731 protein-coding genes, 12 tRNA genes and 11 pseudogenes (2 of these 754 running past the window's edge) are annotated in these 777160 nt (G+C 58.9%); 346 read left to right on the top strand and 408 right to left on the bottom strand.

Going from position 1 to position 777160, the window contains the following annotated elements; translation table 11 throughout:
- Window positions 1–742 carry the 3' portion of a threonine/homoserine exporter RhtA gene (rhtA, locus tag LRO94_RS10110; protein ID WP_032886027.1) on the top strand. It extends 146 nt beyond the left edge of the window, so only the last 742 of its 888 coding nucleotides appear in the window; its start codon lies beyond the left edge, outside the window; its stop codon occupies window positions 740–742.
- Window positions 743–906: 164 nt separating this feature from the next.
- The gene (locus LRO94_RS10105; RefSeq protein ID WP_032886026.1) at window positions 907–1188 is read left to right on the top strand and encodes a hypothetical protein; all 282 of its coding nucleotides are present in this window, start codon (window positions 907–909) and stop codon (window positions 1186–1188) included.
- Between the two features lie 111 nt (window positions 1189–1299).
- On the opposite strand, the gene LRO94_RS10100 is transcribed toward LRO94_RS10105, so the two are convergent.
- The 3 genes from LRO94_RS10100 to LRO94_RS10090 all read right to left on the bottom strand — a co-directional run bounded on the left by LRO94_RS10100 (window position 1300) and on the right by LRO94_RS10090 (window position 4810).
- Window positions 1300–3108 (bottom strand): aminopeptidase P family protein, encoded by a 1809-nt coding sequence (locus LRO94_RS10100; protein WP_179179287.1) that lies wholly within the window; start codon window positions 3106–3108, stop codon window positions 1300–1302.
- A 39-nt stretch (window positions 3109–3147) separates the two neighbouring features.
- Complete coding sequence (locus LRO94_RS10095; RefSeq protein WP_179179288.1) at window positions 3148–4308, bottom strand: cysteine desulfurase family protein; 1161 nt, start codon at window positions 4306–4308, stop codon at window positions 3148–3150.
- Between the two features lie 232 nt (window positions 4309–4540).
- A complete protein-coding gene (locus LRO94_RS10090; RefSeq protein ID WP_081797672.1) occupies window positions 4541–4810 on the bottom strand; it encodes a hypothetical protein in 270 nt (89 codons plus the stop codon).
- 399 nt (window positions 4811–5209) lie between these two features.
- On the opposite strand from LRO94_RS10090, the gene msuE reads away from it, so the two are divergent.
- From msuE to LRO94_RS10070, 4 genes are read left to right on the top strand one after another with little or no spacing between them, the layout of a single operon-like run.
- Window positions 5210–5773, top strand: coding sequence for an FMN reductase (msuE, locus tag LRO94_RS10085; RefSeq protein WP_095184335.1), 564 nt, complete (start codon window positions 5210–5212; stop codon window positions 5771–5773).
- 9 nt (window positions 5774–5782) lie between these two features.
- Complete coding sequence (gene ssuD / locus LRO94_RS10080; RefSeq protein WP_032886023.1) at window positions 5783–6922, top strand: FMNH2-dependent alkanesulfonate monooxygenase; 1140 nt, start codon at window positions 5783–5785, stop codon at window positions 6920–6922.
- Window positions 6923–6977: 55 nt separating this feature from the next.
- A complete protein-coding gene (locus LRO94_RS10075; protein ID WP_179179289.1) occupies window positions 6978–8165 on the top strand; it encodes an acyl-CoA dehydrogenase family protein in 1188 nt (395 codons plus the stop codon).
- Window positions 8166–8178: 13 nt separating this feature from the next.
- Window positions 8179–9282: a sigma-54 interaction domain-containing protein gene (locus LRO94_RS10070; RefSeq protein ID WP_032886021.1), complete on the top strand. Its 1104-nt coding sequence runs from the start codon at window positions 8179–8181 to the stop codon at window positions 9280–9282.
- Here the strand turns inward: LRO94_RS10070 and LRO94_RS10065 are convergent.
- Entirely contained in the window at window positions 9271–9636 is a 366-nt protein-coding gene (locus tag LRO94_RS10065) for an antibiotic biosynthesis monooxygenase (RefSeq protein ID WP_179179290.1), read from the bottom strand. The two genes, LRO94_RS10070 and LRO94_RS10065, sit on opposite strands and share 12 nt — an antisense overlap.
- 99 nt (window positions 9637–9735) lie before the next feature.
- Here LRO94_RS10065 and soxR point away from each other — a divergent pair, with 99 nt between their 5' ends.
- The 9 genes from soxR to LRO94_RS10020 all read left to right on the top strand — a co-directional run bounded on the left by soxR (window position 9736) and on the right by LRO94_RS10020 (window position 16707).
- Window positions 9736–10176: a redox-sensitive transcriptional activator SoxR gene (soxR, locus tag LRO94_RS10060; protein WP_032886019.1), complete on the top strand. Its 441-nt coding sequence runs from the start codon at window positions 9736–9738 to the stop codon at window positions 10174–10176.
- A gap of 425 nt (window positions 10177–10601) precedes the next feature.
- Complete coding sequence (locus tag LRO94_RS10055; protein WP_099603147.1) at window positions 10602–11801, top strand: PepSY-associated TM helix domain-containing protein; 1200 nt, start codon at window positions 10602–10604, stop codon at window positions 11799–11801.
- Window positions 11801–12337: a hypothetical protein gene (locus LRO94_RS10050; protein WP_032886017.1), complete on the top strand. Its 537-nt coding sequence runs from the start codon at window positions 11801–11803 to the stop codon at window positions 12335–12337. Before LRO94_RS10055 ends, LRO94_RS10050 begins: the two co-directional genes overlap by 1 nt.
- Window positions 12334–12657: a hypothetical protein gene (locus LRO94_RS10045; RefSeq protein WP_032886016.1), complete on the top strand. Its 324-nt coding sequence runs from the start codon at window positions 12334–12336 to the stop codon at window positions 12655–12657. Before LRO94_RS10050 ends, LRO94_RS10045 begins: the two co-directional genes overlap by 4 nt.
- On the top strand, window positions 12654–13214 hold the full coding sequence (locus LRO94_RS10040; protein ID WP_032886014.1) for a DUF6162 family protein: 561 nt from the start codon (window positions 12654–12656) through the stop codon (window positions 13212–13214). The genes LRO94_RS10045 and LRO94_RS10040 overlap by 4 nt, the downstream gene beginning before the upstream one ends.
- A 19-nt stretch (window positions 13215–13233) precedes the next feature.
- Window positions 13234–14154, top strand: a complete 921-nt coding sequence (locus LRO94_RS10035; RefSeq protein WP_122755843.1) for a metal ABC transporter substrate-binding protein — start codon at window positions 13234–13236, stop codon at window positions 14152–14154.
- The gene (locus LRO94_RS10030; RefSeq protein ID WP_032886012.1) at window positions 14151–14897 is read left to right on the top strand and encodes a metal ABC transporter ATP-binding protein; all 747 of its coding nucleotides are present in this window, start codon (window positions 14151–14153) and stop codon (window positions 14895–14897) included. The genes LRO94_RS10035 and LRO94_RS10030 overlap by 4 nt, the downstream gene beginning before the upstream one ends.
- Window positions 14894–15793 (top strand): metal ABC transporter permease, encoded by a 900-nt coding sequence (locus tag LRO94_RS10025; RefSeq protein WP_032886010.1) that lies wholly within the window; start codon window positions 14894–14896, stop codon window positions 15791–15793. The genes LRO94_RS10030 and LRO94_RS10025 overlap by 4 nt, the downstream gene beginning before the upstream one ends.
- Window positions 15793–16707, top strand: a complete 915-nt coding sequence (locus LRO94_RS10020; RefSeq protein ID WP_122752747.1) for a metal ABC transporter solute-binding protein, Zn/Mn family — start codon at window positions 15793–15795, stop codon at window positions 16705–16707. Before LRO94_RS10025 ends, LRO94_RS10020 begins: the two co-directional genes overlap by 1 nt.
- Window positions 16708–16807: 100 nt before the next feature.
- Here the strand turns inward: LRO94_RS10020 and LRO94_RS10015 are convergent, their stop codons facing one another.
- Window positions 16808–17521: a UTRA domain-containing protein gene (locus LRO94_RS10015; RefSeq protein WP_032886008.1), complete on the bottom strand. Its 714-nt coding sequence runs from the start codon at window positions 17519–17521 to the stop codon at window positions 16808–16810.
- 352 nt (window positions 17522–17873) lie between these two features.
- Here LRO94_RS10015 and LRO94_RS10010 point away from each other — a divergent pair, with 352 nt between their 5' ends.
- From LRO94_RS10010 to LRO94_RS09985, 6 genes are all read left to right on the top strand, one after another.
- Window positions 17874–18950 carry an ABC transporter substrate-binding protein gene (locus LRO94_RS10010; protein ID WP_032886007.1) on the top strand — a complete coding sequence of 359 codons (1077 nt, stop codon included), beginning with the start codon at window positions 17874–17876 and terminating at the stop codon, window positions 18948–18950.
- Between the two features lie 190 nt (window positions 18951–19140).
- Window positions 19141–19947, top strand: a complete 807-nt coding sequence (locus LRO94_RS10005) for an alkaline phosphatase family protein (protein ID WP_122755840.1) — start codon at window positions 19141–19143, stop codon at window positions 19945–19947.
- Between the two features lie 5 nt (window positions 19948–19952).
- Window positions 19953–20789: an ABC transporter permease gene (locus LRO94_RS10000; protein ID WP_164444784.1), complete on the top strand. Its 837-nt coding sequence runs from the start codon at window positions 19953–19955 to the stop codon at window positions 20787–20789.
- Window positions 20776–21576 carry an ABC transporter permease gene (locus tag LRO94_RS09995; protein WP_032886004.1) on the top strand — a complete coding sequence of 267 codons (801 nt, stop codon included), beginning with the start codon at window positions 20776–20778 and terminating at the stop codon, window positions 21574–21576. The genes LRO94_RS10000 and LRO94_RS09995 overlap by 14 nt, the downstream gene beginning before the upstream one ends.
- Window positions 21573–22562, top strand: coding sequence for an ABC transporter ATP-binding protein (locus LRO94_RS09990; RefSeq protein ID WP_032886002.1), 990 nt, complete (start codon window positions 21573–21575; stop codon window positions 22560–22562). The genes LRO94_RS09995 and LRO94_RS09990 overlap by 4 nt, the downstream gene beginning before the upstream one ends.
- A gap of 29 nt (window positions 22563–22591) precedes the next feature.
- Entirely contained in the window at window positions 22592–23245 is a 654-nt protein-coding gene (locus LRO94_RS09985) for an HAD family hydrolase (protein ID WP_032886000.1), read from the top strand.
- A 146-nt stretch (window positions 23246–23391) separates the two neighbouring features.
- Here the strand turns inward: LRO94_RS09985 and LRO94_RS09980 are convergent, their stop codons facing one another.
- Window positions 23392–24354 (bottom strand): zinc-binding dehydrogenase, encoded by a 963-nt coding sequence (locus LRO94_RS09980; protein WP_179179291.1) that lies wholly within the window; start codon window positions 24352–24354, stop codon window positions 23392–23394.
- Window positions 24355–24491: 137 nt separating this feature from the next.
- Here LRO94_RS09980 and LRO94_RS09975 point away from each other — a divergent pair, with 137 nt between their 5' ends.
- Window positions 24492–26573: a carboxy terminal-processing peptidase gene (locus tag LRO94_RS09975; RefSeq protein WP_177326425.1), complete on the top strand. Its 2082-nt coding sequence runs from the start codon at window positions 24492–24494 to the stop codon at window positions 26571–26573.
- Between the two features lie 118 nt (window positions 26574–26691).
- Window positions 26692–28461, top strand: a complete 1770-nt coding sequence (locus tag LRO94_RS09970; RefSeq protein WP_285891644.1) for a bifunctional diguanylate cyclase/phosphodiesterase — start codon at window positions 26692–26694, stop codon at window positions 28459–28461.
- On the opposite strand, the gene LRO94_RS09965 is transcribed toward LRO94_RS09970, so the two are convergent.
- From LRO94_RS09965 to LRO94_RS09950, 4 genes are all read right to left on the bottom strand, one after another.
- Complete coding sequence (locus LRO94_RS09965) at window positions 28458–28829, bottom strand: hypothetical protein (protein WP_005786715.1); 372 nt, start codon at window positions 28827–28829, stop codon at window positions 28458–28460. The two genes, LRO94_RS09970 and LRO94_RS09965, sit on opposite strands and share 4 nt — an antisense overlap.
- Window positions 28826–29164: a helix-turn-helix domain-containing protein gene (locus LRO94_RS09960; RefSeq protein WP_032885997.1), complete on the bottom strand. Its 339-nt coding sequence runs from the start codon at window positions 29162–29164 to the stop codon at window positions 28826–28828. The genes LRO94_RS09965 and LRO94_RS09960 overlap by 4 nt, the downstream gene beginning before the upstream one ends.
- Window positions 29165–29256: 92 nt before the next feature.
- On the bottom strand, window positions 29257–29715 hold the full coding sequence (locus LRO94_RS09955; protein ID WP_010211619.1) for a YkvA family protein: 459 nt from the start codon (window positions 29713–29715) through the stop codon (window positions 29257–29259).
- 311 nt (window positions 29716–30026) lie between these two features.
- Window positions 30027–30758 (bottom strand): FKBP-type peptidyl-prolyl cis-trans isomerase, encoded by a 732-nt coding sequence (locus LRO94_RS09950; RefSeq protein ID WP_032885995.1) that lies wholly within the window; start codon window positions 30756–30758, stop codon window positions 30027–30029.
- Window positions 30759–31005: 247 nt separating this feature from the next.
- Here LRO94_RS09950 and LRO94_RS09945 point away from each other — a divergent pair, with 247 nt between their 5' ends.
- Together LRO94_RS09945 and LRO94_RS09940 are read left to right on the top strand one after the other, a co-directional pair.
- On the top strand, window positions 31006–32814 hold the full coding sequence (locus tag LRO94_RS09945) for a di-heme-cytochrome C peroxidase (RefSeq protein WP_179179293.1): 1809 nt from the start codon (window positions 31006–31008) through the stop codon (window positions 32812–32814).
- A complete protein-coding gene (locus LRO94_RS09940; protein WP_032885993.1) occupies window positions 32811–33977 on the top strand; it encodes a catalase family protein in 1167 nt (388 codons plus the stop codon). Before LRO94_RS09945 ends, LRO94_RS09940 begins: the two co-directional genes overlap by 4 nt.
- 266 nt (window positions 33978–34243) lie before the next feature.
- Here LRO94_RS09940 and LRO94_RS09935 read toward each other — a convergent pair whose 3' ends face one another.
- From LRO94_RS09935 to LRO94_RS09925, 3 genes are all read right to left on the bottom strand, one after another.
- A complete protein-coding gene (locus LRO94_RS09935; protein ID WP_032885992.1) occupies window positions 34244–35611 on the bottom strand; it encodes a glutamine synthetase family protein in 1368 nt (455 codons plus the stop codon).
- A gap of 69 nt (window positions 35612–35680) precedes the next feature.
- Entirely contained in the window at window positions 35681–37081 is a 1401-nt protein-coding gene (locus LRO94_RS09930; protein WP_179179294.1) for an aspartate aminotransferase family protein, read from the bottom strand.
- Window positions 37082–37250: 169 nt separating this feature from the next.
- Entirely contained in the window at window positions 37251–38042 is a 792-nt protein-coding gene (locus tag LRO94_RS09925) for an SDR family NAD(P)-dependent oxidoreductase (RefSeq protein WP_179179295.1), read from the bottom strand.
- A gap of 97 nt (window positions 38043–38139) precedes the next feature.
- On the opposite strand from LRO94_RS09925, the gene LRO94_RS09920 reads away from it, so the two are divergent.
- The gene (locus tag LRO94_RS09920) at window positions 38140–39045 is read left to right on the top strand and encodes a LysR family transcriptional regulator (protein WP_032885989.1); all 906 of its coding nucleotides are present in this window, start codon (window positions 38140–38142) and stop codon (window positions 39043–39045) included.
- A 22-nt stretch (window positions 39046–39067) separates the two neighbouring features.
- Here LRO94_RS09920 and LRO94_RS09915 read toward each other — a convergent pair whose 3' ends face one another.
- Window positions 39068–39958: a LysR family transcriptional regulator gene (locus tag LRO94_RS09915; RefSeq protein WP_032885988.1), complete on the bottom strand. Its 891-nt coding sequence runs from the start codon at window positions 39956–39958 to the stop codon at window positions 39068–39070.
- Between the two features lie 165 nt (window positions 39959–40123).
- Here LRO94_RS09915 and LRO94_RS09910 point away from each other — a divergent pair, with 165 nt between their 5' ends.
- The 6 genes and pseudogenes from LRO94_RS09910 to LRO94_RS09885 all read left to right on the top strand — a co-directional run.
- Window positions 40124–41206 carry a 4-oxalomesaconate tautomerase gene (locus LRO94_RS09910; RefSeq protein WP_095184288.1) on the top strand — a complete coding sequence of 361 codons (1083 nt, stop codon included), beginning with the start codon at window positions 40124–40126 and terminating at the stop codon, window positions 41204–41206.
- Between the two features lie 43 nt (window positions 41207–41249).
- Window positions 41250–42563 carry a dicarboxylate/amino acid:cation symporter gene (locus LRO94_RS09905; protein WP_032885986.1) on the top strand — a complete coding sequence of 438 codons (1314 nt, stop codon included), beginning with the start codon at window positions 41250–41252 and terminating at the stop codon, window positions 42561–42563.
- A 135-nt stretch (window positions 42564–42698) separates the two neighbouring features.
- Entirely contained in the window at window positions 42699–44003 is a 1305-nt protein-coding gene (locus LRO94_RS09900) for a CitMHS family transporter (protein ID WP_032885984.1), read from the top strand.
- Window positions 44004–44094: 91 nt separating this feature from the next.
- Entirely contained in the window at window positions 44095–45348 is a 1254-nt protein-coding gene (locus LRO94_RS09895; protein ID WP_032885983.1) for an OprD family porin, read from the top strand.
- A 59-nt stretch (window positions 45349–45407) separates the two neighbouring features.
- Window positions 45408–47078: a methyl-accepting chemotaxis protein gene (locus tag LRO94_RS09890; RefSeq protein WP_179179296.1), complete on the top strand. Its 1671-nt coding sequence runs from the start codon at window positions 45408–45410 to the stop codon at window positions 47076–47078.
- Window positions 47079–47147: 69 nt separating this feature from the next.
- A pseudogene (locus LRO94_RS09885) lies at window positions 47148–47300 on the top strand (AAA family ATPase); the annotation flags it as partial.
- 240 nt (window positions 47301–47540) lie between these two features.
- Here LRO94_RS09885 and LRO94_RS09880 read toward each other — a convergent pair.
- The 4 genes from LRO94_RS09880 to LRO94_RS09865 form a co-directional block, all read right to left on the bottom strand.
- Window positions 47541–47617: transfer RNA gene (locus tag LRO94_RS09880), tRNA-Asp, on the bottom strand.
- A gap of 19 nt (window positions 47618–47636) precedes the next feature.
- Window positions 47637–47712 (bottom strand) — tRNA-Val (locus tag LRO94_RS09875).
- Between the two features lie 176 nt (window positions 47713–47888).
- Window positions 47889–47965, bottom strand: a tRNA-Asp gene (locus LRO94_RS09870).
- Window positions 47966–47984: 19 nt separating this feature from the next.
- Window positions 47985–48060 (bottom strand) — tRNA-Val (locus LRO94_RS09865).
- 159 nt (window positions 48061–48219) lie between these two features.
- Between LRO94_RS09865 and rdgC the strand changes: the two genes are divergently transcribed.
- The 3 genes from rdgC to sugE all read left to right on the top strand — a co-directional run bounded on the left by rdgC (window position 48220) and on the right by sugE (window position 50679).
- On the top strand, window positions 48220–49140 hold the full coding sequence (gene rdgC, locus LRO94_RS09860; RefSeq protein WP_010567523.1) for a recombination-associated protein RdgC: 921 nt from the start codon (window positions 48220–48222) through the stop codon (window positions 49138–49140).
- A gap of 153 nt (window positions 49141–49293) precedes the next feature.
- The gene (locus tag LRO94_RS09855; RefSeq protein ID WP_032885981.1) at window positions 49294–50259 is read left to right on the top strand and encodes a bile acid:sodium symporter family protein; all 966 of its coding nucleotides are present in this window, start codon (window positions 49294–49296) and stop codon (window positions 50257–50259) included.
- Between the two features lie 105 nt (window positions 50260–50364).
- Window positions 50365–50679: a quaternary ammonium compound efflux SMR transporter SugE gene (sugE, locus tag LRO94_RS09850; protein WP_095184284.1), complete on the top strand. Its 315-nt coding sequence runs from the start codon at window positions 50365–50367 to the stop codon at window positions 50677–50679.
- Window positions 50680–50796: 117 nt separating this feature from the next.
- On the opposite strand, the gene LRO94_RS09845 is transcribed toward sugE, so the two are convergent.
- From LRO94_RS09845 to LRO94_RS09835, 3 genes are all read right to left on the bottom strand, one after another.
- The gene (locus LRO94_RS09845) at window positions 50797–52671 is read right to left on the bottom strand and encodes an MFS transporter (protein WP_032889250.1); all 1875 of its coding nucleotides are present in this window, start codon (window positions 52669–52671) and stop codon (window positions 50797–50799) included.
- Between the two features lie 68 nt (window positions 52672–52739).
- Complete coding sequence (locus tag LRO94_RS09840; RefSeq protein ID WP_179179297.1) at window positions 52740–53888, bottom strand: TDT family transporter; 1149 nt, start codon at window positions 53886–53888, stop codon at window positions 52740–52742.
- Window positions 53889–53976: 88 nt separating this feature from the next.
- Window positions 53977–55176, bottom strand: a complete 1200-nt coding sequence (locus tag LRO94_RS09835; RefSeq protein ID WP_032889247.1) for an MFS transporter — start codon at window positions 55174–55176, stop codon at window positions 53977–53979.
- A gap of 91 nt (window positions 55177–55267) precedes the next feature.
- Here LRO94_RS09835 and LRO94_RS09830 point away from each other — a divergent pair, with 91 nt between their 5' ends.
- Complete coding sequence (locus LRO94_RS09830; RefSeq protein ID WP_179179298.1) at window positions 55268–55807, top strand: TetR/AcrR family transcriptional regulator; 540 nt, start codon at window positions 55268–55270, stop codon at window positions 55805–55807.
- A 125-nt stretch (window positions 55808–55932) separates the two neighbouring features.
- Here LRO94_RS09830 and LRO94_RS09825 read toward each other — a convergent pair whose 3' ends face one another.
- From LRO94_RS09825 to LRO94_RS09810, 4 genes are all read right to left on the bottom strand, one after another.
- Window positions 55933–56712 carry an ABC transporter permease gene (locus LRO94_RS09825; protein ID WP_032889243.1) on the bottom strand — a complete coding sequence of 260 codons (780 nt, stop codon included), beginning with the start codon at window positions 56710–56712 and terminating at the stop codon, window positions 55933–55935.
- Window positions 56709–57641, bottom strand: coding sequence for an ABC transporter ATP-binding protein (locus tag LRO94_RS09820; protein ID WP_095184279.1), 933 nt, complete (start codon window positions 57639–57641; stop codon window positions 56709–56711). The genes LRO94_RS09825 and LRO94_RS09820 overlap by 4 nt, the downstream gene beginning before the upstream one ends.
- Window positions 57642–57775: 134 nt before the next feature.
- Entirely contained in the window at window positions 57776–58393 is a 618-nt protein-coding gene (locus LRO94_RS09815) for a glutathione S-transferase family protein (RefSeq protein ID WP_032889239.1), read from the bottom strand.
- A 54-nt stretch (window positions 58394–58447) separates the two neighbouring features.
- Window positions 58448–59107, bottom strand: a complete 660-nt coding sequence (locus LRO94_RS09810; protein WP_179179299.1) for a transglutaminase-like domain-containing protein — start codon at window positions 59105–59107, stop codon at window positions 58448–58450.
- 191 nt (window positions 59108–59298) lie between these two features.
- Here LRO94_RS09810 and LRO94_RS09805 point away from each other — a divergent pair, with 191 nt between their 5' ends.
- Both LRO94_RS09805 and LRO94_RS09800 read left to right on the top strand, forming a co-directional pair.
- Entirely contained in the window at window positions 59299–61746 is a 2448-nt protein-coding gene (locus tag LRO94_RS09805; RefSeq protein ID WP_179179300.1) for an acyl-CoA dehydrogenase, read from the top strand.
- A gap of 75 nt (window positions 61747–61821) precedes the next feature.
- On the top strand, window positions 61822–62229 hold the full coding sequence (locus LRO94_RS09800; protein ID WP_010567536.1) for a PA2817 family protein: 408 nt from the start codon (window positions 61822–61824) through the stop codon (window positions 62227–62229).
- On the opposite strand, the gene LRO94_RS09795 is transcribed toward LRO94_RS09800, so the two are convergent.
- The gene (locus LRO94_RS09795) at window positions 62230–63177 is read right to left on the bottom strand and encodes a LysR family transcriptional regulator (RefSeq protein ID WP_032889233.1); all 948 of its coding nucleotides are present in this window, start codon (window positions 63175–63177) and stop codon (window positions 62230–62232) included.
- Window positions 63178–63266: 89 nt separating this feature from the next.
- Between LRO94_RS09795 and LRO94_RS09790 the strand changes: the two genes are divergently transcribed.
- Together LRO94_RS09790 and LRO94_RS09785 are read left to right on the top strand one after the other, a co-directional pair.
- Window positions 63267–63893 (top strand): serine-tRNA(Ala) deacylase AlaX, encoded by a 627-nt coding sequence (locus LRO94_RS09790; protein ID WP_032889231.1) that lies wholly within the window; start codon window positions 63267–63269, stop codon window positions 63891–63893.
- A gap of 215 nt (window positions 63894–64108) precedes the next feature.
- Window positions 64109–65848 carry a dipeptidase gene (locus tag LRO94_RS09785; RefSeq protein WP_032889228.1) on the top strand — a complete coding sequence of 580 codons (1740 nt, stop codon included), beginning with the start codon at window positions 64109–64111 and terminating at the stop codon, window positions 65846–65848.
- An 80-nt stretch (window positions 65849–65928) separates the two neighbouring features.
- Here the strand turns inward: LRO94_RS09785 and gltS are convergent, their stop codons facing one another.
- The 7 genes from gltS to LRO94_RS09750 all read right to left on the bottom strand — a co-directional run bounded on the left by gltS (window position 65929) and on the right by LRO94_RS09750 (window position 68062).
- Window positions 65929–67140, bottom strand: a complete 1212-nt coding sequence (gene gltS, locus LRO94_RS09780) for a sodium/glutamate symporter (protein WP_032889227.1) — start codon at window positions 67138–67140, stop codon at window positions 65929–65931.
- A gap of 249 nt (window positions 67141–67389) precedes the next feature.
- Window positions 67390–67465 (bottom strand) — tRNA-Gly (locus tag LRO94_RS09775).
- 3 nt (window positions 67466–67468) lie between these two features.
- A tRNA-Glu gene (locus tag LRO94_RS09770) sits at window positions 67469–67544 on the bottom strand.
- A gap of 103 nt (window positions 67545–67647) precedes the next feature.
- Window positions 67648–67723 (bottom strand) — tRNA-Gly (locus LRO94_RS09765).
- 3 nt (window positions 67724–67726) lie between these two features.
- Window positions 67727–67802 (bottom strand) — tRNA-Glu (locus LRO94_RS09760).
- Between the two features lie 105 nt (window positions 67803–67907).
- Window positions 67908–67983: transfer RNA gene (locus LRO94_RS09755), tRNA-Gly, on the bottom strand.
- Between the two features lie 3 nt (window positions 67984–67986).
- Window positions 67987–68062: transfer RNA gene (locus LRO94_RS09750), tRNA-Glu, on the bottom strand.
- Between the two features lie 358 nt (window positions 68063–68420).
- On the opposite strand from LRO94_RS09750, the gene LRO94_RS09745 reads away from it, so the two are divergent.
- A complete protein-coding gene (locus tag LRO94_RS09745) occupies window positions 68421–69191 on the top strand; it encodes a hypothetical protein (protein ID WP_179179301.1) in 771 nt (256 codons plus the stop codon).
- Between the two features lie 99 nt (window positions 69192–69290).
- A complete protein-coding gene (locus LRO94_RS09740) occupies window positions 69291–70103 on the top strand; it encodes an alpha/beta fold hydrolase (protein WP_032889223.1) in 813 nt (270 codons plus the stop codon).
- Between the two features lie 36 nt (window positions 70104–70139).
- Here the strand turns inward: LRO94_RS09740 and LRO94_RS28040 are convergent, their stop codons facing one another.
- From LRO94_RS28040 to LRO94_RS09725, 4 genes and pseudogenes are all read right to left on the bottom strand, one after another.
- Window positions 70140–70982: a methyl-accepting chemotaxis protein gene (locus LRO94_RS28040; protein WP_371260739.1), complete on the bottom strand. Its 843-nt coding sequence runs from the start codon at window positions 70980–70982 to the stop codon at window positions 70140–70142.
- 15 nt (window positions 70983–70997) lie between these two features.
- Window positions 70998–71198 (bottom strand): annotated as a pseudogene (locus LRO94_RS28035) (HAMP domain-containing protein); the annotation flags it as partial.
- Window positions 71199–72222: 1024 nt separating this feature from the next.
- Window positions 72223–73635, bottom strand: coding sequence for an aminotransferase-like domain-containing protein (locus LRO94_RS09730; protein ID WP_122755825.1), 1413 nt, complete (start codon window positions 73633–73635; stop codon window positions 72223–72225).
- 202 nt (window positions 73636–73837) lie between these two features.
- Entirely contained in the window at window positions 73838–74599 is a 762-nt protein-coding gene (locus tag LRO94_RS09725; protein ID WP_122680085.1) for an SDR family oxidoreductase, read from the bottom strand.
- Window positions 74600–74827: 228 nt separating this feature from the next.
- Between LRO94_RS09725 and LRO94_RS09720 the strand changes: the two genes are divergently transcribed.
- Window positions 74828–75835 carry an NADP-dependent oxidoreductase gene (locus tag LRO94_RS09720; protein ID WP_032889216.1) on the top strand — a complete coding sequence of 336 codons (1008 nt, stop codon included), beginning with the start codon at window positions 74828–74830 and terminating at the stop codon, window positions 75833–75835.
- A 59-nt stretch (window positions 75836–75894) separates the two neighbouring features.
- Here the strand turns inward: LRO94_RS09720 and pyrF are convergent, their stop codons facing one another.
- Window positions 75895–76593, bottom strand: a complete 699-nt coding sequence (gene pyrF / locus LRO94_RS09715; protein ID WP_017734306.1) for an orotidine-5'-phosphate decarboxylase — start codon at window positions 76591–76593, stop codon at window positions 75895–75897.
- A gap of 259 nt (window positions 76594–76852) precedes the next feature.
- Here pyrF and LRO94_RS09710 point away from each other — a divergent pair, with 259 nt between their 5' ends.
- Together LRO94_RS09710 and LRO94_RS09705 are read left to right on the top strand one after the other, a co-directional pair.
- Window positions 76853–77617 carry a response regulator gene (locus LRO94_RS09710; protein ID WP_095184333.1) on the top strand — a complete coding sequence of 255 codons (765 nt, stop codon included), beginning with the start codon at window positions 76853–76855 and terminating at the stop codon, window positions 77615–77617.
- Entirely contained in the window at window positions 77617–78654 is a 1038-nt protein-coding gene (locus LRO94_RS09705; RefSeq protein WP_179179303.1) for a sensor histidine kinase, read from the top strand. The genes LRO94_RS09710 and LRO94_RS09705 overlap by 1 nt, the downstream gene beginning before the upstream one ends.
- Here the strand turns inward: LRO94_RS09705 and LRO94_RS09700 are convergent.
- The 9 genes from LRO94_RS09700 to LRO94_RS09660 form a co-directional block, all read right to left on the bottom strand.
- Window positions 78651–79712 (bottom strand): AI-2E family transporter, encoded by a 1062-nt coding sequence (locus LRO94_RS09700; RefSeq protein ID WP_032889210.1) that lies wholly within the window; start codon window positions 79710–79712, stop codon window positions 78651–78653. The genes LRO94_RS09705 and LRO94_RS09700 overlap by 4 nt on opposite strands.
- A gap of 71 nt (window positions 79713–79783) precedes the next feature.
- Complete coding sequence (locus LRO94_RS09695) at window positions 79784–80602, bottom strand: DUF4892 domain-containing protein (RefSeq protein WP_095184268.1); 819 nt, start codon at window positions 80600–80602, stop codon at window positions 79784–79786.
- A 102-nt stretch (window positions 80603–80704) separates the two neighbouring features.
- On the bottom strand, window positions 80705–81559 hold the full coding sequence (locus LRO94_RS09690; protein WP_179179304.1) for an alpha/beta hydrolase: 855 nt from the start codon (window positions 81557–81559) through the stop codon (window positions 80705–80707).
- Window positions 81556–82359, bottom strand: coding sequence for an alpha/beta fold hydrolase (locus LRO94_RS09685; RefSeq protein ID WP_122680086.1), 804 nt, complete (start codon window positions 82357–82359; stop codon window positions 81556–81558). Before LRO94_RS09685 ends, LRO94_RS09690 begins: the two co-directional genes overlap by 4 nt.
- 98 nt (window positions 82360–82457) lie before the next feature.
- Entirely contained in the window at window positions 82458–82901 is a 444-nt protein-coding gene (locus LRO94_RS09680) for a hotdog fold thioesterase (RefSeq protein ID WP_032889200.1), read from the bottom strand.
- Window positions 82902–82931: 30 nt separating this feature from the next.
- Entirely contained in the window at window positions 82932–84581 is a 1650-nt protein-coding gene (locus LRO94_RS09675; protein ID WP_179179305.1) for an AMP-binding protein, read from the bottom strand.
- Between the two features lie 85 nt (window positions 84582–84666).
- Window positions 84667–85116: a phosphohistidine phosphatase SixA gene (sixA, locus tag LRO94_RS09670; protein ID WP_179179306.1), complete on the bottom strand. Its 450-nt coding sequence runs from the start codon at window positions 85114–85116 to the stop codon at window positions 84667–84669.
- Window positions 85113–85460: a DUF4389 domain-containing protein gene (locus LRO94_RS09665; protein ID WP_179179307.1), complete on the bottom strand. Its 348-nt coding sequence runs from the start codon at window positions 85458–85460 to the stop codon at window positions 85113–85115. Before LRO94_RS09665 ends, sixA begins: the two co-directional genes overlap by 4 nt.
- Window positions 85461–85470: 10 nt before the next feature.
- A complete protein-coding gene (locus LRO94_RS09660) occupies window positions 85471–86496 on the bottom strand; it encodes an NAD(P)H-dependent glycerol-3-phosphate dehydrogenase (RefSeq protein WP_179179308.1) in 1026 nt (341 codons plus the stop codon).
- 195 nt (window positions 86497–86691) lie between these two features.
- On the opposite strand from LRO94_RS09660, the gene LRO94_RS09655 reads away from it, so the two are divergent.
- The 5 genes from LRO94_RS09655 (at window position 86692) to fabB (ending at window position 93638) form a co-directional block, all read left to right on the top strand.
- Complete coding sequence (locus LRO94_RS09655; RefSeq protein WP_179179309.1) at window positions 86692–88812, top strand: TonB-dependent receptor plug domain-containing protein; 2121 nt, start codon at window positions 86692–86694, stop codon at window positions 88810–88812.
- A gap of 1 nt (window position 88813) precedes the next feature.
- The gene (locus LRO94_RS09650; RefSeq protein WP_122680090.1) at window positions 88814–89743 is read left to right on the top strand and encodes an ABC transporter substrate-binding protein; all 930 of its coding nucleotides are present in this window, start codon (window positions 88814–88816) and stop codon (window positions 89741–89743) included.
- A complete protein-coding gene (locus tag LRO94_RS09645) occupies window positions 89740–91641 on the top strand; it encodes an ATP-binding protein (RefSeq protein ID WP_095184262.1) in 1902 nt (633 codons plus the stop codon). Before LRO94_RS09650 ends, LRO94_RS09645 begins: the two co-directional genes overlap by 4 nt.
- A 249-nt stretch (window positions 91642–91890) precedes the next feature.
- Window positions 91891–92406, top strand: a complete 516-nt coding sequence (gene fabA, locus LRO94_RS09640; protein WP_010211704.1) for a 3-hydroxyacyl-[acyl-carrier-protein] dehydratase FabA — start codon at window positions 91891–91893, stop codon at window positions 92404–92406.
- 11 nt (window positions 92407–92417) lie between these two features.
- A complete protein-coding gene (fabB, locus tag LRO94_RS09635) occupies window positions 92418–93638 on the top strand; it encodes a beta-ketoacyl-ACP synthase I (protein ID WP_012723103.1) in 1221 nt (406 codons plus the stop codon).
- A 119-nt stretch (window positions 93639–93757) separates the two neighbouring features.
- On the opposite strand, the gene LRO94_RS09630 is transcribed toward fabB, so the two are convergent.
- Both LRO94_RS09630 and LRO94_RS09625 read right to left on the bottom strand, forming a co-directional pair.
- On the bottom strand, window positions 93758–95383 hold the full coding sequence (locus LRO94_RS09630; RefSeq protein ID WP_099601489.1) for a methyl-accepting chemotaxis protein: 1626 nt from the start codon (window positions 95381–95383) through the stop codon (window positions 93758–93760).
- 96 nt (window positions 95384–95479) lie between these two features.
- Window positions 95480–96502, bottom strand: coding sequence for an amidohydrolase family protein (locus LRO94_RS09625; protein WP_179179310.1), 1023 nt, complete (start codon window positions 96500–96502; stop codon window positions 95480–95482).
- 139 nt (window positions 96503–96641) lie between these two features.
- Between LRO94_RS09625 and LRO94_RS09620 the strand changes: the two genes are divergently transcribed.
- Together LRO94_RS09620 and LRO94_RS09615 are read left to right on the top strand one after the other, a co-directional pair.
- Window positions 96642–97058, top strand: a complete 417-nt coding sequence (locus tag LRO94_RS09620; RefSeq protein WP_032889177.1) for an OsmC family protein — start codon at window positions 96642–96644, stop codon at window positions 97056–97058.
- 64 nt (window positions 97059–97122) lie between these two features.
- Complete coding sequence (locus LRO94_RS09615) at window positions 97123–97989, top strand: pirin family protein (RefSeq protein ID WP_179179311.1); 867 nt, start codon at window positions 97123–97125, stop codon at window positions 97987–97989.
- Window positions 97990–98102: 113 nt separating this feature from the next.
- Here LRO94_RS09615 and LRO94_RS09610 read toward each other — a convergent pair whose 3' ends face one another.
- The 4 genes from LRO94_RS09610 to LRO94_RS09595 all read right to left on the bottom strand — a co-directional run bounded on the left by LRO94_RS09610 (window position 98103) and on the right by LRO94_RS09595 (window position 101817).
- Window positions 98103–98831, bottom strand: a complete 729-nt coding sequence (locus LRO94_RS09610) for a dienelactone hydrolase family protein (protein ID WP_179179312.1) — start codon at window positions 98829–98831, stop codon at window positions 98103–98105.
- 66 nt (window positions 98832–98897) lie between these two features.
- Entirely contained in the window at window positions 98898–100802 is a 1905-nt protein-coding gene (gene htpG / locus LRO94_RS09605) for a molecular chaperone HtpG (RefSeq protein ID WP_032889307.1), read from the bottom strand.
- An 89-nt stretch (window positions 100803–100891) separates the two neighbouring features.
- Window positions 100892–101344, bottom strand: a complete 453-nt coding sequence (locus LRO94_RS09600; protein WP_032889171.1) for a PaaI family thioesterase — start codon at window positions 101342–101344, stop codon at window positions 100892–100894.
- A complete protein-coding gene (locus LRO94_RS09595) occupies window positions 101341–101817 on the bottom strand; it encodes a PaaI family thioesterase (RefSeq protein ID WP_099601485.1) in 477 nt (158 codons plus the stop codon). The genes LRO94_RS09600 and LRO94_RS09595 overlap by 4 nt, the downstream gene beginning before the upstream one ends.
- A gap of 158 nt (window positions 101818–101975) precedes the next feature.
- Between LRO94_RS09595 and LRO94_RS09590 the strand changes: the two genes are divergently transcribed.
- Window positions 101976–102227 carry a hypothetical protein gene (locus LRO94_RS09590; RefSeq protein WP_010211724.1) on the top strand — a complete coding sequence of 84 codons (252 nt, stop codon included), beginning with the start codon at window positions 101976–101978 and terminating at the stop codon, window positions 102225–102227.
- A 106-nt stretch (window positions 102228–102333) separates the two neighbouring features.
- On the opposite strand, the gene LRO94_RS09585 is transcribed toward LRO94_RS09590, so the two are convergent.
- The 11 genes from LRO94_RS09585 to sdhC form a co-directional block, all read right to left on the bottom strand.
- Window positions 102334–103071, bottom strand: coding sequence for a DUF599 domain-containing protein (locus LRO94_RS09585; protein WP_032889167.1), 738 nt, complete (start codon window positions 103069–103071; stop codon window positions 102334–102336).
- A gap of 232 nt (window positions 103072–103303) precedes the next feature.
- A complete protein-coding gene (brnQ, locus tag LRO94_RS09580; protein WP_032889165.1) occupies window positions 103304–104617 on the bottom strand; it encodes a branched-chain amino acid transport system II carrier protein in 1314 nt (437 codons plus the stop codon).
- Between the two features lie 358 nt (window positions 104618–104975).
- Window positions 104976–105857, bottom strand: coding sequence for a succinate--CoA ligase subunit alpha (gene sucD, locus LRO94_RS09575; protein ID WP_003210566.1), 882 nt, complete (start codon window positions 105855–105857; stop codon window positions 104976–104978).
- Entirely contained in the window at window positions 105857–107023 is a 1167-nt protein-coding gene (gene sucC, locus LRO94_RS09570) for an ADP-forming succinate--CoA ligase subunit beta (protein WP_003210567.1), read from the bottom strand. The genes sucD and sucC overlap by 1 nt, the downstream gene beginning before the upstream one ends.
- Window positions 107024–107228: 205 nt before the next feature.
- Window positions 107229–108665 carry a dihydrolipoyl dehydrogenase gene (gene lpdA, locus LRO94_RS09565; protein ID WP_032889163.1) on the bottom strand — a complete coding sequence of 479 codons (1437 nt, stop codon included), beginning with the start codon at window positions 108663–108665 and terminating at the stop codon, window positions 107229–107231.
- Between the two features lie 98 nt (window positions 108666–108763).
- Entirely contained in the window at window positions 108764–109987 is a 1224-nt protein-coding gene (odhB, locus tag LRO94_RS09560) for a 2-oxoglutarate dehydrogenase complex dihydrolipoyllysine-residue succinyltransferase (protein ID WP_179179313.1), read from the bottom strand.
- 44 nt (window positions 109988–110031) lie between these two features.
- A complete protein-coding gene (locus LRO94_RS09555) occupies window positions 110032–112863 on the bottom strand; it encodes a 2-oxoglutarate dehydrogenase E1 component (protein ID WP_032889159.1) in 2832 nt (943 codons plus the stop codon).
- Window positions 112864–113124: 261 nt separating this feature from the next.
- Window positions 113125–113829: a succinate dehydrogenase iron-sulfur subunit gene (locus LRO94_RS09550; protein ID WP_003172807.1), complete on the bottom strand. Its 705-nt coding sequence runs from the start codon at window positions 113827–113829 to the stop codon at window positions 113125–113127.
- 11 nt (window positions 113830–113840) lie between these two features.
- Window positions 113841–115613, bottom strand: a complete 1773-nt coding sequence (sdhA, locus tag LRO94_RS09545; protein WP_032889157.1) for a succinate dehydrogenase flavoprotein subunit — start codon at window positions 115611–115613, stop codon at window positions 113841–113843.
- Between the two features lie 3 nt (window positions 115614–115616).
- Window positions 115617–115985, bottom strand: coding sequence for a succinate dehydrogenase, hydrophobic membrane anchor protein (gene sdhD, locus LRO94_RS09540; RefSeq protein ID WP_032889156.1), 369 nt, complete (start codon window positions 115983–115985; stop codon window positions 115617–115619).
- Window positions 115979–116353, bottom strand: a complete 375-nt coding sequence (gene sdhC / locus LRO94_RS09535) for a succinate dehydrogenase, cytochrome b556 subunit (protein ID WP_016979564.1) — start codon at window positions 116351–116353, stop codon at window positions 115979–115981. Before sdhC ends, sdhD begins: the two co-directional genes overlap by 7 nt.
- Before the next feature lie 364 nt (window positions 116354–116717).
- Here sdhC and gltA point away from each other — a divergent pair, with 364 nt between their 5' ends.
- On the top strand, window positions 116718–118007 hold the full coding sequence (gene gltA / locus LRO94_RS09530) for a citrate synthase (protein ID WP_032889154.1): 1290 nt from the start codon (window positions 116718–116720) through the stop codon (window positions 118005–118007).
- A 242-nt stretch (window positions 118008–118249) separates the two neighbouring features.
- Here the strand turns inward: gltA and LRO94_RS09525 are convergent, their stop codons facing one another.
- The 3 genes from LRO94_RS09525 to LRO94_RS09515 all read right to left on the bottom strand — a co-directional run bounded on the left by LRO94_RS09525 (window position 118250) and on the right by LRO94_RS09515 (window position 121332).
- Complete coding sequence (locus LRO94_RS09525) at window positions 118250–119908, bottom strand: cation acetate symporter (protein ID WP_032889152.1); 1659 nt, start codon at window positions 119906–119908, stop codon at window positions 118250–118252.
- Entirely contained in the window at window positions 119905–120216 is a 312-nt protein-coding gene (locus LRO94_RS09520) for a DUF485 domain-containing protein (protein ID WP_027607054.1), read from the bottom strand. Before LRO94_RS09520 ends, LRO94_RS09525 begins: the two co-directional genes overlap by 4 nt.
- A gap of 264 nt (window positions 120217–120480) precedes the next feature.
- Window positions 120481–121332, bottom strand: coding sequence for a glycine betaine ABC transporter substrate-binding protein (locus LRO94_RS09515; RefSeq protein WP_032889150.1), 852 nt, complete (start codon window positions 121330–121332; stop codon window positions 120481–120483).
- A 332-nt stretch (window positions 121333–121664) separates the two neighbouring features.
- Here LRO94_RS09515 and LRO94_RS09510 point away from each other — a divergent pair, with 332 nt between their 5' ends.
- The gene (locus LRO94_RS09510) at window positions 121665–123218 is read left to right on the top strand and encodes a glycoside hydrolase family 17 protein (protein WP_095184253.1); all 1554 of its coding nucleotides are present in this window, start codon (window positions 121665–121667) and stop codon (window positions 123216–123218) included.
- Window positions 123219–123298: 80 nt separating this feature from the next.
- Here the strand turns inward: LRO94_RS09510 and LRO94_RS09505 are convergent, their stop codons facing one another.
- Complete coding sequence (locus LRO94_RS09505) at window positions 123299–123667, bottom strand: hypothetical protein (protein ID WP_095184252.1); 369 nt, start codon at window positions 123665–123667, stop codon at window positions 123299–123301.
- 236 nt (window positions 123668–123903) lie between these two features.
- Between LRO94_RS09505 and LRO94_RS09500 the strand changes: the two genes are divergently transcribed.
- The 3 genes from LRO94_RS09500 to LRO94_RS09490 all read left to right on the top strand — a co-directional run bounded on the left by LRO94_RS09500 (window position 123904) and on the right by LRO94_RS09490 (window position 126728).
- Entirely contained in the window at window positions 123904–125202 is a 1299-nt protein-coding gene (locus LRO94_RS09500) for a serine/threonine protein kinase (RefSeq protein WP_032889143.1), read from the top strand.
- On the top strand, window positions 125195–125983 hold the full coding sequence (locus tag LRO94_RS09495; protein ID WP_032889141.1) for an MlaA family lipoprotein: 789 nt from the start codon (window positions 125195–125197) through the stop codon (window positions 125981–125983). Before LRO94_RS09500 ends, LRO94_RS09495 begins: the two co-directional genes overlap by 8 nt.
- Window positions 125984–126212: 229 nt before the next feature.
- Window positions 126213–126728: a hypothetical protein gene (locus LRO94_RS09490; RefSeq protein WP_050442854.1), complete on the top strand. Its 516-nt coding sequence runs from the start codon at window positions 126213–126215 to the stop codon at window positions 126726–126728.
- A 64-nt stretch (window positions 126729–126792) separates the two neighbouring features.
- Here the strand turns inward: LRO94_RS09490 and LRO94_RS09485 are convergent, their stop codons facing one another.
- The gene (locus LRO94_RS09485) at window positions 126793–127713 is read right to left on the bottom strand and encodes a DUF808 domain-containing protein (RefSeq protein WP_032889139.1); all 921 of its coding nucleotides are present in this window, start codon (window positions 127711–127713) and stop codon (window positions 126793–126795) included.
- Between the two features lie 133 nt (window positions 127714–127846).
- On the opposite strand from LRO94_RS09485, the gene LRO94_RS09480 reads away from it, so the two are divergent.
- Window positions 127847–128452 carry a TetR/AcrR family transcriptional regulator gene (locus LRO94_RS09480; protein ID WP_122680100.1) on the top strand — a complete coding sequence of 202 codons (606 nt, stop codon included), beginning with the start codon at window positions 127847–127849 and terminating at the stop codon, window positions 128450–128452.
- A 118-nt stretch (window positions 128453–128570) separates the two neighbouring features.
- Here LRO94_RS09480 and LRO94_RS09475 read toward each other — a convergent pair whose 3' ends face one another.
- Window positions 128571–129011 carry a GlcG/HbpS family heme-binding protein gene (locus LRO94_RS09475; protein ID WP_032889135.1) on the bottom strand — a complete coding sequence of 147 codons (441 nt, stop codon included), beginning with the start codon at window positions 129009–129011 and terminating at the stop codon, window positions 128571–128573.
- Window positions 129012–129266: 255 nt separating this feature from the next.
- On the opposite strand from LRO94_RS09475, the gene gcl reads away from it, so the two are divergent.
- From gcl to LRO94_RS09430, 9 genes are all read left to right on the top strand, one after another.
- Window positions 129267–131042 carry a glyoxylate carboligase gene (gene gcl / locus LRO94_RS09470; protein WP_032889133.1) on the top strand — a complete coding sequence of 592 codons (1776 nt, stop codon included), beginning with the start codon at window positions 129267–129269 and terminating at the stop codon, window positions 131040–131042.
- Between the two features lie 10 nt (window positions 131043–131052).
- Window positions 131053–131835: a hydroxypyruvate isomerase gene (gene hyi / locus LRO94_RS09465; RefSeq protein WP_032889131.1), complete on the top strand. Its 783-nt coding sequence runs from the start codon at window positions 131053–131055 to the stop codon at window positions 131833–131835.
- Window positions 131836–131961: 126 nt separating this feature from the next.
- Window positions 131962–132852, top strand: coding sequence for a 2-hydroxy-3-oxopropionate reductase (locus LRO94_RS09460; protein WP_032889129.1), 891 nt, complete (start codon window positions 131962–131964; stop codon window positions 132850–132852).
- A 176-nt stretch (window positions 132853–133028) separates the two neighbouring features.
- Window positions 133029–134309 (top strand): glycerate kinase type-2 family protein, encoded by a 1281-nt coding sequence (locus LRO94_RS09455; RefSeq protein ID WP_032889128.1) that lies wholly within the window; start codon window positions 133029–133031, stop codon window positions 134307–134309.
- A complete protein-coding gene (gene pyk / locus LRO94_RS09450; RefSeq protein ID WP_095184248.1) occupies window positions 134299–135714 on the top strand; it encodes a pyruvate kinase in 1416 nt (471 codons plus the stop codon). The genes LRO94_RS09455 and pyk overlap by 11 nt, the downstream gene beginning before the upstream one ends.
- A gap of 137 nt (window positions 135715–135851) precedes the next feature.
- Window positions 135852–136727 (top strand): urea transporter, encoded by an 876-nt coding sequence (locus LRO94_RS09445; RefSeq protein ID WP_032889124.1) that lies wholly within the window; start codon window positions 135852–135854, stop codon window positions 136725–136727.
- 31 nt (window positions 136728–136758) lie between these two features.
- On the top strand, window positions 136759–137583 hold the full coding sequence (locus LRO94_RS09440; RefSeq protein WP_032889122.1) for an ion transporter: 825 nt from the start codon (window positions 136759–136761) through the stop codon (window positions 137581–137583).
- Window positions 137584–137679: 96 nt separating this feature from the next.
- On the top strand, window positions 137680–138684 hold the full coding sequence (locus LRO94_RS09435) for a sulfate ABC transporter substrate-binding protein (protein ID WP_032889121.1): 1005 nt from the start codon (window positions 137680–137682) through the stop codon (window positions 138682–138684).
- A gap of 274 nt (window positions 138685–138958) precedes the next feature.
- Complete coding sequence (locus LRO94_RS09430; RefSeq protein WP_081797774.1) at window positions 138959–140155, top strand: MFS transporter; 1197 nt, start codon at window positions 138959–138961, stop codon at window positions 140153–140155.
- Here LRO94_RS09430 and LRO94_RS09425 read toward each other — a convergent pair.
- Window positions 140152–140601, bottom strand: a pseudogene (locus tag LRO94_RS09425) (type II toxin-antitoxin system HicB family antitoxin). The gene LRO94_RS09430 and the pseudogene LRO94_RS09425 sit on opposite strands and share 4 nt — an antisense overlap.
- Window positions 140602–140708: 107 nt before the next feature.
- Window positions 140709–141833: a cytochrome P450 gene (locus LRO94_RS09415; protein ID WP_179179314.1), complete on the bottom strand. Its 1125-nt coding sequence runs from the start codon at window positions 141831–141833 to the stop codon at window positions 140709–140711.
- 74 nt (window positions 141834–141907) lie between these two features.
- Between LRO94_RS09415 and LRO94_RS09410 the strand changes: the two genes are divergently transcribed.
- Window positions 141908–142603 carry an ArsR/SmtB family transcription factor gene (locus LRO94_RS09410; RefSeq protein WP_179179315.1) on the top strand — a complete coding sequence of 232 codons (696 nt, stop codon included), beginning with the start codon at window positions 141908–141910 and terminating at the stop codon, window positions 142601–142603.
- A 35-nt stretch (window positions 142604–142638) separates the two neighbouring features.
- Here LRO94_RS09410 and phnN read toward each other — a convergent pair whose 3' ends face one another.
- Together phnN and LRO94_RS09400 are read right to left on the bottom strand one after the other, a co-directional pair.
- Complete coding sequence (phnN, locus tag LRO94_RS09405) at window positions 142639–143211, bottom strand: phosphonate metabolism protein/1,5-bisphosphokinase (PRPP-forming) PhnN (RefSeq protein ID WP_179179316.1); 573 nt, start codon at window positions 143209–143211, stop codon at window positions 142639–142641.
- Window positions 143211–143442, bottom strand: a pseudogene (locus LRO94_RS09400) (alpha-D-ribose 1-methylphosphonate 5-triphosphate diphosphatase); the annotation flags it as partial. The gene phnN and the pseudogene LRO94_RS09400, both read right to left, overlap by 1 nt.
- Window positions 143443–143537: 95 nt before the next feature.
- Between LRO94_RS09400 and LRO94_RS09395 the strand changes: the two are divergent.
- Window positions 143538–144521 carry a hypothetical protein gene (locus LRO94_RS09395; protein WP_177326449.1) on the top strand — a complete coding sequence of 328 codons (984 nt, stop codon included), beginning with the start codon at window positions 143538–143540 and terminating at the stop codon, window positions 144519–144521.
- A 209-nt stretch (window positions 144522–144730) separates the two neighbouring features.
- Here the strand turns inward: LRO94_RS09395 and LRO94_RS09390 are convergent, their stop codons facing one another.
- The 10 genes from LRO94_RS09390 to ccmA form a co-directional block, all read right to left on the bottom strand.
- Window positions 144731–145129, bottom strand: coding sequence for a hypothetical protein (locus LRO94_RS09390; protein ID WP_095184242.1), 399 nt, complete (start codon window positions 145127–145129; stop codon window positions 144731–144733).
- A 16-nt stretch (window positions 145130–145145) separates the two neighbouring features.
- A complete protein-coding gene (gene ccmI, locus LRO94_RS09385; protein WP_032889107.1) occupies window positions 145146–146330 on the bottom strand; it encodes a c-type cytochrome biogenesis protein CcmI in 1185 nt (394 codons plus the stop codon).
- On the bottom strand, window positions 146323–146796 hold the full coding sequence (locus LRO94_RS09380) for a cytochrome c-type biogenesis protein (RefSeq protein WP_032889105.1): 474 nt from the start codon (window positions 146794–146796) through the stop codon (window positions 146323–146325). Before LRO94_RS09380 ends, ccmI begins: the two co-directional genes overlap by 8 nt.
- Window positions 146793–147347 carry a DsbE family thiol:disulfide interchange protein gene (locus tag LRO94_RS09375; RefSeq protein ID WP_122755805.1) on the bottom strand — a complete coding sequence of 185 codons (555 nt, stop codon included), beginning with the start codon at window positions 147345–147347 and terminating at the stop codon, window positions 146793–146795. Before LRO94_RS09375 ends, LRO94_RS09380 begins: the two co-directional genes overlap by 4 nt.
- A complete protein-coding gene (locus LRO94_RS09370; RefSeq protein ID WP_122755804.1) occupies window positions 147347–149338 on the bottom strand; it encodes a heme lyase CcmF/NrfE family subunit in 1992 nt (663 codons plus the stop codon). Before LRO94_RS09370 ends, LRO94_RS09375 begins: the two co-directional genes overlap by 1 nt.
- A 3-nt stretch (window positions 149339–149341) precedes the next feature.
- Window positions 149342–149797, bottom strand: coding sequence for a cytochrome c maturation protein CcmE (gene ccmE / locus LRO94_RS09365; protein ID WP_032889100.1), 456 nt, complete (start codon window positions 149795–149797; stop codon window positions 149342–149344).
- Window positions 149794–149970 carry a heme exporter protein CcmD gene (gene ccmD, locus LRO94_RS09360; RefSeq protein ID WP_003172771.1) on the bottom strand — a complete coding sequence of 59 codons (177 nt, stop codon included), beginning with the start codon at window positions 149968–149970 and terminating at the stop codon, window positions 149794–149796. The genes ccmE and ccmD overlap by 4 nt, the downstream gene beginning before the upstream one ends.
- Window positions 149967–150722, bottom strand: coding sequence for a heme ABC transporter permease (locus tag LRO94_RS09355; protein ID WP_032889098.1), 756 nt, complete (start codon window positions 150720–150722; stop codon window positions 149967–149969). Before LRO94_RS09355 ends, ccmD begins: the two co-directional genes overlap by 4 nt.
- A gap of 91 nt (window positions 150723–150813) precedes the next feature.
- Window positions 150814–151482, bottom strand: a complete 669-nt coding sequence (ccmB, locus tag LRO94_RS09350) for a heme exporter protein CcmB (protein ID WP_179179317.1) — start codon at window positions 151480–151482, stop codon at window positions 150814–150816.
- The gene (ccmA, locus tag LRO94_RS09345; protein WP_179179318.1) at window positions 151479–152114 is read right to left on the bottom strand and encodes a cytochrome c biogenesis heme-transporting ATPase CcmA; all 636 of its coding nucleotides are present in this window, start codon (window positions 152112–152114) and stop codon (window positions 151479–151481) included. The genes ccmB and ccmA overlap by 4 nt, the downstream gene beginning before the upstream one ends.
- 200 nt (window positions 152115–152314) lie before the next feature.
- On the opposite strand from ccmA, the gene fliK reads away from it, so the two are divergent.
- Complete coding sequence (gene fliK / locus LRO94_RS09340; RefSeq protein WP_122680111.1) at window positions 152315–153892, top strand: flagellar hook-length control protein FliK; 1578 nt, start codon at window positions 152315–152317, stop codon at window positions 153890–153892.
- Window positions 153889–154218 (top strand): EscU/YscU/HrcU family type III secretion system export apparatus switch protein, encoded by a 330-nt coding sequence (locus tag LRO94_RS09335; protein ID WP_095184239.1) that lies wholly within the window; start codon window positions 153889–153891, stop codon window positions 154216–154218. The genes fliK and LRO94_RS09335 overlap by 4 nt, the downstream gene beginning before the upstream one ends.
- Before the next feature lie 129 nt (window positions 154219–154347).
- On the opposite strand, the gene LRO94_RS09330 is transcribed toward LRO94_RS09335, so the two are convergent.
- Both LRO94_RS09330 and moaB read right to left on the bottom strand, forming a co-directional pair.
- Window positions 154348–155574, bottom strand: coding sequence for a molybdopterin molybdotransferase MoeA (locus tag LRO94_RS09330; protein ID WP_095184238.1), 1227 nt, complete (start codon window positions 155572–155574; stop codon window positions 154348–154350).
- Window positions 155558–156097 (bottom strand): molybdenum cofactor biosynthesis protein B, encoded by a 540-nt coding sequence (gene moaB / locus LRO94_RS09325; protein WP_179179319.1) that lies wholly within the window; start codon window positions 156095–156097, stop codon window positions 155558–155560. Before moaB ends, LRO94_RS09330 begins: the two co-directional genes overlap by 17 nt.
- 76 nt (window positions 156098–156173) lie before the next feature.
- Between moaB and mobA the strand changes: the two genes are divergently transcribed.
- On the top strand, window positions 156174–156776 hold the full coding sequence (gene mobA / locus LRO94_RS09320; RefSeq protein ID WP_122755802.1) for a molybdenum cofactor guanylyltransferase MobA: 603 nt from the start codon (window positions 156174–156176) through the stop codon (window positions 156774–156776).
- 80 nt (window positions 156777–156856) lie between these two features.
- Window positions 156857–157078, top strand: a complete 222-nt coding sequence (locus LRO94_RS09315; RefSeq protein WP_032889086.1) for a YgdI/YgdR family lipoprotein — start codon at window positions 156857–156859, stop codon at window positions 157076–157078.
- 54 nt (window positions 157079–157132) lie between these two features.
- On the opposite strand, the gene LRO94_RS09310 is transcribed toward LRO94_RS09315, so the two are convergent.
- The 3 genes from LRO94_RS09310 to LRO94_RS09300 form a co-directional block, all read right to left on the bottom strand.
- A complete protein-coding gene (locus LRO94_RS09310; protein ID WP_099601507.1) occupies window positions 157133–158023 on the bottom strand; it encodes a pseudouridine synthase in 891 nt (296 codons plus the stop codon).
- Window positions 158024–158096: 73 nt separating this feature from the next.
- Window positions 158097–158432 (bottom strand): hypothetical protein, encoded by a 336-nt coding sequence (locus tag LRO94_RS09305; protein WP_032889084.1) that lies wholly within the window; start codon window positions 158430–158432, stop codon window positions 158097–158099.
- A 74-nt stretch (window positions 158433–158506) separates the two neighbouring features.
- Window positions 158507–158743, bottom strand: coding sequence for a glutaredoxin family protein (locus tag LRO94_RS09300; protein WP_032889083.1), 237 nt, complete (start codon window positions 158741–158743; stop codon window positions 158507–158509).
- A 147-nt stretch (window positions 158744–158890) separates the two neighbouring features.
- Here LRO94_RS09300 and LRO94_RS09295 point away from each other — a divergent pair, with 147 nt between their 5' ends.
- Window positions 158891–160612 (top strand): cation:proton antiporter, encoded by a 1722-nt coding sequence (locus LRO94_RS09295; protein WP_179179320.1) that lies wholly within the window; start codon window positions 158891–158893, stop codon window positions 160610–160612.
- Here the strand turns inward: LRO94_RS09295 and LRO94_RS09290 are convergent.
- Window positions 160603–161811: an ammonium transporter gene (locus LRO94_RS09290; protein ID WP_032889301.1), complete on the bottom strand. Its 1209-nt coding sequence runs from the start codon at window positions 161809–161811 to the stop codon at window positions 160603–160605. The two genes, LRO94_RS09295 and LRO94_RS09290, sit on opposite strands and share 10 nt — an antisense overlap.
- A gap of 346 nt (window positions 161812–162157) precedes the next feature.
- On the opposite strand from LRO94_RS09290, the gene LRO94_RS09285 reads away from it, so the two are divergent.
- The 8 genes from LRO94_RS09285 (at window position 162158) to LRO94_RS09250 (ending at window position 170954) form a co-directional block, all read left to right on the top strand.
- Entirely contained in the window at window positions 162158–162472 is a 315-nt protein-coding gene (locus LRO94_RS09285) for a DUF883 family protein (RefSeq protein ID WP_032889079.1), read from the top strand.
- Between the two features lie 4 nt (window positions 162473–162476).
- Window positions 162477–162866: a phage holin family protein gene (locus tag LRO94_RS09280; RefSeq protein ID WP_032889077.1), complete on the top strand. Its 390-nt coding sequence runs from the start codon at window positions 162477–162479 to the stop codon at window positions 162864–162866.
- Window positions 162863–163204 (top strand): hypothetical protein, encoded by a 342-nt coding sequence (locus LRO94_RS09275; protein ID WP_032889075.1) that lies wholly within the window; start codon window positions 162863–162865, stop codon window positions 163202–163204. The genes LRO94_RS09280 and LRO94_RS09275 overlap by 4 nt, the downstream gene beginning before the upstream one ends.
- 95 nt (window positions 163205–163299) lie before the next feature.
- A complete protein-coding gene (locus tag LRO94_RS09270) occupies window positions 163300–164463 on the top strand; it encodes an EAL domain-containing protein (protein ID WP_122765333.1) in 1164 nt (387 codons plus the stop codon).
- Window positions 164464–164534: 71 nt separating this feature from the next.
- Entirely contained in the window at window positions 164535–165866 is a 1332-nt protein-coding gene (locus LRO94_RS09265; RefSeq protein WP_032889071.1) for a deoxyguanosinetriphosphate triphosphohydrolase, read from the top strand.
- 171 nt (window positions 165867–166037) lie between these two features.
- Window positions 166038–166433 (top strand): response regulator, encoded by a 396-nt coding sequence (locus LRO94_RS09260; RefSeq protein WP_081797772.1) that lies wholly within the window; start codon window positions 166038–166040, stop codon window positions 166431–166433.
- Window positions 166434–166689: 256 nt separating this feature from the next.
- Entirely contained in the window at window positions 166690–167310 is a 621-nt protein-coding gene (locus tag LRO94_RS09255) for a response regulator transcription factor (RefSeq protein ID WP_032889068.1), read from the top strand.
- Window positions 167311–167318: 8 nt separating this feature from the next.
- Entirely contained in the window at window positions 167319–170954 is a 3636-nt protein-coding gene (locus LRO94_RS09250) for a transporter substrate-binding domain-containing protein (protein WP_081797770.1), read from the top strand.
- Between the two features lie 25 nt (window positions 170955–170979).
- On the opposite strand, the gene LRO94_RS09245 is transcribed toward LRO94_RS09250, so the two are convergent.
- Together LRO94_RS09245 and LRO94_RS09240 are read right to left on the bottom strand one after the other, a co-directional pair.
- Complete coding sequence (locus LRO94_RS09245; RefSeq protein ID WP_179179321.1) at window positions 170980–171462, bottom strand: GAF domain-containing protein; 483 nt, start codon at window positions 171460–171462, stop codon at window positions 170980–170982.
- Complete coding sequence (locus LRO94_RS09240; protein WP_032889064.1) at window positions 171459–172349, bottom strand: ATP-binding protein; 891 nt, start codon at window positions 172347–172349, stop codon at window positions 171459–171461. The genes LRO94_RS09245 and LRO94_RS09240 overlap by 4 nt, the downstream gene beginning before the upstream one ends.
- Before the next feature lie 163 nt (window positions 172350–172512).
- On the opposite strand from LRO94_RS09240, the gene LRO94_RS09235 reads away from it, so the two are divergent.
- Complete coding sequence (locus LRO94_RS09235; RefSeq protein ID WP_032889297.1) at window positions 172513–174822, top strand: hybrid sensor histidine kinase/response regulator; 2310 nt, start codon at window positions 172513–172515, stop codon at window positions 174820–174822.
- Here LRO94_RS09235 and LRO94_RS09230 read toward each other — a convergent pair.
- The 3 genes from LRO94_RS09230 to msrB form a co-directional block, all read right to left on the bottom strand.
- Window positions 174776–175267, bottom strand: coding sequence for a MarR family winged helix-turn-helix transcriptional regulator (locus LRO94_RS09230; protein WP_179179322.1), 492 nt, complete (start codon window positions 175265–175267; stop codon window positions 174776–174778). The genes LRO94_RS09235 and LRO94_RS09230 overlap by 47 nt on opposite strands.
- The gene (locus LRO94_RS09225; protein ID WP_032889060.1) at window positions 175264–175749 is read right to left on the bottom strand and encodes a glutathione peroxidase; all 486 of its coding nucleotides are present in this window, start codon (window positions 175747–175749) and stop codon (window positions 175264–175266) included. Before LRO94_RS09225 ends, LRO94_RS09230 begins: the two co-directional genes overlap by 4 nt.
- Before the next feature lie 133 nt (window positions 175750–175882).
- A complete protein-coding gene (msrB, locus tag LRO94_RS09220) occupies window positions 175883–176275 on the bottom strand; it encodes a peptide-methionine (R)-S-oxide reductase MsrB (protein WP_032889057.1) in 393 nt (130 codons plus the stop codon).
- 202 nt (window positions 176276–176477) lie between these two features.
- On the opposite strand from msrB, the gene LRO94_RS09215 reads away from it, so the two are divergent.
- Together LRO94_RS09215 and htpX are read left to right on the top strand one after the other, a co-directional pair.
- Window positions 176478–177689, top strand: coding sequence for a pyridoxal phosphate-dependent aminotransferase (locus LRO94_RS09215; RefSeq protein WP_032889055.1), 1212 nt, complete (start codon window positions 176478–176480; stop codon window positions 177687–177689).
- A gap of 303 nt (window positions 177690–177992) precedes the next feature.
- On the top strand, window positions 177993–178880 hold the full coding sequence (htpX, locus tag LRO94_RS09210; protein WP_032889053.1) for a protease HtpX: 888 nt from the start codon (window positions 177993–177995) through the stop codon (window positions 178878–178880).
- A 57-nt stretch (window positions 178881–178937) separates the two neighbouring features.
- On the opposite strand, the gene LRO94_RS09205 is transcribed toward htpX, so the two are convergent.
- Complete coding sequence (locus LRO94_RS09205) at window positions 178938–179594, bottom strand: thiopurine S-methyltransferase (RefSeq protein WP_179179323.1); 657 nt, start codon at window positions 179592–179594, stop codon at window positions 178938–178940.
- Between the two features lie 105 nt (window positions 179595–179699).
- On the opposite strand from LRO94_RS09205, the gene LRO94_RS09200 reads away from it, so the two are divergent.
- A complete protein-coding gene (locus LRO94_RS09200) occupies window positions 179700–180467 on the top strand; it encodes a DODA-type extradiol aromatic ring-opening family dioxygenase (RefSeq protein ID WP_032889047.1) in 768 nt (255 codons plus the stop codon).
- Window positions 180468–180552: 85 nt separating this feature from the next.
- On the opposite strand, the gene LRO94_RS09195 is transcribed toward LRO94_RS09200, so the two are convergent.
- Window positions 180553–182226, bottom strand: coding sequence for a DEAD/DEAH box helicase (locus tag LRO94_RS09195; RefSeq protein ID WP_027606997.1), 1674 nt, complete (start codon window positions 182224–182226; stop codon window positions 180553–180555).
- Between the two features lie 422 nt (window positions 182227–182648).
- On the opposite strand from LRO94_RS09195, the gene LRO94_RS09190 reads away from it, so the two are divergent.
- Window positions 182649–183440, top strand: coding sequence for a crotonase/enoyl-CoA hydratase family protein (locus LRO94_RS09190; protein ID WP_179179324.1), 792 nt, complete (start codon window positions 182649–182651; stop codon window positions 183438–183440).
- Window positions 183441–183555: 115 nt separating this feature from the next.
- On the opposite strand, the gene LRO94_RS09185 is transcribed toward LRO94_RS09190, so the two are convergent.
- The gene (locus tag LRO94_RS09185) at window positions 183556–184311 is read right to left on the bottom strand and encodes a spermidine synthase (protein ID WP_032889040.1); all 756 of its coding nucleotides are present in this window, start codon (window positions 184309–184311) and stop codon (window positions 183556–183558) included.
- A 124-nt stretch (window positions 184312–184435) separates the two neighbouring features.
- Here LRO94_RS09185 and LRO94_RS09180 point away from each other — a divergent pair, with 124 nt between their 5' ends.
- Entirely contained in the window at window positions 184436–185782 is a 1347-nt protein-coding gene (locus LRO94_RS09180) for a class II 3-deoxy-7-phosphoheptulonate synthase (protein ID WP_032889037.1), read from the top strand.
- 94 nt (window positions 185783–185876) lie between these two features.
- On the opposite strand, the gene LRO94_RS09175 is transcribed toward LRO94_RS09180, so the two are convergent.
- Together LRO94_RS09175 and LRO94_RS09170 are read right to left on the bottom strand one after the other, a co-directional pair.
- Window positions 185877–187109 (bottom strand): winged helix-turn-helix domain-containing protein, encoded by a 1233-nt coding sequence (locus tag LRO94_RS09175; protein ID WP_179179325.1) that lies wholly within the window; start codon window positions 187107–187109, stop codon window positions 185877–185879.
- A 45-nt stretch (window positions 187110–187154) separates the two neighbouring features.
- A complete protein-coding gene (locus LRO94_RS09170; RefSeq protein ID WP_233896991.1) occupies window positions 187155–187361 on the bottom strand; it encodes a DUF1127 domain-containing protein in 207 nt (68 codons plus the stop codon).
- Between the two features lie 96 nt (window positions 187362–187457).
- On the opposite strand from LRO94_RS09170, the gene LRO94_RS09165 reads away from it, so the two are divergent.
- On the top strand, window positions 187458–188312 hold the full coding sequence (locus LRO94_RS09165) for a LysR family transcriptional regulator (protein ID WP_032889029.1): 855 nt from the start codon (window positions 187458–187460) through the stop codon (window positions 188310–188312).
- Here LRO94_RS09165 and LRO94_RS09160 read toward each other — a convergent pair.
- Window positions 188302–189051: a sulfite exporter TauE/SafE family protein gene (locus LRO94_RS09160; protein WP_179179326.1), complete on the bottom strand. Its 750-nt coding sequence runs from the start codon at window positions 189049–189051 to the stop codon at window positions 188302–188304. The two genes, LRO94_RS09165 and LRO94_RS09160, sit on opposite strands and share 11 nt — an antisense overlap.
- A 108-nt stretch (window positions 189052–189159) precedes the next feature.
- Between LRO94_RS09160 and LRO94_RS09155 the strand changes: the two genes are divergently transcribed.
- From LRO94_RS09155 to LRO94_RS09145, 3 genes are all read left to right on the top strand, one after another.
- Entirely contained in the window at window positions 189160–190110 is a 951-nt protein-coding gene (locus LRO94_RS09155; RefSeq protein WP_179179327.1) for a LysR family transcriptional regulator, read from the top strand.
- A 78-nt stretch (window positions 190111–190188) separates the two neighbouring features.
- Window positions 190189–190641 (top strand): MarR family winged helix-turn-helix transcriptional regulator, encoded by a 453-nt coding sequence (locus LRO94_RS09150; RefSeq protein WP_032889020.1) that lies wholly within the window; start codon window positions 190189–190191, stop codon window positions 190639–190641.
- 144 nt (window positions 190642–190785) lie between these two features.
- Window positions 190786–191205: an organic hydroperoxide resistance protein gene (locus LRO94_RS09145; RefSeq protein WP_010176159.1), complete on the top strand. Its 420-nt coding sequence runs from the start codon at window positions 190786–190788 to the stop codon at window positions 191203–191205.
- A 62-nt stretch (window positions 191206–191267) separates the two neighbouring features.
- Here the strand turns inward: LRO94_RS09145 and LRO94_RS09140 are convergent, their stop codons facing one another.
- Both LRO94_RS09140 and earP read right to left on the bottom strand, forming a co-directional pair.
- On the bottom strand, window positions 191268–191840 hold the full coding sequence (locus LRO94_RS09140; RefSeq protein ID WP_032889016.1) for an elongation factor P: 573 nt from the start codon (window positions 191838–191840) through the stop codon (window positions 191268–191270).
- 49 nt (window positions 191841–191889) lie between these two features.
- On the bottom strand, window positions 191890–193023 hold the full coding sequence (gene earP, locus LRO94_RS09135) for an elongation factor P maturation arginine rhamnosyltransferase EarP (protein ID WP_179179328.1): 1134 nt from the start codon (window positions 193021–193023) through the stop codon (window positions 191890–191892).
- A gap of 132 nt (window positions 193024–193155) precedes the next feature.
- On the opposite strand from earP, the gene LRO94_RS09130 reads away from it, so the two are divergent.
- Window positions 193156–193524 carry a hypothetical protein gene (locus tag LRO94_RS09130; protein WP_032889011.1) on the top strand — a complete coding sequence of 123 codons (369 nt, stop codon included), beginning with the start codon at window positions 193156–193158 and terminating at the stop codon, window positions 193522–193524.
- Window positions 193525–193536: 12 nt separating this feature from the next.
- On the top strand, window positions 193537–194019 hold the full coding sequence (locus LRO94_RS09125; RefSeq protein WP_122764963.1) for a GreA/GreB family elongation factor: 483 nt from the start codon (window positions 193537–193539) through the stop codon (window positions 194017–194019).
- A 5-nt stretch (window positions 194020–194024) separates the two neighbouring features.
- Here LRO94_RS09125 and cysB read toward each other — a convergent pair whose 3' ends face one another.
- The 5 genes from cysB to LRO94_RS09100 all read right to left on the bottom strand — a co-directional run bounded on the left by cysB (window position 194025) and on the right by LRO94_RS09100 (window position 197927).
- Window positions 194025–194999, bottom strand: a complete 975-nt coding sequence (gene cysB / locus LRO94_RS09120) for an HTH-type transcriptional regulator CysB (RefSeq protein WP_003189876.1) — start codon at window positions 194997–194999, stop codon at window positions 194025–194027.
- A 104-nt stretch (window positions 195000–195103) separates the two neighbouring features.
- Window positions 195104–195604 (bottom strand): universal stress protein, encoded by a 501-nt coding sequence (locus LRO94_RS09115; RefSeq protein ID WP_032889006.1) that lies wholly within the window; start codon window positions 195602–195604, stop codon window positions 195104–195106.
- Between the two features lie 53 nt (window positions 195605–195657).
- On the bottom strand, window positions 195658–196575 hold the full coding sequence (locus LRO94_RS09110; protein ID WP_032889004.1) for a 5'-nucleotidase: 918 nt from the start codon (window positions 196573–196575) through the stop codon (window positions 195658–195660).
- 15 nt (window positions 196576–196590) lie between these two features.
- Window positions 196591–197544 (bottom strand): putative 2-dehydropantoate 2-reductase, encoded by a 954-nt coding sequence (locus tag LRO94_RS09105; protein ID WP_032889002.1) that lies wholly within the window; start codon window positions 197542–197544, stop codon window positions 196591–196593.
- Window positions 197541–197927, bottom strand: coding sequence for a YbbN family protein (locus tag LRO94_RS09100; RefSeq protein WP_179179329.1), 387 nt, complete (start codon window positions 197925–197927; stop codon window positions 197541–197543). The genes LRO94_RS09105 and LRO94_RS09100 overlap by 4 nt, the downstream gene beginning before the upstream one ends.
- Between LRO94_RS09100 and LRO94_RS09095 the strand changes: the two genes are divergently transcribed.
- Both LRO94_RS09095 and LRO94_RS09090 read left to right on the top strand, forming a co-directional pair.
- On the top strand, window positions 197926–198360 hold the full coding sequence (locus tag LRO94_RS09095) for a pilus assembly protein PilZ (protein ID WP_032888998.1): 435 nt from the start codon (window positions 197926–197928) through the stop codon (window positions 198358–198360). The two genes, LRO94_RS09100 and LRO94_RS09095, sit on opposite strands and share 2 nt — an antisense overlap.
- Before the next feature lie 131 nt (window positions 198361–198491).
- Window positions 198492–199568, top strand: coding sequence for a 3-deoxy-7-phosphoheptulonate synthase (locus tag LRO94_RS09090; RefSeq protein ID WP_032888996.1), 1077 nt, complete (start codon window positions 198492–198494; stop codon window positions 199566–199568).
- Between the two features lie 64 nt (window positions 199569–199632).
- On the opposite strand, the gene LRO94_RS09085 is transcribed toward LRO94_RS09090, so the two are convergent.
- The gene (locus LRO94_RS09085) at window positions 199633–199914 is read right to left on the bottom strand and encodes a GNAT family N-acetyltransferase (RefSeq protein ID WP_179179330.1); all 282 of its coding nucleotides are present in this window, start codon (window positions 199912–199914) and stop codon (window positions 199633–199635) included.
- 612 nt (window positions 199915–200526) lie between these two features.
- Here LRO94_RS09085 and oprI point away from each other — a divergent pair.
- The gene (gene oprI, locus LRO94_RS09080; RefSeq protein ID WP_003172710.1) at window positions 200527–200778 is read left to right on the top strand and encodes an outer membrane lipoprotei OprI; all 252 of its coding nucleotides are present in this window, start codon (window positions 200527–200529) and stop codon (window positions 200776–200778) included.
- A 135-nt stretch (window positions 200779–200913) separates the two neighbouring features.
- Here oprI and LRO94_RS09075 read toward each other — a convergent pair whose 3' ends face one another.
- The 3 genes from LRO94_RS09075 to LRO94_RS09065 form a co-directional block, all read right to left on the bottom strand.
- Window positions 200914–201882, bottom strand: coding sequence for a L,D-transpeptidase family protein (locus LRO94_RS09075; RefSeq protein ID WP_179179331.1), 969 nt, complete (start codon window positions 201880–201882; stop codon window positions 200914–200916).
- Between the two features lie 86 nt (window positions 201883–201968).
- On the bottom strand, window positions 201969–202262 hold the full coding sequence (locus LRO94_RS09070) for a hypothetical protein (protein WP_010211879.1): 294 nt from the start codon (window positions 202260–202262) through the stop codon (window positions 201969–201971).
- Between the two features lie 58 nt (window positions 202263–202320).
- Window positions 202321–202926, bottom strand: coding sequence for an arylesterase (locus tag LRO94_RS09065; RefSeq protein ID WP_032888992.1), 606 nt, complete (start codon window positions 202924–202926; stop codon window positions 202321–202323).
- A gap of 10 nt (window positions 202927–202936) precedes the next feature.
- Between LRO94_RS09065 and LRO94_RS09060 the strand changes: the two genes are divergently transcribed.
- The gene (locus LRO94_RS09060; protein ID WP_032888990.1) at window positions 202937–203620 is read left to right on the top strand and encodes an ABC transporter ATP-binding protein; all 684 of its coding nucleotides are present in this window, start codon (window positions 202937–202939) and stop codon (window positions 203618–203620) included.
- Window positions 203620–206130, top strand: a complete 2511-nt coding sequence (locus LRO94_RS09055; RefSeq protein WP_032888988.1) for an ABC transporter permease — start codon at window positions 203620–203622, stop codon at window positions 206128–206130. The genes LRO94_RS09060 and LRO94_RS09055 overlap by 1 nt, the downstream gene beginning before the upstream one ends.
- A 45-nt stretch (window positions 206131–206175) precedes the next feature.
- Here LRO94_RS09055 and greB read toward each other — a convergent pair whose 3' ends face one another.
- On the bottom strand, window positions 206176–206649 hold the full coding sequence (gene greB / locus LRO94_RS09050; RefSeq protein WP_048729176.1) for a transcription elongation factor GreB: 474 nt from the start codon (window positions 206647–206649) through the stop codon (window positions 206176–206178).
- Between the two features lie 113 nt (window positions 206650–206762).
- Complete coding sequence (locus LRO94_RS09045; RefSeq protein WP_179179332.1) at window positions 206763–207746, bottom strand: hypothetical protein; 984 nt, start codon at window positions 207744–207746, stop codon at window positions 206763–206765.
- A 209-nt stretch (window positions 207747–207955) separates the two neighbouring features.
- Between LRO94_RS09045 and LRO94_RS09040 the strand changes: the two genes are divergently transcribed.
- From LRO94_RS09040 to LRO94_RS09030, 3 genes are read left to right on the top strand one after another with little or no spacing between them, the layout of a single operon-like run.
- Window positions 207956–208882: an ATP-binding cassette domain-containing protein gene (locus LRO94_RS09040; protein WP_179179333.1), complete on the top strand. Its 927-nt coding sequence runs from the start codon at window positions 207956–207958 to the stop codon at window positions 208880–208882.
- Window positions 208879–209604 (top strand): ABC-2 transporter permease, encoded by a 726-nt coding sequence (locus tag LRO94_RS09035; protein WP_179179334.1) that lies wholly within the window; start codon window positions 208879–208881, stop codon window positions 209602–209604. The genes LRO94_RS09040 and LRO94_RS09035 overlap by 4 nt, the downstream gene beginning before the upstream one ends.
- Before the next feature lie 15 nt (window positions 209605–209619).
- Entirely contained in the window at window positions 209620–211365 is a 1746-nt protein-coding gene (locus LRO94_RS09030) for a Gldg family protein (RefSeq protein WP_179179335.1), read from the top strand.
- Between the two features lie 4 nt (window positions 211366–211369).
- Here LRO94_RS09030 and LRO94_RS09025 read toward each other — a convergent pair whose 3' ends face one another.
- From LRO94_RS09025 to LRO94_RS09015, 3 genes are all read right to left on the bottom strand, one after another.
- Entirely contained in the window at window positions 211370–211678 is a 309-nt protein-coding gene (locus LRO94_RS09025) for a hypothetical protein (RefSeq protein WP_032888977.1), read from the bottom strand.
- Between the two features lie 259 nt (window positions 211679–211937).
- Window positions 211938–212372 carry a DoxX family protein gene (locus LRO94_RS09020; RefSeq protein WP_179179336.1) on the bottom strand — a complete coding sequence of 145 codons (435 nt, stop codon included), beginning with the start codon at window positions 212370–212372 and terminating at the stop codon, window positions 211938–211940.
- Window positions 212373–212475: 103 nt separating this feature from the next.
- Window positions 212476–213897 (bottom strand): MltF family protein, encoded by a 1422-nt coding sequence (locus tag LRO94_RS09015; RefSeq protein ID WP_032888973.1) that lies wholly within the window; start codon window positions 213895–213897, stop codon window positions 212476–212478.
- 236 nt (window positions 213898–214133) lie between these two features.
- Here LRO94_RS09015 and LRO94_RS09010 point away from each other — a divergent pair, with 236 nt between their 5' ends.
- From LRO94_RS09010 to LRO94_RS09000, 3 genes and pseudogenes are all read left to right on the top strand, one after another.
- The gene (locus tag LRO94_RS09010) at window positions 214134–214940 is read left to right on the top strand and encodes a TatD family hydrolase (protein ID WP_032888971.1); all 807 of its coding nucleotides are present in this window, start codon (window positions 214134–214136) and stop codon (window positions 214938–214940) included.
- 96 nt (window positions 214941–215036) lie between these two features.
- The gene (locus LRO94_RS09005; protein WP_099601452.1) at window positions 215037–216518 is read left to right on the top strand and encodes a methyl-accepting chemotaxis protein; all 1482 of its coding nucleotides are present in this window, start codon (window positions 215037–215039) and stop codon (window positions 216516–216518) included.
- A gap of 99 nt (window positions 216519–216617) precedes the next feature.
- Window positions 216618–216979, top strand: a pseudogene (locus LRO94_RS09000) (terminase).
- Window positions 216980–216982: 3 nt separating this feature from the next.
- On the opposite strand, the gene LRO94_RS08995 reads toward LRO94_RS09000, so the two are convergent.
- The 3 genes from LRO94_RS08995 to LRO94_RS08985 form a co-directional block, all read right to left on the bottom strand.
- The gene (locus LRO94_RS08995; RefSeq protein WP_179179337.1) at window positions 216983–217780 is read right to left on the bottom strand and encodes an acyl-CoA thioesterase; all 798 of its coding nucleotides are present in this window, start codon (window positions 217778–217780) and stop codon (window positions 216983–216985) included.
- Window positions 217781–217870: 90 nt separating this feature from the next.
- On the bottom strand, window positions 217871–218632 hold the full coding sequence (locus LRO94_RS08990) for a CHAD domain-containing protein (protein ID WP_095184210.1): 762 nt from the start codon (window positions 218630–218632) through the stop codon (window positions 217871–217873).
- Window positions 218633–218677: 45 nt separating this feature from the next.
- Complete coding sequence (locus LRO94_RS08985; protein ID WP_032888964.1) at window positions 218678–218956, bottom strand: hypothetical protein; 279 nt, start codon at window positions 218954–218956, stop codon at window positions 218678–218680.
- 218 nt (window positions 218957–219174) lie between these two features.
- On the opposite strand from LRO94_RS08985, the gene LRO94_RS08980 reads away from it, so the two are divergent.
- Window positions 219175–220212 (top strand): patatin-like phospholipase family protein, encoded by a 1038-nt coding sequence (locus LRO94_RS08980; RefSeq protein ID WP_032888962.1) that lies wholly within the window; start codon window positions 219175–219177, stop codon window positions 220210–220212.
- A 22-nt stretch (window positions 220213–220234) separates the two neighbouring features.
- Here the strand turns inward: LRO94_RS08980 and LRO94_RS08975 are convergent, their stop codons facing one another.
- From LRO94_RS08975 to kdpF, 6 genes are all read right to left on the bottom strand, one after another.
- The gene (locus LRO94_RS08975; protein ID WP_032888961.1) at window positions 220235–220924 is read right to left on the bottom strand and encodes a response regulator; all 690 of its coding nucleotides are present in this window, start codon (window positions 220922–220924) and stop codon (window positions 220235–220237) included.
- A gap of 37 nt (window positions 220925–220961) precedes the next feature.
- Window positions 220962–223613 carry a sensor histidine kinase gene (locus tag LRO94_RS08970; protein WP_122755783.1) on the bottom strand — a complete coding sequence of 884 codons (2652 nt, stop codon included), beginning with the start codon at window positions 223611–223613 and terminating at the stop codon, window positions 220962–220964.
- Window positions 223614–223670: 57 nt separating this feature from the next.
- Window positions 223671–224216 carry a potassium-transporting ATPase subunit KdpC gene (gene kdpC / locus LRO94_RS08965; protein WP_095184208.1) on the bottom strand — a complete coding sequence of 182 codons (546 nt, stop codon included), beginning with the start codon at window positions 224214–224216 and terminating at the stop codon, window positions 223671–223673.
- A gap of 97 nt (window positions 224217–224313) precedes the next feature.
- Complete coding sequence (gene kdpB / locus LRO94_RS08960; protein WP_177326448.1) at window positions 224314–226371, bottom strand: potassium-transporting ATPase subunit KdpB; 2058 nt, start codon at window positions 226369–226371, stop codon at window positions 224314–224316.
- 14 nt (window positions 226372–226385) lie between these two features.
- On the bottom strand, window positions 226386–228080 hold the full coding sequence (gene kdpA, locus LRO94_RS08955) for a potassium-transporting ATPase subunit KdpA (RefSeq protein ID WP_032888953.1): 1695 nt from the start codon (window positions 228078–228080) through the stop codon (window positions 226386–226388).
- A 9-nt stretch (window positions 228081–228089) separates the two neighbouring features.
- Entirely contained in the window at window positions 228090–228179 is a 90-nt protein-coding gene (gene kdpF / locus LRO94_RS08950) for a K(+)-transporting ATPase subunit F (protein ID WP_003218754.1), read from the bottom strand.
- A gap of 409 nt (window positions 228180–228588) precedes the next feature.
- On the opposite strand from kdpF, the gene eat reads away from it, so the two are divergent.
- Both eat and LRO94_RS08940 read left to right on the top strand, forming a co-directional pair.
- Window positions 228589–229953 carry an ethanolamine permease gene (eat, locus tag LRO94_RS08945; RefSeq protein ID WP_095184207.1) on the top strand — a complete coding sequence of 455 codons (1365 nt, stop codon included), beginning with the start codon at window positions 228589–228591 and terminating at the stop codon, window positions 229951–229953.
- Between the two features lie 111 nt (window positions 229954–230064).
- Window positions 230065–230232: a DUF2897 family protein gene (locus LRO94_RS08940; protein ID WP_081797766.1), complete on the top strand. Its 168-nt coding sequence runs from the start codon at window positions 230065–230067 to the stop codon at window positions 230230–230232.
- Window positions 230233–230238: 6 nt separating this feature from the next.
- Here LRO94_RS08940 and LRO94_RS08935 read toward each other — a convergent pair whose 3' ends face one another.
- The 29 genes from LRO94_RS08935 to mtnA form a co-directional block, all read right to left on the bottom strand.
- Entirely contained in the window at window positions 230239–231087 is an 849-nt protein-coding gene (locus LRO94_RS08935) for an urea carboxylase-associated family protein (protein ID WP_032888949.1), read from the bottom strand.
- Between the two features lie 15 nt (window positions 231088–231102).
- Window positions 231103–231747 (bottom strand): GntR family transcriptional regulator, encoded by a 645-nt coding sequence (locus tag LRO94_RS08930; RefSeq protein WP_032888947.1) that lies wholly within the window; start codon window positions 231745–231747, stop codon window positions 231103–231105.
- Between the two features lie 602 nt (window positions 231748–232349).
- Complete coding sequence (locus tag LRO94_RS08920; RefSeq protein WP_032888945.1) at window positions 232350–232682, bottom strand: ComEA family DNA-binding protein; 333 nt, start codon at window positions 232680–232682, stop codon at window positions 232350–232352.
- 111 nt (window positions 232683–232793) lie between these two features.
- Window positions 232794–234788, bottom strand: coding sequence for a polysaccharide biosynthesis protein (locus LRO94_RS08915; RefSeq protein ID WP_032888943.1), 1995 nt, complete (start codon window positions 234786–234788; stop codon window positions 232794–232796).
- A gap of 92 nt (window positions 234789–234880) precedes the next feature.
- Window positions 234881–235906 (bottom strand): MraY family glycosyltransferase, encoded by a 1026-nt coding sequence (locus LRO94_RS08910; protein WP_032888941.1) that lies wholly within the window; start codon window positions 235904–235906, stop codon window positions 234881–234883.
- Window positions 235903–236868 carry a UDP-glucose 4-epimerase family protein gene (locus LRO94_RS08905; RefSeq protein WP_179179338.1) on the bottom strand — a complete coding sequence of 322 codons (966 nt, stop codon included), beginning with the start codon at window positions 236866–236868 and terminating at the stop codon, window positions 235903–235905. Before LRO94_RS08905 ends, LRO94_RS08910 begins: the two co-directional genes overlap by 4 nt.
- Window positions 236868–237635: a glycosyltransferase family 2 protein gene (locus LRO94_RS08900; protein ID WP_179179339.1), complete on the bottom strand. Its 768-nt coding sequence runs from the start codon at window positions 237633–237635 to the stop codon at window positions 236868–236870. The genes LRO94_RS08905 and LRO94_RS08900 overlap by 1 nt, the downstream gene beginning before the upstream one ends.
- A 4-nt stretch (window positions 237636–237639) precedes the next feature.
- A complete protein-coding gene (locus LRO94_RS08895; protein WP_032888937.1) occupies window positions 237640–239055 on the bottom strand; it encodes a mannose-1-phosphate guanylyltransferase/mannose-6-phosphate isomerase in 1416 nt (471 codons plus the stop codon).
- Between the two features lie 158 nt (window positions 239056–239213).
- Window positions 239214–240191, bottom strand: a complete 978-nt coding sequence (gene fcl, locus LRO94_RS08890; protein WP_032888936.1) for a GDP-L-fucose synthase — start codon at window positions 240189–240191, stop codon at window positions 239214–239216.
- 1 nt (window position 240192) lies between these two features.
- Window positions 240193–241317, bottom strand: coding sequence for a GDP-mannose 4,6-dehydratase (gene gmd, locus LRO94_RS08885; RefSeq protein ID WP_032888934.1), 1125 nt, complete (start codon window positions 241315–241317; stop codon window positions 240193–240195).
- A 30-nt stretch (window positions 241318–241347) separates the two neighbouring features.
- Entirely contained in the window at window positions 241348–242307 is a 960-nt protein-coding gene (locus LRO94_RS08880; protein WP_095184200.1) for a GDP-mannose 4,6-dehydratase, read from the bottom strand.
- A 4-nt stretch (window positions 242308–242311) separates the two neighbouring features.
- Window positions 242312–243415, bottom strand: a complete 1104-nt coding sequence (locus LRO94_RS08875; RefSeq protein ID WP_233896988.1) for a glycosyltransferase family 4 protein — start codon at window positions 243413–243415, stop codon at window positions 242312–242314.
- A 114-nt stretch (window positions 243416–243529) separates the two neighbouring features.
- Complete coding sequence (locus LRO94_RS08870; RefSeq protein WP_179179340.1) at window positions 243530–245029, bottom strand: oligosaccharide flippase family protein; 1500 nt, start codon at window positions 245027–245029, stop codon at window positions 243530–243532.
- Between the two features lie 143 nt (window positions 245030–245172).
- Window positions 245173–245484 (bottom strand): hypothetical protein, encoded by a 312-nt coding sequence (locus LRO94_RS08865; RefSeq protein ID WP_032888926.1) that lies wholly within the window; start codon window positions 245482–245484, stop codon window positions 245173–245175.
- Entirely contained in the window at window positions 245457–246428 is a 972-nt protein-coding gene (locus LRO94_RS08860) for an NAD-dependent epimerase/dehydratase family protein (protein ID WP_081797764.1), read from the bottom strand. The genes LRO94_RS08865 and LRO94_RS08860 overlap by 28 nt, the downstream gene beginning before the upstream one ends.
- A complete protein-coding gene (locus LRO94_RS08855; RefSeq protein ID WP_081797762.1) occupies window positions 246421–247476 on the bottom strand; it encodes a glycosyltransferase family 4 protein in 1056 nt (351 codons plus the stop codon). The genes LRO94_RS08860 and LRO94_RS08855 overlap by 8 nt, the downstream gene beginning before the upstream one ends.
- Window positions 247473–248282: a glycosyltransferase family 2 protein gene (locus tag LRO94_RS08850; protein WP_050442853.1), complete on the bottom strand. Its 810-nt coding sequence runs from the start codon at window positions 248280–248282 to the stop codon at window positions 247473–247475. Before LRO94_RS08850 ends, LRO94_RS08855 begins: the two co-directional genes overlap by 4 nt.
- A 15-nt stretch (window positions 248283–248297) precedes the next feature.
- Window positions 248298–249353 carry a hypothetical protein gene (locus LRO94_RS08845; protein WP_179179341.1) on the bottom strand — a complete coding sequence of 352 codons (1056 nt, stop codon included), beginning with the start codon at window positions 249351–249353 and terminating at the stop codon, window positions 248298–248300.
- A gap of 772 nt (window positions 249354–250125) precedes the next feature.
- Complete coding sequence (locus LRO94_RS08840; RefSeq protein ID WP_032888920.1) at window positions 250126–250371, bottom strand: lipopolysaccharide assembly protein LapA domain-containing protein; 246 nt, start codon at window positions 250369–250371, stop codon at window positions 250126–250128.
- Between the two features lie 32 nt (window positions 250372–250403).
- Complete coding sequence (ihfB, locus tag LRO94_RS08835; RefSeq protein ID WP_032888918.1) at window positions 250404–250700, bottom strand: integration host factor subunit beta; 297 nt, start codon at window positions 250698–250700, stop codon at window positions 250404–250406.
- A gap of 132 nt (window positions 250701–250832) precedes the next feature.
- A complete protein-coding gene (locus tag LRO94_RS08830) occupies window positions 250833–251117 on the bottom strand; it encodes a hypothetical protein (RefSeq protein WP_032888916.1) in 285 nt (94 codons plus the stop codon).
- Window positions 251118–251263: 146 nt separating this feature from the next.
- Complete coding sequence (gene rpsA, locus LRO94_RS08825; protein WP_027604177.1) at window positions 251264–252949, bottom strand: 30S ribosomal protein S1; 1686 nt, start codon at window positions 252947–252949, stop codon at window positions 251264–251266.
- Between the two features lie 120 nt (window positions 252950–253069).
- On the bottom strand, window positions 253070–253759 hold the full coding sequence (gene cmk / locus LRO94_RS08820) for a (d)CMP kinase (RefSeq protein WP_003172653.1): 690 nt from the start codon (window positions 253757–253759) through the stop codon (window positions 253070–253072).
- Complete coding sequence (locus LRO94_RS08815) at window positions 253756–255966, bottom strand: bifunctional prephenate dehydrogenase/3-phosphoshikimate 1-carboxyvinyltransferase (protein WP_233897063.1); 2211 nt, start codon at window positions 255964–255966, stop codon at window positions 253756–253758. Before LRO94_RS08815 ends, cmk begins: the two co-directional genes overlap by 4 nt.
- 28 nt (window positions 255967–255994) lie before the next feature.
- On the bottom strand, window positions 255995–257107 hold the full coding sequence (gene hisC, locus LRO94_RS08810) for a histidinol-phosphate transaminase (protein WP_122752674.1): 1113 nt from the start codon (window positions 257105–257107) through the stop codon (window positions 255995–255997).
- Between the two features lie 9 nt (window positions 257108–257116).
- Entirely contained in the window at window positions 257117–258211 is a 1095-nt protein-coding gene (gene pheA / locus LRO94_RS08805; protein WP_003172650.1) for a prephenate dehydratase, read from the bottom strand.
- On the bottom strand, window positions 258211–259296 hold the full coding sequence (gene serC / locus LRO94_RS08800) for a 3-phosphoserine/phosphohydroxythreonine transaminase (RefSeq protein WP_095184191.1): 1086 nt from the start codon (window positions 259294–259296) through the stop codon (window positions 258211–258213). Before serC ends, pheA begins: the two co-directional genes overlap by 1 nt.
- A gap of 110 nt (window positions 259297–259406) precedes the next feature.
- Window positions 259407–262067 carry a DNA gyrase subunit A gene (gene gyrA, locus LRO94_RS08795; protein WP_095184190.1) on the bottom strand — a complete coding sequence of 887 codons (2661 nt, stop codon included), beginning with the start codon at window positions 262065–262067 and terminating at the stop codon, window positions 259407–259409.
- Between the two features lie 423 nt (window positions 262068–262490).
- On the bottom strand, window positions 262491–263561 hold the full coding sequence (mtnA, locus tag LRO94_RS08790; protein ID WP_179179343.1) for an S-methyl-5-thioribose-1-phosphate isomerase: 1071 nt from the start codon (window positions 263559–263561) through the stop codon (window positions 262491–262493).
- A gap of 109 nt (window positions 263562–263670) precedes the next feature.
- Here mtnA and LRO94_RS08785 point away from each other — a divergent pair, with 109 nt between their 5' ends.
- The 4 genes from LRO94_RS08785 to LRO94_RS08770 all read left to right on the top strand — a co-directional run bounded on the left by LRO94_RS08785 (window position 263671) and on the right by LRO94_RS08770 (window position 267384).
- On the top strand, window positions 263671–265002 hold the full coding sequence (locus tag LRO94_RS08785; protein WP_179179344.1) for a TRZ/ATZ family hydrolase: 1332 nt from the start codon (window positions 263671–263673) through the stop codon (window positions 265000–265002).
- A gap of 64 nt (window positions 265003–265066) precedes the next feature.
- Window positions 265067–265765 (top strand): bifunctional 2-polyprenyl-6-hydroxyphenol methylase/3-demethylubiquinol 3-O-methyltransferase UbiG, encoded by a 699-nt coding sequence (gene ubiG / locus LRO94_RS08780; RefSeq protein ID WP_017734479.1) that lies wholly within the window; start codon window positions 265067–265069, stop codon window positions 265763–265765.
- 4 nt (window positions 265766–265769) lie between these two features.
- Window positions 265770–266441, top strand: a complete 672-nt coding sequence (gene mupP / locus LRO94_RS08775; protein ID WP_032888903.1) for an N-acetylmuramic acid 6-phosphate phosphatase MupP — start codon at window positions 265770–265772, stop codon at window positions 266439–266441.
- A 202-nt stretch (window positions 266442–266643) separates the two neighbouring features.
- Complete coding sequence (locus LRO94_RS08770) at window positions 266644–267384, top strand: YciK family oxidoreductase (RefSeq protein ID WP_032888901.1); 741 nt, start codon at window positions 266644–266646, stop codon at window positions 267382–267384.
- Window positions 267385–267577: 193 nt separating this feature from the next.
- Here the strand turns inward: LRO94_RS08770 and LRO94_RS08765 are convergent, their stop codons facing one another.
- From LRO94_RS08765 to LRO94_RS08740, 6 genes are read right to left on the bottom strand one after another with little or no spacing between them, the layout of a single operon-like run.
- Window positions 267578–269092, bottom strand: coding sequence for an ABC transporter substrate-binding protein (locus tag LRO94_RS08765; RefSeq protein ID WP_032888899.1), 1515 nt, complete (start codon window positions 269090–269092; stop codon window positions 267578–267580).
- Window positions 269093–269127: 35 nt separating this feature from the next.
- Window positions 269128–270099, bottom strand: a complete 972-nt coding sequence (locus LRO94_RS08760) for an ABC transporter ATP-binding protein (RefSeq protein ID WP_122752669.1) — start codon at window positions 270097–270099, stop codon at window positions 269128–269130.
- Window positions 270096–271052: an ABC transporter ATP-binding protein gene (locus LRO94_RS08755; RefSeq protein WP_179179345.1), complete on the bottom strand. Its 957-nt coding sequence runs from the start codon at window positions 271050–271052 to the stop codon at window positions 270096–270098. The genes LRO94_RS08760 and LRO94_RS08755 overlap by 4 nt, the downstream gene beginning before the upstream one ends.
- Window positions 271049–271906: an ABC transporter permease gene (locus tag LRO94_RS08750; RefSeq protein WP_032888893.1), complete on the bottom strand. Its 858-nt coding sequence runs from the start codon at window positions 271904–271906 to the stop codon at window positions 271049–271051. Before LRO94_RS08750 ends, LRO94_RS08755 begins: the two co-directional genes overlap by 4 nt.
- Window positions 271903–272850 carry an ABC transporter permease gene (locus tag LRO94_RS08745; protein ID WP_032888892.1) on the bottom strand — a complete coding sequence of 316 codons (948 nt, stop codon included), beginning with the start codon at window positions 272848–272850 and terminating at the stop codon, window positions 271903–271905. Before LRO94_RS08745 ends, LRO94_RS08750 begins: the two co-directional genes overlap by 4 nt.
- A 3-nt stretch (window positions 272851–272853) precedes the next feature.
- Window positions 272854–273741 (bottom strand): proline iminopeptidase-family hydrolase, encoded by an 888-nt coding sequence (locus LRO94_RS08740; protein WP_095184185.1) that lies wholly within the window; start codon window positions 273739–273741, stop codon window positions 272854–272856.
- A gap of 183 nt (window positions 273742–273924) precedes the next feature.
- Here LRO94_RS08740 and LRO94_RS08735 point away from each other — a divergent pair, with 183 nt between their 5' ends.
- Both LRO94_RS08735 and LRO94_RS08730 read left to right on the top strand, forming a co-directional pair.
- A complete protein-coding gene (locus LRO94_RS08735; RefSeq protein ID WP_032888888.1) occupies window positions 273925–274689 on the top strand; it encodes a LuxR family transcriptional regulator in 765 nt (254 codons plus the stop codon).
- Window positions 274690–274781: 92 nt separating this feature from the next.
- A complete protein-coding gene (locus LRO94_RS08730) occupies window positions 274782–275714 on the top strand; it encodes a proline iminopeptidase-family hydrolase (protein ID WP_032888886.1) in 933 nt (310 codons plus the stop codon).
- A gap of 100 nt (window positions 275715–275814) precedes the next feature.
- On the opposite strand, the gene LRO94_RS08725 is transcribed toward LRO94_RS08730, so the two are convergent.
- Complete coding sequence (locus tag LRO94_RS08725; protein WP_122752665.1) at window positions 275815–277317, bottom strand: nucleobase:cation symporter-2 family protein; 1503 nt, start codon at window positions 277315–277317, stop codon at window positions 275815–275817.
- A 157-nt stretch (window positions 277318–277474) separates the two neighbouring features.
- Here LRO94_RS08725 and LRO94_RS08720 point away from each other — a divergent pair, with 157 nt between their 5' ends.
- On the top strand, window positions 277475–278308 hold the full coding sequence (locus LRO94_RS08720) for a hypothetical protein (protein ID WP_032888882.1): 834 nt from the start codon (window positions 277475–277477) through the stop codon (window positions 278306–278308).
- Between the two features lie 67 nt (window positions 278309–278375).
- On the opposite strand, the gene punC is transcribed toward LRO94_RS08720, so the two are convergent.
- Window positions 278376–279554 (bottom strand): purine nucleoside transporter PunC, encoded by a 1179-nt coding sequence (punC, locus tag LRO94_RS08715; protein ID WP_179179346.1) that lies wholly within the window; start codon window positions 279552–279554, stop codon window positions 278376–278378.
- Between the two features lie 122 nt (window positions 279555–279676).
- On the opposite strand from punC, the gene punR reads away from it, so the two are divergent.
- Window positions 279677–280600, top strand: coding sequence for a DNA-binding transcriptional activator PunR (gene punR, locus LRO94_RS08710; protein ID WP_095184183.1), 924 nt, complete (start codon window positions 279677–279679; stop codon window positions 280598–280600).
- Here the strand turns inward: punR and LRO94_RS08705 are convergent.
- The gene (locus LRO94_RS08705) at window positions 280572–281750 is read right to left on the bottom strand and encodes an acetylornithine transaminase (RefSeq protein ID WP_179179347.1); all 1179 of its coding nucleotides are present in this window, start codon (window positions 281748–281750) and stop codon (window positions 280572–280574) included. The genes punR and LRO94_RS08705 overlap by 29 nt on opposite strands.
- Before the next feature lie 96 nt (window positions 281751–281846).
- On the opposite strand from LRO94_RS08705, the gene LRO94_RS08700 reads away from it, so the two are divergent.
- Window positions 281847–282752: a LysR family transcriptional regulator gene (locus LRO94_RS08700; protein ID WP_032888875.1), complete on the top strand. Its 906-nt coding sequence runs from the start codon at window positions 281847–281849 to the stop codon at window positions 282750–282752.
- Here the strand turns inward: LRO94_RS08700 and LRO94_RS08695 are convergent.
- A complete protein-coding gene (locus LRO94_RS08695) occupies window positions 282749–283372 on the bottom strand; it encodes an HAD family hydrolase (protein WP_179179348.1) in 624 nt (207 codons plus the stop codon). The two genes, LRO94_RS08700 and LRO94_RS08695, sit on opposite strands and share 4 nt — an antisense overlap.
- A gap of 304 nt (window positions 283373–283676) precedes the next feature.
- Here LRO94_RS08695 and LRO94_RS08690 point away from each other — a divergent pair, with 304 nt between their 5' ends.
- Entirely contained in the window at window positions 283677–284846 is a 1170-nt protein-coding gene (locus tag LRO94_RS08690; RefSeq protein WP_122755762.1) for an anthrax toxin-like adenylyl cyclase domain-containing protein, read from the top strand.
- 63 nt (window positions 284847–284909) lie between these two features.
- Here the strand turns inward: LRO94_RS08690 and fabV are convergent, their stop codons facing one another.
- Window positions 284910–286106, bottom strand: a complete 1197-nt coding sequence (gene fabV, locus LRO94_RS08685) for an enoyl-ACP reductase FabV (protein WP_032889283.1) — start codon at window positions 286104–286106, stop codon at window positions 284910–284912.
- A 192-nt stretch (window positions 286107–286298) separates the two neighbouring features.
- Between fabV and LRO94_RS08680 the strand changes: the two are divergent.
- From LRO94_RS08680 to LRO94_RS08670, 3 genes and pseudogenes are all read left to right on the top strand, one after another.
- Window positions 286299–286397: pseudogene (locus LRO94_RS08680) on the top strand (aspartyl/asparaginyl beta-hydroxylase domain-containing protein); the annotation flags it as partial.
- A 148-nt stretch (window positions 286398–286545) separates the two neighbouring features.
- The gene (gene ppnN / locus LRO94_RS08675; protein ID WP_032888871.1) at window positions 286546–287919 is read left to right on the top strand and encodes a nucleotide 5'-monophosphate nucleosidase PpnN; all 1374 of its coding nucleotides are present in this window, start codon (window positions 286546–286548) and stop codon (window positions 287917–287919) included.
- 194 nt (window positions 287920–288113) lie between these two features.
- Window positions 288114–288485, top strand: coding sequence for a hypothetical protein (locus LRO94_RS08670; protein WP_032888869.1), 372 nt, complete (start codon window positions 288114–288116; stop codon window positions 288483–288485).
- 8 nt (window positions 288486–288493) lie between these two features.
- Here LRO94_RS08670 and LRO94_RS08665 read toward each other — a convergent pair whose 3' ends face one another.
- Both LRO94_RS08665 and mqo read right to left on the bottom strand, forming a co-directional pair.
- Entirely contained in the window at window positions 288494–288823 is a 330-nt protein-coding gene (locus tag LRO94_RS08665; RefSeq protein WP_032889281.1) for a YXWGXW repeat-containing protein, read from the bottom strand.
- A gap of 212 nt (window positions 288824–289035) precedes the next feature.
- The gene (gene mqo / locus LRO94_RS08660; protein ID WP_032888867.1) at window positions 289036–290682 is read right to left on the bottom strand and encodes a malate dehydrogenase (quinone); all 1647 of its coding nucleotides are present in this window, start codon (window positions 290680–290682) and stop codon (window positions 289036–289038) included.
- A gap of 437 nt (window positions 290683–291119) precedes the next feature.
- Here mqo and LRO94_RS08655 point away from each other — a divergent pair, with 437 nt between their 5' ends.
- The 6 genes from LRO94_RS08655 (at window position 291120) to LRO94_RS08630 (ending at window position 296947) form a co-directional block, all read left to right on the top strand.
- Window positions 291120–291692, top strand: a complete 573-nt coding sequence (locus LRO94_RS08655) for a fimbrial protein (RefSeq protein ID WP_032888865.1) — start codon at window positions 291120–291122, stop codon at window positions 291690–291692.
- A gap of 66 nt (window positions 291693–291758) precedes the next feature.
- Complete coding sequence (locus tag LRO94_RS08650) at window positions 291759–292457, top strand: fimbrial biogenesis chaperone (RefSeq protein ID WP_032888863.1); 699 nt, start codon at window positions 291759–291761, stop codon at window positions 292455–292457.
- A 41-nt stretch (window positions 292458–292498) separates the two neighbouring features.
- Window positions 292499–295075: a fimbria/pilus outer membrane usher protein gene (locus LRO94_RS08645; protein WP_179179349.1), complete on the top strand. Its 2577-nt coding sequence runs from the start codon at window positions 292499–292501 to the stop codon at window positions 295073–295075.
- Window positions 295076–295078: 3 nt separating this feature from the next.
- Window positions 295079–295987 carry a fimbrial protein gene (locus LRO94_RS08640; protein WP_233896986.1) on the top strand — a complete coding sequence of 303 codons (909 nt, stop codon included), beginning with the start codon at window positions 295079–295081 and terminating at the stop codon, window positions 295985–295987.
- Between the two features lie 7 nt (window positions 295988–295994).
- Window positions 295995–296462 carry a fimbrial protein gene (locus tag LRO94_RS08635; protein WP_095184177.1) on the top strand — a complete coding sequence of 156 codons (468 nt, stop codon included), beginning with the start codon at window positions 295995–295997 and terminating at the stop codon, window positions 296460–296462.
- On the top strand, window positions 296459–296947 hold the full coding sequence (locus LRO94_RS08630; RefSeq protein ID WP_122764937.1) for a fimbrial protein: 489 nt from the start codon (window positions 296459–296461) through the stop codon (window positions 296945–296947). Before LRO94_RS08635 ends, LRO94_RS08630 begins: the two co-directional genes overlap by 4 nt.
- Before the next feature lie 5 nt (window positions 296948–296952).
- On the opposite strand, the gene LRO94_RS08625 is transcribed toward LRO94_RS08630, so the two are convergent.
- From LRO94_RS08625 to LRO94_RS08610, 4 genes are all read right to left on the bottom strand, one after another.
- Window positions 296953–297600 (bottom strand): response regulator, encoded by a 648-nt coding sequence (locus LRO94_RS08625; RefSeq protein WP_179179350.1) that lies wholly within the window; start codon window positions 297598–297600, stop codon window positions 296953–296955.
- 28 nt (window positions 297601–297628) lie between these two features.
- Window positions 297629–300526: a hybrid sensor histidine kinase/response regulator gene (locus tag LRO94_RS08620; RefSeq protein ID WP_032888853.1), complete on the bottom strand. Its 2898-nt coding sequence runs from the start codon at window positions 300524–300526 to the stop codon at window positions 297629–297631.
- 125 nt (window positions 300527–300651) lie between these two features.
- Window positions 300652–301851 (bottom strand): EAL domain-containing response regulator, encoded by a 1200-nt coding sequence (locus LRO94_RS08615; RefSeq protein WP_032888851.1) that lies wholly within the window; start codon window positions 301849–301851, stop codon window positions 300652–300654.
- Window positions 301848–304661 carry an ATP-binding protein gene (locus tag LRO94_RS08610; RefSeq protein WP_099601419.1) on the bottom strand — a complete coding sequence of 938 codons (2814 nt, stop codon included), beginning with the start codon at window positions 304659–304661 and terminating at the stop codon, window positions 301848–301850. The genes LRO94_RS08615 and LRO94_RS08610 overlap by 4 nt, the downstream gene beginning before the upstream one ends.
- A gap of 163 nt (window positions 304662–304824) precedes the next feature.
- Here LRO94_RS08610 and LRO94_RS08605 point away from each other — a divergent pair, with 163 nt between their 5' ends.
- The 8 genes from LRO94_RS08605 to LRO94_RS08570 all read left to right on the top strand — a co-directional run bounded on the left by LRO94_RS08605 (window position 304825) and on the right by LRO94_RS08570 (window position 312043).
- Window positions 304825–306012 carry an MFS transporter gene (locus LRO94_RS08605; protein WP_179179351.1) on the top strand — a complete coding sequence of 396 codons (1188 nt, stop codon included), beginning with the start codon at window positions 304825–304827 and terminating at the stop codon, window positions 306010–306012.
- A 160-nt stretch (window positions 306013–306172) separates the two neighbouring features.
- A complete protein-coding gene (locus LRO94_RS08600; protein WP_179179352.1) occupies window positions 306173–307012 on the top strand; it encodes a lipopolysaccharide kinase InaA family protein in 840 nt (279 codons plus the stop codon).
- A gap of 530 nt (window positions 307013–307542) precedes the next feature.
- On the top strand, window positions 307543–308271 hold the full coding sequence (locus LRO94_RS08595; protein ID WP_179179353.1) for a metallophosphoesterase: 729 nt from the start codon (window positions 307543–307545) through the stop codon (window positions 308269–308271).
- An 880-nt stretch (window positions 308272–309151) separates the two neighbouring features.
- A complete protein-coding gene (locus tag LRO94_RS08590) occupies window positions 309152–309466 on the top strand; it encodes a plasmid mobilization protein (RefSeq protein ID WP_179179354.1) in 315 nt (104 codons plus the stop codon).
- 2 nt (window positions 309467–309468) lie between these two features.
- Window positions 309469–310665 (top strand): relaxase/mobilization nuclease domain-containing protein, encoded by a 1197-nt coding sequence (locus tag LRO94_RS08585; protein WP_179179355.1) that lies wholly within the window; start codon window positions 309469–309471, stop codon window positions 310663–310665.
- Between the two features lie 49 nt (window positions 310666–310714).
- Window positions 310715–311515 carry a toll/interleukin-1 receptor domain-containing protein gene (locus LRO94_RS08580; RefSeq protein WP_179179356.1) on the top strand — a complete coding sequence of 267 codons (801 nt, stop codon included), beginning with the start codon at window positions 310715–310717 and terminating at the stop codon, window positions 311513–311515.
- A 73-nt stretch (window positions 311516–311588) separates the two neighbouring features.
- A complete protein-coding gene (locus LRO94_RS08575; RefSeq protein WP_179179357.1) occupies window positions 311589–311744 on the top strand; it encodes a hypothetical protein in 156 nt (51 codons plus the stop codon).
- Window positions 311741–312043 (top strand): hypothetical protein, encoded by a 303-nt coding sequence (locus tag LRO94_RS08570; RefSeq protein WP_179179358.1) that lies wholly within the window; start codon window positions 311741–311743, stop codon window positions 312041–312043. The genes LRO94_RS08575 and LRO94_RS08570 overlap by 4 nt, the downstream gene beginning before the upstream one ends.
- Window positions 312044–312598: 555 nt before the next feature.
- On the opposite strand, the gene LRO94_RS08565 is transcribed toward LRO94_RS08570, so the two are convergent.
- On the bottom strand, window positions 312599–312802 hold the full coding sequence (locus tag LRO94_RS08565; RefSeq protein ID WP_179179359.1) for a hypothetical protein: 204 nt from the start codon (window positions 312800–312802) through the stop codon (window positions 312599–312601).
- A 241-nt stretch (window positions 312803–313043) separates the two neighbouring features.
- Entirely contained in the window at window positions 313044–313304 is a 261-nt protein-coding gene (locus tag LRO94_RS08560; protein ID WP_233896985.1) for a phage pre-tape measure protein, read from the bottom strand.
- 211 nt (window positions 313305–313515) lie between these two features.
- Here LRO94_RS08560 and LRO94_RS08555 point away from each other — a divergent pair, with 211 nt between their 5' ends.
- Window positions 313516–313749: a hypothetical protein gene (locus LRO94_RS08555; RefSeq protein WP_179179360.1), complete on the top strand. Its 234-nt coding sequence runs from the start codon at window positions 313516–313518 to the stop codon at window positions 313747–313749.
- Window positions 313742–314065 (top strand): hypothetical protein, encoded by a 324-nt coding sequence (locus LRO94_RS08550; protein ID WP_179179361.1) that lies wholly within the window; start codon window positions 313742–313744, stop codon window positions 314063–314065. Before LRO94_RS08555 ends, LRO94_RS08550 begins: the two co-directional genes overlap by 8 nt.
- Window positions 314066–314082: 17 nt before the next feature.
- Here LRO94_RS08550 and LRO94_RS08545 read toward each other — a convergent pair whose 3' ends face one another.
- From LRO94_RS08545 to LRO94_RS08510, 10 genes are all read right to left on the bottom strand, one after another.
- Complete coding sequence (locus tag LRO94_RS08545; RefSeq protein WP_179179362.1) at window positions 314083–315135, bottom strand: hypothetical protein; 1053 nt, start codon at window positions 315133–315135, stop codon at window positions 314083–314085.
- Window positions 315136–315260: 125 nt separating this feature from the next.
- Window positions 315261–315641, bottom strand: a complete 381-nt coding sequence (locus tag LRO94_RS08540) for a hypothetical protein (protein WP_179179363.1) — start codon at window positions 315639–315641, stop codon at window positions 315261–315263.
- A gap of 54 nt (window positions 315642–315695) precedes the next feature.
- Window positions 315696–316013, bottom strand: coding sequence for a hypothetical protein (locus LRO94_RS08535; protein ID WP_179179364.1), 318 nt, complete (start codon window positions 316011–316013; stop codon window positions 315696–315698).
- A gap of 39 nt (window positions 316014–316052) precedes the next feature.
- A complete protein-coding gene (locus tag LRO94_RS08530; RefSeq protein ID WP_179179365.1) occupies window positions 316053–316493 on the bottom strand; it encodes a hypothetical protein in 441 nt (146 codons plus the stop codon).
- 11 nt (window positions 316494–316504) lie between these two features.
- Complete coding sequence (locus tag LRO94_RS28030; protein WP_179179366.1) at window positions 316505–316867, bottom strand: phage virion morphogenesis protein; 363 nt, start codon at window positions 316865–316867, stop codon at window positions 316505–316507.
- Complete coding sequence (locus LRO94_RS08525) at window positions 316864–317382, bottom strand: hypothetical protein (RefSeq protein ID WP_179179367.1); 519 nt, start codon at window positions 317380–317382, stop codon at window positions 316864–316866. Before LRO94_RS08525 ends, LRO94_RS28030 begins: the two co-directional genes overlap by 4 nt.
- The gene (locus LRO94_RS08520; RefSeq protein WP_179179368.1) at window positions 317379–317654 is read right to left on the bottom strand and encodes a hypothetical protein; all 276 of its coding nucleotides are present in this window, start codon (window positions 317652–317654) and stop codon (window positions 317379–317381) included. The genes LRO94_RS08525 and LRO94_RS08520 overlap by 4 nt, the downstream gene beginning before the upstream one ends.
- Before the next feature lie 69 nt (window positions 317655–317723).
- Entirely contained in the window at window positions 317724–318452 is a 729-nt protein-coding gene (locus LRO94_RS08515) for an HNH endonuclease (protein ID WP_179179369.1), read from the bottom strand.
- 33 nt (window positions 318453–318485) lie between these two features.
- Window positions 318486–318629 (bottom strand): phage tail assembly chaperone, encoded by a 144-nt coding sequence (locus tag LRO94_RS28025; protein WP_179179370.1) that lies wholly within the window; start codon window positions 318627–318629, stop codon window positions 318486–318488.
- A gap of 19 nt (window positions 318630–318648) precedes the next feature.
- The gene (locus LRO94_RS08510; protein WP_179179371.1) at window positions 318649–319359 is read right to left on the bottom strand and encodes a hypothetical protein; all 711 of its coding nucleotides are present in this window, start codon (window positions 319357–319359) and stop codon (window positions 318649–318651) included.
- Between the two features lie 10 nt (window positions 319360–319369).
- On the opposite strand from LRO94_RS08510, the gene LRO94_RS08505 reads away from it, so the two are divergent.
- A complete protein-coding gene (locus LRO94_RS08505; protein ID WP_179179372.1) occupies window positions 319370–320080 on the top strand; it encodes a DUF4113 domain-containing protein in 711 nt (236 codons plus the stop codon).
- A 19-nt stretch (window positions 320081–320099) separates the two neighbouring features.
- Here LRO94_RS08505 and LRO94_RS08500 read toward each other — a convergent pair whose 3' ends face one another.
- The 6 genes from LRO94_RS08500 to LRO94_RS08475 form a co-directional block, all read right to left on the bottom strand.
- The gene (locus tag LRO94_RS08500; RefSeq protein ID WP_179179373.1) at window positions 320100–320813 is read right to left on the bottom strand and encodes a hypothetical protein; all 714 of its coding nucleotides are present in this window, start codon (window positions 320811–320813) and stop codon (window positions 320100–320102) included.
- Window positions 320734–321147 carry a hypothetical protein gene (locus LRO94_RS08495; RefSeq protein WP_179179374.1) on the bottom strand — a complete coding sequence of 138 codons (414 nt, stop codon included), beginning with the start codon at window positions 321145–321147 and terminating at the stop codon, window positions 320734–320736. Before LRO94_RS08495 ends, LRO94_RS08500 begins: the two co-directional genes overlap by 80 nt.
- Window positions 321144–321959, bottom strand: coding sequence for a hypothetical protein (locus LRO94_RS08490; protein WP_179179375.1), 816 nt, complete (start codon window positions 321957–321959; stop codon window positions 321144–321146). The genes LRO94_RS08495 and LRO94_RS08490 overlap by 4 nt, the downstream gene beginning before the upstream one ends.
- Before the next feature lie 101 nt (window positions 321960–322060).
- A complete protein-coding gene (locus tag LRO94_RS08485; protein ID WP_179179376.1) occupies window positions 322061–322336 on the bottom strand; it encodes a hypothetical protein in 276 nt (91 codons plus the stop codon).
- Between the two features lie 68 nt (window positions 322337–322404).
- A complete protein-coding gene (locus LRO94_RS08480) occupies window positions 322405–323103 on the bottom strand; it encodes an FRG domain-containing protein (protein ID WP_179179377.1) in 699 nt (232 codons plus the stop codon).
- A 2-nt stretch (window positions 323104–323105) separates the two neighbouring features.
- Window positions 323106–323486, bottom strand: a complete 381-nt coding sequence (locus tag LRO94_RS08475) for a histone-like nucleoid-structuring protein, MvaT/MvaU family (RefSeq protein WP_179179378.1) — start codon at window positions 323484–323486, stop codon at window positions 323106–323108.
- 180 nt (window positions 323487–323666) lie between these two features.
- Here LRO94_RS08475 and LRO94_RS08470 point away from each other — a divergent pair, with 180 nt between their 5' ends.
- Window positions 323667–324062: a hypothetical protein gene (locus tag LRO94_RS08470; protein ID WP_179179379.1), complete on the top strand. Its 396-nt coding sequence runs from the start codon at window positions 323667–323669 to the stop codon at window positions 324060–324062.
- Between the two features lie 224 nt (window positions 324063–324286).
- On the opposite strand, the gene LRO94_RS08465 is transcribed toward LRO94_RS08470, so the two are convergent.
- The 3 genes from LRO94_RS08465 to LRO94_RS08455 all read right to left on the bottom strand — a co-directional run bounded on the left by LRO94_RS08465 (window position 324287) and on the right by LRO94_RS08455 (window position 328440).
- Entirely contained in the window at window positions 324287–325036 is a 750-nt protein-coding gene (locus tag LRO94_RS08465; RefSeq protein WP_179179380.1) for a hypothetical protein, read from the bottom strand.
- Between the two features lie 106 nt (window positions 325037–325142).
- Window positions 325143–326090: an STM4504/CBY_0614 family protein gene (locus tag LRO94_RS08460; RefSeq protein WP_179179381.1), complete on the bottom strand. Its 948-nt coding sequence runs from the start codon at window positions 326088–326090 to the stop codon at window positions 325143–325145.
- A 151-nt stretch (window positions 326091–326241) separates the two neighbouring features.
- A complete protein-coding gene (locus LRO94_RS08455) occupies window positions 326242–328440 on the bottom strand; it encodes a DEAD/DEAH box helicase family protein (RefSeq protein ID WP_179179382.1) in 2199 nt (732 codons plus the stop codon).
- Between the two features lie 481 nt (window positions 328441–328921).
- Between LRO94_RS08455 and LRO94_RS08450 the strand changes: the two genes are divergently transcribed.
- From LRO94_RS08450 to LRO94_RS08440, 3 genes are read left to right on the top strand one after another with little or no spacing between them, the layout of a single operon-like run.
- A complete protein-coding gene (locus LRO94_RS08450; protein WP_233896982.1) occupies window positions 328922–330217 on the top strand; it encodes a hypothetical protein in 1296 nt (431 codons plus the stop codon).
- Between the two features lie 60 nt (window positions 330218–330277).
- Entirely contained in the window at window positions 330278–331003 is a 726-nt protein-coding gene (locus LRO94_RS08445; protein ID WP_179179383.1) for a hypothetical protein, read from the top strand.
- A gap of 55 nt (window positions 331004–331058) precedes the next feature.
- Window positions 331059–331664: a hypothetical protein gene (locus LRO94_RS08440; RefSeq protein ID WP_179179384.1), complete on the top strand. Its 606-nt coding sequence runs from the start codon at window positions 331059–331061 to the stop codon at window positions 331662–331664.
- Window positions 331665–332656: 992 nt separating this feature from the next.
- On the opposite strand, the gene LRO94_RS28020 is transcribed toward LRO94_RS08440, so the two are convergent.
- Window positions 332657–332809 carry a transposase gene (locus LRO94_RS28020; RefSeq protein ID WP_407692696.1) on the bottom strand — a complete coding sequence of 51 codons (153 nt, stop codon included), beginning with the start codon at window positions 332807–332809 and terminating at the stop codon, window positions 332657–332659.
- Window positions 332810–333011: 202 nt separating this feature from the next.
- Window positions 333012–335165, bottom strand: a complete 2154-nt coding sequence (locus LRO94_RS08435; RefSeq protein WP_233896979.1) for an AAA family ATPase — start codon at window positions 335163–335165, stop codon at window positions 333012–333014.
- A gap of 77 nt (window positions 335166–335242) precedes the next feature.
- On the opposite strand from LRO94_RS08435, the gene LRO94_RS08430 reads away from it, so the two are divergent.
- The 6 genes from LRO94_RS08430 (at window position 335243) to LRO94_RS08410 (ending at window position 342512) form a co-directional block, all read left to right on the top strand.
- Window positions 335243–336937 carry a hypothetical protein gene (locus tag LRO94_RS08430; RefSeq protein WP_179179385.1) on the top strand — a complete coding sequence of 565 codons (1695 nt, stop codon included), beginning with the start codon at window positions 335243–335245 and terminating at the stop codon, window positions 336935–336937.
- 625 nt (window positions 336938–337562) lie between these two features.
- A complete protein-coding gene (locus tag LRO94_RS08425) occupies window positions 337563–338717 on the top strand; it encodes an SIR2 family protein (RefSeq protein ID WP_233896977.1) in 1155 nt (384 codons plus the stop codon).
- Window positions 338718–338719: 2 nt separating this feature from the next.
- Window positions 338720–340426 (top strand): ATP-binding protein, encoded by a 1707-nt coding sequence (locus LRO94_RS08420; RefSeq protein WP_179179386.1) that lies wholly within the window; start codon window positions 338720–338722, stop codon window positions 340424–340426.
- Window positions 340427–340682: 256 nt separating this feature from the next.
- Window positions 340683–340871, top strand: coding sequence for a helix-turn-helix domain-containing protein (locus tag LRO94_RS28015; RefSeq protein ID WP_407692695.1), 189 nt, complete (start codon window positions 340683–340685; stop codon window positions 340869–340871).
- 69 nt (window positions 340872–340940) lie between these two features.
- The gene (abiEi, locus tag LRO94_RS08415) at window positions 340941–341471 is read left to right on the top strand and encodes a type IV toxin-antitoxin system AbiEi family antitoxin (RefSeq protein ID WP_179179387.1); all 531 of its coding nucleotides are present in this window, start codon (window positions 340941–340943) and stop codon (window positions 341469–341471) included.
- Window positions 341472–341528: 57 nt separating this feature from the next.
- Window positions 341529–342512: a hypothetical protein gene (locus LRO94_RS08410; protein WP_179179388.1), complete on the top strand. Its 984-nt coding sequence runs from the start codon at window positions 341529–341531 to the stop codon at window positions 342510–342512.
- A 13-nt stretch (window positions 342513–342525) separates the two neighbouring features.
- Here the strand turns inward: LRO94_RS08410 and LRO94_RS08405 are convergent, their stop codons facing one another.
- Both LRO94_RS08405 and LRO94_RS08400 read right to left on the bottom strand, forming a co-directional pair.
- Window positions 342526–343095, bottom strand: a complete 570-nt coding sequence (locus tag LRO94_RS08405; RefSeq protein WP_179179389.1) for an HNH endonuclease signature motif containing protein — start codon at window positions 343093–343095, stop codon at window positions 342526–342528.
- A gap of 698 nt (window positions 343096–343793) precedes the next feature.
- The gene (locus LRO94_RS08400) at window positions 343794–345047 is read right to left on the bottom strand and encodes a tyrosine-type recombinase/integrase (protein ID WP_179179390.1); all 1254 of its coding nucleotides are present in this window, start codon (window positions 345045–345047) and stop codon (window positions 343794–343796) included.
- A 148-nt stretch (window positions 345048–345195) separates the two neighbouring features.
- Between LRO94_RS08400 and dusA the strand changes: the two genes are divergently transcribed.
- Together dusA and tal are read left to right on the top strand one after the other, a co-directional pair.
- The gene (gene dusA, locus LRO94_RS08395) at window positions 345196–346176 is read left to right on the top strand and encodes a tRNA dihydrouridine(20/20a) synthase DusA (protein WP_179179391.1); all 981 of its coding nucleotides are present in this window, start codon (window positions 345196–345198) and stop codon (window positions 346174–346176) included.
- Window positions 346177–346406: 230 nt separating this feature from the next.
- Entirely contained in the window at window positions 346407–347333 is a 927-nt protein-coding gene (tal, locus tag LRO94_RS08390; protein ID WP_032888840.1) for a transaldolase, read from the top strand.
- Window positions 347334–347516: 183 nt separating this feature from the next.
- Here the strand turns inward: tal and rssC are convergent, their stop codons facing one another.
- Both rssC and rssB read right to left on the bottom strand, forming a co-directional pair.
- The gene (gene rssC / locus LRO94_RS08385; RefSeq protein WP_032888838.1) at window positions 347517–347999 is read right to left on the bottom strand and encodes an anti-sigma factor antagonist RssC; all 483 of its coding nucleotides are present in this window, start codon (window positions 347997–347999) and stop codon (window positions 347517–347519) included.
- A complete protein-coding gene (gene rssB, locus LRO94_RS08380; protein ID WP_032888836.1) occupies window positions 347999–349180 on the bottom strand; it encodes a two-component system response regulator RssB in 1182 nt (393 codons plus the stop codon). Before rssB ends, rssC begins: the two co-directional genes overlap by 1 nt.
- Window positions 349181–349458: 278 nt before the next feature.
- Here rssB and LRO94_RS08375 point away from each other — a divergent pair, with 278 nt between their 5' ends.
- A complete protein-coding gene (locus tag LRO94_RS08375; protein WP_095184124.1) occupies window positions 349459–349755 on the top strand; it encodes a PilZ domain-containing protein in 297 nt (98 codons plus the stop codon).
- A 62-nt stretch (window positions 349756–349817) separates the two neighbouring features.
- On the opposite strand, the gene LRO94_RS08370 is transcribed toward LRO94_RS08375, so the two are convergent.
- Window positions 349818–350507: an MlaA family lipoprotein gene (locus LRO94_RS08370; RefSeq protein ID WP_032888832.1), complete on the bottom strand. Its 690-nt coding sequence runs from the start codon at window positions 350505–350507 to the stop codon at window positions 349818–349820.
- Window positions 350508–350702: 195 nt separating this feature from the next.
- On the opposite strand from LRO94_RS08370, the gene LRO94_RS08365 reads away from it, so the two are divergent.
- Both LRO94_RS08365 and LRO94_RS08360 read left to right on the top strand, forming a co-directional pair.
- Window positions 350703–351311, top strand: coding sequence for a hypothetical protein (locus LRO94_RS08365; protein WP_032888830.1), 609 nt, complete (start codon window positions 350703–350705; stop codon window positions 351309–351311).
- A gap of 110 nt (window positions 351312–351421) precedes the next feature.
- Window positions 351422–351688 carry a DUF4404 family protein gene (locus LRO94_RS08360; RefSeq protein ID WP_032888829.1) on the top strand — a complete coding sequence of 89 codons (267 nt, stop codon included), beginning with the start codon at window positions 351422–351424 and terminating at the stop codon, window positions 351686–351688.
- Window positions 351689–351812: 124 nt separating this feature from the next.
- Here LRO94_RS08360 and queF read toward each other — a convergent pair whose 3' ends face one another.
- Window positions 351813–352643, bottom strand: a complete 831-nt coding sequence (queF, locus tag LRO94_RS08355) for an NADPH-dependent 7-cyano-7-deazaguanine reductase QueF (protein ID WP_032888827.1) — start codon at window positions 352641–352643, stop codon at window positions 351813–351815.
- A 66-nt stretch (window positions 352644–352709) separates the two neighbouring features.
- Window positions 352710–353222, bottom strand: a complete 513-nt coding sequence (gene copI, locus LRO94_RS08350) for a copper-resistant cuproprotein CopI (RefSeq protein WP_032888825.1) — start codon at window positions 353220–353222, stop codon at window positions 352710–352712.
- Window positions 353223–353379: 157 nt separating this feature from the next.
- Here copI and LRO94_RS08345 point away from each other — a divergent pair, with 157 nt between their 5' ends.
- A complete protein-coding gene (locus LRO94_RS08345; RefSeq protein ID WP_179179392.1) occupies window positions 353380–354060 on the top strand; it encodes a heavy metal response regulator transcription factor in 681 nt (226 codons plus the stop codon).
- Window positions 354057–355412 (top strand): heavy metal sensor histidine kinase, encoded by a 1356-nt coding sequence (locus LRO94_RS08340; RefSeq protein ID WP_179180088.1) that lies wholly within the window; start codon window positions 354057–354059, stop codon window positions 355410–355412. Before LRO94_RS08345 ends, LRO94_RS08340 begins: the two co-directional genes overlap by 4 nt.
- A 104-nt stretch (window positions 355413–355516) precedes the next feature.
- Here LRO94_RS08340 and LRO94_RS08335 read toward each other — a convergent pair whose 3' ends face one another.
- Genes LRO94_RS08335 through LRO94_RS08325 form a run of 3 tightly spaced genes read right to left on the bottom strand, consistent with a single transcriptional unit; the run spans window position 355517 to window position 358761 of the window.
- Window positions 355517–356761: a lipoprotein-releasing ABC transporter permease subunit gene (locus LRO94_RS08335; RefSeq protein WP_032888822.1), complete on the bottom strand. Its 1245-nt coding sequence runs from the start codon at window positions 356759–356761 to the stop codon at window positions 355517–355519.
- A gap of 58 nt (window positions 356762–356819) precedes the next feature.
- Window positions 356820–357503 (bottom strand): lipoprotein-releasing ABC transporter ATP-binding protein LolD, encoded by a 684-nt coding sequence (gene lolD, locus LRO94_RS08330; protein ID WP_024074097.1) that lies wholly within the window; start codon window positions 357501–357503, stop codon window positions 356820–356822.
- 7 nt (window positions 357504–357510) lie between these two features.
- Complete coding sequence (locus tag LRO94_RS08325) at window positions 357511–358761, bottom strand: lipoprotein-releasing ABC transporter permease subunit (protein ID WP_032888819.1); 1251 nt, start codon at window positions 358759–358761, stop codon at window positions 357511–357513.
- 94 nt (window positions 358762–358855) lie between these two features.
- Here LRO94_RS08325 and LRO94_RS08320 point away from each other — a divergent pair, with 94 nt between their 5' ends.
- Complete coding sequence (locus LRO94_RS08320; RefSeq protein ID WP_032888817.1) at window positions 358856–359434, top strand: PilZ domain-containing protein; 579 nt, start codon at window positions 358856–358858, stop codon at window positions 359432–359434.
- 44 nt (window positions 359435–359478) lie between these two features.
- Window positions 359479–360201, top strand: coding sequence for a glycerophosphodiester phosphodiesterase (locus tag LRO94_RS08315; protein ID WP_032888815.1), 723 nt, complete (start codon window positions 359479–359481; stop codon window positions 360199–360201).
- 42 nt (window positions 360202–360243) lie between these two features.
- Here LRO94_RS08315 and sthA read toward each other — a convergent pair whose 3' ends face one another.
- Window positions 360244–361638 (bottom strand): Si-specific NAD(P)(+) transhydrogenase, encoded by a 1395-nt coding sequence (sthA, locus tag LRO94_RS08310; RefSeq protein WP_032888814.1) that lies wholly within the window; start codon window positions 361636–361638, stop codon window positions 360244–360246.
- Between the two features lie 261 nt (window positions 361639–361899).
- Between sthA and LRO94_RS08305 the strand changes: the two genes are divergently transcribed.
- Complete coding sequence (locus tag LRO94_RS08305) at window positions 361900–362433, top strand: chalcone isomerase family protein (protein ID WP_179179393.1); 534 nt, start codon at window positions 361900–361902, stop codon at window positions 362431–362433.
- A gap of 194 nt (window positions 362434–362627) precedes the next feature.
- Here the strand turns inward: LRO94_RS08305 and LRO94_RS08300 are convergent, their stop codons facing one another.
- Window positions 362628–364091, bottom strand: coding sequence for a glyceraldehyde-3-phosphate dehydrogenase (locus LRO94_RS08300; protein WP_032888810.1), 1464 nt, complete (start codon window positions 364089–364091; stop codon window positions 362628–362630).
- A gap of 340 nt (window positions 364092–364431) precedes the next feature.
- Here LRO94_RS08300 and mfd point away from each other — a divergent pair, with 340 nt between their 5' ends.
- The 3 genes from mfd to LRO94_RS08285 are packed head-to-tail and all read left to right on the top strand — an operon-like array spanning window position 364432 to window position 371156.
- Window positions 364432–367881, top strand: coding sequence for a transcription-repair coupling factor (gene mfd, locus LRO94_RS08295; protein WP_032888809.1), 3450 nt, complete (start codon window positions 364432–364434; stop codon window positions 367879–367881).
- A gap of 11 nt (window positions 367882–367892) precedes the next feature.
- A complete protein-coding gene (locus LRO94_RS08290) occupies window positions 367893–368459 on the top strand; it encodes a CsiV family protein (protein ID WP_032888806.1) in 567 nt (188 codons plus the stop codon).
- Between the two features lie 9 nt (window positions 368460–368468).
- Window positions 368469–371156, top strand: coding sequence for a DEAD/DEAH box helicase (locus LRO94_RS08285; protein ID WP_032888805.1), 2688 nt, complete (start codon window positions 368469–368471; stop codon window positions 371154–371156).
- A gap of 87 nt (window positions 371157–371243) precedes the next feature.
- On the opposite strand, the gene nagZ is transcribed toward LRO94_RS08285, so the two are convergent.
- Window positions 371244–372254 carry a beta-N-acetylhexosaminidase gene (nagZ, locus tag LRO94_RS08280; protein ID WP_032888802.1) on the bottom strand — a complete coding sequence of 337 codons (1011 nt, stop codon included), beginning with the start codon at window positions 372252–372254 and terminating at the stop codon, window positions 371244–371246.
- A 144-nt stretch (window positions 372255–372398) separates the two neighbouring features.
- Window positions 372399–373106, bottom strand: a complete 708-nt coding sequence (locus LRO94_RS08275) for a TetR/AcrR family transcriptional regulator (protein WP_032888800.1) — start codon at window positions 373104–373106, stop codon at window positions 372399–372401.
- A 263-nt stretch (window positions 373107–373369) separates the two neighbouring features.
- Between LRO94_RS08275 and lexA the strand changes: the two genes are divergently transcribed.
- A complete protein-coding gene (gene lexA, locus LRO94_RS08270; RefSeq protein WP_003172575.1) occupies window positions 373370–373978 on the top strand; it encodes a transcriptional repressor LexA in 609 nt (202 codons plus the stop codon).
- A 10-nt stretch (window positions 373979–373988) separates the two neighbouring features.
- A complete protein-coding gene (sulA, locus tag LRO94_RS08265) occupies window positions 373989–374462 on the top strand; it encodes an SOS-induced cell division inhibitor SulA (RefSeq protein ID WP_099601405.1) in 474 nt (157 codons plus the stop codon).
- A 258-nt stretch (window positions 374463–374720) separates the two neighbouring features.
- On the opposite strand, the gene LRO94_RS08260 is transcribed toward sulA, so the two are convergent.
- The 7 genes from LRO94_RS08260 to LRO94_RS08230 all read right to left on the bottom strand — a co-directional run bounded on the left by LRO94_RS08260 (window position 374721) and on the right by LRO94_RS08230 (window position 383075).
- Window positions 374721–374954 carry a hypothetical protein gene (locus tag LRO94_RS08260; RefSeq protein ID WP_032889274.1) on the bottom strand — a complete coding sequence of 78 codons (234 nt, stop codon included), beginning with the start codon at window positions 374952–374954 and terminating at the stop codon, window positions 374721–374723.
- A gap of 118 nt (window positions 374955–375072) precedes the next feature.
- A complete protein-coding gene (locus tag LRO94_RS08255) occupies window positions 375073–375594 on the bottom strand; it encodes a DUF6586 family protein (RefSeq protein ID WP_095184113.1) in 522 nt (173 codons plus the stop codon).
- 127 nt (window positions 375595–375721) lie between these two features.
- Complete coding sequence (gene topA, locus LRO94_RS08250; protein WP_095184112.1) at window positions 375722–378343, bottom strand: type I DNA topoisomerase; 2622 nt, start codon at window positions 378341–378343, stop codon at window positions 375722–375724.
- 114 nt (window positions 378344–378457) lie between these two features.
- Window positions 378458–378694 carry a DUF1653 domain-containing protein gene (locus tag LRO94_RS08245; protein WP_010212074.1) on the bottom strand — a complete coding sequence of 79 codons (237 nt, stop codon included), beginning with the start codon at window positions 378692–378694 and terminating at the stop codon, window positions 378458–378460.
- A 97-nt stretch (window positions 378695–378791) separates the two neighbouring features.
- Window positions 378792–379967, bottom strand: coding sequence for an acetyl-CoA C-acyltransferase FadA (gene fadA / locus LRO94_RS08240; protein ID WP_024074080.1), 1176 nt, complete (start codon window positions 379965–379967; stop codon window positions 378792–378794).
- A gap of 29 nt (window positions 379968–379996) precedes the next feature.
- Window positions 379997–382144, bottom strand: a complete 2148-nt coding sequence (gene fadB, locus LRO94_RS08235) for a fatty acid oxidation complex subunit alpha FadB (RefSeq protein WP_032888792.1) — start codon at window positions 382142–382144, stop codon at window positions 379997–379999.
- Between the two features lie 493 nt (window positions 382145–382637).
- The gene (locus tag LRO94_RS08230; RefSeq protein ID WP_032888790.1) at window positions 382638–383075 is read right to left on the bottom strand and encodes a hypothetical protein; all 438 of its coding nucleotides are present in this window, start codon (window positions 383073–383075) and stop codon (window positions 382638–382640) included.
- Between the two features lie 105 nt (window positions 383076–383180).
- Between LRO94_RS08230 and LRO94_RS08225 the strand changes: the two genes are divergently transcribed.
- Window positions 383181–383621, top strand: a complete 441-nt coding sequence (locus tag LRO94_RS08225; RefSeq protein WP_032888788.1) for a universal stress protein — start codon at window positions 383181–383183, stop codon at window positions 383619–383621.
- Between the two features lie 138 nt (window positions 383622–383759).
- On the opposite strand, the gene LRO94_RS08220 is transcribed toward LRO94_RS08225, so the two are convergent.
- A complete protein-coding gene (locus tag LRO94_RS08220; protein WP_032888786.1) occupies window positions 383760–385679 on the bottom strand; it encodes an ATP-binding cassette domain-containing protein in 1920 nt (639 codons plus the stop codon).
- A gap of 213 nt (window positions 385680–385892) precedes the next feature.
- On the opposite strand from LRO94_RS08220, the gene LRO94_RS08215 reads away from it, so the two are divergent.
- Together LRO94_RS08215 and LRO94_RS08210 are read left to right on the top strand one after the other, a co-directional pair.
- Entirely contained in the window at window positions 385893–387821 is a 1929-nt protein-coding gene (locus LRO94_RS08215; protein WP_032888785.1) for a transglycosylase SLT domain-containing protein, read from the top strand.
- A gap of 209 nt (window positions 387822–388030) precedes the next feature.
- Window positions 388031–391933, top strand: a complete 3903-nt coding sequence (locus tag LRO94_RS08210) for a hypothetical protein (RefSeq protein WP_179179394.1) — start codon at window positions 388031–388033, stop codon at window positions 391931–391933.
- Between the two features lie 22 nt (window positions 391934–391955).
- Here LRO94_RS08210 and LRO94_RS08205 read toward each other — a convergent pair whose 3' ends face one another.
- A complete protein-coding gene (locus LRO94_RS08205; protein WP_099601402.1) occupies window positions 391956–393722 on the bottom strand; it encodes an ABC transporter transmembrane domain-containing protein in 1767 nt (588 codons plus the stop codon).
- 243 nt (window positions 393723–393965) lie between these two features.
- Between LRO94_RS08205 and LRO94_RS08200 the strand changes: the two genes are divergently transcribed.
- Complete coding sequence (locus tag LRO94_RS08200) at window positions 393966–394139, top strand: PA1571 family protein (RefSeq protein WP_164440445.1); 174 nt, start codon at window positions 393966–393968, stop codon at window positions 394137–394139.
- 53 nt (window positions 394140–394192) lie between these two features.
- Here the strand turns inward: LRO94_RS08200 and pdxB are convergent, their stop codons facing one another.
- The gene (gene pdxB, locus LRO94_RS08195) at window positions 394193–395335 is read right to left on the bottom strand and encodes a 4-phosphoerythronate dehydrogenase PdxB (RefSeq protein ID WP_179179395.1); all 1143 of its coding nucleotides are present in this window, start codon (window positions 395333–395335) and stop codon (window positions 394193–394195) included.
- Between the two features lie 256 nt (window positions 395336–395591).
- Between pdxB and LRO94_RS08190 the strand changes: the two genes are divergently transcribed.
- A complete protein-coding gene (locus tag LRO94_RS08190; protein ID WP_032888778.1) occupies window positions 395592–396986 on the top strand; it encodes an MATE family efflux transporter in 1395 nt (464 codons plus the stop codon).
- Here LRO94_RS08190 and tusA read toward each other — a convergent pair.
- A complete protein-coding gene (gene tusA / locus LRO94_RS08185; protein WP_032888777.1) occupies window positions 396983–397234 on the bottom strand; it encodes a sulfurtransferase TusA in 252 nt (83 codons plus the stop codon). The genes LRO94_RS08190 and tusA overlap by 4 nt on opposite strands.
- A gap of 13 nt (window positions 397235–397247) precedes the next feature.
- Window positions 397248–398324 (bottom strand): 23S rRNA (cytidine(2498)-2'-O)-methyltransferase RlmM, encoded by a 1077-nt coding sequence (rlmM, locus tag LRO94_RS08180; RefSeq protein ID WP_032888775.1) that lies wholly within the window; start codon window positions 398322–398324, stop codon window positions 397248–397250.
- A 190-nt stretch (window positions 398325–398514) separates the two neighbouring features.
- Here rlmM and acnA point away from each other — a divergent pair, with 190 nt between their 5' ends.
- Window positions 398515–401256 (top strand): aconitate hydratase AcnA, encoded by a 2742-nt coding sequence (gene acnA, locus LRO94_RS08175; RefSeq protein ID WP_122755745.1) that lies wholly within the window; start codon window positions 398515–398517, stop codon window positions 401254–401256.
- A 157-nt stretch (window positions 401257–401413) separates the two neighbouring features.
- Here the strand turns inward: acnA and LRO94_RS08170 are convergent, their stop codons facing one another.
- Together LRO94_RS08170 and cysK are read right to left on the bottom strand one after the other, a co-directional pair.
- A complete protein-coding gene (locus LRO94_RS08170) occupies window positions 401414–402352 on the bottom strand; it encodes an aspartyl/asparaginyl beta-hydroxylase domain-containing protein (protein WP_032888770.1) in 939 nt (312 codons plus the stop codon).
- 145 nt (window positions 402353–402497) lie between these two features.
- Entirely contained in the window at window positions 402498–403472 is a 975-nt protein-coding gene (gene cysK / locus LRO94_RS08165) for a cysteine synthase A (protein ID WP_179179396.1), read from the bottom strand.
- Window positions 403473–403596: 124 nt separating this feature from the next.
- Here cysK and LRO94_RS08160 point away from each other — a divergent pair, with 124 nt between their 5' ends.
- The 3 genes from LRO94_RS08160 to LRO94_RS08150 all read left to right on the top strand — a co-directional run bounded on the left by LRO94_RS08160 (window position 403597) and on the right by LRO94_RS08150 (window position 406880).
- Entirely contained in the window at window positions 403597–404673 is a 1077-nt protein-coding gene (locus LRO94_RS08160) for a DUF748 domain-containing protein (protein ID WP_122755744.1), read from the top strand.
- A 183-nt stretch (window positions 404674–404856) separates the two neighbouring features.
- Window positions 404857–405702: an AAA family ATPase gene (locus LRO94_RS08155; RefSeq protein WP_003210690.1), complete on the top strand. Its 846-nt coding sequence runs from the start codon at window positions 404857–404859 to the stop codon at window positions 405700–405702.
- Window positions 405702–406880: a vWA domain-containing protein gene (locus LRO94_RS08150; protein WP_095184104.1), complete on the top strand. Its 1179-nt coding sequence runs from the start codon at window positions 405702–405704 to the stop codon at window positions 406878–406880. Before LRO94_RS08155 ends, LRO94_RS08150 begins: the two co-directional genes overlap by 1 nt.
- 149 nt (window positions 406881–407029) lie before the next feature.
- Here LRO94_RS08150 and LRO94_RS08145 read toward each other — a convergent pair whose 3' ends face one another.
- Genes LRO94_RS08145 through LRO94_RS08135 form a run of 3 tightly spaced genes read right to left on the bottom strand, consistent with a single transcriptional unit; the run spans window position 407030 to window position 409376 of the window.
- The gene (locus tag LRO94_RS08145; RefSeq protein ID WP_179179397.1) at window positions 407030–407938 is read right to left on the bottom strand and encodes a 5-oxoprolinase subunit C family protein; all 909 of its coding nucleotides are present in this window, start codon (window positions 407936–407938) and stop codon (window positions 407030–407032) included.
- The gene (pxpB, locus tag LRO94_RS08140) at window positions 407935–408639 is read right to left on the bottom strand and encodes a 5-oxoprolinase subunit PxpB (protein ID WP_095184102.1); all 705 of its coding nucleotides are present in this window, start codon (window positions 408637–408639) and stop codon (window positions 407935–407937) included. The genes LRO94_RS08145 and pxpB overlap by 4 nt, the downstream gene beginning before the upstream one ends.
- On the bottom strand, window positions 408636–409376 hold the full coding sequence (locus LRO94_RS08135) for a 5-oxoprolinase subunit PxpA (protein WP_122680191.1): 741 nt from the start codon (window positions 409374–409376) through the stop codon (window positions 408636–408638). Before LRO94_RS08135 ends, pxpB begins: the two co-directional genes overlap by 4 nt.
- A 177-nt stretch (window positions 409377–409553) precedes the next feature.
- On the opposite strand from LRO94_RS08135, the gene LRO94_RS08130 reads away from it, so the two are divergent.
- Window positions 409554–410468 carry a LysR family transcriptional regulator gene (locus tag LRO94_RS08130; RefSeq protein WP_032888752.1) on the top strand — a complete coding sequence of 305 codons (915 nt, stop codon included), beginning with the start codon at window positions 409554–409556 and terminating at the stop codon, window positions 410466–410468.
- A gap of 123 nt (window positions 410469–410591) precedes the next feature.
- Here LRO94_RS08130 and LRO94_RS08125 read toward each other — a convergent pair whose 3' ends face one another.
- From LRO94_RS08125 to LRO94_RS08115, 3 genes are read right to left on the bottom strand one after another with little or no spacing between them, the layout of a single operon-like run.
- Window positions 410592–411134, bottom strand: a complete 543-nt coding sequence (locus LRO94_RS08125; protein WP_032888750.1) for a DUF2937 family protein — start codon at window positions 411132–411134, stop codon at window positions 410592–410594.
- 11 nt (window positions 411135–411145) lie between these two features.
- Complete coding sequence (locus tag LRO94_RS08120; RefSeq protein ID WP_024074057.1) at window positions 411146–411922, bottom strand: class II glutamine amidotransferase; 777 nt, start codon at window positions 411920–411922, stop codon at window positions 411146–411148.
- A gap of 21 nt (window positions 411923–411943) precedes the next feature.
- Window positions 411944–412477, bottom strand: coding sequence for an MFS transporter (locus LRO94_RS08115; RefSeq protein ID WP_095184099.1), 534 nt, complete (start codon window positions 412475–412477; stop codon window positions 411944–411946).
- Between the two features lie 24 nt (window positions 412478–412501).
- On the opposite strand from LRO94_RS08115, the gene LRO94_RS08110 reads away from it, so the two are divergent.
- Together LRO94_RS08110 and LRO94_RS08105 are read left to right on the top strand one after the other, a co-directional pair.
- Window positions 412502–414544, top strand: a complete 2043-nt coding sequence (locus LRO94_RS08110; RefSeq protein ID WP_179179398.1) for a S9 family peptidase — start codon at window positions 412502–412504, stop codon at window positions 414542–414544.
- A gap of 67 nt (window positions 414545–414611) precedes the next feature.
- Window positions 414612–415085, top strand: a complete 474-nt coding sequence (locus tag LRO94_RS08105) for a cyclic nucleotide-binding domain-containing protein (RefSeq protein WP_032888741.1) — start codon at window positions 414612–414614, stop codon at window positions 415083–415085.
- Here the strand turns inward: LRO94_RS08105 and LRO94_RS08100 are convergent.
- Window positions 415082–415360, bottom strand: a complete 279-nt coding sequence (locus LRO94_RS08100; protein WP_032888738.1) for a hypothetical protein — start codon at window positions 415358–415360, stop codon at window positions 415082–415084. The two genes, LRO94_RS08105 and LRO94_RS08100, sit on opposite strands and share 4 nt — an antisense overlap.
- Window positions 415361–415438: 78 nt before the next feature.
- Here LRO94_RS08100 and LRO94_RS08095 point away from each other — a divergent pair, with 78 nt between their 5' ends.
- Complete coding sequence (locus LRO94_RS08095) at window positions 415439–416125, top strand: spermidine synthase (protein ID WP_032888736.1); 687 nt, start codon at window positions 415439–415441, stop codon at window positions 416123–416125.
- Window positions 416126–416256: 131 nt separating this feature from the next.
- Here the strand turns inward: LRO94_RS08095 and LRO94_RS08090 are convergent, their stop codons facing one another.
- Window positions 416257–417177 (bottom strand): ParB/Srx family N-terminal domain-containing protein, encoded by a 921-nt coding sequence (locus LRO94_RS08090; RefSeq protein ID WP_179179399.1) that lies wholly within the window; start codon window positions 417175–417177, stop codon window positions 416257–416259.
- Window positions 417178–417278: 101 nt separating this feature from the next.
- On the opposite strand from LRO94_RS08090, the gene LRO94_RS08085 reads away from it, so the two are divergent.
- The 3 genes from LRO94_RS08085 to LRO94_RS08075 all read left to right on the top strand — a co-directional run bounded on the left by LRO94_RS08085 (window position 417279) and on the right by LRO94_RS08075 (window position 418707).
- Window positions 417279–417653 carry a YajD family HNH nuclease gene (locus LRO94_RS08085; RefSeq protein WP_003210675.1) on the top strand — a complete coding sequence of 125 codons (375 nt, stop codon included), beginning with the start codon at window positions 417279–417281 and terminating at the stop codon, window positions 417651–417653.
- Window positions 417654–417821: 168 nt separating this feature from the next.
- Window positions 417822–418289, top strand: a complete 468-nt coding sequence (locus LRO94_RS08080) for an RNA methyltransferase (protein ID WP_003189607.1) — start codon at window positions 417822–417824, stop codon at window positions 418287–418289.
- A 67-nt stretch (window positions 418290–418356) separates the two neighbouring features.
- Window positions 418357–418707 (top strand): YgaP family membrane protein, encoded by a 351-nt coding sequence (locus tag LRO94_RS08075; protein ID WP_122680196.1) that lies wholly within the window; start codon window positions 418357–418359, stop codon window positions 418705–418707.
- Window positions 418708–418852: 145 nt separating this feature from the next.
- Here LRO94_RS08075 and LRO94_RS08070 read toward each other — a convergent pair whose 3' ends face one another.
- Complete coding sequence (locus LRO94_RS08070; RefSeq protein ID WP_095184095.1) at window positions 418853–420073, bottom strand: M61 metallopeptidase family protein; 1221 nt, start codon at window positions 420071–420073, stop codon at window positions 418853–418855.
- Window positions 420074–420086: 13 nt separating this feature from the next.
- Window positions 420087–420536, bottom strand: coding sequence for a YcgN family cysteine cluster protein (locus LRO94_RS08065; protein WP_003172524.1), 450 nt, complete (start codon window positions 420534–420536; stop codon window positions 420087–420089).
- 153 nt (window positions 420537–420689) lie between these two features.
- Here LRO94_RS08065 and LRO94_RS08060 point away from each other — a divergent pair, with 153 nt between their 5' ends.
- Window positions 420690–421274 (top strand): nitroreductase family protein, encoded by a 585-nt coding sequence (locus tag LRO94_RS08060; protein ID WP_032888724.1) that lies wholly within the window; start codon window positions 420690–420692, stop codon window positions 421272–421274.
- 46 nt (window positions 421275–421320) lie between these two features.
- On the opposite strand, the gene LRO94_RS08055 is transcribed toward LRO94_RS08060, so the two are convergent.
- The 6 genes from LRO94_RS08055 to LRO94_RS08030 form a co-directional block, all read right to left on the bottom strand.
- Window positions 421321–423855 (bottom strand): OspG family effector kinase, encoded by a 2535-nt coding sequence (locus tag LRO94_RS08055; protein ID WP_179179400.1) that lies wholly within the window; start codon window positions 423853–423855, stop codon window positions 421321–421323.
- Window positions 423856–423997: 142 nt separating this feature from the next.
- Window positions 423998–424930 (bottom strand): D-2-hydroxyacid dehydrogenase, encoded by a 933-nt coding sequence (locus tag LRO94_RS08050; protein WP_179179401.1) that lies wholly within the window; start codon window positions 424928–424930, stop codon window positions 423998–424000.
- A gap of 107 nt (window positions 424931–425037) precedes the next feature.
- Window positions 425038–425331 (bottom strand): YcgL domain-containing protein, encoded by a 294-nt coding sequence (locus LRO94_RS08045; RefSeq protein WP_032888718.1) that lies wholly within the window; start codon window positions 425329–425331, stop codon window positions 425038–425040.
- Entirely contained in the window at window positions 425328–426461 is a 1134-nt protein-coding gene (gene rnd, locus LRO94_RS08040; RefSeq protein WP_099601387.1) for a ribonuclease D, read from the bottom strand. Before rnd ends, LRO94_RS08045 begins: the two co-directional genes overlap by 4 nt.
- A 122-nt stretch (window positions 426462–426583) precedes the next feature.
- Window positions 426584–427183, bottom strand: coding sequence for a class I SAM-dependent methyltransferase (locus tag LRO94_RS08035; RefSeq protein ID WP_032888714.1), 600 nt, complete (start codon window positions 427181–427183; stop codon window positions 426584–426586).
- Between the two features lie 101 nt (window positions 427184–427284).
- Complete coding sequence (locus LRO94_RS08030; RefSeq protein ID WP_095184092.1) at window positions 427285–428655, bottom strand: glutamine synthetase family protein; 1371 nt, start codon at window positions 428653–428655, stop codon at window positions 427285–427287.
- A gap of 367 nt (window positions 428656–429022) precedes the next feature.
- Between LRO94_RS08030 and LRO94_RS08025 the strand changes: the two genes are divergently transcribed.
- Window positions 429023–429796 carry a transporter substrate-binding domain-containing protein gene (locus LRO94_RS08025; RefSeq protein ID WP_032888708.1) on the top strand — a complete coding sequence of 258 codons (774 nt, stop codon included), beginning with the start codon at window positions 429023–429025 and terminating at the stop codon, window positions 429794–429796.
- Window positions 429797–429845: 49 nt separating this feature from the next.
- Window positions 429846–430685, top strand: a complete 840-nt coding sequence (locus LRO94_RS08020; RefSeq protein WP_179179402.1) for a cache domain-containing protein — start codon at window positions 429846–429848, stop codon at window positions 430683–430685.
- Window positions 430686–430763: 78 nt separating this feature from the next.
- Here LRO94_RS08020 and LRO94_RS08015 read toward each other — a convergent pair whose 3' ends face one another.
- Together LRO94_RS08015 and pobA are read right to left on the bottom strand one after the other, a co-directional pair.
- Window positions 430764–432281, bottom strand: coding sequence for an MDR family MFS transporter (locus tag LRO94_RS08015; RefSeq protein ID WP_122752636.1), 1518 nt, complete (start codon window positions 432279–432281; stop codon window positions 430764–430766).
- A 66-nt stretch (window positions 432282–432347) separates the two neighbouring features.
- Window positions 432348–433532 (bottom strand): 4-hydroxybenzoate 3-monooxygenase, encoded by a 1185-nt coding sequence (gene pobA / locus LRO94_RS08010; RefSeq protein ID WP_179180089.1) that lies wholly within the window; start codon window positions 433530–433532, stop codon window positions 432348–432350.
- A gap of 189 nt (window positions 433533–433721) precedes the next feature.
- Here pobA and LRO94_RS08005 point away from each other — a divergent pair, with 189 nt between their 5' ends.
- Window positions 433722–434600, top strand: coding sequence for a helix-turn-helix domain-containing protein (locus tag LRO94_RS08005; RefSeq protein WP_032888697.1), 879 nt, complete (start codon window positions 433722–433724; stop codon window positions 434598–434600).
- Here the strand turns inward: LRO94_RS08005 and LRO94_RS08000 are convergent.
- On the bottom strand, window positions 434593–434769 hold the full coding sequence (locus LRO94_RS08000; RefSeq protein ID WP_163033154.1) for a hypothetical protein: 177 nt from the start codon (window positions 434767–434769) through the stop codon (window positions 434593–434595). The genes LRO94_RS08005 and LRO94_RS08000 overlap by 8 nt on opposite strands.
- Window positions 434770–434869: 100 nt before the next feature.
- Window positions 434870–435775 (bottom strand): LysR family transcriptional regulator, encoded by a 906-nt coding sequence (locus tag LRO94_RS07995; protein WP_179179403.1) that lies wholly within the window; start codon window positions 435773–435775, stop codon window positions 434870–434872.
- A gap of 107 nt (window positions 435776–435882) precedes the next feature.
- Between LRO94_RS07995 and LRO94_RS07990 the strand changes: the two genes are divergently transcribed.
- A complete protein-coding gene (locus LRO94_RS07990) occupies window positions 435883–436749 on the top strand; it encodes an MBL fold metallo-hydrolase (RefSeq protein ID WP_032888692.1) in 867 nt (288 codons plus the stop codon).
- Window positions 436750–436783: 34 nt separating this feature from the next.
- Complete coding sequence (locus tag LRO94_RS07985; protein WP_122755734.1) at window positions 436784–437398, top strand: NAD(P)-dependent oxidoreductase; 615 nt, start codon at window positions 436784–436786, stop codon at window positions 437396–437398.
- Window positions 437399–437438: 40 nt separating this feature from the next.
- Here the strand turns inward: LRO94_RS07985 and LRO94_RS07980 are convergent, their stop codons facing one another.
- A complete protein-coding gene (locus LRO94_RS07980; RefSeq protein ID WP_179179404.1) occupies window positions 437439–438317 on the bottom strand; it encodes a LysR substrate-binding domain-containing protein in 879 nt (292 codons plus the stop codon).
- 110 nt (window positions 438318–438427) lie between these two features.
- Between LRO94_RS07980 and LRO94_RS07975 the strand changes: the two genes are divergently transcribed.
- From LRO94_RS07975 to LRO94_RS07960, 4 genes are all read left to right on the top strand, one after another.
- On the top strand, window positions 438428–440053 hold the full coding sequence (locus tag LRO94_RS07975; protein WP_032888684.1) for a 5-guanidino-2-oxopentanoate decarboxylase: 1626 nt from the start codon (window positions 438428–438430) through the stop codon (window positions 440051–440053).
- Complete coding sequence (locus LRO94_RS07970) at window positions 440050–441492, top strand: aldehyde dehydrogenase family protein (protein ID WP_233896975.1); 1443 nt, start codon at window positions 440050–440052, stop codon at window positions 441490–441492. Before LRO94_RS07975 ends, LRO94_RS07970 begins: the two co-directional genes overlap by 4 nt.
- Before the next feature lie 237 nt (window positions 441493–441729).
- Window positions 441730–442917, top strand: coding sequence for a CynX/NimT family MFS transporter (locus LRO94_RS07965; protein ID WP_179179405.1), 1188 nt, complete (start codon window positions 441730–441732; stop codon window positions 442915–442917).
- A 137-nt stretch (window positions 442918–443054) separates the two neighbouring features.
- The gene (locus LRO94_RS07960) at window positions 443055–443990 is read left to right on the top strand and encodes a LysR family transcriptional regulator (protein WP_099601376.1); all 936 of its coding nucleotides are present in this window, start codon (window positions 443055–443057) and stop codon (window positions 443988–443990) included.
- A 3-nt stretch (window positions 443991–443993) separates the two neighbouring features.
- Here the strand turns inward: LRO94_RS07960 and LRO94_RS07955 are convergent, their stop codons facing one another.
- The 3 genes from LRO94_RS07955 to LRO94_RS07945 form a co-directional block, all read right to left on the bottom strand.
- Window positions 443994–444356, bottom strand: coding sequence for a 5-carboxymethyl-2-hydroxymuconate Delta-isomerase (locus LRO94_RS07955; protein ID WP_032888675.1), 363 nt, complete (start codon window positions 444354–444356; stop codon window positions 443994–443996).
- Between the two features lie 46 nt (window positions 444357–444402).
- Window positions 444403–445326: a LysR substrate-binding domain-containing protein gene (locus tag LRO94_RS07950; protein ID WP_032888674.1), complete on the bottom strand. Its 924-nt coding sequence runs from the start codon at window positions 445324–445326 to the stop codon at window positions 444403–444405.
- 106 nt (window positions 445327–445432) lie between these two features.
- Window positions 445433–445579, bottom strand: a complete 147-nt coding sequence (locus LRO94_RS07945; protein ID WP_177434248.1) for a hypothetical protein — start codon at window positions 445577–445579, stop codon at window positions 445433–445435.
- A 197-nt stretch (window positions 445580–445776) separates the two neighbouring features.
- Between LRO94_RS07945 and tcuC the strand changes: the two genes are divergently transcribed.
- Together tcuC and LRO94_RS07935 are read left to right on the top strand one after the other, a co-directional pair.
- Window positions 445777–447081, top strand: a complete 1305-nt coding sequence (gene tcuC, locus LRO94_RS07940; protein WP_179179406.1) for an MFS transporter — start codon at window positions 445777–445779, stop codon at window positions 447079–447081.
- Window positions 447081–447839: a substrate-binding domain-containing protein gene (locus LRO94_RS07935; RefSeq protein ID WP_122680432.1), complete on the top strand. Its 759-nt coding sequence runs from the start codon at window positions 447081–447083 to the stop codon at window positions 447837–447839. Before tcuC ends, LRO94_RS07935 begins: the two co-directional genes overlap by 1 nt.
- Here LRO94_RS07935 and LRO94_RS07930 read toward each other — a convergent pair.
- Window positions 447831–448733 carry a LysR family transcriptional regulator gene (locus tag LRO94_RS07930; RefSeq protein ID WP_099601501.1) on the bottom strand — a complete coding sequence of 301 codons (903 nt, stop codon included), beginning with the start codon at window positions 448731–448733 and terminating at the stop codon, window positions 447831–447833. The genes LRO94_RS07935 and LRO94_RS07930 overlap by 9 nt on opposite strands.
- Before the next feature lie 211 nt (window positions 448734–448944).
- On the opposite strand from LRO94_RS07930, the gene LRO94_RS07925 reads away from it, so the two are divergent.
- Both LRO94_RS07925 and LRO94_RS07920 read left to right on the top strand, forming a co-directional pair.
- A complete protein-coding gene (locus LRO94_RS07925) occupies window positions 448945–449787 on the top strand; it encodes a DUF6216 family protein (RefSeq protein WP_032888670.1) in 843 nt (280 codons plus the stop codon).
- 68 nt (window positions 449788–449855) lie between these two features.
- Window positions 449856–450746 (top strand): hypothetical protein, encoded by an 891-nt coding sequence (locus LRO94_RS07920; RefSeq protein ID WP_233896972.1) that lies wholly within the window; start codon window positions 449856–449858, stop codon window positions 450744–450746.
- 240 nt (window positions 450747–450986) lie between these two features.
- Here the strand turns inward: LRO94_RS07920 and LRO94_RS07915 are convergent.
- From LRO94_RS07915 to dapA, 5 genes are all read right to left on the bottom strand, one after another.
- Window positions 450987–451076: transfer RNA gene (locus LRO94_RS07915), tRNA-Ser, on the bottom strand.
- Between the two features lie 83 nt (window positions 451077–451159).
- Window positions 451160–451873: a phosphoribosylaminoimidazolesuccinocarboxamide synthase gene (gene purC / locus LRO94_RS07910; protein WP_003172493.1), complete on the bottom strand. Its 714-nt coding sequence runs from the start codon at window positions 451871–451873 to the stop codon at window positions 451160–451162.
- Between the two features lie 27 nt (window positions 451874–451900).
- Entirely contained in the window at window positions 451901–452659 is a 759-nt protein-coding gene (locus tag LRO94_RS07905; protein WP_179179407.1) for an MBL fold metallo-hydrolase, read from the bottom strand.
- Window positions 452660–452663: 4 nt separating this feature from the next.
- Window positions 452664–453779, bottom strand: a complete 1116-nt coding sequence (gene bamC, locus LRO94_RS07900; RefSeq protein WP_122680213.1) for an outer membrane protein assembly factor BamC — start codon at window positions 453777–453779, stop codon at window positions 452664–452666.
- A 17-nt stretch (window positions 453780–453796) separates the two neighbouring features.
- Window positions 453797–454675: a 4-hydroxy-tetrahydrodipicolinate synthase gene (gene dapA, locus LRO94_RS07895; protein ID WP_032888561.1), complete on the bottom strand. Its 879-nt coding sequence runs from the start codon at window positions 454673–454675 to the stop codon at window positions 453797–453799.
- Window positions 454676–454947: 272 nt separating this feature from the next.
- Here dapA and LRO94_RS07890 point away from each other — a divergent pair, with 272 nt between their 5' ends.
- Together LRO94_RS07890 and LRO94_RS07885 are read left to right on the top strand one after the other, a co-directional pair.
- Window positions 454948–455508 (top strand): glycine cleavage system protein R, encoded by a 561-nt coding sequence (locus LRO94_RS07890; protein WP_003172487.1) that lies wholly within the window; start codon window positions 454948–454950, stop codon window positions 455506–455508.
- A gap of 10 nt (window positions 455509–455518) precedes the next feature.
- Complete coding sequence (locus LRO94_RS07885; RefSeq protein ID WP_032888558.1) at window positions 455519–455992, top strand: peroxiredoxin; 474 nt, start codon at window positions 455519–455521, stop codon at window positions 455990–455992.
- A 36-nt stretch (window positions 455993–456028) separates the two neighbouring features.
- Here the strand turns inward: LRO94_RS07885 and LRO94_RS07880 are convergent, their stop codons facing one another.
- Both LRO94_RS07880 and LRO94_RS07875 read right to left on the bottom strand, forming a co-directional pair.
- Window positions 456029–457099 carry an AI-2E family transporter gene (locus LRO94_RS07880; protein WP_032888556.1) on the bottom strand — a complete coding sequence of 357 codons (1071 nt, stop codon included), beginning with the start codon at window positions 457097–457099 and terminating at the stop codon, window positions 456029–456031.
- A 30-nt stretch (window positions 457100–457129) separates the two neighbouring features.
- On the bottom strand, window positions 457130–457369 hold the full coding sequence (locus LRO94_RS07875; protein WP_032888554.1) for a sulfurtransferase TusA family protein: 240 nt from the start codon (window positions 457367–457369) through the stop codon (window positions 457130–457132).
- Between the two features lie 95 nt (window positions 457370–457464).
- On the opposite strand from LRO94_RS07875, the gene LRO94_RS07870 reads away from it, so the two are divergent.
- Window positions 457465–458898, top strand: a complete 1434-nt coding sequence (locus tag LRO94_RS07870) for a M48 family metalloprotease (RefSeq protein ID WP_095184077.1) — start codon at window positions 457465–457467, stop codon at window positions 458896–458898.
- A gap of 67 nt (window positions 458899–458965) precedes the next feature.
- On the opposite strand, the gene LRO94_RS07865 is transcribed toward LRO94_RS07870, so the two are convergent.
- The 4 genes from LRO94_RS07865 to rpoE all read right to left on the bottom strand — a co-directional run bounded on the left by LRO94_RS07865 (window position 458966) and on the right by rpoE (window position 462814).
- Entirely contained in the window at window positions 458966–460405 is a 1440-nt protein-coding gene (locus LRO94_RS07865) for a DegQ family serine endoprotease (RefSeq protein WP_032888548.1), read from the bottom strand.
- 234 nt (window positions 460406–460639) lie between these two features.
- The gene (locus tag LRO94_RS07860; protein ID WP_179179408.1) at window positions 460640–461602 is read right to left on the bottom strand and encodes a MucB/RseB C-terminal domain-containing protein; all 963 of its coding nucleotides are present in this window, start codon (window positions 461600–461602) and stop codon (window positions 460640–460642) included.
- 16 nt (window positions 461603–461618) lie between these two features.
- Window positions 461619–462200: a sigma-E factor negative regulatory protein gene (locus LRO94_RS07855; protein ID WP_032888545.1), complete on the bottom strand. Its 582-nt coding sequence runs from the start codon at window positions 462198–462200 to the stop codon at window positions 461619–461621.
- A 32-nt stretch (window positions 462201–462232) separates the two neighbouring features.
- Entirely contained in the window at window positions 462233–462814 is a 582-nt protein-coding gene (gene rpoE, locus LRO94_RS07850) for an RNA polymerase sigma factor RpoE (protein ID WP_003172477.1), read from the bottom strand.
- 462 nt (window positions 462815–463276) lie between these two features.
- Here rpoE and nadB point away from each other — a divergent pair, with 462 nt between their 5' ends.
- Entirely contained in the window at window positions 463277–464893 is a 1617-nt protein-coding gene (nadB, locus tag LRO94_RS07845; RefSeq protein WP_032888543.1) for an L-aspartate oxidase, read from the top strand.
- Here the strand turns inward: nadB and LRO94_RS07840 are convergent.
- Together LRO94_RS07840 and LRO94_RS07835 are read right to left on the bottom strand one after the other, a co-directional pair.
- Window positions 464862–465308 carry a protein YgfX gene (locus LRO94_RS07840; protein WP_179179409.1) on the bottom strand — a complete coding sequence of 149 codons (447 nt, stop codon included), beginning with the start codon at window positions 465306–465308 and terminating at the stop codon, window positions 464862–464864. The two genes, nadB and LRO94_RS07840, sit on opposite strands and share 32 nt — an antisense overlap.
- Entirely contained in the window at window positions 465292–465546 is a 255-nt protein-coding gene (locus tag LRO94_RS07835; protein WP_032888540.1) for an FAD assembly factor SdhE, read from the bottom strand. The genes LRO94_RS07840 and LRO94_RS07835 overlap by 17 nt, the downstream gene beginning before the upstream one ends.
- A gap of 140 nt (window positions 465547–465686) precedes the next feature.
- Between LRO94_RS07835 and ygfZ the strand changes: the two genes are divergently transcribed.
- Both ygfZ and LRO94_RS07825 read left to right on the top strand, forming a co-directional pair.
- Window positions 465687–466628, top strand: a complete 942-nt coding sequence (gene ygfZ, locus LRO94_RS07830; RefSeq protein ID WP_122755726.1) for a CAF17-like 4Fe-4S cluster assembly/insertion protein YgfZ — start codon at window positions 465687–465689, stop codon at window positions 466626–466628.
- 36 nt (window positions 466629–466664) lie between these two features.
- Entirely contained in the window at window positions 466665–467486 is an 822-nt protein-coding gene (locus LRO94_RS07825; RefSeq protein WP_032888536.1) for an HDOD domain-containing protein, read from the top strand.
- Here LRO94_RS07825 and LRO94_RS07820 read toward each other — a convergent pair whose 3' ends face one another.
- Window positions 467487–468872 (bottom strand): sensor histidine kinase, encoded by a 1386-nt coding sequence (locus LRO94_RS07820; protein WP_032888534.1) that lies wholly within the window; start codon window positions 468870–468872, stop codon window positions 467487–467489.
- Window positions 468865–469536 carry a response regulator gene (locus tag LRO94_RS07815; RefSeq protein ID WP_017736361.1) on the bottom strand — a complete coding sequence of 224 codons (672 nt, stop codon included), beginning with the start codon at window positions 469534–469536 and terminating at the stop codon, window positions 468865–468867. The genes LRO94_RS07820 and LRO94_RS07815 overlap by 8 nt, the downstream gene beginning before the upstream one ends.
- A gap of 235 nt (window positions 469537–469771) precedes the next feature.
- On the opposite strand from LRO94_RS07815, the gene LRO94_RS07810 reads away from it, so the two are divergent.
- The 7 genes from LRO94_RS07810 to LRO94_RS07780 all read left to right on the top strand — a co-directional run bounded on the left by LRO94_RS07810 (window position 469772) and on the right by LRO94_RS07780 (window position 477388).
- Complete coding sequence (locus LRO94_RS07810) at window positions 469772–471064, top strand: OprD family porin (RefSeq protein ID WP_032888532.1); 1293 nt, start codon at window positions 469772–469774, stop codon at window positions 471062–471064.
- Between the two features lie 41 nt (window positions 471065–471105).
- The gene (locus tag LRO94_RS07805) at window positions 471106–472095 is read left to right on the top strand and encodes a Bug family tripartite tricarboxylate transporter substrate binding protein (protein WP_163033161.1); all 990 of its coding nucleotides are present in this window, start codon (window positions 471106–471108) and stop codon (window positions 472093–472095) included.
- A 63-nt stretch (window positions 472096–472158) separates the two neighbouring features.
- Window positions 472159–472617 (top strand): tripartite tricarboxylate transporter TctB family protein, encoded by a 459-nt coding sequence (locus LRO94_RS07800; RefSeq protein WP_032888529.1) that lies wholly within the window; start codon window positions 472159–472161, stop codon window positions 472615–472617.
- A 1-nt stretch (window position 472618) separates the two neighbouring features.
- Window positions 472619–474133 (top strand): tripartite tricarboxylate transporter permease, encoded by a 1515-nt coding sequence (locus tag LRO94_RS07795; RefSeq protein WP_032888527.1) that lies wholly within the window; start codon window positions 472619–472621, stop codon window positions 474131–474133.
- Window positions 474126–475160, top strand: a complete 1035-nt coding sequence (locus LRO94_RS07790; protein ID WP_032889255.1) for an AbrB family transcriptional regulator — start codon at window positions 474126–474128, stop codon at window positions 475158–475160. Before LRO94_RS07795 ends, LRO94_RS07790 begins: the two co-directional genes overlap by 8 nt.
- 69 nt (window positions 475161–475229) lie before the next feature.
- Window positions 475230–476540: an AAA family ATPase gene (locus tag LRO94_RS07785; protein ID WP_179179410.1), complete on the top strand. Its 1311-nt coding sequence runs from the start codon at window positions 475230–475232 to the stop codon at window positions 476538–476540.
- Complete coding sequence (locus LRO94_RS07780) at window positions 476537–477388, top strand: HNH endonuclease family protein (RefSeq protein WP_179179411.1); 852 nt, start codon at window positions 476537–476539, stop codon at window positions 477386–477388. The genes LRO94_RS07785 and LRO94_RS07780 overlap by 4 nt, the downstream gene beginning before the upstream one ends.
- A gap of 11 nt (window positions 477389–477399) precedes the next feature.
- Here LRO94_RS07780 and ung read toward each other — a convergent pair whose 3' ends face one another.
- Complete coding sequence (ung, locus tag LRO94_RS07775; protein WP_095184066.1) at window positions 477400–478092, bottom strand: uracil-DNA glycosylase; 693 nt, start codon at window positions 478090–478092, stop codon at window positions 477400–477402.
- 136 nt (window positions 478093–478228) lie between these two features.
- Here ung and LRO94_RS07770 point away from each other — a divergent pair, with 136 nt between their 5' ends.
- Entirely contained in the window at window positions 478229–479341 is a 1113-nt protein-coding gene (locus tag LRO94_RS07770; RefSeq protein ID WP_095184065.1) for an enoyl-CoA hydratase/isomerase family protein, read from the top strand.
- Between the two features lie 54 nt (window positions 479342–479395).
- Here LRO94_RS07770 and LRO94_RS07765 read toward each other — a convergent pair whose 3' ends face one another.
- On the bottom strand, window positions 479396–479770 hold the full coding sequence (locus LRO94_RS07765; RefSeq protein ID WP_095184064.1) for a hypothetical protein: 375 nt from the start codon (window positions 479768–479770) through the stop codon (window positions 479396–479398).
- A 307-nt stretch (window positions 479771–480077) separates the two neighbouring features.
- Here LRO94_RS07765 and LRO94_RS07760 point away from each other — a divergent pair, with 307 nt between their 5' ends.
- The 7 genes from LRO94_RS07760 (at window position 480078) to LRO94_RS07730 (ending at window position 485084) form a co-directional block, all read left to right on the top strand.
- On the top strand, window positions 480078–481700 hold the full coding sequence (locus LRO94_RS07760) for a methyl-accepting chemotaxis protein (protein ID WP_095184063.1): 1623 nt from the start codon (window positions 480078–480080) through the stop codon (window positions 481698–481700).
- Between the two features lie 67 nt (window positions 481701–481767).
- Window positions 481768–481980, top strand: coding sequence for a cysteine-rich CWC family protein (locus tag LRO94_RS07755; RefSeq protein WP_179179412.1), 213 nt, complete (start codon window positions 481768–481770; stop codon window positions 481978–481980).
- The gene (locus tag LRO94_RS07750; protein ID WP_122755720.1) at window positions 481970–482662 is read left to right on the top strand and encodes a pseudouridine synthase; all 693 of its coding nucleotides are present in this window, start codon (window positions 481970–481972) and stop codon (window positions 482660–482662) included. Before LRO94_RS07755 ends, LRO94_RS07750 begins: the two co-directional genes overlap by 11 nt.
- Window positions 482663–482968: 306 nt before the next feature.
- Window positions 482969–483853, top strand: a complete 885-nt coding sequence (locus LRO94_RS07745) for an alpha/beta fold hydrolase (RefSeq protein ID WP_095184060.1) — start codon at window positions 482969–482971, stop codon at window positions 483851–483853.
- Between the two features lie 122 nt (window positions 483854–483975).
- Window positions 483976–484049, top strand: a tRNA-Gly gene (locus tag LRO94_RS07740).
- Between the two features lie 183 nt (window positions 484050–484232).
- Complete coding sequence (locus LRO94_RS07735; RefSeq protein WP_032888513.1) at window positions 484233–484757, top strand: DUF3833 domain-containing protein; 525 nt, start codon at window positions 484233–484235, stop codon at window positions 484755–484757.
- Window positions 484758–484778: 21 nt separating this feature from the next.
- Window positions 484779–485084, top strand: coding sequence for a DUF6482 family protein (locus tag LRO94_RS07730; protein WP_179179413.1), 306 nt, complete (start codon window positions 484779–484781; stop codon window positions 485082–485084).
- A gap of 84 nt (window positions 485085–485168) precedes the next feature.
- Here LRO94_RS07730 and LRO94_RS07725 read toward each other — a convergent pair whose 3' ends face one another.
- On the bottom strand, window positions 485169–486332 hold the full coding sequence (locus tag LRO94_RS07725; protein WP_179179414.1) for an MFS transporter: 1164 nt from the start codon (window positions 486330–486332) through the stop codon (window positions 485169–485171).
- Between the two features lie 95 nt (window positions 486333–486427).
- On the opposite strand from LRO94_RS07725, the gene LRO94_RS07720 reads away from it, so the two are divergent.
- The 4 genes from LRO94_RS07720 (at window position 486428) to LRO94_RS07705 (ending at window position 488916) form a co-directional block, all read left to right on the top strand.
- On the top strand, window positions 486428–487321 hold the full coding sequence (locus LRO94_RS07720; protein WP_179179415.1) for a LysR family transcriptional regulator: 894 nt from the start codon (window positions 486428–486430) through the stop codon (window positions 487319–487321).
- Window positions 487322–487446: 125 nt separating this feature from the next.
- The gene (locus LRO94_RS07715; RefSeq protein WP_032888505.1) at window positions 487447–487779 is read left to right on the top strand and encodes a hypothetical protein; all 333 of its coding nucleotides are present in this window, start codon (window positions 487447–487449) and stop codon (window positions 487777–487779) included.
- Between the two features lie 99 nt (window positions 487780–487878).
- The gene (locus LRO94_RS07710; RefSeq protein WP_179179416.1) at window positions 487879–488379 is read left to right on the top strand and encodes a methylated-DNA--[protein]-cysteine S-methyltransferase; all 501 of its coding nucleotides are present in this window, start codon (window positions 487879–487881) and stop codon (window positions 488377–488379) included.
- Between the two features lie 111 nt (window positions 488380–488490).
- Window positions 488491–488916: a low affinity iron permease family protein gene (locus LRO94_RS07705; protein ID WP_032888502.1), complete on the top strand. Its 426-nt coding sequence runs from the start codon at window positions 488491–488493 to the stop codon at window positions 488914–488916.
- 54 nt (window positions 488917–488970) lie between these two features.
- On the opposite strand, the gene LRO94_RS07700 is transcribed toward LRO94_RS07705, so the two are convergent.
- From LRO94_RS07700 to LRO94_RS07685, 4 genes are all read right to left on the bottom strand, one after another.
- Window positions 488971–489498 (bottom strand): DUF4142 domain-containing protein, encoded by a 528-nt coding sequence (locus tag LRO94_RS07700; RefSeq protein ID WP_005785958.1) that lies wholly within the window; start codon window positions 489496–489498, stop codon window positions 488971–488973.
- Between the two features lie 118 nt (window positions 489499–489616).
- Window positions 489617–490258 carry a LysE family translocator gene (locus LRO94_RS07695; RefSeq protein ID WP_179179417.1) on the bottom strand — a complete coding sequence of 214 codons (642 nt, stop codon included), beginning with the start codon at window positions 490256–490258 and terminating at the stop codon, window positions 489617–489619.
- A 54-nt stretch (window positions 490259–490312) separates the two neighbouring features.
- Window positions 490313–490723 carry a fosfomycin resistance glutathione transferase gene (gene fos / locus LRO94_RS07690; protein ID WP_122680227.1) on the bottom strand — a complete coding sequence of 137 codons (411 nt, stop codon included), beginning with the start codon at window positions 490721–490723 and terminating at the stop codon, window positions 490313–490315.
- Window positions 490724–490735: 12 nt separating this feature from the next.
- A complete protein-coding gene (locus LRO94_RS07685; protein ID WP_407692692.1) occupies window positions 490736–491653 on the bottom strand; it encodes a LysR family transcriptional regulator in 918 nt (305 codons plus the stop codon).
- A gap of 77 nt (window positions 491654–491730) precedes the next feature.
- On the opposite strand from LRO94_RS07685, the gene LRO94_RS07680 reads away from it, so the two are divergent.
- The gene (locus LRO94_RS07680; RefSeq protein WP_095184055.1) at window positions 491731–492219 is read left to right on the top strand and encodes a DMT family transporter; all 489 of its coding nucleotides are present in this window, start codon (window positions 491731–491733) and stop codon (window positions 492217–492219) included.
- A 73-nt stretch (window positions 492220–492292) separates the two neighbouring features.
- On the opposite strand, the gene LRO94_RS07675 is transcribed toward LRO94_RS07680, so the two are convergent.
- Window positions 492293–492967, bottom strand: coding sequence for an NAD(P)H-binding protein (locus LRO94_RS07675; RefSeq protein WP_179179419.1), 675 nt, complete (start codon window positions 492965–492967; stop codon window positions 492293–492295).
- A 91-nt stretch (window positions 492968–493058) separates the two neighbouring features.
- Window positions 493059–494207, bottom strand: a complete 1149-nt coding sequence (gene yiaY / locus LRO94_RS07670) for an L-threonine dehydrogenase (RefSeq protein ID WP_095184053.1) — start codon at window positions 494205–494207, stop codon at window positions 493059–493061.
- A gap of 124 nt (window positions 494208–494331) precedes the next feature.
- Here yiaY and LRO94_RS07665 point away from each other — a divergent pair, with 124 nt between their 5' ends.
- A complete protein-coding gene (locus LRO94_RS07665) occupies window positions 494332–495348 on the top strand; it encodes a DUF4917 family protein (RefSeq protein ID WP_179179420.1) in 1017 nt (338 codons plus the stop codon).
- Window positions 495349–495808: 460 nt separating this feature from the next.
- Window positions 495809–496708, top strand: a complete 900-nt coding sequence (locus LRO94_RS07660; RefSeq protein ID WP_032888485.1) for a DMT family transporter — start codon at window positions 495809–495811, stop codon at window positions 496706–496708.
- A 41-nt stretch (window positions 496709–496749) separates the two neighbouring features.
- Here LRO94_RS07660 and LRO94_RS07655 read toward each other — a convergent pair whose 3' ends face one another.
- The 4 genes from LRO94_RS07655 to LRO94_RS07640 all read right to left on the bottom strand — a co-directional run bounded on the left by LRO94_RS07655 (window position 496750) and on the right by LRO94_RS07640 (window position 500169).
- Window positions 496750–497967, bottom strand: coding sequence for a class I SAM-dependent methyltransferase (locus tag LRO94_RS07655; protein ID WP_179179421.1), 1218 nt, complete (start codon window positions 497965–497967; stop codon window positions 496750–496752).
- Window positions 497968–498175: 208 nt separating this feature from the next.
- Window positions 498176–498793 carry a TPM domain-containing protein gene (locus LRO94_RS07650; protein WP_032888481.1) on the bottom strand — a complete coding sequence of 206 codons (618 nt, stop codon included), beginning with the start codon at window positions 498791–498793 and terminating at the stop codon, window positions 498176–498178.
- 31 nt (window positions 498794–498824) lie between these two features.
- On the bottom strand, window positions 498825–499553 hold the full coding sequence (locus tag LRO94_RS07645) for a TPM domain-containing protein (RefSeq protein ID WP_122752608.1): 729 nt from the start codon (window positions 499551–499553) through the stop codon (window positions 498825–498827).
- Between the two features lie 4 nt (window positions 499554–499557).
- Window positions 499558–500169 (bottom strand): LemA family protein, encoded by a 612-nt coding sequence (locus tag LRO94_RS07640; protein WP_095184049.1) that lies wholly within the window; start codon window positions 500167–500169, stop codon window positions 499558–499560.
- Between the two features lie 244 nt (window positions 500170–500413).
- On the opposite strand from LRO94_RS07640, the gene bglX reads away from it, so the two are divergent.
- Window positions 500414–502705, top strand: coding sequence for a beta-glucosidase BglX (gene bglX / locus LRO94_RS07635; protein WP_179179422.1), 2292 nt, complete (start codon window positions 500414–500416; stop codon window positions 502703–502705).
- 127 nt (window positions 502706–502832) lie between these two features.
- On the opposite strand, the gene LRO94_RS07630 is transcribed toward bglX, so the two are convergent.
- From LRO94_RS07630 to LRO94_RS07615, 4 genes are all read right to left on the bottom strand, one after another.
- Complete coding sequence (locus LRO94_RS07630) at window positions 502833–503990, bottom strand: phospholipase D-like domain-containing protein (RefSeq protein WP_122764898.1); 1158 nt, start codon at window positions 503988–503990, stop codon at window positions 502833–502835.
- 1 nt (window position 503991) lies between these two features.
- Window positions 503992–504582, bottom strand: a complete 591-nt coding sequence (locus LRO94_RS07625; RefSeq protein WP_032888323.1) for a YceI family protein — start codon at window positions 504580–504582, stop codon at window positions 503992–503994.
- Window positions 504583–504665: 83 nt separating this feature from the next.
- Window positions 504666–504980: an amidase gene (locus tag LRO94_RS07620; protein WP_095184047.1), complete on the bottom strand. Its 315-nt coding sequence runs from the start codon at window positions 504978–504980 to the stop codon at window positions 504666–504668.
- Window positions 504977–506050: a serine hydrolase domain-containing protein gene (locus LRO94_RS07615; protein WP_179179423.1), complete on the bottom strand. Its 1074-nt coding sequence runs from the start codon at window positions 506048–506050 to the stop codon at window positions 504977–504979. The genes LRO94_RS07620 and LRO94_RS07615 overlap by 4 nt, the downstream gene beginning before the upstream one ends.
- A gap of 184 nt (window positions 506051–506234) precedes the next feature.
- Between LRO94_RS07615 and olsB the strand changes: the two genes are divergently transcribed.
- Together olsB and LRO94_RS07605 are read left to right on the top strand one after the other, a co-directional pair.
- Window positions 506235–506990 (top strand): L-ornithine N(alpha)-acyltransferase, encoded by a 756-nt coding sequence (gene olsB, locus LRO94_RS07610; RefSeq protein WP_032888332.1) that lies wholly within the window; start codon window positions 506235–506237, stop codon window positions 506988–506990.
- On the top strand, window positions 506990–507781 hold the full coding sequence (locus LRO94_RS07605; RefSeq protein ID WP_179179424.1) for a lysophospholipid acyltransferase family protein: 792 nt from the start codon (window positions 506990–506992) through the stop codon (window positions 507779–507781). Before olsB ends, LRO94_RS07605 begins: the two co-directional genes overlap by 1 nt.
- A 114-nt stretch (window positions 507782–507895) precedes the next feature.
- Here LRO94_RS07605 and LRO94_RS07600 read toward each other — a convergent pair whose 3' ends face one another.
- Window positions 507896–508480, bottom strand: coding sequence for an acyl carrier protein phosphodiesterase (locus tag LRO94_RS07600; RefSeq protein WP_032888337.1), 585 nt, complete (start codon window positions 508478–508480; stop codon window positions 507896–507898).
- Window positions 508481–508634: 154 nt separating this feature from the next.
- Here LRO94_RS07600 and LRO94_RS07595 point away from each other — a divergent pair, with 154 nt between their 5' ends.
- From LRO94_RS07595 to LRO94_RS07585, 3 genes are read left to right on the top strand one after another with little or no spacing between them, the layout of a single operon-like run.
- On the top strand, window positions 508635–508961 hold the full coding sequence (locus LRO94_RS07595) for an ArsR/SmtB family transcription factor (RefSeq protein WP_012722694.1): 327 nt from the start codon (window positions 508635–508637) through the stop codon (window positions 508959–508961).
- Between the two features lie 13 nt (window positions 508962–508974).
- Window positions 508975–510141 carry an MFS transporter gene (locus tag LRO94_RS07590; protein WP_179179425.1) on the top strand — a complete coding sequence of 389 codons (1167 nt, stop codon included), beginning with the start codon at window positions 508975–508977 and terminating at the stop codon, window positions 510139–510141.
- Between the two features lie 28 nt (window positions 510142–510169).
- Entirely contained in the window at window positions 510170–511225 is a 1056-nt protein-coding gene (locus LRO94_RS07585; RefSeq protein ID WP_032888343.1) for an alkene reductase, read from the top strand.
- A 306-nt stretch (window positions 511226–511531) separates the two neighbouring features.
- On the opposite strand, the gene LRO94_RS07580 is transcribed toward LRO94_RS07585, so the two are convergent.
- Window positions 511532–512164 (bottom strand): TetR family transcriptional regulator, encoded by a 633-nt coding sequence (locus tag LRO94_RS07580; protein ID WP_032888346.1) that lies wholly within the window; start codon window positions 512162–512164, stop codon window positions 511532–511534.
- Window positions 512165–512450: 286 nt separating this feature from the next.
- Here LRO94_RS07580 and LRO94_RS07575 point away from each other — a divergent pair, with 286 nt between their 5' ends.
- The 3 genes from LRO94_RS07575 to adeC are packed head-to-tail and all read left to right on the top strand — an operon-like array spanning window position 512451 to window position 518218.
- A complete protein-coding gene (locus LRO94_RS07575; protein ID WP_032888349.1) occupies window positions 512451–513599 on the top strand; it encodes an efflux RND transporter periplasmic adaptor subunit in 1149 nt (382 codons plus the stop codon).
- 3 nt (window positions 513600–513602) lie between these two features.
- Window positions 513603–516764, top strand: a complete 3162-nt coding sequence (locus LRO94_RS07570) for an efflux RND transporter permease subunit (protein ID WP_032888352.1) — start codon at window positions 513603–513605, stop codon at window positions 516762–516764.
- On the top strand, window positions 516761–518218 hold the full coding sequence (gene adeC, locus LRO94_RS07565) for an AdeC/AdeK/OprM family multidrug efflux complex outer membrane factor (protein ID WP_095184043.1): 1458 nt from the start codon (window positions 516761–516763) through the stop codon (window positions 518216–518218). The genes LRO94_RS07570 and adeC overlap by 4 nt, the downstream gene beginning before the upstream one ends.
- A gap of 81 nt (window positions 518219–518299) precedes the next feature.
- On the opposite strand, the gene LRO94_RS07560 is transcribed toward adeC, so the two are convergent.
- Entirely contained in the window at window positions 518300–519247 is a 948-nt protein-coding gene (locus LRO94_RS07560) for a hypothetical protein (protein ID WP_032888358.1), read from the bottom strand.
- Between the two features lie 209 nt (window positions 519248–519456).
- Here LRO94_RS07560 and LRO94_RS07555 point away from each other — a divergent pair, with 209 nt between their 5' ends.
- From LRO94_RS07555 to LRO94_RS07540, 4 genes are all read left to right on the top strand, one after another.
- Window positions 519457–521154 carry a molecular chaperone HscC gene (locus LRO94_RS07555; protein WP_122752602.1) on the top strand — a complete coding sequence of 566 codons (1698 nt, stop codon included), beginning with the start codon at window positions 519457–519459 and terminating at the stop codon, window positions 521152–521154.
- 10 nt (window positions 521155–521164) lie between these two features.
- Window positions 521165–522772, top strand: a complete 1608-nt coding sequence (locus LRO94_RS07550) for a J domain-containing protein (RefSeq protein WP_179179426.1) — start codon at window positions 521165–521167, stop codon at window positions 522770–522772.
- 153 nt (window positions 522773–522925) lie between these two features.
- Window positions 522926–524176 (top strand): OprD family porin, encoded by a 1251-nt coding sequence (locus LRO94_RS07545; RefSeq protein WP_179179427.1) that lies wholly within the window; start codon window positions 522926–522928, stop codon window positions 524174–524176.
- Between the two features lie 84 nt (window positions 524177–524260).
- Entirely contained in the window at window positions 524261–525160 is a 900-nt protein-coding gene (locus LRO94_RS07540) for a polysaccharide deacetylase family protein (protein ID WP_179179428.1), read from the top strand.
- A 132-nt stretch (window positions 525161–525292) separates the two neighbouring features.
- Here LRO94_RS07540 and pcaC read toward each other — a convergent pair whose 3' ends face one another.
- From pcaC to pcaR, 11 genes are all read right to left on the bottom strand, one after another.
- Entirely contained in the window at window positions 525293–525691 is a 399-nt protein-coding gene (pcaC, locus tag LRO94_RS07535; RefSeq protein WP_032891541.1) for a 4-carboxymuconolactone decarboxylase, read from the bottom strand.
- Window positions 525692–525701: 10 nt separating this feature from the next.
- A complete protein-coding gene (gene pcaD / locus LRO94_RS07530) occupies window positions 525702–526493 on the bottom strand; it encodes a 3-oxoadipate enol-lactonase (protein ID WP_122764891.1) in 792 nt (263 codons plus the stop codon).
- Window positions 526494–526503: 10 nt separating this feature from the next.
- Entirely contained in the window at window positions 526504–527868 is a 1365-nt protein-coding gene (locus LRO94_RS07525) for a 3-carboxy-cis,cis-muconate cycloisomerase (RefSeq protein WP_122680237.1), read from the bottom strand.
- Between the two features lie 10 nt (window positions 527869–527878).
- The gene (locus LRO94_RS07520) at window positions 527879–529174 is read right to left on the bottom strand and encodes an MFS family transporter (protein ID WP_032891544.1); all 1296 of its coding nucleotides are present in this window, start codon (window positions 529172–529174) and stop codon (window positions 527879–527881) included.
- Window positions 529175–529363: 189 nt separating this feature from the next.
- Complete coding sequence (gene pcaG, locus LRO94_RS07515; RefSeq protein WP_095184039.1) at window positions 529364–529930, bottom strand: protocatechuate 3,4-dioxygenase subunit alpha; 567 nt, start codon at window positions 529928–529930, stop codon at window positions 529364–529366.
- Between the two features lies 1 nt (window position 529931).
- Complete coding sequence (pcaH, locus tag LRO94_RS07510; RefSeq protein WP_019817832.1) at window positions 529932–530636, bottom strand: protocatechuate 3,4-dioxygenase subunit beta; 705 nt, start codon at window positions 530634–530636, stop codon at window positions 529932–529934.
- 17 nt (window positions 530637–530653) lie between these two features.
- Window positions 530654–531856 carry a 3-oxoadipyl-CoA thiolase gene (gene pcaF, locus LRO94_RS07505; protein WP_177326468.1) on the bottom strand — a complete coding sequence of 401 codons (1203 nt, stop codon included), beginning with the start codon at window positions 531854–531856 and terminating at the stop codon, window positions 530654–530656.
- Complete coding sequence (locus LRO94_RS07500) at window positions 531853–532632, bottom strand: CoA-transferase subunit beta (RefSeq protein WP_032891547.1); 780 nt, start codon at window positions 532630–532632, stop codon at window positions 531853–531855. Before LRO94_RS07500 ends, pcaF begins: the two co-directional genes overlap by 4 nt.
- Window positions 532632–533489 carry a CoA transferase subunit A gene (locus tag LRO94_RS07495; protein ID WP_032891550.1) on the bottom strand — a complete coding sequence of 286 codons (858 nt, stop codon included), beginning with the start codon at window positions 533487–533489 and terminating at the stop codon, window positions 532632–532634. The genes LRO94_RS07500 and LRO94_RS07495 overlap by 1 nt, the downstream gene beginning before the upstream one ends.
- Before the next feature lie 191 nt (window positions 533490–533680).
- On the bottom strand, window positions 533681–535021 hold the full coding sequence (locus tag LRO94_RS07490; RefSeq protein ID WP_032891552.1) for an MFS transporter: 1341 nt from the start codon (window positions 535019–535021) through the stop codon (window positions 533681–533683).
- Window positions 535022–535166: 145 nt separating this feature from the next.
- Window positions 535167–536009: a pca regulon transcriptional regulator PcaR gene (gene pcaR, locus LRO94_RS07485; protein WP_032891554.1), complete on the bottom strand. Its 843-nt coding sequence runs from the start codon at window positions 536007–536009 to the stop codon at window positions 535167–535169.
- Between the two features lie 569 nt (window positions 536010–536578).
- Here pcaR and LRO94_RS07480 point away from each other — a divergent pair.
- Complete coding sequence (locus LRO94_RS07480) at window positions 536579–536779, top strand: hypothetical protein (RefSeq protein ID WP_003172389.1); 201 nt, start codon at window positions 536579–536581, stop codon at window positions 536777–536779.
- Between the two features lie 312 nt (window positions 536780–537091).
- The gene (locus LRO94_RS07475) at window positions 537092–538567 is read left to right on the top strand and encodes an inorganic phosphate transporter (protein ID WP_099601300.1); all 1476 of its coding nucleotides are present in this window, start codon (window positions 537092–537094) and stop codon (window positions 538565–538567) included.
- Between the two features lie 178 nt (window positions 538568–538745).
- Here the strand turns inward: LRO94_RS07475 and ccoM are convergent, their stop codons facing one another.
- Window positions 538746–538862: a cytochrome c oxidase subunit CcoM gene (ccoM, locus tag LRO94_RS27925; RefSeq protein WP_017530457.1), complete on the bottom strand. Its 117-nt coding sequence runs from the start codon at window positions 538860–538862 to the stop codon at window positions 538746–538748.
- Window positions 538863–539005: 143 nt separating this feature from the next.
- A complete protein-coding gene (locus LRO94_RS07470) occupies window positions 539006–539167 on the bottom strand; it encodes a hypothetical protein (protein WP_095184037.1) in 162 nt (53 codons plus the stop codon).
- Window positions 539168–539300: 133 nt separating this feature from the next.
- Between LRO94_RS07470 and LRO94_RS07465 the strand changes: the two genes are divergently transcribed.
- From LRO94_RS07465 to LRO94_RS07455, 3 genes are all read left to right on the top strand, one after another.
- The gene (locus tag LRO94_RS07465) at window positions 539301–540173 is read left to right on the top strand and encodes a LysR substrate-binding domain-containing protein (protein WP_179179429.1); all 873 of its coding nucleotides are present in this window, start codon (window positions 539301–539303) and stop codon (window positions 540171–540173) included.
- 91 nt (window positions 540174–540264) lie between these two features.
- Complete coding sequence (locus tag LRO94_RS07460; protein ID WP_099601298.1) at window positions 540265–540735, top strand: RidA family protein; 471 nt, start codon at window positions 540265–540267, stop codon at window positions 540733–540735.
- A complete protein-coding gene (locus LRO94_RS07455; protein ID WP_179179430.1) occupies window positions 540732–541913 on the top strand; it encodes an aminotransferase class V-fold PLP-dependent enzyme in 1182 nt (393 codons plus the stop codon). The genes LRO94_RS07460 and LRO94_RS07455 overlap by 4 nt, the downstream gene beginning before the upstream one ends.
- On the opposite strand, the gene LRO94_RS07450 is transcribed toward LRO94_RS07455, so the two are convergent.
- Window positions 541910–542251 carry a hypothetical protein gene (locus tag LRO94_RS07450; protein WP_032891563.1) on the bottom strand — a complete coding sequence of 114 codons (342 nt, stop codon included), beginning with the start codon at window positions 542249–542251 and terminating at the stop codon, window positions 541910–541912. The genes LRO94_RS07455 and LRO94_RS07450 overlap by 4 nt on opposite strands.
- A gap of 218 nt (window positions 542252–542469) precedes the next feature.
- On the opposite strand from LRO94_RS07450, the gene rapA reads away from it, so the two are divergent.
- Window positions 542470–545316: an RNA polymerase-associated protein RapA gene (gene rapA / locus LRO94_RS07445; protein ID WP_032891564.1), complete on the top strand. Its 2847-nt coding sequence runs from the start codon at window positions 542470–542472 to the stop codon at window positions 545314–545316.
- A 183-nt stretch (window positions 545317–545499) separates the two neighbouring features.
- Here rapA and LRO94_RS07440 read toward each other — a convergent pair whose 3' ends face one another.
- Window positions 545500–546846, bottom strand: a complete 1347-nt coding sequence (locus tag LRO94_RS07440) for a spinster family MFS transporter (RefSeq protein ID WP_032891565.1) — start codon at window positions 546844–546846, stop codon at window positions 545500–545502.
- Window positions 546847–547098: 252 nt separating this feature from the next.
- On the opposite strand from LRO94_RS07440, the gene LRO94_RS07435 reads away from it, so the two are divergent.
- The 3 genes from LRO94_RS07435 to LRO94_RS07425 all read left to right on the top strand — a co-directional run bounded on the left by LRO94_RS07435 (window position 547099) and on the right by LRO94_RS07425 (window position 552246).
- On the top strand, window positions 547099–547464 hold the full coding sequence (locus LRO94_RS07435; protein ID WP_032891567.1) for a YkgJ family cysteine cluster protein: 366 nt from the start codon (window positions 547099–547101) through the stop codon (window positions 547462–547464).
- Between the two features lie 138 nt (window positions 547465–547602).
- Window positions 547603–549867 carry a putative bifunctional diguanylate cyclase/phosphodiesterase gene (locus LRO94_RS07430; protein ID WP_179179431.1) on the top strand — a complete coding sequence of 755 codons (2265 nt, stop codon included), beginning with the start codon at window positions 547603–547605 and terminating at the stop codon, window positions 549865–549867.
- Window positions 549868–550068: 201 nt separating this feature from the next.
- Entirely contained in the window at window positions 550069–552246 is a 2178-nt protein-coding gene (locus LRO94_RS07425) for a hypothetical protein (RefSeq protein WP_179179432.1), read from the top strand.
- 36 nt (window positions 552247–552282) lie between these two features.
- Here the strand turns inward: LRO94_RS07425 and LRO94_RS07420 are convergent, their stop codons facing one another.
- Both LRO94_RS07420 and LRO94_RS07415 read right to left on the bottom strand, forming a co-directional pair.
- Complete coding sequence (locus LRO94_RS07420; RefSeq protein WP_122764887.1) at window positions 552283–553374, bottom strand: hypothetical protein; 1092 nt, start codon at window positions 553372–553374, stop codon at window positions 552283–552285.
- A gap of 256 nt (window positions 553375–553630) precedes the next feature.
- Window positions 553631–553936, bottom strand: a complete 306-nt coding sequence (locus LRO94_RS07415) for a DUF2288 domain-containing protein (RefSeq protein ID WP_099601291.1) — start codon at window positions 553934–553936, stop codon at window positions 553631–553633.
- Window positions 553937–554276: 340 nt separating this feature from the next.
- Here LRO94_RS07415 and LRO94_RS07410 point away from each other — a divergent pair, with 340 nt between their 5' ends.
- The 9 genes from LRO94_RS07410 (at window position 554277) to LRO94_RS07370 (ending at window position 561966) form a co-directional block, all read left to right on the top strand.
- Entirely contained in the window at window positions 554277–555404 is a 1128-nt protein-coding gene (locus LRO94_RS07410) for a branched-chain amino acid ABC transporter substrate-binding protein (protein WP_032891577.1), read from the top strand.
- Between the two features lie 229 nt (window positions 555405–555633).
- Entirely contained in the window at window positions 555634–556557 is a 924-nt protein-coding gene (gene livH / locus LRO94_RS07405; protein WP_003172375.1) for a high-affinity branched-chain amino acid ABC transporter permease LivH, read from the top strand.
- The gene (locus LRO94_RS07400) at window positions 556554–557807 is read left to right on the top strand and encodes a high-affinity branched-chain amino acid ABC transporter permease LivM (RefSeq protein ID WP_095184031.1); all 1254 of its coding nucleotides are present in this window, start codon (window positions 556554–556556) and stop codon (window positions 557805–557807) included. Before livH ends, LRO94_RS07400 begins: the two co-directional genes overlap by 4 nt.
- Window positions 557804–558571: a high-affinity branched-chain amino acid ABC transporter ATP-binding protein LivG gene (gene livG, locus LRO94_RS07395; RefSeq protein WP_012722652.1), complete on the top strand. Its 768-nt coding sequence runs from the start codon at window positions 557804–557806 to the stop codon at window positions 558569–558571. The genes LRO94_RS07400 and livG overlap by 4 nt, the downstream gene beginning before the upstream one ends.
- A 1-nt stretch (window position 558572) precedes the next feature.
- Entirely contained in the window at window positions 558573–559274 is a 702-nt protein-coding gene (locus LRO94_RS07390) for an ABC transporter ATP-binding protein (protein WP_010212366.1), read from the top strand.
- A gap of 238 nt (window positions 559275–559512) precedes the next feature.
- Window positions 559513–559809, top strand: coding sequence for a BufA1 family periplasmic bufferin-type metallophore (bufA1, locus tag LRO94_RS07385; protein WP_032891579.1), 297 nt, complete (start codon window positions 559513–559515; stop codon window positions 559807–559809).
- 26 nt (window positions 559810–559835) lie between these two features.
- Window positions 559836–560711 carry an MNIO family bufferin maturase gene (gene bufB, locus LRO94_RS07380; protein ID WP_371260763.1) on the top strand — a complete coding sequence of 292 codons (876 nt, stop codon included), beginning with the start codon at window positions 559836–559838 and terminating at the stop codon, window positions 560709–560711.
- Complete coding sequence (locus LRO94_RS07375; protein WP_122752595.1) at window positions 560708–561484, top strand: HvfC/BufC N-terminal domain-containing protein; 777 nt, start codon at window positions 560708–560710, stop codon at window positions 561482–561484. The genes bufB and LRO94_RS07375 overlap by 4 nt, the downstream gene beginning before the upstream one ends.
- Entirely contained in the window at window positions 561481–561966 is a 486-nt protein-coding gene (locus tag LRO94_RS07370; RefSeq protein ID WP_032891582.1) for a DoxX family protein, read from the top strand. The genes LRO94_RS07375 and LRO94_RS07370 overlap by 4 nt, the downstream gene beginning before the upstream one ends.
- Here the strand turns inward: LRO94_RS07370 and LRO94_RS07365 are convergent.
- On the bottom strand, window positions 561963–562871 hold the full coding sequence (locus tag LRO94_RS07365; protein ID WP_122752594.1) for a LysR family transcriptional regulator: 909 nt from the start codon (window positions 562869–562871) through the stop codon (window positions 561963–561965). The two genes, LRO94_RS07370 and LRO94_RS07365, sit on opposite strands and share 4 nt — an antisense overlap.
- A gap of 103 nt (window positions 562872–562974) precedes the next feature.
- Between LRO94_RS07365 and LRO94_RS07360 the strand changes: the two genes are divergently transcribed.
- The 3 genes from LRO94_RS07360 (at window position 562975) to LRO94_RS07350 (ending at window position 566062) form a co-directional block, all read left to right on the top strand.
- A complete protein-coding gene (locus tag LRO94_RS07360; protein WP_032891585.1) occupies window positions 562975–563574 on the top strand; it encodes a short chain dehydrogenase in 600 nt (199 codons plus the stop codon).
- Between the two features lie 97 nt (window positions 563575–563671).
- On the top strand, window positions 563672–564343 hold the full coding sequence (locus LRO94_RS07355) for a COG3650 family protein (protein WP_032891587.1): 672 nt from the start codon (window positions 563672–563674) through the stop codon (window positions 564341–564343).
- 105 nt (window positions 564344–564448) lie between these two features.
- Entirely contained in the window at window positions 564449–566062 is a 1614-nt protein-coding gene (locus LRO94_RS07350) for an NAD(P)/FAD-dependent oxidoreductase (RefSeq protein WP_099601288.1), read from the top strand.
- 122 nt (window positions 566063–566184) lie between these two features.
- Here the strand turns inward: LRO94_RS07350 and LRO94_RS07345 are convergent, their stop codons facing one another.
- On the bottom strand, window positions 566185–567279 hold the full coding sequence (locus tag LRO94_RS07345) for a PLP-dependent cysteine synthase family protein (RefSeq protein ID WP_099601287.1): 1095 nt from the start codon (window positions 567277–567279) through the stop codon (window positions 566185–566187).
- A 216-nt stretch (window positions 567280–567495) separates the two neighbouring features.
- Between LRO94_RS07345 and nhaA the strand changes: the two genes are divergently transcribed.
- Window positions 567496–568671 (top strand): Na+/H+ antiporter NhaA, encoded by a 1176-nt coding sequence (gene nhaA, locus LRO94_RS07340; RefSeq protein WP_095184026.1) that lies wholly within the window; start codon window positions 567496–567498, stop codon window positions 568669–568671.
- Between the two features lie 77 nt (window positions 568672–568748).
- On the opposite strand, the gene LRO94_RS07335 is transcribed toward nhaA, so the two are convergent.
- The 6 genes from LRO94_RS07335 to dinG all read right to left on the bottom strand — a co-directional run bounded on the left by LRO94_RS07335 (window position 568749) and on the right by dinG (window position 577197).
- On the bottom strand, window positions 568749–569213 hold the full coding sequence (locus LRO94_RS07335; RefSeq protein ID WP_003189251.1) for an outer membrane lipoprotein: 465 nt from the start codon (window positions 569211–569213) through the stop codon (window positions 568749–568751).
- 264 nt (window positions 569214–569477) lie between these two features.
- Complete coding sequence (gene pdxH, locus LRO94_RS07330) at window positions 569478–570125, bottom strand: pyridoxamine 5'-phosphate oxidase (RefSeq protein WP_122752593.1); 648 nt, start codon at window positions 570123–570125, stop codon at window positions 569478–569480.
- Window positions 570126–570152: 27 nt separating this feature from the next.
- Window positions 570153–571295, bottom strand: a complete 1143-nt coding sequence (locus LRO94_RS07325; protein WP_099601286.1) for an OmpA family protein — start codon at window positions 571293–571295, stop codon at window positions 570153–570155.
- A 143-nt stretch (window positions 571296–571438) separates the two neighbouring features.
- A complete protein-coding gene (locus LRO94_RS07320; protein ID WP_179180091.1) occupies window positions 571439–572584 on the bottom strand; it encodes a serine hydrolase domain-containing protein in 1146 nt (381 codons plus the stop codon).
- 82 nt (window positions 572585–572666) lie between these two features.
- Entirely contained in the window at window positions 572667–574964 is a 2298-nt protein-coding gene (locus LRO94_RS07315; RefSeq protein WP_179179433.1) for a beta-galactosidase, read from the bottom strand.
- An 88-nt stretch (window positions 574965–575052) separates the two neighbouring features.
- Window positions 575053–577197: an ATP-dependent DNA helicase DinG gene (gene dinG, locus LRO94_RS07310; protein ID WP_032891598.1), complete on the bottom strand. Its 2145-nt coding sequence runs from the start codon at window positions 577195–577197 to the stop codon at window positions 575053–575055.
- A gap of 99 nt (window positions 577198–577296) precedes the next feature.
- Here dinG and LRO94_RS07305 point away from each other — a divergent pair, with 99 nt between their 5' ends.
- Complete coding sequence (locus LRO94_RS07305) at window positions 577297–577761, top strand: CopD family protein (RefSeq protein WP_032891599.1); 465 nt, start codon at window positions 577297–577299, stop codon at window positions 577759–577761.
- A gap of 76 nt (window positions 577762–577837) precedes the next feature.
- On the opposite strand, the gene LRO94_RS07300 is transcribed toward LRO94_RS07305, so the two are convergent.
- Window positions 577838–578596: a hypothetical protein gene (locus tag LRO94_RS07300; RefSeq protein ID WP_032891600.1), complete on the bottom strand. Its 759-nt coding sequence runs from the start codon at window positions 578594–578596 to the stop codon at window positions 577838–577840.
- A gap of 244 nt (window positions 578597–578840) precedes the next feature.
- On the opposite strand from LRO94_RS07300, the gene LRO94_RS07295 reads away from it, so the two are divergent.
- The 14 genes from LRO94_RS07295 to pdeM all read left to right on the top strand — a co-directional run bounded on the left by LRO94_RS07295 (window position 578841) and on the right by pdeM (window position 593574).
- Window positions 578841–579338 carry a DUF6231 family protein gene (locus tag LRO94_RS07295; protein ID WP_032891602.1) on the top strand — a complete coding sequence of 166 codons (498 nt, stop codon included), beginning with the start codon at window positions 578841–578843 and terminating at the stop codon, window positions 579336–579338.
- Between the two features lie 4 nt (window positions 579339–579342).
- A complete protein-coding gene (locus tag LRO94_RS07290) occupies window positions 579343–579813 on the top strand; it encodes a YchJ family protein (protein WP_179179434.1) in 471 nt (156 codons plus the stop codon).
- 19 nt (window positions 579814–579832) lie between these two features.
- The gene (locus LRO94_RS07285; RefSeq protein ID WP_179179435.1) at window positions 579833–580315 is read left to right on the top strand and encodes an LEA type 2 family protein; all 483 of its coding nucleotides are present in this window, start codon (window positions 579833–579835) and stop codon (window positions 580313–580315) included.
- Entirely contained in the window at window positions 580312–580524 is a 213-nt protein-coding gene (locus tag LRO94_RS07280) for an SEC-C metal-binding domain-containing protein (RefSeq protein WP_099601284.1), read from the top strand. The genes LRO94_RS07285 and LRO94_RS07280 overlap by 4 nt, the downstream gene beginning before the upstream one ends.
- A gap of 180 nt (window positions 580525–580704) precedes the next feature.
- Window positions 580705–583146, top strand: coding sequence for a penicillin acylase family protein (locus tag LRO94_RS07275; protein WP_179179436.1), 2442 nt, complete (start codon window positions 580705–580707; stop codon window positions 583144–583146).
- Window positions 583147–583347: 201 nt separating this feature from the next.
- A complete protein-coding gene (locus LRO94_RS07270) occupies window positions 583348–584352 on the top strand; it encodes a ligase-associated DNA damage response exonuclease (protein ID WP_179179437.1) in 1005 nt (334 codons plus the stop codon).
- A complete protein-coding gene (locus tag LRO94_RS07265) occupies window positions 584349–585983 on the top strand; it encodes an ATP-dependent DNA ligase (protein WP_179179438.1) in 1635 nt (544 codons plus the stop codon). The genes LRO94_RS07270 and LRO94_RS07265 overlap by 4 nt, the downstream gene beginning before the upstream one ends.
- A gap of 229 nt (window positions 585984–586212) precedes the next feature.
- Complete coding sequence (locus LRO94_RS07260) at window positions 586213–586992, top strand: transporter substrate-binding domain-containing protein (RefSeq protein ID WP_032891615.1); 780 nt, start codon at window positions 586213–586215, stop codon at window positions 586990–586992.
- 57 nt (window positions 586993–587049) lie between these two features.
- Window positions 587050–587778 (top strand): ABC transporter permease, encoded by a 729-nt coding sequence (locus tag LRO94_RS07255; protein ID WP_032891617.1) that lies wholly within the window; start codon window positions 587050–587052, stop codon window positions 587776–587778.
- Entirely contained in the window at window positions 587775–588485 is a 711-nt protein-coding gene (locus LRO94_RS07250) for an ABC transporter permease (RefSeq protein WP_032891620.1), read from the top strand. Before LRO94_RS07255 ends, LRO94_RS07250 begins: the two co-directional genes overlap by 4 nt.
- 9 nt (window positions 588486–588494) lie before the next feature.
- Window positions 588495–589613 (top strand): succinylglutamate desuccinylase/aspartoacylase family protein, encoded by a 1119-nt coding sequence (locus LRO94_RS07245; RefSeq protein ID WP_032891623.1) that lies wholly within the window; start codon window positions 588495–588497, stop codon window positions 589611–589613.
- A gap of 13 nt (window positions 589614–589626) precedes the next feature.
- Window positions 589627–590391 (top strand): ABC transporter ATP-binding protein, encoded by a 765-nt coding sequence (locus LRO94_RS07240; RefSeq protein WP_032891624.1) that lies wholly within the window; start codon window positions 589627–589629, stop codon window positions 590389–590391.
- A 58-nt stretch (window positions 590392–590449) separates the two neighbouring features.
- Entirely contained in the window at window positions 590450–592924 is a 2475-nt protein-coding gene (locus LRO94_RS07235; RefSeq protein WP_095184017.1) for a ligase-associated DNA damage response DEXH box helicase, read from the top strand.
- Entirely contained in the window at window positions 592921–593574 is a 654-nt protein-coding gene (gene pdeM / locus LRO94_RS07230) for a ligase-associated DNA damage response endonuclease PdeM (RefSeq protein ID WP_179179439.1), read from the top strand. Before LRO94_RS07235 ends, pdeM begins: the two co-directional genes overlap by 4 nt.
- 23 nt (window positions 593575–593597) lie before the next feature.
- Here the strand turns inward: pdeM and LRO94_RS07225 are convergent, their stop codons facing one another.
- Together LRO94_RS07225 and dcd are read right to left on the bottom strand one after the other, a co-directional pair.
- Window positions 593598–593795 carry a hypothetical protein gene (locus LRO94_RS07225; RefSeq protein ID WP_010212420.1) on the bottom strand — a complete coding sequence of 66 codons (198 nt, stop codon included), beginning with the start codon at window positions 593793–593795 and terminating at the stop codon, window positions 593598–593600.
- A gap of 107 nt (window positions 593796–593902) precedes the next feature.
- Window positions 593903–594469, bottom strand: a complete 567-nt coding sequence (gene dcd, locus LRO94_RS07220) for a dCTP deaminase (RefSeq protein ID WP_003172320.1) — start codon at window positions 594467–594469, stop codon at window positions 593903–593905.
- 388 nt (window positions 594470–594857) lie between these two features.
- On the opposite strand from dcd, the gene LRO94_RS07215 reads away from it, so the two are divergent.
- Window positions 594858–595067 (top strand): cold-shock protein, encoded by a 210-nt coding sequence (locus LRO94_RS07215; protein ID WP_002554837.1) that lies wholly within the window; start codon window positions 594858–594860, stop codon window positions 595065–595067.
- Between the two features lie 211 nt (window positions 595068–595278).
- Here the strand turns inward: LRO94_RS07215 and rpoS are convergent, their stop codons facing one another.
- The 8 genes from rpoS to LRO94_RS07175 all read right to left on the bottom strand — a co-directional run bounded on the left by rpoS (window position 595279) and on the right by LRO94_RS07175 (window position 602396).
- The gene (gene rpoS / locus LRO94_RS07210) at window positions 595279–596283 is read right to left on the bottom strand and encodes an RNA polymerase sigma factor RpoS (protein ID WP_032891629.1); all 1005 of its coding nucleotides are present in this window, start codon (window positions 596281–596283) and stop codon (window positions 595279–595281) included.
- A gap of 105 nt (window positions 596284–596388) precedes the next feature.
- Entirely contained in the window at window positions 596389–597225 is an 837-nt protein-coding gene (locus tag LRO94_RS07205; protein WP_032891630.1) for a peptidoglycan DD-metalloendopeptidase family protein, read from the bottom strand.
- Window positions 597226–597432: 207 nt separating this feature from the next.
- The gene (locus LRO94_RS07200) at window positions 597433–598068 is read right to left on the bottom strand and encodes a protein-L-isoaspartate(D-aspartate) O-methyltransferase (RefSeq protein ID WP_169899534.1); all 636 of its coding nucleotides are present in this window, start codon (window positions 598066–598068) and stop codon (window positions 597433–597435) included.
- 41 nt (window positions 598069–598109) lie between these two features.
- Window positions 598110–598859 (bottom strand): 5'/3'-nucleotidase SurE, encoded by a 750-nt coding sequence (gene surE, locus LRO94_RS07195; protein ID WP_032891631.1) that lies wholly within the window; start codon window positions 598857–598859, stop codon window positions 598110–598112.
- Complete coding sequence (gene truD / locus LRO94_RS07190) at window positions 598847–599905, bottom strand: tRNA pseudouridine(13) synthase TruD (protein WP_179179440.1); 1059 nt, start codon at window positions 599903–599905, stop codon at window positions 598847–598849. The genes surE and truD overlap by 13 nt, the downstream gene beginning before the upstream one ends.
- Window positions 599902–600375 carry a 2-C-methyl-D-erythritol 2,4-cyclodiphosphate synthase gene (gene ispF / locus LRO94_RS07185; protein ID WP_179179441.1) on the bottom strand — a complete coding sequence of 158 codons (474 nt, stop codon included), beginning with the start codon at window positions 600373–600375 and terminating at the stop codon, window positions 599902–599904. The genes truD and ispF overlap by 4 nt, the downstream gene beginning before the upstream one ends.
- A gap of 54 nt (window positions 600376–600429) precedes the next feature.
- Window positions 600430–601275 (bottom strand): S-formylglutathione hydrolase, encoded by an 846-nt coding sequence (gene fghA, locus LRO94_RS07180; protein WP_179179442.1) that lies wholly within the window; start codon window positions 601273–601275, stop codon window positions 600430–600432.
- 8 nt (window positions 601276–601283) lie between these two features.
- Window positions 601284–602396 (bottom strand): S-(hydroxymethyl)glutathione dehydrogenase/class III alcohol dehydrogenase, encoded by a 1113-nt coding sequence (locus tag LRO94_RS07175; RefSeq protein WP_032891635.1) that lies wholly within the window; start codon window positions 602394–602396, stop codon window positions 601284–601286.
- Between the two features lie 110 nt (window positions 602397–602506).
- On the opposite strand from LRO94_RS07175, the gene LRO94_RS07170 reads away from it, so the two are divergent.
- Both LRO94_RS07170 and LRO94_RS07165 read left to right on the top strand, forming a co-directional pair.
- On the top strand, window positions 602507–603457 hold the full coding sequence (locus LRO94_RS07170; protein WP_179180092.1) for a LysR substrate-binding domain-containing protein: 951 nt from the start codon (window positions 602507–602509) through the stop codon (window positions 603455–603457).
- A gap of 113 nt (window positions 603458–603570) precedes the next feature.
- Window positions 603571–604026 carry a hypothetical protein gene (locus LRO94_RS07165; RefSeq protein ID WP_179179443.1) on the top strand — a complete coding sequence of 152 codons (456 nt, stop codon included), beginning with the start codon at window positions 603571–603573 and terminating at the stop codon, window positions 604024–604026.
- Window positions 604027–604164: 138 nt separating this feature from the next.
- Here LRO94_RS07165 and ispD read toward each other — a convergent pair whose 3' ends face one another.
- The 23 genes from ispD to rpsB form a co-directional block, all read right to left on the bottom strand.
- Window positions 604165–604872 (bottom strand): 2-C-methyl-D-erythritol 4-phosphate cytidylyltransferase, encoded by a 708-nt coding sequence (gene ispD, locus LRO94_RS07160; protein WP_179179444.1) that lies wholly within the window; start codon window positions 604870–604872, stop codon window positions 604165–604167.
- Window positions 604869–605147 carry a cell division protein FtsB gene (gene ftsB / locus LRO94_RS07155; RefSeq protein WP_003231201.1) on the bottom strand — a complete coding sequence of 93 codons (279 nt, stop codon included), beginning with the start codon at window positions 605145–605147 and terminating at the stop codon, window positions 604869–604871. Before ftsB ends, ispD begins: the two co-directional genes overlap by 4 nt.
- Window positions 605148–605318: 171 nt before the next feature.
- On the bottom strand, window positions 605319–606608 hold the full coding sequence (gene eno, locus LRO94_RS07150; protein WP_032891640.1) for a phosphopyruvate hydratase: 1290 nt from the start codon (window positions 606606–606608) through the stop codon (window positions 605319–605321).
- Window positions 606609–606765: 157 nt separating this feature from the next.
- Window positions 606766–607611, bottom strand: a complete 846-nt coding sequence (gene kdsA, locus LRO94_RS07145; protein WP_179179445.1) for a 3-deoxy-8-phosphooctulonate synthase — start codon at window positions 607609–607611, stop codon at window positions 606766–606768.
- Window positions 607612–607616: 5 nt separating this feature from the next.
- Window positions 607617–609248 (bottom strand): CTP synthase, encoded by a 1632-nt coding sequence (locus LRO94_RS07140; RefSeq protein ID WP_032891641.1) that lies wholly within the window; start codon window positions 609246–609248, stop codon window positions 607617–607619.
- A 273-nt stretch (window positions 609249–609521) separates the two neighbouring features.
- Window positions 609522–610832, bottom strand: a complete 1311-nt coding sequence (gene tilS / locus LRO94_RS07135) for a tRNA lysidine(34) synthetase TilS (RefSeq protein WP_179179446.1) — start codon at window positions 610830–610832, stop codon at window positions 609522–609524.
- A gap of 162 nt (window positions 610833–610994) precedes the next feature.
- The gene (locus tag LRO94_RS07130) at window positions 610995–611942 is read right to left on the bottom strand and encodes an acetyl-CoA carboxylase carboxyltransferase subunit alpha (RefSeq protein WP_003172288.1); all 948 of its coding nucleotides are present in this window, start codon (window positions 611940–611942) and stop codon (window positions 610995–610997) included.
- 128 nt (window positions 611943–612070) lie between these two features.
- On the bottom strand, window positions 612071–615592 hold the full coding sequence (dnaE, locus tag LRO94_RS07125) for a DNA polymerase III subunit alpha (RefSeq protein WP_032891643.1): 3522 nt from the start codon (window positions 615590–615592) through the stop codon (window positions 612071–612073).
- Between the two features lie 75 nt (window positions 615593–615667).
- On the bottom strand, window positions 615668–616300 hold the full coding sequence (rnhB, locus tag LRO94_RS07120; protein ID WP_032891644.1) for a ribonuclease HII: 633 nt from the start codon (window positions 616298–616300) through the stop codon (window positions 615668–615670).
- Complete coding sequence (gene lpxB / locus LRO94_RS07115; protein ID WP_032891645.1) at window positions 616297–617436, bottom strand: lipid-A-disaccharide synthase; 1140 nt, start codon at window positions 617434–617436, stop codon at window positions 616297–616299. The genes rnhB and lpxB overlap by 4 nt, the downstream gene beginning before the upstream one ends.
- Before the next feature lie 2 nt (window positions 617437–617438).
- Window positions 617439–618215: an acyl-ACP--UDP-N-acetylglucosamine O-acyltransferase gene (gene lpxA, locus LRO94_RS07110; protein ID WP_032891646.1), complete on the bottom strand. Its 777-nt coding sequence runs from the start codon at window positions 618213–618215 to the stop codon at window positions 617439–617441.
- Window positions 618212–618652: a 3-hydroxyacyl-ACP dehydratase FabZ gene (gene fabZ, locus LRO94_RS07105; RefSeq protein WP_003172281.1), complete on the bottom strand. Its 441-nt coding sequence runs from the start codon at window positions 618650–618652 to the stop codon at window positions 618212–618214. Before fabZ ends, lpxA begins: the two co-directional genes overlap by 4 nt.
- A 110-nt stretch (window positions 618653–618762) precedes the next feature.
- Window positions 618763–619818, bottom strand: coding sequence for a UDP-3-O-(3-hydroxymyristoyl)glucosamine N-acyltransferase (gene lpxD, locus LRO94_RS07100; RefSeq protein WP_122680263.1), 1056 nt, complete (start codon window positions 619816–619818; stop codon window positions 618763–618765).
- Window positions 619819–619821: 3 nt separating this feature from the next.
- Window positions 619822–620325, bottom strand: coding sequence for an OmpH family outer membrane protein (locus LRO94_RS07095; protein ID WP_003172279.1), 504 nt, complete (start codon window positions 620323–620325; stop codon window positions 619822–619824).
- A gap of 45 nt (window positions 620326–620370) precedes the next feature.
- Window positions 620371–622758, bottom strand: a complete 2388-nt coding sequence (gene bamA, locus LRO94_RS07090) for an outer membrane protein assembly factor BamA (protein WP_095184009.1) — start codon at window positions 622756–622758, stop codon at window positions 620371–620373.
- A 74-nt stretch (window positions 622759–622832) separates the two neighbouring features.
- Window positions 622833–624185 (bottom strand): sigma E protease regulator RseP, encoded by a 1353-nt coding sequence (rseP, locus tag LRO94_RS07085; protein WP_032891649.1) that lies wholly within the window; start codon window positions 624183–624185, stop codon window positions 622833–622835.
- A 53-nt stretch (window positions 624186–624238) separates the two neighbouring features.
- Entirely contained in the window at window positions 624239–625429 is a 1191-nt protein-coding gene (ispC, locus tag LRO94_RS07080) for a 1-deoxy-D-xylulose-5-phosphate reductoisomerase (RefSeq protein ID WP_032891650.1), read from the bottom strand.
- Window positions 625426–626235, bottom strand: a complete 810-nt coding sequence (locus LRO94_RS07075) for a phosphatidate cytidylyltransferase (protein ID WP_032891652.1) — start codon at window positions 626233–626235, stop codon at window positions 625426–625428. The genes ispC and LRO94_RS07075 overlap by 4 nt, the downstream gene beginning before the upstream one ends.
- Window positions 626236–626991 (bottom strand): polyprenyl diphosphate synthase, encoded by a 756-nt coding sequence (uppS, locus tag LRO94_RS07070; RefSeq protein WP_032891653.1) that lies wholly within the window; start codon window positions 626989–626991, stop codon window positions 626236–626238.
- A gap of 16 nt (window positions 626992–627007) precedes the next feature.
- A complete protein-coding gene (gene frr / locus LRO94_RS07065) occupies window positions 627008–627565 on the bottom strand; it encodes a ribosome recycling factor (protein ID WP_016974404.1) in 558 nt (185 codons plus the stop codon).
- Entirely contained in the window at window positions 627562–628305 is a 744-nt protein-coding gene (gene pyrH, locus LRO94_RS07060; protein ID WP_003189161.1) for a UMP kinase, read from the bottom strand. Before pyrH ends, frr begins: the two co-directional genes overlap by 4 nt.
- Window positions 628306–628516: 211 nt before the next feature.
- Entirely contained in the window at window positions 628517–629380 is an 864-nt protein-coding gene (gene tsf, locus LRO94_RS07055; protein WP_032891654.1) for a translation elongation factor Ts, read from the bottom strand.
- A gap of 192 nt (window positions 629381–629572) precedes the next feature.
- Entirely contained in the window at window positions 629573–630310 is a 738-nt protein-coding gene (gene rpsB, locus LRO94_RS07050) for a 30S ribosomal protein S2 (protein ID WP_003189158.1), read from the bottom strand.
- 387 nt (window positions 630311–630697) lie between these two features.
- Between rpsB and map the strand changes: the two genes are divergently transcribed.
- The 3 genes from map (at window position 630698) to dapC (ending at window position 635600) form a co-directional block, all read left to right on the top strand.
- Window positions 630698–631480 (top strand): type I methionyl aminopeptidase, encoded by a 783-nt coding sequence (gene map / locus LRO94_RS07045; RefSeq protein WP_032891656.1) that lies wholly within the window; start codon window positions 630698–630700, stop codon window positions 631478–631480.
- A gap of 64 nt (window positions 631481–631544) precedes the next feature.
- On the top strand, window positions 631545–634247 hold the full coding sequence (locus LRO94_RS07040; protein ID WP_032891658.1) for a [protein-PII] uridylyltransferase: 2703 nt from the start codon (window positions 631545–631547) through the stop codon (window positions 634245–634247).
- Between the two features lie 153 nt (window positions 634248–634400).
- A complete protein-coding gene (gene dapC, locus LRO94_RS07035; RefSeq protein ID WP_099601271.1) occupies window positions 634401–635600 on the top strand; it encodes a succinyldiaminopimelate transaminase in 1200 nt (399 codons plus the stop codon).
- 9 nt (window positions 635601–635609) lie between these two features.
- On the opposite strand, the gene LRO94_RS07030 is transcribed toward dapC, so the two are convergent.
- A complete protein-coding gene (locus LRO94_RS07030) occupies window positions 635610–637253 on the bottom strand; it encodes a Na+/H+ antiporter (RefSeq protein WP_095184004.1) in 1644 nt (547 codons plus the stop codon).
- Between the two features lie 225 nt (window positions 637254–637478).
- On the opposite strand from LRO94_RS07030, the gene LRO94_RS07025 reads away from it, so the two are divergent.
- The 4 genes from LRO94_RS07025 to LRO94_RS07010 all read left to right on the top strand — a co-directional run bounded on the left by LRO94_RS07025 (window position 637479) and on the right by LRO94_RS07010 (window position 640588).
- Complete coding sequence (locus LRO94_RS07025; RefSeq protein WP_032891665.1) at window positions 637479–637841, top strand: ArsC family reductase; 363 nt, start codon at window positions 637479–637481, stop codon at window positions 637839–637841.
- A 32-nt stretch (window positions 637842–637873) separates the two neighbouring features.
- Complete coding sequence (dapD, locus tag LRO94_RS07020; RefSeq protein WP_032891666.1) at window positions 637874–638908, top strand: 2,3,4,5-tetrahydropyridine-2,6-dicarboxylate N-succinyltransferase; 1035 nt, start codon at window positions 637874–637876, stop codon at window positions 638906–638908.
- 64 nt (window positions 638909–638972) lie between these two features.
- Window positions 638973–640178, top strand: coding sequence for an aminotransferase class V-fold PLP-dependent enzyme (locus LRO94_RS07015; RefSeq protein ID WP_179179447.1), 1206 nt, complete (start codon window positions 638973–638975; stop codon window positions 640176–640178).
- Window positions 640175–640588, top strand: a complete 414-nt coding sequence (locus tag LRO94_RS07010; protein WP_179179448.1) for a SufE family protein — start codon at window positions 640175–640177, stop codon at window positions 640586–640588. Before LRO94_RS07015 ends, LRO94_RS07010 begins: the two co-directional genes overlap by 4 nt.
- Before the next feature lie 108 nt (window positions 640589–640696).
- On the opposite strand, the gene tcdA is transcribed toward LRO94_RS07010, so the two are convergent.
- Window positions 640697–641506 (bottom strand): tRNA cyclic N6-threonylcarbamoyladenosine(37) synthase TcdA, encoded by an 810-nt coding sequence (tcdA, locus tag LRO94_RS07005; RefSeq protein ID WP_065877359.1) that lies wholly within the window; start codon window positions 641504–641506, stop codon window positions 640697–640699.
- Window positions 641507–641723: 217 nt separating this feature from the next.
- Between tcdA and LRO94_RS07000 the strand changes: the two genes are divergently transcribed.
- The 4 genes from LRO94_RS07000 to LRO94_RS06985 all read left to right on the top strand — a co-directional run bounded on the left by LRO94_RS07000 (window position 641724) and on the right by LRO94_RS06985 (window position 646818).
- A complete protein-coding gene (locus LRO94_RS07000) occupies window positions 641724–644315 on the top strand; it encodes a glycosyltransferase (RefSeq protein WP_032891673.1) in 2592 nt (863 codons plus the stop codon).
- A 111-nt stretch (window positions 644316–644426) separates the two neighbouring features.
- Window positions 644427–645578, top strand: a complete 1152-nt coding sequence (dapE, locus tag LRO94_RS06995) for a succinyl-diaminopimelate desuccinylase (protein ID WP_179179449.1) — start codon at window positions 644427–644429, stop codon at window positions 645576–645578.
- Window positions 645578–646387 (top strand): putative RNA methyltransferase, encoded by an 810-nt coding sequence (locus LRO94_RS06990; RefSeq protein ID WP_179179450.1) that lies wholly within the window; start codon window positions 645578–645580, stop codon window positions 646385–646387. Before dapE ends, LRO94_RS06990 begins: the two co-directional genes overlap by 1 nt.
- A 53-nt stretch (window positions 646388–646440) precedes the next feature.
- Window positions 646441–646818, top strand: coding sequence for a hypothetical protein (locus LRO94_RS06985; RefSeq protein WP_032891679.1), 378 nt, complete (start codon window positions 646441–646443; stop codon window positions 646816–646818).
- Between the two features lie 145 nt (window positions 646819–646963).
- Here the strand turns inward: LRO94_RS06985 and LRO94_RS06980 are convergent, their stop codons facing one another.
- A complete protein-coding gene (locus tag LRO94_RS06980; protein WP_032891681.1) occupies window positions 646964–647173 on the bottom strand; it encodes a cold-shock protein in 210 nt (69 codons plus the stop codon).
- Between the two features lie 184 nt (window positions 647174–647357).
- Here LRO94_RS06980 and plsB point away from each other — a divergent pair, with 184 nt between their 5' ends.
- The 3 genes from plsB to LRO94_RS06965 are packed head-to-tail and all read left to right on the top strand — an operon-like array spanning window position 647358 to window position 651032.
- Entirely contained in the window at window positions 647358–649862 is a 2505-nt protein-coding gene (plsB, locus tag LRO94_RS06975; RefSeq protein WP_179179451.1) for a glycerol-3-phosphate 1-O-acyltransferase PlsB, read from the top strand.
- A gap of 51 nt (window positions 649863–649913) precedes the next feature.
- Window positions 649914–650315: a YbaY family lipoprotein gene (locus tag LRO94_RS06970; protein WP_032891684.1), complete on the top strand. Its 402-nt coding sequence runs from the start codon at window positions 649914–649916 to the stop codon at window positions 650313–650315.
- A 27-nt stretch (window positions 650316–650342) separates the two neighbouring features.
- The gene (locus LRO94_RS06965) at window positions 650343–651032 is read left to right on the top strand and encodes a DUF4197 domain-containing protein (RefSeq protein WP_179179452.1); all 690 of its coding nucleotides are present in this window, start codon (window positions 650343–650345) and stop codon (window positions 651030–651032) included.
- Window positions 651033–651069: 37 nt separating this feature from the next.
- On the opposite strand, the gene LRO94_RS06960 is transcribed toward LRO94_RS06965, so the two are convergent.
- The 3 genes from LRO94_RS06960 to LRO94_RS06950 are packed head-to-tail and all read right to left on the bottom strand — an operon-like array spanning window position 651070 to window position 655838.
- On the bottom strand, window positions 651070–651663 hold the full coding sequence (locus LRO94_RS06960; protein ID WP_099601265.1) for a LysE family translocator: 594 nt from the start codon (window positions 651661–651663) through the stop codon (window positions 651070–651072).
- Between the two features lie 2 nt (window positions 651664–651665).
- The gene (locus LRO94_RS06955; protein WP_179179453.1) at window positions 651666–654731 is read right to left on the bottom strand and encodes an efflux RND transporter permease subunit; all 3066 of its coding nucleotides are present in this window, start codon (window positions 654729–654731) and stop codon (window positions 651666–651668) included.
- Window positions 654732–654737: 6 nt separating this feature from the next.
- Complete coding sequence (locus LRO94_RS06950; protein WP_095183996.1) at window positions 654738–655838, bottom strand: efflux RND transporter periplasmic adaptor subunit; 1101 nt, start codon at window positions 655836–655838, stop codon at window positions 654738–654740.
- A 93-nt stretch (window positions 655839–655931) separates the two neighbouring features.
- On the opposite strand from LRO94_RS06950, the gene LRO94_RS06945 reads away from it, so the two are divergent.
- Window positions 655932–656567 (top strand): TetR/AcrR family transcriptional regulator, encoded by a 636-nt coding sequence (locus LRO94_RS06945; RefSeq protein WP_032891696.1) that lies wholly within the window; start codon window positions 655932–655934, stop codon window positions 656565–656567.
- A 3-nt stretch (window positions 656568–656570) separates the two neighbouring features.
- On the opposite strand, the gene LRO94_RS06940 is transcribed toward LRO94_RS06945, so the two are convergent.
- Window positions 656571–657353 carry a class I SAM-dependent methyltransferase gene (locus LRO94_RS06940; protein ID WP_095183995.1) on the bottom strand — a complete coding sequence of 261 codons (783 nt, stop codon included), beginning with the start codon at window positions 657351–657353 and terminating at the stop codon, window positions 656571–656573.
- A 96-nt stretch (window positions 657354–657449) separates the two neighbouring features.
- On the opposite strand from LRO94_RS06940, the gene LRO94_RS06935 reads away from it, so the two are divergent.
- Window positions 657450–658070 (top strand): energy transducer TonB, encoded by a 621-nt coding sequence (locus LRO94_RS06935; protein ID WP_122680270.1) that lies wholly within the window; start codon window positions 657450–657452, stop codon window positions 658068–658070.
- Window positions 658071–658073: 3 nt separating this feature from the next.
- Here LRO94_RS06935 and LRO94_RS06930 read toward each other — a convergent pair whose 3' ends face one another.
- From LRO94_RS06930 to ppc, 7 genes are all read right to left on the bottom strand, one after another.
- Entirely contained in the window at window positions 658074–658772 is a 699-nt protein-coding gene (locus LRO94_RS06930; protein ID WP_032891703.1) for an extensin-like domain-containing protein, read from the bottom strand.
- Between the two features lie 3 nt (window positions 658773–658775).
- Complete coding sequence (locus tag LRO94_RS06925; RefSeq protein WP_032891704.1) at window positions 658776–659603, bottom strand: isocitrate lyase/PEP mutase family protein; 828 nt, start codon at window positions 659601–659603, stop codon at window positions 658776–658778.
- 27 nt (window positions 659604–659630) lie between these two features.
- Complete coding sequence (locus LRO94_RS06920) at window positions 659631–660491, bottom strand: DUF72 domain-containing protein (protein ID WP_179179454.1); 861 nt, start codon at window positions 660489–660491, stop codon at window positions 659631–659633.
- Window positions 660491–660781, bottom strand: a complete 291-nt coding sequence (locus tag LRO94_RS06915) for a hypothetical protein (protein ID WP_095183991.1) — start codon at window positions 660779–660781, stop codon at window positions 660491–660493. The genes LRO94_RS06920 and LRO94_RS06915 overlap by 1 nt, the downstream gene beginning before the upstream one ends.
- 160 nt (window positions 660782–660941) lie before the next feature.
- Window positions 660942–661628 (bottom strand): tRNA (adenosine(37)-N6)-threonylcarbamoyltransferase complex dimerization subunit type 1 TsaB, encoded by a 687-nt coding sequence (gene tsaB / locus LRO94_RS06910; RefSeq protein WP_032891708.1) that lies wholly within the window; start codon window positions 661626–661628, stop codon window positions 660942–660944.
- Between the two features lie 90 nt (window positions 661629–661718).
- On the bottom strand, window positions 661719–662366 hold the full coding sequence (adk, locus tag LRO94_RS06905; RefSeq protein WP_003172225.1) for an adenylate kinase: 648 nt from the start codon (window positions 662364–662366) through the stop codon (window positions 661719–661721).
- 296 nt (window positions 662367–662662) lie between these two features.
- Window positions 662663–665290, bottom strand: coding sequence for a phosphoenolpyruvate carboxylase (gene ppc / locus LRO94_RS06900; RefSeq protein WP_032891709.1), 2628 nt, complete (start codon window positions 665288–665290; stop codon window positions 662663–662665).
- A 183-nt stretch (window positions 665291–665473) separates the two neighbouring features.
- Here ppc and LRO94_RS06895 point away from each other — a divergent pair, with 183 nt between their 5' ends.
- The 3 genes from LRO94_RS06895 (at window position 665474) to LRO94_RS06885 (ending at window position 667358) form a co-directional block, all read left to right on the top strand.
- Entirely contained in the window at window positions 665474–665818 is a 345-nt protein-coding gene (locus LRO94_RS06895) for a hypothetical protein (RefSeq protein ID WP_032891710.1), read from the top strand.
- A 273-nt stretch (window positions 665819–666091) separates the two neighbouring features.
- Window positions 666092–666517, top strand: coding sequence for a DUF4398 domain-containing protein (locus LRO94_RS06890; RefSeq protein WP_032891711.1), 426 nt, complete (start codon window positions 666092–666094; stop codon window positions 666515–666517).
- Between the two features lie 55 nt (window positions 666518–666572).
- Entirely contained in the window at window positions 666573–667358 is a 786-nt protein-coding gene (locus tag LRO94_RS06885; protein WP_032891712.1) for an OmpA family protein, read from the top strand.
- A gap of 29 nt (window positions 667359–667387) precedes the next feature.
- Here the strand turns inward: LRO94_RS06885 and LRO94_RS06880 are convergent, their stop codons facing one another.
- The 17 genes and pseudogenes from LRO94_RS06880 to LRO94_RS06800 all read right to left on the bottom strand — a co-directional run bounded on the left by LRO94_RS06880 (window position 667388) and on the right by LRO94_RS06800 (window position 684401).
- A complete protein-coding gene (locus LRO94_RS06880) occupies window positions 667388–667594 on the bottom strand; it encodes a hypothetical protein (protein WP_032891713.1) in 207 nt (68 codons plus the stop codon).
- A 142-nt stretch (window positions 667595–667736) separates the two neighbouring features.
- Window positions 667737–668063, bottom strand: a complete 327-nt coding sequence (locus LRO94_RS06875; RefSeq protein ID WP_003172217.1) for a hypothetical protein — start codon at window positions 668061–668063, stop codon at window positions 667737–667739.
- A 14-nt stretch (window positions 668064–668077) separates the two neighbouring features.
- On the bottom strand, window positions 668078–668965 hold the full coding sequence (locus LRO94_RS06870) for an alpha/beta hydrolase (protein ID WP_032891714.1): 888 nt from the start codon (window positions 668963–668965) through the stop codon (window positions 668078–668080).
- A 95-nt stretch (window positions 668966–669060) separates the two neighbouring features.
- On the bottom strand, window positions 669061–670338 hold the full coding sequence (locus LRO94_RS06865) for a flavohemoglobin expression-modulating QEGLA motif protein (RefSeq protein WP_032891715.1): 1278 nt from the start codon (window positions 670336–670338) through the stop codon (window positions 669061–669063).
- A 22-nt stretch (window positions 670339–670360) separates the two neighbouring features.
- Window positions 670361–670909: a hypothetical protein gene (locus LRO94_RS06860; RefSeq protein WP_032891716.1), complete on the bottom strand. Its 549-nt coding sequence runs from the start codon at window positions 670907–670909 to the stop codon at window positions 670361–670363.
- A gap of 16 nt (window positions 670910–670925) precedes the next feature.
- Window positions 670926–671642 (bottom strand): TetR/AcrR family transcriptional regulator, encoded by a 717-nt coding sequence (locus tag LRO94_RS06855; protein WP_032891717.1) that lies wholly within the window; start codon window positions 671640–671642, stop codon window positions 670926–670928.
- Window positions 671643–671748: 106 nt separating this feature from the next.
- Window positions 671749–673251 carry a lysine--tRNA ligase gene (gene lysS, locus LRO94_RS06850; protein ID WP_032891718.1) on the bottom strand — a complete coding sequence of 501 codons (1503 nt, stop codon included), beginning with the start codon at window positions 673249–673251 and terminating at the stop codon, window positions 671749–671751.
- A 79-nt stretch (window positions 673252–673330) separates the two neighbouring features.
- Window positions 673331–674426 (bottom strand): peptide chain release factor 2 gene (prfB, locus tag LRO94_RS06845; protein ID WP_099601257.1). Its coding sequence is split into 2 segments (ribosomal slippage): window positions 673331–674353 and window positions 674355–674426, totalling 1095 coding nucleotides; the frame shifts between segments, so codons are not numbered across the junction.
- A gap of 206 nt (window positions 674427–674632) precedes the next feature.
- Window positions 674633–675634 (bottom strand): diguanylate cyclase, encoded by a 1002-nt coding sequence (locus LRO94_RS06840; RefSeq protein ID WP_032891719.1) that lies wholly within the window; start codon window positions 675632–675634, stop codon window positions 674633–674635.
- 51 nt (window positions 675635–675685) lie between these two features.
- Window positions 675686–676378: pseudogene (locus LRO94_RS06835) on the bottom strand (chemotaxis protein CheB); the annotation flags it as partial.
- Window positions 676377–677180, bottom strand: a pseudogene (gene cheB / locus LRO94_RS06830) (chemotaxis-specific protein-glutamate methyltransferase CheB); the annotation flags it as partial. The pseudogenes cheB and LRO94_RS06835, both read right to left, overlap by 2 nt.
- Window positions 677177–679459, bottom strand: coding sequence for a hybrid sensor histidine kinase/response regulator (locus tag LRO94_RS06825; RefSeq protein WP_122680275.1), 2283 nt, complete (start codon window positions 679457–679459; stop codon window positions 677177–677179). The pseudogene cheB and the gene LRO94_RS06825, both read right to left, overlap by 4 nt.
- Complete coding sequence (locus tag LRO94_RS06820) at window positions 679456–680157, bottom strand: chemotaxis protein CheW (protein WP_179179455.1); 702 nt, start codon at window positions 680155–680157, stop codon at window positions 679456–679458. Before LRO94_RS06820 ends, LRO94_RS06825 begins: the two co-directional genes overlap by 4 nt.
- Window positions 680154–681410 (bottom strand): CheR family methyltransferase, encoded by a 1257-nt coding sequence (locus LRO94_RS06815; RefSeq protein ID WP_032891723.1) that lies wholly within the window; start codon window positions 681408–681410, stop codon window positions 680154–680156. Before LRO94_RS06815 ends, LRO94_RS06820 begins: the two co-directional genes overlap by 4 nt.
- On the bottom strand, window positions 681407–681919 hold the full coding sequence (locus LRO94_RS06810; RefSeq protein ID WP_032891724.1) for a chemotaxis protein CheW: 513 nt from the start codon (window positions 681917–681919) through the stop codon (window positions 681407–681409). Before LRO94_RS06810 ends, LRO94_RS06815 begins: the two co-directional genes overlap by 4 nt.
- The gene (locus LRO94_RS06805) at window positions 681919–683541 is read right to left on the bottom strand and encodes a methyl-accepting chemotaxis protein (RefSeq protein ID WP_122752563.1); all 1623 of its coding nucleotides are present in this window, start codon (window positions 683539–683541) and stop codon (window positions 681919–681921) included. Before LRO94_RS06805 ends, LRO94_RS06810 begins: the two co-directional genes overlap by 1 nt.
- A gap of 149 nt (window positions 683542–683690) precedes the next feature.
- Window positions 683691–684401 carry a tellurite resistance TerB family protein gene (locus LRO94_RS06800; protein ID WP_179179456.1) on the bottom strand — a complete coding sequence of 237 codons (711 nt, stop codon included), beginning with the start codon at window positions 684399–684401 and terminating at the stop codon, window positions 683691–683693.
- Window positions 684402–684569: 168 nt separating this feature from the next.
- Here LRO94_RS06800 and LRO94_RS06795 point away from each other — a divergent pair, with 168 nt between their 5' ends.
- From LRO94_RS06795 to LRO94_RS06755, 10 genes and pseudogenes are all read left to right on the top strand, one after another.
- A complete protein-coding gene (locus tag LRO94_RS06795) occupies window positions 684570–685481 on the top strand; it encodes a LysR family transcriptional regulator (protein WP_032891728.1) in 912 nt (303 codons plus the stop codon).
- 132 nt (window positions 685482–685613) lie between these two features.
- A complete protein-coding gene (locus tag LRO94_RS06790) occupies window positions 685614–687071 on the top strand; it encodes a gamma-aminobutyraldehyde dehydrogenase (protein WP_177434247.1) in 1458 nt (485 codons plus the stop codon).
- Between the two features lie 73 nt (window positions 687072–687144).
- A complete protein-coding gene (ydcS, locus tag LRO94_RS06785) occupies window positions 687145–688296 on the top strand; it encodes a putative ABC transporter substrate-binding protein YdcS (RefSeq protein WP_179179457.1) in 1152 nt (383 codons plus the stop codon).
- Between the two features lie 199 nt (window positions 688297–688495).
- Complete coding sequence (locus tag LRO94_RS06780) at window positions 688496–689530, top strand: ABC transporter ATP-binding protein (protein WP_179179458.1); 1035 nt, start codon at window positions 688496–688498, stop codon at window positions 689528–689530.
- Between the two features lies 1 nt (window position 689531).
- A complete protein-coding gene (locus LRO94_RS06775) occupies window positions 689532–690461 on the top strand; it encodes an ABC transporter permease (RefSeq protein ID WP_032891733.1) in 930 nt (309 codons plus the stop codon).
- Entirely contained in the window at window positions 690451–691260 is an 810-nt protein-coding gene (locus LRO94_RS06770; protein ID WP_032891735.1) for an ABC transporter permease, read from the top strand. Before LRO94_RS06775 ends, LRO94_RS06770 begins: the two co-directional genes overlap by 11 nt.
- 169 nt (window positions 691261–691429) lie before the next feature.
- Window positions 691430–692854, top strand: a complete 1425-nt coding sequence (locus LRO94_RS06765) for a gamma-aminobutyraldehyde dehydrogenase (RefSeq protein WP_179179459.1) — start codon at window positions 691430–691432, stop codon at window positions 692852–692854.
- Window positions 692855–692922: 68 nt separating this feature from the next.
- Window positions 692923–694785 (top strand): NAD(P)-binding protein, encoded by a 1863-nt coding sequence (locus LRO94_RS06760; RefSeq protein ID WP_179179460.1) that lies wholly within the window; start codon window positions 692923–692925, stop codon window positions 694783–694785.
- Between the two features lie 201 nt (window positions 694786–694986).
- Window positions 694987–695115 (top strand): annotated as a pseudogene (locus tag LRO94_RS28010) (hypothetical protein); the annotation flags it as partial.
- Between the two features lie 373 nt (window positions 695116–695488).
- On the top strand, window positions 695489–697114 hold the full coding sequence (locus LRO94_RS06755; RefSeq protein WP_032891741.1) for a glucan biosynthesis protein D: 1626 nt from the start codon (window positions 695489–695491) through the stop codon (window positions 697112–697114).
- A gap of 51 nt (window positions 697115–697165) precedes the next feature.
- On the opposite strand, the gene LRO94_RS06750 is transcribed toward LRO94_RS06755, so the two are convergent.
- The 3 genes from LRO94_RS06750 to LRO94_RS06740 form a co-directional block, all read right to left on the bottom strand.
- Window positions 697166–697351 (bottom strand): hypothetical protein, encoded by a 186-nt coding sequence (locus LRO94_RS06750; RefSeq protein ID WP_032891743.1) that lies wholly within the window; start codon window positions 697349–697351, stop codon window positions 697166–697168.
- A gap of 271 nt (window positions 697352–697622) precedes the next feature.
- Entirely contained in the window at window positions 697623–698729 is a 1107-nt protein-coding gene (locus LRO94_RS06745; RefSeq protein WP_032891746.1) for an NADH:flavin oxidoreductase/NADH oxidase, read from the bottom strand.
- Window positions 698730–698854: 125 nt separating this feature from the next.
- On the bottom strand, window positions 698855–700756 hold the full coding sequence (locus LRO94_RS06740; protein ID WP_032891749.1) for a potassium transporter Kup: 1902 nt from the start codon (window positions 700754–700756) through the stop codon (window positions 698855–698857).
- Between the two features lie 356 nt (window positions 700757–701112).
- On the opposite strand from LRO94_RS06740, the gene LRO94_RS06735 reads away from it, so the two are divergent.
- From LRO94_RS06735 to tsaA, 6 genes are all read left to right on the top strand, one after another.
- The gene (locus LRO94_RS06735) at window positions 701113–701490 is read left to right on the top strand and encodes a c-type cytochrome (protein ID WP_095183977.1); all 378 of its coding nucleotides are present in this window, start codon (window positions 701113–701115) and stop codon (window positions 701488–701490) included.
- A gap of 195 nt (window positions 701491–701685) precedes the next feature.
- A complete protein-coding gene (rimO, locus tag LRO94_RS06730; RefSeq protein ID WP_046384502.1) occupies window positions 701686–703026 on the top strand; it encodes a 30S ribosomal protein S12 methylthiotransferase RimO in 1341 nt (446 codons plus the stop codon).
- A gap of 103 nt (window positions 703027–703129) precedes the next feature.
- Window positions 703130–703603 (top strand): GNAT family N-acetyltransferase, encoded by a 474-nt coding sequence (locus LRO94_RS06725; protein WP_032891753.1) that lies wholly within the window; start codon window positions 703130–703132, stop codon window positions 703601–703603.
- A gap of 71 nt (window positions 703604–703674) precedes the next feature.
- Window positions 703675–704385, top strand: a complete 711-nt coding sequence (locus tag LRO94_RS06720) for an rRNA pseudouridine synthase (protein WP_032891755.1) — start codon at window positions 703675–703677, stop codon at window positions 704383–704385.
- A gap of 67 nt (window positions 704386–704452) precedes the next feature.
- Entirely contained in the window at window positions 704453–704914 is a 462-nt protein-coding gene (locus LRO94_RS06715) for a YehS family protein (protein ID WP_032891756.1), read from the top strand.
- A gap of 3 nt (window positions 704915–704917) precedes the next feature.
- Window positions 704918–705613 carry a tRNA (N6-threonylcarbamoyladenosine(37)-N6)-methyltransferase TrmO gene (gene tsaA / locus LRO94_RS06710; protein ID WP_099601244.1) on the top strand — a complete coding sequence of 232 codons (696 nt, stop codon included), beginning with the start codon at window positions 704918–704920 and terminating at the stop codon, window positions 705611–705613.
- 150 nt (window positions 705614–705763) lie between these two features.
- On the opposite strand, the gene fpr is transcribed toward tsaA, so the two are convergent.
- Window positions 705764–706543 (bottom strand): ferredoxin-NADP reductase, encoded by a 780-nt coding sequence (gene fpr / locus LRO94_RS06705; protein ID WP_003189055.1) that lies wholly within the window; start codon window positions 706541–706543, stop codon window positions 705764–705766.
- Window positions 706544–706666: 123 nt separating this feature from the next.
- Here fpr and LRO94_RS06700 point away from each other — a divergent pair, with 123 nt between their 5' ends.
- Window positions 706667–707593, top strand: coding sequence for a LysR family transcriptional regulator (locus LRO94_RS06700; protein WP_179179461.1), 927 nt, complete (start codon window positions 706667–706669; stop codon window positions 707591–707593).
- A gap of 3 nt (window positions 707594–707596) precedes the next feature.
- Here the strand turns inward: LRO94_RS06700 and LRO94_RS06695 are convergent, their stop codons facing one another.
- From LRO94_RS06695 to LRO94_RS06685, 3 genes are all read right to left on the bottom strand, one after another.
- Window positions 707597–707959, bottom strand: a complete 363-nt coding sequence (locus tag LRO94_RS06695; protein WP_032891758.1) for a diacylglycerol kinase — start codon at window positions 707957–707959, stop codon at window positions 707597–707599.
- A gap of 75 nt (window positions 707960–708034) precedes the next feature.
- The gene (gene erdR, locus LRO94_RS06690) at window positions 708035–708685 is read right to left on the bottom strand and encodes a response regulator transcription factor ErdR (RefSeq protein WP_032891760.1); all 651 of its coding nucleotides are present in this window, start codon (window positions 708683–708685) and stop codon (window positions 708035–708037) included.
- 252 nt (window positions 708686–708937) lie between these two features.
- Window positions 708938–709657 (bottom strand): tRNA-uridine aminocarboxypropyltransferase, encoded by a 720-nt coding sequence (locus LRO94_RS06685; RefSeq protein WP_032891762.1) that lies wholly within the window; start codon window positions 709655–709657, stop codon window positions 708938–708940.
- Between the two features lie 179 nt (window positions 709658–709836).
- On the opposite strand from LRO94_RS06685, the gene LRO94_RS06680 reads away from it, so the two are divergent.
- A complete protein-coding gene (locus LRO94_RS06680) occupies window positions 709837–710274 on the top strand; it encodes a PA3611 family quorum-sensing-regulated virulence factor (RefSeq protein WP_095183975.1) in 438 nt (145 codons plus the stop codon).
- A gap of 291 nt (window positions 710275–710565) precedes the next feature.
- Complete coding sequence (locus tag LRO94_RS06675) at window positions 710566–711678, top strand: LOG family protein (RefSeq protein WP_032891765.1); 1113 nt, start codon at window positions 710566–710568, stop codon at window positions 711676–711678.
- 210 nt (window positions 711679–711888) lie between these two features.
- Here LRO94_RS06675 and recX read toward each other — a convergent pair whose 3' ends face one another.
- From recX to LRO94_RS06645, 6 genes are all read right to left on the bottom strand, one after another.
- The gene (recX, locus tag LRO94_RS06670) at window positions 711889–712356 is read right to left on the bottom strand and encodes a recombination regulator RecX (protein WP_099601243.1); all 468 of its coding nucleotides are present in this window, start codon (window positions 712354–712356) and stop codon (window positions 711889–711891) included.
- 8 nt (window positions 712357–712364) lie between these two features.
- Window positions 712365–713423, bottom strand: a complete 1059-nt coding sequence (gene recA, locus LRO94_RS06665; RefSeq protein WP_032891767.1) for a recombinase RecA — start codon at window positions 713421–713423, stop codon at window positions 712365–712367.
- Window positions 713424–713507: 84 nt separating this feature from the next.
- Entirely contained in the window at window positions 713508–714008 is a 501-nt protein-coding gene (locus LRO94_RS06660; RefSeq protein ID WP_032891768.1) for a CinA family protein, read from the bottom strand.
- Between the two features lie 188 nt (window positions 714009–714196).
- Window positions 714197–714643: a hypothetical protein gene (locus LRO94_RS06655; RefSeq protein ID WP_233896970.1), complete on the bottom strand. Its 447-nt coding sequence runs from the start codon at window positions 714641–714643 to the stop codon at window positions 714197–714199.
- Between the two features lie 21 nt (window positions 714644–714664).
- Window positions 714665–715009 (bottom strand): phage holin family protein, encoded by a 345-nt coding sequence (locus LRO94_RS06650; RefSeq protein WP_032891769.1) that lies wholly within the window; start codon window positions 715007–715009, stop codon window positions 714665–714667.
- A gap of 594 nt (window positions 715010–715603) precedes the next feature.
- On the bottom strand, window positions 715604–716338 hold the full coding sequence (locus tag LRO94_RS06645) for a LexA family transcriptional regulator (RefSeq protein WP_081797916.1): 735 nt from the start codon (window positions 716336–716338) through the stop codon (window positions 715604–715606).
- Between the two features lie 240 nt (window positions 716339–716578).
- Here LRO94_RS06645 and LRO94_RS06640 point away from each other — a divergent pair, with 240 nt between their 5' ends.
- From LRO94_RS06640 to fdxA, 4 genes are all read left to right on the top strand, one after another.
- Complete coding sequence (locus LRO94_RS06640) at window positions 716579–717493, top strand: FkbM family methyltransferase (RefSeq protein WP_179179462.1); 915 nt, start codon at window positions 716579–716581, stop codon at window positions 717491–717493.
- Window positions 717494–717959: 466 nt separating this feature from the next.
- A complete protein-coding gene (locus tag LRO94_RS06630; protein WP_179179463.1) occupies window positions 717960–718286 on the top strand; it encodes a DUF2388 domain-containing protein in 327 nt (108 codons plus the stop codon).
- 206 nt (window positions 718287–718492) lie between these two features.
- A complete protein-coding gene (mutS, locus tag LRO94_RS06625) occupies window positions 718493–721084 on the top strand; it encodes a DNA mismatch repair protein MutS (RefSeq protein ID WP_179179464.1) in 2592 nt (863 codons plus the stop codon).
- A gap of 142 nt (window positions 721085–721226) precedes the next feature.
- Window positions 721227–721550, top strand: a complete 324-nt coding sequence (gene fdxA / locus LRO94_RS06620; RefSeq protein ID WP_032891777.1) for a ferredoxin FdxA — start codon at window positions 721227–721229, stop codon at window positions 721548–721550.
- A gap of 497 nt (window positions 721551–722047) precedes the next feature.
- Here fdxA and apbC read toward each other — a convergent pair whose 3' ends face one another.
- Entirely contained in the window at window positions 722048–723142 is a 1095-nt protein-coding gene (gene apbC, locus LRO94_RS06615) for an iron-sulfur cluster carrier protein ApbC (RefSeq protein ID WP_099601221.1), read from the bottom strand.
- A gap of 172 nt (window positions 723143–723314) precedes the next feature.
- Between apbC and metG the strand changes: the two genes are divergently transcribed.
- The 5 genes and pseudogenes from metG (at window position 723315) to LRO94_RS06590 (ending at window position 727686) form a co-directional block, all read left to right on the top strand.
- Window positions 723315–725366, top strand: a complete 2052-nt coding sequence (gene metG / locus LRO94_RS06610; protein ID WP_122680286.1) for a methionine--tRNA ligase — start codon at window positions 723315–723317, stop codon at window positions 725364–725366.
- 117 nt (window positions 725367–725483) lie between these two features.
- Entirely contained in the window at window positions 725484–725654 is a 171-nt protein-coding gene (locus tag LRO94_RS06605; RefSeq protein ID WP_177434246.1) for a hypothetical protein, read from the top strand.
- 17 nt (window positions 725655–725671) lie between these two features.
- Window positions 725672–726037 (top strand): annotated as a pseudogene (locus LRO94_RS28005) (RnfABCDGE type electron transport complex subunit B); the annotation flags it as partial.
- Between the two features lie 720 nt (window positions 726038–726757).
- Complete coding sequence (gene nth / locus LRO94_RS06595) at window positions 726758–727396, top strand: endonuclease III (protein WP_032891781.1); 639 nt, start codon at window positions 726758–726760, stop codon at window positions 727394–727396.
- A 107-nt stretch (window positions 727397–727503) separates the two neighbouring features.
- Window positions 727504–727686 (top strand): PA3496 family putative envelope integrity protein, encoded by a 183-nt coding sequence (locus LRO94_RS06590; protein ID WP_032891782.1) that lies wholly within the window; start codon window positions 727504–727506, stop codon window positions 727684–727686.
- 83 nt (window positions 727687–727769) lie between these two features.
- On the opposite strand, the gene LRO94_RS06585 is transcribed toward LRO94_RS06590, so the two are convergent.
- From LRO94_RS06585 to LRO94_RS06575, 3 genes are all read right to left on the bottom strand, one after another.
- Entirely contained in the window at window positions 727770–728402 is a 633-nt protein-coding gene (locus tag LRO94_RS06585; protein ID WP_032891784.1) for a response regulator transcription factor, read from the bottom strand.
- A gap of 624 nt (window positions 728403–729026) precedes the next feature.
- On the bottom strand, window positions 729027–730244 hold the full coding sequence (locus LRO94_RS06580; RefSeq protein WP_012722490.1) for an argininosuccinate synthase: 1218 nt from the start codon (window positions 730242–730244) through the stop codon (window positions 729027–729029).
- Window positions 730245–730373: 129 nt separating this feature from the next.
- Complete coding sequence (locus tag LRO94_RS06575) at window positions 730374–731282, bottom strand: flagellar protein MotY (RefSeq protein WP_032891785.1); 909 nt, start codon at window positions 731280–731282, stop codon at window positions 730374–730376.
- A gap of 156 nt (window positions 731283–731438) precedes the next feature.
- Between LRO94_RS06575 and pyrC the strand changes: the two genes are divergently transcribed.
- Both pyrC and rnt read left to right on the top strand, forming a co-directional pair.
- Window positions 731439–732485, top strand: a complete 1047-nt coding sequence (gene pyrC / locus LRO94_RS06570; protein WP_032891786.1) for a dihydroorotase — start codon at window positions 731439–731441, stop codon at window positions 732483–732485.
- Complete coding sequence (gene rnt, locus LRO94_RS06565) at window positions 732482–733153, top strand: ribonuclease T (protein ID WP_032891788.1); 672 nt, start codon at window positions 732482–732484, stop codon at window positions 733151–733153. The genes pyrC and rnt overlap by 4 nt, the downstream gene beginning before the upstream one ends.
- Before the next feature lie 66 nt (window positions 733154–733219).
- On the opposite strand, the gene LRO94_RS06560 is transcribed toward rnt, so the two are convergent.
- Window positions 733220–733822: a peroxiredoxin gene (locus tag LRO94_RS06560; RefSeq protein ID WP_003172097.1), complete on the bottom strand. Its 603-nt coding sequence runs from the start codon at window positions 733820–733822 to the stop codon at window positions 733220–733222.
- A gap of 243 nt (window positions 733823–734065) precedes the next feature.
- Here LRO94_RS06560 and LRO94_RS06555 point away from each other — a divergent pair, with 243 nt between their 5' ends.
- Window positions 734066–734284, top strand: a complete 219-nt coding sequence (locus LRO94_RS06555) for a bacterioferritin-associated ferredoxin (protein ID WP_010564137.1) — start codon at window positions 734066–734068, stop codon at window positions 734282–734284.
- 201 nt (window positions 734285–734485) lie between these two features.
- Window positions 734486–734956 carry a bacterioferritin gene (bfr, locus tag LRO94_RS06550; protein ID WP_017526353.1) on the top strand — a complete coding sequence of 157 codons (471 nt, stop codon included), beginning with the start codon at window positions 734486–734488 and terminating at the stop codon, window positions 734954–734956.
- A gap of 79 nt (window positions 734957–735035) precedes the next feature.
- Here the strand turns inward: bfr and grxD are convergent, their stop codons facing one another.
- Both grxD and LRO94_RS06540 read right to left on the bottom strand, forming a co-directional pair.
- Window positions 735036–735374, bottom strand: a complete 339-nt coding sequence (grxD, locus tag LRO94_RS06545; protein ID WP_032891789.1) for a Grx4 family monothiol glutaredoxin — start codon at window positions 735372–735374, stop codon at window positions 735036–735038.
- Between the two features lie 77 nt (window positions 735375–735451).
- Window positions 735452–737560, bottom strand: coding sequence for a molybdopterin oxidoreductase family protein (locus LRO94_RS06540; RefSeq protein ID WP_179179466.1), 2109 nt, complete (start codon window positions 737558–737560; stop codon window positions 735452–735454).
- A gap of 433 nt (window positions 737561–737993) precedes the next feature.
- Here LRO94_RS06540 and argF point away from each other — a divergent pair, with 433 nt between their 5' ends.
- A complete protein-coding gene (gene argF / locus LRO94_RS06535; protein WP_032891794.1) occupies window positions 737994–738914 on the top strand; it encodes an ornithine carbamoyltransferase in 921 nt (306 codons plus the stop codon).
- Window positions 738911–740020, top strand: a complete 1110-nt coding sequence (locus LRO94_RS06530) for an ABC transporter ATP-binding protein (protein WP_099601217.1) — start codon at window positions 738911–738913, stop codon at window positions 740018–740020. The genes argF and LRO94_RS06530 overlap by 4 nt, the downstream gene beginning before the upstream one ends.
- Window positions 740021–740155: 135 nt before the next feature.
- Here LRO94_RS06530 and ybaK read toward each other — a convergent pair whose 3' ends face one another.
- A complete protein-coding gene (ybaK, locus tag LRO94_RS06525) occupies window positions 740156–740626 on the bottom strand; it encodes a Cys-tRNA(Pro) deacylase (RefSeq protein ID WP_032891799.1) in 471 nt (156 codons plus the stop codon).
- A 327-nt stretch (window positions 740627–740953) separates the two neighbouring features.
- On the opposite strand from ybaK, the gene LRO94_RS06520 reads away from it, so the two are divergent.
- The 11 genes from LRO94_RS06520 (at window position 740954) to LRO94_RS06470 (ending at window position 753378) form a co-directional block, all read left to right on the top strand.
- Window positions 740954–741808 carry an MIP/aquaporin family protein gene (locus LRO94_RS06520; RefSeq protein ID WP_032891800.1) on the top strand — a complete coding sequence of 285 codons (855 nt, stop codon included), beginning with the start codon at window positions 740954–740956 and terminating at the stop codon, window positions 741806–741808.
- An 81-nt stretch (window positions 741809–741889) separates the two neighbouring features.
- On the top strand, window positions 741890–743395 hold the full coding sequence (gene glpK, locus LRO94_RS06515) for a glycerol kinase GlpK (RefSeq protein WP_032891801.1): 1506 nt from the start codon (window positions 741890–741892) through the stop codon (window positions 743393–743395).
- An 83-nt stretch (window positions 743396–743478) separates the two neighbouring features.
- On the top strand, window positions 743479–744234 hold the full coding sequence (locus tag LRO94_RS06510) for a DeoR/GlpR family transcriptional regulator (RefSeq protein ID WP_032891803.1): 756 nt from the start codon (window positions 743479–743481) through the stop codon (window positions 744232–744234).
- A gap of 278 nt (window positions 744235–744512) precedes the next feature.
- On the top strand, window positions 744513–746051 hold the full coding sequence (glpD, locus tag LRO94_RS06505) for a glycerol-3-phosphate dehydrogenase (RefSeq protein ID WP_095183948.1): 1539 nt from the start codon (window positions 744513–744515) through the stop codon (window positions 746049–746051).
- Between the two features lie 314 nt (window positions 746052–746365).
- Complete coding sequence (locus LRO94_RS06500) at window positions 746366–747292, top strand: glutamate/aspartate ABC transporter substrate-binding protein (protein ID WP_032891807.1); 927 nt, start codon at window positions 746366–746368, stop codon at window positions 747290–747292.
- A gap of 193 nt (window positions 747293–747485) precedes the next feature.
- The gene (locus tag LRO94_RS06495) at window positions 747486–748232 is read left to right on the top strand and encodes an amino acid ABC transporter permease (protein ID WP_032891809.1); all 747 of its coding nucleotides are present in this window, start codon (window positions 747486–747488) and stop codon (window positions 748230–748232) included.
- Complete coding sequence (locus LRO94_RS06490; protein ID WP_032891811.1) at window positions 748232–748903, top strand: amino acid ABC transporter permease; 672 nt, start codon at window positions 748232–748234, stop codon at window positions 748901–748903. Before LRO94_RS06495 ends, LRO94_RS06490 begins: the two co-directional genes overlap by 1 nt.
- Window positions 748900–749634: an amino acid ABC transporter ATP-binding protein gene (locus tag LRO94_RS06485; RefSeq protein ID WP_032891813.1), complete on the top strand. Its 735-nt coding sequence runs from the start codon at window positions 748900–748902 to the stop codon at window positions 749632–749634. The genes LRO94_RS06490 and LRO94_RS06485 overlap by 4 nt, the downstream gene beginning before the upstream one ends.
- Window positions 749635–749804: 170 nt before the next feature.
- Entirely contained in the window at window positions 749805–751706 is a 1902-nt protein-coding gene (gene aauS / locus LRO94_RS06480; RefSeq protein WP_179179467.1) for a two-component sensor histidine kinase AauS, read from the top strand.
- A complete protein-coding gene (aauR, locus tag LRO94_RS06475; protein WP_032891818.1) occupies window positions 751703–753040 on the top strand; it encodes a two-component response regulator AauR in 1338 nt (445 codons plus the stop codon). The genes aauS and aauR overlap by 4 nt, the downstream gene beginning before the upstream one ends.
- A complete protein-coding gene (locus LRO94_RS06470; RefSeq protein ID WP_095183946.1) occupies window positions 753040–753378 on the top strand; it encodes a GlpM family protein in 339 nt (112 codons plus the stop codon). Before aauR ends, LRO94_RS06470 begins: the two co-directional genes overlap by 1 nt.
- Before the next feature lie 124 nt (window positions 753379–753502).
- Here the strand turns inward: LRO94_RS06470 and LRO94_RS06465 are convergent, their stop codons facing one another.
- The 6 genes and pseudogenes from LRO94_RS06465 to LRO94_RS06440 form a co-directional block, all read right to left on the bottom strand.
- Window positions 753503–754900 carry a sigma-54-dependent transcriptional regulator gene (locus tag LRO94_RS06465; RefSeq protein WP_179179468.1) on the bottom strand — a complete coding sequence of 466 codons (1398 nt, stop codon included), beginning with the start codon at window positions 754898–754900 and terminating at the stop codon, window positions 753503–753505.
- Complete coding sequence (locus LRO94_RS06460; RefSeq protein WP_095183944.1) at window positions 754890–756659, bottom strand: sensor histidine kinase; 1770 nt, start codon at window positions 756657–756659, stop codon at window positions 754890–754892. The genes LRO94_RS06465 and LRO94_RS06460 overlap by 11 nt, the downstream gene beginning before the upstream one ends.
- Window positions 756656–757783, bottom strand: coding sequence for a GNAT family N-acetyltransferase (locus tag LRO94_RS06455; RefSeq protein WP_179179469.1), 1128 nt, complete (start codon window positions 757781–757783; stop codon window positions 756656–756658). The genes LRO94_RS06460 and LRO94_RS06455 overlap by 4 nt, the downstream gene beginning before the upstream one ends.
- Window positions 757784–758691: 908 nt before the next feature.
- Window positions 758692–759522 (bottom strand): annotated as a pseudogene (locus tag LRO94_RS06450) (alpha/beta hydrolase); the annotation flags it as partial.
- Window positions 759519–760913, bottom strand: a complete 1395-nt coding sequence (locus LRO94_RS06445; RefSeq protein WP_032891824.1) for an aspartate aminotransferase family protein — start codon at window positions 760911–760913, stop codon at window positions 759519–759521. The gene LRO94_RS06445 and the pseudogene LRO94_RS06450, both read right to left, overlap by 4 nt.
- Window positions 760906–761604 (bottom strand): MtnX-like HAD-IB family phosphatase, encoded by a 699-nt coding sequence (locus LRO94_RS06440; RefSeq protein ID WP_179179470.1) that lies wholly within the window; start codon window positions 761602–761604, stop codon window positions 760906–760908. Before LRO94_RS06440 ends, LRO94_RS06445 begins: the two co-directional genes overlap by 8 nt.
- 226 nt (window positions 761605–761830) lie before the next feature.
- Between LRO94_RS06440 and LRO94_RS06435 the strand changes: the two genes are divergently transcribed.
- On the top strand, window positions 761831–762586 hold the full coding sequence (locus LRO94_RS06435) for a MipA/OmpV family protein (protein ID WP_032891826.1): 756 nt from the start codon (window positions 761831–761833) through the stop codon (window positions 762584–762586).
- 52 nt (window positions 762587–762638) lie between these two features.
- On the opposite strand, the gene LRO94_RS06430 is transcribed toward LRO94_RS06435, so the two are convergent.
- The 5 genes from LRO94_RS06430 to LRO94_RS06410 all read right to left on the bottom strand — a co-directional run bounded on the left by LRO94_RS06430 (window position 762639) and on the right by LRO94_RS06410 (window position 766232).
- Window positions 762639–763031 carry a DMT family transporter gene (locus LRO94_RS06430; RefSeq protein ID WP_032891827.1) on the bottom strand — a complete coding sequence of 131 codons (393 nt, stop codon included), beginning with the start codon at window positions 763029–763031 and terminating at the stop codon, window positions 762639–762641.
- Window positions 763028–763408, bottom strand: a complete 381-nt coding sequence (locus LRO94_RS06425) for a DMT family transporter (protein WP_032891828.1) — start codon at window positions 763406–763408, stop codon at window positions 763028–763030. Before LRO94_RS06425 ends, LRO94_RS06430 begins: the two co-directional genes overlap by 4 nt.
- Window positions 763405–764325: an arginase family protein gene (locus LRO94_RS06420; protein WP_095183941.1), complete on the bottom strand. Its 921-nt coding sequence runs from the start codon at window positions 764323–764325 to the stop codon at window positions 763405–763407. Before LRO94_RS06420 ends, LRO94_RS06425 begins: the two co-directional genes overlap by 4 nt.
- A 179-nt stretch (window positions 764326–764504) precedes the next feature.
- Window positions 764505–765158 carry a DsbA family oxidoreductase gene (locus tag LRO94_RS06415; protein ID WP_032891830.1) on the bottom strand — a complete coding sequence of 218 codons (654 nt, stop codon included), beginning with the start codon at window positions 765156–765158 and terminating at the stop codon, window positions 764505–764507.
- A gap of 54 nt (window positions 765159–765212) precedes the next feature.
- On the bottom strand, window positions 765213–766232 hold the full coding sequence (locus LRO94_RS06410; protein ID WP_032891831.1) for an alpha/beta fold hydrolase: 1020 nt from the start codon (window positions 766230–766232) through the stop codon (window positions 765213–765215).
- A 182-nt stretch (window positions 766233–766414) separates the two neighbouring features.
- Here LRO94_RS06410 and metR point away from each other — a divergent pair, with 182 nt between their 5' ends.
- Window positions 766415–767332, top strand: a complete 918-nt coding sequence (metR, locus tag LRO94_RS06405; protein WP_032891832.1) for a transcriptional regulator MetR — start codon at window positions 766415–766417, stop codon at window positions 767330–767332.
- A gap of 114 nt (window positions 767333–767446) precedes the next feature.
- Here the strand turns inward: metR and LRO94_RS06400 are convergent, their stop codons facing one another.
- The 3 genes from LRO94_RS06400 to LRO94_RS06390 are packed head-to-tail and all read right to left on the bottom strand — an operon-like array spanning window position 767447 to window position 769739.
- On the bottom strand, window positions 767447–767953 hold the full coding sequence (locus LRO94_RS06400) for a GNAT family N-acetyltransferase (protein WP_032891836.1): 507 nt from the start codon (window positions 767951–767953) through the stop codon (window positions 767447–767449).
- Between the two features lie 24 nt (window positions 767954–767977).
- On the bottom strand, window positions 767978–768391 hold the full coding sequence (locus tag LRO94_RS06395) for an NUDIX hydrolase (RefSeq protein WP_095183939.1): 414 nt from the start codon (window positions 768389–768391) through the stop codon (window positions 767978–767980).
- Between the two features lie 31 nt (window positions 768392–768422).
- A complete protein-coding gene (locus tag LRO94_RS06390) occupies window positions 768423–769739 on the bottom strand; it encodes an HD domain-containing phosphohydrolase (RefSeq protein ID WP_032891839.1) in 1317 nt (438 codons plus the stop codon).
- 380 nt (window positions 769740–770119) lie between these two features.
- On the opposite strand from LRO94_RS06390, the gene LRO94_RS06385 reads away from it, so the two are divergent.
- The 5 genes from LRO94_RS06385 to LRO94_RS06365 form a co-directional block, all read left to right on the top strand.
- Complete coding sequence (locus LRO94_RS06385) at window positions 770120–771043, top strand: cytochrome-c peroxidase (protein ID WP_371260767.1); 924 nt, start codon at window positions 770120–770122, stop codon at window positions 771041–771043.
- A gap of 10 nt (window positions 771044–771053) precedes the next feature.
- Window positions 771054–772868: a DAHL domain-containing protein gene (locus LRO94_RS06380; RefSeq protein WP_179179471.1), complete on the top strand. Its 1815-nt coding sequence runs from the start codon at window positions 771054–771056 to the stop codon at window positions 772866–772868.
- Window positions 772865–774259: an ATP-binding protein gene (locus tag LRO94_RS06375; protein WP_095183937.1), complete on the top strand. Its 1395-nt coding sequence runs from the start codon at window positions 772865–772867 to the stop codon at window positions 774257–774259. The genes LRO94_RS06380 and LRO94_RS06375 overlap by 4 nt, the downstream gene beginning before the upstream one ends.
- 232 nt (window positions 774260–774491) lie before the next feature.
- Entirely contained in the window at window positions 774492–776123 is a 1632-nt protein-coding gene (locus LRO94_RS06370) for a glucan biosynthesis protein (RefSeq protein WP_179179472.1), read from the top strand.
- Window positions 776120–777160, top strand: partial view of a glycoside hydrolase family 3 N-terminal domain-containing protein gene (locus LRO94_RS06365; protein WP_179179473.1) — the beginning only. Its footprint extends 1224 nt past the window's final position; the window shows 1041 of its 2265 coding nt (coding positions 1–1041); the start codon lies at window positions 776120–776122; the stop codon falls past the right edge of the window. Before LRO94_RS06370 ends, LRO94_RS06365 begins: the two co-directional genes overlap by 4 nt.

The following is a 777160-nucleotide window of genomic DNA, read 5'->3' as shown; positions in this document are numbered from 1 at the left end:
AATTTTCGCCAGTGTGATTATGCTGCTCATATTGCGACCATGGCGCGCCAAGCTGACCGCCAAGTCCCTGCGCACCGTGGTCATCTACGGAATGGCCCTGGGCGGCATGAATTTCCTCTTCTATATGTCACTGCGCAGCGTGCCCCTGGGCATCGCCGTAGCCCTAGAATTCACGGGACCTCTTGCAGTGGCCATCTACGCGTCGCGCCGGGCGGTGGACTTCCTGTGGATTGCCCTCGCAATCGTCGGCCTGCTTCTATTGATCCCCATGGGAGAAGCGAGCAATGGTATCGACTTAGTTGGCGCAGCCTATGCATTAGGAGCGGGAGTCTGCTGGGCACTCTACATTCTGTTCGGACAGAAAGCAGGTAACGACAACGGCGTCCAGACCGCCGCTCTTGGGGTGATGATCGCAGCACTGTTTGTCGCGCCCATTGGCATCGTCCACGCTGGCAGTGCCTTGTTGACGCCTGCGCTGATTCCAATAGCCATCGGCGTCGCCATTCTGTCCACTGCCCTACCCTACACCCTGGAGATGGTAGCGCTGACGCGCCTCCCTGCACGAACCTTTGGCACCCTCATGAGCATCGAACCCGTATTCGGCGCGCTCTCAGGCCTGCTCTTCCTGCAAGAGTACTTATCACTGGCACAATGGCTGGCCATTACCTGCATTATCCTGGCCTCGGTAGGCGCGACGCTGACGATGCGCAATGACTCGAAACCACTGGTTCCAGCGGATTGAATCATCTTTGAATGTACCTCTGGCATTTGCCGCTCATTTAGGCCATGTTTAAGCGCTAAACGAATGTCATTCATGGAGTTTTTCGACAAGGACAGCGCGAACACTACACTCGAGAGCGAGTAGAGCCGGCTTCAAGTATTGGGAAGTGGCTATTAAGGATGGGAATGAAGCGAATTTTGATAGTGTTAATGGTCGTAGCCATTGCTGGCTGTGCCGCGACTACCAAGACAGAAGTAAAACGGGGAAAAAGAGGACTGCATATCAACTGTTCCGGCCTGTCCTCCTCTTGGGACCAGTGCTACACCAGTGCAACCAACTCTTGCGGTACCAAGGGATATCGGGTCATCGCCAAGTCCGGTGACAATTCCGAGGAACCCGGGGACTATCCCTTTGGCATCAATCCTGCCGGGTACACCAGCCGCAGCATGATCGTCATCTGTAAGTAATCTCCCCCCGAGCAGTCACCGTCGACTGCTCATCGTGCCTAATCAGCTCTCGATTAACACTCATCCTTGAACGCCGCTCGCGAGCAGATCGCAGGCGGCGTTTGCTTCAGATCAGATAGCTGCCGTACGCAGTTGCAACCACTCTAGCCCCGCGCCGCTCAGCAACGAGCTCAAGCGCTCACGCACCTGCGCGTGATACGCGTTGAGCCACTCGCGCTCATCCGTGGTGAGCAGCGACGGCTCCAGACAACGCGTGTCGATCGGGCAAAGCGTCAGGGTTTCAAACGACAGAAACTCACCAAACTCGGTCTTGCCCGCTTCGCGGTTCAGCACCAGGTTCTCGATACGCACACCCCAACGCCCCGGCCGGTACGTACCCGGTTCAATGGAAGTGATCATCCCCGGCTGCATCGCCGTTTGCGGAGCGGCGGCGGCCTGATAAGCAATCACTTGTGGACCTTCATGCACATTGAGGAAATAACCTACGCCGTGCCCAGTACCGTGGCCGTAGTCCACACCTTCAGCCCATATCGGCGCACGGGCAATGGAATCCAGCAACGGCGATAGAATCCCCCTCGGGAAATGCGCACGGGACAGCGCAATAACGCCCTTCAGCACCCGGGTGCAGTCTCGTTTCTGCTCCTCACTCGGCGTACCGATAGGCACCATGCGTGTGATATCCGTTGTGCCGCCCAAGTACTGGCCACCCGAGTCGATCAGCAGCAAGCCATCACCTTCGATCACCGCATGCTCTTCCTCGGTGGCGTGGTAATGCGGCATTGCGCCATTGGCGTTAAAGGCGGCAATAGTGTTGAAACTCAGCGACACATAGTCGGGGCGACGGGTACGGGCTGCGGTCAGGTGTTCATCAATGGTCAACTCCGTGATGCGCTCACGGCCCAGCGCACTGTCCAGCCAGGCGAAGAATTCGCACAGAGCGGCGCCATCCTGCTCCATGGCCCGGCGGATGTGCTCGGCGTCTGCCAGACTCTTGCGTGATTTGGCCAATGTGGTCGGATTCAGTCCTTCGATCAACTTGACGCCAGCATCCAGGTTTTCCAGCAAGCCGGCGGTTACGCGGGCAGGGTCGACGTGCAAACCTGCACCCGACGGCACTGCACGCAAGGCATCCGCGACCTCGCTGTAATCGCGCAACGCCACGCCATCCTGTCCAAGCACAGCACGCAGATCCGCGTCGACTTTACTCAGCGCCACGAACAACGTGGCCTGCTGCTGACTGATCAGCGCAAACGATACAAACACCGGGTTAAATGAAACGTCGCCGCCACGCAGGTTGAACAACCAGGCGATGTCGTCCAGGGTCGCGATAAAGTGCCAGTCGGCGCCCTTCTCTTTCAAACTGGCGCGCAGTGCAGCGAGCTTCTCGCCACGACTAACGGTCGCTTGCGGTGGCAGATGCGCATAAATCGGCTGGTTCGGCAGGCTTGGACGGTCTGTCCAAACCGTATCGAGCACGTCGATATCGGTACGCAAGCGCGCGCCGCGTTCTGCCAGCTTGGCGCTCAAGCTGCGCGCCGAAGCGACCGCCATCACTGCACCGTCCACCGCCACCACACCGCCTTCCGGAGTTTGCTCGGCCAGCCACTCCAGTGGTCCAGGTTGGCCCGGCTGCAGTTTTACTAGCTCGATGCCGCTGCCCTTGAGCTCCTTGGTCGCTTGTTCCCAGTAACGGCTGTCGGCCCACACGCCGGCGAAATCTGCGGTGACAATCAGCGTCCCCACCGAGCCATGGAAACCCGATAACCATTGGCGGCCCTGCCAGTAACCCGGCAAGTATTCGGACAAATGCGGGTCAGCCGACGGCACCAACAGAGCGTGGATGCCCTCGCGGCTCATCAGTTCGCGGGTGCGCGCCAGGCGCTGGGGAACCGTTCCATGGGTCAAAGGCTGCGTGCTCATTGTGTCTCCTGCTAACCACTAATAATTGTTATGTGAAAATCAGACGGACCAGAAGGCCGGCGCGCTGGCCAGTGCGGCCTTAATCAATAGTACCGCTTGGTCAATATCCTGCTCGGTAGTGAACCGCCCCAGACTCAAGCGAATGGTGCGGCCGGCCGAGCGGGCGTCATGGCCAAGGGCAAGCAACACGTGGGACGGTGCATTGCTCGCAGAATTGCAGGCCGACGTCGCGGAAAAAGCGATACCGGCGCTCAATGCCGCGGCATTGAACTCACCTTCGCCGAACGTAAGGCTCAGGGTGTGGGGAATACGTTGCGTGGCACTGCCATTGAGGCGTACACCGGCGATCGATGCCAACTGATCCAGCAGGCGTTGCCGCAACGCGACGATCACCGCTTTCTCTTCGGTGAACGACTGCGCTGCCAGCGCAAATGCCGTGCCCATCCCTGCAATCTGGTGGGTCGCCAACGTGCCGGAGCGCAAGCCGCCCTCGTGTCCGCCGCCATGAATCTGGGCCAACAGCTTCTGTTGCGCCCGAGGCCCGACGTACAGCGCGCCGATACCCTTGGGGCCGTACAACTTGTGCGCAGAAAACGACATCAAATCCACCGGCCATTGCGCCAGATCGATCGCCACCTTGCCTGCTCCCTGAGCCGCGTCCACATGCAGCAGCGCGCCGTGTTCACGCACCCGCGCGCCGATGCCGGGGATGTCATTCAAGGTGCCAAGTTCGTTATTCACCAGCATCAGCGAAACCAGGAAGGTGTCTTCGCGCAACGCCTCACTGACCGCGTCGACGCTGATCAAACCGTCGGCGTCGGGTACCAGATAGGTCACGGCTACGCCGGCTTCCTGCAACTGTCGCGCGGTGTCCAGCGTGGCCTTGTGCTCGATCTGGCTGGTGATGATATGCCCACCGGCCACACCCCGCGCCTGGAACACGCCTTTGATGGCGAGGTTGTTGGATTCAGTGGCGCCGGAGGTCCAGACGATCTGCTCAGGCTGTGCGCCCACCAACTCGGCCACCTGGCGACGCGCCTGTTCAACCGTTTGCCGGGCCGCCTGGCCGTAAGCGTGGGAACTGGACGCGGGGTTACCGAAATTGGCGTTGAAGCCCAGGCACTCGACCATCACCTGGATGACCCGCTCGTCCACCGGGGTGGTGGCGGCGTAGTCGAAATACAAAGGACGTTTATTCATGACAGTTAAGACTCGCAAAGCAGGTTCCCGAGAGCGGCGTCTCAGGAGCATCGGCCGGAACAGAGGTCGTCATGTCTACCGGATCGAATGCCATTAAAGAAGGACAACTTTAAGTAAATGTGCGTAGGAACGCTCCTGAAATTCAGCTTAACAGGCTGAAGTCGCGCCATGGAAAACAAAAAGCCCGAGGTCCTTAAAGGGCGCCTCGGGCTTTTTGCTGCGCAGAACGCGATCAACTGGGACGACCATGAAGTACGACGTCGCGCTCGGCATTCATTTCACCTTGGCGATCAAAGCCGAAGGACTTCTGTGGCTGACCGGTCAGTGCCGCACGCTGCTGTTGATATTCATCGAACGACAAGCCTCGACGACTCAGCGCTTCAAGAGCCAATTGCTTGGTCTCTTCGGCCGAGTAGGGACGTAATTCTGGCGATGGATGGCTCGCACAGCCGGCGAGTACGGCGCTGACAATCAATAAGCAAACGGAGAGGAATCGGTTCATGGCGGCGGCTCTGCAAAGGAGGTTTCGAGTCAATGAACACAGGCTACTCCCGACGTCATTCGGTGAAAAATCACCGTCCGTGATAGTCGCTATCAACCGCCGAAGCCCCCTCCGATAGCCCCCTCATATATTTCTTTATGATCTATAAATATGGAAATACGTTCATTTACGGAATAACAGTAACCCTCTATAACTAGCTCCAATTCTGCCAGGCACTGTTCGCCAAGCAACTGTTGCCCAGGCAACAGCCATTCAACAAATCACCAGGCAGGCAACAGCAACATTTTTCAGCAGTGAGCCACAGCCCAAGCCAATCAAGGCCTGCAGCCGTTGGTACAGCTCTTGCTCAACACCTTGCACCTCACTTGCTATGAACCACTGTTGAAAAAGGAACTGTTCATGACCCGTCCACTGAATGTCGTTGCCCTCTCCGGCGGAACCTGGCGCCCGTCGCGCACCCTAGTGTTGACCCAAGCTGTGCTGGCCGAATTGGCCACCCTGCTGCCAATCCAGACCACACTGATCGAACTGGGCGACATTGCCCGGCCACTGGGCGGTGCACTGTCGCGCGATGAATTGCCCGCCGAAGTCGAAGCCCAACTGTTGGCCATCGAACAGGCCGACCTGCTCATCGTCGCCGCGCCGGTCTATCGCGGTTCCTACCCTGGCCTGCTCAAGCACCTGTTCGATCTGGTCGGTCTCAACTCCCTGGTCAACACCCCGGTGCTGCTCGCCGCCACCGGTGGTAGCGAACGCCACGCGCTGGTCCTCGATCATCAACTGCGCCCGCTGTTCGCCTTCTTCCAGGCCCTGACCCTGCCGATCGGTGTGTACGCCACCGAAGCCGACTTCACCGACTACCAAATAACCAGTGAGCCCCTGAAGGGCCGGATACGCCTTGCGGCAGAACGTGCTGCACCCTTGTTTGCAGCGCACTCCCCTTCTCTGCTGAAAATCGCTTAAGGATTGGTCATGGATGTTTTCTGGTTTCTGCCGACACATGGCGACGGTCATTACCTGGGCACCACCCAAGGTGCCCGGCCCGTCACGCTCAATTATCTGAAGCAAGTCGCCCAGGCGGCTGACAACCTGGGTTACTACGGTGTGTTGATTCCTACCGGCCGCTCGTGTGAAGACTCCTGGGTCATCGCCTCGGCGCTGGTACCGCTGACAGAACGCCTGCGTTACCTGGTGGCCATTCGTCCCGGCATCATTTCGCCGACCGTCTCGGCACGCATGGCCGCCACCCTGGATCGCCTGTCCAACGGCCGCCTGCTGATCAACGTAGTGACCGGTGGCGACCCCGACGAAAACCGTGGCGACGGCAGCTTCCTCGACCACGCTGAACGTTACGAAGTCTCCGACGAATTCCTACGGATATGGCGCCGCGTATTGCAGGGTGAATCGGTGGATTTCGAAGGCAAACACCTGCGCGTGCAAAACGCCAAAGCGCTTTACCCACCGGTGCAGAAGCCTTACCCACCGCTGTACTTCGGTGGATCCTCCGACGCCGCCCACGACCTCGCCGCCGAACAGGTGGATGTGTACCTGACGTGGGGCGAGCCGCCCGCCGCCGTCGCGGAAAAACTCGCGGATGTGCGTGAGCGCGCCGCGCGCCACGGGCGTACGGTGAAGTTTGGCATTCGTCTGCATGTGATCGTGCGCGAAACCGAAGAAGACGCCTGGAAAGCCGCCGACAAACTGATCGAGCACATCAGCGACGACACCATCGCCGCCGCGCAAAAATCCTTCTCACGCTTTGACTCCGAAGGTCAGCGCCGCATGGCCGCCCTCCACGACGGGCGCCGCGACAACCTGGAAATCGCGCCCAACCTGTGGGCCGGTGTCGGCCTGGTGCGCGGCGGCGCCGGTACCGCGTTGGTGGGCAACCCGCAACAAGTGGCCGAACGCATTAAGGAATACGCCGACCTGGGCATCGAGAGCTTCATCTTCTCCGGCTATCCGCATTTGGAAGAGGCCTATCGCTTCGCCGAACTGGTGTTCCCGCTGCTGCCGGAACCCTACGCCAGCCTCGCTGGACGCGGTATCACCAACCTCACCGGCCCGTTCGGCGAAATGATTGCCAACGATGTACTGCCGGCCAAGGCCTGATCGGCGCAGCGGCGGCACCGGCCCGGGCCGCTGCTGCCAATAAAGAGGAAAACCCGTGACAGCCAACCTCCACAGCGTCCTGCCATCTCCCCTGCAGACCGCCAAACTGCTGGCCGCCGAATTCGCCCTCAGCGCCGTCGAACGCGACGAGCGCGGCGGCACACCCAAAACCGAGCGTGACGCCCTGCGCCACAGCGGCCTGCTGGCCCTGAGCATTCCCACCCAATACGGCGGCCTCGGCGCCCGCTGGAGCGACACCTTGGGCATCGTGCGCGAATTCGCCAAGGTCGACAGCTCCATCGCCCACGTCTTCGGCTTTCATCACCTGATGCTGGCCACCGTGCGCCTGTTTTCACGCCCGGACCAATGGCAACCCTGGTTCGAACAAACCGCGCGCAAGAACTGGTTCTGGGGCAACGCCCTCAATCCATTGGACACGCGCACCGTGGTCAAGGACTTCGGCGGCTGGCGCGAATTCTCCGGCAAAAAGAGCTTCTGCTCCGGCGCCAGCGACTCGGAAATGCTGATCGCCTCGGCGGTGGATGAAAATGCCGGCGGCAAACTGCTGATTGCCGCCATCCCCAGTGGGCGCAGCGGCATCACTCTGCACAATGACTGGAACAATATCGGCCAACGCCAGACCGACAGCGGCAGCGCCAGCTTCGAACGGGTGCGCGTCGAAGAGTCGGAATTGCTGCTCGACCCAGGCCCGCTGAGCACACCGTTCGCCTGCCTGCGCCCGCTGATCGCACAGTTGACCTTTACCCATATGTTTCTCGGCATTGCCGAAGGCGCATTCGAAGAAGCACGCACCTACACCCTCACCGAAACCCGTGCCTGGCACAAATCCTCGGCCGAGGACGTACGCCAGGATCCTTACGTGCTCCACCACTACGGCGAGTTCTGGGTGGCCCTCCAAGGCGTGCGCCTGCTGGTGGAACGAGCCGCCGAGCTACTGGACCAAGCCTGGGCCAAAGGGCCAAACCTCAGCGAACACGAGCGCGGCCAACTGGCAATTGCCATCGCCACCGCCAAGGTCGCCGCCACCCGCCAAGGCCTGGATCTGTGCAGCCGTCTGTTTGAAGTCACCGGCGCGCGTTCAACCCATGCCTCGCTGCGCCTGGATCGCCACTGGCGCAACCTGCGCACGCAAACGCTGCATGACCCGGTGGACTACAAGCTCCATGAACTGGGGGACTGGGCGTTGAACCAATCCCTGCCGATTCCTACGTTCTACTCATAAAAAAGAGGTGCCCATGCAGCTTCTAACCCTACCGCCCTCGCCCGCCCTTGCGACCTCGATTCGCGCCACGGCCCAGGTCTTCGAAGACCCGAAATCCCAGGCGCTGCTCGACCATATCCAGCAAGTGGCGCCCAGCGAAGCCAGCGTGCTGATCATCGGCGAAACCGGGACCGGTAAAGAGCTGGTGGCGCGCCACATTCATAACCTCAGCGCGCGGCGCAACCGCCCGTTCGTGGCAGTGAACTGCGGCGCCTTCTCTGAATCCCTGGTGGAGGCCGAACTCTTCGGCCATGAAAAAGGCGCCTTTACCGGCGCCCTCAGCGCCAAGGCTGGCTGGTTCGAAGAAGCCGATGGTGGCACGTTGTTCCTTGATGAGATCGGCGATTTACCGATGGCCATCCAAGTCAAATTGCTGCGTGTCCTACAGGAACGCGAAGTCGTACGCTTAGGTTCGCGCAAGAGCATTCCGATTGATGTGCGCGTACTGGCTGCAACCAACGTGCAGTTGGAAAAAGCCATCAACGCCGGGCATTTCCGCGAAGACCTCTACTACCGACTCGACGTGGTGAGCCTGGAACTGAGCCCGCTGCGCGAGCGCCCCGGCGATATCCTGCCGTTGACCCGGCACTTTATCGAGGCTTACAGCCGACGCCTGGGCTACGGCCCGATCACGATCAGTCGCGAAGCCGAACAAAAACTCAAGAGCTACAGCTGGCCGGGCAATATCCGCGAACTGGAAAACGTCATCCACCACACCCTGCTGATCTGCCGTAACGGCGTGATCGAACGGGATGATTTGCGCCTGTCGAACATGCGCATCGAGCGCCAGGACGACAGCCAGCACGGCACCGACAACAGCGCCGAAGCCTTGTTGGAGCGCGCCTTCCAAAAGCTCTTTGAAGAACAGGCTGGCGCCCTGCATGAAAAGGTCGAAGACGCCCTGCTTCGGGCCGCTTACCGTTTCAGCCATTACAATCAGGTGCACACCGCCAACCTGCTGGGCCTGAGCCGTAACGTCACGCGCACACGCCTGATCAAGATTGGCGAATTGGCGGTGAATAAGCGTCGGCCGGGGGAGAACGTGCAAGGTGAACGGATGCTGCATTTATCCATATAGACGGCAGTGCAATGCATTGTCTTGGCTGCGCTCAAAACTGCGCAGCACCTGGAACGAACCAAAGGTCACCGCCGTGGCCTGATGGGCGCGAATCAGTGTCCAGAAGTCTTCCTCACCCTGCTCAAAACGCTTGAACGCTGCCTCACCGTGCGCTCGGGACGTCCATTGCAGGTAATTAAGCACCCGCCGGCCGTCATCGCTGACCTGCACGCTCGCACTGAGAAATCCGTCATGGCCCTGGGCCAAACGCTCGCTTTGGGTGGACAAGGCCGCCACCAGGGCAACTTGCTGCTGAGGCTCGATATGGAACTCGATCAGCTGAGTGAAGCCGAGATTCTTCTCTGATACCTGCATGAATACTCCCCTTCCGCTGTAGGCAGAATCTTGCGATTCGATACCACGCAGGGTAAAACCTCCAGTTAAGTCAAGGTCAAGCGCTTAATCGGAGTTTTCATGATTACCAAGGAACTCACCGTCGGCCAACTGGCCGCCCGTAGCGGCGTGGCCGTCACGGCCCTGCACTTCTACGAAACCAAGGGGCTGATTCAGAGCAATCGCAACGCGGGCAATCAGCGGCGCTATCCGCGGGATGTATTACGCCGCGTGGTGGTGATTAAGATCGCCCAGCGCTTGGGGATTCCCCTGGCGACGATTGGCGAGGCATTACAGACGCTGCCAAATGGCCGCACCCCCACAGCCAAAGACTGGGAACGTCTGTCGGCACTGTGGCGCGAAGACCTGGACGAGCGCATCAACAAAATGATGCTGCTGCGCGACAAGCTCAACGGCTGCATCGGCTGCGGATGCTTGTCGTTGGAAGCATGCCCGCTGCGCAATCAGGATGACCTGCTGGGTGAGCGCGGGCCTGGTGCGCAATTGCTCGAGCCCAGTTGAGCTTTCTCGTCGTAACCGCCGGAGCCCTTGATTGGCGTGGCCTATCGTGAAAGGCCGGACCTGCGCATCGACAATGCCACCGAGGGCATCGAGCGCTACAAGAAAGCCTTCGGCGCCACCCACGCGTGTTTGTCGTAAAGGGTTCTGGCAGTCATTTTGGGCGGGCCGTTCAACGGCCAAGCCCATCCTACGCAGCGCGCCGGCCCTATCAACGCCTGCTCGGTGATAGCTCGGAACATGTTTCGTGTTCGATAAACGGGTAAAAAACCACCGAATGTGAATCTGAAACATTTTCTTTCATATCCGGGTTAGGGATTTCTCATTCTCATCCGTCTTATTTAGATACAGCCTGTCGCGTCAGCAAAAGCTACGACTGGCCTTTTCCGGGCCTCCCTCGCCCCCCTCCGATCAAGACCCTCATTTACATGTCGAAGAAGTCACGCTCCAAACTCTGGTTTCTCGTACATAGCTGGCTGGCGTTGCCCATCTGGTTCTTTGTACTGATCGTCTGCGTCACCGGCACCCTGGCGGTGGTCAGCCAGGAAATCGTCTGGCTGGCCAACCCGGATATCCGCGCGAGCAAACCGTCGGATGACGCCGAACTGTTGAGCTACGACCAAGTGATCAGCGCCATCAAGCGTGCCGAGCCCGAGGTGATTGTCCAATCGCTCAGCCGCCCAGATGAGTCGCACTTCGCCCTGAGTGTCGACCTCAGCTACCCCGACGGGCGCTCGCTTGAGGTCTACGTCAACCCTTACACCGGCGCGATCCAGGGCATCAGCCCGTCGTTCAATTTCCGTCAGTTCACCCGTGCGCTGCACGGCTGGTGGCTGGTGCCGTTCACCAATGGCTACAGCTGGGGCTGGTACCTGGTGTCGTTGCTTGGTCTGCCGCTGCTGGCCTCGCTGGTTACCGGGCTGGTGGTCTACAAGCGCTTCTGGAAAGGTTTTTTCAAACCAACCCTGCGGTTTCGCCACGGTGCGCGAATCTTCTGGGGTGACTTCCACCGCCTGAGCGGTATTTGGTCTATCTGGTTTATCGCAGTCATTTCCATCACCGGCACCTGGTTCCTGATCCAGGCGATCCTGGGGGACAACCAGATTTCAATTTCCAGCGAGCCCATCGTCCCGGTGATCGCCCGTGAAAAAGTACCGTCCTCGGCAGCAGGTGTGCCGGCACCGATGATTCCCCTGGATGAAGCCATTACGATTGCGACCCAGCGCATCCCTGGCCTGGAAGCGAGCTTCGTGCGCATGCCCTTCAACGCCTACAGCCACCTACAAATCGGCGGCCGCGGCTGGTACCCACTGATGTACCAAACCGCCCAACTCAACCCCTATAGCGGCGAAATCGCTGTCTCGCACCTCCTGTCCGACCGCACCGCACTTGAGTTCGTCACCGAATCCATGCGCCCGCTGCACACCGGCGATTTTGGCGGACTGTGGATCAAGCTGATCTGGGCGTTCTTCGGCCTGGTGCTGAGCATGATGGTCTTGAGCGGCTTGCTGATATGGACCAAGCGCACCGCCTTGGCCACCCTCAATGCCCTCAAGCGCGAGGCCAAGACCCAGCGCAAGCCTGTTTCCACCCCGGCCTTGCAGGCTGAAACTTCGGAGAGCCACTGATGAGCAAGGTCGCAGCGACACCGCCGACTCCCCTGCGGGCTTTCTGGCTGAAATGGCGATTCCATATCAATGTTCTGCTACTGCTGGTGCCCCTGGGCTTCATGCCCAAGTATTTTGCCGATGCCGCACTGTTTCGCGGTGACGCGGGTATCGGTGAGCGGGTGGCCGGAGAAATACAGGTTGGCCCCTGGAGCCTGACCCTCGCCGAGTTCCGCAATGAGGGCCCAAGCCCGGACCCGGCCGGCCCGATGAAGTTCTTCAACGCCGCCCTGTGCGACACCTGTGCCGACCAGGTCAAGGCTACTTACCTGCGCATCGGCAAGCCACGCAGCCTGCGCGCGGCCGGGGTGATCTTCTTTGGCACACCGTACCGCATGGGCGCCGCCCTGCCCGTCCCTGAACGCACACCTGCCGACGCCGAACTGTGGGTCACCATGGAAGGCTGGGACGGCACGATGCACCAGGGTTCCATCCCGCTGAGCCAGGCCTCGCCTGCCACCATTGCCTGGCTGAACAAGCAAGGAGTCAAACCATGATGATCAAGCACCTGTCCCGCGCCGCGCTGTTGCTGTGCGCGGGTTTAAGTACCGTGGCCCTCGCCCACAACCCTATGTGCGAATGCAAGGAAATCCCCGGCGAGCAGATCCAGTGCAAGGGCGGCTTCTCCGACGGCAGCGGGGCGCCCGGCGTGACCCTGGATGTGATCGGCTACGACGAAACCATCCTGGTGCCCGGCAAGCTCGGCCAGGATTCGACCCTGACCTTCAAGAAGCCATCCGCCGAGTTCTACGTGCTGTTTGACGCCGGCCCTGGCCACGTCGTTGAAATCGACCAAGCGGATATCCAGTCCCAATGAGTACGACACACGTTGTACGTCCCGCGGGCGCTGGCCACGAAACCCTCTACGTCTTGCTGCTGTGCCTGATCATCCTCGCGGTCGCCGGCACGGTGGTGGCGCTGCACGGCGAATCCCAGGAAGTGGCCGCCGTGCCCAGCCACCAGTTGGACGCCCGCCGCGACCTGAGCGCCGCCGAGCAAGGCATCTACGCCGACTTGCGGGTGACCCTGGATGAAATCCACTTGCTGCAGCAAGAGCAAAGCGCCCTGCCGACGCCTGGGCAATTGGCCGAAGAAGGCTTCGCGCCGTTCGCCCAGGATGCGAGTTCAGTCAGCCGTGGCGATCACCGCTGGCAGTTACTGGCGCCTGCGGCCTACTTCGGGTTGAGCCAGGCGCCGACCACCAGCGGTTCACTGCTGATGCGCGTACAAGGCACCGAGCCGGATATCTGGCTCAACCGCCGCAAAGACCTGGCCGCCCCCTCCGACCTCACTGACCAGGCGCTGATCGCGGCCGGCTGGCAGCAAGTGGTCGCGCAATTCGATGCCGGCGTTACCCGCCAGCACCGTCACTGAACGAGAAGACCGATTGCCCATGTCTATTTCATCTCCCCTGTTGCGCCTGTTGCTGGTCAGCCTGCTCAGCCTGATACTCGCCCCGCTGGCCAACGCCGAAGCGGCTAAACGCCTGCGTATCGGCATCACCCTGCACCCTTATTACAGCTACGTGGCCAATATCGTCGGCGACAAGGCCGACGTGGTGCCGCTGATTCCAGCCGGTTTCAACCCACACGCCTACGAGCCGCGCGCCGAAGACATCAAGCGCATCGGCACCCTGGACGTGATCGTGCTCAATGGCGTCGGTCACGACGACTTCGCCGACCGTATGATCGCCACCAGCGAGCGCCCGGACATCCCGGTGATCGAAGCCAACGCCAACGTGCCGTTGCTGGCCGCCACCGGCAATGCCGCGCGCGGTGCGGGCAAGGTGGTCAACCCGCACACCTTCCTGTCGATCAGTGCATCGATTGCCCAGGTCAACAACATCGCCCGTGAGCTGGGCAAGCTCGACCCGGACAACGCCAAGACCTACACCCAGAACGCGCGTGCCTATGGCAAACGCCTGCGCCAGATGCGCGCCGACGCCCTCGCCAAGTTGACCAGCGCGCCTAACCCGGACCTGCGCGTCGCCACTGTGCATGCGGCCTACGACTACCTGCTGCGTGAATTCGGCCTGGAAGTCACCGCCGTGGTAGAGCCGGCCCACGGCATTGAGCCCAGCCCCAGCCAGTTGAAAAAGACCATCGACGAACTGCGCGCCCTGGACGTGAAGGTGATCTTCTCGGAGATGGATTTCCCCTCCACCTACGTCGACACCATCCAGCGTGAATCCGGGGTCAAGCTGTACCCGCTGTCGCATATTTCCTATGGCGAATACAGCGCTGAAAAGTACGAAGTGGAAATGACCGGCAACCTCAACACGGTGGTCCGGGCGATTCAGGAGTCGGGCGCATGACGGCGGCACAATCCCTGAAGGTCGCCAGCGTCGGCCCGACACTCGACTTCGACACGGTGTCCCTGACCCTGGGCCGCACCGTGATCCTCGACGGCGTGAGTTTCCAGGTGCAGCCGGGCAGCATCCACGCGCTGGTCGGCCCCAACGGCGGCGGCAAGAGCTCGCTGATCAAGACCCTGCTGGGACAAACGCCGCATCAGGGTCGCTTGAGCCTGCAGTGGCCGACCACGCCGGGCACAATCGGCTATGTGCCCCAGGCGCTGGAATTCGACCGGGGTTTGCCGATGACCGTGGACGATTTCATGGCCGCCATGTGCCAGCGGCGCCCGGCGTTTCTGGGCTTGTCCAAGCATTACGCCGCGGCGATTGGCGAGGCTCTGGAACGGGTCGGCATGCAGGACAAACGCAAGCGGCGCATGGGGGCACTGTCCGGAGGTGAACGCCAACGCGTGCTGCTGGCCCAGGGCTTGATCCCTGCGCCGCAATTGCTGGTGCTGGATGAACCGATGTCGGCCCTCGATGAAGCGGGCATCCAGGTGTTCGAACGCCTGCTCAGTGACTGGCGCCTCGCCGGCATGACCGTGCTGTGGATCGAGCACGACCTCGAAGCCGTAGGCCGTCTGGCCGACCGAGTTACCGGCCTTAACCGCCGCGTGCTGTTCGACGCCACACCACAGGAGGCGCTCACCCCGGATCGCCTGCTGACCCTGTTCTCCACCCACCCTCGGAGCCCGGCGCAATGAGTTATGAAGCGTTTCGCCTGATGGTCCAGGGCTGGGCCTCTGCCGGTTACCTGCCGGAGGCACTGGCCTATGGTTTTGTAGTCAATGCCCTGCTCGCCGGTTTGCTGATCGGCCCAGTGCTCGGCGGCTTGGGCACGCTGGTAGTGGTAAAGCGCTTCGCGTTTTTCTCCGAAGCCGTCGGCCATGCTGCGCTGACCGGCGTCGCCGTGGGCATTTTGCTCGGCGAACCCTACACCGGCCCCTACGGCAGTCTGTTCGGTTACTGCCTGCTGTTTGGCATCCTGCTCAATTACCTGCGTAACCGCACCGGCCTGGCGCCGGACACTTTGATCGGCGTGTTCCTGTCGGTGTCCCTGGCGCTGGGCGCGAGCCTGCTGCTGATCCTGGCGGGCAAGATCAACGTGCACATCCTGGAGAACGTGCTGTTTGGTTCGGTGTTGACGGTCAACGGTAACGATCTGCTGGTGCTGGCGATTGTCGGCTCGCTGGTGATGGCTCTGGCGCTGCCGCTGTACAACCGCATCATGCTCGCCAGTTTTAACCCGCAACTGGCGGCAGTGCGCGGAGTGGCGGTGAAGACCCTCGATTATCTGTTCGTAATTCTGGTGACGCTGATCACCGTCGCGGCAGTCAAGGTCATCGGCGCGATTCTGGTCGGCGCCCTGCTGGTGATTCCAGCGGCGGCGGCGCGCCTGTTGAGCCAGTCGCTCAAAGGCTTCTTCTGGGTCTCGGTGGTGATCGCCACTGTCAGTACCCTGTGCGGGATCCTGCTGCCGATCATCTTCGACCTGCCGATTCCTTCCGGTGCCGCGATCATCCTGATGGCCGGTATCGCTTTCGCTTTTGCCGCCATCGCGCGCGGCACCGTGCCCAGCCTCAAAGGGAACTTTGGATAATGCGCTCTGTTCTTCAGCCTCTCGCCTTGGCCATCGCCTGTTTAATCACTCCGCCGCTGATCGCCGCCGAGGCAGTCAAACCGACTGCCCACTCCGCCAAACCGGTCAAGGTGCTGGCGTCGCTGCCAATCACTTATGGCCTGGCCGAGGTGCTGCTCAAAGGCACCGACGTGCAGCTTGAGCGCGCAGCCCCGGCCAACCTGCCGGGCTCGCGCCAGGTGTCGTACTTCACCGGCCGTGGCGCCTCCGCACTGAGCGCGCTGGCCCAGGACGCCGACGCCGCCATCGGCCTGCGCTCGCTGTGGGCAGATGATCCGCTGTACCCCGTGGCACGGCGCAGCAACATCCGCATTGTCGAAGTCGATGCCGCACGCCCCGTGGACGGCGGGTTGCCGGGGATCGCCGTGCAACCGGGCGTCGCTGACGGTTTGAACAGCCAACCATGGCAATCGAGCAATAACCTGGGGCGCATGGCCGATGTCTTGTCCACCGACCTGAGCCGCCTGGCACCGGGCGCCAAGGTGAAAATCGACGCCAATCTGGCTGCACTCAAGCAACGCCTGCTCAAGCTCACCGCCGACAGCGAAGCCCGGCTGGCCAAGGCGGACAACCTGAGTGTGGTCAGTTTGAGCGATCACTTTGGGTATTTGGTCAGCAGCCTGAACCTGGAACTGATCAGCACCGATGCGCGTCCGGATGCCGAGTGGACACCTGAGGCGTTGCACACACTCAGTACTGAATTGAAGGACAACGATGTGGCCGTGGTGCTGCACCATCGCCAGCCGAGTGAAGCGGTGAAAGCCGCCATCACGGCAGGCGGCTCGACATTGCTGGTGCTGAATGTCGACGGTGCAGACCCGGTGACGGAGTTGGAAACCAATGTGGATCAGGTGATCAAGACGCTCAGTCACTGATATGGGGGTGACCAGCATCCTGTTTTAGGGCTGCTTTGCAGCCCAGCGCAGGGCAAGCCTGCTCACTACAGAAGCAAGCTCAGCGCCGGGAGAGCGGTGGTTAAACCACATCCACTCCTACATGAATCGCATCATGCCGCCAGAACTCCAGGTCGCAGTCGATCAAGCGCTGGTGCTGGTCATAGTTAACCCGAGCAATCCGCAAACCCGGGCTGCCCACCGACACGCGCAATGCGGCGGCGGCTTCCACCGGCAGTGACGTCGGCACAATCTCGAAGCGCACCCGTCCGTAGTGCAAGTCGTATTTGCGCACGTACAACTCGGTCATCGACTGATTCAGGTCGCACTCAAGAATCCCCGGGAAATATTGCGGGTTCAGGTAGTGCTCCACATACAACACCAGTCGCCCATCGATCCGCCGGCTTCGGCAGATCTGGATCACGCTGGACAATGCCGGCAGTTGCAGCCATGCACACACCGCCGCCGATGCAGGTTGCAGGCGCGCCGAAATCACTTCGGTGGACGCCACACGGCCCTGGTCGTTGACCATCGCGTGAAAGTGGCTGCGCTGCATCAGGTTGTAGGCCAATCGTGGCGGCGACACGAACCAACCCCGGCGTTCCTCGCGATAAATCTGCCCTTGGGCCTCAAGTTGTAACAAGGCTTCCCGCACGGTAATTCGGGTGGTACCGAACAACTCGCTGAGCTTGCGCTCGGCGGGCAGTTTGCTTGCAGGCGGCAAAAGTCCATGGTCGATCTGCTCTTGCAGCGCCAGGCCGATGGATGTCACCGCCTTGATTGCCTCATCACGCATCAACGTTACCTATCTGGACTAGACCAGCACCGTTCAGGTGCATAAAAGCTCCGCAATCGGGCCCTTGCGACTGCGTGCAAGCGTAGGCATTGCAGATGACCGACAGATGACAGCCCGCCTCAAGTGCATGCCGCACCTCTTGCAATACACCGGCCAAGTCCAGAGCCTACGGGCACTTGGTCATGGTCTACGCTCAGCCTGTGCCGAGCGACATCGGCGCGTTAAAAACGACAACGACATGAAACTGTCATCCATCGAGCCTAAATTGGCTCAGGTATTGCTCTGACCTAGACCAACACCACCGCAAACGTTCATAAAAACGCAGCGTTGAAAACGCCCAAAGGAGCTTCGGATGAAACAGCTTTTCCTGGCATCACTGTTAGGCTCGACCATTGCCATGTGCACCGCCGCCATGGCCGCTGATACCGATCTAAAAACCTTGGAAGCCGCCGCGAAAGCGGAAGGCGCCGTCAACAGCGTCGGCATGCCCGATGACTGGGCCAACTGGAAAGGCACCTGGGAAGACCTGGCCAAGACCTACGGCCTCAAGCACATCGACACCGACATGAGCTCGGCCCAGGAGATTGCCAAGTTCAAGGCCGAGAAAGACAACGCCAGCGCCGACATCGGCGACGTCGGCGCAGCGTTCGGTCCGATTGCGGTGAAGCAGGAAGTCACCCAGCCGTACAAACCGTCCACCTGGGCTTCGGTGCCGGACTGGGCGAAAGACAAAGACGGTCACTGGGCCCTCGCCTACACCGGCACCATCGCGTTTATCGTCAACAAGAAGCTGTTGCACGGTTCCGAAGTCCCCACCAGTTGGGCCGACCTGCAAACCGGCAAATACAAAGTCTCGGTGGGTGACGTGAGCACCGCGGCCCAGGCGTCCAACGCCGTGCTGGCGGCGGCCATCGCCAACAAAGGCGATGAAAAGAACATCGCGCCAGGCCTGCAGTTCTTCACCAAGATCGCCCAGCAAGGCCGGCTCGGCCTGTCCAACCCGACCATCGCCACCATGGAAAAAGGTGAAGTCGAAGTAGGCATCGTCTGGGACTTCAACGGCCTAAGCTACAAAGCCAAGATGGCCAACCCGGATGACTACGTGGTGCTGATCCCCTCGGACGGCTCGGTGAAATCCGGCTACACCACCATCATCAATAAATACGCCAAGCACCCGAACGCCGCCAAGCTGACCCGCGAGTACATCTTCAGCGATGCCGGCCAACTCAACCTGGCCAAGGGCAATGCGCGTCCGATCCGTGCGGAAACCGACCTGAAACTGCCGGCTGAAATCGCCAAGAACCTGATCCCGGGCGAGCAGTACACCAAGGCCAACCCGCAACCGATCAAGGATGCCGATGCCTGGGAAGCGACTTCCAAGAAGCTGCCGCAGCTGTGGAATGAGCAGGTCATCGTAGAGATGAAGTAAGGGTTTTATCCCACATTGGAGCTCCAGTGGAGATCCAATGTGGGAGGGGGCTTGCCCCCGATGACGGTGGATCAGCTAACAAATCTGTTGCATGACACACCGCTATCGGGGGCAAGCCCCCTCCCACATTTCTGACCCCGTTCCTCCAGAGGAATTGAGCCAAGTCAATCGTTGCGGAGCGCTCTCCCCCATGAAGCACACTGTCATCCTTGTCGTGCTCGACGGCCTGAACTTCGAGGTTGCCCGACACGCCATGGGGCACTTGCAGGCCTATGTCGGCGCAGGACGCGCAGCCCTCTACAAGCTGGAATGTGAACTGCCCTCGCTGTCCCGCCCGCTCTATGAATGCATCCTCACCGGCGTGCCACCGATCCAGAGCGGTATCGTGCACAACCAGGTCGCGCGCCTGTCCAACCAGCGCAGCATTTTCCATTACGCCACCGACGCAGGTCTTAGCACTGCGGCTGCGGCTTACCATTGGGTCAGCGAGTTGTATAACCGCTCGCCCTTTCTCGCCGCTCGTGATCGCCATACCGACGACACGACGCTGGCGATCCAGCACGGACATTTCTACTGGAATGACCATTACCCCGATTCCCACCTGTTCGCCGACGCCGAAAGCCTGCGACTCAAGCACGCGCCGGACTTTCTGCTGGTGCACCCGATGAACATCGACGACGCCGGCCACAAGCACGGCCTCGACAGCGCGCAATACCGCAACAGCGCACGCTCGGCCGACATCATCCTGGCTGACTACCTGCAAGGCTGGCTCGACGCCGGCTGCCAAGTGCTGGTGACCGCCGACCACGGCATGAACAACGACCGCTCGCACAACGGCCTGCTGCCGGAAGAACGTGAAGTGCCGCTGTTCGTCCTCGGCGATGCCTTCAGCCTGGATGCCAACGCCACGCCGAAACAGACCGACCTGTGCGGCACCGTCTGCGAACTGCTGGGCGTGCCCCACGACAAACCTGTATGCCGGGAGCTATTGAAGTGAATGCCATGACTCGCGGCAAATGGCTGGCATTGCTGTGCCTGGTGCCTTTCACGCTGTTCTTTATCGTGTTCGAGATCGCCCCGCTGGTGTGGGTGCTGATCAACAGCCTGCAAACCGAAGAGGCCGGCTGGGGCCTGGAAAACTTCACCCGGATCTTCAGCTCGAAGTTCTACCGGCAAGCGATCCAGTTCAGCCTGGAGATCAGTTTTTACTCCAGCATTTTCGGCATCATCATCGCCACTCTCGGCAGTTATTCGCTACGCCGCGTCGATGGGCCGCTGCGCAACTTCGTTACCGCCTTCGCCAACATGACGAGCAACTTCGCCGGCGTCCCCCTGGCGTTCGCGTTCATCATTTTGCTGGGGTTCAACGGCAGCATCACTCTCATGCTCAAGCAGGCCGGGATCATTCAGGACTTCAACCTGTATTCCAAGACCGGGCTGATCATCCTCTACACCTACTTCCAGATCCCCCTCGGCGTGTTGCTGTTGTACCCGGCCTTCGATGCGCTGCGTGAAGACTGGCGCGAGTCCGCGTCGTTGCTCGGCGCGAATGGCTGGCAGTTCTGGCGGCACATCGGTTTGCCGGTGCTGACGCCTGCGCTGCTGGGCACCTTCGTGATCCTGCTCGCCAATGCCTTGGGCGCCTACGCCACGGTCTACGCCTTGACCACCGGCAACTTCAACGTGCTGCCAATCCGTATCGCGGGCCTGGTCTCCGGCGATGTGTCCCTCGATCCGAACATGGCCAGCGCCTTGGCCGTTGTGCTGGTGGCGCTGATGACCGTGATCACCGTGGTCCATCAACTGCTGCTCAAGAGGAGCTACCATGTCTCGCGCTGAAGCCGGCCCGGCCTCCCTCTACCACCGCGTGGTGGTGTACCTGCTCTTTGCAATCCTGGTATTGCCGTTGGTGGGCACGTTCGTTTACTCGATTGCCAGTAGTTGGTCGGCAACCATCCTGCCGGCGGGCTTCACCGTGAAGTGGTACGTGCAGCTCTGGAGCGACCCGCGCTTTCTGATGGCCTTCGGGCAGTCGCTGCTAGTGTGCGTGGGCGCGTTGATCCTGTCGGTGGTGCTCATTCTGCCGCTGCTGTTCGTGGTGCATTACCACTTTCCCAAGCTCGACGCGCTGATGAACATCCTGATCCTGCTGCCCTTCGCGGTGCCGCCAGTGGTGTCATCGGTGGGCCTGCTGCAACTCTATGGTTCCGGGCCGTTGGCAATGGTGGGCACGCCATGGATCTTGATCGGCTGTTACTTCACCGTGGCGCTGCCGTTCATGTACCGGGCGATCACCAACAACCTGCAAGCCATCAACTTGCGCGACCTGATGGACGCCTCCCAACTGCTGGGCGCCAGCACTTGGCAAGCGGCGATCTTCGTCGTGCTGCCCAACCTGCGCAAAGGCTTGATGGTGGCGCTGCTGCTGTCGTTCTCGTTCCTGTTCGGCGAGTTCGTGTTCGCCAACATCCTGGTGGGCACCCGCTACGAGACCCTGCAGGTGTACCTCAACAACATGCGCAACAGCAGCGGACACTTCACCAGTGCCGTGGTCATTTCCTATTTCTTCTTTGTGCTGGTGCTGACCTGGGCCGCCAATATCTTGAACAAGGACAAAAGCCAATGAGCTTCGTCAGCGTCCAACACTTGCAAAAGGGCTACTCCGGTACGCCCGTGTTTAGCGATATCAACTGCGAAATTGCCAAAGGCGAGTTCGTCACCCTGCTCGGCCCGTCCGGGTGCGGCAAGTCCACGCTGCTGCGCTGCATTGCCGGTCTGACCTCGGTGGACAGTGGGAAAATTCTGCTCGATGGCCAGGACATCGTTCCGCTGAGCCCGCAGAAAAGAAACATCGGCATGGTCTTCCAGAGCTACGCGCTGTTCCCCAACATGACCGTGGAACAGAACGTCGCCTTCGGTCTGCGCATGCAAAAGGTCAACGCCGACGACAGCCACAAGCGCGTGCAGGAAGTACTGCAACTGGTAGAGCTCAAAGACCTGGCCGGGCGCTACCCGCACCAGATGTCTGGCGGCCAGTGCCAGCGCGTGGCCCTCGCCCGCTCCCTGGTGACACGCCCACGCCTGCTGCTGCTGGATGAGCCGCTGTCGGCGCTGGATGCACGCATTCGCAAGCACCTGCGTGAGCAGATTCGCCAGATCCAGCGCGAACTGGGGCTGACCACGATTTTCGTGACCCATGATCAGGAAGAAGCCCTGACCATGTCCGACCGCATCTTCCTGATGAACCAGGGCAAGATCGTGCAAAGCGGCGATGCCGAGACCCTCTACACGGCGCCAGTCGACGTGTTCGCCGCCGGTTTTATCGGCAACTACAACCTGCTCGACGCCGACAAGGCCAGCCAATTGCTGCAACGCCCGATCAGTGGGCGCATCGCGATTCGCCCCGAAGCCATCGAATTGAGCCGCAGCGGCGAACTGGATGCACTGGTGCGCAGCCACAGCCTGCTGGGCAACGTGATCCGCTACCGCATCGAAGCGCGCGGCGTGGAACTGGTCGTCGATGTGCTCAACCGCTCGGCGGACGATCTTCACCCGGATGGTCAACGCCTGGCACTTTCCATCGACCCCAGTGCGCTGTGTGAAGTAGCCTGATGCAACGATTTACAAAGAGAGCGTGACGGATGGCATTGGTAATTTTTGATCTGGACGACACCCTGATCCACGGCGACTGCGCCACCCTGTGGAGCGAGCAGATGGGCCGCCTGGGATGGGTCGACCCCGAGTCGTTCATGCGCAGGAACAACGAACTGATGGACGCCTACAGCCGCGGCGAACTGGCCATGGAGGACTTCATGGACTTCAGCCTGGAGCCAATGATCGGCCGCACCCCGGAAGAGATCGATCATCTGGTCGAGCCGTGGGTGGAGGACGTGATTGAACCGCTGATCTACAGCGAGGCCACCAAGACCATCGCCAGGCATCGTGCGAATGGCGACCGGATTTTGGTGATTTCGGCATCGGGAACGCATTTGGTGAAACCGATTGCGGCGCGAATCGGTATTGATGAGGTGTTGGGTATTGATCTGGACGTGAGCCATGGCGTGTACAGCGGCCGTACCGTGGGTGTACTCACCTACCGCGAAGGCAAGATCACGCGATTGCTGGATTGGCTGGAGCAGGAACGTGAGACATTGGATGGCGCGTACTTCTATTCGGATTCGCGCAATGATCTGCCGTTGCTACTGAAGGTGGATCACCCGCAGGTGGTGAACCCGGATCCGGTGCTGCGCGAGCATGCAGAGAAGGCTGGTTGGCCAATCCACCATTGGATCTGACACCCGCTATCTTGAATTGAAATCCAATCAGGCGAATGTGGAGGGGGCTTGCTCCCGATGCCGGTGGGTCAGATGAAATATTCTTCACTGACACACGGTTATCGGGAGCAAGCCCCCTCCCCATTTGGTCGCATTTCAATTCAAGGTCAGGTCACGCTTTCGTCGATCACCAACACCAACTTCCCTGAAATCTGGTTAGTCGCAAGCTCAGCAAACGCCGCCTCGGCATCCTTGATTGGGAAGGTCTTGGCCAACTGCGGGCTCAAGCGCCCTTCGGCAAACAACGGCCAGACATGCTGGCTCAAGTTACTGAACAGGTCTGCCTTGAACTGATCGTCACGGCTGCGCAGGGTCGAGCCCAACAACTGGATACGCTTGCCCAGCACTTGGGCCAGGTCCAACTGCGCTTCGCGACCGCCCATCAAACCGATCAACACCCAACGGCCGTCCAGCGCCAGCAGCTTCAGATCCAGCGCCGCATAGCTGCCGCCGACCGGGTCAAGGATCACATCAAACGGCCCGAAATCCCGCAGCCCTTCGATCCCATCGGTACGTACCACGCCGCCCTGGGCGCCCAGGTCTTCACAGTAGGCCAAGCGTTGCGCCGAGCCGACGCTGACCCAGCACGGGCTGCCAAACGCCTTGCACAGTTGGATCGCCGCCGAGCCCACGCCACTGGCACCGGCATGCAGCAGCACTTTCTCACCGGGTTTGAGGCCCGCCAGTTGGAACAGATTGAGCCATGCGGTGCTGTACACCTCAGGCAAGGCCGCCGCTTCAATCAACGACAGACCTTCCGGCACCGGCAGCACATGGCGAGCATCTACCACCACCTCTTCAGCCATGCCACCACCGGCGAGCAGCGCACAGACTCGATCCCCCACTTGCCACGAGGAACCAGGCCCCACTTCGCTGATCACCCCGGAACATTCCAGGCCCAGCACAGAGCTGGCGCCAGGGGGTGGCGGATAGAGCCCGGCACGCTGTAATAAATCGGCGCGATTAAGACCCGCAGCCGCCACGCGAATGCGAACTTGGCCTACGTCACATGTAGGACTTGGTTCGTCCAACCACTCCACATGACCTTCAACGCCTTGCAATGCTTTCACAGTGCCTCCATAGTGAGTCTGGACTGAGCCCGTAGCAGTAGCGCGGGCTTTTTGCATTATGCGACCGGCCCCTATGGAACCGGCAACTTCAAAGACGGCCTAATATGCGTTATCAATTGCCCCCGCGTCGAATCAGCATGAAGCATCTGTTCCCCAGCACCGCCCTCGCTCTTTTCATTGGTCTCGGCTTCGCGTCGATGTCGACCAATACGTTCGCAGCCAACAGCTGGGACAACCTTCAACCGGATCGCGATGAGGTGATTGCCAGCCTTAACGTGGTCGAGTTGCTTAAGCGCCATCACTACAGCAAGCCGCCGCTAGACGACGCTCGCTCGGTGATCATCTACGACAGCTACCTCAAGCTGCTGGATCCGTCGCGCAGCTACTTCCTGGCCAGCGATATCGCTGAATTCGACAAGTGGAAGAGCCAGTTCGACGATTTCCTCAAGAGCGGCGACCTGCAGCCCGGCTTCACCATCTACAAGCGCTACCTGGACCGCGTCAAAGCGCGTCTGGATTTCGCCTTGGCTGAGCTGAACAAAGGCGTCGACAAGCTCGACTTCACCCAGAAGGAAACCCTTCTGGTGGATCGCAAGGACGCCCCTTGGCTGACCAGCACCGCCGCCCTCGATGACCTGTGGCGCAAACGCGTCAAGGACGAAGTGCTGCGCCTGAAGATCGCCGGCAAAGAGCCCAAGGCCATTCAGGAGCTGTTGACCAAGCGCTACAAGAATCAGTTGGCGCGTCTGGACCAGACCCGTGCAGAAGATATCTTCCAGGCCTACATCAACACCTTCGCGATGTCCTACGACCCGCACACCAATTATCTGTCGCCAGATAACGCGGAAAATTTCGATATCAATATGAGTCTGTCGTTGGAAGGCATTGGTGCCGTCCTGCAAAGCGACAATGACCAAGTGAAGATCGTGCGTCTGGTGCCGGCCGGTCCGGCAGACAAGACCAAGCAGGTCGCTCCGGCGGACAAGATCATCGGTGTGGCCCAGGCCGACAAAGAGATGGTCGATGTGGTCGGCTGGCGCCTGGACGAAGTGGTCAAGCTGATCCGTGGGCCGAAAGGCAGCGTGGTGCGCCTGGAAGTGATTCCGCACACCAATGCGCCAAACGACCAGACCAGCAAGATCGTGTCCATCACCCGTGAAGCGGTGAAGCTCGAAGACCAGGCGGTGCAGAAGAAAGTCCTCAACCTCAAGCAGGATGGCAAGGACTACAAACTGGGCGTGATTGAAATCCCGGCCTTCTACCTGGACTTCAAGGCCTTCCGCGCTGGCGACCCGGACTACAAGTCCACCACTCGCGACGTGAAGAAAATCCTGACTGAACTGCAGAAGGAAAAAGTCGACGGCGTGGTCATCGACCTGCGCAACAACGGCGGCGGCTCCCTGCAGGAAGCCACCGAGCTGACCAGCCTGTTTATCGACAAAGGTCCGACCGTGTTGGTGCGCAACGCTGACGGCCGTGTGGACGTGCTTGAAGACGAGAACCCGGGCGCCTTCTACAAAGGCCCGATGGCGCTGCTGGTCAACCGCCTCTCCGCCTCGGCCTCGGAAATTTTCGCCGGCGCCATGCAGGACTATCACCGCGCGTTGATCATCGGCGGCCAGACCTTCGGCAAAGGCACCGTGCAGACGATCCAGCCGCTGAACCATGGCGAGCTCAAGCTGACGTTGGCCAAGTTCTACCGGGTTTCCGGGCAGAGCACCCAGCATCAGGGCGTGCTGCCGGACATCGATTTCCCGTCGATCATCGACACCAAGGAAATCGGCGAAAGCGCTCTGCCGGAAGCCATGCCGTGGGACACCATCCGGCCAGCGATCAAGCCTGCTACGGATCCATTCAAGCCGTTCCTGGCACAGTTGAAAGCTGACCACGATACCCGCTCCGCCATGGATGCAGAGTTCGTGTTTATTCGCGACAAGCTGGCCCTGGCCAAGAAGTTGATGGAAGAAAAAACCGTCAGCCTCAATGAAGTGGACCGTCGCGCGCAGCACAGCGATATCGAAAACAAGCAGCTTGTGCTGGAGAACGTCCGCCGCAAGGCCAAGGGCGAAGAACCACTCAAGGAGCTGAAGAAAGAAGACGAAGACGCGCTGCCGACCGAAGCGGATAAAACCAAGCCGGAAGACGATGCGTACCTGGCCGAGACAGGCCGGATCCTGCTGGACTACCTGAAAATCACCAAGCAGGTAGCCAAGCAGTAAATGATGGCGATTTAATGTGATCGCTCCCCAGAGTGTCATCATATAGACATCATTCTGTCGTGAAATGAAGGACCGCAGGCTTATCGCCTGCGGTCCTTTTTTTTCGATCGAGATCACCATGACCATGACCGAACAGCTGAATGCATTGGGCTCTATCCTGGCTCAACGCAGTTTGCACAGCCTGTTCCAACCGATCATCTGCCTGTCCGAACGGCGCATCCTCGGCTACGAAGCCCTTAGTCGTGGCCCGTCCAACAGCCCTCTGCACTCCCCCGTTGCGCTTTTCTCGGTGGCCAGGCAAACCGGGCGCCTCAGCGAATTGGAAATGGCATGCCGCGAAAGTGCGTGCCGACGCTTCAGCGATCAAAAGCTTCCAGGCAAGCTGTTCCTGAATATCTCGCCGGAATCCTTGATGGAAACGGCGCACCAACCGGGACGCACCCTGCAGCTGCTGCGCGAATTGGGCATTCCGCCGAACCAAGTGGTGATCGAACTCACCGAGCAAACCCCCACCGACGATTTCGACCTGTTGCAAACCGCCCTGCACCATTACCGCAACATGGGCTTTTCAATTGCCTTGGATGATCTGGGTGCCGGCTATTCCAGCCTGCGCTTATGGTCGGAGTTGCGTCCGGACTACGTGAAAATCGACCGGCACTTCATCGACGGCATTCATCAGGATGCGCTCAAGCGCGAGTTTGTCGGTTCGATCCTGCAAATCGCCAGGGCCTCCCGTGCCCAGGTCATCGCCGAAGGTATTGAATTGCCGGAAGAGCTGGCGGTGTTGACTGAGATGGGCGTCGATCTGGTGCAGGGCTACCTGCTCTGCCGTCCACAGGAACAACCGCCACAAGAAGCACGGCTGATGTTGCCCAAACCGGACCAGACCACGGTGACGCTCAACGACGAAGGCAGCGACCTCAGCGCCCTGCTCAATGAGCAACCGGCAGTGGATCAAGGCACCGCCACGGCCAAGGTGCTGGAAGCATTCCGCCGCCAGGCCAACCTCAACTCCCTGGCGGTGCTGGATGAGCGTGGGCACCCCGTTGGCATCGTCCATCGGCACTCGCTGTCCGACGCGCTGCTCAAGCCGTTTGCCACTGACCTGTTCGCTCGCAAACCCATCAGCCGCTTGATGAGCACTGACTTTCTGGCGGTGGAGCTGAGCCAGTCACTGCAGCAGGTCAGCCGCTTGCTGACCAGCCGCGCAAGGCAACGTATCGAGGAAGACTTCATTATCACGCTCAATGGCGATTACCTGGGCCTGGGTCGAGTGATCGATGTGCTTAAGCTGATCACCGAGTTGAAAATCCAACAGGCCCGCTACGCCAACCCGCTGACGCTGCTGCCAGGCAATGTACCGATCCAGCAGTGCCTGACACGGCTGTTGCAGCAACAGCGCGAGTCAGTGATCTGCTACGTGGATATCGACAGCTTCAAACCGTTCAATGACATCTACGGCTACGGGCGTGGGGATGAGGTGTTGCTGTGCCTGGCGCAGTGCTTGAACGACCGGGTCGACCCCAGCCGCGACTTCGTCGGGCATATCGGCGGCGATGATTTTTTGCTGGTGCTGGGGCCTCAGGAATGGCGAAAGCGGCTCAACCAGTTGCTGGATGACTTCCATACCCAATGCCGGCGTTTCTACCGCGCCGAGCATCTCGACGCTGGTTGCTTTGTGGCACTGAACCGTCAGGGCGTGCGCCAGGAATTTGCGCTGCTGTCGTTGTCGATTGGAGTGGTGCATTTGTATCCACAGGCCTGTGGACAACTCGATGCCAGCCAGTTGGCGGAATTGGCGTCGCAGGCCAAGCACCATGCCAAGGATGTGGCTGGTTACAGCATCCATGTGATCGACAGCATGGACATGTTGCCCCAGACGCTTTAGGCCTCGGCCGACTCCGGATACTCGTATTCGAACACCCGCACCACTTCGGAGGCATGCCAGGACGCCGCGGCCACGCCATCGGAGGGTCCGCTGAAGCGCCCGAGGCGCTCCACGCATTCAAAGAAGCCGGTACGCGGCAGGCGGCTGGCGCCCTGGCTGATCACCAGGGAGCTGCGCAACGGTTGCTCAGCCTTGGCGTCCAGTGCCGCTAGGTGCTCCAGAGCAGCGGCCAGGGTTTGCATCGCCGGCGTCGGAAACTGCAGGCGCTCCAGCAGCGCGCGGTAAGTCAACAGATGGCGCTGGCGGCGCGCCTGGTCCAGTTCGTTAAGTAACCCATCCCAATGCTGACGGCTGATACGTAGGCTCAAGATTCATCCCTCCAACCTGCAACGCCTAATTCCCAGGCCAGGCTGCGTCGTATCGCGGCATCCGGCTGACGTTCACCACTTTCGATCAATCCGAGATACGACGGGCTGATGCCCACGGTGCGAGCCAGCACTTCAATCGCCAGGCCCTTGGTTTCACGCAAACCGCGCAGGTCTGCGAGCGGGCGCAAGTCCTGGTCAGGTGCGGGTTGGACAGTACGAGAAGGAGGCGGTGAAGGCTGTTGCTGACCGGCAGCTTTTAGCAGCGCCTGGTACTGATCCCATGGCAACACCGCGTACTCGGGTTCGCCATTGCGTGAAATTATCTGAATATCCATGACTGCCCCGTAGGATAACTGCACTTACTGAGTAAGCTCTTTCCTTAGGAGTGTAATCCTAACAGCCACAAAGGTCGCAGGGGATAGCTGCCTCATCCGTTTTTTTGCGGGTTTTCCTTAGCCAGCAAGGCCGGTGTCGCAGGCAAACGCTCAACCACCGCGAGCTTTTCCGGGCGCTGCGCATCACGCCAGGCGCGAAAAGCGCTCAGTTCGCCCTCTAGGGTCTTCATGACCCACGCAAGTACGGCGATGTCATCGAGCATGCCGAACATCGGGATAAAGTCCGGAATCGCATCAATCGGGCTGAGGAAGTACATCAGCCCCGCTACCACCGAGATAAGCGCCTTGGGGCTGATCGCCCGATACTCTCCCCGCCAGTACGCGAGGCACAGGGCCTGGAGCAGTTTGAAATCATCCTTGAGCTTGCCCAGGCGATTGCCCTGGCTTGACCCCTTGGCGGCCACCGCGAACAGCAGGGTCGGCAGACGCCCACGGCCCAGCAAGCGTGCAGCCATGGGTAGGAAACGGGTGAAATTGAAGGGTGGTTTCATCTGTCACTCCAGTTCCATCAAACAGAAAGGTTATCCACACAAATTGTGGATAACCTTGTGAACAGAGCCTGTTTTACTGGCTGAAAGCCACGGTTTAAAAGGCTTTCAGTCAGATCGGGCGTTTTTTGCGCACATCAAAAAAACCCAAGATTTCATTGACTTGGCGGTTGTGTGCGGCTAGTGCTGCCTTAGCCTTATATCAGACTGCCACTGGCCAGGGATGTTCGTTTGGATTTGCCCAAACCGCAATGTAAGTGCTTCAGAAACAACAACGCCCCGTCGAGACGGGGCGTTGTGTGTTCAGGCGCCTATTACTTCTTGGCGGCTGGTGCGTCAGGAGCTTCAGCCTTGGCTGGGTCCTTGATGGCCAGCAGTTCCAGGTCGAATACCAGCACGGAGTTGGCTGGAATCGCCGGGCTTGGGCTCTGGGCGCCGTAGGCCAGGTCGGACGGGATGTACAACTCGACCTTCTCGCCGACGTGCATCAGTTGCAGGCCTTCGACCCAACCTGGGATCACGCCGCTGACCGGCAGGTCAATCGGGCTGCCGCGATCCACGGAGCTGTCAAAGGTGGTGCCGTTGGTGAGTTTACCGGTGTAGTGAACAGTCACCACGTCAGTCGGCTTAGGCTGTGCGCCGTCAGCTTTCTTGATGATCTTGTACTGCAGACCGGAAGCGGTGGTGACGACGCCGTCTTTCTTGGCGTTGTCTTCGAGGAATTTCTTGCCGGCGGTTGCCGACTCTTCGCTCATTTTGGTCATGCGTTCTTCAGCACGTTTTTGCAGTGCGGCGAACGCTTCAACCAGTTCGTCGTCTTTGAGCTTCTGCTCTTTCTTGCCAACGGCATCTTCGATGCCCTGGGCTACTGCTTTGGAATCCAGGTCATCCATGCCTTCTTGAGCAAGGCTTTTGCCCATGTTCAGGCCGATGCCGTAGGAAGCTTTTTGCGCCGGGGTTTTCAGCTCTACGCTGGTCTGCGAATCACAACCCGCAAGTACCAGGCTAACCAGGGCCACCGCCGCCGCCAACCGATGCTGTTTCATGCTATTTCCTTGTTCATGCGCCAATAGGGCATTCGAATAAAGTCGCGAGCTTATCAGGCGGCCACGACCAATGGCTACCGGCATGTGAGCAGGAAACTTCCGATAAGTTCACGTGTTTAAAAGCATTTTCATTCATGATGGGCGTCCGCGACGGATCGCGGGACCGCCTCTCATAAGGCTCATGGCCACTTGCCGCACTTATGGCGTAGTGGCATAACAACGCTACAACTCGACAAGGATAGTTATCTTGCGCATTTTTTCCCGTGTTTTACTCCTGATATTCGCCATTCTGGTCCTATCACTGGCCGTGGTGCTCTATTACACCGTTAACCCCAAGCTACCGAACTACGTGCCCGTGGAGCAGGTGCACTATCAGGATCAATGGAGCGCCGCCGACCGCCAGACCTATTACTTCACGCCCCAAGGCACCCAGGTAAAAGGCCTGCACTACGACTGGTTCACCGCCCTGGAGCTGCCGTTCTCCGAGGGACGTTTTGCCACGCCAGAGTACCTGGCGCGCTTCGGTTTCCTTGTGGATCCCAAGCAAGTGCCCACCGCGCAAAACCCCGGCAACCTGCCGGTAGGTTTTGCCCGACATAAAAACGCGGGCAGCAACGTTGAGTACTTGGACATCACCTGCGCCGCCTGCCACACCGGCGAGCTGCATTTCAAAGGTCAGGCCTTGCGGATTGACGGCGGTTCGGCCCAGCATGTGCTGCCTTCAAGCGTGCCGACACTACGCGGCGGCAGCTTTGGCCAGGCCTTGGTCGCCAGCCTCGCAGCGACTTATTACAACCCATGGAAATTCGAACGCTTCGCCCGTCAGGTGCTGGGTGATCGTTACGACGCCGAACACAGCCAACTGCGCCAGGACTTCAAGCAGTCGCTGGACAAGTTCCTAAAAGTCGCCTGGAACGATACACACCGCGGCCTCTACCCCATCGAAGAAGGGCCGGGCCGTACCGACGCGTTTGGCCGCATTGCGAATGCCAGCTTCGGCGATGCCATCTCCCCGGAAAATTATCGCGTCGCCAACGCACCTGTGGACTACCCACAGCTGTGGGATATCTGGACCTTCGACTGGGTGCAATGGAACGGCTCGGCCCAGCAACCGATGGCACGGAATATCGGCGAAGCCCTCGGTGTGGGGGCGACCCTGACGTTTTTCGATGGCGCTGGCCAACCGCTTCAAGGCGATGCGCGTTACCCGTCCAGCGTACGAGTGCGCGACCTCCACCTGATCGAAGAAACCTTGCAACGCCTCAAACCGCCCACCTGGCCCGAAGAATTGTTCGGGCCTATCGACAAGCCCCTAGCCGCTCAGGGCCGCGCGCTGTTCGCCGAGAACTGCGCCGGCTGCCACGTGCCCACCGTCAGCCAGGAAGGTGGCCGCCCTGTGCAGACACTGAAAATGCTGCCGGTGGACTACATCGGTACCGACCCCGGCACCGCCACCAACATCGCAGACCAGCGCTATGACCTCAGCGCCCTGCAATGGGACCCTGCGGAGCTGTCCAAGCTGAATGTCCAATTGCACCCGACGCCAACCGAACCCCTGGACCTGAAAAAAATGTCCGTGGCCAAGGGCCTGGCGTATGTCACCGCCTTCGTCGAAGACCACGCTTACCGCGCCGCCGGTGTCACACCGGCCGAACGCCCGCGCCTGGATGGTTTTGGCCTTCCGATTGGCGTGCGCGAGCTGCGTGCCTACAAGGCCCGTCCACTGGCGGGCGTGTGGGCCACCCCGCCATTCCTGCATAACGGTTCGGTGCCGACGATCTACCAATTGCTCTCGCCCCAGGACGAGCGCAGCACCACGTTCTATAAAGGCACCTTCGACTACGACCCTCGCCATCTCGGCTTCGAGACTGCGGCGTTCAAGAATGCTTTTCTGTTCGATACCAAAATTACCGGCAACCACAACAGCGGCCACGAATTCCGTGCAGGCGCTCGTGGCAAAGGCGTCATCGGCCGCGGCCTGCAGCCGCAGGAACGCTGGGCGCTGCTGGAATACCTCAAAGTGCTGGGCGGCCCGCTGGAGCAACAATTGCCATGATGATTCGATCTCGATACGACCAACCGTCCCTGCTCGCCCGCCTGTGGCTGCGCATTGGTAGGTTTCTCGGCAAGACCCTGTTGTGGCTGGTCGGACTGGGCTTGCTCGGCTGGCTGGCCGCTACCGCCTGGTATGCCTGGCAGCACAGCGGGCCGGTGTCGCCGGATGAACACGTCCCGGCAGGTGAAGCCGCGATGACTCAGGGCATCATCCAGACGGCAGTGCGCATCGTTGACCAGCACCGCGAAGGCACGCGCTACCTGCGCGATGCCCATGCCAAGGCCCACGGCTGCGTGAAGGCCGAAGTCAGCGTACTGGCGGATCTCGACCCGGCATTACGCCAGGGTGTATTCGCCGAACCGGGCAAGACCTGGCAGGCCATGATGCGGTTGTCCAACGGCAACGCCTACCCGCAGTTCGACAGCATTCGCGATGCCCGAGGCATGGCGCTCAAGCTGTTGGACGTGCCGGGCAAACAACTGCTGGCCGACCAGCAGACCCGCACGGAACAGGACTTCGTGATGTTTAGCCATCCGAACTTCTTTGTCAGCGATGTGGCGGAATACGCGCAGAACATCGGCGCCCAGGCCGATGGCAAAAAAGTCTTGGCGTTCTTCCCCAAGGCTGACCCACGCACTTGGCAGGTGCGTCATCTATTTATCGCCCTGGCAACCCTGGCACCGGCCCCGGCAAGCCCGACGCAAACTACGTATTTCTCGGTATCGCCCTACAAGTTCGGCGCGGCGAATGCCAAGTTCCGCGTGGCGCCAGACCCGCAGAGCTGCCCGGAATACGTCCTGCCCAAACAGAACCAGGACCTGCCGAACTTCCTACGCAGCGCCCTGAGCCAGCAGTTGTCCACGGACCGCGTCCCGGCGTGTTTCGTGTTGCAGATCCAGCGGCAGAACCCGCAGAAATTCATGCCGATCGAAGACACCAGCATCGAGTGGAAAGAAAGCGATGCGCCCTACGAGAGCGTGGCCAAGGTGCGAATCCCGGCTCAGGACTTCGATACACCCGAACAGAACCTGGCGTGTGACAACCAGTCATTCAACCCGTGGTTCGGCGTGGAAGAACACCGCCCTATCGGTGGTATCAACCGCTTGCGCAAGGCGGTGTACGAGGCCGTCAGCGATTACCGCCACAGCCGCAACGCACCGTAAAGAGTGCGTAATAATGGGCCCGGCGTCGTAAGGATTGCGTCGGGTCTATTGAGGCGCTTTCGCCGTAACTCTACCGTGGACGCCTACTCCATCACGTAGGACGCCCATCGTGGAAAACTCAACCCTAGGCATGATCGTGCTGACCATAATCGCCGTGTTCGGCACGGCCTCTTTTTGCTTCGAGCATTTGGCCACGCGCCAGCCACGCAAGAAAAAGGTCAGGTAGCCTCAGCGGTCCGTTTCAAGGCGTCCTGACGGGTCGATATTCATGCGTGAGTGAGGTACCAGCGCCAGTCCTGCTCTCCGACTTCAGCATTGAATTGACGGAACTCGCGCCACTTGATCGCCAGGAACACCTTCAGGAATTCAGCGCCCAGCGCCTCACGTGCCCAGGTTGAGCGTTGCAGTGCCTGCAACGCTGTCAGCCAGTCGGTGGGTAGAAAATCGGTCGCCTGTTCATAGCCATTCCCCACAATCGCCGCGCCGGGATCGCTTTGATGAGTGATGCCGTGGTGAATACCCGCCAGTAACGCGGCAGCGGCGAGATAGGGGTTGGCATCGGCACCGCAAATGCGGTGTTCGATGTGCCGACTGATGGCAGGGCCGCCGGGCACGCGGAACGACACCGTACGGTTGTTGACGCCCCAACTTTTAGCCAGCGGCGCGTAACTACCGGTCTGGAAGCGTCGATAGGAATTGGCATGGGGGCAAAATATCGCCAGCGAGTCAAACAAGGTCTCCATCATCCCGCCGATGGAGTGCCGCAACAGTGGCGTACCCTGTGGGTCTTCGCTCGCATACAGGTTATTCCCGTGCTCGTCGGCCAGGCTGACGTGCAGGTGCATACCGCTGCCGGCCTGATCGCTGAATGGCTTGGCCATGAAGCACGCTTGCAGACCATGTTTGTTGGCCACCCCCTTGACCAGGCGTTTGTAACGTACGCCTTCATCAATGGCCTGGAGTGCGTCGAAACGATGCTCCAGCGTCAACTCGACCTGGCCTGGCGCATACTCGGATATCGCCGTACGTACCGGCAACCCCTGCAGCGCGCACGCCGCGTAGAGGTCATCAAGAAACGGTTGAAGCTGCTCCAGCTCGTACACGCCATAGACCTGTGGAGCAACAGGGCGTACGCCATTGGTCTGCAACGCCGGCTGCGGCCGACCGTTGACGTCGCGTTGTCGGTCCAGCAGGTAGAACTCCAACTCGACGGCCATGACCGGATGGAATCCGTCGGCTTTCAGCCGCTCAATGGTGTTCACCAGCACGTGGCGCGGGTCCGCCGGTGCGGCGGGAATACCTTGGGTCGGGTGCATGCTCACCTGCACTTGACCGGTGGGGTTGGTGCGCCAGGGTTGCAAGGTCAGGCTTCCCGCCAAGGGGTACGTCCAACAATCGGCGTCAGCAACATCCCAGACCAAGCCTGTGTCTTCTACGTCTTCACCCTGCACGGTCAAGGCGAGAATGGAACTTGGCAATGGCCGACCATTTTCGTAGATCGCCAGCAGTTCGTCGCGATGCAACAATTTGCCCCGTGGAACGCCATTCGCGTCGATAAGGAACAACTCGATGCTCAGCACTTCAGGGTGGGCGGCCAGATAATCTACGGCCTCTTTTTTATCCGCAAATTGCATGTCAAACCTCTTAGCGCTTATTCAAGCGACTGGCAGTATTTAATAACAATGGCGTTTTCAGACGTGCAGTTATGAAGCGATAACCCGCGCGCCAGGTAGGGCAAGCAGGGTGGTCAGCGCGTTATCCAACTCAGCGATCAGCCTGTCGATATCCGCATCACTTGTTTGCGGACAGCACAGGGTCATGTTGTGAAAAGGCGTGATCAGGATTCCGCGGTTGATGAGATAAAGATGCAGCGCCATTTGAAGGCTGTCATGAAAAGCCGCCTCGGCTTGCGCGCCTGTTCTTGGCGAGGTAGCACAGAATTGAAACTCACAACGCGCGCCCAACTCTGTGACAGACCAGTTCAGTTGGTGCCGCTTGAACAACTCTCGAAATCCCTGGGCCAGCCCTGAGGCCAGGGGCAACATGTGCTCGTATGCAGACTCTGTCATGACCTCTTCAAGACTGACGCGCATGCAACGCATCGCCAGGGCATTGGCGGACAGCGTCGTTCCCATGCCACTGTGGCCATGCCCGCCGCTCTCCTCGCTGATGGTCTTCTGGACGTCGCGCATAGCCGAGGCGACTGGCTCGCTAACGCCAAACACCGCGCAAGGCACGCCACCTGCAATGGGTTTACCCACCACGAAAAAGTCGGGTTTCAAATCCCACTGGCGAGTGCATCCACCGAGGCCGGTGGAAATAGTGTGGGTCTCATCAATGACCAACAGGCTGCCATATTTAAGGGTCAGCTCTCGGCACTTTTGCATGAACCCCGGATCCGGCAGGACCATGCCAATGTTCGTCATCGCCGGCTCGCACATCAGCGCGCACACATCGCCCTGGGCTAACGCCGCCTCCAGTGCGGCGACATCGTTGAAGGGGATGGATCGACTGTATTGGCTCAAGTCGTAGGCTTGGCCGACAAGACCTGAACGGTGCACTGTTTTGCCGTCGCGGTAGCGCACCATCACGTCATCCACGGTGCCGTGGTAGCAGCCATCGAACACCAGCAAGACGTTGCGCTGGGTGATCGCGCGCGCCCAGCGCAGCACATACCGGTTGGCGTCAGTCGCATTGGCGGTCACTTGCCAGTAAGGCAGCTCGAATCGCCGAGCCAGCAACTCGCCGCAGACCACCGCGTCTTCGCCCGGCAGCATCGTGGTCAAGCCATTATTCGCCTGCTCGGTTATGGCGCGGACAATAGGATCAGGTGAATGGCCAAACATCGTGCCGGTGTCGCCAAGGCAAAAGTCTATGTATTCATGCCCGTCAACGTCGGTGAAGCGCGCCCCTTTTGCACGCTGTACGAAGAGCGGCGAAGGCATCGACCAGTCGCTCATCCAGTGCATGGGCACACCGTTGAACAGATTCGCCTTGGCGCGCTCGGCCAGCGCCAGTGAAGTTGGGTTGTTTTCTATAAACCGGGCACGCTCGGAGGCGGTAAAAGCAGCAATCGCTGATTCACTAATTCCACTTTTCGACATGATCAATACCCTATGTTAATTATCAACTTAATTAAAAGTCCGTTGCTGAATGACAGCCGGATACGGCTCAAAGAACTCAACGGTTCTTTGATACATCGCGCTTTTATAAATCTCGGTTATAGCCCCCCGCCCAATATCGTGGATTGAGCGCGCTGGAGCGTATTCAAACTTAATAATCGCCGTGAGGGGCTTTGTTCTCGACCAGACAGTTACCGCCATCCACCACGAGGACTTCCCCTGTGATGTAACTGGCGTCAGGCGATGCCAGAAATGCAACCGCCGCCGCCACTTCGCGGGGGCTGCCTGCGCGCCCAATCGGGGTGAAGCGCCCCGCCTCGGCTTCAACGGGCGTGGTTGAGCCCGTGGTGATCCAGCCGGGGGCCACGCTGTTGACGGTAATCCCCTGCTTGGCGACTTCAAGCGCAAGCCCCATGTTCATGCCCACCATCGCTGCCTTGGCGGCGCTATAAGCGGCTTCCCCCGGATTGCTCCCTCGGGTGCCCGTGGTGGAACTGATATTGACAATGCGCCCGTAACTTCTCGCCCTCATACCGGGCAAAACGGCCCGTGTCAGAAGAAAAGCGGTCGTTACGTTTCTGGCCAGTGAAAGATTCCACTCATGCAGTTCCATCGTTGCCAATTCCGAGAAAACTTCAGGGCTTCCTTGCATCGCCATACCTGCATTGTTCACCAGAATATCGACCCGCCCCCAGACTGAAGCGGCCCATAGGCCGAATTCACGCACCTGACGTTCATCGGTGAGGTCAGTTGCCCGGCCTTCAACTTCAAACCCTTCTGCGAGTAACTCTTTAACTCGATCCTCGATGCGGTTGCTGCTAGCGGTGATGATCAATCTCGCGCCCGCTGCACCCAGCCTGCGTGCGATCGCCATACCAATACCCGCTTCACTTCCGGCACCACTGATAAGTGCCACTTGCCCCCTCAAATCAGTATTTAACATGGTGTTCCCCACGTACTTAACTTGTAATAGAAGTGGAAATTAGGCTAATAAATCTGATAAATAAAGACGATCATCATCAGAAAATCTGACAACCACCATGGCGTTTACCAGTGAGTCACTGAAAGTTTTCCTTGCGGTTGTCGACAGCGGCTCCTTTTCTGCCGCCGCACGCAAATTGGGCCGGGTACCCTCGGCCATCAACATGGCGGTGTCGCAGCTTGAAGCAGAGCTGGATTTATTGCTTTTTGACCGATCAACCCGCAAAGCCATTCCTACGGCCGCCGCCAAAGCACTCGAGCCCCAGGCACGACAGGTCGCCAGCCAGTTAAACCTGCTGGACGCCCATGCTCTCCAGCTTCATCAAGGGTTGGAGGAGCGCCTGGTCCTTGCGATGGCGCCGGAGTTGCAAACAGGCGTATGGAATCGTCCGCTGTCCATTATCGCCAGCGAGTTCCCCACGCTTGAAATCGAGATTCGCTCCGCGTCCCATCCGGAGGCGATGCGCATGCTCCATGAGGGACGTGTGCAATTGGCACTTGGATTTGAACGACCAGGACTCGACGAGAGGGAGACGTTTCTTGAGGCGGGAAGCCAGTTGCTGGTGGCCGTTGCCTCTCCTGATCATCCTGCCGCCGCCGGTAAGAAAAGCCCCTTAAGTGAAGAGCAACTGGTCAACGTTCGGCAGATCATCGTGGCCACTGGAGGACCTACCGACTCTGATCCACGTGTTGTGCTGTCACGGCGCATTTGGCACAGCGACAATTACCTGGCAACGCTGGACCTGGTGCAGCAAGGATTGGGCTGGGCTTATCTTCCACAGCCGCTGGTACAACCCTTAATCACTTCGGGTGCATTGACGGAGGTGGTGTTTGACTACATGCCAAGTCAGATGCGGTTATGGGTCGATATCATCTGGGTAAAGAACCGCCCCCTGGGGCTGGCAGCGAGTCGCTACCTGAGCCTGATGCGCAAGATTGCCGAGGGCGAGCCGCGTCGTGTTTGAGAAAAAATACTCGCCGTATGGCTCATTGCGGCCACTGCTCAAGCAGTATCGAGACGAACTTTTCCGCTGCCGGCGAGAGCGATGCCCCGCGGCGGTAGACCAGGCCCAATGAGCGGTTTACCACTGGCTCGATCAACGGGACGCTGACCAACGTGGGATGATCTTCCGCCGGCATGGCCAGGCTCGGCATCGCCGAAACCCCCAGTCCAGCCTCCACCAGCCCCAGCGAAGTAGAGAGGTGCTGGACTTCGTAGAACCATTGCGGCCGCCAACTCAAGCCAGACAGCGCGTGATCGAGCAGCATCCGGTTACCGCTCAGGCGCCCTACCCCGATAAGACGGTAATCGCTCAATTCAGACCAGGTGACCGAACTGCGTCCGGCCAATTCATGATCACGCCGGCACGCCAATACAAAAGGTTCGCTGACCAATGGGACGAACTCAATGTCCGGATGCTGCCCACTCATCATATTGATACCGAAGTCGGCTTCCCCGCGCAGTACTGCTTCAAGCCCCTCATTGGCACTCAAATCCAGCAGACGGATGCGTATTTTTGGATAGCGCTCGTTATACAGGCGGATCACTGAGGGCAAAAAATAGAATGCGGCAGTAGGGATGCACGCCAGGGTGACACGGCCAATCTGGCGTTCGGCCAATTCACGGATATTGAGAATCGACTCATCGAAGTCGTCCAGCAACCGACGTGCCTTTGGAAGAAAGTCACGGCCGACGCTCGTGAGACTGACCTTGCGCGTGGTGCGATCAAGCAATGCGGTGCCCAACCCCTCTTCCAGCTTTTTTATCCGCCGACTGAGTGCGGGTTGAGACAGATGCAAGGCATCAGCTGCTTCGTGAAAGCTCCCAAGTTCGGCGATTTTCACGAATGATCGGATATCGTTTAGCTCATATTCCATGTCTTATCTCGTCAGCAGAAGGCGTCAAAAAGAAATTCAGCGTAAATTTATCATTCGCAAAACGCAATAATCGCTTCAATTTTTGCATTTGAAACATTTTTTAAAGCTTGAGACTCTTGCTCCAAGAACATCAATTACACCGATTGATCAACAAGAGTCAGTGTCATGCAAAGAATTCCCTGTGTGCTGATGCGTGGTGGTACCTCAAAAGGTCCGGTTTTTCTCGACTGGGACTTGCCCGCAGCCGTTGAGGCCCGTGACGAACTGCTACTCAACCTGATGGGCTCCGGCCATGAACTGGAGATCGACGGAATTGGCGGTGGCAATCCGCAAACCAGCAAGGTTGCGATTGTCAGCCCTTCGCTGCACCCGGATGCGGACGTTGATTACTTGTTCGTTCAAGTGATGGTTTCACAACGCCGGGTCGACAGCGCACCCAACTGCGGCAACATGCTGTGCGCGGTTGGCCCGTTCGCCATCGAACAGGGTCTGGTCAAAGCTACCCAAGAGCGCACTCGTGTGCGTATTCGCAACGTAAACACTGGGACGTTCATCCATTCCGAGGTGTACACACCGAATGGCAAAGTCAGTTATGAGGGTGATACCGCCATTGATGGCGTGCCCGGTACCGCGGCGCCGGTGCAATTGACCTTCCTGGATGCAGCCGGCAGCAAGACTGGCAAACTCTTTCCCACCGGCAACACGCAAGACGTCATCGACGGCATTGCGGTGACCTGTATCGACATGGCGATGCCCATGGTGCTCGTCGAGGCCAGCCAACTGGGCAAGCGTGGCGATGAGACCCCAGCGGAACTGGACGCTGATAAAGAATTCCTGCGACGCCTTGAGACACTACGGCTTCAGGCCGGCTTGGCCATGGGCTTAGGCGATGTCAGCAACAAGGTAATCCCCAAGCCGGTCCTGGTGTCGCCTGCGAAAGCCGGCGGTACGATTCAGGTTCGCTATTTCATGCCACACAGCTGCCACCGCGCGCTGGCCATTACGGGCTCGATTGGTTTAGCGACCGCGTGCGTGATAGAGGGCAGCATCGTCGCGCAGATGCTCGGCGGGATCAGTACGCCGCGCCTTGAAGCGGTGCGTATCGAACACCCGAGCGGCGGAATTGATGTCGTATTGTCCTACACCGGCGTCAACGGTGAGACAATTCAAGCGTCCGTCGTACGCACCGCGCGCAGGCTTTTTTCCGGTTACGTCTACGCCACTGACTCTCAGCGCCTCGCCGGATAATTCCGGCGGTCGTTGGCATTTTTGCATCCGCACAATTCTAAAAATGGGTGATGCCATGAAAGTTGTTAAATCGCTCTACTTCCAGATTCTCTGCGCCGTGGTGCTCGGCATCGTGGTCGGGCATTTCTGGGCCCAGCAGGCCATTGCACTCAAACCGCTGGGTGACGCGTTCATCAAACTCATCAAGATGATGATTGCCCCCGTGGTGTTCTGCACCATCGTCACCGGTATCGCCGGGATGAGCGACAAACGCTCGCTCGGACGCCTGCTCGGCAAAACCATGCTGCTGTTCTTCGTCCTGACGGTGATCAGCCTATTGATTGGCCTGGTCGCGGTGTACGTGTTCCAGCCGGGCGCCGGCATGAACATTGATCCCACCCAGTTGAGCACTAAAGGATTGGCCCAATACACGGAGTCGGCCGCAAAGCTTGGGGTTGTGGAGTTTTTCATGCACATCATTCCCGAGACTTTTATCGGCGCCTTCAGTAAAGGTGAGGTGTTGCCGGTGCTGTTTATTGCGGTGTTGTCCGGCTTTGCCTTGTCGTCGCTGGGCGAGCGTGGCAAACCGGTACTCGACGTGCTCGAATCCGCCTCGCAAATGGTCTTCAAGATCTTTTCTTACCTGATGCGTTTTGCACCGGTCGGCGCTTTTGGGGCCTTGGCGTTCACTGTCGGCCAGTACGGCATCACCTCGCTGGGTTCGCTGGCGAAGTTGATCATGACCTTGTACATCGCCTGCGGCTTTTTCGTCTTCGTGGTACTGGGCAGCATTTGCCGCGCCAACGGCTTCAGTCTGTGGAAACTGCTGCGCTACTTTCGGGAAGAGTTCCTGGTGGTACTCGGCACCTCTTCCACGGAACCTGTGATGCCGCGCATGCTGGAGAAACTCGAAGCACTGGGTTGCAAAAAAGGCGTCGTGGGCCTGGTACTGCCCACCGGCTACTCGTTCAACCTGGACGGCACGGCCATCTACCTCTCGTTGGCGGCGATTTTCATTGCCCAGGCCTGCAACATCGACCTGAGCCTGACGCAAATCATCACCATGCTGGCGATCATGCTGTTGTCCTCCAAAGGTGCCGCCGGCGTTACTGGCAGCGGGTTCGTGGCGCTTGCCTCGACCCTGACGGTCATTCACGACATCCCATTGGCCGGCCTGGCATTGCTGATCGGCGTTGACCGCTTCATGTCTGAAGCGCGCGCCCTGACCAGCCTGGCCAGTAACGCTGTAGCAACGGTAGTGATTTCGATGTCTGAAAATGCCTGCCACCGCGAAACGCTGAACCGGATGCTCGACGCAAAATCTTCCGAGGCACCAGGAAACGCCTGGAAAGATTTGAAGGTCGCCAAACGCGCCTAGAGAAAACCGGATAACACCTCCCCCCTGACTTGACTGACCCCCCTCCCCGCCAGGCGCCGTTGTGCCGCCCGGCGGGTCAGGGCTCGTGCGCCTCGGCGTCAGCCATTTTTACGATAACAACAAGAGAATCGTTCTATGCTCGCTTTCCTTGGCTTGGCCATGGTGGTCGTATTCACCTTCCTCATCATGACGAAACGCTTGTCGCCGATCGTCGCACTCACTGTGGTGCCTATTGTCTTCGCGGTCATAGGTGGCTTTGGCGGCACCACCGGCAAGATGATGCTAGACGGCCTGAAAATGGTCGCACCGTCTGCCGCACTGCTGTTGTTTGCCATCCTGTTCTTCGGCCTGATGATCGACGCAGGCTTGTTCGACCCGCTGATCCGCAAAATCCTGAAGCGGGTCAATGGCGACCCGATGAAGATCGCGGTAGGCACTGCCTTACTGTCGTTGCTGGTGGCTCTCGATGGCGACGGCACAACGACCTACATGATCACCTGCGCAGCGATGCTGCCGCTGTATAAACGTATCGGCATGAACCCGATGATCCTCGCGACCATCTCCATGCTGTCGCTGAGCATCATGAGTGGCATGACGCCCTGGGGCGGCCCCGCGACACGGGCTATTGCCGCGCTGGGCCTGGATGCTGGTGAATACTTCGTGCCGTTGCTGCCGACTATGATCGGCGGCGCCCTGTGGGTGATCTTCACGGCCTTCATACTGGGTCGCGCAGAGCGCAAGCGTATCGGCAACGTGCAACTGCAAAGCGGCGGCGGCGATTGCTACATCAACGCGATTCTTGAGGACACACCCCACAAACGTCCGAAGCTTGCCTATGTCAATCTGGTGCTGGTGATAGCGGTGATGGCGGCCCTGGTGATGGGGCTGATGCATTCCGCGATCCTGTTCCTGATCGGCTTCGTGCTCGCGCTGATGATCAACTACCCGCAATTGGACATTCAGAAAGAACGCATCCTGGCGCACTCGGGCAATGCAATGACTGTGGTGTTGCTGGTATTTGCCGCCGGGATCTTTGCCGGGATCTTCTCCGGCACAAAGATGGTGGATGCCCTGGCACAGACCCTCGTCGACTGGATCCCGCCGTCCTGGGGTCACCTGTTTCCATTGGTGGTTGCGATCACCAGCATGCCGCTGACCTTTGTACTGTCCAATGACGCTTACTATTTTGGTGTGGTGCCGATCCTGGCCAATGCCGCCGCCGCTTATGGCATCGACCCGGTGGAAATCGCGCGCGCCTCGATCCTGGGGCAGCCCGTTCACCTCATGAGTCCGCTGGTGGCCTCGACCCTGTTGCTGGTGGGCATGGTCGATCGCGATATTGGCGACTTCCAGAAAGCCACCGTCAAATGGGCTGTGCTGACCTCTCTGGTCGTCACCGCGCTGGCCTTGTTGACCGGGGCCATCAGCCTCTTCACCTGATTCACCCACAACCTCTGCTGCCTTCCATCGCGCCTCACTCACGAGGCGCGTGTCGCCCTGTACCCCAAATAACAACAACGAGTCATTTGCCATGAACCATGTGTATACCCGTCGGGCTTTGTTTTGCGCGTTAGGCCTGGTACCCGTCGCAGGGGCCAACGCCGAAGGTTTTATTGATGACAGCAAACTCAAGCTGCAACTGCGCAACGTGTATTTCAACGAGAACTTTCGCGACGAGCACGGCTTGAGCGCACGGGCTGCGCGCACCGCAAAAAGCGAACGCACCGAGTGGGCCCAGGGATTTCTGCTGGACTATCAGTCTGGATTTACCGCCGGCACCCTCGGCTTCGGCGTGGATGCCCTGGGGCTGTATGGCGTAAAGCTTGATTCAGGGCGCGGTCGCAGTGGTACCGGGCTTATGCCGGTGCATGATGACGGGCGAGCGGCCGACGAGTTTGCCAGCGCCGGCGCTACCGCAAAAGTCAGGTTCGCTAAAACCACCGTCAAGTACGGCACCTTGCTGCCCAAGACGCCGGTGCTGATTTACAACGATGCACGCTTGTTGCCCCAGACCTACCAGGGCACCCAGGTCAGCAGCACCGACATCGAGAACCTGACCGTCACCGGAGGGCATCTGGACCGTTTCAAATTACGGGACTCCACCAACAGCGTGCCGATCGTGCCTGATGGCTACAGCGGGGAAAAATCGGGAGATTTCAACTACGCCGGGGCCGAGTACAAATGGGGTAAGAATGTTCGCCTGAGCTATTTCTACGGGGAGCTGGAGAACTTTTACCGACAGAACTTCGCCGGCATCCAACACGACCTTCCGCTTGCCGGTGGCGTGCTGACCAGCGACCTGCGCTACTTCAACAGCGTTGATAGCGGCTCTGCCTACGCAGGCAAAATCGACAATGACATGCTCAGCGGCCAGTTGTCCTACGTGATCGCAGGGCATACCGTCGGAGGCGGCTACCAAACCCTTCGCGGTGATGCCGGTTTACCCTACATCAGCGGCGCAACCGTCTACTCATTCAGTAATGCGGGCATCGGCAAATTCATTGAGGAGGATGAGAAGACCTGGATGCTCAACTACGGCTACAACTTCGCCGCCGTCGGCGTGCCCGGCTTGACCTTTTCAACGCGCTACCTGAGCGGCAATGACGGCAAGTCCACGACCACGGTCAAGGAATGGGAGCGTGATACCGAGCTGGCTTACGTTGTGCAAGCCGGCACGTTCAAGGGGCTGGGCGTGCGCATGCGCAACTATGTCTACCGCTCTGAGTTCTCCCGCGGCCGCGACAGCAATCGCCTCTACCTCACCTATGACATCGCCCTTTGGTAAGTCGACGAACGCGGCCCTTGTGGCCGCGTTCATACAGATTCAGGTGAGGAACCCCAAGCATGCTGTTTAAAAACAAAGTACTGATGCTGGTGCTGGCCCCGGTGGTGCTGTTGTCCACGGTGCTGGCGCTGACAACAAGCACCACTCTGCTGTCGAGCGCCGAGCAAGAAGTCACGGTGACTCGGGAACGCCTGCTTGATGAAAGCCGGGAGCGCTTGAAAGACTACGCCAACCTTGCCCGAACCTCAGTAGCGGAACTGTATGCGCAGGCAGAGACGGGGGACAAAGCAACGCGTGCGCTGGCGATCGCCCGACTGTCCCAAATGAAGTATGGGGACGACGGCTATTTCATCGGTTACGACAGTCAGGTCGTACGCCTGTTTCGGGGCGACAGCCGCGAAGGCGTCGGCACTAACATGAGCGACCGCAAAGACAAGAATGGAATTTACCTGAACCGGGAAATGGTGGCCGCAGCGAAGAACGACACCCACTTCGTCAATTATTCAGGCGCCCTGATCAATACGGATAAAGTCGTTCCCAAGCTTGCTTACAGCTTTTACCTGCCTGCTTGGGACATGGTCGTGGTCACCGCGATTAACCTGGACAGTATCGAAAGCCAGGTTGCCAAAGTACGAGGGGAAATCCATCAGCGCGTGCGCAGCCTTGTCTATGGGATAACCGTCATCGCCTTGGTTGCGCTCGGAATCACCGGCGTGCTCGCCTTGTTATTGGTTAAAAGCAGCCTGCGCCCCCTGTCACGGATTCGTGAGCACCTTGATGAGATCGCAGCGGGCGAAGGCGATCTGACGCGGCGCTTACCCATCAGCCGCGACGAGTTCGGCCAGGTGGCCGTGTCGTTCAATGCCTTCGCGGATAAGATTCATGGGCTGGTCAGCCAGATCGTCGGTATGGCCCGAGAGCTGAATGCATCGGTCACCCAAGTGGCCGAACAGAGCAAATGCATCGATCAGGTCATGGAACAGCAACGCCAGGAAACCGATCAGGTCGCCGCAGCAATTAATCAAATGTCATCCGCGGCGCAAGAGGTAGCCATCAGTGCTCAGAGCGCGTCAGATGCAGCAGGCGAAACCGATTTGCAGGCCCAGCACGCCAGGCAGGTCGTCAATGAAAGCATCGCCCGACTGGGCACCCTGACCGAGGACTTGTCCGCGGGAGGCGTCTCGTTGAAAAGCCTGCAAGGCGATGTAGAAGGCATTGTCACGGTGCTTGATGTCATCCGCTCGATCGCAGAGCAAACCAACCTTCTGGCACTTAATGCCGCGATCGAAGCGGCACGAGCCGGGGACGCGGGGCGCGGATTTGCAGTGGTTGCCGATGAAGTACGCGCGCTGGCAAGCCGGACGCAACTTAGTACCCAGGAAATTCAAGCGATGATCGAGCGCCTTAACCTGGCCACAACCAAGGTCGTCACTGCGATGAGCCATTCAGGCGCAGCAGGTCATGGTGCCAGCCTGCACGCGGAACAAGCCGGGCAATCGCTGGGCAAAGCGGTCGAGTTGATCGTCACTATCAATACGATGAACGCGCACATCGCCAGCGCCGCGCAAGAGCAGACGTCGGTCGCCGAAGAAATCAATCGGAGCGTCCATCAGATAGCCCACGCGATTGAAAACGTCGCAGACCAGACGCAAAGCGGCGTACACACAGTCGATGAACTGTACGCCATCGGTCATCGCCTTGAAGGCTTGTTGAGGCAATTCAAGATTTAACCGGGACGTCGGTTTGTTCAGGTCGCAAGGTTGCAAGCGCTGGGCTCATTGCCCGATATCGCCACTTACCCAGTGGATCGGCTGACACACAGCTGTCCTATCGTCGAAATGGACAACGAGTCCTACCGCCTGCAACACAGCACCTTGGCCGCCCAGAGAAAGATCAAATCGTGTGAACGAAAGCGCAAGGACGAAGAGAGTATCGAGGACGATGAGCCGTTTGAACTGCACCGTAGACAGCGTTCAGCAGGCCTGCATGCGGTGGGGCCAGATGAGTTTTCAGCGAAGACACTGCTGCTAAGGTCATCCACAATTATTGGGACAACAATCAGCAATCGGCCGTGGATCAATTTTCAAGTGGCTGGAGGTGGAATCCAGTAGATTCCAGAAACGAAAAAAGCGGCACAAGGCCGCTATTTCCGTGGCTTCCAGGCGCTCAGTGGGCCTTGGCGGAAGCAAATATGGCGCAGCGGACGGGACTCGAACCCGCGACCCCCGGCGTGACAGGCCGGTATTCTAACCGACTGAACTACCGCTGCGCGTAACACATGAAGCGAATGGTGGGTGATGACGGGATCGAACCGCCGACCCTCTGCTTGTAAGGCAGATGCTCTCCCAGCTGAGCTAATCACCCTTCGTTTCGGTGTGGGCGCATCATACACCAAAAAATCGTAATGTCTTGATTTAAATGCAATTTATTTAAAAAAAGTTTCCAGCACGACTTTTCGCCATATTTCGGACAAAAAAAACCCGCTCAATGAGCGGGCTTTTTGTGGTGACCTGGCGTTCAGCATTCCAGGTTACCGAATATGGCGCAGCGGACGGGACTCGAACCCGCGACCCCCGGCGTGACAGGCCGGTATTCTAACCGACTGAACTACCGCTGCGCGTAACACATGAAGCGAATGGTGGGTGATGACGGGATCGAACCGCCGACCCTCTGCTTGTAAGGCAGATGCTCTCCCAGCTGAGCTAATCACCCTTCGTCTCGGTGTGGCGCGCATTCTACGGAGCGACCCTAGGTCTGGCAAGCACTTTCTTAAATCTTTTTTTTGAGGCCTTCCAATGGCTTAGGCAGGGTTGGCCTGGGGCGCTATCAAGAGAATAATGCCCCCCTTTGTATAAAGGAGAGACTCACCCCATGTGGTTCAAGAACCTGCTTATCTATCGCCTGACCCAAGATCTGCCTGTTGATGCCGAGGCGTTGGAAGCGGCCATGGCCACCAAACTGGCGCGCCCTTGTGCAAGCCAGGAGTTGACCACTTACGGTTTCGTCGCGCCTTTCGGTAAAGGTGAAGACGCTCCCCTGGTCCACGTCAGCGGTGACTTCCTGCTGATTGCCGCGCGCAAGGAAGAACGCATCCTGCCGGGCAGCGTAGTGCGTGACGCACTTAAAGAGAAAGTCGAAGAGATCGAGGCCGAGCAGATGCGTAAGGTCTATAAGAAGGAACGCGATCAGATCAAGGATGAAATCATCCAGGCCTTCCTGCCACGCGCATTTATCCGTCGCTCGTCGACCTTCGCCGCTATCGCGCCGAAACAAGGCCTGATCCTGGTCAACTCGGCCAGCCCGAAACGCGCCGAAGACCTGCTTTCCACCCTGCGTGAAGTGATCGGCACCCTGCCAGTACGCCCACTCACCGTAAAAACCGCGCCAACCGCGATCATGACCGACTGGGTCACCACCCAGAAACCGGCCGATGACTTCTTCGTCCTCGACGAATGCGAGCTGCGTGACACCCACGAAGACGGCGGCATCGTGCGCTGCAAGCGTCAGGACCTGACTGGCGAAGAAATCCAGTTGCACCTGACCACCGGCAAAGTGGTGACCCAACTGTCCCTGGCCTGGCAGGACAAGCTGTCCTTCATGCTCGACGACAAGATGACCGTCAAGCGCCTGAAGTTCGAAGATCTGCTGCAAGATCAGGCGGAACAGGACGGCGGCGACGAGGCACTGGGTCAACTGGATGCAAGCTTTACCCTGATGATGCTGACCTTCGGTGAATTCCTGCCGGCGTTGATCGAAGCACTCGGCGGCGAAGAAACGCCACAGGGCATCTAAGCCGTTTGAAGATCAAAATGTGGGAGGGGGCTTGCCCCCGATTACGGTGTTTCAGCTACGCACATGTCGGCTGACATACCGCCATCGGGGGCAAGCCCCCTCCCACATTTGATCGCATTTGCACTTCAAGAATCTAACAACAAGGACACCCCCATGCGCGCACTCGCCGCCTTGAGCCGCTTCGTCGGCAATACCTTCGCCTACTGGGTGCTGATTTTCGCCGTGCTCGCCTTCCTCGAACCGAGCTGGTTCATCGGGCTGAAAAGCGCCATCGTCCCGCTGCTGGGTCTGGTGATGTTCGGCATGGGGCTGACCCTAAAACTCGAAGACTTCGCCGAAGTCGCACGCCACCCGTGGCGCGTGGCACTCGGCGTGGTTGCGCACTTTGTGATCATGCCGGGTGTGGCCTGGCTGCTGTGCCAGGCATTCCACCTGCCGCCGGAAATTGCCGTCGGCGTGATCCTGGTCGGTTGCTGCCCAAGCGGCACATCGTCCAACGTGATGACGTGGTTGGCCCGGGGCGACCTGGCGCTGTCCGTGGCCATCGCTGCTGTCACCACCCTCCTCGCCCCGCTGCTCACGCCAGCTTTGATCTGGCTGCTGGCCTCGGCCTGGCTGCCGGTATCGTTCATGGAGCTGTTCTGGTCGATCCTGCAAGTGGTGCTACTGCCGATCGTGCTTGGCGTGATCGCACAGCGCGTACTTGGCGAGCGGGTTCGCCACGCGGTGGACGTATTGCCACTGGTGTCGGTGGTGAGCATCGTGATCATCGTCGCGGCGGTGGTTGCCGCCAGCCAGGCGAAGATTGCCGAATCTGGCCTGCTGATCATGGCCGTGGTGATGCTGCACAACAGCTTCGGCTACTTGCTGGGCTACTTCACTGGGCGACTGTTCAAGCTGCCGTTGGCACAACGCAAGTCGCTGGCACTGGAAGTCGGCATGCAGAACTCTGGGCTGGGCGCCGCGTTGGCCAGTGCGCATTTCTCGCCCCTGGCGGCAGTGCCGAGTGCACTGTTCAGCGTCTGGCACAATATTTCCGGGGCGTTGCTGTCGACGTACTTCCGTCGCATGAGCGAGAAGGAAGACCGTCGCATCCTGGAGAACACCCCGCAAACTTGATCGCCCGATCCGTTTTCGGCACTCTACGGGCTTCGCGGGGACGACCTCGCGACGCCAACGAGCGTTGAATCCGGGGACGACCCCGCCTGAAGAAGCGAGGTCATCATGTCCTGGATCATTCTGTTTTTTGCCGGGTTGTTTGAAGTCGGCTGGGCCGTCGGCCTGAAGTACACCGACGGTTTCAGCAAGCCACTGCCCACCGCCCTGACCATCACCGCCATGGCTATCAGCCTCGGCCTGCTGGGGCTGGCCATGAAGGAACTGCCACTGGGTACCGCCTACGCCATCTGGACCGGGGTGGGTGCGGTGGGCACCGTGATCGCCGGTATTATCCTGTTTGGGGAATCCATGGCGTTATTTCGGTTGGCCAGTGTGGCGCTGATCATTTGCGGGCTTATTGGCCTCAAGATCAGCACTTAGGCCGCTACCGCCATCAAGGGCTAGCCCCCTCCCCCATTTGACCGAGCTGTTGTGACGAGCGCGGTCTAATGGAGGAAGGGGCTTGCCCCCGATGAGGCCAATACATCCAGTACAGAACTACCTGACACTCCCCCGCAAAACACCAACCACCGCCTGCAACTGCTCAGGCGTCGCCGCCTCTGCATCGACAGGCTCGCCAGCTACCAACACTACCCGCGACCAGATCCGATGGAAAATCCCCTTGTTCGGATCGCGGCTGAAGAAACTTCCCCACAACCCCTGCAACGCCATCGGAATCACCGGTACCGGCGTCTCCTCCAAAATCCGCGTAACCCCACCACGAAACTCATTCATCTCGCCATCGGCGGTCAATTTGCCTTCCGGGAAGATACACACCAACTCGCCTTCCTTCAGGTACTGGGCAATTCGCGTGAAGGCCTTTTCGTAGATCTGAATATCTTCATTGCGTCCGGCAATCGGAATCGCACCAGCGGTGCGGAAGATGAAGTTGAGCACCGGCAAGCGGTAGATCTTGTAATACATGACAAAACGGATCGGACGACGCACCGAGCCGGCAATCAACAGCGCATCGACAAAGGACACGTGGTTGCACACCAGCAAGGCCGCGCCCTCATCAGGAATGGCCTCCAGGTTGCGGTGTTCCACGCGGTACATGGAATGGCTGAGCAGCCAGATCATGAAGCGCATGGTGAACTCAGGGACGATCTTGAAGATGTAGGTGTTGACCGCGATGTTGAGCAGCGACACCACCAGGAACAACTCAGGGATCGACAGCTTGACCACGCTCAGCAACAGGATCGAAACAATCGCCGACACCACCATGAACAGAGCATTGAGGATGTTGTTGGCAGCGATCACGCGCGCGCGCTCGTTTTCGGCGGTTCGTGACTGGATCAGCGCATACAGCGGCACGATATAGAAGCCGCCAAACACGCCGAGGCCAAGGATATCGATCAACACCCACCAGGCCTGGCCATAACTGAGCACCGCCAGCCAGTCATTGGCCTGCACGTTCTGCGGAAACCCGCCAGAGTGCCACCACAGCAACAGGCCGAACACCGTCAAGCCGAATGAACCGAACGGCACCAGGCCGATTTCGACCTTACGACCGGAGAGTTTTTCGCAAAGCATTGAGCCGAGGGCGATGCCCACCGAGAACACCGTGAGGATCAGGGTCACCACGGTTTCATCGCCGTACAACCATTCCTTGGCGTAGGCCGGGATCTGGGTCAGGTAGATCGCGCCGACAAACCAAAACCAGGAGTTGCCGACAATGGAGCGTGACACCGCCGGCGTCTGCCCCAGCCCCATGCGCAGAGTTGCCCAGGACTGGGTGAAAATATTCCAGTCCAGGCGCAGTTGCGGCGTAGACGCCGCTGCTCGTGGAATGCTGCGGCTGGCCAGGTAACCCAGCACCGCCACGCCGACAATCGCCACCGCCACGATCGGCGCGTAATGGGTGGACGACATCATGATCCCGGCACCAATGGTGCCGGCCAGGATCGCCAAAAACGTGCCCATTTCCACCAGGCCATTACCGCCCACCAGCTCATCTTCGTGCAGAGCCTGGGGCATGATCGAGTACTTCACGGGGCCGAAAAGCGCCGAGTGAGTGCCCATGGCAAACAGCGCCAGCAACATCAATTCCAGGTGGTTAGTCAGGAAGCCCGTGGCGCCCACGGCCATGATCACGATCTCGCCGATTTTGATCACGCGGATCAGTGCGTCCTTGTTGAATTTCTCGCCAAACTGCCCGGCCAGCGCCGAGAACAGGAAGAACGGCAGGATAAACAACAAGGCGCACAGGTTGACCCAGATCGAGCGGTCACCGTCGATGGTGAGTTTGTAGAGGATCGCCAGGATCAGCGATTGCTTGAAAATGTTGTCGTTGAAAGCGCCCAGCAACTGGGTGATGAAGAACGGCAGAAAACGCCGTGTGCGCAGCAAGGTGAATTGCGAAGGATGGCTCATCGTCGTCCGTGTTCCTGCGTGGCCTGAAGGCTTATAGGTTGTCAGGCCAAGACTTTACCTAATCCCGCTTACTTATTCGCTAGGCCTGCAATGCATGGCGAAACAAAAAGCTCACCTTTATAAGCGCCTTGCACGGTGCGCTTGGCCACGATCAACCACATTAGCGTCAATGCCATCACCAACACGCAACCAAATACACTGAAGAACCCCAGTTGCAACAGACTCGCCAGCTTTAACGTGGCCAGGGCGTACACGCCCAGCGGGAAGGTAAAGCCCCACCAGCCCAGATTGAAGGGAATGCCAGCGCGCAGGTAACGCAGGGTTATCAGTACAGCGATGAGCATCCACCACAAGCCGAAGCCCCACAGGGTGATACCAGCAACCAGGCTGAGACCATTGGCCATTTCACCCACGCCAGGCAAGCCATTGGCGGCAAAGATCGCTGGCGCATCGCCGCCCAGTAGCAACATGCCAAGGGCACCAGTGCCAATGGGGCCGAGCGCCAGCCAGCTCGACGCAGCCATGTTGGCGTGAGGCAGTTTATGCAGGGCCATGCGCAACATCAGGATGGTCAAAATGCTGAACGCCACCGGCAGGGAAAACGCCCACAACACGTAGCTGGTCACCAGCATTACCAGTTGCGAGTGAGCGTCCGCCAGGTGCGGTGCGAGCAGGCCACCGCTGGCTGCAGCGACTTCGGCGGCGACCACCGGCAACAGCCACACGGCGGTCATCTGGTCGATGCTGTGTTCTTGGCGGGTGAACATCATGAAGGGGATGAGCACACCGCAGGCCAGTGCCATCGCCACATCCAGCCACCACAGGGATTCGGCCAGCGGGATCACATCGCCACCCCAACGCGGCAGGCCAAACAGCAGCAAGCCATTGAGAATGGTCGCCAGGCCCATGGGAATGGTGCCAAAGAACATCGAGACAGTGGAGTGCCCGAAGATCCGCCGCGCCTCGTGGAAAAACATCAACCAACGCGCGGCATACAAGCCACTGAACAGGATGAACAGGCCGATGGTGAACCACCACAGCCCTTCGGCAATGGCATGCAGACCGGGCATATTTACCGGCAACTGCGCCAGCGCCAGCGCCAGTACGCCGGTGCCCATGGTCGCGGCGAACCAGTTGGGGGTGAATTGGCGAATCACTTCCCGAGGACGGGCCAGGTGACTGAAGGGCTTGTAGCTGATGGCATTCGAGCAGGTCATGATGAAAATCCTCTTCCTCGCATGAGGTTGAGACCATCATAGAACCTGATCGAATATCTATATAACGGGTAATATCTCTAACTGTTATCTACTTGGCAGATATGCAGGCCGCCTTGGACTTTGCCGAATCCTGCAGCAGCAAAGCGACCAACGCCCCGAGGGCCAGCAGAATGAGGACTGCGCCGTAACCGTCGGTGGTGGCGATCAGGCCAAAGCTGCGAATCAGGTTGCCCGCCAGCAACGAAGGCAAACAAAACGCCAAATAACTCAGCACATAGAATGCCGACATCAAGCCTGCGCGTTCATGGGGCAAGGCCAGCGGCACCACACTGCGCAATGCGCCGAGAAAGCCGGCGCCGAAGCCGCTGCCGGCGATCAACGTGGCGATAAAAAACAGCGGCAGGCTGGCGCTGTGCACTGCCGTGAGGATCAGCGCCACCCCCACAGCCAACAGCGCAGCGCCCAGGCGCAGTACCTTACTGGCCGGTCGATTGCGCAGGGTGAAGATCACCAGCGCCCCGCTCAACGTCAGCACCGCCACCAAGCCACCACCGATAAGGTTCGACGTAGAGCCTGTCGCCGCCCGCACCAGCGACGGCGCCAGGGACAAGTAAAAGCCCCCCATTGCCCACACCGCCACGTCCACCGGCAGCGAAAGCCACAACGCTCGACGCGCCTGGGGCGGCACATGCAGCGTTGGGCGCAGCGATGCCACTGCACCGGGAATGCGATCAACGGTTTCCGGCAGGCGCCATACATAAAGCGCCTGCACCAGCATCAGCGCCAGCAGCGTCCAGTAGATCAACTGCGTCGGCAGCGGCGCGAACTCCACCAGCAAACTGCTGCCCATCGCCCCGCACGCCATACCCAGCAGAGGCGCAACACTGTTGACCAGCGGGCCCTGTTGACGGTCGGTGTCGAGCAATGCCGCGCCCAGCACCGCCGTGGCCATCCCGGTGGCAAACCCTTGCACGGTACGCGCGGCAATCAGCCAGGCCACGCTGCCCTCATTGATGAACAGCAGCATCGCCAGCATATTCAGGACCAACGCAGCAAAAATCACTGGCTTGCGTCCCAGGTGGTCCGACAGCGAGCCCACGGTCAACAGCGCCGCCAAGAGGCTCAAGGCGTAAACGCCAAAGATCAACGTGAGCATGCCTGCCGAAAAATGCAGCCCCTCCTGATACAGGTGATACAACGGTGTCGGCGCGCTGGAAGCCGCTAGAAACGTCAGCAACGTGATCGCCAGGAACACCAGGCTCGAACGATGAGAAATACGGCTGGACATAGGCACGCTCAACTAAAGCTAATATTTTGCTTTTGCGGAGTGTGCTACTGACCAACGCTTAAAGCAAATTCTTTGTGTTAAGGTCATAAACATGGCGATTAAAGAAGGCCTCCGCCCGGGGGGTCGTAGTGCCCGGGTACAAGAATCCGTTCATTCGGCCGTGCGTGAGCTGCTGAAAACCCAGGAGCGCTCCAGTGTCACCGTGCCGATGATTGCCACCCGCGCAGGCGTCACGCCCTCGACCATCTACCGGCGCTGGGGCGACCTTTCCATGCTTCTGGCCGATGTGGCGCTGGCGCGCATGCGGCCTGATAGCGAGCCGGCCAACACCGGGACCCTGCGCGGTGATCTGCAAGCCTGGGCCGAGCAATATCTGGATGAGATGAGTTCGGAACCGGGGCGAAACATGATGCGCGACGTGCAATGCAGCCTGACACCCGGGTATTGCGTGAGCATCTTGAGTGGGCAGCTTCAGGCGATTGTTGATCGTTATCCGGATAACAACCCGCCCAGCGTCGACCGCCTGATCAACTTGCTGGCGGCGCCGACGGTGTTTCGTATTCTGTTCTCAACCGAGCCACTGAAAGTTGAAGAACTGCACGCGCTGATCGAACTGGCACTGAAGGCCTGACACAAAACTAAATGTGAGAGGGGGCTTGCTCCCGATTGCGATGTGTCAGCTACAGATAAGCTGACTGACATAGCGCAATCGGGAGCAAGCCCCCTCTCACATTTTTTACGCGTTCGGGTCAGTACTCAGGTACGCATCCCACGCCCGCTCACCAGCAACTTCGCGCAACCGATATACAACACCACCGTCGCCACGATCATGAAAGTGATCGCCACACTGATCTTGATATCCGACACACCCAGGATGCCGTAACGGAACGCGTTGACCATATGCAGCACCGGGTTGGCCAGCGACACCGTCTGCCAGAACGGCGGCAGCAAAGTGATGGAGTAAAACACCCCGCCCAGGTAAGTCAGCGGCGTCAGCACAAAGGTCGGGATGATCGAAATATCATCGAAGTTGCGTGCGAATACGGCGTTGATGAAACCCAGCAGCGAGAAAATCGTCGCCGTCAGCACGACCACCAGAATGGTGACCCCGAGGTGATGCACTTGCAGGTGGGTGAAGAACAGCGACAGCAGCGTCACGATCACCCCGACCATCAAGCCACGCAACACACCGCCAGCGGTGTAGCCAAGCAGGATAGTGTGCGGCGACACCGGCGAGACCATCAGTTCTTCGATGGAGCGCTGGAATTTGCTGCCGAAAAAGCTTGAGACCACGTTGCCGTAGGAGTTGGTGATCACCGACATCATGATCAGGCCCGGCACGATGTACTCCATGTAAGTGAAGCCGCCCATATCACCGATCTGCCGGCCGATCAGGTTACCGAAGATCACGAAGTACAGAACCATGGTGATCGCCGGCGGCAGCAAGGTCTGCGGCCAGATTCGGGTAAAGCGCTTCACTTCGCGGTAAACGATGGTTTGCAGTGCGACGAGGTTGGGTTGCAGTTCGGAACTCATACCGCCACCTTCGTCAGATTTTTCTCCACCAGGGACACGAACAACTCCTCAAGGCGATTGGTTTTGTTACGCAGGCTCAGCACTTCGATGTTCTGGGTCGCCAGCTGCGTAAACAGCGCGGTGATGCCCATGGCTTTATCCACTTGGACTTCCAGGGTGTGGCTGTCCACCAGGCGGCTTGGGTAGCCAAGCAATTGCGGCGGCGCCGACAGATTGTTCTTCAGGTCGAGCAGGAAAGTCTCCACATGCAACTGGCCCAGCAGGTTACGCATGCTGGTGTTCTCGACGATGGTGCCGTGGTCGATGATGCCGATGTTGCGGCACAACTGTTCAGCCTCTTCCAGGTAATGGGTGGTGAGGATGATGGTGATGCCCTTCTCGTTCAGCTCGGTGAGGAAGGTCCACATCGAGCGACGCAGCTCAATGTCCACGCCGGCGGTGGGTTCATCGAGGATCAGCAGCCGCGGCTCATGCACCAGGGCGCGAGCAATCATCAGGCGACGTTTCATGCCGCCGGACAATGAACGGGACGGCACGTCGCGCTTGTCCCAAAGGCCCAACTGGGTCAGGTACTGCTCGGCGCGTTCCTTGGCAACTTTCGCCGGGATGCCGTAGTAACCGGCTTGGGTCACGACGATGTCGAAGGTTTTTTCAAACTGGTTGAAGTTAAATTCCTGGGGCACCACGCCGATGGAACGCTTGAGCGCCGCCGGGGATTTGTCCAGGTCATGGCCGAAGATATTCACCGTGCCGCTGGTTTTGTTGACCAGGGTGGAGAGGATGCCGATGGTGGTGGATTTGCCGGCACCGTTGGGGCCGAGCAAGGCGAAAAAATCACCTTCGGCAACGTCCAGATCGATACCACTCAGGGCCTGGAAACCGTTGCCGTAGGTTTTGGTTAGCTGCCGGATGGACAGAGCGGAACTCATATCGGAATACGCACCAAAGAAGGGAATAGAAAGAGTAGATGAGCGCGCAGCGCACGTAGTTCAACGGCGGCGCATGACCAGCATGGTGCTTGGCTGCGCCGCACAAGTACAGTCACCTGTATTAATAGTCAGTATTAAGTCAACGCGGTCATGACCGCTTTGCGATAGGCCGGACGCTGTTGCAGACGCTGGTACCAGGCTTCCAGATGGGGCATTGCGGGGCGTTCGATGGGCATCTCGAACCAGGCATACGCAAAGCATCCCAGGGGGATATCGCCTATGCCGAACGCGTTGCCGGACAAGTAAGGCTGCTCGGCGAGGGCTTGATCGACTGTTTTGAGCGCATCGATACACGCCTGGCGCCCGGCGTTGATACTGTCCCAGTTCTGTTTTTCCGCCGGAGTACGCAGGACACCCCAGAAGACCGCTTTGAAGGGCTCAGCCAGGGTGGAGGTTGTCCAGTCCATCCACTTCTCTGCGCTTGCTCGGGCTTGCGGGTCGCTCGGGTAAAATTCCGACGCATGCTTCGCGCATAAATAACGCACGATGGTGTTGGATTCCCACAACACAAAGTCACCGTCCTGAATCATCGGCACCCGCCCATTGGGGTTCAGTGCCCGATATTGCGGGGTGTCGACCACACCAAAAGCCCCGCCCGCATCAATTGCTTCATAGTCCAGGCCGAGCTCCTCGGCGCACCATAGTGCTTTCCTGACGTTTGATGAATTTTTACGACCCCAGATCTTCAGCATGACCGCGCCTTATTGTTGATGAACATGGCTATGGACGCAGCAGCATACGCCGGTTCACCCGCGGCTTAAATCGCTCTGCATATCACCCAACAGGTTTGGCATGTCTTCGACAAAAAGGTGCGGGTAGCATTTCTGAATATGGGTGAAGAACAACTGCTCGGGTACATCAGCAAATTGCCCATGGTCCACCACGTACTCCATCGAGCGTTGGCCCTGACGATTGAACGCGTGAAACACACTGTCGTTGAGCCCATCAAATTCCAGCGGCGGCACATCAAACACCGCGCACAATTGCTGATTGAACGCCGGCGTGGCTTTGACCCAGCCACCGTTCAGGTGCAGCTCGGTGTAACCGTGCATGGCGAACACATCACTCTTGAGCAACGCGAGCAGACGCGGCGTCGACAGGTGATTGCGCACATCCGCCAGGCCTATGCGCGCCGGGATACCACAGTGGCGCGCGCAGGCAGCGAGCAACGTGGCCTTGGGCACGCAGTAGCTCTCACGGGTAGCCAGGGCGTAGCTGGCATTCAAGGTGTCTGGGTCGCGGCTGAACGTGTAGGGGTTGTAGCGCACCGCCTCACGCACGGCGTAATAGAGACTGACTGCCTGGTCAGTTAAATCCGCGCGGGTTCCGCGATGTTTTTCCGCGAACTCCACCACCGCAGGGTGGTCACTATCGATGAAGCGGCTGGGACTCAGGTACGTTTCCATGAGTGTTATCTCCGAAGGAAGCCTGGAGTTTAGCGACAGGTCTGCCATAGAGATAACGACGATTCGGCCAAATGTCGGCGCCTGTAGATCGGTGCTTTGCGTACAACTCGTTACACCCTGACTGCCGCGCTTTCTCGGATGCCGACTAAGCTCCTTGGTGGTTTCGCCCCTGGTTTCACGGAGGATTGAATATGCTGTTGTTGTGGATACTGGTTCTGGTGGTCGGCATTGCCTACCTGGCACACCGCCGCACCGCGCCCCTGCCCGCCTTGGGCGTGGTCGCCGTCTACCTGCTGGCGATGGGCGCTTGGAGCCATGCACCGGGCTGGCTGCTGCTGATCTTCTGGGTGCTGATCGCCGCCGTCGCAGCGCCGTTGCTGCTGCCCGACCTGCGTCGCCAATACTTCACCAAGCCGCTGTTCAGTTGGTTCCAGAAAGTCCTGCCGCCCATGTCCGAAACCGAGCGCGATGCCATCGACGCGGGCACCGTGTGGTGGGACGGCGAGCTGTTCAGCGGTCGCCCCGATTGGGACAAGTTGCTTGCCTACCCCAAGGTCCAACTGACCGAAGAGGAACAGGCCTTTATCGACGGCCCAACCGAAGAACTCTGTGCCATGGTCAGCGACTGGGAAATCGGTCAGGCCATGGACCTGCCTCCAGCCGCCTGGGAGCACATCAAGACCCACGGTTTCTTCGCCCTGATCATTCCCAAGGAATATGGCGGCAAAGGCTTCTCCGCCTACGCCCACTCCCAGGTCGCAATGAAGCTTGCCACCCGCAGCGGCGACCTCGCCTCAACCGTGATGGTGCCCAACTCCCTCGGCCCGGCCGAGCTGCTGCTGCACTACGGTACCGACGAACAACGCAACCACTACCTGCCGCGCCTGGCTCGTGGCGATGACATTCCATGCTTTGCCCTCACCGGCCCACTGGCAGGGTCCGATGCGGGCGCCATGCCCGACACGGGCGTGATCTGCAAAGGTGAATGGGAAGGCAAGGAAACCCTCGGTCTTCGCCTGAACTGGGAAAAACGCTACATCACCCTTGGACCCGTCGCGACCTTGCTCGGGCTGGCCTTCAAGGCCCATGACCCGGACCACTTGCTGGGCGAAGAGGAAGACTTGGGCATCAGCCTGGCGTTGATTCCCACCGACACTCCTGGCGTGGAAATCGGCCGTCGTCACCTGCCCCTGGGCGCCGCGTTTATGAACGGCCCCAACTCTGGCAAAGATGTGTTTATCCCCCTGGAATTCCTCATCGGCGGCCAGGAAATGCTCGGCAAGGGCTGGATGATGCTGATGAACTGTCTGTCGGTGGGCCGTTCGATTTCCCTGCCAGCAGTCGGCACCGGCGCTGCCAAGTTCACCAGTCTGGTGACCGGCCAATACGCCCAGGTGCGCGAGCAGTTCAACGTACCGCTGTCGGCCTTCGAAGGTATCCAGGAAGCCCTGGCTCGCATCGGCGGCAACGCCTGGCTGATGGACAGCGCGCGCATGCTCACCGCCAATGCCGTCGACCTTGGGGAAAAGCCTTCGGTGCTGTCGGCGATTCTCAAGTACCACCTGACCGAACGGGGCCGCGAGTGCATCAGCCATGCCATGGATGTGCACGGCGGCAAGGGCATCATCATGGGCCCGAACAATTACCTGGGCCGTAGCTGGCAAGGCGCGCCGATCTTCATCACCGTGGAAGGCGCGAACATCCTCTCGCGCAACCTGATGATCTTTGGCCAGGGCGCCATCCGCTGCCATCCGTTCGTACTCAAGGAAATGGCCCTGGCCGGCCGCGAAGATCACGACCAGGCGTTAAAGGAATTCGACGGCCTGCTGATGCGGCATATCGGTTTTGCCGTGAGCAACGCCGCCAGCACCCTGGTACTGAACCTCGGTATTGGCCGCTTTGAGAAAGCGCCGGGCAACCGCTTGAGTCAGGGTTATTTCCGTGCGCTGAACCGCCAAGCTGCGGCGTTCGCCCTGCTAGCGGACTTGAGCATGATGCTGCTGGGTGGCGAATTGAAACGCCGCGAACGCCTGTCGGCACGCCTGGGGGATGTACTGAGCCATATGTACCTGGCCTCGGCGGCGCTCAAGCGTTATCACGACCTGGATTCACCGGACCACCTGGAACCGCTGTTCGCCTGGGCCATGGAAGAAAGCCTCGGCGAGTCGGAACGCGCGCTGGATGAGTTGCTGAGCAACTTCCCAAACAAGGTGCTCGGATGCCTCTTGCGGGTGATCGTATTCCCGTTCGGCCGTCGCCACACGGGGCCGTCCGATGCACTGGATGCCGAAGTGGCCGCAGTGATAGGCCGCGCCAAAGGCGATCCAACCCTGGAAGAATTGCTGGCCGGCTGCTATCGCCCGCAATCGGCGGACGATCCGGTAGGCGCCCTGCAACATGCCTACGACCTGCTGGGTGCCAGCCATCCGCTGCAGAAAAAACTCCACACTGCGCTCAAAAGCGGCCAGGTCAAACCGAGCGCCGGCGAGCATGCCATCGACGCAGCACTGCACGCCGGGGTGCTGCAACCGGCCGAAGCACAGACCCTGCGTGACGCCGAGGCAGCACGACGCAAGGTGATCGACGTGGATGATTTCAGCAAGGAAGAGTTGACCCAGGCTGAGGGTAAAGTCCGCTGAGTCGAGCGGTCATATAAATACGGGCGCGAGAGCTATATACTCTCGCGCCCGTTTTTGCTTTAGAGGACTTATCTCGTGTCCAACGTCGTTGCCGATCATCTCGTCTTGCTCGACCACCTGCGCAGCATCCTGGTTGCCGTCGGCGAAGCCGAACAGGTGCCCGAGGAAAGCCACACCCTATTCCTGGAGCGCTTCGACGAATTGCGCGCGCTGCTGCCCATCGACCCGATCGAAAGCCAGTACCTGGGGCAGGACTTGATGAGCCAGGTCATCCTGCGCTACCCGCAAATTGCCCACCTCGTACCACGCGATCTGCTGTGGTTCTTCGGCGGCGACTGCCTGCACTTCATGCCCGACGAAGAACTGGACCTTTACCAAGCCTTGGAAGAACGTCGCTTTGAGGCCGAACAGAACGACGAACCGTTCGACTGGAACCAGGAAAAACAGTTGCTGGCCATGCCCCAGGATCAGAGCAAGCACTGATCAGCCAACCACACCAGAGGGCCGACGCAACGTCGGCTCCTTCGCCATACACTCCACCAAATAATCAATGAACACCCGCAGCTTAGGCGGCAGGTAGCGCGTGGGCGAATGCAGCAGCCACGCCTCGCCATGGTAGGACGCAATAAAATCCCACCCCGGCAGCACCTGCACCAACCGCCCCTCCTCCAATGCATGACGCGCTGTAAAGTACGGCAAGCTGCCAATCCCCACATGCTGCAGCACCGCATCCAGCCGCACGCCGGTGTGGTTAGCGGCATAACGCCCACGCACGCTGACGGTCACCGCCCTACCACCCTGGCGAAACTTCCAGCGCGAGTCGCCCGGGGTTTCGCCAAGGTAGATACAGCTGTGCTCCAACAAGTCGTGGGGATGCTCCGGTGTACCGTGCTCGGCCAAATACTGCGGCGTAGCGCAAAGCAAATGTTCAATCGGCAATAGCTGGCGCCCCACCAGGCCCGGCGGCGGGCTGTCGGTGATGCGAATGCTCAGATCAACATTGTCATCGATCATGTCCACCTGCCGGTCTTCCAGTATCAATTGCACATCCACCTTGGGATATCGCCGCAGGAACTCGGGCATATGCGGATGCACCACAAACCGCCCGACCGCCTTGGGCACACTGACACGCACCAGGCCCTCAGCCTCATGGGTGAATTGACCGCTGATTTCCATCACCGAGCGCGCAGCGCTGACCATCTCCTGGCAGCGCTTGAATACCTCTTCACCCCCGTCGCTCAGGCGCAGTTTTCGCGTGGTACGTTGCAGTAACCGGGTAGCCAGGGCTTTTTCCAGGCGCGAAATACTGCGACTCACCGCTGACGGCGAGACACTCAGTTGCCGTGCCGCTTCGGAGAAGCTGCCGGTCTCTACCACCTTGACGAAAATCGCCATTTCACCCAGCAGCGGTAACGGAAGATTGATGCTCATGACGCACAGGTCCATTGATAATTGAGCGGATTATCACCTAATCCGGCAGCATTTATACTGCCCGCAGAACCCTGATGCGGATGTAGAAAATGACCGAGCGCCTGTTTTTCACCCATGACCACCTCACCGCAGAGCTTGAAGTGCTGGGTTGCACGCCCTTTGAGGACCAGTTTGCGGTCATTTTGCAGTCGACGATTTTTCATCCCCAAGGCGGCGGCCAGCCGTCCGACACCGGTTGGCTGGGTGAAGCCCGGGTACTGCGCGTCACTCAGGAGGTTGATCGCGTGGTGCACTATCTCAACCAACCTGTGCCACTGGGCGCCATCAATGCGCGGGTCGATGAACCACGCCGCGCCCTGCACACGCGCCTGCATTCCGCCGGGCATTTGATCGGCAACGCCGGCGAAACCCTGGGCTGGATGCCAATCAAGGCCCACCACTGGCCGGGCGAAGGCAAGATCACCTTTATCCGTGGCGAAACCGCGCAAGCCATCGACGCCGAAACCCTCCAGCAGCAGATCAACCAATGGATCGCCGCAGACTACCCACGCCATATGACCCTGGACGAAGGCATCCGCGAAGTAGGTTTCGGTGAGTTGCCCACGTACGCTTGCGGTGGCACCCATGTGCAAACACTGGGCGAGCTGGGTGAGGTGACGATCCTTGCCTTGTCGGAAAAAAAGGGCGCGCTGTCGGTACGTTACAGCCTTGACTGAACCGCAATCGCTCTCGCCGAGCACAATGAGCTGCGCGGCCTCTAAAACGCAGGTCACGACGTTGCGAAATAAGCATTCAAGGGGGCTATCGAGTTTTTAGATAAGCCTTCTTACGGCCTCCCCGGCACACCTTTGCAGTGTTAGTGTGTGGAAATGTTTCTGACACATTGATCAGAAATCTCCTACTTTCCCTTTGCAAAGGAATGCCTTTAGCCATGCACTTCCCTCTCAAACATTTGGCGGCTGCGACCCTGTTCGCGGCGAGCCTTTCGGTGATGAGCACTCCCGCCTTTGCCAATATCACCCCGCAGCAAAGCACGGCAATTCTGAAGAGCTTCAACGAAACTTCGGTCACCGACTTTCGTGGTTTCCTCAGCACACTAGCCAAGGGAGACCTGGGCAAAACGGCGGATGTAGGCCCTGCAATCAGCGTCTTCCTCGACAACCAGACCCTGACCGCCGACCAGCAGAACGAGATCCATCGCTTGCTGGGTATTTACACCCGAGTTAAATACGGAAAAGCCGCCCTAGAAACTCTGCGCGAACTGGTGGAAATCCCAACCTTCAACGTAGACGGTGTTCCGCAATACAAGAATCCGGAATTCACCCGGATTGCCGACAAGCTACAGGCCCTGGCCAAGACCTTTGACCTGAACTTCCGTAACGTCGACAACCGCGTGTACGAAATTTCCCTGGCAGGCAGCGGCGACGAAGTGGTGGGCATCCACGCCCACGCCGACGTGGTGCCGGTAACCCCGGAAAACTGGGTACTGAAAGACGGCACCAAGCTTGATCCGTTCAAGGTCACGCTGATCGGCGACCGCATGTATGGCCGTGGTACCGAGGATGATAAAAACGGCATCGTGGTGGCTATGTATGCCATGAAAGTGATCAAGGAAGAAAAGCTGCCGCTGGCGCGCAATTTCAAACTGCTGGTGGATACCACCGAGGAGACCTCCGGAGACGCGATCCCTTACTACTTCGAACGCAACCCGACACCGCAATACAACCTTGCGCTGGATGGCGGCTATCCGGTGGTGATTGCCGAAAAAGGTTATGGCACCGTCATGGCCACCTTCCCCCGCCGCAAAGGGGAAGGCAAAGGCGCAGAAATCATCGCAATGACCGGCGGCATGGCCACCAACCAGATTCCATCGGCGTCGGTGGCCACGTTTATCAGCGACAACCCTAAGGAATTAGCAGCCAGCCTCCAAAAGGCCGGCACGGAATACGTCAAGCGCAACGGTGGCGATTTTGAGGTGAGCGCCAAGGTCAACGGCAAGGACGTCAAGCTGACTGTCACCGGCGTGTCGGCGCACTCCTCCGAGCCGGAGTCCGGCATCAACCCGGTCGCGCGCATGCTGGAGCTGATTCACAGCGTCGACGGCAAGATCGCTCTCAAGCACAACCACATCACCGACGCTGCGCGGTATGCGTCCGACAATTGGGGCCTGGATTACTTGGGTGGCAAATTGGGCGTGGGTTTTGCGGATGATTTCATGGGCCCGCTGACCACCTCACCGACCTTTGTCGGGCTGGATGAAAAGGCTTTCAAGCTGGCAGTCAACCTCCGGGTGCCGAAGGGTAAATCCCCGGAGCAGCTCAAGGCCGAGATCGCCGAAAAGTTGAGCGCCTGGGACAAGAAAACCAAGGTCAACGTGGACTTCACCTACTCGGTGGCCGAGCCGATGTTCCGCAACCCGGAAGGTGAATGGGTGAAGGCCTTACTCGCGGTAGCCAGCGAAAACCTGGGCATGGAACACAAGTTCGGCACCTCGGCTGGAGCGACCTCCGTGCACGAGTTGCCCAACGGTGTGCAATTTGGCCTGGCGCGACCGGAAGTGAAGTACACCGGGCATACCGACAATGAGTTCAAGACGGTCGACCAGTTCTTGCTGGATCTGCAGATCGTCACCGAAATGATGGGGCGTATCGGACAGCTGCCCAAGCTCTGATAGCGGCTGAAGCGCTCCCCAACAACAAACGCCGATCATTGCTGATCGGCGTTTTTGTGTGCGGCGCAGGGGTTAACGCGTCAACCCGAAGCGCCCAGGAACGGCAGCGCCAGATACAACTTGATCACCACCGCATTGGTGATATCGATAAAGAATGCGCCCACCATCGGCACCACCAGAAACGCAATCTGTGACGGCCCGAAGCGTTGCGTCACCGCCTGCATGTTGGCAATCGCCGTCGGCGTGGCACCGAGCCCGAACCCGCAGTGCCCTGCGGCCAGCACTGCCGCATCGTAATTGCTGCCCATGACCCGGAACGTGATGAAAATCGCAAACAGCGCCATCAGCAACGCCTGCGCGGCCAGCAGGATGACAATCGGCAAGGCGAGTGCTGCCAGGTCCCACAGCTTGAGCGACATCAAGGCAATAGCCAAGAACAACGACAGACTGACATTGCCCAGCACCGATACCTCGCGCTCGAACACCTGATGCCAGCCCAGCGCCGACAAGCCGTTACGCAGCACGACGCCTACAAACAGCACACAGACGAAAGTGGGCAACTCCAGTGCTGTGCCTTGAAGGAAGCCGTTGAGGTAGGTGCCGACCTGGAGGCTGATCGCAAGCAACGCGAGGGTTTCGATGAATGAGAACGGGGTAATCAAACGCTCCCTGTTCGGTTGCTCGAAGCCGTTGGGCAGGCGTGGCTGCACCTGCTCGATACCAGGCACCTGGACCCGCTTGATCAGCAAGCGGGCAACCGGACCTCCAATCAAGCCCCCGAGTACCAAGCCGAAGGTTGCGGAGGCGATCGCCAATTCTGACGCGGAGGCCACGCCATACTTCTCGCTGAACACAGTCCCCCAGGCGGCACCCGTACCGTGTCCGCCTGACAGCGTCACCGAGCCGGCGAGCAAGCCCATCAACGGGTCGAGTCCCAAGGCCTTGGCCAATGCGATGCCCATGGCGTTTTGCACCACCAGCAGTGTGGTCACGACCAACAGAAAGATCGCCAGGATTCGACCGCCTTTCTTCAAACTGGCGAAATCCGCGTTCAGTCCAATAGTGGCGAAAAATGCCAGCATCAACGGGGTTTGCAACGAAGGGTCGAAGCGCACCTCAATATCGGCTAGCCCCCGCAACGCCAAAAGCACTAAAGCGACCACAAGGCCGCCGGCTACCGGCGCGGGAATATTGTAGGCGCGTAAAAAGCCTATGCGGGCAACCAGCCAGCGGCCAAGCAAAAGCACAAGGGACGCGGCGACCAGGGTTGAATAGAAGTCCAGCTGTAACATCCGGGCAGCTCTCTGAGGTGAACAAGGAAAATAGGCACGCCAGAGTAGAGACAGCGGGACCAATTCGCATCAACCTCACGGAAAGTACAGACTATTCCTACAAGACCCACCACATCAGCGGCGCAGCAGATGGCTTTACCAGGAAAAGCACATCTGGAACCGGCAAGAATGAAAAAAGAGACCGAAGCCCCTTTACGTAAATCGCAGGCAAAAAAAAGCCACTCGCTTGAGTGGCTTTTTTCTTGAATATGGAGCGGGAAACGAGACTCGAACTCGCGACCCCGACCTTGGCAAGGTCGTGCTCTACCAACTGAGCTATTCCCGCAAATGGCGTCCCCTAGGGGACTCGAACCCCTGTTACCGCCGTGAAAGGGCGGTGTCCTAGGCCACTAGACGAAGGGGACACGCTACTGAAACACATGGTGTGTATTTCAGTGCCCAGAGGCCTCATCCGAAGACTTGGTCCTGGTTTCACTCAGCGCCGCCCGAAAGCAACACCGCTTAAAATGGAGCGGGAAACGAGACTCGAACTCGCGACCCCGACCTTGGCAAGGTCGTGCTCTACCAACTGAGCTATTCCCGCAAATGGCGTCCCCTAGGGGACTCGAACCCCTGTTACCGCCGTGAAAGGGCGGTGTCCTAGGCCACTAGACGAAGGGGACACGCTACTGAAACACATGGTGTGTATTTCAGTGCCCAGAGGCCTCATCCGAAGATTGGGTCCTGGTTTCACTCAGTGCCGCCCGAAAGCCACACTGTTTGTAAATTGGAGCGGGAAACGAGACTCGAACTCGCGACCCCGACCTTGGCAAGGTCGTGCTCTACCAACTGAGCTATTCCCGCATATGGCGTCCCCTAGGGGACTCGAACCCCTGTTACCGCCGTGAAAGGGCGGTGTCCTAGGCCACTAGACGAAGGGGACACACGTACAACATTCACTACTCAACGCGTTTCGCTGTGTGCTTTACGCTTTAAGTGGCGCGCATTCTATGGATGGATTGGGGGATCGTCAACCCCCAAGGATAAATTTATTAAAATCAATGACTTCGCCCGCGTTTACCAGCCGTTGCGAGCATTCTGCCCGTCCGCACCTTGACGCCTATATTCTGGCACCCGACAAGACGTTATAGTTCGCCCTGGCAAATAATGGCAATGTGCATCTACGCAGGGAGCGCTTGTCTATATAGAAGAAACTACCCGGGCAGCTGGTCGATCAGCCCTATCCGATAGCCGGCCCAGTCACTACACTCCATTGCAAACCCTATAAAGAGGTCACACCGGTGACACCACTCATGATCACCCTGCTGGTAATAGCCGGGATCGTAATACTGATCGCCATTGGCTATATGAACCACGTGGTGGAAAACAACAAGCTGGAAAAGCAGCGCGTCCAGATCGAGCTTAACGATCGCCTGCGCCGTTGCGGTGAGATCACCGAAACATTCCCAGGCCAACTGATGACCCCGGCGCTCAAACTGTTGTTGACCCGCCTGGAGCTCAACGTGAACCAGCGCCTGTTGAACCTCAACAAGACCAGTGCTCCTATTAAAGCGCGCATCACTGAGCTGAACACACTGGTGGCCCAGGGCGAATCGATCCCGGTCAACAACCCCCCGGCACCGATCCAGACCGAAGCCAAGGCCAAGGACGTGCGCTTCCTGCTGGAAGCCCTGCACGGCCAGGTCACGCGCGCAGCCCAGGACGGTTTCCTACCCTCCAACGAAGCCAAGCATTGGATCAAAGAAATCCGCCATATCCTGGTGCTGCTGCACATCGAGTTCTTCAACAACCTCGGCCAGCACGCGCTGCAGCAGGGCCAACCGGGCCAGGCACGCCTGGCCTTCGAGCGTGGTGTGCAGTACCTGCGCAAACAGCCGGAGCCGGTATTCTACAGCGCCCAGCTGCAATTGCTGGAAGGCCAACTGGCCCGCGCCAACTCCACCGTGCTGGCTAACAGCAAACAGGCCGCAGAAGAGGTCAACGAACTGACCCAAGGCATGAAAGAAGTCGACGCCGACGCCGAGTGGAAGAAGAAAGTCATCTACGATTGATCCTCGCAAAATAATAGGTGCCATCATCCTGGCACCTATCCTCCGCCCCCCGACTAGCGTAAAAAAGTGCGCCTCACTCCGTGAAGTCAGAGGCCTGCTATGCCTATCGCCGTCATTGATGGACAACCCCTGCACTACCTCGACCAAGGCACCGGCCCGGCCGTGCTGCTGGGCTCCAGCTACCTGTGGAACCGCGACATGTGGGCACCGCAGATCGACGCCCTGTCGCAACAGTACCGTGTGATCGTGCCCGAGCTATGGGGCCACGGTGAATCGGGCCAACTGCCCACGCAAACGCGCTCCCTAGACGACCTCGCACGCCAGACCTTGGCCCTGCTGGATCACTTGGCTATCACGCAGATCAACCTGGTGGGCCTCTCGGTCGGCGGAATGTGGGGCGCGCGCCTGGCGTTGCAGGCCCCCGAACGCATCAACAGCCTAATACTGATGGACACCTACCTCGGCGCCGAGCCTGAGGCCACGCGCCAGTATTACTTCTCGCTGTTCAAGATGATTGAAGACGCCGGCGCCATTCCAGAGCCGTTGCTGGATGTGATCGCACCGATCTTCTTCCGCCCGGACATCGACCGCGAATCAGCGCTGTACCAGGACTTTCGCACGTCACTGCGGGCCTTTTCCCGAGAACGCCTGCTGCAGAGCGTCGTGCCCTTGGGCCAGTTGATCTTCAGCCGCGACGACGTGCTGGAGCAACTACCGCGCCTGGACGCCGATACCACTTTGGTGATGTGCGGCGAGCAGGACAAACCTCGTCCACCCGTCGAATCCAAGGAAATGGCCGAACTGATTGGCTGCGCACTGACGTTGATTCCAGACGCAGGGCATATCTCCAGCCGGGAGAACCCGGACTTCGTCAACGAAGCGCTGCTGACCTTTCTCGCAAACCACGCTTGATCGCCCTCCCCTTTGATCGCAGCCTCGGTGCTGCGATCAAAGGCGGAAATGCCCCACCATCCCCTTGAGCTCCGCCCCCAACTGCGCCAGCTGGATACTCGACGCCGCATTGCCCTGCATGCTCAACGCCGATTGATCGGCACTCGCACGAATACTGGTGACGCTACGGTTGATCTCTTCAGCCACCGAGCTTTGTTCCTCAGCGGCAGCGGCGATCTGCTGGTTCATCTGCTGGATCAACGACACCGCCACTGCGATGCTGCCCAGGGCGCTCTCGGTTTCCAGCGCATCGCTGACCGCCAGCTTGACCAGCTCACCGCTTTGCTGGATCTGCTGCACCGATGATTGCGCCGCGCTGCGCAAGGTGCTGACCAACCGCTCGATTTCTTCGGTCGATTGCTGGGTACGCTTGGCCAGCGCCCGCACTTCATCGGCCACTACCGCAAAGCCACGGCCCTGCTCACCCGCACGGGCAGCCTCGATGGCCGCGTTCAGGGCCAGCAAGTTGGTCTGCTCCGCCACGCTTTTGATCACGCCCAACACAGTGCCAATGTTCTGGATTTCGGCACTGAGGCTCTCGATGCTCGCACTGGCATTGTTACTGGAAGTGGCCAGCAACTCGATGCGCTGCAAACTCTGGCGCACCACTTGCTGACCGCTGTCGACCTTGTCATCCGCGGTCTGCGCGGCTTGCGCGGCCTCTTCAGCGTTGCGCGCCACATCGTGCACCGTGGCGGTCATCTGGTTCATAGCAGTGGCCACCTGCTCGGTTTCCTCCTTCTGGCTGCTGACCTCGACATTGGTTTGCTCGGTCACGCTGGAGAGCGACTGCGCCGAGCTAGCCAATTGCTCGATACCGGCCTGCAGGCCGCTGACCATCTGGCTCAGGCCGTTGCCCATCTGTTGCATCGCCTGCATCAACTGGCCGATTTCATCACGACGACTGACCTCCATACGCCCGCTCAAATCCCCGGCGGCAATCTGCTGCGCCACCGCGATCACACTGCGCAGCGGCGCGACGATCAAACGGGTAATCACCCACGCTGCAATCAGCCCCACCAGCAAAGCCAGGGCCGACGAGCCGATGATCAACATCGCGTTTTTTTTCAGTTGTGCCTGCATCGACAGGTCTTCGGCGTCATAGGCCTGGTTGACCCGGCTGACCACCAGAGCCGCCCGGTCATGCAGTTGTTTGTAGACCACTTTTTCCTGGGCCAACAGGCCGGTGTATTCACCCAGCTTCTCGCTGAACGCGGCAATGTGCCCTGAGACTTCATTGAGCACCGTCTGATAACCGGAGTCCTTGACCGACGTTTTCAGTTGCTCGACTTGAGCAAGAGCCTGGTCAGCCTGCTCGATCTTGCCTTGCTCGGCATCCTCAGCATCCACTTTGCGGCTCTGGTCCAAGCGTACGTGGGCTTCGTTCATGGCCTGCAACATCAAGCGCGACACCTGACTGACCTGTCCAGCCTGCTCGATAAACTCGACGCCCTCCTTGCCCTGGCTTTCCTTGAGGCCATAAGCCCCGTCGTCCGCCAGGCCGGCCTGCAACACATCCAGGTTGTTCGCCACGCTGGACACCGACCAAGTGGCCATTTCCAGCGCCAGATCCTTGGTCTGGGTCAGCTCGACAAACTCATCGAACGCCTGGCGGTAGGCGACCAGGGCCTGCTCGACGTCAGTCATCACCGGCACATTCGCCGCAGACTGTGCCTTGAGGGCGGCGGCCTGGGCCGCCAAGGCGTCAACGCTTTCATGCAGGGCGTCGGCAGCCTTGGGGTCGGCGTGCAGCGCGTAGTCCTGCTCGATCAGGCGTACCTTGAGCAAGCCGCTGTTGAGCGAAGACATGGCCTTGAGCCCCTCGAAACGCTGGCCAACGGTCTGCAGGGACCACACGCCGATAGCTGCTACCAACGCCGTCAGCAGCAGCACCAGCATGAAGCCCAAACCCAGTTTTTTCGCCATACCGAGGTTGGCGAAACGTCGTTGCACGCCTGAAATCATTGCACTTGAATCCTCTTGCAATGGCAGATGCCATCAAGCCCGATTGACATCCAGCGAGATTCGCAACCACAAGGCACTGAGCACAAGACGTTGGCGCCACAATAATGGCAAAAAGCTACACGCTCGTCGTTTTCAGAATGGTTGAGGTCGATCTGGTAGGCCCCATGGCACGGAACAATGCCAAAGCCCGTGGATCAGTTGCATAGGCCACATTGATGCGCAGCCAATCACAGGGCTCCGCCGTTGGGCTGAACAACGCCCCGGGAGACAACAACACTCCCAGACGTCGGGCACACCTCTGCAACAGCGAAGGTTGCGCCTCCCCCGGCCGCGCCCACAGGAACATGCCTCCGGCAGGCACCGCGAACACCTCCCACTCCTCGTCTTCCAGCACTTGCAGGGTGGCTCTCATCTCAGTGCCCAGTCGCTTGCGCAGGCGCTGTACCCATTTACGATAGGTGCCATTGGCCAATAGCGTAGCAACCACTGCCTCGGCAAACCGCGAGGTGCCGAATCCGGTCAAGGTCTTGAGGCTGGCCAGTTGCGTGATGATCGCCGAACTGGCAGTGAGATACCCCACGCGCAACGCACTGCTCAGGGTCTTGGAGAAACTCGCGACATAGATCACCCGGTCATCATGGGGCAATGCCGCGAGCCGTATGCAACTGGCATGTTGCAGGTCGCCGTAGACGTCTTCTTCAATGATCAGGAAGTTTTCGCGGTGCGCCAGTTCCAGCAAACGCTCGGCCACCTCGCGGCACAGACTCGTCCCGGTGGGGTTGTGATAAAGGCTGTGGATGAACAGGCATTTTGGCCGATGGTCTTGTAGTAACGCTTCCAGGGCCAGGAGGTCGGGGCCGCCTCGGGTACGCGGCACCTCCAGCAGTTGCACACCCTGGAACGCCAATTGTTGATAGAGGTTGCCGTACCCCGGGGTTTCGACCACCACGCAATCGCCGGCCTTGAGCAGCGTGCGTATCAGCAGGTCCTGGGCATGGCCAGCGCCCGCGGTAGTGAGGATGCAGTCCACGCTGGAGGGGATATGAATCTGAGTCAGGCGCTTGGCCAGTTGTTCGCGCAACGCGGGTAAACCTAAGGGCGTGCTGTAGTTGAACAGTGCTGCAGTGTCGGTGCGGGTAACTTCACGGATTGCGTAACTGATGTCATCGCTTTCGCGCCAGGCGTCTGGCAACCAGCCGCAGCCCAGTTTCAACTCGCCCAGCGGATTATCGGCAAAGGCCCCCCATTCGCGCTCCGCCCCCTCATACCAGTTGCCTTCGTGGGAGACGGCTGGCTGGGCCACTACAAATCCCGAGCCTTGCCGGGGGGCCAGCACTCCCTGGGCGACCATCCGTTCGAATGCTTCGATCACGCTGGATTGGCTGAGCAGATTATCCCGAGCCAGTTGGCGGATGGAGGGCAAGCGTGTGCCGGGGCTTACCTCGTCCTTGCGAATCCATTGCGCCACTGCACTGACAATTTGCTGCACCACCGGTACAAGGGCTTGTCGATCAATCCTTAAATCCATGAGCCACTCACTTCAACTGTCTGTTATCAACCCGAAGAGTTAAGCACAGAAGCCGTTGACTGCCGGGCACACAAATTTATTAAAGTATTGATTTAATTGAATTATTTACCTACTGACACATATTCGGTCGCGGCGTTTTGCCAGCTCTGGAAAAGCCCCACATCCCCCCAAGACGTTTTCGAATAGAGGGCGACGCGAGGTCCTAGATCGCCGTCGCGCCACCGTCCACCGCCAAGGCGTGCCCGGTGGTGAATGCGGCGCCATCGCTGCATAGGTAAAGCACGGCGCTGGCGATTTCTTCTACTTTGCCGATACGCCCAACCGGGTGCATGGCGGCGGCGAATTCAGCCTTGCGGGGGTCGGCCTCATAGGCACGGCGGAACATGTCGGTGTCGATCACCGCCGGGCAAACGGCGTTAACGCGAATTTTCTTCTTGGCGTACTCAATGGCCGCCGATTTGGTCAGGCCGATCACTGCATGCTTGGAGGCCGCGTAGATGCTCATCTTCGGCGCCGCCCCCAGGCCCGCGACCGACGCGGTATTGACAATGGCCCCGCCACCTTGGGCCAGCAACAGTGGCAATTGGTACTTCATGCACAGCCACACGCCTTTGACATTGACGCCCATGATGGCGTCGAACTCATCCAGGCTGCCGTCCGCCAGCTTGCCCTTCTCAATCTCGATGCCGGCGTTATTAAAGGCGTAGTCCAAGCGGCCATAAGCGCCGATGGTCTGCGCCATCAATTGCTGCACATCCGCCTCCTGTGTGACGTTGCAGCGCACAAACAACGCCTCGCCACCGGACTGATGGATCAGCGCGACAGTGCCCTCGCCGCCCTCCACATCCAGGTCGGCAACCACGACCTTCAAACCTTCGGCGGCGAACGCCAGCGCGGTGGCGCGGCCAATACCGGCGGCGGCGCCGGTCACCAGGGCGACTTGGCCGGAAAACGTCATGCTCATGGGGGAATGTCCTATGGGAGAAATAGCCGTGGGCCGAGTCTAGCCAACACTGACACTGGCGCGTCAGCACTATCAAACGCCCGGTTAGGGCTGCATGAGTACCAGTGATAAGGACACCCTGCGCACTATCAACGCAGCCTATCGACCAGCATTCGCGCCTTCAGCCGACCTTGCCCCCAACCCGCTCAAGGTCTATCACTCATGCTCCACTTCTTAAGAGTCCCTGCCATGACTGCCCAGACCAACCGCCAATTCCTGCTCGCCAAACGCCCGGTCGGCGCGGCGACGCGGGAAACCTTCACGTACCAGGAAGTACCGGTGGGCACACCCCAGGACGGGCAAGTGCTGGTACGCAATGAATACTTGTCCCTCGACCCGGCCATGCGTGGCTGGATGAATGAAGGCAAGTCCTACATTCCGCCCGTCGGTATCGGCGAGGTGATGCGCGCGCTCGGCGTGGGCAAGGTGATTGCCTCGAACAACCCGAAATTCGCGGTCGGCGACTACGTGAATGGTGCCTTGGGCGTGCAGGATTATTTCCTCGGCGAGCCGCGCGGCTTCTACACCGTCGACCCAAAGCTCGCCCCTCTGCCCCGCTACCTTTCTGCACTGGGCATGACCGGCATGACTGCCTACTTCGCGCTCCTGGACACCGGCGCACCCAAGGAAGGTGAAACCGTGGTCATTTCCGGTGCAGCCGGCGCCGTGGGCAGTATTGCCGGGCAGATCGCCAAGCTGAAAGGTTGCCGCGTGGTCGGCATCGCCGGTGGTGCTGACAAGTGCAAGTTTCTGGTAGACGAATTGGGCTTTGATGCAGCCATCGACTACAAGAACGAAGACGTACCCGCCGCCCTCAAGCGCGAATGCCCGAAGGGCGTGGATGTGTATTTCGATAACGTCGGCGGCGAGATTCTTGACGCAGTACTTAGCCGCCTGGCGCTGAAGGCGCGGGTGGTGATTTGCGGCGCCATCAGCCAGTACAACAATAAGGAAGCCGTGAAAGGCCCGGCCAACTACCTGTCACTGCTGGTCAATCGCGCGCGGATGGAAGGCTTTGTGGTGATGGATCACGCGGCGAATTTTGCCGCCGCCGGGCAGGAAATGGCCGGCTGGATGGCGCAGGGCAAGCTCAAGAGCAAAGAGGATATTGTCGAGGGCCTGGAGACGTTCCCGGAGACGTTGATGAAGTTATTCAACGGCGAGAACTTTGGGAAATTGGTGCTTAAGGTCAGCTGACACACTGCATAGCAAATGTGAGAAGGGGCTCGCTGCAGCAAGCCCCTTCCCCGTTCGGATCAGGCGATCTCGGCAACGACCGCCGCCAACGCCTTGGCCGGATCCGCCGCTTGGCTGATCGGGCGACCGATCACCAGGTAGTCAGAACCTGCATCGAGTGCCTGACGCGGGGTCAGGATACGGCGCTGGTCATCCTGGGCGCTGCCCGCCGGGCGGATCCCCGGGGTCACCAATTGCAACGACGGATGGGCGGTCTTCAAGGCCTGGGCCTCCAGCGCCGAGCACACCAAGCCATCAAGGCCGGCTTTCTGGGCCAGGGCTGCCAGGCGCAGTACCTGCTCCTGAGGCTCGATGTCCAGGCCGATACCGGCCAGGTCTTCGCGCTCCATGCTGGTCAGCACGGTCACACCGATCAGCAGGGGTTTAGGGCCGCTGCGCTGTTCCAGCACTTCGCGGCAGGCGGTCATCATGCGCAGGCCGCCGGAGCAGTGCACGTTGACCATCCACACGCCCATTTCGGCGGCGGCCTTGACCGCCATGGCGGTGGTATTCGGGATATCGTGGAATTTCAGATCGAGGAACACTTCGAAGCCTTTGTCACGCAGGGTGCCGACGATTTCTGCGGCACAGCTGGTGAACAGTTCCTTGCCAACCTTGACCCTGCAAAGCTTGGGGTCCAACTGGTCAGCCAGCTTCAGTGCGGCGTCACGGGTGGGGTAATCCAGGGCGACGATGATAGGAGTCTGGCAGACGGACATTGGAATGGGCTCTCAGGCAAGTCGAAATCGGCGCGGATTGTAGCGCAAGCAGCGGCGTTGCGGGATCCGATGATCGGTAAATACTGACCAACCGGCATTTGACGGGCCTTTCGGGCAAATATTTCAAAGCTGATACATTCACGACATGCCCCCAACACGCCCCACCGCTAGCCTCGCCCGCACGACCCAACGACCAGCACTTCCAGCCATGGGGCTGGGCGCCTATGCTGACCGCAACAACCAGGCAGATGATCGCACTATGCAGACCCCTTTTGTCCCAGTGAACGACGAACAAAAAGGCGCGGTGACCGCCGATGACAAGCGCTGGAATACCCGCGCGCTGATCGTCGACGACGATGTGCCGATTCGCGAACTGCTGATCGACTACCTGGCACGCTTCAATATCCTCGCCACCGGCGTCACCGACGGCGCCGCGATGCGCCTGGCCATGCAAGCCGAAACCTTTGACGTGGTGGTGCTCGACCTGATGCTGCCAGGCGAGGACGGCCTTTCGCTGTGCCGCTGGCTGCGCTCGGAGTCGGATATACCGATCCTGATGCTTACCGCCCGCTGCGAACCCACCGACCGCATCATCGGTCTGGAACTGGGCGCCGACGACTACATGTCCAAGCCTTTCGAACCGCGCGAACTGGTGGCACGTATCCAGACTATCCTGCGCCGAGTGCGTGATGACCGCACCGAACAGCGCGCCAATATCCGTTTCGACAACTGGCGCCTCAATAGCGTGTTGCGCCAACTGGTGGCGGACGATGGCCTCGTGGTGCCGCTGTCCAATGCCGAGTTTCGTCTGTTGTGGGTGTTTATCGAGCGCCCGCGGCGGGTGTTGAGCCGTGAGCAATTGCTGGATGCCGCTCGTGGGCGATCCATCGAAGCGTTTGATCGCAGCATCGACTTGCTGGTGTCGCGCCTGCGTCAGAAACTGGGGGATGACCCCAAGGCACCACAGTTGATCAAAACTGTGCGGGGCGAAGGCTACCTGTTTGACGCGCGGGATATCGGTTGATGCGTGCCGCCTTCAATACGCTGTTTGGTCGGCTGTTCGGCGTGTTGCTGGTGGCGATTGTGCTGGCCCATGTGCTGGCGATCTGTTGGTTTCGTTATTACGGTCCTCCCCCGCCACCGCCTCAGGAAGCCTTTGCCGAACAGCCTGATGGCACTATGACGCAACGGCATAAGGAACATCGCCGCCCGTGGTTTGGCGGCCCGCTGGTCCCGCTGACGTTCCAGTTCATCTGCCTGATCATTGCCGCCTGGTACGGCGCCAAGCTGCTGAGCCGGCCGATCCAGCGTCTGAGCGAAGCGGCCGAGCGCCTGAGCCTGGACCTCGACAGCCCGCCGCTGGATGAGTCCGGTCCGCAGGAAGCGCGCAAAGCAGCATCGACCTTCAACCTGATGCAACGGCGTATCCGCGAACAGGTCAGCCAACGCGCACGTATGCTCGGCGCCGTCTCACATGACCTTCGCACTCCGCTGTCACGCCTCAAGCTACGCCTGGAACAGATCGACGACACGAAGTTGCAGGGCCAGATGCGCCAGGATCTGGACGACATGATCAACATGCTCGACGCCACCCTGAGCTACCTGCATGAACAACGCACCAGCGAAACACGGCATTGGCTGGATGTGCAGGCGTTGGTGGAATCACTGAGTGAAAACGCCCAGGACCAGGGCTCCGATGTGCAATTCGCCGGCACTTGCGTTCCGTTGCAGGTGCAACCGATGGCCCTGCGCTCCTGCTTGAACAACCTGATCGACAATGCCTTGCGCTATGCCGGCACGGTGCGTGTTGAACTTGAAGACAGCCGCGAAGCCCTGATCATCCGCGTGATCGACCACGGCCCTGGGATTGCCGCCGATATGCGCGAGGCGGTGTTTGAGCCCTTCTTCCGCCTGGAAGGTTCACGCAACCGCAATTCCGGTGGCGTAGGCCTGGGCATGACGATTTCCAAGGATGCCGCTGAGCGCCTCGGCGGCCGCCTGAGCCTGGAGGAGACCCCAGGCGGCGGTTTAACTGCAGTGATGTGGTTGCCCAGGGCTTAAAGAGGCTTGTCTTCGCGTCGCCCTTGAGCTTGTGTCGCGCTCCAATCCATCAACAGGCTGTAAGCCACTGCCAACAAGGTTGGGCCAATAAACAGGCCGATAAAACCAAATGCGATCAAGCCGCCGAACACCCCGAGCAACACGATCACCAACGGCAGATTGCCGCCACGGCTGATCAGGTACGGCTTGAGCACGTTGTCCACGCCGCTGATGATGAACGTACCCCACACGCCCAGGAACACCGCGTAGGTGTAATCGCCCTTCCAAGCCAGCCACGCCGTGGCCGGGATCCACACCAGCGGCGGGCCCATGGGGATCAGGCTGAGCAGGAAGGTCACGATCCCCAGCACCAGGGCGCCCGGCACGCCGGCAATCCAGAAACCGATCAGCGCCAGCAATGCCTGGGCAGCAGCGGTGCCGATCACGCCGTTGACGACACGTTGAACAGTACCTGCAACCAGTTCGATGTAATAACCGGCGCGATCACCGATCAAGCGCTCCAACAGGCGATGCACGAACATCGCCAACCGTGGCCCATCGCGATAGAAAAAGAACACGAACACCAGGCTCAGTGTCAGCTCAAGGATACCGCCGCCGATCTGTGCACTGCGCGCCAGAAGCCAGTTCCCCACTTGGCCCAGGTACGGCTTGATGCTGACCATCAGCGCCGCACCCTGCTCGTCAATGCTGTTCCACATCCCGACCAATCGCTCACCCACAAAGGGAATTGAGCCCAGCCAGTTCGGTGCCTCGGGCAGCCCGTCTACCTGGATATCCTTGATCAACGCCACCGCATCGCGCACATGGTCCGCCAGGTTGAATCCCAGCCACACCAGCGGCACCGCCACCAACAGCATCCAGCCGAGCGTCAGGATGCCGGCAGCCAGGGATTCACGGCCACCCAACCAGCGCGTCAGCAGCACCATCAGTGGCCAACTGGCGAACGCCAGAACGGCGCCCCAGAACAGCGCCGACCAGAACGGCGCCATCACCCAGAAACTGGCACCAAAGAGCACCAGCAGCAGGATTTGCACCAGCAGGCGATCGTTATTGAGCATGGGGTATCTCGGAAAAAGGCTGTAGGAAGAAAGCTTAGGCGAACGGCGCGGGTCCGTTCGCCTTATATGGGTCAGCGTATCAGATGCAGGTGCAGACCTTTGGTTTCACCGGTTCCGGTTTCAAGGCGCGCAGCGCGCACGCCTTTTTCGACCAAAGCCTGGCGCCAGACTTCGGCGTGGGTGCCGGTCAAGCTGACGCGCAGGGTGGTATCGAGGTTCAAGCCACGGGAGATGAGGGTCAACCAGGTGTCGTCAGGCTCGGCGCCCAGCGCTGGGAAATCCAGTTCGCCGGTGCTTTTCAATTCGCGCAAGAGGGTCGCGGAGGTGGGCAGCAGGTCACCCAGCGGTGCGCTGGCGTCCAGTTGTTCCACATGCAGATAGGCACGGCGGTTGCCTCGGGTGATGCCGTACAACGCCACCAAGGAATTGTCCTGCGGTGCGGCCAGACGCAACAGCAGGTATTCCTGCTGGCCATCGGCGCCGACCAGCTTGGCGTTGCCGAACACCTCATTGGCCCACAGGCTGCTCTCGCCGCAGTCGCGGGCCTTACACCAGAACAACAGCTGTGCACCCTTTGCCTGCAATGCTTCGCGGGTCGCGGTGAACGCGGCGCTGGAGCTGTGTTCAGCGGGCAGTTCATAGGTGATGGCGGTGGTTTGGCCCCGGGCGGTGGCCTGGCCTTCATAGCGCAGTTGGCCACTGATCTTGCGGATCGCACCCATGGGGTAGATGCGTTCTTTTTCTTCGGCGGGACGGTAATCGACAATTTGTGTGTCGACCTGTCGGGCCACGGTGGGCAGGTCCTGGCTGCCCGGCAGGTCGGCGGCGAATACCATTGGGCTGAGCAGGCTCAGCCCCAGGATACGGATACATCCGTTACGCACGCTCATAAGCTCAAAAAGCCCTGGCCATTGGAGGTCGTAGCGGTGTTGAAAACATTCATGGTTGACTCCCTTTCAATCCGCCCAGCCTCGGCAGTTGACCGCCCCAAGTCAAGGCGCGGAGAAGAACCGATTGAAACAGTCTGCAACAAGGACTGCGCCGGGCTCATCATTCAGGTGCAAATGATGGCCGCCTGGCAGCGTGGTTACCGCAAAGGGCAGCTGGGAAAGCAAGTCAGGATGTTTCGCCAACATACCGTCGGCGGCAACCACCAACTGCGTAGGGCAACCCACTCGCCGCACGAACGCCATTGCCTGCTCATCGGTCAGACGCATCGGCGAAGCCAGGGTGAGGCGACTGTCCGTACGCCAGGTGTAACCACCCGGCACCGGCATCAAACCGCGCTGGGCCAGTAGCTCTGCGGCTTCACGGCTGATGGCGACCAAGCCTTTCATGCGCGCTTCGACCGCTAGATCCAGAGTGCTGTAGACAGGTTTGCGCTTGCCCTGCAGGTTCAATTGCGCCTGCAATGCCATGCCCAAACGTTCCGCAGCGTTCTCACCACTGGCGGTGGGTGGGATCACGCCGTCGATCAAACCCAAGTGCGTTACCCGCTCCGGCAACGCGCCGGCCAGTACCAGGGAAACGATGGCTCCCAGGGAGTGGCCAAGTAATGCAAAACGTTTCCAACCCAGTTGCTCGGCGACTTGCAGTACATCGTGGACGTAATCCCACAAGGCATATCCGGCACCCGTAGGACGATGCGCGGAATGCCCATGGCCCGCCATGTCCAGGGCCACGATACGCAACCCTGAAAGCTTGGGCGCCAGACGCGCAAAACTGTTGGCATTGTCCAGCCAGCCATGTAGGGCAATCACTGGCAACCCATCCTCGGGGCCAAATAGATGGGCCGCCAATTCGATATGGGGCAGGCTCAGGCGCACTTCTTCGACCGGCGTGCTCATGCGCAACTGCGCTCACGGGCTTCCCAGCGAGTGAACAGGGTTTTGATCAAGGTCGCGGTGTCCTGAGGGCGTTCGAGTGGGAACATATGGCCACCGGGCATGGTGAGCATTTCACCCATGGGCAGACGGTCGACCCCGCTGGCGTGGTGACGCATCACTACCCGGCTCTGGCGGCCACGCACCACTGCCAGCGGCACCTTCAGTTGGCGCACCTGGCCGGGGCTGGTGTGGGGTACGCCACGGTAGATGCTGATTTCGGTGGCTGGGTCGAAGCGCAGGCGCAGGCGATCACCCGCCTGGTAAAGCCCGTGTTGCAAGTACGCGTCGAAACATTCCGGGTCGAAGCCACGGAACAGGGTCTTGCCAGCGAAGTAACTACGCGCGGCGTCGATGTCGCTGAACTCTTCACGACGGCCCAGCGTGCGGCCGGCCGGGGTCAGGCGATCGATAAAGCCGAAACGCTTGGCGGCGCGGATCACCCAGCGGTCCGCGCGGGTCAGCACTGGCGAATCGAGCATCACCACGCCGCGATAGAACTGTGGGCAACGCATGGCGGCGTGCAAATGCAACACACCGCCCAGAGAGTGGCCCACACCCCATACCGGCTCCGGCTGCTGCTCCAGATGGTGGATCAACTCGTCCACCAGATTCTGCCAGTTATCGTCCACCGGGAACCTGGGGTCGTGACCGTGCTGCGGCAGGTGAGCCACTGCGTACTCCGGCGCCAAGGCGGCAAACAGCTTGCCGTAGGTGGCCGAAGGGAAGCCATTGGCGTGAGTAAAAAACACATGCTGCGACATACCGGACCCATCTACAAAAACAGAAAATTGATTGTCACCATGCCAGGGCAGCACAGCAATGACTGTAACTGCCAGGAATGATGACACTCACGCCACGCCTATCGTGCCGGCGGGTTCTCGCCCAGCGGAACCACGGCCATGGTCAGACGTGAAACGCAGCTGGCCTTGCCATCTTCCGTGGTCAGGCGGATATCCCACACCTGGGTGGTGCGCCCGATATGGATCGCCCTGGCCACCGCAGTCACTCGCCCACTGCGCACGCCACGCAGGTGATTGGCGTTGACCTCCAGGCCCACGCAATAGAACTTGCTGGCGTCGACGCACAGGTAAGCCGCCATAGAGCCAACGCTTTCGGCCAGCACCACCGAAGCGCCGCCGTGCAGCAGGCCGTAAGGTTGATGGGTGCGGTGATCAACCACCATGCTGGCGGTCAGGGATTCGTCGTCGAAGCTTTCAAAGCGAATATCCAGCAGTTCACCGATGGTGTTTTTCTGGATGGCGTTGAGTTGTTCGATATTCGGTTGGGTACGCCACAGGCTCATGCGGTTGTCCTTGTTGGTTTTATGATGACCCTAATCCTGCCACACAACCGCCTCGGAACGCTCGCTCCAGTCCTGAAACTGTGGACCGTAAGTCGATTCGATCACGTTGCGCTTGATCTTCAAGGTCGGGGTCAGAAAGCCGTTCTCCACCGCCCAGTTGTCCTTGACCACCACCAAACGGCGCAAACGCTCATGTTTATCCAGCGTCTGGTTGACCTGCTCCAGCCAGCGTTCGAGGCTGGCGCCAAGCGCTTGCCGGTCCTGGTCCTGCGCTGACAGCACACACAAACCGATTGGCGCGCCAAGGCCATCGCCCACCACGCAGACTTGTTCGATGCGCGCGTGCTCCGCCAGACGGTTCTCAATCGGCGCCGGAGCCACGTATTTGCCCTTGCTGGTCTTGAAGATCTCCTTGAGGCGTCCGGTCAAGCGCAGGCGACCCTCAGCGTCCTGCTCACCTTTATCGCCCGTGCGCAGGAAGCCGTCCCCAGTAAGGGTTTCAGCGGTTTTTCCAGGATCCTTGAAATAGCCGAGCATGGTCGCGCCGCTGCGCACCTGCACCTCACCCGACGCATCGATGCGCACTTCCACACCGGGGCACGGCAGGCCGATCCAGCCGATTGTCTGCTGGCCGGGACGACACACATGGGAATAGCCGCAGCTCTCGGTCATGCCATACACCTCCAGCACATCCAGGCCCAGGCGTTGATACCATCGCAGCAAGGCCTCGGGAACCGGCGCGGCACCGGACAACGCAATTCGCAGTGCATCCAACCCGAGGCCGGCGAGCACCTTGTGACCTACGCGCTTGCCGATGAACGGCAGCCGCAGCAGGGTGTCCAGGCGTTTTTCCGGGATCTTGCTGTAAACACCCAGCTGGAATTTGGTCCAGATACGCGGCACACCAAACAGCGCTGTAGGCCTCGCCCTGCGCAAATCCGTCAGAAAGGTATCCAGGCTCTCGGCGAAAAATACCGTTTGCCCGGTGTAGATTGAGGCCATCTCTACAAACATCCGCTCAGCCACATGGCACAGCGGCAGGTACGACAGCAGCCGGTCGCCCTCCCCCAGGCCAAACAACTCAGTACCGTGTGTGGCGGCAAACCCCAGGGTGCCAAAGCTGTGCATCACGCCCTTGGGCAAGCCCGTGGTGCCAGACGTGTAGATGACAGTAGCCAGTTCAGAGGCAACGGGTGCGGGGCTGTCCTGGATCGGTGAGCAGGTTTGCAGGTCTGCCCACGTGAAGTCGAACGCGCCGGGTGGGCACAGCGGCAGGCTGATGGTCGCAACACCGTCCGGAACGCCGGGGGCCATGGCAGGCCAATCATCGAGCTTGCCGACAAACACCAGCGCCGCCTCGGAATGAGTGAGTACGTGACCAACGGAGTCGGCGGTGAGATTGGGGTAAAGAGGGACCGAAACATGCCCCGCCATCCAGATTGCCAGATCGGCGATGATCCAGTGGGCGCAGTTTTTCGAGATCAGGGCAATGTGCGAGCCGTGAGGAAGCTCCCTGGCGCGCAGCCAGTGCGCAGCGCGACGAGCCTGTTGGCCAACGTCGCCCCAAGTGAGGGTCTGCACCTCGCCCCCGCCAACGGGTTGAACCAGATAAGCCTGGCGCGGGTGTCGCGCTTCACGTTCGAAGAAGAGCTGCAACGGCAAACGAACAGCGACGGGCATGGGACGCGCTCCTTTGTGGTCCGATCATAGCCAACCAAGCACTTGCTTGGTTGACTGTATAGCACACACAAAGCAGCGGTATTGCCTACGGGTTCTTCACACTTACCAGGCTCATCAGCCCGGCCAACGGGAAGTCACCCTCCAATTCCGCCAGGCTGGCGGTGTACATCGGCTCTGGCTGGCGCTGATGGCCGTGCTGCAAAAAGCTGATCAAGCTGCCGACCAAGGGCTGATGACTGACCAGCAGCACATTGTCATCCGTGTCGAGCTGTTCCAGCACCTGCAGTGGGTTGCCCTCCGGTGTCAGCCAAGGCACGGTGCGGACTTCTGGCTCGAACCCCAACACGTCGCGTACCAATTGCGCGGTTTGCTGCGCCCGCACATAGGGGCTGGCGATAATGGCGCTGAGCGGTTGGCCAATCAGATGCGCGGCACTGCGCAACACTTCGCCACGGCCATGCTCAGTAAGGTTACGTTCGGCGTCGGTGCGGGCATGCCCTTCTGCCTCGCCGTGGCGCAAAATCCACAGTTTCACAGTTTCGGCTCTTCATCGCGCACAGGGTGCGGCGCCGGCGGTACGCTGTGAGCGGCTTCGCCCTCGGGCGCGCGCGGGGTTGGCCAGTCGGCGAACGGCCAAGGCTTCTGCTCGCTATGGAAGCTGCCGAAACGGCCGATCTGCGCCAGGAACTGGCTGAGGCTGTCGCCAAAATTCATCAGGCCCAGGTTCGGCGCGCCGTAGATCAGTCGATAGATCAGTTGCACCACGATCAACGCGCCGAGAATGAATTGCGCCACTTGCCACACCAGGGCAAACACCAGCATCCACAGGATGCGCAGGACAATGGATTCGTACTTGGGGGCTGCTTTCGGATCGTTCATGACGCGTTCCTCAGTTGAAACCACTGGTGGAAATAAAGTCGACATCGGTTTTCGGCTCGGCGCGCATCAGCAACTCGATAACCTGGTTCAAAGTGCGCCCTTCAAACAGGATCGCGTGCAACCCCGCGACCAGCGGCATGTACACGCCCACTTCCTGGGCCTTGGCTTTCAGTACCTTGAGAGTGTTGACGCCTTCGGCCACTTCCCCCAGACGCGTCACCGCGTCTTCGAGGCTCAGCCCCTGGCCTAGGGCGAAACCCACCTGGTAGTTGCGACTTTTCGGCGACGAACACGTAACGATCAGGTCGCCGACGCCTGCAAGGCCGAGAAATGTCATCGGGTTGGCGCCTTGGTTCACCGCAAAGCGCGTCATTTCCGCCAGTGCACGGGTGATCAGCATGCTCTTGGTGTTTTCGCCCATGCCCAGCGCCACTGCCATACCGGCGATGATGGCGTAGACGTTCTTGAGCGCACCGCCCAACTCGACGCCGAAACGATCACCACTGGCATACACGCGGAAAGTACGGCCATGCAGCACCGCCTGGACACGTTCGCACAGGGCTTCGTCTTCGCTGGCGACCACAGTGGCGGTCAGCGCGTGCTCGGCGACTTCCCGCGCGAGATTCGGCCCGGACAACACGCCAATACGTGCCTGGGGCGCGATTTCTTCAAGGATTTCGCTCATCAACTTGAAGGTTTGCGCCTCGATGCCCTTGGTCAGGCTGACCAGCATCTTGCCTGCCAGACGTTCGGCATGGGGCGCCAATACCGAGCGCAAGGCACTGGAGGGCAGCGCGACAAAGCACAGATCGCAGTCCGTCAGGGTAGCCAACAGATCGGTGACCGGCTCGACCGCCGGATGAATCTTGATGCCTTTGAGGTAACGAGGGTTTTCCCGATGCACGCGGATGGCCTCGGCCTGCTCGGGATCGCGCATCCACTGACGCACCGCGTGACCGTTCTCGGCCAGCAGGTTAGCCACGGCGGTACCAAAACTCCCGCCTCCCAGGACCGCAATAGGGCGCTGCTCAGTCATATGCAATCCGTTAATCCATACCAGTGGCGATGGCGGCATTATACGGAGCGACCCGCTTGCGGCCAGCCCCCGTTTCAATTCGTGCGTCTGTGGGAAAATGCCCTACTCGTGTGACGTAATTGCAAAGGCACTGACTGGCAAATACCCCAGCCTCAGTTAACATGGGCGGCTATCCGTCATTATCAAGGCCGTGTCGTGTATTTGGGCCCTTCTTCCCATTCGTCTCTACTGCTATTGCTGTTGTGCAGTACATCAGTGCTGGCTGACGATCTGTTCCTCGACAGCCAGCCGCTGCCGCAGGTATTGACCGCCACACGCCTCAAGCAATCGGCCGCCGCCGTACCCGGCAGCATGACCGTGATCGATAGCGAGCTGATCAAAGCCAGCGGCGCACGGGACATCAGCGAACTGCTACGCCTGGTGCCGGGAATGATGGTCGGCTACACCACCGGCAACCAGGCTGCAGTGAACTACCACGGCACCAGTGCCAACGATGCGCGGCGCATGCAGGTGTTGATCGACGGGCGTTCGGTATACCGCGCCGGCCTCGCCACGGTGGACTGGAGCGATATTCCTGTGGCCATGGAGGATATCGAGCGTATCGAAGTCTTCCGCGGCCCCAACACCGTCAGCTACGGCGCCAATGCGTTGATGGCAGTGGTCAATATTCTTACGCGCTCACCGGCCAACAGCCACGGCTCAAGGGTAAAGCTGATTCGGGGCGAACGTGGGATCAACGACTTCTATGCCAGCCAGGGCGTGGGCTGGGAAACCGGTGATTTGCGCCTGTCCCTGTCCGGGCAGCAGGACGATGGCTTCGACAGCGATGCCGCCGGTGCTGATCGCCGCGACGGTCGCCGCCTCAACCGCTTCAGCCTGGCAATGAGCCAGACGTTGAACGCGCAGCAGAGCATCGACTGGCAACTGGATGCCAAGGAAGGCACCAATCAGCGTCCGTATACCTACACCCCAGTATTTGCCGGGATTACCGAAGGCGGTAACAACTCCGACGTCGCGGCCAAGGACTACGCCGGCTCCCTGCGCTGGAACATCGACTTAAATCCCGAGCACAGCCTGTATATCCAAGGCTCGGCCCAGCAGTGGAATCGCCGGCAAATTTGGAAGGCCTGCGACGCCAAAGTCTCGTTCAGCCCCGAGCTGACCCAGTTGTGGCAATTGAACCCAAATTACGCCGAACTGCTGGCCCGGCACATGGACACCTACAGCCAAGGCACCGCACCGCCGGGCAGTGCCGCCGAGCAAGCCCTGGCCAATCAGGTGCTGGACCAGTGGCGTAACGGCGCGAACCAGAGTGTGTGCGGTGACATCGACCAGAGCACTCGCGAAAGCCGCTACGACCTGGAGATTCAAGACACCCTCAGCCTGTCCGACAGCCTGCGCCTGGTCAGCGGCATGAACTACCGCTACGACCGCGCCGATTCCGACACCTACTTCAACGGCACCCTGGACGACACCACCTGGCGCCTGTTCGGCCAGTTGGAATGGCGCGCCAGCGAGCATTGGCTGCTCCAAGGCGGCGCCATGTTCGAAGACACACAACTGAGTGGCCACTCACTTACGCCAAGAGTGGCGGTCAACTATTTGATCAACCCGCGCCACGGCCTGCGCGCGGTGTATTCCGAAGCCATCCGTTCACCGGACATGTTCGAGAACAACGTCAACTGGAGCTATCGCGTCACCAACCTAAGCTCACCGGCCTACGGGCAGAGCTCCGGGCAGTACTTCGTGAAGACCCGGGGCCCGGGCAATTTGGACAAGGAACTGATGCGCTCGCGGGAACTGGGATACAACGGGTTCTTTGCCGATCTCGGGCTGACCATGGACGTGAAACTGTTCTATGACGAAATCACCGACATGATCAGCTCGCCCCTGCGCAACAACCAGTACATCGCCAGCAACGCCAACAGTTCGCGGTTCACCGGTGCCGAGTCGCAATTCGATTGGCGGGTGAGCAGCGCCGATCGTCTGCGGCTGACCTATGCTTACGTCGACGCCGCCACCAGCAACCCTCTGGACAAAGCCCAGACGGCGCGCAACAGTGGCTCCGCCGGCTGGTTGCGCGAATGGGGCCGCGGCTGGTCCAGCGCGCTGTTCTACTATGGCGATGACGCACTCAACCAATATCGCTTCGAACGGGTCGACCTGCGGGTGGCCAAGCGCATTGCCCTGGGCAACGCCAACGTGGAGCTGGCCGGCATGCTGCAAGAACGCCTCGATAACCAGCCCACCACTTGGGCCGACAACACTTACGACCATCGCCACGTCCTCTACTTCAGCGCGGAGCTAGAGTTCTGACATGGGCGACTCGTCACGGATGACCCGCTTCTTTATCTATAAGTGCTGCCGACGCGCCGTGCTGCTGGCCTGCCTGTTGCTGGCGGCACCGGCGTGGAGCGCCGAAATCCTGCTGACCGCAGACGAAGACGGTGCAGGCGTGCAAGCCTTTGCCCGGGCCCTGGCCCAGCAACGCCCCGAAGACCACGTTACTTTCACTCCTCTCAAGGACTTGCCCGCGCCCAGCCGCTTGCCCTCCAGTACGCGCTTGATCCTGCTGGACCTGCCTGGCCTGGACTGGCGTCTGCAGGACCTACAAGGCCCGCCGACCCTGGTGATGCGCATCAGTCGGCTACAAGCCCACCAACGTCCGGAGGCCTCGCGGCACGCGCGGATCAGCCTGTTGTGGAGCGACCCACCGCTGGAACGCCAACTGCGCCTGATCACCAGCATCCTGCCCCAGGCGCAGCGCATCGGTGTGCTCTACAGCACCGAGAGCGAATTCCTGCTGCCCGAGCTACGCCGCTATGCAGAGGCGCTGGAGCTGGCCATCGAACCTCAGCGCTGGGACAACACAAACGACAGCCGCCCACTGCAAAACCTGTTCAGGAGCAGCCACGTACTGCTGGGCCTCGACGACCCGCAACTGTACAACCCAAAGACCGTGAAAAACCTGCTGCTGAGCAGCTACGCCCAGCAATTACCGCTGGTGGGCCCGAATGCCGGGTTTGTGCGCGCCGGCAGCCTGGCCAGCACCTACAGCGACCAGACCGACTGGCTGGCGGTACTCGACCGCTTGCTGGACCAGCCGCCGGCCAGTTGGCCACGATCACTGTATCCAGAACATTTCAAAGTCTTGGGCAACCCGCAGGTCGCGCGCTCACTGGGCATTGAACAGGTGGACGAAGCCAGAGTCGCCGCCCGATTGGCAGAAGGAGAAAAACGCCCATGACCTTGCGTCGTCGTTGGGACATCAACACACGCACCCAGCTCATCACCCTGGGTCCGGCACTGTTGCTGACGTTGCTGCTGATCAGCTTTTTCACTTTCGTGCGTATCCAGGACCTGCGCCAGGAACTGGACCACACGGGCCAACTGATCGCCAACCAGCTCGCGCCCGCCACCGAATACGGCGTGATCTCAGGCAACAACGATGTGCTTGATAGCCTGCTGCGCGCGACATTGGCCACGCCCCATGTGCGCTTCCTGGAGATTCAGGACAGCAGCGAAAACATTCTGGTGTACGTCGAGCAGCCGTCGGAGAAACACGACCGCTCGCTGTCGGTGAAAGTCTTCCAGGCGCCGATCCGCCTGCAACATATCCAGCTGGGCAACGACTTTTTCGAGGACAACCTCAACGAATCCAAGGCGCCGCGCGCGGATTACCTGGGACGGGTGATTGTCGGCATGTCCAATGACGCCTTCAGCCAGCGTCAACAGGAGATTCTGTTCAAGGCGGGCATCCTGGCGTTGTTCGCCCTGCTGTTTACCTTCCTGCTCGCCCGGCGCCTGGCCGCCAGCCTGTCGCAACCGATCAGCGCCATGGGCAATGCCGTCAAGGCGATCCAGCAAGGCGACTACAAGACGCCACTGCCGATTGTGGATGATTCAGAACTGGGCGACCTTTCGAGGCACATCAACAATTTGGCCGAAGGCCTCAACCAGGCCAGTCGTGAACAGCAGCAGGCCATGGCGCAACTGATCCAGACCCGTGAAGAAGCCGAGCGTGCCAACAATGCGAAGTCAGACTTCCTGGCGATGATGAGCCACGAACTGCGCACGCCGATGAACGGCGTACTGGGCATGCTGCAACTGCTGGAAACCACCGAGATGACCGAGGAGCAGACTGAATACGCGGCGCTGGCCTCCGAGTCCACCGAGCATCTGCTCAAAGTGATCAACGATATCCTCGACTTCTCGCGTATCGAACGCGAGGCCCTGGAGCTGGAACATATTTCGTTCAACCTGGCCGACCTGATCAACAGTTGCGCCCAGGCCTTCCAGCACAGCGCGCAGCAGCGTGGGCTGGTGCTCAAGCTGCCGATCCCGCCGGGCATGGATGCACTCCGAGTGCAGGGGGATCCGACGCGGATCCGCCAGATTCTGGTGAACCTGATCGGCAATGCCTTGAAGTTCACCGAGCACGGCAGCGTGAGCGTCGAACCCCATTGGCAAACCCTCGACCATGAGCTTGTGTGGTTCACCTGCACCGTGCGTGACAGTGGCATCGGAATTTCCACGGAACGCCTGGAATTGATGTTCGATGCGTTCCAGCAGGCCGACAGTTCCATTTCAAGACGTTACGGCGGCACCGGGCTGGGACTTCCCATCGCCCGCACCCTGGCCGAGCGCATGGGCGGCACCCTCCGCGCTCAGAGCGAAGAAGGCCGTGGCTCGGTGTTTACCTTGGAAATTCCACTGGCCCTGGATCAACAAAGCCTGCCCGCGGTGGCCCAGAATGCTGAGGGCAAGCACAGTGCTGGTGATGGCCGCCATGTGTTGCTGGTGGAGGACAATCCGGTCAACCGCACCGTGGTGGAAGCGATGCTGCGCAGCCTGGGGTTCGAAGTGAGCCTGGCCACTGACGGTGCCGAAGCGATCCGCAGTGCCGAGAGCCTAATTTTCACGGCGATCCTGATGGATTGCCGACTGCCGCTGATTGATGGCTACGAAGCCACCCGGCAGATTCGCCAGTTGCCAGGGTGTGCCGACCTGCCAATCATCGCTCTCACCGCCAACGCCTTACAGGGCGACCGCGAAGCCTGCCTGGCGGCGGGCATGAACGATTACCTGGCCAAGCCGTTCAAACGTACGGATTTACAGCAAATCCTGCAGCGTTGGGTGCAATAGCGGTGCGCCATCAACCAAGTCCGACTGGCGTGAAAGACGAAAGTGCGGCAGTCTTAGGCACCCGAACGGGCCCCTCAAACGGGCCCGGTTTAAAATTTCAGTGAACAAGTGTACATTCAGTGCCTAACGCTGTGACTTTCACTACAACGCAATAGTCTATGTGTAGGCTGCCGACATGAGGCATGAACGCTTCATTCGGTTCGGGAAGATTTGCCCTACCCTGCCGCATGGGATTATTGAGGAGCTCGCATGACCAAACAAAACGCCTTTACTCGGGAAGACCTGCTGCGCTGCAGTCGCGGTGAGCTGTTCGGCCCAGGTAACGCGCAACTGCCCGCCCCGAACATGCTGATGGTGGATCGCATCACCCATATCAGTGAAGAGGGTGGCAAGTACGGCAAAGGTGAATTGGTCGCCGAGCTGGATATCACCCCGGACCTGTGGTTCTTCGCCTGCCATTTCGAAGGCGACCCTGTGATGCCAGGTTGCCTGGGCCTCGACGCCATGTGGCAACTGGTCGGCTTCTTCCTCGGCTGGCAGGGTTTGCCAGGCCGCGGCCGCGCCCTGGGTTCGGGCGAAGTGAAGTTCTTTGGCCAGGTCCTGCCGACCGCCAAGAAAGTCACCTACAACATTCAGATCAAGCGCGTCCTCAAGGGCAAGCTGAACCTGGCCATCGCCGATGGTTCGGTGAGCGTCGACGGTCGCGAGATCTATACTGCCGAAGGCCTTCGGGTCGGCGTATTCACTTCCACTGACAACTTTTAAGGGTTATCCGCATGCGCCGCGTCGTTATCACTGGTCTGGGCATCGTTTCTTGCCTGGGCAATGACAAAGAGACCGTCACCGCTAACCTGCGTGCAAGTCGCCCTGGCATCCGCTTCAACCCGGAATATGCCGAAATGGGTCTGCGTAGCCAGGTTTCCGGCTCCATCGACCTGCCCCTCGAAGAACTGATCGATCGCAAGATCTATCGCTTCGTTGGCCACGCTGCCGCCTACGCCTATCTGGCCATGAAAGATGCCATCGCCGACTCCGGCCTGAGCGAAGACCAGGTATCGAACGTACGCACCGGCCTGATCGCCGGTTCGGGCGGCGCATCCACCCTGAACCAAATGGAAGCGCTGGACATCCTGCGCGAGAAAGGCGTGAAGCGCGTTGGCCCGTACCGTGTAACGCGGACCATGGGCAGCACCGTTTCGGCCTGTCTGGCCACACCGTTCGCCATCAAGGGCGTGAACTACTCGATCTCCTCCGCCTGCGCCACCAGTGCTCACTGCATCGGTACTGCGGTAGAGCAGATCCAGCTGGGCAAGCAGGACATCGTGTTCGCCGGCGGCGGTGAAGAAGAACATTGGAGCCAGTCGTTCCTGTTCGACGCCATGGGCGCGCTGTCCACCCAGTACAACGAAACCCCGGAAAAGGCCTCCCGCGCCTACGACGCCAAGCGTGACGGCTTCGTCATCGCCGGCGGTGGCGGCATGGTGGTGGTCGAGGAGCTGGAACACGCTCTGGCCCGTGGTGCCAAGATCTACGCGGAAATCGTTGGCTACGGCGCGACGTCCGACGGCTACGACATGGTTGCCCCGAGCGGTGAAGGCGCTATCCGTTGCATGCAGATGGCCATGTCCACTGTAGATACCCCAATCGACTACCTGAACACCCACGGCACCTCGACTCCGGTCGGCGACGCCAAGGAAATGGAAGGTGTACGTGCGGTATTCGGCGACAAGGCTCCGGCCATCAGCTCCACCAAGAGCCTGTCGGGTCACTCCTTGGGCGCCGCTGGCGTTCACGAAGCGATCTACTGCCTGCTGATGATGGAAGGCAACTTCATGGCCGGTTCGGCCAACATCGACGAGATCGACCCGGTCGTCGCCGATATGCCGATCCTGACCAAGACCGTTGAAAACGCCAAGATCGACACAGTGATGAGCAACAGCTTCGGCTTCGGTGGCACTAACGCCACCTTGGTACTGAAGCGCTGGCAGGGTAAGTAAGACCTGTAGCTTGATCCACTGAAAAAGCCCCGACTGGTTCGGGGCTTTTTTATGGAAGACTGGAGTTGACCGGGTATACATCCGTTACTTGAACAACGGACATACACCCAACCTGCGCACTACACCGAAAACCGCGCCACCATCGAATTCAAATCCACCGCCAACCGCGACAACTCCTGACTCGCCGCACTGGTCTGATTAGCTCCGGCGGACGTCTGATGCGCCAGGTCGCGGATATTCATCAAGTTGCGATCCACCTCCCTCGCCACCGCCGCCTGCTGTTCGGACGCACTGGCAATCACCAGGTTGCGCTCATTGATCAGCGTGAACGCCGATGCAATTGCCTCCAGCGCCGTCCCCGCCGACTTGGCGATGTCCAGGGTGGAACGCGCCCGGGTGTTGCTCTGCTGCATTGAACTGACGGCTTGCTCCGTACCTTGCTGAATCCCACCGATCATCTGCTCGATTTCCTGCGTCGACTGCTGAGTGCGATGAGCCAACGCGCGCACCTCGTCGGCGACCACCGCAAAGCCGCGCCCCGCATCACCTGCCCGCGCAGCCTCAATGGCAGCATTCAGCGCCAACAGATTGGTCTGCTCGGCAATCGAACGAATCACATCCAGCACCTTGCTAATGCCATAGACCTTCTGAGCCAAGTCCTCGACCTGGGTCGCATTGGCGGTCACATCCGAGGCCAGCGCCTCAATCGACACTACCGTTTGATGCACCTGCTCACGCCCTTGCTGGGCGATACGGTCAGACTCGCGGGATGCCTGTGACGTGGCCACAGCATTGCTTGCCACCTCCTCCACCGCGGCCGTCATCTGGTTGACCGCCGTTGCGGCCTGTTCGATTTCCTGGCTTTGCTGGTGCAAACCACGGGTGGCATCCTCGGTAACGCAGCTGAGCTCCTCGGACGCCGACGCAAGTTGACTCGAAGACTCCGAGATACGCCGGATGGTGTCACGCAAGGTGTCCTGCATCCCCTTGAGCGCCCGCTGCAAGCGCGCGGGTTCATCCTTGCCACTCAGTATGATTTCCCCAGTCAGATCGCCGCTGGCAACGTTCTGGGCAACTTTGAGCGACTGCGCCAGTGGCAACACGATGCTGCGGGTCAGCCAGACCGCCAGGCCGATGGTGACCAGCGCGGCCAGGGCAACCATGGCGATCACCCAAGTACGCGACTGGCTGAATACATGCTGTGCCTGCTTTGCCGCTTCGTTGGCACTGGCCTTGTTTAGATTAACCAGGGATCGCAAGGTCAGTGCCATTTCGTCAGCCAGCTGATTCATCTCACCGTTGACCACCTGAATCGCTTCCTCCAGCCGGTTAGCCTTGGACAGCGCCACCACCTGCTCCTGGCGCTGCAGGTAGCGCTGCTCCTCGACCTTGAGTCGATCAAACAACACACGCTCCTCGGGCAATACGATCAACGCTTCGTACAGCCCTTCGGCGTTATGCAGCGCGGCTTTGATCTCGGTGATTTTCTGCTCGTTCTGCGCCACGGCCTGGGGATCGCGGGTGACCAGCAAGCGCAAGGTCAGCGCGCGAATACGCAACACGTCCTGGCTCATCTCCCCCACTGCCATCACGCTGGGCAGCCAGTTGTTTTCCACCTGATCAGACTGCTGGCGCATGTTGGCCATCTGCAGCAGCGCAAAGCCGCCCAGAGCAAACACCATCACCGCCAGCACGCCAAAGCCCAAACCGGCGCGCGGGGCAATATTCAAACTACGGATATTCATTGCCTGGATCCTTCCAAAAGCGCTGCATTCACCTGCAGCCGGTCTCCTGGAAGTTATCGGCGCTCTACTGTATTTGCGTAAGACGAAAACGCGATATCAACGTGCGCCACCATCGCGAGGTGGTTTAGGCAGAATGGCCAGGAAGTTATCCCGTGCAACCTTGTGGGCGACGTCTTCGGGCAATGCATCGAGGAAGGGATCAAAGCGGCGCATTTCCTTACCCAGCTTATTGAAACGCCCTACGACGTCCGAGCCCAGCATAAAACGCTCCGGGAAGCGCTCCACCAGCTTTACCCACTCCGGCCGAGGCTGACCCGCATCGTCCAGCAAATACGGCGTGAGCATGCTCCAGGACAGGTCGATATACAGATTGGGATAAGCCTCCAGCATCCGGCTTAACGTGGGCAGCAGGAAGTCCATCTGGACCTGATGACGGTGAATTTCCTTGCTGGTACCGGCATGGGCCCAGATAAAACGGGTGTGCGGGTGGTTGCGCAACGGCTCTTCGATCTCAGCCAAATACAGCGAGTTACGCTCGCGCTTGGAGGTGATGTTCGAGTGCAGCATTACCGGCAGGTCGTTTTCGGCGGCCAGGTGGTATATCCGCGTCATTGCCTCGTTGTTGGCACGCGGGGTATCGCCTGAGGTAAGCGCGGTGAGGTCATCGTGACGGGTGAACACCTCTCCAATGCCCTGCCAGAGCCCTGGATTAAGGTCGAGCATGCGTTGGATATGGGCGGCAGAGTTCTTGTCGTTGGGATTGAAGCCGCTTAGAAACGGATGAAAATGCTGGCGCTGTTCTGGGGTGAGCTTGTTCACGGCCGCAGCGACGATGACGTCAGTGGCGCTGTACCAATAGGCATCGGCGTCATCACCGGCGTAGTAGCGCGGGCGTTTGGGCTCGTCTTCGTGCCATTTCTTCGCAACGGGAATGCCGGAAATCATCACATGCTCGATGCGATTCTCGGCCATGGCCTTGAGCAATTTATCCATGCCGGCAGTTTCCTGGAAAAAATCCACGTAATGCAGGTGGGCGTCGCTGTAGGCATACTCACGCGCCTGCACAGCGAGACTACCGGCGGCGAGCAACAGGGCAAGACTCAGGCGGATCCAGGGCACGGTACAACCTCAATGGGGGCCAATACGGGTAGACCTTGTGCCCTGTGCCGAGGTTCATCGTGGAAAAACGCGGAACACTGAAGTGCCAGCATGCTCTATAACTGCATGACCTTCATCCTGCCACCCTGTGAGGTTTGCCATGCCTGTTACCGTGAACACATTGAACGCTGAAAACTTCCGCCACAGCGTCAACATCAACAACCACGAGCTGTTCACCGACCTGCCCAAGAGCCTGGGTGGCGACGACTCGGCGCCCTCCCCCCACGATTACTTCGATGCCGCGCTGGCGTCGTGCAAGGCCTTGACCGTCAGGCTCTATGCCCAGAAGAAAGATATCCCGCTGACCGGCGTGACCGTGGAAGTCACCCACGACGCCGCCGAAGAGCCAAAAGGCAAATACACACTCAACGTCAAATTGACCCTCAAGGGCGTACTCACGGACGCGCAGCGCGATGAACTGCATCGCGTGGCGGACAAGTGCCCGGTGCACAAGCTGATGACCACTGCCGAAATCAATATCGAGACCCAGCTGTCCGAAGGCGCATTCAGCCAATAGCGGCAACCTCTCGTCGAGCGGGTTATGCTTAATTACACCTAACCCGCTCAGACTGGGACGCACCATGACCACCCTCACCGTGATCCGCCCTCGCCCCGAAGACGTCGAAGGCCAGCCGATCCTGCGCCCCTTGCCCTCACGGGAATGCCGTAGCGTCGGGCCCTTTGTGTTCTTTGATCACATGTTGCCCACCCAGTACCCAGCGGGCAGCGGCATGAATATCCGTCAGCATCCGCATATCGGCCTATCCACTCTCACCTATCTGTTCGACGGTGCACTGCAGCATAAGGACAGCTTGGGTTCTGACCAGGAGGTGCAAGCGGGTGATGTCAGCTGGATGACTGCCGGCAGCGCGATTGCCCATGTGGAGCGCACACCCGAAGCACTCAAGGCCAGTGGCTTCAGCCTGCATGGGTTGCAAGTGTGGCTTGCGTCACCCAAGGATCATGAAACCGGGCCCGGCCATTACAGCCACCACCCGGCGGCGAGCCTGCCGATCAGCGACAACTTGGGCGTGCAGATTCGCATGATCGCCGGCAATGGGTTTTGCCTGAAATCGCCAGTGCCAGTGCTGTCGCCCACGCTGTATGCCGAGGTGCGGATGCAGACGGCCACTACCCTGCTGATCCCTGACGAGCATGAGCAACGGGCGGTGTACGTGCTGGAGGGTGAAGCACAGTTGGAGGGCGAGGCGCTTGAGGTGCAGAGTCTGGTGGTCTTGCCGGCAGGACAGGAGATGACGCTGTGCGCCGGGAGCGATTGCCACCTGGTGGTGTTTGGCGGTGCACCGCTGGATGGGCCACGGCGGATCAATTGGAATTTTGTCGCGAGCGATCCGTTGAAGATCGAGCAGGCCAGGCAGCGCTGGGCCGCTAGGGATTGGCCGACGGTGCCAGGTGAAACTGAAAGAATTGAGTTGCCCCTGAGATAGCAAACGGGGGCAAGTCGAATCTTCGCACCGCCCCTCCCACACTTGATCGGATTCACACGGTCAACATGTGGGAGGGACTTGCCCTCGGTGAGGCCGGAACAAACGCTTAAGCGTTAGCCCTTGAACACTTCATCCAACAAGTTATGCATCGACTGGAAGGCCCGTGCTGCGGTCTTCGCGTCGTACATCATCTTGCCCGGCACATTGGCCTCCGGGTCAGTGAAGGAATGCACCGCACCGCCGTAGCTCAGCAATTGCCAGTCCACGCCGGCCGCGTTCATTTCATCTTCGAACGCCGGCAGTTGCTCTTTTGGCACCAACGGGTCGGAAGCACCGTGCAGCACCAGCACCGAGCCCTTGATGTTCTTCGCGTCCGCCGGATTCGGCGTGTCGAGGGTGCCGTGGAAGGACACCGCAGCCTTCAACGGCGCGCCGGTGCGTGCCAGCTCCAGGGAGCAGCAACCGCCAAAGCAGAAACCAAAGGTCGCCAGCTTCGAGGTATCCACTGCGGCTTCGGTCTGACCTTGCAACTGCTCAAAGGCCGCCTGCATGCGCTTGTTCAGCAACGGGCGATCATTCTTCAACGGCATCATCGCGGCACCGGCGTCGTCGCCATTCGACGGGCGCACACTTTGCCCGTACAAGTCGGCAATCAGCACCACATAACCTTTGCCGGCAACGGCCTTTGCGATTTCTTCGGCACCCGCACTCACGCCCATCCAGTTCGGCGCCATCAACAAGCCCGGCAACGGACCCTGGTGGCTGGCATCGAATGCCAGGCGGCTCTCATAAGGCTGGCCATCAATCTGATAGACCACGGAACGCACAGTGACTTGGCTCATCATTTACTCCAGTTGAGGTGCAGTAGAACGAAAAAACCCGCCGAAGCGGGTTTTTCTACAACGGGGTCAAACCGACAGTTCAACCAACAGCTTGTTCAGGCGGCGCACATACGCGGCCGGATCCTTGAGGCTGTCGCCAGCGGCCAGGGCCGCCTGATCGAAGAGGATGTGCGACAGGTCGCCAAACCGCTCTTCGCTCTGCTCGCCGTCGAGTTTCTCGATCAGCGGGTGAGCCGGGTTGAATTCGAAGATCGGCTTGGAATCCGGAACCTTCTGGCCGCTGGCTTCGAGAATCTGGCGCATCTGCATGCCCAGGTCCTGCTCGCCGATGGCCAGGATCGCCGGGGAGTCGGTCAGGCGGTGGGAAACCCGCACTTCACTGACCGCATCGCCGAGGGCCGTCTTGATCCGCTCAACCAGGCCTTCTTTGGCCTTGGCGACTTCTTCGGCTTCCTTCTTCTCTTCTTCGGAGTCCAGGTTACCCAGGTCTAGGTCACCACGGGCAACGTCGACAAAGGTCTTTCCGTCGAATTCGCTGAGGTAGCTCATCAGCCACTCATCGATACGGTCGGTCAGCAGCAGCACTTCGATGCCTTTCTTACGGAAGACTTCCAGGTGCGGGCTGTTCTTGACCTGAGCGTAGGTTTCGCCGGTCAGGTAGTAGATCTTGTCCTGACCTTCCTTGGCGCGTGCCAGGTACTCGGCCAAGGACACCACCTGCTCGCCATCTTCGCCCTGAGTCGAGGCAAAACGCAGCAGGCCGGCGATTTTTTCCTTGTTGGCGAAATCTTCCGCCGGGCCTTCTTTCATGACCTGACCGAAGTTTTTCCAGAAGCCTTTGTATTGCTCAGGCTCGTTCTTCGCCAGTTTTTCCAGCATGTCGAGGACGCGCTTGGTCAACGCCGACTTCATGGAGTCGATGATCGGGTCTTTCTGCAGGATTTCCCGCGACACGTTCAGCGACAGGTCATTGGAGTCGACCACGCCTTTGATGAAGCGCAGGTACAGCGGCAGGAACGATTCCGCCTGGTCCATCACGAACACGCGCTGCACGTAGAGCTTCAGGCCTTTCGGCGCTTCACGCTGGTACAGGTCGAACGGAGCACGGGCCGGTACGTAGAGCAGCGAGCTGTATTCCAGCTTGCCTTCGACCTTATTGTGGCTCCAGCTCAGTGGGTTTTCGTAGTCGTGGGCGATGTGCTTGTAGAACTCCTGGTATTCCTCGTCCTTCACTTCAGTGCGAGGACGGGTCCACAGGGCGCTGGCACGGTTGACCACTTCCCATTCCTGGGCAGGCGCTTCTTCGCCTTCGGCGGCAGCCTGCTCTTTCGGCAACTCGATTGGCAGAGCGATGTGGTCGGAGTATTTCTTGATGATATTGCGCAGGCGGTAGCCGTCAGCGAACTCATCTTCAGCGGATTTCAGGTGCAGCACGATGCGGGTGCCACGGTCGGCTTTATCGATGGTGGCGATTTCAAACTCGCCCTCACCTTTGGAGGACCAATGCACGCCTTGGCTGGCGTCAAGGCCGGCGCGGCGGCTGAACACTTCAACCTTGTCGGCAACGATGAAGGCCGAGTAGAAGCCCACACCGAATTGGCCGATCAGGTGCGAATCTTTCTTCTGGTCACCGGACAGGTTCTTCATGAAATCAGCGGTGCCGGATTTGGCGATGGTACCCAGGTGGGTGATCGCATCGTCACGGCTCATGCCGATACCGTTGTCTTCGAGGGTGACGGTCTTGGCGTCTTTATCGAAGCTCACACGGATTTTCAGTTCGGCGCCACCTTCCAGCAACTCAGGCTTGGACAGGGCTTCGAAACGTAATTTGTCGACAGCGTCAGAGGCGTTCGAGATCAATTCGCGAAGGAAAATTTCCTTGTTGGAATACAGCGAATGGATCATGAGGTGCAGCAGTTGCTTCACCTCGGTCTGGAAGCCCAGGGTTTCCTTTTGAGTTTCCACACTCATGGTCATCAAACTCCAATTGGATGGCAGTGGCCGTACCCTTGAGGGTTGGCGGCGGGTTGTCATCAAAGTTGGGGGCTAAGGCCAGGATTTCAAGGGCGAGTCGTTTCCTCAATTTTGAAATGCGCACGGGCGGTGGCAATAGGTTCTGCCGGGGTGCTCTGCCAGGCGGTAATTGCCACGTTCGCGACCCGTCGGCCCTGGCGCCAGACCTGGCATTTGGCATAAGTGTCGCGGAACTGGCCTGCACGCAGGTAATCCAGGGAGAAATCGATGATTTTCGGCAAGCCTGGCGCACCGGTAAATACCAGCAGGTGCAACGCCGCCGACAGCTCCATAAAGCCGGCAATCACCCCGCCGTGCAGCGCCGGCAATATGGGGTTACCAATGTTGTCTTTGTTGGCGGGCAGGCGAAACAGCAATTCATCGCCCAGGCGTGTGCATTCAATGCCGATCAGCTTGGCGTAGGGAATCAACTCCAGCAGCGCCTCATAGTTGCCGAGTTCGTGGGCCTGTTCCAGGCGCGTCTTGAATCGATGCGTCATGCCTGTTCTCCCTTGATTGTGCTGCTCAGTCCTTGGGCTCCCTTGAGCCGCTTGCCCATGCGCATGAACGTGCCCACCACATGGGCAATGGGCTGCTGCGGGTCATCCTGATAGGCAACGCCACGGGTAAAGATCACGTCAGTCGTCACCCGGTAACATTGGGCGAAGCCATAAACCGGCTTGTGGGGTTCGGCGGTGTGCATGTAGTCGACGCGCAGGTCGAGGGTCGGGCACACCTCGAACTCTGGCAATACACACAAGGTGGCCATGCCACAGGCGGTGTCCATCAGCGAAGTCAGCGCACCGCCATGGATCACCCCGGTGCGAGGGTCGCCGACGATGGAGGGGCCGTAGGGCAGGACCAAGGTCATACCTTCCAGGTTGGCGGCATGCACGGTAATCCCCAGCACCTGGCAATGGCGCAGGGCCGAAACAAAGCGCGTCGCACGCTCTAACAGTGGGTTTTCGGTCATTCGGTCTAGACTCTTATTAGCGTTAATCCGCGGAGTAGGCAGTGCGGTTGAAAGTTCCTTGGGGTGCGCTGTTTATATATCTGCGCAATAAAAGGAACTAATGCTGAACCCTCAGGCTCGAAAGGCCAGTAGATATCTTCAATAAGGAGAAACACCCAATGCGCAAGACTTTAGCTATTTCCATGATGCTCGCCGCTGCCCTCGGTCTCGCTGCCTGCGACAAAAAATCCGAAGACAAAGCCCAAGACGCTGCCGCGCACTCTGAGCAAGCTCAGAAAGATATGGCGAAGGCTCAGGATAAAGTGAACGACGCTGCGAAAGAAAACGCCGATGCTGCCAAAGCTCAGGCTGAATCGAACGAAGCCGCCGCAAAAGAAGCAGCACCTGCTACTCCAGCCACCGGTTCTTGAGACCGCGGTTTGAAATAGCTTCGCTGCGATAAAGAAAGCCCGCTCAAATAGCGGGCTTTTCTTTGCCTGTGGTTTTTAATTTGAAGCGTTAACTCGCTGATGTGGACTAAGCCGACTCTTTGATCGCCTCGGGCACTGGCGTATCAGTCTGCGTATACACCATCACTTGCAGCACGTCGGAATGAAACTCTCGACGGTAAAGCACGACTACCACTCCCGCGCTCATCAACATGAATAACCATGGGCTGACAAACCACGCCAACATGGTCATGCCGAAGTAATAAGCGCGCAGACCAAAGTTAAACTGGTTGGCGGCCATGGAGATTACCCTTGCCGCCCGCAAGGCAAACGCCTTGCGCTCTTGCTCGGACACATGCCGCTCACCGATCATCGGCGCAGACCCCACCAACACCGCCGCAAAGTTGTACTGGCGCATACACCAGCTGAACGTGAAGAAGGCGTAGACGAACACCAATGCCAGGCACAACAACTTAATTTCCGACATGCCCTGGGACGCCTGCTGCACCATAGGAATGTCCGCTAGCAAGGACACGGCCCGCTCAGAGGCGCCAAGCACGGTGAGAATACCAGCGAGGATAATGAGGGTACTGGAGGCAAAGAACGAAGCATTGCGCTCCAGGTTGCCGATCACGCTGGCGTCGGCAATGCGGTTGTCGCGCAGCAGCATGCGACGCATCCAGTCCTCACGATACAAATGCAGCACACTGGCCAGGCACGCAGTGTCCCGAGCTTTCCAGGTCGCATAACGGGTGTAGCCGCCCCAACACAGAACGAACCAGAGGGCGGCAAGCAGGTGGATTTGATTGGTTTCGACGAACGACATGCGGGTCCTATATCAAGAAAGTTTTTGCAAACGTGGTCAACATTGGGGGAGAGGCTTTGATCCCGAATGCTTGATGACAGTCACTGCATCTGTTGAATGGCACAGTGCCGTCTGAGGCAAGCCCCCTCCTACATCGACCGCGCTCCAACTTTAGAAGGTCGTAGTCTACCAAGCATAAAAAATGCCCCGTATTGATTGATACGGGGCATTTCTGTGCAGCCTTGAAGCGGTGTTACGCGATCGCTTCGCTACGCTTGCCAAGCATACGATCAACCACCACAGCCACGACCAAGGTCATTACCGACGGCACCAACCACGCAAGGCCCTGCTCGCTCAGCGGCAGATGCGCCAGTTGCGACGGCAGCCAGTCGGCAAAGCCCGCGCCCTTCAGCGCATCAATGCAGCCAAATATGAACGACACCAGCATCACCGGGCCAACGATCCGGCCCTGTTCCTGCCAGAAGTCTTTGCAGAAGCTCAGGGCCACCAGCACGATGCACGGCGGGTAGATCGCGGTAAGCACCGGTATCGAAAAGGCAATCAGCTTAGTCAGGCCCAGGTTGGACACGAACAACGAGAACAGCGCCAGGATCACTACCAGGGTCTTGTAGGACAGCGGCAGTATTTTGCTGAAGTACTCGGCGCAAGCGCAGGTCAGGCCAACCGCGGTAACCAGGCATGCCAAGGAAATCAATACCGCCAGGAAACCACTGCCCAGGGAGCCGAAGGTGTGTTGCACGTACGCGTGCAGTACGGCTGCGCCATTAGCCGCACCAGCGGCCACTTCATGACTTCCCGCACCAAGGCGGAACAGGCTGACGTACACCAGCGCAAGACCAACGCCAGCAATCAGGCCAGCGATGATCGCGTAGCGGGTGATCAGCTTGGGCGAATCAACACCACGGGAGCGGATAGCGTTGACGATCACAATTCCGAATACCAGAGCACCAAGGGTGTCCATGGTCAGATAACCATTGATAAAACCTTGGGAGAACGGTGCAGCGACGTATTCCGGAGTGGCGACACCCACCTCACCGGCCGGCAAGGCAAACGCAGCGATGCCGAGGATGGCTAACGCGATGATCTTCAACGGCGCAAGGAAACGACCGACAGTGTCCAGCAGGCGCCCTGGGTACAGGGACACAAAGAACACCACTAGGAAGTAAACGGAGCTATAGAGGAACAGCGCCAACGGGCTTTCACCGGTGAGCGGCGCCAAGCCGACTTCAAAGGACACCGTCGCGGTACGCGGGGTAGCGAACAGCGGCCCTACCGCCAGATACGCAGCCGCCGCAAGCAGGCCACCGGCGATCTTGCCGATCGGGCTGCTCAACGCATCCATACCACCGCCGACCTTGGCGAGGGCAATCACGGTGACCACTGGCAAACCCACTGCGGTGATCAGGAAGCCCAACGCCGCCATCCAGACGTGAGGTCCGGACTGCAAGCCAACGATAGGCGGGAAGATGATGTTACCGGCGCCCACGAACAGGGCAAAGGTCATGAAGCCCAACGCCAGGATATCCTGGCTTTTCAACACTTTCATTTCGGGAAATACCACACTACTGAATCGGAATTTAGAGAGGGATTCCCTGTGGATGAGGGAAATACTGCCGGCCCTGATGGGGCCGACCGGTCTAGCGCGCGGCTTCCTTTTGGGGGCCAGCGCATAAAGAGGCGGGTAGGTTACAGAATCAGGCTGACAAACGCACTGTTGCGGGGCGAACTGTCCGATAAGCGACATCTTGATGTCGCGTTTTCATACTTATGTTGGCAATACAAACAAATGTGTGAGGGCTAGTTGAATCGTCGCACGGCCCCTTACATAGGATCGAGTACATCCAAACGCACAAAGGCCACCCGAAGGTGGCCTTTGCTGGTAAAGCGTCAGCTAAGCGCGAAGCTTACTTGACAGCCCAACCGGTCAGCTCGGACAAAGCCTTGCCGATGTCTGCCAGCGAACGCACAGTTTTAACGCCTGCGTCTTCCAGAGCCGCAAACTTCTCGTCTGCAGTGCCTTTGCCGCCAGAGATGATTGCGCCAGCATGGCCCATGCGCTTGCCCGCAGGGGCAGTCACACCAGCGATGTAGGAAACAACCGGCTTGGTCACGTGTGCCTTGATGTAGGCAGCCGCTTCTTCTTCAGCCGAACCGCCGATCTCACCGATCATCACGATCGCTTCGGTCTTTGGATCTTCCTGGAACAGCTTCAGGATGTCGATGAAGTTCGAACCTGGGATCGGGTCACCGCCGATGCCGACGCAAGTCGACTGACCGAAACCGGCGTCAGTAGTTTGCTTGACAGCTTCGTAGGTCAGGGTGCCGGAACGGGAAACGATACCGACTTTACCTGGCAAGTGAATGTGACCTGGCATGATGCCGATCTTGCATTCGCCTGGGGTGATCACGCCTGGGCAGTTAGGGCCGATCAGGACAACGCCCAGTTCGTCGCACTTAACTTTAGCGTCCAGCATGTCCAGGGTAGGAATGCCTTCGGTGATGCAGACGATCAGCTTGATGCCGCCGAATGCTGCTTCCAGGATGGAGTCCTTGCAGAAAGGAGCTGGAACGTAGATCACGCTGGCGGTGGCGCCAGTGGCAGCTACAGCATCTTTCACGGTGTTGAACACTGGCAGACCCAGGTGCTCAGTGCCGCCTTTACCAGGAGTTACGCCGCCAACCATCTTGGTGCCGTATTCGATGGCTTGCTGGGTGTGGAAACTACCTTGCGAACCGGTAATACCCTGGCAGATAACTTTGGTGTCTTTATTGATCAGGACGCTCATTATTTGCCCTCCGCAGCTTTAACAACTTGTTGAGCAGCGTCGGTCAGGCTGGTAGCCGCGATGATGTTCAAACCGCTTTCTGCCAGTACTTTAGCGCCCAGTTCAGCGTTGTTACCTTCAAGGCGAACAACAACCGGGATTTTAACGCCAACTTCTTTCACTGCACCGATGATGCCTTCGGCAATCATGTCGCAACGAACGATGCCGCCGAAGATGTTAACCAGCACTGCTGCGACGTTGGAGTCGGACAGGATGATCTTGAAGGCTTCGGTAACGCGTTCTTTGGTAGCACCGCCGCCTACGTCGAGGAAGTTGGCTGGTTTGCCGCCATGCAGGTTGACGATGTCCATGGTACCCATGGCCAGGCCAGCACCGTTGACCATGCAACCGATGTTACCTTCCAGGGCTACGTAGTTCAGTTCGAACTTGGCAGCGTGCGCTTCGCGCGGATCGTCTTGCGACGGATCGTGGAAAGTCTTCAGCTTAGGCTGACGGTACATGGCGTTGGCGTCGATGTTGATCTTGGCATCGAGGCAGTGCAGATCGCCATCAGCCTTGATCACCAGCGGGTTCACTTCCAGCAGAGCCAGATCGTGATCCTGGAACAGTTTGGCCAGACCTACGAAGATCTTGGCGAACTGGGCAACTTGCTTGCCTTCCAGACCCAACTGGAAAGCCAGCTCACGACCCTGGAACGGCTGAGCGCCAACCAGTGGATCGATAGTGGCTTTCAGAATTTTTTCTGGGGTTTCTTCGGCGATCTTCTCAATGTCCACGCCACCTTCGGTGGAAGCCATGAACACGATGCGACGGCTCGAACGGTCAACGACAGCGCCCAGGTACAGCTCTTTAGCGATATCAGTGCACGATTCAACCAGGATCTTGGTGACTGGCTGGCCATTGGCATCAGTCTGGTAAGTCACCAGACGCTTGCCCAGCCATTGCTGTGCGAAGGCCTTGGCGTCTTCTTTGCTGCGAACCAGCTTAACGCCGCCCGCTTTACCGCGACCACCAGCGTGGACCTGGGCTTTGACAACCCACTCGGTGCCGCCGATTTTGTCGCAGGCTTCTGCTGCTGCTTCCGGGGTGTCTACTGCGTAGCCCTTGGATACTGGCAGGCCGTATTCAGCGAACAGCTGCTTACCCTGATACTCGTGAAGATTCATGCTTTTTACCGTCTTCGTTAGGTACTGCGCATTCGGCGCTGCGCTCATTATGAGTGCCGCGCCACCTGTGACTGCTGCTTGCGCAACTTGCTGGGCTTTAAGGCCCGTAAAGCTGCGCAAGACTGCGTCCAGCGGATATTCCGCGGTGAGTCTTGCGCGCAAGGCTCACGACGGGCAACTCCGCCGTGGTTTCTTATTATCTCGCTTAGCGCTTCTTGCGGTTGGCGATGTGGATGGCGCCGCCATTCACAGCCAACGCTGCTTCGTGCAACGCTTCGGACAGGGTTGGATGGGAGAAAACCATCATGCCCAGGTCCTCGGCACTGGTGCCGAATTCCATACCGATTGCACCTTGCTGAACCAGTTCTGCAGCGCTCGGGCCAATCACGTGGACGCCCAATACGCGGTCAGTCTTGGCATCAGCGATGACTTTGACAAAACCACCGGTGTCGTTGGCTGCCATGGCACGGCCAGAAGCAGCAAACGGGAAGGTGCCGACGTTAACTTCAACGCCTTCAGCTTTCAACTGCTGTTCGTTTTTGCCGACCCATGCAATTTCCGGGTGGGTGTAGATAACCGATGGGATCAGGTCGTAGTTCATCTGGGTTTTGTGGCCCTTGATGCGCTCTACAACCATGATGCCTTCTTCGGAAGCTTTGTGCGCGAGCATCATGCCGCGAACCACGTCGCCAATGGCGTAGACGCCAGGAACGGTGGTAGCGCAGTGATCGTCAACGTGGATGAAGCCACGCTCATCGATGTTCACGCCACTGTCGGAAGCCAGCAGGTCGGTGGTCACTGGACGGCGACCTACGGCTACGATCAGCTTGTCGAAAGTGATGGTCTGCTCGCCGTCTTTGTCGGTGTAGGTCACAACGACTTCTTCGCCGTTGACCTTCGAACCGGTAACACGTGCGCCCAGCTTGATATCCAGACCTTGTTTGGTCAGGGTTTTCAGCGCTTCTTTGGACACAGCGGTGTCGGCAGCCAGTAGGAACGTGTCCAGGGCTTCCAGTACAGTCACTTCAGAACCCAGGCGGGACCAGACCGAACCCAGTTCCAGGCCGATCACGCCAGCGCCGATCACGCCCAGACGTTTTGGAACTGCTTGGAATTCCAGGGCGCCGGTCGAATCAACGATTACGTTCTGGTCAACTGGAGCTGGTGGAATGTCGATAGGACGCGAACCCGGAGCCAGAATCACGTTCTCGGCTTCGATGACTTCAACCGAGCCGTCTGGCTTGGTGATTTCAACTTTCTTGCCGGCCAACAGTTTGCCGTGGCCTTGCAGGGAAGTGACGCCGTTAGCCTTGAACAGGGTTGCAACGCCGGAAGTCAGGCCTTTAACAATGTTGGCTTTACGGCCGACCATTGCTGGCACGTCCATGGTCACGCCAGCATGGTTGATGCCGTGGATCGCGAAGCCGTCTTGGGCTTCGTGGAATTTCCAGGAGCTGTCCAGCAGCGCCTTGGAAGGAATGCAACCAACGTTCAGGCAAGTACCGCCCAGTGCCAGTTTGCCTTCCTTGTCGGTGTATTTTTCGATGCAAGCAGTCGAGAGGCCCAGTTGTGCGGCCTTGATGGCGGCAACATAGCCTCCAGGACCTGCACCAATCACTACAACGTCAAATTTCTGCGACATGAAAATAGTTCCTCTATTTAGCAGCAAGCTTTCAAGCCACACGCTCCAGGTCAAGCCGCCCTATTTGGCGGCTTGCCCGGAGCCTGCAGCTGCTTCTATCAGATATCCAGCAGCAGACGAGCCGGGTCTTCCAGCAGGTTCTTGATGGTCACCAGGAAAGTCACGGCTTCTTTACCATCGATCAGGCGGTGATCGTAAGACAGTGCCAGGTACATCATTGGGCGGATCACGACTTGGCCGTTGATCGCCATCGGACGCTGGATGATGTTGTGCATGCCCAGGATCGCGGCTTGTGGCGGGTTGACGATCGGGGTCGACATCATCGAACCGAAGGTACCACCGTTGGTGATGGTGAAGGTACCACCGGTCATCTCGTCGATGGTCAGCTTGCCGTCACGGGCTTTCTTGCCGAAGCCGGCGATGCCGCCTTCGATTTCGGCCAGGCTCATCAGCTCGGCGTTACGCAGGACCGGAACCACCAGGCCACGGTCGCTGGACACGGCAACGCCGACGTCTGCATAGCCGTGGTAAACGATGTCGCCGCCGTCGATGGAAGCGTTGACTGCCGGGAAGCGTTTCAGCGCTTCGGTGGCCGCTTTCACGAAGAACGACATGAAGCCCAGGCGCACGCCGTTGTGGGACTTCTCGAACAGATCCTTGTACTTCGAACGCAGGGCCATGACTTCGGTCATGTCGACTTCGTTGAAAGTAGTCAGCATCGCCATGTTCGACTGTGCTTCAACCAGGCGCTTGGCCACGGTGGCACGAACGCGGGTCATCGGAACACGCTTCTCGGTGCGGTCGCCAGCAGCGAACACAGGAGCAGCGGCAGCTGGGGCAGCAGCCTTGGCAGGCGCAGCAGCAGGAGCGTTTTTCTTGGCTTCAACAGCAGCAACCACATCTTCCTTGGTCACACGGCCGTCTTTACCGGTGCCTTTGATGGAAGCCAGGTTGATACCGTTTTCTTCAGCCAGCTGACGCGCAGCCGGTGCAGCGATTGGATCTTCACCACCCGCAGCCGGAGCGGTAGCAGGTGCCGAGGCAGCGGCCGGTGCAGCAGCGGCAGCAGGAGCAGCGGCAGCGCTGCCTTCTTCGATCGAGCCCAGTACCTGGTTCGACAGAACGGTAGCGCCCTCTTCGGCAACGATTGCGCCCAGTACGCCGTCAGCTTCGGCCAACACTTCCAGAACGACTTTGTCGGTCTCGATGTCGACGATCAGGTCGTCACGCTTTACAGCGTCGCCTGGTTTCTTGTGCCAAGTGGCAACGGTGCCATCGGCAACCGATTCCGGGAATGACGGGGCTTTGATTTCGATAGCCATTATCTGTGGGTCCTTAAAATTCGGTTTCAGTCAGCGCGAAGGCGTTAAACAGTGAAAGCATCTTGCAGCAGTTTTTCCTGCTGCTCGGCGTGCATCGACGCATAACCACAAGCAGGTGCAGCAGAAGCATCACGACCGGCGTACTCCAGGCCCAAGGCCTTGTTGTGGTTGCCGATACTGCGACGCAGGTGATGCTGGCTGCTGTACCAAGCGCCTTGGTTCATCGGTTCTTCCTGACACCACACAACATTAGTGAGGTTGGTGTAAGGCGCGATGATCTCCATGAGGTCATCTTCCGGGAACGGGTAAAGCTGTTCGATACGTACGATGGCGATGTCTTCGCGGCCCTCGGCACGACGTTTTTCCAGCAGGTCGTAGTAGACCTTGCCGCTGCACAGGATCAGGCGAGTGACCTTGGCCGCGTCCAGCGTATCGATCTCTGGAATCACGGTCTGGAACGAACCATCCGCCAGATCTTCCAGGGTAGAGATGGCCAATTTGTGACGCAGCAGCGATTTCGGGGTCAGCACTACCAGCGGCTTGCGCAGCGGGCGGATCACCTGACGACGCAGCAAGTGGTAGATCTGCGCCGGAGTAGTCGGCACGCACACCTGGATGTTGTGCTCGGCGCACAGCTGCAGGTAACGCTCCAGACGGGCCGAGGAGTGCTCCGGACCCTGACCTTCATAACCGTGTGGCAGCAGCATGGTCAGACCGCACAGACGGCCCCACTTGTGCTCGCCGCTGGTGATGAACTGGTCGATAACCACCTGAGCACCGTTGGCGAAGTCGCCGAACTGGGCTTCCCAGATCACCAGCGCCTGCGGCGTGGTGGTCGAGTAACCGTATTCGAACGCCAGTACGGCTTCTTCGGACAGGAACGAATCGTACAGGTCGAAACGCGGCTGGCCTTCGTACAGGTTCTGCAACGGGATGTAGGTGCCCGCGTCTTTCTGGTTGTGCAATACCGCGTGACGGTGCGAGAACGTACCACGGCCGATGTCCTGGCCGGTCATGCGGATCGGGTGACCTTCAAACGCCAGGGTCGCGTACGCCATGGTTTCGGCATAGCCCCAGTTGATCGGCAGGCCGCCGGCTTGCATCTTCTGACGGTCTTCGTAGATCTTCGCAACCTGGCGCTGCACCACGAAGCCATCCGGGATTTCCAGCAGCTTGGCGGACAGTTCCTGCAGGGTCTTCAGATCGAACGAGGTGTCGTGACGCGCCGTCCAGGTGTGACCCAGGTACGGACGCCAGTCAACGAACAGCTCTTTGTTCGGCTCTTTGACCAGGCTTTTTACTACGTGCAGACCATTGTCCAGCGCGTTGCGGTATTCATCGATCTTCGCCTGAACACGCGCATCATCAACAATACCGGCCTTCGTCAGGCTTTCGGCATACAGCTCACGTGTGGTGCGCTGCTTGGTGATCTGCTGGTACATCAACGGCTGGGTGCCGCTTGGTTCGTCAGCTTCGTTGTGACCGCGACGGCGGTAGCAAACCAGGTCGATCACCACGTCACGCTTGAACTGCATGCGATAGTCGACGGCCAGTTGGGTCACGAACAGCACAGCTTCCGGATCATCACCATTCACATGGAGGATCGGCGCCTGGATCATCTTGGCAACGTCGGTGGCGTACTCGGTGGAGCGCGCATCCAGTGGGTTGCTGATGGTGAAGCCAACCTGGTTGTTGATGACGATGTGAACGGTACCGCCGGTCTTGAAGCCGCGAGTCTGCGACATCTGGAACGTTTCCAGTACCACGCCCTGACCGGCGAATGCCGCGTCACCGTGGATGGAAATCGGCAGAACCTTTTCACCGGTGGTGTCGTTACGACGATCCTGACGAGCACGGACCGAACCCTCGACCACTGGAGAAACGATTTCCAGGTGGGATGGGTTGAAGGCCATGGCCAGGTGAACTTCGCCGCCTGTGGTCATGACGTTGGACGAGAAGCCCTGGTGATATTTAACGTCACCGGAACCCAGCTCGACCTTCTTCTTGCCTTCGAACTCGTCGAACAGTTCACGCGGGTTCTTGCCGAAGGTGTTGACCAACACGTTCAGGCGACCACGGTGAGCCATGCCGATCACGATTTCCTTGGTACCGTAGGAACCGGAACGCTGGATCAGCTCGTCGAGCATCGGGATCAGGCTTTCGCCGCCTTCCAGGCCAAAACGCTTGGTGCCTGGGTATTTGGTGCCCAGGTATTTTTCCAAACCTTCAGCTGCGGTCACGCGCTCAAGCAGGTGGCTGCGAACGTCGGCGGACAGCACCGGACGGCCACGCACACCTTCCAGGCGATGCTGGAACCAGTGGCGTTGCTCGGAATCGGTGATGTGCGTGAACTCAGCGCCGATGGTGCGGCAATATGTCTGCTGCAACGCTTCGTGAATTTCGCGTAGGCTCGCTTCCTCTTTGCCGATGAACAGGTCGCCGGCACGGAAGGTCGTATCAAGATCGGCATTGGTCAAGCCGTAATGATTGATCGACAGGTCAGCAGGTGCAGGACGCTGCCAGAGCCCCAGCGGGTCAAGCTGGGCCGCCTGGTGGCCACGCATCCGGTAGGCCTGGATCAGTCGCAGTACTTCAACTTGCTTCTTCTCATGCTCACTGCTCACGCTACCGGCGGAAACCGGTTGGGCGCGGCGCTGGTTCTTTGCCAGCAGCACAAACTGATCGCGAATCGTTGCGTGCGATACATCGGTGGCAGCGTTGCCGTCTGAAGACAACGTCTGAAATTTGGTGCGCCATTCTTCTGGCACAGCGTTAGGGTCGTGCAGGTAGAGCTCATAAAGCTCTTCCACATAGGCAGCGTTACCACCTGAAAGATAGCCGCTGTTCCACATGCGCTGCATCACGCTTTCTTGCATGCTTGGTCACCCTCGATTTGGGGACACCACCGGCGGAAACACCGAGTTTGCTTGCAAAAGGCCAAGTGCAGCGACCAAAACAAGCCACTTAGGATCACGCTGATAGTTCGGGTACCAACCCGAATGCCCCTGCTTGTCTCATTTCTTCAAAATAAGAGCCGCGGCTTTGTAAGTCGCTGCTCAAGTTAAAACTACGGCGCCGGTTGAAGCCTGCGCCGCAGCATTTACGGGCACAACGGTCCTGCTTTGTTACAACGTCAGTTACACGCCGCTTTGGAGCAGCATGTTACGGATGTGACCAATGGCCTTAGTCGGGTTCAGGCCTTTGGGACATACGTTGACGCAGTTCATGATCCCGCGGCAGCGGAATACGCTGAACGGGTCATCCAGCGAAGCCAGACGCTCGGATGTCTTGGTGTCACGGCTGTCTGCCAGGAAGCGGTACGCTTGCAGCAGGGCAGCTGGACCCAGGAACTTGTCCGGGTTCCACCAGAAGGACGGGCACGAGGTCGAGCAGCAAGCGCACAGGATGCACTCGTACAGACCGTCGAGCTTTTCACGCTCTTCAGGGGACTGCAGACGCTCGATGGCCGGAGCCGGCGTGTCGTTCTGCAGGAACGGCTTAACTTTCTCGTATTGCTTGTAGAAGATGCTCATATCGACGACCAGGTCACGGATAACCGGCAAACCTGGTAGAGGACGAACGATCAGCTTGTTGCCTTTAACAACGGCGGACAGCGGCGTGATGCACGCCAGGCCGTTTTTGCCGTTGATGTTCATGCCGTCGGAACCGCAAACACCTTCACGGCAAGAGCGACGATAGGAGAAACCCTCGTCCTGCTCTTTGATCAGTGCCAATACATCCAGCACCATCAGGTCTTTACCACCGGTATCGACCTGGAACTCCTGCATGAACGGCGCAGCGTCCTGATCAGGGTTGTAGCGGTAAACACTGACTTTCAACATGGCAGCCACCCTTAGTAAGTCCGAATCTTCGGTTCAAACGTCGGAACCGTCTTCGGCGAGAAGTTCACGGCACGCTTGGTTACGCGCTTGTCACCCGGGAAGTACAGGGTGTGGCACAACCAGTTTTCGTCATCGCGGTCTTCAAAGTCTTCACGAGCGTGAGCACCACGGGATTCTTTACGAACCTCGGCGGCGATCGCAGTCGCTTCAGCCACTTCCAGCAGGTTTTGCAGTTCAAGGGCTTCGATACGAGCGGTGTTGAACGCCTGGCTCTTATCGTTGATCTTGACGTTGGCGATGCGCTTGCGCAGATCGGCCAGCTGGGCAATACCCTTCTGCATGTATTCGCCGGTACGGAATACGCCGAAGTAGTTCTGCATGCAGCTTTGCAGCTCACGACGCAGAGTTGCCACGTCTTCGCCATCAGTGCGCTCGTTCAGAGCGTTCAGGCGGGCCAAGGCAGCCTCGATGTTAGCGTCGGTAGCGTCATCGTATTCGATGCCGTCGGTCAGCGCTTTTTCCAGGTGCAGGCCGGCCGCGCGACCGAATACCACCAAGTCGAGCAGCGAGTTGCCGCCCAGACGGTTGGCACCGTGTACCGATACGCAAGCCACTTCGCCTACTGCGAACAGACCGTGGATGATCTCGTCAACGCCGTCGGCGTTCTGGGTGATCGCCTGGCCATGAATGTTGGTCGGAACACCGCCCATCATGTAGTGGCAGGTTGGAACAACCGGAACCGGAGCAACCACTGGGTCAACGTGGGCAAAGGTCTTGGACAGTTCACAGATACCCGGCAGGCGGCTGTGCAGTACTTCCTCACCCAGGTGATCGAGCTTCAGCAGAACGTGATCGCCATTCGGGCCACAGCCGTTACCGGCGATGATCTCTTTAACCATGGAGCGGGCTACAACGTCACGACCCGCGAGGTCTTTCGCGTTCGGAGCATAACGCTCCATGAAACGCTCGCCGTGCTTGTTGATCAGGTAACCACCTTCACCACGACAACCTTCAGTCACCAGTACACCGGCGCCGGCGATGCCGGTCGGGTGGAACTGCCACATTTCGATGTCTTGCACCGGCACGCCAGCACGCAGTGCCATGCCAACGCCGTCACCGGTATTGATCAGAGCATTAGTGGTCGACGCGTAGATACGGCCTGCACCGCCAGTTGCCAGAACAGTAGCCTTGGCACGGATGTAGGTGGTTTCACCGGTCTCGATGCAGATGGCGATAACACCAACAAATGCACCGTCGGCGTTCTTCACCAGGTCAACCGCGTAGTACTCGTTCAGGAACGTGGTGCCAGCTTTCAGGTTGCCCTGATAAAGGGTGTGCAGCAGCGCATGACCGGTACGGTCGGACGCAGCGCAAGTACGGGCAGCTTGGCCACCTTTACCGTAATCCTTCGACTGACCGCCGAATGGACGCTGGTAGATACGACCTTGCTCGGTACGGGAGAACGGCAGGCCCATGTGGTCCAGCTCGAACACCGCAGCCGGACCTTCCTGGCACATGTATTCGATAGCGTCCTGGTCACCGATGTAGTCGGAACCCTTGACGGTATCGTACATGTGCCAGCGCCAGTCATCGTTCGGATCGGCGGAAGCGATGGCGCAGGTGATGCCACCCTGGGCCGATACGGTGTGGGAGCGAGTCGGGAACACCTTGGTGATCACGGCAGTCTTGTGACCACCCTGGGCCAGCTGCAGCGCTGCGCGCATGCCAGCACCGCCGCCACCAATAATGATGGCGTCGAAGGAAATAGTTGGAATGTTAGCCATGAATCAGATACCCCAAAGAATCTGCACACCCCAGACGAAGTAAGCGAACATCGCAATGCCGCATACTGCCTGGAAGAGGAAACGGACTGCGGTTGCGGACTTGCCCAGCGCCATAGGCGTCAAGTAGTCAGTCGCAATGGTCCACATGCCAACCCAGGCGTGAGCGCCCAGGGCTACAAGGGCCAGCAGGCTGAAGATTCGCATCGCATTGTGGGAAAACAGGCCGTGCCATTGCTCATAGCCGATGCCCGGATTTGCGACGAGGTATCCGATCAGGAAAATGAAATAAGCCGCGAGAACGACCGCAGACACACGTTGTGCCATCCAGTCATAGAGGCCTGAACGCGAAAGGTTCGTAACGCTGGTTACCATATCCAAACTCCTGCCAGAACGATCAGCACCACGGAAATGGCGATGATGATTTTCGAGCCCAGGCGGCCGCCTTCCAGCGTCTCACCGATACCCGCATCCATGATCAAGTGGCGCACACCGGCTACCAGGTGATAAAGCAGAGCGGACAGGAGGCCCCATGCTACGAACTTGGCCAGCGGGCTGGTCAAGCATGCCTTCACCTCGGCGTAACCTTCCTCGGAACCCAGGGATTTGCTCAATGCATAAAGCATGATGCCCAAGCCCAGGAACAGGATGATGCCGGAAACACGGTGCAGGAACGACGTAACGCCGGTGATGGGGAGTTTGATGGTCCTTAGGTCTAGGTTTACAGGTCGTTGGCTATTCACGGCTTTTTTTCACACTGAAGAGCCCCTAACAATCAGGGCAAAGTTGTTGGGGAGTGCACTGGTCAGGTAAGCACCACCCAGGGAGTGCGACCCCCAATGAAAGCAAGCCCAAAAGCCCTTGGCGGTCGGTGGCCGAGTATAGACAGTTAGGTTACTAATGACAACGCGCGCTCCTCACCCTAATAGCGGATTGCGCTGGCGAGATAAAAGGCGTAAATGGCAGTCAATTTCGAGGAAAAAGTACGGTTAAAGCCTTCTGGAGCAAGACTTTAGGCAAATTGACATCTGAATTTATCTCACTATAGTGGTGCGGGCCCTGCGTGGGGGGTCTGTCTGATGATTTGAAGCATAAATAGGAGGCCACATGGCTGACAAAAAAGCGCAGTTGATCATCGAGGGCGCAGCCCCCGTCGAGCTGCCCATTTTAACCGGCACCGTTGGTCCCGATGTTATCGACGTACGGGGCCTGACGGCCACGGGCCGTTTCACTTTCGACCCAGGCTTCATGTCGACCGCCTCTTGCGAGTCGAAGATCACCTATATCGACGGCGACAATGGCATTCTGCTGCATCGGGGCTACCCGATCGAGCAACTGGCTGAAAAGTCGGACTACCTGGAAACCTGCTACCTGCTGCTAAATGGCGAACTGCCAACAGCCGAGCAAAAAGCCCAGTTCGTCAGCACTGTAAAGAACCACACCATGGTTCACGAGCAGTTGAAGACCTTCTTCAACGGCTTCCGTCGCGACGCCCATCCGATGGCCGTCATGTGCGGTGTGGTTGGCGCCCTGTCAGCCTTCTATCACGACTCCCTCGACATCAATAACCCGCAGCATCGCGAAATCTCCGCGATCCGCCTGGTTGCCAAGATGCCGACTCTGGCCGCAATGGTTTACAAGTACTCCATGGGTCAACCCATGATGTACCCGCGCAACGACCTGACGTACGCGGAAAACTTCCTGCACATGATGTTCAACACCCCGTGCGAGATCAAACCGATCAGCCCGGTACTCGCCAAGGCCATGGACCGGATCTTCATCCTCCACGCCGACCACGAGCAAAACGCCTCGACGTCCACCGTACGCCTGGCAGGCTCTTCGGGTGCCAACCCGTTCGCCTGTATCGCCGCCGGTATCGCCGCACTGTGGGGCCCTGCCCACGGCGGTGCGAACGAAGCCGTATTGACCATGCTCGATGAAATCGGCGATGTGTCCAACATCGACAAGTTCATCGCCAAGGCCAAAGACAAGAACGATCCGTTCAAGTTGATGGGCTTCGGTCACCGGGTCTACAAGAACCGCGACCCGCGCGCGACCGTGATGAAGCAGACCTGCGACGAAGTATTGAAGGAACTGGGCATCAAGAACGATCCGCAACTCGAACTGGCCATGCGCCTGGAAGAGATCGCCCTGACCGACCCATACTTCATCGAACGCTCGCTGTACCCGAACGTCGACTTCTACTCGGGGATCATCCTCAAGGCGATCGGCATTCCAACCAGCATGTTCACCGTAATCTTCGCCCTGGCCCGCACCGTGGGCTGGATCTCCCACTGGAAAGAAATGCTCTCCAGCCCGTACAAGATTGGCCGTCCGCGCCAGCTGTACACCGGCTACGAGTCGCGTGACATCTCCAAGCTGGAAGATCGCAAGTAAGCACCTTTTAGCAGCACCGAAAACGGCCTCCCTCAGTGGAGGCCGTTTTTATTTGTGTCGACTGATCTACCACCATCAGGGGCAAGCCACCTCCCACATTGAAGTGCATTCCAAATGATGCACTCGGTTAACTGCAGGAGGGGACTTGCCCCCGATGGCATTGGCACAAGCCCCTCATAAGCTTCAGGCAAAAAAAATGCCCCGGCCTTTCGACCGGGGCATTTCCTTATCCAGCTTCAACCTTAGTGGTTAACCGCCCCACTCGCCCCCAGGCCAGTCTGCGAACGCACAAACTGCGGGAAGTACAGCGCACGCTCTTTCTCTGCCGCCGCCGACTTGTCGGTGATGGAGAAGAACCAGATACCCACAAACGCGATGATCATCGAGAACAGCGCTGGGTATTCGTACGGGAAGATGGCTTTTTCATGATGCAGGATCGAGACCCAGATGGTCGGACCCAGCACCATCAGGCCAACGGCGCTGACCAAGCCCAACCAGCCACCGATCATGGCGCCACGGGTGGTGAGGTTTTTCCAGTACATGGAAAGCAGCAACACCGGGAAGTTACAGCTGGCCGCAATCGAGAACGCCAGGCCGACCATGAACGCAATGTTCTGGCTTTCGAACAGGATGCCCAGGCCGATCGCCAACACTGCGAGGGCGATGGTGGTGATCTTCGACACGCGAATCTCATCCTTTTCGTTGGCCTTGCCTTTCTTGATCACGCTGGCGTACAGGTCATGGGAAACCGCCGAAGCACCGGCCAGGGTCAAGCCGGCCACTACCGCGAGGATGGTGGCGAAGGCCACGGCCGAGATAAAGCCCAGGAAGATACTGCCGCCCACCGCGTTAGCCAGGTGCACCGCCGCCATGTTGTTACCGCCCAACAGAGCGCCTGCAGCATCCTTGAATGCCGGGTTAGTGCTGACCAGCAGGATCGCGCCGAAGCCGATGATAAAGGTCAGGATATAGAAGTAGCCGATGAAGCCAGTGGCATACAGCACGCTCTTACGCGCTTCCTTGGCGTCGCTTACGGTGAAGAAGCGCATCAGGATGTGTGGCAGGCCGGCGGTACCGAACATCAGTGCCAAGCCAAGGGAGAACGCGGAGATCGGGTCCTTCACTAGGCCGCCGGGGCTCATGATCGCTTCACCTTTAGGGTGAACCTTGATTGCCTCGGAGAACAGCATGTTGAAGTCGAAGTTGACGTGCTTCATCACCATCAGCGCCATGAACGAGGCACCGGACAGCAGCAGCACTGCCTTGATGATCTGTACCCAAGTCGTCGCCAACATACCGCCGAACAGTACGTACATGCACATCAGGATGCCGACCAGGATCACCGCGACGTGGTAGTCCAGACCGAACAGCAGTTGGATCAGCTTGCCCGCACCCACCATCTGAGCGATCAGGTAAAACGCCACCACCACCAGGGAGCCACAGGCCGACAGGCTGCGGATCTGGGTTTGGCCGAGGCGGTAGGACGCTACGTCAGCAAAGGTGTACTTGCCCAGGTTACGCAGGCGCTCGGCGATCAGGAACAGAATGATCGGCCAGCCCACCAGGAAGCCGATCGAGTAGATCAGGCCATCGTAGCCAGAGGTGAACACCAGCGCGGAAATACCCAGGAAGGACGCGGCCGACATATAGTCGCCGGCAATCGCCAAGCCATTCTGGAAACCGGTGATCTTGCCGCCGGCCGCGTAATAGTCGGCCGCCGAGTTGTTACGCTTGGACGCCCAGTAGGTGATGCACAACGTCGCGCCGACAAAGGCCACGAACATCAGGATCGCTGCGATATTCAGCGGTTGTTTGTGCACTTCACCAGTCAATGCATCCGCCGCCCACACAGCGGGCGCGAAGACCGAAGCGCCGAATACAGCCAATAGACGACGGATCATTGCGCAGCCTCCTTGAGAATCGCATTGTTCAGGTCGTCGAATTCGCCGTTGGCGCGTCGTACGTAGATGCCGGTGAGGACAAAGGCCGAGACAATCAGCCCGACCCCAATGGGGATACCCCACGTAATAGATGAACCAGGGCTCAGTTTGGCCCCTAGCACTTGTGGCCCGTAGGCGATCAACAGGATGAATCCGGAGTAAAGCCCTAGCATGATCGCCGAGAGAATCCAGGCGAACCTTTCCCTTTTTCTCACCAGCTCCTTGAAACGAGGGCTGTTTTGAATCGAGAGGTAAATGCTGTCGTTCATTGTTTTTATCCTCGCAGCACAGCTTTTTTATTATTGGAACATAGCCACTGTATGCGGCTGCGGAACAGGTTCCAGACGACCTTAGTATTAGAGGAAGTGTAGCGAGGGATTGGGAGGGCAAAGAAACATTTGCGGATGACGAAAATAATGTGGGAGAGGGCTCGCTCCCGATCGCGGTGAGCCAGTCAGATCATTGACGACTGACACACCGCAATCGGGAGCAAGCCCCCTCCCACAGGGGTTGTATCAAGGCATTGGGGGGGGTTATTTACCGGTCCACTCGGCTACACGCTCAGGGTGCTTGGCGACCCAGTCCTTGGCCGCTGCATCAGGCTTGGCACCTTCTTGGATAGCTAACATGACTTCGCCGATTTCGTCCTTGGAGGCCCACTGGAATTTCTTCAGGAAGGCCGCGACTTCCGGCGCTTTCTTCTCCAGGCCCTTGCTGCCGATGCTGTTGACGGTTTCAGCAGCACCATAAATCCCTTTTGGATCTTCCAGGAAACGCAGTTTCCACTTGGCGAACATCCAGTGTGGCACCCAACCGGTGACCGCAATGGATTCCTGTTTGTCTTCGGCACGGGTCAGTTCGGCGATCATTGCTGCGCCCGAGCTGGCCTGCAGTTTGTAGTCCAGACCGTAGGCCTTGATCGCTTCGTCGGTCTTGAGCATCACGCCTGAACCGGCGTCGATACCAACGATTTTGTTCTTGAAGGTGGTGTCGGTCTTGAGGTCTTCGATGGACTTGGCCTTGACGTACTCCGGCACGATCAGGCCGATTTTCGCATCCTTGAAGTTGGGGCCGTAATCGACCACCTTGTCCTTGTTCTTGGTCCAGTATTCACCGTGAGTCACGGGCAGCCAGGCGGAAAGCATGGCATCGAGTTTGCCGGTCGCCACGCCCTGCCACATGATGCCGGTGGCAACCGCCTGCAGTTTCACGTCATAACCGAGCTTTTGTTTGATCACTTCTGCCGCCACGTGGGTGGTGGCAACGCTGTCCGACCAACCATCAACGTAGCCGATGCTCAGGGTTTTGCTGTCGGCGCTGGCCAGTGTGGAGCTCATCGCAACTACCAGAGTGGCAGCTGCGCCCAAGAGTCGTCGCATCTTCATCGTACTTCCCCGAAAGTGCTGCGCCCGACGGATGCCGAGCGACGTCAACCTGTTGTTATGTAGTGCACCGCGCCCCGTTCACGCGCATCGATCCGGTGGCTGCGACATCAGTTGAGTACTGACACCCTGATCATCAACCCGCAGAAGCCGTCGACCTGCTCTGTCAGCGACCTTATGCAAGCAAGAAACGACATCACATCGCCAGCAGGACGTTTCCTGGAACATGGCGTCAATATTCCGCCCGAACTTTGCATGTCAAAATTATGCAGCCCCACTGGGAGAGGGCAAATCCGGGTAAGATGCGCGCCTTTGCTCCCCCAGATAAGCCGACCATGCCCGCGACCGCCCGCTTCCCTGCCCTGCCCTATTTCTTCGCCCTGATCCTCGGCCTGCTGGCCCTGGTAGGCTATTGGTATGGCCTCGGCCGTCCGGTGGTGTTGCCGGATGTCGCCAGTGCCAGCCATAAACTGCAATGCGCGTCCTACACGCCGTTCGACAAAGACCAATCCCCGTTCGACCAGCCGTTCAAACTACGCCCCGAGCGGATGGACGCTGACCTGGCCCTACTGGCCACCCGATTCGAATGCATCCGCACTTACTCCATGACCGGCCTGGAAGCCCTGCCAGGCATGGCGCGCAAACATGGCCTCAAGGTGATGGCCGGCGCTTGGGTCAGCAGTGATCCGGTGGCCACCGAAAAAGAAATCGACGAGTTGATCGCAGCGGCAAACGCCAACCCGGACGTGGTGACCTCGGTAATCGTCGGCAACGAAGCGCTGTTGCGCAAGGAAGTCACCGCCGCGCAGTTGGTGAAGCTGATCCAGACAGTCAAAAGCCAGATCAAACAACCGGTGACTTACGCCGATGTCTGGGAGTTCTGGCTGCAACACCCGGAAATCGCCCCGGCGGTGGATTTCCTGACCATTCACCTACTGCCCTACTGGGAAGATGATCCTTCGAGCATCGACCAGGCCCTCAAGCACGTGGGCGATGTGCGTCAGACCTTCGGCAACAAGTTCGCGCCCAAGGACGTGCTGATCGGCGAAACCGGCTGGCCCAGCGAGGGTCGCCAGCGTGAAACAGCCGTGCCGAGCCGAGTCAATGAAGCCAAGTTCATGCGTGGTTTTGTGGCGATGGCCGAAGCCAATGGCTGGCGCTACAACCTGATCGAAGCGTTTGACCAGCCGTGGAAACGTGCCAGCGAAGGTGCGGTAGGCGGCTACTGGGGCTTGTTCGATGCTGATCGCCAGGAAAAGGGCATCCTCGCCGGGCCGGTGACTAACGTGCCGTACTGGCCGCTGTGGTTGGGGGTGGGTGGTGTCATCCTGCTCGGGACGTTGGTGCTCGGTGGTCGCGTTCGCAGCAGTCGCGCCGCCATGGCCCTGCCGCTGCTCGGCGCAGTGGCGGCCTGCTCTATCGGAACCTGGGCCGAACTGACCCGCGTGACTGCGCGATTTAATGATGAGTGGGTGTGGGCGGCGTTGTTGATGACGCTCAACTTGCTGGTATTGGCTCATGCAGCACTGGCATTGAGCACTCGGGAAGGTTGGCGCGAGCGGGCCTTCAATTGGCTGGAACAGCGTGCGGGCTGGCTGGTGGCAATCGCCGGCTTTGCCGGTGCGGTGATGATGCTGGCACTGGTGTTTGACCCACGCTACCGCAGTTTCCCGAGTGCGGCACTGCTGCTGCCGGCGTTGGTATATCTGGTTCGCCCGGTAACCGGGCCGCGTCGTGAGATTGCCTTGCTGACCTTTATCATCGGTGCCGGCATTGCGCCGCAGTTGTACCGTGAAGGATTGCTGAACCAGCAGGCGTGGGGTTGGGCGGTGGTCAGTGGGTTGATGGTTGTGGCTTTGTGGCGGTGCTTGCGGATGCGCAAGGCGTAACACCGCTATCGGGGGCAAGCCCCCTCCCACATGAGAACGCGTTCCAAAGGTGGGAGGGGGCTTGCCCCCGATTGGCCTTATCAGGCGCCCCGCGGCTGCCTGACCAACCGCAACCCCGCAATCACCACCGCAAACACCGCAAACGTGGTGTTGTACAGCGCCAGGGCCGGGAACCCGAACACCAGCCCCAGCACTGCCAATCCCCAGCCCACGCGACCCGGCACGAAAAACGCCAGCACCGAGGTCACCAGTGCGGCCCAGCCCAGCACCTTAAAGTGAATCATCAAGCCCAGGTTCGAACGCACCTGGCATTCCCAGCGGCTGGCCTCGTCGGCACAGATGCCGACCCACTGGCCATCTTCCATAAAGCCGTAACGTGCGCCATAACTGGCAGCCAGCCATAACGGCAGGGCAATAAGCAGCAGAATCAAGGGCAAGCGGCGGGACATGGAGCACTCCGATAGGCAAAAACGGCGCTCAGCTTAATGCGCCAGCGGTCGTTAGCAAGGTGCATACACACAATTAGTGTTCACTAATGCATGGCAAAGTGTATCGTCTCGCTACTATTACCCCGATTCCGACGTTATTTTCCGACTTTTCGTGCCGAGAGCTGGCACTTCGGTGGCAACGCGGTGGTCATAGCCTGCGAACTTCATTAAGCACGTTTCCTCTTAGGGATTAAGTCATGCTCCGTTCCTTGCGCTGTGCTGCCTTACTGGGCAGCCTTTTTTTGAGTGCGTCAGCACTGGCGGTCGATATCGACCAAGCCAGCTATGGCTACCCTTTGACCAACCCGTTCGAAGCGACCATCGCCACCACTCCGCCTGACCTTCGGCCGACATTGCCGAGTGATAGCGAAATTAACCAGTCCGACTACACCCTGAACATGCGCCCAGAGCGCGAGTTCAGCCTGCCGGATAACTTCTGGGCGGTGAAGAAGCTCACCTACCGCATCGCCAAGCAAGACCGCGCCGCGCCGCTGATCTTCCTGATCGCGGGCACCGGTGCGCGGTTCGATAGCAGCATCAACGAATACCTGAAAAAACTGTATTACCAAGCCGGCTATCACGTAGTGCAACTGTCGTCGCCTACCAGCTTTGACTTCATCAGTGCCGCCTCGCGCTTCGCCACCCCGGGGATCACCCAGGAAGACGCCGAAGACATGTACCGCGTGATGCAAGCCGTGCGTGCGCAAAACGCCTCGCTGCCAGTGACCGACTTTTACCTCACCGGCTACAGCCTCGGCGCACTGGATGCGGCGTTTGTCAGCAAACTGGACGAGACCCGCCGCAGCTTCAACTTCAAGAAAGTGCTGCTGCTCAACCCGCCGGTCAACCTCTATACCTCGATCACTAACCTCGACAAGCTGGTACAGACCGAGGTCAAGGGCATCAACAACACCACCACCTTCTATGAACTGGTGCTGAACAAGCTGACTCGCTACTTCCAGCAAAAGGGCTATATCGACCTCAACGACGCCCTGCTCTACGACTTCCAGCAATCCAAGCAGCACTTGACCAACGAACAGATGGCCATGCTGATTGGCACGTCGTTCCGCTTTTCGGCGGCCGACATTGCCTTTACCTCGGACCTGATTAACCGCCGCGGCCTGATCATCCCACCGAAGTACCCGATCACCGAAGGCACCAGCCTCACGCCGTTCCTCAAGCGTGCACTGCAATGCGATTTCGACTGCTACCTCACCGAACAGGTAATCCCGATGTGGCGCGCCCGTTCCGATGGCGGCAGCCTGTTGCAACTGGTTGACCAGGTCAGCCTGTACGCCCTCAAGGACTACCTGCACGCCAGCCCGAAAATCGCCGTCATGCACAACGCCGACGACGTAATCCTCGGCCCAGGCGACCTTGGCTTCCTGCGTAAAACCTTCGGCGATCGCTTGACCGTCTACCCACTGGGCGGCCACTGCGGCAACCTCAATTACCGCGTCAACGCCGACGCCATGCTGGAGTTCTTCCGTGGCTAAATATCTTCTGCTGCTCGCCGCCCTGATGTGCGCGGGCGTAGCCAATGCCGACAACAGCAAGGCTCACGCGCCGGTCGTGGTGGATTCCGACGGTTTCAAAGAGCCGTTAAGCAAACTTAAATTCAACCCGGGTCTGGACCAGCGCGAGTTTGAACGCTCGTCCGTCAACGCCCTCAACGTGTATGACCCGCTCGAATCGTGGAACCGCCGCGTGTACCACTTCAACTACCGCTTCGACCAATGGGTGTTCCTGCCCGTGGTCGACGGCTACAAATACGTGACCCCTAGCTTCCTGCGCACCGGCGTGAGCAACTTCTTCAACAACCTGGGCGACGTGCCCAACCTGTTGAACAGCTTGCTCCAACTCAAGGGGCACCGCTCCCTGGAGACCACTGGCCGCCTGCTGCTCAACACCACCGTCGGCATCGCCGGTCTGTGGGACCCGGCCACCGCCATGGGCCTACCGCGCCAGAGCGAAGACTTCGGCCAGACCCTGGGCTTCTACGGCGTCCCCGGCGGGGCGTATTTGGTACTGCCGATCTTCGGCCCATCGAACTTGCGCGACACCGGCGGCTTGCTGGTGGACTACACCGCGGAATCGCAGATCAACTTCCTGAACGTCTCGGAAGTCAGCTCCAACCACCCGGAAATCTGGGCCCTGCGCGCGGTGGACAAGCGTTATCAGACAAGCTTCCGTTATGGTCAGATGAACTCGCCGTTCGAGTATGAGAAGGTGCGGTATATCTACACGGAATCGCGCAAGTTGCAGATTGCCGAGTAATCACCTCTAGCTTAATTAAAAGGCCATCCAGGCAATCTGGATGGCCTTTTTTTTCGCACAACAGACTCAAGCAACCTCCCACAGAGCACGCACACTTTGCCCGGGAACTATCCCTGGGGAAAAACTCAATACTAGAAGTGTGCCTCTCAGGTTCAGTTAACGCCTGAAGCAGCAGACGCCCCAACCAAAGAACATCCCATCAGACGCTTTATTTTAAAGGCCGACACAGATGCTGTTATCCAGCGCTTCAGTAACACACTCAAACGTGGACAAGGTTCTGACGACTACCTCCACACATCAGAACGAAGTAAAGCACGCGCCGCCGACCCAAAATACCGGCCGGGACGAGGGTGACTATCGTAGCCATCACGACTTCTACGAGGATCCGCTTTTTGCTTCGGTTTTCGGCACTAGCACAAAGCCTTCTGTGCTCACTAAAACTCAACTCCAAGCGTTTTTCCTCAAAGTCGGCGGCGTTCCCCAGCATGAGTTGCATAAACTTACGCCCTACGACCGCGCGAATATCGCAGCCAATGCTCTTCGGGTACTTAAATACATTGATAGCACCCCACATGCCTTTTCGACGCCCAACAACGACCGCATAGACACTGGCTTTAAGAGTCCATCAGCGCACAACGCTTCAACTCCGAACAACGGCAAGATGCACCTTTGGAACTCCGAAGCGAGCATGCTTGTACGCTTCACGGAAGAAGGCTATCCAGGGCTGCAACCCGGTCCGAGATAAGCGGCACCACGATCAGACCGAACGCCCTTATAGCGCCCTGAACACACATGCGTGACTGCGAACTTCACGCCTGACGTTTAGTGCGCTGCCATACCTTGCGAACCAGCGACACCATCATCAATACCAGCGCACCGGCGATAATCCCCGCCACCGCATTCAGCAAGGTCGGCATCAACCAAGCGATTGCGCCGGCGCTCTGACTCACCGATTCAATCCAGTGATGCACCACCGGTACGCCGTGGGTGAGGATGCCGCCACCGACCATAAACATCGCAGCCGTGCCGATCACCGACAGGCTTTTCATCATGTATGGCGCCGCACTCAGGATCCCACCACCGATGCTGCGCGCTACCTGACCAGGCTTCTGGGTGAGCCACAGACCCAAGTCGTCCAGCTTGACGATACCGGCCACCAGCCCATAGACGCCGATGGTCATGACAATGGCGATGCCCGACAGCACGATCACCTGCTGGGTCAACTGCGCGTCGGCCACAATACCGAGGGTAATGGCGATGATTTCGGCGGAGAGAATGAAGTCGGTGCGGATCGCGCCTTTGATCTTGTCTTTTTCGAACGCCACCAGGTCGGTCGCCGGGTCCGCTACGGCGTCGGCCAACTGCGCGTGCTCGGCCTGGTCTTCAGCTTTGCTGTGAAGGAATTTGTGCGCGACTTTCTCGAAGCCTTCAAAACACAGGTAGGCGCCGCCGAGCATCAACAGCGGCGTCACCGCCCACGGCGCAAAGGCGCTGATCAACAGTGCGGTGGGCACCAGGATCAGTTTATTGACGAACGAGCCCTTGGCCACCGCCCACACCACGGGAATTTCACGCTCGGCGCGCACACCTGAAACCTGCTGGGCGTTGAGCGCCAGGTCGTCACCCAGCACGCCGGAGGTCTTCTTCGCGGCCATTTTTGTCATCAAGGCAACGTCATCGAGTACCGCGGCGATGTCATCGATCAACACCAACAAGCTGCTTCCTGCCATGAATCGCACTTCCGTGAGGGGGGATGGCGCGAGCATAACGCGGCGCAAGGCGTTGCGGGCACATTGTTGAGGCCCGCGGATAGCCGGTGCTACCATGCGCAACCGCCGGTATTGGCAAGGAAACTCCTGGTTTATGAGCACCATTCGCGAGCGCAACAAAGAAAAAATCCTGCGGGCGGCAAGCGAGGAGTTTGCCGACAAGGGCTTCGCCGCGACCAAAACCAGCGACATTGCCGCCAAGGCCGGCCTGCCCAAGCCCAACGTCTATTACTACTTCAAGTCCAAGGACAACCTCTACCGCGAGGTACTCGAAAGCATTATCGAGCCGATCCTGGCCGCTTCCACGCCGTTCAATCCGGACGGCGAGCCCAAAGAAGTGTTGAGCAACTACATCCGCTCGAAAATCCGCATCTCCCGCGACCTGCCCTTTGCCTCCAAGGTGTTCGCCAGTGAAATCATGCACGGCGCCCCGCACCTGAGCAGCGATCAGGTCGAACAGCTCAACGCCCAGGCCAAGCACAATATCCAATGCATCCAGAGCTGGGTGGATCGTGGGTTGATTGCGGCGATCGACCCGAATCACCTGATGTTCAGCATCTGGGCGGCGACGCAGACCTATGCGGATTTCGACTGGCAGATTTCGGCGGTGACCGGCAAGGCCAAGCTCGATGAAGCGGATTACGAAGCGGCGGCGCAGACCATTATTCGGTTGGTGCTCAAGGGCTGTGAACCCGACTGATACACCGAGGTGTGGGTGCCAATCGGGGGCAAGCCCCCTCCCACATGGTGAACTGCGAACGCGGTCAAAATTGTGCGAGGGGGCTTGCTCCCGATGGGGCCCTGACAGTCACCGACGATTAGGCTGACACCCCAGCATCCGCCCACAACCCCACCCCCTCGATCGCCGTGATCGCACACTGCTCATCAATATCCGACGTATCCCCGCTGATACCGATTGCCCCCAGTACCGCCCCATCCTGATCCCGAATCAACACGCCTCCCGGTGCCGGCACGACGCTGCCCTGCCCCAGGCTATTCAACGCCGCAATAAACGCCGGTCGTTGCTGCGCATCCAGTGCCAGCAAGCGCGAGCCCTTGCCCAACGCAATCGCACCCCAGGCCTTGCCGATGGCGATTTGCGGGCGCAGCAGGCTGGCGCCGTCTTCGCGCTGCAGGGTGATCAAGTGGCCGCCGCTGTCGAGGACCGCGATGGTCAGCGGTGCCGCTGAAATCGTGCGGCCTGCGGTGAGGGCCTGGGTGGCCAGTTGGGTGGCAATCTTCAAGGTTAAAGCGCTCATGGTGCCGTCCTTCTTTTGTTATTGGGAAAGCGGTGGAGGTCTGTTTGATCAGATGCTCGATCAAACAAATAGAACACAATGACATTTGTTTTTGTATACAATATTTTCACACAAAGGCTCCATACGTCGAAAAAAGCTGTTCCGACGAACGCAAAGACCAATCAATAAAATGGATTGACCTGCGCATCCCGCCGTGAATACACTTTGAACAGACACCACTTGTATACAATTACAAAACGCAAGAGGCACCAAAACATGAGCAAAATGAGAGCAATCGAAGCCGCCGTCCTCGTCATGCGCCGTGAAGGCGTGGACACCGCCTTCGGCATCCCAGGCGCCGCGATCAACCCGCTGTACTCAGCCTTGCAGAAGGTGGGTGGCATCGATCACGTCCTTGCTCGCCACGTTGAAGGCGCCTCGCACATGGCCGAGGGTTACACCCGCACCAAGGCCGGGAATATCGGCGTGTGCATCGGCACCTCGGGCCCAGCGGGCACCGACATGGTCACCGGCCTCTACAGCGCCTCGGCCGACTCGATCCCGATCCTGTGCATCACCGGCCAAGCCCCTCGTGCACGGATGCACAAGGAAGACTTCCAGGCCGTGGACATCACCAGCATCGTCAAGCCGGTGACCAAGTGGGCGACCACCGTCCTGGAACCCGGCCAGGTGCCCTACGCGTTCCAGAAAGCCTTTTATGAAATGCGTTCCGGCCGACCAGGCCCAGTGCTGATCGACCTGCCATTCGACGTGCAGATGGCCGAAATTGAATTCGACATCGACGCCTATCAGCCACTGCCCCTGGCCAAACCACTGGCAACACGCATCCAGGTCGAAAAAGCCCTGGCCCTGCTCGACGCGGCCGAACGTCCGTTGCTGGTCAGCGGGGGTGGCGTGATCAACGCCGATGCCAGCGAGCTGCTGGTGGAATTCGCTGAACTCACCGGTATCCCGGTGATTCCGACCCTGATGGGCTGGGGCACCATCGCCGATGATCACCCGCTGATGGTGGGTATGGTCGGCCTGCAAACCTCCCACCGTTATGGCAACGCGACCATGCTCAAGTCGGACGTGGTGCTGGGCATCGGCAACCGCTGGGCCAACCGCCACACCGGTTCGGTAGAGGTCTACACCGAGGGCCGCAAGTTCATCCACGTCGACATTGAGCCGACCCAGATTGGTCGTGTTTTCACCCCGGACCTGGGTATCGTTTCCGACGCCGGCGCGGCGCTGACAATGTTTATCGAAGTGGCCCGCGAGTGGAAAGCCGCCGGTAAGCTCAAGGACCGCAGTGCCTGGCTGCATGACTGCCAGCAGCGCAAAGCCACCCTGCACCGCAAGACTCACTTCGACAACGTGCCGGTCAAGCCGCAGCGCGTGTACGAAGAGATGAACCAGGTGTTTGGCAAAGACACCTGCTACGTCAGCACCATCGGCCTTTCGCAGATTGCCGGCGCGCAGTTCCTGCACGTCTACAAGCCACGCCACTGGATCAACTGCGGCCAGGCCGGGCCGCTGGGCTGGACCATTCCCGCCGCACTCGGCGTGGTCAAGGCCGACCCGAGCCGCAAGGTGGTGGCGTTGTCCGGCGACTATGACTTCCAGTTCATGATCGAAGAACTGGCCGTGGGCGCGCAGTTCAAGCTGCCGTACATCCATGTAGTGGTGAACAATTCCTACCTGGGTTTGATCCGTCAGGCACAACGTGGCTTTGAAATGGACTACTGCGTGCAGCTGTCTTTCGACAACCTCAACGCCCCGGAACTCAATGGATATGGCGTGGACCACGTCGCCGTCGCCGAAGGCCTGGGTTGCAAGGCCCTGCGTGTATTCGAGCCAGGCCAGATCCAGCCGGCGCTGCGCAAGGCCCAGGAGATGATCGAAGAGTTCAAGGTGCCAGTGATCGTCGAAATCATTCTGGAGCGCGTGACCAATATTTCCATGGGCACCGAGATCAACGCCGTCAACGAATTCGAAGACTTGGCCCTGGTCGGCAACGATGCACCGACTGCCATTTCCCTGCTCGATTAAGGAGAACCTTATGCCGCGTTTCGCCGCCAACCTGTCCATGCTGTTTACCGAACAGGATTTCCTTGCCCGTTTCAAAGCGGCCGCCGATGCCGGTTTCGAAGGTGTCGAGTACCTGTTCCCGTATGAATTCAGCTCGGCTGACATCAAGGCACACCTCGACGCCAACGGCCTGACCCAGGTGCTGTTCAACCTGCCAGCCGGTGACTGGGCCAAAGGCGAACGCGGCCTGGCGTGCCACCCGGACCGGGTCGAGGAATTCCGCGCCGGGGTCAAGCTGGCCATCGCTTACGCCCAAGTGCTGGGCAATACCCAGATCAACTGCCTGGCGGGCATTCGGCCACAAGGCGTTGACGACGACACCCTGGAAAAAACCTTCGTCGCCAACCTCAAGTACGCCGCCGACAAGCTGCAAGCAGCGGGCATCAAGCTGGTGATGGAGATGATCAATACCCGCGACATCCCCGGCTTCTACCTGAACACCACAGCGCAAGCCCTGTCGATCCGCGAGCAGGTGGGAAGTGCCAACCTGTTTTTGCAGTACGACATCTACCACATGCAAATCATGGAAGGCGACCTTGCCCGGACCATGGCCACACACCTGGATGAGATCAACCACATCCAGCTGGCGGACAACCCTGGGCGCAATGAGCCGGGCACGGGCGAGATCAACTATCGCTTCCTGTTCGAGCATCTGGATCGGATTGGCTACTCGGGTTGGGTCGGCTGTGAGTACAAGCCGTTGACCACCACCGAAGCGGGCCTGGGTTGGCTTAAAACCCATAACGCCATCTGACAGACACCACACAAAACCCTGTGGGAGGGAGCTTGCCCCCGATAGCGGCGGGTCAGTCAGCAATGTTTTGCCTGACACACCGCCATCGGGGGCAAGCCCCCTCCCACATAAGAAGAGGATTTCACCATGGCTAAAATCGGATTTATCGGCACCGGCATCATGGGCCAACCCATGGCTGCGAACCTGCAGAAAGCAGGTCACCAACTGTTTCTTTCCGAGCACCACGGCAAGGCGCCGGCCGAGCTGATCAACGCTGGCGCAGTGGCCCTGGCCAATCCGCAGCAAGTCGCCCAGGAAGCCGAATTCATCATCGTCATGGTGCCCGACACCCCGCAGGTCGATGACGTGCTGTTCCGCGCCGACGGCGTCGCCGCTGGCTTGTCGCCGAACAAGGTTGTGATCGACATGAGTTCGATCTCGCCCACTGCCACCAAGGCATTCGCAGCGAAAATCAACGAGACCGGTGCACAGTACCTCGATGCACCGGTGTCCGGCGGTGAGGTCGGCGCCAAGGCCGGCACCCTGAGCATCATGGTCGGCGGCGAGCCCCAGACCTTCGAACGTGCCCTGCCGCTGTTCCAGAGCATGGGCAAGAACATCACGCTGGTCGGCGGCAATGGCGATGGCCAGACGGCCAAAGTGGCCAATCAGATCATCGTTGCGCTGAACATCCAGGCGGTGGCCGAAGCGCTGCTGTTCGCCTCGAAAAACGGCGCCGACCCGGCCAAGGTGCGTGAAGCGCTGATGGGTGGGTTTGCCTCGTCGAAGATTCTGGAAGTGCACGGCGAACGCATGATCAAGGGCACCTTCGATCCTGGCTTCCGCATCAACCTGCACCAGAAAGACCTGAACCTGGCCCTGGCCGGAGCCAAGGAGTTGGGGATCAACCTGCCGAACACTGCCGGTACCCAGCAGGTGTTCAGTACGTGCACGGCAATTGGTGGCGGCAACTGGGATCACTCGGCGCTGATCAAGGGGCTGGAGCATATGGCGAATTTCTCGATTCGCGATAAGTAACCCGCCAGTGGATACACCTTGAATGTGGGAGGGGCTTGCCCCTGAGGACAGTGTTTCAGCCCAATCATCTACGCCTGACACACCGCTATCGGGGGCAAGCCCCCTCCCACACTTGATCGCATTCCAAATCTGAAATTGCTGCACCTCTAATAACAAAAATCCCCGGGAGCCCGCTTATGTCGGTCGATCCGCAACACCTGCTTCGCGAGCTGTTTGCCACAGCCATCGACGCCGCCCACCCCCGGCAAGTCCTTGAACCCTTTCTGCCCGCCGACCGCACCGGCCGCGTGATCGTGATCGGCGCCGGCAAGGCCGCCGCCGCCATGGCACTCGTCGTCGAGAACTGCTGGCACGGCGAGGTCACTGGCCTGGTGGTCACCCGCTACGGCCATGGCGCACCGTGCAAAAAAATCGAAGTGGTTGAAGCCGCCCACCCCGTCCCCGATGCTGCCGGCCTGGCCGTGGCCAAGCGCGTGCTGGAGTTGATCAGCAATCTCGGCGAAGACGACCGTGTGATTTTCCTGCTCTCCGGCGGCGGCTCTGCATTGCTGGCCCTGCCCGCCGAAGGCATCACCCTGGCGGACAAACAAACCATCAATAAGGCGTTGCTCAAATCCGGCGCGACCATTGGCGAGATGAACTGCGTGCGCAAGCACCTCTCAGCAATCAAAGGCGGTCGGTTGGCCAAGGCCGCATGGCCGGCAACGGTGTACACCTACGCCATCTCCGACGTGCCGGGCGACCAGGCCACGGTGATTGCCTCCGGCCCTACCGTCGGCGACCCGAGCACCTCGCAACAAGCCCTGGCGATTCTCAAGCGTTACGGGATCGACGCACCCGCCTCCGTGCGCAGCTGGCTGCAAAACCCGGCCTCGGAAACCGTCAAACCCGGCGATCCGATCCTCGCCCGCAGCCACTTCCAATTGATCGCCCGCCCCCAGCAATCCCTGGAAGCCGTGGCCGTAAAAGTACGCCAGGCCGGTTTCAGCCCGCTGATCCTCGGCGATCTTGAAGGTGAAGCGCGGGACGTGGCCAAAGTGCACGCGGGCATTGCCCGGCAGATCGTGCAGCACGGCCAACCGTTGGCAGCGCCGTGCGTGATCCTGTCCGGCGGTGAAACCACCGTCACGGTGCGCGGCAATGGCCGGGGCGGGCGCAATGCGGAATTTCTGCTGAGCCTGACCGACAGCCTCAAAGGCCTGCCCGGCGTGTACGCACTGGCCGGCGACACCGACGGCATCGACGGTTCGGAAGACAACGCCGGCGCAATCATGACGCCCTGCAGCTACCGCCGCGCCGAAGCCTTGGGCCTGAGCGCCAGCGATGAGTTGGATAACAACAACGGCTACGGCTATTTCGCGGCGCTCGACGACTTGATCGTCACCGAGCCAACCCGCACCAACGTCAACGACTTCCGCGCCATTCTGATCCTTGAGAGCACTGCCCATGACGCCTGACAAGAAGGTCAAGATCCTCGCCACCCTGGGCCCGGCCACCGACGGGATCGATGACATCCTCGAACTGGTAGAAGCCGGGGTGAATATCTTCCGCCTCAACTTCAGCCACGGTGACCACGCCGATCACGCCCAGCGCTACCAATGGATTCGCCAGGTGGAGCGCCAGCTCAACTACCCGCTGGGCATCCTGATGGACCTGCAAGGGCCGAAGCTGCGAGTCGGGCGTTTCGCCGAAGGCAAGGTGCAATTGGTGCGCGGCCAGGCCCTGCGCCTGGACCTGGATGAGACCCCGGGCGACCAACGCCGGGTCAACCTGCCCCACCCGGAAATCATTGCAGCGCTGGAGCCGGGCATGGACCTGCTGCTGGACGACGGCAAGCTGCGCCTGCGGGTGATCACCAAGCACACCGATGCCATTGATACCACCGTGCTCAATGGCGGTGAGCTTTCCGACCGCAAGGGCGTGAACGTGCCACAAGCGCTGTTGGAACTGAGCCCTCTGACCGCCAAGGACCGCCGCGACCTGAGCTTCGGCCTGGAGCTGGGCGTGGACTGGGTGGCGTTGTCGTTTGTGCAACGCCCGGAAGACATCCGCGAAGCCCGCGAGCTGATCGGTGACAAAGCCTTCCTGATGGCCAAGATCGAGAAGCCTTCGGCCGTGCAGCGCCTGCGGGAAATCGCCGAACTGAGCGACGCGATCATGGTGGCCAGAGGCGACCTGGGTGTGGAAGTACCGGCCGAGAGCGTGCCGCAGATCCAGAAGGACATCATCAGCACCTGCCGTCAGTTGGGTAAACCGGTGGTGGTCGCCACGCAGATGCTCGAATCCATGCGTTTCTCACCGGCGCCCACCCGTGCCGAAGTCACCGATGTGGCCAACGCCGTGGCCGAGGGCGCGGATGCGGTGATGCTGTCGGCAGAAACCGCATCGGGCGAGTACCCGCTGGAAGCCGTGCAGATGATGAGCAAGATCATCCGCCAAGTGGAAAACGGTCCGGATTACCAGGCGCAACTGGACGTCAGCCGGCCCAAAGCCGATGCCACCGTGTCGGACGCCATCAGCTGCGCGATCCGTCGTATCAGCAGCATCCTGCCGGTGGCGGTGCTGGTGAACTACAGCGAATCCGGCAGCTCCAGCCTGCGCGCTGCACGGGAACGGCCCGTGGCGCCGATCCTTAACCTCACGCCGAACCTGTCCACGGCGCGACGGCTGAGCGTGGCGTGGGGCGTGCACTCGGTGGTTAATGATCGGCTGCGCCAGGTGGATGAGGTGTGTTCCACGGCACTGGAGATTGCCCAGGCTCAGGGTATGGCGCAGCGCGGGGATACGTTGGTGATTACGGCGGGGGTGCCGTTCGGGCAGCCGGGGTCGACCAACTCTTTGCGTATAGAGACGCTGATCTAGCGCCTGTAGAGGCCCCATCGGGGGCAAGCCCCCTCCCACACTTGATTGGATTCACATCGTTAGATGTGTGAATGCAGTCCAATGTGGGAGGGGGCTGGCCCTCGATGGGGACAACTCAGTCTCACTGAATCCCCATCATGCACAACCAGACCTGCCCCGACTGGGCCGAAGCGCTGCTCAACGGCTTCAGCCAAATCTTCCTGCAACGCCAGCCGCTGTGCGGCTTGCTGTGCCTACTGGCCATCCTGATCGGCGCTCCGGCCTTGCTCGGCGGTGCACTGCTGGGTGGCGTGGCCGGGTTACTCACGGCCCAGCGCCGGGGTTATCCCAAAGCTGAACGCCAAGCTGGCTTATATAGCTACAACGGCGTGTTGCTGGGCTTGTTGATCAGCGAGCATTTCGCGTGGTCTGCCTTGTTGCCGCCGCTGATCCTGGCGTGTGGCGGCCTGAGTGCGATTCTCACGCGGCAATGGCTCAAGCACGCGACGCAACCGGATGACTTGCCTGCCTACACCGCGCCGTTTGTCATGCTGGGTTGGCTGCTGCTGGGCACTGCGGCGCCAAACACCTTCGCCCTGGGCGCACCGGACGCCCTGGCTTTGTTCAGCGCGCCCTTCACTGGCCTGGCGCAAATCATGCTGCTGGATCAGCCCATGGCCGGCGCCTTGATTGCACTTGGCCTGTGGCTCGCCAACCGACGCGCGGCCATCTGGGCCTTGATCGGCGCCAGCGCCGGCGTGCTGATCGGCGTCATGCTGGAGGACAGCACCGGCGCCCTCCTCGGCCTGCACAGCTACAACCCGGCCCTCGCGGCCCTGGCCCTGAGCCAAGCGCGTCGCCAAGCCTGGCTGCCGCTGCTCGGCATCCTGCTGGCGATCCTTCTGACACCGGGCTTTGCCGCCCTGCACCTGCCCGCGCTCACCGCGCCGTTTATCCTCGCCTGCTGGCTGGTACGCGCCGGTCGCCGAATCGTGCAGAAACCGCGCATGGACAGCCCCTTCGAATCCCCCTAGGCTTGCTCGATCTTCGATTCGGGCGGGACTTATGGACAGCAACAACGACTGGCGCCAGCGGCTCTACGTCATGGTTTTTCAGAGCGACACCGTCGCCGGGCGGCGCTTTGACGGCATCTTGTTGCTGATCATCCTCGCCAGCCTGGTGATCGTGATGCTCGACAGCATCGACCAGATCCACCAGAACTACGCCAATGTGCTGGCGTATATCGAGTGGGGCTTCACCGTCATCTTCCTGATCGAGTACGGGCTGCGCCTGTACTGCTCGCCCAAGCCGTTGCGCTATGCCTTCAGTTTTTACGGGCTGGTGGATTTGCTCGCCATCGTGCCCGGCATCCTTGCGCTGTATTACAGCGATGCGCAGTACCTGCTGATCATCCGCATCATCCGCATGCTGCGGATTTTCCGCGTGCTCAAGCTCAGCCCGTACCTCAAGCAAGCCAACTACCTGATGGCGGCGTTGCGCGGCAGCAAGCAGAAGATCGTGGTGTTCCTGGTGAGCGTCTGCACCCTGGTGACGGTGTTCGGCACCTTGATGTACGTGATCGAAGGCCCGGAACACGGGTTTACCAGCATTCCCAAAGGCATCTATTGGGCCATCGTCACCCTGACCACCGTGGGCTTTGGCGATATCGTGCCGAAGACGCCGCTGGGCCAAGTGATTTCGTCACTGGTGATGATCACTGGTTACTCGATCATCGCCGTGCCCACGGGCATTTTTACCGCGGAGCTGGCCAGTGCCATGCGCGGTGAACAGCTGCAAACCGACTGCCCCGTGTGCAAGAAAAACAGCCACGAGCCCAATGCGGCGTTCTGCTCGCGCTGCGGCAGTAATCTTTTCAAGAAAGTGGAATAAGCAAAGTTCTTTTTAATCTTTAAGCGACTATGGCGCCCCGGCTATAGTCGCTGGCAAATGGCCTTACCCCTTCTCCCGAACAACAAGGAATGAGCAGTGAAAAAACTCGTTAGTGCCTCTCTCCTGGCCGCCGGTCTTGCCCTGGCGGGCGCCGTGCACGCCGCACCGGTCACACTGCTCAACGTCTCCTATGACGTAATGCGCGATTTCTACAAGGACTACAACGCCGCGTTCCAGAAGCATTGGGAAGCCGAGCACCCGAACGACAAGCTGACCCTGCAAATGTCCTTCGGCGGTTCCAGCAAACAAGCGCGTTCGGTGATCGACGGTCTGCCAGCTGACGTGATCACCATGAACATGGCCACCGACATCAACGCCCTTGCCGACAACGGCAAACTGGTGCCAGACAACTGGGTCACGCGCCTGCCCAACAACAGCGCGCCGTTCACCTCCGCCACCGTGTTCATCGTGCGCAAGGGCAACCCCAAGGCGCTGAAAGACTGGCCGGACCTGCTCAAGGATGGCGTGCAAGTGATCGTGCCTAACCCGAAAACCTCGGGTAACGGCCGCTACACCTACCTGTCGGCCTGGGGTTATGTGCTCAAGAACGGCGGCGATGAAGAAAAGGCCAAGACCTTCGTCGGCAAGCTGTTCAAGCAAGCGCCTGTGCTCGACACCGGTGGCCGTGCAGCGACCACCACGTTCATGACCAACCAGATCGGCGACGTGCTGGTGACCTTTGAGAACGAAGCCGAAATGATCGCCCGTGAATTCGGCCGTGATCAGTTTGAAGTGATCTACCCAAGCGTTTCCGCTGAAGCCGAGCCGCCGGTGTCGGTGGTCGACAAAGTGGTCGAGAAGAAAGGCACCCGCGTGGCCGCCGAAGACTACCTGAAGTACCTGTGGTCGCCGGAAGGCCAGGAAATCGCCGCCAACAACTACCTGCGCCCGCGTGATCCAAAAGTACTGGCCAAGTACACCGACCGCTTCCCGAAAGTCGACTTCCTGTCGGTGGAGAAAACCTTTGGTGACTGGCGCACCGTACAGAAGACCCACTTCAATGACGGTGGCATCTTCGACCAGATCTACTCCGGTCAATAACTAAGAAACGCGGTAAAAAATGTGGGAGGGGGCTCGCTCCCGATAGCAGTGTGTCAGCCACTACATCCAGTGACTGACACTCCGCCATCGGGGGCAAGCCCCCTCCCACATTTGGCTTTCTGTATGGCCGTTGCATCGGTAGTGTCACACCACCTTAGTTGTTTCTGAATGTATCATCAGCCAGCATAAGTGATATCACCACGAGCGCCCTACTCGTGCGTACGCCTTGGCTTTACCCTCGCTCGCCATCTTCCTCCGCTTTTATGAGAACACCATGAACGCTACTCCCCACACTACAAGCACCATGACCCGCGGGATGGTGATGCTGTTTGCGTTCTGCTGCGGCGCCATCGTTGCCAACATTTACTACGCGCAACCGATCATTGAACTGATCGCCCCGGACATCGGCCTTACGCCGGCCATGGCCAGCCTGATCGTGTCCCTGACGCAAATCGGTTATGCCCTGGGGCTGTTCTTCCTGGTGCCATTGGGCGACCTGCTGGAAAACCGCAAGCTGATGATCCTCACCACCGTGGTGGCCATCGCCAGCCTGCTGGGCGCAGCGTTCACCGCACAGCCGAACCTGTTCTTGCTGGTGTCGCTGCTGATCGGATTCAGTTCAGTATCGGTGCAGATCCTGATCCCGCTTGCCGCGCACCTGGCGCCTGCCGAGTCCCGTGGCCGTGTGGTCGGTAGCATCATGGGCGGTCTGTTGCTGGGCATCCTGCTGGCACGGCCGGTCTCCAGCGTGGTGGCGGACCACTTCGGCTGGCGTGCGATGTTCATGGCGGCGGCGGGGTTGATGGCGTTTATCAGCGTGGTGCTGATGCTGACCATCCCCAAGCGCCAACCCGACCACAGCGCCACATATGGCCAATTGCTGGGTTCGCTGGGCACCTTGTTGCGTCGCCAGCCAGTGCTGCGCCAGCGCGCGTTTTACCAAGGCTGCATGTTTGCCACCTTCAGCCTGTTCTGGACCGCCGCGCCACTGGAGCTGGCGCGTAATCACGGCCTGAGCCAGAGCGAAATCGCCCTGTTCGCCCTGGTCGGTGCCTTGGGCGCCATCGCCGCGCCCATCGCCGGGCGCCTGGCGGATGCCGGTCACACTCACCGCGCTTCGTTGCTGGCGATGTTGTTCGCCGCGCTGAGCTTCCTGCCGGCTTTCGTGCATCCGCTGTACAGCGTGATCGGCCTGGCAGTAACCGGTGTGGTCCTGGACTTCTGCGTGCAGATGAACATGGTCCTGGGCCAACGCGCCATCTACGCCCTCGACGCCAACAGCCGCAGCCGTTTGAACGCGCTGTACATGACCAGCATCTTCATCGGCGGCGCCTTTGGCTCAGCGATTGCCAGCAGCGTGTATGAACACGGCGGCTGGCTCGGGGTGATGCTGGTCGGCAGCGCATTCCCGCTGGTGGCGTTGTTGCGGTTCCTGAGTGCGTCCCGGCGGGTGGCGGTCGCAACCGCTTAAGAGCGCACCAACTTCTTCAGAGCCGCGTCCGCCAGAAATGACGAGCGGCTTTTGACCTTGTGCTCACGCACATAACGGTCGATTCGCTGGATGACATAACCGGGCAAGGTCGCATTGACCTTCTCGGTCTTGCCCAGATAAGGCGAGATGTCCAACGCCAGCATCCCCCAGCCCATCCCCGCATAGTCTTCATGAGCGCGATGGTTCGCGACTGACGTTGGCATCGGAATCGTCCCGCCCTCTGCAGCGATCTCCTGCAGCAGGATGTGCGCGACTTACACGGCAGCGTTGTAAGCCTCTTCAAAGCTGTCCTCGGCGGTGACAGCGCCTGGAATATCGGGGATTTGAATGCCGGTGGCGGTAAAGTCATCGCCCCATTCGATAAAAATATGATGACTGCCCGTGACACGATCCAGTACCCATCCAGCCTCTTTCAGCTCCTTGATCAATCACCTGCTTTGCACCCCAGCCTCCTTGGCTTGGCCTGAACAAAAACAACCCTAGAGTTTTCTTTGCTCAAGCGCAGAACCTCTCAGCCTGACTGGCGGTGGTTTTACCGAATGTTGAGCGCTGCCGAGTGAAACCTCGGAATCCGCCCGTTGAGCGACGGCCAGTAACCGAATGACCCCGCGCCCGCCAGCAAGGCAGGCTGGCGACGGACCAGCGCAAGGATGGTTTGGGACGCAATGATCAACGCCAGCCGCTGGCCAGGACATTGATGAGCGCCGAAACCAAAGCTGAAGCTGCGCCGCTGCGGGCGTTCAAGCACAAACCTATCGGGCATCGGGTTTGCCGCAGGGTCACGATTGGCGGACGCCAGCACCACCAGAAGGGTATCCCCGGCCTCCAGCACGCGGTTACCGATGACACACCGCTCGGCAACAAACCGCCGAGTGTTCTGCACTGGGGAATCGAAGCGTGCCACTTCTTCAACCAGCGCCATGACCTGGGCGGGCGCGTGCTGAACCTGCTCCAGCAGATCAGGCTGCCGGGCGAGCATCAGCAATGTGTTACCTATCAGGCCGGCCGTGGCTTCGCAGGTCTGTGACAGCAGCCCGATCAGGTTCGCGGTCAACACGTCAGTGTCCATCCAGTCGCCTGTGCGGATGTGCGTCATCAACGCCGAAGCTTCAAGTACGTTGCCAAACATTTGCGTCAACTGCGACGCTCCGATGTCGGCGTGATGCCGTTGGGCCTCGTTGCTCAGCGGCGAGAGGCAGGCGACGAAATCCCGTGTCAGCTCGGCAACCGCTGCTGTCTGCCCTGTTGGAAAACCCAGCAACGCCGCAACCGCCGAGACCGGCAAGGTGAACATCAACGCCTCCAGGTTATCCACGCGGTCGATAAGGCTGCCGACCACCTCCGCGACGGTCCCGACGCCTACGCCAGCCAATGCCGGTTCGACTGCTGCTCGCGGGCATCGATGGGCCGTCCCTTCATTCATCCGCATCAAGCGGGCAAATACCTGGCCTGCAGCGCCTTGCGCAATCGCAGCAGGCACCGGCTCGTGATGCGGGCGTACTCGACAATCCGGGTGAGCCAGAACAGCCGCAACCACCTCGGCTGTACTGGCGACCCACAGCCCAAGTTCAGCGTCGAACAGCAACCCGCCAGTACGTCTCAGGCGTGAGTAATAGTCATAAGGGTCAGCGTGGGTAGCGGCTTCAAGCGGTGTCATTCAGGACGTCCTGTTCACGAAGAACCGCTACTATCAGCCACCTCACCCGGTAACGATTCGCTCAGGAACGAAATATGAACGGCCAGGACGACGACGTCGCACTCTCACAGGTCGCCGGCGCAATTGCAGAACCTGCGCGCACGAAAATGCTCTGCGCGCTGATGGATGGGCATGCGCGTACCAGTACCGAAATGGCGGTGATTGCCGAGGTCAGCACCTCAACCGCCAGCGCGCACTTGGCCCGGCTCAAGGACGACGGCTTGATCATGTTGCACACGCAGGGGCGTCACCGGTACTACAGCCTCGCCGGTCCGTCGGTGGCCCAGGCGATTGAAGGGTTGATGGTGATCAGCCGCAACAGCGCCAAGGCGTTTGTGCCGAGCACGCCCACGCGTCTGCAGTTTGCGCGCACCTGCTACGACCACATGGCGGGTACGTTGGCGGTCACGTTGCACGACCATTTCATTGAGGCCGGCTGGTTGACCGGGAACGACAGCTACCAACTCAGCGCACACGGCGACAAGGCGATGGTTGAACTTGGGATTGATGTGGCGGCGCTGCGCACGCAACGACGGCGATTCGCCTGCGCCTGCCTGGACTGGAGCATGCGCCGCCCGCACCTGGCGGGTGCTTTGGGCGCGGCGCTTTTGCAAAACGCTGTTCGCCGTGAATGGGTAACACAGGACCTGGATAGCCGCGCACTGAGTGTGACGCCAAAGGGCCGCAAAGCGCTCAAGGCCCGATTTGGAACAACGATCTGCGAGCCATGAAGATCACCAGCCAAACTCGCCGATACGTAGCAGGATCAGGCGCATACCGAATGCCCAGCATCCAGGCAGTGCAACAGGCGCTCGACCGTGTGCTCCAAGGGGCCGGAGTTATCCAGCACAAACAACCCTGAACCACTGCCGGCGATCAGCTCTTGAGTAAACCGCGCATTGCGCGCCAAGCGCTCCTCGATGTCGGCCGGCAACTCTCGTCCCCGCGCGATCAAGCGCTGGCGTAACACGCCTTGATCCACGGTCAGCAATAGCACCAGCATCTGCGGATAACGCGCGTGGGCCTGCGCCAGGTGTGCACGCGAGCCGTTGACCAGAACGTCATCCCCCGCCGCCAGCCAATCGTCGATTTCCCGTGGAATGCCATAGGACAAGCCGTTGGCCTGCCAACTGAGGGCAAACGCCCCCTCGGTACGCATCACCGCAAACTTCTCCGCGCTCACACCGTGCGCCGCCTCGCCCACGGCTTCCGCCGAACGGGTGATGACGCGCCGCACGATGCGGCAGCCGCGCTCGACCAACTGCGGACGGGCGGCATCCAGCAGGCTGTCCTTGCCCGAACCCGATGGCCCGATGAGATAGATCAACCTGCCCGCCATCAACACACCCTCTTCGCTTGTCGCCAGACTTATGCACCACAGGAAGCCCTTCGCGGCGCCTGGCTTGCATCAGCTCGGCCCGATGGCCCGTACAAATGCCGCCTGCAACAGGCTGGGCGGATAGCGATCACTGAAAAGTATATCCAGCAATCCTTCGGCAGCCAGGCCGGCGGCGGCCACATTACCCGAGTGCGACCCGCAGCGCACCAGGTTCGGCGCGACCACAAAGACGAGTGATGCCTCCCCGAACAATCCTACAGCCAGCACTACGGTGCTTATCTACGGTACAGGCTCCTATCCCTTCTCCCCTCAACGGAGACGAAACAGTGCCCGACTCAATCGCAGCGCAAGTACGTGAAACCGCTCAAACAGAACAATCAAAAGAAGACATATTCTTTAGCCTTCTTTCCGGACTGGCAGGCCTTCACCCCATCATCACAACCATAGGCGCCGCCAGAAGTTATATGAAGGTCTGCGAAAAAAGCGGGTTGAAACTCAACCCGTACTTTGTCAAAAACGGCAATTGCGGACCCTCGCCCAAAACCCAAAAGATGCTTTCACACCGCAAATACAAAAGCTTGGGTGTTGGCGCAACCGGGGTGGGAGTGGCGGCGATAAGCCCGGCGATCTCGCCTATTCCCGCGCCCTTCTATGCAGCCAGGCATGCGTCTGCCACGACCTCTACGGCGATACATCTGCGTCGGCTGTCAAAAATGCTGGCGGCTTATCAACCCTTCGCCGCTGGTGATGAACAAGTCAGTGATGCGATTAAATGGCTGCAACTGGCCATCGAGGTAAAGTTCAAGAAGCTCGCATTTCGAGGCACAGAAATGGCCATCTCGACCACCTCGACCTTGCTTTCATTTACCGGCATCGGCCTGGTCGGGAAAATCCCGCTCATCATGGTCAGCTTCCAACTTGAACTGGCCAGGCTGATGGTCAGCGACCGTTACGCCGCCCTGTGCAAGGTGGCGGCGATGGAGTTGCAGTGGGCGGCCTTTCTTGAACAGAACCCCAACGTCGGCGATATGCCGCAAGCCAGCCTCGCCGGCTTATCCCGAGCAGATCAGATCAAGCAGCTTGAACAAAGAAAGATGATGCTCGGCGCCGCAATCACCACTCAAGTGCGAGGTCGTGCACTCGATGCCCGAACCGGCAATACCGGCTTGGGCCCTGCCACGATGATCATCAAGGAGATCATGGCTAAGCACACGTTTCAGGGGCAGTTCTTCGCGGGCCATGACTACTTGACCATGATCCATGAACCGGCTGGCTGGAATGCCATTGCGGCGAAACTGATGAACATATGAGAAGCGGCATGGTACCGGCGCCTCCATGGCCCGAGGGCTGAGGAGATCCACTGTGGGACGGGGCTTGCCCCCGATGGCGATGCCATATTCAGCTAATCAGCGACTGACCTGGCGCTATCGGGAGCAAGCCCCCTCCCGTATTTGAACTTCAGTGCCTGGAAGGATGGAATTCACAGGCATGAAAAAGGCGACCCGAAGGTCGCCTTTTGTCATTGCGCGTACTGCTTGCTCAACCCCGGCGGCACACCTTGCACGTTGGTGTCTTCCCACGGCCCATTGGGGCTGATGGAGCGGCTCCAGCCGTTGCTCCAGCGGTAGTAGGTGCGCTGGCGGTAGAACGTGTCCGGTTGGTCATCAAGCACGTACACCTGCATCTTGCCGTCCCAATGGCTGGCGGCGCCCGGTGGGGGGGCGAAGGTCGGCGATTTAGTCGGGGCAGGCTTCGGTGGCGGGGTGACCGGGCCGGAAGGCTTGGTGCTCGGCTGAGTCGAGGGGCCGGACGGCGGGATAGTCGGGCCGGTCGGGCCAGGTGGTGGCCGATGGACCGCACAGGCGCTCAGGCCCAGTACCAGGCTGAGCAAGGTGATGCGTGCGAATGCGGTCGTCATAGGCGTTTCCTCAAAATTACTTGTCCGGACTGTCGATGGTCAGCTGTTGCAGCGCAGTGGTGCTGCTGGCCAGGGGTTGGCTGCGGCCGATCCACTCGCCAGTGGTTGGTTGACCGGCCCGGGATATGCGCGCAACCAGTTGGACTTCGGGGAAGTTGGACAGTTTCAATTGCGGCATCATTGCATCGGCGTCACCCAGTTCGACGGTAACAGGCAATTCGGCGACGGTGACGCGTTTGACCGCCAGAGGTGCCGGCGGGCCACTGACGGCGCGGGCGAAGATGAACACGCTGTCGGTTGGCAAGGCCTTGGCCTTCACGTCGGCGGACAGGTCCACACGTACCTTCATCACAGCCTTTTGGGCGACGCTGCCCCCGCTCTCCTTCAGACTTTGCGCAGCCCGGTCGATGCCGCCTTGCAGGGCAGCACGGGAATTATCTTCCGGTGGCAGTTGGGCCAACAGACGGGTCCAGTAGTCGATGGCCTCTTGATAACGCTTGCCTTCAAATGCCGCAATGCCCAGCAAGCCCAGGCTGGTGACTTCCTTCGGGTCCAGCTTCAAGGCTTCATCAGTGAGCGCCTGCACCTTGGGCGACCACTGTTTGTTGTCGGCAAAGTACTGCGCCTGGGCCCACTGCCCCAGCAGCTCCGGCTGGCGCCCGGCCAGGGCCACGGTGCGCTCGAACACTTTCGCGGCGTCTGCGGAGCGGTCTTGGGCCATATAGGCGCGACCGAGGAAGTACAGGCCTTCGGCCGAATCCGGTTGGGCCGCAGCCGCGCGTTCCAGGCGGTGGGTCATGTCTTCCATGGACACCGGTGGCTGTGAGAATTCGCGGGTCAGCTCGACCTTGTCGCTGGCACCAAAGTGCATGTACAGGCCCAAGCCAAGGACGGGGACGAGGACGGCGGCGAGCAATGGCAGCGGTTTGCCCAGGCGCGATTCGCGGGGTTTTTCCACACCCTCGGTATCCGCCAGCAGTTCGCGGGCGGCTTCGGCGCGACCGGTGTCGAGTTGCGCGGCGTTGAGCACGCCTTCGTCCTGCTGCACTTGCAACTCGGCGACGCGTTCTTGATACAGCGCCACGTTCAGCGCGGTGCGATCCTCTTCGCGCTGGGCACGGCGGCCGCGCAACACAGGGATCAACAGGAAACTCAGGGCAATCAGAAGCAGCAAGCCGGCTGCGAGCCAGAAATCAATCATCAGTCTTGGTGTCCAGCAATTGGTCGAGGCGTTTACGCTCTTCGGGGGACAGCGCGTCAGAACCATCGGTCGGCGCTGCGCGGCGACGGCGCACGATCACCGCCATCACCACCACGCCGGCCAATAACAGCCCTGCTGGGCCGAACCAGAGCAGCGCGGTCTTGCCGGTGAGGGCCGGTTTGTAGCGCACGAAATCACCATAGCGATCGACCATGAAGTCGATGATCTGCTGGTTGTCCTTGCCCTCTCCCAGCATGCGGAAGATCTCTTTGCGCAGGTCGGCGGCGATGGGAGCGTTGGAGTCGGCGATGTCCTGGTTCTGACACTTGGGGCAGCGCAGTTCCTTGGTCAATTCACGGAAACGCTCGCGGTCACCGTCCTTGGCGAATTCGTACGTGTCGATGGCGGCGTGGGCCACACCCGCCAAACCCAGTGCCAGCACGGCAGCGACTAACAGACGCTTCATGGCTTGGCCTCATCGACCAGCGCCTGGTACTTGGCAGCCAGTTGCTCGCGCCAGACCACCTCGTCGATCACACCGACGTATTTGTCGCGGATCACACCCTTGGCATCAATGAAGAAGGTTTCCGGGGCGCCGTAAACGCCGAGGTTGAGACCGAGATTGCCGTCTTCATCACGGATATCCAGTTGGTAAGGGTTGTGGAACTCGGCCAGCCACTTCAAGGCCGCCGCATTGTCGTCCTTGTAGTTGATGCCGTAGATCACCACGCCCTTCTCAGCCAACTTATTCAGCACCGGGTGTTCGACGCGGCAGGAAATGCACCAGGTCGCCCATACATTTACGAGCGCAGGCTTACCCAGAAGATCGGTTCTAGTAAGTTGCTTGGTGCCCTGGACATTGACCAATGAAAACTCAGGGAAAGGCTTATTTATGAGTGCCGAGGGCAATGTAGTTGGATCACCTTTATTAAGCTGTACAACTACGATCGTGGCGAACGCGCCAAGTACCGCAGCTATCAGCCCCACGACTATCCAACGCTTACTATCAATACTCATCAGCTAATCCCTTGAGGGGTCAAACCAATCGCTTCACGCACTCGGCTCTTGACCTTGACCCGATAACGCCGGTCCAGCGCGGCCAGCAAACCGCCAAACCCAGTGAGCAAACCGCCGAACCAGATCCAACGCACAAACGGTTTCACATGCACGCGCACTGCCCAGGCGCCCTCGCCCAACGGTTCGCCCAGTGCCACATAGAGGTCACGGGTGAAACCCGCGTCGATACCGGCTTCGGTCATCATCGAGCTCTGCACGGTGTACAGGCGTTTTTCGGGGTGCAATACGGCGATTTCCTTACCGTTGCGGACTACCCGCACGGTGCCTTTGTCCGACGTGAAATTCGGCCCTTCAAAGTGCTTGGCGCCCTCGAAGATGAACTGGTACCCAGCAAGGTCCATAGACTCGCCCGGCGCCAGACGCAGATCGCGCTCGGCGCTGTTCTGGCTGGACAGCACCACGCCCAGCGCACACACGGCGATGCCGATGTGGGCGATCTGCATGCCCCAGTAGCTGCGGGTCAGCGTCGGCAGGCCTTTGACCAGGCCTTTGTGGCGGGTCTTGTCGAAGATGTCGCGCACACCGGCCAGCAATACCCAGGCGGCGAGCAGGAAGGTGGCGAGCACCGCCCAGTTGAAGTCGCCATAGGCAATCCCGGCGACCACGGCCAGGGCCACGCTGCCGAGCAGCACCGGCATCAACATGCCGACCAGCCATTTGACCGGGGTGTCCTTCCAGCGCACCAGCATGCCGACCGCCATCACCACCATCAACAAACCCATCAACGGGATGAACAACGCGTTGAAGTACGGCGGGCCGACGGACAGTTTGGCGCCGCTCAGGGCATCCAACACCAGGGGGTACAGAGTGCCGAGCAGGATCATCGACGCGGCCACCACCAGCACCAGGTTATTGCCCAGCAGCAGGGTTTCCCGCGACCACAGATTGAAGCCGACCTGGCTTTTGACCACCGGCGCGCGCAGGGCGAACAGGGTCAGGGAGCCGCCAACCACAAACAGCAGGAAGATCAGGATGAACACGCCGCGCTCCGGGTCGGACGCAAAGGCGTGCACCGAGGTCAACACACCCGAACGCACGAGGAATGTGCCCAGCAGGCTGAGGGAAAATGCCGCGATGGCCAGCAACACGGTCCAGCTCTTGAACACGCCGCGCTTTTCGGTGACGGCCAACGAGTGAATCAGTGCAGTACCCACCAGCCACGGCATGAACGAGGCGTTTTCCACCGGGTCCCAGAACCACCACCCGCCCCAGCCGAGTTCGTAGTAGGCCCACCACGAGCCGAGGGTGATGCCGATACCCAGGAACGCCCAGGCGACGATGGTCCATGGCCGCGACCAGCGCGCCCACGCGGCATCCAGACGCCCGCCAAGCAAGGCGGCGATGGCGAAGGCGAAGGCCACGGAGAAACCGACGTAACCCATGTAGAGCATCGGCGGGTGCACGATCAGGCCAATGTCTTGCAGCAAGGGGTTGAGGTCATGCCCATCCGATGGAATCTGCGGCAGGATGCGGCTGAAAGGGTTGGAGGTCATGATCAGGAACAGCAAAAAACCAATGCTGATCATGCCCATCACCGCCAGCACCCGCGCCAGCATCACTTGCGGCAATTGGCGCGAGAACACCGATACAGCGAAGGTCCAGCCGCCGAGGATCAACGCCCACAGCAGCAACGAACCTTCGTGGGCGCCCCACACGGCGCTGAACTTGTAGTACCAAGGCAGCGCGGTGTTGGAGTTATTGGCGACATAGGCGACGGAAAAGTCGTCGGTCATAAAGGCGTAGGTCAGGCAGCCAAACGCGAACAGCAGAAAGGCAAACTGCCCCCAGGCGGCCGGCTGCGCCAGGCTCATCCATAGGCGGTCGCCGCGCCAGGCACCGAGCAACGGCACCACGGCCTGCACGATGGCGAAGCACAAGGCGAGAATCATCGCCAATTGGCCCAACTCAGGAATAAACAGTGCGGACGTCATCACTTAGCCCTCCTTCGCTGGGGTTGGTGCCGATTGGCCGCTTTCTTTCAACGCCTTGGTGACTTCCGGCGGCATGTATTTTTCGTCGTGCTTGGCCAGCACTTCATCGGCCACCACCACGCCGTCAGCGTTGAGTTTGCCCAGGGCGACGATGCCCTGGCCTTCGCGGAACAGGTCCGGGAGGATGCCACGGTAGGTGATGGTCACGGCCTTATTGAAGTCGGTAACCACGAAGGTCACGTCGAGGGAATCGCCGGAACGTTTCAACGAGCCCTTCTCCACCATGCCACCGGCGCGGATGCGGGTATCAACCGGTGCTTCGCCATTGGCGATCTGGGTCGGGGTGTAGAACAGGTTGATGTTCTGTTGCAGCGCGCTCAAGGCCAGGGCCACGGCAATGCCGACGCCGGCCATGATGGCGAGGATGATCATCAGACGTTTTCTACGCAGCGGATTCACTTTTCGGTCTCCCGGCGCAGACGACGCGCCTCTTGTTGCAGGTAACGCTTGCGGGCCAGGATCGGCGCGGCGACGTTGAGGGCCAGCACCGCCAGGCAGATGCCGTAGGCCGTCCAGACATACAGGCCGTGGTGGCCCATGGCGAGAAAATCACTGAAAGAAGCAAAACTCATCCGCGCGCTCCCAGGCTGCTTTGCACTTCGGCCTTGACCCAACTGGCGCGGGCTTCACGCTTGAGCACCTCGAGGCGCATGCGCATAAGCAGCACGGCACCGAAGAAACAGTAGAAGCCCAGCACCATCAACAGCAGCGGTGCCCACATTTCCACGGGCATCGCCGGTTTTTCGGTGAGGGTGAAGGTGGCGCCCTGGTGCAGGGTGTTCCACCACTCCACCGAGTATTTGATGATCGGGATGTTGATCACGCCGACAATCGCCAGCACCGCGCAGGCCTTGGCGGCGCTGTCACGATTACTGATCGCGTTGCCCAGGGCAATCAGACCGAAGTACAGAAACAGCAGGATCAACATGGACGTTAGTCGCGCATCCCACACCCACCACGAGCCCCAGGTGGGTTTGCCCCAGATCGCGCCGGTGACCAGCGCCACGGCGGTCATCCACGCACCGATGGGCGCGGCGCATTGCAGGGCAACGTCGGCCAACTTCATCTTCCACACCAGGCCGACAACGCCGCACACCGCGAGCATCACGTAACAGGACTGGGCCAGCATCGCGGCAGGTACGTGGATATAGATGATGCGAAAGCTGTTGCCTTGCTGGTAGTCCGGCGGCGCGAAGGCCAGGCCCCAGACCAGGCCGATGCCGATCAGCAACACGGCGGCGATGCTGAACCAAGGCAGCAGTTTGCCACTGATGCCGTAGAACCATTTGGGCGAGCCGAGCTTGTGAAACCAGGTCCAGTTCATTGCTGTTTCTCACGGTTGCTTCTCGTCATTGCGAGAAACGTAGGGTCTTTCTTATGTTGAAGAGCTGACAATGTCGCTGGGTCAGACCTCATTATTCGCCGACGCTGATCTTCAGGCCGGCGGCTATAGCAAAGGGTGTCAGGGTTACCGCCAGGGCGGTCAGGCTACCAAGCCACAGGAGGTAACCGGTCGCCGGCATGCCCATGAGCGCGGCCTGCAAAGCGCCGCTGCCAAGGATCAGTACCGGGATATACAACGGCAGAATCAACAGGGCCAGTAGCAGGCCACCACGCTTCAAACCGACGGTCAACGCTGCGCCCACGGCCCCCAACAGGCTGAGCACTGGCGTGCCGAGTAACAAGGACAAAAGCAACACCGGCAGGCATTCGACGGGGAAGCCCAGCATCATCGCCAACAGCGGCGAGAGCAAGACTAGCGCGAGGCCGGAAAAAGCCCAGTGTGCCAGCACCTTGGCCAGTACCAGAAGTGGCAGAGGGTGCGACGAAAGGACCCACTGTTCCAGGGAACCGTCTTCGAAATCACTGCGAAACAGCCCGTCCAGCGAGAGCAGAACCGATAAAAGCGCCGCCACCCACACCAGCCCCGGCGACAAGGTTTGCAACAGTTTAGTCTCGGGGCCGACCGCCAGCGGGAACAGCGCAATCACGATGGCAAAGAACACCAGCGGGTTGGCCAATTCAGCCGGGCGACGGCACAACAGCCGTGCTTCGCGGGCGACCAGCAGGGCGAAGACACTCATGCCGACCACCGGCCCAGATCAAGGTCGCGGTAACCGGCGGGCATGCGCGCCAGGGTGTGGTGGGTGGTGAGCAAGACGGTTCCGCCCTGCTCGCAATGCCGCGCCAGGTGTTCTTCCAACTGGGCGACGCCTTGCTTGTCGAGGGCGGTGAAGGGTTCGTCGAGAATCCACAGCGGCGGACCAGGCAGGTAGAGCCGCGCCAGGGCCACGCGGCGCTGCTGGCCGGCGGACAGGGTGTGACAGGGAACGTCTTCGAAACCCTTGAGGCCGACGGCGGCCAGGGCCTGCCAGATGGCGTCGCGGGTCGCGGGATGGTGCAGGGCGCTGAGCCAGCTGAGGTTTTCTTCGGCAGTGAGCACGTCCTTGATGCCGGCCGCGTGGCCGATCCAGATCAAGTTGCGTGCAAGCTCGGTGCGCTGTTCGTTGAGGGGCTTGCCGTTAAGCCGCACTTCACCGGCCGTGGGTTGCATCAACCCGGCCAGCAGGCGTAGCAAACTGGTCTTGCCACTGCCGTTGGGACCGCTGATCTGCACCATATCGCCACCCGCCACACGCAGGTCGAGGTGCTCGAACAGCAGGCGCAAGTCGCGTTCACAGGAGAGCGCTACGGCTTCAAGAAGAGGGCTGGTCAAGAGATCGCGGGCCTTTACGGTTCAAGTCGGCGGTGCAGCGGCCGTTATAGAAAGAAGCACCATAACGGCTTTGGCGACCGATTTTAGAGAGCTGGATCAAATAGTTGTGAGGTTTTTAGCGCTCTCTTTGCAGACGGGCGGCATTATACATGCGATGCCCTACGCTAAAGAGGGCAATTTCCCCAGAGACGATGCGCACGATGACCGGCGAGATCAACCTTCCTACGCTTCCTCCCACCCCGGCAGCCGGGCAAAGCTCCGCGCCTGCGCCTGGGGCACTGCTGAAACTGCTGGAGCCGCAGATTGGGCTGATCGACCCTGGGAAAACCGCGAATGCCGAAGTCATCGCCCTTAAACAAGGCGGTGAAGCCTTTCAGTTGCTGCTCAAGCTGACCTTGGACGGCGGCCGCCAGACGCTGGTGCAGGCCAGCAGCGCGCAGCCATTACCCTTAGGCAGCAATGTGGCGGTGAGCCAGACGCCAGCGGGCAATCTGACCCTCAGCCTGCAACAGGCTTTGAGTGCCAACGTCGCCGCCCTCACCCGCATCGATACCGCCAAAGTCCCGGAAGGTACGTTGTTGCAAGCCAAGGTACTGACCACTCAGATGCTGCCACAGGGCACGGCGCAACCGGCGATCTATCGTTCGTTGGTGACGGTGCTGAATAACGCCCTGGCCGGCGCGACACTGACGGTGGAAAGCCCACAGCCGTTGCGCGTAGGCAGCCTGCTCAGCGCCGTGGTGCAGAACGCGCAGACCTTGAATTTCGTGCCGCTGAGCGGGCTCAAGGATCAATTGGCGGTCACCCAACAGTTGTCGACCCAGCAAAGTCGCCAGGGCTCCCTGGATGCGGTGTTCACCGCCCTGCAAAACCTGCCCCGTGGCGACAGTACTTCCGCCGATCTGCGCGCCGCCGCCGACCGTTTGCTCGCGGCGTTGCCTGATCTGGCACAGGTCAGTAACCCCAAAGTCCTGGCTCAAGTGATTCAGAACAGCGGCGCCTTTCTGGAGGCCAAATTACTCGCAGGACAGAATCCACAAATACCACCACTGGACATGAAGGGCGCACTGCTGCGCCTTGTCGCGGACTTATTGCCCGCCCTGCCCGCCAGTACCAACCTCAACGCCATTCTTGCGGCCAACACGCTGGCCCAGGTATTGCCCAATTTTGTGCGCAGCCCACTGAACACGCTGGGCCAAGTCAGCGCGCGGCAGGCACCGGTCAGCTTTCCACTGCCCGAGCGGCTGATGGCGAAGCTTGAAGGCGAAGGCGACCTGGAAAACCTGCTGCGTCTGGCAGCCGGGGCCATTTCCAGGTTACAGAGCCACCAACTGTCGAGTCTGGAACAGACCGGCACCACCGCCGATGGCCGCCTGCAAACCACCTGGCAGTTGGAAATCCCTATGCGCACGCTGCAGGACATCGTGCCGTTGCAGGTCAAGTTCCAGCGCGAAGAACCGGCGCCAGACAAAGACCAGCCCGAACGCAAAGACCGCAAAGACCCCAAGCAAATGCTATGGCGCGTCGAGCTGGCATTCGATATGGAGCCGCTGGGGCCATTGCAGGTCCAGGCGCAACTGACTCAGGGCAAACTGTCGAGCCAACTGTGGGCAACACGCCCGTTCACCGCCAGCCTGATCGAAAGCCATTTGGGCAACTTGCGCGAGCGGCTGGTGACTTCGGGCATCAACGTCGGCGACCTCGATTGCCACCTGGGTACGCCACCACGCGGGCCGAAAACCGGACTGGAGCAACGCTGGGTGGATGAAACCGCATGAAGAACTCCAACCCACCGCGCCAGGCGATTGCCCTCAAGTACGACGGCCAGCAAGCGCCGACCCTGACCGCCAAGGGCGACGATGCCCTGGCCGAAGCCATCCTCAAGTTGGCGCGGGAAAATGAAGTGCCGATCTATGAAAACGCCGAGCTGGTAAAGCTGCTGGCGCGCATGGAACTGGGCGACAGCATTCCGGAGGAGTTGTACCGCACCATCGCGGAGATCATTGCGTTTGCCTGGACCTTGAAGGGCAAGTTCCCGGTGGGCTATGACCCGGAAGCGCGGCCTGTGGAGCGGGACGTCACGGAGCGTGGCGACGACTACTGAATAGCCACAGGCACACAAAGGTCCAAATGTGGGAGGGGGCTTGCCCCCGATGGCAGAGTGTCAGTCACCTGATGTGTGGCTGAAGCACCGCTATCGGGGGCAAGCCCCCTCTCCCATTTGGACTTGTGTTCAGTTCAGGACTTCGCTCAGCGGGATGAAATTAACCCGATCACCGAGTGCCAGCGTCGTCCCTTCCAACACCTCCACAAACCCCTCCGCCCACGCCGCGCTGCGCAGCACGCCAGAGCTTTGGTTACGGTAGATGATCGCCTTGCCCTGCTCGATGCGCCCGCGCAGATACTCGCGACGATTGCCCGGTTTCGGCCAGACGAATCCCACCGGGACTTCGAACCGCAACGGCTCCACGTCGGCCACACCTTGGCGACGCAGAATGTAGGGGCGCGCCAACAGTGCGAAAGTCACCAGGGTCGAGGCCGGATTACCCGGCAGGCCGATCACCGGCACGCCACGGAAATGCCCGACTGTCAGTGGCTTGCCAGGTTTGATCGCGAGCTTCCACAGGGCCAGTTCGCCTTCTTCACGCAGGGCGATGCCAAGGAAGTCCGCTTCACCTACCGACACGCCACCGGTGGACAGGATCAGGTCGACACTGCCCAGGCCCGCCAATCGCGTGCGGGTCTGTTCCAAGTCATCCGGCAGGATCCCGGCGTCGATCACTTCACAGCCCATGCGTGAAAGCCAACTGCACAGCACGCGACGATTGCTGTTGTAGATCTGGCCGGGCCCCAGCGGCAAGCCGGGCTCGATCAACTCGTCGCCGGTGGACAGCACGGCCACGCGCGGGCAGCGCACTACATTCAGACGATCACAGCCGAGGGACGCAGCCAGGCCCAGCTCAATCGGGCCCAAGCGCGTCCCGGCTGACAAAACGAGTTCACCGACCGTGGTTTCCTGGCCCTGAGGGCGGATGTTCTGGTCGGCGTGCAGGGGCTCGGTAAAGCTCACGCGCTCATCGGCGTGAACCACGGCATTTTCCTGCATCTCCACGCAATCGGCGCCTTGCGGCACCGGTGCGCCGGTGAAGATGCGCGCGCAAGTGCCCGCGGCCAGAGGTTCAGGCGCCTGACCGGCAAAGATGCGCTGGCTCACCACCAGCGGCTCACCGGTCCAGTCCGCCAGGCGCAGCGCGTATCCGTCCATGGCACTGTTCGGCCACGGCGGCAGGTCGAGGGTGGAGACCAGATCCTGCGCCAATACCCGGCCATCACACTCGGCCAGGGGCAAGGCGTGCGGCTCGCGGATCGGCGCAGCTTCGGCCAGCGCCAACAGGTGCTGCAGCGCCTCTTCCACGGGCATCAGCGCGCCGGTCTTGCCAGGCTTACCCACGGGATTCACAAGGCGCGGCCTGTTTCAGGTGCGGGACGAAGTTGCAGGGGCGATGGCGATTATCCAGTTGCTCGCCGAGGATGCCGTCCCAACCCGTGCGCACCGCATTGGTGGAGCCCGGCAGGCAGCACACCAGGGTGCCATTGGCCAAGCCGGCCAGGGCACGGGATTGCACGGTGGAGGTGCCGATGTCGGCCACGGATATCTGGCGGAACAGTTCGCCAAAGCCGTCGACCTGCTTGTCGAGCAGGCAGCTCACGGCTTCGGGAGTGCTGTCACGGCCGGTGAAACCGGTGCCGCCGGTGATCAGCACCACTTGCACCACATCTTCGGCAATCCAATGGGCAACCTGGGCGCGGATCTTGTAGAGGTCGTCCTTGAGCAGTACGCGCTCGGCCAGGTTGTGCCCGGCGGCGGTGAGGCGGTCGACGAAAACCTGGCCCGAGGTGTCGGTGTCCAGGGTGCGGGTGTCGCTGACGGTCAATACAGCGATATTCAGGGGTACGAAGGGCGCATCAGCCTTGGCTTTCATGGCACGGTCCGGTTGTCGGAGGAACAGCCCGGTGTTATATCACAGGCCCCTATTTACCTGCCGCAGCGGAACCTTTATGTCGTTAGATTCTTCGCCCCTTCCCTGCTCGATTTTGCTGTTATCCGGCGGGCGCGGCCAGCGCATGGGCGGCCAGGACAAAGGTCTGTTGGCATGGCGCGGCCAGCCATTGATCGCCCATCTACAGCGCTTGGTGCGAGCGTTGACGGATGACCTGATCATCTCGTGCAATCGCAATCAGGACCTCTACGCGCCCTATGCCGACACGCTGGTGAGCGACGACAGCCCGGACTTTCCGGGCCCGCTCGCCGGTATCCGCGCCGGGCTGGCCGCAGCGCGCCATGAGCACCTGCTGATATTGCCGTGCGACGTGCCGGCTATCGACGCGATCCTACTGACCGACCTGCTTAAGACCGCGCGGCAAAACCCATCGGTGCCCGTGATGGTGCGCCACGGCGAATTCTGGGAACCCTTGATCTGCATCATCCCTACACACCTCAAAACCGAGGTAGAACAGGCCTGGCAAGCCGGTGAACGCAGCCCGCGCAAGATATTCCTGCAATTGGGCGGCGTGGGGCTGGAGTGCCCGGCGGATGACCCACGGCTGGCCAACCTTAATACGCCGGAGCTGTTACAGCCGAGCTCTGACGTGTCAGAATGAACTTTCGCACAAGGAACTTTGGCGACGCCTTACGCGTCTCAAGGTCAGCAATTAAAAAGTATTCTCTCGGAGACAAACCCATGACTCAACGGACCATCGCCGCTCTCATGCTTGCACTGGGCATCGCCACCCTCGCCGGTTGCGCCTCGCCGACAGTGATCACCCTGAATGACGGTCGCGAAATCCAGGCCGTCGACACCCCTAAATTCGATAAGGATTCGGGCTTCTACGAGTTCGAACAACTGGACGGCAAGCAGACCCGTATCAATAAAGATCAGGTCCGCACCGTTAAAGACCTGTAAGTCTTAGCGTTTGCCTACAAGGCCCGCCTCGCGCGGGCCTTGTCGTTTCCGGGGTTACCAATCGAGGTTGATCTGGCTGCGAAAACGACGCTCTTCGCCGGTGACCGGGTCGATAAACCGTACGCCCTGGGCCAGCAGCTTGAGCGGGTTGGCGTAATCGTCGACGGCATCCTTGAGCACGTCCGGGTAGAACGGGTCATTGCAGATGCTCGCCCCCAGCGCGGTCATGTGAACGCGCAGTTGGTGCTTCTTACCGGTCACGGGAAACAGGGCGTAGCGCCATAGATCACCATTTTTTTCCCGCACCTCCACCGCCGTTTCGGTGTTGCTGGCGCCCTCGCCTTCCTGCATGCGGAAGAAGGGTTCGCCGTCCACAAGGCGACTTTTGTGCACCAACGGGAACGTCAAACCAGGTAAGGCCGGGGCAATGGCTTCGTAGAATTTATCGATCTGGCGCTTGGGAAACAGCTGCTGATAGGCCGAACGGCTGGCGGGGTTGGCGGAGAACAGCACCAGCCCGGCGGTGTGCCGGTCGATACGGTGCAGCGGCACCAGCGACGGATTATCCAGGCGGCGAATCAGGCGGCGCAGCAGGGTTTGCTCGACGTACTCTCCGGCCGGGGTCACGGGCAGGAAATGCGGTTTATCCGCGACCACCAAGTGCTCGTCGGCGTACAGGATAGTTTCCTGCACCGGAATCACCTTTTCGTTCGGCACTTCACGGAAGTAGTAAATGCACAGACCTTCCTTGTAGGCGAGGTCCAGCTTGATGGGGCTGCCGTTGATATCCAATACCCGTCCGCGGGCGATGCGGTCCAGCCAGTGCTCACGGCTGATCGCCGGGAAGTGCTCGCACAGGCAATCGAGCACGGTCGCCCAAGGGCCTGGCGGCAAGTAGAGAGTGCTGGCTTGGTGTTGGGACGCGGAAAAACCGGAAGTGGACATGCCGATGCTCGAAGCCTTGAAAAAACCGATGGGCATTATCCCGCACGACGCGGGATTGAGCCTAGGGCGGATCTCAGGCTTTGGCTAATTGCGTGCGCAGGATCGGCGACGCACTGGCCGCTTCGGTGAATTCCTTGAGCCAACGCAGCACATCCACCGCTTCCCAGCGACCGGGATCGTACAAGGCGTAGAGCAAGCCCTGATAACCCACCACATCCAGTTGCTTGTGGTAACCGGCGCGCTGGAACAACGCTTCGATCTCCGCGAAGCAGGTATTGAAATGCACTTTGTTAAAGGGCGTCTTGCCTTCCGTGACCAAGCCATCGAGGCGCAGCTCGTTCACCGCGTCGCGCACGACGTCGGCGGACATGCGATTGACGCTGCTTTTCAGTTGTTCAACATTCACCACGGGCGTTCCCTCTATTCAATCGCTGTACAAACATACAGTAACGTAATAATTGGAAACCCGCCATCGCATAAACGTCAGCGCAGGAAGGCAACGACCTGTTCAGCGTCAAAGGGCCAGTCCAATTCGGCGCCGGTATCCACCCGTCGAAGCACCGGAATCCGCAGCCCATAGACGTCGGTGAGGTCTTGGGGATCGGTGATGTCAACCAGCTCCACCAACAGCCCGTGTTCGACGAGCGGCATGATTTCGGCTTCGGCAATCTCACAAAGATGGCAACCCAGGGTGCCGAACAACTGGCATTCAGGAAGCATGGCGAAAGGACCTGATCAGAAAACAGATCAACATTCTAGGCTTGCGTAAGACCCGTGGCGAGCCGATAAACCCTGACACAGATCAGCATGACGTATAACTGATTCAGCGATTCTCGCGGCTTTTTGCCCGCTCACCCTGCAACGGAGATGCTCGTGTTCGCCAACCTGCTGATCATTTTGGCCTCATCCCTTGTGGTGATTGCGCTGTTTCGCCGACTGCAACTGCCGCCCGTTCTGGGCTACCTGTGTGTGGGCCTCGCCGTGGGACCTACGGCGCTGGACTGGGTGAATGACAGCGAAGAGCTGCCCGACCTCGCCGAGCTTGGCGTGGTGTTCCTGTTGTTTTCCCTGGGCCTGGAGTTCTCCCAGACAAAGATGCTCGCCCTGCGCCGCGTGGTGTTTGGCCTGGGCAGTTTGCAGGTGCTGGGGTGCAGTGCGCTGCTTGGAGGCTTGTTGATGGCCTTTGGTGTGGCCCCCGGCATCGCGTTGCTGCTGGGTGCGGGCTTGGCATTGTCGTCCACGGCCATCGTCAGCAAAGAGCTGACCAGCCTCGGAGAAATCTTCAGCAGCCATGGCCAGAACGCGATTGGCGTGCTGCTGTTCCAGGACGTGGTAGCCGTGTTGCTACTGACCTTGGTGCCCGTGTTTGCCGGCAGCAGCGATCAAGCCTGGTACTGGGCGCTGCCGCTGACGCTGGGTAAAACCGTGTTGCTGTTTGTTGGCCTGCTGCTGGCCAGTCGCTGGTTGTTGCCGCGCCTGTTCCATGAAGTCGCCGCGTCCCACTCGGCGGAGCTGTTTGTGTTGCTTGCACTGGTGATCGTGTTGCTGACCGCCTGGCTCACCCATTTGCTGGGTCTGTCGCCGGCCCTCGGCGCCTTCCTGGCCGGCATGCTGCTGGGCGAAAGCCATTACCGCCATCAGATCGAAGCGGATATCCGACCGTTTCGCGACATCCTGCTGGGGCTGTTTTTCGTCAGTATCGGCATGTTGATCGACCTGCAATTGTTCATCAGCCACAGTCTGCTGATCCTCGGCCTGACCCTCGCGCTGATGCTGATCAAGGGGTGCGTGGTAGCGGTGCTGGTCAAGCTGCGGGGCAGCGACAGCGAAACCGCCTGGCGCAGCGGCTTGGCCCTCGCCCAGGGCGGTGAGTTCTGTTTTGCGTTGATGGCGCAAATGCAGCAAAGCCGGCTGATCCCGGATGAATTCAATGGCTTGCTGCTCGCCGCCACATTCTGCTCGATGCTGCTGACGCCACTGCTGCTGCGCGCCGCCCCGGCGATTGCCCTGCGCCTGCACCGCAAACCCAACCAGCAAGTGCAACTGGAGGAAATCACCGCGCTCAATGCCGAGTTACGCGGCCATGCAGTGATCTGTGGCTACGGCCGTGTCGGGCAGTCCATCGGGCGCTTTCTGCGACGGGAACAACAAGCTTTTATCGCCCTGGATGACGACCCGGAACGGGTACAGGAAGCCGCCACCGAGGACAGCAGCGTGCATTACGGCGACTGCCGTCGCGGCGCCCTGCTCAGTGCGGTGGGCCTGGAACGCGCGCGGTTGGTGGTCATTGCCGTGGACAACAGCGATGTCGCCCTGGTGGTGTTGAAAGAGGCGCGCCGTATCAACCCTGAGGTGCCGATTCTGGTGCGCACTCGCGATGACAGCCAGTGGGCCGAACTGAAAGCTGCGGGCGCCAGCGAAGTGGTGCCCGAACTATTGGAGTCGAGCCTGATGCTCGCCTCCCACGCCTTGATCCTGCTGGGCCTTCCAGACCACCAGGTACAGGCGCGGGTCGATGAAGTGCGACACAACCGCTATCGCCTGCTGCACGGCTCTTTCACGCCGCCGAACAGCGACGATCAATCCTGACTGACCGCGCCGATCTTGTGGATCGACAGGTCCGCACCGTAATACTCCTGCTCCTGACTCAGGCGCAGGCCACCGACGCGTTTGATCACCCCATACACCAACAGGCCGCCGCCGAACGCGACTGCCACGCCGAGGCCGGTGCCGATCAACTGGCTGACCAGGCTCACGCCACCCAGGCCGCCCAGCGCGGTCTGGCCAAAGATGCCGCAGGCAACCCCACCCCACACACCGCACAGGCCATGCAATGGCCACACGCCCAGCACGTCATCGATCTTCCAGCGATCCTGGGCGGCGATAAAGCACCAGACAAACAGCCCACCGGCGACCACACCGGTGACCAGCGCGCCTACCGGGTGCATCAGGTCGGAACCGGCGCAGATCGCCACCAGCCCGGCGAGCGGGCCGTTATGCAGGAAGCCTGGGTCGTTACGGCCGATCACCAGCGCAGCAACGGTGCCGCCGACCATCGCCATCAACGAGTTGACCGCCACCAGGCCACTGACGCCGTTGAGGGTTTGCGCGCTCATCACGTTAAAGCCGAACCAGCCGACGATGAGAATCCAAGAACCCAGCGCCAGAAACGGAATGCTCGATGGCGCAAAGGCGACCAAGCGTCCTTCCCGATAACGTCCGTTACGCGGGCCCAACAGCAACACCGCCGCCAGCGCCAGCCAGCCGCCCATGGCGTGCACCACGACAGAACCGGCGAAGTCATGAAAGCTGGCGCCAAAGGTGGCGAGCAACCAGGCTTGCAGGCCGAAATTGCCATTCCAGACCATGCCTTCGAAAAACGGGTAGATAAACGCCACGATCAACGCAGTAGCGCACAACTGCGGAGCAAACTTCGCACGCTCGGCAATTCCGCCGGAGATGATCGCGGGGATCGCTGCCGCAAACGTCAGCAGGAAGAAGAATTTCACCAAGCCATAGCCATGGTCCGCGCTGATCACTGCCGCCGGTTGCATGAAGCTCACGCCGTAGGAGATCCAATAGCCTATAAAGAAATAGGCCAAAGTAGAGATGGCGAAGTCGCTGAGGATCTTCGACAGCGCGTTGACCTGATTTTTTTGGCGAACGGTGCCGACTTCCAGGAATGCGAAGCCGGCGTGCATCGCCAGTACCATGACCGCGCCGATCAGGATAAACAGGGTGTTTGAACTGTGGACCAGAGTGTCCACCGCACTTTGCAAATTTTCCATGAAGGTTGGCAGGCCTGCATTAAAGGCAAAAAGCACCAAAGCGGTTCAAGCCACGGTTGCGCGCACTAAATTGGCACCGCCGGTACCGCCCCTCTTCACAGGGCGTGAACCGCTTTAGCGCAGCGATCAACACAACAGGCTGTTGCCGACAGGGTTTTTCCGCGAGTTTCAGTTATTTAAGGTAAGGTTTTTGATGGCTTGAGGCCTTACCGCCCAGATTCAGCGCAGGCACCCGTGCATGCGCACCAAGGCAAAGCAAAAGCTGTACCACGCAATTGCAGTGAACCTTCACCGACGCCGGTGACTCGAAACCACACGTACCGATCAGCCAATCACGGAGATAACCATGGCCAGAAAAACAGCACAGACAGCCCAAGAGATACTGATGGCGGATTTTCAAACCCTGGTCAGTGATACCGAAAAGCTACTGGATGACACCGCGATCCTGGCGGGTGACCAGGCGGACGAACTGCGCAGCAAGATTCATGAAAGCTTGCTCAAGGCCCGTGAAACCCTGCAACTGACCGAAGACTCCCTGCGCGAGCGCGGCCAAGCTGCGGTCACCGCTACTGAAGACTATGTACAGGCCAATCCCTGGCAGTCGGTGGGTATTGCCGCTGGCGTGGGCTTTCTGATCGGCCTATTGGCTACAAGGCGCTAACATTATGTCTATCGGCGAAAGCGGCTCGGCCACGGGCGCAAGTTCTACCTCAAGACGCCTGGGCGCGGCCGTTCTAGGCTTGCTGCACAGCCACGTCGAACTGTTCGGCATCGAATTGCAGGAGCAGAAAGCACGCACCGTCAGCCTGCTGCTGTTTGCCGGCTTGGCCTTGGTGTTTGCCCTGTTGTTGCTGGTCGGGTTGTCGACGCTGGTGATGATCCTGGTCTGGGACACCGGCTACCGTCTCACCGGGATCATCTGCCTCTGCTTGTTCTACAGCCTGGCCGCCGCGTTCTGCGGGGTGCGCTTGAAAGCAGCAGTTTTCGATGAGTCCACGCCCTTCCACGCCACGCTTGAAGAGCTGGCCAATGATCGGGAGCGCCTGCTGCCATGAGCATGACTGAGATCCCGCACAACACATCCCGTCGAGAAATGCGCAAGGCACTGATCCGCCTGCGCATGGAAATGCACCGCCAGGAAATCCGTCATGAGTCCCAACAATTGATGGCTCCGCTGCACAAAGTGCGCGACATGCGCCACAACTGGCAGGACAGCCTGGGCATCAAGCACGCGCCGCTGTGGGGCGTGGCGGCGGTGACGCTGATGGGCTTTTTTACCGGGAAGGGTGCCAAGGGCGGCAGTATCAGCAGCGTGACCCGGCTGGTGCGGCTGGGCGCAGGTTTGATCCCGCTGATCAAATTAGCGATGGCAGGTACTTCCCGAAAAGGATGAGCCCTGCTGGCTGCATTCTTGCAAACAGAATCGGCCCGGCCTTCGTCATTGAAGGCCGGGCCTCTTTTTTTCGCTACCTCTCATAAGGAGGTCCTGTGATTGACGGGCAACCGCTCGCCTGCTTCCAGCCGTTTATTGACACTGCCACCGGACGCATTGCCGGCGTCGAGGCCTTGGGTCGCCTGCGCCAGGCTGACGGCAGCTTGCAGTCTGTGGGCCCGTTGTTCGCGGACCCGCGCACGCCAGGCACGACGTTGCGACGCCTCGACCGTCAGATCCGCGACAATGCCTTGAGCCGTCTGCATGAAGCCCCCGACGATTGGTTTCTGAGCCTGAACATCTCGCCCCGCTGGATCAACCGGTTGCGTCCGGGCCAGGCCCTGCCGAGCTTGAAACAAATCCACGCCCACGGCGTTGACCCGCAGCGCATTGTGTTCGAGATCACCGAACTGGGTGGCGATATCCAGCGCCTGGCCGATGTGGTCGCGCGTTATCGCGAGGCCGGTGCGCGTATTGCCATTGATGACTTCGGTGCCGGCTATTCCCAGCTTGACCGGGTGCTGGCATTGCAGCCGGATATCCTCAAGTTGGACATGCGCCTTTTCCAGGAAGCCGCCAAGGGCGGGCCAAGCAGTGACGTCGTGCGGGCGCTGGCGCAGATGGCGGAGAAAACCGGCTGTTGGATCATTGCCGAAGGCGTGGAAACTGAAGCGCAACTGAGCTTTGCCCTGGAATGCGGCTCGCGCTATGTACAGGGCTATCTGTTCGCGCAGGCACAGCTGGATTGGTTTACCACCGACGCCTTCGTGCCACGCTTTGCCCAACTGCGCGCAGCGTACGTCCAGCAGAAGCTGGCAGAGCGTGGACGCATCATGGACCTGCGCCAACAGTTGGCCGAGCTGATGAAAATCCTCCAAAGCTGGGCCCTGGGCCAGGCACCGCTTAGCCAGTTACCACAATTGCAGGATTTCCCATGGCTGCTGCGCTTTTATCAGTGCGACCGACATGGCACGCAACTCACGCCGAACTTCGAATGGCGCCAGGACGCCTGGCAGGCCGACACCCGTTACCTGGGCCACAACTGGTCATGGCGCCCGTATTTCTATCACCTGCTGGCCGAAGGTTGGGACGAGCGGCGCCTGACCTTGTCGTCGACGTATCGCGACGCCACCACCAACCAGTATTGCCTCACTGCCGGACAATTCTTCGATAACGGTCAGCGCTTGCTGTTAATTGATATCGACGCCGCCGGGTTGTAGATTTTCGCTTGCCCCGCCAAGGTGGAACCGGGAAGCTGGGAGGGTCATTCACCGCACGGAGAGTACCCGCCTTGGATTGGCCTACCCTGCTTACCCGCGAACGGCTTGGAAAGCCCCTGCACAGCCCGGAAGAACTCGGCCGCAGCCCTTTTCACAAAGACCATGACCGCATTATTTTCTCCGGCGCATTTCGCCGCCTGGGCCGCAAGACCCAGGTGCACCCGGTGTCCAGCAACGACCATATCCACACCCGCCTGACCCACTCCCTGGAAGTCAGTTGCGTGGGCCGCTCACTCGGCATGCGCGTCGGCGAAACCCTGCGCAGTGCACTGCCCGACTGGTGCGAACCGAGTGATCTGGGCATGGTGGTGCAATCAGCCTGCCTGGCCCATGACATCGGCAACCCGCCGTTCGGGCATTCGGGCGAAGACGCCATCCGGCACTGGTTCCAACAGGCCGCCGGGCGTGGCTGGCTGGACGACATGAGCAGCGCCGAGCGCAACGACTTCCTCAATTTCGAAGGCAATGCCCAAGGCTTTCGGGTACTGACCCAGCTCGAATACCATCAGTTCGACGGCGGTACACGACTGACCTACGCGACCCTGGGCACCTACCTGAAATACCCCTGGACCGCTCGCCACGCGGACGCCCTGGGCTACAAGAAACACAAGTTCGGCTGCTACCAGAGCGAACTGCCGATCCTCGAACAGATCGCCCACAAGCTCGGTCTGCCGCAACTGGAAGAACAACGCTGGGCCCGTCACCCATTGGTCTATCTGATGGAAGCCGCAGATGACATCTGCTATGCCCTGATCGACCTGGAAGACGGCCTGGAAATGGAGTTGCTGGAATACGCCGAAGTCGAGTCGCTGCTGCTCGACCTGGTAGGCGACGACCTGCCGCAGACCTATCGGCAATTGGGATCTCAGGACTCGCGCAGACGCAAGCTGGCGATCCTGCGCGGCAAAGCCATCGAGCATTTGACCAACGCGGCAGCGCGAGCCTTCGTCGAACAGCAGGATGCCTTGCTGGCCGGCACCCTGCCCGGCGACTTGGTGGAGCATATGCACGGGCCGGCCAAACGCTGCGTGCTGGATGCCAAAGACATGGCGCGCAAGAAAATCTTCCAGGACAAACGCAAGACCTTGCATGAAATTGGCGCGTATACCACGTTGGAAATACTGCTGAACGCTTTTTGCGGCGCGGCATTGGAGCAGCATGGCGGACGAACGCCCTCCTTCAAGAACCGGCGTATTCTCGACCTGCTGGGTAACAATGCACCGAACCCGGCTTGGCCGTTGCACGCCTCGTTCCTGCGCATGATCGACTTTATCGCTGGCATGACCGACAGCTATGCCACCGAGATGGCGCGGGAAATGACCGGGCGTTCGAGCCCTCAGTAACGTCATTTATCAAGTTGCCTGTTCCCTGAAGAGAATCGCCCTACGACGGGAACAGAGCGGCCTGATCGAATTCGCACAAACTCCCGAGGAATAATCGCTCACGCTCCGGGCAAATCTGGCGAACAGTTCCTACATGCCCTTCATCGACGCTTCACTCACCGTGTGCCCTCTATGCCCAATTACCCCCTTCGAATCCTGTTGGTGGAGGACCATCCCTTTCAACTGCTCGCCACCCAGTGCCTGCTCAAGAGCTTTGGTTTTGAGCAACTGACCCCGGCGGAAAACGCCGGACAGGCAATCCGTTTGATGACGCAGGCCCAAGCGCCCTTCGACATCCTCCTGTGCGACCAGTGTCTGCCCGACCTGCCCGGGCTCGAGTTGATTGAAATCGCCAGTCGCCAATGCTTTATAAAGGCCGCCATCTTGCTCAGCGGGCTTCCCGAGGCAGAACTGTCGGCGCTGCATAACCAAGCCCTTGAACGTGACCTGCCATTGCTCGGCTATTTGCAAAAGCCGTTGAATAAAGATGAACTTGCAGGCTTGATCCATATATTACTCACGCTATAAGTGTAGGAACTTAAACAAACTAGGCCGTCGAAAAGTTTACGTATAAGTGTCGCAAACTCCTTGCAATCACACGCTAACCCATCCCCTTGGGAAACCCTGACCGCTCGTCTCGCGACGCCTTCACGCCCGGTAGGGCTTTACCTTTTTTAATGTAGGAACTTTCCTGTTTTATACCTGCACCCCCTCAAGTTCATGCTTACCCCTCACCTTCTGAGCTAATGTGCCCGCTTTATTTGCACTTGCATGGAATATGATCATGAACACAGTTTTTATTATTGATGACCACCCCGTTATAAGACTGGCCATACGCATGTTGTTGGAGCACGAGGAAAACTTCAAAGTAGTCGGCGAAACGGATAATGGATGCGACGCGATACAAATGGTCCGCGAATGCATGCCGGACCTGATCATCCTGGACATCAGCATTCCCAAACTCGATGGACTCGAAGTGCTTTGCCGATTCAACGCCATGAGCGCTTCGATGAAAACCCTGGTTTTAACGGCTCAATCCCCCACTCTCTTTGCCACACGCTGCATGCGTTCGGGGGCCGATGGTTATGTATGCAAGGAAGGCGATCTGAGTGAACTGATGAGCGCCATCCGTGCCGTACTGTCCGGCTACAACTATTTCCCCAGCCAGGCCTTGAACGCCAACGATGAGAGCTGCAAGGAACTTGAACTGTTCAAGGCCGTTAATGATAGAGAGTTGATGGTATTGCAACTTTTTGCACAAGGCCGAACCAACAAGGAAATCGCAAAAGGCATGTTCCTGAGTAACAAAACCGTAAGCACATATAAAAAGAGGCTGATGCAAAAACTTCAAGCCAAGTCCTTGGTAGAACTTATCGAGTTGGCAAAACGAAACGCGCTAGTGTGAGAAACCGGATGCCCAGGCGTATAAAGGACTATTTGATTATATTGAGTGCCGGCTTGTGCTTCAGCACCGCTGTGCCTGCGACACCTCCAGCGAGCACGGAACATTTCAACCTATTGAGTCGAGCAAGCTCCGTACAGCTGGAAACCCACTTGGACAAGGGCCAGCGCCAATGGCTCCAGAACAAACGCGAACTGGTGCTGGGCACTGCGTTCCCTGACTACCCACCTTTTGACCTCACCTCCAGCGGGCGCGACTATGAGGGACTCACCGCTGATTACGCTGGCTTGCTGGCCATGGCACTGGCCTTGCCGGTGAAAGTGATGCGCTACCCCTCCCGAGAAGCCGCCATTCGTGCCCTCGAAGCAGGGGATATCGACTTACTGGGCTCTTCCAACAGCTTTGAAGCGGCAAAACCTAACCTGATCCTGTCGGAGCCCTATGCCGTGGATCGACCCGTCCTGGTGACCCGCGAAGGCGAAACCCGCAGTCTGAGCGAGGGGTTGGCCGGGATGCGCCTGGCACTGGTCTACCACTATCTACCACTGGCCGAGGTGGAAAAGCTGTACCCCAAAGCCGTCATCCGCGCCTACCCCTCTTACCAAAACGCTTTGAATGCAGTGGCTTTCGACCAGGCAGACGTCTTTCTCGGCGATACCATTTCCACCCACTACATGATCAACAAGGGCTACCTGAAAAACATCCGCATGGCCAACTTCGGCAAACATGAAGCCTATGGGTTCAGCTTCGCAATGCTCCAGGACCAGCAAACACTGTTGAGCATCGTCGACGCGGCACTGAGGGCCGTGCCGACCACCGAACGGGAGGCGATCGCCAAGCGCTGGAGTGCCGGCAGTGACATTCTGCTGACCGACCAAAAGTTGCAATTGACCCTGCGCGAAGAACGTTGGCTAAAGGATAACCCGGTGGTCAAGGTGATCGTGAACCCCACCTTTGCGCCGCTGACGTTCTTCGACAACGATGGCAACTTTCGCGGAATCACCGCTGACCTCCTGGAACTGATTCGCCTGCGCACCGGATTGCGCTTCGACATCCAGCGCGCGCGTGATGTGGACACGATGATCGAACAGGTCGAGGCCGGCAAAGCAGACATCATTGGCGCTATCGCCCCCAGCGTCGAGCGGGAAGCCCAACTGAACTTCAGTCGCCCCTACCTGGAAAACTCCTACGTAATGTTGACGCGTAAGGACGGCCAGGCACCTACAAGCCTGGAGGAAATGTCGGGCAAACGACTGGCGATCACTCAAGGCAGCCCGCTGAAGAAACTCCTGATTGAGCAGTTCCCAAAGATTCAATTAGTAGAAACGGGTGACACCTTCAAATCAGCCGAACTCCTCGTACAAGGCAATGTTGAGGGGGCCGTGAATACTCTGGTAGTCGCCAACTACTTCCTGACCTCGCAGATGTTCCAAGACAAGATTCAAATCAGCTTCAGCATTGGCACAATGCCCGCCACCTTTGGATTGGCAACATCACGCAGCGCCACCGAACTCAGTTCGATCCTCGACAAGGCCTTGCTCAGCGTCGCCCCTGACGAGTTGGGTGTGATCAATAGCCGTTGGCGCGGCTATTCCGCAGCCTCCGACAGCTACTGGCGTGACTATCACCAACTGATTGCGCGCATCATAATCGGCACCGGGTTGTTGTTGCTGATTTCACTGAGTTGGAACGCTTACATGCGCCGCCAAATCAGGCACCGGAAAATGGCCGAGCGCGCCCTCAATGATCAGTTCGAGTTCATGCGCGCACTGGTCAATGAAACCCCGCATCCGATCTACGTGCGTGATAACAAGGGACTGTTGCAGACCTGCAACGATAGTTACCTGCAGGTGTTCGACGTCAAGCGCGAAGACGTGATCGGTAAAAGCGCAGTTCAGATCAGTACAGCTCTTGCGGCAGAAGCGGCGCAATATCATGCCGACTATCAACGTGTGGTGGCCGAAGGCAGGCCAATGATCGTGGACCGCACCCTGCATATTCGTGGACAGAAACTGACGATCTACCACTGGATCCTTCCCTACCGCGATTCCGTCGGTGAAGTTCAGGGCATCATCGGTGGCTGGATCGACATCAGCGAGCGACGTCAGTTGTTCGACGAACTTCGCACCGCCAAGGAGCGAGCCGACGAAGCCAATCGCGCCAAAAGCACGTTCCTCGCCACCATGAGCCATGAAATCCGTACGCCTATGAACGCGGTGATTGGCATGCTGGAGCTGACCCTCAAGCGGGCAGACCAGGGCCACCTTGATCGGCCGGCCATCGAAGTGGCCTACAACTCGGCCAAGGATCTGCTGGAGCTAATCGGCGACATCCTGGACATCGCACGTATTGAATCCGGTCGCCTCAGCCTGGCGCCCGAACGCGTCAACCTGAGGGAGGTGATCGAATCGGTAGTGCGTGTATTCGACGGCCTGGCACGCCAGAAGAGCCTTAGCCTGTTGCTGGAATTCACGCCAGACCTAGAAGACACCGAAGTCCTGATTGACCCCCTGCGCTTCAAGCAGGTGCTGTCCAACTTGATCAGCAATGCGATCAAATTCACTGAACGTGGCCAAGTAAAAATCAAGGTGCATGTATCCAACACTGAATTGGCGCAGCAGATCGAGATGAAGCTGGTGGTGGAAGACACCGGCATCGGCATCAGCCGGGACGATCAAACGCGTCTGTTCGAACCCTTTGCCCAGGCGGACAATTCGGGACATCTGGCCAGGAGCGGTGCGGGCCTGGGGCTGGTGATCTGTCGCAGCCTGTGCGCGATGATGGGTGGGCAACTAAGCCTGAGCAGCGTGCCTATGGTCGGCACGCAGGTGCATGTGAGCCTGAAGATGAATCGCCTGCAGGCACTGCCGGTAGTCGACGAACTCAAGCCAACAACACCTGCCAGCGTGTCTGTGCTCAATGTACTGGTGGTTGATGATCACCCGGCGAATCGCCTGTTGATGTGCCAGCAACTCGGCTACCTGGGCCACCAGTTCACCGCTGCCCAGAACGGCGCGGCGGGCTTCCAGGCTTGGCGCCAGGAGCACTTCGACTTGGTAATCGCCGACTGCAATATGCCGATCATGAATGGTTACGAGCTGAGCTGCTCAATCCGTGAATACGAGCAACGCGAGAATCTAACCCCTTGTGTGGTACTGGGCTTTACCGCCAATGCCCAGCCAGAAGAGAAAAAACGCTGCGCACAGGCGGGCATGAATGACTGCCTGTTCAAACCTATCAATCTCACGGCGCTGGAGCAGCAACTGGCGAAAATCAGTCCTCAACCCACCGGCCTGATCCAGGACATTGGCAACTTCGAGGCCCTTACCGGTGGCGATCCGCAGATGAGTCGTCTGCTGCTGGAGGAGTTGCTGAGCAGCAGTCGTCAGGATCGCCAGGAACTGGTCGCACTGATGGTTGCGCAGGCATCGCCCCAGGACATCATCGAACAGGCTCACAAGATCAAGGGCGCGGCTAGAATTGTCCAGGCCAGTACGCTGGCCTCGCGGTGCGAAGCCCTCGAACAGGCCTGTGCCCGTGGTGATGACAGGCCCTTGATCGAAATAGGCGTGAAGTCATTGGAAAAGCTGATGTTGGAACTCGAAAGGATGCTGCAAGAGCGGCTTCAAAGACTGGATGGCCAATAAGGGGCGGGTTGCGCCCCTCACTTGATCAGCAGTCGGTCAAGCGGAGGAAAATTGCCGCCAACTGTTCGACTCCGGCCTGATCCTGAGGGGTAAAGCGGGCCAACGACGGGCTATCGAGGTCGAGGACGCCGATCAACTTACCGTCCTTGAGCAGTGGCACGACCAGCTCACTGTTAGACGCGCTGTCACAGGCGATATGTCCTGGGAATGCATGCACATCCTCTACTCGCTGGGTCTGCTGCGACGCTGCAGCAGCGCCGCAGACCCCTCGGCCAAACGGAATACGCACACAAGCGATCTGCCCCTGGAAGGGGCCAAGCACCAGCTCTTCATTGCGATTGAGGTAAAAGCCGGCCCAATTCAAGTCATCCAGCTGGCTAAAGAGGAAAGCGGAAAACTGCGCGCTGTTGGCGATGAAATCGCGCTCATCGGCCAGCAGCGACTCCAATTGGGCACACAGTAGGGCGTAGCCACCGAGACCAGTGCCGGCTTGTTGTAAATCGATCATGGTTGACGCTCCAGTAATTTGAGACCCACCCAGTAACGGGCAAATTGATACGCGCAGCGGCCGTTGCGGTTACCGCGCCCGGTCGCCCAGCGCACCGCGAGAATGTCGAGGGCTTCGTCGCGCTGCCATTGCAAACCGGCCTTGCTCGCTAGCTCACCGATCCAGTGCTCGACCACATCCAGGAAATGCTCTTGGGTGAACGGGTAGAAGGACAGCCACAAGCCAAAACGGTCTGACAAGGCAATCTTGTCTTCCACGGCCTCGCTGGGGTGCAGTTCCCCATCCACCCTCTTCCAGTTGTCGTTGTCACTCTGATTTTCCGGCACAAGGTGACGGCGGTTGGACGTCGCGTACAGCAGCACGTTTTCAGGCGCCTGTTCCAGGGAACCATCCAGCACGCTCTTGAGCACACGGTAGTCGCCCTCGCCGGCTTCGAACGAAAGGTCATCACAAAACAGGATGAAACGCTGCGGCAGCTTGAGCAGTTGCTCAACCACACGGGGCAAATCCGCCAGGTGGTCACGCTCGATTTCGATCAGGCGCAAACCGGCCTTCGCGTGATGAGCGAGCAACGCGCGCACCATGGACGATTTACCGGTGCCGCGCGAGCCCCACAGCAACGCGTGGTTGGCGGGCAGTCCATCAAGAAACTGCTGGGTGTTACGCGCCAATGTTTCACGCTGCTTGTCTACACCGATCAGGTCGGAAAGACGCATGTCCAGGCTTACGTCCAGTGGCAACAGAAAACCGCTGCGGCCTTCGCGCTGCCAGCGGGCGGCCAGACAGTGGCTCCAGTCGATGGCTTGGCGTGGCGCGGGCAACAAGGGCTCCAGGCGAGCGAGCACTGCATCGGCTCGCTCCAGAAAGGCATTCAATCGAGAATCCACGATTATTCCTCTGGCAAGTTCTTGTAAAAGATGGCGTATTGGCAACCCTGCGACAGACCGCTTGGGGCTGCGTAAAAAACGGTTCATGCCGGGCAAGCCTAAGCCTGTGGATGTTCAGCTATGCTTGCCGGGCGAAGGGAAACGTGAAGTGGTTCAACACTCGATGGATATCAAGTTCGCCCACCGCTTGTCTTATAAACAAGCCAGATTGACTGTGCTGGTCGGTTTCGTCTTGGGAACCTTGCTCAGCCTGATCCAAATCGGCATTGATTATGCCAGCGAAGACGCATCCATCAACCGTGAAATACGCTCACTGATCGAAATCAGCCATAACCCAGCATCACGTATTGCTTACAACATTGATGCTGAATTGGCCCAGGAACTGACCCTCGGACTGTTGCACTCCCCTGCCATCATTCGTGCGCAGTTGATCGACAACAATGGCGTGGTGCTCGCCGATGTCGACCGGCCTCGTAGAGAAAGCACCTACCGGCCTATCAGTGACTTCATGTTTGGCGCCAACCGCCAGTTCGAAGACCAACTGTTCCTGAGCCATATGCCCAACGACCCACTGGGTGTACTGCGTCTGGATGTAGACACCTACGCCTTCGGCAGCCGGTTCCTACACCGCGCCGAGATCACCCTGCTCAACGGATTCGTACGCAGCCTATTACTGACCGGGATTTTGCTGGGTCTTTTCTACGTGATGCTGACCCAGCCGCTGGTGCGCATCATTCGTGAGTTGAGCACTCGCAAGCAGGCCCACCTGGACTGTCCGCCCGGGCATGAAAATGACGAAATCGGCGTACTGGTGAACGTCGCCAACCAGCAATTTGAAAATATGGAAACCGAAATCCAGCAGCGCCGCCACGCCGAAGACCGACTGACGGAATACCTGGGGCAACTGGAAGATATCGTCTCCGCCCGCACACTTGAACTCAAGGCTAGCAACCAGCGACTGACCCAGTCCAACGATGAGCTCGAAACGGCGAAGATGAATGCAATAGGCATGGCTCAGGCTCGGGCAGCCTTCCTGGCGAACATGAGCCACGAAATCCGCACCCCGCTCAACGGCCTGCTGGGCATGATCGCGCTGTCGCTGGACAGCGCGTTGAATGCTGAGCAGCGCCAGCAACTGTCTATCGCCCATGACTCCGGCAAAGTGCTGGTGGAGTTGCTCAACGACATTCTCGACCTGTCCAAATTCGACGCTGGTCAGTTGGAGCTGGAGCGCATCCCGTTCGACCTTGGCGCACTGATTGAAGATACCGCCAACCTCTTGTCGCAGAATGCCGCACCGAGCGTGGAACTGACGTGTTTGATCGACCCGCAGTTCCCGGCCCAAGTGCTAGGTGACCCGACCCGTGTACGTCAGATCGTCAGCAACTTACTGTCCAACGCTCTGAAGTTCACGCGCTTCGGTCGAGTTGATGTGCGCCTGCGCACTTACGACGGCGGCGTGAGCATTGAGGTCTGCGATACCGGCATCGGCATTGCGCAGGAAGCGCAAGTGAAAATATTCCAGCCGTTCACCCAGGCCGGCGCCGGGATCACTCGTCAGTTTGGCGGGACGGGTCTGGGTCTGGCGTTGACTCACAACCTGTGTGAAGCCATGAAGGGACGGTTGAGTATCAGTTCAGAGGTAGGCTTTGGCAGCCAGTTCTGCGCGCAACTGCCATTACCTACCCACTTGCCCGCCGTGCAGCCACCGCCTCTCACAGGCAAGGTCGTTGCCATCACCAACATCGGCGGTGGCCTGACCGAGTTGCTCACAACTCTGCTGCCCAGTTGGGGCCTTACTCCCCAATGTTTCACCATGGATGACGACTTGAGCGGGCAAACGCCTGACTTGCTGATTACCGACTGCCCTGAATGTCTGTTCCGTATACGACCGGGCATTACCGCGCCCATCCTGCTGGTGACGGCCTATGGCAATTTCATGCCCAGCGAAGAGGTCGCGGCGTTGGCGCCTTTGCACCAGCAAGCACGCCCCTTGAGCCGCAACGCGCTGTACCAGATTCTTCAGCGCAATTTACGCACCGACATGCACCTGGTCCTTGACCCCATCCAACTGGATGCCGCCCCACTCGCGCATCGCGGCTGCATACTCCTGGTGGAGGACAATCCGGTAAACCAACTGGTGGCCAAGGGCATGCTCAGCAAGCTGGGCTGCGAAGTGATAGTGGCCGCCCACGGTGGTGAAGCACTAAAGTTTCTTGAAGAACAACGCTTCGATATGGTGCTGATGGACTGCAACATGCCGGTGATGGATGGCTACGAGGCCAGCCGGCAGATTCGCCGCAGCGGGCGCTGGCCAGACCTGCCGATTGTCGCGCTGACTGCCAACGCCATGCCCGAAGAACGAGAGCGCTGCCGTGCGGCGGGGATGAATGACTATCTGGCTAAACCGTTCCGCCGCGAAGAACTCAATGCGCTGCTGGACCTGTGGGTGCCTCGGACGACAGCGCTCTGATCTGCGCCAATAACTGATCCAGGCCAACGCGCAAGGTGTCTGCCTGATTCAGATCAACCCCACTGTCGCACAACAGCCGAGTCTTCAGAGCGAGGGCCTGATCACGCAGTTCCACGCCGGTGTCACTCAAGCTCAGATGCACCTCCCGTTCATCCTGGGCACTGCGCCGGCGCCGCACCAGTGAAATCTGCTCCAGCCGTTTGAGCAAGGGTGTCAGCGTGCCCGAGTCGAGCATCAGGCGTTCGCCCAGAGCTTTGACTGTCGGCTGCTCAGGGGCTGCGTCGTGCCATTCCCATAACACCAGCATCGCCAGGTATTGCGGATAAGTCAGGCCCAACTGGTCGAGCATCGGCTTATAAGCGCGGGTCACGGCCCGTGAGGCGGCGTAGAGTTTGAAACACAGCTGGTTATCCAGTGCCAGGGACACGGCGGGCAAGTCGGTCATTTGAGCAGGGCTTCGATCTCTTGGGTAAGGTCTTTTGGCTTGGTGGTAGGGCCGAAGCGCTTGACCACCTGGCCGTCACGGCCGATGAGGAACTTGGTGAAGTTCCACTTGATGCCCTTGGACCCCAACAGGCCCGGCGCCTGTTTTTTCAATTGCACGAACAGTGGATGGGCATCGCTGCCATTGACGTCGATCTTCTTGAACAACGGAAAGCTGACACCGAAATTCAGCTCACAGAACGTTGAGATAGCGCCTTCGTCACCGGGCTCCTGCTTGCCGAACTGATTGCAGGGAAAGCCCAGCACCACCAGGCCCTGGTCTTTGTACTGCTGCCAGAGCTGTTCCAGCCCCTTGTACTGAGGGGTGAAGCCGCACTTGCTGGCAGTGTTGACCACCAGCACGGCCTTGCCGGCGAAATCGGCCAAGGTCTTTTGCTCACCCTTGATGGTGGTGCAAGGGATGCTCAGCAGGTCGTTGCTCATGGCAGTGCCTCGATAAAAGCGGAAAGAAGTAGAAACATAGTAGGCAATTCAATTGTGTGCAATTGAATTGATCAAACTGATGATCCGTTATGGGCGCACGTGGTGAGGGAGGATGCTCCCTCACCACGCAGGCTTAACGCGGGACCAGGTCCAGGCACACCGAATTGATGCAATAACGCAGGCCGGTCGGCGGCGGCCCATCCGGGAACACATGGCCCAGGTGCGCGTCACACTTTGCGCAGGTTACCTCGGTACGGATCATGCCGTGGCTGACATCACGAATCTCGATCATCGCGCTGTCGGCAATCGGCGCGTAAAAGCTGGGCCAGCCGCAGCCGGAGTCGAATTTGGTGGTGGAATCGAACAGCGGCTCATTGCAGCAGATGCAGTGGTAAACGCCGTCGGTCTTGGTGCCGTTGTACTTGCCGCTGAAAGGCCGTTCGGTGCCTTTGAGCCGGCACACGTTGTACTGCTCCGGATCGAGCATGGCCTTCCACTCTTCTACGGTTTTCTGCAACTTTTCCATCGGTACACCTCGGCAACTGAAAAAGCCTGATCTGTGTCTTTTCCATGGATCAGGCGGCACGTATGATTGCGCCTCTTCAAAACGCCAGTCTGGCACCCGCGCTATCGGCATTCAAACGTATTTATGGGTGCGGGCCTCGCAGGATTCGCAGTACGGTAGTGCACACACCGTCTGGATCGTTCATTTTCAGGATCACATCGCCATGCAGGTCAGCAAATCGAACAAGCTCGCCAACGTCTGCTACGACATTCGCGGCCCAGTGCTCAAGCACGCCAAACGCCTGGAAGAGGAAGGTCATCGCATCCTCAAGCTGAACATTGGCAATCCGGCGCCTTTTGGTTTCGAAGCACCGGACGAAATCCTCCAGGACGTTATCCGCAACCTGCCTACCGCTCAGGGCTACAGCGACTCCAAAGGCCTGTTCAGCGCGCGTAAAGCGGTGATGCAGTACTACCAGCAGAAGCAGGTGGAAGGCGTCGGTATTGAAGACATCTACCTGGGCAATGGCGTGTCCGAACTGATCGTGATGTCCATGCAGGCCCTGCTGAACAATGGCGACGAAGTGCTGGTACCGGCACCGGACTATCCACTGTGGACCGCTGCCGTGACACTGGCCGGCGGCCACCCGGTGCACTACCTGTGCGACGAAGGCGCCGACTGGTTCCCGGACCTGGCTGACATCAAGGCCAAGATCACTCCGAACACAAAGGCACTGGTGATCATCAACCCGAACAACCCCACCGGCGCGGTGTATTCCAAGGAAGTGCTGCTGGGCATGCTGGAACTGGCACGCCAGCACAACCTGGTGGTGTTCTCCGACGAGATCTACGACAAGATCCTCTACGACGACGCCGTGCACGTATGCACCGCCTCCCTGGCACCGGACCTGTTGTGCCTGACCTTCAACGGCCTGTCCAAGTCCTACCGCGTGGCGGGTTTCCGCTCCGGCTGGATCGCCATCTCCGGTCCCAAGCACAACGCCCAGAGCTACATCGAAGGCATCGACATGCTGGCCAACATGCGCCTGTGTGCCAACGTACCGAGCCAGCATGCGATCCAGACCGCTCTGGGCGGCTACCAGAGCATCAATGACCTGGTACTGCCCCAGGGCCGCCTGCTGGAACAACGCAACCGCACGTGGGAGCTGCTCAATGCGATCCCCGGTGTGAGCTGCGTGAAACCCATGGGTGCGCTGTACGCTTTTCCACGGATAGACCCGAAGGTATGCCCGATCCTCAACGACGAAAAGTTCGTGCTCGACTTGTTGCTGTCGGAAAAGCTGTTGGTGGTTCAGGGCACCGCGTTCAACTGGCCGTGGCCGGATCACTTCCGCGTGGTGACCTTGCCGCGCGTAGATGACTTGGACATGGCGATTGGCCGTATTGGCAATTTCCTCAAGACCTATCGCCAGTAGTAGCATGGCGCTGTACGACCGACATTCGGTCGTACAGCGATTATCTGGCAACACTTCTCTGATCTCGCCCTTTTTCTGTATGGCACTTGCCTCTCTCAAGCCACGTGCCCCCTATAATTGCAGGGTTGTGAGGCAAAAAGTGGGGCATCTCTGGTGACATTCCTAGTCGGAAAATCCCTTCAAAGCTCTACATTCAGGCTGTAGGACACAGTTTGAAATAGTCGCTCGGTTGAATCACCCCATGCCGCACCTTATATACCCCGCAGTACGCGACATATTAAGCATGAGGAGAACTCTACAACCATGATGCGCATCCTGCTGTTCTTGGCCACTAACCTGGCGGTCGTGCTGATTGCCAGCATCACCCTGAGCCTTTTCGGCTTCAACGGGTTCATGGCGGCCAACGGGGTTGATCTGAACCTCAATCAGCTGCTGATTTTCTGTGCGGTCTTTGGTTTTGCAGGCTCGCTGTTCTCGCTGTTCATCTCCAAGTGGATGGCGAAGATGAGCACCAGCACCCAAGTCATCACCCAACCACGCACTCGCCATGAACAATGGCTGATGCAAACCGTGGAGCAGTTGTCTCAAGAAGCAGGTATCAAAATGCCCGAAGTCGGGATTTTCCCTGCTTATGAGGCCAATGCCTTTGCGACGGGCTGGAACAAGAACGACGCGCTCGTGGCCGTCAGTCAGGGCTTGCTCGAACGCTTCTCACCCGATGAAGTAAAGGCAGTACTCGCGCACGAAATTGGTCACGTAGCCAACGGCGACATGATTACCCTTGCGCTGGTACAGGGTGTGGTCAACACCTTCGTGATGTTCTTTGCGCGAATTATCGGTAACTTTGTGGACAAAGTAATCTTCAAGAACGAAGGCGGTCGCGGTATCGCCTACTTCGTGGCGACCATCTTTGCCGAAGTGGTGCTGGGCTTCCTGGCCAGTGCGATCGTGATGTGGTTCTCGCGCAAACGAGAGTTCCGCGCAGACGAAGCCGGGGCGCGCCTGGCAGGCACCAATGCAATGATCAGCGCGCTGCAACGCTTGCGTTCCGAACAGGGCCTGCCAGTGCATATGCCTGACAGCCTGACCGCCTTTGGCATCAACGGCGGCATCAAACAGGGTTTGGCTCGTATGTTCATGAGCCACCCACCACTGGAAGAGCGTATTGACGCGCTTCGTCGTCGGGGCTGATACCTGGTAATGCAAAAAAGGGGCGATCTGATCGCCCCTTTTTTTGTGGGCACAGTTTTATGCCCGCGCGACTCTGTAGACCCGCTCGTCCAAGCCCGTGACGCCGTCCTGCACGAACTTCCAGCTCTCACCCAGAATGTCTTGCTTCTCGATCACCTGCAGGCTCCAGTGTGCTCCCAACAGTACCTTTACCTCTTCATCCGTCACCGCAAACGGTGGGCCTGCCTTTTGCGTCTGGTCGTAGTCGAGGGTGATCAGCAAACCCTGGCAGCCTGGACGTAGCATGTTGTTCAACTGCTCGGTGTATTGCGAGCGCATCAACGGCGGCAAGGCGATCAGAGCGGCACGGTCATAGACCGCAGTGCAATCAGCCGGAACCTCAGCGTCGAGGGCGAAGAAATCGCCGCACCACACTTCGATCAAATCAGCCTGATACACCGTGAACACACCGCGCTGAGTGATTCGCGGCGTCAGGCTCTGCTCGCTGAAGAAGGCTTCAACCGCCTGTTCTGATAGCTCAACGCCGAGTACCCGATGACCCTGGGTGGCCAGCCACATCAGGTCCAGGCTTTTGCCACACAGCGGCACCAGTACCTTGGCGCCCTCCGCGAGCGCCAACGAAGGCCAATGCCGTTCTAAATAAGGATTAACCTCAGGCAAATGAAAGCCGAGCTGGTTTCTCGCCCAGCGCTCCTGCCAAAACTTGGGCTCCATGGAATCACCTCCGATAATTCGATCAAAACGCGCTAAAACTTATATTAGATTTAGATCAATGATCTGATTGAAGATGGCTACATGTTAACGCTCAGGACTCTTCTTATGTTCCCCAGCCTGTTTATCTCCCACGGTTCGCCCATGCTTGCCCTTCAACCCGGCGCCAGCGGACCGGCTTTGCAACGCCTGGCTGCCGAAATGCCCCGCCCTAAGGCGATAGTGGTGGTATCGGCACACTGGGAAAGCCACGATTTACTGGTCAGCGGCAGCGCCGCACCCGAAACCTGGCACGACTTCGGCGGCTTCCCCCGCGAGCTGTTTGCCGTGCAATACCCCGCACCGGGCAACCCACAGTTGGCGGGAGAGATCGTCGGGCTGCTGCGCGCCGACGGCCTGAATGCACGCATCGACGACCAGCGCCCCTTCGACCATGGCACCTGGGTGCCTCTGTCGCTGATGTACCCCGCGGCGGATATCCCAGTCGTGCAGGTATCCTTGCCCAGCCGCATGGGCCCTGCCCTGCAGACGCGAGTCGGGCATGCCTTGACCAGTTTGCGCGAGGAAGGCGTACTGCTGATCGGTTCCGGCAGCATCACGCATAATCTGGGCGAACTGGACTGGCACGCAGGGCCTGAAAGCATCGAACCTTGGGCGCGGGGCTTCCGGGATTGGGTGGTGGATAAGCTCGCTGCCAACGATGAAGCCGCGTTGCACGACTATCGGCGCCAAGCGCCCCACGCCGTGCGCAGCCATCCAAGCGATGAACATCTGTTGCCGCTGTACTTTGCGCGTGGCGCTGGTGGGGACTTCAGCATCGCGCACCAAGGCTTCACCATGGGTGCCTTGGGCATGGACATTTACCGCTTCGGCTAACTCTTTATTGTTAAAACAGCGGCGCAAAAAAATCCCCGAACCAGTCGGGGATTTTTTATGTGTGATCAATCAGCCCAAGGGCGGATCAATCTTCGCGGTAGCGACGCAGCTTCAACTGCTTACCGGCAACGCGAGTGTCTTTCAGCTTGGTCAGCAGCTTCTCCAGACCGTCTTCCGGCAGCTCCACCAGGGAGAAACTGTCACGGACCTGGATACGGCCGATCGCTTCACGTGCCAGGCCACCCTCATTCAGGATAGCGCCCAGCAGGTTCTTGGCAGCGATACCATCACGCGCGCCCAGCGCGGTACGGCAACGAGCACGACCTTCAGCCAATGGAACCGGAGCACGACGCTCACGATCACCACGGTCTGGACGGTCGCCGGTACGCTCTGGACGATCACCGCGTGGCGCGTTGTTCGGTACCAGTGGGCGCTCTTTCTCGATAGCTGCCAGGGTCAGGGCCTGACCGTTTGTAGCCTTGCGCAGCAGGGCAGCAGCCAGGGCACGTGGAGTGCAACCGATATCGGCGGTCAGGCGGTCCAGCAGGTCGCCGTGAGTCGATTCAGCGTCAGCCACCAGAGGCGACAGGCTGTTGGTCAGTTTCTTGATGCGGGCATCGAGAACGGCCTGGGCATCCGGCAGGCGGACTTCGGCAACTTTCTGACCGGTTACGCGCTCGATCACTTGCAGCATGCGGCGCTCACGTGGAGTCACCAGCAGCAGTGCACGACCTTCGCGACCGGCACGGCCTGTACGGCCGATACGGTGAACGTAGGATTCTGGATCGTAAGGCATGTCAACGTTGAACACGTGGGTGATACGCGGAACGTCGAGACCACGAGCCGCTACGTCGGTCGCAACAACGATGTCCAGACGGCCATCCTTGAGGGAGTCGATCACGCGCTCACGTTGGTTCTGGGCAATGTCACCGTTCAGCGCAGCGGCTTTATAGCCTTTGGCTTCCAGGGCACTGGCCAAGTCCAGGGTCGCTTGCTTGGTGCGCACGAACATGATCAAGGCGTCGAAGTCTTCGACTTCCAGCAGGCTCAATACAGCCGAGGTCTTCTGGTCAGCGTGAACCAACAGGTGAGCCTGTTCGATCGCGGTAACGGTCTGAGTCTTGGTCTGGATCTTCACGTGTTGCGGATCGCGCAGATGGCGCTCGGCAATGGCACGGATCGACTGTGGCAGGGTGGCCGAGAACAGTACGGTCTGACGGGTCGGTGGCAGTGCCTTGAAGATGACTTCCAGGTCATCCATGAAGCCCAGCTTCAACATTTCGTCAGCTTCGTCGAGAACCAGGTGGTTCACGGTCGACAGTACTTTTTCGTCGCGACGCAGGTGGTCGCACAGACGGCCTGGGGTAGCCACGACGATCTGAGCGCCATTACGGATGGCTTTCAGTTGCGGGCCCATCGGCGCGCCGCCGTAAACGGCAACAACGGTAACGCCCGGCATTTGCTTGGCGTAGGTTTCAAAAGCGGTTGCTACTTGCAGCGCCAACTCACGGGTTGGCGCCAGGATCAGGGCTTGCGGCTCGCGCTTGGCAGGATCGATGCAGTGCAGGATAGGCAGGGCGAACGCGGCGGTTTTACCGGTACCGGTTTGCGCCTGGCCAATCATGTCTTGGCCGGCCATGATGATCGGGATCGATTGCTGCTGAATCGCCGAAGGTTCTTCGTAGCCGGTCGCAATGACGGCAGCAAGAATGTTCGGGTTAAGATTAAAAGCGGCGAAGCCGCCGGTTTCCTGGGTCATGGGTCTGCCTCTAAGTGCATCCGCAAAGACCCATGCTCCAAAGCTGCGCATGCCGTGTTGAGACTCAAGAGTCGCCCTGGCTGCTTTGTCGGCGGGGATTTGCGAAAACGAATGAATGAAAAAGATTCGTTAAGGAAGAGTCCGCTGTGCGGACATGCAGCCGAAGCTGACTTCGGGGAATTGCGCTACCTAAACGCGGCCCGGTTAAAGGCCGGCGCGCACTATACCGGAAATACTTGAAAAAGGGAGCTTTTTTTATCGCAAAGCACCGATAAACCGTGGTGCGTCACAGTCTTTGCAGATAACCCTGCCAGGGTCTATTTTTCAAAGGCCCGGCCCTGTTGGTCATAAGGCTTAAACGATTCACCCTTAGACCAAGACCTTTGGTCTGAAACCCTTCTCTCCACCCGAGGGCACACCCAATGAATCACGCCAGCAGCAGCCGCGTCAGCCGTGAACTCCAGAGCCATGTCCTGCTGTTGGGCCTGGACCGGGTGGCCAAGCGCAACGCCTTCGACCTGGATTTGCTCAATGAGCTGAGCTTGGCTTATGGCGAATTTGATCGAAACGATGACGCACGAGTGGCCGTAGTATTTGCCCATGGCGACCACTTCACCGCCGGCCTGGACCTGGCCAATGTCAGCGGGGTAATGGCGGGCGGCTGGCAACCGCCGCTGGGAGGCTGTGATCCCTGGGGCGTTTTCGCAGGCCCCAGGGTCAGTAAACCGGTGATCGTCGCCGCCCAGGGCTACTGCCTCACCATTGGTATCGAGTTGATGCTCGCGGCGGATATCAACCTGTGTGCGAGCAATACCCGCTTTGCGCAGATGGAAGTACAGCGCGGGATCTTTCCGTTTGGCGGTGCGACATTGCGCTTTCATCAGATCGCCGGCTGGGGCAACGCCATGCGCTGGCTGCTGACCGGCGACGAGTTCGACGCCCATGAAGCCCTGCGCCTGGGTTTGGTGCAGGAAGTCATGGCCAGTGAAGACCTGCTGCCCCGCGCCATCGAACTGGCCAGTCGCATCGCGCGCCAGGCGCCGCTTGGCGTCCAGGCCACCTTGATGTCGGCCCGCCTGGCGCGTGTGGAAGGCGAAACCGTTGCGGCCGCCGCGCTGCCGCCGATGGTGGATAAATTGCTGAACAGCGAGGATGCCAAGGAAGGCCTGCGCGCGATGGTCGAGAAGCGGCCGGGGGTATTCAAGGGCATTTGAGTCGCCTATACCGACGCCATCGGGGCAAGCTCCCTCCCACATTTGAAATGAGTTCCAAGTGTGGGACGTGCGGTGCGACGATTCGACTCGCCCCCGATGGCGTCGGTACAGGCGACTACGTAGCCGGCCGAATCGCCTTGATCAAGGGCTGCAACGAATACCCCAGACGCGGCGCCAACAACTCAGCCCGAGTAGAAAGGGCATCAAGATCCAGCTCCTGATCCAGCTCCGAAGGGACCAGCAAAATCACATTGCCCTCCTTCACCGGCAGTTCCCAGTAGTGCCGGTGATACAACCCACGCAACAACGCCGCGCCCAGCGGTTTGCCGTCGTCAGTCGCCCACTGATTGATCACCAGCCAGCCGCCGGGGTTGAGTTTCTTCTGGCAGTTTTCCAGGAAGGTCCACGCCAAGTGCCCAACGCCGGGGCCGACATCGGTATAGAGGTCGACGAAAATCAAGTCCGCCGATTCAGCGGTCTCCAGCAACTCCAGGGCGTCGCCGATGCGGATGTACAGGCGCGGATCATCGTCCAGCCCCAGGTACTCAATGGCCAGGCGCGGCACATCGGGGCGCAGCTCGATGGCTTCGACGTCTTCCAGCGGGAGGAACTTGAGGCACGCCTGGGTCAACGTACCGGCGCCCAGACCGAGGAACAAGGCGCTCTCCGGCTGTTCATGGCACAACGCGCCGATCAGCATCGCGCGGGTGTAGTCGTACTCCAGCCAGCTCGGATCTGCAGTGAACACGCAGCTTTGCTCAATGGCGTCGCCGAATTCGAGAAACCGGTAATCGGCCACTTCGAGCACACGGATCATGCCGAAGTCATCATGAACTTCGGCGAGCAGGCGCTCGACACGCTCCTCTGTCATCACTACTCCTAACGGGTTTGCTGTACGGCAAAGGCGCGATTGTCGGCCAACCGGCAGCAGCAGGTCACGCACTAATTGCTGATAACATTGGCGCCCGACCGTCAATCAGCCAATCGAGTTCATGATGAGCCAACCCTGGAGCCCCGACAGCTGGCGCGCCCTGCCGATCCAGCAACAACCCCAGTACCCGGACGCTGCACACCTGTTGCGGGTGGAGCAGAGTCTGGCCAGCTACCCGCCGCTGGTGTTTGCCGGGGAAGCCCGCGAGTTGCGCCGCCAGTTTGCCGAAGTGACCCAGGGTCGCGCCTTCCTGTTACAAGGCGGCGACTGCGCCGAGAGTTTCGTCGAGTTTTCCGCCGCGAAAATCCGCGACACCTTCAAGGTATTGTTGCAGATGGCGATTGTGATGACCTTCGCCGCCGGCTGCCCAGTGGTGAAAGTCGGGCGCATGGCCGGCCAGTTCGCCAAGCCGCGCTCGGCCAACGATGAGACCATCGACGGCATCACCCTGCCCGCCTACCGTGGCGATATCGTCAACGGCATCGGCTTCGACGAAAAAAGCCGTGTACCCGATCCGGACCGCCTGCTGCAGTCGTATCACCAATCCACCGCTACCCTCAACCTGCTGCGCGCCTTCGCCCAGGGCGGTTTCGCCGACCTGCATCAGGTGCACCAGTGGAACCTGGACTTTATCGCCAACTCCGCCTTGGCAGAGAAGTACAGCCAACTGGCAAACCGCATCGACGAGACCCTGGCCTTTATGCGCGCCTGCGGCATGGACAGCTCGCCGCAGTTGCGCGAAACGAGCTTTTTCACCGCCCATGAAGCGCTGCTGCTCAACTACGAACAAGCCTTCGTGCGTCGCGACAGTCTGACCAACGACTATTACGACTGCTCGGCCCACATGCTGTGGATCGGCGACCGCACACGTCAGTTGGATGGCGCTCACGTCGAATTCCTGCGCGGGGTGAACAACCCGATCGGAGTCAAGGTCGGCCCGAGCATGAACCCGGAGGATCTTATCCGCCTGATCGACATCCTCAATCCGAACAACGATCCGGGCCGCCTGAACCTGATCGCGCGCATGGGCGCAGGCAAGGTCGGCGACCATCTACCCAACCTGATCCGCGCCGTGCAGCGCGAGGGCAAGCAGGTACTGTGGAGCTCGGACCCGATGCACGGGAACACCATCAAGGCCAGCAGCGGCTACAAGACCCGCGACTTTGCGCAGATCCTCGGCGAAGTGAAGGAGTTCTTCCAGGTGCACCAGGCCGAGGGCAGCTATGCCGGCGGGATTCATATCGAGATGACCGGGCAGAACGTCACAGAGTGCATCGGCGGCGCGCGCCCGATCACCGAAGATGGCTTGTCGGACCGCTACCACACCCATTGCGACCCTAGGATGAATGCCGATCAGTCGCTGGAGTTGGCGTTCCTGATTGCCGAAACGCTGAAGCAAGTCAAACGCTGAAATTTTAGTTGGCAGAATTGAGGCCATCGGGAGCAAGCTCCCTCCCACAGGGAAACGCATTCCAAGTGGGAGGGCGCTTGCTCCCGATGGCGCCCTAGAAACCAGCGCCGCCATTGAGCATCGCAAGCCGCAACCGAGCGGCGCTCGGGCGCTGGCAATTGAGCTCTACCTGTTCCAGCCCCAACCAATCGGCCATCTGCCGCAGGTTCAGCGCAAGCGCAAGCATCCCTTCATCATCCAACCCCGGCTCTTCCTCGTGCACCGCATGCACCGCCAAACGCCCGTTGGCGCGCTCCGCTCGCAGGTCCACCCGCGCGGCAATACGTTCGTTGTGCATAAACGGCAGCACGTAATAGCCATACACCCGTTTGTCTTGCGGGGTGTAGATCTCAAGCCGGTAACGGAAATCGAAAAGGCGCTCTGTGCGGCTGCGCTCCCAAATCAGCGAATCGAACGGCGACAGCAGCGCACTCACCGATACTTTGCGCGGCACTTTCGGTTCTGGCAGGCAGTAAGCCAGTTGCTTCCAGCCTTGCACCTCGCACACCAGCAATTGCCCCTCTTCGACCAATTCGGCCAGACGCTTGCGACTGTCGGCGGGATCGAGGCGGAAGTAATCACGCAGGTCTTTTTCGGTGCCCACCCCCAAGGCGGTGGCGCTGTGCAACAACAAGCCGCGTTGGGCCTCGGCTTCAGTCAACGGGGCTTGCTTAAGGATGTCGCCAGGGATGACACGCTCGGGCAAGTCGTAAAGGCGCTCGAAACCACGACGACCGGCAACGGTCACCAGGCCGGCGGCGAACAACCATTCAAGCGCGTGCTTTTCATTACTCCAGTCCCACCAGGGACCTGCGCGCTCTTCGCGGGTGGACAGGCTACCGGCACCGAGGGCGCCTTGCTGTTCGACGGTCTTCAGCACACGCTGAATGATGGACTGCTGCTCCCTTCCGAAGCGCGCCATCTGCGAATAGATGCCTTGCCCCTGCTGCGCCCGCGCCATGCGCCAACCCATCAAGGGGTACATCGCCATGGGCAACAGCGAGGCTTCATGCCCCCAATATTCGAAGAGCGAACGCCGCCGGCCCTGGCTCCAAGCGGCCTGCTCAAGCAGTAAAGGAGAATAGCGACCCAGACGGGAAAACAGCGGAAGGTAATGGGAACGCACCACAGCGTTGACCGAATCAATCTGCAATACACCGAGGCGTTCGATCAGTCGATTGAGGTGCGCGGACTTGATCTCTGCAGGCGGCTGGCGCCCGGAAAAACCTTGGGCCGCCAGCGCCATGCGTCGAGCTTGCTTGAGGGAAAAAGACTGGTCGGCGGGCATGGGAATCTCCTTGAAGGCGCGCGACCTACCCTACTGCATCCGGAGTCATTTTCGCAGCGGGTCTTCCCAGAAGTGCAGATGGCTCTCCTGTTCCACATCGGCGCGGCTGAGGCCGATGTCCTTGAGCGCTTCATCGCTCATGCTCGCCAGCATTCGGCGCTCTTCGTGCAATGCTTGCCAGCGGGCTACGGTTTGAAACAACCCGGCAAACGGCCACTTCGCCATCAACGCAAAACCATTCTGACCTTTCATCTTCTCGCCCTCCCTTGGGGATGACGTCAGTGTGTGCGTGGCACTATGATCAATCCAACGAATGTTTCTTATGCAATACATCTCTGGGATTGATCAATGTCCAGCTACCCAAGCATCGACACTGAAGTGCTGCGCACCTTCGTCGCCATCGCCGATCAAGGCGGTTTTACCCGCGCTGGCGAACTGGTCAACCGCACTCAATCGGCGGTGAGCATGCAGATGAAGCGCCTCGAAGAAGACGTGTTGCAGCGCAAACTATTCGAGCGCGACGGCAGGCAGGTGCGTCTAACGCCCGAGGGCCAAGTACTGTTGGGATATGCGCGGCGAATCCTGAAACTGCATAGCGAGGTGTTCAACACCCTGCGCGAGCCGCATATGGTGGGGCTGGTACGGATCGGCACGCCGGACGACTACGTAATGCGCTTCCTTCCGGGAATCCTCAAGCAATTTTCCAAAGCGTACCCGCTGATCCAAATCGAACTGCATTGCGAGTCGTCAACGGTGCTGATGCAGCGACGCGACCTGGCACTGACGGTAATCAGCCGCGAACCTGGCAAAGAAATCGGCGAACTGTTGCGCACTGAACGGATGGTCTGGGCAGCAGCACCCTGCTTTTGCGTGGAGGACCACGATGCTGTGCCCCTGGCAGTCTCCGGCGCCGACTGCCTGTACACACAGTGGACCCGCGCCGCTCTGGATGCTTCCGGCCGAGACTATCGCCTGGCGTACCACAGCACCAACGTGGCGGCGATCCAGGCGGTGGTGAGTGCCGGCCTGGCCGCGATGATCTGCATGGAAAGCCTGGTGACTGAAGACTTGCGCGTACTCGGCAGCGACGAGGGTTTCCCACCGCTGCCCTCGATGAATCTGCACTTGCTGCGCAACCCGCAAATCACCTCGCCAATCACCGAGTGCCTGGCCGAGTACATCCTGGAAGGCTTCAGACTTTAAAGGTCAGCATCACCGCACACACCACCAGGAAACCGCAGAACAGGCCACGCAACAGGCGCTCGGGTAATGCGTGGGCAACTTTCACGCCCCAACTGATACTGAGCAGGCCACCGACCGCCAGGGGTATGCCGATCATCCAGTCCACTTCGTGGTGCCAGGCGTAGGTGACGAGGGTCACGCCCGTGCTGGGCAAAGCCAAGGCCAGGGACAAGCCTTGAGCGACTACTTGGGTGGTGCCGAACACACTGGTCAGCACCGGAGTGGCGACCACCGCGCCGCCGACACCAAACAGGCCGCCCATGGAGCCGGATACGGCGCCCAGCACCCCGAGCCAGGGCCAGGAATAACGCATTTGCGCGGTCGGCGGCGCGTTGCGGGTGAACATGCGCAGCAGGTTGTAGCCCGACAACGCCACCAGAAAGGCAATAAAGCCAATCCGCATCGCGCCGGCATCAAGGCCTACCGCCCAGATCGAGCCCAGCCAGGCAAAGCTGAAACCCATAGTCCCAAGCGGCAGCGCGTGACGCAGTTCAATTCGGTTGCGCTGGTGGTAACGCCACAGGGCGAGCATCACATTTGGCACTACCATCACCAGCGCGGTGCCCTGAGCAATTTGTTGATCCAGGCCAAACAATACGCCGAGCACCGGGATCGCAATCAGCCCACCGCCAATGCCAAACAACCCGCCCACCGTGCCCAAGGCAGCGCCCAGCACCAGGTACATCGCTAAATCCCACACCGCTCATTACTCCACAATCCCAGGCTCTGCATGCTACGCAGTCGGCCCTGGCGCGGAAACGCACAGCAACGCACAATGGCTGTGCCAATTTTGCACAAGCACTCAGCCATGAACCCCAATACCCTCACTGATCAGTTGAGCCTGTTTCTAGATGTCCTCGAAACCGGCAGCTTTTCCGCAGCTGCACGCCGCCACCCACTGACGCCCTCCGCGGTGGCGCGGCGCATCGACAGCCTGGAAAGCTCAGTGGGTAGCCGCTTGTTCCAACGCAGCACTCATGCGGTAGTGCCGACGCCCGCTGGCCTGGCGTTTGCCGAGCGGGCGCGGCGGATTGTCAGCGAATTGCAACTGGCGCGCGCCGAAGCGGTGTCCCTAAGCCATGCGCCGGAAGGCTTGATCCGCGTGGATGCGCCCGCGGCGTTTGGTCGACGGCATCTGGCACCGGTGATTGCGGACTTTCTGAAGGTCTACCCCGGCCTGGACGTGCACCTGCATCTGATCGACAGTTTTGTGGATATGCAGGGTGCGCACTTGGGCAAGGTGGATCTGGTACTGCGGGCCGGGCATATCGTCGACACCCGGTTGATCGCCACGCCCTTGGCCAGCATCGTGCGCATCGCCTGCGCCAGTCCCGCCTACCTCAAAAGCCGCGGCACGCCGACACATCCCCGAGAGTTGAGTGACCATGACGGCTTGGACTGGGATGGCCTGGCGCCGATGTTCGCGTGGCGCTTCGAGTTGGACGGGCGCCGCGCAACCTATCGCCCGCGGCGCATCCGCATGAGCGCCAACAATGCCGAAGCGCTGCTCTCAGGCGCGTTGGCCGGGTTGGGCATCGCCCACCTGCCCACTTGGCTGGCCAGCGAATACCTGGTGCGTGGCGAATTGCTGCCGCTGTTTTGCGAAGATGGCCTACCCAGCCCGGAAACCAGCGGAATCTATGCGCTGCGACTGGAACAGCAGGCCAACGCGCGCAGCCGCTTGCTGCTGGAGTACCTCAAATCCCGTTTCAGTCCAGTGCCGCCATGGGATCTGGCGCTACAGAGCGGCCTGGTCTGAGCGCCTGGACCGAATTATCTGGCGCATTAAAGATTTGCCCGCTAGATTTCAGCCCATATACGTTTTTAAGGCACCGCCATGAGCAAAAACCCTGATCCGTGCGAATCCCTGATGCTGAATAACCAACTGTGTTTCGCCTTGCACTCCACTTCATTGCTTATGACCAAGGTCTACAAGCCTCTGCTGCAAGCTCTCGGCCTGACGTACCCGCAGTACTTAGCCATGATGGTGCTGTGGGAAGAGGACGGTTTGACTGTCGGCGAAATCAGCAGCCGCCTGCTGACGGACCCTGGCTCACTGACGCCACTGCTCAAGCGCCTGGAGGCCGAAGGCCTTCTCAGCCGCACCCGCAGCCGCGAAGATGAACGGGTGGTGGTGGTGGAATTGACTGCCGCGGGACGTGCCTTGCAGGACAAGGCAATGGGTATTCCGCAGTGCATCCTCGGGGCCAGCGGTTTGGAATTGGAGCAGTTGCGCAAGCTGCAAGCTGATCTGATTGCGTTGCGCAGTAACCTGCAAGGCGCCGTTTAGCCACCCTCACGCATTGACTTGCAGCACTCCCCGGAAAACATTTCAAAAATTATCTTGCGCGCTAAACATTAGCACTATACATTTGCCCCCACAAACTAATTAGCGCGCAAATATTTTGCGAAACACTAGACCGAGGACGACACCATGCAAACTCTCTACACCGCAGTAGCCACCGCCACCGGCGGACGTGATGGTCGCGCTGTTTCCAGCGATAACATTCTCGACGTTAAGCTCTCCACGCCTAAAGAGCTGGGCGGCGCCGGTGGCCAAGCCACTAACCCGGAACAACTGTTCGCTGCTGGCTACTCGGCCTGCTTTATCGGCGCGCTGAAATTCGTTGCCAGCCAGACCAAACGCAAAATCCCGGACGACGCCTCGATCACTGCCCACGTAGGCATCGGCCAGATCCCCGGCGGTTTCGGCTTGGACATCGACCTGCACATCAGCCTGCCAGGCCTGGCCCAGGATGACGCGCAAAGCCTGGTCGATGCGGCTCACCAAGTCTGCCCGTACTCCAACGCCACCCGTGGCAACGTCGATGTGCGCCTGCATGTAACCGTATGAAAAACACCCGCCCATAAAAAAACCCGACGTGAAGTCGGGTTTTTTTATGGGCGGAGCCAGAATTACTTCTTGGCGCGGCCTTTGTACGAACCGCCTTCGCGGGTGTCGATCTCGATCAGGTCGTCGATTTCGATGAAATCAGCTACTTGCAGCTCGGTACCGTTAGCCAGCTTGGCAGGCTTCATCACCTTGCCCGAAGTGTCGCCGCGAGCGGAGCCTTCGGTGTAGGCAACTTTACGCACGATAGTGGTTGGCAGTTCAACGGAAACCAAACGCTCTTCGAAGAAGATCGCTTCGCAGATATCTTCCATACCTTCTTCCACGAACGGCAGAACGGCTTCGATGTCTTCAGCGTTCAGCTCGTACATGGTGTAGTCAGTGGTGTCCATGAACGTGTAGGTGTCGCCGCTGATGAAGGACAGGGTCGCTTCTTTGCGGTCGAGGATTACGTCGTCCAGTTTGTCATCGGCGCTGTAGACGATCTCGGTCTTGTAACCGGTCAGCAGGTTCTTCAGCTTGGTCTTCATGATTGCGCTGTTACGACCAGACTTGGTGAACTCAGCTTTCTGAACCAGCCAAGGGTCGTTTTCGAGACGGATCACTGTACCGGGTTTCAGTTCTTTACCAGTTTTCATTGCATATATCCGAAATTTGGATGGGATTTACAAAAATCAAGGTGGCGTATCATATCCAACTTTCATAAAACTGTACCAGCGCCGTCGCAAGATCAGCCTGCAAGCCCTGTTCCAGACACCACGTTTCGGCGTGTTGAGTGACTTCCGGCCAGTGCTCCAACAATTTTTTCCACAGCTGTGCCATGTCACCCTCGGTGTTCCAAGCCTGCCAAAGCGCGACCAATGCCGCCTTCGCGGCTGGTGATAAGGCGGCGGTGTACAACTCCAGGAAGGCATCTAGCTTGTCGAGGTGTATGTCTTCGTCCTGACGGTAGATGTGCCACAGCAACGGGCGCCCCGCCCATTGGGCGCGGACGAACGAGTCTTCACCGCGCACTGCGTTAAAGTCACAGCACCACAGCAGGTGGTCATATTGCTCCTGACGCACGAACGGCAGCACCTGCACGGTCATAGACTTACGTTGATGAATATCGCCCGCGACGAGCCCTCCTACACCGAGCCAGCGCTGTACGTCACCGAGGATGCGGCCCTCCGGCACCAGTAGATGAGTGGCACGCCCGTCCGTCGATAAGACGTCCAGCCATCCGGCGAGACCAGCGTTTTCGTAGGCAAACAGTGAGAACAGCCGCGCACCATCATCCGGAATCACACCCAAGGTTTGCAGAAATTGTCGCTGCGCAGCGACATCCAGTTGAAAAGCGTGACGTTTTTCCAGCAACCCCGCCTCACGGAGCAAACCGCCAGTACCAGGTCGGAAGCCGGGGAAAAAGAAGTACTTCTGTACTCCCTTGAACTTCACCGACGGCAGGCGATGGCAGCCCACCACCCAGTCCTCGGCACTGAGGTAATCCAGGTTCATCCACAACGGCGTGCGCTCACGCTCGGCCATGGCTTCCATATACTCAAGCGGTAACTGGCAGGCGAAAGCGGCAATCACCACATCTCCGGCAGGAGTTGGCGACCATTGGGCTGGCCAGTGGTGTACATCAACGCCCTCCTGCCACTGTTGCTCCCGCTGCACATCCACCTCGGGGCACATGCGTTCGAAGGCCCGCAGGTCATCAACCCACAAGCGCACCTCGCAGCCATGCTCCACCACCAATTGCCGGGCCAGCCGCCAAGTCACGCCGATGTCGCCGAAGTTATCGACAACGCTGCAAAAAATATCCCAGCGGGCTTTCATTCCGGGCTCCAACGCTCAAAGGCTCGATTGTCCGCATAAATGCGCCGATGCAGAAGGCTTGATCGCGATTATTCTGCACAGTGGCTGTGCGACAATCGCCGCTACGCCGCAAATGCCCGCCAGGAGGCCATCATGTCGGATCAATCGTTGTCGCTGCTCAAGCTGTGCATCGCTATCGCCTTGGGTGTATGGCTGGGGTTTATCGCCATTGCGCTGACCACCTGGCTGGCGTCGAGCTACCTGTTCCCGCAAAGCCTTGCGCCGGTGGCGCAGGCAGTCCAGCAATTGGGCAAGCCGACCGTTGTCGCGCCTGAGCCACCCAACCGTATGTTCGAGCAGTACCAGCAGAACCTGCACAAGCAGGAACAGCAACAAGCCCTGGACCAGGCACGTAACAACGCACGTAACCTGTCCAACCCCAAATGCCAGTTCTGGCTGCAACAGGACCAGAATGCGCCCAATGAAAAGAGCCGGGCCAATGTCCTGCAATTCTGCGAATGATCAAGCACAACCATGAATAAGCACGCCGTCCTCCAGTTGATCCTGGAAAAACTCACTGTCGATCTCGATATCGCCCAGCGCGCCGCGCAGACCGCCTACGAAACCGCGACTCACGAAGAGAACATCGCGGAAAACAAATACGACACCCTGGGGTTGGAGGCTTCGTATCTCGCGGCCGGGCAGGCCAAACGGGTCGAGGAAATCAAGCAAGCGCTCGCGCTGTGCCAGAACCTGCAGTTGCGTGCCTACGATGATCAACGAGGCATAGAAGTCGGCGCGCTATTGGGCCTGGAGGACGAGAACGGTCGCCAGCAATGGCTATTCCTGGCGCCTGATGCTGCAGGCTTGAGGGTGGATGTGGTCGGGCAACCGGTGACTGTCATCACCCCGCGCTCGCCCATGGGCAAAAGCCTGCTGGGCAAGTTCGAAGGCGATGAGGTAGAGATTCTGGTGGCAGGCGCCCGGCAACTGTTTACGGTTACCGAGGCCCGATAAACCACTCAGTGGACGGGCAATTCAACGCCATCGAACAGCTCTTCCAGTTCCTGTTTGTTATGGCACTGGATCGCCTTGGCCATCACTTCGCGGGTCAGGTGCGGCGCAAACTTCTCGATGAAGTCGCACATGAACCCACGCAGGAACGTGCCACGCCGGAAGCCGATCTTGGTCACGCTGGATTCGAACAACTCGCTGGCGTCGAGAACCACCAGGTCTTTGTCGAGGTTGGTGTCGACGGCCATCTTGGCGACGATACCCACGCCGAGGCCCAGGCGCACGTAAGTCTTGATCACGTCGGCGTCGGCGGCGGTGAACACCACTTTCGGTGTGAGGCCGCGATGGCTGAAAGCTTCGTCGAGCTTGGAGCGGCCAGTGAAACCGAACACGTAGGTCACGATCGGGTATTCAGCCAGGGCTTCGAGGGTCAGCTTCGGCAGTTTGGCCAACGGGTGCCCCTGCGGTACCACAACGCAACGGTTCCAGCGGTAGCACGGCATCATCACCAGGTCACCGAACAGCTCCAGGGCTTCGGTGGCGATGGCAAAATCGACGGTGCCATCAGCAGCCATCTCGGCGATTTGCATCGGCGAGCCCTGGTGCATGTGCAAGGCCACGTCCGGGTATTGCTTGATGAAATCGCGGATCACCGGAGGCAATGCATAACGCGCCTGGGTGTGGGTGGTGGCGATCGATAGAGTGCCTTTTTTCTCGTTGGAAAATTCCTGAGCGATCTGCTTGATGCTTTCGACTTTACGCAGGATCTCGCCGGCAGTAGTGATGATGCGCTCACCAGCCGGGGTGACACGGGTTAGATGCTTGCCGCTGCGCGCGAACACTTCGACGCCCAGCTCGTCTTCGAGCAGGCGTATCTGCTTGCTGATACCGGGTTGCGAGGTGTACAGGCTTTGAGCGGTAGCGGAAACGTTGAGGTCGTGGTGCGCCACTTCCCAGATGTAGCGCAGTTGTTGAAGCTTCATATGTGTCCCTCAAAGCAGATAGACGCCACGGGTATCAGCGACGGTATATAACTATATTAAAGGTTAGACGGATAAATCTAGAACTTCTTATCGTTTTCTACCGGTCATACGTCATCAATGCGTCGACCTTGTAATGACGGCACCAAGTAAACCGGCACCGTAGACAGCTGCAGCACCCGTGCCGCGGTACGCCCAAGCGGCGCTGTCGTGCCGGTTGCATGGCTGTGGCTACCGACGATCAACAGGTCGACGGACAGCTTGCGAAGTTGGTCGAGAATCACCTCGCACGGGTCCCCCTGAATCACACGTACCGAGCGGATCAACTTCAAGTCCTGCTCACCCTCCCCCAACTCCTCGCGGAAACTGTCGAGCACCCGCTGCTCGATGGTCGCCATCACCGTGCTAAGCCCTTGAGTCTGCCATTCACTCAACGCAGCTTCATCAAGGTAGCTCTGCAGCACCGATTCGGCGAACAGCCCAATAGGCTCGACCGCGTGAATCACATACAGGTCAGCCTTGAACGTTCGCGCCAGCGCCAGTGCATGCTGCATCACATAGGGCGCGTACAGACCGAGGTCCGTGGCGTACAGCATCGAACGAATCATAAAACCTCCTGGACTGCCAGGGTGGAGGAGATTGAATGAGCTTAGCAGCGGCCCTAACTCTCGGCCTGAATCCTCACCTCATTACTGATGCCATGGGGCACGTGCCCCGTGGCCACCACCTCCCTGGCTTTCTCGCAATGACCGGCTTGGTCATCGAAAAATACATCAGCGGCAAACGCTTCCAGGAACGCGGACTTCTCCAGACCGCCAAGAAACAAGGATTCGTCCAAGCGAATATCCCACTCACGCAACGTGCGAATCACCCGCTCGTGAGACGGCGCCGAACGGGCGGTTACCAAAGCTGTGCGGATCGGACAGGCCTCTTCAGGAAACTCACGCTGCAATACGTTCAGCGCGGCCAGAAACCCCTTGAACGGACCGCCGTGCAAGGGCTGGCGCGCCGATTCGCGCTCGCTGGCCTGGAACGCGGCTAACCCGCCGGCCTGGTACACGCGCTCCGACTCATCGGAAAACAACACCGCGTCGCCGTCAAAGGCGATGTGCAGTTCCTCGCTGGAAGCCCGTCTCGGGCCGCCCGACAAAATCGTCGCCGCTGCAAAGCCGGCATCAAGGGCACTGCGCACATCCTCAGCATGGGTCGAAAGAAACAGATGGCAACCAAAGGCGGCCAAATAAGGATAAGGGCTACGCCCTCCTACGAAAGCGGCGCGGGAAATATCCAGGCCGTAGTGCTGAATAGAGTTAAATACGCGCAGGCCAGTGTCGGCACTGTTGCGCGATACGAGCACCACTTCAACCCGGGCACGACCCAGGCTGGCGTTGAGGCTCAACAGCTTTTTGACCAACGGGAAGGCGTCGCCGGGCTCAAGGATTTCTTCCTCGTGTTCGATCTGGTATTTGCGGTAGGCCTCCACCCCTTGAGCGAGATAGACCTTGTGGCTGTCGCTCAGGTCGAACAAGGCCCGCGACGAAATCGCCAGCACCAGTTTGTCGCCCAATCCCTTCGCCATGCATTTACCCCCGAATCAGCGGTTATGCCGATCAATAAAACTCAAGGCCTGATACAGCGCCTGCATACGCGGTAATTCGCAGCCCGCGGCTTTGGCGGCTGCCAGAGGGCGAGCATAGATGGCCTCCAGCTCCAGCGGGCGCTTATGTACGTGGTCGTGGTACATGCTCGGCAAGTAATCGTCCATGGTTTCGGTCATGGCAAACATCTGCTCAGCGTAACTCTTGGGGATTTCCTGGCCACAGGCATGGGCACCCTGCACCACTTCAGCCATCAGCGCCTGGATCAGTTGGCGACTGGATTCGTCGGCCATCAGGGCCGTGGTGCCAGTCCCCAACACTACCGAAAGGCCGTTGTAAGGCACGTTCCACACCAGCTTGTGCCAGCGCGCCTGATGCACATTGGCCATGGCCTGGGACTCGATACCAGCCTTATGAAACAACGCGGCGCCTGCCTCGACAATTGCTTTCTGACGAACCTCATCGTTAGCAGCAGAACCGCTGTGATAGCCCAGATTGACCCGGCCCAAGGCTTGATGCTCAACCACACCCGGACCAGAACGGTGCACGCCGATATAGCACAGGCCGCCGAGCAGATGCAGCGACAGCGGCAGGTGTTCTCGCAGGCTGTCTTCTACATCCAGGCCGTTTTGAAGCAGCACCACTTTGGCATCCGGCGCCGCGATTTGGGCAATGGTCGGCGCCAACTCAACATTGCCAGTGGACTTGGTGCCCACCAGCAACCAGTCACACGGCGGCATATCGGCGGCGCGCGCGTAGGCCTGAACCGGGTACAGGTGCAACTTGCCGTGCACCGTGCTGTTGATGTGCAAGCCGTGCTCGCTGACCGCGGCATATTCGCTGCGCAGCAGAAAGTGCACATCGAACCCGGCGCGCGCCAGCATCACACCGTAGAATCCCCCGATGGCACCGGTTCCGATAATGCCAACGCGTGGCGACTGTACTGTCATGGCAAATCCTCTGGAGTACGGATCAACGCTTGATTGATCGCGTCGGCAAGGTCGGCAGATGTAAGACGTGTCTGTAATTGTCCGAGGAATTGACCCTCGCACACGACGAACAACGCGGGCAAATCAAAGATCTGATAGCGTTCAACCGCGCCACCGTTGTGCCCGGCATCCACCCAGCACACACGGTCCACCGGCAAGTGCCACCCGGGCAGTTGCTGGCGCGCCCAACGGCAGCTGGAGCATCCTACGCTGGTGAACACCACGAGCGAAATCCCTGGCAATCCCAGCAATTGCTGGTCAATATCCAGGTCGGTCAATTCCAGTTCCTTCACTATACTGCTGCCACCGCCGTCTACAGGACGGTGCTCGGAGTCCGTGTACATGGGTCGTTTTTTACCTCACCCTGATGATGTCGCTGTCGAGTTAATCCAACGCCCCTCTCCCGCCATACCCCGCCAACGCCTGCTCTCTAACGGCCTGGGTGGCATTGCCTGCAATTGGCCGCGCGCCTGGCGCCAGGGCACGGCCGTTGACTTGCACATTCCATCCCTGGGTGCCACCGCCCGCTACCCAGGCTACGTGGCGTGGTGTCGCAAGGTGGAAAACGGCTACCGCGTCGGCATTTCGTTTACCGATGAACATGCGTTGTTCGGTGCGCGCATGGGCGAACAAGCATGCCGGATAGAGCGCTACTGCCGCCAGCACGAAGATGCTGAGCCTAGCCCTGCGAAAGTCGAAGCCCTGGCCCGCGAGTGGGTGGCGCGACACGCCAGTGACTTCTCCCATGAGGCGTTTGTGCGGCCAGCAGGGGATTAAAGGGGGCTTTGCCCATTGTCGCGGGCCCGTGTTACGCGCTAAGGTTCCTCCCCCCTGCATCCAAATCATGCTGTGCTCCGCCGCACGGGGATAGCTGGCGGCCGGCACCCGTGACCCTGACGAGTAACACGATGGCTGATTTACCGATCAATGACCTAAACGTCGAATCCAACGAGACGCTGATCACGCCCGATCAGCTCAAGCGCGAAATCCCCCTGAGCGACGCTGCCCTGCAGACCGTCACCAAGGGCCGCGAAGTCATCCGTGAGATTCTCGACGGCACCGACCACCGCCTCTTTGTGGTAATCGGCCCATGCTCGATCCATGACCTCAAGGCCGCACACGAATATGCTGAGCGCCTCAAGGTACTGGCGGCAGAAGTGTCCGACACCTTGTACTTGGTGATGCGCGTCTATTTCGAAAAGCCGCGTACCACCGTCGGCTGGAAAGGCTTGATCAACGACCCGTACCTGGACGACTCGTTCAAGATCCAGGACGGTTTGCACATTGGTCGTCAGTTGCTGCTGGACCTGGCCGAAATGGGCCTGCCCACTGCCACCGAAGCGCTTGACCCGATCTCCCCGCAATACCTGCAGGACCTGATCAGCTGGTCGGCCATCGGCGCGCGTACCACCGAGTCCCAGACCCACCGTGAAATGGCGTCCGGTCTGTCATCGGCCGTGGGCTTCAAGAACGGCACCGACGGCGGCCTGACTGTGGCGATTAACGCGCTGCAATCAGTTTCCAGCCCCCACCGTTTCCTGGGTATCAATCAGGAAGGCGGCGTCTCCATCGTCACCACCAAGGGCAATGCCTACGGTCACGTGGTACTGCGCGGCGGCAACGGCAAGCCCAACTATGATTCAGTCAGCGTTGCGTTGTGCGAGCAAGCGTTGAACAAGGCCAAGATCAAGCCAAACATTATGGTCGATTGCAGCCACGCCAACTCCAACAAGGATCCGGCCCTACAGCCGTTGGTGATGGAAAACGTTGCCAACCAGATCCTCGAAGGCAATCAGTCGATCATCGGCCTGATGGTCGAGAGCCATTTGAACTGGGGATGCCAGGCGATTCCAAAAGACCTGGCCGACTTGCAGTACGGCGTGTCGATCACCGATGCCTGCATCGACTGGGCCGCCACCGAAAACACCCTGCGCAGCATGCACGCCAAGCTCAAGGACGTATTGCCGACACGCAAACGCACCTGAACCGCAACTGCACACACAAAAACGCCGGGCTAAGCCCGGCGTTTTTTTATTGTATGCTGATCACTCAGAGCTTCGCGGAATGACGCTGGTGGCGCTCCATGTAGCGTTCGACATAGGAGCAGGAAGGGATCACCGTGTAGCCAGCCTCTTCGGCAAACTTTAAGGCCTCTTCGGTCAACGCCGCCGCAATGCCACGGCCCCGCAGTGCGTTGGGCACGAAGGTCCGATAGATATCCAGGGTCTGTTTCCCGAGGTCCATATAGGTCAGATAGGCACGATGACCGTCCACATTGGTCTCGAACTGATGACCAGCCTGGTCATGGTGGATGGACAACGCCTCGCTCATCACTACTCCTCGCGGGTCTTGAATTCTGACCCCTACCTTACCGATGTTTTTCCGGCGAAGGAACATCTACGCCACCCCGTGCCGGTTTCGACAACGAGAAAACCTTGAGCGCTAACAACCAGCACGTAGGGAATAGTAGGCACCAATCCTGAAATTGCTCAAGGCGCACTCGTCATCCCCTGCTGCTGGTGGATATAGAAGGGGCCTCGACCAAACACTGGTCGAAAGCCTGAACATTGCCGGCAGTTGAACCTTGAGACGAACAGGCGCTCTTAAAGTCACCTCTACATGCGTAAAAGATGCCCGGCCAAGCAACGCCAAACGCAACGTAAGTGTCGGCCCGAATATATAAATTTTCATCTATATACAAAGCTTAACGCATGCAGGCCGGCCCTTTCAGCCTGGATCCAATCTTCACCCGTATGAAAAAAATTGGACGGTTTTTATACAAACCTCCAAAAGATTAGCCAAAATAGATTAGGTGCGAGAATTTTTTTTGCTTCTTGCGCTACGTCAGTTTACTTACTACAAGTAATGGGTAGTATGTACGCCGGCTATTAGCTCACTCTGAGAAAGTAGCCATTTAATAGAAAGTCCTTGAAGGGGAACACGATGAACAACGTTCTGAAATTCTCTGCTCTGGCTCTGGCCGCAGTTCTGGCTACCGGTTGCAGCAGCGTCTCCAAAGAAACCGAAGCTCGTCTGACTGCAACTGAAGACGCAGCAGCTCGCTCCCAGGCCCGTGCAGACGAAGCCTACCGTAAAGCTGATGAAGCTCTGGCTGCTGCTCAAAAAGCACAACAGACTGCTGACGAAGCTAACGAGCGCGCTCTGCGTATGCTTGAAAAAGCTAGCCGCAAGTAATAATCCTTCGGGATTGTTATCAAGCCGATCCATTTATGGATCGGCTTTTTTATTGTCTGCGATTAGCACCTGAACGCAGGCAATAAAAAGCCCGCCGCAGCGCAAGGCTGTGGGCGGGCTTTTGATCGAGCAGAGTTACTGCTGAAGATCGATCAGCGAGCTGGACGCTATAGGCGCCCCACCTGGCACGCCGATTTCAGTCGGCAAACCATCTTCCGCGGCCACCACATCACGCACCTGATCCCAATTGACCCGCAGGTTATTGGCCAAGTCTTCACGCTTGAGCAAAGCGTTGATCACCGCCGTGTGCTTGTCGACCACCGATGGCGTTCCATCATCATTCAAAGGCGTATGCGCTTCCAGATAGACCTTGCCGCCGCTGCTGCCGAACTTGTAGGCATCGTTGATGATGCGCACCGACGTACCTACCGTCACCATGCCCGCCATCTCCAGCACATTATTGTTGAACATGCGGAAACAGCCATGACTGGTACGTGTGCCAATACCGAACTTCATGTTGGAGCCGTGGATCAGGTAACCCGGTGTGCCCAGGGTGAACTTGAACGGGCCCAGCGGATTATCTGGGCCAGCAGGCACCACGTTAGGCAAAGGATCACCGTTGGCGGCGTGTTCGGCCTTGATCGAAGCCGGCGGCGTCCATGTCGGGTTCGGCGTCTTGGCGATAATACTGGTATGGGCAATGGGCGAGCCCCAGCCCTCACGACCAATCCCCAACGGGAAGGTGTAGACCACGTTCTGGCCCTTGGGGAAATAATAGAGCCGGTATTCCGCCAGGTTGATCACGATGCCCTCGCGAGGCCCCGGCGGCAGGATAAAACGCGTCGGCAGCACGATCTCGGTGCCCGCTCCCGGCAACCAGGCATCAACACCTGGGTTGGCCGCGACCATTTCCGAATAGCCCAGGTCGTAAGTGGTGCCCAGGTCGGCAAAGGTGTCTTCGTACTTGGCCTTGATCACCTGGACCTGGCCGACGATGTCTTCACCCGGAGGTGGCAAGGGCAACTGCAAAGCAGATGCAGAACCCGCCGCACAGAGTGCAGCGAGAGACAGGCAGCAGGTGACGACGGAAAGGCGCGACAACATCCGGAAAATCCTTCGCAGAACGACGTGTAGGTAAAAATCGATTGTATACGTGATGTGAGCTTCTAGCTGCAAGCGTGTCGCGGCCGCTAGAGTTCGAAACGCAGCTCAGGCCAGATCGGCGGTGTGCCGCGCTTTTGGGACTCCAAGATGGCCCGGCACAAGGGGCAAAGGCGCTGGTCCTGGAAAATCGAGCGATCAACCCGCGACCAACGTGGCTGCGCTGGCAGTAACGTGCCGCACAGCGTGCGATCAATGGAGCCGCCCAGTTCCAATTGACGCGCCACTAAATGCACCCGCACTTCCTGGCAGGCGAAGAGATCCAACTGCTCGTCCGGCTCGATCAGTTGGTAGTTAAACAGTGACCAGGCAGGACGCGACATCGGGGGCTCCAGATCGGGGGGGCGCCACCTTAGCCGAAAGCCTGCCAGTAGAAAAGCGTCATAGCAGCGGTTTTAGCGTAGGCCAGACATTTTCCAGCAACTTGCCCTGAGCAGCGACAGCCGGGTGCAGCCCGTCAGCCTGCATCAATTGCGAATTGCCGCCGATTCCTTCAAGGAAAAACGGTACCAACGGCACCTTTTTCTGCTGGGCGACATCGGCAAATACTTTGGCGAAGGCGTCGACATAACGCTTCCCATAGTTAGGTGGAATCTGCATGCCCAGCAACAGCACCTTCGCGCCGCTGTCCTGGGACTTCTGAATCATCGACGCAAGATTTTGTTGCAATTGCGTAGGGGGCATACCGCGCAGGCCGTCATTGCCACCCAGTTCGATAATCACTACCTCAGGCTTATGCTCTGCAAGGGCCGCCGGCAGCCGCGCGAGACCTCCAGCACTGGTATCACCACTGATGGAGGCGTTGACCACTTTATCGTCGAAACCTTCCTTCTTGAGCCGTTGCTCCAACAAGGCAACCCACCCTTTGCGTGTATCCAGGCCGAAACCGGCACTGATACTATCGCCAACGATCAGGACTGTACCCGCCGCTGCGTTCTGGGCCATGCACATCAAGGCCAGGCCAGCACTCAAAAACCACATTCGCATCGGATTCTCCATGGGCGCAAGCATTCTCACCGCGCGGAACCTTAGCAAAGTGGTTCCCAGCGCGGAAGGTGAACTGACTATCCTGCACGAACTGAGCCTCGAACTGAACAAGGGCGATAGCCTGGCTATCGTCGGCAGCTCCGGCTCCGGTAAATCCACCCTCCTCGGCCTGCTGGCCGGACTCGACCTGCCCAGCAGCGGCGAAGTCACCCTCGCCGGACAAGCCCTCAGCCGCCTCGACGAAGACCAGCGCGCACGCATCCGCGCCGAACACGTAGGCTTTGTGTTCCAGTCGTTCCAACTGCTCGACAGCCTCAACGCGCTGGAGAACGTCATGCTGCCGCTGGAGCTGGATGGCCGCAAAGACGCCCGTGAGCGCGCCAAACACCTGCTGGAACGCGTGGGCCTCGGCCAGCGCCTCACACACTCGCCACGCCAACTTTCCGGTGGCGAGCAGCAGCGTGTAGCCATTGCTCGCGCCTTTGCCGCCGAACCGGACGTGCTGTTTGCCGATGAACCCACCGGCAACCTCGACAGCCACACCGGCGAGCGCATCAGCGACCTGCTGTTCGAGCTCAATAAAGAGAGCGGCACGACCCTGGTGCTGGTCACCCACGACGAGCGCCTGGCCCACCGTTGCCGACGCCTGATCCGCCTTGAAGCCGGCCTGATGGTCGCGCCCCTGGAGCCTTGATGGCACGTTTGCCGCTGTTGCGCCTGTTCAGCCTTGCCATGCGTCAATTGCTTCGCGATGCCCGCGCTGGCGAATTGCGCGTGTTGTTCTTTGCCCTGCTGGTGGCCGTGGCCGCCAGCACTGCTATCGGTTACTTCGGTGCACGTCTCAACGGAGCCATGATGTTGCGCGCCACCGAGTTCCTAGGCGCCGACCTGGTACTTGAAGGAAGCTCACCAGCCCGTTCCGAGCAAATCCGCTCCGGGACCGAACTGGGTCTGGATCACGCGCGAGTCGTGGAGTTCTCCAGTGTTATCGCCACAGATAACGGTATCCAGCTTTCCAGTATCAAGGCGGTCAACGAGCAATATCCGCTGCGAGGCGAACTGAAGAGCGCTGCTGCGCCCTTTGGCGATGAAACCCCTGGCGGCGGCCCCAAACCCGGCGAAGCCTGGGTGGAGGCGCGGCTGCTGACGGCACTGGACCTCAAAATCGGCGACAGCGTCGATGTCGGCATGAAAACCCTGCGTCTGGCCCGCGTACTCACCTACGAACCAGATCGCGCCGGCAACTTCTACAGCCTCACGCCAAGGGTGATGATCAACCTGGCAGACCTGGACGCCACCGGCGTGGTCCAACCCGGCAGCCGCGTCAGCTACCGCGAATTATGGCGCGGGCCGCCGGAAAGCACGGTGCTGCAAACCTATCGCGACCTGCTCAAGCCGGGGCTGGCCGCCAACCAGCGACTGCAGGACTCACGCGACGGCAATCAACAGATTGGCGGCGCCTTGGGCAAAGCCGAGCGCTACCTGAACATGGCCAGCCTGGTGGCCGTGCTGCTGGCCGGCGTGGCCGTGGCTTTGTCGGCCAACCGCTTTGCCACCCGACGCTTCGACGCCAGTGCATTGCTGCGCTGCCTGGGACTGTCACGACGCGAAGCCATGTTGCTGTTCAGCCTGCAACTGACCGTACTGGGTTTGCTCGCAAGCCTGGCCGGCGCCCTGCTCGGTTGGCTGGCACAGTTCGGCCTGTTCTATTTCCTACACGACCTGCTGCCCGCGGATGTTCCCCCCGGGGGACTGTTGCCGGCCGTTGCCGGGATCGGCACCGGGCTGGTGGCTCTCGCCGGTTTCGCCCTGCCGCCGTTGGCAGCACTCGGTCGGGTACCGCCGTTGCGGGTGTTGCGCCGCGACCTGCTGCCAATTCCGTCCAGCACCTGGATGGTTTACGGCGCTGCGCTGTTCGCACTGGGCCTGATCATGTGGCGCCTGAGCCTGGATCTGGTGCTGACCTTCGCCTTGCTGGGCGGTGGCGTGGTGGCTGCGCTGGTCCTCGGCGGCTTGCTTTTGCTGCTGTTGCAAAGCCTGCGGCGCCTGCTGGCTCGCGCCTCCCTGCCCTGGCGCCTGGGCTTGGGCCAACTGCTGCGCCACCCATTGGCGGCGGCGGGCCAGTCACTGGCGTTTGGCTTGATCTTATTGTCCATGGGTTTGATCGCCCTGCTGCGCGGCGAATTGCTGGACACTTGGCAAAACCAGTTGCCCAAGGACGCGCCTAACTACTTTGCGCTGAACATCCTGCCGGCCGACAAGGACGCCTTTAGCGCCCGCCTGCTGGAAGTGCAGGCGCAATCAGCGCCGCTGTACCCCGTGGTGCCGGGCCGGTTGATTAGCATTAATGGCGACCCGGTACAGGACATAGTCAGCAAGGACTCCAGCGGCGACCGCGCAGTACAACGCGACCTGAGCCTGACCTGGGCCGCCGACCTGCCACCGGGCAATACGCTGACTGCAGGCTCATGGTGGTCGCAACGACCCACCGAGGATATTCCTGGCGTCTCGGTAGAAGCCAAAGTTGCTGAAAGCCTCAAGCTCAAGTTGAACGATCACCTGGTGTTCACCATTGCCGGGGAAAATCGTGAAGCGCGGGTCACCAGCCTGCGAACCATCAACTGGGATAACTTCCAGCCGAACTTCTTCATGATTTTTCAGCCCGGCACGTTGAAGGACCTGCCGGCCACCTACCTGACCAGCTTCTACCTGGCGCCAGGGCATGACCAACAAATCGTCGATCTGTCGCGAGCCTTTCCGGCGGTTACGATCCTCCAGGTTGAGGCCCTGCTGGAGCAATTGCGCAGCATCCTCGCCCAAGTGACCCTGGCGGTGGAATACGTGCTGTTGTTTGTACTGGCTGCCGGGATGGCCGTGTTGTTCTCCGGTTTACAGGCCACGCTGGACGAGCGCATCCGCCAAGGCGCACTGCTACGAGCGCTGGGAGCGGAACGCAAGTTGCTGGTCAAGGCACGGCGTATCGAGTTTGGCTTACTGGGCGCCGTCAGCGGTTTGTTGGCGGCATTGGGTACCGAACTGGTGACCTGGGTGCTGTACCGTTATGCCTTTGACCTGGTCTGGCACCCGCACCCATGGCTGTTGCTGCTGCCGATCATCGGCGCCGTACTGATCGGTGCCGCAGGAGTATTCGGCACACGCCGCGCGTTGAATGCCAGCCCACTGACGGTATTGCGCGAAGGCTGAAACGCCGATGGCCCGCATTCTTCAAAGACTGCGGGCCATCATTGCCTATTTCACATATTCGATCCCGGTGATCCACCAGCACACTTCGCCACCGGGAGTCTGCACGATGGCCTCATCGTCGACCTCCTTGCGCAACAAGGCACGAGCCATTGGTGAGTCGATAGAAATGTAATCCATCCGGTCATAAATCTCGTCATAGCCGACTATGCGAAAACGCTTGGTCTCTCCCTGCTCGTTTTCAATATCGACCCAAGCACCAAAAAAAACCCTACCTTCCTGCTCGGGCATGTACTCCACCACGCGCATGTCTTCCAGACGCTTGCGCAGGTAACGCACCCGTCGGTCGATTTCTCGCAGCAGCTTCTTGTTGTACTGGTAGTCGGCATTCTCACTGCGATCCCCCAGTGAGGCGGCCCACGTCACCTTGCGCGTGGTATCTGGACGTTTTTCGCGCCACAGATAATCCAGCTCTTTCTTCAGCGCCTCATGACCTTCTTTGGTAATCAGCTTGGTACTCAAACGCATGCATCCCCAGGCAATGTCCATAGATGCCGATAGGCCAGGCAATAACTCCCTGACGTCGGTTCGCTGGGGTTGATGATAAATGAACCCGGGAAAGTAGCCAGGGCAGTCTAACCATCCAGGGTCTGATCCAGCTCAAGCAGCACACCGCGCAAACTCTGGCGTAAATCCGACACTTGCGAAGTCATCACTTTCAGGGCTTCGGTCCGCTGACTGACGGCCAACGATTGGTCATGCAACTGAGTGGTGCGCTGTTCCAATTCGCGGGTCCTTTCATCCAATTGACTCTGCTCTTGCTGCAATCGGGCCTGCCATTGATCAAGGGCTGTTTCGCGTTCCATTGCAGCGAGTTTTTGTTGGGTGAGTTCCTGAGCGACACGAGCAAGGTTGGTCAGCGTACTGTCCACTTCGAACAGGTTGCAGCGGTCTGCTGGCGCCAGTTGCTTTGGCTGCGCCGGAGCGTCTGGCTCATTCATTACGGCTGGTGCAGTCCGCAACACGGTCACCGGTTCATTGATTGGCATCTGCCTTGGCTCTTCTGGCGTCTGTTCATTTACGGGCAACTGGGCAGGCTCGGTTGGGTCCGCGTCCCTGGGAGGCGCACTCATTTTCGACGAGAAGCGAATGGAAGGCACAATCAATGAAGCGCTTTCGATGGGTGGCATCACCGGAGCAGACATTCCCAGGGTGATCACCTTCATCACCAGGGCCTTCTTGATGGTCACCGAATGATGCTCTTCAGGCCTCGCAGGGGGCAGTTTGCACCCTTTCAAATCGAGAAAATGATAAGAAACTTGAGTGTCGGTAACACTGCCGGTCTTAATACCCGACGCCGATGTAAGAATCTGCTTAAAAACTTGCATTGCCACCTGTAAGTCTTCCTTGGACTCTACCCCATCCAGAAAATACCGATCGAGTTTTTTGCGCAGGGTTGCGATATAGACCCTTGAACTCGCCGGCTCCACCTCTTCATCCAAGCTATAAACAAGAAAGTTTGAGGCAATCTGACCAACAGCAAATCCACAGAGCAACGCCCCGTTGACCGGCGTATCTTGGCCATCGCGTTCAAGAACAAGAGTACGTAGAAGCATCATGATAATCAGGTCTCATTAGACATTCGGAAAATCTCTACAACTCCCAGACAAACACTAGGCAGTTAGAGATTACAAACACAAAACAATTGTTCCAGCGACCTGCCTAGCGTGCACGTAGGACTTTTCCTATTAATGCTTATCGGAGTTCCCAAAAACCACTATTGCTCGTATTCTTTTTCAACATCTTCGCCCTGCGCGCACCAGACTAAATGATCAAAATAACCAACCTGATAAAACATCTAAACAAGAAAACAATAATCAACGATTTTTCATTTAGCGCCTGCAAACATGAATGCCTGGGACTATTCGGAGAAAATCCTACAGTTAAAACAGCACTTCTCGATTTAATCTCAGGCTCGACACTCCCCTTCAGCGGACATATCAACATCCAAGGTATCGATACAACCACCCAATCGCATAAAGTAAAAAAGATAGTCGGCTACCAAATTAACAAGTGTGTCAGTCACCCGACGATGCTGGTTAAAGAGTTCCTTGACTACATCGCAGCCATCCGCGGACTTCGCGGCACCGAAAAGCGCGCAAAGGTTGAACAGGCTGCTGCACGATTGGAATTGTCATCGGTGCTCAACGCGCCCCTTGATGTGCTGTCGATCGGCCTTAAGCGCAAAGTCGCCATCGCCCAAGCCATCTTGCACACCCCTACGCTGCTGTTACTCGATGAGCCAACTGAAGGGCTCACACCTGATCAAAAACACAAATTCAGGGCGCTTATCCAGTCGTTGACACAAGACATGACAGTGATCGTCGCCTCCCGCCACTGCGATGAATTGTCCGAGTTCTGTACTCGCGCACTGGTTATCGCAGGCAATCGCCTGGTGGCCGACACCCCAATGCCCGATTTGCAACGCAACTCCCGTCATTTTCAGGCGGTCACCCTCGCCGCAGACGCTCCGTTGGACTTGTTGGCTCTGGCCGTACTGCCAGGTGTGGCAGGGATCGAAGAGCATCGGCATGCACCCGGTACGGTGACCGTCCTGGCCATGCCAGGACACACCATCTACCCCCACATCAATGCACTCATTGCCCATCGCCGATGGAAAATCAACTCACTGAACCTAGAGCCCGGTCGACTGAGCGATGTGGTTCATCATCTGAGCCGTGAGGCCCGTCTTTGAAACTGCTGCCAGTCATTTTCAAGCGTCAACTTCTCCACTACGCCTGCACACCCGGCACTTATCTGAGCGTTGCCATTTTTTCAGTGCTTTACGTGGCACTCGGGTTGCACATGAGTCCGTGGCCTGAACACGACATTAATACCTTGCAGGTTTTTTTCCAGTTGCACCCTTGGCTATATCTATTATTGATTCCTTCACTCGCAACGCAACTTTGGTCGGACGAATCCAATGCAGGCTTTCTCGACCTGATGAAAACAGTGCCCGTCACGACGCACGAATGGGTTGTTGGAAAATTTCTAGCAGCCTGGGCCGTGGTGGGCATGGCCCTGATGTTGGCGTTCCCCCTCGTCATCATTGCCAACTACATGGGTAATGCAGACAACAATATTATTGCCTCGCAATTTATGTCTAGCTGGCTGCTGGCAGGCAGTTATTTATCTGTCGGATTGTTTATTTTCACACTGCTGCCTCAGCGCACTGTCCTTTTCATACTGACAGTAGGCTTGCTGCTCACCTCCAGCGCTCTTTCTTATTTGCTTGATGCACTAGAGCATCAGGCGCCCATCTGGGTAATAGACAGCCTGGCCTCCCTAAGCCCTTTTTCAAGGTTCAGCGCTATTGACAACGGAAAGTTTATGCTTCGCGACATCCTTTACTTCATTAGTATAATAGTCGCCTTCCTCACAGCCACGACAGTAACCCTCAATTACCGACATCGCTGAGAAGGAAAGCCCTCCATGCAACCTACTCTGCGCACAGGCATTACACTCACTGTCATATTGTTATTATTTCTAGCGTTCAACTTAGTTTGGATAGCGAAAATTCCTGATATTCGATGGGATCTTTCGCGACATAAGGTCCACACCCTCTCCCCACCCGCTAGACAATTACTTTCGTCGCTTGAGTCGCCACTGGACTTGTATTATTTCAATACCAATAACGACCCGAAACGAAGCTTCGCCCTAAAGCGCCACGGCAAGCACATAGAAGACCGGTTGCGGGAATACGAAAAAGCAGCGAAGGGTATGATCAATCTGCACCTTATTGATCCCGGATCTTTTTCAGAAGACGCCTACAAAGCCAGGCTTTTCGGTCTCGACGACCAGGCGGGATTTCTGGGGCTAATCGGCACCCGAGCCGGCCACGGAGCGCAACGTATTGAATCATTCAGCCTGGACCGGGAGCCATTGCTCGAATATGAAATCAGCCATCTGATCTATAAGTTGCAGTACCCAGACCGCCCGGTTATCGGACTATTGTCTGGTTTAGCGATGGGAGACTATGCAGGCCAGTTGGTGACGGAAATGCAGCGTCATTTCAACCTGGTCAATCTGGAGGCGACCACCGAGCGCATACCGGAACACGTCAAAACGCTTATGGTCGTGCGTCCTGAAGCGCTGCCCGAACAATCGTTGTATGGGATTGAACAATTTGTGTTGAGGGGCGGTAAATTGATGATGTTTATCGACCCCATGCCTGAGCAAAGTTCGAACATCACGTCCGCCAATACCCGTCTGACAGAGGTGCTTTCCGCTTGGGGCGTAGAGATGCCAGCAGACAAGTTTCTAATCGACCACCGCTACGCGGAATCGGCGGCACCTGAGCTGGGTAAGCTCCCAGTGCAGTATCCGGGCAGATTGAAGCTGCCTCGGCAGGCAATGAACACGCACGACATCAGCACTTGGAAACTTAATACTGTGACGGTCTCGAGCAGTGGTGCGCTTTTTCATCGCAAAAAAAGCGGCACCACCCTCACCCCGCTTCTGCAAAGTTCCGGGCAATCCAGGTTGCTGGAAACCAACCGATTTACCTCAGCACATGAGATCGACTCAACGGCCGATAACGCATCCACTCGGGCGCAACACCATGTGATTGCAGCTCGTATAGAGGGGCCAGCCTACTCAGCATTCCCCGATGGCATTAAGGAGCAGCCCGCAGGTTTGCAAAAAGCGGCACAGATCCATGTGGTGGTGGTGGCCGACACTGATTTGCTCACGGATCACATCAATAGCTCAGCGCCTGACAGCAACGCAGTCTTTATCTTAAATACGCTGGATAACCTCTCCGCAAGCGATTCACTGGCCAATATCCGCCCGCGCGCACCGATGGACAGATCGAAGAACATAATGGAGCGGATACGCGACAACGCCGAACAAGCCTACGAGCAGAAGGCGACTGAATTGGAACGGCGTCTGTTACGAACGGAACAGGAATGGCAAATGCTGAACCCACCGGCTGCCCCCCTCGGCTCCCAAGCAGTGGACACCACCCCCCAATTGGTGGCGCTCAACAAGGAGCGCCTGCGCTTACCCATGGAATTACACGCTTTGAGGGCTCAGACGCACGCTGAGGTGCATCGCCTGGAGCTCGCGATAAAGCTGTTCGTGACCTTGGCAATCCCGGGCGTGCTCTGTCTAGTCGCTTGGGTGGTTTTTGCAAGGAATAAACGGCGCCGATTACAGGCGAGTGTCGGACTCTCCTGAGCCCTCAACGCCTGGCAATCAGCCCCTGCCGGGCAATACGTGTGAGTTGACGAATCACTTCAGCCGCGTCGCTGGCACTGGGCGCCTGGATAACTGCCAGGTCGAAGCTGTTACTCGCAAAACGGGCCAGGGAACCGCCATCTTCGACAAACTGGATCAGGAAAGCCGAAGGCCGCCCGGTGCGACGTGGCCAGCCGTCCAGGTAACGCAACAGCGTGGGCTGGTGCTTACCGCCCAAGAGGATTTTCGGATTGCGTTGAGTAAGGTCCGCAGTGATCGGAGCCAGGCGTATCAGGGGGCGTAGTGCATTCATAGTGTCGTGTCTCTGCCTCAAAAGTCTGCGGGCAGGTGAGAGGCAACACCGAACCAGCGCTTTAGCGGTATTTCGAAGCTGTTTCCTCAGGGGAGAACAGGCTTCTGTCGGGCTGCATCGAGTCCCAGTGGCGCCCCGCAATTAGCTGTTTAAATCGGCGCATGGGCAGCATCCTAGAGAAGCCGGATGGCCGATGTCAAGAATCCCGAGCAACGAAAAGGCCCGCACATGGCGGGCCTCTTCAGGTGTTGTAGAGGGGTCAGTTGGCTATTGCACGGTCGGCAGACAGTTTGCCGGCACCTTCCAGCAGCACTGCCGCGGACCCGCCCAACAAGGCTAATGCGAACTCGTAACCGTTGTTGGCCATGAACAGACCGTTATGGATATGCACCGAGAAGATCGCCACCACCGACAGAATGGTCAGGCCCAACGCAGCAGGGCGTACCAGCAGACCGATGATCAGGGCCAGGCCGGCGAAAAACTCGGTTCCGCCCGACAGCAGCGCCATCAGGGTACCCGGCGCCAGGCCGATGCTTTCCATCCATTGGGCAGTGCCCGCCAAGCCGTAGCCGCCAAACCAACCGAAGAGTTTTTGCGAACCGTGGGCGGCGAAGATGATGCCAACAACAATGCGCAGGATGGTCAGACCGTAGCCGGCACGAGTGGACAGTAGGCTTTTGATCATTGGGCTCATGGAGTAAATCCTTTTCGAAGTAGGGGTTGGTTGGCCGCTATATTAATCAGTTTAAACAATGATAAAAGCCGAAAAAATGCCTGATTAATATCGATAAAATCGATTACTTCCGTGAGGCAATTTTCGGTGCTGGCGGCTCCAGGGACTCACGCTCCCGATCGAACGCCAAGAAGTACTTGTTGACGCTATTAACATAGCTGACGCCGCCCATTCCCACCTGTTCCATGGCAATGCGCTCCACCTGGAAGAACCATTGGTTGGGGTTCAATCCCCGGCGCCGGGCCTCGGTGCGCATACCCTGCACGCGCTCCGGGCCCATGTTGTAGGCCGCGAGTACAAAAGCCATGCGTTCACGCTCGTTGAGCTTGGGGCTGGCGAAGAACTTGCGACGGATCAACGCCAGATAACGCGCGCCCGCCTGCACATTACTGTCGAGACTTTCGATATTGTTGACGCCCACCCGCTGGGCCGCTGAGGGTGTGATCTGCATCAAGCCGGTAGGACCACCGCTGTTGCGCGCGCCAGGATCGAAGGCGGATTCCTTGAAAGCCAGCGCTGCAAGGTTAAGCCAGTCCATGCCCTGCTCGCGGGCATGTTTTTGCAGCACTGGCCGCAGCTTTTCCAGGCGCTGGCGGTCGGCGCGGGCCAGTGGGTTGCGCACCTGGTAGAGGCGTCGATAAATACGTTGAAACGCCACGTCCTGGTCGGAAGGCGTGCGATAGGTCTTGAGAAATCGATCAATACTTGCACGCAGCATCGAAGCGTCCTGGCGAACAAACCAGTATTCATCGCCGGGTTCGCTGATGACGACTTGTTTGTCGAAGCGCAACTTGGGCAGGATCTTCGACCAGCGTTCGGCAATCGGTTTCTCGACAATGGTGAGATGGAAAATCCCCGCCTGCACCATTTCCAGAACGTCCTCCACTGCCAGGGTCGGGTCCACCCATTCCACCTTCACCGGTGGCTGCTTGTGCAGGGCCAGCTTCTGATTGACCTGGCTGATGGCATCCGCTGCCGCACTGCCAGTGGTCAGCGCCAGCGTTCGTCCTGACAGTTGCTCCAACTTGGTAAAACGCCGCTCTCCCTTCACCCCCACCAGCCACAACGGTACCGCGCTGGCAATCGGGCTACTGGTGCTGATCTTGTGAGCAGCCTTCACATCAAGCAACTCCCCAGGAGCAACCAGATCGCCTTCACCACGGGCCAGCGCGCCGAGCAATTGATCCTTGGCCTTGGGGATTATCTTGAGGTTTATTTCCTGGCCATCACGGGCGTGACCGTTGAGGTACTGCTCGAAGGCGCGTAGGCGGTGGTATTCAACACCGATGGCCTGGCCCTGCACCTCGCCGGAACTGTTGCGACTTTGGTTGACCAATACCCGAAGGGTGCGACTTGAACGAATCTCCGCCAAGTCACGGACCTTGCCAGGCTTGGTCACTTCCAGCGGCCCGTCCAGACGCGCAACCGCCGCCAAAGGCAACAGTAACGCCAGGCACAACATAAGCAACGCCGAGGGTCGGATCATCCGCTCTCCGGAAAGAATACTGGCCAACGCGCTCGCGAAAAACGACGCGGTGGAGGTCAGAAACAGAGCGCTTTATGCGCAGGCTTTGCGTGCAACGGTGGCACAGTGCAGGACGTTCAGCCAAACACGATGTCACTTGCGACGTTCAAAGACAGCTATAACTCATTGTAGTTCTTCGTTTTTCTTATAAATCTACAGCTCTGATATGCTTTCCGGCCGCAGGCGGAGATAGCACCATGCAACTCATTGATATCGGCGTCAACCTGACCAACCCCAGTTTCGACGACAAGCACCAGGCCGTTCTCGACCGCGCCTACGCCGCCGGCGTGCAGCAATTGGTACTTACCGGCACCAGCGTCGACGGCAGCGAACAGGCTCTGGAACTGTGCGTCAACCTCGACGAAAGCGGCCAACGCCTGTTCAGCACCGCAGGCATCCACCCCCACTCCGCCAGCGACTGGAACGGCGACAGCGCCCAGCGTTTGCGCGGTTTACTCAGCGAAAGCCGCGTACGTGCCGTGGGCGAATGCGGCCTGGATTTCAACCGGGATTTCTCACCGCGCCCGCAACAGGAAAAAGTCCTGGAAGAACACCTGGCCCTGGCCGTCGAGCTAAAGCTCCCGGTATTTCTCCATGAGCGTGACGCTAACCAACGCCTGCTGGAGATCCTCAAGGACTACCGCGACCACCTCACCGCCGCCGTAGTGCATTGCTTCACCGGCGAACAGGCGGCGCTGTTCAGCTACCTCGACCTCGATCTGCACATTGGCATCACCGGCTGGATATGCGACGAGCGCCGTGGGACGCACCTGCACCCACTCGTCAAAGAAATTCCCCGGGGCCGCCTGATGCTGGAAAGCGATGCGCCTTACCTGCTGCCGCGCACCTTGCGTCCCAAGCCGAAAAACGGTCGTAACGAACCGGCTTATCTGACGGAAGTACTGCGCGAAGTCGCCCTGCACCGCAACGAAAGCGCGCAAGACTTGGCCGACCACAGCACTGCCTGTTCACGCGCTTTTTTTGGGTTGCCGACCTTGGATTGATGCGGCGCATTGACCCATGTCAAAACCGGTTTTCTGAGTAGCGGCACAATAATGGCACCTTGCCAATGCTGTTTCCGCTATCAGAGAAAACCTTCCATGGGTGCCTGGCTTAGCAATATCTCGCTGAAGTACAAATTCTGGGCCGTCAACGCGGTCGCCTTCATCACCACCCTGCTGCTGGTGCTGTACGCCGTGCAGCTCGAACAACAAGCGCGCAGCACAGCCTCCCAGGTTTCGGCGCAGGCCCAGGGCCGATTGCTGGGGGCCTGGCCAACCAACCAGCCGCTCCCCAAGGACGCGCATTGGCTGACGTTTGCCCGAGGCCAAGTCCCACAGTTGGGCGATTTGGATCTGTCAGCCCTGAGCACCACCACCGGCTGGGTCGAACTCAATCACATGCCGCTGTTTGGCGAAAATCCATTGATAGGCGCTGAAGTCATTGCCCGCCCGGATGGGCAATACATTGGCGTACTTGCCTACGCGCCAAGCTTGAGCCAGGTCTTCAGTGACCGCTTCGCTAATTACGCTGTGGCTGTCGCAATCCTGATGCTTGTGATGCTTGGCGCTTCGCAACTGCTGATCCGCTTCCTGCTCAGTCAGCTCAACACGCTCAAGGATGTCATGCTGCACGTGGAGAAAACCGGCGACCTGTCGGCCCGCGTCCCCCTGGCCTGCAAGGATGAAGTCGGCCAGATGGCCAGCGCGTTCAATGCCATGCAGGCTGGCTACCAGCGCGTGGTCAGCACCGTGGCGCGCACCGCTCGGCAACTGGACGAAGGCGCTGCACGTCTGGCCAGCAGCATGAATGAGGTGCAGCACGGCATGCTCGGCCAGCAAAGCGAAACGGACCAGGCCGCCACGGCCATCAACGAGATGACCGCCACCGTCTACCACATCGCCCAACATGCTGGCGCCACGCGAGATTTGTCCCAATCCGCCGACACCCTCGCCGGTAGCGGCCAGGAAGTGGTGACTCGGGTAAGACACTCGATTGCCGGACTCTCCAGCGGCGTGCAACAAACTGCCGTAATGATCCAGAAGCTTGCTGAAGACAGCCAGAAAATCAACGGTGTGGTCAGCGTGATTCACAGCATCGCCGAACAGACCAACCTGCTCGCCCTCAACGCCGCCATTGAAGCCGCACGCGCTGGAGAAATGGGCCGTGGCTTCGCAGTGGTCGCCGACGAAGTGCGCAATCTGGCCAAGCGCGTGCAAAGCTCCACCGACGAGATCACCCGTATGGTTTCGGCGCTGCAAGCCGGTACCCGCGACGCGGTGGACTTTATGCAGGAAAGCTCGTTCAAGGCCGACGACTGCGTGCAACAAGCCCAGGAAGCCGGTGCCGCACTCGCCGAAATCACCGGTGCCGTGGCGCAGATGCGTGAAAGCAACACTCAAATCGCCGTTGCCGCCGAACAGCAAAGCCATGTGGCCGAAGAGATGAACCGCGCAGTGGTCAGTATCCGCGATGTGACCGAGAACACCGTGCAACAAACCGTGGATTCGGCAACGACCAGCAATGAACTGGCGACGTTGGCAGGGGAGTTGAGCAAGGCGATTGGGCAATTGAAACTGTAGGACTGGCTATGAGCCCCATAGCGAGCCCCAATTCGCCCACGCGCCCGCCCCCACCTAAACTCTCTCCATGTTGTTTCAACGGACAGAGGAATCACCATCATGGGCAAACGTCATCCCAATCTCCCCGCCTGGCAATGGCATAGCTACCCGCAGAAGCACCAGCACCCAACGAACCTGGCCTTGAACCTGATCGCCGTGCCGCTGTTTATCGTTGGCTTTCTGTTGATCGTTTCTGGGGCCTTTAGTCTGAGCCTGGCCAGTTTCGCCGTTGGCGTAGTCGGCATTCTGGCCGGCCTGGCATTGCAGCGTCATGGTCACAGCCTGGAAGCCCAGGTGAGTCAGCCGCTCAGTGACCGCAAACATGCGGTGAGCGCCTGGTAATTGAGCAGTTCGTGACCTCTGCGCGCGTTGTGTCAAGCAGTGGCGGGTGGCGCGCCTGGCGCCAGCGCCATCTGCACTGATGCTTAAGCGAATACCACAACAGTCTGGCGGCTGATAGCAATCAACTCGCCGGTAGGGCTCCACAGCGCAGCGGCAGCATGGCCGTAGCCGTCACGGGCGTGTTCGATGTTGACGCAGTACTGGCACCAATCGAGGGTGGTCAGATCCTGCAACGGTTGGATGAATTCGATGGTCCAGGTCAGGGTGCTGCCCGGTGCCGGTTTCTTCAGGTGCGGCAGCAATGCCGGCGGCCAGGCGTCGACCAGGGCGAGGATATGCGCCTCGGTCAACGGCTCTTCTTTCACATCCCCACGCAAGCGAACCCAGCCCCCCATTTCGCGGGACTTGTTACCGGTGAATGGCAGGCCGCCGACGCTCCAGCGCATTGCTAAGTGACGCATAAATTCAGGCGTCACGCCCTTGATATAGGGCAACTCCTGGCACTCGTCCCAGTGTTTGAACACCGGCGGCGCGTCGCTTGCCACATCTATCTCTGACTCACGGGATGCGCCAAAACTGGCTTGCACCAAGGTCGCCACTTCACCGTTCTGAACGACGCGGCCTAGCAACTGACTGACTGCCTTGCCTTCGCGCAACACTTCGACTTGATAACTGGCGGGCACATCGGGCGCCACCGGCCCCACGAAGGTTATTGCCAACGACCGCAATGGTCGATCCGCAGTCACTTGGGCACGCAGTGCTTCGTATTGCAAAGCGGCGACCAGCCCGCCAAACGTCGCGCGACCTTGGGCCCATTCGGCGGGGATGGTGACATCCAGCGGGTGGCTACGGGCAGCGTCGAGCAAATCACTAAAGCGCATGGCGACCTCAGGTCAAAGGAAACAGATGAGGGATCTTAACCATCGTGTAGGTGAGGTACAGCGCGTATTCCGGCCAAAAACCGGACCGATTCAGAAACAATCCGCGCTGAGCTTGTCCAGCACCCGATCCGCCTGACCCTCGGCTTTAGCCATGGTTTTGTGCCATACCGCCACACACGGTTGCAGATCCGCTTGATGTTCAGCCTGGGCCAGCCACTGCCAGCAATCATGCCAATCGCCCAGGGCACCTTGGGCTTTCTTCAGGCGCGACATGGCATTGGCGGGCAGTTTGTCCAGTTCCGGATACGCCTCGGCCGCATAACGCACGCGCTTGATCAACAAACGCAGACGGTGGCGATCATGACCGGGATCCTTGAGGGCTTCACCGAGGGTTTTCCATTGCTTGGCCAGACGCTTCTCGATGCGCGAGCGCAGGCCTTTGAGCAATTTCTGATGTTGGGAGGCGCGAATAAAGCGTGGGAAGGCATCCAGAATCTGCAGCAAGTGCGCCAACTCCGGACTTTGCGCTACCTGGCGATACGCGTCGGGCTGTAGGCGCAGACGCCGATCTGCCGCTTCGTGATGACCATGCTGATGCAGATAAGCAGCCAGCACTTCACGATCACGCAGGGGGGTGGTCAATCGGCCAACGGTGCTGGCAGCCAATTCGAGCTGTTCGACGCCTGGCAACCCACGCAAGGGTCGCAACAGGCTGCGCAGGCGCCGCACGGTGGTGCGCAAGTCATGCAGCGCTTCATCGTCGGTGACGGCGGCGAGGCGAGCCTGGCAGCTCAGCAACCCTACTTCCAGGCCAATGACCTGAGCGACTAACTGATCAACCAACGCTGACATCCTGCCCCCGCCTTTTGATGAAAAATCCTACTTGCTGCCCATGGCTCAACGCCCGGCGCGCGACTCACGAATATAGAACCGTGCCTTCTCAGCCTTGTTGGAGCAGCCTTCAAACGCTTCAAACTGTTGCTGTGTCTTCGCACCGGTCAAGAGGGACAACGCCTTGGAATAGCTGACAGTACCGGCGAAACCTTCGGCCTTGGCCAGGTCCAGTTCTTTCCAGGCAGCGTCCAATTGCGCGCCGCAGCTGTCGCGGTAAGCGGTTTTCCCGGCACAACCGGCCAGGGCCAACAGAATCACAGGCACACACATCCAGGCTTTCATCAATGACACCTCAAAATAAAGAAAAACAGTCGTACGGTTGTAGACGTTGCCTACAACAAAAAGTGCCTTGTCCTTAGCCTGAAATCGATAGTACCTATTGCCAGAGCATACCCGAGCCTACTCGCTATTCTGGAAAAATATTACGCAGTTCAGCGAAGATTGAAGCGGCCCCCTCAATGGGTGCATTGTGGGGACCTGCCGATCAAAGGATATGGACCATGAAGAAACGTGTTGCCTTGGTGCTGGGCTCCGGTGGAGCCCGGGGCTACGCCCATATCGGAGTGATCGAAGAAATTGAACGGCGCGGCTATGACATTGCCTGTATCGCTGGCTGTTCCATGGGCGCGGTGGTGGGTGGGATCTACGCCGCGGGCAAGCTGGACGAGTATCGAAACTGGATTGAAAGCCTTGATTACCTCGACGTGCTGCGTCTGGTGGACGTGAGTTTTCGCCTGGGAGCGATTCGTGGCGAGAAGGTCTTCGGACAGATCCGCAAGATCGTCGGCGAGATCAATATCGAGGAGCTGCGCATTCCCTACACGGCCGTGGCCACCGACCTCACCAACCAGCAGGAAATCTGGTTCCAAGAGGGCTGCCTGCACCAGGCCATGCGCGCTTCGGCCGCAATTCCCAGCCTGTTCACACCAGTGATGCAAGGTAACCGCATGCTGGTGGACGGCGGCCTGCTTAACCCACTGCCTATCGTGCCGGTGGTGTCGAGCCATTGCGACTTGATCATCGCAGTCAACCTCAACGCCACCAACCAGAAACACTACCAATTGCCGGTGATCCAACGTCCGCCGGCGTTCAAGAGCCGCTTCAACAGCTTGGCGAAATCACTCGGCTCGCACCTGCCGTTTCGTCGTAAGCAAGCCGAGCAGTTAATGAAGCTGGAGCAGGAAGCGTTGCAGGCCCAGGCGGCCGAGATCAACCCTTGGCTGGATTCGGCTGAGCCCGAGTCCCAACAACCCGCCGCTGCGCCGGAAAAACCCGGGGCGCCGAAGTCGGCGACCGGTTCGTTCATCATTGATAACGTGGGGCCGGCGTCGTTGCTGGACCTGATCAACCAGAGTTTTGAGGTGATGCAGACGTCATTGGCTCAGTACAAAATTGCGGGTTATCCGCCGGATGTATTGATCAACGTGCCGAAGCGGGTGTGCCGGTTTTTCGAGTTCTACAAGGCGCCGGAGTTGATCGCTTTGGGGCGCGAAATTGCCAGCGATACGTTGGACCGCTATGAAAGTGAACAGCCCTGAGTGCTTCGACAGGCGCCAGACTCTAACCGCCTAACAACCGATACCCGACCCCCGCCTCGGTCACGATAAAGCGTGGCTGAGTCGGATCATCCGCCAGTTTCTGGCGCAGATGGCCCACCACAATCCTCAGGTAGTGACTGTCCTCGGTATGGGTCGGCCCCCAGATATCCTTGAGCAGTTGCTGCTGGGTGATCACCCGTCCCGAGTGCCGCGCCAACTGCGCCAACACGGCATATTCCTTTCGAGTCAGCGCCACTTCGACACCGTCCAGCAGCACACGGCGATAGGCCAGATCGACCGTCAGCGGGCCGAAACTCAACGCCGCTTCCTGCGCCTCACCTGCGGGCGCCTGGCGCAGGAGCGCGCGAACCCTGGCGAGAAACTCCTGGATTCCAAAAGGCTTGGTCACATAGTCATTGGCGCCGCCGTCGAGGGCTTGGACCTTTTGCCCTTCGCTGGCGCGCACCGACAGCACCAATACCGGCACCGTCGACCACTCGCGAAACTCACGCAGCACTTGCTGGCCGTCCATGTCCGGCAAGCCTAGGTCGAGCACCAGCAAGTCCGGCTTGCTCAAGGCCGCCTGGGCCAAGCCTTCGTTTCCGGTGCCCGCCTCAATCACTTTGTAACCCTGAGAGGCCAGGCTGATGCGCAAGAACTTGCGGATCTGCGGTTCGTCATCAATGACCAAAATCGTCGCGGTCTGGCTCATGGTGTCCCATCAAAATCCGTGGAGAAAAGAGGGTAGCTCACGACTCAGGCTCCAGGCCAGGCTGTGCAGGCAATGGAAGGAACAAGGTGATGCAGGTGCCGCGTCCTTCAATGCCATCGGCCACGCTGATATGCCCACCGTGCGCCCCGACCATCCCCTGGCAGATCGCCAAACCCAGGCCGGTGCCCTGCCCGCCCCGATCACCGCGCGCAGCGGTGTAGAACATATCGAAAATCTTCGCGCGCTCATCCTCGGGGATGCCCGGCCCCTCATCGGCTACCGCGAAAAACAGTTGCTTATCCGACACGCCGGCACTCAACTGCAAACGTCCCTGAGGGGGTGAAAAGCGTGCGGCGTTCTCCAGCACATTGACCAGCGCCTGTTCGATCAGCGCCGCATGCACATACAGCAACGGCAGCTCAGGCGGCACCTCGGTGCTCACCTGCAATGGCGCCAGTACCGCACGCAAACGGCCAAGGGCGCTGCCGACGATATCGCCCGGCGACACCCAATCACGCGCCAGCTTGAGGGCGCCATGGCCCAAGCGAGTCATGTCCAACAGGTTCTGGATATAGCGATCGAGGCGCTCGGCTTCATCACGCGTGCCTTCCAGTAATTCGCGACGGTCCTCCAGGGGAATGGCTTCACCCAACGCCAGCAGGCTGTCGATACTGCCGCGCATGGACGTCAGCGGCGTACGCAAATCGTGAGACACCGACGCAAGCAAGGCACTGCGCAGTTGCTCGGTTTCGCCGTGCAGGCGTGCGGATTCTAGCTCCTGCGCCAACTGCGCACGGGCCAGGGCCTGGGCCAGAGGCTGACTCAGAGCAGTTAGCAAGCGGCGGCGCTGACCGCTCAACGCCTGGCCCGGTTTGGCACTGACACCGAGTAAGCCCAGCGGACCTTCCTCGCCCGACAACGGCCACCACCACCAGCGCCCAAACGGCAACGTGCCGGTGCCCATGCCCGCGGGTTGGTCATGTTGCCAGGCCCAATCGGCGGCGGCGCGTTCGGCTTCGCTGAAGGTCAGCGGGCCGCCGGTTTCGATCTTCCAACCACCCTGTCCATCGCGATTGACCAGGCACAGGTCCAGGTCGTTCCAACCTTCAAGGTGATGGGCCGCCGCGCTGACCACGGCCTGGCGGTCAGTGGCGGCGGTGAGTTTGCGTGACAGGTCAAGCAGCTCGCTGGTTTCCTCCTGGGTATCGCGCAACGCCTGCAATTGTCGACGCTGACGCGCCGCGAGGTTGCCGGTGAGCGCTGCCATCAGCAGGAAGAACAGCAGGGTCAGCACATCTTCTTCACGCTGGATGGAGAAGGAAAAATTCGGCGGAATAAACAGGAAGTCGTAGGTCAGAAATGATAAAGCCGCGCAGACCAGGGACGGCCCCAGGCTACTGCGCACCGCGACCAGCAATACGGCAGCAAGAAACACCAGCGAGATATTCGGCAACGGCAACACACTGGACACCGCCCAGGCCACGCCGGCAGCAATCACCGTCGCCACCACCGCCAAAAAGTAGTCGAACCACACCAGCCCGCGGACCTGCGGCAAGCGCGGCGGCGCGGGAGTATCGTCACTGTCGAGCACGTTGATTTCCAAGCCGCGCGCATTGCGCAGCAGACGCGCCGCCAGGCCTCCACCGAATAAACGACGGCGCCAGCGCATCCGTGACTGTCCCACCAACACCAGGCTGGCGCGGCGTTCGCCGGCGTGCTGGATCAAGGTCTTGGCCACCTCCCCCGCCCGCAGCAACACGACTTCCCCGCCGAGACGTTCGGCCAATTGCTGGGCGTTTTGCAGGCGCAGACGCGACTGCTCATCCCGTGCCCGGCCGTTATCGATATGCACCAGGCTCCACGGCAAATGTCGACGCTGCGCCACACGACTGGCATGCCGCACCAGGCGTTCGGCCTGCGCGTCGCCATCCACACCCACCAACAAGCGGCCGCGCACCGCCGGCGCGGCCTGGCCGAGCTGGCGATAGCCCTGGGCCAAGTCGTCATCGACATGGGCTGCGGCGGTCTGCATCGCCAGCTCGCGCAGGGCCATCAGGTTGGTCTGGGTGAAAAACGCATCGATGGCCGCACGGGCCTGTTCCGGAACATAGACTTTGCCGTCGCGCAGGCGCTCCAGCAGCTCGCGGGATGGCAGGTCGATCAGCAGCAGTTCGTCGGCCTCTTGAAGTACCCAGTCCGGCAGCGTTTCACGCACCTGCACGCCGGTGATCCCGCGCACTTGGTCGTTGAGGCTTTCCAAGTGCTGAACGTTGACCGTGGTAAACACGTTGATGCCCGCAGCGAGCAGTTCCTGAATATCTTGCCAGCGCTTTTCATGGCGGCTGCCGGGCGCGTTGCTGTGGGCCAGTTCGTCCACCAGCACCAGCTTGGGCTTGGCGGCGAGCAGGCCGTCGAGGTCCATTTCTTCGAGCATCACACCGCGATATTCGCTGCGCAGCAACGGTTGCTGTGGCAGGCCGGCGAGCAAGGCTTCGGTCTCGGCGCGGCCGTGGGTTTCCACCACACCGGCGACCAACTTGACGCCTTGGCGCAGTTGGGTGTGGGCCGCCTGCAGCATGGCGTAGGTCTTGCCTACGCCGGGTGCGGCACCGAGGAAGACTTTGAGCCGGCCACGACCATTACGGGGTAGATCGGCTAGCAGGGCATCGGCGCGGCCGGAGTCGCTCATGCGGGCAGTGTCCTTCAGGTGATGATGTAGTCGGGCAAGTGAAGATCAACTGTGGGATCAGAGTTTTTCCAGCGCCATGTTCAGCGCCAGTACATTCACTACCGGTGGCCCCACCAATGGGCTTTCGATGTGCTCATCCAACAGCCGTTGCAAGGTCGACACCGGCACATTCCGCGCCGCCGCTACCCGCACCAGTTGATAGGCAATCGCCTGGGGTGGCAAGTGTGGATCAAGACCGCTGCCAGAGGTAGTCAGCGAGGCCAAAGGTACCGGGCCCTGACCTGGCACCAGCTGTTTATTTGCGTCATCGAATACGCGGGTGGCTAACGCTGGGTTACTCGGGCCAAGGTTACTGGCGCTGCTGGACACTGTCGCAAAGGCGCCCGCCGATGGACGCGGGTGAAACCAGCTGTCGCCGGTAAAATCCTGGGCGATCAGACTGGACCCGCGCACCTTACCATCGGCGTCGCGTACCAGGCTGCCGTTGGCCTGATCGGGGAATGCCACCTGGGCGACGCCGGTCACCACCAATGGGTAGGCGACGCCGGTGATCAGGGTCATGAGCACTAAAAGGCTCAGGGCTGGACGGATGATGTTGGACATTTCAGGTTCCTCAATTCGTTGGATACAGCGACCTTGGTCGCAGTGGGGCTGCTTCGCAGCCCAGCGCGGGGCAAGCCCGCTCACTACAAGGTCTGGCTTATACGAGGTGCAGGGCGGTCAACAGCATGTCGATGGCCTTGATACCCACGAACGGCACCAACAACCCACCCAAGCCATAGATCAACAGGTTGCGCCGCAGCAACGCCGCTGCACTCGCTGCCTGCACGCGCACACCGCGCAATGCCAACGGGATCAACACCACGATGATCAACGCGTTAAACACAATGGCCGACAGGATCGCGCTCTGCGGACTCTGCAAGTGCATGACGTTGAGCACGCCGAGTTGCGGATAGATCGAGGCAAACAGCGCCGGCAGAATCGCAAAGTATTTGGCCACATCGTTGGCGATTGAAAAGGTGGTCAGCGCGCCACGGGTCACCAGCAATTCCTTGCCGATCTGCACCACGTCCAGCAGCTTGGTAGGGTCGCTGTCGAGGTCGACCATGTTGGCGGCCTCACGGGCGGCTTGAGTGCCGTCGTTCATCGCCATGCCCACGTCGGCCTGCGCCAGTGCCGGGGCGTCGTTGGCGCCGTCGCCGCACATTGCCACCAGGCGCCCGTCGTTCTGCTCATGACGGATACGTGCGAGTTTTTTCTCTGGCGTGGCTTCGGCCAGCACGTCATCCACGCCCGCCTCAGCGGCAATCGCAGCAGCCGTCAGCGGGTTGTCGCCAGTGACCATCACGGTGCGGATGCCCAGTTTGCGTAGCTCGGCGAAACGTTCGCGGATGCCGGGCTTGACCACGTCCTTCAAATGAATCGCACCAAGCAGCTTGCCATCGGCGCACACCAGCAAAGGCGTGCCGCCGCTCTGGGCGATCTTATCGATTTCCCGCGACAGCGCAGGTGCAAGGTCCTGACGCTGTTGGCCGATAAATGCCAGCAGCGAATCCACCGCGCCTTTGCGGTACACGCGGCCCTGGTAGTCAACGCCGGACAAGCGGGTTTCAGCGCTGAACGGCACGGCGGTCAACTCGTCCTGGGAAGGCTCGGCCTGAGGGTGCAAGGCGCGCAGGTATTCAACGATGGATTTGCCTTCCGCCGTGTCGTCCGCCAGGGACGCGAACAGCGCGCCTTCGGCCACCTCGCGGCCGCTGACCCCGGGCGCCGCGACCACCGCTGCACACCGGCGATTACCAAAGGTGATGGTGCCGGTCTTGTCCAACAGCAACACATGTACGTCCCCGGCGGCTTCCACCGCGCGGCCAGACTTGGCGATCACATTGAGGCGCACCAGGCGGTCCATGCCGGCAATGCCGATGGCCGACAACAAGCCGCCAATGGTCGTGGGAATCAGCGTCACAAGCAGTGCGACCAGAAACACCAAAGGCAAGCTGCCATTGGCGAAGTGGGCGAACGGCTGCAACGTTACGACCACCAGCAGGAAGATCAGCGTCAGGCCGATCAGCAGGATATCCAGCGCGACTTCATTGGGGGTCTTCTGGCGCTTGGCACCTTCTACCAAGGCAATCATGCGGTCCAGGGTAGACTCACCAGGGTTGGCGGTGATGCGGATCATCAGCCAGTCCGAGACCAGCCGGGTGTTGCCGGTAACGGCCGAGCGGTCGCCGCCAGACTCACGGATCACCGGGGCGGATTCGCCAGTGATCGCCGCTTCGTTAACCGCCGCGATGCCTTCGATCACCTCGCCGTCACCGGGGATCATTTCCCCTGCGGCAACCCGCACCACATCACCCTTACGCAGGCTGGTGGCCGGCACGACCTTGAAGCTGCCATCGGCTTCCTTGCGCCGAGCACTCAGACCTTCACTGCCTGCCTTGAGGCTGTCGGCGCGAGCCTTGCCTCGCCCTTCGGCCAAGGCTTCGGCGAAGTTGGCGAACAGCACGGTGAACCACAACCACACGGCGATCTGCACGGCAACGAAGGTCGGCACGGAAGTGTCGGGTACGAAGCACAGCACCGTGGTGAGGATCGCAGTCAGTTCGACCACCAGCATCACCGGCGAGCGTTTCAGTTCGCGCGGGTCCAGTTTGACGAACGCCTGGACCAGCGCCGGGCGCCACAGAGCAGAGATAGCGGTTTTGGCAGGCTCCTGGGGTTTGACCGGGGCCGCGTTTTTTGCAGGCATATTCATGTTCATATCCCTTCTCAGAAGCCCATGCTCAAGTGTTCAGCGATAGGACCCAGCGCCAGCGTCGGCAGGAAAGTCAGGCCGCCCACCAGCAAGATGGTTACGGTCAACAGAGTCACGAACAGCGGGCCGTGGGTGGGGAAGCTGTTCTGGCCAATCGGTGCGCTCTTTTTCATCGCCAGGCTGCCGGCCAGGGCCAGTACCGGCAGGATGTAGCCAAAGCGACCGATCAGCATGCCCAGGCCGAGCATCAGGTTATGGAACGGCGTGTTGGCACTGAAGCCGCCAAACGCAGAGCCGTTGTTGGCACTGGCGGAGGTGTAGGCATAAAGCAACTGGCTGAAGCCATGGGGACCAGGGTTACTGATAGCGCCGGCCGGGCCTGGCAGGCTGGCGGCAATGGCGCCGAGCACGAGCACGCCGACTGGCATCACCAGCAAGGTCACGACGAGCAACTGTACTTCCTTGGCCTGGAGTTTCTTGCCCAGGTATTCCGGCGTACGGCCGATCATCAGGCCAGCCAGGAACACCGCGATCAACACGTTAAGCAACATCCCGTACATACCGGCGCCGACGCCGCCAAAGATCACTTCGCCGACCATCATGTTGACCAGCGCCACCATCCCGCTGAGGGGGCTGAGGCTGTCCTGCATGCCGTTGACCGAACCGTTGGACGCCGCGGTGGTGGTCACTGACCACAGCACCGTGCCAGTGGTGCCGAAGCGCGCTTCCTTGCCTTCCAGCGGCGCGGTTTGCTCTACGGCCGGGTTGTTCAGGGTCGGATTGGGCTGATACTCGGACCACAGTGAAGTCGCGCCGCCGATCAGGAACAGCGCCAGCATGCAGCCAAGAATGGCGCGGCTTTGGCGCAGGTCTTTGACGTAATGACCGAAGGTGAATACCAACGCCACCGGGATCAGGATGATGGACGCCACCTCAAACAGGTTGGCCCAGGCAGTCGGGTCTTCAAAGGGATGCGCCGAGTTGACGCCGAAAAAACCACCGCCGTTGGTGCCCAATTGCTTGATCGCAATCTGGCTGGCCGCCGGGCCCAGGGGGATCACCTGATCCACGCCTTGCATCGTCACGGCATCAACGTAATGGGCGAACGTCTGCGGCACGCCCTGCCACACCAGGAACAACGCCAGCACCAGGCACAACGGCAACAGGCCGTAGAGGGTAGCGCGGGTCATATCGACCCAGAAATTCCCCAATGTCTGGGCAGATTTGCGACCGATCCCACGGCACAAAGCGACCAGGACTGCCAGCCCAGTGGCCGCACTGACGAAGTTCTGCACCGTCAGGCCAGCCATCTGGCTAAGGTAGCTCAGTGACGCCTCACCGCTGTAGGACTGCCAGTTGGTGTTGGTCATGAAACTGACCGCAGTGTTGAAGGCCAGCGTCCACTCCTGCCCCGGCAATTTCTGCGGATTGAGCGGGAGATAGTCCTGGAACATCAGGATCGCGAACAACAGCAGGAAACCCGCGAGGTTGAATGCGAGCAACGCCAGCATGTACTTCTGCCAGCTCTGCTCCTGCTGCGCGTCGACACCCGACAGGCGATAACAGGCTTTTTCGACAGGCCCGAGCACCGGGCTCAGCCACGTGCGCTGGCCTTCCATCACCTTGTAGTAGAACCGCCCCAGGAACGGTGCCGGCACCAATACCACGGCAAAGAAGGCGATGATCAGCCAATAGTCATAACTGTGCATGGCCAGCTCCTAGTTCCGATCCGCGCGTAACAGCGCAACCAGCAGATAAATAAACAGCGCCACGGCCAATAGCAGTGACACTCCGTCCAGAACACTCATGGAAGTCTCTCCGTTCAGCGGCGAGTGCCGCGTGTGGGGCAATTGTCCGCAGGAGTGGCGTAAAGGAACGAGTGCGAGGGTGCGGGCGGGGCGTAAAGAAGGCGTAAAGAGTGGCTTTATGCGGGGTTTACACTGCGGGTTTCCAGCGTCTGGGCAGGCGTTATCGGGAGCAAGCCCCCTCCCACACTTGACCGAGTTGTCATGCCGAGCGCCAGTCAACCTGTGGGAGGGGCTTGCTCCCGATAGCGTCGGCACCGTCACCGCCGCACCTATCTGGTGCGACACCGGCAAATTTCAAACGCCAAACCATCCCCCAGACGACAGTTGCACGCCTTTACGACAATGATTCTCAAGCTGGCATGGCCGCTGCAACACCTTGAATCATTCCAAACCGTTCAGGGAGCAGCACATGAACACACAACTCAAACCCACCCTAGGCACCCTGCATTTATGGGGCATTGCCGTCGGGCTGGTGATCTCCGGTGAATACTTCGGCTGGAGCTATGGCTGGGGCGTGGCCGGAACCTTGGGCTTCCTGGTGACCTCGTTGATGGTCGCCGCAATGTACACCTGCTTTATCTTCAGTTTCACCGAGCTGACCACCGCGATTCCCCATGCTGGCGGACCGTTTGCCTACAGCCGTCGTGCATTTGGGGAGAAAGGCGGTTTAATCGCCGGTCTTGCCACACTGATCGAATTTGTCTTCGCGCCGCCTGCCATTGCCTTGGCCATCGGCGCTTATCTGAATGTGCAGTTCCCTGCGCTGGACCCGAAGCACGCTGCCGTCGGTGCCTATATCGTGTTCATGGGCCTGAACATCCTTGGCGTGAAACTCGCCGCGACCTTTGAACTGGTGGTGTGCGTGCTCGCCGTCGCAGAGCTGCTGGTGTTTATGGGCGTGGTCGCCCCGGCATTCAGCTTCAGTAACTTCGCCCTGAATGGCTGGGCCGGTTCCGATACCTTTGGCGCCCCGGCGATTGCCGGGATGTTTGCCGCAATTCCGTTTGCGATCTGGTTCTTCCTTGCCATCGAAGGCGCAGCCATGGCGGCTGAAGAAGCGAAGGATCCGAAGCGCACCATTCCGAAGGCCTACATCAGCGGCATCCTGACCTTGGTGATCCTGGCCATGGGCGTGATGTTCTTTGCCGGCGGAGTGGGTGACTGGCGCACCCTGTCGAACATCAACGACCCGCTGCCGCAGGCCATGAAAACCGTGGTGGGCGAAAGCTCCGGCTGGTTGCACATGCTGGTGTGGATCGGCCTGTTTGGCCTGGTAGCGAGCTTCCACGGCATTATCCTGGGCTACTCGCGCCAGTTCTTCGCCCTGGCCCGCGCCGGGTACTTACCGTCTTTCCTCGCCAAACTGTCGCGTTTTCAGACACCGCACCGGGCCATCATCGCCGGCGGTGTGGTCGGCATCGCCGCCATCTACAGCGACGGTCTGATCAACCTGGGCGGCATGACTCTGACTGCAGCGATGATCACCATGGCGGTTTTCGGCGCCATCGTCATGTACATCATGAGCATGCTCAGCCTGTTCAAACTGCGTAAAACCGAACCGCTGTTGGAACGCACCTTCCGCGCGCCGGGTTACCCGATCGTGCCAGGCATTGCGTTGGTGCTGGCGGTGGTGTGCCTGGTGGCCATGGCGTGGTTCAACACACTCATCGGCTTGATCTTCCTGGGCTTTATGGCGGTAGGTTTCATCTACTTCCAACTGACCGCACAAGACCGTGCCGATGCGCCAGCGGACGCAATGTTGACTGGGCTCTAAGGTTTACGAGGCAGAACGGGCTTACACTGAACTACTCAGAAAGCCCGTAACTCAAAGCAGTTATTACCGTGGGAAAATTCTCCCACAGCAATCTGCCTCAAGGAGAGCCTTATGCCGTGGTATGCGTGGTTGATTATGGTGGTCGCGATTGGGTCGATCGTCGGTGGGCTGATGATGCTGCGAGACAGCGCCAACAAGGTGGAACTCACCGACGAGCAACGCAAACGCGTGGCCGAACGCAACGCCCAGGCGGACGCCAAGGATTCGCAGGATCGCTAGTTAGGCTTACTCCCAATCCGCCTTGGCAATATGCAACCCGTGCTGCCCCTTGTAGGCAGCACGCTCCGGCTGGCTCCAGCCGCTCAGCAATTGATCCTCCAACTTGTAGATCTCGACGCCCAGCGGGCGACATACCGTCAGCGGATCCTGTGCGTCCGGCCCCCACATCGGCAGCGACAGATCTCCACCCGGGCAGGTCGACAGTGCACACAGCAAATCAATCTCGGCAAAGAACTCCAGGTAATCACCCTTCTGCGCCGGACACGCCTTCATGAAGTACATGTCGTCGTGATTCAGGCCGGTGCACTGGAAAATATTCAACACGTCATGCACGTCGAATTCCGTAAGACCGTGGGGCAGCACCGCGCGAGTGAGGTTCGAATGGCAGTGGTGATGGAAATCCTCACCGGTCAGCATCCGGTTCACGTAGGGATCGCAGCGCGTGCCGAGTAAGTCGTGGAGGCGCCCGCCGTGCTCGTCGATACCATAACTGGCCAGGCTGTCATCGGTGATGGTCACCAACGGTCGCAGAAACGGCAGGTTCGACCACAATCGGTCATGGGTGCTGACATGGGCGCCCTGCAATTGGCGGGTGCGCGCCGCCCAAAGACGTTCCCGCGGGTCGTGGGCGTTCCAGACATTAAAGTCACCCACCTGCGGGCCCACTGGCGTAGTAACACGAAACACATGCCCCGCCGGCACCTTCCAGGCCCTGCCTGTTCGAATAGGCACCTCAAACTGTTCGATCAAGATGCGTTGATCCGCCCGGTCACGAATGCGCTCGTAAAACGCCGTGTCGACTTGCAGCGCCGAGCCTTTGCTGACCTGATAAGCGGCCGGATAATCTTTGTACATAGTGCACATCCTCGATCAGGGGTGGGTAAACAACGCCAACGACAGGCGTTCGGAATCTTCCAGGTACAGGCTCATCGCCTCCCCTGCCGCGTGTTTATTCGCCTGGACCAATAACGCGTAAATCTCGCGGTCACGCTCAAGCCAAGGTGACTGAAAACGCTGCTCATCGGGCGCCGCACAAAACACGAGGCGTAGCTGGGCGATGACCCGGGCGAAAAACTCATCGAACAAGGGGCTGCGCATCAACCCGACGATGTGCTGATGGAACAACAAACTGTGGGTGGCCACGGCACGCCAATCTTCGCGCTCCCGGGCCAGGGTGGTGGCGTCGATGGCGTTTTGCATGCGTTCAGATTGATCGTCCGTCAACGCTTTGCTTTGTGCGATGGCCTGCAATTCCAGTGTGCGGCGGACAACAAACAGATCACGAACTTCCTCCCGCTCCAATCGCCGGACCATCACACCCTTGTTGCGCACATAACGGGTCAAGCCCTCCTGCCCCAAACGGTGGAGGGCTTCGCGAATCGTATTGCGCGACGCACTGTAGGCAATGACCAAATCCGCCTCGACCAGGGCCATACCCGGCAATAACCGTCCGCTGATGATGTCGGCACGCAGCTCCAAAGCAATCTGGTCTGCTAAAGACATATTGGGTGTCATCATCGCCTCATGATTGTTGAACAATCTTCTGTCTGGAGGTAATCACGTTTCATGCCAACCTCCAGAACGGGCGATCTGGGTGTAAAAAGTTAAGGTTGGTTAAAATGCCAGCCTGTGGCTGGGGCCGCCTTATACGTTATTTACAACACCACAAAACCCAAACTCACCCATGCATCATCAAGGAAGCGCCCGGCCTTCACAGATCAGCTGCGGACCTGAACGCCCATCGCGACAACCTGTTCAGTCAGCAAAGACCGCTGGATGCATTTGTCGACAACTATCTGTCGGAACGGCACATGTCCTCCCCCGGACCACGGCTTCCCGCTGCCAACAATGTTTTCCGAGATAGATCTGAGCGACCAGCCCAGTGCGATACCGAACCCTCTCGACGTAAGACTTGAGCAAATTGAAACGGCGCTGGGAGATGGGCGTTGCGGCGCAGAGGGGCTGGGGAGGATGTCGACACTGGTAGGCGCATAAGTCCTTGCCAGGAGAGTCTAAGACCCACAATTGGTGAGGTGGAACATAGACGTGGTGCGGGGGAACGTGAAGCGCGGAACTCACAGAAGAAAGAGGCCGATCAATGACCGGCCCCTTGGAGCTTAGTTGATCACCAGCCTGTCGCGGTTCTTCTCCAACAGCGCCTTGCCGATACCCTTCACTTCCAGCAACTCATCCACCGCCGTGAATGGGCCATTGCTTTCGCGGTAGGCGATGATTGCCTTGGCTTTGGCAGCGCCAATACCGAACAGATCCCGACGCAGGGTCTCGGCGTCTGCGGCGTTAAGGTTGACCTTGGCGGATTGCTCGGCCTTGGCCATCTGCGCGCTGATAGGGGTTGGGGCTTCAGGCTTGATGGAAGGGGCTGCGGTGCTGGCGACGGAGAGGGTTGTAAGAACGGCGAAAATCAGCGAAGAGATGTAGGTGTTCTGCATTGGTGACGCTCCATGACATCGTTGAGAGAAAAGCAGCTTTTCCGAAGCTGCTTTTCAAACGTAGGTGATGTTGGAAATTCGTCAAAAACGGTTGAGTAACAGAGTATTAAATCAAGGCTCCAGACGGCGTTGCTGGTAAATCCAATCGACGATCTCTCCATCTGGGGAGTAGCCGCTGACCGTGTCGCGCAGGAGTTGACGGACGCGGGCGTAGTCGTCTTGATCCACGGCAGCCAATAAGTCCGAGAGCTTGCCTTTAAGCACTTCCCAAGACAGATGATCTTCGTTGGCGCTCATGATCATGGGGTGTTGAGTGGCGACCACGTTGTCGCCGATGAGTAACTCTTCGTAAAGCTTTTCGCCGGGGCGCAGGCCGGTGAACTCGATCGAGATGTCACCTTGAGGGTTCTCGTCAGAACGCACGCTGAGCCCGGATAGATGCACCATCTTTTTTGCGAGCTCGACAATTTTCACCGGCTCGCCCATGTCCAACACGAATACATCCCCACCCTGCCCCATGGACCCAGCTTGAATGACCAGTTGGGCCGCCTCCGGGATCGTCATGAAATACCGCGTGATTTTCGGATGGGTAACCGTCAGGGGACCACCGGATTTGATCTGTTTGTGAAACAACGGAATGACTGAGCCCGAGGAGCCCAGCACGTTGCCGAAGCGAACCATAGTGAAGCGGGTTTTGTTGACGCGGGAGATATTCGCCTTATCGCCGAACAATACCGGGGCGAGTTCTCGACTCAGGGCTTGCAGCGTCAATTCCGCCAGCCGTTTGGTGCTCCCCATGATGTTAGTTGGACGTACGGCCTTGTCAGTCGAAATCAATACAAAGTTGGCCACGCCAGACTGAAGTGCAGCTTGCGCCGTATTGAGCGTGCCGATGACATTGTTCAACACACCTTCAGCGATATTGTGCTCTACCATCGGCACATGCTTGTAAGCAGCTGCATGATAGACAGTGTCTACATGCCAGGTTTTCATAACATCGAGCAACTTGCCTTGGTTACGTACTGAACCGAGTATCGGCAAAAGTTTTACCGGCAAAGATTCGCGAGTAATACGTTGTTCCAACTCAGACAAAATGGTGTACAGGTTAAATTCGCTATGGTCGAACAATAATAACGTCGTAGGTTTGAGGGATATAATCTGCCGGCAGAGTTCTGAACCAATTGACCCACCTGCCCCCGTAACCAGTACAACCTGACTTTTAATACAGTGTTCAAGCAGTTCGCCTTGGGCTGGGATTGCATCACGTCCTAGCAAGTCTGCAATATCGACCTCCTGGATATCGTCGACCTTGACGCGTCCGCTGGCCAGATCCATGAAGCCGGGAACACTGCGAACGTGCAGAGGGAAACCTTCAAGAAAGGACAGGATTTCACGCCGCCGACCACGATTGGACGAGGGGATGGCCAAGAGAATTTCCTGAACACCTGTCGCGTCGATCATTTGTTGAATATGCCGGGGTTTATAAACATGCAAACCCGAGATAACACGATCAGAAATCCCGGGATCGTCGTCGATAAACGCCACAGGACGCATAACACGCCCCATGCGCAATGCGGCGACCAATTGGTTACCGGCAGACCCAGCACCGTAGATAGCGACTTTGATCAAGCCGTCATCACGATTTGTAAACGGCACATGCTGGGTGGCGGTGAACCAATCCCCAAGGAAATATTGACGCATCCCCAGGCGCAGGCCGCCAATCATGATCAGGCTTAGCCACCAATAATTGAAAACAATCGAACGCGGGACGACGTTCTGATGGTTGCTATACCAGTAAACCACCAGCGCCAAGATCAACGATGACAGGCTGACTGCTTTGATGATCGCGATCAGCGCATCATTACCGAAATAACGCATAACCGCCCGGTACATACCGAATCGCACAAACAAGGGAATGGCAACGATAGGTGCAGCAATGAACAGCCATAAATGCTGTCTGACCGGGTTGATCATCTCGTCGATGCCCAGGCGCACGACAAAAGCCATCCACAACGCGGCCCACACCACCACGATGTCAGTCAGCACCTGTAGAACGCGCTTATAACGCCTTGGTAGGCCAAGTAGCAGCGTGCGCAGCCGATCCATCCTTACTCTCCAAAGTTACATCTGCCTGAAAAAAAGGCAGGGGTGGCCTCACCATCAGACTACCTTAATTCGCATCTGCGCCTTAATGACAATCAGGGCGTATTGGCTGGCTCTAAAGAACCCGCATTAAACTTTATTGCCAACCAGACCAACGGTACATAACCAACAACCAAGCCTAGAACCCCATCTAAATCAAGCAACACTACAGCCAGGGCCACCGGAAGGAGCCAGAAAATATTAATACACGCAACAGCCAGCGTGACCGGCCGGTGCCTGCCGATCTGCCGGGAAGCAAACTGATAGGCGTGACTGCGATGCGCTTCGTAAACCTTGTCCCCACGCAACAGCCGACGTATCAACGTAAAGGTAGCATCGACAATAAACACACCCAGCATTATCAGCCATGCCCAGAACAACTGAGGCGATATAAGACACGCCTGTAAAGAAAACGCCCCCAGTATGATGCCGATAAAACCACTCCCTGCATCCCCCATGAAGATTCGCGCAGGAGGGAAGTTCCAATACAAAAAACCTACTACCGCCATGCTGAACACCAGCGGCGTCCAGACCAGTTGTGCATGCCCCGCCACGCCATAAACGACACACATTCCCAGGCAAGCACACAACGCCTCGATGCTTGCAATACCATCGATACCGTCCATGAAGTTGTAGAGATTTAGTAACCACACCAAATAAAGCACAGCCAGGAAGTTGCCTAGCCAACCCAGGTCAATCAAATGCCCGAAGATCTTTAGCGGCGCCAGGCCTTGAAGGAAAAACAATACCCATACCGCTGCAAGGAAATGGCCAAGCAAGCGCCAGCGCGCTGCGATATGCCCGTGGTCATCCATGAACCCCAGAACGGCAACGCCCAGGCCAGCCCCCAACATGCCCCACGCCCATGACCAGGGAATAAGGTCCGCAAAAGCGAGCACAGGCACAGCAGCGAGAAAGCTGATCACAATCGCGACGCCACCGCCTCTGGGCGTGGGTACTGAATGTGAGCTACGGGCGTTCGGAGTATCGATCAAGCTTGCTGACAATGCATAACGGCGCAGCTGCCACGTCAACAGAAGGGAAATGCCCGCCAGGACAGGGAGCAACCAGAGAAAATTCATCGTTTATTCGTATCCAGATAATGTCGAGCTGCACCATTCAGAGCTTGATCAACGCTGACACGAGGTGCCCACCCCAACAGCGAGCGGGTCTTGCGAATATCGACCTGCAGCGTTCCGCACAGGCGCTGAGAGAGCCCCGACATGCGGAATAGCTTAGCGACGAACGTCAAAAAGCGCGAAGGAATGGGAATCAAGCGGGCGGGTGCGTGTAATGCATGTGCCAACCTGCGCAATAGTTCAGTCGTAGAAAGGTCTTCACCGTCACTGACGAGAAAGACTTGATTGCTGGCAGCAGGGTGATCCAGGCAAGTAACAATCAGATCCGATACGTTTTCAAGCGCGACAAGGCTGCGTTTGTTATGTATGGCGCCCAAAGGCAACGGGATTCCCTTGGACAGAAAACGCATCATGTTCAAAAAGTTTGCTTTTACTCCGGGGCCATAGATAAGCACTGGCCGGATGATGACGATATCCATCTCGACGGCCTCAGCGAGTTGTAGAAGCCCCTTTTCGGCTTCCCATTTAGACAGGCCATACGCGTCAGCCGGGTTCGGCTCATCATCGGCGCAGAACGGTGTGCCAGCCGGCGACCCTTCACCGTTGACCTTGATCGAACTGATAAAGACAAAACGGCGAACGCCGGCGGCGGCGGCCTCCCTTGCCAGGTGCAAGGTAGCTTTAACATTGATGTCACGAAAAGCTTGTAGCGGATCAGCAGAATCGTCGGTCGTTATGTGCACACGAGCAGCGCAGTGGACAACAACATCCACACCCGCCAATGCCTGCCCCCACGCGGTCGTCGAATCAATATCGCCCATGACATGGGCCGAAACGTCGCTATCTAACCTTGTCGCGGCGGTACGCACGGAGGCAGACAGGCGATACTTCTTATCTGATTGCAAACGGCGGATCAGATCTTTACCCAAAAAACCGGTAGCTCCGGTAATAAAGATATGGTCCATCAGTTCTTTGTCCCCGAGCGCTTTAGGTATTCCAGCAATTTGAATGGAATTTTACTCAGCACCATAAGCAAGTTGGTGTATATCCCATTACGCTTGCACGCCAGAACAATTTCCCGATTTAGTTTCAGACTACTTTTTGTACCGGAGGTACTGACGCCGCCCGAGCGCATGCGAACCAGGACCTTATCAATATGCGAAAATCTGAGTTTTTTAATCAGGAGCAGGCGAACAAACATCTCGTAATCTGCGGAGATGGCGTACAACATGGAATAAGCGCCAACGTCGGCGTAAGCCTCTTTGCGTACAAATGTACCTGGATGGGGAGGCATCCACCCAAACCGCAGCTTCCACGAGCGAAAATGTGAAGCGCTATAGACACGCGTGACCCGCTGCAAGTCCTCAGGATTTACAAAAACAACATCACCAAAGACAAGCGCACTTTCTGGATTCAGACGAAACGCGGCTGCAACGCTCTCTAACGATGTAGGACTTTCATAGAAATCGTCGGAGTTGAGAATGCCGATAACATCACCCGTGGCCAACGCGATACCTTTGTTCATAGCGTCGTATATGCCGCGATCCGGCTCACTCACGATGGTTGCGATAGACGCAGCATATTCACCAACAATACCCATCGTATTGTCCTTTGAACCACCATCTATAACTATATATTCGACATTCAAATACGTCTGAGCCAATACGGACTCAATAGTATCCCTGATCGTTTTTTCGCTGTTGTAGGAGACCGTGATAATCGAAATTTTCAACACATCAACCCTTTACACGGCCGTAAACATCTTCAAACCGGACAATATCATCCTCTCCCAAGTAAGATCCCGACTGAACCTCAATCAGTTCTAGCGGAATGATTCCAGGGTTCTCCAGTGCATGAATCTGTCCAATAGGGATAAATGTAGATTGGTTCTCGGTAACCAAATACGTCTTATCACCATTAGTCACGCGAGCAGTACCGCTGACAACCACCCAGTGCTCCGCGCGGTGATGGTGCATCTGCACTGAGAGCTTCTCGCCTGGTTTTACGGTAATTCTTTTAACCTGATAGCGCTCGCCACTATCAATAGAGTCGTAAAAACCCCAAGGGCGATAGACCTCGCGATGGTCGGTATGCTCGTGGCGTTTGCCCGCCTTGAGTTGATCAACGATCTTCTTAACTTCCTGAACTTGATCTTTGTGTGCAACGAGGACTGCGTCCTTGGTCTCCACGATAATCAGGTCGTTTACACCAACAGTGGTGACCAAACGATGTGTGGCATGAACGTAGCTGCCGGAGGTTTTCTCAGACAACACGTCACCTTTGAACAGATTACCGTCTGCATTTTTCTCGCCTGCCTCCCAAAGAGCAGACCAGGACCCGATATCACTCCAGCCGGCATCTAAAGGAACCATGACGGCGTCTGAAGTCTTCTCCATCACTGCGTAGTCAATGGAGACATCAGGGCTGGTCGCGAAAATGGCACTGTCGACCCGAGTAAAATGCATATCTTGTTGCCCACCCGCCAAGGCTTCCCGACATACCGACACAATTTCCGGTTGAAATTTTTCCAACTCCTGAATATAGCGACTGGCTCTAAACATGAACATGCCGCTATTCCAGAAGTAATCGCCCTGAGCGAGGTAGGACTGAGCTGTAACCAAGTCAGGTTTTTCAACGAAACGACTGACCTTGAACCCTCCCGATCCAACAGGCGCACCCAGTTGAAGATAGCCATACCCCGTCTCAGGGGACGTAGGCGTAATGGCGAAGGTGACCAACTTGCCAGACTCCGCCAGCGCAAGCGCCGTAGCGATGCTGCTCTGGAACGCCTCGACATCTTGAATCAAGTGATCAGCCGCCAAGACGAGCATGATTGGATCATCCTGTTCAGCGAGTGCCTGCAGGGCTGCCAGTGTAATAGCGGGGGCAGTGTTGCGGCCTACCGGTTCAAGGATGATGTTCGCGTCGTCCAGACCCAACTGCCGAAGTTGTTCGGCAGCCAGAAAGCGATGATGTTCGTTGCAAATCAATCGCGGCGCCCCATGCTCAAGCCCATCAAGGCGCTTGATAGTGGCCTGGAGCATCGTCATATCGGCATCCACCAAGGGGAGAAACTGCTTGGGGTTCAATTGACGGGAGAGTGGCCATAGCCGGGTACCTGAGCCACCCGCCATGATTACTGGAAGAAACATTCAAACATCCTTAAGGCCGAGATCGACGCCGCAACATAAGCGCGCTCACTAATAGCCACTAAAAGTGGACCAGGTCAACGCCTGAAACCTGAACTTTACGGTGCCGGCGCCATTTGAAAACAATGCGCAAGCCGACGAGCCACCCCAAGCAACAAAGGCTAGCGCGAGCGAGCGTGCAAGGCGTTCTCGGAGAACCAGGCGTATGCGTCGCGAAGCCCCTCTTCGAGGCTGATGCTCGCACGCCACCCCAATCGCTCAAGACGCGAAACATCCATCAGCTTCCTTGGCGGCCCGTCTGGCTTTGTGCTGTCAAAGCTTAGGCGCCCCTTGAACCCGGTAACCTTCGCGATGGTTTGAGCCAGTTCGCGAATGGTGCAGTCTTCGCCCGTACCTACGTTGATATGAGAAAGCATCGGTTGGGTATAGGCGCCATACTGGTTCTGATCCAACTCCATGACGTGGACCGACGCACTGGCCATATCATCCACATGCAGGAATTCACGCATCGGCGAACCACTACCCCATATAACAACCTCTTCAACGCCTTCTTCGACTGCATCGTGAAAGCGACGCAACAGTGCGGGTATTACATGGGAGTTCTGCGGGTGGAAGTTGTCATTAGGACCGTACAAGTTAGTAGGCATAGCACTGCGATAATCGCGTCCATATTGGCGATTATAACTCTCACATAGCTTGATTCCGGCAATCTTCGCAATGGCATAAGGCTCATTGGTAGGCTCAAGCGTTCCCGTCAAAAGCGCCTCTTCAGGCATCGGTTGCTTGACGTTAATGGGATAAATACACGACGAACCGAGGAATAGCATTTTTTGCACGTCGTGCTGATGCGCAGCATGGATGACGTTTGCCTGCATCATAAGGTTTTCGTAGATAAACTCAGCCGGGTAGGTGTTGTTCGCATGAATGCCACCCACCTTGGCAGCGGCCATATAGACTTGCTCTATCTTGGTCTCAGCAAAAAAATTCATTACCGCAAGCTGGTCCAACAGATTCAATTGAGCCCTGTCGCGGGTCACAATATTGGTGTAACCCAACGCTCGCAGGCGTCGAACAATGGCCGAACCTACCATCCCCTTGTGGCCAGCAACAAAAACACATTCGCTCAATTGACGTGACATATTAATTCTCCAACGACACCGGCAAATCGTAACCATGATTCTTCAGCAGCGCGTGACGCTGGGCGACTTTCAAGTCTTCGCGAACCATTTCAGCACACATCTCCTGGGCGGTAATTTCTGGCACCCAACCCAGCTTTGTTTTCGCTTTGGTAGGGTCGCCAAGCAGCGTTTCAACTTCAGCGGGGCGGAAATAGCGCGGGTCGACACTAACCAGTACATCTCCGACTTTCAGCGCAGGTGCCTTGTCGCCAACAATAGATTCCACGATGCCACGCTCATCTACGCCAGTGCCCTCAAAACGCAAGGTCAGTCCCAGTTCAGCGGCAGACCAGCGAATGAACTCACGCACCGAGTACTGAACGCCGGTTGCGATAACAAAATCTTCGGGAACATCTTGTTGCAGCATCATCCATTGCATACGAACATAGTCTTTCGCGTGACCCCAATCGCGAAGCGCATCCATGTTGCCCATGTAGAGACACTGCTCAAGTCCCTGAGCAATATTTGCCAAGCCACGAGTGATTTTACGGGTCACGAAAGTCTCACCACGTCGTGGCGACTCGTGATTGAAAAGAATCCCGTTACATGCGTGCATGCCATAGGCTTCGCGGTAATTAACCACGATCCAGTAGGCATAAAGTTTGGCAACGGCGTACGGCGACCGTGGATAAAAAGGGGTGGTTTCCTTTTGTGGGGTCTCTTGTACCAAGCCATAGAGTTCAGAGGTTGAGGCTTGGTAGAAACGGGTTTTTTTCTCAAGCCCAAGCAAACGAATGGCCTCAAGAATTCGCAGCGTACCCATCGCATCGACATCAGCAGTGTATTCCGGCGACTCAAAGCTCACAGCCACATGTGACTGTGCTCCCAGATTGTAAACCTCGTCGGGCTGAACTTCCTGAATAATACGGGTCAGGTTCGACGAGTCAGTAAGGTCCCCGTAATGCAAGATAAAACGCTGATTATCAACATGCGGATCCTGATAGATATGATCAACACGCTGCGTATTGAAGGACGATGCGCGTCGTTTGATGCCGTGAACTTCATAGCCTTTTTCCAGCAAAAGTTCAGCCAAGTACGAGCCATCTTGGCCAGTGATCCCAGTAATTAACGCTTTTTTCAGGGTCATATCTACGTCCTAAAATTCTTAGATTTACTATTAAATCGCATTTAACATGCTGGTAATGACATCAGGCATCGTCGACTGGGCTTTCCACCCCAAGACCTGCTCGGCCTTAGCGGGGCAAGCTCGACTGACCAATAGATCAGTAGGCCTGAAAAATTCAGTGGATTGATCGACATAAGCCTTCCAATCGAGGCCCAACTGTGTAAACGCCTCAGCAACAAAGGTTTCAAGCGTATGGGTTTGACCCGTGGCTATCACAAAATCGCTGGGCTCATCACACTGCAGCATCCTCCACATCGCATCGACATACTCTGAGGCGGCCCCCCAATCTCGAGCGATATCCAGGCGTCCAAGAGTTAATCGCTCATCAGAGCCAGCAGCAATTCGTTTCGCTGTCGTGACAATTTTTTGTGTTACAAATCTAGAGGGGCGCAATGGAGATTCGTGATTAAACAAGATCCCTGTACAGGCGAAGAGATTATAAGCTTCACGATAGTTATCGACCAACCAGAACGCCGAAGACTTAGCCACTGCATAAGGGCTACGAGGGTGGAACGCCATCCCCTCAGCGGCGGGCTCACCGTTGGTATCCCCAAAACACTCACTTGATCCTGCTTGATAAAAGCGAATCGGACGCTCTGTCATCCGGCAGGCCTCAAGCATATTGAGCGTACCCAAGGTAATACTCTGGATCGTTTCGGCGGGCTGCTCAAAAGACAAACCAACCGACGACTGCCCCGCCAGATAATAGACTTCATCAGGCTGACTGCGCTTAAGAGCCATGAAAACGCTTCGAAAGTCTTCAGGCACCATGGACAGCAGTTTCACCCGAGGAAAGATATCCAGTCGCTTGAGGTTGACGAATGAAGATCCCTGCGCATCCCGAGAAGTACCCCAGACGGTATAGCCCTTGCTAAGCAACAGCCTCGCGAGATAAGCACCATCCTGGCCGCTCACACCGCAAATCAGGGCGGTTTTTTCTGAGTATTCCAAAGTATTACCTTTGTAATGAATTATAGATCGATAATGTTTCCTGGCCACACCGCTGCCATGAGAAATGGTTTAAGCGCTCAAGACCGAGCCCAACCAACCTCGCAACTTCGCTGTCAGAATAAACCACTCTCTCTATCGCCACAGCCATTTCGTCATCATTACCGGGGTCAAAAAAAGCCCCCGCATTGCCGATGATCTCAGGCATGGAACTGGTGCTGCTGCTGACAACAGGACAAGAGTGCGCCATTGCCTCTAAAGGTGGAAGACCGAAGCCCTCATAAACAGAAGGATAAACAAAGGCCTTTGCACCCTCATAGAGCTGCCCCAGCAACGCATCATCACCGCCGATCTGCCGCACCTGACCCGCACTAAAACCAAGACTTTGCATCAACGCCTGTTCGTCTTGAGAAAACTCTCCGCCGCCAAAAGCGACAATATCAAAATCGGACTTTAATCGCTTGGAGCGTGCTACGGCACGGAGTAATCCGGCGAAATTTTTGTAAGCGTAGCGTGCGCCGACATACAGCAAATAGGGCCTGGGCAAATCGCAATATTTTTTATCCGAAACTTTTTTAAATTGCTCAAAGCCTAAATGAACGACTGACAACTTACTCTCGGGGACTGCAAACAACCGCATAAGGTCCTGACGTGTGCTTTCCGAAATGCAAATAACGTGATCAGCACGCTCGACAGCCTGCTGCTTGAGCGCGGTCGTTTTATCTTGAGATGAAAAGCTTTCGGGATACAATTCATGGATCATATCGTAAACCGTTAGTACGACCGGGCACTTCTCCGAGACAAAACTTGGGCGGCGACTGTAATAGGTCTCATGCACTACCTGAGGCTGCCAACGACTCATTTCCGACCGCCCTTTAAGGCGGTTGTAAGCGAGTATCAGCCGAGCCGTATGAGGCGGGTATTTTTCCATCCAGCGGCCACGAACAATTCCCTCGGGTAACTCCTTCAGATAGGCATTGCGATGAAGAGGTGAGAAAATACCCACATCATTACCCGCGCCAACCATCTGCTCGGCGATACGAGCAAAATAACGAGAGATCCCCCCATAATTTTGCAATGAGAATATTTGGTGATCGAACGCAACTCGCATATATCTGTTCCCGAAAGAAAACAAAGCCCAATCTGTTTAAAATCGAGCTTGCATTGCATTAAATTTCGAACGACTACTTATCAAAGTAAGCCTATCATTTATGTAAAACCTATATCACACCGCATTTCGCCAAGTTATCTTTCGAATATCAAGACTAAAAACAAACAAACGAAGTGCCACTGCAATATAAGTTATCCCTAGCGACAACAACATCACAACGGGATTATCGATAGCGAGTAGATCAAAAACGCTTTTAAAAAAATAGAGTAGCGAAACCGAAATAACCAACGGAATAAAAATGGCGTCTATGTACCAGGTCTTCGCAGGTTTAATATTTAACTTCTTAAAGACAATCGGAGGACAGAAGGTAAAAAAACCGATATTCAATAATAGCCAAGGCCAAGCACTGCCCGCCAAGCCATAAGAGGCAGCCAAATAATACGTTAATGGAACCACAAGAACGGCAGCTATAAAGTTTTGCCAGACGCTGAAACGCGTCCATCCGTGAGCTAATTGCAATGCATAAGGCATATTCATGAATGAATGAATCATGGTGCCGAGAACCAGTATCATCAAGGGCCCACTCGCCGCAGCGGCGATATGTTGATCCTGCGTCCATAACGAAAGCACCTGATGACTGTAAAATGCAATCCATACAGAAAACGGTATTACCAACATCGACAGTATTTGACTCGCCCTAATATAATAGCCAAATGCCTCTACGGCACTACCAGAAGCAACAGATGCCACTATCTTCGGGTAATAAGCATTGAAAACTGGAGATATAAGCCTGAAAGCGATCGTACCCAGCGTCCAAGCGAGCATGTAATAACCAAAATCTGTTAATGACAACGTCTTTGACAAAACTATCTTATCCGCTTGCATAAGTAGAAACGCAAGTGCATTCGTCGCCCCTACTCCCACTGCAAAACCTCGAAGGCGGCGAAGCGTATCAAGAGAGAAAGAAATAGAATCCGTCCAGCCTACCAACTCGCGAATGAGTTGAATACGCAAAATAAAAACAGTCAAAAGATTTATTACGCACTGCCAAATAAAAAACCATTCAACCGTTGGAGAAACCAGCCACAAGACCAACACCGTTCCACCCGAACGGAAAGTCGCAAAGATGGAAGTTGCAATATTTAATTCAACCTGCTTTTGAAGACCTGTAAGAGCACCATAGTAAAATGCTATAGGAAACTGAAGAACAAGCGCCCCACCCATTACTCTTAACGATTGAGTCACAGAATCCAGCTTATCAGGACTTATATCCAACCAATAATTGGAAATCAGCGGCGCTAACAATATCACCACCGCACCAGCAGTGAGTGCAATACCCCAAAAAACCCACTCAACACTTCTCAACAATAGAATAACTTTTTTCTTTTCCAGCGACGAAGCCGACTCATAAACAGAGGCCTCTTTAGTTGCCACAGCACCAAATCCGCCATCAAGCATCGACATAGCAGAAGATAGAATTACGAAAAAGCCTATTAACCCGTAACCCTCAATACCAATAAACTTAAGATACAAGGGTACGAAACAGATACCCATAAGAGCAGCCCAACCCTGCCCCAAAAAATTTGCCGCTACATTTTTAAGAACGCTATTCATGCGGCATAACCCTTTAACACATAAATCTTACTTCAAAAAAACTCATCCTAGAAACCATTCGATTATATTTACTGATAAATAATGGCTCTAGAAATACAAGTATATAGTCAACGCTGGCTCTGAAAGCCTCTACCCATGAACGCTTACAAGAAGCTACTAGGTCCGACAGCGGGATTCAAGACCGCCACGAACACATCTTCAGCAACACCAATAACTTTAGCATGATCTTGACACACTGAAAAGTCTTGAGAAATTACAGATTTGAAATTCAAGGGCTCTCCGGCGCAAGCACAGTAAAGTTTCGTTATTCGACGATCAAACCAGCCCATACTCAGGCGCTGGACACTGACACTATAAACACCCAGAAAACCAAAAATATATACGAATCTTAGAGCGCAGCCCAACGCAACATCGGCCAGCTGAATTATTAACTGGCCGAGGAGTTCGTTAGCCATGACAGCGTCTTTTTAATACCTTCCTGCTTATCCACAACAGGATAACAATTTGACTTCTCGGCTGGAGAACAATCCACTACATTATTAGTTGTCATATTCTTCAGACGAAAACTACTAAACGGAAATCTCAATCCTACTGAGTTGCAAACGTCACCAATCAACGCCAAGAAATAGAAAAAAAACATCGGTGCTTTAACTGGACGTCTAACGCCTGCAAGCGATGCGATACTCAAACTCCATTCATCTACATTCAAAGGCTTCGCATCACCTATGTAATAATATTCGACCGCATCATTTGGCTGCTGAGAAATTGAAATCATCTGATTTACGCAATTCTCGACATACCCATACGTCTTTGTACTTGATTTTTTTCCAATTCTAATATATCGACCAGCAAGCACTATGTCGAAGAAGTTACGGTACGGCTCTCCGAACCAAGGCCCCCAAATAGATGTAGGCCTTACAATAGAACATCTAGGGATGCGATCGATCCATTTCTTGACAATGCACTCCCCTTGGACCTTACTCTTCCCATAAACTGTAGTTGGAGAAACATCTTCTATTGACGATGGTATGTGACCTGCTTTACAAACCAACATACTGGAAGCGAAGACTGCATGCTTAACGTAGTCCACCGAAGACAGTACCGAGCACAAGTTCTCGACACCTACAATGTTTTCGGGATAATCGTCCAAACTTTTGCCCCGGAGATCTGTACGTGCTGCGAGGTGAAAGACATAATCCGGCTTAAATGAATCAAAAGCCTCTCTGACACTATCCACATCGCAAATATCGCAGCAGAGATGAACATCAAGATTATCTAGATTTCTGGGCTGAGCCACATCCAAACTTATAACCTTATACCCTAATATCTTTAACCGACACACCAAGTTAGTCCCTATAAAACCGGACCCACCTGTAACTAGAACTTTGACATTAGCCACGCATTAGCTCCTCATAAACTTCAAGATAGTTCGATGCCATTGTAAAAGAACTATATTTTTCACAAGCAACACTCAGAACAACCGAGCCTTTTGACTCTTCGGCCAAACTTTGCACAACCGCAGCATTAAGACCGATAATATCGTCTAGTTCAAAAAAAGAAACCGCACCCTCATCAAAAAGCTCGCGAAAGATTGGAATATCAGAGCACACTATTTTCTTTGAGTGGAGAGCCGCTTCAATCAGAGCAAGCCCAAAGCCTTCAGAACGAGAAGGCATCGCAAATATATCAAAAAAAACATTGCACTGATGTGCATAGGGGATTGATGAAATAAAAACACAGCGACTATCGACGCCTAGAGAAACACTAAGATCCTGTAAGATATTTTTCTCTGGACCGTCACCAATAACCACAAGCCCCAGCCTAGTATTAAGAGCCAACAATCTCACTAACTGATCGACACCTTTTGTTGCGGTGAGCACACAGTACGTACCTAATAAAAAATCAACCTTGTTTTTCAGCTTATTTATCTCAGCGGCACACCAATCTTCGATCAATTCATAATTAACAACGATATCTCTACCATTGTAGACCCGAGATAGTTTTTTGTTATATGAAAACCTAGAGTAGTACTGCATAGAATGATCACTTAACACGACAAGGCGGTCATGCCTCGTCCAGCAAACATTCCAAACGAAACTAAACACAACGGAAACAAATTTATTGTAATGAAAATAAAGCTCCTTCTCTACGTAATTATGCAGCGTACTCACGTAGCGAACACTCGAAAATAATGATTTATTTTTAAATACAAATGCATCAGCCCTCAAGAGATGGGAATGAACTATGTCATAACCCGAAAAATCAAATTTTTTATAAAAACTCACTCGCTCGAATCTTACGCCTTCCAAAAAACCTATATCGACACGCTCATCAAAATAAAGAACGGTGACATCGTGCCCACGACGAAGCATCTGCTCGCACAATTGCAAGGCTACTAGAATAGGGGCCTTATTGACGATTGCAGGAACCACATAGCAGATTTTCATTTCTTCACAATCCCACCATAAATGGACAGCAGTTTCATTACTCCACGATCACCCAAAACACAGCTCATCAAAAAAATAACCAACCGTTTTATGAAAATTCCGTCAACTAGATACAACGGAGTTAATGCCAACTCTTTTCGAAGCCTAAAATTTTCACGAATGATCGACATCATCAAGCTTGGCTTATTACTGAGCCCTCCCACTCGGTGGGACACGATAGAGAAAGGATAGAACCCTGCATCGCTACCGACGAGAGCGCGTAAAATAAAATGATAGTCACCTATTACCTTATAACTCTCATTAAACCCGCCGATTTTCTCAAATAAGGATACATGATGAAAACAACCAGGATGACGAATGGTCATCCTCTTGGATAAATCATTTTTTGCCTCACTCCAAGGAACTCCAACCTCATCAATCAAGCCGCCAGATTGATCGACGAGTATATTTCTACCGTAAACCAACCTCAAACCCTGCCGATCCGCGGCGTCAAGATATTCAAGCACGGAGGATAACGCGGACGGAGAGCTGAAATAGTCATCACTGCCCATAAACACTATCCATTCAGCATTCACCTGCTTCAATGCTTTATTCCAGGCGCTATATACTCCAGAGTCTTTTTCACTGGAGAATCGGACGAAGTCATATTCACTTAAAATCGCCAGCGTATCGTCAGTGCTACCGCCATCCTGAACATACAAATCTACATCTTCAAAATCTTGCGCTTGAATGCTATCTAAACATTCGCGCAGCGTACGCCCACTATTATAAGTAGCAATAACAATCCCGATTTTAGCCTTAGCCATTACTACTCGCCCCAATTAATGTGTGCCGATTGCGCCGGAAGCCTTAACTCGCAACGCAACAGCTTGACAGTACACCCGATCATAAAAACCAGTTATTATCATAAAAAAGACAAAATGGTATTTATAAAAATACATAACATTACCAAACGAGCCAACTACGACAAATGCTATTAAAAAAGCCCTCGCCACTGAGTCTTTGTTTCTTCGGTAGCTGTAGAGAATCAATGCCAGAAAAAAAACAACACCTAAAACCCCCGCCTCTAGTGCAGCACTTAGTAAAAAATTATGTGCTGGATAATTTATCCCGGAGTAAGCGAATATCACTTGGCGCTCTGTACCAATTCCATATCCATATGGATTATCAATAAATGCTTGTAATGCAGTGCTATATAGGGCTTCTCGTGTCGGGTCAAATTCAGCAAAATTTAAACTATAACTCGCTATTAAACCACCAGCTGCCAAGCACACAAAAAACAAATACGCTATTTTTAGTTTTGAAAAACAAAGAAAGACGGATGCTATTAAAATGGCAAGCAGGTCCCCCTTGGACAAAAGCATTATCGAAGGCAACAGCATAATAGCAGAAAGCAAAATGTATACTTTATTTCTAGTTACCTGGAACTTTAACAAGTTCAGATAGATCGACAATAGCAAAATCGTACCGACAGTGTTTATGTGCACACTCAAAAATGTGTTTTCACCATTAAAAAAGTCTTTGTAGTACTGTTGATTACCAAACAGCAGATCAAAAGAATAGCCGGATATAAAAATGAGATAGAAGACTATACATAAGGCGAAGACTGGCCCCCAACTGGCAATACCGTTAAGCATCTTCACCCTTTCGCCGTCAGACATAATTGACATAACAACAATGATTAGCACGATTTGAAGCAGGCGAAAGTAAACCTGATAATTAGTAACGAGACCACTATCCAATATAGCCAGCGTTCCATATGCAAAGTATAGAAATATTAAACCACAATACACCAATGGCCTAAACGCTATACGCCGAGTACAAAACAAAATAACAAAAATAAAAACAAGCAAAATCTCATCAAACTTATAGTTCACGCTACCAACGCTTAAAATCTTCAATGGGAAGACAATTAAGACACCGAGCATATAACATAGGTATTTCACACAGGCCTGCCGTGAATCGGTAAGTACGTAAATGTATGGATTTCATACATCATTGAATGAATCAATAGCAGCCCAGTGTAGTATTCAGCTATTATTCTCATAATCCATTTGCAGACAGCATTGACCCACCTACTGATCAAATCTGAATTACCTAGCTCTGATAGGTTTTTCATGATACTTAGCACACCAAGTTTTAGCACTGGGTCTTGAAGATTCGACGTTGAGCGCTAGTCATTACTACGCCTTGCCACTCAACTCTACTCAGTGAAGCAACAGCGACATAACAGCCACCCACGAGTGACCTCAAGGTGCAGGGCCTTAATTTCAACATCCTCGGCAGTGATTCGTTCGTTACCTGAGAAATGCCAACCCGATAAAATTGAGAACTGTACAGATAAAATAACTAGCGCCAGGTCCGATATCACTGAGAAGGCCATTTATTATAGTGCAAAACCTTTTATTCAACACAGAGCAACTACATTCGTAAAAGCTCTGAACTTACTGTAAGAATTATCTGAGCGGCTATGGCGAAAATTACGGCAGTGCACCGTACGCAATAGGAACAAGGAAAGGCAAGAGTGCGTAAAATTTCTTGATGACGAACCCATTCAAACCAATTAACAAGCAGCTATTTCCAATGGATTAAGCTCAGGATCAGCGAAGACGTCAGCCACATCCCGAAGGATGCTCCGCCCCCCGCCCTTCATAAGCGCTTGGCCGTACCAAGGTCACGCGGCGCAGCGCTTCGCTTAAACAGGCCTAAGAATGGACCGATTAACATGCCGATAATCAACGCAAATACAACAAACACGGCTACTGGGGCCTCACCGGTAGACCAACCAAAGAATGAGAGCACAACAGCCTGCTGATTTTCCAAAACAAACCCAACGACTGCAAAGGTAATGACCATTAAGACCACACCTAAAAGAATCCGTAATATTCTAGCCATAGCGTTCGCCTCCATAACAATAGATAGCCGAGTCAGACGCCGTCTTCCTCGTCTTCATTCACCCTATCCCTCAACTCCTTGCCCGGCTTGAAGTGAGGCACGAATTTCCCATCAAGGCTGACTGACTGGCCCGTCTTTGGATTACGACCTACACGAGGCGCACGATAGTGCAGCGAAAAGCTCCCGAACCCACGAATCTCAATACGATCCCCAGTGGCCAGGCACTGGGACATTTGCTCAAGCATGGTCTTGATAGCCAACTCAACATCTTTGGATGAGAGCAGTCCTTGGTGGGTGACAATTCGTTCGATCAACTCCGACTTCGTCATATTTTTCCCTTCTTTTTCAAGCAGCTAGGAAAAGCGCTTCGAAGGTTTTAGCATGACTTGATGAATTTGAACAGCCCATGTTTCAACTTATCTCCTGGCTGAATAAACATAAGTATCGAACAAGTAACGCGCCTAATTGCAGATCACAAGCATCGTGCGGGTGACAGCTCCAGCCGGGTTCAAGCCGAAAAAATAGTCGCCCTCTTCGTCCTTGGCGTCGCTTGACCGGGTGATGACCTTGTAGCCCTGCATCTTGCATTCGCGAGCGGCGCGCTGTTCGCACTTATCCCAATGATTACCAAGGCCAGAGCAATCGACCTCGATGCCGCTGACACCGCGCCTGGCGTGAGTTTTAGCGCTAGTGACAGAGCAGCCGACAAGCATTACCAATGCGAGCATCACGACAAGCTTGTTCATTGAGATCCTTATTCCGGGCGAGCTTTTTTCAAGGCTATAGTGACTCTGACACTGAGCCGCGCGCCTTGGTTCTCGTTTGTTAAATCAACAAATTCCAGGCACAAAAAAGGGCGACCGAAGTCGCCCTTTTTATAGCGTTACAGAACTTAGTTCTGTTTAGCCATTGCTTCGCGCAGCAGGGAGGCCATAGTGGTCTCGCCGGTTGCAGCTTCCGGAGCCGATTTCAGGCTCTGGATTGCTTCTTTCTCTTCCACTTCATCTTTCGACTTGATGGAGAGTTGGATCACGCGGCTCTTGCGATCAACGCTGATGATCTTGGCTTCTACTTCCTGACCTTCTTTCAGAACGTTGCGCGCGTCTTCAACGCGGTCACGGCTGATTTCGGAGGCTTTCAGAGTCGCTTCGATATCGTCGGCCAGAACGATGATGGCGCCTTTGGCGTCAACTTCTTTCACAGTGCCTTTAACGATTGCGCCTTTGTCGTTCTCTTGAACGTACTCGGAGAACGGATCGCTTTCCAGTTGCTTGATACCCAGGGAGATACGCTCACGCTCTGGGTCAACCGACAGGATAACGGTGTCCAGCTCGTCGCCCTTCTTGAAACGACGAACAGCTTCTTCGCCAACTTCGTTCCAGGAGATGTCGGACAGGTGAACCAGGCCGTCGATGCCGCCGTCCAGACCAATGAAGATACCGAAATCGGTGATCGACTTGATGGTGCCGGAGATTTTATCGCCCTTGTTGAACTGGCCAGAGAAATCTTCCCATGGGTTAGATTTGCACTGCTTGATGCCCAGGGAGATACGACGACGCTCTTCGTCGATGTCCAGAACCATAACTTCCACTTCGTCGCCGACTTGTACGACTTTCGAAGGATGGATGTTCTTGTTGGTCCAGTCCATTTCGGAAACGTGTACCAGGCCTTCCACGCCTTCTTCCAGCTCAGCGAAGCAGCCGTAGTCGGTCAGGTTGGTAACACGCGCGGTAACGCGAGTGCTTTCTGGGTAGCGAGCTTTGATAGCAACCCATGGATCTTCGCCCAGCTGCTTCAAGCCCAGGGAAACGCGGTTACGCTCACGATCGTACTTCAGAACCTTTACATCGATCTCGTCGCCAACGTTGACGATTTCGGAAGGATGCTTGATACGCTTCCAAGCCATATCGGTAATGTGCAGCAGGCCATCGACGCCACCCAGATCGACGAATGCGCCGTAATCGGTGAGGTTTTTGACGATACCTTTGACTTGTTGGCCTTCCTGCAGGGATTCCAGCAGAGCTTCACGCTCGGCGGAGTTCTCTGCTTCCAGAACGCTGCGACGGGAAACGACAACGTTGTTGCGTTTCTGGTCGAGTTTGATGACCTTGAATTCGAGTTCTTTGCCTTCCAGGTGCGTGGTGTCGCGCACAGGACGAACGTCGACCAAAGAACCTGGCAGGAACGCACGGATGCCGTTAACGTCGACAGTGAAGCCGCCTTTAACCTTACCGTTGATAACGCCCTTGACCACTTCTTCAGCTGCGAAGGCTGCTTCGAGAACAATCCAGCATTCAGCGCGCTTGGCTTTTTCACGGGACAGCTTGGTTTCACCGAAACCGTCTTCAACCGAGTCCAGAGCAACGTGAACTTCGTCACCGACATTGATTGTCAGATCGCCAGCATCGTTGTAGAACTGTTCCAGCGGGATCAGAGCTTCAGACTTCAGACCAGCGTGAACGGTTACCCAGCGAGCTTGGTAATCGATATCAACGATAACACCGGTGATGATGGAGCCTGCCTGAAGGTTCAGGGTTTTTAGGCTTTCTTCAAAGAGTTCCGCAAAGCTTTCGCTCATTTTAATTCCTGTTGATAAGGGCGAAGAATACGCCCATCTCCACACCCCAGACGGCGTGGGTCAGTTTCAGTTAAAAGAAGCCACCGCAGGACTATGACTGGTCCCCTGCGGCCTTCTTGATCACCCGGCGATATCGCGAATGGCGATTTCACTCAAGATGCGTTCCAGCACCTGCTCGATGGACAACTCCGTGGAATCCAACTGTATGGCATCAGCCGCCGGCTTTAGCGGGGCTACTGCACGCTGGGTATCACGCTCATCGCGTGCACGGATCTCATCTAGCAGACTCGACAGACTAACACCATCGACTTTGCCCTTCAACTGCAAGTAGCGGCGGCGAGCTCGTTCCTCGGCGCTGGCCGTCAGGAAAATCTTCAGCGGTGCCTCGGGAAACACTACGGTACCCATGTCGCGACCATCGGCCACAAGGCCCGGCGGCTCCTGAAAAGCCCGCTGACGCTGCAGCAACGCGTCACGCACAGCTGGGAGCGCGGCAACCTGGGATGCCCAGGAACCGACTTGCTCGTTGCGCAAATCATCCGTCACATCATCCCCTTCCAGGATGATGCGCTGGGGATGACCTTCCGTCGCCCCGACGAACTGCACATCTAGGTGCGCCGCCAGCAGCTTCAGGGACTCTTCATTGGTCAGGTCTACGCCATGGTTGCGTGCGGCAAACGCCAGCAACCGGTACAGCGCGCCGGAATCCAGCAGACACCAACCCAGGCGCTTGGCCAGGATGCCGGCGATGGTGCCTTTGCCCGAGCCGCTTGGCCCGTCGATGGTAATCACCGGTGCTTTGATATTCACAATTGAGCCTCTTGGGCAACACGGATGCCGACTTGGGCACACAGTGTAAGAAAATTCGGAAAGGACGTAGCAACATTGGCGCAGTCGCGGATACGGATCGGCGCAGTCGCCCGCAGGGACGCTACGCTGAACGCCATGGCAATCCGGTGATCGCCATGGGCATGGACTTCACCACCGCCCATCAGGCCACCGTCAATGATAATCCCATCAGGGGTAGCTTCACACTTCACGCCTAGCGCGAGCAGACCGTCGGCCATCACCTGGATACGGTCGGACTCCTTCACGCGCAACTCCTGAGCCCCACGCAAAACGGTCCGACCTTCAGCGCAGGCCGCCGCAATAAACAACACCGGAAACTCATCGATGGCCAACGGCACGAGCGCTTCCGGGATCTCGATACCCTTCAGAACCGCAGCACGCACACGCAGGTCTGCGACAGGTTCTCCACCGACTTCGCGCTGGTGCTCCAGGCTGATATCTGCCCCCATCAGCAGCAGGATATCAATCACCCCGGTACGGGTAGGGTTGATGCCGACATGTTCCAGCAATAACTCGGAACCCTCGGCAATCGACGCAGCCACCATAAAAAACGCCGCCGAGGAAATATCCCCCGGCACCTCAATACGGGTAGCAGTCAGCGTATGACCCGACTCAACCGCTGCGGTAGCACCCTGCACCCTCACGGGATAGCCAAAACCGCGCAACATGCGCTCGGTATGATCGCGAGTAGGTGCTGGCTCGGTCACTGCGGTCTTGCCTTTGGCGTATAGCCCGGCCAGCAACAAACAGGATTTGACCTGGGCGCTGGCCATCGGCAACACATAGTCCAAACCTTTGAGCGACTGCCCACCACGAATGGTCAGCGGTGGACGTCCTTGCGGCCCGGTTTCGATCACTGCGCCCATCTCCCGCAGCGGCTTGGCCACGCGGCTCATTGGGCGCTTGGACAACGACGTATCGCCAGTCAACACGCTGTCAAAGCTTTGCGCTGCCAGCATGCCGGACAACAGCCGCATGGACGTGCCCGAGTTCCCCAGGTAAATCGGCCCCGGCGCCGGCTTCAAGCCATTCAAGCCCACGCCATGAATGGTCACGCGCCCATGGTGCGGACCTTCAATGACCACTCCCATGTCACGAAACGCCTGCAAGGTCGCCAGAGCATCTTCGCCCTCAAGGAAGCCTTCGACCTCGGTCACGCCGTCGGCCAATGAGCCCAACATGATTGACCGATGAGAAATCGACTTATCGCCCGGCACACGGATGCGCCCGCTCAAGCGGCCACCCGGGTTGGCGACAAAGGTCAACTCGTCGGCGTTCACAGCGGTTTCCACATAGGCCCGGCGCGCCAGGATCTTGCTGAAATGCTCACGCGCCACCCGCGCACGGGTGAACACGCCCAACAATTGATGACCATCACCCGCATCCACTGCATCGCGCAGGGCGTCGAGATCACTGCGGAAAGTGTCCAGAGTACGCAACACCGCTTCGCGATTGGCGAGAAAGATGTCGTGCCACATCACCGGGTCGCTGCCGGCAATTCGCGTGAAATCGCGGAAACCACCGGCTGCGTAGCGGAAAATATCCAAGTTCTCATTGCGCTTGGCCAAAGAGTCCACCAGACCAAATGCCAGCAAATGCGGCAAATGACTCGTCGCCGCTAGCACTTCGTCATGGCGCTCGACTTGCATATGCTCGACGTCCGCCCCCAACTCACGCCACAGACGATCCACCACCGCCAACGCAGCGGGATCGGTTTGCTCCGACGGCGTCAGGATCACTTTATGCCGACGGAACAACTGCGCATTGGACGCCTCCACCCCGCTCTGCTCGGAACCTGCAATCGGGTGGCCCGGTACGAAGCGCGCGGGCATCCCGCCAAATGCAAGTTGCGCCGCGCGCACCACATTGCCTTTGGCACTGCCGACATCCGTAAGAATCGCCTGCCCCAAGTCCATACCCGCCAACAACGCCAGCAACTTCTCCATGGCCAGGATCGGTACCGCTAGCTGGATCACATCCGCGCCATGACACGCGAGCGCCAAGTCCGCTTCACAGCGGTCCACCACGCCCAGCTCAACCGCTAGTTTGCGCGATTGAGGGTCCAGGTCGACGCCGACCACTTCACCGCATAGCCCACTTTCACGCAGGCCTTTGGCGAAGGAGCCGCCGATCAACCCCAGGCCGACCACCACCAGGCGACCGATCATAGGCACAGCAGGTTGCAATGCAGCGACATCAACCACGAGCCAGAACCTTGGTCAGCGCTTCCAGGAAGCGGCTGTTTTCAGCCGGCAAGCCGATGGTGATGCGCAGGTGGTTGGGCATACCGTAGTTAGCCACCGGACGCACGATCACACCTTCGCGCAACAGACCCTGGAAAACAGGCGCGGCCACTTGGCCGAGGTCGACGCAGATAAAGTTGCCCTTGGACGGAATCCAGCCCAGGCCCAACTCACGCAAGCCTTCCTGCAACTGCAGCATGCCGTTTTCGTTGATGCGCCGACCTTCTTCCAGGTACTCGGCATCCTTCACCGCCGCACAAGCCGCTGCCAAGGCGAGGCTGTTGACGTTGAACGGTTGGCGTACTCGGTTCAGCACGTCAGCTACCACCGCCGTGGACAGACCATAGCCAACCCGCAGCGAAGCAAGGCCGTAAGCCTTGGAGAAAGTGCGCGACACCAGCAGGTTCGGATACGCCGCCAGGAAATCCAGGCCGTCCGGCAAGTCGCTGCCTTCTGCGTATTCGATGTAGGCCTCGTCCAGCACGACCAGCACGTGCTCGGGCACATCCTGCAGGAATTCGTTGAGCGCCTGCTCATCGAACCAGGTACCCGTCGGGTTATTCGGATTGGCGATGAACACGACGCGGGTCTGGGCGTCGATTGCTGCCAGCATCGCTGGCAAGTCATGCCCCCAATCCTTGGCAGGAATCACGCGCGCATCAGCACCGACGGCCTGAGTGACAATCGGGTAAACCGCAAACGCATGTTCACTGAACACCGCATTCAGGCCTGGCGCCAAGTAAGCGCGACCGACCAGCTCAAGGATGTCGTTGGAGCCGTTACCCAGGGTCACTTGGTTCAGATCGACCCGGCACTTTTCCGCCAACAACGACTTCAGGGCGAAGCCGTTGCCATCCGGGTAACGGGTCAGCTCGGCCAGTTCCTCACGAATCGCCGCCAGCACTTTGGGGCTAGGGCCCAGCGGGTTCTCGTTGCTCGCCAGCTTGACGATCTTCGACGGATCCAGGTTCAACTCACGCGCCAGCTCGTCCACAGGCTTGCCCGGAACGTAAGGCGACAGTTGTTGCACGCCCGGCTGAGCCAGGGCGAGGAAGTTGCCACTCATGTTAACGCCTCACAAAACCGCTTTCGGGTAAGAGCCCAGCACCTTGAGCGCCACGGCCTCTTGACTGATTTTCTCCAGCACACCTTTGACCAGCGGGTCGCGGTGATGGCCGATGAAATCGATAAAGAACACGTACGTCCATTTACCGCTGCGCGAAGGACGAGTCTCGATGCGCGTCAGGTCAATCCCGTTGTCGTGAAACGGCACCAGCAGTTCATGCAGCGCGCCAGGCTTGTTGCTCATCGAGACGATGATCGAGGTCTTGTCGTCGCCGGTCGGCGGCACTTCCTGGCTGCCGATCATCAGGAAGCGCGTGGAATTGTCCGGACGGTCCTCGATTTTTTCGGCTAGACGCGTCAAGCCATAAAGACCTGCGGCCATATCACCGGCAATCGCCGCCGAGTTCCACTCACCTTTGACACGCTTGGCCGCTTCGGCGTTGCTGGATACCGCCACGCGCTCGACATTCGGGTAGTGGGCATCCAGCCACTTTCGGCACTGGGCCAGGGACTGGGCGTGGGAATAGATGCGGCTGATGCTGTCGGTCTTGGTGTTCTCGCCCACCAGCAGGTGATGGTGGATACGCAGCTCGACTTCGCCGCAGATCACCATGTCGTGCTCAAGGAAGCTGTCCAGGGTGTGATTGACCGCGCCTTCAGTGGAGTTTTCCACTGGCACCACGCCAAAATTCACCGCACCGGCCGCCACTTCACGGAACACTTCGTCGATGGCCGCCATCGGCTTACTGATCACAGCGTGGCCGAAGTGCTTCATGGCCGCCGCCTGGGTAAACGTACCCTCAGGACCGAGATAAGCAACCTTCAGCGGCTGCTCAAGCGCCAGGCACGACGACATGATTTCACGGAACAACCGCGCCATCTCTTCGTTGCCCAGCGGCCCCTTGTTACGCTCCATCACGCGTTTGAGCACCTGAGCTTCACGCTCGGGGCGGTAGAACACCGGCACTTCGCCTTCAGCGAGGGACGCCATCTTCACCCGTGCCACTTCCTGGGCGCACCGCGCACGTTCACTGATCAGCTCCAGAACTTTCTCATCCAGGCTGTCAATGCGTACACGCAGGGCCTTGAGCTCTTGTTCAGACATTAGCCGTGTTCCTTTTCGAACTCTGCCATGTAGGCAACCAGCGCATTGATCGCGTGGATGTCGACAGCGTTATAGATGGAGGCGCGCATGCCACCCACCGAACGGTGGCCCTTGAGGTTCAACAGGCCGCGCGCGTCGGCACCGGCCAGGAATGGTTTGTCCAGACGGTCGTCAGCCAGGCGGAACGGCACGTTCATCCACGAGCGGTCGCTTGGATTGATGGGGTTGCTATACAGGCCGCTGGCGTCAATGAAGTCGTACAGGGTGCGCTTCTTCTCTTCGTTGAGCTTGCCCATGGCGGCGACACCGCCCTGCTCTTTCAGCCACTCGAATACCAGGCCGGACAGATACCAGGAGAACGCCGGCGGGGTGTTGTACATCGATCCGTTGTCGGCTGCGACCTTGTAGTTGAGCATGGTCGGGCACAGCGAACGGGCGCGGCCCAGCAGGTCTTCACGAACGATGTTAACCAGGATGCCACTTGGACCGATGTTCTTCTGCGCGCCGGCATAGATCATGCCGTACTTGGACACATCGATAGGCCGCGAGAGGATGTCCGAGGACATGTCGCACACCAGCGGAACGTCGCCGACTTCCGGCACCCAGTCGAACTCCAGGCCGCCAATGGTTTCGTTCGCGACGTAGTGCACGTAGGCCGCATCCTTCGACAGCTTCCATTCGTTCTGACCTGGGATGGCGAAGTAGTCGTAGGGCTTAGCGGTGCCGGCAACGTTGACGTGACCGTAGCGCGAGGCCTCTTCAATAGCCTTCTGCCCCCAGATACCGGTGTCGATGTAGTCGGCAGTGCCGTCTTCCGGCAGCAGGTTCAGCGGGATCTGGGCGAACTGCTGGCTCGCGCCACCCTGCAGGAACAGCACTTTGTAATTGGATGGAATGTCCAGCAAGTCGCGCAGATCCTGCTCGGCCTTGGTAGCAATGGATACGAACTCATCGCTGCGATGGCTCATTTCCATCACGGAGAGGCCTTTTCCATGCCAGTCGAGGAGTTCACCCTGCGCACGCTGCAGGACTGCTTCAGGAAGCGCCGCGGGACCGGCACAGAAGTTATAGGCTCTCTTGCTCACATCCAATCTCACTCTGATCTGGTGGGGTGGTGCAATAAATCGGGATTTCAATATTTCACAAGGGACAAACAACAAGGGGGCGAATCTTCATCCGCCCCCTTTGTGTCCGCTTATTCCTGCGGTTCTTCTTCGTCTGCGGCAGCATCGAGGGTTGGCTCGTCGACGATATCATCGCCACTCGCCATGACCTCACCTGCGAACTCGGCATCGGCCTCGTCCAGCTCTTCGCCTTCAACTTCCGATGGTTCCTGGACACGCTCCAGGCCTACCAGTGTCTCGTCGCTGGCCAGCTTGATGAGCGTCACGCCTTGGGTGTTGCGACCCAGGCTCGACACTTCAGCCACACGGGTACGTACCAGGGTGCCCTGGTCGGAAATCAGCATGATCTCCTCGCCGTCGAGCACCTGTACCGCGCCGACCAGACGGCCGTTGCGATCGTTGCTGACCATGGCAATAACGCCCTGGCCACCACGTTTGTACTCCGGGAACTCGCCGATGGCCGTACGCTTGCCATAACCACGCGCCGAAGCGGTGAGGATCTGGCTGCCTTCTTCCGGGATCAGCATCGAAATCAGCTTCTGCCCTTCCGGCAGACGCATGCCGCGCACACCGCGGGCGGTACGGCCCATGGCGCGAACGTCGGATTCCTTGAAGCGCGTAACCTTGCCGCCGTCGGAGAACAGCATGACTTCACGCTCGCCATCGGTGATGGCCGCGCTGATCAATACGTCGCCTTCGTCCAGCTCCAGGGCGATCAGGCCCACGCTGCGCTGGCGGCTGAAGGATTCGAGCGGGGTCTTCTTCACGGTGCCTTTGGCAGTTGCCATGAAGATGAAGTGACCTTCGGTGTATTCGTCTACCGGCAGCATGGTGGTGATGTATTCATCACTGTCCAGTGGCAGCAGGTTGACCAGCGGACGACCACGGGCGGCGCGGGACGCTTCCGGAATTTCGTAGGTTTTGAGCCAGTACACTTTGCCCTTGCTGGAGAACAGCAGCAGCGTGGTGTGGCTGTTGGCGACCAGCAGGTGAGCGATGTAGTCCTCATCCTTCACGCCAGTAGCCGATTTACCTTTACCGCCGCGACGCTGGGCCTGGTACGCAGCCAATGGCTGGGTCTTGGCATAGCCGCCGTGGGAGATCGTAACCACGCGCTCTTCTTCCGGGATCATGTCACCCAGGGTCAGATCAAGACGGGCATCGAGGATTTCGGTGCGGCGCACGTCGCCGTATTCGGCGCGGATTACTTCCAGTTCTTCGCGGATCACTTCCATCAGGCGCACGGCGCTGTTGAGGATGCGGATCAACTCGCCGATCTGGTTGAGAATTTCCTGGTACTCGGCCAGCAGCTTCTCGTGCTCAAGGCCGGTCAGACGGTGCAGACGCAGTTCCAGGATAGCCTGGGCCTGTTCCGGCGACAGGAAGTACTTGCCGTCACGCAGACCGTATTGCGGGTCCAGTGTCTCCGGGCGGCACGAGTCAGCACCGGCACGTTCAACCATCGCCACGACGGCGCTGGATTCCCACGGCATCTTGATCAGCGCTTCTTTCGCTTCCGATGGTGTCGGCGAGGCTTTGATCAGGGCGATAACCGGGTCGATGTTCGACAGCGCAACCGCCTGGCCTTCCAGAATGTGGCCACGCTCGCGGGCCTTGCGCAGTTCGAATACGGTGCGGCGGGTCACTACTTCGCGGCGGTGACGCACGAAGGCTTCCAGCAGATCCTTGAGGTTCAGGATGCGCGGGCGGCCGTCGATCAGGGCAACCACGTTGATACCAAACACGCTTTGCAGTTGGGTCTGGGCGTAAAGGTTGTTGAGGATCACCTCAGGCACTTCGCCACGACGCAGCTCGATCACTACGCGCATACCGTCTTTGTCGGATTCGTCGCGCAGCTCAGTGATGCCTTCGAGTTTCTTCTCTTTAACCAGTTCGGCGATCTTTTCGATCAGACGCGCCTTGTTCAACTGGTAAGGGAGCTCGGTGATGACGATTTGCTGACGGCCACCGACCTTGTCGATGTCTTCGATCATCGAGCGGGCGCGCATGTAAATGCGGCCACGGCCGGTGCGGTAGGCTTCGATGATGCCGGCGCGACCGTTGATGATCGCGGCGGTCGGGAAGTCCGGACCCGGGATGTACTGCATCAACTCATCGACGGTCAGCTCAGGGTTGTCGATGAGGGCCAGGCAACCGTCGATGACTTCGCCGAGGTTGTGCGGCGGGATGTTGGTCGCCATGCCCACGGCGATACCGCTGGAACCGTTGACCAGCAGGTTGGGGATCCGGGTAGGCATGACAGCCGGGATCATTTCGGTGCCGTCGTAGTTCGGCACCCAGTCCACGGTTTCTTTGTGCAGGTCAGCCAGCAGCTCATGCGCCAGCTTGGTCATGCGCACTTCGGTGTATCGCATGGCAGCGGCGTTGTCGCCGTCGACGGAACCGAAGTTACCCTGGCCGTCTACCAGCAGGTAGCGCAGGGAAAACGGCTGGGCCATACGTACGATGGTGTCGTACACCGCAGTGTCGCCGTGAGGGTGATACTTACCGATCACGTCACCGACAACACGGGCAGATTTCTTGTACGGCTTGTTCCAGTCGTTACCCAGCTCGCTCATCGCGAACAGCACACGCCGGTGCACGGGCTTCAAGCCATCGCGCGCATCAGGCAGTGCCCGACCGACAATTACGCTCATCGCGTAGTCGAGGTAGGACTGTTTCAGCTCGTCTTCGATATTGACCGGGAGGATTTCTTTGGCCAGTTCGCCCATGAGAAGCCTGATTCCTTTTTCGGGTGAAACCTCGTCACATCCATATGGGACGAACGAAGCTCGCCGCTGCCGACAGAGTGCCTGACAACGACTTACGACAAATCAACGAGTTATGACACGGATCTGCACGTTATAGGCAACCCCTCGGGGCGGCCCTGGAAACCGCCGGATGTTATCACAATCGCCGCCACGCACCTATCCCCCTGATGCGCATGGAGACTAGTAATTTGACGGATGACAGGCTTGAGGGGGACGAGAGGGGCTCAGAGATGGGGTGGTGCTTTTTTTTGAGGGCGGATCCGAGGGTTTTATTGACTTTCAGGGCCAATCGGGGGCAAGCCCCCTCATACATTTTGACTGTGTTCGCCATTCAAGTGTGGGAGGGGCTTGCCCCCGGTAGCCATTTCACAGACACCGCAGCCCTCAATGCAGCCGCTTACGGCACATCAGCTTGGCCAATTTCGCCGTATCCGGCCGCTCAACCACGCCCTTCTCAGTCACAATCACATCAATCAGGTCGGCCGGAGTCACATCAAATACCGGGTTAAACGCATTAACCTCCAGGCGCTTCCCGTTGACCTCCAGCAGCTCACCGGGATCGCGCTCTTCCAACGCAACATCTTCGCCAGTGGCCATCATCAGATCCAAGGTCGAACTCGGCGCCACCACCATAAACCGCACGCCGTGATGCATGGCACACACCGCCAACTGGTATGTGCCGATCGTGCTGACCACATCTCCATTGGCCGCAATACAGTCAGCCCCGACGATCACCCAGGTCACGCCTTTGGTCTTGAGGATATGCGCGCCCGCCGAGTCGGCATTGACCGTGACAGGGATGCCCTCGCCCGCCAACTCCCATGCCGTCAGCCGCGAACCTTGCAGCCAGGGCCGGGTTTCATTGGCATAGACGTGTTCAACCAAGCCTTCCAAGAAGGCCGCACGCACAACCCCGAGGGCCGTGCCGACACCGCCCGTCGCCAACGCGCCGGCATTGCCGTGGGTCAGGATCGCCTGGGCGTTGCCCTGGTGCTTGCGAATCCGCTCAACGCCCAACTGCGCCATCACAAGGTTGGCTTCGCGGTCACTTTCATGGATCGCGATGGCCTCTGCTTCCAGGACGGTCAGCGGATCGGCGTGCATCTTGATGCGATCCAGGCGATCGCGCATGCGCTTGAGGGCCCAGAACAGGTTCGACGCTGTGGGACGAGTATCGGCCAGCAGCGCGTAATCTTCCTCCCACGCAGCCTGCCAGTCTTCGCCCTCGGCGATACGATCACGGGCGGCCAGAACCAAGCCATAGGCCGCACTGATACCGATGGCCGGCGCACCACGTACCACCATGGCGCGAATGGCGGCAGCCACGTCGTCGACCGTGGAGCAGGCCACCCAGTTTTCCTGGGACGGCAAGGCACGCTGATCGAGCAGGTGCAGCGTGCCATCACGCCAATCGATGGCCTTCACTTTCTCCGCTGCCAACAGTCGGTCGCGCATCCCTTACTCCGCACTCATGAACAAAAGCCGCCGATTATAGCGATCCGCCAGCCAGGACGCTCGGGTATACTTCGCGCTTCTTTTATAGCTGCCCGGGAAGAAGCCTGCGATGACCTCCACTGCCGCCCCGCTCGACTTACTGCTACTGCCAACCTGGCTGGTACCTGTCGAACCTGCTGGCGTGGTGCTCAAGGAACATGGCGTGGGCATCCGCGATGGGCACATTGCCTTTATCGGGCCGCGGGCCGCCGCCTTGAAGCTGTCAGCCACAGAGGTGCGCGAACTGCCGGGGATGCTGCTCAGCCCAGGCCTGATCAACGCCCACGGGCACGCGGCGATGAGCCTGTTTCGCGGCCTGGCCGATGACCTGCCCTTGATGACCTGGCTGGAAAAACACATCTGGCCCGCCGAAGCCAAGTGGGTCGATGAAGCCTTCGTGCGTGATGGCACCGACCTGGCCATCGCCGAGCAACTCAAGGGCGGCATCACTTGCTTCTCCGACATGTACTTCTACCCCAAGGTCGCCAGCGATTGCGTGCACAACAGCGGCATGCGTGCACAGATCGCGATTCCGATCCTCGACTTCCCGATTCCCGGCGCCAGTACCGCCGATGAGGCGATCCGACAGGGCATCGAGCTGTTCGGCGACCTCAAGCACCACCCGCGCATCAAGATTACGTTCGGCCCCCACGCGCCCTATACCGTGTGCGATGCCAACCTTGAAAAGATTCGGGTGATCGCCGAAGAGCTGGACGCCGCGATCCATATGCACGTGCACGAAACCGCCTTCGAGGTGCAGCAAGCCGTCGAACAGACCGGCGAACGCCCGCTGGCACGCTTGGGCCGCCTCGGATTACTGGGGCCGCGCTTCCAGGCCGTTCATATGACTCAAATCAGCGAGGACGACCTGGCTTTGCTGGTAGAAAGCAACACCAGCGTTATCCATTGCCCGGAATCCAACCTTAAACTGGCCAGCGGCTTCTGCCCGGTGGAGCGTCTGTGGCAGGCTGGGGTCAATGTGGCCATCGGCACCGATGGCGCCGCCAGCAACAATGACCTGGACCTGTTGGGCGAAACCCGCACCGCTGCGATGCTGGCCAAGGCCGTCGCCGGCTCGGCCACCGCGCTGGACGCGCACCGCGCATTGCGTATGGCTACGCTCAACGGTGCGCGGGCCATGGGCCTGGAAAGCGAGATTGGCTCCCTGGAAGTGGGCAAGGCGGCGGATATGGTCGCCTTCGATCTCACAGGGCTGGCGCAACAACCGATCTACGATCCGGTCTCACAGCTTATATATGCCACCGGGCGCGATTGCGTGAAACACCTTTGGGTCGCCGGCAAGCAGTTGCTCGACGATCGGCAACTCACCCGCATGGATGAACAACAGTTGACCGCCACGGCCATTGCCTGGGGAAAACGCATCAGCGGGCACACCGAATAACGCTGGCTCTGAACCTGAGTGTTCAGGACCGACAAACCGATTTATCAGATTTAGAGGATTCACCATGAGCAACGTCGACCACGCAGAAATCGCCAAGTTTGAAGCCTTGGCCCACCGCTGGTGGGACCGCGAAAGCGAGTTCAAACCCCTCCACGACATCAACCCGCTGCGGGTCAACTGGATTGACGAACGCGTCAACCTGGCCGGCAAGAAGGTGCTGGACGTCGGCTGCGGCGGCGGCATCCTCAGCGAAGCCATGGCCCAGCGCGGCGCCACGGTGATGGGGATCGACATGGGTGAAGCGCCGCTGGCCGTGGCACAACTGCACCAGTTGGAGTCCGGCGTGAACGTGGAATACCGCCAGATCACAGCCGAAGACCTGGCTGAAGAGATGCCCGAGCAGTTCGACGTGGTCACCTGCCTTGAGATGCTTGAGCACGTACCGGATCCCTCCTCGGTGATCCGCGCCTGCTTCCGCATGGTCAAGCCCGGCGGCCAGGTGTTCTTCTCCACCATCAACCGCAACCCCAAGGCCTACCTGTTCGCGATCATTGGCGCCGAATACATCATGAAGCTGCTGCCGCGCGGCACCCATGACTTCAAGAAATTCATCCGCCCGTCCGAACTGGGCGCCTGGAGCCGCCAGGCTGGGCTGACCGTCAAGGACATCATCGGCCTGACCTACAACCCGCTGACCAAGCACTACAAACTGGCCAGCGACGTTGACGTCAACTACATGATCCAGACCCTGCGCGAGGAGTAAGCCTGTGAAGTTGCGAGCGGTTCTCTTCGATATGGACGGTACCTTGCTGGACACCGCGCCGGACTTCATCGCCATCTGCCAGGCCATGCGCGCCGACCGCGACCTGGCGCCGATCAACCCGCAGCATATTCGCGATGAAATTTCCGGCGGTGCGCGGGCGATGGTCGCCGTGACTTTCTCGATGGACCCGGAGTCACCGGGCTTTGAGGAACTGCGCCAGGAATTCCTGGAGCGCTACCTGAAGGACTGCGCGGTGCACAGCAAGCTGTTCGACGGCATGGCCGAGCTTCTGGAAGACATCGAGAAGGCCAAGCTGGTCTGGGGCGTCGTCACCAACAAGCCGTTACGCTTCGCCGAACCAATCATGCAGCAGTTGGGCCTGGCCGAGCGTTCGGCCCTGCTGATCTGCCCGGACCACGTGACAAACAGCAAGCCGGACCCGGAACCGATGATCCTGGCGTGCAAGATGCTCGGCCTGGACCCGGCCAGCGTGTTGTTCGTGGGCGATGACCTGCGTGACATCGAGTCCGGCCGCGATGCCGGCACACGCACGGCGGCGGTCAGCTACGGCTATATCCACCCGGACGACAACCCACGCCACTGGGGCGCAGATGTAGTGGTGGATCACCCACTGGAACTGCGCAAGGTGCTGGATAACGCACTGTGCAGCTGCTGATGGCTCACCGGCCTTAGTGATTGATAAAGATCCAAATGTGGGAGGGGCGGTTCGACGATTCGACTTGCCCCCGATTGCAGTGTGTCAGTCACTGCATTTGCTGACTGATACACCACTATCGGGGGCAAGCCCCTCCCACAGGGGATCTTCAGTGTTTTCCAGCTCGCTGTTTGTAACCTGCTGAATTCTGTCGAGGCTTTTTATGTTTGATTACTCTGCACGTCCAGAACTGCTCAAAGACCGGGTCATCCTGGTGACCGGCGCCGGTCGCGGGATTGGCGCGGCGGCGGCAAAAACCTATGCCGCCCATGGCGCTACCGTGCTGTTGTTAGGCAAAACCGAAGCCAATCTGGCCCAGGTCTACGACGAAATCGAAGCGGCCGGCAACCCGCAGCCAGTGGTGATCCCATTCAACCTGGAGACCGCCCTGCCCCATCAATACGATGAGCTGGCAGCCATGATCGAAAAAGAATTCGGCCACCTCGACGGCCTGCTGCACAACGCCTCGATCATCGGCCCGCGCACGCCCATCGAGCAGCTCTCCGGTGAGAACTTCATGCGGGTGATGCACATCAACGTCAACGCAATGTTCATGCTCACCAGCACCTTGTTGCCGCTGCTCAAGCTGTCCCAGGATGCGTCGGTGGTGTTCACCTCCAGCAGCGTAGGCCGCAAGGGCCGCGCGTATTGGGGCGCTTATGGGGTGTCGAAGTTTGCCACTGAAGGCTTGATGCAGACCTTGGCGGATGAGCTTGAAGATGTGGCAGCGGTGCGGGCCAACAGCATCAACCCTGGCGGCACTCGTACCAGCATGCGGGCCCAGGCGTATCCGGGGGAGAACCCGATGGAAAGGCCTGCGCCGGAAGAGATCATGCCGGTGTACCTGTACCTGATGGGGCCGGACAGTGCCGGCATCAATGGGCAGGCGTTTGATGCGCAGTAACATCTGACACCCAACTCGCTGTGTGAGTTGGCTTTTGTAGTGAGCGGGCTTGCCCCGCGCGGGACTGCGAAGCGGCCCCAAAACCTGCCAGCGCGATCTCTCTGTCAGATCGCGCTGGCTGTACTGGGGCTGCTTCGCAGCCCAGCGCGGGGCAAGCCCGCTCATCACAGGTCTCGCCCCACATTGGGTTTACTTAGTTCTTCACCACTTCCTCAAGGGTGAAGCGCCCCAGCGGGTTTTGCAGGAAATTGCTCACGTTCTTGCGTGAGATGTTGATGTAGGGGCTGTAGTACAAGTCGATCCAGTTCACATCCTGTTTCGCCAGTTTTTGCAGCTCGACATACATCTGCTCACGCTTGACCGGGTCCGCCTCAATCCGCGCCGCAGCCACCAGGTCCTTGACCTTGTCGTTCTTGTAGCGGGTCATGTAGTTCTGGTTGGTGTCGTGGCCCAGCACAAAGGTGGTCTTCTGGTCCGGGTCGAGGATGTCGTTGGTCCAGTACATCACGGAAATATCGTACTCACCGTCCACCAGCATCTGCCAGCTTTGAGTCGGGTCTACCTTCTGCAGGTTAGCGGTGACGCCGACTTTGGCCAACTGGTCCTTGATGATCACCGCGATCTGCTCGTCAGCCTCATTGCCGGCGTTGACCACGTAGTTCAGCTTCAAGTCCTTGGCACCGGCAGCAGCCAGTAATTTCTTGGCTTCGGCCGGGTCGTACGGGCGTTGCAGGTTGTTGGCGTAGTGGTACAGCGAACCTTTTGGAATGTAGGAATAGGCCACGGTGCCCTGACCGTAGGTGGCGGTCTTGACCAGCGATTGTTTGTCGATGGCCATGTCCAGCGCCTGACGGACTTCCGGTTTGGCCAGCAGGCCATGGGCGTGGTTGATCAACAGGTGATCTTCACGGGTGGAAGGGTCGGCGTGGATCACCACGTTCTTGTCTTTCTTCAGCTCTTCAACCCGGGAGAACGGCACGAAGATCGCCGTGTCCAGCTCGTTGTTCTGCACCATGCGCATGCGCGTGTTGTCGTCGGTCACCGAGACCCACTCCACGCCATCCAGGCTCACATTCTTGGCCTGCCAGAAGTTCGGGTTCTTCTTCAGGATCACCCGATCGCCCTTGCGCCACTCCTCCACGGTAAACGCGCCGGATGTCACCGGGTTTTCCGAGTAGGCGTCTTCGCCCATCTTGGTCATGGCTTTTTCCGACAGGATCGAAACCGTCGGGGAGGCCAGTTGCGAGAGGAACGCCACGGCAGGCGTCTTCAAGGTGACGACCAGGGTTTTCGGGTCGGCGGCGTTGGCCGTGTTGATCAGGTTGAAAGGGTCCGCCCACAGCGAGGCTTTGTTATCGCGGATGCGCAGCAGGCTGAACGCCGCATCTTCAGCGGTGATCGGCGAGCCGTCAGAGAATTTCGCATCGCGCAGTTTGAAGGTGTAAGTCAGGCCATCCTTGGAAATGTCCCAGCTTTCGGCCAGGCCCGGTTCCATCTTGGTGCCCAGGTTATCCACGCGCACCAGGGTGTCGTAGACGTTGGCGAACACCCACGTGTCGCGGTTTTGCGCGCTTTTGATCGGGTCGAACGTGGTGCTGTCTTCACGGCAGCCAATAGTCAGGACGCCAGCGGCCTGGGCCAAACCAGCGGTCAGCGACCAAGCCGTAAGCGTAGCGGCGGCGAGCAACTTCAAGTGACGGGATTGCATGTCATAACTCCTTGTTCATGAATGGCAGGGAAGGGTCAAAGCAAAGGTGATTCAAGCACGCAACTGTATCGATGCTCGTGCAGGAAATGAGTAGGCGGCGACGCCACGGAACACATGGCGCGCGCATACCGGCAACGTGGGTGAAAGGCGCAGCCGGTGGGCAAATTCAGTGGGCTCGGTGGCTCACCGGGCAAAGGTTCTGCAGGCAATGGCCGATGCGGATCGATCTCCGGAATCGCCTGGATCAACGCCGCCGTATAGGGATGACGCGGCGCGCTGAACACTGCCTCAACGGGCCCTTCCTCGACAATCTTGCCCAAGTACATCACCGCCACGCGGTCGCACAGGCGCCGCACGATGGCCAAGTCATGGGCGATAAACAGGATGGCCAGGTTCATGCGCTGTTGCAGTTCCAACAGCAGATTGATGATCTGCCCCTGGATCGACACATCCAGCGCGGCCACGCACTCATCGGCGATGATCAGGCGCGGCTCCACCGCCAAGGCGCGAGCAATGCCGACGCGCTGGCATTGACCGCCACTGAGGGAGCCGGGTTTTCGACTGGCCAGTTCGGGGCGCAAGCCGACCAGCTCAAGCAGTTCGTTGACGCGCGCCGGGATGCGCTCTGCCGGAACTTTGCGCTGCACCCGCAGCACCTCGGCGATGGTTTCGCCGATGGTCTGGCGCGGGTTCAACGCGGCGTAGGGATCCTGAAAGATCATTGCCGTTTCATGGCGCAAACGCGCGATGTCGATCGCGCTGCCGTGGGCCATGTCGATACCATCGAACAACACCTGCCCGGCGCTGATCGGGTTGAGGTGCAGGATCGCCCGGCCAAGGGTGCTTTTACCGCTGCCGGACTCGCCCACCAACCCGAGGGTTTCGCCGGCCGCCAGGTTCAGCGACACACCGTTCACCGCCCTCACCCACTGCGTGTTCAGGCCAAAAAAACCGCTGCCGGACGCCGCAAAGCGCACCTCCAGATCCTTGATCTGCAACAGGCTCATGGTCGCGCTCCCAGCGGATAGTGACAGGCTACGCGGGCACCTTCTGGCAGCACCTCGGTACATAAGGCACCGACCTGCGGGCAGCGCGGATTGAAGCGGCAGCCGCCGGGCAAGGCATCCAGCAACGGCGGCTGGCCGGGAATGGTGCGCAACAAGGCGTGGCCACTGCTGTGGGCCGGCTGGCAGTCAATCAGGCCAGCGGTGTACGGATGTTGCGGATGGGCCAGCAGGTCGTACTTACTGCCGTGTTCGCACAGGCGCCCCGCGTACATCACCGCGATGGAATCGCAGGTTTGCGCCACCACGCCCAAGTCGTGGGTGATCATGATGATCGACAAGCCACGCTGGTCGCGCAGGTCCAACAACAGACGCAGGATTTGCGCCTGGACGGTCACATCCAGGGCGGTGGTCGGCTCGTCGGCGATCAGTACCCTTGGGTTGCAGCCCAAGGCCACGGCGATCATGGCGCGCTGGCGCATGCCGCCGGAAAACTCGTGAGGATAGTTGTCGACGCGCGCCTGTGGATCGGGAATACCCACTTGGCGCAGTACGTCGACGGCGTGTCGTCGGGCGTCTTTTTTCGACGCGCCCTGGTGCAGGCGAATACCCTCGGCGATCTGCTCGCCGATGCGCATCAGCGGGTCGAGGTGGCTGCTGGGGTTCTGGAAAATCATGCCCAATTGCCCGCCGCGTATCGCACGCATGCCCGCGTCATCCAGTGACAGCAGATCCTGACCGGCCAGGCACACGGCACCGCCCTGCACGCGCAGATCAGGCGACGGCAGCAGCCGCATCAGGCCTCGGCAGGCCATGGTCTTGCCCGAGCCGCTTTCGCCCACCAAACCAAGGATTTCGCCTTCGGCCAGGTCGAAGGAGACGCGGTCGACCAAGGTGACATCGCGCCCCGCGTTATTGGCGATTACGCTGAGGTCTCGTACCTGAAGCAGACTCATGACCGATCCCCTAACACTTGCGCCACCCCATCAGCCAACAGGCTGAAACCCATGGCCAGGGTCACGATGGCCAACCCCGGAAAGGTGCAGATCCACCAGGCCGTGGTAATAAACGCCTGCCCTTCGGCGACCATCGTCCCCCATTCGGCGGTCGGCGGTTGCACCCCAAGGCCCAGGTAGCTCACGGCGGCACCGTTGAGCAGCACCAGCACCGCATCGGACATGGAAAACACAATCGAGCCAAACATCGCATTCGGCAGCAAATGCCGGAACAGGATGCGCCCATGACCAAAACCCAGGCTCTTGGCGGCCAGGGCAAAGTCGCTTTCCTTGAGCACCAGGATCTGCGAACGGATCAGCCTCGCATACGAGACCCAACCCACCAGCGCCATGGCGATGTAAAAGCTCTTCAGGCCCGGGCCGAGGATGGCCATGATCGCCAGCATCAGCACCAGGAACGGGAACGCCAGGATCACATCGATCACACGCATGCAGAAACTGTCGAAACGACCGCCGATGTAACCCGAGACCGCGCCCATAAAGGTGCCGATCATGAAGGGGAAAATGACCCCGATGATGGCCAACTGCAGGTCAATACGTGCGCCCCAGATGACCCTGGACAGAATGTCACGACCGTAGTTATCGGTGCCGAATGGATGGGCCAGGCTGGGACCGATCAAACTGATATCGGTGTTCTGTGCAATCGGATCAAAAGGCGCGATCCATGGCGCAAACAGCGCCAGGGTCAACCACACCAACAGTATCAATAGCCCCCACGCGGCCGTCAGCCGGCCATTGCGAAAACCAAAGCGCAGGCGCAAGCGCCATGGGGCAATCAGCGGGCGGCTGCTCATTGCATTTTCACCCGCGGGTCGAGGGCGACGGTCGCCACATCCGCGATGAAGTTGACCACCACCGTCGCGCAGGCCAACACCATGGCCACGCCCTGAACCACCATGTAGTCGCGGGTAAAGATGCCGCGCACCAATAACTGACCGATGCCAGGAATGGCGAACAGGCTTTCGATGACCACCGTGCCGCTGATCAGCCAACCGATATTCACTGCCAGCAGGTTGACCGCTGGCACCAGGGAATTGGGCAACACATGGCGGCGAAACACGGCGGCTTCGGAAAGTCCGCGCGCACGGGCGGCGGTAACATGGTCCGCCTGCAACTCCATCAACATGCTCGCCCGCAGGTTGCGCACCAGTACTGCCGACAGCGCCAGGGCAATAGTCAGGCACGGCAGGACCATATGGTGTGCCTTGTCCAGCCAGGTGCGACCGTAGCCGGACACCGGGAACAAGCCCCATTTCACACTCAGCAGCAGGATCAGCATCAAGCCCAGCCAGAACGCCGGCATGCCCAGGCCCACCGTGGTGAACACGCGGATCAGGTTGTCGGCCCAGCCGCCTTTATTGCGCGCAGCCCAGGTTGCCAGGGGCACCGCGATCAGCAGCGCCAGCACCACGCTGCCGAGTACCAGCACCAGGGTCGGCTCGATACGGGTGACGATCAGCTTCAGCGCGTCGACCTTGTACAGCAGCGATTGACCGAGGTCGCCCTTCAGGAGGTTCTTCAGAAAATAGAAATATTGCAGCCACAACGGCTGATCGAGGCCGTACTGGGCGCGGATTTTCAGCAACGCGTCCGGTGTACTGCGCGAGCCGAGCAACGCACGCGCCGGGTCGCCGGGGATCGAGCGCACCAGCACAAAGGTAATCAGGCTGATGCCAAACAGCACCGGCAGCAATTGCAGCGGCCGGGACAGCACAAAACGGTAGCGCGCCAAGTTCATCCGTCAGCCTCGGTGGCGAGCAAGAAAGTCCAGCAGCACCGGGAAATACGCCTGGGGTTCTTCGTAGAACGGCATATGGCTGCTGTTGGGGAATACGTGCAGTTCGGCGTGTCTGGCCGCCATCTTCATGCGCATGGCACAGGCCGGGGTGAGTTCGTCGTGCTGGCCGGTGGTGATCAAGATCGGCATCTTGAAATCGGCCATCTCGGGGATGCGGTTCCAGTCCTTGAGGTTGCCGACATAGAGGAATTCGTTAGGGCCCTGCATGGTTTCGTAGGGGCCCATGTTCCAGTCGCCGAGGGAGCGTTTGACCGGCTCGGGCCATTCGTCCAGACGGCACACGTGGCGATAGTTGAGCAAGGTGATCGCGGCCTGGTACTGCGGGTGATCGAGAGTGCCCATGGCTTCATGGCGCTGCATCATGGCCACGGTTTCGCTGCCTAAGGCGCCGCGCAGGCGCTCCAGCTCCTGGGACAGGTGCGGAATGTCGCCGACAGTGTTTTCCAGGATCAGGCTTTTCAGCGCGTCGGGATAATGGATGGCGTATTCGATGCCCAGCCAGCCGCCCCATGAATGCCCGAGCAAGTGCACACGGCCCAGCCCCAGTGCCTGGCGCACGGATTCGACTTCTTCGACATAACGGCGTATTTCCCACAGGGAAACATCGGTCGGTCTGGCTGATGCCCCCGTTCCAAGCTGGTCGAATGCAACCACTCGCAGGTTATGCTCTTTGAGCCAGCCATGGGCGTCGCGCAAGTAGTCACACGGCAGGCCTGGCCCGCCGTTGAGGCACAACAGCACCTCATCGCCTTCGCCAAAGCTGTAGACCACGAGGTTATGGCCGTCGACTTGCACGTTGTACTGCTGGTCGGGGGCAATTTCACGCCACATGCATACATTCCTTGTGTTGTATCGGCCTGGCGAGTAGCGGCCGCTTGTCAGGCCAACACTACCGAGGATGCCGCGCGTCCATAACCTAGTAGTTCTTATAGGTTTGGCCTGGCAGTCCTTCGCCGGGGCGTGGCATTCTACTTGCCGCATGTCGAGATTCAAATGAATTCGGGAGCAGAACGGATGCTGACCAAGCTGACTGCCTTCAACAATCGTCTGATGCCGGGCAGGAGCCTGGATGAGCAGATGGACAACGCGTTTATCCTCGCTCAACAGTTAGGCTTCGATGCGCTGGTGTACGACTACTCCCCCGTGCCGATCGACCAGGACGGCGCATTGATCACCCCCTCGGTGCTGGAACTGCGCAATACACCACCCGACTGGCACGCATTATGGTGCAGCAAAGGGTTTTACCAGATCGACCCGGTGCAACACCTGGCCCTGAGCACGGTATCGCCTTTCGTATGGTCCTACGAAGCCAAGGCCGACACCCCACTGCAAAAAATCATCGATCCGTGCCACGCGCCAGTTTCATCCTACCTGCATGACCAGCAGCTGACCTGCGGCGTCAGCGTACCGATCCACCTGCCCCGTGGTGGCTTTGCTTCGCTGACCGGCCTGCGTATCGGTAGCGCGCACACGGTGCTGCAGGACGCGCAGCAAACTTTGTCGGATTTCAGTGTGATTTCCCATGCGTTGCAGGAAGCAGCCTACCCGCTGTTCAGCAAGGAACTGCGCACCTACCCCCATATTCACCTGACCAAACGCGAACGCGAGTGCCTGAAATGGGCCGCCGAAGGCCTGACCGCTGCTGAAATCGCCACGCAGTTGAGCCGTTCGCTGGCGGTGGTCACGCTGCACCTGGCTTCGGCGATGCACAAGCTGGGCGCCAAAAACCGAGTCCAGGCGGTGGTTCGGGCTACCCATTACCGCCTGCTGGAAGACTGATCCATCGGCAAAACCTAGCTGTTTTGCTAGTTACCTAAATTTCGCGCGCAGACTATCGTGTCCCTGAGCCTTTTTTCAGAGCAGGGTACGAAATGGAATTCATCGAAAAAATTCGCGAAGGGTATGCGGCCTTTGGCGCCTACCAGACCTGGTATCGCGTCACTGGCGACCTGTCCAGCGGCCGTACACCACTGGTCGTCATCCACGGCGGCCCCGGCTGTACCCATGATTATGTCGACGCCTTCAAGGACGTCGCAGCCAGCGGCCACGCGGTCATCCACTACGACCAACTGGGCAATGGCCGCTCCACGCATTTACCTGAGAAAGATCCGTCCTTCTGGACCGTCGACTTGTTCCTCAAAGAACTGGATAACCTGCTGGATCACCTGCAGATCAGCGACAACTACGCGATCCTCGGCCAGTCCTGGGGCGGCATGCTCGGCAGTGAACATGCAATCTTGCAACCCAAGGGTTTGCGCGCGTTCATCCCGGCCAACTCCCCGACCTGCATGCGCACTTGGGTCAGCGAGGCCAATCGCCTGCGCCAATTGCTGCCGGAAGGCGTGCACGAAACCCTGCTCAAGCACGAAGCCGCTGGCACCTATCAAGACCCGGAATACCTCGCCGCCTCGCGGGTGTTCTATGACCAGCACGTATGCCGCGTGAACCCCTGGCCGGAGGAAGTGGCGCGCACTTTCGCCCAGGTCGATTCAGACCCTACGGTTTATCACGCCATGAGCGGCCCGACCGAGTTCCACGTGATTGGCAGTCTGAAGGACTGGAAATCCATTGGCCGCCTCTCGGCGATCAAGGTGCCGACCCTGGTGATCTCGGGCCGACATGACGAGGCCACCCCACTGGTGGTCAAGCCGTTTCTGGATGAAATCGCGGATGTACGCTGGGCGCTGTTCGAAGACTCCAGCCACATGCCACACGTAGAAGAACGCCAGGCCTGCATGGGGACCGTGGTGAAGTTTTTGGATGAGGCCTGTTCAGTGCCGCACCCCGTCCGCAAGGCTGGCTGAGTTCCAAATGTGGGAGGGGGCTTGCTCCCGATAGCGCTGGGTCAGCCACGACTACTGTGGCTGACACCCTGCTATCGGGAGCAAGCCCCCTCCCACATTTTCAGACCTCTGTGGTTTCAGGCTGCGCCGTTTTCCTGGGCACCTCCGCTACCAGCGGAATCTCCTTGCCCTCGGCATCAAACAACTTGCCGCCCCTGAAGTAATCTCCATCCCGCAACGCCGCGACATCGTGGAAGCACAAACTGCGCTCGGTCCCCGCCACGAACACCGACTGCTGATCCGAATTGCCCGCCGTGAAGTGGTTAAACGCCAGGTTCAGCAGGATCGCCATGATCGCCGACGAGCTGATGCCCGAGTGGAAAATGGTCGCAAACCAGCTAGGGAATTGATCGTAGAAACTCGGCGCTGCAATCGGAATCATGCCAAAACCGATGGAGGTGGCGACGATGATCAGGTTCATGTTGTTGCGGTAATCCACTTTCGACAGGGTGCGAATACCACTGGCCGCCACGGTGCCGAACAGCACAATCCCGGCACCGCCCAGCACCGAGGTGGGCACCGCGGCGATCACCCGCCCCATAAATGGCAGCAGGCCAAGGATCACCAGGAACAGGCCACCGGTGGCAACCACGAAGCGACTCTTCACCCCGGTCACCGCCACCAGGCCGACGTTCTGGGCGAACGCACTCTGGGTGAACGAACCGAAGATCGGCGCGAACATACTCGACAGCATGTCGGCGCGCAGGCCATTACCGAGGCGTTTGGAGTCGACTTTGGTGTCGATGATCTCGCCCACGGCCAAAATGTCGGCCGAGGTTTCCACCAGGGTCACCATCACCACGATGCACATGGAAATGATCGCCGCGATGTGGAAGGTCGGCATGCCGAAATGGAAGGGCGTAGGGAAACCAAACATCGGGCCCTGGGTCACGCCGGAAAAGTCCGCCATGCCGAGGAACACCGCAATCACCGTGCCGATGACCATCGCCAACAGGATCGACAGGCGCGAGATGGTTGCGCTGCCAATCTTGCTCAATAGCAGCACCAATACCAAGGTCAACGCCGCCAGGCCGATATTGGGCATGCTGCCGAAATCCGCGGCGCGGCTGTTACCCCCCATGGCCCAGCGCGCCGCCACGGGCATCAGCGTCAGGCCGATGGTGGTGATCACGATGCCAGTCACCAACGGCGGGAAGAACTTGGTAATCCGCGAGAACACGGGCGTGATCAGTAGCCCGATAAACGACGCGGCCATCACCGCCCCAAGAATCGCCGGCACCCCGCCAGCGCCGTCGCTGCCGACAATCGCCACCATGGTTGCCACACCGGCAAATGACACGCCCTGCACCAGCGGCAACTGACAGCCAAAGAACGGCAGGCCAAGGGTTTGCAACAGGGTGGCCAAGCCACCAGCGAACAGCGACGCGGCGATCAGCAGACCAATATCTGCCGGTGACAACCCGGCCGCCTGACCGACGATCAACGGTACCGCGACGATGCCGCCGTACATGGTGAGCACATGCTGCAGGCCGTAAGCCATGTTGGCGGCGACGCCGAGATTCTCATCTTCTGGCCGCTGCGGTGACGCCTTCGGGATAGTCATGGTGAGGGGTTCTCTGTTTTTGTTGTGCGGCCACTGTATGCAATGTTAGGACTAGATGTCCATAGAGTTGTATACAATCAATCGAACAAGATACCCTCCGCCGGCGTTACAAAAACAATCCGGCCGTGATGAGCCAGAACGCCAAAGGACCAGGACCATGAAAAAGGTATTACAGGGCGCCACCGTTGCACTCACCCTTCTCGGCGGCGGGGAGGCTGTCGCGGTGGAATGGATGAACAACAGCGTAGGCTTTCGCTACGGCCAGCAGTTCACCAACCCGAACAACCCCGATGAATTCAGCAAGCGCATCTACAGCTTCACCCATGCCAGCGGCTACCAGTACGGCAGCAATTTCCTGAACCTGGATGTGTTCCTGTCCGACAGCCGCGACCCGCGCAAGGGCACTGATCACGGTGGCAGCGAGGTGTACGCCGTGTATCGGCATCAGCTGTACGCCTCACGCGTATTTGATGTGCCGCTGGGCACCGGGCTGATCAAGGATTACGCGCTGACCTTGGGCTTTGATGCCAACCGCAACAACAACTTCGCCTCGGCCAAAAAGCGTGCGCTGGTGCTCGGCCCGACCTTGAAGTTCAACACCGTGGGCGTGCTGGACCTGAGCCTGATGTACTACAAGGAAAAGAATCACACCGGCATCCCCGGCGCGCAGGAGTCGAACCACACCTTCGACGACACCTACATGCTTAACCTGACTTGGATGCGCCCATTCGAAATCGCCAACCACGCGGCAAAATTCCAGGGTTTTATCAATTACGTCGGGGAAAAAGGCGAGGACTACCATGGCCGTGACACTGCGCCGGAAGCCTTGATGCGCACCGCGTTGATGGTGGCGGTACGACCGGGTAAGAGCGTAAAGCCGAACCTGTACCTCGGCGTGGGTTACGAGTACTGGCACAACAAATTCGGTGTGGACGGCGGCCGGGGTAGCCGCACGTCAACACCGACGGTGAATATGGAGATCACGTTTTAGCCACTGACCCAGCCGAGTCAAAATGTGGGAGGGGCTTGCCCCCTCTCACAGTGATCGCACTGTCAGCCTAAACGCGCGACAGCTTCGAAGCCGTGTGCTTCGGCCGCGCCAGCCAGTAGCCCAACACCGCAAGTGGCGCGGTCGCCAGCATCACGATCACGGTGATCAGCAGCGGTTGGTCGATCATCGAAGACACCAGCAGGCTGCTGAGAAAACACAGGCCCAGTTGCAAGGTGTTTTGCAACGCGGCCGCCTTGCCGGAATTTTCCGCAAACGGCATCAGTGCATTCGCCACCACGATCGGATAACTCGCACCGTTGACCAACGCCATCAGGCAGAACGGAATCAGCAAGGTGGTGAGGGTCGGCACGGTCATGGTCGCAACCAGATACAGCGCCACCATGCTGATGCAGTAGGCCGCCAGTAACCAAGGCAACAGCGTCTTGCCCTGGAAACGCTGCAAGGCGCTGCGGCAGCTGTAGCCGCCCACCAGAAACGCCAGTGTCGGCAACACGTAACTCAGGCCGATGTCATTCGGGCTGTAGCCCATGTCGCCAAGGATGAACGGCGAAGCCGTCAGCCAGGCAAAGAAACTGGCGGAGCAGGCAGCGAAGATCATCACGTTGCCGGTGAACACCCGGGAAGTGAGCAACTGCCCATAACCGAGGCGTGTCGGAGTTTCTGTCTGCCGTTTCGGCACGCTGCGCAGGAACAAGGTCGGCAGCAGCAACAGCAGTGATACGCCCAGCAAGACCCCAAAGATCGCCTGCCAACCGAAGTGGTTCAGCACCATCGCGCCCAACAGCGGCGCCAGGGCAGGCGACAGCGACATCAGCGGCATGATGCTGGCGAACACCCGGTGAGCCTTGTCGGCCGGGTAGCGATCGATGACCAGCGCCTGCCAGCTCACAGCAGCGGAGCACACGCCAATGGCCTGCATAAAGCGCAAGGCCAGCAGTTGAGACGCGGTCTCGACCCAGAACATTCCGGCGCAGCCCAGCACAAACAGACTCAAGCCTGCGAGCAAGATCGGCTTGCGCCCCAGGCGATCGGACAACGGGCCCCACAGCAACTGCCCCAGCGCAAAGCCGGCGAGGAAAATACTCAAGCTGGCCCCCACCGCGCCAGCGCCAATCTGCAACTGCTCGCCCATGGCGCCGAACGCCGGCAAGTACATATCCATGGCCAGATAACCGAGCATGCTCAGCCCCGCCAGGTACCAGGTAAAACCAAAAGAATTTTTCATTGAAGCCTTGTAGATCTTGCCATCAAACTATTTGCTGACTGGCGGCCATTATGAGGCTGACAGATTTTGTGTGAAGCGATAATAATTGGACACTCTTATCAATAATTTTGAAGGCAGTCACCATGTGGTCTGAATACTCCCTGGATGTAGTCGATGCGGTGGCACGCCATGGCAGTTTCAGCGCTGCCGCCCAGGAATTGCACCGCGTGCCGTCGGCCATCAGCTACACGGTGCGTCAACTGGAAGAATGGTTGGCAGTGCCACTGTTTGTGCGGCGCCATCGCGACGTAGAGCTGACCCCGGCGGGCCGTCTATTTATAGACGAAGCCCGAGGTGTGATGAAAAAAATGCTCGGCACGCGGCGTCTGTGTCAGCAAGTGGCGAACGGTTGGAGTGGTCAGTTGAAGGTGGCCGTGGACTCCATCGTCAAACCCCAGCGTTGCCGGCAGTTGGTGCTGGATTTTTATCGACAGTTCCCCGAGGTGGAATTGTTGCTGGAATACGAGGTGTACAACGGCGTGTGGGACGCCCTGGCCGATGAGCGCACCGACATTGTGATCGGCGCCACCAGCGCGGTGCCAGTGGCCAGTCACTTCACCTTTCGCGACATGGGGTTGTTGAACTGGTTGTGTGTGGTCAGCGCCAAGCATCCACTGGCGGCGGTGCAAGGGCTGCTCAGCGATGACCAACTGCGCCCGTTCGCATCACTGTGCATGACCGACACTTCACGCAACCTCCCCAAGCGCGACACCTGGACGCTGGATAACCAACGTCGGCTGGTGGTGCCGAACTGGGCGTCCGCCATCGATTGCCTGCGTGATGGTCTGTGCGTCGGCATGGCGCCAGCGCATCAGGTGTTGCCGTGGATCGAACGCGGTGAACTGGTGGCGCTGCAATTGACCCGGCCCTTCCCCGCCAGCCCGTCGTGCGTGGCCTGGGCACAGAACAAACTGTCCCCGGCCATGGCGTGGCTGCTGGAGTATCTGGGGGATAAAGAGACAATGAACCAGGAATGGCTCAATGGGCCTGATCCAATAAACGGGTGATGGCTCGCACGATCATTTCGACCTCCTTGGCATCCAGGGTCAACGGCGGCAACAGGCGAATGACCTTACCCCGCGTCACATTGATCAGTAGCCCATGCTCCTGGGCAGCGCGCTGGGCCAGTTCGCGGTAAGGGCTGGTCAGCTCGATGCCGATCATCAAGCCTTGCCCGCGAATCGCCATTACGTGCGGGTGTTCGTCCAATTCCATCCGCAACCGCGCCAGCAAGCGCTCGCCCTGCTGCGCAGCGTTCTGCAACAGGCCTTGCTCTTCGATAATGTCCAACACGGTGCAGCCCACCCGACACGCCAGCGGGTTGCCGCCGAAAGTGCTGCCGTGGCTGCCCGGCGTGAATAACTGGGCCACCGCCGCCCTTGCAAGGCAGGCGCCGATGGGCACACCGTTGCCCAGGCCTTTGGCCAAGGTCATCACGTCCGGCAGGATGCCTTCATGCTGGAAAGCAAACCAGGCGCCGGTACGGCCGATGCCGGTCTGGATTTCATCCAGCATCATCAGCCAACCGTGGCGCGTGCAGTGATCGCGCAGCGCTTGCAGGTAACCCGGCGGCGCCGGCAGCACGCCGCTTTCGCCCTGGATCGGCTCCAGCAAGACCGCCGCGATCCGCGTACCAAACGTTTTGGTGAGTGCTTCGATGGCCGCCAGATCACCAAACCGGACCTTGAGAAAATCCCCCGGCAAGCGCTGAAAACCAAGGCGCACCGACGGCCCATCACTGGCGGCCATGGTGCCAAGCGTGCGGCCGTGGAAGGCATTCTCCATGACCACCACCAACGGCTCTTCGATGCCTTTTTTCCAACCATGCAACCGCGCCAGTTTCAGCGCGGTCTCGTTGGCTTCGGCGCCGGAGTTGTTGAAAAAAACGCGGTCCAGGCCGGACAGTTGCGTCAAGCGCTGGGCCAGCCGTTGCTGCCAATCAATGCTGTAGAGGTTGGAGGTATGCAGCAACAGGCCAGCTTGCTCGCTGATAGCCATCACCAGTTTCGGATGGGAGTGGCCGACATTGGTCACCGCCACACCCGCTACCGCGTCCAGGTATTCACGGCCCTGCTGATCCCATAGGCGTGTGCCCAGGCCACGGGTAAAACTCAAGGCCAAGGGTTGGTAGGTGGTCATCAGGCAGGCGGCGGTCATGGTGGCAGGCTCCGGTTGTGGTGATGGAAGTATCGTTAGCCACCTCAGCTGGATAAACTGTGCTTTCCTGCAATGACTTTAAATCAGGAATTGATAATGGACCTGTTCCAGGCAATGTCGGTGTACGTGAAAGTGGTGGAGACCGGCAGCATGACCGCTGCGGCACAGGCCTGTGGGATGTCGACCACGATGGTCGGTAACCATTTGCGCGCCTTGGAGCAACGCCTGGGCGTCAGCCTGCTCAAGCGCACCACGCGCAAGCAGAGCCTGACGGAATTCGGTGGCCAGTATTACCAGCGCTGCCTGGAAGTGCTGGGACTGGTCGCCGACTCCGAACAATTGGCAGAACAGGCCCACAGTGACGTTCCCAAAGGCACCCTGCGCATCACCGCGCCACCCGCCTTCGGCACCGAACGCCTGGCGCCGGCCTTGAGCGAATTCTCGCAACGCTACCCGCTGATCAAACTGTACGTGGTACTCAGCAATCAGCGTATGGACATGGTCGACAGCGGCTTTGACGTGGCGATCCGCCTGGGCGAACTGGAGCCGTCGAGCCTGATCGCCCGCCCCATGCAGGACTACACCATCACCCTGTGCGCCTCACCGCAATACCTGGAACGGCGTGGCACGCCACAGACGCCTGTAGACCTGCAGCACCACGACTGCCTGGCCTTCGCCTACCCATCCACCGACGACTGGCGCAATGCCGACAAGCTCTGGCGCATGACCGGCGCAGAGGGCGAATTGGAAATCCCGGTGTCCGGTTCGCTGACCATCAACAGCTCCCAAGCCCTGCGCCAGGCGGCAGTGCAAGGCATGGGCATCGTCATGCTGCCCGACGCCCTGGTACAGCCCGACCTGCAGAGCGGCAAGCTGGTGGCGTTGCTGACCACTTACCAACTGCCCAGCCGTCCCATGCACTTGCTGTACGGCCAGGACCGCTATCGCCTGCCAAAGCTGCGCGCCTTTGTCGATTTCGCCATGGAGAAATGGGCGCGCTAGAAGCCCACACCCAACTCCCGCAGCCGAGCCGCCGTCTGTTCGGCTGACACATGGTGAATGCCTTGCCAGCCGAGGACGATGGCCGCGTCGATATTGCCGGCAACATCATCGATAAATACGACTTCTCCTGGCTGGATATCCGGCAAATGGGCACGAACTTGACTGAGGCTGGCGTGGTAGATCGCCGGATCGGGCTTGATCAGCTTCAACTCGCCAGACACCACGATGTCGCGAAAACACTGCAGGAATGGATAGTGGGCACGGGCATAGGGAAAGGTTTCGGCTGACCAGTTGGTAAGCCCAAACAAGGGCATGTTGGCGGCATGCAGCGCCCTGAGAATCGCCACGCCTTCGGGCAACGGACCACGCAGCATTTCATGCCAGCGGTCGTAGTACGCCGTGATCAGGTTTTTGTGGTGTGGGAATTGATTGACCAGAACGTGCGTGGCTTCGGCCAGCGGCCGACCCGCGTCCTGCTCGGTGTTCCAGGCCTGGGTGCAGATATTCTCGAGAAACCATTGCCGCTCATCATCATCGGCAATCAGCTTGCGGTACAGGTGTTGCGGGTTCCAATCGAACAACACACCGCCGAAATCAAACACTACTGCGCGAATCGTCATGGGGTCCTCCCGTGTGTGAAACGACATAACCATCACAGTCTGGCATGCCTGCGACCTGCAAGAGCGTGTAAGAGCGAGTAGGAACGCTCTGAGAATTCGACCAGGCCCGGCGATGGGAAACAGCGGAGCTCCCGGGCAGTACGCGGTTTTAACTGACTTGTGCGAGTTCAACTTCACACAGACAGTCACACTCGTTCTCTGCGATTGAGGGCGCTTTCACCTTAGTGTCGGTCGGACAACTCAAGGAGCTGGCGTTTGGAGGGAATCGTTCAACTTCGCAGTAGACATACGTGGAGAAACTTCAATGACAGGCATGATTTCCTCAGTGATTTCCCCTTGCGCGCACAGCCTTCATGCGCTGCAAAGCTACCGTGCCCAGGGCGCGAATGATCCCGCAGCCGATCTGGTCGGCCAAGTAAAAAACCAAACAGGCATCGTGACGAGCCATCTTGCCCCCTTGCAAGGCATCGCGGTAATCACCAACTCCATCATTGGCGTACGCCCGGTCGAAACCGTGGCAACAGGCCTGATAGAAGCCGGGCACCCCACCAAGGACTTCCACATCAAAGGGAAAAGCGCCAACTGGGGCCCCCAGGCAGGTTTTATCTGTACAGATCAGGCGCTCAGCAAGCTTGAGCAATTTGCTGAAAAAACGCCGGCCAAAGTGGCCAAGGCCAATGAGCAAATCCAGGCGTGCATCCAGGAAGGCCATGCAGTTGCAACCCCTCTGAAACTCTCGGGCCAGCGCATTGATGAGCTGCTCAAGCTCGGCCAGATAACCCAACTGGCAGCCCATGGACCTGACGGCACGTTGCAGTTGAGCGCCTGCGGGCCCAGTCAACAGTCGTATACATTCGAAGGCCATCGCACGTCGCCTTCAAGTGACAGCTACCTCATCACTCATCAGGGCAAGCCCCTCGAAGTGCTGGCCAAGCAATCAGAAGGCAAACCGTTGACCGCCGATTACGACCTGCACATGATCGCGCCCCACATCAGCGACTTTGGTCCACAGGACAAACTCCCCGTGCCGGACGTGGCCCACCGTGTCTTCAGGGATCGAGTTGAGCGCTACAAGCAGGTTCCGAAAGAGCTACGCGCAGACTTTGAAAGTGCGGCGCACTTCTACCAGAAAGAAGATCCCCACCTCGGCAATGCGACACCGCGGATAGAGCAGATGATAGAACTCATCAATCAAACGTTGATAGGCGAGGGAGAGCGCGTGGTTCATCACAATGCGGACTCGGGCAGCCCGGCGACGGAAGTGGCCGACAATTACCCGGCGACGTTTTTCCTGCCGGCAAAACTGGGCCGATTCAATGAAATCAGCATCATCCGCGACAGTAGGGAAATGGCAGAACTGATCAAGACCGCCAAGGACAGCGGTTATCACGTACCGCTGAATCCACTCTGGGAGAAAGAAGTGACCACTGTCAGGCGGTCCGACTTTACCCTGGCAAAAAACCGTCTTTCTTGAATCAAGAAAGAGCTGACAGCGGCCTGATAACCCGGTTATCAAGACCGCTGTCAATCACATCATTTACGCCTGGACCAGACCGTTGATCTTCACGGTCGGGTTCACGTCAGCGTCGTAGTCCACGCCATCGACTTCAAAGCCGAACAAGCGCAGGAACTCCGCCTTGTAGCCGGCAAAATCGCTGATCTCGTTGACGTTTTCGTCAGTAACCTGATCCCACAGTGCCGCAACGGCGTCCTGGACCTTTGGCTCCAACTCAGCCAGATCGGCACGCAAGCGGCCGTCGGCGTCGAGTTTCGGCTCGCTGCCGTACAGGCTGTCCTTGAACAGACCGTAGACCTGCTCGATGCAGCCTTCGTGGGTGCCCTGCTCTTTCATCACGCGGAACAGCAGCGACAAGTACAACGGCATGATCGGGATCGCCGAACTGGCCTGGGTCACCACGGCTTTGAGCACCGACACGCGGGCGTCGCCCTTCAGTGCGGCCAGGTTGTCGCGCAGGGTCAGGACTTTCTTGTCGAGGTCTTTCTTGGCTTCGCCGATGGAGCCGTTCCAGTAGATATCCTGGGTCAGCTTCTCGCCGAGGTAGGTGAACGCGGTGGTCTTGGCGCCTTCGGCCAACACGTCCGCATCACGCAGGGCGTCGATCCACAGCTGCCAGTCGGCGCCACCCATGACATTCACGGTGCCGTCGATTTCTTCCTGGGTTGCAGGCTCAAGGGTGGTGTCGACCACAACGCCTTTGTCGGTATTGATACCGCGCAGGGTCACAGCCTTGCCAATTGGCTTGAGGGTGGAGTTATAGACTTCACCGGTTTTAGGATCGGTACGGCGTGGCGCCGCCAGGCTGTAGACCACGAGGTCGATCTTGCCCAGGTCTTTCTTGATGGTTTCGATGGTCAGGCGCTTGATCTCGTCAGAGAACGCGTCGCCGTTGATGCTCTTGGCGTACAGGCCTTTTTCGACGGCAAACTTCTCGAACGCAGCACTGTTGTACCAGCCAGCGGAGCTGAGCTTGCCTTCTTCGCCTTCTTTCTCAAAAAACACGCCCAGGGTGTCGGCGCCGCAGCCAAACGCAGCACTGATACGCGCGGCCAAGCCGTAGCCGGTGGAAGCACCGAGGACCAGCACCTTCTTGGGGCCGCCTTCGATGACGCCGTTTTTAGTGACGTAGTCGATCTGCTCTTTGACGTTCGCTTCACAGCCAACAGGGTGAGCGGTCACACAGATAAAGCCACGAACCCGCGGTTTGATGATCATAAAAATTTCTGCCTCTTCCAAGGTGCCGAAGGCCAATGGTGGCCATTCAACTTCAATCGTACCGGTCTATGACGCCTGAAAAACCGAAGCGTCACGATAGACGTAAATCTTCCGTTTACAAAATTCAATCCACACAAGGCTGGCAAGGCTTGAAAACGATGTAAAGCCTGCACAAGGTCGCACGCCTTTGCGGTGATGCCGTCGCTGCTCAACGCCGTGATCGCAGCGTTTTGCGGGATGGCCGTTACCCTGCGTCGGGTTTTCTACAAAAACTGGAAGCTGATTCGGTAAGTTCTGCGGCATGATGGGGGTGGACGGTATTTGCGCTGGGCCCCGCGCCTGAGGTAAATATTCGGCTCGTGCGACCGTTTACGGCGCCCACCATTCTCAAGCTATCGCGCCTCGTCGGGTGCGGTGGCTGTGCTTTCAAGGAATCAGAATGCCCCAACGCCAAGTCATCAATGCCTCCGTCAGCCCCAAGGGCAGCCTCGAAACCCTGTCCCAACGTGAAGTCCAGCAACTGAGCGAAGCCGGTACCGGCAGTATCTACACCCTGTTCCGCCAGTGCGCCCTGGCGATCCTCAACACCGGCGCGCATATCGATAACGCCAAGACCATCCTCGACGCCTACAAAGACTTTGAAGTGCGCATCCACCAGCAGGACCGTGGCGTGCGCCTGGAACTGTTGAACGCGCCTGCCGACGCGTTTGTCGATGGTGAAATGATCGCCAGTACCCGTGAGATGTTGTTCAGCGCACTGCGCGACATCGTCTACACCGAGAACGAACTGGACAGCCAGCGCATCGACCTGAGCAACTCCCAAGGCATCACCGACTACGTGTTCCATCTGTTGCGCAACGCCCGCACGCTGCGCCCGGGCGTGGAACCGAAGATCGTGGTGTGCTGGGGTGGGCACTCGATCAATACCGAAGAATACAAATACACCAAGAAAGTCGGCCACGAACTGGGCCTGCGCAGCCTCGACGTATGCACCGGTTGCGGCCCCGGCGTGATGAAAGGCCCGATGAAGGGCGCGACCATTTCCCACGCCAAGCAACGCATCACCGGCGGCCGCTACCTGGGCCTGACCGAGCCGGGCATCATCGCCGCCGAAGCGCCGAACCCAATCGTCAACGAGCTGGTGATCCTGCCGGACATCGAAAAACGCCTGGAGGCCTTTGTGCGTGTCGGCCACGGCATCATCATCTTCCCAGGCGGTGCCGGCACGGCTGAAGAGTTCCTGTACCTGCTTGGCATCCTGATGCACCCGGACAACCGCGACGTGCCCTTCCCGGTCATTCTCACCGGGCCGAAACAGGCTGCGCCGTACTTGCAGCAACTGCATGCCTTCGTCGGTGCCACCCTGGGCGAAGCAGCGCAGGCGCACTACCAGATCATCATCGACGACCCGGCCGAAGTGGCCCGCCAAATGACCGTCGGCCTCAAGGCGGTGAAACAATTCCGCCGCGAACGCAACGACGCGTTCCACTTCAACTGGCTACTGAAAATCGACGAAGGCTTCCAACGCCCGTTCGACCCGACCCACGAAAACATGGCCGGCCTGCAACTGAGCCACGCACTTCCACCCCACGAACTGGCGGCCAACCTGCGCCGCGCCTTCTCGGGGATCGTGGCCGGCAACGTGAAGGACAAGGGCATCCGCTTGATCGAGGAGCATGGGCCGTACGAGATCCACGGCGACCCGGCCATCATGAAGCCGCTGGATGAGCTGTTGCAGGCGTTCGTCGCCCAGCACCGCATGAAATTGCCGGGCGGTGCGGCGTACGTGCCTTGTTATCGCGTAGTGCAGTGAGATAAAGGGGCTGGCCGGTCGGTCATCGTTTTTATCGCCTTGGCCCGTCGGCAAGGTTGTGAACACACCGCCACCTTCGACCTCAATGCGGTCAAGGTGGCGGGCATCAAGCGCCTGACCTGAACCCGCGCGTTGCGGCGAAGGGCAGGCTTTGGTAAAAACCACCTCTGCCCCTGATCGAGAGAAAGCCCCACGTGCGCTCGTTTCTTCTTGCTGCCCTGGCCCTGTCGCCGTCCCTCGCCCTGGCCGATATCGCCTGGCCTGAGCTACCGAAAACCTGCTTCGTCAGCGGCCGTTCGGCCACCAGTACAGATGTCGACACTGGCTGCGCGGCGTTTCTGATCAACGTGAAGGGCAAGGCAGCGGGTACACCGATCAAGCTGGATATTCCCCAGTACGCGATGCACGTCGACGAAGCCACCGGCAAGGAAACACCGGTGATCATCATCCAGGCGGAAGAGAACGGTGAGGTTAAAGCCGTGGGTTACAAGGAGCTGGGCACCGATCAACTCGGCGCCGCGCTGTTACGGGAAGTCAGGCTCTTGGGTACGAAAAAGCCCTCTTAGGACGAGGCTCAGCGAATCCACCCACCAACCTGCCAGTGGTATCCATCACTGCGCTGCACCCAATGCGGATGCACATAACGATAGCCCTGGCGCACGGGCTCCCAATGGCCGTGTACCGCAACATAGCGCCCACCTTCCCAGCGCCAGTAACCACGCGACCATATGTAACCTTCGCGTACCGCAGGCTCGACCTCGATCACCTGCACCGGTGGCGGTTGTGGCGCAACCACCTCGACATACTCACGTTGTGGCGGTCGACGCTCATGCACGACACGCTCTTGCACACACCCGGATGCCGCAACGACCATGGCCGCCAATGCTGCGTAACGTAGCAACATATAACCCCCTCGGGCGCTGACGCCCAACACTTGCACCAGTAAAAAATGCCCCCGTATTTGAGCCACGCTCCTGCTAAGGCCTGGGTACTTTTTTAACAGGTGATGTCTGTCGGATTGCTGAACTGTTCTCACGGCCATGAAAAAGCCCGCTGACCGTCACCGGTTCAGCGGGCTTTTTTACAGTTGGACCTGAATCAGCGCCCTACCTGTTTTTACAGCGCCAGATCAGACGCCGGCTTGCTCGGCTCAGCCGCAGGCTTGGCAGCCTCGGTCGCCTTGGGAGCAGCCATTGCCGGGATCACCGGCGGTGTAGGCAGTTGCAGGATATTGGCGGTGTAGGCCCATTCCTTGGCAACGGCTTCAGGACTGTCGTTCAGCTTGGTGCCGTAGCTTGGCACGATCTGATGCAGCTTTTCCTGCCAGGCCGGAGTAGCCACCTTGTCCTTGAACACTTTCTGCAGCACGGTCAGCATGATCGGAGCCGCGGTGGACGCGCCTGGCGATGCACCCAGCAGGCCTGCGATGGTGTTGTCGGCGGAGCTGACCACTTCGGTACCGAGTTTCAGGACGCCGCCCTGCTCTTCGTCACGCTTGATGATCTGCACGCGCTGACCGGCTTGCCACAGGCGCCAGTCGGATTGCTTGGCGTTCGGGAAGTACTCTTGCAGCGCCTTGAAGCGGTCGTCATCGGACAGCATCAGTTGGCCAGCAAGGTACTCAACCAGTGGGTATTCACGAATACCGACTTTGGTCATTGGCCAGATGTTGTGGGTGGTGGTGCTGGTCAGCAGGTCCAGGTACGAGCCTTCTTTCAGGAACTTGGTCGAGAAGGTGGCAAATGGGCCAAACAGAATTACGCGCTTGCCATCCAGCACGCGGGTGTCCAGGTGCGGAACCGACATCGGTGGCGCGCCAACCGAAGCCTTACCGTAGGCCTTGGCCAGGTGCTGCTCGGCAACGGTTGGGTTATCGGTCACGAGGAACGAACCACCCACCGGGAAGCCAGCGTATTCCTTGGCTTCAGGAATGCCCGACTTTTGCAGCAGGTGCAGTGCACCGCCGCCGGCGCCGATGAACACGAACTTGGCGTCGGTTTCAGTCTTGGTGCCATCTTTCAGGTTTTTGTAGCTGACACGCCACGAACCGTCGGCGTTCTTGGTGATGTCCTGCACTTCGCTGGACAGTTTCAGGTCGAACTTAGGTGTGGTTTGCAGGTGAGCAACGAACTGGCGGGTGATCTCGCCGAAGTTCATGTCGGTACCCAGCGGGCTCCAGGTGGCCGCGATTTTCTGGTTCGGGTCACGCCCTTCCATCATCAGCGGGACCCATTTGGCGATCTGCGCCGGGTCTTCGGAGTACTGCATGCCGGCGAACAGCGGGCTCGCTTTCAGGGCTTCGTAGCGCTTCTTGAGGAACTTGATGTTGTCATCGCCCCACACAAAGCTCATGTGCGGAGTGGTGTTGATGAACGAACGCGGGTTCTTCAGCACGCCCTGCTGGACCTGCCAGGACCAGAACTGACGGGAGATCTGGAACGCTTCGTTGATCTCGACCGCTTTCGGGATCTCAACGTTGCCGTTCTTGTCTTCCGGGGTGTAGTTCAGCTCGGCCAGGGCCGAGTGACCGGTACCGGCGTTGTTCCAGCCGTTGGAGCTTTCTTCGGCCACGCCGTCGAGGCGCTCGACCATTTCCATCGACCAGTCCGGTTCCAGCTCGTTAAGCCAGACACCGAGGGTTGCACTCATGATGCCGCCGCCGATCAGCAGCACATCGACTTTCTTTGCCTCTTCCGCATGAACGGACGTGATCCCCAGCGACAAAGCCAGCCCCAGCAGGGCAGTGTTTACTTTTTTAAACATCAGTAGCACCTATGATAAAACGCCATCCGCCCCACTGCCCCTGATCATGGGCAACCCTCAATCACGCTACGCCAGGCAACGTACCGCGGGGTTTGCACACTCACATGAAGGCCACAGGGTGGGCACACAAAGCCGACGTATCGACCTCACTTTTATGTCCCTTCTGCGCTGACTTTTTATCTTTATTGGCTTCAGCAACCTGGGCGACAGTCAACCGCTGGGACGTATACGGATGTACGTACCAAGGAAAGACTAGACCAAGACGGCGCGCAGAATATCACGCCCGGCGTCGGATATGGACTCACCGGTCGAACGGCCATCAGTAGGCCAGCTTTTAAGATCTGTCTCATGTGCCTCCAAATCCCAGCATTGCACTATGGATTGGCTTACCCAAGGGGGGTAAGCAGACAACCATCCATCTCGTAAAGGGCATTGCAATGCTGAACAAACTGAGCCAAATCACTCTCGCATGCGGCGCTTGCTGGCTGCTGGCCGGTACCGCACAAGCTGCGGACGGGCAGATCCAATTCACCGGTTCCGTGACCGACAACGCGTGCACCATCAAAACCGGCGACGAGAGCAAGTCCGTGACACTCGATCCGGTGCGCATCGCTGACTTCGGGAAAACAGTGGGCGCCACCGCCAAGCCGAAAGCGTTCTCGATCAGCCTGGACAACTGCAGCACCGCGACCAAGAAAAACGTCGCGATTACCTTCAGCGGCCAGGAAGACGCCAGCGACTCCACCTTGCTGGGCCTGACCGGTGAAAACCAGGTCACAGGTATCGCGATCAAGATCGCTGACGCGCGTACCGGAAACGCGGTTCCACTGAATACCGCGACCGCCGACTACGACCTGCGAGCGATGTCCAACACCTTCAACTTCACCGCCGCCTATGTGCGCACCGCCGCCGATGTGACTACGGGCACGGGCGACGATGCAGTGACCACGTCTGGCATCGGCACCGGTCAAGTCAACGCCCTGGCCAGCTTCGACGTTACCTACAAGTAATTGCTCGTCAACACCGTGGGCCTGGCGCCGCCGCGCCGGCCTACGGACTTTTAAAGGTCTCCCATCATGCGTTTGAAACTGTATTTTTTGCTCGCGCTCTTACCGCTCTGGCATGTCGCAGCAGCGGACGCCGCCGTGACCGTAGGCGCCACGCGCCTGATCTACAACGGCGCCTCCAACGAAGCCAATCTGAATGTGAGCAACCGCGAAGACACCTCGCCTTACCTGGTGCAGTCCTGGGTCAGCCGTTTCGGCGGCACCAGCGAAGAAAGCGTCGACAGCTTTATCGTCACCCCGCCGCTGTTCCGGCTCGACGCCAACAAGGAAAACATCCTGCGTGTGATCTTTGCCGGTGGCGCCGATGTGCCACAAGACCGTGAAAGCCTGTTCCTGATGAACGTCAAGGCGATCCCGGCCATGAGTGACGACCAGAAAGGCAAGAACGTGCTGCAGATCGCCCTCAAGACCACCATCAAGCTGTTCTACCGCCCCGCCGGCCTTAAAGGCGAACTCAAGGACGCGGTGGCGCAAGTGAACTGGAAGGCCAATGCCGGCGCGCTGATGTTCAACAACACGTCCAAATTCCATGTTGTGGTCAGCGAGCTGAAGCTCAACGGCCAGCCGATCACCCAGGCACCGGATGTGCTGCGCCCCGGCCAACAGCAGGAACTAGCGATCCAGGCCAAGCCCGGTGATGAAGTGCAAATGAGCTACATCGATGACTACGGCAGCGTCGTGACCGCCCCCGTCGTCCGCCTTCACTGATACCCAAGCGCCAACCTCGAAACGCCATTTCAGGAACGCCCATGCCCCGTTCACTCCCATTCATGCGCCGTTGCGCCATGAAGGCTTTCGGCTGCCCGATCGCGGCGGCCTTGGCCTTGCATTTGGCCCCTGCACAGGCTGGCTACGAGTTCGATGCGTCGTTCCTTGAGATCGGCGGCGGGCAGAGTTCGGCCGCCGTGAAACAACAGGTCAGCGCCATGAGCGAAGGCCAGTTGCCAGGAATTTACCGGGTAGACGTGTTGGTCAATGAGCATTCGGTCGAGCAGCGCGATGTACGCTTTATTCGCGCCAGCGGTACGTCGGACCGCTCCTCCACCGGGCTTTTCCCGTGCCTGGATACCGACTTTTTTCGTAGCCAAGGGGTTGCCGATACCGCCCTGCAAAACCGCAGCGACGCCGACGCTACCTGCATCGCGTTCGACCAGGGCCTGGCCGGGATGGTCTACGACTACGATTTCAACCGCCAGGTGTTGTCGATTGAGATTCCCCAAGCGTACCTGGGCAGCATCCCGTTTGAAGTACGCCGCCGGCAGTGGAGTGACGGCGAGCAAGTGGCGTTCACCAACTACAGCTTTTCCGGGAGTACGGTGGAGTCCGACACCGGCAGCCGCCAAGACCAGTTCGGCAGCCTGCGCAGCGGTATAAACGCCGGAGCCTGGCGGCTGCGCAATTTCTCCACTTGGCAGAAAGGCACAGGCGACACCGGACGTTGGGAGTCGATGGAAACCTACGCCCAGCGCAACATGGGCAACATGATGGCGATTGCCACCGTGGGCGACTCCACCACCGAAGGTGACCTGTTCGACGCCATCCCCTATCGCGGGCTGGGCATTGCCTCGGACATGGACATGCTGCCGGACCAGGCCCGCCAATTCGCGCCAGTGATTCGTGGCATCGCCAACGGCCGCTCGCGGGTGATCATCCGCCAGCGCGGTTACGTGATCCATGAGCAGTGGGTGCCCTCGGGGCCGTTCGCGTTGACCGACCTGTACCCCACCGCCAGCAATGGCGACATTGAAGTCACCGTGGAAGGACCCGATGGCCAGCGCCAGGTGTTTACCCAGTCGTTTTCGTCGGTGCCTTACATGCTGCGTGAGGGCCAACAGAGCTATTCGGTATTCGCCGGCCAGTACCGCCCGGCGCAAGCGACCACGCAGCAGGACACCCCACGTTTTATCCAGGCGTCCCTGCGGCGCGGCCTGGCCGGCGGCACCACGCTGTTCGGCGGCAGCCTGCTGAGTGATCAGTACAGCGCCGGCCTGCTAGGGTTCGCCCACGACTTCGCCGGTTTCGGTGCGATTTCAGTGGACATGACCCACGCGCGCAGCGAAGCCATGGGCCCGGCAAAAACCACCGCCAGCGGCCAGTCATTTCGCTTTCGCTACTCCAAAGCCCTGGCGGCCACCGACACCAACTTCAGCCTGATCGGTTATCGCTATTCCACCGGCGGCTACTACTCGTTCAACGAGGCGCTCAACAGCCGCACCAACGAGCAGTCGCTGGAGATGTACCGCAGCGGCCATATGAAGAGCAACTTCACCGCCAACGTGTCCCAGCAACTGGGCGGCTACGGCGGTGTGTATGCCAACGTGACGAAAACCAACTACTGGGACAAGAGCAATGCCGACACCTCGATTCAACTGGGCTACAGCGCCAGCGTCGGGGACATTTCCTACACTCTCGGCTTGAGCGCTAACAAAGGGGACAGCAGCAATGACCGCACGCTGTCCCTGAGCATCAGCATGCCGCTGGGCGGTACACGCAACCAGCGTGTATCGGTCAACGCGAACCAGAGCGCGCGGGGCACGGCCTCGCGCACGGCGACGTTGAGCGGCAATGCGCTGGAGGACGACACCCTGGCCTACAGCGCTGGCGTGTCGCAGCAAGTCAACGCCAATGACCGCGTGATGGGCAGCACATTTGCCGCGCGCTATGACGCGCCCAACGCCATCGTGCACGGTGGCTATAACGAGACCTCCGGTAGCCGGCAGCTGGACATGGGCATCGAGGGCTCGGTGGTCGCCTATGACCGCAATCTTATTTTCAGTCAGCCTCTGGGCGAAACCAACGTGATCGTGGCCACACCCGGCGCCGCAGACGTGGGAATCGAGAACAAGCGGGGTGTGCGCACCAATGCCAATGGCTACACGGTGGTGCCGTCTGCCCTGCCCTACCGCAAGAACCGTATGTCGCTGGACACCCAGTCGATGCCGGCTGACGTCGACATCGCCCAACTGGTGCAGGAGGTCACGCCGAATCGCGGTGCCTTTGTGCTGGCGGACTTCGAGACCCGCAAAGGCCAACGCATTCTGTTCCGCATCATCGATGCACGCGGCGAAGCGGCACCGTTTGCCGCCAAGGCCGAACTGTTCGCCCCGGATGGGCGCTCTTTGGGTAGCACACTGGTGGCCGACAAGGGCCGTGCGTACCTGAGCGGCGTACCGGCGCAGTCACGCCTGTTGATCAGCGTGGATAACCAGCCGTGGTGCAGCCGCGAATTGAAACTGGACGATAAAGGGCCTGCCGAGGGTGGGATTACACAACTGAACATTCAATGTGAGCGCGCGGCCGGTGGGTCGGGTGCCAAGGATTCGTAAGTAATGATCATGAAAATCAAGCCTGGAAACTGCTTGCTGAAGCTCATGACACTGGTGGTACTGGGTTGGCTGTCGCCTCAAGCACAGGCTTTCATCAGTGGAAGCATAAAATGCTCTCTCTCGGGCTATCCATCCAACGGTTACGAATTCGCCGCCGGAGCCGAGATGAAAGTCCCATTCAGCGGTACCTGCACAGCGGTACGTACCTACCCGTCTGGCGCAGGTACCAATTTGGAAATCACGGCGATTTCCGGAGCGTCCCCCGCTAACCTGCAGGTCCTGGACCCCTATAGCAACACCTATATGCTTCAACTGCCGCTGGGCAGTTGGGGAGCCGCATGCTTGGGTGGGACTTGCGCGCCCATACTCGCCGGACGCTCGGTTTCTTACGTGTACTACGTAGTGGGAACCGCCCCGAGTACGCCGGGCCGGCGCACCGCGAGAGTGAAGCTTGGCGTGACCTCTACAGGTGGTTGGCAGGCCTATGCGGAATGGTTCCATGAGTGGCTATTCATCTACAACGTCCGCGCCGTCAGTTGCAGCTTGAGTTCTCCGAGCGCCGTCAACTTGAAATTCGGCACTATCAGCAGCGCTAATCTCAGCGCCGTTTCGCAGTCGACCAGCGTGTCACTCAATTGCCCGTCGTCGATGCGCGCCAACGTGACCTTGACGCCGAGCCAGTCAGTGGTCAACGCCAATACCGGTGTGTCACGCACCACGCTTGCGGGGCTGAACATGCAGGCTATCTGGACCGACAGCGGCAACCCGGTGGTTTTTACCAGCCCGCGCGCGATGCAACTGAGGGCCGGCAGCAACAGCGTGAATTTGAGTTTCAAGCCGCAACTGGAGGCTGGGAAATCGCCTGCCGGTGCGTTCCAGAGCCAATACACCCTGAACATCAATTACCAATGAGGCTTTCATGAAAACGTCATTGCTCGCCCTGGTACTGCTCGGCACTGCCGCCCAGGCCGCCGACACCGTGAATATCACCGTAAGCGGCACCCTCACCCGACCGCCCTGCGTACTGACTTCTGGCACCTCCCTCACGGCAGCATTCGGTAATGTGCGCACCGACCAGGTCGCCACCACCGATACCGTAGCGGTTCCCGTGAAAATGACCTGCCCGGCTGGCTCATCGCTGAACGTAAGCTTCGCTTCCAGCAAAGGCACGCACACCGACACCGTGGCCAAGACCACGGCCGACAACCTCGGCGTTTCGCTGTTGTGGGCAGACAATACGGTGGCCAACCTCAAAGGCACCGCCAAGGCCTACAGCAACCTGAGCGGCAACGTCGACATCAGCCTCAAGGCGAAGCTGATCGCACAAGGCACCCTGACGCCGGGCGCGTTCACCTCGTCGATCGTCATGACCATCAACTACCTATGAAAGCGCTTATCTGGATACTGCTGGCGGTGACCGGCACGGCGGTTGCGCAACCGGCAGATGAGGCGAAGATCGATGTCAGCGGCAAGCTGATCGCGCCGCCCTGCACACCACGTTTTCCCACCTCGCAACAGTTGAAACTGGGTGACGCCAACCTCAACCAGTTGGTCGATGACAGCGTCGCCGCTACCGACGTACCGCTGATCTTCGATTGCCAAGCTGACAGCCAGGTGAGCCTGACGTTTTCAGCGGGGTTGGGCAGCGCTGACAACCAGACCCTGCTAACCAATCGCGCTGGTCTGGGACTGCACCTGGGGCTGTTGAATAAAAGCGCGAAGGCCGATTTCAGTCTGGGAGAAACCAGCAACTGGACGGTGGAAAAAGAACCATTGGAACTGACCCTACGAGTCAAGCCGGTGACCGTGGGCGAACTGCCCGAAGCGGGCAGCTACAGCGCAACGCTGTTGATGCAGATGACGTACCGCTAACCCCCCTACTGAAACTGCCGGGCCTCGATGCAATAGGTCAGCAGCGCCTGATCACTGTCCACATCCAGCTTGCGCATGGCCGAGATCTTCTGTGCGCTGACGGTCTTGTTGCTGCGGCTCAATTGCCTGGCAATGTCGCTGACACTCATCCCCGTGACGAATAAACGCAGCACCTCCATCTCCCGTGGCGACAAGCTCTGGAACCGCTCCTGCACCTGAAACCCGTTGCCCACCACCGACGTCGCCGCCGGCATCGGTGCCCGGTAACTGCGCTGGGCACTGATGGCGCCCAGGGCTTTCTCGATTTCACCGTGCAGGTGGTTCTTCTGGATCACGCCGGCCACGCCCAACTCCTGCAAACGCGTGAGGATCAGGCTGTTGGAGATCATGGTCAGCACCAACACTTGGGTCTCGGGGAAGTGGCGCAGGATGTACTCGATCAACTTCAGGCCGTCGCCATAAGTATCATCGCCGGGCATGTTGAAATCGGTGATCAGCACTTGCGGCCGATGGCTGCGCAACTGCTCGATCAACTGCGTCGAACTGACCGCCTCGCCCACCAGGCGGTAGCGGGTGTCGCGCTGCACGATTTCGCGCACGCCCACCAACACGATGGGATGGTCATCGGCTATGACGACGTTCATGTCTCGCATGGTTCAGCTCTCTTGTAGGGGGCGTTCATCAGGTGGATGACTCGGCCAGCAGGCACTGCGCGACGGCCGTCAAGCGCGCGCACAACACACGGATCTGCGTGGTGGCATGGCTGTCCAATGGGCCATCGTAGAGGGTGTTTTCCCATGTCTGACAGGCGTTGGACAACAACCCGGCGCGCACGCTGGCCAGCGCGCCGTTGAGGCTGTGCAGGCGTTGGCGCACCCGATCGGAGTCGCCGGCGTCCAGGCCCTGTTCAATGAGTTGCACGTCGACCAGCAGGGTCTCGCCCATCAGTTTGCGCATGGACGGCGACAGCTCGATCCAGCCTTCGCGGTCGCGGTCCGGCGCCGGTGTCGTCAGGGCCGTGGCGCGCCTGCAGTGCGCCATCAACGCCTGGCGCAACATGCTCAGGCTCAGCGGTTTGACCACCCAGGCATTCATGCCCACCGCGAGGCAGCGTTCGCCTTCCTCGCGCAACGCATTGGCGGTGACGCCGATAATCGGCACCTGCACGCCCTGTTCGCGCAAGGCGCGGGCCAGGTCGTAACCATTGAGGCGCGGCATGTTGATGTCGGTGATCACCAGATCAAAAGGCTGCGAGCCCCAGATCTGCAACGCATGCTCGCCGTCCCGCGCCACGGTGGCCTGGGCCCCGAGGGCTTCGAGCTGCTCCTGCAATACCGCCTGGCTGACTGGGTTGTCTTCGGCCACCAGCACCCGCACGTTCAGGCACGGCGCATCCAGACAGGGCGAGGCCAGCGCCGGGCTGGTGGCTGAGGGCACGGGAGTGAGAATCGGCAAGGTAATGAACAGCGAAAAACTGCTGCCAAGGCCCGGTTCGCTGACCACGCGCATGCTGCCGCCCATCAATTCACTGAGACGCGAGCAGATCGACAGCCCAAGGCCCGCGCCATTGCCATCCTGGCCGCCAGCCACTTGGTAGAACGGTTTGAAGAGCTGTTCCACGGCCTTTTCCGGAATGCCCACGCCGGTGTCGGTGACTTGCCACTGCAAGGCGACTTCCTGCTCGAACAGCTGTTGCACGGTGAGGCGCAAACGCACGCGGCCGGAGTCGGTGAACTTGATCGCATTGCCCAACAGGTTGTGCAGGATCTGCCGAATGCGCCCGGCATCGCCGCGCAGTTGCTGCGGCACCTGCGGGTCGATCTCGGCGTCGATCTGCAAGCCTTTGTTGCGCGCCGTGGCGGTGAACGCCAGCACCGACTCGTCCACCAGTTGATGGGGGTCGAAGGCAACCGCCTCCACCGCCATTTGCCCGGACTCGATCTTCGACACGTCGAGCACGTTGCTGATCAACTGGAACAGCACAGTGGACGAGCCCTGGATGATTTCCAGGTACTGACGCTGGCGCTCGCTCATGTCGGTCAGCGCCATCAGCTCCAGATTGCCCAGCACGCCATATAAGGGTGTGCGGATCTCATGGCTCATGGTCGCGAGGAACACCGTCTTGGCCTCGTTGGCGGCGGTGGCTTCCTGACGGGCCTGGTTCAGTAATTGGGCTTCGTCCACATGCCGCGTGATGTCGTTGCAGCCGCAAAGAAATACGTCGTCGCCCTCGTAGCGCGCGGCCACCACCACAACCTGCAAATAACGGCCGTCCACCGCCAGGCACATTTCGCCGGGGGTGTCGGCGCCGTCGTTGGCCTTGAGTACCGCCAGCAAGGAAGCAGTGCCGCCCAATTGCAGGGCGCGCTGGTTCTCCAGCAGCAGTTGCGTGTCGCTGCGCCGCACCACGCACAGCCCGGCCGGGGCGTTGTGGAGCATGATGCGGTTGAACGCTTCGCTCTCGAACAGCCGCTCCTGAGCGCGCTGCGCCGGGCTGACGATGCGCGTCTTGTACCAATGATTGATCCACCAGCCGAGCAGCATGGCGGCGAGGAACGTGAGGCCGAGACCGAGCAGCGGCCATTTGGCGTAGCGCAGGAAGTCCTGATAGGTGATGGCGTACAAGCCGGTCCAGCGTTCACCGCCCGCGCTGGTCATCTTGAAGCGCAAGCCCTGGCGGCTGAAGCTCAAGCCCATGGGCGCCATCTGTTCGTCGCCGAGGCTGCCGAGCAACACGTCGCCCTCGGGCGCGATCAGGGTGAACTGGTTGTAGACCGACAGTCGCAACACCCGCTCGAACTCATCGACCTGGGACGTATCCACCACCGCCGCCAAGGCCAGCAAGCCCTGGCCTTGAGCAGCCGGCAACACAGCGCCGGGCACATCAAGACCGATCATGGCGACCACGCTGCGGCTGTCGTGATACAGCTGCGACGGCGCGCGCATCCAGCGCACGCGGCTGTCATTGAGCAAGGCGGCCTGGCGCTGTTGCAATTCATGCAAGCGCCCGACCACCTCGCGGTACTGTCCGGGCAACAACGGCTGATGCTGGCGTAGGCCGCCAATGCCGGGCACAGCTAGGCTGGTGAGGTTGTCAGGCGTGAGCACGAACAGCTGTGGCGATGCATAAAACGAGCTGGCCCAATAGCCGCCATAGTAGTCGGTCAATTGCACGCCAAATGCCAGCGCGCGCCGTGTGTCATCCGCCGATAAGCCGGGATCATGGGACAAGGTGAACGGCAGCGAGAGCGCAAACCCCTTAGCCTGCAACACCACCTGCCCAGCGTCGCGCTGCACCTCCACCACCGACGTCGATTGCACCGCCGGCAACGGCGGCGAGTTGCGCTGGCTGTAACCGCTGGCCACATTGCGCAGAAACGCCTCATGCTCGTGAATGATTTCCACCACACGGGCAAAGTGAAACTGGATCTTTTCCTGTTCGGCTTCCAACAAACGCGACACTGCCCAATAGCAACTGCTGGACAGCAGCAAGGCGAGCCCGGTGAGCAACAACAGGGCTTTGTTCAGGCGTTGAGAGCTTTGCGCCAGCTTGTCCAGGCGCAGACTTGCATGTTTCATCGTCAGTACCGCGAAAAGCCTGGAATCAGGACGTAGGGTCTATGCTTCATCCGGCATTGACCGATAACACCCGGCTGACCGGATGACCCTTCCTCTGGGCTTCTTGACTGTGTGACCCCGGCCGTTCAGATAAGTGCTGGCGCAGGGCCATCTTCGATCAACAGCGCGCTGAATTTTTCGGCAGCGACGCCGTGGGAAATCAAGAAGCCTTGCACCTGGTCGCAGCGAAAACGCCTCAGCACCGCCAGCTCAGCCTGGGTTTCGGCGCCTTCGGCGATGGTCGTCAGGCCGAGTTTGCGGCCCAGTTCGATGATGCTTTGCAAGGCCGACGCCAGGTGTTCGTTGTCTGCACAACCGTGCACCAGTGAGCGGTCGATCTTGACCTCGTTGAACGGCGTAGACACCAGGTTGAAGTAAGAACTGAAGCCCTTGCCAAAATCATCCTGGGCCAGACCGAAGCCCATCAGGCGCAGGCGACATGCTCCAGCGTAGTAGTTGCTGGCCAACTGTGTGGTGGAGCTTTCCATCAGTTCGAAGGTGATTTGCCGGGGCTCCGCGTCGCGCTGCAGCACTTGGGCCAGCAAGCGATCGACCAGGTCGCACTGGTCGAGCAGATGGGTTGGCAGGTTGATCGACACCGGCAGCCGGTAGCCGAGCTGCGCCCACTGGGCCTGGGCGGTCAGGGTCTGGGCGAGGATGCAGGACAGCAGTTGGGTTTCCAGGCCCTGGCGTTCGATCTCGCCGAGAAACTCGGCGGGCATCAGCAGGCCCTCCTGCGGGTGGACCCAGCGAGCCAGGGCTTCGGCGCCGACAATACGCCCGTCGTGCAGGGATTTCTTGGGCTGGAACCAGGCCTGGATCTCACCGTTGGTCAATGCGCGGGCCAGGGTGTCCCGCGCCAGGTTGACGCCGCGATGGCAACACGGCGTGCGCGCCTGTTCGGCCAGCCGGTCGAGGCAATCGCGCAGGCTGCGCACCTGCGGATCGCTGATCGGTTTGGACAGTAATCCAGCCACCGTCAGGCCCAGGTTGCCCGCGACCTCCCCGGCCCCCACCAGCATGCGCCGCGAAGCCACACTCATCAGCGCCAACGCGGGCGGCGCCTGCAGGCCGGCCAGTTGCTGGATCAGTTGCACACCGTCCATCCCCGGCATCATCAGGTCGCTGAGCAACAGGTCGTAATGCTGGCTGGCCAGGCGCTGCAACGCGGTGGCGCCATCCCAGACCGCGTCGACGTCAAACCCGCCGATGGCCTGGAACACGTTGATCAGGTACTCATGCTGAAAGGGATGGTCTTCCACGATGAGCACGCGATAGGCACTCAAGGCTCGCTCCTTTGAAAGCGCTGCAGGCACTGATAGAGCGCGCGCAGGGTAAACGGCTTGACCAGGCAGTGGTCCATGCCGGCGCTGAGGCAACGCTCGGCTTCGTCGAGCATCGCGTTGGCCGTAGCGCCGATGATCGGCAGCGAACAGCCCAAGCGGCGAAGTTGTTCGGTGAGTTCGTAGCCGTTCATGCGCGGCATGTTGACGTCGGTGAGGACCATGTCGAACGGGCGTTCGCCCCACAACGACAGCGCTTCGATACCGTCGCCGGCGAGCACCACGGTGCAGCCGAGTTCTTCCAACTGATCGCGCAGGATCAATTGGTTGATCAGGTTGTCTTCAGCCACCAGCAGACGCAGGTTCAGGCTGACCTCGGCGGGCGCCTCGCGGGGGATGGGCGACAGGTGTTCCTCGATGCCCTGGGCGCGGCTGACGGCACGATTGAGCGCGTGCAGGTTGTTCAAGCCGATCTGCCAACACGCGCCCGGTCCCAGCGAGACGCCATGCTCATCAGCCGACGCAACTACCCGTGGGCCCGACCAGCGAAGCCGCGCAGCATCGACCGCGCCAGGATAAAGCTCGACCAGCACCGCGCCGGGGTCAGTGGCGACGGATTCGGGCACGCCCAATTGCGCCCGCGCACCCCAGCGCCGCAACCAGCCCCCGATGCTCTCGGCCAGTTCGCGTACCGGTGACACCACATAGACCCGCTCGCCCAACAACGGCAAGGCCCAGGGCTGATCGTCGGTGACCTGCTCCAACGGCAAGTTGAAGGTAAAACTGCTGCCCAGGCCCGGCTCGCTGACCACACGCAACGTGCCGTTCATCAAGTGCACCAGGCGCTTGCAGATCGACAGCCCGAGCCCGCTGCCCGCCACCACATTGGCGTTGCCGCTGGCCTGGAAGAACGGCTCGAACAAATCGGGCTGATCGTGCGCCGCAATGCCTTTGCCGGTGTCGACCACCTGCCACTGCAACATGCTGCGCTCGCCCTCACGGCTTTCCAGGCGCAAACGCAGGACGATGCGCCCGCTCTCGGTGAATTTGAGCGCGTTGTTGAGCAGGTTGTTGAGGATCTGCCGAATCCGTGTGACATCGCCGCGCACGCGTTCGGGGGTGTGCGGGTCGAGGCAACTGAACAATTGCAGGCCCTTGCTCTGGGCGGCACCGGCGTAGCCTTGAATCACTTCCTGCACCAGTTCCAGCGGAGAAAACACCGTGAGTTCCAGGGACAACTGCCCGGCTTCGATCTTGGAGACATCCAACACGTCGCAGATCAATTGCAGCAGGTTCGCGGAGGAACCTTCGATGGCATTCAAGTAGCCGCGCTGCTGGTTGTTGAGCTCGGTGCGGGCAAGCAACTCCAGGGTGGCCAGCACGCCATACAACGGCGTGCGGATCTCGTGGCTCATGGTTGCGAGGAACAGGGTCTTGGCCTCGTTGGCCGCATCCGCCAGGGTTCGCGCCTGCTCCAGCGCCAACTCGACCTGTTTGCGCTCGCTGATGTCGCTGAAGGCACAGATCAACACTTCTTCACGTTGGTAACGGGTGGGCGCAAAGCTCAGGAACAGGTGGCGACCATCGGCCATCTGCAACTCGTCGGTGCTGCCGTGTTCGGCATCATGGAAGGCACGGCGAACCCAGTCGAGACACAGTTGCCGGCGCTCCTGGCCCTTGCCCAGCCATTGGCGCGACAACGGGTTTTCCAGCACCACTTCACCGTCACTGCGCCGCAGCACGCACAAGGCCACCGGGGCGATCCGAATGACCGCACTGCTGAAAGCTTCGCTCTCCACCAACGCTTCGATGCGATTGGCCGCCGGGATGATCAGGCGCTGGTCGATGCGCCGCACCAGGCGCACCATCAGCAGGCTCGCCAGAGCGCACAGCAGCAAGCAGACCAGCAACGGCAGCGCCAGGCTGGGCAACAGCGAGCTCAACTCAAGGCTGTAGACGATCTGCCAGTGCGAATAGCCCAAGTGCTTGCGGATCGCCAGGCGGTCGGGCAACCAGCGGCTGCCTTCCCAGCCGAAACTGGCGGTGGAGTGATACTGGCGCAACACCTGCGCCGCCGCCGGTTGATGGGGAGCGCTGCTGAAAATCAGCTGGCCCGCGCCGTCGAGCAACATGAAGTCGCCGGCCTTCTCATGCTGCAAGGCGTTGATCAGGTCCGGTCCGTCCACCTCTAATCCAAGCCAGCCCGATGAAGGACTGCGCTCGTCCAGGCGCGTAAAAATGTACAGCGATGAATCCAGGCGACTCTGCTCGGTCAGCCACAACTCATCGCTGACCGACACCTTGCCGGTATCCACCGCCATCAAGCGTTTCAACACCGACTCCGGTACGGCTCCCGGCGCTTCGCCCACGGTAAACAGGCGCTCGACCAGCGGCGTGGCACGCTGCGGCACGTAAATCAGGTTGACCTGGTTGGCCTGCAAGTAATCGAGCATGCGTCGGGTCAGCCACAGGCTCCAGATATTGCCTGCTTCACCGAGGGTGATATGCACTTCTTCGGCCGGCACTTCATTGAGATTGCCCACAGGCGGCGTCTTATGGCTGACGGTGGACAGGCCGAGGCTCTTCAACAGCGTCTGGCGGCTGACGAAAAAACTCTGTGCGTCGGAAATCGCCTCGTTCATATAACTGCGCCGCAGCGAAATTTCCTCGCTGAATGCCGCGCGCAGATAACTGTAAGCCCCCACATAAACGCCGAGCACCAACGCAAAGGCAAACAAACGCAACAACTTGCGGGCTGCCTTGGGCGTCGAGAAGGTTGAATCGAGGGGTTGCAGGAAATGTTTGAGTTTCATCGCCCAAAGGTTAGGGATGAGCAGGAGCCGGGTGAATAAGACGGATCTCAAAGGCCGGCGCCGCGATGGGATGGAACTCAGGCGTAATCCGCTGTTCTAGACTCCTTCGTGGCCGCCTCGTTAGGATCGGCGGCTCGTCTTTCCCTCCTGCACAGAGCGATCCATGTCTATCCAGCAAACACCCGGGTACGTATTGCCCGCGCGCAGCGCCGCCAAAATGGAAGCCGCCATGGCCGTGGGCGCTTTCGCGATCGGTACCGGCGAATTCGCGATCATGGGCCTGATGCCCGACATCGCCCAGAACCTGGGGTTGAGCGAACCTCAGGTCGGCCACGCCATCAGCGCCTATGCGCTGGGCGTGATGGTCGGCGCGCCGCTGCTGGCGATCCTCGGCGCCAAGCTGCTGCGCAAACATATGTTATTGCTGTTGATGGGCTTGTACGCGCTGGGCAACTTCGCCACGGCATTCACGCCCACCTTCGGTTCGCTGGTGGCGTTCCGCTTTATCAGTGGCCTGCCCCACGGCGCCTATTTCGGCATCGCTGCCGTAGTCGCCTCCAGCATGGTGCCGAACGACAAACGCGCCGGAGCCGTCGCCCGCGTCATGATGGGCCTGACTTTGGCCATGCTGCTCGGCAACCCCATCGCCACCTTCCTCGGCCAACACCTGGGCTGGCGCTCGGCGTTCGCGCTGGTCAGCGTGATTGCGCTGTGCACCATCGCCCTCGTCTGGCAATTCGTGCCGCACCGCCATGACGAAGAACGCAGCGACCCACGCAAGGAACTGCGTGCCTTCACCAAACCCCAGGTGTGGATGGCACTGTCCATCGGCGCAATCGGGTTTGCCGGGATGTTCTGCGTGTTCAGCTACCTGGCACCGACCATGCTCGAAGTGACCAAAGTCTCGCCACAGTGGATTCCCTTCGGCCTCGCCGCGTTTGGCGTGGGCGGGATCATCGGCAATATCGCCGGCGGCAAGCTGTTTGATCGCATGCAGTTTCGCGCGGTGGGTTGGATCCTGGTGTGGTCGATTGGCGTATTGCTGTTCTTTCCGTTCGCAGCTGCATCGCTGTGGGGCGTGCTGCTGAGCATGGGCCTGGTCGGCACCATGGTGGCGTTGGCTGCACCGTTGCAGATCCGCCTGATGGACATTGCCCACGAAGCGCCAAGCCTGGCGGCAGCGTCCAACCATGCGGCATTCAACCTGGCGAACGCGCTGGGCCCGTGGTTTGGCGGCATGGCGATCACGGCCGGGTTGGGTTGGACCAGCACCGGCTATATCGGCGCAGTCACAGCGTTGGCCGGGTTGGGGATCTATCTGATTGCACGACGGATGAAAGGCGGGGAATAAACGAATAGAACCGGTTGAAATCAGGCATCAACGCCAGGAAACGCTCAGAAAACCCTACGTGAAAAATATTTCATTTCCAGACAGGTTACGTTCAGGTTGGATCCAATAGATCGTGCATGTAACATGTCTGTAATACTTTTCCGAATGACAAGGATGTGTTTTGAGCTTTCCCGATAGAAATGTGCTTGAGAATTTTCCCGCAACGCTCAATCACGGCAACGCGACGGTGTTCACCACACACACCAGCGACGACGGAGTCCACCAAGCGATTCAGGACCTGATCGACACTCGCCATCAACTCAAAAACCGCATCAGCGCGCCGTTGAAAGGCATGGAGAACGATCTGTTCGCCAAGTCCCAGCCGTTGGACAGCCTGCGTCCTAAACTGCGCGTCACCTTCGGACGCTCCAAACGCGACGGCACATTCGACTGGCCCGTTGAGGAAGTCATCAACACCCTGGGCGCGCAGAAGCGCGGCGCACCGGTCGCCGGACTGCGTGGTTTCGGTTACAGAAAATCTGCGCTTGGCCTAATCCAGGAATTCTTCATCTTCACCGAGATGCTCGACGGCTACCTCAGCGGCCTGGAATGGCTCAAGCAGGAACGCGGCGTCCTAAGCCTGATCACCGCGTCATTCAAATTGCTGCGCGCCCTGCACAGCAAACACATCATCCACATGGACTTCTGGGCCAACAATGTGATGGTCGACCCACAGCACCCCACGTGCGCCAAGGCGATTGACCTGGAGAACTGCTTCCTCACCCAGACTGACTACCTCACCGAAGTGCTGGCCTTTCAATTCGGCTTCTATTATCGACGCGAGGTTTTCCGTTTTGTGATCGAGCAGGATTACGACCGCATAGTGATGGAAGAACTGGTCAACTATCCCGGTATCGACCGTGCGCGCTTTGACGAGATGTACACACTCAGCAAGCACGAAAACATCAGCCGCCGGGCACGGCGTGAGATTTTCCATAAAGGCACTGTCGAAGTGGGCTGACGCAGCCCTGCCTGTAGTAGCTGGCTTGCACAGGGCCGGGCGAGAACGTGTGGGAAATTTCTTGAGGGATTTAGCGGTCTGAGCTGCACAGCCGCCTCAATCTGTATTTACTGAATTCCCAACTCTGTCGAAGGGCCCACTGTGAAATTCATTCGCGCATTCACGCTTCTATTGCTCGCCCAGGCTGCCTATGCGGCCGAGTCCCCCGCGAACCCTGATCCCTACGGCGGCCCTGATAAACGCCCAGAGAACAGTGAAAATGTCACAACGTACTTGAACGAAGATGGCTCCTCCACTACCTCGGCAGTAATGGTTTATGGCGATGGCCATAAGGAACACTGCATTATCCAAATGGCACCGCCTGCAGCGACACATCGGCTACCCAAAGTCACCAGCAAGACGTGTACAAGGATTCGCTCGTACTTTAAATAGCGGGCGCAGGGGGGAAGCCGCGATTTCCATGCGTACGTTACCAAGTCTCCTAGTACGTAGTATCCTTAAAATTAAATATCCCCCCTCGATCACTGACCATGCACAAAACCCAGTCGTTTTTACCCAACAAAATTGGTCGAGATTTTATAGTCGGTGACGTCCACGGGCACTTCAAGCTATTAGAGCTTCTTTTAAAAAAAGTGGACTTCAATGAACGCATAGATCGAATCTTCTCTGTGGGCGACCTCATTGACAGAGGACCCGACTCCATCGATGCCGTGGTCTGGCTACAGAAGCCCTGGTTTCACGCCGTGAGGGGCAACCATGAACAGATGGTTATCGACTGTGTTTCTGGCAATGGCGACATTGCCAGGCATTCGCGCAACGGTGGAGCATGGCTCTACAAACTATCAACTCAATTTCAACAGACCCTGTCTGACGCCTTAAAAGATCTTCCTCTAATAATAGAGGTTGAATTAACAGATGGTCGAAAAATTGGGATTGTGCACGCAGAGACTCCGCTGACGTATAACAATGACACCTGGCAGAGTGCAAAAGACGCTATTACGGGTCAGTTTGGCGAAGTCCATCAACGCCTAGCGTTAGAAAAAGCACTGTACGCCAGAACAAAAATCGAAAGCCTCGACGAAGCTTTAACTCAAGGTATTGATCAAGTTTATGTCGGCCATTCAACTGTATCCTCCCTTACCTATTTGGGAAATACGATCTACATAGATACAGGCTGCTCCTTTGACGACGGAGCGTTAACCCTCATAGAACTAACGACTCAGACGGCTACAAACGTTTCCATGCAAGCAATGCAATAAAGAGACGCCAGGGTCAGGCCACGATATCCGACACAATCATTGATTGAGGATCCTCACCGTGTACCCTGTCGCTTGAGACGGTGAAGAGCGCAAAACACCCCTGATACATCCCTGATAAACTAGGCCACTCGCCTCGTTGACTCAGATTCCCAATGTCCCTACAAACAGCTCCACTCTCCCGCCGCTTCTCCGTTGCCCCGATGATGGATGATCGCGACTGACACCTGCGGGCCTTGATTTTACGGGCCTCAAAGCCACCTGACAAAATCTTGCGTGCAAATTGCGGGCAATCCGTTCAGCGGGGTCGTGCATCTCCGGTACAAGTTCTGTGCATTCCTGGTGCTGATCGGCTAGCCCCAGGGATTTCCCGGAGAGAAAAAAATAGGCAGTGCCAGTCTGTCCAATCACTGGCACTTTCGCTGTCTATGCGCCTGGACGGGATCAGAGGTGTGCACTCCCTAGTCCTGCGACTTCCGCCCTTGCCACTAGCACCGGCTGCGTCAGCGCGCTCTCTCGCAATCCCCCTTAGTGACATGAAGCCATTTCACTCTCATCGCCTGTGACATTTCCCGGTTTCGCACTCATGTGCTGCGACATTTGAGCCTGTCCGCACTCACATAGAGTAACCATCATGATATGTCGCATTGACACATTGCGAAGTTAGAAGTATATCGGGCCATTTAAGGCATCGCTGTTGCCAGCGCCGGCACTTGAGTTGCCATTTGAGGCACTTTTGTCGCCATTTAAGTCAAACATTTTTCACAAAACACTTCCCCTACCTTTTGCTCCATTTGCATAATAAAACTAGATCTTATGGGTGGCCAGTTGTGTCTATGTCAGACGTTAAATAGCCTGCTCACTCTCCTGTGGAGGTTGTGCCATGAATAATAACAAGAAGAAAGGCAGACCAACTGCTCCTGTGAAAAAGGATCAGAGAATTACTTTTCGACTAACTGCAATAGAACTCGAAGACCTCAAAGCCAAGCTCGATGCGGCTGGATTTAAAACCCTTGGGGCCTACGTGCGGAATAATCTGTGCAAGAGTAACCCGAAGGCCAAGGTGATAGTTCCACTTGCGACGATGCAAATTGCCCTGGAGCTTCAGCGAGTCACTAATATGATCGACCAAGGAAAAGATTCAGAGCAGGTTATTGCCGAGCTACACAATATTAATAATAAATTGCTGTGGATCTAACCATGATCGGTAAAATATTTGAAAAAGGGAAAGGCAGCTTCCGGAATCGGATCGAATATATCTTCGGTCTCAGCAAGCATGAGCATGCCATTACAACAATTAAGACTATCGGCAAAAACTGCTTTGCTCCTGACCCACTTCGGCGTGGTCATACAAAGGACAAGATTGATGCCGAAGGCATGATCCAAGAGTTCGATGCAATTGAGAAAATGCGGGACTCGGCAATCGATTCCGATCGCGTTATCAAGCCAGTTTGGCACGCCATGCTCTCCTTGAAACCCGGAGAGTCCTTGACGGACGAGCAATGGCTGGAAGCAGTCGAGACGTACCTGGCTGACCTGGGTTTTGGCCTAGAGAACAAGTGGGTGGCCGTTTTGCACGGGGATACCGATCACCAGCACGTGCATATCGTGGCAAACCGAATTTGCATGAATGAGGAATTCACTGTCGTTAAGGACAGCAATGAGCGCATGCGCAGCTGTGACAGCACCAGCGACATTGAAGATCGGTTCGGCTTGTCAAAAGCTCCAGCCCCCAAAGAAACCTGGGGAACCCCGATCTCTCGTGCCCAGCTTGAGGCTAGCCAGCGTGACGGCAGCATGCCCCTGAAGCACCGCATGATCGCCAGGATCGCAGGCGCCATCGAGACAACCGCTGCAGCGCAGGGCGACATGTTCATGCTGGTGTCACTCCTGCGCCGGCAACAGATCTACGTCCATTTCACGAAGAACGCCGAGGGCCAGCCGACAGGCATCGGCTACGAGTACCAAGGCACCGTTATCAGTGGCCGTAAGCTCAAACGCAGCCGACTTACTTTCCAAAAACTCACACAACAAGAAGGCATCAGCTATGACCCAGAAACCTTTCACCGACTTAAGACAGAGGCTGCTCGCAGAGACGCAGAAAGCCAGGAGCGAATCCGAGTTTTCTATCTCGTGCTCAGAGCCCGTAATCGTCGACCCATCCGTCTCAGCATCAAGGCGCGTCAGCAGCAAGAGCTCGAAGCCACGATCAAGCTAATCATGGCGATCATCCTGGCCCTATTCGGCATTCGAGTAAACTGGGAGCTTGAAGACAAAAAGCCTGGCGAGAGCTACTACCAGCTGCGATCGGACTGGCTCACCCTGCCCCAGGTCGTGCAGGAACAGGAGTTGATGGAGGCCTGGGAATGCGACCCAGCACTCGCCCTGCATCGCTAGCAGGCAACTGGCCATCGCCCGGTGTAGAATCGTCGTTCGACACAAGGAGATGTGCCATGCCTACAATTTTTTAAGTCACAACTATCAAGACAAACCGGTTGTAGAGCCAGTCGCTATTGAGTTGAGGAAGATCTACGGCCAAGAGTCGGTCTTTTACGATGACTGGTCTATTCAGCCTGGCGACAGCATCATCGGCAAAATGAATGAAGGCCTTGCGTCTCCTGACTTCTTTCTGTTCTTTGTCACTGAAAACAGTCTGAAGAGCGGAATGGTCGGTTTGGAATGGCAGAGCGCGTTGCATCAAGCCGCTAAAGGTAAGATCACCTTCGTCCCAGTGCGAGTCGACGGAGTTGCTTTGCCAGCAATCCTAATGGACAAAGCTTATATCGACATGCATCGAAATGGTATCGATACGACTATCCAGCAGATCAAAGATCGAATTTCAGGAAAACCCGAATTTACCCCTCAGCACGCTGCTTTTTCAAATCTGACTTATGAGGTGACGGGCGCGCCAGAGACAGAACTGAAGATCACTGTTAAAGCGTCACATCTCCAGGAATCAAATCCGAAGTTTATGTTTTTGGTCAGAAACAGCGTTGACCAAGTGTTTGCATGGATAGAAGGCGCACCTGGCATTCAAGCACTGCCGCAACAGCCTCACGAGATTGAAGGTGCAGGTAAATTCACGAAAATTGTTATACATCCGATAAGTGGAAATATCAGACCAAATTTCCCTATGACATTCACACTTAAGCCGAGGGATGGCTGTGATGCAGTTGAGCTTGTCGATGTTCTTCACGAAACGAAAGCCAACTGGTTTGAGCCGATCCCAGGTGAAATTGGCGGCTAGTGTGAGACACCTCAAGTATTCACATACTTTGCCGATACGGTGACCCTAGTATCGGCACAACAGGGAGAGACACATGCTTGATATCCTATTCAAAATCTGGAGCACCATTTCACAAATTTGGTCTTCTCTATCGCAAGATCAAAGAGACTCTATTTGCCAGGCTTTCGTCGACTTGATGGATAAGGCCTTCCGTGAGTTCTTCAAAGCCAACGCCGGGGCAGCTCAATGAAATCTTTGGCAGATATCGTTCATGGCAAAGCAGATTCCACACAGCCCGCGTCTGAGTCGATGGCAGTAAGTACTCAAGCTGGAATAAAGGCTTCAGCAGTGGCTATCCTGGGCACGACTCTAGGAGCATCCAAGGCTACTGAATTTGCCGAAGGGGCAGCAAAGCTCGTCACCGATAGAGAATTCCTCGGCGAGCTGGAAGGCGAGATAGGTCTTCCCAAGTCTGGCGAAACTGAGGATGAGTTCGTAGCCCGAGCCAAAAAGGCGATGTTCAGCATGCTTCAGACCAAGCTCAAGTAATCAAAAATCCCCGCGCTGCGGGGATTCTAATGATTTCGGCATGACCGTAATGAAAACGCCTGAGGTCAGCCCAATGCGGGTCGAGTAACGCTGACGACGATTGGATCTGAGCTGACGCCAGCGTGGTATGTGCTAACCCTGAACTCCAGCTCACCCCGCAGCACTCCACCATTGCTGCTCGCGTCCCCGTCAAATCGCCAGCTATTCCCCGCAAGATTGTCCACCTGCTCAACCTTCACGCCTCCTGACCAAACGCCAATCGACACAGTGCCGGCGAAAGCCTGACCGCGATCATCACTGTAAAACACGACAGCTTGCTCAGCCCCCGACCGGTACCGCCAGGTAACCTCTGCAGTCCCAGAAATCTCCCCGCCAGCAGCCCCGTTCACAAGCACTCGCGCAGGCGGGAAGCTGACTGAATGTTTCCTTGATAGCACTGGCGCCTGCAAAGGCAGCGATAAGGGCTGTGATCTTGGCAGCAGCACTACTAAGACCCTTTGACATGTCGTCACGAGTTCGCAGGACGAGCTGAATAATTGTTGAACCTGCCATTTCTTATTCTTCTTTTTGGCTTAGTTGGTCGATGAGATTTTTGAACTCTTTCCCGGCGCCTGTCGCAATGGCAATGCGAGACATATGGTCAGCGATGATTCGAGTCATTAGCTGGTCACCCAGGCGCGCTTTATGAACACCAACCAAGTGCAACAGGCGTTTAATTGAGTACTGGTAGGGATTCAGCACCGCATGACCATTTGCCATCAGTAGTTCGCAGCACTCGATAAGAACAAGCGCAAACTGCTCTGGATCTTGTTCTTCGGTAGGTTTTGGTTTTTTCCTTGCCGCTTCGAACTGAGTTACTTTTTGAGCAGGGGTAAGATCGTCGGAAGCAGCTTTTCCAGGCTTTTTTTAGCCCGTCAGGGAATGTCAGCGCGAAGACTGTCGCCAAGAGCTCAAGCTGGATGGGAAATGGTAGGTTGCGGACGTATTCCTCAGCAGTACGCTATTTACAAGCACACGCAACACAAGCAGCTGCAAACCCCGGAAAGCTCATCAAGACCTGATTGGATACATCGGGATCAGCCAAAGACTCTTTGACGTTATTTAGAAAGATAGCGCCCAGAGCTTCCTTGTACCCATCAACAAGATAAATGAAATCTTCCGTAGTGAGCCCGAACACATCGATAGTGACTTCCGGCTTGTCAGCGGATGCCTGGATAATAGTGATGGGGCGAGAGGGAATCACGAGATCTGAGAGTGCCATGCTTTCTTCTTATTATTATGTGGCTTTCCTACATTATACCGACCTGCGCAACCTTCGTGGGCCGAACCCAGTTTGACAACAAAGAAAATCGAGGTAGATCTATTTTTGATGTATACCTCAATTGCCGGCGATGTCTACTAGCGTGGCATGGTAGGCCTCGGTAATATTGAAGATGTAAGCAGTGCCCAATAACAAGAGAGAGATATTTCAAATGAGCGATATCGAATATGACCCTGAGCTGGTTGCAACGAAGGATGAGATCCGCGCAGCAGTCCGGGAGATTGCCATCAACTCGGATGCCTACAACTTCGTCGAATTCAGAAAGGAAGTTGAAGGCTCAATTGGTTCTGACCTGATCATTCCGATTGAAAATGATTGGATTGTTGAAGAAGCGCTTCAGGAATATAGATCGCTTGCTCTGGACGAGGAGAATGGCCATGTTTGATGCGCGCACTGATATCCCGCCGCTGCTTACTGATTCGCAGATGATGTCGATGTCGCTCCAGGAAGTTACGGAGTACATGTGCAAGCGTAAGGTCGCTGAGCGCAATGATCCGGCTTACGAGCGGGAGAAGATTGACGAACTCGCTGAGTTCATTGAATGCCATCTGATTGATGAGCTGGCTGACCAGGGTTGTGTTGAGGGTTTCTGTCTGAATGCCATGGCTGGTCTTGAAAGGGAATTTCCGACATTGGAGGCTTTCAAGGAGTCGTGGTGTACTGCAGCAGCGAGGCAGATCTGGTACAAATACAACCACTGACACGCAGAAAAACCGGATCAGGCATCCGGTTTGGCACCTTGATTGTCGACGCCAATACCGATCGCGTTACTGTTGTGATCGTTTCCAACTCTAATTATAGAAAGCGGAGATTTTACAAAATCGACGCCGAGATTTATGTGAGATTCATCGATTTGTCCTGCTGCGCGCAACTGAGGAATCACCCCTTTAATATTTTCAATCTTTGTGAGAATGTCGTGAAGCTGAGTTGCGTATTTTAACCTACCATCCGCGTTACTTCTGAATTTATCTGCAGCATTGCTTTTGTAAACTTCCGAACCACCTAGATACTTCTTCTCAATGCAGTGCTCACTGAAACTTTCAAAAAAATCTAAGGCAGTATTGCAACGCGAGTCGTGCTGCACGAGATCGTTTATTATCTTGACATCAACCTTTTCATCAAGGTAAGCATACGCGTACACAGAGTTTATCAGCGCATGTTCGCTCAATTCTTTCCCAGCCTCCCAATTAATCAGGAGCTGCTGATAAATATGCCTAACACCATTTTCAAGGTACTCCAGCTTTGAAATACTTGTAGAGTCATCCGAGAACTTGCAACCATGTAACCAATACCCACTCATAATATATATAAATATTATGTTTGCATATGCATCAACAGTTCGCACAGCCTCATCTGGATTAACCCAAAAGCTTTCTAGGCTTCCGAAGCTTCTCTTACATTGAAATTCGAAGGGCGAAATCGCATCTAGGCTCTTAGAGTTTAGTGGGTCGAGTCTGCTACCGTGATCTCTGTAATAAGCCAAATTATTCAGAATAGAGTCATACTGAATGGTTAAGCCATCAGAGATAGATCTATTTCGATCATTGGCTATAGCACGTACAACGCCATCCAGGTTTACTTCTTGAATAGTTTGGTTGTAAATATTATAGGTCAACACCGATGATGGCACCGGGCTGATTTCCGTTGCTTCCAGATGCCGAACAATAGTCCCATTGTCTCTTACTAGCTCAATCGTCTCTACAGTGTATACACCGTTGTTGACGAGGCGACGAACGTCTTCTTCTGTTAAGTCTGAATATTTTGAGCTCATGAGGCCTCCCTGAAGCGTCTATCCCGGCCCTGTGAAGCCTTGTCCGGTAAAATATCTTCTTCTGAAAGGTAAGTCATGCGAAAAACACCAGCACGCCCAAGCTGGTGTTTTGAAGCAGGTATGGCTTAAGCGTACTCTTCCCTGAACAGCTTCGACAGACCGCTACCGCTTACGGCTTTGGACGCAAGCAGCGTGCCCTTGATCTCTTGCTCTGCATAGTCGCTGGTGATGAGCTGACGCTGAGCTGCAGGCGACAGCGAAACTTTGTAATACGTGACCTTAACTTCCCTGTCATCCTCCGCCAGGTTGAAGCCGTCGAAGACTATCTGGACGTTGATGCCGCTGTTCACAAGCCCTTCGAGACGAGTGGTGGCCTTACTGGCATACGTGACCTCGACCACAGCGCCATCCTCGAAACCAGCATCTGCGTCGAACTCAATAGAGCCACCGGAGACGCGATAAAGCCCAGCATCCAGTGGCTCGCCGCTAACGGTAATGGTAGTCACAGATGCGATCACGCCAGGGACGACGACGCTCTTGCCCAGGTAGGCTTTGCCAGTTCAGACCTTCGACGCCACTGCAGCATCCGTGGACAGCGATCCAAACAGCGCAAGGCGCATCAATTCAGAATTAAAATCTTTGGCGTTGACTGTCAGCTCGCCTGTGTTCTTGATGACCTTCGACTTCGCGGTCGATAGAGTGCCATAAGTGGTGTCCTGCATCTCGACTTTATCGGAGGTCAGGGCCAGCACAGCCGAGGACGAGTGCGCGACAGCGGTGAAGCCGCCGATTGGTTCGTCGTTTTCATCGAGCACAGAAATCAGAATGGCGCCATTACCGATCCATCCGATGCTAGTGTCTTTTACGTTTACAGCCATGTGATCACCTTTGTTCTTATTATTTTTGGTGGTTGTATATCAATCGAACGCTACATAATGCGTCCATGCCAGTTGCCAGGCGCTAAAGTTGTTACTGGAGGCCTTGAATCCTGAAAGAAGCTCTTCAAAAGAGTGAATCTTGGGTAGGTTTGGATTGGCGCTTGCTACACCACGATATTTCTTCAGCACCTTTGAAATTTCAACACCCAAACTCATTGCGCGACGGGAAACACCCTTAGTGTCCTGGTCAGCCCTGCAGATAATGAACGCGCCAAAGATGGCATCACAATAAATTTTAGGAGTATCGGCGACGATTGGCCCACCACCGCACGCAAGCAGCACGTAACACTGGCCGCCTTGGAGTGAGATGTTCTTCAGCGCTTCATCAGCTACTTTACCCGAGAAAAGATCCACCTTCGGTTTTGATGGCAAATTCTCAATGAGGGCTTTGTAGGCTTCTAGGGTTTCAGCGATGGCCATTGTTTTTCTTCTTATTTTATCACAGGCGGAGTTGTGCTCAGGGCGTTTTCAAGGTTCTGCAAAAGGATATTTTGATATTCGGCGAGCCAGGCTTTTGGAAGACCAGTTTTGTCTGGAAGGTATCGCCTTTGCTTAACGGTAATTCCGTACTGATGGTTGTCCGCGTATATCAAGTTCGATGCTAATTCGAGGTTGGTGCCCCGGACGCTGTGTTTGATGCTATTTCTGAGCCTGCCGGTGTCGAGGAGTGGCTGACCCTGGCGGTGGTGAATAGGCGCCCATGGCTGGCCGTAAGGGTCGACGCTCCGCTGGAAGCAGGTTTTGACACGGGCAATCCAGCGGACACCGAGGCACGTAGATCGACCCCATGTCACTTCTTCCAGCGATTCATCGTACGATTGCCGAACCAGAAGCTGATCACCGCAACAAGCATGGCTTCGTCGAAATCAGTCCAGCTTCGAACGATTGCTTCCACTCCAGAAAGCCCTGAAGAGGCCAGCAGCTGGAACGTAGCAATCTTGTAGAACATGTAAAAGCCGACTAGGCCATAGGTGATGACAGGCCGGCACATGCGAATGAAGAAGTCGACGTGAACACCGATGAGGGCCACGTACCCCTTGATCCAGCGCGGGAGGTCTATTGCAGCAACGGACGAAATCAGCTTATCGCCGTACGTCTCTTCAGGCTTGCGGACTGCAATGGCCTCGTCGATATCGGCACGAGCATTGATTTCCTCCATGCGCCAAGTGTGCTCAGCATTGGCGTTCTCCAAGCGGAGCTTCATCATTTCAAGCTCCTGCTTGTGATCCTGGTTACTTTGGAAGAGCTCGAAAACTTTCGGAACGAATGGTGACAGGAACCCTAATAACGCACTAATCATGCTGATCATTTCGACACTCCCTTAACAATCAGGGCATCAATCCTCACACTGATCTTGTCGAGTTTATCTTCAATTCGCTTGCTGTCTTCTTTGCGCTCAATTTGGTAAGTCTGAATTTGAGCCGAGACAATGTCGACGCGCTGATCCAAGAGTTCGATTTTCTTATCAAGGCCTGAATAAGCCCAGACACCTGAAACCACCAGTGATAACAGGGGAATCAGGGCGTACAGGGAAATAACCAAGTTCGAGGCGTTCGTTGGCGCCGGAGGGGTTGCTGACATTTTTATTCTTCTTATTACCAGTCAAGCTGGGCTTTTTTGGCCCTGTATTATTATATTATCACACAAGAATTACTCATTGAGCTCAATCATAACCCTTTCATGCATTTTTTTGAGCTGACGTATGTCTTTTACTGAGGCGTTGATTAGAAGATCGAAGAGATCGTTTTTATCTAACCCTAGCGATCCACCTATTCGATTAATCCCATCCATCATCTTCGCAAGCTGCTTGTGTGTATGCTCGGCACTCCAAGCTCTCAGGTTCATTTCAACCTTCTCACGCTCTTTATGGCACTCTGGACATAGTGCTCTTAGAGAATCGAGAGGATATTCCCAAGGGTTAAATCCGTGTCCAATTCGAGCGTAGTAGCAATGATGTGCCTCAAGCTTTCCTGACTCCCCGCAATCTTCGCATTTTCTACCAGCTCTCATCTTTACTAGATCAGCCTTTCTCTTCCATCTCGGATCGGCAAGGAGAATGCTGTATTTGGTTCCGGCCTTTACTTGAGCAAAATCAAAGTCTTTAATGGGGTAAATACCAAGCACATATTCATCTGAGGTTTCATAATAAAACCCGAAGGACTCGAAAAGCTCATTGAACACGAGCATATCCTCCCCAAGATGGAGCATCGAGACAACGTTACTGCCTTCAAAAGTAATCACTTGAACAGCATCATTCAGGATTTCTTCTTTTTTTTTCTTCCACTTTTTTGCAGTGAAGTAGCAAGCGTCATCGCAAAGCCCTGACCGCACAAGCCAATCATTAAATGCCAGCAACAACCGGCGCAGATTCTCTTCCATATTGAGCTCCCAGTGATTGGAAGCCACATGCTATCACCAAGGCTTTTGCGGCCAAACAACAGAGGAAGGGTTGGAGGTCTCAGGGATGTCTCGCAGTGCCTGCCTGTAGTTCGCCAGGGCCAGGCGGGTTTCTTGGGCGACATCGGTTCCGGCGATCAGAGCTTGGTCATGAAGCATGCAAACCCTGGCGTCAGCTTCATGCACCTGCCAGGGCTAGCATGGTGGAACCAGCGACAGCTTGTGCGGACAGAGTCATGCCAGCGTTAGCAGAGGCAGTCCCCGCGACGTGGTACGGAGCCTGAACGTCGCTGTACAGATCGAAGCCATACTTGCGACCAATCAGGCCCTGGCTGACTACGTTCGCGTCGCCGCTTTCGTTGATCTTCGAGAACTCAAGCAGCAGGTCAGCTTCAGTGTCCGAAGTCAGGACGATGTTGCGACCATTCTGGATTTTGCGGTTCTGCATTTCCTTGCGCGCATTGATCAAATCCAGTTTGTCGCGACCTGCTGTCGATGTCGGGTCGCCCGAAATGTACGGAACGTCTTTGTACAGATTGAAGAGGTTCTTGTTGATGGTGCGGGCCAGGGCATCAACGGCAGCTTCTGCAGCGGACGGAAGGGTCAGCGAGTTTGCGTGAGACAGGAACTCGGCATCTTTCATTGCGAACTGCTTATACAGATGGCGATCCAGCTTTACGTCAATCTTGCTGGCAGTGATGTCTTCCGATTGCGAGCCAGCGCTGTCGGTAGGATGGTCATCTGCGTCGGTGAACTCGATGGGCTTAGCGATTCGGATCGTGTCGCCGTGGTTTTTGGATTCATCTGCAGTGTTGACGCTGACGAGGCTTGGCATAGTCAACTGGCCGTACAGTCGGTCAACAGCAAGAGGCAGAATCACCTCGGTCATGAGGGCTTCAGTGTCGTTGCCAAAACGAATCAGCGACATCCAGCCAGGCGATGTCGCTGTCATTAGCCGCAACGAGCCTGCACGACCAGGGACGATCGTTGTTATCAGCATCGACGGTCAAAACACGCTGAAGCTGCTAGAGCTCCGGGGCATCCCTTGCAATGATCTGGAGCTCCAGGCTCCGAAGAAAAAGCAAATCATCAGCTCACGTGCGTTCGGAAGCAGGCAACAGGGGTGGAAACCAATTGAGCAGTCGATTGCCAGCTACGTTGCCCGCGCATCTGAGAAACTGAGGGCTCAGGGGTCGGTTTGTCGGAAGATTGATGTTGGTCTCATTGTGAGGAAAGCCACGGCGGAGAGCTTCAGTGATGCGTACTCTTCAGCGACAGCCAGACTTCAGCAGCACACCGACGACACTCTCACGCTTCAAGGGGCGGCTGTTTCTTTGGCTAAGAAAATCTTCGACGACAATGCAGTTTATGCAAAGTCCTCCGTGGCATTGAGCGAGATCTGCCAGCCAGAAGACCTGACTACGGACATGTTCGCTGCGGTCAGCTCACAGAGCCCCAGGGCCAGGGTGCTCGACGCGATAAATGCCCGGTTCGGCAAAGGCTCTCTGCGTTCAGCCACGACAATTGGAGACATGCCCTGGAACATGCAACGCGGCCACCTTAGCCCTTACTACACCACCCGCCTGTCTGACCTCCCCAAACTTCGGTAAAGCGTTTCTCTTAACCAAACTACTTACCCAGGTCAGCCCCAGTCAGATAGTCGATCGACTCAAACTTCCCGGCATCCATCAATCGCTGACGAAGAACCTGCATGAACTCTTTATCATTACGCAAGAACTTGTCACACTCGGACTCAGTCTTGCATTCGTCAAGAATATTTGCACGCTCCGGATTAACAAGACGATAACGACGAATAAATTCCTCCCGTTTTTTATCATGAAAGCTTTGAATAAGTGATTTCATACTTCCTCCATAGATCATATCCTTAAATTTACCCATATATCTGAGGGCAAATTTCATAAGAGCCAGTTCGCTACCGCTGCGCAGACTCCAGTAATACTCGTCAGCCGCATTTTCCTTGGCAATTAGAATCTTGTCCAGCCTTCCAACGAACCCCAGCCGCCACGCAATCCCTGCAACCTCATTCCCCAGCTCATGAAACAGCAGGTCTTCGTCAGCAATCGAGTCAACCAGCGCCCAAACCTTGTCAAATCCTCGCTCTCGATAATAACTCTCTGGCAACGCAAGGAAGTTTGAGTACAAAACAATAATCAGATCCCGCTCAGACTTGTATTTCTGGCGATAATAGCGAACATAACCATCATGGGCGTTGAGAAATGCTGGGAATACCCATTGCAAGTATCTAACTACCGACAAACGCATTCTCGCCCCCGGAAGCTTGTTGGAAATAGCCAGCAAGGGCGTTGCAGGCTGCGTCGACATCACTATTTCTTAAACACCAATATAGTTTTCCGGCTAGTGCATCCAGGGCTTCATTACGACCGAGTACTTCGAAGATCCGGCCCACTATAAAATCAAGAAACTCCAGGTCATCTGTGATTGCATTTTGCTCAAGCACCTGATCAAGAGTCGCAGCAAGATACTCAAAATCCCAATCAACAAAAGTTGTGGTTTCAGAAAACGAGTAGACCAGCTCTACATATCTAAACAAATCTATAAACTTGCTGAATTCCATTTGATCAAAGTAGTACTGACCTTTCTCACATCTTACATCTGCTGGCGAGCAGAATCTGATGATGTTTTGTAGGTACATCATAGCCCCAGCTCCGACCCAAACATATATTCGCGCTGCTCAGCACTCATTAATGCAACTCTATTGCGAAGGAAACCCATATCCCCGCCCAAGAGTCGACGTAACTCATCCTCGCTTTCGCAAATTGGGTATAGGTGATAAGCATGAGGCCTGTCCAACTGCAGCTCTCTTAGAATCAAAGGAGGCATCAAATCAAAGATATCGTCATAGGCCTTTTTCTTATCTATACCCAGACTCATCAGATCAGCAGAAAATCTTTCCCCGACATCAGCTTCAGCGTGAGCTGACTCGTAATTCCCGCAAAGAATGCCCGCAATACATTTAACCTGCGAACGCCTAGAGGCATCGCTATCCCGCTCAGTAGTCAGATATGTGAGCCAGAGCCGTCGAAGTTGGTCAAGCCGCTCCTCTCGCAGCATCCCTAGAAACCTCGAAATAAAGTCATTAGGACTGGTGGCATTAAGAGCTGCTGTCGAGAACGGAGGAGTAAAACTCAGCACAGGGCCGCTCCAGACTTTGAACTTAAAGCTCACAATCACTGCAACTTCGAGCAGCGACGAGCAATAGCGATTCACAACTCCATCCGCTGTCTGCAACTTCAAAAGGTACTGGCCCTCCTGGAACTTGAAGCCGCCGACCGTTGAGAACCTATCGTAATTCTCAATTTGCTCCTTAAGCGCGCGTTCCAAAAACTCATGGCTCTCAGCAGAAATGCCCATGAGACCCCTGGCCCTCGCAAACCACCTCCACGCAGCGACCTTTGGCTTCAAAAAACGGAGCAGCAGGCGGTCTTTCGGTGAGATGAAGGTAAGCATGACCAGCTCCGCAATATCATGGCACTTATTGACAGATTGGCAATTGAGGGTAGGAATGTCAAGAGCCCAGCTTGGGTGGCTAGGCCCTGGGTTGGTGTGGATTAGGCTGTTTTCAGGCCCTCCAGACGCTCCTGGGCGATGCGTGAAAGGCAGGCGTGAAACTCGGCCATGCACGCTGCCGCACACTGCTGCTGCCACCTGGGGAGCTGCTTGAGGTCTGGACGATCAGCAGGTTTCCGAGTGTCCTGTTGTGCTAAGCGGAAGCACTCATCTACGCAAAAATCCTCGACCTTGGGTGCGATCTGGAAAAGGAAAAACGTGCCCGAGGAGTACTCGATCGCGGCCTTGGCGTCTTCGTAGATTTTGGTAATGTTCATGATGCGCTCTCTTATTGTTATGACCTACATCATCAATATGCAGGTGGAGCAAAAGAGAGCGCAACACTTCAATACGAACCTTCCATGCGCCAGTTCAGGAACCGACATAGCCCCTCAATATCTGGGTAGATCGACTTAGAGGTAACCCCGCAGCGCTCAAGGGTCATAAGGAAATCGACTTTGTCATTTCCAGCAATGACGTACTCAATTAGATGGTTCTTCACGTCGGGGTTTTTCTCCAGCGCCACGAATTTTCCTGATTTCTCGGAGAACCGATGTGCTGTGAAATAGCCTGACTGGGCGATGATCCTGTCATTGCTCAAGTTGGGGTTGATCACCCTCGTTTTCTTCTGCGTGAAGGGACTGCCCTTGAGCGATGTCAGCATCAGAGAGTCCGCTTCCAGGGTGTAGACATAGCAGTCCTCAGTGCCTCTGCTGCTGCATGCGAACCACATCGCCGCCAAGGCGTTTGAAGTCCAATCCAAAAGGCGGGTTTTCAACTGGAAATGCTGAGCGAGGACAAGCATGTCCCAGTCGCTGGTGATGTCGACGTAGCTGGGGATCATAGTCAGTCCTTGCTTCCTCAGCTCCCCCAGCATGGCCTTTTCAACAGCGGTGGTGTTCTTCGCTGGGTCTTTTCGGGCTACACCTGGCAGCAGATTTCCACGCTTGGATTGACCCCTAAATAGCAGAGTGCCTCCTACCAAATCGTAAACGCTGATTCGCTCAAGAAATTCCGGCACATCCTTTATCGGAATCGACTTCATGATTAGGCCTGCAGCCAGCTTTCGACTTCGGCAGCGCCGTGCTCCGACTTCCATGCCTTGAGGATGGAGTGGTTTCCACCTTTTGTCTCAACGAACTCATTTGTGTGCGGGTTAACGTAGCGTTTAACAGCCCTTGGCGCCCGCTGTCCCTTACGCCCGTCAACCTTGCCCGAAACAGTCAGCCCAGGAGCCTTGGAGGCCTGAGGATCAAGGATCGCGATGATGTTGCGCAGGCTGTAACCGTACTCCGCCAGGAGCTTGCGCAGTTTGTCTTCAAATTCGAGTTCTTTTTGAAGAGCTTCGCTGCCTTTAAGGGATTCGAGGGCTTGCAATTGCTCGGCGATCTGACGTTCCAGGGCGCGGTATTCGGCTGCTTTAGACATGGGGGTGATGCTCCTTCAGTAAGTGCTATGAAATGTAATGCCTCTAAAGTCGAAAGGCCAGAGTTATGTAATCCGGCTTTTGTACGAGGCGAGAATATTTTCTGAATGGGCTTGTACTACTGGATATGCGCACAGTAAATTTAGATATAGTGATGAACCACAATAATAATAGATACGGCAATGAAACTTGACCATCACATATTCCGAAAACTCAGCCTAGAAGAAATGTTTGCTGAGCAAATAGCTGAACTGCAGGCAGAGTGCGACAGAATGAATACCCTAGCCTTATCAAGACAGCATATTCGTTTTCAGGATGACAAAATTGTTCAGCTTGCGATTCGAGAGTTAGGAGCTGATGACGTCCTGAGAATTTCTCGCAACCATTATATGAAGATCTATGGTGTTAGGTATCCGCAAATCGTCGACACCACACCAAATTTGGATGACCAGCAGCGACGTGATCAATACCTGAGCACCCTAAAATCCCTCTTGGGTAAAGCTTACCTACGAGACACGAGCAAAATACAACTGCGCCAGTATCTAGAACATAAGTTCGGTGCCGACCTAGGGCTGTGAGCACGCCAACGCCAGGTGGCTTTTTGTTTACAACCAGTTTTTCTTAACCAAAACACACGCATCTCGTTACAGAGATCCCAGGCCGCTACTGGATCAACATGCGAAGCCTGAGGCCCGTGCTGCGCGATTTTGCAGTCAAAAGGCTTTTTGAGATCTATAAAGCTGATCAGACCAAGGGGCACCTGTCCTGGGGTTCGGAGCTGGGGCTGGCGGGGGATCTGGGGTTATGAAGCCTGCCGCTGCATCCAAAATATAGAGGCTTCAATAACCTCCAACACTCTAAGCTGGAGAGTCCCTTCCATCAGTTTCATGTCTCTCTGGTAGTTGTCATAGGTGGCTACACATTCTGGATCGCACCGTTGCTGCTCACTAAGCTCGTTGCCCAGATTCTCAGGGAATGGGTGGAGTGGCCATGATCCGTACTGCTCTGCGAGGAGCCGAACCTTGTCTGTAAGTACTAGCCAGTCGAGCGCATGATCGGGAGAAATGGACGAGGCCATGGTCAAGCAGTGCTGGAAGTCAGGGTACCTGGAATGAGCGGTTTCCATCGCAAATTTGAGCTTAAGTATCTGTGGATTCGCCACAACAGAGCCCTTGTGAGCCGCGAGATTTTCAAGTGCGAGTATGGAGACATCGATCGACGTTATTGGGGCTTCGTGGCCAAATATGCGAGTGCGCTGATAGGCATCGATGACTGAAGCGACGATCAGATTCAATGGCGTCAGCGTCAGCGTCTCTCTGCGTTTCTTGGGCACAAGTTCAACGATTAAGTAGAAAATATACGCAGAAAAAAGCCCCACCAGCAGATCACTGATAACACTGCCAGTGGCATCGGCAGAGAGAAAGGCAGCAACCTTGCCCCCTTTTAGCCAGGGCCACACCTCCAGCTTGAGGTTGATCAGGACGATGAGCCCCAGAACACCCAGTGCAGCGGCAAGAAGCCACTTTTCCCTTGTTTCACGCCAAACCCACATGACCCAACTCTCCCTGAAATCCGGCAAGGATACCGGCAGGGAGGCCTTTTGACATCAAAACATGGCGTGGCCCATCTCTCCTGCGAGCGATGGCTCACACAGGACATCACTCGCCAAGTGCGGTTTGGGCGGTCTTTTTCTCTAGGCTGCACAACATAACGATTGCAGATGCGGTCATGTGCAAAACGTATGCAGCGATCTCAGGCTCAACTTCTGATACCTCCGAGCCTTGACCGTGCCCACCCTCCTTGTTCCGGATGGTTGGAACACTGCTTTCCAACAAGGTTGAGAGAGCATTCAGGTGGTTCTGGTGATACGACGGCAGGAAGTTATTAGCCAGGAGTACAGCCAGAAGCCTTTTTGCTGGTGAGGTCTTGTCGTACTCCCACCCTCGAAGCTCCAGCACCACCTTGATGGTACTTTCAAAGGCCTTTAGCGCATCATTCAAGGCTTCTTTGAGGTTGCTATGGCGATAGTGCTCATATGCACTAAGAAACTCATCTCTCGGGCCTGCGTATTCCGCTTGATTCAGAAAGCTTATTGCTGGCTTGACTGCTTCAGCGTGAATAAACTCGGAGTCTATTCTAAGAACTCTTCCATCATTTATCTCGTACCCCTTGCCATGCTCTTTGAATCGCGTGTTTAACTCGGAAACACACTCGTCAATGTAGGCGCCAGTATCCTCTTTAGGATATCGATAGGTATACGATTTATTTCGGTAAGATTCCGCGATTACGAAGCAGAGTTCAATAGCATCAAGAACTCGATCAATGTCCCGTTCGATTGAAATGAACTGACCCAGCTCATCCATCACTGACGACCGAGCATGGAGACCTGTCACCAGCTTGTAGACCCCATATTCCCGCCGAAGCACTTCGCAAATGCTTCCGTAATTACGCTCCTGCTCATTCCGATCTTGAATGCCAAGTACATCGTCGATCACATAGCATATCTGAGCACGAAGGTTGGCATTGAAGTCGTCGTACGTGTAGACATCGGGTTCCAGACCCAGCTCACGCTTCCTACGTTTTGAATACAAATCGATGACTGGCATAGGCCCTCCCGGCGCTGTGAATAGGCATCATATCGAGCCGTGGGCCCTTTGACATCAAATCAAGCCGCGACGTACTCAGTTGCCAGCCTGTCAGCGTTGTCCTCGGACAATTTGCTGTGAATTAGGGGGCATCCATGCCCTAGGCAATCCCTTAAAGCCCCGTGTATTCCTTCATCTGTTCGAGCGACTTTGGATCGATGATGTAGTAGTAACCTGCCTCACCACCATCTTTCCGCTCTGTTTTCAAACCATGGGCTTTGAGGATGTCGGTGATAGCGCCTTGCTTCGAACGATCTGAGATGAACTTGGACTGCTTGGGCATTTTGAATCCCGCCAGAAACACTTCGGCGCGGCATTCGTTGATGTCGTCGTAAGCTTTAACGGAGTCAACAGGCGTCCATAATTTGGTTTCAGTCATGCCCCTGAATACACGCACTAGGACGCGATGGAGCCTCGACACTGAAGGCGTGTGAAGGTCTTCGAACTTGCGAAGCTTCCCCTTGCCTTCACCCTCTTTCCAGAACTCGGCATCAGCGAAGGACAGGTCGGTTTTCCGCAGATGTAGTTCGGCCTCGGCCCTGATCGCGCTGAAGTACTCCTGGTGGCTGGATGCACCGTCTCTGACCAGTGCTTCTGCTGCTCTGATATTGGTCATTGGGCTAGCGTCCAGCACTGCCTTAGCGACGTCGACTTTGAGAGCGCGGCGGGCTTTACTGTGCTCTTTCAGGCCTTCTTTAGCTTGATCATCGTTGTCGATCTGCTTCGATACGCTAAAGCCTTGACGGCGCAGCTCAATGGCAAGGGTCAGCTGGATGTTGTCCTTCAGCCATGAAGCAGCCTTTCTGTGCTGATGACGGAGTTCTTCGAAGCGAGTCTTCGGCCCGTTTTCGAACTCGACCTGGACAAGCTCCGATGTGCGGTTTTGGGGGTTTCTGACGCCCACTACGAAAGCCTTGGCCAGGCGATCACGGCGCAGCATCTGGATCGCGCCCTTCGGGCTTACTGAGCCTTCAAATAGCCCGAAATGCTTGGTGTAGTGACCCGAGGTGATGCTGATCGCGGACTTCATCGCAGGGGAGTAAATCAGGACGTCGTAGGCGTTAGTGTTGGGTTTTTTTAGGAACGCTTGCTGCTCAGCGTACCCACTAGTTGTTGAAGTGATGAGCATGACCTTGCGGCCAGCGCGTTCGAGCTCCAGTGCCATGGCGGCAGCGTCCCTCTTGTTGTCACAGGCGATCAAGGTGCTCTCCACCAAGGCTGCGTCCAATGCCTGCTTGCGCACCTGGTTGATCGAGCTGACCTGGATCCCGATTTCACTGTGCGCGGCTTCTGCCTTGAAAACTACGACCGGCCCTTTGCCATTGCTGATCAAGTCGAAGCAGGACTTGTTTATGTCTGCGTCTGCGAACACGACGTTCGGTGCATTTTTCACTACCGACTGGAGCGCGGCCCAGACTTGATCACGGTTGCGGACAGTGCCGTCCATTACGTGCTCGATCACCTGGCTTGCTTCGTCAATCACTACCAGGTCGGCCTTAGCGATGAAGTCAGCGAATTTCTCCGCAATGAGAGAGTTGACGACGACCTTGAGGCCCAGGGCGTCGTTCATTTGGCCTGGCTCTACATCTTGGTAATCGATCAGGCCGGGGACGTCAAAAGCCTTGACGATCGAGCGAAGTGGGGAGATAAACAGTACGCGCTTGCCCTGTGTCAAGAACTCTTCAATGTGATGCTTAAGGACGATAGAGGTCTTGCCAAAGCCCGTGTGGCATTGCAGCAAAGCCCTGCGTGGCACGCGGAAAATCTTATCTCTGATCTCTTTGGCGCTGAGCGTTTTGTACGTCAGTAGATGGTCAAAAGAGCCAACGCTTTGATCAAATTGCGCCGAATTGAATTTGACAGCCGAGTCTAGAAGGTCGCGCGCCTGCATTTCTGTGAGCAGATCATCGGTGTCGATCGCATCGAGAGCTTCATCGAAGTCCATCCCAGCAAAAACCTCAGCCCCCAAGACTTTTGTGGAAAAAGCAATTTTTGCCTCGATATTGCCCGAGCCATTCATTACAAGACGAACAAGAGAAGCCTTATCGATGTCGTTAACACTGTCAGCGATCACCGCCTGCTTTTCAGAGTCGTATAGGCCAGATGATGTGCTCATCGCTGCCTTAACTGCTTTCAGGCAATTTGGCTGAACATTGATATATCTTTTGGCTCGCGGGTATTCGGATTTAAAGTAATGAGCCGTTTTCAGGCAGTCAATGGCAGGAACAGACCTGAAGCCATCAATCACTTCTGAATGACCAATGACGTATTTGTTTGATTGAGCGCCGAGGATGATCGATTCGTACGACATGATTCTCTTCTCTTTTTGTATTGTGTGCTCACTGCACATTTGTATTGTTGAACATGAGTAAAACGCTGCGCAATACCTTCTTGGGTTGACACTTGGCCATATTGAGGTATGCAGGTAACACTTGGTTTATTGAGGGCTACGGAGGTAACGCACGGTTGATTTCAGTTGCGCAAAAATGCGGTTCGAGAGCGGGCCGTAATGCAGCGTTGTGATTTTAGTTTTTCTTAACCAAAACACTTGCCAGTCTTATTAGCCTGGTGTTTTCTATCAGCAACCACCTTCAACCGTCCCTTTCCTTTTATAAAAGGAGAGACCCATTGAGGGTAAGCAGGGGTTGATTGGCTAAGAAAAACGGAAGTAAATTTCCTTTCGTATACCTCCATTTCCGAAAGTGACAAGCGAAATAGGTGTTGCACTGGATTTTGCTCATATACAACACTACGAATGTGCGAGAGAGCACAACATAACAAGAGAGACCGTCATGACCACAAGAGTAATTAAATTCGCAACCCAGAACACTGCTGAAACTCGCTACGTACAGAATCGTGTAGCCCAGTCATTCAGCCAGTTCTACAACCATTTACTTCTCAATCAGCGCATAAGCGATCTAAAGGATGGGCCTACCTTTACGCCATCTTTTTTCCGCGCCCCTGAGAGAAACATGGAGAATGTGATTGCGACAAGCATGGTGATCTTTGACGTTGATCAAAAACCAGAAGATGACCTTGTCAGCCTTGAAGAAGTTGAAGATGCCCTGATTGATCTAGGCCTTGAGCATGCTGTCTACACCTCATACAGCAACTCTGCCGAATGCCCGCGCTTTCGAATCGTGCTTCCGCTTGATCGGGCGATCTACCCAGATGAATTTCTGACTGTATCCGCTGCAGCCCTTGAGGCCTTGGACGAGTTCCTCGATGGTCGACTGCTGAAGGTCATAGACGGTTGCTGGAGAGAGACAGCCCGCTGCTACTACACGTTCACAACCCACCCTGAGCGTCGCAATGGCGCTATCAGCTTCTACAACTCCGGCGAGCCCCTGAACGTACTAGACCTCAAGCTGGCTCAAAGTAGCTATGGCATCGACGCTCAATACAGCAAGACTATAAAACCCCGCGCCCCCGGCACTGCAGTCGGCGCCCAGGGTAGATCCATGGAGCTTAACCGCTTGCTGGGCGGCCTATTCCGATCGTTCAGCGAAGATCAAATCGTGCAAAAGATCTTCGCTGCAGACAACGAGCTCAACCCTGGGAACGAATACTTCCGCGACCCACAGTACGCCCGCCACAAACCCCGCCCTGGCGAATCACCGGATACTGCCGCATTCCGCGCCTGCAAAGCTTGGGTCAAATCCCACCTGAACTGGCTCCGCCGCAAAGCCCGTGGCATCGACACCACGATCATCACCCGCACGGCCCAATCCAAAGCCCCAATGCCCACTCATGAGGCACTGATCAAACTCAAGGATTTCAAACCCAGCAAAACAAAATCAGGCGGCACCACAGCTCTGGCCGAATTCGAAATCGTGTCTGGTGATCACGCAGGCCGTCACGTTTGGCACCGTTTCTACTCAGATGGCAACCACCCAACCGCAATCAAAATCTCAAACGAAATGCTCGAAAAACTCAAGACCGTCGCCAGCCTCCCAAGCACCAACTTCGGCGACGTTTTGAAAGCAAAAGACGTGATCGTCCACGCCCGGATCAAGCTCAAAGCCGGGACAAATGGCTTCGCTGATCAAAACGAAATCGGGACATTCTTCACTCAGCCCTTGTCGTGATATGGTCGGCCAGCCTGAGGTGCCATCATGGGCTGGCCCCCACCTTACGAGACCTATGAAATGGATATTCGCTTCTTTTTTGAACAGCGGCTGGGGTTTATCAAGCAGCTGTACATCAATGGCTCAGCACCGTTTGAACAGCGCATGAGAAAGATCGAGAAAGGCGTGCGTCCATTTATTCCGCCCTATAGCGAGGATGGTGAACCACCATTCCAGCTCGAATGGGAGGAAGCTGATGCATCGATACAGGTACTGGGCAGCTCCTGCCTTTCGATGATATCCGCATCACTACACATCTACCTTGTTGCATGGCAAGACCGCCTTGGGTCTGCTCCAGATTGCACAAAAGCGGCGTTCAAAAACGGATGGCCTGCAGGTTACCAAGCGTACTACGAGTCGCATGGGTCAGATAAATTCGACACTGGCCCATTCGATTACTCGCTTGTTTCAGAAATAGTCTTGGCCCGGAACAGCATTCAGCATGACGAGTCTCTGACATCTAATACCTTCCGCTACAGAGATAGCGACCTTCCGAAGCTACCGAGCCCTTTTTTCGTCAGTGACAGGGACAAAGAGTTAGCGAAGCAGATCGATGATGGCGAGAGAAGCTGGCTCTACCCACCACACATTCACATCACCAAAGAAAAATTTCTGCACATGACCTCAGAGATTTCGAAACTGGTTGAATGGCTGGAAAAACAAGGCGAGCAGATTCTGCACAAATGTTGGGAACAGAGAAAGCGCCAACGACAAGAGGCAGCCGAAAATCTGGAAGCTGGCCAGTAATTCGGAATCATCACCACTTACAGCAAGCATCACTCACAAAAGGAACAATGGAAACATGCGATTTACATGGAGTTGTGCGGCACTCACCTTGGCACTGCTTTCTGGATGTGTATCTCAGCCAGCCTATACGCCAAAAACGGACGAACAGATTGCGCAGGAGGCGTTAAACACAACTGTTGCTGATATGAAGCAAAGAGGTGCATCTCAGGCCGAAATCGACAGCTTCATCGCTTATTCCAAAATGCCTTATGAGGATCAGCTGAGAAGCAAGGTTAGCCCAACCTCGACACCATCTGAAAATATGCTCAAGCTAATCGATAGCAGCCTGTTCCACTGCGAGCTTCAACGTAACAGTCTAAAGAGGTTCTTGACCCAGGAGCATGCAGACAAAACCCATCGACGCCTGGTCGAATGCATATCCAAGTCCAGCAGTGTCATCACAAGCTATTACTACCGCACCTATACTCCTTCAAGCAGCTCTGAATCTGTTAAAGCGGCAGTTGACGAGACATATCTGAAATGGGGGAGCTACACCCAAAGCATCTTCAAAAGCGCACCACAGTACCTGCAGGAGCAGGCCTCTATGTCCCTTACAGATCAGCTGAGTCGATCACAGCAAGTCATTCTTCGCGAATCGCTTGCTCAGCAGAAGAAGAAATAACCCTGCCTTGATCAAAGCCCCTAACGCCCAGGGGCTTTTTTACACCTTCACGATTTGACACCGAACTACTTTAAGTTGTACAGCAGATCACTATGTTGCTTTCAAAAAATCTCTCTGTCATCATAATTATATAACAATAAGAAAGGATCGGTGAGATGAACTCCATTGACATAAACAAGCTCCCTTTAACAACCGCTTCGCAGATTTGGGATGCAGTATGCGAATGCGACCACATTCACTCGCAGGCTAACATTGATGCAACATTCAATGGATTTTTAACCGACAGTGATCAAGGGATCTGCTTCGCGACAATATATCGTCACGAGCTTGTTGACTGTATCGATGATCAGCTTAGCGTCGTAAAGGTGCATAACGTTGGATCGGGAGCCGCAGTAAATCTAATACTGGATAACAAGGGTCTTGCTGAAATCTCGGATCAGTAGATACACCGTCCCTCCCTAGTGGCTTTTGCGCGCAAACCCACCAAACTTTGCACTCAAAAACCCAACAGCTTTTGATTTATCCCCACATATAGCTTAACGGCAGTGGTAATATAAAGATGTAGACAATTCCTCTCTCTTTCTGTCTATGCCTCTATTGTTGTGTGCTGCACCAGCCATGGCCGGGCCTCTCTCCTGGCCGGGGCTTTTTTATGTTGCAATTTTGTCAATTTCGTTGCCATCCGTAAGAGAAAGTAATGAGATAAAGTTGGGGCAGTGTCAGACAACTCCCGGAATTGCTGGGGTTGCTGGGAGTGGTTGTATGACACTGGGTGTTAGTACACTTAGTTGATTATTTCCTCGACGGTTTACAGGGATATTGATTGCTCTTAGCCTTGTGCTGTCGGTTGACGACACAACAGAAAAGAGAGCTAAACATGGGCATGTACGAGCGGATTCCGAATGATCCGGAGCGTTGCAGGTGTTAGATTGTTGTGTTAATTAAGTCATAGACCTATCTGAATGAGGAGTGAAGGGCTGTATTAGCAGCCATCATCCAATCCATGCAGACACGGGTTGCAGTTGTACGAATGCAGGAAGTGACGCGACCGCCTTGTCGCGGTAGATCGGCAGCCACTTGCGGATGACGTTGGCGCTGATGTCATGGCTAATGGCGATACTGGAAACTGAGGCTCCGGGTTGCAGGCATTCTTACACGACCTAGGTTTTGAAGAGCTTTGGTTAAGAGCTTCATTGGCGCATGGAAATCGTGGCGATAAGGGCGATCGCGTCCGCTAAAAAATAGGCGGACAACATCGCCCTTAACGCAAGGAACACCATGGCCCACGCCCGCCGCAAGTTTTTCGACTTGCATGTGGCGAACAAAAGCCGTTGGCCGAACATGCGCCTACTGCAGGTAATTGTTCACCGCTTTGAACAGGGCCGCGAATCGTGATTTGGTCGCGGCGTCGACCTTGGCAGCTGGTGTCGTAGTGAACATGGCTGCAACCGTATAGTGATTGAATCCACCGCTGGGCCTGAGCTCAATATTGCGAGCTTTCAGGAGCTGCTCAATGCGCTGCACGATCCTGTCACCTTGTGGCAAATCCTTTTCTTCAATAACCGTGCCGGCGAGCTGTTTGGCGAAGGCCTTGTTGAAGCAGGAGAGATAGGTCTTGATCGAAAAGAGGTCTTCGATATCACTGGGTATTGTGTCTTGGCCCAGGGTTTTCAGATCGCGAAATTGCGAGGCATTGAAGACTGCTTTTTTCTGCACCAGTTTTTGGTGGATCAAGCTTTCAAGCTTTTGATCTTGGCGGCCACTGAAGTCCAGAAGCAACGCTACTGACAGCCCGTTTGCTCCGAGCAAGGAAGTAAATGTCGCGACGTTGTTAAGCCCACCTACTGGAACAATCGTTGTGCGGCTGTCCAGGCTCGTATCTCCGCTGGCATCGAGGATGGCCGACATGGTTTGGAGATACGCGAGCTCAGACACGCCCTCCACCAAGAGATTGGTTTTGCTGATAAACAGGTTTTGAGCAACGTTCCAGCCCAGTGCGGCTTGAAGTGGAAAGATGGTGCGGGGATCGGAGCCCGATAGGTTTTCGGATACCGTAGTCCCGACGTCTGGCTTGTCCTCGACGATCCGAACCTGATTGAGTCGATCAGACCTCACCATAAATGGGGAATGTGTTGTATAGATGACTTGGTGGTTTTGTGAAAGGTTGTCGATGTAGTTCAAGAAGTCTTCTTGAGCCAAGGCGTGTAACGCCAGTCCGGGCTCGTCAAGCAGGAGTATCAGGTCGCTGGACGCGCTAACCCCTGATGACGCTAGCTGCGCCTGCACACTGTCAAACCAGACTAGAAAGCTGAAGAACCAAATGAATCCTCTGCTGCGCTGATCGAAAGGCGTGGTGACGCCTCGATGCCGCCGATTCTTGATCCTCAGGTAGAGGTTGGGGCCATTGTCGAATGGAGTGACGTCGGTGCTGTCTGGCCTGATGTCGACTTCGACCTCCAAGTCCTCATTTTGCTTCCAAAATTCGAGAACCTTGTCTGTCAGGTTTATCGAAACCCCTTCCACCTTCGCCCTCATTTCCTCGTAGGTCGTCTTCCCATCGAAGTCATCGAGTTCGACACCTGCGATACGCAGCAACGCAAGGATGGATAGATGTCTGGGCTCGATCAGTGCCTTTTTGGTCGGATCGCTCTTCACCGTCGCAAGGCGACTCCTCAAGTCTGCGAGGTTGATCTTGCCTGGAAGCAGGTCGTAGTCGCTGAAGTACAGAAATTTCGGCACCAGCGGGGACAGTTTTAGCCATATCTCGTAATGCGTAATCGGGCTGTTCTTCCAAGGAGAGGAATCGATTCTCTTCTTCAGCCCCTCTGCAAATTCGGTATCCACATCGGTCAGATTAATCTGGCTTAGGCTCGTGTAAGCAGCGCGAATCGAGGCTGAGCCGGAAAGCGCTTTAACGGCATCGGAGGACAGCCCAGGCGTCTTGGCTAATTCCCCCATGACTGGGGCTTCATCCGCGCTAACGTAGATTGATCGGCCATTTCCGTAGTTATGGGTCACGGTGAAGGTGAAGTTCTCACCCAACTGTGTGTGAAGGGATTTATTGATAGATTCACGTTCGGCCTTGGTCGGTTGGAAGGTGAATTCCACAACCCTCTCGGGCTCAGTCTCATGTTTGCGCAGATAGGCCGTAAGGTTTCTCCGTGGATAGTCGTCAGTGGGGTTGAAGGACTCCACGCCTAGCGCATCATGGGATTTATGCAACGCTTTCAAAAAAACCGTTTTACCCGCCTCGTTCATACCGACTAGGACAGTGACGTAAGGATCAATGGCAACGCTTTGGGAGGTGTTGATTGATCGGTAGGGCCCTACTGCAGCTTTCGTTAAGATCACGAGCATTTTCCAGTCTAAAGAGAAGTAATTAAGCGTAGCGCAAGCGATCTCAAGCTCCAGCCCGAATGAAATTGTTTTCCTTCTATCAGGGATGTGAGTGATAACGGCATTCTGATTCGCGCCGGTTACACTGGCTTCGATTTTTGGCAATCTATGGGGCTACTTCCCCTGCCCGACCTCAAGACAACATGTTCTAGGGGAGGGCTAACGAACAAGGATGCCCATAGATGCCCGCGTTGAAAGCCGAAGACTTCCGAGCCATGTCTCACAATCCCGGCGCTTCTGATCCAGAGTGGGTGACTCGAGCCGAAGGCGCGATGAGGATGCTGGGGCAACTGACTGCTCAAGACGAGGTCGTGCTTTATCTGAGTGGGCCGCAGGCAATCGTTCATGGCGTGCTAGCACCCACCCGTAAGCTGACGCAGGCCAGGGTCAAAGAGCTCCAAAATGCTTCATTTCCGGAAGGGCAGGACACATGGAGTATCTGTCGGGAGATAAGCAGTGACGGTCGCGCAATCCGCCTGGAGCCTCCGCTCGGATCTTGGTGGGACGAGTTTCAGGGGGAGAAGCTGATCTTTCGCCGCGAGTTTAATGGGGTCGAGCGGGATAGGGCCGCAATCGAACTCAGTCAGAAGCTGGTTCATAGCTTGGATTTGTACTTTGTAGCTGAGCGCAGCAGCTACTGTAGGCTTGATGAGCACGGTGACATTGAAGACGTCATCCGCATCATTCAGCAGCCCAATGGTAAAGATAATTTTCGTTTGGATTTAGTGACCATCCTGCGGGCTGATCTCGAAAAGTACATGGCAGTGACGAAACAGAGCTTGGTGATGCGATTCGATTTCACTAGGCTCGACACCGAGAATTTTTCAGGCTGGAACGGTGTGAAAACGCTGCACTCGGACAACCCAGACCTCTATTACCATCACGGGCTCTGCCGCGCCGGTAGTTTCTGCAACGGCGTGATGGTGCTCCGGCCTAGTATCACGGTGGCGAGCCTGATCAAGCAGTGGGAAATGGAGGATGATCGCGCTTCGCGCAGGCATGCAGACTTCAAAATCTACGATCGAAAAAACGGTCGGAATGTAGAGACATCATGCGCCCCTGAGTGCCTGTCGAATTACTTCGAGCAAAGCGAGCTACCGTGGGAGCTTTCGCCCGCGTTCTTCAGAGCAGAGGTACTCCATCTGTACAAGGCCGACCCAGATAAGTACTCCCTTGAGGACAGGCAAATCAGCTGCCGGAACTCTTGGTACCTCAGGTCTTACGACCAAAATGAAGACGGGCAGGTGCATGCCTACATCGGCGACTTGGCCAAGCTGCCATACAACGTTCAGCTCTATTGGCAGTCTTTCAACGAGTGGCCCAAGGGTGCTATATCGAAGCGTGCTTACCAAACAGACATCAGGGGCTCTTGGGATCTGGAGTACGAGCCAGTTGGCGCCCTGAAGAACGCGATCCGGGAACTGGATAAGTCGGCCCCCGCTTGGTGGAACACTAGGGGGGAGGAGCTCGAAGCAGCGGTTCACATCCCAGCCACGGATTCAACCAAGGAGTGGGCAGACGAAATCCTCGCGTTAGACCAGTATCTCGTCGAGGGCTTCCTGCTGAAACCGTTGCGTGCGATAGCTGACAGCCTTGGTAAGCCCGCCCCCTCTAGCTGGGCATCGCTTCGGGTGATCCAGGAAATACTGTGCGGGGTGGGGAATTCCGAGACGCAAGCCAAGGCAATAGTGCAGCCCCTGCAGCGACTCCATGGTTTAAGAACGGAGGTCAAGGGGCATGCAACTGTGGAGAAAAAGCGCGCAGCGGAGTTGGAGGCCCGGACGAATCACGGATCCCTCAGAAATCACTTCATTTCGTTAGCTGGAGACTGTGAGCGGGCGTTGGACACCATCCGGGTAGCATTGGGTGCGCTGTGATTCGCGCCTAGAGCTCTAGCAGTTGCATAGCCTTGGGGCTTTCGGGATCTAGTCAGGTCTCCTGAGGCCAAGCTCCACGGGCGTTGGATAGTGGGTAAGCTTTACCAAGAGGCTGGAACGACGGCTTGATCGGCACTGAGTGCCGACGAGTTGCCTTCCTGGTAAAACTTGCGCTACAGGAAAAGCTGGTTGGCATTGATGCCGTTGCGCCTGGCGACCTACACATCGACCTTCTAGCAGGATCAGTTCGAAGACTATGGTCATCCACCTGGCAGCGCCAGAAGACTGCAGCCTGGCGCAATTAGTACATACGCACTGCCGGTGCCTTTCAGCAGAACGTACTTTAATGCACATCCTGAATGACGTCGCCACTCAACTCTGATGGAGGCGACTTGCCATACATTGCTATGCGCTTGCGATATGATGTCGAGCAGATCACCTACAAAAGCAGCTTCGGAACGGCTGATAAAACCAGGCTGCATGGCTTCTATTTCACAACACAGGATCGTGTTATATGCCAGTAAATGCGCCTCCGTTTGTCCCTGCACCACGACTGCCTATAATTCCTCTCTCTCCAGCATATCAAGGGCAGCAGGCATACCTTCCACCAGGTGCGAATGATTGGATGCCGCTGACAGCTGAGGCTTATCAAGTCCTGAAAGCGGTCGAACCTGATGATGAAAATGTGATCAGTTCGAACAGGAATAGGCTTAGCGAGATGTTTTCGTCTGCTCTTCAGGTGCCTAACCTAGGTTTTTTTGCTGGAAGCGGTACATCTCTAGGTAACCCAGGTGGGCCTAGCATGTGGAAGCTATGGCAAGACTCGATGTTTGACCCGCAGACCCACGCGCTGACAGCTGCCGGTCAGCAGGTTACTGAGCGTGTCCGTTACGCCGAGCGCGAAAATCCGAACATCGAGCATTTCTTATCACAGTGCGATGCCTACCTGGCGTTCAATGACGACCCAGTCGTTGAAGAGTTTGTCGCGCGCGTGAAGGAGCAAATCCTACACGCTTGCTCAACGTTCATTACCCTGCCCACTTCAGACATATCGGCATACCGTGAACTCCTCCAGAAGCTGGCTAGGAGAAGGGTTCGTGACCCCCGCCTGAAGGTGTTTACGACAAACTATGACATGTGTTTTGAAACGGCAGCGTCGGAACTGGGTATGGTCATTATTGACGGATTTTCCTACACCCGTAGACGCCGGTTTGACGGCAAACATTTCACGTACGACATCGTACGCCGGGAGGCAGACAGCCACGAGTTTGCCGAAGGCATTTTTCAACTGCTGAAGCTACACGGATCAGTCAGCTGGAGCCGAGATGGTCATGAAATCTATGAGGACAGCCGACCGACGCCGGAAAACGCGTGCCTGATATATCCCGCAAAAGGAAAATACCAGCAAGCGTTTCTTCAACCCCACTTGGAGCTGCTTTCAAGATTTCTGGAGTTTTTACGTCAACCAAACAGCTGTCTGGTTGTGTCAGGATTCGGGTTTAACGATGACCACCTTTCCGAACCGATCTATTCAGCCTTGCAATCCAACCCTAGCCTGAAGCTGATTCTTTGCGACTACAGTGGCATCAGCCATGTCCACAACCGTGGGGATAATGGATCGAGCCCCTACTGGGGAAAATTCCGCGATCTCGCTCAGCGCGGCTTCGACGTCCATTTTGTTAGTGGTTCATTCAGCGATCTGGCCGCGCATATCCCCCACCTACGTACGGCTTCGCCAGCTGAGAATTTGGCGAACGCAGTCAAACGGATCGGTAGGTAATCATGTCCCCAGAAGGAATACTCCTTAGCACGCTTAAAATCGGAGTGGTCACCAGCGTGGCTGCGCAGCTGATCAAAATCAACTTGGCACATGCTGGAGAGAACAGCGGTCGATATCTCGGTCAAAACCGCTACGGCAAGGGTGAGGTGGGGGAGCTGGTGCTAATCGAGGGTCAGCAGGCGGTGCTCTTAGGACGCATCACCGAAGTGAACCTACCTGATCGCGAGCGTACCGAGATTTCCCAGGACTTTGCTGGCACGCACGCTATTGACGCGATCGGCTTCATCCGCCTGCTGGGGTCTGTTCACCCACACACCTTGAAAGTCACAGCAGGCGTTAGTTCCTACCCACGATTGGGAGACCGGGTTTACTCAGCACCGGGCTCGTTTATCTCCAAAATCCCGACATTGATTTCGAGTGGAGTAAATGGAGAGTCCCCCCGCGTAACGCTCAACCTCGGACACGTCTCTGGAGACGGCGGTTTCGCGATTGCTGTAACGCCAGAAAAACTCTTTGGACGACATTGCGCGATCTTGGGGTCAACTGGCGGAGGGAAAAGTTGGACGACTTCAAAGCTAATCGAGGAATGTCGTCGATATGCTTGCAAGATCGTGCTTGTGGACGCGACAGGGGAATACCGGTCACTCGAAGGGGAAGACTCAACACATCACCATCTCGGAAACCCGCTGCACCGAACTCCAGGCTCTCTTGAGGTAGGTATTCCACCCAGATGCTTCAATGAAACTGATTTCATTGCACTCTTCCAGCCGTCAGGTAAAACCCAGGGCCCGAAACTCAGAGAAGCCATCAGGAGCCTGAGGCTTGCCGCCTTAGCTCCAGATATCTTCGCAGAAGGGTACGTCCCGAAGGTAGGTCAACTCAAAGCTGATTTTCGTCGAGCGATGAACAGGGATAACAACGCCAACCGTGTAGGCGATCCAAATCTCCCCTTCGATATGAGTATGTTGGTTCGGCAAATTGTCGAGGAATGCTGCATGCCGACGGGATATAGCAACGACGTGACCAGATGGGGCGCTGCAAGCACCGAGCTATCGTACTGCTCCTCTCTCATGACGCGAATCATGAGCGTAATGGACTCTCCGTCGTTGAGCTGTGTATTTCGCCCGGCAGAAGGCCTTCCGAGCCTAGTTGAGCACCTCGATGAATTCATCGTTGGAGAAAAGCGGTTGTTCAGAATATGTCTTAGCTCAGTCGGCTATGAATTTAACGCTAGAGAGGTCATCGCCAATGCCATCGGCAGACTGCTATTGCAGCGAGCCCGTAACGAGGCCTTTCGACAGCGCCCGTTGATCGTCATTTTGGACGAGGCTCACAATTTCCTAGGGAAAACCTTAGGTGGTGAAGATGACGTTCAGAACTTGGATGCGTTCGAACTCATCGCGAAAGAGGGCCGAAAGTACGGACTCAACATTTGCCTGGTCACACAGCGACCACGAGACATCACAGAAGGAGTGTTGAGTCAGATGGGCACGTTGCTGGTTCATCGGCTGACCAATGACCGTGACCGAGAAGTGGTCGAACGTGCCTGTGGGGAGCTGGATCGTTCAGCCGCCGCTTTCTTGCCAAATCTGAAGCAAGGTGAGGTGGCATTGGTAGGCGTAGATTTCCCAATCCCTGTGACTATTCAAATAGGTCGTCCCACCCAACCTCCAAAATCGGACGGGCCAAGCTTCCAAGGGCTATGGTGAACTTGTGATACTTGTAGCGGCAATAGCGCTCTGAGCGCGTTGAAAGTGCTCCCAGTTCAGTCTGTAGCAGCCAACTGATCCATGATTTGTCCATGAAATCGCCGAATTATGTGAGAGCTAACACGTGCAGGAAACCATTTTACTGAGCGATGCAGCGCCTCAAAAAACCTCAAACAAGATTAGATTAGGTAAGTGGTTGATTTATTGAAGATAAATCGGTTTTAACAGTTAGCAAGGCTCCGGAACCTATGACCTAATTACTGCTACTGAGGCTGCTGAGGTACTGGGTGTTAGCATCAACACCTTGAAGACCTGGCGCACCCGCAATACGCATTTGGGTTACTACAGGGGTCACAATCGCGACATTCGTTACTCGTTGAAGGAATGCCAGCAGTACTACCGCCGCTCGTTCCAGCGCGTTGTGCCTGGGTCTGGGCCTCAATGACCCGCTCACCCACTCGACAATTTATTATCAAAAATGATAATTTTTTGTTGAGTGAAATGAGGGCTGGTGATGAATCGAAAGCTGCTGCTGAACTCCTGCAAAACGCTGGCTGATGCTGGTGCCTGGTGCATCCCCGAGTCAACCCTCAGCGCCTGTGCGGGTTACCCTGACAAGCTATACCTTCGGGTTGCTCTCACTCGACATGTCAACGCTGGGCTGATCGAGCGCCTGGGGCCAAAGCTCTACTCCAACCCGTTTCTCAAAGCGCCATCTTCGGCACTGTTTCGCTTAACCAATTTTCTAAGGCCGGCAGACAGCTTTTATTTGAGCTGTGAGTCCATCCTGAGCGAGCACGGTTGGATCAGCCAATTGCCTTTCTGCCTGACCTTCGTCACTACGGGCCGCAGCTATCGATACAGCACCCTGCTCGGTGACATCGACTTCGTGCACACGGAGGAAGACCCCGACTGCTGGGTAGGCCATCTCCAGCGCAATGAAGATCGTCAGGTATGGGAAGCATCCCCCGAGAAGGCCCTGACTGATCTCAGGCGCTACAAGCGCAATCTCGATCTCGTCCTATCTGAATCCGAGCGCCCATGATGGTCATCGGCACGCGCATGCAATATTATCCCCGATATTTGCATCAGGGGGCTCGACATGCCGAAACCATCAAACATTGAGCTCAAGCGCAATCAGCTTGCACGGCTGAAAGACAATCTTGACGAATGCGGCCATCGCCTGGTTGAAGCACTGGCCGTGGAAGACCCTCACACGCAGATTTTGCGCGCAAACGCGCTGTCCCAGCGCCTCAGCCTGGGGATGCTCATCTCAAGGGGTGGTGAGACGAAAGCCTCTCTCTCTAAGCAGCTTGCGCAGCTTCCCGCAGTGCATGACGTGTTCGCGTTTCAGAAAGCCCTGGAAGTCCATCTGCGCGTTGGAAAGATTGCAAAGTCGGATGAACAAGCCTACGTCGAAATGGTTGCTGAATTCACTCGCGAGCTTGAGGAGCTGAATGCCCTTGAGGTCGAGCAGGGAGATCAGATTTCAACACCTGAGTCGATATCCCAGAGGATCGAGTCAGCGCCAAAAATTGGCAGGCCATCAAAGACCCCTCTCGAAAATCTAGATCGGGGCTTGGCAGAAAACTACGGCATAGCCCGCCTAGCTTTAGCGAAAGCCATGATCAACGAAGAGAACCCGAGATCGATGGGCCGCCCTGCACGGACGGTGGCTCAGGTTGAAGCGGACTACGCCAAGCGTAAACAAGATTTGGACAGCTCGATCACAGACCTAGAATCCAAGCTCAAAGGCGTAAAGATCCATGATAGGGCCAGCAAGATATACAGAGACGTACTGGCCCAATTTAAGCGGCTTGTGAAGGAGCTTGGAGGGGTAGACCAGATCGAAGCTAGATCGGAAGTCACACGCTTGGAAAGCCACCTAAAATTCCTAAAAGCGGATCGCAAACGCTGCATCGAGCTTGGCGAGCCCGACCTGCCTTTGGAGCATCACAACTCCCCTCGCCACCATCTCTTGAGTGCAAAAGCAGAGCTGGCAGCAGTCCGCGATATTTACGACCAACTGACGCTTCCTAGAGAGGTCAAGAGGCTGAAAGAGGTCGAGGCCAAAAAAGCCAAGTAACCCATTACATTTCTCAATCGCCAGGGGCCAGCGCTATAGCGACACGCGGAAAGGGTTCCCCGTCGATCAGCTCAGGGCCAGGCTCAATCACAAACTCTCCGTGGATGTACCCGATGCTCAATGATTCCTGCAGCCCTGGGCCGATCAGTTGAATCCATTCGCGCTTGCCGACCTTGATGGCGCGCTTCAGCTTGTTAACGCCATACACGATCTCGTACCCACGATGCTTCAGAAAGCCGACAACGTCATCATCACCGAACCTGGCGTGTTTTCGGATATTGGCTGCCTTCGTGATCACTCTTAAATTCCAGGGCACATGCAGCCCGCAGACCCTTTTCCCCTGTACAGGAATGATGTGATCAACCTCGTGCTTAATGCCTGTAGTAGCTGTAAGCCGCCTAGCTTCCAGGTACAGCAATTCCATGGCATCACGATCAGCCCAGGAAGGCGTGGCGCACTGCAAAGCAAATTTGCGCTGCTCAGCATTAAATTTCAGAATTTCCCTGCGCCTTTCAACTCTCATCTGGGCGTTGGGATCGCCAGCTGCAGCAAGCACCACATCATCTCGCTCAAATTGCCTCATATCTCGCCTCCGTGCTGATCACGGCGATATGCAACCACCCGCACAGCTAGAATGCAATTGCAGCTGTTGTTCCCAAAAGCCACCGTCAGGCAGCTTCTGAGCGGGTTGAAATTCTGGGGCAGCTAGAGCCAAATCGACAGGATGTACAGGATCATCACGAAGACAAACAGACGGCGACACCAATTTTTGATGGTTTCCATTTCCGACCTCCGACAGACATATTATGTCACTTATTAACGCATGATTCGACTTGTCGCGCAATGCCAATGCCCCGGTTTTGCTGGGGATTTCACGTTTTTTACGCACGCGGGGCTGAATTAGTACACAAAGTGTATTTTCAGGAAATTGCCAATTTGTCAATAATGCGTCGTGATTAAATTCTATATTGCAGACGAACGGTATTGTCAAAAATTCGATTTGCCAACATATTGGTTGTCAGAGGCGAGCAGCGCGGTGCTGCACCACGGGGTTTAGGCAGCAGAGAGATGAATGCGTGCGTAGGAATCAGTGATCTGGGTGAAGAGCCGGTACATGTCAAGCAGGAGCGCCAGCGACTGGCTGAAATGATGGGCTGCGTGACAGAAGAGCAGGTATCGATACTTGCGGGCGTTGAGCTATCAACAGTCAGAGCCTGGCGCAACCGGAGGACTGGCCCACAGCACATCCCCTTTGGCAACGCCAGGCTGTATCCCATGGAGCTATTGAAGGCTTTCTTGGTTTCCCTGGCTACCAGCAACGACAGCCAGACTTCCGCCGAACCAGGCCCACCCAGCACCGTCATTACTGGTCGCAGAAAATCGATCGGAAAAAATCGCAGGCAATTCGTTGACATGGTCTGACTCAGCAGCGCGAAGCCTGTGAAGCCTGGCCTGCTCTTCAAGAAATTTCAGACGGGCCAATGATCGCTGCACATCTTGCGGACTTACATGAGTGTAGCGCTTAAGATTTGACCAGTCTTTGTGGCCAGAGAATAGTGACACCTCCTGAATCTGCAGGCCTATGGCAAACAAGTTGGTGATTGCTGTGTGCCTGAGGTCATGAAAGTGAAGGTCTTCGATTTCGAGCTTTTCGCAGGCTCTGTCGAAGTTGGCTCTCACAGAGTCTGCAAATGTCTCCATGACCTTGCCTGTCTTTTTAACAGTCCAGACGAATACTGGGCCTGATTTTCGCCCCCCGATCGCAAGCTTTAGAATGTGGTACATCGGCTCAAGAATCGGTACGCGACTATTATTGTTCAGTTTCTCGACCGGATCTTTCCGATCTCTCACCAGCATCTCAAGCTTGTCAAAATCAACATCTTCAATCATTAGGGTGCAAATTTCGTTTTGACGCAGTGTGGAAATAGCGGCGAAATTGATGATCGAAGACATCTCGATTCTGATTCTCAGATTTCTATCAAAATACTTTACGAGCCTTGCCATCTCTGATGACGTTGCAACTCTGTCGCGCTGATTGCTTTTTGTCTTCAGGCCTCTGTGCTCTAGTGACCTTCGTTCAGCATAAATAACCTCAGGGTCAACATTCAGAAGCCTCACATCCCGAGCCCATTTAAATACGACTCCGAGAAAGTCGAGGTCAGCGGCAATAGTTACTCCCCGAGCGGTTTCCATGCGCTTGTCCACAAATCTGCTGACGTGAAGTCTCGATAGCTTGGACACCTTGATGGAGCCGATCAGCGGGTCGACCATGAGTCGCTCAAGCACGTAGCTTTTGCTGCGACCCCATGGCTTAACATCACCGACGCGCTCAATGTAGGCTGTAATCAAATCCTGGACTTCGATACCATTGCCGGGGTCGCGCAGAGATCCCTTAACAGCCGCCTTGATCTCGTCTTCTTTCTGTCGAGACCAGGCTTCAGCCTCTCGTCGCGTATCGAAGTTTTCTGAGAGTTTGAATCCGCTTTTGCGAATCTGGACTCTCCAGCGCCCCTTATCTTGCGTGATGCTTGCCATGAGATCTCCGGCGCTCAGAATGCGTTCAACCATATCATGGCAGTTACATCTTTCCCTGTACAGTTCGCGTGCAATCGGCGTGCAATCGGCGTGCAAAAAGACCCCAAAATCGTCAAAAGTAGCCAATTGCCGCTTTCGGAAAATCGTTATGAATCAACAAGTTATATCGCGACGCTTCTCCGTTGCACCCATGATGGATTGGACCGACCGCCACTGCCGGTTCTTCCTGCGCCTGCTCTCCAAACACGCCCTGCTCTACACCGAAATGGTCACCACTGGGGCGATCCTCCATGGCGACCATGAGCGTTTCCTGCGTCACAGCGAGGCCGAGCACCCCCTTGCTCTGCAATTGGGCGGTAGCGTTCCGGCGGATCTGGCGGCCTGCGCGCGCATGGCCGAGGCCGCTGGTTACGACGAAGTGAACTTGAACGTCGGCTGCCCCAGCGATCGGGTGCAGAACAATATGATCGGCGCAATCCTGATGGCTCATCCGGCGCTGGTGGCCGATTGTGTGAAGGCGATGCGTGATGCGGTGTCGATTCCGGTGACGGTGAAACACCGTATCGGGATCAATGGCCGGGACAGTTATGCGCAGTTGTGTGATTTCGTCGGGACGGTGAAGGAAGCCGGTTGCACCAGTTTCACCGTGCATGCGCGGATTGCGATTCTGGAGGGGTTATCGCCTAAGGAGAATCGGGACATTCCGCCCTTGCGCTATGACGTGGCGGCGCAGTTGAAGCAGGACTTCCCTGAGTTGGAGATTGTGCTCAACGGGGGCATCAAGACGCTGGAGCAGTGCCATGAGCACTTGCAGACGTTTGATGGCGTGATGTTGGGGCGGGAGGCTTATCACAATCCGTATTTGCTGGCGGAGGTGGATCAGCAGTTGTTTGGCAGTGCACAGCCAGTGATCAGTCGAGCGGACGCGTTGGCGCAGTTGCGGCCTTACATTGCTGAGCATTTGGCCGGTGGCGGGACGATGCATCATATTACGCGGCATGTGCTGGGACTGGGCACTGGGTTCCCCGGGGCACGCAAGTTCAGGCAGTTGCTGTCGGTGGATATTCATAAGGCCGCGGATCCGTTGGCATTGTTGGATCAGGCTGGGGCTTTGTTGGAAGGGCGTTGATTGGGTGGCTTCCAGGGGAGTCCGTTGATTATTGGCTGAGCTGGCACACCGTCATCGGGCAGTTGGGTTGAACCTGCTGGCGAATTTGCCCTCCTATTTAGCACCACGGCCGGTCATTCAAACGGCTGTTTTCAGGTTGTTGCCCTCGCAAACGATCGAACGCATTTGCGCCCTTGAGCGCCTCTCGGCGCTCGGGTAATGTCATCAGACCCATAGGACAGAGCACGCTCATGACTTCCAAGCTGGAACAACTCAAGCAATTCACCACTGTCGTAGCCGATACCGGCGATTTTTCCACCCTCGCCAAGCTCAAGCCGCAGGATGCAACCACCAACCCTTCCCTACTGCTCAAGGCCGCGTCGATTCCGGGCTATGCCAAGCTGCTGGACGAGTGCGTGCAGGACTGCAACGGTGATGTTGGCCTGGCCAGCGACCGTTTTGCGGTCGCGGTGGGGCAAGAGATTCTTAAAGTTGTGCCGGGCCGCATTTCCACCGAAGTGGATGCCCGCCTGTCGTTCGACGAGGCCGCCATTCTCAAGCGTGCGCACCGTCTGATCGACCTGTACGAAAAAGCCGGCGTTGGCCGCGACCGTGTACTGGTCAAGATCGCCTCTACCTGGGAAGGCATCCGCGCGGCAGAGAAGCTGGAGAAAGAAGGGATCCAGACCAACCTGACACTGTTGTTCTCCTTTGCCCAGGCTGTGGCGTGTGCTGAGGCTGGGGTATTCCTGATTTCGCCATTCGTGGGCCGCATATACGATTGGTACAAGAAGGCCAACGGTAACGACTACACCGGTTCCGATGATCCAGGCGTGCAGTCGGTTACGCGCATCTACAACTACTACAAGGCCAATGGTTATAAAACGGTAGTGATGGGTGCGAGCTTCCGTAACCTGAGCCAGATTGAAGAATTGGCCGGGTGTGATCGCCTGACCATTAGCCCGGACCTGCTGGAGAAGCTGGCGGCGGATGAAGGCAAGCTGGAGCGTAAGCTGTCGCCTGGCCATGCCGGTGAAGCGCGAGTGCATATGACTGAAGCGCAGTTCCGTTGGGAGTCCAACGAAGATGCGATGGCGACTGAGAAGCTGGCGGAGGGCATTCGTCAGTTTGCCCGTGACCAGGAAAAACTTGAGGCGCTGTTGTCCGCCAAACTGTAAACAGCGGGGACGGCAAAAAGGGCGGTACCTGTGAGGGTACCGCCCTTTTTTTGTGTCTCAAACCGATCTCAGTTCAACTGCGGGAGGGGCTGCTCCCGATAGCGGTGAGCCAGTTGTGAATGTACTGACTGACACTGCGCTATCGGGGCTCCTCCGACATTTGGAATGTATTCGACGGAAGGATCAGTGACGCTCGAGGGCGTTGACGAGGTCGTGAAACGCTTCGCGATTGGACTCATTGAGGCCCATCAGGATCTTGTGCGCTTCCAGCACCTTCACCCGCACCATTTCTTCGGACTGATCCTGGGACGGCAGGTCGGTAAGACATTCCGGGCAAGGAATCGGACGATCAACGATGTTGAACACCTGATCAAAGCCCATGGACTGCAGCAGCCGGGTGATGTCTTCGTGGGTGGTGACGACGGTCGGCAACAGGCCAACCTTCTGCCGAGACAGAATGGACAACTTGGCTAATAGCCCAAGGGTGGTGCTGTCAATGCTGCGAGTTTCAGTCAGATCGATCACGATCGCCGAAAAGTTCAGCGCAGTGAAGATCCGCTCAATCGTCGCATCCAGCGCCGAACATAAGGTCAGGCGCACTTCACCGACAAACTTCAGGACGAAGGTCCCGTCTTGCTCAGCGAATTGGATTCTTCCGGTACTCATCAAAGATTCCTGCTCAACACCAATAGGGCGATATCATCCGGCATCTCCCCTAGCGTGGCCAATCCAAAAACCTGCCGCAGGCCATCCAGGCTGCCGCCAGCTGCCTTGACCCGTTGGGGCAAGGCGGCTTCTTTCTCTTTGAGTGTAGGCTCTGGAAGAAGGTCCAGGATGCCATCCGACATCAGCGTCAGGCTGAAGGTCGGCGGCAGTTCCAAAATGTGGTCTTCGTAGGTGGCTTCATTGAACAAGCCGACGGGCAGACCACGCCCTTCCAGGTAACGCACACTGTCTGGAGTGTATAAAACAGGCATCGGCAGGTGACCGCCAATGCTGTAGGTCAAAAGACCGGTTTCTTCATCGATCACGCCGCCTACCATCGTCACGTGCTTGCCCAGCTTGCAGCTGATCAGGCCTCGGTTGATGTGGCCCAGCACCTCGGAGGGGGTGAATTCCGGCAAGGTGCCATTGCGCTTGGATTCAAACAACAGCCGTGTGGTCATGAACTTCAACAACACGGTGACAAAAGCAGAGGAAGCACCGTGGCCCGAAACGTCGGCCAGATAGAACGCCACACGTCGCTCATCCACACGGAAGTAGTCGACAAAATCACCCGACAGGTACAGCGAAGGGATGATTTGGTGCGCAAACTTGAACTCGTCGATGGTCCATGGGCTGACCGGCAGCATGTTCATCTGTACCTGGCGACCGGCGTTCTGGTCTTCCTGGAGCAGGTTCAGGCTGGCTTCGAGCTCGCGGTTGGCGGTTTCGAGCTTTTCGCGGTAACGCTGGTTCTCGACCAGCAGACGTGCACGATCCAACGCGCGGCGCACTGAGTGCTCCAGCACCGCAAGGTCTTCCAGGGGTTTGATCAGGTAGTCGGCGGCGCCCAGGCGCAAGGCCTCAACGGCGTCGTTCATCACGCCGGCACCGGACACAACAATCACCGGAGTCTGCGGGGCAAGCTCAGTCACCTGGCGAATCAGCTCCAGGCCGCCCATCTGGGGCATGCGCAAGTCGCAGATCACGAGGTCGGGCTGGTCGCGCTCGAATACCTGGAGACCCTGTTGGCCATTACTGGCCTGCAGGACGCTGAAGCCACTGTCTTCCAAATAGGCCGCGAGACTCGCGCGCACTACTTCGTCGTCATCGATTATCAGCAGCGTGGCACTGGTTTTTTGCATGTGGGCAAACGGCGCCAGAATTAGGTTGGCGTAGGCAACTCGGCAATGGCCGGGGTCACACTACTGGATTCGCTTTCTAGCCTCTCTGTCCTACAAAAGCGTAGGCGTTTTGCCCACGCACAACTGTAAAGCAGAGGTGCCCTTCTAAGGCGCAGACGGTACTCCCATCCGCCAGGTGTTTCAAGCTCATGCCGATGGTCGCCAGGCGTCTTTACATCGCAAATCACCGGGAGTTATAAGAACAGCCACGACCACAACACAAAGTAAGGATGGAACCCATGAGCGAACACGAGCGCGACTACGCCGAGAAACGCGATTTCATCCGCATGCGAGTGGATGCCGATGTGTCTTTGATCCACGAAGGCCAAGAGATTGCCGGGGTTTGCGTGGATCTTTCCAGCTCCGGAATGCAAGTGCAGGCACCGCGCCAGTTCAACGTAGGAGACCTGCTGACCGTGCGCATTGATTCAGAACATGCGGCCCTTAAAGGCCTGGAGGCAGATACCAAAGTGGTGTGGGCCAAAACGGTGGGCAATGATCAGCAATTGGGCCTCAGCATCCTGAAAATGCGCTGAAACCCGCGCACAAAAAAGGCGATCACTCAGGATCGCCTTTTTTCATTTCAAACGATCACCTCTTAAAAGTCGTCGACGACCTTGCCATCTTTGACCTTGAACTCACGGTTCTGCAGGTAGGCGTTACGAATGAAGGTGTATTTGTCGCCGGTGATCAGCTTCTCACTGTCGAGCAAGCTGGCACGGGCGTCGACGATGCCAAGGCCCATGACGCTGTTACGCAGGGACACATCATCCATATAGCGATAAGGCTGGGTGTAGCTGTCGACGTACTTGGACGGCGCATCACGCAGGGTGCTTGGACCCAGCAGAGGGATCATCACGTACGGACCGCTGCCAACGCCCCAGTAGCCGAGTGTCTGGCCGAAGTCTTCATCGCTGCGTTGCAGCCCCATTTTGGTGCCTACGTCGATGAAGCCCAGCACACCGAACGTGGTGTTAACCAGCAAACGGGCAGTATCGACACCTGCATTGTGAGGTTTGAGCTGCAACACATTGTTGGCCAGGTTGCCGACGTCGCCGATGTTGCGGAAGAAGTTGTGGATACCGTCTTCAACAAATTGCGGAGTGATCCATTGATAGCCTTGGGCCAATGGCTTGAGGGCATAGGTATCAACAGTGTCGTTGAAGGTAAAGATCGGGCGGTTGACGCTTTCCCATGGATCATCTTCCGACGCAGCTTGCACAGCGAACGGGGCCAGCAGAACGGTGGCACACACCGACAGCTGAGCGAAGTAGTGGCTCCAGCGCATAGCTTTTGCTCCTTGAATGGTCTGTCATGGGCGCTATGCCCTGAATAAGGTAGCCAGTATATGACGGAAGTGCCCAATTAGGCAGCCGCCGGGAAAACTCATACCGCAAATGGACAAAATTCCTACAATTGAGCCAACTGTCATCGGACTGTCATCCTGCCTCGATAGCGTCACAGCTATTTCAGGGATGTCGACATGCCTCAAGCCGAGATTGCAATCACCAGCGCACCCGCCTTGACCGCCGTGCTGTTTGGCCTGAGTGGCTGCCTAGTGGATTTTGGCTCACAGGCGCGCACCGACTCTCCTTCCCCGGATTCACAAGCCACGCCGGGCGCCCTGAAAATCCTGCGCAACCTCAAAGAGCTGGGCGTGCCCTGCGCTTGGCTGGATGAGCTGCCGCCTGCGGTAACCACTCCTTTGGCCGCCACCTTGCCCACCTGGCTCAAAGCAGCCTCGCCCTCCTCCATCCGCTGGCCCGCCCCCCACGCGTGCTGGCAAGCGCTGATGGAATTGAATATCGAACGCCTTGAAGGCTGCGTCCTGGTCAGCGGCGAGCCGCGCTTGTTGCAATCGGGACTTAACGCCGGGCTGTGGACCATCGGCCTGGCCTCCTGCGGTTCGCTGTGTGGCTTAGCGCCCGAGCAATGGCAAGCACTGAGCGACAAGGAACGCGAACACAAGCGCGGCAAGGCCACCGTGACGCTGTATGGGCTGGGAGTGCATTCTGTGATCGATCACTTAGGCGAACTCGGCACCTGCCTGGCAGACATCAGCCGGCGCCAGCTCAAAGGCGAGAAGCCCTGATCGAGATCATGCACAGTCGGCGCCGGTGGATTAATCTACAGTTCATCCCGTAGACCTTTCTCAGCGTGCCGTGGTCTATGCCAGTGCCTATCGATAAAAGGAAGAACGTCATGCCTGATCGCAAAAAACTGGAAGAACAGGTCAATATCCTGCGCGGGCAATTGGAGCAGGAGCCACCGCTATCGGAAGAAAAACGTGAAGCGCTGGAAGGGTTGATTGCCAAATTCGAAGTGCAACTTGAATTGGAACCGGCCACCCAGACACCGAGCATCGCCGATGATGTAAACCGTGCAGTGGAAGGTTTTGAACTGGACCATCCGGGCATTGCCGGGACACTGCGCAATATCGTGATCACCCTGGGCAACATCGGCATTTAACCCGAACCCAAGCCAGACACAGAACCAGAATGTGGGAGGGGGCTTGCCCCGATTGCGGAGTGTCAGTCACCGAACCTGTGCCTGAACCTCTGCTATCGGAAGCAAGCCCCCTCCCACATTTGTTTTACTGGCGGGCCAGGCGCACGTTCTGGAACGCCACATCCTCGGTACTGCGATAAGGGTTGATATCCAACCCGCCGCGCCGCACATAGCGCGCATACACCGTCAATTTCTCCGGCTTCAGCAGGCGCTGCAGGTCGAGGAAGATGCGCTCCACACACTGCTCATGGAAGTCCGAGTGCTGGCGAAAGCTCACGATGTACTCCAACAGGCTGGCGTGGTCCAGCGCGTGGCCACGGTACTCCACCACCACGCTGCCCCAGTCCGGCTGACTGGTAACCGGGCAATTGGACTTGAGCAGGTGGCTGTGCACGCTCTCCTCGACAATCCGCGAGTCGTCACAACGCAACAACTCAGGACGCGGATGTTCGTAGCTGCTGACGTTGATATCCAGATCGTCAATGCATACGCCCGGCAATGCCATCACACCCTCGGCCTCGATCTCTGCAAGCCTGCGGATGCGTACGGTCACTGGTTTACCGGCGGCGGCACTCAGGTCATCGCGCAGTGTCGACTCAAGGCTTTGCGTATCGGCAAAGGCGGTCTGGTTCAGCGAGTTGAGGTACAGCTTGAATGACTTGGACTCGATGATATTCGGCGAGTCGGCCGGGATACTGAACTCACCAATGGCCACCACCGGCTTGCCCGACGGCAACAGCCAGGACAGTTCGAAGCAGTTCCAGAAATCCACGCCCTTGTAAGGCAGGGTCTCGGCACTCAGGCCCAGCTCGGCCCACTTGGCGGCGCGAGGAATCGGGAACAGCAACGAAGGCGTGTACGTGGAGATGTATTCACTGGACTTGCCCAGCGGCGAATGTTCGGCTGCGGGATGCATGGCGGAAACCTGGCTAAATAAACCGCGCCAGTCTACCAGCCTTTGCCCCCGCCCTTAAGAAACGCCTTACTCAACGGTCAGCTTGCCGACCATGCCTGCCTGGTAATGCCCGGGCAGGTTACAGGCGAACTCCAGACCGGTGGCCTGGGTGAATGTCCACGTCAGCTCAGCAGTTTTACCGGGCTCGACCAGCACACTGTTCGGGTCATCGTGCTTCATTGCACCATGGCCCATGGCGCTGTGGTCCATCTTGCCCATGCCGGTGGACGTGAGCATGCCGCTGGCCTGCATCTGCAACATTTCCTTCTGATGCGCCGCGTGCATCGCCGCGTCACCGAGGTTGAATTCATGCAGCAACTGGCCCTTGTTGACCAGCACGAAGCGCACCGTCTCACCGGCTTTTACGTCCAGGGACTTGGGCGCAAAGGCAATATCCTGCAGCGTCACTTCTACGGTGCGCGTGGCCTTGTCAGCCGCTGCTGGTTGACCAAATGCATAGCTGTGGGATGCATCAGCCATTGCATTGAAACTCAACGCCAACAGGCAACCCGCCAACAACTGGGGTGTACGCAACGTCATCTCTCTTCTCCAAAATGTATAACCGGCTTGAGCCGCACTCTAAGATTACGCCGCTGCCAGCCAACTGACTGCTAGATTACAACTTTGTCAGGTTGCGCCCCGCACCTGGTCCCCACGGTATAAAGCCCCCTCGCCACCCGTTGCCAAGAGCTACCCCATGAAATTGCTGATCGTCGAAGACCAACCGAAAACCGGCCACTATCTGCGTCAAGGCCTGGCCGAGGCTGGCTTTACCACCGAACTGGTGGCCGACGGCACCAGCGGCCAGCACCTGGCGCTGACCGGCGATTATGACCTGCTGATCCTGGATGTAATGCTGCCCGGTCGCGACGGTTGGCAAATCCTGCAAGCGGTGCGCAGTGCCGGTCTGGAGATCCCGGTGCTATTTCTGACCGCCCGGGATGCCGTAGAGGACCGCGTGCATGGCCTGGAATTGGGCGCCGACGATTACCTGATCAAACCCTTCGCCTTCTCCGAATTGCTGGCGCGGGTGCGCAGCCTGTTGCGCCGTGGCAGCAGTACGCCCCAGGAAACCGCCCTGCAAGTGGCCGACCTGCGTTTGGACCTGATCCGCCGCCGCGTCGAGCGCGACGGCCAACGTATCGACCTGACCGCCAAGGAGTTTTCTCTACTGGAACTGCTGCTGCGCCGCCAGGGCGAAGTGCTGCCCAAAACGCTGATCGCCTCCCAGGTGTGGGACATGAATTTCGACAGCGACACCAACATCATCGAAGTAGCGATCCGCCGCCTACGCTTCAAAGTCGATGACAACTTCCCTAATAAGCTGATCCACACCGTTCGCGGCATGGGCTATGTGCTGGAGGAGCGGTGCAATTGATCAAGCGCCTGTCCCTCGCCAGCCGCCTGGCACTATTGTTTGCGGCTTGTACGGCAGTGGTGTCGCTGATTGCAGGCGTGCTGTTCAACCAAGCCAGTGAGGCGCACTTTGTCGAGTTGGACCAGCAGCAACTCGACAGCAAACTTGTGGCGTTGCGCAGCACCTTGCAGGGCGTCGACTCACCTCAAGCGTTCAACCAACGCGAGGCGCAACTGCGCGTCGAACTCAATCGACAGCCCGACCTTGCACTGCGCATCACTTCAGCCGGCCAGCGCTGGCTGGACGATGCGTCGAACGTCGCCCTGCCCACCGCGCCCGGCCTGCATAGCCTACAAAATGCCGGCACCGATTACCGCGTCTACAATGCGCCACTGAACGCTGGCCAAGCTGACTCACCGCAACTGAGCCTGATACTCGACATCACCCACCACCAGCACTTCCTGCAACGCATGCAGCGTTTGATCTGGCTCACCGTTGGCCTCTCTGCCCTCGCCACCGCGCTGCTGGGTGCCTGGGCCGCACGCAGCGGCTTGCGCCCATTGCGGCGCATGGGCGAAGTGGCTGCCAGCGTATCGGCCCACTCCTTGACCCAGCGCCTGCCTCAGCAACACATGCCGGCGGAACTGGCTGAACTGGCCCAGGCCTTCAACGCCATGCTGGGACGATTGGACGACGCGTTCCAACGCCTGTCGGCCTTCTCCGCCGACATTGCCCATGAACTGCGCACGCCGCTGTCGAACCTGCTGACCCAGACACAAGTCATCCTCACCCAGCCACGCCCGCTGGAGGATTACCGCGAGGCGCTGCACAGTAATTTGGAAGAGCTGCAATGGATGGCCCAACTGGTCAACGACATGCTGTACCTGGCCAAGGCGGACCACGGTTTGCTGATGCCCAAGCGTGAGCCATTGGCCCTGGCCGATGAAGTGGAGGCGTTGCTGGAGTTCTTTGCGTTGCTGGCCGAGGACGCGCACGTATCGCTGGTACAAGAAGGCAGCGCTCATACAGCCGGGGATCGCGGCATGTTGCGCCGGGCTTTGTCGAACTTGCTGGATAACGCCCTCAGGTTCACCCCGGCAGGCGGCGAAGTGCGGGTAAGAATAACCGAAGGCGCAATGGGCGTGACGCTAGCGGTGGAGAACACCGGTGAAGGCATCCCCGGGGCGTTGCTACCGAGGCTGTTTGATCGGTTCTATCGGGCCGACCCGGCGCGCCATGAAGGCAGCAGCGAACATGCGGGGCTGGGGCTGGCGATTACCCAGTCGATCGTGCGCGCCCATGGGGGGAGGATTTTTTGTGAGTCCGGGGCTGGATGGACGCGGTTTGTGATTGAGCTGCCAGCTGTAGATTGATGCAAGCTGCACCGACCCTATCGGGGGCAAGCCCCCTCCCACACTTTGATCTATGAATACCTCAAATGTGGGAGGGCGCTTGCCCCCGATAGCGGTCTCAATAATTACGAGTATCTCAGCGCATGCGCCGGCTCAATCTTCGCCGCCCGATACGCCGGATATAGCGTCGCCAAAAAGCTCAACACAAACCCGGCGGTGCAGATCAGCACCACATCACCACCTTGCAGCTCCGAAGGCAGGTTGCTGACGAAGTACACATCCGAACTAAAGATATGCTGCCCGCTCACCCGCTCGACCCAGCCCACCAACTCGCTCACGTTGAGCGCTGCAATAACCCCCAGCACGCCGCCGATCAAGGTGCCGACAATGCCGATCACCGTGCCCTGCACCATGAAGATCGCCATGATCTGCCGTGGCGTGGCGCCGATGGTGCGCAGGATCGCGATGTCCGCGCCTTTGTCATTCACCACCATGATCAAGGTGGCGATGATGTTGAACGCGGCCACGGCGACGATCATCAGCAGCAGCAGGCCGATCATGGTCTTTTCCATTTTCATCGCGCTGAACAGGCTGCCCTGGGTGTGGGTCCAGTCATCTGCCTTGTAGGCCGCGCCGAGGCTGGTGGCAATGTCCGTGGACACCTTGGGCGCTGCGTACAAATCTTTAACCGCCAAGCGCACACTCTGCACCTGGTTCGGCTGCCAATGCTGGATTTCCGCCGCGTCGGCCATGTGTATCAAGGCCATGGAACCATCCAGCTCGGCGCCGACCTTGAAAATCCCCACCACGTTCAACCGCTGCATACGCGGGGTGATGCCGCCCGGTGCAGTGCTGATTTCCGGCACGATCAGGGTGAGCTTGTCGCCCACGTTCAAGCGGAAACGCCGGGCGGTGATCTCACCGACCACCACGCCGAACTCGCCGGGTTTCAGGTCGTCCAGTTTGCCCTGAACGATGTGCTGGGCCACGATCGACACCTTGCCTTCCTGGGCCGGGTCGACGCCGCTGATCTCGATCGGCTGCATCGCGCCCTTGTAGGAGAACATGCCGTCCATCTGCGTGAACGGTACTGCAGCGGTCACTTGCGGATTCTTCATCGCCGCCGCGGCCACCGGCTGCCAATCATCAATCGGCTTCACGCCGACGATGGTGGCGTGGGGCACCATGCCGAGGATGCGCGAGCTCATTTCGCGCTGGAAGCCGTTCATCACCGACAGCACCACGATCATCGCCAATACGCCCAGGGCGAGGCCGATCATCGATGTCATCGAGATAAACGAAACAAAACGGTTGCGGCGCTTGGCGCGGGTATAGCGCGTGCCGATGAAAATCGATAACGGTCTGAACATTCGCGGGCACCGTTGGAAAAATAGAAAACCCGGCGTCAGGCACCGGGCTTGAAACAGGTCAGATGGCGACCAGATGACCTTCCTGCAGGTGCAGCACGCGGTCCATCTGGCGGGCCATGCTCATGTCATGGGTCACCACCAGGAATGCAGTGCGCATCTGGGTGCTCAGTTCCAGCATCAAATCCTTGATGCCCTGGGCGGTGTGGGAGTCGAGGTTGCCGGTGGGCTCGTCGAGCATCACCAGGCCTGGGTTGTTCACCAGGGCGCGGGCGATTGCCACACGCTGGCGCTCGCCGCCGGACAGTTCGGCCGGCTTGTGCTCAAGGCGATGGCCCAAGCCGACACGCTCCAGCAAGGCCTTGGCACGCTGGCGTGCTTCCGGGATTGCGGTCTTGCCGATCAGCAGCGGCATGCAGACGTTTTCCAGTGCGGTGAATTCCGGCAACAAGTGGTGAAACTGGTACACAAAACCCAACGAACGGTTGCGCAACTGGCCACGGGCCTTTTCATTCAAGGCTGACAATTCTTCGCCAGCCAGCCAGACGCTGCCCTGGGACGGCGTGTCGAGGCCGCCCAACAGGTTCAGCAAGGTACTTTTGCCGGAACCGGAACTGCCGACGATCGCCACGCGTTCGCCTGGATGCAGCTCAAGTTGCAGGTTGGACAGCACCACCACTGACTCAGGGCCTTCCTCGTAGGATTTGCCCAGGTTGCGGCAGCTCAGGATTGCTTTTTCACTCATGCCCGATTCACTCATAACGTAAGGCCTGTGCTGGCTGGGTACGTGCCGCGCGCCAGGCTGGATACAGGGTGGCAAGGAAACTCAGGACCAACGCAGCCCCGCCCACCATCAACACGTCCTGGGCCTGAACCTGGGACGGCAAGTAGTCGATGAAGTAGACGTCTGCATTGAGAAACTTGTGGCCGATTACTTTCTCAAGCAAGGCGATGGCTGCGCTGACGTTAAGCGCGGCCAGGATGCCCACGGCGGTGCCGATCAAGGTACCCACCACGCCGATCACGGTGCCCTGCACCATGAAGATCGCCATGATCTGCCCCGGCGTGGCGCCCAGAGTACGCAGGATGGCGATGTCGCCTTTCTTGTCATTCACCACCATCACCAGCGTGGAAATGATGTTGAACGCGGCCACAGCGACGATCAGCAGCAGCAGCAGGCCGATCATGGCTTTTTCCATGCGGATGGCCTGGTACAGGTTGCCGTGGGTACGGGTCCAGTCACGGGCGTAATACTCGGTTTCACCCAAGTGCTGGGCGATATCCCAGGCACCGCGCGGGGCGTCGAACAAATCGCTGAACTTCAGGCGCAGGCCCTGCACCTGATCCGGCTGCCAGCGCTGGAGGCGGGCCAGATCGGTGAGATTGGTCAGCCCGAGGTAGCCGTCGATTTCGCCGGCGCCCACATGGAAGGTGCCGACCACGGTAAAGCGTTTCATGCGCGGAAACATGCCCGCCGGGGTCACGGTGACTTCCGGCGCGACGAAGGTCAGCTTGTCGCCGAGGCCCACGCCGAGCTTGGCTGCGGCCTTGTCGCCAATCACGATGCCGAAATCACCAGGCGCCAGATCGTCGAGTTTGCCCTGCAACATGAACTTGTCGATGATCGACACGTTGCGTTCCTGGGCTGGGTCGATGCCATTGAGCAAGATCTTCTGCACCTTGCCATCATGGGTCAGCAGCCCCTGCATCTGGGTAAACGGCGCAACGGCCACGACCTTGGGGTTCTGCTTGACCTTGGCGGCCAGGTTTTGCCAATCGTTGATCGGCTCGCCCGACTCGATGGTCGCGTGGGGCACCATGCCCAGCACGCGGGTGCGCATCTCATGATCGAAGCCGTTCATCACCGACAGCACCACAATCATCACGACTACGCCCAAGGCGAGCCCGATCATCGAGGTCAAGGAAATGAACGACACAAAATGATTGCGGCGCTTTGCACGGGTATAACGCGTGCCAATAAATACGAAGAGAGGTCTGAACATGTCGGGGCTTGTTCGGAGGAAAAGAAGACGTCCCGGTGGCGGGGTCTGGTAAGCAGCTTTACACTCTGACCATTACCGTTACCTGGGGTTCGCCATGTCGACATTAGATGAAGAAGAGCGCCGCGAATACTACCGTATCGACGACATGATCGCACTCCAAATCAAAAACCTGTCGGCCCCCGAAGCGGCGAGCAAGGAAGTGTTGCTGGATGATTCACCGCTGTTCAACCTGCTCAGCGAATTGCACCTCAGCGAATTCGAAGCCCAGCACCTGCTGCGCCAACTGAGCGAGAAGGACCGCACCCTCGCCGCCTTCCTGCGCGTGCAGAACAAGCGCGTAGACCTGCTCAGCCAGATCATGGCACGCGGCCTGCTCGATGAGGTGGGCGCACCGCAGCCGGTGATCATCTCCGAAGGCGGTATCGACTTCCAACACCCTACCTCACTGGTCACCGGCGCTCACTTGGCCGTCAAGCTGGTGCTGATGCCCCAGGCGCTCGGCCTGCTGTTGCGGGCGCGGGTCACCCATTGCGATCCCAAGGGCGATGGCTTTGACGTGGGTACGGAATTTGAGTCCATGACCGATACCCAACGCCAACTGCTGGCGCGCTACATCCTGCAAAAACAGGCCCAGGAACGCCGCCTGGCGCGGGAACAAAGCGACGACATCTGAATTCGTATTCACTACGCCAGCCAGCCTGGCGCAAAGGAGCAACTGTGACCCTGATTTACGGCCACCGCGGTGCCAAAGGCGAAGCACCGGAAAACACCCTGACCAGCTTCCAGGAGTGCCTCAAGCACGGTGTACGCCGCTGCGAACTGGATCTGCACCTGTCCATGGACGGCGAGTTGATGGTCATCCACGACCCGACCCTCAAGCGCACCGCTGACCGGCGCGGCAAGGTCGTCGAGTATTCGGCGGCGGACCTTGTGAAGATGGACGCACGCAAAGGCGGCCCAGGCTGGATCAAACCGTGCCCGATCCCGCGTCTGGAAGAGCTGTTCGAGCAGTGCGACTTCGATCACTGGCAACTGGAAGTCAAAAGCGCTTCGCGCACCCGCGCCGCGACCACCGTGCTGGCAATCCGTGAGATGGCGGTACGTTTCGGCCTGATGGACAAAGTCACCGTGACTTCAAGCTCGCGGGAAGTATTGAAAGCGGCGGTTGAACTCACCCCGGACCTGTCACGCGGACTGGTCGCCGAATACGCCTGGCTCGACCCACTGAAGGTCGCGCAAAACTACGGCTGTGAGTATCTGGCATTGAACTGGACGTTGTGCACCCCGGAGCGTCTGGAAAAAGCCCAGCGCCAGGGTTTGCACGTGTCCGTATGGACGGTCAACGAACCTGCGCTGATGCGCAGGCTCGCCGACTTCGGCGTAGATAGCCTGATTACAGACTTTCCCGGTTTGGCCACTGCCACCCTCGGGAATTACTGAAATCGGTCTCCCCGGCCGGCTCAGGCCACCGGCCGGAGCCGCTCAAAAAAGCCGGTTGAGGCCGTCGTAGGCCGCTACCCGATAGGCTTCAGCCATGGTCGGGTAGTTGAACGTGGTGTTCACAAAGTACTTGAGGGTATTTTGCTCGCCCGGCTGGTTCATGATGGCCTGGCCGATGTGCACGATCTCCGACGCCTGGTAGCCGAAGCAATGCACACCGAGCACCTCAAGGGTCTCGCGGTGGAACAGGATCTTCAGCATGCCTTGGGGCTCACCAGCGATCTGCGCACGCGCCATGCTCTTGAAGAACGCCTTGCCGACTTCATAAGGCACCTTGGCCTTGGTCAGTTCGTGCTCGTTCTTGCCAATCGAGCTGATCTCGGGAATCGTGTAGATCCCGGTCGGCACGTCGTTCACGTAGCGCCAGCTGCCGTTGTCGACGATGCTGCCAGCAGCCGAACGGCCCTGGTCATGCGCCGCACTGGCCAGGCTTGGCCAGCCGATTACGTCACCAGCGCCGTAGATGTTGGTTACACAGGTGCGGTAGTTCTCGTCCACCTCGATCTGGCCACGGTTGTTGACCTTGACCCCGATGTTTTCCATGCCCAGCTTGTCGGTGTTGCCGGTACGGCCGTTGCACCACAACAAGGCGTCGGCCTTGATCTTCTTGCCGGACTTGAGGTGCAGGATCACACCGTTGTCCAGGCCTTCGACCCGCTCGTACTCTTCGTTGTGGCGAACAGTGATGTTGTTGTTGCTGAAGTGGTAGCTCAACGCCTGGGAAATTTCCGAGTCGAGGAAGCTCAGCAATTGGTCGCGGTTGTCCACCAGTTCCACCAATACACCCAGGCCGCTGAAGATCGAGGCGTATTCACAGCCGATCACGCCGGCGCCGTAGATGATCAATTTGCGCGGGGTGTGGCCCAAGCTCAGGATGGTGTCGCTATCGTAGATACGCGGATGGTGGAAATCGATATCGGCCGGGCGATACGGGCGCGAACCGGTGGCGATGATGATGTGCTTGGCCACCAGCTTCTCGACCACGCCGTTGGCGCACACCACTTCGACGGTTTGCTCGTCGGCGAAGCTGCCGGTTCCGAAGAACAGGTCGACACGGTTACGGGCGTAGTAGCCGGTACGCGAAGCCACTTGTTTGGAGATAACTTTCTCGGCGCTCTTGAGCACGTCCGGGAACGAGAACCAGCGCGGCTCACCAATGGCCCGGAACATCGGATTGGTGTTGAACTGCATGATCTGGCGGACCGAGTGACGCAAGGCCTTGGACGGGATGGTACCCAGGTGGGTGCAGTTACCGCCGACCTGGCGACGGCTATCGACCATCGCCACCTTGCGCCCTGCCTTCGCGGCGTTCATCGCCGCACCTTCTCCAGCCGGGCCGGAACCCAGTACCACCACGTCGTAGTTGTAGACAGCCATGCGTACTCCTCAGAACAGGCCAGGCGTACGGTTGGACGCCTGGCTAAATCATGCCGCGGCCAGCGGTCATGAAGGACAATTTGGCTCAAGTGTGTGAACCGGGGCACAGTCTATATAAGGCTCAACGCCGCGCACATTAACCCTTGGTCGCGTCGTAGGCCAGTATTGCCTTTACTACACGGCGCAGATTACCGCTAAATCCTGACACGGCCAGAAATTGAATTACCCTGTAGGCACGTACGTTTTTCAGGACGGGGCATTATGCGACATATAGTTATCTGTTTGATGATGATGCTGTCGATCACGGCGCATGCTAATGAGGCGGATCGATTGAAGCAGGCCGATTTCCCGGCACAGTCCCAGGAACTGGTCCTGAAAAACCAGGCGGTGCTCACGTACCTCTGGGCGGACGTGTACGCGGCGGCGCTATATGCCCCGGCGACGCTGAGCGCCAGACAGGCCTGGGACCAGCAAAAGGCGCTGCGCCTGGTGCTTTATTACTATCGCGACATCGACCGCTCCGACGTGATCAAGGCCGCCACCGCTACGCTGGAGCGCCAGCAAGCCAGCGCACGCTTGAAGCCCGAGCTGGATCAACTGCATGCCAGCTTTCGCAACATACGCAAAGGTGATCGATATGCCTTGGACTTTCATCCAGGGCGCGGCTTGAACCTTGAGATCAATGGCCAAGTGGTGTTCAGCAGCCGTAATGAGGCACTGGCCAGGGCCTACCTGGCTATCTGGCTGGCGCCCAAAGGGCTGTCTGAAGAGTTGCGCGGCAAATTGTTGAAATGAAAATGGCCTGCCGTGGGGTATGCATCCACTGAACGACCGCTATCGGGGGCAAGTCCCCTCCCACATGTCGATTTGTGAGTACATTCAAATGTGGGAGGTAGCTTGCTCCCGATGAGGCCCTGATCGACAACACAAAACCTGCAGCCATAAAAAAGCCCCGAACCAGTCGGGGCTTTTTCATTCAACGCAGAGGCTTAGCGCGGAAACGCAGGCGGGTTAACCCCAGCCATGTCTTCCATCACGCGAACCACCTGGCAGCTGTAGCCGAACTCGTTGTCGTACCACACGTACAGCACAACACGGTTGTCCTGGGTAATGGTCGCTTCCGCGTCCACCACACCGGCGTGGCGCGAGCCAACGAAGTCGGTGGACACCACTTCCTGGGAATTGACGTAGTCGATTTGCTTGTGCAGATCGGAGTGCAGCGCCATGTAGCGCAGGTACTCGTTCATCTCTTCACGGGTGGCGGCTTTCTCAAGGTTCAGGTTGAGAATCGCCATCGACACGTTAGGCGTCGGCACACGGATCGCGTTACCGGTCAGCTTGCCGGCCAGCTCAGGCAAAGCTTTGGCAGCAGCGGTGGCAGCACCGGTCTCGGTGATAACCATGTTCAGCGCGGCGCTACGACCACGGCGATCGCCTTTGTGGAAGTTGTCGATCAGGTTCTGGTCGTTGGTGTACGAGTGAACGGTTTCAACGTGGCCGTTAACGATGCCGAACTTGTCGTTCACAGCTTTCAGCACCGGCACGATGGCATTGGTGGTGCAGGAAGCGGCGGACACGATCTTGTCGTCAGCAGTGATTTCACCGTGGTTGATGCCGTGCACGATGTTCTTCAGCTTGCCTTTGCCAGGTGCGGTCAGAACAACACGGTCAACACCCGGGCAGGCCAGGTGCTGGCCCAGGCCTTCGGCATCACGCCATACGCCAGTGTTATCCACCAGCAGAGCGTCCTTGATGCCGTACTGGGTGTAATCCACCTCAGACGGGTTCTTCGCGTAGATCACCTGGATCAGGTTACCGTTGGCGGTGATGGTGTTGTTTTCTTCGTCGATGACGATGGTGCCGTTGAACGGACCGTGTACCGAATCGCGACGCAGCAGGCTGGCGCGTTTGGTCAGGTCGTTGTCGGCGCCTTTGCGCACAACAATGGCACGCAGGCGCAGGCCGTCGCCGCCACCGGTTTTTTCGATCAGGATGCGTGCCAGCAGGCGGCCGATACGACCGAAGCCGTACAGAACCACATCAGTGCCTTTACGGGCAGCGGCGTTTTGCTGGCCAACCACATCGGCCATTTCTTCACGCACGAACTGCTCGGCAGTGCGGCCCGCGCCTTCTTTGCGGAATTTGTACGCCAACTTGCCCAGATCTACCGAGGCCGCACCGAGCTTGAGCTCGCTCATGGCCTTGAGCAGTGGGAATGTTTCGTGGACGGAGAGTTCGCTGTCGTCGGCAGAGCGATGGCGCGCAAAACGGTGCGCCTTGAGAATCGCGATGACGGACTGGTTGATCAGGCTGCGGCCATAGATCGAGCTCACCACATTGTTATTGCGGTACAGCTGACCGATAAGCGGGATCATCGCTTCTGCGAGTGCTTCACGGTCGATCCATTCACCAAGACACTGGTCGGGCTTCTGAGTCACGGGAACCTTCCACATGTAGGGGCTGAAAAAAGGGGCTACATTATGCCGCCCGACTGTCCTCGTCGCAATGCGCGCCAGGCAACAAAAAGTCCTTGCTAAAAAATACCGCCCCGCTGCAGCCCAGTAAATACGCGGGTTCCAGAAGGCCACTAGTTCAACGAGTCGGCCGACTTGTCCGTAACCCTCCTAAACATTCACGCTTTTTGGCACTACATATTGAGTCAAAACACGCCATTGTTTGTCTTAGCCACTACATTTCCTACAAACCGTAATAGGCTCAGTCAGCAACTGACAGGCGGCACCTCGGGCCGTTACAATTACCGACTTTGTCGCAACGCTTGGAGCTCAACCTTCCGTGCCCGTTCTGCGTCTACCGCTACTCCCTGCCGCGGCAGGTAAACAGCACTGGGGCAACCTGCCTGGTGCCGCCCTGAGCCTGGCCATTGCCGAGGCTGCCAGCGCAGCCAAGCGCTTTACCCTGCTGCTCACCGCCGACAGCCAAAGCGCCGAACGGTTGGAGCAGGAGCTGAGCTTCTTCGCCCCCGATTTGCCGGTGCTGCATTTTCCCGACTGGGAAACCCTGCCCTACGACCTGTTCTCGCCGCACCAGGACATCATTTCACAGCGCATCGCCAGCCTGTACCGCTTGCCGGAACTGGCCCACGGTGTGCTCGTGGTGCCGATCACAACGGCCCTGCACCGTCTGGCACCGACCAAGTTCCTGCTGGGCAGCAGCCTGGTGCTGGATATCGGCCAGAAACTCGATGTGGAACAAATGCGCACGCGCCTGGAAGCCAGCGGCTACCGCTGCGTCGATACGGTGTATGAGCACGGTGAATTCGCGGTGCGCGGCGCCCTGATTGACCTGTTCCCGATGGGCAGCAAGTTGCCGTACCGCATCGACCTGTTCGATGACGAAATCGAAACCCTGCGCACCTTCGATCCGGAGAACCAGCGCTCTATCGACAAGGTCGACTCGGTCAAGCTGCTACCCGCGCGGGAATTCCCGCTGCAAAAAGACGCGGTGACCCGCTTCAAGGCGCGCTTCCGCGAACGCTTCGATGTCGACTTCCGTCGCTGCCCGATCTTCCAGGACTTGAGCAGTGGGATTACCCCCGCCGGTATCGAGTACTACCTGCCGCTCTTTTTCGACGAAACCTCCACGCTGTTCGATTACCTGCCCCAGGACACCCAGGTGTTCTCGCTGCCGGGTATCGAGCAAGCCGCGGAAAACTTCTGGAACGACGTGCGCAACCGCTACGAAGAGCGCCGCGTCGACCCGTCCCGTCCTTTATTGCCTCCCGCCGAGCTGTTCCTGCCGGTGGAAGACTGTTTCGCGCGCCTGAAAAACTGGCCGCGCGTTGTCGCCAGCCAGCAGGACGTGGACGCCGGCAGCGGCCGCGAACGCTTCCCAGCCGGAACGCTGCCGGATTTGGCGATTCAAGCCAAAGCCACGCAGCCCCTGGAGGCTTTGTCCAACTTCCTCGGCGACTTCCCCGGCCGCGTGCTGTTTACCGCCGAATCCGCCGGCCGTCGCGAAGTGCTGCTGGAATTGTTGGAACGTCTGAAACTGCGGCCAAAAACCGTCGACAGTTGGCCGGACTTTGTGAAAAGCAAAGAACGCCTGGCGATCACCATCGCACCGCTCGACGAAGGCCTGCTTCTGGATGATCCGGCCCTGGCACTGATCGCCGAGAGCCCCCTGTTCGGCCAGCGCGTGATGCAGCGGCGCCGTCGCGAAAAACGCGCCGACGCCAACAACGACGCCGTGATCAAAAACCTCACCGAGCTGCGCGAAGGCGCGCCGGTGGTGCATATCGACCACGGCGTGGGTCGCTACCTCGGTCTGCAGACGCTGGAGATCGATAACCAGGCCGCCGAATTCCTCACCATGGAGTACGCCGAGGGCGCGAAGCTCTATGTGCCGGTTGCCAGCCTGCACCTGATCGCCCGCTACACCGGCAGCGACGACGCACTGGCGCCGTTGCACCGACTGGGGTCCGAGACGTGGCAGAAAGCCAAGCGCAAGGCCGCCGAACAGGTGCGCGATGTCGCCGCTGAACTGCTCGACATTTACGCCCGTCGCGCCGCCCGCGAAGGCTATGCCTTTGCCGACCCAAAAGCCGACTACGCCACCTTCAGCGCCGGCTTTGCCTTCGAAGAAACGCCGGACCAGCAAACCACCATCGAAGCCGTGCGCGCCGATATGCTCGCGCCAAAGCCGATGGACCGCCTGGTGTGCGGCGACGTGGGTTTCGGCAAGACCGAAGTGGCGATGCGCGCAGCCTTCATTGCCGTCCACGGCGGCCGACAAGTCGCGATCCTGGTCCCGACCACCCTGCTCGCCCAGCAGCACTACAACAGCTTCCGCGACCGCTTTGCCGACTGGCCGGTGACCGTCGAAGTGATGAGCCGCTTCAAGTCCGCCAAGGAAGTGAACGCCGCGATCGCCGACCTGGCCGAAGGCAAGATCGACATCGTGATCGGCACGCACAAGCTGCTGTCGGACGATGTGAAGATCAAGAACCTGGGTTTGGTGATCATCGACGAAGAACACCGCTTCGGCGTGCGTCAAAAGGAACAGCTCAAGGCCCTGCGCAGCGAAGTCGACATTCTTACGCTCACTGCGACGCCGATCCCCCGCACCCTGAACATGGCGGTGTCGGGCATGCGCGATCTGTCGATCATCGCCACACCGCCAGCACGCCGGCTGTCGGTGCGCACCTTCGTGATGGAGCAGAACAAAAGCACGGTCAAAGAAGCACTGCTGCGTGAACTGCTCCGTGGTGGCCAGGTGTACTACCTGCACAACGACGTAAAAACCATCGAGAAATGCGCCGCCGACCTCGCCGAACTGGTACCGGAAGCACGCATCGCCATCGGCCACGGTCAGATGCGCGAGCGTGAACTCGAACAGGTGATGAGCGACTTCTACCACAAGCGCTTCAACGTACTGATCGCCTCGACCATCATCGAGACTGGCATCGACGTACCGAGCGCCAACACCATCATCATCGAGCGCGCTGATAAGTTCGGCCTGGCGCAGTTGCACCAACTGCGTGGCCGCGTCGGCCGTAGTCACCACCAGGCTTACGCCTACCTGCTGACTCCGCCGCGCCAACAGATCACTTCCGACGCCGAGAAGCGCCTGGAAGCCATTGCTAACACCCAGGACCTGGGCGCCGGATTTGTGCTGGCCACCAACGACCTGGAAATCCGTGGCGCCGGCGAACTGCTGGGCGACGGCCAGAGCGGGCAGATCCAGGCCGTCGGCTTCACCTTGTATATGGAGATGCTTGAACGCGCGGTGAAAGCCATCCGCAAGGGCGAGCAGCCGAACCTCGATCAACCCCTGGGCGGCGGCCCGGAAATCAACCTGCGCTTGCCGGCCTTGATTCCCGAAGATTACCTGCCGGATGTGCACGCACGGTTGATCCTGTACAAACGCATCGCCTCGGCCACCGACGAAGAAGGCCTCAAGGATTTGCAGGTTGAAATGATCGACCGCTTCGGCCTGCTGCCGGAACCGACCAAGAACCTGGTGCGCCTGACCCTGCTTAAATTGCAGGCCGAGCAGCTGGGTATTAAGAAAGTCGACGCAGGGCCACAGGGCGGACGCATCGAGTTCGAAGCGCAAACGCCGGTTGACCCGTTGGTGCTGATCAAGCTGATCCAGGGCCAACCCAACCGCTATAAGTTCGAAGGGGCTACGCTGTTCAAATTCATGGTGCCAATGGAACGTGCCGAAGAACGCTTTAATACCCTGGAGGCGCTGTTTGAGCGCCTCATCCCGAAATCTGTTTGAAGGACGCCCCAATGCGCCTGTTCCGCATTTTGAGCTTGTTGTTGGTGGTACTGGCGCCTTCGGCATTTGCCGACAGCCCTTACCAGGTAGAAATGATCCTGGTGCGCCAAAACGCGGAGCCGGTGATCAACAGCCGCGCCGCGCCGGAAAACTGGGATGCCGGGGCTGTGCGCCTGGGCGACAAGATGAGCCCGCCGCGCCTGAACAATATCGTCGACAAGCTCAGGGCCGATAACAGTTACACCGTGTTGGCGCACAAGGCGTGGGAACAGAACCTCGGTGAACAGCCGGTCAAAATCGCGATCACCGACGGCGAGGAGCAGTTCGGCCAGTTCCCTATCGAGGGCACGCTGAACCTGCAACTGGGGCGCTTTACCGATATCGATGCGCAATTCTGGATCAACCAGTTCGACAGCAAGGGCAGCGTGATTGCCAGCGAGCACCTGAACCAGACCGACGTGCGCACCAAGAACAACCAACTCAACTATCTGGACGGCGGCCATCTGGCACTGCTGATCAAGATCACTTCGCTGACCGCCAAGCCACCCAGCGCACCACCGCCCGACATTCAGGACTGATCCAGCGCCATGCCCCTGACATCGTCGCTGACCAAACCCCTGGCCCCTTCGTGGGCCAATCGCTTCAAAGAGCAGAGCCTGGAGCGCGGGCGACGTTACGCGCTGGAGAATCGGGTGCGCATCGTCGAATCCGGTGACAGCACCATCATCGCCAGTTGCGAAGGCTCGGGCGGCAACGTTTACCGACAAACCATCTCGCTGCGCGAATCGGCCAAGGGCTCGCTGATTCTGGTAGACAGCCGCTGCACCTGCCCGGTGCACACCAATTGCAAACACATCGCTGCCGTTTTGCTCAAGGTCCAGGAAACACTGGCGTATCCGGCAGCCGCACAGGACGCCGAATTGCTGGAAAAACTCCAGGCCGTACTGGATAACCGTGTGGTGTTGCCGCAGGTGGTGATGGAGGACGTGCTGCCGGTCCCGCGCCTGTGGCTGGCGAGTGTCGAGTTCAGTGCGTTCGAACCGCGCAACGGCAAGATGCAGCGCTATATCCAGCACCGTGCCGCGCTCTCGTTCAATTACTTGGGCAACTATGTCAGCGGGCAAAAGAACGCCGACATCATCGTGCGCCAGGAAACCCAGAGCCTGCGCATCAAGCGCCATCCGGAGCTGGAACAACCCTTTCGTGAACGACTGCGCCTGCTGGGTTTCAAGATCGCCACCCGCCAGAGCAAGGCACTGCCGGAAAGCGCTGGCGAGCTCTTCGAAATGGTCAATGACAGCGCCTGGCTGAACTTCACCCTTAACGTCTCACCCACCCTGCGCGCCGAAGGCTGGGAATTGCAGATCGATGAGGATTTCGGTTTCGACCTGAGCCCGGTGGACGACTGGTACGCCACTGTCGATGACGGGCCTGAGCGCGATTGGTTTGACCTGGAACTGGGCATCATCGTCAACGGAGAGCGGCTGAGCCTATTGCCGATCCTGCTGAATTTGATGCGCTCCCACACCGAGATCCTCAACCCGGAGAAACTCGCTCGGCGCCGCGATGACGAACTGATCCTGGTGAATATCCCCGGCCTGCCCAACGGCCACGGCCCACTACAAGTGGCATTACCTTACGGCCGCCTGAAACCGGTTCTGGCAACGCTTGGCGAGTTTTACCTACAGGACCCTGGCACCACGCTGCGTTTGGCCAAGGCCGATGCAATTCGGTTGAACCCGCTGGAAGACCTGCCACTGCAATGGGAAGGCGGCGAGAAGATCCGCAACTTTGCCCAACGCCTGAGGGATATCAAGGACTTCACCTGTGCGGCGCCCGAGGGTTTGAACGCGACGTTGCGCCCGTATCAGTTGGAAGGCCTGAGCTGGATGCAGTCGCTGCGGCAATTGGACGTCGGCGGGATCCTTGCGGATGACATGGGCCTGGGTAAAACCCTGCAGACCCTGGCGCATCTGCTCAGCGAAAAGATTGCCGGACGCCTGGACCGGCCCTGCATGGTGGTGATGCCCACCAGCCTCATCCCTAACTGGCTCGACGAAGCCGCGCACTTCACACCGCAACTCAAGGTATTGGCGCTGTACGGCGCGGGTCGCAAGAAACACTTCGCCAACCTGCAGGACTACGACCTCCTGCTCACTACCTACGCCCTGCTGCCCAAGGATATCGACCACCTCGCCGCCCTGCCCTTGCACGTATTGATCCTCGACGAAGCCCAGTACATCAAGAATCCCTCCAGCAAGGCGGCCCAAGCGGCGCGCGAGCTGAATGCTCGGCAGCGCCTGTGCCTGAGCGGCACGCCCTTGGAAAATCATCTGGGCGAACTGTGGTCACTGTTCCACTTCCTGCTGCCAGGCTGGTTGGGCGACGTAAAAAGCTTCAACCGTGATTACCGTGTGCCCATCGAAAAGCGCGCCAGTGAGGTGCGATTGCAGCACCTCAACGGCCGGATAAAACCCTTCCTGCTGCGCCGAACCAAGGAACAAGTGGCGACGGAGTTGCCACCCAAGACCGAAATCATCCACTGGGTCGACCTCAACGAGGCCCAGCGCGACGTTTACGAAACCATGCGCCTGGCCATGGATAAAAAGGTCCGCGACGAGATCACCCGCAAGGGCGTGGCGCGCAGCCAGATCATCATCCTTGAAGCGCTGCTCAAGCTGCGACAGGTCTGCTGCGATCTACGCTTGGTCAACGACGCCACTCTGCCTGCCCGCGGCAGCAGCTCGGGCAAGCTCGACAGCCTGGTGGAAATGCTCGACGAGTTGTTTGCCGAAGGGCGCCGGATCCTGTTGTTTTCCCAGTTCACCTCGATGCTGAGCCTGATCGAAGTCGAACTGAAAAAACGCGGCATTGCCTACGCGCTGCTCACCGGCCAGACCCGGGATCGGCGCACGCCGGTGAAGGATTTCCAGAGCGGCAAGTTGCAGATTTTTCTGATAAGCCTGAAGGCCGGTGGCGTGGGGCTTAACCTGACGGAAGCCGATACCGTGATCCACTACGATCCGTGGTGGAACCCGGCGACGGAAAACCAGGCCACTGACCGTGCGTATCGCATCGGGCAGGAGAAGCCGGTATTTGTCTATAAGCTGATTGCCCGAGGGACGGTGGAAGAGAAAATCCAGCACCTGCAGAAGGAAAAATCCGACCTGGCGGCGGGTGTGCTGGATGGACGAACCACCGGGGATTGGCAGTTGGGCAATGAGGAAATTGAAGCGTTGTTTGCGCCGCTGCCTGATAAGCAAGAGAAGCGCTGACCGTTAGATTGTTTGGTAGGCAAGCCACACACCCGGAATGAACACCCTGTGAGAGCTGACTTGCCTGCGATGGCCTCGCCGCGATGTTCAGCCGATCAACTGAGCCTTTCGCAACGCAGTGAGCGCCGCCAACCAACGCGGATCCTGCTTGTAATCGGTCGAAGCAATCGCCTTACCACGCATGCGCGCAATTCGGGGCGATGGAGTGACTTTCATCCGCTGCGCCGCAGTGAGGGCAAGCTCCGCAGCAGCACGGTCATTGCACACCAGCCCCATGTCACAGCCGGCCGTCAATGCCGCTTCGATACGACTGGCCGCATCGCCGACCACATGGGCACCGGCCATGGACAGGTCATCACTGAAAATTACCCCGTCAAATTGCAGCTCGCCGCGCAGGATGTCCTGCAACCAACGGCGCGAGAAACCAGCAGGCTGGGCGTCGACTTGCGGGTAGATGACGTGAGCCGGCATCACCGCCGCCAATTGCTTGCTCAGACGTGCGAAAGGCACCAGATCATTGGCACGAATCTGTTCCAGGCTACGTTCGTCATTGGGAATGGCGACGTGGGAATCAGCCTCTGCCCAACCATGTCCCGGGAAGTGTTTGCCGGTCGCAGCCATGCCAGCGCTGTTCATGCCACGAATAAAGGCACCTGCGAGCACCGCTGCACGCTCGGGGTCGCCCTCAAAGGAACGGGTGCCGACCACCGCGCTGCGTTGGTAGTCCAAGTCCAGCACCGGGGCGAAGCTTAAATCCAGGCCGACAGCCAACACTTCGGTGGCCATTATCCAACCGCACTGCTCGGCCAGGTATTCAGCGTTGGGGTTGTCCGCCAGCGCACGCATAGCCGGCAGGCGCACGAAGCCTTGGCGCAAACGCTGTACACGACCGCCTTCCTGATCGACGGCCAGCAGCAAATCCGGGCGCACTGCGCGAATCGCCGCGCTCAGTTCACGCACTTGGCGCGGATGCTCGATATTGCGCGCAAAAATAATCAGGCCACCCACTTCAGGCTGACGCAACAGGTGGCGATCCTCGGCCGTCAGCCAGGTACCGGCAACGTCGACCATCAAAGAACCTTGCAGGGCAGCAGTCATAAACCTTCCTTAAATAACGCACACAACCCGGTGCACTTGCTTCGCGCGATACGCGCGGCAAGCACAACGGGTTGCGAGTAAATAGCTGAATTCGGCATGGCGGCTAGCTTAGCGGATGCAAGCAGCCGCGCACACCCGGCGCAGTCAAACCTTGGCAGGAACCGGCGCAGTTTTGCTGCGTGGACGCAACTGAGCAGCGGCCATGCCCGGATCGGTCACACCGGTTTCGGCGCGCATACCGGCGGCGAGGAACGGCACCATCAGGCGCATGACCTGTTCGATGGAGGTGTTGACGCCGAAATCGGTCTCGGCAATCGCACGCAGTGCCTTGATGCCCGACATGCTGAACGCCGCCGCACCCAGCATGAAATGCACGCGCCAGAACAGTTCGATAGGCGGGATACGCGGCGCCGCTTCGTTGACCAGCAACATATAGCGGCGGAACACCTTGCCGTACATGTCTTCCAGGTAACGCCGCAAGTGGCCCTGGCTTTGGCTGAAAGCCAGGCCCAACAGGCGCATGAAAATCGATAGGTCGTTGCCACTGCGCGGTTGAACCACCAGGGCTTGCTCGACGAGGATCTCCAGCAGCTCTTCCAGGCTGGGCTTGTTGTCGGCCTTGGCCTGGCGACGCTCTAGCTCACGATCGAGACTTGCGCAAAACGGCCCCAGGAAGCGAGAGAACACCGCCTGGATCAGGGCTTTTTTCGAGCCGAAATGGTAGTTCACAGCGGCGAGGTTGACCCCTGCCTTGCTAGTGATCAGCCGCAATGAAGTTTCAGCAAATCCTTTTTCCGCGAACAATTGCTCGGCAGCATCGAGAATGCGTTCAACGGTTTCCGACTGGGCCATGACTACTCCGCCTGACAAACACTTGTTTGAAACATACGTTTCAGGGTGTGTCTTGTCAAGCCTGCGGGTTCGCTTTCCGGCCGGTCAGTCATCTATTTCATCGCTATTTAATCACATCCCTTCAGGTCTGTAGGCAGTGCCATACCTGCGTTGTAGGAAGGATGGCGAATGACCGTCCAGCGGAGTCACAGAAAAGGATGATTGCCAAGCGCAGTTCACTGTATATAATCCCAGTCACTGTATAAAAAGACAGAGCGATCAACATGCTAAAACTGACGCCACGCCAAGCTGAGATTCTGGCTTTTATCAAGCGCTGCCTCGATGACAACGGCTACCCGCCGACACGAGCTGAGATTGCGCTGGAACTCGGGTTCAAGTCCCCCAACGCCGCCGAAGAACACCTCAAGGCACTCGCCCGCAAAGGTGCGATCGAGATGACCCCCGGTGCCTCGCGCGGTATTCGCATCCCTGGCTTCGAAGCCAAGGCCGACGAATCGACACTGCCGATCATTGGCCGCGTTGCCGCTGGTGCGCCGATCCTGGCACAACAGCACGTCGAGGAATCCTGCAACATCAACCCGACTTTTTTCCATCCGCGTGCCGACTACCTGTTGCGGGTGCACGGCATGAGCATGAAAGACGTGGGCATCTTTGACGGCGACCTGCTAGCCGTCCACACCACCCGCGAAGCCCGTAATGGCCAGATCGTCGTCGCCCGCATCGGCGATGAAGTCACCGTAAAACGCTTCAAGCGCGAAGGCAGCAAGGTCTGGCTCCTGGCCGAGAACCCTGAGTTCGCCCCGATTGAAGTAAACCTGAAAGATCAGGACCTGGTGATCGAAGGCTTGAGCGTCGGCGTCATTCGCCGCTAAAGGAGGCATCATGCAGCTCGTACACACCCCACAACACACACAACTGTCGCTGTTCGAGGCCTTTATGGCTCAACCCCTTGCGCCCATCCTCAAGGAAACGGTAGAGGCGCCCTGGAGCGCTGAACCCGAGGCGTTCAGTGAACTGTCGTTGCGCGGTGCGGCCGGGAGCTGCCTGAGCCTATTGGCACCTATCCTGCGTGATCTGAGCGAAGATCAGGATGCACGCTGGTTGACCCTGATTGCCCCGCCCGCCAGCCTTACACAGGCCTGGCTGCGGGACGCCGGCCTCAATCGTGAGCGCATCCTGTTACTGCAACCGCGCGGCGCGCAAAGTGCCCAGCAGTTGACATGCGAAGCGTTGCGCCTGGGTCGTAGCCATACGGTGGTGAGCTGGTTGAATCCGCTGAATGCGTCGGCCAAGCAGCAATTGATCAGTGCCGCACGCACGGGTGATGCACAGAGTTTGAATATTAGATTGGGATAAAAAGCTGGGTTTGATGAGGGCGCGAAGAGGGCTGATTGTAGTGAGCATGCTCATTATGCTTAGCGAACTTCTGTGGCGAGCGAGCTTGCCCCGCGCTGGGCTGCGAAGCGGCCCTGAATAGATTGATGCGGTATATCGGATGATCCACGGCGCCTGGTTTTAGGGCTGCTTCGCAACCCAGCGCGGGGCAAGCCCGCTCACCACAACAAGTACACTCATCAAAAAATCCGCTCGCAATAAGCAGCGCTCGGCACAGACTCAGTGAAGAACCCGCGACCCATCCTCTTTCTCCGGCTCGCCTTCCGCCAGGCGACCAGCCATCTGCACACCTACGCTCAACATGGCTTTAGCCACTTCCACGTGCTGGCCTTGCAGGAACGCTTTTGCGTCCTCTGAAAAGTCCAGAATAACCAGAGAACCCTCGTCCTCAGCCCGACGCAGCTCGATTCGGCCGTCAGGCAACTCAACAATTTCCAGAAAGGACGTCGGCATAAAAGTCTGTTCTCCACGAAAGGCCGGGATTATATCAGTCATCCACCCAGCCTCGCTGAGGATCTAGGGAGGTTTCTTTACAGCTTGATGAACGGTGCTTTCCAAACCTACTCGGGGTTTAGCACTCGTTCAGGCCCTCACGAAAGCGCAGCGCCATCTTCTTCAGCTCCTGTCGCCAGCCCTCCAACTCTTCCCGGCTCAATGACTTAGGCTCGTCCTCCTCCAGCGCAACTGCCAAGATCAATGGCTGCCTCACGTCACCCTTAGGCACATGGGGAACACGCGGCGGCTGAAACATATCGGCATGGGCCTTGAGCAGGCGCGCCACCCAGCTGTCTGGGCTCTGGGCCATCTCTACCAGTTCCGCCAGCTCAGGAATCGCCATGGTCTCCAGCACTTCACGGCTCATGATCATTTCCGCACGGGGCGAACCGGCCTGGGGCAAGCGGTAGAACCCGGCGATTTCATGGCACAGGCCCAGCAAGGCGCCGTACAGGTGGAATAAGGCTGCTTCACGCCCCGCCTGAACCAGCGCGATAGCATTCATCTCCTTCCCTTCCTCGGCACGACCAAGGGCTTCCAGGGACAAACCCGCGAAGTAAATTTTCTGATTGGTACGGGTATAGAGTTCGTTGGCCATGACGGCAATCTCCACAACGAATGAGGCGCGATGCTGGCTTAACAGTGTCACGGATCAACCGAGCCCGCTGCAAGCGCAAAAAAAGGCCGCCCATACAGGCGGCCTTCGTCTATCGCAAATTAGTCGATCAAGCCCCTTGGCGCTTGTCTTCGACCTTCCACTTGCCGCCGTCGTAGAACGCTTTCCAGCCGGTAGGCTTGCCGTCTACTTCGGTCTGTACGTACTGCTCCTTGGTCTTGCGGCTATAGCGGATCACGGCTGGACGACCATCCGGGTCCTTCTTCGGCGCTTCACACAGGAAGTGGTACTTCGGATCGATCTCGTCCTTGTGCGGAACGATTTCCAGCACCAACGGCGCGCGGGTCTCGCGGTTTTTCGGGAACTGGCTTGCCGCCAGGAACAACCCCGAAGCGCCATCACGCAGGATGTAGGTATCGTTGACCTTCTCGCACTTGAGCTCCGGCATCTTCACCGGATCCATCTTCGGCGGCGCCGCATCACCGCTTTTCAGCAGTTTGCGAGTGTTCTTGCAGGTCGGATTGGTGCAACCGAAGAACTTGCCGAAACGACCGGTCTTGAGCTGCATCTCGCTGCCGCACTTATCGCATTCCAGGCTCGGCCCTTCGTAGCCCTTGATGCGGTAGGTGCCCTCTTCAATCTCGTAGCCGTTGCAATCCGGGTTGTTACCGCAGATGTGCAGCTTGTGCTTCTCGTCAAGCAGATAGGCGTCCATAGCCGTGCTGCAGATCGGGCAGCGGTGCTTGCCACGCAAGACCAGCGACTCGGACTCACCTTCGTCATCGGCGGCGATTTCATCACCCGGCACCAGATTGACCGTGGCCTTGCAGCGTTCTTTCGGCGGCAAGCTGTAGCCCGAGCAACCAAGGAACACGCCGGTGGATGCCGTACGAATCTGCATCGGGCGGCCGCACGTCTGACACGGGATATCGGTCATAACCGGCTGGTTGGCACGCATGCCGCTCTCAGGGCTCTCAGCTACTTCGAGTTTCTTCTTGAAGTCGCCGTAGAACTCGTCGAGTACATTTTTCCAGTCGCGCTCACCTTGGGCCACGTCATCGAGGTTCTCTTCCATGCCGGCGGTAAAGCCGTAGTCCATCAGGTTGGAGAAGCTCTCGGACAGACGCTCTGTAACGATGTCGCCCATCTTTTCCGAATAGAACCGACGGTTGTGCAGCGCTACATAACCACGGTCCTGGATGGTGGAGATGATCGCCGCATAGGTCGATGGACGACCGATACCGCGCTTTTCCATTTCCTTGACCAGGCTGGCTTCCGAGTAACGCGCCGGTGGCTTGGTGAAGTGTTGGGACGGGTCGAGCTTGATCAGCTTCAACGTATCGCCCTGGGCCATGTCCGGCAGTACATCGTCGTCACCAGGCTTGGCGATTTGCGGCATCACGCGGGTGTAGCCATCGAACTTGAGGATACGGCCCTTGGCACGTAGTTCGAAGTCGCCAGCACCCACGCTGACGGTTGTCGACAGATATTGCGCCGGCAGCATCTGGCAAGCCAGGAACTGGCGCCAGATCAGCTCGTAGAGGCGCTCAGCGTCGCGCTCCATGCCACTCAGCTTGCTTGGCTCGGTGTTGGCATCGGAAGGACGAATCGCTTCGTGAGCCTCCTGGGCGCCTTCTTTGCTGCTGTAGACGTTCGGCTTCTCCGGCAGGTACTTCTTGCCGAACTCGCTTTCAATATAGGTACGCGCCATTGCCACCGCGTCTTGCGACAGGTTGGTGGAGTCAGTACGCATATAAGTGATGTAGCCGGCTTCGTAAAGACGCTGGGCCATCATCATGGTTTTCTTCACGCCGAAGCCCAGGCGGTTGCTCGCGGCCTGCTGCAGGGTGGAGGTGATGAACGGTGCCGACGGTTTGCTGCTGGTCGGCTTGTCTTCGCGCTTGACGATGCTGTAGCTGGAGGCCTTGAGCTTTTCCAGCGCGGCCATGGCCTGAGCTTCGTTCAGCGGCTTGAAGGCTTCACCTTTCTCGCGGGCCACTTCAAAGCGCACGTTGTTGCCCTTGGCAGTGCCCAGGTCGGCGTGGACTTCCCAATACTCTTCAGGGTTGAACGCACGGATCTCACGCTCACGCTCCACCACCAGCTTGACCGCTACCGATTGCACACGACCGGCGGACAGCCCACGGGCGATCTTGGCCCATAGCAGCGGCGAGACCATGTAACCCACGACGCGGTCGAGGAACCGACGGGCCTGCTGCGCGTTGACACGGTCGATATCGAGCTCGCCCGGCTTGGAGAAGGCTTCCTGAATGGCTTTCTTGGTGATTTCGTTGAACACCACACGCTTGTAGCGGCTGTCGTCACCGCCAATGGCTTCCCGCAGGTGCCAGGCAATGGCTTCCCCTTCGCGGTCCAAGTCCGTCGCGAGATAGATGGTGTCGGCATCTTTGGCGAGCCGGCGCAGCTCTTCGATGACCTTTTCCTTGCCCGGAAGGATTTCGTACTTGGCCTTCCAGCCATGATCCGGGTCCACACCCATGCGCGAGACCAGCTGCTTGCGCGCTTTCTCTTTAGGCGTGAGCACCGGACCTTCGCCCGCAGCTGCCTTGCCGCGCTTGGCGGCAGGCTCCTTGCTGGCGCTAGCCGAACCGCTGGTGGGCAGGTCTCGGATATGGCCGATACTCGACTTCACCACGTACTCGTTACCCAAGTACTTGTTGATGGTCTTGGCCTTAGCCGGGGATTCCACAATGACCAGCGATTTGCCCATGGATCGGAAAATTCCTGAATTCGAGAAGTGAAAGGCGGTTGGCGCCTGACGCGGCAACGCTATATATAGTGGCAACAAGGTGAGGTCAAGCGCAGCATTCTGCGCCGCCTGCCGTTATTGCCCTGAAAAAAGACTGGGTTCGGCCTGGACCAAAGCAAAGCGCGGGACCTGCTCGCCGTCAACTTCGACGGTCTCCAGGAACATGCTCAAGGGACGCACCCAAAAGCCGTAATCGCCATACAGTGCTTGGTAGAACACCACTTCTTCTTCGGTCTCGGAATGCCGTGCCACGCTGAAAACGCGGTACTGCGGACCTTTATAATGTTGGTAGAGCCCTGGTTCGACTTTCATGCTCTGGCCCCCTTACAAAATTTGTTGAAAAAAAATATTAAAAATTCCAAAAAACAAAAACCGGGGCACTTGGCCCCGGCTTCCGTCAACTCAACGCTTAGACGCGTTCGAAGACGGTGGAAATGCCTTGGCCGAGACCAATGCACATGGTTGCAACCCCAAGGTTACCGCCATTTTGCTTCATCACGTTAAGCAAAGTGCCGGAAATACGCGCACCGGAACAACCGAATGGGTGGCCCAGGGCAATCGCACCGCCGTGCAGGTTAACCTTCTCGTTCATCTTGTCGAGTACTTTCAAATCTTTCAGCACCGGCAGGGCCTGTGCGGCGAAAGCTTCGTTGAGCTCGAAGAAATCGATATCGGAGATAGTCAGGCCCGCGCGCTTCAACGCTTTTTGTGTGGCCGGTACAGGACCATAGCCCATGATTGCCGGGTCCACACCCGCCACTGCCATCGAACGGATCACTGCCAGCGGCTGGATGCCCAGGTCCTGGGCACGCTGCGCCGACATCACGATCATGCACGAAGCACCGTCGGTGATTTGCGACGAAGTACCCGCTGTCACGGTGCCGCCCTTTGGATTGAATGCCGGCTTCAGGGCCGCCAAGCTTTCCAGGGTGGTGTCCGGACGAATGGTTTCGTCGTAGTCGAACAGTTTCAAGAAGCCGTTCTCGTCGTAACCGTTCATCGGGATGATTTCATCCTTGAACTTGCCTTCCACGGTCGCCTTGTGGGCGAGTTGGTGGGAGCGCAAGCCGAACGCGTCCTGGGCTTCGCGGGTAATGCCGTGCATCTTGCCGAGCATTTCTGCAGTCAAGCCCATCATGCCAGAGGCTTTCGCCGCGTAGAGCGACATGTGCGGGTTTGGATCGACGCCGTGCATCATGCTGACGTGGCCCATGTGCTCCACGCCACCGACTACAAAAACATCCCCGTTGCCAGTCATGATCGCTTGGGCGGCGGTGTGCAGCGCGCTCATGGACGAACCGCACAAGCGGCTCACGGTCTGGCCAGCAGCTGTGTGCGGGATCTGAGTCATCAGCGACGCCATGCGCGCGATGTTCCAGCCCTGCTCCAGGGTCTGGTTGACGCAGCCCCAGATTACGTCTTCGACTTCGTTCGGGTCGACCTTGACGTTGCGTTCCAGCAATTTGCTGATCAGGTGCGCGGACATGTCTTCAGCGCGGGTGTTGCGGTGCATGCCGCCCTTGGAGCGGCCCATCGGTGTGCGACCGAAGTCGACAATCACCACGTCTCTTGGATTCAAGCTCATAAATATTCTCGCTCTAGTCGTCTGGGCGCTTAACCGAAGAAGCTCTGGCCATTTTTGGCCATTTCACGCAGCTTCGCGGTCGGGTGGTACAGCGGGCCCAGATCAGCGTATTGATCAGCCAGGGCAACGAATTCGGCCACACCGATCGAGTCGATGTAACGCAGCGCACCGCCACGGAATGGAGGGAAACCAATACCGTACACCAAGCCCATATCGGCTTCGGCAGCGGTTTCAACTATACCGTCTTCCAGGCAGCGTACGGTTTCCAGGCACAGGGCGATCATCATCCAGTTGATGATGTCCTCATCGGACACCTCACGCTGTTCGTAGATGACCGGTGCGAGCACTTCGTGAACCGATGGATCGGCGACTTTTTTCTGCTTGCCCTTCTTGTCGGTCTCGTAGGCGTAGAAGCCCTTGCCGTTCTTCTGGCCCAGGCGCTTGGCTTCATAGAGAGCATCGACAGCGGAGCGGCGGTCGTCTTTCATGCGGTCCGGGAAGCCTTCAGCCATCACGTCACGACCGTGGTGGCCGGTGTCGATGCCGACCACGTCCATCAGGTACGCCGGGCCCATCGGCCAGCCGAATTTTTCCATGACTTTGTCGATGCGCACGAAGTCAACACCGGCGCTCACCAGCTTGGCGAAACCACCGAAGTACGGGAACAGCACGCGGTTGACCAGGAAGCCAGGGCAATCGTTGACTACGATCGGGTTCTTGCCCATTTTCTTGGCGTAGGCAACGGTGGTGGCAATAGCCAGCTCGCTGGACTTCTCGCCACGGATCACTTCCACCAACGGCATCATGTGCACCGGGTTGAAGAAGTGCATGCCGACGAAGTTTTCCGGACGCTTGAGGGCCTTGGCCAGCAGCGAGATGGAAATGGTCGAGGTGTTCGAGGCCAGGATGGTGTCGTCTTTGACGTGGCCTTCAACTTCAGCCAGTACCGCCTGCTTGACCTTCGGGTTCTCGACAACGGCTTCGACCACCAGGTCGACATGGCCGAAATCGCCGTAGGACAGCGTAGGACGAATACCGTTAAGCACTTCAGCCATTTTCGCTGCAGTCATGCGACCTTTATCAACGCGCCCCACGAGCAGCTTGGCGGCTTCGGCCAGACCTTGCTCGATACCGTGCTCGTTGATGTCTTTCATCAGGATCGGCGTGCCTTTGGACGCCGACTGATAGGCAATACCGCCGCCCATGATACCGGCGCCGAGTACGGCAGCCTGTTTCACGTCCTTGGCGATTTCGTCGTAGGCCTTGGCCTTTTTCTTCAGCTCCTGATCGTTCAGGAACAGGCCAATCAGACTTTGGGCAGCCGAGGTTTTCGCCAGTTTGACGAAGCCTGCCGCTTCCACTTCCAGGGCTTTATCGCGACCGAAGCTCGCAGCTTTCTGGATGGTTTTGATCGCTTCAACCGGCGCCGGGTAGTTCGGACCGGCCTGGCCAGCGACGAAACCTTTGGCGGTTTCGAACGACATCATTTGTTCGATGGCGTTGAGCTTGAGTTTTTCCAGCTTCGGCTGACGCTTGGCCTTGTAATCAAATTCGCCGCTGATGGCGCCCTTGATCAGGTTCAGTGCGGCTTCGGCCAGTTTGTCCGGAGCAACCACGGCGTCGACGGCACCGACTTTCAGCGCGTCTTCAGCACGGTTTTCCTTACCGGCGGCGATCCACTCGATGGCGTTGTCGGCCCCGATCAGGCGCGGCAGGCGCACGGTGCCGCCGAAACCTGGGTAGATGCCCAGTTTGACTTCAGGCAGGCCGATTTTGGCGGTGGCCGACATGACGCGGAAGTCTGCGGCCAGGCACATTTCGAAGCCACCGCCCAGCGCGATGCCATTGATCGCGGCAACGGTCGGTACGTTGAGGTCTTCGAAATCGCTGAAAATCTTGTTGGCTTCGAGGTTGCCAGCCACCAGCTCGGCATCGGGCAGCTTGAAGTTGTCGACGAATTCGGTGATGTCAGCGCCGACGATAAACACGTCCTTGCCGCTGGAGACGATCACGCCCTTGACCGAAGCATCTGCTTTGATGGTGTCTACGGCCTGACGCAGTTCATTCAGGGTTAGACGGTTGAACTTGTTGACGGACTCACCCTTGAGGTCGAATTTCAATTCGACGATGCCACTTTCAAGAGCCTTAACCGTGATGGCTTTACCTTCGTAAATCATCAACTGATCTCCACGATATGGAAGCTGAACAGTACACATTGGACGCTGGCCTCTGGTTGGTCACTGGCCTTTAGGTCAATGCTCACTCCAATCCGCCAGGCACACCCGCCAATGCGATAGTCGGGTTGTATGTGCGCGCGGTCTGACAGACAAACGCTCAATTCATACGCCCGTTTGATTTGGGTACGCCACCTTCATCCAATTCCAGGCAATTGTCAATCGCTCGAAAGGCTAGGAAAAACGCGACTTTCCAGTCATTTCAGAACTCAAACCATAGGCGCACGCTTCGCCAATATTCAAATATTCACGAAATCAATTATAGGAAGGATGTGGGAAAAGACTGTACAGAACGGGATATCCGGCTAGGCTAGCCGCAACCATAACGCGCACGGATGAACATCCGACGCAGCAAGCACAGATTACCGGCCTGCCTGGCCAACTCCAGCCCGATGATGATGTCGGGCTTTTTATTGCCTGAAATTCAGTAGACGCTTCAGGCCAGCGCTTTGAGCAGCGCATCAATGGCGAGCAAATCACTCGCTTCGCCCTTCTCGCCCCAATACAGGGCAATCATCTGCTTATCGGCCTCGACCTTGTAGACGTTGGCCGGCAGCGTTGCAAAATGCGGCAACAACTTCTCATCGTCGCAGACTTCACGCCATTGATTAACCCACACACCCGGCTCCAACTGCCAATAACTCCAGGTTGCCGGCGTGCTACCGCGTCGTGGCCGGCAGTATTGCGCACAGGGGCTCGGCGGCTCTTGCTTGAGCCAGTGCGGCCACTCCTGAGGTGCCAATTGCATGGCCAGGCCGATGCGGCGCGCCTCCATGCGCAGGGCCATTCGCCCGCTCTGGTGGCGCGAAGGGCGTAGCCATGCCAGAGGGCTCAGAACCACCACAAGGATTGACACCACTATCCAGACCGTCATATGAGTACCCCCGAATTTCTAGATGAGCGGATTTGACCTGACGCAACCCCATCCGCTTGAAAGCAGCCATACTGAACTTATTGCAGTCCCCTGGAGGAACGCCCCATGTCCTACACACATATTCTGGTCGCCGTCGACCTGACCGAAGAGTGCGATCCAGTGATCAAGCGCGCGCAGGCTTCAGCAATCGCAAACGGCGCCAAGCTGTCACTGGTACACATCGTCGAGCCCATGGCCATGGCGTTTGGCGGCGATGTGCCGATGGACCTTTCCCAACTGCAACAACAACAGTTCGATCAGGCCAAAGAACGCCTGGACCGGTTGATCATCAAATACCCGGAACTGACCAAGGAAAACTCCCACCTCACTTACGGCCAACCGCGCCAGGAGATCCACCACCTGGCCAAGGAACAGAACTGCGATCTGATCGTGGTGGGCAGCCATGGCCGTCACGGCTTGGCATTGCTGCTGGGCTCCACCGCCAATGATGTACTGCACGGAGCGCCGTGCGATGTGTTGGCCGTTAAGTTGGTAAAAAGCTCGTAACGCCGATGAAGATGCAATGCGGGAGGGGGCTTGCCCCCGATAGCAGCCTCTCAGTAGAAACACCACTGACTGAGACACCGCTATCGGGGGCAAGCCCCCTCCCACATTTGAGCCACTTTTTTACTGACCTAAAGTCACTCAGGCATCTAACTCTGCCCAACGCTCCATCAGCACTTCCAGCTCTTGGTTCAACTTCTCCAGAGAAGCGATGACCTTGGCAGTTTCCGCCGCCGGACGCAGATAAAAACCCGCATCAGCCATGTCGGCTTCTACCGCAGCAATCTGCTGTTCCTTGGCGTCGATATCACCCGGCAAGGCTTCCAGCTCGCGCTGCAACTTGTAGCTGAGCTTCTTCTTGGCCGTCGGCGCAGCCTCGGGTGCAGGGGCAGCAGCGGCAACAGGTGTGACCACCGCCGAGTTCAAGTCGGCCTTGCCGGACTTGCTCTCGGTCACGCCCAACAGGCGCGGTGAACCGCCCTGGCGCAGCCAGTCCTGATAGCCACCGACGTATTCGCGCACCTTGCCTTCACCTTCGAAGACCAGGGTGCTGGTGACCACGTTATCGAGGAATGCCCGGTCGTGGCTGACCATCAGCACAGTGCCGTTGAAGGTCAATAAGACCTCTTCCAGCAGTTCAAGGGTTTCTACGTCGAGGTCGTTGGTCGGTTCGTCGAGCACCAGCAAGTTGGCAGGTTTGCTGAACAGTTTGGCCAACAGCAAGCGTGCGCGCTCACCACCGGACAAGGCCTTGACCGGCGTCCGTGCGCGCTGCGGGCTGAACAGGAAGTCGCCCAGGTAGCTCAGCACGTGGCGGCTCTGGCCGTCGATGTCGATAAAGTCGCGGCCTTCAGCCACGTTGTCGATCACGGTTTTTTCCAGGTCCAACTGATGGCGTAACTGGTCGAAGTAAGCCACGTCGATGCGTGTGCCCTCCTCCACGGTGCCGCTGGTCGGCTTCAGACCATTGAGCATCAGCTTGAGCAAGGTAGTCTTGCCGGTACCGTTGGCGCCCAGCAGACCAATACGGTCGCCACGCTGCAGGACCATGGAGAAGTCCTTGATCAGGAACGGACCGTCCGGGTGATGGAAGCTGACGTTTTCCAGCACCATCACTTGTTTACCCGACTTGTCGGCGGTATCCAGCTGGATATTGGCCTTGCCGGTGCGCTCACGACGCTCGCTACGTTCAACACGCAGGGCTTTGAGGGCGCGCACGCGGCCTTCGTTACGGGTGCGGCGCGCTTTGATGCCCTGGCGGATCCAGACTTCTTCCTGGGCCAGCTTTTTGTCGAACAGCGCGTTGGCAGTTTCTTCCGCCGCCAGCGTCGCTTCTTTGTGCACCAGGAAGCTGGCGTAGTCGCCGTTCCAGTCGATCAAGCCGCCGCGATCCAGTTCAAGGATGCGCGTGGCCAGGTTTTGCAGGAAAGAACGGTCGTGCGTGATGAACAGCACGGCGCCCTGGAAATCCTTGAGGGCTTCTTCAAGCCAGGCGATGGCGCCGATGTCCAGGTGGTTCGTTGGTTCGTCGAGCAGCAACAGATCCGGCTCGGACACCAGGGCCTGGGCCAGCAGCACGCGGCGACGCCAGCCGCCGGACAACTCGGCAAGGGTCTTGTCGGCCGGCAGTTGCAGGCGGCTCAGGGTGCTGTCCACCAGTTGCTGCAGGCGCCAGCCATCACGTGCTTCGAGGTCCTGCTGAACGTGCATCAGCTTGTTCAGGTCTTCCTCGGTGACGCAGTTCTGCGCCAGGTGATGGTATTGCGCAAGCAACTCGCCCACACCGTCCAGGCCTTCGGCAACCACGTCGAACACTGTCCGTCCGTCGGCCACCGGCAATTCTTGCGGCAATTCGCCAATCTTGAGGCCCGGGGCGCGCCAAACAGAGCCGTCATCGGGCTTTTGGTCGCCTTTTACCAGCTTCATCATGCTGGACTTGCCGGTGCCGTTGCGGCCGATGATGCACACCCGCTCACCACGGGCGATCTGCCAGGACACCTTGTCCAACAACGGCATAGCGCCGAAAGCAAGGGACACATCGCTGAATTTGAGCAGGGTCATACGCTTCTCCAAAAACTGGGCGCGCATTCTACCTGAGTTGAGGGTCGGATGCGGCCAGCATTTTCAAGGCCGACACGTTCTGTAGGACATTTCCCGTAAACCTGAACGAACCGGCCAGCAAAGCTTTCGCCGGTCGCTGGCAAAAGGCTAAGCTAGGGGCAATCAGCGTCGGCAGTGCCGGCGCTAGTCGTGATTTCTCTGCACGGACGTCTCATGCGCAGTCGCCTTTTCAACTTTTTATCTTGTCTGCTTCTTTCCGCCACCGCCGTTCAATCCGCCCAGGCCGTGGACCTCACCACCCAACGTCAATATTACGATGAAGCCAAGCGCGCTCTGGCCAAGGGCGATACCGGCCCGTACATGCAATACAGCCAGGCCCTGGCCGATTATCCGCTTACACCGTACCTGGCCTACGACGAACTGACTGCGCGCCTGAAAACCGCGAGTAACCAGGAAATCGAGCAGTTCCTGGCCAAAAACGGCGACCTGCCCCAGGCGAACTGGATGAAACTGCGCTGGTTGCGCTGGCTGTCCGAGCGTGGCGACTGGCAAACCTTTGAAAAGTACTACGACCCCAAACTCAATTTCGTCGAACTGGACTGCCTGCACGGCCAATACCAGCTCACCCACAACCTCAAGGCCGAAGGCTACAAGACCGCCGAAAAGCTGTGGATGACCGGCAAATCCCAACCCGCCGCCTGTGATGCCACGTTTGGGCAGTGGGCCGCCGACGGCCAACTCACCGAACAGAAAATCTGGGACCGCACCAAACTCGCCGCCGAAGCGCGCAACTACGCGCTGGCCAACAGCCTGGTAAAAACCCTGCCAACCCTCGGTGCCCAAGGTCGCCTGATGGTGGACGTGGCGCAAAAGCCCGACATGCTAAGCGATCCATCGCGCTTCCAGCCGGCCACCGAGGCTATGTCGGATGCCGTAGGCCTGGGCCTGCGCCGCCTGGCGCGCCAGGACCCGGACAAAGCCATGGCCCTGCTCGACGGTTACGCCAGCAGCATGCACTTCTCCCGTGACGAAAAAGTGGCAATCGCCCGTGAAATCGGCCTGACCCTGGCCAAGCGTTTCGACCCACGCGCCCTTGAGGTGATGACCAAGTACGACCCGGAACTGCGCGACAACACCGTCTCCGAATGGCGCCTGCGCCTGCTGTTGCGCCTGGCGCGCTGGGAAGATGCCTACCAGTTGACGCGCAAACTCCCACAAGACTTGGCCACCTCCAACCGCTGGCGCTACTGGCAGGCGCGCAGCCTCGAACTGGCTGAGCCGAAGAACCCGCAAGCATTGGTGCTCTACAAGAACCTTTCGCGGGAACGGGACTTCTACGGTTTCCTCGCCGCCGACCGCTCCAAGGCTCCGTACCAGTTGAACAACAAGCCGCTGGTGATGAGTCAGGCGCTGGTCAATAAAGTGCGTAACACACCCGGCGTGCGTCGCGCTCTGGAGTTCTACGCCCGTGGCCAGATCGTGGATGGCCGCCGCGAGTGGTACCACGTCAGCCGTCATTTCAACCGTGATGAGATGGTCGCCCAGGCCAAGCTGGCGTACGACATGAAGTGGTACTTCCCGGCCATCCGCACCATTAGCCAGGCCCAGTACTGGGACGATCTGGATATCCGCTTCCCAATGGCCCACCGCGACACCCTGGTGCGTGAAGCCAAGGTGCGGGGCCTGCATTCGAGCTGGGTATTCGCCATTACCCGCCAGGAAAGCGCCTTCATGGACGACGCCCGCTCCGGCGTAGGCGCCAGCGGCCTGATGCAACTGATGCCCGGCACCGCCAAGGAAACCGCGCGCAAATTCAGCATCCCGCTGGCCTCCCCGGCCCAGGTCCTGGACCCGGACAAAAACATCCAGCTCGGCGCCGCCTACCTGAGCCAGGTGCACAGCCAGTTCAACGGCAACCGCGTGCTCGCTTCCGCCGCGTACAACGCCGGCCCCGGCCGCGTGCGCCAGTGGCTGCGCGGAGCGGATCACTTGAGTTTCGATGTATGGGTGGAAAGCATCCCATTCGACGAAACCCGTCAGTATGTGCAAAACGTGTTGTCTTATTCGGTGATCTACGGGCAAAAACTCAACTCACCACAGCCGCTTGTGGATTGGCATGAGCGCTATTTTGATGACCAGTAAGGTCTGAAGCCACTCTGAAAATGCCCGCATCGAAAGATGCGGGCATTTTCATTTCCACGGCTGCAAATATTCTGATCGCCCGGGGAAATACACATACAGAAAAAACATGATGGAACGCGAAAAGTCTGATGTTCACTCAGCCCACGAGCTCAGTCGATAAATCATCTCTGAGTGACTGACTTCAAAATGGCCTAGAGAGAAACTCAGACATGACACTCACGTCCATCAGCAGCCGCATAAACACTCAGCCCGCGACCAACATCATCACCCCCCCGCCACTCTTCGAGATCAAGAGTGAAAAGCCGCACACGCCTGATCAAGATGCCGGCAAAACGCCGCAAGCCAAGGCCGATCAGGAATTGGCCGTGCTGTTTGCCGCCGTATCAGCCAGATCGGCGAAAACCGGCCCATCGTACGATGGCATCGAGAGCGTTGAGGGTATCCCGCCAAGTTCGACCTTCGGCCAGTGGTGGACGCACCTGCATACGCTGCTCAAGCATCCCCAATTCGTCGAATGGGCAACGCAAAGGCACATTAATCTTTCCAAACCCCTAATGATCAGTCTGCGTGACGAGATCACCTTCACCATGACTGATGGGCGCCGGGAGGTGTTCAGGGCAACGGATGAAAACCCGCTCTGGCCGGTCGTTGTGGCGCCGATTCTTCGCGCCGCCAACGTCGTGGCGGCGGGCAACAGCCCCCTTCGTCTGTCCGCATCGGACCCCACATCTGCGCCCTTTGAAGTGGTGGCGAATTTTCACGGTGAATCGGTACCCCTCACGACGTCACGGACAGCAGAGCTGCAGCAGACCCAGACATTCACCAAAAACGCCGCCAACGCGGTTCCGAACAAGGTCGAGGATGGGCCGGCCAATACGGGCAAGCTCAATACAGAGCGGACCGCCCTTGGCGACTTGGTGGACACGCGCGCGCTCTGCGAAAAGCTCAAGGGCCTTGTGCGCTATGGTACTGAGGGGATTGAGGAGCGGTTAAAGAACACAACGATAGAGGTGCACCCGCACTCGTCATTCGGCCAAGGCCCCGAAACCGGCCCTGGACGCACCGTGACACTTGAGCAATTTATCCTGGCAAATAACTGGCGGTTGCCCAGCACGCTTGAAGCACTGGAGAACATGATCAGCACGCTCAATGCCCCACCGTTGCAGGCACCACACCTAGGCAGCCTGGGTGGGGCGATCTCGTGGCCGGCCCCGCTGAGCGACCACGACCAAAAGAGCGTTTACAGTCATTTTCACTACAACCTGCAACTACCGGCGTTGGTGAAGGAAAGAACGGAGCCCCAAAACCCACGGGGAGTTTTGGGTTATCTCACAAGCCACCTGCACATTTCCCAAAACGAATTGCGCGACCCACTTAAAGTCATCGAAAAAATCATCAACACACCAAAAGCCATCGAACTCGAAGCCGCCTTGCACCAAAAGATGGGGGATGGCTGGAAGACCAGCTCTAGCCATGACTGGCTGTTGACTGCCATCGCTACCACTCTGGACCCAGAAAGCATGTTTGGCCCGCAACTCAATCATCTCGCGGGTTTCAATCTGGCCGACGGACGTTTCATGGGGCAGACCCTCGCAACTATCAAGCAGGCGTTCATTGACCACCTGATAAAACTGAACAGAGCCTCGCCGGACATGGCGCCCATTGCTGCACAAATGCTGCTTTCGCGTACAGCGCCGGAGTTATTGGTCAAAAACGTTCCTGCCAGCATTACGTTGGGATCGGCGGCGTGGGTGAGTTTCAAAGCGGCGGTGACGCGGATCGAGGCCTATAGCCCTGGTGCCACGATGCAGATGACGTTTGCGCAAGTGTGTGCCAGAGATGCCCTGGACCCGATTTCGCAAGAGGGGCAGGCCATTCAGCAAGTGACATCGCGAGCGGCGCTTATTGAGTGGGGCAAGATCAACGGCGAACTCGTGCCCCGCGATGACGGGAACTATCCTCAGGCTGACATTGATCGGGTCCAGCGCGCGCTCGCTGACAAAACTTCAACGTTGCAACAAGCCGTCGAGCAACTTGCCAGTAAGGTGCCGACCCAACGCGATGTGGCGCTACAGCAACTCAAGCAACAATTCGGCGAGGGGCTTCCCTACGAACTTAAATGCTTTCGCGATAATAGCCCCCGCGGCAGAGGCCACGGAAACCTTGCTAGCTCCACGCAGCCAAAATATTCGCTACTGGACTTTTATCTTTCAAAACCCGAAGTCAATCCGTTTTCTAATTGGGTATCCGATAACAACACGATTGCCCCCAGCATGATTGCCCGTCTTGCTCACTTGCCAGACGCAAAATCCCTGCATAAACAAGCCTTTGTCGACTATGCGGAAGGCACCAAAAAAGCACAGGCGAGCGTGATAAAAAACCAGCTTGCGAAACTTCCTCTGGAAGATCGCCAGAATCTTGAGTTTGGCAGCATTCGTATATTCATAGAGGGTCAGGTCAGCCGTTATGAAAGCAACCTCCCAGGTTTCACAATTAATGACGAAGATAAAGTACCCAGCCAGCCGAAAGAGCAAAAGGCACTGATCTTCCAGACCGAGCGCGACGGAAACCTGGAGTTTTATGAAATATCAGCGCAAAAAGGCCAGATAAATAAACGTGACGATCTGAAGACAAACTTTAAGGAAGGCCCCCAAGGAGATTGGGTCAAGGTGCCCAGCCATCAAGGTTCAAAATGGACAAATACGGCGATCCATGAAGTCAAACCAAGCGCCTCCCAAGATGCAGTACAACAACGGGCCAGGCAGTTGCCAGTGACCATCCCTGCCTCGTTCAGCAGCGCGCGCAGCGCCTATATCAGCAATACGGTAGTCAATTACTCCAATCCGGAATCAAACTTTGAGCAACTACTGGAACTGACCAAAAGCATCACGACATTCGATGAAGAGGCCGATAAGGAAAAAGCCCTGTTCAACATAATTGTAGGGCTAATACCTGGGGCGTCTGCCGTTAAAAACCTGATCAATGGAGACCCCTTGGCGGCACTGGGAGATCTGTTGTTTGACGGAGTGATGTACTTGACCGGCTCGGCCCTGGGCAGAGGCGCGAGTGCCGTTGGCGGTCCCAGAGGCGCGACCCGGGTGGCCATGGCGAGCAGCCGAATAGGTCGCGGCGTGCTGGGTAAAGCCTCGGGCGCGCCGGCCAGCAGTGCCCGGCTGGCCGCAGGCACGAAACCCCTTAATGCACGGCAACTGTCGCAGAGCACGATGGATCACGCTCAACTGCGCGCGTTTGCCGAACGAGCCGACATAGCGGAAGGCACTTATCGCGCCCCCGGTGCACTCGAACCCAGCCGAGTAACCGCCCAACTGGATAACAAAACCGGTCACTGGCTGCACTATGACGTGAATAAAAACACAGCTTACGGGAAGAAACTGGATAACTTCTCACCCGACAATCATCGGCCAATTTCAGCCGCAACAGGCAGTCAACCTGCACCTGCAACCGCACCTGTGTCTTTCGAAAAAAGTCTGGCCTATGACAACGTCATACAAATGAAAGGCACGATGAAAGACCTCAAACTTGTGGCCAATGAAATGCATGTGTTCGTCGACACCTATAAAGGTGTTGATCGCCTGAATATTGTCGCCCACGGTCTTGAGCGCAGCCGACTGGACAGATTTTTGAACCGTGGAAGCAGCATCGTTATCGACAATACCGCGTACTCGGCCAAAGACTTGGTCGCTTTGTTGAACACGAAAGGCGTCGACCCCAGCGCCTTTAACAATGTGCGGCTATTGGTTTGCTACTCTGGCGAGGGTGGCAGTCGCGCCTTCGGCAGCTTGCTGCAAAAGGAGATCAACCGGCCGGTGAAGGCGTTCGAGGGCTCGGTTTCAATGCAACACGGCTCTAGGTCATTGACGGCCGCGCGAGACGACCTGATTGCGCGGATCAACGAGATCAGCCCCGGCATCTCTGCTAAAAACGCCGAGCGGCTGGCAGATATGAACATGTATCAGGCCTTTGTAGGGAAAGTCACCCAGCACGTTGTCAAGACTCACGGTAGCAAGATAAAGATGAACGTGGCGCTTCTGGGCGAGCCCAAACACTATGTGGACACTAGGGTTTCGTACAAACCTGTCTACTTCCGTTAGCACTGGTGCCAGGCATAGCAGGTCATTGCGCTTGCGCACCACTATTGAACTGCAATGCCGCCAACCGCGCATACAACGGGTTGCTCGCAATCAGCTGCTGATGCGTGCCCACCGCAACCAATTTGCCTTGGTCCATTACCGCAATGCGGTCGGCGTTCTTCACCGTCGCCAGGCGGTGGGCAATCACCAGCGTAGTACGGCCCTGCATCAATTGCGGCAGTGCCTGCTGGATCAAGTGTTCACTTTGCGCATCCAGAGCGCTGGTGGCTTCGTCCAGCAGTAGGATTGGTGCGTCCACCAGCAACGCGCGGGCGATGGCCAAGCGCTGGCGCTGGCCACCAGAGAGGCCCAGCCCGCCATCACCGAGGTGGGTCTGGTAGCCGTCGGGCATTTGCAAGATGAAGTCGTGAGCATGGGCGATGCGTGCAGCGGCTTCGACTTGCTCGCGGGTAGCTGAGGGATTGCCGTAGCGGATGTTCTCTTCGACGCTGCCGAAAAACAACGCCGGGCTCTGGGACACCAGGGCAAAGTGGCGGCGCAGGTCCAGGGGGTCGAGGTCGGTCAGCGGATGGCCTTCGAGCAGGATTCGGCCATGCTGCGGATCGTAGAAACGCAGCAGCAGGTCGAAGATCGTCGACTTACCCGCGCCGGACGGGCCGACGAGTGCCAGGGTTTCACCGGGGTTGATGGTCAGGTTCAACCCGTCGATAGCGTAGCTGTCAGGTCGCGAGGGATAGGAAAAGCGCAGATCTTGCAGCTCCATACGGCCACTGACCCGCTCGGGCAATTTCACGGTATCGGTTGCCGGAGCCTGGATTTCATTAGTCGACTGCAACAGCTCACCAATCCGCTCAGCTGCACCGGCTGCACGCTGCAGCTCACCGAGCACTTCGCTCAGGGTGCCGACCGCGCTGCCGACGATCAGGCTGTAAAACACGAACGCCGCCAGTTCGCCGCCGGAAATGCGCCCACTGATCACGTCCATGCCGCCGACCCACAACATCACACCCACGGCGCCGAGCACCAGCATGATCACCAGCGTGATCAGCCAGGCGCGCTGGGCGATGCGTTTACGCGCGGTGGCAAAGGCTTCTTCCACGGTCACGGCAAAGCGCTGCTCGTCCTGAACCTGGTGGTTATAGGCCTGCACGGTCTTGATCTGGCCAAGGGTTTCGGACACATAACTGCCCACATCGGCAATGCGGTCCTGGCTCAGGCGAGACAGGCTACGCACGCGGCGCCCGAAAATCAGGATCGGCGCCAGCACCAGCGGCAATGCAACCACCACGATGCTGGTGAGCTTGGGGTTGGTGACGAACAGCAACACGATGCCGCCAATGACCATCAAGGCATTGCGCAGGAACAGTGACAGCGACGAGCCGATCACCGATTGCAGCAAGGTAGTGTCGGTGGTCAGCCGCGACTGGATTTCCGAACTGCGGTTGTTCTCATAGAAGCCGGGATGCAGGTAGATGAGGTGGTTGAACACCTGCCGACGAATATCCGCCACCACTCGCTCGCCAATCCAGGAGACCAGGTAAAACCGCGCAAAAGTACCCACCGCCAAGCCAAGCACCAGGATCATGAACAGGCCGATGGACTGGTTGAGTAGGTGTGGCGATTGGGTCATGAAGCCCTGGTCTACCAGCAGGCGAATGCCTTGGCCCATGGACAAGGTAATCCCGGCGGTAACGATCAGCGCCAGCAACGCACCCAGCGCCTGCCAGCGGTATGGCGCGATAAAACGGCTGGCCAGGCGAATCGCGCGGCGTTGACGGGTTGAGAACATAGGGGCATCACCGATGAGGAACCTGTACCCAACATTGGGGGAACTTGGGCAAATAACAATGAGTCAGGTTAATTATGCCCGCCGATACTCATCCCTAGAGGCTATCGGTCTAATGCCCGGCTGGAAATCGGCCGCCGTTTCTGGTGGACTGAGTATTCGAACCGGTGGTCGTGCAGGGAGTTGTAACAGCGCGGTCACGCGGGGGTTTTAAAGTAGGTATACAACCTGATGAGGAGACAGGCCATGACCTTGCAAAACAGCAGCGATGCCAAAATTAAAGTGATCCGCCAACCCCAGCAGTTGCCTTGCTCCGTCATCGACGCCCAAGGCCATGAGGTGCAGATCACCGAAGAAATGATCCAGCAAGCGTGCCGCGAACTGGAAGAAAAACTGGTCAAGCCTGCCCAGCAAGGCTGAAGCGCCCAAGCTCTTTCAGACCCGGCCTCGATGGCCGGGTTTTTTATGGGCGCTTAAACAGCTACCGCGCCCAGTGCGGACACGATCTTCGACAACGCCGCCGACTCCCCATTGATGCGCACGCTCAAGCCATCAATCTCGCGACGCTCGGGATAGTGCTTGCGCAGCAGGTCGAACGCCTTGCGCTGCTCTTCCACAGTTCCAACCAGGCTCCGACGGAAATCCGCATCATCCCGGCGCGGGTCGTACACGCTGCGGCACAAGGTCGCCAGCGCCCAGGCCGGGTCGGTGGAGGCATTCAAGTGCACTTCAGCCAACCACAGCGCAGGCAACAGCTCACTCAACTGAATGCTCGGTTCCTGACCCAGGTACGCGCAAAACGCCTGGTAGATCTGCGCCGTGCCGCGCTGGCGGCCTTCCAGGCTGTAACCGGCGATATGCGGTGTGGCCAGCACGCATAGGTCGGCCAGGTCCACATCCACTTCGGGCTCGCCTTCCCACACATCCAACACCGCTTGCAGGTCTTCGCGTTCCAACAGCACCTCGCGCAGGGCGGCGTTGTCCACTACCGGGCCACGGCTGGCGTTGATCAGCCAAGTGCCGGGTTTGAGTTGTTCGAGGCGCTGACGGTCGAATAAATGCCAGGTAGAGCCATTGCCGGACTTGGTCAAAGGCGTGTGCAGGCTGATCACGTCACACTGCTCGATGATCTGCGCCAGGCTCACATAGTCGCCCCCTTCGGCGATCTGCCGCGGCGGGTCGCACACCAGGACATTCCAGCCCAGGCCTTTGAGCACCTTGACCAACCGCCCGCCCACTTCACCGGCGCCGACAATGCCATAGGTGCGTTGGTTGAGGTCGGCGCCTTCGATCTCGCCGAGGGTCTGCAGGCTGCCCAGCACGTAGTCCACCACACCACGGGCATTGCAGCCAGGCGCGCTGGACCATTGGATGCCGGTCTGCTTGAAGTAGTCGAGGTCCAAGTGATCCGTGCCGATGGTGCAGGTGCCGACAAAACGCACCTTTGAGCCCTCCAGCAACGCGCGATTGACGTTAGTCACCGAGCGCACCAGCAGTACGTCAGCCTGCTCGACCGTGGCGCGATCAAGGGAACGGCCGGGCACCCGGCGAATCTCGCCAAATCCTTGGAAGAAGGCATCGAGCAGAGGGATATTTTCGTCGGCAACAATCAGCATGGCAGGCTCCTTTGGCGGATCAGCAGTGTACAGGGATGCGATCTGCAATGTGGGAGGGGGCTTGCCCCCGAATAGCCGTGTGTCTGCGACTATCCAGTGACTGACACTCTGCAATCGTGGGCAAGCCCCCTCCCACCAGGGATATGCGGTGCCCTGGGAGGTCGCTTACAAATCCCTAACACAGGTTTTTTCCTGACCATGGTGTCAAGGCGTAGAATCCGCCGTCCTTGCGCTATTTTCTATTGGACACCCGCACGTGAACACTGCCGCCACCCCCCTCACCCGCCCCGCCCGTATCAGTCGGGAAGTGCGCGACCTGCTGACGCTCGCTCTGCCAATCATGATCGGCCAACTGGCTACCACCGCCATGAGTTTTGTCGACGCGGTGATGGCCGGACGTGTCAGCCCCCAGGACCTGGCGGCAGTGGGGTTGGGCAACTCGATCTGGATCCCGGTGTACTTGCTGATGAGCGGCACGCTGCTGGCCACCACACCAAAAGTCGCTCAGCGCTACGGTGCCGGCAAATTCAGCGAAATCGGACCGCTGGTGCGCCAGGCCTTGTGGCTGGCGGTGGTCGTGGGGATCCTCGGAGGATTGCTGCTGCTGTGCGCCGAACCGATCCTGCATGCCATGAAGGTCGAGCCTGACCTGATCGTGCCGTCCATGGGCTACCTGCACGGCATCGCTGCGGGGATGCCAGCGATTGCGCTGTATTACGTGCTGCGCTGTTTCAGCGATGGCCTGGGCCGTACGCGACCGAGCATGGTCATGGGCCTGGTCGGCCTGGCGCTGAATATTCCGCTGAACTACATCTTCATTTACGGCCACTTTGGCGTGCCGGCCATGGGCGGCGTGGGCTGTGGCTGGGCCACCGCCATTGCGATGTGGGTGATGATGCTCGGCCTGGCCGTCTGGACGCGCTGGGGCCCGGCCTATCAGAGCAGTGAATTGTTCAAACGCTTCGATTGGCCGCAATGGGCCGTGATCAAGCGTGTATTGGGGATTGGTCTGCCGATTGGCGTCGCGATCTTTGCCGAGTCGAGCATTTTTGCAGTGATCGCCCTGTTGCTCGGCAGCCTCGGCGCCACGGTGGTGTCCGGGCATCAGATTGCACTGAACGTCAGCTCCCTGGTGTTCATGATCCCCTACTCCCTGAGCATGGCGGTCACCGTGCGCGTCGGTCAGGCCCTGGGGCGTGGCGAAGCACGTGAAGCGCGCTTCGCCGCCGGGGTCGGCATGGGCACCGCGCTGGCATATGCCTGCCTGTCGTGCAGCCTGATGCTGTTGTTTCGCGAGCAGATCGCGACGATCTACACCCCGGACCCGGTGGTGATCCACCTAGCGTCGACGCTGATCGTATTCTCGGCGCTGTTTCAGTTCTCGGACTCGATCCAGGTCACTGCCGCTGGCGCATTGCGGGGCTATCAGGACACCCGGGTGACCATGGTGCTGACGTTGTTCGCCTACTGGGGCGTGGGATTGCCGGTGGGCTACGCACTGGGGCTGACTGACTGGCTCGGCGCGCCCAGCGGCCCAAGCGGTTTGTGGCAAGGGCTGATCGTGGGCCTGAGCTGTGCGGCGGGGATGTTGCTGGTACGCCTGGCGCGCAGTGCACGCCGGCGTATCCGGGCGGATAAGGCGCGCGCTTAGTCGGCCTTTTTGCGAATCCAGTACAGGTAAGTGCCGGCCTGTTCCTGCTGATCCACCAATTCGTGGTCAAGGAACACGCAGAACTTGGGAATATCGCGACGGGTTGACGGGTCGGTCGCGATCACTTTGAGCAAGCCGCCTGCCGGCAGATCCCGGATGTGCTGGTGCAGCATCATCACCGGTTCCGGGCAGTTGAGGCCTGTTGCATCGAGAACGCCGTCTACGGGGCTGTCGTTAATATCGCTCATTGATTACTCCTCGTTAACGGGCCTTGGTTTTCTTCGCATCCACCAGCCGACGCAGGTGGCACGTCACTTCCTCACGGTCGTGGTAAAGCTGCTTGCAACCGATCTCCACGCGGATGCCGCGCGCCTTGAAACCTTCTTCGATGCGCTCCAGCAGACGCTTCACTTCGGCATAACGCTGCTTCATCGGCAACTTCAGGTTCACCACCGCCTCGCGGCAATATCCTTCGCCAATCCAGGTTTCCAGCAGCGCGGCGTTGCGTGCGGGTTTCTCCACAATGTCGCACACCATCCAATCAACCGGTTGCTTGGGCACGAAAGTGAAACCGTCGGCCATCAGGTGCTGCACCAGGCCGGTGTCCATCAGGCTTTCGGCCATGGGGCCGTTGTCGATGGCCGTCACCAACATGCCGCGGTTGACCAGTTGCCAAGTCCAACCGCCCGGCGCGGCACCGAGGTCGACGCCGGTCATATCGCCGTGCAGGCGCTCGTCCCACTGGTCGCGGGGGATAAAGTGGTGCCAGGCCTCTTCCAGCTTGAGGGTTGAGCGGCTTGGCGCGTCACGCGGGAATTTCAGGCGTGGAATGCCCATCGGCCACATCGCCGAGTTGTTCGACTCGGCCAGCCCCATGAACACTTCGCGGCCACTCTTGAACGTCAGCAGCAAGCGCGGCTTGCTCGGGTCGTCCACCAGTTTGCCGGCGTTGAGCAGGGCTTTGCGCAGGTGCACTTCGAATTTCTTGCAGAAGTTCGACAGTTCCTTGCCATCGTTGGTGTCGACCATCTCCAGCCAGAGGCTGCCGCACACCGGGAATTCACGCAGGTGAGCGAGGATCACGCTGATGCGATCGGTTTCCGGCAGGTCGATAAACACCCCGCGCGCCCACTGCCTCGGGAAGATCAGCTCGGCAAAGCGTTGGCCGTGCATCAAGCGCTGGGCGCCGTCTTCTTCGGTGCAGACAAATTCGGCGCAGGCGCTGCCGGTCTTGGCTTTGGCGTAGCCGGAAACGTTCAGACGCGCGGCGTGTTCCGCGATCTCGGAACAGACTTCGCCTTCAAAACCCGGGCGGCAGTGCATAAAAAGGGTGTTCATTGAATCTCCTGGCAACTGGCTTGCTCGATCGCAATGCCTGTCATGAAAACGCGCGCATGATAGCCGAGTTCGGAACCTTGGACTTGCCCATAGAGTCCAGTTATTAGCCTGCTAATGAAAACAGCGCTAGTTTTAAAGCTCTGTTCGTCCCGTCAGGTCCGTAGCCGTGCGGACCATAAGGAGTCATGTAATGTCATCCCTTGATAGCCTGAGAACCCTTAAAACTTTAGAAATCGACGACAAGACCTACCACTATTTCAGCCTGCCCGAAGCCGCCAAGAGCCTGGGCGACCTGGATAAGCTGCCGATGTCGCTCAAGGTGCTGCTGGAAAACCTGCTGCGCTGGGAAGACAACAAGACCGTCACCGGCGCAGACCTCAAGGCCATTGCCGCCTGGCTCAAAGAGCGCCAGTCCGACCGTGAGATCCAGTACCGCCCCGCCCGCGTGCTGATGCAGGACTTCACCGGTGTACCCGCCGTAGTCGACCTGGCCGCCATGCGCGCCGCCGTGGCCAAGGCCGGGGGCGACCCGCAGCGCATCAATCCGCTCTCCCCCGTGGACCTGGTGATCGACCACTCGGTAATGGTCGACAAGTTCGGCAATGCCGACGCCTTCGAAGAAAACGTCGATATCGAGATGCAGCGCAATGGCGAACGCTACGCCTTCCTGCGCTGGGGCCAGAGCGCCTTCGACAACTTCAGCGTGGTGCCGCCGGGCACGGGCATCTGCCATCAGGTCAACCTGGAATACCTTGGCCGCACCGTCTGGACCAAGGACGAGGACGGCCGCACCTACGCCTTCCCCGACACATTGGTCGGCACGGACTCCCACACCACCATGATCAATGGCCTCGGCGTACTGGGCTGGGGCGTGGGCGGCATCGAAGCGGAAGCGGCGATGCTCGGCCAGCCGGTGTCGATGCTGATCCCGGAAGTAATCGGCTTCAAGCTCACCGGTAAACTCAAGGAAGGCATCACCGCCACCGACCTGGTGCTGACCGTGACCCAGATGCTGCGCAAAAAAGGCGTGGTGGGTAAATTTGTCGAGTTCTACGGCGACGGCCTGGCCGATCTGCCCTTGGCCGACCGCGCTACCATCGCCAACATGGCCCCGGAATATGGCGCCACCTGCGGATTTTTCCCGGTGGATGACGTCACCCTGGATTATCTGCGTTTGTCCGGTCGTCCGGCGCAAACCGTGAAACTGGTCGAGGCTTACACCAAGGCCCAAGGCTTATGGCGCAATGCCGGTCAGGAACCGGTGTTCACCGACAGCCTGGCCCTGGACATGGGCAGCGTCGAAGCCAGCCTGGCTGGGCCAAAACGTCCACAGGACCGTGTGGCCCTGCCGAATGTCGGCCAGGCCTTCAGCGACTTCCTCGACCTGCAATTCAAACCCACCAACAAGGAAGAAGGCCGCCTGGAAAGTGAAGGCGGCGGTGGTGTGGCCGTGGGCAACGCCGACCTGGTGGGCGAAACCGACTATGAATACGAAGGCCAGACCTATCGCCTGAAAAACGGCGCCGTTGTGATCGCCGCCATCACCTCCTGCACCAACACGTCCAACCCCAGCGTAATGATGGCCGCCGGGCTGGTGGCGAAAAAAGCCGTGGAAAAAGGCCTCACGCGCAAACCGTGGGTGAAGACCTCACTGGCTCCCGGCTCCAAGGTGGTCACCGACTACTACAAGGCGGCAGGCCTCACTCAATACTTGGACACCCTAGGCTTTGATCTGGTGGGCTATGGCTGCACCACCTGCATCGGCAACTCCGGGCCATTGCCCGAGCCGATTGAAAAAGCCATCCAGAAGGCCGACCTCGCCGTGGCCTCGGTACTGTCGGGCAACCGTAACTTCGAAGGCCGCGTGCACCCATTGGTGAAAACCAACTGGCTGGCATCGCCGCCGCTGGTGGTCGCCTATGCGCTGGCTGGCACCGTGCGCATCGATATCAGCAGCGAGCCGTTGGGTAACGATCAGGACGGAAACCCGGTCTACCTCAAGGACATCTGGCCAAGCAGCAAAGAAATTGCCGACGCCGTGGCGCAGGTCAGCACCAGCATGTTCCACAAGGAATACGCCGAGGTGTTTGCCGGCGACGAGCAGTGGCAGGCCATTGATGTGCCCCAGGCAGCGACGTACGTGTGGCAGAAGGATTCCACCTATATCCAGCATCCACCCTTCTTCGAGGACATCGACGGCCCGTTGCCGGTGATCAAAGACGTCATGGGCGCCAACGTGCTGGCGATGCTGGGCGACTCAGTCACCACCGACCACATCTCCCCCGCCGGCAATATCAAGGTCGACAGCCCCGCTGGCCGCTACCTGCGCGAGCAAGGCGTCGAACCGCGGGACTTCAACTCCTACGGCTCACGCCGCGGTAACCATGAAGTGATGATGCGCGGCACGTTTGCCAATATCCGCATCCGCAATGAAATGCTCGGTGGCGAAGAAGGCGGCAACACGCTGTACATCCCCACCGGCGAGAAGATGCCGATTTACGATGCGTCAATGAAATACCAGGCTTCGGGCACGCCGCTGGTGGTCATTGCAGGTCAAGAGTACGGCACCGGCTCCAGTCGCGACTGGGCGGCCAAAGGCACCAACCTGCTGGGGGTCAAGGCGGTGATCGCCGAAAGCTTCGAGCGGATCCACCGTTCCAATCTGGTGGGCATGGGTGTGTTGCCATTGCAGTTCAAGCTGGATCAGAACCGCAAGGCGCTGAAGCTCACGGGCAAGGAGAAGATCGATATTCTCGGGCTGAGCGAGGTGGAGATCGTGCCGCGGATGAACCTGACGCTGGTGATTACCCGCGAGGATGGCAGCCGCGAGAAGGTCGAGGTGCTGTGCCGGATCGACACCTTGAATGAAGTGGAATACTTCAAGTCGGGGGGGATTTTGCACTATGTGCTGCGGCAGTTGATTGCGTCGTAAGGCGATCTCAAAAGCAATGGAGAACTAATGTGGGAGGGGCGGTGCGACGATTCGACTTGCCCCCGATAGCGGTGGATCAGTCATAGATGTTCTGACTGACATACCGCCATCGGGAGCAAGCCCCCTCCCACACTTTGACCGCGTTTAACGCTTCAGATCAGCCGAACAGCCACTTCCACAACAGCACCAGAACGACCACTGCCAGCACCGGCCGCGCAATGCGGTAAGCCTTTGGATGCTTGCGCTTCCACTGTTTGACCACACCACTGAACTTGTCACTGAAGGTCTTGCTCCAGGCATACGCCTGGTTGATGCCGCCGACGCGCTCGTCATCCAGGTTCTGCGGCGCGGTGGCGCGGCCCAGTTGCTTGCTGACCCAACGGTTGACGCGGGTCATCACGCGATTACTCAGCGGGCGCTCGATGTCGCAGAACAGGATCACGCGTGTCTTCTCGGTTTCGTTCTTCACCCAGTGCACGTAGGTTTCGTCGAACATCACGTCCTCACCGTCACGCCAGGCATACACCTGGCCGTCGACGAAGATGCGGCAGTCGTCGGAGTTCGGCGTGGACAAGCCCAAGTGATAACGCAGGGAACCGGCAAACGGGTCACGGTGCGGGTTGAGGTGGCTGCCGCCCGGCAACAACGCAAACATCGCCCCTTTGACGTTAGGAATGCTGCTCACCAAGGCCACGGTTTTCGGGCACAGCGCCTCGGCCGATGGCAGGGGTTTGTCGTACCACTTGAGGTAGAAACGCTTCCAACCCTTTTTGAAGAACGAACCGAAACCGGCGTCGTTGTTCTTTTCGGCGGCGCGAATGTAACCCTCGTCGAACAGGTGCATGGCCTCTTCGCGGATCACTTCCCAGTTGTCCTTGAGCACGTCCAGTTCCGGAAACTTGCTGCGGTCCAGGTAAGGTTTGGACGGCACGGCCGAGAACAGGTACATCAAGGCGTTATAGGGGGCGAACAGCGCCGAATGGTTAACGAACTGGCGCAACATCGGTAAACGGGCCTTGCCGCGCAGGTGTACATACAGCGTGCTACCGATAAACAGCAGCAACACCGACAGTTTGGCGGCCAAAGAAAAGGTCATGCAGCAACTCCTGGAAATAAGCGTCTGGCCAACAACTTCCCGTCACGGGGAAACCAGACGTAGCAGCCAGCCATGATAAACAGTTGGGCCAGTATGCAGAAGGCCCAGGGTAACGGGGCTGACACACATCAACCCCAAACGCTCATCAGGCCTGGTTTTCCTGCTCGGTAAACAAATCGCTGAATAGCATGCTCGACAGGTAGCGCTCGCCGGAGTCCGGCAGGATCACCACGATGGTCTTGCCCTGCATTTCCGGCTTCTCGGCCAAGCGCACGGCCACGGCCATCGCTGCGCCACAGGAAATACCGCACAGAATTCCCTCTTCCTGCATCAGGCGCCGTGCCATGGCCTTGGATTCGTCGTCGGTCACCAACTCGACGCGGTCAACCATCGAAAGATCGAGGTTTTTCGGCACAAAGCCGGCGCCGATGCCCTGGATCTTATGCGGGCTGGGCTTGATTTCTTCACCGGCGAGCGCCTGGGTGATCACCGGCGACACAATCGGCTCCACGGCCACCGACAGAATCGGCTTGCCCGCTATGTTCTTGATATAGCGCGACACACCGCTAATGGTGCCGCCGGTGCCCACGCCCGCTACCAACACATCGACCGCGCCGTCGGTGTCGTTCCAGATTTCCGGACCGGTGGTTTTCTCGTGGATCTCGGGGTTCGCCGGGTTTTCAAACTGGCCCGGCATGAAGTAGTTGGCTGGATCGTTGGCGACGATTTCGCCGGCCTTTTCGATAGCGCCTTTCATGCCTTTGGCCGGCTCGGTCAGGACCAACTCGGCGCCCAGCGCCTTGAGCACCTTGCGGCGCTCGATGCTCATCGACGCCGGCATGGTCAGCAGCAGCTTGTAACCACGGGCGGCGGCGACAAACGCCAGGCCGATGCCGGTGTTGCCAGATGTGGGTTCGACAATGGTCATGCCCGGTTTGAGTTTGCCGGTGCTTTCTGCGTCCCAGATCATGTTCGCGCCAATGCGGCACTTCACCGAGTAACCCGGATTACGCCCTTCGATCTTGGCCAGGATGGTCACGCCACGGGGGGCGATCCGGTTGATCTGCACCAGGGGCGTGTTACCGATGGAGTGCGCGTTGTCTGCAAAAATGCGGCTCATGACGGGTCCTATAGGCAATTTCAAGAAGGCAATAAGGGTATGCCTCGTACTGCAAAGCGTCCAGTCAGAGGAACGTTGCTCGGCTCGCGGCAGTCCATGTTTTACCTGCAAGGAGAACTGCCCGATGAAACGTCGCTACAGCTGGCCACTATGGACCGTCGCCGGATTGCTGGTGGTCATGGTTGCCTTAAGCATCGCCCTGCCCTACTTAGTGCGTAATTATCTGAATGACAAGCTCGCCGACATGGGCGATTACCGAGGCCGAATTACCGACGTGGACCTGGCGCTGTGGCGCGGCGCCTACCGGATTAACGGCCTTGAGATCATCAAGGTCGACGGCAAAGTGCCGGTACCGTTCGTCAAGGCGCCGCTGATCGACCTGGCGGTGAGCTGGCATTCGCTGTGGTACGACCATGCAGTGGTCGCCAAAATGCGTTTTATCGAGCCTGAAGTGAATTTCGTCGACGGCGGCGCTAACAAGCAGGCGTCTCAGACCGGTAAAGGCACCGACTGGCGCGAGCAGTTGAGCAAGCTGGCGCCGATCACCCTTGATGAAGTGCGTATCGAAGAGGGCAAGATTGCCTTCCATAACTTCAGTTCCAAACCCGTGGTGAAGATCGACGCGACCAACGTCAACGCCAGCTTTTATAACCTGACCAACGTCGTTGACGTCAAAGGCAAGCGCGACGCCCGCTTCGACGGCAAAGCCCTGCTGCAAGGCCAGGCCCCGCTGGAAGCCAGCGCCACCTTCGACCCGCTGAGCAATTTTGAGAACTTCGAATTTCGTTTCCGCGCCAAAGACCTGCAACTCAAGCGCATGAATGACTTTGCCTCGGCCTACGGTAAGTTCGACTTCAAGGCCGGCACCGGCGATGTAGTCATCGAAGCCCAGGCCGAAAAAGGCCAACTGACTGGCTATATCAAACCGCTGCTAAGGGATGTGCAGGTGTTTGACTGGCAGCAAGACGTGGAGAACAAGGACAAGAACATTTTCCGTTCGATCTGGGAGGCCGTGGTGGGTGCGAGCGAGACCGTGCTCAAGAACCAACAGAAAAACCAATTTGCCACCCGCGTCGAACTCAGTGGCAGCGTGCATCAGAAGGATGCCAGCGCGTTCTCTGCGTTTTTAGCGATTTTGCGCAATGGTTTTATCCAGGCGTTCAATGCGCGCTATGAACAGCCCAAACCCAGCGCAGATTAAAATGTGAGGGGGGGCTTGGTCCGATGGCGGCGGATCAGCCAATGAGTCTGTTGGCTGAAACCTTGCCATCGGGGGCAAGCCCCTCCCACATTGGTCATTCAGAGACTGAATAACCCGTCTGCGTTCACAGTCGCCGGGGCTGCGCGGTATAGTCCCGGCATTGATGAATGCGAGGAAACACCGATGAAGTTCGAAGGCACCCAGGCCTATGTGGCTACCGATGACCTGAAACTGGCCGTCAACGCCGCCATCACCCTGGAGCGGCCGTTGCTGGTCAAGGGCGAACCGGGCACCGGCAAGACCATGCTCGCCGAGCAACTGGCCGAATCCTTCGGCGCCAAGCTGATCACCTGGCACATCAAATCCACCACCAAGGCCCATCAGGGCTTGTACGAGTACGACGCGGTCAGCCGCCTGCGTGACTCGCAGTTGGGCGTGGACAAGGTGCACGACGTGCGCAACTACCTGAAAAAAGGCAAGTTGTGGGAAGCGTTCGAGTCCGAAGAACGGGTGATCCTGCTGATCGATGAAATCGACAAGGCCGACATCGAGTTCCCCAACGACCTGCTGCAAGAACTCGACAAGATGGAGTTCTACGTCTACGAAATCGACGAGACCATCAAGGCCAAGAAACGCCCGATCATCATCATTACCTCCAACAACGAAAAAGAGCTGCCGGACGCGTTCCTGCGCCGCTGCTTCTTTCACTACATCGCCTTCCCCGACCGCACCACCCTGCAAAAGATCGTGGATGTGCACTACCCCGACATCAAGAAGGACCTGGTCAGCGAAGCGTTGGACGTGTTCTTCGACGTGCGCAAAGTACCGGGCCTGAAGAAAAAGCCATCCACCTCCGAACTGGTGGACTGGCTCAAGCTGCTGATGGCCGACAACATCGGCGAAGCGGTGCTGCGCGAGCGCGATCCGACCAAAGCCATCCCGCCGCTGGCCGGTGCCTTGGTCAAGAATGAGCAAGACGTGCAGCTGCTGGAGCGTCTGGCGTTCATGAGCCGTCGCGGTAATCGCTAATGTTGCTCAACCTGTTCAACGAGATGCGCGCCGCCAAGGTGCCGGTGTCCGTGCGCGAGCTGCTCGACCTGATCAACGCGCTCAAGCAGCGCGTGACCTTCGCCGACATGGACGAGTTCTACTACTTGGCCCGGGCGATCCTGGTCAAGGACGAGCGGCATTTCGACAAGTTCGACCGCGCGTTTGGTGCCTATTTCAACGGCCTGGAAAAGCTCGACGACCATTTGCAGGCGCTGATCCCCGAAGATTGGCTGCGCAAGGAATTCGAGCGTTCGCTGAGCGATGAAGAACGCGCGCAGATCCAATCCCTTGGTGGCCTCGACAAGCTGATCGAGGAATTCAAAAAGCGCCTGGAAGAACAGAAAGAACGCCATGCGGGCGGTAACAAATGGATCGGCACCGGCGGCACCAGCCCGTTCGGCTCCGGCGGCTACAACCCCGAAGGCATTCGCGTCGGCGACGCCGGCAAGCGCCAGGGCAAGGCGGTGAAAGTCTGGGACCAGCGCGAGTACAAGAACCTCGACGACCAGGTTGAGCTGGGCACGCGCAATATCAAGATCGCCCTGCGCCGCCTGCGCAAGTTCGCGCGCCAGGGTGCGGCCGAAGAGCTGGACATCGACGGCACCATCGACCACACCGCCCGCGACGCCGGTTTGCTAAATATCCAGATGCGCCCGGAACGGCGCAACACCATCAAGTTGTTGCTGCTGTTCGACATCGGCGGCTCGATGGACGCCCACGTGAAGATCTGCGAAGAGCTGTTCTCGGCCTGCAAGACCGAGTTCAAGCACTTGGAATATTTCTACTTCCACAACTTCGTGTACGAGTCGGTGTGGAAGAACAACCAGCGCCGCACCTCGGAGCGCACTTCCACTCAAGACCTGCTGCACAAGTACGGCGCCGACTACAAAGTGATCTTTATCGGCGATGCATCGATGGCACCGTATGAAATCACCCAGGCCGGCGGCAGCGTCGAGCACTGGAACGAAGAGCCGGGGTATGTGTGGATGCAGCGCTTCATGGCCAAGTACAAAAAGCTGATCTGGATAAACCCGTATCCCAAGGATACGTGGGGTTACACCGCGTCAACAGGGATTGTGCGGGAGTTGGTGGAGGATCAGATGTATCCGCTGACATTGCGCGGGCTGGAAGAAGGGATGCGCTTCCTCTCCAAATAAGCGCCGAGCCAAATAATGCAGGAGATCTCATGTGGGAGGGGCGGTGCGACGATTCGACTTGCTCCCGATAGCCGTGTTTCAGTCAACACATCAGTGACTGAACCATCGTCATCGGGAGCAAGCCCCCTCCCACATTTTAAATTGCGGTGTTATGTAAATCGGCGCAAATATTCGACATGCTGCCGATGCGCCGTTTCCTGGACCACCGGCACCAACCTCACCTTCTCTCCCGGTAAATACTGCGCCAGCCGCGCCAGCGACAAAGGCGTCAACGCCCCCATACGCGGATAACCGCCAATGGTCTGCCGATCATTGAGCAACACAATCGGCTGCCCATCCGGCGGCACCTGGATGCCACCCAACGGGATACCTTCGGAAATCAGCGACGGCCCTTGGTACCGCAACGGCGTACCGAGCAAGCGCATGCCCATGCGGTCGGCGCGACTGTCCAGGGCCCAATCGGTATTGAAGGCATCGAACAGACTTTGGCCGCTGAACTGGCCGATTTGTGCACCGACGATCACATCCAGCGGCGCCTTGGCGGGCAACGCCTGTGCACTCAGCACTTTCATCGCGCCGCCCGTCCCGGAATAGGCCAACCGCCCGCCCTCGGCCAACGCTTTGCCGAATCCGTCCGGCCCGCCCAGTGCTTCACGCACCACCGTCGCACAACTGCCCAGCACATCCGGCGCATCAAACCCGCCGGGTGCCGCCAGGTACGCCCGCGCACCGTTGAACGGCTGGGTAAAGCGCAAACGCTGGCCTTTTTGCAGGATAAAACTGCGTCCCGGACTGATAGGGCGTTCATCGACATACGCGCCCAGGTCCGCACCGGCCAAGGCCAGCAGGCAATACTCCTCGGCCTGCACGGTAAAGCCGCCGAGGGTGATTTCCACCACCGGTGCGTCCAGCGCATTGCCCAGCAGCCAATTGGCCCACGACATCGACACCCAATCCAGCGCGCCGCCCTGGGTCACGCCCAGGTGGCGTACGCCAAAACGACCGGCGTCCTGCAACAGGCACAGCGGCGTGCTGGCCTCGATGATCAAGCGGCTCATGCCTGCGCCTCCAACGGCGTGTCATCGCCACCCAGGTTGATAAATTCGGCACGACTGACCGCTTCGAAGCGCACCGTGTCGCCAGGTTGCATGAGGCTGTAGCCGTCTCGCGCGCGGTCGAACAGTTTGGCGGGGGTGCGACCGATCAGGTTCCAGCCACCCGGAGAAACCACTGGGTAAGCAGCCGTTTGGCGCTCGGCGATCCCCACACTGCCAGCCGCCACGCGTTTGCGCGGTGTGCTGAGGCGTGGGCTGGCGAGGACTTCGTCCACTAACCCCATAAAGGCAAAACCGGGGGCAAAGCCAAGGGCGAACACCTGATATTCGTGGGCGCTGTGGAGACGGATCACGTCGTCGACGGCCAGGCCACTGCGCTGGCTGAGCAAGGTCAGTTCCGGGCCGACGCTCAGGTCGTACCACACCGGCAGCACATGGCATTGACCGCTTCCCTGGGCCTGAGGCTGCAAGTCGGTGAGGGCGTGGTCGATCAGCTCTCGGGCCTGGGCAGGGCTCAGCGCGATGAGGTCGTAATGCACCATCAAGGTGGTGTAGGACGGCACCAGATCCACCAATGCAGCGCCGAAGCCTTCTCGCAAGCGTTGCGCTGCGGCAAGCATCCACGGCATGTTGGCTTCTGCAATCGCATCGAACAGACGCACCATCAGGCAGTCGATGGCCACCACTTCAATCCGCGGCTTCATGCTGGCTTCAATGCCTCGCGGATACGCTGCACGGCAGCAATTGAACTGGCGTTGTCGCCATGCACGCACAGGGTATTGGCGTTTAGTACGAGGGCGCTGCCGTCGCTGGCCGTCAACGGTTCGCCACGAGAAATGGTCAGGGCTTGCTGGATGATCGTTTCGGCGTCGTGGTGCACAGCGCCGGGTAACTGGCGGGAAACCAAGTGGCCGTTATTGTCGTAGGCGCGGTCGGCGAATGCTTCAAACCACAGGGTCACGCCATACTCATCGCCCAATGCCTGGGCTGCGCTGTTATCGCGAGTGGCCAGCAACATCAGCGGCAAGTCACCATAAGCGGCCACCGCCCCGATGACCGCACGCAGTTGTTTCGGGTTGGCCATCATGTCGTTGTACATCGCGCCATGGGGTTTGACGTAGCTGACGCGACCGCCTTGGGCACGGCAAATGCCATCGAGGGCGCCGATCTGGTAGTGCAGCAGATCCTGGATTTCCTGAGGGGTATAGGCCATGGAACGGCGGCCGAAGCCTTGCAAATCCTGGTATGCCGGGTGCGCCCCCACTTGCACGCCATGCTTGAGCGCCAAGCTAACAGTTTTGCGCATGATGCTTGGGTCGCCGGCATGAAAGCCGCAGGCCACGTTGGCGCAATCAATGAACGGCATGACCTCGGCGTCCAGACCCATGGTCCAGTTACCAAAGCTTTCGCCGATATCGCAATTCAGTAAAAGACGGCTCACGGTCTGGCGCTCCTGTAGGACTTATTTTTTTGCAGTGTGGGATTTTTAACGCAGAACGTGCAACCTGTCCTGACACCCCCACGACGCTCATCGTGGAATACGCTCGATTTTTGGCGCTTGCCCGGTACGGCGTCCAACTAATAAAAACCGATCCATGCATAAGAAAAAGTTGATCCCATGAATTTGAAGTTCCTCGAAACCTTCGTCTGGGTGGCCAAGCTCAAGAGCTTTCGCCTGACTGCCGAGAAGCTGTTCACCACCCAGGCCTCGATCTCCAGCCGCATCGCCGTGCTGGAAAGCGAGCTGGGGGTGAAACTGTTTTTGCGTGATTCTCGAGGCGTAAGCCTGACCCCGGAAGGCTTGAAGGTGCTCGATTATGCCGAGCAGATGATGGTGACCATGCGGGGCCTGAAGCAGTCTCTGGAGACCACCAGCAGCAAGGTCGGGCGCATTCGGATCGGCGCGATGGACACGGTGATCCACACTTGGCTGAGCCCGTTGGTGGCGGAACTGATGGACCATTTCCCCTTGGTCGAAATCGAATTGGTCGCTGATACCGCGCTTAACCTCAGCGATCAGCTGCAAAAAGGCTTCCTTGACCTGATCCTGCAAACCGACCTGCTGCGCCTGGAAACCGTGCGCAGCCTGGAACTGTGCAGCCATCCCATGGCCTGGATCGTCGCCAGCCAATCGATCTATAACCGCGACTACGCCTCCCTCGCCGAACTGGCTCAGGAGCGGATCATCACCTACTCGAAAAACTCGCACCCACATCAGGATGTGCTGAGCCTGATGCAGGCCAACGGCGTGGCCGCGCCAAGGATGAACTGTGTGAATTCGGTGTCGGCGATTACACGGTTGTTGCGCGACGGATTCGGCATTGGCGCACTGCCGCCGGTGCTGGTCAGTGAGGAACTGGCGCGCGGGGAATTGGTAATGTTATCGATGGCGCAGAAACTGCCTAACCTGCAGGTGGTGGTGTCGTGGCGTGTGGGGGTGGAGTTGGTGGAGGAGATTGTCGGGCTGTGCCAGAAGGTCGTTGCCCGCTATGCCGAGGAAGTCGGCGAAGAGCGGATGGTGCTGGCCCCCTGACGAAACCCGGTTAAAAATGTGGGAGGGGGCTTGCTCCCGATAGCGGTGGGTCAGTACCTGAAGTATTGACTGACCTACCGCTATCGGGAGCAAGCCCCCTCCCACATTTGACCGAGTTGGGCGTTAGAGACCTTTCAGGTCCCGCTCTTCAATCGGCCGGCTCTGGCGCAGGCGCTTGCCGCCCAACACGACCCAGTCGATCAGGCGGAACAGGCATTCCAATCCAAACGACAGCAGCATCGCCCCGCCCAATCCCCAACCCATGGCTTCTGGGGTCAGGAGGATCTGGTAGCTGTAACCGTTCCAGGTTTCCTGGCGGATATCCGGGTCGGCGGCCACCGCCACTTGCAACGCGCGGATGTACCACGGGCCTTGCATGGCCTGGAATTGTTTGTCCAACGCAACTTGGCGATCAAGCATGGCGCCCAGGCTGTTGGCGTCGCTCTGGAAAACCGGGTCGTCACTGGCGCGGTAATGCGCGACCAACGCCTTCAAATCACCGTTGAAGAACTGCCGCGCGGTGGTTTCAAACCCGCTCAGCCCCGTCTGGGCCTCTATCAAGTGGGCTTCGACGCGCTTGGCGTAATCGTTGATAAATCCCGGCACTTGCACGCCGACCAACAGGCCAATGGCAAACAGCACCAACCGCAGATAGCTGAGCAACATGGTCGATATCCTTACTCAGTAATGCCCTGGCTGACGCATTCACCGCGTCGCCACAGGCTCCATTGGCCCGGTTCGTAACGGGTCCAGTTTTCGTTGTCGGTCAACGGTTCGGTGGCAATTACCGTCACTACATCATTGGGTGTGGTCTCGGCCTGAAAATCGACGATCACGTCGACATCTTTCAAGCGCGCTGGACCGAACGGGGCACGCCGGGTGATCTGCGCCAATTTGGTCGAGCAGTAGCAAAACAACCAGTCGCCATCGCTGAGCAGGCAGTTGAACACGCCTTTGCTGCGGTATTCGGCACAGGCGGCGATCAGGTCCGGCAGCATCTGTTCGATGTCCACCGGCTCGGGGAAGGCTTCGCGCACGCGGTTGAGCAAGTCGCAAAAGGCCGCTTCGCTGTCGGTATCGCCGACCGGGCGGTAGAAGGTGGCGCGGGGGTTGAAGTCCGCCAGTTGGCCGTTATGGGCGAAACACCAGTTGCGGCCCCACAGTTCGCGCACGAACGGGTGGGTATTGGCCAAGCTCACCTTGCCCACGTTGGCCTGGCGGATATGGCCGATCACCACTTCGCTCTTGATGGGATAACGCTGCACCAGCAGCGCGACTTCCGATTCACTGCTGGCGGCCGGGTCCTGGAACAGACGCAGACCACGGCCTTCGTAGAAAGCGATGCCCCAACCGTCGCGGTGGGGGCCGGTGCGCCCACCGCGCTGCATCAGCCCGGTAAAGCTGAACACGATATCGGTGGGGACGTTGGCACTCATGCCCAATAATTCACACATGCCAGGGCTCTCGCTGCAACGTTAAAGGCGCGGTTCGACCCGCATGCCACTGACAGGCGCCGGACGGCGGAATGGCTCGTCGTCTTCTTCCGCCGGCTCAGCGGCCAGGGCTGCATCGGTGGCGGCCTTGCGCTCACGACGCGCATTGGCGGCGCGCTCGATGGGCCAGCGGATCAACACAATCACCAGGTACACGCCAAAGGCGATCATGGTGTACATGAACAAATCGGAAATAGCCCGCCAGGCGTTATTGCCGACCTTGAGCACCAGGTCCAGGGCGGTAATTGCCACGGCCGGCGCGAACTGAGTCTTGACCGGGTCTACGATGGTCGGGCTGAACAGCAACACGGCCATCAGCAATTGCAGCGGCTCGCGCAACCAGCGCCACATCCAGCGCGTCATGCGCCACCACACCAACAGGCAGCCCAAAGCGGCGAAGGCGTAAAGGCCCCAAGCGGTCAGATAGTCGTTCTCGGTCATGGTGTCCATGGCAAGGTAGGCAAACAGGCGGCTATGATAACGGCTTTTGCGTGTCGCGGCTGCAAAGCCTGCCACCGTCCGCCAGATAGAGAATAATCCATGCCTGTATCGACGCCCCCGATTGCCCGAAAGGCCCCTGGCCAAGACCCTTACGCCTGGCTGCAAGAACGCGACAGCGCTGAAGTACTCGATTACCTCAAGGCCGAAAACGCCTGGCAGGAAGCCCAGCTCGCCGATCAGGCAGCCTTGCGCGAAAGCCTGTTTGAAGAGATCAAGGGCCGCATTCTCGAAACCGACTTGTCCCTGCCCTCGCCGTGGGGCCCGTACCTCTATTACACCCGCACCACCGCCGGTGACGAGTACGCCCGTCACTACCGCTGCCGCCGTCCGGCCGATGACAGCAACGTGGTGGACGACAGCAGTGAAGAGCTGTTGCTGGACCCGAACGAACTGGCCAACGGTGGCTTTTTCTCCCTCGGCGCATTCAGCATCAGCCCCGACCACAATCGCCTGGCCTACAGCCTGGACACCACCGGCGAAGAGATCTACACCCTGTTCGTGAAGGAATTGGCAACCGGCAAGGTCAGCGAACTGGAGTTCCAGGACTGCGACGGCAGCATGACCTGGGCCAACGACAGCCTGACCCTGTTCTTCGGCGAACTGGACGAAACGCACCGCCCCCACAAACTCTATCGCTATCGCCTGGACGGCACGGCGGCGCAGGAAGTGTTCCATGAGCCCGACGGGCGTTTCTTCCTGCATTGCTACCGTTCCAGCTCCGAGCGCCAGTTGCTGGTGGCCCTGGGCAGCAAGACCACTAGCGAAGTCTGGGCCCTGGACGCCAACCAACCGCAGCAGGATTTCACCTGCCTGGCGCCACGGGTCGACGATCACGAATACGATGTCGACCACGGCCAACTGAATGGCGCCTGGACTTGGTTTATCCGTAGCAACCGTGATGGCATCAACTACGCCCTGTTTGTCGCAACCGACATTGGCGACGTGCCGACCGAGGATGAGTGGCAGAACCTGATCCCCCACAGCGATGAGGTGATGCTCGACGGCGTCAGCCTGAACACCAGCGCCATGACCTTAAGCTTGCGCATCGGCGGCCTGCCGGTGATCGAAGTGCACCCCGAGGGCCTGCCTGCCTATCGCGTGGAATTACCTGACGCCGCCTACAGCCTCTACGTACAGAACAGCCTGGAATTCGTCAGCGACAAGATCCGCCTGCGCTACGAAGCCCTCAACCGTCCGGCCCAGGTGCGTCAGTTGGAGCTGGCCAGCGGTACGCAACAGGTACTCAAGGAAACCCCGGTACTCGGCGTGTTCAATGCCGATGACTATGTGAGCCAGCGCCTGTGGGCCACCTCCGCCGATGGTACCCAGGTGCCGATCAGCCTGGTGGTCAAGCGCGACCAACTCGGCAAAACCACACCGCTGTACCTTTACGGCTACGGCGCCTACGGTTCGAGCTTAGACCCATGGTTCTCCCACGCACGCCTGAGCCTGCTTGATCGCGGCGTGGCGTTTGCCATCGCGCATGTGCGTGGCGGCGGCGAACTGGGTGAAGCCTGGTACCGCAATGGCAAGCAGGAACACAAGCAGAACACCTTCAGCGACTTTATCTCCTGCGCCGAACACCTGATCGCTCAAGGCCTGACCACCTCCAAGCAACTGGCCATCAGCGGCGGCAGTGCCGGTGGCCTGTTGATCGGTGCGGTGCTCAACCAGCGTCCGGCGCTGTTCCAAGCGGCGATTGCCGAAGTGCCGTTCGTTGATGTGCTCAACACCATGCTCGACCCGGAGCTGCCGTTGACCATCACCGAGTACGACGAATGGGGCAACCCCGAGGAGCCCGATGTGTACGAGCGCATCAAGGCCTACGCGCCGTACGAAAACGTCCAGGCCCAGGCCTACCCGCACATGCTGGTGATCGCCGGCTACAACGACAGCCGCGTGCAGTATTGGGAAGCGGCCAAGTGGGTGGCCAAGCTGCGTGACACCAAGACCGACGACAACCTGCTGTTGCTCAAGACCGAACTGGGTGCCGGCCATGGTGGGATGAGCGGTCGTTACCAAGGATTACGTGACGTAGCGCTCGAATATGCATTTGTGTTCAAGGCGCTGGGGTTGATTTAGGAACTTAGCGCGGCGGGCCTGTCTGAACACAGGACCGCCTACTGATTGATGGACCAAGATTGCAGCCATGGCACTACCGACGCTAATGAATACCGAAATCCGCGACATGCTCATGGACTGCGGCCTGTTCGACCCTTTGTTGCCGGAAGATTTTCACGTCGCCGCCGGCTACTTCAATATCAGCAGCATTGCCCAGGACGAAGCGATCTTCCTCGAAGGCGATGCCGGCACCTTCATGTGCATCATCCATAGCGGCCAGGTGGCGGTGCAGAAAACCAATCACGACGGCCAGCGCCTGACCATCGCCACCCTGCGCAGCGGCCGGGCTTTCGGTGAGATGGCAGTACTCGACGGCGAGCGTCGCTCCGCCAGTTGCGTGGCTGCCAGTGATTGCGTGCTGTTGAACTTGGGCAAGGACTCCCTGGAAAAGATGCTCAACGAAACCCCGCGAGTGGCCGCGAAGATCATCCGCGCGATTGCGATAGCCCTGTCCAAGCGCCTGCGCATGGCTGATGGGCAGTTACTGTCGCAACAGTTTTAACCGCCAGGGGTCTTTGGTTTGCTGTCGTTCTGCTGCAGGCCGGGCACCGTCTGGTCCTTCGGTGGCGTCGGTAACACGATGGGCGCCAAGGGCGGCGAGCCGTTGGTCTTGGGCAGCGCTGGCGGGCTGACTTGGGGATACAGCGTCGGCGTCGGCGTGCCCGGTGCACCGGGGGTTGGCGCGGGCGCGACCGGTACGGTTTGCAACTCCTGAGCCTGCGCCGCACCCAATGCGAGCGCGCTCAACACAATGACCGTTAGAATGCTGCACTTCATCGATGGCTCCATGGCCTGACCGGAATGTCGTAAGGCTACTCCCAACCGCGCAAGAATGCCCTTCCCAATGAGATTTCCATGAAACGTTTCGTTCTGCTGGACACCACCCCGATCCCCGACAACGGCGGTGCCTTGTGCCTGTTCGAATACGGCGAGGATTTTGTCATCAAGATCCAGGGTGGTGACGGCGGCCAGTTGATGAACACGCGCATGCACGGCTCCGAAGATGCGCTGGCAGAAATTCCCTGCCGCAAAGTTGCCGGTCGTCCTGATTCACGGGTGCTGATTGGTGGTTTGGGCATGGGCTTTACCCTGGCCTCGGCCCTCAAGCATTTGGGCAAGACTGCCGAAGTGGTTGTCGCCGAACTGGTGCCGGGCGTCGTGGAATGGAACCGTGGGCCGCTGGGGGAAAAATCCGGGCGCCCACTGCTGGACCCGCGCACCGTGATCCGCATGGAAGACGTGGCCAAGGTGCTGCAAGCCGAGCCCCAAGGCTTTGACGCGATCATGCTCGACGTCGACAACGGCCCCGAAGGCCTCACGCAAAAGGCCAACAGCTGGCTCTACTCTGCCGGTGGCCTGGCCGCCTGCGCCAAGGCCTTGCGGCCCAAGGGCGTGCTGGCGGTGTGGTCAGCGAGTGCCGACAAACTGTTCAGCGACAAACTGCGCAAGGCCGGTTTCAAGGCCGAGGAAGTGCAGGTATTTGCCCATGGCAACAAGGGCACCCGACACACCATCTGGATTGCGGAGAAGCTCAAGGGCTGAGCACCATTAACCAAACCACTGGAGATCCAATGTGGCAGGGGGCTTGCCCCTGATAGCGGTGGTTCAGTCAAAACATTTGGTGACTGACACTACGCTATCGGGGCAAGCCCCCTCCCACATTTTGATCCCTGTCAGTTGTGGGATTTGCGGTAGTCGATCACGTACGGGACTTTTTTGTCGAAGGTCTTCTGCAGCTCATCGCGATCCAGTTGGGTCATCCCACCCAGTTGCTGGGCGGTAAAACCGCTGCCTCCCACCGGTGATCCCGGCGCCAGGCTGACCATGCGCTTGGCGACTGCTTCGATCGCATCCTTGTAGCCGCCTTTTTTGTCCAGGTTGTACTGGCCCAGATCAATCTGCGTGCGCAGCCAGTTACCCCAATAGAACTCCAGGAATTCCGGGGCGATCTCGCCGCCATCCGGCTTGCCATAGGCGGCCTTGCGGGTGAAATACACCAGGCTGCGGAAGGTGTCGTCCTGCAGATTCTTGAAGCCCAGGTGAGCAGGCAGTTGCGTAGGCGGCAGGGTCTGGCCCCGATTGTCCTTGAGCCAGACCTTGCGCGCCGCTTCCATACGCTGCCAGAAGGTGGCGAGGTCTGGGCTGTTGCTGAAATCGTCAGTCACCTTGACCCACATTTTCAACTGAGGGCCGGCACCCGGCGTTTGCCAAAGGGTGGTGAAACTGTGGTGACCGTCGGTCAGGTACAACTGGCCACCAGGGCCGACCACCACGGTTTTCATGTCCTCGGGATGAGTGCCGACCGGGTCTTTGCACGTGAAGCTGGAAGGCGCAAGCAGGCTGGCGTTCTTGGGCACCTTGTCGGCCTCGCCCTGGCCGTTGGTTTCGCAGTATTCATCGAAGGCTTTGGTGGGTTTGTCGGCGAACAGCCCGAGGCTGTAGTAGATCTGGTCGAAACCCACCACGGCCTGGGTCGGGTGCAACTCTTCAAGGGTGACCTCAATCACCTGCCCGGGCTTGGGCGTCGAAAACGCCTGGGCTTGAGCCGCCAGCGCGCAGAAAAGCAGTGCAATTGTCCACGTGTACCAACGCATAGGTTTCAGATCCTTGTGAAATGAATGAACCGATACTACAAACGCCCGCCGACGGCTAGAATCAACGTTATCCGTGACCCACAAAATAGCCAGGAGCCATGATGAGCTCGACCAACCCGCCCTCCCACACCGCCAAGCTGGACCGCATCCTCGCCGATGCCCAGCGCGACCGGGAAATGGGCTACCGCGACAAAGCCCTCAAGATGTACCCCCACGTGTGCGGCCGCTGCGCCCGTGAATTCGCCGGCAAGCGCCTGAGCGAACTCACCGTACACCACCGCAACCACAATCATGATGACAACCCTCAGGACGGCTCCAACTGGGAGTTGTTGTGCCTGTACTGCCACGACAACGAACACTCGCGCTACACCGATCAGCAGTACTTCGGCGAAGGCTCCACCAGCAGCCCGACGATTGCCAAGGCCACGCATAACCCGTTTGCGGCGCTGGCGGGGTTGATGAAGAAAGACGACTGAAGAGTGTCGTCGCCTGTCCTGGCCTCATCGGGAGCAAGCCCCCTCCCACATTTGAAAGTGTTCACAACTCAAAATGTGGGAGGGGGCTTGCTCCCGATAGCGTTAGCCCAAGCAATACATCACCTTCAAGCCGTATAATCGCCGCTTTTCTCCAAGGCACCCTTCCCCGTGGGCAATAAACGCTACAGCTGCATCGGTCTGTATAACCCCAAATCCCCCGAAAACGTCGGCTCGGTCATGCGTGCCGCCGGTTGCTACGGCGTGGCCTCGGTGTTCTACACCGGCGTGCGTTACGAGCGCGCCCGGGACTTCATCACCGACACCAAGAAGGTCCATCACGATATTCCGCTGATCGGCATCGATGACCTGAAAAAAATCCTGCCCCTGGGCTGTATCCCCGTCGCCGTGGAACTGGTGGAGGGCGCCCGTCCCCTGCCTGAGTACACCCACCCCGACCGCGCGCTGTATATCTTCGGCCCGGAAGACGGCTCGCTGGATAAAGAAATTCGGGACTGGTGCGAAGACGTGGTCTACATCCCGACCACCGGCTGCATGAACCTGGCCGCCACGGTCAACGTGGTGCTCTATGACCGCCTGGCCAAGGGCAACAACACCCGTTCGGGCCCCAAGTATTGATTTTTTGGGAACATCCAACGCCCGCCAGCAGTCAGCTACTTACACTTGCCCTTGTTGGAGACAGATCATGAGCGACAGCAAAAACGTGCGACCTATCATCGAGCACACGCCCTTCCAGAGCCAGCCGACGCAAAACGTCCACGGCTGGGAACGCATCGGCTCGGTGGCCGGTGGCGTGATAATGCTCGGCAAAGGCCTGCGCCGTGGCGGGATTTTCGGTTTGATCCAGGTAGCGATTGGCGGTGTGGCACTGGCCCGTGGTTTCACCGGGCACAGCTCGCTCAAGGACAAGCTGGAACAGGGTCGCCAGGAAATGAACAGCGTACGTACGAAGATCGAGCGTGCGGGTGCAGAGCTGAAAAACCTGAAGACCAAGGCGGAAGTGGCGGCTGAGAAAGCTGTGAAAACCACAGGCTGAACCTGGCTTTCGGTAGGTTAGAGATCCAAAAGTGGGAGGGGGCTTGCTCCCGATAGCAGAATGTCAGTCAGCACATGTTGTGACTGAATCAGCGCTATCGGGAGCAAGCCCCCTCCCACATGTTGATTGATGCAGAGGTTGAAAATCAGCGCAGTAGCTTGGTATCCAGCACCACCGACGACTCGCCAATAATGCTCTCAGCCAGCTGCACGAACTCCGCCGTCGTAATGCTGTTCGCCCGCATCACCGCTTGCGCGAGGTCATCCAGCGAGCGTTTATTATGGGTTTTCACCCGAATCTCGCTGTCCAGCTCCTGCAATATCACCACTGCCCGCGACACGGTTGCACCACTGACATGCTCGCCGCGTAGCGTCGTGACATCTTTGCCCTCCTTGCTCAACCGCGCCTGTATCGCCTGATACCGCTCATCGGTGATCCCACCGGCACGGCGCACCAGTTCGATGGCGTAATACTCCCCAAGCCCTTCGCTGATCCAGTCACTGGTGTCGTGATCGTTGAAACGTCCGATCGCCTGCACTACTTCACGAATCAATGGGCTGCTGCCGTTTTCGCTGACCAGCGGTGTGCGGCTGTTGAGGTAGATCGAGTCATGCGCCGAGAACACGCCACGGCGCATCGGATCACTGGCGCCCACCACCAACAGCTTGGCCGGATGACGTGGGAACGCGGCTTCGACCTGGGGCCAGACAAAGGTCAGCAACGTCAGCACGTCCATGCGGCGCATGGCCTGACCCTTGGGCGACGCCACGGTGACTTCAGTTTCGCCCAGGCGCACGCGGCGGCTGCCAAGCGTGCCCGCGAGCATCCAGCCGGTGGGCCGGTCGAACAGGCGGGAAACGTTGTCGATGCGAAATTTATTCTTGCCGATACGGGGCCAGGCGGTTTCGACGCTTTTCCAGCCCGCAGGTAATTCGAACACCAGGCGCGAGATCAACTCGACGCCGTCCTGCTGGTCGAGCCGCGCGGTCGGCACCAGGTCTTCGCCGCGAAACAGCGCCCAACTCGCAGTCATACGTGCTTCATAGCTGCCCGGCTTGCGCGCCTGGGTGAGGTGCACGCGGTAGGTCAGACTGGCCTTGTCGGCGCTGGGCTGCCACACGCCCCGCTGGCCACTGACCTTCCACTGGCCGTCGGCCTTGAAGTCGCTGTAACTGCCTGCCGGGCCCAGGTCAAAGTCCAGGCTGCGCACGGCCGAGCCTTGTGACAGGCTCAGGCGTACTTCAGCCTGATCGCTCTGGGGCAGCAATTTAACGTGATAATCCAGGTCGACTTTCCTGGCGCACCACGCAGGCATGCTCAGCGCCAGCAGCACCAGGCATGCCGCCAGCTGGGTTCCCACCTTCATACACACTCCTTTTTCAGCCTGCGCGGAAGATCAGGTAATCCTCCCAGTCGTCTTCAGGCACGCTGCCTTCGCTGAGCATGCGTCCAGACTGGGAAATGCGTTCGTGGTGCACGGCGTCGCGGTCGCCACAGACCAGGTGGTGCCACAGCGGTAAATCCTTGCGCTCGCTGACCAGGCGGTAGCCGCAGGTGGGCGGCAGCCATTTGAACTGATCGGCCTGGCCTGGGGTGAGCTGGATGCAGTCGGGCACCGAGGCGCGGCGGTTGGGGTAGTCGGTGCACTGGCAGGTTTTCAGGTCCAGCAGTTTGCAGGCGATACGGGTGTAATAGACGCTGTTGTCGTCTTCATCCTCAAGCTTTTGCAGGCAGCACAGGCCACAGCCGTCGCACAATGACTCCCACTCCTCCTGGTCGAGGTGTTCAAGGGTTTTGCGTATCCAGAAAGGTTCGACTTTGGCGGCCATGGCTCTGCATCAGTATCGGTAGGTGAAAAGGCCGCCAGTCTAGTGCCCAAGCCCCTTGGAACCAAGCGCTTACGACTGGCGGTGTTACAACACTTGTCAGTCTAGCGGGCGCGCAGTAGCTTTGAGCGCCGAATTGACGATCAGGACCTGCTCATGACACGTGTTGCCGACTATCCGATCCACACCCAGTTCACCGACCGCTGGTCGCCCCGCGCCTTCACTGGCGAGAGCATCTCGAAAGAGACGCTGCTGAGTTTCTTCGAAGCTGCACGCTGGGCGCCGTCGGCCTACAACTCGCAGCCGTGGCGGTTTCTCTACGCGCGCCGCGACACGCCGGACTGGGAACGTTTCCTGGGCCTGCTCAATGAATTCAACCGCGGCTGGGCGCAGCATGCCTCGGCGCTGGTGATCATCGCCTCGAAAACCGACTTCGTCGCTCCCGGTGCCACTGAAGAAACCCCGGCGCTGTGGCACACCTTCGACACCGGCTCTGCTTGGGGCCACCTGGCACTGCAAGCCAGCCTCAGTGGCTGGCACACCCACGGCATGGCCGGTTTCGATCAGGAGCTGACACGCAAGGAGTTGAAGATTCCGGAAGGTTACGCGCTGCACGCGGCCGTGGCCGTTGGCAAGCTGGGAGACAAGTCGACCCTGCCGGAGTACCTGCAAGGGCGTGAAGTGCCGAGCCCGCGCAAGCCGCTGAGCGAGCTGGTGTCCGAAGGTGATTTCGGCCTCTGACAGCCAGCACCCTGCCGCCTGAACGCGGCAGGGTGTCTCTTGAGGACTACCGGGCGATCAGTTCGCTGAACGCCGAGCGCAGCTGCGTGATTTGCCGGTCATACACGTTTTTGACCGCCGGCACCATGAACTCGGCGGGCATACCATTCATGTCGATGGGATAGAGCTTGTTGTCTGTTTTTGAGTACATGAAGTTACTCAACTGCGGGTCGTTATGAAAAATATCCCTGGCCTCCATTTGCGCTACCGCGTCGTCGAGTAACGAACGAGCTTCGGCGGGCAGGCTGCCTTTTTCGACATGGGCAAGATCAATCCCGTCAATTTTGCCCATCTTTATGTATTTGCGGCCGTCCTCGATCAATACCTCGGCAAAGCCCTCTCCGTAGTACTTGTTCAAATTGACCACTTCCATGTCGACGTAGCCCTCTACCGAGGTCAAGCGGGTCGGCCCCAAATCTTTATAAACACTCTTGCCGTCGAGGCTTGTATACACCACGCCTTCGCCCCCACGGCCGATTTCGGGGCCGAGATCGGCTTTGACCGCAACCGGCTGGCCGCCCCGCGCACCCAGTCGCCGCCATTGGTCACCCTGCACATGTTCGAGTAACAACGGAGTTTGCCGGTTGTTGTGGTACACCCGCGCCTGCACGCTGCCGTCCGCGCCGCGGGACACCTGCCGGACCTCATAAACGCCAGCCTGGCCGGACGCGTCGAGATGGCGCACATACGAGCGATGGCCGTCGGCAGCAACGTACACGCCCTGATTATTGCGCGAGAGCCCGGCGAGGCTCGACTCCGGTGCCCTGTAATGACGAAACAGCCCATTGCTCAGCTCACCGGCAGAAGCACTGCCCCTGGTCACCCACCTGCCGCCGCTCACCAGCAGATCGCCGACGCCGCTCAAGGGGTTGAAGGCCTCCACCGCCGTTGCGCCAACAAACCTCACCGCCTTGGCCGCCTGGCGCGCAGTGGTCAAGGCGCCGCCCAGCACCTTACCCGCCTGCACGGCTTTGCCGGCGCCCAACGTAACCAGGCCAACCGCATCCAGGCCCAGGTCGAACACGCCCTGCCCGATATTGCCGTTTTGGAAGTTGACGATAGCCGAGCGCAACGGGATCAGGTTCAGGAAGAATTCGCCAATGGCTTCATTGCGGGCGCTGTCCCGATCAAAGGACGTCAGGCCCCGGGCCTCGTTCATCAGATCTTCGTTGTTCAGGTCGAGGGATTTGACGAACACATCAGCAATGGCATGGCTGCGCTGCGAGTTGAGACTGTCGGAGGCTTGGGTGCCTTGGGGTTGCGCCGGGAAATCGCTGTCGGGCTCAAACTGAACGGTTCTAGAAAGAATATTCGCCTCGCGCGATTCCATATTCGCAGCGGTGTAAGGCGGAGTACGTCGGCGCAATAGAAAGTTTTCTTTCTCAACGGTGCCGTTTCGCGTGTCGAGGGTATAGAGATTGACCTCGCCGTTTCGAGTCGCCTTCACCTCCAGCGTATGGCCGCGCACGTGCAGCGCCGGCGGAGTAAACAGGTCTTTGGCGATTGTGTACTGGTTGGTGTGGAAGAATTCGAGCTTGCCGAACTCCAGGTTATTGCGGTCCTCTAGGGGCAACGTGGCGATCATCTGCCGCACACGACTCTGTTGCCCGGTTTGATGGGCGCTGATCGCCTGGTCGTAGGCCTTCGTGAATGCGCTGGCGACCTCCAGCTTGCCTTGTTGGTAAAGGCTGCAAAAACGGTCAATGGGCAGGCGTTTGTTATTGCTCACCCAATGCTCATCGGTCGCCAATGGGCCGCCGTGCATGACGATATCCAGCATAGAGCGTGAGCCGGGATGGATGCCTGGGCGCCCTTTGGTGAGCCTGGCCTTTTGAAAATGCCTGACTTCGAAGAGGCTCGGGTCGACGTCAGGAAACGCCCGCTCAAGCAGGGCCAGCGCCATGGCTCTGCGGCTGGGGATTGGCGTTTGCAGGAGGGCGCTGGTGCTTTTCAGCGCGCTGAGCTGTTCGTTGTAGGCCGCCCTCAGGCGCTCCATTGCACTGGCCGATGGCATCTCATCGGTGCGGGTCAGCACACCGTTGGCCACGCCCCACTCCGTCAGGGCCTGCCCATCGATGCGCTGGCGAGTGGCAGCGTCAAGGGTGAGCGATTCGGCGTTCAGCAAAATTTCGGCATACCCCATACCGAGCGTGCGGCCTGGCGCGTGGGCTTCGATCCTGCCCACAGCCATCGCCAACTGAGCCCAGAGCACACTGGCGCAGGTCACGCTGGCGGGAATGTCCTTGACCAAATATTCAGGTGCGGAATTGATCAGTAAGCGATACGCAGCCTGGTGGGCTGCTTGAACGCTGGCACCGCCTTTTTCGAGTAAATGGCTGGCCAATCGTTGGATGACGACCGAGGGCGGCTGCCCCCAGTGGTCGCTACGCGTCAGGTCAAAGCCGGACAAGTCTTCAAGCGGTGCAGGGAGATCGACCGGACGCGAAGGGTCAGGTTCGCGGTCGGGGGTGCGGTTTATGTCGTTGTGGTGGGCGGGCGCCATCGGGCGCGGCTGAACAGCGGGGGAAATAAGGGGCGTCATGGAAATACCTGTCCTTAGCCAAAAGGAGTCCGTTAAAGGCGCGACCTTGCGCCCTTTGCGGCCCTTGGGTGGAACGCGCCGTCAATGCGGTTCCATCCTGACTGTCAGGTTTTATGTAGGCCTAGCGAGCGGCGCGGTGGCGTCAGTACCCGCGCTCGAAATCCACTTCTCCGCGTAATGCCTGCTTGGCCTTATACGCGCGGATATTTTCCAAGAACAACTCCACCATCATCGGCGGCGATGTGGGTGCGGAACTGTGCCCGGTCAACAGCAACCCCCAGGCGGTCCAGAATGGATGACGCTGCGGCAGTGGCTCCTGGCGACATACGTCGATCACTGCGCCGGCCAGGTGCCCTTCCTTCAGGGCTTCGACCAGATCAGCATCCACCACCGCCACACCACGGCCGACATTGATAAACAAGCCCGTCGGTTTGAATTGCTTGAACAGCGCGGCGTCGTACAGGTCATGGGTGTTCGGCGTGTTGGGCAGCAGGTTGATCACATAGTCCACCTCACCGACCAGACGCCCGAGCTGATCAAGCCCGGCCACTTCGATAAACGGGGCCTGCTCACGCTCAGTACTGGCAATGCCATACAGCTTGACGCCAAACGGCACCAGAAACTCAGCCACACTCTGGCCAATATCGCCGGTGCCCACGATCAACACCTTACGCCCCGCCAGGCTCTGGCCGGTGCGGCTGTCCCACTTGCGCTCGACCTGGCTGACCAACCGCGCCAGTACTTCGCGTTCGTGGCCGAGCATATAAGTGAGGACAAACTCGGCCATGACCTGGCCAAAAATACCGACGGCGCGGGTCAAGCGATAGTCGCGGGGCAAGCCTTCGGCCAGCAGGGGCGTGATACCGGCCCAAGTCGATTGCAGCCATTGTGGTTGGTGGCCCTGGCGCAACAGAGTGGCCAGCAGGTCCGGTTGGCCAAGCCAGACCGGGCAATCGGCGGCCAGACGAGACAGTTCGGCCGAGTCGCCACTGGTGAGCACCTCAAGGTCCGGCGCCACGTCATTGAGCAGTTGGGCGTAGAGCGGGTGATCCTGTTCAGCAATCAGAACACGCATGGTTCAAACCTTTCAAAAACAGTGCAGACGGCCGCCCGCTTCCTTACGGCCACCGCCCACTAATACGATTCCATTGAAACCTGTGCCCTGAAGCGGGCACTGACCGATTACATCGGGTCGTTACGACGCAGCAGCTCTTCGGGCAAGTGTTCGATGTACTCGTCCTCGGCCGGCGGCATTTGCAGGTGGTAGCCCTGCTTATCGAGGTTTTCCAGGACCACGACGATGTCTTCGCGCGACAGCTTGCGCTCTGGTGTCAGCACCATGTCGAAAGCGTGGTGCGGCTTGCCGAAGGCGACCATCAATGGCTCCGGCACGCGCTCAAGTGCATCGCTCTTGAGCACGTAGAGGTACATGCCGTCTTTTTTCAAGCTGCGGTAGATGGAGCAAATACGTTTCAAGGCTGTTCTCCGGCAGTGGCCAGGCTGTCGAGCAGCGCCTGGCCCATCAACTCGCGGCGCCAGCCACGCAGCGAGTCTGGCAATTTATAAGGCCCATCGGGGTAGCCACTTTTAACCAGGGCTTCGAGGGTTTTCTTGCGCAGCATCAGTTCCGGCGCCATCTCCAGGCGTTCGGCGAATGTCTGGCCCAGGGCGCGCAGTTGCTTGATCAGCGTGGCGGCATCCACCGGCAGCGGTTCAGCCACAGCCGGCGGCCATTGGTCCGCAGGCACGCTGCCGGCACGTTTGATCAGGTCCAGTAGGAACTGGCCATCCTGACGCACGGTGCGCGGGTGCATGTCTTCGATCTTGCCCAGGGCGGCGAGGTTATCCGGCTGGGATTTGGCCAGGGGCCACAACGAGTGTTCACGAACGATGCGGTTGCGCGGCAGGTCACGGGCGCGGGCTTGCTGCTCGCGCCAGGCGCACAGTTCACGCAGTACGGCGAGTTGGGCGCGGGACAGTTTCCACGCCAGCTTGGCGTCGCGGTACACCTCGTACGGGTCGACTTCCCGGCGCAGGTTGGCCACCAGTTCGGCGCCATCTTCCAGCACCCAGGCATATTTATCGTCTGATAGCTGCGGCCGCAGGCGAATGTAGACCTCGGCCAGGTGTACCGCGTCTTCGGCGGCGTAGCTGATCTGGGTTTCGGACAACGGCCGCTGCAGCCAGTCCGAGCGGGTCTCGCCCTTGGGCAGCTCGATGTCGAGTACGGCTTGTACCAGGCGCGAGTAGCCCATGGAGAAACCGAGATTCAGGTAAGCGGCGGCCAATTGGGTGTCGAACAACGGCACTGGCAGGCTGCCAGTCAGGCGCAGCAACACTTCCAAGTCTTCGCTGCAGGCATGCACCACCTTGATCACGGCTGGGTTTTCCAGCAGCTCGGCGAGGGGTTTCCAGTTGTCGATGGTCAGGGGATCGATCAGGTAAGCGCGTACGCCATCACCAATCTGGATCAGCCCGGCAATGGGATAAAAGGTGTCGACCCGCATGAATTCGGTGTCGAGGGCGACGAATGGCAACTGCTGCCATTCGGCGCAATGCTGGCCGAGGCTATCGTTGTCGCAGATCCAGTGAATATCGATGGCCACACGGCTCTCCCTTGAAGAATGGCGCGCAGTATATATCGCGAAAGAGGCTAGCGAGCATCCGCAGTGCACTGGCAACCATGAAAACTCAGACAGGGGATGAAGAATAGCCCTACAGGCCAGAGTTATCCTTTCTTACGAAGCACATAGACGCGCCACAGGCTGGAGCCTGGCATGAATTCCTGCTGGTTCAGGACCTTGAAGCCAGCCTGACGAAACTCGTCGTCTACCGCCGTTCGCGAATTGACCGAGACAATCACCGTATCGCGGCTGACGCGGTGAAACTCCCGCAGCAACGCCAGACGTCCTTCGCTGCTGGGCACATGGCGAAATAACTCCAGGCAAAAGATGCAGTCCACCGCATTCGCCGACAAACCGATGGAAAACGCCGAACCCTGAAAGGTTTTGATCCGCTTTAGCAGCGTCGCCGGATGGTGGGTGCGCGCGTGATCGAGCATGTCCTGGGAGTTGTCCGAGGCAAGGATCACCCGGTTGATATGCTCGGCCAATACCGGCCAGAACCGTCCCGAGCCGCAGGCCAGGTCGAGGATCAGCCCCGGTTCGCCGGCAACCTTGAGTGCGTGGCGAACCAACCACTCGTCGCGCCATGACGCAAGGCGCCGCAGCATTCCGGGTGGGCGCGTGTCCGCACAGACCTTGGCATGTTCAAGGCCACAGCGCTCTGCGTATTCGATCTCGATGGAGGATGGTGGTTGTGGCGACATCACGGGCTCATTGGATTTAAACAGTGGTGAACGACCTTGATTCGCAGCTTAACCACCGCAACGTGAAAAAAAGGTCGAAGCCTCCACGCCCTTCAATCCATTCAGGCTTGATGCAGATACCAACGCCAATCCTGTTCGCCCACCTCGCCCATGAACTGCCGATACTCAGCGCGTTTCACCGCCAGGTACACCCCCAGGAACTCACTGCCAAACGTCTCGCGCGCCCAGCTTGAAGCTTCCAGCGCGCGCAGGGTGGTGAGCCAGTCGGTGGGCAGAAATTCCGTGGCCTGGGCGTAGCCGTTGCCTTCCACTGGTGCGCCCGGGTCGCGCTGTTCGCGGATCCCGCGATGAATACCCGCCAAGATCGCGGCAGCTGCAAGGTATGGGTTGGCGTCAGCGCCGCAGATGCGGTGTTCGATATGCCGGGAATTTGCCGGGCCACCGGGCACGCGCAGGCTGACGGTGCGGTTGTCCACGCCCCACGTGGCGGCCAGGGGCGCATAGCTGTTGGTTTGGAAGCGGCGATAGGAGTTGGCGTTGGGGCAAAACATCAGCAGCGAATCAAGCAAGGTGCTGAGCATGCCACCCACGGCCTGGCGCAACAGCGGCGTGCCGTCGGCAGCCTCGCTGGCGAACAGGTTATTGCCTTGGGCATCCGCCAGGCTGACGTGCATGTGCATGCCGGTGCCCGCCAGGTCGTCGAAGGGCTTGGCCATGAAGCAGGCAGCCATCCCGTGTTTGTGTGCCACGCCCTTGACCAGACGCTTGTAGCGCACCGCTTCATCCATGGCTTGCAGGGCGTCGGCGCGGTGTTCCAGGGTGATTTCCACTTGGCCGGGAGCGTATTCGGAGATCGCCGTGCGCGCCGGTATGCCTTGGAGCTTGCAGGCGCTATACAGGTCGGCGAGGAAGGGTTCGATCTGCTCCAGTTCGCGCAGGCCGTAGACCTGGGTCGAGCGTGGGCGACCACCGTCCACATCCCGCGCAGGTTGCGGGCGGCCGTGGCTGTCGGGCTTCTGGTCCAGCAAGTAGAACTCCAGTTCGGCGGCCATCACCGGGTAATAGCCATCGGCTTTAAGCCCGTCGATGACCTTCGCCAGCACATGCCGAGGGTCGGCCACGGTGGCGGGCAAACCTTCGGTGGGGTGCATGCTGACTTGCACCGCTGCGGTCGGGATCAACCGCCACGGCATAGGTTGCAGGCTGCCACTGACCGGATAGGCGCGGCAGTCGATGTCTCCCACCTCCCACACCAGACCGGAGTTCTCCACGTCGTCGCCATTGATGGTCAGGCCGAGGATGGTACTGGGCAGGGGCCGGCCGCTTTCATACACCGCCAGCAGTTCATCGCGGTGCAGCAACTTGCCGCGAGGTACACCATTGTTGTCGAGGATAAACAGCTCGAACATCTCGATGTCCGGGTGTTGCTCAAGGAAGGACTGGGCTTCTTGCAGGCGCGCGAAATCGCTCATTGGGTTTCTCATACGTGTTCGTCAGGCAGGCGCACAGGCGCTGCCGGGCAGATGCGCAGGGGGCCGCGTCATCCATGGGGTAGATCAACGTAGGAGAAAGGCATCCGGCGGGCGCGCATGCCGACAGTGGAACAGCGCCCAGAACGCCAGTATGGACGGCAGTGTCGCGAGGTGGGTGGCGGCGGAACCGTCCATGGGAGAATCACGGTGATGAAGATGCCCGCAGCCTCACACGCCTGGATACGCTATTAAATTCAGGGATGACGGAGTTTGGTTACACCCACGCTAAACATTCGCCACGCCTTGCCACCCTGCCCCGCGCTGGAAATAATGACCGCCCCCGACCATGCCCCAAGGACTCGACCGCATGAAAGCTCCCTTCGCCCTGTGTGTACTTGCGAGCCTGGCCACCAGCGCCCTGGCCGACACTGCCCCGTCACGCCTCGACGACGTGCTCCAGCGCGGCACCCTCAGCGTGTGCACGACCGGCGACTACACGCCCTACACCAAGCTGCGCGCAGATGGCACTTATGAAGGCATCGACATTGCCATGGCCGAGTCCCTGGCCAAGAGCCTCAATGCGAAAATCACCTGGGTACCCACCACCTGGAAAACCCTGATGCCGGACTTCCTCGCCCAACGCTGCGATATCGCCGTGGGCGGTATTTCGGTGTCGCTGGAGCGTCAGAAAAAAGCCTTTTTCAGCCAGTCCCTCGGCGTTGACGGCAAGATCCCGCTGGTGCGCTGCGCCGATGTACAGCGCTACCAGACCGTCGAGCAGATCAACCAGCCACAGGTGCGCGTGATCGAACCGGCGGGCGGTACCAATGAAGTGTTTGCCCGCGCCCATCTGGGCCAGGCGCAGATCCGCCTGCACGACAACGTGACCATCTTCGACGAACTGCTCGCCGGCAAGGCGGACGTAATGATCACCGACGCCAGCGAAGCCCGTTACCAGCAGAAGCAGAAGCCCGGGCTGTGCGCGGTCAACCCTGAGCGGCAAATGCAGTACAGCGAAAAGGCCTTTTTGCTGCCCCGCGATGATGTGGCCTGGAAAAGCTATGTCGACCAGTGGTTGCACCTGAGTGTCGCGACCGGTGTGTACCAGGGCATTGTCGACCAATGGTTGGCAGCGCCGTGAGCTAAGGCCGACTACGCTCTTGTCACACCAATAAGAACGAGGACGGAACATGAAGGGATTGCTCCGCATCACCTGGCTGCTGCTGTTGTGTTTCAGCCAGGTGCACGCCGAAACGACTCAGGATGAGGACGCCCAGGCGGCCAAGGCCCTGCTGGAAAAAGCCCTGGCTTACTACAAGACCAATGGCGACAAAGCCCTCGCCGTGTTCAGCCGCCAGGGGGAATTTATCGACCAGGACCGTTATGTGTTCGTGATCGATACCAAGGGCGTGCTACTGGCCAGTGGCGGCCCCTCCTCCGCGTTGATCGGCCGGGACGTTAACGAGGTATTGGGGCCGGACCTGAGCCAGTCATTCAAGGATGCCCTCAAGGTGCCTGAAGACCAGGGTATCCAGCAGGCCGATTACCGTTGGCAGAACTGGAACGACGGCAAGGTAGAGCGCAAACATGTGTTTTATCAGCGGGTGGGGGATCGCATCCTGGCCGTGGGCTACTACCTTCCACGGGCCACGCCGGAACAGGCGCGAGCCTTGCGCAACAAAGCGGTCAACGCGCTGCTCAAGGATGAACCCGGTACGCTCAAGGCCATCAACTCATTGCAAGGCGGCTTCCTACAGGATGACCTCTACGTGTTTGTGGTGGACCTGAACACCCAACGTTACGTGGCGCACGGCACCAACCTGCGGCTGGTCAACACTGACTTCAGCAAGATCAAGGACCCGGACGGCAAGCCGGTGGGCGAGCCGATCCTCAAGTTGATGGCGGAGCAGGACCAGGGGGAATACAAGTACCGCTGGAAAAACCCGGTGACCGACAAGGTTGAGAACAAGCATGCCTATGTGCGCAAGGCCGGGCATTTCATGGTTGCGGTGGGTTACTACAGCCCGTGATCTGGACTGGAATGCAGTCAAATGTGGGAGGGGCGGTTCGACTTGCCCCCTTCCACACTTTGATCGCTATCGTGTCAGTTACTTAACTTTATCTTCCCGACCGCGCAGCACCCGGTTCGGCATCGCAATCGCTGCCGCCAACCCCAGCAACGAGACCGCCGCACTCACCATCAACAAATGTCGGAACGTCACCGCCAGCTCCCCGCGCAGTGCATCTTGCGCCGGGCCGGGAGCGGCGTTCAGGCCATCCAACAGCACATTGCCGGAGCTGCCCTCGGCCACCAGCGAACCGCTGGCCAAGTGAGCGAAGCTCGAATCCTGCAACAACGCCAGCAGCAGCGCCGACATGCACGCCACGCCCACCGCACCACCAAGGGAACGGAACAGGTTGGTGGTGCTGGTGGCGACGCCAATGTCGCGCTGTTCCACCGAGTTTTGCGAGCCCACCAGGGAGGTAGGGAATTGCATCCCACCGGCGATCCCGCACAACAACATGAACACGCCGGTAAGCACTACGTTCTGGGGCGCGCTGAAGGCCATGCCCAGGATCGCCAGCGGGCTTAACAGTGCGCCGCCAAGGATCATCGGTTTATAACGCCCGGTCACCGAGGTCATGCGCCCTGCGGAATACGCGCCGATGGGCAAGCCGATGGCCAGTGGCAACAAGTGCAAGGCGGCACTGTCGGCCCCGCCTCCGGTCACGGTCTGAAAGCGCAGGGGCATCAGCACCGTCAGGGAAATCGCCTGGAAGCTGGTGAAGAACACCGTGCACCAACACAGCACCGCGCTGCGGTTGGCAAACAAGTGCATCGGCAGCAACGGCTCCCGCGCACGGCGCTCGTGCCACACGAACAACGTCAATGCCACCAGCGCGCAGGCCAGCAGCCCCAGCACCCCACTGTCACGCCAATGATGACCCTGACCAATTTCGGTGATACCCAGCAACAGGGCGGTCAGGCCAACGATCATCAACACGGTGCCGAGGTAATCGATGATCGGCTTGCGCTGCGGCACAGGCAGCCCCACCAGGGTGCGATGGGCCAAGTACCAGGCACCGGCGCCCAGCGGCAGGTTGATCAGGAATACCCAACGCCACGACAGGTACTCGGTCATGTAGCCGCCCAACACCGGACCGGCCACGCTGGCCACTGCGTACATGCTGCTGAAATAGCCTTGATAACGCCCACGTTCACGGGGCGGAATAATGTCGCCGATGATCGCTTGGCTCACCGAGATCATGCCGCCAGCGCCAATCCCCTGGAGCACCCGTGCCAGCACCAACTGCTCCATGCTTTGCGCCATGCCGCAAAACAGCGACGCCACGGTGAACAAGCCCATGCCGATCAGCATCATTGGCCGGCGCCCATACAGGTCGCCGAGCTTGCCGTAGATAGGCACCGCCACTGTCATTGCCACCATGTAGCCGGAGATCACCCAGGCCAGCAGGTTGACGTCGTGGAACCGCGCGGAGATAGCGGGCATGGACACGGCGACAATGGTCTGGTCCAGTGCGCCGAGGAAGATCGCCATCATCAACGAGGCGAGAATACTGCGCACCGCGGGAAGCGGTGGCGCGGGCTGATTGAGCTGAGTCACGACAGAACCTTCAAGCAAGGCCCGTGGGAAAAGTCGGCCCACGGCAATGCTCAATACGATAGCAGGCTATTCGATAGCCTCGTAAGGAAGCCCGACGTAATTTTCCGCGATGGTTTTGCGCCCGGCTTCGGAGTGGATGAAGTACTCCAGTTCGCTCTGGGCAATGCGCTGGCTGAAGCCGTCCGCCTCCGGGAATTGATGCAGCATCGAGGTCATCCACCAGGAAAACCGTTCGGCCTTCCACACCCGGCGCAGGCAGATGGCGGAATAGCGCTCCAACAAATCCACGCGCCCCTCGCGATACACCTTGAGCATGATCCTAAATAGCGTACTCACATCACTGGCCGCCAGGTTCAGGCCCTTGGCGCCGGTGGGCGGCACGATATGCGCAGCGTCACCCAGCAGGAACAGACGCCCGTACTGCATCGGTTCAGCCACAAAACTGCGCAACGGCGCGATGCTCTTTTCAATCGACGGCCCGGTGACCAACTGCTCGGCCAGGCTGCTGGGCAGGCGGGTTTTCAGCTCAGCCCAAAAGCGTGCGTCCGACCATTCATCCAACGGTTCTTCAGCCGGCACTTGCAGGTAATAGCGGCTGCGGGTCGGCGATCGCATGCTGCACAGGGCAAAGCCGCGGGGGTGTTTGGCGTACACCAGTTCTTCGTGCACCGGCGGGGTGTCGGCGAGAATGCCCAGCCAACCAAAGGGGTACACGCGCTCGAAGATTTTCAGTGATTCAGCGGGGATCGACTGACGCGCCACGCCGTGGAAGCCATCACAGCCGGCGATGTAGTCGCATTCCAGACGGAACGTCTCGCCCTGGTGTTCGAAGGTCAGCCAGGGTCGATCACTTTTGAGATCATGGGGCTGCACGTCACGCGCGTCGTAGAGTGTGACCGCGCCGGCAGCCGCGCGGGCGGCCATCAGGTCGCGGGTGACTTCGGTCTGGCCGTAGATCATCACCGATTGGCCGCCGGTCAGCGCCTTCAGGTCGATATGGGTGAGATGTCCGTCGAGCGCGAGCTCGAAGCCATCATGTACCAGGCCTTCGGCATCCATGCGTTGGCTAACGCCGGCTTGGCGCAGCAGGTCGACCATGCCTTGCTCCAGCACCCCGGCGCGGATGCGGCCTTGCACGTAGTCAGCGCTCTGGCGCTCTAGAATAAAGGTCTCGATGCCGGCGTTATGCAGCAGTTGGCCGAGCAACAGTCCGGAAGGACCGGCGCCGATAATGGCGACTTGGGTTTTCAGCGTTTTCATTATTTTTATGGCCCGCAAGTTCCACTCGAACGGATTGAGTGAAAGAGTTGTCATTGGTCTTGTGGCTGACATTTTTCACTTGAGTGCTTGGCATAAGAAGGTGAAAACTGCGACAAACCCTGCGCTTTTTGCCAATTTGGGCGATTACCGCACAACCGTCCTGAGTATCGGATTGAAACCATGACCAACACCGCGATTCCGGTCTTCAAGCTTTACGGGGAAAACCAGCAATGGCCGACCCCCGATTTGTTGCACTGCGAAACCATTTCCCGCCGCAGCCGGGAATACCAGTGGGAAATCCAGCCCCACCGGCACGCGGATCTGTGCCAGTTGTTGTACGTGCACAAAGGCCAGGCTCAACTGGAAATAGAAGGTCAGCGCACCACGCTCAACGAAGCCACGCTGCAGATATTGCCGCCGTTGTGCGTGCATGGGTTTCGCTTTGCCGAAGATGTCGAAGGTTATGTAGTGACACTCTCGGCGCCACTCGTGAGCCACTTGCAGGCCCAACTGGGCGCAACGGCCGGCGGTTTGCAGACCCTGGGCAGTTACCCGGCGGGCAAGGACAGTGACTACCTCAATAGCCAATTCGCCCGCCTGCAGGACGAATATGCAGAAGAGCAACCGGCCCGGGACATGATGATGCACGCCCTGGTCAGCGTGCTGCTGGTGTGGATCAGCCGTCAGGCCATCCAGCGTTGCCATCCGCGCGCGCCAAGAGGCCGCGAGTATTTCCGGCGGTTTACCCAATTGGTCGAACAGCACTACCGTGAGCACCCAAAGATTGAGGATCTGGCCCACAAGCTGGGTATCTCGGTCTCACATCTGAATGGGACATGTCGGGAACTCGGTGGCCAGCCCGCCCTGCAGATCATGCATGACCGCCAGTTGCTGGAAGCCAAGCGCCTGCTGACTTACACCAGCATGACCATCAATGAAATGTCGGAAGTGTTGGGGTTTTCCGACCCGACTAACTTTTCCCGGCTGTTTCGCCGCCGGGTCGGATTCTCACCCAAGGCGTTTCGCGAGCAACTCAAGGCCGAATCGACCACTACCTGAGCGCACTGAAACTGCCGGTGTGGGGGACACATTGGTCCTGGTTGCAGCTGATCGCAAAGGTCGGCTGCATACGGGTCTGCTCCACACGGTAGGCGGCAGTCCCGTACAGTGCGCTGGCCAAGGCGCAGAGAGTGAAAATCATCAGGTACTTTCTGGTTTTTATGCTCATGACAGAGACCTCTGGACGGATCTACATGACGCTGTTTAAAGCATAGGCCAGTCAGGGCGAGTTGCCATTATTGGACGACATTCAACAGGGTTATGTCGCCTCAGAGACCGATGTCCCACGCCGGCTCTTCAGGGAACTTCACCACCAGAAAATCCAGCAGGCTGCGCAACGCCGACGGCATGTGTTTGCGTGAGGCGTAGACCGCGTAGATGTTCATCTGCCGGGGTTCGGCGTGGGGCAGCAGGCGCACCAGCTCACCACGTCGGATGTGATCGCCGGCCTGGTAGCTGGGCAACATCGCCACCCCAGCGCCGGCCAGCGTCAGGCGTAGCAGCGTGCTCGCCTCGTTGGCGGTGATATTGCCGTGCACCGGCACCGACACGTGCTCGCCACTTTCTTCGAAATGCCACAGGCTTTTGCCGAAATACGAGTGGGTCAGGCAGTTGTGCCGGGCCAGGTCTTCGACTTTTTGTGGGGCCGGATGCTCGCGCAGATACGCGGGGGTGGCGCAGACCACCGAGCGACAGACGGTCAGGCGCCGTGCGATCAGGTTCGGGTCCAGGTCATTGCTGGTGCGGATGGCCAGGTCGATGCGCTCGTCCACCAGATTCACCGTGCGATCGAGCATTTGCAGGTCGACCGTGACCAAAGGGTAGCGTTTGACGTACTCGGCAATCGCCTCGGCCAATTGCGCCTGGCCGAACGAGGTGCTGACACTCAGGCGCAGCAGGCCACGGGGCGCGTCATCGGGCTCACTGACGGCGGCCTGCATGTCTCCGCACAACTCCAGCAATTGGCGGCAGCGCGGCAAGGTCTCACCGCCCGCCGCCGTAAGACTAAGTTTGCGCGTGGTGCGGTGCAGCAGGCGCGCGCCGACCCAGTCTTCCAACTCGGCGAGGTAACGCGATACGACCGGCCGCGACAGGTCCAGATGGTCCGCGGCGGCGGACTGGCTGCCCAGGTCCACCACGGTGACAAACACGCGCATTGCTTGAAGACGATCCATGATTTGCCCGATTTCAGAAACAAACTATGTTCCAGCATCGCATTTTTAGTCTCGTTTAGTGCAACTAAGCTCTGTGCATCCTTTGAACCAATTGCTGGAGCTGCCCAATGCTTTCAACCCTCAAGCGCATGACCCTAGCCACCGCCGCCCTGGCCTTTGCGGCCCATGCCTCTGCGGCCGACTTGACCCTCGACGTGTACAACCCTGGCGAAGCGGCGATCTTCCCGGTGACCTCGGTGCTGGTCAGCGGCGCCAAAGACGCGATCCTGGTGGACGCGCAATTCGGCAAGGGCCAGGCCGAGCAATTGGTGCAAAAGATCCGCGCCAGCGGCAAACACCTGACCACCATTTACATCAGCCATGGCGATCCGGATTACTACTTTGGCCTCGACACCCTGACGGCCGCGTTCCCGGACGCCAAGGTGCTGGCTCCGCAACCGGTGGTCGACCACATCAACGCCACCGTGGCCGGCAAACTTGAGTTCTGGGGCCCGAAAATGGGCGCCGACAAACCGGCTAAAACCATCGTGCCACAGGTGCTGCAAGGCAATAGCCTGACCCTTGAAGGGAAACAGTTGGACGTTATCGGCCTGGACGGCCCGCAGCCGGATCGCAGCTTTGTGTGGATCCCGTCGATCAAGGCGGTGGTCGGTGGCGTCGTGGTTGCCCAAAACATCCATGTGTGGATGGCAGATACCCAGGGCGCGCAATCCCACAAAGACTGGCTGGCCACCCTGCAACGCATCGAAAACCTGAAACCGCGTACCGTGATTCCGGGTCACTACCTGGGTACGCCGTCCGTGGCGTCGGTCACCTTTACTGCCGACTACATCAAGGCCTTCGACGTAGAAACCTCCAAGGCCAAAGACTCCGCCGCCCTCATCGCGGCCATGAAAAAGCGTTACCCCACCCTGGCGGACGAAAGCTCCCTGGAGCTGAGCGCGAAAGTCGCCAAGGGCGAAATGAAGTGGTGAAAACTCTCAAACCTTAACCGTACTGGAGAACGTCATGAGCAAGATCGCAATCATTGGGGCTACGGGCCGTGCCGGCAGCCAATTGCTGGAAGAAGCGTTGCGTCGTGGGCACAGCGTGACCGCCATCGCGCGTAACACCGACAAAATGGCAGCGCGCCCGAACGTCACTATCAAACAAGTGGACGCGTTGGACGCCGATGCCCTGCAACAGGCCATCAGCGGCAACGACGTGGTGATCAGTGCCGCGCACTTCGCCACCCTGCCCGCCAGCGCCGTGATCGGGCCGGTGAAAAAGGCCGGTGTCAAACGCTTGCTGGTGGTGGGCGGTGCGGGTTCGCTGTTGCTGCCGGGTGGCGGTCGCGTGATCGACAGCGAAGGTTTCCCTGCTGAGTACAAGGCAGAGGCCAGCGCAGGAGCTGAATTCCTTGAAACCCTGCGTCAGGAACAAGAACTGGATTGGACTTTCCTGTCGCCATCGGCTCTGTTCGATGGCACCGAGCGCACCGGTAAATTCCGCCTGGGCCAGGATGATTTGCTGGTGAGCAGCGAAGGTACAAGCTCGATCAGCTTTGCCGACTATGCCATCGCGATGATTGACGAAGTGGAAACACCGAAGCACTCGCGCCAGCGTTTCACCGTCGGTTACTGACATTTGTGGGAGGGGGCTTGCCCCCTCCCACATTTGCCCTTCAGTGTTCTGGAGATTGTGCCTGGCTGACTAACCAATCCATCAGAGCTTCGAGCCCGGTCGACGGCGTCGTCCCCGGCGGATACACCAGGTAATACCCCATCCCCGTCTGTACCCGCAGTTCATACGGCATCACCAACCGCCCCGCCTTCACATCCTCGCCAATCAACGCACTGTCGCCTATCGCCACCCCGGAACCCTGGGAGGCTACCGTCATCGCCAAGTCCAGCGTTTCGAAATGATGGCCCTGGCTCAAATTGCTCAAGCGCGTGTTAGCAGCCTTCAACCATAACGCCCAGTCCCGCTCATCCCGCGCGGGATGCAGCAGCACCTGGTGCTGCAAGTCTTGCGGCGTGTGCAAGCCATCCGATAACCCCGGCGCGCAAACGGGCGTAAGTTGCTCATCGAACAAATGCCGCGCCTCGGCTGATTGTTCGGCGATGGGTGCGTAGATCACCGCTGCGTCAAACTGCTCGCGGCGAAAGTCCACGGTGTAAGCCACAGTGGTAGTGAGTTCCACCGGCACGTCCGGGCGCTCCTTTTGCCACTGCATCAAGCGCGGCAGCAACCAGCGCATCACACAGGTGGAGGCCTTGAGTTGCAGGGTCTGGCGGCGACTGCCGATCTGCTCCACCGCATCACCGAGCAAACCAAATACCTGCTGCGCACGCACTGACCACTCGCGCCCCTCTTCGGTCAGGCTCAAGCCCCGTGCCTGGCGTTGGAACAGCGCGTAATCCAAGTGGCTTTCCAACCCGGCAATCTGCCGGCTGACCGCACCCTGAGTGATGTGCAGTTGCTCGGCGGCGCGGGTGAAGTTGCAACACTGGGCCGTGACCCAGAAAGTGTGCAGCGCGGGCAGTGGAGGAAGACGTTTCATCGGGCTCAGCCATGACGTGAGGACATGGCTAGTATGACTTTTTATCGATTGTTGCCGCTACGGGCCAGCCGTTCCAATACCGCCTCGAATCAATAACAAGAGCGACTTGTATGGCGACCTGCGGCGAAGTGTTGGTGAAGCTCCTGGAAGGCTATGGCGTTGAACAGGTGTTTGGCATCCCCGGCGTGCACACCGTGGAGTTGTACCGCGGCCTGGCCCGTTCCAGCATCCGTCACGTCACCCCGCGCCACGAGCAAGGGGCCGGGTTTATGGCGGACGGTTATGCACGCACCAGCGGCAAGCCCGGCGTGTGTTTCATCATCACCGGCCCAGGCATGACCAACATCACCACGGCCATGGGCCAGGCCTATGCCGACTCGATCCCGATGTTGGTGATCTCCAGCGTGCAATCACGCAGCCAGTTGGGCGGCGGGCGCGGCAAGTTGCATGAGCTGCCGAACCAGAGCGCGATGATCGCGGGCGTGGCGGCGTTCTCCCACACCTTGATGTCGGCGGCGGAGTTGCCCGCGGTGCTGGCACGGGCATTTGCACTGTTCCAGGCCGGCCGTCCGCGGCCGGTGCATATCGAGATCCCGCTGGATGTGCTGGTGGAAAACGCCGACGCACTGCTGGGCAGCAAGCCGATCAGCGTCACGCGCGCCGGTGCCGCACCCTCGGCGATCAAGCAGATGACTCAGTTGCTGGCGTGCGCCAAGCGCCCGTTGATTCTCGCCGGCGGCGGCGCCATCGATGCCGCGCCCGCGCTGACCCGCCTCGCCGAAACCCTCGGTGCGCCAGTGGCGCTGACCATCAACGCCAAAGGCATGCTGCCCGCCGCGCACCCGTTGCTGATCGGCTCCACCCAGACCTTGGTCGCCACCCGCGCATTAGTCGCCGAAGCCGATGTGGTGCTGGCCATCGGCACAGAGCTTGCGGAAACCGATTACGACGTGACCTTCGCGGGCGGGTTTGAAATTCCCGGCGCACTGCTGCGCATCGACATCGACCCGGACCAGACCGTGCGCAACTACACACCTCACGTCGCCTTAGTAGCCGATGCGCAGATCGCCACCGAAGCCGTGCTGGCCGAGTTGGACAGCAAGGAGTTACCCCTGCGCAACACCGACTGGGGCAGCCAACGCGTCGCGCGTTTGTGGGCTGAATTGGCCCCATCCTGGGACGCCGCCACCCGTGCGCAAACCCTGTTCCTCAGTACGATCCTGGAGACGTTGCCCGGCGCCGTCATGGTGGGCGACTCCACCCAACCGGTGTACAGCGGCAACCTCACCCTCAACCTCGACCACCCACGCCGCTGGTTCAACTCCTCTACCGGCTACGGCACCTTGGGCTACGCCTTGCCCGCCGCGATCGGCGCCTGGCTGGGGCGCGGCGATGGGCAACCGGTGGTGTGCCTGATCGGTGACGGCGGACTGCAATTCAGCCTGCCGGAACTGGCCAGCGCGGTGGAGGCACGCACGCCGATCATCGTGTTGCTGTGGAATAACCAGGGCTACGAGGAGATCAAGAAATACATGGTCAACCGCGCCATCGAACCGGTCGGCGTGGACATCTACACACCGGATTTTGTCGGCGTGGCCAAGGCGCTGGGTTGCGCGGCTGAACGCATCGAGGGCATCGAGCCGTTACGCAACGCATTGCTGGCCGCCTCTGATCGACAGGGGCCGACGCTGATTGAAATTGACCAAGAGCTTTGGATGAAGGAGGTCGCGGTATGAACGCAGTATTGAACGGTGTGTATATCGACGGCGAATGGCGTGCTGGCCACGACGTGCTGGAGGTGATCAACCCGGCGACCGAATCCCGCTTGGCCCAGGTCAGCGTAGGGGACATGGCTGCCGTGACCCAGGCAGTGGATGCCGCCAGCCGGGCGTTTGCCGGCTGGTCAAAAAGCACCGGCCGTGAGCGCGGCGCCCTATTACGCAAAATCGCCCAAGGGGTAAGCGAACAGCGCGAAGCCTTAATGCACCTGCAGTCGAGCAACAACGGCAAACCGCTGTTTGAGGCGGGCATCGATGTGGACGACGTGATCGCCACCTTCGAGTACTACGCAGGTGTTGCCGAGGACCTGGACGCCGGACAAGACCGGCCGGTGGCACTGCCCAGCGATGAGTTCAGCGCTCGCCTGCGCCGCGAGCCGTGTGGCGTAGTGGGGCTGATCGTGCCGTGGAATTTCCCCATGGTGACCACCGCCTGGAAACTCGCCCCCGCCCTCGCCTCCGGTTGCTGCGTGGTGCTCAAGCCGTCGGAAGTCACGCCCCTGGCAGAGCTGCAATTGGCGCGAATCATCGCCGAATCCGGGCTGCCCGCAGGCGTGTTCAACCTGGTCTGCGGCACGGGCCTGGCGGTCGGTGCACCGCTGGCAGCGGACCGTCGTGTGGCGAAAATCTCCTTTACTGGCAGTAATGCGGTGGGCGTGCAGGTGATGCAACGCGCCGCCGAAACCATCAAGGGCGTCAGTCTGGAACTGGGCGGCAAATCTTCGTTGCTGGTGCTGGCAGATACTGACCTCGACTTGGCCGTGGAACTGGCCTGCGGCGGTGGATTTTTCAACGCCGGGCAGATGTGTTCTGCCACCAGCCGCGTGCTGGTGGCCGACACCTTGGCGGACGAATTCCTGCAACGCTTGCGGGCGCGGGCTGAAGGGATTCGCGTGGCTGACCCGTTTGCTGAGGACGTGGAAATGGGCGCGCTGATCAACCGTGCGCAGTATCAGCGGGTATTGGGGCATATCCAGCGAGGCATCGAGGACGGCGCGCGGTTGCTGTGTGGCGGTGAACGTCCGGCGGATCTGGCCAGGGGTTATTTCATCCGCCCGACCGTGTTTACCGCTGTGCCGTTGGACAGTGCGTTATGGAACGAGGAAATCTTCGGCCCGGTGCTGTGTGTACGAAGTTTCGCAACTGAAGATGAGGCGATTGCCCTGGCCAACGACAGCGATTTCGGCCTGGTGGCCAGTGTGGTGGGCACCGATGTGGAGAGCGCCGAGCGAGTAGCAAATGCCCTGCAGGCCGGACTGGTATGGATCAACGCGCCGCAGGTGATCTTCCCGCAGACGGCGTGGGGGGGTTACAAGCAGAGCAGCATCGGACGCGAGCTGGGGCCTTGGGGGTTAGCGGCGTTTCAGGAGATAAAGCACGTCATTCGGTCTAACTGACACTGCAGCCCCTGCTGTAGAAGGTGAACCCCTGTGGGAGGGAGCTTGCCCCCGATAGCGGTGGATCAGTTACAGATGCTTAGACTGAAACACGGCTATCGGGGGCAAGCCCCCTCCCACATCTTGATTTGCGGTGTTTGTGGGAACTGCAATTTTTAGATAGTGCCTGCGACTTTCTCATTTGCCCACTTGCCCCATGCGTGGCCTGATTCACCCTTGTTCACTCAAGGCAGGCCCATGGAAAACGTTTACGCAAAACCCACCACTGCCGTTTGGCTGATGATCAGCGTGGTGCTGGTCGCCCTTAACCTGCGCCCGTCGATGGCTGCTGTGGGGCCGTTGTTGTCTTCGATTCGTGGCGATGTGCCGTTGAGTTTCAGCAGCGCGGCGTTGCTGACCATGTTGCCGGTCATGACCATGGGCATGGCGATGTTCTTTGGCATGGGCTTGGCCAAGCGTTTTGGTGAACACCGCAGCATTCTCCTGTCGCTGCTGGTGATCGGCGTGGCAACGCTGTCGCGGTTGTTCCTGGATTCGGCGCTGGAGCTGATCGTCAGCGCGATTGCGGCGGGGATCGGTATTGCGATGATCCAGGCGTTGATGCCGGCGCTGATCAAGTCGCGCTTCAGCGATAACGTTTCACTGTTCATGGGCCTGTACGTCACCGCCATCATGGGTGGCGCGGCGCTGGCGGCTTCGTTCTCGCCCTTCGTGCAAACGCACACCGGCAGTTGGCGTATCGGCCTGGCGATCTGGGCTGTGCTGGCGTTGCTCGCCTTGGTGTTCTGGTACGCCCAGCGCTCGGTAATGCCGCCATTACCCGAGGCCGGTTCTGGCCCGCAGGAATCATTTTTCGGCAATCGCCGCGCCTGGTTGCTGGCGATCTTTTTTGGTTTGGGCACTGCGTCCTACACATGTGTACTCGCGTGGCTGGCGCCGTACTACGTGGAGCAAGGCTGGAGCGAGCAGGACGCCGGTCTGCTGCTGGGCTTTCTGACCGCCATGGAAGTGGTGTCTGGCCTGATCACCCCCGCCATCGCCAACCGCCGCCAGGACAAACGCGGCGTGGTAGCCGTGCTGCTGGTGCTGATCATCATCGGTTTCTGCGGCCTGATCCTCAGCCCGCAATCCCTCAGTTTGCTGTGGCCGTGCCTGCTCGGCCTGGGCATCGGCGGCCTGTTCCCCATGAGCCTGATCCTGTCCCTCGATCACTTGGACAACCCGCGCCGTGCCGGTGGCCTCACTGCCTTTGTGCAAGGCATCGGCTACCTGATTGCCGGCCTGTCGCCGCTGATCGCCGGGATGATCCGTGACCAACTGGGCAGTTTCGAATGGGCCTGGTGGTCGCTGACGGCGGTGATCGTATTGATGTTGCTGATCGTCACGCGCTTCAACCCGAGGCATTACGCGCAACATATCCGCTGAGGTCGTGTTGCAAACAGTATTTGTCCCACTGCAAACATAGAAACGCCCTACAGAGCTTTCTATTGGTACGCACGTTCCGTTAAGCTTTTGGGCTGTCTTGTACTGAGTTCGGTACAAAGGGTTTACGGACGAAACCGATGTTAAACAGTAACTTGCTCAGAAAACTCGATATGCAGGACTTGATGGTGTTTATCGCCGTCTACGACCAGAGCAGCGTTACCGAGGTGTCCGAAACGCTGTTCGTCAGCCAGTCCACCGTGAGCTACAGCCTGAAGAAGCTGCGCACCAGCTTTGAAGACGAGCTGTTTATCAACACCCGAGCGGGCATGCGTCCTACGTACAAGGCCACCACCATGTACGGCCATGTGCAGAAGATCCTCGAAAGCATCAACCTGTGCCACGCCGGTGGCCAGGCCTTCGACCCCACGCAAAAAGCCGTGACCTTCAACGTATGTGCACCGGAATACTTCGAACAGTTGATCCTGCCGCGCCTGCTGAAAACCTTCGACCGGGCCGACTTGCCGGTGATCGTCAATGTGCAGAAGCTGGAAACCGACATCCCCGCCGATGACCTGCGCGAAGGCCGTCTGGACTTGGTGATCTGCTTCGGCCCGCATTTTCATCGCGCCCACAAAGACTTCAAGACCCAGATGCTGCTGGAGGACGATTTGGTGTGTGTCTTCGATAAACGCTCAGCGCCCAGGGAGCCAGCATTCAGCCTGCAATCCTTCGTCGAACGGCGACATGTATTCCCCACGCCGTGGACCTCCGACACCAACATGATCGACGGCTGGCTGGCGCGCCAGGCCCACAAGCGCCAAGTGGTCGCCCGTGCCAACAGCTACAGCGCGGCATTGAAGATGATCACCGGCACCGACTTTATCCTCACCCTGCCCCGCCGCGTGCAAAAGCTACTGGCGCCAGAGCCGGTGTTCGGCCATTGCGAGGCGCCCAACGGGTTGCCGGGGTTCACCCTTGATATGCAGTGGAACGAAACCAGTGAACAGGACAGTGCCAATACCTGGTTTCGCGAGCAGGTGGTGAAGGTATGTGCCGATCAGGGCTTGTTGTAAGCCTTAGCCGATAGCGACTTTGCTATAGGCATCGCGGTCCATGTCGCGCAGTTCAACGCTCAGTTGTACCTGCACGCCTTCGGGCCACGGGCTAAGGTCCTGCAACACCGCCAGCAGGCTTTCCGACAGCTGCTGCTTGACCTGCGGCGAACGCCCGCTGAGCAATGACAGCTTCACCGCAATAAATCCGCGCGGATTGAGGGAGGTACCTACCTGAAAATGCTCAAGCTTCACCGCACGGCTTTTGATATCGAACTCGGAGCCGAATTGCCCGGACGCCATTAGCACATTGTTGAGCCGCAACAGGGTTTTATCGACGGTCAGGTCTGTCAGGTTGGCGGTGTATTCCAGGTGCAGATGCGGCATGGGTTGCTCCGAGGCTTGTTGTAGGAAGATTCTTGAATATATAGCGTCACGCCTTGCCGCCCAACCCTCTATCGCTCATGAACGCCTCCAGTCTCGACCGCACCCAACGCTCGGCGGGGTCGGTGTCCACATGGCTGAGCCAAACCATGGACAAGTCCAACGTCGGTGTCTCGAACGGAAACGGCTCACAAAACAGATTGCCCGACACCGCCATGGCTTCGGCGGTGTAGTCCGGCAGGCTGGCGATGAGGTCGGTGCCGGCCAGCAACGCCGGCAACGCGCTGTATTGCGGTACCGATAAAACCACGTGGCGCTTACGGCCAATCTCGGCCAGCCACTCATCGGCAAAACCCGACACGTTGGCGGTGTGAGACACCAGCACATGGGGCCGCGAGCAATATTCGTCCAGGGTCAGCGGTGTGTCCGAGGCATCCGCGCGCAGGAGTCGCGGACGGATATGGCGCAGCAACTTGCGCTTGGCATTCGCCGGCAGGCCACGGGTCTGGGTGATGCCAACGGTGATATCGCCAGACGCCAGCAGGTCAGGGATGCGCCAATAATCGACATGCTGCACCACGAACACCACTTGGGGCGCTTCCTGGCGCAGCGCGCGCAGCAACGGCGGCAACAGGCCGAACTCGACATCGTCGGACAGACCGATGCGAAACGTCATGGTGCTGATGGACGGGTCAAAATCGTGGGTCAGGCTCAAGGCCGACGACAAGGAATCGAGGGCCGGGGACAGATGCTGAATGATTTCCTCAGCGCGCGCGGTGGGCTCCATGCGATGGCCAACACGAATAAACAATGGGTCGTTGAACAAGGTACGCAAACGGTTCAGGGCCGAACTGATGGTCGGCTGGCCGAGGAAAAGTTTCTCGGCCACCCGCGTCACATTGCGCTCAAGCATCAGTGCTTCGAAGACCACCATCAGATTGATGTCGGCCTTGCGTAATTCATTGCGATTCATCGGCGCCTGCCCGTTTCACCAAGACAGGTCGCAGTGTAGAAAGCGCGGCGCACGCCGTCTATGCGCTTAATTGCCGATAAGTCAGCATCACAGGCGGACAGGTTGCTCAGGGCTTGAGCGGAAACTCCTGATCGCGCTCGGAAAGCTCCGTACCGTCGTCCGGATGCTTCCAGGTCTGCGGCTTTTCCTCTTCGCGCTGCCGCTGGGGTTGCTCACGCTCTGGTTCATCGCGCCGGTTTTGTTCGTTACCCATAGCCACCTCTTTCCTTAAGCATCGGTCACCTGTTCAAGCATAGGACAGGGAAAGAGATTTTGACGGCCACAGGGATTGATAATCCCTGAACATCAATAAACCCAAAATTTTCACTTATCATTTCTAAATGTGTCAGCCACTATCCATAGTCTTAAGCGAAATAAGCACTTTGAAAAGAACGCTGGAGACACAAAACCATGACTAGCCCTTCCCGCCCCGACTCTGCCCGCTCAAAAGTTGGCGCGGTATTCCGCGTTACTTCGGGCAATTTCCTCGAACAGTTCGACTTCTTTCTGTTTGGTTTCTACGCCACCTACATCGCGGCTGCGTTCTTCCCGGCCGCTAATGAGTTTGCGTCATTAATGATGACCTTCGCCGTGTTTGGCGCAGGCTTCCTGATGCGCCCACTTGGCGCAATCATTCTCGGTGCCTACATCGACGACGTCGGTCGCCGCAAAGGGCTGATCGTGACCCTCTCGATCATGGCCAGCGGTACGTTGCTGATCGTGCTGGTGCCGGGTTATCAGACCATTGGCCTGTGGGCACCGCTGCTGGTGTTGCTTGGTCGCTTGCTGCAAGGCTTCTCGGCCGGTGCGGAACTGGGCGGGGTGTCGGTGTACTTGTCTGAGATGGCCACCCCAGGCCGTAAAGGCTTCTACACCAGCTGGCAGTCGGGCAGCCAACAGATCTCCATCGTGGTCGCCGCTGCGCTGGGTTATGGCCTGAACGTGTGGATGGAACCGTCGGTGGTTGCCGACTGGGGCTGGCGCATTCCGTTCGCCGTCGGTTGCGTGATCATTCCGTTTATCTTTGTGCTGCGTCGCAACCTGGAGGAAACCGAAGAGTTCGCCAACCGCAAGCATCGCCCGACCATGCGCGAAGTGCTGGCAACCCTGGTGAAAAACTGGACCGTTGTGATCGGCGGCATGCTGATGGTGGCCATGACCACTACCGCGTTCTACCTGATCACCGTGTACGCGCCGACCTTCGGCAAGACCGTGCTGCAACTGAGCACCTCGGACGCCCTGCTGGTGACGTTGCTGGTGGCCGTGTCGAACTTTGTATGGCTCCCCATCGGCGGCACCCTCAGCGATCGCTTCGGCCGCAAGCCGGTACTGATCGCCATGACAGCGCTGGCGGTTCTTACAGCGTATCCAGCACTGTCTTACGTGGTGAATGCACCGAGCTTCGGCCATATGCTGGAAACCCTGCTGTGGTTCTCCTTCCTCTATGGCATGTACAACGGCGCGATGATCCCGGCGCTGACCGAAATCATGCCGGTGGAAGTGCGCGTGGCGGGCTTTTCCCTGGCCTATAGCCTGGCAACCGCGATCTTCGGTGGCTTCACCCCGGCGATCTCCACCTGGTTCATCCACATCACCGGGGACAAGGCCTCACCGACCTACTGGATGATGTTCGCCGCACTGTGCGCACTGTGTTCGACCCTGGCGTTGTACCGCCGCGCCAACACTCGCGGGCAGATGCTGCAGGGGGCGGTATGATGCGACCTCTGCTCAACACACTGGCGGCCTTGGCCCTCGGCGCGCTGGCGCTGTCGGCCCAGGCCGAGGAGCTCAAGGTAATGACCTCCGGTGGCTTCACCGCCGCTTATAAGTTGCTTGGCCCGCAGTATGCCCAGCAAAGCGGTGACACCCTCGATACCATTCTCGGCCCGTCCATGGGCAAGGCGCCGGAAGCGATTCCCAACCGCCTGGCCAGGGGCGAACACGCCGATGTGGTGATCATGGTCGGCTACGCCCTGGATGACTTGATCAAACAAGGCAAGGTCGACCCGGCGTCTCGCGTGGAACTGGCGGACTCGCGGATTGGTTTGGTGGTGAAGGAAGGCGCGGCGAAACCCGCCATCGGCACCGATGCAGAACTGAAGGCAGTGCTGAGCAAGGCCAAGTCAGTGGCGTACTCGGACAGTGCCAGCGGTGTGTATGTCGAGAAAGAGCTGTTCAAGAAGCTCGGCATGCCGGCCAAGGGCACGATGATCGAACGTATTCCGGTGGCTGAACAGGTTGCCAAAGGTGACTACGAAGTGGGTCTGCAGCAGGTCGCCGAATTGTTGCCCGTACCGGGCGTGACCTATGTGGGCAAAATCCCCGAAGACGTGCAGTCCGTTACGCGTTTTGCAGCAGGTATTCCGGTGAACGCCGAACACCCGACCCAAGCCAAGGCGTTGCTGAAGTACCTGGCCTCGCCCGAGGCGCAACCGCTGGTGCAATCCACCGGCCTGGACTCGGTGTCACGCTGACCGAAACGGCATCTCCCGCACCAACCGTTCCAACTCCAGCGCCGCGGGCGGCAATGTCCGCCCGCGGCGCTTGATCAAGCCCACATTGCGCATCACCTGCGGCTCCACCAACGGCACGCTTACCAGAACCGGGTGCGCGCACGCCGGCATTGCAATCGAAGGCACCATCGCTACCCCCAACCCCGCCTCCACCAACGCGATCATGGTGGTCACGTGGTGCGTCTCGCAGACACTCGGTTTTTTCACACGTACGCCGCGCAAGGCCTGGTCAAGCAGGAAGCGGTTGCCCGAAGTTTTGTCCACCGTGATGTAGTCATGCTCAAAGGCTTCGGCCCAGGTCACGCTGTCACGTTCGGCCAACGGGTGATCACGGCGACAGGCGAGTACGTATCGCTCCTGCAGCAGCAGTTCGAACTCCACTTCATCGGGCAGGCTGCCGCTGAAACTCACGCCAAAATCCGCCTCGCCATTTTCCACCGCATTGCACACCTCACCGGCACTGGCATCCAGCACCCGCAGGCGAATCTTTGGATACAGCTTGTGGAATTCGGAGATCACGTGAGGCATGAAGTAGTACGCAGTCGAAGGCACGCAGGCGATGATGACATCGCCCATGCGCGTGGACGCGACGTTACTGATGCCCATCAGCGCGATGTCGAGGTCGTCGAGCATGCGCTCGACTTGCGGCAGGAATGCACGGCCCACCATCGTCAGGCTGACCCGTCGGGTGGTGCGCTCGAACAGCTTCACATCAAGCGCGGATTCAAGTTTTTCGATGCGCCGACTGAGCGCCGGTTGCGAGATACGGATGGCCTCCGCGGCGCCGCGAAAACTGCCCTTGTCTACCACAGCGCGGAAGGCTTGGAGGTCGTTGAGGTCGAAGTTGATGATCACGGAGAACGGCCAGTCAATAGCGGGATGGACGGCATTATCGTACGACTGTCGGTGGGAAGCCATGCATGAGGACCGCCAGAAAAACTGCAGTTGTGGCTTAGCCGGATTCTGAGAGCCCCGTAAGTTGCTTCCTGTTTTTTCTGACGTAAAGACACGCTCGCTCTGGTTCCCTAGAATCCCGCGTTCGACTTTATGACTAATGGACCCAGCCATGGCCGAACCGATCGTAAAAAGCACACCACTGACTTGGTACGTCGAGCATTTCGCCTTCTTCAGCGGTGCCTTTACCTTTCTCGCTATCGCGGGGCTGTTGATATTTATCTACCGACGTTCCGGATCGCTGCTGTTTTTGCGGGATTGGATATGGCGGTTTTTTGGGGGCAAAACGCGCTTCGAAACAGAACGTTTTGAACGCATGCGCAAGGATTTGCGCGAGCTTGAATATTACCGCTACGAATTCAACATCCCTGCCAAAACGCTGCGGGAGGCAGACTTGGCCGAGGATTGGATGTACAGCAATGAATTCGCCCCGCGCGACTTCGGCCGCGTGAAGCGCTACATAGAGTGGGGCGACTTCACAGCGCTGAATTTCATCACCCAGCGGTTCGCACAATGGCGCATCAACTGTTTTTTTGTACTCGCTTTCGTGCTTTTGGCAGGTGTAGCCATTGCGGTTCCTCTGATTGAATCGAAGTACCTGATGGTGTCCCTGAAAAACGCCCCAGATGCTCCATCGTTCTATTTATCTGAAGATAACGTGAAGTTCGGCATCTGGTCCGACAACGTCCTGATGGTAGAACACTGCCGGTCGTCCGAGTCGCTACAGGCTTTTCTTCTCCCGGGATTACCGGAAGAGAAACTCGACATCATTTGCTCATTCTTCCTCGACAAGAACTACAACAAATACGTACGAGAGGGTTTGAGCGAACAGCGCGGGCTACTGTTCTCGCTGGTACTCGTGTCGATGGCCTGGATGATTTACCTGGTGATCCTGATCGCGCGAATGGAAGTCGCCCGACGACTCTACAGACAATGGCAGGCCAACCAGTCTTGAAAAAGCTGCCTTGAAAAAAGCACTTAGGTGCGTAGTCTGCAATCCGACCGTTTTCGACTGAGAGTTCAATGAGCAAGGCATCCGGCAGAAAAACGCTACACCGAGCGCTGAAAGGAGCTGTATGCCTGGTAGGCCTGCCCTGCCTCGCCGCGCTGGGCTTCTTCACTTGGCAAAACTTCTACCCCGTGAATACGGCGAGCGGCTGGACTGTTCAGGTGCTGCACCGCGATGTGCCCAAAGCTGCCTCGCTGATGCCGTTACCGGACGGCGCGTTGATGGTCAGCCAGGAGCTCGACGACGCCAAGGGCAGTATCGTGCGCATTCACCTGGACGGAACACGCGAAGTGGTGGTGGGCAAGCTGTCCAAACCCGACGGTATGCTCTCCACCCGTGGCGGCTGGGTATTCAGCCAGGAAGCACTCGACTCTCCCGTCAGCTTCCTCAAGGACGGTACCGTCACAGAGTTATTCAGGGGCGAAAACGTGCAAGGTCTGTGGGACGACGGGGACTACCTCTATGCGATGGAGGACCGTCGCGACGAGGGCCGTCTCCTACGTTATCGCTGGAGCGACCGGACCTTGAGCGTCGTGCGCAAAGACCTCGATGAGGGTGAATCCATCATCCGCTGCACCGATGGCCGCATGCTCTACACGAAGAAGAAAGAAGGCACGGTGCGTGAGCTAGCCGCAGACGGCAGTGATCCGGTGGTACTGGCCAAGCTGAACCAGCCGACGTTTTTGATGTGCGATGAGCGCGGGTTATGGATCAATGAAGACGCCACCCACCGCGCGCGGCTGTTGCTGATCGACAAACAAGGGCACCAGCAGACGATTTTGTCGTTCTTGAAAGCGCCACAATCGATCGTGCCGACTGCGCGCGGGACTTATCTGCTGGCCGAGGGCGGACGTGATCGCGTATTGGAGCTGACCCCGCCCCAGCACGCTGTCGCGCAGGAGTGAGCGCGCTGCTTACGCAGGTGATGCCATTCAGTGCGAGCGCCTCGGTGAGCGTCTCTCGGTAAATCAATATACCCGTCTCCCAAAAAACGATGGCGTGTCGACGAAGACCGGCAAACACCCAGGCTTCAATCTTGGAAGGAGGTATGAACAAAGCTGTGCGGAAGGGTATGTAGGACTTTTATGGCACCAAAAACGAAAAAGCCCCGTAGCTTATTCAGCTACGGGGCTTTTTCTATGTAATGGCGGAGAGATAGGGATTCGAACCCTAGGTACCGGTGAAGGTACAACGGATTTCGAATCCGTCCCATTCGGCCACTCTGGCATCTCTCCAACGGCGCGCATCATAACAGCATGATTCGTGGATGCAAAGCGCCTAAGCGATTTTTTTCCGTGCTATCAGATGCTTGCGTCGATTACAGCGGTACGCCGAGACGATTGGCGACTTCTTCGTAAGCTTCGATAACGTCACCGAGGCCCTGGCGGAAGCGGTCTTTGTCCATCTTCTTCTTGGTGTCCTTGTCCCACAGGCGGCAGCCGTCCGGGCTGAATTCGTCGCCCAGGACGATGGAACCGTCGTGGAACACACCGAATTCCAGCTTGAAGTCCACCAGCAGCAGGCCTGCGTCGTCGAACAGCTTGCTCAGTACGTCGTTGACCTTGAGGGACAGCTCTTTCATGCGAGCCAGTTGCTCAGCGGTGCCCCAGCCAAATGCCACGACGTGGGATTCGTTGATGAACGGGTCGCCCTTGGCGTCGTCCTTCAGGAACAATTCGAACGTGTAAGGGTTGAGCTTGAGGCCCTCCTCCACACCAAGGCGCTTGACCAAGCTGCCGGCGGCGTAGTTACGCACGACGCATTCGACCGGGATCATGTCCAGCTTCTTCACCAGGCACTCGTTGTCGCCCAGCAGTTTGTCGAATTGGGTCGGAATCCCGGCCTCTTCGAGTTTCTGCATGATGAAGGCGTTGAACTTGTTGTTCACCATCCCCTTGCGGTCCAGTTGTTCGATGCGCTTGCCGTCGAACGCCGAGGTGTCGTTGCGAAACAGCAGGATCAGGCGGTTGGCGTCGTCGGTCTTGTAAACCGACTTGGCCTTGCCGCGGTAGAGTTCTTCACGTTTTTCCATGATGGGCTCCGCTTTGAGTGAGGTGGGCTAGGCGATATGTCGCCAGTCGAGCCCTGAATCTTGATCGGCCAATTGCAGCCAGTCCGGGTCGCACCCGAGGGTGTCGACAAAACATTGCCGGGCAAGCGTCGGCAGGTTGTTCTTGCTGCTCAGGTGGGCCAGGACCAGGTGTTGCAGGTCTTGCCAGCCCAACTCATACACCAGGTACGCCGCCTGGTGGTTGTTCAAATGTCCCAGTTCGCCGCCCACCCGCTGCTTGAGAAAGTAGGGATAGTGACCGCGAGCCAGCAGGTCTCGGCAGTGGTTGGACTCGATCATCAAGGCATCGAGGTCGCGGTAACCGTCCAGCACCTTGGCGCAGTAGGAGCCCAGGTCGGTCAGCACGCCGAAGCGTCGCTGGCCATCACTGAATACATACTGCGTCGGCTCCTGAGCGTCGTGCGCCACGGCAATCACATCAATGCTCAAGGCACAGATTTGCAGTTGCTCACCGCCAGCCAGGAAACCTGCGGGCTCAATGGGCTTGCGCATCCCGCGCAAGGTGCCGCGACTCAGGTACACCGGAAGATTGTAGCGCCGAGACAGCAAACCCACGCCATGCACGTGATCGGCATGTTCGTGGGTCACTAGAATAGCGCTCAGCTGCGTGGGGTGAACCCCCAGGCGCAGCAGGCGCCGCTCGGTTTCTTTTAACGAGAAACCACAATCCACCAGTACGTACGTGTCGTCGTGGGCGACCAGCGTGCCGTTCCCTTGGCTACCGCTACCGAGAACAGCAAAACGCATCGGATCAGCCCAGATTGTCCTGAATTACGCCCAACACTTTGCGGGCTGTTTCAGCCGGCGCAACGGTGTTGATGTTCTTCTCGACAGTGACTTGCACAGTCTCGCCAACCTTGCTCAAACGAACCTGATAACGCTCGGCGCGGGTCTCGATTTCTTCCTTGGTCGGCTGGCTGCCAAACAGCTTGCCGAAGAAACCAGGCTCGTCGTCTTTGCGCTCGGCCTTTTCAGCCACGTTGATGTAGTAGAGGCCAAGGCTACGGTTGATGTCTTCAACACGCCAAGGGCCTTGCTCCAACGCGCGACCGACGCTGGCCCAGGCACGGTCCAGGTCTTCACCCAGATTCAGCACCACGTTGCCACTGCCGTCCTCGGTGAGACTGACGCGACTCGGGGTGTCGTAATCACGTGCGGCGAGCAGGGAAACGGAACCGCCCTTCTCGGAAATACGGCTCATGCTGGCCAGCATCTCGTCGACCAGTGCAGAGTCAACGCCGGTGTTGACCGAACGGTTGGTGAAGGCGACGTTGGCGGTGCTGCCGGCAGGACGCTCGGCACTCACCACGTAGACTTCACTGGTATTGCGCTGCACGCCTGGCTCGATGCGAACACGCACGCGGGCTTCGCTGTCAGCCGCTACACCACTGGCTTGCAAACGCTTGGCCATGGTGGCGGACAGTTCGCTGCCTTGCTGCCATGCCGTGGTGAATTCGCCGGTCTGCGGGCGCTGCTCGTCGATGCGGAAACCGTTGTCCTGGAAGAACTGCACCGCCACTGGCCAGACTTCGGCAGGTGGGCGCTGAGCAACGATCCAGCGGGAATCACCGCTCTTCTGGAGGCTGTAGTCGCTGGCATCCGCCACGGCCGAGATCGGCTGTGGACGTGGCACTACGTATTCACCCTTGGTGGTGTCGTCGGCAACGTTGCGTGGAATCGGCAGCAACGGGTCAAGACGCTTTGCAACGTTGACGTCCGGCGGCAACTGCATCGGTTTGGTTGCTTGTGCTTCCAGGTAATCGCTGCCGCGGTCACGGAAGTAGCCTTCCGGGCCCCAGATCCAACCGCAGCCACTGGTGCTGGAGATAATCAAGGCAAGTGCGGAAAGTCCGGCCAATCGCTTCATGCGTAGTGCTTCCTCAATTAAACCAGGACGCCGGACTGGCGCAGGGCCTGTCGCAGCGGTTCGTGACAGGCTTCGCTGAGACGGGTGAGCGGCAGACGGATACCGTCCGGCATCAAGCCCATCTCGAACAGCGCCCATTTCACGGGAATAGGGTTGGATTCGATAAAGAGTGTCTTGTTGAGCGGCATCAGCTTCTCGTGGATCGCACGGGCGGTCACGGCGTCGCCAGCGATGGCAGCAGCGCACATGTCACTCATGGCACGTGGGGCCACGTTGGCGGTCACGGAGATGTTGCCCTTGCCACCCAGCAGGATCAGCTCGACAGCCGTGGCGTCGTCACCGGAATACAGCAGGAAGTCGCTGCTCACACCGGCCAGGATGTCCTTGGCGCGCTGCAGGTCGCCAGTGGCTTCCTTGATGCCGATAATGTTCGGCACGGTGGACAGGCGGATCACGGTCTCGGCCTTCATATCGCACGCGGTACGACCCGGCACGTTATAGAGGATCTGCGGGATGTCGACGGCTTCGGCAATGGTGCGGAAGTGCTGGTACAGGCCTTCCTGGGTCGGCTTGTTGTAATACGGAGTCACCAGCAGGCAGGCGTCGGCGCCAGCCTTCTTGGCGTTTTTGGTCAGCTCGATCGCTTCGCGCGTCGAGTTGGCACCCGTACCGGCGATCACGGCTATGCGGCCCGCAACACGCTTGACCACGAACTCAATCACCTGGATGTGTTCTTCCACATCGAGGGTGGCCGACTCACCTGTGGTGCCGACCGCCACAATGGCGTTGGTGCCTTCTTGCAGGTGGAAGTCCACCAGTTTGCCCAGGCTGTCCCAGTCGAGATGACCTTGTGCATCCATGGGTGTGACCAGTGCCACCATACTGCCCGCAATCATGCAACCGCTCCTGCCGGAAAAAGAGAGCCGTAATGGTACTGGCGCCAAGATGCTTGTACAAGCGAAGTACCGCGTGAGGATGCGTTCTGGGGCAACTAAACGATGGGCAATGCCATCATTGGACGAAAGCATGGGTTACAGCAGGCTGGAATCACGCCGTTCACGTAATGAAAACGCCACCTCCTATCCCTTGGCGGCGCTTTTCGCTACCCTTCATGCTTTGATCGATACGGCCCTCATGGTATCGACCGCTCATCGTTTAGGAAGGCTGCATGTCCACCCCCACAGTTCGCGAACAATTCCTTGTTATCAGTGCCCTCGGCGCCAACCCCATGGAGCTGACGAACGTCCTGTGCCGCGCCAGCCATGAAAACCGCTGCGCCGTCGTGACCTCCCGCCTGACACGCCATGGCGAGTGCAGTGCGCTGGTCCTCCAGATCTCCGGCACCTGGGACGCCCTGGCACGCCTGGAAACCGGCCTGCCGGGCCTGGCCAAGAAACATGACTTCACCGTCAATGTAGTGCGTAGCGCCGCGCTGGAAAACCGTCCCCAGGCCCTGCCTTATGTGGCTTACGTCAGCTCGGCGTACCGCTCGGACATCGTCAACGAGTTGTGCCAGTTCTTTATCGACCATAACGTCGAACTGGAAAACCTGACCTGCGACACCTACCAGGCCCCGCAAACCGGCGGCACCATGCTCAACGCCACTTTCACCGTGACCCTGCCAGCCGGCGTGCAGATCAGTTGGCTGCGCGACCAGTTCCTGGATTTCGCCGACGCACTGAACCTCGACGCGTTGATCGAACCATGGCGCCCACAGAACCCAATGTAAGGAAGTATTCATGGCAGTAGTCATCGACCAACCCATAGCCGACTTCGAAGCCCAGGCCACCAGCGGCCAGACTTTTAGCCTTGCGGCCCTCAAGGGTAAGCAGGTGGTGATCTACTTCTATCCGAAGGACAGCACCCCCGGCTGCACCACTGAAGGCCAAGGCTTCCGTGACCAGTACGCCGCGTTCCAAGCGGCCAACACTGAAGTGTTTGGCGTGTCGCGCGACAGTGTGAAGTCCCACGAGAACTTCAAAGGCAAGCAGGAATTCCCTTTCGAGCTGATCAGCGACAAAGACGAGGCGGTTTGCCAGCTGTTTGATGTGATCAAACTGAAGAAGCTTTACGGCAAGGAATACTTGGGTGTGGATCGCAGCACCTTCCTGATCGACAAGGAAGGCGTGCTGCGCCAGGAATGGCGTGGCGTGAAAGTGCCAGGGCACGTGGATGCTGTACTGACAGCAGCGCAGGCTTTGAATAAGGTCTGAGGATGTGAGAGGGGGAGCAGGCTCCCCCTTTCCCTTTCAGAGCAAAGGCGCCACCACTGGCTCCTGGCGCGGCCACGCATCCAGCACTGCCTTGAACAGCGTCGCCAGGGGAATTGCAAAGAACACCCCCCAGAATCCCCATAGCCCACCAAACAACAATACCGCGCAAATGATCGCCACCGGATGCAGGTTGACCGCCTCCGAGAAGAGCAACGGCACCAGCACGTTGCCATCCAGGGTCTGGATGATCCCGTACACCGCCATCAGGTAGATGAACTGGTCGCTCCAGCCCCACTGGAACAAAGCGATCAGCGTAACTGGTACGGTCACCACTACCGCGCCGACATAGGGCACCACCACTGAAATACCGACCAGCAATGCCAACAGGGCCGCGTAATTCAGGTCCAGGGCAATAAAAGCGATGTAGGTAACGCCGCCGCAGATAATGATCTCGATGACTTTGCCACGAATGTAGTTGGCGATCTGCCGGTTCATTTCCTCGGCAACCCGAGTAATTAGCGCTCGCTCACGCGGCAGGTAGCCACTCACCCAGCGACCGATCATTGCGCGATCCTTGAGAAAGAAGAACACCAGGATCGGGACAAGCACCAGGTAGATCATGATATTGACCAGCAGCGGCAAGCTGGACAGGGAAAACGTCAGCGCCCATTGCCCGAATTTCCCGATTTCGCCGCGCGCCACTTCAATGGCCTGCAACACCTGCTCATCCGATACCAGATGCGGGTAGCGCTCCGGCAACAGCAGCAACAGCGACTGCCACTTGGCGAGCATGCCCGGCAACTCGTTGAACAGCGTTATCAGTTGGTGCCACAGCAGCGGCAACACCACCACGATAAACACCACCAGCAGGCCCATGAACAAGGCGAAGACCAGCCCCACTGCCGCACCGCCTGGCAAGCGCAAACGCTCAAGGGTGGTGACCAGGCCCTGCATCAGGTAAGCGAGCACCATCCCCGCAAGTACGGGCGCCAGCATGCCACCCAAGGTGAGGACTGCGGTAAAGGCCAAAAACAACAGGACGGCTAGTACCACGGCTTCTTCATCAGAAAAGTAGCGCTGGATCCAGTCTCGTAACACTTTGAACATCAATCAACCTCGGGTGGTAGGGGCAACGGCTCAGGCCTTGCGCAACCAGTAACGGTACACACCGGCGGCATCTTCTTCATGCAACAACGTGTGGCCGGCCAGTTTGGCAAATGTGCGGAAATCCCTCTGGGAACCTGCGTCCGTTGCGGTCACCTTGAGCACGGCACCGCTGGTCAATCGGTTGAGTTCCAGCTTGGCCTTGAGCAAGGGCAACGGGCAATTGAGGCCGCTGGCGTCGAGCTCGGCATCAAAGGCTACAGCGTCGGTCATGGTTTTACTCCGGGCAAGCGTTCGGGGTGCTTAGAATATCTGGTCCGAAGCTCAGTGTCCGGCTACAGTAAGCTCTTTGTCGAAAGGCTATGTGCATGACTTTTTTGCGCCCCACCCTGCTGACGCTGGCTTGCCTGCTGGCCTCTCCAGGCTTCGCTGACGACCTGCCGTCGCTTGGCGACGCCAGTTCTGCCATTGTCTCGCCACAACAGGAATTCCAACTGGGCCGTGCCTGGCTGGCCTACCTGCGCGGACAGGTTTCCCAACTGAACGACCCGCAACTCAAAGATTACGTCGAAACCAGCGTGTATAAGCTGGTAGAAACCAGCCAGGTGAACGACCGACGCCTGGAGTTCATCCTGATCAACAGCCCGCAACTCAACGCGTTTGCCGCGCCAGGCGGTATTGTCGGCGTGAACGGCGGCCTGTTCCTCAACGCCCAGACCGAAGGAGAATACGCCTCGGTGCTGGCGCACGAATTGGCTCACTTGTCACAGCGTCACTTCGCCCGTGGCGTTGAAGCGCAGCAGCGCATGCAGATCCCGATGATGGCTGCTCTCCTCGGTGGCATCATCGCGGCAGCCGCCGGCGCAGGTGATGCGGGCATTGCTGCGATCGCCGGCACCCAGGCGGCGGCGATCCAGGAACAACGGCGGTTCTCTCGGCAGAATGAACAAGAGGCTGACCGTATCGGTATCGTCAATCTGGAGAAAGCCGGCTACGACCCGCGCTCCATGCCGACCATGTTCGAGCGATTGGGGCGTCAATACCGCTTCGACGCCAAGCCACCAGAATTCCTGTTGACGCACCCGGTCACTGAATCGCGGATCGCCGACACCCGAAACCGAGCCGAGCAATCCAAGCCCGGCGGAAAGGAAGACAGCCTGCGCTATCAACTGATTCGCGCACGGGTGCAGCTGCAATATGAGGACACCTCAGGACTCGCCGCCAAACGCTTCCAGGCGCAACTGGACGAGAATCCGAAAAACGATGTGGCGCGTTATGGCCTGGCCATCGCCCAAATCAAGGCCTCACAATTCAAGCAAGCGAGAGATAGCCTGCAACCGCTGCTGGCCAAAGCGCCCAATGACATCACTTATAACCTGGCGCAAATCCAGCTGGACATAGACAACAGCCGTCTAGCCGACGCCCAACAACGCACGGATCGGATGCTGACCCAATACCCCGGCAACTATCCGCTGAATCAGATCCGAGTCGACCTGCTGCTTAAACAAAATCGTACCGCGGATGCGGAAAAGGCCCTGGATGGCCTGCTCAAGTCTCGTCCGGACGATCCGGACGTGTGGTATCAAGTCGCCGAGACACGCGGGTTATCCGGCAACATCATCGGCCTGCACCAGGCGCGCGCTGAATACTTTGCTCTGGTGGGCGACTTCCAGCAGGCGATTCAGCAACTGGACTTCGCCAAACGCCGCGCCGGCAGTAACTTTCCATTGTCGTCACGTATCGACGCACGCCAGCGTGAGCTGATCGAACAGGAACGCCTGGTAAAAGGGATGATGAGCTAAACCCATCACCCACAAAAAAGCCCCGCCATCGTTGACCGACGGCGGGGCTTTTTATTGGCTTAGCGGATTACTCGGCCAGCTTGAATGTAATGAAGCTGGCGCGCCCCTGACGCAGCACGCGCATCGACACCGAGCGATTCTTCGGCAACGCCTTGGCGATATCAGTGAACTGCTTGGTGGAGTCAATCGCCTGATTGTTCAGGTGGGTGATCACGTCACCCGGCTGCAGGCCGATCAACGCTGCTGGGCCATCCTGCACCTCCTTGATCACTACGCCGCCCTTGAGGTCGAAGCTTTTCTTCTGCTCTTCGGTCAGCTCAACGACTGCAATGCCCAGACGGTTGCTGCTTCGCTCAGCACCCGATTTGTTATTGCCGAGGGCGTCCAGAGTCGCACCTTCTTCAGGAATAGCGCCTACCGTCAGTTCAACGTTCTGGCGCTTGCCGTCACGAATTACTTCCAGCTTGGCCTTGCTGCCCGCCTTGAGTGCACCGACCAGGTGTGGCAGGTCGGCCGACATGACAATCGGTTGGCCATTCATGGTCAGGATCACGTCGCCGACTTGCAGGCCGCCTTTAGCAGCGGGGCCGTCGTCCTGGATCTGTGCAACCAGAGCACCAGCAGGCTTGTCGAGACCGAAGGACTCAGCGAGGTCTTTGTTCACTTCCTGGATCACTACGCCCAACCAGCCACGGCTAACCTTGCCACCGCTTTTCAATTGGTTGGAAACATCCATGGCCACGTCGATCGGAATAGCAAACGACACGCCCATGAAACCACCGGAACGGGTGTAGATCTGCGAATTGATACCCACTACTTCACCCGCCAGGTTGAACAGCGGGCCACCGGAGTTACCTGGGTTGATCGGCACGTCGGTCTGGATGAATGGCACGTAGTTCTCATTCGGCAGGCTGCGACCAATGGCGCTGACGATACCCTGAGTCACAGTGTGGTCAAAACCGAACGGCGAGCCGATGGCGACTACCCACTGCCCGGCCTTGAGGTCCTGGGATTTGCCCAGCTTCAGAACGGGTAGATCCTTACCGTCGATCTTCAGCAGCGCAACGTCGGAACGTGGGTCGGTGCCCACCAGCTTGGCTTTCAGCTCGCTGCGGTCGGCCAGGCGCACGAGAATCTCGTCAGCGTCAGCGATCACATGGTTGTTGGTAAGGATGTAGCCATCAGGGGAAATGATGAAGCCCGAGCCCAGGGACTGCGCTTCACGCTGGCCACCACCACCGCCACGAGGCGTGCGCGGTTGTGGCATGCCGCGCTCGAAGAACTCGCGCAGCATCGGCGGCAGGCCTTCCAGGTCAGGCATCTGCTGGTTCGACACTTTGCGATCTGGCAGTTTCTGCGTGGTGCTGATGTTCACCACGGCCGGCGAGGCTTGCTCAACCAATTGGGTGAAATCAGGCAACTCGGCCGCTTGTGCAGGCAAGGCCTGGCCAAGCACCAGTACCGTGGCGACTATGGATAGGTAGGATTTCAAACGTGGTATCGACATACAGCTCCCGTTACGACGAGCAGGGTTGAGCGACAGGGTTCAAGAAACGCCGAAAACTGCGACCGACATTTTTGTTCCGCGAACAAAACAAGGCCAGAGCCGACAAGCCCTGACCTATAAAAAACATGGGAGATTTTTGCAAGTGAAAATGCTGATCCAGACATTTCATGCTCTCGGCAGCCAGCCTGACATGGACGTACAGTGGAAGAGCAGGATGAACATAGGATTAACAACTCACGGCTGGATGGTGGCCTTTTTTTCACCGCGCACCGACAGCGCGATACGCTCGGCGGTGCCTATAGGAATTTCACCAACTACCGTCACCATCATTTCGCCGTCCACCGTATTCAGCCGGCGGGACACAGCAACCGTGGGGCCCAATTGAGTGCGGGTTTCAGTCACGCCCACAGCGCTGATCGGCTCAAGAAATACCGAAAAACGTGCCAGCCCGTCTTCATACATCAAGCTGTCGACAGTGGCTTTGGTCTGAGCATCTTTACGGGCACTGCTATTGGTCAGCTGAAAACCCGGCGGCAACCATTCCAAATGCCAAGCCTGAGTGGGCTCTACTTCCGACGCCTTAGTATCTGAGATAGCGATAGACGTGCATTCACTGCTGGGCTGCAAATCACGATCGGTGGGCGAGGTAGAAGTATTCAAGCGTGTGAATTGAAAGCGCTCCAGTAACTGCCCTTGATCGTTCAGTAACAGGGACTTGAGCGGCAATGCGGTTTCACGATCCAGATGCAGCTCAAAACCATAACGGTATTGATCACGTGGCGTAATCGAAACGATGACTGCATTACGGCCGGCCACGCGGGACTTGCCGATGATGGCCAATTCGTAAAATGGATTGATTTTTTGCGGGTCAAGCGCTCGTGAAGGCTCATCTCGCGAATTGCCAATGCCAGCAACCAGCGTGCCGCTGACACATTGTGTGCGGCCATCCACTCGCACAACTTCCTGGGCAGAACCATCGAGCTGCAAGAGCCGCTCGCGTACCTGACCATTCTGGACACGGTGCCAGATGTCGTGGGTGGAAAAACTGCCGTTACGTTCATAGACGAACGTACCTTCAAAGCTTTGCTGCTGCTCTGCACGCCCAAGTCGAGTCAGCCAATCTTGGGCTTCATCGGCATGGGCGGGTAGTGCAAACCAACCACTGAGAAACAGCGTAAGGAGCGGTATGGCGCGCATAATGCCCCTTAGCGGTTTAGCGATTTTCCAGGCTTGCAGCGCGAGCGTATGGCAGAGCGCTTTCAGTGCCTTTCAAGGCTGATTCCTGTGCGTGTTGGCGCAAGTAGCCTGGAAGACGCTGGTCCTGCGATTGCCCTTGAAGTACACCGTTGGCCATAGGGCCAGTGGTGTCAGAGCTTTCCTTGTAGCCGGCCAGTACAGCTGGGCCTTTGACTTGCGGACCGGCCATGACCGGCTGCTGAGTCTGTTGGGCCAGTTCGGCACCAGCAATTTCGTCCTGGTTGTACAGGCGAACACCAGCAAGCACTGCAACTGTCACCGAGGCAGCGACTGCCAGGCGACCCAGGCTACGCCAAGGACCACGAGCAGCTTTTGCCGGAACGGCTTCATCGGCCAGCGCAGCAGAAACAGCCGCAGCAATATCCAGACGAGGGATTAGAAGATCCTTATGCATCACCGCCCGAGCGACTTGGTAACGAGACCAGGTGTCACGGGTTTCGGCATCATCAAATGCGTTGAGCACTCGACGAAGTTCCAGTTCATCCGCTTCGTTATCCATCACTGCGGACAGCGATTCCTGCAGGGCATCACGACTCATGGCGGTTCCTCTCTTGGCTGTCGCCGCTGTCTTTAGTTTTCCTGCAACAAAGGTTGCAAGGCTTTATCGATGGCTTCCCGGGCCCGGAAAATCCGTGACCTCACAGTCCCCACCGGACACTGCATGACGCTCGCAATGTCTTCGTAACTCAGACCATCGAATTCACGTAAAGTTAACGCCGTACGCAAATCTTCTGGCAGTTGCTGAATTGTGCGATGAACGGTGCCTTCGATCTCGTCGCGCAGCAATGCACGCTCCGGCGACTCGAGATCTTTGAGGCCGTGATCACCATCGTAAAATTCTGCATCTTCTGAACTTACATCGCTATCTGGTGGGCGGCGTCCGCGAGACACCAGATAGTTCTTCGCCGTGTTGATGGCGATGCGGTACAGCCACGTGTAAAACGCACTATCACCGCGGAAATTGCCCAGTGCACGATAAGCCTTGATAAAGGCCTCTTGTGCAACGTCCTGCGCTTCATGGGTGTCGTGCACAAACCGCACGATCAACCCGAGAATTTTGTGCTGGTATTTCAGCACTAGCAGATCAAATGCTCGCTTGTCGCCGCGCTGAACGCGCTCGACGAGCTGCTGATCCTCTTCCTGGGTTAGCATGAACACTCCTCGTTGTACTTGAAGGAGGCTTGCATAACTAAACGATCAGGCTTGCAAACATAGACTCGGACTTTTCGCAAAAGTTCTCCCCCTTCAAGCAAGTTTCCGGCATGCACTGATTTGGCACACACGAAAAACGCAGCGCGGGCAACGCCGGCTGCGCGAATAATCTTGTCGCCGGTTTTCTGACGCGTCCAATGCTCCCGACGGGCCAATAAACTCAACGTTTCCCAGCTTTCGGGCAACCTGCTATTGAGTCGGGGCTTATGCAAAAAGTTCCCGCTTCAACAACCGGCTGATTTTACCCGAGCTGCGCACCGTAATCTCACATTGCCACGAATGCCCGGCTATTGTGCCGCTCCCCCCCTCTATATACTAGTGGCCCGTGTGACCCTTTGATTCGCCGATCCAGGCCTCCTGTCTGCGCCTGACCTTTGGATCGCTTTTTGCGGAATCCTTCAAATGAGCCAACAGTTTCAACACGATGTCCTGGTGATCGGCAGCGGCGCGGCAGGATTGAGCCTAGCGCTGACCCTTCCCAGCCATCTGCGCATTGCGGTCCTGAGCAAAGGCGACCTGGCCAACGGCTCCACATTCTGGGCCCAGGGTGGTGTGGCCGCCGTGCTGGATGATACCGACACGGTGCAATCCCACGTCGAAGACACCCTCAACGCTGGCGGTGGCCTGTGCAACGAAGATGCGGTGCGTTTCACCGTCGAGCATAGCCGCGAGGCGATCCAATGGTTGATCGATCAAGGCGTGCCGTTCACCCGCGACGAACACGCGAGCAGTGACGACGGCGGCTTCGAATTCCACCTCACGCGCGAAGGCGGCCACAGCCACCGCCGCATCATCCACGCCGCCGACGCCACCGGCGCCGCGATCTTCAAGACCCTACTCGACCAAGCCCGCCAGCGTCCCAACATCGAATTGCTGGAGCAGCGCGTCGCCGTTGACCTGATCACCGAAAAACGCCTGGGCCTGGACGGCGAGCGCTGCCTAGGCGCCTACGTGCTCAACCGTTCCAGCGGCGAAGTCGACACGTACGGCGCACGCTTCACCATTCTCGCGTCAGGCGGTGCGGCCAAGGTCTACCTCTACACCAGCAACCCCGACGGCGCTTGCGGCGACGGTATTGCCATGGCCTGGCGTTCGGGTTGCCGGGTGGCGAACCTGGAATTCAACCAATTCCACCCCACCTGCCTTTATCACCCTCAGGCCAAGAGCTTCCTGATCACCGAGGCGCTGCGTGGTGAAGGTGCACACCTGAAACTACCGAATGGCGAACGTTTCATGCAGCGCTTCGACCCGCGCGCCGAATTGGCCCCGCGCGATATCGTCGCCCGCGCCATTGACCATGAAATGAAGCGCCTGGGTGTCGACTGCGTGTACCTGGACATCAGCCACAAACCCGAAGACTTCATTAAGACCCACTTCCCCACGGTCTATGAGCGCTGTCTGGCGTTCAATATCGACATCACCAAAGGCCCGATCCCCGTCGTGCCCGCCGCGCACTACACCTGCGGTGGCGTGATGGTCGACCAGCACGGCCGCACCGACGTGCCCGGCCTGTACGCGATTGGCGAAACCAGCTTCACCGGCCTGCACGGCGCCAACCGCATGGCCAGCAATTCGTTGCTCGAATGCTTTGTCTACGCGCGCTCGGCGGCGGCAGACATTCTCGACCAACTGCCGCACATCCCGGTGCCGACCGCCCTGCCCCGATGGGATGCCAGCCAGGTCACAGATTCGGACGAAGACGTGATCATCGCGCACAACTGGGACGAGCTGCGGCGGTTCATGTGGGACTACGTGGGGATCGTGCGCACCAACAAGCGCCTCCAACGGGCTCAGCACCGCGTGCGTTTGCTGCTGGATGAGATCGACGAGTTCTACAGCAACTATAAAGTCAGTCGTGACCTGATCGAATTGCGCAACCTGGCCCAGGTCGCGGAACTGATGATCCGCTCGGCCATGGAACGCAAGGAAAGCCGAGGCCTGCATTACACCCTCGACTATCCGCAGATGCTGCCAGAAGCCCGAGACACTATTCTGGTGCCAACCACCTTCGGCGGCTGAACTTCAGGCGTACCCGCAGGCGCCGATGCACATCGGCGACCTGCGAATCCCGTGGGACACAGACGGAACGCACCCGCCACTCGCCCTGAACCCGATAGCGCAATACAACAATCAGCGGCAACGCCAGGCTGTCGGGACGCAACTGCACGCTGTGCCAACCGCGCTCATGACTGAACAACTGCCAGCCATCCTCATCGCGACGCAGGCCAACAATCGACGAACGGTGGGTCAACAGGACATGACGCGGCAGCACCCAGACCGCATGGGCCAGGCATAACAGCACGCCAAGGAAAGCAAAGGGGGAATCGAGGACCAACAACGCACCCAGCGCGAATAGCTGGGCGAGCACATACGCCGCCAGCATTAGCCGTGAGGCCCGCCAGCGGCATTCAAAACGATTACTTGGGCTGAACACGGTCCAGAATGATCCGAACCATACGCTGCAGCTCAGGATCTTCCGATTCGGCGCGTTCCATGAACCAGCCGAACATGTCCTGGTCTTCGCATTCGAGCAGACGGACATAGAGGTCGCGATCTACTTTATTGAGCGTGGCGTACACCTCTTTGGTGAAAGGCACCAACAACACATCCAGCTCCAGCATGCCACGACGGCTGTGCCAGTAGAGGCGATTGATTTCTACTTCTTCGACCATGGAGCGCTCCTCAAATAGCGCGCAAGTATACAGGCACCACGGCCCCGGAACAGCCGGCTTTGGTCGCACCATATGGAAACTATCCATTTGCCGGGCGCCCCTCTATGATGCACCCATGACTTTTTGACCTGCGATGACCCATGGCTGACTCCGCTTTTTTCTGCCCGCTGTCCCACGAAGGCGTTCTGGCCGTCCGCGGCTCCGACGCTGCCAAGTTCCTGCAGGGCCAGCTCACCTGCAACCTCAATTACCTGAGTGATACTCAGGCTAGCCTCGGCGCGCGCTGCACGCAAAAAGGCCGCATGCAATCGAGCTTCCGTATCCTCTTGCAAGGTGACGGAGTATTGATGGCGATGGCCACCGATTTGCTGGAACCGCAACTGGCCGACCTGAAGAAATACGCGGTGTTCTCCAAGTCCAAGCTCACCGACGAAAGCGCCGCCTGGGTGCGTTTCGGCCTATCGAACGCTGACCATGCACTCGCCAGCCTGGGTCTTGAACTTCCAGCCGAGACTGACAGCGTAGCGCGTGCCGACGTACTGATCGCCATCCGCGTATCCCCAGCCCGCGCCGAACTCTGGGTGCCTGCCGAGCAAGCCGACACCGTGCGCAGCCAACTGGCCGCTCACGTAAAAGAAGCAGACTTGAATGAATGGCTGCTGGGCCAGATCCGCGCTGGCATCGGCCAGGTCATGCCGCAAACCCGCGAAGTCTTCATCCCGCAAATGCTCAACCTGCAAGCGGTGGGCGGCGTGAGTTTCAAGAAAGGTTGCTACACCGGCCAGGAAATCGTCGCGCGCATGCAGTACCTGGGCAAACTCAAGCGCCGCTTGTACCGCCTGAGCCTCAACGCGGCTGACATGCCCGAGCCAGGCACCCCACTGTTTTCCGCTAGCCACAACAGCTCGATCGGCGAAGTGGTGATTGCAGCAAAAGCTGACCAAGCGATTGAACTTCTGGCCGTATTGCAAGCCGAAGCAGCCGATAGTGGCGATGTGCACTTAGGCACACTGGAAGGCCCAGGTTTACAGCTGCTTGAGCTGCCTTATACCCTCGACCGCGATCGAGAAATCCAGCGTTAGTCGCCGTACCTTTTTGCAGCACCCTAGAGAGCATGAATGAACAAACTGGCGGAAAAAGTCCAACAGGCGTTGGTTAAGGCCATCAACAACGATGACCTGGTTCTGCCGACATTGCCGGAAGTGGCCCTGAACATCCGTCAGGCCGCTGAAGACCCGGAAATCAGCATCAGCCACTTGAGCAAAGTCATCGGTCGCGACACCGCGCTGTCGGCGCGCCTGATCAAAGTGGTCAACAGCCCGTTGTTACGCGCCACTCAGGAAGTCACCGACCTGCACACCGCCATCACCCGGCTGGGCACCAACTACAGCAGCAACCTGGCCATCGGCCTGGTGATGGAACAGATCTTCCACGCCCGCTCCGAAACGGTAGAACAGAAAATGCGCGATGTATGGCGCCGCAGCCTGGAAGTAGCGGGCGTGAGCTATGCGTTGTGCCGCAGCCACAGTCAGCTCAAGCCGGACCAGGCAGCGTTGGGCGGCCTGGTGCACCAGATCGGCGTGCTGCCGATCCTGACCTACGCCGAAGACCACTACGAACTGCTGTCGGACCCGGTCAGCCTCAACCATGTCATCGACAGCATCCACCCGGTATTGGGCGACAAGTTGCTCGGTGGCTGGGACTTCCCGGAAATGCTGGCGAAACTGCCAGGCCAGTACCTGAACCTGGAACGCGACTCCGCCAGCCTCGACTACATCGACCTGGTGCAGATCGCCGTGCTGTATTGCCATCACGGCACCGATCACCCCTTGGCAAAGGTGGAAGTCTCCAACGTGCCGGCGATGAAGAAACTGCGGGTCGACCCCTACAGTGAAAAACTGCGCGCAGAGCTGGATGAAGCCCGCTTGATGTTCGACTGATCAACCGGCGATAAAACTTACCCGCACCTTCAACCCCGCCTGCGCACCATCGTGCAGGCTGATCTGCGCCAGATGGGCGCGGCAGATTTCGCCGACAATCGCCAGCCCCAGGCCTGAGCCCATGCCTTGCTGGCTGCGGCGGTAGAAGCGCTCGAACACCCGGTCGCGTTCATCCAGCGGAATACCTGGGCCGTCATCTTCCACCTCCAGTACCGCAGGCGCCGATACCCGCAAAATCACGTTGCCACCCGGTGGCGTGTGGGCCAGGGCGTTGTCCACCAGGTTGCTCAGCAACTCGTTCAGCAGCGTCGGCTCACCGCGCAACCACACCGGCTCGTCGGCCTCAAGCGCCAATGCCACGCCACGCGCATGGGCCAGGGGCGCCATGGCCATGCCCAGTTCACGGGCCAACTGGCTCAGATCCAGCAACTGCGCCCCCCCTTCGGCAATCGCCCGCGCGCCATTTTCAATGCGTGCCAGGGACAGCAATTGATTGGCCAGATGGGTCAGGCGGTCGGTGCCCTGGGCGGCGGTTTCCAGGGTGCTGCGCCAGGTCGCCGGATCTTCCGCGCGCAGGCCCAGTTCCAGCCGCGCCTTGAGTGCCGCCAACGGTGTACGCAGTTCGTGGGACGCGTCGGCAATAAACTGCGCCTGTCGTTCGAACTGCCCGCGCAGGCGCTCAGTGAAGTGATTGAGGGAACGCACCAGCGGGCCGAACTCATGCTGCACTTCCACCAACGGCAAGGGCCGCAAGTCGTCGGGCTGGCGTTCTTCCACTGCCGTGCGCAAGCGCTCCAGCGGGCGCAGCGCTGCGCTTACGGCGAACCACACCAATAACAACGCGCCGATCGCAAGCATGCCCAAGCGCAGCAAGGTATCGGCCATCAGGCTGCGGGCCATGCTCACGCGCGCTTCATCGGTTTCGGCCACGCGGATTTCCGCCATGCCGTTCATATTCGGCTCGGAGACGGCCTTGAGCAGGCTGACCACACGCACCTGCTGGCCTTGGTACGTGGCGTTGTAAAACCGCGCCAGCGCCGGATAGTCATCGGTGCGAGGCGTGCCCGGCGGCGGGCCGGGCAGGTTCTCGTAACCGGAGATCAGCTTCTGGTCGATGTCATTGACTTGGTAGTAGATACGCCCGGCGCTGTCGTAGGCGAAGGTGTCCAGGGCGACATAGGGCACGTTGGCGCTGAGGGTGCCGTCCACTTGGGTCAGGCCGGCCGCGATGGTCCGTGCCGAGGCCAGCAGCGTGCGGTCATAGGCGGTGTCGGCCGCTTCGCGACCGTTCCAGTAGGCACTCATGCCACTGGCGAGCATCAACAGCACTAGCAACAGCGCCAAGTTCCACAGCAGGCGCCAGCGCAGGCTGCTGGGCTTATGCATCGCGGGCTTCCAGCAGGTAGCCAAGGCCGCGGAAGGTCACGATGGCGATGGGCTGGCCATCGAGTTTCTTGCGCAACCGGTGCACGTAGATTTCGATGGCATCCGGGCTGGCCTCTTCGTCCAGGCCGAACACCTGGGACGCGAGTTGCTCCTTGCTCATCACCCGGCCCGGGCGCGCGATCAAGGCTTCGAGCACGGCTTGCTCGCGAGAGGTCAAGGTCATCAGCTCGCCGCCCACGGTGAAGCGCCGAGTATCGAGGTCGTACACCAACACGCCGCAGGTCTGCTGGCGCTCGCCGCCCAGCACGCTGCGGCGCAGCAGCGCCTTGACCCGGGCTTCCAGCTCCGTCAGTTCGAACGGTTTGGCGAGGTAGTCATCGGCGCCCAGGTTCAGGCCATGCACGCGGTCTTTCACATCACTGCGTGCGGTGAGCATCAGCACTGGCAGATTTTTTCCGCGAGCGCGTAGACGCGCCAGCACCTCGAAACCATCCATGCGCGGCAACCCCACATCAAGGATCGCCGCCGCGTATTCCTCGCTGCTCAAGGCCAAGTCCGCGGCCACGCCATCGTGCAGTACGTCGACGGTCAAACCCGTGCTCTTGAGCGCCTGGGCGACACTTTCGGCGAGTTGCAGATGGTCTTCAACCAAGAGGACACGCATGGATTTCTACCTCGTTCATGGGTGGTCGATGCCACGCCTTGGCGGGCAGTTTACAGGCGCCGCCTGCCCTGTGAAGCCCGAAAACATTGAAAGGCAGCTGAAAGGTTAGTGAAAGCTTCGCCCTTTAGCATCCAGCCAAGGTGGGTCATGCCCGCCGAGCGACCAGATGAGTCGCGCCCGAAAAACGCCTCGATGCGTTTTCGCCAAAATAAGAACAATAACGGAGTGCAACACGATGCTGTCGACCCAGCCCCAGGCTTGCCCGCCTGTTCGTTTTTCCCGCCTGACCCACACCGCCCTTGCCAGTGCCGCAGCCCTTGCCGGCTTTTCGCCGCTTGCCCAGGCTGCCTTCTTTGAAGACAGCAGCGCGACCCTGGAAACCCGCAACATGTACTTCAACCGAGACTTTCGCGACGGCACCAGCGCACAGCAATCCAAGCGCGACGAATGGGCCCAGGGCTTCATGCTCAACCTGCAATCGGGCTACACCGACGGCACCGTCGGTTTTGGCGTCGACGCGCTGGGCATGCTCGGAGTCAAACTCGACTCCAGCCCCGACCGCACCGGTACCGGCCTGCTACCGACCCATGACGATGGTCGCGCCGCCGATGAGTACTCCAAGCTGGGTTTGACCGGCAAGGTGAAGATCTCCGCCACCGAGCTGAAGATCGGCTCGCTGATGCCTGAACTGCCGATCCTCAAGCCCAACGACGGCCGCATCCTGCCGCAGACGTTCAACGGCGGCCTGCTGACTTCCAAGGAGTTCAAGAACCTGACGTTCACCGGCGGTCGCCTGGACAAGGCCAAGGACCGCGACGACAGCAATTACGAGGACATCGCCCTCAACAACAAGAACAGCCGCTTCCTCAGCGGCGCCACCGGCAAGCATTTCAACTTCGGTGGCGTGGACTATAAGTTCGCCGACAAGATCACCGGTAGCTACCACTTCGCCCAGCTCGACGACGTTTACCGCCAGCACTTCCTCGGCCTGGTGGCCGCACGCCCGATGGGCCCCGGCACCTTCGCCACCGACCTGCGCCTGGCTATCAGTGATGACACCGGTGCAGCCCGTGGCGGCAAGATCGACAACACCTCCCTCAACGGCCTGTTCAGCTATGCCCTCAATGGCCATAAGCTCAGCGCCGGCTACCAGCACATGTCCGGCGACAGCGCCTTCCCGTATGTGGATGGCAGTGACCCGTACCTGGTCAACTTCGTTCAGATCAACGACTTTGCCGGCGCCGACGAGCACTCCTGGCAGGCGCGCTACGACTACGACTTCGCCAAGCTGGGCATTCCCGGCCTGAGTTTCATGAGCCGTTACCTGTCGGGTGACAACATCAAACTCAAGAACGGCGAGACCGGTAAAGAGTGGGAACGCAACACCGAAATCAAGTACGTGGTGCAAACCGGCACGTTCAAAGACGTCGCTGTACGCCTGCGTAACGCCACGTACCGTTCCAACTATTCAGCCCGTGACGCGGATGAAATGCGCGTGCTGGTCAGCTACAGCGTTGCCCTTTGGTAAATGTGCTCTGGCAGTAGAACCTCACAACAATAAAGACGGAGATAACCATGACCCTTTCACTGCGTAAATTTGCCCTCGCCGCCGGCTGCATGCTGTTCGCCGGCCAACTGCTGGCTGCCGATGAACCCAAGCGCCCGGAATGCATCGCCCCGGCCTCCCCCGGCGGTGGTTTTGACCTGACCTGCAAACTGGCGCAAAGCGCGTTGGTCAACGAGAAGTTGCTCAGCAAGCCGATGCGCGTGACCTACATGCCGGGCGGGGTGGGCGCAGTGGCTTACAACGCGGTGGTCGCCCAGCGCCCTGCTGATGCCGGCACATTGGTGGCCTGGTCCAGCGGTTCGCTGTTGAACCTGGCGCAAGGCAAGTTCGGTCGTTTTGATGAAAGCGCCGTGCGTTGGTTGGCGGCAGTTGGCACCAGCTACGGCGCCATCGCAGTGAAAAGTGATTCGCCCTACAAGACCCTCGACGATCTCGTCAAAGCCTTGAAGAAAGATCCGGGCAGTGTGGTGATCGGTTCCGGCGGCACCGTCGGCAGCCAGGACTGGATGCAAACGGCACTGATCGCTAAAGCCGCCGGGATCAACCCGCGCGAGCTGCGTTATGTCGCCCTCGAAGGTGGAGGCGAAATCGCTACTGCCCTGCTCGGCGGTCACATCCAGGTGGGCAGTACCGACATCTCCGACTCCATGCCGCACATCCTGAGTGGCGATATGCGCCTGCTGGCGGTGTTCTCCGAGAAGCGGCTGGACGAGCCAGAAATGAAGGACATTCCGACCGCCAAGGAGCAAGGCTACGACATCGTCTGGCCAGTGGTGCGCGGTTTCTACCTGGGGCCAAAAGTCAGCGATGCCGACTATGCCTGGTGGAAAGAGGCGTTCGACAAACTGCTGGCCTCGGACGAGTTCGCCAAGCTGCGTGACCAGCGTGAGCTGTTCCCGTTCGCCATGACCGGCCCGGAGCTGGACACCTACGTGAAGAAACAGGTGGCTGACTACAAAGTACTGGCCAAAGAGTTCGGCCTGATCCAGTAATCGCCCCGCCTTCCAAGTGCGGCCACGCCCTCTTTCACAGCGGGCGCGGCCCAGGAGTTCGACATGCTCTTACAACGCATTTTTGCCGCTGTGCTGTTGCTGGCCTGTGCCGGCCTTGCATTGATGGCTTGGCCGTATCAGGCGGCATTTTCCTACGAGCCGGTGGGGCCTCGTGCCTACCCGCTGCTGATGCTAGGGCTGATGAGCCTGGCACTGATCTACATGCTGTTTCGCCCGCAACCTACCAAGCACACCGAGGAAGAACCGGCGCTGGACCGCCAGACCCTGATCAAGATCTGCATCTGCGTAGCCCTGTTGATCGTGTTTGCCGCCACCTTCGAACCTCTCGGCTTCATTCTCAGCAGCATGCTGATCGGCATTCCCATGGCGCGTCTGTACGGCGGCCGCTGGGTACCCAGCGTGGTGATTGTCAGCCTGATGGCCATTGGTCTTTATCTGCTGTTCGATAAAGCCATGGATGTTCCGCTGCCCCTCGGCCTGCTCGACGTTCTGGAGAACTGATATGGATACTTTCGGCTATTTGGGCCAGGGCTTCGGCGTTGCACTGTCCCCTTACAACCTGGTGACCGCCCTCTGCGGCACCTTGATCGGCACTGTGGTCGGCCTGTTGCCGGGCCTGGGCCCGATCAACGGCGTAGCACTGTTGATCCCCATCGCATTCGCCCTGGGCCTGCCGCCGGAATCGGCGTTGATCCTGCTGGCGGCCGTGTATCTGGGTTGCGAATACGGCGGCCGTATCAGCTCAATCCTGCTGAACATTCCGGGCGAAGCGTCGACCGTGATGACCACCCTCGACGGCTACCCGATGGCCCGTAAAGGCCTGGCTGGCGTGGCGTTGTCCTTGTCGGCATGGAGCTCGTTCATCGGCGCGTTTATCGCTACCTGCGGCATGGTGCTGTTTGCGCCGCTGCTGGCCAAATGGGCAATTGCCTTCGGTCCGGCGGAATATTTCGTACTGATGGTGTTTGCGATTGTCTGCCTGGGCGGCATGGCCGGTGACAAACCGCTGAAAACGTTTGTTGCGGCGCTGATCGGCCTCTTCCTCTCGGCAGTGGGTATTGACGCCAACAGCGGCGTGTACCGGTTTACCGGCGACAACATCCACCTCACCGACGGCATCCAGTTTGTGGTGTTGGTGCTGGGCCTGTTTTCCATCAGTGAGATCCTGCTGCTGCTGGAAAAAACTCACCGTGGCCAGGAAGCGGTGAAGGCCACCGGGCGGATGATGTTCAACCTGAAGGAAGCGGGTTCGGTGTTCGTGGTGAACATCCGCTGCGGCCTGCTCGGTTTCATCATGGGTGTACTCCCCGGCGCAGGTGCGACATTGGCCTCGGCCGTCGCCTACATGACCGAGAAACGCCTGGCCGGTGCCAGCGGCAAATTCGGCCAGGGCGACATGCGTGGCCTCGCCGCGCCGGAAACGGCCATCGGTGCTTCCGCCTGTGGCGCCCTGGTACCGATGCTGACACTGGGTGTACCGGGTTCGGGCACCACGGCGGTGATGATCGGTGCTCTGTCGCTGTACAACATCACCCCTGGCCCGCTGCTGTTCCAACAGCAACCGGACATCGTCTGGGGCCTGATCGCCTCGTTGTTTATCGCCAACATCATGCTGGTGATCCTCAACATCCCGATGATCCGCATCTTCACGCGCATTCTCGCCGTGCCGAACTGGGCGCTGGTGCCGGTGATCGCCATCATCACAGCGATCGGTGTGTACGCAGTGCACGCCACCACCTTCGATCTGTTCCTGATGGTGGGTATCGGCATCTTCGGCTACATCCTGCGCAAGCTGGATTTCCCGCTGTCGCCGGTACTGCTGGGCTTTATCCTCGGCGGCCTGATGGAGCAGAACCTGCGCCGTGCGCTGTCGATTTCCAACGGTGCGCTGGAAATCCTGTGGTCGAGCCCGATCACCTTTGGCGTCTGGGTACTGACCGCCATCATGCTGTTTGTACCGTTGCTGCGTATCTGGCGTAAACGTGCCCAACAGCGTCGTGCCGTGGCCGATGTCTGAGGTCACCTTTAAACAATGGTGGGGAACGCCGCTGGTCGGTCTGGCCGGCGGTTACCTGGCCAGCCTGGTCGGCTGGCCTTTGCCGTATATGGTCGGTTCGTTGCTGGCGATCATCCTCGTGCGTTGCCTCACGCCATGGCAGTTGGCGGAGATTCCCGGCGGGCGCAAATGCGGTCAATGGGTAGTGGGCATCGGCATCGGCCTGCACTTCACCCCGTTGGTGATTGAACAGGTGATGAGCCACTTCGGCCTGATCTTCTTCGGCGCGCTGGTCACCAGCCTGTCGAGCGTGGTCGGCGTGTGGCTGATGCGCCGCAGCGGTGAAGACCGCGCCACCGCGTTTTTCTCCAGCATGCCGGGCGGTTCCGGTGAGATGGTCAACCTCGGCGCACGCAATGGCGCGGTGCTCAGCCGCGTGGCAGCGGGCCAGAGCCTGCGGGTGCTGGTAGTGGTGTTATGTGTGCCGGCGATTTTCAAGTATTTGCTGGAGGGCGGCGCGCCGCAGTTTCATCCGGCACCGGTGAGTTGGGCGTGGCTGGCGTTGCTGTTTCCTCTGGGTGCGCTGGTAGCCTGGGGCTGGCAGCGTTTGCGTCAGCCAAACCCGTGGTTGTTCGGCCCCTTGTTGGTGAGTGCCACCGCCAGCGTGGTGTGGGACCTGCACATCGGGTTACCTGACGGCGGCAGCCAGATTGGCCAATGGCTGATCGGCAGCGGCTTGGGCTGCCACTTCAATCGTCAGTTCTTCCGGCGCGCTCCGTCGTTCATGGTTCGCACCTTGATCGGCACGGCGTTGACCATGGCGCTGGCGACGCTGGCGGCGGTGGGCTTGAGTGCCCTCACCCACTTGGACCTGCGCTCATTGACCCTGGGCATGATGCCCGGCGGCATCGCCGAGATGAGCCTCACGGCCGAAACCCTGCAACTGTCGGTGCCGCTGGTGACGGCGATGCAGGTAATGCGGTTGTTGTTTGTGCTGTTTTTGGCGGAGCCGTTGTTCCGGCATTGGAACCGCCAGCCGATGCACTAAACAGACGCCTTTGCCTGGCACCCAGATGAAACTTTGCTACCATCTGCGGCTTCGGAAGAGGTGGATTCCATGCATATTCAAAAGTTACAGATAGAGAACTTACGGTCTTTTAAGGCCGTAGGGCTCGACTTCAATGTGCCCGCCACAGGTAACTTACAGATCCAATACCCTAACGTGAATGTCTTGCTGGGAGATAACGGCCTCGGCAAGACCAGCGTATTGCGTGCAGTCGCATTGTCGGTGTTGGGGCCTTTGCTCAGCGGAGGATCCGGCTTTGTTTCCGAAGGCCTGGTTCGTCGTACTGACGCCGCTGAAAAAAAAACGCCTCCCGCCACCATTACTGCAACGCTCCTTTCGACTGACGAAGAAAAAAATCCGAAGCAGACAGACCACCCGCTGCCCGATCAATTTTCGCTGAAGACCCAAATCAGTTCCTTCGGCTCCACTGAGCGCATGCGCAGCAAAGTGTCCCCACGAGATATCGAGAATACGGTCGAGTTTCTTCAGTTCAACGAAGACAATCCTGCGTTTTTCATTGTGGGTTATGGGGCGAGCAGAAGTGTTGAAGCCTCCGCCAGGGTAGATGAAAGTGCACGTAAAAAATCGCGCCTGCGCCGTTATGAACGGGTTGCCAGCCTCTTCGAAGAACACGTCACGCTAATGCCATTGTCCTATTGGCTGCCTGAATACGCCAAAAGCAACAAAGGCCGATACACCCAAGTCATCAACCTGATAAACGATCTGCTGCCTCTGAACTGTCAAATTCAGAAAACGGTGCAGGAAAACGAAAACTTATTTGAAATGAACGGCATTGTGCTGCCATTCCGAGCCTTGTCCGATGGGTTCAGGGCTTATATTGGCTGGATAGGCGACATGCTGTTTCATGTCTGCCAGGGTGTCGCGACAGGGCTGAAACTAAGGGAAATGCGAGGTGTTGTAATGGTCGACGAAATCGATCTGCACTTACACCCTGAATGGCAAAAAGTAGTCGTCCCCACTCTGGCAAAAGCCTTACCCAACGTTCAGTTCATCTTCACCACCCACAGCCCATTGGTGGTGGGTTCATTGATGTCACAAAACCTCTTTTTGCTGAGTCAGGAGGAAGGTTCGACGCTCATAAAGCGGCTGCCCGAACATGTGAGGGGCAAGAGTTCCGAACAGATTCTGCTTTCGCCCTATTTCGGCCTGGACAGTACTCGCGCCGAGTCTACGTCAACCAAACTCAACGAACTGGCACGCAGTGCCGTTTCCGGGAATCGCGACGCCAGCGCCAACTACCTGAAACTTATGGCAACCGGCCTAGGGTTCGACCAGCCCCCGTCACCACCGACCACTTCTGCGCCTAAGCGAAGAAAGAACGGGGAAGGCGTCAAGAAATGATCCGTTATCCAATCCTGGAGAAAGATCTCATTGCACAAATCAAAGAGCGGAATAAAACCTGGCTTAGCCGTGCCAAGGCACGTACTGGAACTTACGTGGCTGCCGGTAAATACACCGGCGGTACTGAGTTCTGGGGCCAGATAAAAACCGTCTATATAGCGCTGCAATACGAAAAATGCGCATATTGCGAAACCAAACTTCAGGGTTCGGTGCTGGCGAGCAAAGTCCACGAAGTGGAGCACTATCGCCCCAAGTCCAGTATCCAGGCCTGGCCCATACACCTTAACTGGGCCACCGGCGCAGCGAGCCCAACGGGGTACTACAAGCTCGCTTATCATCACTTTAACTATGCGATTGCCTGCACCCGTTGCAACTCAACCCTGAAATCAAACTTTTTCCCCATCCGCGGCCATCGCGATGTGCAAGGTTCCGACCCCGCACAAATGGGCAACGAGTTAGCGCTGCTGCTCTATCCGATCTCAACGGTTGACGTGGACGACCCGCAAACGATCATTACTTTTGATGGCGTATTAGCGGTTCCGGCGCAGCAAAACGGGCACGCCTATGAACGGGCGGTCACCAATATCGAATTTTTCCAGCTGAACCATGAGGACCTCACCTCACGGCGAGCGCTTGCACTGATAGAGCTCTGGGTTGCGCTGGAAGCCTTGGCGGCGGACAAGACCGACGTCGCAACGCGAAAGGTCGCACAGCAACTGGTGACCTTCAAATGCAGCGCCCAGAGTGAGTTCACCGCTTGTAACCTCGCTTTCCGACAGCTCTACCAATCCGATCACAACGCCGCCAAACAGATGGCTCTCTTACTGGCGCAAGCCCTCCCGGAATAGCCCAAGCCCCCTCACAGCAGCGGCAGCCGCCACTCAATCGGCGTCTCGCCATTCTGCTCAAGAAACTTGTTGGTACGGCTGAAATGCCCGCACCCCAGAAACCCTCGATACGCAGACAGCGGCGACGGATGCACTGACGTCAGTACCAAATGCTTGGTGGCGTCGACCAGTTTCTGCTTGCCTTGTGCATGGGCGCCCCACAACAGGAACACCAAATGAGGCTGGTGCTCGCTGACCACTTCGATAATCCGATCGGTAAAGAACTGCCAACCCTTGCCCGCGTGAGCGTTGGCGTTGGCGCGCTCCACGGTCATGGTGGTGTTGAGCAACAACACGCCTTGGTCGGCCCAGCTTTGCAGGCAGCCATGGTTGGGGATGTCGATGTTCAGGTCGCGCTTGAGCTCTTTATAGATGTTGGCCAATGACGGCGGCGTCGGCACGCCCGGTTGCACCGAGAAACACAAACCGTGGGCCTGGCCGGGGCCGTGGTACGGGTCCTGGCCGAGGATCACGACCTTGACCTTGTCCAGAGGCGTGGAGTTGAGCGCATTGAAAATCAGCGGGCCGGGCGGGTAGATCTCTTTGCCGGCTACGTGCTCCAGGCGCAGGAACTCGCGCAACTGAGCCATGTAGGGCTTATCGAACTCATCACGCAGGGCGTGTTTCCAGCTGGGTTCGAGTTTGATACGGTCGCCTTCGGTCATAGTTGAATTGTCTTGTAAAAAATAATGAGGCGAACCCTAGGAAAGCCGGCCTTGCTTGTCAATTGATCTGACACACCATCGGCACTTTCCCACGAAGCGATCATACTGATCCTTCACCCTCCCGAATGAGGTCACAATGAACCTGCACTTCGAAGAGCTCACCGGCAGCGACGGCGCCCGCGTCGGCATCGCCAGCCTTGATGCTGAAGCATCCCTCAACGCCCTGTCCCTGCCGATGATCCTGGCCTTGAGCGATCGCCTGGATGCGTGGGCCAAAGACCCGAACATCGTCTGCGTGCTGCTGCGCGGTAACGGGCCCAAGGCCTTTTGCGCCGGTGGCGAGGTACGCAGCCTGGCAATGGCCTGCCTCGAACAACCCGGCGAAGTGCCCGCCCTGGGTGCACAGTTTTTTGCCGCGGAATACCGCCTCGACTACCGCCTGCATACGTACCCCAAACCGCTGATCTGCTGGGGCCACGGGTATGTGCTGGGGGGTGGCATGGGCCTGCTGCAAAGCGCGGCCATACGCATCGTCACGCCGAGCAGTCGCCTGGCGATGCCCGAAATCAGCATCGGCCTGTACCCGGATGTGGGCGCCAGTTGGTTTCTGTCGCGCCTGCCGGGCAAGCTCGGTCTATTCCTGGGCCTCACCGGCGCGTACATCAACGGCCGTGACGCGTTGGACCTGGGTTTGGCCGACCGTTTCCTGCGCGACGATCAACAGGACGAACTGCTTGATGGCCTGCTGCAACTCAATTGGCAGGAACAGACCGCGATGCAACTCAACAGCCTGCTCAAGGCCCTGGCCCAAGAGGCTGTCAGCCAGCAGCCCGAAGCCCAATGGCTGCCGCGCCGAGCGCAAATCGACGAATGGCTGGACGTGGGCGATGTGCGCTGTGCCTGGCGAGCGTTGAGCCCACTGCGCGACCACGCCGACCCGCTGTTCAGCCGCGCCGGCAAGACTCTGAGCGAAGGCTGCCCGCTGACCGCACACCTTGTGTGGGAACAGATCCAGCGCGCACGGCATTTATCCCTGGCCCAGGTGTTCCAGATGGAATACACCCTGAGCCTCAACTGCTGCCGTCACCCTGAATTCAGCGAAGGGGTACGCGCGCGGTTGATCGATAAAGACCAGAAACCCCATTGGCATTGGCCGGATATCAATACAGTCCCGGACGCCGTGGTACAGGCTCACTTTCATAAGGCGTGGGAAGGTCGCCATCCGCTGGCGGACTTGTCCGATTACTGATTGTTTTCTCCCACAAAAAACGGCGCTTCCTGCGCCGTTTGCATTCAACTCAGATCAACGGTGACCGCCGCGGCCACCGCCATGACCTCCATCGCGTCCATCGCGTCCGTGCCTGCCATTACCCCCATGTTCGCCCCAGCCCTGGTTCGGATAAGGCCGGTAACCGGCCCTCGGCCCAGCCGGGTAATAGCGTGGTGCCGGCTGGTAATAACGCGGCGCCGAGTAGTAACGCGGTGCTGGTGCGTAATAGCGCGGCGACGGGTAGTAATCACGGCGATATTGATACGCCGAGCCACCCCCGTAGTAATACGCCGGCGCCGGTGAGGTATAGACCTCGGATCGATAGTAGCTCTGGCCTCCATCGTAGTAGGGCACACAAGCGGAAAGGGTCAGACCGAGTAAAGCGCTGAGCAGCAGTCGTCGATACATGGCGGCCTCCTGGACCGCGAAAGAGCACCTCCAGCGACGCGGGAGGGCGGCATTCAGCTTTCACTGAATGACGAAATATCTGACATCAAAAACCGAATCTGGTGCGTTTTGGTAACAGATTGATACATCTGCATCCGCCAGATTTGTCATCCGCCCCAAATTGCCCATTGGTCGGAGTTTTTAACTGGATGGAACATTTTTGGATGTATTGAAACTTTAAATAATTGGATAGTGTCACTATGACATCGCACAATGCCAAGGAGGCTCTAGCGCGAGCACTCTACCCATATGACCTCGGATTTAAGCCATGAAGATTTCAACCAAACTGTTGCTCTCCTTTCTACTGTGCGCAGTCGTCACCCTGGGCGTGGGTTTACTGGGTATCAAGGGTGTGGTTCGCCTCGCCAACGCACTCGAACTGACGTTTTCGAACAATCTGGTTTCCGTGAGCAACACCGCGGCCACCCTCAACGGCCTGGTCGCCCACAACCGGGGCTTATACCGGTTGATGGATGCCAGCCAGGGCAACGTGTCCCAGCAAGACCGCGACCGCGTGCGCCAGGACATCGCCAAAGAACTCACGAACAGCCAGGCTGCCTACAAGATCTACCGCGCCACCCCGCTGGAAGACGACGAACGGGCAGCAGGCGACAAGCTCGACCAGCTGTTGCCCGCTTACATCAGCAGCTCCGAACGCATCATGTCGATGCTCGAAAGCAATCAGCTCGACCAGGCCCGCGCACAGCTCAACAGCACCAACAATGAAATGTTCCGCCAGGCACGCGACTTGATCCGCGTGATGATCGAGTCCAACAACCGCCAGATCAAAGAAGGCTCTATCGCCGCTGATGAGCTGCGCGACAGCGCGTTGACCTGGATGATCAGCGGCATCGTGCTTGCCTTCATCATCGCCATCACCATTGGTGTGTTGATCACCCGCCTGATCACCCGCCCCATCGCCCAGGCCGTGGAGAGCGCACAACGCATTGCCAAAGGTGACCTGACCCAAGCCATCGTCACCGAGCGTACCGATGAAGCCGGGCAACTGCTGATGGCGCTGTCCGATATGCAGGGTGGTTTGAAAAGCACACTGATGGAAATCGCCAACGCTTCTGACCAGTTAGCGTCGGCCGCCGAAGAACTGAGTGCGGTCACCGATGAAAGCAGCCGTGGCCTCACCCGCCAGAATGACGAAATCCAACAAGCCGCCACCGCCGTCAACCAGATGACCGCCGCGGTGGACGAAGTGGCAAGCAACGCCGTGTCCACTTCAGAAGCCTCGCGCCAAGCCACCACCGAAGCCGAAGAGGGCCGTGAGCAAGTGGCCCAGGCCGTGTCCGGCATGGGTTCGATGGTGGTCGAGATCAACGACTCCACCCAATCGGTCGCCGACCTTGCTGGCCAGGTCCGTGAAATCGGCAAGGTGATCGATGTGATTCGCGGCATCGCCGACCAGACCAACCTACTGGCCCTCAACGCGGCCATCGAAGCAGCCCGTGCGGGCGAACAAGGTCGCGGTTTCGCGGTGGTCGCCGATGAAGTCCGCGCCTTGGCTCATCGAACCCAAATCTCCACGGTCGACATCGAAAAAATGATCGGCGAAGTGCAGGTCGGCGCCGATGACGCCGTGGCCGCGATGAACAAGAGCCTGACCTGGGCCAACAACACACAGACCCTGGCACAGAACGCCGGTGAGGCATTGGAGCGCATCACCGCTAGCGTGGCGAAGATCAATGAGCGCAACCTGGTGATCGCCTCCGCCTCCGAGGAACAGGCGCAAGTGGCCCGTGAAGTGGACCGCAACCTGCTCAACATCCAGGACCTGTCGACCCAGACCGCCGCCGGCGCCCACCAGACCAACGCCTCCAGCCAGGACCTGTCACGCCTGGCCACCTCGTTCAATGTGCTGGTCAGCAAGTTCCAGCTGTAAGTAGCCTGCCGTGGGTTGGCGCTGTATCGTGCAAGGCCAAGCGAACCCTGCCCGATCAGCCCACTCCATGACCACGCCAACCCTATGCCCCGCCTGCGGCGCCCGCAACGATTGCACCCTGGCCGACCCACGCACAGCCGACCAGGCCTGCTGGTGCTACAGCCTCACCATCGACCCCGCCGTGCTTGAGGCGCTGCCGGATGAACTGCGCAACAAAGCCTGCCTCTGCCCGCGCTGCGCCCAAGTCGATGAACAGTTGCGTCGCCGCGATGCGAGTTGACCGTTTCCTCAGCAACCTAGCGCAGTTCAATCGCAAGCAGGTGCGTCTGCTATTGGTAGAGCGGCGGGTGAGCGTCGATGGGGTGATCGTCAGCGACCCTCACCATGACGTACGGGAATTCAGCCGCGTGTGCGTTGACGACAACGTGCTACAGGCGGGCAAACCGGCGCGTTATTTCATGCTGCACAAGCCCCAGGGGTGTGTGAGTGCGACCTCAGACCCGCAACACCCCACGGTGCTGGACCTGCTGCATGAGCCGGACAAAGCGGATTTACATATCGCCGGCCGTTTGGATTTCAACACCACCGGCCTGATGTTGATCACCAATGACGGCCAGTGGTCGCGCCGCTTGACGCAACCGACGACCAAGTTGCCCAAGGTCTATCTCGTTGCCACTGAACAGGCCATTGGCGCCGAGTACGCGACCACGTTCGCGGCGGGCCTGTATTTTGCGTTTGAGGACCTCACCACCCAGCCAGCCGAATTGGAGCTGCTGGGGCCGACGACCGCGCGGCTGAGCATCATCGAGGGCCGCTATCACCAGGTGAAGCGCATGTTCGGGCACTTCAATAACAAGGTGATCAGCTTGCATCGCGAACGTATGGGACCGCTTGAGTTGGATGCTGCACTGGCGCCGGGCGAATATCGGCCGTTGACGCTTGAGGAAATCCTCCAGGTCTGATGACCGTTCAGCCGGTGATGGCAAAAACCCATTTATAGGCCTTGCGACATCCCGAGTCTGTGCTTGAATCAAGCTCACCAGTTTAAATATGACTGGCGAGTCGCCTATAACCTCCAAGAAACACCTTGCCCACGCCCGCGCTTTATTCCACGGGCCTTCCAGGCAAACAGCCCGCAATAACAACACCCGTCGGCCAGCCGTCACCGGACCGACATGGGCCTTCATTTTTCAGGCGTATGCCTACCTGTCACAAAGCTCGTGCAGAGTTATCTGCGCGCCCTACCCGCTTGCCAGGAGTCTTACGACATGAGGCCAGAAATCGCTGTGTTGGATATACAGGGTCAGTATCGGGTTTACACGGAGTTCTATCGCGCGGACGAGGCTGAAAAGACCATCATTCTGGTCAACGGCTCAATGGCCACCACGGCATCCTTCGCCCAAACCGTGAAAAGCCTGCACCCGCAGTTCAACGTGGTTTTGTACGACCAGCCCTACGCCGGCCGTTCAAAAATCCATAACCGTCATGAGCAGATGCTGACGAAAGAAGTCGAAGGCCAGATCCTCCTGGAACTCATCGACCACTTTGCCGCCGAGCATGTGCTGTCGTTTTCCTGGGGCGGCGCCGCCACCCTCGTCGCCCTCGCCCAGCGCCCTCGCCGCGTGGAAAAGGCCGTGATCAGCTCGTTCTCCCCGGTGATCAACGCACCCATGCGCGACTATCTGGAGCGGGGTGTCGACTACCTCGGCAACCTTGACCGCGACCGCGTCGGCCACCTTGTTAACAGCACCATCGGCAAACACCTGCCATCGCTGTTCAAGCGTTTCAACTACAAACACGTCAGCAGCCTGGCCGAACACGAATACGGGCAGATGCACTTTCACATCAGCCAAGTGCTCACCAGCGACCGACTGTGCTACCTCAAGGCCGCCAAGGCGATCGATATTCCGGTGCTGTTCCTGAACGGCGAATGGGATGAATACACCAGCGCCCAGGACGCAAGGCAGTTTGGCAACTACGTGGCCAACAGCAGCTTCAGCACTATCCAGGCGACGGGGCATTTTCTGGACATGGAGCATAAGGCAGCGTGCAAGGATAGCCGGGAGGCGGTGGTGGGCTTTTTGAAACCGGAGCGGCAGGTCAGCCGATTGCGTTATCACCAAAGTCAGGCACAGCATGCATTTGCGATTTGAAATGATGATTCATGGCCTGGCTCGTTGTGGCGAAGGATCAGCCGCCTTCGCCGCAACCTGCACATTTTCAAAGAAAAACTTCAAATTCATGTGAACATCTGGTACAAAGTCAGCCGCTCTGAGCGGGTATAGTTTAATGGTAGAACAGTAGCTTCCCAAGCTTCCGACGAGGGTTCGATTCCCTCTACCCGCTCCACTCAGACATAGCACCCACGCCACTATCGTTTTGGCGGGGGATGCCCAAGAAACCGGCCCTTTGAGGCCGGTTTTTTTATGCCCAGGATTTTCTCGTCCGCAAACCTGTACAAATACAAAATTCTGTACAACTATCAACGCTGGAGCGCTGGCACCACGCCTCGCACGATCAAGGAGCCGCGCAATGACGCGTCTGCTGGTTTCACTGTTGCTGGCGTTGAGCTTGGCGAGTTGCAGCCATGTGGAGGTCGATCACTACGCCGACCAGAAGCCACAGCTGGACCTTGAGCGCTTCTTCAGCAAACCCGTCAAGGCCTGGGGCATCTTTGAGAAACGCTCGGGCGAAGTCGCCAAGCGTTTTGAAGTGGATATCGCCAGCCATCGCGAGGGCGACAAATTAATTCTCGACGAGAAATTCCTGTACAGCGACGGCACTCGCCAGCGCCGTGTGTGGACCCTTACGCCCGATGGCCCGGGACGCTGGCGCGGACGGGCCGGTGATGTGGTCGGCGAGGCCATCGGCGAGGTCGCCGGGAACGCGTTGCGTTGGCGCTACCGGCTCAACCTCCCGGTGGAGGGCTCGGTATACGAGGTGAGCTTTGACGATTGGATGTACCTGATGGACGAGGACACGATGATCAACCGGTCGAGCATGACCAAGTTCGGCGTGGAATGGGGCCAGGTCACGTTGTTCTTTCGTCGCCAATAACCCCCAAAGGTAGGGTGAACCATGAATGTACAAAAGCTGACCCAACTGGCCGAGAAAGGTGAATTACGTAGTTTGGAGTTGCTGTCCCTGGAGGGCGGTTTCTATATCGCTCGTGTGAAACTGGATCAGGTCGACATCACATTACTGGACGATAACGGCAAGACACTGCGGCTGCGGTCCAGCACGCATTTGCGCGACCTGTTGCAGGGTGTTCCTCCATTTCCCTGTGTGCTGGTGCAACAGTGCGCCCATGACGAAATGTGTGGCATCCGTGAGGGCGCTATCGGGGCGTTGCGCATTCCATTTTCGCTGGGTGCAACCCTTTAAGATCGTTGCGTGTTTGGCTCTCGTCCCGCTTGGCGTGAGCGCTGCACTCAGTAATCAACGCCCCTCGAAGGCTGGCAGGCAACATCACGACGGCAGACCTCGCACAGGTTCGCAGGGTCGCCAACCTGTCAGCGCGATCAACAAGGTCAGCAGTTGGAACACGATGATCAGCACCACACAACCCGCCCAGCCCCATCGCTCCCAAATCAGCGCAGGGACAATCGCACCGCAACTGCCCCCCAAGTAGTAACACGTGAGGTATACGCCGACGGCACCCGCCTTGTTGTCGCGCGCCGTCGCGGTGGTGAAGGCATTGGCCGCAGCCTGGGCGAGGAACACGCCAGTAGAACTGAGGGCCAGGCCCGTCACGATGCACCACAGAGAGGGCACCAGCGTCAGGGCCGATCCACTGATGCCAAGTACGGCAGCAACCGTCAGCAATTGGGCATGTGGACGCGCCTTGCTCAGGCGGCCGGCGATAGGAATCACAATCAGCGCCAGCAAAAACACCATGTACAGCGTCCCCAAGGCCGCAGACCCAAGGTTGAACGGCGGTAAGCCGAGGTACAAACCTGCGTAGGTAAACGCCGCCACCTGGGAAAACAACACGCAAAAGCCTACGGCGTACGCAGCCAATAACGGTTTGCGAAAAACACTCGTAAAGGAAGCCCTGCCCTGCTCCACTCGCGCACGATTGACGGGCAACAGAAACTGGATAAACCCGCCGACCATCAGGCTCAACACCGCCAGTAACTCAAAGGCTTCACGCCAGCCTACATATTCAGTCATCACCCCCGTGACAAAACGCCCGGCAAACCCGCCCAACACCGTGCCCGCGACATAAAGGCTGGTAACTTCGGTGACGTTGCCACCGCGCCAACGGTCGCCGATGTAGGCCACGCTGGTGGCAAACACCACGGGTATCACCATGCCCTCCACGAAGCGCCACACCAGCACTTCAGCAAAGCTGTCGGCATAGGCGGTCATGAGTGTCGGCCCCGCCAGCAGCAACGCGGCCACGCAGATCACCGTGCGTTGCTCGAAACGCCCGGTCACACGGCTGACAAACGGTGCAGTGATTGCCACGGCCAAGGTAGTCACGGTGATGCTCCAACCCGCTGCGTTGGCGCTGAGATGAAACTGCGCGGCAAAGGTCTGGAGGATGCTCTGGGTCGCATACAGGTTGAGAAATGCCGCACAGCCACACAGGAACAGGGCAAGGCGGGCACAATGCAGACGCGGCTTCATGAAACCTCTCGTTTTATTTTGAAAGGTCTTTATAGAATGGCCGGCAGGTCTGGAACCAATACCGAATTCAGACCGATTGATACCCAAGGATCAGGATGCTCGACCTACGCAAGCTGCGTTACTTTCTGACGGTCGCTGAAGAATTGCACTTCGGCCGCGCAGCCATTCGCCTGCACCTTGCGCAACCACCGCTGACCCGGCAGATTTCAGCGTTGGAAGCGCAGTTGGGTTTCAAACTGTTTGATCGCACCAGCCGCACCGTGACGCTCACCGCGCAAGGCCGGTCGTTCCTGCCCTACGCACGCGGGGTGTTGGAACAGGTGGACTTGGCCCAAGCGATCGCAGACAAATTGGCTGCGGGTACCGCCGGACAACTGTCCGTCGGTTATGCCAGCTCAATCGCCCTGTCAGATCTGTTCAGCCAAGCGATCCAGTCTTTTGCCCGGCAATTTCCGGATGTGCAGCTGACGCTGGTCGAAAGTGCCTCCGGCAGCCTGTGTGCTCAGGTAGCGGATGGGCGGCTGGATATCGGGTTGAGCCGCATGGTGCCGCAACGTCCAGAAGTGCAGGCGCTATCCCTCGCAGAAGAGCGCTTACTGGCGGCAGTGTCCAAAGACAGCCCACTGGCGACTCTGGCCGAGGTCAGCCTGGCGCAGCTCAGTGCCTACCCGTTGATATTATTTCCGGCGGATTATGGCTCGGGGCTCAACCAGTCCATCGAACAGCTTTACCGACACCACGGCGTGCGCCTGCACCTTGGGCCGACTGGGCGGCAGATCACCTCGATCATTGCGCTGGTGGCGGCCGGCCAAGGTGTGGCGTTGGTACCGGAATGCACGCAGAGCTTGATGAACAAAGGCGTGACGTACAGGCCGTTGGTCGAGGGGGATGCTTACGCGCAGTTGTTAGTGTTGACCCCGACTGAAACAAAAAGCGTGCTGGTGGAGGCCTTCCTCAGCGTGATCGCTGGGATCTCCCATAACCGGTAACACCTGCGGAAAACCTCGCCACACCTCACAGGATCGCTAGCCAGATGTCAGTAATGACTGACAGCGGCAATTAACGAGTGTCCCGACAATCCCGGTTGGTCGGCCAGAAATGCGGAACCACAGCCATGCTTGAACCTGGACAAGCCACACCAAAGCCCCTATTGCGCCAAATACTCGGCTGGGTGCTGGTATTACCCCTGCTGATCTCGTTTGTACGGTTGCCATTCCCTCTAGGACTGGTACTGGCACTGGGCGTCATGGCCGGATCGGTCTACGGCTTACGGCTAGCCCATCGTCATGCAACCCGACGAGTCACCCTGTTCGCCTTGATCGTCACCCTGCTGAATGGCATCTCATTGATCGCAATGGGGACAGCTTCACTGCTTAAAGCCGTGTTTTATCTTGTGTGGCTCTACGCGTATCCGCATTACACCAACTGGGTGTACTGGAATTTCTAAGCCCTGAAGAATTCGATCGCAAGAAACGTAGTTTCCAGTGCAGCGCAGGGAGCTACAGTCTCGATCACGTATCGACACGGCCTGACGAGGACCTCAACCATGCCCTACGAATACAAGCTCATGCCCTCCCCAGTCGGCCAACTCACCCTGGTGGCGCGCAATGGCAAGCTAAGCGCCATCCTCTGGGAGACAGAACGCGCCAACCGCGTGCGCCTGGGGGAGTTGCACGAGGCCAACCAGAATCCGGTGCTGCTGGAGACCGAGCGCCAGTTGCAGGAGTACTTCGCCGGCACGCGCAGCACCTTCGAGCTGGAACTGGATTTCAACGGCACCGCGTTCCAAAAGCAGGTCTGGCAGGCGTTGCTCACCATTCCTTTCGGCGAAACCCGCAGTTACAGCCAGATCGCCCGGCAGATCGGCAACCCCAAAGCCGTGCGCGCCGTCGGCGCTGCGAATGGGCGAAACCCGATTTCGATCGTTGCCCCGTGCCATCGGGTCATTGGTGCGGCGGGCAACCTGACCGGATTTGCCGGTGGACTGGAAGCCAAACACTACTTGCTCACGCTGGAAGGCACCGGCCAGGCCCAATTGGCGTTCTAGGATTACGCGACAAAATCGTACACATGTGTTCAGGTGCGCAATTGTAAAAAGAAATTTCAGCGAGCCACTGCGGTCCATCATTTCATCGCCATCTCAATAAGGAACCCGGTCATGAAATTCTCCGCAGTCTCGCAATCCCTGTCTCGCTGGGCTGGCAGCCCGCGCACGTTCTACGCAGCGGTGGCGTTGATCTTGGCATGGAGCCTGAGCGGGCCGTACTTTCACTACAACGACACCTGGCAACTGATCATCAACACTTCGACCACGATCATCACCTTCCTGATGGTGTTCCTGATCCAAAACACACAAAACCGCGACAACGACATCCTGCATATCAAGATCGACGAGTTGCTGCGCGTGTCCAAGGATGCGCAGAACGCCGTACTCAGCCTGGACGGCCTGGACCGCAAAGAGCTGGAAAAACTGCGCCAGGAATACCGCAGCATTGGCAATACCGGCACCGTCAACCTGAACAGCAGTTGCGGCCACGCCGCCGACGACGCGGCGCCCGCCAAAACCGATCTGAATCAAGCATAAAAAAACGGCGGTTGGAGAAGATCCAACCGCCGTTTTTCAATTCAGGTAACGGCTTCAACCGTCACCTTGATGACCTTTACCGTAGGTGGACGCCAAGGCTCGGGCCTTCTGCAGGCGCTCCTCCAATTTGGGCAGTGTCTCATCCACCAACGCTTTTATTTCCGGCACATCCGACGCAGCGCCTTCCTTCTTGAACAGCGCGATGGCGTCTTCGTTTTCCTTGACCTGCTGCGCGGTGTAAGCGGCATCGAACGAGTCACCGTCCTTGAGTTCGGGCATCAGGGTTTCAGCTTTGTCGACGATTTTTTCGCGGGGCGCCACGGGCAGGTCAAGCTTCTTGGCGATAGCCGCCAAGTGCTGGTTGGCCAAGGTGCGCTCGTTGATCACCTCGATGGTGTAGTCCTTGATTTCCTGGGACGAGGTTTTCGCGTGTGCCATGCGGCTGGTCTCGATATCGGCCATGCCTTTGGCAGAAGCCTGCTCGATGAATTCAGCAGGCGACTGGGCGAAAGCATTGCTGGCGCCGAGGCCCAGCAGCATCGCGAAACTGGCGGTGCGTAACCGGATAGCCATGCGGCTCATGATGGGTTCCTCCAGGGCAAAAATAAGTACGGGGAACACACCCCGCCCTGAATTCGAATTTTCAGGGCGGTAAAGGTTTAGAAAAAACTCGCCGGTGCGACGAACGGTCGTCGGCGCATCAAGCGGATTTGCTGGTAAACAGGCCCGGTAACGCATGGGCCAGGGCATTGATGGCGAAGCCGATAAACATCACGCCACAGAGCCTGGTGATGAGGATTTCATGGCGCTGATACACCGTGCGTACGCGCTGGGCGCCGACCACGCCGATCAGGATTGCGTAGGCCAACACACCACCGACGAAGCTCAGGAAGATCAACGCCGGCAGCATCGACCAGGTCAGCAATTCGGCACGACTGGACAGCAACGCCGTAAACGTCGCCACCGCGACTGGATACGCCTTGGGGTTGGTCAAGCCGAACACAATGCCGTGCCAGAACGGATGCCGCGCGGCGCCCTGAGGGGCATCACTGCTGCGACGCTGGGTGCGGATGGCCCGCCAGCCAAGCCAGAACAGATACAGGCCACTGAGCACGCCGAGCACATCGAACGCGCTGCTGCCGACTTCCCGCGCGCCCACAATCGCGACCAACGCCGTACTGCACCACAGCACATCGCCGAGCAAGTGCCCACACAGAAACCCCGCCCCGGCACGACGGCCGCGGGCGGCGCCGATGCCAAACACTGCCAAGACTCCGGGGCCAGGCGTAATACCGTAGATAAAACCCGACGCGAGGACGGCGAGCAGCAGGGATAGGGTCATGGGCGTGACTCAAACAAAGCGTGGGAAGGTGGAGCGATTCTGCACGTTCCTACGCTAAGGGTAAAACCTCATTCCCGAATAGGGTTTGTCGCGGCAAGCCAACAGACGCGAAGCCAGGTCACCGACATGGGCTTCGAGCTTATGACCGTCGGGATCAAGGAAATAGAACGAGGCGCCTTCGCTTCGGTTATCGCGCCACTCCTGCACCTCGGCGGCGCGCAGACGCGAGACCAGCGCAGCGAACTCACTCGATCCGACGGTGAACGCATAGTGGGTGTAATCGGCACCTGGCTTCGACTCGCGTAGCGGATCAAGCGACAGGCATAGCCATAGACCCGGCAATGACAAATAGGCGCCGCTGTCCCAAGTGGCGTCGAGCTTGAGCTGCAACAGCTCATGGTAAAAAGTGACGCTACGACTCAAGTCGGTGATGGCCAGGGTCAAGTGATTGAAGCCTGAGAGCATGTCTTTTTCCTGTTATCTGCGGCCTTCGGACAACATACCCTGCACCTGCCCAATCAACCACTGCAACCCAGAATCCCCTCCCCGTCGCGCATGCCACGCCAGCTCGAAGGCAAACGACGGAATATGAAATGGCGGCGCCACGGCGACCAGATGCTGGTGATCAATATTCAGCAAGCCTCGCGACGATACGGTCAGGATCAAGTCCGTGCCCTCAATCAACTGCGGCGCCACGCCCCAGTGCGGCAGGCTGATCGCCACATGCCGCCGCTGACGAATCGCCGTCAGCGCTCGTTCGATTTCCGGGGTGCCGCTGCCGCGCATTTCCAGCAGCACATGGGGGCGCGAGAGGTAGGTGGGCAGGTCGAGAGAGCCGTCCTGCGGCAGGCTGCTACGGTCCACCAGACAGGTGTAATGCTCGTCGAACAAGGGCGTAGTACGCAGTTCAGCAGGCATATCGGGGAACACGCCAGCGGCCAGGTCAAGGTCGCCATTGAGCACGCCGTCAACCATGCCTTCGCGGCTGGTCTGGATGATTTGCAGGTCAACGCCCGATGCTTCACGGCGCAGTACACGAACCAACCTCGGTAAGAAAATCGCCGCGCTGTAGTCCGACATCGCCACACGAAAACGACGCTTCGCCGATGCCGGATCAAAGCGATTAGGCGCCAGTAGCGCCTGCACCTGCGCCAATGCTTCGGCCAGCGGGGCCGCCAATTCCAATGCGCGGGCGGTGGGCACCAGCGTGCCGCCCTGACGCACCAGCAACGGATCACCCAGCACATCCCGCAACCGCGCCAGCGCATGGCTGACCGCCGGCTGGCTCAGGTGCACGCGCTCGGCGGCGCGGGTGACGTGTTGCTCAATGAGCAAGGCGTCGAGGATCACCAACAGGTTGAGGTCAATACGGCGCAGATCATTCATCAGCTGCATATCCAGCATAAGAATTTGGAATTTAAATTTGATCGACGAATGACCTAGAGTCCAGCAAAACCTCTGGGAGATCCAGCATGACAACGTTGCAGTGGGCAGGTTTATTGGCGCTAGCGGTAATCGCCGGGGCGGTGGTGCCGTTTCAGAGTGCCATCAATGCCAACCTTGGGCGCGGGCTCGGCCACCCGCTGTGGGCCACCCTGGCGTCACTGCTGGTGAGCATGATGGTGTTGCTGCCGGTGATCGTGGCGCTGCGTCTGCCGCTGCCCAGCCTCACGTTTATCGTCAAGGCGCCTCTGTGGATGTGGGCCGGTGGCGCGTTTGGTGTGTGCTTTATCGCTCTGGCGTTGATGCTGCTGCCCAAGCTGGGTGCGTCGGGGTTTATCGCCCTGGCGTTGGCGGGACAGATGCTTGCATCACTGCTGCTCGATCACTTTGGGTTGTTCGGTCTGGTGGAGCGTCAACTGACAACGCCACGGGTGCTTGGGGCGTTGTTGTTGATGGGAGGTGTGGCGCTGATTCAGTTTGGCAACACGTCCGCACGCGCACTGGCAACAGCGAGCTGATCAGCCTTTGGCATCGATTTCAGTGATGTCATCCGGTGCGCAAGGCAACTCACAGTTGCGCGCGGCCACAGCATCAGCAGCGCTCCGCCGCCAGGCGATTGATCTCGCCCTGCTCCACCACCGGTTGCGGCGCGCCATGGCGCACCGCTTGCAACATGGCTCGGCCGACAGTTTCCGTACTCACCACCCAGCCCGGCTTAACCCGACGCACCAACGAAAGCACTGGCCCGAGCACGGAGTAAAACGCTTGATACACCGGCGTCTTAGAGCGCACACCGTGCAGCGGCTGAATGATCCCCGGCCGAAACAGGTACACCGCCTTGAACGGCAAGCGCAGCAACGCGTTCTCGGTCTTGCCTTTGACCCGCGCCCACATCGAATGGCCCGCCTCGGAGCTGTCGGTGCCAGCGCCGGACACGTAGATAAACGTCATCTGTGGATTGAGCCGCGCCAAGGTGCTGGCAGCTACGAGCGTCAGGTCATAGGTGAGGTGGGTATACGTGGTTTCATTCATGCCGGCCGACGACACACCGAGGCAGAAGAAGCAGGCATCAAAGCCTTGCAGCAGGTTTTCCAGGGGTTGGAAATCCAGCATGTCGCTGTGCAATACCTGATGCAGCTTGCCGTGTTCCTGGGTCAGGGGCGTGCGGCCAACGGCGACGATTTCCTGGACATCGGCAGCCAACAGGCATTCACGCAGAACGCCTTGGCCAACCATACCGGTGGCTCCGAATAACAGAACTCTCATAAGGTGACCTCAGCGGCAAGCCGCAAGCTTCATGCTCAAGTTGAATGCATCCAACCTATAGCTTAACGCTTGCGGCTTGAGGCTGCCCCACTCAAAACGCGCTGCGAAAGATCTCCTCAATCTGACGCTGATCCGCGCGCCGTGGGTTGGTCAGGCCGCACGCATCCTTCAACGCATTGGTCGCCAGCAGCGGAATATCCTGCAACTTGGCACCCAGCTCACGCAGGCCCGCCGGAATTTCAACGTCCTGGGCCAGGCTACGAATGGCGGCGATGGCAGCTTGGGCGCCCTCTTCATCGGTGATGCCCTTGATGTCTGCCCCCAGCGCTCGGCCTACATCGCTCAAGCGTTTGGCGCTTACGCTGGCGTTGAAGCTTTGCACATGGGGCAGCAGCACCGCGTTGCACACGCCGTGGGGCAGGTCGTAGAACCCGCCCAACTGGTGAGCCATGGCGTGCACAAAACCCAGGGACGCGTTGTTGAACGCCATGCCGGCGAGGAACTGCGCGTAAGCCATGTTTTCCCGCGCGACCTTGTCACTGCCATCACGGACGGCCAGGCGCAGGTTGGCGCTGATCAGTTCGATGGCCTTGATCGCGCAGGCGTCGGTGATCGGCGTGGCGGCGGTGGAGACATAGGCTTCGATGGCGTGAGTCAGGGCGTCCATGCCGGTGGCGGCGGTGAGCCCCTTAGGCATGCCAACCATCAGCGATGGGTCGTTGACCGACAGCAGTGGCGTGACGTTGCGGTCAACGATGGCCATTTTCACGTGACGGGTTTCGTCGGTGATGATGCAGAAGCGGGTCATCTCGCTGGCCGTGCCGGCAGTGGTGTTGATGGCTACCAGCGGCAGTTGCGGCTTGGCCGATTGGTCCACGCCTTCGTAGTCGCCGATATGCCCGCCGTTGGTGGCGCACAGGGCGATGCCCTTGGCGCAGTCATGGGGCGAGCCGCCGCCCAGCGACACCACAAAATCACACGCACTTTGCTGCAACAGCGCCAGGCCTTTCTCGACGTTTTCCACATTGGGGTTGGGTTTGGCACCGTCATAGATCACCGAGTCGATGTCTTGCATCGCCAGTTTCTCGGCAATCATGCTGGCGACGCCCGCCTTGGCCAGACCGGCGTCGGTGACAATCAGCGCCTTGCGAAAACCGTAGTTGCGGATGGCGTTCATGGCTTCGTCGAGGCAGTCGGTGCCCATGATGTTGACGGCTGGGATGAAGAAGGTGCTGCTCATGGCGAATCCTCGGATAACGTTTCTGCCTCTAGCATCGGCCTCAGTTGTCTGCGGCATCTTGATCAGGATCAACGTCAGCTCGTGATAAAGTCACCGCCCAGCCGATTTCGAGTAGCCCGCCGCAATGAAGGATTTCCAGGATATTGACGCCCACCTTGAAGACTGGAGTGCCCTGCGCAGCACCATCGACTTCACTGGGATTCTGATCGGCAACGGCGCGAGCCGTACGGTTTGGGAAGACTTTGCCTACGACTCGCTGTTCGAAAACGCCCGCACCGTCGAAGAAAAACCCCTCAGCCCATCCGAACTCAGTGTGTTCGACGCCCTGCAAACCCGCAGTTTCGAACAAGCACTGGGCGCGCTGAAAACCACCAGCCGGGTCAACAAGGCCCTGGCGGTCAGCTCGGCGGCGCCGCGTAATCGCTACTACGCGATCAAGGAAGCATTGATCAACACCATCCACGCCGTGCATATCCCTTGGCGCTTGGTGAAGCCATCGACACTGGCGACGATCAACGCGGAGCTGGCCGGTTACTCCACCGTATTCACCAGCAACTATGACCTGCTCAACTATTGGGCGATCCTGCACACGCCGGGCATCGACGATCTGTTCCGCAGCGCCGACGCCAGCTTCGACCTGCGCAACACCCGCACCGACGCCACACGCATCCTGTACCTGCACGGCGGCTTGCACCTGGTGCGAAACCTCGACGGCACCGCACGCAAATTACCCACGACTGACAGCACCTTGCTCAGCAGCTTTGCCATCAACAACACGATCAAGACTCTGGACGATGTGCCGCTGTTTGTCAGCGAAGGCACCGTGCAGGAGAAGCTCAAGACCATCCGCAGTTCGGACTACCTGTCGTTCTGCTATGAGCAGTTGCTGACCTATGAAGGCGCGCTGTGCATCTTTGGGCACGGCCTGGGGCCTCAGGATCAGCACTTGGTGGATGCCATTCGCCAAGCCAATTTGAGCACCCTGGCGATCTCGGTGTCGGGGCGCAGTGACGGGTTTATTCGCCAGCAGAAGCGGCGGTATTCGGAGTTATTTGACAGCAGCGGCGTGGAGCTGAAGTTTTTTGCGGCGCGCACGCATCCACTGGGTGATCCAGCACTCTCAGTACCTGTGGAACGCTGATCAAGCCCGCCTTATCAAACTTAAATAAGTTACTGACTTTAAAGGCTTAAATACCAACCCTTAAGTCTAGAGTCCTGCATGAGTCATTTCAGTCGAGCGCGTTCTTGTAGCGAGCGGGCTTGTCCCGCGTAGGGCTGCGCAGCAGCCTAAAAACCAGGCGCAGAGGAGCGGCGGATACACCGCATTCGTCTTCATCAGGGAGCGCTTCGCCCCTCAACGCGAGACAAGCCCGGCCCGTTGTCGGCCGATGCCTTTCGCGGGTTCTATGGCGGGGCTACCGCGCCCGCGATGCAGACACCTCGGTGTGTCAGTGACCACGACATGATGCAATCGCAGGCAAGCCAGCGCCCACACAAGATCAACTGTACGGATAAATCCGTATCCAGCTGTAGGCCCGCGTTCGACGGGGGTTGTGGCTATATGGGCTTCCCTTGAAGCCCTCTAGATTTCGGTTGCCCCCATGAGCTCGCGCGAAAACACCGGCATGGCCCTCGGCCTGCTGGGCGTCATCATCTTCAGCCTGACCCTGCCCTTCACCCGTATCGTGGTGCAGGAAATCCACCCGTTGCTCAATGGCCTGGGCCGAGCGTTGTTCGCGGCGGTACCGGCGGCGGCGCTGTTGCTGTGGCGCCGTGAGCGCTGGCCGACCTGGCGCCAGGTGCGGGGTTTGTGCCTGGTGATCGCCGGGGTCATTCTCGGTTTCCCGGTGCTGTCGGCGTGGGCCATGCAAACCTTGCCGGCGTCCCATGGTGCGCTGGTCAACGGTCTGCAACCGCTTTGCGTGGCGCTGTATGCAGCATGGCTGTCCCATGAACGGCCGTCGAAAGCCTTCTGGGCCTGCGCCGCATTGGGCAGTGCGTTGGTATTGAGTTATGCGTTGATCACCGGCGCCGGAAGCATCCAGGCGGGGGATCTCTTGATGCTCGGCGCGATTGCCGTGGGCGGTTTGGGTTATGCCGAGGGCGGTCGATTGGCCAAGGAGATGGGCGGCTGGCAGGTGATCTGTTGGGCGCTGGTGCTGTCAACGCCGGTGCTGATCGGGCCGGTGTGGTACTTGGCGGCGCAGCATCAAGGTGCGATTTCCATGCGTACCTGGTGGGCATTTGGGTATGTGTCGCTGTTCTCGCAGTTCCTGGGGTTCTTTGCCTGGTACGCCGGGTTGGCCATGGGCGGCATTGCGCGGGTCAGCCAGATCCAGCTGTTGCAGATCTTCTTCACCATCGCGTTTTCGGCGTTGTTCTTTGGGGAACATATCGAGCCAATTACATGGGTGTTTGCGTGCGGGGTGATTGTGACGGTAATGCTGGGGCGCAAGACGGCGGTGCAACCTGCGCCAGTCCCCAAGCCAAGTGCAGTCTAAATGTGGAAGGGGGCAAGTCCCCTCCCACATTTGAGCAGTGTTCAGGCCAGGTAGCCATCCGCGCGCAGCAGGGTTTCCAGGCAGTGTTCAGTGATGTGGTAGAACGCCTTAAGCTCCTGAACCTTCTCCAGCAACTGCGTATTGTCCACCGGCTCGTTACGCTTGACCGCGAGGATCATCTTGTTCTTGTTGGTGTGTTCCAACGAGATGAACTCGAACACTTTCGTCTCGTATCCACAGGCTTCGAGAAACAATGCTCGCAAACTGTCGGTAACCATTTCCGCTTGCTGGCCCAGGTGTAAACCGTATTGCAGCATCGGTTTGAGCAGCACCGGGCTCTGGATCTGCAAGCGGATCTGCTTATGGCAGCACGGCGAACACATGATGATCGACGCGCCGGAGCGGATACCGGTGTGGATCGCATAGTCGGTGGCGATATCGCAGGCATGCAGGGCGATCATCACGTCCAGCTCGCTCGGCGCCACGCTGCGTACGTCGCCGCATTTGAACACCAGACCCGGGTGTTCCAGGCGCGCAGCGGCGGTGTTGCACAGGGTCACCATGTCTTCGCGCAATTCAACGCCGGTAACTTCGCCTTCGGCCTTGAGGGTGTTGCGCAGGTAGTCGTGGATCGCAAACGTGAGGTAGCCCTTGCCCGAACCAAAGTCGGCGACACGCACCGGTTGATCCAGCTTCAGCGGTGACGAGGTCAGCGCATGGCTGAACACTTCGATGAACTTGTTGATCTGCTTCCACTTGCGCGACATCGACGGGATCAGCGCCTGCTTGGAATCGGTCACGCCCAGATCGGCGAGGAACGGCCGGCTCAGGTCGAGGAAGCGATTCTTCTCACGGTTATGCTCCGCCGAAGGTGCTTCGCGCAGTTGCTGCGGCTTGCTTTTGAACAGCGAGCTTTTGTTCTTCTTGCTGTATTCCAACTGGGCTTCGTCGGTCAGCGACAGCAAGTGCGCATTCTTGAACGACGCCGGCAGCAGCTCGGCAATCGCCGCCACGCCGTCGGCCAGCGGCAAGTTCTTGGTGATGTCACGGGTCTTGTAGCGGTAGACGAAGGACAGGCATGGCTGCTCCTTGACGGTCACCGCCTTGATGATCAGCCGCTGAAGCTCGGCTTCGTCACCGACGTACTTGGCCAGCACCAGCTTGATAAAGGCGTTCTGCGCAAGGCTTGTGCTCAACAGTTCGATGAACTGGGCGTGATGATCCGGCGCAGGGCGGACAGGTTGAGCGGTGACGGACATGAACAAAAACGCCTCGGGCTGGGAATGCCGGGCATTTTAGGGGGGATAGTCCACCAGGGCACGGAGTTATTTGACCAGTGGTCACCGCAGACTCAAATGTGGGAGGGGGCTTGCCCCCGATAGCCGTGGATCAGTTGGAACATCGTTGACTGACACTCTGCAATCGGGGGCAAGCCCCCTCCCACATTTTCAGCCAGTGGCGGCGGGACTATTCCAGTACGACCAGCCGGTTTGGCAGTTCATTGCGGGTCTGCGTTACCGGCACATGCACCTTCAGCAATTCACCGCATGCATCGATACACGCAATAAACCCAGCCAGCGTCTGCCCCTGTTTCACCTGCTGGGTAAACGCCCTGACGATCCCATCCCAATGACTGTCATCCAGGCGGCTGGAGATGCCATCGTCCACCAGGATTTCCACATAACGCTCCGCCTCGCTGACAAAAATCAGCACCCCGGTACTGCCCAGCGTGTGGTGCAGGTTCTGCTCCAGAAACTGCCGGCGCGCCAGGTTGGAAGCGCGCCAGTGCCGCACGGAGCGCGGGATCAAGCGGGTCGTGACCTTGGGCAAGCGGAACACCAGGCACAACACGATGAACGTCGCCCATTGCGCCAGCAGCAAGGTGTACATGGTCAGGTAGCCGGACAGGTAATGCACCACACCCGGCACCACCAAGGCGATCAAGCTGGCCCACAACAAGGGGATGTAGGCGTAATCGTCGGCACGCGCGGCCAGCACGGTGACCAACTCGGCGTCGGTCTGTTGCTCGACCCGGGCAATTGCCTCAGCGACTTGGCGTTGCTCGTGTTCAGTCAGTAATGCCATGGTTGTACATGCTCTTTTCTAGTTATTGTCATCACCAGCCACCTGAAGCACCGCCGCCGCCGAAGCCGCCACCGCCGCCGCGAAAACCACCGCCACCGCCTCCCCCGCCGCCGCCGCGTCCACTGCTGCTGAGAATCGCCAGCAGGATCGCGCCCACCGGCAGGCCCATACGGTTGCACAGCCACAACACGCCAATCAGCAGGATAACCAGGCCGATGGAAAACCCGGGATTATCCTTGGCAAAATTGGCATCCGCCACATGGGCCGGTACCGCCAATGGCTCACCGCCCACCACCTGGATCATCGCGGCCACCCCGTCGCTGATGCCCTGGCTGAAATTGCCGGTTTTGAATTTGGGGGTGATCACCTGGTTGATGATCACCCAGGACTGCGCATCGGTCAGCACGCCTTCCAGGCCGTAACCGACTTCGATGCGCAATTTGCGCTCATCGCGGGCGACGATCAACAGCGCGCCGTTGTCCTTGCCCTTCTGGCCAATGCCCCAGTGGCGCCCCAGTTGATAACCGAAGTCTTCAATAGGCACGCCTTGCAGGTCAGGCACGGTGACCACCACGATCTGGTCGCCGGCGGTTTGCTCCAGCGCCTGCAACTGCTGGGACAACTGCGCGCGCACCGCCGGGTCGATCATCTGGGCGTTATCGACCACCCGTCCGGTCAACTCCGGGAAGGTCAGCGCTGCCTGGGCCACGCCCACGCAGGCCAGCAGCCACAGCGCCAGCCCTATCCGTAATAAGCGCATCGGCTTACTTGAACTTCACTTGCGGTGCTTTATCGGCATCGGCACTGGTGGCTTCAAACGTTTGGCGGATCGGCAAGTCGCTGTACATCACGCTGTGCCACAGACGACCTGGGAAGGTGCGGATCTCGGTGTTGTAGGCCTGCACGGCCTGGATGAAATCACGACGGGCCACGGCGATACGGTTTTCGGTGCCTTCAAGCTGGGATTGCAGGGCCAGGAAGTTCTGGTTGGCCTTGAGGTCCGGGTAGCGCTCGGACACCACCATCAAGCGGCTAAGCGCGCCGCTCAAACCGTCCTGGGCTTGCTGGAACTGTTTGAGTTTCTCGGGATTGTCGAGGGTGCTGGCGTCGACCTGGATCGAGGTGGCCTTGGCCCGCGCTTCGATTACGGCGGTGAGGGTGTCTTGTTCATGGGCAGCGTAGCCTTTGACCACTTCCACCAGGTTAGGGATCAGGTCGGCGCGGCGTTGGTATTGGTTCTGCACCTGGCCCCACGCGGCTTTGGCCTGTTCGTCCAGGGTGGGGATAGTGTTGATGCCGCAACCGCTCAGCACCGTGCTGATCAATAGCAAAGCTGCGGCTTTGAAGCCCCAGCGGTAACTTTGTGCTGCTTGCATGGTGTCTCTCCTGAGCAATCTTGATGGAATTTGACGACTGACCCTATAAACCGCGCGCTTGGGGCATAATCCGCTCCCACTACTGGATTGCATCGAATCATTCAGCTAAAAAGATGCCCAGCGCAAATAAGAGTTCAGAAGTGTGGTGCATTTTCTGCAATAACACTCGAACAACAACATATGTTCCCCACATTTTGGCAGAACAGCGCATGTTTGCTGTGCAGTGAGCCGAAAAAGGATATTCATGAAGAAGCTGTGTTTGCTCGGCCTTGTTGCCACGCTGGCCACCCACCCCGTCTGGGCAGAAACAAAGCCTGCTGCGCTTAAAGACAAGGACGCCTTCGTCAGCGACCTGCTCAAGCAGATGACCCTCGATGAGAAGATCGGCCAATTGCGCCTGATCAGCATCGGCCCCGAAATGCCCCGCGAGCTGATCCGCAAGGAAATCGCCGCCGGCCGCATCGGTGGCACGTTCAACTCCATCACCCGCCCGGAAAACCGTCCGATGCAGGACGCGGCCATGCGCAGCCGCTTGAAGATCCCGATGTTCTTCGCCTATGACGTGATCCACGGCCACCGCACCATCTTCCCGATCAGCCTGGCCCTGGCCTCCAGCTGGGACATGGACGCCATCGGCCGCTCAGGGCGCATCGCTGCACAGGAAGCCGCCGCTGACAGCCTCGACATCACCTTCGCGCCGATGGTCGACATCTCCCGCGACCCACGCTGGGGCCGTACCTCCGAAGGTTTCGGCGAAGATACCTACCTGGTGTCGCGAATCGCCGAAGTCATGGTCCGGGCCTTCCAGGGCGCCAGCCCCGCAAATGCCGACAGCATCATGGCCAGCGTCAAGCACTTCGCCCTGTACGGCGCGGTGGAAGGCGGCCGCGACTACAACGTGGTCGATATGAGCCCGGTCAAGATGTACCAGGACTACCTCCCGCCGTACCACGCGGCGATCAAGGCCGGCTCCGGCGGCGTGATGGTGGCGCTCAACTCGATCAACGGCGTGCCTGCCACTGCCAACACCTGGCTGATGAACGACCTGCTGCGCAAGGACTGGGGCTTCAAAGGCTTGGCCGTCAGCGACCATGGCGCGATCTTCGAACTGATCAAGCACGGCGTGGCCAAGGACGGGCGTGAAGCCGCGAAGCTCGCGATCAAGGCCGGCATCGACATGAGCATGAACGACTCGCTGTACGGCAAGGAATTGCCTGGGCTGCTCAAGTCCGGTGAGATCGAACAGAGCGACATCGACAACGCCGTGCGCGAAGTGCTCGGCGCCAAGTACGACATGGGCCTGTTCAAGGACCCGTACCTGCGCATCGGCAAGGCCGAGGATGACCCGGCAGACACTTATGCCGACAGCCGCCTGCACCGCGCCGAGGCCCGCGATATCGCGCGCCGCAGCCTGGTATTGCTGAAAAACCAGAACAACACCCTGCCACTGAAAAAATCCGCGACCATCGCGCTCGTGGGCCCACTGGCCAAGGCGCCGATCGACATGATGGGCAGCTGGGCCGCTGCCGGTAAGCCGGAACAATCGGTGACCCTGCTCGACGGTTTGAATGCGGTCATCGGCGAGAAAGGCAAGATCATCTACGCCCGTGGCGCCAACATCACCAACGACAAGGCCGTGGTGGACTACCTCAACTTCCTCAACTTCGATGCCCCGGAAGTGGTGGATGACAAGCGCGCACCGCAGGTGCTGATCGATGAGGCCGTCAAAGCGGCCAAGGATGCCGACGTGATCGTCGCGGCCGTGGGTGAGTCACGTGGCATGTCCCACGAATCGTCGAGCCGCACCGACCTGAACATCCCGCAAAGCCAGCGCGACCTGATCAAGGCGCTCAAGGCCACCGGCAAGCCGCTGGTGCTGGTGCTGATGAACGGCCGCCCGCTGTCGATCCTGGAAGAGAACCAACAGGCCGACGCGATCCTGGAAACCTGGTTCGCCGGCACCGAAGGCGGCAACGCCATCGCCGACGTGCTGTTCGGTGACTACAACCCGTCGGGCAAGCTGCCGATTACGTTCCCCCGCTCCGTGGGCCAGATTCCGACCTACTACAACCACCTGACCATCGGCCGGCCGTTTACCCCAGGCAAACCGGGCAACTACACCTCGCAGTACTTCGATGACACCACCGGGCCGCTGTTCCCGTTTGGTTATGGCCTGAGCTACACCACGTTCAGCCTGTCGGATATGGCGCTGTCGTCCACCACCCTGAACAAGACTGGCAAGCTCGACGCCAGCGTCACGGTGCGGAACACCGGCAAGGTCGACGGCGAAACCGTGGTGCAGATGTATATCCAGGACGTCGCGGGTTCGATGATCCGTCCGATCAAAGAACTGAAGAACTTCCAGAAAATCATGCTCAAGGCTGGTGAAGAGCGCACCTTGCACTTCACCATCACCGAGGAAGACTTGAAGTTCTACAACACCCAGCTCAAGTACGCGGCGGAACCCGGCGAGTTCAATGTGCAGATCGGCCTGGACTCCCGGGATGTGCAGCAGCAGACGTTCGAACTGCTCTAACGCCTGACACGGTCAAACAATATGGGAGGGGGCTTGCCCCCGATTGCGGTGTACCAGCCAGCAGATCTGGAGCTGAGTCATCGCTATCGGGGCAAGCCCCCTCCCACATTTGATCTCAGTGTTCTTGCTAGCCGCGTCGGTCCAGCACGTTCACCACCAACCGATCAATCCACCCCCACACCCGCTGCTTCACCCGCCGCCACAACGGTCGCGCCTTCCAAGCATCCAGGCTCACCGCCTGACTCTGGGCAAAATCCCGTTCGAAACTGCCTTCGACCGCCAGCGTCAATTCCGGGTCCAACGCTTCAAGGTTGGCTTCCAGATTGAAGCGCAGATTCCAGTGGTCGAAGTTGCACGAGCCGATGCTGACCCAATCGTCCACCAGCACCATTTTCAGGTGCAAAAAGCACGGCTGGTATTCAAAGATCTGCACGCCCGAGCGTAATAAGCGTGGGTAATAACGATGCCCGGCGTAACGCACCGACGGGTGATCAGTACGCGGGCCGGTGAGCAGCAAACGCACATCTACCCCACGCCCTGCCGCCCGGCGCAAGGCACGGCGCACGCCCCATGTGGGCAAGAAATACGGCGTGGCCAGCCAGATTCGTGTCTTGCTGCTGTTGAGCGCGCGGATCAGCGATTGCAGGATGTCGCGGTGCTGACGGGCGTCCGCATACGCGACGCGGCCCAGTCCCGGGCCGGTCGCTGGTACTTTGGGCAGGCGCGGCAAGCCGAAATGGGTGGCCGGTTTCCACTCCCGGCGCGCCACGTTGGCGTGCCATTGGCGATCGAACAGCGCCTGCCAATCCAGCACCAGCGGGCCGCTGATCTGCACCATCACTTCGTGCCATTCGGCGGTGTCTTCGCCCGGCGTCCAGAATTCATCGGTGACGCCTGTGCCGCCGACCACGGCGATATTCTGGTCGATAAGCAGCAGCTTGCGGTGGTCGCGGTACAGGTTGCGCATCCAACGGCGCCAGCTCAGGCGATTGTAGAAACGCAGCACCACACCGGCATCGGTCAAACGCTTACGCAGTCCCAGAGTGAACGCGAGACTGCCGTAGTCATCGAACAGGCAACGCACCAGCACGCCACGTTCGGCGGCGAGCACCAAAGCCTGCACCAGCGCTTCGGCGCACGCGCCCGCCTCCACCAAGTACAACTCAAGATCCACCTGGCGCTCAGCGCGGGCAATGCCCACGAGCATTTGTGGAAAGAAATTCGGTCCGTCGATCAACAACTCGAAACGGTTGGCGCTGCGCCACGGGAACACCGCGCCGCTCACGTCAGCGCGCCGTAAAAATCAGCACCGCACCCACCGGCACCGACAAGCTGATCGACTTGAGCCCCGCCGCTTCACGCAATGCCGCCACACCCGGTGCCAGGTCGAAGTCCTCGGCGTGCAACACCACAGGTTCCAGGGTCACCACCTGGAAACGCCGGTCATCCAGGCGCGTGGCCAGGAGTTCTGCGCTGTAGGTCTGGGTTTTGCCGTGCAAGGTGACGTTCAGCGGCAGGCGCAATTCCAGTTGCGCGCCGGGGGCCAGGTCATTGATCGGTTGCAGGTTGATCTGTGCACTGATCAGCGCATCAGGAAAAGTCTTGATCTCGAAAAGCTGATTGCGCATGCGCTCGTCACGCAGCGGGATGCTGCTGTTGACCGACTCCAGCTCCACTTCCAATTGCGCCGCGCCCTTGCTGTCGACCTTACCGTGCAGCACCAGGAAGCGATGGACTTCAGCGATCTCGGTGTTTTTGGTGGTGACGAACGACAGGCGCGAGGACTCGTTGTCCAGGTACCAATCGGCGTGGGCGGGTACGGCGGCAGCGACCAGCAGGGCAAAGGCCAGGGGTTTGATAACAGACGCGTTGAACATTAAGGACTCGTGGGGAAAAAACCTGCACGAACCTTAAGCGCAATGTCACAAGCGGCGCAAATCCAATGTGGAAGCGAGACGGGTCAAGGACTCAGGCGACAGCCCTGGCGGTCGCCGAACCAGCGTGCACGGTGCGTACGCCCCAACCCGCTCGCCGTCACTTCACTGCGCTCCGGGTTATCACTGAACGCACTGGTGGGCACGTACTGCTTCACATATCCCCGGCAATAATCGGCTGGATTGTTCGCCACATACCGGCACGAGCAATACTCCTTGGCGGTATACGCCGCAATGATGTCGGGGAAGGCTTGCAGGTTAACGCGCTCGTGCCAGATCCAACCCAGCAGGCCCAGAACTAACAGTAAAAAGACACTGGTAAACGGCCGACGACGGATCATGGTTGCACCGCCGCAAGCACGCGTTTGAGCAGTTCGTTGTGGCGGTAGCTGCCGTCGCGATCGTCGCCGTAACGCACGATCACCAGGTGTTCGGTGGGCATCACGTACAGCGCCTGGCCCCAATGGCCGAGGGCGGCAAAGGTGTCGGCGGGGGCGTCGGGCCAGGGTCGCGGGGTGCCCTGGTTCAGCCACCAATGACCGCCAGGGACGGCTTCGTTCTGGCCGGCCTTGTAGTTGGCGAAGGGCTGGCGGTTGAAAGCCACCCAGTCTTCAGGCAGCAATTGTTGCTCGCCCCAGCGACCGTCCCGCGCCATCAGCAAACCGACGCGGGCCAAATCGCGCGCGGTCAAGTAGGCATAGGACGAGGCGACGAAGGTTTCATCGGCATCGGTTTCCCACGTGGCGTTGCGAATGCCCAGCGGCTTGAACAGCGCATCCCACGGGTAACTCATATAAGCCTTGTGACCCAGCATGCCTTTGAGCGCGGCGGACAAAATATTGCTGTCGCCGCTGGAATAGCGGAAGACCTGGCCCGGTGCACTGAAGGATTCGGTATTGGCGGCGAACTCAGCCATATCGGCACGGCCACGGGTATAGAGCATCGCCACCACCGAGGATTTCAGCGGGGCGTATTCGTAGTCTTCCTGCCAGTCCAGGCCCGAGGCCCAGTGCAGCAGGTCGGCCATGGTCACCGTGGGATGTTGCTTCATCGGCGGGTAGAAGCGCGCCACCGGGTCAGTCAGTTTGAAGCGATTATCGCCATAGGCGACGCCCAGAACGGTGGCCATCAGGCTCTTGCTGATGGACCAGGTCAGGTGCGGCGTGTCGGCGGTGGTGGGCGCGGCGTAGCGTTCATAGATGATCTGGCCGTCGCGGATTACCAGCAGCGCATCGGTGCGAACGCCTTGGCGAGTGGCATCGTCACGCGGCGGGAACGCGTAGGCATCCAGTGCTTGGATGGCGGGCCCGGCGAGCGGCGTGCCCTTGGCCCAGTCCTTGTCGGGCCAGGTGTCGGCGCGGGCGGTAACGGTGGCAAACAGCAGGGCAACGCACAGCAGGCCTCTGACCATGGACACAGACTCAAGGGGGCATTCAAGCCCGCGAGCCTAGCCGAGGGTGATGACAGATTTGCGACAAAGGGGCTGTCATCCAAGCGTCACCATAACTTCATGGAGATGACACCGAGCCTACATAGCCTGAGTTTGGACAAACAAGTCGACCGGCCGGAACGTGGCTGGCACTCGGAGATTCGCCATGACTCAGATCGCCCGCATCAGCGACACCGGCAATGAACGCCGTCTGCAAGCCGAACGCCTGGTTGGCGCACAAGCGTTGCAGGAAGCCCAGGCCCTGCGGTTCAACGTATTCAGCGGCGAGTTCAACGCCAAGCTGAAAGGCGCGGAACTGGGTCTGGACATGGATGACTATGATGTTCACTGCAGCCACATCGGCGTGCGGGATTTGAACAGCGGACGACTCGTCGCCACCACCCGTTTGCTCGACCACCAGGCTGCCAGCACCTTGGGCCGGTTCTACAGCGAAGAAGAATTCAGCCTGCACGGCTTGCTGCACCTGCAAGGCCCAATCCTGGAAATCGGCCGCACCTGCGTCGACCCGGCCTACCGTAACGGAGGCACCATCGCTGTGCTGTGGGGCGAGTTGGCTGAAGTCCTCAACCAAGGCGGCTACAGCTATTTGATGGGCTGCGCGAGCATCCCGATGCACGACGGCGGCATCCAGGCCCACGCAATCATGCAGCGCCTGCGCGAACGCTACCTGTGCAACGAACACCTGCGCGCCGAACCGAAAAAACCGCTGCCGGCGCTGGACCTGCCGACCAACGTAATCGCGGAGATGCCTCCGCTGCTCAAGGCCTACATGCGCCTGGGCGCAAAGATCTGCGGCGAGCCGTGCTGGGATGAAGATTTCCAGGTGGCCGACGTGTTCATCCTGCTCAAGCGCGATGAGTTGTGCCCGCGTTATGCGCGCCACTTCAAGGCGGCCATGTGATGAGCCGCCTGCGCGTGTACGGGCGCATTGCCCGCGTGCTGGTGGTCGTGGCGCTGGGTTTAAGCATGGCCACTGTGTTTGGTGTGTTCGAGCGCTTGGGCATCGCCAACTCCATGGTGCGGCGCCAGCGTTGGTCGCGATTCTTTATGGCGCGGCTGACCAACGCCCTGCCCTTTCGCGTGACCGTGCACGGTGAGTTGCCGACGCAGCCGATGCTGTGGGTGAGCAATCACGTGTCCTGGACCGATATTCCGTTGCTGGGCGCGGTGGCGCCGATGTCGTTCCTGTCCAAGGCGGAAGTGCGCACTTGGCCGGTGGCGGGATGGTTGGCAGCCAAGGCCGGTAGCCTGTTTATCCGTCGTGGTTCGGGCGACAGCCAGTTGATCCGCAAGCAGATGACCCGTCACCTGGAACAACAGCATCCATTGCTGATGTTCCCCGAAGGCACCACCACCGACGGGCGCAGCCTGCGTACCTTCCACGGACGCTTGCTGGCCAGTGCGATTGATGCGGACGTGGCGCTGCAACCGGTGGCGATTCGTTATCTGCGCGATGGGCAAGTGGACCCATTGGCACCGTTTATTGGCGATGATGATTTGCTGTCGCACCTGATGCGCTTGTTCGGCAATGATCAGGGCGATGTGGAGATCCATGTGCTCAAGCCGATTGCCTGCGCCGGGCAGGAACGCGCGGCGCTGGCGCATCAGGCGCAGCAGGCGGTGCAGAGGGCGTTGTTTGGGCCGGTGCCGGAGACTGAACAAGTAGCGACGCGACCAGCCTTTGCCGCGTGATATGAGCCAGACACTTTTCCAAATGTGGGAGGGGGCTTGCTCCCGATAGCAGTGGATCAGCCAGCATCAGTGGTGGCTGGCACACCGTAATCGGGAGCAAGCCCCCTCCCACATTTAGCTTTGTGTTGTCAGATGGTTATGCGCGAAGGCTTGCAGTTCGGGGTAGAAGATCCGGAAGTCTTCACTCAACGGCTCATACAACTCACGCAATTCCTGCATCGCAAACCCTAATTCCTGGGGTTGTGTCAGCCGTCGCGAAATCCCCCGCAGCACCTGCTCCATCACCGCAAACTCGCGGTACGACCCCAACCAATCATCCGCGGCCATATACGGCGCAATCTGCGCCAAGCGCCCCGGCAACTGCGGTTCGGCCGCCAGCACGCGGTACACCTGCGAAGTGAAGTGCTCCAAGGGTTGGTCGGCATACAGCGCCCAGTCCCGCGCCAGGCAGTGATCGAAAAACACGTCGAGGACGATTCCCGCATAACGCCTGCGGGTGAGGCTGAAACGCGACAACGCCTCTCCCACCCGCGGGTGACTGTCGGTGAAGCGGTCGATGGAGCGATGCAGCTGGATCGCCGTTTCGATGGGCGGGCTGAACTGGCCCTGCAGGCGACCTTTGACGAAATCGCCATAGAGGCTGCCCAGCAGTTGTGCAGGAAGTTGGCCGCCCAGGTGCAGATGTGCGAGATAATTCATGGCGCGCAGTCTAGCACTGCCGTCAACGTATCGTTATAACCCGATATACCGATTTGGGCTGAGTTAAGACCAAAATCATATTGGTATATCGAGATATAACGATTTAAGGTTCGCCTCATCGCGATATAACGCTTTACGACACTGAGCACCTGCCATGTCCATCGACCTCGACGAAATAATAAAAGCCCTGGCGCACCCAGTACGACGAGACATCCTCACCTGGCTCAAAGACCCGAAAGTGCAATTTCCCGAGCAACTGCACAACCACGAATACGGCATCTGTGCCGGTCAGATCGACCAACGCTGCGGCTTGTCCCAGTCGACCGTGTCGGCCCACCTGGCCACCTTGCAACGGGCGGGTTTGATCAGCAGCCAGAAGGCCGGGCAGTGGCACTTCTTCAAACGCAACGAGGAAACCATCCAGGCCTTCCTTGCGGCGCTCACCACAGAACTCAGCGCTGACGACAACGCAGCGCTGTAACAAGGAAACCCAAATGCCCCTCTCGCTACTCATACTGGCCCTGAGCGCCTTCGCCATCGGCACCACCGAGTTCGTCATCATGGGCCTGTTGCCCGATGTGGCGGCAGACCTCGGCGTGTCGATCCCCGGCGCCGGCTGGCTGGTCACCGGTTATGCCTTAGGCGTAGCCATTGGCGCGCCCTTCATGGCACTGGCCACCGCCAAGCTGCCGCGCAAGGCCGCGCTGGTAGCGTTGATGGGCATCTTTATTGTCGGCAACCTGCTCTGCGCCCTGGCCAGCGACTACAACGTGCTGATGTTAGCCCGCGTGGTTACCGCGCTATGCCATGGCGCGTTCTTCGGGATCGGCTCGGTGGTGGCGGCCAACCTGGTGCCAGCCAACAAACGCGCTTCGGCCGTGGCATTGATGTTCACTGGTTTGACCCTCGCCAACGTACTCGGTGTGCCGCTGGGCACCGCGTTGGGCCAGGAAGCCGGCTGGCGCTCGACCTTCTGGGCGGTGACGGTGATTGGTGTGGTGGCGTTGATCGGCCTGATCCGCTTCCTGCCAGCCAAGCGTGACGAAGAAAAACTCGACATGCGCGCCGAACTGGCCGCCCTCAAAGGTGCCGGCATCTGGTTGTCGCTGAGCATGACTGCGCTGTTCGCAGCATCGATGTTCACCCTCTTCACCTATGTTGCGCCGCTGCTCGGCGATGTCACCGGCGTGACACCCAAAGGCGTGACCTGGACCCTGCTGTTGATCGGCCTGGGCCTCACCGTGGGCAACATCATCGGCGGCAAACTGGCCGACAAACGCCTGGCCGCAACCTTGATCGGTGTGTTTATCAGCATGGCGGTGGTATCCACCGCACTGAGCTGGACCAGCGTCGCGGTGATCCCGACTGAAATCACGCTGTTCCTCTGGGCTACCGCGTCGTTTGCCGCTGTCCCTGCGTTGCAGATCAACGTGGTGACCTTCGGCAAGGCCGCACCGAACCTGGTGTCCACCTTGAACATCGGCGCCTTCAACATCGGCAACGCCCTCGGCGCCTGGGTCGGCGGCAGCGTGATCGCCCACGGCTTCGGCCTGACCAGCGTGCCTCTGGCGGCAGCGGCCCTGGCGATCCTGGCGCTGCTGGTAACCCTGATTACTTTCCGTCAGGGCGGCGATGCCGACCTGGCCCCTGCGACCAACTGATCAACTTCAAAGAGAAGGGTGTTTTCCCATGACGACTATTTTCGATCCGATCACACTGGGCGACCTGGAACTGTCGAACCGCATCATCATGGCGCCGCTGACCCGCTGCCGCGCTGATGAAGGCCGCGTACCCAACGCACTGATGGCTGAGTACTACGTGCAACGTGCGTCCGCCGGGCTGATCCTCAGTGAAGCCACCTCCGTGACCCCGCTGGGCGTGGGCTACCCGGACACCCCAGGCATCTGGTCCAACGACCAAGTGCGCGGTTGGGCCAACGTGACCAAGGCGATTCACGGCGCGGGCGGCAAGATCTTCCTGCAACTGTGGCATGTGGGCCGTATCTCCCATGAGTCGTACCTGAACGGCGAAACCCCGGTGGCGCCGAGTGCGATCCAGCCAAAAGGCCACGTCAGCCTGGTTCGCCCACTGGCCGACTACCCTACCCCGCGCGCCCTGGAAACAGCTGAAATCGCCGACATCATCGACGCCTACCGCACCGGTGCCGAAAACGCCAAGGCCGCTGGTTTTGACGGCGTGGAAATCCACGGCGCCAACGGCTACCTGCTCGACCAGTTCCTGCAAAGCAGCACCAACCAGCGCACCGATAACTACGGCGGCTCCCTGGAAAACCGTGCGCGCCTGCTTCTGGAAGTGACCGACGCAGCCATCGAAGTCTGGGGCGCCGGGCGTGTGGGTGTGCATTTGGCACCGCGTGCCGACTCCCACGACATGGGCGACGATAACCTCGCGGAAACCTTCACCTACGTCGCCAGCGAACTGGGCAAACGTGGCATCGCCTTTATCTGCTCCCGTGAAAAAGAAGGCGCGGACAGCCTCGGCCCACAACTGAAAAAAGCGTTCGGCGGCGTATACATCGCCAACGAACGCTTTACCAAAGACAGCGCCAATGCCTGGCTGGCCGAGGGCAAAGCGGATGCGGTGGCTTGGGGCGTACCATTCATTGCCAACCCGGATCTGCCAGCACGTCTGAAGGCCGATGCGCCGCTCAACGAAGCACACCCGGAAACCTTCTACGGCAAGGGCCCGGTGGGTTACATCGACTACCCGACCCTGCCGCTTTAATCGGCCGAAACCTAAAACCAAATGAGAAAGGGGGCTTGCCCCCGATGGCGGTGCGTCAGTCACTGTATGTGTTGACTGAACCACTGCCATCGGGGGCAAGCCCCCTTTCACGTTGTTGGCGGCCTACAGGTTCTGGCTACATTGCTTCACAGAACCGCAACAAAATCCCTACAAAATACTTAGGCGGCTACCTATCAACCGCCCACCAGCCCGTATATAAAGTCATCCCACCAATCAGGCAGAAGGACGATTGACCGTCCTTAAGCTTTACTGTTGACACAACCTGATGCAATTACGCATTTTGTTTCAATTGCGCAGGCTCGGGCTCAGACGCAGCATGTCTAGCCCTGCATCTACCCAGCGCTCGGCTTCCTGATGCAATTGGAAGCTGTCGGGGACCAACAGCCACTGGCCAATCAGCCCGTTGATGTAGGCATGCATGCAAACAGCACCGCGGGTGGTATCGAGGTTTTCCGGAAGTTGCCCGCGATGGACCGCATTACGCAGAGTCAGGCCGATGCGCAGATTGCATTCCAGACTGTGGGTCTGGCGCTGGCGGCGCATGTCGCACATTTCATCGGTGAATTCGCACTTATGAAACAGAATCTCATTGATGCGGCGGGTTTTCGGGTCCAGGGCCACTTGATGAAACAGATGAATCAGCAGCTTGCGCATGCACCCCAGTGGATCGAGTTCGTCCTCGCTCTCACTGGCCCTGGCCAATTCGTCCAGCGGCTCATGCAAAGTGTCGAGCAGCGCCTGCAACAGGTCGGACTTATTGCTGAAGTGCCAGTAAATCGCGCCCCGCGTCACGCCGGCCAACGCGGCGATGTCCGCCAGCGTCGTACGCGCGACGCCGCGATCGTAAAAGGCTTGCTCGGCGGCTTGAAGAATTTGGCTGCGCGTTTCCTGAGCTTCCTCTTTAGTGCGACGAACCATGGCAGTAGAACCTCAATCAGGACACTTGAGACTATCGTTAACGCAACGTTAATAGACGCGAACGATCATCTGAATATTTGTGGGACGACACCGTCATGGGTGCCGAACGTAATGGAATCGAGGCTTCGGGTGTTGCTTTGTCAACATTGCGCGAAGCCTGTCAAGAGTTTACAAACAACCATGAACGTAAGTATATTGCGTAGCAAGCTACTTATCTACTCACAGCCTGTTTTTTACCCTTCCACCCTTCTTGTGCGCACCCTGCGCGCCTGACCCGAGGATCTTCATGCAACTTAAGCCAGCTGTTACCGCTCTGGTCACTGCCGTCGCCCTGGCATCGCTGCTCAGCGGATGTAAAAAGGAAGAAGCGGCTCCGCCCGCTCAAATCCCTCAGGTCGGCGTGGTCACCCTTCAACCGCAAGCCTTTACTCTGACATCCGAGCTACCAGGCCGCACCACCGCCTACCGCATCGCGGAAGTTCGCCCTCAGGTCAACGGCATTATCCTCAAGCGTCTGTACAAAGAAGGCGCGGACGTGAAGGAAGGCCAGCAGCTGTATCAGATCGATCCGTCGGTCTATGAGGCCACCCTGAAAAGCGCACAAGCCACGCTGACCCAGACCAAGTCCATCACCGATCGCTACAAGCAGTTGGTTGATGAACAAGCCGTCAGCCGTCAGGAATACGACACCGCTGTCGCGAACCGCATGACTGCCGAAGCAAACGTTCAAACCGCCCAGATCAATGTGCGCTACACCAAGGTGTACGCGCCGATTTCCGGGCGTATCGGCCGTTCTGCCGTCACCGAAGGCGCGCTGGTCAGCAATGGCCAGGCCGATGCGATGGCCGTGATTCAGCAACTGGACCCGATCTACGTCGACGTCACACAGTCGTCGGCTGAAATGCTGAAACTGCGCCGCGACCTGGAGAGCGGTCAGCTGGAAAAAGCCGGTGCGAATGCCGCCAAGGTCAAGTTGACCCTGGAAGACGGCAGCGATTACGGCCAGGACGGCAAGCTGGAGTTCTCCGAAGTCTCGGTCGACCAGACCACCGGCTCGGTCACCCTGCGCGCCGTGTTCCCTAACCCTGACCACACCCTGCTGCCGGGCATGTTCGTACACGCCCAATTGCAAGCCGGTGTGAACAGCAAGGCCATCCTGGCACCGCAGCAAGGCGTGACCCGTGATCTCAGGGGTATTCCAACAGCGCTGATCGTCAACGCCGACAACAAGGTCGAGCAGCGTGAACTGGTGGCCAACCGCACCGCCGGCGCCTACTGGCTGGTGGAAAAAGGCCTGAACGCCGGGGACCGCCTGATCACCGAAGGGCTGCAGTACGTCAAGCCGGGCGCTGAGGTCAAGGTCAAGGACGCTGACAACGCCAAGCCCGCAGGTTCCGCTGCTGCTCCTGCTGCCGCTGCTGGCAAAGGGGAGTAATCCATGTCGAAATTTTTTATCGACCGTCCCATTTTCGCCTGGGTAATTGCCCTGGTGATCATGCTGGTCGGGGCACTTTCGATCATGAAGTTGCCCATCAACCAGTATCCAGCCATTGCGCCGACCGCCATTGATATTCAGGTGACCTACCCAGGCGCGTCCGCACAAACCGTGCAGGACACCGTGGTACAGGTCATCGAGCAACAGCTCAACGGTATCGACAACCTGCGTTATGTTTCCTCGGACAGTAACTCCGACGGCAGCATGACGATTACCGTGACGTTCAACCAGGGCACTAACCCGGACATCGCCCAGGTTCAGGTGCAGAACAAGCTGAACCTGGCGACCCCACTGCTGCCGCAAGAAGTGCAGCAGCAGGGTATCCGCGTGACCAAGTCGGTGAAGAACTTCCTGATGGTAATCGGTCTGGTGTCGGAAGACGGCAGCATGACCAAGGACGACCTCTCCAACTACATCGTCTCGAACATCCAGGACCCGATTTCACGGACCGCTGGTGTGGGTGACTTCCAGGTGTTCGGTTCGCAGTACGCCATGCGTATATGGCTTGACCCGGCAAAGCTGAACAATTACCAGCTTACGCCGGTGGATGTCAGCACGGCGATTTCCGCACAGAACGTACAGGTGGCCACCGGCCAACTGGGCGGCCTGCCTGCCCTGCCCGGCACCCAGTTGAACGCCACGATCATCGGCAAGACCCGCCTGCAGACGGCCGAGCAGTTCGGCAATATCCTGATGAAGGTCAATACCGACGGCTCACAGGTACGCCTGAAGGATGTCGCCCGTATTGAGCTGGGTGGCCAGAACTACAGCATTGCTGCGCAGTTCAACGGCAAGCCCGCTTCGGGTATGGCGATCAAGCTGGCCTCGGGCGCCAACGCGCTGGACACCGGCAAAGCCATCCGCGCTACTGTGGCGTCGCTCGAACCGTTCTTCCCGCCTGGCATGAAGGCCGTGGTGCCCTATGACACCACGCCTGTAGTGACCGAATCGATCTCCGGTGTCGTCGACACCCTGGTCGAAGCGATCGTGCTGGTGTTCCTGGTGATGTTCCTGTTCCTGCAGAACTTCCGCGCCACCATCATCACCACCATGACGGTGCCGGTGGTATTGCTGGGTACCTTCGGGATCCTGGCCGCGTTTGGCTTCACCATCAACACCCTGACCATGTTCGGCATGATCCTGGCCATCGGCTTGCTGGTGGACGATGCCATCGTGGTGGTCGAAAACGTTGAGCGGGTAATGGCCGAGGAGCACTTATCGCCGAAAGACGCGACGATCAAATCCATGGGCCAGATCCAAGGCGCCCTTGTGGGTATTGCCCTCGTACTGTCGGCGGTACTGTTGCCGATGGCGTTCTTCGGTGGTTCCACCGGTGTGATCTACAAACAGTTCTCCATCACCATTGTCTCGGCGATGGCGCTGTCGGTACTGGTTGCCCTGATCTTCACCCCGGCCTTGTGCGCCACCATGCTCAAGCCGATCGACCCCGAAAAGCACGGCCAACCCAAGCGTGGTTTCTTCGGCTGGTTCAACCGCACCTTCGACCGTGGCGTACTGAGCTACGAGCGCGGCGTGGGCAACATGATCAAGCACAAGATCCCGGCGTTCCTGGTGTACGCGCTGATCATCGCCGGCATGATCTGGCTGTTCATGCGCATCCCTGCTGCGTTCCTGCCCGATGAAGACCAGGGCGTGATCTTTGCCCAGGTGCAGACGCCAGTCGGCTCTTCGGCTGAACGGACGCAAAAAGTCATCGACGATATGCGCGCGTTCCTTCTCAACGACAAGGAAGGCGAGCCGGGCGAAGGCAAAGGCGTGAAATCGGTGTTTACCGTGAACGGCTTCAACTTCGCCGGTCGTGGCCAGAGTTCGGGCCTGGCCTTCGTGATGCTCAAACCGTGGGGCGAGCGTGATGCTTCCACCTCGGTATTCGAGATCGCCAAGCGCGCCCAGGGCTACTTCATGCAGACCTTCAAGGACGCCATGGTATTCGCCATCGTTCCGCCGTCTGTACTGGAACTGGGTAACGCCACCGGCTTCGACGTGTTCCTGCAAGACCAAGGCGGTGTCGGCCATGACAAACTGATGGCGGCACGTAACCAGTTCCTGGGTATGGCAGCACAAAGCAAGATCCTGGCAGGTGTGCGCCCTAACGGCGTGAACGATGAGCCGCAGTACGAACTCACCGTTGACGACGAGAGGGCCAGTGCCCAAGGCATCACCCTGTCGAGCATTAACCAGACCCTGGCGATTGCCTTGGGTGGTAGCTACGTCAACGACTTCATCGACCGTGGTCGGGTGAAGAAGGTGTACGTGCAAGGTGAAGCCGCCAGCCGGATGTCCCCGGAAGACCTGAACAAATGGTTCGTGCGCAGCGACTCCGGGAAGATGGTGCCGTTGTCGTCCATCGCCTCGGGCAAGTGGATCTTCGGTTCGCCAAAACTCTCGCGTTACAACGGTGTGGCGGCGATGGAAATCCTCGGTACGCCAGCACCGGGTTACAGTACCGGTGACGCCATGGCCGAAGTCGAACGCATCGCTAAGCAATTGCCAGCGGGCGTGGGCTACGCCTGGACGGGCCTGTCGTATGAAGAACGCCTCTCCGGCTCCCAGGCGCCGGCGTTGTATGCGCTGTCGCTGCTGGTGGTGTTCCTGTGCCTCGCGGCACTGTACGAAAGCTGGTCGATCCCGATCGCAGTGATCCTGGTGGTTCCGCTCGGCGTGGTGGGTGCGTTGATCGCCACCAGCATGCGCGGCTTGTCCAACGACGTGTTCTTCCAGGTGGGCTTGCTCGTGACGGTAGGTCTGGCGGCGAAGAACGCCATCCTGATCGTGGAGTTCGCCAAAGAGCTCCACGAACAAGGCAAAGGCATTGTCGAGTCCGCCATCGAAGCATCGCGTATGCGCTTGCGTCCGATCATCATGACCTCCATGGCGTTCGTCCTCGGCGTACTGCCGCTGGCGATCTCCTCGGGCGCCGGTTCAGGCAGCCAGCACGCGATCGGTACCGGCGTAATTGGCGGTATGATCACGGCCACTGTCCTGGCGATCTTCTGGGTGCCACTGTTCTTTGCAACCGTGTCCGCCGCGGGCGAGCGTAAAAAGACTGAACCTAAGCAAACTCCTAAAGAGGCTGGCCAATGAGCAAGTCGCTACTTTCCCTAGCCGTCACCGCCTTCGTGCTCAGTGGCTGCTCGCTGATACCTGACTACCAGCGCCCCGAAGCGCCGGTGGCGGCACAGTTCCCGCAGGGGCCGGCGTATTCGCCAGCCCAGGCGCCGAACCAAGCCGCTGCCGAGCAGGGCTGGAGGCAGTTTTTCCATGACCCTGCTCTGCAACAGCTGATCAAGACTGCGCTGGAAAACAACCGTGACCTGCGCGTTGCTGCCCTGAACATCGATGCCTATGCCGCGCAGTACCAGATCCAGCGCGCCGATCTGTTCCCGGCCGTATCGGCCACGGGCAGCGGCAGCCGTTCGCGTACGCCGGCCAAGCTGTCGCAGACCGGTGAAGCGACCATCGCCAGCCAGTACTCGGCTGGCTTGGGGATCAGTTCCTACGAGCTGGACCTGTTCGGCCGTGTCCGCAGCCTGAGTGAAGAAGCGCTGCAGAAGTACTTCGCCACCGAAGAAGCGCGGCGCAGCACCCAGATCAGCCTGGTGGCCAGTGTGGCCAATGCCTACCTGACCTGGCAGGCCGACAAGGAACTGCTCAAGCTCACCCAGGACACCCTGGGCGCGTTCGAGCAGAGCTTCAAACTGACCTCGCGCAGCAACGAAGTCGGCGTGGCCTCGGCCCTCGATCTCAGCCAGGCCCGCACGTCGGTGGAAAACGCCCGCGTGCAACTGGCGCGTTATACCCGCCAGGTGGCCCAGGACGAAAACAGCCTGACCCTGCTGCTGGGCACCGGCCTGCCGGCGAATATCGCCAGCAAGCCACTGTCGGATGACCTGCTCAGCGACGTGCCGGCCGGGTTGCCATCGGACCTGCTGCAACGTCGTCCCGACATCGTGCAGGCCGAGTACAACCTCAAGGCGGCCAACGCCAACATCGGCGCGGCCCGTGCAGCGTTCTTCCCGAGCATCACCCTGACGGCCAGTGCGGGCACCGCAAGCCCGACCCTGGGCGGTCTGTTCAAAGGCGGTTCGGGCACCTGGTCGTTTGCACCGCAGATCAACATCCCGATCTTCAACGCTGGTAGCCTGCGCGCAAGCCTGGACTACTCGAAGATCCAGAAAGAGATCAACGTGGCGAACTACGAGAAAGCCATCCAGACCGGCTTCCAGGAAGTCTCCGACGGCCTCGCCGCCCGTGAGACCTACAAGCAGCAACTGGATGCCCAGCGTGGCTTCGTCGGGGCCAACCAGGATTACTACCGCCTGGCTGAGCGTCGCTACCGCATTGGTGTCGACAGCAACCTGACCTTCCTCGACGCACAACGCCAACTGTTCAGTGCCCAGCAATCGCTGATCACCGACCGCCTGGCGCAGCTGACCAGCGAGGTCAACCTGTACAAGGCCCTCGGCGGCGGCTGGAACGAGCAGACGGCGAAGAATGAGCCGTTGAAAGAAGAAGCACCGGCGTTGAAGTTGTTCTGATCACGCTGAACTAAAAAACCGCTTCCTTGCCGGGAAGCGGTTTTTTTATGCCTAACGTTTCATTGAGATCTGGCGTCTGTCTCACGCGTTCGCTTCACTGACTTGAATCTGGAATACAAGGCTTTCAACCTTATATTCTGAGCCACCCGCAGTCACTGAAAACTCAAACTCACATTGACACCAGAATCCTTCTTCGGAATCGTGAGTACGCAGAACTCGAAATTCTCCGGTGGGGTCAGAAAAGCTACCTGAGAATTCAGGCCGCAATATAAAAAATGTGTCAACACTGCCTGCCTGACGCTTCCGGCCATCAATTCCGGTGATCGGATAATTGGTGTAGGCCTTCAATTCATCGCCACGAAATTCAAGCGTTGCGCGCGTGGAGCCATTTCGTGGCGTGCACTGTATGAAGAAGCTCAAGTCCGGGTATCTGACAAAGTAAATATTCCCCAAATCTATGACTTCGTATCCCCCATTCACCCTGACCGCAATCTCACAAAACGTTGGAATCGGTGCAAGCGCTGCCTCAGTGCTGCCTTTTGACGCCTTTTCAAACGTACCGCCCACCGGCGTCCCCCCTGCCGCAAAGGCTGAAAGTTCAAGAGTCTGGCAACTAACTTCCATCTCTGGTTTGCCATCGGGTTTGAAATAGATCGAAAAACGCAGACTTAGGGTTGTATTACCAACATCGCTACGCTCAATGCGCTCAACCGTCAGAAAACCCGAATAATCAGCCGGGAAATACTCAACATAGCCTTCCAGGCCAAAGCTCGCTTTGATCCCCGGTGCTTGTGGGCCGATAGGGTAGGTCTGGCCTGTTTTCAGCTCACGGGCCTCAAGGGTCAATTCGTTTTTCGAACCAGGGTTGTCCTCAAGCCCCAGGCGAATAAAGAATTGGAAGCCCTCGATATAGCTCACTTCATAGGTGTCGAAATTGATCGGGGTCGGCTCTTCGCCCTCAATAATCAAGTGGGCTTCAAATTTATCGGAAGACGTCAAATAGCTACCTATATCTGATCCAAAGCTCATGAGTTCTTCTCCTTGAGCATCTTAAAAAGCGACTGCCACCACCTTGAACATAAGCCCTTGCCCCTCGCCCTTCTACTGTCAACCCTGACAGTAGACTCCCCCAGCCATACCTCCGAAGCTGGCGAGTTGAGCGCGCCTTGCTTTCCCGACAACCTTTCAGGCTAAAATTGGTCACAGATTCTTACAGACCACAGAGGGAGCTTGTCGTAATGATCGTAGGAATCGACCTGGGAACCACCAACAGCCTCGCGGCCGTCTGGCGTGGGGATGCCGCTGAACTGGTGCCCAATGCCCTTGGCCAGTTGTTGACCCCAAGCGTGGTCGGGCTGGATGATCAAGGCCGTGTCCTGGTAGGCCAGGCCGCCAAAGAGCGCCTGCACACCCACCCGCACCTGACGACTTCGCTGTTCAAGCGCTACATGGGCAGCGCCACTGAAGTGCGTCTGGGTGATCGCTCGTTCCGCCCCGAAGAACTCTCGGCGCTGGTACTCAAGAGCATCAAGGAAGATATCGAACGTACCTACGGCCACCCCGTCACCGAAGCCGTCATCAGCGTGCCCGCCTACTTCAGCGATGGTCAGCGCAAAGCCACGCGCATCGCCGGTGAATTGGCGGGGCTCAATGTTGAAAAACTGATCAACGAACCCACCGCCGCCGCCCTCGCCTACGGCCTGCACCAGCGCGATAAAGAGACGTCATTCCTGGTCTTCGACCTAGGCGGCGGCACCTTTGACGTGTCGATCATCGAACTGTTCGACGGCGTAATGGAAGTACGTGCCAGTGCCGGCGACAACTTCCTTGGTGGCGAAGACTTCGACACCCTGCTGCTGGAACACTTCGTCGACAGCCAGCGGAATGCCGACGGTTTCCCGCCCACCAACAGCGTACTGCAGGCCCTGCGCCGCGAAGCCGAACGTGTGCGCAAAGCCCTGGGCCAGGACGACAGCGCCGAGTTCGCTCTGCGGGTCGATGGCCAACAGTGGGTGCAGACCATCACTCAACAGGAAATGGCCAAGCTCTACACACCGCTGCTGGAACGCCTGCGCGCACCGATTGAACGCGCCCTGCGCGATGCACGGATTCGCGTCAGCGACCTCGATGAAATCCTGCTGGTGGGCGGTACCACGCGCATGCCGCTGGTGCGCAAACTCGCCGCCGGATTGTTCGGGCGCTTCCCGTCGATCAGCCTCGACCCCGACCAAGTGGTCGCCCACGGCGCCGCGATCCAGGCCGCGCTCAAAGCCCGTTCCGCTGCGCTTGAAGAAGTCGTTCTGACCGACGTGTGCCCCTACACCCTGGGCATCGAAACCTCGAACCAGTACGGCGGCCATATCGAAAGCGGCCATTACCTGCCGTTGATCGAACGCAACAGCAGCGTACCGGTGAGCCGGGTCAAAAGCGTGGTGACGCTGCACGACAACCAGAGCCAGGTGCTGCTGAAGATCTACCAGGGCGAAAGCCGCCTGGTGAAAGACAACATCGAACTGGGCCAACTGGACATCGCGGTACCCAAGCGCAAGGCCGGTGAAGTCTCGCTGGACGTACGCTTCACCTACGACAACAACGGCCTGCTGGAAGCCCAGGTGAGCATCCCCCTGACCGGCGAGCAGCACTCGCTGGTGATCGAAAACAACCCCGGCGTGCTTAGCCCGCAGGAAATCCAGCAACGCCTGCAAGCCCTGGCGCAGCTGAAAGTTCACCCACGCGACCAGCAGGTCAACACCGTGCTCACCGCGCGCCTCGAACGGCTCTACCAGGAAAACCTCGGCGAGCTGCGTGAACAACTCGGCCACTGGGCCGCACAGTTCCAGCAGATACTCGACACCCAGGACGAACGCCGCATCCGCGAGGCCCGCAGCGAACTGACCCGGCAACTTGAGCAACTCGACAATGGGTTCTGGCGCTGAGGGCACACTCATGGATTGCTGGAGCGTGCTGCAACTGCCGGAAGACGCCGACGAACGTGCCATCAAGCGCAGCTATGCGCGGATGCTGAAAAACTGTCGCCCGGATGACGATGCCAAAGGCTTCCAGCGCCTGCGCGAAGCCTATGAACAAGCGCTGAGTGAAGTACGCTGGCGGGCTGATAACGAAGAGGAAGAACACGTCCAGGCGCCCGTGGCCGAAGCGGTCTACGGAAACCTGAATGACCTGACCGAACTGATGGACCTCAGCCCCGTCAGCCCTGCGCCCTTCGAGCCACTCACAACAGCCCCAGCCCAGGCACTGCTCAATGGCCTCAACGCGCGTAACCTTGATGAACGCTGGGCCCAGGCTCAGCGACAGGGCTGCACCGATGCGTTCCAGGCCGGCCTGTTGCGCCATTGCTTCGAAGCACCGGGCGAACGCAGCGCCATCGCCGGTTGGGCCGCGCAACACCTGGAATGGCTGACCCCCTGGCAGCAGGTGGCAATGACGTCCTGGCAATACGAAGCGCTGACCGGCGAGCTGCTGCAAGACTACCGCCGCACCCTGCAGGAACTCCTGGAGCAAAAGACCGAGCGCGAATTCATCACCCAGCTCACGCAGTACAACGACCAACCCTGGCTGCAGGTGTTCGACCTGCAACAGCAGTGGCAGCGCATCGTCCTGCACCTGTTGCATGACACCCAATGGAGCGTGCCGCTGTTCGAGCGCGTGTGCCAAGCATTCGGCTGGGACGACCAGAAAGGCGTATACCCGGAACCGGCGTGGATGTGGCGCGAATTGGTGTCGCGTTGCGAACAGGAAAGCTTCTACGCCAACCTGCAAGACAAGGCCCGGGACACGACATGGAAATCCGCCGACGCCATGGCGGCGCGCCTGTTGCTCACGCCAATGTCGGCGACGCAACAAAAACAGATGACGCAGAGCTTCGACAGTAATGCCTGGAACGCCTGCCAGCATCTGGCCGAAGTTCTGGCCTGGCGCTACCCGCAGTTGGTTGAGCGGCTTCCCCAGGCCAATGTATTTTTTTGGCGAGAATTCCTCCCCAGGCCGGTCTCCCATCGAAGTTGGATACGGGTATGGGGTGGCCTGGCGCTGGCAGCCGCCTTGGCCGTTTCCCCACATACAAAAATGGATAGGCTCAGCGACGCCGTCATTGTGGTGATACTGACCTTTGCTCCGGCCATTATCGGCATCCGTGGCACTCAGTTGTGGGCTGTCTTGACATCACACCTGATCGTCCAGGACCTGTGGCTCAGCAAGCGCCTGCTGCCGTCACGGTTCAACCCTCATCAACACTGGCTGGTGCTGCGCCACGGCATTCCTCAAGTGGGCATGCTGCTGATGTTCGGCTTACTGCTGGGCGTGATGGGCATGCTGACGTACGTGGGAATGATCGGCATACATCTGTTTCACCGCAGGCGTATCGGCAAAGTGAATGAGTATGTCGAGCACTTTTACCCTTGGGTCAGCGGCTTGCATTGGGCGCACTGGAGTCCGCTGCAGGTGGCTTTCCTGGCCGTGATGGCAGCGGTCACCCTACTCTGCCAGAGGTACTTGCCAGAGATCCCGTGGACGAGCCTGCTCTACTTCCTCTGAACCATTGAACCGACGCCTTCCTCGCAAAGGGAGGCCCGGTAACTTGCGTTCGATCATCGCCCACAACCCGCCCGCCCCCGATTGAACCCCTCCCGCACCGCCCCGCACCATGGCCGCCACCTGCACAACCCCAATAACAACAGGTCCAACGCCATGAGCACGCTCCGTCCTCGCCAGCTTTTACTGGCCACCGCTGTCGCCAGCCTTGCCCTTCCCGTCGTCGCCGAAGAACACGGTTTCCTGGAAGACGCCAGCGCCAACCTCAACCTGCGTAATTTCTTTATCAACCGCAATTTCACCAACCCAACCAAAAGCCAGGGCGGCGCGCAGGAGTGGACGCAGAGTTTCATCCTCGACGCCAAGTCCGGCTTCACCCAAGGCACGGTGGGGTTCGGTGTGGATGTGCTGGGGCTGTACTCGTTGAAGCTTGATGGCGGGCGCGGTACTGGCGGTACGCAGTTGCTGCCGCTGGATCATGAGGGCCGGCCGGCGGATGAATTCGGGCGTCTCGGCGTTGCGTTCAAAGCGCGTATTTCGAAGACCGAAGTAAAGGTCGGCGAATGGATGCCTGTGCTACCGATCCTGCGTTCGGATGACGGCCGTTCCCTGCCGCAAACCCTGCGCGGCGGGCAGATCACGTCCAAGGAAATCGACGGCCTGACACTGTACGGCGGCCAGTTCCGCGCCAACAGCCCGCGCGACGACAGCAGCATGTCGGACATGTCGATGGTCGGCAAAACCGCTTTCACTTCGGACCGCTTCAACTTCCAGGGCGGCGAATACGCGTTCAACGACAAACGCACCCAGGTCGGCCTCTGGAATGCCCAGCTCAAGGACATCTATAGCCAACAGTACGTCAACCTGACCCACAGCCAGCCACTCGGTGACTGGACCCTGGGCGCCAACCTCGGGTTCTTCTACGGCAAGGATGACGGCAGCGCCCGCGCAGGCGACTTGGACAACAAGACCTGGTCCGGCCTGTTCTCCGCCAAGTACGGCGGCAACACGTTCTATGTCGGCCTGCAAAAACTCACCGGCAACAACGCCTGGATGCGCGTCAACGGCACCAGCGGCGGCACCTTGGCCAACGATAGCTACAACTCCAGCTACGACAACGCTCAGGAAAAATCCTGGCAACTGCGCCACGACTACAACTTCGCCGCCGTCGGTGTGCCGGGGCTGACGCTGATGAACCGCTATATCAGCGGCAGCAACGTACACACAGGCACCATCACTGACGGTAAGGAATGGGGTCGCGAAAGTGAATTGGGCTACACCGTGCAAAGTGGCAGCCTGAAAAACCTGACGATGCGCTGGCGCAATTCGAGCATGCGCCGCGACTACAGCAACAACGAGTTTGACGAAAACCGGTTGATCGTCAGTTACCCGATAAGTCTGCTGTAATCCGGCGCGGCACTTACTGTATCGTGCGCGCCTGCCGCTGCTGATCCGCCCAGCAGCGGCCTCTTTTTCGAGCCCGCGCACACCATGAAATCCTTCGCCATCGCATCCGCCGTGCTGGCCCTGGCCGTGAGCCTCAGTGGCTGCATCGGCGCGCCTATCGCCCTGACGCCCCAGACCGAACAGCGCCTGCAAGCACAAGCGCCGATCCGTTTTCTGCTGACCTTCGATGACGGCCCCAGCGCCTCGGGTTACAACAACCCGAGCCGTTCGGTGGTGGCCGACCTGGCGCACAACCCGGTGTTGCCGGGAATCAAGGCCGTGTTTTTTTTACAGACCGAAGCGGCCCGTTCGGGCGGCAGTTCACGGGGTCGCAAGACCATGGAGCGTGAGTACGCGGGCGGTCATATTCTGGCGTTTCACACGGCCACCGCGTTCCATACCAACCACCGCTGGCTGAACAACGCCGAACTGGATAGCACCCTGGCCCAGGGTTCTGCCGATATCGCCTCGATCACCGGCGCACCACCGGTATTGGTCCGTCCGCCGTTCTGGAACTACGACCGCCGCACCTTCGCCGCCTACCAGCGCCATGGCATGCACGTTCTGCTGACCGACTTGAGCGCCAATGACGGCAAGATCTGGGGTTTCAACGGCAGCCCACGCCGCCGCGCCAACCTGTATCGACAACTGTCGGTCGTGCGCGAACGCATCGCGCTGGGGGAGCTGCCGACAGTGGACGGCGTGATACCGGTGGTGGTGACCTTCCACGACATCAACCGCTACACCGCGCGGCATATGCAGGAATACCTGCAGATCCTGCTGGACAGTGCCCAGGTCACCGGCACGAAGACCGCCGCCGAGCCGTTCTACACCGACCGTGGCGCACTCGAACGGGCAGCGCTGTCACGCACCGTGAAGGCTGTCAGTGAGGAAGTGCATTTACCGGGCGTGTGGAATTGGGTGTGGGACGCCGACTCCCACTGACCTTAAGCCGTGTGAAGAGCAAAAATGTGGGAGGGGGCTTGCTCCCGATGGCGGTGGATCAGTCAGAGTTATTGAGACTGCACCACCGCTATCGGGAGCAAGCCCCTCCCACATTTCGACCGCGTTTCAAATCTACTCTGGTTGCCGGGACTCAACACCCAATTCATCCCACACTGACTCTGCCAGGTGAAAGGTGGCATTCGCCGCCGGGATACCGCAGTAGATCGCGCTCTGCATCAGCACTTCCTTGATCTCGGCACGGGTCACACCATTGCTGGCAGCCGCGCGCAGATGCAACTTGAGTTCTTCGGCGCGGTTCATGCCGATCAGCATCGCAATCGTGATCAGGCTACGAGTGTGCCGAGGCAGGCCAGGACGGGTCCAGATATCACCCCAGGCGTGGCGGGTGATCATTTCCTGAAACTCGCTGTTGAACTCGGTCAGGGCATTGAGGCTGCGGTCGACATGGGCATCGCCCAGCACTTCGCGGCGTACTTGCAGGCCCTCGGCATAACGTTGTTTCTCTTCCACAAACAGCTCCTCAACGGGCCAGCAAAAATTCAATCACGCGGTCGCTGAATGCAGCGCCGGCCTGAACGTTGGACAGGTGCGCCGCGTAGAACTCAGCGTACTCGGCCCCCTGCACATGATTCTGGATAAAGTGGCTACCGGCCGGCGGTGTGACGGCATCTTCGGTGCCCGCAATCACCAGCGTCGGCACTTTGATCGAGCGCAGTTGCTCACGGAAATCCGCATCACGCACGGCGCCGCAGCTGGCCGCGTAACCTTGGGGTGACGTGGACGCGAGCATGTCAGTGATCTGCTGGGCCTGATGGGGGTTCGCCGCTGCAAAGTCGGCGGTAAACCAGCGTGCAATGGAGGCATCGCGCAAGGCGACCATCGCCGCCGCGCCATCGCGCAACACCATCTCGATGCGTGGGTTCCAGATCTCCAGCGTGCCGATCTTGGCGGCGGTGTTGCACAGCACAAGGCGGTTCAGGCGGCCACCGGCGTGGATGCCGAGCCATTGGCCGATCAAGCCACCCATGGACAGCCCGCAAAAATGCGCACGTTGAATATCCAGTGCGTCCAACAGCGCCAGCACATCACGGCCGAGTTGCTCGATGCTGTAGGGCCCTTCGGTAACCAGGGATTTGCCGTGGCCACGGGTATCGAAACGCAACACGCGAAAATGCTCGGTGAAGGCCTGGATCTGGATGTCCCACATATGCAGGTCGGTGCCCAATGAGTTGGACAGCACCAGTACCGGCGCGTCCACCGGCCCATCCAGTTGGTAATGCAGGTCGCCCTCGGCGAGTTGTACAAATGGCATGGGGGCCTCCTCAGGCAGTCAGTTCAAAATGTTCGGTGACAGCACGCGTGACCCAGGTATGGGCTTGGCCCAGATAGTGGGCAGGGTCGAGCAGTCGGTCCAGTTCGGCCGCAGATAACTCAGCGGTGATCTGCGGTTCGTCCGCCAATACCGCGCGCAGATGGCGCCCCTCGGCGACCGCACGCTTGCAGCACTGCTCCAGCAGATGGTGCGCGGTTTCGCGGCCAAGGCGTTGGGCAAGCACAATGCTGACGGCTTCGGCCAGTACCAGGCCTTGGGTCAGGTCGAGGTTCTGCTTCATGCGCTCGGGGTCGACTTCCAACCCTTCGCTCACCAGTAGCGCCTGTTGCAAGGCACCGGACACCAACCGGCAAATCTCCGGCAAGGTTTCCCATTCCGCATGCCACAGTCCCAGGCTGCGCTCGTGCTCCTGGGGCATGGCGCTGAACATCGTCGAGACCAACCCAGGCACGCGCGTAGCCGCACTGATCAGCACCGCAGCGCCTACCGGGTTGCGTTTATGGGGCATGGTGGACGAGCCGCCCTTGCCAGGCGCCGACGGTTCGAACACTTCCGCCGCTTCAGTCTGCATCAACAGGCTGATGTCCCGGCCCAGCTTGCCGAGACTGCCCGCGATCAAGCCCAGCACGCTGGCGAACTCCACCAGACGATCTCGCTGAGTGTGCCAGGGCTGTTCGGGCAGGCTCAGTTGTAACTGGGCCGCCAAGGCCTCGGCCACGGGCATCGCCTGTTCACCCAACGCCGCGAGGGTTCCGGAGGCGCCGCCAAATTGCAGCACCAGCAAGCGCGGTTTCAACTCCGCCAAGCGCTGGCGGCTGCGCGTCACAGCGCCCAGCCAACCGGCGATTTTCATCCCCAGCGTGACCGGCGTGGCGTGCTGCAACCAAGTGCGCCCGGCCAACGGCGTCACCGCGTAACGCTGGGCTTGGGCGGCAAGCACATCGCCCAAGCGGGCCAGGTCGGTTTCGATCAACAGCAGTGCACGCCGCAGTTGCAGCACCAGGCCGGTGTCCATCACGTCCTGGCTCGTCGCCCCCAGATGCACGTAGCGCTCGGCGCCGGCATCTTCACTGGCTATCAACTTGCCCAAGGCCTTCACCAATGGAATCGCCGAGTTCCCGGCCGAGGCAATCGCCACGCCGAGGGCGTCCATGTCATACAGCGACGCCAGGCACGCCTGGGCAATTGGTGCGACGGCCGACGGCGGGATCAACCCGACCTGAGCTTGCGCCCGGGCCAGGCCGGCTTCGAAATCCAGCATGCCCTGCAAGCGCCCCTCGTCGCAGAACACCTCGGCCATGCTGTCAGCGGTGAAGTAGGCGTCGAACAGTTGGTTGCTCGTGCGCAGTGTCATAACACGTCCCTTACAAATCGTGGTGCAAGTACTCCGCCTGTTTCGGCAGACGCAAGCTGAACAGGAAGGCCACGGCCATCATGCCGGTGACGTACCAATAAAAAGTGTTTTCCATGCCCATGGATTTGAGTCCCAAGGCCACGTATTCCGCCGAGCCACCGAAGATCGCGTTAGCCACTGCGTAAGCCAGGCCCACACCCAGGGCACGTACGTGCGGCGGGAACATTTCCGCTTTCACCAGGCCGCTGATCGAGGTGTAGAAACTCACGATAGCCAACGCCAGGGAAATCAGTACAAAGGCCAGGAACGGGCTTGTCACGGTTTTCAGGGTCAGCAGGATCGGCACCGTGCAGAGGGTACCGAGGGCGCCGAACCAGAGCATCGAGTTACGTCGGCCGATCTTGTCCGAGAGCATGCCGAACAGCGGCTGCATGCACATGTACACAAACAGCGCGCCGGTCATGATGTAGCTGGCGGTCTTGGCGTGCATCCCGGCGGTGTTCACCAGGTACTTCTGCATGTAGGTGGTGAAGGTGTAGAAAATCAGCGAGCCGCCCGCGGTGTAGCCGAGCACGGTGATGAAGGCCGCTTTGTGATTGCGAAACAGCGCGGCGACACTGCCGGCGTCCTTGTCCTGGCGGGTTTCCTTGCTGGTGGTTTCCTTGAGGGTGCGCCGCAGCAACAGGGAGATCACCGCCGCAATCGCACCGATCACGAACGGAATCCGCCAGCCCCAGGCGCGCAGTTCTTCTTCAGTGAGGATCTGTTGCAGGATCACCACCACCAACACCGCCAGCAGTTGCCCGCCGATCAGGGTGACGTACTGGAACGAGGCGAAGAAGCCGCGCTGGCCTTTGAGTGCGACTTCACTCATGTAGGTCGCGGTGGTGCCGTACTCGCCACCCACCGACAAGCCCTGGAACAACCGCGCCACCAGCAGCAATGCCGGGGCCCAGGCGCCGATGTCTTTGTAAGTAGGTAGGAAGGCGATGACCAACGAACCGGCGCACATCATCAGCACCGAAATCATCATCGAATTTTTGCGCCCGTGCTTGTCAGCGACCCGGCCGAACAGCCAGCCGCCGATGGGGCGCATCAGGAACCCGGCGGCGAATACACCGGCGGTGTTGAGCAGTTGCACCGTGGGATCGTCCGACGGGAAAAATGCGGGGGCGAAGTAGATAGCGCAGAAGGCGTAGACGTAGAAGTCGAACCATTCGACCAGGTTGCCGGAGGAGGCACCGACAATCGCAAAGATCCGTTTGCTGCGCTCTTCTCCGGTGTAGTGACTGGTGGCTGTTGTCATGATTTTTTCACTCAGTGGGAACGGTTATAGCCTAGACATACTTTGCAACAACCATGTTCCGCAAGCAGACATTTGGATAGGGATCTCCTGAACTGGCCTCATCGGGGGCAAGCCCCCTCCCACATTTTGAGCGCGCCGCCTATTAAATGTGGGAAGGGGCTCGCCCCCGATGGTTCCCTGACAAGGGACTCAGTAATCGAAGAACACCGTCTCCTTATCTGTCCCCTGCAAAATCACATTCCACTGATACACACCGTCAGCATCCTGCTTGGCAATCAAGGTGCCACGACGTTCGGCAGGCACGCATGCCAGCAACGCGTCATCCCCATTCAACGCCTCACCGTCAAAATAAATCCGTGTGAGCAAGTGCTTCACCAAGCCACGGGCAAACACCAGCACCACTAAGTGCGGCGCCTGGGTCGTGCCCTTCAGGCCCGGCACGCTGCCCGGCTTGATGGTGGTAAAGCGAAAACGTCCTTCGGCGTCCACCGGCACCCGACCGAAACCCTCGAAGTTGGGATCGACGGCCTTGTCCTGGTCATCTTCCGGGTGGTCGTATTTGCCGGCGGCGTTGGCCTGCCAGACTTCGAGCATGGCGTCGTTGACCACATCACCGTTGCCATCCACCACTTGCCCGCTGATCGCCACGCGCTCACCAAGGGTGGCGGCGACGGTCAGGTCTTCGCGGTTCAGCCAGGTCAGGCCAATGTGGTAGTACGGCCCGACGGTGTGGGACGTGGTTGCGTAAAGGCTCATCTCATTTCTCCATCGGCGTGGCGTCGCGGCCGCGCAGGACGATGTCCCAGCGGTAGCCGAGGGCATAGGAAGGAATGGTTTTTTCCAGGTCGAAACTGGCGATCAGGCGCTGCTTGGCCGAAGTGTCCGGCACACAGTTGTAGATCGGGTCGTATTCCAGCAGCGGGTCGCCAGGGAAATACATCTGCGTGACCAAGCGCGTCAGCACGCTGGGGCCGAACAGCGAAAAGTGGATATGCGCCGGGCGCCACGCGTTGTGGTGATTGCCCCATGGGTAAGCGCCGGGCTTGATGGTCTGGAACTGATACCAGCCATCGGCGTCGGTGACGGTACGGCCGGTGCCGGTGAAGTTCGGGTCCAGCGGCGCGTCGTGCAGGTCACGCTTGTGGTTGTAGCGGCCGGCGGCGTTGGCCTGCCAGATCTCCACCAGAATGCCCGGCACCGGCAAACCGTTTTCGTCCAGTACACGCCCATGGATGATGATGCGTTCGCCCTGGGGCTCGCCTTCATGCTGGGCGGTGAGGTCGTTGTCTTTCTCGTTGATCCGCTCGGCGCCGATGGTCGGGCCGGTGATTTCCGACAAGGAATGGGGCAGGAACACCAACGGCTGTGACGGCGAACGCAAGTTCGTCGACTGGTAGGCCGGGTGCAGGTAATCAGGTTGGGTGCCCGCTTGCGGGCGCCGGTAACCGGGCTTGTCACTCATGGAGCAATCCTCTCTTATTAGATGCGTTCAATCGCCAGGGCCAACCCTTGGCCGACGCCGACACACATGGTCGCCAGGCCTTTACGGCCACCGGTTTTTTCCAACTGATGCAAGGCTGTCAGTACCAACCGCGCACCGCTCATGCCCAACGGGTGACCGAGGGCGATGGCGCCGCCGTTCGGATTGACCTGGGGCGCGTCGTCGGCAATACCCAATTCGCGCAGTACCGCCAGGCCTTGGCTGGCGAAAGCTTCGTTGAGTTCGATCACGTCAAAGTCGGTGACCGCCAACCCCAGGCGTTCCACCAGCTTGCGCACCGCTGGCACCGGACCGATGCCCATCACACGCGGGGCGACACCGGCGCTGGCCATGCCCAACACGCGGGCACGCGCCGTCAGGCCGTGTTTCTTGACCGCTTCGGCGGACGCCAGAATCAGCGCCGCCGCACCATCGTTCACACCTGAAGCATTACCGGCGGTGACGGTCTTGTCAGGGCCGTTGACCGGCTTGAGTTTGGTCAGGGCTTCCAGGGTGGTGTCTCGTGGATGCTCATCGTGCTCGACCACGGTTTCGCCTTTTTTATGGGCAACCCTTACCGGCACGATTTCTTCGGCAAAAAAGCCCGCAGCCTGAGCGGCCGCCGTGCGTTGCTGGCTGCGCAGGGCGAAGGCGTCCTGATCAGCACGTGAAACCTGGTAATCATCGGCGACGTTATCGGCGGTCTGCGGCATCGCGTCCACGCCGTACTGGGCTTTCATCAAGGGGTTGATAAAGCGCCAGCCGATGGTGGTGTCTTCCAGCTTCATGTTGCGCGAAAACGCCGCGTCAGCCTTGCCCATCACGAACGGCGCACGGGACATCGACTCAACGCCCCCGGCAATCGTCAGCTCCATTTCGCCGCTGGCGATGGCGCGAAAGGCGGTGCCAATGGCGTCCATGCCCGAGGCGCACAAACGGTTAAGGGTCACGCCCGGAATGCTTTCCGGCAGACCCGCCAGCAACAGCGCCATGCGGGCGACGTTGCGGTTGTCTTCACCGGCCTGGTTGGCGCAGCCGAGGAACACCTCATCCACCGCGCTCCAGTCCACCGACGGATTACGCTCCATCAGCGCCTTGATCGGCAATGCCGCCAGGTCATCGGCGCGTACGGTGGACAGGCCACCGCCAAAGCGGCCGATGGGGGTGCGAATGGCATCACAAATAAATACGTCGCGCATCAGGCTTCTCCCGGTGCTTGGCCGTGGGCGGCAGCGGTGCGGGCTTCGAGATCACGCAGGGCGGTCAACTCGACCTCGGTCGGCTCGGCGGTGGTGCTGACTTGGTCGGCAAAGCGAATCGCCCAACCGGTAGCGGCCACCACTTGCTCGCGGGTCACGCCAGGGTGCAGCGCGGTGACCACGAATTCATGGGTGCCCTCTTCCGGCTCCATGATGCACAGGTCGGTAATGATTCCGACAGGACCGGCACCCGGCAGGCCCAGGCGTTTACGTGAATCGCCGCCCTCGCCGTGGCCGACTGAGGTAATGAAGTCCAGCTTGTCCACAAACGAACGGGACGACTGCTTGAGGATAATCAGCACGCTCTTGGCGGAGCCGGCGATTTCCGGCGCGCCACCGGCACCCGGCAGCCGTACTTTGGGCTGGTGATAGTCACCGACCACGGTGGTGTTGATGTTGCCGAAACGGTCGACTTGGGCTGCACCGAGAAAGCCCACGTCGATACGTCCGCCTTGCAGCCAGTAGCGAAAAATCTCACCGGTTGGCACCACGGTGTCAGCAGTTTCCGCCAGTTCGCCATCACCAATGGACAGCGGCAGTACCGAGGGCTTGGCACCAATCGGGCCGGACTCGTAGATCAACACCACATCGGGCGATGAGGTCAGGCGCGCCAGGTTGGCCGCTTTGGATGGCAGGCCGATGCCGACAAAGCACACCGAGCCGTTCTTGAGGCGGCGCGCGGCGGCGACGGTCATCATTTCATTGGTCGAGTAAGCCATTACTTGGCCTCCTGCGCGGTGGCCAACTTGGCCTGGTATTCACTGAAATCGGCAGTGCCGTGGATGTATTCGTCGATCCAGGCGGTAAACGTCCCACGGTCGCGGGCAATCGGATCCCACGCCTGGTAGAAGCGGTTGTCGCGCTCGTTGTAACCGTGGGCGTAGGACGGATGCGCGCCGCCGGGTACGTGGCACACAGCAGTCAGGGCCCAGGTGGGCAACACGCAGCTGTTCATCGGTGCATTCAGGTCGTCGACAATTTCTTCAACGGTGACGATGCAACGCTTGGCCGCCAACGCCGCTTCCTTCTGCACACCGAGAATCCCCCAGAGCAGCACATTGCCTTTGCGGTCGGCCTTTTGCGCGTGGATCACCGTGATGTCCGGACGCACCGACGGCACCGCCGCCAGCACTTCGCCGGTGAACGGGCATGTCACGCTTTTGATCAATGGGTTGACTTTGGGCAGGTCGGAACCGGCGTAGGCACGCAGTACCGCGAACGGCAGGCCAGAGGCGCCGGCGACGTAGGCATTGGCCAGGTCGGCGTGGCTGTGTTCTTCGATTTCCAACGGTTGCGGCCATTGCTTCTCGACCGCGTCACGCAGGCGATGCAGGGAGCCCACGCCCGGGTTGCCGCCCCAGGAGAAAATCAGCTTGCGTGCGCAGCCGGCACCGATCAACTGGTCGTAGATCAGGTCAGGCGTCATACGCACCAGCGTCAGGTCTTTCTTGCCCTGACGAATGATTTCATGGCCTGCGGCGGTAGGGATCAGGTGGGTGAAGCCTTCGAGAGCGACGGTATCGCCGTCGTTCACGAAACGCTTGACCGCATCACGCAGGGTGAGAATTTCAGCCATGGGGTTGGGCTCCCGGTGTTGATCGAAAAAGGCGCTGAGGTGGCGCCGAAGTGCTTGAAGATTAAGCCGGGGAAATGGGCCAAACAATCCGATAATCGACTCAGCGTTCGATTATCGAACATATTGTTGTCTAGCTAATCTTCTGGTGTGAGAGAGCGCTTGCCCTCTCACAGCTTAGAAACCTGCCAAGCTCAGGTGGCATCCGCATGGCTGACCATGCCCTTGATCACCACCGCCGTCGTGGCCACAGCGGCCGGGATCACCAGGGCGGTGAGCACCTGCTCAAAGTTCCAGCCCAGGCCCAGCAAGGTGGCGCCCATCCAGGCGCCGAGGATCGCGCCGAAGCGGCCGATGCCGAGCATCCACGACACGCCGGTGGCGCGGCCTTGGGTCGGATAAAAGCGCGCCGCCAGGGACGGCATCGCCGATTGCGCGCCGTTGACGCACATTCCGGCGATCAGCACCAACGTCGCCAGCACGGTGATATTGCCCAGGCTCTGACCTACCGCGTAGGCAAACACCCCGGCCAGCAGGTAAAAGATGCCGATGACTTTGTGGGGATTGAACCTGTCCATCGCCCAGCCTACGCCGACGGCGCTTAACACCCCACCGAACTGGAACAACGCGCCAATAAACGCGGCCTGCTCCATGCTCGCGCCACTGTCACGCATCAGCGTCGGCAACCAACTGGTGAGCAAGTACACGATCACCAGGCCCATGAAGTAGGTGAGCCACAGCAGCAAGGTCCCGGCGCTATAAGTGCCGGAGAAGATCACCGCGAACACGTTGCGGGCCTTGACGGTTTTTTGTTCGGGCACGCTGAAGGCGGTGGCCTGGGCGACGATGTTGGGCTCGATGGGTGACAAGGTTTTGCGCACCTTATCGGTGCCGCGGTTGCGCACCACCAAGTAACGCGCCGACTCCGGCAGCCAGAGCAGCAGCACCACCACCAGGATCAACGGCAAGATGCCGCCGATCATCAATAACGCGTGCCAGCCGAACGCCGGGATCAGTTTGGCCGAGATAAACCCGCCACCGGCCATGCCCAGGTTGAAACCACAGAACATGCTGGTCACCAGCAGCGACTTGTGGCGCTCGGGGGTGTACTCGGACAGCAGCGTGGTGGCATTAGGCATGCCTGCTCCAAGGCCCAGCCCTGTGAGGAAACGCAGCACCAGCAACTGGTCGACGTTGCTGCTGTAGGCCGAAGCCAGGCTGAACGCGCCAAACACCAAAACCGCGCCGACCAGCACGACTTTACGACCGAAACGGTCGGCCAGCGGGCCCGAACCTAACGCGCCGAACACCATGCCGATCAACGCGGCGCTCATCACCGGACCAAGGCTGGCGCGGTCGATGCCCCAGTCCTGGGACAGCGCAGGCGCAATAAAACCCATGGCGGCGGTGTCGAGGCCATCAAGGAAGACAATCAGGAAACACAGGATAACCACGCGCCACTGATAGCGTGACAGTGGCTGGGTGTTGATGAAGGACTGCACGTCCAGCGTGGTACCGACAGAAGGCTGATTCATTATTTTTATTCCACACCGAGGGCGGGCCAACGACCTGGGGTCGTCATTATTATTGGGGCGCCCTTAAGAGCGCTGCCGCACAGTAATAAGCCGGAGGAAATAGCGTCAATTGATCAAGCCGGGATCTGTGCGGTCACCGAACACCTTAGGCAAACAACTGCGCACTCAGCTCACGGCTGGCGCTGAGCATGCTCGGCAGGAAGCGCTGTTCCAGCTCGCTGCGGCTGACGCGTCCGGCATGGGTACTGACGTTGAGCGCTGCCAATACCTGGCCAGACGCGTCATACACCGGCACGGCGATGGAGCGCAGGCCTTGCTCCAGTTCCTGGTCGACGATGCACCAACCCTGCTGACGCACTTGTTGCAGGCATTCGAATAAGGCTTCGGGGGTGGTGAGGGTGCGGCTGGTCTTGATTTGCAGGTCCGCGTGGTCGAGGTAATCCTGCAGCGAGGCGTCGTCCAGCGCCGCGAGCAGGATGCGGCCCATGGACGTGCAATAGGCCGGCAAACGCCCGCCCACCGAGAGGTCCACGGAAATCAGGCGTTGGGTGGTGGCCGAACGGGCGATATAGAGGATGTCGTCGCCTTCGAGGGTCGCCATGTTGCAGGCTTCGTGCAGTTGTTCACTCATGCGGTCCAGATATGGCTGGGCCGACACCGCCAATGGCGTGGACGACAGGTAGGCATGGCCGAGGGTCAGTACTTTGGGCAACAAGGAATAGGTACGCCCATCGGTGGTGGCGTAGCCAAGTTTGATCAGGGTATGCAGGCAACGACGCACAGCGGCGCGGGGAATTTCGGTGCGATGGCTGATTTGGGCAATCGTCAGGTGGCGTTTGCGCTCCTGGAATGCCTGCACCACGGCCAGGCCACGGGCCAGGGAGGTCATGAAGTCCGGGTCACCGGTAAACGCCTGGATACGCTTGGCCGGCGAGGCAACGATCGGCGGCGCCACTGAGGCGAAAGAGTTGCGCAATTGATCGTTCATCTCAGGTTCCTTTCTCTTATTGTCAACCGCAGGGATTGGGCAGGTATTACAAGCCGCACCGACCGATCTGCACAAGGCAGGGCCGGCAACATTGGGCGATTATCGGACGATCATGCGATTATCGCAATTTGGGGCGTACCTGAGCGACCGGTCTCGCGATGGCGCCTTGGCAAAGTAAAGTTACGGTGAAAGGCTTGAACCTTTAGTTGCTTGTTGAATTTATGGCGCCAGAATCTCAGCAACTACTCACGTGTGCGTGTAACAAAACGCTCACACAAAGTTGACGCTTTTCAACTTTATGCCGATAGTGTTATTCAAATGCGCCGCTATAATGCACCCTGTGCGGAGGTCAGCCCGGTTTCACTTTCGGGGCCAGAGCTCGCCAGGCCAGGCACATGCAGTGCATGGACAGTCGCAACTACCTGCTTTGAATGACAGCCATAACCAACGGTTTCCAGTATCCGTTGTTCAAACTTGAACGCATCAACTGCTCAACTTTGAACAATCCGAGGGCGACATTCAGGCATAACGCTGCAGCGTAATTACACTCAACTCAATTAGGTAACAATGTGACGAAAGATGAACTGCGCGCGGAACTTGAGCGCCAGGAGCAACGTTACAAGGATGTTTACGGCGGGGAAGTCACCACCTACGCCGCCCAGCCTGAACCTGAACGCAAACCATGGCGCAAGCGAGCCAGCCTGCTCGACCAGGCATTTGCCCAGGAAATCCAAAAGATTGAACAGGAACTCAAAGCCGAAGAGCCATAAGCGCTTCGGATTGAGCCTAGGGTTCGGCCCTGACTGCTGGCAGCTAGCCATCGGTCGGGCACCCTGAGTCCCACTCCCACCAGTAAAATTTCATACAAATGTTTCAAGGATGACGATTCGGTGACAAAACCGTGTCTTTTCAGCCCTGCACTTTATAAATCAAAGACTTGCTAAAGCCCCGAAAACCCTGGGATCGCCCGGTTTCGCTCCAGGCGTTTCAATGAAGATTGTTACCGACGAGCAGCTAATGCATCGATTACTGAGGTTTTCTGGCATAATCGCGCCCCCTTACGACCGGGTCAGAAAACCTTCATGATCGATTTATTCAGCGGACTGGATGCTTGGGTTCTAGTGAGCCTGTTGCTCGCCCTCGCCTTTGTCCTCGCCTTCGAGTTCATCAATGGCTTTCATGACACCGCTAACGCGGTGGCCACAGTCATCTATACCAAAGCCATGCCGCCGCATCTGGCCGTGTTCTTCTCCGGGGTGTTCAACTTCCTCGGCGTGTTGCTCGGTGGTGTCGGTGTCGCCTACGCCATCGTGCATCTGCTGCCGGTGGAGTTGCTGATCAATGTGAACACCGGCCATGGTTTGGCGATGGTCTTCTCGTTGTTAGCCGCGGCGATCACCTGGAACCTGGGCACTTGGTACTTCGGTATCCCTGCTTCCAGCTCCCACACCTTGATCGGTTCGATCCTCGGTGTCGGCCTGGCCAATGCCCTGATCAACGATATCCCTCTGGCTGACGGTGTGAACTGGCAGAAAGCTGTTGATATCGGCGCATCCCTGGTGTTCTCGCCAATGGCTGGTTTCCTGGTCGCAGCCCTGGTGCTGATCGGTCTGAAATGGTGGCGTCCGCTGTCGAAGATGCACAAGACTCCGGACCAGCGCCGCAAGCTCGACGACAAGAAGCACCCGCCGTTCTGGAACCGCCTGGTCCTGGTGATCTCCGCCATGGCCGTGAGTTTCGTGCACGGCTCCAACGATGGCCAGAAAGGCATCGGCCTGATCATGCTGGTGCTGATCGGTATCGTGCCGGCGCAGTTCGTACTCGATCTGGGCAGTACCACCTATCAGATCGAACGCACTCGCGACGCCACCGTGCATTTAAGTCAGTTCTACCAGCGCAATAACGCCACCCTCGGCGAATTCCTGGCCCTGGGCAAAAGCGTGAAAGACGATCTGCCGGGCAAGTTCCAGTGCAACCCGCAGCAGACCGAACCTACTATCAATGCGCTCGTCAGTACGTTGAAAGGTGTCTCCGACTACCATTCGCTGACTTCGGATCAGCGTATCGAAGTGCGTCGCTACCTGCTCTGCCTGGACGACACTGCGAAGAAAGTCGGCAAGCTGCCGGGCCTGGATGCGCGTGAGAAGTCCGACCTCGACAAACTGCGCAAAGACCTGACCGCCACCACCGAGTACGCGCCGTTCTGGGTGATCCTCGCCGTCGCACTGGCCTTGGGCCTGGGCACCATGGTGGGTTGGAAGCGTGTGGTACTGACCATCGGTGAGAAGATCGGCAAACAGGGCATGACGTATGCCCAGGGCATGTCGGCACAGATCACCACCGCTACCATGATTGGTTTTGCCAATATCTTCGCCCTGCCGGTGTCCACGACCCACGTGCTGTCTTCGGGCGTGGCCGGCACCATGGTCGCGAACAAAAGCGGCCTGCAAGGTGGCACGGTCAAGACCATCCTGATGGCCTGGGTGTTGACGTTGCCTGCGACTGTTGGACTGTCGGCCGGGTTGTTCTGGTTGGCTTCCAAGGCGTTGGGTAGCTGATAGATTTGGGTTGGAAAAGAAGGCGTGATCCTGATGGGGGTTGCGCCTTTTTTTTGGTTTTTTTGGCGGGGGACCTATCCGTTGTTGCAGCGATGGATATACACACAAAAACAACTCAAAAAAAAAGGCGACCGAAGTCGCCCAAAATGCCTTGCGTGCTCATGTAACCCGGAAAGACCTAAGGTTTTTTACGCTTGTTTGCGTCTTTCCAGATGAAGAATCCAAACCCTACAAAAAACAACACCATGAGGCTTACAGTCAGCACTCCGGCGAATACCACATTATCGATAAACATGACCGGCCTCCTGCACTTGCCCTGTTGCGATAGGGCTAAGTTACTGGAGAAGGCAGATTGAAAAATTGACGGGGATCAATGTCGCCCGCAACGGGGCGTAAAGAAGGGGACTAACTGACCTGCATCAACAGATGCAGGCCGTGTTAACGCTTTTTCGGTTTGTTCTTTGATTTTTTCTTGCCTTTGCCTAAAGGCATCGCGTGTTCAAACGCCTGGCGCACTTCATTCAGGCGTTTGTCATTGAGGTCATGTACGCGCTTGGCGCGTTCGGCATTCAGGTCGATCAGCTTGTCGTCATCACTCATGGCTTGTCTTACGTCGTGGCGAGTAGGGTTCAATAATGCGGGCTGCTGCGCCCGACGGCAAATCAGCGCGCGACAAATGGCAGGCCGTCGCCCAAAATCGGCACTTTCCGCACGACCCAGGAGGCGCACTCAGGTGGCTCTGCACAAGGATCTTCCACCGTTGCTGGCACTACGAGCCTTTGAAGCCGTGGCCCGCCACTTGAGTTTTATCAAGGCGGCGAGTGAGTTATCGGTTACCCAAAGCGCCCTAAGCCATCAGGTGCAAAAGCTCGAACAGCATCTGGGTAAACCGCTGTTTATCCGACGCACCCGCGCGATCGATCTGACCGCCGACGGGCAGCGTTACTACGATGAAATCCGCCCCGCCCTTGACGCCATCGCTGCCGCGACCCGCGCCCAACGGCAGCTACCCAGCGCCACTGTGTTGCGCATCGGCCTGCTGGCGTCTTTCGCCACCTTGTGGCTGGCCCCGCGCCTGGCGGGGTTTCTCAACCGCTATCCGCACATCCAGGTGGAGTTATTGCCAGCGATTCAACTGGCCAACGTCGCCGCCGCCGAAGTCGACCTGGCCATCCGTTACGGCAAAGGCGATTGGCCGGACGTGCGGGCCACGCGGCTGATGGCTGAAGTGATTTCACCGGTGTGCAGCCCGGCATTCAAGGCCAGTCAACTGCACAACGGCCCCTTGCTGATGGCAACCTCGCACCGGCCGTTCGAATGGACGGATTGGTCCCAGCATTATCAAGTCGACCTCGAAGACCACCCGCGCGTCATGCTGCATGACTACAACATCGTGGTCGAAGCCGCCGTCGCCGGCCAGGGCATTGCCATGGGCCGTCACCGCCTGATCCAACGCCGGCTTCAGGACGGCAGCTTGGTGGAAGCCTTCGATTGGCCGCCCTACCACAGTGACATCGGCTATTGGCTGATCGCCCCCCAAGGTTCCACCGGTGAAGCGGCCGAGTGTTTCAGCCAATGGTTAAAGGAGGTCTGCGCTGACGCGTGAGTTATTTCGATACGTCGCGTGAGATCTATCCGTTTGTCGCAGCCTCCCCCGGACCAACATGCTCAAACCTCTTGAAATCAGAGGATTCAGCATGAGCAACTCCATCCGCCAACGCGTGCACGCCCTTGGCTTGACGCTGCCAGCCCCCAGCCAGCCGATTGCCAACTACATCAACCATGTCATCAGCCAGAACCAACTGTTTATTTCCGGGCAGATCCCACTGCTCGACGGCAAGCCTGCTTACCTCGGCAGACTGGGGGAATCCCTCAGCGAGGAAGACGGCACCCAAGCGGCAGAACTGGCTGCACTGAGCTTGCTCGCGCAATTGAGCGATGCCTTGGGCGATGACCTGTCGCGCTTGGTACGCACCCTGCGCCTGGGGGTGTTTATCGCCAGCAGCGCTGACTTCCAGCACCAGGGCGCGGTGGCGAACGGTGCGTCGAACCTGCTGGTGAATGCACTCGGCGAACAGGGCCGGCATGTGCGAACAGCGGTGGGTGTTGCCAGCCTGCCGGCCGGCGTGGCGGTGGAGGTTGACGCAATTTTCGAGTTGCAGCCGTGAGCCCGCTGGATATTCAACGATTAAGGGAGGCCACTCCCGGCTGCCAATCGGGCCTCGTGCACTTCAACCATGCCGGCGCGTCCCTGCCAAGCCAGGCGACACTGGACGCCATCATCGACCAACTACAGCGCGAAGCCCGCGACGGTCCAATGGAGGCCGGTGAGCATGGCGCCATGCTGATGGAAAAAGCCCGCCACGCCGCCGCGCAACTGCTCAATGCGCCTGCCGCGTCCATAGCCTTTGCCAGCAGCGGCTCAACTGCCTGGAACATGGCGTTCCAAGCCTTGGGCGCGTGGCAACCCGGTGATCGCATTCTGGTGGGGCGCCACGAATGGGGCGGTAATCTGGCGAGCATGCAGCTGGCCGTGCAGGCGGGTGCACGGGTGGAAGTCATCCCCTGCGATGCAACCGGCGCGGTTTGCCCCGTGGCGCTGGAGTCAATGATCGATGCCCATGTAAAGCTGATCGACCTCACCTGGCTCCCGGCCAACGGCGGCCTGATCAACCCCGCCCAGGCCATCGGCGCAGTGGCCAAGCGTCATGGCATCCCCTACTTTGTCGACGCCGGCCAAGCCGTCGGCCAAGTGCCGGTGGATGTACAAGCGTTGCAGTGTGACGTACTCAAGTCGGCCGGTCGCAAACACCTGCGCGGGCCGCGAGGCACGGCGCTGCTGTATGTACGGCCGGACTTTCTCCAGCACCTGGACCCGGCCCAGCGTGACGTGCTTTCTGCCCCCTTGGCCGCAAGCGGTTTCGACCTGCGCGACGACGCCAGGCGCTTTGAAACCAGCGAAGTGTCCTTCGCGCTGTTAGCGGGTTTGGGAAATGCGCTGCACGAGATGAATCACCTGGGGATTGAGCGCGTATGGGAACGCGTCGCACAGACCAGCGCGCAAATTCGTGAAGCTCTACGTGAGATTCCGGGGATTTCCCTGCATGAACTGGGCACGCTTCAATCAGGGCTGATCGCTTTCAACCTAGCCGGCTGGGACGCCTTCGAACTCAAACGGCAATTGGGATTGAAGCGCATCAATATCGGCGCCAACGGCATGGGCTACACCCCGCTGGATATGCAGGCGCGTGGCCTGGCAAGCGTTGCAAGAATCTCCGTCAGCCCCCTGAACAACGATCACGACATCAAGTCGCTGATGGCAGCCCTGCGGCAACTGAGCGCTTAAACTTCGACGTCAACCCACAAGCCCTGGCGCGGCGCGTCTTCGATCAACGGCACGACCGGTACGGTGTTGTCGGCATTGAGCAGGTCGCCCGGGATCGCCAGGTGCTGATCCGGGTTTTCATCGGCTTCGCGCCGACGCTTCTGTTGTTCCTGCTGGCGGCGTTGTTCCTCGCGCAGCAAAAAGGTCGACTGCTCGGCATCGCCCTTTTTCAGGTCGATCGTGCTTTCGTTAGAGCCCGCTTGCACAGGGACCACGGGCGGAATATCCGGTTTCTGGCGGACCGGGTCGAGTTGCGACGTAACCGGTACAACGCTGACGGGCAGCATGGGTGGCAGCATGATAGTTGTTCTCCTGTCAGCAGGCTGTCGGCGGACCGAGCGACGACTTGAGCACGGACTCGCCAACCTGTGACCCAGTCGACACTCGCAAGTGCCCGCCACCCGTCGATTCAGCGCTCGCCCCTGCACTCAAACGGAGTAGTTTTCGTCAGAGTCCTTTGGCTGAGGGCCTTGTTCCGTTAAGATAGTCGGCTTTTTCACGGCGGGAGTCAGGCAGCATGGCGCAGCAGTATCAACCGGGGCAACGCTGGATTAGTGACAGCGAAGCAGAGCTGGGGTTAGGCACCGTTCTGGCACAGGACGGCCGCTTGTTGACCGTGCTCTATCCGGCCACTGGCGACACTCGCCAGTATGCGCTACGGAATGCGCCCCTCACCCGCGTGAGGTTCTCGCCGGGTGACTCCATCACCCATTTCGAAGGCTGGAAAATGACCGTTCAGGAAGTCGACGACGTCGACGGTCTGTTGGTTTACCACGGCCTCAATGGGCAGAACGAGCAGGTCACCCTGCCGGAAACCCAACTCTCCAACTTCATCCAGTTCCGACTGGCGAGCGACCGTCTGTTCGCCGGCCAAATCGACCCGTTGGCGTGGTTCTCGCTGCGCTACCACACCCTGGAACACACCAGCCGCCAATTGCAGTCCTCGCTGTGGGGCCTGGGTGGCGTGCGTGCGCAACCCATTGCTCACCAACTGCATATCGCCCGTGAAGTCGCTGACCGTATCGCGCCGCGGGTATTGCTGGCGGACGAAGTAGGCCTGGGCAAGACCATCGAAGCCGGCCTGGTGATCCATCGCCAATTGCTGTCGGGCCGCGCCAACCGTGTGCTGATCCTGGTCCCGGAAAACCTGCAGCACCAGTGGCTGGTGGAAATGCGCCGCCGCTTCAACCTGCAAGTTGCGCTGTTCGACGAAGAACGCTTCATCGAAAGCGATGCCGCCAACCCGTTCGAAGACACCCAGTTGGCCCTGGTTGCACTGGAATGGCTGGTGGACGACGAGAAGGCCCAGGACGCGCTGTTCGCCGCCGGCTGGGACTTGCTGGTAGTCGATGAAGCCCACCACCTGGTCTGGCATGAAGAAAAAGCCAGCCCGGAATACACGCTGGTGGAGCAACTCGCCGAAGTGATCCCCGGCGTACTGCTGCTCACCGCTACCCCGGAGCAACTGGGCCAGGACAGCCACTTCGCTCGCCTGCGCCTGTTGGACCCGAACCGATTCCACGACCTGCACGCCTTCCGCGCCGAGAGCGAGAACTATCGCCCGGTGGCCGAAGCCGTGCAGGAGCTGCTCGATAAGGGCCGCTTGTCACCGACTGCACACAAGACCATCCAAGGCTTCCTCGGCAACGAAGGCGAAGCGCTGCTCACCGCCGTCAACGATGGCGACGCCGAAGCCAGCGCGCGCTTGGTGCGTGAGCTGCTCGACCGCCACGGCACCGGCCGCGTGCTGTTCCGTAACACCCGTGCCGCCGTGCAGGGTTTCCCGGAGCGTAAGCTGCACGCCTACCCAATGCCGAACCCGGATGAATACCTGGAGTTGCCGCTGGGCGAACACGCCGAGCTGTACCCGGAAGTCAGCTTCCAGTCGCAACCGGACATCGATGAAGAAAACCGCTGGTGGCGCTTCGACCCGCGCGTCGAGTGGCTGATCGACCAGCTCAAAATGCTCAAGCGCACCAAAGTGCTGGTGATCTGCGCCCACGCCGAAACCGCCATGGACCTGGAAGACGCCCTGCGCGTGCGCTCCGGCATCCCGGCCACGGTGTTCCACGAGGGCATGAACATCCTCGAACGTGACCGCGCCGCCGCCTACTTTGCCGATGAAGAGTTTGGCGCACAGGTGCTGATCTGCTCGGAAATCGGCAGTGAAGGCCGCAACTTCCAGTTCTCCCACCACTTGGTACTGTTCGACCTGCCGTCCCACCCCGACCTGCTGGAACAGCGGATCGGTCGTCTGGACCGGATCGGCCAAAAGCATGTGATCGAACTGCACGTGCCGTACCTGGAAACCAGCCCGCAAGAGCGCCTGTTCCAGTGGTACCACGAAGCGCTGAACGCGTTCCTCAACACCTGCCCGACCGGCAACGCCTTGCAGCATCAGTTCGGCCCGCGCCTACTGCCGCTGCTGGAAAACGCCGACGACGGCGAGTGGCAAGCCCTGATCGACGAAGCCCGTGCCGAGCGCGAGCGCCTGGAGCAAGAGCTGCATACCGGTCGTGACCGTCTGCTGGAGCTCAACTCCGGCGGCGCTGGCGAAGGCGATGCGCTGGTTGAAGACATTCTTGAACAAGACGACCAGTTCGCCCTGCCGATCTACATGGAAACCCTGTTCGACGCATTCGGCATCGACAGCGAAGACCATTCGGAAAACGCGCTGATCCTCAAGCCCAGCGAAAAAATGCTCGACGCCAGCTTCCCCCTGGGCGACGACGAAGGTGTAACTATCACCTACGACCGTAACCAGGCACTGTCGCGCGAAGACATGCAGTTCATCACCTGGGAACACCCGATGGTGCAGGGCGGCATGGACCTGGTGCTGTCCGGTTCCATGGGCAATACCGCCGTGGCGCTGATCAAGAACAAGGCGCTCAAGCCGGGCACCGTGCTGCTGGAGCTGCTCTACGTCAGCGAAGTCGTCGCACCACGCGCACTGCAACTGGGTCGCTACCTGCCGCCGGCGGCACTGCGCTGCTTGCTGGATACCAACGGCAACGACCTGTCCGGCCGCGTCTCGTTCGAAACCCTGAACGACCAGCTGGAAAGCGTGCCACGGGCCAGCGCCAACAAGTTCGTGCAAGCCCAGCGCGATCAACTCACCCCGCGCATCAACGCCGGTGAAGAGAAGATCACTCCGCGCCACGCCGAACGTGTGGCCGAGGCCAAGCGTCGCCTGGCGGCAGACACCGACGAAGAACTGGCACGCCTGACCGCGTTGCAAGCGGTCAACCCGACCGTGCGTGACAGTGAGTTGGTTGCCCTGCGCAACCAACGCGAGCAAGGCCTGGCCATGCTCGACAAAGCGGCGCTGCGACTAGAAGCGATTCGGGTGTTGGTGGCGGGTTGATTACCGCCCTGCCCTGCTGAACAAGAAGGCCCGCGCAATGCGGGCCTTTTTTATTCGCTGGAGAACAGCGTTGGCTTTGCGGGCTTCATCGGGGGCAAGCCCTCTCCCACATTGATCAGTGGTCGACATGACAACTCGGTCAACTGCGGGAGGAAGCTTGCCCCCGGTGGAATCACCGCGGTTTCAAGCAGTCGCTGCCGCAGCCGGCACCTCAACCGCCATCAAGCCTTCCTTCATACGCTTGGCATCACGCACAAAACTGCGTGACGCCTGGAACAGAAACAACATCGTCAAAAACAGCGCCACCGGAATCAGGTACATGGCGTCGTGCAAGCCCACGGCTTTATAAGCCTCGGTCATCTGCGCAGCCCCATCGGCATACATCGCCGAATGGGCAAAGTGGTCGGACAGCCCGCCCACCACAATCGGCCCCATCCCGCCGCCGAGCAAGTACAACCCGGCAAAGAACAACGCCATCGCCGTGGCCCGCAGGCGCGGCTCGACCACGTCCTGAATCGCGGTGTACACGCAGGTGTAGAAGTTATACGCAAACAACCAGCCCACACTGAACAGGGCCACAAACACGCCGATCTCGATGCGCCCGGCGTGCAATGCCCAGGCGGTGGTCACAGTGGAGATGATCAGGCTGAACGCCGCAAACAGCAGCCGGCCATTGGCAACACGTTGATGGATCTTGTCGGCAATCCAGCCCCCCAAGGTCAAGCCCACCAGGCCGGTCAACCCGACAATGACGCCAGTGGCGACCGCCGCGTCCTGCAGTGGCATAAGGAAATAGCGCTGCAGCATCGGCACCAGGAACGAGTTGCACGCGTAGGTGGCAAAGTTGAAGCACAGGCCAGCCAGCACCAGCCACAGGAAAGTCGGCACAGCCAGTACGCGGCGAATCGGGCGGTCGACGCGTTCCTGGGAGACTTGTACGGTTTCGGCGGCGCCGCGCTTGGGCTCCTTGATATAGAACATGAACACCGCAAGGATCATCCCCGGCACGGCGGCGATAAAGAACGGCGCGCGCCAGCTGTCGAAGGCCTTGACCATCCAGCCAATGGTAAAGAATGCCAGCAATAGGCCAAGCGGCAGGCCCAGCATGAAAATCCCCATGGCTCGAGCACGGCGGTGCGCCGGGAACAGATCGCCAATCAGCGAGTTGGCGGCAGGCGCATAACTGGCTTCACCGATACCGATACCCATGCGCACCAGCAAGAATGTCCAGAAACTACCGACCAAGCCGTTGACCGCCGTCAGGCCGCTCCACGCGAACAGGCCCCAGCCCATGAGTTTGCTGCGCGAGCCGGTATCGGCCATGCGCCCCAGCGGCAGGCCGGCAATGGCGTAGACGATAGTGAAAGCGGTGCCGATGATGCCGAGCTGGAAGTCGCTCAGGTGCCATTCCATGCGGATTGGCTCGATGATGATCGCCGGAATCGTGCGGTCGAAGAAGTTGAACAGGTTGGCCAGAAACAGCAGGAACAGAATGCGCCAGGCATTCGCCGCTTGGGTCGAGTTCTGCATGGGTCCGTCTCTTTTATTGTTATGAGAGCTGCGATGCCCGATGCATCCTGCCCGGTACCTGCAACATAGTCAGGCGAGCTCTGGTTGTCTGTAATGATTCGTAAAGCTGATAGGGCATGATTTCACCCGGTGCTGCGGGACTTCACCTACAAAAATATAAGTGCGCCACCCTCTTCCCAACGGCCATGACGCGGATAGAATGGCGAGCCTTCCCGCAGCACCCCCTTCTTACCTTTCTTATCGATGACGCCCATGTCCGAAGCCAGTCCGTGTCTGAGTTGCGGTGCCTGCTGTTCACACTTCCGTGTGTCTTTCTTCTGGGGTGAGTGTGCCTCATCGGGGGGCACGGTGCCGGATGACCTGGTGGTGCAGATCAACCCGACCCGCGTGGCGATGATCGGGACTGATCAGAAGCCCGCACGCTGCTGCAGCCTTGAAGGTGAAGTCGGCAAAGGCACCAGTTGCTCAATATATGAGCAGCGTTCAAGCCCCTGCCGAGAGTTCGATGCGTCGTGGAGTCAGGGCGAACAGAACGTCGACTGCGATGCAGCCCGTGCCGCATTTGGCCTGCCGCCGTTGCAAGCGCCGTTCGAATTGGAACTGCCCATCAGCGCTTAGCATTAATCGCTATGGGTGGCATGCCAAAATCATTCAGAGCAAAGTGCCATTATCCCTGGCAAATCCTTCGAGGCTTCTATACTCGACCCCATAGGTCATTGCCGCAGGCTGTGACGTGACGCTATGACGGGACATGCTATGGAATGGCTGGGTCTGCACTTCTTTACCGATCTTCCAGCGAACGGGCACTTATTACTCAATTGCAGTCATAACCCTTTCCTGGTGTTGCTGGCCTATCTGGTGGCCTGTGCGGCGGGGTTCGGCACCCTGGACATGGCTGAACGCGTTGGCCATGTCGAAGATCCCACCGCACGCCGCCACTGGCGCTGGCTGGGTGCCGGCTGCCTGGCGGGTGGCATCTGGTCTACCCACTTCATCAGCATGCTGGCCTTCCAGGCCCCCATTGCGATTCACTACGAACTGATTACAACGTTCGCCTCGCTGCTGATCGCCCTGATCGCCTCGTTGTTCGCCATGAAAACCCTCAGTCATGCCAACCTGCGGTTCCACCAATACGTGCTGGCGTCGGTCTGGATGGGGTTTGGCATCGCGTTGATGCACTACGTCGGCATGTCAGCCATGCGCTCCCAGGCTCAGATGTATTTCGAGTCGGGGCTGTTCCTCGCCTCTGTGGGCATCGCCATGGGCGCCAGCCTGGCCGCGTTATTGCTGTCGAGTTACCTGCGCACCGGCACTGGGGTATTTCATCAACTGCTCAAGTACGCCGCCAGCCTGGTGCTGGGCGCGGGCATTCTCAGCATGCACTTTACCGGCATGGCCGCGACGCAATTGATCGTGCCCACGGGTGCCGACCTTTCATTGCCGCTGGACAACAACCCGATCCAATTGGGGCTGTCGGTCGCCGTGATCACCCTGCTGGTAATCGGCAGCAGCATCAGCGCTGCTCTGGCGGACAAGAAACTGCAGCACAAGGAACGCGACCTGCGTCGGGTCAACGCACTGCTTAGCGAACTGGACCAGGCGCGCGCCTCTCTACAACAGGTAGCCCATTACGATGCCCTGACCAGCCTGCTCAATCGCCGGGGTTTCAATCAGATCTTTGCGGAGAAAATCGCCGAAAAAACCGCTTCAAACGGCATGATGGCCGTGATTTTCCTGGACATCGACCACTTCAAGCGCATCAACGACAGCCTCGGTCATGACGCCGGCGATCAATTGCTCACCGTACTCGCCAGCCATATCAAAGGCTCGGTGCGCAGCCATGCAGACGTGGTCGCCCGGTTTGGCGGCGATGAGTTCTGCATCCTGATCAGCGTCCACCACCGCGACGAAGCGCGGCACCTAGCCCAGCGCATCATGCAGAAAATGAAAGAGCCCATCGAACTGGCCGGCCGCCGCATGGTAATGACCACCAGCATCGGCATCAGCCTGTTTCCCGACGATGGCCTGACCTGCGAAGAGCTGCTCAAGACCGCCGACCTGGCGCTTTACCAGTCCAAGGATACGGGGCGTAACAGCCTGAACTTCTTCAGTTCCAACCTGAAGACCCGGGCCTTCCTCGAACTGCAATTGGAAGAAGAACTGCGCAGCGCCTTGCGCGCCCAGAACCAACTGGTGCTGTTCTACCAACCGATCTTTGACATGAAACTGGGCAAGGTCACGCGCCTGGAGGCCCTCGTGCGCTGGCAGCATCCGCAACATGGGCTGCTGGCCCCGGACCGATTTATCGGCATTGCCGAAAGCAACGGACTGATCGCCGACCTCGACCACTGGGTACTGCGCCAGGCCTGCCATGACTTGAGCCTGCTAACCGACCGAGGCTATACCGACCTGACCATGGCGGTGAACTGCTCGGCCCTGAACCTGGCCCGCGATGAGCTGGCAGATGAGATAGAAGACGCCCTGCGCTTCAGCGGGATCGGCGCTAATCGCCTGGAGCTGGAAGTGACTGAAAATGCGCTGATGGGCAACATCAGCAGCACCCTGGCGCTGTTGCGGCAAATACGTTCGCTGGGCGTGTCGCTGGCCATCGACGATTTCGGCACCGGCTACTCCTCCCTCGCTTACCTCAAGCGCCTACCGCTCAACACGTTGAAGATTGATCGTTCGTTCATCCAGGACATTCCCAAATCGACCGCCGATATCGAGATCGTCCAGGCGATTATCGGCATGGCCCATACCCTGCACCTGCAGGTGGTAACCGAAGGCGTGGAAACCCATGCCCAGTTCGAACTGCTGCTCCAACACGGCTGTGATTACGTCCAGGGTTACCTGCTGAGCCCAGCAGTGGCCGCCAGTGACATCATCAGCGTTATGCAGGGCATCGACATACGCAACCCGCTTTATTCGTTGAGCATGGCAGCCACCAAAGACACCATCGCGCCAAGAGAACCTGCCCCGGGCCGACCTGGGCCCACCTCTATCGTGAGGCCAATTCGCTGACGCCGATTCCTTGGCATTTCGCCATCATTCATCTAAAGATTCCCGACGAACGGCCGATTCATCAGAGTCCGGCCAGGTTTTCCCTGAGAACACGGGGTCAGCCCGATCGTCCCGGACAAGGACGCACTGCAAAGTCGCGAACTCCCATTCCGTGATGGCCCTTTGATTCTTCCAGCCATCCGCCCAGGCACATGGCGCACAATGACTTCTAAAAATAACTCTGCCACCGTGGTATCCGACATGTTGCTCGCAGCGCCTGCGCAGAAGCCCTCAGGTTCAACGTCATTGACCACTGCCCGCCCGCTGTCCACCCAGCAATACCTGTACTTCACCGAAACCAATACCGACCGTATCCTCGATAACCTCGATGGCCTGCGCGACATGGTGTTTCCACGCCCGCCTCATCTGGAAGTGGACGGCGAGCAGCGCAGCGAGCAAGAGTTTCCGTCGGTATGCCTGATCGGCCTGGGCCGCTGCGGTTCGAACATTGCGCTGGACGTGGCGGAGTTGGTGTACAACGCGCGCAAGTTCTACCTGAACGAGTTCAGCAACGAAGATAAATCGTTGGACAAGGGTTACAGTCCGGCCCAGTGGATCCGCAATAACCTGCGCCTGGGCGGCGGCAAGGCCAGCAAGCCGGTGTTCCTGGTGGAACCGTTGGTGATGCTCGGCGACCTGGACAAGGACATCGCCGGGCGTATTCGCTTCTCGCGCAAGGGCGAAAAAAGCGGCTTCCTGCGCGACTACAGCAAGATGAAAATCATGGACCTCTCCGAAGTCCATGCCGGTGGCGCCGGTAACGCGCCGATCCTCGGCCAATACCTGGCAAAGATCATCCTCAACAAAGACACCCAGCGCTTTTCCAGCCCCGACTGGAAGATGATCCACTCGTACCTCATCGACTCCTGCGGCATCAAGGCCAACCAGTCGCGCCTGTACTTCTCGATCTTCAGCGCCGGTGGCGGTACCGGCTCAGGCATGGCCTCGGAATTCGGCCTGGCCCAGCAGCACTCGTACATGAACAAGACCTTCGACACCAAGCCCGCCGACGAGCACGACAGCAAAAGCGGCCATGCTTTCGTCTTCGAGCCGATCTTCACCAGCGGTATTTGTGTGCTGCCGAACATTTCCGATCACCGCAGTGAAATGTCCGAGGCGCTGCACATCAACGCCGGCCGGCTGCTGTGCAAATACCTTTCGGAAGAGTGGGACTTCTCGTACAACTTTGACAACGAAGACAGCAGCGAAGCCAGCGTGAAGGGGCGTATCCGCCCATGGAACGCGATGATGCTGATCTCCAACGACATCATGCGCTATGCCGAAGAAAGCGATGACGGCAACATCCAGAACATTGACGTCAATGCCATGGAAAAACACGCCAACCAGTACATCTCCCAGCAGATCTTCAACATCCTCACCGCCCAGGCCGTGACCACCGACTACGACCAGAACTACTTCCGTCGCGCCGGTATCGACATCGGCGAAACCATCCGCCTGGACGCCAACGACCTATTCATGAGCCTGGCCGGCCCGGTGGCGATTGCCTACGCCGAGTCCGTGGTTCCGGAAACACCGGTTCCTTCGAATGACAAGTTCAAAGTCTTCGAGAAGGAGCCCCAGCGCCTGAATATCGACGATCTGTTCTTCCGCTCCATCGACCTGCCGCACTTCAATAAGGTCACCCAGGCCATCGAAGGCATCAGCCTGTTGCCAATCGAGTCCAAGCGCTACAAAGCGTCCCTGGAGCAGTACAAGAATTCCGGCTATGACGCAGCGGCGCTGCACGACCTGCACTTCTTCAAGAACTGCTCGTCGGTGGTGTCCATCGTCTCGCTGCCCAAGGACTACAAACTGTCCTACATGGACCTGAACCGGCTCAAGACTCACCTCAACAGCCTGTTCCCCAATACCACGCTCAAGCGCTACGCCTTGGTCATCGGCGCGTCGGCCAACCTGTCGCTGACCACCCTGATTGCCAAGAGCCCCTGCCTGTCGGATGACTTCCTGACGCTGATCGTGGCGTTTATCAAACGTTGCTTCGCGCGCAATCCGTACCGCTTCGATGACACGCTGGACAACTCGATCCTGGATTTCATCATCCACGAGGACTTCGACGAAGACCGTATCGACGAGCTGCTCAACGAGTTTGAAAACCCGGCCAAGATCCTCGACACCAACTGGTACGCGATCAAACCGATGTATGAGAAGAAGTACCGGGAGCTGATCAACGACAAAGACAAGTTCGTATCGATCAATGACATTCGCCTGTCACGGGACTGCGTGAAGAAAGCGATCAAGTACCTGCGTGAGATCTATCGTCACCGCATCGGTAAGACCAAGGTTATTTCGTTGAATAACCATACCGGCAAAACGGCCTGATACTGTGCGACGGCGCCGCGTGGCGCCGTCGCAACGTCATTGCGTCATGCGCTGGCGCAGGAACGCGAGGATGGTTTGTTCGTCAGCGCGCTTGGCAGGCCGGGGAATATGCTTCGGCCAGCCGGCGTCTTTCGCGCCGAAAAACCGCTGCTGCTCCGCCTCATCCCAGCCGCGAATCTCCCGCGAAGCCGATTCCCACCAGCCATGTCGGCACACGTCGTAGTACGGATGCTCGGGCGCCGAACTGCCGTAGAGCAGATCGCGGCCGACCTTTTTGACACGCTTGCACTGATTGCGCAGCTTCCATTTGATGCGCAGTCGCTGCCAGGGCGAGGGCACCGGTTTGACCCGCGGCACATCAAGACAACGCGCTACCAGCTCAGGGCCGAATACCTCACCGTGCTGGGCGAAGAAGTGCGCCTGCATGGCATGGAAGAAGCGCTTGTCGGCATAGTAGTGATGCACGAACTTGCACGCCTCGCGCACCTTCTGTTCGCGCATCGCAAAGGAAATCGCGATTTGCTCGATGGTGTGGATATCGAACGAGTGCTGGGTCCACTCGTCGATCAGGCAGATGGACGCTTCGAGCAGCGGCGCATCACTGGCGCGGACACCGCACAGGCCACTGTTGTAGAGCTTGAAGCTGTTATCGGCAGAGATGCCATGGGCCTGTAGGTGCTCGCCCAACTTGAGGTAGTCAGGACGCTTGCACACGTAGCTCCAGTCGTATTCGAAGCCATCCATCACGTACTGGCCCGGCTCGATCAGCTCAAGCACGCGATGGGGGGATTTGAGAAACAGGGTGTCGGTGTCAACGAACAGGGTCTTGTCCGCAAGCGCAAGCCCGTGGGCAATCGCGCACGCCTTGCGGCGGTGGGCATAGCCGTTTTCACCCTGCCATTGGGTCAGGGTCTGCTCGTCCAAGGTGATGGTCTCAACCGGCCAGCCGAAGTAATCCTGGGGGCGATCGGTCATGACACGGATGCACAACGACTCGCCCGCTTTGAGCTGGGACAAGGCAGTGAGGATACTGAACTTGGCTTCGCGCCGATAAACGTCCTGATTACCGTAAATAAGGTAAAGCAGCTGGTGCGAGGACTTGGCTAAAGGGGGCAGCGCTGACGGCATGACGAGCTCCGGGTGACAAGCGGCGAACTTTACCGGAATTCACCCTTTCCCATGTCATGATCTGACAGCCGCTACGCTTTATTCACACTGAGAAACAATTCTCCCGCCTATTCGCTCGCAAGATAACTGTTCCCATGACGCGCACGTCACCCTGAGCTGTGACCTTTCTCCACGGCAAGATGCCATCACCGTATCTGCGGTTACTCCGCTACACACTTTTGCCACGGAAAAACACGCACCGTTTTAGTGCTCACCTCTATTGCGCTGCCCTTTCCTGGATCAATATCCACGGCGAAACCACCACCGCCCACAAACTCGGGTCACGCTCCACCAGGTCCAATGCCCGCGTCGCAGACACTTCGCCCAGGCTACCCGAGGCCAGCCAGGCAGCGACTTTGTCACGGTTGTCCTCGGCCATTCCCTCGGCGGCTTCGATCAAATCCAAGCCGGTGTCGACCCACAATAGGGCACCCTTGGCAAAGAACGGTTCAAGCTCCTTCCAGGAAATTTCGGCGGTTTCACCGAGCAGCTTGGCATAGAGGGTGCTAGGTTCTTGCGTCATGGGAGTTCACCTTGGGAAAAAATCGGCGCAATCATAACGTCGCGACCGAGGTAGAAAAACCCAGTTGCAAATGAGTCATCGATAGAAAGTGTCAGAAAAGCCAAGGATTGCCCGAAACTCTGGCATCACCCCGCCGCAATTCTGTCTTTTTCTTTCATTTAAGCGACACGCCAAGGTTTTGCCCCCAGCAGCCAGCTTTTCAAGCGATGAACCGGCGCTCTACACTGTACCGGTACAGTTGCCAGGGCACTGCCGGGGGATATCCGAGATATCTGATCCGGTTCTGCAGCTCACAAGGCCGCTAGAACTATAAAAAATACAACAGTAAGAGTGGAGCACTATGAATAAGGCTACTAAGCAGATTTCCAAACTGTTTGCCGCTATGGTCCTGGCTGGGGTTGCCGGCCATTCGTTCGCAGCTGACACCATCAAGATCGGCATCGCCGGTCCAAAGACTGGTCCTGTAACGCAATACGGCGACATGCAATTCATGGGTGCCAAGCAAGCTATCGCCGACATCAACGCCAAAGGCGGCGTCGACGGCAAAATGCTTGAAGCCAAGGAATACGACGACGCTTGCGACCCTAAACAAGCCGTGGCTGTCGCCAACAAAGTGGTTAACGACGGCGTTAAGTTCGTGGTCGGTCACCTCTGCTCCAGCTCCACTCAGCCAGCGTCCGACATCTATGAAGACGAAGGCGTGATCATGATTACCCCGGCGGCCACCAGCCCGGAAATCACCGCCCGTGGTTACAAGCTGATCTTCCGTACCATCGGCCTCGACAGCGCCCAAGGCCCAGCGGCCGGCAACTACATCGCCGACCACGTGAAGCCTAAAATCGTTGCCGTCCTGCACGACAAACAGCAATACGGCGAAGGCATCGCCACCGCCGTCAAAAAGACCCTGGAAGAAAAAGGCACCAAAGTTGCCGTCTTCGAAGGCCTGAACGCTGGCGACAAAGACTTCTCCTCGATCATCCAGAAACTCAAACAAGCCAACGTCGACTTCGTTTACTACGGCGGCTACCACCCTGAGCTGGGCCTGATCCTGCGCCAAGCCAAGGAAAAAGGCCTGAACGCCAAGTTCATGGGCCCTGAAGGCGTCGGCAACGACTCCATCTCGCAAATCGCCCAAGGTGCTTCCGAAGGCCTGCTGGTGACCCTGCCGAAATCCTTCGACACCGACCCAGCCAACAAAGCCATCGTTGAAGAGTTCACCAAGAACAAGCAGGACCCAACCGGTCCGTTCGTGTTCCCGGCCTACTCGGCCATTGAAGTCATCGCCGGCGGTATTACCGCTGCCAAGAGCGAAGACACCGCCAAAGTGGCTGCCGCCATCCACGCGGGCACCTTCAAGACCCCTACCGGCGAGCTGAGCTTCGACGCCAAGGGCGACCTGAAGGACTTCAAGTTCGTGGTCTACGAATGGCACTTCGGCAAACCAAAAACCGAAGTTTCCCCTCAGTAAGCCAGGCGTTACTGGTCCAACAAGCCCACTGTGAGAGCAGTGGGCTTTGTTTTACGAGGTTTATGGGCCTGTCACCCGCGATCCGGGCGCTGGCTCACCTGAAAATCTTAAAACCGTCACCAGCGGTTCGCTGGCAAACGCTTTGTGCAAATGTGCTCACAGAACACAGCACAGGGCCGGAACATGACTCCACCAGTGAAATGCGTATCGGGTTTTTAGGAGCGCTGTAATGCCTGAGATCTATCATTTTTTCCAACAGCTGGTTAATGGCCTGACCATTGGCAGCACCTATGCCTTGATAGCCATTGGCTACACAATGGTTTACGGCATCATTGGAATGATCAACTTCGCCCATGGCGAGGTGTACATGATTGGTTCCTACGTGGCCTTCATCGCCCTTGCCGGGCTGGCCATGATGGGTATCCACTCCCTGCCGCTGTTGATGACCGCCGCGTTCCTTGCGTCGATCGTCGTAACCAGTGCCTATGGCTACAGTATCGAGCGCGTTGCCTACCGTCCCTTGCGTGGCAGCAACCGTTTGATCCCGCTGATTTCCGCCATCGGCATGTCGATTTTCCTGCAGAACACCGTATTGCTGTCTCAGGACTCCAAGGATAAATCCATCCCCAACCTGATCCCGGGGAGCTTCTCCTTCGGCCCAGGTGGTGCGGAAGAAGTGCTGATTTCCTACATGCAGATCCTGGTCTTCGTCGTCACCCTGGTGGCCATGCTGGGCCTGACCCTGTTCATCTCCCGCTCCCGTCTGGGGCGCGCCTGCCGGGCCTGTGCCGAAGACATCAAGATGGCCAACCTGTTGGGCATCAACACCAACAACATCATCGCCCTGACCTTCGTGATCGGTGCTGCGCTGGCAGCCGTCGCGGCGGTACTGCTGAGCATGCAGTACGGCGTAATCAACCCCAACGCTGGTTTCCTGGTAGGCCTAAAGGCTTTTACCGCAGCGGTATTGGGCGGCATCGGCAGTATCCCGGGCGCGATGCTCGGCGGGCTGGTGCTGGGTGTGGCCGAGGCGTTTGGTGCCGATATCTTCGGCGACCAGTACAAGGACGTCGTGGCGTTCGGCCTGTTGGTTCTGGTGCTGTTGTTCCGTCCGACCGGCATCCTGGGCCGTCCGGAGGTTGAGAAAGTATGAGCAGATATCTTAAATCGGCGTTTTTCAGCGCCTTGCTGGTGTGGGCCGTGGCCTTCCCGGTACTCGGCCTCAAGCTGAGCATTGTCGGCATCAACCTGGAAGTGCATGGCACCGGTCCCGTGACCCTGACCATCATCGCCCTGTGTTCGGTGCTGATGTTCCTGCGTGTGCTGTTCACCCAGCAGGTCGGCGCTCTGTTCAAGAGCAACCGTGGTCCGTTGGTATCGCCTAAGGTCAGCCAATTCCTGACCCTGCCGCGCACCCAGCGCTACATCATCATCGGCCTGATCGTGGCCGCGCTGATCTGGCCGTTCTTTGGCTCGCGCGGTGCCGTAGACATCGCCACCCTGATCCTGATCTACGTGTTGCTGGGCCTGGGCCTGAACATCGTGGTGGGCCTCGCCGGCCTGCTCGACCTGGGTTATGTGGGTTTCTACGCCGTGGGTGCCTACACCTACGCGCTGCTCTCGCACTATCTGGGCTGGAGCTTCTGGATCTGCCTGCCGCTGGCCGGCATGGCGGCGGCCACGTTCGGCTTCCTGCTGGGCTTCCCGGTACTGCGACTGCGCGGTGACTACCTCGCCATCGTGACCCTGGGTTTCGGCGAGATCATTCGTCTGTTCCTGCGTAACCTCACGGACATCACCGGCGGCCCCAACGGCATTAGCAGCATCCCCAAGCCAACGTTCTTCGGGCTGTCGTTCGACCGCACCGCTGCCGAAGGCATGCAGACCTTCCACGAGTACTTCGGGATTGCCTACAACCCGGTAAGCAAAGTGGTGTTCCTGTACCTGGTGGCGCTGTTGCTGGCGCTGGCGGCATTGTTCGTGATCAACCGCCTGCTGCGCATGCCAATCGGCCGTGCTTGGGAAGCGTTGCGCGAAGATGAAATCGCCTGCCGCGCCCTGGGTCTGAACCCGACCATCATCAAGCTCTCCGCCTTCACCCTGGGTGCTGCGTTCGCCGGTTTTGCCGGCAGCTTCTTCGCCGCGCGCCAAGGCCTGGTGACACCGGAGTCGTTCACCTTTATCGAGTCGGCGATCATCCTTGCCATCGTGGTATTGGGCGGCATGGGCTCGCAACTGGGCGTGATCCTGGCCGCGATCGTGATGATCCTGCTGCCGGAAATGATGCGTGAGTTCAGCGAATACCGCATGTTGATGTTCGGCGCCATGATGGTGCTGATGATGATCTGGCGTCCTCAAGGTCTGCTGCCCATGCAACGTCCACACATGGAGCTGCGCAAATGAGCCGCGAGATCCTGAAAGTCGAAAATCTGAGCATGCGCTTTGGCGGTTTGCTGGCGGTCAACGGCGTGGCCCTGACCGTGAAAGAGAAACAGGTGGTTGCATTGATCGGCCCCAACGGCGCCGGCAAGACCACGGTGTTCAACTGCCTCACCGGCTTCTACAAGCCAAGCGGTGGCAGCATCCTGCTGGACGGCCAGCCGATCCAGGGTTTGGCCGGTCACGAGATCGCCCGCAAGGGCGTGGTGCGTACCTTCCAGAACGTGCGGTTGTTCAAAGACATGACGGCGGTCGAAAACCTGTTGATCGCCCAACACCGTCACCTGAACACCAACTTCTTTGCAGGCCTGTTCAAGACCCCGGCGTTTCGCAAAAGCGAGCGCGAGGCCATGGAATACGCGGAGTACTGGCTGGACAAGGTCAACCTCACCGAGTTTGCCAACCGTCCCGCCGGCACCCTGGCCTACGGTCAGCAACGTCGCCTGGAAATCGCCCGCTGCATGATGACCCGCCCGCGGATCCTCATGCTCGACGAACCAGCCGCCGGCCTGAACCCAAAGGAAACTGAAGATCTCAAGGCGCTGATCGGTGTGCTGCGTGAAGAAAACAACGCCACGGTGCTGTTGATCGAACACGACATGAAACTGGTCATGAGCATTTCCGACCACATCGTGGTGATCAACCAGGGCACGCCCCTGGCCGACGGGACGCCGGAGCAGATCCGCGACAATCCTGAAGTGATCAAAGCCTATTTGGGGGAAGCGTAAAATGCTGCAATTCGAAAACGTTTCCACTTTCTACGGCAAGATCCAGGCCCTGCACAGCGTCAATGTGGAAGTACGCCAGGGTGAAATCGTGACCCTGATCGGCGCCAACGGCGCCGGCAAGTCCACCCTGTTGATGACCTTGTGCGGTTCGCCACAGGCCCACAGCGGCAGCATCCGCTACATGGGTGAAGAACTGGTGGGCCAGCAGTCTTCGCAGATCATGCGCAAGAGCATTGCGGTGGTGCCGGAAGGCCGCCGCGTGTTCTCTCGACTGACCGTCGAAGAAAACCTGGCCATGGGCGGGTTCTTCACCGACAAGGGCGACTACCAGGAGCAAATGGACAAGGTGCTGCACCTGTTCCCCCGGCTCAAGGAGCGCTTCAGTCAGCGCGGCGGCACCATGTCCGGCGGCGAGCAGCAAATGCTCGCCATCGGCCGGGCGCTGATGAGCAAGCCCAAGCTGTTGCTCCTGGACGAACCGTCCCTGGGCCTGGCACCGATCATCATCCAGCAGATTTTCGACATCATCGAACAGCTGCGCAAAGACGGTGTGACCGTGTTTCTGGTGGAACAGAACGCCAACCAGGCGCTGAAAATCGCCGACCGCGCCTATGTACTGGAAAACGGTCGTGTGGTGATGCAGGGCACTGGCGAGCAGTTGCTGACGGATCCGAAGGTGCGCGAGGCGTACTTGGGCGGCTAAGAGACGGTTGCTGAATAAACCGGATCTAAATGTGGGAGGGAGCTTGCTCCCGATGGCGGCATATCAGGCACAGAGCATGTGACTGATAGTCCGCCATCGGGAGCAAGCTCCCTCCCACATTTGTTTTGCACCGTTTGAAAGTTTTTCAACTGCCTTTGTAACGAACTCAATCCTCCCTTCTCTAGTGGTGCATGCAGGCAATCAAGCCTGCCCACTCAACCACTGCTGGAGAAACACCATGACGACCAAACTGTCCGCCGCGTCCCTCGTCCTCGCCCTGAGTTCTGCCTTGAGCCTCTCCGCTCTGACCAGCACCGTCCACGCCGCCGACGACATGCAAAAATGCTTCGGCGTCGCTGAAGCCGGTAAGAACGATTGCGCCGCAGGCGCAGGCACCTCCTGTGCCGGCAGCTCGAAAACCAAGGATCAGGCCAACGCCTGGAAACTGGTCCCCGCCGGCACCTGCACCCAAACCCCCAGCTCCACCTCGCCGACCGGTTTCGGCCAGGAAGCTGCCTTCACCGCCAAGTCGTGAAACCCTGCACAGCCTGAGTACGGATCATGACGCTTTCACGCCAGCACACGGTCTCACACGCTCAGGCGCCCGGCCTCCCCTGTCGGGCCGGGCTGGGGCTGAAGAGCGAGCACTTCACCGAAGTGCTCCAGACCCTTCCCGATGTCGGTTTTTTTGAAATACACGCCGAAAACTACATGGTGGCCGGCGGCCCGTTTCATCACTACCTAGGGTTGATTCGCCAACAGTACTCGCTGTCGCTGCACGGCGTGGGCCTGTCCATCGGCGGCGAAGGCCCGCTCAACCGTGAGCACCTGGCGCGCCTGGCAACGCTGATCGAACGCTACCAACCCCACTCCTTTTCCGAACACTTGGCCTGGTCCAGCCACGGCCCGGTGTTTCTCAATGACTTACTGCCCCTGGCCTACGACGCAGACACGCTGAACCGGGTATGCGAACACATCGACCAAGTGCAGAGCACGCTCAAGCGGCCCATGCTGCTAGAGAATCCATCGACCTATTTGCAGTTCCAGCGCTCTACCCTGGACGAGACCGACTTCATCAGCGAGACCATCCGCCGCACTGGCTGTGGCTTGCTGCTGGATGTGAACAATGCCTACGTGTCGTGTATCAACCACCAGCGCGACCCGCTCACTTACATCGACGCCCTGCCGTTGCACGCGGTGGGCGAGATTCACCTGGCCGGCTTTGGCGAGGACACCGATAACTTGGGTGATCGCCTGCTGATCGACGACCATGGTGCCCCCATCAACAACGCCGTATGGCAACTGTACGAACAGGTGCTCACACGAACTGGCCCGGTCGCCACGCTCATTGAACGTGACAACCACGTGCCGGCCTTTAACGTTTTGCACGCTGAAGCCCAACAGGCCGAGCACTATTTATCGCAGGTCCGCCCATGAGCCTTCACGACGCCTTCACCAGCGCCTTGCTGGCACCCGACCTGCCCTGCCCGGACGGCCTGTTCAGCAGTAACGGTGCCGACCCGGCCAGTCGCTTTGCGGTATATCGCAACAATGTTCACAGCTCATTGATCAATGCACTGGCATCAGCCTATCCCGTGACAGTGCAATTGGTAGGCGATGAGTTTTTCCGCGCCATGGTCGGCGTTTACGTCCAGGCGCACCCGCCTACCAGCCCACTGATCAGTGACTACGGCAGCACATTCGCCGACTTCATCCAGGGTTTCGATCCGGCCTCCAGTGTGCCTTATCTGGCCGACGTGGCCCGCTTGGAACGCTTGCGGGTTCGTGCCTATCACGCGGCGGATACGCCGGCGGTGAGTCAGCAAGCCGCCCTCCAACAGCTGCAGGCCCAAACGGAGCTGGGCGCATTGCGCCTACGGCTGCACCCATCCCTTGCCGCTTTGAACTCAGCCTACGCCGTGGTTGCGGTATGGGCGGCGCACCAGACCGAGGGCGCCTTGGCCACTCTTGATCCTTACAAAGCCCAAAGTGCATTGGTGCTGCGCCAGGGGTTGATCGTCAAGGTCTTCGCCGTCGACGGCGGCGCTGTCGCTTTTATCAATAGCCTGAACCACGGCGCCGCATTGGAAATGGCCGTGGCGGATGCGCTTAAAGCCTGCGCCGAGTTCGACCTGCACCAGTGTCTGTCACTGCTGATCAACCACGACGCCATCACTCACTTGCTCCCAGAACAAAAGGTATCGCCATGAACACTAGCCCTTCGTGCCGGATCAAACAGGCCATAGTTCTTTTCGAGAAAATCCCCTACAGCCTGATCGCGTTTATTGCGCGCTTTTCCATCGCGGCAGTGTTCTGGAAATCCGGGCAAACCAAGGTAGAAGGCTTCGCCATCGATCTGGTCAGCGGCACGTTCCAACTCGGTGAACCCTCACTCGCCGCCTCGACACTGCCGCTGTTTCGCAGTGAGTACCACGTGCCGTTGATATCGCCGGAAGTGGCCGCGCACATGGCGGCTTTTGCAGAGCACTTTTTCCCGGTACTGATATTGGTGGGGTTCGCCACGCGCTTCTCGGCCCTGGCCTTGATTGGCATGACGTTGGTCATTCAATTGTTCGTGTACCCGGACGCCTACCCCACCCACGGCACTTGGCTTGCGCTGCTGTTGCTATTGGTTGCCAAGGGCCCTGGTTGCTTGTCCATCGACCACTTGATCGCCCGCCGCTACCGTTAAAGACGATCCAACGCCTCGCCGCTGCGCTTGAACCACTCCACCAGGTAGTCGGCCAGAACCTGGGTGCGCCTGGGCAGGCCACCTTGATAAGGGTGAACCAGGTACATCGGCAGGCTTCGAGTCTGATAGTCACGCAGCAACCAGCGCAATCGACCGTCGGCCAGTTCCGTCGGCAGCACGTAGGACGGCAACCGGGCAATACCAGCGCCTACCAGCGCTGCCTTCTTCAGCAAGTTGTAATGGTTGGAGGCAAAGGTGCCGCTTACCCTGACCCGCAACAACTCGTGCTGCTGGTGATACAGCCATTCCTCGCGGCCGCTGTAGTGGCTGTTGAGCAAGCAGGTGTGCGCCGCAAGATCCGCCGGGGTCAGCGGTTCGCCGTGCAGCTCCAGATAGGCGGGGCTGGCGCAAGTCATCTCATGCCAGGCCAGCAGAGGCTTGGCCACCAGGCGCTCGTTTTCAATCGCACCCGAACGCACGCCCAAGTCGAATCCATCACGCGCGAGGTCTCGATAGCTGTTGTTGAGTTCAATCTCGATCTGCACCTGAGGGTACTGCTTGGAAAATTCCAGCAACAAGCCATCGAAGAAAGTTTCGCCTAATGAAACGGGAACCGTCATACGCACCGGCCCGGCCAGATCGTCCTTGAGCCTCGCCAGTGCCTGACGCGCACGTTCCACCTGCACCACCAATGCCTGGGCCTGTGGCAACAACGCCGCGCCGGCAGCGGTCAGGCTGAGCTTGCGGGTGGTGCGGTGCAACAACACCACACAAAACTGCGCTTCCAGCTGGGAGATACGCTTGGATAACTGGCCCTTACTGCAGCCCAGTTGCTCGGCGGCCACCGTAAAACTGCCGGCTTCGATCAGTACGGCAAAGGCCGCCAGGTCATCCATCTCGCTCATGGATTGTTTCCATTTGAAAACCAAAGGTTGCCTATTACCACGTTTATCCAGCGAAAAAGCCACCCTAGACTGAGCCCTCACTTATCACTGGAGGAACAGCACCATGAAAATCCTATTGATTGGCGCGAGTGGCACCGTCGGCTCGGCAGTCAAGGCCGAACTGGCTCAGCGTCATGAGGTGATCAGCATTGGCCGCACCAGCGGCGACTTCCAAGTGGATATCAGCGACAGCGCGTCAATCCGCAGGTTGTTTGAGCAAACCGGTAAATTCGACGCCCTCATCTGCGCGGCCGGTAGCGTGAATTTCGTGGCGCTGGGTGATATGAGCGAAAACGACTTTGAACTTGGCCTGCGTGACAAGCTGATGGGCCAGGTAAACCTGCTGCTGATCGGCCGCGAGTATGCTAACGACGGCGCCTCGTTCACCTTCACCAGTGGCATTCTCAACCGTGATCCGATTCGGACTGGCGCTTCTGCGGCGCTGGTCAATGGTGCACTCGATGCGTTTGTCAAAGCGGCAGCGATCGAATTGCCACGAGGCCTGCGCATCAACTCCGTGAGCCCCACAGTGCTGGAAGAGGCCATGGGCAGCTACGCACCTTACTTCCGAGGCTATAAGCCGGCTCCGGGCGCTGACGTGGCCTTGGCCTACGCTAAAAGCGTAGAAGGCCTACAGACCGGCCAGACATTTATGGTTGGCTGAATGTAAGGGTTGTAAGAATTACCTGAAGCGGGACAGCGGGGTTGTGATGCACCGCCAGCCTGCGTAACGTGGCGGCACTTGCCTGGAGACCCCGATAATGCGTGCCGCCCGTACCTTTGCTTTGTGTGCTTTGCTTCCCTTTCTAACCGCGTGTCAGGTCTTCGAGAGCGAGCCGGCCAAGCCGTCTACGGTTGGGCTGACCCGCATGCAGGGCCAACTCACAGCCGTAGGCGACAAACTGTTGTTCCAAGCGTGCCACGACCAACGTAACTACGTGGTCAAGGACACCGGCGGCACCAGCATCCTGCAGGAAGCCGCCTCCCTGGCCGGCCAGCAAGGTGCGCTGTTTGCCGACCTGCGCGGTAAGTTTTCGGGCGTCGCCACCGGCACTCAGGGCGAAGTGGAGTTGCAACAGCTCTACCGTGTCGAACGGTCGACCTCGGCCTGCGACGACCCCGATTTCAAACGCATGATCTTGCGCGCCAACGGCCACAAGCCGGCCTGGGCGATGAACGTCACCGCCAAGGGCATGGTGCTGGAACGTGAAGGCCAGCCGCCTTTGGCCGTACCTTATGTAGAAGAGCAGATCGGCGACGGCCGCTTTAACCTGATGACCGAAGCCAACAACCAGCACATCGAGCTGTGGGTGGCTCCGCAACGTTGTGTGGATAGCGTCAGCGGCAGCCTGCAACACATGACCGCCGAATTGCGGATCAACGGTCAAGTCCAGCGTGGCTGCGCGGCTTTCGGTGGTTCGCGGGACGATTGATAGTGTCCTGCGCTTTTTAGCATGACGGGACACCACCGTTGGGGCTTATAATCGCCGGTTTGCAAAACCGCCGGCCTTACCGAATGCCGCACACCGGATCCCGTCATGTTACGAATCACCGAACTCAAGCTGCCCATCGACCATCCCGAAGAAGACCTGCGGCCTGCCATCCTGGCGCGCCTGGGCATCGCCAGTGATGACCTGCTCGATTTCACCCTCTTCAAACGCAGCTACGACGCCCGTAAAAAATCGTCGGAGCTGTGCTTCATCTACACCATCGACTTGGATGTGAAGGGTGAAGCCGCCCTTCTGCTCAAGTTTGCCGATGACCGCAACGTCAACCCGGCGCCGGATGTCAGCTACAAAGTAGTCGGCCAAGCGCCCGAAGGCCTGGCTGAACGGCCGATCGTAGTCGGTTTTGGCCCGTGCGGGATCTTCGCCGGGCTGCTGCTGGCACAGATGGGTTTCAAGCCGATCATCCTCGAACGCGGCAAGGAAGTGCGCCAGCGCACCAAAGACACCTGGGGCCTGTGGCGCAAAAGCGTACTGAACCCCGAGTCCAACGTGCAGTTTGGTGAAGGCGGCGCCGGCACCTTCTCCGACGGCAAGCTTTACAGCCAGATCAAAGACCCGAAATTCCACGGCCGTAAAGTACTCCACGAGTTTGTCAAAGCCGGCGCGCCGGAAGAAATCCTCTACGTCAGTAAACCGCACATCGGTACCTTCCGCCTGACCGGCGTGGTGGAACACATGCGCGAGCAGATCATCGCCCTGGGCGGTGAGGTGCGTTTCGAGCAACGCGTGACTGACGTGCTGATTGAAGACGGCCAACTGAACGGCGTGGTGGTGGATGGCGGCGAGCAGATCCTGTCCAGGCACGTGATTCTGGCACTGGGCCACAGCGCCCGAGATACCTTCCGCATGCTTCACGGTCGTGGCGTATACATGGAGGCCAAGCCGTTTTCGGTGGGCTTCCGCATTGAACACCCTCAATCGCTGATCGATGCCGCGCGCCTGGGTAAATACGCCGGGCATCCGAAGCTGGGCGCCGCCGACTACAAACTGGTGCACCACGCGAAGAATGGTCGCTCGGTCTACAGCTTCTGCATGTGCCCTGGCGGCACCGTGGTGGCGGCCACCTCCGAGCCGAACCGCGTTGTGACCAACGGCATGAGCCAGTACTCACGTAACGAGCGCAATGCCAACTCCGGCATCGTGGTCGGCATCACGCCGGAAGTGGACTACCCCGGTGGCCCGCTGGCGGGTATCGAGTTGCAGGAACGCCTGGAGTCCCACGCCTACATTCTCGGTGGCAGCAACTACGAAGCCCCGGCACAACTGGTGGGTGATTTCATCGCCGGCAAGCCGTCCACTGCCCTCGGCAGTGTGGAACCGTCCTACAAGCCTGGCGTGGCCCTGGGCGACCTGGCGTTGGCGCTGCCGGACTTCGCCATCGAAGCCATCCGCGAAGCGCTGCCAGCGTTCGAGAAGCAAATCAAAGGCTACTCGCTGCACGATGCGGTACTGACCGGTATCGAAACGCGCACTTCGTCGCCGCTGCGGATAACCCGTGACGAATCGATGCAGAGCCTGAACGTGAAAGGGCTGTTTCCGGCCGGTGAAGGCGCCGGTTATGCCGGTGGGATTTTGTCGGCGGGTGTTGATGGGATTCGAATTGCCGAGGCGTTGGCGCGAGATATGTTGGGCATCGAGGCCTGAGCACATCCGTGTTCACAAGTGGGAGGGGGCTTGCTCCCGATAGCAGTGGATCAGTCAGGACACATGTGACTGGTCCACATTCATCGGGAGCAGGCTCCCTCCCACACGGTTTTTGCGTGATTTCAGATGTTAGCGCGCAGGATGCAATCCGGTAGCGGCTCGCCCCGCTCCACACTGGCCGCAACGGCCGCGATCAGCCCTTGCAACTCGTACCCCTGCCCCGCCAACCACACCGGGTTGTAATAGGTTGTGGCGTATCGCTCGCCACCATCGCACAAGATCGCCACGATAGAACCCGACTCCCCCGCAGCCTTCATCTGCTGCGCTGCCACCAACGCGCCAACCAGGTTGGTCCCGCTGGAACCGCCCACTCGCCGCCCCAATCGCTCTGCCAAGTAATGCATGGCTGCCAGTGACAGCGCATCCGGGACCTTGACCATTGCGTCGATCACCTTCGGCAAAAACGACGCCTCGACCCGTGGCCGGCCAATGCCTTCGATACGCGAACCGCAGTCCAGGCGCAGGCTGGCGTCACCCGTCTGGTAATAGTCAAAAAACACCGATCGCTCAGCATCGGCGCATAGCACGCGGGTGGCGTGCTGGCGATACCGCACGTAGCGACCCAATGTCGCCGTGGTGCCGCCGGTGCCGGGGCTGGAAATCAGCCAGCTCGGCTCGGGATGCTGCTCGAAACGCATCTGTTGGAAGATCGACTCGGCGATGTTGTTGTTCGCGCGCCAGTCGGTAGCGCGCTCGGCGTAGGTGAACTGGTCCATGAAGTGACCGCCACTTTCCCGCGCCAAGCGCTCGGATTCTGCATAGATCTGTGTGGGATCTTTTACCAGATGGCTCTTACCGCCATAGAAGGCAATCTGCGCGATTTTTTCCTGGGAAGTGGTGGCCGGCATCACCGCGATAAACGGCAGGCCGAGCAGCCGAGCAAAGTAGGCTTCGGAGATCGCCGTGGAGCCGCTGGAGGCTTCAATCACTGGTGCTCCGGGCTTGAGCCAACCATTGCACAGCGCATACAGAAACAGCGAGCGGGCCAGCCGGTGTTTGAGGCTGCCGGTGGGATGGCTCGACTCGTCCTTGAAGTACAACTCGATACCCGGCAAACCTGGCAGCGGCAAGGGGATCAGGTGGGTGTCAGCGCTGCGCTGGAAGTCTGCTTCGATGATACGAATGGCTTCGCGAGCCCAGGGACGATGGTCACTCATGGTCGGTTTCTCTAAGAATTTCCAGGTCAATATTAGGATCTTTCCTACACTCGACACAGATACAGTAACGTCTCAATTGGACACACAATTTCAAGCCCCTGACGCAACGCTGAACCTGCCCCTTGCTTATAACAAATAAGAATATAACTTTTGTTTTAACAACTAACGGTACGGGTTAGGGTACCCGCCTATTGAATCCGGATTGGAGAGCACCCCTTGGCTCTGCGTAGCACTTTCACTCGTTTCTTCCAGCTGGAAGCCGCCAGCGGTCTGTTGTTGATCGCCGCTGCGGCCCTGGCATTGATCATCAATAACTCACCGTTGTCCCACCTGTACGGCGCGTTTCTCGACGTGCCGGTGGTGGCGCAGATTGGCGCGTTGAAAATCGACAAGCCAGCCTTGTTGTGGATCAACGATGGCCTGATGGCTCTGTTCTTCCTGTTGATAGGCCTGGAGGTCAAGCGCGAGTTGCTTGACGGCCATCTGTCCAAACCGTCGCAAGTGGTCCTGCCCGGTGCAGCCGCCATCGGCGGTATGGTGGTGCCGGCGCTGATCTACTGGGCGATCAACAAGGACTACCCCGCCGCCCTCTCCGGTTGGGCAATCCCCATGGCCACCGACATTGCCTTCGCCCTGGGCGTGTTGGCGCTGCTGGGCAAGCGCGTCCCGACGTCCTTGAAACTGTTCCTGATGACCCTGGCGATCATCGATGACCTGGGCGCGATCATCGTGATCGCAGTGTTTTATTCCGCCGATTTGTCCGGTGCAGCCTTGGCTGGCGCGGGCGCCTGTCTGGTGGCCTTGATCGCGATGAACCGCCTCGGAGTGATCAAGCTCTGGGCCTATCTGATCGTCGGCCTGATCCTGTGGGTATGCGTGCTCAAGAGTGGCGTGCACGCCACACTGGCCGGCGTGACGCTGGCGTTCTGCATCCCGATGCGCACTAAGAACGCCGAGCCCTCGCCGCTGCTGACCCTCGAACACGCTCTGCACCCGTGGGTGGCGTACGGCATCCTGCCGCTGTTCGCCTTCGCTAACGCTGGCGTTTCCCTCACCGGCGTCAGCCTGGAGAGCTTCACCCACCACGTGCCCATGGGCATTGCCGCCGGCCTGCTGATCGGCAAGACCATCGGTGTGTTCGGCCTCACTTGGCTGGCCATCAAGACGGGTCTCGCCACACTGCCTAACGGCGCCAACTGGGGCCAAGTCTTCGGCGTGGCGATCCTGTGCGGTATCGGCTTCACCATGAGCCTGTTCGTCGGCTCCCTGGCATTCGTGCCGGGCGCCAGCGAATTTGCCGGCGAGGATCGAATGGGGATTCTGACCGGGTCGATATTGGCAGCATGTATTGGATATCTGGTGACGGCGATGGCGAGTCGTAAAAAAGCCTGATCCCCCAGAAACAGCGCCCACAAAAAAACCCCAACCGGTCACCCGGTTGGGGTTTTTCTTTACCTGCTGCTTACCGATTAACGGGTAACGCGACTGGTACCATCGACCGTCATGATGCGCACGCGGTCGCCAATGCGGAAGATTTCGTTCTCCTGCACAGCCTGGACGTAAGCGCGCATGCTGCCATCGTCTTCGCGAACGGTGATTTCCACGCCTTGAGTGCGGGTCAGGCCTTCTTCAGTGGCCGAGCCCAGCAGGCCGCCAGCGACTGCGCCGATCACAGCAGTGACGATGCTGCCACGGCCGCCGCCGATGGCGCTGCCACCAACGCCGCCGATGACTGCGCCGGCAGCGCCGCCGATTGGGGTCTTGGTGCCTTCGATTTTCACCGGACGCAGGGATTCGATGGTACCCATGCGCACGGTCTGTACACGACGCGCTTCATCACGGGAATACGAATCGCCGGTCAAACTTGAGGCGCAGCCACCCAGCAGCAGCGACAGGGTGGTAAAGCAGGCAACCAGTAAAACGGACTTACGCATAGCATCAACTCCAAAGGACAGGTGTTCATTAGACGCTGCGGCTTGGCGCCTGTCACGGCAAGCACCGCAGAAAACTGCTTTCATTCAGCCTGAGTACAGACTGCGTACACCGGAAAACTCGACAAACGGTAGCTCAGTTCGTGTACCAAGAGATGTCACAACGGTTTCATCATTGTAGCCGCGCAGCCGCATGCGACCGAAGTCTCTCCCATAGAGACGTCGGTGCTGCGAACAACATTCAGATGAAGTGACGAAAGGTGACGCTCAGGGCGCCAGGCGCTCGCGGGTCCACTCGCCCCCTTGCAGGCGGTAATTCAAGCGGTCATGCAGGCGGCTGGCACGACCTTGCCAGAACTCAATACGCTCCGGCAGCAGACGATAGCCACCCCAATGCTCGGGGCAGTCGGGCTGGGTATCGCTGAAGCGCTGCTCAGTGGCCGTGAGCAGGTCTTGCAGTTCTTCACGGTCACGAATGACCTGGCTTTGCGGGGAAGCCCAAGCGCCGAGACGGCTGCCCAGAGGACGGACCTGATAATAAGCATCCGACTCCTGAGGCGTGACCTTGACCACCCGCCCTTCGATGCGCACCTGGCGCTCCAGGGTCGGCCAGAAAAACGTCATGGCTGCAAACGGCCGCGCCGCGAGTTGTTCACCCTTCGCGCTCTGATAGTTGGTGAAGAAGGTAAAGCCCTGCGTATCCAAGCCCTTGAGCAGCAGGATGCGGCAGTGCGGGCGACCTTCCTGGTCGACCGTAGCCAGGGTCATGGCATTGGCTTCCACCGGAGGCTGCTCGGTGTTCACCGCATCGGCAAACCACTGGTGGAACAACGCAAACGGCTCGCCCGGGGCCTGGGCCTCGCTCAAACCGTCCCGTGTGTAGTCACGGCGCATATCGGCCAGTGCCTGGGTCATGCGGCTTTATCCTTCTGGTTCAGCAGATCAGTTTTTTGCCTGGTCGTTCGCCGGTGCAGCAGCCTTGGCTTTGGCCGGGGCAGTTTTCTTGGCAGCTGGCTTGGCCGGCGCCTTTTTAGCGGCTGGCTTGGCGGCAGCTTTCTTCGCGGCCGGAGCTTTTTTCGCCGCAGCTTTGGCTGCCGGAGCCGGTGCAGGTACGTTCTGCACGGCAACCATTTCAGCCACAGGCGGCGTCTTGCCCGAGTTGTACTTGCTCAGCAGCGCCAACATAGTTGTACGCTGAGTGAACATAATTTCCATGCGACGGTTCAGCGCACGGCCCTGGGTGCTGTCGTTGGCGGCACGTGGCATCAGGTCACCCATGCCACGCAGCATCAAGCGATCCTGCTTCAAGCCGCTGAGGCTGAAAATCGAAGCGATAGACTGTGCGCGCTCCCTGCTCAGCGCCTGGCTCGCCGGGGCGGTGCCGGTGGCGTCAACGTGACCCAAGACCAGTACGGCGGTCTTGGGATCGGCTTCAACAGCCTTGGCAACACGCGTGAACGGGCCAAGGGTAACCGGCAACAGCATGGCTGGACGTTTTGGGTTGTAGGAGCCATCGACCGGCGCAATCACGACGAGCACGTTGTCGCGACGTTCCAGTTGCAGGTTGCTGTCCTTGATGGCGGCGCGCAGGCGCGGCTCATAGTCGTCCAACCAGGCCTGGGTGATTTTCGGGTCCGGCATCGGCACGTTGGTCACGTCGACCTTGGACAATGGCTTGGGTTTGCTTTCGAACGGCCACCACCAGTGAGTTTCGCTGTCGGTCTTGGCGACGGCTGGTGCGGCGGCAGGGGCAGGAGTGGCGGCCTTGAGGTCGGCTTTCAGGTCTGCGGCCTTGGCATCGGCAGCCTTTTCGTCGGTGCTTTTGGAGGAGAACGGCCACCAGCTGGAGCCGGTGTCAGCCTTGGCTGCCGGAGCAGGCGCAGCGGCTACAGGTGCGGCAGGCTTGGCGCCAGCTGCGGGTTTGGCATCCGGCTTGGCCTCGGTCTGGGTCACGACGTCCTTGGTAGCGGCCTTATCAGATCCAAATGACCACCAATGCCCACCCTCGGCATCATTCTGTGGAGTTTGTGCGCAGCCGGTAATGGTGAGGCAAAGCGCCAGTGCCAAGGACTTGTTCGATAACATGAGATATCCACAAAATGAGAAAAGAAACGGGGGTCTGGATGACCCGTTAAACAGACGCTTACAGAACATTAAAGTTACATCATTTCGTTCAGCGTCTTCTTATAGTTGCCTTTGTAACAAAAAAATGTGAAACAGCAAGGGGTTTACAGACAACCGGCCAATATTCCGACCAACTTCTGTGCACGAGGGTCCATAAGTACATAAGGCCCCAATGTATTAGTCACGAAACCAAACGCTACATCGTGTTCGGGGTCGGCAAACCCTACCGATCCGCCTGCACCAGGATGCCCAAAAGCACGCGGGCCAAGGCCGAATGTGGCATTAGGCATCTGCGGTTGATCCAACATGCAGCCCAAGCCAAAGCGAGTTTGTGTCAATAATGTTTTATCCGGCCCGATACTGTGTTCACGGGTCAACTCTTCGAGCATGTCGGCTTCCAACAAACTACCGTCCAACAAACCACTATAAAAACCCGCCAGGCTACGCGCATTACCGTGACCATTAGCCGCGGGCTGCTGCATGCGTCGCCATTCAGGTTTATTAGTACTGGTCAAAATAGACGGTGGATTGGCAAATGCCCGTGTGGTCATGGCGGTAGGTTCACGCATCATTACTTGCAGTAAACGTTGCGCAGCTTCATCGCCCATATTGCCTTTGCTGCGCGCTATATGGGCAACACGATAAAACTCTTCATCCGCCAGGCCCACATGAAAGTCCAGGTCCAACGGCCGTGCAACGCGCGCCACAATGGATTCACCAGGCCCACGCCCATCGGCGCGGCGCAGCAGTTCGCCGACCAGCCAGCCGTAGGTGATCGCCTCGTAGCCATGGCCTTGGCCCGGCGTCCACCAGGGTGCTTCGGCAGCGAGGGTGTCGACCATCAGTTGCCAGTCATACAGGGCCTCGGTGGGCAGCATCTCGCGGATCGCCGGCAAACCCGCCTGATGGCAGAGCAACTGGCGCAGCGTGATGCTTTCCTTACCGGCAGCGGCAAATTCCGGCCAGTACTTGGCAACTGGAGCGTCCAACTGCAACTTACCCTCAGCCACCAATTGCAGGGCCGTGACGGCAGTAAATGTCTTGGTGCAGGAGAAAAGATTGACGATGGTGTCGCTGTGCCAGGCCTCGGCACCGTCCTTGTCAGCGGTGCCGGCCCACAGATCGACCACGGTTTCGCCGCCGATCTGAATGCAAAGCCCGGCGCCACGCTCCTGTGGGTCATCGAACAGCGCGGCAAACGCTTCACGTACCGCTTCGAACTGGAGTTCGTAATGACCCTGAATCTGCACGTAAGCCGCCTCGAAAAACACCATGGAAAGTGGCCGACATTGTTCCAGCCCTTGTAGGTTTTGTGAACCCGTCAGCGATCAATCAATGACCGTTGGCGGAGTGCCCACCGGCATGCCCGGCGCCCTGCCCTGCGCCTTTGCCGTCATGCCCAGACTTACCGCCTTCACCTTCACGGACAGCGCTTGCCGCCTTGGCCTTTTCCGCCTCCTTGCCCAGTTGGTCCACAGCCGCCAGGTTGCTTTTACGCACGCTGTCGACAAAGCCCTGATAAGGCACGTCGGTGATGCCCACCAAGCCGAAGTGGCCGTTTTCACCGTCCAGCAAACGGCCGGTCACGGGTTGGTCCAGGTACTGGAACCAGTGCACACCCACAATCGAAGGTTCGGCCATGGCTTGCTTGAGGAAGTTGGCGTACGCCGCGCCACGGTCCTCTTCCCTGGCCAACTGGGTCACGCCGCCCCAGAACGGGCCACGGTCGGCAGAGCCAAAGTTGAATTCAGTGATCAGCACCGGTTTATCCAACGCGCGCAGCGCAGCGAAGTCGTAACCGTCCTGGGGCTTGAGGGTGTACATGTTGAAGCTCAGCACATCGCAATACTGTGCGCACGAAGCCACAGCCTCGGGCGTGCTCACCGCATAGCGACCACCCAGCAACAACTGGTTCGGCGCGTGCCATTTCAGTGAATCGGAGATGGTCTTGAAATAAGCATCGGCAAAGGTTTTCTGGAAGTATTTAAAGTCGGCCTCGATTTCCGGGTGCTCAGGGTTGGGAATCGGTGGTTCAAAGCCTGGATCTTCCATCAGCTCCCAACCCGCCAATTCGATGCCCCAGGCTTTCGACAAGCCTTCTTCATTGCGGTACTTGTCCCGCAATTGCTTGAGGAAAGCGCGTTTGGCTGGAACGTCGGTGGTCATACGCAACGTGCCGTAGGCCAAGGCGTAGCGGGATTTCGGATCATCACCCGGCCCTGCCCAGGCCAGTTCGTTATCGGCAAAGAAGCCGATCAGCCACGGGTCGTCGCGATGGTCGCGGGCAGCAATCGCAACGGCACGCTCGGTCGCCATGGCGAAGCGTGGGTCAAACGGATCGGGCATGCCGCCCCACCAGTCGGTGCCGGTGCTGATGCTGGCGTAATCGCCGACGATCGACAGCGGCAAGGTATAGGGGACGCGGTCGGCACGGGCCAAAGCCTCGTCGCTCCAGTTGCCCACGGTGTTGAAACCCCAGGCTTGCAGGCGGTCTAGGGTGTGAGTCACCCAGCGTTTCTGGTCGAAGCCTTCGCCACCATAGGCGCGCTGCAGGTTGGCGCCATAGAAATCGTACCAACGCCCGGCGCCAAAACTACGCCCCTCACCCGCACCGTTACCGGTGCGGTTATCGCCGCTGCCGTAATACTTATCCAAGGGCTCACCAGCCTTGGGCAACGCCGCAAACATCCATTCACGACCGGCCACGTAGGTCTGGCTGTTATCCGGGGCCACGGTATTGACGCCCAGGGAGTAGAACGGATGGCCCTCAGGCGTTACCAGATACCAGCGGCCGTCACGCTTCTCCGTGTGGAAAAAGCCGCTGGCATTGAATGCAGGGCCTTTGTTCCAGCCACCAAACCTGTCCAATGCTGACTTATCCCGCGCACCCAACCAGCCTTGAAGCCGGGTTTGCTCTTTGGCCGCGGCGGCCTTGAGCTGCTCGTCGCTGCTGACCTTCTCTGGCCAACGCGCACGGGTGGATTGGCCATAGGTATCCACTAACTCGCTGTAGGCGGCCTTCAATACCGGCTCACTGTCCTGCACACCAAAGCGCTCCAGCAGGATGCTTTGGGCCGCGTTGGGCTTGATCATCGACAACGTCACCGAGACCACCTGGCTGCGGTCGATTTCCCCAGCGCTGCCAGCCAGCAACACACGCTGGCCATCAACAGTAATCGGCATCGGTGGGCCGGCCTTCATGCCCTGACTCAGCGGCGAGTTGGCTTGCAGCGGGATCAGCAGGGTCTGTGCCGGGCCGGCCGGCAGGTCGATTCGACTGACCAACGTCTTGCCGTCACTGCTCTGCACCTTGACGTAAAGGGTCAGCGCCCAGTCCATGGCACTCTGAATACGCAGGCTCATGGCGCTGGACTGCGACCAGTCCCACACCCCCGTCTGCGGGCTAAGCACCAAGCTGGGTTCGGCGGCCGGGTTGAAGGTGATACGGCGCAACACCTCACCTTCGGGGGTTTGCTCGGCGTTGTATTGCGGCAGGCTGGCGTCCTGGGTCGCCACCTTGACCACATCGGCAGGCCGGACGAAGTTGAACAGGGTTTGTTGCCCGGCGGGCGCCGCCATCAAGGGCGCAGCGAACAGCAGGGCAAAAAGGGCGGGCAGCGTGCGAATCATACGAGCAAGGTTCTCCCAAACGGCCGGTGAATGGCCTGATGACATTGATGAGATAGACCACGAAGTGGGCGAATCCGCCCACAGTGGCTTAAGAAATTTCGCGCCGGAACGGCGGTAACGCATTCAGGATAGCTTTGCCGTAGCGCTGGGTGACCAGACGACGGTCCAGCAAGGTAATGGTGCCGCGGTCTTCTTCCGTACGCAGCAACCGTCCGCAGGCCTGCACCAGCTTCAAGGAAGCATCCGGCACCGAGATTTCCATGAACGGGTTACCGCCCCGCGCTTCGATCCATTCGGCCAACGCGGCCTCTACCGGATCATCCGGCACCGAGAACGGGATCTTGGCGATCACCACGTGCTCGCAGTACGCGCCCGGCAAGTCGACACCTTCGGCAAAGCTCGCCAGGCCGAACAATACGCTGGAGTCCCCGCCGTCGACGCGCGCCTTGTGCTTGTTCAGGGTTTCCTGCTTGGACAGGTTGCCCTGGATAAACACCTGCTTGCGCCAGTCGCGGTCGAGGCCGTCGAACACGTCCTGCATCTGCTTGCGCGACGAGAACAGCACCAGCGTGCCCCGAGAGCCTTCGACCAGGCCCGGCAAGTCACGAATGATCGCGGCAGTGTGGGCCGGCGCGTCCCGAGGATCGGCCTTGAGGTCCGGCACCCGTAACACACCGGCGTCGGCGTGATGGAACGGGCTCGGCACCACGGCGGTGACGGCTTTTTTCGGCAGCCCGGCGCGCATGCGGAACCGGTCGAAAGTGCCCAGGGCCGTCAGCGTGGCGGAGGTGACGAGGCAGCCGTAGGCCACGTTCCACAGATTGCGCCGAAGCATTTCGGCGGCGAGGATCGGGCTGGCATTGACCTCAATATCAAACAGCGCGCCGCTTTCCGACAAGGTCAGCCAACGGGCCATGGGCGGGTTGTCTTCGGGGTCTTCGACGGTAAACGCGGTCCACAGCTCCCAGTTACCTTGGGAACGGGACAACAGGCTGCCGAACAGTGGGTACCACTCCTCGGCCTGGTTACTGGCGATGCCGATATTGACCTCGCCATCCATGCCTTCCTTGAGCAAATCCGTGAGACGGGTAAACAGGTCAGTCAGGCGTGAAAAGCCTTTCTTCAGTTCAATGCCCATTTCGCGCATATGCTCGGGGATCATCCCGCCGACAAAGCGGTGACGTGGGCGCTCACGGCCCTCCACATCTTCGCCGGGCTTGAAGTCGGCGACCTGCTCGCAGGCGCTGAACATGAACTGCTGCTGGGTCTTGATCTCCCGCGCCAGCTCCGGCACCTGCTCAATCAGCTTGCCCAAGTCGCCGGGCAGCGGGTGCTGGGCGAGCAATTTGGTGAGGTTCTTCGCGGTGGTTTCCAGCCAGTCGGCGGTGGAACGCAGGCGCGTGTAGTGGGCGAAGTGGCCGATGGCCTTGTCGGGCAGGTGATGGCCTTCGTCGAACACATAGAGCGTGTCGCGAGGGTCCGGCAGGACGGCGCCGCCGCCCAGGGCCAGGTCGGCCAGGACCATGTCGTGGTTGGTGACGATTACGTCGACTTTGCCCATGCCCTCGCGCGCTTTGTAGAAAGCGCATTGGCCGAAGTTCGGGCAATGGCGGTTAGTGCATTGGCTATGGTCGGTGGTCAGGCGTGCCCAGTCGGCGTCTTCAAGGGCGGTGGGCCAGCTGTCGCGGTCGCCGTCCCATTTATTGCCGGCCAGTTTCTCGATCATGCTGGTAAACAGCTTCTGGCTGACTTCATCAACCTCAATCTTGAAGCCTTCTTCTTCGAACAGCGACGCCGTGGCGGTCTGCGCGTGGCCTTCCTGCAGCAGCACGTCGAGCTTGGACAGGCACATGTAGCGGCCACGGCCCTTAGCCAGGGCAAACGTGAAGTTCAGGCCGCTGTTGCGCATCAGGTCGGGCAGGTCTTTGTAGACGATCTGCTCTTGCAGGGCGACGGTAGCGGTGGCGATCACCAGGCGTTTGCCTGCGGCCTTGGCAGTCGGGATCGCAGCGAGGCTGTAGGCAACGGTCTTGCCGGTACCGGTGCCGGCTTCGACGGCCACCACCGCTGGGTCACCTTCGCGGCGACCTTCGTCGTCGGTGTCGATATCCCCGAGGACCTTGGCCACTTCGGCGATCATCAGCCGTTGGCCGTAGCGCGGTTTCAAGCTCTTGGCTTCGAGAAAACGCGAGTAGGCGCCCTGGATCGTGGTTTTGAGTTCAGTGCTGATCATGGATAGTCGGGCGCAAAAAACGCTGGATAAATTTTCAGTGGTTCGGATCGGCCGCTATCATACCCCGCTAATTAATCCCGCGCAGAACGGAGTACCACAATGACCGCGTTTAGCCTCGCTTACACCCTGCATGTATTGGCCGCCCTGGTATGGGTGGGCGGTATGTTTTTCGCCTGGATGATCCTGCGACCCGCCGCCATGGCGGCACTTGAGGGCCCTGCCCGACTCAAGTTGTGGGCAAATGTGTTTCAACGTTTTTTCGTGTGGGTATGGGTGGCGGTGCTGGTTTTGCCGATCAGCGGTGTGGGCCTGCTGCAACTGCGTTTCAGCGGGTTTGAGACTGCACCGCGTTACGTGCAGGTGATGATGGGCTTATATCTGGTGATGACCGCGTTGTTTATCCGCATCCAGGCGTTGAAATTTCCGGAGTTGAAGGCGGCGGTGGCGGCTGAGGATTGGCCGGCGGGCGCGGCTGCGCTGGGGCAGATTCGCAAGTTGGTGGGGGTTAATCTGATTGTTGGGTTGGTGGTGGTCGCGATTGCTTCGGCTCGGCCGATGTTCTGAGACGACCTTTAGCCCGCTATCGGCAGCAAGCCCCCCACACCCGGAATGCATTCCAAGGTGGGAGGGGCTTGAAGTATCAGAGACGCTGAATAGTCACAGTCCCCGCAGGCCCAACCGGCCCCGGTTGTCCTTCCAAACCAGGACGGCCCTTTTCGCCGCCATCGGCGCGATACACCAGGCAGCCTTTGGATTCCCCGCCTTTGCCCGGTTTGCCCGCTGTACCCGCCAGCCCGCCAGCGCCGCCGTCCACCCAGACCTTGATATGTTCAGCCGGGAAGTCCTTAGGCAACTCCACGCGTACCTGCGCACCCGCGCCCCCCGGCAGGCCATCACCGCCATTATCACCATTGAAACCGCGCCCGGCTGAGCCCCATGTGCAACCCGGGTCCACACCATTGGCACCATCAAGCCCGGCATAACCCTGAGCACCGGCGCCGCCACGGGCATCCACCGACAGCTCTTCAGCCGCCAGCGAATTGATGCGCAAGGTCAGGTCTCGACCGGCTTTCGCAGGTTTTTCATGGGTGCCTGGCGCGCCGCGCGAGGTGATCTGGCTGCCATGTTCCAGTTGCGCATGACCCACCTGCAATTGCAGTCCGACAGCGCCGGGGACAATGGCGATACGTGCATCGCGCCCCAAATGCAGCTCATCGACGGTGACCTGGCTGATGGTCGAGGGGATCAGCAAGGTGCCGTAGTCCGCCACTTCCAAGCGTTCCAGCTGCAACACACTGGTGCTGCTGGGCAGGCGCATCAACGAGTTGGTTTCGACACTGACGCTCTGGGCCAGGGCAACGGGGCTGGCCAACAGAGCCAACAGAAAAACCTTACGCATCATGGGGCTCCTGAGTGTTTTCAAATTTTTCTTTGATCGCACAGTAACGACTTCTACAGGCGATTTGCCAGTGAAGGTTCAAAAAACTTGAAAGGGCGGCGATTAAAGAGAGGATCTGTGCCGCGGTACCCCATCCCCGCATTCATTGAGGATGAACATCAAAGTAGGACTTTTCGCCATCACCTGCTCTAGGCCCACACGCTCAGCCGCGCTAGTCTCTACGGTCCTGATGTGAGGATCTCTGATGACCGCTGGTATTTCTGCCCGTACCCCCCAGCAAGCCCTGGCCGCATTGCTCGATCTGCACCAGCCCAAACGCCTGTTGCTGTTGGGTGCCAGCCAGTTCCCGGCGCTGGATGCCTTTAAGGAAGCGCATCCCGACACCCAAGTGTTTGTGGCAACGCCTGGGCCGTTGCCCGCAGAGCTGGCCGCGCTGCGCTTTGACCTGGCATTGGTGGTCGATTGCCTGGAGCACCTGTCAAAACCCCAAGGCCTGACCCTGCTCGGCGGGATTCGCAACCTCAACGCCAGCCGCATTGCGGTGCTGGTGGACCTGGGCGCCTGCGACTGGAAGGACACCGATTTCTTCTCTCTGGCCCTGCAGGCCGGCGAACGCTTCCAGCGCGATGAGCAGGTGCTGACGCTGTTTACCTACGATCTGCTTGACTATAAACAGGTGCCGGACTGGCTCAATGCCCGCTTCTGGGCCAACCCGGAAAATTTCGGTAAGTATTGGTGGTAACCCAATGAGTACATCCATTTGTCCCTGCGGCAGTGGCAACCTGCTGGATGCCTGCTGCGGCCATTATCACGCCGGTCACCCGGCGCCGTGCGCCAGCGCGTTGATGCGCTCGCGCTACAGCGCCTATGTGCTGGGCCTGGTGGACTATCTGGTGGCGACCACATTGCCCGCGCAACAGGCGGGTTTGGATCGCGAATCCATCAGCGCCTGGAGTGCCCAGAGCACCTGGCTCGGCCTTGAGGTGGAAAGCTCGGAGGTGTTCGGCGGCCAGCCGGAACATGCCTTCGTGACCTTTACAGCGCGCTGGCACGACAGCACCGGCGAACATAGCCACCGCGAACAGTCTTCTTTCGTACAGAATGACGGGCACTGGTACTTCATCGATCCGACAGTGGAGGTGAAGGCTGGGCGCAATGACGCGTGCCTCTGCGGCAGCGGGCAAAAATTCAAGAAGTGCTGCTCCAGCTACTTCTAACCACAATAGGACCAACGCCATGCTCCGGATCTACAGCTTGATGCTGGCGTTAATCTTCGGTCTAAGCGGCTGTGCTTCGTGGTTCGAGGACGACGCGCCGCCGCCCCACGTCTCTCTGGTTAAGGTCGAAGTGGTGCGGGCCAAGTTGCTGGAACAGAAATTCAAACTGTACTTTCGCGTAGACAACCGCGACGACGCCGACCTGACCGTGCGCGGCCTGATCTACAAGATCACCCTGGATGATTTTGTGCTGACCGAAGGCGAGTCCAACGAATGGCTCACCGTGCCGCCCCGAAGCCATGCGTTTTTCAAAGTTTCCGTACGCACCAACCTCTGGCCGCAGATACGCAGTGTCGTGCAGTTGTTGAAAAAACCCGACCAACCCGTGCCCTATCGCTTGGAAGGCGAGCTCAAAACCGGATTATTCATCGGTTATGACGTGCAGGTGGCCCACAATGGCGTGATAATCCCCGGCGATTTTATTCCGGAGCGACATCAATGACTCAGCAACCCCATGTCCATGGTCCTGACTGCAACCACGATCACGATCACCATGATCACGACCACGGCCACGATCACGGCCATGTCCACGGCCCGAACTGCGGCCACGCTCATCAAGAGCCAGTGCGCAACGCGTTGAAGGACGTTGGCCGCAACGATCCTTGCCCATGCGGCAGCGAGAAAAAATTCAAGAAGTGCCACGGGGCGTAAGCTCGATACTGTAATAGGCGCCCGGCGACGGTTCGGGCATATGAATGGGCACGGAAGGCCAATCCGCCCAAGTCCTCTTGGGCCGTTCATGAAAATAAGGCTGAGCTCCTGCTTGCGTCGGTTCGCCGCGCTCACTAACGTAGCGCCTTTACTGACGCTACCCCCCGCAGGAGCTTTGCCATGGCCTCGCCAGCCCTCTCACATTTTCTCCCCCGGTTCGGCGTTGCCGCGGCAGTGGCCAGTGCATTAAGCCTGGCCGGTTGCCAGCTCCAGAGCACCCAGGACACCTTGCCGCCCGTTGCGGGCGTACAGCCGATCAAAGGCCTGGCACAAAACGTGTCGGTGCGCCGCAATGCCCAAGGCATGCCGCTGATCGAAAGCAACACATTCCACGACGCACTGTTCAGCCTTGGCTATGTGCACGCCAGTGACCGCATCACCCAGATGGTCACCCTGCGCCTGCTGGCCCAAGGCCGTCTTGCAGAAATGTCCGGCCCAGAGGTGTTGGATGTCGACCGCTTCATGCGTGCGGTCAACCTGAAAAAAAGCGCCGGCGAGCTGTACAACGCCTCATCGCCGCGCCTCAAGCGCTTCTTCGAAGTGTATGCCCGTGGCGTCAACGCCTACCTGTTCCGCTACCGCGACAAGCTGCCGCCGGACCTGGCCCAGACCGGCTACAAGCCCGAATACTGGAAGCCGGAAGATTCGGCGCTGTTGTTCTGCCTGCTGAATTTCAGCGAGTCGGCCAACCTGCAAGAAGAGCTCGCCTCTCTGGTGCTCGCGCAAAAAGTCGGCGTCGACAAACTCGCCTGGCTTACCCCAAGCGCACCGGACGAGCCAATCCCACTGGCCGAAGCCGAGAAGCTCAAGGGTGTGAACTTCAGCCAGATCACCGGTCTGGCGGGGCTGGACACCGTCAGCCAGCAACTGGGCAGCCTCAATGCCCTGGCCGTGACCACGTCGAGCAACTGGGCCATCGGCCCGCAGCGCAGCCGCAGTGGCAAGAGCCTGCTGGCCAACGACCTCGCCGCCCAACCGCAAGCACCGTCGCCATGGAGCTACGTGCAGATTCGCGCCCCGAAATACCAGGCCGTCGGCGCCTCGATTGCCGGCTTGCCAACGCTGCTGTCCGGGTTCAACGGCAAAGTCGCGTGGAGCATGAGCACGGTCAAGGGCGATACCCAGGACCTGTTCCTGGAAAAGGTCAAACGCCAAGGCAACGCGCTGTACTACGAGAACAACGGCAAATGGCTGCCGGCCGGCGTGCGGAATGAAACCTTCTTCGTCAAAGGCCAGCGCTCGACTCGCGAAGTTGTCTACGAAACCCGTCACGGCGCCCTGCTCAACAGCAGCCAGGCGCTCACAAGCGGTCTGGGCCTGGCGTTGCAAACAGCCGACTTTAAAGACGACAAGAGCCTGGATGCGTTCTTCGACCTGTCCCGCGCGCAAAACGTCGCCAAAGCCTCGGATGCGACCCGCGAGATTCGCGCCATTGCCTTAAACATGGTGTTCGCCGACGCCACCAATATCGGCTGGCAGGTCACCGGCCGCTTCCCCAACCGCCGCGAAGGCGAGGGTCTGCTGCCGTCGCCAGGCTGGGATACGCGTTTTGACTGGGACGGCTACGCCGACGCGATGCTGCATCCTTATGACCAGGACCCGGCCCAAGGCTGGATCGGCACCGCCAACCAGCGCACCGCGCCGCGTGGCTATGGCATGCAGTTGTCCAACTCTTGGGACGCCCCGGAGCGCAGCGAGCGCCTGGCGCAATTGGCCAATGCCGGCAAGCACGACAGTCGTAGCGTGATCGCCATGCAATACGACCAGACCACCACGTTCGCCGCCAAACTCAAGACCATGTTCCAGGCTCCGGGCATGGCCCAGCCGCTGAAACAGGCGATTGATGGGTTGCCTGCAGCCGAACAGGCCAAAGCGCGTGAAGCGCTGAATCGCCTGATGGCCTTCGACGGTCGCCTCGTCGCGACATCCGCCGACGCGGCTCTCTATGAGTTATTCCTGCAGGAAAGCACCAAGCAGATCTTCCTCGACGAACTCGGCCCGGAAAACAGCGCCAGTTGGAAAGCGTTTGTCAGCAACGCCAACCTCTCCTACGCCGCCCAGGCCGACCACTTGCTGAGCCGCGAAGACAGCCCGTTCTGGGACGACGTGCGCACACCGCAGAAAGAAGACAAACCGGCGATCCTGGCCCGCAGCCTCGCGGCCGCGATCACCGCGGGCGACATCCAGCTGGGCGCCGATCACAAGGCCTGGCAGTGGGGCAAGCTGCACAGCACCACCTGGAAGAACACTGCTGGCCAAGTCATTCGCGGCCCGTTGGCGTCCGGCGGTGACCACAACACCTTGAACCCGGCGCCGTATAGCTGGGGCCAGGATTTCAACACCACCCAAGTCCCGGCGCTGCGCATGATCGTCGACTTCGGCCAAGTGGAACCGATGATGGGCCAGGGCGGCATCGGCCAATCCGGCAATCCCGCCAGCCCGAGCTACGCCAATGGCATCGACCCGTCGCTCAAGGCGCAATACCTGAGCTTCCCGATGCAGCCGCAGAACTTTGAGAAGGTCTATGGGAAAGCTCGGTTGACCCTGACTCCAGGCAAATAAACCGGCTTTCTCCTGAAGAAACCGGGTCAAAATGTGGGAGGGTGCTTGCTCCCGATAGCAGTGGGTCAGCCAATACAAATTTGACTGATCCACCGCCATCGGGAGCAAGCACCCTCCCACATTTGGCTCTCTGCATTTAGATAGAACTTCTCCAGGTTCATTCTCCTCCTACTGATAAGCCCATCGCCCACGGCACACCCCATGGACCTTGTCATCGCCCGCCCTGAAGGTCTCTACTGCCCCGCCGGTGATTTCTACATCGACCCTTGGCGCCCGGTAGAACGCTCCGTCATCACCCACGCCCACGGCGACCACGCCCGCACCGGCAACCAGCATTACCTGGCCGCCACGCCCGGCGAAGGCATCCTGCGCTCGCGCCTGGGACAGGACATCAACCTGCAAACCCTGGCTTACGGCGAGAAACTGCAGCATCACGGCGTGACGTTGAGTTTCCATCCGGCCGGGCATGTGCTCGGCTCAGCCCAGGTGCGCCTGGAATACCAAGGTGAAGTCTGGGTGGCGTCTGGCGATTACAAAGTCGAGCCTGATGGCACCTGCGCGCCCTTCGAACCGGTGCGTTGCCACACCTTTATCACCGAATCCACCTTTGGCCTGCCGATCTACCGGTGGCAGCCCCAGGCGCAGATTTTTGCCGGGATCAACGACTGGTGGCAGGCCAATATCGCCGCCGGCAAGGCCAGCGTGTTGTACTGCTATTCCTTCGGCAAAGCCCAGCGCATCCTGCATGGTATCGACGCCAGCATCGGCCCGATCCTCAGCCACGGCGCAGTCGAACCGCTGAACCGGGTGTACCGCGAGGCCGGCGTCTACATTCCCGAGACGCTCTACGCCGGTGACTTCACCAAGACCGACCCGCTGCTGCGCCAAGCCCTGATCATTGCCCCGCCCTCCGCCGGCGGCAGCAGTTGGATCAAGCGTTTCGGCGACTACAGCGACGCGTTCGCCAGCGGCTGGATGCGCCTGCGCGGCACACGGCGGCGGCGCGGTGTGGACCGAGGTTTTGTGCTCTCGGACCACGCCGACTGGCCCGGTTTGTTGTGGGCCATCGAACAAACCGGCGCGGAACGGGTGATGGTGACCCACGGCTCAGTCGGCGTATTGGTGCGCCACTTGCGGGAAAAAGGCCTGGACGCCCAGGGTTTCACCACCGAGTACGGTGACGACGAAGAAGAGGTCAGCGCATGAAGGCCTTCGCTGAGCTGTACGCCAACCTCGACGCCACCACTTCCAGTAACGCCAAGCTCGCGGCCCTGCAAGCCTACTTCCTGAAGGCGCCGCCTGAGGATGCGGCATGGGCAGTGTATTTCCTGTCCGGCGGACGCCCTCGACAACTGGTGCCGACGCGCCTGCTGCGGGACATGGCCACCGAAGCGTCCGGCATCGAGCCTTGGCTGTTCGAAGAGAGCTATCAGTCGGTGGGAGACCTGGCCGAAACTATTTCCCTGCTGCTGCCGGAATCAACCTACACCTCAGAAGACGGCCTCGCCGTGTGGCTGGAAGAAAAACTCCTGCCCTTGCGCGGCCTCTCACCTCAGGACCTGGCAGAGCGCCTGCCGGCGTTATGGGCACAACTGGACCAACCGAGCCTGATGGTGTGCATCAAATTGATCACCGGCAGCTTTCGTGTGGGCGTCTCCAAATTGCTGGTCACCCGCGCCCTTGCCGCCATGGCCGGGCTGGACAGCAAACGCGTGGCCCAGCGCCTGGTGGGCTACACCGATCTGTCCAACCGCCCGACACCCCAGGGCTACCTCAAACTGATCGCCGCAGAATCGTCCGACGAACATGCGCAACGCGGCGGTCAGCCGTATCCGTTTTTTCTTGCTCACGGGTTGTCGCAGCCGGTAGAGCAATTCGATGCATTGCTTGGCCCCCCAGCCGACTGGCAGGTGGAGTGGAAGTGGGACGGCATTCGCGCGCAAGTGGTCAAGCGCGAGGGGCGCCTGTGGGTCTGGTCCAGGGGTGAAGAATTGGTGACTGACCGTTTTCCCGAACTCCACAGCCTGGTAAGTGGCCTGCCCGATGGCACGGTGATCGACGGCGAAATCGTGGTGTGGAAAGACTCAGTGCAACCCTTCGCTCTGTTGCAGCAGCGTATCGGTCGCAAGACCCTGAGCAAAAAAGTCCTTGAGGATGCGCCGGTGGCGGTGCTGGCCTACGACCTGCTGGAACATGCGGGCGACGACTGGCGCAACCACACCCAGGCCGAGCGCCGCGCACAGTTGGAACAGGTGATTGCTGTGTGCAACCAACCGGTATTGCAGCCCTCACCGCTGCTGACGGGTGCAACTTGGCAGGACCTTGCGCAGCAACGCGAAGCCTCCCGCAGCCTCGGCGTCGAGGGCATGATGCTCAAGAATCGCCAAGGCCTGTATGGCGTCGGCCGCACCAAGGACATGGGCCTGTGGTGGAAGTGGAAAGTCGACCCGTTCAGCGTCGACGCCGTGTTGATCTACGCCCAGCGCGGCCATGGCCGGCGCGCCAGCCTCTACAGCGACTACACCTTTGCCGTGTGGGACGGCCCGCCCGGCAGCGAGCGCAGCCTGGTGCCGTTTGCCAAGGCCTATTCCGGACTGACCGACGAGGAGATGCGCAAGGTCGACGCGATTGTGCGCAAGACTACGGTGGAGAAGTTCGGCCCGGTCAGCAGCGTCACGCCAAGTATGGTGTTCGAGCTGGGGTTTGAGGGGATCGCCCTGTCCAAGCGGCATAAAAGCGGGATTGCGGTGCGCTTTCCGCGGATGTTGCGGTGGCGCCAGGACAAGGCGGTAGAGGAAGCCGACAGCCTCGCCACTCTGCAAGATCTCCTGGCCTGACGTAACGCCCGCTCCCAGGTTTTAATTTCCGTATGACTCGTAATGGTGCACTCATTTTCCGATGCCCACTTTCGGGCATCTCCTACACTCAAGATTCCCTCTGCCCACCTTTTAAAACGATCATTCGGAACTATGGTGCAGAAATTGCTACTTGTGTTCCGTCTGACACCGTTCAGTAACAGTCCTAAACGCGCCACAAGCGCTTATCTTGGTTTCCAGGGATTACATAATGAAAAAAGCATTGCTGACCCTTTCTGCACTGGCTCTGTGCATGGCCGCCGGTACCGCGCTGGCCAAGGAATACAAGGAATTGCGTTTTGGTGTCGATCCGTCCTACGCGCCCTTCGAATCCAAAGCTGCTGACGGCAGCCTTGTGGGCTTCGATATCGATCTGGGCAATGCCATCTGTGCCGAGCTGAAGGTCAAGTGCAAGTGGGTCGAAAGCGACTTCGACGGCATGATCCCAGGCCTGAAGGCCAACAAGTTCGACGGCGTGATCTCGTCCATGACGGTGACCCCGGTGCGTGAAAAGGCCATCGACTTCTCCAACGAGCTGTTCTCCGGCCCAACCTCGCTGGTGTTCAAGAAAGGCGCTGGCTTCTCGACACCTGAGTCGCTCAAAGGCAAGTCCGTGGGCTACGAGCAAGGCACCATCCAGGAAGCCTATGCCAAGGCTGTGCTGGACAAGGCCGGTGTGACCACCAAGGCCTACGCCAACCAGGACCAGGTTTATGCTGACCTGACTTCCGGCCGTCTCGACGCTTCCGTACAGGACATGCTGCAAGCCGAACTCGGTTTCCTGAAGTCGCCAGCCGGTGCCGGCTACGAAGTCAGCGCGGCTATTGACGACCCATTGCTGCCGTCGAAAACCGCAATCGGTATCAAAAAAGGTAACACTGAACTCAAGGCGCTTTTGGATAAAGGTATCAAAGCGTTACACGATGATGGCACCTACGCCACTATCCAGAAGAAACACTTTGGCGATCTGAACCTGTACAGCGGCAAATAATGCCCGGGGCGCCCCTCCAGTGGAGGGGCGCTTTTTTATCGCCATAGGTCCTGATTTATGTTCGAAGATCTGTTGCAAACCCTCGGGCTGAGCGCGTTCAGCTTGAAGGGTTTCGGCCCGCTGTTGCTGCAAGGCACCTGGATGACCCTCAAGTTGTCGGTGTTGTCCCTGGCCGTCAGCGTGTTGCTGGGCCTGCTCGGCGCCAGCGCCAAACTCTCCAGCCTGCCCTTCCTGCGCATTCCCGCCCAGCTCTACACCACGTTGATCCGTGGCGTACCCGACTTGGTGCTGATGCTGCTGATTTTTTACAGCCTGCAAACCTGGCTTACCGGCCTGACCGACTTTATGGAATGGGAATACATCGAGATCGACCCATTCAGCGCCGGGGTGATCACTCTGGGCTTTATCTACGGTGCCTACTTCACCGAGACCTTTCGCGGCGCGATCCTCGCCGTGCCCCGTGGCCAGCTGGAAGCCGCCACTGCCTATGGGCTCAAGCGCGGGCAACGCTTTCGCTACGTGACCTTCCCGCAGATGATGCGCTTCGCCCTGCCGGGCATCGGCAATAACTGGATGGTGATGCTCAAGGCCACCGCACTGGTATCGATCATCGGCTTGGCGGACTTGGTCAAGGCGGCCCAGGACGCGGGCAAAAGCACTTATCAGTTGTTTTATTTCCTGGTGCTGGCCGCGCTGATCTACCTGGTGATCACCAGCGTCTCCAACTTTGTCTTGCGCCGTCTTGAACGTCGCTACTCCGCAGGCTCCCGGGAGGCGGTCCGATGATCGAACTCTTGCAGGAATACTGGCGCCCGTTCCTTTACAGCGACGGCCAACACATTACTGGCCTGGCCATGACCATGTGGTTGCTCAGCGCCGCACTGGTGATCGGCTTTCTGGTGTCGATCCCGCTGTCCATCGCCCGCGTGTCGCGCAACCCGCTGGTACGCTGGCCGGTGCAGTTCTACACCTACCTGTTTCGTGGCACACCGCTCTATATCCAGTTGCTGATCTGCTACACCGGCATCTACAGCATCGCCGCCGTGCGCGAACAACCGGTACTGGATGCGTTCTTTCGCGATGCAATGAACTGCACGATCCTGGCCTTCGCCCTTAACACCTGCGCCTACACCACGGAGATTTTCGCCGGGTCCATCCGCAGCATGGCCCACGGCGAAGTCGAGGCGGCCAAGGCCTACGGGCTCAGCGGCTGGAAGCTGTACGCCTATGTGATCATGCCGTCCGCACTGCGCCGTTCGCTGCCGTACTACAGCAACGAAGTGATCCTGATGCTGCATTCGACCACCGTGGCGTTTACCGCGACGATTCCGGACATCCTCAAAGTGGCGCGAGATGCCAACTCGGCGACCTTCATGACCTTTCAATCGTTCGGCATTGCCGCGCTGATCTACCTCGCCGTGACCTTTGCCCTGGTCGGCCTGTTTCGGCTGGCGGAACGTCGCTGGCTGGCCTTTCTCGGGCCGAGCCATTAAGGAGCCTTCATGCGTCATCAGCTACATGAACTGATTGCGCCGGTGCCAGGCACGGCGCGGCAAATCCACAGTTTCCACTTCGGCCCGCAGCAGGCCGCAGGCAAGGTTTACATCCAGTCGTCGCTGCATGCCGATGAGCTGCCCGGCATGCTGGTGGCCTGGCACTTGAAGATGCGCCTCGCCGAATTGGCGGCGGCTGGGCGGCTGTTGAGCGAGATCGTGTTGGTGCCCATCGCCAACCCGGTGGGCCTGGAACAGGTGTTGATGGATATCCCCCTGGGCCGCTACGAGTTGGAGAGCGGGCAGAACTTCAATCGCCTGTTTGTCGACCTCAGTGATGAGGTGGGCAACCAGGTCGAGGCGCTGCTCGGAGATGATCCGCAACACAATGTCGAACTGATTCGCGCCGCATTGAGCACCGCGTTGGCCGGGCAAACCGCCGCAACCCAGTTGCAGTCTCAACGACTGGTACTGCAGCGCCTGGCCTGCGACGCCGACATGGTGCTGGACCTGCATTGCGACTTCGAAGCCGTGGCGCACCTGTACACCACACCAGAGGCCTGGCCGCGGGTGGAGCCGTTGGCGCGCTATATAGGCTCGGAAGCCAACTTGCTGGCCACCGACTCCGGCGGGCAGTCTTTCGATGAGTGCTTCACCCTGGTCTGGTGGCAGTTGCAGCAACGTTTTGCCGGGCGCTTTCCGATTCCCATGGGCAGCTTTTCGGTAACCGTCGAACTGCGCGGCCAGGGCGACGTCAACCACGGCCTGGCCAGCCTAGATTGCCAGGCGATCATCGATTACCTGATTCACTTCGGCGCAATTGCCGGCGACCCGGCACCGCTGCCCGACCTGCCCTACCCGGCCACGCCCCTGGCAGGCGTCGAACCCGTGGCGACGCCGGTGGGCGGCCTGTTGGTGTTCAGCGCCCTGCCCGGTGAATACCTGGAAGCCGGGCAACTGATCGCTGAGATCATCGACCCCATTACCGACCGCGTAACGCCCGTGCACTGCCACAACGCAGGCCTGCTTTACGCCCGTTCGCTACGCCGCATGGCCACTGCGGGGATGGTCATCGGCCATGTCGCAGGCTCAGAGGCCTATCGCAGCGGCTATCTACTTTCGCCTTGAGGATGCACGCCCCATGTACAAATTGACCGTTGAAGGCCTGCATAAAAGCTATGGCGACAATGAGGTGCTCAGAGGTGTCTCGCTCAAGGCCAAGACCGGAGATGTGATCAGCCTGATCGGCGCCAGCGGCTCGGGCAAAAGCACCTTTTTGCGCTGCATCAATTTCCTGGAAACCCCCAACGACGGCGCCATGACCCTCGACGGCAAACAGATCCGCATGGTCAACGACCGCCACGGCATGCGCGTGGCCGACGACGCCGAATTGCAGCGCCTGCGCACGCGGCTGGCGATGGTCTTCCAGCACTTCAACCTGTGGAGCCATATGAGCGTGCTGGAAAACATCACCATGGCCCCGCGCCGGGTATTGGGTTGCAGCAAGAAAGACGCCGAGGACCGTGCTCGCCGCTATCTGGACAAGGTTGGCCTGCCGGCACGGGTGGCCGACCAGTACCCGGCGTTTCTCTCCGGTGGTCAGCAGCAACGCGTGGCGATCGCCCGCGCGTTGGCCATGGAGCCGGAAGTGATGCTGTTCGACGAACCCACCTCAGCCCTGGACCCGGAACTGGTGGGTGAAGTGTTGAAGGTGATCCAGGGGCTGGCTGAGGAAGGCCGCACCATGATCATGGTCACCCATGAGATGAGCTTTGCGCGCAAGGTGTCGAACCAAGTGCTGTTCCTGCACAAGGGCATGGTCGAAGAGCAAGGCGCGCCTGAGGATGTGTTGGGCAACCCGAAGAGCGAGCGCTTGCAGCAGTTCCTGAGTGGCAATCTGAAGTAAACCTTTGCGGTGCCGGGAGGGTCTGTGGGAATAGACCCTCCAGAGCGTCAGGCACCGCATGGCAAAACCCCACGACTTCGCCAAGACATGGTTCGCCGCCAAGGGCTGGAAGCCGTTCGACTTCCAGAAAGCGGTTTGGACGGCGGTCAAAGATGGCCAGTCCGGGCTGCTGCACGCCAGCACCGGCGCCGGTAAAACCTATGCGCTGTGGTTTGCTGCCCTCAATCGCTTCGCCAACATCCGCCCGCCTGCTACGGGCAAACGCAAACCGCCTGCCGAGCCCCTCACCGTCCTGTGGATCACGCCGATGCGTGCGCTGGCCGCCGACACGGCTCGCGCCCTTGAAGCGCCGCTGGCGACCTTGCAGATTCCCTGGAGTGTCGGCCTGCGCACGGGCGATACCAGCAGCAGCGAGCGCGCCCGGCAAACCCGCCGCCAACCCACCGCACTGATCACCACCCCGGAAAGCCTGACGCTGATGCTCGCCCGCGCCGACAGCGAGTCGAGCCTGGCGCACCTGCGCATGGTGGTGGTGGATGAATGGCATGAGCTGATCGGTAACAAGCGCGGCGTGCAGTTGCAATTGGCGTTGGCGAGGCTGCGGCGCTGGCATCCGGATCTGATGGTGTGGGGCATTTCGGCGACCCTGGGTAATCAGGCCCACGCGCTTGAGGTTTTGGTCCCACAAGGCGGTGCAATCAATGTGCAGGGGCAAACGGCCAAATCCCTAAAAGTCGACACCTTGTTGCCGCTGGTTACCGAGCGTTTTCCCTGGGCCGGGCATATCGGTTTGAAGATGTTGCCGCAGGTGGTCGCCGAGGTGGAGGCCAGCAGCAGTTGCCTGGTGTTTACCAACACGCGGGCGCAGTCGGAAATCTGGTACCAGGCCTTACTGGAGGCGCGGCCCGATTGGGCTGGATTGATTGCCCTGCACCACGGCTCGCTGTCCAGGGAAACCCGCGATTGGGTAGAGCGCGCCTTAAAAGACGGCCAGCTTAAAGCGGTGGTGTGCACTTCCAGCCTGGACCTTGGGGTGGATTTTTTACCGGTGGAGCGGGTACTGCAGATCGGTTCGGCCAAAGGCATCGCCCGCCTGATGCAACGCGCCGGGCGCTCCGGCCACGCGCCGGGGCGACCGTCGAGGGTGACGCTGGTGCCGACCCACAGCCTGGAGCTGGTTGAGGCTGCGGCAGCCCAGGATGCAATTGCAGCGCGGCGCATCGAAGCACGCGAATCGCCCTACAAACCGTTGGATGTACTCGTACAACATTTGGTGAGCATGGCCCTGGGCGGTGGCTTTACACCGGATGCCTTGCTGGCGGAAGTGCGCGGCGCCTGGGCGTATCGCGACCTTACGGATGCGGACTGGGCCTGGGCGCTGGGATTTGTGCGCCATGGCGGCTTGTCGCTCACCGCTTATCCGGATTACCGCCGTGTGGAGCCCGACGAGCATGGCATCTGGCGCGTCCCCGACGCTCGGTTGGCGCGGCGCCATCGCATGAGCGTAGGCACCATTGTCAGCGACGCGAGTATCCAGCTGAAGTTCTGGAGCAAAGGCGGCGGCGGCAAGAATCTGGGCAGTGTTGAGGAAGGTTTTATCGCACGGTTAAAGCCCGGCGATGGTTTTCTGTTCGCCGGACGTCTGCTGGAGCTGGTGCGGGTAGAAAACATGACCGCTTACGTACGCCGCAGTACCGCAAAAAAGGCAGCCGTACCGCGCTGGAATGGCGGGCGCATGCCGCTTTCCAATGAACTGGCCCAGGCCGTGGTGGAGCGCTTTGACGCTGCGGCCCATGGGCGTTTCGAAGGCCCCGAGATGCGGGCGGTGCAACCGTTATTGCAGACGCAGTTGCGCTGGTCCGGCCTGCCGACACGGGAACACTTGTTGGCCGAAGTGCTGAAGTCCCGGGAGGGGTGGCATCTGTTTCTATACCCGTTTGCCGGGCGTCAGGTGCATTTGGGGTTGGCGAGTTTGCTCGCCTGGCGGGTCAGCCAAGGGCAGGCGGTGACCTTCTCCATTGCCGTCAATGACTATGGTCTGGAGCTACTGAGCGCCACGCCGTTGGATTGGACAGTGTTGCTGAACGAGACCCTGCTTAGTCCGGCGAATTTGCTGACGGATGTAGCCGCCAGCCTGAATGCCGGGGAACTGGCGCTGCGGCGCTTTCGTGAAATCGCCCGTATCGCCGGGCTGGTGTTTGCCGGTTACCCCGGAGCGCCGAAAAGTACGCGGCAGGTGCAGGCGTCCAGTGGATTGTTCTTTGAAGTGTTCAAGCAATATGACCCGCAAAACCTGTTGCTGGCCCAGGCAGGGGAAGAAGTCCTGCGTGACGAGTTGGATATTCGCCGACTCGAAGAGACCTTGCTTCGGTTATCGGCGCTGAAAATGGATGTGTATGTGATCGAACGTCCAACGCCCCTGGCGTTCCCGCTGCTGGTGGAGCGGATGCGCGAAAGCATGAGTTCGGAAAAACTTTCAGAGCGCATTGCGCGGATGGTCAAAGACTTGGAAAAAGTTGCGGAGAAACGATGACGCATTGCTCGGTGACGCTTGGGGGCGAAGAACTGTGGTTGCTGGCGGACAAAGCGGTTTACTGGCCTGCGCGCCAGTGCCTGTTGATTGCCGATGCGCACTTTGGCAAGGCATCGGCCTATCGAAGCCTGGGGCAACCGGTGCCACAAGGCACGACCTCCGACAATCTGCAACGATTGGACCGCGTGTTAAACGCCCTGCCGTGCGCGCAGGTGATCTTTCTCGGCGACTTCCTGCATGGTCCAGGCTCCCACGCCAGCGGCACGCTGAGCGCACTGAGGAGCTGGCGAGCGCGCCACAGCGACCTGGCGATGACCTTAATCCGCGGCAATCACGATAAACGCGCGGGTGACCCGCCTGCCGACTTGAGGATCGAAGTGGTTCCTGAACCCCTGCTGATGGGCCCATTCGCCCTGCAACACGAACCGGACGCCCATGCCAGCCACCTTGTGTTGGCGGGGCATGTGCACCCGGTGTATCGATTGCGCGGCAAGGGTCGGCAAAGCCTACGCCTACCGTGCTTCCTACTGAACTCGAGCGTCAGCCTGTTGCCGGCGTTTGGCGCGTTTACGGGCGGATATACCGTGGAGCAAGACAATGATCACCAAATCTTTGTGATTGGCGACCATCAGGTCTGGCCAGTTGGCTGAAACACCGACTGGCCTGGCTGGTATCAAGCGACAGGTGCGGGTGGCGGCTCGTCCGGAAGAGTCGGCTCGCCGGGTTCGGTGGGCTGCGGGTAATCCGGCTCGGGTTGGCCAGGGATGCCGCCCGCGTAAGCGGGATCGGCCATCAGGGACCAGGCCAGAACACCAATCTGGTTGGGTTCAAGCCGGGCAAGTTCTGCGCTGATTCGCGGGTCGATCTTCATAAGGTACTCCTCAAGCGTGGCCCGACGCGTTTTGCACGCGCCGAGGCAGTACACCCAATAGAGTCAGTTTCTTCGGACTAATTCCCTTTACGCGTAGGACCTTTCGATCAAGCGCGTGGCAAGGTGACGCCGCGCTGGCCTTGGTACTTGCCTGCGCGGTCTTTGTAGGACACTTCACAGGCCTCATCAGACTGCAGGAACAGCATCTGCGCTACGCCTTCGTTGGCGTAGATCTTGGCCGGCAGCGTGGTGGTGTTGGAGAACTCCAGGGTCACGTGACCTTCCCACTCAGGCTCAAGCGGCGTCACGTTGACGATAATGCCGCAACGCGCATAGGTGCTCTTACCCAGGCAGATGGTCAGTACGTCACGCGGAATACGGAAGAACTCCACGGTGCGCGCCAGGGCGAAGGAGTTTGGCGGAATGATGCACACGTCGCTCTTGACGTCGACGAAACTCTTTTCGTCGAAGTTCTTCGGATCGACGATTGCCGAGTTGATGTTGGTGAACACCTTGAACTCATCGGCGCAACGTACATCGTAGCCGTAGCTGGAAACGCCGTACGAAATCACTCGGTCATCGCCTTCACCACGAATCTGGCGCTCGACGAACGGTTCGATCATGCCGTGCTCTTGCGCCATGCGGCGAATCCACTTGTCCGATTTGATGCTCATGGCGGGTGTCCTGAATAGCGAGGTGGAAAAATTCTGTGTGGCATCTTACCGGGGCCGGCGTTGGGGTTCAAAGGCCGTGGGGCTTTTCTTGATCAATACCCCGCCGCTTATAAGGCGCAACCAACGGGGCCGGGGCCGAACTGCCGGATCAGGGGTCTGTAAATACCACCGCCAGTCACGAAAATAGAGAAACCTTCGGAAATACCATTGGCACGTTCCGGAAAAAGGGTTAAGGTGGCGCCACTGTGCTGCTTGTGTCACTGAGAATCTCTACACGATATGTTGAATTTCGATCCAACCATCTCCAAGAATTTTTCCTGCTCTTTGCACTCAGTCTCGGCCAGGGCTTTTCCTGAGTCGCAGTTAACTTTGTCCAAGGAGATACACCATGTCTAATCGCCAAACTGGTACCGTTAAGTGGTTCAACGATGAAAAAGGCTTCGGCTTCATCACTCCACAATCCGGTGACGACCTGTTCGTTCACTTCAAAGCTATCCAATCCGACGGCTTCAAAAGCCTGAAAGAAGGCCAACAGGTTTCTTTCATCGCTACCCGCGGTCAGAAAGGCATGCAAGCTGAAGAAGTTCAAGTTATCTAACTTGTACTGACTTAGTCGAAAAGACCCCGCCCTTAAAAGCGGGGTTTTTTTATGCCTGGGATTTGGTATTCGCACCAACTTTATGCCCGGCACAAAAAATGTGGGAGGGGGCTTGCCCCCGATAGCGGTGTGTCAGTCAATGCAAGTATCGACTGCTACGCCGCCATCGGGGGCAAGCCCCCTCCCACATTCAAGCATTCAAGCCGTGTCGTTATTGAAACAACGACTCACTCGACAAGCCATTCTTCTCCAGGATCTCGCGCAAGCGCTTAAGCCCTTCCACCTGGATCTGCCGCACCCGCTCACGGGTCAGGCCGATCTCCAGGCCTACGTCCTCCAGGGTGCTGCTCTCATGGCCGCGCAGGCCGAAGCGGCGAATCACCACCTCACGCTGCTTGTCCGTAAGCTCCGACAACCACTGGTCAATACTTTGGGACAGATCATCGTCCTGCAACAGCTCGCAGGGATCTGTAGGCCGATCATCCGTCAGGGTGTCCAACAGGGTTTTATCCGAATCCGGACCCAGCGAGACATCGACCGAAGACACACGCTCGTTAAGGCCCAGCATGCGCTTGACCTCCCCTACCGGTTTTTCCAGCAGGTTGGCGATTTCTTCGGGCGAGGGTTCATGATCGAGTTTTTGAGTGAGCTCACGCGCTGCCCGCAGGTAGACGTTGAGCTCCTTAACCACATGGATCGGCAACCGGATCGTGCGGGTTTGATTCATGATCGCCCGTTCGATGGTCTGGCGGATCCACCAGGTAGCATAGGTTGAAAAGCGGAAGCCCCGCTCTGGGTCAAACTTCTCCACCGCGCGAATCAAGCCCAGATTGCCCTCCTCGATGAGGTCCAACAAGGACAACCCACGATTGACGTAGCGTCGGGCGATTTTCACCACCAGGCGCAGGTTGCTTTCAATCATGCGCTTGCGCCCAGCCGGATCCCCCTTTTGCGACAACCGCGCAAAATGGACTTCTTCTTCGGGGGTAAGCAGGGGGGAAAAGCCGATTTCATTGAGATACAGCTGGGTCGCGTCGAGCGCCCGTGTGTAATCAATGTATTTATGCTGCTTTAAAGCGGTAGAGTTCTTGGATTTGGTACGAACTGAAGGTGTTGCAGGTCCCTCATTCGACATCGATTCCATAGCGATACCGGTCTCCATAAGGAGAACCTCATCGTCGATGTCAAACTCCGGCGCTTCTTTACTGAGAGCCATTGTTATAGTCCTTTGGTGAGTTCGACCTCAAGCTCAAGCGACGCCTTTATCCTTGGCAACGCTGGAGCCTGTTCCTTCTACGTGAGGGAACAGGCTGGCAACACATCAACGACGGGGTAAGAATTGCAGCGGATCTACAGGCTTCCCTTGACGGCGAATCTCAAAGTGCAGTTTCACCCGGTCTGTACCCGTTGAACCCATTTCGGCAATTGTCTGTCCGACTTTGACCTGCTGCCCCTCCCGAACCAACAGCCTGCGGTTATGACCGTAAGCACTGACGTAGGTATCGCTGTGTTTGATGATGACCAGCTCGCCGTAGCCCCGTAAACCACTCCCGGCGTACACCACCGTCCCATCAGACGCAGCTAAAACAGGCTGTCCCAAATCACCGGCGATATCAATGCCTTTATTCAAACTACCGTTTGAAGAGAATTTTCCAATTAATACTCCGTTTGAGGGCCATCCCCAGCCCGTCGGAGCAGGCCCGGCAGGCGGCAACGGCGCGGCTGTTGGCTTGCCTGAGGCCGCCGGGACAGCAGTGCCCGCAGGGCGTGTAATGATGGTGGTTTTGCTAGAAGACGACGGCGAAGATCCTGTGTTTGTCACAACCGTCGTAGGCGTGGAACCGGTGCGACCGTCAAAGCGAATCGTCTGACCCGGATGTATGGTGTAAGGCACAGGAATATTGTTACGAGCTGCTAGTGCCTTGTAATCCCACCCGTAACGGAAGGCGATTGAGAACATCGTGTCGCCTTTGCGCACCACATATTGCCCGGTGGTTACCGTGGGCTTTTGCGGTGCCGCACTATTACGGTCAACGACCCGTGCGCCGCTGCTTGGCGAGCTGGAACAGCCGACCAACAAGGAACCGAAGACAAGGCCAAGCACCAGTCGTTGAAAACTTGTTTTACCCATACGCTGCGCAAGACCTGTGAGACTCACCCGCCGCTCCCTTTGTGGTGGCTGAACATGAATGCCTGTATCAGGCTTGAAATATGTCGCAAGTATAACTGGGCACTGAAGTTTTACCGGCACGCGACTGAAACGAATCATTCAGCGTGTTGAATCACCGCACCTATCATGTTGACTTGATAGACCCCGCCGTAAGACAAATCCCCGCCCGCAGAATTCAGTAGCGTCGAAAATTCGTCAGGCCAGCGGTCCGTTGAGCAACGGAACAAAACGTACGGCGCCCAATACATGCCGGGAAAAACCGTCGTCCTCACGGACAATAAGCATCAATTGTTGCACTTCGCCGGAACCGACCGGGATGACCAGGCGCCCGCCTGGGGCCAATTGGTCGAGCAACGCTTGCGGAACATCGGTGGCCACGGCGGTGACGATAATCCCGTTGTACGGCGCCAGCGCCGGCCAGCCTTCCCAGCCATCGCCCCAGCGAAATACCACGTTGCGCAAGTTCAGCTCCACCAGGCGCTCCTTGGCACGATCTTGCAGCACCTTGATGCGCTCCACCGAGAACACGCGCTCCACCAACTGCGACAGCACGGCGGTCTGGTAGCCGGAACCGGTGCCGATCTCCAGCACCTTGTCCAGCGGGCCCGCCGCCAGCAGCAGCTCGCTCATGCGCGCCACCATGTAGGGCTGGGAGATGGTCTGGTTATGTCCAATCGGCAACGCCGTATCTTCATAAGCGCGATGGGCCAGGGCTTCATCGACAAACAAATGACGAGGGGTGCGGCGGATCACTTCCAACACCTGAGCGTTGGACAACCCCTCTTCATAAAGGCGCTGGATCAAACGCTCACGGGTGCGCTGGGAGGTCATACCGATGCCACGACGCAGCAGGTCGTCTTGTTCACGAGCCATCAGCGCAATCCCTCCAGCCAGACTTCAAGACCACTGAAGGCATCGCTGAAGGTGCGGTCGAATTGCAACGGAGTAATCGACACATAACCCTGCATCACCGCGTGAAAGTCCGTGCCCTCGCCACCGTCTTCGGCATCGCCAGCTGCCGCTATCCAATAGCCTTCCTTGCCACGCGGGTCGACCACCTTCAACGGGGCCGCCGCACGGGCACGGTGGCCAAGACGTGTCAGCTTGATGCCGCGAATGTGATCGAGGGGCAAATTGGGAATATTGACGTTGAGCACCGTGCGCGGCGGCAGGTCCAGGGAGGCATGAGCCTCCACCAACTTGCGTGCGAAATAGGCAGCGGTGGGCAAATTGTCCAGTTGCCGCGAGGCAAACGAAAAAGCGAACGAGGTACGACCCAGAAAGCGCCCTTCAAGCGCTGCCGCCACGGTGCCGGAATACAGCACATCATCGCCCAGGTTGGCGCCGAGGTTGATGCCTGAAACCACCAGGTCCGGCTCTTGATCCAACAGGCTGTTGATCGCCAGGTGCACGCAGTCGGTGGGCGTGCCGTTGACACTGATAAAGCCATTAGCCAGAACCTGCGGGTGCAGGGGACGGTCGAGCGTCAGCGAACTGCTGGCGCCGCTCTTGTCCTGGTCGGGGGCAACCACCACGCACTCGGCATAATCTTCCAGCGCAGCATAGAGCGCAGCAAGACCGGGTGCGGTGGCACCGTCATCGTTTGATATCAGAATACGCATGGGCTGTCCGTCTGCCCCACCGGCACCAGATCAACGAGCTCGCGCACCAAGACAGTGGCGAAGCATCCGGCCGGTAGGACGAATTCCAATTGCAGAATGTCAGGCCCGGGATAATGCCACGTCAACCCGCCAATGGGCAGTCGCAGAATGCGACGTTCCTGGCTCATGCCGGCATTCACCAGCCAATCACGCAGGTCGGCTTCACCGGCGGCAACCGCCTGCTCCAACTCAAACGTGGCGCCCGTCGCCGGAGAATCACCCTCGCCCCACTGCGGGCCGGTGGGGTGCAGATCCAGGATCGCCAGGCGCGGGTCGCTGCACTCAGCCTCACCCGCCGGAAAAAAACTGCGGCTGTCAGTAAACGCCAGCAGATCACCCACTTGCGCACGCTGCCAGGAACCGTCGGCGACGCGCGCCGCCAGTACTTTGTTGAAGAGGAAACTACGCGCCGTAGACAACAACCGCGAACGCACATTGCGCTGCTCCGGCAGGGCCTTGCGCGCCGCCCATCCACGGGCGTCGACAACGTTGCCACCGTCGTGGCCGAAACGCTGGGTGCCGAAATAGTTGGGAATGCCGTGCTGGGCAATCAGTTGCAGGCGCGCGTCGATGGCGGCGATATCACCCACCAGTTGTGTCAGGCGCAACGTGAATCCATTGGCCGCGTGCGCGCCGCGTTGCAGCTTGCGCTTGTGACGGGCAGTCTTGAGGATCTTGAGCGTGTCGTTTTCAGCAGTGCTCATGTCCGGGTCAGCCTTGCCCGGCAGTTGCACGCTGAACCATTGGCGGGTCAGCGCCTGACGGTCCTTGAGACCGGCATAGCTGACGGTGCGCAACGGCACACCGGCGGCCTTGGCGATACGGCGCGCAGCTTCCTCGGTGTTGAGGCCACGTTTTTCCACCCACAGCCAAAGGTGCTCGCCCTCGCCGGTCAGCGGGATATCCAGCACTTCGTCCACCTGAAAATCTTCGGCAGTGGCCTTCAGGACGGCGCTGCCCAAAGCTTCGCCGTAGGCACGCGGGCCCAGCAGTTCCAGATCATTCATGCGCGCAGCAACAAGGCGACGGAGTGCACCGCAATGCCCTCTTCACGACCGGTAAACCCGAGCTTTTCGGTGGTGGTGGCTTTCACGTTCACTTGATCCAATTCAATTTGCAGGTCTGCGGCAATCAGTGCACGCATTGATTCGATATGGGGCGCCATCTTCGGCGCCTGGGCCACGATAGTGTTGTCGACGTTACCGACCTTCCAGCCCTTGGCGTGGATCAGGCTGACCACGTGGCGAAGCAATACACGGCTATCAGCGCCCTTGAAGGTGGGGTCGGTGTCCGGAAAATGCTTGCCGATATCACCCAACGCCACCGCACCGAGCAAGGCATCGCTCAAGGCATGCAAGACAACGTCGCCGTCGGAATGAGCCAGCAACCCATGGTGGTGTGCAATGCGCACGCCGCCCAGGGTGATGAAATCGCCTTCAGCGAAACGGTGCACATCGTAGCCGTGGCCAATACGCATAAAAAAACGCCCCGATTTAATTCAGGGCGTGATTCTACCTACTTTTGCCTCACATTAACCGAGCAAAGCGCGGCCATGGTGTCGCAAATGGTCTTCGATGAAGCTGGCGATGAAGAAGTAGCTGTGGTCATAGCCGGGTTGCAGGCGCAGTTCCAGCGGATGCTTGGCCGCCTTGGCCGCTTGCTGCAAGGCCTCAGGCTTGAGCTGCACCGCGAGGAAATCATCGCGATCGCCCTGATCAACCAGCAAGGGCAGCTTTTCCGAGGCTTCGCTGATCAATGCGCAGGCATCCCATTCACGCCACTTAGAGCGCTCTTCACCCAGGTAACGGGAGAAAGCTTTCTGGCCCCACGGGCAATCCATCGGGTTATTGATAGGCGAAAACGCCGACACCGACAGATAACGCCCGGGGTTGCGCAACGCACACACCAGTGCGCCGTGTCCGCCCATGGAGTGGCCGCTGATACCACGCTTGTCCGAAGCGGGGAAATGCGCTTCAACCAAAGCAGGCAATTCCTGCACCACATAGTCATGCATCCGATAATGCTTGGCCCATGGTTCCTGGGTGGCATTCAGGTAAAAGCCAGCGCCCAGGCCAAAGTCCCAGGCGTTATCCGGATCACCCGGGACACCGGGACCGCGAGGGCTGGTATCCGGCGCCACGATGATCAGCCCCAGCTCGGCGGCCATGCGTTGCGCGCCGGCCTTCTGCATGAAGTTCTCATCGGTGCAGGTCAACCCGGAGAGCCAATACAACACCGGCAGCTTGCCGCCCTGCTCCGCTTGCGGCGGCAGGTAAACGGCGAAGGTCATGTCGCAATCGAGCACATCGGAATGATGCTTGTAGCGTTTATGCCAGCCGCCGAAGCTCTTCTGGCAGGACAGGTTTTCCAGACTCATGGGAGACCTCAGAAGTGGATGACGGTACGAATGCTCTTGCCTTCATGCATCAGGTCAAACGCTTTGTTGATGTCTTCCAGGCCCATGGTATGGGTAATGAACGTGTCCAGCGGGATTTCGCCGGTCTGGGCCATTTCCACGTAGCTTGGCAACTCGCTGCGACCGCGTACGCCGCCGAATGCCGAACCGCGCCAGACGCGACCGGTCACCAACTGGAATGGGCGCGTAGCGATTTCCTGGCCCGCACCGGCCACACCGATGATCACCGACTCGCCCCAACCTTTGTGGCAGCACTCAAGGGCAGCACGCATCAGTTGCACGTTGCCGATGCACTCGAAGGAAAAATCCACACCGCCGTCAGTCAAATCAACAATCACGTCCTGGATCGGGCGATCGTATTCTTTCGGGTTGATGCAGTCGGTGGCGCCCAATTGCTTGGCGATTTCGAACTTGGCCGGGTTGATGTCGATGGCAATGATGCGACCGGCCTTGGCTTTCACCGCGCCAATGATGGCCGACAGACCAATTCCACCGAGACCGAAAATGGCCACGGTGTCGCCCGGTTTGACCTTGGCAGTGTTGATCACCGCGCCAATACCGGTGGTAACGCCACAGCCCAGCAAGCAGACTTTTTCCAGCGGCGCTTCTTTAGGAATCTTGGCCACGGAAATTTCCGGCAGCACGGTGTACTCGGAGAAGGTCGAGGTGCCCATGTAGTGGAAAATCGGCTGACCCTTGTAGGAAAAACGCGTGGTGCCATCTGGCATCAGGCCTTTGCCCTGGGTGGCTCGAATGGCTTGGCACAGGTTGGTCTTGCCCGACAGGCAGAATTTGCACTTGCCACATTCCGGGGTGTACAGCGGGATGACATGGTCGCCGACGGCAACTGAAGTCACACCCTCGCCAATCGCTTCAACCACCGCACCGCCCTCGTGGCCGAGAATCGACGGAAAGATGCCTTCCGGGTCAGCACCCGACAGGGTGTAAGCGTCGGTGTGGCATACGCCGGAGGCCACAACGCGCAGCAGGACTTCGCCAGCCTTGGGCATGGCGACATCCACTTCAACAATCTCAAGGGGTTTCTTGGCTTCGAAGGCGACGGCGGCGCGGGACTTAATCATCCGGTATTTCTCCAGGGCGTTAAAAATTGAGAGGGAGAGTGTAAAACATGGCTTACTGATTAATAATCCAGCCAAAAGCAAAACATTATTGCTGTACAGGGACAATCATGATGTCGGAAAACCGCTGGGAAGGCATCGACGAGTTCGTCGCCGTGGCTGAATGCAGTCAATTTACAGCTGCCGCCGAGCGCCTGGGTGTGTCGTCGTCCCATATCAGTCGCCAGGTCGCACGCTTGGAGGAACGGCTGCAGACACGGTTGCTTTATCGCAGTACACGCAAAGTGACCCTGACCGAAGCCGGACAAACCTTCCTCCAACATTGCCAACGCTTGCAGGACGGCCGCGAAGAGGCATTGCGAGCGGTGGGCGACTTGACCAGCGAGCCAAAAGGCATGTTGCGCATGACGTGCGCCGTGGCTTATGGCGAGCGATTTATCGTGCCTTTGGTGACGCGGTTCATGGGGCTTTACCCGCAGTTGCGGGTGGATATCGAACTGAGCAACCGCCAGCTCGATCTGGTACACGAAGGCCTGGACCTGGCAATTCGCTTGGGGCGCCTCTCAGACTCAAGAATGGTTGCCAGCCGTCTCGCGCCGCGGCGCATGTACTTGTGTGCATCGCCGTCCTATCTCGAACGCTATGGGCGCCCCCATAGCTTGTCGGAATTGAGTCGGCATAACTGCCTGATTGGCAGCTCGGATATCTGGCAACTGGCTCAGGACGGCCGGGAGTTTTCCCAGCGGGTGCAGGGAAACTGGCGTTGCAACAGTGGACAAGCGGTGCTGGATGCTGCATTGCAGGGCATGGGATTGTGCCAACTGCCGGATTATTACGTGCTGGAACATTTGCGCAATGGTGCACTGGTGTCGCTGCTGGAAGCGCATCAGCCGCCGAATACAGCGGTGTGGGCGCTGTATCCGCAGCAACGGCATTTGTCGCCAAAGGTGCGCAGTTTGGTGGATTACCTAAAAGAAGGCCTATCAAACAGGACAGAATACAAAGCCTCTGACCCCTGTTCCCCCATGACTTCATATGATGACCAGCGCTACTGTCAACCCTGACAGTAGTGGGCAAAGATGAATGGTGGTTCCCTACGGTTTCACTGCTGGCGCTGCATCATCAATTTTACGGCGCTGCCCAGTGAGGCCTATCAAGATGACGCAGGGAAACTGCCATGAAAAATGTAAACACCGCAGATATCGAAAAGCAGCTTGAACAGAACATAGCTGCATATAAAAAGCACAACGTCGATTCAGAGGGTTCAGCCGACTTAAGGATCGAAAGTACTGAACGCTATGCGACCAAAGACGCACATTTTTATCAATTCAACAATCATGAAGTGATTCAGATAGGAGTGCCCGCAACAGACCCTGAAGCCCCCGGTCATCCGGTAATCATAGATATTTTTTCTTTTAGCCCACCCTTTGAATCGGGAAGGTTCGATCTCATCACCGGATTCCCCATCCGGCTAAACGTTCACCATCCTTTGCTACGCGACGCCAAAATGAAGCATGGGCACTTGGTACTGACAGTAGAAGATAGACAACTAAATGGCCAACTCAGCTGCGAGTTCACCCATGAACACCTTGAACTTAAAATGAACACGGCATTCGAAATCACAAAACCCTAGGAAGACGACGTATCAATAATCGGTGCTACACGCGACCGGTGCCCATGACAGCGGTATGGGCACTTTCAGGTCAAACATACCGAAGATGAAGACGCTGCCGAGAACGGCGTTTGCCTGGCACAGCCTCTCAGCCAACAATCACTGTCGATTTGCCCAGCGTAACCGTAACCACTCCAGATCCTCGGGCCGGGTCACCTTGATATTGTCCGAACGCCCCTCAATTAACCGCGGCGCCTGACCGGACCATTCCATTGCCGAGGCCTCATCGGTGATGACCGCATCCGCTACCAGGCTATCGGCCAAGGCACGATGCAACGCACCGAGTCGGAACATCTGCGGCGTGTACGCTTGCCAGATCAGGCTGCGGTCGACGGTTTCATCGACACGACCGTGTTTGTCGGCGCGCTTTAGGGTATCGCGGGCCGGGACGGCCAGTAGGCCACCGACAGCATCATCGGCCAGTTCGCTTAACAGTTTGTCGAGATCATCGCGGCTTAAATTGGGCCTGGCGGCGTCGTGCACCAGCACCCAGTCGTCATCGCTCGCGCCCAGGGCATTGAGGTGCAACAGAGCCTTTAGCACCGAACCCGAGCGCTCCGAACCGCCGTCCGCACGCTGTATACGTGGATCAATGGCGCATGCCAGGTTGGGCCAATAAGGGTCATCCATGGCAAGGCTGACCACCAACCCCTTGAGATTGGGGTGGTCGAGAAAACAGTAGAGGCTGTGTTCAAGAATAGTGCGCCCGCCCAGTTGCAAATATTGCTTGGGACGGTCCGCAGCCATACGGGCACCGACGCCCGCGGCGGGAATTACGGCCCAGAAGGCCGGCAAACTGTTGCTCATTGGGCCAACTGGTAGAGGGTTTCGCCCTCCTTGACCATGCCCAGTTCGTGACGAGCCCGCTCTTCAACGGTCTCCGTGCCTTTTTTCAACTCAAGCACTTCAGCGTCCAGGACGCGGTTGCGCTCCAGCAGGATCTCATTTTCGGCGTGCTGTGCAGCAATTTGCTCAGTCAGGTCTTTTACCTGCGCGAAGCTGCCATTACCCACCCACAGGCGGTACTGCAGGCCAGCCAGCAACAAGAGCAAGACGAGGAACAACCAATTGGGACTGCGCATCGAATATCGGGTATCCAGTGAAAAAAGACAGCCATGCATAACTTTTGAAGCAACTGATAGCACGAAGCCTGGAAGAACCAGGCTTGTGCTTGATAGCCATCAGATTAGCGCCGAAATGTTCACTATCGTGAACTTTCCGACGCAATCCGCCGACTTTTTACCATTTACAGATTAGCCGCGAAACTCGCCGCGACCGTTGTACTTGGCTTTGCCAGCCAGTTGCTCTTCGATACGCAGCAATTGGTTGTACTTGGAAACGCGATCGGAACGGCACAGCGAACCGGTCTTGATCTGGCCCGCCGAAGTGCCTACAGCCAGGTCGGCGATGGTCGAATCTTCGGTTTCGCCGGAGCGGTGGGAGATCACGGCGGTGTAGCCCGCAGCCTTGGCCATCTGAATGGCTTCCAGGGTTTCGGTCAAGGTGCCGATCTGGTTGAACTTGATCAGGATCGAGTTGGCGATCTTTTTATCGATGCCTTCTTTCAGGATCTTGGTGTTGGTCACGAACAGATCGTCGCCCACCAATTGGACTTTCTCGCCGATCTTGTCGGTGAGGATTTTCCAGCCGTCCCAATCGGACTCATCCAGGCCGTCTTCGATCGAGATGATCGGATAGCGCTGGGTCAGGCCCTTCAGGTACTCAGCAAAACCTTCGGAGTTGAACACTTGGCCTTCGCCGGACAAATTGTATTTGCCGTCTTCATAGAACTCGCTGGCCGCGCAGTCCAAGGCCAGGGTCACGTCAGTGCCCAGCTTGTAGCCAGCGTTGGCCACGGCTTCGGAAATCACTTTCAGCGCATCTTCGTTGGATGCCAGGTTTGGAGCGAAGCCACCTTCGTCGCCTACAGCAGTGCTCAGGCCACGGGCCTTCAGAACAGCTTTCAGGTGATGGAAAATCTCGGTACCCATGCGCAAGCCTTCGGAGAAGGTCTTGGCGCCAACCGGCTGCACCATGAATTCCTGGATGTCGACGTTGTTATCAGCGTGCTCGCCACCGTTGATGATGTTCATCATCGGCACCGGCATCGAGTAAACACCCGGAGTGCCGTTCAGGTTGGCGATGTGAGCGTACAGAGGCAAGTCCTGGTCCTGGGCAGCAGCCTTGGCAGCGGCCAGGGAGACGGCGAGGATAGCGTTAGCGCCCAGGCTACCTTTGTTTTCGGTGCCGTCGAGCTTGATCATCGCGTGGTCCAGAGCTTTCTGGTCCAGCGGATCCTTGCCCAGCAACAGGTCACGGATCGGGCCGTTAATGTTGGCTACAGCCTTGAGTACACCCTTGCCCAGGTAACGGCTCTTGTCGCCATCACGCAGTTCCAGCGCTTCGCGCGAACCGGTAGAAGCACCGGACGGCGCGCAGGCGCTGCCGATGATGCCGTTATCGAGAAGCACGTCGGCTTCGACGGTGGGGTTGCCACGGGAGTCGAGAACTTCACGACCTTTGATGTCGACGATTTTTGCCATTGTTGTAAACACTCCAAAGTTGACGAAAACGACGCAGCTGAAGGGAAACTTTTGACCGACCGCAAGGGTGGAACAACGGGGCAGGCTTGCAGGCGACAAGGCTCAGGCCCGAGGGCCTGAACAGAAAACGTGGGAAAGTCTACCGGAGAAACGACGCTTACGCGGTCTCTACTGTCGGAAAACTCTTGACCAGTTCGTCCAACTGCTTGAGCTGGGCCAGGAATAGCTCCAGCTTGTCCAGGCGCAGGGCGCATGGACCGTCGCATTTGGCATTATCCGGGTCCGGGTGGCCCTCCAGGAAAAGGCCAGCCAGGGACTGGCTGATGCCGGCCTTGGCCAGGTCCAGCACCTGGGCACGGCGCCCGCCTGCGGAATCGGCGCGACCACCGGGCATTTGCAGCGCGTGGGTCACGTCGAAGAACACGGGGTATTCGAACTGCTTCATGATGCCGAAACCGAGCATGTCCACCACGAGATTGTTGTAGCCGAAGCTCGAACCACGCTCGCAGAGGATCAACTGGTCGTTACCCGCTTCCACACACTTGTTCAGGATGTGCTTCATCTCCTGAGGTGCGAGGAACTGGGCTTTCTTGATATTGATCACTGCGCCGGTCTTAGCCATCGCGACGACCAGATCGGTCTGGCGCGACAGAAAGGCCGGCAACTGGATGATGTCGCACACCTCGGCGACCACGGCAGCCTGTTCAGGCTCGTGGACGTCGGTGATGATCGGCACGCCGAAGGCTTGTTTGATGTCCTGGAAGATCCGCATGCCTTCTTCAAGGCCTGGGCCGCGGTAGGACGTTACGGACGAGCGATTGGCCTTGTCGAAGCTGGCCTTGAACACGTAAGGGATACCCAATTTCTGGGTAACCTTGACGTACTCTTCACAGACCTGCATCGCCATGTCGCGGCTTTCCAGCACGTTCATGCCGCCGAACAGCACCATGGGCTTGTCGTTGGCAATCTCGATGTCGCCTACGCGAATGATCTTCTGGGCCATCAGGTTTACGCCTTCTTCTGATGTTGCGTCAGTGCAGCTTTGACAAAACCGCTGAACAACGGGTGACCGTCGCGTGGAGTCGAGGTGAACTCTGGATGGAACTGGCAAGCGACGAACCATGGATGATCCGGTGCTTCGACCACCTCAACCAGCGCGCCATCACCGGAGCGACCGGAGATTTTCAGGCCGGCTTCTTTGATTTGCGGCAGCAGGTTGTTGTTCACTTCGTAACGGTGACGGTGACGCTCGACGATCACGTCCTTGCCGTAGCAATCGTGAACCAGCGAGCCCGGCTCCAGCAGGCAATCCTGCGCGCCAAGGCGCATGGTGCCGCCCAGGTCGGAGCTTTCGGTACGGGTTTCAACAGCGCCGGTGGCGTCTTCCCACTCGGTAATCAGGCCCACGACCGGGTGACCGCTCTTGCTGTCAAACTCGGTGGAGTTGGCGTCTTTCCAGCCAAGCACGTTGCGGGCGAACTCGATAACCGCCACTTGCATGCCCAGGCAGATACCCAGGTACGGCACCTTGTTCTCACGAGCGTACTGTACGGCGGTGATCTTGCCTTCCACGCCACGCAGGCCGAAACCGCCTGGAACGAGGATTGCGTCAACACCTTCGAGCAGCGCGGTGCCCTGGTTCTCGATGTCTTCGGAGTCTATGTAGCGCAGATTGACCTTGGTACGGTTGCTGATACCCGCGTGGCTCATCGCTTCGATCAGCGACTTGTACGCGTCCAGCAGCTCCATGTACTTGCCGACCATGGCGATGGTGACTTCGTGCTCAGGGTTGAGCTTGGCGTCAACCACAGCTTCCCACTCGGACAGGTCCGCACCGTTGCATTGCAGGCCGAAACGCTCGACCACAAAATCGTCCAGGCCTTGCGAGTGCAGGATGCCCGGGATCTTGTAGATGGTGTCGGCGTCTTCCAGGGCGATCACCGCACGTTCTTCAACGTTGGTGAACTGCGCGATCTTGCGACGCGAGGAAATGTCGATCGGGTGATCGGAGCGGCACACCAGCACGTCCGGCTGCAGGCCGATGGAACGCAGTTCCTTGACCGAGTGCTGCGTAGGCTTGGTTTTGGTTTCGCCAGCGGTGGCGATGTACGGCACCAACGTGAGGTGCATCAGCATCGCGCGCTTGGCGCCGACTTCGAAACGCAACTGGCGGATAGCTTCGAGGAATGGCTGGGATTCGATGTCACCCACGGTGCCACCGATCTCGACCATCGCCACGTCGGCATCGCCTGCACCCTTGATGATGCGGCGCTTGATTTCATCGGTAATGTGCGGAATCACCTGGATGGTTGCACCCAGGTAGTCACCACGGCGCTCTTTGCGCAGAACGTGCTCGTAGACACGGCCGGTGGTGAAGTTGTTGTTCTGGGTCATGGTCGTGCGGATGAACCGCTCGTAGTGGCCCAAGTCCAGGTCGGTCTCGGCGCCGTCGTGTGTGACGAACACTTCACCATGCTGGAACGGGCTCATGGTGCCCGGGTCGACGTTGATGTACGGGTCCAGCTTGAGCATGGTGACTTTAAGCCCCCGCGCCTCCAGGATGGCCGCCAATGAAGCGGAGGCAATGCCTTTCCCCAATGAAGAAACAACACCGCCCGTGACGAATATGTAGCGCGTCATGAAAAACCCTAGAAGTCTGCGTTAAAGCGGTCCGAGCCGCCGGGGAAAGCGAAGAGAGGCCGAAGCCCCCGATCACCAGCATTAATCACAGTGCACCTTTCAAAAAAACCGCCGCGTTGTGACAGACCAGCAGTGAAACACCGGTGCGTTGATCGCTACACATTTTTTGGAATCGCCCAGCAAAGACGGCTTGGTAATCGGCAACTGCTGCGATTCAGGCGAATCCACAGAAGTTGTATCAAGAAGGGAGCGTAGTCTACCGGAAAGGCTCTATCAGCTCAAACCTTGATCGCAGCTCTGTGGCATCCAATGTAATTTCCAGCCATCACTCGGTGAGGCCCAGAGTCCAGTGAGGTTGGGCACGCCGAGCAATTGCTCGCCCTGATACAGCAGCGGCAATCTGCCACGGACGAAGCCCGGCACTCCATGCTCATTGAGCAGGCGCTTCAGGTCACGCCGGCCTCGGCCTGGCACTTCAAGCATTTCACCGCCCTGGCGATAACGGACCTCCAGCGGGACTTCGGGCACCTTGCCGATAATTTCCAGCAGGCCATTGCCGGGTAACTCTAGTGGGTTTTGCGGGCGAGGCCAGCTCACCGACGCGCGGGAAAATTCCGACCAGGCGCGAGACAACCACCAGATGCGTTCGCCACAACGGTGCAATTCTCCATCGGCCAGGCGCCACAAGGGCTGTGCGTCGCCCTTGGCATCGCGTAGGGAATACCAGCCAGCCCAGTGGTCGGTGTCGGGCAACCGGGTCAGCGGCGCCAGCCAATGGCGTAGGACGTTGCGCTGACGGGCATCGGAAAGATCGCGCAGTGGGCCGAGGGCCAATGACGGCAAAGGCAGCCAAGGAAACCGTGAAGGTTGATCCGCGGCTTGTAGGTCCATGCTGGCTAACTCACCCAGCAATGCCTGGGCTTCACCGAAGTGTTCGGCACTGCGGGCCAGGCTGGAGACGGCTTGGGGCCAACGCTCCGTCAGCGTCGGGATCACGCGGTGACGCAGGTAATTACGGGAGAACTGCATGTCGGCGTTGGAAGGGTCTTCGATCCACTTGAGTTGATGTTCATCGGCGTAGGCCACCAGCTCGGTGCGCGAGACATCCAACAACGGCCGCACCAAATGGCCGCCCGCCAATGGACGGTGCACAGGCATTGCCGCCGCCCCCCGCACGCCGGCCCCGCGCAACAGGCGAAACAGCAGGGTTTCAGCCTGATCGTCGCGATGCTGGCCCGTGAGCAACACCTCCCCTGCCCCGATCACCTCGGTAAACGCCCTGTAACGTGCATCACGCGCTGCACGCTCAAGGCTGGCGCCGGGCTGTACCTGCACACGCATTACGCGCAGGGGCACGCCCAGCCTGTCGCAAATGGACTGGCAATGGCTCGGCCAGGTGTCGGCGGCGGATTGCAGGCCATGGTGGACATGGACAGCGCTTAGAGGTGGAAGGGCTTCGGCGTTGGCCAGGAGATGCAGCAGGACAGTGGAATCAAGACCACCAGAGAAGGCGATATGCCAAGCCGGGGCTTTGCGCCAAGGGGCTAGGGCGTGCAGGAGTTTGGCGGATAAAGTCGGTTTCATCACAGGTTACCGCCGCAAATCTGGAATACCCAAGCCAAGCATACACAAAGCAAATGTGGGAGGGGGCTTGCCCCCGATAGCGGAGCATCAGCCAGTGAATACAGTGACTGACACTCAGCAATCGGGGGGCAAGCCCCCTCCCACATTAGTACCGCTGCGGCCTTACAGGCCGTAGCTCATCAGGCGTTCGTAACGACGGGCCAGCAGCGCTTCGTTGTCCAGTTTTTTGAGCATCGCAAGCTGCGAACCCAACTCGGCACGGATAGTCGCGGCGGCAGCAGCCGGATCGCGGTGGGCGCCGCCCAATGGCTCGGCGATCACTTTGTCCACGATACCAAGGCCCTTGAGGCGATCAGCAGTGATGCCCATGGCTTCGGCAGCGTCCGGTGCCTTTTCTGCAGTCTTCCACAGGATCGAGGCGCAACCTTCTGGCGAGATCACCGCGTAGGTCGAATATTGCAGCATGTTCAGTTGGTCGCAGACGCCAATGGCCAATGCACCGCCGGAACCGCCTTCACCAATCACCGTGGCGATGATCGGGGTTTTCAGGCGAGACATGACGCGCAGGTTCCAGGCAATCGCTTCGCTCTGGTTGCGTTCTTCAGCGTCGATACCTGGATATGCACCCGGCGTGTCGATGAAGGTCAAGATCGGCATCTTGAAGCGCTCAGCCATTTCCATCAAACGGCAAGCCTTACGATAGCCTTCCGGACGCGGCATGCCGAAGTTGCGGCGGACTTTCTCGCGCACTTCACGGCCTTTCTGGTGACCAATCACCATTACCGGCTGGTCGTCCAGGCGAGCGATACCGCCCACGATAGCCGCGTCGTCGGAGAAATGGCGATCGCCATGCAACTCGTCGAACTCGGTGAAAATGTGCTGAATGTAGTCCAGGGTGTACGGACGGCGCGGGTGGCGGGCCAGGCGCGCGATCTGCCAGCTGGTCAGCTTGCCGAAGATGTCTTCGGTTAGCGTGCTGCTCTTGTCTTGCAGGCGAGCGATCTCATCGCCGATATTCAGCGAATTGTCATTGCCGACCAGGCGCAGTTCTTCGATCTTGGCTTGCAGGTCAGCGATCGGCTGTTCGAAATCAAGAAAATTCGGGTTCATAAGCGTCCGTCTTGGGTCGACGGCCAGGGAGTGCCTGGCCAGCCGGTTGTCTGTTCGCGCCCTACCTTAAGGGAGAGGCGCGTTCAGGTCGAGATTAAATGTTCAGCCGAGGTCAGACGTTCTGACCGTCAGCGGTATTGGAGGAAGACGTTGTCTCGACCGAACTGGTCACGCAAAGCTTGAATCAAGCCATCAGCCGGATCAATTCGCCAGGTCTCGCCGAACTGCAACATCGCCTTGGCGTCGTCGCCGGTGTACTCCATGGTCACCGGGCATGCACCACGGTGACGCTTGAGCAAGTCACCCAGCCAGCGTAGCTGATCGCCCTTGAGCGCCTCGGTCTTGACCTTCAAGCGCAGGCTTTCAGCCAGGTTGGTGCGCGCATCTTCCATGCTCATCACCCGCTTGATACGCAGGCGCAGGCCACCGGAGAAGTCATCGTTGCTGACCTCCCCTTCCACAACCACCATGGCATCGGTCTGCAGCAGCGACTGCGCCGAATGGAAGGCATCGGCAAACAGCGAAGCTTCGATACGGCCCGAGCGGTCATCGAGAGTGATGAAACCCATCTTGTCGCCCTTCTTATTTTTCATCACCCGCAGGGCGATAATCATGCCGGCGACGGTTTGGGTGTCCCGCGCCGGTTTCAGGTCGATGATGCGCTGACGGGCGAAACGGCGGATCTCGCCTTCGTATTCGTCAATCGGGTGACCGGTGAGGTACAGGCCCAAGGTGTCTTTTTCACCCTTGAGGCGCTCCTTGAGAGTCAACTCTTTGGCCTTGCGGTGATTGCCGTACACATCCGCGTCTTCTTCGACGAACAACCCGCCAAACAGGTCGGCGTGGCCGCTGTCATGGGTACGGGCGGTCTGCTCGGCAGCTTTGATCGCTTCTTCCATGGCAGTGAGCAGCACCGCGCGGTTGCGGTCGATATTTGCCTGGTAGGCCTTCGGCTCATCGTGAAAGTAAGGGCCGAGACGGTCCAGCGCACCGCTGCGGATCAAGCCATCAAGGGTTCGCTTGTTGATGCGCTTGAGGTCAACCCGCGCGCAGAAGTCGAACAGATCCTTGAACGGCCCGTCCTGACGCGCTTCGGTAATCGCCTCCACCGGGCCTTCGCCCACGCCCTTGATCGCGCCCAGGCCATAGATGATGCGGCCTTCGTCATTCACCGTGAACTTGAACTCCGAGGCGTTCACGTCAGGCGCGTCTAGGCGCAGCTTCATGGTGCGCACTTCCTCGATCAAGGTCACAACCTTGTCGGTGTTGTGCATGTCCGCAGAAAGTACCGCAGCCATGAACGGCGCCGGGTAGTGGGCTTTCAGCCAGGCGGTCTGGTAAGACACCAGGCCGTAGGCGGCGGAGTGAGATTTGTTGAAACCATAACCGGCGAATTTTTCCACCAGGTCAAAAATGTTACCGGCCAGATCGGCGTCGATATTGTTGGTGGCGCAACCCTCAATGAAACCGCCGCGCTGCTTGGCCATTTCCTCGGGTTTCTTTTTACCCATGGCTCGACGCAGCATGTCCGCACCGCCGAGGGTGTAGCCCGCCATCACCTGAGCGATCTGCATCACCTGTTCCTGGTACAGGATGATGCCGTAGGTTGGCGCCAGCACAGGCTTGAGGCCTTCGTACTGGTAGTCGGAGTGCGGGTAGGCCAGTTCGGCGCGGCCGTGCTTACGGTTGATGAAGTCGTCAACCATGCCCGACTGCAGCGGGCCCGGACGGAACAGGGCCACCAGTGCGATCAAGTCTTCCAGGCAGTCGGGCTTGAGCTTTTTGATCAGCTCTTTCATGCCCCGCGACTCAAGCTGGAACACAGCTGTTGTTTCAGCTTTTTGCAGCAATTGGTAAGTCGGCTTGTCGTCCAACGGGATGAACGCAATATCCAGCGGCTCTTCGTCGACCTTGGCGCGCTCGCGGTTGATGGTCTTCAGCGCCCAGTCAATGATCGTCAGGGTCCGCAGGCCGAGGAAGTCGAACTTCACCAGGCCGGCCGCCTCAACGTCGTCCTTGTCGAACTGGGTAACCAGGCCGCCGCCTTCTTCATCGCAATAGATCGGCGAAAAGTCAGTGAGTTTGGTCGGCGCGATCACTACGCCACCGGCGTGTTTACCGACGTTACGCACGATACCTTCGAGCTTGCGCGCCATGTCCCAGATCTCGGCGGCTTCCTCATCGATCTTGATGAAGTCACGCAGGATTTCTTCCTGCTCGTAGGCCTTTTCCAGGGTCATGCCGACTTCGAACGGGATCATCTTCGACAGCCGGTCGGCCAGGCCGTAGGACTTGCCCTGCACCCGGGCCACGTCGCGGATTACCGCCTTGGCCGCCATGGAACCGAAAGTGATGATCTGGCTTACCGCGTTGCGGCCGTATTTCTCGGCCACGTATTCGATCACGCGGTCGCGACCGTCCATGCAGAAGTCGACGTCGAAGTCGGGCATGGAAACCCGTTCCGGGTTCAGGAACCGTTCGAACAGCAGGTCATATTCAAGAGGGTCGAGGTCGGTGATCTTCTGCACATAAGCCACTAGCGAGCCGGCACCCGACCCACGGCCAGGGCCTACGGGCACGCCGTTGCTTTTCGCCCACTGGATGAAGTCCATTACGATCAGGAAGTAACCGGGGAACCCCATCTGGATGATGATATCCAGCTCGAAATTCAGCCGGTCGACATACACCTGGCGCTTGGCTTCGTAATCTTCAGTGGTGTCCTTGGGCAACAGCACGGAAAGCCGTTCTTCCAGGCCATCGAACGACACCTTGCGGAAATATTCATCGATGGTCATGCCATCGGGAATCGGGAAGTTGGGCAGGAAGTGCGTACCCAGCTTCACTTCAATGTTGCAGCGTTTGGCGATCTCGACAGAGTTTTCCAGGGCCTCGGGCAAGTCGCTGAACAACTCGGCCATCTCTTCGGCGCTTTTGAGGTATTGCTCTTCGCTGTAATTTTTCGAGCGGCGCGGATCATCCAGGGCCCGGCCTTCACCGATGCACACACGGGTTTCGTGGGCTTCGAAATCTTCTTTCTTGATAAAGCGCACGTCGTTGGTGGCGACCAGTGGCGCGCCCAGCTTTTCGGCCAGGGCGACGGCGGCGTGCAGATGTTCTTCATCATTGGGGCGATTGGTGCGCTGCACTTCAAGGTAGAAACGGTCGGGGAAGACCTGCATCCACTCCTTCGCCAGCACTTCGGCTTCCTGGGGATTACCCCCCAGCAGTGCGAGACCAATCTCCCCCTCTTTAGCGGCCGACAGCATGATCAGGCCTTCGCTGGCCTCGGCAACCCATTCACGCTCGATAATGATCGAACCGTTGCGTTGACCATCGATGAAGCCACGGGAGATCAGTTCAGTGAGGTTGCGATAACCCACGCCGTTCATCGCCAAAAGGCTGATGCGGCTCAGCGCGTTATCCGGATCTTTGTTGGACAGCCACAGGTCGGCGCCGCAGATGGGCTTGATGCCGGCACCCATGGCGTTCTTGTAGAACTTGACCAGGGAACACATGTTGTTCTGATCGGTAACCGCCACCGCGGGCATGTTCATGCCCACCAGGGTTTTGACCAGAGGCTTGATCCGTACCAGGCCGTCGACCAGGGAGTACTCAGTGTGCAGGCGTAGGTGAACGAATGAAGCCGGCATAGTGATCCTGTCTTATACGTGGAAACAACAAGGCCCGGATTGTACCGGGCCTTGGCAAAAACATCAGCCTCGCGACTACACCTCGCTGAGACTCTCCCGCGCTTCGTAAGCCAGGCGCACCGGGGCAAACGAGCGGCGGTGGATAGGCGTGGGGCCGAGGCGGGCCAGGGCTTCCAGATGAACGGGCGTCGGATAGCCTTTGTGACCACCGATGCCGTAGCCGGGATAGATCAACTCGAACGCGGCCATTTCCCGGTCACGACTGACCTTGGCCAGGATCGATGCCGCTGCGATGGCCGGAACCTTGCTGTCACCTTTGACCACTGCCTCGGCCGGCATCGCCAATTTAGGGCAACGGTTACCGTCGATCATCGCCAGTTTGGGTGTGATGTGCAGGCCTTCAACAGCACGCTGCATGGCAAGCATGGTGGCGTGGAGAATGTTCAGCTCGTCGATTTCTTCGACTTCGGCCCGGGCGATATGCCAGCTCAGGGCTTTTTCACAAATCTCGTCGTAGAGCTTTTCGCGACGAGCTTCGGTGAGCTTCTTCGAATCGTTGAGGCCAAGGATCGGACGGTTCGGATCAAGAATCACAGCTGCGGTGACCACCGCACCGCAGAGGGGACCGCGCCCTACTTCATCAACACCGGCCACCAGTTCATGGGCCTGTGCAACCAGGCTGAAATCCAGGCCCATCTGCGTACTCATAACGTTTCCTGTTTGTGGCCGATCAAACTCAACACGGCGTCAGCTGCCTGGTTCGACGCATCACGGCGCAGGGTGCGATGAATCTCATCAAACCCTCGGGTCTGCTCTTCGCCGCCATCGATCAGGGGCAGCAGTGTCTGCGCCAAGGCCTCCGGTGTCGCATCGTCCTGCAGCAACTCCGGCACCAACAAGCGCTGGGCCAGCAAATTGGGCAAAGAGATATAGGGGCTTTTGACCATGCGTTTGAGAATCCAGAACGTCAGCGGTGCCAGGCGATACGCCACAACCATCGGACGCTTGTACAACAAGGCTTCCAGGGTTGCCGTGCCTGAAGCAATCAGCACCGCATCGCAGGCCGCCAATGCCAGGTGCGATTGACCATCAAGCAATGTCAACGGCAGGTTACGACCTTCCAGCAGCGTTTCGATCTGTGCGCGACGCTGTGGGCTTGCACAGGGCAGTACGAAACGCACACCTGGCTTCAAGGCTTGCAGGCGCTCGGCGGCATCGAAGAACACGCTGGCCAGCCGACCGACTTCTCCCCCCCTGCTTCCCGGCATCAACGCGACGAGCGGGCCATCGGGCAAGCCCAACTGCCCACGGGCCGCCACGCGATCGGCCTGCAAAGGGATGTCGTCGGCGAGCGTATGCCCAACGAACCGTACCGGCACGCCCTTTTCTTCGTAGAACCTGGCCTCGAACGGCAACAGGGTGAGCATCAGGTCACAGCCTTCACGGATCTTCAGCACACGCTTTTGTCGCCACGCCCACACGGAGGGGCTAACGTAGTGTACGGTTTTGATCCCGGCCTGACGCAGCTTGAGTTCGATATTGAGGGTGAAGTCCGGTGCATCGATTCCGATAAAGACGTCGGGTTTTTCTTCGATCAGGGTCTGAATCAGCAGCTTGCGGCGCGCCAACAGCTCACGCAGGCGACCCAGCACTTCCACCAACCCCATAACCGACAGGCGCTCCATGGGGAAATAGGAAGTGAGGCCTTCAGCCTGCATCAATGGGCCACCAACACCGATGAATTCAACCGCCGGATGCTGGGCCTTGAGGGCCCGCATAAGACCTGCGCCCAGGATATCGCCGGAAGCTTCTCCGGCCACCAGCGCAATTCGCAGATTAGCCATGATCAGCGAGTGATGCCGCGAGTCGACGCCTGGATCGAATCACGGAACACCGCGACTTCCGGGAACAACGCTGCCGGCTCGGTCAGTTGGGTCAACGCCTGATCTACTGTCAGCCCCTGGCGATAAACGACCTTATAGGCACGACGCAGTGCGTGAATGGCCTCTTCGCTGAAACCACGACGGCGCATGCCTTCGAAGTTCATGCTGCGAGCTTCAGCGGGGTTGCCGAACACCGTGACGAACGCCGGGACGTCCTTGCCGATCGCGGTGCCCATGCCGGAGAAGCTGTGGGCCCCAATGTGGCAGTACTGATGGACGAGCGTGAAGCCTGACAGGATTGCCCAATCGTCGACGTGCACGTGGCCAGCCAACGCCGTGTTGTTGACCAGGATGCAGTGGTTGCCGATCACGCTGTCATGCCCGATATGGGCATAGGCCATAACCAGATTGTGATCACCCAGTGTGGTCTCGGCACGATCCTGCACGGTGCCACGGTGAATGGTCACGCCTTCACGGATGATGTTGTGATCACCGATTACCAAGCGTGTTTCTTCACCCTTGTACTTCATGTCCGGGGTGTCTTCGCCTACCGAGGAAAACTGGTAGATGCGGTTGTGTTTGCCAATGCGGGTCGGACCTTTGAGGATCACGTGCGGCCCGATGACAGTCCCCTCGCCGATTTCCACACCTGCGCCGATGATCGACCAGGGGCCGACCTCAACGTCGGCGGCCAGTACGGCCGACGGATCGATGATTGCGCGAGGGTCAATCAAACTCATAGTTTGCGTTCCGCGCAGATGATCTCGGCAGAGCACACTGGCTTGCCGTCTACCGAGGCCTGGCATTCGAACTTCCAGATCTGGCGCTTGCAGCTGATGAATTTGGCTTCCAGAATCAACTGGTCACCCGGAGTAACGGGGTTGCGAAAGCGTAGCTTGTCGGAGCCCACGAAATAGTAAAGCGTGCCGTCGGCAGGCTTAAGGTCAAGCATTTTGAAACCAAGGATACCGGCAGCCTGGGCCATCGCCTCGATGATCAACACGCCCGGCATGATGGGGTGCGCGGGAAAGTGACCATTGAAGAACGGTTCGTTGATGCTGACATTCTTGTAGGCACGAATGCGCTTTTCCTCAACATTGAGGTCCACTACGCGGTCCACCAGCAGGAACGGGTAACGGTGAGGCAGGTATTCGCGAATCTCGTTGATGTCCATCATTTCGGGGGGAAGCCTGTAATAAAGATTGGGGGCGGGCGACTAAACGCACGCCCCGCTAGCAAATCAAGGAGGCAGTCTAGCGGCTGTGCACACTTGATATGGAAATGGTATCAGCCTTCAGATGAAGCATTACCGCCAGGGGTCACGTCCCCAACACGCTTTTCCAGCTGTTTGAGACGTCGAGCCATGTCGTCGAGCTGCCTCAAACGTGCTGCACTCTTGCGCCATTCAGCCGCAGGCTGCATGGCGGTACCGGATGAATAGGCCCCAGGCTCGGTAATCGAGTGAGTGACCATGGTCATTCCGGTGATAAAAACGTTGTCGCAAATATCAATATGCCCCACCAGACCGACGCCACCGGCGAGCATGCAATGCTTGCCGATTTTGGTGCTGCCGGAAATCCCCACGCATGCAGCCATGGCGGTGTGATCGCCAATCTGTACGTTGTGAGCAATCTGGATCTGGTTGTCGAGCTTCACACCGTTGCCGATCACGGTATCGGCCAAGGCCCCGCGATCGACAGCTGTATTAACACCAATTTCCACGTCGTCGCCGATCAAAACGCCGCCGACCTGGGCAATCTTGTTCCAGATACCTTTGGAGTTGGCAAAGCCGAAGCCTTCCCCTCCGATCACCGCACCTGACTGGATAACCACCCGTTCACCGATACGCACATCGTGGTAAAGGGTCACGCGAGGTGCCAGCCAACCATCGGCACCGATTTCACAACGCGCACCAATAAAGCAATGCGCACCAACAGTTACACCGGCCGCAATGCGCGCACCACTCTCGATCACCGCAAAAGCGCCAATGCTCGCCGCAGGATCAACGCGGGCATCATCGGCGATCACCGCCGACGGGTGAATGCCGCTGGCTGCCTTGGGTTTTGGATCAAATAGGTGCGAAACCTGCGCATAGGCCAGATACGGGTCAGCTACCACCAGCGCATCCCCGGCAAACCCTTCGGCGTCAGCTGCCTTGAGCAATACGGCTGCGGCTTGGCTATCGACGAGGTATTTACGGTATTGAGGGTTTGCGAGGAAGCTCAACTGAGATGGGCCAGCCTCCTGCAAGGTGGCTAGCCCAGTGATTTCCTTCTCCTGGGAGCCACGCAAGGTGGCCCCCAGGAACTCGGCCAACTCGCCGAGCTTGATAGTCGCGGTCATGGCTTACTTCAGCTGGTTCATGCGCTCGATCACCTGGCGGGTGATGTCGTATTGAGGTTTGACGTCAATTACTGCGCCACGCTCGAACACCAAGTCAAAGGCACCTTTCTTGATGACTTCTTCCACAGCGCTGTCGAGTTTCGGCTTGAGCTGCTTGAGCATTTCACGGTCGGCAACAGCCTTGGCTTCGTTCAGCTCCTTGGATTGGAACTGATAGTCACGGGCCTTTTGCTTGAACTCAAGCTCCAGACGCTCGCGCTCGCCTTGCTGCATTTTGTCCCCACCCGCTACCAGACGATCCTGGATGCCCTTGGCGCTGCTTTCCAGCGTCTTAAGCTTGGTCAGTTGCGGACCGAATTTCTTCTCGGCATCCACGGCGTATTTTTTGGCCGCATCGGATTCCAGCAATGCCATCTGATAGTTCAGAACGGCGATTTTCATTTCGGCGAAGGCCGGGGTGGTCACCAGCACGGTGGCCAGCAGAACCAATTGAGTCAACTTACGCACGATGTACTCCTACAGAATCCGTTGTCGTTATCTTGGGTCAGACGCTTAGAACGTCTGGCCGAGGGAGAATTGGAAAATCTGGGTTTCAGCGTTATCCGGTTTCTTGATCGGCATGGCCAGAGCAAAGCTCAACGGACCAAGCGCAGTCACCCAGGTAACACCTACACCCACGGAGCTCGCCAGGTTGGTCAGGCTCACGTCGTTGCACTGAGTGTTGGATTTAACACCGCTCGGGTTTCTAATCTGCTCGCACTTGGAGTCGAACACGTTACCCACGTCCCAGAACACGGACGTACGCAGCGAACGCTGATCCTTGACGAATGGCAGCGGGAACAAAATCTCCGCGCCGCCCTGGATCAACACGTTACCACCGAACGGCAGTGGGTCGTTGTCGGAGTCAGCCACAGTACCTTGGTTACCGGTTACGCCAGCACCTCGGCTCGGAGTACCACGAGGACCCAAGGTGCTGTCTTTGAAGCCACGTACGGAGTTGAAGCCACCCGCATAGTAGTTCTCATAGAACGGCAAACCATTGGTCGAACCATAACCGTCGCCATACCCCAGCTCAGTGTGCAGACGCATGGTGTAGTTGTCGCTCAGCGGCTGGAACAACTGACCACGGTAGTCGAGCTTGAAGAACGACAGGTCGCTGCCCGGCGTAGTGGTTTCCAGAGTCAGGCTCTGGGAATGGCCCCGGGTTGCCAGTACACCTTTGTTCAGGGTCGACTCGGACCAGCCAGCAGACGCCTTGAAGTTCAGAAACTTGTCACCTTCACGACGAGTGAAGTCGAAGATTTCGTCCACGGTGTAGACACCGGTCTTGATCTCATCCTGCTGCGCAGTCAGGCCGAAGGTCAAACGCGAGGTTTCGCTGATCGGATAACCGACGTTGACACCCGCACCCAGGCTGTCGATTGCATAGCTTGCAACGTCAACATCGAGGTCTTTGTAGTCGGTGGTGCGGTAGAAGGCGTTGTAGCCCAAGCTCACACCGTCAGCAGTCCAGTAGGGGTCGGTATAACCAAAGTTATATCGGCTCTGGTATTCGCTTCGAGTCAGGCCGATAGACACACGGTTACCGGTACCGAGGAAGTTGTTCTGGGTGATGGAACCACCGAGGATCAGACCTGCGCTTTGTGCAAAGCCGACGCTGGCAGTGATAGAACCCGATGCTTGCTCTTCTACTGCGTAGTTAACGTCAACCTGGTCATCCACGCCCGGTACAGCCGGGGTTTCAACGTTGACTTCCTTGAAGAAACCCAGGCGCTCAAGACGGGTCTTGGATTGGTCGATCAAGTACGTCGACGCCCAGCCACCTTCCATCTGACGCATTTCACGGCGCAGCACTTCATCCGCAGACTTGGTGTTGCCACGGAAATTGATACGGTTCACGTAGGCACGCTTACCTGGGTCGACCACAAAGGTAATGTCCACTGTGTGATCATCATCGTGCGGGGTCGGTACGCCGTTGACGTTGGCGAAGGTATAGCCTTCGTTACCCAGACGACGGGTGATCAGTTCGGACGTGGTGGTCATCAGCTTACGCGAGAACACCTGGTCTTTCTGCACCAGCAGCAGGGACTTGACCTGGTCTTCAGGCACTTTCAAGTCGCCGCTCAGCTTGACGTCACGAACCTTGTACTTCTCGCCTTCGTTGACGTTAACGGTGATATAGACGTGCTTCTTGTCCGGGGTGATGGACACCTGGGTCGACGCGATATCCATATTGATATAGCCACGGTCCAGGTAGTACGAACGCAGACGCTCCAGGTCACCGGAGAGTTTTTCACGGGCGTACTTGTCGTCGTTCTTGAAGAACGACAGCCAGTTGGTGGTCTTGAGCTCGAAGAGGTCGATCAGGTCGTCATCAGCAAACTTGGTGTTACCCACCACGTTGATGTGCTGAATGGCCGCCACGGTGCCTTCGTTGATGTTGACCTTGAGGCCGACACGGTTACGAGGCTGCGGGACCACTTCCGTCTCCACGGTCGCCGAGTAGCGGCCCTGGGCAACGTACTGACGCTGCAGTTCGTTACGCACACCTTCAAGAGTGGCGCGCTGGAATATCTCGCCCTCGGCCAGGCCGGACTGCTTGAGGCCCTTCATCAGGTCTTCAGTAGAGATCGCCTTGTTACCTTCGATCTCGATACTGGCGACAGAAGGTCGCTCGACGACGGTGATGACCAAGACGTTACCTTCGCGCCCCAGTTGGATGTCTTGAAAGAAACCGGTTTTGAACAGCGCACGAGTGGATTCCACCAGGCGACGATCATCAGCCTGTTCACCGACGTTCAACGGTAATGCACCAAAGACGCTACCCGCGGAAACCCGCTGGAGGCCGTTGACGCGAATATCGGAGATGGTGAAGGACTCGGCGTGAACTTCGGCGATCATCAATACGGTGAGAACCGCAGTTAGCAGCAGACGTTTCATGAAGTCCTTTCTTATTCCAACTGGCAATAAACAAACTGCCGCAAAATGCGGCAGATTCGCAATTCAGCGAAGCGTTACAGTCGACCCAGATCGTTGACCAAGGCTAATAACATCACCCCGACAACCAAACTGATACCGATCTGTATCCCCCAACCCTGCACTCGATCTGACAAGGGGCGACCACGCACCCACTCGACCAGATAAAACAACAGATGCCCCCCATCCAGTACAGGAATGGGCAGCAAATTCAGAACACCCAGGCTAATACTCAGATAAGCCAGGAAATTCAGGAAATCCGCGACACCCGACTGGGCAGAAGCGCCCGCCACTTTAGCAATGGTTATCGGTCCACTCAAGTTTTTTACCGAGAGCTCGCCGAACAACATTTTCTTGAGGGATTCCAGGGTCAGTACGCTCATGGTCCAGGTGCGTTTTGCACCCTCGCCAATCGCCGCCAACGGCCCGAAGCTGACCTCACGCACCATTGATGGCGGCCACTCCGGACTCTTGACGCCAGCACCCAGGTACCCCCCGGCAGCCTTGGCTTCGCCACGCACCGCCAGAGTAACGGGGACGTCGATTTGAGCACCGTCGCGCTCAATTTTCAGCACAATTTTGGTATCAGGGCGTACACGAACCAGATCGACCACTTGCTGCCATTCACCCAGCGCCTGGCCATCGAGGGCCAACAGACGATCGCCGGTTTTCAGACCTGCAGCCTGGGCTGGCCCCTTCGGATCCAGCTCGGCAAGGACCGGCGGCAGTGCCGGACGCCACGGACGAATACCCAAGGACTTGATCGGGTCAGGCTCATCAGCGCCTTTGAGCCAATGATCCAAGGCCAACGACCGCGGGATTTCGGCACTGGAGTCCTGCTCACGCACCACAACATTAACAGTGCCGCTTTCACCCAAGCGACGCACCAACTGCAAATTGACCGCCCCCCAACCCGTGGTCGGTTCGCCATCAATAGACACAATTTCCTGGCCAGCGACCAGGCCAGCCTTGGCAGCGATACTGTCCGCCTCAACGGCACCGATAACTGGACGCACCTGCTGGCTGCCCAGCATGGCCAACACCCAGAAGAACAGCATCGCCAGCAGGAAGTTGGCGATCGGACCAGCGGCAACGATAGCGATACGCTGACGAACGGTCTTGCAATTAAAGGATTGGTCCAACTGATCAGCCGGCACTTCGCCTTCGCGCTCATCGAGCATCTTGACGTAGCCACCCAACGGGATGGCCGCAATCACAAACTCGGTGCCACGACGGTCGTGCCAGCGAACCAGCGGCATGCCGAAACCGACGGAAAAACGCAGTACCTTGACGCCGCAACGACGCGCCACCCAGAAGTGGCCGAATTCGTGGAAGGTGACCAGCACACCCAGAGCAACCAGGGTGCCGACAATCATGTAAAGCGCACTCATCTAATTTCTCCGCAATCCAATCCAGTACCCGAAGGCTCAAGCGCGCCCACAGACTAACGCGTGTTGCGGCTCAACCATTGCTCGGCCAAGGTCCGCGCCTTGGTATCTGCCTCAAATACCGCCCCGAGGTCATTTACAGCCACCACAGGCTCAAGACTCAAAACGTCCTCGATAATACTCGCGATCTGCGGAAAGCGGATGCGCCGTTCGAGAAACGCCGCCACGGCCACCTCATTGGCCGCATTGAGCATCGCTGGCGCACTGTTACCCGCCTCCGCCGCCTGCCGCGCCAAGCGCAGACAAGGAAAGCGCTGTTCGTCCGGCGCTTCAAAATCCAGGCGAGCAACTGCAAACAGGTCGAGTGGCGCCACGCCGGAATCAATCCGCTCCGGCCACGCCAGGGCATTAGCGATCGGCGTACGCATATCGGGATTGCCCAATTGGGCCAAGACTGAACCATCCACGTAGTCGACCAAGGAATGAATCACGCTTTGCGGGTGAATAACCACCTCGACCTGATCCGGCCGCGCATCGAACAACCAGCAGGCCTCGATCAATTCCAGGCCCTTGTTCATCATGCTTGCCGAATCCACGGAGATTTTGCGGCCCATGGACCAGTTCGGATGGGCGCATGCTTGATCCGGAGACACATGCTCCAGCTCTATCAACGGAGTTTGCCGGAAAGGCCCACCGGAAGCGGTCAGCAGAATCCGACGAACGCCTACCTGACTCAAGCCACGAGCATAGTCTCCTGGCATGCACTGAAAGATTGCGTTGTGCTCACTGTCCAAGGGCAACAGCACCGCACCGCTTTTACGCACCGCCTGCATAAAGAGCGCGCCAGACATCACCAGCGCTTCTTTATTGGCCAGCAGGATTTTTTTGCCCGCGTCGACGGCAGCCAAGGTTGGGCGCAAGCCGGCGGCACCGACAATAGCGGCGACTACAGTGTCCACCTCGGCATCGGCCGAGACCTGACACAATCCCGACTCGCCTACCAGCACCTGTGTGGCAAGTCCGGCAGCCCGCAGGTCATCCTGCAGGCCCTGCGCTGCCGCTGCTTCAGGCACCACAGCAAAGCGAGGCGCATGACGCACACACAGCGCCAGCAGCTCGCTCAGACGAGTGAATCCCGTCAGGGCAAACACTTGATAGCGATCAGGGTGACGAGCGATCACATCGAGGGTGCTCAACCCTACCGAGCCGGTTGCGCCCAACACGGTTACTTGCTGCAGACGGCTCACGAAGCAGTCATCCACAACAGCACGGCAAAGATCGGAATAGCAGCGGTAAGGCTATCAATACGGTCCAGCACCCCACCGTGCCCTGGCAGCAGATTACTGCTGTCCTTGACCCCGGCCTGGCGCTTAAACATGCTTTCAGTGAGGTCGCCCACGACCGAGATGAACACGACGATAGCCGTACCCAGAAGAGCCAGGAAGATGTCCGTTACTGACCAATCCCGCACCACACCGACCACCAAAGTGATCAGCAGGGTCAATGCCAGGCCGCCGTAAACCCCTTCCCAACTCTTGCCCGGACTGACTGCCGGTGCCAGCTTGCGCTTACCGAATGCCCGTCCCGAGAAGTAGGCGCCGATATCTGCGCCCCACACCAGCACCATCACCGCCATGATCAGCCAATTGCCCATCGGCGAGTTCTTGATCTCCACTAACCCTTGCCAGGCTGGCAACAGAATCAATAAGCCAATCACCAACTTGCTGGCAACACTGGACCAATGACCACTGCTGCGCGGAAACGTCAACACCAGATAGGTCGCAAGCGCCCACCACAGCACCGCAGCACCCAGCACCCAAGGCACGATGATGCTCGACAGGGTGTGCATCAGAAACAGTAACACCGCTACGACAGCGGCATACACCAAGCGCGGCAATTGCGCGTTGAAACCTGCCAATCGTGCCCATTCCCAGGCGCCCAAGGTTACGACCAGCCCGATAAATAGGGCAAAACCGGACCCATCGAGCAGGAAAAACCCACATAAGGCGATCGGCAACAGGATGAGCGCTGTGATGATTCGTTGTTTAAGCATTTAAACCCGGGCTCCAGCTTCGACCTGCTCACTCGTTTTACCGAAGCGACGCTGGCGGGAAGCGAAATCGGCCAGCGCAGTACGCATGGCATCGTGTTTGAAGTCCGGCCAGAACAGGTCGGAGAAGTACAGCTCGGTGTAGGCCAACTGCCACAGCAGGAAATTGCTGATGCGATGTTCACCGCCGGTACGGATGCACAAGTCAGGCAATGGCAGGTCACCGGTCACCAGGCAGGTTTGCAACAGCTCAGGCGTGATGTCGTCCGGTCGAAGATGACCGGCTTGCACTTCGCGAGCCAGCCGCTGTGCAGCCTGGGCGATATCCCACTGGCCGCCGTAATTGGCTGCGATCTGTAGCACAAAACGGTTGGCGCCAGCCGTGATGGCCTCCGCCTCGCGCATGGCCGCCTGCAGCTCCGGGTGGAATCGCGAGCGATCACCGATGATGCGCAGACTGATATTGTTGTCATTAAGGCGCTTCGCCTCACGACGCAACGCCTTGAAGAACAGATCCATCAAGGCGCTGACTTCTTCGGCGGGCCGCTGCCAGTTCTCACTGGAGAAGGCGAACAAGGTCAACACCTCGACCTTGGCCTCGGCACACACCTCAATCACAGCCCGCACCGCATCGACACCCGCTTTATGCCCGGCGACACCCGGCATAAAGCGTTTCTTCGCCCAGCGATTATTCCCATCCATGATGATCGCGACATGGCGCGGCACCAAAGAGGGTACAGTCTGCTTGGTCTTTTCCATGAAGGCGTCCTGACCCTTATACGGCCATCAGGTCCTTTTCTTTTTCTTCCGTGGCCTTGGTGATCTGGGCCTCGGCATCTTTGGTCAGCTTGTCGATATCAGCGACGGCACGACGCTCTTCGTCTTCGCTGATCTCCTTGTCCTTAACCAGTTTCTTCAGGTCACCCAGGGCATCACGACGGATGTTGCGCACAGCAACGCGTGCATCTTCAGCCGCGCTACGTGCCTGCTTGGTGAAGCCCTTGCGGGTTTCTTCGGTCAAGGCAGGCATGGAGATCAGCAGCAGTTCGCCAAGGTTGGTCGGATTGAGGTTCAAGCCGGCGCTCTGAATCGCCTTGTCGACCGCAGCGAGCATGTTGCGCTCGAAAGCCACGACTTGCAGGGTGCGCGAATCTTTAACGGTAACGTTTGCCACGCCGCTCAGCGGAGTGTCAGCGCCGTAGTAAGGCACCATCACGCTGCCCAGAATACTCGGGTGCGCCTTGCCAGTACGAATCTGGCCGAATGCATGGCTCAAAGATTCCAGGGATTTCTGCATACGCGCTTGGGCGTCTTTCTTGATTTCATTGATCATTGTTGGCCTTCCTCGATCAGAGTCCCTTCCGCGCCGCCGTGTACGATATTCAGCAGGGCGCCGGGCTTGTTCATATTAAATACGCGCAGCGGCATCTTGTGGTCGCGGCACAGGCAAATAGCCGTTAGATCCATGACACCCAGCTTGCGATCCAGCACTTCATCGTAGGTCAGATGATCGAACTTCTCGGCATGCGGGTCTTTGAATGGGTCTGCGGTGTACACACCGTCTACCTTGGTTGCCTTCAAAACCACGTCAGCGTCGATTTCGATGGCACGCAGGCACGCCGCCGAATCAGTGGTAAAGAATGGGTTACCGGTACCAGCGGCGAAGATCACCACTTCTTTTGAGTTCAAATGGCGCATGGCTTTGCGACGATCATAGTGATCGGTCACACCCACCATGGAAATAGCCGACATCACGATAGCCGAGATATTGGCACGCTCCAGGGCATCACGCATCGCCAGGGCGTTCATCACAGTGGCCAGCATGCCCATGTGGTCGCCAGTGACCCGATCCATACCGGCCGCACTCAGCGCCGCGCCACGAAACAGGTTACCGCCGCCGATCACCAAGCCGACTTGCACGCCGATACCAACCAGTTGGCCGACTTCCAGCGCCATGCGGTCGAGCACCTTGGGATCGATCCCGAACTCTTCCGAGCCCATCAGGGCCTCGCCGCTGAGCTTGAGTAGAATGCGTTTATAGCGAGCCTGATAACCACTGCCCTGCTGAGCCATTGCGAATCTCTCCTGCGGCGTATTTTTTAAAAATTCTTGGCGAGCCGTTTACGGCTTGCGTTCACTCTAGCTGGACGCTCTCACAGCGCCATCGGAACACGGCTTTGTAAGCCAGTTCCGAGGGTAAGCCAAATTAATTCGGCCTGCCCATTTGAAAAGAGGCTGCGCGCGTGAGCGGGCAGCCTCTTTCGGGCGACAGTTGAAAACTGTCTTATTGCTTGGCGGCAGCCAGCTGGGCAGCAACTTCTTCAGCGAAGTTGTCGACCGGCTTCTCGATACCGTCGCCTACTTTGAAGTAAGTGAAGGAAACGATTTCAGCACCGGCTTTCTTAGCCAGTTCGCCAACCTTGATTTCAGGGTTCTTAACGAACGCCTGCTCAACCAGGCTTGCTTCGGCCAGGAACTTGCTGATACGGCCTTTGACCATATTTTCAACAATGTTTTCTGGCTTGCCTTTGATTTTTTCTTCGTTCAGCTGCAGGAACACAGCTTTTTCGCGCTCGATTGCTTCGGCAGAAACTTCCGAAGGCAGCAGGAACTCTGGGTTGCTGGCCGCTACGTGCATAGCGATGTCTTTAGCCAGCTCAACGTTGCCGCCCTTCAGGACAACTGCAACACCGATCTTGTTGCCGTGCAGGTAACCACCAACAACGTCACCTTCAACGCGTACCAGGCGACGGATGTTGACGTTTTCGCCAACTTTGCCGACCAGTACCAGGCGTGCAGCTTCTTGTGCTTCGATCAGCGGAGCGACGTCAGTCAGTTTGTCGTCGAACGCTTTATCAACGCTGGCAGCAACAAATGCCTTGAAGTCGTCTTGCAGAGCCAGGAAGTCGGTCTGCGAGTTCACTTCCAGCAGAACAGCAGATTTGCCGTCTTCTTTCAGAGCGATAGCGCCTTCAGCAGCCACGTTGCCTGCTTTCTTGGCAGCCTTGATTGCGCCGGAAGCACGCATGTCATCAATTGCTTTTTCGATGTCGCCGTCAGCCTTTTCCAGGGCTTTCTTGCAATCCATCATGCCTTCGCCGGTACGCTCACGCAGTTCTTTAACCAACGCTGCAGTAATTGCTGCCATTTTCAAATTCCTCTTGGATAGGTTTTCAACCATTCCACCCGATCGAACGGGGGATCAATTCTTCCCGAACCACCCTTGTAGGCCGCTGCACGTTACAGATGATGTAGCTGCGCTGCGCACAAATGGTTTTCGAGGGGGCAAAAAGGGGGCCAAGCCCCCTTTTTGCTTACTGAGTCAACGCCAGGGCGTCAATTACTCAGCTGCGGCTACCGGAGCTTCTTCAACGAACTGCTCGGTACCACCAGCAACGTGGTTGCGACCACGGATTACAGCGTCAGCCATCGAACCCATGTACAGCTGGATAGCGCGGATTGCGTCATCGTTGCCTGGGATGATGTAGTCAACGCCTTCCGGGCTGCTGTTGGTATCGACTACGCCGATAACAGGGATGCCCAGCTTGTTGGCTTCGGTGATCGCGATGCGCTCGTGATCAACGTCGATAACGAACAGTGCGTCAGGCAGACCGCCCATGTCCTTGATACCACCCAGGGAACGATCGAGCTTTTCCAGGTCACGGGAGCGCATCAGCGCTTCTTTCTTGGTCAGCTTGGCGAAAGTACCGTCTTCGGCTTGCACTTCAAGGTCACGCAGACGTTTGATGGAAGCACGGATGGTTTTGAAGTTGGTCAGCATGCCGCCCAACCAGCGGTGATCGACGTACGGCGAACCGCAACGTGCTGCTTCTTCAGCAACGATCTTGCCCGCGGAACGCTTGGTGCCGACGAACAGAATCTTGTTTTTGCCCTGGGCCAGACGCTCTACGAAAGTCAGAGCTTCGTTGAACATTGGCAGGGTTTTTTCAAGGTTGATGATGTGGATCTTGTTACGCGCGCCGAAAATGTATTTACCCATTTTCGGGTTCCAGTAACGGGTCTGGTGACCGAAGTGCACACCGGCCTTCAGCATATCGCGCATATTGACTTGGGACATGATAGTTCCTTAATAAGTCGGGTTTGGCCTCCACGTATCCCAATGACCAACCAGCGGCATCAAGGCCTCCGGCACCCAGGTCATCGTGTCGACACGTGTGTGGATTTAAGCTCTTCGGGGCATCCCCGGAAAGCGGCGCATTTTATACCACACGAAGGGCGAAAACGAAACCCGCAATCACATTCGGCGTGCGCGGCTTATGCGCAACCCTTTGAATAGAGCGGATATAGCCCCACCTTATAGAGAGAAGCGATCGTCAGGGGCTCATGATTTGCCGCCCGCGTCTGTTAGAATCGCGTTTTTTGGGGCTTTTGCGAATTCTGTAACCTTTTGTCGCGCGCCCGTAAACCGTATTGATTTCAGCGCTTCGCGCTAGAGAGAGCCTGTATGACCGTTAGTTTGAAAACCGCCGAAGACATTGCCGGCATGCGCATTGCCGGCAAACTGGCTGCCGACGTGCTGGAAATGATTGCCGAGCACGTCAAGCCGGGCGTCACCACGGACACCCTCAACCAGATCTGCCATGACTATATCGTCAATGTGCAAGGTGCCATTCCTGCGCCGTTGAATTACAAGGGCTTCCCCAAGTCAATCTGCACGTCGATCAACCATGTGGTCTGCCACGGTATTCCGTGCGACAAACCCCTGAAGGACGGCGACACCCTGAACATCGACGTCACCGTGATCAAGGATCGCTACTTCGGCGATACCAGCCGCATGTTCCACGTCGGCACCGTGCCGGTCTGGGCCGAACGCCTGTCCCAAGTCACCCAGGAATGCATGTACAAGGCGATCGAAATCGTCAAACCCGGCTGCCGCCTGGGCGATATCGGTGAAGTGATCCAGAAGCACGCTGAAAAGAACGGCTTCTCGGTGGTACGTGATTTCTGCGGCCACGGCATCGGCACCGTGTTCCATGAAGAGCCACAGATCCTGCACTACGGCCGCGCCGGCACCGGCATGGAGCTCAAGGCAGGCATGACCTTTACCATCGAGCCGATGATCAACCAGGGCAAAGCCGACACCAAGGTGCTGGGCGACGGCTGGACCGCCATTACCAAGGACCGCAAGCTTTCGGCCCAGTGGGAACACACCCTGCTGGTCACCGAAACCGGCTACGAGATCTTCACCCTGCGCGCTGACGATACGATCCCACGCGTTTCGGCCTGAAGGTTGCCCAGGTTTTCCCAAAGCGTGTTGTGACTGACTGATAGATAGAAAGGAAAGCCGATCGATGCCCCAGGTGGATCCCGAACTCTTCGACCGTGGCCAGTTCCAGGCCGAACTGGCCCTGAAGGCAAGCCCCATCGCCGCCTTCAAGAAGGCGATCCGCCAGGCCCGTGAAGTACTCGACGAGCGCTTTCGTAGCGGCCGCGACATCCGCCGGCTGATCGAGGACCGTGCCTGGTTCGTCGACAACATCCTTCAAAAGGCCTGGGAACAGTTCAACTGGAGCGAAGACGCCGACATCGCCCTGGTGGCCGTTGGCGGCTACGGCCGTGGCGAACTCCACCCCTACTCCGATATTGATCTGCTGATCCTGCTGGACAGTGCCGATCACGAGATCTTTCGCGATTCCATCGAGCGCTTTCTGACACTGCTGTGGGACATTGGCCTGGAAGTCGGCCAGAGCGTGCGCTCGGTGGACGAGTGCGCCCAAGAGGCCCGTGCCGACCTAACCGTCATTACCAACCTGATGGAAAGCCGCACCATCGCCGGCCCAGAGCGCTTGCGCCAGCGGATGCTGGAAGTCACCAGCACCGCGCATATGTGGCCGAGCAAGGACTTCTTCCTGGCCAAACGCGCCGAGCAGAAAGCCCGGCACCACAAGTACAACGACACCGAATACAACCTGGAGCCCAACGTCAAAGGCTCGCCCGGCGGGTTGCGCGACATCCAGACGATTTTGTGGGTCGCCCGTCGCCAGTACGGCACGCTTAACCTGCGCGCCCTGGCCGGCGAAGGTTTTTTGGTAGAGAGCGAAAACGCCCTGCTAGCCTCGTCCCAGGAATTTATTTGGAAAGTGCGCTACGCCCTGCACATGCTCGCCGGGCGCTCCGAAGATCGCCTGCTGTTCGATCACCAGCGCTCCATCGCCACGCTGCTGGGCTTTGAGGGCGAGGACGCGAAGACCAGCATCGAAAGCTTCATGCAGCAGTACTATCGGGTGGTGATGAGCATCGCCCAGCTCAGCGACCTGATCATCCAGCACTTCGAAGAAGTGATCCTGGCCCCCGAGGATGAGGCGCCGCCGCAGCCGATCAATGCGCGTTTCCAACTGCACGACGGCTATATTGAGGCGCGCAACGACAACGTGTTCCGCCGCACCCCATTCGCCATGCTGGAAATCTTCGTATTGATGGCCCAGCAGCCGGAAATCAAAGGCGTGCGCGCGGATACTATCCGCCTGCTGCGGGAAAACCGTCACTTGATCGACGATGATTTTCGCAACGACATCCGCAACACCAGCCTGTTTATCGAGCTGTTCAAGTGCAAGATCGGTATCCACCGCAACCTGCGCCGCATGAACCGCTACGGCATCCTGGGGCGCTACCTGCCGGAGTTCGGCTTTATCGTCGGGCAGATGCAGCACGACCTGTTCCACATTTATACAGTGGATGCGCACACCCTTAATCTGATCAAGCACCTGCGTAAGTTGCAGTACACCCAGGTGTCAGAGAAATTCCCGCTGGCCAGTAAGCTTATGGCCAAGCTGCCCAAGCCGGAGCTGATCTACCTGGCCGGCCTGTACCACGACATCGGCAAGGGCCGGCATGGCGACCACTCGGAAGTCGGCGCGGTCGACGCCGCAGCCTTCTGTCAGCGCCACCAGTTGCCGCAATGGGATAGCCGCCTGATCGTCTGGCTGGTGCAGAACCACCTCGTGATGTCGACCACCGCACAGCGCAAGGACTTGTCCGACCCGCAGGTGATCCACGATTTCGCGCAAGCTATCGGCGATGAAACCCGCCTCGACTACCTCTACGTGTTGACCGTTTCCGACATCAACGCCACCAACCCGACACTGTGGAACTCGTGGCGCGCCAGTCTGTTGCGCCAACTGTACACAGAGACCAAGCGCGCCCTGCGCCGTGGTCTGGAGAACCCGGTGGACCGCGAAGAGCAGATCCGCCGCACCCAAAGCGCGGCCTTGGATATTCTGGTGCGCGGCGGCAACGATCCGGATGACGTCGAGCAACTGTGGTCGCAACTGGGTGACGATTACTTCTTGCGCCACACCGCCGGCGATGTGGCCTGGCACACTGACGCGATCCTGCAGCAGCCCGCCGATGGCGGCCCGCTGGTGCTGATCAAGGAAACCACCCAGCGCGAATTCGAAGGCGGCACGCAGATCTTCATCTACGCGCCCGACCAGCACGACTTCTTTGCCGTGACGGTAGCGGCCATGGACCAGCTCAATCTGAACATCCACGATGCCCGGGTGATCACTTCCAGCAGCCAGTTCACCCTCGACACCTACATCGTGCTCGATACCGAAGGCGAGTCCATCGGCGACAACCCGACGCGGGTGAAAAAGATCCGCGAAGGCCTCACCGAAGCCCTGCGTAACCCGGACGACTATCCAACGATCATCCAGCGCCGGGTGCCGCGCCAACTGAAGCACTTTGCCTTTGCGCCCCAGGTGACCATCTCCAACGATGCGCAGCGCCCAGTGACGGTGCTGGAACTCAGCGCACCGGATCGCCCAGGCCTGCTGGCACGGATCGGCGGGATTTTCCTGGAGTTCGACCTGTCATTACAAAATGCCAAGATTGCGACCCTGGGCGAGCGCGTGGAAGACGTGTTCTTTATTACCGACGCCGACAACCAGCCGCTGTCCGACCCGGAACTGTGCCGCCGTTTGCAGGAGGCTATCGTCCAGCAGTTGAGCGTGACCCAAGAGCCCGGTGTCGAGCTGACGCGCCTGACGTTTTGAACGGGGCTTATATGGGAGAGGGCTTAACCCCAAAAGCAGCGGATCAGAAACCTATTAGCTGACCGACACACCTTAATCGGGAGCAAGCCCCTCCCACAGTTGGACCTGCAGCGCCCGACAGACCGCATTACCAATGAATTGAACGAGAGTCTCATGAACAACGCCCTGAACCAGTTGCAGCCCTACCCGTTCGAGAAATTGCGCGCCCTGCTGGGCAGCGTCACACCCAACCCGGACAAGCGCCCGATTGCCCTGTCCATCGGTGAACCCAAGCACAAATCGCCCACGTTCGTGGCCGAGGCACTGAGCAGCAACCTTGATCAGATGGCGGTGTACCCCACCACTCTGGGCATCCCGGCACTGCGCGAGGCCATTGGCGCCTGGTGTGAACGTCGCTTCAACGTGCCCAAGGGATGGCTTGACCCAGCGCGCAATATCCTGCCGGTCAATGGCACCCGCGAAGCACTGTTCGCCTTCACTCAGACCGTAGTCAACCGTGGCGACGATGCACTGGTGGTCAGCCCGAACCCCTTCTACCAGATCTACGAAGGCGCCGCGTTCCTTGCCGGTGCCAAGCCGCACTACCTGCCATGCCTGGATGAGAACGGCTTCAACCCGGACTTCGACGCCGTGACACCAGACATCTGGAAACGCTGCCAGATCCTGTTCCTGTGCTCCCCCGGCAACCCGACCGGCGCACTGATCCCGGTTGAGACCCTGAAAAAACTGATCGCCCTGGCCGACGAACATGACTTCGTCATCGCCGCCGACGAGTGCTACAGCGAGCTGTACTTTGACGAACAAACCCCGCCGCCGGGCTTGTTGAGCGCCTGTGTTGAACTGGGTCGCCAGGATTTCAAGCGCTGCGTGGTATTCCACAGCCTGTCCAAACGCTCCAACTTGCCGGGCCTGCGCTCTGGTTTTGTGGCCGGTGATGCCGAGATCCTCAAGGCCTTCCTGCTGTACCGCACCTACCACGGCTGCGCGATGCCGGTGCAAACCCAGCTGGCGAGCATTGCCGCCTGGCAGGACGAAGCGCACGTACTGGCCAACCGTGACCTGTATCGCGAGAAATTCGAAGCCGTGCTGACCATCCTCAAGCCGGTGCTGGATGTACAAAGTCCCGACGGTGGCTTCTACCTGTGGCCAAATGTGAATGGCGACGATGCCGCGTTCTGCCGCGACCTGTTCGTTGAAGAACACGTCACAGTGGTCCCAGGTTCGTACCTGTCGCGGGAAGTGGATGGCGTCAACCCTGGGGCTGGCCGCGTACGCCTGGCGCTGGTCGCACCGCTGGCCGAGTGCGTGGAAGCGGCTGAACGGATTCGGGATTTCATTCAGCGTCGTCGGTAAGCAATCGGGTCATTTCACCTGGCCCAGATTCGCCTCACTCATATCCAGCTCTCCCAACACCTCCCTCAAGACGTCATCACCAATCTGGTGATGACGGCTCAAGCTGTACAACTCCAAACGTTGCGCGCGCAGGGCCTTGAGCCGCAGTTTTCGCTCAAGCAGGTCCATGTGTCTCGCCAGCGCCTGGGCCTCGGCGGAGTCGTTGAACACCTCCAACTGATGACGATATTCCGACATCAGCCGCGCCTTGAGCTCCGCCGCAAGGGCCGCCTGTGCGGCGTCGGAGGTTTCCGACTCTACGGGCTCCTCCGCCTCCAGTGCGTGAATCGCTGCCACGGCAGTCTTTTTCCACGCCTCCCGCACTTCCTTATGACGCTTCTCATCGGGGCTCTTTTCGATACCGCGCAGCAACAGTGGCAAGGCAATGCAGGCGGCGACCAGTGAAAGCAGGATCACCCCGGCCGCGATAAAGATCAGCAAATCACGCTCAGGAAAATCTTTGCCTGGCGCCAACAGCAAAGGCACCGACATCACACCCGCCAGGGTCACCGCACCGCGCACACCGCCGACCGTCAAGAGCCAACAGGATCGGGCGGTTGGCACCAACGTCAGATCACTTTTCCCTCGCAGGCGCCGCAATAACCCCGACAGCCTCCAGATGCTCTGCACCCAGATAAAACGCAGCACCACCAGCACCAGGAAAATCGCAATCACATCCAGGCAGCGGTAAAACAGGGTCGGCCATAGCGTGGCTTCATGGCTCACCACGGCTTTGATGATGTCCGGCAGTTGCAATCCCAGCAGCAGGAAAATCAAGCCATTGAAGGCAAACTCCAGCAACGACCAGACGCTGCGGTTAAGCAGCCTTGTGCTGGTCTGGCGTGGCAGCAGGTCCAGCCAGCTTTGCATCATGCCCGCCGCCACTGCCGACAAAATCCCTGAGGCGCCCAACCGTTCAGCCAATACATAAGCGGCAAACGGCAACAGCAACATAAACACCACATGAGTCGCCGGATCGTCCCAGCCCCGCGCAATCATCCATGCGCGCAGGCGGCCGACCAGCCAACTCAACGCCACACCGATCGCCAGGCCACCGACGGCCACCAACACGAAGGTCAAGCTCGCATCGGCCAGGGAGAACACGCCGGTCAATGCCGCTGCCAAGGCAAACTTGAAGGTCACAAGGCCCGACGCATCATTCATCAAGGCTTCGCCCTGGAGCATATGCATCAATGGCGTGGGCAAACGATTCTGGGAAATGGCCGACACTGCCACCGCATCCGTCGGCGACAATACGGCCGCCAGGGCGAAGGCCACCGGTAACGGGATCGTAGGCAAAATCCAGTGAATGAAGTATCCGGCGCCGACTACCGTGAACAGCACAAGGCCCACGGCCAGCGTCAGAATCGGGCCCCGCAGACGCCACAATTCGCGTTTGGGCATGCGCCAACCGTCGGAAAACAACAAAGGTGGCAAGAACAGGAACAGGAACAGTTCAGGGTCCAGCGCCACATGCAGGCCCAGCGTTGGCCAGGCCAACAAGGCTCCGGCGGCGATCTGCACCAGCGGTAACGGCAGAGGAATGACACGTCCGACCAGACGCGAAACGCTGACCAGCATCAGCAGGATAAGAACGGTGTAGGCGGTTTGCATAACGCGGGTTTCCCGGACGATCGACTTGCAACGACACACATCAGGCAACAACTGGCAGTTGAAGTGCCATATTACCCAGCTATGTTACGCGGCTACGCCACGCACTGGCTTTTGCACATAAGTCGCACAAAGCCGTGGGTCCTGCTGACGAGCGGCACCCAAACCCGCTGGTCGTGGCATAATCCCGGACCTTTCGTTTTGAGCATCCTAAAAGGGGGCAATTCCTTGACCGCTTCAAGCAAAACGTTGCACCTTTTCGGCATCAAAGCCTGCGACACCATGAAAAAAGCGCGCACCTGGCTCGATGAGCATGCTGTGAGCTATGAGTTCCACGACTACAAAACGGTCGGTATCGACCGCGAACACTTGACCCAATGGTGCAACGAGCACGGTTGGCAGGTGGTTTTGAACCGTGCGGGCACCACCTTTCGCAAACTCGAAGACGAACGCAAAGCCGATCTCGATCAGTCGAAAGCCATTGAATTGATGCTCGCGCAACCTTCGATGATCAAGCGCCCGGTGCTTGATCTCGGTGACAGAACCCTGATTGGCTTCAAGCCAGAAAGTTATTCGGCGGCCCTCAAGTAGGCCAGCCCTTCCATTTTTGTAGAGGTAATAGCATGTCCCATTCCCTGTTCAGCCTGGGCTTCGGCGTCGGCACTCAGAACCGCCAAGGTGCTTGGCTGGAAGTTTTTTACGCACAACCGCTGCTCAACCCATCGGCTGAAATCGTCGCGGCCATCGCGCCGATCCTCGGTTACTCCGAGGGTAACCAGGCGATCACCTTCACCGTGACCCAGGCCCTGCAACTGGCCGACGCGCTCAAAGGCGTCGACGCCACACAAGCCGCCCTGCTGAGCCGCCTGGCAGAAAGCCACACGCCTCTGGTCGCCACCCTGCTGGCCGAAGACGCTGCGCTGACCTCCACGCCTGAGGCCTACCTCAAGCTGCACCTGCTGTCCCACCGCCTGGTCAAGCCTCACGGCCTGAGCCTGGCTGGCGTGTTCCCGCAACTGCCGAACGTGGCCTGGACCAGCCAGGGCGCGATCGACATCAGCGAACTGGCCGAACGCCAGCTGGAAGCACGCCTGCGTGGCGAGTTGCTGGAAGTGTTCTCGGTAGACAAGTTCCCGAAAATGACCGACTACGTCGTCCCGGCCGGCGTGCGTATTGCTGACGCGGCACGTATCCGCCTGGGCGCCTACGTAGGCGAAGGCACAACGGTGATGCACGAAGGTTTCGTCAACTTCAACGCTGGCACTGAAGGCCCGGGCATGATCGAAGGTCGTGTATCGGCTGGCGTATTCGTTGGCAAGGGCTCGGACCTGGGCGGCGGCTGCTCCACCATGGGCACCCTGTCGGGCGGCGGCAACATCGTGATCAAGGTCGGCGAAGGCTGCCTGATCGGCGCCAATGCCGGTATCGGTATCCCGCTGGGCGACCGCAACACCGTGGAATCGGGTCTGTACGTCACCGCCGGGACCAAGGTTGCGCTGCTGGATGAGCAGAACCAACTGGTCAAAGTGGTCAAGGCGCGCGAGCTGGCCGGCCAACCGGACCTGCTGTTCCGCCGTAACTCCGAGACCGGTGCAGTGGAGTGCAAAACCCACAAATCGGCCATCGAACTGAACGAAGCGCTGCACGCTCACAACTAAGCAGCCACTCGATGCCACTAGCGGGCCCCGACCCTGGGGCTCGCTTATACGAGTTTTGAACACCATGCTAGTGCCCTCCCCCTGGCGCGCCGACTTTCCGGCCATCGCCGCCCTGCAACGGCAAGGCCAGACCTATCTGGACAACGCCGCCACTACACAAAAACCCCAAGCTCTGTTGGATGCCATCAGCCATTACTACGCCAATGGCGCAGCCAATGTGCACCGGGCCCAGCATTTGCCGGGGGCCCATGCGACACAGGCCTTCGAGGACAGTCGCAGCAAGGTGGTGCAGTGGTTGAATGCAGGTGACACCGGGCACATCGTGTTTACCCACGGCGCGACCTCTGCGCTGAACCTCCTGGCCTACGGCCTCGAACACTTATTCAATGCGGGCGATGAGCTTGTCATCAGCGCCCTGGAACACCACGCCAACCTGCTGCCCTGGCAGCAACTGGCCAAACGTCGCGCGCTCACACTGGTGGTATTGCCACTCGGTGATGACGGCGTGATCGACCTGCAAGCCGCCGCCGAGTTGATCGGTCCGCGCACCCGCCTGCTGGCGGTGAGCCAGCTGTCCAACGTGCTTGGTGCCTGGCAACCGCTGCAAGCCTTGCTGGATTTGGCCAAGCCACACGGTGCCCTGACCGTGGTCGACGGCGCCCAGGGCATCGTCCACGGTCGTCACGACGTGCAAGCGCTGGGATGCGACTTCTACGTATTCTCCAGCCACAAGCTCTACGGCCCGGACGGTGTCGGCGTGCTCTTTGGCCGCAACGAGGCTCTGCATCACCTGCGCCACTGGCAGTTTGGCGGTGAGATGGTGCAGCAGGCGGATTACCACAGCGCCAGCTTCCGTCCAGCACCGCTGGGGTTCGAGGCAGGTACTCCGCCGATAGCCAGCGTGATTGGCTTGGGGGCAAGCCTGGATTATCTGAGCTCGCTGGATCAGCAAGCGGTAACCGCCCACGAGGCGGCCCTGCATGACTACCTGTTAAGCGGCCTGAAGGCGCGCAATGGCGTGCGTGTGCTGGGTTCGCCGCAGGTGGCGCTGGTCAGCTTTGTGGTCGAGGGCGTGCATAACGCCGACCTTGCGCACCTGCTGACCGAGCAGGGCATTGCTGTACGCGCAGGCCATCATTGCGCGATGCCGCTGCTCAAGGCGATGCAGCTGTCGGGGGCGATCCGCGTTTCCCTGGCGCTGTATAACGACTCCGACGACCTCGAGCGCTTTTTTGAAGCGCTGGACCAGGCGCTGGATATGTTGCGATGAGCTTGCCGATGGATGCGGTGGCTGCGCTGGAAGCCTTCCAAGCCATAGGAAGTTGGGAGCAACGTGCTCGCTTGCTGATGCAGTGGGGTGAGCGTCTGCCGCCTTTAGCGGATGATGAAAAGGTCGACGCCAACCAGGTACAGGGCTGCGAAAGCCTGGTGTGGTTGGTGGGGCACTTAGACCAAGGTCATTGGCAATTTGCCGCGAGCAGCGATGCGCGGATGATCCGTGGTTTGGTGGCATTGCTGCTGGCGCGGGTCAATGGGTTGTCGGCGGACGAGTTGCAGGCAGTCGACTTGCCTGACTGGTTCAATCAACTCGGGCTTTCCCGCCAACTGTCGCCGTCGCGCAGCAATGGCTTGAATGCAGTCCTGCAGCGTATGCGAACGCTAAGTCATACAAAGGACTAAATGTGGGAGGGGGCTTGCCCCCGATAGCGGTGGATCAGTCAGCTTATTCAGTGGCTGACACTCTGCAACCGGCCCCTCCCACCTTTGAACTGTGTAAAGTTCTGAGATTCAGGCGGGTTTGACACGCTCGGAAGGCCTACGCACCCCAGCCACAATCTTGTCCACCGCCTTGGTCGCCGCCACCATGCCAAAGGTCGCCGTCACCATCATCACCGCGCCAAACCCGCCCGCGCAGTCCAGCTTCACCCCATCCCCCACAAAACTTTTTTGCAGACAAATGCTGCCGTCCGGCTTGGGATAACGCAGTTGCTCGGTGGAAAACACGCACGGCACGCTGTAATGACGGGTCACGGTGCGAGAGAAGCCGTAGTCACGACGCAAGGTGGAGCGCACCTTTGAGGCCAAGGGATCGTTGAAGGTGCGGTTCAGGTCGCACACCTGGATCAGCGTCGGATCAATCTGCCCACCGGCGCCGCCGGTGGTAATGATTTGGATCTTGCGGCGTTTGCACCACGCAATCAGCGCGGCCTTGGCGTTGACGGCGTCGATACAGTCGATCACGCAATCGATGTTCGGCGTTATGTATTCGGCCATGGTGTCGCGGGTCACGAAATCCGCCACCGCGTGCACAGTGCAATCCGGGTTGATACCGCGCAGGCGCTCGGCCATCACCTCGACCTTGGGCTTGCCCACAGTGCTGTCCAGGGCGTGCAACTGCCGGTTGCTGTTGCTGACGCAGACATCGTCCAGGTCAAACAGCGAAATCTCGCCGACCCCACAACGGGCCATGGCTTCCGCCGCCCAAGAGCCCACACCGCCGACGCCGACGATCGCCACATGGGCCGCCTTCAAGCGTTCCAGGCCTTCAATGCCATACAAGCGGGCGACGCCTGCAAACCGCGGATCTTCTGTACTCATGACCATTACCCCAAAAACCGGCGCGCATTATGGACTACCGAGCGACAAGTACGAAGCAACAAGCTACAAGTAAAGAACTTAGATGGCCTTTCGCTGACTAACGTCCGGCTTTTCTCTGTCTGCTGTACGCTCGGGGAAAGGCCGGTGTAGGATGCGCGCCGTTCGGTGCAGGCCGACACCTCTTTTCGTTCCACACCCTTTGGAACCCGACATAACCATGGCATCGCGTAAATTTGGACTCAACCTGGTGATCGTGCTGGCAATTGCAGCGCTATTCACCGGCTTCTGGGCGCTGGTCAACCGCCCGGTCACTGCTCCCAACTGGCCTGAGCAAATCTCCGGTTTTTCCTACTCGCCGTTCCAGCAAGGCCAGTTCCCGCAGAAAGACCAGTACCCCACTGACGAACAGATGCGTCAGGACCTTGCGATCATGAGCAAGCTGACGGACAACATCCGCACCTACTCGGTCGACGGCACACTGGGGGATATCCCCAAGCTGGCGGAAGAGTTCGGCTTGCGCGTCACCCTGGGGATCTGGATCAGCCCAGACCTGGAGCGCAACGAACGCGAGATCCAGCGCGCCATTGAGATCGCCAACAGCTCGCGCAGTGTCGTGCGCGTGGTGGTCGGCAACGAAGCCTTGTTCCGCGAAGAAATCACCCCCGAGGCATTGATCGTGCTGCTGGACCGGGTGCGCGCCGCGGTGAAGGTACCGGTGACCACCTCCGAGCAATGGCACATCTGGGAAAAGAACCCGCAACTGGCCAAGCACGTCGACCTGATCGCCGCGCACATTTTGCCGTTCTGGGAATACATTCCGATGGACAAGGCCGGCCAATACGTACTCGATCGCGCCAGGGACCTGAAGAAATTGTTCCCGAAAAAGCCACTGCTGCTATCGGAAGTTGGCTGGCCGAGCAACGGCCGCATGCGCGGTGGCAACGAAACGTCCCCGGCAGACCAGGCGGTGTACTTGCGCACCCTGGTGAACAAGCTCAATCGCCAGGGCTACAACTACTTTGTGATCGAGGCCTTCGACCAGCCGTGGAAAGTCAGCGATGAAGGCTCGGCCGGCGCCTACTGGGGCGTTTACAACGCCGCGCGCCAGCAAAAATTCAACTTTGAAGGTCCTATTGTCGCCATCCCGCAATGGCGCGTACTGGCCATCGGCTCGGTGGTGCTTGCCCTGCTGTCCCTGACCCTGCTGATGATCGACGGCTCGGCCCTGCGCCAGCGTGGCCGGACGTTCCTGACCTTTATCGCATTCCTTTGCGGCTCGGTACTGGTGTGGATCGGCTACGACTACAGCCAGCAATACAGCACTTGGTTCAGTGTCACCGTGGGTATCCTCCTGGCACTCGGCGCCCTCGGCGTATTTATTGTGTTGCTGACCGAGGCCCACGAACTGGCGGAAGCAGTCTGGACTCACAAGCGTCGCCGTGAATTCCTGCCGGTTGAAGGGGATTCGGACTACCGCCCGAAAGTGTCGATCCACGTGCCGTGCTACAACGAGCCGCCGGAGATGGTCAAACAGACCCTCGACGCCCTGGCCGCGCTCGATTACCCGGACTACGAAGTCCTGATTATCGACAACAACACCAAAGACCCGGCTGTTTGGGAACCGGTGCGCGACTACTGCGAAACCCTCGGCCCGCGCTTCAAGTTCTTCCACGTCGCGCCCCTGGCCGGTTTCAAGGGCGGCGCGCTGAACTACTTAATCCCGCACACCGCCAAGGATGCTGAAGTGATTGCGGTGATCGACTCGGACTACTGCGTGTCGCCGAACTGGCTCAAGCACATGGTGCCGCACTTCGCTGACCCGAAAATCGCTGTGGTGCAGTCGCCGCAGGACTACCGCGACCAGAACGAAAGTACCTTCAAGAAGCTCTGCTACGCAGAATACAAAGGCTTCTTCCACATCGGCATGGTTACCCGTAACGACCGCGACGCGATCATCCAGCACGGCACCATGACCATGACCCGTCGCTCGGTGCTCGAAGAGCTCGGCTGGGCCGACTGGTGCATCTGCGAAGACGCTGAACTGGGCTTGCGGGTGTTCGAGAAAGGCCTGTCGGCGGCGTATTACCACGACAGCTACGGCAAGGGCCTGATGCCCGATACCTTTATCGACTTCAAGAAACAGCGTTTCCGCTGGGCCTATGGCGCGATCCAGATCATCAAGCGTCACACCGCCAGCCTGCTGCGCGGCAAGGACACGGAGCTGACCCGTGGCCAGCGCTACCACTTCCTCGCGGGCTGGTTGCCGTGGGTGGCGGACGGTATGAACATCTTCTTCACCGTCGGTGCGTTGTTGTGGTCGGCGGCGATGATCATCGTGCCGACGCGGGTCGATCCGCCGCTGCTGATTTTCGCGATCCCGCCGTTGGCGTTGTTCGTGTTCAAGGTGGGCAAGATCATCTTCCTGTACCGCCGTGCCGTGGGCGTGAACCTCAAGGATGCGTTCTGCGCCGCACTGGCTGGCCTGGCGCTGTCCCACACCATCGCCAAGGCGGTACTGTATGGCTTCTTCACCACCAGTATTCCGTTCTTTCGTACGCCGAAAAACGCGGATAACCACGGCTTCTGGGTCGCGATTTCCGAAGCCCGCGAAGAAATGTTCATCATGCTGCTGCTGTGGGGCGCTGCGCTGGGGATCTACCTGGTGCAAGGCCTGCCAAGCAATGACATACGTTTCTGGGTGGTAATGCTGCTGGTGCAATCGCTGCCGTATGTGGCGGCGTTGATTATGGCGTTCCTGTCGTCGCTGCCAAAACCGGCAGCCGCGTCTGAGCCAGCGCCGGCCGCGTAAAAACTTGCGCAATGCACTAAACGGCGGCCTCTGGTCGCCGTTTTGCTATAAGATAACGGCCGTTTTGTCCGCCCGCCCTGCTCTTCCAAACATGCTTTCCGGAGTTTTCCCATGACGGCCCATGCCGACCTTTCGCCGACCGTTCAACTTGCCATCGACCTGATCCGTCGCCCCTCGGTCACGCCGATCGACGCCGATTGCCAGAAGCTGATGATGCAGCGCCTGGGCGACGCTGGTTTTGCGCTGGAGCCGATGCGCATCGAAGACGTGGACAACTTTTGGGCTACCCACGGTAAGCATGAAGGTCCGGTGCTGTGCTTTGCTGGCCACACTGACGTAGTGCCAACCGGCCCGGTACAGGCCTGGCAGAACGACCCGTTTGACGCGTTGATCGACGAAAACGGCATGCTCTGCGGGCGTGGCGCAGCCGACATGAAAGGCAGCCTCGCCGCGATGCTGGTGGCTTCGGAACGTTTTGTAGCCGACTACCCGGACCATAAGGGCTCGGTTGCCTTCCTGATCACCAGCGATGAAGAAGGCCCGGCGCACCACGGCACAAAAGCCGTGATCGAACGCCTGGCCGCGCGCAAAGAGCGCCTGGACTGGTGCATCGTCGGCGAACCGTCGAGCACCACCCTGGTAGGTGATGTGGTCAAGAACGGCCGTCGCGGCTCCCTCGGCGCTACGCTGACCGTACGCGGCGTGCAGGGCCATGTGGCCTACCCGCACCTGGCGAAGAACCCGATCCACCTGGCCGCACCGGCCTTGGCGGAATTGGCCGCCGAGCATTGGGACAACGGCAACACCTTTTTCCCGCCGACCAGCTTCCAGATCTCCAACCTCAATTCCGGCACTGGCGCCACCAACGTGATCCCCGGTGACCTGACGGCGGTGTTCAACTTCCGTTTCTCCACCGAATCCACCGTCGAAGGCCTGCAGCAACGCGTTGCAGCCATCCTCGACAAACATGGCCTGGACTGGCATGTGGAATGGGCGCTGTCGGGCCTGCCGTTCCTCACCGAACCGGGCGCTTTGCTCGACGCCGTGTCTGCCAGCATCAAGGCGATCACCGGTCGCGAGACCCAGGCGTCCACCAGCGGCGGTACGTCGGATGGCCGCTTCATCGCCACCCTCGGCACCCAAGTGGTCGAGCTGGGCCCGGTCAACGCGACGATCCATCAGGTCAACGAGCGCATCCTCGCCAGCGACCTCGATGTACTGACCGAAATTTATTACCAGACCCTGATCAAGTTGCTCGCCTGATGCTCGCTTGTCCCATTTGCAGCGCCCCGCTCAACGCGGTCGAAAACGGCGTAGCCTGCCCGGCCGGGCACCGGTTCGACCGGGCTCGCCAGGGTTACCTGAACCTGTTGCCGGTGCAGCACAAGAACAGCCGCGATCCGGGCGACAACCTGGCCATGGTCGAAGCACGCCGTGACTTCCTCAACGCCGGGCATTACGCCCCGGTGGCCAAGCGCCTCGCCGAACTGGCGGCTGAACGCGCACCGCAGCGCTGGGTCGACATCGGCTGTGGTGAGGGTTACTACACCGCGCAGATCGCCGATGCCTTGCCCCACGCCGACGGCTATGCCCTGGATATTTCCAAGGAAGCGGTCAAGCGTGCGTGCAAGCGCAACCCGAAGCTGACCTGGTTGATCGCCAGCATGGCACGCGTGCCGTTGGCCGATGCCAGCTGCCAGTTCCTCGCCAGCGTGTTCAGCCCATTGGACTGGCAGGAAGCCAAACGCCTGCTCAGCCCCGGCGGCGGCCTGATGAAAGTCGGTCCTACGAGTGGCCACCTGATGGAGCTGCGCGAGCGTCTGTACGATGAAGTGCGCGAGTACACCGACGACAAACACCTGGCTCTGGTGCCAGACGGCATGAGCCTGGCGCACAGTGAAACCCTGGAGTTCACCCTGAGCCTGGCCGCCCCCAAAGACCGCGCTAACCTGCTGGCCATGACACCCCACGGCTGGCGCGCCAGCGCCGAGCGCCGTGCCGAAGTGATCGAGGCTGCCGAGCCGTTGCTGGTCACCGTGTCGATGCGTTACGACTATTTCGTGCTTCAATAACCGACTTTAAGTATCCGCGAATGGATTTTCGAATCCCGCAACGAGGAATATCCATGCGCCAACCCGATATCGAGATTTACCTGAAGGACGCCGACGTCGACTACAAGGCCATCGCCGCCTGGCTGGGCGCCGCCCTGGGCCCGTGCACCGACTGGGTCCAGCGTGGCCAGACCTACAAGTGCAAGGCCGGTGACGTGCCGGTCACCTGGCTGCCCAAGGCTGTAGGCAAATGGAACAGCCTGTACCTGGAAAGTGACCAAACCCCGTGGGACGACGACATCGCCTGCGCCCGCGCCGCGTTTGCTGCACTGAACGTTGAAGTGCGCTGCGCGCCGGGGACGTGGGTCGAGGAAGAAGGTGAGGAAAGTGCCGACACCTGGATTCGCATCAGCGCAGACGGTGAAGAGCAGATCACCTGGAAAACTGCCTGAGCCTGAGCGGTAAACCACAATCAACATGTGGGAGGGGGCTTGCCCCCGATAGCGGTGTATCAGCCAATGTGTTCAGTGACTGACACTCTGCAATCGGGGGCAAGCCCCCTCCCACATGGGTTCTGCGGTGTAACAAAAACCCGTATTACAAACCGACCACATCCTCCGCCTGCAAGCCCTTCTCGCCGGTCACCACGGCGTATTCCACCTGCTGGCCCTCGGCCAGGGAACGGTGGCCATCACCGCGAATAGCGCGGTAGTGCACGAACACATCCTTGCCATCTTCACGCTGAATAAAGCCATAGCCCTTTGCATCGTTGAACCACTTCACATTGCCGGTTTCGCGCGTTGCCATCTGTCTTACTCCCACGTACGTTTTTTTATTGTTGAGTCAGTCGCGTTGAACTGCCGAGTATAAGACAGGCTCAAAAACGATCAACTCAAGTTTACATCGCTGCTTTTTTGCCGATTTTCGGCGAATACGGCACACTACGCGCCCGAGCGCCTGCTCGGTTTTTTCCACTTGAAGCAGCTCGCCTATGACCCGCTCCCCGTTCCGCCGTCTGGTGTTTGGCACCTTGCGCCGACTGTTGTACCTCTGGGTTCGCTCGGAAACGATCAACCAGTCGTCCCTTACCCTCAACCTGGACCGCAGCCGGCCGGTGTTCTACGTCCTGCAATCGCCCTCCCTCACCGAATTGGCGGTGGTCGATGCCGAGTGCACCAAGGCCGGCCTGCCGCGCCCGGTGCTGCCAGTATCGGTTGGCCCGTTGATGGAGCCGGCGGCGTTCTTCTACCTCACGCCTGAACCGGACTGGCTCGGCCGTCAGGACAAGCGCGGCGCGCCGCCCACCCTGACTCGCCTGGTCAACACCCTGAGCGAACACGCCGAAGAGAATGCACAAATCATTCCGGTCAGTGTGTTCTGGGGCCAAACCCCGGCGAGCGAGTCCAGCCCGTGGAAACTGCTGTTTGCCGACAGTTGGGCCGTCACCGGCCGTCTACGCCGTCTGTTGAGCATCCTGATTCTTGGTCGCAAGACCCGTGTGCAATTCTCCGCGCCCATCAACCTGCGTGAATTGATCGAGCACAATAAAGGGCACGAACGCACCGTGCGCATGGCCCAGCGCATCCTGCGTGTGCACTTTCGTAACCTGAAGACAGCCGTAATCGGCCCCGACCTGTCTCACCGCCGCAACCTGGTCAAAGGCCTGGTGAATATGCCGCTGGTGCGTCAGGCGATCCTGGATGAAGCCGAACGGGAAAAAATCAGCCCCGAAAAAGCCAAGGCCCAGGCCCTGCGCTATGGCAACGAAATCGCCTCGGACTACACCTACACCGCGATCCGCTTCCTCGAAGTGGTGCTGAGTTGGTTCTGGAACAAAATCTACGACGGCATCAAGGTCAATAACATCGAGGGCGTGCAAAAGGTTGCCCAAGGCTACGAGGTGATTTACGTGCCTTGCCACCGCAGCCATATCGACTACCTGCTGCTGTCCTACCTGCTGTTCAAGAATGGCCTGACCCCGCCGCACATCGCCGCGGGCATCAACCTGAACATGCCGGTGATCGGCAGTTTGCTGCGCCGTGGCGGGGCGTTTTTCATGCGCCGCACCTTCAAAGGCAACCCGCTGTACACCTCGGTGTTCAACGAATACCTGCACACCCTGTTCACCAAGGGTTTCCCGGTTGAGTACTTCGTCGAAGGCGGACGCTCGCGTACCGGGCGCATGCTGCAACCGAAGACCGGGATGCTGGCGATCACGCTGCGCAGTTTCCTGCGCTCCTCGCGTATGCCAATTGTGTTTGTGCCGGTGTATATCGGCTATGAACGCGTGCTGGAAGGCCGGACCTACCTCGGAGAACTACGCGGCGCGAGCAAGAAGAAGGAGTCGATTTTCGACATTTTCAAAGTGGTCGGCGCGCTCAAGCAGCGTTTTGGCCAGGTCGCGGTCAACTTCGGCGAGCCGATCAAGCTGGCGGAATTCCTCGACAGCGAACAACCCGACTGGCGCACACAGGAACTGTCCCCGAACTACAAGCCGGCGTGGCTCAACGAAACCACCAACCGCCTCGGCGAACGGGTGGCCCGCCACTTGAACGAAGCGGCGGCGGTGAACCCGGTGAACCTAGTGGCCCTGGCGCTGCTGTCCACCACACGCCTGGCGTTGGACGAACAGGCCATGGCCCGCCAATTGGACCTGTACCTCGCGCTGCTGCGCCGCGTGCCTTACTCACCCCACACCACTCTGCCCGAGGGGGATGGCCTGGCGCTGATCAAGCACGTCAAGGACATGGACCTGCTGTCAGAACAGAGCGACGCCCTCGGCAAGATTGTCTACCTGGACGAGCAGCACGCCGTCCTGATGACCTACTACCGCAACAACGTGCTGCACATCTTTGCCCTGCCGGCGCTGCTGGCGAGTTTTTTCCAGAGCAGTTCGCGGATGAGCCGCGAACAAATTCTGCGCTACACCCACGCGCTGTACCCATACCTGCAATCGGAGCTGTTTATCCGCTGGTCGCTGGAGGAGTTGGACACTGTCGTCGACCAGTGGCTGGAAGCCTTTGTCGAACAAGGTCTGCTGCGCTTCGAAAACAACGTGTACTTGCGCCCGGCGCCAAGCTCGCGGCAATTCGTACTGCTGACGCTGCTGTCCAAGAGCATCGCCCAGACCCTGCAACGCTTCTACATGGCAATCTCGCTGCTGCTCAACAGCGGCCAGAACACCATCAGCGCCGAAGAGCTGGAGGACCTGTGCACGATCATGGCCCAGCGCCTGTCGATCCTGCACGGCCTCAATGCCCCGGAGTTCTTCGACAAGAGCCTTTTCCGACACTTCATCCAGACGCTGCTGGAACAAGATGTGCTGCGTCGCGATGAGGCCGGCAAACTGAGTTATCACGATCTGCTCGGCGAACTGGCAGAAGGCGCGGCCAAACGGGTGTTGCCGGCTGAGATTCGCCTGTCGATTCGCCAGGTGGCCCTGCATCGTGTTGATGGCGCAGCCGAACAACCGGATGAGCCTGAAGAAACCCGCTAGATTGAATAAGGCGCCAGCGGGAAGCTGGCGTCGCTGACAAGGAGCCGCACCATGAAAAAGATCATCCTCCTGAGCCTGACCGCCCTGCTGGGAGCTTGCCAATCCATGACCCCTGCCCCCAAGGCCAGCCTCGATGGCGAAGTGTTTTACCTGCAACGCATCGCCCTGCCGCCAACAGCAACCTTGAGTGTCAGCCTGCAGGACGTGTCCCTTATGGACGCCCCGGCCGTGATCCTTGCGGAACAGAAAGGCCCGATCAAAGGCCAGGTACCGCTGCCGTTTCACCTGAATTACGACCCGGCACAGATTAAACCGGGCCACAGTTATTCGGTGAGTGCTCGCATCGAACAGGATGGCAAGCTACTGTTTATCACTACCGAACGTCACGCCGTGCAGCTCAACGGCCAGGATCCGCAGCCGCTGCGCCTGCGGGTTGATGCGGTCGCACACTGATATTTTCCAGATCATAAGGAAGCGCAAATGCTCCGCAACTCCCTTCGCCTCACTGCTCTGTGTGCCGGCCTGCTGCTCGGCGCCAACGCCATGGCCCTGGACCTGAGTAGCCTGTCCCAAGGCGACGCCAGCGGCGGCCTTAAGGATGCCCTGACCCAAGGCGCACAGATCGCAGTGAAACAACTGGGCAAACCCGGCGGTTTCAGCGACAACCCTGAAGTGAAGATCGGCCTGCCGGGCAAACTGGGCAAAGTCGCCGAGAAATTGAAAATGTTCGGCATGGGCGACCAGGTTACGCAACTGGAAACCAGCATGAACAAAGCGGCTGAAACCGCTGTGACCCAGGCCCAGCCGATCCTGGTCAACGCCGTGAAAAACATGAGCGTGACCGACGCTAAAGGCATTCTCAGCGGCGGCCAGGATTCGGCCACCCAATACCTGAACAAAAGCTCGCGCGATGCAATCCGCGCCAAGTTCCTGCCGATCGTCAAGGCCGCTACGGATAAGGTCGGCGTGGCCAAGCAGTACAACGCCCTGGCGGGCAAAGCGGCAGCCTTTGGTGCGGTGGATGCCAAGAGCGCCAACGTCGAAAACTACGTGACCGAACAGGCGCTGGATGGTTTGTTCAAGATGATTGCGCAGCAGGAAGAGACGATTCGCAAGAACCCGGCCGCTGCAGCGACGAGTTTGGCGAAGAAGGTGTTTGGAGCACTATAAGCTGCGCGAGGATCGCTCCCTGCAACGGGGAGCGATTCTAGTGAAAAACTGAATCGGCCAGTCGGCCCATCATCAAGGTTGCGAAGCAGCCAATGGCAATCGACGTGATTCGATTGATCTTCAAGGGCGTGAGCCAACTCTTCTGCATCCCTTCGAAGCGACTCCCCAACAACACCCAAGCGGCGCCTACCGGCACAACCACCAACGCCAATAACCCCATGAACTCGGCATAACCTTGCGCGGCGGTGAACGTATTGGACGGAGCGATAAAGGAAACGATCAGCAAGCCCTTGGGATTCATGACCGTCAACAAAAAGAAGTACAACCCGGTGAAGCGATCTTTGCCAGGGCTGATCTCGCTGTTCTTGCGCTGCCACAATTTGCACGACACATACAGCAGGTAGCACGCCGCCGCCAGTTGCGTCGCCTTCAACGCCCACGGTGAAAACGCCGCGAGATAGAGAAGCGCCACACCCCATGCCGACACTTGCAGCAAGTACGCCAGGCACTCGATTAGCACGAGCTTGCAGGATGCCCGAAACCCGAACAACACACCTGCGCGAAACAGCAGGGTGTTGGTGGGGCCAGGGGCAAGCAGTAGCAATATCAGGGCTGAAACAGTGGCCAACATGGTTACGCGACGTCCTTCCTCACTTTGAACCACGCAGCATACAGTGCCGGCAGGAACAATAGCGTCAACGCCGTCGCCACAATCAGCCCGCCCATGATCGCCACCGCCATCGGTCCGAAGAACACACTGCGAGACAGCGGGATCATCGCCAATACCGCCGCGAGTGCCGTCAGCACAATCGGGCGGAAGCGTCGGACGGTGGCTTCGATAATCGCCTGCCACGGCGCCAGGCCAGCCTTGATGTCTTGCTCGATCTGGTCCACCAAGATCACCGAGTTGCGCATGATCATGCCCGACAAGGCGATGGTCCCTAACATGGCTACGAAGCCAAAGGGCTGACGAAACACCAGCAGGAACAGCGTGACGCCGATCAAGCCCAGCGGCGCCGTGAGAAACACCATTGCCGTGCGTGAGAAGCTGCGCAGTTGCAGCATCAGCAAGGTCAGCACCACCACAATAAACAGCGGCACGCCGGCCTTCACCGAGTTCTGCCCGCGGGCGGAGTCCTCGACGGTACCGCCGACGTCCAGCAGGTAGCCATCCGGCAGTTCGGCCCGCACGCCTTCGAGGGTCGGCAGGATCTGCTGCACCAGCGTCGCCGGTTGTTCCTTGCCGTAGATGTCGGCGCGCACGGTGACCGTCGGCAGGCGATTACGGTGCCAGATGATGCCTTCCTCGAATCCGTATTCGAGGGTGGCGATCTGCGACAGGGCCACGCTTTTACCGTTGTCGGTCGGCACCGCCAGGCTAGGCAGCAGCGACAGTTCGGTGCGTTCGTGGACCGTGCCGCGCAGGAGGATCTCGATCAATTCGTTGTCCTCCCGGTATTGGCTGACGCTTGAGCCGGTGAGTGAACTCTGCAGGAATTTCGACAGGTTGGCAGTGCTCACACCAAGGGCGCGGGCGCGGTCCTGGTCGATGTTCAGGTAGACAATTTTGCTCGGCTCTTCCCAGTCCAAGTGAACGTTGACCACGTGGGTATTTTCGCGAACCTTGGCGGCAACTTTCCGTGCAAGGGCGCGAACTTCCTCGATGTGTTCGCCGGTCACGCGAAACTGCACCGGATAACCCACGGGCGGGCCGTTTTCCAGGCGGGTGACGCGCGAACGCAGGTCGGGAAATTGTTCGTTGAGGGTTGCGATCAGCCAGGTGCGCAAGCTTTCGCGCTCTTCGATGGTTTTGGCCAGCACCACAAATTGCGCAAAGCTCGCGGCGGGCAGTTGCTGGTCCAACGGCAAGTAGAAACGCGGCGAACCGGTGCCGACGTAAGCCACGTAGTTCTCGATGCCGGCATGGTCCTTGAGCAAGGCTTCCAGGCGTTTGACCTGATCGGCAGTGTTGCTCAGGGACGCGCCTTCGGCCAGTTTGAGGTCGACCATCAGCTCCTGGCGCCCCGAGGCCGGAAAGAACTGCTGCGGCACAAAGCGAAATAGCGCCACTGAGCCGATAAACAGCAGCAGTGTCAGTACAATCACGGTTTTACGTCGAGTGACGCACCACTCCACCAAACGCCTTACGCGCTGGTAGAACGGCGTTCCGTAGGGATCCGGGCCCTCAGCGCCATGTTTGGCTGCGTGAATTTTCGCCAGGTCCGGCAGGAACTTTTCCCCCAGGTATGGCACGAACACCACCGCGGCGACCCACGAGGCCAGCAACGCGATGGTCACCACCTGGAAAATCGAACGGGTGTATTCGCCGGTGCTCGATTGCGCAGTGGCAATCGGCAGAAAACCTGCCGCCGTAATCAGCGTGCCGGTGAGCATCGGGAAGGCGGTGCTGGTCCAGGCGAAACTGGCGGCCTTGAGCCGGTCGTAGCCCTGCTCCATTTTGATTGCCATCATTTCCACGGCGATGATCGCGTCATCCACCAGCAAACCGAGGGCGAGTACCAGTGCGCCGAGGGAAATCTTGTGCAGGCCAATGCCGAGGTAATACATGGTGGCGAAGGTCATCGCCAGCACCAACGGAATCGCCAGGGCCACCACCATGCCGGTGCGTACGCCGAGGGAGAAGAAGCTCACCAGCAATACGATCGCCAATGCCTCGGCCAATACCTGCACGAATTCTCCGACACTGGTTTTCACCGCTGCCGGTTGGTCCGACACCTTGCGCAACTCCATGCCTGCCGGAAGGTTCTTCTGCAAACGTGCGAATTCGCCTTCTAGCGCCTTGCCCAATATCAGGATATCGCCGCCGTCGCGCATGGCCACGGCCAGGCCGATTGCATCGGCGCCCATGTAACGCATGCGCGGTGCCGGCGGATCGTTGAAGCCACGGTGAATGTCAGCTACATCGCCGATACGAAAGGTCCGGTCGCCCACTCGAATCGGAAAGTCGCGGATCTCCTCCACCGTCTTGAAGTTGCCCGACACACGCAGTTGCACGCGCTCGCTCGGGGTTTCAAAGAAGCCGGCCGTGGACACCGCGTTCTGTTCCTGCAACGCCTGCTGCACCGCTGCCAATGGCAGGCCGAGGGTGGCGAGCTTGAGGTTGGACAGCTCGATCCAGATTTTCTCATCCTGTAGGCCGAGCAACTCCACCTTGCCCACATCCGCTACCCGTTGCAGCTGAATCTGGATGCGGTCGGCGTAATCCTTGAGCACGGCATAGTCGAAACCATTGCCGGTCAGCGCATAGATATTGCCGAAGGTGGTGCCGAATTCGTCATTGAAAAACGGGCCCTGGATATCCGGCGGCAAGGTCTGGCGGATGTCGCTGATCTTCTTGCGCACCTGGTACCACAGCTCAGGAATCTGTGCCGAGTGCATGGAGTCGCGGGCAATGAAGGTAACCGTGGACTCGCCAGGGCGCGAGAACGAGACAATGCGCTCGTACTCGCCGGTTTCCATCAGTTTCTTCTCGATGCGCTCGGTGACTTGACGCGAGACTTCCTGGGCCGTAGCTCCGGGCCAGTTGGTCTTGATCACCATGGCTTTGAAGGTGAATGGCGGGTCTTCACTTTGTCCCAGCTTGGTGTAGGACAAGGTGCCAACCACGGCCAGTAGGATCATCAGGAACAGTACGATCTGGCGATTACGCAACGCCCATTCGGAAAGATTGAAACCCATCGGGGACTACTCCTTGGCCGCCAGATTCACGACACGGTTGGAGCGATCCACCGGGCGCACTTGCTGGCCCTCGTGGAGCACATGCACGCCCGCGGCGACCACCCAATCGGTGGGTTTCAAGCCTTCCAGCACCGGAACGGTTTTTTCGCCGAAGGCGCCAATGCGCACCGGTACGCGCTTGAGGGTATTGTCCGTTTCCACACGCCAGACGTAAGACGCGCCATTCTCCGCGCTGAGGGCAGACAGCGGCACCGACAGCGGAACGACACCCTCGGTCTGTATGAATACGCGAGCGCTTTGGCCCAATTCCGCCGGGACTTTACCGCCGGTAAACGCCACTCGGGCGGCAAAGGTGCGCGATTTTGGATCGGCTGCGGGAGACAGTTCACGGATGCGTCCGGTAAAACGCTGGTCCGGCTGGCTCCACAACTCCACGGCTACCGGCTGACCGATCTTGAAGCGACCAAAGCCTTGTTCGGGCAGGCTAATGAGCACTTCGCGCTCGCCATCGGTGGCCAGGGTGAACACGGTTTGGCCAGCCGACACCACCTGGCCGACCTCCACGGCGCGCTTGGCGACGACTCCATCCTGCGGGGCACGGAGCACGGCGTAACCGGCTTGGTTGCTGGCCACGTCGAATTCGGCCTTGATCTGCTTGAGGCGCGCTTCGCCGGATCGGTAGAGGTTTTCGGAATTGTCGTACTGAGAACGGCTGACCATCTGACGGTCCATCAGGGTCTTATAGCGATCGCGCTCGGCGCGGACCAGGCTCAGGTTAGCTTGGGCAGCGGCGACTTGGGCGCGGGTAGCCTCCAGTTGCAGGCGCACGTCCTGGGGGTCGAGTTCCGCCAACGGCTGGTTGGCCTTGACGCGCTCACCCTCTTCAACCAGGCGTTTGCTGACTTTGCCACCGATGCGAAAGGCCAGGTCCGGCTCATAGCGAGCCCGCACTTCTCCGGGGTAGCTGTCCATCGACTGTGCCGACGGTTGCGGTTGCACCACCATGGCAGGGCGGACGGTAATCTGGGCCGGTTCTTCATGGCCGCAGGCGGCCAACATTAAGACCAGGCTGACAGGCAACGCAAAGGGCAGGAAAGTGCTGCGCATGCTGAAGGACCTTTCGCAAATGAAGCTAGGAATAATTATACTGGCCAGTATGTTATTAATACCAAACTCACCAGTCCAGTATTAAAGGTGAAAATGTCCGACAATCGCGTTAACACCAATAGCCCCGGGCGTCCCAAGGACATGGCAAAACGCCAGGCAATTCTTCAGGCAGCGAAAACTCTGTTTTTGGGGAATGGTTATGCCAGCACCAGCATGGATGCCGTAGCCCTTGAGGCCGGCGTGTCGAAACTGACCGTCTACAGCCACTTCACCGACAAAGAGACCTTGTTCACCGCCGCCGTGGTGGCGACATGCGAAGAGCAGCTACCGGTGATGTACTTCGAGCTGCCGGAGGGCATGCCAGTCGAGACGGTGTTGCTGAATATCGCGCGCGGTTTTCATCGGCTGATCAACAGCGAGGAGTCGGTGAACCTGCATCGTTTGATGATGACCACCGGCAATCAGGACGTGAAACTCTCACAGATCTTTTTCGAAGCCGGGCCCATGCGCATGCTCCAGGGCATGGAGCGCCTGCTCAGCAAGATCGACCAGAGCGGTGCCCTGAGCATCGACAAACCTTTCACGGCGGCCGAGCACTTCTTCTGCCTGCTCAAGGGCACGGCAAATTTCTGCCTGCTGTATGGCTGCGGCGGGCATCTGAGTGAACACGCCGCCGAAGCCCATGTGCAGGAGGTAGTAGGGTTGTTTATGCGGGCGTACAGGCCTTGAACATCAGGCTTTGAGCGCTTTTTTGGGATAGATGTCATACCGGCTGGACTTGCCGTCCAGCGCATGGCTCGGCTTTGGTCCCTCGATGCACGGCGCCTTGCGGGGGCGCTTGACCACCACGCGATGGCTGGCCAGGGCCAGGGCGGCGGCCAACAAGGCTGGCGCATCCGGATCATCACCCACCAGCGGCCGAAACAGGCGCATTTCCTTCTTCACCAAGGCGGTTTTCTCACGGTGAGGGAACATTGGGTCGAGGTAGATCACCTGGGGCGGCTCGCCTTCCCAGTTCAGCATCACGTCGATGGAGTTGCCCTTGAGCAGCTTCATGCGCGCCACGATTGGCGCCACTTCAAAGTCATCTGCACCACGCGCCAGGCCGTCTTCGAGCAAAGCGCCGATCAAAGGCTGGCGCTCGATCAGGCTCATCTCACAGCCCAGGCTGGCCAGCACAAACGCGTCCTTGCCCAGGCCTGCCGTGGCGTCCAGCACCCGAGGGCGCACGCCTTGGGCGATGCCTACGGCTTTAGCGATCATCTGCCCGCTGCCGCCACCATAGAGTCGACGATGAGCTGCACCTCCCTCAACAAAGTCCACCCGCACCGGGCCCGGCGCGTCAGGACCTAGCTGTTGCAGCTGTAGGCCATGCTCGCCAACTTGCAGGGAAAAGTCCGCGTCCGCGAGCTGTAAAGGCAAGCCAAGCAGAGATGCCCACTGCTCGGCGCGGTCCTTAAAACCTTCGCCCAAAGCCTCGACCTGGATGCGGCTGGCCGCTGGTTGTTCGCTCATGAATCACTACGCTCAAAAATATTAAGGATCGGCAAACAGCGGCCGATAAAAATAACAGTCAGGTATTTTGCCAGAGCTGAGCGTCGACCGAGAAAAATGTCAGACATTCTCCCCCTAACCATCGGTGTACTGCCGACCCATAACCATTACGGCCTGCGCAATACTCAAGCGCTGGCCGGGGTGAGTCATGTGTGGCAAGACTTCTTCGCCCGAGCGCTGGCCGAGCAGCTCGGCGATACGCCGGGCGCGCTGGCCGCCCAGGCGCCGGCACCGGTGGACCCTGCGGTAGAACCCCACGAAGGCGCCGACCTGCTGTCGCAGATCCTCACGCAGCGTGAGTGCGACGTGAAAGACACTGAAATCGCTCCGCCTGAGCCACTTTTCCTGCCGATCGCCGAATTCGAAACCGAGTTGCTGCCACCGGCTGCGACTCCGTTCCCGGACGAAGAAATCGTCGCCCAGCAGCGCCAACAGAACTTCGAAAGCAGTTGGGTACGCCCCATCGTCCTCACCGCAGGCCAACCGCTGCCCGAGCCTAGCCCGGCGCCGCAACCTCGCCCTCTGCACCTGCCGATCGCGGAGTTCGAACTGGACTTGCTACCGCCGCCCGCCACGCCGTACCCGATCGAAGAGCTGGTGGCCCAACAAAAGGCCTTGGACTTCGACTACCACTGGGCACGCCCACTGATCGCCAACAACCTGCGCCTGGCCGCCTGAGCCTCAGCGACACACCCACCAACGCCCCATGTCCAGATGGAAATGGTTGCGGTGCGCGGCGTTGTAATCCGGGCTCAACACCACGTTGAAATCATCACAGGCACCATCGCGCACCTGACGTAAAAACCGTGCGCTGGCGCCCTCCCCCGGCCAATCCTTGAGCACGCTGATACTGCGCCCATCCGCCAGCCGAAACCCGGCGATATCCAGGGCATTGGCCGAAGCATGCTGGCTGAGCCGCCCCTCGGCCCGACCATAGATATTGCGGCAGGCAAAGCTGCCCAGGTGATCGACCCGCGTGACCGCCTGGCCAAACACCGCCTGCGCCGCCGGTTGCAGGCTGTGGCGCTCAAACAGTGCGAACGCCACCGCCAACGGGCAACTGGCGAGAAAGCTGCTGCTTAATGCCACTTCTGCGCCCTGCACGCGCAAGGTATTGCGCAAAGGGCAGGCGGCGTCTGCGGGCGTGTCCGCCTGATGACTGACACGCAGACCGGACGTTTTCAGCACCTCGTCGCACAACGCCGGATCCTCCTGCAGGCGACCCAGTTTGTAGCGGGTCAACAGGTTCGGACTGGCACGCACGTCGAGCGGCGCCCACGGGTTCCACTCAGCGGGCAGCGGCACCCAGCCTCGCCATACGCCCACGGCAACTGCACCGCCGAGCAGCAGCAACACGCCCAATATTTTGAAAAAACGCACCGCTTAGCCCTTGAAGAACTGATTGGCCGTGCTGAAGGGCATCGAGCGTTCAGTAAAGCTGAACGTGCCCAGTTCATAGACTTCCTGGGCCGCCCGGTAGAATTCACCATAAGCCGCCAGCGCCATGGCCGATCCCACGCTGATGCGCTTCACTCCCATCGCGCTCAATTGCGCCACGCTGAGTTTCAGCCCACCGGACATCAATACATTCACAGGCTTTGGCGCCACGGCCTTGACCACCGCCAACACCTCATCGGCGCTGCGCAAGGCCGGCGCATACAGCACGTCGGCACCCGCTTCGGCGTAGGCCTGCAGACGGCGAATGGTGTCAGGTAAATCCAGGCGACCATGCAGGAGGTTTTCCGCACGGGCCGTCAGGGTGAAGGGGAATGGCAGACTGCGAGCGGCGGCGACGGCGGCTTCCACACGTTCCACTGAGAGGTCAAAGGGGTAGATCGGGTCGGCGCTGATACCTGTGGCATCTTCGATGGAGCCGCCGACAATGCCGCTGGCAGCAGCGCGCAGGATGGTTTGTGCACAGCCTTCGGGGGTATCACTGAAGCCGTTTTCCAGGTCGGCTGCCACCGGCAGTGCGGTGGCCTTGGCGATCATGGCGGCATTGAGCAAGGTGTCTTCCAGGGACAACGCCCCTTCCGCATCCGGGCGCCCCAGGCTGAACGCGTAACCCGCACTGGTCGTGGCGAGAGCTTCAAAGCCGAGGCTGGCGAGCATTACTGCGGAGCCTGCGTCCCAAGGATTGGGCATCACGAAGGCGCGGTCGCGCTCATGCAAGGCCTTGAAGGTTTCGGCGCGTCGGGTTTGGGCATCCATGACTGAATCCTGGCGAAAAAAGGAGCCTTAGAGTAACCCCAGTTGTTCGACTTCGGGTTGCCGATCCAATGTCGGCAACGCGGGCAAGCCAGGCAGACGCGCCATCAGCTGGGCGTGGAAGCGCAGTGCCAGCTGCGCGGCGAGCCGGTTATCCGAGGTGTGCAGGAACACATAGGGCGTGCGGCCCTCTTCGATCCAGCCGGCAATTTTCTCCACCCATGGGATCAGGAATGGGTCGTTAGCCTCAAGCTCGGGATGGCCAATAAATCGCACTTGGGGAAACTGGGTCAGCGCGGCCGGGCGTGTGGGCACCTTGGGCTTTTTTGATTGGGCATGCAGCACCGCTGCCGATGTGGACGTGCAACTGAACAATGCGCGCGGGTCGAGGCAGATACGTTCGACGCCACGGTCGCGCAGCAGACGGTTGAGCATGCGCTCGGCATCGCCCTTGGCGAAGAACTCCGGGTGGCGCACTTCCACTGCCAGCGGGCGCTCCAGGCCATCAATAAAACCGGCCAGTTCCGCCAGGCGCTGCGGCGAGAAACTCGCCGACAGTTGCAGCCACAACGGCGAAACCCGCTCACCGAGCGGGCTCATCAAACTGACAAAGCTTTCTGCCGCTGGCAATTGCTCACGCAAGTCGCCGCCATGGCTGATATCACCTGGAAACTTGGCTGTGAAACGAAAATCGTCGGGCATGATGTCGGCCCAGCGCTGCACGGTGGCGGCCGAAGGGCGGGCGTAGAACGTGGTATTGCCTTCAACCGCATTAAAGACTTGGGAATAGAGGGCAAGGTAGTCGCTGGAGCGTGTATCGGCGGGATACAGGTACTCGCGCCAGGCGTTTTCGCTCCAGGACGGGCAACCGAGGTAGTAAGGCAGGCGCATCAGATGTGGATGTCGAGGCCCAACACTTCCATATCCCATTCGACAAAGCCGGCGGTGGTCAGGTAGCTGGCCAGGGCAGTGGCAACGCTTTTGCTCATCGAGCGCGGGAAAACCATGTCTTGTTGACGGGCGGGAAGACCGCTGATTCGTGCTTGAGCGTTGGACTGTGCATCGGGCTGGACTTCGATGAAGTCCGGTGAGTCTTCGACGGACTCGTCTACCGTGACGTTCGCCTTACGTGGCTTACGTTTGATTGGGTAGGACTGTGAGGAAAAGCCGTCTATACGCATCGATGCGAACTCGGTATCGGTGATGGCATTTTAGTGGCGCAATCCGTAGCGCGCAAATGCTCTGGTGATAACTAGAACACATAATTTGAAAAAGGTTTAAAACCCGTGGCAAATTCTGACGATTGGCGACTTTTGCCTCACATTGCCATCATTTTTGGCGTCAAATAATCCCGCGTTCGGCTTTGGTTTGAGCCACTTTATCGCGTAGATAAACCGGCGCAGCCTGATCCGCAGGAATCGCCTCGCCACGCTCAAACGCGAAGCGCGCCAGGGTCAGCAGATCTTCCGCGTGAGGCAACATGGCGGCGTCCTGGCCAACCCGTTGAACGCCGATACGCTCGCCGTAGCCCCAGCCAGTGCCAGCACCAAACCAGTCGCCGCTAGCATCGTCCGGCAATACGGACGATTCCGGTGACTGCACAGCTTCCACGCCCACCAGACGCATCTCGCCAGCGGTTTCGCGGTAGCAACCCCAATAGACCTCATCCATCCGCGCATCAATGGCAGCTGCGACTTGCGAAGCGCCATGCTCACGCAATGCGCGTTGAGCCAGCACCGCAAGGTTGGAGACCGGTAATACCGGGCGCTCCAGGGCAAATGCCAGGCCCTGGACTACGCCAATGGCGATCCGCACACCGGTAAACGCCCCCGGACCACGACCAAAAGCGATGGCATCGACAGCAGCCAGGGTGGTGCCCGCCTCTTCCAGCAGTTGCTTGATCATCGGCAACAGCTTCTGCGCGTGCAGGCGCGGGATCACCTCGTAGTGGCTCGTAACGATGCCATCGTGCAGCAAGGCAACGGAGCAAGCTTCAGTCGCGGTGTCCAGGGCCAGCAGGGTGCTCATCGGTGTGGGTGTCCAAGTCGAAAAAAAGTGCGCCAGTATAAACAACAACGGCCCGCAAGCGGGCCGTTGTTGAGCGAGCCGATCGAAGGATCAGCTCAGTGCTTGCAGCACCTTGGCAGTGATGGCTTCTACCGAGCCAACGCCAGGGATGTGGCTGTACTTCGGCTTGCCCTGGGCAGCGGACAGCTTCTGGTAGAAATCTACCAATGGCTTGGTCTGCGAGTGGTAGACCGACAGGCGATGACGCACGGTTTCTTCAGTGTCGTCTTTACGCTGCACCAGGTCTTCACCGGTGACATCGTCCTTGCCTTCAACCTTCGGCGGGTTGTAGACGACGTGGTACACGCGGCCCGAGCCCTCGTGAACGCGACGACCGGCAATACGCTGGACGATTTCTTCGTCTTCAACGGCGATTTCGACCACAGCATCCAGCTCAACGCCGGCCTTCACCAGGGCTTCAGCCTGGGGAATGGTGCGTGGGAAGCCGTCGAACAGGAAACCGTTCTTGCAGTCTTCCTGGCTGATGCGTTCCTTGACCAGGTTGATGATCAGGTCATCGGAGACCAGGCCGCCGCTGTCCATCACGCTCTTGGCGATCAGGCCCAGCTCGGTGCCAGCCTTGACGGCCGCACGCAGCATGTCGCCGGTGGAGATTTGTGGAATGCCGAATTTTTCAGTGATGAACTTTGCCTGAGTACCTTTACCGGCCCCGGGAGCTCCCAGCAGAATGACGCGCATCGATGTGCTCCTCAATTTTTTATATAGAGATGACGCTCGGATTCACCGCGTGGGGGCAAATCTCGTAGAAGTATGGCTCGTAAAAATAGGATTCCGGCCGCCCAAACGGCCAAAGGCTGATCAAGATACACAGCAGGCCTTAACCACACAAGCCGCCAAAAGTCGCAGGAACCGCGCCCGGCATGCGCCATAGGTAGGGTGTGCCTGAGTGCAACCCGACGCTATAAACGCCGACCGCCCTTTTCCGGACGGTCGTCGTGGTTTATCTGCAAGCCCTTGAGAACACGCAAAAAACCTCAGCCGGTGTTGCGCAACCCGGCGGCAATACCGGCCACGGACACCAGCAGCGCCTGTTCCAGAGGGCTGTCCTGCGCCGCTTCCTGCTGGCGCGAACGTGCCAGCAACTCAGCCTGCAACAGGTGCAAGGGATCAAGGTAGGTGTTGCGCAGGCGAATGAACTCCAGGGTGTCAGGGCTGTGGGCCAGCAGTTGCGACTGGCCAGTCAGGCCAAGCACCACGTCACACGCCTGCGACAATAGGTCGCGTAAGTGCACCCCCAATGGCAACAGATCCGGCTGCACCAGGCGCTCGTCATAGAGACGCGCGATATCGGCATCCGCCTTGGCCAGGACCATTTCCAGCATATCGATACGGGTACGGAAGAACGGCCACTGCTCACGCATCTGCCCCAGCAGTTCACCTTCGCCGCGCTCTAACGCCTTGCTCAACGCCGCTTCCCAGCCCAGCCAGGCAGGCAGCATCAGCCGAGTCTGTGTCCAGCCGAAGATCCACGGGATGGCGCGCAGACTTTCTATACCACCAGCACGGCGCTTGGCTGGACGACTGCCCAACGGCAAACGGCCGAGCTCCTGCTCGGGGGTGGACTGGCGAAAATATTCAACGAACTGCGGATTTTCCCGCACCACCGCACGGTAGGCGCTCACACCATCGGCGGCCAATTCGTCCATCAAGTGGCGCCAGGCTGGCTCGGGTGGGGGCGGTGGCAGCAGCGTCGCTTCCAAAACGGCGGCCAGGTAAAGATTGAGGTTCTGCTCGGCGATATCCGGCAGGCCGAACTTGAAGCGGATCATCTCGCCCTGCTCAGTGGTACGGAAACGCCCTGCCACCGAGCCCGGAGGCTGCGACAGGATCGCGGCGTGTGCCGGGCCGCCGCCACGGCCGACGGTGCCACCGCGACCATGGAACAACAGCAGTTCCACCTGTTGCTCGCGGCAGATATCCACCAACCGTTCCTGCGCGCGGTATTGCGCCCACGCAGCAGCGGTGGTGCCGGCGTCCTTGGCTGAGTCGGAGTAGCCGATCATCACTTCCTGCGGGCCCTGCAAACGCGCACGGTAGCCCGGCAGCAGCAACAGCTGTTCGATCACGGGACCGGCGTTATCCAGGTCGGCCAGGGTTTCGAACAGCGGCACCACGCGCATCGGCCGTTGTACGCCCGACTCTTTAAGCAGCAATTGCACGGCGAGCACATCCGACGCGGCGCCGGCCATGGAGATGACATAAGAACCCAACGAGGCAGCCGGCGCGGCAGCCACTTCCTTACAGGTGTTGAGTACTTCGGCTGTGTCCGCCGACGGTTTGAAATAGCCCGGCAGCAGCGGTCGCCGGTTGGCCAATTCCTTCATCAGGAAGCTGATGCGTGCGTCTTCGTCCCACTCGTCGTAACGACCGAGGCCCAGGTAATCGGTGATTTCGGTCATGGCCGCCGAATGGCGACTGGAATCCTGGCGCACATCCAGCCGCACCAGAAACAGGCCGAAGGTCACAGCACGGCGCAGGCAATCAAGCAGCGGACCGTCGGCGATCACACCCATACCGCACTCATGCAGCGACTGGTAGCACAGCTCCAGCGGTTCCAGCAGGTCGCGGTTGTTCTGCAACACCTCGGCCGGTGCCGGCGTGCTGCTGCTCAATGCGGTGTGCGCCCATTGGCGTGTGGCTCGCAGACGTTCGCGCAGTTGCTTGAGCACGGCGCGGTAGGGCTCGACGCTGTCGCCAACCTTGGCCTGCAACGCCGGGCTGGCCTTTTGCATCGACAGTTCGGAGGCCAAGTGGTCGATATCGCGCAGGTATAAGTCAGCGGCCATCCACCGTGCGAGCAGCAACACTTCACGGGTGACCGGCGCGGTCACATTCGGGTTGCCGTCGCGGTCGCCGCCCATCCACGACGCAAAACGAATCGGCGCGGCTTCCAAAGGCAGACGCAGGCCAGTGGCGGCATGCAGGGCCTGGTCAGCCTTGCGCAAATAATTGGGGATGGCGTGCCACAGCGAATGCTCAATCACCGCAAAGCCCCATTTGGCTTCGTCCACCGGAGTGGGTCGGGTGCGGCGGATTTCTTCGGTGTGCCAGGCTTCGGCGATCAACCGTTGCAGGCGTTGGCGGATCTGTTCACGCTCAGCCGTGGTGAGGTCGCGGTGATCTTGCAGCGCCAGTTGCGCGGCGATGGCATCGTATTTCTGGATCAGGGTGCGGCGCGCCACTTCGGTGGGGTGGGCGGTGAGGACCAACTCGATCTCCAGGCGCCCCAACTGGCGGGCCAGGGATTCATTGCTATGGCCTTCGCTTTGCAAACGCGCCAGCAATTCAGGCAACACACGGGATTCGAACGGTGCCGGCTGCGACTCGTCACGCCGGTGAATCAACTGGTACTGCTCGGCGATATTGGCGAGGTTCAGGAACTGGTTGAACGCCCGGGCCACGGGCAGCAGTTCGTCCTCCTGCAACTGGTTGAGGCTGGTGCTCAGCTCATCACCGGCACCCCGGCGGTCAGCCTTGGCGCCTTTGCGGATCTGCTCGATCTTGTCGAGAAAATCATCGCCATACTGCTCTCGAATGGTGTTGCCCAGCAGTTCACCCAGCAGGTGAACATCCTCACGCAAGCGTGCATCGATATCACTCATCAGCCAATCTCCAGCCAGAAATCCGGGACGCGCAGGCCTGCCAGAGTGCCGTCAGCATCGTTTTATGACAAGACTTTAAACCTTGCGGCTTGCAGCTAGTCTCAACTGTGAGCCGCCGCATTATCCACGCGAGCGACTGGTCACTCATCACCGCCTGCCATCGCGGGCTTTATTGAGGTTGCCATGAAAATTCGAGAACTGGCCCAGCATTGGGAAGAGAACGCTAAGGGTCGTTTGACCAAGACCGAGTACGCCATCCATCTTGATGTAGAGGCCGCCGCACGGTTGGCGGCCATCGCCGAGATGTACCCCAAGCGCAGTACCGAAGAACTGCTCGGTGAGCTGATCGGCGCGGCCCTTGAAGAGCTGGAAGCCAGCTTCCCCTACATCAAAGGGCAACACGTCATCGCCACCGATGAAGAGGGCGATCCGCTTTATGAAGACGTCGGCCCTACGCCACGTTTTCTCACGTTGTCGCGGCGCTATCTGCATGACTTGTCGACCAGCGTCGACGAATCCAAGCACTAACCCCCGTCTATCTACCCCTTGTATTCCGGGCCTCCAAGAGGCCCGGCGTACTTCTGCGCGCAGCAAAAGTTCCATTTTTTTACGCTGACCGTTCAGTCAGTTATTTTTTTAGGCAAATCGCCATCTTCTCTGAACTATTCAAAAAAGCCTCCGGTCACAGCCAGTAAGCCATCACTTGGAACAGCCGTTTGAATAGGTGCCCCGCGCTTAACCGCCAGGCCCACAGCCGCTGACCACCTGCGATGGATTTTGAAGTTTTTCAGGAGTTATCCAATGGAGTTGAAGACGATGAAGACCAGCACTGCCAAATCCTCGTTTAACCACCTGCGCGGGCTTAAATTGGCCGCGCTGGCAATCGGCACCAGCTTCGTTCTGGCGGGCTGCGCCGGCAACCCTCCGACTGAGCAATACGCAGTAACCCAGTCCGCGGTGAACAGCGCTGTCAGCGCCGGCGGCACCGAGTACGCGGCCGTAGAAATGAAGTCGGCCCAGGACAAGCTCAAGCAAGCCGAAATCGCCATGCATGACAAGAACTACGACGAAGCCCGTCGCCTGTCCGAGCAAGCCGAGTGGGACGCTCGCGTTGCAGAGCGCAAAGCCCAGGCCGCCAAAGCCGACCAGGCTGTGAAGGACTCCCAGAAAGCTGTTCAGGAGCTGCGTCAGGAAGGCATGCGCCCGGCTGCTATCCAGCAGAAATAAGCCGCTGCCCCTGATTGCATTGCACCCGATATCGAATTGAAAGGACGACATGACTATGCGTAAACAATTGATGATCCCTGCCCTGCTGGCGATGAGCGTTGCACTGGCGGCTTGCTCCACCCCGCCAAACGCGAACCTGGAAAATGCACGGACCAACTTCTCGGCCCTGCAGGCCAACCCGAACGCCACCAAAGTAGCGGCTCTGGAAACCAAGGACGCTCAGGACTGGCTGGACAAGGCTGACAAAGCCTATCGCGACAAGGAAGACCAGAAGAAAGTCGACCAACTGGCCTACCTGACCAATCAGCGCGTTGAAGTGGCTAAAGACACCATCGCGCTGCGCGAGTCCGAGGCCAAGCTGAAAAATGCTGGTGACGAACGCGCCCGCGCCCTGCTCGACGCTCGTGACGCTCAGATCAAGCAACTGCAAGACAGCCTGAACGCTAAGCAAACCGATCGCGGCACCCTGGTGACCTTTGGTGACGTGCTGTTTGCTACCAACAAGGCCGATCTGAAATCCAGCGGCCTGGTAAACATCAACAAGCTGGCGCAGTTCCTCCAGGAAAACCCGGATCGCCAAGTGATCATTGAGGGTTACACCGACAGCACCGGCGCTGACGCCTACAACCAGAGCCTCTCGGAGCGCCGTGCCGCTTCGGTTCAGGTTGCGCTGATCAAGATGGGCGTTGACCCACGCCGCATCGTGACCACCGGCTACGGCAAGGAATACCCGGTTGCCGATAATGGCAGCGTGTCGGGCCGTGCCATGAACCGTCGTGTTGAAGTGACCATCTCTAACGATAACCAACCAGTGAAGCCACGCTCTTCCGTCGCTAACTGATTGATTAACGCTGGATAAGAAAACCCACCTTACGGTGGGTTTTTTTTGGGCTCATCGAACTGGACCGTTCGATGCGTATCCTCAGCGGGCAGCTCTATCTTCGCGCCATAAGTATTGTGTGACAGCTTGTCCATCATTTGCTGGAGTTCATGGTCCTGAGCATCCAGCCGTTGCAACGACTCATGCCCCCTCGCCATGTCCAGCATGTTGCGTATTGCAGCAATAGTGATCGCCACGTTTTCGGCCCCGATCTGTGTAAGTCATACCGCATTCAGTGGTTGCTGGCGCGATACGGTTCCAGATATTTCAGTTCAGTACGGGGGCTGCAGCTGCACGATCTACGGGGGCGAGTCGTAAATCGTGAGGTTTTAAGAGGGCTTACTGCTGCAGTTGTGGCGTTTCCTGCCCCATACAACGTACTGCCTGTTTCTTGTTGTTTACCAGCACGCCACTGAGGCCTTTCTGCTCGGTGTCGAACATCACCAGCACGCCATCGACGCACTGCGCCACCTGGGCCGCCGGGGTCAAAGAAATTTTGTAGTCCTCGCCAGGCACGGTTTTGAGCATGGTGAAGTCACTGAGCAACAACGCATCTTCCGGCTTGGCGAAGTGCAGGTAGCCGTAGTACCACAGGCAGCCGACGGTGCCGATGATGGTGCCGATGCCGGTGAGAATCAGCGGGATCATGTTGCGTTCTTCGCTCATTGCGGGCTCTCTGATCAGTCAACTTTAGGAATGGGGTAGTTCGGAATTTCGCCCAGGCGGCGTAGGCCGTTGAAGTGCTGCGGGTCATCCAGGTAGCGCAGCATCACGGTTTGCCAGGTCTTGTCGGCAAAGGTCTGCACATGACCGCCTCGGGTCAATTGCAACACTCTGGGCGGTGGCGCCGCCTGGTACAGACGGATGCCATTGGAAAGCGGCACGATCGGGTCATCCAGGCTGTGGAACAGCAGTTTCGGCACGCCGGTCAGCCGAGGCATGGCGTTGATCGCACTGTCGGCGTCGGGGACCAGCCAGGACAAGGGCACTTGAAACGGCCATGTTAGCCAGGAGGTACTGAGGGCGAATTGTCCTACGTCACGATAACTGGCTGGCACACCATCCAGTACCAGCGCCTTAAGCCTGGCCTGACGCTCCGGATGCTCTGCCAGGTAATGCACGGCCAGCGCACCGCCCAGGCTCTGGCCGAGAACAATCAGCGGCGGGCCCTGGGTTTCGGGGGCTTTGTCGATCCAACTGAACGCTGCATCCACATCCTGATAGATCGCAGGCAAGGACGGTTTGCCTTCTGACAACCCGTATCCGCGATAGTCCACCAGCAGCACCTGATAGCCCTGCTCCGGCAACCACCAACTGCCCCCCAGGTGCCAGGCCAGATTGCCGCCGTTGCCGTGCAAGTGCAGCACCGTGCCTTTGACGGGCACGCCAGCCTTGGCCGGCAGCCACCACGCGTGCAGCTTCACGCCGTCGGCGGTGGTGAGGGTGACGTCGCGGTATTGCAAGTGCGCTTTTTCGGGCGTGAACGGCAGGCCGGGTTCGGGGTAGAACAGCAGGGAGCTGCAACCGTTCAATGTGAGTAGCAGGCATAGAATGCCGAGGATTCTCATCCGTTGAAGCCTCGTGATTAAGATGAAATTGACCGTCTGTTGAAGATTCAATGTGGGAGGTGGTTTGCGCCGTCCCACATTTAGACCCGGTTTCTTCAGAGGATATTGGAGTAATCCGCCTCGATCCGATCCAGGCTCAAGTGGTTGAGGAAGTTGGAGAAGCACATCCACGCCGCCAATGCGTTCATGTCGCGGAACTGTTCAGGCAGGTACTTGGGCGGCACCACCAGGCCTTCGTCCACCAGTTGGCGCAGGGTACGCATGTCTTCCAGAGTGGTCTTGCCGCAGAACAGCAACGGCACCTGTTCCAGCTTGCCTTTGCGCACGGCCAACTGGATGTAGTTGTAGACCATGATGAAGCCCTTGAGGTAGGACAAATCCTTGGTAAACGGCAGTCCATTGGGCACCGAGCCACGGAATACGCGACTGGCGTTGCCATAGCTTTCAGCGATTTCAAAGCCTTGCTCGCGGAAGAATTCGAACACCTGCAGGAAATCGGCGCCCTCCTCCACCATGTGGATAGCGCGCGTGCGGTTGGTGAGTTTGCGCAGGCGACTCGGGTAGGAGGCGAAGGTGATGATCTCCATCAGAATCGCCAAGCCTTCCTGGGTCACCGTGGAAGACGGCGGGCCTTTGGACAGGAAAGTGCAGATCGGCTGGTTCTGGCCGTTGAGGGTAGTGCCGACGTGCACCAGGCCTTCATGGACTTCCAGGGCGCGCACGTCGCGATTGTTGAACATCGCATCGGCGCGGATCTTGATGTAGTCGGCCCCCGCCGCTGCATCCGCAACGATGCCGTCGGACTCGAACACGCGAATGGTTTCTTCCGCCTCGCCGAACACCTTGTTCAGGCGGGTTTGCAGCAGGGCGACGGCGTCCTTGGCGGTGAGGGTCTTGGCTTCGTCCTTGAGGTCGCCACGGCCGTCGATGTTATTCAGGTAGTCGGAGAGCATCAGGCCCAGGTCGGCCAGGGTTGGGTCGCCGGCGTGGAACGCATCGGAGGCGGCGCCGTACAGCTCTTGGGAGATCAGGCCGAAGTCCTCGGTGCCGCGCGCTTCGAGCATCCGCACCACCATGCGGTACTCGCGGCACATGCGACGCATGATCTGCCCCACCGGGCTGAACTGGCCGAGGCGACGGGTGATGTCACGCTCGATATTCTGGAATTCCAGCTTCACCGCACTGGAGTCAAACGACAGCGGCCGGTTCAGGTAATAGTCGCGGTCTACGGCAGGCATTGCCTTGCCCTTGGCCTTGAGGAATCCCTGGCGAATAGTGTCGTCCCATTTGACGGCGTCGAGGACGCGAATCGGTGTCTGTGCCAGCACAATGCGATCGGACAAGGTGCGTATCGTCTGCTGGTAATCGTCCACCGGGTGCTTCCTTCTTTAAACGTTATTTGCCCGCACGCTGATAGCGCGCGGCTTCAACGAACACATCGGCATTGGCCGGGTCATCCAGGTAGGCGAATACCCGGTCCATGGGGCTGTCCACCAACACCCCGTCGCCTTCGACGGTTTCTACGGTGCCTCCATCCAATGCCTGTTGGCCGATGGCTTGGCGGATCTGCTCCAGATCCAGGTTGTAGACCACCAATTCGTGCTTTTCGTCGAATTCGAAGCCGGCCAGGATAAAATTCCCACCGAACTTTGTAGGCAACGGCGCCGACAGGTACCACCGGTTGCCATGGCGCGACACAGTAAACAGGTACTCATCGCGCTGGCCCGGCGCCGCTTTAGGGTAGCTCACGGCTTTGTAGCGGTGCTCACCGGCGCGAGTGATGTGTAAGTTGAGCGGCTCACCCCATGCATTCTTGCTGGACCAGTGGCCCAGCAACTCATTCGGCGCCGCTTCACGGCTTGCCAGCGGCTCCTTGAAGGTCACCAAACAACCGCTGAGCAGCAGGAACGACAAGGCGATTAGCGCGATACGCCAGGTTTTCATCAGACACCCTCCGGTGTCAGACCGAGGCCAACACCAAATGCATGTAACGCTTGAGGATCTCAAGCATCTCTTCACCGGTCAGAGGCTCTGCGCCGCCCAACAGGCCCTGATATTCCATCCGACTGATAATCGCCGTCAACACCTTGGCGTCCTGCTGCGGCTCGCGGGAGCCCAACACCTGGAAAAACTGCCCGGTGCCCTGCAATAAAATCTGCTGATGGGAACGCACCAGTTCGGCCAGGCGCGGGTTCAATAGCGCTTCCTGACGAAACGCCTGTTCAGCCATGAGGTGTTCGCGACGGTTGGTCAGTTGGCGCAGCACATAGTCGGCGGTCAGGCGCGCGATGTCATCGGCCAATTGCGAACGTGACTCCGGGCTGCCATCGCCGTAGGCAACCATCTCGCGCAACAGGCCTTCGTTACGTACCCACAGCTTGCCCATGAAGGCAGCGCTGCGTTCGACGTACTGCGCGAAGGTGTCGGTCAGCAGGTCATCGATGTCTTTGAAGTAGTAGGTGGTCGCCGACAACGGCACGCCCGCTTCCGCCGCCACCGCCCGATGGCGCACGGCTCGTACGCCCTCACGCACCACAATACGCATGGCCGCATCGAGAATGTCTTGCCGCCGTTGCTCGCTGCCCCGACGACTGGCCTTACGGCCCTGGTACTGGACGCTTTCAGCCACGGCAGCTGCAATGCCGGCGGCGCCTTCTTGTGCGATTACGCGGTTCACGACACACATCCTTGAATAGATCAAAACCTGGCGCTGTTTGCTTGACGCTTAAAAACGCCCCATAAAAAAGCCGCCTTATAAAAGGCGGCTTCGGATTTCGCTAGAGTTACGCTTGCGGCCGCATGTGCGGGAACAAGATCACATCGCGGATCGACGGCGAGTTGGTCAACAACATCACCAGTCGGTCGATGCCGATACCTTCACCGGCGGTTGGCGGCATGCCGTATTCCAGGGCGCGTACGAAGTCTGCGTCGTAGTGCATGGCTTCGTCGTCACCGGCGTCCTTATCGGCCACCTGAGCCATGAAGCGCTCGGCCTGGTCTTCCGCGTCATTCAACTCGGAGTAGGCGTTGGCGATTTCGCGGCCACCAATGAACAGCTCGAAACGGTCAGTGACGTTCGGGTTGTCATCGTTGCGACGGGCCAGCGGCGAGACTTCGAACGGGTACTGGGTAATGAAGTGCGGCTGTTCCAGCTTGTGTTCGACCAGCTCTTCGAAAATCATCACCTGCAGTTTGCCCAGGCCTTCGAAGCCCAGCACCTTGGCGCCGGCTTTCTTGGCGATGGCACGGGCTTTGTCGATGTCGTTGAGGTCGTCAGCGGTCAGCTCGGGGTTGTACTTGAGGATCGAGTCGAACACCGACAGACGTACGAACGGCTCGCCGAAGTGGAACACCTTGTCACCATACGGCACGTCGGTGCTGCCCAGGACCAGCTGTGCCAGTTCGCGGAACAGTTCTTCGGTCAGGTCCATGTTGTCTTCGTAGTCGGCGTAGGCCTGGTAGAACTCCAACATGGTGAATTCTGGGTTGTGACGGGTCGAGACACCTTCGTTACGGAAGTTGCGGTTGATCTCGAAGACCTTTTCAAAACCACCCACAACCAGACGCTTCAGGTACAGCTCCGGCGCGATACGCAGGAACATTTCCAGGTCCAGGGCGTTGTGGTGGGTTTCGAATGGCTTGGCTGCGGCACCACCGGGGATGGTTTGCAGCATCGGGGTTTCGACTTCAAGGAAGTCACGCGCCATCAGGAAGCTGCGGATGTGGGCGATGACTTGCGAACGCACGCGGAAGGTCTGGCGCACGTCTTCGTTGACGATCAGGTCAACGTAGCGCTGGCGGTAGCGCTGCTCGGTGTCGGTCAGGCCGTGGTGCTTGTCCGGTAGCGGGCGCAGGGACTTGGTCAGCAGGCGCACGCTGGTCATCTCGACGTACAGGTCGCCCTTGCCGGAACGGGCCAGGGTGCCTTCGGCGGCAATGATGTCGCCCATGTCCCAGGTTTTCACCGAGGCCAGGGTTTCTTCAGGCAAGGTCTTGCGGTTGACGTAGACCTGGATGCGACCGGTCATGTCCTGGATCACCATGAACGAGCCACGGTTGAGCATGATGCGACCTGCCACTTTGACCGGGATCGCAGCCTCTGCCAGCTCTTCCTTGGTCTTGTCCGCATACTGTTTCTGCAAGGCATCGCAGTAGTTTTCGCGGCGGAAGTCATTGGGGAAGGCATTGCCCTTCGCGCGCTCGGCAGCAAGCTTTTCCTTGCGCAGGGCGATCAGGGAGTTTTCTTCCTGTTGCAGGGCTTGCGGGTCGAGTTGTTGGTCGCTCATGTCTTTAAAATTTCCATCAGGTTCGTTGTCCCCGGCCTGCGGCCGGGGATCGCCGGCAAGCCGGCTCCTACAATCTTTATTACAAGCCGGACTTCAGGCTGGCTTCCAGGTATTCGTCGATATCGCCGTCGAGCACCTTGTCGCAGTCGCTGCGTTCGATGTTAGTGCGCAGATCCTTGATCCGCGACGCATCGAGCACATACGAACGGATCTGGTGACCCCAGCCGATATCCGACTTGGTGTCTTCCAGCGCCTGGGAAGCGGCGTTGCGCTTCTGCATTTCCTGCTCGTACAACTTGGCCCGCAGCATTTTCATGGCGGTGTCCTTGTTGGCGTGCTGGGAACGTTCGTTCTGGCAGCTGACCACGGTGTTGGTCGGTACGTGAGTAATACGTACGGCCGAGTCGGTGGTGTTTACGTGCTGACCACCAGCACCAGAGGAACGGTAGGTGTCGATACGCAGGTCGGCCGGGTTGATCTCGATTTCCACCTTGTCGTCGATCTCTGGCGAGACGAACACCGCGGAGAACGAAGTGTGGCGACGGTTGCCGGAGTCGAACGGGCTCTTGCGCACCAGGCGGTGCACGCCGATTTCGGTACGCAGCCAGCCAAAGGCGTATTCACCCTTGATGTGCACGGTCGCGCCCTTGATGCCAGCCACTTCACCGGCCGACAGCTCCATGATGGTGGCGTCGAAGCCGCGTTTGTCGGCCCAGCGCAGGTACATGCGCAGCAGGATGTTGGCCCAGTCCTGGGCTTCGGTGCCGCCGGAACCGGCCTGGATGTCCAGGTAGGCGTTGTTCGGGTCCATTTCATGGCTGAACATGCGGCGGAATTCGAGCTTAGCGAGGTTTTCCTCTAGACGGGCCAGCTCGGCGATGACATCGCCCACTGCGCCTTCGTCGTTTTCTTCGACGGCCATGTCCAGCAGGTCACGGCAATCGGCCAGACCGGTGTTCAGTTCGTCGAGGGTGTCGACGATCTGCGCTAGCGCAGCGCGCTCGCGGCCCAACTCTTGGGCGTATTCAGGTTTGTTCCAGACACTCGGATCTTCAAGCTCACGATTGACTTCGGTCAGACGCTCATGCTTTTGATCGTAGTCAAAGATACCCCCGAATAGTTTCGGAGCGCTCGGACAGGTCCTTGATGGTGTTCAGGATCGGGTTGATTTCCATGGCGGGCAGCACTCGTTGGCGAACTTTTGAAAGCCGGCGAGTATAACGGCAAACGGGGGGGAGCGGCAGCCCGCCTGGCGAAAAGGCAGACTACGCTGGGTTAAATGTGGGAGGGTGCTTGCTCTCGATGGCGGTGCATCAGGTGACTGACCCTCCGCTATCGGGGGCAAGCCCCCTCCCACATGTTGATCGGTTGCGGCCTCGATTCACTCGATGCCGACCTGATTACGCCCATTGTGTTTGGCCGTATACAAGCCCTTGTCCGCCGCCAATATCAGTTGCCGACAATCCGTACCCTGCTGCGGCGTGGTGGTCGACAGGCCGATGCTGATCGTCAGGCTGGAGCCTTCTGCCGGGGCGATATGCGGGATTTTCAACGCCGCGACGGCCATGCGCAGCTTTTCGGCCACCAGTCGCGCGCCTCCCGGTGAGGTGTTCGGCAGCACCAACGCAAACTCTTCACCACCGTAGCGCGCCGGCAGGTCCGAAGGGCGACTGCTGGCATCGCGGATGGTGGCGGCAACTTTGCGCAGGGCTTCGTCGCCTTCGACGTGACCGAAGCTGTCGTTATAGGTCTTGAAGAAGTCCACGTCGATCATCAGCAGCGACAGTTGGGTCTGGTCGCGCATGGCGCGGCGCCACTCCAGTTCCAGGTATTCGTCGAAGTGACGGCGGTTGGACAGCCCGGTAAGGCCATCGGAGTTCATCAGGCGTTGCAGCACCAGGTTAGTGTCCAGCAACTGTTGCTGGCTGACCCGCAGCGCGCGGTAAGCCGCATCGCGCTGCAGCAGCGTCATGTAGGAACGCGAGTGATAGCGGATGCGTGCCACCAGTTCGATGTTGTCCGGCAGCTTGACCAGGTAGTCGTTGGCCCCCGCCGAGAACGCCGCGCTCTTGATCAGCGGGTCTTCCTTGGTGGATAGCACGATGATCGGGATGTTCTGCGTGGCCGGGTGATTACGGTAATCGCGCACCAGAGTCAGGCCATCGAGGCCGGGCATCACCAAGTCCTGCAGGATCACCGTCGGCTTGATGCGGATAGCCTGGGCAATCGCCTGGTGCGGATCGGCGCAGAAGTGGAAATCGATGTTTTCTTCATGGGCCAGGCCGCGTCGGACCGCTTCGCCGATCATGGCCTGGTCGTCGACCAGCAACACCATGGCGGCATTTTCGTCGGTCTTGATGTCGTCGATCTGTAAATCATTCATCTGCAGTCACCTGAATTACTACCTGCAAGCCAGCATCGCGCAAGGTCATGTTCATTGTGCAAAGACCTCCAGTAATCGGGGCGCAATTCTGTCCAGAGGGCGAATTTCAACAGCGGCATCAATCGCCGCCGCCGCTTTGGGCATGCCATACACCGCCGAGCTCTGCTGATCCTGGGCGATGGTCAAATAACCTTGTTCACGCAATAACTTAAGGCCCTGAGCCCCGTCACGACCCATGCCGGTCAGCAGTACGCCGACGGCGTCACCATTCCAGTGGCTGGCCACGCTTTCGAAGAACACGTCGATCGAAGGCCGGTAAATCTCGTTCACCGGCTCTGCGGTATAGGCTAGCGTGCCGTTCTTCAATAGACGAATGTGGTGATTGGTACCGGCCAGCAAGACCACACCGCTTTGCGGCGGTTCGCCTTCGCGGGCCAGGCGCACCGGCAGCCCGGAAGCACTGCTGAGCCATTCGGCCATGCCGGCGGCAAAGACCTGGTCCACATGCTGCACCAGCACAATGGCGGCGGGAAAGTCACGGGGTAAACCCTTGAGCAGGATTTCCAGGGCAGCCGGGCCACCCGCCGAAGAGCCGATAGCCACCAAACTCTGGCGTTTGCCGGAGGTGCGCGCTGACGTGGTTTCGGTGCGCACGCGGCTGCCGCGCTGGCCGATCAGCCAGCCGATGTTGAGGATTTTGCGCAGCAGCGGTGCCGCCGCATCCTTTGGATTGCCCACGCCGAGCGTCACCATTCCAGTGGCTGGCCACGCTTTCGAAGAACACGTCGATCGAAGGCCGGTAAATCTCGTTCACCGGCTCTGCGGTATAGGCTAGCGTGCCGTTCTTCAATAGACGAATGTGGTGATTGGTACCGGCCAGCAAGACCACACCGCTTTGCGGCGGTTCGCCTTCGCGGGCCAGGCGCACCGGCAGCCCGGAAGCACTGCTGAGCCATTCGGCCATGCCGGCGGCAAAGACCTGGTCCACATGCTGCACCAGCACAATGGCGGCGGGAAAGTCACGGGGTAAACCCTTGAGCAGGATTTCCAGGGCAGCCGGGCCACCCGCCGAAGAGCCGATAGCCACCAAACTCTGGCGTTTGCCGGAGGTGCGCGCTGACGTGGTTTCGGTGCGCACGCGGCTGCCGCGCTGGCCGATCAGCCAGCCGATGTTGAGGATTTTGCGCAGCAGCGGTGCCGCCGCATCCTTTGGATTGCCCACGCCGAGTGCGGGCGTGTCCACCACATCCAGGGCGCCGTGGCCCATGGCTTCGAACACCCGGCTCATATTGGCCTGGCGGTCGACGGTCACCAACAGGATCGCGCACGGGGTCTCGGCCATGATCTGCCGCGTGGCCTCCACGCCGTCCATCACCGGCATGATCAGATCCATCAGGATCAGGTCAGGCGTCAACTCAGCGCAGCGCTGCACTGCCTCCAGACCATTGCCGGCCACCCACACCACCTCGTGCGAGGGCTCGAAATTCAAGGCGCGGCGCAAGGCCTCCACGGCCAGGGGCATGTCGTTGACGATCGCAACCCTCATGACCGCGCGCCCCCAATCAGCTCCACGACGGCGTCCAGCAACGCGTCGTCGTGGAAGCTGGCCTTGGCCAAGTAATAATCGGCGCCGGCATCCAACCCACGGCGACGGTCCTCTTCACGGTCTTTGTACGACACCACCATCACCGGCAACGATTGCAGGCGAGTATCACGGCGCAAGAGTGTGACCAATTCAATACCGTCCATGCGAGGCATATCAATGTCAGTGATCAGCAGGTCGAAGTCTTCGGAACGTAAGGCGTTCCAGCCGTCCATACCGTCGACCGCAACGGCCACTTCGTAGCCGCGATTAAGCAGCAATTTACGTTGCAACTCACGCACGGTGAGCGAGTCATCCACCACCAGTACGCGTTTGCGCGGAGCCTCGGTGACCTGCTGGCTGCGCCGGGCAATGCGTTCCAGGCGCCCGGTGTTGAGCAGCTTGTCCACCGAACGCAGCATGTCTTCCACATCGACGATCAACACCACCGAGCCGTCATCCAGCAAGGCGCCGGCGGAAATATCCTGGACCTTGCCCAGGCGGTCATCCAGCGGCAACACCACCAGGGTACGCTCGCCGATGAAACGTTCCACGGCGATACCGTACACCGCATCGCGCTCGCGGATCACCACCACCTTCAAGGTCTCGTCATTGGTCTGCCCCGGCGGGCGCTGTAACAGCTGGCTGGCGGCGACCAGGCCAACATGCCGCCCCTCGTGCCAGAAATGCTGTCGGCCTTCGAGTTGCACAATGTCGTCGGGGGCCAGGTCACACATACGTTCTATATGTGCCAGCGGGAACGCATAGGCTTCTTCGCCAACTTCCACCACCAGGCTGCGCACCACCGAAAGGGTCAGCGGCACCTCCAAGTGAAAACGACTGCCCTGCCCCGCCGTCTGCTCCAGCACCACCGCGCCGCGCAACTGGCGGACCATATGCTGCACCGCATCCAGTCCGACGCCGCGCCCGGACACCTCGGTAACCTTGTCGCGCAGGCTGAAACCCGGCAGGAACAGGAACGTCAGCAGTTCCTCTTCGCTCAGGTTCAGCACGGTCTCCAGGGTCGACAGATGCCGGTCGACAATGGTCCCGCGCAGGCGCTCCAGGTCGACGCCGTTGCCGTCGTCGCTCAGTTCCAGCACCAGTAAACCGGCCTGATGGGAGGCACGCAGGCGGATCAAGCCTTCGGCGGGTTTGCCGGCCAGCAGGCGCTGGTCGGGCATTTCGATGCCGTGGTCGACGGCATTGCGCAATAGATGGGTGAGTGGCGCTTCGAGCTTTTCCAGCACGTCACGGTCGACCTGGGTCTTTTCGCCCTCGATCTCCAGGCGCACCTGCTTGCCGAGGCTGCGGCCGAGGTCGCGCACCATACGCACCTGCCCGGCCAGCACATCGGCAAACGGACGCATGCGACAGGCCAGCGCAGTGTCGTAGAGCACCTGAGCGCGCTGCCCTGCCTGCCAGCCGAACTCATCCAGCTCGGCAGTTTTTTCCGCCAGTAAGGCCTGCGCCTCGCTCAGCAGGCGACGGGTATCAGCCAGGGCTTCCTGGGCTTCGAGGTTCAGATCCAGAGTCTTGAGGTGGCCGTCCAGTGTGTCCAGGGCGCGCACGCTATTGCTTTGAATACGTTTGAGGCGCTGCATGCTGGCCAGATAGGGCTTGAGCCGCTGGGTTTCCACCAGGGATTTGCTCGACAGATCCAGCAGACTGTTCAAGCGCTCGGCGGTCACGCGCAACACGCGCTCGCCGCCTTCGGTCATGCGCTTGCCCTGACGCGGCGGATCGCTGGCAACAGGGGGAGCGGGCTCGGGCTCCGGCGGCAATTCTTCGATGACCGGCGCGGGTGCAGGCTGGGACACGACAGGCGGTGGCGCAGCTTTGGCGGTGGGCTGCGACGGATCCAGCAGGCGCTCCATCAACGCCACATAAGCGTCGATGTCCGCTGGCCCCACGGTGTTTCCCGGGGTGGCGATGCGCATCAGCAGGTCGGTGCCTTGCAGCAAGGCGTCAATGTGTTCGGGTTGCAGGTACAGGCGACTTTCCTGGGCGCTGACCAGGCAATCCTCCATGACGTGGGACACGCTGACACCCGCATCCACCCCCACGATCCGCGCCGCGCCCTTGAGCGAATGGGCCGCGCGCATGCAGGCTTCAAGCTGATCGGCCTGGGTCGGGTTACGCTCCAGGGCCAGCAGGCCCGCGCTCAGTACCTGGGTCTGTGCATCGGCTTCCAGGCTGAACAGTTCCAGCAGCGAGGCGTCGCGCATCTGGTCGGGGGTCATGTGAGGCTCCGGGTCACGGCGGACAACAATTGCGCCTCATCCAGCCAACGCAGGCTGCGGCCCTTCCATTGCAACACGCCCTGAGTAAAGCGTGCGCTGGCCTGGGAGCCAGGCGCCGACGCAGCGTTCAAGGTGCGCTCATCGATGGCATGGATGCCGTCCACTTCGTCCACCGGTACCACCACTGGGCCATCCTGCGCGGCGATGATCAACATACGTGGCATGATCCGCCCGCCACTGGCGCCGTGACCGGTGTTGTCCAGGCCGAGCAGCTCCACCAGAGACAGGCACGCCACCAGCGCCCCCCGCACGTTCGCCACGCCGAGCAAGGCGCGGGAACGCTGGTGCGGCAGCGAGTGAATCGGTTGCAACGGAGCCACCTCCACCAGGCAGCGGGTGGCGATGCCCAACCACTCTTCACCGAGACGGAACATCAGCAACGAGCGGGTGACGATCTCTTCGTCGACTTCAACTGCAGCGGCCGGACGACGGTCGTCCTGCTGCAGGGCGTAGCGATCCAGCAGGCGCGTGGCGGCCGCTGAGTACACCGCACAGTTGCGGCAGTGGATATGGTCCACCAGCAGCGGGCAGGACTTGTCGCCGTGGATACCGATCCGGTTCCAGCAATCGTCGATGGCCTGGGTGTCGGCCATAGTCAGGTCCAGGCCGGCGGTGTCGAGCGCGTCGGGGCTACTCATCGTTTGGACTCACTGTCTGCTCGCTCGCTACGGGCGGCCCGCGCTTGCAAACGGCGCGCCCCCGCGCTGTCGCCCTGGGATTCGAGCAACGCGGCCAGGTGAATCAAGGCCTGCGGGTGCTGAGGTTCCAGGTACAAGGCTTTCCGATAAAACCCCTGAGCCTCCAGGGCGCTGCCGGCCACATCGCTGAGCAGCCCCAGCCAGTAGAACACCTGGGCGGCTGGCGGGTGGCTGTTCAAATACTGCTCGCAGGCGACACGGGCCTCGGCACTCTTGCCTTCGTTGGCCAAGGTGGCGATGCGGCTGAGCAAGGTACCCGCGTCGGAAGGCGGCGGAGGCTTGATCGGCACCACTTGGGCGCTCGCGGTACTGAACGGCCTTGGCTTGACGGGGATGGGCGCCGCGCTGCGCTGAGGGCTCGGTATCGGCACGAATACCGGCGCCGGCAGGTTAGGTTCGGCGTGCCGACTAAAGGCGAAAGACTGCGGCACCCCGATCGAACGCATGCCATGCCGGCCCAGCAGGCTGCCCTCGGCCGGGCCGATAAACAGTACGCCGTCTACGTGGGTCAGGCCCTTGAGCACATCGAACACTTGCTTCTGCGTCGGCTGGTCGAAATAGATCAAAAGGTTGCGGCAAAACACGAAATCGTAGCTCGCCTCGTTCGCCAGCAGCGTCGGGTCCAGTAAGTTGCCGACTTGCAGGCGCACTTGTTCGCGCACGCGGTCGGCGATGTGGAACCCGTCGCTGTGTTCAGTGAAGTGGCGATCGCGAAAGGCAATATCGCTACCGCGGAACGAGTTCTTGCCATACACCCCGCGCCGCGCACGCTCCACCGACAGCGGGCTGACGTCCAAGCCGAGCACCTTGAACTGATGCGGCGCCAGGCCGGCATCGAGCAGGGCCATGGCAATCGAATAGGGTTCTTCGCCGGTGGAGCACGGCAGGCTGAGGATGCGCAGTGCGCGCATCTGCTTGATCTCGGCCAGGCGTGCAATCGCCAACCGGGCCAAAGTCGCAAAGGATTCGGGGTAACGGAAAAACCACGTCTCGGGAACGATCACCGCTTCGATCAGTGCTTGTTGCTCGTCGTGGGAGCTTTGCAGGCGCTGCCAGTATTCGCCTGGCGTCTGCGCCTGCACGGCCTGGCTGCGCTGGCGCACGGCGCGCTCGATAATGGCCTCGCCGACCGACGCGACGTCCAGGCCGATACGTTCCTTGAGGAAGGCAAAGAAGCGCGGGTCGTTGCTCATACGCTCAGCTCGGCAGAAAACAACAGGGCGCGCACGTCATCGGTGAGCACGTCATTCACGCCGATCCATTGCATCAGGCCCAACGCATCCTCACGCACCGGCCCCAAATAGCGCGCCTGGGGGTTCTCCAGGCCATAGGGCTGAAATTCCGCGGGATCGCAACGCAGGGTATCGGTGGCCTGCTCGAGGATAAGCCCCAACCGGCGAGACTCGACCCAGGGTTGCGGCTGGTAATTGACCAACACCAACCGCGTGCTGGTACGCGCCTGGGCCGCCGTACCGAAGGTCAGCGCACTCAGGTCGATGACCGGCACCAACGCTCCGCGATGAGCAAAGATACCCGCCACCCAAGAGGGCGCATGGGCAATGGGTTTGAGCGGCAGGCGCGGCAGCACCTCGGCCACTTCGGTGGCCTTGAGGGCATAACGTTCACTGCCGATGTGAAACACCAGGAACAACGCCTTTTTCGCTGCCGGGACGGCGCCGCGTTTAGCCGCGAGGTCGCTCATCACACTTTGAAACGCGACACGCCGCTGCGCAGACCCACCGCAACCTGGCTCAGTTCATCAATGGCAAAGCTGGCTTGGCGCAGGGATTCGACGGTCTGGCTGCTGGCATCACCCAACTGCACCAGCGCGTGGTTGATCTGCTCGGCGCCGGTGGCCTGGGCCTGCATGCCCTCGTTGACCATCAACACCCGCGGCGCCAAGGCCTGTACCTGATGGATGATCTGCGACAGTTGCTCGCCCACTTGCTGCACTTCGAACATGCCGCGGCGCACTTCTTCGGAGAATTTGTCCATGCCCATCACACCAGCGGAAACCGCCGACTGAATCTCACGCACCATCTGCTCGATGTCGTAAGTGGCCACGGCGGTCTGATCGGCCAGACGACGCACTTCGGTGGCGACCACGGCAAACCCGCGGCCGTATTCACCGGCTTTTTCCGCTTCGATGGCGGCGTTCAGGGACAACAGGTTGGTCTGGTCGGCGACTTTGACGATGGTCACCACCACCTGGTTGATGTTGCCGGCCTTCTCATTGAGGATCGCCAGCTTGGCATTCACCAGGTCGGCGGCCCCCATCACCGAATGCATGGTCTCTTCCATACGCGCCAGGCCCTGCTGGCCAGAACCGGCGGCCACCGAAGCCTGGTCGGCAGCGGTGGAGACTTCGGTCATGGTACGCACCAGATCTTTGGAAGTGGCGGCGATTTCCCGCGAAGTGGCGCCGATCTCGGTGGTGGTCGCGGCAGTTTCGGTGGCGGTGGCCTGCTGCTGCTTGGAGGTCGCCGCAATCTCCGTCACTGAGGTGGTGACCTGAACCGAAGAGCGTTGCGCCTGGGAAACCAGAGCGGTGAGCTCGGTCATCATGTCGTTGAAGCCGGTTTCTACCGCGTTGAATTCGTCCTTGCGCTCCAGATTCAGGCGTTTGCTCAGGTCGCCAGTGCGCATGGTGTCGAGGATTTCGACGATGCGCTGCATCGGCGCCATGATCGCGCGCATCAGCAGCAGGCCGCACAGGCCGGCGGCGAGGACGGCGATGATCAGCGACACGCCCATGCTGATCTTGGCCGACAGAACGGCGTCGTCAATCGCCGCGGTGGCGCGATCAGAGACGTTTTTGTTCTCCGTAATAATGTCATTGAGCTTCATGCGACCTTCGATCCAGATCGGCGTGAGTTGCTCTTCAAGCAACTCGCGTGCAGCGGGCAGGTCGTTGTTCTGGACGCGGTCCAGCAACTGCTCAAGGACCTTGTTGTAATTGATGTGTGCAGCTTTGAAGTTATCGAACTCCATGCGATCAGCCTGGCTGCGCACGGTTTTTTCGTAATTGGCCATCTGTTGCTCAATACGCGCTTCGAAGGCCTTGTAGTCGGCCTTGTCGGTATTGGTGAAGGTTTTATCCTCACGCAGACCAATGATGTCGATGGTCTGAAGGTAACTGTCGACCCACGCGCTGCGGATCATAGAACTGAGATAAACCCCCGGTACCGCATCGTCCCGGACGGCTTCCTGACTGGTTTCGATCTTCAGCAACCGTGAGTAGGAGACCACAACCATTAACAGCATGATGGCGATAATGACCGCAAAACTTGCCAGGATGCGTTGGCGCAAGGTCCAGTTCTTCACAGTAATTCCTCGAAGGGCCATTCAAATGGAGGGGAGTATAGCTGAGCAGAAGGCCTCATTAATCAATGGGTTTTGATGCAGCGCTCATGGAATGCAAAAACACCCTGGGGCATTCAGCCAGCCAGGGTGCTTTATCTATACAGAGATGCTCAGAGGGTAGCTTGACGCACCTGCTTTTCCAGCTCCAGCTTCAAGCCAGGCTCCAGTTTCAGTTGGCGGGCCAATTCGTCCAGATAGGCCTTTTCCATGAAGTTTTCTTCGTCGACCAGCATCACGCTGGCGATATACATTTCGGCAGCCATTTCCGGGGTGCTTGCCGCGCGGGCGACATCGGCCGGGTCCAGAGGCTTGTTCAGCTCGGCGTGCAGCCAGCTTTGCAGCTCGCGGTCGTTATCCAGCTTGGTGAACTCCCCCTCGATCAGCTCTCGCTCGCGCTCATCCACATGGCCGTCGGCCTTGGCTGCTGCAACCAGCGCCTTGAGAATGCCTTGGCTGTGCTGCTCGGCTTGGGCCGGTGGCAGGCGGTCGATGGTCTGCGGCTCGCCCTTGGGCGCATTGGCTTGATTGGCCTGCCAGTTGCCGTAGGCCTTGTAGGCAATGACGCCCAATGCGGCCAGCCCGCCGTAGGTCAGGGCTTTGCCGCCGAATTTGCGCGCCTTCTTGTTGCCCATCAACAAGCCCATGGCACCGGCTGCCAGGGCGCCGCCACCGGCACCGCCAAGCAGGCTGCCCAACCCTCCGCCGCCAAGCAGTCCGCCCAAGGCGCCTTTGTCGTCCTGCTTGCGTTGGCCGCCAGCCTTGCTTTGCAGCATGTCCTGGCCGGACTTGAGCAACTGATCGAGCAATCCACGGGTATTCATTCGTAGCCTCCAGACACTTGGGTTCATAGGACCAATAGGCCCTCAGCGTAAAACTAAGTGCCAAAAAGCCCCGATCTAGAGTGCTTCCAGATGTAACGCCACTGCCGTTCGCTAAAACCGATATACACTCGGACAAATCTATAAAAACACCCCACTGGTAATTCCAGCATGATGACCTTGCGTCAAATCCGGCACTTTATCGCCGTGGCCGAGACCGGCTCGATCTCCGCCGCCGCGCAGACCGCGTTTATTTCCCAGTCGACCCTGACCCTGGCGATCCAGCAATTGGAGCAGGAAATCGGGGTAAACCTGTTCAACCGCCACGCCAAAGGCATGACCCTCACCCACCAGGGCCACCAGTTCCTGCGCCAGGCGCACTTGATCCTCGCCACCGTCGACAACGCCAAGCGCAGCCTGCAACAAAGCACCGACCAAGTGGCCGGGCAATTGATCATCGGCGTGACCAGCCTGGTGGCCGGCTACTACCTCGCCGACCTGCTCACCCGCTTCCAGCGCGCCTACCCCAATGTGGAAATCCGCGTGATGGAGGACGAACGCCCCTATATCGAGCATTTGCTGGTGAGCGGCGAAATCGACGTCGGCGTGCTGATCCTCTCCAACCTCGAAGACCGCCACGCCCTTCAGACAGAAGTCCTGACCCACTCGCCCCATCGCCTGTGGCTGCCGGCGCAGCACCCGCTGCTGGAGCACGACAGCATCAACCTGGCCGATGTCGCGCGCGAGCCGTTGATTCAGCTGAATGTTGATGAAATGGGCCAAAACGCCCAGCGCCTTTGGACCAGCGCAGGCTTGCAACCCCGCGTCACGCTGCGTACAGCATCGACGGAGGCAGTGCGTAGCCTGGTGGCGGCAGGACTGGGCGTGTCGATTCAGCCGGACATGACCTACCGCCCATGGTCCCTGGAGGGCGACATCATCGAGGCACGGCCGATCGCCGACCTCAGCCAGACCCTCGATGTGGGCCTGGCGTGGCGCCGAGGCACCGCGCGTCCCGCGCTGGTAGACCCGTTCCTCACCGTGGCCCGGGAACAGCCGCACCCACGCAAGCCATCTATTTAATCGAATGCCGCATTCAGTATTTAGTATTTGTTGACCTCGCGCCTGACCACTACTCTCAGTTCATCCATAAGAGAAGGTCCGGCGCCTTGTAAGAGAACGCCCATGACCACACAAGAAAAGAGATCGCGAAAAATGTCCGGCGCGCCCACCCCGCTGCTTACTGCGTTGCTGATCGACGGCGAACTGGTCCAGGGCCAGGGATTCGCCGAGCCGATCCTCAACCCGGCCACCGGTGAAGTGCTTACCCAAATTGCTGAAGCCAGCACCGAGCAGGTCGAATCAGCCATCCTCGCGGCCCACCGCGCATTTGCCAGCTGGTCGCGGACCACGCCGCAACAGCGTTCAAACATTCTTCTGGGCATCGCCGATGCCATCGAAAAACAAGCCGATTACCTGGCCCGCCTGGAATCCCTGAACTGCGGCAAGCCGTTGCACCTGGCACGTCAGGATGACTTGAGCGCCACCGTCGACGTGTTCCGCTTCTTCGCCGGGGCCGTGCGCTGCCAGACAGGGCAACTGAGCGGCGAATACCTGCCGGGCTACACCAGCATGGTGCGGCGCGATCCAATTGGCGTCGTCGCCTCCATCGCACCGTGGAACTACCCGTTGATGATGGCCGCCTGGAAGATCGCCCCGGCGCTGGCTGCCGGTAATACCTTGGTGTTCAAGCCGTCGGAACATACGCCGCTGTCGATCCTCGCACTCGCCCCTGTGCTGAAGGACTTGTTACCACGCGGGGTCATCAACATTCTCTGTGGCGGCGGTGAAGGGGTGGGCAGCCATCTGGTCAGCCACCCGAAAGTGCGCATGGTTTCCCTGACCGGCGATATCGTCACCGGGCAGAAAATCCTGCAAGCCGCGTCCAAGACGCTCAAACGCACGCACCTGGAACTGGGCGGCAAAGCGCCGGTAATCGTGTGTAACGATGCCGACCTGCAAGCCGTGGTTGAGGGTGTGCGCGCCTACGGTTACTACAACGCCGGCCAGGACTGCACCGCCGCATGCCGCATCTACGCCCAGTCGGGGATTCACGACAAATTGGTCGCCGACCTCGGTGCGGCGGTCAGCAGCCTGCGCTTTGCCGGCAAGCGTGATGCCGACAACGAACTCGGCCCGCTGATCAGTACGCGCCAGCGCGACCGCGTGGCCAGTTTTGTCGAGCGTGCCCTCGGCCAGCCGCATATCGAGCGGGTCACGGGCGCCGCCGTGCATTCCGGCGCGGGCTTCTATTACCAGCCAACCTTGCTCGCCGGCTGTAAACAGAGCGATGAAATTGTGCAGCGCGAAGTGTTTGGTCCAGTGGTCACCGTGACCCGCTTCGATGAGCTGGAACAGGCGGTGGACTGGGCCAATGACTCCGAATACGGCCTGGCCTCCTCTGTGTGGACCCAGAATCTGGACAAGGCCATGCAGGTAGCCGCACGCCTGCAATACGGCTGCACTTGGATCAACAGCCATTTCATGCTGGTCAGCGAAATGCCCCACGGCGGCTTGAAGCGCTCGGGGTATGGGAAAGATCTGTCCAGTGATTCGCTACAGGACTACAGCGTGGTGCGCCACATCATGGCCCGCCACGGCCAACATCTTTAAAACAACAACTAAGCTTTTGCGTCACCGGTTGCACACAACTGCCCCGACCATAATTAAAGAAGAGGGAACCCCCATGTCCGCGCACAAGACCGCACTGCTCAGTGCCTTGACCTCCGCGCTGCTGGCCAGCGCCAGCATTCAGGCCGCCGAACCGCTCAAGGCGATTGGCGCTGGCGAAGGCCAGCTGGATATCGTCGCCTGGCCCGGCTATATCGAACGTGGCGAAAGCGACAAGGCCTACGACTGGGTCACAGGTTTCGAGAAGGAAACCGGCTGCAAGGTCAATGTGAAAACCGCCGCCACTTCTGACGAAATGGTCAGCTTGATGGCCAAGGGCGGGTATGACCTGGTCACCGCGTCGGGCGATGCGTCGCTACGGTTGATCGTCGGCAAGCGTGTGCAGCCGATCAACACCTCGCTGATCCCAAACTGGAAGAACATCGACCCACGCCTCAAAGACGCGCCGTGGTACGTGGTCGGCCAGCAGACCTACGGCACCCCGTACCAATGGGGCCCGAACGTGCTGATGTACAACACCAACGTGTTCAAGACCGCGCCCACCAGTTGGGATGTGCTGTTCAACGCCCAGAACCTGCCGGACGGCAAGCCGAACAAAGGCCGCGTGCAGGCCTATGACGGCCCGATCTACATCGCCGATGCAGCGCTGTACCTCAAATCGACCCAGCCGGAACTGGGCATCCAGAGCCCATACGAACTGACCGAAACCCAGTACAAAGCCGTGCTCGACCTGTTGCGCGCCCAGCAACCGTTGATCCACCGCTACTGGCACGACACCACCGTGCAAATGAGTGACTTCAAGAACGAAGGCGTGGTGGCCTCCAGCGCCTGGCCGTATCAGGTCAACGGGCTGGTCAATGAAAAGCAGCCAATTGCCTCGACCATTCCGAAAGAGGGCGCCACCGGCTGGGCCGACACCACCATGTTGCACAGCGAGGCCAAGCACCCGAACTGCGCCTACAAGTGGATGGACTGGTCGCTGCAGCCGAAGGTCCAGGGCGATGTCGCCGCCTGGTTCGGTTCGCTGCCGGCGGTGCCTGCGGCCTGTAAGGAAAGCGAACTGCTCGGCGCCGAGGGTTGCAAGACCAACGGGTTCGACCAGTTCGACAAGATCGCCTTCTGGAAAACCCCACAGGCTGAGGGCGGCAAGTTCGTACCGTACAGCCGCTGGACCCAGGATTACATCGCGATCATGGGCGGCAGATAAGGCCTTCCAAACGACCTAGGTCCCCTGTGGGAGGGGGCTTGCTCACGATAGCGGTACATCAGACAAACCTGTGTTGCCTGACACACCGTCATCGGGAGCAAGCCTCCTCCCACATTGACCGCACTCATAGATGTTTTGTTTTTTCAGAAGTCCAGGCCGGGCCGCTGCGACGACCCGCGCCTTTTTGGAGCACCGCACCATGACGCTTGCAGTCCAATTCACCCACGTTTCCCGTCAGTTCGGCGAAGTGAAAGCCGTCGACCGGGTTTCCATCGATATCCAGGACGGCGAGTTCTTTTCCATGCTCGGCCCTTCCGGCTCTGGCAAGACCACTTGCCTGCGCCTGATCGCCGGGTTCGAGCAACCGAGCGCTGGCTCGATCCGCATTCATGGCGAGGAAGCCGCCGGCTTGCCGCCGTATCAGCGTGACGTAAACACCGTGTTCCAGGATTACGCACTGTTCCCCCATATGAATGTGCGCGACAACGTGGCCTACGGCCTCAAGGTCAAGGGCGTGGGCAAGGCCGAACGCCTGAACCGCGCCGAAGAAGCCTTGGGCATGGTCGCCCTCGGTGGGTATGGCGACCGTAAGCCGGTGCAACTTTCAGGTGGGCAGCGCCAGCGTGTGGCACTGGCACGCGCACTGGTCAATCGCCCCCGCGTGCTGCTGCTCGATGAACCCTTGGGCGCCCTTGACCTCAAGCTGCGCGAACAGATGCAAAGCGAGCTGAAGAAGCTGCAACGCCAGTTGGGCATCACCTTTATTTTCGTGACCCACGATCAAACCGAAGCGTTGTCGATGTCCGACCGCGTGGCAGTGTTCAACAAAGGCCGCATCGAACAAGTCGACACCCCGCGCAACCTGTACATGAAACCGGCTACCTCATTCGTCGCCGAATTCGTCGGCACCTCCAACGTGATTCGCGGCGAACTGGCCCAGCGCCTCAGCGGCAGCGCGCAGCCATTTTCGATCCGCCCGGAACACGTGCGGTTTGCCGACGGCCCACTGGGTGCCGGCGAAGTGGAAGTCAGCGGCCTGCTGCATGACATCCAGTACCAGGGCAGCGCCACCCGCTATGAGCTAAAACTGGAAAACGGCCAGGCGTTGAACATCAGCCAGGCCAACAACCAGTGGCTGGATATCAGCAGCGGCCATCAGGTCGGCCAGACCATTACCGCGCGCTGGGCGCGGGAAGCCATGACACCGCTGACCGACATTGCAGGCGAGGTGTGACATGAGCCTGGCCCTCTCCCAACCACCGATGCGCAGGTTTTCCAACCTGCTGTACCGCAAGCCCAACCTGTATCTGGCGATGCTGTTGATACCGCCGCTGATCTGGTTCGGCGCGATTTACCTCGGCTCGTTGCTGACCTTGCTGTGGCAAGGCTTCTACACCTTCGACGACTTCACCATGGCGGTCACGCCAGACCTGACCCTGGCCAACTTCGCCGCACTGTTCCAGCCGTCGAACTTCGACATCATCCTTCGCACCTTGAGCATGGCGATTGTGGTGTCGATTGCCAGCGCCATCGTGGCCTTCCCGATTGCCTACTACATGGCGCGCTACACCACGGGCAAGACCAAGGCATTCTTTTACATCGCAGTGATGATGCCGATGTGGGCCAGCTACATCGTCAAGGCCTACGCCTGGACCCTGCTGCTGGCCAAGGGCGGCGTGGCGCAGTGGTTCGTGCAGCACCTGGGCCTGGAGCCGGTGTTGCAGTTCGTGCTGGGTATTCCCGGTGTGGGCGGCAGCACCTTGAGCACCTCACACCTGGGGCGGTTCATGGTGTTCGTCTATATCTGGCTGCCGTTCATGATCCTGCCGATCCAGGCATCGCTGGAGCGTTTGCCGCCGTCGTTGCTGCAAGCCTCGGCGGATCTGGGCGCCAAGCCGCGCCAGACTTTTATGCAAGTGATTCTGCCACTGTCGATTCCGGGGATTGCCGCCGGGTCGATCTTCACCTTCTCGCTGACCCTGGGCGATTTCATCGTGCCGCAACTGGTGGGCCCGCCGGGCTACTTCGTCGGTGGCATGGTCTACGCGCAGCAAGGCGCCATCGGCAACATGCCCATGGCAGCGGCGTTCACCCTGGTGCCCATCGTGCTGATTGCGGTTTACCTGTCCATCGTCAAACGCCTGGGGGCCTTCGATGCACTCTGAGAAATCTTCGCTGGGACTAAAGATCGCAGCCTGGGGCGGCCTGGTGTTTTTACACTTCCCGATCCTGATCATCTTCCTCTACGCCTTCAATACCGAAGAGGCAGCGTTCAGCTTTCCGCCACAGGGCTTCACGTTGAAGTGGTTCAGCGTGGCGTTCGCCCGGCCGGACGTGCTGGAGTCGATCAAGTTGTCGCTGCAGATCGCAGCCATCGCCACCCTGATCGCCATGGTGCTTGGCACGCTGGCCTCGGCGGCGCTGTATCGCCGCGAGTTCTTTGGCAAGCAAGGCGTGTCGCTGATGCTGATCCTGCCGATTGCGCTGCCGGGGATCATCACCGGTATCGCGTTGCTGGCGACGTTCAAGACGTTGGGCATTGAGCCCGGGATGTTCACCATCATCGTCGGCCACGCGACCTTCTGCGTGGTGATCGTCTACAACAACGTCATCGCCCGTTTGCGCCGCACGTCCCACAGCCTGATTGAAGCCTCAATGGACCTGGGCGCCGACGGCTGGCAGACCTTCCGCTACATCATCATGCCCAACCTGGGCTCGGCGCTGCTGGCCGGCGGCATGCTCGCCTTTGCGCTGTCGTTCGACGAAATCATCGTCACCACCTTCACCGCCGGCCACGAGCGCACCTTGCCGCTGTGGTTGCTCAACCAGTTGAGTCGCCCGCGGGATGTGCCGGTGACCAACGTGGTGGCGATGCTGGTGATGCTGGTGACGATGTTCCCGATTCTCGGTGCCTATTACCTGACCCGCGGTGGTGAAAGCGTGGCCGGGAGTGGCGGTAAATAACTTTTTTATTGAAGGCACCGAGCTCAAATGTGGGAGGGGGCTTGCTCCCGATAGCGGTGGGTCAGTTGTAGATGATGTGACTGAAAGACTGTCATCGGGGGCAAGCCCCCTCCCACATTTAGAGTCGGTTGCTTCAAGGACATAACAATAGTTTGTGGAGAGCTGAACCATGCAAACCAAATTACTGATCAACGGCCAGCTGATCGAGGGCGAAGGCCCGGCCCAAGCCGTATTCAACCCAGCCCTCGGCCGCGTACTGGTAGAAATCAAGGAAGCCAGCGAAGCCCAGGTCGACGCCGCTGTGCGCGCAGCCGATGCGGCGTTCGAAGGTTGGTCGCAAACCGCACCGAAGGACCGCTCGCTGCTGCTGCTGAAACTGGCCGACGCGATCGAAGCCCACGGCGAAGAGCTGGCCAAGCTGGAATCGGACAACTGCGGCAAGCCCTACAGCGCCGCGCTGAACGACGAGATCCCGGCGATTGCCGATGTGTTCCGCTTCTTCGCCGGCGCCAGCCGTTGCATGAGCGGCTCGGCCGGCGGTGAATACCTGCCGGGCCACACCTCGATGATCCGCCGCGACCCGGTGGGCGTGATCGCCTCCATTGCGCCGTGGAACTACCCGCTGATGATGGTCGCCTGGAAAATCGCCCCGGCCCTGGCCGCCGGTAATACCGTGGTGCTCAAGCCGTCGGAGCAAACCCCGCTGACCGCGTTGCGCATGGTTGAACTGGCGTCGGAGATTTTCCCGGCCGGCGTACTCAACCTGGTGTTCGGTCGCGGGCCGACCGTGGGCAGCCCACTGGTGAACCACTCGAAAGTGCGCATGGTGTCGCTGACCGGCTCCATCGCCACCGGCGCGAATATCATTTCCAGCACCGCTGACAGCGTGAAACGCATGCACATGGAGTTGGGCGGCAAAGCGCCGGTGATCATCTTCAACGACGCGGACATCGATGCCGCCGTGGAAGGCATTCGCACCTTTGGCTTCTATAACGCCGGCCAGGACTGCACGGCCGCGTGCCGCATTTACGCCCAAGCGGATATCTACGACGCATTTGTCGAGAAGCTCGGCGCGGCGGTCGCCAGCATCAAATACGGCTTGCAGGATGACCCGGCCACCGAACTGGGCCCGCTGATCACCGCACAGCACCGCGACCGCGTCGCGGGGTTTGTCGAGCGTGCGGTGGCACAGCCGCATATCCGCCTGGTCACCGGTGGCAAGGCGGTGGACGGCAATGGGTTCTTCTTTGAGCCGACGGTATTGGCCGATGCACAGCAGGACGATGAAATCGTGCGCCGCGAGGTGTTCGGGCCAGTGGTGTCGGTGACGAAGTTCACCGACGAGGCACAGGTGTTGGGCTGGGCCAATGATTCGGACTACGGCTTGGCGTCGTCCGTATGGACCGCCGATGTAGGCCGCGCCCACCGTTTGGCCGCGCGGTTGCAGTATGGCTGCACGTGGGTGAATACCCACTTCATGCTGGTCAGCGAAATGCCCCATGGCGGTCAGAAACTATCGGGTTATGGCAAGGACATGTCCATGTATGGGCTGGAGGACTACACCACCGTTCGCCATGTGATGTTCAAGCACTGATTAAGCGCCTCCCCGGCACCTACCTTGGGTGCCGGGTCCTACAACAATAAAATCTCAGGTTCCCACCAATGGACATCACCCGCCGCGACTTCCTCAACGGCGTCGCCATTACCGTTGCCGCAGGCATGACCCCACTGCAACTGCTCCAGGCCGCACCCGATGGCCGCTACTACCCCCCTGCCCTTACCGGCCTGCGCGGCAGCCATGTCGGCTCATTCGAAGTGGCTCACCAGATGGGCTGGGAAAAGAAAGTGTTCGACACCGAGAAATTGCCGATCACCGAGGATTACGACCTGGTGGTGGTCGGGGGTGGCTTGAGCGGTTTGTCGGCGGCATGGTTCTACCGGGAAAAGCACCCCAAGGCGAAGATCCTGATCCTGGAAAACCACGACGACTTCGGCGGCCACGCCAAGCGCAATGAATTCCAGGCCGGTGGCCGCATGATCATCGGTTACGGCGGCAGCGAGGCGTTGCAGTCGCCGAACCATCTGTACAGCCAGGAAGTGAACAGGCTGTTGAAGAAGCTCGGGGTTGATATCAAGCGCTTCGAAACCGCCTTCGACCGTCAGTTCTACCCCAACCTAGGCCTGTCGCGCGGTGTGTTTTTCGACAAGGAAAACTTCGGCGAAGACAAACTGGTGACCGGCGACCCGACGCCCATGGTGGCCGACGATATTGCGCCGGACCAACTGCATGCGCGGTCCATCAGCGACTTCATCAATGACTTCCCCCTGCCTGCAGAGGATCGCCAGGCGCTGATAGACCTGCACATGACGCCAAAGGACTACTTGCCAGGTAAGACTGCCGAAGAAAAGGCCGACCATCTGGCGGCGACCAGCTACCGCAATTTCCTGCTCAAGGACGTAGGGTTATCGGAAGGCGCGGTGAAGTACTTCCAAAGCCGTACCAATGACTTCATGGCGCTGAGCATTGATGCCGTGGCAGCGGCCGATGCCTATAGCGTAGGTTTCCCCGGGTTTGCGGGCATGAACCTGGCACCAATCAGCGAAGAAGCCGCAGCGGAAATGGAAGAGCCCTACATCTACCACTTCCCGGATGGCAACGCCTCGGTGGCGCGGTTGCTGGTGCGTAGTCTGATCCCAGGCGTAGCACCGGGGCACACCATGGACGACATCGTGCTGGCTACCTTTGACTACGCCAGGCTCGACCAACCCAAGGCGCCGGTACGGCTGCGCTTGAACAGCACCGCCGTCAGCGTGCGTAACGTCGATGGCGGTGTGCATATCGGCTACAGCCGCGGCGGCCAACTCGCACAGGTGCGCGGCAAGCGCTGCATCCTGGCGTGCTACAACATGATGATTCCGTACCTGCTCAAAGACCTGCCAGCGCCCCAGGCCCATGCCTTGAGCCAGAACGTGAAATACCCGCTGGTGTACACCAAGGTGGTAATCCGCAATTGGCAGTCCTTCCAAAAACTGGGGGTGCATGAGATTTACGCGGCGACCCAACCGTACAGTCGCATCAAGCTGGACTACCCGGTGAGCATGGGCGGCTACGATCACCCACGGGACCCGACGCAGCCGATTGGCCTGCACATGGTCTACGTGCCCACCAGCCCCAACAGCGGTATGAACGCCCGCGACCAGGCACGCGCCGGGCGGGGCAAGCTGTATGGGCAGACGTTCGAGCAACTGGAGGCGCAACTGCGTGACCAACTGCAACGCATGCTCGGGCCGGGTGGGTTCAAGCACGAGACGGATATTCTGGCGATCACGGTCAACCGCTGGTCACACGGGTATGCGAGCTTCTCCAACAGCTTGTTTGATAACGTAGATGAGAGCGAAGCGTTGATGAATCTGGCGCGCAAACCTGTAGGCCATGTGAGCATCGCCAACTCGGATGCGGCATGGAGTGCGTACGCCCATGCAGCGATTGATGAGGCTTTTCGGGCAGTGAGAGAGGTGGGATAAGTCGAAATAGTCTGGCTAAACGAAGTCTTGTGGTGAGCGGGCTTGCCCCGCGCTGGGCTGCGAAGCGGCCCTGAAGCCAAACGCCGCACGTTTTCAGACGGCCTGTGTGGTTTTCATGGGGGCCGCTTCGCGCCCCAGCGCGGGGCAAGCCCGCTCACTACAACAGCGTGCAACTCACTGACGACACAACTTGCTTCATATGAAACGTTGATGAATCTGGCGCGCAAATCTGTAGGGCCTGTGAGCATCGCCAACTCGGATGCGGCATGGAGTGCGTACGCCCATGCGGCGATTGATGAGGCTTTTCGGGCAGTGAGAGAGGTGGGCTAAGTCGAAATAGTGTGGCTAAACGAAGTCTTGTGGTGAGCGGGCTTGCCCCGCGCTGGGCTGCAAAGCGGCCCTGAAGCCAAATGCCGCACGTTTTCAGACGGCCTGTGTGGTTTTCATGGGGGCCGCTTCGCGCCCCGGCGCGGGGCAAGCCCGCTCACTACAAAAGTACGCAACTCACCTGACGACACAACTTGTTTCATATGCAACGCCATCACACAGCCATCAATCATTTTTCCTACACCATCGAACCGCTTAAGCTATCCGGCGTCTGTTTAATGTCCGTTGCGTTTGGCCGAAGGCATGTCCGAACCGTTATTTCTGATCCAGCACGTGCCAGGAACGGCGCGGGATTTGCTCACGACAGGTTGTCTCTATGCACCGCAGGAATTTGCTCAAAGCGTCCATGGCCATTGCGGCTTACACCGGTTTGTCGGCCAGCGGCCTACTGGCCGCGCAGGCCTGGGCCGGGAACCGTGCCGCCGACGGCAAGGCCGTGGCGTTCGATTTCGACGCACTGAAAGCCCAGGCCAAGCAACTCGCCGGAACCGCGTATAAAGACACCAAACAGGTGCTGCCGCCGACCCTGGCGACCATGACCCCACAGAATTTCAACGCCATTGGCTACGACGGCAAGCATTCGCTGTGGAAAGAGTTGAACGGCCAGTTGGACGTGCAGTTTTTCCACGTCGGCATGGGTTTCAAGACACCGGTGCGCATGCACAGCGTTGATCCGAAAACCCGTGAAGCCCGTGAAGTGCACTTCCGCCCTTCGCTGTTCAACTATGAAAAAACCACCGTCGACACCAAACAGCTGACCGGCGACCTTGGTTTCTCCGGCTTCAAGCTGTTCAAGGCACCGGAGCTGGACCGCCATGACGTGCTGTCGTTTCTCGGCGCCAGCTACTTCCGCGCGGTGGATTCCACCGGCCAATACGGCCTGTCGGCCCGAGGCCTGGCCATCGACACCTACGCCAAAAAACGCGAAGAATTCCCTGATTTCACCCAGTTCTGGTTCGAAACTCCAGACAAGGACGCCACGCGTTTTGTGGTCTACGCCCTGCTTGACTCGCCAAGCGCCACCGGCGCCTACCGCTTCGATATCGACTGCCAGGCCAACCAGGTGGTGATGGCGATCGACGCCCATATCAATGCGCGTACTGCCATCGAACAACTGGGCATTGCCCCTATGACCAGCATGTTCAGCTGCGGCACCCACGAGCGCCGGATGTGCGACACCATCCACCCGCAAATCCACGACTCGGACCGCCTGGCGATGTGGCGCGGCAACGGCGAGTGGATCTGCCGCCCGCTGAACAACCCCGCCAAGTTGCAATTCAATGCATTCGCCGACAAAGACCCGAAAGGCTTTGGCCTGGTGCAGACCGACCATGAGTTCGCCAGCTATCAGGACACTGTGGACTGGTACAGCAAGCGCCCAAGCCTGTGGGTCGAACCGACCACCGCCTGGGGCGAAGGCTCAATCGACCTGTTGGAGATCCCCACCACCGGCGAGACCCTGGACAACATCGTGGCCTTCTGGACCCCGAAGAAGCCGGTGGCGGCGGGTGAATCGCTGAACTATGGCTACAAACTGTACTGGAGCGCCTTGCCACCGGTGAGCACACCATTGGCCCAGGTCGACGCGACCCGTTCCGGCATGGGCGGTTTTACTGAAGGTTGGGCGCCGGGTGAACATTACCCGGACGTGTGGGCGCGCCGTTTTGCCGTGGACTTCAAGGGCGGTGGCTTGGACCGTTTACCGCCAGGCACAGGGATTGAGCCCGTGGTGACTTGCTCCCATGGTGAAGTGAAAGACTTCAGCGTGCTGGTGCTCGATAACATCAAGGGCTACCGCATCCTGTTCGACTGGTACCCGACCAGCGACAGCGTGGAACCGGTGGAGCTGCGCCTGTTTATCCGAACCCAGGACCGCACCTTGAGTGAAACCTGGCTGTATCAGTACTTCCCGCCGGCACCGGACCAGCGCAAGTACACCTGATTCAACTGTGGGAGGGGGCTTGCTCCCTCCCACACGCGTTCCACGTCGACTCTAAAACCGCGACACGCTCTTCATCGCCCCAATCAGATAACGCATCGCCACCTGATCGCTCTCGTTCAGAGCGCGATACTGCGCCAGCAACTCGACCTCATCCAAACTCAACCGGCGGCTACGCAAGGACACCCTGCGGGTCAAAAAAGACGCCACCAAACCTGCTACTCCATAGGACTTGGCCATGGACTGTTTCTCCTGATATCAATCAAATACTCCCGGCGCCCATCAACCATCTCCCGTGAAGCGCAATGCCTCCGTGGACAAACAGACTGACTCCCTGGGCCAGAAATCGGTCTTACCCTAAGCGTAGAAACAATCTCGTTACGTGTGGGATTTTTTTAGAGTATTCACTTAAAAAATTACTTCGGTAACAAATACCTACAGCGCCATCCCACAGCAACAGGCAAAAAAAACCCACCGGCTCAGGGTGGGTTTAGATGGAGCCAGCGAAGGATCAATCCCTCAAGTCAGACTCATGAATCGGTTGATCCCGATGGGTCGCGCGTTGGTACTGAGCCGGCCAGATTGCTTTGCGCCCGCCCAAGTCATCGTCGGCGTGCAACGGCCAGTACGGATCGCGCAGCAGTTCACGAGCCAGGAAGATGATATCGGCCTGGCAAGTGCGCAGGATGTGCTCGGCCTGAGCCGGTTCGGTGATCATGCCCACGGTCCCCGTGGCGATGCCCGACTCCTTGCGCACGCGTTCGGCGAAGCGCGTCTGGTAGCCCGGCCCGGTGGGGATCTCGGCATTGGCGGCGGTGCCACCGGAGGATACGTCGATCAGGTCCACGCCCAGGTCTTTGAGGCGGCGTGCCAGTTCCACGGTTTCATCGGGGTTCCAGCCGTCCTCCACCCAGTCGGTGGCCGACACCCGTACGAACAGCGGCAACTCCTGGGGCCAGACTTCACGCACGGCCTTGGTCACCTGAAGCACCAGCCGGATACGGTTTTCAAAGGAGCCGCCGTATTGGTCCTGCCGCTGATTGCTGATGGGTGACAGGAATTGGTGCAACAGATAACCGTGAGCCGCGTGAATTTCCACCACCTCGAAACCCGCGGTGAGCGCACGTTTGGCAGCGGCGACGAAGTCAGCGATCACTTGCTGGATCTGCGCTTCGTCCAGTTGTCGCGGTTGGGTGTGTTGAGGGTCAAAGGCAATCGGCGATGGACCTACCGGTACCCAACCACCGTCCTCCGGCTTGACGCTGCCATGCTTGCCGATCCACGGCCGATGGGTGCTGGCCTTGCGCCCGGCATGGGCCAGTTGGATGCCAGCCACCGCGCCCTGGGCGGCGATAAAACGGGTGATGCGTTGCAGCGGTTCGATCTGTTGGTCGTTCCACAAGCCCAAGTCCTGTGCCGTGATGCGGCCATCGGCAGTCACGGCGGTGGCCTCGGTAAAAATCAGCCCGGCGCCGCCGACGGCACGGCTGCCGAGGTGCACCAGATGCCAGTCATTGGCCAGTCCATCGTCACTGGAGTATTGGCACATCGGCGAGACGGCAATGCGGTTCAGGAGGGTCAATTGGCGCAGGGTATAGGGTTCGAGCAGCTGACTCATGGCGCACCTCTTCTGGGTTCTATGGGCACTGTTCAACAGTGCTTAGAGCCTAGTCGACAACGATCGATTGCACAGGGTTCAGACGGAAAGCGGGAGCCGATTGCCGGCTCCCGTGCAGCAGATACTTACATCTCGACCTGGGTGCCCAGCTCGATCACCCGGTTTACCGGAAGTTTGAAGAAGCGCAGGTTGCCGTTGGCATTCTTCAACATGAATGCAAACAAGGCTTCGCGCCAGCGCGCCATGCCTTCGATTTTCGAGGCAATCACCGTCTCGCGGCTGAGGAAGTAGGTGGTGCGCATTGGGCTGAAATCCAGATCATCCAAGTGGCACAACTTCAGCGCTTCGGGCACATCCGGCTCGTCGGTGAAGCCGAAGTGCAGGATCACGCGGAAGAACCCTTCCCCGTAGGAATCCACCTCGAAACGCCGCGATGCCGGGACGCGCGGGATGTCTTCATAGACCACCGTCAGCAGCACCACTTGCTCGTGCAATACCTGGTTATGCAGCAGGTTGTGCAACAGCGCATGGGGCACGGCATCGGGCCGCGCGGTCAGGAACACCGCCGTGCCTTGAACCCGATGGGGCGGCTGCACGCGAATACTGCTGATAAAGATCGGCAGCGGCAGGCCGCCTTCGTCGAGACGTTCCACCAGTAATTGCTTGCCGCGCTTCCAGGTGGTCATCAACACGAACAGCACGATCCCCGCGATCACCGGGAAGGCGCCGCCCTGGATGATTTTCGGTACGTTGGCCGCGAAATACAGCCCATCCACCAACAGGCAGCAGAGCAGTACCGGCACGGCCAGCACTGGGGGCCATTTCCACAGCAGCAACATCACCGCCGAGACGAGGATGGTGGTCATCAACATGGTGCCCGTCACCGCCACGCCGTAGGCCGAGGCCAGTGCGTTTGAGGACTCGAAGCCCAGCACCAGCAGAATCACGCCGACCATCAGCGACCAGTTCACCGCGCCGATATAGATCTGGCCCTGTTCGGCACTGGAGGTGTGCTGAATGTGCATGCGCGGGATGTAACCCAATTGGATCGCCTGGCGAGTCAAGGAGAACGCGCCGGAAATCACCGCCTGGGAAGCAATCACCGTCGCCAGGGTCGACAGAACCACCAGCGGGATCAGCGCCCAGCTCGGCGCCAGCAGATAGAACGGGTTGCGCGCGGCTTCAGGATCGCCCAGCAGCATGGCGCCCTGGCCGAAATAGTTGAGCACCAGTGCCGGCAACACCAGGATGAACCAGGCGCGGGCAATGGGCTTGCGGCCGAAATGGCCCATGTCGGCGTACAGCGCTTCGGCGCCAGTCAGTGCCAGCACCACGGCACCCAGGATGGCCACGCCAATGCCTGGATGAGCCTCGAAGAAACGCACGGCCCACATCGGGTTCAATGCCTTGAGCACTTCGGGATGCTGGCTGATGCCATAGATACCCAGCCCGCCCAGCACCAGGAACCAGGTCACCATCACCGGCCCGAACAGCTTGCCGATGCGATCGGTACCGTGTTTCTGGATCAGAAACAGCGCCACCAGCACCACCAACGCAATCGGCACAACCCATTTTTCCAGGCCGTCGAACGCCAGCTCCAGGCCTTCTACTGCTGACAACACCGAAATCGCCGGGGTGATCATGCTGTCACCGTAGAACAGCGCCGCCCCGCACAGGCCACACACGACCAGGAAACTGCGCAGCTTTTTACGTTCCCCCGCTGCCCGACGTGCCAGTGCGGTCAAGGCCATGATGCCGCCTTCGCCCTGGTTGTCGGCGCGCAGCACGAACAGCATGTATTTGATCGAAACGACCCAGATCAGCGACCAGAAGATCAGCGCCAGGATCCCCAAGACACCGTCATGGTTAACCTGAACCCCATACCCTCCGGTGAACACCTCTTTGAGGGTGTAGAGCGGACTGGTCCCGATATCGCCGTAAACCACCCCGACCGCCGCCACCAGCATGCCGATCGGCTTGGTGTTTGAATGCTCGGCACTTGCTGCCTGACTACTCGCGTGACCCATCAACCACTCCTGCCCTTTGACCTGAGGTCTCTTATAAACAACGCGCCTAAGCTGACCCTAGCATGCGCTGTTTTACTTCTCGTAACAGACGTTTTATTGACCCAAGGTTTTTACCCGTGCGCAACGGCGCGAAGCATAGCGCAGCACTCGTCACATTTCCCTGCATAAAGCTGGTCAAGTGAATTGCCCGTGGCTAGCATCGCGCTCTTTTCGATCACAGAGGCCTACAGCACTGGTTCGCTGCCTGGCCGTGCGCGACCGGCCACATACAGAGGTCGGACGTGCCCTGCCCGTCACCAACGCCAGGCCCTGAACTTGCCCTCGATTCAGATCCAACTGATACAACAAGGACGTCTATGAGAAGAGTATTTATTGCTTCGCTGGCAGTGTTATCGCTGGCTCAAACATCACTGTCCTTCGCGGATAACCTCAACGGAAAAAATATCTACCTACAGCGATGCGCCATGTGCCACGGAGCGGACATCAAAGGCACGGGCCCCTTGGCCAGTAAGAGCAACCCTCCGACACCAAACCTCACCACACCCGCGTTCAAGAAACGACTTAAGGATTATCCGGGCGTAATTGTGTCGTCGATAATACTTCGACCCAATGGAGACCTGATTCCAAAAACCTTGCGAGAGAACGGTGTGAAGCTGCCACCGTTCGCTTGGCGGATTAATGATCTGCGCGATTTGAATCAGTACATGACGGGTGTGATTTCAATGAGTCGGTGAGCTTGAGGTAAGCGTTGGGCACTTATAGAACACGCCGGCCAGCAAAAGAGCACTCGTCGCATTTCCCCGCATAAAGCTGGTCAAGTGCGCCGCCCATCGCTAGAATTGCGCACTTTTTGATCAGAGGCACACCAAGTGCCCGTCCACCGCCTTGTCGTGCCCGACTGGCGGCGTCATTCAATACCGAGGTTAGACATGTCCACCACCATCGCAAAAGCCAACCCTAAGGTTGGCTTTGTTTCCCTGGGTTGCCCGAAGGCTCTGGTCGACTCCGAGCGCATCCTCACGCAACTGCGTATGGAAGGCTATGACGTTGTGTCCACTTACCAGGACGCCGACGTGGTGGTGGTCAACACCTGCGGCTTTATCGACTCGGCCAAGGCAGAGTCCCTGGAAGTGATCGGCGAAGCCATCAAGGAAAACGGCAAGGTCATCGTGACCGGCTGCATGGGTGTGGAAGAAGGCAATATCCGCAACGTGCACCCGAGCGTGCTGGCCGTGACCGGTCCGCAGCAGTACGAGCAGGTGGTCAATGCCGTGCACCAAGTAGTGCCGCCGCGCCAGGATCACAACCCGCTGATCGACCTGGTGCCGCCGCAAGGCATCAAGCTGACCCCGCGCCACTATGCGTACCTGAAGATTTCCGAAGGCTGCAACCACAGCTGCAGCTTCTGCATCATCCCGTCGATGCGGGGCAAGCTGGTCAGCCGCCCGGTTGGTGACGTGCTCGACGAAGCCCAGCGCCTGGTCAAATCCGGCGTGAAAGAGCTGTTGGTGATCTCTCAGGACACCAGCGCCTACGGCGTCGACGTGAAATACCGTACCGGTTTCTGGAACGGCGCGCCGGTGAAAACCCGTATGACCGAACTCTGCGAAGCCCTCAGCAGCCTGGGCGTGTGGGTGCGCCTGCATTACGTTTACCCGTACCCGCACGTAGACGAACTGATCCCGTTGATGGCTGCCGGCAAGATCCTGCCGTACCTGGACATCCCGTTCCAGCACGCCAGCCCGAAAGTGTTGAAGGCGATGAAACGCCCAGCTTTCGAAGACAAGACCCTGGCGCGCATCAAGAACTGGCGCGAGATCTGCCCGGAGCTGATCATCCGTTCCACCTTCATCGTCGGCTTCCCCGGCGAAACCGAAGAAGACTTCCAGTACCTGTTGGACTGGCTGACCGAAGCCCAACTGGATCGCGTCGGCTGCTTCCAGTACTCCCCGGTGGAAGGTGCTCCAGCCAACCTGCTGGACCTGGCCGTGGTGCCGGACGACGTCAAGCAAGACCGTTGGGAGCGTTTCATGGCGCACCAACAGGCGATCAGCTCGGCGCGCCTGCAATTGCGTATCGGCAAGGAAATCGAAGTGCTGATCGACGAAGTCGACGAGCAAGGCGCGGTTGGCCGCTGCTTCTTCGACGCGCCGGAAATCGACGGTAACGTGTTTATCGACGATGCCAGCGGTTTAAAGCCGGGCGACAAGGTCTGGTGCACCGTGACCGACGCCGACGAATACGACCTGTGGGCCGAAAAGCGCGACTAACGCTGTAAAAATTTAAAAAAGCCCTGCTTCTGGACAAGATGCGGGGCTTTTTTACGTCTATCGTTTTGCCCATCAGCACCGATCACAGCAAGGGGCAGCGGGCATGCGTCAGCATTCGATTATCCATACACCTAAAATCAGCGACTACGCGGAGTTGGCGCGGATCTGGGAGGATTCGGTGCGGGCCACTCATGACTTTTTACCCGAGAGTTACATCGTACTGCTCAAGGGGCTGGTGCTGACCCGCTACCTGGACTCGGTGATGCTGATCTGCACCAAAGACTCACGCCAGCGCATCACCGGGTTTGCCGGGGTTGCGGCGGGCAAGGTGGAGATGCTGTTTATCGACCCGCAGCACCGTGGTCAGGGTCTTGGCCGACAGCTGCTGTGGTATGCGATCGAGCACATGAATGCCCAAGCGCTGGACGTCAACGAACAGAACCCACAGGCCCTGGGGTTTTACTTGAAACTCGGGTTCGAGGTGATCGGACGCACGGAGCATGATGGTTTGGGCCAACCTTATCCGTTGCTGCATATGCGTTTGCACCAGCTACAACAGCAGGAGCGTCAGGGCTAAATGAAATGGGGCCGGGATTAACCGCGCCCACACAGGTACAATAGCCGCCCCCTTTTGTTACGGCCCTTGTCATGACTGACCCCATACGCCTCTCCAAACGCCTTATCGAACTGGTCGGTTGCTCCCGTCGGGAGGCTGAGCTGTTTATCGAAGGCGGCTGGGTCTCGGTGGACGGTGAAGTGATCGACGAGCCGCAGTTCAAGGTCACGACCCAGAAAGTCGAACTCGACCCGGACGCCAAGGCGACAGTGCCTGAACCGGTGACCATTCTGCTGCACGCCCCTGCTGGCGTGGATGCCGAGACAGCCATGGCCTCGATCAGCGCCGAAACGCTCTCCGAAGAACACCGTTTCAGCAAGCGCCCGCTCAAAGGTCACTTCCTGCGCCTGACCGCCAGCGCCGACCTGCAAGCCAAGGCCAGCGGCCTGTTGGTGTTTACCCAGGACTGGAAGATTCTGCGCAAGTTGACCGCCGATGCCACCAAGATCGAGCAGGAATACGTGGTAGAGGTCGAGGGCGACATGGTTGCTCACGGCCTCAACCGCCTCAATCACGGTCTTACCTACAAGGGCAAGGAGCTGCCAGCAGTTAAAGCCAGCTGGCAGAACGAAAACCGCCTGCGTTTCGCGATGAAAAACCCGCAGCCAGGCGTGATCGCGCTGTTCTGTGAAGCCGTTGGCCTGAAGGTCGTGGCGATCCGCCGCATCCGTATCGGCGGCGTGTCCATCGGCAAGGTGCCGGTCGGTCAATGGCGTTACTTGTCCGGCAAAGAGAAGTTCTAAGCCGCTCCCCTTTTCTCGACACCGCCTGATGGGCGGTGTCCTCAGTTGAATACCAGGACTGCCCACCATGATTCACAACGACGTACTGCGCAGCGTGCGCTACATGCTCGACATCAGCGACAACAAGATGGTCGAAATCATCAAGCTCGGCGGCATGGACGTAACCAAGGAAGACCTGCTGACCTACCTCAAGAAAGATGAGGAAGAAGGCTTCGTGTTCTGCCCGGATGAGGTCATGGCGTACTTCCTCGATGGTCTGGTGATCTTCAAGCGTGGCAAGGACGAAAGCCGTCCGCCGCAGCCGATCGAAACCCCGGTGACCAACAACATCATCCTGAAAAAGCTGCGTGTAGCCTTCGAACTGAAGGAAGACGATATGCACGCCATCCTCAAGGCTGCCGAGTTTCCGGTGTCCAAGCCGGAGCTGAGCGCGCTGTTCCGCAAGTTCGGCCACACCAACTACCGTACCTGTGGTGACCAGTTGCTGCGCAACTTCCTCAAGGGCCTGACCCTGCGGGTTCGTGCGTAAGCCATGAGCTATCAGGTCTCACCCGTCGGCTTCGTACGCTCCTGCTTTAAGGAGAAGTTCGCCATTCCGCGCCAACCACAACTGGCGCCAGCGGCCCGAGGCGTGCTGGAACTGGTGGCGCCGTTTGACCAGGGTGAGGCAGTGCAGGGCCTGGAGCAGGTCAGTCACGTGTGGCTGTTGTTCCTGTTTCACCAGGCCCTGGAAGACAAACCACGCCTCAAAGTGCGCCCGCCACGCCTGGGCGGTAACACGTCCATGGGCGTGTTTGCCACCCGTGCGACCCATCGGCCCAACGGCATCGGCCAGTCGGTGGTGAAGCTGGACAAAGTGGAACCGGGCCGACTGTGGATTTCCGGGATTGATTTGCTCGATGGCACGCCGGTGTTGGATATCAAGCCGTATGTGCCATATGCCGATAGTGTCGCGGACGCCACCAATGGCATCGCCAGTGATGCGCCGGACCTGATTGGCGTGCAATGGCTGAAGACCGCCCTGCTGCAAGCACAAGACCACGCTCAACGCCTGGGAGAGCCTCTGGTGGAGTTGATTGATCAGTGCTTGGCGCAGGATCCACGGCCGGCGTACCAAAAGCCTGGGCCTGAGCGCGAATATGGCGCGCAGTTCTGGGACGTGGATGTGCGCTGGCACTATCCCGAGGCGGGGATGATTTGTGTGCTGGAAGTACTCCCAGCCAACTGAATAAACCGGAAGCAAAATGTGAGAGGGGGCTTGCCCCCGATAGCGGTGTGTCAGTCAGAGATGTATCAACTGACACTCGCTCATCGGGGGGCAAGCCCCTCCCACATTTGGATCTTCTTTGTTGCTTGGTCAGCACATGGGCTGACGGGATTACTTCTCGACGAACGCACGCTCGATCAAGTAATCACCCGGCTCACGCATGCGCGGCGAAACTTTCAGGCCGAAGCTGTTCAACACTTCGCTGGTTTCATCCAACATGCTCGGGCTGCCGCACAGCATGGCGCGGTCGTCCTCGGGGTTGATCGGCGGCAGACCGATGTCGCTGAACAGCTTGCCGCTGCGCATCAGATCGGTCAGGCGGCCTTCGTTTTCGAATGGCTCGCGGGTCACGGTAGGGTAGTAGATCAACTTGTCACGCAGGGCCTCGCCGAAGAATTCGTTCTGCGGCAGGTGCTCGGTGATGAACTCGCGGTAGGCGACTTCGTTGACGTAACGCACGCCGTGGCACAGGATCACTTTTTCGAAACGCTCGTAGGTTTCCGGGTCCTGGATCACGCTCATGAACGGAGCAAGGCCAGTACCGGTGCTGAGCAGGTACAGGTGTTTGCCTGGCTTCAAATCGTCAAGCACCAAGGTACCTGTCGGTTTTTTGCTGATGATGATCTCGTCGCCTTCCTTCAAGTGCTGCAATTGGGAAGTCAGCGGGCCATCCGGCACCTTGATGCTGAAGAACTCCAGATGCTCTTCCCAGTTCGGGCTGGCGATGGAGTAAGCGCGCATGAGCGGGCGGCCGTTGGGCTGTTGCAGGCCGATCATCACGAACTGACCGTTCTCAAAGCGCAGGCCCGGATCGCGGGTGCACTTGAAGCTGAACAGAGTGTCGTTCCAGTGATGAACACTGAGGACACGCTCGTGGTTCATGTTGCTCATGTACGGGTAACTCCTGGAAATGGGTCTGCGCCAAATGTAGCTGCGCAATTGCACAGCATTCTAATGGCGGCGACAATATCTGTTAACTGGATTATTAAGATAAGGGTTATCGGTTATATAGATATGCGATTTACTCTCCGTCAACTGCAAGTCTTCGTCGCCGTCGCCCAGCAGGAAAGCGTCTCGCGCGCTGCTGGCCTTCTGGCCTTATCTCAATCGGCAGCCAGCACCTCGATTACGGAGCTGGAGCGTCAATCCAGCTGCCAATTATTCGACCGCGCCGGTAAACGCCTGAGCCTCAACGCCCTGGGCCATCAGCTTCTGCCCCAGGCAGTAGCGCTGCTGGACCAAGCCAAGGAGATCGAAGACCTGCTCAACGGCAAGTCCGGCTTCGGCTCTCTAGCCGTCGGCGCGACCCTGACCATCGGTAATTACCTGGCCACCCTGCTGATCGGCAGCTTCATGCAGCAGCACCCCGAGAGCCAGGTAAAGCTGCATGTGCAGAACACTGCCAATATCGTGCATCAGGTTGCGCACTACGAAATTGACCTGGGTCTAATCGAAGGCGACTGTAGCCACCCCGATATAGAGGTGCAAACCTGGGTGGAGGATGAGCTGGTGGTGTTTTGCGCGCCTCAGCATCACCTGGCCAAGCGAGGAATGGCCACCATGGAGGAGCTGACCTACGAGGCGTGGATTCTGCGCGAACAAGGCTCAGGCACACGCCTGACCTTCGACCAGGCCATGCGTCATCACCGCAGCGCGCTGAACATCCGCTTGGAGCTTGAGCACACCGAGGCAATCAAGCGCGCCGTGGAGTCGGGATTGGGGATTGGCTGCATCTCGCGCTTGGCACTGCGCGACGCGTTCCGCCGTGGCAGCCTGGTGCCGGTTGAAACCCCTGACCTGGACCTTGCGCGGCAGTTTTACTTCATCTGGCATAAACAGAAATACCAGACCTCGGCGATGCGCGAGTTTCTGGAACTGTGCCGCGCATTCACCGCTGGGGTTCAGCGCAGCGACGAGATCGTGCTGCCGAACATCGCTTGATCGTTAGATCAGTATCACGGCCCACACCAGGGTAATCATGGTCAGTGCCACAAATTGCGCGGCGCTGCCCATGTCCTTGGCGTTTTTCGACAGTGGATGGCGGTCCAGGGAAATGCGGTCGATGGCTGCTTCTACGGCCGAGTTGAGCAATTCGACGATCAAGGCCAGCAGGCACACTGCAATCAGCAGCGCCCGTTCGACACGACTGACGTTCAGGAAAAAGCTTAGCGGGACAAGGATGACATTCAGCAACACCAACTGCCGGAACGCGGCCTCGCCAGTGAACGCTGCGCGCAGGCCATCCAGGGAATATCCCCCAGCATTGAAGATACGTTTGATACCGGTTTGACCCTTGAAAGGCGACATAGACGTAGGCAACTGAACCAAAGAAGTGGGGAAACTAGATCACGCAAAGTCAAAAAAGCGTGAATCGATAACAGCTCAATGCTGCGAAATTGACTCAAGTTGTTGCAAGAGCAGCGCCGCCTGGGTCCGCGTGCGCACCCCTAGCTTCCGGAAGATCGCGGTCACATGGGCCTTGATGGTCGCTTCCGACACGCTCAGCTCATAGGCAATCTGCTTGTTCAACAGGCCTTCACAGACCATGGTCAACACTCGGAACTGCTGGGGCGTAAGACTCGCCAAGCCATCACGGGCGGCCTTGGCTTCGTCAGACACGTTAATTTCTTCAAATGCTTGCGGCGGCCAGGACACATCACCGTCCAGCACCTTACGTACGGCGCTCTGGATATCTTCCATGGCGCTGGACTTGGGGATAAAGCCACTGGCGCCAAACTCCTTGGAGCGAACCACCACGTCAGCGTCTTCCTGCGCCGAGACCATCACCACGGGAATTTGCGGGTATTGCCCACGCAGCAGCACCAGCCCCGAGAAACCGTAGGCGCCAGGCATGTTCAGGTCGAGCAGCACCAAGTCCCAGTCGGATTTTTCGGTGAGGCGGACTTCCAGTTCGGCAATGCTGGCCACTTCAACCAGACGCACATCCGGGCCAAGGCCCAGCGTTACGGCCTGATGCAGCGCACTGCGAAACAGCGGGTGGTCATCGGCTATCAGGATTTCGTATGTGGCCATTGATTAAATGATCCTGTTTTTTATGGCTGCCTTGATGGGTTCAAGGTTCGCCAGTACACAAGGCAACGGCCAGGCAGCCATCGCCACAGGGCACGTTCAACGTCAAAAGCACGTGATACGACGTCGAAAATTCACGGTTGCGCCCCAATCGGCGCCCAGCATGCCCAGCGTAGCCTAGGGGGTCAAGCACTACGCCCGAGGGCATTTTAGCGGGGTGCAGGCTTACAGTGCCATCATGCCAACGTCGCCTGGCTATACCGCGGGTATATAGGGCGCAAGACGGGTATGGACGGCATCGGTCGCATCCAGAGGCATCTGGAACTTGGCGGCCAAGTAATGGGTGCTGAACACATCGAGGTAGGCATCCAGCACTTCGCTGGCAACCCCATCGCCAGCCAACTCCAGGCAGAGCGCTGCGACTTCGGCGGTACAGAAATGATCATCACGTTTGGAGCGGCGCAGTTTGTAGCGTGAGAGCTGCTCGGGCGCCAGGCTCAGAACGGGTAAGTGCTCCAGATACGGGCTTTTGCGGAACATCTTGCGCGCCTCACTCCAGGTGCCATCGAGCAGGATGAACAATGGGCGCTTGCCCTGCGTCACGATGACTTCGTTGACCACCCGTTCCGGCGCCACAAATTCGCCGGGAAATACGATATACGGCTGCCATTGCGGGTCAGCGAGCAGGGTGAGCAAATCCGGCTCGACTTCGGTGCGAGCCCAAGCGAAGGCCGTGGTGTCGTCAATGACGTCGGCGATCAGCCAGCCGGTGTTGCTGGGTTTCATCGGTTCAACATCGTGCATCAGCAGGCACATCGCGGACCGGGCCTCGACTTTCGGGCGCCAGGCACAGAGACAGTACTCGGGAATCACCCGGCAGCCGGGGCAGCGTTCGGCACGGGAGCCTCGGTTGACGAAGGGCTTAATGGCGCGCGCCAGACGCTGGGTACGCAGACGGGAAACGGCATGGCTCATCGGATGCGCCGCAGGAACGGGTAAATCGACACGGATAGAACTCGTGAAAGGCTGAGATGGCCGCAGTTTACCAGCGATACGCCTGGCTGTAGTGGCAAGGGGTCACCTATAATTGCGCGCCACTGAACGCACAGCGCAGTGGCTGGTCTATGCACCAGTAACCGAATCAGGAGAGTTTCATGCTGCGTTCCATGCTGCGCCTTGTCGTCCCATCCATCGCACTTGCGCTGGTATTGCCTGTGGGCGCACATGCGGCCTCGCTGCTGGAGGCCCAGATGAACAGGAAACTGCAAAGCGTCGCGGCAGAAAGCAACAAGGATCTGCCCCGGGAAATCGATGAAAAAACCCTGGAAGTGGCCTACACCGTTGAAGGCATGCAGTTGATCGATCACCTGAGCGTCATGTCCGACCGTGCCGAGCAAATGCGCGCCAACCCCAAGGCTGTGTATTTCCAACTGGGGCAAAGCGTGTGCCTGAACAAAGGCTACCGCGAGCTGATGGCCAAAGGCGCCGTGATGCGCTATGAAATCACCGAGAACAAAACCAACCGCCCTGTGGCTTCGGTAAAGTTCGTGGAAACGGATTGCCCGGCTCCGGCGAAGAAGAAGAAGAAGTAATCCAACCTGACCTTCGCGCGCTGCTATTCAGTGGCGCGCACTCCCCCGCTGCAACGCCCCTCAGACGGCTAGACTCACTGTTGAGCAACCAATAAGCGGTTGCCAGCCAAGGGTTTTTCGGCCCATGATCAAGCCATCCCGACCGCTCGCTCACAGCATTTCTGATGCTGTTCTGTAACATTTTCAGGGCAAAAGAAGGTTGCCCCCTGCGGCAAGCAGCGACACATGCAGTGTCGTAGCCTCCGGCGAACATCTCGTCGGTTACCCGGCCCTGCAAGAAGGAGAAGTTGAATGCCTTACGAACCGAATGACAGCCTGCTCCAGCATTTTGAAAAAAATGGGGCCGACCTCACGCAGCAGGTCGAAGCCCAACTCCAACTGATCGCCCCCGACAGCCCGAATATCCCTCTGTATCGCGACATGATCCTCACCGTGCTGCGCATGGCACAGGACGACCGCAATCGCTGGAATGCCAAGATCACCTTGCAAGCCATACGTGAACTGGACAACGCCTTCCGTGTGCTCGAACAGTTCAAGGGCCGACGCAAGGTCACCGTATTCGGCTCGGCACGTACCCCTGTGGAAAGCCCCCTGTATGCATTAGCCCGGGAAGTAGGCGCAGCACTGGCGCGCTCGGACTTGATGGTGATTACCGGCGGAGGTGGCGGCATCATGGCCGCGGCACACGAAGGCGCCGGCCTGGAGCACAGCCTGGGGTTCAATATCACCTTACCGTTCGAACAGCACGCCAACCCGACCATTGATGGGACCGAGAACCTGCTGTCCTTTCACTTCTTTTTTACCCGCAAACTGTTCTTCGTCAAGGAAGCCGATGGACTGGTGCTATGCCCAGGCGGCTTCGGCACCCTCGATGAAGCACTGGAAGTGCTGACACTGATCCAGACCGGCAAGAGCCCACTGGTACCGGTGGTGTTACTGGATGCACCCGGTGGAGGATTTTGGCAAGGCGCCCTGGATTTTATCCGCAGCCAGTTGGAAGCCAATCGCTATATCTTGCCTACCGATCTCAAGCTGGTGCGGCTGGTGTACAACGCTGAAGAAGCAGTGGAGGAGATCAATCAGTTTTATGCCAATTTCCATTCCACGCGCTGGTTAAAGCGCGAGTTTGTGGTGCGTATGAATCACCCGCTCAGTGATCGGGCGCTGGCCCACTTGCAAAGTGAGTTTGCCAGCCTGCGGCTAAGCGGCGAGTTTCAGCAACTCGCGTATACCGGTGAGGAGCATGATGAAGCGAGGTTCAGCCATTTGACGCGACTGGTGTTCAACTTTAATGGACGAGACCAAGGCAGACTGCGGGAGTTGGTGGATTACATCAATTTGCCGGAGAACTGGGCGCAGGCTCAGGGGAAGACGCAGCAGCGAGTGGCGCCAGAGCCGGCTTGATTTTTTAGAGCAAAAAAAGGCCCACTATTTTCATAGTGAGCCTTTTTTGGTGGTGTTTCAGTGGAAATGGGAGGCGAGCGATTGCGGTGATTGGGGCTGATGCGCAGCCCAGCGCAGGGCAAGCCCGCTCACCACAACATGCTTGCTCTACACAAAAAACCTGCTCACCAATACAAACCCGCAAAAATGACAAGCACGCTCAACACAGTTTCAGTCGTCCATATCTCGGCCGCTGAACAAACGGTTGATCATTTCCATCGAAAACCCGCGGTAACTCAAGAAGCGGCCTTGCTTCGCACGCTCCCGGGCATCAATAGGCAGATGGCCGGAGAACTTGCGACGCCAAGTATCTTCCAACTGCGACTGCCAACTAATCCCGCACTCACGCAACGCAAGGTCGATATCGGCACGCTGCAGGCCACGCTGGCTCAGCTCTTCGCGAATACGCGCAGGGCCATAGCCGGAACGGGCCCGGTAGGAGACAAAACTTTCGAGGTAACGGGATTCCGACAGCAGCCCTTCTTCCGTCAAACGGTCAAGGGCCGTGTCGATCATCTCAGGGTTTGCGCCGCGCTGACGCAGTTTGCGCGTCAGCTCGACTCGACCATGCTCGCGTCGAGCGAGCAGGTCCATAGCAGTGCGCCGAACGGCGACGAGTGTATCCAGCACAACAGTCATCGTTTGCTTCAGACGTCAGTGTCGGCTTCTTCCACTTCTGCAACCGGCTCGCGGTTGGCAGCAGCTTTCACGTCGGGAGCTGCAGTCAGCAACTTGTCGCGGATCTGCTTCTCAAGTGTGGCGGCGATATCCGGGTTATCTGCCAGGAACTTGGCCGAGTTAGCCTTGCCTTGACCAATCTTGCTGCCGTTGTAGGCATACCATGCACCGGACTTCTCGACGAAACCGTGCAGCACGCCCAGGTCGATCATTTCGCCGTTCAGGTAAATACCCTTACCGTACAAAATCTGGAATTCAGCCTGACGGAAAGGCGGGGCCACTTTGTTCTTAACGACTTTAACGCGGGTTTCGCTACCGACAACCTCGTCGCCTTCCTTCACCGCACCAGTACGGCGGATGTCCAGACGGACCGAAGCGTAGAACTTCAACGCATTACCACCGGTGGTGGTTTCCGGGCTACCGAACATCACGCCGATCTTCATACGGATCTGGTTGATGAAGATCACCAGGCAGTTGGCATTCTTGATGTTACCGGTGATTTTACGCAGCGCCTGAGACATCAGACGGGCTTGCAGGCCCACGTGCATATCACCCATTTCGCCTTCGATTTCAGCCTTGGGTACCAAGGCAGCCACGGAGTCGACCACGATCACGTCGATGGCGTTGGAGCGCACCAGCATGTCGGTGATTTCCAGGGCTTGCTCACCGGTGTCCGGCTGGGATACCAGCAGGTCATCAACATTGACACCCAACTTGCCTGCGTATTCAGGGTCCAGGGCGTGCTCGGCGTCGACGAACGCGCAGGTGGCGCCCATTTTTTGCGCTTGAGCAATCACCGACAGGGTCAGGGTAGTTTTACCGGAAGATTCAGGACCGTAGATTTCAACGATACGGCCTTTTGGCAGGCCGCCAATGCCGAGTGCGATGTCCAGACCCAGAGAGCCAGTGGAGATAGCCGGGATCGCCTGACGGTCGTGATCGCCCATACGCATTACGGCACCCTTGCCGAATTGACGTTCGATCTGACCCAGGGCCGCAGCCAAGGCTTTCTTCTTGTTGTCGTCCATTAAAGTCCTCACGTAATCAATAAGGCCGGGGCGGCCAACACCTGTATAAGTAGACAGTATTGTTCCACAAAGATTGGAGATCGCCTACCCCTGATTTTCTATTTCTGCTGCAGCTCGTCGCAACAAGCCCTCAAGCGCGGCCTTTACCGTTTGTCGGCGGACCTCATCGCGGTTGCCCGGGAAGTGCGCGAGCTCGGCCGTGACCTCATCACCCACACCAAAGGCCAGCCAGACAGTGCCTACCGGTTTGTCCGGCGAACCGCCGTCAGGCCCCGCCACGCCGCTGACTGCAACAGCGAATCGCGACAGGCTTTTTTCCTGCGCACCGCGCACCATGGCCTCCACCACTTCCTGGCTGACGGCGCCCACTTTCGGAAACAATGTTTCCGGCACATTCAACTGCCGGGTCTTCTGACGATTAGAGTAAGTGACGTATCCGGCCTCGAACCATGCCGAACTCCCGGGGATCCGCGTAATAGCTTCCGCAATCCCGCCACCGGTGCAGGACTCCGCCGTGGTGACGTGAGCATTGAGCACCTGTAAACGGCGACCCAGTTCGGCGGCCAATTGAGTGATTTCCTTCACGGTCGTCTCCAGAAGTTAGCGGGCATTGGCCTACCCTACAGGAGCAAATACCCCGTGCAAGCGACAGACAGAATGGAGAGACTAGCGGGCGACGGCGCGCATACTTAAAACGGGCAAAGAAATGCCTTCTCCAAGGCGGGCTCCGGGCACGATTTGAGCGGGTTGTGGCAGCGTGATCACCATCAGTTTCATCCTGAAAAAGACGCGATGTCGACACCAGGGCCGAGGTAGAGGGTTTGAGTGAAGGATACGGTCCAACTGATGTAGTCCGTTTCGGCACCACTGAGTGGGGACGGCGCGGCGACGATCGACGTAGGCAAGTCGCACTGATCAGGCGCAAAGCCCCAGCGGTTATCCAAGGCCAGATCCATCAGTTGGCTGGCCAAATCACAGGCGCCAAAGGGCGACGACACGCTCGCAACCGTGGCCCTGAGTGAGACCGACAAGGCCTGTGCCTTGCGCCCTTCAAGGGAATGTTCACCGGGGCCATTACGTTCCACGCTGATCAACACGCGCGTCCTATTCTCGGCATCGGTCAAGGTATGGCGATTGCCTACACGCAACCGTGGAAAGGCGCCCTTCAGCGCGTCCCCGATCGCCAAAGGCAGTTGAGGCGTATTTTTGAGAAGTGTCATTACATTGCGTCCTTGCAACAGTTAATGCTGATCAGGCCCAGAGGGCGGCACTTCGTTGACCCCGATGCGCTTTGCCGCCCAACGTTCATAAAGCCCGATGGCCACGTCAGCCCCCGCCATGGCGGTAAGGCAACCAATGGCGCCGGCGGTCCAGATCGACATGCCGGCGGCGTAGCACAGCATCAGTGCCGAAACCCCGCAGACCATGCACGCGCCGGACCGCAGCGCCAGGCGCCGCATCAGGGACCAACCGCGGGCGCCCTCCTTATCGGCACGCCACATTTCGCCGGATACACCTCCGATCAGGGCCAGTACGATCACCAGCCAGATAGGCATTTCCGCCAACACTTGCAGCTCGTTTGTCATTTCACGCCTCCTGGCTGATCAATGCCGGCAACGTGCCGGCGTTCGGGTAACTCCATGTGTCGGTAGGCATTCCAAAAAGCCCGATTGCCCAGGCTTTTCAGTAATAACCTCCTCAACCCTTCGGCGCTGCTTGCGCGGTACGGATTTTTCCTCGATGTTTTTCCGACCATGATCCATGTCTGCGGGAGAACTGCTTCGGGCTTTACGCTGCACACCCGGACCAGTTGCCAACTCTCTGAACCTTTAAGGCCGGCCTATCTCTGCTTGTCTTGTTGAAGCGATGTCACTAAAAAGCGTCGGCGTCCTTGCCGGTGTTGCCTGGCATCCCTGCCATCGCTTTTGTGGCGTCCTTGCCAATATTGCATGCCTTCCTTGTCTTCCTCAGCAGCATCCTTGCCGCCTCCACCAGACCTCGTTGGCTGGCTTGAGATGAAGAGTATGACTGGATGGATATACAGTCAATGCATTAATGCATTTATTTTCAAAGTATGAATGCGCTAATGCATTTATAGCCCCGTGGGCAAAGGGCTTGACGACTTTTGGCAAGCGGAAAAAAAACCCGCACATCGGCGGGTTTTGTCTTACTTAAGGGAGTTAACGAGCGTACATGCCCCACCAGAACACGTGGCCAAGGATTCTGATCTGCTCATCCTGGATCTCCTGGAAACTGTAGTCCTCATCAGGATGCTCATCACGATTGAAGCTGCGCAGACGAATCCCGGAAGGCAAGCGGTAGAGCTGTTTAACCCGCAGTTGCCCGTTGTGATTGATGGCATACAGGTCGCCATCCACGATATCGCCGATGCCACTCTTACCGGCATTCACCCCGACCGTCGCGCCATCGCGCAATACCGGCAACATACTGTTGCCACGCACCGTTACGCATTTGGCCTGGTCGAACTGCACGCCGTTATGCCGCAAGCTGCGCTTTCCAAAACGCAGGCTGGCTTTCTCGCTTTCCTCGATGACGAATCTTCCTGATCCAGCGGCCAATTCAACCTCGCGCAGAAAGGGGATCGACACCTCGTCCTCATTAACGGGGGTGTCGTCGTCCCAAAGGCTAATGTCCTTGAGTTCCGAATGCATTGGATCTCGCTCGTCATCTCGCGAAACGCCCACCGCCACGCGCCCGCGCAACTGGTCGGTGCTGATGCGGAAGTATTCGGCAATACGGGAAATGTGCTTGTCCGACGGGTCAGCGATCTTCCCGCTGAGGATCCGGGACAACGTGGATTGAGGCACACCGGTACGCCGGTGAAGCTCCGTGGGAGAGATCCGGTCGCGGTCCAGCAGCTCTCTTAAAACGATAGAAACATTGCGTTTTTGCATGACGCGGATAGTGACGGGAGACTTGGAGAATGGCAAATGCTTAATCGCATAAATGATGCATTTTTATGCATTTGACACCCTTTTTACCGCCTAAACGGACTCATCCCAGTGGCGAGACTCCAGTCATCATCGTTCCGCCCTCGAAAGCGGATTCCCTTAGGCTATTTCTAAACGTAAGATCCTTGATACCAAGTCGTGCATAACAGATACAAAAGGAAGAATCTGTCAATGGATACCTAAATGCACGCTAGGAAAATAAAAACTACTCAAGGAAATTTAAGTTTGATCTCAAAATTAACATCAAGAATCATCAGAAAACTTCGAAAATACTCAAAGTTACCTATAAGCTATAAATACAGAAGCTTTTCAATAAACTTGCCAGCGCACCACCTGTTACCTGATTTTCAAAAACAACACCCAAAATATGATAGGTTCTTGCCACACCTAACACGCTACATCAATGACTCAGAAACCATCATAGATATAGGTGCCAATATCGGAGATTCATTAGCGGGCATGGCTGAACAGAATACCACTGCTAATTATATCTGCATTGAAGCTGATGATTCTTTTTACAGGCACTTAGAAGATAATGTCAAAAAAATAAAAACCTCAATAAACCACTTAAAAGTCACTACAATAAAAGCCCTGGTAGGAAAAAACATCTCCAACGTCTCACTTGACGGACAAAACGGGACAAAACACGCGATATTACAAAATGAGGGCGGCCTAAAATCGTCGCCACTGGATGAGCTGATCCCCAATGAATCCAGCATACGCATCTTGAAAAGTGACGTTGACGGGTTCGATTACGATGTACTTGATTCTTCCATGGTAGTTATAAAAAAACACAAACCAATCCTTTTCTTTGAATGCCAATACGATCACGAATACCAAAAATCAGGCTATTTAAAAACGCTCAGCGCGCTTCAGCAGGCAGGCTATTGTGATTGGGTGATTTTTGACAACTTTGGCGAAATCGTCATTCGCACAGGCGAGATGAGCATTATCGTCCAGCTCATAAACTACATCTGGCAGCAAAACACTGGACGCTCTACACGAACAATTTACTACTACGACATTTTGGCAGTCCACAAAGAGGACTCTTCGCTCATAAACAAGGTTCTTGAAGAATACACTTCCCCTTTAACCTGACCATTTGTAGATATCCCCAAGCATGAGCGCCTACAATCCAACTCCGGCTGTCTGCGACCATAGATGCCAACCTTATAAATCTGCGATTACCTGCTTGGCGAACAGGCCTGCACCCTTCAGCTCAGCGCGCAGTAGTAAAGCGAAGATTGGCTAGGCAATGTGCGATATGGAATAACACGGATGACTTCATGGCGAGATCAGAGCTTCTGGAGCAAGGTGCAGACATGCACCCTACTGGCGCTCATTGGGATGTTCACAAGCTACACCGACGCGCACTGGATAGAAGGAGCCTCATCCAATAGTAAGCGGGTCTTCAGCCGAGGCTTCGTTGTGCTCTGCGCAATAGTGGCTGGGATTGAGCTGGCAGTGCTCAACCACTTCTATGCTTCGCCCGGATGAGGTGACCGCGGGGAATGGCCGGCCCTGATATCGTCCCGCCCTTAAATCAAAATGGAAACATCGACGAATGGACTCATGGAAAACGCTGACAATCGCTGTCATTGTGCTGATGGGCAATCAGGCAGTGGCGGCAGAAAATGCCAACCCCTTCGATAAAGCGCTGATGTACTCCACGTTCGTGCCAACCATCTTGGTTGCAGGCACTACTTCTCTCACGACCGAAGCGCCAAAGCTTTTTACATCATCGAAAACCGACGCCCTTGCGTTTATCGGTTCGGACGGCGAAATCCGCGGGGCCGAGTTTGAACGGGCATCTCGGTACTATCATTCGACCTACCCCGCGCCGCTTATGTCCGACATGCAATTGGCCAAGGCTATCGCCGTTTCGTACTGAGAGAGGCGTCCATATTCAGCACAGGCCGAAAGGCAAAAGGGGCGGTGCATTTAAATAAATGCGCGGCCCTTTTTTACGTTTTACCTGGCCGTTTGCGACCTGCGAAGGGCCGACCTCGCGTGTTAACCTTGCGGCCATTGCAAAATCAGCAGGGCCGAGCGCCCCACCTTTGCCCCACTCCTTTCAACGAATTTGCTAACTATCTGATGAGTAAACACACTTCCGATCTGTCCTCCCATACGCCAATGATGCAGCAATACTGGCGCCTGAAAAACCAGCACCCTGATCAGTTGATGTTCTATCGCATGGGCGACTTCTACGAGATCTTCTACGAAGACGCGAAGAAGGCCGCCAAGTTGCTGGACATTACCTTGACCGCGCGCGGGCAGTCGGCGGGACAGTCAATTCCAATGTGTGGGATTCCTTACCATTCGTTGGAAGGCTATCTGGTCAAGCTGGTGAAGCTGGGCGAGTCGGTGGTGATCTGTGAGCAGATCGGCGACCCGGCGACCAGCAAGGGGCCGGTAGAGCGTCAGGTGGTGCGCATCATTACACCGGGCACGGTGAGTGATGAGGCGCTGCTGGATGAGCGTCGCGATAACCTGATCGCTGCGGTGTTGGGCGATGAACGGCTGTTCGGCCTTTCCGTGCTGGACATCACCAGCGGCAATTTCAGCGTGCTGGAGATCAAGGGCTGGGAGAACTTGCTGGCGGAGTTGGAGCGCATCAATCCTGTTGAACTGCTGATCCCGGACGATTGGCCGAAGGACCTGCCGGCGGAAAAACGCCGTGGGACCAAGCGCCGTGCGCCGTGGGATTTCGAGCGTGATTCGGCGCTCAAAAGCCTGTGCCAGCAGTTCTCGGTACAAGACCTGAAAGGCTTCGGCTGCGAAACCCTGACCCTGGCCATCGGCGCCGCCGGTTGCTTGCTCAGCTACGCCAAGGAAACCCAGCGCACTGCCCTGCCGCATTTGCGCAGCCTGCGCCATGAGCGCCTGGACGATACCGTGGTGCTCGATGGTGCCAGCCGTCGCAATCTGGAACTGGACACCAACCTGTCCGGCGGGCGTGACAACACGCTGCAATCGGTGGTCGACCGTTGCCAGACTGCCATGGGCAGCCGTCTGCTGACGCGCTGGCTGAATCGTCCGCTGCGGGATCTGAGCGTGCTGCAAGCGCGTCAAACCTCTATTACCTGCCTGCTGGATGGCTATCGCTTTGAAAAGCTCCAGCCACAGCTGAAAGAAATCGGTGACATTGAGCGGATCCTGGCACGGATTGGACTGCGAAATGCGCGCCCTCGTGACTTGGCACGCCTGCGCGACGCCCTTGGCGCCCTGCCGCAGTTGCAAGTGGCGATGACCGAGCTGGACACGCCGCACCTGCAACAGCTCGCAATCACGGCGGGCACCTACCCGGAACTGGCCGCGTTGCTGGAAAAAGCCATCATCGATAACCCGCCGGCGATCATCCGTGACGGCGGTGTATTGAAGACCGGTTACGACAGTGAGCTGGATGAACTGCAAGCCCTGAGCGAAAACGCCGGGCAGTTCCTGATTGACCTGGAAGCCCGCGAAAAAGCCCGCACTGGTCTCGCCAACCTGAAGGTCGGCTACAACCGCGTGCACGGCTACTTTATTGAGTTACCAAGCAAGCAGGCCGAGTCGGCACCGATCGATTATCAACGTCGCCAGACCCTCAAAGGCGCCGAGCGCTTTATCACACCGGAACTCAAAGAGTTCGAAGACAAGGCGCTGTCAGCCAAGAGCCGTGCCCTGGCCCGCGAGAAAATGCTCTATGAGACCTTGCTAGAAGACTTGATCAGCCAACTGGCGCCGCTGCAGGACACTGCCGCCGCCCTGGCGGAGCTGGATGTATTGAGCAACCTTGCCGAACGTGCGTTGAACCTTGATCTCAACTGCCCACGCTTTGTCAGCGAACCGTGCATGCGCATCGTGCAGGGCCGCCATCCGGTGGTGGAACAGGTCTTGACCACGCCATTCGTCGCCAACGACCTGTCCTTGGACGACGATACACGCATGCTGGTGATCACCGGTCCTAACATGGGTGGTAAATCGACCTACATGCGCCAGACCGCTTTAATCGTGTTGCTGGCGCATATCGGCAGCTTTGTGCCGGCGGCCAGTTGCGAACTGTCCCTGGTAGACCGGATTTTCACCCGGATCGGCTCCAGCGATGACCTGGCCGGTGGCCGCTCGACCTTTATGGTGGAAATGAGCGAAACCGCCAACATCCTGCACAACGCCACCGAACGCAGCCTGGTGCTGATGGACGAAGTGGGTCGCGGTACCAGCACCTTCGACGGTTTGTCCCTGGCATGGGCAGCCGCCGAGCGATTGGCGCATCTGCGGGCTTACACACTGTTTGCCACCCACTACTTCGAACTGACGGTGCTGCCGGAAAGCGAGCCACTGGTGGCCAACGTGCACCTCAATGCCACTGAGCACAACGAACGCATCGTGTTCCTGCATCATGTGTTGCCTGGGCCCGCCAGCCAAAGTTACGGACTGGCGGTGGCGCAATTGGCCGGAGTGCCGAACGACGTGATCGTGCGTGCCCGTGAACACCTCGGTCGCCTGGAAACCACGGCTCTGCCCCATGAAACCGTGGTTACCAGCCCAGCCAAGACCGCCAACAAACCTTCCGCGCCTCACCAAAGCGATATGTTCGCCAGCCTGCCACACCCCGTGCTGGATGAGCTGGCCAAGCTTGACCTGGACGGCTTAACACCGCGTAAAGCGCTCGAAATGTTATATGCACTGCAAGTTCGGATATAACGCAGACGCTTGCAAGCTGGTAGACTCTCGCGCGGTTTGGGATGCTGCGGGCTCTTAGCCTGGCCTGCAGACTATCGCTCCCGAACCTCGCGAGCCCTGCCACACAGGGTTTCGCTGCCGCCGCCTGAGGAGAAAATTAGAAATGACCTTCGTCGTTACCGACAACTGCATCAAGTGCAAGTACACCGACTGCGTCGAAGTGTGTCCGGTGGACTGCTTCTACGAAGGCCCGAATTTCCTGGTCATCCACCCGGATGAGTGCATTGATTGCGCCCTGTGTGAACCAGAATGCCCGGCCGTCGCTATCTTCTCCGAGGATGAAGTCCCGGCGGATATGCAGGAATTTATTCAGTTGAACGTCGAGCTGGCGGAGATCTGGCCGAACATCACTGAGAAGAAAGACTCGCTGCCTGACGCAGCAGATTGGGATGGTAAAAAAGGCAAGATCAAACACCTGGAGCGCTAATAGCGCCGCCGCCCAACTGAAAAAGCCCCTTTCCGGGGCTTTTTTGCATTCTGGAGCAGGCATTTACTTTTTTGCAGGCAAAAAAAAGGGGCGGTATGACCCGCCCACATTTTTTCCCTAGTCCCTTTATTCCTTTTCATCATCCTGATGAATCGCATCCTGCGATGTTCCCTGAGCCATCGTTCCTTAATGGCTGTGTCAATCCGTGGACACAGGACTGATGTTAGAGAGTTCCAAGGGAAGTTCAATGGGATCCAAATCGCCGACCGACACGTGATCGCTCTCTGGCGAAGATAAATAATCTTTATATTTCATATAGATAGAAAATGCCTTCATCGATTTTAGCCGCACACGCCAGGTAAAAAACCCAAACACTTACGCAAAAGTAGGCGATTGCTTACACGCCTGATTGCGTAAATGCGCAACTAATATTCGTGGGCGGTTTTGCGAGCAAGAAAAAGCCCCGACAACGCGAGGCTTTTTTCGCTGCAACCTTTTCAGTCTTCGCTCACCGTAATCGTCGGCATTGCCGGTGCTGATGCTTCCTGCAGTACGATCCGCGCCCCCACGTGACGGGCCAGCTCCTGATAAACCATGGCGATCTGACCATCAGGCTCGGCCGCAACAGTAGGTTTACCGCCGTCGGCCTGTTCTCGAATCGCCATCGACAACGGCAACGAAGCCAGCAATTCAACCCCGTACTGGGTCGCCAGCTTTTCACCGCCGCCTTCACCAAACAGATGCTCAGCGTGGCCGCAGTTGGAGCAAATGTGCACGGCCATGTTCTCCACGACACCCAGCACCGGGATGTTGACCTTACGGAACATCTCCACACCTTTTTTGGCATCGAGCAGCGCCAAGTCCTGGGGCGTGGTCACGATCACCGAGCCGGCCACAGGGACTTTCTGCGCGAGGGTCAGTTGGATATCGCCAGTGCCTGGCGGCATGTCGATGACCAGGTAATCCAAATCGCCCCAGGCGGTCTGCGTAACCAATTGCAGTAAGGCGCCGGAGACCATCGGGCCACGCCATACCATCGGCGTGTTGTCATCGGTCAGGAACGCCATGGACATGACTTCCACGCCAAGAGATTCGATAGGCACGAACCACTTCTGATCCTTGACCTTCGGCCGCGTGCCTTCTGCAATTCCGAACATCACGCCTTGGCTTGGACCATAGATATCAGCGTCTAGAATGCCCACACGCGCCCCTTCACGGGCCAAGGCCAGGGCAAGGTTGGCAGCCGTGGTGGATTTCCCCACGCCGCCCTTGCCGGACGCCACGGCAATTACATTCTTGACGTTAGCCAGGCCCGGGATCTGCGCCTGAGCCTTGTGCGGCGCGATTACGCACTGGATGTCGACCTTGGCAGATGCCACACCATCCAGACCTTCAATGGCGATTTGCAGCATCTGCGCCCAGCCACTCTTGAACAGACCAGCGGCATAGCCCAGCTCCAGGTGGACCGACACCTGATCGCCCTGGACCTCAATGGCGCGCACACAACCGGCACTGACCGGGTCCTGATTCAAATAGGGGTCGGTGTACTGGCGAAGAACGGCTTCCACCGCTGCGCGATTCACGGCGCTCATGGGCTACTCCCGAAAAAAGACTGACTGAAACAGGCGGCTATCCTAACCGTTCCTGCCGCTTAACGGCATGCTTTCGAAGATGGGGAAGATGCTGAAACAGCGCCACGGGGTGAAATAAATTTCCTGGCGCTTTATAGTGGCCGACCTCCGTTTCATCAAGTAGCCGAGCCCCATGTCCGAGCCACGCAAGATCCTCGTCACCAGCGCCCTGCCCTATGCCAATGGTTCTATCCATCTTGGCCATATGCTTGAGTACATCCAGACCGATATGTGGGTGCGCTTCCAGAAGCATCGCGGCAACCAATGCATTTATGTCTGCGCGGACGACGCCCACGGTTCGGCCATCATGCTGCGCGCCGAAAAGGAAGGCATCACTCCGGAACAACTGATCGCCAATGTGCAGGCTGAACACAGCGCCGACTTTGCCGAGTTCCTGGTGGATTTCGATAACTTCCACTCGACTCACGCTGAAGAAAACCGCGAACTGTCGAACCAGATCTACCTGAGGCTGCGCGACGCCGGGCACATTGCCCAGCGTTCGATCACACAGTATTTCGACCCGGAAAAGAAAATGTTCCTGGCCGATCGCTTCATCAAGGGCACCTGCCCGAAATGCGGCACCGAAGACCAGTACGGCGACAACTGCGAAAAATGCGGTGCGACCTATGCGCCCACCGATCTGAAGGATCCGAAGTCGGCCATCTCCGGCGCCACACCGGTGCTCAAGGATTCCCAACACTTCTTCTTCAAGCTCCCGGATTTCCAGCAGATGCTGCAAACCTGGACCCGCAGCGGCACCCTTCAGGATGCCGTGGCCAACAAGATCGCTGAATGGCTGGATGCGGGCCTGCAACAGTGGGACATCTCGCGTGACGCGCCGTACTTCGGCTTCGAGATCCCAGACGAGCCAGGCAAGTACTTCTATGTGTGGCTGGACGCACCGATCGGCTACATGGCCAGTTTCAAGAACCTCTGCGACCGTACGCCGGAGCTGGACTTCGACGCGTTCTGGGGCAAGGACTCCACCGCCGAGCTGTACCACTTCATCGGCAAGGACATCGTCAATTTCCACGCACTGTTCTGGCCAGCGATGCTCGAAGGTTCGGGCTACCGCAAGCCTACTGGCATTGCTGTGCACGGCTACCTGACGGTCAACGGGCAGAAGATGTCCAAGTCCCGTGGCACATTCATCAAGGCGCGCACCTACCTGGACCACCTGTCCCCGGAATACCTGCGTTACTACTACGCATCCAAATTGGGCCGTGGCGTCGACGACCTCGACCTGAACCTGGAAGACTTCGTACAGAAGGTCAACTCGGACCTTGTGGGCAAAGTCGTGAACATCGCTAGCCGTTGCGCCGGATTTATCCACAAGGGCAACGCCGGCTTACTGGTGGCGGAAAATGCCGCACCGGAACTGACCGATGCGTTCCGGGCCGCCGCGCCAAGCATCGCCGACGCCTATGAAGCCCGCGACTTTGCCCGCGCGATGCGCGAGATCATGGGCCTGGCCGACCGCGCCAACGCCTGGATCGCCGATAAGGCCCCGTGGTCGTTGAACAAGCAGGAAGGCAAGCAGGCGGAAGTGCAGGCGATCTGCGCCACAGGTGTCAATCTGTTCCGCCAGTTGGTGATCTTCCTCAAACCGGTTCTGCCGTTGCTGGCAGCCGACGCGGAGGCGTTCCTCAATGTTGCGCCACTGACCTGGAACGACCACACCACCTTGCTCAGCAACCACCAGTTGAACGAGTTCAAGCCGCTGATGACCCGCATCGATCCCGTGAAAGTCCAAGCCATGACCGACGCTTCGAAAGAAGACCTCGTTGCTAGCCAGACCGACACCGGTTCGACTGCACCAACAGGCAATGGTGAATTGGCCAAAGACCCACTTTCTCCGGAAATCGAGTTTGACGCCTTTGCCGCCGTTGACCTCCGTGTTGCGCTTATCATCAAGGCGGAAGCCGTAGAAGGTGCCGACAAACTGCTGCGCCTGACGCTGGATATCGGTGACGAGCAACGCAATGTGTTTTCCGGGATCAAGAGCGCTTATCCGGATCCGTCCAAACTCGATGGTCGCCTGACCATGATGATCGCCAACCTCAAGCCTCGAAAAATGAAGTTCGGTATCTCCGAAGGCATGGTGATGGCGGCCGGCCCTGGGGGCGAAGAGATCTACCTGCTGAGCCCTGATAGCGGCGCCAAGCCGGGTCAGCGCATCAAGTAACGCTGCAATACAGCCCTGTCGTCTCGGCGACAGGGCTATAGATAGCTTATTGCTGGATAACGCAGGCGTGTTGGGCCTGGTATTGCTGTGGACTCACACGCAAAGGTCCTACCTCACATGTTTGCGATGAGCCTGGACACCGGTCTCGGTTTTTGGCCGTTGCTGAGACTGTTCAGCGACTTACGCCAGCAGATCGCGGGCAATGACATTTTCCTACCTTTTCGCGGCCTACCGGTCGAGCTGATGGCGCTAGCATTCCGGGGCTTCAATGCAATGATCAAAACATGAGCCTGATTCAACGTATCGACGCACTGCTGCCGCAGACCCAATGCGGCAAGTGCGGACACCCAGGGTGCAAGCCTTACGCCGAGGGCATCGCCCAGGGCGAGGCCATCAATAAGTGCCCGCCGGGTGGGTATGAAACGATTGCGGGCCTGGCGCAGTTGCTGAGCCTGCCGCTGCTGGAACTGGACACCACCCGTGGCGAGGCACCTGCGCAGGTTGCGTATATCCGCGAGGCCGAGTGCATCGGGTGCACCAAGTGCATCCAGGCCTGCCCGGTGGATGCCATCGTCGGCGCTGCCAAGTTTATGCACACAGTGATTATCGACGAGTGCACGGGCTGTGACCTCTGCGTCGCGCCCTGCCCGGTAGACTGCATCGAGATGCGTCCTCCGATCACCGTACTGCCTATCGTAGGCGGCTTGGCGGCCAACGACGAAGAACGGCATGAGCGCGATATCAAGCGCAATCGCGCACGTTGGCGCTTCGAGCAACGTAACGCGCGCCTGCAACGGGAAGAGGACCACAAGCTCGCCGAACGTCTGGCGCGGGCCAAACGTCCAGCGCAGGTGACGCCTGTGCCGCTGGATAGAGCACAGGCCGCACAGGACGCGGCGGTGAAAAAAGCCAAAGTCAATGTCGCGATGAGCCGCGCTCAGTTGCATAAATCATTGAAAGCCTTCGGGCATCCGCCGACGTTTGAGCAGCAATCCCAGTTGATCGTCCTACAACAACAGTTTGAGGCAGCTGAGCAGGCACTGGCCAAACTTGAACCCGCCAACATTCCCGCAGCGCCTGTGAGCAACACCGCTGGCCTCAAGCGCGCCAAAATCCAACTGGCGATGCGCCGCGCCGAATTCAAGAAAGCCCAGGATCAACAGGCCGATGCACAACAATTGGCCGATGCGCAAAACAAGCTCGATGAAGCCCAGCGTCAGGTAGATGCCCATGGTGCTTGACGTGTGGCTGGGCACGCCGCCAAGTATGGTTGTACTCACGCTATCGATGGGCGCTCGGAATTCAGACTTCACGGTGACTGGTAGCAGGGTTCCAGGCTTGGGCCCACTATTCGAAACCACGTTGCTCGCCAACAAGGAATCTTCTGCCTCATGAACGCCGCAAAACGCCTGGAAATTTTCCGCAGACTTCACGAAGACAATCCGGAACCCAAGACCGAACTGGCATACTCCTCGCCGTTCGAGTTGCTGATTGCGGTGATCCTGTCGGCCCAATCCACGGACGTTGGCGTCAACAAGGCCACGGCCAAGCTGTATCCCGTGGCAAACACGCCAGAGGCGATTTATGCGTTAGGCGTGGATGGGTTGTCGGAATACATCAAGACCATTGGCCTCTACAACAGTAAGGCCAAAAACGTCATTGAGACCTGCCGCCTGCTGGTAGAGCTGCATGGAAGCGAAGTGCCGCAAACCCGTGAAGCACTGGAAGCCTTGCCGGGTGTGGGCCGCAAAACCGCCAACGTTGTGCTCAACACTGCATTCCGGCAACTGACCATGGCCGTGGACACTCATATCTTCCGGGTCAGCAACCGAACGGGCATTGCACGTGGCAAGAACGTGGTTGAGGTAGAAAAGCAGTTGATGAAGTTCGTGCCAAAGCCCTACTTGCTCGACTCCCACCATTGGCTGATCCTGCACGGGCGCTACGTTTGCCAGGCACGCAAGCCACGCTGCGGCAGCTGCCGTATCGAAGACCTGTGCGAATACAAGGACAAAACGTCGGACGATTGAGGGGGCATTAGTTTTCTCGATCAGTCGATTGAAAAAATCTTTTTTACCCGTTCATGGATTATCGTTATAAGGAGCGCCAACGGCAGTCTTACTCCGGAGTTAACGTTATGAGCACTGACAAAGAACAGTTGGATGTGGAAGACGACCTCGTTGAGTCGGATGATGATGGTGCAGAGGCTCCCGTGATAGAGGTCGCCAAGACCAATCTGAGCAAACGCCGTACTATCGACAATCTTCTGGAAGAACGACGCTTGCAAAAACAACTGGCCGACTACGACTTCGATCTCTAAGCCAGCGGTCGAGGGCCGGAAGCCTCCCTTACGGAGGCTTTTTTCTGCGGACTATGCTGGGCTAGGTGCAGCCTGCAAGTCTTCTATACCAAGCCGTTGCGCTGGGCCAGTTCGATCAAATCCACCAGGGAGCGAGCATTGAGCTTAAGCAACAAGCGAGTCTTGTAGGTGCTGACTGTCTTGTTGCTGAGGAACATACCGTCGGCGATTTCCTTGTTCGTCCGGCCCCGAGCCAGTTGCTGCAACACCATCATTTCCCGGCCTGACAACCGCTCGACCATATCAGCCTCACTGGCGTTGCCCATGGTGGAGCGTACCGAGTTGAGTGCCTGGTTTGGAAAGTAGCTGTAACCCGACAAAACCGCTTTGATCGCACTCAGCAATTCGGTCAGGTCCTGCTGTTTGCACACATAACCCGCAGCGCCCGCCTGCATACAACGCATGGAAAAGTGACCTGGGGCCTGGGATGTGAGCACTAGCACCTTGAAGGGTATAGGTTGTTTGGCAGACGACAACCGGCAAATAACTTCCAGGCCATCGAGTTTGGGAATCCCAATATCCAATATGACAATGTCCGGCATATGCTCCCGCGCAAGTTGCAACGCATCGACACCGTTATTGGTCTCGGCAACGACCTCATAACCATGACGCTCCATTAGCATACGCACAGCAAGACGAATGACGGGATGATCATCCACGATCAGCACTTTATTCATGAGAAAGTCCAATTTCGCTGTTCGAATTATTTAGAGCAAGCACAATAGCCTAGTCGTTTCATAGTTGGCATAGCGTCCCCCCCCGAGCAACAGCAAGCAGAGACCCAACCCACAGCGATAAAGGAAACGCCCTACAAAAAAACACCGATTCGAATGTTTCCGGTTTTATGGAGCCTTTCAGACCTTTCCGTCCCATCACACATTTTGAGTAAAATTTCCAGGTTACCAAGGGCAGAACGTGAACGAGCCCCACACAACTATCAGGAAATGCCCCTTGTCTTTCGACTACGGATACTGGAGTTGGTGGAGAAAAGTCGGTAGTTTCAGTTCCATTTAACATATTTTTTTACATCCCTATTTACTACAGAGTCTTAGGTCTCTCACATGTTCTCCCGCACCCACATGAGTGAATTATCTGTAAGACTAGTTCCTATGCAGATGTAAAAAATTCATTCCTCCCTACAAAAAATCGCAGACAGCACACAGCAATCGAGAAAAAACACATTATTCGAATAAGTTTGAACACTGATTAAACAACGTTAAACAATACCGATCTATTTAGAATACTCAGGCAAAAAAATGGCCCCTTGAACAAGGGGCCATTCTTCAAAACAAGCTAAACACTCAGAATAACGAGCGGCCTTTATTAGCGGCAATGCGCATGCGCAGTGCGTTCAACTTGATAAAGCCTGCTGCGTCAGCCTGGTTGTAAGCGCCGCCATCTTCTTCGAAGGTGGCGATGTTGGCGTCGAACAACGAATCATCAGACTTGCGACCGGTAACGATCACATTACCCTTGTACAGTTTCAGGCGCACAACGCCGTTCACGTGAGCCTGGGAGGCGTCGATCATCTGTTGCAGCATCAGACGCTCTGGGCTCCACCAGTAGCCGGTGTAGATCAGGCTGGCGTACTTGGGCATCAGCTCGTCTTTGAGGTGAGCCACTTCGCGGTCCAGGGTAATGGACTCGATGGCGCGGTGAGCGCGCAGCATGATGGTGCCGCCTGGGGTTTCGTAGCAGCCACGGGACTTCATGCCCACATAGCGGTTCTCTACGATGTCGAGACGGCCGATACCGTGTTCGCCACCGATACGGTTCAGGGTCGCCAGCACAGTGGCCGGGGTCATTTCGACACCGTCCAGTGCGACGATGTCGCCGTTGCGGTAGGTGAGCTCCAGGTACTGCGGCTTGTCTGGAGCGTTCTCCGGGGAGACGGTCCATTTCCACATGTCTTCTTCGTGCTCGGTCCAGGTGTCTTCCAGCACGCCGCCTTCATAGGAGATGTGCAGCAGGTTGGCGTCCATCGAGTACGGGGATTTCTTCTTGCCATGACGCTCGATCGGGATTGCATGCTTTTCAGCGTAATCCATCAGCTTTTCACGGGACAGCAGGTCCCATTCGCGCCAAGGGGCAATCACTTTCACGCCGGGCTTGAGCGCGTAGGCACCCAGCTCGAAACGTACCTGGTCGTTGCCCTTGCCGGTAGCGCCATGGGAAATGGCGTCAGCGCCGGTTTCGTTGGCGATTTCGATCAGGCGCTTGGCGATCAGCGGACGTGCGATGGAGGTACCCAGCAGGTACTCGCCTTCATAGACGGTGTTGGCGCGAAACATCGGGAAGACGAAATCGCGGACGAATTCTTCGCGCAGGTCGTCAATGTAGATCTCTTTCACGCCCATGGCTTGCGCCTTGGCACGTGCAGGTTCGACCTCTTCGCCCTGACCCAGGTCAGCGGTGAAGGTCACCACTTCACAGTTATAAGTATCCTGCAGCCACTTGAGGATCACCGAAGTGTCCAGGCCGCCGGAATACGCGAGAACGACCTTGTTTACGTCGGCCATGCCATCACTCCACGGGGTTGTACGGAAAGGCGTCGATTCTACCGATCAAAACCGTGGATTTACAGGGGCGCGACAGCAAATGAAGATAAAGCGACAGATTATGTCGAGTGAGCGACCGATGGTCGCACGTCAGGAGGTGTGTGCTGGGTTGCTCGGCCCCGCCGCCTGGGGCGCCGGTTTCTCGGGGACAGCCACACGTTCGAGCTGAATATTCACACGGCGGTTGCGGGCCCGGTTGGCGGCATTGGTATTGGGCGCCAAGGGGTAACTTTCGCCATGGAAACGCAGGGTAATTTGGGACTCCTGGATACCATTGGCCTTGAAGTAGTCCATCACCGCCAGCGCGCGGCGGCGTGAAACATCGCGATTGCTCAGGCGATTGCCACTGTTGTCCGAATGGCCATTCAATTCGACATGGTTGACGGTAGGATCCGCTTTCATGAATTCGAGAATCACTGCCAGCTTCTGCTTGGCCGCGGCGTCGAGCTCGATGCCCCCCCCAGGGAAGCCGACTTCAGTCTGCTTGACCTGATCGTAATTCATCGGCAACAACTTGGCCGTGCACAGCTGATAGTCGCTGTAGGCCTTGTTGAATTTCACCGGCAGCAAGCGAATTTCTGAATAGCCGCCCTCACGCCCATAGTGCCGCACGGTGGGCGAGCGGCCATCGAGCAAACCGTTGAACAGACGCCCAGCCTGGGCTTGAGAGCTGTTGAACAGCACATCACCGCTGCCAGCACGTACGGCACCGAGGTTGATGTCACCCCGACCGGGCTGCCAAGGGGCAGCGGCAGCCAACAAGGTGGCCGATCCTGCGCCCAGCGAGCCGTTATAGGCTTTCAGACGGAACGTCGCCTGCTCACCCGCCCGGCGCACGAACTCACCCGAACCGAAATCGGTGATCGGTTGGGTTAGGCGGCACTCGAACTTGTCGCCCTCTACTTTCCACTCAATATTCTCCAGACGTGTCTGGAACGTGAGGGCCATCGCAGGCAGGCTGGCGAACACACTGAGCAGGGCTAGATAATGCTGGCGCACGGGAGGCTCCACTGGTTTCTACAACACTTCAAAGCGTCATACATCGATAAGGCATACGAAAGGCTATCGGATGCATCCTGCAAAACTTGATAGCGAGTGCCTGCAAGAGTCTTTTCCGGTAGCATTCCCACCAGATTGACCCGCCTGGAATCCCCAATGTCCGACCGCCTGACCCTGCTGCGTCCCGACGACTGGCATATTCATCTTCGCGATGGTGCTGCGTTGCCCCAAACCGTGGCCGATGTAGCGCGTACGTTTGGCCGCGCCATCATCATGCCTAACCTGGTACCACCGGTGCGTAACGCCGCTGAAGCCGATGCCTATCGCCAGCGTATCCTCGCTGCACGACCGGCCGGCAGCCGCTTCGAACCGTTGATGGTGCTCTACCTCACCGACCGCACCCAGCCCGAAGAAATTCGCGAGGCCAAAGCCAGCGGTTATGTGCACGCCGCCAAGCTGTACCCGGCTGGCGCGACCACCAACTCCGACTCCGGCGTGACCAGTATCGACAAGATCCTGCCCGCCATCGAAGCCATGGCCGAAGTGGGCATGCCGCTGCTGATCCACGGTGAAGTTACCCGTGGCGACGTGGACGTGTTCGATCGCGAGAAGATCTTCATCGACGAGCACATGCGCCGCGTGGTCGAGCTATTCCCGACCCTCAAGGTGGTGTTCGAGCACATCACCACGGCCGATGCCGTGCAGTTCGTCACCGAGGCCTCGGCCAACGTAGGCGCAACCATCACCGCCCATCACCTGCTGTACAACCGCAACCACATGCTGGTGGGCGGGATTCGGCCGCACTTCTATTGCCTGCCAATCCTCAAGCGCAATACCCACCAGGTGGCCTTGCTGGATGCCGCGACCAGCGGTAATCCGAAGTTTTTCCTCGGCACCGACTCCGCGCCTCACGCCCAGCACGCCAAGGAAGCCGCGTGCGGCTGTGCCGGTTGCTACACCGCTTATGCCGCCATCGAGCTGTACGCAGAAGCGTTCGAACAACGCAACGCCTTGGACAAACTCGAGGGTTTCGCCAGCCTCAACGGCCCACGTTTCTATGGCCTGCCGGCGAATACCGACCGCATTACCCTGGTCCGTGAAGACTGGACCGCCCCTGCCAGCCTGCCATTTGGCGAGCTGACCGTTATCCCGCTGCGCGCCGGTGAAACACTGCGCTGGCGCCTGCTGGAGGAAAGCAAGTGAGTGAAGACCATTACGATGACGACCAGGAACACGGCGGTGGCGGTTCGCGCCACCCGATGGCCGAACGTTTCCGTGGCTATCTGCCTGTCGTTATCGACGTAGAAACCGGCGGTTTCAATTGCGCCACCGACGCGCTGCTGGAAATTGCCGCGACGACCATCGGCATGGACGAACAGGGCTTTGTGTATCCAGAACACACCCACTTCTTCCGCGTCGAGCCGTTTGAAGGTGCCAACATTGAAGCGGCAGCCCTGGAGTTCACAGGGATCAAGCTTGATCACCCACTGCGCATGGCGGTGAGTGAAGAAGCAGCGCTGACCGATATCTTCCGTGGAGTGCGCAAGGCGTTGAAGGCCAATGGCTGCAAACGCGCGATCCTGGTCGGGCATAACAGCAGCTTCGACCTGGGTTTCCTGAACGCAGCCGTGGCGCGGTTGGACATGAAGCGCAACCCGTTTCACCCGTTCTCCAGCTTCGACACCGCAACCCTTGCCGGCCTCGCCTACGGTCAGACCGTATTGGCCAAAGCCTGCCAGGCCGCCGGTATCGATTTCGACGGTCGCGAAGCCCACTCGGCCCGATACGACACAGAAAAGACAGCTGATCTGTTCTGCGGCATCGTCAACCGCTGGAAGCAGATGGGCGGCTGGGAAGACTTCGGCGACTGAGTTCAAATCCCGCCTATAAAAAAACCGGCCTGTCACAGGCCGGTTTTTTTGTACCTCGATTCTGGCTTACAGCTTGCCAGCGTTCTCGGTCAGGTAAGCCGCAACGCCTTCTGGCGAAGCGTTCATGCCTTTGTCGCCCTTCTTCCAGTTGGCAGGGCACACTTCGCCGTGCTCTTCGTGGAATTGCAGAGCGTCGACCAGGCGAATCAGCTCTTCCATGTTACGGCCCAGCGGCAGGTCGTTGATGATCTGCGAGCGGACAACGCCTTTGTCATCGATCAGGAACGCGCCACGGAAAGCCACGCCGCCTTCGGACTCAACGTCGTAAGCCTTGGCAATGTCGTGCTTCATGTCGGCAGCCATGGTGTATTTGACTTTGCCGATGCCGCCATCGTTGATGGCAGTGTTGCGCCAGGCGTTGTGGGTGAAATGGGAGTCGATGGAAACGGCGACCACTTCAACGTTACGCGCCTTGAAATCGTCCATGCGGTGGTCCAGAGCGATCAGCTCCGAAGGGCAGACGAAAGTGAAGTCCAGCGGGTAGAAGAACACCAGGCCGTATTTGCCTTTAATGGCTTCAGACAGTTTGAAGCTGTCAACGATTTCGCCATTGCCGAGCACGGCAGGTACGTCGAAATCCGGGGCTTGTTTGCCGACGAGTACGCTCATTAGGTATCTCCTGATGTAAGGGTGAAGATTGAAGTAAAAGGACCGGCCCTGAGTCTGCCGCATTCAAGCGACAGCCCTGTGACGCAGTCACGCTTCGTGAAGACCGACCATCATACACTGAAAAAACCGTTCGTCAGCGTGAGGGCGGTGCGGGCAAATACCCTACGAATCTACTTTGACAATCATTCTCGTTAACATTAAGATCCATCGCACTTAAGCCTTAACCCCGCGACGGTTCTCCCTATGTATGTGTGCCTCTGTACTGGCGTCACCGACGGACAAATCCGCGAAGCAATCTATGAAGGTTGCTGCAGCTATAAGGAAGTACGTGAAACCACCGGCGTTGCCAGCCAATGTGGCAAATGTGCCTGCCTCGCCAAGCAAGTGGTACGGGAAACCCTGACGCAGCTGCAGACAGCCCAGGCAGCACTCCCCTACTCAGCAGAATTTACACACGCTTAAATAGGCGTGTTTTAAAGAGCCGGACTTAGTGTCCGGTTTTTTTATGCCTGTAATTCAATTAGTTAGCCCCAAGACGCGGAACACAAACATTCTTATTCCGATTAATTTTCATTTATTATTCAATAACTTAGGTTTGACACTGAGGTTTTCGCCGCTCAAACTCCGCCCTATACACAGCTATTACAGGGCAGGACCCCAGTCATGAAAGGCGACATCTCAGTCATCCAGCAACTCAACAAAATCCTTGCCAATGAACTGGTCGCGATCAATCAGTACTTTCTGCATGCACGCATGTACGACGATTGGGGCCTGGAAAAGCTTGGCAAGCGCGAATACAAAGAATCCATCAAAGCCATGAAGGATGCAGACGCGCTGATCAAGCGCATTTTGTTCCTGGAAGGCCTACCGAACGTCCAGGACCTGGGCAAGCTGAACATCGGCGAGCACACCCAGGAAATGATCGGCAGCGACCTGGGCTTTGAACGCAAGAGCCACAGCGACCTCAAGGCGGCCATCGCTCACTGCGAAGCCCAAGGCGATTTCGGCAGCCGTGAATTGCTGGAAGATATCCTGGAAGATCAGGAAGAACACATCGACTGGCTGGAAACCCAATTGGGCCTGATCGACAAGGTCACCCTGGAAAATTACCTGCAATCGCAGATGGGCGAATAAGCCTTATTGGCTTGCCGGTAAAACCCCACAAAAAAGCCCCGCTCTCTCACGAGAAGCGGGGCTTTTTATTGCAGGCGAATCAAGCGTCAGTCTTGGCCGCCGCATTTGCCGCTGCGTCTTTGATCAGCGTCTGCAACGAACCATCAGCTGCCATTTCAGTGATGATATCGCTACCGCCAACCAGCTCACCGGCTACCCACAGCTGTGGGAAAGTCGGCCAGTTGGCGTACTTCGGCAGGTTGGCGCGGATTTCCGGGTTTTGCAGGATATCCACGTAAGCGAACTTCTCGCCACACTGCATAACAGCCTGGGAAGCCTTCGCGGAGAAACCGCACTGAGGAGCGTTAGGGGCGCCCTTCATGTAAAGCAGAATGGTGTTATTGGCAATCTGCTCTTTGATCGTTTCGATGATATCCATGGAACACCTCGGCTGGAACTTTGCGACTCACAGGTCGGCACGGTGGCGCATTGTAACGCAAAATTCCAGCCGGGTGCTCAGGCCGCTGCTACCTGGACCGGAACGCCATTGAGCGCAGCGTTCCCCGATAACTCATCCAACTGCCGCTCGTCGGTCAAGTCATTCGCGCTCGCCCCCGGTTGCCCGCTGGCGATGGTCATCTGGACGCCCGGGCGCCCGTGGCCCCAGCCATGGGGCAGGCTGACGACCCCGGGCATCATCTCCAGACTGGCCAGCACCTCTACCTCGATCATGCCAATGCGCGAACTCACGCGAACCCGCTGACCATCACTCAGTTGCCGACTGACAAGGTCATCGGGATGCATCAGCAATTGATGTCGGGGCTTGCCCTTCACCAAGCGATGATAATTATGCATCCAGGAATTATTGCTGCGCACATGCCGACGGCCGATCAGCAGCAGTTCGTCAGCCATGGGCAGCGGCTGCGCGGCGAAGCGCGCCAGGTCGGCAAGAATCACAGCGGGCGCGGCCTGAACCTTACCGTCAGCCGTTTTCAAACGCGCAGAAAGATTGGGCTGCAACGGCCCCAAATCCACGCCATGGGGGTGATCGGCCAGCATCGCAACCGACAGTTTATGACTCGACGCATCACCATACGCCCCGGCACGCAGTCCGAAGTCGATCATCTTGGCCGGCGGCATCGTCGGTTTAAGCACAACACCGGTCTGCGCCGCAAAGGCGGTGGCCAGACCGACGAAAATTTCCCAGTCATGCAAGGCCCCTTCGGGCTTGGGCAAGATCGCGCGGTTGAAACGGGTGACGTTACGCACCGCAAACATGTTGAAGGTGGTGTCGTAGTGATCGTTTTCCAGGGCCGAGGTGGACGGCAAAATCAGATCGGCGTACCGAGTGGTCTCGTTGATGTAAAGATCGATACTGACCATGAACTCCAACCCATCCAGCGCCTGCTCCAACTGGCGACCGTTAGGGGTCGACAGCACAGGATTGCCCGCTACCGTGACCAATGCGCGAATCTGCCCTTCGCCGTCAGTAAGCATTTCTTCAGCCAGGGCCGACACCGGCAACTCGCCGCCGTACTCCGGACGCCCGGAAACCCGGCTTTGCCAGCGGTTGAAATGCCCCCCGCCGGTCGACGCCACCAGGTCCACCGCGGGCGTAGTGCACAAGGCGCCGCCAACCCGGTCCAGGTTGCCGGTAACCAGGTTGATCAACTGCACCAACCAATGGCAGAGCGTGCCAAACGCCTGGGTCGACACACCCATACGCCCATAACACACGGCCTTGTCCGCTGCGGCAAAGTCCCGCGCTAATTGGCGGATCTGTTCGGCAGGCACCGCACACTGGCGGCTCATGGCCTCGGCAGTAAAGCCTGCGATAGCACGGCGAACGTCCTCAAGACCGTCTACCGGTAAATGACTGACGCGTGTCAGGTTTTCGGTAAACAAGGTGTTGAGCACACCGAACAACAGCGCCGCATCCCCACCCGGCCGCACGAATAGGTGTTGATCAGCAATCGCCGCCGTTTCACTGCGCCGAGGGTCTACCACCACCACTTTGCCGCCCCGGGACTGAATGGCCTTAAGGCGCTTCTCCACATCTGGCACGGTCATAATGCTGCCGTTGGAAGCCAGCGGGTTGCCACCCAGGATCAGCATAAAGTCGGTGTGATCGATGTCCGGGATCGGCAGCAGCAGGCCATGGCCGTACATCAAGTGGCTGGTGAGGTGATGAGGCAACTGATCCACAGAGGTCGCGGAATACCGATTGCGCGTCTTGAGCAGGCCGAGGAAGTAGTTGCTGTGAGTCATCAGCCCATAGTTGTGCACGCTGGGGTTGCCCTGATACACCGCCACCGCATTCTGCCCGTGCCGGGCCTGGATACTCGACAGCCGCTCGGCGACCAAGGAAAACGCTTCGTCCCAAGGGATCGCTCGCCATTCGCTGCCCGTTCGCAACATCGGCTGGTGGAGGCGGTCCGGGTCATTCTGGATATCCTGCAACGCCACCGCCTTTGGGCAGATATGACCACGGCTGAAGGTGTCCAACGCGTCGCCCTTGATCGAGGTGATCGCCAGGCTGCCGTCTTCGGCTTGGGTAGTTTCCAGGGTCAAGCCACAGATGGCTTCACATAGATGGCACGCACGGTGATGGAGAGTCTTGGTCATGGCCAGTCTCTTTATAGGGGCTTTGGTCTGACTATGGGCCGCGACCATGACAGACGCCAGTATCGTTCGTCCTGTGAATCGGCAAGCATTAGGCCAGGCCATGACCAAGCATGAGCAAATGTTACAAAACCCTATATACAGCCCCGGAAACCGACGCGGCCTGATCCGAGCCCGCCCCCGCGCATTGCAAAAGGTTGCGACGCCAGTGTACAAATGGCCCGCTGCCGTCAGGAAATCGTCTTCAAAAGCGCTCTCGCGCCCTTCTTGAACACCCCTAAAAACGTAGCCCTATTGGTAAGACGCGACATTTAATGTCAATATCGCGCCTTCCCCTATTTCGTCGCCCCGTGCGGCTTTCGCCGCAGGTCTCGCCCGTTTTCACAATAAACAAGGCTTTGAGTATCTGCGGTCTGTTGCAAAAAGGTAGTTAATGATGAGCGCAAGGCACTTTCTCTCCCTGATGGATTGCACGCCCGAAGAGCTGGTCAGCGTGATCCGTCGAGGCATTGAGCTTAAAGACCTGCGTAACCGCGGCGTACTGTTCGAGCCTTTGAAAAACCGCGTCCTCGGCATGATTTTCGAGAAGTCGTCGACCCGCACCCGTGTGTCTTTTGAGGCCGGCATGATCCAACTAGGTGGCCAAGCCATCTTCCTGTCTTCGCGCGACACTCAACTGGGTCGTGGCGAGCCTGTCGCCGACAGCGCCCGCGTCATGTCGCGCATGCTGGATGCGGTGATGATCCGTACCTTTGCCCACAGCACCGTCACCGAATTTTCCGCCAACTCACGAGTTCCGGTGATCAACGGCCTGTCCGATGACCTGCACCCGTGCCAGTTGCTGGCTGACATGCAAACCTTCCTTGAGCACCGTGGCTCCATCCAAGGCAAGACCGTGGCCTGGATCGGTGACGGCAACAACATGTGCAACAGCTATATAGAAGCGGCGATCCAATTCGACTTCCAACTGCGCATTGCTTGCCCGCAAGGCTACGAGCCTGACGCGCGCTTCCTGGCACAGGCCGGCGATCGCGTCACCCTGGTGCGTGACCCACGTGACGCCGTGCTGGGCGCGCACCTCGTCAGCACCGACGTCTGGACCTCCATGGGCCAGGAAGACGAAACCGCCCAGCGCCTGGCCCTGTTCGCGCCTTACCAGGTAAATCGGGCCTTGCTCGACCTGGCTGCGCCGGATGTGCTGTTCATGCACTGCCTGCCCGCTCACCGCGGCGAAGAAATTAGCCTCGACCTGCTTGACGATGAGCGCTCGGTCGCCTGGGACCAGGCCGAAAACCGCCTGCACGCTCAGAAGGCTCTGCTCGAATTCCTCGTCCCGCCTTCGTACCACCACGCATGAGCCAGCCACTTCTGCTGAACCTGCGCAATCTGGCATGCGGCTATCAAGATCAACGGGTGGTGCAGAACCTCAATCTGCACCTGAACGCGGGTGATATCGGTTGCCTGCTCGGCTCATCAGGCTGCGGTAAAACCACCACTCTGCGCGCGATTGCCGGTTTTGAGCCGGTGCATGAAGGCGAAATCAGCCTGGCAGGAGAAGTGATCTCCAGTGCCGGTTTCACCCTGGCACCGGAGAAGCGTCGCATCGGCATGGTGTTCCAGGACTATGCGCTGTTTCCCCACCTCAGCGTGGCCGACAACATCGCGTTCGGCATCCGCAAGCATCCACAAAAGGATCGCGTGGTTACCGAGTTGCTGGAACTGGTCAACCTGAAGAATCTGGGCAAGCGCTTCCCTCACGAACTGTCCGGCGGCCAGCAGCAACGTGTCGCCCTCGCCCGCGCCCTGGCGCCGGAGCCGCAACTGTTGCTGCTGGACGAACCCTTCTCCAACCTTGATGGCGAACTGCGGCGCAAGCTCAGCCATGAGGTGCGCGACATTCTCAAGGCGCGCGGCACCAGTGCGATCCTGGTCACCCATGACCAGGAAGAAGCGTTTGCCGTGAGTGATCAGGTCGGCGTCTTCAAGGAGGGCCGTCTGGAGCAGTGGGACACGCCCTACAACCTCTATCACGAACCTCAGACACCCTACGTCGCCAGCTTTATCGGCCAGGGTTATTTCATTCGTGGTCAGTTGAGCTCGCCCGAGTCCGTCAGCACCGAACTGGGTGACCTGCGCGGCAATCGCGCCTACACCTGGCCGACCGGTGGTGCGGTGGATGTGTTGCTACGCCCGGATGACATCGTCTACGCGCCGGACAGTGCATTGAAAGCCCGGATCGTCGGCAAGACGTTCCTCGGTGCATCCACCTTGTACCGTCTGCAGTTGCCGACCGGCGCGCAACTGGAATCGATTTTCCCCAGTCATGCCGACCATCAGGTGGGGTCGGATGTGGGGATTCGTGTAGCCGCTGAGCATCTGGTGCTGTTTCAGGCTTCGGGCAGCACCGCGGCGCAGATCCCTCGATCCGAGTCGGGCGTACGGCGCTACAACCCGGCACACTGAGTATTTGAAGAATACTGGTCATCATGTGGGAGGGAGCTTGCTCCCGATGGCAGTGGGTCAGCTGTAGATACACCGGCTGACCTACAGCGATCGGGAGCAAGCTCCCTCCCACATGGGTTCTCCTGGAGCCAGGGATTACGCCCGGCCAATTTCTGCGAATATGGCCTGGGTGTGCTCCGCCAGCACCGCTGCCGACAACTCCACTTCCAAACCCCGCCTCCCCGCACTGACAAAAATCGTCGTGAACGGCTGCGCCGTCACATCGATAAACGTGCGCAAACGCTTCTTCTGCCCCAACGGACTGATGCCACCTAAAAGATAACCGGTAGAACGCTGCGCCGCGGCGGGGTCGGCCATTTCTACTTTTTTCACCCCCGCCGCGTGCGCCAGGGCTTTCAAGTCCAGACTTCCGACGACCGGCACCACAGCCACCAACAATTCGCCTTTTTCGCTGCTGGCCAACAAGGTCTTGAACACCTGCGCCGGGTCGAGGCTCAACTTTTCTGCGGCCTCCAGGCCATATGAGGCGGCCTTGGGATCGTGTTCATAACTGTGGATGCGATGTTCGGCGCGAACTTTTTTCAACAAATCCAATGCGGGGGTCATGGCGTCTCCGGCGGTGGCAAACAGGTGGCCAATTCTAGGCCAAGCCCGCGTAAAACGCTCTAATGCGCACCTCTCTTCAAACGATACTCCGTAGGGCAAGCATGATCATTCATCAAACCCATAGTTCGAAAGTGACTGACCGTTCACTTTCGACCTTTGACAGCGGTCATTCTTGTCTATATTTTTTCGCTTACGAACACTGTAGTAATACACCTACAGTATTCCAGCAGTAAGCCGTGCCTTGGATGGGGATCCTCGTCACGGTGAAAATCGCGCCACCGCCCGTTGAGGCAGTGCGCCAGACAAGAACAACAATTGAGGTTTTCCATGACAACTGCTCTTCAACAGCCTTCACTTTCGAGCCAATGCATGGCCGAGTTCCTGGGGACTGCGCTTCTGATCTTCTTCGGTACAGGATGTGTCGCTGCCCTCAAGGTCGCGGGTGCCAGCTTTGGGTTATGGGAAATCAGCATCATCTGGGGTATCGGCGTCAGCATGGCGATCTACCTGAGCGCCGGTATTTCCGGGGCTCACCTCAACCCAGCCGTCAGCATCGCCCTGTGCCTTTTCGCCGATTTCGAAAAGCGCAAACTGCCCTTCTACATCCTCGCCCAAGTGGCCGGCGCATTCTGCTCAGCGGCGCTGGTGTACACGCTCTATAGCAATCTGTTTTTCGATTACGAACAAACCCATCATCTGGTACGCGGCACTCAAGCCAGCCTGGAATTGGCGTCGGTGTTCTCCACCTACCCTCATGCCCTGCTGAGCACTGCACAGGCTTTCCTGGTGGAAATGGTCATTACGGCGATTCTGATGGGCGTGATCATGGCCCTGACCGATGACAATAACGGCCTGCCACGCGGCCCGTTGGCGCCACTGCTGATCGGCCTGCTGATTGCGGTAATTGGCAGCGCCATGGGCCCGTTGACCGGCTTTGCGATGAACCCGGCGCGGGATTTCGGGCCCAAGCTGATGACCTTTTTCGCTGGTTGGGGTGAAATGGCCTTCACTGGCGGCCGCGATATTCCTTACTTCCTGGTGCCGATTTTCGCGCCGATTGTCGGCGCATGCCTGGGTGCTGCGGCCTATCGCGGGCTGATTGCCCGTCATCTGCCGAGCGCCGCACCTGCTGTCGCCGAAACCCAAGACACCGCCGTCACTGGCGAAACCCGTATTTCCTGATAATACCGCCTGGTCCCTACTGCCCTTTTAGTGGCCCAGGCTGTTGATCCACTCCCTTATTTCTCGTCCAAGGCAATCGACATGACCGACATTCAGAATAAGAACTACATCATTGCCCTTGATCAGGGCACCACCAGTTCCCGGGCAATCATCTTCGATCGTGACGCCAACGTGGTCTGCACCGCCCAGCGTGAGTTCACTCAGCACTACCCACAGCCTGGGTGGGTTGAACATGACCCGATGGAAATCTTCGCTACCCAGAGCGCGGTGATGGTCGAAGCCCTGGCACAAGCCGGCCTGCACCACGACCAGGTCGCCGCCATCGGTATCACCAACCAGCGTGAAACCACCGTAGTGTGGGACAAAATCACCGGCCGCCCGATCTACAACGCCATCGTGTGGCAGTGCCGCCGCAGCACCGAGATCTGCCAGCAGCTCAAGCGCGACGGCCACGAGCAATACATCAACGACACCACCGGCCTGGTCACCGACCCGTACTTTTCCGGTACCAAGCTCAAGTGGATCCTCGATAACGTCGAAGGCAGCCGTGAGCGCGCGCGCAACGGCGAACTGCTGTTCGGCACCGTGGACAGCTGGCTGATCTGGAAATTTACCGGCGGCAAAACCCACGTCACCGATTACACCAACGCCTCGCGCACCATGCTCTTCAACATCCACACCTTGGAGTGGGATGCGAAGATGCTGGAGATCCTCGACGTTCCTCGCGAAATGCTGCCGGAAGTGAAGTCCTCTTCGGAGATCTACGGCCGCACCAAGAGCGGCATCGCCATCGGCGGTATTGCCGGTGACCAGCAAGCGGCGCTGTTCGGCCAGATGTGCGTGGAAGCCGGCCAGGCCAAGAACACCTACGGCACCGGCTGCTTCCTGCTGATGAACACCGGCGACAAAGCGGTGAAATCCAAGCACGGCATGCTCACCACCATCGCCTGCGGCCCGCGTGGCGAAGTGGCCTACGCACTCGAAGGCGCGGTCTTCAACGGCGGCTCCACTGTGCAGTGGCTGCGTGACGAGTTGAAGATCATCGCCGACGCCACCGACACCGAATACTTCGCCGGCAAGGTCAAGGACAGCAATGGCGTGTACCTGGTCCCGGCCTTCACCGGCCTGGGTGCTCCTTACTGGGACCCCTACGCCCGTGGCGCACTGTTCGGCCTGACCCGTGGCGTACGCGTGGATCACATTATTCGTGCAGCCCTGGAGTCGATTGCCTACCAAACCCGTGACGTTCTCGATGCCATGCAGCAGGACTCCGGCGAACGCCTCAAGGCCCTGCGTGTGGACGGCGGCGCGGTAGCCAACAACTTCCTGATGCAGTTCCAGGCCGATATCCTCGGCACCCAGGTCGAGCGCCCGCAAATGCGCGAGACCACGGCATTGGGCGCCGCCTATCTGGCCGGCCTGGCCTGTGGCTTCTGGGGCAGCCTGGACGAGTTGCGAGGCAAGGCAGTGATCGAGCGCGAATTCGAACCACAGCTCGATGAAGCAGCCAAAGAAAAACTCTACGCTGGCTGGCAAAAAGCTGTCAGCCGCACCCGCGACTGGGAACCGCACGAAGGCGCCGAATAAGCCAAGCTCCGGTTGTAACTGGCCGGGAGCAGATTCCTGCGTCATCATGGGCCACTTTTGTATGGCAGCCCAAAGGACGCCCCATGAATCTGCCTCCCCGCCAACAACAAATCCTCGAACTGGTCCGCGAGCGCGGCTACGTCAGTATCGAGGAAATGGCGCAGCTATTTGTTGTCACCCCGCAGACCATCCGCCGCGATATCAATCAGCTGGCGGACGCCAATTTGCTGCGCCGCTACCACGGCGGCGCGGCCTATGACTCCAGTGTCGAAAACACCGCGTACGCCATGCGTGCCGACCAGATGCGCGACGAGAAACAGCGCATCGGCGAGGCCATTGCCGCGCAAATCCCCGACCACGCCTCGCTGTTCATCAATATCGGCACCACCACCGAGTCCATCGCCCGTGCGCTGCTGAATCACAACCACCTGAAAATCATCACCAACAACCTCAACGTCGCCACCATGCTCAGTGCCAAGGATGACTTTGACGTGCTGCTGACCGGCGGCAACGTGCGGCGTGACGGCGGTGTGGTGGGCCAGGCCAGCGTGGACTTCATCAACCAGTTCAAGGTCGACTTTGCCTTGGTGGGTATCAGCGGCATTGATGAAGACGGCAGCTTGTTGGATTTCGATTACCAGGAAGTCAGGGTTTCCCAGGCGATCATCGCCAATGCCCGCAAAGTGATCCTGGCGGCGGACTCGAGCAAATTTGGGCGCAATGCCATGATTCGTTTAGGGCCGATCAGCCTGGTGGACTGCCTGGTGACGGATCAGCAGCCGGTGCCGGCGCTGGTGCAGTTGCTGAATGACCATAAGGTTCGCCTGGAAGTCGTATAGCGTCTGCACTGACGTCATCGGGGGCAAGCCCCCTCCCACCCTTCGAGCTGTGAATACGCTCGAATGTGGGAAGGGGCTTACTCCCACAATGGCGCGCCATCACACACCCTTTTCCTCAAGCCTTTCCAAGGCTCATGTTCACAATTCTTCCTTTTCCCGCCCTTTGATGAGTTTTTTCAATCAAAGTCGAGTGGCTGTGCGCGCGTTTATCAGCTACCATTTTCGCAAATGAACATTAATGTTCGAATTCCAAGACGAAAAAATCGCGAGGCCAGCCGATGAACCCTTCCACCTTGCCTGCATCACCGCTTGCCGAAGTCTATGACGTTGCCGTAATCGGTGGCGGGATCAACGGCGTCGGCATTGCAGCAGACGCAGCCGGTCGCGGTTTGTCAGTATTCCTTTGCGAAAAGGACGACCTGGCCAGCCACACCTCCTCCGCCAGCAGCAAGCTGATCCACGGCGGCCTGCGCTACCTCGAACATTACGAGTTCCGCTTGGTGCGTGAAGCATTGGCCGAACGCGAAGTGCTGCTGGCCAAGGCCCCGCACATCGTCAAGCAGATGCGTTTTGTATTGCCGCACCGCCCGCACCTGCGCCCGGCGTGGATGATCCGCGCAGGTCTGTTCCTGTATGACCACTTGGGCAAGCGCGAAAAGCTCGCCGGCTCCAAAAGCCTCAAGTTTGGCGCTGACAGCCCGCTGAAAAGCGAAATCACCAAGGGTTTCGAATACTCCGACTGCTGGGTCGATGACGCCCGCCTGGTGGTGCTCAACGCCATGGCCGCTCGCGAAAAAGGCGCGCACATTCACACCCAGACCCGCTGCATCAGCGCGCACCGCAGCAACGGTATGTGGGATATGAACATGGAACGCGCCGACGGCAGCCTGTTCTCGATCCGCGCCCGCGCTTTGGTGAATGCCGCCGGCCCGTGGGTCGCCAAGTTCATCAAGGAAGACCTGAAGCTGGATTCGCCCTACGGCATCCGCTTAATCCAGGGCAGCCATCTGATCGTGCCGAAACTGTACGAAGGTGCCCACGCGCACATCCTGCAGAACGAAGATCAGCGCATCGTCTTCACTATTCCGTACCTGAACCACCTGACCATCATCGGCACCACCGACCGCGAATACACCGGCGATCCGGCGAAAGTGGCGATCACCGAAGGTGAAACCGACTACATGCTCAACGTGGTAAACGCGCACTTCAAGAAACAACTGAGCCGCGATGACATCGTCCACACCTACTCCGGCGTACGACCGCTGTGCAACGACGAGTCGGATAACCCATCGGCGATCACCCGCGATTACACCCTGTCGGTGTCGGGCGGCGCAGGCGAGGCACCGATTCTGTCGGTGTTCGGCGGCAAGCTGACCACCTATCGCAAGCTCGCCGAGTCGGCGATGGCGCAATTGGCCCCGTATTTCACCCAAATGCGCCCAAGCTGGACCGCCAAGGCCAGCCTGCCGGGTGGCGAAGACATGACCTCACCAGAAGCCCTGGCCGAAGCCATTCGCCACAAATTCGACTGGGTGCCGAGCGAGATCGCACGCCGTTGGTCCACCACCTATGGCAGCCGCACATGGCGCCTGCTGGAAGGCGTGCAATCGCTGGCCGACCTGGGCGACCACTTGGGTGGCGGCCTGTATACCCGAGAAGTCGACTACCTGTGCGCCGAAGAATGGGTGACCCAACCTCAGGACGTGCTGTGGCGCCGTACCAAGCTTGGCCTGTTCACCACACCGGAAGAACAGGACAACCTGCAACGTTACCTGTCCCAAGTTGAGCAGAACCGCAGCAAGACTCAGGCGGCCTGACAGACTCTTCATACAAATGCCCCTGCGCCGCGAGGCCCAGGGGCTTTTTTATGCGCGCCAGGTCATTCGGTTTTCCGAACGCAACACTCCAAGCTATTCGGTTTGCCGGACCGTACAGTTACATATTTACCGTCACACAAAGTTAATCATCATATAAATCATACTGTTAGCCATTTACCCCTGGCCTGGCACGACTCATGCTCTACACTCTTGGACGATTGCCTGGGACGCCTCAGGAGCCGTCACGGGCATTCGCTGTACAAGAGAGCCGTCTAACTGGCTTCATAAAAAAAACAAATGTCGAGGAAGTATTGATGCGCATCGTTCCCCATATCCTGGGCGCAGCTATCGCTGCTGCTCTGATCAGCACTCCAGTTTTTGCCGCCGAACTCACCGGCACACTGAAGAAAATCAACGACTCCGGCACCATCACCCTCGCGCACCGCGACAGCTCCATTCCGTTTTCCTACATCGCGGATGGTTCGGGCAAACCGGTTGGCTACTCCCACGACATCCAAGTAGCTGTCGTCGAGCAACTGAAAAAAGACCTGAACAAGCCCGACCTGAAGACCAAGTACAACCTGGTCACCTCGCAAACTCGTATTCCGCTGATCCAGAACGGCACTGCGGATCTTGAGTGCGGCTCCACCACCAACAATGCCGAGCGCGCTCAGCAAGTCGACTTCACCGTCAACATCTTCGAAATCGGCACCCGCCTACTGGTCAAGAAAGACAAGGACGGCAAGCCGTCTTACGCCGACTTTGCCGACCTGAAAGGCAAGAACGTCGTGACCACCGCTGGCACCACGTCTGAGCGCATCATCAAAGCGATGAACGCCGACAAGCAGATGGGCATGAACGTCATCTCCGCCAAAGACCACGGCGAATCCTTCCAAATGCTCGAAAGCGGCCGCGCCGTTGCGTTCATGATGGATGACGCCCTGCTGGCCGGCGAAGAAGCCAAGGCGAAGAAGCCGGATGATTGGGTAATCACCGGTACTCCACAGTCTTTCGAAGCCTACGCCTGCATGGTTCGCAAAGGCGATCCAGACTTCAAGAAAGCCGTAGATGGCGCCATCACCGCCCTGTACAAATCCGGTGAAATCAACAAGATCTACAGCAAATGGTTCGAGAGCCCGATTCCACCTAAAGGCCTGAACCTGAACTTCCCAATGAGTGACAAGGTTAAAGAGCTGATCGCCAACCCAAGCGACAAGCCAGCGCCTGACGTAAAAATCTGACACTGATCTAACCTTATCTCCTGAGGGAGCAACCCTCCCTCAGGCGTCTGTAATTACCTGCTGGATTTAACTTGGAACACTCGACCTGGCGGTTTTCGAGCCGATCGTGTGTGCCTGGCGTTCATCGCCAGGAGGGAATGGATTTTCCCCAAGCGGGTGCTTGTACATCGATCGATCTCGAGGGGAGACCCTAATGAATTACAACTGGGACTGGGGCGTGTTCTTCAAGTCCACCGGCGTGGGCAGCGAGACTTATCTCGACTGGTACATCGCCGGCTTGGGCTGGACCATTGCCATCGCTGTCGTGGCATGGATTATCGCCTTGCTGCTGGGCTCCATTCTGGGGGTCATGCGCACTGTGCCAAACCGCCTCGTATCGGGCATCGCGACCTGCTACGTGGAACTGTTTCGTAACGTGCCGCTGCTGGTTCAGCTGTTCATCTGGTATTTCCTGATACCCGACCTGCTGCCGCAAAACCTGCAGGACTGGTACAAACAAGACCTGAACCCGACCACCTCGGCCTACCTGAGCGTCGTCGTGTGCCTTGGCCTGTTCACCGCCGCCCGCGTGTGTGAGCAAGTGCGCACCGGCATCCAGGCTTTACCACGTGGCCAGGAATCCGCTGCGCGCGCCATGGGCTTCAAGCTGCCGCAGATCTACTGGAACGTGCTGCTGCCGCAGGCCTACCGCATCATCATTCCGCCGCTTACCTCGGAATTCCTCAACGTGTTCAAGAACTCCTCCGTGGCGTCCTTGATCGGCTTGATGGAACTGCTGGCACAGACCAAGCAGACCGCCGAGTTCTCGGCCAACCTGTTTGAAGCCTTCACCCTGGCCACGCTGATCTACTTCACCCTGAACATGAGCCTGATGCTGCTGATGCGCGTGGTCGAGAAGAAAGTCGCAGTGCCCGGCCTGATCTCCGTGGGGGGTAAATAATGGAACTCGATTTCAGCGGCATCATCCCCGCGATCCCAGGCCTGTGGAACGGCATGGTCATGACCTTGCAATTGATGGTCATGGGCGTGATCGGCGGTATCGCCCTGGGCACGATCCTGGCGCTGATGCGCCTGTCGTCCAGCAAACTGCTGTCGCGCCTGGCCGGCGCCTATGTGAACTATTTCCGTTCGATCCCGTTGCTGTTGGTGATCACCTGGTTCTACTTGGCCGTACCGTTCGTACTGCGCTGGATCACCGGCGAAGACACACCCATCGGAGCGTTCACCTCCTGCGTCGTGGCCTTCATGATGTTCGAAGCCGCGTACTTCTGTGAGATCGTGCGGGCCGGCGTGCAGTCGATTCCCAAGGGCCAGATGGGCGCAGCGCAAGCGATGGGCATGACCTATGGCCAGACCATGCGTCTGATCATCCTGCCCCAGGCATTCCGCAAGATGACCCCGTTGCTGCTGCAACAGAGCATCATCCTGTTCCAGGACACCTCGCTGGTCTACACCGTGGGCCTGGTGGACTTCCTCAACTCCGCCCGCTCCAACGGCGACATCATCGGCCGCTCCAATGAGTTCCTGATCTTTGCCGGTGTCGTCTACTTCATCATCAGCTTTTCCGCCTCGCTGCTGGTCAAGCGTCTGCAAAAAAGGTTTGCCGTATGATCTCTATCAAGAACATCAACAAGTGGTATGGCGACTTCCAGGTGCTGACCGATTGCAGCACTGAGGTCAAAAAAGGCGAAGTGATCGTGGTGTGCGGGCCTTCGGGCTCGGGTAAATCCACCCTGATCAAATGCGTCAACGCGCTGGAACCGTTCCAGAAAGGCGATATCGAGGTCGACGGCACCTCCATCGCCGACCCGAAGACCAACCTGCCGAAACTGCGCTCGCGCGTGGGCATGGTGTTCCAGCACTTCGAACTGTTCCCGCACCTGACCATCACCGAAAACCTGACCATCGCACAGATCAAGGTGCTCGGCCGCAGCAAGGAAGAGGCGACCAAGAAAGGCCTGCAACTGCTGGAGCGCGTCGGCCTGTCGGCGCACGCCCACAAGCACCCTGGCCAACTCTCTGGCGGCCAACAACAACGTGTGGCGATTGCCCGCGCCCTGGCCATGGACCCGATCGTCATGCTGTTCGACGAACCGACCTCGGCCCTGGACCCGGAAATGGTCAACGAAGTGCTGGACGTGATGGTGCAGTTGGCCCAGGAAGGCATGACCATGATGTGCGTAACCCACGAAATGGGCTTTGCCCGTAAAGTGGCCGACCGCGTGATCTTCATGGACGCCGGCAAGATCATCGAAGACTGCCCGAAAGAAGAATTCTTCGGCGACATCAGCGCCCGCTCCGAGCGTGCGCAGCACTTCCTTGAGAAAATCCTGCAGCACTAAGCACTACATAGCTCCTGCTGTAGAAACCGGGCCAATGTGGGAGGGGGCTTGCCCCCGATAGTGGTGGATCAGTTAAAGATGAGCTAACTGACACACCGCTATCGGGGGCAAGCCCCCTCCCATGCTGGACCGCACAGGCTGGCAGCTCTGGTTGACCCAAGGCATCTGTGATGAAATGCGACCCCAACCAATTTCGCGCCGCACCGCCATCACTTGCCGTGAAGCCTCGTCTGATTCGCCAACTGTTCCTGCCGCCGTTGATCGTCGCCCTGATGATCGGCTTGGGTTATATCGGCTTTTGGATCAGCGAGTACTACGGCATCCGCACCCTCAGCGACACAGGCGAACGCCAGTTGGAGCTGCATGCCCGCACCGTCGAAAGTGAACTCAGCAAATACACTTACCTGCCCAGCCTGCTGGAGCTGGAGACCAGCGTCTCGCAGCTGCTCGCCGACCCGAGCCAGGAAACCCGCAAAAACGTCAACGACTACCTCGAAGGCCTGAACCGACGCAGTCGCAGTCGGGCCATCTACGTGATGGACACCACCGGTCGGGTGCTGGCCACCAGCAACTGGCGCGATGCCGACAGTTACCAGGGTGAAGACCTCTCCTTCCGCGCGTATTTCCAGAACGCCGTGCGCGGCCAGCCCGGGCGTTTCTACGGCATCGGCAGCACCAATGGCGAACCCGGTTATTACCTGGCCCACGGGTTGGAAGAGCACGGCAAGATCATCGGCGTCGCAGTGGTCAAGGTACGCCTTGAAGCGCTGGAAGAACGTTGGCAACGTGCGCGCCTGGAAGCCTTCGTCAGCGACGAGAACGGCATCATCATCCTCTCCAGCGACCCGGCCCGCCGCCTCAAGGCCGTGCGTCCGTTGAGCAATGAAACCAAGGATCGCCTGGCCCACAGCCTGCAATATTACTGGGCAACGCTGAATGAGCTTGAACCGCTGGCCCGTGAGCGCTTGAACGAAGGCACCGAAAAACTGACCTTTCCGGCCAACAGCGAAGTGGTCAACGACGAACACGAAGTCAGCTACCTGGCGCAAACCCGACCGCTCAACGACACACCGTGGAATTTCACCCTCCTCACTCCCCTCAATGACCTGCGCCGCGCAGCGATCAACCAAGGCATTCTGGTGGCTGTCGCATTTGGTCTGGTGGCATTCCTGCTGATTGCCTGGAATGAGCGACGCAAAGTCATCGCCACCCGCCTCGCCGCACGGGAAGCCTTGCAGGAAGCCAACAGCCAGTTGGAGCGTCGGATTGCCGAACGCACCGCGGACCTGCGCGCCAGCAACGAACGGCTCAAAGGCCAGATCCGCGAACGACGCCAGGCCGAAGAAACCCTGCGCCGTGCCCAGGATGAGCTGGTGCAGGCCGGGAAACTGGCGGCCATCGGCCAGATGTCCACCAGCATTGCCCACGAATTGAACCAGCCGTTGGCCGCGCTGCGCACCTTGTCCGGCAACACCGTGCGCTTCCTGGAGCGCGGCGCCCTGGACACCGCCAGCGCCAACCTCAAGACCATCAACGAACTGATCGACCGCATGGGCCGCATCACTGCCAGCCTGCGCTCATTTGCCCGGCGCGGTGACGACCAGGGCGAAGCCAACCTCGCCAAGGCGGTGGACGCTGCGTTCCAGGTACTGGGCGCGCGCCTGGACAGCCTGCCGCTGACCGTGCATCGCGACTTCGTTGCGGCCCATTTGCAGATCGACCAGACACGCCTGGAGCAGATCCTGGTCAACCTGATCGGCAACGCCCTTGACGCCATGCAGGCACAACCCGCTCCCGAGTTGTGGCTGGAAGGCAGTGTCGCCGAAGGCAAATACCGCCTGCATGTACGCGACAACGGCCACGGCATCGACGCCGAGGCACGCAAGCATTTATTCGAACCGTTCTTCACCACCAAGCCCGGCGAGCAAGGTCTGGGCTTGGGCCTGACCCTGTCCGCCAGCCTCGCGGCGGCCACCGGCGGCACGCTCGCCGTTGAGCATCCGGCCAGTGTTGGTACCGCTTTTGTCCTGAGCCTGCCGCTGGTAGGCGCTCAACAAGCTGAGTCGACATGAATATTGATCCTCAAGACCTCACCGTGCTGATCGTCGAAGACGACCCCCATGTGCTGCTCGGCTGCCAGCAGGCCCTCGCGCTGGAAGATATTCCCAGCGAAGGCGTGGGCAGTGCCGAAGAGGCGTTGAAGCGCATCGGCGAGAACTTCGCGGGCATCGTGATCAGCGACATTCGCCTGCCGGGCATCGACGGCCTGGAGCTGCTCACCCGCCTCAAGGCCCTGGATAAAAGCCTGCCGGTGGTGCTGATCACCGGGCACGGCGATATCTCCATGGCCGTCGGCGCCATGCGCAATGGCGCTTACGATTTCATGGAGAAGCCCTTCTCTCCCGAACGCCTGGTGGATGTCGCTCGTCGTGCCCTTGAGCAACGCGCACTGGCGCGGGAAGTCTGGTCGCTGCGCCGTCAGTTGGCCGAGCGTGACTCCCTGGAAGGCCGCATCATCGGCCGCTCCCCCGCCATGCAGAACCTGCGCGAGCTGATCGCCAACGTCGCCGACACCTCAGCCAACGTGCTGATCGAAGGCGAGACCGGCACGGGTAAAGAACTGGTCGCCCGCTGCCTGCATGATTTCAGCCGGCGCCACTCGCACCAGTTCGTCGCCCTCAACTGCGGCGGCCTGCCGGAGAACCTGTTCGAAAGCGAGATTTTCGGCCACGAAGCCAACGCATTTACCGGCGCCGGCAAGCGGCGCATCGGCAAGATCGAGCACGCCCACGAAGGCACGCTGTTTCTCGATGAAGTAGAAAGCATGCCGATCAACCTGCAGATCAAATTGCTGCGGGTGTTGCAGGAACGCACTCTGGAACGCCTGGGTTCGAACCAGAGCGTGGCCGTGGATTGCCGCGTGATCGCCGCCACCAAGTCCGACCTCGACGAACTGAGCCGCGCCAGCCAGTTCCGCAGTGACCTGTACTACCGCCTCAACGTGGTCACGCTGGAACTGCCGCCGTTACGCGAGCGCCGCGAAGACATCCTGCAACTGTTCGAACACTTCCTGCAGCAGTCATCCCTGCGCTTCGACCGCACCGCGCCGGAGTTGGACAACCAGACCCTGTCCAGCCTGATGAGCCATGACTGGCCCGGCAACGTGCGTGAGCTGCGCAACGTCGCCGAACGTTTCGCCCTCGGCCTGCCCGCCTTCAAAAAAAGCGGCGCCAGCAGTGGCAGCCACGGCCTGGCGTTTACCGAAGCGGTGGAAGCCTTTGAGCGCAACCTGCTCAGCGACGCCCTGCAACGCAGCGGCGGCAACCTGACCCAGGCCAGCCAGGAACTGGGGATGGCCAAGACCACCCTCTTCGACAAGGTCAAGAAATACGGGTTGAGTCACTGATGGATCTATTCTTGAAAGCCGCCCTCGGCGCGGCGGTGGTACTGATATTGGCCGCATTGGCCAAGACCAAAAACTATTACATCGCGGGGCTGGTACCGCTGTTTCCGACCTTTGCGCTGATCGCCCATTACATCGTCGGCAAGGGCCGTTCGGTAGACGATTTGAAGACCACGATCCTGTTTGGGATGTGGTCGATCATTCCGTACTTTGTGTATCTGGCGACGTTGTATGTGATGGTTGACCGCATGCGGCTGGAGGCCTCTTTAGCCGTAGCCGCGGTAGCGTGGCTGATCGCCGCGACGATCCTGGTGAGTATCTGGGTACGCCTCCATACCTGACCCGACTCGGTCAAAAAATGTGGGAGGGGGCTTGCCCCCGATTGCGGTGTGTCAGTCAGCTCATCTTTAACTGATCCACCGCTATCGGGGGCAAGCCCCCTCCCACATTTTTAATCGAGGTGTATCAGCGGACTATCTTGTCGACCTGGATGCCCAGCTTCTTCAGGCGATACCAGAAACTGCGCTCAGAGATCCCGATCTTCGCCGCCGCCGCAGCCTGCACGCCATTACTCTCCTGCAACGCCGCCAGGATGTAGGCCTTCTCCACCTCCGCCAGCGCCGCATCCAAGTCCTGAGGAATCCCTGGCCCGTCGCTGAGAATCGCCGTCACGCCCAGCTCGCTCGGCTTCGACGCAAACAGGTAACCCGGCAGGTCGATATCCTCGATGACCGGCGAGGCCGCTACAATCGTTGCGCGTTCCACACAATTTTGCAGCTCGCGGATATTGCCGGGCCAGTGATACGCGGCCATCGCCTGCAATGCTTCGGGGCTGAAGCCGGTGATGCGTTTGCCCGCAGTGGCGCTGAGGGTCTGGGCGAAGTGGCGGGCCAGGGGCGCGATGTCTTCGACGCGCTCGCGAAGGGCCGGCAAAGGGATCGGGAACACGTTGAGGCGGTAATACAGGTCTTCGCGAAACTCCTTCTTGGCCACCGCTTCCAACAGGTTCTTGTTGGTGGCCGCGATCACTCGCACATCCACCTTGCGCTCGCGGGGATCGCCCACCGGCTCGATGACCCGCTCCTGCAATGCACGTAGGATCTTGGCCTGCAACGCCAGAGGCATATCGCCGACTTCATCAAGGAAGAGCGTGCCTTTGTCGGCCTGCATAAAACGCCCTACCCGGTCCGCTACCGCGCCAGTGAATGCGCCTTTGCGGTGGCCGAACATCTCGCTTTCCAGCAGCCCTTCCGGGATTGCGGCGCAGTTGACCGCCACGAAGGGTTTGTCGGCACGGCTGCCGTGTTTGTGGATGGCACGGGCGACCATTTCCTTGCCGGTCCCGCTTTCGCCGGTCAGCAGGACAGTGGCGCTGCTGTCACGCACCGATTCCACCGCTTGCAACACCGTGCGAAACGCCGGGCTGTCACCCACCAGGCTGTCGAACTGGGCATGCTCATCCAGCTCGGCGCGCAGGCGTGCGTTGTCGCGCATGATGTCGCGAAATTGCAAGGCTTTGCTGACGGTGATGTCCAGTTCGTCGATATCGAACGGCTTGGCGATGTAGTCATAGGCGCCGTTGCGCATCGACTGCACGGCGTTTTTCACCGTGCTGTAGGCGGTCATCACAATCACCGGCACATGGGGGTAGCGCACCTTGATCTCCGCCAGCAGCGCCGGCCCGTCCATACCTGGCATGCGCCAGTCACTGATCACCAGGTCGATGTCTTCCTGCTCCAGCACCTTGAGCGCGTGCAGACCGTTACCGGCGATAAATACCTGGATGCCGTTCTGACTCAGGGCCGACGCCAGCAGATCACAGAGCTTGGGTTCGTCGTCGACCACTAGAATGTTATGCGTCATGACTGTCCTCGTCGTCTTCGCCCATCGCCGGAATGTACAGGCTGAAGGTGGCGCCGGCATCTTTCTCGCTGGCGCATTCGATGCTGCCATCGTGACTTTCCATGATCGAATAGACCTTGGCCAGACCCAAGCCAGTACCCGAGGCCTTGGTGGTGACGAAGGGCGTAAAGATGCGCTCGACCATCTCTGCCGGAATGCCCTGGCCGGTGTCGGCAATGCTGATAACGGTGTTGTCGCCCACCGTGCGAATCCCCACGGTCAGGCGCCCGCCTTCGGGCATCGCGTCGATGGCGTTGAGAATCAGATTGAGGCACGCCTGTTTGAGCTGTTTGGCATCCGCGTAAATAGTCGCGCCCGGTGCCTGGTCGTCGATCTGCGCATCGATGTTGTGAGTAGCCAGTTCCGGGGCGCAGAAACCGAAGATTTCCTCCACTAGCGGACGTGCCGGCTGCACCACACGTAGCGGCGGATTGGGCTTGGCGAAATCGAGGAACTCGGTGATCAGGTCGTTGATGCGGCTGACTTCACTGATCACGTACTCCAGGTGGCGCTTATCGGTGTCCGCCAGGTCGGCGCGGCGGTGCAGCAACTGGGTAGCGGTCTTGATGATGCCCAGGGGGTTGCGGATCTCGTGGGCCAGGCCCATGGCGACTTCGCCCAGTGCATGCAGGCGATCGCGGCGGCGCAACTGGGCTTCGAGGTGATGCAACTCGCCCAGACGCTCGGTCATATGGTTGAAGGTACTGCTCAATTGCGCCAGCTCATCGCCGCCGCTGACCGCTACGCGATGGGTGTAATTGCCGGAAATCACCGCACTCACGCCTTGGGACAAGTCTCGCAGCGGCCGGGTCAGGCGCCGTGACACCAACACCCCCGCCGCCAATGACAGCGCCGAGCTGACCAGGAATATCAAGACGAACAGATTGCTCTGGTTGACCAGCCCCACCAGGCTGCTATGGCGCAGCAGGCCGCTGAAAATCACGCCCTGCAAATCGCCCGCGTCGTTGAAGATCGGCCAGTACAAACCGCTGTAGTTATTGGTGAATTGCTCGCTGGGCTGTTTGGTGCTGCGCATAGCCGCTTCGACATTTTTGGGGATGCGCGACGGGTGATCCTCGAAGCGCTGGGTCGAGAAAATTTCCGAGAAGCCCTCGGGGTTGGCCAGGTACAGGCGCAGGTCAAGGGAGTGCACATCGGCCACGCTGGTGAGGAAACTGCTGTCCAGGTAAGTGGCCACCAGCAACTGGTAGTCGACGCCGTCCCGGGAAGTGTCGAACGTAGAGACCACAATGCCCGTGCTCACGCCCGCCACCTGCACCGTCTGCAACACCGCGTTGCTGGTCAGGCTGATCTGCTTGACGATGTCGTCGGAGGCGGTGCTGAACACCGTTTTGTGGTCACTGACGCGAATCAACGCGACCACGTCAATGTCCGTGGCATCGGCGATGTCGGCCGTCAGCCGGTCGTGCCGGGCAGCTTGCCGGTTCTCCGGCGGGCTGGTGTAGCGCAGGAACAATTTGGCCATGCGCGCGTTGTCATGAAGGATGTCGCCGATCTCGTCCTTGACGATCTTGGTCGACTCCTGCAGCCAGATCCGCACGTTGCTGTCGAAAATCTGCGACAGCGTGGTGGCGGCCAACTCCGCCGCGATCATGGTGGGAATCACGCTGACCAACCAGAATGCCAGCACCAGCTTGCGCTGGACACTCCAGCGCGAAATGGCAAAGGGACGGGCTTTCTGGCGGGTCTTGGTGATCATCGGGTTTCGCTTATCGCAGCAGCCATGGCAGGGTCGGAACGGTCCGGTCGAATAAACAGTTTTACAAGCTTGAGCAGGCCATTGACCAGCCGGTTGCGGTGGCGGAAAAACACACTGTTGCCATGGAACTCACAGCCCAGGCGCAGCTTACTGGCATACCCGGCCTGCCCGCACTCGTACACCGCAATATTGTGCTCAATACAATAGTCGACGTTGGTCAGCCAGCTACGGAAATACAGGTTGTAGTCGCGGGTGAAGTTCACGTCATGCCCGAAGAACTTGTCCACCAGCCGATGCTCATCCACCAGCATCAGGTTGAACGCCACCAACTGCTCGTCCACCCAGTAAAGCGCACACACCGCGCGTGACTCAAGGCGTTCAAGCACACCGGTGAAGTAGCCCGCAGGCAGGCGTTCGAATTGCAGCTCGGCTCGGGTGAGTGTGGCTTCGTAAAGGCGCATGACCTCAGGCAGTACATCGTCGATGTTGCGCCGCCACTCCACCCGTGGCCCCGGTGCGCGCAGTTTGCGACGCAGATCCTTGCGCGTGGATTTGCCCAGAGAGCCCAGGTAGGCGTCCACTGAACCGTAGGGCAACGGCAACACACCGGTGGGCAGGCTCGGCATGGTCTGGAAACCGGCGGCGCGACAACTGTCGGCCCAGTGCGGATCGTTGCTCGGCGCGTCCTTGACCGCCACCAGGCCGATACCGAAGTCATCGGCGTCGTGGCGTGCGGCGTCCAGCACATGCTTGAGCAACAACGGGCGGCGCGACTCGGGGACGTGGCGGGCAAATCCGGCATCACAGCGCTCGGCCACCGGCGAGCCGATGGCATAGATGCCCAATGTCAAAACCCCCGGCCACCGTCGCTCAAGGCGTTCGGTGAAACGCTTGCCGACGCCTGAAACCGTGGTGTCGAGGCGGTAATGGGTCATGAACGCGGGTGCGACTGCCACCAGGGTTCCGTCTTCGTAGACCGCAAGGTAGCGCCACTGGAAATCATCGAGGGCCGCGTTTTCCACGGCGACGTAATAGTCCCAGTCTTCCAGGGCACCGGGGAAGCAATCGTTCCACGCACTGCGCTGGAGGGCCCGGATGGTGGGGAAGGCTTGGGTGGTGATCACATCGTTTCCATATTCAGGGCCTGGGGCCGGCGATTTTTTGAGGTGAATGGGCCTATCTGTGATGAAAGGTTCTTTGTAGTGAATGGTACTTTTTGTGGTGAATGGCACCTTTTGTAGTGGGCGGTACTTTTTGTGGTGAATGGCACCTTTTGTGGTGAGCGGTACTTTTTGTGGTGAGCGGGCTTGCCCCGCGCTGGGCTGCGAAGCAGCCCCACTCCAGGCAACGAGTTTCTCCAGCTAGACCGCAATGGCCGGTTTTGGGGCGGCTTCGCCACCCAGCGCAGGGCAAGCCTGCTCACCACTAGAGCCCTGCACACCACAACACTCTGGAGGGTCCGGAGGGTGGGTAAGGCTTGGGTGGTGATCACATCGTTTCCATATTCAGGGCCTGGGGCCGGCGATTTTTTGAGGTGAATGGGCCTATCTGTGATGAACGGTTTTTTTGTAGTGAATGGTACTTTTTGTGGTGAATGGCACCTTTTGTAGTGGGCGGTACTTTTTGTGGTGAATGGCACCTTTTGTGGTGAGCGGTACTTTTTGTGGTGAATGGCACCTTTTGTGGTGAACGGTACTTTTTGTGGTGAGCGGGCTTGCCCCGCGCTGGGCTGCGAAGCAGCCCCACTCCAGGCAACGAGTTTCTCCAGCTAGACCGCAATGGCAGGTTTTGGGGCGGCTTCGCCCCCCAGCGCAGGGCAAGCCTGCTCACCACTGGAACCCTGCACATCACAACCCCTCTGCTCACCACTACAGCCCTGTACACCAAAACATCCCTGCTCATCACTACAGCCCTGCACACCAAAACCCCTCTGCTCACCACTACAGCCCTGCACACCAAACCCCCTCTGCTCACCACCACAGCCCTGCCCACCACAAAACCCCTGCTCAGCAAACACTGAGCCGCAGCCCGCTGCAGATGTATGCCGCTCGATGAACGCAGCACTCAACTCAATCACCCGCCGGTATTGCAGGTCGACGGTGATCATGTGGTAGCAGTTATCCAGCAGAATCTTGGTCACTGGGCCGCCAAGGTGGCGCTCTACATAGTCGGCGTTCCAGCGGCTGGTGATGTCGTCCTCGATGGAGTGCAGCACCAGCGCCGGCACGTTGATCCGGGGCATGCGTTTTTTGACCACTGCGTTCATCCAGTGCAACTCGCGCACGGTGACGCCTTCCATGGTCAACAACCCCGCTTCGCTGCTCTCGCCCTCTTTCATCTGGCGTTCGACAATCGCCCGCAGGCGCTCATTCTTGATGCCGTAGGGCGGTTTCTCAGTGAAGCGAAACAGACGCACACCAAAGGGAATCCGGATCAGCAACGGCGTGATGAACGCCATTTTGTTGATGCTCCAACCGTCGTACTTCAAGGTGGTCGAGTACATCAGCAGCCCGGCGACCTGCCCCGGGTGTTCCGAGGCCACGTACATCGACATCACCGCGCCCATGGACAAACCGCCAACGAACACCTGTGCGTGGCGCCGCTTGATCTGTACGAAGGTCTTGCGCACGCCTTCATACCAGTCGCGCCAGCCGGTGGCCTGCAGGTCGCTGTTATCGCCGCAGTGCCCCGCCAGCGTCGGCACGTACACCGTGCAATTGCCGGCCTTGGCCAGGCCTTTAGCGACCTGGCGCAATTCAGTCGGAGTGCCGGTCAGGCCGTGGATCAACAGGATCCCGACCGGACCATCACCGAGAACGAATCCGGCATCACCTTCACCGAGGTCGATCTCTGCACTGTTCACCGATTGGTCGCTCGCACCAGCAACTGCTCAAGCAGCTTCAGGCCCAGTTCGATTTCCGGGTAGCTGATTTCCAGGGACGGTGCCAGGGTGATCACGTTTTTGTAGTAACCGCCCACGTCGAGGATCAGGCCGAGTTTCTGGCCATCCACCACCATGTCGCCCTTCATGCCTTCTTCGACCATGTAGTCCAGGGTCGCCTTGTCCGGGGTGAAGCCATCCGGTCCGCAGATTTCGCAGCGCAGCGCCAGGCCCAGACCGTCGACGTCGCCGATGATCGGGAAACGTTTCTGCAGGTCCTGCAGGCCTTCGAGGAAGAACTTGCCCTTGGCCATGACCATCGCGCCGTAGTCGACTTCGTTGGTCATCTTGAACATCTCCAGGCCCACCGCCGTGCCCAACGGGTTGGAGGCGAAAGTGGAGTGGGTGGAACCCGGCGGGAAGATCTTCGGGTTGATCAACTCTTCACGGGCCCAGATACCGCCCAGTGGGTTGAGGCCGTTGGTCAGCGCCTTGCCGAACACGATCACATCCGGCTGCACGTCGAAGTGTTCGATCGACCACAACTTGCCGGTGCGGTAGAAGCCCATCTGGATTTCATCGGACACCATCAAGATGCCGTGCTGGTCCAGCACGTGTTTGAGTTCGCGGTAGAAGTTCATCGGCGGGATCACGTAGCCGCCGGTGCCCTGGATCGGCTCGACGTAGAACGCGGCGTATTCACTCTGGCCGACTTTCGGGTCCCACACGCCGTTGTATTCGGTCTCGAACAGGCGGGCAAATTGCTGCACGCAGTGGCTGCCGTACTCTTCCTTGGTCATCCCTTTGGGGCCCCGGAAGTGGTACGGGAACGGGATGAACTGCGCGCGTTCACCGAAGTGGCCGTAGCGGCGGCGGTAGCGGTAGCTGGAGGTGATCGACGAGGCACCGAGGGTACGCCCGTGGTAGCCGCCTTCGAAGGCGAACATCAAGCTTTTGCCGTTGGTGGCGTTACGCACCACTTTCAGGGAGTCTTCGATCGACTGCGAGCCGCCGACGTTGAAGTGCACGCGACCGTCGAGGCCGAATTTCTTCTTGGCGTCCACCGCGATCATTTCCGACAGCTCGATCTTGCCCTTGTGCAGGTACTGGCTGGCGATTTGCGGCAGGGTGTCGATCTGCTGTTTCAGCGCATTGTTCAAGCGCGGGTTGGCGTAACCGAAGTTGACCGCGGAGTACCACATTTGCAGGTCGAGGTAGGCCTGGTCTTCGGTGTCCCACACATAGGAGCCTTCGCAGCGGCTGAAAATACGCGGCGGTTCGATGTAGTGAACGGTGTCGCCGTAGGAGCAGTATTTGGCTTCTTTATCCAGGAGGACCTGGTCTTCGGCGGTAGCGATGCGGATATCAGACATGGTGGAAAATTTCCTGAGTGTCGGCAGTGAAGGAGGTAGCGTTGGCGGCGATGCCCTGAGGCAGTCGGGCCAGCAACGCAGGCACTTCGGCAAAGGTGTCGAAGCGCGCGTGAGGGATGTTGTTGGCCTCGCAGTACAGGGCGAGGCTGCCTTTGGCGAACACGAAGTCGGCGGTGGACGCCACGCACATGTCGGACTTGCCGTCGCCGATCACCAGCACGCGCTTGTTGCGCGGTGTGGATTTGCACTTGCAGTTGCCGGACGCGGCGCGGCAGGCATCGCTGGAATAGGGGAAGTCAATGCGCCAACTGTTCTGGTCGACCTGGCGCAGGCGGTTAGCGAGGATCGGCAGCAAGGTCACGTAGTTGCGCGACAAGATCCGCGCAATGCCTTGCTCGATGCCGTCGCTAACCACTTCAATGGACGCGCCCAGGCCGATCACGTGATCGACGAAATCCGGGAAGTCCGGGTCGATCTCAACGCTGTCGAAGTACGCCAGCAATTCGCTGGGGGTGGCCTTGATTAACGCCAGTTGGCGGCTCAGGCATTCGCGTGAACCGATATGCCCATCCAGCCATTGCTGCTCGATGGTTTCCCATTCGGGGCCGGCGAAGCGTTGGAGGACGTTGTCGATGACATCGGTGGGGGTGATGGTCCCGTCGAAGTCGCACACGATATGCCAATCAATCATTGTGGTTACCTTGATGGAGTGCGCTGTCTGCGCTTTCATCAGGGCTAGAGCAGGGAGTGTGCCAATTGGTTAAAGCCCCGCAGGGCTGGGGGTTTAACGGTTGTGAGCGGGGAATTTGTGTCGTCATAGCTACAATTTTTGTAGCTTGCTACAAACAAGATGAGTGCTTGCATGGGGGCGATGGTTTGCGCGTTCATGCGCGTGTATTCACTTAGGAACTGTGACCATGTTGAGGATCACATGCGCGGCGTTCGCCGGTTTACTGAGCCTCGCCGCTCAGGCCGAAGGCATCAGCGGTGACGTCGGCGCAGGCGTCAGCTACCAACCCCACGATCCGACCGGCAGCCGCTACGAAACCCGGCCCGTGCCCTATCTCGACCTCGACTGGGGCAACGTGAGCCTGAGCACCGACGACGGGCTGAGATGGAGCGCGCTGAACACACAGGGTTTAAGTGCCGGTCCGTATATCAATTACTTGCAGGGGCGCACCTCCAACGGTTCGCTGCAGGGGATGCGCAATGTGTCGGACATGGCCGAGGTCGGGGGTTTTATCCAGTACGCGCCGGCTGACTTCTGGCGGGTTTACGCCCAGTTGGGCCAGGCCGTCGGTGGCGGGCATTCCCAGAGCGGCGCGCTGGGCAAGGTCGGCGGTGAGCTCGGTTACCCGCTGGGCGGTGGAATCATCGGCAGCAGCGGCCTGGTGGCGCATTTCGCCGATGCACGCCAGACCCAGACGTTTTTCGGGGTGGATGATAACGAGGCGGCGGCCACAGGCTTCAAGGCCTACAACGCCAGTGGCGGCTTCCAGAACGTAACCCTGAGCCAGAGTTTCCAATTCCCCCTGGCGCCCAATTGGTCACTGCTGACCAGCGCAAGTTGGGTGCACCTGGTGGGCTCGGCGGCCAACAGCAGCATCGTCAAGCAGACCGGCGACGTGAACCAGGGCCAGGTACAGACGGCGATCAGCTACACGTTTGATTGATCACTTCGGCCCCATGTGAGAGGGACTTGCCCCTCCCACATGGGGCCGCATTTCAGTTTTCTTCGCCTTCGGCCAGCAGCGCTATCCCACCGATAATCACCGCCACGCCTACCCAGTGCAGCGGGCTGATATGTTCCCCCAGCCCCAGCCACGACCCCAGCAGCACCACCACAAACACCAGTGAACTGAGCGGAAACGCCAAGGACAAACTGCTGCGCCGCAGGATCAGCATCCACACGAAAAACGCGCCGATGTAGCAGGCAATCGCTGCGAGGATCCCAGGGTTCCGCGCCACGTCGGCCAGCCACTGCCAGTTGAAATCCATTTGCCCCAACTGGTCACCGGCAACTTTGGTAAATAACTGCCCGGCGCTCTCGGTGCAGATCAGTAAGGCCCATAGCACCACGGTGCCAAAACGCCCATGCAACCACGCGTGCGAATTCATGCCTGACTCCCTGCAATCGCCACCAGCATCACCCCCAAGGTAATCACCAGCGTGCCCAGCCAACGGCGGCGGCTGACGGTTTCGCCCAGCACCACTTTGCCCGCCAGCACCACCCCGCAATACGCCAGCGCAGCGGCTGGAAACAACAGGCTCAACGGCGCGCGGGACAAGGCTTCCAGCCAGATAAAAAACTCGATGACGTAGGCCCCGATCCCCGCCCACAGCAACGGCGCATTAAACACCTGGCCCCAGAACGCGTTCAGGCGAAAGCCACCTTCCAGCTCCGGCAAACGGTCCAGGCCGAGCTTGAAACACAACTGGCCGATCACATCGAGCACGATGGAAAACGCCACCAGCAACACCACGGTCAACGTCACGGGAACAGCTCCTCAAACAGGTCGATCAGGGCCTCATTGGTGGCGGCATTGCGCTGCAAATCCTCGGGGCTCCAACGCTCCGCTGGAGGCTGGTCAGACTTGGCTTCCCAGCGCTTGAAAGCATTGCTGAAGGCCGGTGTAGCGAACTCGCCGCACACGTCGATACCGATGATGCGCTTGCGTGCCGCCAGCGCGCGCAAGGCTTGCAGCAAGTGGGTCAGGCGCATGCCGCCCTGGTCCCAGTTAGTCGCCGCGTCTTCGCTGGCGAGCACGTCTTTGTCGACGGTAATCCAGATCGCGTCAGTGGGCAGGCTGCTGATCATCTGCTCCAGGAATGCAGCCCAATCCAGCTCAGCCAGGTTGCGCCAGTGCAGGTGGTTTTCCTGCTGTTGGTGACCGGCGCCATCGCCGACCCTGCCCCACACTTTCGACGGCGGGTGTTGCCACGGGAACAGCTGCAAATGCCCGCGCTTGAGCGCACCAAGGTTGCCGCCGCGCAGCTGCGGGTTGTGCAGGTCATCGCTGCACGGGCCGAGGGTGACGATGCGTTTGATCGCCGGCATCTTCAGCGCGCGATTGACCCACGAACCGCAGTGGCGCTTGGGCGCAAAGCGCACCCAATCGGGATGGTTGTCGAAGTGGATCAGGCTGATGGGTTCTTTGAGATCGGCAAGGAATGCTGGCGTGAGGTGGTGATAATCGCCGGAGCCAACAAACAGGATTTCCGGTCGCGCATCCGTGGGCCGTGGCCGTTGGGCCAGGCGTTCGGCAAAGCGTTTCCAGGTTTTTTCGGTGGACCACAGGCGCAACTTCGGGCCCAGGTCGAGCAGGTCGATGCGCGTGGCACGGCCACTGGCCAAACGCCGGGCAATCGGTGCCTGACCGGTGAGGCTGTGGTCGAGGTCAAGAATGTTCAAGGTAATGTTTCCCCTATGGCTTTAGGGGGTCAATGCAAGGGGCGGGCCAGCGAGATATTCAGATTCACACAGAACTCATGTGGGAGGGGGCTTGCTCCCGATAGCAGTGGTTCAGTCAATACAGGTGTTGACTGACACTCAGCTATCGGGAGCAAGCCCCCTCCCACATGGGAACACGGTCAGGCTCGGGCTTCGTTGATGATCTGGCGAATCGCGCCCACAAAGGCTTCCGCCGGCTGGCCACCGCTGACGGCGTACTGGTCGTTGAACACGATGGTCGGCACCGACGTCACGCCACGGGAGGTCCACAACTGCTCTTGTTCACGGACTTCGGCGGCGTATTCGTCGGAGGCGAGAATCTCGGCGGCGCGCTTGATATCCAGGCCGACGCTCTCAGCAATAATCGCCAGGGTGGCGTGGTCGGACGGGTCTTGGCCATCGGTGAAATAGGCCTTGAACAACGCTTCCTTGAGGTTGTACTGCAAACCTTCAAGGCCAGCCCAATGCAACAGACGGTGGGCATCGAAGGTGTTGTAGATACGGCTCTGGCCATCTGTGCGGAAGGCAAAGCCCAACTCGGCGCCCATGTCGCGGATACGCGCACGGTTGGCCTGGGACTCTTCGGCGGTCGAGCCGTATTTTTCAGTGATGTGTTCGACGATGTTCTGACCCATGGCGGGCATGTTCGGGTTCAGTTCGAACGGTTGGAAATGAATCTCGGCCTGCACCTCGGTGCCCAGTTGGTCGAGGGCCTCAGTCAGGCCGCGCAGGCCGATGATGCACCAGGGGCAGGACACGTCGCTGACGAAATCGATTTTCAGGGGAGTACTCATGGTAGGCAACCTCGTTGGCAGTCATACGCCGCAAAGGTTGCACGATACACCACCTCACAGCAGCTTCGCAGGCGCCGCCTGATCAATCTGCGCCCAATGGGCAGCGTCTTCACGATGAGCTTGCAGGTACGGCAACACGGCCGTCAGCAGCGGCGCCTTGAAGGCTTCCTGAAAACGATGGGCCATGCCGGGAATCAGCTTCAATTGGCTGCCCTGGATATGCGCCGCCAGGTGCACGCCGTGCATCACCGGCAATAACGGATCGGCGGTGCCGTGGACCACCAGGGTCGGCACGCGCAACTGGTTGAGCAACGGCACGCGACTCGGCTCAGCGAGAATCGCCATGATCTGGCGTTTCACGCCCTCCGGGTTGAAGGCGCGGTCGTAGGACAGCGCCGCCTGGTGCAGCAACGCTTGGCGATCATCCTTGATAGTCGGACTGCCCAGCGCGGCCAGCAAGTCAGCCTGTTGCTCCAACGCGACTTCACGATTGGGCGCGCCGCGCCGTGACAACAGTTGCACCAGCGCCGCACTCGGTGCCGGCAAGCCTTCAGCGCCAGAGCTGGTCATGATCAAGGTCAGGCTCTCCACCCGCTGCGGCGCCATGGCCGCCAAGTGCTGGGCGATCATGCCGCCCATGCTCGCGCCGAGGACGTGGAACTGTTGAATCTGCAACGCGCTCATCAGCCCGAGCGCATCATCGGCCATATCGGTCAGGGTGTAAGGCGCCGCCACCGGCAAGCCGAGCTTGTAGCGCAGCACTTCAAACGTGAGATTGGCGTTGGCCGGCGCCTCGCGCCAAGTGGACAGGCCGACATCACGGTTGTCATAGCGGATCACCCGAAAGCCTTGTTGGCAGAGGGCAACCACCACTTCGTCCGGCCAGTGGATCAACTGCCCGCCCAGGCCCATCACCAGCAGCAAGGCCGGGTCGGACGCACGGCCGATACTCTGGTAGGCGATGCTCACCTTTTCCAGGTCGACCGTTTGGGTCGGGACATTGACATCACATCGAGACGCCGCAAAAGACGGCAGGCCGAACAATAAGGCGGCCAGTAAAAGCAACACGCGCATGAAAAACACCGAAACGCAGAACCCCAGTAGAGCGCGAGTCTGATGAAGTTTGTTCAAGCGCGCTGCCACACTTCCATGACAGTTTGATGAAGAGTGCCCAGTGGTCGTGGTCGACATGCCTTGCAACATGAGACAAACTCACGCTATTCAACTTCGTCACAAATTTTCTTCATGGAGAGCACGTGCTCGAAATCCGTCACCTCAAGACCCTGCACGCCCTGCGCGAAGCCGACAGCCTGGTGGAAGCCGCTGAGCGCCTGCACCTGACGCAATCGGCGCTGTCCCACCAGTTCAAGGAGTTGGAAGAACGCCTGGGCATGCAACTGTTCGTGCGCAAGACCAAACCGCTGCGCTTCACCAGCGCCGGTCTGCGCCTGCTGCAACTGGCCGACGCCACCCTGCCCTTGCTGCGCGGCGCCGAGCGCGACATCGCACGTTTGGCCGGCGGCACCGCCGGGCGTCTGCACATGGCGATCGAGTGTCACAGTTGCTTCCAGTGGCTGATGCCAACCATCGACCAGTTCCGCGATGCCTGGCCCGAAGTCGAACTGGACCTGGCTTCAGGCTTCGCCTTCGCGCCGCTGCCGGCCCTCGCCCGCGGCGACCTCGACCTGGTGGTGACCTCCGACCCGCTGGAACTGCCGGGCATCACCTATGTGCCGCTGTTCACTTACGAAGCCATGCTCGCGGTGGCCAACCAGCACGCGCTGGCGAGCAAGTCGTTCATCGTGCCCGAAGACTTGCTTCCCGAAACCTTGATCACCTACCCGGTGGAGCGCGATCGTCTGGACATCTTCACCCGCTTCCTGGAGCCCGCCGACATCGAGCCGGCCCAGGTGCGAACCTCGGAACTGACGGTGATGATGATGCAACTGGTCGCCAGCGGCCGTGGCGTGTGCGGCATGCCCCACTGGGCGTTGCATGAATACAGCTCGCGTGGCTACGTAAAGGCCAAGCGCTTGGGTGAGAAAGGTTTGTTTGCGACGCTGTATGCGGGGATTCGTGCGGACATGCTGGATGCGCCGTATATGCGCGACTTTTTGCTGACAGCCAAGGACACGTCGTTTTCCACTTTGGACGGAGTCAGCGCGGTGCGTTGAAACCACACAGTTCCAACTGTGGGAGGGGGCTTGCCCCCGATGGCGATTGCACATTCAACATTTCTGTTTGCTGACACTCTGCTATCGGGGGCTAGCCCCCTCCCTCATCGGCTCTCAGTCAGCCTTGAGTTCGCGCCACATGTGGATTTTATCGAAGTAATCCACGCCCACCCGCACCGCCAGCGGCTCCAGGCCGTACTGGATAAACCCGCAACGTCGGTACAGCGCAAACGCTGCATCGTTGCCGGCGGTGACCGTCAGTTGGATGACTTTGAGGCGCGGATGTTGGCGCGCTTCATCCAGCGCCGCTTCCACCAACCGTCGGCCCAAGCCCTTCTGCTGATAAGCCTCGGTCACGTACATCCCAAACAAGGTCACTTTGTGCCGCGCCTTCTCCCGAAGCTCGAACGCCAGGCCGACGATGCCAGCCAGTTCATCCCCTGAATACGCGCCGAGCAAACGATCCTGGCGCCCGTCCAGACGCTTTTCCCACCAGCTCAACGGCATCGCTGCGCGCTCGGCCACACTGGAGGTGAATGCCTGGGGATAAGCGCCATACGCCTCCAGCATCAACGCTCGATAAGCCTCGGCGTCGTTGCCGCCCAGCGTACGGATGATCACGTTTGAGTCCTTTGCGCCTGAGCGTCAGGCAGTAATGGCCAGCAATGAGCGATAGAACGGCAGGATCTGGTCACGGGTCAAGGGCGCCAGCACCAGGCCGCCATCACCGGCAGGGTCGATCCAGCGAACCTCTTCGATTTCAGCAGCCGGACTGACCTGCGCATCGATCTGCACTTGGAACAATTGAGCTTGCACGGTAAATCCCGGCTCATTGACCGCAGGGGCCGAGAAGTTACCCAGGTAGACCGCGTCGCTGGGTTTGATGTGCAGGTTCAGCTCTTCGTACAACTCACGGGCCAGGGCCTCGGCAGGTTGTTCACCGGCGTCGATCTTGCCACCGGGTTGCATAAAGGCCTGGGTGCCGCGCTTGCGCACCAGCAGGGTTCGGCCGTCAGCGCCGATCAGCAGGGCGGCGGCGATACGGATAGTGGTAGGCATGAATTGAACACCTTGAATTCAAAAATAAACATTATTGGAGCACTGCTTCGGTGTCGTCCGGCTTCTTGATAAACACGCTGTACTTGGCGCCTTCCATCGCTTCGAACGCAATCAGCTTGTCCACCAACGGCAGGTTCAGCACCTTGCCGGCGTTGAGCAGCAACATCCCGTTGTCGGCATTGAGGTTGCGCGCCAGGACCATGCCATCGGCCAGTTCCCGGGTGCTCAACACTTTGACGGTCGGGTCGCCCAGGGTCACATCACTGAGAAATGCCGCGCAAGCCTGGACGAAGTCCTCGATCAGCTCTGGATCGTAGAGGCGCCCGGCGTATTTGCGGATATATAACAGAGCTTCATCGCTGTTCAGATGCCGCTCAAGGATCAGGCCCTTCTGCAGTTCGATAAAGTCCACCGCCAGCTTCAGCAGGCGCGAACCGAACGGAATCGCATCGCCCTTGAGGTGGTCGGGAAAACCACTGCCGTCCCAGCGCTCCTGATGGTGACGAATCATCCGCGCCGCATCCTTCATCGGCTCCAGGGTCATCAACAGCGATTCGCTCTGGGTCGGATAACCGCGGTACCGTTCGCGATCGGTGCTGTGCAGCTTGTCGGCCGGTTCGATCAACATGCTGTCGCTCCAGCTCAGCTTGCCGATGTTGTACAACGCAGCTGCCATGGCCAAGTCACGGGCGCTGGCGTCGTCTATGGACTGGGCGGTGCAGTACACGCGCACCAGTTCGATCAGCGCGCGGTTGGTCTGTTTGTCCTTGGGCAGACGCAGGTTGGCCAACAACGAAAACACTTCGGTGCCGGTCACGTAGCTGCGCTTGAGCTCATCATAGGCCAGATCGAGCATATCGGCGGTTTGCTGCAACTCGGACGTGCGCGCTGCCACCCGTTTTTCCAGCGTGTTGTTGAGCGCCTTGAGCTGCTCGTTCTGCTCCTGGGTCAAGCGCTCCAGGCGCTGATGCTCCAGAGCCTGCTGCAAGATCAGCTTTAGTTCGTCGTCGTTCCAGGGTTTGCCGATATAGCGGTGGATCTGCCCTTCGTTGATCGCCTTGATGATGGTCGGCAGGTCGGCGTAGCCACTGAGCAGAATGCGACTGGTAGCGGGATAAAGGCGATGAACCTCGGCCAGCAATTGCGCGCCGTCCATGCCCGGCATGCGCGCATCGCTCATCACCAGGTCAATGGGTTGGGCGGCCATGATCTCCAGGGCCTGTGCGCCGCTGCCCGCGAGCACTACATCGAAGGGTTGGCCGCGCAACAGGCGGCGCAAGCTGTTGAGGATCGACTCTTCATCGTCGACCAGCAAAATAGTGGGTTTCGTCGCAAGTTGTTCATCCATGCCTACTGCGCCTTCACATTGAACTGAATGGAGCTGAATTGAACCCTGGTACTAAGCCGTGTTCCCTCGCCCAAGGCGCGGGCTTGATTTGACGCCAACTGGCCGCCGAATTCAAGGGAGCTCGACTAAGCTGTGACATCAGGTCAGTGCCCCGCCGCGCCAAGTTGCCCAACAGCACGTTGCTGGGCAACCGGCCCTCCTCAAAACCCGGGAGAGCGAAGAGAGCCAGGGTTTTCTATTCAGCAAGGCCGCGTCGACAAAGGATTTTGCCCAACGGCTGCAGTTGGGCTGCGCCATGCCGATAACCTATCAATAGTCCACACGATGCAAGGAGTGCTCGCTTGAGCGACGTCGCAACTCACGGTTTCGGCCTGGTCCTTATGATGGGACTCAGTGTGTCACTGATGGCCGCGCCGCTGGATGAGGCACTCAAACCTTTGCCGACGGTTCCAGTACTGGACTCAGCCAAAGTCGAGCTGGGTAGGCAACTGTTCAACGAGCCGCGCCTGTCGGTGAATAACACCCTGTCTTGTGCCAGCTGTCACCGGCTGGCCTCCGGCGGCGCTGACGACAAGCCGTTCTCAATAGGTTTCGACGGCAAACCGGTGCAAATCAATACCCCCTCGGTCTTGAACGCCAGCCTGAACTTCAAGCAGTTCTGGAATGGCCGCGTAGACACGTTGCAAGCGCAGGTCGAACAAGTGGTCATCAGCCCCGTGGAGATGGGCAGCGACTGGAAAACCGTGGTGCAGAAACTGTCAGACGTGCCCGCCTACCAGAGCGCCTTCAAGCAGGCGTACCCCGACGGCGTCACCGTCGACAATGTGCAAAACGCCCTGGCCACCTATGAACGCACGCTGCTCACCCCTAACTCGCGGTTCGATCAGTACCTGCTGGGCAACACGGAGATTCTCACGATCGAGGAAAAATACGGCTACCAGCGTTTCAAGGATTACGGCTGCATCGCTTGTCACCAGGGCGTGAATATCGGCGGCAATATGTTCCAGAAGTTCGGCGTGATGGGTGATTACTTCAAGGCGCGCGGCAACCCGGTGGAGTCCGACCTGGGGCGCTACCTGCTGACCCTGGACGAAGAAGATCGCCACGTGTTCAAGGTGCCCAGCCTGCGCAACGTGGCCGTCACCGCGCCGTACTTCCACGATGCCTCGGCCAAGACCCTGGAAGCGGCGGTGGATGTGATGTTCAAGTACCAGTTGGGGCGCAACCCTTCCCAGGAAGACAAAGACCTGATTATCCAGTTTCTCAAGACCCTGACCGGCGAATGGGCAGGCAAGCCCCTATGAGCATACCGTCATGACCCCCTCCCGCCGTCGCACCAGCCAAGTGTTGCTTGGCCTGATCACCCTGTTGCTGGCCTCTACGCTGGTGTTTTTGTACCTCAAATCTTCACGCGACCAGACCGCCGGCTACACCCAATCGCGGGATCTGATCCGCCAGTTGCAGCAGCTCAACGCCCAATGGGACAGCGAAGTGCTTAAGGCGCGGATCGCGATCACTCACAACTACGATCCGCTGGTCACCCCACTCACGGAAATGACCCGGCTCTGGGCCGAACTCAATACCCGCGATACCTACCACGACCCTCAAGACCTGAGTCGCTGGCAAACCAGCCAGGAGGCTTATCAGGCGGCGATCCAGGAAAAAGCCAGGCTGATCGACCAGTTCAAGTCCCACAACGCGGTGCTGCGCAATTCCCTCGCGTTTTTGCCAACAGCCGAGGACGACATCCAGGCCCAGTTCAATCGCATTGACAATGAAGGCCGCCTGCAACTGCAGGATGTGGCCACGGACATTTACGACCTGTTGCTCAGTAGCCTCGAATTCGCCCAGGTCACCAGCGACGATCGCGCCGCAGATATTCTGGTGGGGTTGGGCAAGCTGGCAATCAACAAGGAGAGCCTGCCCGCTGAGTTCCAGGGCCCGATAGACATCCTCAGCAACCACATTTCGCTGATTCTGCGTGAGCAGCCGGTGGTCAACAGCCTGCTCGAACACATTGCCTCCATACCCGTGGCCGAGCGCCTGGACGACTTGACCACCCACCTCGATCAGGACCAGCAAGCATCTGACCTGATCGACCATCAATATCACCGCTACCTGTTGGTTTTCTCGACGTTACTGGTGGTGCTGCTGCTTTACCTGGCCGTGCGCCTGTTGCGTAGTTTTGCCGAGATCAATCGAGTCAACCGAGCGTTGCAGGCCGCCAACGAAACCCTGGAACAACGGGTGGAACGCCGCACCCAGCAGCTCAAGGATGCGCAGAGCGAACTGCTGGACAGCGCCCGCCAGGCTGGCATGGCGGAGATCGCCACCAACGTGCTGCATAACGTTGGCAACGTGCTCAACAGCGTGAATATCTCCGCCGAGCTGGTCACCCGCAAACTGCGCAGCAGCAAGGCGTTGGGCCTGGGCAAGGCCATGCAACTGATCAACGAGCACCAGGCAGACCTCGGCGCGTTCCTGACCCTGGATGAAAAGGGCAAGCTGCTGCCGGCCTACCTGAACCAACTGGTGGACGCCATTGCCGTCGAACAACAGGCCATGACCGATGAGCTGGCGCAACTGAGCAAAAGCGTCGACCACATCAAGGACATCGTCTCCACCCAGCAATCCTATGCCGGCGTGTCCACGCTGATGGAACCGGTGCACATCAGCGATTTGATGGAGGACGCCTTGCGCATGAACGCCGGTTCGCTTAGCCGCCACAACGTCACGGTGGTCAAGGAATATGGGCGGGTACCGGAGATCATGGCGGACAAACACCGGTTGCTGTTGATCATGGTCAACCTGATCAGCAACGCCAAGCACGCCATGTCCAACCTCACCGACCGGCCACGACAGATGACCCTGGCGGTGCAACAACTGGAGGACAGCACCTTGCAGATAAGCGTGAAGGACGAGGGCGAAGGCATCCCCGCCGAAAACATGACCCGGATCTTCACCCACGGTTTCACCACCCGCAAGGAAGGCCACGGCTTCGGCCTGCACAGCTGCGCCCTGGCCGCAGTGGAAATGAACGGCCAGCTCAGCGCCCACAGCGACGGGCCGGGCCTGGGCGCGGTGTTCACCTTGAAAATCCCTCTCACCCTTGCCGGAAGCCCGCCATGAACCAGCCCCCTAACCGGCGTATTTTGCTGATCGACGATACCCCCTCGATTCACGACGACTTTCGCAAGATCCTGATGCCCGCTGTCGAGTCAAACGAGGCGCTGGATGAGATGGAGTCGGCGCTGTTTGGCGACACCAGCAAACCCACGGTGCAAACCTTCGAGCTGCACTCGGCCTACGGCGGCGAAGAAGGCCTGCAACTGCTCATCACCGCGATGACAGAGCAACGACCCTACGCGCTGGCGTTTGTGGACATGCGCATGCCTCAGGGGTGGGACGGGGCCAAAACCATCGAGGAGTTGTGGAAAATCGACCCCGGCCTGCAGGTGGTGGTGTGCACCGCGTATTCGGATTATTCCTGGGATGACCTGCTGTATCGCCTGCATGGCCACGATCGCTTGCTGATCCTGAAAAAGCCTTTCGACAATATCGAAGTCCAGCAGATGGCCAACACCCTGGCTAACAAATGGGACATGGCCCGGCGCGCCTCGGTGAAAACCATCCACTTGGAGCAATTGGTGGAGCAACGCACCCAGGCGCTGCAACTGGAAATCGACGAGCGCAAGCAGCTGGAAAGCCAACTGGTGCAGTCGGAAAAACTCGCGTCCCTGGGGCAACTGGCGGCGGGTGTGGCCCATGAGATCAACAACCCGGTGGGGTTTATCTCGTCCAACCTCAGCAGCCTCGACACCTACTTCAACCAGCTGCAACAGATGCTGGACGCTTACCGCCAGGCCGAGGAAAGCCTCGCACCGGGTGAACAACGCGATCAACTGAAGGCCTTGCGCAACGAGCTGGAGCTGGATTTTCTCAAGGAAGACATTCCGCTCCTGATCCGCGAATCCAAGGAGGGCATAGGTCGTGTGGCCCAGATCGTCAAAGACCTGAAGAACTTCTCGCGGGTGGACAACGATCAGACTTGGCAATTTGCCAATCTGCAACAAGGCATCGACTCGACGCTGAACATCGTCGCCAGTGAACTCAAGTACAAGGCCGATGTGGTGAAGCATTACGCGCCGCTGCCGGACATCGAATGCCTGGCTTCGCAGCTCAATCAGGTGGTGATGAACCTGGTGATCAACGCCGCACAAGCCATGGGGCCGGAGCGCGGCACCATAACCATCAGCAACGGCGTGGAGGGCGAAAACATCTGGCTGGAAGTGGCTGACAACGGCTGTGGAATTCCCCCGCACGCGCTGCAAAAAATCTTCGATCCGTTCTTCACCACCAAGCCGGTGGGCGAAGGGACGGGCTTGGGATTGTCGCTCTCCTACGGCATCGTCAAGAAACACCGTGGTGATATTTCCGTCAGCAGCGAGCTGGGTAAGGGCACGACGTTTCGCGTGGTGTTGCCGATTCGGCAGACGGTGGCGCGGGACACGCCATCGTAATCAGCCTCACGTCTCGTTTTTTCCGGACTCGCCCCAAACGAGGACCTATTGAATAAGCGCCGATGACAAGCGCCGCGCGCCTGCCCTGCTCATCAGCTGCCTCTGGGACCTGTTATTTCTGACAGTAGACAGGCACCTTCCCCCCCTCGAAACTCCTGGCAAGCAACACGGTTGCAGGCCGGCGGCGTGTTGATCGTGAAGATGGCTCCTCTTCGTCCAAGGAATGGTCACCATGTCCACACGTCGCGAGTTCCTGGCGTACGCTTCGCTGACCGCCCTGCTCACGCATCTGGGCAAGGGCGCCCTGGCTGCCGACAGTGCCGAGCAGGCCGGCCCCTTTTCCTTCGAGGGCTTGATCGAACAGGCACAAGTCGATGCCTTGAAACCCTACCGTTATCCCAACACGGACTCGGACGCGCTGTTGACGAAACTCGACTACGCCGCCCACGGCCAGATCCGCTTCAAACCCGAGTTAGCTCTGTTTGCCAAGGGGCCGGGGCAGTTTCCCGTGACCTTCTTCCATCTGGGATCATTTTTTCGCACACCGGTGAGGGTGTATGCGCTGGACAACGGCGTCGCCCGCGAGATCGTTTACGACCCGGCGAACTTCGACATGCCCGGCGACAGCCCGGCCCACGCCTTGCCCCGTAACAGTGGATTCGCCGGTTTTCGCATCCAGGAAAGCCGTCTGGGCAACCAGACCAAACTCCCGTGGCAACAGAACGACTGGGTGGCCTTTCTTGGCGCATCGTACTTCCGGGCTATCGGCGAGTTGTACCAGTACGGTCTGTCGGCACGGGCGATTGCCCTGGACGTGGCTGAGGCCGGCAAGGCCGAAGAATTTCCCGCCTTCACCCACATCTGGTTCGAACCGCCGAAGGACCTGCACGCCACGTCCATGACCCTCTATGCGCGGCTCGACGGGCCCAGTATCTGCGGCGCCTACCGTTTCGTGATCGACCGCACGCAGGGCGTGATCATGGACGTCGACTGTACGTTCTTCCTGCGCAAGAGCGTCCGCCGGCTGGGCATTGCACCGCTGACTTCGATGTTCTGGTTCAGTGAAACCGCCAAGCGAACCGCCGCCGATTGGCGCCCCGAAGTCCACGACAGCGACGGACTGGCGCTCTGGACCGGCAACGGCGAGCGCATCTGGCGCCCCCTGAACAACCCGCCGCGCACTGTGGTTTCGGCGTTCAGCGACCATCAACCGAAGGGCTTCGGCCTCTTACAACGTGACCGCAATTTTGACCACTACCTCGATGGCGTGAATTATCAGCGCCGCCCCAGCCTATGGGTCGAGCCGTTGGGCGACTGGGGCGAAGGCAGCGTACAACTGATGGAAAATGGCACTGACGATGAGATCCACGACAACATCGTCGCCATGTGGGTGCCCTCGGCCCCCGCCGAAGCGGGCAATCGCTATACGCTACGTTATCGCCTGCACTGGCTGGCCCAGGAACCTTACGCTTCGCCAATGGCGGTGTGCTTGGCCACGCGTCTGGGCAAAGGCGGCCAACCGGGGCAGCCACGTCCCGCGGGAGTGCGTAAATTTGTCGTCGAATTTCAAGGCGCGCCGTTGGAAAAACTTGCACCGGGCGTCAAGCCCGAAGCCGTGATCAGTTGCTCCCGAGGCGAGCTTGGACTTGTCTTCACCGAAGCCGTGCCGGACGGCGTCGTCGGTCATTGGCGAGCACAGTTCGATTTAACCGTCGACGGCAAGGAACCGGTGGAGCTGCGCCTGTTCCTGCGCCTGGACGGTCAGCCGCTGTCAGAGACTTGGCTGTATCAGTACCACCCCTTCAACTCGGATTCGACGGCAATCGGTGTCGCTTCAATGGCTGACACCGGCAACCGGCAATGAAGCGCTTTCGTCAATTGACGCTGCTCTACCTGACGCTCAGTGTCACCACCGTGGCCCTGCCGGCCAATGAGCAGGAATGGGTGGAAGGCTTGCTGCAACAGATGACGCTCGAAGAAAAAATCGGCCAACTCAGCCAGCTCGGCATTCAGGACACACCGACCGGCCCTGTCATCGACCAAGGCACACAGTCGCATCTGCCCGAGAGCATGGTCGGCTCGATCCTTGGCGCGTACGGTTTCGAGCAGACTCTCGCGCTGCAGAAACACGTCGTCACCCACTCGCGCCTGCACATACCGCTGCTGTTTGCATTCGATGTGATTCACGGCTTTCGAACGGTATTTCCCGTGCCGTTGGCGGAAGCCTCGGCCTGGGACCCCGACCTGGCGCAGCGCACCGCTCGCGCGGCTGCCATTGAAGCGACGGCCAGCGGCGTGCACTGGACGTTCGCGCCCATGGTCGACATCGCCCGCGACCCGCGCTGGGGCCGTGTGGTGGAAAGTACCGGTGAAGATCCGTTTTTGGGCGCAGCGCTGGCCAGTGCCAAGGTAAAGGGGTTCCACGGTGCGGGGCCGCACGACAGCTCGTTCATGCTGACGACCGCGAAACACTTCGTCACCTACGGCGCGGCCGAGGGTGGGCGGGACTATAACGTCGCCGACGTGTCGGAACGCACCTTGCAGGAAGTGCACTTACCGCCTTTCCGGGCGGCCGTCGCGGCGGGCGTCGATGCAATCATGCCCTCGTTCAACGAAATAGCCGGGACCCCCCTGCACAGCAACACCGCGTTATTGACCGGTGTGCTGCGCAATCAGTGGCGATTCACCGGCCTGATTGTCAGTGACTTCAACGCGATCTGGGAGTTGAGTCAGCATGGCGTAGCGGATATTCCGGCCGACACGGCGCGGCTGGCACTCACCGCCGGCGTGGACGTCGACATGGCCAGCCAGATGTACCGCCGATACCTGCCGACACTGGTACGCACTGGCCAGATTCCCATGGCCGCCGTGGATGCTGCGGTGCGCCGCGTCCTCCAGACT

The organism is Pseudomonas sivasensis (genome assembly GCF_021391435.1).
GTDB lineage: Bacteria > Pseudomonadota > Gammaproteobacteria > Pseudomonadales > Pseudomonadaceae > Aquipseudomonas > Aquipseudomonas sivasensis.
The sequence above is the reverse complement of the archived record's forward strand: the minus strand, read 5'-3'. Positions and strand labels throughout refer to the sequence as shown.

Bases quoted from the DNA above. Each gene is read 5' to 3' on its own strand.
- LRO94_RS09205 (WP_179179323.1), bottom strand. From the start codon at position 179,594: ATGGAGCCCAAGTTTTGGCAGGAGCGCTGGGCGAGAAACCAGCTCGGC.
- LRO94_RS09290 (WP_032889301.1), bottom strand. From the start codon at position 161,811: ATGGAAAATTTGCAAAGTGCGGTGGACACTCTGGTCCACAGTTCAAAC.
- LRO94_RS08005 (WP_032888697.1), top strand. From the start codon at position 433,722: ATGACCAACACCGCGATTCCGGTCTTCAAGCTTTACGGGGAAAACCAG.
- LRO94_RS09805 (WP_179179300.1), top strand. From the start codon at position 59,299: ATGCTGTTGTTGTGGATACTGGTTCTGGTGGTCGGCATTGCCTACCTG.
- rpoS (WP_032891629.1), bottom strand. From the start codon at position 596,283: ATGGCTCTCAGTAAAGAAGCGCCGGAGTTTGACATCGACGATGAGGTT.
- LRO94_RS06495 (WP_032891809.1), top strand. From the start codon at position 747,486: ATGAATTACAACTGGGACTGGGGCGTGTTCTTCAAGTCCACCGGCGTG.
- LRO94_RS06950 (WP_095183996.1), bottom strand. From the start codon at position 655,838: ATGCGCAGCACTTTCCTGCCCTTTGCGTTGCCTGTCAGCCTGGTCTTA.
- LRO94_RS07625 (WP_032888323.1), bottom strand. From the start codon at position 504,582: ATGTTCAACGCGTCTGTTATCAAACCCCTGGCCTTTGCCCTGCTGGTC.
- LRO94_RS07860 (WP_179179408.1), bottom strand. From the start codon at position 461,602: ATGCGCGCCATACCGCTCCTTACGCTGTTTCTCAGTGGTTGGTTTGCA.
- LRO94_RS06985 (WP_032891679.1), top strand. From the start codon at position 646,441: ATGCGCCAACCCGATATCGAGATTTACCTGAAGGACGCCGACGTCGAC.
- LRO94_RS08555 (WP_179179360.1), top strand. From the start codon at position 313,516: ATGAGCGATATCGAATATGACCCTGAGCTGGTTGCAACGAAGGATGAG.
- LRO94_RS06435 (WP_032891826.1), top strand. From the start codon at position 761,831: ATGTTGAGGATCACATGCGCGGCGTTCGCCGGTTTACTGAGCCTCGCC.
- LRO94_RS08095 (WP_032888736.1), top strand. From the start codon at position 415,439: ATGAAACGTTTCGTTCTGCTGGACACCACCCCGATCCCCGACAACGGC.
- LRO94_RS07825 (WP_032888536.1), top strand. From the start codon at position 466,665: ATGAACAAACTGGCGGAAAAAGTCCAACAGGCGTTGGTTAAGGCCATC.
- LRO94_RS09915 (WP_032885988.1), bottom strand. From the start codon at position 39,958: ATGGAATATGAGCTAAACGATATCCGATCATTCGTGAAAATCGCCGAA.
- LRO94_RS09375 (WP_122755805.1), bottom strand. From the start codon at position 147,347: ATGAGTATTGATAGTAAGCGTTGGATAGTCGTGGGGCTGATAGCTGCG.
- LRO94_RS08855 (WP_081797762.1), bottom strand. From the start codon at position 247,476: ATGAAAATCTGCTATGTGGTTCCTGCAATCGTCAATAAGGCCCCTATT.
- nagZ (WP_032888802.1), bottom strand. From the start codon at position 372,254: ATGACTGCTGCCCTGCAAGGTTCTTTGATGGTCGACGTTGCCGGTACC.
- LRO94_RS08205 (WP_099601402.1), bottom strand. From the start codon at position 393,722: ATGTTCTCAACCCGTCAACGCCGCGCGATTCGCCTGGCCAGCCGTTTT.
- LRO94_RS07890 (WP_003172487.1), top strand. From the start codon at position 454,948: ATGTCCACCCCCACAGTTCGCGAACAATTCCTTGTTATCAGTGCCCTC.
- LRO94_RS08580 (WP_179179356.1), top strand. From the start codon at position 310,715: ATGTGCCATGCCTACAATTTTTTAAGTCACAACTATCAAGACAAACCG.
- LRO94_RS08430 (WP_179179385.1), top strand. From the start codon at position 335,243: ATGCCCGCGTTGAAAGCCGAAGACTTCCGAGCCATGTCTCACAATCCC.
- dcd (WP_003172320.1), bottom strand. From the start codon at position 594,469: ATGAGCATCAAATCGGACAAGTGGATTCGCCGCATGGCGCAAGAGCAC.
- LRO94_RS09225 (WP_032889060.1), bottom strand. From the start codon at position 175,749: ATGAGCAACGACCTGCTGAGCATCCCTTGCACCACCATCAAGGGTGAG.
- LRO94_RS08520 (WP_179179368.1), bottom strand. From the start codon at position 317,654: ATGTCAGCAACCCCTCCGGCGCCAACGAACGCCTCGAACTTGGTTATT.
- LRO94_RS09685 (WP_122680086.1), bottom strand. From the start codon at position 82,359: ATGTCGCAGCATGTGTTTTTTACTCACGCCAATGGCTTCCCTTCGGCC.
- msuE (WP_095184335.1), top strand. From the start codon at position 5,210: ATGACCCGTCCACTGAATGTCGTTGCCCTCTCCGGCGGAACCTGGCGC.
- LRO94_RS09595 (WP_099601485.1), bottom strand. From the start codon at position 101,817: ATGACCGAAAACCCACTGTTAGAGCGTGCGACGCGCTTTGTTTCGGCC.
- truD (WP_179179440.1), bottom strand. From the start codon at position 599,905: ATGAATGATCTGGAACTGCTGGGCCCGCGTGCCTACGGCGAAGCTTTG.
- LRO94_RS09490 (WP_050442854.1), top strand. From the start codon at position 126,213: ATGCTGTTATCCAGCGCTTCAGTAACACACTCAAACGTGGACAAGGTT.
- LRO94_RS08755 (WP_179179345.1), bottom strand. From the start codon at position 271,052: ATGAGTCTGCTTCAGGTACGAGACCTCAGCGTAATCGCCAATAACGCG.
- LRO94_RS08055 (WP_179179400.1), bottom strand. From the start codon at position 423,855: ATGACGCCCCTTATTTCCCCCGCTGTTCAGCCGCGCCCGATGGCGCCC.
- LRO94_RS07245 (WP_032891623.1), top strand. From the start codon at position 588,495: ATGCGTCATCAGCTACATGAACTGATTGCGCCGGTGCCAGGCACGGCG.
- LRO94_RS06650 (WP_032891769.1), bottom strand. From the start codon at position 715,009: ATGACAAACGAGCTGCAAGTGTTGGCGGAAATGCCTATCTGGCTGGTG.
- LRO94_RS07450 (WP_032891563.1), bottom strand. From the start codon at position 542,251: ATGCTGCCACCCATGCTGCCCGTCAGCGTTGTACCGGTTACGTCGCAA.
- olsB (WP_032888332.1), top strand. From the start codon at position 506,235: ATGACTCAGATCGCCCGCATCAGCGACACCGGCAATGAACGCCGTCTG.
- LRO94_RS07780 (WP_179179411.1), top strand. From the start codon at position 476,537: ATGATCCGTTATCCAATCCTGGAGAAAGATCTCATTGCACAAATCAAA.
- LRO94_RS09505 (WP_095184252.1), bottom strand. From the start codon at position 123,667: ATGTCCCGCCGCTTGCCCTTGATTCTGCTGCTTATTGCCCTGCCGTTA.
- LRO94_RS09985 (WP_032886000.1), top strand. From the start codon at position 22,592: ATGGCATTGGTAATTTTTGATCTGGACGACACCCTGATCCACGGCGAC.
- LRO94_RS07350 (WP_099601288.1), top strand. From the start codon at position 564,449: ATGTTACGAATCACCGAACTCAAGCTGCCCATCGACCATCCCGAAGAA.
- LRO94_RS07640 (WP_095184049.1), bottom strand. From the start codon at position 500,169: ATGCAAGCAGCACAAAGTTACCGCTGGGGCTTCAAAGCCGCAGCTTTG.
- LRO94_RS08870 (WP_179179340.1), bottom strand. From the start codon at position 245,029: ATGAATAGCGTTCTTAAAAATGTAGCGGCAAATTTTTTGGGGCAGGGT.
- yiaY (WP_095184053.1), bottom strand. From the start codon at position 494,207: ATGAGCAGCACCTTCTTCATCCCAGCCGTCAACATCATGGGCACCGAC.
- LRO94_RS10005 (WP_122755840.1), top strand. From the start codon at position 19,141: ATGAAGCACACTGTCATCCTTGTCGTGCTCGACGGCCTGAACTTCGAG.
- topA (WP_095184112.1), bottom strand. From the start codon at position 378,343: ATGGGCAAATCGCTGGTCATTGTGGAATCCCCGGCTAAGGCCAAGACC.
- LRO94_RS06500 (WP_032891807.1), top strand. From the start codon at position 746,366: ATGCGCATCGTTCCCCATATCCTGGGCGCAGCTATCGCTGCTGCTCTG.
- gyrA (WP_095184190.1), bottom strand. From the start codon at position 262,067: ATGGGCGAACTGGCCAAAGAAATCCTCCCGGTCAATATCGAAGACGAG.
- LRO94_RS08650 (WP_032888863.1), top strand. From the start codon at position 291,759: ATGCGTTTGAAACTGTATTTTTTGCTCGCGCTCTTACCGCTCTGGCAT.
- LRO94_RS06430 (WP_032891827.1), bottom strand. From the start codon at position 763,031: ATGAATTCGCACGCGTGGTTGCATGGGCGTTTTGGCACCGTGGTGCTA.
- LRO94_RS08840 (WP_032888920.1), bottom strand. From the start codon at position 250,371: ATGGCTAGAATATTACGGATTCTTTTAGGTGTGGTCTTAATGGTCATT.
- LRO94_RS07075 (WP_032891652.1), bottom strand. From the start codon at position 626,235: ATGCTTAAACAACGAATCATCACAGCGCTCATCCTGTTGCCGATCGCC.
- LRO94_RS09040 (WP_179179333.1), top strand. From the start codon at position 207,956: ATGATCAAAATAACCAACCTGATAAAACATCTAAACAAGAAAACAATA.
- LRO94_RS07660 (WP_032888485.1), top strand. From the start codon at position 495,809: ATGAGCTCGCGCGAAAACACCGGCATGGCCCTCGGCCTGCTGGGCGTC.
- pyk (WP_095184248.1), top strand. From the start codon at position 134,299: ATGACGCCTGACAAGAAGGTCAAGATCCTCGCCACCCTGGGCCCGGCC.
- LRO94_RS09620 (WP_032889177.1), top strand. From the start codon at position 96,642: ATGCCTGTTACCGTGAACACATTGAACGCTGAAAACTTCCGCCACAGC.
- kdpF (WP_003218754.1), bottom strand. From the start codon at position 228,179: ATGAGTGTTCTGGACGGAGTGTCACTGCTATTGGCCGTGGCGCTGTTT.
- LRO94_RS09825 (WP_032889243.1), bottom strand. From the start codon at position 56,712: ATGAGTTCCGAACTGCAACCCAACCTCGTCGCACTGCAAACCATCGTT.
- bglX (WP_179179422.1), top strand. From the start codon at position 500,414: ATGAAGAAGCTGTGTTTGCTCGGCCTTGTTGCCACGCTGGCCACCCAC.
- eat (WP_095184207.1), top strand. From the start codon at position 228,589: ATGAACACACAACTCAAACCCACCCTAGGCACCCTGCATTTATGGGGC.
- LRO94_RS07600 (WP_032888337.1), bottom strand. From the start codon at position 508,480: ATGAATTATCTCGCACATCTGCACCTGGGCGGCCAACTTCCTGCACAA.
- rssC (WP_032888838.1), bottom strand. From the start codon at position 347,999: ATGAGTACCGGAAGAATCCAATTCGCTGAGCAAGACGGGACCTTCGTC.
- LRO94_RS08365 (WP_032888830.1), top strand. From the start codon at position 350,703: ATGCCTCAAGCCGAGATTGCAATCACCAGCGCACCCGCCTTGACCGCC.
- pcaG (WP_095184039.1), bottom strand. From the start codon at position 529,930: ATGAGCCTTTACGCAACCACGTCCCACACCGTCGGGCCGTACTACCAC.
- LRO94_RS08850 (WP_050442853.1), bottom strand. From the start codon at position 248,282: ATGGCTAAGGCTAAAATCGGGATTGTTATTGCTACTTATAATAGTGGG.
- LRO94_RS08375 (WP_095184124.1), top strand. From the start codon at position 349,459: ATGAGCGAACACGAGCGCGACTACGCCGAGAAACGCGATTTCATCCGC.
- surE (WP_032891631.1), bottom strand. From the start codon at position 598,859: ATGCGTATTCTGATATCAAACGATGACGGTGCCACCGCACCCGGTCTT.
- LRO94_RS06645 (WP_081797916.1), bottom strand. From the start codon at position 716,338: ATGCAAAAACGCAATGTTTCTATCGTTTTAAGAGAGCTGCTGGACCGC.
- LRO94_RS06410 (WP_032891831.1), bottom strand. From the start codon at position 766,232: ATGCGCGTGTTGCTTTTACTGGCCGCCTTATTGTTCGGCCTGCCGTCT.
- LRO94_RS09950 (WP_032885995.1), bottom strand. From the start codon at position 30,758: ATGAAACAGCATCGGTTGGCGGCGGCGGTGGCCCTGGTTAGCCTGGTA.
- LRO94_RS10050 (WP_032886017.1), top strand. From the start codon at position 11,801: ATGAGCAAGGTCGCAGCGACACCGCCGACTCCCCTGCGGGCTTTCTGG.
- LRO94_RS07645 (WP_122752608.1), bottom strand. From the start codon at position 499,553: ATGCGCTTATTACGGATAGGGCTGGCGCTGTGGCTGCTGGCCTGCGTG.
- mqo (WP_032888867.1), bottom strand. From the start codon at position 290,682: ATGTTTAAAAAAGTAAACACTGCCCTGCTGGGGCTGGCTTTGTCGCTG.
- LRO94_RS08995 (WP_179179337.1), bottom strand. From the start codon at position 217,780: ATGCGCTTTAGTGATTTGCTCGACGCTGCCCGTAGCCACCCGCTGGAT.
- lolD (WP_024074097.1), bottom strand. From the start codon at position 357,503: ATGAGTGAAAAAGCAATCCTGAGCTGCCGCAACCTGGGCAAATCCTAC.
- LRO94_RS07275 (WP_179179436.1), top strand. From the start codon at position 580,705: ATGGCCTCGCCAGCCCTCTCACATTTTCTCCCCCGGTTCGGCGTTGCC.
- LRO94_RS09070 (WP_010211879.1), bottom strand. From the start codon at position 202,262: ATGTCGCGTCCTGCCTGGTCACTGTTTAACTACCAACTGATCGAGCCG.
- LRO94_RS09170 (WP_233896991.1), bottom strand. From the start codon at position 187,361: ATGAAAGGTCAGAATGGTTTTGCGTTGATGGCGAAGTGGCCGTTTGCC.
- LRO94_RS07605 (WP_179179424.1), top strand. From the start codon at position 506,990: ATGAGCCGCCTGCGCGTGTACGGGCGCATTGCCCGCGTGCTGGTGGTC.
- LRO94_RS07920 (WP_233896972.1), top strand. From the start codon at position 449,856: ATGAGCAAGGCATCCGGCAGAAAAACGCTACACCGAGCGCTGAAAGGA.
- lpdA (WP_032889163.1), bottom strand. From the start codon at position 108,665: ATGTCGCAGAAATTTGACGTTGTAGTGATTGGTGCAGGTCCTGGAGGC.
- LRO94_RS07905 (WP_179179407.1), bottom strand. From the start codon at position 452,659: ATGCGTTTTGCTGTTCTCGGTAGCGGTAGCCAAGGGAACGGCACGCTG.
- bamA (WP_095184009.1), bottom strand. From the start codon at position 622,758: ATGAAACGTCTGCTGCTAACTGCGGTTCTCACCGTATTGATGATCGCC.
- LRO94_RS07285 (WP_179179435.1), top strand. From the start codon at position 579,833: ATGCTCCGGATCTACAGCTTGATGCTGGCGTTAATCTTCGGTCTAAGC.
- LRO94_RS06395 (WP_095183939.1), bottom strand. From the start codon at position 768,391: ATGCCTACCACTATCCGTATCGCCGCCGCCCTGCTGATCGGCGCTGAC.
- LRO94_RS08305 (WP_179179393.1), top strand. From the start codon at position 361,900: ATGCGACATATAGTTATCTGTTTGATGATGATGCTGTCGATCACGGCG.
- LRO94_RS06750 (WP_032891743.1), bottom strand. From the start codon at position 697,351: ATGGCCAAGTCCTATGGAGTAGCAGGTTTGGTGGCGTCTTTTTTGACC.
- LRO94_RS07525 (WP_122680237.1), bottom strand. From the start codon at position 527,868: ATGACACTGCGCACGAGCAACCAACTGTTCGACGCCTACTTCACCGCT.
- LRO94_RS08635 (WP_095184177.1), top strand. From the start codon at position 295,995: ATGAAAACGTCATTGCTCGCCCTGGTACTGCTCGGCACTGCCGCCCAG.
- fdxA (WP_032891777.1), top strand. From the start codon at position 721,227: ATGACCTTCGTCGTTACCGACAACTGCATCAAGTGCAAGTACACCGAC.
- LRO94_RS07265 (WP_179179438.1), top strand. From the start codon at position 584,349: ATGAAGGCCTTCGCTGAGCTGTACGCCAACCTCGACGCCACCACTTCC.
- rapA (WP_032891564.1), top strand. From the start codon at position 542,470: ATGGCGCAGCAGTATCAACCGGGGCAACGCTGGATTAGTGACAGCGAA.
- LRO94_RS07215 (WP_002554837.1), top strand. From the start codon at position 594,858: ATGTCTAATCGCCAAACTGGTACCGTTAAGTGGTTCAACGATGAAAAA.
- LRO94_RS07725 (WP_179179414.1), bottom strand. From the start codon at position 486,332: ATGAAGCCGCGTCTGCATTGTGCCCGCCTTGCCCTGTTCCTGTGTGGC.
- LRO94_RS09260 (WP_081797772.1), top strand. From the start codon at position 166,038: ATGCCCAATTACCCCCTTCGAATCCTGTTGGTGGAGGACCATCCCTTT.
- LRO94_RS08025 (WP_032888708.1), top strand. From the start codon at position 429,023: ATGAAAGCTCCCTTCGCCCTGTGTGTACTTGCGAGCCTGGCCACCAGC.
- LRO94_RS08895 (WP_032888937.1), bottom strand. From the start codon at position 239,055: ATGTTTCTTCCAGTAATCATGGCGGGTGGCTCAGGTACCCGGCTATGG.
- LRO94_RS08400 (WP_179179390.1), bottom strand. From the start codon at position 345,047: ATGGCAAGCATCACGCAAGATAAGGGGCGCTGGAGAGTCCAGATTCGC.
- erdR (WP_032891760.1), bottom strand. From the start codon at position 708,685: ATGGCCACATACGAAATCCTGATAGCCGATGACCACCCGCTGTTTCGC.
- LRO94_RS06895 (WP_032891710.1), top strand. From the start codon at position 665,474: ATGAAAATTCGAGAACTGGCCCAGCATTGGGAAGAGAACGCTAAGGGT.
- rpoE (WP_003172477.1), bottom strand. From the start codon at position 462,814: ATGCTAACCCAGGAAGAGGATCAGCAGCTCGTCGAGCGCGTTCAGCGC.
- LRO94_RS08150 (WP_095184104.1), top strand. From the start codon at position 405,702: ATGTTGCTCAACCTGTTCAACGAGATGCGCGCCGCCAAGGTGCCGGTG.
- LRO94_RS06630 (WP_179179463.1), top strand. From the start codon at position 717,960: ATGGACTCATGGAAAACGCTGACAATCGCTGTCATTGTGCTGATGGGC.
- LRO94_RS08565 (WP_179179359.1), bottom strand. From the start codon at position 312,802: ATGGCAAATGGTCATGCGGTGCTGAATCCCTACCAGTACTCAATTAAA.
- LRO94_RS07965 (WP_179179405.1), top strand. From the start codon at position 441,730: ATGGAAAACGTTTACGCAAAACCCACCACTGCCGTTTGGCTGATGATC.
- LRO94_RS06605 (WP_177434246.1), top strand. From the start codon at position 725,484: ATGTTTGCGATGAGCCTGGACACCGGTCTCGGTTTTTGGCCGTTGCTG.
- LRO94_RS07750 (WP_122755720.1), top strand. From the start codon at position 481,970: ATGCGAGTTGACCGTTTCCTCAGCAACCTAGCGCAGTTCAATCGCAAG.
- LRO94_RS08425 (WP_233896977.1), top strand. From the start codon at position 337,563: ATGCCGCTGACAGCTGAGGCTTATCAAGTCCTGAAAGCGGTCGAACCT.
- LRO94_RS08705 (WP_179179347.1), bottom strand. From the start codon at position 281,750: ATGACCGCCGCCTGCCTGATGACCACCTACCAACCCTTGGCCTTGAGT.
- aauS (WP_179179467.1), top strand. From the start codon at position 749,805: ATGAAATGCGACCCCAACCAATTTCGCGCCGCACCGCCATCACTTGCC.
- bufB (WP_371260763.1), top strand. From the start codon at position 559,836: ATGACGCTTTCACGCCAGCACACGGTCTCACACGCTCAGGCGCCCGGC.
- LRO94_RS09815 (WP_032889239.1), bottom strand. From the start codon at position 58,393: ATGCTGAAGATCTGGGGTCGTAAAAATTCATCAAACGTCAGGAAAGCA.
- LRO94_RS09440 (WP_032889122.1), top strand. From the start codon at position 136,759: ATGGACAGCAACAACGACTGGCGCCAGCGGCTCTACGTCATGGTTTTT.
- gltS (WP_032889227.1), bottom strand. From the start codon at position 67,140: ATGTTACAGCTGGACTTCTATTCAACCCTGGTCGCCGCGTCCCTTGTG.
- rimO (WP_046384502.1), top strand. From the start codon at position 701,686: ATGTCCACCACCATCGCAAAAGCCAACCCTAAGGTTGGCTTTGTTTCC.
- LRO94_RS08220 (WP_032888786.1), bottom strand. From the start codon at position 385,679: ATGACCCTGCTCAAATTCAGCGATGTGTCCCTTGCTTTCGGCGCTATG.
- LRO94_RS07925 (WP_032888670.1), top strand. From the start codon at position 448,945: ATGGCCGAACCGATCGTAAAAAGCACACCACTGACTTGGTACGTCGAG.
- LRO94_RS07960 (WP_099601376.1), top strand. From the start codon at position 443,055: ATGTTAAACAGTAACTTGCTCAGAAAACTCGATATGCAGGACTTGATG.
- ung (WP_095184066.1), bottom strand. From the start codon at position 478,092: ATGACCGAAGGCGACCGTATCAAACTCGAACCCAGCTGGAAACACGCC.
- htpX (WP_032889053.1), top strand. From the start codon at position 177,993: ATGATGCGCATCCTGCTGTTCTTGGCCACTAACCTGGCGGTCGTGCTG.
- eno (WP_032891640.1), bottom strand. From the start codon at position 606,608: ATGGCAAAAATCGTCGACATCAAAGGTCGTGAAGTTCTCGACTCCCGT.
- LRO94_RS08495 (WP_179179374.1), bottom strand. From the start codon at position 321,147: ATGATGTACCTACAAAACATCATCAGATTCTGCTCGCCAGCAGATGTA.
- gltA (WP_032889154.1), top strand. From the start codon at position 116,718: ATGGCTGACAAAAAAGCGCAGTTGATCATCGAGGGCGCAGCCCCCGTC.
- LRO94_RS08560 (WP_233896985.1), bottom strand. From the start codon at position 313,304: ATGGCACTCTCAGATCTCGTGATTCCCTCTCGCCCCATCACTATTATC.
- LRO94_RS06990 (WP_179179450.1), top strand. From the start codon at position 645,578: ATGCTCGCTTGTCCCATTTGCAGCGCCCCGCTCAACGCGGTCGAAAAC.
- map (WP_032891656.1), top strand. From the start codon at position 630,698: ATGACCGTTAGTTTGAAAACCGCCGAAGACATTGCCGGCATGCGCATT.
- LRO94_RS06780 (WP_179179458.1), top strand. From the start codon at position 688,496: ATGACGCTTGCAGTCCAATTCACCCACGTTTCCCGTCAGTTCGGCGAA.
- LRO94_RS09520 (WP_027607054.1), bottom strand. From the start codon at position 120,216: ATGAACGACAGCATTTACCTCTCGATTCAAAACAGCCCTCGTTTCAAG.
- sucD (WP_003210566.1), bottom strand. From the start codon at position 105,857: ATGAGCGTCCTGATCAATAAAGACACCAAAGTTATCTGCCAGGGTATT.
- LRO94_RS09110 (WP_032889004.1), bottom strand. From the start codon at position 196,575: ATGGCGAAGGGATTGGGCGACAAACTGGTGCTGGCGATTTCGTCGCGG.
- LRO94_RS08525 (WP_179179367.1), bottom strand. From the start codon at position 317,382: ATGATCAGCATGATTAGTGCGTTATTAGGGTTCCTGTCACCATTCGTT.
- LRO94_RS08130 (WP_032888752.1), top strand. From the start codon at position 409,554: ATGAATTTGAAGTTCCTCGAAACCTTCGTCTGGGTGGCCAAGCTCAAG.
- LRO94_RS09280 (WP_032889077.1), top strand. From the start codon at position 162,477: ATGTCTATCGGCGAAAGCGGCTCGGCCACGGGCGCAAGTTCTACCTCA.
- dusA (WP_179179391.1), top strand. From the start codon at position 345,196: ATGAATCAACAAGTTATATCGCGACGCTTCTCCGTTGCACCCATGATG.
- LRO94_RS07675 (WP_179179419.1), bottom strand. From the start codon at position 492,967: ATGAGAGTTCTGTTATTCGGAGCCACCGGTATGGTTGGCCAAGGCGTT.
- plsB (WP_179179451.1), top strand. From the start codon at position 647,358: ATGACCCGCTCCCCGTTCCGCCGTCTGGTGTTTGGCACCTTGCGCCGA.
- LRO94_RS08160 (WP_122755744.1), top strand. From the start codon at position 403,597: ATGAAACGTCGCTACAGCTGGCCACTATGGACCGTCGCCGGATTGCTG.
- LRO94_RS09510 (WP_095184253.1), top strand. From the start codon at position 121,665: ATGCCCGCGACCGCCCGCTTCCCTGCCCTGCCCTATTTCTTCGCCCTG.
- LRO94_RS08575 (WP_179179357.1), top strand. From the start codon at position 311,589: ATGCTTGATATCCTATTCAAAATCTGGAGCACCATTTCACAAATTTGG.
- LRO94_RS07745 (WP_095184060.1), top strand. From the start codon at position 482,969: ATGAGGCCAGAAATCGCTGTGTTGGATATACAGGGTCAGTATCGGGTT.
- kdsA (WP_179179445.1), bottom strand. From the start codon at position 607,611: ATGGCCCAGAAGATCATTCGCGTAGGCGACATCGAGATTGCCAACGAC.
- LRO94_RS07955 (WP_032888675.1), bottom strand. From the start codon at position 444,356: ATGCCGCATCTGCACCTGGAATACACCGCCAACCTGACAGACCTGACC.
- LRO94_RS07255 (WP_032891617.1), top strand. From the start codon at position 587,050: ATGTTCGAAGATCTGTTGCAAACCCTCGGGCTGAGCGCGTTCAGCTTG.
- LRO94_RS09835 (WP_032889247.1), bottom strand. From the start codon at position 55,176: ATGTCCAGCCGTATTTCTCATCGTTCGAGCCTGGTGTTCCTGGCGATC.
- LRO94_RS09910 (WP_095184288.1), top strand. From the start codon at position 40,124: ATGCAAAGAATTCCCTGTGTGCTGATGCGTGGTGGTACCTCAAAAGGT.
- LRO94_RS07975 (WP_032888684.1), top strand. From the start codon at position 438,428: ATGGCGACCTGCGGCGAAGTGTTGGTGAAGCTCCTGGAAGGCTATGGC.
- LRO94_RS06915 (WP_095183991.1), bottom strand. From the start codon at position 660,781: ATGCGTATAGACGGCTTTTCCTCACAGTCCTACCCAATCAAACGTAAG.
- ccmI (WP_032889107.1), bottom strand. From the start codon at position 146,330: ATGATTGATTTCTGGCTCGCAGCCGGCTTGCTGCTTCTGATTGCCCTG.
- LRO94_RS08760 (WP_122752669.1), bottom strand. From the start codon at position 270,099: ATGAGCCTGTTGCAGATCAAGGATCTGGAGGTGCGCTTTGCGGCGTCC.
- pcaH (WP_019817832.1), bottom strand. From the start codon at position 530,636: ATGAGTGACAAGCCCGGTTACCGGCGCCCGCAAGCGGGCACCCAACCT.
- LRO94_RS09645 (WP_095184262.1), top strand. From the start codon at position 89,740: ATGACCTTGCGTCGTCGTTGGGACATCAACACACGCACCCAGCTCATC.
- LRO94_RS09660 (WP_179179308.1), bottom strand. From the start codon at position 86,496: ATGACTGAGCAGCGCCCTATTGCGGTCCTGGGAGGCGGGAGTTTTGGT.
- LRO94_RS06935 (WP_122680270.1), top strand. From the start codon at position 657,450: ATGTCAGACATTCTCCCCCTAACCATCGGTGTACTGCCGACCCATAAC.
- LRO94_RS07835 (WP_032888540.1), bottom strand. From the start codon at position 465,546: ATGGTCGAAGAAGTAGAAATCAATCGCCTCTACTGGCACAGCCGTCGT.
- LRO94_RS07000 (WP_032891673.1), top strand. From the start codon at position 641,724: ATGGCATCGCGTAAATTTGGACTCAACCTGGTGATCGTGCTGGCAATT.
- pxpB (WP_095184102.1), bottom strand. From the start codon at position 408,639: ATGAAGCCGCGGATTGAAGTGGTGGCCATCGACTGCCTGATGGTGCGT.
- LRO94_RS08830 (WP_032888916.1), bottom strand. From the start codon at position 251,117: ATGAACAAGCTTGTCGTGATGCTCGCATTGGTAATGCTTGTCGGCTGC.
- LRO94_RS07785 (WP_179179410.1), top strand. From the start codon at position 475,230: ATGCATATTCAAAAGTTACAGATAGAGAACTTACGGTCTTTTAAGGCC.
- LRO94_RS06585 (WP_032891784.1), bottom strand. From the start codon at position 728,402: ATGAATAAAGTGCTGATCGTGGATGATCATCCCGTCATTCGTCTTGCT.
- LRO94_RS09255 (WP_032889068.1), top strand. From the start codon at position 166,690: ATGAACACAGTTTTTATTATTGATGACCACCCCGTTATAAGACTGGCC.
- nadB (WP_032888543.1), top strand. From the start codon at position 463,277: ATGAGCCAACAGTTTCAACACGATGTCCTGGTGATCGGCAGCGGCGCG.
- LRO94_RS09030 (WP_179179335.1), top strand. From the start codon at position 209,620: ATGCAACCTACTCTGCGCACAGGCATTACACTCACTGTCATATTGTTA.
- LRO94_RS09855 (WP_032885981.1), top strand. From the start codon at position 49,294: ATGCGCGCACTCGCCGCCTTGAGCCGCTTCGTCGGCAATACCTTCGCC.
- LRO94_RS06870 (WP_032891714.1), bottom strand. From the start codon at position 668,965: ATGAGAATCCTCGGCATTCTATGCCTGCTACTCACATTGAACGGTTGC.
- LRO94_RS07795 (WP_032888527.1), top strand. From the start codon at position 472,619: ATGGATACTTTCGGCTATTTGGGCCAGGGCTTCGGCGTTGCACTGTCC.
- ubiG (WP_017734479.1), top strand. From the start codon at position 265,067: ATGAGCAACGTCGACCACGCAGAAATCGCCAAGTTTGAAGCCTTGGCC.
- tcuC (WP_179179406.1), top strand. From the start codon at position 445,777: ATGACTAGCCCTTCCCGCCCCGACTCTGCCCGCTCAAAAGTTGGCGCG.
- LRO94_RS06590 (WP_032891782.1), top strand. From the start codon at position 727,504: ATGAGCACTGACAAAGAACAGTTGGATGTGGAAGACGACCTCGTTGAG.
- ppc (WP_032891709.1), bottom strand. From the start codon at position 665,290: ATGAGTGATATCGATGCACGCTTGCGTGAGGATGTTCACCTGCTGGGT.
- LRO94_RS07710 (WP_179179416.1), top strand. From the start codon at position 487,879: ATGCCCTACGAATACAAGCTCATGCCCTCCCCAGTCGGCCAACTCACC.
- LRO94_RS09235 (WP_032889297.1), top strand. From the start codon at position 172,513: ATGGATATCAAGTTCGCCCACCGCTTGTCTTATAAACAAGCCAGATTG.
- LRO94_RS09610 (WP_179179312.1), bottom strand. From the start codon at position 98,831: ATGAGCCAAGTCACTGTGCGTTCCGTGGTCTATCAGATTGATGGCCAG.
- LRO94_RS08275 (WP_032888800.1), bottom strand. From the start codon at position 373,106: ATGGCCCAGTCGGAAACCGTTGAACGCATTCTCGATGCTGCCGAGCAA.
- LRO94_RS07475 (WP_099601300.1), top strand. From the start codon at position 537,092: ATGATCGATTTATTCAGCGGACTGGATGCTTGGGTTCTAGTGAGCCTG.
- LRO94_RS08980 (WP_032888962.1), top strand. From the start codon at position 219,175: ATGAAGAAACGTGTTGCCTTGGTGCTGGGCTCCGGTGGAGCCCGGGGC.
- grxD (WP_032891789.1), bottom strand. From the start codon at position 735,374: ATGGATATCATCGAAACGATCAAAGAGCAGATTGCCAATAACACCATT.
- LRO94_RS08070 (WP_095184095.1), bottom strand. From the start codon at position 420,073: ATGAAGGTGGGAACCCAGCTGGCGGCATGCCTGGTGCTGCTGGCGCTG.
- rnhB (WP_032891644.1), bottom strand. From the start codon at position 616,300: ATGAGTACGCAGATGGGCCTGGATTTCAGCCTGGTTGCACAGGCCCAT.
- copI (WP_032888825.1), bottom strand. From the start codon at position 353,222: ATGACGTTGCGTACACCCCAGTTGTTGGCGGGTTGCCTGTTGGCGTTG.
- LRO94_RS09515 (WP_032889150.1), bottom strand. From the start codon at position 121,332: ATGAAGATGCGACGACTCTTGGGCGCAGCTGCCACTCTGGTAGTTGCG.
- LRO94_RS06725 (WP_032891753.1), top strand. From the start codon at position 703,130: ATGCGTCAGCATTCGATTATCCATACACCTAAAATCAGCGACTACGCG.
- tcdA (WP_065877359.1), bottom strand. From the start codon at position 641,506: ATGAGTACAGAAGATCCGCGGTTTGCAGGCGTCGCCCGCTTGTATGGC.
- pdxB (WP_179179395.1), bottom strand. From the start codon at position 395,335: ATGCTGATTGTTGCCGACGAAAATATCCCTCTGCTCGATGCCTTCTTC.
- LRO94_RS07235 (WP_095184017.1), top strand. From the start codon at position 590,450: ATGGCAAAACCCCACGACTTCGCCAAGACATGGTTCGCCGCCAAGGGC.
- LRO94_RS08090 (WP_179179399.1), bottom strand. From the start codon at position 417,177: ATGCGTTGGTACACGTGGACAATTGCACTGCTTTTCTGCGCGCTGGCG.
- metG (WP_122680286.1), top strand. From the start codon at position 723,315: ATGTCCGAGCCACGCAAGATCCTCGTCACCAGCGCCCTGCCCTATGCC.
- hyi (WP_032889131.1), top strand. From the start codon at position 131,053: ATGCCGCGTTTCGCCGCCAACCTGTCCATGCTGTTTACCGAACAGGAT.
- LRO94_RS09185 (WP_032889040.1), bottom strand. From the start codon at position 184,311: ATGACAGAGGAGCGTGTCGAGCGCCTGCTCGCCGAAGTTCATGATGAC.
- LRO94_RS08230 (WP_032888790.1), bottom strand. From the start codon at position 383,075: ATGACGGTCTGGATAGTGGTGTCAATCCTTGTGGTGGTTCTGAGCCCT.
- LRO94_RS08585 (WP_179179355.1), top strand. From the start codon at position 309,469: ATGATCGGTAAAATATTTGAAAAAGGGAAAGGCAGCTTCCGGAATCGG.
- LRO94_RS08905 (WP_179179338.1), bottom strand. From the start codon at position 236,868: ATGGACCATATCTTTATTACCGGAGCTACCGGTTTTTTGGGTAAAGAT.
- LRO94_RS09390 (WP_095184242.1), bottom strand. From the start codon at position 145,129: ATGACGACCGCATTCGCACGCATCACCTTGCTCAGCCTGGTACTGGGC.
- aauR (WP_032891818.1), top strand. From the start codon at position 751,703: ATGAATATTGATCCTCAAGACCTCACCGTGCTGATCGTCGAAGACGAC.
- soxR (WP_032886019.1), top strand. From the start codon at position 9,736: ATGATTACCAAGGAACTCACCGTCGGCCAACTGGCCGCCCGTAGCGGC.
- LRO94_RS06370 (WP_179179472.1), top strand. From the start codon at position 774,492: ATGTCCACACGTCGCGAGTTCCTGGCGTACGCTTCGCTGACCGCCCTG.
- LRO94_RS06680 (WP_095183975.1), top strand. From the start codon at position 709,837: ATGCTGCGTTCCATGCTGCGCCTTGTCGTCCCATCCATCGCACTTGCG.
- kdpA (WP_032888953.1), bottom strand. From the start codon at position 228,080: ATGCACAGTTATGACTATTGGCTGATCATCGCCTTCTTTGCCGTGGTA.
- LRO94_RS09355 (WP_032889098.1), bottom strand. From the start codon at position 150,722: ATGAACTGGACCTGGTTTCACAAGCTCGGCTCGCCCAAATGGTTCTAC.
- LRO94_RS09720 (WP_032889216.1), top strand. From the start codon at position 74,828: ATGACTGCCCAGACCAACCGCCAATTCCTGCTCGCCAAACGCCCGGTC.
- LRO94_RS06655 (WP_233896970.1), bottom strand. From the start codon at position 714,643: ATGACACTTCTCAAAAATACGCCTCAACTGCCTTTGGCGATCGGGGAC.
- LRO94_RS06540 (WP_179179466.1), bottom strand. From the start codon at position 737,560: ATGACCAAGACTCTCCATCACCGTGCGTGCCATCTATGTGAAGCCATC.
- LRO94_RS09740 (WP_032889223.1), top strand. From the start codon at position 69,291: ATGCCTATCGCCGTCATTGATGGACAACCCCTGCACTACCTCGACCAA.
- LRO94_RS09925 (WP_179179295.1), bottom strand. From the start codon at position 38,042: ATGTTAAATACTGATTTGAGGGGGCAAGTGGCACTTATCAGTGGTGCC.
- fabA (WP_010211704.1), top strand. From the start codon at position 91,891: ATGACCAAACAAAACGCCTTTACTCGGGAAGACCTGCTGCGCTGCAGT.
- LRO94_RS09140 (WP_032889016.1), bottom strand. From the start codon at position 191,840: ATGAAAACTGGTAAAGAACTGAAACCCGGTACAGTGATCCGTCTCGAA.
- LRO94_RS07585 (WP_032888343.1), top strand. From the start codon at position 510,170: ATGACGACTATTTTCGATCCGATCACACTGGGCGACCTGGAACTGTCG.
- LRO94_RS07250 (WP_032891620.1), top strand. From the start codon at position 587,775: ATGATCGAACTCTTGCAGGAATACTGGCGCCCGTTCCTTTACAGCGAC.
- sulA (WP_099601405.1), top strand. From the start codon at position 373,989: ATGCAGCTCGTACACACCCCACAACACACACAACTGTCGCTGTTCGAG.
- LRO94_RS08765 (WP_032888899.1), bottom strand. From the start codon at position 269,092: ATGCAATCCCGTCACTTGAAGTTGCTCGCCGCCGCTACGCTTACGGCT.
- LRO94_RS06485 (WP_032891813.1), top strand. From the start codon at position 748,900: ATGATCTCTATCAAGAACATCAACAAGTGGTATGGCGACTTCCAGGTG.
- LRO94_RS06675 (WP_032891765.1), top strand. From the start codon at position 710,566: ATGCCTTACGAACCGAATGACAGCCTGCTCCAGCATTTTGAAAAAAAT.
- LRO94_RS08550 (WP_179179361.1), top strand. From the start codon at position 313,742: ATGTTTGATGCGCGCACTGATATCCCGCCGCTGCTTACTGATTCGCAG.
- LRO94_RS09970 (WP_285891644.1), top strand. From the start codon at position 26,692: ATGACCATGACCGAACAGCTGAATGCATTGGGCTCTATCCTGGCTCAA.
- LRO94_RS09020 (WP_179179336.1), bottom strand. From the start codon at position 212,372: ATGAGCCCAATGATCAAAAGCCTACTGTCCACTCGTGCCGGCTACGGT.
- pcaD (WP_122764891.1), bottom strand. From the start codon at position 526,493: ATGCCATTTGTACAACTCGCCGAGGGCGACCTGCATTACCAACTGGAT.
- LRO94_RS06945 (WP_032891696.1), top strand. From the start codon at position 655,932: ATGTCCGACAATCGCGTTAACACCAATAGCCCCGGGCGTCCCAAGGAC.
- LRO94_RS07495 (WP_032891550.1), bottom strand. From the start codon at position 533,489: ATGGCTGAAATTCTCACCCTGCGTGATGCGGTCAAGCGTTTCGTGAAC.
- ppnN (WP_032888871.1), top strand. From the start codon at position 286,546: ATGCCCCAACGCCAAGTCATCAATGCCTCCGTCAGCCCCAAGGGCAGC.
- LRO94_RS08065 (WP_003172524.1), bottom strand. From the start codon at position 420,536: ATGGCCGCCAAAGTCGAACCTTTCTGGATACGCAAAACCCTTGAACAC.
- ccmD (WP_003172771.1), bottom strand. From the start codon at position 149,970: ATGAGTTTTGCTTCTTTCAGTGATTTTCTCGCCATGGGCCACCACGGC.
- LRO94_RS07295 (WP_032891602.1), top strand. From the start codon at position 578,841: ATGACCGCTGGTATTTCTGCCCGTACCCCCCAGCAAGCCCTGGCCGCA.
- hisC (WP_122752674.1), bottom strand. From the start codon at position 257,107: ATGAGTGGCAACTTCCTCGCCCTGGCTCAGCCGGGCGTGCAACAACTG.
- LRO94_RS07875 (WP_032888554.1), bottom strand. From the start codon at position 457,369: ATGACCGACGCTGTAGCCTTTGATGCCGAGCTCGACGCCAGCGGCCTC.
- adeC (WP_095184043.1), top strand. From the start codon at position 516,761: ATGAGCAAGTCGCTACTTTCCCTAGCCGTCACCGCCTTCGTGCTCAGT.
- LRO94_RS07615 (WP_179179423.1), bottom strand. From the start codon at position 506,050: ATGGTCAGAGGCCTGCTGTGCGTTGCCCTGCTGTTTGCCACCGTTACC.
- LRO94_RS09335 (WP_095184239.1), top strand. From the start codon at position 153,889: ATGAAGAACTCCAACCCACCGCGCCAGGCGATTGCCCTCAAGTACGAC.
- LRO94_RS10045 (WP_032886016.1), top strand. From the start codon at position 12,334: ATGATGATCAAGCACCTGTCCCGCGCCGCGCTGTTGCTGTGCGCGGGT.
- LRO94_RS07490 (WP_032891552.1), bottom strand. From the start codon at position 535,021: ATGAATCAGCCTTCTGTCGGTACCACGCTGGACGTGCAGTCCTTCATC.
- fabZ (WP_003172281.1), bottom strand. From the start codon at position 618,652: ATGATGGACATCAACGAGATTCGCGAATACCTGCCTCACCGTTACCCG.
- LRO94_RS08735 (WP_032888888.1), top strand. From the start codon at position 273,925: ATGCTGACCAAGCTGACTGCCTTCAACAATCGTCTGATGCCGGGCAGG.
- LRO94_RS06440 (WP_179179470.1), bottom strand. From the start codon at position 761,604: ATGATTGATTGGCATATCGTGTGCGACTTCGACGGGACCATCACCCCC.
- LRO94_RS06720 (WP_032891755.1), top strand. From the start codon at position 703,675: ATGACTGACCCCATACGCCTCTCCAAACGCCTTATCGAACTGGTCGGT.
- LRO94_RS07770 (WP_095184065.1), top strand. From the start codon at position 478,229: ATGAACCTGCACTTCGAAGAGCTCACCGGCAGCGACGGCGCCCGCGTC.
- LRO94_RS10010 (WP_032886007.1), top strand. From the start codon at position 17,874: ATGAAACAGCTTTTCCTGGCATCACTGTTAGGCTCGACCATTGCCATG.
- LRO94_RS08750 (WP_032888893.1), bottom strand. From the start codon at position 271,906: ATGAGCAGCCGCCCGCTGATTGCCCCATGGCGCTTGCGCCTGCGCTTT.
- LRO94_RS08630 (WP_122764937.1), top strand. From the start codon at position 296,459: ATGAAAGCGCTTATCTGGATACTGCTGGCGGTGACCGGCACGGCGGTT.
- LRO94_RS07985 (WP_122755734.1), top strand. From the start codon at position 436,784: ATGAGCAAGATCGCAATCATTGGGGCTACGGGCCGTGCCGGCAGCCAA.
- LRO94_RS09820 (WP_095184279.1), bottom strand. From the start codon at position 57,641: ATGAGTTCCGCTCTGTCCATCCGGCAGCTAACCAAAACCTACGGCAAC.
- LRO94_RS08730 (WP_032888886.1), top strand. From the start codon at position 274,782: ATGGAATTCATCGAAAAAATTCGCGAAGGGTATGCGGCCTTTGGCGCC.
- punR (WP_095184183.1), top strand. From the start codon at position 279,677: ATGTGGTCTGAATACTCCCTGGATGTAGTCGATGCGGTGGCACGCCAT.
- LRO94_RS09300 (WP_032889083.1), bottom strand. From the start codon at position 158,743: ATGCTTCCTGAATGCCAGTTGTTCGGCACCCTGGGTTGCCATCTTTGT.
- LRO94_RS09165 (WP_032889029.1), top strand. From the start codon at position 187,458: ATGTCCAGCTACCCAAGCATCGACACTGAAGTGCTGCGCACCTTCGTC.
- LRO94_RS10065 (WP_179179290.1), bottom strand. From the start codon at position 9,636: ATGCAGGTATCAGAGAAGAATCTCGGCTTCACTCAGCTGATCGAGTTC.
- LRO94_RS09315 (WP_032889086.1), top strand. From the start codon at position 156,857: ATGACTCAACGGACCATCGCCGCTCTCATGCTTGCACTGGGCATCGCC.
- LRO94_RS07995 (WP_179179403.1), bottom strand. From the start codon at position 435,775: ATGGATCGTCTTCAAGCAATGCGCGTGTTTGTCACCGTGGTGGACCTG.
- LRO94_RS08075 (WP_122680196.1), top strand. From the start codon at position 418,357: ATGAGCGACAGCAAAAACGTGCGACCTATCATCGAGCACACGCCCTTC.
- LRO94_RS08455 (WP_179179382.1), bottom strand. From the start codon at position 328,440: ATGTCGTACGAATCGATCATCCTCGGCGCTCAATCAAACAAATACGTC.
- LRO94_RS09730 (WP_122755825.1), bottom strand. From the start codon at position 73,635: ATGGATTTAAGGATTGATCGACAAGCCCTTGTACCGGTGGTGCAGCAA.
- sthA (WP_032888814.1), bottom strand. From the start codon at position 361,638: ATGGCTGTCTACAACTACGACGTGGTGGTACTGGGTTCCGGCCCGGCT.
- rseP (WP_032891649.1), bottom strand. From the start codon at position 624,185: ATGAGTGCGCTTTACATGATTGTCGGCACCCTGGTTGCTCTGGGTGTG.
- LRO94_RS08645 (WP_179179349.1), top strand. From the start codon at position 292,499: ATGCCCCGTTCACTCCCATTCATGCGCCGTTGCGCCATGAAGGCTTTC.
- LRO94_RS07935 (WP_122680432.1), top strand. From the start codon at position 447,081: ATGCGACCTCTGCTCAACACACTGGCGGCCTTGGCCCTCGGCGCGCTG.
- LRO94_RS07755 (WP_179179412.1), top strand. From the start codon at position 481,768: ATGACCACGCCAACCCTATGCCCCGCCTGCGGCGCCCGCAACGATTGC.
- LRO94_RS09895 (WP_032885983.1), top strand. From the start codon at position 44,095: ATGAACCATGTGTATACCCGTCGGGCTTTGTTTTGCGCGTTAGGCCTG.
- LRO94_RS06920 (WP_179179454.1), bottom strand. From the start codon at position 660,491: ATGCGCCTGCCTTACTACCTCGGTTGCCCGTCCTGGAGCGAAAACGCC.
- kdpB (WP_177326448.1), bottom strand. From the start codon at position 226,371: ATGAATATGCCTGCAAAAAACGCGGCCCCGGTCAAACCCCAGGAGCCT.
- LRO94_RS09500 (WP_032889143.1), top strand. From the start codon at position 123,904: ATGCTCCGTTCCTTGCGCTGTGCTGCCTTACTGGGCAGCCTTTTTTTG.
- LRO94_RS08335 (WP_032888822.1), bottom strand. From the start codon at position 356,761: ATGTTCAGACCGTTATCGATTTTCATCGGCACGCGCTATACCCGCGCC.
- sdhD (WP_032889156.1), bottom strand. From the start codon at position 115,985: ATGGTAACCAGCGTTACGAACCTTTCGCGTTCAGGCCTCTATGACTGG.
- LRO94_RS09920 (WP_032885989.1), top strand. From the start codon at position 38,140: ATGGCGTTTACCAGTGAGTCACTGAAAGTTTTCCTTGCGGTTGTCGAC.
- mtnA (WP_179179343.1), bottom strand. From the start codon at position 263,561: ATGCGCGACCGACTGTTGGCAGCGGAGAAAGTGAAGGCCATCGATTGG.
- LRO94_RS10030 (WP_032886012.1), top strand. From the start codon at position 14,151: ATGACGGCGGCACAATCCCTGAAGGTCGCCAGCGTCGGCCCGACACTC.
- LRO94_RS07580 (WP_032888346.1), bottom strand. From the start codon at position 512,164: ATGGTTCGTCGCACTAAAGAGGAAGCTCAGGAAACGCGCAGCCAAATT.
- LRO94_RS09175 (WP_179179325.1), bottom strand. From the start codon at position 187,109: ATGCCCGCCGACCAGTCTTTTTCCCTCAAGCAAGCTCGACGCATGGCG.
- mutS (WP_179179464.1), top strand. From the start codon at position 718,493: ATGAGTAAACACACTTCCGATCTGTCCTCCCATACGCCAATGATGCAG.
- LRO94_RS09665 (WP_179179307.1), bottom strand. From the start codon at position 85,460: ATGAACGATCCGAAAGCAGCCCCCAAGTACGAATCCATTGTCCTGCGC.
- LRO94_RS09845 (WP_032889250.1), bottom strand. From the start codon at position 52,671: ATGAGCCATCCTTCGCAATTCACCTTGCTGCGCACACGGCGTTTTCTG.
- LRO94_RS07430 (WP_179179431.1), top strand. From the start codon at position 547,603: ATGGAATGGCTGGGTCTGCACTTCTTTACCGATCTTCCAGCGAACGGG.
- LRO94_RS08060 (WP_032888724.1), top strand. From the start codon at position 420,690: ATGACACGTGTTGCCGACTATCCGATCCACACCCAGTTCACCGACCGC.
- LRO94_RS09250 (WP_081797770.1), top strand. From the start codon at position 167,319: ATGCCCAGGCGTATAAAGGACTATTTGATTATATTGAGTGCCGGCTTG.
- LRO94_RS06465 (WP_179179468.1), bottom strand. From the start codon at position 754,900: ATGACGCATAACATTCTAGTGGTCGACGACGAACCCAAGCTCTGTGAT.
- LRO94_RS09995 (WP_032886004.1), top strand. From the start codon at position 20,776: ATGTCTCGCGCTGAAGCCGGCCCGGCCTCCCTCTACCACCGCGTGGTG.
- LRO94_RS09900 (WP_032885984.1), top strand. From the start codon at position 42,699: ATGCTCGCTTTCCTTGGCTTGGCCATGGTGGTCGTATTCACCTTCCTC.
- LRO94_RS07735 (WP_032888513.1), top strand. From the start codon at position 484,233: ATGACGCGTCTGCTGGTTTCACTGTTGCTGGCGTTGAGCTTGGCGAGT.
- tal (WP_032888840.1), top strand. From the start codon at position 346,407: ATGACTTCCAAGCTGGAACAACTCAAGCAATTCACCACTGTCGTAGCC.
- LRO94_RS09790 (WP_032889231.1), top strand. From the start codon at position 63,267: ATGACCGAGCGCCTGTTTTTCACCCATGACCACCTCACCGCAGAGCTT.
- LRO94_RS07130 (WP_003172288.1), bottom strand. From the start codon at position 611,942: ATGAACCCGAATTTTCTTGATTTCGAACAGCCGATCGCTGACCTGCAA.
- LRO94_RS07590 (WP_179179425.1), top strand. From the start codon at position 508,975: ATGCCCCTCTCGCTACTCATACTGGCCCTGAGCGCCTTCGCCATCGGC.
- LRO94_RS08120 (WP_024074057.1), bottom strand. From the start codon at position 411,922: ATGTGTGAATTATTGGGCATGAGTGCCAACGTCCCCACCGATATCGTG.
- LRO94_RS07810 (WP_032888532.1), top strand. From the start codon at position 469,772: ATGCTGTCGACCCAGCCCCAGGCTTGCCCGCCTGTTCGTTTTTCCCGC.
- LRO94_RS09830 (WP_179179298.1), top strand. From the start codon at position 55,268: ATGGCGATTAAAGAAGGCCTCCGCCCGGGGGGTCGTAGTGCCCGGGTA.
- LRO94_RS09695 (WP_095184268.1), bottom strand. From the start codon at position 80,602: ATGAGCGTGCGTAACGGATGTATCCGTATCCTGGGGCTGAGCCTGCTC.
- LRO94_RS09015 (WP_032888973.1), bottom strand. From the start codon at position 213,897: ATGATCCGACCCTCGGCGTTGCTTATGTTGTGCCTGGCGTTACTGTTG.
- dapC (WP_099601271.1), top strand. From the start codon at position 634,401: ATGAACAACGCCCTGAACCAGTTGCAGCCCTACCCGTTCGAGAAATTG.
- LRO94_RS07200 (WP_169899534.1), bottom strand. From the start codon at position 598,068: ATGACCTCCCAGCGCACCCGTGAGCGTTTGATCCAGCGCCTTTATGAA.
- frr (WP_016974404.1), bottom strand. From the start codon at position 627,565: ATGATCAATGAAATCAAGAAAGACGCCCAAGCGCGTATGCAGAAATCC.
- LRO94_RS07570 (WP_032888352.1), top strand. From the start codon at position 513,603: ATGTCGAAATTTTTTATCGACCGTCCCATTTTCGCCTGGGTAATTGCC.
- recA (WP_032891767.1), bottom strand. From the start codon at position 713,423: ATGGACGACAACAAGAAGAAAGCCTTGGCTGCGGCCCTGGGTCAGATC.
- LRO94_RS10105 (WP_032886026.1), top strand. From the start codon at position 907: ATGAAGCGAATTTTGATAGTGTTAATGGTCGTAGCCATTGCTGGCTGT.
- LRO94_RS09410 (WP_179179315.1), top strand. From the start codon at position 141,908: ATGAACGGCCAGGACGACGACGTCGCACTCTCACAGGTCGCCGGCGCA.
- LRO94_RS06775 (WP_032891733.1), top strand. From the start codon at position 689,532: ATGAGCCTGGCCCTCTCCCAACCACCGATGCGCAGGTTTTCCAACCTG.
- LRO94_RS10025 (WP_032886010.1), top strand. From the start codon at position 14,894: ATGAGTTATGAAGCGTTTCGCCTGATGGTCCAGGGCTGGGCCTCTGCC.
- LRO94_RS08640 (WP_233896986.1), top strand. From the start codon at position 295,079: ATGATCATGAAAATCAAGCCTGGAAACTGCTTGCTGAAGCTCATGACA.
- LRO94_RS07500 (WP_032891547.1), bottom strand. From the start codon at position 532,632: ATGGCTTACTCGACCAATGAAATGATGACCGTCGCCGCCGCGCGCCGC.
- LRO94_RS07175 (WP_032891635.1), bottom strand. From the start codon at position 602,396: ATGATTAAGTCCCGCGCCGCCGTCGCCTTCGAAGCCAAGAAACCCCTT.
- LRO94_RS06735 (WP_095183977.1), top strand. From the start codon at position 701,113: ATGAGAAGAGTATTTATTGCTTCGCTGGCAGTGTTATCGCTGGCTCAA.
- LRO94_RS08360 (WP_032888829.1), top strand. From the start codon at position 351,422: ATGCCTGATCGCAAAAAACTGGAAGAACAGGTCAATATCCTGCGCGGG.
- LRO94_RS07420 (WP_122764887.1), bottom strand. From the start codon at position 553,374: ATGCCGTCAGCGCTGCCCCCTTTAGCCAAGTCCTCGCACCAGCTGCTT.
- LRO94_RS07440 (WP_032891565.1), bottom strand. From the start codon at position 546,846: ATGCAGAACTCGACCCAAGCGGCGAATGCCTGGCGCATTCTGTTCCTG.
- LRO94_RS06810 (WP_032891724.1), bottom strand. From the start codon at position 681,919: ATGAGCGACCTCGCGGCTAAACGCGGCGCCGTCCCGGCAGCGAAAAAG.
- LRO94_RS08085 (WP_003210675.1), top strand. From the start codon at position 417,279: ATGAGCTCGACCAACCCGCCCTCCCACACCGCCAAGCTGGACCGCATC.
- LRO94_RS08665 (WP_032889281.1), bottom strand. From the start codon at position 288,823: ATGTTGCTACGTTACGCAGCATTGGCGGCCATGGTCGTTGCGGCATCC.
- LRO94_RS09785 (WP_032889228.1), top strand. From the start codon at position 64,109: ATGCACTTCCCTCTCAAACATTTGGCGGCTGCGACCCTGTTCGCGGCG.
- LRO94_RS06825 (WP_122680275.1), bottom strand. From the start codon at position 679,459: ATGACCCCCGACCAGATGCGCGACGCCTCGCTGCTGGAACTGTTCAGC.
- LRO94_RS06760 (WP_179179460.1), top strand. From the start codon at position 692,923: ATGGACATCACCCGCCGCGACTTCCTCAACGGCGTCGCCATTACCGTT.
- LRO94_RS08515 (WP_179179369.1), bottom strand. From the start codon at position 318,452: ATGGAAGAGAATCTGCGCCGGTTGTTGCTGGCATTTAATGATTGGCTT.
- ygfZ (WP_122755726.1), top strand. From the start codon at position 465,687: ATGGCTGACTCCGCTTTTTTCTGCCCGCTGTCCCACGAAGGCGTTCTG.
- LRO94_RS08485 (WP_179179376.1), bottom strand. From the start codon at position 322,336: ATGAACATTACCAAAATCTACGAAGACGCCAAGGCCGCGATCGAGTAC.
- LRO94_RS06375 (WP_095183937.1), top strand. From the start codon at position 772,865: ATGAACCAGCCCCCTAACCGGCGTATTTTGCTGATCGACGATACCCCC.
- LRO94_RS09130 (WP_032889011.1), top strand. From the start codon at position 193,156: ATGTCGGATCAATCGTTGTCGCTGCTCAAGCTGTGCATCGCTATCGCC.
- pheA (WP_003172650.1), bottom strand. From the start codon at position 258,211: ATGTCTGAACAAGAGCTCAAGGCCCTGCGTGTACGCATTGACAGCCTG.
- LRO94_RS07355 (WP_032891587.1), top strand. From the start codon at position 563,672: ATGCGTGCCGCCCGTACCTTTGCTTTGTGTGCTTTGCTTCCCTTTCTA.
- LRO94_RS06490 (WP_032891811.1), top strand. From the start codon at position 748,232: ATGGAACTCGATTTCAGCGGCATCATCCCCGCGATCCCAGGCCTGTGG.
- LRO94_RS09295 (WP_179179320.1), top strand. From the start codon at position 158,891: ATGCTCGTGTTCGCCAACCTGCTGATCATTTTGGCCTCATCCCTTGTG.
- LRO94_RS06715 (WP_032891756.1), top strand. From the start codon at position 704,453: ATGATTCACAACGACGTACTGCGCAGCGTGCGCTACATGCTCGACATC.
- LRO94_RS07790 (WP_032889255.1), top strand. From the start codon at position 474,126: ATGTCTGAGGTCACCTTTAAACAATGGTGGGGAACGCCGCTGGTCGGT.
- bfr (WP_017526353.1), top strand. From the start codon at position 734,486: ATGAAAGGCGACATCTCAGTCATCCAGCAACTCAACAAAATCCTTGCC.
- LRO94_RS09445 (WP_032889124.1), top strand. From the start codon at position 135,852: ATGCACAACCAGACCTGCCCCGACTGGGCCGAAGCGCTGCTCAACGGC.
- LRO94_RS07390 (WP_010212366.1), top strand. From the start codon at position 558,573: ATGCTGCAATTCGAAAACGTTTCCACTTTCTACGGCAAGATCCAGGCC.
- LRO94_RS08700 (WP_032888875.1), top strand. From the start codon at position 281,847: ATGGACCTGTTCCAGGCAATGTCGGTGTACGTGAAAGTGGTGGAGACC.
- LRO94_RS09700 (WP_032889210.1), bottom strand. From the start codon at position 79,712: ATGCTCAATAACGATCGCCTGCTGGTGCAAATCCTGCTGCTGGTGCTC.
- LRO94_RS06755 (WP_032891741.1), top strand. From the start codon at position 695,489: ATGCACCGCAGGAATTTGCTCAAAGCGTCCATGGCCATTGCGGCTTAC.
- LRO94_RS07720 (WP_179179415.1), top strand. From the start codon at position 486,428: ATGCTCGACCTACGCAAGCTGCGTTACTTTCTGACGGTCGCTGAAGAA.
- LRO94_RS08410 (WP_179179388.1), top strand. From the start codon at position 341,529: ATGCCGAAACCATCAAACATTGAGCTCAAGCGCAATCAGCTTGCACGG.
- LRO94_RS08210 (WP_179179394.1), top strand. From the start codon at position 388,031: ATGACACTCACGTCCATCAGCAGCCGCATAAACACTCAGCCCGCGACC.
- LRO94_RS07695 (WP_179179417.1), bottom strand. From the start codon at position 490,258: ATGACCCTATCCCTGCTGCTCGCCGTCCTCGCGTCGGGTTTTATCTAC.
- LRO94_RS08500 (WP_179179373.1), bottom strand. From the start codon at position 320,813: ATGTCGACGCAGCCTGCAACGCCCTTGCTGGCTATTTCCAACAAGCTT.
- LRO94_RS09460 (WP_032889129.1), top strand. From the start codon at position 131,962: ATGGCTAAAATCGGATTTATCGGCACCGGCATCATGGGCCAACCCATG.
- LRO94_RS09705 (WP_179179303.1), top strand. From the start codon at position 77,617: ATGCGTGCCGCCTTCAATACGCTGTTTGGTCGGCTGTTCGGCGTGTTG.
- LRO94_RS07865 (WP_032888548.1), bottom strand. From the start codon at position 460,405: ATGTCGATACCACGTTTGAAATCCTACCTATCCATAGTCGCCACGGTA.
- LRO94_RS08530 (WP_179179365.1), bottom strand. From the start codon at position 316,493: ATGGCCATCGCTGAAACCCTAGAAGCCTACAAAGCCCTCATTGAGAAT.
- LRO94_RS07410 (WP_032891577.1), top strand. From the start codon at position 554,277: ATGAATAAGGCTACTAAGCAGATTTCCAAACTGTTTGCCGCTATGGTC.
- LRO94_RS09215 (WP_032889055.1), top strand. From the start codon at position 176,478: ATGCAGGTCAGCAAATCGAACAAGCTCGCCAACGTCTGCTACGACATT.
- LRO94_RS08605 (WP_179179351.1), top strand. From the start codon at position 304,825: ATGTCTATCCAGCAAACACCCGGGTACGTATTGCCCGCGCGCAGCGCC.
- LRO94_RS06815 (WP_032891723.1), bottom strand. From the start codon at position 681,410: ATGAGCAACGACCCGCGCTTCTTTGCCTTCCTCAAGGAACGTATCGGC.
- dnaE (WP_032891643.1), bottom strand. From the start codon at position 615,592: ATGCCGGCTTCATTCGTTCACCTACGCCTGCACACTGAGTACTCCCTG.
- LRO94_RS09115 (WP_032889006.1), bottom strand. From the start codon at position 195,604: ATGATTCGTTCGATGCTGTACGCCACGGACCTCGGTCTGTACGCGCCC.
- LRO94_RS10055 (WP_099603147.1), top strand. From the start codon at position 10,602: ATGTCGAAGAAGTCACGCTCCAAACTCTGGTTTCTCGTACATAGCTGG.
- LRO94_RS08570 (WP_179179358.1), top strand. From the start codon at position 311,741: ATGAAATCTTTGGCAGATATCGTTCATGGCAAAGCAGATTCCACACAG.
- LRO94_RS06385 (WP_371260767.1), top strand. From the start codon at position 770,120: ATGATGGGACTCAGTGTGTCACTGATGGCCGCGCCGCTGGATGAGGCA.
- LRO94_RS08155 (WP_003210690.1), top strand. From the start codon at position 404,857: ATGAAGTTCGAAGGCACCCAGGCCTATGTGGCTACCGATGACCTGAAA.
- ihfB (WP_032888918.1), bottom strand. From the start codon at position 250,700: ATGACGAAGTCGGAGTTGATCGAACGAATTGTCACCCACCAAGGACTG.
- LRO94_RS08420 (WP_179179386.1), top strand. From the start codon at position 338,720: ATGTCCCCAGAAGGAATACTCCTTAGCACGCTTAAAATCGGAGTGGTC.
- LRO94_RS07880 (WP_032888556.1), bottom strand. From the start codon at position 457,099: ATGTTCAAAGTGTTACGAGACTGGATCCAGCGCTACTTTTCTGATGAA.
- LRO94_RS09150 (WP_032889020.1), top strand. From the start codon at position 190,189: ATGAGCAAAAACCCTGATCCGTGCGAATCCCTGATGCTGAATAACCAA.
- LRO94_RS06555 (WP_010564137.1), top strand. From the start codon at position 734,066: ATGTATGTGTGCCTCTGTACTGGCGTCACCGACGGACAAATCCGCGAA.
- LRO94_RS07855 (WP_032888545.1), bottom strand. From the start codon at position 462,200: ATGAGTCGTGATGCCCTGCAGGAATCGCTGTCCGCAGTGATGGATAAC.
- LRO94_RS06875 (WP_003172217.1), bottom strand. From the start codon at position 668,063: ATGAGCGAAGAACGCAACATGATCCCGCTGATTCTCACCGGCATCGGC.
- LRO94_RS07415 (WP_099601291.1), bottom strand. From the start codon at position 553,936: ATGACGCAAGAACCTAGCACCCTCTATGCCAAGCTGCTCGGTGAAACC.
- LRO94_RS08285 (WP_032888805.1), top strand. From the start codon at position 368,469: ATGCCCCTGACATCGTCGCTGACCAAACCCCTGGCCCCTTCGTGGGCC.
- uppS (WP_032891653.1), bottom strand. From the start codon at position 626,991: ATGGAAAAGACCAAGCAGACTGTACCCTCTTTGGTGCCGCGCCATGTC.
- LRO94_RS06770 (WP_032891735.1), top strand. From the start codon at position 690,451: ATGCACTCTGAGAAATCTTCGCTGGGACTAAAGATCGCAGCCTGGGGC.
- LRO94_RS10100 (WP_179179287.1), bottom strand. From the start codon at position 3,108: ATGAGCACGCAGCCTTTGACCCATGGAACGGTTCCCCAGCGCCTGGCG.
- LRO94_RS07655 (WP_179179421.1), bottom strand. From the start codon at position 497,967: ATGTCCGTCACCGCTCAACCTGTCCGCCCTGCGCCGGATCATCACGCC.
- punC (WP_179179346.1), bottom strand. From the start codon at position 279,554: ATGAAAAATTCTTTTGGTTTTACCTGGTACCTGGCGGGGCTGAGCATG.
- LRO94_RS09190 (WP_179179324.1), top strand. From the start codon at position 182,649: ATGAATCACGCCAGCAGCAGCCGCGTCAGCCGTGAACTCCAGAGCCAT.
- LRO94_RS09125 (WP_122764963.1), top strand. From the start codon at position 193,537: ATGAATAAGCACGCCGTCCTCCAGTTGATCCTGGAAAAACTCACTGTC.
- bufA1 (WP_032891579.1), top strand. From the start codon at position 559,513: ATGACGACCAAACTGTCCGCCGCGTCCCTCGTCCTCGCCCTGAGTTCT.
- bamC (WP_122680213.1), bottom strand. From the start codon at position 453,779: ATGAAGCGATTGGCCGGACTTTCCGCACTTGCCTTGATTATCTCCAGC.
- lexA (WP_003172575.1), top strand. From the start codon at position 373,370: ATGCTAAAACTGACGCCACGCCAAGCTGAGATTCTGGCTTTTATCAAG.
- LRO94_RS09045 (WP_179179332.1), bottom strand. From the start codon at position 207,746: ATGATGCTTCTACGTACTCTTGTTCTTGAACGCGATGGCCAAGATACG.
- LRO94_RS08370 (WP_032888832.1), bottom strand. From the start codon at position 350,507: ATGCGCTGGAGCCACTACTTCGCTCAGCTGTCGGTGTGTGCCACCGTT.
- LRO94_RS09155 (WP_179179327.1), top strand. From the start codon at position 189,160: ATGAACCCCAATACCCTCACTGATCAGTTGAGCCTGTTTCTAGATGTC.
- LRO94_RS07665 (WP_179179420.1), top strand. From the start codon at position 494,332: ATGAAGGATTTCCAGGATATTGACGCCCACCTTGAAGACTGGAGTGCC.
- odhB (WP_179179313.1), bottom strand. From the start codon at position 109,987: ATGGCTATCGAAATCAAAGCCCCGTCATTCCCGGAATCGGTTGCCGAT.
- LRO94_RS06955 (WP_179179453.1), bottom strand. From the start codon at position 654,731: ATGGGTTTCAATCTTTCCGAATGGGCGTTGCGTAATCGCCAGATCGTA.
- fadB (WP_032888792.1), bottom strand. From the start codon at position 382,144: ATGATTTACGAAGGTAAAGCCATCACGGTTAAGGCTCTTGAAAGTGGC.
- LRO94_RS09200 (WP_032889047.1), top strand. From the start codon at position 179,700: ATGTTCCCCAGCCTGTTTATCTCCCACGGTTCGCCCATGCTTGCCCTT.
- sdhA (WP_032889157.1), bottom strand. From the start codon at position 115,613: ATGGCTAACATTCCAACTATTTCCTTCGACGCCATCATTATTGGTGGC.
- LRO94_RS08815 (WP_233897063.1), bottom strand. From the start codon at position 255,966: ATGATCGGTCGCCTGGTGGTGGTCGGCCTGGGGTTGATCGGCGGCTCC.
- LRO94_RS09940 (WP_032885993.1), top strand. From the start codon at position 32,811: ATGATGATTCGATCTCGATACGACCAACCGTCCCTGCTCGCCCGCCTG.
- LRO94_RS09690 (WP_179179304.1), bottom strand. From the start codon at position 81,559: ATGAGCACGCCGGTCGAAGAAGTGCGCCTGAGCCTGCCCCATATCGAA.
- dapD (WP_032891666.1), top strand. From the start codon at position 637,874: ATGTCCCATTCCCTGTTCAGCCTGGGCTTCGGCGTCGGCACTCAGAAC.
- LRO94_RS07165 (WP_179179443.1), top strand. From the start codon at position 603,571: ATGAAAAATGTAAACACCGCAGATATCGAAAAGCAGCTTGAACAGAAC.
- LRO94_RS08970 (WP_122755783.1), bottom strand. From the start codon at position 223,613: ATGAGCGACTCCGGCCGCGCCGATGCCCTGCTAGCCGATCTACCCCGT.
- pdxH (WP_122752593.1), bottom strand. From the start codon at position 570,125: ATGACCCAGGCACTGGCCGATATGCGCCGTGACTACACACGGGACGGT.
- LRO94_RS08255 (WP_095184113.1), bottom strand. From the start codon at position 375,594: ATGGCCAACGAACTCTATACCCGTACCAATCAGAAAATTTACTTCGCG.
- LRO94_RS07435 (WP_032891567.1), top strand. From the start codon at position 547,099: ATGTCCGAAGCCAGTCCGTGTCTGAGTTGCGGTGCCTGCTGTTCACAC.
- LRO94_RS08535 (WP_179179364.1), bottom strand. From the start codon at position 316,013: ATGGCTGTAAACGTAAAAGACACTAGCATCGGATGGATCGGTAATGGC.
- LRO94_RS07800 (WP_032888529.1), top strand. From the start codon at position 472,159: ATGCTCTTACAACGCATTTTTGCCGCTGTGCTGTTGCTGGCCTGTGCC.
- rdgC (WP_010567523.1), top strand. From the start codon at position 48,220: ATGTGGTTCAAGAACCTGCTTATCTATCGCCTGACCCAAGATCTGCCT.
- LRO94_RS08590 (WP_179179354.1), top strand. From the start codon at position 309,152: ATGAATAATAACAAGAAGAAAGGCAGACCAACTGCTCCTGTGAAAAAG.
- acnA (WP_122755745.1), top strand. From the start codon at position 398,515: ATGTCATCCCTTGATAGCCTGAGAACCCTTAAAACTTTAGAAATCGAC.
- rlmM (WP_032888775.1), bottom strand. From the start codon at position 398,324: ATGAACACCCTTTTTATGCACTGCCGCCCGGGTTTTGAAGGCGAAGTC.
- LRO94_RS09710 (WP_095184333.1), top strand. From the start codon at position 76,853: ATGCAGACCCCTTTTGTCCCAGTGAACGACGAACAAAAAGGCGCGGTG.
- LRO94_RS07815 (WP_017736361.1), bottom strand. From the start codon at position 469,536: ATGCGTGTCCTCTTGGTTGAAGACCATCTGCAACTCGCCGAAAGTGTC.
- LRO94_RS06860 (WP_032891716.1), bottom strand. From the start codon at position 670,909: ATGAAAACCTGGCGTATCGCGCTAATCGCCTTGTCGTTCCTGCTGCTC.
- gmd (WP_032888934.1), bottom strand. From the start codon at position 241,317: ATGACCCTGAAAAAAGCGTTAATTACTGGGATCACTGGCCAAGATGGC.
- LRO94_RS09230 (WP_179179322.1), bottom strand. From the start codon at position 175,267: ATGACCGACTTGCCCGCCGTGTCCCTGGCACTGGATAACCAGCTGTGT.
- LRO94_RS09525 (WP_032889152.1), bottom strand. From the start codon at position 119,908: ATGATCCGTCGTCTATTGGCTGTATTCGGCGCTTCGGTCTTCGCGCCC.
- rpsB (WP_003189158.1), bottom strand. From the start codon at position 630,310: ATGTCCCAAGTCAATATGCGCGATATGCTGAAGGCCGGTGTGCACTTC.
- LRO94_RS08125 (WP_032888750.1), bottom strand. From the start codon at position 411,134: ATGTTGCTCAGCTATCTGCGGTTGGTGCTGTTTGCCATTGGCCTGTTG.
- sugE (WP_095184284.1), top strand. From the start codon at position 50,365: ATGTCCTGGATCATTCTGTTTTTTGCCGGGTTGTTTGAAGTCGGCTGG.
- LRO94_RS08440 (WP_179179384.1), top strand. From the start codon at position 331,059: ATGCGATTTACATGGAGTTGTGCGGCACTCACCTTGGCACTGCTTTCT.
- LRO94_RS08695 (WP_179179348.1), bottom strand. From the start codon at position 283,372: ATGACGATTCGCGCAGTAGTGTTTGATTTCGGCGGTGTGTTGTTCGAT.
- LRO94_RS06970 (WP_032891684.1), top strand. From the start codon at position 649,914: ATGAAAAAGATCATCCTCCTGAGCCTGACCGCCCTGCTGGGAGCTTGC.
- ccoM (WP_017530457.1), bottom strand. From the start codon at position 538,862: ATGTTTATCGATAATGTGGTATTCGCCGGAGTGCTGACTGTAAGCCTC.
- rpsA (WP_027604177.1), bottom strand. From the start codon at position 252,949: ATGAGCGAAAGCTTTGCGGAACTCTTTGAAGAAAGCCTAAAAACCCTG.
- LRO94_RS07040 (WP_032891658.1), top strand. From the start codon at position 631,545: ATGCCCCAGGTGGATCCCGAACTCTTCGACCGTGGCCAGTTCCAGGCC.
- LRO94_RS10000 (WP_164444784.1), top strand. From the start codon at position 19,953: ATGACTCGCGGCAAATGGCTGGCATTGCTGTGCCTGGTGCCTTTCACG.
- glpK (WP_032891801.1), top strand. From the start codon at position 741,890: ATGACCGACATTCAGAATAAGAACTACATCATTGCCCTTGATCAGGGC.
- LRO94_RS08875 (WP_233896988.1), bottom strand. From the start codon at position 243,415: ATGCGAGTTGCGTTCGATCACCAAATATTCTCATTGCAAAATTATGGG.
- livH (WP_003172375.1), top strand. From the start codon at position 555,634: ATGCCTGAGATCTATCATTTTTTCCAACAGCTGGTTAATGGCCTGACC.
- LRO94_RS08345 (WP_179179392.1), top strand. From the start codon at position 353,380: ATGAAATTGCTGATCGTCGAAGACCAACCGAAAACCGGCCACTATCTG.
- LRO94_RS07375 (WP_122752595.1), top strand. From the start codon at position 560,708: ATGAGCCTTCACGACGCCTTCACCAGCGCCTTGCTGGCACCCGACCTG.
- LRO94_RS09555 (WP_032889159.1), bottom strand. From the start codon at position 112,863: ATGCAAGAAAGCGTGATGCAGCGCATGTGGAACAGCGGCTATCTTTCA.
- LRO94_RS06510 (WP_032891803.1), top strand. From the start codon at position 743,479: ATGAATCTGCCTCCCCGCCAACAACAAATCCTCGAACTGGTCCGCGAG.
- LRO94_RS09055 (WP_032888988.1), top strand. From the start codon at position 203,620: ATGGCACGTTTGCCGCTGTTGCGCCTGTTCAGCCTTGCCATGCGTCAA.
- LRO94_RS06640 (WP_179179462.1), top strand. From the start codon at position 716,579: ATGCACGCTAGGAAAATAAAAACTACTCAAGGAAATTTAAGTTTGATC.
- LRO94_RS09065 (WP_032888992.1), bottom strand. From the start codon at position 202,926: ATGCGAATGTGGTTTTTGAGTGCTGGCCTGGCCTTGATGTGCATGGCC.
- LRO94_RS06685 (WP_032891762.1), bottom strand. From the start codon at position 709,657: ATGAGCCATGCCGTTTCCCGTCTGCGTACCCAGCGTCTGGCGCGCGCC.
- LRO94_RS08460 (WP_179179381.1), bottom strand. From the start codon at position 326,090: ATGCCAGTCATCGATTTGTATTCAAAACGTAGGAAGCGTGAGCTGGGT.
- LRO94_RS09310 (WP_099601507.1), bottom strand. From the start codon at position 158,023: ATGTCCACTTCCGGTTTTTCCGCGTCCCAACACCAAGCCAGCACTCTC.
- LRO94_RS09630 (WP_099601489.1), bottom strand. From the start codon at position 95,383: ATGAATATCCGTAGTTTGAATATTGCCCCGCGCGCCGGTTTGGGCTTT.
- LRO94_RS08020 (WP_179179402.1), top strand. From the start codon at position 429,846: ATGAAGGGATTGCTCCGCATCACCTGGCTGCTGCTGTTGTGTTTCAGC.
- purC (WP_003172493.1), bottom strand. From the start codon at position 451,873: ATGGAAAAACGTGAAGAACTCTACCGCGGCAAGGCCAAGTCGGTTTAC.
- LRO94_RS09890 (WP_179179296.1), top strand. From the start codon at position 45,408: ATGCTGTTTAAAAACAAAGTACTGATGCTGGTGCTGGCCCCGGTGGTG.
- LRO94_RS07730 (WP_179179413.1), top strand. From the start codon at position 484,779: ATGAATGTACAAAAGCTGACCCAACTGGCCGAGAAAGGTGAATTACGT.
- LRO94_RS08595 (WP_179179353.1), top strand. From the start codon at position 307,543: ATGCACAAAACCCAGTCGTTTTTACCCAACAAAATTGGTCGAGATTTT.
- LRO94_RS09075 (WP_179179331.1), bottom strand. From the start codon at position 201,882: ATGTTGTCGCGCCTTTCCGTCGTCACCTGCTGCCTGTCTCTCGCTGCA.
- LRO94_RS06840 (WP_032891719.1), bottom strand. From the start codon at position 675,634: ATGAATGATTTACAGATCGACGACATCAAGACCGACGAAAATGCCGCC.
- tsaA (WP_099601244.1), top strand. From the start codon at position 704,918: ATGAGCTATCAGGTCTCACCCGTCGGCTTCGTACGCTCCTGCTTTAAG.
- LRO94_RS07400 (WP_095184031.1), top strand. From the start codon at position 556,554: ATGAGCAGATATCTTAAATCGGCGTTTTTCAGCGCCTTGCTGGTGTGG.
- LRO94_RS06940 (WP_095183995.1), bottom strand. From the start codon at position 657,353: ATGAGCGAACAACCAGCGGCCAGCCGCATCCAGGTCGAGGCTTTGGGC.
- LRO94_RS07260 (WP_032891615.1), top strand. From the start codon at position 586,213: ATGAAAAAAGCATTGCTGACCCTTTCTGCACTGGCTCTGTGCATGGCC.
- fghA (WP_179179442.1), bottom strand. From the start codon at position 601,275: ATGAGTCTGGAAAACCTGTCCTGCCAGAAGAGCTTCGGCGGCTGGCAT.
- LRO94_RS07715 (WP_032888505.1), top strand. From the start codon at position 487,447: ATGCTTGAACCTGGACAAGCCACACCAAAGCCCCTATTGCGCCAAATA.
- LRO94_RS07520 (WP_032891544.1), bottom strand. From the start codon at position 529,174: ATGACAACAGCCACCAGTCACTACACCGGAGAAGAGCGCAGCAAACGG.
- ydcS (WP_179179457.1), top strand. From the start codon at position 687,145: ATGTCCGCGCACAAGACCGCACTGCTCAGTGCCTTGACCTCCGCGCTG.
- fabB (WP_012723103.1), top strand. From the start codon at position 92,418: ATGCGCCGCGTCGTTATCACTGGTCTGGGCATCGTTTCTTGCCTGGGC.
- LRO94_RS08215 (WP_032888785.1), top strand. From the start codon at position 385,893: ATGCGCAGTCGCCTTTTCAACTTTTTATCTTGTCTGCTTCTTTCCGCC.
- LRO94_RS06800 (WP_179179456.1), bottom strand. From the start codon at position 684,401: ATGAATACCCGTGGATTGCTCGATCAGTTGCTCAAGTCCGGCCAGGAC.
- LRO94_RS07460 (WP_099601298.1), top strand. From the start codon at position 540,265: ATGAGCAACTCCATCCGCCAACGCGTGCACGCCCTTGGCTTGACGCTG.
- LRO94_RS09090 (WP_032888996.1), top strand. From the start codon at position 198,492: ATGGCTGATTTACCGATCAATGACCTAAACGTCGAATCCAACGAGACG.
- LRO94_RS08100 (WP_032888738.1), bottom strand. From the start codon at position 415,360: ATGAAGTGCAGCATTCTAACGGTCATTGTGTTGAGCGCGCTCGCATTG.
- LRO94_RS08930 (WP_032888947.1), bottom strand. From the start codon at position 231,747: ATGACACCCAATATGTCTTTAGCAGACCAGATTGCTTTGGAGCTGCGT.
- LRO94_RS07290 (WP_179179434.1), top strand. From the start codon at position 579,343: ATGAGTACATCCATTTGTCCCTGCGGCAGTGGCAACCTGCTGGATGCC.
- LRO94_RS09100 (WP_179179329.1), bottom strand. From the start codon at position 197,927: ATGTACACGGACTCCGAGCACCGTCCTGTAGACGGCGGTGGCAGCAGT.
- dapA (WP_032888561.1), bottom strand. From the start codon at position 454,675: ATGATTGCGGGCAGTATGGTGGCACTGGTCACACCCATGGATGCACAA.
- nth (WP_032891781.1), top strand. From the start codon at position 726,758: ATGAACGCCGCAAAACGCCTGGAAATTTTCCGCAGACTTCACGAAGAC.
- LRO94_RS09650 (WP_122680090.1), top strand. From the start codon at position 88,814: ATGGGCGACTCGTCACGGATGACCCGCTTCTTTATCTATAAGTGCTGC.
- LRO94_RS08475 (WP_179179378.1), bottom strand. From the start codon at position 323,486: ATGTCTAAAGCAGCCGAATACCGCGCCCTGGAACGTCAGATCGCCGAG.
- LRO94_RS09195 (WP_027606997.1), bottom strand. From the start codon at position 182,226: ATGACCCAGGAAACCGGCGGCTTCGCCGCTTTTAATCTTAACCCGAAC.
- LRO94_RS08985 (WP_032888964.1), bottom strand. From the start codon at position 218,956: ATGAAAGCCTGGATGTGTGTGCCTGTGATTCTGTTGGCCCTGGCCGGT.
- LRO94_RS10035 (WP_122755843.1), top strand. From the start codon at position 13,234: ATGTCTATTTCATCTCCCCTGTTGCGCCTGTTGCTGGTCAGCCTGCTC.
- LRO94_RS08030 (WP_095184092.1), bottom strand. From the start codon at position 428,655: ATGAGCGATTTCGCGCGCCTGCAAGAAGCCCAGTCCTTCCTTGAGCAA.
- LRO94_RS07700 (WP_005785958.1), bottom strand. From the start codon at position 489,498: ATGAGCCGCATGGCTATCCGGTTACGCACCGCCAGTTTCGCGATGCTG.
- LRO94_RS07225 (WP_010212420.1), bottom strand. From the start codon at position 593,795: ATGAAGATCGACCCGCGAATCAGCGCAGAACTTGCCCGGCTTGAACCC.
- LRO94_RS08625 (WP_179179350.1), bottom strand. From the start codon at position 297,600: ATGCGAGACATGAACGTCGTCATAGCCGATGACCATCCCATCGTGTTG.
- LRO94_RS10090 (WP_081797672.1), bottom strand. From the start codon at position 4,810: ATGAACCGATTCCTCTCCGTTTGCTTATTGATTGTCAGCGCCGTACTC.
- LRO94_RS07555 (WP_122752602.1), top strand. From the start codon at position 519,457: ATGATCGTAGGAATCGACCTGGGAACCACCAACAGCCTCGCGGCCGTC.
- LRO94_RS08745 (WP_032888892.1), bottom strand. From the start codon at position 272,850: ATGAACTTGGCGCGCTACCGTTTTGTGCTGTCCCGGCCGCTGCAATTG.
- LRO94_RS06980 (WP_032891681.1), bottom strand. From the start codon at position 647,173: ATGGCAACGCGCGAAACCGGCAATGTGAAGTGGTTCAACGATGCAAAG.
- LRO94_RS09615 (WP_179179311.1), top strand. From the start codon at position 97,123: ATGACCACCCTCACCGTGATCCGCCCTCGCCCCGAAGACGTCGAAGGC.
- LRO94_RS06520 (WP_032891800.1), top strand. From the start codon at position 740,954: ATGACAACTGCTCTTCAACAGCCTTCACTTTCGAGCCAATGCATGGCC.
- LRO94_RS07010 (WP_179179448.1), top strand. From the start codon at position 640,175: ATGAGCTTGCCGATGGATGCGGTGGCTGCGCTGGAAGCCTTCCAAGCC.
- cysB (WP_003189876.1), bottom strand. From the start codon at position 194,999: ATGAAGCTTCAACAACTGCGCTACATCTGGGAAGTGGCGCACCACGAC.
- LRO94_RS08690 (WP_122755762.1), top strand. From the start codon at position 283,677: ATGACAGGCATGATTTCCTCAGTGATTTCCCCTTGCGCGCACAGCCTT.
- LRO94_RS08740 (WP_095184185.1), bottom strand. From the start codon at position 273,741: ATGTGGCGTGAAATTGCCCCCGACCAGCAGTACAACGTGCAAGTCGAC.
- LRO94_RS07705 (WP_032888502.1), top strand. From the start codon at position 488,491: ATGAAATTCTCCGCAGTCTCGCAATCCCTGTCTCGCTGGGCTGGCAGC.
- LRO94_RS09480 (WP_122680100.1), top strand. From the start codon at position 127,847: ATGAGCACCATTCGCGAGCGCAACAAAGAAAAAATCCTGCGGGCGGCA.
- LRO94_RS07980 (WP_179179404.1), bottom strand. From the start codon at position 438,317: ATGAAACGTCTTCCTCCACTGCCCGCGCTGCACACTTTCTGGGTCACG.
- LRO94_RS06560 (WP_003172097.1), bottom strand. From the start codon at position 733,822: ATGAGCGTACTCGTCGGCAAACAAGCCCCGGATTTCGACGTACCTGCC.
- LRO94_RS07945 (WP_177434248.1), bottom strand. From the start codon at position 445,579: ATGGGTAACGAACAAAACCGGCGCGATGAACCAGAGCGTGAGCAACCC.
- LRO94_RS08170 (WP_032888770.1), bottom strand. From the start codon at position 402,352: ATGACCTTTTCTTTGGCCGCCAAACTGTCGGTGTTGCTGCTGTTTATC.
- LRO94_RS06965 (WP_179179452.1), top strand. From the start codon at position 650,343: ATGCTCCGCAACTCCCTTCGCCTCACTGCTCTGTGTGCCGGCCTGCTG.
- livG (WP_012722652.1), top strand. From the start codon at position 557,804: ATGAGCCGCGAGATCCTGAAAGTCGAAAATCTGAGCATGCGCTTTGGC.
- brnQ (WP_032889165.1), bottom strand. From the start codon at position 104,617: ATGAAAGTGTTGAAAAGCCAGGATATCCTGGCGTTGGGCTTCATGACC.
- LRO94_RS10070 (WP_032886021.1), top strand. From the start codon at position 8,179: ATGCAGCTTCTAACCCTACCGCCCTCGCCCGCCCTTGCGACCTCGATT.
- LRO94_RS07470 (WP_095184037.1), bottom strand. From the start codon at position 539,167: ATGAGTGATGACGACAAGCTGATCGACCTGAATGCCGAACGCGCCAAG.
- oprI (WP_003172710.1), top strand. From the start codon at position 200,527: ATGAACAACGTTCTGAAATTCTCTGCTCTGGCTCTGGCCGCAGTTCTG.
- LRO94_RS10020 (WP_122752747.1), top strand. From the start codon at position 15,793: ATGCGCTCTGTTCTTCAGCCTCTCGCCTTGGCCATCGCCTGTTTAATC.
- phnN (WP_179179316.1), bottom strand. From the start codon at position 143,211: ATGGCGGGCAGGTTGATCTATCTCATCGGGCCATCGGGTTCGGGCAAG.
- LRO94_RS09430 (WP_081797774.1), top strand. From the start codon at position 138,959: ATGAACGCTACTCCCCACACTACAAGCACCATGACCCGCGGGATGGTG.
- LRO94_RS07280 (WP_099601284.1), top strand. From the start codon at position 580,312: ATGACTCAGCAACCCCATGTCCATGGTCCTGACTGCAACCACGATCAC.
- LRO94_RS07325 (WP_099601286.1), bottom strand. From the start codon at position 571,295: ATGTTATCGAACAAGTCCTTGGCACTGGCGCTTTGCCTCACCATTACC.
- LRO94_RS09600 (WP_032889171.1), bottom strand. From the start codon at position 101,344: ATGACGCATCGATTCAAGACGCGCCTGGAACAGGCCCACGAACTCGGC.
- tilS (WP_179179446.1), bottom strand. From the start codon at position 610,832: ATGAAACCGACTTTATCCGCCAAACTCCTGCACGCCCTAGCCCCTTGG.
- ccmB (WP_179179317.1), bottom strand. From the start codon at position 151,482: ATGAGTGTCTTCGCCCTGCTGGTCGCCCGCGAAGCACGGCTGTTGTGC.
- LRO94_RS09955 (WP_010211619.1), bottom strand. From the start codon at position 29,715: ATGAAACCACCCTTCAATTTCACCCGTTTCCTACCCATGGCTGCACGC.
- LRO94_RS07760 (WP_095184063.1), top strand. From the start codon at position 480,078: ATGAAGATTTCAACCAAACTGTTGCTCTCCTTTCTACTGTGCGCAGTC.
- LRO94_RS28025 (WP_179179370.1), bottom strand. From the start codon at position 318,629: ATGCTTCATGACCAAGCTCTGATCGCCGGAACCGATGTCGCCCAAGAA.
- LRO94_RS07030 (WP_095184004.1), bottom strand. From the start codon at position 637,253: ATGCAAACCGCCTACACCGTTCTTATCCTGCTGATGCTGGTCAGCGTT.
- tsf (WP_032891654.1), bottom strand. From the start codon at position 629,380: ATGGCAGCAATTACTGCAGCGTTGGTTAAAGAACTGCGTGAGCGTACC.
- LRO94_RS08450 (WP_233896982.1), top strand. From the start codon at position 328,922: ATGACCACAAGAGTAATTAAATTCGCAACCCAGAACACTGCTGAAACT.
- fliK (WP_122680111.1), top strand. From the start codon at position 152,315: ATGACCGGCGAGATCAACCTTCCTACGCTTCCTCCCACCCCGGCAGCC.
- LRO94_RS08770 (WP_032888901.1), top strand. From the start codon at position 266,644: ATGTTTGATTACTCTGCACGTCCAGAACTGCTCAAAGACCGGGTCATC.
- LRO94_RS09010 (WP_032888971.1), top strand. From the start codon at position 214,134: ATGCAACTCATTGATATCGGCGTCAACCTGACCAACCCCAGTTTCGAC.
- LRO94_RS07365 (WP_122752594.1), bottom strand. From the start codon at position 562,871: ATGAGCGAGATGGATGACCTGGCGGCCTTTGCCGTACTGATCGAAGCC.
- LRO94_RS09935 (WP_032885992.1), bottom strand. From the start codon at position 35,611: ATGCAATTTGCGGATAAAAAAGAGGCCGTAGATTATCTGGCCGCCCAC.
- dapE (WP_179179449.1), top strand. From the start codon at position 644,427: ATGACGGCCCATGCCGACCTTTCGCCGACCGTTCAACTTGCCATCGAC.
- LRO94_RS06470 (WP_095183946.1), top strand. From the start codon at position 753,040: ATGGATCTATTCTTGAAAGCCGCCCTCGGCGCGGCGGTGGTACTGATA.
- LRO94_RS06740 (WP_032891749.1), bottom strand. From the start codon at position 700,756: ATGGGTCACGCGAGTAGTCAGGCAGCAAGTGCCGAGCATTCAAACACC.
- dinG (WP_032891598.1), bottom strand. From the start codon at position 577,197: ATGATCAGCACTGAACTCAAAACCACGATCCAGGGCGCCTACTCGCGT.
- LRO94_RS09930 (WP_179179294.1), bottom strand. From the start codon at position 37,081: ATGTCGAAAAGTGGAATTAGTGAATCAGCGATTGCTGCTTTTACCGCC.
- LRO94_RS08720 (WP_032888882.1), top strand. From the start codon at position 277,475: ATGAAAAAGGTATTACAGGGCGCCACCGTTGCACTCACCCTTCTCGGC.
- LRO94_RS08510 (WP_179179371.1), bottom strand. From the start codon at position 319,359: ATGACCGAGGTGATTCTGCCTCTTGCTGTTGACCGACTGTACGGCCAG.
- LRO94_RS08110 (WP_179179398.1), top strand. From the start codon at position 412,502: ATGCCTGTATCGACGCCCCCGATTGCCCGAAAGGCCCCTGGCCAAGAC.
- LRO94_RS09485 (WP_032889139.1), bottom strand. From the start codon at position 127,713: ATGGCAGGAAGCAGCTTGTTGGTGTTGATCGATGACATCGCCGCGGTA.
- LRO94_RS06460 (WP_095183944.1), bottom strand. From the start codon at position 756,659: ATGATCACCAAGACCCGCCAGAAAGCCCGTCCCTTTGCCATTTCGCGC.
- rssB (WP_032888836.1), bottom strand. From the start codon at position 349,180: ATGCAAAAAACCAGTGCCACGCTGCTGATAATCGATGACGACGAAGTA.
- LRO94_RS08260 (WP_032889274.1), bottom strand. From the start codon at position 374,954: ATGCCGACGTCCTTTCTGGAAATTGTTGAGTTGCCTGACGGCCGAATC.
- LRO94_RS08405 (WP_179179389.1), bottom strand. From the start codon at position 343,095: ATGAGGCAATTTGAGCGAGATGATGTGGTGCTTGCTGCAGCTGGCGAT.
- LRO94_RS08445 (WP_179179383.1), top strand. From the start codon at position 330,278: ATGGATATTCGCTTCTTTTTTGAACAGCGGCTGGGGTTTATCAAGCAG.
- LRO94_RS07650 (WP_032888481.1), bottom strand. From the start codon at position 498,793: ATGGCATTACTGACTGAACACGAGCAACGCCAAGTCGCTGAGGCAATT.
- LRO94_RS08105 (WP_032888741.1), top strand. From the start codon at position 414,612: ATGGCACTACCGACGCTAATGAATACCGAAATCCGCGACATGCTCATG.
- LRO94_RS06820 (WP_179179455.1), bottom strand. From the start codon at position 680,157: ATGAGTAGCCCCGACGCGCTCGACACCGCCGGCCTGGACCTGACTATG.
- LRO94_RS07870 (WP_095184077.1), top strand. From the start codon at position 457,465: ATGACTTTTTTGCGCCCCACCCTGCTGACGCTGGCTTGCCTGCTGGCC.
- LRO94_RS07335 (WP_003189251.1), bottom strand. From the start codon at position 569,213: ATGCGTAAGTCCGTTTTACTGGTTGCCTGCTTTACCACCCTGTCGCTG.
- LRO94_RS09455 (WP_032889128.1), top strand. From the start codon at position 133,029: ATGTCGGTCGATCCGCAACACCTGCTTCGCGAGCTGTTTGCCACAGCC.
- mobA (WP_122755802.1), top strand. From the start codon at position 156,174: ATGTCGTTAGATTCTTCGCCCCTTCCCTGCTCGATTTTGCTGTTATCC.
- LRO94_RS07370 (WP_032891582.1), top strand. From the start codon at position 561,481: ATGAACACTAGCCCTTCGTGCCGGATCAAACAGGCCATAGTTCTTTTC.
- pcaR (WP_032891554.1), bottom strand. From the start codon at position 536,009: ATGAACGATCAATTGCGCAACTCTTTCGCCTCAGTGGCGCCGCCGATC.
- LRO94_RS07765 (WP_095184064.1), bottom strand. From the start codon at position 479,770: ATGTATCGACGACTGCTGCTCAGCGCTTTACTCGGTCTGACCCTTTCC.
- ybaK (WP_032891799.1), bottom strand. From the start codon at position 740,626: ATGACCCCCGCATTGGATTTGTTGAAAAAAGTTCGCGCCGAACATCGC.
- LRO94_RS06580 (WP_012722490.1), bottom strand. From the start codon at position 730,244: ATGGCCGACGTAAACAAGGTCGTTCTCGCGTATTCCGGCGGCCTGGAC.
- LRO94_RS09905 (WP_032885986.1), top strand. From the start codon at position 41,250: ATGGGTGATGCCATGAAAGTTGTTAAATCGCTCTACTTCCAGATTCTC.
- LRO94_RS09840 (WP_179179297.1), bottom strand. From the start codon at position 53,888: ATGACCTGCTCGAATGCCATCAGCTACAAGCCCTTCAGTCACCTGGCC.
- LRO94_RS06380 (WP_179179471.1), top strand. From the start codon at position 771,054: ATGACCCCCTCCCGCCGTCGCACCAGCCAAGTGTTGCTTGGCCTGATC.
- LRO94_RS07425 (WP_179179432.1), top strand. From the start codon at position 550,069: ATGACTTCTAAAAATAACTCTGCCACCGTGGTATCCGACATGTTGCTC.
- LRO94_RS07300 (WP_032891600.1), bottom strand. From the start codon at position 578,596: ATGCGTAAGGTTTTTCTGTTGGCTCTGTTGGCCAGCCCCGTTGCCCTG.
- pdeM (WP_179179439.1), top strand. From the start codon at position 592,921: ATGACGCATTGCTCGGTGACGCTTGGGGGCGAAGAACTGTGGTTGCTG.
- LRO94_RS06745 (WP_032891746.1), bottom strand. From the start codon at position 698,729: ATGAGTCAGCTGCTCGAACCCTATACCCTGCGCCAATTGACCCTCCTG.
- ssuD (WP_032886023.1), top strand. From the start codon at position 5,783: ATGGATGTTTTCTGGTTTCTGCCGACACATGGCGACGGTCATTACCTG.
- LRO94_RS08990 (WP_095184210.1), bottom strand. From the start codon at position 218,632: ATGTCAGCGTTGGTTGATCAGTTAGTCGCTCAGGTCATTGGCCTGGAA.
- LRO94_RS08620 (WP_032888853.1), bottom strand. From the start codon at position 300,526: ATGAAACATGCAAGTCTGCGCCTGGACAAGCTGGCGCAAAGCTCTCAA.
- LRO94_RS08200 (WP_164440445.1), top strand. From the start codon at position 393,966: ATGACCTTGCAAAACAGCAGCGATGCCAAAATTAAAGTGATCCGCCAA.
- fadA (WP_024074080.1), bottom strand. From the start codon at position 379,967: ATGAGCTTGAATCCAAGAGACGTGGTGATTGTCGACTTCGGTCGCACA.
- LRO94_RS06445 (WP_032891824.1), bottom strand. From the start codon at position 760,913: ATGTCTGATATCCGCATCGCTACCGCCGAAGACCAGGTCCTCCTGGAT.
- glpD (WP_095183948.1), top strand. From the start codon at position 744,513: ATGAACCCTTCCACCTTGCCTGCATCACCGCTTGCCGAAGTCTATGAC.
- LRO94_RS07315 (WP_179179433.1), bottom strand. From the start codon at position 574,964: ATGATTCGCACGCTGCCCGCCCTTTTTGCCCTGCTGTTCGCTGCGCCC.
- LRO94_RS07575 (WP_032888349.1), top strand. From the start codon at position 512,451: ATGCAACTTAAGCCAGCTGTTACCGCTCTGGTCACTGCCGTCGCCCTG.
- LRO94_RS08975 (WP_032888961.1), bottom strand. From the start codon at position 220,924: ATGAGCCAGACCGCGACGATTTTGGTCATTGATGACGAACCGCAGATC.
- LRO94_RS08320 (WP_032888817.1), top strand. From the start codon at position 358,856: ATGTCGACATTAGATGAAGAAGAGCGCCGCGAATACTACCGTATCGAC.
- argF (WP_032891794.1), top strand. From the start codon at position 737,994: ATGAGCGCAAGGCACTTTCTCTCCCTGATGGATTGCACGCCCGAAGAG.
- LRO94_RS08035 (WP_032888714.1), bottom strand. From the start codon at position 427,183: ATGTCGCCACAACCACCATCCTCCATCGAGATCGAATACGCAGAGCGC.
- LRO94_RS06790 (WP_177434247.1), top strand. From the start codon at position 685,614: ATGTCCGGCGCGCCCACCCCGCTGCTTACTGCGTTGCTGATCGACGGC.
- moaB (WP_179179319.1), bottom strand. From the start codon at position 156,097: ATGAAAGCCAAGGCTGATGCGCCCTTCGTACCCCTGAATATCGCTGTA.
- pyrH (WP_003189161.1), bottom strand. From the start codon at position 628,305: ATGGCTCAGCAGGGCAGTGGTTATCAGGCTCGCTATAAACGCATTCTA.
- tusA (WP_032888777.1), bottom strand. From the start codon at position 397,234: ATGAGCGATATTAACGACAGCCCCGTAGACGGCGTTCTCGATGCAACA.
- LRO94_RS07140 (WP_032891641.1), bottom strand. From the start codon at position 609,248: ATGACGCGCTACATATTCGTCACGGGCGGTGTTGTTTCTTCATTGGGG.
- LRO94_RS06795 (WP_032891728.1), top strand. From the start codon at position 684,570: ATGATGACCTTGCGTCAAATCCGGCACTTTATCGCCGTGGCCGAGACC.
- LRO94_RS09795 (WP_032889233.1), bottom strand. From the start codon at position 63,177: ATGAGCATCAATCTTCCGTTACCGCTGCTGGGTGAAATGGCGATTTTC.
- abiEi (WP_179179387.1), top strand. From the start codon at position 340,941: ATGAATCGAAAGCTGCTGCTGAACTCCTGCAAAACGCTGGCTGATGCT.
- LRO94_RS08050 (WP_179179401.1), bottom strand. From the start codon at position 424,930: ATGCGTGTTCTGATTGCTGAACAGGATCACCCGCTCTACGCCCAACTG.
- lpxD (WP_122680263.1), bottom strand. From the start codon at position 619,818: ATGACCGCGACTATCAAGCTCGGCGAGTTGGCCGAGTTCCTGGGGGCC.
- LRO94_RS09680 (WP_032889200.1), bottom strand. From the start codon at position 82,901: ATGAGCCTGTGGCGTACCCAACCGAATATCGAACAACTCAACGCCATC.
- LRO94_RS09585 (WP_032889167.1), bottom strand. From the start codon at position 103,071: ATGTCGTTCGTCGAAACCAATCAAATCCACCTGCTTGCCGCCCTCTGG.
- tsaB (WP_032891708.1), bottom strand. From the start codon at position 661,628: ATGAGCACCCTGCTGGCCCTGGACACCGCGACTGAAGCTTGCTCCGTT.
- fpr (WP_003189055.1), bottom strand. From the start codon at position 706,543: ATGAGCAACATGAACCACGAGCGTGTCCTCAGTGTTCATCACTGGAAC.
- LRO94_RS08785 (WP_179179344.1), top strand. From the start codon at position 263,671: ATGACCTCCACTGCCGCCCCGCTCGACTTACTGCTACTGCCAACCTGG.
- LRO94_RS10095 (WP_179179288.1), bottom strand. From the start codon at position 4,308: ATGAATAAACGTCCTTTGTATTTCGACTACGCCGCCACCACCCCGGTG.
- LRO94_RS08915 (WP_032888943.1), bottom strand. From the start codon at position 234,788: ATGGATCGGCTGCGCACGCTGCTACTTGGCCTACCAAGGCGTTATAAG.
- LRO94_RS09245 (WP_179179321.1), bottom strand. From the start codon at position 171,462: ATGATCGATTTACAACAAGCCGGCACTGGTCTCGGTGGCTACGCCCTA.
- LRO94_RS09380 (WP_032889105.1), bottom strand. From the start codon at position 146,796: ATGAAGCGTCTGTTAGTCGCTGCCGTGCTGGCACTGGGTTTGGCGGGT.
- fabV (WP_032889283.1), bottom strand. From the start codon at position 286,106: ATGATCATCAAACCGCGGGTTCGTGGCTTTATCTGTGTGACCGCTCAC.
- LRO94_RS08865 (WP_032888926.1), bottom strand. From the start codon at position 245,484: ATGGCTAACGAACTCCTCGGCCAGTTAATAATTCAGCTGGCCGATGTT.
- LRO94_RS08145 (WP_179179397.1), bottom strand. From the start codon at position 407,938: ATGAGCCGCTTGATCATCGAGGCCAGCACGCCGCTGTGCCTGTTGCAG.
- LRO94_RS07545 (WP_179179427.1), top strand. From the start codon at position 522,926: ATGAGCACGCTCCGTCCTCGCCAGCTTTTACTGGCCACCGCTGTCGCC.
- LRO94_RS09475 (WP_032889135.1), bottom strand. From the start codon at position 129,011: ATGAGCGCTTTAACCTTGAAGATTGCCACCCAACTGGCCACCCAGGCC.
- LRO94_RS09550 (WP_003172807.1), bottom strand. From the start codon at position 113,829: ATGTTGAAAGTCAGTGTTTACCGCTACAACCCTGATCAGGACGCTGCG.
- LRO94_RS06960 (WP_099601265.1), bottom strand. From the start codon at position 651,663: ATGTTGGCCACTGTTTCAGCCCTGATATTGCTACTGCTTGCCCCTGGC.
- LRO94_RS08655 (WP_032888865.1), top strand. From the start codon at position 291,120: ATGCTGAACAAACTGAGCCAAATCACTCTCGCATGCGGCGCTTGCTGG.
- LRO94_RS09725 (WP_122680085.1), bottom strand. From the start codon at position 74,599: ATGAGCATGACGTTTTCCGGCCAAGTCGCCCTGGTGACCGGCGCCGCC.
- LRO94_RS09590 (WP_010211724.1), top strand. From the start codon at position 101,976: ATGCGCAAGACTTTAGCTATTTCCATGATGCTCGCCGCTGCCCTCGGT.
- fos (WP_122680227.1), bottom strand. From the start codon at position 490,723: ATGCTCTCAGGCTTCAATCACTTGACCCTGGCCATCACCGACTTGAGT.
- adk (WP_003172225.1), bottom strand. From the start codon at position 662,366: ATGCGCGTCATTCTGCTGGGAGCTCCCGGGGCCGGTAAAGGTACTCAG.
- ftsB (WP_003231201.1), bottom strand. From the start codon at position 605,147: ATGCGCAGTCCCAATTGGTTGTTCCTCGTCTTGCTCTTGTTGCTGGCT.
- LRO94_RS06700 (WP_179179461.1), top strand. From the start codon at position 706,667: ATGCGATTTACTCTCCGTCAACTGCAAGTCTTCGTCGCCGTCGCCCAG.
- kdpC (WP_095184208.1), bottom strand. From the start codon at position 224,216: ATGTCCAACATCATCCGTCCAGCCCTGAGCCTTTTAGTGCTCATGACC.
- LRO94_RS07990 (WP_032888692.1), top strand. From the start codon at position 435,883: ATGCTTTCAACCCTCAAGCGCATGACCCTAGCCACCGCCGCCCTGGCC.
- ispD (WP_179179444.1), bottom strand. From the start codon at position 604,872: ATGAGCAACAGTTTGCCGGCCTTCTGGGCCGTAATTCCCGCCGCGGGC.
- apbC (WP_099601221.1), bottom strand. From the start codon at position 723,142: ATGAGCGCCGTGAATCGCGCAGCGGTGGAAGCCGTTCTTCGCCAGTAC.
- LRO94_RS09960 (WP_032885997.1), bottom strand. From the start codon at position 29,164: ATGGATATTCAGATAATTTCACGCAATGGCGAACCCGAGTACGCGGTG.
- LRO94_RS09180 (WP_032889037.1), top strand. From the start codon at position 184,436: ATGAGCCAACCCTGGAGCCCCGACAGCTGGCGCGCCCTGCCGATCCAG.
- recX (WP_099601243.1), bottom strand. From the start codon at position 712,356: ATGACTGTTGTGCTGGATACACTCGTCGCCGTTCGGCGCACTGCTATG.
- LRO94_RS07820 (WP_032888534.1), bottom strand. From the start codon at position 468,872: ATGCATAAGCCCAGCAGCCTGCGCTGGCGCCTGCTGTGGAACTTGGCG.
- earP (WP_179179328.1), bottom strand. From the start codon at position 193,023: ATGAAAGCCCGCTGGGATATTTTTTGCAGCGTTGTCGATAACTTCGGC.
- pyrF (WP_017734306.1), bottom strand. From the start codon at position 76,593: ATGTCCGTCTGCCAGACTCCTATCATCGTCGCCCTGGATTACCCCACC.
- LRO94_RS09975 (WP_177326425.1), top strand. From the start codon at position 24,492: ATGAAGCATCTGTTCCCCAGCACCGCCCTCGCTCTTTTCATTGGTCTC.
- LRO94_RS08325 (WP_032888819.1), bottom strand. From the start codon at position 358,761: ATGTTCAGACCTCTCTTCGTATTTATTGGCACGCGTTATACCCGTGCA.
- LRO94_RS06530 (WP_099601217.1), top strand. From the start codon at position 738,911: ATGAGCCAGCCACTTCTGCTGAACCTGCGCAATCTGGCATGCGGCTAT.
- LRO94_RS07685 (WP_407692692.1), bottom strand. From the start codon at position 491,653: ATGCAGCTGATGAATGATCTGCGCCGTATTGACCTCAACCTGTTGGTG.
- LRO94_RS08000 (WP_163033154.1), bottom strand. From the start codon at position 434,769: ATGAGCATAAAAACCAGAAAGTACCTGATGATTTTCACTCTCTGCGCC.
- LRO94_RS06765 (WP_179179459.1), top strand. From the start codon at position 691,430: ATGCAAACCAAATTACTGATCAACGGCCAGCTGATCGAGGGCGAAGGC.
- LRO94_RS09060 (WP_032888990.1), top strand. From the start codon at position 202,937: ATGGGCGCAAGCATTCTCACCGCGCGGAACCTTAGCAAAGTGGTTCCC.
- LRO94_RS08920 (WP_032888945.1), bottom strand. From the start codon at position 232,682: ATGCAGAACACCTACATCTCTTCGCTGATTTTCGCCGTTCTTACAACC.
- LRO94_RS10015 (WP_032886008.1), bottom strand. From the start codon at position 17,521: ATGCGTGATGAGGCAATCAAGGCGGTGACATCCATCGGCCTGGCGCTG.
- LRO94_RS09105 (WP_032889002.1), bottom strand. From the start codon at position 197,544: ATGACAGTACAGTCGCCACGCGTTGGCATTATCGGAACCGGTGCCATC.
- LRO94_RS10040 (WP_032886014.1), top strand. From the start codon at position 12,654: ATGAGTACGACACACGTTGTACGTCCCGCGGGCGCTGGCCACGAAACC.
- LRO94_RS09990 (WP_032886002.1), top strand. From the start codon at position 21,573: ATGAGCTTCGTCAGCGTCCAACACTTGCAAAAGGGCTACTCCGGTACG.
- LRO94_RS07540 (WP_179179428.1), top strand. From the start codon at position 524,261: ATGAAATCCTTCGCCATCGCATCCGCCGTGCTGGCCCTGGCCGTGAGC.
- LRO94_RS08490 (WP_179179375.1), bottom strand. From the start codon at position 321,959: ATGCTTACCTTCATCTCACCGAAAGACCGCCTGCTGCTCCGTTTTTTG.
- LRO94_RS06925 (WP_032891704.1), bottom strand. From the start codon at position 659,603: ATGGATGCCCAAACCCGACGCGCCGAAACCTTCAAGGCCTTGCATGAG.
- LRO94_RS07345 (WP_099601287.1), bottom strand. From the start codon at position 567,279: ATGAGTGACCATCGTCCCTGGGCTCGCGAAGCCATTCGTATCATCGAA.
- LRO94_RS07270 (WP_179179437.1), top strand. From the start codon at position 583,348: ATGGACCTTGTCATCGCCCGCCCTGAAGGTCTCTACTGCCCCGCCGGT.
- LRO94_RS09145 (WP_010176159.1), top strand. From the start codon at position 190,786: ATGCAAACTCTCTACACCGCAGTAGCCACCGCCACCGGCGGACGTGAT.
- LRO94_RS08300 (WP_032888810.1), bottom strand. From the start codon at position 364,091: ATGTGGAAGGTTCCCGTGACTCAGAAGCCCGACCAGTGTCTTGGTGAA.
- lpxB (WP_032891645.1), bottom strand. From the start codon at position 617,436: ATGGCTAATCTGCGAATTGCGCTGGTGGCCGGAGAAGCTTCCGGCGAT.
- LRO94_RS07595 (WP_012722694.1), top strand. From the start codon at position 508,635: ATGTCCATCGACCTCGACGAAATAATAAAAGCCCTGGCGCACCCAGTA.
- LRO94_RS09275 (WP_032889075.1), top strand. From the start codon at position 162,863: ATGAGCATGACTGAGATCCCGCACAACACATCCCGTCGAGAAATGCGC.
- LRO94_RS09095 (WP_032888998.1), top strand. From the start codon at position 197,926: ATGGGTCGTTTTTTACCTCACCCTGATGATGTCGCTGTCGAGTTAATC.
- LRO94_RS07240 (WP_032891624.1), top strand. From the start codon at position 589,627: ATGTACAAATTGACCGTTGAAGGCCTGCATAAAAGCTATGGCGACAAT.
- LRO94_RS08225 (WP_032888788.1), top strand. From the start codon at position 383,181: ATGTCCTACACACATATTCTGGTCGCCGTCGACCTGACCGAAGAGTGC.
- LRO94_RS08940 (WP_081797766.1), top strand. From the start codon at position 230,065: ATGCCGTGGTATGCGTGGTTGATTATGGTGGTCGCGATTGGGTCGATC.
- LRO94_RS08480 (WP_179179377.1), bottom strand. From the start codon at position 323,103: ATGAAGTCGATTCCGATAAAGGATGTGCCGGAATTTCTTGAGCGAATC.
- LRO94_RS09285 (WP_032889079.1), top strand. From the start codon at position 162,158: ATGGCCAGAAAAACAGCACAGACAGCCCAAGAGATACTGATGGCGGAT.
- LRO94_RS07170 (WP_179180092.1), top strand. From the start codon at position 602,507: ATGTCGGAAAACCGCTGGGAAGGCATCGACGAGTTCGTCGCCGTGGCT.
- LRO94_RS08465 (WP_179179380.1), bottom strand. From the start codon at position 325,036: ATGTGGGTTTGGCGTGAAACAAGGGAAAAGTGGCTTCTTGCCGCTGCA.
- queF (WP_032888827.1), bottom strand. From the start codon at position 352,643: ATGCATCCCGCAGCCGAACATTCGCCGCTGGGCAAGTCCAGTGAATAC.
- LRO94_RS07560 (WP_032888358.1), bottom strand. From the start codon at position 519,247: ATGAGCTTTGGATCAGATATAGGTAGCTATTTGACGTCTTCCGATAAA.
- LRO94_RS06390 (WP_032891839.1), bottom strand. From the start codon at position 769,739: ATGGATGAACAACTTGCGACGAAACCCACTATTTTGCTGGTCGACGAT.
- LRO94_RS09085 (WP_179179330.1), bottom strand. From the start codon at position 199,914: ATGAGCGAGGCGTTGTCCATCCACCATGACCAGGCTGGTCATCAGTTC.
- LRO94_RS09005 (WP_099601452.1), top strand. From the start codon at position 215,037: ATGGGTGCCTGGCTTAGCAATATCTCGCTGAAGTACAAATTCTGGGCC.
- LRO94_RS07360 (WP_032891585.1), top strand. From the start codon at position 562,975: ATGAAAATCCTATTGATTGGCGCGAGTGGCACCGTCGGCTCGGCAGTC.
- LRO94_RS08290 (WP_032888806.1), top strand. From the start codon at position 367,893: ATGCGCCTGTTCCGCATTTTGAGCTTGTTGTTGGTGGTACTGGCGCCT.
- sucC (WP_003210567.1), bottom strand. From the start codon at position 107,023: ATGAATCTTCACGAGTATCAGGGTAAGCAGCTGTTCGCTGAATACGGC.
- lpxA (WP_032891646.1), bottom strand. From the start codon at position 618,215: ATGAGTTTGATTGACCCTCGCGCAATCATCGATCCGTCGGCCGTACTG.
- LRO94_RS08725 (WP_122752665.1), bottom strand. From the start codon at position 277,317: ATGACTATCCCGAAGGCGTCACCGCAGCGGCCAGAAGATGAGAATCTC.
- htpG (WP_032889307.1), bottom strand. From the start codon at position 100,802: ATGAGTGTGGAAACTCAAAAGGAAACCCTGGGCTTCCAGACCGAGGTG.
- LRO94_RS07305 (WP_032891599.1), top strand. From the start codon at position 577,297: ATGACCGCGTTTAGCCTCGCTTACACCCTGCATGTATTGGCCGCCCTG.
- LRO94_RS09025 (WP_032888977.1), bottom strand. From the start codon at position 211,678: ATGAATGCACTACGCCCCCTGATACGCCTGGCTCCGATCACTGCGGAC.
- LRO94_RS06885 (WP_032891712.1), top strand. From the start codon at position 666,573: ATGCGTAAACAATTGATGATCCCTGCCCTGCTGGCGATGAGCGTTGCA.
- LRO94_RS09675 (WP_179179305.1), bottom strand. From the start codon at position 84,581: ATGCCCGTCGCTGTTCGTTTGCCGTTGCAGCTCTTCTTCGAACGTGAA.
- LRO94_RS08610 (WP_099601419.1), bottom strand. From the start codon at position 304,661: ATGAAACTCAAACATTTCCTGCAACCCCTCGATTCAACCTTCTCGACG.
- LRO94_RS08470 (WP_179179379.1), top strand. From the start codon at position 323,667: ATGAAACTTGACCATCACATATTCCGAAAACTCAGCCTAGAAGAAATG.
- LRO94_RS09415 (WP_179179314.1), bottom strand. From the start codon at position 141,833: ATGACACCGCTTGAAGCCGCTACCCACGCTGACCCTTATGACTATTAC.
- LRO94_RS07970 (WP_233896975.1), top strand. From the start codon at position 440,050: ATGAACGCAGTATTGAACGGTGTGTATATCGACGGCGAATGGCGTGCT.
- LRO94_RS08935 (WP_032888949.1), bottom strand. From the start codon at position 231,087: ATGTACAAAGATTATCCGGCCGCTTATCAGGTCAGCAAAGGCTCGGCG.
- gcl (WP_032889133.1), top strand. From the start codon at position 129,267: ATGAGCAAAATGAGAGCAATCGAAGCCGCCGTCCTCGTCATGCGCCGT.
- LRO94_RS07680 (WP_095184055.1), top strand. From the start codon at position 491,731: ATGACAACGTTGCAGTGGGCAGGTTTATTGGCGCTAGCGGTAATCGCC.
- LRO94_RS07015 (WP_179179447.1), top strand. From the start codon at position 638,973: ATGCTAGTGCCCTCCCCCTGGCGCGCCGACTTTCCGGCCATCGCCGCC.
- LRO94_RS07885 (WP_032888558.1), top strand. From the start codon at position 455,519: ATGGCAGTAGTCATCGACCAACCCATAGCCGACTTCGAAGCCCAGGCC.
- fcl (WP_032888936.1), bottom strand. From the start codon at position 240,191: ATGTCACGTCAATTGAGCGAATGTGTTTTTGTTGCTGGCCACAAGGGG.
- LRO94_RS06890 (WP_032891711.1), top strand. From the start codon at position 666,092: ATGGAGTTGAAGACGATGAAGACCAGCACTGCCAAATCCTCGTTTAAC.
- LRO94_RS09810 (WP_179179299.1), bottom strand. From the start codon at position 59,107: ATGGAAACGTACCTGAGTCCCAGCCGCTTCATCGATAGTGACCACCCT.
- LRO94_RS08910 (WP_032888941.1), bottom strand. From the start codon at position 235,906: ATGAATTTTCTCTGGTTGCTCCCTGTCCTGGCGGGCATTTCCCTTCTG.
- LRO94_RS28040 (WP_371260739.1), bottom strand. From the start codon at position 70,982: ATGGTCAGCGGCCTGCAGGCCGGTATCGAGCAATTGGCTAGCTCGGCG.
- cysK (WP_179179396.1), bottom strand. From the start codon at position 403,472: ATGAGCCGCATTTTTGCAGACAACGCGCACTCCATCGGTAACACGCCC.
- LRO94_RS07550 (WP_179179426.1), top strand. From the start codon at position 521,165: ATGGATTGCTGGAGCGTGCTGCAACTGCCGGAAGACGCCGACGAACGT.
- LRO94_RS06415 (WP_032891830.1), bottom strand. From the start codon at position 765,158: ATGAGTACTCCCCTGAAAATCGATTTCGTCAGCGACGTGTCCTGCCCC.
- LRO94_RS06695 (WP_032891758.1), bottom strand. From the start codon at position 707,959: ATGTCGCCTTTCAAGGGTCAAACCGGTATCAAACGTATCTTCAATGCT.
- ispF (WP_179179441.1), bottom strand. From the start codon at position 600,375: ATGCGTATTGGCCACGGCTACGATGTGCACCGTTTCGCTGAAGGCGAT.
- lysS (WP_032891718.1), bottom strand. From the start codon at position 673,251: ATGAGCGACCAACAACTCGACCCGCAAGCCCTGCAACAGGAAGAAAAC.
- msrB (WP_032889057.1), bottom strand. From the start codon at position 176,275: ATGGAAAAGTTGCAGAAAACCGTAGAAGAGTGGAAGGCCATGCTCGAT.
- LRO94_RS07950 (WP_032888674.1), bottom strand. From the start codon at position 445,326: ATGAATCGCAATGAATTACGCAAGGCCGACATCAATCTGATGGTGGTC.
- LRO94_RS08545 (WP_179179362.1), bottom strand. From the start codon at position 315,135: ATGAGCTCAAAATATTCAGACTTAACAGAAGAAGACGTTCGTCGCCTC.
- LRO94_RS07620 (WP_095184047.1), bottom strand. From the start codon at position 504,980: ATGATCCGTCGTCGGCCGTTTACCAGTGTCTTTTTACTGTTAGTTCTG.
- LRO94_RS08245 (WP_010212074.1), bottom strand. From the start codon at position 378,694: ATGAAAGTCGAACCAGGGCTCTACCAACATTATAAAGGTCCGCAGTAC.
- pyrC (WP_032891786.1), top strand. From the start codon at position 731,439: ATGTCCGACCGCCTGACCCTGCTGCGTCCCGACGACTGGCATATTCAT.
- LRO94_RS09370 (WP_122755804.1), bottom strand. From the start codon at position 149,338: ATGACGTCCGCACTGTTTATTCCTGAGTTGGGCCAATTGGCGATGATT.